This is a genomic window from Sorangium sp. So ce362 (assembly GCF_051519845.1).
Classification (GTDB): Bacteria; Myxococcota_A; Polyangia; order Polyangiales; family Polyangiaceae; genus Sorangium.
Genome location: NZ_CP150332.1, coordinates 1493668 through 2416413 on the forward strand (window position 1 = coordinate 1493668; position 922746 = coordinate 2416413).

The following is a 922746-nucleotide window of genomic DNA, read 5'->3' on the forward strand; positions in this document are numbered from 1 at the left end:
GGCCCCCGAGCACGTCGGCGATGCCCACGATGCCGCTGACCGCCTCGGTGAGCACCGCGCAGCCGACGAAGATGAGCCCGGTGAGGTAGGCGAGCCCGCGCTTGCGCGTGAGCCAGAACGTGACGCACGTGAGCAGCGCGCCGTTCGCTGCGTGGAAGAGGACGTTGTAGAAGTGATGGAAGAACGGCTGCTTCGTGACGGCCCAGACGGTGCGCCAGAGGAGGTTCGGCAGCGGGCGGTAGGAGCCGACGCTCCGGTCGGGCGGCAGCCCCCAGAAATCGCGGTGGATCGCGTCGATGAAGCGGAGCCCGCCCTTCGCGTTCACATACGGGTTGGCGAGGAGCGCCTCCTGCTCGTCGAAGATGTAGTTCGTCGACGGAGCGCGCGTGAAGAGGATGACGGCGATCACCGCGAGCGGCGCGACCGCCGACAGGAAGGTCGGGTCGAGCGCGAGGAAGTAGTCGCGCACCCGCCGGGCGACCCGCCCGAGGAAGGTGGTCGGCTCGGCCGGCGGCTGCGCGGACGACGGCGGCGCGGACGACGGCGGCGGCCCGAACGGCGGCGCCAGCGCGTCGGCGAGCGCGCCGGAGGTGGGCTCCGGCGCGGCCTGCTCGCCGGCGGCGTACGGGGGCGGGTAGGTCACGCCGCGCCCCTTCAGCCCTTGCCGTCCGGCGGAGCGCCGGGCGCGCCCTCCGGCTCGGGGATGGACCAGATGTCGCCCCAGAGCGGCTGGCCGCCGTCGATGCCGTAGACCGCGCCGGTGATGAAGTCGTTCTGGTCGGTCGCGAGGAAGACGATGAGCCGCGAGACCTCCTCCGGGGCGGCGAGGCGCTTGAGCGGGGTGGCGCGCCGCGCGAGCTCGAGGAGCTCGTCGCCGTACTGCGACGTGCCGCTCGACCGGATGTTGCTGCCGGGGGCGACGGCGTTGACGCGGATGCCGAGCGCCGCCCACTCGACGGCGAGCGAGCGCGTCAGGTTCTCGACGCCGGCGCGCGCGGCGCCGGTGTGGGCCATGCCCGGGAAGCCGCGGCTCACCGACGCGGTGACGTTCACGACGCGGCCGCGCTGGGCCGGGATCATCGCCCGCCTGGCGACCTCGCGGGTCATGAAGAAGGTGCCGTTCAGGTTGTTGCGGACGACCGCCTCCCAGCCCTTCGGGGTCATGTCGATGGCCGGGCTCGGGAACTGGCCTCCGGCGTTGTTCACGAGGACGTCGACGCGGCCGAAGCGCTCCAGGACCTGGCCGACGAAGGCGGCGATCTGCTCCGGCTCGCGGATATCGCACGGCGCGGCGAGCACGCCGTCGCCGGGGACGCCGTCGCCTTCGAGCGTCTTCGCCGCTGCGTCGAGCTTGTCGCGCTTGCGGCCGCAGATCGCGACCTTCGCGCCGAGGTGAGCGAGCTCGCGCGCGCACGCGAGGCCGATCCCGCTGCCCCCACCGGTGACGATCGCTACCTGGTTTCCGAAGAGTCCTGGGGCGAAGATCGAGCGCACCTGGGTCACGCCCCGCGTTTACAACGGGTCAGCTGGCGGCGCCACAAGCTGGGCGGTCCCGGGGTGTACCCGGCGTTCCAGGCAGAACGGCCGTCGTTCGGGGGCGCTGGCCCGCCCGGCCCCGGCGGCCGGCGCGGACTTCGCCGTGGCTCAGCGGTCGCCCAGCGCGTCTGCCAGGGTCGTAGCGGTCAGCACGCGGTCGAACCACCGATCCAGCTGCGGGATGTCGGCGCTGTTCACGCGTGCGACGATGTCCTCCGGCAGCGCGCCGAACCGCGCGCCGAGCAGCTTGAGCAGCGTGTGCTGCAGCCCTTCGCGCCGCCCCGCTTGCAGCCCTTCGCGCCGCCCCGCTTGCAGCCCCTCGCGCCGCCCCGCTTGCAGCCCTTCGCGCCGCCCCTCTTGCAGCCCTTCGCGCCGCCCGTGCTCCACCAGCTTGTCGGCCACCGACACGACCTCCTCCTTTCCTTCGTCTCCCACCGCAGCCAGGAGCCGCTGCAGGACCTCCGCCGGCTCATCGCGCTCGTTCGTCGCCAGAATATAGCGCCAGAGCGCACGAAGCGCCTCCGCCCCGTTCGGCGCTCTCCGCGTCTCCCGTACGAGGTCCAGCCATCGACGCAGCTGCTCGAGCAGCAGCTCCGGCTCTCGCGCATGCCGCAGGCACCAGAGCGCGAGCCGTGCGAACGCGCTCATCGCGCGCGCCCGCAGCGCGTCGTCCTCCACGAGGCTGATGTCGTCCAGCACGAACCGTAGCCGCAGCACATGCTCGCCCGCGGCAGTCCGAGCCGCGTCGTCGAGATCGAGCAGATCCTCGAACGCCGTCTTCGCCGTCCACCCGGTTTCACTGTGGTGCAACACCACGGGCACGATCGCCGGCAATCGCCTCGCGGCAGGGTGGGCGGCCAGGTGCTGCTCCCAGATGCGGACCATGTAGCGCAGCAGCCGGAACGCCATCAGCGCTTCCACCGTGCTCTGGTGCTCGAACAGGAGATAGAGAAGCGCGCTGGCCTCGCCCAGCGAGGCCGAGAAGAGCAGGTCGCTCTGCCGCTCCTTCAACGCTTCATCCACGAAGCTCCCCGGCGCGAGCTTCAACGAGTTCCAGTCGATCCGCGCGGCCAGGGCGGGCGGCAGCACCTCCCGCAGCTCACCCGCCGCGTGCTCCACGTTGGAAAAGGCGGTCTTGAACAGCGCGTCGTGGACGTTGGGCTGCATCGGTCGGCCCTCATCCTGCCTCACCATCGGGCCGCCCGCAGCGCCTTTTGCGCGGCGTATTTTCGAACGAATTGGCTTACTTGCGCGCAATCACGACGTCCCTGCCCACCTCGGAGGCGCCCTCGTCCTCCCGGCGCCGAACGTCCGAACGGCGCGGCGCGCTCGACTCGATCAGAGCGCCCTGCGCATCACCTGGCGCATCACCACGTCCTGGAGCAGCTCGGGGAGGGCGCGCTTCAGCCGCCAGCCCCAGCGGCCATCGCGGTGAGGCACGGCGTAGAGGCGGCCGGCGTCGACCGCTTCGACCGCGCGCCGCGCCACGTAGTCGGCCTGGAGCCCCTCGCGCCCCATGAGCTTCTCGGCGGTCGCCTTCATGGGCCCGTCGAGGCCGCGCCCGCTCGAGGCGATCTGCGTCCTGAAGAAGGTCGGGCACAGGACGGTGACCCCGACGCCGTGGGGGGCGAGCTCGAGCCTCAGCGTCTCCGACAGGGCGACGACGCCGGCCTTTGTCACGCAGTAGGGGGCGATGCCCGGCACGGAGATGAAGCCGGCGGCGGACGCGACGTTCAGGAAGTGCCCGCTCCGCTGCTCCTTGAAGCGCGGCGCGAACGCGTGGCAGCCGTGGATGACGCCCCAGAGGTTGACGCCCATGACCCACGCCCAGTCCGCGAGCGGGATCTCGCCGACCTGCCCGCCGGCGCAGACGCCCGCGTTGTTCACCACGAGATCGACGCCGCCGAGCGCGCGATCGGCCTCGCCCACGAGCGCCGCGACGTCCTCGCTGCGGCTCACGTCGCAGCGCACCGCGTGCGCCTCGCCGCCGGCGCCGGCGACGAGGCGCGCCGTTTCCCGGGAGCCTTCCTCGTTGAGGTCGGCGAGGAGCAGCTTCGCCCGACGGCCCGCGAGCTCGAGGGCCAGCGCGCGGCCGAGGCCCGAGGCGGCGCCGGTGATGACGGCGCGGGGGTGCTTGGGGAGGGGCATGACGAAGGCGCATATCATGAAGGCTGTCCCGCGTGGCGTCCGCCCCCCACGCGCGAGCCGCGTCCGTCGCGCTGCGACATGAGGATCATGCGCTCTCAGGGCTCCCCCTCACGCTTTGGACACAAAGCAAGGCGCCAAGCACACCAGAGCAAGACCGTGCTCCCCTGGCGTTCTTGGCGCCTTGTCGATTCGACCCGCGGATCGCGTCAGGCGCTGCCGCGCGCTCCTCCCTGGCCCGCGCGCGCGCCGCCGCTCAGCCGCTGCCCGAGGAGCTGCTTCGCGCGCTCCGCGAGCCGCAGGTGCTCCTGCCGCACCTCGCTGATGAACGAGGCGAGCTCCTGATCTCCCTGCTTTTGCGCGTCCTGAACGTACTCTGAACAGGTCTCCGCGCCCTGGAGAGCATGGTAGAGCACGCTGACCAGGTTGTAGTCCTTGTCAGGGACAACACTGCTCTCGCTGCGGCCTTCCTGTAGCCCGGAGCCCTGCTGTCCCTGCGCGCCCATCCTCTGCTTCTGCTCGTTCGCCATTCCAAACCTCCTCGATTTTTCTCAGCGCGGCCGGGGCAATGCAAGCGGGAGGCCGCTCAGCGGAGAGCCCGCGACGACGAGGACTCCTCGCTGCCGGCGCGGTCGCTCCGCTCCGCGCGTCGCGTCCTGCCGCAGCAGGCGGACGCTCGCGCAAGATTGCACCACCTGAGCGCGTCGCGCCCCTCACGTCCAGGAGCCTGCGGGCGCGCTCGACGCCGCCCGCGCCGACGCGCCGCGACGGGCTCTGCTCAGCTCGCTCGACGCGCGCCTCGAGGTCATCCGGTGAGGGTCGCGTCTGCCCAGATGGCAACGGAGGCTGATCGGATTACATCGGATTCCGTCATGACGGGTGATGTGGTGATCGGCCCCACGCCCGCGAGATGTCGAGCCGATCCAGGCCGGCGCGAGCTGATACGCTGCTGCAGCTCGCGCACGAGCGCCTTCCTGTCCTGTCCAGCCCTCGCCCGATCCTGCCATGCAATCACGGTCCCACGGCGTGTCTCTGTCCATCCGAACCCTCTGTCGTACGCACGCGGCGCGCGCGGCCCTCGCGACGCTCGCGCTCGCGCTCGCCGCGTGCGGCACCGACGTCCCCGCGCCGAGCCAGCCGCGGGACACCGGCGTCCATCCGCGGCTCCTCGCGCGGCCCGAGCACCGCGACCTGCTGCGCTCGCGCGTCGATCGCGAGCCCTACGCCTCGATCCTCGCCACCCTGAAGCGCCGCGCCGAGCGGCCGTACACGGAGGACCCGGACCCGGAGTCCTGGGACCCCAGGACGAACGGCGACAACGCCTCGACGGCGCAGGCGAACGCCCTCCTCGCCTGGGTCTTCGAGGACCAGGCGGCGGCCGGGAAGGCGCGCGAGTTCCTGCGCCGGCTCGAGCCCGATTGGGACACGAACTCGGTCCTCGATATCAACATCCGGATGGCGAAGACCCTGATGGGGTACACGAACGCGTGGGACCTCCTGAGCGCCACACCGTGGCTCCCAGACGAAGAGTCCGCCGAGGCAGAGCGCAAGATCACCGAGATCACCGGCCAGCTCTTCGCCAAGTACGTCGAGCACGATTTCTTTCGGAATCTCCTGCTGCTCCCCGCGCAGAACAACCACCCGATCCGGACCGCCGACGCGATCGGCTACGTGGCGCTCGCGTTCCCCGGGCACCCGTCGGCCGCGACCTGGTGGAACTGGTCGATCTCGGAGCTCGCCTACCTCTGGGGCCCGGACGGCCAGTACGTGCAGCCCGACGGCGGCGCCTCCGAAGGCCCGTACTATGCCAGCTTCGCCTGGGGACCCACCGCGGCGTTCTTCATCGCCCTCGACAACGCCCTCGAGGGGCCCGTGGCCTTCGCGCGCGACTGCCGCACCCGCTCCGACGAGGACCCGTGGGCCGGACACGGCTGCGTCGACGGCGAGCAAGCCACGCTCGAGCTCCCGTTGCGCGGCGGGCTCTTCACGAAGTCCGTCGACTGGTCGCTCTCGCTGCGCCTGCCCTGGGGCAGCCGCCCCCCGGCCGACGACGGCGTCTTCACCCCGTTCAACGGGAGCCCGCTGCTCACCTCCTTCGGAGGCAGCGGGGTGTATCGCTGGGACTGGGAGCAGAACCGCGACAGCCCCCAGGATATGGAGTTTGGCAGCGACCTCATCGCCCATCACCTGGTTTACCTCGACGACGCGGCGGCCGCCGAGGAGCCGCCCTTCCTGACGCGCTTCATGCCCGACGCGGGCAATGCGGTGTTCCGCTCGGACTGGGGCGAGGAGGCGCGCTGGCTCCTGCTCCTCGCGGAGCACGGCTCGGCGCGCAAGGCGATCCACGACCACGTGGACGGCACGTCCTTCTCGCTCGCCGCCTACGGAGAGTACCTGTTGATCGACCCCGGCTACTACAAGCCCGATTCGCTCGACAACGCGAAGACAAGCCAGTCGCCGTCGCACAACGTCATCCTCATCGACGGCCGATCCGCGCCCGACAAGGGGGTCTTCAACAACTTCGGCGACGCGGACGCCTGGATCCGGAACACCCACGACGGCGCCGCCGTCGAGTACGCGGAGGCGCACCAGGACTACCAGGACACGCACGTCGAGCGGTCCGTGGCCTTCATCGACGGCCGCTACTTCGTGGTGGGCGACCGCCTGGCGACGTCGCACCCGGCGGCGCGCGCGCACGCGTGGCGGCTGCACGGCTACGCGGGGCTCACCTCCGGGGGCAACTTCGAGCGCCTCCCCGACGGCGCGCGCTGGGAGCGGGCGCGGGCGGGCGTCGAGGTGCGCGTGCGGTCGACCGCGCCGGGGCTGGCCGTCGTGGAGCCGCCGTACACGCCGCTCACCGTGCCCCACGTCCACGAGTTCGAGAAGGACCGCAAGGCCGCCGACCACGCCGTCATCGACGCCACGGTCGAGGCCGAGGCGCCGGGGTTCCTGGCGGTGCTCCTGCCCTACAAGGTCGGCGCGGACAGCGGCCCCGACGCGCCCCTCCGGGCGGCGCCGATCGCGCCGGGGCCCGGCATCGTCGCCTGGCAGATCGAGAGCGACGGCGGGACCGACGTCGCGATCCTCCGGGGCGCGGGGGCCCCGGAGGAGCTCACGCTCCCCGGCGGGCAGGTCCTCGAGACCGACGCGGAGCTCGTGGTGCTGCGGATCCAGGGCGAGCGGCCGTTCGCGCTGATGGCCCGGGGCACGCGGGTGCTCCTCGACGGAGCCCCGCGTGTGACCGCGCCCGACGCGACCGGCGTCGCCGTGGAGGAGTGAGGTGCCGATGGCCGCCCTGTCGCGCACGCCCCGCACGCTGCCGCGCCTCCGCGCGCTGCTCGTCGCCGCCGCCGCGAGCGCCGCCGCGGCTGCCGGCTGCTCGAGCGACCCGGGCGATCCGGGCGCGGCGTGCACGCCGACCTCGCCGTCGGCAGAGGACGCGTTCGCGCGCGAGCGCGCCCCCGGCTCCGAGAGCATCGCGCTGGCGCGCGCCGTCGCCGACCGCTGGATCGCCGAGCACCCGGCGGAGTCGCTCCTGTGGGACTGGGGCGAGGGCACCGTCATGCTCTCGCTTGTCGAGCTCTACCGCGTCACGCAGCACGCCCCGTACCGGGACTACTACCGGCGCTACATCGACCGGCACATCGAGTACGGCTACGAGATCACGACCAGCGACCGCTGCCCGCCGGCCACCGCCGCGCTCGCGCTCCACGCGGAGTCGTGCGCTGCGTCCTACGAGAAGATCGTCACCGACGTGCTCCGCTACCTCTACGAGGAAGCGCGCCGGACGGAGCAGGGCGGCATCAGCCACCTCGGCGTGTCGCCGCTGTTCGAGCCCACGCTCTGGGTCGACTCGCTGTTCATGTTCGGCAACGTGCTCATCCGCGCCGGCGACGCGCGGGCGCTCGACGAATTCTCGAATCAATTCGATATTTTCGCATCGCTCCTCCAGGACGGGCCGGGGCTCTTCAGGCACGCGTACAACTGGGCGACGCCGCAGGACCCGGACGTGTACTGGGCGCGCGGCAACGCCTGGGTCACGGCGGCCGGCTACGAGTACCTCCGCGTGCGCGCGGCGCGGGGCGAGCGCGACGAGTCCGTGGCCGCGTCGCTCGATCGGCAGGTCGCGGCGGTCCTCGCCGCGCAGGACCCGGGGACCGGCCTGTGGTGGACGATCCTGGACCGCCCCGGCGAGATCTACCTGGAGACGAGCGCGACGGCCCTCTTCGCCGCCGGGCTCGCCCGCGGGCTCCGCCACGGCTTCCTCGACGACGCGGTGCGCCCCGCGATCGACAGCGCCATGGCGGGCGTGCGCTCGCGCATCCAGGAGGACGCGTCAGGGCGCCCGGTCGTCACCGGGATCTCCGGCCCCACGACGGTCGGCAGGCTCGACGACTACGCGGAGGTCGAGCTCGGCGACGACATCTCGTACGGCGTCGGGGCCGTCGTGCTCGCGCTGGTCGAGACGTCGGGGCTGTAACGCCGCGTTCTGCCGGTCTTCCGGCCACGTCGCTCCCCCGCTGCGTCCGTGCGCTCCGGTTGCTTCGCTGCCGCTCGTCGCCTACGCCTCACCGCACCGACTGGCCTTCACGGCACGATGGTGGGAGCAACAAGCGCGGCGCGCCCTGGGACCTCAGGCCCGCGCCGGGCGAACCCAGGGCGAACCCAGAGATCGCGCGCGCCGCGGCCACCGCCGAGGACGGCGCGCCGATCGCGGCCGAGAACCCTCATGTCTCCACTCGTGAAGCTCGAGGCGATCACCAAGATCTACTGGATGGGCGAGGTGGAGGTGCAAGCGCTCCGCGGCGTCTCCCTGGAGCTCTCCCGGGGCGAGATGATCGCGATCATGGGCGCCTCGGGGTCGGGCAAATCGACGGCCCTGAACGTCATCGGCACGCTCGACCGCCCCACCGCCGGCCGGTACCTCCTCGACGACGAGCCCGTCGGGGAGCTCGACGAGGTCGAGCTCGCGCGGCTCCGCAACCGCAATATCGGGTTCGTCTTCCAGTCGTTCAACCTCCTGCCGCGCGACAGCGCCCTCGCGAACGTCGAGCTGCCCATGGTCTACGCCGGCGTCCGTCCGGCCGAGCGCCGGGCGCGGGCCGAGCGCGCCCTCGCGCGCGTCGCGCTCGAGGATCGGGCGCGCCACCTGCCGAACCAGCTGTCCGGCGGCCAGCAGCAGCGCGTCGCCATCGCCCGCGCCATCGTCAACGAGCCGCCGCTGCTCCTCGCGGACGAACCGACGGGCGCGCTCGACTCCGCCACGAGCCGGCAGGTCATGGAGCTCTTCTGCGCCCTGCACGCCCAGGGCATGACCGTCATCGTCGTCACCCACGACCCCTCGATCGCCGACTACGCCACCCGCGTCGTCACCTTCCGGGACGGCGCCATCGTCGAGGACACCGGCCCGCGCGGCCGGCGCGCGGACGTCCCAGCGCCGCCTCCTGGACGAGCGTCGTCGGTTCCTGGACCAGGGTCGTCGGTTCCTGGACCGTCGTCGCCGCCTCCTGGAGGCGCCTCGTGAGCGCCCGGCGGCGGCGGTGGCGCCTCTGGCCGTGGCTCGCCGGCGCCCTGGCGCTCGCCGGAACGGGCGCCGCCGTCGTCGCGATGACCCGCGGCGGCCCCCCGCACATCGACCCCGCGCTCGTCGTGACCGCCAGGCGCGGCGACCTCGCCGTCGAGATCCTCGAGACAGGGCGCATCGAGGCCCGCGAGAAGGTCGAGGTCAAATCCAAGGTCGCGGGCCAGGTCGCCGAGGTGCTCGCCGACGAGGGCGCCCGGGTCGCCAAGGACCAGCTCCTGCTCGTGCTCGACCCGATCGACAGCGAGCGCGAGGTCGCCCGCGCCGAGGCCGAGCTCGCCCAGGCCCGGGCCGCCGCGGGCTACGCGAAGCGCGTCGTCGCGCGGCGGACCGCCGGCGTCGAGGGCAGCGTCATCGCCTCGGAGGAGCTCGACACGGCCAGGCACGAGCTCGCCGAGAAGACCATCGCCGTCCGGCTCGCCGAGGTCGCGCTGAGCGCCGCGAAGGACCGGCTCCGGTACACGAAGATCTACTCGCCCCTCGACGGCACGGTGATCCAGCGCAACATCGAGCCCGGCGAGGTCGTCACGCCGGGGGTGGAGTCGACCTTCAACGGCAAGGCGCTGCTCACCGTGGCCGACCTCTCGACGCTCGTGGTCAAGGTGGACCTCAACCAGATCGACGTGGCCAAGGTCGCGCTCGGCCAGCCCGCGACCCTGACGCTCGACGCCCTGCCCGGCAAGACGTACGCGGCCAGGGTCACAAAGATCGCGCCCGCCTCGGTGAAGCTCGAGGGGCGCGAGGTCGACGTCTTCCCTGTCGAGGCCGAGCTCTCCCACGTCGACGGCCTCATCAAGCCCGGCATGACCGCCGACGTGCGCATCCGGCTCGACAGCAGGCCGGGCGTGGTCTCCCTGCCGATCGAGGCCGTCTCCGACGAGGGCGGCAAGCAGCTCGTGACGCGCGTCGTCGACGGGCCCGACGGCGAGCAGACCACCGAGCAGGTCGAGGTCGCGCTCGGCGCGCGAAACGACCGCGAGGTCGAGATCGTGAACGGCGTCCCGGAGGGGGCCCGCGTGCTCATCAACCCGCCCTCGGCGGCCGAGAACGAGACAAAGATGTGAGGTGGGCCGTCTACCTCGCGATCGCCGCGAAGGCGCTCTCGGCGCACAAGCTGCGGTCGCTCCTTACCGTTCTCAGCATCACCCTTGGCGCCTTCGCCATCGTCCTCATGACCTCGCTCGCCGAGGGCGGCCTGCTCACGCTGAGCCGCGGCATCGAGCAGCTCGGCGGGGCACGGCTCCTCCTCGTCGCCCCGAAGGAGCCGGCGCGCGCCGAGCGGAAGAAGACGATGTACGTCACCGGCTTCACCCGCAAGGACCGCGACCGGCTCGCGCGCGGCGTCCCCCACGTCGCCGAGCACGCCATGTACGCCATGCTCGGCTCGCGCGACGTGACCTCCGACGAGGGCATCGAGGACCGCACCGATCTCGTCGCGGCCGACAGCGGCTTCCTCGACGCCTTCCGGATGCCGGTCGCCCGCGGCCGCGCGTTCTCCGACGAGGAGGACCGCCGCCGCGCCCCGGTCTGCGTCGCCGGCTCGAAGCTCGCCGCGCGGCTCTGGCGGGGCGACCCGATCGGCCGGTGGGTCACGGTCGGGTCCCTGCGCTGCCGCATCATCGGCGTGCTGGCCGCGAGCGAGCGGGTGGGCGTCAGCTTCGGCTTCAGCTGGGACGACCTGCTCGTCGCGCCGATCGACACCGCGGCGGACGTCGAGAAGGACGTGAGCACCTCGGCGCTCCTCGTCATCAAGACCGATGATGTCCGCAACAACGACCCGGTGAAGCGCATCGTCAACGCGCTCCTCGTCGACCGCCACCACGGGGTCGACGACTTCACCCTCCTCGATTTCAGCACCATCATGGAGAAATTCGAGGCGATGTTCGCCACGATGAAGGCGATCGTCGGCCTCATCGCGGGCGTCGCGCTGCTCATCGGCGGCGTGGGCGTGATGAACATGATGCTCGTCAGCGTCTCCGAGCGCGTCCGCGAGATCGGCATCCGCAAGGCGCTCGGGGCGGCGCCGCGCGACATCAGCGCGCAGTTCCTGTGCGAGGCGGCGCTGCTCTCCGGCTGCGGCGGCCTGCTCGGGGTCGCCGGCGGCGCGCTCGCGGCCGAGCTCGCCTCGTCGGTCATCCGCCGCTTCACGCCGGGCTGGGTCGGCGCGGTCTCGACGTCGGCGGTGATCGCGGCGCTGCTCGTCTCCTCCGGGGTGGGCGTGGTCTTCGGGTGGTTGCCGGCGCGGCGCGCGGGCCGGCTCGACCCGGTGGCGGCGATGCGGCGATGAGGCTCGGCGACCTCCTCCACTCGACGCGCGCCGTCGTGGCCGACCGCACCCGCGCCGCGCTCACGCTGCTCGGCATCATCATCGGCACCGGCTCGATCGTGCTGCTCGCCTCGCTCCTCGCGGGCGGCGAGGAGGCGCTCCTCCGGGCGAGCCAGCAGGCCGTGGAGGCCGACCTCATCCAGGTCCACGCCGCCGAGGTGAGCGTCAAGGATCGGCGGCGCACCCGGCGCGATCTCTCGCGGGACGACGCCCGCGCGCTCGCCGCGTCGCGCGCCCTCGGCGGCGCCTCTGCCCTGAGCGAGTCGGTGCGCGCGACCGAGGCCCGCGTCGGCCCCAAGAAGAAGCGCGTCACCCTCGTCAGCGCGGCGCCGGCGGCGCCCGCGCTCTACGACCTCGACCTCGCGGCGGGCCGGTTCCTCGTCGAGGCGGATCTCGCGGCGCGGCGGCGCGTGTGCGTCGTCGGCCACGAGGTCTGGGCCGAGCTCTTCGGCGGCCCTCCCGCGCGGGCGGCGCAGGCGGAGCCGCTCCACATGGCGGCCGACGGCCACCTGTGGACGGTCGTCGGCGTGCTCAAGGACCGGCCGATCCTCGGCTCCACGGACGACACGAACATCTGGAACCGCAAGGTCCTCGTCCCGGAGACGACCTTCGACGCGCTGTACTCGCCGGCGCACCACACAGATCGCATCTACGTGCGGCAAGATCCGCTCGCGGCCGTCCAGTTGCCGCTCGCCGCGCTCCGCGGCGTCATCGACGCGACGCTCCTGCGCCGCCATCACGGGGTCAAGAACTTCAGGATCGAGGACAAGGGCAGCCACGCTCAGGAGCTGCTCGTCCTCGACATCATCAAGATGCTGCTGCTCAGCACCGGCGTCGTCGCCCTGGTGGTCGGGGGCATCAACATCATGAACATCATGCTCGTGACCGTGACCGAGCGGACGCGGGAGATCGGCGTTCGCCGCGCGGTCGGCGCCTCGCCCCGCGCGATCCTGCTGCAGTTCCTGTGCGAGGCGGCGGCCGTCTCGCTGCTCGGGGGCGTGCTCGGCGTGCTCTCGGGCGTGGCGCTGTCGTGGCTCGCCGGCGCGGTGCTCGCGCAGATGGTCGGCCGCTGGGCCTTCCATGTGGAGGTCTGGTCGATCGTCCTCGGCCTCGGCCTCTCGGTCACGATCGGCGTGGTGTTCGGCTTCTACCCGGCCTGGCGCGCCGCGCGGCTCGATCCGATCGAGGCGCTCCGCGCCGAGTAGCGCCCGCTTTCGGCGCCGCCCGCGACGGCGCGCCGCGGGCGGCCCCTTACGTCGCGGCGGCGGTCTCCGGCGTCTCGGTCTTGGCGGGGCTCTCCTCGTGATCTCGCCTCGCGTGCGGGAAGCGGTCCATGCGGCTCAGCACGGGGAAGCCGAGCGCCCACAGCGCCGCGACCACGAGGGTGGCGCTGCCGCCGAGGAGGATGGCGGGGAGCAGGCCGAGCCAGCCGGCGGTGAGGCCGGACTCGAACTCTCCGAGCTCGTTGGAGGCGCCGATGAACACCGCGTTGACCGCGCTCACCCGCCCGCGGATCGCGTCCGGCGTCTCGAACTGCACGAGGATGTGGCGGATATAGACGCTCACCATGTCGCCTGCGCCGACGAGGAACAGGGCGATGAGCGCGACGGTGAGGCTCCGCGTCTGCCCGAGGCCGATCGTGGCGAGCCCGAACACCGCGACGCCGCCGAACATCCAGCGGCCGACGTGTCGCGTGATCGGCCGGAAGGCGAGGACGCCCGCGGTGAGCGCGGCGCCCACGGCCGGCGCCGTGCGGAGCATGCCGAGGCCGGTCGGGCCGGCCTGGAGCACGTCGCGCGCGTACGCTGGCAGGAGCGCGACCGCGCCGCCGAACAGCACCGCGAACAGATCGAGCGATATCGCGCCGAGCACCACCGGCCTCGACCACACGAAGCGCAGCCCCTCCAGCACCGCGCTGAGCGACGCCGGCTCGGACCGCCTGGCCTGCTGGGTCGCCCGCACGAGGCCCATGAGGACGAGAGAGACGAGGAGCAGCGCCGCGACGATCACGTACACGATCGTCGACCCGGCGAGGTAGAGGAGCCCGCCCAGCGTCGGCCCGATGATGACCGCGACGTGGAAGCTCGACGAGCTGAGCGCGACCGCCTTGCTGAAGCTCTCGGCCGGCACCAGGTTCATCAGGATCGCCTGCTGGGCCGGCATCATGAAGGCGCGCGCGCTGCCGAACAGCACGAGCACCGCGAACACGGGCCACACCGCCTTCAGGCCCGACACGGTGAACGCGAGCAGCAGCAGCGAGCAGAGCAGCTCCGCGCCGAGGCCGACCGTGATGATGCGGCGCCGGTCGAACCGGTCCGCCGCCTGCCCGGAGGGGAGGATCAGGGCGAAGAACGGCGCGAACTGGGCGAGGCCGATGAGGCCGAGATCGAAGACGTCGCCGGTCAGCGCGTAGACCTGCCAGCCGATCGCGACGCTCTGCATCTGCACCGCGACCGCGGAGAGCAGCCTCGCCGCGAGGTAGAGCGCGAAGCTCCGGTGGCGCAGCACGCCGAGCCCGGTCATGTGGTTTGAAGACATTCGACGCCGCCGGCGATCCTCGATGGGCAGTGTGGACTCACGCTCACGCTCGATGAGCAACAGCGCATGTCGCGACCGAGCCCGGGAGCCGCGCCACCGACATCAACACGCGCCGCTGAAGCAACGCCCGCGCCACGGGGCCCGTGGAGCTCGCGCGAGCGCGATCAGGCCGCGATCCATGCGAGGACCCGCGGCCGCTGCTGCGTTGGCAGCAGCCGGTGTTGCTCGGCTGCGTCTCCACGAGCAGCACCCCAGGCGAGCGGCGCTCACCCGCGGAGCCGGGCGGGGGCGAGCTCTTCATCCCTGGGCGAGCCGGGCGAGCGCCTCGCCGGTGAGACGGTAGACGGTCCAGTCGTCCATGGGTTTGGCGCCGAGCTTGCGGTAGAAGCCGATGGCGGGCTCGTTCCAGTCGAGCACGGACCACTCGAACCGCCCGCAGCCGCGCTCGACCGCGAGCCTCGCCAGGTGCACGAGGAGGGCCTTGCCGTGGCCTCCTCCGCGGTGCTCGGGGAGCACGAAGAGGTCTTCGAGGTAGATCCCCGGCTTGCCGACGAAGGTGGAGAAGCTCTGGAAGAAGAGGGCGAATCCGACCGCGACCCCCTCCGCCTCGGCCAGGACGACCTCCGCGGCGGGCCTCGGGCCGAAGAGGTGCGCTTCGAGCTCTTTTTCGTCGAAGACGACCTCGTGCGCGAGCCGCTCGACCTCGGCGAGCATCCGGATGAGGCGGGCGATGGTGGGGATATCGGCGGCGGTGGCGGGGCGGATCATGGCGTCTCTTCGGCGCGTCATACCGCATCGACCTGCCGGAGCGGAAGGCGTGCACGCGACCTGCCGCGGATCTGACGCGCCCGCCCGGCGGGGCGAGCGCGAGAGCGGCAGCGCGGCTTGCCGCTCGCCGCGCGCCCGTCCTAGGCTCTCCCGCACCTCGATGACCACGACACCGCCCCCCGCCGCCGGCCCGCGCTGGCTCTACCTGCACGGCTTCGCCTCGGGCCCGGGCTCGACCAAGGGCGTCCGGATCGCCGCGCACTTCGAGCGGCGCGGGGTCGTCGTCGAGCGGCTCGACCTGCGGGTACCGTCGTTCGAGCGCCTGCGCCTCGGCGCGATGATCGACGCCGTGAAGCAGGCGCTCGGCGGAGAGCGCGAGCGGGCCGTGGTGATGGGCTCGAGCCTCGGGGGCCTCACCGCGTGCCGCGTCGCCGAGGAGGACGCGCGGGTGTGCGCGCTTGTGCTGCTCGCGCCGGCGTTCCGGATCATGGAGCGATGGCGGCAGCGGCTCGGCGAGGAGGGCTTTCAGGCGTGGAAGGAGCGGGGGTGGCTCGAGGTCGACGATTACGCCGAGAAGCGGCGAGCCCGGGTGGACTTCGGCTTCGCCCTCGACGCGGCCGAGGTGGATGACCGCTCGGGCGGCTGGCCCGACGTGCGGATACCGACGCTGATCGTCCACGGCCGGAACGACGAGGTGGTGGACATCGAGCTCTCGCGGACCTTCGCGGCAGGGAAGCGGCATGTCCGGCTCATCGAGGTGGACGATGGCCACGAGCTCGTGGCGTCGATTCCGCGCATCATTCGCGAGACCGACGATTTCCTGCGCCACTTTCTCGGCAGCTGACGAGCGCGCCTCGCGCGCTTCGTTCCGGCCGGAGGCTGCCTGGACCGCGTTTCCTGAACACCCGCTCAGTGATGCGCGCCAGCTGGCCGTCCCCTCATCAAGCGAGTCGCATTTTATGCGAGAAGGGCACAGCTATCAAGAGTGAAGCGCTTCGCCTATCGCTCGTGTGCATCCGGCTGTGGATTGGCCGCGGCCGAGCGATCGGAGGAGCGAATGGAGACAGCGCAGGACCTCGGGCGGACCGCGTCCGTCAACGGCATCGACATGTATTACGAGCTTCGCGGCGAGGGGCCGCCGCTCGTGCTGCTTCACGGCTTCACCGGGGCGGGCGGCGACTGGGCGCACGTGTTCGATCTCGTGGAGCTGGGGCGCGATCACCGGGTCATCGTCCCCGACCTGCGGGGGCACGGCCGGTCGACCAACCCGGCTGGAACCATCACCCTTCGCCAGTGTGCCCTCGACGTCTTCGCCCTCCTCGACCACCTGGGGGTGAAGGCGTTCCGGGCCATCGGCCTCAGCTTCGGCGCCAAGTCGCTCCTGCACCTGGCCACGCAGCAGCCGGAGCGCGTCGAGTCGATGGTCCTCGTGTCCGCGACTCCGTACTTCCCCGAGCAGGCCAGGGCGATCATGCGGCAGGTCTCCGACGAGGGCCGATCGGAGGCGGAATGGGAGGAGATGCGGGCCCGCCACAAGCTCGGCGAGGCGCAGATCCGGGCGCTGTGGCGTCAGCCGCGGCGCTTCGCCGACAGCCACGACGACATGAGCTTCACGCCCCCTCACCTGTCGACCATCACCGCGCGGACGATGATCGTGAGCGGCGACCGCGATCCCCTCTATCCGGCCGAGATCGCCCTGGAAATGTACCGCGCCATCCCGCGCTCCTGCCTGTGGCTCGTGCCGAACGGCGGACACGGGCCCATCTTCGGCGAGTGGAAGCAGCCGTTCGCCCGCGCGGCGCTGGCCTTCCTGCGCGGCGAGCAGGCGGCTCTCCACGGCTAGGTGGAGAGGAATTCCTCGCTGCGTTTGCCCGCTTGGCGTGGCCCTGATTCAGCGAAGCGGGTCGGCGAGGCCCACGCCGATGGCGCCGGCGGCCATGCCCATGCCTGCGCCCGCGGCGATCAGCGCGCCGTCGGGGTGACCCGAGGCCCAGAGGGCGAGGGCGACCAGGCCGGCGAGGGTGCCTCCCAGCGGGAAGTTGGCGCGCCGGTAGCGGGTGGGGCCCAGCGGGGCGTTCCAGAACCGCTTCCGTGGGTTGGCGTGCAGGCCGCGGGTGACGACGACGCCGAGGGCCAGCCCGGCGACCAGCGCGCCCAGCGCGATGAGGTTCGTGATGTCCATGGCCGGCCAGTGTGGCACGGGAAGGCTGCGCGGTTTGCCGGCCGTAGCACCACGACGAGCCAGTCCATTCGAGAGTACCGAGCGGCGTTGCCGGCGGCGAAGAGGCGTCCAGCCACACCTCGCGCGCGCATCAGACCTCCTCGACCATCGTCTTGCTCACCTGCTCGAGCGAATCGCCCATCGCCTCCACCCCGACGAGCGCCGCGTCGTCCAGGCTCGCCTCCGCGGCCTGCGCGGCGCTCACCGCCGTGTAAGCCCGCGTCAGCGCGGCGACGTGATCGGCGATCCGCGCGTCCACCTTGCCGATCACCGCCTCGGCCGGCGCCCCCGCCGCCGTCGCGCCGGCCGGCGGAGGCTCCCCCGGGCTCGCCTCTCGCTCCTTCGCGGCGCGGCCCACCGCGAGCGTGCGCTCGAGCCTCGCCCGCGCCTCGGCGAGGCGCAGCAGCGACGCCCAGGTCGCCCGGGCCTGGCGCGCCGCCCTGCCATCGAGCAGCTCCTCGTCCGCGACCGTCCGGCGGAGCTCCGCGCCCTCGCGGAGCGACGCGCGCGCGGGGCCCGTGATCTCGCCGGCGGCGCCGTCGAGGGCGTGGGCCACCGGGTCGTCGGCGTCGATGAGGAAGGGGAGCGCGACGAGCACCGCGGACACCACGAGCGCGACCCCGCGGAGCGCGAGCGACCCCGCGCCGAAGGCGGCGGTGAGCGAGCCGGCCAGGGCGCCGCCGGAGAGCGCGGTCCCGACGTGCAGCAGGCGGGCGCGCCTGCCCCGCACCCGGACCGAGCGCTCCGCAAAGCAAAGGCCGGCGAGCGCGGCGCCGGCCGCCGCCGGGGACGTCGCGCCGAGGACGCCGAACGCCAGCGCCCCGAGCGCGCCCCCGGCGACGGCGAGCGAGGCGAGCGCCCCGCTCGCCGCGACGGCGAGGAGGACGGCGGCGGCCACGAGCAGCAGCGAGCCCGGGACAGGGCCGAGCCGGAGCGCGAGCGAGGCGAGCCCGAGCGAGAGCGCGGCGGCGGCGACGAAGGCGACCTTGCGGAGCATCGTCAGCGCCTCGACAGGTTGGAGATGTCCTTCTCGACCGCGCGCTTGGCCGCCGCCTTCCCGGCGGTGCTCGCGGGTGGGGCGGAGAGGAACTCCTTCTGCGTTGCCTTGTACTCCATCAGCTGCTTCCGGAGCGGGGCCGCCGCGGCCGCCGGCGCGGCGGCGGCGACGGCGCTGAGCTCGTTCATGCTCTCATCGATGAGGCGCTGGGCCCGCCCGACGTCGCCCTGCTGGTAGGCGTCGGCGGCCTCGAGCTGACGGCGCGAGGCGACGACGCTCATGGCGTCGGCGAGGACCGCGAGGTCCTTGCCCGCCTCGACGGCCTCGGCGGAGGTCGAGCCGGTCAGCGGGAGCCCGGCGATCCGGGCCTGTACGGCGTCGCCGCCGACCCGGCTCCAGCTCACCTGCGCCTCCACGGCCCGGGTCACGTCGCTGTCGAGCGAGGCCGCGAGCTCGAGGATCACGCGGCGCTCGTCGCCGGAGAAGAGCGAGCCGAGCGCGAGCTCGACCTCGGCGCCGGAGGCGAGGGGCCTCGCGTCGGCGCCGGAGGCGCGGACGAGGCGGACGCCGGCCGGGAGCTTCACGCGGGCCGACGCGCTCTCGATCGTCGTGGCGGCCGTCTCCTTGAGCTCGCGCTGGAGGAAGGTGGCGAGGGCCGAGGCGTCCTTGACGAAGGCGAAGTTGCCGCGGCCCGCCTGGGCGACCGCGCCCATGTACGCCTCGTCGAAATCGAGGCCGATCCCCATGGACGAGGTGGTGATCCCGCGCCCGGCGCTCTCCCGGGCGACCTGCTCGCTCTGGGCTCGCGTGCCGTCGAGGCCATCGCTCGCCAGGATCACGCGGCGCACGCGGCCCTTGCCGGCGTCGGCGAGGGCGAGCACGCCCTGGGCGAGCGCGGGCGCGATGTTGGTTCCGCCGCTCGACTCGAGCTCCAGGACCCGGGCGATCAGGTCGGCCCGGACGCGGCCGGCGCGGGCGAGCGGCTGGAGGAGCTCGCTGTCGCTCGAGTAGCGGACGAAGGCGATCTCGTCGTCGTCGCGCAGGTCGCGGAGGAGCTGGACGGCCGATCGCTTGGCCTGATCGAGCTTCTCGCCGGCCATGGATCCCGAGGTGTCGAGGACGATCACGATCGAGAGCGGCGCGCGCTCCCTGGCCTGCTCGACGGGGTCGGCCTCGACGATCAGCTCGGCGAACACGCGCTGTTCGCCGCCGCTGAGCACCCTGGTGTGGCTGAGGGCGAAGGTGCCGTGAGCGCCGGGCCCCGAGAAGGAGGCGCTGTTCGATCCGCTCGAGGCGACCGCGGTGAACGCGCTCGAGGGGCCCGGGTCAGAGGCGGCGGATCGGGCGAGGACGAGGCTACCGGCGGCGAGGACGACGGCGCTGGCGGCGAGTCCGTGGCGGACGCGGGCCGTGCGAAACCAGGTGCGAATGGACATGGGCTTTCTCCCGGGGCTCCGGACGGACGAAGTCCACGCGCCCGGGGACGGGTGGGCGCCGCTTCGTCAACGTCGAGTGGACCCGTCGACGTGTCAGGTCGCGGATGGATCTGGAAATGTGACCGAGGTCCTCCGGCGACCTCGCGTCCCGCGCGCTAGCGCGCGGCGCAGCGGGCCGCGACGTGGCGGCCGTTCGGGTCCTGGCCGGGAAACAGGGGGCCCACGTCGGAGAGCTCGAAGGCGACCGACGTCGGCTCGATCGCCGTGATGGTGAGCCTGCCGAAGCCCGCGCCGACGCCCCCGGTGACGCCCCCGGTGCCGCCGCAATCCGCGCTGGATGACGTCTCGAAGATCCTGAAATCGTCGCTCGCCGTATCCACCTCGCCGACGGCGAGCATCGACGCGGGCATGCTGAGCTCCAGAGCCCACCAGTCGCTGCAGGGCGAGAACGCGGGGCGCGCTTCGGGATCGCGGCAGGACAGGGGCAGGCTGGCGATGCGGAAGGTCACGGTCGCGTCGCCATAGACGACCGCGCTCACCTGCGTCGCGGGGCTGCCGGAGGTCGTCGGCGAAGGGGCGGTCGTCGGCGAAGGGGCGGTCGTCGGCGAAGGGGCGGCGGAGGAGGTGGTCGTCGAGCCCGGGCCGCCCGGGCCGCCCGCGCCGCCCGCGCCGCCCGCGCCGCCCCCGCCGCCCCCGCCGCCGTCCATGATCACCGTGCCGCCGCACGCGGCTTGAACGAGCAGGGCGAGCGAGCCCACCGCCCTGGAGATGTGTCGAGGTGAGAGCGTCATCGTCGCATCGTATCGCGCTCCGCCGAGGCTCGTGGACACAGGTCGCTGCGCCACGAGCTCGTGTGCTACCATCGCCCACAGCAGATTCGGGTGGCGGCTGCCCCCGTGCCAGAGCGCGCTGCGCGGAGCTCTCATGAATGCACCCGTCGTCGAAGGAGAGGTGATCGCCGGCAAGTACCGGGTCGATCGCGTCCTGGGCCGCGGCGGCATGGGGATTGTGGTCGCGGCGAGCCACCTGTTCTTGCCGCAGCGGGTCGCGATCAAGCTCCTCCTGAGCGACGAGGACGGGAGCCCGGCGCTCGCGCAGCGGTTTCTCCGCGAGGCGCGCGCGGTGGTTCGCCTCAAGGGCGAGCACGTCGTGCGGGTGCTCGATGTCGGCGAGCTCGACTCGGGTGTCCCGTACATCGTGATGGAGTATCTGGACGGCGAAGATCTCTCCGAGGTGCTCCGCGAGCGCGGGCCGCTCAGCACCCTGGACGCGGCCGACTACGTCCTGCAGGTCTGCGTGGCGATGGCCGAGGCGCACAACGCGGGCATCGTGCACCGCGATCTCAAGCCGGCGAACCTCTTCCTCACGACGACGCCCGGCGGGGCGAAGCTCATCAAGGTGCTCGACTTCGGGATCTCGAAGGAGCTGCCGGGCGGCAGCGAGAGCGGCGGCGCGTCGCTGACGCAGACGCGGGAGATGCTCGGCTCGCCCATCTACATGTCGCCCGAGCAGATGCGCTCGTCGCGCTCGGTCGACGCCCGCTCCGACATCTGGGCGCTCGGCGCGATCCTCTACCGGCTGCTCACGGGGCGGCCGCCGTTCGAGGCCTCGGCGCTCGCCGAGCTCGTCCTGCAGGTCGCGAGCGCGGACCCGGTCCGGCCCACCGAGCTCCGGAGCGACATCCCCCCGGCGCTCGAGGCCGCGATCCTCCGCTGCCTCGAGAAGGATCCCGCGCAGCGGTGGCCCACCGTGGCCGATCTGGCGCACGCGCTCGCTCCCTTCGCGCCCGCGGGCGCGATGGAGCGCGCGGAGTGCGCTGCGCGGATCCTCGGCGCGCCGCCGACGCCTCGGCCCAGCGCGCCCGCGGCGGGCCCCGAGCTGGACACCCTGTCGAGCGCCGAGCCGGGGCCGATGGAGACCTTGCCGCCCACGACGCGGGGGCTCGCGCGGACCTCCGCGATGCCAGCGCGGCGCCGGACCTTGATGGTGGCGCTCGGAGCGGCCGCGATGGCCTCGCTCGCGCTGGCGGCCGCGATCGCGCTGCGCCGCGGAGCGCCGGTGGACGAGGCGCGGCTGTCGAGCGCGGCGATCGCGCAGGACGATGGGGCGCCGCAGCGTGCGCAGCCAGGCGTGGCCGGCGACCCGGCGGGCCCGCTCATCGCGTCGGAGCCGCCGGCGACGGCGCGCGAGCCGGCGCCGGCCGCGCCGCCGCAGCCGTCGGCCGCTCCGGTCGATGCGGAGGAGCGCCCCGCGAAGGCGCCGCCGCGCCGGCGGCCGGCGGCGGTGCCGAGCTCGCCGCCGCCGGCCGCGCCGCCGAGAACGCCGCCGCCCGTCGAGCCCACGAACCCCTTCGCGATTCCTCTCAAATGAGATAGGCATGACCGGTCTTCGACCGGCGGCACCCTCTCCAGACGAGGTATCGATGCGCTTACGCATGCCGGCGATGCGGCCCGCGGCCGCGATCGTCCTCCTGACGCTGACCACGGCCCGCGGAGCGGCAGCGCAGCAGGCCGCGCCCCCTGCTGCGCCCGCCGCGGCGCCGCTCGCCGAGGTGCTGACCGGCGCGGCCAAGGCCGATTACGAGCTGGGGAAGAGCCTCTTCGGCAATGGCGACTTCGCCAACGCGTTCACCAAGTTCGAGCACGCCTACGCGCTCTCGAAGGACGTGCGCCTCCTCTGGAACATGGCCGTCTGCAAGAACAGGATGCACCGGTACAGCCACGTGCTCACGCTCGTCGAGCGGCTGAGGCGGGAGGACCGCGGCGCTTTGACCCCGCAGGACTGGGCGACGATCGACGCCCTCGAGCGGGGCGCCAGAACCCTTGTCGGGCACCTGGACATCGCGGTGAGCGAGGCGGGCGCGGAGGTGACGATCGACGACGCGGCGGCCGGGAAGACGCCGCTCTCGGGCAAGGTGATCGTCGACTCCGGGACACGGCGCATCCGCGTCGACAAGCCGGGCTTCAAGGAGCATGTCCGGGTGGAGCGCGTGGCGCCCGGCGCCGAGGTGGTGGTGCAGATCCAGCTGGAGCCGCGGGTCCACGCCGGCAAGCTCTCCGTGATCGCGCCGCCGGGCGCCCGCATCGCGCTCGACGGCGAGCTCCTGGGGCAGGAGCGGTGGGACGGCACCGTGCCGAGCGGCCGCCATGCGCTGCGGGTCACGGCGCCGGGGATGATACCGTATGAGTCGGAGATCGTGATCCAGGACGACGAGCTGAGCCGGCTCCGCGTCGGCCTGACGCCGGTCGCGAGTGGTCCGCGGACGTGGGTGTGGCTCACGGGCGGCGCCCTCGTCGTCGCGGCGGGCGTCGTCGTCGTCGGCGGCGTCCTCCTGCTCCAGCCCTCGCCGGCCCCGCCGATCGAGGGCACCCTCGGCCCCACGCGCCCCACCGCGTTCGGAGGCCGGTGGTGAGGGCGCCCGGCTGGCCCACGGCGGCCACGGCGGCGCTCGCGGTGACCCAGGCGGCGTGCTCGGCGCCCGTCACGGGGGAGCTCATCGTCGCCATCCAGACCGACATGGCCGTTCCCAAGGACCTCGAACACTTCGAGCTACTGGTCCTGTCCGACGGCAAGCCGGTCCCCCCCCTCTCCAACGCTCGCTTCCTGCTCGGCCCGGAGGGCGTCAGTCTGCCCGCGACACAGGGGCTGACGGTCTCCGAGGATCCCGGCCGGGAGATCAGCATCCGCGTGCGGGCGATCCTGCCCGGTCAGCGCCGCGTGGAGCACGCGGTGATCACGACCGTCCCCGAGCACCGGGTGGCGACGCTCTGGGTGCCGCTCCATTTCCTGTGCAGCGAGGACGAGGCCAGTCCACCCGGCGCTCCGGACAGGTGTCCGGAAGGCCAGACGTGCTTTGCCGGCGAGTGTAGGGACCACCGCGTGAGCTCGGCGCACCTGCCCGACTACGTGGAACAGGATGTCCTGCACCGCGCCTGCTTCGACGCGGCGAGCTGCTTCCGCGACGTGGTCCCGGCCGCGGGCCTCGATCCTGTGGCATGCACCATCGCGGCGAGCGGCGACGTGAACGTCGCGATCGCGACCGAGGGAGACGGCGCCTGCGGCGCTTGGGGGTGCTTCGTGCCGCTCGACGCGGAGAGCGACCTCGGCTGGCGCAGGAGCGGCGATCGGATCGAGCTCCCGAAGGCGCTCTGTTTGCCGGACGAGCCCGGGCGGCTCGCCGGGTTCGGCGTTGTCACGTCTCCCGTCACCGCGGCCTGCCCGCTCAAGCGGATCGGCGACCCGATCTGCAGTGTCGACGAGCGCCGGCCGGTCGTCCTGGCGGCGCGGCAGCGCAGCCCGGGGTCGCTCGCGCTGAGCGACAAGGCCGTGTTCTGGACCGAGCAGGGCTCGCTCGACGGCCCCGCCGACGGCGCCGTGAAGCGGGTCCCGCTCGGGGGCGGCGCGCCGGTGACGCTCGCGCAGCGGCAGGCGGTGCCGCGTCAGGTCGCGCTCGACCCCGCGGGCCGCCGCGTCCTCTGGACGAACCGCGGCGCCGGCGGGGCGATGACGGCGCTGATGGAGCGGAGCCTCGAGGTCGACGACACCGCCCCCCTGCTCGACGCGCAGCGCCTCGAGCCGCTGGGGCCTTCAGGCGCCCTGGAGGGGCTCGCGGCGCGCGGCGCGTACCTGTTCTGGACGCAGCTCCGCGGGGCTGCGGCGCCCGGCCACAAGGCGCTCGGCCGCGTGGGCCGCGCGGCGCTGGATAGGCCGATGGAGGAGATGAAGCTCGCCGACGCCGTCTCCGCCTACCACGTCGCGGCGGCGAACAGCGTCGTGTGCTGGACCGACCTCGGTGAGGACGACGGAACGGACGCAAGCGGCTCGGTCTCTTGCCTGAAGACCGGCGCCACGGTGCCCGTGGAGGTGGGCAGCCGGCAGCGGAAGCCCCACAGCATCGCGCTCGACGCCAAGGACCCGACGGAGGTGTTCTGGGTGAGCTTCGGAGGGGAGGTCGTGCGGGGCGCGGTGAATGGCAACAGCCCCGAGGTGATTTTTCAAGACCACGAGAACGAGGGCTTGTACGGCATCGCGCTCGATGAGCGCTGGGTATACTGGACCCACCGGCTCAGGGGCACCGTGAGCCGGCTGCCCCGGGACGCCGCGCCGGTCGGCGCGGGGGGCGGGGAGTCGCCGCTCACGCTCGCCGAGGGGCAGCGCAGCCCGGGGGCGATCGCGGTCGATGCCAGCGCTGTCTACTGGATCAACGAGGGCTCGCCGAAGCAGGCCAACGGCGCCGTCGTGAGGTACGCAAAGCCGCTGCCGCCGCGATGAACAGCGCGGCAGCAGGGCCGCCGCCCGGCGCCGCCGCGCCGGCGGCCGTGCAGCTGCAGCCTCGTTCCTCGTCGGCCACGGGGCCTGAGCCCCCGCTGCCCGCGCTGCCCGTGGGCCCCGCGCCTCCCCCGGACGACGACGACGCCTCCGGCGGGGTGTGGAGGCAGACTCCGGCGAAGCACACGCCATCGCCTTCGCACAGCGCCCCCTTCGCCTTCGCCTCGGGCACGCACGCGCCGGTCGCCTCGTCGCAGACGCCGTCGGTGTGGCACTCGTCCGTGGCCTCGCAGGTGATCGCCTCGACGACGCAGGCTCCTCCCCGGCAGGAGCTGATGGTGCAGAGACCCCGGCCCTCGCAGGCCGCGGTGTCGTCGGGCGTGCCGACGCACTCGCCCCCGCTGCAGGCGTCGCGCGTGCAGTCGTTCCCGTCGTCGCAGGTCGCGGCGTCGTCGGCCTCGCCCGCGCAGGTGCCCGCGTCGCAGGCGTCGTCGCTCGTGCAGTCGTTGCCGTCGTCGCAGGCGCGACCCGTCACGGGCGAGCACGTGCCGTCGGCGCTCGCGCCGGCCGCCTCGGCGCAGGCGTCGCAGGCGCCCTCGCACGCCGTGTCGCAGCAGACACCGTCCACGCAGAACCCGGTCTGGCACTCGCAGCCGGCCCCGCACGCCTCGCCGGCCTGGCCGAGGACGTACCGCTCGGACGTCGCGTGTACCTTCTGTGTATCGCCAGAATCCCGGTATTCCCCGCCCGTGATCAGGACCGAGCCGTCATCGAGGAGCGTCGCCGTGTGGAACGAGCGAGCCGCGATGAGCGGCCGCGCGCCGGTCCATCCCCTCGTGACCGGGTCGTAGAGCCACGTGTCGGCGAAGCTGATCTTTTTCAGCCGCCCGCCTGCGACGAGCACGCAGCCGTTCGGGAGCCGCGTCGCCGAGTGCCGGAATCGCTCGGAGTTCTCGAAGCTCCCGGCCTCGCTGAAGGCCCCCGGGCCCGGCGCTCCCGGCGTGTAGATCTCTGCCCCGGAGGAATGCCCGACCAGGAGGACGTCCCCGTCCTGGAGCAGCGTCGCCGTGTGCTGGTAGCGCTCGCTGCGCATCATCGGCCCCGGTGCCCAGGTGTTGGTCGCCGGATCGTACAGCTCGGTGCTCCGGAGCCCGAGCTGGTTGTTGTGGCCGCCGGTGACAAGGATCTCGCCCGTCGCGAGCCGCGTGGCCGCGTGCATGGTGCGGGCGATCTCGAGGTCAGGCCCCCTCGTCATCGTATCGGTGCTCTCGAAGAAGCGGAAGACGTAGGGCAGCGGTGCGTAGTTGTTCAGATTGGACGTGCCCCCGACGATCAGGACATCTCCGGCGGTGATCGCGTGCTCTGCCGGGAGCACGGTCATCGTTTGCTGGTAGAGCGGCGCGAGCACGCCCATGGCGGGCGGGGATTCCGGCCCCCACGTGTTGTCTTCCGGATCGTACAGCTCGTACGTGGAGCCCATGGGACCGCTGTCCCCGCCCACGGCGAGGAGGCGCCCGTCGTGGAGCGCGGCGATCGCGTGCTCGGCGCGCGGCGTCCTCATCTGGTTGCCCGGCTCCGCGGGGGGCGACCACGTACCGTCGGTCGGATCGTAGATCTCCACCGTGCGGAGCTCGGCGGACTCCTGGTTGAGCCCACCCGCCACGAGCAGGCGGGTCCCGAGCTCCGCCATCGCGTGACGGCGGCGGCCGAACCCCATGCTCCCCGCGGGCACCCACACCGGATCGACGAGCACCAGCTCGCCCTCCGCGTCGACGAACAGCTCGATCCGCGCGCCGCGCGCCGCGAGCCGCGCGTCGACCTCGCGCCCGCCGGCCGCGTACGCCGCCGGCGCCGTCACGCGGAGCCGCACCGCCCCCGCCGCGTCGGCGATCTCGATCGCCCCGTCCCGCGCCGCCAGCGCGCCGCCCTCGACCTCCCACGCGGCCACGGGCGCGTCGCGCCGCACCGTCTCCGCGTCGAGCAGCAGCCACTCCTCGACCCCGTCCGGCGTCGCCGTCCAGAACGAGGACCCGCCCGCGCGCCGGTAGACCACCGCGCGCTCCGCGAGCATCGCCTCGCCTCCGGCCCCCACCTCGCGGACCCGGAGCGTCGCGCCCCCCGCGAGCTCGAAGACGATCGCCTCGCTCCCTTCACCGGGCAGGCTCACCGCGAGGCCGCCGTGGCGCGCGGCCGCGGCGCGCTCGAGCCCGCCGCCTCTCCGGAGGAACCCCGGACCCACGCTCAGGACGGCCGCGACCTGGTCGGGAAAGGCGCTGCGCAGCACCTCGTCAGGCGGCGGATCGGACGCGGCGCACCCAGCGAGCGTCTGGAGCGCGGCGAAGAGCGCGGAGGCAGCGAGCGGGAAATGTAGGCCAGGGCGAGGGCAGATCATGGCGAATTGGAGGAGAGCGTATGCGAGCGCACTCCCGGCGGCCTAGCTCCTCGTTCGTCGAAGGGCGAATTGGGGCAGGGAAGCGCTCAGGGGCGCTCGGGTTGCTCGCCGCCGGCGCGCTCGATGCCGACGCGCAGCACGACCTCGCCGGCGTTCAGGTCGACGCCGAGCAGCGCGGCGTCGCCCGTGGCGAGCAGGAAGCGGAGCGCGCGCGGGGCGATCCGGAGCGGCGGCGACAGGCGCAGCGCGTCGCTCTCCTCCTCCACCCACGCGATCCGGCAGGCGTCGCCGGCGTCCAGCGCGAGCACGAGGTGAGACGCCGAGAAGGCGTGCAGCACGGCGCGCCCGGGCAGCGGGATCCGCCGGGGGGGCGCGCCCGCCTCGCCGCGGCGGACGATCGCGCGCCCGCCCGCCTCGAGGTGATCGCGCCCCACGGCCCGCGCCGAGGGCGGCGCGCCGAGCCCGAGGTGCGCGAGCGCCTCGAACGCCTCGCGCTCCTCGGGCGTGGGGCCGAGCGGCTCGCCCAGGGCCGGCGCCGCGGCCGGCGCGGACCAGGCCGCGGTGATGGCGCGCGCCGCGGCCGCCTGCTCGGGGGTCGCGGCGGGGTGCACGGCCACGACGTTCCCCCGCGCGTCGAGCTCCTGCACGCCGCCGCCCTTGCCCACGAGCAACCGGCTGCCCCGGACCGCAAGGACGGCGTCGCCAAGGAGCTTGCCGAGGACGGTGCGCGCGCCGCCTTCGAGGCGCACGATGTCCTGGAAATCCACCGCAATCACCGCGTCGCCGGCGGTCACCGGGCGGCGCAGGTGCAGCGTGCTCGAGGCGCCGACCAGCGCGGTGTGCGCCGGCGGGACGAACGGCGCCGGGAAGAGCCGCTCGCGGAGCAGATCCGCGTCCTCGCCGGACGCGAGCCGCCGTACCGCGTCGATGATCGCCTCCCGGAGCCTCGCATCGAGCGGATCGAGCCGGGCGCGGGCGCCCGGGGGGAGCGGCCCGGCATCCAGGAAATCGCGCCCAGCGCCCGCGAGCGCCTGGTCGCTCGGCTGGGACTGGAGCGCGCGCTGGAGACCCTCGCCGCGGAAGCGGCCGAGCAGGAGCCGTGGGAGGAGCTCGTAATCGGGCCGGCGCGCGAACGGCCCCGACCCCGCCCCGTACCATTCCAGGAGCCCTCTGGCCTTGCGCATGTTCGCGCCGGCCTGATCGATCCACGCCGCCGCCTCCAGGATGTGCCAGGGGTCCAGGAGGCGATCTGCCGAGGCGCACCAGGGGCCCTTGAGGTTCGGCGGGATCGCCTTGCGCCATTCACGCCGCGCGCGCTCGCCCTCCTCGCTGCTCCAGCGCGTCACGTCATCGAGCGGCTCCGGTACGCCGTGCGCGGCGAGCCACTCGAGCAACGCGCGCGGAACGCTCAGCTCGGCCCAGCCGCACCACTGCTTCCAGTCGAGGCCCCGCCAGTAGATCGAACGGTTCTCCGGGTAGAGGTCCACCCGGCCCACCGGCCCGCCCTCCGCCGCGAGCACGATCCCGAGTTGCAGCAGCCCGCGCGGCGCGCGGCCGAGCTCGTCGAAGTAAGGCTTGTCCTCACAGATCTCGAGCGCCGGTCCAAGGGCCTTCAGCGCCGCCCGGCCGAGCTCGGCGAAGACGCGGTCGCCGCCGTCGACAATCTTGCCCCGGACCGCCGCCGTCAACGCGCTCTGCAGGTCCTCGTTCCGCGGAGGGTGACCGTACGGGTACGGATTGATGAAGCGCACGGCAGATCCAGTAGCACTCGTCAGGCTCTTCGTGTCAGCGTCGGCGACGGCCACCTGCCGGCCTGGGGCGCGCCTGGACCCAGGAACCGCGGTGCACGTACGGTGTCGTCCCGCCGGTCCAGTCCGGCGCCATCATGCCAGGCCCCCACGGGTGGCCGCCTGGACCGGGCTCGGTGATTCCGCGATACGTGTCGTCCGGGATTCGGGAGCGCGCGCCGTGCGTGATGGCGCGGGTCTCCGAGGCGACCTCCCTCGCCACGCTCGACCCCCCGCCCTGCGCCGGGGTCAAGCTGTTGCACGCATAGATATCGATGCGTCGCCTTCGCCCTCGCTTCTGGCCGCGGAATCCCGCCGACGTGAGCTGCTGCCCGAGCTGGCGGCCGTCGATGTATCCATTGCCCCACTCCACCAGGTTGGGCGCGCCGTGCGTCGATACGATGACGTGATCCTCTCGCGCCAGGCTGCCCGGCGTGAGCTGATCGTACCGGAGCACGCGAGCGCCAGGGTTCTGCGCCTGGATCATGGCGACATGCTGCTGGATGGTCGCGTCGTGCGGCGCGCCCACGACGATCGTCGTGAGCCCGGAAGGATCGATGAAGATCGTGACGTTCGGAACGAACCCGATCTCCTGCAGCGAGCCCAGCAGGCCGATCGGGTCGGGGGTCAGGAAGACGTGCGTCGTCGGGTCGTAAAAGCGGTGGCGGTTGTAGTGCAGACCGGTCACCGCGTCGGCGCGCTGCCCGGCGAAGCGGAGCGCGCCCGGATCGCCCGCCGTGCGCGCGACGCGGCCGAAGGCGCCGAGATCGATCTCCGACGCGCGCCCGTCGCGGTGCAGGTAGAGCCAGGGCGTGGAGGCCGCGTCGGTCACGACCATCCGCCAGTCCTTGCCGTCGCGCGCCTCGAGGAGCGGCGTGAAGCCGTCGTCGTCGAAGACGCGCTGGATCGACGGCCCCCTCGTCGGGCGCTCCTCGACGAGGCTCTCGCCGTCCCAGCCGAACCAGGTGCTCTCGCCGTTGCCGTGCGCCTGCGCGACGCAGCGGCCGAGGGGGTCGTACAGGTAACGGACGGCGAGGCCGTCGCCGCGGACCGCCGCGACGAGGCGGTCGCGCTCGTCGTACGTGTAGCGCCAGGTTTGCAGCGGCCCCTGGCCGATGCGGGCCGCGAGGCGGCCGCGGGCGTCCCACTGGATCTCGGCGCTGCCCGCGCGCAGGGGGCGGCCGTCCCCGCCGATCGACCATGTGGGGCCGCGCGACGGGATCGGCGTTCCCTGGGGCGCGTACGTGAACTGCTCGTCGGCGCCGAGGCCGTGGAGGCGGAGCGGCCTGCCCTCGACGTCGAGGTCGTACTGGCGCGCGCCCCGCTCGCTGTCCGTGATCGCCGCGACCGGGCCCACCCGGCTCCACGTCCACGCGCGCGCCCGGACCGGCTCTCCACGCTCATCCAGGATGGCGACGCTCTCCGGCAGGCCCTGGACGTCGCGCGACCAGACGAGCGCGCGCGTCCCGTCGAGCCGCCTTCGCCGCGACTCGCCGCGCGCGTCCCGCGTGAAGGCGAGCCCGTCCGCCTCGGTGGCGGCGACCTCGAGCGACGCCGGCGCGCCATCTTCCTCGCGCCGGCGCACCTCGACGGACCACCCCGTCGCATAACGACGGTCGAGCACGCGGCCCGCGTCGTCGAAGCGGCGGGAGACGGCGAACGCGAACCCGGCTGCCTCCTGGACCTCCCGGACGACCCGGCCGTCGTCGTCGCGCTCGAACGTGATCATCACCTCCGCGTTCCGCGCGCGCGTGAGGTGGCCGAGCGCGTCGTACTGGAGCTCTTCCACGAGCCCGCCCGAGGTCTCGAGCCGCGTGACGCGCCCGGCCCCGTCGCGCTCGTAGCGCACCCATGCATCGTCGGCATGGGTCGTCCGGGCGAGGTGGTTCGAGCCGTCGTACTCGTAGGTCGTGGTGACGCCGCCGAACGAGGTCTCGCGGGAGAGGTTGCCGCTGCTGTCGTACTCGTGTGCATGGCGCTCGCCCGCGGCGTTCTCGATCCAGCGGAGCCGGAGCAGAGCATCGTAGCCGAGCCGGAATCGCCTGCCGTCCGGGCGCACCACCTCCACGAGCGCGCCGGCGACATAGCGGTACCTCGTGATCCCGCTCGCGTCGGAGCGCGCGGTGACGCGGCGGCTGGCATCGATCTCCAGCTCCAGGACGTTGCCGTTCGGCTCCTCCAGGCGCACCAGCGCGAAGCGCGAGTCGTACGCGAATCGATAGACTCCGCCCTTCGGGGTGCGCGCCTCGACGGGGCACCCGAACAGATCGAAGACGTACTCGTGGACGTCGCCGGCCGGCGTCTCGACCCGCAGCGGGTTGCCGTGCGCGTCGTAGTCGTACGTGAGCTCGGCGCCGTCCGGCCCGGTGGACGCCCGCACGAGGCCGTGCTCGTCCCACTCGAGGGCGTGCTCGCGGCCGCGCCAGTCGACGCTCCCGGTCGGGGTGCCCCTCCGGTACGTGGTGCGGGTCTTCTTCCCGTCGGGCCGCGTGCGGACGATGGCCTGCGCCTCCTCGTCGACCGCGTCTCGCCAGGTCGCGCCGTCGGGCTCGGTGACGCTCGCGAGGTGCCCCGCGGCGCTGTACGACCACCGCGTGGTCCGCCCGCCGCCGTCACGCATCGAGAGCAGCCTGCCGACCGTGTCGTACGTGTACGTGCGCGCGTGGCCGCGCGGATCGACATAGGCGGTCACGAGGCCGAGCGCGTTGCCCGTGTACGTGTGGGTCGCGCCCCCGCCGTCGATCACCACGGTCCTGCCCCGGGCGGGGTCGTACGACAGCCGGGCGTGGTGGATGCCCCGGGCGCCCGGGAGGCGGGGCGCGCCGAGCTCCGCGAGCACGTCGCGGCCGGCGATCTCGCCCCACGTCTCGACGCACCGTTTGACGCCGTCGATCGCCTCGTACCTGAAGTGGAAGGCGAGCCCGTCGGGCAAGATCTCCCGGATCAGGTAGTGCTCCTCGTCGTATTCGTACCGGATCTCGGCGCCGCCCCCGTCGATGACCCGCACGAGATCGCCCGCGCCGTCGAGCTCGTAGGTCACGGCGCGGCGGGTGTGCGGGGTGCCCTGCTCGTCGGTCGCGGTCACCTCCCACCAGGCGAAGAGCCCCTGGCGCTCGAGCCGGGCGCGCCGCCCGACGGCATCGACGATGCCCGTGAGCTCGTCGCCTCGCCATTCCATGGTGGCCTTGTTGCCGAACGCGTCGCGGATCTCGGCGAGCGCGAAGCGCTCCTCCGGGGCGGCGCGGCGCAGCACCCGCACGAGCCCGTCGTCCTCCTCCACGAGGAGATCCTCTGCGATGACGGCGACGCGGACCCCGAACGGCAGGAGCAGGACGTGATCCTGCGCGGGCCAGGAGAGCGCCTGGGTACGACCGCCCGGCGCGGTGAGCTCGAGCTCATCGCCGCGGCGCCGGGCGCTCCAGGCGAGATCGTGCGACCACCCCCACCCCATGCCGCAGCGGTGCCGCACCGCCGCGGTCGAGTAGCTTCGCTCCAGGGTCACGAGCAGGGGCCCCGGCAGATCGAGGTCCGCGACAGGGTTCGTGTACATGGCCCCCGTCACGACGTCGACCGGGTGCCCCGCGGAGGCCTGGCCGTCCGCCGCCGGCGGCGCGGGTGGGCTCGGCGGGCCCGCGCCCTGGCCGCTGCCCCCGCCGCCGCCGCCGCCGTTGCTCGGGCCCTGGGGGCCGCCGCCGCCCGGACCGCCGGCGCTGCCCCCGCCGCCGCCGCCGCCCCCGCCGCCGCCCGCGGCGTTGCTCGCGCTCGCCCCGGCGCCGACGGTGATGCTCTTGTTCATCTGGCCCATGCTGCCCGTGATGCCGGCCATGCCGAGCTCGATGAGGACGTTGGGCGCGCCCAGCCAGGGAAAGCACGGCCCCCCCGTGTTGAGGCTGACGACCTCTCTGAGCGTGCCTGACTCGTTGCCGTGACAGGCCTTCATGCAGCCGCCGACCGTGAGGATCTTCGCCCCTTCGATCTTGGTCCGCATGCACGGATCGATGATCCCCTCGGCCACGGAGCCCACCGTCGGGTACGGGATCGGCAGCGGGCTCGGCGCCGCAGGCGTCAGGCACACGCTGACGGCCATGCCGGTCATCTGGTGACCCGACTTCTCCGTGATCGTGTCCATGTGAAGGGCGGTGACCTTGGCCATGGCGCTCTCGAGCGTCGCACGAGGGGTGCACCGGCCACAACTCGGATGTCGGCGCCACGCGCGCGCGGGCCCGATGCGAGGCGGGTACTCCCGCGGTATCTCTCGCTCCGGCGGTCAGCCGCTCCGGCGCGACATCAAACTCGGCTCCTCAGCTGGTCAGCCCCGTCAGGGGCCCGGTGCAATACTTCGGGTCGCCGAACGACTCCGTATCGACGCCCATCGCCTGGAGCAGCGAGACGAGCAGGTTGTTGTGCCCGACCTGCTTCGTCTGCGAGACGAAGCGGCCTGTCTTGAAATGGCCACCTGCGTCTCCGGCGAGCACATAAGGGATGTTCTGGCGCAGGTGATTGCCGTCGGCGTGCTCGTTCGTCCAGAAGATCACCGTGTTGTCGAAGACCGAGCCGTCTCCTTCCGGCATGCTCTTCAGCTTCGCGATCAGGTAAGCGAGCTGATCGGCGTAGAAGCGGCTGATCTTCGTGAGGCGCTGGCGGTTTGCCGGGTCGGCGTAGCCGTTGTGCGCCATCGGGTGGTGGCCCTCGGTGATGTCGGGGCCGAGGAAGCTCAGCACCTTGGTCGTCGCGGAGTTCGTGAACTGGAGGCTCGCGACCCGCGTCAGATCGCAGGCGAGGGCCATGGCCATGAGATCCAGCTGGAGCCTCGTGAGCTCGGGCATGCTGGCGACCTTGTCCGGGTTGATGTCCGGCGTCAGCACCGGCTCCGCGCAGGCCGCGGAGGTCGGCGCCACGCCGCGGTCGAGGCGCGACGCGATGTCCTCCACCGACGCGAGGTGCCCCGCGAGCTTCTCCTGATCCGCGGCGCCGAGTCGCCGCTGCAGCCGCTTGTAGTCGGCCGCCACCTTGTCGAGCACCGCCCTGCGCTGATCGGTCTTCTTCGTCGCCGCCTCGGGCGTGATGGACAGGTCGGAGAAGAGGCGGTCGAACGCGGCATAGGGGCTGTTCTCCGGCGGCAGCGGCTGCGCCGGGCCCCGGTAGGCGATGCGCGCGCCCACGTTCGCCCCGTACACGAGCACGCCGAGCTCCAGCGACAGGAACTTGGTCCTCGTGCCGATGTGGTTCGCGATCTCCTGGTCGACCGAGATGCCGTCGGCCCAGCCGCACGACAGCCCGGCGTCGCCGGGGAAGTCGCCCTCCTGCATCGCGCGCGCGGTCAGGCACTGCCCCGTGCCCTTCTGGTGCGCGTCGCCCGGCCCCACCAGCGCCGACAGCGCGCTCACGTTGCCGAGGACCAGCAGATCCTCGTTGTGGTCCTTGAGCGGCGCCAGGATGGGCGACAGCTCCTCGCCGTTCTGGAGCTGCGTCGACGACGGCCAGAAGTCCGGCGGAACGGTGCCGTTCGGCGTGTAGATGACGACGAAGCGCTTCGGGAACTCGGCCCCGAGCGCGGCCCGCCCGGTCTGCTCCGACGCCGGGGCGAGCCGCTTCGAGCAGCCCATCACCTCGAGGAACGGCAGCGCGAGCGCCGCGCCGCCGAGGCCCCGGAGCGCGGCGCGGCGGCTGAGTCGGAACGGCTTCATCACGGCTCTCCTTCTGCGGCGCCTGCTGTGGCGCCTGCTGCGTCGATCAAGCGCCGGTAGCGGAACGCGTCGGTCTGGGTGAGCGCCACGAGCAGCGCCCGGATGTTGTACCCGGACGCCTCGAACGCCTGCGTCGCCTGCGCGAGGCTGCAGCTGTCCTCGCTCTGCTCGGCGCGGCCGTAGCCGAAGCGGAACCACTGCTTGACCACGCACGCGCGCACCTGCTCGCTCTGCGCGAGCCGGTGCGCGAGCTCGACCGCCCCGTCGAACGGGCCGTCGATGTCGGTCTGCGTGAGCTCGCCGCTCGCGTCGACGGGGATGCCGTTCTCGGCGTCGCGCCAGCGGCCGAGCGCGTCGTAGTGCTCGAAGCCGAACCCGATCGGGTCGAGCAGCGTGTGGCAGCTCCTGCACCCCGGATCCGAGACGTGCTCGGAGAACTGCTCGCGGGTCGTCTTCGTCGGGTCGACCATGGGCGGCTCCGGGACCACGTCCGGCGGCGGCGGCGGGATCTGGCAGAGCAGGCTCTGGCGCACGAACCGGCCGCGGTGGACCGGCGACGACCGGTTCGGCTTCGCGTACAGCGAGAGCAGCCCGGCCTGCGTCACGAAGCCGGCGCGCTGCGACGGATCGAGCTCGACCCGCTCGAACGCGTCGCCCTTCGGGCCGCCTTCGACGCCGTAAAACTCGGCGAGCTCCCGGTTCATCATCGAGTAAGGCGCCGTGAACAGCGCGCTCACGCTCGCGTCCTGCTCGAAGATCGCGTGGTCCAGGAACGCCTCGGTCTCGGCCTGGAAGAGCGGCAGGAGCTCGTCGCGGTACTCGGGGTAGAGCTCCGGGTCCTTCCCGCCCGCGGCGATCTCGTCGATCTTCGCGAGCCCGAGCCACTGGCGGTGGAAGCCCTTCACGGCCTCGCGCGCCCGCGGGTCCTCCAGCATGCGCCGCGCCTGCGCCTCGATCTCCGCCGCGGTGCCGAGCGCCCCCCGCTCGGCGGCCGCGAAGAGCGCCTCGTCGGGCATCGTGCCCCAGAGCAGGTACGAGAGCCGCGAGGCGACCTCGTGGGACGTGAGCGGCGCGACGTCGCCCTCCACCGGATCCGGCATGCCGAGCTCGACGCGGTAGAGGAAGTGCGGCGACTGGAGCATCGCCTGGAGGAGGAGCGCGAGGCCGGTCGACGCGTCGTCGGGCGTGTCCCCGAGGGCGATCCCGCGCCGGAAGAGCGCCACGAAATCGGCGATCTCGTCCTCGGCGAGGGGCCGGCGGAACGCCCGCTTGCCGAACGACGCGACGAGCGCCGCGATCTCGCCGCGGCACGCCTCGCCGCCCGCGGCCTCCCGGCACGTGGGCGCCTCGCCGAGCAGCTTGCCCGCCGCGCGCGCCGCGATGCCCTCGGCCGCGGCCATGTACTGCTCGGCGAGCAGCGGGCTCACCACGAGCGCCGCCGCCTGGTTGTTGAAGCCGAGCGACTCCTCTTCAGGCACGAAGCCCCGCGCAGGGCGGCTGTCGTCGCCGAGGAGATCGGAGATCGTGTTGTCGTACTCCACGCGTGTCATCCGGCGGAGCGGGGACTCGCCGGGCTCGATCGCGGTGCACAGCGGGGCCGTCGCCTCGCCGTCCTCGTCGTTCCCGGGCAGATCGCCGAACTGCCCTGTGCAGGAGGCGAGGAGGAGCAGGCCGATGGGCCAGCGGAGACTTCGTGGTTCAGCCATGATGCCTCGTCAGCGAGCGCAAGCAGGGTCCGGGGGCGGGATCGCGCGCCGCCGTGCAGCGCGCGCGGCGCGCGCCCTCTCGCCATCCGCCAGGGAGCGTATTGCAATCGTCTGCTCCGGGATAGGAGCCGCGCGAGGAGAGGGCGAATCAAGTGGGAGCACGGGGCCGATGCGATCCTCCCCTGCGCGCTCGCCTTACCGCGGACGCCGCCTGCCGCGCACACCCCGGATGACCGCGGGGGGCCATCGACTCGGTCCCTCGAAAGCGGCGCTCGACCCGCGACGTGCGGAGCGACTATGCTCGCGCGCAATGCAAAGGCGAACGCTCGCCTGTCCTGTGTTCTCTGCGGTATCGCGGCGCCGCGCGCGCCGCTCCCGGGCGGCCGCGCTGCTCGGCGCGGCGCTCGCCGCGCTCGCCGCGTCCTCTTCCGCGCTCGCCGCCGAGGGCGCGCCGGCGCTCCGCCCCGAGGCCGCGGAGCGCGATGGCGGGGACGACCCGCCCGCCGTGGGAACCGAGCTCTTCAGCGCGGGGTTCGATCTCGAGATCGCGGGTCGTACGCTGTCGTATAGCGACCTGCTCTCCGGGAATCTCCGCACCTACGAGGTGCTCGGCGTGCCCATGCCGTCCCTCCGGGCCGAGCTGTACCCGCTCGCGCGCAGCGCCTTGCCGGTGCTCCGCGACCTCGGGATCGCGCTCTCGTACGCCCGCGCCATCGGCCTCGACTCGGAGGGCGCCGCGGGAGCGGGCGTATCGACCTCCTGGAGCCGGCTCCACGCCGGCCTCAGGGGCCGTTACCGCCCGGCTGGGCGCACCGGGCCGGTCCTCTTCGCCGGCGGCGGGCTCTGCTGGACCGACTTTGATGTCGAGTTGACGGGCGACCCGTCGCGCGACGCCGCGTCGGTGTCTTACGTCGCGCTGCGCCTGGGCGTGGACGGGCGCTTCCCTGTCGGCCCTGTCGCGCTGGAGGCGGGTGGAGGCTACCAGGCGCCGCTCTCGATGGGGGCGCTCGCGTCGCATTTCCGCGAGCCGAGCGCCGGCGGCGTCGACCTCCGCGTCGCGGTCGCCGTCCCGTTCGCGCCGGGGCTCGAGGCGCGCGCCGGAGCGTCGTATACGCGCTTCTTCTATGACTTCGACTCCGAGCCTGGGGACCCGTACATCGCCGGTGGAGCGCTCGATCAGCTCTTCGGCGCGCACCTGGGGGTGGCTTACCATGGGTACTGAGGTGCGCGGATCGCGCGCGGCGCGCGGCGTGTCCGGCCTCCGTCGCGGCTTCTGGACGGCGGCCGCGCTCGCCGCGCCGGCCTTGCCGCTGCTCGCGGGGTGTCCCGGGACGATCGACGACAGGCAGCGGTTCAACGGGCCCGACGACCGCCCGCCGTCCGATTGCGCCGACGTGCCGTCGGTGTTCGCCGAGCGCTGCGGCGGCGCGAGCTGCCACGGGCCGGGCGAGCCCGCGGCCGCCCTCGACCTCGTCACGCTCGGCGTCGGCGCCCGCGTCGCCGGGCGCCCGGCCCAGAGCTGCGCGGGGGTGCTCGCCGACCCCGACCGGCCGGAGGAGAGCGTGCTCTACGTGAAGCTCACCGACGCGCCCTCGTGCGGCGCGCGCATGCCGCTCGGCGCCGCCCCGTACTCGTCCGGGGAGCTCGCGTGCGTGGCCGCGTGGATCGCGGAGCTCGCGCCGGCCACGTGCAGCGGCCCCGACTGCGGCTGTCCCGGGTGCGTGTGCGCGCCCGGCGCGCAGGAGGCGTGCTACACGGGCCCCGGGGCGACGCGCGGCGTCGGGCGCTGCGCGGCCGGCACGCGCGCCTGCAACGCCGAGGGCACGTCGTGGGGCCCGTGCACGGGCGAGGTCCTGCCCGCGTTCGACGCGTGCGACACGCCCGACGACGAGGACTGCGACGGCGTCGTGCCCGCCTGCGAGGAGGTGTGGAGCCGCGGCTTCGGCGACGCGAACGGCCAGTACGCCCGCTCCGTCGCCGTCGACGCCGACGGGAACGTGATCGTGGCCGGCCAGCTGGAGGGGACCGTCGACTTCGGCGGCGGCCCGCTCACGGCCACGGGCGCCGACGCCTTCGTGGCGAAGTTCGACAGGTTCGGCACGCACCTCTGGAGCAAGCGCTTCGCGGGCGACGGCAACCAGTTCGCGATGGCGCTCGCGGTCGACCCGGTCGGCGACGTCCTCGTGGCGGGCCGCGCGTTCGGCAGCGTCAATTTCGGCGGCGGCGTGCTCGTGTCGCACGGCCGTGAGGACGTGTTCGTCGCCAAGCTCGACGCTTCCGGCGAGCACGTCTGGAGCAGGCTCTTCGGCGGATCCGGCGCGGATCGCTGCGATCGCATCGCCGTCGACCCGGCGGGCAACGTCCTCGTGGCCGGCGGCTTCCACGACGCCGTCGATTTCGGCGGCGGCGTGCTCACGAGCGCGGGCCTGCGCGACGCCTTCGTGCTGCGGCTCGCCTCGGAGGACGGCCGCACGCTCCTCGCCGTGCGCACCGGCGGCGAGGGCGACGACCTCGCCCACGGGATCGCGGCCGACGCTGCCGGCAACCTGCTCGTCGCGGGGCATTTCTCCGGATCCATCGACCTCGGCGGCGCGCCGCTCGCGAGCGCGGGGCTCACCGACGTCTTCCTGGCCAAGCTCTCCCCCTCGGGCGACCCCGTCTGGAGCGCCCGGTTCGGCGGCGCCGGGGCCGACGAGGCCCACGACCTCGCGGTGCACGAGGCGACGGGCGACGTGGTGCTCACGGGCACGTTCGCGTCGACCATCGACTTCGGCGCCGGCCCCCTGACGAGCGCCGGCGGGCAGGACCTGTTCGTCGCCCGGCTCTCGGGCGCCGGCGCGCACGTCCTGAGCCGGCGCTTCGGCGACGCGGAGGACCAGCTGTTCACCGACTTCGAGACGGGCGCGCGCGCGAGCGCCGCGGTGGACGCCGCCGGCAACCTCGTGCTCGCGGGGCCGCTCTTCGGCGCGGCGGATTTCGGCGGCGGGCTGCTGACGAGCCGCGGCAAGACCGATGTCTACCTGGTCAAGCTCGGCCCCTCGGGCGATCACCTGTTCAGCGCGTTGTTCGGCGACGCCCAGACGCAGGTCGCCCTGGACGTCACAGCGGGCTCGGGAACGAGCGTGCTGCTCGCCGGCCGCTTCTACGGCGGCATCAACTTCGGCCAAGGGACGCTCTCGGGCGCGGGCCAGGGAGATGCGTTCCTGGCGAAGCTTTCTCTGTAGCTCCCCATTGTAAATGTACAGACGCGCTGTCCACTGAGCTGTTCACCGAGGCGGCCCCATCCGTGTGCCAATTTGCCTCGCCTGGGGCAGGGTGGATGTTCGCTTGTTGCCGGCGCGGGTCCGCTGCTTTCATTCCGGCCTCGTTTCCAGCCTCTCCGTGGCGGCATGTTCTCTGCTCAACGTGGCTCGACCGCGCGGCGAGGCCGCGCACCCCCCTTCACCGGAGGACTCCTGTCGCGCCGGTAGGCGAGCCCGAAGGAGCAGAGGTATGCGCATCCTGCTTATCACAAAGATCTTCCCGAACGCGATGAACCCGGGCCAGGCGCCGTTCAACCGGCGGCAGTTCGCCGCGCTGTCGCGCCATTGCGACATCGACGTCTTCGCGACCATCCCCTGGTTTCCGGGGGCCTCGCGGTTCTCCAAGTGGTCAATCGCGGACGAGGCGCCTCGCGAGGAGGTGATCGAGGGATTGCCTGTGCGTCACCCGCGGTTCCTGTATCTGCCCAAGGTCGCGCCGTATCTCAATGGCCCCCTCTATGCCGCCTCGATGCTCCTGGAGCTCGCGCGGAGCCATCCGGCGCCGGACGTCATCGTCGGCTCGTTCGCGTATCCGGACGGCTTCGCCGCGGTGTGCCTGGCGGAGCTGCTCGGCGTCCCGGCGGTCGTCAAGGTGCACGGCTCGGACATCGACGTGCTCTCCCGGCAGCCGGCGGTGAGGCCAGCGCTGGCGTGGGGGCTCCGGCGCGCCACGCGCGTCGTCGCCGTGAGCCAGCAGCTCGCGGAGGGGGTCCACGCCCTCGGCGTGCCGCGCGACCGCATCGATGTCGTCATGAACGGCGTCGATCGCGCCATGTTCCGGCCGCGGGACCGGGGCGAGGCCCGCGCCGCCCTGGGCCGCTCCGCGGAGCGCCGGACGCTGCTCTACGTCGGCCACCTGCTCCGCGACAAGGGGGCGCTCGACGCGATCGCCGCCTTCGAGCGGATCGCCGCGGCGCACCCGGACATCGACCTCGTGATGGTCGGGAGCGGCGCCGACGAGCAGGCTTGCCGCGCGGCGGCGGCGCGGCTCGGCAGCCGCGTCCTCTTGACGGGTCGCCTGCCGCACGACCAGGTGGCGCGCTGGGTCGCCGCCTGCGATGCGCTCGTCCTGCCGAGCCATCATGAGGGCACGCCCAACGTCGTGATCGAGTCGCTCGCGTCCGGCCGCCGCGTGGTCGCGACGCGGGTCGGGGGCATCCCCGACGTGCTGCGCAGCCCCGAGCTCGGCGAGCTCGTCTCGCCCGGTGATCTGCCCGCGCTCTCCCAGGCCCTGGTGCGCGCGGCGTACGCGCCGTACGATCCCGAGCGGATCGTGGCGCTCGCCGGGTGCAAGGGGTGGGACGAGAGCGCCCGCGCCTTTTACAACGCGATCCTGGCGGCGCGGGGCGAGCGGCCGTTGCCGTTGCCGGCGCTCGACAAGCGCCCTGTGCTCCAGCTGGATGGGCAGTCCACCTCATCGACGCGATGGCCGCCGCCGGCCTCGTGGCGCTTCCCGGACAGGGCGCAGCTCGAGGCGAGCCGGTCCTGAAGCACCTCGCGGCTCCGTATCTCGCCTCGGGCCGCCGAGGCCGCTCCGCCCTCGTCGGCGCGATCAGGTCGATGGGCAGCTGGGAGCACCCCTTCGTTTTCCTGCCGGGCACCCGATGCACTGGTCCGGTTCTTGGACGCCCTCAGCCGACAGCCGATGCTGGCGATCCGTTGCTCACATGAGCGAGCGGCCTGCGCCGAACCGGGAGCGAGGTAGCGATGAAGAACGAGCTGATCATGCCGACGCGCGTCGTCCGGGACTATCTCTCCAGCTCGCTGGTCTGGGGGGATTTCGTGGCTCAGGGCGGCTTCGTCTCCGGGGACATCGTCGTGGTGGACCCATTCAAGGCGGGCACCACGTGGACACAGCGTATCCTCCAGCAGATCCTCGACAACGGAGAGGAGCGGGAGCAGGGGCTGTCGGACACCTCCCCCTGGCTCGACTCCAGCTTCGGCGATCACGCCGCGATGCTGGCGGTGCTACAGCGGCAGCGCGAGCGCGGGCAGCGGCGGGTGATCAAGTCGCACCTGCCCGCGGACGCCGTGCCCATCGCCCCGCAGGCGCGCTACCTGTTCGTCGGCAGGAACGGCAAGGACCTCGGGATCAGCTTCCACAACTACCTGAAGCAGTTCTCTTCGGCGACCATGGCCACCATCAACCGCATCCACGCGGAGTGGTCCGGCGACCGGACGCCGCTCGTGATCCCCGAGAGCATGCGGGGGTTCTTCGATCGGTGGCTGGACACCGACGGGTACGGCTGTTGTAACCTGTTCGACGTGGTGAGGTCGTGGTGGGCGTTCAGGGGCGAGCCGAACGTGCTCCTCATCCATTACGGCCGGCTGAAGGAGGACCTCCGCGGCCAGATCGCGCGGATGGCGGAGTTCATCGGTGTCGAGCCGGCGCGGCTGCGGATGGATCGGATCGTGGAGCAGTGCTCCTTCGGCTACATGCGCAGCCGGGCCGAGCAGATGGCGCCGTTTGGCGGCGCGCATATGGTCGATCCCAAGGCGTTCTTCCACAAGGGTCCGACCCGCGACCACCGCTCCGAGCTCACCCCGGAGCAGATCGAGCGCTTCGATCGCATGGCCCTGAAGACGCTCGGGAAGGAGTGCGCCCGCTGGCTGGAGACCGGCGACGAGCGGGCCGGGATGGCGGCCGTCGCCTGACCCGGCGAGGTCTGTGGACATGGGCCGCGGGAGCGGCGAGCGCCGGCGGCGCCGGTAATGGACATCAGGGGCGAGGTGCAGCTACATGGCGGCAGCGTACCTGATCGCAACGCTCGGCGTGTGCATCGGCGTCACGGCTGGGCTCCTCGGGGCCGGCCCCTCGATCCTCACCGTGCTGCTCTTGACGCGCGTGGCCGGGCTCGAGCTCGACCGCGCCATCGCGACCTCGCTCCTCGTCGTCGCGCTGATGAGCGCCATCGCCGTCATCCCCTACGCCAGGGCGGGTGCCGTCGCCTGGCGCGCAGCGCTCGGCGTCGGTTTGGCCTCGATGACCGGCGCCTTCCTCGGCGGGCGCATCTCGGCGCTGATCCCGCAGGAGGTCCTGCTGATGATCTTCCTCCTCGCCACGGTGGTGGCGGCGGTGGCGATGCTCGGCAAGCGCCCTCCGCTGCCGCTGGACCCCGGCGGATCGCGCCCGCGCGGGCAGTCGATGGCGGTGCTGGCGACGGGGGGGCTCCTGGTCGGCAGCTTGACCGGCCTGGTCGGCCTCGGCGGCGGGTTCGCGATCGTTCCCCTCCTGGTGGTGGTTGTCCGCACCCCCATGCGCGCCGCGATCGGCACCTCAATCCTGGTGATAGCGATGAATACGCTGGCCGGTCTGGCGGGCCACCTCCCCCACCCGTCGATCGAATGGAGGATCGCCACCTACCTCGCCGTCGCCGAGTGCGCCGGGAGCGTGGCCGGCGCCCGGCTCTCCACGCGCGTCAGCGCGGAGGCGCTGCGCCGCGCGTTCGGCGGCATCATGCTCGCGGCAGCCGCGTTCATGCTCGGCCGGCTCGTGCTCCGCTAGGGCGGCGTGGCGGCGCTAGGGCGGCGTGCCGGCGCGCATGCAGCTCCGTGCCACGCTGGGTGTTCAGTTCCGTGGCAAGGGGCACGCACCGCGCCGGCAGCGTCATCCAGCGCGGGCGAGCGCTTGCCCCTGGGCCGCTTCCAGGAGGATTCGCGCCACCTCGGGGCGGCTGAACTCGGGCGGGGGCAGGTTCCCTGCCCGCAGCATCTCGCGCACCTGGGTCCCGGAGAGGGCGATGCGCGTCGCCGGACCCCCCGGCGCGGTCTTCTCGGTCGCCATCCCGCCGACGGTCGTCGACCAGAAGGCCTCCTCGAACCGGAGCGGCTCGACGCCGAGCTCGCTCGGGAGGAAGTCGTCGAACGCCCGCTGCGCGTCGTACGGGCCGTAAAACCGCCCGACGCCGGCGTGGTCGCGCCCGACGATGAAGTGGGAGCAGCCGTAGTTCTTGCGCACGATCGCGTGAAAGAGGGCCTCGCGCGGGCCTGCGTAGCGCATGGCGGCGGGGTAGAGCGCGAGGACGACCCGGTCCTCGGGGTAGTACCGCTCAAGCAGGACCTCGTAGCAGCGCATCCGGACGTCCGCCGGGACGTCGCCGGCCTTGGTCGCCCCGACGAGCGGGTGGAGCAGGAGCCCGTCCGTGATCTCGAGCGCGCACTTGGTGAGGTACTCGTGCGCCCGGTGGATCGGGTTGCGCGTCTGGAACCCCACCACCCTGCGCCAGCCTCGCGCCTCGAAGGCGGCCCTCGTCGCGGCCGGATCGCGCGGGTACTGCGGGAACAGGGGCACCACGGAACGATCGACCAGCCGGACCTCGCCGCCGAGGTACACGTCGCCCGACGATCTCAGGTACGAGACCCCCGGGTGGCTCGCGTCGGTCGTCCCGTAGACATGGCGCGCCTCGAGATCCTTGTCCGGTGCCCAGCGATCGCCGAGCTCGAGCACGCCGACGACGCGCCCGTCCGGCGACGCGAGCGCCACCTCGGCGCCGACGGAGAGGCCGGCGGCGGCCTCCCTCGACACCGCGAGCGTGATCGGGATCGACCAGACGGCGCCGCTCTCGAGCCGCCGGTCGCGGACCACGCGCAGGTAGTCCCGCTGGGTCATGAAGCCCTTGAGGGGGGAGTAGGCGCCGTTCCCGATGAGCTCCAGATCGCTCGCTCCCCGCGCGTCGAGGGCCACCCGGGGCAGGCCGGCCGCGCGCTCGCGGAGCTGCTGCGCGGCCTCGTCGCGGGCGATCCGATCGACGAGCTCGCCGCCGTGCGGCGGCACGAGGCCGCCGGCACGGGCCGGGGCGCCGCGTTCGCGGGTATCTCCGTCGCGCGTCGGCTCGGCGGGCCAGTCGCGCGGGCGGAGGTACCCGAGCACCTCGAGCCCGGCGATGATCTTGGCGAGGCTCTCGCGGGGCGACTCCCGATCGGTGTGCACGACCACCTCGGGGGACAGCGGCGGCTCGTACGGGTCATCGACGCCGGTGAACCCCTTGATCTCGCCGGCGAGGGCGCGCGCGTAGAGCCCCTTGGCGTCCCGGCGCGCGAGCACGTCGATCGGGCATTCGCAGTACACCTCGCAGAAGCGCCCGATCGCGCGCCGCTGCTCGTCGCGGATCGCGCGATAGGGGCTGATGGCCGCGGTGATCGCGCACCCGCCGGAGCGGGCCACGAGCTTGGCGACGAAGCCGATCCTCCGGATGTTCGTGTCCCGGTCCTCGCGCGAGAACCCGAGCCCCTTCGAGAGGTGCATCCGGACGACGTCGCCGTCGAGCGATTCGACGTGCACGCCCCGCTGCGATAGCTCGGCGGCCAGCATGGAAGCCAGCGTCGACTTGCCGGACCCGGAGAGCCCGGTGAACCACACGATGAATCCCTCGACCGAGGCCATGCGGTGCTTCCCTCCTGGCGCTCGATCCCGGCGCCGATGCCTCTCTGGCTCCAGAGCTCAAGCATGCGGCATGCCGCCCCTTCCGAGCGCGCGGGCCCACCGATGCGGCCGGCGTGCGAGAGGGGGAGTCCCCGCCGACACTCCAGGTCCTCCGCCGGTACGACCCTCACGATATTTCCGCGAGCGGCGCCGCGGGGCGTGGGCAGGACCGGGGTGCCCGCGGGCGCGTGTGCAGCTCCGTGGCGCGCCTCACGCCACGGGCACGGCCTTCTCCGGCCGCAGGCGCAGGGTGGGGCCGGGATCCGGGGGCGGGGGCTCGCCGCGCGGCATCGCCGCGCGCGCTGCCCAGAAGCTCCTCGCGTCCTCCGGCGTCCAGGGCGGCGCCGGGGCGCATGCGTCGAGCGTGGTGAGCAGCTCGCGCGCGCTCTGGTAACGATCGCTGGGCCGCTTGGCGAGGCACCGCATCACCACCTCTTCCAGCTCCGACGACAGCGGCCACGGCGAGCGGAGCGACGGCGGGATCGGCGGCATCGTCAGGTGGGAATAGACGAGCTTGCCGAAGCTCCGGCCCTCGAACGGGGCCACCCCCGTCAGCAGGTAATAGAGCGTGACCCCGAGCGAGTAGATGTCGCTGCGAGCGTCGACCGTGCCGGCCGAGATCATCTCCGGTGACATGTAGGTCGGCGTTCCCTTGATCACGCCGACGTCCGTCATGCTCGCGTCCCCTTGCAGGGTCACCTGCTTCGCGATCCCGAAGTCGAGCACCTTGAGCACGTCCTGCTCGTCGCCGACGCGCGTGATGTAGAGGTTGTGAGGCTTGATGTCGCGGTGGATGACGCCCGCGTCGTGCGCCTCCGCCAGCGAGAGGCAGGCCTGCCGCGCGAAGTGCACGACGCGCGAGGCGGGCATCGGGCCGTGATCGCGCACCAGGGTGGCCAGGTCGGCGCCGGCCAGGTGCTCCATCGCGATGTAGAAGATGCCGTCGCTGCTCGCCCCGAAATCGAAGATCCGGATCGTGTGCGGCGACGTGAGCCGGCTCGTCGCGCGCGCCTCGCGCTCGAAGCTGCGCACGTCGCTCTCGGATTTGCTCTCGCTGCGCAGCAGCTTCAGCGCCACGTCGCGGCGGAGCGACTCGTCCCAGGCGAGCCACACCTCGTTCTGCCCGCCCCGGCCGACCGGCGCCACGAGCCGGTAGCGGCCGAGCTTGCGGGCCTCGTAGACCTGCTGGCGCGCCGACCAGAGGCCGTGGCTCGCCGCCGACACGAGGATCGCGGTGGCGAACACGAAGATGTAGTTGCAGGCGAAGATCACGAGCGACCGCGGCGACGTCCACTGCGCCGCGAGCGCCGGGTCGAGGGACGCCCCGGCGCCCATGATGATCGGGAAGCTCAGCGCCACCGGGAGCGTCATCCGGAGCGAGCGCGTGAAGTGCGTGGGCAGGATCGTCGCGTCGACGAGCATCACGATCGAGAGCCCGTGCATGTAGTTCCAGGTGAGATCCCCGAGCTCCAGGGCCATCACCGAGATCAGCCCCGCCGTGCTCCAGACCGCGAACACGTGCGCCGCGTCGAGGAGCTCGGCCGAGGTCTGCTGGCGCCGGGCGAGGAGGTAGAGCCAGAGCAGGATGATCTCGCCGAACAGCCGGTAGAGCAGCAGCCGGGCGATGGAGGCGCTCGGAAACACCGCCAGCACGACGAACACGTCGAGCGCCGCGAACGTGGGCCAGGCCACGAGGGCCGTGGGGAGGCCCCGCGCCATCGCGCGGCGCTCCTCCGTCGAGGTGGCGCCGCGAGACCCCTGGGATCCCATCGGATGAGAGCTGCTCGAGGCGGTCATGGTGCGGCGCGGCCCAGGGTGCTGGCCCCATTGGAGCTCTGCGCTGGCGGGGAGTCAAAGCGCACGTCGCGCGGTCACGCGGGATGGCGCGGGATCTCGTGGGTCCGTGGGATCGCCCGGAGGGAGGGCTGCTACAGTGCCGCGCGATGCCGGAGCGATGCCCTTGGGTGACCGCGGATCCAGAGTACGCCGCCTATCACGACGAGCAGTGGGGCGTGCCGCTGCACGACGACCACGCCCTCTTCGAGATGCTGATCCTCGAGGGCGCGCAGGCGGGGCTCAGCTGGCTCACCGTGCTGCGCAAGCGGGCGGCATACCGCGAGGCGTTCGCGGGCTTCGACCCGGCCCGCGTGGCGCGCTTCACGCCCGCGCGCGTCGAGAAGCTCCTCGCGAACCCCGGCATCGTGCGCAACCGGCTCAAGGTCGCGTCGGCCGTCACCAACGCGCAGCGCTTCCTGGAGGTGCAGCGCGAGCACGGCAGCTTCGACGCGTACCTCTGGGGTTTCGTCGGCGGGGCGCCCGTTGTAAACGCGTTCCGCGCCCTCCCGGAGGTCCCCGCGAAGACGGCGATCTCGGATGCGCTCAGCAAGGATCTCGCGCGCCGCGGTTTCAAGTTCGTCGGCTCGACCATCTGCTATGCGCTCATGCAGGCGACCGGGATGGTCAACGACCACCTCGTGAGCTGCTTTCGGTACGAGCAGGTGAAGGAAATTGCCGGCGCCCGGGGGGCCAGAGGGAAACGGAAATGAAGCAGACGACCGCGCTCGTGATCATCGATGTGCAGAATGGCGTCCTCGACGGGGAGGCGCCCGTGCAGGGGGCGAGCGGGCTGCTCGAGCGCATCGGAGGGCTCCTCTCGCGCGCCCGCGCTCGCGGCGTGCCGGTGATCTTTGTGCAGGACGACGAGGTGGGGGAGGTGGGCTCCGCCGCGTGGGAGATCCACCCGTCGATCGCGCCGGCGGACGGCGAGGCGCGGGTCCGCAAGCTCGCCTGCGACGCGTTCTTCGAGACCGAGCTCGCCGGGCGCCTCGAGCGGCTCGGGGTCGAGCACCTCGTCGTCGCGGGCTGCAAGACGGAGTTCTGCGTGGACACGACCTGCCGGCGCGCGGTGACCCTCGGCTTCGGCGTGACGCTCGCCGCCGACGCGCACGGCACCTCGGACAGCCCGGCGCTCACGGCGGCGGCGATCGTCGCGCACCACAACCGGCTGCTGGACGGCTTCGGCGTCATGATGGACGGGCGCCCGCGCGAGATCCGCGCCGTGCCGAGCGCGCAGATCGAGCTCTGATCGGCCCGTGGCGAGGATCGGCTACTACGTCCACGGCCGCGGGCGCGGGCACGCGAGCCGCGCGCTCGCGATCGCGGGGGCCCTCCGCGAGCGCGGCCACGAGCTCAGGATCTACGGCGGCGGCCAGGCGGCGGATCTGCTCGGCGCCCTGCCGGAGCACCGCCTCGTCCGGCCCATCTACCCCGGCCTCGGGGGCGTGCTCGAGCTCCCGCGCCGCCTCGCCAAGGAGATCGTCGAGCAGGCGGGCTTCCGGCCCGACGCCATCCTGAGCGACGGGGACGTGCCCTCGCTGCTCGCCGCCCGCGCGCTCGGGATCCCCGCCGTCGCGCTCGGCCACGACCTCCTCTTCTCGCGCTGCCGCCTCCCCGAGGAGCTGCCGCGCCTGCGGAGGCTCGCGTGCCGCCGCACGACGTGGGCCGTCACCCGGCGGACCTACGCGGTCGCCGTCCACTTCCTGCCCGCCGAGCCGGCCGCGCCGCGCACGATCGTCGCGCGCCCGGCGCCGCGGCGGCCGCCCGCGGGCTCGGGGCAGGGGATCGCGCCCGGCGCGGTCGTCTGCTACTTCCGCGATCGCAACGCGCGCGCGGCGATCGAGCTCGTCGCGGCGGGCGGGCGGCGCGTCGTCGCGTTCGGCGACCCGGACCTGCGCGTGCCCGGCGTGCAGGCGATGCCGTTCGACAGCCGCGATTTCCTCGCCCACCTCGCCGCCGCCTCCGCCGTCGTGGCCTCGGCCGGGAGCAACCTGCTCGCCGAGTGCGTCCTCGCCGGCAAGCCCGTGCTGGCCCTCCACGCCGAGCACGATCACGAGCAGGCGCTCAACGCGAGCCTGGCCGCGCGCGCCGGGGTCGCCGTCGCGTGCTCGTTCGCGTCGCTCTCGTCGCGCTGCGTGGCGCGCTTCTTCGAGCGCGTCCGCGCAGGCGACTTCGCGCGCGTCGACCTCGCGGGCACGCTCCCGGATGCGCCGTCGGCCGTGCTCGCCCTGCTTGATGAGGCGCGCAGAATCGCCTAGGTGCATCGTCGCGTTCGCACTTGCGCGACGACGACAGGTGTGAAATCGGCACAGGGTTTGCTAAACGTCCCCGCCGACCCGGACTGACGAGGGCGAGGAATGGCTGCTGTGGCCAGCATGCTGTGGCCAGCGGCAGGCTGCGCTCGCGGGCGCGGAACGACACGGCTGCCAGAGGCACGACATGAACGTCATATCGATCGTTGCGCCGCGCGCACCGGTCGTTGACGGCGGTCTGCGCCGCTTCTCGAAGGAGCAACGAAGATGACCATGGATGCAATACGGCCGCTCGGTGAGCACCGGATCGATCGCGCACAGCACGAGGCGATCGCGTCGGTGCGCCACACTTCATCGACCGGATCGGCGCGGGGAGGGCATTCCCTCGTCAGGGCGCAGGCGGCGCTTCCCGAAAATCCCTTCGCTGCCCTCTCCGGAGCCAACGGGCGACCGCTCAAGGTCGCCATCCTCAGCGACTTCACGCGCATTCCTTACGCGAACGGGGCCGTCTTCCAGACGCGGGCCCTGTATCGCGCGCTCAACACCTGTGGTCACCAGGCAACACTGATCGGACCGCGGGATCCGGACGCCTCGGCCGACGAGATGCCGCCCGGCACCATCGCCCTGCCCAGCCTGCCGCTGCGCACCTATCCGGGGGTGCACCTGCCGATGCCCCTGGAGTCCTTCGTGTTCGATCCGATGCGGTGGGATTTCGACATCTGCTTCGCCCAGACCACGACGCTCCTCGTCGAGTTCGGCATCTGGCTCCGCAAGATGCGCGGCATCCCGCTGCTCTGCGTGAACACGACGCACCTCGCGGCCGCGTACGACGTCCTCCTGCCGGAGCGCGTGTCCCGGATCGGCGCGGTCCACACCGTGCTCCACAAGACGCTGCGCGCCCCGATGGAGCGGCTCTTCGTGGACCTGTACAACCAGGGCGACGGGCTCGTCGTGCTGAGCGAGGGGCTGCGCGACTACTGGCGCGAACGCGGGGTGACTGTGCCCATCCACGTCATCCCGCGGATGGTCCCGGAGGACGTGTTCGATCGCCCGCTCGGCCCCGACCCGTACGCGCCGATGCTCGAGGAGCGCGGGCTGGACGCGCGCGGCCCGCGCTTCGTCTGCGCCGGGCGCCACACGCGCGAGAAGTCGCAGCACCGGCTGATCCGCATCTTCGCCGAGCACATCGCGCCGCACCACCCGCAGGCGACGCTCACGCTCGTCGGCGACGGGCCCGACAGCGCGGCGTACGCGGCGCTGGCGCGCGAGCTCGGCGTCGCCCGGCGGGTGATCATGACGGGCGAGGTGCCGTACAGCCGCATCTCGGACTATTACCGGCACGCGACGGCGTTCCTTCACGCGTCGCTGAGCGAGACGTTCGGCAACGTGCTCAGCGAGGCGCTCTGGTGCGGCACCCCGACGGTCGCGTTCGCCGACGGCATGGGCGTGAGCTCGCAGATCCAGAGCGGCTACAACGGCCTGCTGCTCGAGCCGGGCCGCGGGACGCTCCCCGAGGACAAGGCGAACGCCGCGTTCGGCAACGCCGCGCTCGCGCTCGCGCGCGACCCGCAGGCCGCCGCGCGGCTCGGGAGCGCGGCCGCGCAGCGCGCGCGCGAGCGCTCCTCGCCGCTCGTGGTCCAGAGGATGATCGCGAACGCCTTCGTCAACGCGCGTGAGCACGCTGCTGGGTCCGGCCTCCGGCCGCTCGTCGACGGGCCGAAGGCGCTCCAGTGGCTGGAGACTTTCCGTCACTTCCGCTCCTGGTTGGGCTTCACCGGCGGTCTGTTCGCCTTCGGTCACCTGCGCCCGGCCGCGGCGCCGCGGCCGAAGGGCATCCAGCCGTCGTTCTGCGCATGAGGTCCGTCTAGCCATTGACCACCATGCGCGCCTGGCGCGCATGGTAGACCTGCCCGGCGTCGCCCTCCGCGCGGCGCCGGCTCGAGGTGTCTTTCGCAATGCTCCTCAGGATGATCGGGGCGCTCGTCGACTTCAGCGGGCGCCGACCCTGGCTCGTGATCGGACTCGCGATCGCCGCCATGGCAGGGCTATGGGGGTACGCTTCGCAGCTCGAGCTGCGCACGGAGCTCCGGGAGCTCTTGCCGAGCGACAGCCCGGCGTTCATGGCGTACGAGCGCCAGGCCAAGCGCGTGGACGGCGGCGCGCAGCTCATCGTGATCGCCGAGTCGCCGGAGCGCGGCGCGAACGAGCGGTTCATCGACGCGCTCTCGGAGCAGCTGGAAGAGCCGCTCCGGCGGCGCGCGGCCTGCCTCGCGGCGTGCGCCGACGACGCGTGCCGCGCGGCGTGCGGGCCCGCGTCGCTCATCCGCTACGTCGAGACCGGCACGAAGGAGGTGCGCCGCTTCTTCGACGAGAACAAGTGGCTCTACGCCGGCGTCCGGGAGCTCGAGCAGGCGGACGAGGCGATCGAGCTCGAGATCGCGCTGCGGAGCGGCCTTATCGACGACCTGGACGCGGGCGAGAGCGGCGGCGCGAGCGGGGGCCAGGCGGCGGGCGCGCCGGCCGAGAAGGGCACGGCGCTCGACGAGACCTGGGCGGAGCTCGAGCGGCGGCTGAAGAAGATCGACGAGTTCCCGAGCGGCTACTTCGCCACGCCTGACGGCCGCATGGTCGGGATCCGCATCGTCTCGCGGAGCGCCGGGATGGGCGATCGCAGCGCGGCCCAGCTCCTCGACGACGTGACCGCGCTCGTCGGGCGCCTCGACCCGGCGAAGTTCCACCCGGCCATGCAGGTCGGGTACGCGGGCGACATCCCGAACGCGATCGCCGAGCAGCGGTCGCTCGTGAGCGAGGCGGTGTGGGCCACCGCGCTCGCGCTCGTGCTGATCCTCGGCGGCGTGGTGATCTACTACCGCTCGCCCTGGTCGCTGCTCGTGATCTTCCTGCCCACGGCGTTCGGCGCCAGCGCCGGGTACGCGTTCGCGACGGCGACCTACGGCTACGTCAACACGGTCGGCGCGTTCCTCGGGGCGATCATCGTCGGCAACGGCGTCAACTACCCGATCGTGCTCCTGTCCAGGTACCGCGATTTCCGCGCGCGCGGCATGGCCGCGGACGAGGCGCGGCGCGAGGCGGTCGTCAACGCGTTCCGGGCCGAGCTCGTCGGGGCGTGCGTGGCGGCGATCGCGTACGGGTCGCTCACGATCACGCACTTCCGCGGGTTCAGCCAGTTCGGCACGATCGGCTTCGTCGGCATGCTCGCGGTGTGGGCCTCCATCGTGCCGCTCGTGCCCGCGACGCTGGTCGCCATCGAGCGCATCCAGGCGAGGCTCCCGCGCTGGCTGCGCGATCCGCCGCCGCGCGTCTCGGAGGAGGGTACCGCCGGGCCCGGGGCGCGGGCGCTCGCCCGCGTGACGAAGCGGTGGCCGGTCGTGCTCCTCGCCGTGGCGCCGATCACCCTGCTCCTCGCGGCGTGGAAGCTCCCCGAGTACGTGAGGGACCCGTGGGAGTACAACTTCGCGCGCCTCGGCTCGAAGAGCTCGCGCGAGAAGGGCGCGGGGAGCTGGTCGCGCAAGGCGTCCGAGGTCTTCGGCGGCAAGATGAACGTCGCGGGCGCGATGATGCTGGCGGACAGCCCCGAGCAGGTGCCGGCCATCAAGGCGCAGATCCTGGTGAACGACGCGAAGGACCCGCAAGGGAAGCTCGTGGCCGACGTCGCGACCATCGCGGATGCCCTCCCCGGCTCGCCCGAGGAGCAGCGCCGCAAGATCGAGATCCTGGGGCGGATCCGCGACCGGCTGACCCCGCGCGTGCTGAAGGCGCTGACCCCGGAGGAGCGGGAGCGCGCCCTGCTCATGAAGCCGCCGGAGACCTTGCGCGTGATCACGCCCCAGGATCTGCCCGACCTCATCCGGCGCAGGTTCGAGGAGAACAACGGGGTCGTGGGCACGGTGTTCTACGTGAAGTACAAGAACGAGGTCTCGTTCTCGAACGGCAAGAACCTCCTCCGCATGGCGAACACGACCGGCAACGTGGTCCTCCCCGACGGGACGCAGGTCGTGACGGCGAGCAGGCCGACGGTCTTCGCCGAGATGATCCGGTCGATGGAGCGCGACGGCCCGCTGGCGATGGCGGCGTCGTTCCTGGCCGTCACGGTCGTGGTGGTGCTCGCGACAGGCAGCCTGATGGGGGCGTTCTCGGTCCTGTCGTCCCTCGTGCTCGGCGTGCTCGCGACGGCGGTGGCGATGGCCATGCTCGACGTGAAGATCAACTTCCTGAACTTCATCGCCCTCCCGATCACGTTCGGCATCGGCGCCGAGTACCCGTTCAACGTCTTCGACCGCGCGCGGCTGCTCGGCGGCGACGTGGCGCTCGCGGTGAAGCGCTCGGCCGGGCCGGTGGCGCTCTGCAGCTACACGACCGTGCTCGGCTACGGCTCGCTCGTCTTCGCCGACAACCAGGCGCTGAACTCGTTCGGCTGGGTCGCGGTGAGCGGCGAGATCGCGTGCGTGGCGAGCGCGCTCCTGTTCCTGCCGGCGCTGCTCCATGTCATGAACCGCGCGGGGAAGATGCGGGGCGCGTGGCGGGGCGGCCTCCTCTTCCGCGGGAGCCACCACTCGTGAAGATCCTCGACGTCGCGGAGTTCTTCTCGTCGCGCGGGGGCGGCGTGCGGTCGTACCTCGAGGAGCTCGTGCGCCAGGGCAGCCGGCGCGGCCACGAGGTCGTCGTCGTGGCGCCCGGGCCGCGCGACGAGGTGGTGCCGCTCGAGCAGGGCCGCATCGTGCGGGTGGCCGGCCCGCCGATGCCGTACGACCCGACCTACCACGCCCTCCTCCGGCTCGGCGCGGTCCGCGCGATCATCCGCCGCGAGGCCCCCGACGTGCTGCAGGCGAGCGCGCCGTACACGGCCGCGCTCGTCGCGGCGACCGAGCGCTCGGTCCCGCTCCGCACGTTCGTGTACCACTCCGACCAGATCAGCACGTACGCCGCGCCGCTGCTCGACCGGGTGCGCCCGCGCGCGGTCGCCCGCGCCCTGGAGGGCGCGCTGTTCGCCTGGCCGCGGGCACTGTCGCGGCGGTTCGACGCGACGATCGCCCCGGGGACGTTCATCGCCGAGCAGCTCCGCGCGCACGGCTGCGAGCGCGTCCACCGCGTCACCTTCGGCGTGCGGCGCGAGTCGTTCGACCCCTCGCGCGCGGACCCCTCGCTGCGGCGGAGCCTGCTCGGCCGGTTCGCGGACGACCCGTCGGCGACGCTGCTGCTCGTCGCGTGCCGGCTCGCGGTCGAGAAGCGGGTCGCGCTCGTGATCGACGCCGCGCGGGAGCTCGCGGCGCGGCGCCCGGTGGCGCTCGTGGTGCTGGGCGACGGGCCGGAGCGGGCGCGCCTCGAGCGGCGCGCGGCCGGCCTGCCGCAGGTGAGCTTCCTCGGCTTCGCGAAGGACCGCGCCACCTACGCGGCGCTGCTCGCCAGCGCCGACGTGTTCGTCCACGGGGGGGCCGCCGAGACGTTCGGCTTCGTGCTGGGCGAGGCGCTCTGCTCGGGGCTGCCGCTCGTCGTCCCCGCGGCCGGCGCCGCGACGGATTTCGTGAGCCCCGGCGCCGCCGAGGCGTACCCGCCGCGCGCCTCGGCCGCCGAGGTCGCGGCCGCGATCGAGCGCGTGCTGCAGCGCCCCCGGGGCGAGCGCGCCGCGGCGGCCCGGGCCGCGGGCGAGCGGCTGCCCGCGAGCGACGACCACTTCGACGCGCTCTTCGCGCTCTACGCGGAGCTGCTCGGCCGCGGCCGCGGGACGAGCGCCGGCGACGGGCCGCCGCGCGACGCGTGAGCGCCCGAGCGCCTGGCACGTTGCGATGGATCCCCCGACCGTGCGCCCGTTCCTGCTGATCTCGCCCTATTTCGCGCCGCAGACGAGCGTGGGCGCGTTCCGCTGGGTGAAGCTCGCGCGGCACCTGCCGCGCCACGGCTTCCGTCCCGTCGTCCTGTCCGCGACCTTCCCCGGAGATGCGCGCGACGACGGGCTCCTCGCGGCGTTGCCGCCCGAGGTGGAGGTCGCCGATGCGTACCTCGACCCGGCCGTCCTCGCCGCCGAGGCGGCGTTCGCCGCCCTGCGCGCGCGCGTCCCGCGCCGGGCGCGGCCCGGGGGCCCGCTCGTGGGGCTCCGCCCGTTCCGGGCGCTCACCGATCGCTGCATCCTGCACGCGCCCCACGCCGCGCGCGTCGCCGTCTCGCTCGCCCGCCGCGCCGGCGCGCAGGCCGTCGTGGTGAGCGCCGGCCCGTTCTCGGCCTGCCCGGTGGGCCTCCACGTGAAGCGCGCGCTCGGCGTCCCGCTCGTGCTCGACCTGCGCGACCCGTGGTCGCTGCACGAGAGCGGCCATGGCCCCCCGTCCGGCCTGGCCGAGCGGGCGCGGCGCGCCCTCGTGCCGCGCATCGAGCGCCGCTGGCTCGCGGGCGCCGACCACGTGATCCTCAACACGAGGAGCGCTCTCGAGGCTTATCGCGCGCGGTTCCCCGAGCTCGCGACGAAGTCGTCCTTCGTGCGCAACCACTTCGATCTCGCGCTGTACGCGCCGGCCTCTGCGCCGGAGCCGCCGCGCAGCTTCGTCATCCTCCACCTCGGCACGCTGCGGGAGGAGACCTCGGCCGACGCGATCGGGGCCGCGCTGCGGCGGCTGATCGACCGCGAGCGGCTCGCGCCCGGCGACCTCGTCCTGCGGCAGATCGGCCGCACGTCCGCCTACGATCGCGACCGCTTCGAGCGGCTCGGGCTCACCCCGTACATCGAGATGCTGCCGCCGATCCCGCAGCGCGACGTGATGGGCGAGCTGCGGCGGGCGCACGTGCTGCTCACCGTGGTGGCCCCCCGCGTCGTGCTGCGGATCGCCGCGAAGACCTACGACTACGCCGCGTCGGGCATGCCGATCGTCAGCGCCGCGGCGAGCCCCGAGGTCGACGAGCTGCTCGCGCACCGGGACGACAACGCCCGCGTCTCGCCGGCCGACGTCGAGGGCCTCGCCGCGGCGCTCGCGCGCCACCTCGCGCGCTTCCGGGCGACGGGCGCCCTGCCGGTCCCTGCGCCGCCGCCCCGCGAGCTCTCGTCCGAGGCCGCCGCCGCCCGGATCGCCGCGGTCCTGGACAGCGTCATCGCCGCGTCGACCGACGCCGCCCGTCGTGCCTGCCGGTCTCCATCCGATCGGTAGGCCCTCGGAAGACCTCCCGCGCAATCGGCGACGGGCCTGGGCCACCGGCACTAGACTGTCGGGTCGCGCCGCCATCGCGGCGCGCCCCCCCTTGATCGGAGCCCTGCATGCGCTTCCTCCACCCCGAGCGTGACGAGAGCCTGGAGCTTGCCCTCGAAGACGTGTTCCTGACCCCCGGCTACTTCGCCGGCGGCTCCCGCCTCGAGACCGACCTGCGCCCGACGGACTTCCCCGGCGGCTCGCACCCCATCGTCTCGGCGAACATGAACGCCGTCACCGGCAAGCGGATGGCCGAGACGATGGCCCGCTTCGGCGGCCTCGGCGTGCTCCCGCAGGACATGGATCTCGACACGGTCGAGCGCATCGTCCGCCACATCAAGCGCGCCGATCCGCGGTACGACACGCCCCTCTCGGTCTCGCCGCGGGCGACGCTCCGCGACGTGCACGGCATCATCCGGAAGCGGTCGCACGACCTGGTGGTCGTTGTCGACGACGAGCGCCGCCCCATCGGCATCGTCACCCACGCCGACCTGCGCAACCGCGACCAGTACACGCCTGCGTCCGCGCTCATGTCGTCGCGCCTCATCACCATCCAGGCGGGCACGCCGAACCGGACCGCGTTCCTGCTGATGGAGGACGCGCGCGTGAAGGCGGTGCCCGTGCTCGACCAGGAGGGGCGGCTCCACGGCGTGCTGACCCGTGACGACGCCGTGCGCCTCGAGCTGCTCAGGCCGACGCTCGACGACCGCGGCGACCTCATGGTCGCCGCGGCGATCGGCATCTCCGCGCAGGCGGCCCAGGGCGCCGCGCGCCTGATCGAGATCGGCGTCTCCGCGATCGTGCTCGACACGGCGCACGGCCACCAGCGGCGGATGATCGAGGCGGTCCGCGCGGTGCGGCGGGCGACGGGCGACGCCGTCCCGCTCGTGGCCGGCAACGTCTGCACGGCGGAGGGCACGCGCGACCTCATCGACGCGGGCGCCGACATCGTGAAGGTGAACGTCGGCCCCGGCGCCATGTGCACGACGCGCATGCAGACCGGCGCCGGCCGGCCGACGTTCTCCTCGGTGCGCGTGTGCGCCCGCGAGGCCAGCCGCCACGGCAAGCGCGTCTGGGCCGACGGCGGCGTCCGTCACCCGCGCGACGTGGCGCTCTACCTGGCCGCCGGCGCCTCGCGCGTCATGGTCGGGACGACCCTCGCCGGCACCTACGAGAGCCCGGGCGACGTCATGGAGGACCGCGATGGGCTGCTCTACAAGGAGAACTACGGCATGGCGAGCGCCCGCGCGGTCAGCGAGCGCACCGCCGATCTCGACCCGTTCGAGCGCGCCAAGAAGGTCTTCTTCCGCGAAGGCATCTCGACGTCGCGCATCTACATCCACGACGGCCGCGAGAGCGTCGGCGGCATCCTGATCGAGATGATCACCGGCGTGCAGTCGGCGTGCACCTACGCCGGCGCCGCGAACCTCGACGAGCTCCACGACAAGGCCGTCATCGGGGTGCAGACGCTGGCCGGCTACGGCGAGGGCAAGCCGCACGGCCTCGAGCGGCGCTGAGCGCGCAGCGCGCCATCACGTCCGTCCGTGCGCGCCGCGTCGGCGCGCGCGCTGCGTTTGACGCGTGCGCGCCGCGTCGGTGCGCGCGCTGCGTTTGACGCGTGCGCGCCGCGTCGGTGCGCGCGCTGCGTTTGACGCGCGCGCGGCTGTGGCGTGGATGACGGAAGCGTGACGTGACATCCGGTCGGGCAACGACGAATCTCCGGCTGCTTACCGTCGAGGTCCCCTATGCCGAGCGCCGCTGCCCCGCGTTTTTCAGCCTCCCGCCGCGCCATTCGCCGGTTTGTCGGCCACACCTGGCTGTCCGTATTCGGCTGGCGTGTGGAGGGCGTGGCGGATCTCCCGCCGAAGGCGGTGCTGATCGCCGCGCCCCACACCTCGAACTGGGATTTCCCGTTCACGCTCGCGGTGAGCTACGCGCTCGACCTCGAGTTCTCCTGGCTCGGCAAGCACACCCTCTTCGAGCCGCCGTTCGGCTTCTTCTTCCGGTGGCTCGGCGGTGTCCCCGTCGACCGCCGCGACCGCAACAACCTCGTCGCGGCCGTGGCCGACGTGCTGAAGCAGAGCGACGAGCTCACGCTGATCATCGCGCCCGAGGGCACGCGCTCGTGCGCGAAGCGCTGGAAGACGGGCTTCTATTACGTGGCGCTCGGCGCCGGCGTCCCGATCCTCCTCGGATACCTCGATTTCTCCAAGAAGCGCGGCGGGATCCTCCACGTATTCCACCCGACGGGCGACATCGATGCCGATATGGCGACGATTCGCCGCCACTACGATGGCATTGAAGGGAAGCACCCGAGCCGGATGAGCGAGATCACGCTTGGCTCGAGGAATGCGCCGTCGAACGGGGTCGCGCAGCACCCGTGAGCGCGGGGCGGCGGCGCGCGATCCACCCGCGCGTCGCCGGGGGCGCTCGTCAGCGCGGGGACGGCGCGCGCACCGACGAGGCGGGCCCCGCCGTGATCCTCGTCGTCAGCACGCCCGCGAGCGCCCATTCGAACGCCGAGCGGTCGGTGTAGATGTTGAAGCGACCGCCCGTGGCGAGGTTGGCGACCGTGACGCCCATGGCGACGAGCCCCGGCTTCACGAGGATATGGACCTCCTTCAGCTTGCCGGGGTTCCGCAGGTGCCACGCCGTGAGCTTGGCCCGGACGTCGCTGTCATAGCCGGTGCCGAGCTCGAAGTCGTCGAACACGATCGGATGCAGGCCCGAGTCGATGAGGGTCTCCAGGTGCCGGACCGCCGGCTCGATGAGATCGAGCGTCGCGTACCCCTCGAAACGCCGCGTCACGACGTCGGGCGCGGGCGTGCGGACGTCCAGGATCCCCCTCGAGGTCGTCCAGCGGTCGCCCCGCGCTCCGAGCCGTGTGTGTGCCAAATCCATCTCGATTTCGAGACTTTAGTCTATGGCCGGCGCTTCGCCATGCGATCCGTCCGCCCTGCTCGCCGACCCGGGGACACCTTGTCGCGCGTACCGCGCTCGCGGGCGATGCGTCGCCTGCCTGGCGACCGGGCGCCGCCGCGGTCCTGTGGGCGCCGGGCTGTTGTCCGGCGGGTGCCGCGCTGTTGTCCTGCGGGCGCCGGGCTGTTGTCCGGCGGGCGCCGGGCTGTTGTCCTGCGGGCGCCGCGCTGTTAACGAGGCGCGCGGGGCGGCGGAGCGGCCGGCTTGTCCAGCGCGTCGGGCCGCCGTCCTGCATCGGCGAGCGCCGTCGGCGCCGTTGAAAGCGGCTATGATGCCGCGACAGTTCTGGCCGCCGGCTGGTGCCGGCGGCTCGCGAGGCGTCTTGGCCCGCAGCAGAGGGACGAAGGAGGAGCTACCGAGATGAGAGGACATGTTTCCAAGGTGCTGCGGCTCGCTGTCGTGGCGTTTGCGTGCGCGATGATGGCGGGTTGCGGCGGCCCGCTGCGCTACACGCCGCAGGGCATGGGGAAGGCGCCGGGCGCCGACGCCGTGATCGTGGCCGACGTCAACTTCGACGCGGCGATGACCCGCCTCGACATCACCGCGAAGAACCTCCCGCCGCCCGAGCGCCTCGACTCGAGCAGCTCCGCCTACGTCGTCTGGGCCCGCCCGGACAGCAACACGCCCTGGCAGCGGGTCGGCGCGCTCAATTTCGACGCCGATGCCCGCACCGGCAAGCTCAAGGACGTGAGCGTGCCGCTCACCCGGTTCGAGCTCGTCATCAGCGTCGAGCAGAACGCCAGCGCCGCGTCGCCGTCCTCGGAGCTCGTCTTCAAGCAGGACGTCGAATACTGACGAGGCTGCGCCGCCGCTGAACGGGCGGGGCTCGGCGGATGCCTGGCGAGGTACCGGCGGATGCCTGGCGAGGTACCGGCGGATGCCTGGCGAGGTACCGGCGGATGCCTGGCGAGGTACCGGTGGGTACCTGGCGAGGTACCGGCGGATGCCAGGCGAGGTACCGGTGGGTACCTGGCGAGGTACCGGCGGATGCCTGGCGAGGTACCGGCGGGTACCTGGCGAGGCATCGCCGGATACCCCGCGCGGCGGAGCATGAACCTCGGTCCAGGGTCGACGGACGGCAGCGCCGGGATCGAAGGTAGGGTACCTCACCAATCGCTGCGGTGCCAGATCTGGACAGCGGGGCTGCCTGGGCGAGCGCGCGGCGCCGTCAGATCGGCTCGGGCGCCGGCGGCTCGGGCCTCGGCGCCTCGGGCTTCTTCCCCTTGCGCGCCTGCTTGGTCATCGCCCGGAAGTCGTCGAGGACCGGCGCCAGGATGGCGCGGAAGCTCGCGTTCTGGCGGGCGATCGTGCGCGCCAGGTCGAGCGCGGCGAGGCCTGGACCGATGACCATCTCGCCGGTGGCGAGGGCGTCGTCGTCGAGGTGGCGCGCCAGGTCCTCGAGCGTGTCGGCGACCTTCTGCTCGGCCAGGGCGCGCTTCAGGCGCCGCTCGATCAGCTCCACCTCGAACCGCTCGGGGTCCTCGCCGTCGTCCTGGTCTCCGAGCACGTGGAACGATCTCGCAAGCGCGTTGTCCTTGCCGTCCTTGGGTCGCAAGAGCGCGAACAGCTTGGCGAGCGGAGGCCCCAGCACGCCGAGGCTACGGCCGACGCTTCGCGTGCGCCGCGACTCCTCGAGCCGCTCGAGACCAGGCCAGAGCGCCTTGATGGCCTCGATATGCTGGAGCGTCTCCTCGACGCGTTCCTCGATCTGAACAGCCGAGAGCTGATCGACGTCCGTGGGGTCTTTCACAGGATGCTTGGGCATGATCCGACCTCCTGGATAACGGCGCGCGCCGGAAGCGGCGCGCGCGGGTACGGGGACGTTACGTGGAGGTCGCCGCCGGAGGCAATCCGCTCGATGCGGCGGATACTTGCTCAGTCGCCCGAATCCGCCTCGCAGCAGAGGATGTAGTCATTCTTGAGATGCGGCTCGGCGACCTGATCACCGCCGGTCGCCTCGCACGCGCCCTCCCGGTCCACCACGACGGTCGCGCTGACGCCGCCCACGGGGCCCTCGGTGGGCATCTCCAGACAGCTCCTCCCGTGCATGGCTCGCACTTGCCGTCTCCGCAGTTGTCGAGGATGCAGACCTTCGCGAAGTCGCAGGCGACGTTGGAGGTGCACAAGAACGGCGGGGCCATGCATGCAACATTGACCGGGTACCCGTACGAGAGCGTCGTCGGATCCAGCGAGGCGATCCACTGCTCCGCCATCTCCCAGGCGAGCGGCGCGTTCTCCTCGATGAACCGCAGCAGCGTTTCTTCGTCGATGGTGTCAGGATCGACGATCTGGCATTCGGTCAGTCCGCTGAGGGCGTACGCTGCGTAGCCGGTTTTCGCCTGGGTGAGCGCGAGCTCTACCGGGTCTGCCCTGCGCGCCGCGTCGATCGCCTCTTGCTCCTCGGGCGTGAATCCAGCGCTGCCCCCTGCGCCGCCGCCCGCGGGCGAGGGGGTGTGTCGTCGGGTGCGGGCTCGGTGTCGTCGGGCGTGGGCTGCGTGTCGTCGGGCGCGGGCGCGATGCCCTCGGTTCCGCCCTCGCCTCCTTGGCTGAAGTGGATGGTGCAAGCCGGGGCCATCAGCGCGCCGAACGCAACCAAGAGGAGAAATGCCCCGGTGTTCGCCAGGATCTTCTTCGCCATGATGTGCCCCTCCGACGGAAGATTTCGGACCAGCGTGCACGGAAATATGGCGCAGGGAACCGGGCGTTAATCGCGAAGCGCGCCGCGGTCGAGGACGACCGGCCCCCGCGGGGTAGCGAACGTTGGAGCTCTCTCCAGGTTCAAGCCTCGCCTTGGGCGGGTATCGGGCGGGTCCGGAGTGCACGCTTGCCCCGCCATCCGACGGAAAGGCGGCGGCCGTCCGGACGCGCCGCCGCGCGCTCGGCACACCTTCGTGCATGTCGGCACCGGACGGCCCGCGACCGCTTCGGGGTGCCGTGCTGGACGACGTTGCGGTGGACCCAGCGCATGCTCGTCGCCCCCGCGCCGCCCTGCGCGCCGCGCGTGGCGGTAGGGTCTCCCTAGATCCGTTTGACTGCTGGCGTCCTCTCGATTCGATATCAGTCTAGTGCGCTGAGGATCGATCCCGCGCGCGCGTCCGTCAGGCCTGGATCGACCCTCGAGTGACATCGCCGCTCCCGCGACCCGCGGAGGAGATCGAGGTGCCAGTGCCAGAGGACCTCTTCAGAAGCGCTCTGTTCACGAGGGGCCTGTCGCCGCTCGTCCTCGCCGCTGTCATGACCGCGGCCGGCTGCGATCGTCCCCGGGATCCGTCGGGTCCGGCGGCCGGCGGCGGGCACGGCGAGGGCGGCGGGGACAGCGGGAGCGGCGGGGACAGCGGGAACGGCGAGGGCGGCGAGGTCGGAGGGGGCGGGGCGCCGTGCAGCGTGGCCGCGGAATGTCCCGGGGACGACAGCGAATGTCAGCGACGCACCTGCGAGGGCGGCCGGTGCGGCCTCGACCCCGCGCCGCAGGGGAAGCCCGTGGCCGAGCAGGTCCCGGGCGACTGCAAGAAGCGCGTTTGCGACGGGCGAGGCGCCGTGATCGAGCTCGAGGACGAGCAGGACGCCTTCTCCGATGGAGACCCGTGCTCGGCCGACGTCTGCATCGGCGGCGCGCCGGAGAACCCGCCGGCGCCGGCCACCACGGTGTGCGGAGGGCTCGATCCGTCCGGAGGGCGCTATTGCGACGGAAACGGCGCGTGCGTCGAGTGCCTCGCCGCGGGCGATTGCCTGAGCAACCTCTGTGTCGGGAACAGGTGCGTGGCGCCCGATTGCGGCGATGGCGTGATGAACGGGGCGGAGACCGACGTCGATTGCGGGGGCTCCGCCTGCACGCCGTGCGCCGACGTGGCGGCGTGCCTCGCCGACGCGGACTGCCGGAGCGGGATCTGCAGGGACGGGAGGTGCGGCGCGTCCTCGTGCACCGACGGCGCGACGAACGGGGCGGAGACGGACGTCGACTGCGGCGGGCCGGCGTGCTCGCCGTGCGCCACCGGCAAGGCGTGCGCGGCGGACGGCGATTGCCTGGGCGGCCGGTGCTCGGGGACGACGTGCCTGCCGTCGTGCACCGACGTCGCCCGGAACGGCGACGAGACGGACATCGATTGCGGCGGGCCGTCGTGCGTCGGGTGCGCCGCCGGCATGCGCTGCGCGGCCGGGCGCGATTGCCTGAGCCATGTCTGCGGCGCGGAGGGGACGTGCGCGGCGCCCGCGTGCGGCGACGGGGTCGTCAACGCGGCCGGCGAGGGCTGCGACGACGGCAACGCGAGCAACACCGACGCGTGCCTCGCGACGTGCGAGGCGGCCGCATGCGGCGACGGGTTTTTGCAGGCCGGGGTCGAGGCGTGCGACGACGGCAATGCGAGCAACACCGACGCGTGCACGACCCGCTGCGCGCGGGCCGCGTGCGGCGACGGGTTCGTGCGCACCGGCGTCGAGGCGTGCGACGACGGCAACCAGAACGCCGGAGACGGGTGCAGCCCCGGGTGCCTCATCGAGGGCTGCGGCGACGGCGTGATCCGGTCCGGCGAGGAGTGCGACGACGGCGACGCCGACAGCGCCGACGGCTGCCCCATCACGTGCCGCGCCGCGCGGTGCGGCGATGGGTTCGTGCGGGCCGGCGTCGAGGGGTGCGACGACGCCAACAGGGCGAGCGGCGACGGCTGCAGCGCGGCCTGCGTCGTGGAGGCGAGGTACACGTGCCGGGGCACGCCGAGCGTGTGCACCTATGCCACGGAGCGCGACTGCGGCGACGCGGAGGACGACGACCTCGACGGCGAGACGGACTGCGCCGACCCGGACTGCGCGCTCGGCTGCGACGCGGCCGTGGGCGGCTGCTCGCCGGGGCAGGTGCTGTGGGTGCAGTCGTCCACGGACGTGCCCAAGCCCATCAACGATCGCGCGGTCGCCGCCAGCGTCCTCTCGGTCGGCGCGAGCGGCGCGATCCGGCGTGTGACGCTCGAGGTCGACATCACGCATTCGTTCGACGGAGACGTCGATATTTCGCTCACCTCTCCGGCGGGCACGACGGTCGATGTCTCGAGCGACAACGGGGGTTCCGGCGACAACTACCGCGGGACCGTGTTCGACATGGGCTGCGCGATCCCGGTCGCGGCGGGCAGTGCGCCCTTCCGCGGGTGCTTCCGCCCGGAGGCGTCGTTCGCGGCGTTCCTGTCCGGATCGGCGAACGGCACGTGGACGCTCCGGGTCGGGGACGACGCCGGGACCGACTCGGGCACGCTGAGCGCGTGGTCCCTCGCCCTCTGCATCGACAGGTGACCGCGCGGCGGCGCCCGCATCGACCGGTGACCGTGCCGCGGCGTGCGCCTGGTCGCGCCCGTCCGGTCAGGTCCGGCGCGCTCGGGGGATCGGGTCTCCCGTACCGCCGGCTCCCGATCCATGCCAGGGTGCGCGCGTGCCCTGGGTTCGCGCATCGCTTCGAGGTCAATCCGTCTATGCCCGCGCTGATGCCGCGGGTGCTCTCCTCGCGGAGGAGGGGGGCGGTGTCGAGATCCGCTACAAGCCGCACGACGGCCGCAAGTACAAGGCGCGCCCGGAGAACCTGACCATCGCCGACCCGAAGGTGTTGCCTGACGACACCTGCGGCCCGGCCGAGCCGGTCGTGAAGGCGCGTGCCGGCGAGCAGCCCGAGGGGGCGGGGGGCGCGGGCGCTCCGGCGCCGGCCGGGGCGGCGCGCGGGCAGCGCAAGGCCTCGGCGCGGGGGGCGCCCGCCGCTGCGCCTGTCCCGGAAGGGGCCGTCATCGCCTACGCCGACGGCGCGTGCTCGGGGAACCCGGGGCCCGCGGGGCTCGGCGTGGTGATCATCGACGGCGGCCGGCGGATCGAGCGCAGCGAGTTCCTCGGCACCGCGACAAACAACATCGCGGAGCTGACGGCCATCCTCCGGTCGCTCGAGGAGGTGGACGAGCCGGAGCGGCCCATCGTCATCCACACCGACAGCCAGTACTCGATCGGCGTGCTCCAGAAGGGGTGGAAGGCGAAGGCGAACGCCGAGCTCATCGCCTCGCTGCGCGGCGTGCTCGCGCAGCGGCCGCGCGCGCGCCTCGTGTACGTGCCCGGGCACGCGGGCGTGCTGCTCAACGAGCGCGCCGACGCGCTCGCGCGCGAAGCCGTCCGCGAGCGCGCGTCCCGGAGGACCGTGTATCCCGGCTCCAGCTGATCCCGCAGGTTGAATCAAGCATCAGGGTAGGCTCGCGGAGAGCCTCCTCTCCGCGAGCCGCGCGGCTCAGGAGAAGCCGTCGATGGCCGCGTTCAGCGTGGCGCTGGGCCGCAGCACGGCGGACGTCTTCTGATCGTCGAAGTGGTAGTAGCCGCCGAGGTCGACGGGTTTACCCTGCGCGCCGATCAGCTCGCCGTCGATCTTGGCCTCGTTGTCCTTCAGGGTCTTGGCGAGCTCGCCGAACCTGGCCGCCAGCTCCTTGTCCTCGGTCTGCTTGGCGATGGACTGCGCCCAGTAGAGCGCGAGGTAGAAGTGGCTGCCGCGGTTGTCGATCTCGCCGACCTTGCGCGCCGGGCTCTTGTTGTTCTCGAGGAACAGGCCGATCGCCGTGTCCAGCGCCTTGGCGAGCACCTTGGCCCTGGCGTTGTCGGTCTTGTTGGCGAGGTCCTCGATCGAGACCTGCAGCGCCAGGAACTCACCGAGCGAGTCCCAGCGCAGGTAGTTCTCTTTCTGCAGCTGCTGGACGTGCTTCGGCGCCGAGCCGCCGGCGCCGGTCTCGTAGAGGCCGCCACCGGCCAGCAGCGGCACGATGGAGAGCATCTTGGCGCTGGTGCCCAGCTCCAGGATCGGGAACAGATCCGTCAGGTAGTCGCGCAGCACGTTGCCGGTGACGCTGATGGTGTCCTTGCCCTCCTTCATGCGGCCGAGCGTGAGCTTCATCGCCTCCACCGGGCTCTTGATCGGGAGCTCCAGGCCCCTTGTGTCGTGCTCGGGTAGGTAGGCCTTGACCTTGGCGATCAGGTTCTTGTCGTGGGCGCGGTTCTCGTCGAGCCAGAACACCGCCGGGGCGCCCGTGGCGCGCGCGCGGGAGACGGCCAGCTTGACCCAATCCTTGATCGCGATGTCCTTCGTCTGGCAAGCGCGGAAGAGGTCGCCAGCTTCGACCTTCTGCTCCAGCAGGGCGTTGCCGGAGGCGTCGACGACGCGCACCGTGCCGCTCTCGGCGATCTTGAAGGTCTTGTCGTGTGAGCCGTACTCCTCCGCCGCCTGCGCCATGAGCCCCACGTTCGGCGAGCTGCCCATCGTGCGCGGGTCGAACGCCCCGTGCTGCTTGTGGAACTCGATCGTGGCCTGGTAGATGCCGGCGTAGGAGCGATCGGGGATCGTGAACTTCGTGTCGTAGAGCTTGCCATCCGTGCCGTACATCTTGCCGCTGGAGCGGATGGCCGCCGGCATCGAGGCGTCGACGATCACGTCCGAGGGCACGTGCAGGTTGGTGATGCCGCGGTCGGAATCGACCATGGCCAGCGTCGGGCGTTGCTCGTAGACGGCCTTGATGTCCGCCTCGATCTTCGCCCTCTCGTCGGCCGGCAAGCTCTGGATCTTGTTGTACAGGTCGCCGATGCCGTTGTTCGGGTCGAAGCCGACCTTGGCCAGCGTGGCCGCGTGCTTGTCGAGCGCCTCGGCATAAAACACGCTGACGGCGTGCCCGAAGAGGATCGGGTCGCTGATCTTCATCATCGTGGCCTTGAGATGCAGGGAGAACAGCACACCCTGCTTCTTCGCGTCCGCCACCTGCTCGGCGTAGAACGCGCGCAGGGCCTTGGCGCTCATCACGCTGGCGTCGACGACCTCACCCGCCTGCACCTTGACGCTCGGCTTGAGCACGGTCGTCTTGCCGCCGGCGACGAGCTCGATCTTGAGCTCCTGCGCCTTGTCCACCACGACCGACTTTTCGCTGCCGTAGAAGTCGCCGCCCGACATGTGCGCGACGTGGCTCTTCGAGTCACGGCTCCACGCGCCCATCGAGTGCGGGTGCTTCCTCGCGTAGTCCTTGACGGCGGGCGAGGCGCGGCGATCGCTGTTGCCCTCGCGCAGGACGGGGTTCACGGCGCTGCCGAGCACCTTGGCGTAACGTGCCTTGAGCGCCTTCTCCTCCTCCGTCTTCGGCTCGGAGGGATAGTCCGGCACGGCGTAGCCCTGCTGCTGCAGCTCCTTGATGGCGGCCACGAGCTGCGGGATGGAGGCGCTGATGTTGGGTAGCTTGATGATGTTGGCGTTCGGCGTCTTGGCCAGCTCGCCGAGCTCTGCCAGGTGGTCGCCGACCTTCTGGCTGTCCGTCAGGCGCTCCGGGAAGTTGGCGAGGATGCGGCCCGCCAGGGAGATGTCGCGCGTCTCGACTCGGACCCCGGCGGCTTTCGTGAACGCCTCGACGATCGGGAGGAGAGAATAGGTGGCCAAGGCCGGCGCCTCGTCCGTCTTCGTATAAATGATGGTAGAATTTTGCGTTTCCACTGTTTCCTCGAGGGTTGAAAGGGCCGGGACTGTCGGGAAGGTTTTGTCCGGCGCCAAGGGCCCGTCGCACCGGCAGAATGCCTGGCATCGAAATTTGCGCAAGCCCCTGGCTCCGGGCCGGAATCTTCGGGTCCGACGGGTTCAACAGGCTCATGTCAGAGCACTATCCGATAGACCTCCACGGTCCCGTCCGGGAGCCAGCTGCCGAGCTGGTTGAACGCCTCCTCGCCCGCGTACGCCTCGTACCAGGCGATCTTGCGCTTGCTGCCGTACGCCTTCTCGACCGCGGCGTCGAAGACGCGCTGGCTCGCGCGCCAGATGTCCGGCCCGGTCCCGTCTCCCTGCGATGAACGGGACGACGGGGTTGTCCGGCACGACCCGGCGGGACAGCGGCGGCGCGGCGCAGGGGGCGGCGAGCCGCGCCGCGTCATTCCGGGCCGCGCTGGCCAGGAAACGCGTGGAACCGGCTGGGGCCCAATGGTAGAGGCGCTCGATGCGCGCACCGCTTCGCCTCGCCCTCGCCGGGCTCATCGCCGCCGCCGCCCTCGCCTCGCCGCTCGCCCACGCGGTCGTGAGCGAGCGGATCGTCGCGGTCATCGGCGATCGCGCGATCCTGCTCTCGGACCTGCGGCAGCGGGCTCGCCCCTTCCTCCTGCAGATCCAGGCACGGGTCCAGCCGGGCGCGCAGCAGGCGGCAGCCGAGTCGCAGGTCTTTCGCGAGCTCATCCAGAAGATGGTGGAAGAGGAGCTCGAGAGCCAGGCCGCCGAGAAGGCCAATATCCGCGTGACCTCCGAGGAGATCGAGAACGCCTTCCGGAACATCGCCGCCGCGGAGGAGACGACGGTCGAGGAGCTGTTCCGGATGGCGCGGGCGAGCTCCGGGCTCACCGAGCAGGAGTACCGCGACGAGATCCGCCGGCAGATCCTCGAGGGGAAGATGCTGCAGCTCCGGGTGAAGGGCCGGGTGCGCCTCACCGAGCAGGACGTGCAGTCGGCCTACGATCGGCTCGTGCGCGAGGAGCGCCGGCGGCGCGAGTACCACCCGGCGTGGATCGTCCTGCGCGTCCTGCCCGGCTCGAGCGCCGAGGCGCTCGAGGAGCGCCGCGCGCTCGCCACGGCGCTCGCGGAGCGCGCGCGGCGGGGCGAGGACTTCGCGGCGCTCGCGCGGCAGTTCTCGGACGACAGCGCGACCCGCGAGGAGGGCGGCGACCTCGGGGTCCGCGCGCCGCAGGGGACGCAGGCCGCGACGACCGGCCAGCGCCAGGTGATGGCCCCGGAGCTCGAGACCGCGCTGATGGCGATCGAGCCGGGCGGCGTGACCGGGCCGATGCGCGCGGGCGACGCGTTCGTGATCATGAAGCTCCTGAGCCGCCAGCCGTCGCGCTTCACGACGCTCGAGGCCGCCCGCCCGGAGATCCTCCAGCGGCTGCAGGCGGAGGTCCTGCAGAAGGCCAAGGTGAAGTGGATCGAGGAGCTGAAGCGCGGGACGCACGTGGAGGTCCGGCTCTGACGCGCAAGGGGGCAGGGGGCGCGGGCCGCCGCGGCGACGTGGTCGTCCCCGAGTGCACCGCGTGCGGCACCTGCTGCTTCTCGAGCCTGCCCGAGTACATCCGGGTGTTCGGCTGCGACCACGACCGCATGGACGATCGCGCGCGGGGGCTCACGCACTTCATCGGCAACCGCTGCTACATGCGCGTCGAGGACGGCCACTGCGCCGCGCTCAGGCTCGACGCGGAGCTCGGGCGGTTCTTGTGCTCGATCTACGAGATGCGGCCCGACTGCTGCCGCGCGCTCGAGCGCGGCAGCGGCGCGTGCCTCGGCGAGCTGCACGAGAAGCGGGAGCGGCCGCTGATCGCGCTCGACGCGCTCCGCCGCCGGGTCGTCGGCGAGGGCGGCGCGGGGCAGGGTGGCGGCGCCGCGTAGGCGCGGTCGGCCTCGTCGTCAGGGCGAGGCGTCCCTGTCCTCCACCGGCGGCGCGCCCGCGTCGAGCTCGCGGCGGTCGATCCGCATGCTCACGTCGAGCGTGACCGTCTGCCGGGCGGAGACGGTGATCGTGCGCTTCTCCTCGGGCGCGTTCGGGTGCCGGAACGTGACGTAGTGCCGCCCCGCCGCGAGCGGGATCGGCCGCGCCATCGGCGTCACGTCGACGAGCTCGCCGTCGATGACGATCTCCGCCCACGGCCTGGCGAGCACCTTCAGGTAGCCGCGTTCCTCCGAGCTCGCGCCGGACTGCCTGGCCTCGGCGCTGGGCGGACCGACCGCGGCGTGCTCGCGGAAGCCGAGCTCGATGAGCGCGCCGCCCGCGACGACAAGCGCGAAGATGCCGCAAAGCCGGGCCACGTCGGGCGCGAGCGACGGCGCGCGGCGCCGCTCGGCCGCCGGGCGGACGGACGACGCGGGCGTCGGCGGCAGCTCGTCCCCGCCGAGCTTCGCCGCCGCGAGCGCCCTCGCGATGGGCGCGCGCGGCTGCGGGTGACCGCGCTCGGCGAGCTCCTCGGCCAGCGCGTCCGCGACGGCGCGGCCGTTCTCGTAGCGCTGCTCCGGCTCCTTCTCGAGGCACCGGAGCACCACCCGCTCCAGGCCGCGCGACACGTCGGGCACGAGCCCTCGCAGCGGCTGCGGCGGCGCGCTGCGGATTCGGTGCGCGACGGCCCGGCCCTCGGCCCACCGGTCGTCCTCGCGCGGCGCGTGCGACGCGCGGGGCGCTCCGGACGCGCCCGGCGCCTGATTCGCGTCCGCCGGCTCGGCCTTCGGCGCGTCGAACGGGCGCACGCCGGCGAGCATCTCGAACAGCACCACGCCGAGCGTGAACACGTCGGCCTGCGGCCCGGTCTCCGCCCCGAGGATCTGCTCCGGCGCCATGTAGTCGGGCCGCGCGAACGTGTCGCTGCCCTCGAACGGCTCGGGCAGCGACGGCAGCCGGCCGTCGTGGGCCGCGGCGAACTCCAGGATCTTCACGCCGCCCGACGGCGAGATGATGACGCGCTCGGGGCGCAGCTCGCGGTGCACCACGCCCCGCTCGTGCGCGTGCCCGAGGCCGCGCGCGATCTCCAGCGCGATGGCCGCCGCGGCGCCCTCGTCGAGGCGGCCGGCGCGCGCGCACAGCGCGGCGAGCGTCGGCCCCGAGAGCGGCTCGAGCACGAGCCAGATCCGGTCCTCGTCGCGGTGGAAGTCGTGGATGTCGATGATGTTCGGGTGCCGGATGCGCGCGAGGATCTTCGCCTCGCGCTCGAGGCCGGCCGCGAACGCGCTCGCGGCAGACACCGTGGGCTTCAGCGTCTTGATGAGCGCCGCCCGGCCGAGCTCCGCGTGCTCGGCCCGGTACGTGACCGTGAGCGCTCGCGCCGAGACGGCCTCGCGCAGGATGTACGGGCCGAGCTGCCTCTCCGACGTGACCACTTACCGCTGTCGGACGCGGAGCGTGCGCCCCGTCATCGCCGCGGGCTGCGGGAGGCCGAGGATCTCGAGCATCGTCGGCGCCACGTCGCAGATCCGACCGCCCGACCGGAGCACGACGCCGGGATCGTTCTTGTTCAGGTAGTAGAGCGGCACCGGGTTCAGCGTGTGGGCGGTGTGGGGGTTGCCGTGCTCGTCCTTCATCTGCTCGCAGTTGCCGTGGTCCGCGGTGATCATCAGCGCGCCGCCGGCCTCGCGCACGGCGTCCGCGATGTCCCCGAGCCCCTTGTCGACCGCCTCGACGGCGTGGATGGCGGCCTCGAGGATGCCCGTGTGCCCGACCATGTCCGGGTTCGCGAAGTTCACCAGGATGAAGTCGTACTTCCCGCTCTTGATCGCGGCCACGACCTCGCTCGCGACGCCCGCCGCGCTCATCTCGGGCTTCTGGTCGTAGGTGGCGACGTCGCGCGGCGAGGGCACGAGCTTCCTGTCCTCGCCCGGGAACGTCGCCTCGCGCCCGCCGTTGAAGAAGTACGTGACGTGCGCGTACTTCTCGGTCTCCGCGCACCGCAGCTGCGTGAGCCCGGCGCGCGAGATCACCTCGGGGAACGACTCGGTCACCTCGTCCTTGCGGAACGCGACCGGCAGGTTCAGCGTCGCGTCGTACTCGGTCATGCAGCTGTAGCAGTGCTCCTGGAAGGCGTAGACCGGCTTGCCGCGGTCGGTGAGGAGCTCCTCGACCTCGGGCGGCAGGTTCCGCCGCGTGAGCATCGCCGAGAGCTCGCGCATGCGGTCGGGCCTGAAGTTGACGGAGAAGCCGACCTCCTCGCCCCACCACTCCCAGCGCGGCTCCTTCGAGGCGAAGTCGGCCATGAAGTCCCCCTTGATGCCGCTATAGTCGCCGATGCGGACGGGCTCGACGAACTCGTCCGTCTTCCCGAGCGCGTACGACTGCTGGATCGCGTCGAACGCGGAGTCGGCCCGCGGCGCCTCGCCGCGCACGATCGCCGTGTAGGCCTTCATCACGCGGTCCCAGCGCTTGTCGCGGTCCATGGCGTAGTACCGGCCCGACACGGTGCCGATGACGCCGACGCCCTCGAGCGCCTCCTGGATCTTCTCGACGTAGCCCCACGCGCTCTTCGGCGGCGTGTCGCGCCCGTCGAGGAAGGCGTGCAGGACGACGGGCACCTCGTGGAACTTCGCGAGCTTGAACAGCGCGAAGAAGTGATCGAGCGACGAGTGCACGCCGCCGTCCGAGACGAGGCCGAACAGGTGCAGCCGGCACTTGCGGTCCTGCGCGATGCGGAACGTCCGGTCGATGACCTCGTTCGAGCCGAGCTTGTCCTCGGCGATCGCGACGTCGATGCGCGAGATGTCCATCAGCGCGATCCTCCCCGCGCCGAAGTTCAGGTGGCCGACCTCGCTGTTGCCCATCTGCCCCACCGGCAGGCCGACGTCGGGGCCGCTCGTCCCGATCAGCGTCTTCTGCGCGTCGCGCTGGATTGCGTCGAGGTGCGGCATCTTCGCGAGTGCGATCGCGTTCTGGTCCTGCTCTTCGCGCTCGCCGAATCCGTCGAGGATGCAGAGGACGAGCGGGCGGGGGCGTTGACTGGGAGAAGGTGCGGCTTCGCTCATGGCGGCGGAATCTACAACGAAGCCGCGGCGATCGGGGGGGCTGCTCGGGGAATTTCGACCCGCCCCGGGCGCCTCCCGGCCGAGGCCCCGGGCGCGCCGGCGGCGGGCGGGGCAGGGGGGGCGGCCGGATGTGGCGGGGGCCGCAGGTGGCGGCAGCGCAGGCGGCCCAGGCGACCGGCGGAGGCGGCGGGCGGCCCAGGTGGCGGCAGCGCGGGCGGCCCAGGCGGCGGGCGGCACAGGTGGCGGCAGCGCAGGCGGCCAGCCGCTGCGCGCGGCGTGCGTGCTAAGTTCCGACCATGTCTGACTCCGGTCGTCGCGCCACGTACCAGGACGTCCTCGACACCCCGCCGAACCAGGTGGCGGAGATCCTGAACGGCGTGCTCCACGCGACGCCGCGGCCGTCGCTGTCCTGCCGCAACGTCACGTCGGTCCTGGCAGGCGAGCTCTACCTTCCCTTTCGCCGGGGCATCAAGGGGCCTGGCCGGTGGGCGTTGCTTGTCGAGCCCGAGCTGCACCTCGGCGCCGATCCGGACATCGTGAACCCCGACATCGCCGCGTGGCGCCGCGACCGGATGCCGCAGATCCCGATGCGGAACGCGGCCATCTTCCTCGCGCCCGACTGGGTGTGCGAGGTGATCTCGCCGTCCACCGAGGCGCTCGATCGCGGCGACAAGATGGAGATCTACGCGCGCGAGCTCGTGACGCACTACTGGCTCATCGACCCGCGGCTCCGGCGCCTCGAGGCCTATCGCATCGACGGCGGGCGGTTCGCGCGCGCGGGCGCGTGGGAGGGCGACGTCACCGTGCGCGTGGCGCCGTTCGACGCGGTGGAGATCGAGCTCGGCGTCCTCTGGCAGGAGTAGCGCCCGGAACGGCGCCGCAGCAGCGCCGGGCGCGTCGCGTGCCGCAACCGGCAGCCCGGGATCGATAAGCTGCCTCCGGGCCAACGTTGGCCCCGAGAACGGCAACGCCGCGCCCGGAGCCGGGCCAACGTTGGCCCGGCTCCGCGGAGCTCCTGCGCTGCGTCGCCTCGGCGCGGGCCTCGCGCCGGCGCCGCGGCCGGAGCGCGGCCTCGCGGGGCAGAGCGCGCCGTCCGGAGAGGTGGAGCGCCTTCCGGGGGACGGCGAGCCCGGCGAGCGGAGCACGAGCGCGGCAACCCGCGGGGAGCGCCGCGCGGGATCTCGCGCGCGGCGCTCCGGAGGGCGATGGCCGAGCCCGCGCGGCTGCCCTGGGATCGGCCGGTGCGCGCCGTCGGGATCGGGGAGCTGCCGGAGAGCCTCGTGAAGGGCGTGCAGCCGGTGGACGGACCGCCGTTAGAGCGGGCGATGGTCGAGTTCCAGATCGGCTCGGGCTCGCTGCTGGTGCGGGACGCGGAGGGGGCGTTCTCGTTCGTCCACCGGTCGGTGCTGGAGTGGCTCGTGGCCGAAGCCGCGGATGACAAGAAGGTAAGAGTGTGGGAGGTCGAGAGTGGATGGTCCCTTTGCGTCCTCGAGGGCCATGGTAATGCAGTGATGAGCGTTGCGTTCAACCCTGGTGGCCAGACGCTGGCCTCCGGATCGGGTGACAGCACCGTGAGGTTGTGGGAAGTCCGAAGCGGTCGAGCTACCGGTTCGGCGGCGACATCGCCGGCTCCTTCTGGCACGTGATCGGCCTCTGCCGCTTCGAGCCCGGCGAGCTCGATCCCTACCTGCCGAGCCCCCTCCGCCTCTCCGACGGCGAGCCCCTCATCGCGCTCCCGCTCGCCGGTGCGCCGCCCGCGAACGGAGCGGCACCGGCGGAAGACACCTGAGCCGCGCCGATCGGCCGACTTGGGAGCCGGCGTGTTCCGTCGCACGCGCCGCAGGCCGCGCGCATGTCCGGGTCGTGAGCATGCTCTCTGGAAGCAACGTCGCTCCTCGTGAGCGGCGCAGGCACCTACTCCTGCGGCTCGCCGCGGCGCAGCTTCTTCGCGATCAACTCCCGCACTTCGGGCGGAATCGCGCGCAGGATCTCCTCGGGCGTGAGCCCCTCGAAGCGCTGCTCGGGCGTGAGCCCCTCGATGCGCTGCTCGGGCGTCAGCTTCGCGAGCAGCTTCTCTGGCGGCAGCTGCGCGACCATCTGCTCCAGCACCTCTTCGTAGCTCTGACGAGCCAGCTCGTAGTCCTTCATGGCCATGGTGCCCCGCTGCCTCCGGAACTGTTCGACCTGCTGGTACAGGGCATTATACACCTGGGTTTCCTCCGGATCCAGCGGCATGATCTGCCCCGCTCCCTTCAGGTACGCCCGGGAAAATGTGTAAAGCAGATGCTCCGTGGGGCTTTGCCGGCAGGCCTCGCGTGTCTCCACGCCGTGGAGCAGCAAGCCGTTGAGCTCGCCCCGCCAGAGACCCCTTCCCACCGGCGCGAAGGTTCCGCGGTGGCGCTCGACCTGCCTGGCGAAACCCGCGGGAATGCGGTCGGCGATGACCATGAGGCACAGCTCGTCCGGGTCGAGCAGCTTGTTGTGCCGCATGTACAGGGCGCCGTAGGCGAGCAGGGTCAGCACGTCCTCGGGCTCCAGGTCGTCTGTGGGGCCTTTGTGCTCGATGAGCGTGTGATGCCGCAGGTGACCGAAGATGCTGTGGAGCTTGCGCGCGTTCCCGGCAGGTTGGTCGACCAGACGCAGGACAACGATGTCCACCCGGAGGGGCATGCGGTTCAGCAAGAGCTCGGGAGAGAGCCGCCAGCCGCTGGGCAGGTAAAACTCGAGCAGGGCGACCAGCATGGGGTGCCAGGCAGTGACGCTCTCGAGCGGAGGTGCTTCGGGCTCGTCCATGACGCAATGTGCCTGTAGTTCGTAGCAGTGTCCGAGGCCAGGAGAAATCATGATGATCCTGCTCAAGGTGCATGAAAAATAGTGTATCGATTTGCGCACGACGGCGAGATGTAGAACGTAATGAGTGTGCTGGTGCGGGGGATACGCATCCCGCGCGACAGGTGATTGCGCGTCAGTGCGCAGCCGCCCGCGGCATGCTCTCCCGGAGCTGCCGTCGCGTCGGTCGAGAGGCTCGTGAATCAGCGTTGGCCCGAGAACGGCAACGCCGCGCCCCACCACGGGCCAACGTTGGCCCGGGGTGGGGCGCGCCTCCTCCGCTTGCCGCCTCCTCCGCGCTCTTGCCTCGCCGCTCGCTCCCGCAGCACCATGCCCCGCATGGCCAAGGCAAAGAGCGCCGCACGACCGAAATCAGCCGTCAAGTCACCGAAATCATCCCCCCGCGCCGAGCCCGCGAAGGCGCCTCCCACGAAGCCAAGGCCCTCGCGTACGCGCGCCCTGAGCCGCCCTGTCGAGGTCGAGGTGCGCATCGATCGCGACCTCAAGCGCCGCTGGGAGGAGGCCCTCGCCCAGATCAAGTCCTCGAAGCGCGAGGGCGCCGGCGCGTTCGACGACCTCTGGGAGACCATCGGCCTCATCGTGGAGCACGAGCCTCCGCTTTACCTCGCCGGGGGCTTCTCCTCCGCGAAGCAGTTCTACAAGGAGCATGTCGGCGAGACCGAGCGCACCGCGAAACGCCTCATCCGCGTCGCCAGGCACGCATCTCCCAACGAGGAGGTCAGGTACGGTGTCAGCAAGCTCGACGCTGCGCTCGGCTACATCGAGGCCGCCTCCGGCGGCGAGGCCAGGCGCCGCGTGCCCGTCGACTTCGCCAGGCTGCGCATCTCGGTCCGGCGCGACGGGCAGCCCGCCCGCGTCTCGCTCGACGAGGCCTCCGTCGAGGAGATCCGCGCGGCCACGCGCGCGCTGCGCGGCAAGCCGCGCGGGGCCGGCGAGGCGCGCGGGGCCGGCGAGCCGCCCGCCACCGCCGCCCTGCGCCGCGCGCTCCGCGACGCCGGCGCCTCCGACGTGAAGGTCCAGGTCGCCCGCGACAAGGTCTCGCTCTCCGGGATCCCGCTCTCCGCCCTGGCGAAGACCCTGCGTGCCCTGGCGGCGGTGAAGCTTCCTCAGTAGCCCCCTCCGGGGTCCGTCAACGCTGCTCCGCGCTGGAGGCGATCCCGCCGGATCGAAAAACCGAGATCGGCGCCGGCGCGTCCCCGGATCAAGGAGGTAGGAAACATCCCATGAGCGCGCCGCCCCGTTCTCCCGTGACCGCCGACCAGCGCCGTCCGGGCGACCCGTACGAGCTGTCGGAGGGACGCCTGGTCGAGTGCCTGCCGACCGGACGGCGCGGCGGCAGGAGCAACCTGGTGAGCGGCGAGATGCTGGACACGGATCCGGCGGTCGAGGCCGCGGGCGTCGACGTGGGCGTCTCGCCGAGGCCGGAGATGCTGTGGGCGCCGGACATCGTGGTGGGAAACATCCCCGACGAGCCCGGGTGGGCGACGGAGGCGCCGCCGCTCGCGGTCGAGTACGCGGACACGGCGCAGGACGAGGCCGAGTTGCAGCGAAAGATCGAGGATCTCCTGGCGGCGGGGACACGCTGGGTCTGGGTGGTGCGGCTGCAGGGGACGCGGCGGGTCGAAGTCCACGAGGCGGCGCCCGGGGCGCCCGGGCGGCCGGTGTCGGTCCAGGCGCAGGCGGCGCATCCGCCGCCACTCGCGGCGCGAGGGGTTGCGCGCGCCCGGCCGCCGCAGCGGCAACCGGCGCGCGTGGCGTATGCTGGCGAGACGCTCGAGGTCCTCCGGAACGGGGTTGCGGTCGAGGCGCTCTATGACCGGAGCGCCGCGCACGAGGCGACGCTGCGCAACCTGCTTCAGCGCAAGGGGTACGACGGCCTCGATGCGGTGCTGGATGAGGGGCGGAAGCAGGGGCAAGCCGCGGGGCGGCGCGCAGGCCTGCGCGCCGCGGTGCGGGACGTGTGTGAGCTACTCGGCATCGCGCTCTCCCCGGAGCGCGAGGCGGCGCTCGACGCGATGGACGAAGCCACGCTCGGCGCCCGGCGCGAGCAGCTGAAGCGCGACCGCCGCTGGCCTTGATCCTTGATCGGAGGAGCATCAGGAACCTGCCATGAAGCGCGTGCGGCCGAGTGTAGAGCGACAGTAATAATGGCTCTCCCGCGGTCGCTTTCCTACAGCGCCCCGCCGCGGAGCGCTGGATCGGGCCGTTCCGGCGGATCCGTCAGCTCGTCCGCGGCGGCTTCGCCCCGTCTGGCTCGCGGAGGAGATCTACGCGGGCCGTAGCGCCGGCTCGGGCGTGACGCCGCGCCCGCTCACGATGGGGCTGATGGACGAGGCGCGCGCGTGGGTCGCGGGGGAGCGCAAGCACGAGAGCAGCGCCCACAAGAGAGCGAGCTCTGGAAAACCCTCCACGCCACGGACGCAGCCCTCGACGAACGGCGCCGGGTTCTCGTCGACGTAGCTATCCCAGTGGCGAATGGCCTGATCGTAGCGGCCGGCCGGCCAGGGGTGCGCCTTGTCGAGGCGGTCCAGAAGAATCTCATCAGGGTGGCCGGAGACCGACGCGGAGCAGTTGAATGGCGGGCTCGGCTCCTCCGGGGGGCCTGTCCTCGGTTGCGAGACGGCGCGCTGCTCGCTGCCCGCCACGCCATCTACCAGCGGGCTCGCCGCAGGACGCCCCTGCACTGCACTGGACCGGCCAAACCTGCACCTGGACGTCCATCGGCCCCGTGACCCTCAATCCATACGCTCTTCAGGGCAAGCGAGCTTGTTATGAACCAGCACACCTCCGGCGAAATAGTTGTGGTGTGTGCCCACCGTAAGATTGTACGTCGTGCTTTTCTCCAGCTCCGTGTAAAGCGAGGTCACCGTCGCGGCTTGCGTCATCGGCAGGCCGTCATGGGCGGCCGCATCGAGCACAATTAACTCGTCGAATACGTCGAGTTTGCTTGCGGGCACCCAGTGCCCATTGGCGTAGAATGGGTGATTGGCAGTGGCGCGAAGATCCTTGTTGATGCGAATGATCGATTGGCTGCTCATGCGCTGCTCATGCACAAAGGTCCGAAGAACGGGTGCTGGTGTGATCATCCCGGCTTCGACATCGTAGGCCAGTACCCAGTCGCCAACATTTATTCTCTCGATCTGTCGCTGTGTTCCGTCGGCCATGGCGATCGGCGTTCCGGCTACGAAGCACTCGTCGACCAGTCCGTCACAATCGTCATCTACAAGATTGCAGGAGTTTTCCAGTGTTGGCTCATGGATCGGCTCGCAGGATAAATCGCCTCTGGAGCACACGGAGCGACCTTCCGCGCAAACGCCATCTAAGCCTGTGGTGCATGGCCCTCCGAATAAGTTCTCGTCGACCTGTCCGTCACAATCGTCATCAAGTTCGTTGCAGCGCTCGGGCACGGGGGTCTTCTGACCGGTGCACTCCGCCCACACCCCGTTCGAGCAGGTTCGTGTACCCATATGGCAAACACCTGTCCCGGACGTGTCTGAGGGGCCAGTGTAACAAGAGTCCGAGTACTGGTCGGTGATGCCGTCACAGTCGTCGTCGAGAGCATTGCATGCCTCAGCCGCGGGGACTACTTCGTGCTGGCAGGCGCCCCAGATCCCGTCGATACAAGCCTGCTGACCTTCGCGACATGGCCCAATACCCTGGGTCCCTGGGGGTCCGCTGTAACAATCTTGTGCGAGCTCCTCATCCGTTGAATTGTCACAGTCGTCGTCGAGCCCATTGCACAACTCGGGCAGAGGTAACACCTCACCCTCACAAGGTCCCCAAGCGGAGCCATCGGCGGCGCACGTTCGTGTGCCGTGATGACACGTGCCGACCCCCTCTGTGCCATCCTGACCGGAGTAGCAAGTTTCGTCAGACCCCGGCACACACGCGCGCGCTGCGTCACCCCCCGATGGCGCATTATCGCTCCCTGCCACACCAGCGCCGCCGACTCCAGTCGCTTCCGCAGCGCCGCCCATGCCCGCTACAGCTCCGCTGCTGTCAGTGCCGAGTTGGTAGTCCTCATCGATTCCGAGGACAGTCAGGCATCCCCCGTTCAGCGCTACCAGGGCCATCACACCCACACCGATTGCTCGCCGCCCCTCCATCACCACACCCCTTTCAGGCCGAGCGCCGCGCCCTCTGGTCCTGCGTCCACCGTTGCCTGTACCCTCCGCCCTACACGCCCTGTTCCCGTGGGCCCTGACGGCTCGGTCGACCACAGGACCAACCCCGCCACTGCCCCTGCCACACCGATCCCGAAGCCGATGCTGCTGAGCAGACCAGGCAATCTCGTTGCGTCCGCCGCAGCCTTACCTTTCGTGTCGCATATTTTTCCCCTGCAGTGCTCCTCGATAATAGGCTTCTTCGCCAAAGTCATCAGGCCAGTCACCCCGCCCAGCGCTAGCCCGGCCACGCCCACGCTCCCGGCTACGAGTGCACCGACGCGCCGTCCGCTCAATTTTTCCTCGCCCTGCGGTGCCCGGGCGAACCCGCCCCGCGGCGCGCTGGCAACCGCGGGGCGCTCGGGCTTCTTCTCTGCGCGCCGCAGATCGATCGCCAGCGTCGTCTTTTCTCCTGCAGCGAGCGAGATCCGCTCCTCCACCACCGGCCCGTCGTCGAGCCGGAAGGTTATCACGTGCTCGCCGGGATCCAGCGGCAGGGCGACTCCCAGCTCGGCGGGACTCACATCGGCACCGTCCCGCGTGATGCGCACGCCCGCCGGCACCGAGGGCGGCGACACCAGGGTAAGTTCGGGGATCTGCGACGCGAGCTCCGCCCTGCGCGCCTTGGCCACGCTTATCCGCTTGTCGTGACGCAACCTCTGCATGGGCTTCAGTTGATCCGTCGCGAGCAGGTAATCGTCATAGAGCGTTGCCGCGCTCGCGATCTTGCCGGTCCTATCCTGACAATCGGCGAGCGCGAACAGCGTGCCGGGGCGCGGGTCGAGGCGCTGACTCTCGGCGAGCGCCGGGCAGGCCGTATCGTATTTGCCTGCTTCTAGGTCGGTCACGCCCGTATTGAAGAGTGCCTCGGCCGCTGCCAGCTCCTGCGCGGCAGCCGGCCACCCGGCCAGCAGGGCCAACACCGATATTGTGGCGGGCGGTAAAACACGCCTCATGAGCATGGACACACCTGTTCTTGGGTCGAATAATTGGGGTCTCTGCGTCTGCCAGCGGCGGACTGTCGTGCCGCAGACCGCGCTCATTCAATCGCGCGCGTGCTGGATGCCCAGCCTGGGTTTTCCGGCCTGCGCCTGCGTGGATCGCGCCGCCGACTTCGACGCGGACGCGGCGGAGGGCTGCGTGGCGGCGTGCTGCTGCGCGGCAGCCATCGCCGCCCGCGCAGCGGTCTGCGCCGGGGCCGCGAACTGCGCGTGCGTCTCGGCGGCCTGAGGAACCGGTACGACCTTGACGGGCTGCAGCGGAGCGGGCGAGGACGGCGGAGCGGCGCTCCCTTTCTCTTCTCCGGTCGGCGTCTGCGCGCCCGGCGCGGCGGTGTCCCGCTCGGCAGGCGCGCTGGTCGGCACCTCCGCTGTCGTAAGGCTCCGCGCGCCGACCAGGACGCTCGCTCCCCCGATCGCGGCCACGGCCAGGGTGGCGCCCAGGCCGATGCCGACCACGGCGCCCGCCCCGCGCGCCCGCGGCCGCTCCAGCGCCTTCGTGCCCGAGATGCCGGGCGCGGTGAGCCCCGGCGAGCCATTCACCTCCGGCCTTGCCGACGACTCCCCGGTCGAAGGCGGCCCGGATCTCTCCAGCCTGGGCCTCGGCACGCCCAGCGCCTCCGCGAGCCCCCCTGTCATGACGGTCGCCGAGGAGAAACGGTCCGCTGGCGCGAACGCCACCGCCTTCGCGAACCACACGTCGAACGCCTGCGGCAGCAGCACCCCGGCGCGCCGCGCTCGCTCGCAGGCGCGCTCTTGCGGGCCGTTCATCGCCGCGCTCGCGAACGCGAACACGTTCCCGCCGCTGCCTTCCGCCTCATCGGCCCAGTACGCCCGACCGACGAGCAGCGCATAGGCCACCATCGCCAGCGCGAAGAGGTCGGTGGACGGCGATACCTTGTCCCCTGGCCGAAATTGCTCCGGCGCCATGTAGAGCGGCGTGCCGATGCTCCGGGTTGCGTTCACATGAGTGCCGCTCTCAGCGACCACCTTGGCGATGCCGAAATCAAGTACCTTGATCCGCGGCACGCCGTCCTCGCGGAACGTCAGGAACAGGTTCTCAGGCTTCAGATCGCGGTGCACGATCATCGCCCGGTGCGTCTTGTCCAGCGCCAGCGCCGCCTGGTGCAGGTAGGTCACCACCTCCGCGGCCGTGAAGCGCTTCCGCTCCCGCAAGAGCTTGCCCAGCTCGTCGCCGCGCAAAAGCTCCATGGCAAGGAACGGAATCTGCGTGGCCGGGTCCACGCCGGCGTCGAAGACATCGACAATGAAATCGCTCTCGATATCCGCCACAACGCTCGCTTCCTTCCGGAACCGCTCCTTCAGCTCCTCGCTTTGCAGGAAGCGTGGCAGCATCACCTTGAGGGCGCGGCGCCGGTTCGTCTCGAGGTGAACCGCTTCATACACCGCGCCCATTCCGCCCGCGGCAATGCACCGGACGACCCGGTAGCGCTCGGCGAATATAGACCCCTCAGCGAGTGAAATCGTGGACATCGGCGCTCCCTGACGGTAGATGCCGCCAATGGCATCCGCCCACGCTGCGCTGAACCCCCCATCGAAGGGCTCTGCGAGAGTGTACGCCATCTCATCTGAGTCTTCCACTCCTGGCCACGTTTCCAGTTCCTCGGTGCGCGACTACGGATCCATGCCCCGCTTGACCCAGCTCGTCGTGACCACGCCGGCGCGGCACGTGCGTACCGGGACGTAACGCAGCTCAACCCCCCCCTGCGGAATCAACTCGGACGGACAGCCCGGCCGGAGCCATTAGCCCATTCTTCGTCCCTGGATATCAAATGCACGGAGTCAACCCGGTGTTGCCGCCCAAGCTAGCTGATGAGTCCCCGTACTGATTAAATGATGGGCATCGCTGTGGACTCCCAAGGATCTCGGGCCGGGTGAGTCGCTGCCCGTGATGGTGTTCATCCACGGGGGGCGGCAACACGCAGGGCTTGACGGGAGCGCGCCCTGCCGATCGAGGCGCTCACGAAGGCGATCCCGATCGAGATAGACCTCGCCGTCGGGCCAACGTTGGCCCGAGGAGCGGCAACGACGCGCGCCCGGCGTCGGGCCAACGTTGGCCCCGAGAGCGGCAACGACGCGCGCCCGGCGTCGGGCCAACGTTGGCCCCGAGAACGGCAACGTGGGCCTCGCGTCGGGCCAACGTGAACCGTTCCGCTTTGCTGGAATGTGCGGAGGCACCGATCCGAGCCGCCGCTCTCTCCCCTCTCCCGTCACACATCGCCTATCCCATCCTCGGGACATCCGACCTGAATGAGCCACTTGTCGGACTTGTCGCCCAGGCAGCAGCAGGAACGACCGTCCGCCGAGCACAGGCGGGGCGTGCGGCTTGCATCAATGTCGATGACGTACGGACATGTCCGGCGCTCATGGTGAGCAGCCATCACACGGGGGATCTGACATGAAGCGAATCAATATCGTCGGCATCGTTGCCGCGCCGCTCGCGTGCATCGCGATCGCGCCGCTCGCCTCGGCTGAAACCACGACGCCTATGGAGGAGCTCGTCCTCGTCGAGGAGACACGAGCTCCCGTCGCCGCGGATACATCCAACGATCGTGCCTCGCGCCAGTGGCACTGGCACGGCGGGTGGCATGGTCGCTGGCACGGCGGCTGGCATGGTGGCTGGCACGGCGGGTGGCACGGCGGCTGGCACGGCGGGTGGCACGGCGGCTGGCACGGCGGCTGGCATGGTGGTTGGCATGGTGGCTGGCACGGCGGCTGGCATGGCGGCTGGCACGGCGGCTGGCACGGCGGGTGGCATGGTGGTTGGCACGGCGGCTGGCATGGTGGCTGGCACGGTGGTTGGCGCCGCTGACGTTGCCGGCGGCGGTCCGATGCGGCGCCTCGCACCCTGGATGCGGGAGCCCGCGGTGAGCAGGGCGGAGCGCTGAGGGCACCGGCGTCCAGGCGCCGGCGCCACGGGCAGGGAAGCTGGCCTCAGGCCTGCTTCCCCGCTCGTTTTGTCTCTCAGGCTCGCAAGAGCTCGTCCACGGGCACGAACGGAGGAAACTGCATGGGAGGGAAACCGAACCGCCGCGGTCGCGCCGCAGCCCTGGTCGCCGCCGCGGGCCACCTCGGACTCGTCACGATGGGGGCCCTCCAGATCCACCCGCAGGGCGACGGCTGGCTCTCCCGGGCGATCGCCTATTACGGCGCGCTCTCCGGGGCCGAGAGCGGATATGCCTTCTTTGCTCCCAGCGTCACCCCGCTGCCCAGGGCCAATTTCCACGTCTCGGATGCCACCGGCGCGACAACCACCGATGCGCTCGAATCCGGAGCCAACCGCGAGACGGAAATTCGAATCCTGAACATCATCACGCCTTTTTTGAGAAATGAGGATCCGGCAATCCAGCGCTCGATCGCCGCGTCCTGGGCAGGCAAGGTGCTCGCGAGGCACCCCGGTGCCCAGAGCGTCGCCGTCCGGCTGGAAACCTGCGACCTGCCGTCGATGTGGGAGTACCGAGAGGGGAAGGCGCCCCGCTGGAACCTGCACTACGAGGCGAAGTTCATGCCCCGGTCCAGGCCGCGAACCCCTCGGGATGCGAACGGAGGTGTGCTGTGAACGGCCAGGCGATCGGCCTCCACGCGTCGGCGACAGGCCGGGGCCTCGCGCGCGTCCTCGGCTCGATCGAGCGCTTCGCGTTCACTCCCGCCTCGGCGGCGCCCCTCGCGGCCCTCCGCGTCGGGCTCGCGGCCGTGCTCCTGCTCCAGGCGGCGCTCGTCGCGCCTGCGCTCTTCGAGCTCCTCGGTCGGTCCGGGATCCTTCAGGAGCCTCTGCGCGACCTGTTCGCGAGGACCGAGCTGCCCAGCATCGGCTGGCCCGTGGCGCTCCTCGCCCCGCTCGGGATCGGAGAAGACACCGTCATCCTGGGCACAGGTTTGATTTACGTGCTCGCCCTCGCCGCGCTCCTCGTCGGGTGGTGGACCAGGACAGCAGCGGTGGTCGCGTGGCTCACCCACCTGATGCTGATGATGACGGCGAACTCCACCGTCTACGGCGCAGACAGCTTTGCCAACATCTTTCTCTTCTATCTCGTCTGGATGCCCTCGGCGGCCGCCTTTTCCCTGGATCGCCGGTACGGGCGCGTCGAGGGGGCGCCCACGCCAGGGGCCCGGCTCGGGCTGCGCGTGGTGCAGCTGCACCTCTGCATCGCCTACCTCACCGGCGGGCTGGGAAAGGCGGCAGGTGAGCAGTGGTGGAACGGAGAGGCGATCTGGCGATCTGTCATGCTGCCGGAGTACCGCCAGCTCGACTTCTCCTGGCTGGCCAGCCATCCCTGGCTCGCGGCGGCCATGGGGTGGACGGTGCTGCTCGTGGAGATCGGCTATGCATTCCTGATCTGGCCGCGCCGCACGCGGCGGGCATGGGTCGTCGCCACCGTGGCGATGCACGTCGGGATCGCCCTGTTCATGGGCCTCCTCGTGTTCGGGGCGATCATGGTCGTGTTCACCATCGCCGCGTTCGCCGTGCCCTGCGAGCCTCCCGGAGCGACGGCTGCGGCAGGCGCGGCGCCGGGTCAGGACGCTGACGCCGCCGCGGGCCGGGTCGGCTGAGCGCCGCCGCGGGCCGGGTCGGCGCTCCCTTTTTGTGCGACGCCTGAGCGACGGCCATCGCTACCGCGGTCCTCCCGAGGCCGGGCTTGCAGGCCGGAGCCTCGCCGTCGAGAATCCCGCCATGATCAAGCAGGCAGCGCCGGCAAGCGCAGCGGCCCGCCCAGGGCGCCCGCAGCTCGACGCGCTCACCGGGCTCCGCTTCCTCGCGGCGCTGCACGTGGTCACGTTCCACTTCGGCGTGTCGGCTGCCGCCTCCTCCGGCTCCGCGGTGGTCGAGAGCGTCGCGCGCATGGGCTTCATCGGCGTGGGCCTCTTCTTCGTCCTCTCCGGCTTCGTGCTCGCATACAACTACGCTGGCGAGGACGGCGGCCTCCGCGGCGATCGCCGCAGCTTCGTGGTCGCACGGTTCTCGCGCATCTACCCGCTCTTCGCGTTCGCGCTGCTGCTGACGGCGCCGATCTACCTCGCGCAGCTCGTCGAGCTCTACGGTCCGCGGGTCGGCCTGGTGCGGGCGGCGCTGACGGGCGTGCCCGCGCTGCTCATGCTGCAAGCGTGGACGCCCTTCACGCTCTCGTCGTGGAACGGGCCAGGCTGGTCCCTCTCGGCCGAGGCCTTCTTCTATCTCACCTTTCCCTGGATCGTCGCTCGCCTGCGCTGCACGACGTGGCGACAGCTCGCCGGCATCGGCGCGGCCCTCTTCGTCGTCGCGATCGCGGCGCCTCTGGCGCTCTTCATCACCGGGCGCTTCCTGCCGCTCGAGGCGACGACGGTCCGCCTCCTCGGCGGCGCGCTCACCCTCCAGGATCTCGGCGAGCGCATCGTCGGCTTCAACCCGCTCCTGCGGCTCCCGGAGTTCGTCTTCGGCATCTGCCTCGGCAAGTACTTCCTGGCGCGGCGGGCCCGCGGCGCGACGCTCGGCGGCGGCACGGGCGCGTGGCTCGCGGCGGGCTCGTCCGCCGCGCTCCTCGCGATCTTCAGCGTCGCCGGCCACTTCCCCGACGTGCGCTACGTGCTGCAAAACGGCATGTTTCCGCTCTTTGGCCTGCTCATCCTCGGCCTCGCCGAGGGCGGCGGCGCCCTCGGCCGCGTCCTCTCCACGCGGGCCATGATCCGGCTCGGCGAGGCGAGCTACGCCGTCTACATCCTGCAGACGCCGCTCTGGCACCTCTTCGCCAAGGCGGTGCTCTCTCCGGAGGTGCGGGCCGAGCGCAACGCGAGCGCGCCCGCCTACCTCGCGTTCCTCGCCTCCCTGATCGTCGCCTCGCTCCTCGCCTACGGCCTCATCGAGGCGCCGGCGCGCGAGTGGCTCAAGCAGCGCCTCCGCGTCGGTCGCGCCCGCCCCGTCCCCTCCGCGCTCGGCACCTGATCCGCGCCGGGGAGCTGCCGAGGGCAGCTGCCCGACATCGCCCATCAGCACAGCTGCCAGATCTTCACGGTGCGCGTGACCGGCGCGGAGCGGTTTCCTCCGGAGTCGATCGCCTGGAGCGTGATCCTGTGCGTATCGCCGACGCACTCACCCGAGTACAGCCGCGCGATCACGCTGTTGCCAATCCCGAGCTCCGCCGGCTGCTCGGTGATCCGGTCCGTGGTCCAGACCAGGCCCTCGCCGCTCAAGGGGCCGTCCTCGGTGTCCGTCGTCGAGCCGACCAGCGTCACGTCCTTGAACCACCTGGATCGCTCCCTGTCGTAGCCGTCCCACGAATCGAGCTCCAGATCCCCTGCGGGCGTGACGATGCTCGCGACGGGAGCGTCGTCCGTGCAGGTCCTCGCGGAGATGAGCACGCTGTCGAGCGGCGCCGGGTCGTCGTAAGCGAGGAGCTCCACGTGAAAGCTCCCCGCCGCGAACGACGTCGTGAGGGATCTGCCCGTTCCATGGCTCGCGCCGTTCGCGACCCACCGGATCCGGGCATCCGGCACGACCACGGGGTCGAACCCCGGGAACAGGACCTCGGCCATCAAGGTCATCTCCTCGTTCGCGCAGACCTCCACGGCGCTCGCCGGACGGGTGATGACCCCGAGCGGCCGCGCCTGGACGGGCGCGGAGGCCGTGACCTTGTAGACGTTGTCTTCGCCCATCGCCGCCCCCACGGAGAACACGACGCGCGCTCCCGCCTCGGCGATGACGCGGTAGGTGCGCCGCGTGGGCGAGGCGCTGACCGCCATCAGGCGACCCCGGCCGATCGTCACGTGCCCGTAGGTGGTCGCGTCGGGCATCTCGAGCGTCACCGTGACCTCCTGCGGCCTGGTCGGGGAGGCCGGCAGCTGCAGCCGGTAGAAGTCGACGTCGGGGGCCGCGGTCATCGGTTGAGCGGCCGGCAACGTCAGGATGGTCCCGCTGATCGATCGCCCGAAGGGCAGCGGCGTCGCCGTCTCGGCGGTGTCGTTCCGCGCGACGAGCTCGCTGTAGTTCAGCGACGTATCGTCGAAGCCCATGGCCACCACGTCCGGCACGTCGGCCGCGGCCATGACCGCCGCGAGCGGGTTCACCAGCTTGCGGCGCCGCTCAGGCTGATCGGCGTAGCCGAGCGCCGCGAGCTCGGCGTTGCTGAACGTGTTGTCCGGGGACAGCAAGATCTCCTTGATGCGCGCGACGATCCGGGAGCGCTCCGCCGCGCTCATGCCCTCGGAGCGCGGGTTCAGGCGGGGATTCGCCGCCTGCATGTTCGCGATGACGCCGGTGATGAACGGGGCGGCGGCGCTCGTGCCGCCGAGCGGCCTTTGAGGCACCCGCGGAGAGTCGATGTCATCGACGCTCTGGGGCGCGAGGTACGCCGTGGGGACGGGGGCCCAGACGTCGACGCGGTCTCCGTAGAACTCCAGGTTATCGAGCCCCTCGCCGACGGCGCCGGCCACGATCGTCTCCGGGATCATGGCCGGGACGATGCCCCAGCGCTCCGTCCTCGGGTCGCTCAGGTCGACGAGGGCGCGCACCACCGCAGGGAGCGACCCGCGGGACAGCGTGTTGCCGGCGATCGTCACGACCGGGACGCCGGCGCGGGCCGCGCCGCGGACGCCGGTGCTGATCGGGCCCTTCAGGTCGCCGAACGAGAGCGTCGCGACGCAGGCCCCGGTGGCGGCGGCGGCCGATCCCGCGACGACGGCGCACACGATCGGGCCGAGGATCGGGATTGCGCCGGCTGCCGCGCACGTGAGCGCGGCGGCGGCGTGCGCTCCCGCCGTGACGACGCTGCAGAGACCGAGGCGGCCTTCCGGCGAGCAGATGTCGACGTCGGGGCCGATGTTCGTGAGGATCCGGCACGGGTACCCGCCGCTGATGTTCACGACCGAGGCGCCGTGGGACACGGCGAGCTGAACGCCGCGCCCCATCTCGAACGCATACGCGGCCGTGTCGTACTTGTAGAGCATCGGGACGGCGACCTGGCCCGCCACGCCCGCCGAGCCGATGCCGTTGTTCACCTTCGCTCCGATCGTCGCGACCACGCCGGTCCCGTGCCACGACCTGGCGCCGAAGAGGCTGTTGCCGACCGTCGGAGGCCCCCACGCGGCACCGGGCCCGCAGCGATGGCCGCCGAACAGGCCCCCGGTCATGTCGCACGCGACGAGGTCGCCGCGCTCCGGCCAGCGGACATCGTCGGTCGGCGCGAACCCCATATCGAGGACGGCGACGTTGATCCGCTCCTCGTCCTTCTCCCACAGCGCGTTGAACGCCCACACCGCCGGGACGTTCTCCACGCAAGGTCGGCTCGCGTCCCCCGGCACGCAGGGGACCTGGCCGCCTCTCGCCGGGGCCATCTTCATCGCGTGCGTGAGGTGGCGCTCCTCCGTCGCCGAGATGGCGGGCGCTCCCTGCAGCTGCAGGCGCGGGTTCACCGCGACGAGGTAGCCGTCGAGCTGCAGCTTCATCGCGAGCGAGACGATCTGCGGCGCGCCGGCGTTGCTGGCGTGCAGCGGACCGTCTTCCCCGAGCAGCGCCCGCAGCGCGGTCACGTCGGAGGCCCGCTCGCCGCCCGGGTCGACGTCGACGAGCACCGCGTCGCGGCCCCCCGCGTCCTCGCTCTCGAGCGTCGCCTTGACGCTCCCGCCGGTATCCCTCAGGAACGCCTCGAGCTCGTCGTCGTCGGCAGGGTAGACGATGAGCTCCCGCGTCGCGATCTGCACGGGCAGCCCTCCCCTGGGGAGCAGGGTGCCGTTCGGCTTCGCGCCGGCGCGGCCCTCGTCGTCGCCCATCGCGACGCCGGCGTCGACGATCGGCGCTTCCGCCGCAGGGTCCGCGAGCAGGGCGAAGTCGAAGACCACGTCCTCCTCGATCGCGCCCGGCGGCGTTTGCGTCTTGTCGACGAAGTACTGCGCATAGAACAGCTTTCCGGGCTGTGCGCTGAGCACGCCGTCGTCGAACGCGCGGCTCCCGTTTGCCTGGACGTGGAGGGGGGCCGTCGAGGCGAAGCCGGCGCGCGAGGCGACGAGCTCGATGAGCTCCACGTCGCCCGTCTCCGGAGCGGCGAGGGCGACCGTCAGCGGCCCGGGGCCGAGGTCGACGCCCCCCGGATCGAGCGTCACCGACAGCGCGTCGCCGGCATCGTACACGACGCGGTCGAGCCGCAGCGCGAGCCTCGGTGGCCTCTCGACCGGGGAGAACGTCGAACCCCTCGGCGGGCTCGGCGCATCGCCATGGCGATCGCCGTCTCCGGAGCTGCAGGCCGCGATGGCCACGCACGCCAGCGAGATCCACCGGAAACACGGGAGCTTGAGCATGGACTCCTCCTCCTGGGGTGGGCTCGGCATTCGCGGAGAGCCCGCAGAGGCGCTGGGGGGTCAGCGAGAGCGACGGGCGGCGACGCGGGCCAGCGCCGCCGACATGGTGGTTGCCGCGATGCGCTGGCCTGCGCTGCGCTGCGCTTCGCGCACAGCGTCGAGCCGTGCGCCGATCTCTCCGTCACAGGCGGTAGGAGCAAACGCGGTGCCGCCCTCCCGTGCCGCGATTTCACGGCCACCGTCCTGCCGTCGAGTGGCCACCTTATGGTGAGCGGCGTTTCCGGATAAGCTGTCGACCGGAACGATCATGCCCCGCACAGCCATCCCGACCTGGTGCTTCGCCGTGGTGCTGGTGAAGCGCGGGCAGCGCTTCCTCCTGGTGCACGAGCGCAAGCACGACCAGCTCTGGTATCTGCCGGCGGGCCGCGTCGAGCTCGGGGAGACGTTCGCCGAGGCGGCGCGGCGCGAGACGCTGGAGGAGACGGGCGTCCCGGTGGAGCTGGAGGGCATCCTGCGCATCGAGCACAGCCCGACCCGCTTCGGGTCGCGCTTCCGGGTCATCTTCCTCGCGCGCCCTGCGGACGGCACCCCGCCGAAGAGCCAGCCGGACGAGCACTCGCTCGAGGCGCGCTGGGTCACGCTGACGGAGCTCAGGGCCTTGCCGCTGCGCGGCCCCGACGTGGCGTCGCTCTGCGGCGACGTGCTGGCCGGGGCGCAGGTGTTCCCTCTCTCGCTGCTCGGGGCCGAGGGGGAGCCTCTCCTCGTGAGCGGGCGCGCGCCGGCCGACCGCTGACCCGGCGCCCTCGGTGCCGTCGCGTCTCACGCGCCCGCGCGCGCGACGTTCGCCAAGAGGAGCTCGGCGACGCGCTGCATGAACGCAAAATCGAGGGTGCCCGGCAGATCCGTGTCACGGTGGTAGTTGGGATTGCGGAACTCGGCGGTATCGGTCCAGAGCACGGCCGGGATACCGGCCCTCCAGAACGGCGCGTGATCGCTCCGGTGGAGCACCGGCAGCAGCCGATCGACGCCGAGGTACGTCCTCAGCCCGACCACCCGCAGATCCGGCGTCGCGATCTCCGCCGCGCGGAGGAGCGCGGCGACGCTTTCGTTCGACGGCCCGCTCCCCAGGAGGCCCAGGAAATCACCCACGTCCGGCACCCCCGGGATCGCGGCGGGCAGCGGCGCGCGCTGCGAGCCGCGAGCGCGCGACGTGAAGCCGACCATCTCGAGCACGTGCGCCTCGCGCACGCGGAGCCTGCGCGGGTGCGCGAGGCGCGCCACGAAATCGGCGCTGCCGGCCATCCCGTCCTCCTCGCCGTTGAAGGCGACGAACGCGACCGGCGCCCCCGGCGCCGCGCGAGCGAGGGCGCGCGCGACAGCGAGCGCCACCGCGACGCCGCTCGCGTTGTCGTCGGCGCCCGGGCTCGAGGGGACGCTGTCGTAATGGGCGCAGACGAGGGTGAGCGGCCCGTCCGCGGCGCGCGCCGGCACGGCGACCACGTTCCGGAAAGGCCCCTCGATCGACACCCCGTAGCCGAAGGAGGCGAACCAATCGGCGAGGCGCTCCCCGACCCGCCGGTTCGCCGCGGCCTGACGCCAGAAATGCCGCCGGACCGAGAGCCAGCCGACGTGCTCGCGCAGCTCCTCCTCGTCCACCTCGAGCCTCGCCCGAGGCGCGGGCGCGCTCCCCCTCCGCGTCTCGCTCACCCACATCGCGTCCTCCCTCGTGCCCGTGCGTTTTTTCTTCGACTTACGATGTAAGCTTATGATGTAAGTCGGTATGTCGTCAAGGGCCGCAACCGCCGGGAAGCAGGGTCGCGGCGCGCTCTCCCGCGCGAGCATCCTCGGGGCCGCGCTTGAGCTCGTGGATCGCGAGGGGCTCGCGGCGCTCAGCATGCGCCGCCTCGGCGCGGAGCTCGGCGTCGAGGCGATGTCGCTCTACAACCACGTGCCGAACAAGGCTGCCGTCCTCGACGGCGTCCAGGAGGTGATCCTCGACGCGATGCCGCTCCCGCGCCCAGCGCCCGACTGGGTCGAGGTGCTGCGGGGCACGGCGCGCGCGTTCCGCGGCGTGCTCGCCGCGCATCCGAACGCGCTCCCGCTGTTCGCCTCGCGCCCTCTTTCGACCCCGGCCGCGCTCCGCCACGTCGACTCGGCGCTCGGCGTCCTGCGCGGCGCGGGCTTCGGTCCCGGCGCGTGCGTCAGCGCGTTCCAGGCGCTCACCGCCTTCGTCGTCGGCGATGCGCTCTCGTCGTTCGGCCCGGCTGCCGCCGGCGACGTCTCGGCCCCTCGCTACGACGCGCTGTCTCCCGACGAACTCCCCCACCTGACCGCGGTCCTGGCGGGGCTCCACGGCCACGACGCGCGCCAGGATTTCGAGTTCGGGCTCGACGCCCTGCTCATCGGGCTCCGCGCGAGGGCGAGGGGCGACTGCCAGCCACGCCCGTGACCGGACACGGACGCGGCGCGCCCGGCCACCGCGCGCGAGCGCTCGAGCAGGGAAGCGGGAGCATGGTTAATGAAATACAGACTCTCTTCTTTCTCTGGGTCTTTTGGATTCGCATCATGCCCGCGTGCGATCTGGACACAGGCGATCAAGCCGTGCAGAGTCACGGCATCTCGAAGTCGACCGGAGGACGGTGCAGATGCGCGTAGTTAACACAGGCAGCATCCCCGCGAACGAGTCCCTCAAAGCGGATGAGCGCACCCTGCTGGGGCTGTTCAAGGATATCCGGAAACACGCGGAGCTCTCGGCATTCTTACCGGAGGCATGTCGCCTGTCCCTGAGATGGGTGCGACTCGCCTCCGGTCAGCCGCTCAGGCCTCGTCAGCTCCCCGGCAAAGGCATGATCGTCATCACCGACGGCTCCGGCGAGGTCATCGGGGCCTCGGCCCGGAGGGTCCAGGCGGGAGACGTCGTGCTGGTCCCTCCCGGCGGGCTGCGCGGGTTCGTGGGCGGGGCGCCCGACGGGCTCTCCGCGATATCGATCCACTTCGAGGGAGAGAGCGCCCGCTGGGACACGCCGTGCCTGTGCGCGACGCCCGCCCCGGGCGGCGCGGGCGATGGCCCCGCGGAGGGGGGGGCCACTCCGCTGGATCGCCTCATCGAGGAGAACGAGGCCCACGCGCGAGAGTTCGCCGTCAGCCCCCTGATGCAGCTCATCCGATCCGAGCGCGCCCTCGCGGACGACGTGAAGCGACGGATGCTCGGCGCGCTCCAGATCTGGTCGAACGCGTTCCAGAAGGTCCTGTGTGCCAGGGTCGTGTTCGAGTCGCACCCGGCCGCGATCAAGATCGCCGAGCGTCACCTGGCCGACGAGGTCGGGCACAACCGGAGGCTCGCCCGGATGCACGGCCCGTCGCGCTCGCCGTCCTGGGACCGCGGCATCGCCGCGGCGTCGTCCTGGTTCATCGAGCGGATGGGCTCGGCGTCCAGCGAGGAGCGGACCGTCCTCATTCACTTCGTCATCGAGCGCTGCGCCGACATCCTCCTCAGCGCGGCCCAGCAAATTTTCCCCGACTCGGACTACTTCGCCACGCACGCCGAGGTGGACGCCGAGCACTTCAAGCTCGGGTACGACCTCCTGAAGAGCTTCCCCGGCCTGGACGTCGCCCCGCTCCAGGGCGCGCTGACCGAGGGCTGGCAGATGATGAACCTGATCTGCCAGCGCATCAGCGACATCGCCGAACGCGGCTGCGACGCGACGGCGGATCTCCCGGCGGCCTGGGCCGGCCCCGGCGAGCTCGCCGGCGACTCAGCGCGCGAGCTCGCGGCGCTCGCGATGGCTCCTGCCGCGGAGTGAGCTGCGGACGTCTCGGATGGCGTGAGGAGAAGAGAGGAATCACAGAGAGGCACAGAGAGCACAGAGGAAAGAGATGAGATCATCCTCTCTTCTGTGGTCTCCGTGCCCTCTCCGTGGCTCCTTCTCTTTCATGAGCCCGGAATCGATCCGGGCAGGGCGTCAGCTCGCGGCTTTCACCACGTTGGTGATGCCCTGGACGCTCTTCGCGCTCTTCGCGAGCATCTCTTTCTCTTCCGCGGTCAGCGACAGCTCGACGATCTTCTCGATGCCCTTGCCCCCGAGGATGACCGGAACGCCCATGTAGATGTCCTTGTAGCCGTACTCGCCGTCGAGGTACGCCGCGACGGGGAGCAGCCGCTTCTGGTCGAGCAGGAAGCTCTCGGCCATCGCGACGGCGCTCGAGGCGGGCGCGTAGTAGGCGCTCGTCCCCATGAGCTGGACGATCTCGCCGCCGCCCTTGCGGGTCCTCGCGATGAGGGCGTCGAGCTTCTCCTTGCTGATGAGCTCGGTCGCGCGCACGCCGTTGATCGTGCACGCCGAGGGGATGGGCACCATGTCGTCGCCGTGGCCGCCGAGGACCATCGAGCGCACGTCCTTCACGGACACGTTCGCCTCGCGCGCCAGGAACAGCTGGAAGCGCGCGCTGTCGAGCACGCCCGCCATGCCGAGCACGCGCTCGCGCGGGAAGCCGGTGCGGCGCTTGAACTCGTACACCATCGCGTCGATCGGGTTCGAGATGACGATCACCAGCGCGTTCGGGCAGTGCTCCTTGGCGCCGTCCGCCACGCTGCGGATGATCGGCAGGTTCGTCGCGACAAGGTCGTCGCGGCTCTGGCCCGGCTTGCGCGGGATGCCGGCCGTGATGATGAGGACGTCGGCTCCGGCACAGTCGGCCCAGCTCGAGGTCCCCTTGATCGACGCGTCGTAGCCGAGGACGGCGCCGTTCTGCTCGAGGTCGAGCGCCTTGCCCTTCGCGAAGTCGGCCTTCTGGGGGATGTCGAAGAGCACGACGTCCCCGAGCTCCTTGCGCGCGATGAGGGCCGCGAGCTCCCCGCCGATGTTCCCGGCGCCGATGAGTGCGATCTTCTTTCGGTTTGCCATGGGCGGGCCTTTACCACCCCCCCGGCCGGAGACCAACGGGGGTCCCGGGCGGGGCGCGGAGGGGGAGGAACTCGGCCGGCGTCTACGGAAACCTGTCGACTCGCCCCGCGAGGCCGGGTAAGCCGCGCCCCATGGTCACCGAGGACGATCTGCGCACCGCGCTCGGCAGGGTGCTCGAACGCACCTCGCTCGCGGGCCCCTTCGCCCGCTACGAGGGCAAGGTGCGGGACTGCTACACGACGCCGGACGGCCGGCGCCTGCTCGTCGTCACCGACCGCATCAGCGCCTTCGACCGCGTGCTCGGCACGCTGCCGCTGAAGGGGCAGGTGCTGAACCGGCTCTCCTCCTTCTGGTTCGAGCGCACGCGGGACGTCGCGCCGAACCACATGATCTCCCAGCCCGACCCGAACGTCCTCGAGGCGATCGAGTGCACGCCGCTGCCGGTCGAGATGGTGGTGCGCGCCTACGTGACGGGCGTGACCTCGACAAGCATCTGGACGCACTACACGCGCGGCGAGCGCGTCTTCTGCGGCCACCGGCTCCCCGACGGCCTCCGCAAGAACGAGCGCCTGCCGCGGCCCATCCTGACCCCGAGCACCAAGGCGCCGAAGGGCGGGCACGACCTCTCCGCCTCGCGCGAGGAGATCCTCGCCCTCGGGACGATCGCGCCGGGCGACTTCGACGCCGCCGCCGGGATGGCCCTCGCGCTCTTCGAGCACGGAGCCCGCTTCTGCGCGGATCGGGGGCTCATCCTTGTCGACACAAAGTACGAGTTCGGCAAGGACCGGAACGGGAACATCGTCGTCATCGACGAGATCCACACCCCCGACTCGTCCCGCTTCTGGTTCGCCTCCACCTACGACGAGCGCTTCGCGGCCGGCCAGGACCCGGAGTCCTTCGACAAGGAGTACGTGCGCCGCTGGCTCGCCGCGCGCGGTTTCCAGGGCGACGGGCCGATCCCGCCGATCCCCGACGAGGTCCGGATCGAGGCGTCCCGCCGCTACATCGAGGCGTTCGAGCGGATCACCGGCGCGGCGTTCGTCCCCGACCTCGAGGACCCGGCCGTGCGCATTCCGCGCAACCTTGGAGTGTAGGTGGGCGCGCCCGCGCCCGTGCTAGCGTCGCGAAAAGAGCGCTTGGAGCAAAGCCAGTGAAAGCCGTCGTCACCGTCCGACTGAAGAAAGAGGTCCTCGATCCCCAGGGCGACGCCGTGAAGCGCGCCCTCACCTCGCTCGGGTTCCCCGGCGTGAAGGGGGTGCGCGTGGGCAAGATCATCGAGATCGAGCTCGACCCCTCGCTCGGCAGCGCGCCCGACCTCGAGCAGCGGCTGAAGAAGATGGCGGACGAGATGCTGGCCAACACCGTCATCGAGGACTACGAGGTCACGCTCACGCCGTAGCCTCGCCGCCGCGCGGCGGTTCAGGCCTCGGGCGCGACGAGCTTCTTCGCCCAGAGGATGGCGTCCTTGCGGGCGCGGCCGACGACGAGGTGGCGCGCCAGCACGGCCGAGCGGCGGAAGCCGTTGGCGAGGAGGGCGGCGCACAGCTCCTGGTCGTCCGCGGGGGCGAAGGTGAACGTGCTCACCGCCTTCTCCTCGACGAGGCGATCGCACAGGGCGCCGATGGCCGCCGTCGTGGCGAGCCGCTCCGCCTCGTGGCGCGGCGAGGAGAGGATCTCGAGGAACGAGTTCCCGAAGCACGACTGCATCTCCCACGCCGCGTGGAGGGTGAAGCCGCCCCGCGCGGAGAGCACATAGCCCGTCCGCACGGCGTCGCGCCCGAACGGCTCGAAGCCCGTGAGCGCCCGCCCGGCTCGCTGCGCGACCGCGACGGCCCGCCGCAGCTCGACGGCGCTCGCCGGCGCGATCTTGATCGCGGGCAGCGGCCGCCCCTCGCCCTCCCGGAGCAGCCGCCTCGCGCGGGCGATCGTGCGCTCCGCGAGCAGGACCGCCGGCGAGCCCGCCCTGTCGTCGCCGCCCTCCTCGCTCCGCGAAGGCGACGTCTCGGACACGACCGCCCCGAGGATCCAGGCGTCGCTGCGCTTGTAGAACCCGGGGATCGAGCCTTCCCGGACGAACCCGAGGCGGGTCCAGGTCGGCACCTCGTCGCGCTCGACCAGGGTGTAGATCTTCTCGACCCCCTCGCGCTTGGCGGCCGACAGGACGAAGTTTCGCTTCGACGGGGTCGGCCCCGCCCGGAAGTCGATGATGCGGAGCGTCCGGTGCCGTCGGTTGACCAGGAGACAGAGCGAAACAGCGTCGTTCCGGAACAGGAGCTCGTCGACACCGCTGCTCGACGTCGAAGACAAGTTTCTCGCTGCCATACCCCTCGTGCTCGGCGAAGGCGTGAAGCCTCAGGTCACGCGGTCATTGCAGAATTGCAATTTGCAAATCTGAAATGCCCGTAGCAGCCGGGGCCCACAGCGTCAACGATGTCGGTGAAGCCGGGGAATGGGAAGCGGGGGAGGGTCAGGGGGGAGCGGCGAGCCGGCCTGCGTCGGTCGGCTTGACCCCGAGCGCCACGAGCGACTCCTTGAGCTTGGAGCGCTGGAGGGAGATGCGGGTCGGCATCCCTCCGGAGATCTTGAACGTCTCGAGGAAGTTCACCCCGCTGTCGAAGCGGGCGGCGAAGGTGACGCTGTCGTTGTCGACGACGACGGAGATCGGCGCGCGCTCCTGCCCGATGAGGAGGAGCAGGGTCTTGTCGTAGGGCCCGCCTCGCTGGGAGGCGTCGACGAGGACCAGGCCTGGCTCGATGCGCTCGTAGCGGAGGGCGATCCGGCGGGTCTCGGCTTCCATGGTGGCGAGCTCGGAGCCGGCCTGGTCGATGGGGGTCCAGAGCGACGGGTCGGAGAGGCCTGACGCGAGGTGCCGGACGATGAGGCCGAAGAGGGCCTGGTCGCGGGGGCGGGCGCGGAGGGCGCGGTCCATGCGGGTGGCGGCGGGGCCCGGGACGCCGATGCGGGTATCGATGGCGCGGGCGTCCTCGTCGCAGCCGGGGTAGGGCTCGACGCCGCCGCGCATCCACTTGGCGCCGCTGGCGAGGCCGTCGAAGTCGACGTGGCAGACGAGGGTGTCGACGCGCCCGGCGCGGGCGACGACCTCCGGGGTGATCATCTCGGGGCAGGCGCCGTGCTCGGCCTTGGTCGACAGGACGAAGCGGGGGTCGCCCGCGAAGCGCGCGTGGTGGGCGCTGTCGTGGTGGTCGACCCAGGCGCCGAGCCGCGGCCCGAGCTCCTGGATGAAGGGGAGCGTGACGGTCTCGAAGCTCTTGCCCCCCGCCTCCGAGGCGAAGGCGATGTCGAGCACGGCGACGTTGCCGCGCAGATCGCGGGCGCGCGGGAGCTTGCGGGGGGAGGCGAAGGCGAGATCGAATGCGTGCATGGCGTAGCTCCGGGGGAGGCGGGCAGCGTCCAGCCGGGCTACCCGGCGCGTGCCGCGTCGGGCGCCTTGCTCCATACACCCGAAATGACGGAAGCGCTGCGACGGAGACCTTTCTCGGGCGAGGCCTGAATGATCCGCTAGGATGATCCGACCAACGGCAAGGACGGCCCGGGGCGCCCGGGCGGTCTTGCCGTACGCCGCCGCGCAGGAGGCCGACGGCACCAGAGAGACTCGACAGGAGGGGACCGCGCCCGGGATCGCCTCGAGCGGGACTGCCCGTCTACGTCGGAGGAAGTGGATGAGAAGCGACGTTCTGGGACTTGGTCTTCTGGCTCTTGGGGCGGTGCTCTGCGGTGGAGGGCTCCCGGGAACGCCGGCCATCTCCGAGGCGAGGGCAGAGCCCGCTCAGGTGGCGGTGTCGGCCGCGCAGGTGACGGGGGCAGCCGCGCAGGCGGCGGTGTCGGGACCGACGTGCAAGCTGAAGGGGACGGCGCCGGTGAACAAGGGCGCCCGGCTCCACGACGCGCCGAGCGGCGGCCGGGCGATCGCGAACTTCACCGGCGCGCTGGTCCCGATGACGCTGAGCGCGATCCCGGCGGACCCGTCGGCAGGCCGGGCGAGGCTGAGCACGTCGGAGGGCTCGCCGGCGCTCCGGCTCGACGGCTACATCGCGCCCTCGGACGTCGCGGTGTACACGACGCGCGACATCCCGGTCATCCAGGGGCACATCTGGATCTCGAGCGCGCAGAAGGTGAAGCTCGTCGCGGCCACGGGCGACTCGCTCCGCGCCGAGCTCTCGATCTCCGGGTCCGAGCGGCAGACGGCGAAGGGCTCGGCCGCGTGCGACGCCTTCTCGCTGCAGCGCAGCTCCCCCGTGAAGATGGAGGTCCCCGGCAGCGCCCGCGGCTACCTGATGAAGACGTCGACGATCGAGCTGCTCGATCGCCCGGACGGCGACGTGATCTTCACGCTGAGGATGCTGGAGGGGACGGCCCAGCTCTTCTGGAGCACCGAGGCCAAGTCCGGGTTCGTCCACCTGATGTCGCGGGGCGACCTCACGATCGACGCCTGGGCGCGCCTCAAGGATCTGGAGCCGCTGAAGAAGGGCGAGATCATGGATCAGTACATCCCGCCGACGACCGCGGTGGCCGGCGCGCAGCTCGCGCTCGACAAGGCGCCGCCGATCGTGAAGGCGACGCGGGCGATCCCGGTCCGCGCGCGGCGCGACGTGAAGGAGAAGGCGGTCGGCGAGATCGAGGCCGGCGCGGAGATCTACCTGCTCGAGACGGTGGCGGGCTGGACGAACGTGCTCCCGAAGGCGCTCGGGATGACGCCGCCGGACGAGGGCGGCTTCTGGATCCCCGCCGCCGAGACGCCGAAGTAGCGAGGGCGCGGGCCCGCCGCGGCGCGCGGTGGGCCCGACCGGACGACGCGGCGCAGCGCGGTCGGGCGCACCGTGGCGCCCTGGACGAGGGGCTCAACTCTCGAGAGCCCGGCTGCCCGACGCGACTAGTTCCGCCCGCCAGAAGTCCGGCCAGGGTCGGCCGGACTTCTGCGCCGCTTCGCGGCGGCTTCGCGCGGGCGGCCCTAGTTTTGTTTCCTCGGGGCTCTGCCCCGAACCCCGGCGCCCGCTTCGCGGCCGCCCTAGTTCCGCGCGTCAGCAATCCCTGGCTGGATTTCTGACACGCGGAACTAGGATGGCGCGCATGAGCAGATCGCCGTTTCGTTCCCGGCGGCCTCGCATCGGCGCCGCCGTCGGGGTGATCGCAGCCTCGTCGACCCTCCTCGGCAACGCCGCCGCGCAGGTCGCGCCCGTGGTCCTCCCGCACGCGGCGGGCCAGCAAGCGCTCGCCGTCCGCATCGATCCGGGCGGGATCACCGCCCGCGCCTGTCCTGCGGCTGCCGCGTGCGCGCTCGACGGCGGCAAGGTCCTCGCCGTGCCCTCCGAGGTCGCGCCGCTGCTCGGCAGCGCGCGCGTCGTGCCGATCACGCTGCCCGGCGGCAAGCGCCTCGCGAAGATCGAGGCGCCTGCCGCGGGCAAGCCCGCTTCCGCGAGCGCGCCGGGCGCCGGTAGCGGCAGCTGGGCGATGCTGCTCGCGGCGCCGCTCGCGGGGAAGGGGACGGAGCCGATCGTGCTCTGGAGCGGCTGGACGGGCGTCGCGATCGGCGAGCACGGCGAGGCGCGGAGCGACGCCGTGGTCGTGGAGCCGCTCGGCAGCGGCAGCCGCGTGCTCGTCGGGCAGCTGCGCGAGGACGTGACGATCTGCGGGCGACCTGCGCTGGTCGGGGCGAGCGAGGTCGATCCCCGGACGATGACGCTCGTGAAGGGGGCGAGCTTCCAGAACCTCCCGGCCGAGGAGCGCCGCGCCGCGGGCAAGCTGGCCGCGGAGCGCCGCGAGGCCGACGCGGCGGCGCCCGCCTTCCGGCTGCTGCGCCCGACCGCGGCCTCGAGCGCGGTCGGCAAGCGCTTCGCGGAGATCGCCGACGGCGACCCGAAGACCGCGTGGTCCGAGGGCAAGGTGGGCGCGGGCCGGGGCGAGTTCGTGTCGTTCTCGTCGGCGGACGAGGTCGGGATCACGGGCCTCGGCCTGCGCATCAAGCCGCCCGACGGCGTCGAGGGCGGCGCCGCGCCGCGCACGCTCTTCGTGGCGACGCCCGATCGGCTCTTCCAGGTGAGCCTGCCCGAGGACGCGTGGCTCAAGGATTCCGCCGGCTACGAGGTGAAGCTCCCCGAGGAGATCAGGGCCTCGTGCCTCGCCGTCGTCCTCGACGAGGCGTACGCGCCGCGAGGCGCGGAGGACCGCGGCGCGCCGTCCGCTCCGGAGGTGCGCGTCACGATCGCCGAGGTCACGGCGCGCACGGCGTTCGACGGCCAGGGCCCGGGGACGCTCGTGGGCGCGCTCGCGGGCGGCGGCGAGCGATCCAGGGCGGCGGCGGCGCTGCTCGCGCGCAGCGGACCGGAGGGGATCGATGCGGCGATCGCCGGCTACGACAAGCTCGACGCGGCGGGCAGGCAGCTCGCCCGCGGCGTGATCGACGCGGCGCCGTGCGCGGCGCAGATCCCGTTCTTCACCGCGCGGCTCGCGTCCGGCGCGGCGGCGGCCGCGCGGCCCACGTCCGGCGCGGCGGCGGCCGCGCCTGCGCGCGCCCCCCGCGCCGCGGCGCCCGAGCCGGATCCCGAGCTCCACCACGCGCGCGATCGCATCCGCCGCTGCGGGCGCGCGGCCGCGCCTGCGCTGGCGGAGATCGTGAAGGAGGGCGGAGCCGCGGCCAAGGTGGCGGCGGCGGGGGAGCTCGCGCTCGTGGCGCCGGCGGAGGCGATCCCGGCGCTGCTCGACGCCCTCCCCGGGGCGCGCGGCGCGACGCGGCGCGATCTCAGGGCCGCGCTCGCGCTGGCGTCGCGGAACGGGCGGGCCGCTCCCGTCGTCGAGGAGGAGGTGCAGATGGAAAGGCTCCGCGCCCGTCCGGAGGACACGCAGCTCGATCTGCTGCGCGCGCTCGGGCCGGCGCTCGGGCGGGTGCGAGGCGGCAGCGCGGCGTTCCAGGCGCTCGCGTCCGCGGCTTCCGCGCCCTTCGCGCGGCGTTACCTGCTCCAGGCGCCGGCCGCGGCGCTCGCCCGCGCCGGCGAGGCGTCGGCCGAGGCGTACCTCCGCGCGTCGCTCCGGAAGGACGCGGACCCGCACGTGCGCCTCCGCGCCGCCGAGGTCGCGGCGGAGGTGCCGGCCCTCGCGCCGGACCTGCTCGCGGCGGCCTCCGATCCGGACGTGCGCGTGCGCGAGGCGGCGATCGTGGCGCTCTCGCGCGCGGCCTCCGCCGGCGCGAAGCTGCCCGCGGGCGCGGCCGAGGCGCTCGCGGCGCGGCTCGCCTCGGACCCGTGGACGTTCGTCCGCGGCGGCGCCGCGCTCGCGATCGGCGCGATGCCGGCGACGCTGGCGGGCGACCGGGCGCTCGTCGGGGCGCTCGCCGACCGATCGCCCGAGGTGCGCCGGCACGCGCTCGACGGCCTCGGCGCGCACAGGGCGACCGCGCACATCGAGGCCGTGCGCGACCGGGCGGAGGACAAGGCGGAGGACGTCGAGGTGCGCGCGCGCGCGATCCTCGCGCTCGGGGCGATGTGCGACGCGAGCTCGGTCGACCTGTGGACGCGGCTCGCGCTGCGGGCGAAGGCGCCGATCGGCGAGGGCGATCAGCGGCTCGGCTCGGCGGCCCTCGCGGCGCTCGGGGCGGTGCACCCGGCGGATCTGCCCGCGCGCCTCAAGCCGCTGCTCGACAAGGACACGCCGCACGGCCTGCGCGAGGCGGCGAGGGCCGCGCTCTCCGCGGCGCCGCAGTGCCGCCGGTGAGCCGCGCCGCGCGGCCGGGCTTCCCCCGCGCGGTCGTCGAGCGCACCGGCTGAGCGGCTCACCTCACGCCGCGGCCGGTCCGCCGCGGCAGCACGGCGCGGGCGCGCGCGAGCCACTCCGCGAGCGAGGCGGCGTCCTGGGGCACGGCGTCGAGGTCGGCGTCCTCCGCGACGCGCACCATCGCGGCGCCGTCGCCGGGCATCATGCCCTTCGCCGCGAGCATCGCATGCGCCCGGAGCGGCGACAGCTCCTCGGTCGCCTTCTCGCCGAGGAGCGCCAGGATCCAGCCCTCGAGCGCCGGCACGGCCACGCCGCCGATCACCTCGGGCGGCGAGGACAGGCTCGACGAGACGCGCCGGATGCCCTCCGCGATCGCCTCGCGGCGCGCCGGATCGCGGTCGATGTCGCGAGAGAACGCGAGGACGTCGCACCCTGCCTCCTTCGCGTCGATGGCCGCCCCGAGCACGTGGCGCGTGTCCTCGTGGGCCGCGCCGCGCGCCTGGTACTTCCGGATGCTCTTCCACTCGCGGGCGCCGCCGACGACCCACCCGCTCGGCTGCACGCGCGAGAGCAGCGTGAAGAGCACGCCGGGGTGCTTGTCGGACTGGTAGGCCGGGGCCCCGGCCCGGCTGCCGAGCTCGTTCTCGCCCTCGCCGACGAGGAAGACCCGGGTCCTCTCGAGCGGCTTCATCACGGCCGCGGGCCTCCTCCGAGGAGCGGCGCCTCGTCCGCGCCGTTGGCGTAGCTGAGCCAGAGCTCGCCGAGCGCGTACACCCTCGCCCGGTCCTCGAAGCCCGGCGTGTCCAGGATGCGCGTGGCCCTCATCCCCTGCTCGCCCGCGCGCGTGACGACCGTGACCTCCTCGGGCTGGAGCTCGTTCACGACGAGCGGGCTGTGCGTCGCGAGGAGGACCTGCGTCTTCTCGGAGACGATGCGCAGCGCGCGCATGACGTCGGCGATGCGCGCGGGGTGGAGCCCGTGCTCGGGCTCCTCGACGAGGAGCAGGGGCATCGGATCGAGGTGCGGCAGCGCCGCGAAGGCGAGGTAGTAGAGCATCCCCTCGCTCATCAGCGCCGCCGGCACGACGGCGCCGCCTTCGAGCTTCACCCCGATGGCCTTCGTGGTGGAGCTCGGGTTGGCGAGGTGGAGGCTCCTCACGCTGGGAAAGAGGCGGGTGAGCTCCTCGTTCAGCTCGATGTAGGCCGACAGGTCGCGGCTGATGACGGCATCGTAGAGGGCCGGCAGGCCGGTGCCGCGCTCGTCGGCGAAGCAGAGCGGCCGCCCGTCGGGGATCAGCGGGTGCGGGGCCCTCAGCGCGTCCGGGTCGAGGCGGAGCATCTGCGTGCCGCGCAGCGCCTGGACGATGTCCGGGGCGGGGCGTTCAGGGCTCGGCCCGCCGTTCGCGCCCTCGTCCTCGTCGGCGTCGTCGAGCAAGGAAGGGGGCTCCAGGTCTCTGGGGAACGACGTCGAGCGGACCCGCCCTGCGGCGTCGAGCTCCACGCGCCACGTCGTGCTCGCCGCCGACACCTCGAACACGGCGCCGCCGTGGGCCTTGCTCGCCGGGGCGCCGCGCCCGAGCGGGTCCGGCGCCGGCGCCCCGAGCGCCCGCTCGAGGACGGAGGAGAGGGTCCGGAGCGCGCGCAGCACGGTGCTCTTGCCGCTGTCGTTGGGCCCGATGAGCGCGTGCAGCGGCGTGAGCTCCAGGGTCGCATCCTGGACGCAGCCGTAGCCCTGGATGCGGAGCTGCTCGACGTAGGGTCGGTCCATCGACGTCGACGCCAGCATACCCGCGCGCGCGCTGGCAAGGAACTTGGCCCGTCGCCGCCGACCCCTCTACGCCGCGATCATGCGCCGCCTCCCGTCGATCGCGCTCCTCCTCGTCGCGCTGGCCGTCCCCCTGGCCAGCGGCCTCGGCGCGAGGCCCGCCAGCGCCAGCGTCGCCCATGAGTCGCCTTACACTTTCGAGCAGACCTTCGGTACGGCGCTGCGCCTCGTGCGCGTCGATCTCGGCTTCAAGATCGTCGAGAAGGACGTCTCCAGCGGCTACTTGCTCTTCGAGTACAGGAGCCCGGAGAGCGGCGGCAGGGTGACGCAGGGCGCGATCGAGGTCGTGAACGGCCGCGCCGGCGTGCACGTCGCCGTGCAGCTCCCCGCGATGCCGCAGTACCACGAGCAGGTGCTCCTCGACGCCCTCGTGAAGAAGCTCGCCTCCGAGCACGGCGATCCGCCGAAGAAGGCGCCGCCGCCGCCCGTGGACGCGGGCGCCCCCCCGCCCGTGGACGCGGGCGCTCCTTCGGGGTGAGCGCAGCTCGCCGGCGCGCCGCCCCGGCCGAGCAGCGCTCGCCGCGCGCCTAGCCGCTGCGCCGCACGTACTCGAAGTCGACGGGCTTGCCCTTGAGCCCCTTCGCCGGCGCCGCGATCCAGTTCGCCATCTGCTTCGGATCGAACACGGGCTTCTCCATCAGGCTCCTCACGTACGCCTCGTCGCTCGCGGTCGGCAGCCACGCGTCGCGCCGGCGCTCCCACGCCTCCTTCGAGAGCGGGTCGCCGTCGACGTCGAAGTGGAGCCCCGCGTAGATCCCCGAGCTCCGGTGGAAGCGTCGGCTCGGCAGCCGCAGCCTGAACGGCACGCCCGCCTCCTCGATCACCCGGTTCATCTTGTCGATCCCGCGCTGCGAGTCGCTCACGTACTCGTCGCGCAGCACCTCGTTCATCGCGTTCCGGAGCGGCACCTCCTCGCGCCGCCACCCGGACACCGCGCCGCCCGCCGCCGCCACGGGCACGTCGAGCGCGTAGGCGCCGTCGATCGCCCGGTGATCCTCGTACGACTCCTCCTTCGCCCGGCCCTTCACGCTCGAGGCGAAGAACGACGCGGCGTTCGAGGAGATCTCCCCGCCGAAGAGATCGAGCGACACCGAGTACCAGAGGTTCAGGTACTTCTGCATCGTCGGCAGATCGACGCCGCCCTCGGCGCGCGCGTCCTCGTTCTTGTTGCGCTTCATCAGCTCGCACGTCCGCTGGACGATGCGGAGCAGGCCCGTCTCGCCGACGAACATGTGGTGCGCCTCCTCGGTCAGCATGAACCGCGTCGTGCGCGACAGCGGATCGAAGCCGCTCTCCGCGAGCGCGAGCAGCTGGTACTTGCCGTCGCGATCCGTGAAGTAGGTGAACATGAAGAACGAGAGCCAGTTCGTGCACGGCTCGTTGAAGGCGCCCAGGATCCGCGGCTTGTCCGGGTCGCCGCTCCGCCGCTCCAGGAGCGCCTCCGCCTCTTCCCGGCCGTCGCGGCCGAAGTGGCTTTGCAGGAGGTACACCATCGCCCAGAGATGCCGCCCCTCCTCGACGTTCACCTGGAACAGGTTCCGCAGGTCGTAGACGCTCGGGCAGCTCTGGCCGAGCAGCCGCTGCTGCTCCACGCTCGCCGGCTCCGTGTCCCCCTGCGTCACCACCAGCCGGCGCAGCATGTTCCGGAGCTCCCCGGGCACCTCCTGCCACACCGGCTCGCCCAGGTGATCGCCGAAGCCGATCTTCCGATCGGGCACCCGATCCGCGAGGAAGATGCCCCAGCGGTACTCGGGCATCTTCACGTAGTCGAAGTGCGCCCACCCCTCGTGATCGACGCTGATCGCCGTGCGCAGGTAGATGTCGTCCGCCTGGAAGCCCACGGGCCCCGTCTCCCGCCACCAGTCGATGAACTTCGGCTGCCACGCCTCGAGGGCGCGCTGGAGCTTCTTGTCCGACGCGAGGTCGACGTTGTTCGGGATCCTGTCCGAGTTGATGACTGCGCTCACGTCCGCCTCCAGTCGAATTCGGGGCGCTCCGGGCGCCCGTACATGGTCAGCGCGCCCCGCTGGCCCACCGCGTTGGGGCGCTGGAAGATCCAGTTCTGCCAGGCCGACAGCCGCGAGAAGATCTTCGTCTCCATCGTCTCCGGCCCGCAGAAGCGCAGGCTCGCCTCCATCCCGGTGAGCGCGTCGGGCGACAGGCTCACGCGCTCCTCGATCGCGAGCCGCACCTCGTCATCCCAGTCCATCGCGTCCGGCGCGAAGGTGCAGAGGCCCTCCTCCAGCGCCTCCCCGGCGGACAGGAGGCCCGTCCTCTCCTTCAGCGCGGCCGCGCGCTCCGGCGCGCCCAGGAAGCGCGACGCGAGCCGCGTCAGGCCGTTCGACATCGTCAGCGGACCGAAGCTGAGCGAGCTCAGCGCGATCGTCGCGGCCGATGTGGGCGACGCGTCCTCTCCGCCGTCCAGCATGTAGGACCGGTCTGCCGCGAGGGCGAGCTCGAACAGGCTCCCCGCGAAGCACGAGCCCGGCTCGATCAGCGCGAACACGCTGCGCGCCGTGAGGTCGAGCCGCTTGAGCACGCGCCGCATGTGGAGCAGGACCTCCTTCACGAACCAGTCGTCCCGGCTCGCCCACAGCGCCTCGTCCGCGGCCCGCACCGCGTCCGGAGAGCCGGTCGTCCTCAGGAGGACGAGGCCCACCATCGGGTGGTTGAAGCGGAGATCGAGGAGCGCGTCGTCGAGCTCGCGGAACGCGCGGAGCGCCCACAGGTCCGCGCCGGCCCGGCGCATCCCGGCGGCGTCCGCCGGCCCGTCGCCGTCCGGCCCAAGCACGCGGATCTCCGCCGTCCGCGCGGCGCGGTCGACCTTCAGCGAGACGTGGCGGTAGTCGCAGGTGGACGCGTCGCCGTCCTCGGCGCGCCGCGCCTCGAGCGGCGCGAGCTTCACCCCCGGCCCCGGCCTGTCCGGCGTCGCCGCCGCGAGCTCGGCGGCGCGCTGGGCCACCGCCTGATCGAAGCGGCTCCTCGGGATCGAGCGATCGACGAGGCCCCACTCCTGCGCGCGCTTGCCGCGCACCCCTTCGGCCAGCGTCGAGAACACGTCCGCGAGGTCGCGCCGCACCTTGCGCTTGTCCACGAGCCGCGTGAGCCCCCCCGTGCCCGGCAGCACGGCGAGCAGCGGCGTCTCCGGGAACGAGACGGCGCTGCTCCCGTCGTCGCACAGCAAGATCTCCTCGCACGCGAGGGCGAGCTCGTAGCCGCCGCCCGACGCGACGCCGTTCAGCGCCGCGAGGTAGCGCTGCCCGCTCTCGGAGCACGCCTCCTCGAGCGCGAGCCGCGTCTCGTTCGTGAACTTGCAGAAGTTGACCTTGAACGTGTGCGACGACGACCCGAGCATGTAGATGTTCGCGCCCGCGCAGAAGATCCGCGGCTGAGCGCTCGTCACGACCACCGCCTTCACCTCGGGGTGCTCGAAGCGCAGCCGCTGCACGATGTCGGCGAGCTCGATGTCGACCGCGAGGTCGTAGCTGTTCAGCTTCAGCTGGTAGCCGGGCCGCATCGGCGCGTCCTCGTCGACGTCCATCGCCACGCGCGCGATCGCCCCCTCGAACGAGAGCTTCCAGTGCCGGTAACGGCCCGGCTCGGTCTCGAAGCGGAGGGGCGCGCCCTCGCCGGATGAGCCCTCTTCCCGGGCTCGGGTCTGCGGCTCCGACGCCGCCGAAGGAGCAGAGGTGGTCGCGTCCATACCCGACGAGCCCACCACCGCGACGGGTCTCAGTCAAGCAGTATAGTTCTTGATGACGCGGTTCTCATGAAATATAGTGCATCAAAGAGATGCCGCCCCGCCAGACATCGCCTCGGGAGCGCGTCCAGCAGAGCCAGGGCCCGGAGGCCGTCGCGGACGACGCCGGCGGTGGTGCGTCGCCGATCCTCGCGCACCTCGCCGGGCGGCTCCGGCAGCGTCGCCAGGAGCTCGCGCTCACCCTGCGCGAGCTCGCCGAGCTCGCCGGGGTGAGCGAGCGCTTCCTGGTGCTGCTCGAGAGCGGTCGGGCGAACGTGTCCGTGGTGCGGCTGGAGGACATCGGCCGCGCGCTGCGCACCTCGGCCGCCGCGCTGCTCTCGGCGAGCGAGCTCGTCGAGGAGGAGGCGTCGCGCGGCCCGTCATCGGGCGAGGCGGGGGCGGCCGGCGGGGTGCTCGTCGCGCTGCTCGGCATGCGCGGGGCCGGCAAGACCACGATCGGCGGCCGCGCGGCGGCGCGGCTCGGGGCGCCCTTCCTCGAGCTCGACGGGCTCGTGGCGGCCCGCGCCGGGATGAGCCTCGCGGCCCTGTTCGAGATCCACGGAAACGCGTACTACCGGCGGCTGGAGCGCGAGGAGCTCGCGCGGCTCGCCGACGCGCGCGCCCACGGGATCGTGGCCACGGGCGGCGGCCTGGTGACCGATCCGGCGACCTTCGAGCGGCTGCGGCGCTGCGCGGTGACGGTCTGGCTGCGGGCGAAGCCCGAGGACCACTGGCGCCGCGTGGTCGAGCAGGGGGACGCGCGCCCCATGGCCAACCGGGCCGACGCCATGAAGGAGCTCAGGGCGCTCTTCCAGGCGCGGCGCGCGCTCTATGAGCAGGCTGACTTCGTGGTGGACACGTCGGCGCTCGGACTCGCCCGCTCTGTCGATCGCGTGGTCAAGATCGCTCGTGAAGCTGGTAGAAGGGACGCGACGCGCTCGCCTTGATCTGGGGCGCGCTCCCTCCTTCCATGTCCATGCCGCGCATGAAAATTCTCTTCGTGGTGTCCGAATGCGTCCCCTTCAGCAAGACCGGTGGCCTCGCCGACGTGGCGGGCGCGCTGCCGATCGCGCTTGCCGCAGCTGGCCATGACGTGCGCGTCGTGATGCCGGCCTACCGGGTCGCCAAGCGCTACCTCGCCCGCCAGATCGCGCTCGCCGAGCAGCAGGCCGGGGGCAGCGGGGCGAGCGCCGCGAAGGCCGCCGACACGCCGGCGAGCGCCGCGGCGCAGGGCGAGGACGGGTCGTCTCCGGCGGAGCGCTTCATGCCGCACCGGTTGCCGGAGCCGCTCGGCGTGCCGCTCGGCGGGGGTGAGGCGTGGACCGGCATCTGGGAGACGCGCCTCGATCCCGGGACCCCCGGCGCGCCCCGCGTGTACCTGCTCGAGCACGACGTGTTCTACGATCGCGACGGCATCTACGGGGACGCGCACGGCGAGTTCGGCGACAACCTCGCCCGCTACGGGCTGCTGTCGCGCGGCGCGCTGCAGCTCTGCCATGCCCTCGGCTTCTGGCCGGATGTCGTCCACGTCCACGACTGGCAGACGGCCCTGGTCCCGCTCTACCTCAACGTCCTCGAGCACCGCTCGCCGCTCGCGCGCGCCGCGTCGGTGCTGACGATCCACAACCTCGGCTACCAGGGCTGGTTCAACAAGACGCAGCTCCCCACGACGGGGCTCGGCTGGGATCAGTTCCACAGGTTCTGCCTGGAGGCGTACGACAGCATCAACCTGCTCAAGGCCGGCATCTACAACGCCACGCTCGTCTCCACGGTCTCGCCCAGGTACGCGCAGGAGATCCAGACGTGGGAAGGCGGCGAGGGGCTCGACGGCGTGCTCCGGGATCGCGGCACCGACGTCATCGGCATCCTCAACGGCATCGACGATTCCATCTGGAACCCCGCGACCGATCCCCACATCGCGGCGACGTACTCGGCCGAGGATCTGGGCGACAAGCGCCTCTGCAAGGCGGCGCTCCAGCGCGAGATGGGCCTCGAGGAGCGCCCCGACGTCCCGCTCCTCGGGCTCATCAGCCGCCTGGCGACCCAGAAGGGGATCGACATCCTCGCGGGCGCGCTCGACCATATCCTGTCGCTCGACGTCCAGCTCGTGATCCTCGGCTCCGGCGAGCGCTGGGCCGAGGACCTCTTCTCGCGGATCGCCGGCTCGAGCGATCGCCTCCGTGTCCACGTTGGCATGAACGAGGGGCTCGCCCACCGCATCGAGGCGGGCGCCGACCTCTTCCTCATGCCGTCGCGCTACGAGCCCTGCGGCCTGAACCAGCTCTACAGCCAGCGCTACGGGACGCTGCCGGTCGTGCGCGCCGTCGGCGGCCTCGACGACACGGTCGAGAACAACGTCACGGGCTTCAAGTTCGAGGAGATGTCGTCGATGGCGCTCGGGAACACCGTCGCCTGGGCGGTGCACCTCTACCGCGCCGACCCGGCGTACTTCCGGACGATGCAGCTGCGGGCGATGAAGAAGAACTTCGGCTGGGCGCACGCCGCGCGGCAGTACGAGGCGCTCTACCGCCTCGCCATCTCCCGCCGCACCGGCCGCCCGCTCTGATCGCGCCCGCGCCCCCGGAGGGAGGCGCGGCGCGTTCAGAGCGCGCGGGCGCCGGCGCCTCCCTTCCGGGGAGCGCCGCCCGGGGCGCGCTACTCCTTCTGCGGCGCGTCGGCCGGCGCGTCGGCCGGCGCGGCCGGCTTCGCGGCCCTGGCGGCCTCGCGCGTCGCCGCCTGGCCCTTCGCGATGAGCGAGCGCGAGAGCGCCCGGTGCTTGCCCTCGATCACCGACACGAAGCTCGTGACGACCGGCAGGAACAGGGCGGGCGAGGAGATCCCCTGGCCCGTCAGCTTCGGCTCGGCCGCCTTCACGTCGCGGAGGAAGCCGTCGAGCGCGGGCGTCATGATCTTGGACCACGGGTCGGTCTGGTGGGTCGTGCCGTGGGCCTTGAGCGCTGCCGCCGACGTCTCCACCTTCTGGAGCGCGGTCTTCACCGCCGCGGGGTCGACGTTCTTGCTGGAGAGGATCACCATGAGCGCGCGCGCGTCCTCGAGGGCCGTGATCGCCGCCTTCTGGCCCTCGTCCGCCTTCGCGAGGTCGGGCATGTGCGACGAGTGCCACGCGGACACCACGAGGCCGAGCTTGTCGGAGTGCGCGTCGAGCTTCTGGAAGTCGGCGATGAGCTTCGCGTGGAGCTCCTTGCCCTTCGCGAAGCTGTCCTTCTTGTACTCCTCGCGCTGGTAGTAGTTGGCCGCCGAGGCGATGGTCTTCGCGAGATCGGTCGCGAACGGCGCGTACTCGGCGAGCGCGGTGTCCACGTCCGGCATGGCCGGGTCCTTGAGGCTGAGGGCGACGGTGCAGGCGCGCGCGTTGCGCTCGTGCGGCGCGCGCGCGCTGAAGTTGAACGGCCGGCGGTCGTCCTTGCCGGGCCCGGTCTTGGCGGCGGCGGCGCCGGGCACGGGCGGCTTGGCGGGGAGCAAGCCCTTCGGGGCGTCCCCGGCCTTCGCCTGCTCCTCGGTGCCGAACTTCGGGATCTTCTTCTCGCTGGGCTCGTCCTTGCCGAGGCTCGCGAGGTACGTGTCGCGGGCCTGTTTCAGCGAGAGCGTCCCGAAGTAGCAGACGTCGACGCGGTACTCCTTCAGCGACTGCGGGTCGACCTTCGTGAGCGGCGACACGGGCGTCCGCAGGCTCGCCTTACCCTTGTTCGCCGCCGCGGAGCTTGCCGGCTCCGGCTGGGGAGGAGGCGGGTCCTCCTTGCAGCCGGCGGCGCCGCTGGCAACGAGCACGAGCGCGATGGAACAGAGAGACCTGACGGAAATCATTCGGTGTGCCTCCTCGGCTGGCGCAGAACGGGCGCATCATGCCTAAGCCGGCGGCGCTTGCAACACCGGCCATGGACGGGAACTTGCGGCGCTGGTAGGGAAAACCCCGGCTCGGGCCCCAAACACGCGAGGTCTCTGGGTTCTTCCTGGCGTCCGCTGTGGCTGATGAAACGATCAGGGTCTAAGGTCGGCCGCGTGAAGCTGCGAAGCCTGACCTTGGACGAGCTGACCTTCGACGACGAGCGCTCTTTCCGGCACGTCGCGCTCTACGACGATCTGAAGCAGGTGCTCCGGCGCGACGGGTACCGCTTCCGGGTGCCCGAGGGCGAGGCGAGCTGGGACCGCGTCGTCTTCTTGAACCTGACGTTCTGGAGCCAGAGTGAGCAGGGTGACCTGATCGCCAGCGAGCACGTCGCCGCGGACGTCGTGACGCACGTCGCGTGGCACCACCTCGCCCACCGCGCCCTCACCGCCGCGAGCGCCGGCGCTCCGCCCAGCGCGGAGGCGCTCCTGCTCGCCGAGTCCATCGCGAGCGCCTTCGATCTGTACCTCGTGGGGCGCCTCCTCGGGCACGCTCCGAACGCCGAGTTCCTGGCCACGCAGGTGCCGGCGATGGCCGAGGCGGCCGAGGCGAGTGGGCTCTCCGATGCCGGCTTCGAGGCGCTCCTGGAGAGCGTGTCCGCGGATCCGGAGCGCGCCTTCGAGGACCTGCGCGCCCTGCTCTTCGACGTGACCACGGCGCTCCTGCCCTGCGATCGCCTGAGCCGCGCGGCCGAGATCCTCTCCGGCTTCGACGCGCACCGCTTCGCCCCGCTCCTCCACCACTACGAGCTGTCGAACTGGCTCCTGTCGACCCGCGCTCCCGGGTCCCCGCCCGCCCCCGATCCGGTCGCCCGCGCCGTCGACGCGGCGCTGCGCAGCGCCGCGGTCTCGCTGGAGTGGCTGGAGCAGCGCTGGGTGCGCCCTCCCGCGCCGCTGCCGGTGAGCGCCGAAACGCCCTCCGTATAGGGCGAAACCTCGCGAAGGCTGCGGTGGAGGGGGTGGAGGCCGGAGGCGCCGAGCGGGCGAGCCGGAGAGCGACCGCCCCGGTCAATTGCCAAGAAGATTGCGCGCCCTGACGAGCTGCGCGATTCTCCTCCCACGGTGCAACTCGCCTGCTCTGTCTGCAGGGCCTACGTGGAGATCGGGGTAGGACGCGAGATGCGTCCGTCCCTCCCGTTTGTCTGCAAATCCTGCCGCACGAAGAGCAAGCAGTTGGCGTCTGACCGGGGCGAGCCGCGGTCGTCACCCTCGGTCGTTCCGAGCTCCGCGAGCGGGCGCGACCGGGGCGAACCGCCGGGCGAGCCGGAGCGGGCGAGGCTGTCCTCCGGGCCTGCGCCCGAGAGGGAGCCCGAGCTGCCCGGCGACCTGCTGGACGCCGAGACGACGCTCCCAGGCGCGGGCATCCAGCGCAGGCCAGCGCCCGCGGGCGACCCGGAGCGGCGCGCGGCGTCGGCTCCGCCGGCGCGGAAGCGAGGGCTCACGCTCGCGGAGCGGATCGCGCAGCAGGAGCTGGACGCCGCGCCGGAGTCGAGCCCGAGGGCGCATCGGCTGGATGCGCTCGACGTGGCGGCGGAGGCCTCGCTCGAGCACGCGGTGGTGACGCCGGACGGCGGGCTGGGGCGGCGTGAGGTCCCGATGCGGCCTCGCACGTTCGCCGGCGTCCCCTGGGAGGACTCGCGCCGCGGCGGCGGGGCGGCGCCGTCGACGGGCGGCCGGAGCCCGTCGGCGCTCCCTCCTGCCGACTCCGATCCCGTCTCGATCCAGGATCTCGCGCAGATGCTCTCCCCCGGGGTCGAGCCGCCCTCGCTCTCCTTCGGGTCGGGCGCCGCCGAGGCCGAGCGCGCGAGCCAGCGCGCGCCGGCGCCCGAGGCCGCCGCGAGGCCGCGCGCTGTCGCACGGTCGCCGATCCCGGTCCGGCCGCCGGCGCGGCGAGAGCACCGCGTCACGACGGCGCCGGCGGCGGTGCGACCGCGATCCGCCGCCACCCCGCGCGCGGGCGCCTCCACTCGGCCTATCGCGCCGCCGTCCGAGATGCCGCCGGCGCCGCTGTCCGAGATGCCGCCGGCGCCGCTGTCGATCGACGAGGCCCGGCCGTCGTCTCACCGCTCGTCGCCCGAGCTCCGCCTCCAGGACGTGCAGGCGATGGCGGCGCTCGCCCCGCAGCCTCTGCCGTCCACGCGGCGCGTCCGGTCCGGCCGGGGACCCGCGGACGCCTCCCCGGCGGACCTCGCCCTGCTGGGGTCGCTCTCCCCGCCGCCGGCCGCGAGCCCGCCGCCGATCGCTACTTCGACGCGCGCCCCGGAGGCGTCGCGGCGAGAGCGCGCGAAGCCGACGGCGGCGGAGGCGCAGGGCGCCGCGGAAGGGCTGCGCGAGCAGGGGAGCGACGAGCGGCCCGCGCGCGAGCCGCTGGCGCGCGCGAGCGACGCTCCCAGGGCGACCGGCCGCCCGCCGGGCGACCGGATCAGCCAGAGCGATCTTCGTGGGCGCGCCGGTCGCAAGGAGGACTCGGGTCTGATCGACCTGCGCAGCATGGCGCCGCCGCCTGACGCGGCGGGTGAGGCGCGCCGCAACGAGAGCCGGGCCGACGAGGAGATCCTGAGCATCAGCGGCGGGCTGTTCGAGGGAGCCGCCGCTGAGCGCAGTTCGTCTTCGTCGTTCCCCGAGCAGCCGAGCGAGCCCGACCTCGTGGCCGTCGAGGGGCACACGTCCTCCGAGGATTCCGAGGAAGAGACGCCGGTGCGCACCTCGATCACGGCCAGCTCCCTCGTATCGGAGGGGATGCGCATCCTCTCGACGCCGGCGTGGCGCCAGTACATGGCGATCACCGGCTGGGTGACCGTCGTCTTCATCGTGTTCGGCGCCGCGCTGTACCTCGCGCAGGCCCACGGTCGATCGTCCAGCGCCACGGCGAGCCATCCCGCGCCGGCGAGCAGCGGCGACGCGCTCGCCGCCGCTCCGCCGGAGGCGGCGCCGCCGTTGCCGGCTGCACCTGCCCCTGCCGACCAGGCCGCCGACCGCGAGCCGTCCCTCGATGACGAGCCGATCGCGGATCTGCCGGCCGTCGCCCCCGGCCTCGTGGAGGAGGCGCCGGTCGCCTCCGCCGTCTCGACGGGCGAGCCGGCCGCGCCGACCCCCCCCGAGCCGGCGCAGGCGCGCGCTGCACCGCGGCCGACGCCTCCGCCGAGCGCCGCGCCGGCGGCGAGCGTCGTGCTCGCGGCGGGCACCGCGCCGGCGGCGAGCGCCGCGCCGGCGGCGAGCGCCGCGCCGGCGGCGGGCACCGCGCCGGAGGCCAGCGCCGGCCCGCGTATCGGCGAGGAGGCTCAGGCGGCCGAGAAGCCAGCCCGGGACGCGGCGGCGTCCGCGCCCGAGCGCTCAAAGCCGGCGGCCAAGCCGCCGACGGCGGCCTCGCCGCTCCTGCCGGCGAAGGACGAGCCCGCCCGCTTCGATCAGAGCGCGGCGACCAGCGCCCTCGCGTCCGCGGCCGCGGCCGCGGCCGGCTGCACCGGCGAGGGGCTCACGGGCACGGCCCGCGTGGCCGTCACCTTCTCGCCCTCGGGCAAGACCATGTCGGCGCGCGTGGAAGGGGGCGATCTCGTCGGGACCGCCACCGCCGCGTGCATCGCCGCCGCGTTTCGCAGCGCCACGGTGCCGCCTTTCGAGGGGATCCCGGTCACCGTCATGAAGCAAGTGAAGATCCGCTGACGACGGGCCGAAAGCTTTCTATCCTCCCGCCGCTGTGCTGGTCGCGCTTCGGGTCAAGAACTTCATTCTGATGGATGCTCTCGAGCTCCGGCTCGAGCCTGGCTTCAACGTGCTCACCGGCGAGACGGGCGCGGGCAAGTCCATCGTCGTGGGCGCGCTCTCGCTGGTCCTCGGCGGCCGCGCGAGCGCGGAGCAGGTCCGCCCCGGCGCGGACGACGCCGAGATCGAGGCGCTCTTCGACGTGCGCAGCTCGGATCGCGCGATGGCGATGCTGGACGCCGCCGGCATCGCGAGCGACGGCGAGATCGTGATCCGCCGCGTGATCCAGGCGACCGGCCGTTCGCGCGCCTACCTGAACGGCCGCCTCTGCACCGCGGGCGAGCTCCAGGCGTTCGCCCCGGAGCTCGCCGACGTCGCCTCGCAGCACGAGAGCGTCGCGCTCACCGACCCGTCGACGCACCTCGGGTACCTCGATCGTTTCGGCCGCCTGGTGCCGGCGCGCAGCGAGCTCGCGGCGGACGTCAGCGAGCTCGAGGCGCTCACCGCCCAGCTCAGGGCCGCCCGCGAGCTGGAGCGCGGCCGCGCCGAGCGCGAGGCGTTCCTCTCCTTCCAGCTCCAGGCCATCGACGCGCTCTCGCCGCGCCCCGGCGAGCTCGCCGATCTCGCGGCCGAGCGCAACCGGCTCCGCCACGCGGGCCGCCTGCACGACATCACGCGTCGCGCGGCGTCCCGCCTCGATCAAGGGGACGACGCGATGTGCGACGAGCTCGCGCGCCTCGCCTCGGAGCTCCGGGCCGCCGCGGAGATCGACCCCGCCCTCGACGACGTAGCCCGCGCCGTCGACGGCTGCTGGACGGAGCTCAGCGAGGCGGCCCGCCAGATCGGCCGCTACGCCGAGCGCGCGGAGGCCGATCCGGATCGCCTCTCCGAGATCGAGGATCGCATGTACCGCCTCGAGGGCCTGCTCCGGCAGCACGGCCCCACGCTCGACGACGTGCTCGCCGCGCGGGCGCGCCTCGCGGCCGAGCTCGGGCACCTCTCGGGGGTCGAGAGCCACGTCGCGGAGCTCGAGCGGCGGCGCGACGCCCTGCTCGCCGTCGCCGCCGATCGCGCCCGCAGGCTGTCGGCGAAGCGGCGGAAGGCCGGCGAGAAGCTCGGCGCCGCGATCTCGACGGAGCTCGCTGACCTCGGCATGGGCGGCGCGCGGGTGGTCGTGGACATCGAGCCGCACGGCGGCGACCGCGCCGCGCTGGTGGTCGACGGCGCCCGCCTCGGCCAGGACGGGATCGACCGCGTCGAGTTCCTCATCTCGCCCAACAAGGGGATCGAGCCTCGCCCCTTGCGCCGCATCGCCTCGGGCGGCGAGCTGTCGCGCGCGTTGCTCGCGCTCAAGCGCGTGCTCGCGGAGTGCGGGCCGGCGGGGCTCTACGTCTTCGACGAGGTCGACAGCGGCGTCGGCGGCGCCGTCGCCGACAAGATCGGGCGCGCGATCGGCGACGTGGCGCGCCACCACCAGGTGCTGTGCATCACCCACCTGGCGCCCATCGCGGCGTTCGCCAGCGCGCACTTCGTCGTCGCCAAGGAGAACGCGGGCGGCATCGCGAAGAGCTCGGTCTCGCGCGTCGACAAGAAGGACCGCATCGCCGAGGTCGCACGGATGCTGTCGGGCGCGAAGGTCACGGGCGCGTCGCTCCGGGCCGCGACGGAGCTCATCGAGGCGGCGCGCCTCTAGCGCGGCGGTCGTACCCGAGGCGGGGCCGGCGCGGATCCGCCGCGCGGCGCGGATCCGCCGCGCGGCGCGGATCAGCTCCGCGCGAGCGCGTAGTCGTTCAGATCGACGCGGACCATGTCCTTGAGCCAGGGGTGCACCGTGATCGCGGTGCGGTACAGCCCCTGGGCGATGCGCCGGTAGCTCGTGTGCCCCTGCTTCGCCGAGCGGAGCTCGATGACGTGGAAGAGCTCGCGCAGGTTCAGCGTCCAGAGGGTCCTCACGCGGAAGCCGAGCGGCACCGCGTACTGCGCCTCCAGGGGGTAGCGCTCCTCCATGGCGTGCCAGGCGTCGCGCGCCGCGAGCATCGCGTCCTGGTAGGCCTCGGCGTAGCCGAGCTCCGACAGGGCCTGCGGCGTCTCGAAGCCGAGGCGGCAGGTGAGCCGCTGCGTCGCGGGCGTCAGCATCCGGTGGCGCTGCAGGTCGCGGTACGCGCCGTAGTCGAGCATCAGCTCGAAGGTGATCGTCGACGCCTCGAACGCGCGCGGCGGCGCGTCGTACGGGCCGCGCTTCTCGCACGCCGCCTGCGCGATGGCGATGAGCTCCGGCAGCGTCGCGCGGCGGAGCGCGTCGCCCAGGTTGTAGGCGTGCGCGCCCGGGTCGCTGCCCTCGTACGCCAGCGCGAGCGCGATGCGCTCCAGCGCGTCCTTGTCGTAGCGCACGAGCCGGACGGGTTGGTTTATCACCATCGTCGCGCTCGCGCCCTCCTCCGGCGGCGTGTAGACCCGCTTCATCGCCGCGGCGACGGTGGCTTGCAGCCCCTTCCGGAGCTCGTTCGGCGCGGCGTACTTCACCAGCGTCGGGGTCACGGCGAGCGCCGCCGCGTGCATGTCGCGGGCGACCCTGCGCACCTCCTCGAGCGGGTGCGACATCATCTTCGTGAGCAGGATCTCGAGCGCCCTCGCGTTCGCGGTGAGGCCGATGTTCGTCCGCGTCCCCGCCGGCAGGAGGCCGCGCAGCAGATCGCACGCCTGCGAGCGCAGCGCTCCCCTGTAGGCGGCGTCCGACATCTTCTCGGGCTTCGGCTCGCGCGTGCTCAGCCGCTCGGTCACCTTCGGGACCAGGTCGAGGTAGGTCGCGAAGAGCCGCTCGCTGGAGGCCTGGTACCTCGCGCTGTCCTTCGCGTCGAGCTCCGGCAGGTCGACGAACGAGTGCTGATCGAAGACGACGTAGCGCGTGCTCTTCTCCGTGTACGAGCCGAGCCTCAGGTCCTCGATCGTCTTGGAGGCGACGATGCTCACGTTCTCGATCGCGAGGTGCACAACGGCGTGCTCTGCGACCGACGCGTGGCCGTAGCCGACGACCCACTTCTCGTGGAAGCTCCGCGCCTTGTCTGACGCGAACGCGAGCCCCCGGCGCGGCCGGTCGTCGGCTTCTGGGGCCACGTCGAGCTCCTGGTCGCCGAGCAGGCGTGCCAGGTTGGTGCGCAGATCATCGCGGCTGCGCGAGTAGTACGCGAACAGGACGGCGATGACTTCTTCCGGCAGACCCGACAGCGAGAACACGTCAGCCGTCAGGCTCGACACATACGGCGCGATTCTGGCACGCGACGCTTCGTCCAAGGCCATGCCCTGCTTCTACCCCTAATCCTCGGCCGATCGGTCGACAAAACTCCGTTCCGATCGATGGCGCCGGTCCACCTCGGCCCTCCTGGTCGGGCCCGGCCGGCGCGCGCCGCCCGACGCGGCGCGCCCTGCCTGCGTGCGGCGCACAGCGCCGGCGCGCGCCGCGCCTCAGAGCGCCCGCGCCGCGGAGACGGCGAACGGATCCGGGAAGATCTCGCTGTTCGCGAGCGGCCGGCTGCGCCGGGTCAGCACCTCGCAGCCGGTCCTCGTGACGACGATCGTGTGCTCGAACTGCGCCGACAGCGAGCGATCGGCGGTCAGCGCGGTCCACTTGTCTTCCAGGACCTCGACCTCGTAGGTGCCGATGTTGATCATCGGCTCGATCGTGAAGCACATGCCGGCGCGGAGGCGGGTGCCGCTGCCGTACTTGCCCACGTGCGAGACCTGCGGCGCCTCGTGGAAGCGCCGCCCGATGCCGTGGCCGACGAAGGCCCTCACCACCGAGCACCCCTCGGCCTCGGCGAACTCCTGGATGGCGGCCCCGATATCGCCGAGGCGCGCCCCGTCCCGGACCTGCGCGATGCCGAGCTGCAGGCTGCGCCGCGACACCTCGGTCACGTGCTTCGCCTCGGGCGACGGCTTGCCGATGTAGAAGGTCGCGGAGGTGTCCCCGTAGAAGCCGTTGTAGATGGTGGTGACGTCGACGTTGATGATGTCGCCCGGCTCGAGGACGCGGTCGCACGGGATGCCGTGGCAGACCACCTCGTTGATCGACGTGCAGACGCTCTTCGGGAACCCGTGGTAGTTGAGCGGCGCGGGATAGCCGCCGCGCCGGATCGTGTCCTCGTGGACGAAGGTGTTGATGTCCTCGGTGGTGATGCCGGCGCGGATCATCTCGCCCACCGCGAGGAGCGTCTCGGCCGCCATCTGGCTGGCTACCCGCAGTGCGTCGACTTCTTTGACCGTCTTGATGCTCACGTTGCTCACGGCGCAGACAGCTCCCCGAGGACGACGGCCTCCTTGACGGCCGCGGCGACCTCCGCTGTATCAGGTGAAAGGTGCCAGTGGATCTCCGGCTCGTCGTCCTCGCCGGCGAAGCGCCGGATGAAGGCGATGAAGGTGAGCCCGCGGAGCCGCGCGTCGACCGCCTTGGCGATGCCGAACGCGCGGCTGGTCGGGCGGATGTGGAGCTCGAACGTCCGATCCGGCACCCTGGGTGTGGCCAGGGGAGGGTAGCCGACCTGGATCCCGAGGTGATAGGTGCTCTGTTCTCCGATCGTGTCGACGGTCACCGTGCTCACGCGGACCCGCGCGACCACGTCGGCTGTCTGCGCCCTCTCCCGGAGGAAGGGGTCGGATCGGGGCGAGGGGCCGTCCAGCGAGAAGCCCACGGCGGCAGGCTCGATGTTGTCGTCGAAGACGTCGCGCGCATGCCCCTCCCACGCGACCGCCCCGCCCTGAGGGTCGACGGACGTCGCGGGGCGCCCCTGGCCGGCGACGCAGCCGCCAGCGGGGCCAACGGTCGCCAGCGCGGCGAGCGCGAGGCGAAGGGGAGCGGCACCGGCGGCAGGGATCATCCTTGGGACCGGAGCTCGTAGCACGTCGCCTGGCCTCTGTCAGGACCCGGCACACATCGGTTGCCCCCTGTTACAAGCTGTTACAAACGCTTACCCGCGCCTACGCCCGCTGTTGAGGCCGATTTCCCCCTCGTCGCCCGCGGCCGCTCTTCCGCCTCTGCGCTCCGCGCGCCCGGCGTTCGTCCTTCACCGGCTCCACCGGACCGGCTCCATCGATCCGGCCGAGCCGCCGTCCAACGTCGGCGGTTGGCCCCGGTCGGCGGGGATCCTATTCTCCCGTCCTACCGCTGGTGCTAGCGTTCCCCGGCTTGCCGGGCGGGGTTTCTAACTTTTGCGATTGCAGAGCGCGCAGGGACAGCGCCTGCGCCGGCTGGAGGAAGAACATGAAAGCGAAGAGGCTCCTGGGAGCAGCGTTGGCCGTCGGGCTGGGCCTTGCGGCGATCGCGAGCACGACCGAGATCGCTGCCCAGCCGAAGAAGGAGAAGAGCGGGGCACCTGCCCGGCCCGCCGAGCCGCCGGCGACGAGGAAGACGATCGCGCTGACCCCTCCGGGGATCGCGTGGGGGATGAGCACGAAGCAGGTCGCGGCCGTGATCGACAAGATGCTCGATGCGGCGTACGTGCCGCGTTACAAGGCGACGTCGCCCGGCGTGAAGATGAGGGCGCTCGACGCCGAGCTCGCCGAGGAGAAGAGCGCGTTCCGCCGCAGCCGCATCGACTTCGGCAAGCTGCCGACGGGGGTGGACGCGACGCCGCTCAAGAGCGAGTACACCTACCTCAACAGGGAATCGATGATGACGCTGACCCGCGACAGCGGGAAGCGGTACTTCTTCTTCATCCAGGACAAGCTCTGGAAGATCATCGACGAGCACGCGCTGGGCGAGGGCAACGCGCGCGGCAAGGACTACCAGTCCGCCGTCGTCAAGCTCTCGACGACGTTCGGGTTGCCTGGGCGCGTGATCCCGCCCGAGCCGGAGAAGGGCCGCTACGTCACCGAGGTCGACTGGAAGGACGCGGCCACGCACTTCCGCGCGATCGAGCGCAGCGAGGGCGAGATCGCGTTCGCCTACGAGGATCTGGTGACGCTCAGCAGCCTCGAGTCGCTCCGTCCCAACAAGCCGGTCGACGCGAACGCCATCGATCCCGCCGTCGCCTCCGCCGTCCGCAAGGAGGAGCCCCCTCCGGGCCCCCCTCCCACCGACAAGCCCGGCAAGAAGAAGTAGCCCCGTCTCCCGCCCCCGACCCACGGCGCCGCGCCCGCGGCGCTCTCCGCTCCCGACCCATGGCGCCGCGCCCGCGGCGCTCTCGCTCTCGACCCACAGAGCCACGCTCGCGGCGCGGACCCGCACAGGAGACGGGCCCAGATCGGCGTTTTCGGCGCGGAGGCGTACTTCTGTACGCCGAGCACCGAAAACGTCGAGATGGGCCCGTATCCGAAGCGGGTCCGCGCCTCAAGAAATGAGGGAGGCGCCGTCGGGGACGCGCATTCCGTTGGTCACGACGACCCGCGCAGATGGCGCGACCGCGAGCACCGCCGGCTCGATCACCGCGCGCGCGGTGAGCATGGCTCCGGGACAGCCCGAGCATGCGCCGGCCAGGTGGAGCGTCAGGTGGTCGGGCTCGACGGCCACGATGTAGAGCTCACCGCCGTCGGCTCGGACGAGCGGCGCGATGACCTCGCGGCAAACCTTGAGAAGCTGATCGATGGAAGCCGGCATGGGGGGGTGAGCTCGGCAGCGCGAGCCAGGCGCGAGCCTAGCACGGCAGCGCTCGATCGGGAGATCGGCCCCACCTCGCTGTCGGCTGTCACGGCGCCGAGGCCGCGGCCGGGGGCCCGCGCTCGTCTCGACGCTCAGGGTCGACGCTCAGGGTCGACGCTCAGGGCCTCGCGCTCAGAGCGTCGAGCTGAGCGCGGCGACGCCCGCGTCGGCGGCGAGCTCCGGCGTGCGCTGCGCCGCGGCGCCGAAGGTGCGCCCGGCGATCTCGAGCGTCCCGCTCCACGGACCCGAGGCGGTCTTCGCCGGCAGGTCGAGCTTCTCGAGCGCCTCGGTGTTGACATCGGGCGTCTCCGGTCCGCCGTACGCCTTCCCGCCCTTCCACACGAAGACATAGAGCAGCGGCGTCGCCTTCAGGCCGTCGCGCTTGGCGATCTCGGCGACCTCCCGCTTGGCCGCCTCTTGCAGCCGGTACGCGTAGGCGCGGAACGACCAGCCCGTGACGAAGAGGCCCTTGAGCTCGCCGTCGCTCGCCTTGACCGGATGCGCGGCGACCCACTGGAGATCGGGGCCATTCCTGACGCCGCGCATCTCCTGCATCTCCCCGAACGCCTCGACCAGCCCGCTGTCCGGCGCCAGCACCTTCCTGAGCTCGGGGAACGAGGCCAGGACGGACCTGTTGGCGAGCATGTCCGGATCGGTCTCGCTGCGCAGCACCGTGCCGCTCGGATCGGCGAACGAGAAGAAGGTGCTCTTCGCGAAACCGAGCTCCTTGACCGAGGCGCGCGTGCCCGCGATCGCCCGCTGGAGCCCGAGCAAATTCGCGCCCGGGTCGGTGTCCACCAGCGTCGCGAGCGTCTGCGAGCCCACGGGGAGGCCCGTCCGCACCTGGCCGACGTCCTCCGCGACGATCGGAGCGAGCTTGGCGCAGAGCTCCGCGGCCTGCTTCTGCGACGTCTTGCCGTCGTCCTGACACGCGCTCACGAGGGCGGCGACCAGCGCACAGGTGAGCACGACGGGCTTGCTTTCGCTTCGCGCGAAGGTTGAAGAGCGCATCATCGGGAACGACTCTCCACGGGGAGCGGTGTTCCGTCGGCCAGGACCATCGCGCCTCAAAGGGTTTCCGGGGTTACAAAGACGATCTCGATCCGCGCGTTGCGAGCGCGCTCGCTGCCGCCCGGGTCGACGACTGGGGCCGCGGAGCCCGCGAGGAACGGCGCGATCTGCGGGGTCGCGGGGGCCCCGGCGGCGTTCGCGCCCTGCGCCGGATCGAGGGCACGGACGACGGCATCGGCCCGTGCGGTCCACGCGGGCTCTTCCCTGGCGCTGATGTCCCGGTCCGTGTGCACGACCACGGCCACGGGGAACGAGGGGTGCGCGGCGGCGACCCGCGAGAGATCGCGGAGGCGCGCCTCGCCGGCTTTCGTGAGGGCGTTGCCGGCGAACAGGCCCCGGAGCGTGACCGCGATGCCGCGATCGTCGCGAACGGGCGACCAGGTGCCCGCGGCCGAGAGCTCTGCGAGCAGCGCGTCGCCGGCGCCGGGCGCGCGGGTCACCGGCGTGGCGGCGCGGCGCGCGGCGGTCAGCGCGGCGAGGCAGCCTGCACGCGCGCGGGAGGCCTGGTCGATCGGCGCCGGGATGGCGCGGGCAGAGCCGCCGGCCTCCGCGAGATCCGCGTCGAGCTTCTTGATCGCGGCGGTCGCCTCCTCGAGCTGCGCCGCAAGGTTGCCGCGGCCGGGCTGCGCGCTGCTGGGCTGCGCGGCGCCGGCGGGCTGCGCGCTGCTGGGCTGCGCGGCGCCGGCGGGTTGCGCGCTGCTGGGCTGCGCGGCGCCGGCGGGCTGCGCGCTGCTGGGCTGCGCGGCGCCGGCGGGCTGCGTGTTGCTCGGCGGCCCCGACGCGGCCAGGAGGCGCGCCGCACCGCACAGAAGGCGGGCCTGGAGCGCGAGCGAGCGCGCCGCGGCGAGGCGCGCCTTCTCGCGATCCGCGTCGGCCTTGCCCGACGGGACCACGGGCTGCGCGTCGCGCGCGACCTTGATCCGCATGTCGAGCGCGTCGACCTCGGCCGCGACGCGCGCCTGCTCGGCCTCGAGGCCCGCGAGGGACGCCTCGCCGGCCGAGCTCTGCGCCTTCGCCTCGGTCTCGGCCGCCTCGGCCCGGGCCACCCGCGACAGCGCGTGCGCGCGCGCGTGCGCGGCGACCGCCTGCTCGCCGAGGATCTGCGCCCCGGAGTGATCCTTGCTGTCGAGCGCGGCGAGCGCGTCGCCACGGAGCTTCTCCGCCCGGGCGAACGCGCCCGGCGCGTACCGCTTCGACTCGGCTGCGGCCGCCCCGGCGCGGACGTGATCGAGCTCATCGAGCACCACGGGCCGCGGGATCGGCGCGCACGCGCCGAGGAGCACCCCCGCGACGGCGACGGTTGCGAGGCGGCGCGCGCTCAAGGCGTCCCCTCCTTGCTCGCCGGAGCCGCCGCCTTGCCCGCGTTCCCGCTGCCCTTCGCGGCGGCGGGCGGCCGTTGAGCCCCCGGCGTTCCCCCCCTGCCAGCCGCCTTCTTGCCGGCCTCGATCCGCTGCGCTTCCACGCTGCTCGCCGCCCTGGTCGCCTCGCGCGCCTCGGCCTCGATCCGATCGAGCTCCGCCGCGGCGCGGCCACGCCGCGCCTGCGTCTCCTCGAGCAGCGCGCGTGCCCGCTCGAGCTTCGTCTCGACCTCGCGCGCCCGCTTCGCCGCCTCCACCGCCGCGGCCTCCGCCGCCGCGGCCCGCAGCAGCGTCCTCGCTGTTTCCGCCCACTCGAGGGCCACCGCGTCGAGCCGCCGCGCGTTCGTCGCGTCGCCCGCCGCGCGCGCGCCGTGCGCGCGCTGGAGCGCCTGCTTCGCCTGCGCTACCGGCTCGCCCACGACCTTCGCGTCGCCCTTCGCCGGTCCTCTCGCCTGGGCCGGCTCGTCGCGCGGCGCCCCGCCGGCGGCCTCCTCGCCGTCGGCGGCCTTCTCGCCTCCAGCGGCCTTCTCGTCGGCGGTGGGTGAGGGCGCCGTCGCGACGCGCCCCTCGATCTCGTGGAGGATCTGCGCCGCCTTGGCGCCGTCACCGGGCGGCGGCGCGGGCACCGTGGCGAGCGGCCTCTCTCCTTCGCCGTGCGCCAGGGCGTCGCCGCCGCCGAGCGAGGCCGCGAGGGCGAGGAGCAGCGCTTGGCTCGACCGGCGCCGCCGCGCGTCGCAGAGCATGGGGCGGGAACGCACGTCCGCCAGGTAGCAAACAGGGCCTCCGCGAGCAAGCGCGGCGGGCCCTCCGCGCGCCGCCCGCGAACGCCGCGCGGAGAACGCGGGCCGCTCGCGCGTCAGTTCGGCAGGAAATTGCGGATGGCCCAGTCGATCTGCTGCTTGTGGCGCTCGACCAGCTCCTTCCTGCCGCCTGCCTCGTGGAGGAAGACGCGATCTTCGTTGACGAAGACGGCGAGGTAATAGAGGTGCGCCTCCTTGCCCTCGTCGTGCCCGAAGCGCAGCTGGACGCCCGGCAGGCCGTTCCGGCTCTTCACGTCGGCCTTGCCGAGCAGCGCGTAGCCGCCGCCCTCGCGCAGCCGCTTCTCGACCACGCGCGACCAGAACGCGAGGTCGCCCTCCGGCTCGTTCTCGAAGGCGCGGATCCCGAGCACCAGCCCCTCGGCGGTTGTCGCGCGGTACTCCTCGTCGCCGTAGCGATCCCCGAGGTCGACGAAGCCCGGCGGGGTCGCGGGCACGAAGGGCCGGCCGCAGCCGAGCGGCGCCGCGGCGGCGGCGGCGAGCGAGGCGATGAGGACGAAGGCGTGGCGAAGGGAGTGGATCATCGGAAGCGCCCCGGTCACAGGTTGAGGAGCCGCGAGAGGCCGAGCTCGTTGAGCCAGTCGATCGGGAGCCGCGGGCCCGACGGGGTGATGGTCTCCGTCGAGCGCGACTGGAAGGAGACGGTGAGGGTCGAGAACGCGACCCGATCGCGCAGGAACTTGAGGCGCCCCTCGAGGCGCTCGAGCTCGCCGGCGACGCGCGCGAGCTCGCGCTCCAGCTGGATCGACTCCTCGACCTTGGCGGCCTTCTCGAGGAGCTTCTCCAGGCGATCGCGCACGGCCCGCGCGTTCCGGATGCGGATGCCAAGATCGAAGAACTCCTCGGTGACGTCCTCCGCGACCACGTTGCGCTGGAGGACGTCGCCGAGGCCCTCGAGGCGCTTCAGCGCCTCGTCGAACCGGGCGGCGGGGATGCGGATGGTGATCGTCCGGTCGTCGCGGCGGGCGAGGAAGCCGCCGAGGTCCCGGGCGAGCGCCTCGACCTTGCCGAGCGACGCGCCCACCTCGAACACCGCCATCGCGATCTGCGCCGTGTAGATGAGGAGGGGCGCGGGCGCGGCGCTCGTCTCGGCGGTGCCCTGGTGCGCGCCCTGCGCGGCAGCGCCGGCCGGCGTCGCCGCCGGCTGCGGCGCAGGGCCCGTCGGCGCGGGCCGGGCGGCCGAGGGCTGCGCAGGGGGCACGGGCCCGGGCGACGGAGGCGCCGCCTTGGCGAGCGCGACCGTGCTCGCCGACGCGTCGAAGTCGACCGACTCCTCGATCGACGACTCGCCGCTGTTCCTCTCGGCGCGGGGCGGCTCCATCCCCGGGGTCGGATCCTGCGGCGGGAGCGGGGCCGGCGTCTGCGTCGCCACGGACATCGGCGCGCCCCTCGCGTACATCGGCGCGCTCGCGGCGTAGCCCTCGGTGGAGCGGCTGGATGCGCAGGCGGCAGGGCCTGCGAGCAAGGCAAGGAGTGCCCAGGAGGGCAGCGTTCTTCGCATGGTTCCTCGGAGCGTGGAGCCGGTGACAGGCGCAGAACGCGCTGCCTCGATCGACCTTACACCCTTGGCGGCGAGCGCCTCCCGGCGGGGCCTCGGCGCAAATCAACTGGCGGCGAGCGCCTCCGTGCGGGGCCTCGGCGCAAGCCGACTGGCGGCGAGCGCCGCCTGGCGGCATATCTACGTAAGCCAGCTTGCTCGCGCTCTCCGCCTGGCACCACCTGGGCGTAAGACGTCTTACCGCGATCCGTCACGAGCCGCTCCGCGCTTCGGGTTCCACCTCGGGCGGGGTCTACGCCGCGCCGGGGCCGCGAACGCGGCGCAGCTGGCGCGCCCAGTACGAGACGCCCGCCGCCGCGCCCACGAGCGCCGCCGCGGCGAGCATGGCGGAGAGCGCCGCGGGGAGCGCGATCGCGCTGAAGACCGCCGCGAACTGCACCGCCGTGGCGAGCTTGCCCGGGATGTTGGCGCTCGCGGTCGAGAGGCGCGCGCCGCGGAAGCGGCGGCTCACCGCGATCCAGAGCGCGAGCGGCAGCTCGAGGAGCTCGCGGGCGAGCAGCGCCGGGATGCCCCAGAGAGGGAGCACGCCGCCGTGGAGGAGCGTGCCGACCACGGCCAGCGCGAACACCTTGTCCGCGATCGGGTCGACGATCGCCCCGGTGCGGGTCACCTGACCCGAGCGGCGGGCCAGCCAGCCGTCCAGCACGTCGGTGAGCCCCGCGCAGCAGAGGACGCCGAGCGCGAGCGTGGGCCGCGTGGCCACGAACGGGAACAGCACCGCGAGCGGCAGCCGGGCCAGGCTCATGAGGTTCGGCGGGAGCACAAGCTCGCGAGCAGACAGGGTCGACATGCGAGGAACTCCATGCGTCGCAGTGGCCGGGGAGTCCTGGCCCACGTCGAGCGCGATCAAGCCCGCAGCGCCCGCGCCGGCAGCCGCCGGCGCGCCCTAGAAGAGACGCTCGCGCAGGATCAGCTGGCCACGCGCACGGTGAGCACCGGGACGCTGCTCTTGCGGATCACCTGCTGGGCGACGCTCCCGAGGAAGAGCTGCGAGAGCCCGCGGCGGCCGTGCGTCCCCATGACGATCATCGCCGCCCGCTGCTCCTCGGCGGCAGCCAGGATCTCGGTCGCCGGGTCGCCCTCGCGCAGCGCCGTCTCCAGCCCTCCTGTCTGCGCCGAGAGCTGCTGGATCGCGCGCGAGGCGGCGGCGCTCACCTCGGCGTGGAACCCGGGCATCAGCGTCGGTTCGAGCCCCGGGTACGTGTAGACCGGGAGCTGGTAGACGTGCAGCAGCACGACCTTGTGCCCGAGCCTCGCGCCGAGATCCTTCGCGAGCTCGACGGCCTTCATCGAGGCCGCCTCGAAGTCGACGGGGACCAGTATCACGTTCGCGGCTTCCTTCATCGCGCTCTCCTCGCACGCGGGACCGGGCGTCCCTTCGGTCGTTGCCCGCCCCCCCGGGACGCTTTCGCCGCCGGCGGAGGCGTGTCGCGCGCATCTTGGATCCAAACATCGGTCGATCCCAGGACAAACTGCGCCGTCGGGCCGGCGCTGACGCCCGGGGCGGTACGCCGCGCGCGGCGGCGGCCGCCGCGATCCGCCGCGGTTCCGGCGGCGCGTCCCCGGAGCGTCTACGGCTTTCGCGCGGCGGTACGCCGTGCGCGCTCGAGCGCGCTCTGGTTCGCGCGCACGAGCGACGAGAGCAGCGAGCACTGCGCCCGCCGCCGCGCGACGTAGGCGGCGTCGCTCGCGGTCGCCGAGCGCGGGCGCTCGCGCTCCTCGCGCTCGGCGACCGCGAGCGCCTCCTCGGCCCGCCTCAGCTCGGCGATCGCGAGCGGCGAGAGCGGGCTCTCCTGCGCCTGCACGACGGCCGCGCGCGCCGCGAGGAGCTCGGGAGGGGGGGCGGCCGCGCTCCTCGCGCATCCGGCGAGCGAGAGGGCCATCGCGAGCGGGGCTCCGGCGCGCATGCGGCCCCCTACTCCGCCCGATCGGCGAGCGTGCTCGCCTGGTCCAGCGTGCGATCCGCGGCGTCGCGCAGCCCCGCCTCCCTCACGATGAGCGCCGAGAGCTCCGCGTCGACCTCGGCCCTCCGCAGCAGCCAGCGGGCGCCTTCCCGGTCACCCACCGACATCCGCCGCCTCGCCTGGGCGAGCTCGCTCCGCGCCAGCGCGAGGTGCATGGCCGCGCGCCGGTCCGCGCTCGCGCCCTCCCGCTCTGCCTCGCCGATCGCCGCCTCGGCGCGGGCGAGCTCGGGCGGTGACGCCGGCGGGCGGATGGCGGCGCACCCGGCGAGCTCCAGGCAGGCGATCACGAGCGCGGTTCTGGCGAGCATTTGCGTGGATTCCCGATCTCGCGGCGCGCCGGTGCAACGGTTGCTCCCGGCGGCGCGCTCGGGACAGGACAGTGCATCGAACAGGCCAGTACGCCCCGCGCGTGAGCTTCTCGTTGCGGTGGGGCGTTTCGTGGCGTGGTTCTGGCGGGACCGCGCCGCTGGCTCCCATGGACACGTCCCGCGCGCGAGGCGGCGCGGGACCTTCCGCTTTCGCCAGGCTCGGCGAATAAACGGCGGGCGCCCGCCGTCTGCCGTTCGCCGGCTTTTTTCTCCGCGCTCGTCGCTTCCGCTACCCTGGCAGCCGCCGTGCCGCTCGTCGATCCGAACCTCCGCACCACGATCGTCCACGCGTTCGCCGTCACGGTGGCGGACCCGGCGAGCCTGGTGCGCTCCTCGTCGCGCGGCGGCACCGACGACCCCGGGACGAGCAGCCGCGGCCCCTCGATCCTCCCCGACGTGGGCCAGATCGTCGGCGGGCTCTATCGCCTCGGGCGCCTCCTCGGGAAGGGCATGTTCGGCAAGGTCTACGTCGCCCAGCGCGTCGACGTCCCCGAGCACCAGGTCGCCCTCAAGCTCATGCCCCGCTCGCTGTACGCGATGCGCAACGTGGAGCGCGAGCTCGTCATGCTCGCCACCGTCGGCCACCCGCACGTCGTCCAGCTGAAGGACCACGGCATGACCGCCGACTACGTGTGGCTCACCATGCCCGTCTACGAGGGGGAGACCCTCGCGCAGCGCCTCGAGCGCAGCCCCCTCAGCCTGCGCGAGGCGTACGACACCTTCCTCCCCGTCGCGCGCGGGCTCGACGCGCTCCACGCCGCAGGGCTCCGGCACCAGGACGTCAAGCCGGACAACATCTTTCTCGCCAGGTTCGCCGGCCGCGTCCACCCGATCCTGCTCGACCTCGGCGTGGCCGCGGAGCGCGAGGCCTCCTTCTGCGCAGGCACGGCGCTCTACGCCTCGCCCGAGCAGATCCGCGCGCTGAACGGCTTCCCCGGCGTCGTTCCGCTGACCGAGAAGATGGACACGTACGGGCTCGCCACGACCCTCCTCTACGCGCTCGTGAACCCGCGGGACTTCCCGGGTGAGTCCGCGCAGACCCGCACCGAGCTCATCGCGTCCCACGACGTCCGCGCCGACAAGCCGCTCGCCGACAACGCGCTGCCCGACCTCACCGGACGCCCGCGCCAGATGTTCCAGGAGGCGCTCCGGCGATGGCTCGCGATCGACCCGAACGAGCGCCCGTCGATGACCCAGCTCGCCGAGGAGCTCGACGTGCTGCTCGAGCCGGAGCGCGAGGCCGAGCGGGAGGCCGAGCAGCTGCGGATCAAGCAGAAGACGTCTTACCTGCGCGTGCGCATCGCGGCCGGCGCGATGACCCTCGTCGGCTGCGCGGTGGTGCTGCTCGGCTTCTCGAAGCGCGAGACCCTGCGGCTCGCCAACGAGCTCGAGCGCGCCCGCCAGAAGGGGGCCGAGTCGTTCGACCAGCTCGACACCTGCGTCGCGTCCCACCAGATCGCAGCGGCCGAGGCGAACACGTGCCGCTCCGGCCGCGAGCAGGATCGCGCGGACTTCAACGACACGCTGGCCACCCTCCAGAAGAGCGGCTCCATGACCGACGCGGAGCACGCCCGCCAGATCCAGTCGCTGCACGCGACCCACGCGGCGCGCCTCAAGACCTGTGAGGACAGCGCCGCGGCCGCGGAGAAGGCCGCCATGGCGGACCGCGAGCGGCTCGCCGAGGCCGAGAAGGCGCGCGCGGCGCTCACCACCGAGCGCGATGAGGTCAGGGCGCTCGCCGAGCAGCGCGCCGCCGAGCTCGCCGCCGCCACGCAGCAGCGCGCCGCCTGCGACGCGGAGCGTGCCAGCTGCATCGCCGAGCGCGACCGCCTGAGGGACGAAGCGGCCGAGCCCTACGACTCGCCGCCCTCGCCGGGGACGCCGGCGGCGCCCGCCGCGAGCGGCGCGCTGCCCCAGCTGCCGCCGCCGCCGGCGAGCACAGGCGCTCCCCCCGCCGCGGGCGCGCCGGCGACCCCGGCGGTCTCGACGCCGTCCACCGCCGCGCCTCCCCCCGCCGCTCCTCCCTGAGCGCCGTCGCTGGAAGGCGCTGAAAGGCGCCCCGCGTCATCGCCGCCAGGCCGGCTCTGCTTGTGGCGACCGCCCGGGAAGGCTATCCGTAAGGCCAGGGAAGGCGAGGGGCATGGACGACATCTCTCGGCGTGAAATGCTGCGTCGGCTGGGCGCAGCAGGCCTCGTCCTCGGGGGCGCGGCCGGGGTCGCGGCGGCCCGGTGGGACCCCGGCGGCAGCACCGCCAGCGCCGTGGAGCGCCAGCAAACGCGGGACTACCGGCTCCGCGACGCGCCCGCCGGGGTGCCGGAGCTCGTCGTCGCGCGCGCCGGCGCCGAGGTGCTCGCCGCGGGCGCCCCGGATCCCGCCGCCCTGGTCCGCAAGGCGATCGACGCGCTCGGCGGGATGCGCCGCTTCATCTCGCGCGGCGACGTCGTGGTCGTGAAGCCGAACATCGGCTGGGATCGCACGCCCATCCACGCCGCCAACACGAACCCCAAGGTCGTGGCCGAGGTGGTGCGCCTCGCCTACGACGCCGGCGCCAAGAGCGTCATCGTCACCGACGCCTCGTGCAACGAGCCGAACCGCTGCTTCCAGCGCTCCGGCATCTGGAAGGCCGCCTACGACGTCGGCGCCGAGGTCGTCATCCCCGCCGCGCACCGCTTCCGCGGCATGCGCCTGAAGGGCGAGGTGCTCGACGACTGGCCCGTCTACACGCCGCTCGTCAACGCGGACAAGGTCATCAACGTCCCCATCGCGAAGCACCACAACCTGTCGAAGTACACCGCCGCGATGAAGAACTGGTACGGGGCGCTCGGCGGCCGGCGCAACCGCCTCCACCAGAACATCGACGTGTCGATCGCCGACCTGGCGACGTTCATCCAGCCCACGCTCACGATCGTGGACGCCGTCCGCGTCCTCATGCGCAACGGGCCGCAGGGCGGGAACGTCGCCGACGCGAAGGACATGCACACGATCATCGCGACGACCGACCAGGTCGCCGCCGACGCGTACGGGTGCCAGCTCCTCGGCCGCAAGCCCGAGGAGATCCCCTACATCAAGATGGGCCACGAGCGCGGCCTGGGCACGATGCACTGGCAAAACCTGCGGCTCGCCGAGGTGTAGTACTCATGGCAAATTCCGATCCGACGCCGGTGGGGCCGGCGCACCGTGACGCGGCGGCTGCGGCGACCGCGGCGCCCGCGAAGGCGAGCCCCGACGGCACGACGGTCCCTGCCGCGCCCGCGCGCGTGGCCCCCTGGACCGCGCTGCTGCGCCGGGTCGGCGCGCTCGTCCGGCCTGGCCCGAAGCGCCGGGCCGGCTCGGGGCTGCCGGCGCGCAAGACGATCCAGGTGCTCGTCTGGGTGCGCCGCGCCGTGCAGGCCGGCTGCCTCGGGCTGTTCCTCTACTTCCTGTTCCAGACCGGCTTCCGCGGCTCGTTCGCCTCGTCCGAGGCGCGCGTCCGCCTGCCGCTGCCCGTCGAGGGCTTCCTCCTCGCCGATCCGTTCGTCGGCGCGATGACCCTGCTCTCGACGCACACCGTCTACCGCGGCCTGGCCTGGTCGGTCGGGATCCTCGCGCTGACGCTCGTCTTCGGGCGCGTGTTCTGCGGCTGGATCTGCCCGTTCGGCACCCTCCACCACTTCTTCGGGTGGATCTTCCCGTCGCGCTACGGCAAGGGCGGCAAGCGCGTCGAGTCGAACAAGACGTACGCGCGGCAGCGGGTGAAGTACTACCTGATGTACGCGTTCCTCGCGGCGAGCATGGCGGGCAGCGTGATCGGCGGGCTGTTCGATCCGATCTGCGTGGCGGTCCGGGCGATCGGCCTCGCCGTCATCCCGGCGGCGCAGTACGTCGTCGCCGTGGTGACCGGCTCCGCGGCCGAGACCGGGAGCCGGCCGGTGCAGCTCGTCGCGGACCACACGCAAGATTTCCTGGCCGCGAGCGTGTGGCAGACGAAGCAGTTCTACTTCCACCACGCGTGGTTCGTCGGGATCCTGTTCGTCGGGATCCTGTTCATGAACCGCTTCATCCCGCGCTTCTGGTGCCGGGTGCTCTGCCCGCTCGGCGCCTTCCTCGGCGTGTTCGCGCGCTTCGCGCTCTTCGGGATGGAGAAGGATCACGCGAAGTGCACCGACTGCAACCTGTGCCTCGTGCACTGCCAGGGCGCCGACTCGCCCCAGGGCGGCGTGAAGTGGCGGCAGGACGAGTGCCACATGTGCCTCAACTGCGAGGACGCCTGCCCCGAGGACGTCATCAAGTTCCGCTTCCTGCCGAACCGGAAGAGCGCCATCGTGACGCCCGACACGGGCCGCCGCACCGCCCTCGCGACCGCCGCCGCCGGCGCGGTGATCATCCCGACGGCGCGCATCGCCGACGTGCTCGACGCGAACTACGATCACCGCGTCATCCGGCCGCCGGGCTCGGTCGAGGAGCGCGAGTTCCTGGAGCGCTGCATCCGGTGCGCCGAGTGCATGAAGGTGTGCCCCAACAACGCGATCCACCCCGCGTTCTTCGAGGCGGGCATCGAGGGGCTCTGGACGCCGATCGTCATCCCGCGCATCGGGTACTGCGAGCACTCCTGCGTCCTCTGCGGCGACGTCTGCCCGACCGGCGCGATCCAGAAGATCACCGAGGAGCAGAAGATGGGGGTCGGCCAGAAGCCGATCTCGATCGGCACGGCGTTCTACGACCAGGGGCGCTGCCTGCCGTGGTCGATGAGCGTGCCGTGCATCGTCTGCGAGGAGTTCTGCCCGACGTCGCCCAAGGCGATCTGGGTCGAGGAGGTCGACATCCCGAAGCGCGAGCCGGTGGCCGCGGAGCACGGCAAGGAGCCGCTGATGAAGAGCGTCCACGTGCAGCGCCCGCACGTCGATCCGGCGCTCTGCATCGGCTGCGGCGCGTGCGAGAAGGTCTGTCCGGTGCAGGACAAGCCCGCGGTCTACGTCACGAGCGTCGGCGAGACCCGCTCGAAGACGAACGTCATCCTTCTCGAGGACACGGATTACAACAAGCCGTCTTGACCCGTCCGCGCGCCTGCTCCGCGCGGCGGGACCACGGTAGGAGGCAGCTCGGGTGCGCACGCTTCGCTTGTACGGAACCTTCTCGCTGGCCGCGATGTGGGCCCTGTCCGGCTGCGGCGAGCCGTTCGCGGCGGCCGGCGCGCCCGCCGCGTCCTCGTCGTCGAGCGCGGGGAGCGGCGGCGCCGGCGGCGACGGGGGCGGGGGCGGGGGGGCCTCCGCGACGTCGTCGTCCTCGTCGGCGGGAGGGGGCGGCGAGGGCGGCTGCGCGGCGTGCGAGGCGGGGGAGTTCTGCACGGCGAGCGAGACGTGCGTGCGCTGCGCAGGCCGCAGCGGCGCGCTGTCGTTCGGCGCGCCGATGGCGATCGAGGTCGAGGGGACGGCGCCCGCGTTCCCGCGCGTGCGCGAGGAGCCCGGCGAGGGCGGGGCGACGCAGCGGCTCGTCTACGTGGCCGCCTTCGGCTCGGGCGACACGCAGATCGCCACGGCCACCGGGCGGCCCTGGACGGCGGGCGAGGTGGTCGCGAGCGCCTCGGTCAACTCCACGGACTCGGAGTCGGGCCCGCTCCTCCTGCCCTTGGACGCGCTGTCGCCGCGCGACGGCCTCCCTCGGGGCTCGCTGCTCTTCGATCGCCTCCTCGCCGGGCCGGGCAGCCTGCCGTCGCTGTTCGTCGCGGACGCGCTCGAGGCGACCCACGCGGACGCGTTCGACGCGCTCTACCTGGACGGGGGGAGCTACTCCGTGGCGGTGGCCCACGGCGTTCGGCCCTACCGGTACTGGTTCATGAACAAGCACCAGGACCAGAGCGGGACCACGAGCCGGCTCGTCACGAAGCTCGCCGAGGACTCGGAGGTGCAGGTGCTCGACATCGTCCTGCCCGGCGACTGCCCGGCGAAGGGCGACGACCTCGCCCCGTGGGTGACGCCCGACGGGGGCGTGCTGTTCTTCCAGGCGCCCTACAGCGCGCGCGGCGATTGCGCGCAAGCGTCGGTGCTGCGGAGCTTCTACGTGAAGCTCGGGGCCGACGGGCTGCCGGTGGAGGGGCAGAAGGCCAAGATGCTGCTGTCGGGCCTGAAGCCGGAGATCGCCGTCATGACGCCGTCGCTCTCGCCAGATGAGTGCACGCTCTATCTGGCGTCCGACCTGAACATGGCGGACCGGCGGCAGAGGCTCTACTCGGCCACGCGACGGTAGGGGGCGGGGAGGCTTACTGCGCGCGGAAGCCTTCGGCAGGGCGGAGGCGCGCGGCGTACAGGCTCGGCACGATCGTCGCGGCGAGGCAGATCAGGATGGCGATGCCGCCGGTGATCAGGAACTCTTGCGGGCGCGCCTGCACGGGGAGACGGGAGATGAAATAGACCTTCGGATCGAGCGGGAAACCGTAGACCAGGAGGCCCTTGCACACCGCCACGCCGAGCAGCAGCCCCAGCGTGGTGCCGCCGACGCCGATGATCCCACCCTGGTAGAGGAAGATGCGCAGGATGGAGCCGTCGGTCGCGCCCATCGCCTTGAGGACGGCGATCTCCTTCTTCTTGTCGAGCACCACCATGATCAGCGTCGCGATGACCGTGAAGGCGGCGACCACGATGATGAGCGCGAGCACCGCGCTCATGCCGATCTGCTGGATGCGCAGCGCGGTGAAGAGCCCGTGGTTCAGCTCCTCCCAGTCCATCGTGTAATAAAGCCCGTTGCTGAGGAGCTGGCTGATCTCACGCGCGATGGTGCTGGCGTTGTCGATGTCATCGACCTTCATCTCGACGCCCGTCACCGTGTCGCCATGATCGTAAAACGCCTGCGTCTCGTAGAGATCGGCATACGCCAGCTTGGTGTCGTACTGCTCGAAGCCGGCCTCGAAGATCGCGATGACCCGGAATCGCTTGGCGACCGGCGGCTTGATCGCGCCGTTCGAGATCGAGAAGCCGATCGTGGGCGAGGTGACGGTGACGCACTGGCCGATGTCGAGGGACAGGTTCTTCGCCAGCGCAGCGCCGATCACGATGCCCGGCATCCTCGCGATCTGCTCCTTGTCGGCGCAGGGGTCCGGATCCACCTCGGGCGGCAGCTCGTCGTCCTCGGGGAGCACGCTGCCGTAGCCGCCCTGCGGCTCGATCGAGCCCCGCGGGGCACCGTCGTCCACCGCGAGCTCGGCGCCCTCGGCGCCGGTATCCGCGGCGGCGTCGAGCGCGGCGACGTCGAGGTCGGCCGGCTCAGCGGCGGGCTCGGCGCCGGCGCCGCGCGCGGCAGCGGCGCGCTCGTCCTCCAGGATGCGCGCCTCGTACGCCTTCAACAGATCGAACTCCCCGCCCGCGTCGGGCTCGAGCGCGCCGCGTGAGCCCGCGCCCTTCTCCAAGGAAGGAACGTCGGGCAGGGACGGCGGCGCCGCGCGCTCCGGAGGCCTCGCGCCTGGGCGCCGCAGCCCGGCGAGATCGCCGCCCGGGAGGATGTGGCGCGGCAGGTCGAGCACGGGCGTGGCGCCCTCCGCCCCGACGCCGAGGCTCCTCGCCGGGTCCACCCCCTTCACGAGGACGCCCGTCGCCGTCGCGTCTCCGTGCGTCAGCATCATGGGGTTGATGCTGAATGGCGCCACTCCGACGACACCGGGCACCTTGGCGACCTGATCCATGATCGAGCGGTACTCACGGAAGTCCGTGGAGTACTTGATCACAAGGACGTGCGCGTTGACGCCCAGGACCTTCTCGCGAAACTCCGCCTGAAAACCCCCGGTCACGCTCATCACGGTCGCGAGCGCCGCGACCCCGAGCGCGACCCCGAGGATCGCGAACGTGGTGCCGACCGAGATGAACGCCCGCTTCTTGGAGCCGAGATACCGCAGCGAGACGCCGAGCGCGAAGCGGTCCTTCCAGAGCAGCTTCCCGAGCAGATAGAACAGCGCGAGCGCCAGGCCAACCGCCGCGACGGCTACGACGAGCACGATGATGATGGAGTTGAGCCGGGCGGGGTCGCTCATCGCGGTGCCCTCCTAGCAGAACGCCGCGCGCGCGGCACGCCGGGCCGCGGTGATCGACGGCGCCCGCGCCCACGCGGGCTTTCACGGGCAGGGTCCGCATGATCTCGCTTCCCGGACCGAACGCCTGCTAGAATCCGACCCTGCCGCAGATGCCGGCATGTGGCGTGCACCTCTGCCCGCGAGCCTTTCATGAGCGCCACCAAAAACGAGCACCACACCGCGCGCAGCAGAGTTTTCGACGACGAGGCAGGCGCGCTCGATGAGGCACCGGCGTCACGCCCCAGCGGCGCGCCGGCCGGAGCTCGCTCGTCCGGCGTCGGCGCCGCGTTCGCGGAGCCCGAGGGCGCAGGCGACGAGGACGTGCCCGTGGAGGTCGAGCTCCGCCCCTCGTCGAGGCCCTCCAGGTCGGGCTGGGTCGAGGGGCCGGCGAGCGAGGTGCCGCCGAGCTTCAGAGCGCCGCCGCCGCTGCGCCAGCAGACCCCGCGGTTCGGGCGGCAGAGCCAGCCCGACGCCGACGAGATGAGCGGGAGGACGAGCGCTGCCCCGATCAGCGAGGCGGAGCCGTCCATGGAGATCCCGCCGCCGGACGAGGTCGAGCCGCGCGAGCGGCGGCCGCCCGGCGCCAAGGATCCGTACATCGGGACGACCTTCGACCACCGGTACAAGATCGAGCGGCTGCTCGGCGAGGGCGGGATGGGGTTCGTCTACCTCGCCCGCCACAAGGTCATCGACAAGCGCGTCGCCGTGAAGGTGCTCCGCGCGGAGCTCGCGCGGGACCGCGAGATCTTCGAGCGCTTCGTGCAGGAGGCCCGCTCCGCGTCGAGCATCGGCAACCCGCACATCGTCGACATCTCCGACTTCGGCGACCTGCCGGACGGCTCCACGTACTTTGTCATGGAGTACCTGGAAGGCGTGAGCCTGGCGCAGCTCATCGACTCGCCGAACGAGCTGCCGATGGATCGCATCTGCCACATCGCGCAGCAGCTGTCCGCGGGCCTCGCCGCCGCGCACGACGCCGGCATCATCCACCGCGATCTCAAGCCGGACAACGTCTTCGTGGTGGCCCGCGGCAGCGATCCGAGCTTCGTGAAGATCCTCGACTTCGGGATCGCGAAGGTGTCGACAAGCACGACGACGAAGCTGACGCGTGCCGGGGCGGTGTTCGGGACGCCGCACTACATGTCCCCCGAGCAGGCCGCCGGCGCGCCCATCGATCACCGGACCGACATCTACTCGCTCGGCGTGATGCTCTACGAGCTCGTGAGCCGGCAGCTGCCGTTCAACGCCGACAACTTCATGGGGATCCTGACGCAGCACATGTACAAGGCGCCGGTCCCCATCCGGGCGCTCGTCGGCGGCCCCGATTGCCCGCCGGGGCTCGAGGCGGTGATCCTGAAGTGCCTCTCCAAGAAGCCGGAGTCGCGCTACCAGACGATGAGCGATCTCCACGAGGACCTCGAGCGCGTGAGGGGCGGGGGCGTGCCGGGCGCGGTCGCGGAGATGATGGCGCGCTCGGGCGGCTTCAATGTGCCGCACGACTACTTCAAGACGTCGAAGGTGATCGTCCCCGCGACGCCGCCGTCGCCGCCGCGCTCGCCGTGGCCCCGCTACGTGTGGGTCGCCGGCGCGGCGGCCGCGGTCGGGATCGTGACCGCCATCTTCGTCATCGGCGCGAGCGGGTCCGCCAGGGACAGCGGCCTGCAGGGGGTGCAGAAGCCGCCGGTCGAGGTGCCCGCGGCCAGGCCGCCGGCCCCCGAGCCGCCGCCCGCCGTCCAGAAGACGGTGGTCGCGCTGGCCGCCGTGCCGGAGACGGCGGTCGGCTACCGCAACGGCGTCGAGATGAGGCTGCCCGCAAGCATCGACGTGGAGCAGGGGCAGACGGTCACGATCGACATCCGGGCCGAGGGGTACGTCCCCAGCACGGTCGTGCTCGACGGGACCGAGCAGAGCAAGCTCGTGAAGCTCGTCGAGGTCGACGAGAAGGGCGGCACGAAGGTGAGGCCCTTCCGGCCGACGCCGACGCCGGTCCGGCCTCCGAAGGGCTCGGACGTCCGGGACCCCTGGGCGAACCAGAAGAAGTGAGCGGCCGCTCGGCGCAGGCCCCGCTCTGCGGGCGCCGTGATAAGCCGCGGGGGTGACCCGGATAGATCACCTCATCGACCTCGTCCCCGAGGACGTGCTCGGCATCTGTCGCCGCCTCCGCGAGCGCGGCAAGCGCGGCTGGATCGTCGGCGGGTGCGTGCGCGACCTGCTCCGCGGGGAGCCCGCCAAGGACTGGGACGTGGCGACCGACGCGCGGCCGGACGAGGTCGTTGCCGCGTTCCGGAAGGTGATCCCGACCGGGATCCAGCACGGGACGGTGACCGTCGTCGTGCGCGGCGTGCCGTACGAGGTGACGACGCTGCGGGGCGACGGGACCTACAGCGACGGCAGGCGGCCGGACCGGGTCGAGTTCGTGGACGACATCACGGCCGATCTCGCGCGGCGGGACTTCACCATGAACGCCATCGCGATCGACCCGGTCGACGGGCACCTCATCGATCCGTTCGGCGGCCAGCGGGACCTCGAGGCGAAGATCATCCGCGCGGTCGGGGATCCGGGCGAGCGCTTCGCCGAGGACGGCCTGCGGGTGCTGCGCGCGGCGCGCTTCGCGGCGACGCTGGAGAGCGCGCTCGACCCCGAGACCGAGCGCGCCATGGGCACCGCGCGGTCGCACCAGACGTTCCGCTGCGTGAGCGCGGAGCGGGTGCGCGACGAGTGGCTCAAGGCGATGCGCGCGCGCCGTCCGAGCGTGGCATTCGAGATCATGCGCCGCACGGAGCTGCTCTCGATCACCTGCCCGGAGATGATCGAGTCGGTCGGGTGCGAGCAGAACCGCTGGCACGCGTACGACGTGTGGGGGCACGCGATGGCCTGCCTCGACGCGTGCAAGCCCGAGCCGATCCTCCGCGTGGCGGCGCTGATGCATGACATCGGCAAGCCGAGGACGCGCGAGTTCTCCGAGAAGACGAGCGACTACACGTTCTACGAGCACGAGCGGGTCGGCGCCGAGATGGCCGAGCCGATCCTGACGCGGCTCCGCTTCTCCAACGACGAGCGCGCGCGGATCGTGGCGCTCATCCGCCACCACCTGATCTGCTACGACGACTCGTGGACGGACGCCGCGGTGCGCCGGTGGCTCCGCCGGGTGACGCCGGGGCTCGCGCCGGATCTCTACGAGATCGGCGTGGCCGACGCGCTCGGCAAGGGGCGCGAGGTGACCGAGGACATCGCGACGATCGGGCGGCTCCGGGAGCGCGTGGAGGCGCTGCTCGCCGCGGGCGCGGCGCTGTCTGCCAAGGATCTCGCCGTGAACGGCAGCACGCTGATGAAGGAGCTCGGCATCCCGCCGGGCAGGCTCGTCGGGGAGATCCTGGAGCGGCTCGTCGAGGTCGTGACCGAGGAGCCCGAGGCGAACACGCCGGAGCGCCTGCTCGCGGCGGCGCGGGACATGGTCGCGGCGAAGAGCGCGGGCCAGTAAGGGTCGAGCAAGGGCGTACCCGGTTGCGGGGGGAGGTCTCGCCGAGCTGCCCGGCCCTCCTCGGGCCAGCTCGTCGCGCGGCGCAGGGAGGGCTGAACTCGCCTGAGACAGAGCTCTTCCGGCAAACCTGGAGGAGCTCTGTCATTTGGGCTCAGACACCGGCCCTCCCCACGCCGCGCGACGAGCTGGCCCGAGGAGGGTCTGCCGTCTACGAAGCGGGGACGAGGAGGGTGACGCGGGGGGAGCTTCGCGAGGAGCGCGCTCAGGGACGACACGACTCCTGTGCACGGCGGCGAGGGGAGCCGATAGGATCGCTGTGCGCGGCGCGCGTCGCGTGTACCCGAGGGTGGTCTCGACGGGCCGCACCGGCCCTCCCTGTCGCGCGTCGCTCCCGTCCACCCGCGCTCGGCCATCTCCTCGCCCCTTAGGGGAGGCTGTCCCAGATCGCGAGTCGATCGGTCGCAGGCAAGGTACATGGGCCGACAGTGGTGGTCGGTCGTCTACCTCCCGTCAGGTTCGATTATTTCATGCAGATCGCATCCATCCGGACGTGTCTCTGGTAACATCCGTTGCTGCGCACTATCGCGCCCCCCATTGGGAGGTCCATTTGAAGCTCTCGACGAAGACGCTTGTTGGGCTGGTTGGTTCGGGTTTGCTTGCGGCGGCGGCGTTCATCGGTGGATGCTCCGGCGGGGGTGGTGGGGCGAGCTCCGGCAATAACGGCTCTGGCAGCGGCGGGGGCGGCGAGGGCGGGGGCGGGGGCGATGATACGACCGGGAGCGGGGACGGCGGCGGGTTCCAGTTCGATGGAGGGACCGGGGATGCGTCGCTCAACGAGGACACCGCGTGTGTCGCGACCAGCTTGCAGGCCGATTACGAGCAGCGCCCGGCCGACATCATCTTCATCATCGACAACTCCGAGAGCATGACGGAGGAGATCGACAGCGTCCAGCGGAACATCAACCAGAACTTCGCCTCGATCATCGAGCGGAGCGGCATCGATTACCGCGTCATCATGCTCTCGAGGCACGGCAGCTCGACGCAGGAGCAGTCGGTCTGCATCGAGGCGCCGCTCGGCAGCGGGAGCTGTTCGCCGCTCCCGGCGAACCCGAACACCAATCCGCCGCACTTCTATCAGTACAACCTGGATGTCAGCAGCCTCGACTCGCTCTGTCTGGCGATCGACACCGTGAAGGGCGCGATCCCGCCCCGGGGGGAGGCCACGTCGCCCGGGTGGTCGCAGTGGCTCCGGATGGACTCGCTCAAGGTGTTCGTCGAGATCACCGACGACGGCGTGGACTGCTCGACGAGGTCGCTCGGCGCCAGCGCCACGCAAACCGACGACGGCGACATCACCCTTTACGACCTCGACGACGATCTGCCCGAGAACGAGAACGTGGCCGGAGGCACCCGCTCGGCAGAGGCCTTCGACGCGGCGCTGACGGCGCTCGCGCCGGAGTACTTCGGCTCGACGAGCGCGCGCAACTACATGTTCTACAGCTTCGTGGGCATCGTCGAGAACACGCCGCCGACCGCGCCCTGGCCGCCGGACGCGCCCGCCACCTGGAAGCAGTGCCGGCCCGGCTCGGTCGATCCCGGGACGACCTACCAGTCCCTCAGCGTCATGACCGGGGGGCTGAGGTACCCGATCAACCAGTACGACACCTACGACGCCGTGTTCCAGGCGATCGCAGACAGCGTGATCTCGGGCGCCAAGCTGTCGTGCGAGATCGAGGTGCCGGAGGCGCCAGGCGGGCACGCCATCGATCTGGCGACGGTGCAGATCGAGTTCACGCCGAGCAACGGCGGGCAGAAGCAGACCTTCGCCCAGGTGAAGAGCCCCGAGGAGTGCAAGGCGATGTCCTTCTACATCGACGAGGGGCTCATCCGGCTGTGCCCGGAGACGTGCACGGTCGCGGTGCAAGACAACACGGCGAGCATGAACCTGCTCTACGGCTGCTCGGTCACCCCCGACTGAGCGAGGAGGCGCTCCCGGGCGCGATGCGTGTGATGCGCGCATCGCCTCGAAGAGCGCCGGTCCAAGGCGCCGCCCGGCCGGCGAGCCTCCCCTCCGGGGCGGATCGCGAGAGCCGGGCGCCCGGGCCTGCTACCCTGCGCGAGGACAGATGCGGGTCGATGTGGCGTGCCGTGCCGGCCACGGCGGAAGCGAGGAGCCCGTGGCGTTCACCCTGGGCGAGCGCCGCGTGCGGGTGACGGAGATCCTCGACCGATGGCCAGGGGGCGATCACCTCTACTTCAAGGTGCGCGGGGACGACGGCGCTCGGTACATCCTGCGGCGCGATTTCGAGATCCTCGTCTGGGAGCTCGAGGTCTACGAAGCGGAGTAGACCGGCCCCCATGGAGGGCGTGGACGGGATTGCCGTCACGGGGGCCTACAGGTGAATCAGGGGGGGAGAGCCGGGGGGGCGGGGGTGGACGGGATTGCCGCGGACGAAGGAGCGCTTTATTGCGGCGGTCTCGGGGGCGAAGGCGAGATGGTTCAATAGATCCGACTCGCCGAGCACGTGGTCGGGGAAACGGACGGCGAGGAAATCAGCCTCCTTGCCGGCTTCGAGGCTGCCAATCACCCGGCCCAGTCCGATGGCGTCGGCCGTGCCCTGCGTCGCCATGACGAAGAGCGCGGACGGGGTGAGGCGGTCGCCAAGGCAGAGGGCATTGTCAAAGGCGCTCGACATGCTGCGGCGCATGTCGAAGCTGCGACCCGCGCCGACGTCGCTGCCCAGCGCGACCGGGACAGCTCGGGCGCGGGCGTCGCCAAGACGCATGCGCCCGCTGCCCAGGAAGAAGTTCGAGTCAGGACAGTGGACGACCGACGAGCGGGCCTCGGCGACGCGATCCCACTCGCGCGGCGAGAAATGAATGGCGTGCGCGAGCAGGGTACGCCCGGTGAGCAGGCCAACCCGGTCGTAGACGTCGACGTAATCGCGCGCCCACGGGTGCTCGCGCAGGGCGGCCTCGCACTCGGCCGGACTCTCGGCGACGTGCGTCTGCACGAGGAGGTCGTGATCCCGCGCGAGGCGCGCGGCCGCCTCCATCAAGGGGCGCGAGCACGTGGGGGCAAAGCGGGGCGTGATCGCGAACTCGAGCAGGCCGCCGCCCTCGCCGTGCCAGCGCTGCACGAGATCCCGGGCCGCCGCGATGGCCTCGTCGCGAGGGACACAGAGCGCCTCAGGGCAGTTCTGGTCCATGAGCGTGAGGCCAGCGATGCCGCGCAAGCCAGCGCGCAGCAGGGCGCGGAAGAGCTGGTCGGTCGCCCCGGCGCACGAGCTGGAATAGACGACGCAGGTGGTCGTGCCCGACGCGAGCAGACGATCCGTGAACTCGCCCGCGACCAGCGCGGCATAACCCGCGTCGCGGAAGCGAGCCTCCTCGGGGAAGACAGACCGATCGAGCCAGTCAAGCAGGGCGCCGCTGGCGCTGCCAATGATGCGGGTCTGCGGGAAATGCAGGTGCGCGTCGATGAAGCCGGGCATCAGCACCGCAGGGCGCAGGTCGAGCACCGGACCGCGGAAAGCGCCCGGGGCGAACGGCGCCACCTGGACGATGAGGCCGTCGGCGCCGACCACGAGCAAGGCGTCATCCAGGAAGCGGACCTGTGCACCGCCGTCGGGCGCGGCGAGGGGCGTGAGCAAACGGCCGCGGTAGGCGCGCGGCAAGCCGCCGTTCCGGGCGCTCATCGGATCGCGATCTCGCTCCGGCGCGCCCAGCCCATGACCATGCCGTCCCCCTGGTTCTTTGTAACGAGGGCCCACGCGCCGGCCTCGCGCACGATCATCACGAGCTCGCCGGCGGCAATCGCGCCAATCCGGGCGCCGCCCGCCCGCGGCTCCTCGAGCAGCGTGATGCCGCGCGAGGCGATGCCCAGCTGGAGGCGCGAGGGCGCGCCCGGCTCCTCGCCCTCGTCGTCAAAAGAAGGGCCGTCGTCGTGCCGCGACCGCGGCTCGTCAGCGCCCGGCTCCTCGTCGAACGGGAAGCGAGGGTGAGCCCGCGAGCGCGCCGCCGCCGGGGAACGCCCCTCCAGGAGGTGCGTGAACCGGCCAGCGCCCTGCACCGGCGACCGCTCGCCGGCGACCGCGCGCAGGACGAGCGGCGCCGTCGGGAGCAGCGCGACGGCGGCGGCGGCGAAGAGCACGAGCCCGGTCAGCCGATCGAGCCGGCGCGCGCGCGGCGGCGCAGGCGCGGCGCCCGGCGGCGGCGCCGCCCGGGCAGCGAGGCGCGTGCCGGCGTGCGCAGCGCGCACGTCGCGGGAGCCAGGCGAGGCACCCTGTCCGGCGGGAGAGTCGTCCATCAGCGCAGAGGATACGCGCTGCGGCGAGCGCGGTCGACTGCGCGGCGGAGCGCGCCCGGCGGAGCGCGCGCGGCGGAGCGGCGCGGCGCAGCGGTCGAACGAGGCACCACGCCGGCGAGCGCGTCAGCGGAGCTCGCGCGGCAGCGGGGCGGCGGCAGGGTCGCTGGAGACGGCGCGCTCCGCGGGCATGGCGTGCGCAGCCCCGGGGGCCGCACAGCAGCGGAAGCCCTGCTGGTAGAACATGTGGTTCTCGTCGTGCGAGCGGGTCGAAGGGCGGCAACGCGTGCGCACTGGGCCCCAGTAGCCGCCCTTCAGGATGGAGGGGCGCTCACCTTCGCGGACGGAACGGGTCCACTCATCGATGTTGCCGGTCATGTCGTACACGCCGAACGCGCTCCGGCAGCGCGGTTGAGCGCCGGACGGCATGCCCTGCCAGAGCCGATCCATCTCGGCCATGGCGGCAGAGCCGCCCCGCGGGCGCAGCGCGGTCTCGATGAACGCGCGCCACGGCTGGTCGACGACGCACGCCTCCGGGTCGCGGACGTACCCGTACGGGTAGGGGCGCGCCTCCTCGCCCTCGCAGGCGAAGGTCCACTCGGCCTCGTCACAGAGGCGCTTGCCCTCCTCGGCGCAGAGCTCGCTCGCCTCGTAGAACGAGACGAGGATGAACGGATAGACCCCCTTCTGGTTGGGGTACTCGTAGCGATCCATGCAGAAATGCATCGGCTTCGTGTCGAGCTCCCTCGACATCGAGAGCCATTTCTCGCGGTCGAACTCCGCGCACCGCTCCGGATAATTCCGGCTGATCCAGTGCTTGCAGGTCGTCCGCTGCATCTCGTCGATGGAGCGCAGGTCGCCCTGAGCGCTCGGCGTCGGGTCGAGCTTCATGAGGCCGGAGACCTCGACCATGCCCGTCGCACAGACGCCGCGGTTGCCCTCGATCTGGTCGATCGCGTCGCGCGGCTCGGCGGGAGACGACGCGATCTGCCAGTGGCGATCGCGGACGAGGCGCCACTCGAACCGGAGTCGGCGCGGCAGCGCGCCCGTGATGGCGCTCGCTCCGAGCGTCAGCGGCACGGTCGGCGCCTCCGCGAGCCGCACCACGAGCAGCGCGAGCGCGGCGATGCCCAGCGCGAAGCCGACGGCGACGGCCGCACGCAGCGCCCTCGCGCGGGGGGGCGCGGGCTTCCGCGTCGGGTGGGCGAACCTGTGCATGCTCCCTCGCGTAGACTTTACTGCGCGGGAGACTCGAAGGCAGACAACTTTTCGCGGAGCCGCGCCACGTCGCCGGCGCGCTCGTTCGACAGATCGCGGGTCTCCCGGGGATCGCGCTCGAGATCGAACAGGAGCATCCGGTCGCGCTTCTTGCGCTTGAGCACGAGGAGCTTGAGGTGCCCGTCGACGACCGCCGCGCGGCGGGCGGTGCGGGCGAACACCGGTCCTCGGGGCGCGCGGTCCGCGCCGGCGGCGATGGCGGCGAGGGAGCCGCCCTCGACGGCGGTGACCTCCGCGCCGCCGAGCTCGAGGACGGTGGGCGCGATGTCGACCGTGCTCACCGGGTGCGGGTAGCGGCCGGGAGCTGCGCCGGGGAGGGCGACGACGAGCGGGACGCGGATCGCTTCCTCGTAGAGCTCGACCCCGTGGCCGAAGGTGGCGTGCTCGCCGAGGCCCTCCCCCTGCGTGCCGTGGACGATGATCGCGGTGCGGTCGGCGCGGGGGCCCCGGGCCACGGCGTCGAGCAGGGCGCCGAGCTGCCGGTCGACGTAGGCGATCTCGCCGTCGTAGGCGGCCGTCCTGCCGGAGCCGAAGCGGATGCCGGGGTGGGCGACATAGCGCTCGTGGGCGTCGAAGAGGTGGAGCCAGAGGAAGACCGGCTGCGCGCGCGGGGCGTCGCCCTCGAGGAGCTCGATGGCCTTCTTGACCGCGAGGTGACCGGTCGCCTCACGCTCGGGGTGGGCCTCGTCGTAGACGGTCTCGAAGCGATCGAACCCCTGGTCGAAGCCGCGCTCCCGGCTGATCCACGTGAACGAGCTGACCGCGGCGGTGAGGTAGCCGGCGCGCTTCATGCGCTCGGCGAGGGTGTCGTTCTCGGGCAGCAGCGTCGGCCAGGCGCGGCGGTCGCGCGCCGCCCGGTTGAGGCGGCGGCCGGTGACGAGCGGCGCGATGGCCCGCTGCGCCTCGCTCGAGGCGGCATAGGCGCGCTCGAACAGCACGCCGCGGGCCGCGAGCTCGGCGAGCCGCGGGCTCGTGTCGCGGCCGTAGCCGTAGGCCGACGTGTGGTCGGCGCGGACCGTGTCGAGGGTGACGAGGAGGATGTCGGGACGCTCCGGCGCGGACGCGGGGGCGGGCGTCGGCGTGGCGGCGGGGGAGGTGGCCCTGATCAGGACGGCCGGGATCACCGCGCCGCGATCGTCGTGCGCCGCGGGCACGGCGGCGGCGCGCGCGGCCGTGGCCGGTGCGGCCGGCGCGGCGCTGGCAGGAGGGGCAGCGGTGCCCGCGAGCGCCCCGGCGGGCCGGGAGGCGTCGCCCAGGGCTGCGTCGCCGCAACCCTGGTCGATGCCGTCGTCCGGGATGTCCGGCGCGCCGTGATACCGGGTGGGGTCGCCCTCGTCGCAGTCGAGGCCGCCGAAGTGCGAGCCCATCCCGTCGCCGTCGCGGTCGGTCCACCGCTCGAGCGCGCCGAAGAGGGTCGCCGCGAGCCCGCCGCCGGCGCGCACGGCCTGGCCGAGCGGGGGGAACGACTCGACCCGGGCGGTCGCGCTCATGAGGACCAGGGCGGCGAGCGGGACGCCCGCGAGGCCGGCGATGCGGCCCACCGCGGCGCTGAGGTCGACGCTGGAGACGAGCGCGGTCGCCACGAGCGCGATGGCGCCGTCGACGATGGCCGCGCGCACGGCGGCGCCGGCGTCGCCGGGGGCGCTGCCCGCGAGGGCGGCGAGCGGCGCGAAGGCGGCGACGAGGGGCAGGACGCCGATGGCGGCGCCCGCGACGGCGAGGATCCATGGCTTCACGCCCCGGGCGGCGAGGCGGTCGCCGAGCGCGACGAGGCGCTGGGTGAGGACCGCCGCGGCCACGACGCCGGCGAGGCCGAGGACGCCGAAGGTCGCGCCGGCGAGGCCGCGGTGGTGGGTCGCCGCCTTGAGGAGGGCGGCGAGCGCGGCGAGCACGGGCACGGCGACGCCGATCCACAGCGCGACGCGGAGGACGGCGAGGCGCTCGCCGCCCGCGCCGACGATGCCCCGGAAGCCGCGGCCGGCGGCGCGCGAGAGGATGAGCGCGAGCGTGACGAGCGGGAGCAGGATCGCGGTGCCGACGAGGAGCCCGTCGAGGAACGACGCGCCGGCGCGCGCGGTGCGCAGCGCGGTCGGGACCGCCGAGAGCGACGCGACGCCGAGGCCGAGCACGCAGGCCTCGCCGAGGCGGGTGGTCCAGGCGCTGCGGCGCGGCGGCGGGGGGACGGACCGCGCCGACGGCGCGCTCGTGCGGGCGGGCGGACCGCTCGGCGATCGCGGCGGGGCGCTCTGATGAGCGTCAGCGGCGCTCGGCGGCGGCGGGGGACCTGGTTCGGCGGTGATCATGGGCACACAGGGGGAGGGCCGGGCGAGCGCCTCGCGAGGGCCTGTCGCGCCTGGCCGCGAGGTCGTGCGCCCTGCAGAACGGGGGCCTACCATCGGTGCACGCAACCGGAAAGTATCCTGCGGGAGCGGATGGGTCGGGGGCGGATGGGCCGAGGGCGACGGGGCCCGCACGAGCGTCCTTCGCGTGCACCCCGGGAGCTCAGCCTGGGTCCTCCGGCGCTTGCCGCGCCGCGATCACCCGGCTCATCACGCTTCGCAGCGCGTCGAGGTCGAACGGTTTGTCGAGCACCGCGACCGCGCCCAGCGAGCGCGCCAGCGCGTGGGTGGAGCTCTCGCCGAACGCGGTGATCAGGACGATGGGCGGCCGGCCCCGCACCGCGGACAGGCCGGCGAGCACCTCCATGCCCGTGAAGCACGGCATCTGGATGTCGCTGACGATCGCGTCGACCGGCGCGGGCGGCTCCCGGCCGGCGAACAGGGGGAGGAGGTAATCGAGGAGCTCCAGCCCGTTCTTCGCCTCGACGACCTCGAAGCCGTCACACTTCAACGTCGACGTCAGCAGCGCGCGCATCTCGTCGTCATCCTCGGCCACGATCACCCGGCAGCCCGCGCCGTACCGGCCGGCGGGCGGGGGGGGTGGCGGATCGCCGACCCACGCGTCGATGAGGCTCATGCACAGCTCCTTCCGTGCCGACGAGGCCGGCGACCCCACGCTCACTGCACGTTGCGTGCCTCGTTCCGCCAGGGCCAGGGGCCGGCCTGACCAGGGGAGTTTTGCCCCACCCGGGGAGGTTCGGGACGCCCCCTGCCGAGCCGCGCCCCGACCTCGGCCTCGCAAGGTCCTGACGCCGTCATTCCAATGCAGCCCGGATAGACGGTCAGTCCAGCGAATCGACTTCATCGAGGTGCATCCAGAGCGGGTCTGGCCGAGGGGGAGGGGTTGCTCATGCGATATGAAGGCGTCCTGGTCCTGTGATCCGTCATGAGGGTGAGTGAGCCGCTCCGAGACAACGTGACAGCGGACCGAGCCCGCCGAGCATGGATATCTCCCGCCACGCGGATTCCGCCACAGCGTCTGTCCTGCACACGCGCGCCCCGACCGCACGGATACCCGCCAGGCAACAGAGCGACAGAGCGACAGAGCGACAGAGCGACAGAGCGACAGAGCGACAGAGCAGCGGCGCGCCGCGGCAGCGCGCCGGCAGGTGGCAGGTGGACGACGGCCAAGACCGACAGAACCAGCGAAGCGGAAACCGCCGCAAACCCGCTTGACCCCCCGCGCGGCCGCAAGCTATGTTCCCCGCATGCCCCGCGCGCTCCCCGCGTCCTCCGCTCGCTCCGGCTCCGAGGCTTTCGTCCTCGGCGCAGCCGGGCCGCGCGCGGCCGCCCAGGTGGGCTCGCGCGTGGCCCGGCTGCGCTGGTGGTGCTGGTGCTGTACCAAGGCGGGCCCCAACGACGGGTAACGCGCCTCCCTACTCGGGGGAGGCCGACCTGAAGGAAAGAAGAAAGTGGGCCCGCCGAACAACGGTGGGCCTTTTCGTTTTTGTCCGCTATGCAAGGCGCCGCAGTCCGACGCTCGAATCGCGAGGAGCAGTGTCTGTCGCAACGGCCGTGAACATGAGGAGCGAACCATGATGCATGCAGTGATCGATGCGCTCTGCGCGGGCGTGGACCTCTCCGCCGAGCAGACCGAGGCGTTGTTTCGTGACGTGGTCGCGGGGGCGCTGACCGAGATCGAGCTCTCCGCGCTGCTCGTCGCGCTCAAGGCGAAGGGCGAGACCCCCGCCGAGATCGCCGGCGCCGCGCGCGCGCTCCGGGGGGCCTCGGCGCCGTTCGAGCGGCCGGCCTACGCGTACGCCGACTGCTGCGGCACCGGCGGGGATGGGCAGCGCACCGTCAACGTGTCGACCGCCGTCGCCTTCGTCGCGGCCGAAGGGGGGTTGCCGGTCGCCAAGCACGGCAACCGCTCGGTCTCTTCGCAGTGCGGCTCCGCCGACGCCCTCGAGGCGCTCGGCGCCCGGCTCGACCCGCCGGCCGCGGTCTCGCGCCGGGCCCTCGACGAGGTCGGCTTCTGCTTCCTCTTCGCGCCGCAGTACCACGCCGGCCTCCGCCACGCGATGCCGGTGCGCCGCGCCCTCAAGGTGCGCACGATCATGAACCTGCTCGGCCCCCTCGTGAACCCGAGCGCGCCGCCGATCCAGGTGATGGGCATCTATGATCCGGAGCTCGTCGTCCACGCCGCGCGCACGCTCGGGATGCTCGGTTGCCAGGCCGCGCTCGTCGTGCACGGCGGAGGCCTCGACGAGATCGCCCTGCACGCCCCGACCCGCGCCGCCCGGCTCCGCGACGGGGTCGTCGAGGAGCTCACGATCGACCCGTCGGACGCCGGGGTCTCGCCCGCGCCGATCGAGGCGCTCCGGGGCGCCGGCCCGGCCGAGAACGCGGCGTGGCTCCGCGATCTCCTCGCCGGGCGCGGCGAGCCCGCGCACCGCGACGCCGTCGCCCTCAACGCGGGGGCGCTGCTCTGGATCGGCGGGCGCGCCGACAGCCTGCGCGAGGGGACGGCCACGGCGCTCGACGCGCTGAGCTCGGGGCGCGCGGCCGAGCGGCTCGCGCGCTTCGTGGCGCTCAGCCGGGAAGGGTCTCAAGAAGCGCGCAAGGAGGCGAACCATGGCTGAGCAGAGCAATGTCCTCGCGCGCATCGTGGAGCGGAAACGGGCGGACGTGGCGGAGCGCGAGCGGCGCACCCCGCTCGCCGTCCTCAGGGCGAACGCCCCGCCCACCTCGCGGAGCCTCCGGCGCGCGCTCTCCGCGCCGGGCGCGCGGTTCGTCCTGGAGTGCAAGAAGGCGTCCCCGTCAGAAGGCCTGATCCGGCCGGACTTCGACCCGCACGCCGTCGCCGCCGCCTACTACGGCGTCGCCGACGCGGTGAGCGTGCTGACCGACGAGCCCTTCTTCCAGGGCAGCTTCGAGATCCTCCAGGCCGTGCGCGAGGTCCTGGACGTCCCGCTCCTCTGCAAGGACTTCGTCGTGGGCCCTTACCAGGTGGTCGAGGCGCGGTCGCGCGGCGCGGACGCGATCCTGCTCATGCTGTCGGTGCTCGACGACGCGACAGCGCTGCTCTGCCTGGGCGCGGCCGAGGCGCTCGGCATGGACTGCCTCGTCGAGGTCCACGACGAGGCGGAGCTCGACCGCGCGCTCGCGCTGCCCGCGCCCGTGATCGGCATCAACAACCGCGATCTCAGGACGCTCAAGGTCGATCTCGCCGTCTCGGAGCGGCTCGCCCCGCGCGTGCCGCGCGACCGGATCGTCATCGCGGAGTCGGGCGTCGAGTCGCGCGCCCACGTGGAGCGGCTCGCGCGCTCGGTCGACGGGTTCCTCGTCGGCACCTCGCTCATGCGCAGCCCCGACATCGCCGACGCCGCGCGCGCGCTTGTGAACGGCAGGGTGAAGGTCTGCGGCCTGACCCGGGCCGGGGACGCGCGCGAGGCGGAGCGGCTCGGGGCCCGCTTCGGCGGCCTCGTCTTCGCCGAGGCCTCGCCGCGGCGGGTGACGCGCGAGCAGGCCGAGATCGCGATCGCCACCGCCGCGGGGCTGCCCTTCGTCGGCGTTTTCCTCAATCAATCCGCGGGCTTCGTCGCCGATACGGCGCGCGCTCTCGGGCTCCGCGCCGTGCAGCTGCACGGCGACGAGGACGCCGCGTACGTCGAGGGGCTGCGGCGCGCGCTCCCCGAGGGCTGCGAGGTCTGGAAGGCGGTCCCCATGGCGCCGTCCGGCGAGCATGCGGCCGGCGCGCCCGGCGCCTCGGGGGCGGCCGGCGCGGGCGCCGAGGTCGAGCGCCGCGCCGATCGGCTCGTCTTCGACACGCGCACGGCCGAGGCGCGGGGAGGCACCGGGCGGACGTTCGCCTGGAGCGCGATCGAGCACCACCCGGCGCGGGCCCGGAGCCTGCTCGCGGGTGGGCTCACGCCGGACAACGTCGCCGCGGCGCGCCGGGTCGGGGCGTGGGCGCTCGACGTGAGCTCGGGCGTCGAGAGCGCGCCCGGCGAGAAATGCGCCGACCTGCTCGTGCGGCTGTTCGACGGCGCGCGCGGCCCCTCGCGCCACGACCCTGGCCCCGCGGCCCCGGCGGACCGCGCTTCCCCCTGACCGCATCTTCCACGACGCACAACGCACCACGCACCATCGACGGATCGAGGCAATCACCATGCAGCAAAGCGGTCGCTTTGGCGCCTTCGGCGGCGCCTATGTCCCGGAGATCCTCGTACCCGCGCTCGATCAGCTCGAGCGCGCGTACCTGGAGGCGCGCGGCGATCCGTCGTTCGCGGCGGAGTTCAACGCCTTGCTGACGAGCTACGCGGGGCGCCCGACGCCGCTGACCCTGTGCCGCAACCTGACCGGCGACCCGCGCGTGAAGGTGTACCTCAAGCGCGAGGACCTGCTCCACGGCGGCGCGCACAAGACGAACCAGGCGCTCGGCCAGGGGCTGCTCGCGCGGCGCATGGGCAAGCGGCGGCTCATCGCCGAGACCGGGGCCGGCCAGCACGGCGTCGCGACCGCGATGATCGGGGCCCTGCTCGGGCTCCCCACGCGCATCTACATGGGCGCGAAGGACGTCGAGCGGCAGCGGCTCAACGTCTTCCGGATGCGCCTCATGGGGGCCGAGGTGGTGCCCGTGACCTCGGGCTCGCAGACGCTGAAGGACGCCCTCAACGAGGCGCTGCGCTACTGGACCGAGAGCTACGAGGACACGCACTACCTGATCGGGACGGTCGCCGGCCCGCACCCGTTCCCCACGATCGTGCGCGACTTCCAGTGGGTGATCGGCCGCGAGGCCCGCGCGCAGATCCTGGAGACGGAGGGGCGCCTGCCCGACGCGGTGGTCGCGTGCGTGGGCGGCGGCAGCAACGCGATGGGGATCTTCTCCGAGTTCATCCCGGACAAGGACGTGGCGCTCGTCGGCGTCGAGCCCGCCGGCCACGGCCTGTCGACCAGCATGCACGGCGCGACGCTCCTCAAGGGCCGCCCGGGCGTGCTGCACGGGTCTGAGACCTACATCCTCCAGGATGAGCACGGGCAGGTCGCCGAGACGCACTCGGTGTCGGCGGGGCTCGACTACCCGGGCGTCGGGCCGGAGCACGCGCACCTCATGACGTCGGGCCGGGCGACCTACGTGGCGGCGACCGACCAGGAGGCGCTCGACGCGTTCCAGCGGCTCGCGCGCAGCGAGGGCATCATCCCGGCGTTCGAGTCGGCGCACGCGATCGCGCACGCGATGAAGATGGCGGCGGAGGCGGCGCAGGCAGGGCGCGAGGCGGTGCTCGTCGTGAACCTGTCGGGCCGCGGAGACAAGGACATGGAGCAGGCGCAGAAGCTGCTCGAGCCCGGGAGGTCGACATGAGTCGGGAGGCGATGACGACGCGCTACGATCGCGCATTCGAGCGGCTGCGGCAGCGGGGGGAGGGGGCGTTCATCCCCTTCCTGATGCTCGGGGATCCGGACCTCGCCACGAGCGCGCGGCTGCTCCGCGCGGCGGTGGAGGGCGGCGCCGACGCGATCGAGGTCGGGATCCCGTTCTCGGATCCGATCGCGGACGGCCCGACGATCCAGGCCGCCGCCGTGCGGGCGCTCGCGGCCGGCGTGCGGCCGCCCGACTGCATCGAGCTCCTCGCGCGGTTCCGGGCGGAGGCGAAGGACGTGCCGGTCGGCCTCCTGACGTACGCGAACCTGGTGAAGCACCGCGATCTCAAGGGCTTCTACGCGTCGGTGGCCGCGGCCGGGGTCGACAGCGTGCTCGTCGCCGACGTGCCGGTGAGGGAGTCGGAGCCGTACGTGGCGGCGGCGCGCGAGGCGGGCGTGGCGCCGGTGCTGATCGCGCCGCTCAACGCCTCGGAGCCGACGCTGCAGCTGCTCGCGGAGCGGTGCGCTGCGTACACCTACTGCGTCACGCGCAAGGGCGTGACGGGGGCGGACGAGCAGCTGCGCCTCGGCCACGGCACGCTCCTCGAGACGCTGCGCCGGTTCGGCGCGCCGCCCGCGATCCTCGGCTTCGGCATCTCGAAGCCCGAGCACGTGCGCGACGCCCTCGCCGCCGGGGCGTTCGGCGTGATCAGCGGGTCCGCGGTCGTCCAGCGGATCGCCGCGAACCTCGGCGATCCCGAGGCGGCCGCGCGCGCCGTCGCGGGCTTCGTCCGCGAGATGAAGGCGGCCACGGTGCGCTGACCGCGGCGGTCGCCGCCGTCCTCTCGATGTCGCGCGGCGCCGCCCTCTGCGCGGCTCGCCGCGCGGCGAGCCACGCTCCCTGCAGCGGCCGCGCGGCTCGCTGCACGTCGCTTCCGCGCCGCGGCGGCCATCTCGAGCATGGCCATCGCGCTCAGGAGATCCCCATGCGGCTGACCACGAACACGAGTGGCAGGCGGCGAGCCGAGCTCACGGGCACGCGACGTTGCACCGTATCCGCGCGAGCTCGATGCAGCTCTCGTCCCAGCTGTTCATGCAGCAAAAGGGGTCTCCCTCGAGCTCGTCGCACACATTCCGGACGCAGCTGTTGCACGACGCGTCCAGCGCATCGCCCGCCTCGCAGAGGTCGTGTGCGCACCCGCAGGCCCGCCCACAGGCGGCGGCGAGCCCGTCGACGCAGTGGGCGTCCCACGCGCTCATGCAGCACGCGGGGTCCTCGGCGCACAGCGCGGTGACGCACGGGTCGCAGCCGTCGAGGAGCGGGGCCCCCTGCTCGCACAGGTCGTGGCCGCAGTCGTCCGGCGGGCATGCGCCGCAGTCGGAGGCGCACGCCTGGCAGTTCTCCCGCAGGGGCTCGCACGTGCCGTCGCCGCAGACCGGCGGGCACTCGCCGCAGTCGCCGGCGCACGATGCGCACGTCTCCGGCGCCTCGCAGCGCGCGTCCCCGCAGGCTGGCGCGCATCCCTCGCAGTCGCCGGGGCAGCTCTCGCACGTCTCGCCCTCGTCGCACCGCGCGTCGCCGCACACCGCCGCGCCGCCCGAGCTGCTCGACGCCGCGCCGCCGGCACCGCCGGCTGCCTCGGCACCGCCGGCTGCTCCGGCACCGCCGGCACCGCCGGCTGCCCCGGCACCGCCGGTTCCGCCGGCTGCCCCGGCACCGCCAGCACCGCCGGCTGCCCCGGCACCGCCGGCTGCTCCGGCACCACCGGCACCACCGGCTGCCCCGGCACCGCCGGCTGCCCCGGCACCGCCGGCACCGCCGGCACCGCCGGCTGCCCCGGCACCGCCGGTTCCCCCGTGCCCGCCCTGGCCTCCCGCGCCGCCGCCGCCGCTCGAGGCGCTGCTCGGTGCGGCGCTGTCGTCCCCGCAGCCGGCGGTCGTCAGGATCGATGTCAGGGCGAGCAGGGCGCACACGCGGAGAGTGCCGTTCATCAGGGGAGCCTCGTCATGGTGAGTTGGGAGCTGCTTTTGCGACCCTCCGGCCGCCGAGCGCGTCCGGCGTCGTGAGGGCGTGAGCCAAGCGTCGCACGCGACGCCGCCTGTCAGAAGAGCCCCACGGAGAAATGGAGGGCCCCGTCGAGCTCGTCGAGCTCTTCGCGCGGATTCAGGTTGAAGCCGTAGTCGAAGGCGAGGGGGCCGATGGGGGTGTTCACCCGCAGGCCGGCGCCGAGCCCGTAGCGGAGCCGCCGCGGGTCGAGGTTCACGTTCCTCGCCCGGATCCAGAGGTTGCCCGCGTCGAGGAACAGGCCGAGCTGGAGCAGATCGGTCAGCGGAACGCGCAGCTCGACGCGCGGGTTCACCATCACCGTTCCGCCGCGCGGGATATCGTCGGTGGAGACCTGGGCCTCCGGAGCGTCCGGGTCCGACGCCTTCAGCGCCTCCCTCGCCTCCTCGAGCCCGTCCTCGGGGTACAGCGACTCGGCCAGATGGGAACGGAGCGAGTCGACGCCGCCGAGGAAGAACAGGCGGTCAGGGTAAGTCCCGCTCTCGGCGACGAGCGGCTGGATGTACCCTCCGGACAGGCTCAGCGCGAGGGTGAGCCTCGACCGGTTCGCGAGGGGGATATAGCCCGATACGCGGCCCGTGAACCGCAGGAAGTGGCTCTCGGGGAAGCTCGACTGGGTCCTCGCCGAGTCGAACGCGTCGAACGCGTCGACGTGCTCGACGCCGCCGGAGAGGAGGAAGCCCCGGGTCGCGGCGAAGGGGGTGTCCCGCGTGTCCCAGGACGCGTCGATCCGCTGCGCCAGGGCGATCGTGCGGCCCTCGGGCATGCGCAGCTGGTCGAGGACCTTCTGCTTGTCGTCGCCGACGGCGCCCGGGAAGAAGCCGACGTCGTTCAGCTCGGTCGACACGGCGAGCTGCGTCGTGACGGCGCGCCGCGGGCGGTAGGTGATCGCGGGGATGAGCGCCTGCTTCGTGAAGCCGAAATCCAGCTGGTTGTCGCGCACGTCGATGCCCGCCAGGGACAGGCTGACGAGCGGGCCGAGGCCGATCTCCGGGAGCGTGATCGAGACCGTGTTGCGGCGCTCCAGCTGATCGGAGCCATTGAGCTCCTCGTAGTGGCGGCGCGCCGCGGGGTCCACGATCATGAACTCGAACAGGTAGCTGAGCTGGACGCGCATCGTGAGGCCGATGGCCAGGCCGCCGATGTTGCGGTGCCCGTACTCGAAGGCGAAGCGGGCGCCCTCGCCGGTCGAGAACCCGATCTGCGGGTTGAGGTACTGCGGCAGCTGCTCGACCACATGGATGATGACCCGCTTGTTCTTCTGCGGGACGTCCGGGTCCTCCAGCGAGATGGACACGCTGGAGAAGGGGCCGAGCGTCGCGATGCGCTCCTCGCTCAGGCGGGCCTGCGACTGCCGGAACGGCGCCCCCTCGCGGAGCAGGACGCGGCGGAGGATCAGCTGCTCGTCGGTCCGGACGGCGCCCTTGACGACGATGCCGGTGACCGTCACCCGATCCCGCTCCGACACGATGAACCGCGCGCGGGCGCGCGTGCGGTCGGGCGAGGGCTCGATGGCCGTGCGGACCTCGGCGAACGCGTAGCCGAGGTCGCGGTAGGCATCGAGGATGCGCAGCCGCGCGGCGTCGAGGGCGAGCGTCGAGAGGGGCTCTCCGACCTTCAGGTCCGCGACCCGGCTGAGCCAGCGCTCGCTGAACGGGCTCTCCTCGGCGCAGAAGCTCCGGTCCCGCTCGGTCAGGCCGCCCTGGCCGCAGAAGCCCTTGTTCCCCTCGAAGGCGAGATCGTAGAGCCGGGTCTGCGGGCCGGGATGGACCGGGATGCGGAGCGTCACCTCGGGGGCGCACGTGATGTGCCGCGCCGGGTCGGGCCGGCAGGTCAGGGCGGCGGGGACGGGCGGCTCGGGGACGGGGAGGCCCAGCGCGTCGGTGCGGCACTGGGCCGTGACGCGCTCGGTGACCGGCTCGGGGACGCAGGCGCCCGGCGTCGAGCGGCGCGAGCAGGTGGCGCGGAGCACGGAGACCGGACCGACGACGGCGTTCAGGTAACCCTTGCTGAAGTAGAGGTCGCGCAGGTGCTTGAGGGCGCGCTCGTAGGTCTCCTGCTCGTACGTCATCGCCGGGATGAGCTCGACCGGGCGGGCCCGGCCGCCGGCGCCGCGGGTCGGGCCGAACAGGTCCGGGATGCCGCGCGGGTCGGGCATCGAGAAGGCGTCGGCGCCGGGCAGGTCCTCCTCGAGGAAGCTCTCGATCTCGCGGCCGAGGTCGTCCGGGCTGAGGTCGCCGGTGAGGCAGGGGAAGACGCGCTTCGTGACGCGCACCTGCTCGTGCTCGCGGACGGTGAAGGTCAGGTACCGGACCGGATCCTCCGGCTTGCCGCCGAGCGACGGGGTCACCTTGGCGTCGAGGAAGCCGCGGGCGACGTAGAACGCGGTGAGCCGGTCGGCGAGATCGTCCGGCTTCGTCTCGGTGGTCTCGCCGAGGTCGAGCGCGGCCTCGAGGGCGTCGCTGTCGAAGGCGCGGTTGCCGTCGAAGGCGGGGACGATGCGCGCGCCGGGATCGAGGTAGACGTAGAGGTAATTGTTCGGGCCGACCGCGAGCACGCGGTGGGAGACCTCGGCGTCGTGAAAGCCGCTCCGGCGGAGGAGCTCGGCCATCTCGCGGTCGGCCTCGGCGAGGGCGGGCTCGTCGACGCGGGCGCCGACGCCGAGGCGGTAGCTCTCCCTGAGCGAGCCGAGCTCCCGGTCCGCGCGCGGGTCGACGACGAACACGCGCTGGGCGACGACGCGCGGGGCGCCGGCCTCGACGTTGAGGGAGAGGACGACCTGCGACGGCTCGTCGGTGTCGACCGCGCGGACCGTGACCGCGGTCGCGGGGTAGCCGTGCTGCGCGTAGAACGCGCGGATGCGGGGGTCGATCTCGGCGAGCGCCGCGGCGGTGATCTCGCCGCCCTCGGCGATGCCGGCGGCCTCGAGGGTGCCCTGGCGATCGAGCGCGCCGCCCGTGATCTGGACGGTCGCGATGCGCCGGCGCGGGACGACGACGATCCGGAGCGCGGCGCCGTCCGGCAGCAGGTAGGCCTCGGCCGACGCGCGGGCGAAGTTGCCGGAGGCGAGCAGCTCGCGCATCGCGCGGCGAGCGGCGTCGGGGCTGAGCGGCTCGCCGAGCTCGACGCTGGTGACCGGCGACGCGTTCTGCCAGCGGTCGCCCTGCGCGGCGACATCGATGCGGACGATCGGCTTGCCGACGAGCTCTCCGAGGGCGAGCGGCTGCTGGAGCGACGGCACGTCGGCGCCCTCGGCGCCGGCTTCAGCCTGAACCTGGTTCGCCTGGGCCGGGCGCGCGGGCCCCTGGTCGGCGCGCGCGGGGACGGCGAGCGCGCCGAGCGGCAAAAGGCCGAGCAACAGGGGAATGAGGGCGGAGCGGAGGCGAGCCATCAGGTGCGGAGCGCCGGGGGACGAAAACGAAATGAACCGGCGCCGGCGTGCACGAAGACCGCAGCGTAGCCCGGTTGGACGGCGGTTGGGCAAGAGGCCTCCCGCGCGGCGACGCCGCCCGCGCGCCCTGCATCGCCGCAGCGCGACCGCCCGCATCCGCGCGTCGCCGCGCCCGCGCCCCGTTCGCGCACCAACACGAACGGCGCCGGCTCCAGCGCCCGGGAGGCCCGGGGCCCGGTCGGATCGACGCCTCGACGCGCCGATGTGCGAGACGCGGGGCTCTCGGCGGGCGGACCTCGTGCTAGCGTCGCCGCCCGTGCGAGGCACCGGATGAAGGATCTGGCGATGTTGGTCGGCGCCGTTGCGCACGACCTCAAGGTCGTGACGCTGTGGGAGAGCCTGCGCGAGCACTTTCGCGAGCATGGAATCGTGATTGATTTCGCGCTATTCTCTACGTACGAGCGCCAGGTGGAGTCGCTGGTCCGCGGGCACATCGACGTCGCCTGGGACAGCGCCATTTCGCACGTGCGGGTCAAGCGGCAGACCGAGGGCCGGTCCCGTTCGCTGGCGATGCGCGAGATCGACCGCGACTTCCACAGCAAGCTCCTCGTCCGCCGCGACGCCGCGGTCGGGGCGCTCAGCGACCTCGAGGGCAAGGTGCTCGCGGTGGGGAGCGCCGACTCCGCGCACGCGCGCATCCTGCCGCTCCACTTCCTCCGGCAGGCGGGGGTGGCCGTGGACAGGATCCAGCTCATGCCGTTCGAGGTGGACCTCGGCAAGCACGGGGACACCGCGACGAGCGAGGTCCAGGCGCTCGCGGCGCTGCACGAGGGCAAGGCGCAGGCGGCGGCGGTCGGCGACGCGGTGTGGCTGGCCGAGCAGGCGAGCGGCCGCATCGATCTCCGCCGGGTCGACGTCCTCTGGACGACGCCGGCCTACGACTTCGCGATGTTCGACGCGCTGCCGGCGCTGCCCGAGGCGAAGGCCGAGGCGTTCCAGCGCGCGCTGCTCAGCATGACCTGGAAGAACCCGAAGCACCGGCGCATCTTCGAGCTCATGGGCCACAGGCAGTGGGTGGCCGGCCGCGACGACCGGTACGGCGCGCTCGACGCGGCCACCGCGGCCACCGCGGCGCTCGCCGCCGCCTCCTGACGGCGATTGTCCGCGCGCGTCACTCGAACTCGAGCCGCCACCGGAGATCGGCGCCCACGTTGCCGAGCGGCGAGCTCGCGGCGTCGTTCGCGTTGTCGTAGGACCCCTGGATGCTCATGCGGTCGCTGAGCTTCACCTCGACGCCCGCGCGCACCTGGCTGCCCTGCGAGAGCCCCGTCGTGACGTTGGCGCGCACCGCGTCCGTGATGCGCTTGCCCAGGGTCACCGTCGGCTCCGGGGCGCCGTTCTTCGACGAGTAGCCGGTGCCGAAGCGGAACTCGTCGATGATGGGGACGATGTTCTTCACCGCCTTGTCCGCGCCCGTCAGCGACGAGAGCGCCTCGAGGCCCATGGTCTCGCCGAGCGACGACACGACGCCCTGGTTGAGCTCGGCGCGCGTCATCCCGAGCGTCAGGAGCAGGACGATGTCCTCCTGGCTGAGCGGCGGATCGCTCGTCAGGTTGAGCTGCAGGTTGTCGGCGTCGCCCTGGGCGTGCAGCCTGATGCGCCAGTGCCCGCCGGCGTTCGCGCCGGCGCCGATGCCCGTGGGCGCCGCCGCCTCCGCGCCGGCCGACGGGTCCGCCGCGGCGCTGCTGCTCATGGCCGTGTAGCGGCGGTACTCGCTCTCGGCGCGCACGTCGACCTTGGGGGCGATGCGGAACGGATCCTCGAAGCGGACGTAGCCCTCCCGGACGTTGAACTCGGTGCTCCGCAGCATGAGCTTCGATTCGGGCAGGATGCGCAGCGACCCGCGCGCGCCGAAGCGCTGGTTCGTGCCCGACAGCTCGAGCCCCGTCGGCGAGACCTCGAGCCGCATGTCCGCGAGATCGTTCGAGAAATGGAGCGGATTCGGCGAGAGGACCGTGACGCGGAACCGGACCGCGTCGGCCGCGGGGTTGTAGGTCTGCACCGTCGTCCGCTGCCGGCCCGTCAGGTCGCCGAGGTCGACGCTCATCAGGATCGGGCGCGTGTAGTTGAACGACGTGAGCGTGATCTTGCCCTCGACCTCCGGGAGGTTCCTCTCGCCCGACGCGTCGTCCTCGACGCCGGGCTGGAAGCGCGCCACGAGGTTGGCGTTCGCGGTGAGGTTCACCCCGTCCGCGACCGGCAGCTTCACGCCGGTCGCCACGATCGAGGCCGTCGCCATGCCGAGGTTCAGGCCGCGCACCGGCATGTGCCCGGCCGCGCTCACCGTGCCCGTGCCGACCCGCGCGGTCGCCCGCGTGAGGCGCACGACATCGTCGCCGATCGCGATCTCCACGTCGATGTCGTCGAGCGACACAGGCAGCCCCACGACGTCGAGCTCCCCCTCCTTGAGCGTCGCCGAGCCCGTGTAGCGCGGCGCCTGGAGCGGACCGCTCACGTGGACCTCGGCCTGCACCGTGCCCCGCGCGTGCCGGATCTGCGGGATGTCGGCGCTGAGCCGCGACAGGTTCGTCGGGCTGACCCGGATCGCGATGTCGAGGTCGGGCGCGGTGAACACCCGCTCGACCTCGCCGGACGCGGTGAACGCGGCGGACAGGCGCGAGGCGGTGTGCGCCTCGAGGCGGAGCTCCGGCACCCGGAGCGCGTTCTCCGCGAGGCGGATCGGCCCGGTCGGGGCCGTGAGGTGGAGCCCCTGGCCCTCCCGCTCCAGCTTGAACGCGCCGACCGTGAGCGTGAGCGCCGCCTGCTTCGGGTCCGCGAGCGGGAGCCGCTCGACGTCGAGCGTCGCGGTCAGCGTGCCCTTCGGCGTCGCCGCCGAGAACGCGACGCCCGGGATCAGGTTCGCGAGCGTGCCGAGGTCGAGCGCGTCCATGCGCACCTTGCCGTCCACGATCTTGCGCTGCTGGCGCGTGACGCGGAGCCCCTCCAGCGCCACCTGCCCGCCGAAGAGCGAGCCGTTCGCGATGAACGCGCCGTCGGGGAGGTCGCGCTCGAACTCCACCGGGTCGAACGGCGCGCCCTGGGGGTTGCCGCAGATCGGCGTCCTGCCGAGGATCCTGGGCGCCCTCTCGGTGGGCACGATCGTGAGCTCGACGCGCGAGGGGGGCAGGCTCGCGTGCGTGCGGCGGATGCCGACGCGCGAGACGTGGACGTCCGCGAACCCGGCCATCCGGCTCACGGTGCCGCCCAGGCTGGCGACGAGCGACACCGACCCGTCGAACAGCGAGCCCGCCGGCCCGAGCGCGTCGATCCGCGTGAGCGGCAGGCCGCTCGCGATGACGCTCCCCTTGAGCGCGCCGCCGTGCGCCACGGATACGCTCGCCAGCACCGAGCCCGTGCCCTTGCGCAGCGACGCCGAGCGGACGTCGAGCCGCATCCCGTCGCCGCCGGCGGCCTGGTCGTCCCAGATCAGGTTGAGGTCGACCTCGCCCTCGTCGAAGCGCTCCTCGAGGAGCTCGACGCCGCTGAGGCGCATCCCGGCGCTCACGGCGAGGTAGCCGCCCCCGCAGCGGTCCTCGGGGCCGCCGAGCGCGAAGTGGGCCCGCGCCGTCCCGCTCGCGGTCGCCTTGTAGCCGGCGTACCGCGGATCCTTCTCGAGGCGGAGCATCTCGAGGAGGTCGCGCGCGGCCAGGTGCGGCGCCTCGCGCGTGTCCACGGTCGCGTCCACGACCACGATCCCCGACGCGCTGTCGAGCGGGCGGCCCTTCGGCAGGTTGCCCGCCGGGTCGAAGTCGATCTTGATCGAGGGGACCCGGACGCGGCTCGCCCCGTGCCGGACGCGCGCGCTCTCGAGCGTCACGGCGAGCGGCTCGAACGCGACCGGCGAGGGCTCGAGGTCGCCGATGGGGAACCCGGCGAACACGAACTTCTCGATGCCGACCTCGCCCTTGAGCTTCGGGTGCCCGTAGGGGCCGTGCATCGAGGCCTTCAGCGTGGCGACGCCGGCGAGATCGAGCGCGGCGAGCGGCGAGACATCGGCGAGGTCCACCTGTGAGCCCGGGTGGATCTCGACCCCGAGCTGGTCGTTGAAGCCGAGCGAGACGGTGGCCCGGAGGTGCGAGCCCGGCGTGTCGACCGAGAAGCCGGAGAGCACGACGGCGTTCGGCCGCACCTGGAACGAGCCGCGGACGGTGCCCTCCTTGACGCCCATCAGGCGCTGGCGGGCCGGGTCCGTCGTCGGGCGATCGAAGATGTCGAAGCCGTGCGTCTGCACGGCGAGCGGCCCCTCGAGGGAGAGCGGGGAGAGCGTGCCGCCGAAGCGATCGAACCGGCCCTCGCGCAGCGTCCAGGCGACGTGCGCCTGGGGGTGCACGCCGAGGTCGCGCAGGAGGCCGGGCAGCTGGATGCCGGCGAGGTCGACCGGCCCCACCTGGAGCGGGATGCCCTTCTCGAACGGCTTGATCTCCGCGCTGGAGATCTTGAGCGTGCCGTCGGCCCAGGCGATGGCGGTGTCGGAGAGCTGCACGGCGTCGGGGGTCGTCGCGAGCTTGCTCGAGAGGCGCGTCACGAAGACCCTGCCGTCGAGGCCCGGCTGGTCGATCGCGAGGGTCCCCTTCACCCGGGGGAGCGCGAGGCCGAGCGGCGCGGACGCCGCGTCGTACTCGGCGTCGACGTCGAGCGCGAGCGAGCCGGACGAGGGCGGCAGGCTCACGAAGCGGTGCACGATCGGGACCGGCAGGCGCGCCCGCACGCGGCCCTCGATCCGGTGGGGCATGCCGCCGCCGAGGCCCACGGCGCGGAGGGCGCCGAGCTCGAGCTCCACCCGGCGCCAGTCGCCTTCCTGGAGCGCGCAGGGCGGCGCGGTGCCGGGATCCGGATCGAAGTCGGCGGCGCCCTCCAGGATGAGCCGGCGGACGAGCGCGCGGCCCGGCTCGACGCGGATGCGCGTGTCGAAGCGGCAGACGACGTCCTCGTCGACGCTGTCCTCCTCGGCCTCGCGGCCGGGCGCGGCGTGCGTGTGGACGACCGAGACGAGGCCGGAGCGCAACGCGATCTCGAACGCGTCGGACGGCTCGGCGGAGACGTCGAGGTCGACCTCGCGGGCCTGGATGCGGAGGTTGTCGATCGTCAGGTCGACCTGCGCGTCGGTGATGGCCACCGAGGAGAGCGGCGCGCGGTCGAGCACGCTCTCGTCGCTGCTGCTCCTGGTGCGGGGGAGGTTGAGGTTGCGGAGCTCCCCGTCCTTCATGACGGCGCGGACGCGCGGGCCGACGATCTCGACGTCGCCGGCGTCGATGCGCCCCGCGATCAGCGAGAACAGGCGCGGGCGGATCGCCACGCGCTCGAGCTCGAGGAACGGCGCGCCGCCGTCCGAGGAGTCGACGACGAGGCGGTTCAGGCCGACCATCAGGGGCCAGGCCTGGACGCGCACGTCGTAGCGGGCGGTGATGCCGAGCTCGCTCTGGAGCAGCGCGGCCGTCTCGACCGCCGCCCAGGCCCGCACGGCCTGGGTCCGCACGAGGAAGCCGACGGCGAGCGGGATCGCCCCGATCACCGCGAACACGACGCACAGCACGCGCACGGCGAGGCGCCCCCAGTCCCTCCGGGCTCGCGGCGGGGAGCCCTTTCTCCTCGTGCCGTGCATCGGGGCGCAGCTTAGCTGAAGCGCGGTCGAACGCTTACGTGGGCGGGGTGATCCTGTACGCGGAAAAGATTGGCGCGTGGTCGCTCGCGTCCTCGATCCACGGCCCGTGCGGGATGTGGACCGAGCCCGGGTCGAGCATCCGCCGGAGCAACGGATTGACCATCTGGTGGTCGATGAGCTCTAGCTGTCCGTGAAAGTCGTACGTCCACTGATCCGCGGGCGGCGCCGCGGTCGCGACGTCCTTGAACGCGGCCCGGCCGGAGCCGGCGATGGCCTCGACCGGGGGCGAGTCGGGCAGGTCGTTGAAGTCGCCGAGCACGATGATCACGGCGGTGGGGTGCGCTGCGGCGAGCGCGTCGGCGATGGCACGGACGCGCTGCGCCTCGGCGAGGCGCCGGTCGGGGTCGTCGGGCGCTGCCTTCGATTTGAAGTGGACCCCCAGCAGGATCACCTGGCGGCCGCCCCGGGTGAGGTGGAGCTCGAGGCAGTCGCGCGCGAACGTGTAGACGGGCCCGTGCGTCCCGCGCAGCGTGAAGCGATCGTCCCGGTGCGACACGACCTTGTCGAACGGGATCTTCGAGAGCGCGCCGACGTCGATGCCGCGCGGGTCGTACGCCTCGACGAGCGCGGCGTGGGGGTACGCGCCGCCGAGCTCGATGCGGTTCAGGTCCTCGAGGACGTCGAGGTGCTCGACCTCCTGGAGCACCGCGACGTCGGGGTCGAGGTCCGCGAGCACCGCCGCGATCGCCTCGCGCTTCTCGCGGTAGCGCGCGGTGCTGAGCACGATCTCCTTTGTGCCTCCCGTGTCTTCCTTGTCGTTGAAGAAATCCTTTGTGTTCCAGGTGACGACCGTGAGCGGCGCGGCCTCCGCCGGCGGGTCGCCCGGACCGGCGGCGGCTCCCGAGCCGCCCGCGCCCTGGCCGTCGGAGCCGCCCGCGCCCGCGGCCCCGCCGCCGTTCGATGTGGCGACGGCGAACGGCGAGCGGAGCTCCGCAGCATCCCGGCAGCCGGCGGCGGCCGTCGTCGCCAGCGCGGCCGCTGCGGCGACCGCGCTGAGCCATGCACGCCATGCGCCGAGGGGGCTCCGGACCATAGGAGAGAAAGAGCTACTGCGGGCACCCGCGTCGCGCCAGACCGGAAACGTGCTCTGAGGGTGGAACGCCGCGGGCGCAGCGCGCTGCGTTGCGTCAGCTCGCGGTGAGCTTGCGGTAGCGGAGCTTGCGGGGCTCGGCGGCGTCGGCGCCGAGGCGGCGCTTCAGGTCGGCCTCGTAGTCGGCGTAGTTGCCCTCGAACCAGACGACCTTGCTGTCGCCCTCGAAGGCGAGGATGTGGGTCGCGATCCGGTCGAGGAACCAGCGATCGTGGCTGATGACCACGGCGCAGCCGGCGAAGCTGAGGAGCGCGTCCTCGAGCGAGCGGAGGGTGTCGACGTCGAGGTCGTTCGTGGGCTCGTCGAGCAGGAGGACGTTGCCGCCGCGGCGGAGGAGCTTGGCGAGGTGGAGGCGGTTGCGCTCGCCGCCGGACAGGTCGCGGACCTTCTTCTGCTGGTCGCTGCCGGCGAAGTTGAAGCTGGAGACGTAGGCGCGCGAGTTGACCTCGCGCTTGCCGACGATCAGCCGGTCCTCGCCGCCGGAGATCTCCTGCCAGACGTTGTTGTTCGGGTTGAGGGCGTCGCGCGACTGGTCGACGTACGCGAGCTCGACGGTCTCGCCGATCCGGAGCGCGCCGCTGTCGGGCTGCTCCTGGCCCATGATCATGCGGAAGAGGGTGGTCTTGCCGGCGCCGTTCGGTCCGATGATGCCGACGATGCCGCCGCGCGGGAGCGAGAAGGTGAGGTCGTCGATGAGGACGCGGTCGCCGTAGCCCTTGCGGAGGTGGTCGGCCTCGACGACCACGTTCCCGAGGCGATTGCCGGCGGGGATGTGGATCTCGTTCTCCTCGACCTTCTTCGACCTGTCCTCGGCGAGGAGCGACTCGTAGGCGGCGAGGCGGGCCTTGCTCTTGGCCTGGCGGGCGCGCGGGGCCATGCGCACCCACTCGAGCTCGCGCTCGAGGGTGCGCTTGCGCGAGCTCTCCTGCTTCTGCTCCAGCTCGAGGCGCTTCTTCTTCTGCTCGAGCCAGCCCGTGTAGTTGCCCTCGTACGGGATGCCGGCGCCGCGGTCGAGCTCGAGGATCCAGCCGGCGACGTTGTCGAGGAAGTAGCGGTCGTGGGTGACGGCGACGACGGTGCCCGGGTAGTCGTGGAGGAAGCGCTCGAGCCAGGCGACGCTCTCGGCGTCGAGGTGGTTTGTCGGCTCGTCGAGGAGCAGGATGTCCGGCTTCTCGAGGAGGAGCCTGCAGAGGGCGACGCGCCGGCGCTCGCCGCCGGAGAGCTTCGTGACGTCGGCGTCGGGGGGGGGGAGGCGGAGGGCGTCCATGGCGCGCTCGACGACGCGGTCGATCTCCCAGCCGCCCGCGGCCTCGATCTTGTCCTGGAGCGTGGCGTACTCCTCGAGGAGCGCCTCCATGTCGGGGGGCGACTCGCCGAGCAGGGTGCCGATCTCCTCGAAGCGCTGGACGAGGGAGCGGACGTCGTGCACGGCCATCTCGACGTGCTCGAGGACGGTCTTGCCCGCCTCGAGCTGCGGCTCCTGGGCGAGGTAGCCGATGCGGACGCCGTCGGCGGGCCTGGCCTCGCCGAGGTAGTCCTTGTCGACGCCCGCCATGATGCGGAGCAGGGTGCTCTTGCCGGCGCCGTTCGAGCCGAGGACGCCGATCTTCGCGCCCGGGTAGAAGGAGAGCCACAGGCCCTTCAGCACCTCCTTGTTCGGGGGGTGCACCTTCCGGACATCCTGCATCGTGAAGATGAATTGAGGAGCCACGTCTTCGCCTGCCTGGGGTGCCGGCGCGTCGCGTGGCGCCGCTCGGCCTTCGAGCGGGCGCGGCGCTGGCCGGGCTGGGGGAGAGGCCGTATGCGAGATCGCCGGCTGACGGTCAAGGGGGCCTCGAGGCGGGCGTCCGAGCCGGAGAAGGCGGTCGGAGAAGGCGGGTGGACGCTGCCGGGCGGCGAGCGCGGGCGTGGCGCGGCGCTGGCGCCGCCTGGGCCTAGGCCCGGCGCGCGCCGCGCCCGAACGCCTGCCGCAGGGCGGCGAGATCGTCCCGGCCGACCTCGCGCGTGACGACGAGGAGGGCGATGTACACGAGGCCGACGAGGACGGCCTCGCCGAGCACGGCGACCTTGCCGAGCCACGGCAGGCGCGTGCCGACGGCGATCGCGGCGGCGAGGGCGACGCCCACGCGGAGCACCGTCAGCGCGGGGACGAAGCCGCCGGCGACGCGGTGGAGCAGGACGCCGGCGACGACGGCGGAGGTGGCGAGCGCGAGCGAGGTGGCGGTCGCGGAGCTCACGAGCATGTCGGGGCCGAAGGGGGCGCGGGGGACGGCGACGGAGCAGCCGACGGCGACGAGGAGGACCGTGGCGGCGGTGAGCGCGGCCGCGATGCGCTCCCTGCGGAGGCTCGTGAGCGCGGCCGAGGCGACGCCGAGGATGGCGAAGGCGCCCATGCCGAGCGAGAGGACGCGGAGCGTGTCGCCGCCGCGGCTGTAGATCTCGACGGGGAAGGCGAAGCGCAGCACGTGCGGCGCGAGGCCCGAGATGGGGCCGCAGAGGAGGCCGGTGAGCAGGAACGAGAGGCGGACGCCGGTCATCGTGTAGCGGCGGACGGCGGCGCGGTCGCCCTCGGCGCGGGCGCGGGCGAGCATCGGGAAGAGGATGAAGGAGACGGAGAGGAGCAGCTGGTACGGGAGGAACGCGAAGAGCTGCGCGCCGCGGTAGACGCCGATGAGGTCGTCGGCGGCCCTTGCGCCGAGCGCGAGGTGGTTCGTGGCCTGGCCGAGGAAGCGGCGCAGGAGGAAGAAGTCGGTCTGGAGCAGGAAGTTCAGGAAGGTCTGCGAGACGGCGAGCGGCAGGAGGAAGACGAGGTGCTCGCGGATCGAGGGGCCGGCGTTGCCGCGGCGTCCGAGGCCGGTCTTGAGGGTCGCGAGGGGGACGATGATGGCGGCGGCGGCGACGAAGCCGGCGATGGCGCCGAGGACGCCGCTCTGGCCGGCGCGGAGGAAGAGGAGGGCGCCGGCGGCGATGCTCGCGGTGCGGAGCGCGCCGTAGCCGACGTCGAAGGCGGCCTGGGTGAGGAAGCGTCGCTGGCCGTTGAGCGCGCCGACGAGCGGGGCGTAGAGGCCGTAGAGGAGGACGACGCCGGCGGCGAGGCGCAGCGGGCCGGCGACGTGCGGGGCCTCGGAGAAGTCGGCGATGGCGCCGGCGAGGAGCGCGAACGAGGCGGAGACGGCGATGGCGAGGACGGCGTGCAGGGCGAGCGTGCGGCGGAAGGCCTCGGCGGCGTCGCGGTCGGCGACGCTGGAGACGGCGCGCGAGACGCCCTGGATGCCGGTCGCGACGATGACGTTGTTGACCACGCCGACCCCGGCCAGGACGATGGAGACCTCGCCGTAGCCGTCGGTGCCGAGCAGCCGGGGAAGGATGAGCTGCTGGACGAAGCCGAAGACGATGAAGGAGACCTTGGCGCCCGCGATGGCGAGGCCGCCGCGGCCGGCGGAGCGGGCGGCGGAGGGGGAGGGGGCGGCAGGGGACGGAGAGGGGGCGGCGGAGGGCGGAGAGGGGGCGGCCTGCGCGGGGTCCGGGGGAGCCTGCGAGAGGTCGGGGGCTTGGGGCGGCGGCGGGGAGGGCACGGCGGCGCGCGGCACGGCGGCGTTGTCGCAGAAGCACGCCAGGCGGGCAATCTCGCCGGGGCGCCGGGACGCACGCGGGGGACGGGCGGGGCGGGGGGGAAGACCGGGCGAGCTCACATGCGCGTCACCAAAGCGATGCGGCGTGCGGATTCGCTTGACGGGAAGGTCCGGCTGACTATTCTCGCGCCGTCTCCGACGCATTCCAGCTTAGCTCAGTTGGTAGAGCAGGCGGCTGTTAACCGCCGGGTCGCTGGTTCGAGTCCAGCAGCTGGAGCCATTCATGCGGGGTCGCGGAAACGCGACCCCGCAATTTTTAACAGCGGCCTCGAAGAGCGATCTCCGGGGCCGTTGTCTTTTCTCCCCTGATTTCCCGAGGGTTTGCGCGAAGTCGAGCGCGGCGCGCGCCGGGACGGCGTTCGCGCTGAGAACGCCGCGCGCGTGAAGAGGCGCGCGTCGAAGGCGCGTGGGACGGCGTTCGCGCTCTCTTCTCGTGCCCGCGGGGAGAGAGAAGCCGAGACTCGGTTAACAGCCGACCCTCGTTCTCCGGGACGGCGACCGGGCGATCAACTGTCCCGCGCGGGGAGGGACTGTTGATCATCGGGGCGCTGTCCCGCGCGAGCGCGGAATGGGCGCCCACGTTGGCGCGTGGCGCGTGCAAACCGCCGGTCCCGAGCGTGGCGCGAGTCGTGGGCAACGGCGCGCAGGTGGGCGCGCCCTGCGCGTCCGGCGCAGCACTGTTGGACGCCGCTGCCATCATCGCCGTCGTCAGATCGCCCCTCCCGTCTTGGCCGCCGCCTGTCGCTCCTCCTTCATGCAGTGAAGCTCCAGAGGAGCGCCTTCGGCTGGGCAGACGAAGGCGCGGAAGATCCGATACCCCTCGTGAATCCCGGCGCCAAGGATCAGAAGTAGCGGCTCCTTGCAGTCGTACTCGCGGGCCTGACTGATCTCGAGCATCTGCGCGAAGTCGTCGCCGCTCGGCTCCACGTGGTTCGCGGGATGGAAGTGCCACTCGCCGATGTAGAAGGTCCGTTCCTTGGCCCTCCACCGCTTGCTGAGCATCTCGCGCAGACCGCTCACGCCGCGCAGGAACCACGAGCGCCTTCGCTTCGAGTCGGTCGGCGGCGGCGTCGCCTCGCGTACGATCGCAAGCGCGAGGTCGTCGGAGTAGCGCCCGATCAAGATGCCGCCCGTCTCCACGGAGCCTGCGTCGCGACAGTACCGATCGAGCGCCCCGAGAACGGAGGCCTGTAGCTCCACGGCGAACGTGCCGTCTTCGGTCTTGCCCCTCCAGGTCCTCATGACGCCAACGCCTCCAGGGCGGGCGGCGCGCTCTCGGGCGCGAAGCCCTGGAAGCCGTCGTCCGATGACGATTGTGCGAATACCCGGAAGCGTGGCGCGGTTGGCCTCTTCGCCACCACCGTCTCCAGCTCCTTGACGCAGACCGCTGCCGCCAGAACGACGTCGTCGCAACGAGCGGGAAAGAGCGGCGACCAGCAGCCTGCGCCCTCGAAGACCTCGTCGTTGTCGGCCCAAGCTTTCGACTCGTGCTCAAGCCAGGGGCGGACGTTTCTGGCGAAGTCTCCTTGCGGGAAACGGTTGCCGCTCACGCCGAACGAGAAGAGGCGCTTCCCACCGAAGCCCATGGAGAAGGAAGCGAAGGTGCGAGGGATCGACCACCATGCTCGTTCAAGTGTCGACAGAACCATGTCCGACGACGTGCAGTCGATGATGATGTCGTACTCGTCGAGCTGCGTCTCGATGGCCTTGGCGTCGCTGGGCAGCTTCTCGCTGAACTCGGCGACTCGAATGGTCGGCGAGATCTGCCGGAGCCGCTGTGCGACGACTGGCACCTTGGACTTGCCGACGTCGACGAGCGTTGCCACGTGCCGGTTGACGTTGCCGGACTCCACTACATCCTCATCGATCAGCGCGATGTTCTTCACGCCGGCGCGCACGAGCAGCTCGCTGAGGACCGAACCGAGCGCGCCAACACCGATGACCGCGACGTTGCAGTCTCGCACTGCGCGCGGCAGTCGCCCGCGAGCTTGCAGGCGATCGCCGCTCCAGTTGTCGGTGAACAGGTACTCGAGCGCGACGGTGTCAGCGAACTTCCCGTAGCGATCGCGGTGCCACCAACCACGTGCGTTCGGGCGAAAGCCGTGTGGCTGCCCTTCGGCCTTTTCAAGACGGGGCAGGAGCAATGCGTCCCAGTGGACCTCATTGGCGTCTTCTCCGACGCGCGCGGGCATCGGGTAGCCGAGCATGAGGATGCCGCTGCTCTTCGAACCACGAAGCTGAGGGAACAGCCATCGCAGCATCGCGTCGACGTCGATGTTCATCGCCTTCGCGATTCGCCGAAGGTCTCGCCACGTCCCTGGCGCCTGCCACGGCCGCACAACGACCGGCTGCGGCCACAGCCACCAGAAGCCGTTCACGCGTCGTTCTTGCGCCAGGTCACCGAGCTCGCGTCCTGACCATGCCCGGACAACGTCACCGCTCTGGTCCTCAAAGCTCTTGATGGTGAGAACGTTGCCGATGTCCTTCAGCGCGCCGAACCGAGCGATGCCGAAGCTCCCCGCGCGCCCATCCCAGGCAGCGAAGGACGCCGCGCTCTCGTCGTGAACGACGCGCTCGCGGATCCAACCGCGCGCGGTGGTGTGAGGTCGATCGGGCAGCTCAAAGGGGTCGCCCGCTGCGAGAAGCTGGTCGTTCGCCGCTCGGTGCAGCCACTGGAGTGCTCGCTCGGTATGCCATCGAAGCCGCTGGTCGGCGTCGCCAACGGGATCGCGTACGACGACCACGCGCCGCTCGCCGCCGAAAGGTGTGTCGAGGCAAAGCCGTCCATCTCGCCACGCACGTCGATCGCGCCCCGGCGCGTTCCGCGACTGGTGAGGAAACGTTGCGGTGAGCCCACCTTCGGAAGCCGGGTAGAACGAGACACGCCCGAAGGGATAGGTGTCGTCGAGCAGTACGCACCATCGGGTTGCAGCGGCAACGAACTCGGCGCCGGCGTCACGTCGGAGCACGAGCCGCACGACCCACCGCTTCGCCTTTTCATCGAACTTGGGACCGTCCTCCACCGAGCACGCAACGACCGCGCACAAGCCGCGCAGGCCGCGTTCGATCGCAGGCGGTGGAAGGACGGTCGTCGAGGTCACGCGAAGCGGCCGCTCCCCGGCGTGGCAGGACCCGTGGGCGGCGTGTAGCCACGCCCCGAACCGCCCGAGCCGCCGCCACCGGCCTCCGGGGGCTTCGGGAACTTGCTGCCGAACAGGTCGCGCCAGAGCTTGCCGCTCTCCGTGCGGTCCTGCGAGTCATACGCGCGTCGCGCAAGAGCGGCGCCGTCCTTGACCTGGTCGTAGAACCTCTTGAAGTCGTCAGCCGTGATCCGCTTGAAGACGTCGTGCGTCGACACGCCGTAGTCCGGGAGACTCGGCTTTCCGCCGGCCAGCACCGACAGCGCGTACTGCGAGACGATCTTCTCCAGCGTCTTCACGACACCCTCGGCGACGCTCTCGATGCCGTCGGGGCAGCACTCGCCGATGAGCCGCTCGAGCGGGAAGCCCTTCGGGTGCTTCGGCTCCTCGTGCTTCTCGACGCGCCACCACTTGATGGCCTTCACAACGTTGACGAAGTGCTTGTTCGTGCGGTTGTTCTTGTCGCGCGTCCACCTGATCTGGGCGATCGGGTGCGTCGACTCCCACTTGTTCGCGTCGCGGTCCGGGATGCGAAGGGGCTGTGACTTCCACTCGGGCTCGTTCTTCGCCTCGGCGAGGAGCGTTCGCGCGTCGCTCCTATACCGGGAGCCCAGCGCGAGCCACGACCGGTGGAGGCGCCACTCGGGATCATCTTCGAGACCATCGTCGGCCGAGAGCGCCTCGGACCGAAGGATGCCCGCCTCGGCCTCCGAGGGCGCAGAGGTGAGCACGAGGTCCAGCTCGACGTAAGACAGCTCGATGCCGAACGAGCGCCCCTGCTGCCGCCACTTCCCCTTGTAGTGCTTGTCGAGGAAAGGCTTGAACACGTCCATCGCCTTTGCCGGCGTGTACTCCTCCTCCGAGAGCTTCGTGACGACGATGATGTCGACGTCGGAGCGCCGGTCCCCCTTCGGGCGAATCGCGGTCGAGCGCTTGTAGCTGCCCTGCAGGAAGTCCGAGACGAGGCACTTCTTCAGCCCCTCGTCCGCGTTGAGGCGGTCACGTAGCGTCTGGTGTCCGGTCTTCAGATCATCGCGCATCGCCTTGGTGGGTCGGATGTCCTGCAGGAAGTCAGCGAAGTCGGTTTCAAGGATCATGGCGTGGGCTCTTGGTGTTCCGCGACGGCCTTCGCCGGGGGCGGGAGCGAGATGGAGATCTGGTAGGACCCGTCGCGCTCGATTCCGAAGTCGAACTCATAGAGTGCGAGTCGGCCGAGTGCTTCGCGCTGCTGCCCGATGAAGAACATCAGCGCGTTGGGGCACGCGAAGAAGACGTGCGCCCTCGCGGTGCGACTCGGGCGTGCGCTCGTGAGCAGCGCGGGAAGCGCATTCGCGAGCTGGTAGGCGTGGTCGGCGCCCTTGATGCTCCGGGGCGACGGCCCGCCCTCCGGGCTCAGCACCACGAGGCGGCGCACCGGGGGCGCACCCGCCGATGCGAGGTAGGCCTCGACGTCACCACGCGCGTCGTGCGTGACGGACAAGCAGATCGCCACGTCGTCGGCGTTCGCATTCTTCTCGATCGCCTGCGGTGCCGCCCACGACGGGCCCACAGTCGTGTTCTCGGTCGGTCGCCACACATCGAGGTTCGGCTTCTGCAGCGGCGCTGCCTTCACGCCGGAGTTGCGGCTCAGCTCCCAGCCCGCAAGCAGCGCGAACGAACCGTGGCACTCAAGGGCGATCACGGACTCCCCAGCGCGGAGACGTGCCCGGCGCTCCTGGTCGCCAAGGAATGCGAGCACCTGCGCCGCGCTCGCCTCCCACGAACCGCCCTGCGCCAGGTGGCGGCCGTCGAAGTTCGACGAGACGCAGACGAGCTCGTCGACCTCGGACTCGAGCCGCTCGGCGAAGCGCATGAAGCTCCGCACGCCGATGGCGAAGGGGCGTGACGGCTTGGCGCCGAGATCGGCCAAGAGCCCCTCCTTCTGGCACAACGCGCGGAACGCGGCCTCGTCGAACGAGTGCTGGCCGCTCATCAGGAACTGCTGCACCAGGCTCTCGTAGGGGCACGCCGCGCGGTCAGCGCTTGGCGTGCGGAGGCCGGCGGCCTCGAGGGTTGCGTAGACGTACGCCTTGAAGTCGCGTCGCCCGAAGTGATCGAGCTGGAACCGCAGCGTGCGAGCAAACGCCGTGAACGGCTCGACGTCGAGGCTCAGATGGGTGCGCCACTTCTCGCGGATCTTCCCGAGGTCGCCCTTCGCGCCATCCTCGAAGAACTTGGGCGGCAGCTCACCGTCGAATTCGCGCAGAAGGCTGGCGAGCTTATCGTCGTCCTTCCATCGCCAATTGGACGCGAGGTGGAGCCGAAACGGGACGCGCTCCTGCTTCGACAGGTGGGCGTAGGCCTCATGAAAGCGCTTGAGCAGCGAGACCTTCGCGTTGATGAACGACGGGTCGATCAGCGCGTCGGCGCTGTACGCGTCGCGGTTGTCGACGTGGTACTTGAGCTGGAAGTAGTCAGCGCTCGCCTGCCAGCCGCCCGCGTTGACCCCGGGCGCGCGGTAGAAGACGGCGACGTCGTCGACGCCATCGGCGTCGTCGTGTTCGAGGACGACGCGCTCGACCAGGGAGTTCGGGCGCAGTAGGTCGGCCGCCTGCCGCCAGAAGAACAGGCCCTGGTAAACGTCGCCTTCGGTCCGTGCGCCGACTTGGTGAAGTGCCATTGCCTCCCCCTCACTCCACCAGCGACTTGAAGACGGCGTCCGACGCGTCCTTGTAGAACTCGATGTTGAGCTTGGTCCACAGCTCGTCGGGCAGGTCGTTGAGCTGCCGGCGGGCGGCGACGGGCATCAGCAGGGTCTGCGCCTGCTTGTCGACGGCCAGCTCCGCGATGCGCACAGCGTTCGGAATCATCTCGATTGAGCCGCCGAGGTTGAGCGCGCCGACGACGATGGTTCCACCGCGCGTGTTGCGCCCGAGGAGCGCGCCGCATAGGGCGACGAGGACCGGGACGCCGAGGCCCGCCCCGGCCTTGTCGGCGTCGAGTGCACGCATCTGGATTGAAAACTCGTGTTCGCGTGGGTTGCGGTCGCCGACGAGTTCCTTGGCGCGTGTGTAGAGGTTCTGTTCGCCGACCTTCACGCTTTCGCGGAAGGCGGGTGGCGTCGGCTGGTTGAGCACCTTCACGCCCGCGCCCGGTCCGCTGGCCACCTCGAGGCGATAGAGGCCCGGGCCAGCGTCAGGGCTCGCGGGGCTCACCGCCCAGACCTGGCCGGGTGGGAGCGGATCGCTCTCGATGGCCTCGTCGCTGTGCAGCTCGGGCGTCGAGACGAACTGCTCCACGCCCTCAGGGCCGACGATGTAGCTGAAGTGCGTGTTGCGGAACTCGCTCTTGAAGCAGCGCTTCTGTTGCTCCTTCACGCGGCGCCGCGATTCGAGGGCGACGCGCACAATCCACTCGAGGTCCTCGTCGGGCACGGGCGCCTCGGGGTCGGGGAAGAGCAGCTTGGTCAGGCCGCTCACCGTCTTGTTCACCGCCTCGATGTCGCGGCCGGAGAGCGCGCCGCCGAGGTGAACGCGCCCTTGCATCACCGAGACGCGGTTGCCCGAGCGCAGCTTGCTCCAGCACTCGCTGAGGAAGTCGCTCACCAAGCCGAAGTGGTCCGTGAAGTGGTCATTGGGGTTGAGCTTCGGGAAGTCCCACCCCGGCACGAAGGCGTGAAGGCGGTCCATGAACGCTGTGTCGTTGCGCATCTCCGGCGGCAGCGGGCTGAGCAGGTGCGCGACGCGCTGCTGCTGCTCAACGTCAACGTCGAAGTTGCCGACCATGACGATGCCACCCTCGGCGCGGATGTTCTCCTTGCCCCGGCTGAACTGCCCCGAGGCCATGTAGCCCTTCATGATGTTGATGCCGTCCTTCTGATCGAAGGAGACCCCCGACACCTCGTCGAAGCAGACGACGTCGTACTGGCACACGAGCCCGCGTTGGCCGCTCGCGTTATTCACGAACATCTTGGCGACCGTCGCCTTGCCGCCCGAGATGAGGTGAGCGTACGGCGAGATCTGCTGGAAGAGGTGGCTCTTTCCGGTGCCGCGCGGGCCGAGTTCGACGAGGTTGTAGTTGCGCTCGACGAACGGGACCATGCGCAAGATGGCGACGCGCTTCGCGCGCTCGGAGAGCGATGCAGCCTCGAGACCAATCGAGCGAATGAGGAAGTCGATCCACTCCTGCGTCGTGAACGAGCGGCGTGCCTTGGCCAGCACATCGAGCACGTCCGACTTCGACATCTGGATCGGGCGCATTGACTGGATGGAGAACGGGCGGCCTCCCTGCTCCTGCGCGGCGACTCCGTCGTAGGCGAGTGTAACCTCGGCGTAGAAGCCGTCGGTCAGCATGCGCTCGTTCTCGCGCACGAGCTGATCGTCGATGAGCACGTCGCGCAGCGCGAGGCTCGGAAGCTCGGCGAGGAAGCGGTCGTTCTTCGCGTCGAGGCGCGCCTTGATGATGTCGATGAGCTTGACGCTGCCGCTGTCCTTCGCGCGCGCCTTGAACAGCTCCTCCTCGCCCGTGCGCACCGTGCGGTCGCGGAGCTGCTTCTCGACGATCTGGAGTCCCTCCGCGATCTCCTTCTCGTCGGTGCTGGCGCAGTAGCGGCCAAGGAGGAACTCGACCACGTAGGTCGGCACCGGGTACTGGCGCGCGTACTTGCGAACGAGGTCCTTGCGAACGAGGTAGCCGTCGAAGACCGCAGCCGCCAGCTGATCGAGATGGTCGAGGGTCAGGGTCATGACGCTTCTCCGACAGTCGTGGCTTTGCGGTCGAGCACGTTGCCCGCGCCGTCGAGGACGACGACCATGGCGGCGTGACCTTCGTGGCTGTCATCCGCGACGGCGAGGCTCTGCTCGCCGGCCGGGCCGACCTCCTTGGGCGACGCCGCGATGCTCGTGTTCGCCTGTTTCCAATTGGTGCGCAGGTCGACGCGCACGGAGGGATCGTTTGTCCTCACCGCCACGCGGCAGCGCATGCCGCGCCAGGTGACGGCGGTGATCGACGCGGTGGTGCCACCGCCGCCGCGCTCGACGATCAGCTCGGGAACGATGCACTCCTGCGGGCTGATGCCTCCGTGCGAGTACTCGGTGTTCTTGGCGAAGCTGCCGACGCCGGGCGGTGACGCGATACGGACGTGGGGGTTCCAGTGCCAGGGATAGACGGGCACCTCAGGCTTCGCGTCGCGCTTCACCGTGGCTGCGCGTGACCACTTCGTCGCCGTGAGGTGTTTGGGCACCTCGACGGACGGCAGGCCACCCGGCATGAGCAGCCAGCCGTGGTCCGTGACAATGCGGATGCGCGTCCAACCCGCGTCGATGAGCCCGGTGATCTGGTCGAGGAGAATCTCGAGCTCGGTGTCGATCTGTGCGGCGAGACGCGCGCCCAGCTTGTGGCCCAGCTCGTCGAGCTTGCCGCTCTCGATCCAGCCGCCCGTCGAGCCCTGCTTCGCGGGGCGGATGTCCTCGCCGAGCAGGTCGATGCCCCGACTCGCCATGTCGTCCCGCAGCCGCTGCGCGGTGGCCGCCTGCGGGCTGTTCTTGAAGCGCGGGTTGAAGTCGACGATGTCCTCGCCGCCTTCGAGCTTGTCGTGCGAGAGCGTCGCAAAGGGCTTCGCGGTCGACGTCACCGTCGGCAGCGGTGCGAGGCGGTGGTTCAAGCGCGCGCGGAGGCCCTTCGCTTCGAGGCGCTCGGCGAGGATGCCGGCGACGTCGTACCGGAGGCCGTCGGCGAACATGAGGCACGCGTCCTTCTCGTGCTGGCTTCCCGTGACCTTCGCGCGCACGGCGTTTTCTGCACCGTCGATGAGGCCCTGGAAGTGGCGCGCGGAGGCATCGAGCCACGGCAGGTAGAGCGCGCGCACGACGCTCTGGATGAGCGCCACGTCGGCGGGCTGCTTCACCGAGGCGAGCGCTTCGAGCGCAGCACGGTCGCAACGCCAGCCGTCGTTCACGTAGGCGGTGACCGCCGCGTCGACGGTGGCGCCGCCCAGCGTGGTGGCGGCGGCCGTGGCGAGCTTCGCGAGAGGCGCGAGGGCGCCGGCCAGCGGGCTTTCGCCGAGCTCGGCCCAGACCCACTTGCGCCGCTTGCCGTGCGCGGCTTCGAGCGCGGCCACCTCGGCGAGCGCAGAGGCGTGGGGTTTGTTCGCGAGCGCTTCGAGGCTTGCACGGAGTTCCTGCTCGGCCTTGGTGTTGCCGCCCGCGTCGCGCTCGCTGCCTCGATGGAGGAGCGGCGTGGCGGTGTCGCGCAGCAGCTTGGCGACGTCGGGATAGAGCTTCGGAGCCTCCTTGAAGCGCTGCCAGACGTTGGCCCACTTGCCGCTGGCCTCGACGAGCGCGTTCGCCGCATCGGCGGGAGACTTCTTGTCCGGGTCGAACTTGAAGTCCGAGTTGCACACGCCGCAGAAGGCCTTCCAGCGGGCTTCGCCCTCGCTCTTGCGAAGGCCATCGCCGACGCCCATCCAGCGCAGGACGTCGCGGGTGGGATCGCTGACGGCGAGGCGATCGAAGTCGTCGGCTTCGAGGCGATGACCGCGAAGGCCGTCGAGCGGCGTCTCGGCGAGGAGAGGCAAGCTGCGTTGCGCGGCCTCGCGCGTCTTGGCGTCCTGGGCCACGTCGAGCTGGAGCCCGTCCTCCGAAACGAGGAAGGCCTCGACGGTCCAGTCGCGCCCGTTCTTCTGGTGCCAGACGCGGCCTCGGTACTGGAGCTCGACGAGCGGCTGCAGCTCACGCGGGCACTCGTCGCCTGCGCGCAGGGACTGCCGGGCCACGCCGGGCAGGTAGAGGATCGGCACGACGCCGGGATCGAGTGTGACGTCCTCAAGCACGCGGTCGACCACGCAACGCAGCCAGATGGCCGGGCCCGTGCGCTTGGCAGCGTCGTAGGTGCCGAGCACGAAAAGGTGCGGCAGCGCGGTCTGGAGGCGCGCCACGAGGGCCGCCCATTGCCTGTCGGCGTCGGCCCAGAGCAGCGCAGCGGGCGCGGCCTCACCCTCGCCGCTGCGCAGCGCGTGAAGAAAGGACTTCTCGAGCTGGTCGAGCAGCCCCTTCGCGTGCGGCGGCGGGGTGGTGCTGCGACGGCGAGAGGTCGATGCGGTCACGAGTTGCCTCCCTTGGCGCGCTCACGCGCCGCGAGCTTCGCGGCGCGCGAGTAGTGGAGGTCGTTCCAGCGGTTGCCGTCGAACTCCCTCCCGCCCGCGAAGTCCTGCGTGCTCTCGTCCCAGCCCCAGAACCACGGGAAGTCAGCCTTCTCGCGCGTCGGCTCCTTGCCACGGTCCTTGTCCCACTTGATCTTGGGGGCCACGCGCAGAATGCAGGCGTTCTTCCCGCGCGCGTTCAAGGGCTTCGCCGTCATGAACGGGCGAATGTTCACGCGCACGCCGTCGTCGAGGTCGGGCTCCCAGCCGATGGGCTGCTGGTGCAGCGGCTTCCAACGAACGAAAATATCGTAGGGCGGCTCGCCCTCGAGGATCTTCTCCAGCTCGCGCTTCAGATGCTCGGCGGCGGCGATGCGCCCGTCGGCGCCCTCAACGCCCGCCTTCTGGTCCGCGCGCTGCCGGTCGAGCCAGTCGCCGAGGTAGGTGTGCGTGAGCTTGTCGAGCGTGCGGCGACCTTCCCCGTTCGGAGCCGCGAGCTGATGGTAGTTCACAAGCGCGGAGAAGCCGTCCTTGCGACCGTCCCAGATCTGCCAGACGAAGGGACGTTGGTGAAACAGCGCGCAGTGCTGTTCGAAGAAGCCGTCACGGAGCCAGTCGTCAAGCGATCTGCCGGCGAAGTCCGCGCTGACGAGCAGGTCGTTCAGTCTCTGTGCCGACCACTCCGTATCGAAGGCGTCTGCGAGCAACGCTCGAACGCGCTCGGCCGCTGGCGCCTCACCTCGAAGCGACGGCAAGCACACGACGCCGTCGTCGTCCCCATGCGATTCGAGACCGTCGGGACCGACTGCGGGGCAGTCCATGAAGGACGAGCCCGCTTGCCGTGGCCAGCGGTAGCCGAGAAGCCGGGCCACGCCGACATGGAGAGGAGACGTGCTTGCGCGTGGATGACCGGCGAAGAGCCACTGCGTCGGCTCGGCTGACTCAGGGACAGGCAATGCAGTCGCTTTGTTCCTCCATTCGGCTGCGTCGAAGCCGATCTTGGTGAACGTCGCGGACGTGACTTTGATCGCTTGATCAAGAGCCCGCGCGGCTGTTGCGAGCTCGCCCGATGCTGCATACTCCCAAAGGGCCTCAATATCGCCTTGGTCGCGAGGGACGAGGACCGCAACGTTCGCATCAAACGCCTCACCCGTGTAAATGGTTACGGGGAGGGAGCCCATCGCTCTAATGGCGATGCCCTTCTTGCCCCAAAAAGACACTCCTCGAAGGTAGGCCGAACCAGCCTCTACAGCCGCATCGAGCGCCTCATCCTTGCGAAGGACCATTTCGCGACCGCCGTACGGAATAGTAGATTCCACAGTGCCAAGCCATGGAACCCACGGGGTGTTTAGCGCCAGCAACTCCCAGAAACACACACCGAACCTGGGCAGATCGGCAGGCGAAACCCCCCACGAAGAATCCGCGACCTCGCCCAAGAGTCTCGCGCCGTGCTCAAGTCCTCCAACGAGGATGCGAGCGTCGGGGTTCTTGAGCTGTTCTTGCTGGTTCACTGCCACGGTCTCGGCCGCACGCACTACGATGGGCTTCTCGTTGCACTCCCGATGGTTCCCGAGGTCAAAGCCACAGAACGCCGAGTTTGCGTCGACGTTCCATCGCTGCGCGATGACCAAGCTGGTGCGGATTGCCCACCAGTTCATGTCTTGGAACGCGGCCGGACCAAGACAAGCGATAAAGCGGAGGCTATTACTCCGAAGAAACGTCTCTCGGAACTTGCGGTACCCAGTCAGGAACATCCAGTTCTGCGGCTGGACAACACCCACTGTTCCACCTTGCGTGAGAAGTCGCGAGAGCCTCGACAGGAACAAGACTGCGAGGTCACCTTTGGCCGACGCGTCAACCTGCTCAGAAAATGCCTGAAGAGCCGCATTCTGCTTTCGGCGAAGGAGGTAGGGCGGATTCGTAACCACGAGCGTGTATCGCTCGGCGAGGATCGTGGCCGCCTTGGCGATGCCCTGCGCGACGACAGCGAGTTCGGCGTCCTCCGACTCTTCGGTCGCGAGCGCCGATGAAAGAAGCCCGCGGATCTTGTCGAAGTTCGCCACGAACAGCTCGCCGCCGACGCGCGTCGGGTCAATGAGCGAGCCAAGCGTCGGCGCTTGGCGGAACAGCTCGTAAAGCTGCTTCATCGCGTTCTCGGCGAGCGCGTCGCCGGCCGCGAGCGCCGTCCACGCGGCGACCGGAGCGTTGATGGAGAGTCCTGCACACGCGAGGTTCAGCGCGGGCAGCGGTCGGTAGCCCGCGAGCTTCCACGCCGTGAGCCCGACGTTGAACGCGGCGATCTGCGTGCAGCGGGGATCGAGCTCGAGCCCGAACAGGTTGTCCCGCAGCACAGCGTCGACGGCCTCGGCGACCGAGAGCTTCTCCTCGGCCTGCCGCAGCGCGACCAGCATCGGCAGCGCGAATGCGAGGAAGTGCCCGCTGCCCATGCACGGGTCGAGCACCGTGAGTTCCTTCGCGGGCGTAGGCCAGCCGGGGAACGTTCCCGCAGCGGGCCGCCACACCCCGCCCTCGCGCACGAAGCGCAGGTAACGCCACTCGATGCCCTGCACGGCGCACGCGGCGCGACACTCGTCCTCCGATGCTACTGACCGTGCTACGTCCGGCTTCTGCGCGAGCACCTTACCGGCCCACCACGCGCCAAGCGTGTTGTGCAGCAGGAAGAGGACCATGTAGTCCTCGGTGAAGAGCTGCGTGACCGCGGGCAGCTCGTCGGCACCGATCTTGTTCTCCGACGCGTTGACCGCGTCCTTCTGGTCGGCCTGCCAGAACTGGTAGACCCAGCCGAGGCTGTCGTCGGCGATGAAGACCTCGCGCGGAAGCGCTTCGAGGATCGCCTCCAGCTCCTGGCGCTTCTCGGGCGGCAGCGCGACCTCGAGCACCGGGTCGCCCGCGCGGAAGATCTGCGGGAGCATGTGCTGCGCGAACTCGCTGGCGAGCACGAGCCAGTCCTTGCTCTGCTCCCGTGCTAGCTCGCGGCACTCGTCGAGCGAGAGCGCCATGCCCGACTCGGGCTCGACGAGCAGGTCGTTCTCCGCGAGGAAGCGTGCGAACAAGAGCCGGTGCCAGTGCTCGTAGGCGCACTCGCCCGTGAGTCGGTCGATGGTCTGCGTGCCCTTCTTCTCGTCGAGCCGGTCGCCGAGCTGGCGGCCGTGCGCGCGCAGGCGGTTTCGCAGCTTGCGCTGGTCGGGCGAGAGCGCGGACCACGGCTCGTGGTGGCCCACGGCGAGCTGCTCGACGGCCTGCCGCGCACCGGCCTCCGCCACGCGGCGGGCCTTCTTCACGGCGTTCTCGAGGTCTCTGCGGAGGTTGCGGTCGAGTGATGCCATCACGCACCTCCGATGGCGGCGTCGAGCCACTGCGTGAGCTGCTGGAACGACACGCAGCGCTCGGCGACCTTGCCGGGTCGTACCATTTTCAGCAGTGCGCTCGCGTGCTTGACCTTGCCGTAGCTGCCCTTCTTCGTGGCCTTGGTGGCTTTCTCGACGGCGGCGTAGAGAGAGGTCTTCGGCTCTTCGTCGAGCACCTTGCGCTTCGGCAGCGCGTTCTTCTTGAAGTCCTTGCCGTAGAACTCCTCGAGCTTCTCTTCGTCGGCGACGACCCACGCCTCCATGCACCTCGTCATGAGGTGGACGTGTTCCGGCGTGGCCTCCTTGAGCTGCTCGGTCCAGCCGTCGCGCGTCTCCAGGTGCTTCACGCGCTCAGCCGGCGTGGGATGCGAGGGCGTCGCGGACGTGACTTCGTCCTCCGCGTCGACAACGAGCACGACGAAGTCCGCGTCCTTGCGCTTCAGCGCCTTTGCGAACTCGTCGGCGGTCTCACTTCGGCCGCCACAGAAGACGGTGTCCCACTTCATTCGCTTCTTGCGGGCGGCTTCCTTCTGGGCGCCAATGAGCGTGTCGAACGCGACGCGGAGCTCGCCGCGCCCGTCGGCATTCGTCTCGCCACCACCTTCGACGAAGATCTTGATGCTGCTCACGGGTTGCCCCCGATCGCGCCCATGCGCCACACCTCGCCGAGGCGGTACTTCTCCAGCCAGCTCTTCAGGTCGTCAGCCTTGAGGCGCCGCACCTGCGTACCGCCGATGTTCTCGCAAACGAGGACCGACTCGGGTTCGAGGCTCAAATACGAAAGCAACGCATCGGAGTGCGTCGTCACGATGAGCTGCGTGTGCTTGCTCGCGTCGACGAGGAGGTCGGCGACGATTGACAGCGCGTCGGGATGGAGCCCCAGCTCCGGCTCCTCGATGCACACGAGCGGTGGCGGCGACGGCTGCAAGAGGACGGCGCTCATCGCGAGGAATCGGATCGTGCCGTCCGAAAGGCGCGTCGCCGGGACCGGCGTCTTCAGGTCGTCTTCGTGAAGGAAGAACTGGATCGTGCCGCCCTGGGTAAGCGTGCTTACGCGTTCGAAGCGCGGGAGGAAGCGCTTGAGCAGCTCGTGGAACCTCTTGGCCGCGCTGCTGTGCTCGATCTGGTTGAGGATCAGCCCGAGGTTGCTGGCATCGGGGAGCAGCACTTCGGTCGGAGACGTCGCGGGCTGGGGCTGGCGCACGGCTGCGTAGCGGCCAAAGCTCCACTCGCGGAAGGTCTGGATGCGAGAGAACGAATTCGCAGCCCAGGCGAGCTCGGGATAGAGGTCAGGCTCCTTGCGCTGCGAAAGCACGGATGCGTCGGGCGCGAGGCTGTCGCGCTGCAACTTGCGCTCGACGCGCTTCCCGTCGTCCGAGGCGACGTTCAGCACCGGGTGCCCCTTCTGGAAGCGGTAGTAGAAGTAAACGTCCTTGGCGCCGTTCTTGTGCTTATCGGCCTCTTCGAGCGCTTCGTCCGTGACCTCCACGCGGTCGCCTGCTGCTGTGAACTCAAGCCGGTAGCGGAGGTCGCTCTTCTTGCCGCCACGACAAAGGCGGGCGTCGATCGTGCCCGTCTTGGGCGAATCGCCCTTCCACAGCCACTCGCGCACGCCGCCACCATCGCGGATTGCCGATGCGAAGCCCGTAGGCGTGGAGCGGAGCAGCTCGACGGCTTCGATCAGGTTCGACTTGCCAGAGGCGTTCGGTCCGATGAGGACGTTGAGCGGCAAGAGGTCGATCGTCGACGTTCCGGGCGCGAAGGAGAGGAGGCCATCTACTCGAAGCGATTTGAGGAACATGGTCTTCTCCTTCAGCTCACCAGCACCGGGCCATCCTTGATGGCGGCGACGAGGGACTTCTTCTGCCGTTCGAGCCAAGCGTCGACGTCGGCTTCGGTCGTCAGGGTGGAGCGCTCGATGGAGATGGCGCGCACCTTCGGCTCGAGCAGCTTCGCGGCCTGCTCCAGCGCCTTCTGCACGCGGCCCGGAACGGCGTCGGCCTCAGCACGCCGCGACGAAAGCGACTTCGTGTCGAGCGCCGACGCGAGCGCTTCATCGCTCGGCACCGACAACTGCGCGGCCGGCGTGAGCCCGATGCTCGTGAGGATCGACGAACGCTCCGCATCCGAGAGCTTCGGCCACAGCGAGCTGGCTTCGAGCGAGGCCACGCCCTTGCCGAACTCCGTCTCGTACGCGCCGTGCGCTTCGAGCAGCGCCTTCCGGAGCGCGTCGGCGAGGCCCGAGCGAAGCGGCGCCACCGGGTCGGTTGGCTCGAGCAAGAGGCGCTGCGCGCGCACCGCCTCGACCTGCTTCAACAGGTCCTCCGCTGCGGTGAGGCCGTGGGCGTGCTTCGCGAGCCGCTCGACGAGCCCCCACGTGGGCAAGCGCGCGTCGACGAGCTTCTTGGTGGCAGTCCACTCGGCGATCCGCTTCTCGAAGGTCTGGGCGTTGTCACGGATGCCTGCGAGCTGGTCGTTGCCGACACGCGCGCGGATGTCTTCAATGTCGGTGACCGACGCGGGCGCGGGCAGCGGGGCGTCACCGCCGGTCGCGCGCCCAAGGGCAGCGAGCTGCTCGAGGAAGACCGGCGCCTTGGTCAGCTCTTCGCCCGCCTTGCAGCCCACGCCGAGCGCCTGGAACACCTTGCGGATGGTGAGCTTCTCGGTGACCGAGAGCGTGATCTTCTCGACGCGGAACTCGGCCTTCGAGATCCTGTTCTGGTCGAGCTGCCCCGGCACGAGCACCGTACCGTTCAGCGTTGCCGAGACGTGCTGCGTTCGGTGCAGCGCGATGAGGGCTGCGTCGATGGCGTCCTGTGGCCAGCCATAGGGGCTCGCGCGCAGCACCTTGCGAACCTCGATGCCGACCTTGCCAGAGCCGATGGTCGAGAGCACCGCCTTGCAGACGGCGTGTTCTTCCGTCGCGACGGTGTGCCCCACCGGCTGGAGCGGCTGGTCCGCGCCTTCCTTCGCGCGCTTGATGACTGTCTCCCACGCAGCGTGGTCGGCCTCCTTGAACCGCGGGAAGAGCCGCACGAGCGCGGCGTTGGTTGCCTCGCGAACGCGCTCCTCGAGCGTGGCCTGCAGCAGTTCGGAGCCGCCGCCCTGGAACACCTTGGCGTTGGCGACGATCTGCTTGATGAGCTCGTCGCGCTGCCGGACGGCCGCGTTGCGACGGCTCTCCATGCTGTGCTTCGCCTCTTCGCCCTCACGGGTCGTGGGCGTACCCCTGGCGTCGATGGTCTGCTGCGCAGCTTCGGCGTCGACGATCAGCTTGCGCAGCTCGTCGGCGTTCGTCGGCTTCTCAACGAACACGAACACGGTCGGCGAGTCCGTGCCCGCGCCGCGAGCGGCGTCGAGGATCTCCTTCAGAGCAGCAGACCATTGGTCCCGAATCCACAGCGGCACGCTCTCGCCGTTGCCGGCGGGCGGCGTCTGGTCACGCGAGACGACGACCTGGCGGGCTTCCTTCGCGGCGCCCTGCACGACCTTCACCGTGCGGATGACGCGATCGGCATCAGCGTAGATCTGCTGGTCACGACGGATCTGGATGTCGGCGTCGTCGTTGGCGAGCTTGCCCTGGCGGCGGCGGAACTCGGCGTCCCACTCCGCGCCCTCCTTGGTCTGCAGGCGGTACTCGTCGCCGACCTTCATCAGCGCGCCGCTCGACGCCAGCTCCTCGAGCTCCGTCTCGACGGTGCTGCGCAGCTTGCCGTTGTCGGCGAGGAGGTCATCGACGAGCAGATCGGCGATGTGCTCCTTCGACGCGCGCACGCCGATGTCAGAGCCCGCCTCGCGAGGCAGGCGGCTAATGAGGAAGACGAGCCCGCAGATGCGCCGCGCGAGCTTGCCCTTGCCGGAGCCGTCCTTCGAGAGGTTGATGATCCGCTCGTTGATCTCGCGGAGCAGCACACCCGTATTGACCATCTCCGGTGCGAGCGCCTCGAACAGCTCGTCGCCCGGAACGGTCGCACCGAGGCCACGGTCCGAGAGCCGTGCGACGGCGTCGTGGATGATGCGGAGCTGCGAGCGGAGCTGGCTGTGCGTGCCGGCAGCGTCGACCGCGCGGAAGCAGTGCTCCCAGAAGCGACGGCGCACCGGCAACAGCGGGTAGTCGTCGACGATGACCTCGCGGTCCTGTGCGCTCTCACCGATACGCGTGCCCTGGAGCTGGCGCGAAACCTCGCCTCCGTGCTTCTCCAAGAAGTCCTTCACCGTCGAGATAGACGCGGCCTTCTTCTGCAAGAGTACCTTGCGGATGACGGCCTCGACGTCCTGGTCGGAGAGCTGGACGCGGATGGTGTAGCGGTCGGTCAGCTTCTGCAGCTTGGGCGTCGCGGTGAGCGCGCTCTGGCCCGAGGCGACGACAAGCACGTGGCTATCGAGCTGCTTCGAGAGCGCTTCGGTCACCTCGGTGACGAGCGTCGAGCGGTCGTTGGAATCGCCGATGTACTGCTGCACCTCGTCGAGGATGAGCAGCGTGCAGGGCGTGCGTCCATCGCGACCGACGAGCTTCAGCACGCGCTTGATGGCGGTGAGGAACTCATCGGTCGTGATGTCGGTGCTACGCGGCGGGAACTGCGCCTTCAGCGTGTTGCGCGCCTCGGCCTCGGTGGACGCGAAGCCCGGGTCACACGCGAGAAGCGCGTTGGCGATGTGCTTGCTGACGTAGAGGTTGTTCAGCTCGGACTGCCACGCCTTGCCGGCACCTTCGACGGCGCCCTTCACTTTGTCGAACCAGCCCTGATCGTAGAGCCACAGGCAGAACTGCGCCTGCGGGTACTGGTCGGGCAGGCCGACGCCGCGCAGGAGCACCGCGAGGATCGTCAGACGAACGTGATCGGTTATGCCGCTGGGAAGCGCGCCGGCCGCCGCGAGCAGACCGCCCGCGCGCTTGCCCGCCGTGTCGAGCTCGCGGAGCAGCTCACGCAGCTCGTCGGGCATCGACGGCACGAGGCTGCGCGCCGTGGCGCCGTCAGGGAACTTGGTGTCCTGCCAGAGGTGGCAGGCCATCTTCAGCAGGTGCGACTTACCGCTCCCGAAGAACCCGCTGACCCACGCGGCCTTCTGACTCGTCGACGTGAGGTTCGCGAGGAATGACTTGAGGATCTTGATGATGCCTTCGGCGTACTGGCCCTCGCACACGAAGGTGGAGAGCTCGCCGCGGAGCTCGTCGAGGACCTTCTCGTTCGACTTGTCGGCGATGCGCGCCTGGCCCTGGTTGACCAGCGGGTGGGTGGAAGGGTCTCGCTGAAGGACGTCTTTGATTTTCATGCTGCACCGCCGGCGCTGTGGATGGAGATCGGGACCGCCATGTAGTTCCAGCCGTCACGAGCATCGAGCAGCCGGTAGTTGTTCTGCTCGAGCGTGCCCGGGAAGAACACGACGAGGCGACCGCGAACGTCGCGCTCGACGCCCTTCAGCACCTCGGAGACATGGGTGAAGCCGTAGAGCGAGCCCGCACCGAACACCGCGACGACCGAGGTCTCGGTCACGTCGGACGACGAGAGCACGGCGCGAATGCGGTCGGCGACGTACTCAGGGAACTCGCCGGTGAGCTTCAACTGCAGGTCGTCGGGCGATTCGAAGTAGGCGTCGCGGTACTCATCCGCGGCGAGCCATGAGGCGAATGCGTTGGTGAGGTCGACCTCGTGCCAGTCGTGGCCAGCGGCCTTGGTGCGCGTCTCGAACTCGCCCTTGCGCGCTCGGAGCACCCGCTCGAGCTCCTTGTCGTAGGCCACCATGATCACGCGCTGCGCTCCCGCGACGGTGCGCTGCCAGGGCGTTGCGATGTGCTGGCCATAGAGATCTGCGAGGTCTTCGAGTCGCGCCATGCGGTCACTTCCTCCCGAGTCCTGGGTCTAGCCGGTCGAGGCCGAACTCGACGACGTCCCCAGCGGTACGCAGGTCGATCAGCCCGATGCGCTTGGCTTCGAGAGCCAGCGTCCGGGCTGAGGTGGCGGTGCAGTCCAGCGCCGCGATCCACCCCGTGGTGAGAAGCTCCTCGCCACGGAAGCCAGCGGCGTTGCCGAGCCACAACGCGAAGGCGACGGCCCTGGGCGGCGCGCTCACGCGCTGGCGGTGTTTGAACGTGCGGCCGGTGAGATGGCCGGTCTGGGTCCATGAACTGGAGACGTTGCGCACGACCTTGTCGAGCGTGTCGTCGTTCATGCGCTCGCCGACCAGCTTGCGAAGCGCCTCACGGATCGGGGCGCGCTGGATCTCGATGCCTGCCGGTTGTGACAGCACGGGAGCTGCCGACGCCATGAAGAGCGGATCGCGCGCGAGCGCCGCAAGCATGGCGAGGAGCGGCCGTGCCTTCGGATCGACGTCCCAGAGCCCGCGCAGCACGCGGAACACGACCACGAAGGGATCCAGGGCGTAGAGCTCGGTCAATCGCTGGCTGGAGATGCGCCGGGTGGATGCCGTCGGTTTGCCGAGACAGTTGCCGTCGATGATGGCGCTCCCGTAGGCGGCGCGATCGACGGGACCGGGAGCGGCTGCGAGGACGGCCTCGAGCTCGGCGAGCATCAGCGTTCGGCTCGAGTGCGTGCCCTTGTCGCCGAAGCGAAAGCCGAGCTTCGCCGCCCCCGGCGGGGGGCCCGCGGGTGGAAAGAACTCGATCGCTTTAACCTCTGCAAGGGACATGGAGAATCCGCCGGCAAACTTGCCGGCATAGAAACTGACAGAGTGATGTTCTGATGTCAAGACGCACCTCCGCGCTCGCCGGCAAGTTTGCCGGCGAGAGGTGACTGGGCACGACGCGGCGCATCCACGCAAGCGCAACGTGCCGGATTAATTGAGTTCGGTGGGCTGGGCGGAGCTGGGCCCACGCCGTCCGCTGCCCGGCCGACGTCCCAGGGGGGCCACCGCCCGGAGCATCCGCTCAGCCAGGGGCGCCGGCCAGGGGCGCCGGCGCTCGCGGCCCGCCATCCGCGTCGCTCCCGCCGCTCGCGCCCCCGCCCATCTGGACACCCCCCCCCGACCCATCTGGACATCCCGCCCGCCCATCTGGACACGGGTTGGGCTCATCTGGACATCCCGCCCGCCCATCTGGACACCCCCCTCGCTCATCTGGACACCCCCCTCGCTCATCTGGACATCCCACCCCGCCGCCTCACCTCCCGGCTCCCCCCACCCACGTCCAGATCTTGCTCCGCGCTGGACATCCCCCCGACCGAGCTCATCCTTGCCGCATTGCGCCGTGCCCCGCGGGGCGCGGGTCGCAGGAGGAGGGATCAAGCAATCATCATGGCAAAGCAAGGAACCAACTTCGATCGCTGGGTCAAGGTCGCCGCCGGGTCGGAGCGGACCGACAACCCGCTGAATATTCCGTACGACATTGCCGTGCGCGAGGCGGTCGTCGCCGCGGCGTTCGTGAACAAGTACTGGGAGCCCGACGGCGAGCGCCCGGGCCTCAAGCGGGTCAAGAACCGCCTGCCGGCCTCGAGCAGCGAGGAGCTGCTCTCCATCGTGCACGCCGTGCAGGAAGCGCAGACGCGGCTGCTCCTCATCGTCGATCCGGCCGTGGCCGATCTCGGCGAGCGCGCCCGGCTCGTCGTGGATGAGCTCGAGTCGGCGCTCGAGTTCCTGCTCGACGACGACGTCGACGAGCCCGCCGACGCGCAGCTCGCGCGCATCAAGGAGTTCCACGCGCAGGACGGCCAGCGCTCGAGCGCCCTGTCCCAGGCGCTCCGCGACTACGCGGGGCTCGCGGAGTCGCTCAAGGGCCGCCTCGTCGAGGCGGATGAGGCGTTTGACGTGCGCCTCATCGCCGAGGCCAGGAAGCTCGCGGAGGACCTGCAACGGCGAGCGCTGGAGGTGGCCCCCGAAGCCGGCGCCTCGGCCGCCGCGACAACGACCCGCAACCAGCTGCTGCACCTCATGGTCGAGCGGGTCGGCGCCATCCGGAAGACCGCGGCCCACGTCTTCCGGCGCCACCCCGAGATCGCCCGCGAGGTGACGAGCGCCTACGAGCGGCGCCGGCGCGCGGCGGCGCGGCGCGAGAAGGCCCGCAAGGCCGCCGAGCCCGGACAGGCCAACGGCAAGCCGGCAGAGGCCAACGGCAAGCCGGCGGCGGCGCCCGCGCCCGGGACCCCCGCGCCCGCGACCTCCTAGATCGTCGCCTTGCCCATCGACACCCCGTCCATCGCCACATCAGGCACCGCCTCATGACCAAGCTCCGGCGGGAGCGGCGCTTCTCCCTGGGGCGATGATCCGCTGGACCGCGCCGGCGGCCCGGCCTCGTCGAGCTCGGCGAGGCCGGGCCGATGTCCAGCAGGGCGACCTCGGTGCGGCCGGCGTCGAGGCGGACGTGGTCGCGCTCTGATCCGGCGCGGAGCTCGCCGCTCGTCGGTCGATCGGTTGACGAACACCTCCACCGAGGGGTGTTCCGCTACCAACGGATGCGCAGGGTGCACGGCCTACCCCATGCGCCCCTTTGGCCGCTGCGGCGCATTGTGACCGTCAAATACCCTTGACGGTCTCCAACATGACTCTTGGCCACCACAGATCGGGGCCGTCCTCGTTGGTGAGCTCTCCTTGCTCTTTGATGAAGTCGAGGTGCATGGGGCACTCCATCAACGCGATGGTGAGTGCCTGAACCGCGTCAACTCCGCTCCCAGCGTGCCGGCGCACCTCTTCGTTAGGTCCCACGATTTCGTAGGGGACTTCCCAAATGATCACAGGACGGCCTGCGGGTCGACCGAAACGTACCCTTACGTCCGCCTCCGTTCCATCCGGTTTCTTCAGTTTTAGCTTTCGTTCTGCGATGATATCTTCGTCCCTGATAGGGTCTCGTTTCATCCGTCGACCGTATCGCCACATTCGGCAGCGTCAAGCGACCGGCCGTTGCACTTGTTGTGGCAAGCGGCCACAGCAACGGCGCGGGTGATCTCACACGCCAACTCCGATTCTCTTGGGGCTCGCTCCTCACAGTACAGCTCCCACCTTCGACTGATCGCGCTACACGCTTTGCTGCACCCGTTCCGGCACTCATGGTAGCAGATGCCGGCTCCCTCGTTCTTTTCCTGAAGACACAGCGGGATGGCTCTTCGGTTCTTGAGAACTGAGCAGAACCTGGCCCATGATTCTGCTGTGTTTTCGCATGCGTTCTCGCATCTTCCTCTGGATCCATGTGCCTCGCGGGCGACTAGATCGTCTGTGGCGCATGGGTCTGTTCACGACGTGTCCGCCGACTCTGGTCCCTGAATGCAGGATACCGTGCAGAGCGCAGGCAATAGAAAAGCCGCTCCGGTGGTGACCATCTCATGGGTTCGCATGGAACTTCGCCTGTGCGAAGTGCGAGCCAAGCGACACCAGGCGGCCAGGCCGCTTCGGAGCATTGGGATTCGCGGAGCCTCACGGAAGCCTCACGGAAGCCTCACCAGATCCTGGTAGTCCTTGAGATCGAACGGCAGCGTCAGCGCTCCGAAGTCTGGGATGCTGCCGCTGGGAGCGGTCTGCCCCTTGTCCGTCGGTTCGTCAGGCTTTACGTTCTGCTCCAGCGCGATGTCCTGATTGCGAATCACGTAGGCGCGCAGGCCGTCCTCGTACGCGGCTATGCCACCCACCAGATCCTCCTTGTGCATGGCGAGCTCACTGGCCAGAACGTAAGCGCCGACCATCGCGACCGAGGTGGCCTGCCCCGTCCCCAAAGAGACGGCGTAGCCAGCATCGCCGGCCAGCACGATCCGCCCACGTGACCAGCTGCTCATGCGGACCTGGCTCAGCGAGTAGAAGTGGAAGTCGGTCGCGCGCAGCATGTGTTCCACGATCTGCGGAATCACCCAGCCAGCGCCTGCGACGCGGCCGGCGAGCAACCGCTTCTGCGCGTCGATGTCGCGGAAGTCGTGGTCGATCCCCTTCGGCGCGTTGAAGCCGAGATACGTCCTCGCGTTGACATCCCTCCGCAGGCCCATGACCAGCGCGCCGACGGAGTCCGGCTGCTGGTACATGACCTGCCAGCGCTCGAGGCCGAGAAAGTTCGGCATGCCGAACGTCGCAATGTACAGGTCGCCGAAGGCGCGGACGAACTGCTCATCGGGGCCGAAGGCGATCCGCCGCACCCCCGAACGCAATCCGTCGGCGCCGACCACCAGCTCGAAGCGGCGAGGCGCAGCCGTGACGAACGTGACGTCGACGCCCGACTCGTCCTGGGTCAGCGACGCGATGGAATCGGCGAAGAGGTACTCGACCTGGGCGCCCACGGCTTCATGAAGCACGTGACACAGGTCGTCGCGCAAGATCTCGACATCGGGGCTGTCGAGTCGGCCGCCCGTCAAGGTGCTCTCCGTGCTCCGGAAGATCTCCTGACCGGCCGAGTCGACCACAGAGATGCCCGTCAGCCTCGTGCTTCGATCGCGGAGCGTGGCGAGGATGCCCATCCGCTCCGCGACCTCCAGGGCTGGCCCCCGGACGTCGAGCGCGTGCCCGCCCGGGCGTAGATGCGGCGCACGCTCGACCACCGTGACCGCGAAGCCGTAGCGGGCGAGCCAAGTTGCGATGGTGAGACCGGAGATGCTGGCGCCGGAGACCAGCACCCGGGAGGCGGGACGCTTCGGGATCGTCGAGTTCATGGGAAGCATGGTACGTTTCTCGAACCGAGCCGTCCAAGACATGGATCGCACGGCTATGATGCCTCCAGGGTAACGGTTGAGACCATGGAACTCCGACACCTCCGCTACTTCGTCACCATCGCCGAGGAGCAGAGCTTCCGCCGAGCCGCCACCAGGCTCCACGTCTCGCAGTCTCCATTGAGTCGGCAGATGAAGGACCTCGAGGAGGAGATGGGCGTTGAGCTCTTCGCGCCCGAGGGACGCGGGATCAAGCTCACGGCCGCCGGGAAGTCCTTCGCGGAGAGAGCCAGGAGCATCCTCGCGAGCGTCGACGCGGCCGTCGACGAAGCCAAGGGGATCGCCGAAGGCAGGCTCGGTACCGTGGTCATCGGCTTTGAGACGGGCACGACCTTCATGGGCTCGTTCTTGTCCCTCGTCGCGGCGTTTCGTCGGCGAGCGCCCCACGTCGGCCTCCAGCTCGTCCCCACGAGCAGCCTGGAGCAGTGGACGGCGCTGCGGCAGGGGACGATTGCCTTCGGCTATGGGGCCTACGCGCCCGATGACGACGCCCTCGGCCACCTCGAGATGACCCGCGATCGACTCGGGCTGCTCCTCTCCCCTGAGCATCGACTCGCACGGCGCAAGAAGATCCGGCTTCGAGACCTCGAGAGCGAGCGCGTGCTACTCCAGCCGCGTCAGCTCTATCCGAGGCTCCACGCGGACCTCATCACGGCGGCGCGCGCACAGGGCGTGACGCTGCACGTGACGGCGGAGGTGCTCGACCTGGAGGCGCTCCTGGCGCTGGTCGTGATCGGCGACGCGGTCACCTTCCTCTCGGAGAAGTTCTGGGAGCTGGCTTCGCAGACCTCGTTGCTGTGGCGGTCCGTCGAAGATCTCCACATCGATCTGAGTGAAGTCGTCACATGGCGCGCGGAGGACGACGGCGCGCCCGTGGTGCGAGCGCTGATCGAGAGCGCGCGAGAGGTGAGCCCGCTCCTGCAGCACGCCGCGGACCGCGCGCGCCCCCCCAAGGCCGCCAGGCGAAAGCGCAACAAGCGCTGAGGCGTCTTCCCGGGCGGTCACGAGAGCAACACGTGCCCCCTCCGCGCTTGGGCGACATCCCCGACGAACGGCACGATGCGGCCGTCACCGCGGGCCAGTTCGTTGACCGCCGGGTGGATGTCCTCGGCCACGACCGCGGCTCCGCGCGCCTCCAGCAAGAGCGCCGTGGCCCGACCGATGCCGCTCGCTGCGCCGGTGACGATCGCGACCCTGCCTTCGAGATCACGCTGCAGATCTTCGGTCTTGCTCATGTTCTTCTCCCGAGAGCGTTGTGCGTGTGCTCTCCAGTCTCTCCTGGTAACATCCAGGAAGATCGCAAGGCCCAGGAGCCAGGGGTTCCGACCTCCTCAGAGAGCGTGTTTCGAGCTCCACCAGATTCGTACTGCGCCACGCCCGCCGGGAGGCGCCGCCCTCAGGGACTTGCTATCCTCGGGGCATGACCGCATCCGGGCCGAAGGCTGCCCGTCCCGCGACCTTGGAGGATCTCCTTGCGATCCCGGAGGAGGAGCGGCGCCACGAGCTCATCGAGGGCGGCATCGTCGAGAAGGGGGCCGCGACCGGCGAGCACGGCGCCGTGCAGCGCAAGCTCTCCGCCTACGTCGACCCCTACGATCAGCGCCCCGGCGGGCGCAGGCCCGGAGGATGGTGGTTCGCCACCGAGGTCGATGTCCACTTCGACGCCGCGAACACCGTCCGCCCCGACGTGGTCGGCTGGCGACGAGACCGCGTCTCGGAGCGCCCGCGCGGTATCCCGATCATGGTGCGCCCCGATTGGATCTGCGAGATCCTCTCGACGAACAAGCGGAACGATCTCATCAAGAAGAAGCGCGTCTATCACCGGCACCAGGTTCCGCACACCTGGATCATCGACCCCGAGGAAGAGACCCTGGCCGTCCACCGCTGGACGCAGGAAGGCTACGTCGAGATCCTCGCCGCGGAGCGCGGCGAGCAGGTCCGGGCCGAGCCTTTCGAGACGACTCCGCTGCAGGTCGGCGTGCTCTTCGGCGACGACGAAGACGACGAGCCCGCGCGGGAACCCTGGGCTCCATGAGGACATGGGTCGATGACCCGACTCACGGCTCGCCGCCCTGCACACCGTCGGCGGCCATGCCACCGATGAGGACGAGGGCGAGCATGTCGTTCGGTGAGAGATCCCGGTGCGTCGCTTGGGGATGACGCGGATCAGGAGGACGAGGGCGAGATAGACGAGCGTCGTGCGCAGGGCGATCTCCCAGAGGGGCTTGGAAAAACCAAAGAACCCTTCCATGGGCGTCCTCCCGCCGGCACGGCCACGCGCGTCAGCGCGCGGAATGGAAGCGCCGAGACAGCTGGCGAACCTCTTCCGCGAGGCTCTGGATAGGACCCTCCACGGGCAGCCCCGGGACGATATCGTGGATCGGCAGGCATCGGACCGGAGGCGACGGAAGGCCCCACTCGGCGAGCCAGCCGGCCAGCTGTGCCGAAGAGCTCGCGTACACGATGCGGCCGAGCCGGACCCAGCCATGGGCCGCGGCGCACATGGGACAGTGCTCGGTCGAGGTGAAGACCGTCGCCGCGGCTCGCTCGTCGGGGGCGAGGTTCGCAGCCGCCCAGCGCGCCAGCGCGAGCTCCGGATGGCAGGTCGGATCGCCGCCGCCCACGCGGTTGTGATCCTCGGCGAGGACCGTTCCATCCGCCGCGACGAGCACGGAGCCGAACGGCTCGTTGCCGGTGTCCAGCGCCAGCGCCGCGAGCTCGATGCAGCGGTGCAGGTGTCTCATCTCGGTCGTGCTCGGCATGGTCGTCTCCTTCGGGGGTACGGGCGTGCTGCTTCGTTCGCGCCGGAGGGGCCCTCGCAAGAAAGGGACCGCTCCAGGCCATCGGTGAATGCGTGCTCGGCCCGCCACCGCAGACCGCCGAGCCCCCCGACCACGGGCAGCCGGCGCGATCCCGCTACTCACCGCCGTCGCCGCCGCGCGCCGACGCCACGAGCTCCTCCACGAAGCGCGACGCCGGCCGGGCGGCCAGCTCCTCCCACGTCCCGGCCTGCGTCACGCGCCCCGCCTCGAGGACCGCGATGCGCTGCCCGAGGAGCCGCGCGTCCGCGGCGTCGTGCGTGACGACGATCGTCGGAAGGGCGAGCGCCCGCAGGTAGTCGGCGAGGAACGCCCGGACCTCGCGGCGGGAATGGACGTCCAGCGCCGCGAGCGGCTCGTCGAGCAGCAGCGCGCGCGGGCCCACGGAGAGCGCGCGCGCGAGGGCCACGCGCTGCTGCTCGCCCCCGGAGAGCGCCTGCGTCCGGCGATGGGCGAGCGCGGCGATGCCGAGCTCGTGGAGCATCGCGTCCACGCGCTCGGCGCGGGCCGCCCCCCTCCGCCGCGAGGCCGCGCTCCTCACCGCGAACTCGACGTTCTCACGCACGCTGAGGTGCGGAAACAGCGCATAATCCTGCGGCACATAGCCGATCCCGCGCTCCTCGACAGGCACGTCGATCCCGGCCCTCGTGTCGAGGAGCACCGCGCCTCCGACCTCCACCCGCCCGCGCTCCACGGGCAGCACGCCGAGGAGCAGCGAGAGCAAGCTCGTCTTCCCGGAGCCATTCGGCCCCACGAGCGCCAGCGCCCCACGCCCGGTCTCGAGCGCCGCGTCGAGGTGCAAACGCCCGATGCGCGCCGTCACGCGCGCGCGCAGGCCCTCCGCCCCGGTCACGGCGTCGCCTCGCGGCGCGCGGCGGGTCGCCGCGCCGCGGCCCGCACGAACAGGAGCAGCGCGAACGCCACGACGACCAGCACCATCGACAGCGCCTGCGCCGCGCGCATGTCCGACTCGAGCGCCGTGTAGATGGCGAGCGGCAGCGTCTGCGTCTGCCCTTGCAGGTTGCCGGCGAACATCAGCGTCGCGCCGAACTCGCCGAGGGAGCGGGCCCAGCTCATCGCCGCCCCCGCGACGAGCCCCGGGGCCGAGAGCGGCAGCGCCACGCGGAAGAACACCCGGAGCGGCGACGCGCCGAAGGTCCGCGCCACGACCACGAGCTTCGCGTCGACCCGCCGGAACGCGCTCGTCGCCGCCTGCACGAAGAACGGCGCCGAGACGAACACCTCGGCCATGACGACCGCCGCCGTCGTGAACGCCACCGACCACCCCTCCGGGTAGAGCCAGCCGGCGAGGAGCCCGCGCCGCCCGAAGGCGAGCAGCATCGCGACCCCCGCGACCGCGGGCGGGATCACGATGGGCAGCTGCACCGCCGTCTCGACCGCGCGCGCGAGGCGCCCGCGCGCGCGCGCGAGCGTCCAGGCGAGCGGCGTTCCCAGGAGCACCACGACGACGAGGCTGGCCGAGGTGGTGACGAGGCTCAGGCGCAGCGCGGGCCACACGAGGGGGTGACGGAGCCCCTGCTCGACGTCCGCCGCCGTGGCCGTCACGAACAGCGCCAGGATCGGGACGGCCAGGAACGCCACGAGGACGCCGCCGACCGCGGCCAGGACGCCCCGCTCCGCGCCGAGGCGGACGCTCACGGGCCCGAGCCGCCCCCGGGAGGCGCCAGGAACCCGGCGCGCCGCAGCGCGCTCTGCCCGGCCTCCGAGCGCACGAGGTCGACCCAGGCGCGCGCGAGCCCGGGGTGCGCGGCGCCGGCCACGACCGCGATCGGGTACTCGGCGAGGACGTTGACCTCGGGCGGGATCGCCACGACGGTCACGCCGTCCTGCGCCGCGTGCGCGTCGGTCCGGTAGACAACGCCGGCCTGCGCCTCTCCGAGGCGCACCTTGGTGAGCACCTGACGCACGTTGAGCTCGCGCGAGACGACCCTGGCCTCCACGCGCGCGCGGAAGTCGGCGCCCAGGGACGCGGACGCGCGATCGAGGATCTGCAGCGTGTAGCGGCCGATCGGGACCTCCGGGGCGCCGAGGACGATGCGGGTCGCCGCGGGGAGATCGGCGAGCCCCCGGATCGTCCCGGCGCTCTCGCGCGCGACGACGAGGACGGGCTCGTTGCGCGCAAAGACGACGGGGTCGACCGCGCGCCCGGACCTCACGAGCTCGTCCATGTGGCGCTGATCGGCCGAGGCGAACACGTCGACCGCGGCGCCGTGCTCCAGCTGCGTGCGGAGCTGCTGCGTGCCGGCGAAGTTGAACGTGACCTCCACGCCGGCGTGCGCGCGCTCGAAGTCCTCGCCCATCGCGGTGAACACCTCCCGGAGGGAGGCGGCGGCGAAGACGACGAGCCTGTCCTCGCGCCCTGGAGGCGCCGGCGCCGAGCGCCCGCAGCCGCAGGCGGCGACGAGGCACGCCGCGAGCACCAGGAGCGGGAAGGCCAGGAGCAGCCGTCCTCGGGCGCGCCGCCTCTGCATGGCGCCTCGGCTCCGCGTCTCCGCGCGTGCCGTCATGCCGCCCAGCGGCCCGCGACGCGCGACGGCGCGGCGCGGCCCGACGCCGCCGGGGCGCCGGTCTCGGCGATGATGTTTGCTCCTCGATCGGCCACGACGCGTGTTCTTTACATCGAGGAACGCATGCTTGTCACCTCGGCCCGCGCGCGTTCGGCCTGCCGGCCGCGGCCAGCAGGGTGGCTCGGCCGGCAGGCCGAACGCGCGCGCCGGGCCCGCTCCCGCTGTGTCGAACCAGCACAGAGGCAGCGATGGAGAGGAAAAGGAGATGGAGAAAGGAGATGGAGATGGAGAGGAGAAGGAGAAGGATCCTCCATGAAGGAGCGAGGCCCCCTGATCCGCTGGCCCCGTCGAGAGCAGGAACTAACCTCGGTCATGCTGACGCGGACGCGCTTCGAGGCCACGGCGAGGATGGGCTACGCCATCTTGACCCTGCTCCTGGCCGTCGGGATGGCGTTCTCGGTGCGGCGGTTCTCGTCCGTGGCAGACGCTCAGAGCGAGCGTCTGAGCGCCAAAGAGCGCGAGATCACGCTCGTGGAGCGGCTCCGGTGGAGCTGCGAGCTCATCGTGTCTCACGGCAGGGGCTACCTCCTTTCCGGAAATCACGATCTCCTCACCGAGGCCGAGGGCGCCAAGGCGCTCTTCCGTGAGACCGTCAGCGCGCTTCGCAGCCGGCCGCTCAGCCCGACGACTCTCCAGCTGCTCGGGGACGTCGAGCGGTCGGCCGAGCGCTTCCTGCGGCTCCAGGAAGATCTGTTCGCCGCCCGGCAACTCTCCGAGGACCCGATGTTGATCGCGCGTCAATTCGAGGAGCTGCAGCCGCTTCGCCATGAAGTCGAGCTCTCCCTCGGGCGTCTCACCGGCTACAAGGAGAGCGTCGTCGAGAGCATCTATGTCGAAGCGAGGGCGGAACGAGCCGGGCTCACGCTGCGGCTGTACAGCCTGCTTGCCTTGCTGGTGTCGGCCAGCCTCGGGATCGCGTGGTACTTCACGAGGCGCCTCGGCGGCTCGTACCACCAGGCGCGGGAGGCGCGCGAGGCCGCGCGCAAGGCGGTGGCGGCCCGCGACGATATCATGGGCATCGTGGCCCATGACCTGCGCAACCCGCTCAGCGCCATCACGCTGAAGGCCGCGCGGCTGCGAAGGACAGCGGACTCCGAGAGCGTACGGCGGCAAGCGGAGTCGATCGAGCACGTCGCCAAGCGGATGGAGCACCTCATCAGGACCATGCTCGACGCGGTGACGATGGAAGCCTACAAGTTCTCCGTGACGCCGGCGCCGTGCGCGGTGGACGAGCTCCTGCGCGAGACCCTGGAGATGTTCGGGCCCCTCGCCGAATCCAGGCAGGTCCGGTTCGAGCAGCGCGTGAACGAGCCCGATCTCGTGATCTGCGCGGAGCGGGAGCGCGTGCTCCAGGTGCTCTCGAACCTCCTCGGGAACGCGCTGAAGTTCACGCCCCGGGGCGGTCGCATGACCCTCTCGGTCGACCGGGAGGGGGCGATGGCCCGCTTCGCTGTCGTCGATGCGGGGCCGGGGATACCCCCCGAGAACCTCGCGAGCATCTTCGAGCGGTTCTGGAAGGTGGAGGCGTCGGGGCAGGGGGGCACCGGGCTGGGGCTCTACATCGCCAAGGGGATCGTCGATGCGCACGGAGGCCGCATCTGGGCGGAGAGCGAGGTCGGGCGCGGCGCCCGGTTCTACTTCACGCTCCCGGTCGCCGAGCCGGCCGCGCACCAGGCCCCCGCCGCGGAGGAGGTCCCCGTGCTCTCGGCAGGAATCGACCCGCGTCGAGGCGGATGAGGCGCCCGTCGCGACAGCCGTCTTCTCCCGGGGGCCCGGCGCTTCATGGCCGCTCGCCGGCCGGCGCGTCCTCACGGATCCGCGCGTAGAGCAGGACGTCGCCCACCCGCCCGTCCTTCACCACGTGGCGGCGCATCCGCGCCTCGAACGTGTAACCCGCCTTCTCGAGCACGCGGGCCGACGCGCGGTTCCAGTCGAAGACCCCCGCCTGGATGCGCTCGAGGCCGAGCTGATCGAGCCCGACCCGCGTCAGCGCGATCACCGCCTCGGTGGCCAGCCCTCGGCCCCAGTGGGCCGCGCCGAGCCAGTAGCCGAGCTCGGCGGTGCGGCGGTGCACGTCGTCGAGGCGCTCGAGCCCGATCGCGCCGGCCGCCTCCCCGTCGACCACGATCGCCAGCGCCTCGGCGGGCTGCGCGCGCGAGGCGCACAGCGCGACCCAGCCCTCGGCGTCGGCGCGCGTGTACGGGTGCGGGAAGCGATCCCGGACGTTCGCCCAGATGCGGCGGTCGTTCGCGTTCTTCACGAGGGCGTCGACGTCGGCCAGGGTCCAGGGGCGGAGCGTGAACGAGGGCGTCTCGAGGATCATGGGGTCGCTTCCTCCGGTCGAGCCTCGCCGGCCCGAGCGTCCGATCGATCGAAGAGCTTCACGAGCATCTCGGTCCCGAGGCCGGTCGCGACCATGCGCTCGCGGCGGTTCGAGAGCAGCGCGCCGAGCCACGGCACCGCGCCCCCGTCCCCGAGCGGGAGCTCGAGGCCGTCGTCCCGCCGGACGACGAGCTGGACGAACGGCCCGGCGTAGTAACCAAGCCCCTGCAACCGCGCGAGATCGTGGACGATCTCGACCTCCGGCCGCGCGCGCGAGAGCGGCTCGCCCACCTCGGCGACCCAGCGCTCGGCGCGCGCGACGAGCTCCGGACCGAGGCCGAGCGAGCGCACGGCGCCCGCGTAGTCCGCCGCGGCGCGCGGCAGGTCGACGGAGGCCTCGCGCAGGGCCGCCTCCGACGACCCGGGCTCGTGCGCCTTCGCCCGCTGCGCCAGCGCGTCCGCGTCGAGGCCGCGCGCGCCGAGGCACGCCCGGACCACGGCCGTGTCGGAGAGGATCACGCGCAGGCCCGCCGCGCGGAAGCCGGCGGACGGCAGCGCGCGGACCAGGTCGGCCCAGACGAGGAGGTGCTCGAGCAGGGCGCGCCGCTCGCACGCGTCGTCCTCACCCCGGCCCGGCGAGCGGGCCGCGGTCACGAGGGCGAACAGGCGGAAGTGGGGCGTGAAGCCCGGGTGCTTCGTGGGCTGCATGCGCAGCACGCGCTGGCTCGCGCAGAAGCGCAGCGGCTCGCCGCGCCGGGTCTCGCGCCGGCGCCGCGCCGCGTGCAGCGCGAGCCCCGTGGTCGGGTCCGCGGCGACCTCGGCGAAGCGCACCGTCGCGAGCACGTTGTTCGGCTCGACGCCCGCGCACGCCGTGGCGCCGAGCGGCCCGACCGGCGCGAGATCCACCGCCTCGAACCCCGCCGCCGCCGCGTACGCCGCCGCGTCGAAGGCGTGGATCCGCCGGGCGTCCGCGCCCGAGGCGTGGGTCATCGGCGCGCGCTCGGCGTGATCGAGGACCTCGGCGAAGCTCCGCCGGAGCGCGCGTTGGCGCAGGCAGTGGAGCAGGAGCGTGGTCAGCTCGTTGCCCGGGAGGCCCTCCGCGAGGAGCCGATCGAGCGGCTCGCCGGCGTGCGTCTCGGCCGCGCGGCGCGCGATGCGCGACGACAGCTCGCCCGTCCTGCCGTCGGCGAGCGCCCGCGGCTTTCGGGCGGTGGCCTGCTCCGGGCGAGCGGTGGCCCGTGTCGTGAGGTCGTCGGCGGTGGGCATGGCGGGCTCCTCGTCGACACCGTGCCGCGGATCTGGCACCCTGGAAAGTGCCACGGTAGCCGGCTTCGATGGTGCCAGCGTCCTCCGCCCCGCACGCCGCCCACGCCTTCCTCCGCCTGCAGCGCGGCGCGCCGGCGACGCTGGCGGCCCAGCTGGTCGAGCAGCTGCGCCGCGCCGTGCTCGAGGGCGTCCTCCAGCCCGATCACCTGCTCCCGTCGTCGCGTGAGCTCGCGCGGGAGCTCGGCGTGTCGCGCAACACCGCCGTGGCCGCGTACGAGGCGCTGGCCGCGGACGGCACGATCGTGGTCCGCCCTCGCCGGGCGCCTGTCGTCGCCCACGTGCCGGCGCGCGCGGGGGGGCAGGGCGCCGCCCGCGTCCAGCCCGCGGCGGCCCCGCCGCGCCTGTCCAGGAGCGCGCGGCGGCTCGCGGCGGTGGTGCCCCCCGACCGGCTCGACGCGCTCCTCGACAGCCGCGCGCGCTCGCGCCCGTTCGGCGTCGGCCTGCCGGACCTCGAGCTCCTCCCGTGGCGCATCCTCGAGCGATGCCTCGCGCGCCGCTTCCGCTCGATGTCGGCCGAAGGCGCGCTCCACCACGATCCGCGGGGCGCGCCGCTGCTCCGGCGCGCGGTGCTCCACCACGTCGCGGTGGCCCGCGGCGTGCGCGCGACGGTCGACCAGGTCTTCATCACGGAGGGCTCCCAGGGCGCGCTGGACCTCTGCTGCCGCTCGCTGCTCGACCCGGGCGACGCCGCGTGGGTGGAGGACCCGGGGCCGCTCGCCCTCCGCGCGGCGGTGCGCATGGCGGGCGCCCGGCTGGTCGCGGTCCCGGTGGACGAGGACGGGCTGCGCGTGCACGTCGGCGCGCGCCGGGCGCCGCGCGCGCGGGTCGCGTTCGTGTCGCCGGCCTACGCGTTCCCCTCCGGGGCGCGGCTGACGCTTCCGCGGCGCCTCGAGCTCCTGTCCTGGGCCGGCAAGGCGGGGGCGGTGATCGTCGAGATCGACTACGAGGGCGAGCTGCGGTTCGACGGCTCGCCGCTGCCCTCGCTCCTCGGCCTCGACATCGAGGGCGTGACGGACCGCGTGATCCACGTGGGGACCTTCAGCCGTTCGCTGTTCCCGGGCCTGCGCCTCGGCTTCATGATCGTGCCGCCGGCGCTTGTGCGCGCCGTGGCCCAGGTGCGCGCGGCGTCGACGCGCTCCCCGCCCTATCTGCTGCAGGCCGCGCTCGCCGATTTCATCGACGAGGGGCACTTCGCGCGCCACCTCCGGAAGCTGAAGCAGGCGACGCGGCGCCGCCGCGATCTCTTGCTCGCGGAGCTCGGGCTCGTGCTGCCGGGCGCGCTGCGGGCGCGCGCCCCCGCGGGGGGCTCGGTGCTGACGCTCGATCTGCCGGCGGGCTCGGACGACGTCGCCGTCGTGCGGGCGCTGGCGGCGCGGGGCGTGGACGCGCTGCCGCTCTCGCGCAGCGCGGGGGGGTCGCGCTCCGGGACGCCGTGCGCGCCCGGGCTCATCCTGGGGTTCGGGGCGCACGCGGAGCCCGCGCTCCTGGACGCGGCGCGGACGCTCGCGGCCGTGGTGAGCGAGGCGATCGGCGCGGGCGAGCGGCGCTGACGCGAGGGCGTCCCGGCGGGGCTCAGCGGCCGCCGGCGATGTCCAGGAGGGAGCCGGTGCAGTAGGAGGACTCGCTGGAGGCGAGCCACAGGATGGCGTGCGCGACCTCCTCGGGGCTGCCGGCGCGGCCCAGCGGCAGGCTCGCCTGGAGCCGCTCGACGCGCCCTGGATCGCCGCCGCTCGCGTGGATGTCGGTCGCGATGATCCCGGGTCGCACGGCGTTGACCCGGATGCCCTCCGCGGCGACCTCCTTGGCGAGGCCGATCGTGAGCGTGTCGACGGCGGCCTTCGAGGCGGCGTAGTCGATGTACTCGCCCGGGGAGCCGAGCTGCGACGCCCTCGACGAGACGTTCACGATGACGCCTCCCGCGCCGCCGCGGCGCGTGGACATGCGCCGGACCGCCTCGCGCGCGCGCAGGTAGCTCACCGCGACCGTGTAGCCTCGGCTCGCGGCGAGCAGCGCCGTGGCGGCGCCGATCCCGCGGCTGCCGCCCGTGACGATCATGATCCCGGCCATGGGGCGGGAGGATAACCCGGGCGCTGGGGAGGCCGGCGCATCGCCGGGGTCGCCGGGGTCGTCGGCGCGCTAGACTCGTGTCCGGCCGCCGTCTCCGGGCGCGCGCGCCGCGCCGGATGTTCCGATGGCCCTGATCCGCCCGTACGCCGCTGCTGTCCTCGCCGTCCTATCGTCCGCGTGCGCCGGCCGGGCCGCGACGGCACCGCCGATGACGGCACCGCCGGTCGATTCGGCCCCTCCGCCGGCCGGACCGGCCGCTCCTCCGGAACGCGCGCCTCGGGCCCGTGCGCCCGAGGCGCGGCCTGGCGAGATCACGGCCGGGATCGCGGAGCCTGCCTGGGTGCCGCCGATCGTGCACACCCTGGCCATGTTCACGGTGACCCGCAGCGTGGAAGCGGTGTTGTGGCCCGAGCCGTTCGCCGACTTTCGCCCGGAGCGCTGGGGATACCACTATGGCGAGGCGCTCACGAAGCCGCCGCTCTTCGACGCCGCTCAGCCCGCCTTCCGGTGGGATCACGACCCGTGGCCGATCAACGTGATCGGTCATGGCCTGCTCGGGAGCGAGATCTACTTCAGGGCGCGGAGCTGCCGCTTCGGCGCGCCGGCCGCGGTCGCCTTCGCCATCGCCGGCACCCACCTCTGGGAGTACGGCTACGAGGCCAACGGCGTCCGCCCGTCGGCGCTCGATCTCGTCTACACGCCGCTCGCCGGGGCGCTCCTCGGCGAGCTCCGCTATGCGACGTGGCGCGCGGCCGGGGGCATCGAGAGCGCACCGGCGCGCGTGCTCGTGCGCGCGCTCATGGATCCATTCGGCGAGATCGAGCGGGGCGCCGGGGTCTTCGACTGCTAGCTCCGCGCGTGAGAAACTCCGCCAGAAACCATAGCGAGCAGCCCCAGCACCAGGGCCACGATGGCCCCGGCTCGCCCGTCGCCGGTGCCGATACGACCGACGGAGCGGGCCACTCCGCCGCTGAGCGGCCGCCGCTCTAGGGCGAAGTCGACACGTAGCGCGGCTGCATCGGGCTCAAGCTGCCGATCGTGGACGCAATGGGCGGATACAGCCGCAGGTACTCCTGCTCTTCCTGGTGGCACTGACGCGAGAGCGCCTCGCAGGTCGACGGTTGGTCCCTGCATCGCTCGTTGGCCCGCGCTTCACACGACGCGCGCGGGTTCTGCGGACGCCACACCTCGACGAACAGCGAGGACGGGGCCGCTCCGCCGGTGAGCTGCTGCAAGAAATCTCGCCGCACGATGAGCACGCGCTTGCCGTTCTCGAGCTTGAGGGCCGCGTTCAGCTTCTGCTGCAGCGCCTCCTGCAAGCCTGGCCCGAAGCGCGCGGCGGACCTCTCAATCTCGCGTTCACCCCGAGACTCGATCAGGCCGAACACCGCATCCTCGAGCGGCCGAGGCAGAGCCCCGATACCCAGCAGGAGGGGAGCCCCAAAGTCCCAAGCGGCGCTCCCCTCGACGATGCGCGACACGCTGTCCCCGCTGAACAGGGCCGTGACCGACTTGGCCACGGTCGAGCTGAAGCCGGTCGCGAACGTCACGACGGGAGTGATCGGACTGACGCCTGACACCCGCAGATCGAGGTTGGTGTTTCTGAGCGCGGTCGCCACGGCGACCCTGGGCTCCAGGGTGATGGCGTAGTCTCCGTTATCTCGGAGCCCGAACTTGGGATTCAGATCCAGGCCCAGCACGATGTCTGCCGTGGTCGCCAAGCTGCCACGCAGGCTGTAGCTGTCGCTCCCCGACTTGTTGCAGGAGCCGAGGACCCTGTAGCCGAACGTCTGGTTGACATCGATCTTTGCGGAGTACTCGACAGGCAACGACAGCTTGATGGCCAGCGGTCGAGTCAGCGAGTTGCCCGTGATGTCCAGGCTAGCAGAGCTCTTGAGGAGCGCCGTGTAAGAGGCGTGCCGCTGTTCGGCCCTCACCGTACACGAGTGTCCGGTGTCGATCTTTCTGTCCGTCGGATCATCGAGCTTGAAGAGAATCCCGTTGCTGTCGATGGTGATGCCTCTGGCGTCGAGCTCCGAGTTCACGCGATTCAGGGCCATCTCGCATAGCGATCGGACTTCTTGAGTGCCCGTGTCACAATTGATGATCCCGGGAGCGATCAGGTGCTGTTCGGCGACGCCGACATCGCTCTCCGAGTCCTCCTCTCCTGCCCAATAACCTTCGTCCTCAACTGCCGCGGTGCAACTGATCAGCAGCGGCAGCAGGGCGGCCAAACCAATGATCTTATTCATGATTCGTGTGTGTTCTCCTAAGCAAACTTCCCGCCAGGCGCGGCCCAGATCGAGCCGCGCCCCGAAGCCGGTGGCAAGCGATCCAAGCAGCGCCAGCCTCGATGCAGGCGGAAGAGTGTTCGATGCGAGCGCGACCGTCAAGCTCCGGCGAACAAAAGCCCATCGACTGAATCTTGCGTTCAATTGTGAAGAGATGCCCGTTTACGCCGAGCGTGCGACAGGCTCGTCGAGGCGCTGCGAGCGCCTCGATTGGACAGCTGTCAACTCGCGTTCACGGCCCGCGCGGCGGGATGAACGACGGGATGCGCCGATCGAGGCGAGCTCGCCTGCCGTAGGAGCGGCGACGCGTCGGCCGAGCGTCGCTTGCGCTGCCCTTGCGCTCCGCAGGCCGCTTCGGTGGGTGAAAGACGGACGCGCGCACCGCGGGCTGGGCTCAAAAAGCGCCGACTTCGCCGAGCAGCGTCCCGTTCTCGATCAGGTACACATGGCCCCGACGGGTCGACTCGGCCGTCTCCCAGCGCGATTCGACGGAGAGAGCGAAGGCGCCGACGCACCCCGTGCAGCTGCCCCCCGATCCACCGCCGGCGTACACGTCCTCCACACCGAGGGGGCCTCGGGTCGGTGAGGTCATGGTCCACGGTCGGACCAGCCGTCTCCGGGGGGAGTTGCAGGGACCGGAGGCGATCCTCCCCGGTCTGTCCCCCAGCGTGCGTGCACCCCATGTGCAGCCCCGCCAAGAGCCAGCAAGTCGTACGTTCATCGAGGCCTCCTTGGCATCCACTTGCCGCAGCGCAGGAGCCAGCGCAAGCGTCGCGTGGCGCAGCTACGCATTATCTATCGTTCCGAAGTGCTGTCGTAGATGCATATATGCGATACAAGAGGTCGCAATATGATGAAATCGCAATGGATTTCTGCCGGGCGCTCCGGGGCCGGTGCTCGCAGCGGCAACTGAGCGTCACCGGCAGCCCGAGCAGCCGCCCTTTCGCCTCGTGAACGACCTGCCCACCAGCTCTTCACCGAGGAGCTGGGACTGCCCGCGTCCGCATTTCAGGTCACGAACTCCGTGCCCTGCCTGCCGGCCGGCTCCGGCGGAAAGTACCCTGTGCGCGTCTTGCAGACCCGCAACTGCTCGGGGAACCTCCAGCGGCAGATCGCGGTCCTGCGGCCAAAGGTGGTCGCGCCTGTGGGGGTGCAGCTCTGGCCGCCACTCGGATTGTCGAGCCGTCCCTGGCCGGATTTCTGGCGCACGGAGCTCGACCCGGCGCACGGCCGGACGAGGAGGGCGCGGTCCATCGACGCCCCTGCTATCCTGCCTGGAATGACTATCCGGCACAGAGCCCTCTGGGGGCGAGGTCACCTGCTCGTCATCGTGGGCTCCGAAGGGCACGTGCTGCGCTCGGAGGATCGCGGCCAGCGCTGGAGAAGGATGCAAACGCCCGTCCGCCAGGACCTGAGCGCGCTCGCAGGCGCCGGCCCGGCGCTGATCGCCGCCGGCCAGAGCGGCACCCTGGTGTCCTCGATCGACGAGGGGCAGCGCTGGTCCGACGTGAGCTGCGGCGCGGAGGCCGACCTGCGCGGCGTCGCCCTGCGCGACGACGGCGAGGCCATCGCCGTGGGGCTCGGCGGGACGGTGCTCCGCTCGCGCGATCATGGCCGGACCTGGGAAGCCGGGCCGAGGCTCGACGACCTCTGCCTGGAGGCCGCTGCCATGGACGCCGAGGGCCGCTTCCTCGCGCTCGCGCTCGAAGGAGAGCTCGCCACCCTGCAAGGAGCGACATGGGCGCGCCACAAGGTCCCCGGCCGGTCTCCGCGGGCGCTCTGCGCGCGCGGAGGGATCGTGGCCGTGGGCGACGGCGACGGTCATGTCCACACGAGCCGGGACGGGGGCGCCTCGTGGGAGTCGCGCTCGACCGGGAGCGGGCGCTCCATCCAGGCGCTGTGGCTCGGCTCCGCCGGCCGGATGATCGCGGCCGGCGACAGCGGCTTCCTGGCGGTCAGCGACGACGAGGGCCGCACCTGGGCGCGCCCATCGATGAAGTCCGATCAGCAGCGGTACGCGGTGTGGAGCGACGACCAGGCTTCGATCTGGTGCGTGGGGACTGGCCCCGCCTTCCGGTCCATCGACGGCGGCAAGACCTTCGCCAAGGTGCCAGTCCAGGCAGGGGACGCGCCGCTCGAGGGCCCGTGGGAGAAGGTGCCTCTCCGGGGGAAATTCCGGGGACTCTGGGTCGAGGGATCCGGGAGGGTCGTGCTTGTGGGCGACGGGGGGAGCGCCGCGTGGACCCGCGATGGTGGCCAGACCTGGGAGCGGAGCGCCGAGGAGGGCGCCGGCTCGCTGATCGCCGTGTGGGGTCGCGGCGAGGAGATCCTGGCTGTCGGCGAGGGCGTCGCGCAGATCCGGTCCAGGGACGGCGGACATCGCTGGATCGACGTGACGGGCACGCCCGGCGGCTCCTCGGTGCACGGTCAGGGCGCAGGGAGAGCGTTCGCCGTCCTCGATGGCCGGGTCTGCCGCCTCAGCGCGGACGGATACCGATGGATCGCGCTGGAGACCCCGCCCGAGCCGCGCCTCGGCGCCGTCTGGGCAGGGCCGGAGCAGCTCGCCGTGGCGGTGGGCCGCGGCGGCGCCATCGTCCGCACGGCCGATGACGGCGCCACGTGGGAAGCTGTCGAGAGCGGCAGCACGCGTGATCTGTCGGCGATCTGGGGCAGGGGCGACGAGCTCTTCGCGGTCGGCGGAATGACCCTCAGCGACGTGCTGCGCTCCCGGGACGGCGGCGCGACCTGGGAGGTGCTGGCTCAGGTCTCCGGCAGCCTCAGGAGCGTCTGGGGAGACGAGGCCGGGACGCTCTGGGCGTGCGGCCTCGATGGAGTTCTCCTGCGCTCGACGGATGGCGGCTGGACCTGGCGAGGCGAGGCGTCCGGCGCCTGGAGCACCCTGTTCGAGGTGCGCGGGAGCGGAGCCGAGATGTGGGCGCTGGGAGAGAACCTCTTGCTGCGCCGGCGTCATGACGACGCGCACCTTCCCGGCGGTGCCGCAGAGAGCGCGGTGAGAGGTGCCTGACGCTGCGGTCGCATCGCGACCTCCTGGGTTCTCATGAGCGAGCCGAGCGAGCGCCAGCCGGTGCGCGTGATCCCCGTCGATGACTACCCATGCCCGCGACGGCATCGGCTGCTAGAACCCGGCGCGTGAATCCCCCGCCGATCGAGCGCCTCCGCGAGCTCTTCGCCAAGGTTGACGCGTTCTTCTCGAGCGCGAGCGCGCGCCACGGCGGGCGGATGGCCTGCGCGTCGGGGTGCAGCGACTGCTGCCGGCGGCGATTCTCGGTGACGTCGATCGAGGCCGACGCCATCCGCGAGGCGCTCGCGGCGCTCCCGGAGGCCGACCGCGCGGCGCTCGCCGGGCGCGCGCGGGCGGGCGACCCCGGCGTGTGCCCGGCGCTCGACGGGGAGGGGCGGTGCGCGATCTACGCGGCGCGGCCGCTCATCTGCCGCACCCACGGCCTGCCCATCCGGTTCGCGCCGGCCGGCGGGCGAGCACTGCCGGTCATCGACGCCTGCCCGAGGAACTTCGTTGGAGAGGACCTCCAGGCCATCGAGGCATCGTCGGTCCTGGACCAGACGACGCTCTCGACGGTGCTGGCCGCCCTCGACATGGCCCACGCCGACGCGGCCGGGCGGCCGCGAGGGCAGCGCGCCGCGATCGCCGCGCTGCTCTCGGGCGAGGGCTGACGCGTGCGCTTCGTGGCGCCCGCGCGGCACGAGCCATCCTGGCGCGAGGGCACCGAGCAGGTTGAAAGGCGATGAGCCGAAATCAGCGCTCACTGCGCGAGCTCTGTCCGCGCTGCGCGGGTCGTCGTATAACGTCTTCATGGGGAGCACGAGACCACCGCAGGGAACGTCCGGATCTACCGTGAGGTCAGCGGACTGGTACGCGGCCCTCTTGCAGCGAGCGCCGCTCGGGATCGTCGAGCTCTCCCGCGATCTCGACATCGTCGCCTGGAACGGTGCGGCGGAGCGCCTGCTGGGCTTCGCGCCGGGAGAGGCGATCGGCCGGAGGATCGACGCGCTGGTCGCCGCGCGGGGCGACGCCGCGGCGTGGCGGCGGTTGCTCGAGGAGGACGCCGGCGAGCCCCGGATCTGGGCCCATGTCCGCAAGGACGGGGGCGAGACGCACTGCGAGTGGCTGCACGAGCGCATCGTCGACGAGCAGGGCGAGGTGACCGGCGTCGTGTGCTTCGGGCGAGATGTGACGGCGCGGGTCCAGAAAGAGGCGCGCCACGCCCTCGAGGAGCACCTGCTCCGCACCATCGTGGAGAGCCTCCCGGTCTCGTGCTGGGCAGTCGACGCGGAGGGCACGTTCCTCTACTACGATGGCGCGGCGCTGAAGGTGCTCGGTCTGGCCCCGGGATGGGCTCTCGGGCAGAACGTGTTCGAGCTCTACGCGGGCAAGGACATGACGGCGCTGAGACAGGCCCTGGACGGCGAGGCGTCCCACAACGTCGCGGAGGGGAACGGCCGCACCTGGGAGACCTGGTTCATGCCCGTCCGCTCCGGCGGCGAGACGACCATGGCGGCCGCGTGCGTCTCGATCGACATCTCCGAGAGCCACAGCCGGGAGCAGGAGCTCCAGGACAAGCTGGCGCTCATCGAGGTGCAGCAGCGTGTCATTCGCGATCTGTCGACGCCCATCCTTCAGGTCTGGGACGGGGTGCTGGCGCTGCCGATGATCGGGGTCATCGACAGCGCGAGGACAGCGGAGGTGATGGACAGCCTGCTCGAGGCCGTCGTCCGCACGCAGGCGCGGTGCACCATCCTGGATCTCACCGGCGTCGAGACGGTGGACACCCAGACCGCCAACTACATCATCAAGCTCATCCGCGCCCTCCAGCTGCTCGGCGCCGAGGGCATCATCACGGGGATCCGGCCGACCGTCGCCCAGACGGTCGTGAGCCTCGGGCTCGATCTGCAGAACCTCATCACGCTGTCGAACCTGCAGGCCGGGCTGAAGCACTCCATCCTGCGCCAGCAACGGAGCGCCCCCGCGGGCGAACAAGGCAAGACGATTCGAGGCGCTCAGGGCCAGAGCGCCGCTCGTCCCCGGTGACGGATGAGCCCTCACGCGCGCTGTCCTCCAGGAGAGCATCCGGCGGGAGGGCGACGCGGAGGGCGAGGGCCGGACGTCGCGGATCTCGCTCACCTTCCGGCACATCGGAGGGCAGGGTGCGCGGGAAGGTCGTCATCACCCTGTAACAGGGCGCCTCCTTGCCGTGGCTTGGCGGTCGTGCTGAGGGATGGCTCATGCGCCACCTCGAACCATGGGCTCTGTGCATCACGATCCTCTCTGCCGCTTGCAGCTCCGGCAACGGTTCGCGCGGGGACCCAGGGACGGTCGGGGCCGGCGGGTCCTCGGGCGGCAGCGCGTCCGGCGGCGGTGAAACCGTCGCCGTGAGCTCGGGCAGCGGCGGGACGGGCGGCAGCCCGGTCAGCGCTGGAGGCGGCGGGACGGGCGCCGGCGAGGGCAGCTCGGGAAGCGCGGGAGGGACCCCCGCAGGGCCGGCGCCCTGTGAGCCCCTCGCGACAGGACAGCGGCTCGCGTTCCCTGGGGCCGAGGGGTTCGGCCGCCTGTCGTCAGGCGGGCGCGGCGGGGACGTGTGTCATGTGACCCACCTCGACGATTCGGGCCCAGGCTCCCTCAGGGAATGCGTGAGCGCGGGCAACCGGACGGTCGTGTTCGACGTGAGCGGGTGGATCACGCTCAGCAGCAATCTGGGAATCACGCAGAACAACATCACCATCGCCGGACAGACGGCTCCGGGGGGCGGCGTCGGGGTCCGAGGCAGGAAATTCTCCATCGGGGGCCATAACATCATCGTTCGCTTTCTGCGGGTCCGGCGCGGCATCGTCGCGACCACGGCGAGGGACGACGCGATGACCGTGAGCTCGGCGGCGAGCGATGTGATGATCGACCACTGCTCGGTCGGCTTCGGGACCGACGAGAACTTCTCCATGCCAGGGGACGAAGCCGTGGGGCCGAGGAACCTCACGGTGCAATGGTCGATCGTCGCCTGGGGACTCGCGCGCAACAACCACTCCGCAGGGTCGCTCCTCACCGCGAGCAACGCCACGATCCATCACTCCATTTATGCTTTCAACGGTACGCGCAACCCGAAGGCGCGCTCCGAGGACGGGCGCGTGCTCGACTTCGTCAACAACGTCATCTATGGCTGGAACGCTCCTGATCCGTACGGCGAGTCGCAGGGCTGGAGCATCAGCAAGCACCCGTTCATCATGGCGGACACGGCGAACGGCATGCACTACGCGAACGCCGTCGGCAATTACTTCATTTCCCACGGCGAGCGGACCGCGACCCAGGCGTTCGTGTCGGGGTCGACCAACGCGGATGGGGTCCCCACGTACAACCTCTATTTCGAGGGCAACCTGCTCGACGGTAACGGCAACGGCGTGCTCGACGTATCGAAGGACGACTGGAGCATGGTGGGTACGGCGACGCAGCTGAACGAGCGGCTCGCCGCGCCGCAGGTCTGCACCGACGATGCGCCTCTGGCCTACGAGCGCGTGATGGCCGGGGCTGGCGCGGTGATTCCTGCCCGCGATGAGGTCGATGCCTTGCTCGTGCGACAACTCGGCGAGCAAGGCGGGATCAAGATCCAGGACGAGTCGGACCTCGGCGCGGGCGCCGATGGATACGGTGCGCTCGCCATCGGAGCGCCGATGGCCGACACGGATCGTGATGGCATGCCCGACGCCTGGGAAACGGACCGAAACCTCGACCCGAACGGCGCCGACGACCGGAACGGGGATGACGACGGGGACGGCTACACGAACCTCGAGGAGTACCTCAACGAGCTGGCCGCGCCGGCCTTCCCGTGAGGGGGAACCCCTCAAGTCGAGGTGGAGCGGTGGAGCTCTTGCTTCCGTCTCCCGGTGTGCCTCTCCCGCGCGCGGCGCCGCGGTCGATCTCCTCGATCGGCTGAAGCGCGATCTGGCGACGTGAAGCGGGAGGCGCGCGCAGCTCGAAGCGCCCGCGCCTCGCGCAGGGAGCGCCTCGCGGCCCCTACAGCCGCTTCTCGAGCACGACGAGGCCCCCGCGCCGCACGAACCCGAGCTGCTCGTTCAGCGCCAGCATCCCCGGGTTGTTCGACTCGACCGCCGTCGCGATCCGCGCGTAGCCCCGGCGCCGCGCGAAGGCGACCGTCTCCAGCTTGAGCGCCCTCGCCACCCCGCGCCCGCGGCTCCCCGCCGCCACGCCCGTGAACAGGTGGTCGAGGCACGCGGGGTCTTCCTCGTTCCGGTGCAGGATGCACAGCCCGACGTACCGGCCTCCCTCCTTCGCGAGGAAGCACGCCTCGGGCAGCGACGCCGGCGACCCTTCCAGGTAGGCAGCGAACGCCTCTGCCGGCAGCTCGGGGTCGACGTGGTTCGGCAGCGGCACCTCGCGGCTCACGGCGAGGTAGAGCGCGTGCAGCTCCAGGAGCCACCCGGGCCGGCGCGCCCGCTCCTCCGAGAGCGGCGCGATCGCGATGCCCGGCGGCGGCGCGCCCTCCCCGGCGCGCGGCGCGCCCTCCCCGGCGCGCGGCGCGCCCCCCGGCGCGAGATCGAGCTCGAAATCCCAGCTCCGGAAGAGCTCCCGGAAGCCCCGCCTCGCCGCGAGCGCGACCATCTCCGGCTGCGTCTCGCGCGCCATGGCGCGGAGCTCGCGGGCGCCCAGGCGCTCGAGGTCGCGCTCCATCGCCGCGAAGAGCCGGGCGCCGATGCCGCGGCGGCGGTGGCCCGGAGCGCACCGCACGGAGCACCAGAACCGCGCCGGGTGATGCGCCCACGGGACGTGGAACCAGTGCCCGTACGCCACGACCTCGCCCGTCGCGACCACCTCGGCCACGTGGCGCCCGAGCGCGTGGCCGCGCCGCGCGAGCAGCGCGTCGAGCTCCCCCAGCGCGCCGGGAGAGCGCGGCTCGATGTCGTGCCGCTCCTCGCGCGGGACGGCGGCGTTGAGGCGCGCCACGGCCCCCCGGTCAGCGTCGGTCGGCCGGGCGGCGCGGATCCGGATGGCCTCGTCCATGCGGCACCTCAGCGCATCTCCGCGCCGCGCGCAAACCCATCGGCCCCTCGCCCGCGGGCGGCGGCTCACCGGCCCAGCGCGGCCATCTTCTCGTTCACCCAGTCGTCGCCCACGAGCGGGTGCACGCCGGCCCCGTCCCGATCGAGGCCGATCCCCAGCGAGAGCAGCCCGCTCTTCACGAGGAACGCTCCGAGCGGCTCCTGTCCGTCCGACTTCGTGAGCCGCCCGCGGATGGCGAGGTTTCCCCCCTGCGCCTCCAGCAGCCTGAAATCGACGTCGCGCTCCTTCCGCCTCACCGTCGCCGACGCCTTGAGCCCCTCCATGGTGAGGAGCCCCGCGGCCCACCTGGGGATGACGTCCTCGGCGTCGAGCAGCTTCACCGCAGGCATCGCGTCCTTGCACTCGAGCCGGATCGCCGCCTCGATCAGCCCCCGTCCCACCTTCGCGTCGTCGATGTCGACGCGCGCCCACCAGCCCGGCCACGCCTCGCCCTCGTGCTCGATCGCGAGGTCCTTGATCTCGATCCGGCTCTTCCCGAGCGTGGCCGTCGGGCCAAGGACGTTCGCCGCGGCGAGCGCCACGCGCGCCTCGACGTCGCCCTTCACGCGGGTCTCCTTCCACGTCAGCGCCCCGTGCTTGAGCAGGAGGCTCAGCGCGCCCGTCCCGCGGCCCAGCCGGTCGATATCGAGGCTGCTCCGCACGAACGCGGCGCCGCCCGTGAACCGCGGCGCGTCCGGCGCGGCGCCGTCCGCGTTCAGCCAGCGAAGATCCGGGATCGCCGCGGCGACGACATCCACCTTCGACGAGAACCCCGGCGGGAGCCGCAGGAGGTGGAGCTCCGGCGCATCGAAGACGGCGCTCGCCCTCTCCACCACGATGGGCGGCAGCCCCTTCTCCGGGCGCTCGAGCGTCGCGCGGGGCACCGCCACCGCGAGGCGCGCCTCCCCGCGCTCGTCGACGCGGAGATCCACGTCCGCCGCGACGGTCGCCCGGTGCGACGAGGCGGAGGCCACGAGGTGGCTCGTCCCGTACGAGAGGGAGCTGCCCGGCTCGAGCTTCCCCCGGTTCACGACGAGGTTCGTCCGGAGCCCTCCGCTCCCGTCCTCGATCCGCGGCTCGGCGCCCTCGCCCGTGTAAAAGTGGATGAAGTCGAGCCCCGGCAGCTGCGCGTCGAGGCGCACGCGCGCCCAGGTCGTGTCGAGGATGTCGAGCCCCTCGATGTCGCGCGGATCGAACGTGTTCATCGTCACGTCGGCGTCGGCGTCGAGCCGCGCGATGACGCGGTCGGCGAGGTGGACCTCGCCCGACCGGAGCTCCAGCGCGATCGGCCCGACGCGGACCGAGCGGAGCGGCTTGTAGTAGAACCCCCCGCGCACGCGGCCGCCGCCGGCATACCGGACCTGCTGGATCCAGACCTCCTCGAGCGTCGTGTCCACGCCCTCCAGGTGCACTGTCCAGAGGTTGTAGCCCTCGTCCGAGCTCTCGAGATCGCGCTTCGGCGGCAGCTCCGGCTTGAGCGGAGGGTTGGTGAACTCCGGGATGGGGGGCAGCGCCTGGATGTGCGGCGCCTCCAGATCGCGCTCGCTCGTCGGATCCACGAGCAAGCGCATGCGGAACATGAAGCCTTCCCCGCGGACGTCCTCCGCATGAAACTTCTTCCAGAGCAGATCGGTCAGGTGGATGTCGGCGTGCACCTCGTCGAGCACCACCGCCCACTCCAGCGTGCTGTCGGCCCCGCTGAGCCGGATCTCCTCGACGTGCACGACGCCCGGCCAGAGGCTCCACGCCGAGCCGTAGAACAGCGTTACGTCGATCGGGTTGTAGCTGACGAGCCTCGCCATGAGCTTCGTGCTCAGCAGGACGTTGACGATCACGACGTAGCCGAGCCATAGCGCGACCGGCAGGATCAACACCGCCTTCAGCGCCTTGCTCGCGCGCGGGCCGAGCCACCCTCTGAGCCCAGACGGTGACCTCACGGCGCCAGCTCCCTGCATGAACGGGTGGAACGCACGTGCCGTGCCGCCGAGCTGACCCGTGACGTGAGCGGGCGGGCGCTGGGCTCGCCGTAGCGATCTGTCTCGCGTGTGGCGGACCTCGCCACGCACAGCGCGCAGATGTGCGCGATTTTGCCCGGATTTCCGGAGAAATTGTCGGGTCGGGGCGGTCGTCCCCGCCGGAGCCGGCGGCACCCAGCTTGCTCTCTATGACCGACGGGCTGCCGAGCCTGTCGCGCGTCAGCTCCCGCTGGAGCCGAGCTTCCAGCCATCACCCGAGGTCATCATGAAGCACACGGTCCATCACGACCTGAACGACGAAGAGGCGAAGAGTGCCGTCCTGAGGGCGATGGCGCAGTATTGCGACCGGTACGCGGAGTACGCCCCGTCCATGCTCTGGAGCGACGAGCGGCGCGCGGATCTCGGCTTCTCTTTCAAGGGCTGCAAGCTCGGAGGGCGGATCGAGCTCCGGCCCCGGACCGTCGATCTCGAGATCGACGTGCCGCTGCCGCTGCGCATGTTCCAGCGCATGGCGATCGCGGCGATCGACACGGCGATGCGGCGGTTCATCGACGAGGCGCACCGCGAGCGGTCGCGGGGCGCGGCCCTGGAGGGAGCCCTCTGAGCTCGACGCGCCGCGCAGAGCGCCAGCGCCACGACCCCCCGCGCCGCGCTCTCCGCGCCCCGCGCCGTGCCGCGGGGGCGCTGCCGAGATCGCCGTGTCCATCCGTCACAGCGTGACCGCCTCGCCGTGGCATTGTGCCCCGGGCGCGAGGTGTTCTGCCACCCATCTGTGAGCTCGCAGACCTCTCGCGACGGACACGTCCGGTACGTTTCATGTTCTGCGAAGGGAGAGCGAATCTCCGTGCGAGTGGAACGGGATTTGAATAAAATCCAAGGAGTTCAACCGAGGCCGACCCCGTGTGAGGCGAAAATGTACCCCTGAGGCAAGAGGTCGTAAGCTCTCCGCGGCGAGGTCCGATTGTGGCGGTCTCGCTCACCATCCTCGCGCGGACGCAGGGCGCGGTGGCTGCTGCTCGGGAGGTAGGGAGGAGACGAATCGGCGTTCATCAGCAACCTCAGGAGAGTACCCATGGAACAGCTCGCATACGCAGAGGAGAGCGTGGGCCTCGATGGCCTGATCGATGACGACGCGATCGAGCAGCTCAAATCGTTCTGCCGCGGCGAGATGTCCGCGGTGGAGACCTACCGTCAGGCGATCGCCGCCGCGCACGAGGATCGGGTGATCGAGCGGCTGCGGCGCAACCTGGCGTCGCACCAGGCGCGGGTGCAGCTGCTGCGCCGGAGGATCGAGGAGCTCGGAGGCGACCCGCCGTCGAGCTCCGGGCCATGGGGCGCGTTGGCCAAGGTCGTCGAGCGGACCGCGCTGGCGCTCGGCGACAGGACGGCGCTCTCGGTGCTCGCGGAGGGAGAGGATTACGGCCTGAAGGACTACCGGAACGACATCGAGGAGCTCGACTCCGAGTCGCACGTCCTGGTCCGCGACGTGATCCTGCCGCAGCAGGTGTCGACGCTGCGCTCGCTCGCCGATCTCAAGCGACAGATGCCGTGACGCGGCCAGGGCCCTGCGGATTGTTCCGGCGGGCCCCCGCTCAGCCCTTCACGTCGTACTCGGTCTGGAGCAGCTTCGCGATCGTGGACAGCTGCATGTTCGACGTGCCCTCGTAGATCTTCCCGATCTTCGCGTCGCGGTAGAGCTTCTCGACCGGATAGTCCCTGGTAAACCCGACGCCGCCCATGAACTCGATGCTGAGCGACGCCGTCCGCTCGGCCACCTCGGACGCGAACAGCTTGGCCATCGCAGCCTCCTTCACGAACGGCTGGCCCGCGTCCTTGAGCCGAGCGGCGTTGTAGACGAGGAGGCGCGCGGCCTCGATCTCCATGGCCACCCGCGCATACTGGAACTGCACGCCCTGGAAGCTCGCGATCGACTGCCCGAACTGCTTCCGCTCGCCCATGTAGCGCATCGCGTGCTCGAACGCCCCCGCGGCCAGGCCGAGCATCTGCGCGCCGATGCCGATCCGACCCTCGTTCAAGGTCTCGATCGCGATCTTGTAGCCCTTGCCGACCTCGCCGAGCACGTTGCCCTCCGGCACCTCGCAGTCCTCGAGGACGAGCTCGCACGTGCTGGAGGCGCGGATCCCGAGCTTGTTCTCCTTCTTGCCCACCGAGAACCCAGGGAAAGAGCGCTCGACCACGAAGGCCGTGATGCCCTTGTACCCCTTCGACGGGTCGACGCTGGCGAACACGAGGAACAGCGAGCTCTCGTTCGCGTTCGTGATCCACAGCTTGCGGCCGTTCAGGACCCAGCGGTCGCCCTTGCGCTCGGCCCGGGCCGAGAGCGCGAACGCGTCCGAGCCGGAGCCCGCCTCGCTCAGCGCATACGAGCCCACCCAGTCACGGCTCAGCCGCGGGAGGTACTTCTCCTTCTGCGCTTCGCTGCCCCAGCGGAGGAACGCATTGGCCACCAGCGTGTTCTGCACGTCGATGAGCACGCTGAGGCTCGGGTCGACGACGGCGAGCGCCTCGACCGCGAGGATCGCGTTGAAGAAGCTCGCGCCGGAGCCCCCGTAAGACTCCGGGATCTCGATGCCCATGAGGCCGAGATCGAACAGCGGAGGGAGCAGATCGCGGTCGAGCGCGCCCTGCTCGTCCATCGCCGCCGCGCGCGGCGCGATGCGCTTCCTGGCGAAATCAAGCACCGAGTCGCGGAAGAGGCGCTCCTCGTCGGAGAGCTGGGTGAGCGGAGGATGGGACACGACGGTTTCTCCTTGTGGGTCCATGGCGCGGCGCGCCGTCGGGGCTTCCCACTATGCACCGCGAGGACCGCAGGCGAAAGCCGTTCGAACGCGCCCGACGCGCCGCGGGCCGCCTCATCCGTCGTGTCACCGCCCGCCCGGGGGCCGGATCGTCCAGGTTGCTACGCGCTCTCCGCCGTCCAGCGGCTCACCCGCGCTTCTCTGCGGGCACGTCGCGCCGGCGGCACCGGAGCAGCGTGTGGGCGAGGCCGAGATGGTCGATCTCCGCGTCGACGGTGAGCCCCGCCTCATCGATGCAGCGCTTGATGTCGGCGGCGCTGTACATGCGGCTGTTCCCGTTCGCGAGGCACGTGAAATACAGGGAAGAGCCGTGCAGGCAGTGGACCGCCACCTCGTTCTCCTGCCGATCCCAGAACGTGTCGAGGATCCAGAGCTCCGTCTTCTCCCCCATGGCGGCGCGCGCCCGGCGGAGGATCTGGAGGATGTCCGCCTCGGAGAAGCACACGAGGAACTGGCTCATCCAGATGGCGTCGAAGCCTGTCGGGAACGCCTGGCCGTGATCCAGGAAGTCGATGGGCGTGCCCATGACCCGGCCGAGCAGGCCGTGCTGCTCCACGTTGACGCGCGCGTCCTCGAGCTGGCCCGGCAGATCCAGGATGGTGACCCGCACGTCGGGGTCGTGCGTGCAGCACTGGACCGCCCATCGACCGGTGTTGCCGCCGATGTCGAGCAGCGTCCTCGGCCGACGCTCGAACACGACGGGCAGCGCCTGCGGGAACGCCGAGTCGGAGTAGAGGTGATCGAAGGCGAACCAGCTCTCCCTCACCTTCGGCGGGAGCGCCGGGAGCGCCTCGTAGACCGTCGGCCACTCGCCGAAGACCTTCAGGCCCGCCGGCTTGCCACCCTCGATGGCCTCGTCGAGGAAACGCATGCCCTCGTAGCAAACGTCATGGATGAAATCCATGTTGATACGGGTCATCCGGTCGTTCTCGACGATGAGCCCGACCCGCGTGATCGCGTAGCGCTCTCCACGCTCGCCGCGGTCGCCGGCGGGCTCCACCAGGCCGAAGCTCAGGCTCGCCTCCAGCAAGGTCTTTGTCGCGTAGGCGGTGAGGCCGGTGTCCTGAGCGACCTCCGCCGCCGTCCGGCCGCCCTTGCCGGCGCGCTGGAGCGCCCTGAGGACGCCGCGGTTTCGCATGACCCGCGCCACCTGGAACATGACGGGCGCAAACGCGATGCGCTGGGCGGCGAGCATGGCGTCGAGGGTGGGATTCGTCGGGGCGGGATCGTTCTTCATCGAGCTCCGGTCGTCGGGGATGGGGAGGGGGAGGCTAGCGAGCGCCCTCGCGCTGGAGGAGCAGGGCGAAGCCGCCGAGGCCCGTGAGCAGCGCGCACTCTGCCCGACCCTCGTCGGCGAGCGACAGCCCCATCACGCCGCAGGCGAGGCCGAAGGCCACGGTCGCCACGCCGAGCCGCCTCTCATCGGTCGGCCGGGCAGGCGAGGAGGACGGCCTCGTGCGGTAGGGGCTTGCCACCTCGGGATGATACCACCGGCGCCGCCGTCACAAGGACGCCGCGGCGATGTCGGTCAGCTCCTCGTCGGTGAGCGGCAGCGGGTTCGCCTTCATGCTGCTCGCCGCCCTGGCCTTGACGACAAGCGCCGGGAGGTCCGCCTCGCTCACGCCGTAGCGCCGGAGCCCCGGGATCGCGAGGTCGCGGCAGAGCTCGCGCACCCACGCGATCCCCTCCTCGGCGCCGGCCCCGGCGCGCCCCGTGACGAGCGCCGCGAGCTCATCCAGGCGCGGCAGCGCGGGGTGATCCGGGGCGCGCGCGCGCAGCGCCCGCAGGTTCACCTCGAGGACGGCCGGCAGGAGCGCGGCGCACACGGCGCCGTGGGGCGCGTCGAACGTGCCGCCCACCGGCGCGGCGAAGCCGTGGACCGCCCCGAGGCCGGCGTTCGCCAGGCACAGGCCGCCGAGCAGGCTGGCCACGGCGAGGTCGTCCCGGGCCGGCGCGTCGGGGCCCTCGAGGACCGCGCGGCGCAGCGAGCGCGCCGAGCGGCGGATGCCCTCGCGCGCGAGCCCGTCCGTGATCGGGTTGCTGCGGCTCGACAGGAACGGCTCGATGAGCTGCGAGAGCGCGTCGAGCCCGCTCGACGCGAGCACCTCGGGCGGCGCGCCCGCGAGCAGATCGGGGTCGATCACCGCGAGGCGCGGCAGCATGTGCGGGCTGCGCAGGCTCGCCTTCACGCCGGCCTCCCGGGACGCGAGCACCGCGTTGCGCGTCACCTCCGAGCCGGTGCCCGCCGTCGTCGGGATCGCCACGAACGGCACGGCCGGTTTGGAAAGCGCTTTCCCCTGGCCGATGACCTCGAGGTAGTCGAGCGGGTCGCCGCCGTTCGCGAGGAGCGCGGCGATCGCCTTGCCGGCGTCGAGCGCGCTGCCGCCGCCCAGGGCCACGACGACGTCGCACCGCTCGGCCGCGGCCCTCGACGTGCCCTCGCGGGCGATCTCCACGGTGGGCTCGCCCGCGACGGCGAAGGTCACGGCGCCGATCTTCGCCTCGGCGAGCGCGGCGAGCAGCGGCGCGGCGCGGCCGGGGCGCTGCCCGGTGACGACGAGCGCCCGCGTCCCGCCGAGGGCCCGCACGGCCGCGGGCACCTCGGCGAGCTTGCCCGCGCCGAAGACGATGCGCGTCGCGGTGGCGAGCTCGAAGGCGAGCGGGTTGGCCGGAGACGCCATGTCAAACCCCCCCGTCGTCAGGGAAGAGATTGACGTATTTCCGGCTGGTCCGCGGCTCGGCCATCATCTCCGCGACGGTGTCCCGCCACCGCTTGTAATGCTCCGTTTCCTTGTGCGCGGCCGGCGCCTCCTGGGTCCTGTAGATCTCGACGAGCACGAAGCGCGCGGGATCCTCGATGTCCTGGACGACGTCGAACCGGGCGATCCCCGGCTCCTTGACGCTCGCGCGCGCGTTCTCGAGCGTCGCCTGGCGGAAGGCGTCGGTGAGCTCGGGTCTGACGTGCACATGGACGTGCACGATGAACAGGCTGTTGGGCATGCGCGCAATCTAGCTCGGGTGCGCTGCCGCAGGAACCCGGCTCGTGACGCGCGGGCGCGCGGGCCTCCGGGTCTACCGGCGCGCGGGCTTGCCGACGGCGCGCCGTCGGCCGAGCGCCTTCGCCCCCTGGGTCGACTCCCGACTTGGCCCGGCCGGCTCCGGCGTTACGATCCCCGTGAATCGGCGGGTGGCCCGGCAGGTGTCGAGTCCATGAACGCCGTGAGCGAGGAAGGTCGATATGGCGGATCCGACCACGGAGACCCCGCAGCCCGATGCTGCGCAGTCCATCGCGCTGAAATCCATCGAGTTCGTGTCCGATCACGGTCTCCTGAAAGGCTGCGCGGGGGAGACTCGCTGGAGGAACGCGGGCGACCCGTGCCCCCGGCCCGAGTGGACGCCGGAGCGCGCCGTCCCTCTGTCGATCTCGATGGGCCGGAGCGTCGTCATCCGGCTCGGGCTGTCGTCGAGCGGCGGCGCGCCCGGCGCGGCGCCGGTCGAGATCCGCGGCGTCGGGCCGGCGGGGCTCACCTTCGAGAGCCGGGGCGTCGCCGCCAGCCCCGCGCCGCTCGAGCTCTCGTCCGCGCGGAAGATCGGGAGGAGGATCCAGAAATTCGACCTCAACCTGAGCTGGTCGGCGGGCGGTGGAGCCACGCTGTCGCCCGGCCGGACCTCGAACGTCGTTTATGTCACGATGGGCAGGCCGCAGACCGACCGACAGGACGTCTGGCAGGAAGACGGGGTGACCTTGAAGCGGATGGACAGGGCGGTCTCCTGGATCTCGCCGCTCAACACCCTCGACCCCCACGAGATCGTCTACGGGATCATGGCCAGGTTCCCGACCTACACGCTCCTGCCGAGCCCCAGGGTGCCCCGGGAGTACCACCACCCGACGTACCTGAACGACCAGGGCGGGGCCTGGGCGATGACCGATTACGTGGAGGAGACGGGCGAGTGCCAGGCGATCGTCCGCCTCCTCCGCGGGATGCTGCGCCAGCTCGGGATCCCCGGGCGGACGCGCATCCTCGTGGTCTGGGGCGATCCCAACGTGGACGGCGGGCGCAGGACCCTGTCGGCCGATCTGGAGGAGCAGCCGTGGGCGGGGCTCGATGTGGCGAAGGTCGAGGGCGGCCGCGTGTGGCGCGCGGCGCTCATCGACGGCCCGGTCGAGGAGGGGAGGACCTATCCCGCCTCCCATACGCGCCTCCCCGACGGGTCGCTCAGCCCGGGGCTCAACCGGTACGAGGCCCTCCTCGAGTTCACGCACGGCGGCGTGACGCGGTACTACGCGGGGGGCGCCGGGGTGTTCGACAGCGTGGAGCCGATCCTGGGCGTCTTCTGGGGGCTCATCTGGTTCAGCTCGGCGCCGAACGACGGTTACCGCGTCGAGAAGATCGTGGCGAGATACGGACGTTCTGGAGGTGGGCGATGAACGCGCAGGAATGTCTCACGCAGGAGGTCGGCGCCAGGGTCGCGGCGTGGCTCTCGGCCGTGGCGCGCGTGGCCCCGGACGGCTTCACGCCGGTCGGGCGGTTCGACGAGGTGCCGGCCCAGGCACGCGCCGATTCGCTGTACTGGTGCGACTCCATCTTCCGGAGCGAGCTCAACCCGCACAGCGAGGCGGTGGGGGCGCGCCACGCGCTCCACGAAGCCACGGACGACACGCCCGACCTGCTCCGTCACGAGTACACCGCGGGCGGGCTCGGGCTCACCGTCACCGAGGGGCGCAATTTCGTCCTCGTTCAGGTCGATCGCGCGAGCCTCGATATCCTCTCTCTCTGCGGTCCGGACCGCGCCGCCGCCGCGCGCCGGGTGGCCGAGGCGATCTTCAACACGGGCATCGAGTCGAACACGGTGGGGGTCCCGATGACCTCCGGCCCGGTGGGCTGCCCCGGCGACATGCCGGAGCTCGAGGAGGGAATGACGATCGCGAGCAACCCGGCCGTGGATCCGGAGCTCCTCGCCTGCTGGAAAGACCGCACCGAATGCGGTGTTCAGGGCGGAAGGCTTTATTTCCTCTGTTACAAGAAGTCGTCTCAGCGCGCGGGGTTTGCAAACGCATGCCAATGGTTCGACGACCGGAGGACCGGGGTCGGGTGACGCACGGAGGAGAGTGAGGCGGGGGAGGAAAGAGGGGTGAGGGGAGGCGAAGGAGCAGGGGGGAGGCGAGGGAGCAGGGGGGAGGCGAGGGAGCAGGGGGGAGGTGAGGGAGCAGGGGGGAGCAGGAGCGCGCTGCGCCGGTATTGCGTCTGCGCGCCGCGCGCGGGATGTTGCGCCGGTGGCGGGAGCACAGCAGCCCAGGATCCTGATCTTCCCAGGCGGCTCCGCGGGCGCGGCGCAGGCGCTCGCGGCGGCGCGCGGCTACGTCGCGGCCCGGGCCCGGGACATCGAGGCGGGCCTGGATCTCCTGGCGACCCAGCCGTTCGACGTGGCCGTGCTCGGGGCCGAGGGGCCGCTCGACGAGGCGCTCGCGCTCTGCCGCCGGCTGCGCGCGGCGCCGGGCGGCGATCGCGTGGCCGTGGTCGCCGTCACCGGGAGCGCGGGCGCGGCCACGGCCCTGCTCGAGGCGGGCGCGACGGTCGTGGCGGCGGCGACCGAGCCGTCGATCTCGATCCAGCTCGACGCGGCGGTGTGGTGGGGGCGGCGGTCGTCCGCGCGCGCGGCCGACCGGGCGCCGGCGGAGCGCGCGCTGCTCGAGCGCGCCGCGCGCTCCTTCCGCGACGTGTTCACGGAGGTGATCGGCCTCTTCGTGTGGGACGCGGCGGGGAGCATCCTCGACGCGAACGACGCGTTCCTCGGCATGATCGGCCACGCGCGCGAGGAAGTCGAGGCGGGCCGCCTGAGCTGGGTGGCGATCACGCCGCCCGAGCTCCGCGCCGCCGACCAGCGCGCGCTCTCGGAGGTCCTGAAGCACGGCATCTGCCCGCCGTTCGAGAAGGAGTTCCTCGCCCGCGACGGGCGGCGGCTGCCCGTGCTCGTCGCCCCCGCCCTGGTCGAGGGGGCCCGCGATCGCGGCGTCGGCGTCGTCGTGGACATGACGGTGCGCAGGGCCGCCGAGGACGCGCTCCGCACGAGCGAGGAGCGCATGCGGCTCGTCGTGCGCGCGACGAGCGACGCCTTCTGGGACTGGGACCTCTCGTCGGGGCGCGTCACAGGGAGCGAGCGCATGCGGAGCTTCTACGGCACGGGCGGCGCCGACATCGAGGAGGACGCGGCGTGGTGGTTCGAGCGGGTCCACCCCGACGATCGCGACCGCGTGATGAACGGGCTGCGGCGCGCGATGGAAGGGGGCGAGAGCACGTTCGAGCTCTGGTACCGGTGCCTGCTCGCGGACGGCAGCTACGCCGACGTCCACGACCGGGGTATCGTCCTGCGCGACGCGTGCGGCAAGGCGTACCGGATGCTCGGGGCCGTGTCCGACGTCACCGAGCGCCGGCAGATCGAGACGCGGCTCCTGCTCGCCGATCGCATGGCCTCGCTCGGCACGCTCGCGGCCGGGGTGGCGCACGAGATCAACAACCCCCTCGCGTACATGGTCGCGAACGTCGATTTCGCGCGCAAGGAGCTCCGCGCCAAGGGCGCCGCCGCGCGCCTCGACGCGCTCCTCTCGGCGCTCGACGAGGCCGCGGAGGGCGGCTCGCGCGTCCGGCACATCGTGGGCGGCCTGAAGACGTTCTCGCGCGCCGACGACGGCGAGCTCGGCCCGGTCGAGGTCGACCGCGTGATCCAGCTCGTGCTGCGGATGGCGCAGCAGCAGATACAGAGCAAGGCGCGGCTCGTCCTGGAGCTCGGCGCGGTGCCGCCCGTCCACGCGAACGAGGCGCAGCTCGGCCAGGTCATCCTGAACCTGCTCGTGAACGCCGCGCAGGCGCTGCCGGACGGGAAGGAGGCGGAGAACGAGATCCGGATCACGACCGCCCCCGCGCCGCCCGGCCGCGTGCGCATCGAGGTGAGCGACACCGGGCCCGGGATCGCGCCCGAGCTCCGGAGCCGCATCTTCGACCCGTTCTTCACGACGAAGCCGATCGGGGAGGGGACGGGGCTCGGGCTGGCGATCTGCCACGGCATCGTGACGCGCTTCCGGGGCGAGCTCGGGGTGGAGAGCGAGGTCGGCCAGGGCGCGTGCTTCCGCGTGCTCCTGCCCGCGTGGCGCGCGCGGGCGGGCGAGGAGCGCGGCGGCGCCCCGGGCGAGGCCGACGACGAGGTGCCCGAGGAGGCCGCCCAGTAGGCGCGGCGCGCCGTCCTCGACGGGAGAGGCCTCCGACGAAGAGAGGAGGGCGGGGCCGCGCGCCGGGCGCGCTTCTGTGACTTCTGCGATCTGCGCGCCACGCCGTGGGGCCGTCCGCTTGCGGCGGCGGTTGCGCGCGCTCAAGGTGCCTCATGGGCCCCATGAACGCTCGACCGGGCAGGGCCGCAGCTGGGCTGCTCGGTGGAGCAGCGAAGCGGAAGCGCGCCGCGCGGCGCGGTCCAGTGGTGAGGTTCGAGCATGACCGAGAAAACGGGCCGCATCCTGGTCGTCGAGGACGATCTGGACATCAGGAGCATCCTGTCGCAGCTCCTCGTGTTCGAGGGCTACGACGTCGACGAGGCGTCGGACGGCGCCGAGGCGCTCGCGATGCTGCGCAAGGACCCGCTGCCCGCGCTGATCCTGCTCGATCTGATGATGCCGATCATGGATGGGTGGCAGCTGCGCGCCGAGCTCCAGCGCGACCCGACGCTCTCGTCAGTCCCGGTGGTGATCGTGTCCGCCGATGTGCGGGCCGAGCAGGAGGCGTCGCGGCTCCGCGTCGCGGGGCTCCTGAAGAAGCCGCTCCAGATCGAGCCCTTGCTCGATCTGGTCCACCGCATCTGCGGCGCGCCGGGGCGGTGAGCCGGGCGGCGTGGTCGCCGCGCCGGCGAGCTGGCTGGCCCGAGCCGGCGGCCGGGGGACGACGGCATCCCCTCCTGACGCTCACCCCGCCCGCCCGGCGCCATGGTTGCCCCCGTGCTCCGGGGGCCCTCCTGGCCTCGCGCATGTCTCACCTCTCGGCCTGAAGACCGCGATCCACGGACAAAAATCGCGATCCCTGAGAACCGGTATCGGCCGTTGTGTTCCGTATTGCACGATGGCGCGAGTCTTCGCTCCAAGACTCATTGCTTGAGCTCATGCGCCCTTGACAGATCGATCGTCGATGTGATGGCGTATCTTCACTTCAAGCATGTACCTTCGGATGCCTGCCGCGTCGGATCGCTCCCCTCGAACCGGCATGGGCCCCGCGGCTCGCCGACGACGGTCGCGCTGTAGGGAGACCGGGCTGCTCGTGGGACTCGCGTCCCTGCTCTCGGCCTCCTGCGCGCCGACGGAGCCCGATCACCCCGAGAATGCGGTCGTCATCGGGGCGCTCCTGCCCTTCTCCGGCAGCGAGTCGGCCATCGGCCGCAACCTCGAGCAAGCGATGTTGCTCGCGATCGACGACCTGAACGCCGCGGGGGGGATCGACGGGAGGCCGTTCGACCTGCGGAGCCGAGACAGCCACTCGAGCTCGGAGCGCGGGCTCGCTCAGCTGTGGGAGCTGCTCTATACGGATCGGGTCGCCTACTTCGTAGGGCCCGAAGAGAACGAGATCGCCCGTCGCATCACGCCGGACGTGAAGTGGCTCGACGCGTTTCAGATGCTGCCGGGGTACGCCGCGCCCACGGTCGCGCGCAGCGAGGCGAGGGGGGGCTGGATGCGGCTCGCCCCTTCCGCGTTCGACGTCGGCTGCGCGCTGGCGCTCATCGCCGTTCGCGAGGGGATCAGCACGGTGAACAGCCTGGCCGCGACGGACGACTACAACGCCAGCGTCAGCAGCGAGTTCACGACCAGCTTCGCCTCGCTCGGCGGGAGGATCCTCCCCTCGGTGACGTTCATGTCGGGACGGCCGTCGTACACGACGAAGATCGAGACCGCCTTCGGCGCGCGCGCCGGCCGCACGCTCCTGGCCGCGTATCCCGCCACCGGCTCGACCATCGTGACCGAGTGGACCGTCTCCGGCCGCCCGGGCACCTGGCTCCTCGGCCCGGCGCTGCGCACCGAGGTGCTCCTCTCCAACATCCCTGCGGGCTCTCTCGACGGATACTTCGGGGTCTCGCCTTCGCTGAGCCTGCGGAGCGAGTGCCGCACGACGGACGGGGCCGAGGCGTCGGTCGACTGTGAGAAAGGGAACGCCGACGCCTTCATCGGACACTTCTCCAGCCGGTGGGGCGGCGAGGCCCCGCTGCCCGCAGCGCACTTCTATTACGACGGGGTCGTCCTCATCGCGATGGGGCTCACGTACGCCCACGCGAAGAGCGGGACGATCCCTTCCTCCGGACATGAGCTGCAGAAGATCATTCGTGAGCTCAACAGCCCCGACAACGAAGCGGCCTCGTGGCGGGATCTGGGCGCGGCGATGGCCAAGCTCCGCGCGGGGGTCCGTCTCCGATACGTCGGCGCAGCCGCCGAATACGGCTTCGACGGATACGGGGCGAACAGGCATTCATTCATGCAAAGATGGACCGTGAACGGCGACGCCTTCGTCGATCTCGCCCCCATCGCCGTCAGGTGCCTCGCCGGGCCATGATCTCGCCGTGAACTCGAGTTCATGTGATCAACCCGCGCACGACCGAACGAACCACTGACTTGAAGGGGGGCTCATGAAGTTGATTCGAAGACGCTGGATGGCGGCCTTTGGGCTCACGCTGACGACGGCGGCATGCGGGACGAGCGGCACCACCGGCGCGGGCGAGCGAGCCTCACTCATCAAGCGAGCGCCGCTTCCCGAGAACGAGTTCACCGCGAAGGAGATCGAGGCGACGCTCGACAACCTCATCGCCGAGATCAACAAGGGATCCATCGAGCCGATGCAGATGGCGGTGCTGCTGAAGGCCCTCGGCGGGTTCTTCACGCCGATCACCACGGGGGCGAACCGAGCCATGGGCGAGCTCGGGGTCACGGGCAACGTGGTCGGGCCCAGTGGACAGGGGAGCGATCAGCAGCAGAGGGCGGAGGCCCAGGGGGAGCAGATTCAACAGGCGGTGGCGGACGGAGCCGAAGGGATCGGTGTCTCGCCCTTCGGCGACGCCATCGCGGCCGACATCGATGCGGCCGTCGCCGACGGGGCTGCTGTGGTGACGCTCGACACCGACGCGAAGGACTCGACGCGTTCCATCTATGTCGGAACCATCAGCGAGTCGGCCGGCGTCACGGCAGGGCAGACCCTGCTCGCGTTGCTGCCCCCGTCGCCGGGCACGGTGGTGATCCACGGCAACGCCGACCCGTCCTGGGTCGACGGATTGAACCGAATGCTGGGGGCTCGGGGCGTCCTCGAGGAGGCCGACTACACGGTCGTGGTGCGTCAAATCGCCTGGGGCCCGGCTGGGCAGGTCGATGACATCGAATGGATGAAGGCCCAGATCGAGACCGCGGACCCGCCCGTCGTGGGGTTGCTCGGCCTGCATGACATCTCGTACCGGTGCGCCATGGCCACGGAGGCCGCGGGCGCGCCGGAGCTCCCCGTCGTCGCCTTCGACTTCGATCCGAAGACCGTCGAGTACATGCGCCGGGGGCTCATCGAGGCGACGCACACCCAGCGCCAGTACTACGCCGGGTACCTCGTGCCCTACATCCTCTACGGCATCAAGACCATCGGCCTCGAAGCGACCCAGGCGAGCCTCGCCCCGCAGATGTCCGATGACAGCCGGCTCAACGTCGGCCTCGACGTGGTCCGGTGGAACAAGGTCGACCAGTACAACGCCTTCCTCGACTCGATCGGCGCGAGTCAGTAGCGGTGCCGTAGCTCGAGGAACAGCTCGCGCGGCGAAAGCGGGTACTCGAACCCCGAGAACCCGGGGTCCGGCCCGGTGGCGCCAAGGAGGTTCTTGGCGCGCAACGCCACGGTCGTCTCGTGACCCGGGATGACCCACAGGTTGCGCGCCACCAGGCTGGCGTTCCACCCGAGATACGGCGGCAGGTCGAAGCTGCCGCCTTTCTCCAGGATGCTCGCGTCCGCGGCGCGCCGGGGCCCGACGACGATCCCTTGCGTCGAGAGCTCCAGCGGCACGGAGCTCGGCGACGGCAGCTTCACGTAGGCCCCGACCCGGGCGATCCAGCTCGGGTAGGCGACCATCGCCGGACCGACCAGCTCCGCCTGGTAGCCCACCTGGCCGGAGTCCCGGGTCGAGTGGACGGTCTCGAACGACCCGTAGCCGCCGAGCGCGTCGCCGTGCCGCAGCTCGGCGCGCGTCGCCCAGATCAGCGACGTCTGGCTGGCGACGTTCTCGGCCGTTTGATTGATGCCCCGCGGGACGAACTCTGCCTTGTCGTTCAATCGGCTGTAGGACACCCCCGTGCTCGCCGAGGCCCAGGCGGCCGGCCTCCACGTCACCTCGGCGTCCACGGTGTGGATGAATTGAGGCTTGAGGTCCACGTTCCCGATCACGTCGCCCGGGACGAGGGGCTCGGCATAGAGCAGATAGGGGGACGGCGCCTTGAAGGCGCTGCCGTACAGCAGCTTGGCCACGACCGTCTTCCCCAGGTGCGAGGTCGCCCCGAAGCGACCGGTCAGCTGATTGCCGTATTTGCTGTGGTGATCGTAGCGGAATCCCCCCGTCAGCTTCAGCCAGGGATCCAGCACCTTGAGGTTGGCGCTGAGCAGCGCCCCGACGTCGACAAGCTCGACCGAGAGCTGCTCCCGCTCCGGCGAGCCAAACGCCTCGCCCGTGATCTTGCTGACCCGGCGGAAGGACGGCAGGTCCTCGTCGTCATAGACGGACTCCAGGTTCAAGATCACGTTGAACCGGTCCCACGGGACCCACCGGAGCTCGACGTTCGCGTCCACGCCGCGATAGGCCATGCGCCGTTCGATGTAGTACCAGCCGCCGGCGACATCCACGCGGTCCCCCGGGAGGACGCCGCCCTGGAAGTACGTGCCCTGCACGGCGAGCGCGAGCTCTCGGTTCAGCTGGAGCTGTCCATCGACCGCCACGCGACGTTGATGCAGGCTGACCACGGTGCCGGCAGGCCGCCCGAAGGCGTCCGTTCCGCCGGTGAGCTGCGCCCATTGCGCGAAATCGCCGCCGCGCCGGAAGCCGGACCAGGTGGCGCTGAGCACGAGGTGGTGACCGCGGTCCGGATCGCGGAACGCGATGCGCGAGCCGATGACCCCCGACAGGCGCTCGAGGTTCTGGGCGTCCACGCGCCCCGTATTGTACGTCGGGACGCGGGGGGCCGGAGACTGGCGGGGCATCTCCAGACCGCTTCGGTCGTCGAGCTCCCCCGCGGCCATCAACATCATGTCGAAGCGGCCATCGCTCCATCCTCCGAGCACGTCGAGGCGGCCGCTCGGGTGGTCCTTCGTCACGCCGGCGTGCACCGTGCCGTCGGCGAAGGGGATGTCCTCGGGCGACAGGGTGATGATGTTGACGACGCCGAGGAACGCGTCCGCACCGTAGAGCGCCGACGCCGGGCCGCGCACGACCTCGATCTGCTTGATGGCCGAGAGCGGGATCAGCTCCGTTCCCAGCCAGTTGCCGCTGGTGGTCCGGAACGCGACCGAGCGGCCGTCGATCATCACCTTGATTCCACCGCTCTCCGCCCCGAGCCCGCCCGTCATCCCCTGCACGCCGGCGTTCGGCAGGATGTGGTCGTCCGCCAGGTAAAACCCGACGACGTGCTGGAGCGCCTCGCCGACGCTCTTGTAGCCCCAGCGCCGGATCTCCTCCGCGGTGATCGCCGTCACGATGGCAGGCGCGTCGTCCAGGGTCTCCCGCGTCTTGGTGGCCGTGGAGACCTCGACGGCGAGCAACCGCAGCAGGTCGACGCCCTCGAGCGCGTCGTTCCGCTGCTCTTTCCCCGTGGCCTTCGGCGCTCCCGGCGCTGGCGCGGCCGTCGGCTGAGCCCACGCGACGCCCGGCATCGCGGCGATCGCCAGGGCGACAATCCACTTTGTATCGAGCGAGACAAGGGTCATGCGGGTACGGTTCGTTCTGAGCCTTCGGCCATGGTGAGAACGGCGCAATCGTCAGGTCGCCTCGGCGGTCGCGGCGAGCTCCTCCGTCAGGGCGGCGCTGACGGAATCGAACTCCCGCCGTATCCGCGCCAGGTCGCCCTTCCGTGGCAGATTGCCCTGGCCGGCGGCGAGCTGCATCTTCTCCGCCAGCTCGGCGACGCGCGGTGCGCCGATCGACAGCATGCTGCCTTTCAGCTTGTGCGCGCTCGCCATCACCTCTTTCGTCATGGCCTCCAGGAAGGCGGCCTCCAGGCTGTCGAGCTGCCCCGGCACGTTCTTCAGGACGAGCTGGATCAGCTTCCGCGAGCGCGGGACCTCGGGGTCGAGCACGGGCAGGGCCGATGGATCCTTGTCGGCGCCGGGGAGCGTGGTGGTCAGCTCCGGCTCGTCCCGGTTCAGGATCACGTGCCGCCACAAGGTCTTCTGCAGCGACTGAGGCCGTACCGGCTTGGCCAGGTAGTCGTCCATTCCGGCAGCGAGCACCCGGTCCCGCTCGCCGACCAGGGCGTGCGCGGTCAGCGCGATGATCACCGTGTGGCGACCCGTCCCGCTCTCCCACTCACGGATCTTCTGGGTGGAGGTGTACCCGTCCATGACCGGCATCTGGCAGTCCATCAGGACGGCGACATACTGCTTTCGCTTGACGCACTCGAGCGCCTCCAGGCCGTTGCTGGCGGTCTCCACGCGCAGGCCCAGCTGCTCCACCTGCTCCATCGCCACGTAACGGTTGATCTCGTTGTCATCGACGACCAGCACGGGCAGCTTGCTCGCGATCCGGCCCGGCTCCACGCCGGGCTTGCTGACGGGCGCGGCCGCGGCGCCGGTGAGCGCGCTCTGCAGCGTGTTGTAGAGCTCGGACACGCGGAGCGGCTTGGGGAGCTGCGTGACCAGGCTCGAGTCGAGCCCGCTCAGCGCCACGCTCGACCCCATGTGGTAGAGCGCCACGATGGGCAAGCTGCGCAACGTCGGCACCGACCGGATGGTCCGGACGAACTCCTCGAGGTCGAGATCCTGCATCTGAACGCCGACCACGGCGGCGCTGAACGGCCGATTCTCGAGCAGCCCGAGCTCCAGCTGGTTGATGGCGTCTCTCCCGGAGGTCGTGGAGTGGGCGTCGAAGCCCCAGGCCACGAGGTGCTCCACGACGACGTCGCGCCAGCTCTTGCTGATCTCCACCACGAGCGCGCGGCGTCCGCTCGCCCACTCGGCAGACCGGATCTGCTCGCCCCCGGACGTGACCCCGACCTTGAGCGTGAACCAGAACCGGCTGCCCTGTCCCGGCGTGCTCTCGAGGCCGACCTCGCCTCCCATGGCCTCCGCCAGGTGCTTGCTGATCGCCAGCCCCAGGCCGGTGCCGCCGTGCTTGCGGACCAGCGAGCCGTCCACCTGCGTGAAGGCGGAGAAGAGCTTCTTCTGGTCGTCGGGGGCGATGCCGGGGCCGGTGTCCACGACGGCGAGCTTGATCAGCGCCGAGGTCTTGTCCTGCTGAGGCGTGGGAGGCGTGGAGGCGTCGATCAGCACCTCTCCGCGCTCGGTGAACTTGATCGCGTTGCCGACCAGGTTGGTGAGCACCTGGCGAAACCGGTCGGGGTCGCCCACGACGCCGGTGGGGACGCGGCGCTCCACGCGGTACACGAGCTCGAGCCCCTTCTCGTGCGCCTGGCTCGCCATCAGCTCCGCGACCTCCTGGATGACGAGGCGCAGATCGTAGGACACGTGTTGCGCCACGTATTTGCCGGCCTCGAGCTTCGAGAAGTCGAGGACGTCGTTGATGATCGCCATCAGCGTGTTCGCGGACGCGTCGACGGTCTCCACGTATCGCCGCATCTTGCCTTCGAGCGCCTGGTTCTGCATGAGCCGGATGACGCCGAGGATCCCGTTCATGGGCGTCCGGATCTCATGGCTCATGTTGGCGAGGAACTCGCTCTTCAGCCGGGACGCCTCGAGGGCCTGCTCGGTCTTGACGCGCAGCTCCTCGAACGCCTGCTCGTTCGCCTCGACCATGCTGTTGAACGCCGCGCCGAGCAGCTCGAGCTCGTCGCCGCTCGCGATCTGCACGCGCTCCCACTTCTTCCGCGCCACGCCGGTCGACTCGGCGAGCGGCCCGTTCGAGCGGAGCCCGGTGGCGATGGCCCCCGCGGCCGAGCGCAGCGCCAACAGCGGCTCGGTGATGTGGACCGCCACCCGCTTGACGAGGAAATAGCTGGCCGCGATGCTGCCGAGGATCAGCGCCCCGATCAGCCCGAGCGTGGTCGCGAGCCGGCTCGCGGCGAGGTCGCGGGCCTGAGCCAGCCGCTCGGCGACGTGCCTCGTGCTGATGCCGTAGATCACGGTCCCGGCGTGGGTCCCCTCCGAGACGACCGGCGCCGTGACCTCCAGGACGTCGACGCCGCCCAGGGGATGCGCCCGCCGCCTCAGCGCCGCCCGGGGCTTGTGCTCCGTGCTGATGCCGAGGGCCTGCAGATCCTTCGCGGTGAGGCTCGGCGCGTCCTTCGCCTCGTTCGCCAGGGTCAGCCCGCTCGCCGCCCAGACCCGGTTCTCCGAGTCGAGGAACAGGCCATAGGCGATGTCGCCGTTCTCGGAGACGGTCTGAAAAATGAGCGCCTTGACGTCCCCGAAGAGGTTGTCCGCCACCAGGCTGCGCAGCGCCAGCGCCTGGTTGAAGCCGAGCAGGCGCGCCTTCTCTTCGAGGCCGCCCAGGAGCTCCTGCTCGCGCTTGGTCTGGACCTCGCGATCCGTGGAATAGATGAGGGCGCCGCTCGAGAGGAGCGTGGTGCCGCCGAGGAGCAGCAGCGCGCCCAGGATCAGGCGCAGCAGCTTGATACGGAGCGAGCCGTGGGCGTTCGGGCTAGGCATCGTTCAACGCGGGCGCCATGACGAGGACGGGGGGCCCGAGGGGACGGGCGTCGCGGACGAGGACGCCGCGGACGAAGGCGGGCCGGACTTCCCGCCGCGCACGGCCGCCGCGCGCTCGATCGCCGGCGCCAGGTCGGCGTGCAGCCTGGATTTCGAGACGATGCCGTCGGCGCCGACCTTCTGGCCGAGCGCGCTCAGCTGCTCGACCTCGCAGCCGGAGACAAGGACGATCCCGAGGTTCGCGAGCTGCGCGTTCTCCCGGAGCAGCTTGGCCAGCTTGTCGCCGTTGATGGTCGGCATGTTGATGTCGAGCGCCACCACGGTGATGCCGTCTCGCTTGATGACCGACGTCGCGCCGATGGGGGTCGCCAGCTCGAAGACGCAGAAGCCAGCCCTGACCAGGACGGCGCACATCGCCTCGCGGGCGATCTCGTCGTCGTCAATCACGAGCACCCGGATCATAAGAGCGCCCTCCAGGACCGCCGGCCACGTGCGCGATGCTCCCCTCGTAACGAGGGGGGCGAGCCCGTGCCCGGGCGCTCCAGCGCGCGAGCCGCCCCGCCGCATCGGGGCCCTGGTTGCGGTTGAAAAGGCAACTGCATGGCATCTCCAGTCCTCCCCGACACCCGTTCACCGCCCGATGAGAAAATCGACCTGTCCGAACTGGCTTGAATCGAGGCCGAAGCGCCGCGCGAGCCGCACGTCGACCAGGCGCTTCACGGAGACGGGCAGCCGAACATCCGACGCCCGGAGCTTCCAGTCCGCGTCCGCGAGCTCGTAGAGGAAATCCGCCGCCTGCACCGTGAGCGCTTGCGTGTCGGGGATGGCCGCGAACGTCCCGAACTCCGCGTGCTCGTTCACGAGCGAGCGCACGGCCACGACCACCGGCGCGCCGAGCCGATCCACGTACGGGAGCCAGACGTTGGTCAAGAACGTCGGGCTCAGCAGGCCATTGTCGTTCGGCAGCCAGATCGCGTCAACCTCGGCGCGCTGGAGGCGCACCAGCGCGGCGCGGAGGTCCTGGACATGTGGCTTGTTCGAGAGCTCTTGCCTCACGAAGGTCAGCTTCTCCACCTGCATGAGGGTCTCTTGTCGGGCGATGTGGCTGGTGAACCCCTGGCGGTACACGACGCCTACCCGGCGGACGTCGAGCCCCAGCGTGCGCAGGCCCACCATGGCCGTGACCGCCGGCACCTCGTACGAGATCGCCACCGAGTTGGGGACGGTGCGCTGGAGCTCCTCCGCGAAGGACGCCATCAGGATCAGCGCGACCGGCGGCGTCGGGGTGCTGCGTGCCCAGTTGCGATACAGGAGCACGGTCGAGTTGTTGACCAGCACCACCGCCCGCGGGCGATCTCGCGCGACGATCCGCCCCACGATCTCGGGGCTCGACTCCTCGACGTGCAGCGGGGAGATGGTGACGCGGTATTCATCGGACAGCTCGACGCGGAGCGACTTCAGCATGTCGTCGAGCTGCGCGTCCGAGGGAGCGATGATGGAGATGACGGGCTTCCCGTTTGGAGGCGGCGTCTCGGACAGCGGAGCCGGATCGCTGGCGACCTGGGGGGCCGGGCCGGACGAGCAGCCCAGGACCAGCGAGAGGCCCACGAGGGCGGAGGCGCGCCGGAGCCAGCGCGAGCAGCGGGGACGCGTTGACTTCATTTCCATTCGTCCACCCCCAGATCCGCCAGTACGTGTTTCGGGAGCTTCCGGATCGCGCCCTCGACAAATTGGCGCTCGCTCAGGAACGTGACGGCCACGAGCCCGACCTTGGCCGTCGAGAGGCTCAGCATCGTGAATTGCATCTTGCTCTTGGACTCGAAATCGGAGCGGAACCGCTCCGGAAGAAGCACCGCGTCCGCCGTTTGAAACTGGAGCAGCTGCAGCAGATCTTCGATCTTCGTGACGCGCCGGACCTCCGGCGCGTCGCTCACACCGAGGAGCCCGGCGACGAACTTCGGGAGCGCTTTTCGTTCGACAAGGTCGATCATCCCGTACCTGAGGGATAAAAGCATGTCTCGGGTCAGCGATTTCGTCGAGACCAGGAGGTATTGTTCCGCGTCGCTCCCCGCCTTCAGGCCCTGGAGGTCGGCGCTCCGATTGAGCGAGGTCAGGACCGGCCTTGGCGAGAGCGCCGCGCTCGGCGGGCTCGTCTCGAGCGCCGTCTTGAAATCGCTCAGCTTGCCAAACACCGTGACGTCGACGCCGGGCATCGACTCCTCGATCTTCTGCTCGAGCGCCCGAGCGCGGAGCGGCGTCACGGCATAGACATAGAGCGTCGCCTCAGGGCCGGCCGTGGTCGGCGGACTGAGCAGCAGAAGGCAGATCCCGACGAGCAGCGCCGTCGTGAGCAGGACCGCCGGCGCGCGCCGGGGCTGGATGGCGCGGCGAGGCAGGCATCGGGCCTTCACGCGCCGAGCCCAGGCGGCGAGAATCTCGAGGATGTGACGAAATGCCCCGGGTTGAGCAGGAGCTGCCAGGTGGTTGTTGGGCGGCGCACAAGACGACATCCAACGGTGCGCGACCCGCGCTGGAGTTGCGAGGTGCCCCAAGGCCCGCTCGATCGCCGACCGACCTCCCCGCTTGGAGCGGCTGCGTGTTCTTTCCACCCGCCTCATGCCCTCCTGGCCATCGTAGTAGACAGCGTAGCCGACGACTAACCCTCCCTGTCAAGCGCCCTAGGAGGCGGCCCTGTGATCCGAACGAGCGTTGCTAAACGTGGATCTTGGAGAGGGAAACAACACCTGGGCGGCCGCTGCACCCGCCAGAGCGCGCCGGCGCGGCCCGCGCCCGCGTGGCCGCTTACGAAAGGTGCTCGGATGCGCGCTTGACACGTGCACCTGTCTCTGAGCTCGATGTCGCGCCTCGGACGCGCCGCCCTCTCACCCGTTGTGCGCCCGCGTGTGGCGGCGCCCTGCCCTGGGCAATCGGGCGCTGGCAACCCCGATTGCCGCGAACTGTTCGGCCTCGTCGACCTACATGTGGAGCGATGGGGCACGTGATGCCCGAACACTTCACCTCGTCACGCACCGGCGGTGGAGGCCGTGCGTGCGCCCACCTCCCCATCGCCAGGATGGAACCAGGCGCTCGAACTGCCACGGTCCCGGAGGATCGCGGCGCCCGGATCTCCTCGGCGGCGGCCTACGTGGGATCCGCCTGGCGACGGGAGAGCGCAGGTGGGGGCTTGTTCAACACAGGAGTCCCCTCCGCGGGCTGGCGGCCGTCGTGGTCCTGGAAGTACTCCAAGAGCCGCCGGTCGGCGTCGTCCCCGAACAGGATCCGGCTCGCCTCCCGGAGGCCGGGCGACCTCGCGAGCTCGTCGCGGCGGACGAGGAGCGCGATCTTCGTGCGCCGCCGCAGGAGGTCCTCGAGCTTCACGATCATCTCGCGCCGCGCGGCGTACGCGATCTCGCACCGCACGTCCTCCGCCCCCTCGACAAGCGCGTCGGCCATCCTCCGGTCGCTCCGGATCTCCTCGAGCAGCTCGAGCGCCTGCGCGCCATACCGGCGCCACAGGCGCGCGCTGAGCTCCTCGGAGGAGCCCTGCGGCGTCAGCGCGTCGAGGCCGAGGACGCGCGCTCTTCGGAAGAACTCCTGACGAACCTCCTCGCCCGGCTCGCCGTACCAGCGCTGCGCCGGGCGGGGCAGCGCGACGCCGAGCTCCTGCACGGCGGCGCAGATCTCGTCGCCCACGTTGATGCAGTCGGTGAGCTTGCCGCCGAAGATGCTCACGTGGGCCTCCGCGCGGTTCACCTCGATGGCGTGCTTGCGCGAGAGCTGCAGCCAGTCCTCGCCGCCGCCGCCGTCCTCGACCGCGAGGGGGCGCACCCCGCAGCGCTCGGCGATGATGTCCGCCTCGCGGAGCGGGCGCGGCAGGGCGAGCCGCTTGTTGATGTTCGAGAGCACGAAGCGCCGATCCTCGGGCGTCACCGCGGCGCGCGGGCTCTCGACCCGGGTGTCGGTCGTGCCGATGCACGTCCTCGGGCCCATCGGGATCACGAAGAACAGCCGGCCGTCGTCCGCGAAGAACGTCAGCACCCGCCGGCTCGGGGTCAGCCGATCCACGATGAGGTGGATGCCCTTCGAGAAGATGTGCCTGTGGCTCGTCCGCTGGCCCGTGAGCCCGTTGTGCGCGTCAACGAACGGCCCGCAGGCGTTCACGAGCACGCGGGAGCGGATGGTGAGCTCCTCGCCCGACACGACGTCGCGGGCGCGCGTGAGCCACGCGTCCCCCTCGCGCCGCGCGCCGAGCGACTCGACGTAGTTGGCCGCCCGCGCGCCGTGGTCGAGCGCGGCGCGGACGAAGCCCCAGACGAACCGCGCGTCGTTGTCGACGAGGTACGCGTCGGAGTACTCGAATCCTCCGTCGCAGCCGTCCAGGTTGATGATGGGCTCTTCCCGCGCCATCGCCCGGCGGGAGAGCAGGCGGGGGATCTTCGTGAAGAAGCTGCCGATGATCCAGTAGAGCCAGGTGCCGAGGAAGAGCTTGAAGAGGCCGTGGCGGAAGCCCCGCTCGTGCGCGGTATAGAACCGGATCTCCCGCACCGCCGACGGATAGCTCCTGAGGAGGAGGTTCCTCGATTTGCAGAGCTTCCGTACGAGCGGAAACTCGAAGCTTTCCATGTACTTGATGCCGCCCCAGGCGAGGTTCGACGACTCCTGGCTGGTGAATCCGGCGAAGTCGCCGCGGTCGATCAGCGCGACCCTGGCGCCCTTCGCGGCGAGGGCCGAGGCGGCGACGGCGCCGTTGATCCCGGCGCCGAGGACGAGGACGTCGAAGGTCTCGCGGCTCAAGCTGTCGATGTTCGTGGCCCGCAGCATCGATGGCGATCCGGCGTGAGGCGCGGTGGGCGCGCAGCCGGAGCTCTATCACGTCTCCGCCGCGCCGTCCCCGGCTCAGCCCATCAGGCCATCGGCCCACAGGCCGTCGTCGTCCCGCAGCGCGTCGGGCGACGGCATCGGGTGGGCGCGGCGCGGGCTGCTCCTCGGCGCGATGGCGTGGCCGGTGTGCAGGTGCTGCCACCGCGCCATCTTCGTGTAGACGCCGCCCCGCCGCAGGAGCTCCTCGTGCGCGCCGTGCTCGACGATGCGGCCGCGCTCCATCACGAAGATCTGATCGCAGTCGACGATCGTGCTCAGGCGGTGGCTCATGAGGACGATCGTCCGCTGGCCCTTCAGCGCGCGCAGCGACTCGCCGATGGTCCGCTCGTGCTCGGCGTCGAGCCCGTCGGTCGGCTCGTCGATCACGAGGATGGGCGCGTCCGTCAGCAGCGCGCGCGCGATCGCGATGCGCTGCCGCTGGCCGGCCGACAGGTTCAGCCCGCCGTCGGCGATCTGGGTGCCGTAGCCGTCCGGCAGCGCCTCGATGAGGCCCGCTGCCCCCGCCATCTCGGCCGCCTCGCGGATCTCCGCGTCGGCCGCGGAGGGGCGGCCGTAGGCGATGTTCTCCGCGATCGTCGTCGGCAAGAGGATGCTGTCCTGGAGGACGAGCGCGATGTGACGGCGCAGATCGGCCACGCGGACCGCGCGCGTGTCGATCCCGTCGAGCCGCAGCGCGCCGTGCGTCGGGTTGTGGAAGCGCGGCAGCAGGCTGAGCAGCGTCGTCTTGCCGGCGCCGACCGAGCCCACGAACGCGACCATCTCGCCCGGCCGGATCGTCGCGTCGACCCCGCGCAGCACCGGGTGGCCCGGGCGGTACTCGAACCCGACCGCGTCGAGCGAGAGCACGCGCGGCTCGGGCGGGAGCGCGGCCGCGTCGTGGTGGTCGATCACCGCCTGATCGCGGTCGAGCACCTCGAAGACGCGCTGCGCGCCCGCGACGCCGCCCTGCACCGCCGCGCCGGCGCCGGTCAGCTTGCAGAGCGGGTCGTAGAGCATGCCCAGGTAGCCGAGGAACGCCGTGAGCGCGCCCAGCGTCATGCTGGAGTCGCCCGCGCCCGTCCGGGCCTCGACGACGAGGGAGCCGCCGTAGCCGAGCACCAGCGCGATGCCGAGCCCCAGGATCGACCCCACGGCGAGCGTGTGGCGGAGCTCGTCCAGGTGGAGCCTGAGCCACGCCTTCACGCTGTTGCGCAGCGTCGTGTCGAAGCGCGCCTCCTCGTCCGCCTCGCGGCCGAACGCCTGCACGAGGCCGATCGACGCCATCGAGCGCTGCACGGACGTCGTGAGCTGGCTCTCGACCTCCTTCGCCTCGGTGCACTTCGTGCGCAGCGTGCGCCCGAACCGCGCGTTCGTGAGCAGGAGCGGCGGCACGACGGCGAGCGCGATCAGCGTGAGCGTCAGGCTGCGCGAGGCCATGATGCAGATCATCACCGCGAGGGTCAGCGCGCTCCCCAGCACCGCGACGGCCACGTTGAGGATGCCGTGGAACCCGGCGGCGTCCTGGTTGAGCCGGTAGAGGGCGTCCCCCTGCGGCTGCGCCCGGTGATAGCCGATGTGGAGCGCCTGGAGCTTGCGGTACACGTCGCAGCGCACGCGCGTGAGCCCGCCGTAGCCGATGCGGAAGTTGAGCAGGGTGCGGCCCATGCCCACGCACTCCTGCGCCACGCGGAGGACGAGCGTTATCGCCGCGAGCCCGAGCACGCGGCCGAGCAGGCTGTCCGGGAGCGGCGCGAGCAGGAGGCGATGGATGAAGCCCTCGTTGCGCGGCCCGCTCGAGATGAGATCGACGATCACGGCGACGGGCCACACCTGGAGGAGGCTGATCGCGATGGAGACGCAGACCAGCAAGGAGAGCGCCCCGAGGCGCGCCCACTCGCCCCTGAAATAGGCGCCCACGCGGAGGAAGAACCGGAGCCGCGCCGCGCCGGCCGAGCGGCTCGGCGCGCGGCTCCGCTCCGCGGCCATCGCCGGAGAACGCCTCGATGACCTGCTCCTGCCTTCGCGTCGCGGCGGAGGGTGGTAGTTCTTGCGCTGAGCCTGCGCGCTCATGGTTCGCTGCGCTCTCTTCCTGTCCACGGTTGAGGTGGCCGCCGGCGGCCCGGGATCGGGCCCTGCCTGAAGGACCATCGGTTTCGACCAGTAGCGAGGTATCAGCGCAGGTGTAACAGCCCATCGCGGCCGCGCTCGCTGCATTGTGTCGGAGAGCAGGTGAGCTCCTGCTGATTTGCTGCGCGGTTGTCCGGGACTCCAGGGCTCATCGCGGCGACGCGGTCACGGCCCAGACCGGCGGCGCGGCCGGCTCTCCGCGCCTACCCGCGCGTCCGTTGTCTGGCCAGCGCGAGGCGGCGGCCGAGCGCGCGCGCCGGCGTGAGATCGAGCTCGTCCTGGCTCGCTCGAGTCGGGCCGTCGCGCCGCGCCGTCCTGCTCGCCGGAGCCATCTCGGCGCGGGCGGGGGGCTGGATCAGGACTCCATGATTGAGGAGGGAGACCATCATTGCCTGGAGCGCCGCGCGCTGCGCCCCCTCGACCGGAGAGGGCGAGCAGAACACAGACGCCACCTTGCCGGCGAGATCGCCCGAGAGCTGCCTCGCTCCGTCGAGGAAGCGCCGGAGCTCGGCGCTCATCGTGCCGTAGCGCGCAGGCGAGCCGAAGGCGATGCCGTCCGCCCAGAGGAGGTCGTCGCTGCGCGCCAGCGGGACGGCGGCGAGGTGCTCGCGGGCCGCACGGATCCGCTCACCCGTCCTCCAGCGGTCCTGCGGCGCCGCGAGGTCGGCGAGCTGTCGGAGCCGGACGGTCGCCCCGGTCTGCTCGGCGCCCTCCGCGACCGCGGCGGCGAGCGCGGCCGTGTCACCGTAGAGGGAATAGAAGATCACGGCCACGTTCACGGTCGGGGGGTATGCAGCGCCCATACCGCCGTCCTCGCGCCCGGAGCGCACCTCGCCGCCTCTGACGAGCTCGCTGCGCGTCCCGTCATGCGTAGTTCGTCGCGCGCGATCCGTCCGCACACGTCGCGCGCTGCGGCGCAATTCGAATTGCGCGCTGTGGCGGAAGGTTTTATGGGTCCTCGGTGGGCACGAACGGATCGCGCTCGGGCGACAGCGAGGGTGCCTCGCGCGGTCCCGAGCGGGAGGGCGACGTGGAGCCGGGCGATCCGTCGGTCGCGCCGCCGCTGGCGCCGCGCGCGGCCGGGCGAGGCGTCGTGGCGGGCGGCCCCGCGCGGCCGCGGACGATCTGCGTCATCGAGGACGACAAGGGCGTCAGCGACGCGCTCGCGGGTGTGCTGTCGGACGAGGGCTACGCGGTGATGACGGCCGCGAACGGCGCCGAGGCGCTGGCCAGGCTCCGCGATGTGCCGGCGCCGGCGCTCATCGTGCTCGATCTGATGATGCCGGTGATGGACGGCTACGCGTTCCGCGCAGAGCAGCTGCGCACCCCCGCGATCGCCGATGTCCCGGTGGTCGTGCTCACGGCGGGGGCGGCGCCGCGCGCGGCCGAGCTCGGACCGGTCGACATCCTGAAGAAGCCTGTCGATCTGGTTACGCTGCTCGATGCGGTGGGGCGCTATGTCTGACGGGGCGCGCTGAAGTGAGGAGGAGCGAGAGATCCGCCGATACCCGGCGAAATCTCTCCTGGAAGTCGAGGCAGTGGTAAGATCCGTCCCCACGCCATGCTGTGCGAGCGTCCTCTTGTTCTTTTCCTGAGCCCTTTGCTTGCTGTCGTGATGATCGGCTGTGCGACAGATCCTCCAGCTCAGCCCGAGGGGTGGGACAGCGCGGTGGCGCTGCGGCCGGCGGTCGATCTCGACGCCAGGCCGGAGGTGGTCGAGGTCGATCTGACCGCGCGTGTCGAGGAGCTGGAGATCGTGCCCGGCAAGAGGACGCCCACCTGGACGTATGACGGCGGGCTGCCTGGCCCGCTGATCCGCGCCAGGGTGGGAGATCGCGTGATCGTGAATTTCCGCAACGAGCTCTCGGCGCCCACCACGGTTCACTGGCACGGCGTGCGCTTGCTGGCGGAGATGGACGGCGCGCCCGGGCACAGCCAGGCCGAGACGCCGCCGGGCGGCAGCTTCACCTACGACTTCGTCGTCCCCGACGCGGGGCTTTACTGGTATCACCCGCACGTCGACTCCGCCGTGCAGTCGGGTAACGGCCTCTACGGCCCGCTGCTGGTCGAGGATCCGGGCGAGCCTGCGGCGCTCGGCGACGAGCTCGTCCTCGTGCTCAGCGACATCACCGTGCGCGACGACGGCACGCTCGAGGACCCGGACGTGGGCGGCAATCTGGGCACGCTGTTCGGGCGCGAGGGCGACCTGTTGCTCGTGAATGGGCGGGTGAACCCGGTGATCGAGGCGCGCGCCGGGCTCAGGCAGCGGTGGCGCATCGTCAACGCGGCCAGGTCCCGCTACTACCAGCTCGCGATCACGGATCACCGCTTCACGCGCATCGGCGGCGACGGCGGGCTCCTGGAGCGCCCCGTCGAGACGGAGATGATCCTGCTCACCCCCGGCGAGCGCGCCGACGTGCTGGTGGCGCCGCGCGGCGCGCCGGGCTCGACGCTCTCGGTGCGCTGGGTGCCCTACGATCGCGGCTATGGCGCCACCTTCGGGAGGCCCGAGGTCGAGGCCTTCCGCCTCCGCCTCGCGGACGAGCCCGCGGCCGAGGACGAGCCGCTCCCCGAGGTCGCGCGGGCCATCGGGGCGCTCGACACGGCGGGGGCGACGCGCGTCGATCTGAAGCTGACGCTGCGGGAGGGGCCGGGCGACGTGGTGATGGGCATCGACGGCGTGGCCTCGTGGGAGGCGGAGCCGCTCGTGGCGGCGGTGGGCGAGACCTCGGTGTGGACCGTCGAGAACACGATGGATTTCGATCACCCGTTCCACCTGCACGGCTTCTTCTTCCAGGTGCTCGGCGAAGGCGGGGAGCCGGTGAGGCCGCTGGAGTGGAAGGACACGGTGAACGTGCCTGTCGACGGCGGGGCGCGCTTCGTGGTCCGTTACGACAACCGGCCGGGAATGTGGATGTTCCATTGCCATATCCTCGACCACGCCGACGCCGGCATGATGGGGATGCTGAACGTCGTGCGGTGATGGCGCCGGAGCGGGTGGGCTGCTCCGGCCGGGGGCGGTGGAACCGAGGTGTCTTCAGGTGGTAAGCTGGCGGCATGCCTGAGCTGCCCGTCGCCTTGCGGTCGATCGATGTCACCGAGCTCGATGCGTTCGTCGAGCTCGTGGTCTGCTCGTATGCGGACGAGCGCGCGAGCGCCATGGACGCACGGACGGAGGACGCGCAGCGCAACGCGCGCTCCCAGGTGGAGGCGCTCTTGCCGCAGGGGCTCGCCACCCCCGACCACCACCTCTATTCGGTCCTGGAGGGGAATGCTGCGGTCGGTCATCTCTGGATCGGGGTGACCCACGTGGACGGGTTTCGAAGCGCGTTCATCTACGATATCCACCTGCGTGAAGACGCCCGCGGCCGGGGCCTCGGGCGCCGGGTCATGGTGCTCGCCGAGGAGGCCGCCCGCGGCCTGGGCGCGCGGGATATCGAGCTCCACGTCTTCGCGCAGAACACGCGGGCGCGTCGGCTCTACGAGTCGCTCGGCTACCGGGTCACGAGCCTGAGCATGAGAAAGCACCTCGGCTGAGGTCCGGGCCAAGGGGCATGGTCGCTCTGGTCAAAAAGCAGGCTTCAGAGTTCGATGCGCTCTACATCGATGGAGTCCACGGCTGCACGATCTGCGGGGTGAAATAGGCATCGAGCAGGAATGCGGGAAGGTGGGAAGGCGGGCGCGAAGGCGGGGGAGACAGAGTGACCTTGTTCATTCCCTCATGTCGTCTCCGCTCCTTTCTGTTGATTCCGCTCTGTCGACTCGGTAAGGCAGGAAGGAGCATGAGGAAGAGATCTGCGCGATGGCTGTGGGCGGCGCTGTGCCTGCCGGGCGTCGGGTGCACGACGATCGCCGGGCTGGACAAGCCCTATCATCCGATAGAGGAACAGGGCGCTGGTGGCGCTGGTGGCGCTGGTGGCGCTGGTGGCGGTGGCGGCGGAAGCGGTGGCGTGGAGAGCGGCAGTCGCTGCGCTGGGCTGCCCACGACGTGCGGGCCGGCGGGAGACGAGAGCTGCTGCGCGAGCGAGCTGGTGACGGGGGGGACGTTCGCCCGGAGCAACGACCCGGCTTTCCCGACCACGGTGAGCGACTTTCGGCTGGACCGGTTCGAGGTCACGCTGGGGCGGTTCCGGGCGTTCGTGGAGGCGTATCCCGGGAGCCGGCCAGCAGCGGGCGCCGGCGCGCATCCGCGGATCACGGACAGCGGGTGGGATGCGGCGTGGGACGAACGCCTGCCGCCGGACCATGCCGAGCTCGTGAAAGGTCTGTTCTGCGATTCGGAGGGCACGGCGTGGGTGTGGACGGATGAGCCCGGCGCGAACGAGCGCTTCGCGATGAACTGCGTGAGCTGGTACATGGCGTTTGCGTTCTGCGCGTGGGACGGCGGTCGACTGCCGACGGAGGCGGAGCTGGGGTACGCGGCGGCCGGCGGCGCCGAGCAGCGTCCGTATCCGTGGTCCGCCTCGGCGGACGATGAGACCCTCGATCGGGACCACGCGGTGTATGCCTGCAATGGCAGCGATGTGGAGGGGTGCGTGATCGAGGACGTCCTGCCGGTCGGATCGAAGTCACCGCAGGGAGACGGGCTGTTCAAACAATCGGACCTGTCGGGGAGCGTGTGGGAGTGGACGCTGGATTGGTATGGAGATTACCCGCCCGACTGCGTGGACTGCGCCGTCACGACGGGCGGCACGGAGCGCGTGATGCGAGGCGGCGGCTGGCGCAGCGCCGCGGAGGCGCTGCACCTCTCCACCCGCGACTACCGCCCCCCGGCGAACCGCGCGATCGGCATCGGGGTCCGGTGCGCGCGGGAGCCGTGAGCGAGCACGTACGCGTCGAGCTTCTGCGGGCGAAGCGCTACTGGCCCCGCGCCCTCGCGGCGGCCGTCGCATAAGGCGGCTCGCGGCCCGCGCGCACCGCGGCGAGGTCGGCGCGCATCATCCTCGCGTCGGGATACCGCTCCTGCTTGAGGAAGGCGAGGGCGCGATCGACGACGGCGCACAGCCCCGGCGGCGCCGTGGGGGCGTGCTGCGCGAGGGGCGGCGCCTTCTCGGTGGAGACGGCGATGAGCAGGTGCGCGTCGCTCAGGTTGCCGTGGATGGTGCGGCCCGCGAGCAGGCGGAACATCGTCGCGCCAAGGCCGAACAGGTCGGTCCGGCCGTCGATCTCGCGGATGAGGCCCAGGGCCTGCTCGGGCGCCATGTAGTCGTCGGTGCCGATCGACACGCCCGTGCTGGTCTTCGTCATCTCCGGCACGCCGGCGACGTCATCGAGCAGCGGGTCGAGGACGCGCGCGAGGCCGAAATCGAGCACCCGCACGCGCCCGTCGTTGCCGATGTGCAGGTTCTCGGGCTTGAGATCGCGGTGAACGATGCCGTGGTCGTGCGCCACGGTCAGCACGTCGAGGACCCGCTCGGCGAGCGCGATCACCTGGCCGACAGGGAGCGTCCCGTGCCGTACCATGCGGTCGAACACCGTCTCTCCCTCGAGCACCTCCATGGCCATGTAGACCGCGCCGTCGTCGGTGGCCCCGGACTCCAGCACCTGGGGGAACCCATCGCAGAGCGGCGCGACGGCGGCCAGCGCGTTCCCGATCGGCCCCTCGCGCAGGAACCGCTTGCGCACCTCGTCGATGCCGGCGAGGTCGGCGTGCAGGACCTTGACCGCCGCCACGCACCCGTCGGCGCGGCGGCAGAAGAAGACGCTCGCCATGCCGCCGACCCCGAGGACGCTCTCCACCGCCCATGGGCCGATCCGCCTGCCGACGCGCTGCTCTGCGAGCTCCTCTTCGGTCACCATGGGACGATGGTATCACTGGCATCGCCCCGCGGGGTCTCGTCTGGGCGGGCGCTCCGGCCGAGTCGAGCAGACGCCGCTCGGTGCCGAGGAGACTACATGATGGCTGCCATGCGCTCCCTCCCGCCTGCCCACCGCCCTCTCGCGGACGCGCTCGCGCTCGGCCCGGCCCTGCTCGCGCGTGCCCGCTCGGCCCCCGAGGCGCCGTGGATCGCCGCCAGCCTCGTCGAGGGCCCCGCCGTGGTGCTCGGGGCGGTCCAGCGCGCCGCGCGCGTTGTCGACCTCGCGGCCTGCGCTGCGCGCGGCGCGAAGGTCCTGCGGCGCTCCACGACCGGCACCGCGGCCTTCCTCGGCGGGCGCGGCGTCCTCTGGACCCTGGCGTTGCCGCACGTGGCCGCGCTCGCGCCCGACGCCACCACCCGGACGCTCTTGAACCGCAACGTGCGCGGCTTCCTCAAGGGCTTCGCCCGCGCCGGCGCGCCGGCGCTCTACGGCGGGCGCGAGTGGATCTCGCTGCAGCACCGCCCCGCCGCGCTGCTCGGCATCGACGCCACGCGGGACGGCGCGGTCCTCATCGAGGTCTTCGCAGGCCACGACGCGCCCCTCGCGATCCCCGCGGAGCTCGCGGCCCCGGACGAGCGTGCCGTCGATCGCTGGCTGGGCAAGGCGCCGGCGGCGCTCTCCGAGGTCCTCCCGGCGCGCGTCTCGCTCGAGGCGCTCGCGCGCGCCGTCGTCGAGGCGGTCGCGCTCCGCGCGGCGCTCCCGCTGGTCGATGGCGGAGAGGCGCCGGAGCTTGCCGCCGAGCGCTTCCAGGCCATCACCGCGCCCGACGACCCGGCGCCGCCGGGCGCCGGCGACGCGGTGCTCGCACGTGTGCCGATCGGCTGGATCGAGGCCGCGGCGCTCGGCGAGGCGCCGGCGCGCGCGTGGCTCGGCGGCGATGTCCTCGCGGCGCGCTGGCTCCTGGAGGATCTCGGCCGGGGCGCGGCCCCTGCGCCCCCGGATGCCGGGACGTTGCCGCTGGAGGGGGCCAGCCTCTCGGATCTGCGCGCGCTCGCGCAGCGCGCGCTCTCGGCGGAGCGCGACGGCGGAGCACGCCCCCCGCGCGTCGCCCACGACGTCGAGGAGGGCTGAGCAGCTGACGTCGAGCTGCGCAGTCTGCTGCTGCGCAGTCTGCTGCTGCGCAGTCTGCTGCTGCGCAGTCTGCTGCTGCGCAGTCTGCTGCTGCGCAGTCTGCTGCTGCGCAGTCTGCTGCTGCGCAGTCTGCTGCTGCTGCGCAGGCCGCGCGCCTCAGGCCAGCGCCTGGCACGGCGCGAGATCGCTCGCCAGGAGCCCATGCAGTGCGCCGGTCGCGCCCCCGGCGAGGAGGCCGGCCAGCGCAGGGCGGGGGCGCGGATCCGGCTCGGGAACGTGCCGCCCTCCGTCGAGGCGATAGCGCCAGCGGGGACCCCGGTCGATGAGATCGGTGATCGCGCCGAGGAATCGATCGATGTCCGCCACGCTGGTGCCGACGCCGAAGCTCACGCGCACCGCGCCGGGCACCGCCGCGCCTCCCGACCCCTCCTGGGCGTGAGCTCCGGCGAGCGCGCTCATGAGCGGGTGCGCGCAGAACGAGCCGTCGCGGACGCCGATGCCGTGCTCGGCGCTCAGCGCCGCGGCGAGCACGCCGGGATGGAAGCCCCGCACATTGAACGTCACGACGCCGATGCGCGGGCTCGCCGGGCCCCACATCGCGAGCTGCTCGACGCCCGGCACGGCGCGGAGGCCGCGCGTGACCCGGTCGAGCAGCCTCGCCTCGTGCGCCGCCACGGCGGACATGCCGACCTCGCCGAGCGCACGGCAAGCCGCGGCCAGCGACACCGCGCCAACGACGTTGGGGGTGCCGGCCTCGTGGCGCGGCGCGCCGCTCGCCCATTCGACACCATCGAGCGTGACGCGCCGGACGGCGCCCCCGCCGGCGAGGTAAGGGCGCGCGGCGTCGAGCCAGTCCCCGCGACCGACCAGCACGCCGCCGCCGAAGGGGGCATAGAGCTTGTGACCGGACAGCGCGAGGTAGTCGGCCCCGATCGCGTCGAGATCGATCGCGCGGTGGGGCGCGAGCTGGGCCGCATCCACGGCCACCCGCGCCCCGCGGCGATGGGCCACAGCGGCGAGCTCCGAGAGCGGCCACAGCTCGCCCGTGACATTGCTCGCCCCCGTCACGGCGAGCAGCCCGTGGCGCGAGGACACGCCGCGCAGGGCGTCGTCGGCCCGCGCGATCGCCTCGTCCGCGCTCGCGGGCACCGGCAGGACAATGGACCGGCCACGCCGCCACGGCAGCTGATTCGCGTGGTGCTCCGAGGCGAAGGTCACCACCGTGGTGTCCTCGGGCAGCGCCGCGGCGAGCAGGTTGAGCGCATCGGTCGTGTTCCTCGTGAACACCACCGTATCTCCGGCGCGCGCTCCGACGAACTCGCCCACCTCCCGGCGAGCGGCGGCATGGAGCTCGGTCGTGACCGTGGACGCGAACCCCGCGCCGCGATGCACGCTGCTGTACCAGGGCAACAGCGTTGTGACCGCATCGAGCACCGCGCGGAGGCACGGGGCGCTCGCCGCGTAATCGAGGTTCACGTAACCCACCTGCGCTCCGGTGACGAGCGGCACGGTGAGGTCCGCACCGACGACGGGTAAAGGGAGAGCGCCGATTGCGGGCGGCGCCGGCACGGCCGCAGCAGGACGCCAATCCACGACGGGAGCGATCGACATATCACCTCACGAGTCCAGGAGACTCCGGGCGACCAGAGTCCGCGCTTGCCAGCCGCTCATGCGGCCGGCCAGGTCGTCACCCGGGACACCCCACCGCGGTTCGGAGGGTTGTCGGCCAGCGAGCCGGGGCTACGCGCTGGCGCTCATGACCTGCGCATACAGTACCTCGATGGCTGCCTCGTGGCAAGGGCCTGCGCGACAGCGCAGCGGCTCGCCCGGCTGCGGGCGCCGGTACGGCGGTTGCATCGTGATGTTCCACGGTACGGCGATGCTGCCCATCGCCGCTCCTGGACAGGACCCTCACGGCCGCTCTTGCCGGACGAGGCAGAAGGCGCCCGTGTGCCCTGCACCCTGCAGCGCTTCCCGAGAGAACCCATGAAGACAACCACGCCCGCCCTCGGTCTCCTCTTCTTCCTGTGCGCCTCCTGCAGCGTGAACGAGAAGGTCGCTCCGCTGGGCACCGGCGGCGCCGCGCCGGACGACGCGGGCGCGGTGCCGGACGCCTCCGGGGGCGGCGCCGGCGACGACCTGTTCGCCCAGCTCCCGACGATCACGCCGACGGCCACCGGGCAGCGGGGCGCGGCGGCGACGGTCGATCTCCGCGGCTCGCTGGCCGCCATCGAGGTCCTGAAGCGAGGCGGCAACGCCGTCGACGCCGCGGTCGCCGCGGCGGGCGTGCTCGGCGTGACCGATCCGTTCTCCTGCGGCATCGGCGGCGGCGGCTTCATGCTCATCTACCTGGCCAGCGGGGACAAGGTGATCGCCCTCGATCACCGCGAGACGGCGCCGTCGCGGCTCGAGGCGGGGTCCTACTACGAAGACGGCGTCCCGGTGGCGTTCCCCGAGCTCGTCACCAGCGGCCTCTCGGTGGGCGTGCCCGGCACCGTGCGGGGCTGGAGCGACGCGCTCCGCCGTTATGGAACCCTCGGGCTCGGGGACGTGCTCCAGCGGGCCATCCAGGTCGCGGAAGCGGGGTTCGACGTCGACCCGACCTTCTTCGAGCAGACCCGCCGGAACCTGGCGCGCTTCCAGGCGATCACGAGCACCAGGGCGCTCTTCCTGGGGCCTGACGGCCAGCCGTGGCCCGTCGGCACGATCTTCCGGAACCCGGACCTGGCCAGCACCTACCGCCTCATCGCCGCGGGAGGAGAGAAGGCGTTCTATGAAGGACAGGTCGCCGCGGCCATCGTCGCCGCGGTCAAGGCGCCTCCGGTCGAGCCCGGGAGCGCGCTGAACGTCCGCGCCGGCGTGCTCGAGCTCTCCGACCTCCGGGACTACGAGACCCGCGTGCGCCCGGCGCTCTCGACCACGTACCGGGATCGTACCCTCTACGGCATCGGCCTCCCGAGCAGCGGCGGGATCACCGTCGCGGAGGCGTTGAACCTCCTCGAGGGCTACGACACGGCCACCCTCACGCCGGTCGAGGTGCTCCACCGCTACCTCGGCGCCTCCCGGCTCGCCTTCGCCGATCGAGGCGCCTTGCTCGGCGATCCCGAGTTCGTGGACGTCCCCGTCAAGGGGCTGCTCTCGAAGGACTACGCCGATTCGCGGCGCGCCCTGCTCGACCTCCTCCAGGCCCCGGCCGCCGCGGCGGCGCCGGGCGACCCGTATGCGTTCCAGCGCGATCCGAGCCCCGCGCCGGCCCGCGCCAGGAAGGCGACGGGCCGGCGCGCCGGCGCGAACGACGCCCACGACAACGAGACGACCCACATCTCGGTCAGCGACGCCGCCGGGAACATCGTGTCCTATACCTGCACCATCGAGGACGAGGGCGGCAATGGCATCGTCGTCCCCGGCCACGGTTTCTTGCTGAACAACGAGCTCACCGACTTCACCCTCCTGCCCGACCCGAGCGCGCCGCACCCCAACGTGCTCGAGCCGGGCAAGCGCCCGCGCAGCAGCATGAGCCCGACGCTCGTCTTCAAGGACGGCAAGCCCGAGCTCGCGCTGGGCTCGCCGGGCGGGGCCACGATCATCACCACGGTGCTGCAGATCCTGGTCAACACCATCGACCTGGGCCTCCCCATCGACGAGGCGCTCGCGGCGCCGCGCGTCTCGCAGCGCAACTCCGGCGACGGATCGACCGACGCGGAGACGGCGTTTCTGAGCGCCCCCGAGGCCGAGGGGCTCACCTCCATGGGCCACGTCCTCTCCGACGCGGCCACGCTGGGAGGCGAGATCGGCGCGGCCACCGCCCTCCGCTTCAACGGCGACGGCACCGTGACCGCGGTCGCCGAGCCGGTCCGACGCCACGGTGGGAGCGCGATGGTCGAGCAGGAGCGGTAGGCGCGGCGCGCTCGCGTCCCTGGAGCTCGAGGAGGGGTGAGCTCACCGCGCCGGCGGCCAGGCGCCGATCTGCGCGAACGCGGTGAACCAGTCCTCGAGGTGCCATGTCCGCGCGATCCGGCCGTCCCGCAGCGCATGAAAATCGTGGCACGGGATGCTGATCTCCTTCCCGCTCGGCGCCACCCCCATGAAGGGGCCGGCTCGGTCGGATCAACGGCACCCCTGTTCGCCATGCTGGCCCCTTCTTTCCCGGGTGGTTCGGCGGTTCACGTCGCCGACAGCCGGGCCGTGCCGATCGGCAATGAGCACGCCAGCGCTCAGCTCGCCCACCTCTCGGCACGTCCGCCCCGCGGCCTGCCCCATCGAGGCGCTCGTCCTGCGGCCGTCGCATCAGCCATTCACCGGGGGCCGCCGTCCGGAATGGCTGCTGGCGCAGCAGCAGGCGATCCGTAGGGGTGCTGCGGCGGCAGCAATTGAACGATTCATCACGATCTATTGAAATCCTGCTTCCGCCCGGGATGTCCTCTATGAAGGCGCAGATCATCGATGTCGCCAGCTTCATGCCCGAGCGCACGGTCGTGAACGAGCCGCCCGAGGCGAGCGGGCAGGACGCTCTGGCGGACAACGCGTTCTTCAGCGGTGTCAACGAGCGGAGGTTCGCGTCGCCGGATTACCTCTCCGAGGACCTCGGCGTGCGCGCCGTCGAGCGGCTCCTGGAGAAGACCGGAGTCCGTCCCGAGACCCTCGATCTCATCGTCTGCTCGTGCATCTTCTCGGACACGTTCTGGCCCGGCATCGGTCCCGCGATCCAGCACCGCGTCGGCGCGAAGCAGGCGACGATCCTCAACCTCGACACGAGCTGCTCCTCGTACCTGTCGGGGCTCAACACGGCGAGCTTTCCGACCGTTCCCGTGCTGGCGAGGACCAGGAAGTCGCTGGCGCGGGAGGCGGGGCTGTCGCGCGCGGCGTTCGCCCGCCGCTTCACGGCCGAGCTGGGCGAGCCGCCGCTCGCTTACCTGACCCGCTGGCGCATGGGGCTGGCGTCGCGGATCCTGCTCCAGGGCGAGGCCTCCCTGGCCGAGGTGGCGCGCCGGGTGGGGTACGAATCGGAGTTCGCCTTCCGCCGGGCCTTCAAGCGCAACCGGGGGGGTGGCCCCGGCCTCGTTCCGGCGAAGCGGGGCGGGGGCGCCCGCGGCGGCGGCGACGTGAGCGCGCAGGGAAGGGAGGCCGGGGTGGTGGGGGCATTGGCCCAGGGAGATGTCACAGGAAGGCGGGAAGGCGGGAAGATCATTGATGATTTCTTCCCACCTTCCCGCCTTCATGTTCCAATGACCCCACCACCGGCGGGGGGCTAACCAAGAACGCCGCGCGCGGTTACCAGACCGCGCACGTCTTGGCCGGTCGCATCGGCGTGCCGGACGCGCACTTGAAGGCCTCGCCGAACTCCGGGAGGTTCGCGACCGGCCCGTTCACGCGGAAGCGCGGCGGGGAGTGCGGGTTCACCTGCACCATGAGCCGGAGCGCCTCGTCGCGCATCTTGCCGCACCAGGCCTGCCCGTGCGCCAGGAAGAACTGCTGATCTTCCGTGAAGCCGCCGGCGACCGTCTGCTCCGCCGCGCCCTTGCGCATCGTGCGGTACGCCATGAACGCGAGCTTCAGCCCCCCGAGATCCGCGATGTTCTCGCCCAGCGTCAGCTTGCCGTTCAGCTTCAACCCCGGCAGCGCCTCGTAGGCCGAGTACTGCGCCTCGACGCAGCCGGTCTTCGCCTTGAACGCCGCCGCGACCTCCTTCGACCACCAGTCCTCCAGGTTGCCCTTCTGGTCGAACTGCGAGCCCTCGTCGTCGAACCCGTGCGTGAGCTCGTGCCCGACCACCATACCGATGCCGCCGAGGTTCACCGCCACGCCCGACGTCACGCTGTAGAACGGCGGCTGCAGGATGCCGGCGGGGAAGACCATGTGGTTGCGCTGCGGATCGTAATAGGCGTTCACGGAGGGCGGGCTCATCTGCCACTCGTCGCGATCGACCGGCTTGTCGATCTTCCCGAGATCCCACCGCGTGTGGAAGGCGCGCGCCGCGAGCGCGTTCTTCGCGTACGACCCAGGATCGACCTCGAAATCGTACGTCCGCCACTTGTCGGGATACCCGATGAGGTACGCCATCGCGCCGAGCTTGACGAGGGCGCGCTGCCGCGTGCCCTCATCCATCCAGTCGAGCGCCCGCACCTCGCGCGCGAACGCGTCGCTGACCTCGCGCACCATCGCCTCGGCCGCGGGCTTGCTCTCGCCGGGGAAGCTCGTCTTGACGAACGGCTGCGCGAGCAGCTCGCCGAGCGCGTTGTCGGTCGCGTCCACGCAGCGCTTCCAGCGCGGCCGGACCTCCTTTTGCCCGGTCAGCGCCGATTGCATCGTGAAGCTCTCGTCGACGAACGCCTTGGGCAGCACGGGCGCGCTGGAGCGCACCACGTGCCACGCCAGGTAGTTCTGCCACGCGGCGGGCTTCGCCGATCTGAGCAGCCGCGAGAGGCCCTCGAAGAACCGGACCGAGGTCACGTTCACCTCCTTGACGTCCGGGCGGCCGAGCCCCTGGAAGTACGCGTCCCAGGGGAACTCCGGCGCTGCCTTCGCGAGCGCCGCCCGGTCCAGCTTGTTGTACAGGCCCTTCGGGTCCCGCCGCTCGACCCGCGTCTTCGACGCCTTCGCGAGCTCGGTCTCGATCTGCATCACGTCGAGCGCCGCCGCCTTCGCCGCGGCCTCCTGCGTCCCGGCGAGCCGCATCATGCGCGCGACGTGCTCCTCGTAGGTCTTGCGGATGGCCTTCGATTTGTCGTCCTCGTTGACGTAGTAGTCGCGGTCCGGCAGGCCGAGCCCGTTCTGGTCGAGCTGGGCGATGACGCGCGTCGCGTCCTTCATGTCCTGCGCAGAGGCGATGTCGAAGAGCGCCCAGATACGGCGGCTGTGGAGCTCGGTGACGAGCGCCCCGACGCCCTTCGGGTCGCGCACCCGCCGCGCCTTCGCGAGGAGATCCGCGATGGGCTTCGCGCCGGCGGCCTCGACCGCGGCCTCGTCCATGCACGAGCCGTAGTAGGCCCCGATCTTCTTGCTCACCGGATCCCGGTCGCCGGCCTGCGCGGCCTCCTCGAGGATGCGCCGGAGCTCCGCCTCGTTGCGCCGCTCGATCTCGTTGAAGCTCCGCATCCAGTAGGCTTCGTCGCCCGGGATCTCCGCCTTGGCCAGCCATCCGCCGCAGGCGAACTGATAGAAGTCCTCGCAGGGGCTCGCCGAGCGGTCGAGCGCGGCCTCGTCGAGCCCGACGTTCGCGAGCTTCGTCTCGACCACGGGGAGGCCCTGCGGCCCCGGCGGCGCCGCCGTCCTGACCGCGGCGGAGGGGGGCGCCGGCGGCGGGCCCGCGGCCGGGCCGCAGGCCGGCAGCGCAGAGAGGGCCAGGGTGATCGCGAGGGGAGCTGCGAGCGGTCGTTGCGTGCGCATGCGGCGCTCTACCACGGACCGCCGGCCGCGCGGACAGGGACCGTCGGCCGCGCGGATCAGCCAGCGATGTCGACCGGCCTTCAACTTCGCCGCCTTTGCCGCCTTCTCTTTCGCCCGGAACGCGCGGCCGGCCTCACTCGCGGTCGAGCTTCCCCATCAGGCTCAGGGTGAAGTAGGCCCCCATGTACTTGAGGTGCGGGCGCACCTCGAGGTGCACCCGGTACCAGCCCGCGCTCCCCTCCACCTCGCTCACCAGGGTCCGCGCCTTGCGGAGCGGCCTGCGCGAGCGCACGGCGGGCGACACGACATCCATGTCCGCGACATACCCGCTCAGCCAGCCGTTCAGCTCGCGCTCGAGGTCGCCGCGCTCCTTCCACGTACCGATCTGCTCCCGCTGCATCACCTTGAGGTAGTGGGCGAGCCGGCTGACGAGGAACACATAAGGCAGCTGCGTGCCGAGCCGGTAGTTGATCTCCGCGGCGCGCCCCTCGTCGCTCTGCCCGAAGTACTTGGGCTTCTGCACCGAGTTCGCGGAGAAGAAGCAGGCGTTGTCCGTGTCCTTGCGGAACGTGAGCCCGATGAAGCCCTCCTCGCTGAGCTCGAACTCGCGGCGCTCGGTCAGCATGATCTCGGTCGGGATCTTCGTCTGGATCGCGCCCAGCGCCTCGTACTCGTGGAGCGTGAACCCCTCGACCGTGCCGCCTGACTGCGGACCGATGATGTGCAGACACCAGCGGTGGCGCGCGAAGCTCTCGGCGAGCCGCGTCGCCATCGCGTAGGTGGGGGCGCCCCAGGAGTACGCCGCGTGGTTGCCGACGACGTCCTCCTCGTAGGAGAACGCCCTGACCGGGACGGTGCTCGCCCCGTAGGGCAGGCGCAGGAGGAAGCGGGGGAGGAGCAGGCCCACGTAGCGGGCGTCCTCGGACTCGCGGAACGCTGTGTACTTCATGTACTGCGGCCCCTCGAAGAGCGCCTTGATGTCGCCGAGGTGCGGCACCTTCCGGTAGTCCGTCAGCCCGAAGAACTGCGGGCCCGCGACGGCCAGGAAGGGCGCGTGCGCCATCGTCGCCACCGCCGCGCACTTCTGGAGGAGCGCGATGTCCTGGGGCCCGGGGCCGAACTCGTAGTTCGAGACGACGGCCGCGAACGGCTTGCCGCCGAAGGAGCCGAACTCGGACGAATAGACGATCTTGTAAAGGCCGCTCCTCACGAGCTCGGACGAGTCCTCGAAATCCGCGAGCAGGTCGTCCTTCGAGCAGTTGAGGACCTCGACCCGGATGTTCTCGCGGAACTCGATGTGATCGACCGCGAACTTGAGGCCGCGCCACGCGGCCTCCAGCCGCTGGAACACCGGGTGGTGCAGGATCTCGTCGATCTGGCGCGACAGCCGCTGGTCGATCTCCGCGATCCACAGGTCGATCAGCGCATTGTCGAGCGCCGCGCCGGTGTCGGGCCGGCCGGCCACCTTGTCCAGCGCGGCCTTCACGCCGCGCTTCATGTCCCGGTACGCCTCGTTGGCCGGGGAGATCCTCGTCTCCGCCAGGAGCTCCGCGAGGAGAGAGCCGCTGCTCTCCTTCGCCGGCTCTTCGTGCTGCCCCGCTTGCATGTCCACAAATTACCACGGTCGCTCGCCGGCTGGAAGCGATGGACAGCCGGCGCCCGCGCGCGGCGCGGTCCCGGGCACGCCCCGCGCCCCGATCGCGCATCGACGTTGACGACGTGACGGAGCCGCGCCCCTCGGACGCCCGCGCGGAACGGTGCAGAACGCTCCGTCAGCACGCAAGTCAGGTGTCGAGTGGACATGAAATGTACATGGCGATCGAGCGACTACAGTGTTACAAATCATTTGTGGGTGCTCTCAAGGAAGTCGCGGAAGCAGGGGTTCTCGCGCGAAGGTGCCCTCCCACATTCCCGGATCCGGGGCCGCCGCCTCCGCGACGGCGCCCGTCCTGGTCGTGGCTGCGCAGCGCCGACACCGCGCGTCGCTAGCGCCCCGAACGGCAAAAAACTCAGTGAAATCAGCGGCATAGGCACGGAGGGGCGGGGCGCATCTTCTGTCTCTCTCTCTCTCTCTCTCTCCTCTGTGCCTCTGTGGTTCGAATTCTCTGTCTTCCATCGGCGCGCCGTCGCGCGCCGCCGGTCGTGAATTTCGAGGAGAGGAGGGGCGATGGTACGCGTCGGGTTTGGCATCATCATCGGCGTGGGACTCGCCAGCTTGACAAGGATCACCCGTCCGACCGTCAAGAGGGCCATGCGGCTCGGCTTCGTCGCCGCCGCCGCCGTCAAGGGCGCGCTCGGCGAGGGCAAGGAGCGGCTCGCCGACCTCATCGCCGAGGTGAAGGAGGAGGTGGCCCGGCAAGAGCAGCGCGCCGGCACCGGCGGCGCGCAGGCGTCCGCGCACGACGGGATGGAGCCGCCCGCGAGCTGACGAGAGGGGTGTTCCGGTGACCCGGCCTCGCCGGCCGGGACCGGGAGGTGAGCCATGCCGAGCGATCGAGGGGTCTTCATCATTCACAGGGTTCCAGGGCGCGTCCGCCTCGGCGTCCCCGCGCTGCGCAGGGATCCGTCGAGGGCGGCGGAGATCGCGGAGATGGCGCGCGCCTGCCCGAGCGTCGTCGACGCGCGGGGGAGCGCGTGGGCCGGGAGCCTCACGGTCGAGCACGAGCCCGATGTCGCGCTGGAGGCCGTCCTCTCCGAGCTCGCGCTCATCCCGGAGCTCTCGGACTGCGGCTGTCATCCGCTCGATTCCCTCACGCCCCCGCCGTCGCACTGCGCCGCGCCCGTCGAGCCGCCGAGCCCCGGCCGGACGGCGCGCTTCGTGGTCAAGGCCGCGGACCGGCTGAACTCGGCGTCGCAGGTCGTCCCGCCGCAGCACGTCGACCTCAAGCTCCTCGTGCCGGCGCTCCTCGTCGGCTCGGGGGTGCTCCAGGTGATGATGGGGCGCTCCTCGGGCATGCCCCACTGGATCACGCTCATCAAGTATGGAGTCGACGCCTTCGTGGTGCTGAATCACGCCCGCATCCAGGGCTTCTTCGCGGGCGCGCCCACCGGCGGCGAGACGGGGTGACCATGGCAGCGCTTCCGCCGAGCGGGACCGAGCCGGTCTCGGTCGTCCACGCGATCTCCGGCAGGGTCCGGCTGCGGCTCCCGCGGCTCGGGCGGGACGCGGCCTTCGGCCCGCTGCTCGAGGCGGGGCTCACCGCCGTGCCGGGGGTCCTGTCCGTGCGCATCGCCGAGGGCGCGTCGAGCGCCGTCGTCGAGCACGACCCGCGGCAGGTCGACGTCGGCGCCATCGCGCGCGCCGCCGCCGCGGCCTCGGCCGCGCCGGCCCCGCGGGGGGCGCTGCGCGCCGCGCGCGACGCCAGGAAGGCGCGCCGCGCGTCCGCCCTCGCGAAGCGCCCGCTCTACCTCTCGAGCGCCGGCATGCTCCTCTCGCTCGGCAGCTTCGCCTCGCCGCTGCTCGCGTACCCGTTCATCGCCGCGACGTGCGCGCCCATCTTCGGGCGGGCGTGGGACTCGGTGGTGCGGCAGCGCAAGCTCAACGTCGACCTGCTCGACAGCCTGGCGATCGCCTCGGCCGTGGCGACCGGCGACGCCATCAACGCGGCCGGGATCATCTGGCTGGTCACGCTCGGCGACCACATCCGCGATCTCACCCAGGCGCGCGCCCGGCGCGCGATCCGCGGCCTGCTCGGGTACCAGCAGGACTTTGCGTGGGTGGTCCGCGGCGACGCGAAGGTGCAGATCCCGGTGGCCGAGCTCGCCGTCGGGGACGTCCTCGTCGTCTACACCGGCTCGGTGATCCCGGTCGACGGGACGGTCACGGACGGCGAGGGGCTCGTCGATCAGCAGACGCTGACCGGCGAGTCGATGCCGGTGCTCAAGGGCCCGGGAGACCGCTGCTTCGCCGCGACGGTGATCAAGGACGGCAAGCTGTACGTCCGCGCCGAGCGGGTCGGCGGCGACACGACCGCCGCGAGCACCGCGCGGCTCATCGAGAACGCGCCCGCGCTGGAGACGCGCGCGCAGAACTACGCGGAGGTCGTGGCGAACCGGCTCGTCCCGCCGGCGCTCGCGTGCTCGGCGGTCGTGCTCGCGGCGACGAGGGACCTCGGCCGCGTGTCCGCCATCCTGACGATCGACTTCGGCACCGGCCCGCGCGTCTCGGCCCCGACGACGGTGCTCGCCTCGATGAACGCCGCGGCGCGGCGCGGGATCCTCATCAAGGGGGGCGCCTACATCGAGAAGCTCGCGAAGGTGTCGACGGTGGTGTTCGACAAGACCGGCACGCTGACCTCCGGCGTCCCCGAGGTGACCGACTTCCTCGTCCACGGCGCCCTGCCCGAGCGCGAGGCGGCGACGCTCGCCGCCGCGGTGTCCGCGCGGCAGACGCACCCCGTCTCGCAGGCCGTGCTCCGTCTCGCCGAGGCGTGGCGGCTGTCGATCCCGGACCGGGAAGAGTCCCGCTACCTCGTCGGCCGGGGCGTGCAGGCCAGGGTCTCCGGCAAGAACGTGCAGCTCGGCAGCCCGCGCTTCATCGAGGAGCTCGGCATCCCCTGCCGCGCCGAGGCCGGCGCGAAGCGGGCGCTCGAGGCGGCGGCGAAGTCGCTCCTCTTCCTCGCCGTCGACGGGCAGCACGTCGCCACGCTCGCCTGCCGCGACGCGATCCGGGCCGAGAGCCGCGCGACCATCCGGAGCCTGCGCGAGCGCGGGATCGACGACATCGTCATGCTGACGGGCGACAGCCGCGAGGTGGCGCGGCAGGTCTCGCTCGAGCTCGGCATCACGCGGTGCTTCGCGGAGATGCTGCCCGAGGACAAGGCGGAGATCACGCGCCGGCTGACGCAGGAGGGCCGTACGGTCGCGGTCGTGGGGGACGGCATCAACGACTCTCCGGCGCTCTCGTACGCCGACATCGGCATCAGCGTGTCCGCGGGCGCGGAGATCGCCCGGGAGACGGCGGGCGTCGTGCTCGTGGAGGACGACCTGTCGAAGCTCGTCGAGGCGATCGACATCTCGCGCGCCGCCATGCGCATCATCCACCAGAACTTCTCGATGATCCTCGCCGTGAACGCGGTCGCGTACGCGCTGTCGATCCCCGGGTTCCTCAACCCGGTCGCGGCGACGCTCATGAACAACGGCTCCGCGGTCCTCGCCTGCGTGAACGGCCTCCGTCCGCTCATGGCGGCGCCGCGCAGGAGGGCCGGCGCCGGCGGCGAGCGGCGGTGAGCCGGCGCGGCGCGCGGGTCCGACGGCGGCGGACGCGTTCCGCCCCGCGCCGCGCCGCGGCCCGGTATGCGCGCTGCACGACGGATGCAATGGCCGGGAAGGAGAGCGAGATGCGCGCTGGATCGAGGTCCTCCGCCGCCGCGCGGGCGCGCGCGGCGCGCTGGGCTGTGCGCGGGCTGCCGGGCGCGGCGGTGGCGGCGGTGATCGGCTGTGTGGCCTGTGCCCAGCCGCCTGCCTCGCCGCACGTGACGGCGGTGAGCCCGGAGGAGGCCGGCCGGTACCTGATCCTCGTGGGCGGGTGCAACGACTGCCACACGCCGGGCTGGGACAGATCGAGCGGCAGGCTCCCGGCCTCGGAGTGGCTGACGGGCAACGACATCGGCTACCGCGGTCCGTGGGGGACGAGCTACGCGGCGAATCTCCGACTCTCCGTCCAGGACCTCGGCGAGGACGCCTGGGTGAAAATGTTCCGCGCAGCCGCGGGCCGCCCGCCGATGCCCTGGCTCAACTACGCCACCATGCACGAGAGCGACCTCGTGGCGATCTATCGCTTCATCCGGAGCCTCGGCGCGAAGGGCGCCCTCGCGCCGACGGCGGTGCCACCGGGGCAGGAGCCGGAGACGCCGTACATCCTCATGGTCCCCCAGCAGCCGGGGCGCAGGCCGTAGCGGCCCCTCGGGTCGGCGCGCGTCAGGGGCGCAGGGCGTCGAGCGACGCCGGCGCCGTCCGGCTCGCGGCCGGGGGCTCGCAGGGCAGCTCCACCGTGAACCGCGCCCCCTCGCCCAGGCGGCTGTCCGCGCGCACCGCGCCGCCGAGCGCCTCCACGATGCTCTTCACGACGTGGAGCCCGAGCCCGAGCCCCCCGAAGTGGCGGCTCGACACAGCGCGCTCGAACCGCTCGAACACGTGGGGCAGTCGCCCGGCCGGGATCCCGATGCCCTGATCCTGCACCACGAGCTCCGCCGTGCCGTCCTTCCGCGCCACCGTGATCTCGATCGGCTTGCCCGCGCCGAACTTGAGGGCGTTGTCGAGCAGGTTCGACACCACCTGCTCGAGCCGGCTCCGGTCCCACGACCCCACGACGGAGGGCTCGGCGCGCACGCTCACGAGCGAGCCCGATTGCGCGACGCGCTCGTCGAGCCGCGCCACGACCTCGTCCACGACCTCCGCGAGGTCGACCGGCTCGACGTGCAGCTCCAGCCGGCCGCTGTGGAGCTGCGAGACGTCCAGGAGATCGTCGATCAGCCGGGCGAGCCGCTGCACCTGCCGATCCATCCGGTGCAGGGCGCGCCCGAGGCGATCCTCGGGCGCGTGGCCGCTCCGGCGGAGCAGCGCCTGGAGGCCGAGGCGCAGGGAGGTGACGGGCGTCCGGAGCTCGTGGGACGCGACGCTGAGGAAGTCGTCGCGGGCGCAGACGGCGCGCTGCGCCTCGCGGTAGAGGCGGGCGTTCTCGAGGGCGATCGCGATCTGGTCCGAGAGGAGCTCCAGCACGCGGACGCGGTCGCGCGTGAAGGCGCGCGTGGTGAGGTTGTTCTCGAGGTAGACCACCCCGAGCCGCGCCTCCTTCCGCTGGATGGGCAGGACCAGGACCGACCGCGACCCGCCCTCGGCGAAGTGAGGATCGCGGCCCTGCTCCGGCTCGCAGGCCGCGTCGTCGATCACGAGGAGCTCCCGCGCTCCGTGCGCGTGCTCGACGACCCGCCGCGGGACCTCGCGCGACCGGGAAAGCGGCGTGCGCTCGATGGAGACCGGGGCCGCGACCGACCCCAGGGCCCGCACGAAGAGCTCCCCCTCTTCCTCGAGCACGAGCGCCCCGCGCTGCGCGCCGGCGGCCTCCAGGCAGACGCCCAGGAGCTTCTCGAGCAGCCGATCGAGCACGATCTCTCCGGAGAGGGTCTCGGCGGCCTTGAGCAGGCTGAGCGCGTCGAGGGCGACCGCCGGCAGCCGCTCCTCGACGAGCTCGGGCTCCTCGCAGGGCCCGTAGAGCCCGAACTCGTCCGTGAGCGCGCGGGCCTTCTCCGAGGCCCCCCAGCGGGCGAACCCCTGCCGCGCGGCGCGCAGGTACAGGGCCGCGATCCGCGCCCGCCCGAGCCCGTGGTAGAAGCGCCCGGCCAGCTCGTTGCCGAGCGCCGAGAGATCGAGGAATCCCCCGCGCGTCGCCGCGGCGACGGCCTCGTCGTATCGCGCGCCGGCGAGCTCGAACTTGCGCTCGACGCGGGCGATCTCTGCGTCGACGAGGAGGCGCCGCGGGAGGAAGTTCTCCGCGCAGCCCGACTCCCACCTTTGCAGGACGCGATGCAGGTCGGCCACGCGCGCGAGCAGCGCGGCCCGCTCTCGCGCGTCGGCCTCGTCGCACCGCCACAGCAGCGTGAGCGCGGCATACAGCGCGTGCTGGCACTCGGGGATGTATCCGCCGAGGAAGTGCATGTACGGGACCGCGGCGTCGGCGTGCGCGGCGGCCTGGGCCAGGTCCCGGTACGTGTAAGAGGCCTGGAGGCGCACGATCTGATACACGCACATCGTCGACGGTTCCCTCTGCGCCGCCTCGAGGAAGGCCCGCTCGTCGAACTCCGCGTCATCGGCCAGGCTCCGGCTCCTCGTCAGCCCCTTGAGGCACCGGATGGTCTGCCGGTAGGCGAGCTGGTGGAGGAGCGTCGACTTGTTGCCAGTCTGCCGGCTGAACGCGAGCGCGTCGTTCAGATCGACCAGCACGCGATCGAGCTCCACCCCTGCGGCGAACGAGTGCTCCACGAGCCCCGTGCGCGCGTACGAGGCGAAGCGGAGCTCGCCGGACGACAGGCCCAGGGCGATGATCTCGCGGAACGGCCCCGCGCTCGACGCGAGCGGCGCGATCCACGGGTGAACGAACTCGTTGTACATGTACCGGGCGATCGTCTCCTGGGCGCGATCCTCGAACCTCCGCGCGAGCTCCACGGCGAGCCGGCCGAAGCCCTGGGCGCTCTGGAGCTCGCCCTCGGCCGCCAGGAGCAGCGCGTGCCCTGCGTAGGAGAGGATCGCCTCGCTCGAGTTGCCGTGCTCCAGCGCGAAGCGGACGCCGAGGGCGGTGAGGAGCAGCAGCTGCTTCCGGTCCGCGAACCACGCGGGGGCCACCAGCTCGCCGAGGAGCTTCATGTGGGCCCGGGCTCCTGGCGTGGTCACGCGGGGGAGGTCGACGAGCGACTCGGGCGAGCGCGCCGCGACGTGCCCGGCGATGGCCCACCGCTGCGCCGCGATCGCCCCGTCGAGATCCGCCGAGGGCAGCTCGACCCCGAAGTCCGCGCGCAGCGCGTCGCGCCCCCAGCCGAGCGCCAGATCGTGCTCGCCGGTGATCGTCGCGCTCATGATCCGGAGCGCCTCCAGATCGACCTTCTCGGGGATCGACGCCGCGTGGCGGAGCCCCTCCTCCACGAGCGCGCGGGCCATGGCGTGCTGATCGGTCAGCGCGGCGCACTCCGCCGCGTCGCGGTGGAGGGAGAACCAGAGCTCGTAGCACGAGCGGGAGGCGCCCTCCGGCAGCAGACGGAGGCCGCTGCGGAAGTATGCGAGCGCCGGGCCGTAGGCCGCGGCGCGGCGCGCCTTGAGTCCGGCGCGGTGGTTCAGCCGCGCGAGGCGGCCCCGCTGCTCCGCGTCGAGCGGAGCCGGGCCGAGGTTCAGCTGGTCCACGGCGTGGAACAGCGCGCTCTCCACCCCGTCTCCGCAGGAGGCCTCGAGGAAGCGGCCGATCTCCAGGTGCAGCTGCCTCCGCCGCTCCGCTGGCGCGAGCTCGTAGGCGGCCTGCTGGACGCGATCGTGGGCGAACCGGATCGCGAGCTCCCGGCCGCGCTCGCGCGCGCTGTCCGGCAGGATGAGGCCCTCCCGGAGCGCCTGGCCGAGCGACGCGATCGTCTCGTCGATGGACCGGCCCGACACGGCCGCGACGATCCCGAGCTCCGAGCGCCTGCCGATGCACGCGGCGATCAGCAGGAGCTCCTGCGCCTCCTCGGGCAGCTTGCGGACGGACTCCGCCATCAGCTGGACCACGTTGTCGGTGGCCCCGACCCGCTCGATCCGGCCGAGGTCCCACGTCCACGTCGAGCGGCTCGCGTCGAAGCAGAGCAGCCGTTTCCCCTGGAGCGATCGGAGGAGCTGGCGGACGAAGAAGGGGTTGCCGGCGGTCTTGGCGAGGATGAGCTCCGCGAGCGGCCGCGCCCGCTCCGGCTCGCAGCGGAGCGCGTCGGCGAGCAGCGCGACGATCGCTCGCGCGTCGAGCGGGCCGAGCGGCAGGCGGGTGATCGGGACCCCGGCTTGCCGGAGCTCCTCCAGGGTCCCGTGGAGCCGGTGCATGAGGCCGACTTCCATCGGCCGGTACGCGGCGATCAGCAGCACGTGCCGGCTGCCTGGATCCACGGCCAGGGCGTGCAGGACGCGGAGCGACGCGGCGTCCGTCCACTGGAGATCGTCGAGGAAGATCGCGAGCGGCGGCCGCTGGCCGGCCACCGCGCGCACGAAGTCCTGGATCGCGAGCAGGAAGCGGCTCTCCGCGCGCATCGGATCCACGGCGGGCAGCTCGGGCGCCCCCGCGAGGAGGTCGGCGAGCTCCGGGCAGAGCGCGGCGAGCGCGCGGCATGGCGCGCTCGCCGCGTCCCTGAGCTGCGCGCGGCTGTCCTCCGGCTCGGCGTGGAGCGCGGCCGCGAGGGCGCGGAGCGCCTCCGTCAGGGGGGCGTAGGGCACGTTGGCGGCGCGCAGATCGAACTTCCCCTCGATGAACCGCCCGCCCCGCTCGGCGACGGCGCTTTGCAGCGCCTCGACGAGGGCGGTCTTTCCGATGCCCGCCTCTCCGGTCACCAGCATGAGCTCTGTCCGGCCCTCCGACGCGCGGGCGAGCGCGCCGTGAAGCGTGGCGAGCTCGCGCTCGCGCCCGAACAGGCGCTCGGGCAGCGGGAGCCGCCGCGCGAGGTCGAGGCGGCCGAGCTCGAACGGCGCGATGTCGCCGGTGGAGAGCCATCGCCTCCGCGCCTCGCGCAGGTCCTGGGCGAGGCTCTCGGCGCTCTGGTACCGCAGCTCCGGCATCTTCGCGAGGAGCCGCTGCACGAGCTCGGACAGCGTCGCCGGGACGTAGGGGCTCACCTCGTGCGCGGGCACGGGGCTCCTCGCCATGTGGGCGTGCACGAGCGCGAGCGGATCGAGGTCCTGGAACGGCGGCGCGCCGATGAGCATGGCGTAGAACGTGGCGCCCAGCGCGTACAGGTCCGAGCGCGCGTCGATGAAGCGGCCTGTGCGCCCGAGCTGCTCGGGGGACAGGAAGGGGAGCGCCTTCAGCTTCTCGATCTCCACGGCGCCGGGCGCGCTCGTGAGCTCGGCCGCGTCCACGAAGTGGACGAGGGTGACCTGCCCGTCCGCGCCGAGGACCACGCGGCTGGGGGCGATCGCGCGGTGGACGACGCCGCCCGCGTGGATGCGCGCGCAGGTGTCGGCGAGCGCGACGGCGATGTTGAAGAACGCGTCGAGCGCGAGCGGCCCTCGGGCGAGCCGCCGCTCGAGGTCCTCGGGGCCCGCGTCCTCGAGGAGGAGCGCGGGCGCGCTCTCCGGGCCCTCCAGCGCGAGCGGCCGCGCGACCCCCGGCACGTCGAGCCGGCGCAGGAAGGCGTGCTCGCGCAGCAGGAGAGCCGCCGCGCCCGGGGCCGGATGGCTCCCGCGGACGGTCTTCTGCACGACCGTCCTGCCGGCGACCGTCAACCTGCGGAGCAGAAAGCGGCCGCAGCGGTGGACCTGGGTCGCTTCCGCCCGAGTCATACGCGTTCCCCCTCGCGCAATTCACGGGAATATAAAACAAGGTGTGTGTGCGCGCGAGCCGGGAAATCCTCGGCCTCAGGATACGACCCGGCGTCGTCGGAGCGAACGTCGTGGAGCGGGCGCTCGATCCTCCCGTCCGGTCCTCGTGGCCCGCTCCTGCTCGCGCTGCTCCTCGATCAATCCAGCGAGCGAAGGTGCTAGGATGAGGCTGCGCATGTCCGGCGGGTGGGCGGCTGCCCGGCGCCGGTGCGCACACCGGGGAGCTTCGATGGACGCACCTCAAGTAAGCCGGCGCCGATCGCGCCACGCCTCCGGCGAGGGCGCCTCCGATCCTCGCCGAGGGGGCGCAGCCGCCTCGGAGCAGGGCAGGCATGGAGAAGCCGGAAGGCCATCCCGATCGCCCACGGGCGCAGGCGTCATCACGCGCGCAGGTCCCCGCGCCGGCGTCGAGAAAACGTGACATCGGCGTAGACCGGCCGTCGTAGTATCCGCCGCATGCCGCATTCTCTCCCACATCCCAGGGGCGGTTCCGCTCCGCCCGCGCGCATAGGCAAGGTCGCATTCCTCGGGTATGGCCGCTTCGGCGCGGCGCTCGGGTCGCTGCTGGGCGACGCGGGGATCGCGGTGCGCGCGTTCGACCCTGGCGCCGAGATCCACGGCGCCGTGCGGGCCGCCTCGCTTGCGGAGCTCGTGGACGGCGCGGACCTCGTGCTCGTTGCCGTCCCGGTGCCGGCGATGCACGAGGCCCTCGTCTCGCTGAGGCCGCACCTCGCGCCGGGGCAGGCGGTGGCCGACGTGGGCAGCGTGAAGACCGTGCCGGCGCGCGCCATGGCCGAGGTGCTCGGCGCCGACCGGCCCTGGGTGGCGACGCACCCGCTCTTCGGCCCGGCGAGCCTCGCCCGCGGCGAGCGCCCGCTGCGCGCCGTCGTCTGTCCTAACCCGGTCCATCCGGACGCGGTGCGCCGCGTGGTCGCGCTGTTCGAGCGGATCGGGTGTCAGGTGCTGGAGCAGGCCCCGGACGAGCACGACCGGGTGATGGCCTTCACGCACGCGCTCGCGTTCTTCATCGCGAAGGGCATGCTGGACGCGGGCGTGCCCGCCGGCGCGCCGTACGCGCCGCCCTCGTTCCAGGGCATCGCGCACACGATCGAGACGGTGCGCGTCGACGCGGGGCACCTGTTCGCCGCGCTGCACCGCGAGAACCCCTTCGCGAGCGAGGCGCGCCGCCGCCTCATCAGCGCGCTCGTCGCCGTCGATCGCAGCCTCGATGTCCCGACCAAGGACGCGGCGCCCGAGGACCTCGCCGCGCTCTCGATCCCCGATCTCGGCTCGCTCTCCCCCGAGCTCCGCGAGACGCGGGAGCTCATCGACGAGCTGGATCTGGAGCTCGTCGACCTGCTCGCGCGCCGGTCCGAGCTCGTCCAGCGCGCCGCGCGCGCCAAGGCCACGATCGGCGCTGCGGTCCGGGATCCCGTGCGCGAGGCGCGGCTCATGGAGTCGCGCCGCCGCCGCGCCGTCGAGCTCGGCCTCGACGCCGACGGGATCGCCGAGGTCTTCGAGGTGATCCTCCGGCACTCGCGCTCCCTGCAGGAGCGGCGCTCCTCCACCTAGCGTGGCGACGGCGCGCGGAGCGCGGGAGAAACTCCACACCACGGAAACGCGACGGACACGGAGAGCGTCAACAACAACCGCGCTGCTTTACGCGCCTGTCGCGTCGGTCCTCGCGTCCGCTCTTGCATCGTTTGTTGCATCGCGTTTCGCATCGATTTCCTCCGTGGCCTCTCTCTCGATTCGCGATCTCCCTCACGGCCTCTCCAATGAGGTGGCGCTCGCTCCATGGCGCCGCGAAATCCCTTTCCACGCCGGCGCGCTTCGGTGTACGGTCGGCCTTTCGGGGATCATGGCGCCGCATCGGGAGCTCCCTTATTGGCACTGCAGGTGACCCCTGGGTCGCGGGTACGACGGCGCGTAGACTACGATACGGGCTCGTCAGTGCAGTTCAGGGAGGGCTGGAATGGATCAACCGGGCGGCCATGCCGAGGAGGCCGAGCGTTCTGGGGCCGGCGGCAGGAGCGGGGGCCGCGCGCGCTCGACCGCCGTCGGGGGCGCCTGAGGATGCTGCGAGGTGGGCCGCGGCGCTGACGCCGGGCAGGAGGGCAAGGAGACGCGGGATGAGGGCAGAAGTAGGCAGGGTCAACATCCTGATCGTTGACGACAGGCCTGAGCAGCTCCTCTCCCTGGAGGCTGTTCTCGCTCCGCTCGGCGAGAACATCGTCAAGGCGGCGTCCGGCAGGGAGGCGCTCCGCAGCCTTCTGCAGGAGGAGTTCGCGGTCATCCTCCTCGACATCAACATGCCGGAGATAGACGGGTTCGAGACGGCGACGCTCATCCGCAAGCGGAGGAGCACGCTGCACACGCCGATCATCTTCCTGACGGCGCACAACGATCGCGCGTATGTCGAGCGCAGCTATTCGCTCGGGGCGGTCGACTACATCATGACCCCGTTCGCCCCCGAGGTCCTCCGCACCAAGGTGTCTGTCTTCGTCGACCTCTCCAAGAAGACACAGAAGATCAGGCTCCAGGCGGAGTCGCTGCGCGCGCACGCGGAGCAGCTCCAGCGGCTCAACCGCGCCGCGCTCACGATCAACTCGGCCATGTCGCTCGACGCCATGGTCGCGGCGATCACGGAGGCGGCGCGCGACGTCGGCTGCGCCCATCATGCCATGACGCTCGTGAAGCTGGAGAAGCCCGGAGAGCGGGCGCGGACCGCGGTGTCGCTCTCGGAGCGGTACGCCACGTTCCAGCAGGAGGCGCCGCCCCCCATCGCCGGCGGGCTGTGCGCGCACGTGTGCGGCAGGAACAGGCCCCTCCGGATGACGCAGCGCGAGCTCTCGCAGCACCCGGAGTGGCTGGACGACGCCGGGCAGAGGCCGCCGCCGCGGGGGTACCTCGCCGTGCCGCTCACCGCGGCCGACGGCCAGAACATCGGGACCATCCAGCTCTCGGACCGGCACGACGGCGAGTTCTCGGATGACGACGAGACGGTCCTCGTGCAGCTCGCGCAGCTCGCTTCCATCGCCATCCAGAACTGCGTGCACGCCGAGGCGCGCGAGGCGAACCGCCTGAAGGACGAGTTCCTCGCCACGCTCTCCCACGAGCTGCGCAGCCCGCTCAACGCGATCCTCGGCTGGACGCACCTCCTGCGCGGCGAGCCGTTCGACGAGCAGCGGGTGTCGCATGGCCTCGAGGTGATCGAGCGCAACGTGGCCGCGCAGACGAAGCTCATCGAGGATCTCCTCGACGTCTCCCGGGTCGCGACGGGCAAGCTGCGCATCAGCGCGGCGCCGATGGCGCTCGCGCCCGTCGTGGAGATCGCCATCGACGCGATCCGTCCAGCCGCCGAGGCGAAGGGGCTCACGATCGACGTCTCGCTCGACCCCGTGATCGAGGTGAACGGCGACGTGAATCGGCTCCAGCAGGTCGTCTCGAACCTCACGTTCAACGCGCTCAAGTTCACGCGTCCCGGGGACCACATCCTCGTCTCGCTCCGGCGGGCCGGCGCCTACGCGGAGCTCACGGTGCGCGACTCGGGCGAAGGGATCGCGCCGGATTTCCTGCCCTTCGTCTTCGAGCGCTTCCGCCAGGCCGACAGCACGAGCCGCAGGACGCACGCGGGGCTCGGCATCGGGCTGTCGCTCGTGCGTCACATCGTCGAGGCCCACAGCGGCTCGGTCGTGGCCGAGAGCCCAGGGCTGCAGAGGGGGTCGACGTTCGTGGTCCGGCTCCCGCTCTGCGGGGTCGAGCGCAGCTCGCTGGCGGCGTCGATGAAGGAGGCGCGCTCGCGCTCGCTCGCGTCGTCGGATGCCGCGTTCGATCTCGGCGGGCTCCACGTCCTGCTCGTCGAGGACGACGCGGACGCCCGGGAGCTCCTCCAGGAGGTGCTCTCGCAGCACCACGCCGAGGTGACGGCCGTGGCCTCGGCCAGCGAGGCGCTCGCCGCGTTCTGCGCGGCCCGCCCGCACGTGCTCGTGAGCGACATCGCCATGCCGGGCGAGGACGGCTACGAGCTCATCCGCATCATCCGGCAGCGCCCGCCGCACGCCGGCGGCGATCTGCCTGCGCTGGCGCTGACGGCCTATGCGCGCAAGGAGGATCAGAAGCGCGCGCTCGACGCCGGCTTCCACATGCACGCAACGAAGCCGATCGAGCCCGCCGCCCTTGTGGCCGCCGTGGCGAGCCTCGCGGCCAGAGCCCGCGCCGGCGAGCTCACCTGCGCCCGGGAGCGAGGCCCCGGCGACGAGATCAACCCGTGAGGGTCGAGGGAGCGGAGGGCGCTCTCCCCCTGTCGACCGGTGAGCGAGCGACGGGGGTCCGGTGAGCGAGCGCCGGTTGCCCGGGCGCCCCCTCTCGCTCGCGCATCCCATCTGATCTCGAACGCTGCGCCCGAGCGAGCCCGAGCGGGATATCGCGTCTTGTCCCCTGCCGGGTCGGGCGCCTGATCTCGTGGGCGTCCGCGGGCTCATCCGTAGGACAGCGACCCTGGTGCGGGGCGCCCGGGGCGCGACGGGCGGTAGGCCTGGGACTTGCACTGCATTCCGCGCAACATGTCCTCATGGGCCAGACGGGAGGCCAACCCCGCACGGGGGAGCCGGACGAAGCGCGCCCGCACCGCGGCCGGGCCGTGGATGCGTGCTGCGCGGCCCCGGCGCTGCTCCTCGACGTCGATCACGCGAGCACGCTTTGGCTCAAGGGGCTTCACCTCTGGAGGTTTGTCCGTTATAGCGGACGCCGCGTCAAGCAACGTCGCTTTCATGCCTCACGTGCGCCTGGGCGCACGTCGGCGAATGTGCTTGACCGGCAGGTGCTCGCGGTGGGCCACCCACATGCAACGATGATGCAGTGAGACAAAAAGCTTGCGTAATCCAGTATGGTGGCCTATCATCCACGATAACGGAATCACCAACGAACCGACATCGAACCATCACATGGTGTGAGCGCTCGTGTAGCTCGCGAGCGCACAATTTGCGCGATTTTGGCGTGGATTGAGTCGCCGTGGCGGTGTGGAGCGGTAAACGGTTCGGGTCTGTACCGGCAATTCTTTGGGGGGGAACAACCCAACGGAGAGAACGATACATGAAAGCTTCGATGAGCATCTTTGCAAGCGCGCTGCTGCTTGGCGCAACCATGATGATTGGCGCCGGATGCGGCGATGATGAGGGTGACACCAACTCCGCTGGGACGACGACCAGCTCGTCGGCGAGCGGCACGGGCGGCGCCGGCGGTACGGGCGGCGCTGGCGGCGCTGGTGAGGGCGGCGCCGGTGGCGCTGGCGAGGGCGGCGCCGGTGGCGCTGGTGAGGGCGGCGCCGGTGGCGCTGGCGAGGGCGGCGCCGGTGGCGCTGGTGAGGGCGGCGCCGGCGGCGCTGGCGAGGGCGGCGCCGGCGGCGCCGGCGGCGCTGGTGAGGGCGGCGCCTGAGGCGAACGCCTCGTTGATGCGCTTCCCTCGCCCGATCCGCAATGCGGGGGGCGGGGGAGCGGCCCTGCTTTAGCTCGAAGGGGATCACGGAAAGGTTGGGAGACGGAAGATGCTTTGCGTCTTCCCTCCTTTTCGTGAGATCCGGAGCACTTTCATCCCAGATCATGTACCTTCCGGCACCGGCTTATCCGGTCTGGGGGGCGCTGCGCCAGGCGCCATCTGCGCTGCTGCCGCGCTGCCACGCGCTTTTCGCGCAGCAACACGCCTCTTTCGCGCTGCTGCGCGTCTCTTTTGCTTTGCGGCGCCGTCTTCACGCTTCGACGCGTCTCGGACGGAGCTCCGGCGCGCAGCTCCCGGACTACGCATCATTTGCGGCCGCCCTGATTCCCGCGTCATGGCTCCGTGATGAGATCTCCGCCGCGGGGAACCGGCGCTGCGTTGTCCAGCGCGTCCCAGGATCCATGGAGATCCTAGGCCGGAGCAATCCAGTTCACCGCGCGACGAGCAGCGTCTCCTCGGGTCGGGCAGCTCGGCACGACAAAGGGCTGACCGTGCACCGCGGATCTACCGTGCGTCGCTGCAGCGCCTCAGCTCGCTCCAGGGGCTCTCCGCCTCGCGGTTGCTGGCGCGGAGCTCCTCGGTGAGGCGAGCGACCTCTGACGTGAGCGCCTCGTTGCAGCGCCGGAGATCGCTCACGGCGCGCTGCGCCTCGCCGTGGCGCAGCGCGTTGTTCACGGCGACCGCCGCCTGCGACGCGAGCAGACCGCAGAGCTCGAGCTGCGCCGCGCGGAACGCCCCGGTGCCCGCGTCGTTCTCCGCGTAGAGCACGCCCGTGAGGCGCCCCTGGTGCGTCATGGCGAGGCACAGGATCGAGCGCGGACCGGCCTCGATCAGGTAGGGGTCCTGCGCGAACCGCTCGTCCGCCGTTGCGCTCGCGAGCACGACCGGCTGCTGCGTCTGCGCGACGTGCTGAACGACGCTCGCGGCGAGATCGGCGATGCGCTCGAGCGGCGTCCCCGCTCCGAAGCGGACCCCCTCGGCCTCGCCGGCGAGCTCGGCCTCGGCGGTCAGCGCGCCGTCGCGGGCGAGGAGCAGCACGGCGCGCCGCGACCCGGTGCTCTCGCGCAGCAGCCGGAGGAGCCGCTCGAAGAGCCGCTCGAGGGCGAGCTCCCCGTGGAGAGCGCGCGAGGCGCGGAGGACGGCGAACGCATCGATCGAGCCAGGGCGCTGCGTGCTCGCCGGGGGCGCGGCCTCCGGCGGCCGGCTCGCCTGCCCGAAGAGCGTGGTGCGCGCCACGAGGTGTGGGTACTTCCGAGACAGCTGTCGCACCTTGGCCGTCGCGCCCCACCGCAGATAACCCTCGTGGGCGTCGGTCATGTAGACGTGAGCGATCCGCTCCCTCCCGCTCGCCAGGTGGAACTTCGCGCAGAGCTCGCTGGCGAGCGCCTCGTCGCGCACGAACCCGTTCACCTTCGCCGCCTCGATCGCCTGATCGTAGAGCTTCATCGCCGCGAGCTCCTCGCCGGCGGCGCGCGCGGACTCCGCGCGGACGAGGAGGTGCTTGTGACGGTAGTTGTCCGGGCACCGCTCCGCCCACGCCGCGAGCCGGTCCTTGTAGCTCGGCACGGAGATGGGGGTCAGCTGCCGGCCGCGCGACAGCGCGGGCGAGAGCAGCGTGAGGCATGTGTAGAAGACGACCTCGGTCGCGAGGTGATCGTCGACGCCGCCCGGCATCTTCGCCTCGGCGAGCGACCCCATTCGCAATGCTCCCTCGTGGTCCTCGAGCAGGAAGCAGACCTGCTGCCGCAGCGCGCAGTGGATGAACGCGACGGCGCCATAGGCCGGCGCCGAGAGCTTCTCCTCGTACGCCGCGGCCGCCTCGTCGACCACGGGCTCCGGCGCGCGCGACGCGCCGACAGGCGCCGCGCTCATCAGGTCGTCGAGCGCGCGGCGCACCCCGGTCAGCGCCGCGAGGGCGTGCTCCTCCCGGCCGCGCTGCACCAGCGCGAGGAACCCGTCGACCTCGGCCCGCACCGCCTCGCACTCGTCGCCGAGCGCGAAGCGAACGAGGGCGGTGTGGACGCACGTCTGCGCCACGTACGTGAGATCGCCGGCCGTGAGCCCCGCCTCGTGGGCTTCCTTGAAGAGGTCGAGGCTCGAGAGCAGGTGCTTGGTGAAGACGCTGATGTGCGCCCCGAGCACGAGGCGCAGCCGGCACGAGAGCTCGTCCTGTCCGGCCCTCTCGTTCAGCTCGAGCGCGAGCTCGCCGAGCTCGTAGGCCTCGTCGTAGCGGCGGAGCACCCGCGCGGTCATCCACGCGTGGGCCATGTAGCCGTACGGAGAAGCGCCGCTGTGCCCGCGCTCCAGCGACAGGTTGACCTGCCTGGCCGCGATGAAGGTGCAGAGCGGCGGGCAGATCAGCGCGGCGGGCATCGTCAGCGTCATGAGGAGCCGGAGCGCCGCGCGGGTCCTCGGGTCCGACGTCTCGGGTTCGTCGAGCAGGTCCCTGAGCCGGCGCGTGCCGAGCGCGGCGCGCGCCGCCGCGAGCTCGGCTTCCGCTGCCGCCTTCCGCGTCGGCCCCTCTTCGGGGAGGGGGACGCCGAGCATCGCGAGCGCCGTCTTCCCGAGCGCCAGCGCCTCGTCGAGCCGGCCCTGCGTGGTGTACAGCGCGATGCGCAGCTCGTACGCCCGGGCGCGCTCGAGATCCGAGCGCGCCTCCGCGGCGAGCACGTCGAGCAGCGACTCCGCGCGCTCGATCTGGCCGCCGAGGTACGCGCACTCGGCCGCCTCCGCGTGCAGCGAGAACGCGAGCTCGTGGTCCTGCTTGAAGCTCCCGTCCGGCAGCGCCGAGATCCCGGCCTCGAAGAAGTCGGCCGCCGCGGGGGGCGCGCCCCGCTCCTTCGCTCTGCGGCCCGCCGTGAGGTTCATCGCGGCGAGCTCCGCGCGCGCGCGCGGCTCGACGGTCAGGGGCGCGCCGAGGTTCAGGTGCTGCGCGGAGCGCGCGTCAGCCGATGTGTAGAGGAGCTTCATCGCCATCTCCGAGGCGATCGCGGGGGGGCGCTCGCAGCGAGGTCGGCGCCGGCGCGGGTGTCCGCGCGGTGGCCCCTTCGTTCGCTGGGAGCTCCGTCGTGATCGTAGATGGATAGGGGATCATGGAGGGGCCGTCGCCCGCATCAACGGGCTCCTCCAGCGGCGCGACGTCCACCGGAGCCGTGCATAGCATTCTACCCCAAGTGGGCAGGGGTGCGCTACTGTGGCAGTGTGCCGGCCTTCCTGGGCTGCGCGCGCCACGCCTGGAGGAGCTCGGCCTCGCGGTCCGGCGCGAGCCCCGCTCGCGGCCTTGGCTAGCCGCTCCGGCGGAAGCGTCTCCGCCACGGCAAGAAGCGGCTCTGGCCGATCGCGCGTCGCCGTCCCGGATGAGCACGCACGCAACGAGAAAGACTGAGGTTTTTGTACTTCCAAGAAGTCTGAAATGGAAGGGTCATGGTCCACAACCTGCAGTGTTTCCAGTCTGCCCGCGTCGAGGCGGGAGAGGAGAATGCGGTATGCGGTCTGTCTTGGGGGCGCTGGGCGCGCTCTGTGGCGTCATCTGCTGCGGAGCTGGTTGTGTCTCGGGGGCTGCGGGCGGCGTGGCGGAGGGCGAGCCGGGGCGCGACGCCGTCGCGCCGGTGGGGGCGAACGCGGAGCACAGATCGCCCTCCGGAATGTGCGGGACGGGGACAGCTGACCCCGACGGCGTGTGTCTGGACGCCGCGGTCGAACGCGGCCGCAGCGTGTCCGGCGCGGGGGAGCCGGGCGCGGGCGTGCGGGCCGAGCCGGGTTGCCGGCGGCGCCCGTTCAGCCGGCAGTTTCCTGTCACGAGCGCGACCTTGCGCGGCTTCGCCATCGACCCGACGGGCGGTGTGTTGCTGGCCGGCTCCTTCGAGGGCGAGCTCCGCTTCGGCGACACCCGGCTGGAGAGCGCGGGCGCGGCGGACGCCTTCGTGGCGAAGCTCGATGCGTGCGGCGATCCGCTCTGGGGCAAGCGGTTCGGCGACGCCGTGGCGCAGGGGGCCATCGACGTCGCCGCGGGCAAGGGGGGCCACGCGCTCGTGCTCGGCGAGTTCTCCGGCACCGTCGATCTCGGGACGCGCCGGCTCACGGCGGCGTCGCCCTCGGGCGCCGATCTGTTCGTCGCGAAGCTCGGCCCGAACGGCGCGACCCGCTGGGCGGCGCAGATCACCGCGGAGGAGGGCGCCATCCTGAGCGGCACGGCGCTCGCGGCCGACGGCGACGGCGGCGCGCTCGTGCTCGGCAGGCTCGAGGGGGCGGCGAAGGTCGCCGGCGTGCGGATCGAGCGGCGAGCGATCGGCGCCTTCGTCGTCCGGCTCGACGCCTCCGGCAGCGTCGCGTGGGTCAGCTTCCCGCCGAGCGGATCGGACAGCGAGGAGATCGGCATCGAGGTCGATGAGAACGGCAACGTGTACCTCGCGAGCCAGGACGGGCGCGGCTCGGCGACGTTCGTGACGAAGCTCGACGACGGCGGGGATCTCGAGTGGCACCAGCGGTTCCGCGGCTCGTCGGATCAGCTCGAGATGGCGTTCGACCTCGCGGTGGCTCCGGGCGGCGCCGCGTTGCTCTCCGGCAGCGGCGTCTTCGGCGATCCCGATCTGCCGGGCGGTCCGCGGCCGTTCGTGGCCAAGCTCGACGACAACGGCGACGTGCTCTGGGTGAAGCGCTTCGACGCGCAGAGCCCCCGCCAGGTCACGGCGAGCGAGGAGGGCGTGGTGCTGGCCGGCGATGCGCTGTGCGAGGCGGCGGATGATCCGGCGTCGTGCAGCGCGTGGGCGGCCGGGCTCAGCCCGAGCGGGGAGGAGGAGTGGACCCAGCGTCTCGGCGCGGACGTCCGTGTCTCCGGGCTGGAGATGGACCCGTGGGAGCGGCCGGTGCTGGCCGGGTGGTTCCGGGGCACGATCGCGCTGGGGGGCGACGAGCTCTCCAGCGAGCAGGGCGCGCTCTTCCTGTCCCGCCTGTCCGAATCGCGCTGACCCGCGCGCAGGCGCTGCGGTCCCGCGCGGGCGCTGCGCGGCGGACAAGGCTCACAGGCCGAGCGCGCGGCGGACGTCGGCGGCGATCTCCTCGGGAGCGCCGCCGATGTCGACGCGGATCGCGTCCTCCGGCGGCTCCAGCGCGGCGAGCTGCGTCGTCAGGAGGCCGGGCGGCATGAAGTGCTCCGTCCGCGCCGCGAGGCGCGCGGCGATCAGCGCGGGATCGCCGGTCAGGTGCACGAGGCGCATCCGCGCGGGGTCGACGAGCAGCTGCGCGCGGTAGGCCGCCTTGAGCGCCGAGCAGGCGAGCACGGCGTCGCGCTCCTCGTCGAGGAGCCGGCGGATGCACGCCGAGAGCGCGGCGAGCCACGGCGCGCGATCGCGGTCGTCGAGCGGCTTGCCGGAGCGCATCTTCTCGACGTTGGCGGCGGGGTGGAGGTCGTCGGCGTCGATGAACTCCCATCCGAGCTCGCGCGCGAGGCGCACCCCGACCGTCGTCTTTCCGACGCCGCTCACGCCCATCACGATCGCGATCACAGGCGCCGCGCCCCTCCGAGGGCTGTCTCTCCGGCTCTCCGCATGGCGGGGTCGCATCCTATCACGCGCGGCTCCGTCCCATGCACCGCCTGCCGGCGCTCGCGCCACGGTGGGCCGGCACGCCCCCTGCTGAGCCGGGCGCATGCGTAGGCCTCCGATCTCTGTGGTCCTGTTGCCCTTCTCCCTGATCTTCGCCGGTTGCGTCTCTGACGGCACCGGGCCGGCGCCGCAGCCCTCGCCGTCCGGTTGCAGCGATCCGGACATCGCGGGCTGCGTCGTCGCCTCGGACAAGCAGCGGATCCGCGAGCCCGACGTGCCGGAGGCCGATGCCAAGGCGCTCGCCTCCGGCAACACGGACTTTGCGCTCGAGCTCTATCGTCAGGTCGGCGCCGGGCCGGGCAACCTCTTCTATTCGCCGTACAGCGTGTCGAGCGCGCTGGCGATGACGTACGCCGGCGCGCGCGGAGAGACCGCGGAGCAGATGGCGCGCGCGCTGCGCTTCTCCCTGCCGCAGGAGCGGCTTCATCCGGCGTTCAACGCGCTGGATCTGGCGCTCGCGAGCCGCGGCGAGGGCGCCGAGGGGCAGGACGGCGAGGGGTTCCGGCTCAACGTGGCCAATGCGATCTGGGGGCAGGTCGGCTCCTCGTTCGCGCCGCAGTTCCTCGACGTGCTCGCGGAGAGCTACGGGGCCGGGCTGCACGTCGTCGACTTCGTCCAGGCGCCCGGGGAGGCGCGGAGGATCATCAACGGCTGGGTGGCCGAGCGCACCGAGGACCGCATCAAGGATATCCTGCCCGAAGGCGCCATCCAGCCCGGGACCCGGCTCGTGCTGACGAACGCCATCTATTTCAACGCAGCATGGCAGTTTCCGTTCGAGGAGGAGGAGACGGCCCCCGGCGATTTCACGCTGGCGGACGGCTCCACCGTCTCCGTGCCGATGATGACGGGCAACGCGCATGTCCGTTATGGCGAGGGCGATGGCTACGAGGCGCTGGAGATGCCCTATGACGGCGGCGAGCTGTCGATGGTGCTCGTGCTCCCGTCGGAGCTCGGGGGCTTCGAGGCGGGGCTCGACCGGGAGCGGCTCGATGGCGTCCTTGCCTCGCTCGGGTCGCGGAGCGTCGCGATGACGCTGCCGAGGTTCGAGATCGAGTCGAGCCTCGATCTCGTCCCGCCGCTCACCGAGCTGGGGATGCCCATCGCCTTCTCCGGCCACGCGGATTTCTCGGGGATCAACGGGCAAGGCGGGCTCACCATCAGCGACGTGCTCCACAAGGCGTTCGTCACCGTGAACGAGGCGGGCACCGAGGCGGCGGCGGCGACGGCGGTGGTCATCGGCGAGACGTCGGCGCCCGAGCCCGCCACCATCCATTTCGACCGTCCGTTCCTCTTCCTCATCCGGGACCACGCGACCGGCGCGATCCTGTTCGTCGGCCGCGTGGTCAACCCGTCCGGTTGAACCGCCGAGCCCGCCGGGGCGGGGCGCCGCCGCTCCTCCGATCCCGGCGGCGCCAGAGGGGCGGGCTCCATGCGGATTTTGTCGCGCGGCGCCGCCGGGGGTGAGGGGCCGCGCGAGCGCCTCGTCAGTACACGCGGGGGATGAGCCGCGCAGAGGTCCGGCGCGCGTAGTCGTCGTATTCGGGGAAGGTGTCGCGCAGCACGCGCTCCTCGTACCCCATGCGGATGATCTGCAAGACCACCTCGACCGTGTAGATCAGGAGCGCGGCGATGGACGGATAGAGCAAGATCAGCCCGGCGCCCTGGATCACCGTCGCGAGGTAGACCGGATGGCGCACCAGCCGGTACGGGCCGCCCGTGACGAGGCGGCGCGCCTCGGGCATGAGGCTGAACGACTTGCCCAGCCATCCGATGCTGGCCACGGCGAGCGCCAGACCCGCGACCATGAGTAGCGTACCCACGACCTGACGGCCGGGCGTCGGCGGGACCCTGGGCAGCCACGCCAGGCTCGCCGGCAGCAGGCCGGCGGCGAGCGCCGTGATGCGAGGCACGATGCCGCTCAGCTTGCGTACCGGGCGGAGGCGAACCAGCGTGAGCGTCGCGATGAGCAGCAGGTACGCTTCCGTGACGAGGAGCGCGGCCAGCGTCGTCCCGTACGTGAGCCCCGCAGGCTCGCGCCAGACAAACAGGTGAACGTAGATATCCCGCCCGACGAACAGGGCATTATAGAGCATCAGGAAGGTGAGCGGCAGCCGCATCGCGAGGTCGTAAAGCACCACACCATTCATTGTGTTCCCCCTTACGTTGGATGGTGAGAGGGGGTGAGGGTGCGGTCAAGCCAGCAGGGCCTGGTGCCGTGTCGGATCCATCATCCATCCACCGCGGGCGCAGCGCGCCTCGTGGCGGGGAGCCGGGGACATACGGGTTCTTGCGCGGTCGCCGGGCTGGCGGGAAAAGGGCGGTTCAGCCGTATCGGAGCTTGAGGACGAACACGGTGCCCGAGAGGACGAACGTGATCGCGTTCGCGACGATGATCCGCATGTCCCTGGTGAGCAGGCCGTAAACGAGCCACAGGCCGACGCCGGTGACGAAGGCCGCGTACATGCCGACCGAGATCGAGCTCGTGTCGCGCGTGCGCAGCGTGCGCAGCACCTGCGGAAGAAAGGAGATCGTGGTGAGGGTCGCCGCGACGAGCCCGAGCGCGGTCACTACGTCTGGATTCATCTGGTGGTGCGTGTCCCTTCGGTTCGCCCCCGCTGCACAGGGTAAGCTCGCCAGAAGGTAGAGACAGCGGTTTTGTCGGCGTGCCGCCATCGCCCGAGGGGTGGGAGCTGCCCTCCCGACCGCGGACAGACAGGCGGAATCTCCTGTCACTCTGCCGGGTTCGCTGCTTCCACGCGCGGGGCCGTGGCGGCGCTCTGTCGCGCCGCCCGCCTGGCCGCTCACTGCGCCTCGACCCTTCTCTCCACCGCCTCGCGGATCTCTCGCTCGTCCAGCGCTGCGAACCCGAGCCGCAGGAAGGGGCGCTCCTTGCCGTCGAACGCGAACCGCCGCCCCGCCGAGGACGCCACCGCCCGGGGGCGAGGATCTTCGACAGGGGGCCGGCGTAGACGACGCTGCAGAAGCCCAGCCCCCCTCATCGGCTCCGCTCTCCGGGAAGCGGTGGCCCAGACGACCCCCGAGGTTACGGGATCGTCGAACACCCAGCGCGCCACGCAGGATTCGAACCTGCGGCCTTCGGCTCCGGAGGCCGACGCTCTATCCAGCTGAGCTAGTGGCGCACTCTCGCGGGATTCGCGAGGGCCCCGAACCTACCCGGGGCCGGGCTTCCGCGCAACCACTTCCAGCAATGTCGTGCACCGTCGCTGCGCGACGGCGCTCCCGGCCGCTGCGCGGCGGCGTCGGCGTCGGCCAAAATTTGGCCACCGGGCCGTCTGTCCGGCATTCCCGGGGCATGGACGCCCGACAGCGAAGCTCCGCGATCCCGGCCCCCGCGCGCGGTTTCTTCTCGCCCGCCCTGGCAGTCGCCGCCCTCGCCTTGCCGGTCCTGCCGGCCTGCAGCAGCGGGGAGAACGTCACGCCCGAGGGCATCATCAGCCTCTCCGCGGGCGCCGCCCAGACGTCCGCCGAGAACGACCCCGCCACCCTCCCGCGCGCCGATGGGCCCCGCATCGGGGCCGTGCAGATGGTCGCGCCCATCTACGAGAAGGCGGACCGCCGCTCCGCCAAGCTCGGCTACGTCCGCGCGGGCGGGACGGCGCCCCGCGGGGAAAAGCCCGCCTCGTTCGACGACTGCCAGGGCGGCTACTACCGCGTGCTGCCCGCCGGGTACATGTGCGCCGACAGCGACGCCACGATCGACATGCAGCACCCGATCCTCCGGGCGCTCACGCGGCGGCCCGACCTGTCCAAGCCGATGCCGTACCCGTACGCCTTCGTCAGGGCCATCGCGCCGAACTACTACCGGATGCCGGCGATGAAGGAGCAGCTCCGGTACGAGATGAGCCTCGAGCGCCACCTCCGCAGCTACAAGAAGCTCAAGAAGAAGTGGGACGAGGTCAAGATCGGCGCCAACGACGTGCCGCTCGACGCGCTGGGCAACGCGACCGGCGACCCGCCCACCGAGCCGCCCGAGCTCGGCGACAGCGAGCTCTTCGGCGGCAACGGCAGCGACGAGATCCCCTGGTTCTTCAAGGGCGGGCGGCAGATCCCGAACATCTCGTCGTTCAAGGTCCCGGGCTACGCGATCATCACCAACCGGATCGCGCGCAAGGCGGGGCTCGCCCTCATCGACACCTTCATGGGCGACGGCGGGCGGCGCTTCGCGATGACCACCGACGCGCGGCTCGTGCCCACGTCGAAGCTCAAGCCCGCCCGCGGCTCCACGTTCCACGGCGTGGACATGACCAAGGGATGGGAGCTGCCCCTCGCGTTCGTGACCCGGCAGAAGGCGAAGCGCTACGACATCTCGGGCGGCCAGATGGAAAAGGCGGGCGAGCTTCCCTGGCACACCGCCGTGCAGCTCACGGGGCGCTCGAAGAAGGTCGGCGGCGCGCGCCTCGTCGAGGCGAAGGACGGGACGTGGGTGCGCGACTCCGACGTCGCCATCGCGGTGAAGCCCTCGGAGCTGCCGTCGTTCGCGCAGGGGGACGTGAAGTGGATCGACATCTCGATCCTCAGCCAGACGCTCATCCTTTACGAGGGCAAGAGGCCCGTCTATGCGACCGCGGCGGCGACGGGCCGCGACGGGCTCGGCGACCCCAGGAAGACCTTCTCGACCGTGCGCGGGACGTTCCGGATCCGCGACAAGCACGTCACGACGACGATGGACGCGCACGAGGTCGACAACAAGTTCGAGCTCCGCGACGTGCCGTGGGTGCAGTACTTCGAGGCCGGCTACGCGATCCACGCGGCGCCGTGGCACGACGACTACGGCAAGCCGCGCAGCCACGGGTGCATCAACCTGTCGCCGGTCGACGCGCGCCGGGTGTTCCTCTGGACCGATCCGCCGGTGCCCGACGGGTGGCACGGGGTCAGCGCGGGGCGGGCCACGGGGGAGGGGACCATCGTTCATATCCATCCGTAGGGCCCGAGGGCCTGCGGTTGAACGACCGGGTGAGGGCGCGCGAGGTGCGCGGTCAGTCCTCGTCGGCCTCGACCTTGAAGCCGCTCTCCTTGATCACCTTCTCTTGCACCGCGGGCGGGCAGACCTCCAGGTGCTCGACGCTCATCGTGAAGGTGCCCTTGCCCTGGGTCATGCTCTTCAGCTTCGACTCGTACTCGAGCACCTCGGCGAGCGGGACGAACGCGTTCACGATCGTCTGATCCTCGATCGCGTCGGTGCCGATGATCCTCCCGCGGCGGCTGTTGATGTCGCCGATGATGTCGCCCATCGCCGCGCTCGGCACCGTCACCGAGAGCCGCACGATGGGCTCGAGCAGCACCGGCGCGCACTGCGCGGCGGCGGCCTTGTACGCCTTGCTGCCCGCCATCTGGAAGGCCGCGTCCGAGGAGTCGACGTCGTGGTACTTGCCGTCGAAGAGCCGCACCTTGACGTCGACCATCGGGTAGCCGGCCAGGACGCCCTTCGACATCGACTTGACGATGCCCTTCTCGACCGAGGGGATGAACTGCCGCGGCACAGCGCCTCCCACGACCGCGTCCTCGAAGACGAAGCCGCCGCCGCGAGGCAGAGGCTCCATGTCGATGTAACAGACGCCGAACTGGCCATGCCCGCCGGTCTGCTTCTTGTGTTTGCCCTCGACGTTCGTGACCTTCCTCGAGATCGTCTCCTTGTAGGCGATGTGCGGCGGGCCGAGCCGGCAGTCGATCCCGACGCGCCGCCGGATGCGCTCCACCGTGATCTCCAGGTGCAGGGCGCCCAGGCCCGAGACGACGAGCTCGCGGGTCGACGCGTCCTGGTGCACGCTGAGCCCCGGGTCCTCCTCGGTCAGCCGGTGGAGCGCGTTGCCGACCTTGTCCTCGCCGCCCTTCGCGTCGAACCTCACGCCGCGCGAGAAGAGGGCCGGCGGCAGCTCCGGCGCGCTGAACAGGAACGCGTGCCTCTCGTCGCAGAGCGTGTGCCCGCTCAGCGTGGTCTTCAGCTTGTGCAGCGCGACGATGTCGCCGGCGCGCGCCTCCTCCATCTGCTTGTGGTCCTTGCCGACGACGCTGTGGATCTTGCCGAGGCGCTCCGCGCCGCCCGTGTTCGCGTTGAGCAGCGTGGCGTCGGGCCGGAGCACGCCGGAGAGCACGCGCGCGAACGAGGTGCGGCCGGCGTGCGGATCGATCGACGTCTTGAAGACGAACGCCGCCGCCGGCGCGTCCGCCGACGACGGCCGCTCGGCGGCCTGCGGCGCGGCGCCGGGCTTGCCGCTCGGGACGACGCCGGTCCACGCCGGGTGCTCGGTCGGCGGTGGCACGAGCTCGACGATGCCGTCGAGCAGCGCGGCGGCGCCGCTCGGGCGGACCCCGGAGGCGAAGTAGACAGGGACCAGCGCCCCCCGGCGAACCGCGGCGCGGAGCCCCTGATCGAGCTCCTGCTGCGTGAGGTCGCCCTCGGTCAGGTACCGCTCGGTGAGCTCGTCGTCGCTGCCGGCGACGTCGTCGACGAGCTTGGCCCGGGCCTTCTCGGCGGCCCCGGCGACGTCGGCCGGCGCGGGAGAGCCCGCGGCAGCGGCGGGCGCCTCGGGCTTGTCGAGCCAGGCCTTCTTCGTCCGGGTCGCGACGACCCCCCGGTACTGGAGCCCTTCGCCGATGCGCTCCTCCATCACCGCGAGCGGCGCCTTGAGGCGCGCGCGGACCTCGGCGAGCACCTCGTCAGGCCGCGCGTTCTCGGCGTCGACCTTCGTGACGACGATCATGCACGGCAGCTTCGCCTCCTTCACCCAGCCGAAGACGCGCTCGGTGATCGGCTGCACGCCGTCCTTGCCGCTCACGACCACGATGGCCGCGTCGACCGCCGCGAGGGCGAGCCGCGTCTCGGCGAGGAAGCTCCCCTCTCCCGGCGTGTCGACGAGGTTGATCTTCTTCCCGCCCCAGGAGAGGTGCGCGACGCTCGCCTCGAACGAGCAAACGTGCTCCTTTTCCTCGGCGGTGTCGTCGAGGACACTCGACTTGTCGTCCACCTTGCCGAGCTTGGCCGTCGCCTTGGCGACGTACAGCATGGCCTCGGCGAGCGATGTCTTCCCAGCCCCCTTGTGTCCGATGATTGCAACGTTCCTGATGTCCCCTGCCTCAGTCGTTGTCATTCCTCGTTCGTATCAATCCCCATCGGGATCGAGAAGGCCGGCACGCGATTTTTGCGGTGCTTTCCTCGACGCAGGAAGACAGCGAAGACGGGCACGGAGTCGCTCACCCGAGCTCTGCCGCGACGCGCCGCGGCGTGCTCGATCGAACAGCGCTTGTCCGGCGCTGCCTGAGCGGATGGCGCGCCCGGGCTCCCGGAGCGCGACATGAGCACTCTCCGCCTCGCAATCCAGATGGTGCTCGGCATCGCGCTGCCGCTCGCGCTGCAGCGGTGGGATCGACGGCGGCTCACGCCCGAGCAGCGCGCTGCTTGCTGGAACGGAGCGACCTGGGGCGCGGCGCTCTACGCGTTCGGCCCGCTGTCCATGCTCGGGTGGTGCTGGGTCACGCGCGGCGTCCAGCACGGGCGGCCGGACGCCCGCGGGCCGCGGCGCTGGCGCGGGCTGAAGGCGCTCGGGCTCGGCGCGGCGTCCGCCGCGGCGCTCGTCCTGGTCCTGAGCGGCGTCGACACCCTGGCTGCGCTCGCGCTGGGGCTCCCGCCGTGAGCCGCGTGGACGGCTGAGAGGCGGGGCGGCGGGCAGGGCTCGCGTGGCATGGACGGCGCATCGCTGGGCTCCATGGCTGGGAATGTCTGGATGGCGAAGCAGGGTGGAGCGGCTGCATCGGCTGCAACGATCGATGGATGCGGGCCGGCCGGCCGGCCAGCTGGCCGGCCAGCCGACGGCGCACAGAGCGGACATCCCCCTGTCGTCGTGGTCGGTAGACGACACGTCATGGACGCCTTGCTGCACTCTGGATCTGCTATTCAGAGGACAGGTTCTGACGCTGTTCGCGGAGCTCGCGGACCCCACCGAGGCAGTGCGTTGACGTCGCTGAAGCTCAGAGGAGAGGATCGCGCGGCCGCACAGGAGCGGACCGACGCCGGGCGTGTGTCGCGGGCGGCCGAGGCGGGTCCGGGGCAGCAGGAGGTCGTCGCCGGCAGGTACGCGGTGGAGACCCGGATCGGCGCCGGCGGGGTGGGCGTCGTCCAGCTCGCGACAGATCGCGCGTCGGGCCGGCGCGTCGCGCTCAAGCGCGTCGATCCGGTGCTCGCCGAGAACAGGCATGCCGTCGAGCGGCTGCTCCGGGGCGCGCGCGCCGCGCGCTCGCTCTCGGGCAGGTACGTCGCGCGGATCCTCGACGTCGGTGTCGAGGACGGCGTGCCGTTCGTCGTCAGCGAGTACCTGGAGGGCTCCGACTTCTCGAGCTACCTGCAGCGCCGCGGGCCGCTGCGGGTCAGGGAGGCGGTGAAGTACCTCCTGCAGATCTGCGAGGCCGTCGCCGAGGCGCACGGCATCGGGATCCTCCACCGCGACCTCAAGCCCGAGAACCTGTTCCTCAGCTTCGGCGACGGCGCGCCCAGCGTGAAGGTGCTCGATTTCGGCGTGTCGGCCGTGGCGTGCGGCGTCGAGAGCGAGGGCCCGAACGCCGTCTCGGGCGCCATGCGGACGTCGCTGCTCTACATGGCGCCGGAGCAGATGCGGTCGGCGGGCGGCATCGACGAGCGCGCCGACATCTGGTCGATCGGCGCTGTGGCCTACGCGCTCCTCTGCGGGGCGAGCCCGTTCGACGCGCGGACCGAGCTCGAGATCTGCAACAAGGTCCTGCACGATCCGCCCGCGGCCTTCCCGCCGCGGTTCGAGCCCGTCGAGCTCAAGGAGCTGCTGCTGCGCTGCCTCGACAAGGACCCGGGGGCGCGCCCCCCGGACGTCGCGAAGCTCGCGTTCGCGCTTGCGCGCTTCGGGGGCGATGGCGCGGAGGACGCGGCCGAGCGCGTGTGGGAGGCGCTCCGGGCGGACGAGACGCTCCGCATGGCGACGCCGGCCCCCGCGCCCGTCGAGGACGAATGGGAGCCCGACACGCTGGCCGATCTGCCGAGGATGTCGCCCGACGACCTCATGGGCGACCTCGAGACGACGGCCAAGTGGGACGCGCCCGGGGGCGGGGGCCGTCAGTCCGACGTCACGCTGGTGTCGCACGCGGGCGCGTTGTGGGACGGCGGCGAGCAGCTGCGGGCGAGCCGCACGCCGCCCCCGCGGGTCGTGATGGTGAGCCCACCGGCGCGCCCCTCGGAGCCGCAGGCGGCCGCGACAGGGCATCGCCCGGCAGGTGAGACGCCCATTCCGCTCGGTCGCCATTTTGCGCATCGCGTTAGCGCCGACCCGGCGCCGCGCGTCACACCGGCGGAGGCGCGCGTGCCGGTCGAGACGGAGCGGCTCACGCTTGTGCGCCGCGGGCCGTCGCCGTGGCCGCGCCGGCTCGCGATCGGGCTCGCGGTGTTCGGGATGATCGCGGGGCTCGGCGGCGTGTGGCTCGTGCAGACGGGCACGCTCGACGCCGGCGGGAGCGCCCTGCCTGCATCGAAGGGGGTGGCGAAGCGCGCGGTCCAGGCGGCGCGCTCCTCCGCCGTGGCGAGGCGACCGGACATTGTCGTGCCTGCCGCGTCCGATCTCGCGCCCGAGCCCCCGCCGGCCGTGCCGGACACCGCGAGCGCCGCCGGCCCGGCCAGCGAAGCGCCGCGGGTCGTGCCGCCGGGGGGGATCCGGCACCAGCCGCAACGCCCCGAGGTGATCTACGACGAGGTCGAGCGCGAGCGGCAGCGGCTCGAGAAGAGCGAGCGCGAGCGGCGGTGGCGCGAGGGGACCGAGCGCGCGCGGCAGCAGCGCGACGCGATCGGGCGCGCGCCGCAGCCGCCGGAGGAGGGCGCGCGCGCGCCGCAGCAACCTGAGCAGGGCGACGGCGCGCAGCGGCTCCAGGACACCGACGGCGGGTGACGTCCGCAATACCACGAGCCGCCTGCCTGGTATAAGGCGTCCCGTGCCAGCGATGAGTCGAGAAGTATGCGCGCTCGCCGGCGCCGCGGGCGCCGCGCTCGCCGTGTCGGCGGCGGCCGTCAGCTGTCCTTCGCGGCCTGCGAGCGCCGCACCGCGGGTCGCGCCGGAGGCACCCCGGATCGCGGTGGAGGCGCCGCGGGCGCCGCGGATCGCAACGGAGGCGCCGCGGATCTCGCCGGAGCGCCTGCCGCACGGCGCGACGGGGTGGGCCGAGTCGGGCTGGGGCGGCGTGCGCGGCGTGACGATCGGGCCGATCGAGAACCTCCGGCACCCGGGCCGCGGCTACGGCACCGCGGCGAGCGGGCGGGCGATGGACGAGGCGGTGGCGATGGGCGCGACCTGGATCAGCCTGACGCCGTTCGGCCGCGTGTGGGACGGCAAGGGCACCGGCGTCGATCTCGTCTTCGAGGCGCCGTTCGAGGAGAACCGGCGCAACGTGCTCGCGGCGATCGCGCAGGCGCACGCGCGCGGGCTCAAGGTGCTGCTCGTCCCGCACCTCTGGGTCGAGAGCGGCGAGTGGCGGGCGCTGATCGATCCGGGGGATGACGCCGGCTGGGCGCGCTGGGCCGAGTCGTACCGCCGGTTCCTGCTCACGTGGGCCGCGGTCGCGCGCGAGGGCGGCGCCGAGATGCTCAGCGTGGGCGTCGAGCTGCGGAGCTGGGTGACGACGCCGCGGGCGGCGAGCTTCCTGCCGATCATCGAGGCGGTGCGCCGGGTGTACCCGGGGCTGCTCACCTACTCGGCGAACTGGGACGACGTCGAGCACACGCTGATCTTCGACGCGCTGGACCTCATCGGCATCAACGCCTTCTACCCGCTGGCCGAGCGCGAGGGCGCGTCGTTCGAGGAGCTCTTGCGCGGCGGGCGCAAGGTGGCGGCCGGGGTGGACGCGGTGGCGCGCGCGTGGGGCAAGCCGGTCCTGCTCACCGAGATCGGCTACACAACGCGGCGCGATCCCGCCGTGCGCCCGTGGGAGTGGCCCGACCGCATGAAGGACGTGGTCATCGATCAGCGCTCGCAGGCCGAGGCCTACGCCGCGGTGATGGCGCCGTTCCTCGACGCGCGCACCTGCGCCGGCTTCTTCGTCTGGCGGCTCTACGCCGACCCGGACGACGTCTCGCAGGAGGCCGAGTGGGGCTTCTCGCCGAGGGGCAAGCTGGCGGAGCTCGTGCTGCGCGACGCCTTCTCCACCCGCTGGGCCGCGGACGGCCCCTGGCTGCCCGGCGAGGTGCTCGGCAGGCACCGCGCGCGCACTCCCGGCGTCCTCGGCTGGGAGCTCGACCCGGACGAGCTCTAGGACGGCAGGCGCAGGGTGAACGTCGAGCCCTCGCCGGCGGCGCTCGTCACGTCGATGCGCCCGCCGTGCGCCTCGGCGATGCGGCGCGCGGCCCACAGGCCGAGGCCGACGCCCGGGGCCACGCGGCTCGACGACGGCGCGCGAAAGTAGCGCTCGAACAGCCGCCGCTGGTCCTCGGCCGCGATGCCGACGCCCGGGTCGGCGACCGCGATCGCGACCTCGGCGCCCTCGCGCACGACGGCGACCTGCACGGCGCCGCCCTCCGGCGAGTACTTGATGGCGTTCGCGACCAGGTTGTTGAGCACCTGCTCGATCCTTGTCGGGTCGCAGCGGAGCGGGATGGGCTCCTCGGGCAGCGACAGCCGGAGCTCGTGCGCGCTCGCCGTCGGCCGGTAGAGCTCCACGACCTCGCGGGCGAGCTCGCACGCGTCCCGGGTCTCGTGGCGCAGCTCGATCTCGCCGCCCTCGATCCGCGCGGCATCCATGAGGTCCGTGAGCATGCGATCGCAGCGCGCAGCCTCCTTCCCGATGCGGGCGAGCATCGGCCTGAGCCGCTCCTCGGGCGGCAGGGGCCGATCCGGCCGGAGGCGGTCGACGGTGAGCTTCAGCGCGGCGAGCGGGTTGCGCAGGTCGTGCGCGACGCTCGCGAGGATCCCGAGCTGCTTCCGGCGCTGCTCGGCCAGCGCGGCGGCCATCTCGTTGAACGCGACGGCGATCTCGCGCAGCTCGTCGAGCCCGCCCTGCGGCGCGCGGGCGTCGACCGCGCCGGCCCCGTAGCGATCGATCGCGGCGCGGATCGCGAGGAGAGGGCGATAGGCACGCCTGCTCAGCTGCCAGAGCGCGAGCAGGACGCCGGCGAGCAGCATCGCGACGGCCCCGAGGCTCACGGCCTCCGAGAGCCTGTTCATCTCGTCGACGCGTTCCCGGGCGATCCGCGCCTCGCCGAGCTTCGCGGCGAGCAGTTCATCGAGCGCGGCGAAGGCGCGATCTTGCACCTGCTCGGGGAGCCCAGCCTCCGGCCCGGCGACCGGGAGCGCCGTCTCGCTCGCCTGCGCGCGCGCGGCGAGGTAGCGCTTGATCTCCCGCTCGGTCGCCTTGAAGACGTCGGCGTTGTCCGCGGTGACAGGGTTCATGCGGAGGTCCTCGAGCCACCGCTCCACCTCGCGCCCGGCGGCGTCGCGCGCGCGGGCGTGCTCGGGGAGCTGGGTCAGCGCGACGCGGGCGCTCTCGCGCTCGTAAGAGAGGAGGTCGACCTCCAGCTCCAGGATGGACCGCACCTCTCGAACCAAGTTGAAGAGGCACGCGACCTCGCGGTCCAGGTACGCGGTGCTGAGCGTGAGGCCGCTCGCCGTCAGCAGCGCGAGGGCGGCGAGCCATGCGGTGCTCGCGGCCGCGAGTGTCTTCAGCTTCATCGTTGTTCCCCGATTCCGGCCCTGAGCGCGCCGAGAAGGCGCAGAGTGTAGCGCCTCGAGGGGGCACCGACCGTCCGGCTGGACGATTCGAAGCTCCCGAGGCCGCTCCGGCGAGGCGGCCGCGCCAGGGCTCTCCAGGATCGATGCCGGCACCCGGCGAAAGCGGCGCGCCTGCGCACCGTCGCCGCGGTGTCTCCGGGATCAGGCGGGCGTCTTCTCCACGCCCTTCGGGATCGACAGCGCCGCTCTGGCGATGGCCATCTGGCGCTCCAGCTCCTCTGGCGACGCCGGCGTCTCCAGGATCAGCGCCGCGTCGCCCGGGACGTGGGCGGCGACCCGCTGAAATGCGTGCGCCGCGTTGAGGCTCAGCGCGTCGTGGCGGCTGCCCGCGTTCACCTCGCTCACGTGGAGCTGCTTCAGCCGTGTCCGGTGCGCCTTCACAAGGAAATGCGCCTCGGTCATCGTGCGATCGACCTGGTGCGCGTGGCCGATATCGAAGCAGAACGACGCGTCGGGCAGCGCGTCGAAGAACGGCCCGAGCTCCTCCACCGTGCGGCCCGTCCGCTTTCGCTTGTCCATGTTCTCGAGGGCGAGCAGGCCGCCGAGCTGCCGGAAGGCGCCGAGATCATGGACGGTGTCGGGGTGGAGGACGATCAGCCAGCCCAGCGCGGCCACCTCCGCCATGGCGTCGGCGACGACGCGCTCCTCCGCCGCGTCGAAGCGGCTCGGGGCGTGGAACGAGACGTAGCGATACCGCGACAGGTCCAGGGATCCGAGGCGCCGGAGCAGCGGCTTGAGCTCCGAGATGCGCAGCGCGGAGAGCTCCACCGCGGTCGCGGAGCTCCCCTCCAGCATCGAGAGCGCTCGCTCGACGTCGCTGAGCGCGAGCGCCCCCGTCGAGTAGCCGATGGGTCGCATCAGAACACCCCGTACGTCTGGATGAGCTTGCGGAGCTCCGGGTCCTCCTCGAAGAAGAGCCGGTTGAGCCCGCCCTGGAACTCACGCCCGATATCGCGCACCCGCCTGAACGTCGGGTCGCTGCCGAGCTCGTCGAGCGGCAGCTGCTTCAGCCGGCCGCGCTCCTCCTCGTTCGACAGGAGCGCGAGGAACGCGTCGTAGCTGTCGAACAGCATCCGCGCCGTCTCCGCGGAGATCGCGGGCCGGAGCAGCACCTCGGCGAGGCTCTCCAGGGGCGTCACCCGGATGCGCTCCCGCAGGAAGCGCACGAACTCCGGCGTCGAGATCCGTTCGGCGTCGTCGGTCCACGTCGCCCGGTCCTTGCCGAACAGCTCGAAGCCGAAGCAGGTGATGAGCCCGCTCACGAAGATGAGCTTGCGCGACATCCTGAGCTTCGCGTTGCGGAGCGCCCAGCCCGAGCTGCGTTCCCGCTGCTTGTAGACGAAATCGACGGCGACGGTGCGCCAGTACCGGACGATGTCGTTCAGGAGGAACATCGGGATGATCTCGCGCTTGCTGCCGTAGAGCAGCCCGCGGTCGTCCTCCACGTAGCGCGAGAGCACGAGCCTGAGCACGCGCTCGTGGGCGTCCGGCGTGCCGATCGCGAGCGACTCCAGGAGCAGCAGGATGCGCTGGGTCGTGTTCTTGTTCGTGTCCTCCTGCCCGCCGATCTGGTGGAGGATCGGGTGGCTGAAGGCCACGTTGCCGAACACGCCCGTCGGGCCCGGCTCATGGAACTTCGCCCCCCTCAGGATCTTCGTGATGGCCTGGACCTGGCTGAAGTGCCCCTCGTCGGCCTGACCGTCGATGAGCAGCGTCCAGTCGAGATCGCTGCCGGTCGTGTACTCGCCCCGCGCCAGCGAGCCGAAGACGACCGCGCTCGTGTCGCACGGGATCTGCTCGCGGAGCAGCGCCGCGAGCCGCGCCCGGGTCTCCGCCGAGAGCCGCGCGGCCGCCTCGATGCTCGGCCATGACCGCCCCGCCTTCTCCCCGATCCGCTCGATGGCGCTCCGCGGCGCCCCGCCTTCGTCTCGTCTCATCGATCGCACCCTCGAGCGCGTCCGCCGCGCCTCACGCCCCGCTGTCGCCCGGGAGCGAGAGCCCGAACCACCGATTCACGAGATCATGGTGCTCGGCGAGGTGCTCGCGGTAGCGGGGGGTGCCGTCGAGCGCGGCCCGCTCGAAATCGACCCAGTACAGGGCGCTCGTCTTCTCGCCGATGAGCACGTTGCCGAGCTTGACGTCGAGCGGCGCGACGCCGCGCGCGTTCATCGCCCGGACGATCTCCTCGATGCTGCCGCGGTGGGCCTCGCCGCCGCCGCTCGCGAACGCCTCGATCTCGCGCCGATCGCGCTCCGGATCGAAGAGCTGCCCGAGCGGCGCGAGGTCGATGTCGAGGACCTTCTGCCCGCGCTCGGCGACCTGATGTTGCAGCGTCTGGCCGCGCACGTAGTCGATGAACAGGGTGCGCGTGGTGAGATGGAGATCGCGAATCCTCGGGACGCTGGGGAGGTCGCGCAGGCGGAGGAGCGCGGCCGCTTCGTTGTAGAAGAAGAGCCCGAGCAGGGCGGAGATGTGCGCGCCGACGGGCGCGTTCCGCGGCTGGCCGATGAAGCGCTTGCGCACGCACACGTACCCGCGGCGCAAGACGACGTGCAGCCGGTAGCGCAGGCGCGGCATCTTCTCGCTCCGCCGGTTGAAGAAGGGCACGTCGGCCGGGTGGATCGCGAAGGCGAAGCCGTCCTGATCGAGCTCGGCGAGCACCCTGTCCCCCGGGCCGAGCTCGGCGACCGACGGGATGTCGCTCGGGGTCACGGCGTCGGACACGGGGAGCGGGTTCTCGTCGAGCCGGCGCGCGAGGAGCGCCTTGACGGTCTCGATCCGCACGGCGAGCAGCCTCGTCGCGGTGTTCATGCCTGGCACGCGGCGCAGACCCTGGTCCAGGGCGCGCCGAAGTTCAGGGTTCATGCCCGTCTAGTAGCCGCTTCCGCTCGCCAAATCAAAAGGCGCCGTGGCGGCGAGGCGAGGTGGTAGGATGATCGAACGACCTGCCGCACCATCGAGCAGCGACGAGCAGCGACGAGCAGCGACGAGAAGCCGCGAGCACGACTCGGCGCGACGGAGCGCCAAACGTCACGATCGCCGGCGTTCAGGTGAGGCGTGTTGGCAGCGTGGGTGGCGGTGCACGGCGCGGTTTGCGCTTCAACAGGAGACCCGATTCGGGTAGCAACCCTCCATGGGGACTTCGACGCTGCGGATCGTCCATGTCGTGAGCAGCCTCAACGGCGGAGGCATGGAGCATTTCGTGCTGCGCCTCGCCGAGGCGCAGCGGCGCCACGGCCACGAGGCTTCCATCCTCGCGCTGCGCGGCGGGCCGCTCGCGGAGCTGGCGCGCCAGCGGGCGCTGCCGGTCACCGTGCTGGGCGGGCGCCTGCCCGCGCGGGTAACGCACGCGGCGCTGGCCTTCGCGCGCTCGCGGCCGCAGGTCATCCACGCGCACAACCCCACTGCGCTCCACTACGCCACCGTCGGCAAGGTCCTCACGCGGGCGCGGCTCGTCTTCACCGATCACGCCCAGACGCGCGGGATCATCCGCGTTCCTTCGCGCTTCGAGTGGCGCGCGACGGACGCCGTCGTCGGCTGCTCGCAGGACACGGCCGACAAGAGCGGCGCTGTGGGCGTGGCCGGCAACATCTCTGTCATTCACAACGGGATCGACATCACCCCGGCGCGGCGCACACGCGAGGAGGTGCGCGCCGAGCTCGGCTTCGACGCCGGGCCAGCGGCCCAGTCCGGACCTGCGAGCCCGCCCGGCGGCGCGTTCCTCGGGATCATGCCGGCCGCGTTCCATCCGGTGAAGGCCCACGAGGTGCTGCTCCGGGCGCTGGCGCGGCTGCGGGATCGCGGCGTCGCGGTCACGGTCCTCATCGTGGGCGACGGGGACGAGCGCGACCGCATCCACGGGCTCGCGAGGGAGCTCGGGATCCACGGCAAGGAGGCGCGCTTCCTCGGATTCCGCAAGGACGTGCCCGATCTGCTCCTCGCCGCCGACTTCTTCGTGCTGCCCTCGCGCGATGAGGGGCTGCCGCTCGCGGTGCTCGAGGCCATGGCGCGCGGCCTGCCTGTCGTGGTGACGCCGGTCGGCGGCGTCCCGGAGGTGGTGCGGAACGAGGAGCACGGCCTGCTCGTGCCGGTGGACGACCCTGACGCGCTCGCGGGCGCGATCGAGCGGCTCGCGGGGGATCCGACGCTCGCGCGGCGGCTCGGCGAGGCAGGGCACGCGCGGGTCCGCGACGACTTCTCCTTCGAGAAGATGACGCGCAAATACGAGCAGCTCTATCTCGGCCTCGGGTGACAGGCGAGCGCGCGATGAAGGTCCTCGTCTTCACCCACCATTACCCTTCCATGCGGCTGCCGATGATGGCGCCGTACAGCTATCACACGTACCGGGCGCTCTCGCGCCGCTGCGAGCTCAGGCTCGTGGGCCCGACGCCCTGGTGGACGCGCGTGCGCGGGGCGTCCCGGGAGCTCCTCGGCGGCGCGCGCGAGTCGCACACCGGCATCGACGCGCTGTTTCCCACGTACTGGTCGATCCCGGGGCTGCCGCGCCTGCACGCGCGGGCGATCCACGCGTCGCTCCGGGGCACGATGGCCGGGCTGCGGCGCGAGTTCCCCTACGACGTGGTCCTGGCCGCGTGGGCCTATCCCGACACGGTCGCCGCGGCGGCGTTCGCGCGGGAGGCGGGCGTGCCCCTCGTCACCACGGTGCTCGGCAGCGACATCAACGAGCAGCCGAGGAACGCCGTGCTGCGGGCGCAGATCGCGCCGGCGCTCCAGCGCTGCGCCCGGGTGGTGGCGGTGAGCGGGGCGCTCGGCGAGCGCCTGGTGGAGCTCGGGGTGCCGCGCGAGCGCGTCGTTGTGCAGCTCAACGCGGTCGACGGCGCGCGGTTCTCGATCCGGGACCGGGCCGCCCCGCGGCAGCGCCTCGGCCTGGCGGCCGACGCGAAGATGGTGCTCTACGCCGGCTACCATGTGCCCGAGAAGGGCGTGGACGTCCTCGTGGAGGCGATGGGGCGCCTCGCCGAGGCGGGCCGCCGCGACGTTCACCTGATGATGGTGGGCGGCGGCGATCTGCTCGAGCCGCTGCGCGCGCGGGTGCGCGCGCTCGGCCTCGAGGATCGCGTGCGGCTGTTCGGCTGGGCGTTGCCCGCGGAGATCCCGGAGTACATGGCGGCGTGCGACGTGTTCTGTCTGCCGAGCCGCCGCGAGGGCTGCCCGAACGTCGTCCTGGAGGCGCTCGCCTCGGGCCGCCCCGTCGTCGCGACCCGGGTGGGCGGCGTGCCGGAGCTCGTGCGCGAGGGGCAAGGCGGCAACGGCATCCTCGTCCCTGCCGGCGACCCCGGCGCGCTCGGGAGCGCGCTGATCCGGGCGCTGGACACGGCGTGGGATCCGGAGGCGCTGCGGGGGAGCGTGGGGGCGCTCTCGTGGGACGTCGTGGGGGATCGCTATCACGCGCTCCTCGAGGAGGTCCTCGGCGAGCGGCGCGCGGTGGGCTGAGGCGCTGCCCGGCTGCCGGGCCCTCGGCTTGCGGTGCTGTTTGGCGGGGAGCCCGGCGCGTCAGCTCGCGCAGGGGGGCGGCTTCAGCCGGTAGTCTCGGTAGTCGCCGGGGTTGCCCGCCTTGCCATCGAGCGCCGCGATCGCGATGTTGTACATCTCGCGCGCGGTCACGTAGTGGAGCATCCACTCCTTACCATCGTTGTACCGGGTGGTGAGCTCCCGGTGCAGCGTGTGGCTCCCCGCGCCGAGCAGCGACTCCGCCTGATCCTCGGGCGCGCCGTGCGTGTAGACCTTGACGAACACCCACTCGGGCCTCCCCTCGATGTGAATGTTCTGATCCACCCATGTCTTCACCCGGTCGGGCGTCGGCGGATCGACCGCCTGGAGCGCGCCGTACTCCATCCGCACCCGCACCCGGCTCCCCCGGCGCGTCAGCGCGAGCGCGAGCGGCCCCTCGATCATCAGGAGCCGGTCCTCCAGCATCTCGCCGACCTTGGCCCGGGCGCCCACGGTGTGGGCCTTCCGGCGCGACAGGTTGCCGGTCGGCCAGTAGATCTGGTTCACGATGCCGTGCTGCGACTCGTCAGGGGCCGACGGGAACGTGTAGTCGGCATAGCAGCCCGTCTCGAAGAGGAGCGGGAGCTCCGCGTCGACTCCGCAGTTCCGGGAGTCCCGCCCGGAGTTCGCCAGACACCAGTTGCCGTGGATGAACCCGTATCGCATGCGCCCGTCCGCGTCGCGCGAGAAGTGCCCGTGCTTCCCGAGGATCTCCAGGTACCTGAGGATGTCCGCGCGCAGGTTCTCCTCCGTGTCGTTGTGGTGGTGCAGGTGCAGCTCCACCTCGCCGAAGCCGCCGCGCGTGAGATCCGCCAGCGCGTCGAGCCACCCGGGCGTGTACTGCTCCCCCGGGAAGAAGAAGCTGTGGCGCGGGTGCCGGCCGTCCGCGTCGCGGTAGGCGCCGGCCATCTCGGGATATCGCTCGGACCACGCCCTCACCCGCGCGTCGCCGACCTCCGGTGTGGCGTTCTCCCACCCTGGCTCCCAGTGATCGCAGACGGCAAAGAGGAGGTGCCGCGGGCCGCTCGGACGCGGACTGCGGGCGTTCTCGAGCCTCTGTCGGGCGTAGCCGCCGAGCCAGTTGTGGAGGTTCTTGTTCCTGAGATACTGGAGCTTCGCCTGGAGTGTTCCGATCATGAGCTTTCTCGACCGCGGCGCGTTCGACCGGCGGCCGCCGCGGCGGACCGGATACTAACCCGGGCCCCCCGGGCACTGCTATAGCGGCTTCGGGGTCGACGCCGCGATCGAGACGGCCTCTCCGGTTGCACGCGGCTTCACGCGGCCTGCCCTCCACAGATGTGCGCGATCGGCTGCCCGCCCCGGTCTGCAGGGCACGAGCGGCGCAGGTGTCCGCGCGCGGCCGTTCCCGGCCGGCGTGTCGCCAGGAGCTGGGCCAGGAGCTGGGCCAGGAGCTGGGAACGAGCGCTCACGACACGCACGCCCGCTCGCCCGTTCGGCGCGGCCTCACCGCCGAGGTGCACGCAGGCGGTCAGAGGCCCAAGCGTGCCCCAGCAGAGGCGACAAGGCCGTCCAGGGCAGCCACGGGGGCGCGCTCGCCCTAGAGGCGCACAATGTGCTTGCAATTCTGTTGTGTGGCTGTCCAACCTGCTGATCGACAGCTCTTGTGGGCGACAATTTGCCCCACCTGTGGCGATTTTGTTCGACCCAACTTCACAGCGCGACCACCGGCTGTTGTGCTCGCGGTGAGCACCCCTACCGGAATCGCGCTGGCATGATCTCTGCTTTTCGTGGTAGCCGATTGTAGGCATCACTGATATCGAAGGAGCCAGGCATGATTTCAACCCCGATGACGCCGACCGAAGATCTGGTTTCCCTCCCGCAGCGGAGGGCCTCCCTCGAATCATCAGCTTCCATGGCTGAGGCGTGCGAGCTAGCCCGGCGGCTCGCCGACATGATCGAACGCCTCAGGTTCTGCACCCCGGAAGGTGACCAGGCCCAGACCCTCCGCATCGCCGAGGGCATGGCGCGCAGCGTGGCGGACGCCGTGAGCGACGTCATGCGCAGCCGCCGCACGCACGTGGCCTAGCCCGGCGCTCACAGCGCCCATCTCGACAAGGCCGAAGACGGGGGGGCCCACTCCCGGCCTGGAGACCTGCATGAATCCGAAGCGCAAAGGATTGCGACCCGGGGATCCGTACCCGCTCGGCGCAACGTGGGACGGCGTTGGAACGCAGTTCGCGCTGTTCTCCGAGAACGCTGAAGCGGTCGAGCTGTGCCTCGTCGACGACGAGGGGAACGAGCAACGCCTGCCGGTGCGTCACCGCACCTCGATGGTCTGGCACGTCTACGTGCCCGACGTCGGACCAGGGCAGAAGTACGGCTATCGCGTGCACGGCCCCTGGGCGCCGGAGCGCGGGTTGCGCTTCAACCCGCGGGCGCGCCTGCTCGATCCCTACGCGAAGGCGCTCGCGTCGCGGGTCCGATGGGAGGCCAACGCGTTCGCCCATCGCAGCGGCGAGCCCGACGGAGACCTCGTGATGGCCGAGGACGAGGCGCTCGGCTCCCCGCTCGGCGTCGTCATCGACCCCTCCTTCGACTGGACCGGAGAGCAGCGCCCGTGCGTCCCGTTCCACCGCAGCGTCATCTACGAGGCGCACGTCCGCGGCCTGACGATGCTGCACCCGGAGGTCCCGGAGGAGCTCCGCGGGACCTACCTGGGCATCGCCCACCCCGCCATCCTCGGGTACCTGCAGGTTCTCGGCGTCACGGCCGTCGAGGTGCTGCCCGTGCACGCCTTCGTGCACGAGAAGCTCCTGCTCGACAAGGGGCTACGGAACTACTGGGGCTATCACTCGATAGGCTTCTTCGCGCCGGACGTCGGGTACCGCGCGGGCGCCGAGGTGGCGTCCGAGGTCCGGCAGTTCAAGGAGATGGTGAAGGCCCTCCACGCCGCCGGGATCGAGGTCATCCTCGACGTCGTCTACAACCACACGGCCGAGGGCAACCACCTCGGCCCGACGCTGAGCCTGCGCGGCATCGACAACCCGACCTACTACCGGCTCGTCCCCGGCAACGAGCGCTACTATTTCGATTACACCGGCACGGGCAACACCCTCAACGTGCGCCACCCGCAGACGCTCCAGCTGATCATGGACTCGCTGCGGTACTGGGTCCTCGACATGCACGTGGACGGGTTCCGGTTCGACCTGGCGGCGGCGCTGGCGCGCGGCCTCCACGACGTCGACCAGCTCTCGAGCTTCTTCACGATCATCCACCAGGACCCGGTGCTCAGCCAGGTGAAGCTCATCGCCGAGCCCTGGGACGTGGGGCCCGGCGGCTACCAGGTGGGCAATTTCCCGGTGCGCTGGGCGGAGTGGAACGGCCGGTACCGGGACACGCTGCGCGACTTCTGGCGCGGCTCCGGCGGCGTCGCCTCCGATCTCGGGTTCCGGATCACGGGGAGCAGCGACCTCTACGAGAACAGCGGGCGCAGGCCGTACACGAGCATCAACTTCGTCACGGCCCACGACGGCTTCACCCTGGCCGACCTCGTCTCGTACGAAGGCAAGCACAACGAGGCGAACGGGGAGGGCAACTGCGACGGCGCGGACGACAACCGCGCGTGGAACTGCGGCGCCGAGGGGCCGACCGACGACCCCGAGATCCTCCGGCTGCGAGCGCGCCAGATGCGGAACATCATGGCGTCGCTCCTCTTCTCGCAGGGCACGCCGATGCTCCTCCACGGCGACGAGCGGGGGCGCACGCAGGAGGGGAACAACAACGGGTACTGCCAGGACAGCCCGCTCACGTGGCAGCCGTGGACCTGGGACGAGCCGTCGCGCGCGCTCCTGGAGTTCACGCGCAAGTGCCTCCGCATCCGGCACGAGCACCCGGCGCTCAGGCGCTCGACCTTCTTCAAGGGTCGCCCGATCCGCGGCGGAAAGACCTACGATATCCAGTGGTATCGCCCGGACGGGGAGCTGATGACCGACGAGGACTGGTCGAACCCATGCACGCAATGCCTGGGGGTGTTCCTGTCCGGAGAGGGCCTGGACGATGTGGACGAGTCCGGCGATCGGCTTGTCGACGACGACTTCTTCCTGCTGCTCAACGCGTCGCCCTGCGACCTGCCCTTCCTCCTCCCCTTCGCCGATGATCCCAGGCCGTGGCAGCTCGTCGTGGACACCCAGGACGACGCCGCGACCGAGGCGCGGAAGGGCGGGGAAGAGACGGCGCTGCACTCGCGCTCCCTCAAGCTCTTCCTGCGGAACCGGCGCGGCGCCTGAGCGGCCGCGCGCGGCGCGCCTCAGAAGCCGTTGAAGGCGCCGAGGAACAGGGGGGGCCCGGCGAACGCCGCGTCGAGGAGCGCGGCCGCCTTGGCGCTGCCCACCACGAAGCCCTGGCTCAGGAGATCGCGCGCCGACGTGGCGCCGAAATAGATCTGCGTGAGCCGCTCGATCGATAACGAGAGGCGATCGCCCGCCGTGCTGCCGGGCGCCGTCTGGACGCCGCGCGCCGCGAAGGTGACGTCGAAGGCGCGCGGCGCGTCCGTGAACACCGGGTCCTCGACGTCGAGGCCGATGGCGCCGCGGACGCCGTGCTTCCTCGGCGACGGGTGCAGCGCGAGCGCGGCGGCGACGTCGATGATGCGCCCCATCGCGCCGGCTGCCGTCAGGCCGAGGACGTTGCGGCGGTGCGCGACCTGCACGGGCGGGCACAGGCCGGGGTGCCGGGCCGCCGTCTCGTACGCGATCGGCTCGTCGCGGATGCCCGGCTCGTCGAGCAGCGGCGCGCCATAGCCGCGCGGGAGCACCAGCTCCACGGCCTCGTACTGGTCGCCGAGCGCGCCGAGGAAGCCGATGAGCCCGCGGTAAGCGCCCGGCGTCGGCGCGCGGAGCTCGCGGACGAGCAGCTGCTGGACGCCGTAGGCGCCCCCCTCCGGGACGTCGAAGAGCAGGTAGCCGGCGATCGCCTTGGAGCCCGGATCGACGTAGACCGCGCCGCTCTGGGAGCGCTTGAACACGCGCACGTCCCACCAGTACTCGCTCCGCTTCAGCTGGCCCGTCGTGTCGGTCCGCGCGAGATCGTAGGCCTGCTTGATGAGCGGCTCGTCCCGCGGGCGGGAGAAGGCCCGGACGTGGCGGCGCAGCACCGAGTCCGGGAGCCGGTCGGGCGAGGTGCGCACGACGTCCCGGAGCTCGCAGACGCCGAAGCCGAACCTGCGGTAGAACGAGAGCCGGAAGGGGTGGAGCAGCGCGAGCGCCTCGCCCCGGCGGCGCATGCGGCGGAGGCTCTCGCGGACGAGCCGATCGGCGATGCCCCGGCGGCGGAACTCCGGGAGCACCGCGACGGAGGCGAGGCCCTGGAACGGCACGTCCGCGCCCGCGAAGCTCATCGTCAGGTCGAGCGAGGTGACGTGCCCGACGAGCTGGCCGTCGGTCTCCGCGACGATCACGTTGTCGAGGGCGAGGTGCGCGTGCTCGGTGAAATACCGCAGCCACGCCTCCGGATCGCCCGCCTGGAACGCGCGGTAGGCGGTCGTGGCGAGCGTGCCCTCCTCGCCCTTGCGGGCGCTGCGAAACACGAGCTCGTGGTTGGAACGGCTCGGGGTGCGGGCGCGCGCCATGACGGCCAGGCTAGCCCGCCTTGGAAGGCGCGCCTACAGGGCTCGGCGGTCCGGCGCCGGCCGCCTGGTGCAGCGCGTCCGCCATCTCCTCGGCCGCGCCGAAGCGGCCGGTCGGCTCGCGGGAGAGCGCCTTGACGAACCACGCGTCGAGGGCAGGCGTGATGTCGGCAGAGCGCTCGCTCGGGAGCGGGAAGATGCCGATACGGATGGCGCCCAGCAGGGCCTCGAGCCCCTTCTGCTCGAACGGCGGAGCGCCGGTGAGCGCCTGGTACGCCATGACGGCCACCGACCAGAGGTCCGAGCGGCCATCGACCCGCTTCGGGTTGAAGAACTGCTCCGGGCTCATGTAAACGAGGTCGCCGACGACCGCGCCCGTGGCCGTCAGCGTCGTCCCGTCGGGGTCGACATCTCCCCTGGCCACCCCGAAATCGAGCAGCTTGACGCAGGTGCTCCCGCCGGCGTCGGCGAGGAAGACGTGCTCCGGCGTGATGTCGCGGTGAATGATCCCGAGCCCGTGCGCCGCGGTGAGCCCCTTGCAGAGCTGCGAGACGATGGAGACCGTCTCTTGCAGGGAGAGGCGCGCGGCGCGCGCGAGCCGGTCGGATAGCTTCTCACCGCACAGCAGCTCCATCACGATGTACTGGAGGCCGTCGCCGGAGACGCCGTGCTCGTAGACCTCGGCCACATGAGGGCTCTTGATCCTCGCCATGAGCGCGCCCTCGCGGTGGAACCGGGCAACCGCGGTCGAGTTGGTCGCGAGCGACGCAGAGATGAACTTGACGGCGACGTCCTTGCCGAGCCCGAGGTGACGCGCCGTCCAGATACTGCCGACTCCCCCCATCCTGAGGAGGCTGATGAGCGTGAGGTGCGGCGCGACGTGGGACCCAGGCTCAAGCCGCATCGACGTCAGTATGCATGATGGGTCCTTGCCTGGCCACCGGACGGCGGGCAGCGGAGCGGTTCGTCGCGCCGCCGCCGCCGCCGCCGCCGCCGCCGCCGCCACGGCCTCGCCGCGCGAGGGCGTCCCCTGTCTCGACGGTCGCGGCGCGTCGCGCGTGCCGGCGCGCGACGGGCATGAGCGCGGGGCGGCTCCCCTCGGAGCACGCAGGGCGTCGCGCGGCTCAGTACAGCCCCTCGGGGGGCCGACCATCGGACATGAACTTCTTCGCGACGGCCGCGATCCGCCGCACGCCGAGCTCCTGCCGGACGGGCACGAGGTAGGTGAGCAGCGCCTCGAGGTAGGCGCCGTCGGGCTGCGGATCGGACGCCTCGAGCCGATGCAGCGCCTCGAGCGTCTTCACGGCGTGCGCCGTGAAGATCGGCCTCACCGCGGCGTCGAACGCGGCGAACGGGGCGAGCTCGGCGAAGGCGCGCCGGCGGCCGTCGGCGTCGAGCTCCCGCGCGATCGCGAGCGCCCCGGCGACGTCGCGCGCCTCCACCGCCTGGCGCAGCGCGCCGCCGGACGCTCGCGCCGCGGGCGGGGGCGCGGGCGGGGCGGGGGCGTCGCCGTTGCGGAGCTTGCCGACGAAGCCGGCGGCGAGCACGGCGAGCCGCGCGGCCTCGCGCGGGAGGGCCTCGCGGCCGAGCGCGGCCGCCGCCTCCGCGAAGGTGACGGCGTGGGTGACGTCGAGCACCCCGACCTCGGCGTCGAGGCGCTGTTCCCAGGCCGAATCGAAGCGCGCGAGGCGGACGGCCGCGGCGTGGCCGACCGCGCCGAGCAGCGCGAGCGGGCCGGCGCCGCGCGCGAGCCAGCGCGCGGTCGCCTCGACGGCCGGCCGCTCCCCGGCGAGCACCTCCGCCTCGAAGGCGGCGCGCTCCGCGGGGTCGAGCGGCACCGCGCCTGCGGCGCCCGCGGCGCCCGCGCCTGCGGCGCTCGCCCCCGCGGACCCGGCGCAGGCCTCGGAGCCGGGCAGGGGCAGCTCGGCGAGGCCCGCGAGCGCGGCGCGCGTGGCGGCGAAGGGGGGCAGGCTCGTGTCGGCGGTGGCCCAGGCGAGCTGCACCGTCGAGGCGGCGAGGACCTCGTCGGCCGCGGAGGGGAATCGCTCGGCCAGCTCGAGCGCCTTCGCGAGGAAGATCGCGCCGTGCCCGTAGTCGTAGAGGTGCTGCGCGACGAAGGGCAGGAGCGCCCGGCGCGCGCCGGCAGTGCCGCGGACCTCGACGAGCTCGCGCATCCGCGCCTCGGCCTCGTCGCGCCGCTCCGCCGCGAGCGCCTCGCTCACCTTCGCCGGCTCGTCGAGCTCGAAGTCGGCGATGCGCACGAGCGGCGAGCGGCCCGTCGCCTTGCCGGCGCCCTTGCCGCGCGGGCCGAGCCGGGCCGACGCCTCGCCGATCGCGTGGGCGGCGACCACGAACGCCTCCTCGGCGGGGACCCAGCCGCGCTCGACCCAGGCGCAGAGCTCCGAGAGCAGCGCGAGGCCGTGATCGAAGCCGTACTCGGCGCGCTCGGCCCCGTCCTTGGCGAGCACCTCGAACGCGAGGTGCAGGCTGCCGAGGCCGGTCTCCATGCGGTGGAGCCCGAGCGCGCCCAGCCGGAGGCCCTCGCGCAGGGCGCGCGCCGGATCGTCGCGCAGGACCGCCTCGCGCAGGCCGGCGACGAGGCGCCGCACCTCGGCCGCGGTGTCGACGGCCCGGTTGAGCAGCACGCGATCGCCATCGATGCGCGTCGCGTAGCGCCGCACCGGCTCGCCGCCGAACGCGCAGGCGCCCGAGGCGAGGTCGAACTTCCAGTTGTGCCACGCGCACGTCAGCACGCCGCCGCGCAGCGCGCCCTCCGAGAGCGGATAACCCTGGTGGGGGCACCGATCGTCGAGCGCGTGGACCTCGCCGCCCCGGAGGACGCAGGCGAAGCGCCGCCCGGCGCCGTCCTTGCGCAGCACCGGCTCGTCCGCCGGAAACTCGGAGAGAGGGCCCAGATCGATCCAGTCCGACTTCATGGCTTTCCCGCGCGGCGGCGCACGGCACATCCGATCACTGCGTGCGTCGCGCCAGCGACGCCCAGGGTAGCCGAGAGCAGGGCGGGGAGGGACCGCGAATCCCGGGTGCGCGCCGAAAAGGCCCCGCCCGACCCGCGCCGCGCGATCACCCCTTCACGCACAGGACCTGCCGGAGCTCCGCGACGATCTCCACGAGATCGCGCTGGTCCTCCATGACGCGCTCGATCGGCTTGTAGGCGGCGGGGATCTCGTCGAGGACGCCGCCGTCCTTGCGGCACTCGACGCCGGCTGTCTGCGCGGCCAGGTCCTTCGTGGTGAAGCGCCGCTTCGCCTCGCCGCGGCTCATCCTGCGCCCCGCGCCGTGCGACGCGCTCTCGAACGCCTCGGGGTTGCCGAGGCCCCGGACGATGTACGAGCGCGTGCCCATCGAGCCGGGGATGATCCCGAGCTCGCCCTTGCCGGCCCGGATCGCGCCCTTGCGCGTCACAAGCACCTCCTCGCCGAAATGGACCTCCTCGGCCACGTAGTTGTGATGGCAGTAGATGGCTTCCTGGATCTCGAGCTGCGGAAAATGCCGCCGAAGGACGCCCTCGGCGAGGTGGAACATGGCCTCGCGGTTCGCGCGGGCGTACCGCTGCGCCCAGAAGAGGTCGTGCCGGTAGGCCTTCATCTCCGGGGTGCCGGCGAGGAACACAGCGAGCTCGCGATCGGGCAGGTCGCGGTTGTGGGCGAGCTTCTTCGCCCTGGCGATGTGGATCTCGGCGAGCTCCTTGCCGATGTTGCGAGAGCCGGAGTGGAGCATCAGCCACACGCCGCCGCCCGTGTCGAGGCAGAGCTCGATGAAATGGTTGCCGCCGCCGAGCGTGCCGAGCTGACAGCGCGCCCTCGTGAACAGCCCCTGGACCTTCGGGGTCAGGCTCGCGAACTCCTCCCAGAGCGGCAGGCCCGCGAACCCCGTGAGCGGCGTGTCGTGGGCGGCGAAGCCCACGGGGATCGTCCGCTCGATGTCGCTCCGGATGCGCTTGAGGTCGTCGGGCAGGTCGGCCGCGGTGAGGTTCGTGCGGAGCGCGCCCATCCCGCAGCCGATGTCGACGCCGACGGCGGCCGGCGCGACCGCGTCCCGCATCGCGATGACCGAGCCGACGGTCGCGCCCTTGCCGAAGTGGACGTCGGGCATCGCGGCGACGTGATGGAACACCCAGGGCAGGGCGCTGATGTTGCGCAGCTGCTCGAGCGCGACCCGCTCGACCTCCTCCGGCCGGGTCCACAGCTTGATGTCCACGTTCTTGCCCTGGATCTGCGCGGGTCCCATCCGGGCAGATATAGCGCGCGGCGCCGCGCCCGCTGAGGGAATCGGCGGCTTCGGCCGTCTCCTCCGCAGGGTCGCGCTCCTCCACGCGATCCGCTCCGGCGGTGCATCCCGGACTGACCGCGAGGAGCGCCACCGCGAGCCACATTGTTGGCGCCGTGTTGCGTTGGACAGGGACGCGTGCGCCGGACCGCCGCGGGGGCGCGTACCCCGTTCTGCCTTGCAGGGCCTCGGAGTTGCTGATACGCGTCGATATCGCGGCTTCCGGGGTACTTGGCCATGTCGTCTGCACGCGCCCTCTCCATCGCAACCCTGGCGGCCGTGGCCTCCGCGCTCATCATCGGTTGCGACAGCCGCAAGCCCACCGGCGAGGCCGCGGCCGGCAAGCCCGACGCCGCCGCGCCCGCCGCGGCGGCCGGTACCCCGGAGGTCCGCAAGGCCGTCGCGCCCCCGGCCGACGATCGCTTCGCGGCCCAGATCGCCGCGAATTTGCCCCGGGTGCCCGACCCGGCGATCCAGGTCCCGGAGAGCGGCGGCGCGGGCGCCGAGCTCGACAATGCCACCTTCCGCGATCGCACCATCGCATTTGTCCGCCAGGTCGCCGCGGGCGGCGACAAGGTGGCGTGCGATCTGTCCCTGTCGTCCAAACGCCCTTTCCGCGCCGTGGTGATGGGGTTCCAGGAAGGGAAGCAGATCGCCCGCGCGGAGGCGTCGGACGCGGGGCTCTGCGTCGCGCTCAAGGAGGCGACGCGGCGGGCCGTGGCCGCGGCGGGGGGCGCGCGCGAGGCGCTCGCCGGCGCGCGGCTCGTCGTGGAGCTGCCGGATCATCATGAGTCGATGGTCGAGAGCGTCGAGCGGAAGGGGAAGGGCGTCGAGCTCACCCAGGGGCTCGTGCCGGTCCGCGCCCTCGACAAGGCCCTTCTCGCGAAGCGCATCGAGGACGGCAAAGGCTATCTGCTACGCGTCATCGACCCGCTGCACAAGGGGGTTCACAAGTACTATCACGCCCCTCAGGACCGGTTCGAGGACGAGCTCCACACGATCTACACCGCCTCCACGGCGCTGACCTTGCTGAAGCTGCACGCCTACAAGCCCGACGAGCGCCTGCTCCGCCAGGCGACCGAGGCCGCCGGCTTCATGATGGGCATGCAGAGCCGCGAGGTGCGCGATCGGACGGCCGGCGCCTTCTTCTACGCGTTCGATCTGGAGCGCAAGCGGCCCGAGCGCCGGCTGGTCGTCGGCACGGCGTCGAAGTCGATCTTCACGCTGATCGAGCTCCACGGCGTCACGAAGGAGAAGAAGTACCTCGAGTCCGCCGTGATCGCGGCCGACTGGCTGATCTCGATGCAGCGGCCCGACGGCAGCGTGCGCTCGGCCCTGGCCGGACAAGAGGGCGGCACATGGAAGGTCCAGGGCAAGGAGTCGACGCTCTACACGGGGCAGGTCCTGTCCGCGCTGTCGCGCACCTACCGGGCCACGAACAACAAGAAATACCTCGACGCCGCGGCCCAGACAGCGGACCTCCTGCTCGCCAGGATCGCCAAGCAGGGCTGCTTCCTCGGCGACGATTACAGGAAGCCCAACCCGATCTCGAGCTCGTGGGCGGTCATGTCTTTGCTCGACTTCGTCAGGGCGAGCGGCGACCAGCGCATCGAGCAGACCGTCTTCCGCTGCGCCGACGATCTCGTGAAGCGGCAGTGGCGCAGGCCCGAGGACGCCTACCGCTACGGCCGCTGGCAGCGGTCGCTGTCGAGCAGCGGGAGCGGGTGGCTCGCCGAGGTGATGTCGGAGGTACACCACCACTGCCGGCAGACGGGCATGACGGGCTGCGACCGGTACAAGGACGCTGTGGTCGCGGCGATCCGGCAGATCTTGCAATATACCTACGGCCCCGAGAACTCCTTCATGGTGAAGAACCCACAGGCGGCCGCCGGCGGGGTGTTCTGGAGCGTCAGGGATCGCTACGTGCGCACCGACTCGGTGTGCCACGCGATGAACGCATACCTCAACATGATCGGCGAGCTCGGCGACGGCCCGCTGCTCGCGCTGCCCGAGCGGCCCCTCGCCGAGCGGATGGCGCTCGCGGCGGAGTCGGCGAGCGCGGGCGCGGCGGATGCCGGGCCCGCCGAGGAGGACGGCGAGGAGAGCGACGAGGCCGCAGCAGGTCAGTCCGGGCCGAAGGACGAGGCGTCGGACGACTGATGAAAGCGCGCGCCGGCGGGCCGGCGGCGCTCTGGACCACGCGACCGCGACCCCGCGTGCCTCTCCGGGCCGAGCGCTGGAGATCCCAGGGATGAGCTCGCGGAGAGCTCCACTCCTGCGGTCGAAACCGGACAGGGCCGGCGCGGGGTGGTGTATATGGATCCGGCGTGATCGACCCGACCGGGGGCACGGCAGGAGGTCAAGATGCCGATGAGCAACAGCGACGTGGACAGTGGGACCAGCGCTCTTCTCGACGCGAAAGAGGCCGGCGCGAAAGAGGCCGGCGCGAAAGAGGCCGGCGCGAACGAGGCTCCGCGGGGGGGCCGCGCGGGCGCTGAAGGGGCGGCGGAGCCCATGAAGATGGCCTCCGCGTCCTCCACGGCGGGCTCGACCGACGTCGCTTTTGCCGAGGCCCTGTCCGCGCTCCGCGCGAGCCTCGGCACAGAGCCGGACCAGCTTTTTCTGAGCTACACCGAGGGCCACGATCTCGGCGAGCTCGCGCGCGCCACGGCGGCACTTCCGCCCTCGGTGCGCGTCCACGGATCGAGCTCCTGTCTCTCGGTGATGACCGCCGCCGGGGTCCACGGCGCGCCGGGCCCCGGCCTGGCGCTGTTCGGCATCGCGGACGCGCAAGGGGCCTACGGCGCCGCGGTCGAGCCGATCGGCGAGTCGCCGCGCGCCGCCGCCACCCGCGCGGCGCGCCGCGCGATGGAGGACGCCGGCCGGGCGGGCAAGCCGCCGGCGCTGTTCTGGCTGACCGCGCCGCTCGGGGTGGAGGAGCAGGTCCTCTGCGGGATCGAGGACGCCGTCGGGGCCGATGTGCCGGTGTTCGGCGGCACGTCTGCGGCGGACTCGCTCGACGGGGCGCTGTCGCAGCTCGGGCGCGGGCAGGCGCATCGCGACGCGGTGCTGCTGTCGGCGTTGTACCCTTCCGGCGAGGTCGCCCATGCGTTCGGCTCCGGCTACGCGCCGACCGAGCACCGGGGCTGGGTCACGCGCTCGGAGGGGCGGCGGGTGCCCGAGATCGACGGGCAGCCGGCGGCGGAGGTGTACAACCGCTGGACCGGCGGCATGTTCGCCGCGCAGCTCGGCGGCGGATCGATCGCTGCGGAGAGCGCCCTCTGCCCGCTCGGACGGCCTTCCGGCTGGGCCGGCAAGGCCCCCCAGTTCCTGCTCATCCATCCGAACGCGGTGGACAAGGACAACGCGCTGACGTTCGGCGTGCACATCAACGAGGGGGACGAGCTCGCGCTCATGAAGGGGTCGAGAGGGGGCGTGCTCCATCGCATCCAGTCCGTGGCGGGCGCCGCGCTGGAGGCCACGCGGCCCTCGTTCCAGCCGCAGGGCGCGCTGGTGATCTTCTGCGCCGGGTGCATGCTCGCGGTGCGTGACGACATCGGCCGCGTCGTCCAGGGGATGACCGCCGCGCTGGGGACGACGCCGTTCCTCGGCACGTTCACGTTCGGGGAACAGGGATGCTTCGTCCGCGGCAAGAACCAGCACGCGAACCTGTCGATCGCCGTCGTCCTGTTCGGGCAATCGACCCAGAACGAGCCGTAAAGGGCGGCGGCTGTCGCGCTCTCCAGGAGAACCCCGATGTCGCAGGTGAAGGTTTACGGTATCAAGGACAGGCTCGACCCGGTGAAGGAGACCCTGTCGCGGGTGATCCACGCCTGCGTCATGGAGGCGCTGCAGCTCCCGCAGGACAAGCGGGCGCACCGCTTCTTCCCGATGGAGCGCGAGGACATGCTGGCGCCGGGCGGGCGCACCGACGCCTACACGATCATCGAGATCTCGATGATGACCGGGCGCAGCGTGGAGACGAAGAAGAAGCTCGTGCGGCTCCTGTTCGACAGGATCCGGGACGAGGTTGGCATCGACCACCAGGACATCGAGATCTGCATCTCGGAGTCGCCGCCCCACGACTGGGGGTTCCGCGGCATGCACGGCGACGAGGTCAAGCTGAGCTACAAGGTCAACCTGTAGTGTCCCGTCCCTCGACGTCGCGCCCGAGCCACGCGCGCGAGAGCTCGCCCACCCGCGGAGGCGGCCCCGCGCCATCAGGACCCGCGCCAGCGCGCCATGGGCTGGCCCCACGGTCGCCTCCATGGCGCCGATCTCGATAAGCTGGTGCGCGAGCTCCGTGAGCTCCTCCAGATGATCCGGCGCATCTGAGGGATCCCCTCATTTCGTCACGAAATGAGGGGATCCCTCAGATGGCATCCTGCAGACCATGACCGTCGACCAGATCGGTCCCGCCATCGGGTACGAGAGCAGCCGCCGGGGCTCCTCGTGGCGCCCCACGCGGTTCGCGAGGCCGCCTCCCGCCATGGCGCCGCCACCTGCCCGACGGCACGCGTCACCGGGAATCCCTTGATCTTTGCCACCTGAACCCCTGGTGCGCGATCTGCCATGAGCGCCGCGCATGGGAGACGCCGACATCACCTTGCGCCACCTCGCCCGAAGGCGCCCCGAGGACCTGGTGCGCGCCCTCGTCCCCGAGGGGTGCCCCATCGAGGTCCTCGGCTGGGTCGACAGCCAGGTCACCAACATCGAGCGCCGCCTCGATAAGGCTTTGCGCCTGCGGGTCGGCGGCGAGCCGCGGGTGCTGCACGTCGAGTTCTGCTTCACGCTCCGCGACGACGTCCCGGATCGCGTGTTCGAATACCTCGGCTTCCTCTTCGCCGCGCTCCGCCTCGAAGCCCCCGGTGAGCCGGTGCCGCCGATCGAGAGCGTCGCCGTGGTCCTGTCGGGCCGCAGGCGGCGGTTGCCGGCGACAGGCAAGCGCCGCATCGCCTGGCCGGGGCGGCCGTTCAGCGGCGCGCACTTCCGGGTCGACGCCGTCTACCAGCGCACGGTCTCCGAGCTCCGGTCGCGGGGCAGCGTGCTCTGGCTTGTGTTCACCCCGCTCGCGCGTAACGCGACCGCGGCGGCGCTGCGGGACATCGTCAGGGAGATCCATGCGGGGGCGGAGACCGCCGAGGAGCGGGCCGAGCTGTACACGGCGCTCCTGGTGATGGCGACCATCGATCCCTGGGGGCATAATCTGCTGAAGGAGCTCATCGTCATGGTGGAGGACAAGGAAGAGGGGCTGCTCCGGCGCACGCCGATCATCGGGGAGATGATCATCGAGGCCGAGCGACGAGGAGAGGAGCGCGGCGAGCGACGAGGAGAGGAGCGCGGCGAGCGACGAGGAGAGGAGCGCGGCGAGCGACGAGGAGAGGAGCGCGGCGAGCGACGAGGAGAGGAGCGCGGCGAGCAGAAGGCGATCGCGGAGCTGCTCGGTCGGCTCTTCGCGCGGCGGATCGGGCGACGACCGACGGCCGAAGAAGAGCGCTCGATCGTCGAGCGAGCCCGCGCGCTCGGTCCGGGCGAGGTCGAGGATGCCTTGCTCGATCTCGACGGCGAGGCGCTGATTCGCTGGCTTGCGGAGCCGATTCGCCCATCGTAGCTCCCGCAGGAGGATGGTTCTCCGCGCGCGGGAGCGCCGCTGCGGCTCGCGGCGCCCTTCAAGCTCCGCTTCACTCCAGCATCGTTCGATCTCCCCTGACGATGCCGAGGGCGAAGCCCTGGCTCAGCCCGACCGCGTGCGCCGCGCCGCGAGCGCCGCGTCGAGGGCCTCGGTCTCGCGCTCGACGAGCTCGACGTCCAGCTCCGGGGGCGCGGTCTTGCGGGCGCGCTTCTCGGCCTCGGCCATGCGCCTCGCGTCGTCGGGCGCCTCGACCCAGGGGTGGGTGAGGCGCTCCGGGCGCACAAGCGGCATGGAGGGCCGCGGCCCCGCGGTCGCCTGGCGCCCCTCCTCGGCCGCGATCTCCAGCAGGCTCTCGCGGCTGATGCTCACCAGCTCGAAGCGCAGCGCCTCGGGCATCGAGCCGGCGCGCGCCGGCTGCTGCAGGTCGGCCTCGATCGCCGCCAGGGTCTCGTGGCCCACCGACGCCATGCCCACCCGGATCTCGGGCAGCGACGGCAGGATGTCGGCGTCCGGCAGCGACGCGGAGGGCTGGGGCGAGGCCGCGGGCGGCGGGGGCGCGTCGTGGAGCATCACCGGGCGCGCCAGCGAGCGGGGCGGCCCGCCGTTGGCGAGGAGGACCAGGCCCGCGACGGCGCTGCGCCTGCTGGCCGGCGGCGACGGCGCGGCGCGCCTGGAGGGCGACGGCGGCCGCTCGCAGGAGGCCGCGACCGCGCAGGGGGACGGCGGCGGCTCGCGGACCTCGGCGACCGCGCGGCGCACCGAGGGAGGGGCCGCCTCGGTGCGCGGCCGCGAGGCCGAGGAGGGCGCCGCCTCGGTGCGCGGCCGCGAGGCCGAGGAGGGCGCCGCCTCGGTGCGCGGGCGCGAGCGGGTGCGCCGGTGCCCCTTGCGGACCGGCTGCGGCTCCGCCGGGGTGCCCTCGTCGATGGCGCGCAGGCCGCGCTCGATCGCGGGCAGCACGCCCTCCCGCTCCGCCCACGTGGGCATGACCACGCAGAGGATCACCTCCGCGGTCACACCGAAGTACAGGTCGACGGGCGCCGCGCCGCCGTACGGGACCAGGTCCTCGCGCGACAGCTCCACATGCCCGAGCCGGCCCCGGTCTCCGAGGCTCAGCGCAGCCTCGACGATCCGGCTGCGGCCCTCCTTGGACATGTCGCGCGGCGCTCGTCGGGTGACGAGCTGTCCCCGCCGGGTGATCACGAAGGCGAAGTCTGCTCCCGCAGCGACGTAGGTCCGGTCCGAGATCGCGTCGAGATCCACCACCTTCGCACCCTACACGATCCAGGGCGGCAGCGTCCGAGGATCGTGTCTATCCGGGGCCATCAGGCCCCGCACGAGCGAGAAATTGCCGGCGCTGGTTGGAAGATTGCCAGTAGGGCGCAATGCGCCGCGCGCTCCCTGCGGAGTCTCCACGGCGAACGCCGCTCGTGCATCTCCTGCGGAGCGCCTTGAAGATCGGCCGCAACCGCCATGGGCGGGCTCGCACATGCGTTGATGCCGGGCGCTCGATACCGGGTGTGAGCCCAGCCCGCGCGAGCGCGGGGCGGGTGATCGCAGGCCGTGCGTGGAGGCTCCGATACCTCGCCCCATCCCCGGATTCCCACCTGGGCTATGCTCCCGCCGTGCTCGCCATCGAAGCCGCCGCGCTCCGCAAGACCTACGCGGGTCTCTTCCGGCGGGAGGGCCAACAGGCCCTGGCCGGCCTCGATCTCGCCGTCCCCCGCGGCGCCGCGTTCGGCCTGCTCGGCCCCAACGGCGCTGGCAAGACCACCTTCATCAAGACCCTCCTCGGCGTCGTCCGTCCCACCTCCGGCGTCGTCCGCGTCCTCGGCGGCGCCCCCGAGGACCGCGCCGTCCGCGCCCGCATCGGCTATCTCCCCGAGCGCCTTCACCTCCCGCACGCCTGGACGCCGGTCGCCTTTCTCGCCAGCGTCGCCCGGCTCAAGCGCCTCTCGATGACCGAGGCCGCGCTCCTTCGGGATCTCGCCCGCGTCGGGCTCGGCGACAGCGTCCAGCGCCGCATCGGCGGCTTCTCCAAGGGCATGAAGCAGCGCCTCGGCCTCGCCGCGGCCCTCCTCGGCGCGCCCGACCTCCTCGTCCTCGACGAGCCCACCGACGGCATCGACCCCCTCGGCCGCGCCGAGATCCGCCGCCTCCTCACCGAGGAGCGCGCCCGCGGCGTCACCCTCTTCCTCAACTCGCACCTGCTCTCCGAGACCGAGCGCGTCTGCGACCGCATCGGCATCCTCGCCGGCGGCCGCCTCATCCGCGAAGGCGCCCTGGAGGCCCTCTGCGGCAGCGCCACGCGCTTCCGTGTCCGCTTCGCGCCCGGCTGCGATCCGGCCGCGCTCCTCCCGCTCGGCTTCGTCGCCCGCGACGCCGAGGGCGCCTTCACCTGCGACGCCGCGAGCCCCGAGGACCTCAACGCCCTGCTCGACCGCGCCCGCGCCCGGGGCGCCCTGCTCGTCGAGCTCGCCCGGGACATGCGCGACCTCGAGGACGTCCTCGCCGAGGCCCTCGGCGCGCGGGGAGGGCCCGAGGCCGCCGCCGCGGGCGGGGGTGGGCCCGGCGACGGACCGAGCGACGACCCCGGCGGCGGCGCCGGCCGCGCGCGTGCTCCCGCCCGCTCCGCCGGAGCTTCGCCGTGACGACCGTCCTCGCCGTCGCGCTCGACCTCATCCGCGAGGCGGCCTCGCGCAGGTGGTTCCTGGCCCTCGGCGCCGGCATCACCCTCCTGCTCGGCGTCGCCGGCCTCACCCTGCGCATGGACGTCGTCGACGGCGCCCTCGCCGCGACGCGCCTCTTCGGCCAGGTCGTCCCCACCGACATCCGGTCGGTCGACGTCGCCCTCCGGCCCATCTTCCGGGCGGCGGCGTATGTCATCTTCTACGGCGGCCTCGGCTTCGGCGTCCTCGCCTGCGCCGACTTCGCCCCGAGCCTGCTCGCGCCCGGCCGCATCGAGCACCTCCTCGCGCTCCCCGTCCAGCGCTGGGAGCTGCTCGCCGGCACCTTCCTGGGCGTGCTCGGCCTCGCCATGGCCGGCGCGCTCTACGGCGCGGGCGGCCTCACGCTCCTGCTCGCCGTGAAGACAGGCGTCTGGACCTTGCGCCCGGTCCTCGCCGCCCTGCTCGCGAGCGTCACCTTCGCCGCCCTCTACGGCGGCATGCTCGCGGCCGCCGTGTTCGCGCGCAGCGCCGCGCTCTCCGCCGCGACGGGCGGCGCCCTCTTCCTCGCGGGCATCGTCGCCGGCTACCGCGAGCGCCTCGCGACCTTCTTCGAGCCCGGCGCCCCCCGCGCGCTCTTCCGCGCCGTCACCTCGCTCCTGCCGCGCGTCTCCACGCTGGCCGACACCTCCGCCGATCTCGCCGCCTCGGCGCCCGTCGAGGCGCTCGACCTCGCGAGTCAGCTCGCCGGGATAGCCGTCTTCGGCCTCGCCGCCGTCGCCTTCGGCATCTGGCGATTCGAGCAGAAGGATTTTTGAGCACCATGCGTCATCGAGCCTGGCTCCTCGCTGCGGTCCTCCTCCTCGGCCTCGCCGCGTGGCTCATGGCGCGCGGCGACGACAAGGCCACGCCCGCGAAGAAGCCGCGCGTTGAGTTCCCGCGCGGCCCGCGCGGCCCCGAGGTCGAGCGCAGCCAGCGCCGCCGCACGCTGCCGCCGCCGCGGGAGGTGGACCCGAGCCAGGAGCAAAAGCCCAGGCGCGACCCGCTGCTGACGGCGCTGCCGACGGACAAGGCCACGTCGGCGGTCGTCTTCGAGGCGAGCGCCATCAAGGAGTCGCCGGCGGGCAAGCTCTGGCTCGACTGCTTGCTCGCCAAGATGGAGATGGATGGCTTCGAGGAGCTCGAGGGTGAGTTCGGGATCGACGTGCTCGAGGACATCGACCGGATCGCGGCGTCGTCGGGGGGCCTCGTGGTGATATCGGGACGACAGTCCCCGTCGGAGCGCCTGGACTCCCTGCGGGGGAGCGGCCGCGCGTACGGCGCGAGAGGTACGCTGTTCGAGGAGGAGGGCTTGCTTGTGTCCGGCAGCTGGGGTGACGGCCTCCTGTTCGTCGGCACGGACGTGCAGGCGATCGAGGCCGCGATCGACCGGCTCGAGGACAACGTGGCGCCTGCGCCGCCGGTGATCCCGGAGTGGGCGAGCTACGGGGATGCGTACGGGGTGCTCTCGGCCGACGATGTGGCGGCGCTCCTCGAGAGGAGCGCGCCGGACATCGCCGAGCGCCTGCGCGGCGCGGTGGGCCAGGTGGAGCTGCATGTCGACGCGTCGGAGGACGTCGCGATCGTGGCCGATGTGACGGGGCCCGTGGCGGCCGACGTGGACGATCTCGGCAAGACGCTCGGGACCGCGCTCTCGCTGGGCCGGCTGAAGGCGCAGGCGGACGGCGAGGAGCAGCTCGCCGAGCTGCTGGATCTGGCGCGGGTGAGCCCGCGCGAAGGCCGCTTCTCGCTGGATCTCGCGCTGCCGCTGCCGATGATCCAGAACGTGCTGGGCCGCTGCCGGGAGCGCCGGAAGGACGGCGGGGCGCCGGGCGAGGAGGGGACGGGAGGTGAGGGGGGAGAGGCGCGGTGAGGGCGCCCTGACGCCTGGGTCGCGATCCGGCGAGCCGGCGTTGTTCAGCTAGCGCGAGCGACCCGACCCCAGGTTGGGGTTGCCGCCATCCGCGCCCTACCTGTCCCCGACCGGCTCCGCGTGATCGAGCTCGTCGCGCACGAGGCGGCGAGCGACGTCCCTGCCGCAGAGGAGCCAGCTCGCTGTGGGGGCGTGACCTTGACCGAGCGGCATGGTCTTCTGCTGATCGCCGCCGACGCCACCGTGCCCGCCGATGCGTTCGATCATCGCCCTGATCGCGATGCACGGATGGATCGCATCCAGGGTGGTTCGTGAAGATCGCCTTCGATACGAGCGCGCTCGTCGCCGGACTGCACCGGGCGCACCCGCTTCATCGTGTCCTGGCATCGACCAGGGCTTCCTGGTGAGGATCGCATCGTTACAGAGGCTCGCCCGCGTCGGATCTTCCTCTGTCATGCGCCCGACGATCTCAAGCATGCAAGAGCGCTGTGCACACACCTGAGCGTGCTCCGCCGACAGGGGCTTATCGAAACCTTTCGAAACCTTTCGCGCCGAAGACCTGCTCCCGGGTAGCGCGATTGCGGATGCGCCCGCCGAACGCCTGGAGCGACAATCTGGTTGAAGCCGCTTGAAAAGAGCGAAATTTGAGCCGCCAAGGCGCCAAGGACGCCAAGGCTTGGTTCTCTTCTTGGCGTCCTTGGCGCCTTGGCGGTTCATTTCTCGCTCGATCAACGTGAATGATAGCGTCGTCCTCGCCGACGTTCAGCCAGGGCGACGCGCGATGGATGGATGATGGAGTGGAATCCAGGGTAGCCGCGCGAGAAACAGCTACTCCACGGTGGGCTCCAGCAGGGGCTCGCCGCCCGGCGCGCCCGGCTCCGTGCTCGCGCCGTCGCCGTCGCCATTGCCCGCGTTGTTCTTCCCCGCCTTCGGCTTGCGCCCGCCGCCCTGCGCGAACAGCGACGGCGCGATCGCGTCGGCGTCGTCCTCCTTCCAGCGCAGGTACGACACCGCGCGTCGGCACGCATCGTAGGCGTTCACGAGCAGCGTGAACGCCCGCGCCCGTCGCTCGGCCGCGTCACCTGCCTTCGGCGCCGGCAGGCCCGGCTGCTGGCGGGCCCCCAGCGCGACGAGCAGCTCCGGCCCGAGCTGGGAGGCGCGCTCCACGTCTCTCCACTCGACCGTGGTCCTGTTCTTCACGGCGTCCCATCCCTCGCTGAAGAGCGCCGCGAGCGCCACGAGGTCGTTGGCGGTGTCGAGGTGCCCCTGGCCTCTGCGGATCTCGGCCACCCGCGGCGCGTCGACGATCCCCTTGTGCGCCAGCGCCTCCGCCGCGACGAGCAGGTCCTCGCGCAGCGGCGCCGCCTCGTCGAGGAGCCGCTTGAGCGCGTCCTGCCCGACCGAGGCGGGCAGCGCGAGCAGGTGCGCATACCAGGCGGCGAGCGCGTACGTCTGGAGCTTGTCGAGCTGGCTCAGAGGGTGCCTGGGGAGCTCCTCCACGAACCGCGGGCGCAGCGCGTGAAGGTGCGGGACGGCCCCGATGGCCACGGAGACGGCGCGCGGAATATCGACGTTGATCGGCACCACCTCGCCGACGTCGTCGAGCTCGGGCTCGACGAGCGTGAACGCCTTGGCCGCTTCGCTCGGCGCGCCAGGCCTGGCGGGTACAGATTTCTTCGTGCTCGGCTTGGATCTCGGCATCAGCTTCTCCCTCGCAAGGTGAGCGGGCACCCGTCGATGCAGTGATGAACCACAGCGGACGGGTGGTATCGCGATCGCCCTCAGACGATGCCTCAGGAGGAATCAACAGCCATGCCAGCGCGACGAGGTCTGCTGTCGATGTCCGGCAGCGGATGAGGCTGGAACAGCTCGGCATCGCCGAGACGTACGCGGGCGGAGGGGGGCGCGGGACGCGACGCGCCTTGCGCTGCTGCGCAAGCGCTTGCGCGCAACGGCTTGCGGTCGCACCGACCCGCGCGCGCGCCTGCGATGACGGTGGTGGAGGGCGGTAGAGCCGCCTCCGGACCATCGACTGGGGCCTGGAGGGGCGGTTGAACCGCCATCGGAGCACCGATCTCGGCGCCGGAGGGGCGGTTGAACCGCCTCCGGAGCACCGATCGGGGTCTTGGATGAGCGGTCGAACCGCCATCGGAGCACCGATCTCGGCGCCGGAGAGGCGACCTAACCGCCATCGGAGCACCGATCTCGGCGCCGGAGAGGCGGTCTTACCGCCTTCGGAGCGCCGTCACCGCATGCGCACGCGCGGCTCGGTGCGAGCGCGCGCCCCCCCGCCGTCCCCCTGGCGCGCCCCGACGCGGAGCGCTAGCCTGCTTACCTGGGTGCGCAGGGGCGCCCTCCCCGCCGGAAAGAAGCCTTTCACCCTGCACGCGACGAACGCGGGTCACCTCGCACCGTCATGACCACGTCGACATCCTCGGGCCGAGGGAGCGGGCAGCGGCCGATTCGAGAGGAGACGTCCATGATGGATCCCGTTCGCGAGCTGAAGATCCGCGCCGAGCTGCTGCACAAGCGGCTCGCGTCGAACGACGCCGGGGCGCTGGCGCGCCTGCGCGCGCTGCCCGAGCTCGGACGCGCCGACGAGGCCGCGCTCGCCGCGGCCGTTCCCGGGTTGCGCCGGAAGCACTGCCTCGCTGTGGTCGCGCGCGAGTGCGGCTTCTCGAGCTGGGAGCGCGCCCGTCTCGCCCTCGCCGGAGAGCCCGGCGCGCCCGAGCTCGGGACATTGCTCTACGGAGGGCATGGCGGCGTGCTGCACCACTGGTTCGCGACCCACGACGAGGCGCTCGCCCACGTCGCGGCGCTCCCCGAGGCGCCGCGCAGCTATCTTCTCACGTACAAGCACCACTTCTTCGTCGCCGATCGCGCGTTCGTCGCGTCGCTCGGGCTCGACCCCGACGACCCGGACTGGCAGGCGATCGGATGGGACTGGGCACAGCCCGCCGACCTCGCCGCGCGGAGCCGCCTCTACGCGAAGCGGCTCGCCTCGACGCGGGGGATGGCATGAGCGCCCCGGAGATGCACCCGGACCTCACCGCCGCGCTCGAGGCCGCGTTCCCTGGGCGCCCAGTCGAGGATGTGACCTCGCTCTCGGGCGGGTTCTCCGGCGCCGCGCTGCTCGCGTTCGTCGTCGACGGCGCGCCGTACGTCGCGAAGCGCTTCGCGCTCGATCCGAGCGATCCGGAGCGGGTCGCGCGCGAGATCGCGTGCATGCGCATCGCGTCCGAGCGCGGCGTCGCCCCGCGCCTGCACCACGCGGACGCGCGGACGGGCGTGACGATCATGGACCGCATCGCGGGGACGCCGCTCCGCCCGACGGGCGACCCGACGCTGCTCGAGCGGATCGCGACGACGTTGCGGCGGCTCCACGACGGTCCGCCGTTCCCGCGCAGCCCGTCGCGCATGGACTTCCTGCGCTCCCTCGACGCGCGGTGCGCCGCGCTCGCAGGCGTGGGCCTCCCGGCGGAGCTCGTCCGCGCCGTCGACGAGCTCGAGCGGGTGAGCGCGCCCCACGCGCACGCGGCCCCGTGTCACCGCGACCTCAACCCGAACAACGTGCTCGTGACGACCGACCGCGTGTACCTCGTCGACTGGACCACCGCAGGTGCGGGCGATCCGTTCGTCGATCTCGCGCAGCTCGGCATCTTCGCGTACCCGCGGCCCGAGCAGCGCGAGGCCCTGCTCGGGGCGTACCTCGGAAGGCCCGCGGGCGACGAGGACCTCGCGCGGGCGCGCATCGGGCGCGCCATCGCTCTCGCCTTCTACGCCGCGAGCTTCTTCTTCGCGGGAGCCCGCCTCGGCGGGCCGACTCCCGCGGACGAGGAGCCCCGCCCGCTCGCGGAGGTCCTCGCCGCGTTCGGCGCCGCGCCGGAGCGCACACACCCCGGCACCGTCGCCGCCGCCCTCCTGCGCGAGATGCGCCGGGAAGCACAGGACGTCTTGCGCGGTCGGCCGTGACGCCCCGCTGAAGGCGGGGGCGCGGGCGCCCGGACGCGACCGCGGATCGTCTCGGTCCTGCGCAGAGCCGACGCGGCCGGGCGCCCAGGCCAGCCGGGCTCGACTCGGTTGCTGTGCGGCAGGACAGCAATGCTCCCAGCCGACCCCGAGGCCGCTCGACGTCACGCCCAGGGGCGAGCTCGCCGTTGGCCTGGAGTCGCCGCTTGACGCGTGAGCGGCAGGTCCGCATCCTCGCGCCCCATGAGCTACATCGACGGCTTCGTCACTCCGGTACCCGCGGGCAAGAAGGCAGCCTAGCGCGAGCTCTGCGCGAAAGCCGGCCAGATCTTCAAGGAGTATGGTGCGACGCGCACTCGTCGAGTGCTGGGGCGACGACGTCCCCGACGGCAAGATCACCGACTTCAAGGGCGCAGTGAAGGCCGAGGCAGGCGAGACAATCGTGTTCTCCTGGATCGTGTGGCCATCGAAGGAGGTGCGCGACCGGGCGAACGAGAAGATGCAGAACGACCCGCGCATGAAGATGACAGAAGACGTGCCGTTCGACCCCAAGCGCATGACCCTTCATGGCCATCAGCGCCGGCCCGCTCGACCCGTTCAACCACGCCATCAACACGCTGAGCGCCGGCGCAGGGGCACGCCGCCGCCGGCGCTTCCCCACCAGCGCGGATGTGAGTGAACGCTGTAAGCACGGAAACCTGCGCAAAGGAGCCTCGCAGCTCTGGTTGCGACAAGGAGCGCGCTGGAGGGGCGTCGCGCGCGCGATGTGCGGCAGGCGGCGACCGCCCTCGCCGGCAGCGCGCGCGCCAGGCCGCTTCGAGCGCCACGCACCGTGCTTCTTTGATATACAGTCCAGGATAGAACCGAGGGCACGGATGAGCGGTGATTCGAATTACAGTGATGTGGTTGCGGAGAACCAGCGCCTGAGGCAGCGCATCCGCGAGCTGGAGCAGGCGGACGAGGAGCGGGAGCGCCTCCTCGTTGCGCTGCGCCGCAGCGAGGAGCATGTGCGCCTTTTTGTCACCTACACGCCGGCCGCGTTCGCCATGTTCGATCGAGATATGCGCTACGTCCTGGCCAGTCAGCGTTACGGGGCAGATTTCGGCATGGACAGTCGAGATCTCATCGGTCGGAGCCATTATGAGATCTTCCCCGAGATCCCCGGGCACTGGAAGGCGATCCACCAGCGCTGCCTCGCGGGGGCCTCGGAAGGGAATGATGAGGAGCCCTTCCCGCGGGCCGACGGACACGTCGAGTGGGGGAGCTGGAAGATCTTCCCGTGGCACACGGCGACCGGCGAGATCGGCGGGATCATGCTGTTCACGGAGGTGATCACCAAGCGAAAGCAGCTCGAGGACACGCTCCGGATGCAGGCGAAGACGCTCATGGAGCTGTCGGCGCCCATCGTGCCCATCAGCCAGGGCGTCCTCGTGCTGCCGCTGGTGGGCGTGCTGGACGCGGGGCGGGCGCAGCAGATGATGGAGAACCTGCTGGGCAAGGTGGTCGAGCGGCAAGCGCGGGTGGCGATCATCGACGTCACGGGCGTGCCGCACATCGACACGGGCTCGGCGAACGCCCTGCTGCAAGTGGCGCGGGCGGTCCGGCTGCTCGGGGCGCAGGTCGTCCTGACCGGCATCCGGCCCGAGGTGTCCCAGGCCATCGTCGGCCTCGACATCGACCTCGCCGGCATCGTGACCCGCCGCGATCTCCAGAGCGGGATCGCGTTCGCGGCCACGGCGAGCCCGGGAGCACCGTCGCCGTCGCCGCGATGAGACGTACCCGGCCTCGCCGCAGCGGCGGAGGCCGGCGCGGCTCAGGAGCGCGACGCGGGTGTCGGCCGGGGGCGAGCCGGCGTGCTCGGCACGGCACCTGACCACGCCGAGAGGGTGGTGACCGGCCAGGTTCCGCTCGTCGCCCGAGCCCACATCCCCGCGGCGCATCGGGGCCACGCAGAAACCGAAATGGACGCATCGATCGGCGCGGAATCAATCAATCCTTCACCGTTGCGCCTGCCTCACAGCAACCCGGTTGACGCTCGGCGATCGGGCTCCAGAGGGACACAATGAAACGCACGAAAGAGCATGCAGGACCGAGCAAACAGGCGGAGCAGCAGGTGGGCGGCGAGCAGCAGGAGCCGGGAGCGCCGACGCGGCATCTGAACGACGACAAGACGACGCAGGGAGCGAGCGATATCGAGAAGATCGCGCGCCAGCAGGGCGCCTCGCAGCGGGGGTACACGGCGGACGGACCGCACGAAGATCGACCAGCGCAGTTCGACCCGGCGCACCCGGGTGGGCGGCCCGAGGGCGATCCGCGCCGCTGACGCGGATGGCAGAGGCCGCGGCACCCGCGCGCGGCGTGATGGCCGCGGTGAGGGGGCGCGTCGCGCGATGGCCGCGACGTCGGCGATTCGAGCGAGCGGGCTACTGCGGCGGGGCTTCACAGGCCCGCCGCGTCACCTCGTGGCGGTAGTCGAACATCCGCTCCAGCTTGCGCCGGACGAAGCGAGCGCCGCCGAGCCGGCCAATGAGTCCGAGCGGGAGCTCGTACTCCACGCGATCGGTGAGCGTGCAGCCGCCCGAACCGTCGGGATCCATGCGGTGGGTGTGGACCCAGCGCTTGAAGGGCCCGCTGCGCTGCGTGTCCTGGAACATCCGGCCCTGCTCGTACTGCGTGTGCTCCGCGACCCAGCGCACCGGGACGGGGCCGATGCGCGCCTCCAGGACCACGCGCGCGCCGACCAGGATGCCGCCGGCCTTCTCCAGGACCCGCGCCCGCTCCCAGGGGGGCGTGAGCCGCTCCAGGGCGTCGGGCTCCTCGTGGAAGGCGAAGACCCGCTCGGGGGGCGCGGCGATGCGCGTGCGCTTCTCGAAGATCGGCATGGCGCGACCATGGATCGCGGCCTGCCGGCGCGCCCGCGCCCCGCCGCCGCCTCGGGCGACGGCGCGCCGATCGCGCGGGTCCTCGGGATCGGCCGCTCGGGCGACGCGGTGCGCTCGCGGTGGCCTGCGCGCTCGGGTGCCCGGCGCGTTCATGCATCAGCGACGTCCTGAGCGCCCGCGAGAAGGGGTGGGGGACGCCGGCCGGCGAGGTGGCCGGCGCCGCCGGGCCCGCCTGCGTGGCGGCTGGCGTGCTCCACGCCAGCCGCCACGCAGGCGAGCGGCACCGCGATTCTCACGGCTTCTTCGCTGCAGGGGGAGCCGCCGGCGGCGCGGCGGGCTTGCCGGCCTGGGGCGCGGCGGGCTTGCCGGCCTGGGGCGCGGCGGGCTTGCCGGCCTGGGGCGCGGCGGGCTTGCCGGCCGCCGGCTGTCCGGCCTTCACGCCCGGCGCCTTCTGGACGGTGACCTCACCGAGCTGCAACGCCGGGAGCTGCTCTCCGAGGGCGCCGGCGTCGCCCACCAGGACGACCCGGAGCTGCTCGGGCACGAGGTACTTCTGCGCGACCCGCTGCACGTCCGCGGGCGTGATCCGCTGGAGCCTCGCCGGCCGCGTTCCGAACTCGTCGAGCGGCAGATCGTAGACAGCGAGGCTCGCGACCGTCGACGCTGTCGCGCCTGCCGTCTCGAAGCGGGCCGGCAGCTGGCGGATGAGGTTCGCCTTGGCGTCCGCGAGCTCCTCGATCGTGACCGGCTCCCTCCGCATCCGCTCGAGCTCGGCGAGGATCTCCTTCACGGCGGGGCCGGTGTTCTCCCGCACGATGGCGCCGCCCGCGGAGAACGGGCCCGCGCCGTGGCGCATGTCGAAGCCGGAGCGCGCGCCGTAGGTGTAGGCGTGCTTCTCGCGCAGGTTCAGGTTGAGCCGGCTCGAGAACTGCCCGCCGAGGAGGGTGTTCATCACGAGGAGCGCGTCGTAGTCCTTCGTCGCGCGCGGCACGCCCGGCAGCGTCACCGTCACGGTCGACTGCGTGAGCCCGGGCCGATCGACCAGCACGATGCGCGGCGCGCCCGCCGCGATCGCCGGCGGCTCGGCGGGGAGCTCCGCCTTCGCCGGGACGGGCGGCGCGCCGATCGGGCCCTTCCAGGCGCCGAAGACCCGCTCCACCTCCTTCACCGCGTCGGCCTTGGTGATGTTCCCGGCGATGGCGACGGTCGTCAGCTCCGGCCGGAACTGCGCGGCGTGGAACCTCGCGAGGACGCCCGCCGTGATCTTCTTCAGCGCCGCCTCGGTCCCGAGCAGCGGCGTGCTGTAAGGGTGGCCCTCGGGGTAGAGGACCAGGCCCTGGGTGATGGAGAGGAGCGACGCGGGCCGGTCGTTCATCTCGGCGAGCTGGGTGATGCGGCGCGACCGCTCGCGCTCGATCTCGGCCGGCGCGAACGCCGGGTTCATGTACGCGTCGCCGAGCAGCGTGAGCATCTCGCCGAACCGCGGCGTCACGCTCTGGCCCTGCACGCCGCCGCCGTCGAAGTCGACCCCGGACGAGAAGTTCGCGCCGAGCTTGCCGAGCGCGTCGCTGAACTGGAGCGCGGTGCGGGTCCTGGTGCCCTGCGTGAGCATCGCGCCCGCGAACGCGCCGACGCCCGGATCGGCCTGGTCGGCGCCGCGGACGGTGGTCACGTCCACCGCCACGATCGGCAGCTCGTGCCGCTCCACGACGAGGACGCGGATCCCGTTCGCGAGCTTCGCCTCCTCGATCCGCGGCGGCACGAAGACCACCTCCGGCCCGGGGGGCGGCGACGATTTCCGGAAAGTGTCCGCCGGCGCGGGCGGCGGCGCCGCGGCGGGGGGCGGCGCGGACGGCGCCTTGGCGGTCGCGGCGGGCGGCGCCGGCGGGTTCGAGGCGCAGGCGGCGAGCGCCGCGGCGGCGAGCGAGACGGAGAGGATTCGTTTCATGCGCATGGCTCAACCCCCCTTCGGCGCGGCCGTGCCGGCCGCGGTCTGCTTCACGAGGCGCCCGGCCTTCGGGGCGCCCGGCTTCGGCGTGACGAGGGCGATCACGCGCCTGCCCCGGGGCAGGAGCTCCGCGGTCGCCTTCTGCAGGTCGGCGGCCGTGACCCCCTCGTACCTGGCCACGTCCTTCGGGAAGTACCCCGGATCGCCGGCGAGCTGGTTGTAGTTGTTGATGGCGTTCGCGCGCGCGGTCACCCGCTCCATGCTGAAGATCAGATCCGAGAGCAGCTTCGCCCGGGCCCGCTCGTGCTCGTCCTGCGTCGGCGGCGCCTTGCGCAGCTTCTCGAGCTCGGCGTCGATCAGCTTCAGCGCCTGCTCGGGCGACTTGCCCTTCTTCAGCGTGGCCGTGATCTGGAAGGTGCTGGCGAGCTGGCTCGACGCCTGGCCCGCGAACACGTCCTGCGCGATCTGGAGATCGTAGACGAGCTTCTTGTAGAGCCGGCTCGTCTTGCCCGAGGCAAGGACGTTGGCGACGAGGTCGAGCTCGGCGTCGCCGGGCGCGAAGCCCGGCGGCGTCACCCAGCTGATCGTCACGCGGGGCAGCTCCACGTCCGCCTCGATCTCGAGGCGCTTCTCGGTCGCGAGGTCGCCGGGGTCGGGCTTCGACACGACGGGCGGCGGGGCGCCCTTCGCGATGGGGCCGAAGTACTTCTGGATGAGCTCCTTCGCGCTGTCCCGCGCGATGTCGCCCGCCACGACGAGGGTCGCGTTGTTCGGCACGTAGAACGTCCGGAAGAAGGCCTGGACGTCCTGCATCCGCGCGGCGTCGAGGTCCTCGGGCGTGCCGATGGTCAGCAGGTGGTAGGGGTGGCTCTCCGGGAACAGGGCCGCGCGGAGGAACTGCGGCACGAGGCCGTAGGGCGCGTTCTCGTAGTTCTGGCGGCGCTCGTTCTTCACGACGTTGCGCTGGCTCGCGAACGTCTCCTCGTTCGCGTGGTCGAGCAGCCACCCCATCCGGTCGCTCTCCAGCCAGAGCGCGAGCGCGAGCTCGTTGGCCGGGACGGTCTCGAAGTAGTTCGTGCGGTCGGCGTTGGTGGTCCCGTTGCGTTCGCTCGCGCCGGCCCGCTCCAGGTACTTGAAGAACATGTCCTCGCCGACATGCTTCGAGCCCTGGAACATGATGTGCTCGAAGAGGTGCGCGAAGCCGTTCTTGCCGCCCGGCTCGTCCTTGGAGCCGACGTGGTACCAGACGTTGACGGCCACGACGGGCGTGCGGCGATCCTCGTGCAGGATCACCTCGAGCCCGTTCTGGAGCGTGTACTTCTCGACCGGGATCATGACGCTCACGCTGGTCGTGGCCGGCGCTGACGCGGCCGGGGGCGCCGCGGCCGGGGGCGCCGCGGCCGGGGGTGCGGCGTAGGCGGGCAACGTCAGGCCGAGCGCGGCGACGAGCGCGCTCGACAGGGACGAGAGCGCCCGGAGGCGCCTCCGTTCGGACGGATGGTTGGCTCGCATGGCGCGGTTCTACCGCAGATCGCCCAAGGTCGAGCGCAAACTTCGCTCGTGGAGAGGGGGCGGAGCGCCGCCGCGGGGGTCACGCGCTTGCGGCGCGCTCCCTCAGCGCAATGGCGTGACGAAGAGCTGGTACGGACCGAAATCCACCGGCGTGCGTCCGCTCACGGTGATGGAGCCGAGGCCCCCTCCCGGGCGCATCCCGAAGATCGAGGCGTTTGCGCCCTCGGGCGTACCCGCGCACGCGTTGAGCGCGCTGGAGCACTGGACGTTGACCGGATTGCAGGCATCGTCCGCGGTCTTCAGCGTCATCGGGAAGTCCGTCAGGCCGCACGAGGACACAAGGATGGGGACCCCCGGGCACACGGGGACATAGAACGGCTGCTCGGGGCTGCTCGGACCGCACACGGCCGCGGGAGGGATCGGCGCCCGGGTTGTGTCGCCGCTGACGAGGCCGCTGCCCGCGATGACCCCGGCCCCCTCCCCGAGGCACGACGGGCGCTGGAACCGGAGGCGCACCCTGCCGCGATCCCCGGGCCTCACGGCCTTGACCACCACCGTGTAGGTCCCGGCCGGGAGCTTGGCCGCGTAGTGCGCGCCCAGCGCGACGCCGCCGCAGCTGCGGGCCGCGCAGCCGATGGGGGCGCCGCCGCACCCGTCGCCCTCGAGCACCGCGAGCACCGTGTCGAGCTCCGATTCCAGGGTCCCGAGGTACACGACCTGCTCGGACGGCAGCGTGAACCGGAAGAACACCTCGCCGCCCTCGCCGCCGCACGAGAGCGCCACGTCCGGCGTGTTCTCCGCGGTGATCTCCGCCGTGTAATCCGCCGAGTCCGAGAGCTCCCCCGGCGTCTCGCAGCTGTCGGCGCCCGGGATCGGGGCGCACCCGTCGTCCGGGACCCCGTTGCAGTCCTCGTCGAGCCCGTTGCCGCACACCTCGGGCAACGGGAAGCTGCACGTGCTGCCCCCGCATCCGTTGTCGGCGATCCCGTCGCAGTCCTGGTCCACGAAGTCACCGCAGATCTCCGGCTCGAAAACGCAGGGCGCGAACGCCGGGACGTGGACGGGCACCTCGACCACGTTGTTCTCGATCGACTGCTCGGCGACCGCGCCGGTCGGGTTGACGGCGACGCGGAGGATGTAATTCCCCTCGGGTACGTCCGTCACGTCGATCCACTGGCACGGCGTGCCGACGCTGTAGATGTCCGCCCACCCCGCGCTCAGGAAGTTGCACCCCGTGCCCCCCGAGGTCGGCAAGCCCGGCGTCGCCGGGGACTCGAAATCGAGAGGCTCCATGTCCGTCAGGCAGAACGCCTGCTTGTGGCCCTGCGAGACGACCTCGCCGTCCGCGTCGAGCAGCCGGTAATCGGTGAACTCCCTGAAATGGAAGTGCCCGTGGCATTGCGCGTACTCGAAGAGCGGGCTGTCGAACTCGGGGCCCGGGTCGAGGTGGCCGGGCCCTGCGTTCTCGATGCGCCCCTCGAAGTGGAGGAGGTGCCGCCTGCCGGGGCCGCCGATGCACCCTTCCATGATCTCGCAGGCATCCGCGGGGAACGTCTGGTACGCGAACTGGACCGTGTCGACGATGCGCTCCCTGTCCGGGCGCAGGTCGGGCACCATGCAGACGCCGGCCGAGCACGCGTGGCCGTACGGACAGCACGCGCCGCCGCACATCGCGCCGTCGCAGGCGGGGTAGTCGACGGAGAGGACGAGGGTGTTGTTGTCGAAGCTCGCCTCCGCGAGGGTCCGGTTCGGGTTGACGGTGATCTCGAGCTCGTAGAGCCCGGCCGCCACGCCGGTCACGTCGAGAGCGTTGCAGGCGACGGTGCCGGGCTGCTCGACGCGGTCCCCGGGGCCGAGGCCCTGCGCATTGCAGCTGTACCGGCCGCCCCGCATCGCGACGCAGCGCGCGTCGAGCTCGCCCTCGGCGACCGTCGCCTCGCCCTGCTTGAGGCGCGCGCGGAAGAAGCGCGGGACGACGTAGCTGTCCTCGCAGAAATTCGGCTCGAACACGGCGCTCTCCGAGGGCACGCCGAGGTCGAGCGGCACGTCGCCGGCGTTCCTGAGCGAGACGTTGAAGCGCATGAGCGCCCGCCGGCCGCTCGCGCCGACGCAGCCGTGCAACAGCTCGCACGCGTCCTCGCCCACGCTGATCGAGGCGAAGGTGACGGGCTCTCCGCGCTGCGTGGGCTCGAGCACGAGGTCTGCCGCCGCGCAGGCGCCGTCCACGCACGCGGCGCCGGGGCTGCAGCACCCCGTGTCACCGCAGGCGCGCGCCTCCTCGCACCCGGCAGCGCAGCCCGACGGCTTGCCCTCCGCGTCGATCTGGCACCGCGACCCTTCGGGGCACACGACGTCCGAGCCAGCGCACCGGACGCCCCCGGCTCCGCCGCTCCCGCCGCCGGCGCCGCTGGCTCCTGCTCCGCTCCCGCCCTCTCCCGTGCTGCCGCCTCCTCCCGTGCCCGAGGGCGGCTCGGTCCGCCCGTCGTCGCAGGCGGCGGTCGCCAGAAGCCATGATCCCATCAACAGCGCTTTGACGAACTTCTTCATGTACACCCGGGTCGGGAGGGCCGATGAGCGGCGCGAGCCGGGCGGCGTACGCTGCTGCGGCTGGCCGCCAAGCAAGCTGCGTATCGTAGGGGTGCGCGCGGCCTGGGGCAGCAAGTTTCACCTCGCCATCCGCGGGGCGTATACTCTCGCCGACATGGCCCTTGTCGTCGTCATCACCGGTGCATCCAGCGGAATCGGTCGGTCGCTCGCGTTCTCCTGGGCGAAGCGCGGGGCGAGCGTGGTGCTGAGCGCGCGCGGGCACGAGGCGCTCGAGCGGGTCGCCGCCGAGGTGCGCGCGGCGGGCGGCGACGCCCTCGCCGTGGCCGGCGACGTGACCGTCGAGGAGGACCGCAGGGCGCTCTGCGAGCGGACGCTCGGCGCGTACGGCCGGCTGGACGTGCTGGTGAACAACGCCGGGCGCGGCTACTACGCGCCCTCGCTGGAGATCGACCCCGCCGAGCTCGAGGCGATCTACCGGCTCAACGTCGTCGCGCCCGTGCGCCTCGCGCAGCTCGCGATCGAGCCCCTCTCGGCCGCGAAGGGCACGATCGTCATGGTCTCGTCGATCGCCGGGATCGTCGCCGCGCCGCGGATGGGCGCGTACGCCTCGTCGAAGTTCGCGCTGGAGGCGCTCGCGATGTCGCTCCGCGCGGAGCTCGCGTCGCGCGGCGTGCGGGTGCTCGTTGTGCGTCCGGGCCCTGTCGCGACCCCGTTCCACGCGAACGCCGTGGTGACCGACGACAACGTCGGTTACCGCCCGCCGGGCCACAAGCCGCAGAGCCCCGAGGCGGTCGCCGAGGGGATCGTGCGCGCCGTCGAGGCGGGCCGGGACGTCCTGGAGACGAGCCTCTTCGTGAAGACGGCGAGCCTCGCTGCCCGCGTGGCGCCCGGCCCCGTGCGCTGGTTCACGAAGCGGATGGCGCGCCGCTCGGGGCTCTGAGCGAGGCGCGCCCCGTCCGCACCCGGAGCGCCGTGGAGACCGTGATTCGCCGCGCTACCGCAGGATCTCCTCGAGCAGCGCGTTCGGCTCGCCGCGGCGATCCTCGCCGAACGACGAGATGCCCAGGCCGTAGTACTGGTTCATGATGGTGAACCACAGATCGCGGAGCTGGCGATCGTTGCCGAGGGCGTCGTAGGCGACGTGCGCGTCGTTCAAGAAGACGCCGTCGCCGCCGAGGAGCACGATGGGCAGGTCGTACCCGTCGTGATCGTGCGAGCGCATCTCGCTCATGTGCACCATGACGCTGTGATCGAGCACCGTGCCGTCGCCCTCGGGGATCGCGTCGAGCCGCTGCGCGAGCTGCGCGGTCTTCTGGGCGAGCCAGCAGTTGATCGCCGCGTAGTCGAGGTTGCTCTGCTGGACGATCTTGTACTGGCCGTTCTGGGTCGCGCGGTCCATGTTGCCGGCGGCGTGCTGGGAGGAGTGGAAGTGCAGGCTGCTCTCTCTCCTGTACGCGAGTCCCACCTTGGCGCGGACGTCCTCCGGGATGCACCGATACTCGAACTCGGAGCGCATGTCGTCGAGCATGTGGGTGATCACGCGCGTCACGTCGCATTGAATGGCCATGACGATGAGGTCGATCATGACGTTCGCGTGATCGTCGTGCTTGTACGGGCCGGCTCCCGTGTTGTCGTTCTCGTTGAGCCCCTCCGCCTGGCCCGGCGGCTCGGGGACCACGCCGGGCTTGTCGATCAGGCTGCAGCTCAGGCCCGCCGGGGGGGTCATCGTCGACTGCACGCGGGTCACGTTCTTCTCGATCTCGCGCAGCGAGTCCAGGTATTGCTGGACGATCTTGCGATCCTCGGAGCCGACCCGGTTGATGAGCGAGTTCGCGTCGGCGAGCACGCCGTCGATGACGCTCTTCTCGGTCGCCGCGCGGCGCTCCGCCTCGATCCTGGTCTGCTCGTCGCTCTGCCCTGGCACGGACCCCCCTTGCGCCGCGCCCGCGCCGACGAGCGCGTCGAACACCGCCTTCGGGTTGACCGAGCGCTTCAGCGGCTCGCGCGGGCTCTTCCAGGAGAGCACCTGATTGTAGGCGTAGCTGCGCTGGTCGAAGAAGCCGGGCTTGACGCCGAGCCCCGTCTGCAGCGACGGGATGCGGGTCGCCTGCTCCGGGCCTGCCTTCTGGACGATGAGCTGGTCGACCGAGACGCCGTTGCCCACCCACTCGCCGAGGTCCTGGCGCGCCGCCCTCCCCAGCTGATCGGCGTCCACGCAGGTCGAGAGCGCCGCGCCGAGGCGCGAGTGGGAAGGCTCGATGTAGGGGTGCTGCTCCGTGCTCCACGTGTAGTTGCCGAGGCGGCTTATCATGAGCATCTTCGACTTCACCGGCGCGAAGTGCTCGAGCACCCTCGGCAGCTTGAAATCGGCGCCCTTCAGCGTCTTTCCGAACGCCGGGGCCGTCTCCCACCAGTGATGGGGCGCCCCGTTCGGGAAGGTGCAGAGCAGGAAGCGCTTCGGGGTGCCGGGCTCCCCAGCGCTCGCCCGGCGCGGCGCGAGGCTCTCGAGCCACGGCAGCGCCAGGCAGACGCCCGCGCCGCGCAACAAGTTTCTGCGTGTCATCAAGCGTTTCATGTGCGCATCGCTCCTTCGTGCCTCGTCTTGTGCAGAATCAACCCGCGCGGCCTCACGGCGCCTTGTCCTTCGCTCGAAGGCGGAACGCCTCGCTGGTCACCACCTGCTTCACCAGAGCCGCGACCGTCCCGCCGCCCCAGCGCTCGGCGATCTCCGTGAGCCTGGTCCTGTCCCCGCCGTTCGGGCGCCGGCGCAGGGCGTAGCTGAAGACCTGCTCGGTGGGGCACCTCCCCGACTGGGCGGACTCCACGAGCACCGGCACGAGGCCGGAGATGTCCTCGAACACCACGCCCTCGTACACCCCCGTCGCGTCGACCGGGTCGCCGTTCGGGTACGCGGTCCGGTAGGCGCCGATCGGGTCGAAGTGCTCCAGGCTCAGCCCGATCGGATCGAGCACGTTGTGGCAGCTCGCGCAGTCGGGCGACGCGCGGTGCTTCTCGAGCGCCTGGCGCACGTTTTCGATGGGGCCCTCGCCCCCGCCCGCGTCGCCGAGCTCCGGGATGTCCACGTTGGCGGGCAGCGCCATGGGCACGCAGAAGAACTGCTCCAGGATCGTCTTCGCGCGGGACGTGGGAGAGGTCCGGTCCGCGCGGGACGACAGCGTCAGGAACGCTGGGAGCGTGAGGAACCCCTCGCGCGCGCCCTCGGGGTCGTTCGCGTAGAGCGGCTCGAGCAGCCGGCTCTCCGGGTGGGGCGCCGTGAGGAACTCGGACCAGGGCCGCCCGCCGGTCGTGAAGCTCACGAAGTAGGCGTTGACCTGGTCGAGCATCGCGCCCTTCACCTCGTCGTTCCAGATCGGGAACCGGGTCGCGTCGGCGTTGTGGCTGGGGAGCGTGCGCGTGCCGAGCCACTGCCCGAAGAAGTTCTGGAAGAAGGCGGCGCTCTTCGGGTCGGCCAGCATGCGGTCCACCTGCTGCCTGAGCTCGTCCTCGGTGGCCAGCTGATCGCCCTCCGCCGCGTCGAAGAGCGCCTCGTCCGGCAGCGAGCTCCAGAGCAGGTACGAGAGGCGCGACGCGATCTCGTGGCCGTTGAGGGCGCCCGGCGATCTCTCGGAGTCGGGTCCCTCCTCGATCCTCAGAAGGAAATTCGGCGACGTCAGCAGGGTCCGGACGACGTGCTGCACCGCCTCGACGGGAGACATCTCGAGGGTGGTCTGCGCGTCGGTGTACTGCGCCGCGTACCGGTCGACCTCCGCCGCCTCGAGCGGGCGGCGGAAGGCGCGCAGCCCGAAGCGCTCGATGATCTCGCGCGCGCACCCGTCGCCCGCGCTCTCCGCCGGGTCGCACACGAGGATCGCGGCGCGCTGCGCCTCGTCCGAGAAGGCGTCGGCGGCGAGCTCCTTGGCGGCGTCGTAATACCCCTGGACCAGGACCTGCGAGAGGTTCGAGAGCGCGTTGACGTTCGCGTCGAAGCCCTTCGCGCCGAAGGCGGGGAAGCCATCCGCGGGCCTCAGGCGCGTTCCCAGGAGGTGGGCGACGGTGTTGTTGTACTCCGACGCTGTCATGTGGTGCACGGGCATCCCGTCTGGCGCGACGGAGACGTCTTGCTCCGGATCGTCCTGGCTTCCATCGTCCTGGCTTCCGAGGCTGCCAGTGCACGAGATGCCGAGGAGACATCCCCCGGCGGCGAGCCACGGACTCGCGAACACTCGGTCAAGTCTGAACGTCATCGTCGTCTCCCGCGTGTGGATTCGGCATTTGTCCCCTCGTGACCGGAGCGTGCCGATTTCGTGATCAAATCGACCACGGGGCCGCGTTAAAATCAGGCCGTGCCCTGCGCGCAGAAAACTCCGGTGATGGTGTTGCTCCTCGGGCTGTCCGGGTGCGGGGCGGACGAGGAGATCGCGGTGGGCCGTATGAATCCGGCGTCAGCGGCGAGCGTCAGCGGTGGTCAGACGGGCAGCGGCGGTGGGGTGGGCAGCGGCGGTGAGGCGGGCAGCGGTGGTGGAGGGGGTGATGGCACGATCTCCTGTGATGTATTGCCGTCGCCGACACATCGGTACACGTTCGACGGTGTGGGGGATGTCGTCGCCGATCTCATCGGAGGTGCTGACGGCGCGATCCTCGGCGGCGCGAGCCTCGACGGCGGAGGGGGGCTCACCCTCGATGGCGAGGACGACTACGTCGATCTGCCGGCGGGGCTCCTGGCGGGATTGCGCGACGTCACCGTCATGGTCTGGGTCGCCCGCGACCGCGGAGGCGCCTACCTGCGCATCGTCGATTTCGGCCTCGCCAGCGGAGGCGAAGATCCCGTCGAAGGCGAGGGGGGTGTGGGAACGTCCTACCTGGTGATCACCCCCTCGACGGGCTTCGAGGTGCGGGGTGTCTCCGCGCTCGCGAGCGACAGCGGCGTGAGGGGCGAGGTGGCGATCCACGCCGAGCCGACGCTCGAGGACGGCGAGGTCCATCAGGTCGCCGTCGTCTTCGACGGCGCGGCGGCGACCCTGGCCCTCTACCTGGATGGCGCGCTCCTCGGCAGCGACACTGTCGACTTTCCGCTCTCGGGGATCCAGGACGTGAACAACTGGCTCGGGCGGTCCCAGTTCGATGCGGACCCGTACTTCGGTGGGCGCTACGACGAGCTGCGCATCTACGGCGAGGCGCTGGCCGGCTGCGCGGTCGAGGCCGCGTGGAATGCCGGCCCGGATCGGCCCTGAGGCTCAGAAGGCCAGCGCGAGGCCGAGGCGGGCGCTGAGACCTGCGGCCGGAGGGCGATAGACGGCCCCCTCGAGGTTCTCGACGATGAAGCGGGGCCGCCGCAGCGGGACGACGGCGTGCAGCGCCCCCTCGACCTTCAGGGGCCCGGCGATGCGCCACTCGAGCAGCGTCCCGAGCCCGGCCGCGAAGATCGGCGCCGTGTGGGTGAAGGCCTCGTCGACCTCGCGCCCCCTGGCGAGGAGCCAGTGCTGGCGGCCGAGCGCGCAGACGTACACGCCGATGGGGCGCGCGAGGGCGCGCGCGCACGCGTCGACCTCGAGGAACCAGAGCTGGAACTCGGCGCCGGCAGCCATCCCGGCGATGCGGCTCGAGCTCGACGGCACCACGCCGGCCGCCCCGTCGGCGCGGAACCAGCCGCTGCGGATCCCGCCGCCCGCGGCGAGCCCGACGCCGATCGCCGGCACGAGCGCCTGCTCGACCTGCGCGCTCAGCCAGAGCGCCCCCTCCAGGTCGCGCTCGGCAGCCGCTGGAGGCCGGGCCGCCGCGGGAGGCGCGCGGCGCGGCGCGCCGGCGACGGGGGCGGCGACCGCCGAGGGCGGCGCGGGCTGGGCGGCGGGTTGCGCGGTGGCGTTCCGCGCGACCGCGTCGGGATCGATCGACATCGCGACGATCAGCGCCGCCGCCCGCGACATGGACGCGCAGTCGTCGCCGCGGATCACGCGCTCGCCGGGCGACGGCGCGCGGATGAGCAGATCGAGCCGGAGGCGCGCGCCGCCTCCGCGGGCGACGGCGATCTCGACCTCGATCGGCTGGCGCTGCTCCGACGCTCCCAGGAGCCGGGCGATCTCGCTCCGGACCTCGTCGATCGGCGGGCACCCGTCCGGCGCTTCCCAGCGGAGATCGATGGCGCGGGGCTCTGCGGGCGCCGCGAGCGCGCGCGCGGGCAGGAGCCCCGCCGCGACGAACAGCGCCTGCAGGGCCGACGGGGCCCTGGCCCACCTTGAGACGTGCACCCGCGCACTCTACTCCTCCTGGCCGCACGCGGCGCGCACGCGCGTCGCGAGCGGCGAGCCCGGGCTCTTCGCGAGCAGCCTCGCCGCGATCGCCCTGCCGGACGCCGTGCGGCCGGAGCGGCAGAGCGCGATCGCGCGCGACGCCTCGCGCTCGGTCGAGAGCACGCCCCTCGGGTACCGGCTGGCGTGCTCGTTCAGCTTCGAGAGCGCTTGCGCGAACTGGCCCGCCTGCAGCGCCTGCTGCGCGTCGCGCAGCAGCGCGATCTCCGCATCGAGCCCGTCGGAGCCCGACCTCGCGGCGGCGGCCGGTGGGGGCGGGCGCGGGCGCGGGGCTGGCGCGCGTGGCGCGCTGGCCGCCGCGCGCGCGGCGCTGGCCTCGGCGGGGGCGCCGACCCTGGCGGGGTCGCTGGCCTCGGCGGGGGCGCCGGCCTCGGCGAGGGCGCTGGCCTCGGCCGGAGGAGGCGCCCCGTCGCTCGACGCGCCGGAGGGGGCGGCGGCGTGCGGCGTTCGGGGCATCGGGTCCGCGATCCTCGCCGCTTCCTGCGCGCGCGGCGCATCGGGCGCCTCGCCAGACGCCGGGAGGTAGAGCGCTGCGCCCGTCGCGAGGCCCACGACCAGCGTCGCGAGCCCGATCTTCAGCGGGGCGCCGAGCAGCGTGAAGGCCGCCCCTTTCGCGACCGCCGTGCTCGCGTTCACGGCCATGCTCGCGGCGGCGGAGCCGACCGTGTGCGCCGCAGCCGCGGCGCTCGCGGAGCCGGCGGCCCCGGCCTCCGCGGCGCTCAGGGCCACGGCGGTGGCCGCCGTCCCGGCCAGGCCGAGCCTCGCCCACACGGCCGCGCGCATCCGCCGCCGGTCGTCGTCGGTCGGCTCGTCCGCATTATGAAGGGCGTCCAGGAACGCCCGTTCGCCAGTCCCCAGCTCATCCATTGCGGCCTCCTCGGATCCTGGCGTGGTGGCGTTGCACCGCGTCGGAAAATGCCTGTCGAGCGGCCCTCAGCCGCGCATACACGGTGTTGATGTTCACCCCGATACCCTGCGCGATCTCCGTCACCGACATCTCTTCCAGCTCGGCGAGGAGGAGCACCACGCGCTTCTCCTCGTCGAGCGACGCCAGGAGGTCGTGCGCCACGCGCGCGGCCTCCGCCCTTGTCATGGCCTCGTAGGGGCTGAGGTTGCTCGGCCCTGCGAGCAGCTCCGGATCCACGGTCTCTCCCGTCCCGCGGTGGGCCGGGCTCTTGCGGCGCAGCGACCTCCGGTACGCCTGCACGACGTTGACCACGATCCCGAAGATCCACGTCTTCAGCGACGAGCGGCCCTGGAACTCCGGCAGCCGCCGGTGCACGACGACGAACACCTCCTGGCACACATCCTCGTGCGCGGAGGCGTCCACGCCGAGGCGGCGCACGGTTCGCCAGACGAAGGGAAAGATCTCCTCGTACACCTCGGCGAAGTCGCGCGGCGCGGCCTGGAGGCCGGTCGCGGGGAGGGCGGCGACCGCGCCGGCGGGTGGGGGCGTCGCCGGAGCGACCGCCGCGCGGGCGGTCATGGGCTGCACCTCTCCGCGTGGGGCAGCGAGACGTAGAGCTCGCCGAGCGCGGTGAGCTCTCCGCTCGCGCCGAGCAGGTCCACGTTGGGGATCGCCTCGGTGCGCCCGGAGAACCAGGCGTAGCGGAAGACGTCGGGGTCCGATTCGAGGAGGGGCACCGCTTCTCGCATGTAGGCTGCCTGCGCTTCGGGCGATCGATCCGCGCCGTCTCCGCACGAGAACTCGGTCAGCCAGATCGGGCGCCGGTAGCGTCTGAGCTCGCCGAGGTACCACTCGAGCGCCGGCCTGTCGCAAGCATACCAATGCGCCGCGATGAAATCGACGCGGCAGCCGTCGCAGGCGGCGAAGAAGGCGTCGAGGTAGGCGAATGGATCTGTCTCGTGGCAGCCGTCGCCGCAGAAGTTCACGGCCGGCGAGACGAGCTGGAGCCCCTTCTCGTCGGCGATCCCCTCGATCTGCGGCCACAGCGCGGCGGCCTCCGCGGCGGAGAGGTTGGCTTGAGCGAAGAAGTTCGGCTCGTTGAACGCGAGCAGGTACTTCGCCCCGCTCGGGATGGCCGCCTTGACCTTGTCGGCGTCGAAGCGGCCGCCCCAGACCATCGGTACGAACTCGACGCCCAGCTCGACGTAGTCGCCTCCCCGGAGCTCCTCGTCGGGGACGTTCGCCCAGTTGTACCACCAGCCGACGCTGGCCGAGAGGGCCGAGAGGTCGGCGACCGAGTGGTGGCCGTACGCGACGCCGCGCTTGCACGGGCGCCCCGCGGCTGCGCTGCCGCCGTCGCCGCTGCCGCCGTCGCCGCCGTCGCCGTCGCTGCCGCCGTCGCCGTCGCTGCCGCCGTTGCCGTCGCTGCCGTCGCCGCCGCTGCCGCCGTCTGCCGTGCCGGCGCCATGCCCTGCCTCGCCGCCGGTGCCGCCTGGGGCCATGAGGCCCGTGCCCCCATCGCCCGCGCTGGTCGTCCCATGGACATTTCCACCACCGCCGTCCGCGATCGCATCTTGGTGGAAGCCTTCCCCCACGCAGGCGACGGACAGGAAGATCCCGAGCAGGGGGCTGATGCCGCAGAGAAGGGCTTCGGGGTCTCGACGCATGGCTCGAGGGGTCTGGTGACCGGAGCCACCTCGTTCCGTGAAAGAAAGTGGAGGGATGGGCTGCGGGGCTCCTCGGGGGTCACCGGTGGGCTGGCGTTCCGCGGCTTGCGGGCGGATCGTCTGCTGCTGCGCACCACGGCCGACACCTCGCACTTTCGCGCGCTTGACGGCCGCGAGGAGCGCGTTGAGAAAAAACGGATGACACCCCTTCGCTGGCTTGCCGCGCTTGCGGCGTTCACCGTTCCGTTTGCGATCTCGGCGACGGCCCTGACCCAGGACGGCTCTCCGCTCCCGCCGCCTGCTCCGGAGCCGATCCCCTCTGCCTCCGTGCAGCCAGCGCCGCCGCCGGCGCCGACGTCGCCGCCGTCCCCGGCGCCGGCGCCGCCCGCGCCCGCGCCGCCGCCTGCACCCGCGCCGACGCCGCTCCCGCCGCCGGTGCCGCCCGCGCCGCCGCCGCCGCCTGTCGCGCCCGCGCCGCCGCCGCCGCCTGTCGCGCCTGCGCTGCCGCCGCCCGTTGCGCCTGCGCCGCCGCCGCCCGTTGCGCCTGCGCCGCCGCCGCCTGTCGCGCCCGCACTGCCGCCGCCTGTCGCGCCCGCGCCGCCGTATGCGCCCGCGCCGCCGTATGCGCCCGCGCCGCCGTATGCGCCCGCGCCGCCGTATGCGCCCGCGCCGCCGTATGCGCCCGCGCCGCCGTATGCGCCCGCGCCGCCGCCTCCGGTGGCGCCTGCGCCGCCTCCTCCCGTCGCGCCTGCGCCGCCGCGTCCACCGCGGAGCCAGCCGCCGGCGCGGCCGAGCGCTGCGCCGCCCCCGGTTGCGGCCCCGGTGGCCGTGGAGCCGGCGCCTTCACCGGCCGAGTCCGAGGAGAAGGACAAGGAGCCCGAGGACGAGGAGCCCGAGGACGAGGAGCGGGACGGCGTCCGGCTCCGGTATGGCAGCACCCTGGGCGGCGGGATCATCAAGGCGCCGACGGGCACCGGCGGCGTCTTCGCGTGGACGGGCCGGGTCGGCATCCAGATCAACCACCAGTTCGGGATCTACTACCAGAACACGCCCATGCTGACGCTCACCCCCGAGAGCACCGAGAACAGCGCGGGGTTCGACGCGGGGTTCATCGATTACAACTCGCTCCTTGCGAGCTTCACCGTGTTTCATGTCCTCGACTTCGGCGCAGGACCGTCCATGGACTACGTGGCCGTCGCGAGCTGCGGCGCGACGCTCGCGGGCCTCGAGTCGGGCGCCGGCTGCGCCAGCACCTCGGACTGGTACTTCGGCGCGCACGCGCGGGGCGCCCTCCTCCTCGGCGGCCTCTCCGGCGATGGACCGCGGCGCAGCGGGTTCGCCCTCGCCGCCGAGCTCCACCCGGTGTTCATGCCGGAGGGCACGACCTTCACCTTCACGCTGGGGCTCGGCGGAGAGTGGTACTGACGAGCCCGAGCCTCGCGCGCTAGCGCCCGTCTCTCAGGTTCGTCCCTGGTCCCATGATGGGAGAGAACGTGAACCACAAGGCACAGAGGACAGCGCGTCGTTGGCTCTCTCCTCTGTGGTTCCTTTGCCGCGGAGTGAATCCCATGAAGGCGTGAGGGCTGGAAGAACATTGATCTTTTCTTCCCGCCTTCCCGCCTTCATGTTCAAATCCGGCCACCACCCGAAGGGGAGACCTCATGCCACCGACCCGACCCACCCTGGTTGACTCCACCCCGCGCTTCAGACGCTCAGCCTCGTCCAGGAGCGCCGCCGCAGGCCCGCAGCGGGGCCGGCTCATGCCCCGGACGACAGAGCCTCTCGCGACGGTGATGGCCGCGGTGTTCGCCCTCGTGTGCGGGAGCGCGGCATGCAACGCGATCTCGGGGGTCGACAAGCTCGACTTCTCGGGCGCCGCCGGCACGACGGGCGGCGGCGCAGCCGGCAGCGGCGGTGGTACGGCCGGCGGTGACGCGGGCAGCGGCGGCACGGGCGGCACGGGCGGCGCCGGCGGCGCTGGCGGCACGGGCGGCGCCGGCGGCACGGGCGGCGCCGGCGGCACGGGCGGCGCTGGCGGCACGGGCGGCGCCGGCGGCACGGGCGGCGCCGGCGGCACGGGCGGCGCCGGCGGCACGGGCGGCACGCCCGTCGACATCTCTTACGATATCCCCTGTGGGAGCGGTAATGTGGCTGTCGGCATCCACGGCCGGAGCGGCGGCTCGATTGACCGTATTGGCCTGATGTGCGCGCCGCTCGCCGGCGACGGCACCCTGGGCACCGCCTTCCAGACCGTGAGCGCCGGCGGCGACGGCGGCTCGCCGGGCACCGTGATCTGCCCTGCGAGCCAGGTACTGGTCGGGATCAACATCTGGGTCGACTCCCTGGTTTACCGGATCGAGCTGCTGTGCCAGACGATCGACGCGTGGAAGCAGAGCGACAGCAACACCAATGTCGTCCCTGGCATCGGCAACGTCCATAGCACAGCCTACGTGGTCAAATGCGCGGCGGGGTGGGCCATCGCTCAGATCCACGGCGACGCCGACCAGCTCGTGCGCTCCGTGAATCCAAAGTGTCGCATGCTGTGATGGGAGCAGGTACGAGAGCCGCGTCGCCGTCTCGTCGCCCGTCAGCCGGCGGAGCCCGGGGCGCGCGGGGTCGGGCGTGCCCCACTCGACGCGGTAGAGGAAATCCGGCGACTGGAGCAGCGCCTCGATCACCGTCGCGGCGCCGACGCCGAACGTCGCGCCCGCTCGTGCGGCGCTGTACAGCGCGAGCAGCGCGTCGGCTTCGCCGGCGGCGAGGGGCCGGCGGTAAGCGCGCGGGGCGAGGTGCTCGACGATCTCGCGCGCGCACGCGTCCTCGTTCGCCGCCGTCACGTCGCTCGCGCAGGGGTCGAGCTTCGCCAGCGCCTCCGGGGTCGCCGTCGCGCGCCGCGCGACGCCCTCCGCGACGGTGCCCCTCAACAACAGCCTTTACGAAATGACCAAGGGGATTGTCGCGCGGGGATCACCGGACAACGAAGTGTTCACCACGAGCGCGTATGCCACGGAGATAAAACTTTCTCATGCGCGCCTCTCCGGAGCAGCTCCGGCCACCAGCGTGCCTGGCGAGGATACAGGGGTCGGGGCCGCCCCGCCGCTCGAGCCGGCGCGTCGCACACGCCATCACCTTGCGCCCCCGCGCCTGCCTCCTCGGTGGTATCCACGACCGCGCACCGCTCGGGTCCCGAGGCCGCCGCCGGCCTTCGGCGAAACCTTTGCGGATCGCCCGTGTCCAAGGAGACGTGATGCGCTCGATCCCCCGCTCGATCTTCACCGCCCTCGCCGCCGCGATGGGGCTCTCCCTCGCGGCCTGCGCCGCGGCTCCTCCGCCCGCGGCGCACGCGCCCGTCCCGCCGGGCGACGCCCGCGCGGCGACCCCGCCGCCGCCTCCGCTCCCCGAGAGCGAGGCCTTCGCCGTCCACGGCACGCTCAAGGACGAGTGGCTGCCGCTCCTCAAGCCGACGCCGTTCGACCTGAAGGCCGCGCTCGTCCCCCCGGCGCCGGCCGGGGTGCCCGCCCCGCCGCGCGTCTGCGAGGCGTTCGCGCGGCGCGCCCCCGTCGCGCCCGCGCAGCCCTGCGGCGATGCCCGGGGCGCCCTCGACGCGCTCGACGCCGCGATCGCCGAGGAGGACGCCGCGAAGCGCGACGCGCGGCTCGCGGGGGTCGAGGCGTGCGCGGGCCTCGAGGCGGGCCTCGCGCGCGCGCTCCGGGCCGAGCTTGCGCCCGTCGCGTGCGGCGACTCCATCGCCGTGCCGTACCTCGAGGCGCCGCCCGCCGCGCTCAAGGGCGACCTTTACCAGGTGCTGCTCGGGCTCACGCTCTCCGCCCGGCTCGCGCGCACCGCGACCGAGCCGCCCGCGCTGCGGCCGCCCTACGATGTCCAGCGCGTGCTCGCGTTCACCAAGGGGCCGCTCTTCACGTGGGTGACGGACCAGGCCCGGGCGATCGAGGATCTCGGGCGCCGCGGGGTCGAGCTGCCGTTCTACGCGAAGGGCATCGTCGCCGTGGAGTCCGGGCGGGCCGACATGCGGCTCGTCGAGGCGGTCCGGTCGGCGCCGCTGCCCGACGCCATGCGGAAGGACGCGGAGCTCAGCAACGTCTACTACGCCGAGCTCGATCAGCTGCTGGAGCCCTGGAAGAGCCGTGGCCGCGACGCCGCGCTCGTCGGCCTGCGCGAGCTCTCGTCGGTCGGCGTGCTCCGCGACGCCCGCGTCGAGGGCGCGCGCGCGATGCTCTCGCGCCTCTACGGCGGCCGGCCCGTCGACGCGCTCGACGCGCTGGAGCTGCCGCCGCCCCCGGAGGTCGCGCCCGCGTCGGGCGTCGAGCGGCTCGCGGCCGGGCTGCCGACGTACTACGCGGGCCGCCTGATCCCGTCCGAGATGGCGGCGCGGCCGGAGCTCCTCGGCATCTTCCTCGGCCGGGGCGTCCCGCTGCAGCACCGCGCGGCGCTGCGCTCGGCCGAGCTCTCGCCCGACGCGCGGCTGCTCTATGCGCGGGCGCGGATCGAGCTCGGCCGGCTGTACTGGCGCGCCGTGGACTTCGACCAGGCGACGGCGCTGCTCGCGGCGTGGCCCGAGGGCACCCCGCGCCCGGCCGAGGCGACGACGCTGCTCGCGCTCGCCCTCGGTCTGCGCAACGGCCCCGAGGACGCGGCGCTCATGATGCGGCGGGCGCCGCTCACCGGGCTCGGCCTGGGCGATCTCGCGGCGCTCGACTGGGTGGCCCGCGCGAAGCCGGCCTCGCCGTACGCGGGCATCGCGGCGTACGACGCGGCGCTGATCAAGCAGCTCGCCGCCCCGCAGGGCGCGGATCCGAGCTACTGGGCCGACGTGGCCGCGCGCTTCCGCGAGGCGCAGGCGCTCCTGACGGGGCCGCTGGCGAAGGCGGCGGAGGAGCGGGCGCGGGCGGCGGAGGAGATCGGGCGGACGGCGCGCTGAGGCGCGGGCGCTGAGAGCGCGGAGGCGCGGGCGCTGAGCGCGCTGAGGCGCGGGCGCTGCGCCGCGGGGTGGAGGACCCGGGAGGCTGGGTCGAGTACGGGCCCCCTCCCGGACCCTGCGAACCCTGGCGAAATTTCTGACGCGCGGAGCTAGACGACAGGCGGCGCGCCGTTGGGCGCAGCGCCGGGCGCCACCGTGCCCGGCGCTGCAGCGCCGGGCGCCGCCGTGTCCGCCGGAACCACCGGCGGCGCGGCGCCGGGCGATGCCGGCGCCGTCGGGCCAGCCGGGGCGGCGTCCTGCGGCGCCGCGGCGGTGTCGCTCGACGACGCCGTGCGACCGCCGCGGCCCTTGTACAGCGACGGCGCGATCGTGTCGGCATCATCCTCGTTCCATCGGAGGTAGGTGACGGCGCGGCGGGTCTGATCGTAGGCGTGCACGAGCAGCGCGAACGCACGCGCCCTCTTGTCGGCGGCCTCGGTCGGTCCGGGCCCCTTGCCGTGCTCCCTCACGCCGAGGGCGGCGAGGAGCAGCGGCCCGATCTCCCCGGCGCGGTTCACCTCCTTCTCGGTCGCCGCCGTCTTGCCGGTGATCTCCGACCAGCTTCCGCTGAACAGCGCCGAGAGCGCGACGAGGTCGTTTGCCGTGTCGATGTGCCCTTGTCCTGCGCGGATCTCGGCGACCGTCTCCGCGTCGAGCAGGCCGCGGCGGGCGAGCGCCTCGGCGTCGCTCAGCAGGTTCTCGCGGAGCGGCACCGCCTCTTCGACGAGCGGCTTCAGCGCGTTCTCGGCGCCTCCGCTGGACAGCCACACGAGGTGCGCGTACCACGCGGCGAGCGCGTATGTCTCGAGCCGATCGAGCAGCGCGACATCGTGCTTCTGCAGTCGCTCGGCGATCTCCGAGCGGAGCACGACGAGGCCAGGCAGCACGCCAAGCACCTGGGAGACCATGCGCGGAATGTCGAGATTGATGGCGATGAGCCGATCCGGGCTCAGCGCCTCGATCTCGGGGAGGGTCTTGTCGAACGCCGCCGCCGCCTGGGGCGTGGCCCCGGGCTTCTTGGGAGCCGGCTTCTTCTTGTTCGAGAACGGTCTGGCCATGAGGGGATTACCTCTCGTTGATCTCGGTCGCAGAGAGGCACAAGAACATGAGCATCATGCTCCCTCCCCCCCGCGCTGAACATGATAGGAGCGCCCGGCGCGCGCCGGACGTTCCGGGGAGGGATAATCATCCGCGCCTCACTGTCAATTCATCTATCGATGATTTTCCGGAGGCGTGCCCCCTCTATCAACGTCGGAATGTTACGTCGGAATGTTACGTCGGAATGTTGCGCATGGCTGGCGTGCCTGCGCGCGTCGATCGATAGAGAGGAGCCGCCCTGTCGCCCTCGCGCGCGCCTGGCCTCCTGCGGGGCGGGCGCCGTGCGGGGCCTGGAAGGTGGAGGAGCGGGCAGCCCGGTTCGGCGAGGCTGCTCAGCTGCCTGCCGGCAACCGGTCCCGGTTAGGCGAGGCTGCCCAGCTGCCTGCCGGTAACCGGTCCCGGTTCGGCGGGGCTGCCCAGCTGTCCGCCCGCAACCGATCGCGGTTCGGCGGGGCTGCTCAGCTGCCTGCCGGTAACCGGTCCCGGTTCGGCGGGGCTGCCCAGCTGTCCGCCCGCAACCGATCGCGGTTCGGCGGGGCTGCTCAGCTGCCTGCCGGTAACCGGTCCCGGTTAGGCGGGGCTGCCCAGCTGTCCGCCCGCAACCGATCGCGGTTCGGCGGGGCTGCTCAGCTGCCTGCCGTCAACCGGTCCCGGTTCGGCGAGGCTGCCCAGCTGCCTGCCGGTAACCGGTCCCGGTTCGGCGGGGCTGCCCAGCTGCCTGCCGGCAACCGGTCCCGGTTCGGCGGGGCTGCCCAGGTGGTGCTGCACTTTGCCTCGAAGTGCAGCACTCGCGCTCAAAGTACAGCACCCTGCGCGAGCAAAGTGCAGCACTCACGACCCCTCCGGGGGATCGAACAGGGACAGCTGGACTGGACCGGGCGGCGGTTCGGGAGGAGGAGGCGGGACGACCTGGACCTGCGGGACAGGTGCGGGCGGAGGCTCGCTCCGGCGGCGCTGCTTCAGCGCGGGCGTCGGCTCGGTCACGAGGCGCAGGAAGCCCCGGTTGTTCGGGAGCGCCCTCGCAGGCGTGGGAGGCTCGCGACGAGTGAGAGGCTTCGCCTCGGGGACGGCGGCCTCCTCCTCGGTCATGAGCGTCTCCAGGAGCTCGTTCACGAAGCCGAAGAACAATCTCCCCATCGGCCTCTCCTCCTCGTGGTGGGTTCGTTCACAGCGGCCACGAGCGCACGGAGAGATCGACCTGCAAGCTTTCCGTTCAAGTACTTGGAATTGCTGGCGTTCCCGATCAGGATCGGCTGTTTGGCTCCATCGCGGAGAGTGCGGGACCATGCGCGTGCCGTGAACACGACGAGAGTCCAGGCATCTCAGGGCGCAGCGCCCCACCCCGGAGCTGCCGTGATGCGGTTCGGTGAAAGTAACCAATCCAGGACGCCGTGTACGTCGATTAGGCCATTCACCACGTCATGGACCAGTTTGGCCGCTTCCTCCTGCTGCGCCACGAGATGGATGCCGTTCGCGTCGAGAACACGGATGGCCGAACTCCATGCGACGCGCTTGTTGCCGTCAACGAAGCAGTGGTTCTTCGCGAGGTATACGAGAAGATAGGCTACGGCCACTAACAGGTCTGGCTCTTCCTCTTCTGCTTCGTACATGGAAGCGCTGACGGCGCCCCCGATGCTTCCTTCGACGCAGCCGTCCTTGGGGACCGGTGACGGATTGCCGCCATACAGCTGAATAGCAGAGTCATGTAGGTGCATGACTTCTTCGGCATCGACGAAGATCCATTGTAGCTCCTCGTTCATTGAGCCAGGATCCTCATGGTCTCAGCCCAGTCCGTGCGCAGTAGATCCACCGTGCTCTCGAGGGGCACGTTTGGCGGCGGCGCCGCCGCATCTAGAACCCAGATCAAGGTCGGCTTCTGCCCGTTGAGTACGGCGGCAATCACATCCTTGTGACGCAGCGGGATGGCGCGCTCGACCTGCTCGGACGAGGCAGCGCACCGCACGACACCTCTGCTCGTCTTTAGAGCGATGTAGTTCGAACCCGGATCGAACCCCACGCTGGTGATCCGACCACGAAGTCTAACCAGGCGAGCGGCTTGAACTGGGTCCGCCGCCAGCGACAGCTCGCCGAACTGCACCTCAGCGAGCAACTTTCCGTCAGCGTACGCGGCGTAGCGCTGGACGAGCACACCTGCCGGCAGTGACCGGAGGTACTTGCGCGCGGAGCCGTTGACCGACTTTCCTTGGCGTTCAGCGTCCAGATCCTGGACTAGACGCTGGACGGCTTGTTCGCCGAGCATATCGAAGCTTCGGAGGTCTAGCTGCGTTCCAGGATGCGCCGTGCAGACGAAGGTCGGCGCAGCGGACCCTCGTTCGACCGAGGCGAGTTCTAGGTCCAGCAGCTTCGCGTCCGAAGCCAGTCTGCCACCTCGGGTACCGTAGTCCGGATCTTCCAGCGCCGACGCAAGGATCCCCGAAGCGGTGCGCTGCAGGGCGGATAGGAGGAGCTTGAGCGGCTCCCCGAAAGACGACAGGCTCAGGCGATGCTGTGCGAGCCCCGGTTCGTCCCCGTCGAAGGTGATCTTCAGCTCCACGGCCATAGGAGCACGCTGGTGGAACATGCAGCCGGCGTCAAGCCGGGCGGTCGCTCGGGCGGGTGTCCTAGGCGCCCCTACTCGCCGTCCGCATTTGCGCGAGCACGGCGATCTCGCGCAGGATCTCGCCGGGCGTGACCTACTCGTCGCGGCGCACGAAGTGGCGCTCGATGGCGTCGAGGATCTGCAAGGCGCCGCGCGCGTCGGCGACGGCCTCGCGTTCGGCGCGGGTCCTCGCCTCCATCTGAGCGGCGAGCGATGTAGTGCCCCGTCTTGCGCCATGCGATGCCGTAGAGCCACTTCCGGAGCGCCTTGTGGGCGTCGTCTGCGGGGTCCGGCCGGTACATGCCCGGCGCACGGAGTTCCACGCGCCCATGAGCACCTGCTGCTCCACGTCGGCACGGTCGCGCGACGGGACGCCGCTCGCGATGAGCACGGCGACGATGACCGAGCGCTCCGCAAGGATCGCCCCGATCGTCGGTCGCTTTCTGGGGTGTGTCGCGGCAGGCGGGCTCGTCGCCCCCTTCCGCGGGCGGGTCACCCAGACCTCCCGCAGGTGGGGGCAGCTTGGTCGGTTGGCCACGACGCGGGCTGCACTCCCGCTGCCCAGCTGCCCGCCCGCAACCGGTCCCGGTTCCGCGGGACCGCTCAGCCGCCCGCCGGCGAGGCAGGCTTCAGCGGCCTCCCCCGCGGGGGCGAGCGTGGGGCTCCTCCTCCGCAGCGAGGCGCCTCGCGAGCCCTTCCTGCGCGCGATGGAGCGCTCTGGCGCGCCATTTGTACACCGTGCTGATTTGTACACCGTGCTGACGGGTATCCCTCTCGTCGCGGCGATGTCTCTCATGGAGATCTCGTAGAGGTCGTGCTGGAACAGCACCGAGCGCAGCTCGAACGGCAACTCCAGGACGACTGATCTCAGCAGGCGCCGCCGCTCCGCCGCGAGCAGGCGCTCGATGGCCGTCGCGCGCGTCGACAGCAGCGTCCACCTCACGGAGAGCGCGACCTCGGCCTGGGGAGAAGCCGGCGCTGGTGGGCTCGGCGGCGCAGGCGATCCGGGCGATGCGATAGCCAATGGAGAGCGCGGCCGGACCGCGCCCCTCTGGGATTTCCCCGAGCTGGTTGTGCCGCCCCGATGACGGATTCCACAAGGGGATGACCAGGGAGAGAGGATCATGAAGATCACAACCGCTGCATGGGTCCTTCTGCTGTCCTCTCCGGCCGCCCTGGGGTGCGGAACGGAGCCGTCGACCACCCCGCCGTGGGACGAGCCCCTCGACATCGCGGCCAGCTTCGCCTTCGGCCCCCTGCCCGAAGGGCGCTCGCGCTCCTATCCGCGCTGGGGCGGCAAGCCGGACCAGCCGCCGAAGTTCCTGCGGAGCCGGCTGTTCCTGGAGCCGGGCTGGAAGGTCTTCGTGGGCTCGTCCGACTAGGGGGAGCCCTCAGCGCATCCCCAGGAACACCTCGATCCCGCGCGCAGCGCCGACCCGGGCCCCCTGCGCGAAGCCCGCGCCGTCGGGACGCCGTGGTGGTTCGTGGCGGGGTACGGCGTCAACCGGCGCCTGCCCAAGCCTCACGGCGCCGCGCGCCCGGACGATCCGACCCTGAGCCGGCTCGACTCCCTGTTCGACGGCGCCCCCATCCTCGGCACCGGGTTCGCCGACATCCTCCAGGACATCGGCATCGACCCGCGCCGCTACGCCGAGATGCTGTCCGACGCCCTCTTTCGCCGCTCCCGCCTCCTCCCGCGCGTGCGCGGGCTGGAGCTCCGGGGCCGCGGCGGGGTGAAGAGCGCCGCCGACCTCGTGGAAGCGCACCGCTTCGAGCTGCGATCGGGATCCTCCACGTTCAAGCTGCCCGCGACGTGGCTGTCCCATGGCTATCAGGGGCTGATCTCCTGGATCGCGGACCTCATCGGTCAGATCCTGGCCGATACTCAGATCCTGGTCGATAAGTCGATGTCCGGTACCCTCGTGGATCCCTCGGAGAAGAGCGGCCTCGTGCTCATCGACGAGATCGACCTCCACCTGCACCCGAGCTGGCAGGCCGAGCTCGTGCCGAAGCTGAAGAAGGTGTTCCCGCGGATGCAGTTCGTGGTGACCACCCACTCGCCCATGGTCCTCCCCGGCTTCGCGAAGGACGAGATCGTCCGGCTCGGCCGGAACCGGGACGGCGACGTGATCGCCCGGAAGACCGGCGAATCGCCCGCGCTCATGACCGGGAGCGAGCTGTACGAGGAGTTCTTCGGGATCGATCGCCTTTACCCGACCGACCTCGGCGAGGCCGCGCAGCGTTACGGTCTGCTCGCGAACGACCCCGGTCGCTCGGACGCGGAGGAGCAGGAGATGCTCGCGCTGCGAAAGAGGCTCCGCGCCGCCGAGGTCGAGCCCGAGTGGGAACCCGTGCCCCGGACCAGGACGCGCGAGGGGCGGCCAGCGAAGAAGGTGCGGGGCTTGTGCTCCGGGTGATGCAGAGCGGTCGACATCGCCGGGTGGCACCGGGCGCGGAGCCCGGGCCGGATGTCTCAGGCGCACGACGTCCCGAGCGTGATGCGGGCGAATGCCACGACACCCTGCCGGCGTGTGCCAGCGGTGCCCACGTCCAGCCGGCCCGGCGAGTGCTGCGCGGAGGGAGAGGTAGCGCAATGAGCGGCACGAGTGACGTGGTTCGCCTGGAACATGCGACGCGCAGGCGCGGCGGCGACCCGCCGGTGTCGGAGGTCTCCGGCGTGGTGCTCGTCGACAACATCGCCCCCGAGAAGCAGGTGCTCATCCATTACCGGGACGCCGGCGGCGCGTGGCGCGTTGCTCCGGCCAGGTACGATTCCGCGCCGCCGTGGGGCTCCCCGGAGCGGTGGGTGTTCTCCGGGATCGTCTATCCTGCCGACTACGCGGAGCCGGCGCGGTTCGCGATTCAGTACATCGTCGCCGGGCGCGAGTACTGGGACAACAACGGGCAGCACGACTACCTGCTGGATCCCGAGGGGATCCTGTTCGGCGATGCGCCGCTCTTCGGGGTCGATCGTCTGCAGCGTATCGTCGAGTTCGTGAGCTGGCGATACCACATGGATGTGATACGGATCGAGGAGGTCATGCCGATCTACGGGCGCGGCCACGTCTTGCGATACAAGGTCACGATCGGGCGAAGCGTGGGACCCGGCCGTTACGCCTATGCCCGCTGCGTGGGCATCGCCGTTCGTGGCTCGGACGTCGGCGTCCTGAGCCACACGGCGTGCGAGTCCGTTCCTCCGGTCGAGCTGGTCACCCCTTGATCAGGGCGCCTCGCGGGCTCACGGGCCGCCCCCCGAACCGCCTGCTCCGCCGGTTGCTCCCCCGCCGCCCGCGCCAGGATCGCCGCCTGCGCCGCCGCTGCCAGGATCGCCGCCTGCGCCGCCGCTGCCAGGATCGCCGCCTGCGCCGCCGCTGCCAGGATCGCCGCCTGCGCCGCCGGCGCCCGCTTCCCCGCCGGTGCCTCCCGTGCCGCCGGCGCCCGCTTCCCCGCCGGTGCCTCCCGTGCCGCCGGCGCCCGCTTCCCCGCCGGTGTCGCCCCCGCCGGCGCCGCCCGCGCCGTCCGTGGGAGGACCCAGGATCGGGCCCGGGTTGATCACTCCTCCGCCCATCGCGGCAAAGTCATAGACGCGGTTCGTCGCAAAATAGACACCAATTGGCTTGAGCACGACGCCGGAGCCGACGACGATGCCCCCTGCCGGGCCGCCTCCCCAGTTCCAGCCGCCGGTGTTGACGATCTGCCAGGTGATCTTCTGGAAGACGGGATAGGCCGAGATGCGCGCATACGCCGCCGTGGGGACGAAGTAAGCCGAGCTGGCCTGAAGCGTGATGGTCTCGCTCACGCTGAATCCAACGGCATCGGAGATGTCCGAGAGCGATAGCGTGCAGCTGCCTGGGATGCCCAGCCCAGCGCTACTCGAGGGCGCGCCGTTGCCCGACATGCTCCACGGGGGTTGGCCGTTCGAGGGCGCGCCGTTGCCCGACATGCTCCACGGGGGTTGGCCGTTCGAGGGCGCGCCGTTGCCCGACATGCTCCACGGGGGTTGGCCGTTCGAGGGCGCGCCGTTGCCCGACATGCTCCACGGGGGTTGGCCGTTCGAGGGCGCGCCGTTGCCCGGCATGCTCCACGGGGGTTGGCCGTTCGAGGGCATGCAGTCGCCCGGTATGCTCCACGGGGGCTGGCAGTCTGCGGGGGCGCGGGTGCCCGGCGCACCCGGCGCACCCGGCGCACCCGGCGTGAAGGGGGTGCCAGGGGTGAAGGGTGTGCCAGGCGTGAAGGGGGCGCCAGGAGTGAAGGGGAAGCCAGGTACGCCCGGGAACCCGTTGAAGGGAGGCATTCCCGGAATGCCCAGCGTGCCCGTTGCGGGCTGGGTGCCCGCGGGCGTCACGGTGCCCGTGACGGCCCTGTCAATGGTCACGGCGGGCTGGACGCTCGCCGCCACGCTGACATCGAGCGTCCGCGGGCCGAACCCCTCCGCGACGCTGAGCAGGTGGGCGGCATCCTCCCAGTGATACGTCTCCGGGAGGGCGATCACATTCGTGATCATCTGACCGTGACAGAGAGTCTGGCGCGCCTCGCCGATCTCGGCGTACTCGCCGCCGCTCTCCGCAGGCACGGGCGCCTCCCGCGGGCCCAGGCAGCCGAGGGATGGAACGAGCGTCATCGCCATGCCGAGTGTGATCTTTACGTCGGGTGCAAACATCGTTGAACCTCGAGGTGCGGTCAGAACCACAATGATCGGAGCTGCCGAGGCGTGGAGAGCTCCGTGGAACGAGCGTCTCCCGCGGCGCTCCTGCGCCCCCCCGAGGCCGCTCCTCCCAGAGACCGGAGATCAGGGCTCATGTGCCAGCGCATGAAGCGCGGCATGCGTCCGGATTTCTGGTGAGCGAACCGCTCGATGAGCACAGAAGGCCTATGCGACGACCCGCCATGCAAGAAGCGGGGAATGCCCGGTTTGGCTCGCATGTGGGCGCTGCGCCGAGATCCGCCGCATGACGGGAATTCGATGGACCGGCCTTTGCCGCTACCCCCGCGCGCGTGATCGGCGCGCTCACGGGCCGGATCGTCGCCGCCGGAGCCCCCATCCATCACCGCGCGCGAGGCGCGAACGAGGCGAGCATGAGAAAGCCTGCTGCTGTCGTGAGGGCCGCGAGCGCGGCCTGTGCGCTCCTCACCCCCATCGCCTGCGTGGAAGGCGTCGATCCGCAGGGCGACGCGCTGCCTGCCGGGCTCCCGGGGCGATCCATCGGCGCCGCGGGGCAGCGGGTCAACGAGTACGGGTGGGAGGTCGTCCAGGCGATCGACTTCAACGCCGACGGCATGGCGGACGTGCTCTGGAACGACCCCGAGCAGAACCTCATCGCCGTGTGGTTGATGGAGGGAAATCGGCTGCTTGCGCCGGGGTCGTTCATCCCGGGGCCGGTCGGTGACCGCTGGTTCGCCAAGGCGAGCGATTTCAACGCCGACGGCATGGCCGACCTGCTCTGGCGCCATGACGAGCTGGGGGTGATGGCGATCTGGCCGATGGACGGAAGCCAGCTGCTCGTGCCGGGGCCCATCCTCCCGGGGCCGGGCGGCCGCGGGTGGTTCGCCAGGGGGATCGATTTCAACGCAGACAACCTTTCGGACGTGCTCTGGAGCCATGGGGAGCGGAGCGTGATGACGGTGTGGCTGACGGACGGCACCCGCCCGCTCGCGCCGGGGCCGCTCATTCCGGGGCCGCCAGGCGATGGCTGGGACGTCGGCGCCGTGGGGGACTTCAACGCCGACGGCATGTCGGATGCGGTCTGGTACAATCCCGAGCAGAACCTGATGGCGGTGTGGCTGATGGAGGGCACCGGCCTGCTCGCGCCGGGTCCGCTGATCCCGGGGCCACTCGGCGACGGCTGGGACATCGTCTGGAGCGCCGACTTCAACGGCGACGGCATGGCGGACGTGCTCTGGAACAACACGGAGCAGAACCTGCTGGCGGTGTGGCTGATGGAAGGGAGCCAGCTGCTCGCGCCGGGGCCGTTCATCCCGGGGCCGCTCGGCGATGGCTGGGAGGCGCGCACCGCCGGCGACGTCAACCTCGACGCCATGGCGGACGTGGTCTGGCAGCGGGCCGGGACGAGCGAGATGACGGTGTGGCTGATGGAGGGGAGCCGGCTGCTCGCGCCAGGGCCGGTGATCCCGGGACCCTACGACGGCGGCTGACCGCGGCCCCTGCGCCGGAGACAGGAGAGGGCGTATGAGAGGGCTCATGGTGGTGCTGAAGCGCCCGTGTGCGGTCGCTGTGGGGCACGCCGCGTCGTCGGGCTGCACGCCTGATGCTGAGCTGCGAGAGCAAGGAGGGCCCATGCTGGAGTCCCCGGCGGGATCGCTCGGCGCCGCGATCCGCCCACGTCGCGCAGCCGGTACGTGGGGACGACGAAGAGTGGTGGCCTGTTCAGCACGACGAGCGCAAAGCTAGGGCCGCCGGCGTCAAGAAGCCGTCAAGAGGCGGTCGGGCGCCGTCAAGAGATCGTCAATGCAGAGGGCGCTCGCGGCTCGGCGGCCACGGCAGGGCGGGCGCGGCGCCCGCGAGGGCCGCGCGCCGACGCCGGCTGGGCGGCCTGGCCGCGCGGCCGGGAGGCGTGATCGATGCGGTCTTTACGCCGGGAGGGCGCACCTTGAGGCGACCTTGACGAGGCGAGAGCTACCTTGTCGCAGCAGTCGTTGGACAGCCAGCCACGGAGCGCCGTCATGAAGCCGCCGAGCACCCCCGCCGCCGCCTACAGGGTGCGTACAGGACACGACCCCTCGACCTCCGAGGAGAGCCCCCGGACCGACGGGGACCTCGTCGCCGTCTTCGCGCTCGCGTGGCTCGCCTGCCTGCTCACGACCCTCTCGGTGATCTCGCGCGGCGAGGCGTTCGGGGGCGCGACCACGCTGGCCGCGCTCGTCGTGATCCTCGTCCCTTGCCTGCTCGGAGGCTGGCTGAGGTCGCTGAGCCCGCCGGGAGCCCGGCGTCGGCGGCGCCGGTGAGCGCGCCCGGGCGCAAGGCGGGGCCGGCGGGAGGCTGGCGCGCTGCCTCGTCGCCCCCGCGCTCTCCGTTGCTCGGGCGAGCGCGGCAAAGGCGCGAGACGCGCGGTCTCGCCGTCTTCTTGATACTTTCTTGACGTCGCGCCTCCCGGGTTTGATGACCCCTTGACCCGCGGCGGGCTACGTTCAGTCCCGCTCGGTCGGCGCGGGCGAAAGAGCGCGCGATCGCGGCCGATTGCGCCCGATGAGGTCGCCATGGACATGATCTACCTGGGGCTGACGGTCCTCTGTTTCTCGCTATTTGCAGGGCTCATCAAGCTCTGTGAAAGGGTCTGAGCGCCATGAACGCGTTCACCTGGATCTCGGGCGTGCTCGCCCTGGGGCTCCTCTTTTATCTGATCTTCGCCCTCCTCAAGCCGGAGAGCCTGTCATGACCGCCAGCAGCGCGCTTCAACCAGCGCTCTACCTGGCCGTCCTCCTCGGCCTCTCCGTCCCGCTCGGCGCCTACATGGCGCGGGTCTACCAGGGCGAGCGCGGCCTCATGGCCCGCGTCCTCGTGCCGGTCGAGCGGCTCGTCTACCGCGCCGCGGGCGTGCGCCCGGATCAGGAGATGCGGTGGAAGGACTACGCCTTCGCGGTGCTCGCGTTCAACCTGGCCGGGCTCCTCGTCGTCTATGCGCTCCAGCGGCTGCAAGGCGTCCTGCCCCTGAACCCCGAGGGCATGGCCGCCGTCCCGCCCGATCTCGCGTTCAACACCGCCGTGAGCTTCGCCTCCAACACGAACTGGCAGGCGTACGGCGGAGAGTCGACGCTCAGCTACCTGACGCAGATGGCCGGGCTCGGGGTGCAGAACTTCGTGTCCGCCGCCACCGGCATGGCCGTGCTCGTCGCGCTGATCCGCGGGATCACGCGGAAGACGGCGGACACCGTCGGGAGCTTCTGGGTCGATCTCGTCCGGAGCACCCTCTACATCCTCCTGCCGCTCTCGCTCGTGCTCGCCGTCCTCCTCGTGTCCCAGGGGGTGGTGCAGGGGTTCGGCGGATACCAGAGCGCGTCGCTGCTCCAGGCCGTCAAGGACCAGAGCGGCAACGCGGTCGTTCATCAGGTGATCCCGATGGGGCCCGCGGCCTCGCAGATCGCGATCAAGCAGCTCGGGACCAACGGCGGCGGGTTCTTCAACGTGAACTCGGCGCACCCGTTCGAGAACCCGACGGCGCTCTCGAATTTTCTCGAGATGCTCGCGCTGCTCCTCATCCCCGCCGCGCTCTGCCACACGTTCGGCAGGATGATCGGCGACAGGCGCCAGGGGTGGGCCGTGCTCGCCGCGATGACGCTCCTCTTCGTGATCCTCCTCGTCCCCTGCATCGCCTCGGAGCAGGCGGGCAACCCCGCGCTCTCCGGGCTGGGCGTCGATCAGGCGGCGAGCGCGCTCCAGGCCGGCGGCAACATGGAAGGGAAGGAGACGCGCTTCGGTATCACGAGCTCCGCCCTCTGGGCGACCGCCACCACGGCGGCCTCGAACGGCTCGGTGAACGCGATGCACGACTCCTTCACGCCCCTCGGCGGGCTCGTGCCCCTCTGGCTCATGCAGCTCGGCGAGGTCGTCTTCGGCGGGGTGGGCTCCGGCCTCTACGGCATGCTGATGTTCGTCGTCATCGCCGTCTTCGTGGCCGGCCTGATGGTGGGGCGCACGCCGGAGTACCTCGGCAAGAAGGTCGAGGCGTTCGAGATGAAGATGGCGTCCCTGGTCGTGCTCTTCCCGGCGATCACGGTCCTCGTCGGCACCGCCGTCGCCGTGATGACCGAGGGAGGGCAGAAGGGCGTCTTCAACCCAGGGCCGCACGGGTTCAGCGAGGTGCTCTACGCGTTCTCGTCCGGCGCGAACAACAACGGCAGCGCCTTCGGCGGCCTCGGCGCGAACAGCCCTTTCTACAACACCGCCATCGGCGTCGCGATGCTCGTCGGCCGCTACGCGGTGATCGTCCCCGTGCTCGCGCTCGCGGGCTCGCTCGCGAGGAAGAAGCTCGTCCCGGCCGGCCCGGGCACGCTGCGCACGCACACGCCGCTGTTCGTCGCGCTCCTGACAGGCACCGTGCTGCTCGTCGGAGCGCTCACCTTCGTCCCCGCGCTCGCGCTGGGTCCGATCGTCGAGCACCTGGAGATGACGCGATGACCATGAATCTTCACTCCTCCGCCGAGGTGATCGCCAAGCGCGGCGCGCCCGCTCCTCCTCCGCCCCCCGCGCTGTCGCCGCCGCCGAGGCCGCGCCACCCGTCCCGCGACGTGGACGGGAAGAAGACCGCGGCGAGGCCGCTCCTCGACCCCGCGATCCTCAGGCCGGCGATCGCCGCCGCGTTCCGCAAGCTCGACCCGCGCCATCAGGCGCGCAACCCGGTGATGTTCGTGGTCCTCGCCGGGAGCGCCCTCACCATGGCCATGTTCGTGCACGCGCTCGTCGGCCAGGGCGGCGAGGGCGAAGAACCGGCCGGGTTCATCCTCGCCGTCTCCCTCTGGCTCTGGTTCACCGTGCTCTTCGCGAACTTCGCGGAGGCCGTGGCCGAGGGGCGCGGCAAGGCGCAGGCGGACACGCTCCGCAAGGCGCGGCGCGACGTCGAGGCCGTGAAGCTCTCCGCCCCGGAGCGCGACGCAGCGCGGACGACCGTGCCGGCGTCGAGCCTCCGGCGGGGAGACCTCGTGCTCGTCGAGGCAGGCGCGATCATCCCCGGCGACGGCGACATCGTCGCCGGCGTCGCGTCGGTCGACGAGAGCGCCGTCACCGGCGAGAGCGCCCCGGTCGTGCGGGAGAGCGGCGGCGACAGGAGCGCCGTCACCGGCGGGACGCGCGTCCTGTCCGACTGGCTCATCCTCCGCGTCTCCCGGAACCCCGGCGAGGCGTTCCTCGACCGCATGATCGCGATGGTGGAGGGGGCGAAGCGGAAGAAGACGCCGAACGAGATCGCGCTCGACATCCTGCTCGCCGCGCTCACGATCGTGTTCCTCCTCGCGACCGTGACGCTGCTGCCCTACTCGATCTTCGGCGTCCGGCAGACGGGGCAGGGGACCCCGATCAGCATCACCGTGCTCACGGCGCTGCTCGTGTGCCTGATCCCGACCACGATCGGCGGGCTGCTCTCGGCGATCGGCATCGCCGGCATGGACCGGATGATCCAGGCGAACGTCATCGCCACGTCGGGCCGCGCCGTCGAGGCCGCCGGCGACGTGGACGTGCTGCTGCTCGACAAGACCGGCACGATCACGCTGGGCAACCGGCAGGCCACGGAGCTCATCCCGGCGGACGGGGTCGAGGCGAGGGCGCTCGCCGACGCCGCGCAGCTCGCGTCGCTCGCCGACGAGACCCCCGAGGGGCGCAGCGTCGTCGTGCTCGCGAAGGAGAAGCACGGCCTGCGAGAGCGCGATCTCGCGGCCCTCGGGGCTCGCTTCGTCCCCTTCACCGCGCAGACCCGGATGAGCGGCGTCGACTACGGCGCGCGCGAGATCCGGAAGGGCGCCTTCGCGGCGATCGAGGCCTACGTCGAGGAGAAGGGTGGCGCGGTCCCGGCCGCGGTGCGCGCGGTGACGGAGGCCATCTCCCGGAAGGGCGGCACGCCGCTCGTGGTCGCCGAGGGCGGCGCGGTGCTCGGCGTCATCCACCTCAAGGACGTCGTGAAGGGCGGCATCCAGGAGCGCTTCGGCGACCTCCGGCGCATGGGCATCAAGACGGTGATGATCACCGGCGACAACCCGCTCACCGCCGCGGCCATCGCCGCCGAGGCCGGCGTCGACGACTTCCTCGCGCAGGCCACGCCCGAGGCCAAGCTCTCGCTGATCCGCGAGTACCAGGCGGGCGGGCGGCTCGTCGCCATGACCGGCGACGGGACGAACGACGCCCCCGCGCTGGCGCAGGCGGACGTCGCGGTCGCCATGAACACGGGCACCCAGGCCGCGAAGGAGGCCGGGAACATGGTGGACCTCGACTCGAACCCGACCAAGCTCATCGAGATCGTCGAGATCGGCAAGCAGCTCCTGATGACGCGGGGCGCGCTGACGACCTTCAGCCTGGCGAACGACGTGGCCAAGTACTTCGCCATCATCCCGGCGGCGTTCGTCTCGACGTACCCCTCGCTCGGACGGCTCAACGTCATGGGGCTCGCCACCCCGCGGAGCGCGGTGCTCTCCGCGGTCATCTTCAACGCGCTCGTCATCGTCGCGCTGATCCCGCTCGCGCTCCGGGGCATCCGCTACCGGTCCGTCGGGGCGGAGCGAATGCTCCGCAGGAACCTGCTCGTCTACGGCCTCGGCGGGCTCCTCGTGCCGTTCGTGGGGATCAAATGCATCGATCTCCTCCTCTCCGCGCTCGGCCTCGCCTGATCACCCAAGGATAGAACGCTATGCTCGCGCACCTGCGACCCGCCCTCGTCCTCCTCCTCGTCCTCACCGGCGTCACGGGGTTCGTCTACCCGCTGCTCTCGACCGCGATCGCGCAGGCCGCCTTCCCCGAGCAGGCGAACGGCAGCCTCGTGCGGAAGGACGGCCGCGTGGTCGGATCGACCCTGCTCGGCCAGCCGTTCGACGATCCTCGCTATTTCTGGGGACGCCCCTCGGCGACGAGCCCCGTGCCCTACGCCGGGCAGGCCTCCGCCGGGAGCCAGCTCGGGCCCACGAACCCCGCCCTGGCCGAGGCGGTCAAGGCCAGGATCGACGCGCTCCGCGCCGCGGATCCGGAGAGCGCCGCGCCGGTGCCGGCCGACCTCGTGACCGCCTCCGGCAGCGGCCTCGATCCGCACATCAGCCCCGCGGCGGCGGAGCACCAGGCGCGGCGCGTGGCGCGCGCGCGCGGCCTCCCCGAGGACGAGGTGCGCCGGCTCGTCGCGCGGCACACCGAGGAGCGGCTGCTCGGGCTGCTCGGCGAGCCTCACGTCAACGTGCTCCTCCTGAACCTCGCCCTCGACGGCGCCCGCTGAGGGGAGGCGCCGGCCGTGGACGCACGCGACGATCGGCCGGATCCCGAGGCGCTGCTCGCCGCCGCCCGCGAGGAGGAGGAGCGCGAGCGGAAGGGCAAGCTCAAGATCTTCTTCGGCGCCGCGCCCGGGGTCGGCAAGACATTCGCGATGCTGAAGGCGGCGCGTTCGCTCCGCGAGGAAGGGGTCGACGTCGTCGTCGGGTGGGTCGAGACGCACGGGCGCGCCGAGACGGAGGCGCTCCTCGATGAGCTCCCACAGCTGCCACGCCTGCAGGCGATCGAGGTCGAGCACCGCGGCAGGACGCTGCGGGACTTCGACCTCGAGGCCGCGCTGAAGCGCCGTCCGAAGCTCCTCGTCGTCGACGAGCTCGCGCACACGAACGCGCCCGGGCTGCGGCACCCGAAGCGCTGGCAGGACGTCCTGGACCTCCTCGACGCCGGGATCGACGTCCACACCACCGTCAACGTCCAGCATATCGAGAGCCTGAACGACGTGGTGGCGCAGGTGACCGGCGTCGTGGTCCGGGAGACGGTGCCCGACTCGATGATCGAGCGCGCCGACGAGATCGAGCTCATCGACCTGCCCCCGGACGACCTCCTCGAGCGGCTGCGCGAGGGCAAGGTCTACCTCTCGGAGCAGATCGAGCGGGCGGCGAGCAGCTTCTTCCGCAAGGGCAACCTCATCGCCCTGCGCGAGCTCGCGCTGCGTCGCACCGCCGAGTGCGTCGACGGCCAGATGCGCGGCTACATGCGCGCCCACGGGATCCAGCAGACGTGGGCCGTCGCCGAGCGGATCGTCGTCTGCGTGGGGCCGAGCCCCATGTCGGCGCGGCTGATCCGGGCGACGCGGCGGATGGCCGGCAGCCTGAAGGCGGAGTGGCACGCGGTCTACGTGCAGACGCCGGCGCAGGCGCGGCTCTCCGAGGCGGATCGCGGGCGGGTCGACCGGAACCTCGCGCTCGCCGAGCGCCTCGGCGCCAGCACGGTCCAGCTCCACGGCGCGGAGGTCGCCGCGGAGGTCCTGCGGTACGCCAGGCGCCACAACGTCAGCAAGATCGTCGTCGGCAAGCCGACCCACCCCCGCTGGAAGGATCTCGTCTACGGCTCGCTGCTCGACGATCTCGTGCGCCAGAGCGGCGGTATCGACGTCTACGTCATCCAGGGGACGGCGGAGGCTCGCCAGCCTGATCCCGGGCCGCCGGAGCGGCGCCCGGTCAGGCCGCTGGCCTACGCCTGGAGCGCGTGCGTCGTGGCGCTCTGCACGCTGGTCTCGTGGCTCATGCACCCGTTCTCCGACCTGGCGAACCTCATCATGGTGTACCTGCTCGGGGTCGTCTTCGTCGCGAGCCGCTTCGGGCGGGGTCCCGCGGTGGTCGCGTCGGTGCTCGGCATCGCGGCCTTCGATTTCTTCTTCGTACGGCCGTACCTGACCTTTGCGGTCGGCGATCTCCGGTATCTCCTCACGTTCGCGATCATGCTGATCGTGGCGCTCTTCATCGCCGGCCTCACCGCGCGCATCCGCCGGCAGGCCGCGAGCGCCGGTGAGCGCGAGCAGCGCACCGCGGCGCTCTACGCGATGAGCAGGGAGCTGACCGCGCTGCGCGGGATCGACAAGCTCAGCCTGGCGGCCGCGCGCCACGTGCGCGACGTCTTCGAGGCCGACGCGGCCGTCCTCCTGCCCGGCCCCGACGGCCGCCTCGCCGTCCGGGCGGGGACGGCCGAGGATCTGGCCTCCAGCGAGGAGGAGCGGGCGGTCGCGGAGTGGGCGTATGCGCGCGGCAAGTCGGCGGGGGCCGGGACGGACACCCTCCCGAGCGCGGGCGCGATGCACCTGCCGCTGGAGGGCTCCTCCGGGCCGATCGGTGTCCTCAGCGTCCGCCCGCGCCTGCCGTCGTCGTTCCTCGACCTGAGCCGGCGCGAGCTGCTCGGCGCCTTCGCCACGCAGACGGCGCTCGCGCTGGAGCGCGCCCTGCTCGCGCGGGAGGCCCAGGGCGCGCAGCTCCGCGCGCAGGCGGAGGAGCTCCGCAACGCCCTCCTGAGCTCCGTCTCGCACGATCTGCGCACGCCGCTCGCCACGATCACCGGCGCCGCGGGCGCGCTGCTCGACGATGGCGACGAGGGGGCGGCGCTCGGCCCGGCGGCGCGGCGCGATCTGACGCAGACGGTGCTGGAGGAGGCGCAGCGGCTCGAGCGCCTCGTCCGCAACCTGCTGGACATGACGCGGCTGGAATCCGGGGCGCTCGCGGTCAAGAAGGAGTGGCTGCCGCTCGAGGAGGTCGTCGGGGCCGCGCTGAACCGGGTCGAGGAGCGCCTCGAGGGACGGGAGGTCTCGATCGAGCTGGACCGGGCGACTGGGCTCGTCCCGATGGATGGCGTGCTGATCGAGCAGGTGCTCATCAACCTGATCGAGAACGCGCTCAAGTACTCGCCCGCCGGCAGCCCGATCGCGATCCGGGGGTTCACGGAGGGGGACGCGGCGATGCTGGAGGTCATGGATCGCGGTCAGGGCATCGCGCCGGGCGAGGAGGAGGCCGTCTTCGAGAAGTTCTACCGGGGGCGCGGCCACGGCCGCCAGGGGCTCGGCCTCGGCCTCACGATCTGCCGCGGCATCGTGGCCGCGCACGGCGGGCGGATCACGGCGGAGAACCGGCCTCACGGGGGCGCGATCTTCCGCGTTGTGTTGCCCATCGAGGGCCGCCCGCCGGACCTCGCCGGCTCGGAGCTGCCCGCAATGGCGGGCGATTCATAGCGTGGCCGGGCGAATGTCGGACGCGTCCCTCCTCGTGCTCCTGATCGAGGATGACCCGCAGATGCGGCGGTTCCTCCGCGCGATGCTGGCGGCCCGAGGCTACCGGCTCGTGGAGGCCGAGACGGGCGGCGAGGGGATCGCCCAGGCGACGACGCGCAATCCGGATCTCGTGCTCCTCGATCTGGGGCTCCCCGATATGGATGGCCTGGAGGTGACCCGGCGGCTCCGGGAGTGGAGCGCTGTCCCGATCATCGTGCTGTCGGCCCGGGGCCAGGAGCAGGACAAGATCGACGCGCTGGACGGCGGCGCCGACGATTACCTGACGAAGCCCTTCAGCGCGGGCGAGCTGCTGGCGCGGCTGCGCGTGGCGCTGCGCCACGCCGCCCGCGCGGCGCGCGGGGCGAACGCGGAGAGCTCGAGCTTCCAGGTGCAGGACGTCGAGGTCGATCTCGCGCGGCGGGTCGTGCTGCGGGCGGGCGAGGAGATCCACCTGACGCCGATCGAGTACAAGCTGCTCACGACGTTGATCCGGCACGCGGGGAAGGTGCTGACGCATCGCCAGCTCCTCGGCGAGGTGTGGGGCCCTGCGTACGCGGGGCAGACGCACTACCTGCGCGTCTACATGGCGCAGCTCCGGCACAAGCTGGAGCGCGATCCCGCGCGGCCGCAGATGCTGATCACCGAGCCCGGCGTGGGCTACCGGCTGAAGGGGGCTTGAGCAAATACCGATCTCGGTGGGTCAAGGGCGCCGGCAGAATTCCGACGACAGCCGACAGACGTCGTGATCTTGCGCCTGGGCAGCTCAGCTGCCCCGAGGAGACCGTTTCCGGTGCCGGAGGGGCAGCTCAGCAGCAGGCGGTCCCCGGCGATCCGGCGGAAAACGGTGGTCCAACCGGCGTGCCGTGGCGCGCCCGGCCTCCTCGGCGGCGAGGCGTGCGCCGGAGCACATGGATGCCGCTCCTCGTCCGGGACACGTTCTGCGGCAGCGTGGCCCGGTCGTCGAGCACTGCGACAACAGGTCGCATTTCCAACGGATGGCGGCCCCACTAGAGTGCTGGAGCTTTCCCTGGTGGAGGTCTTGAGATGAAGAGGGCGTTGCAGAGTTGCCTGATTGTTGCAGGCTCGTTGTTCACCGTGGCCGCCGCACAGGCGCACATCTCCGTGTCGGGCCCAGCGTTCGCCGGCGCCACCCATGAGGCCATCTTCGGTGTCGGCCACGGGTGCGACGGCGCGGATACCTACCGGGTGAGGGTCCAGATCCCGGCGGGCGTGACGGCGGTGCGCCCGATGGACAGCACGTTCGGCAAGGCCGCCCTGGAGAAGGACACCGAGGGCAATGTCACGGCCGTCGTCTGGACCAAGCCCGTCGCCGACGTGCTCCCGGCGGACACGAACTATTACAAGCTGGCCGTGCGGTTCAAGGTCCCGGACGCGCCGTTCCAGATGCTGTACTTCCCCACCTTCCAGACCTGTCGCACCGCGGACGGCACCGAGACGATCACCGAATGGGTGGACACCGCCGGCGAGCACGGCAGCCACGACGCAGACGCGGGCACCCCGGCCACGAGCCCAGCGCCGTCGCTGGCGGTCCTGCCGCCGCGCTCGCCCGGGTGGAACAAGTACACAGTGAACGAGCATGTCCACGACCTCTCGGTCTTCCAGGACGCGCTCATCGTCTGGGCGGGGAAGGCGGCGTACAGCCCCAACCCGAACACCCAGAGCCTGATCATGACCGAGCCGGATACCGAGGTGCTGACGATGATCCATCCAGGCACCGAGATCTGGGTCAAGTACTGAGCGGGGGAGGCAGACCATGCGACCGTGGCTCCTCCTGATCGCCGCCTGCGCGCTCTGCGCCTGCTCCGACGACACGCGCCCGCCCCCGCGCGATCCAGGAAACGACGCCGGGGACAGCGGTACATCCGGCGCCGGCCCCCAGCCCGACGCCGGTGACCAGCCCGACGCCGGTGGCCAGACCGACGCCGGGCCGGACGCGGCGTCACCGACGTCGCCGCTCGAGCGCTTCCCCGAGCTGCCGCGGCCGCCCGCCGGGAGGTTGCCGGACGACCTGAAGCCGCCGGTGCGCTGACGCGGGGAACGCCCCGCGACGGCCCAGGGGCGAACTGGCGGTGCCGAACCGCAGCGGCGGCAGCGGTGCTGCGCGAGGCGATCGCGATCGGCATCGACCACGTCGACACGAGCGACGCCTACGGGCCACACGTCACGAACCAGCTCATTCGCGCCACGCTGCATCCGTATCCCAGGAACGTCGTGATCGTGTCGAAGCTCGGTGGGCGGCGTGGCGCGGACAAGTCGTGGCTCCCGGCGCTGTCGCCCGCCGAGATCCGCGCCGACCTCCAGGACAACCTGCGCCACCTCGGGCTCGACGCGATCGACGTCGTGAACTTGCGCATGATGAGCATGACGCCGACGGAAGGCCCGCTCGACAAGGAGCTCGCCGTCCTCATCGAGCTCAAGCGCGAGGGGCTCGTTCGCCATATCGGCCTCAGCAACGTGACGGCACGTCAGGTCGAGCAGGCGCAAGCGCTCACCGAGATCGTGTGCGTGCAGAACCACTACAACCTGGCGCATCGCGGAGACGACGCGCTCATCGACGCGCTGGCGAAGCAGGGCATCGCCTACGTGCCGTTCTTCCCGCTCGGCGGCTTCACGCCGCTCCAGTCCTCGACGCTGTCGGAGGTCGCGAACGAGATGGGCGCGACGCCGATGCAGGTCGCGCTCGCGTGGCTGCTGCACCGCGCGCCGAACATCCTGCTCATCCCGGGCACGTCGTCGGTCGCGCACCTGCGCGAGAACGTGGCCGCGGCGTCGCTCGTGCTGCCGGCAAAGAGCATCGCCGCGCTCGACGGAATCGCGCGTTGAAATAGATGGTCTAACCAGCAAGATTCGTGGTTCATGATCTCGTGAACGTGCGTGGACATGGCCAATCCATCAACAAGATTCATTGACAAGATCCATGCCGGAGACGGACGGCTGAGGTGCGCGTCCACGGGCGCCTGGGCAACCTCGACCGTCGGGATCGGGCCAGGAGAGCCCGGGCCGCCTCCTGGAACACCCTCCTCGAGCCAGGTCGGCGCGTCTCCGACCTCGTCGAGCTCGGATGCGCGCCAGGCCTGCCCGCTCGGCGGCGCGGCACTTGACGAGCGCTGTCGTGGCCGCAGGGTCTCTCGCATCGGGAGGGATGAACCCATGGCACACCCCGTCGGAGAGAAGCTGCACTGCGACGACTGCGGCGCGCAGATCGTGTACCTCGCAGCGTGCGACTGTCCCCCGCAGGAGCAGAGCAAGCACTTCAACGTTTGCTGCGGCAAGGAGATGCGCAGCCTTGGCGTCGTATCCGAGGCCGAGCGGCACGCGATCGCCGCGATCGCGCCGAAAAAGTCCGCCGCCTGAGAGGTACTGAGCACGTACCGAGCACCCGGGGGTAATGCTCAGATTTCAACATGAAGGCGGGAAGGCGGGAAGAAAAGATCAATGATCTTCCCGCCTTCCCGCCTTCATGTGAACTCTCTCCGGGCAAATGTGAGCACTACCCACCCGGGTGGGGGCGCTTGTACGCGCCTCCCCTCCATGGATCTCTCGTTCAGCGCTCGGCGGCCCCCGCGGTCCGGGGCGGCGCGCGCGCGGGCACGGTCGCGCGATCGCGATCGCGCCGGGCAGCGCCGGGCGCGATCGCGATCGGACTTCCGGGCTGAATCGCGGCCCTAAGTCCACGAATTCACGTCAGATCTCGCCGGCACACGGGCTGCAACAGGCGGCGCTCGGAGAGGAGCCCGATGTCGATGATGCCCCGAAATACCTCCGATACGTCCGTCACATTCTCGCTTGCCGAGCTCGCGGAGCTCGAGGAGGCGCGCGTGCGGGAGGAGCACCTCCAGCGCGCCAGGGCGCGCGAGCAGGAAGCCCGCGAGCAGCGCGAGGCGGAGGCGCGCCGGCGCGCAGCGGAGGCGGCGCGGGCCGCCGCCGAGGCAGAGGCGCGGGCGCGGCGCGAGCGGGAGCAGGCCGAAGCGGAGGCGCGCGCCGAAGCGCGGGCGCGGGCGGCGCTCGAGGTCGCGCGCATCGAGGCCGAGGCGAAGGCGCGCCTCGAGGCCGACAGCGCGGCGCGCGCGCACGAGCTGGCCGTCGTCCGCGCGCGCGCCGAGGGCCGGCGCCGCAGCCTTGTGCACGCGCTCGCCGCCGCGCTCGGCGTCGTGCTGTGCGGCGGCGCAGCGGCCGCGTACGGGGGCGCGCAGCACGTGGCGAGCCTCCAGCAGGAAGCCCGGCGGCTCCGCGACGCACAGGCGGCGCTGGCGGAGGAGCGCGCGAGCGCGAGGGCCGCCGAGCTCGCGGCCCTCGACCGGCGCCACGCGGCGCTGCGCGGCCGGCCCCTCGCCGACGACGCCGAGGAGGCGCGCGCGACCGCCGAGGCGGCGCGGAATGCCCTCGATCCGCGGGCGCTGGACCACGACCGGCTGCGGGCGTTCGGGGACGCGCTCGACGCGCTGGAGGCGCGGCTCGACGCGCTCGAGAGGATCGCGGCGCTCGATCGGCGCCACGCCGATCTCGCCGCCTGGGCCGCCGAGGGGCGGCGGACCGAGGCCACGACGGCGGCCCGGGTCGCCGCGGCGCGCGCGAGGGCGGCGGGCGCCGACGAGGGCGCGCTCCGCGCCTATGAGAGCGCGCTCGTCCGCCTGCGGGAGGCGCTCGCCCGGCCCGCGGCGCCGGGCCCGCAGCCGCAGGTCCGGCCCCCGCAGCCCGAGTGCACGAACCCGGGCGACCCGATCTGCGGGCTCGATGGGCGGCGTCTCTGAGGCGCTGACGCCGCGCTCCTCTCCCGGCGAACGACCGCGCCGCCGCCCCCCGGCGCGGCGCTTCCACGCTCCGGGCGTGCATGGCACCCTGCGAGGAGAATGGCCAAGGACGTGCCGAGCACCAGCGAGCACCGGAGCCCGGTGCGGCCCGAGGCCGGGCGGCGGCGGCCGGCGCTCGTGTGCGCCTTCCCGCGGCCCATGGCGTTCGCGCTGCCCGACTCCGGGTCCGTCATCGGCCGCGTCTGGCTCGCCGAGCGCGGCCTCGCCGACACGGAGGTGTCCGGCAGGCACCTGCGGATCGATCGCGCCGGCGGCGCGCTGCGCGTCGCGGACGTCGGGTCGCGCAACGGCACGTGGGTGAACGGATCGAGGCTCGCGCCGCGCGACCTCACGCCGCTCGATGACGGCGCGGTGCTGAGGCTCGGGCGCATCCTCTTCGTCTTCCGCGAGGAGCTCCACGGCCCCCTCGAGCCGGCGCCGCCCGTGGGCGGGCTCGTCGGTCCGTACGGCCTGCGCGCGGTCGCGCAGCCCCTCGCGGGCCTGCCGCGGAGCCGCCCCGGCAACGTGCTCATCGAGGGGGAGACCGGCGTGGGCAAGGAGCTCGTCGCGCGCGCCGCGGCGGCGGCGCTCGGGCGCGCGGCGCCGTTCGCGGCGGTGAACGTGGCCGGCGTCGCCCGCGGCGTCTTCGAGTCGCAGATGTTCGGCCACGTGGCGGGCGCGTTCTCGGACGCGCGCAGCGCCGCGCCCGGGATCGTCGTGGCCCACGACGGCGGGACGCTGTTCCTCGACGAGATCGGCGAGCTCGACCTCGATCTCCAGGCGAAGCTCCTGCGGCTCCTGGAGAACCGCGAGGTGCTGCCGGTCGGGGCGCAGCGGCCGGTCCACGTGAACGTGCTGGTCGTCGCCGCGACCCACCGGGACCTCGAGGACATGGTCGCGCGCGGGGCGTTCCGGCGCGACCTGTTCGCGCGGCTCGCGATGGCGCGCATCCGCGTGCCGGCGCTCCGCGAGCGGCGCGAGGACCTCTTCAGCGTGGCGTGCGAGCTCGCGCGGCGCGCGGGCGTCGCGCTCCCGGCCGAGGCGGTCGAGGTCGAGGCCATGGAGCGGCTGCTGCTCGATCCCTGGCCGAGCAACGTGCGCGGGCTCGACGCGGCCCTCGCGGAGGTGCGCCGCCTCGATCACGAGCCGGGGCTGCGGCTGTGGGCGCTCGAGGAGGCGCTGGGGAAGGCGCCGGACGACCAGAAGACCGCGCTCACGCAGGAGCGCGTCGAGTCCGCCCTCGCCGCCGCCGGGGGCAACGTGACGTCGGCCGCGGAGCGGCTCGGCGTCTCGCGAGGGAAGCTGCTGCGCTTCCGAAAGCGCACACAGCAAGGGGAGTGATCGCGCCACGTTCCCTCCACGAGGATTCCCGCCAGGGATCCGGAGAGAGCTTTCAACGCAAAGCCGCAAAACATCGGCGCTCTCGCTTCTGGGTCCTTGTCTGCCTGATCGCGGGATCAGCGGGCCCGGAGAAGCGATGCGTGAGGCGGCGACGCGAGCAAGCTGGCTGGAGCGCCATCCAGCGGCGCACCGGGTGCTGGGCGAGCGGCTCTCCGAGCAGCTGGACGCGGCGGTGACGGCAAACGAGCCGGCTGAGGCGTGGTTGCTGTCGGAGGCTCACAAGCTACGAAGTTGGCCCGGTTGATGACCGTGCCAAGGCTGGGACCGCCCGCGCGGCACAGGCGGTCGCCGCGGACGTAGCGCCGTAGCGGTTCCGCCCAAGGCAGAAGTTGTGAAGTTACCGCGGTCTGGGTTTTTGGTCACCAGTTTTTTGGTGGGACCCGCTGGCTGAACTAGATCCGTCCTGCACGAAGGATCCCGACCCGTCTGTACGGGCGAGCCGCACAAGCGCGTCGTCGCAAATCTGCGTGCGAGCGTCCGGGACACGCACCGCCAAAGACATTCAGGTCGCCCGCGTCGCCCCTATCGACGTCGCGCGAGAGAAGTCAGCGAACATGCAACCTTTCAAGCTGCCCGACTTCTACATGCCGCATCCGGCGCGCATCAATCCGCACCTCGAAGGCGCGCGCGCGCACACCAAGGCCTGGTCGTACGAGATGGGTATCCTGGAGGAGAACCCGCAGGGAAAACCCATCTGGACCGAGAGCGACCTCGACGCGCACGACTACGCGCTGCTCTGCGCGTACACCCACCCCGACGCGCCCGCGCCCAAGCTCGATCTGATCACGGATTGGTATGTCTGGGTGTTCTTCTTCGACGACCATTTTCTCGAAATCTACAAGCGCACCAAGGACATGCGCGGCGCGAAGGCGTACCTCGACCGCCTGCCGCTCTTCATGCCCGTCGTGCGCACGGGGACGCCGCCGGAGCCGACGAACGTGGTCGAGCGCGCGCTCGCGGACCTCTGGGCGCGAACCGTCCCGCTCACCTCGGTCCAATGGCGCGAGCGTTTCCTCGAGGCGACGAAGAACCTGCTGCTCGAATGCATGTGGGAGCTCGCCAATATCCAGGAGAACCGCGTCGCGAACCCGGTCGAATACATCGAGATGCGCCGCAAGGTCGGCGGCGCGCCCTGGTCGGCGGGACTCATCGAGATCGCCGTGGGCGCCGAGGTCCCGGCCGCCATCGCCGCGACGCGCCCCCTCGAGGTCCTGCGCGACACGTTCTCGGACGGCGTTCACCTGCGAAATGACCTGTTCTCGTACCAGCGGGAGGTCGAGGACGAAGGGGAAAACGCCAACTGCGTGCTCGTCTTCGAGCGTTTCCTCCGCGTCCCCACGCAAAAAGCGGCCGATTTGACGAACGAGATCCTGACGTCGCGGCTCCAGCAATTCGAGAACACGGCGCTCGTCGAGGTGCCGGCGCTCTGCGTGGAGCACGGGCTGACGCCGGCGCAAGCCCTCGACGTCGCCAGGTACCTGAAGGGGCTGCAGGACTGGCAGTCCGGCGGCCACGAATGGCACATGCGGTCGAGCCGCTACATGAACGAAAACGCGGACAAATCGGCGAGCGTCCCCGATCTCCTCGAGGCGCCGACGGGGCTCGGCACCTCGGCGTTCCGGATCAGGCTCACGCCCGGCGCCCTGGGTTTGCAGCGGATCAAGACCCTCACCCACGCCCCGTTCCAGCCCGTGGGCAGGTCGCCGCTCCCGAAGATTTACATGCCGTTCAAGCTAAGCTTGAGCCCGCATCTGCCCGCGGCGCGCCGGAACATCGTCGCGTGGGCCCGTAAGTTCGCGATGCTCGACGTCGTGCCGGGCGTCTTCGGCTCCGGGATCTGGGACGAGCGCAGGCTCATCGGCTTCGATCTCCCCATCTGCGCCGCGGGCATTCACCCGAACGCGTCCCCGCACGAGCTCGACCTGAGCTCGGCTTGGCTGACGTGGAGGACGTACGCCGACGATTATTTCCCGCTCGTGTTCGGCGCGACGCGAGACATGGCGGGCGCGAAACGGTTCAATGCCCGGCTCTCGATGTTCATGCCCCTCGACTGCGCGAGCGCCCCGGTGCCCGAGAACCCGGTGGAGAGCGGCCTCCTGGATCTCTGGAACCGTACAGCTTCCCCCATGTCGATGAACTCGCGGCAGTCGCTCCGCCGCAGCATCGAGACCATGACCGAGAGCTGGCTCTGGGAGCTCCTGAACCAGACCCAGAACCGGATCCCGGATCCGGTCGATTACGTCGAGATGCGCCGCAAGACGTTCGGCGCCGCTCTCACGATGGGCCTGCCCAAGCTCGCGCTCGGCGATGTGGTCCCGGCCGCGGTCTTCCGCACGCGGACGATGCGAGGGCTCGACAACACCACGGCCGACGTGGGCGGGTTGATCAACGATCTCTATTCGTACCGCAAGGAGATCGAGTTCGAGGGCGAGCTCAGTAACCTCGTGCTGGTCGTCGAGCGGTTCCTCGAATGCGACGCGCAGCGGGCCAAGGAGGTCGTCAATGACCTGATCACGGCGCGCGTGCTGGAGTTCGAGCACATCGTCGCGACCGAGCTGCCCCGCATCCTCGACGAATTCGACCTCGACAAGGCGGCCCGCGAGGCCGTGCTCGGATATGTCGAGAATCAGCGATCGTACATGGCTGGCGTCCTCAACTGGCACGTCGCGACGAGCCGGTACGTGGACGCGGAGCTCGAGCGCCACCCGATCGAACGGGCGATCGAGGGCGCGCGTGGGTTTGGCGCCTCTGCGGCGCGTATCAGCAGTTTCTTCGGCGCCGGAAGAGCCGGCGCCGCGGCGCCTGCTGCGAAGGTGGATCTTTCGATGGGTACGGCGCGGTCCGTGCCGGTGAAGCACGGGCGGTCCTAGCCGTCCGGGAAAGAGGAACTCATGTCTATCTCAGGGAAGTTGGGTTCGATCGATCAGCTGCCGACCAGCCTCGCGACGGCGGCCGCGAGGCAGCTCGCGACGACGACCAAGTCGGCGCCGCAGATGCAGGGCATCTCGTCGCGGTGGCTGCTCAAGCTCCTGCCGTGGGTGCACGTCAACGGCGTGTACCGCGTGAACCGCCGCCTGAGCTATGCGGTGGGCGACGGGCGCGTGACGTTCACGAACACCGGCGCGAAGATCCAGGTCATCCCGCAGGAGCTCTGCGAGCTGCCGCTCCTCCGCGGTTACGAGGACGTCGAGGTCCTCACCGCGCTGGCGAACCGCTTCGTGCAGCGTGAATACAAGCCCGGCGACATCATCACCGAGCGCGGCAAGGAGGCCGATCACATCTGCCTCATCGCGCACGGCAAGGTCAACAAGATCGGCACGGGCAAGTACGGCGATCAGACGGTGCTCGCGGTCCTCGCGGACGGCGACCAATACAGCTACAAGGCGCTCCTGGAGACGCAGGATTACTGGACGTTCACGGCCAAGGCCGTCACGGCGGTCACGGTGCTGACGCTCCAGCAGAACGTCTTCGAGGAGCTGGTCGCCCAGTACCCGTCGCTGAAGAAGCACCTCGACAACTTCAAGGCGCTCGCCGCGAAGAAGCAGGACGACACGGGCGAGGCGGCGATCGAGATCTCGGCGGGCCACTCCGGCGAGCCCGTCCTCCCCGGCACGTTCGTCGATTACGAGACCTCGCCCCGCGAGTACGAGCTCAGCGTGGCGCAGACCGTGCTCCAGATCCACTCGCGCGTCGCGGATCTGTTCAACGAGCCGATGAACCAGACGGAGCAGCAGCTCCGCCTGACCATCGAGGCCCTGAAGGAGACCCAGGAGCACGAGCTCATCAACAACCGCGAGTTCGGCCTCCTGCACAACGCCGACCTGAAGCAGCGCATCCACACCCGCAGCGGCCCCCCGACGCCGGACGACATGGACGAGCTCCTCGCCACGGTCTGGAGGGAGCCGTCGTTCTTCCTCGCGCCCCCGCGCGCCATCGCGGCGTTCGGCCAGGAGTGCAGCCGCCTCGGCATCTATCCGCAGAGCACCGAGGTGAACGGCAATCACGTCCCGGCGTGGCGCGGCGTGCCGATCTTCCCGTGCAACAAGATCCCGGTCTCGGAGACGCGGACGACCTCGATCCTGCTCGTGCGCGCGGGCGAGAAGAACCAGGGCGTCATCGGCCTGCACCATGCCGGCATTCCGGACGAGGTCGAGCCGAGCCTCAACGTGCGCTTCATGGGGATCAACGAGAAGGCCATCATCTCGTACCTCGTCAGCCTCTATTACTCGGCGGCTGTGCTGGTCCCCGACGCGCTCGGCGTCCTGGAGAGCGTCGAGATCGGACGCGCCCACGAATGAGCCGCGAGCGGTAGCCGCTCCGCGTGTGCCCCGTGCAAACGCGGGAGACACGCGGAGCGCTCTGCTCTCCGAAGCGCGCAGAAGGAAAGGTACGTCATGGCAAACGCCGATAAAGCTGGGATCGGGAACGAGGTGGAGCGTTCGAGCCTCGGGACGCTGGGGGCGCGAAAGCTCGCGACGACGACCAAGTCGCACCCGCAAATGCAGGGGATCACGCCCCGGTGGCTCTTGCGGGCCTTGCCCTGGGTCGAGGTCACGGGCGGCACGTATCGCGTGAACCGCCGCCTGAGTTATGCCGTCGGCGACGGGCGGTTGAGCTTCGGCAACGTCGGGGCAAAGGTGCACGTGATCCCGCAGGAGCTCTGCGAGCTGCCGCTCCTGCAAGGTTTCTCGGACGACGCCGTGCTCGACACCCTGGCGAGCCGGTTCATCCAGCGGGAGTACAAGCCCGGCGCGCTGATCGCCGAGCGCGGAAAGCCCGCGGAGACGATCTTCCTGCTCGCGCACGGAAAGGCCCAGAAGCTTGGCGTAGGCAAGTACGGCGCCGACACGATCCTCGACGTCCTCGCGGATGGGGACCATTTCGGGGATCAATCCGTCATCGATTCGAACGACGTCTGGACGTATTCGGTCAGGGCCGTCACGCCGTGCATCGTGCTCGAGCTCCCGCAGCGTGTCTTCGAGGAGCTCATCTCGCGATCCCCGGCGCTCCACGCGCACGTCGAGTCGCTCAAGGAGCGGCTGAAGAAGCCGCAGGACAAGCTCGGACAGGCGGCGATCGCGATCACCGCCGGTCACATGGGCGAGCGCGCGCTCCCGGGGACGTTCGTCGATTATGAGACCGCGCCGCGTGAATACGAGCTCAGCGTCGCGCAGACGGTCCTCCGGCTCCACACGCGCGTCTCGGATCTCTTCAATGATCCGATGGATCAGCTCCAGGAGCAGCTCCGCCTGACCGTCGAGGCCCTGCGCGAGCGGCAGGAGTACGAGCTCATCAACAACCGTGATTTCGGCCTCCTGCACAACGCCGACCTGAAGCAGCGCCTCCATCCCCGGAGCGGCCGCCCGACGCCCGACGACATGGACGAGATCCTCTGTCGGCGCCGCAAGTCGCAGTTTTTCCTGGCGCACCCGCGCGCGATCGCCGCCTTCCACCGGGAGTGCAGTCGCCGCGGCATCTACCCGGCCATCGTCGAGCTCTCCGGCGCGAAGGTCGCGGCGTGGCGCGGCGTCCCGATCCTGCCCTGCGACAAGATCCCGATCAACAAGGACGAGACGAGCTCCATTCTCGTCATGCGGACCGGGCGGGAGCATCAGGGCGTCATCGGCCTCCACCGCACGGGCCTCCCCGATGAGATCGAGCCCGGCGTCTCGGCCCGCAGGATGGAGACCGACGGGAAGGCCATTACCTCGCACCTTGTGAGCACCTATTACTCCGCCGCGGTGCTGGTGCCCGACGCTCTCGGCGTGCTTGAGAACGTCCAGATCGGGCGGTAGTCTCGGCGGCCTCGACGACTCTGCATCTCGACCTGCTCCTCCACAACCTCGTCGCGCTGTGCGGCGCGATCGTGGTGCTCCTGCTCCTCTCGGAGCTCGTGGTCCGGCTGATCCATCGGGGCTACGCCTTCGTCTTGCGCTCGCCGACGCTGGAGTAGGCTCGCCAGCTACACGCGGGGCGCATTTTACGTGAGCCGCCTCGCGACGGGGTTCGGATACCTCCTGAAATTTCAAGAGGACCACAGGTGAGCTTCATTACGCTGCCATATTCATCGGGCAACCGTCCGCCTCTTTATATTCGGCCTCGCGCCATCGAATTTTTGTTGCAGGAGGAGAAGGGGACGCTCCTCAATGACCTCCATGGACGACGTTACCTGGAAAGTCGCTCGATCGAATCCTTGTTGAGCGTCATCCAAGGGGATGAGCCATTCGTGGAAGTTCCATTCTTGAAGAGCTCGATGCGTGTGTGTGGATACATTCGCCTCGGCGCGATTGAGTACATTACGGCTGTTGGCGGCGCGACGAGGGTGCACACTTCAAGCGATCGGGATTACATGGCCGCAGAGTCGCCGAGCGAGTTGGTGGCCAGATTTCCCGACGAGATGTTCGATTGCATGCGCGGCGGCGAGGAACAGGTCGTTTATTTTCGGCGCGATCGATTGCTTGGAGTATCTCCCATTGAATGTTCGTCCACCTATGTCTACACATTCGACAGCCGGGAGCATGTGTACAGCGACCAGTTCGATCCGAATTGGGTAATGGGCATGACGGTCGCTCAGATCGAAGACGAACGAGCGTTTTTCCGGGCGAACCGGATAAAAGGCTTCCGGGTGGACCAGGGTGGAAATATTGAATTGCACGGGGCAGTCAAGCTTGCAGGCCTATCGGCTGAGGCTGTGCTGAAAGTGTGTCCGATCGCGCGTCCGGTGTCTTTTGCGCAATGCGCCGCCGGGCAAGGTGGATCGGAATATAGATACGATTGGGTGTTGGATCGGGACGCAATCGATGCGATCGTTCCGAGAAACCCTGGGTTGGGCTTGGACACCCGTGTCGGTACCCCATTTTTAGGTCTCGACACGGTCGATCCGATCGACGAGCTTATAGCTCATCTTGACTTGACGTCGTTTATTCGATTGGCCCGAAGCTCGGACGGGCGCGGCCCGAACGTTCCATCGGACTACAACAGACGGCATCCGTGGGCCTACTATCGTCCGGAATCTGTTCTGGCCATGGAAGCGGGAGTCCATGGGACAGCAATCGCGACGAGGACCAGTTCGCATATCGTCGATGAAGCACCGGAAGAAATTCTGCGTTCTTGTGTTGAGCCAGGGGTGCGATAGGGTGCTCTGCTCTCGGTGAAGGCAATGGGGGGGTCGATTGGATTCGCTGCTTCGGCCGAGCCTGCGGGCCTGATTCAAGGGCCGCTATCGCAAGCTGCTCAATCCTTGTAGCACTGGCCAGGTGGGTGCAGCCTGCCGCAGATGTCCTGGCAGGATCTCTGACCCGCAGAACTAAGGGGCCTTGGCGCAGCGGAAGCCGATGCTCCAGCCGCGCGCCGTGGGAGCGCTCGGGCGGCGGTGGGCGGAGCGCACGTACTGGCTCTCGACCGTGTCCCACCCGCCGCCGCGGAGCACGCGGCGGGAGTCGTCGCAGTCGTCCCTGGCGTAGGGGCAATAATGGCTCTCGGTCCACTCCCAGACGTTGCCGGCCAGGTCCAGGACGCCGGCGGGCGATCTCCCTGCCGGCGATCGTCCGACGGGGGCCGTCGCCGGGGCCGCGTCGCCGTCGTTGTACATGCGAGGCCACGGGCCCTTGCCCACCTTCTCTAGCCGCTCCGTCAGCATCCCGCTGCACTCCGGCCCGCAGGCGTTGAGGCGCTCGCCCGAGGGAGGCGAGTCGCCCCAGGGGTAGGTCCATGCGTCGTTGCCGCGCGCCGCGAGCTCCCACTCTGCCTCGGTGGGCAGCCGCTTGCCGGAGGCGGCGCAGTACGCCTTCGCCTGGTACCAGTCGACGCAGTTGATGGGGTGGTCCGGCGCGTCGGGGCCGTTGCAGAACTGGCTCCAGAAGGCGCGGCCGTTCGGCGTGAGCCCCTCCGACTCGACGGTTCGCCGCGGGCGCTCACAGGCCTCGCAGTCCGAGTAGGCCTTCACCGTGACCTCGGTGACGTCGAGACAGAACGCCTTCACGGTCACGCCGTGCCGCGGCGTCTCGTCGCTCGGCGTCTCCGCGTCGGCGACGGAGCCCATCTGGAGCTCGGCGTCCTCGATGAGGACCATGCCGCCCGGGCAGCCGCCCGACGCGGCCGGCGGCGGGCGCAGGAAGAGGTACACCCCCGCGCCCGCCGCGCACGCGGCGGCGAGCGGCACGGCGCGCCGGAGGCGGGGCGCGCGCGCGCCCGAGGGGCCCCGCGCCGCGGGCCGCTTCGCGCCGGGCGGGTGGAGCGCGGTGTGACCGGCCGCGGAGTCGGCGGCGGAGCCCGCCGTCGCAGGGGCGCCCGCAGGCGCGCCCGATGCAGCGAGCGCGCCCGAGGTCGCGGGCTCTCTCGCGAGCTCGCCCGCGCCGTGGGGGGCGCCCCGGAGATCGACCGGCGCGGCCATCGTCGTGGCGAACGCTGCGGGGTGATGGCGGTCAGCGGGCGCGTCGACCTCCACGAACGGCGCCTCCAGGGCGAGAAAGGCCTCGACCATCTCGCGCGCCGACTTGAAGCGGCTGCTCGGATCGACGGAGAGCGCCTTGGCGAACCAGTCGTCGATCGACGCCGGCAGGTCCGGCCTCTGCTCGGTGACGGGGCGGAACTTCCCCTTCAGGACCGCCGCGCCCACGGCGACGAACGAGCTGCCCTGGAACGGCTGCGCGCCGGTCAACGTCTCGTAGAGGACGACGCCGAGCGACCAGAGATCCGAGCGGAGATCGACGTCCTTGCTCCCCTCGAGCTGCTCGGGGCTCATGTAGGGGGCCGATCCGATCACCACCCCGGTCTCGGTGAGCGCGGGGTTCGCCGCCGGCGCCGCCGCGTCGCCCGCCATCTTCGCGACGCCGAAGTCGAGCACCTTGACGAAGAGCGGGTATCCTTTGCCCCCCTCCGTGATGAAGACGTTGTGGGGCTTGATGTCGCGGTGCACGATGCCGCGCTCGTGGGCGCTCTCGAGCGCGCTCCCCACCTGCCGCGCGAGCGACCTCGTGGTGGCGAAGCTGAGGCGGCCGCCGCGCTCGAGGAGCTCGGCGAGCGAGAACCCGCGCAGGAGCTCCATCACGAGGTACGGCACGGCGCCGTCGACGGCCCCGTAATCCATGACCTGCACGACGTGCGGGTGCGCGATCCGCGCCGTGGCCCTCGCCTCCCGGTGGAAACGCGCGACGAGGGCAGGGCTCTCCGCAACCCGCTCGGGACGGATGAACTTCACCGCGACGTCGGTGTCGAGGGCGAGGTGCCGCGCCGCCCACACGACCCCCATCCCGCCCTGCCCGAGAGGCCTCAGCAGGTGCAGCTTGTCCGCGATGACGGCGTCGGGTCGGAGCTCCACGATGACCGGGCGATGGTACCACCGGCGCGCCGGCGGCTGCACCGCGGCCGGCGGGAGCCTGCCGTCACCTGGGGATCAGCGCAGATGGCGGTCGAGGGGCGTGTCTACTCGCAGCAACCGGGGTAGATTCGCAGCTGGGAGCGGCGTCGGTCGGAGTGCCGCCTCAGTTCGTGTCCAGCTCGCAGACCGGGAAGCCGCCCTCCTCCAGCTCGCAGCTCGTGCCGACCGCGCACGGAAAGATCTCGATCCCCATCCGCGGCGAACAGATCCGCTCGGCGGACACGCCTTCCTCGGTGACGACGCAGTCGCCGGCCTCGGGCACGGACGAGCAGTCGTACGGCGTGGAGTTCGGCCGGAACCAGCAGCGCGGACGCGCGCCGGGGCCCTCCGCGCAGGCGGCGTACGCGGCGTCCGCCTCGACCGTGGGATCGATCTCGACAAGGCGCGCGTACGGCGGGACGAGACCGGGGATGTCGGCGCCGGGGTTTCGCACCGGGCACAGGGCGCCGGCGAAGATGGTGTCCACGCGGCACTGAGCCGCCATGTTGTTGACGTTGGTGCCCGTCAGGACCCTCGTCGACGGCGTGTCGGTCGATGCCGGCGTCCGGCCGAGCCAGACGCCGAAGTCGTTGGCGACCGCCGCGAGGCGGTAGCAGAGATCGCGCTCCGCGTCGCTCGCCCATACGCCGTCGCAGCGGGCTCTGGTCGCCGGCGACACCCGCGTCCGGTACGCGCTGTTCTCGTCGATGTCATCGCCCCAGATCCGGGCAAGGCAGTCCTTCGATGCGAAGTAGTCGGCCTGGCCCTCGGATGCGCTCACCGTGCCGAACTGGCCTTCCGCGAGCCCGTCCACCTGGGTGCGCTGCGGCGGACCGTCCTTGAACGGGAAGCCGCCAAGCGCGTGGCCCACCTCGTGGCAGCCGATGAATGTCGCGAGGTCGCGCGTGAGGCCGGCCCGGAAGAAGTCGGTCCCCACGACGATGTTCCAGGTGCGATCCGCGGCGATATCGATGTGCGTTGACGAGCCCATGACGCGTACGGTGAACTGCGCCCCGTGGGCCTGCGCGTCAGCGGCATAATCAGCCGCGACGCCTTCGACGATGAGCTTCACCTCCGACTCTGACACAGGCTCATCTCCGGCCAGCGCCATGACCGGCGCCTCGACCCCATCCAGATCCTCTCCCAGGCCTTCCGCAGGGGGGCTCGAGCACCCCATGATTGCGCTCGTGGCGATCGCCACGGCGAGGAAGGTTTCTGCACTCCGCATACCAACAACGACCATGATGCTCCTTTCGCCGCGCATGCTGCGCGGAACGGTGCGCGCCAACTGCAGCTCGCATGACGAGCGCCGCACCCGCTGCGGGACCACGACACAGGACAACTCCGTCAGAGCCAGATACGACTTTCTCATGGAGTCATCCCCCCTGCGTGCGAGGCACGGAGCGCCTCGACAGGAATGGCCGACGGCGGGCTCGACCCTCGAGGCCCGGCTGGGCCCTGCGTCGCTGCTCGGTTGCCTTGTGGATGCCGGCGCCCCCGGTCGTCCTTCGCTCGAATCGCGCGGGACGGCGTCGTTTTCTTGCTGCGTCGACCGGGATCTCGAGAAGCGGCGCGGTGCGCGCGCGGACGCTGCTGCGGAGGCGGCGCGGCGCGCCGTGAGGGATCAGGCGGCGGCTGGCCGTCGGGGCGGTTGATCCCGGCGCGCTCCCGGGGTGCGATCGCTCCCCCGCGATGCGCCAGATCCTCCACATCGACATGGACGCGTTCTTCGCGTCGGTCGAGCAGCTCGACGACCCGTCGCTGCGGGGCCGCCCGGTCCTCGTCGGCGGCGCCTCGCGGCGCGGCGTCGTCGCGGCCGCCTCGTACGAGGCGCGCCCCTCCGGCGCCCGCTCGGCGATGCCGATGGCCGAGGCGATCCGCCGCTGCCCGCAGGCGGTCGTCGTGCCCGTGCGGCACGCCCGCTACGCCGAGGTGAGCGCGCAGGTCTTCGGGATCTTCCGCCGCTTCACGCCGCTCGTCGAGGGGCTGTCGCTCGACGAGGCGTTCCTCGACGTGACCGCGAGCCGCGCGCTCTTCGGCGAGGGCGCGGCGATCGCGGCGCAGATCAAGCGCGCGATCCAGGGCGAGCTCGGGCTCACGGCCTCGGCCGGGGTCGCGTCGTGCAAGTTCGCCGCGAAGATCGCGAGCGATCTGCAGAAGCCCGACGGCCTCGTCGTGGTCCCCGAGGACGTCGCCGCCTTCCTCGCGCCGCTGCCGCTCGAGCGCATGTGGGGCGTGGGCCCGCGCGCGGCCGAGCGCCTCCGCGCGGCGGGGCTCGCGACCGTCGGCGACCTCGCGCGCTGCCCGGCGCCGCGCCTGCACGAGCTCCTCGGCCCGGCGTGGGGCGAGCACGTCCGGCTCCTCGCGGCCGGCGTCGACGACCGCGCGGTCGTCCCGGGCCGCGAGGCGGAGTCGATCGGCGCGGAGGAGACGGTCGAGGAGGACCTCCTGGGCAGGGAGGCGATCGAGCGCTGGCTGCTCGAGCTGTCGGGCCGCGTGGCGCGGCGGCTGCTCAAGGCGGGCCTGTCCTGCCGCGCGGTGGCGGTGAAGCTCAAGTACTCGGACTTCACGCTGCGGACGCGCCAGACCCGGCTGTCCGAGCCGGTCGGGGACACCGACTCGATCTACGCGTGCGCGCGGGGGCTGCTCTCGAGGTTCGACCTCTCGCGACCGGTGCGGCTCGTCGGCATCGCCGCGGGCGATCTGACGCGCCAGACCGGCGGCCCGACCCTGAGCCTGTTCCCCGTCGCCTCCGAGCGCCGCCGTCGGCTGGAGGGCGTCGTGGCGGAGGTGGCCGAGCGCTTCGGCGGGAAGGGGCTGACCCGCGCGGCCCTCCTGGATCGTGCGCCCGCGGACCCGCGCGGCGCGGTCCCCGGCGGGCGCGGGATCGCGCGAGAGAAGAAATAGACGGCGGAGCTCGTGTAGAGTTGGACGATGGCAAGGATCGTCGACACCCGATGCCCGCGATGTGGCGCTCCGCTGCCGGTTCAGCCGGCGATGGACGCCGCCACCTGCCAGTACTGCGGCGCGCGGTCGCTGATCGATCGCGGCAGGAAGCCGACCACCGCGCCGGTCCCGCAGGGCATGCACGTCGTCCGGATCGCCCCGCCGTCCGGCAACGTCGCGGCGTTCACCGTGATGGGGACCGTCGTCTCCATGGTCGTGGCCGGCGTGGTCGCCGGCGTCGTCGCGTTGCGCACGCCGGGGGCGTCCGGCGCCGGGGCGCGGCCTCTGCTCGGCGTCGGGCCCAAAACGCACTTCAAGGACCGGCCGATGCTCGCCGACGTCAACGGCGACGGGGCGCCGGACGTGATCGGCAAGAGCGCCATTCCCGGCGGGGAGGAGTGGATCGCGGCCTACGACGGGCGCGACGGGAAGCAGGTGTGGAAGACGGCGGTCCTCACCAAGGACGCGACCGGCCACGAGGCGCGGCGCGCGGTCGTCCTCGATCGGGTGATCTCGATCGACGGGCTGGGCAAGGCGCAAGCCTACGATCTGCGCACCGGGACGCCGTCGTGGTCGGCGTCGCTCGGCGAGAAGCCGAGGCGGGTGTGCCAGGGCAACGGCGTGATCGTCGTCGAGACGGTCGACGACGCGAAGCACGGGCTGGAGCCGGCGAGCGGAAAGCGGAGCGTGCTCGCGAAGGACGCGGCCTGCAAGCCGGTCCCGAGCTCGAACGCCGGCGAGGCGCCCGGCTATCGGCTCGTCAGCTGGTCCGATTTCGACAAGCTCGGGCTGCCCCGGCTGCACGACGTCGAGGGGATGTCGGCGCATAGCGCGCTCGTCCCGAGCGGGCCCGGGCCGCGGTTCCTGCTCGGCCGCCGCAGCAAGGGCAGCCAGGTCAAGATGGTGGCCGCGGTCGACAAGAAGAAGGTCCTCTGGAAGGACGTGGTGCCCGGCGTCGATCCGCTCACCACGAAGGCGTCGGGGACCGAGGAGGCGGCCTACGAGGGCGGGCTCCTCGTCGTCCCTTACGACATGAACGATCACAGCCAGGGGACGCGCCTCGCCTGCTTCGACGGCGCCGCCGGCAAGCGGCTGTGGGACGTGCAGGTCCACAAGAAGTCGCAGGTCTCGTCGGGGATCTCGGTCTCGGCGAACGACGTCTTCTTCGCCAGCTGGACGGCGGTCTACGTGATCTCGCTGAAGACAGGGCAGCTCAGGTACATGATCGGGACCGAGTTCTAGCGGGAGCGAGGCTGGTTTCGAGAACGAGAGGATTCGAGTGAGAAAGATCATATACGACGTCGCGGTGACGCTCGACGGTTTCGTGTCGCACGAGGACGGCTCGGTCGACGGCTTCCTGATGGAGGGGGAGCACGCTGCCGAGTACGCCGAGCGCCTGAAGGGCTACGGCACCGTCTTGATGGGGAGAAAGACGTACGAGTGGGGCTATCCCTTCGGGCTCGTCCCGGGGAAGCGGGCCTACCCGCACATGGAACACCACATCTTCTCGAAGACGCTGCGCTTCGACGAGAATGCGGAGGTCCGGGTCGTCGATCGCGACGAGGTCGCGGTCGTCGAGGGGCTGAAGGCGGTCGACGGCGCGGACATCTATCTCTGCGGCGGCGGCGCCTTCGCCGGCTTTCTCCTGGATCGCGGGCTCATCGACCGGCTTGTCCTCAAGGTGAATCCCATCCTCTTCGGCCATGGGGTCAGGCTCTTTGGCGGCAGCACCAGGAAGGTCGAGCTGGCGCTCGTCGGCTCGAAGCCGTACGCGAACGGCGTCCAGCTCCTGAAGTACGACGTGAAATACGGGCGCGCGGCATGAGGTAGCTCGCGGCGCCGAAGCGGGTCGGGATCTCCGCGCCATCCCCGCGTCACCCCCGGTGCTTCCCTCGTCTCGCGATCACGGCAGGCCCGAGGAGAGGCTGTTCGTCGCGCGGCGCGGGGCCCCGCCGATCGAGGACGCGGCGCCCTCGGCGGCGTAAGCTCGCGCCCTCCTGTCATGTCGCCCGTCCAGCGGAACCCCTGGCTCATCTGCGCCTACTACGGCGTGCATTCGTTGATGTTCCCGGCGGCCATCTTTCCGCTGTTCTGGACCCAGGACATCGGCATGAGCGTGGCCACGATGATGAGCGTGCAGGCCTCGTTCAGCCTGAGCATCGCGCTCTTCGAGTTCCCCTCCGGCTACATCGCCGACCGCCTCGGCCATCGCCGCGCGCTCGTGCTCGGCTCGTGCAGCATCTTGCTCGGCTGGCTGGTCTACGCGCTCGCGCACGCGCTCTGGTCGGTGCTGCTCGCCGAGCTCGTGCTCGGCGTCGGGTTCTCGCTCGTCTCGGGGGCGGACTCCGCGCTGCTCTACGACTCGCTCCGCGAGCAGGGCAGGGAGCACGAGTTCGCCCGCTGGTACGGCCGCATGCGCTCGATCGCGCAGATCGCCTCGGGGAGCTCCGCCCTCATCGCGGGCTTCCTGTACGCGCGCTGGTCTCGCCTGCCGTTCCTGCTCGAGGTCGCGGCCTGGGTGCTCGCCCTCGGGATCGCCCTCCGGTTCGGCGAGACCCAGCGCGCGCGGCCGAAGGTCGAGGACCACCTCGGCCGCATGCGCGCGATCGTGCGCGACGCGCTGTTCGAGCGCGCCGACTTCCGCGCGGTGCTGCTGCTCGGGGTCGTGTTCGCGCTCGCGTCGTATCTGCCCACCTGGCTCATGGCCCTGTACGCCACCGAGGCCGGCGCCAAGGTCACGTGGATAGGCCCCATGTGGGCCGTCGCGAGCTTCACCACAGCGATCGGCGCGATGCTGAGCGAGCGCGCCGGCCGCCGCCTCGGCATGACGGGGACGCTGCTCGTGTGCGTCGCCCTTGTGGCGGCCGGGTACCTCGGCCTGGCGCTCTCCCATCACGCGCTCGGGTTCGCGTTCTACTTCCTGCTCACGTTCATGCGCGGCCTCCACATGCCGCTGCTCCACCACGCAGAGCAGCGGCTCGCGCCCGACAGCGATCGCGCGAGCTGCGTGTCGCTCCGCAGCTTCCTGTTCCGCCTCGCCTTCGTGCTGCTCGCGCCCGTCGTGGGAATGGGCGTCGATCGCTATGGGCACCGCCCCGTGCTGTGGGTCGCCGGCGCGCTCATGGCGGCGCTCACCCTCGCGGCGTTCTGCCTGTTCCTCGCCCGTGCGGCGCGCCGCGGCGGCGGGTGAGTCGGGCGCTGCCCGAGCCGAGCCGCGCCCGGGCGCGAGGCGGGCGGACGCGCGAGGGGCATGAGGCGCGGGCACCGGAGTGCTACGGCGTCGGTCATGAAGAGCGTTGCGCGAGAGGAAGAGGTGGACCGGTTCATCAAGCTCGTCGGGGCCGAGTCCTGGGAGGTCGCGCACAGGATCGTGGAGGGGCAGTTCGCCGTCCTCCACAACCGCGCCCAGGTGCTCATCGGCCTGTGCGGCATCGTCATCACCACGACCGGCTTCTCGGGCCGCCTCATCGCCGGCACGAGCCGCGCCGCGCAGGGGCTGATCATCGCCGGCGTGGGGATCGTCCTGCTCGCCGCGACGCTGATCGTCTGGGGTGTGCAGCACATCCGCTGGCTCACCCAGCAGCCGGGCAACGACATGCGCAGCTGGCTCCTCGTCTCCCTCGCCTACCGGGATCGCAAGACCACGATCTACCGCGTCGCCATCGCGTTCCTGCTGGCGGGCCTCTCGTTCTATGTCGCGGCGATCGCCCTGATGCTACTCCACCCCACCGCGGCGCCGGCCTCGGGCGGGCGCTGAGCCCTGCGCCTCGACGGGCCCCGTGAACGGCGCCGCCGTCGTCTCGGCGTCATCGCGCCACGGTCGAGCGCCCCTGAGCGCTCGGCCGCCGGCGCCAGAGGCGCGCTGCGCTCCGAGCTCGACTCCACAGGTGGTCTGATGTGGCTGCCGCCCTCGCAGCGTACCCAGCGATCCATGATCGCAAAACGCGCTCGCTGTGCTCCTGACAACGTATTCGATCGTCCTTGCTGTTGAGAAAGCTATCGGTGCAAGATAATCTCGAGGTTGCGGCGTTGGCTCGGAGGAGCTCGGGTGCGGCGGCAGCCGTTACGGCGAACGGCGGCTTCGGCCGCGCATCCTCGCGGGATAGATCCAAGGAGGGGCTCGGATGAGAACCGTTCATTCTCTGGCAATAACCGGTTTGCTGGTCGGCGCGTTCGCCGTAGCGGGTTGCGGTGACGACGGCGGCTTGGGCAGCGGCGGCGCTGGCGGGAGCCCCTCCAGCTCCAGCACGTCGAGCTTGACAGGCGGGACCGGCAGCTCGAACGGCACGGGAGCTGCCGGCGGCGGCTCGGGTGCAGGCGGCGGTGGGAGCACCGATCCGAACGAGCAGTGCTCCGGTTGCGCGCGGCTCTCCGTGCCGCTCATGAGCGCAGGGCAAGCGACGCAGTTCTTCATCGGGTTCGACGAGCCGGTCGACCTGACCGGCTCCCTCGTCACGTTCCGCGTGAAGGCCCACACCGGCACGAAGGGTGGCCTGCAGCCGTTCGTGCAAAACGGGGCTGACCTGTTCTGGGCGAACATCGGCTATGAATGGAATCCGGTCGCCGGCCTGGGAGAGTGGGTGGACATCACGATCGATGTCGATGCCGCGGCCTCGACGTCTCCCTTCTTCAAGGGAACCGTGGTGGCGTTGCTCGGGCTTCAGGTCACGGCGGGCGACACGGGGCCCTGGGCCAACCCGACCGTCATCTACGTCGATTCCATCACGGTCACGAGGCCCGCGAGCATGAGCGGTGCGCGCGGCGCCGGGAGCCCGAGTGGCGAGCGCGGCGCGGGCGGCGAGGGCGCTGAGGGCGGCGCGAGCGGCGAAGGCGGCGCGGGCGGCACGAGCGGCGCCGGCGGCGAAGGCGGCGCGGGCGGCACGAGCGGCGCCGGCGGCGAAGGCGGCGCGGGCGGCACCGGCGGCGAAGGCGGCGCGGGTGGCACGAGCGGCGCCGGCGGCGAAGGCGGCGCGGGCGGCACGAGCGGCGCCGGCGGCGAAGGCGGCGCGGGTGGCGAAGGCGGCGTGGCTGGGGCCGGCGGCGTGGGCGGCGAAGGCGGAGCTGGCGGAGCTGGCGGAGCTGGCGGCGCTGGCGGCGAGGGCGGCGAGGGCGGCGGCCCCGGTGGAGATGTGGTTCATGTGGTGGGCCCGTTCGAGTTCACGACCGGCGTGGAGCCCATGGTGATCGGCGATTATATGCCAGTGGCAGGCTCGACGCTGCTTCACATCGCCGACTGATCGCGCGAGCTCCCGAAGGCGCTCGAGAAGGAGGTCTCGCCTGCGCCTTCACGCCGAATCCTGCGCGGGCGCGCGGCCGCGCTGGTATCAGGGCCGTCATGACGACGATGCGCGCCAAGCGAACGGTCTCGGCCCCGCATAGAGCCTCCAGCGGGGCCGCTCCAGCGGCCCCTGCTCCGCGCGCGGCGGCGGAGCGAGCCCATGTGCTCGACGTCCCGTTCGCGATGCGCGCGGTCGCGTCCGCGAGCGGCGCGCGCTGGGACGCGGCGCACGGCGTGTTCGTCGTTCGCGCAGAGACGCTCCCGCCGGCCCTCGCGCCGCTCCGCGCCGCGCCGTACTCGTGGGAGCGACGCATCGAGCTCGCGCTCAACGACGACCCCGCGCCCGCGCCGGCCGCCCCCGCCGGCGCGATCGTCCCCCGCCCGCACCAGCTGGACGGCGTGCGGGCCATCGCCGCCGCGAAAGCCGCGAGGCGCGCCGGGTTCCTCCTTGCCGACGACGTCGGCCTCGGCAAGACGATCACCGCCTGGGCAGCGGTCCTCGGGATGCCGGACGTCACGACGGTGCTGATCGTCTGCCCGCTCGCCGTCGTCGCGCACTGGCGCCGCACCGTCCAGGCCATGGGCGACGCGGGCAAACAGGTCGTGATCATCAACTATGATCGGCTCGGCAAGCTCTTCGAGGTGACCCCGGAGGCGCGGCGAAGGATCCGATCGAAGAAGGGACTGGCGCGCGCAGGCAGCGCCGCGGAGTTCGACGTGGTGATCTGGGACGAGAGCCACCGCTGCAAGAACCCGGCGGCGGCGCGCTCCAAGCTCGCGGTCAAGCTCAACGCACGCGCACGGTTCGTGCTGTGGCTCTCCGCCACCGCGGGGCAGAACCCGCTGGAGCTGTCGTATCTCGCGCCGCTCCTGGCCAGCGCGACCGGGAGCCGCTCCGCGGATCTGAAGGACTTCGAGCAGTGGTGCGCCGACCAGGGGCTCGGGGTTGCGCGCGGCGCCTTCGGCAGGTGGGACTGGCGCGGCGATCCGGCGGACTGCGAGAAGGTGCGTGCCCTCCTGTTCGACGGCCGTCCCGCGGTAGGGATGCGGCGTCGCCCGGAGGACGTGGCTGGCTGGCCCGAGATCAACCGCATCCTCACCCCCCTCGAGCTCGACGCCTCCGCGCGGGAGCTCTACGCGCAGGCCTGGACCGCGTTCCGCCGCGAGATGGAGCTCGTGCCGAAGGGCGCGAACCCGAGGTCGGCGCTCGCCGCGACGCTGCGCCTGCGACAGAAGAGCTCGCTCATCCGCGTGCCAGGCACCGTGGAGCTCGTGCGTGAGCTGCTCGACAACGGGCATCAGGTCGCGGTCTCCGTCGCGTTCATGGAGACGCTCGAGGCCGTGCAGGCCGCGCTGGCCCGGGAGCGCGTCCCGTGCGCGCTGATCCACGGCGCGCTGCCGGCCGGCGAGAAGGAGGCCGAGCGCCTCCGCTTCCAGCGCGGCGAGCCGCTCGTGGTGCTGTTCACCGTGGAAGAGGGGATCTCGCTCCACCAGGGCGAGCACAACGAGGTGCCGCGCTCGGAGGTGATCCACGATCTGCGGTGGTCGGCGATCCAGATGGCGCAGATCGAGGGCCGCTGTCACCGCGATGGACGCTTTGCGCAGGTCTACTGGGCGTATGCCGACGACACCGTTGAAGAGAAGATCGCCGCGATCGTGTGCCGCAGGATCCAGTCGATGAAGGCGATGGTCGGCGATGATGTCGAGACGATGCACGAGATCGAGCGGTTGCTCGCCGGAGCCGCCTGAGAGGCGCGACTGCACCGAGGCCGTGTTCGCCGCATGCGAGCCAGATTACGAGCGCGCCGTGCTGGCCCTGTTTCAAGAAGCCGGCGCCGTCGAGCTCCACGGCCATCAGCGCCATGTCGTCTCGCCGGACGGTCGGGTCTCCAGGCGGGATCCGAGAGCACCTCGGGCGCGGCCCGCGCAGGCGGCGAAACCGACGATCGATGAGCGTCCGGCGCGCCGAGGGCTGCGTTTCGGAAAAGTCCACCTGCGCCGTTGAGAAAATTCCGGCTTCGGGATAACGTCGCGCCCGCGCGGCGGGTTCGGAGAGAGCTCGGGTACGGCAAGAGCAGGTACGGCGAACGGCGATCTCAGCCGCGCGACCGCGCGTAGGACACATGGAGAGGATGCGATGAGATCAGTACTTTCTTTGGCGCTATGTGGATTTGTGGCCGGCGCGTTCGCGTTGACGGGTTGCGGCGACGACGACGGCGGCGGTAGCGGCGGGGGCACCTCCTCCAGCACGTCGACGAGCGGCTCCGGGGGCTCGACCAGCACGGGGGGCGGCGGCGAAGGCGGCGAAGGCGGCCAAGGCGGCGAGGGCGGCGAGGGCGGCGAGGGCGGCCAAGGCGGCGAGGGCGGCCAAGGCGGCGAGGGCGGCCAAGGCGGCGAGGGCGGCACGAATGAAGGCGGCGGGGGCGGCGCTCCAGACATCGGTCCTGGTCCGGACGAGAGCTGCTCGGGTTGCGCCCGGCTGGCCGTGCCGCTCACCGCGGCCACCACAGGGACGCTGTTCCAGTTCGACTTCCCGGCGCTCGTCGACCTGACCGGCGCCACCGTCACGTTCCGTTTGAAGGCCCACGCCGCCACCGGCGGTGGGGTGCAGACGTTCGTACAGAACGGACAGGACCAGACCTGGGCGGGCGTCCCCTGGGCGTGGACGGACTTCAGCAGTCTGAGCGAGTGGACGGAGCTCACCATTGACGTCGATGCCGCCGCTGCGGCCGCTACGGACCCTCCGAAGTTCGAAAAGGACAAGGTGAGGCGCATCGGCCTCAAGGTCGATGCAGGTAGCGCGGGGCCCTGGGCCAACCCGACCGTGGTCTACGTCGACTCCATCACCGTCACGAGGTCCGGCGGCACGAGCGGCGCTGGCGGCGAGGGCGGCGCCGGTGGCGCGACGGGCGCTGGCGGCGAGGGCGGCGCCGGTGGCGCGACGGGCGCTGGCGGCGAGGGCGGTGCCGGTGGCGCGACGGGCGAGGGCGGCGCCGGTGGCGCGACGGGCGAGGGCGGCGTCGGTGGTACGAGCGGCGAGGGCGGCGCCGGTGGTACGAGCGGCGAGGGCGGCGCCGGTGGCACGAGCGGCGAGGGCGGCGCCGGTGGCACGAGCGGCGAGGGCGGCGCTGGCGGCACGAGCGGCGAGGGCGGCGCCGGTGGCGCGAGCGGCGAGGTCATTCATGTGATCGGTCCGTTCGAGTTCACGGCCGATCTGCAGGGATTGCTGCTCGGTGACTACCAGACCGTGCCTGGCTCGCGGCTGGATCACCTCGGCGAGTGAGCCAGGACGGCCTGCGGCGCTCGTTCTCGCGCAGCTGCGCGGAGCGAGCGCCCGGCCGGCCTCATCGATCATCGAGGGCGCGCGTTCGGGTGCGACCCAGCTCGACCCAGCTTCCCCGTTTCACGTAACGTAAATGCACGCCTGCTGTCGTCGGTGCTGGCCGCGGCGTCGCCTCGCGAGCCGCCGGACCCGCGCGCGGCGGCGACGCGCTGGCATCGAGCGCCGAGATGTCGTCAACTACCGCCGCCTGACCCGAGGGGCGCAGGCCGCCATGTCGCCAAGGTCCTGCATGATCCGAACCGTCCACACGACCCGCTACGTCACCCCGCTCCGCGAGGGCGGGTCGCTGCCGGCCCTCGTCGAGGCCGACGACGACGGGCTCTATGTGCTGAAGTTCCGCGGCGCCGGCCAGGGGCCGAAGGCGCTCATCGCGGAGCTCGTCGCGGGGGAGATCGGGCGCGCGCTCGGGCTGCCGGTGCCGGAGATCGTGCTCATGGAGCTCGACCCCGAGTTCGGGCGCGCCGAGCCGGACCCCGAGCTCTCGGACCTGCTCTCGGTGAGCGCCGGCCTGAACCTCGCCCTCGACTACCTGCCCGGGTCGCTCGCCTTCCATCCGCTCGCCGGCCCGGCGCTCGACCCCGGGCTTGCGGCGGCCGTCGTCTGGTTCGACGCCTTCGTGAGCAACGTGGACCGGACGCCCAAGAACCCCAACCTGCTCCTGTGGCACCGCCGCCTCTGGCTGATCGACCACGGCGCGGCGCTCTACGTCCACCACGCCTGGACCGACGCGACAGATCCGCTCGCCGACGCCCCCGACCGCTTCCCGCTCATCGGGAACCACGTCCTCTTGCCGTTCGCCGGCGACCTCGCCGCGGCCGACGCCGCGCTGAGCGCCCGGCTCACGCCCGAGCGCATCGCGGAGATCGTCGCCGCGATCCCGGACGCGTGGCTTGTCGAGCAGGCGCCCCCGGTCCGGCTCGCCGGAGAGCGGCGCTCGGCGTTCTCGTCCGACCCGGTGGACGAGCCCGGGCCGCAGGCCGCGCCGGTCGCGGAGGCGCGGCGCGCGGCGTATGCCGCCTACCTGACCCGCCGCCTCGCGGCGCCGCGGGGCTTCGTCGAGGAGGCGCTCGATGCTCGAGCCCGGCGCTAGCCCTCCGCCTGCCCGCGCGGGGGCCGACCCCTTCGATTACGCCGTGCTGCGCGTGGTCCCGCGCGTGGAGCGCGGCGAGCGCGTCAACGTCGGGGTGGTCCTCTTCTGCCGCGCCCGGGGCTTCCTCGACGCGCGCCTCGAGCCCGACGAGCGGCGCCTGCTCGCCCTCTGGCCCGATCTCGACCTCGATGCGGTCCGCAACCACCTCGACTTCATCCGCCGCGTCTGCGCCGGCGATCCGGCGTGCGGGTACGTCGCCGGGCTCCCCCAGGCCGAGCGCTTCGGCTGGCTCGTGTCGCCGGCTAGCACCATCGTCCAGCCCTCGCGCGTCCACGTCGGCCTCGGCGCCGACCCGGCCGCGGCCCTCGACAGGCTGCTCGCGGCCCTTGTGCGGCCGGGACAGGGCTGATCACCGCGGCGGAGCGCCCTCCTGTACGCGCCACCCACGCCGCGGCGTCGCGCACGTCGTCGAGGTCGCCGCCGCCCCAGTCGAACCGGTTCGCGAACGCGAACTCGTCGCCGTAGCCCGTCGAGCCGCGGAAATTCGGCGCGATCACCACGTATCCCTGGTTGACGAGGTGCCGGGCGGCGGCCGCTTAAGGGGCGGCGTCCGCCGGCCGTGGCGCGGGCGCGGTGCAGCCGAGGGCGGGCGCTGCGACGAGGAGGAGCGAGGCGAGCTCGCGGGTCGTGTTCGGCCTCAGGGGGCGTGCTTGTCGCGGCCGAGCGCCCGCTTCACCGCGGTCACGACGCCCAGCACCACCGCGCCGGCCGCGACGCCGACCACGGCGTTCGCCAGCGACGGCACCACAGCGCCGAGCACGGGGCCGGCGCCGTGGGTCATGTCCTCGATGCGGTGATGGAGCCACGGCACCCCGTGCGTCAAGATGCCGCCGCCGACAAGGAACATCGCCGCCGTGCCGGCGACCGACAGGCCCTTCATCAGCCAGGGCGCCGCCCTCAGGATGCCGCGGCCCAGCGACTGCTGGACCGGATCGCCCTGGCGGCTCAGGTGGAGGCCGGCGTCGTCGAGCTTGACGATGCCGGCGACCAGACCGTAGACGCCGACCGTCATGAGCAGGGCGATGCCGGTCAGCACGGCGACCTGCGTGCCGAACGGCGACGCCGCCACGGTGCCCAGCGTGATCGCGATGATCTCGGCCGACAGGATGAAGTCGGTGCGCACCGCGCCCTTGATCTTGTCCTTCTCGAACGCCACGAGGTCGATCTTCGGGTCGGTGAGCGCGTGCACCCGCTCGGCGTGGTGGGCCTCGTCCTCCTGCTCGGAGTGCAGCACCTTGTGCGCGACCTTCTCGAACCCCTCGTAACAGAGGAAGGCGCCGCCGATCATCAGCAGGGGGGTGATGGCCACGGGCACGAAGGCGCTGATCGCCAGCGCCGCCGGCACCAGGATCGCCTTGTTGATCATCGAGCCCTTGGCCACGGCCAGCACGACCGGCAGCTCGCGTTCGGCGGTGACGCCGGTCACCTGCTGCGCGTTCAGCGCGAGGTCGTCGCCCAGCACGCCGGCGGTCTTCTTGGCGGCCACCTTGGTCAGCACGGCCACGTCGTCCAGCACGGTGGCGATGTCGTCGATCAGGGCGAGCAGGCTGCTTCCGGCCATGGAGTGAGGTCCTCGTCGAGTGGATGGGGTGAGGGGCGTCGCGGCGGCGCCGCCTGGCGGCCGCCGCGGCCCGAGGATAGCGGCGCCGGCCGTCGCCGGTCGAAGATCCTAGGCGTTCACGCCGACCGGCGAGCCTAGCATGCGCGGCAGCTCGACGTCGCCGCGCCGCCGCGCCCCGGGCGACGCCGGCCGAGCGCCAGGGCCCGCGCCTCGACGGCGAGGCGGCGGATTGGACACTGTCCAACAGGTTGGAGCGCGCGCTGACAGGATGGACACCCCAGCTTACCCTGATGAGATGTTCGTTCCTGGCTGGAGGGAGCCCTCATGAAGATCGGTATTTGCCTGGTAGCACGCGGGTCGGAAGGCAGCCGTACAAGGTCGCGCATCACCGAGCGCGCCGCGCCGCCGCTCAGGCGCTCTCTTCGATCCCCGAGGGCGACTCCAGCCCCGGCGGCTCTTCCAGGCTGATGCGCCCGAGGCGCCCGGCGCGGAAGTCGTGGACCAGGATGTCCGACGCCTTGTGCAGGTCCACCGACCCGCCGCCGCGCAGGCAGCCGCGGCGGCGGCCGATCTCCTCGATCAGCGCGGCGGCCGTCTCCGGCAGCTCCTTCAGCTTGTAGCGGGCGACGAGCAGCTCGGGATAGCGCCGCAGGAAGTACCCCGCCGCGAAGAGGGCGACGCTCTGGTAATCGATGGCCGTGTCGGGGATCGCCCCGCCCACGGCCAGGCGGAACGAGGCCGCCTCGTCGTCGATCTTCGGCCAGAGGATCCCCGGGTTGTCGGAGATGGCCATGCCGCTCTTCAAGGTGACGAGCTGCTGGCTCTTCGTGACCGCGGGCTCGTCGCCGACCTTGGCCACCTTGCGCTCCATGAGCGTGTTGATGAGCGTCGACTTGCCGACGTTGGGGATCCCCACGATCATGGCCCGCACCACCTTGCCCGGGCCGTTCTTGGGGGGCACGAGGCGCTTGCAGAGCTCCGGGATCCGGCGCCGCGCCTCGGACGACTGGGTCGCGGAGATCGCGATCGCGAGCACCTTGCCGCCGGGCGGCGCCTCACGCGATGCTTCACGTGAGGCCTCACCGAGGAGCGCCGGGGGCTCCTCCTCGAGGTGGCGGAGCCACGCCCGGGTCACGGCCGGGTCCGCCAGATCGCTCTTGTTGAGCACCTTGATGCACGGCTTCCGGCCGCGCAGCTCGGCCACGACGGGGTTCTCGCTGGCCTGCGGCATGCGGGCGTCGAGCACCTCGATGACGATGTCCTGCGACGGCATCGACTCGGCGATCGTGCGCCGAGCCTTGGTCATGTGGCCGGGATACCATTGAATCGACATCGGCCGGCAGCTCTATCACGCCCGGCGGCTCACGCGCACCCGTCCGGGCCGCAGGCCGCTCCCTCGGCGAGCGCGTGGTTGGGCGCGTCGGGCGCGTCGGCCGCCTCGTCCCACGCCCGCTGGAGCACGCCGAGGAGGGCCTCGGCCGGCTGCGCGCCGGAGACGCCGTACCGCCCGCCGATCGCGAAGAAGGGGACGCCCGTGATGCCGATGGCGCGCGCCTCGGCCTCGTCGGCCCGCACCTCGCGCGCGAACGCGTCGCCCGCGAGCGCCTCGCGGACCTCGGCCGGATCGAGCCCCGCCTCGCCGGCGAGGCGCGCGAGCACCTCGGGCTCGCCGATCGCCTCGCCCTCGGTCATGTAGGCCCGGAGCAGCCGCTCCTTCACCGCGTCCTGCACGCCGCGCTCGGCCGCGAGGTGCAGCACGCGGTGCGCGTCGAAGGTGTTGCCGGGCCGGACCTTCTCGAAGTGGAGCTCGAGCCCGTCCGCCGCGGCCACCTCGGTCATCTGCCGGATCATGCCCTCGGCCTTGGCGACGGACGCGCCGTACTTCCTCGCGAGCCGCTCGGCGTAGGGGACCTCCGCGTCCTGGACGCGCTTCGCCGCGGGGTCCAGCTCGAACGCGCGCCAGACGACCTCGACCGCATCCCGGCGCGGGAACCTGGCGAGCGCGGCCTCGAGCCGGCGCTTGCCGACGTAGCACCACGGGCACGCGATGTCGGACCAGACATCGACACGGAGCTTCTTCATGGCGGTCAAGGTAGGGCGCCGCGGCGCCTCCGGCCAGGCGCGTTCGCCGCCGGGGCGGAGGGCGGCCGCGCGGGGGCGACGGCGGGCGGGGCCCGGCTGGCCCCGCGCGTCAGAAATCCCGCCAGGATTTCTGGGACGACGAGGCGGACACGGACGAAATATCAAAAATTTCAATCTGTTATGTCTGATTCGCGGCCGAGTCGCTCGCCGGCGTGGCCCAACGCGGGCCCAACGGGCCGCATGCAGCCACCGGGGCGCCCGCTGCGGGCTGGCCGGCGTGGTCAACGACCGCGGCCGGCGCTCGGTGGTGCAGCGCGCGGACAAGGGACGCGCCGTTGCTCGGCGACGGCGAGCCCGCCTCCCGTCCGGCAGACATGGGATCACTTCCACCTAAACGGCCACCCCTGCCGTTCAGCTCGGGGATCGCCTCGTCCAGAGGCGCGAAATCCCCCATGTCGTCGAGCACCACGGCGCCGCGCTCGAGATCGAGGTCGGACGGCTCCAGCCTTCCGGCCTCGTCCGCCCGCATTCCCTCGCGAATCAGGAAGCCATAAAGATCCGATAGGACAGCGGCATATTCACCGCCGCCATGAGGCGCCTATCCTCGTCGGGATAGAGGGAGCCTTTGGCCTTGTTGTCCTCCGCCTTGGGGATCCATCCACGCGGCAGCGGATTGCTTACGATGATGCGCGCCGGATAGGTCGCGAGCGCGAGTATCCGATGAATGACCTTTGCGACTCCCTGACGCGAGGAGTCCTCAAGATGTCCTGGCAGCATGGAGATCGCTCGATCCGCATGATCAAGCGTCAAACGAGGGAGAGGAACGGGGCCGAGTACCCCTAGAACATGATTGAGCTTATGCCGGTATTGCTCCGGATGGCGAAGCGCTTTCACATGCAGTGGGTATTGCTCGGCGAGCCTTCCAGAAACAACCAACTCGGCGAACTCAGCGAAGGTTGTTTCCCCGGACGCGCGGGCACGCTCTTCGCCCCTGCAGAGCTGCTCGATGGCAAGCCGGACGTCGCGGAGCCCGCTTCCCTCGCGCGCCGCCGCCCGCTCCAGCAGCGGCAAGATCGTTCGCGCGGTCAGCCAAGAGACCATACGAAGAACCCTCGCCGACCAGGACATCAAACCCTGGCGGGAAAAAATGTGGTGCGTTCCGAAGATCGACACGCCGTTCGTCGAGCGGATGAAGGACGTGCTGGAGCTGTACGCCCGGCCCCACGACCCGAGCGAACCGGTCATAGCGCTCGATGAGCGCCCCGTCGTCCTGCACGACAGCGCAAGGCCCGACAGGCCGATGCGCCGAGGGAAGCCACGGCGCATCGACTACGAGTACGTCCGTCGGGGAACCGCCAACATCTTCTGCATCGTGGAGCCGAAGACCGGGCGCCATCTCACCCACGCGACCGAGGATCGGACGCGTCCTTCCTTCGCGCTCGCCGCCGAGCGCATCGCCCGCGCCTACCCGCGGGCGAGTCGGATTCACCTGGTGCTCGACAACCTCAATACTCACACCCCTGCATCGCTCATCAAGGCCTTCGGGGCCGAGCGGGGCCACGCGCTTGCCTCGCGTTTCGCGTTTCACCACACGCCGAAGCACGCGAGCTGGCTGAACGCCGCGGAGATCGAAGCCAGCCTCGTGTCCAGGGAGTGCCTCGGCCGTAACCGCATCCCGACGCTCAAGGAACTCCGGGCTCGCGTCCGGCAATGGAATGCAGTTGCGGACCGAGCTCGCCGCAAGAACAACTGGAAGTTCACCGTCCGCGACGCCGAGCGAGTTTTCGGATCCGACTGGTTCAACAGAATCGCGTCAGAGCACTAGGAGAGGCATGCTTGGATAATCAGCCTTTCATTCCGCGTGATTCTCCAGCCTGGTAGCGTATAGGCAAGATACCGATTGACTTCCCGGCGACGCTTGTACGGCCTATACGCATCCGCCGTCAGCGACAAATCCGCTTGCGTTCACAAGCGTGACGAGGCGTGGCGCTGGGAGCGAGTCTTGACACTGCCGCAGCGATTGTTAGGTTCCGAGTGAAAACATTTGATCTCGTCAGCCAGGAATGACAAAACATGATGTCATCGAAGTCCTGTTGCTCCACCGTTGCTCTCACTCCGTTCTGGGCTCTGTGCTGGGCCATCGTGGTCAGCGGATGCAGCACCGATGGCATGCCCGAGCTCGACGAGGAGGGCCCTGAAGTCTCCGCACAAGCCCGTGGGGTGGGTGACTTCGTCTCGATCGAGTCGCACAACTTCCCCGGCATGTACATTCGTCACCGAGATTACCTGGGAGAACTGACCACGGTGGATTCTGCGCTGGATAGGGCGGATGCTACTTTCAGAATCGTTGCCGGCCTGGCCAATAGTAGCTGCGTTTCCTTCGAGTCCAGCGATGTTCCTGGAGCCTATCTCCGCCACCAAGATTTGCGGCTCAAGCTGCATCCGTTTGCCGATAAAATCGGCTCTCCGAGATGTTTGGTGGAAGCGCGGCTGCGTGACCTGGTCCCGGCCCCCGCGGCGTTGCGGGCGAGCTCGGCGCAGGAATGGCGCGGTGCGATTGGGGATGGAACGCGCACAGCCGACGGGCTACCTCGGGGGTTACGACACCAACCCTTGGAGCCCGATCGGCTGTGCGCGCGACCACTCTGCTCAACAATGTCCTCGGAATCAAGTTCACTCGCGTCACGGGCGCGCAATTCACGGCGGACGGGCTGGTCTGCGACGTCGAGCCGACCACGGAGATCCCTCGCTGCGGAGGGTGCGGTCGCCCGGTGAGGAAGGTGTACGACCAGCGGAAACCGCGTTGCTGGCGTCACCTCGACCTCGCGGGGATGTCGCTGGAGCTCCGGTACTCGCCGCGGCGGTTGCGTTGCCCGCGGTGCGGAGTGACTACCGAGATGGTGCCGTGGGCCGACCCGATGAGCTGGTTCACGCACGCTTTCGAGGAGACGGTCGGCTACCTGGCGCAGATGACCTCGAAGACCGTCGTCTCGACGATGATGCGCGTCGCGTGGGCGACGGTCGGTGCAATCATTAGTCGCGTGGTCGAGCGGCGGCTTCCCCGCGACATCCTCGACGGGCTCACGCACATCGGCATCGACGAGCTCTCCTACAGGAAACACCACAAGTACGTGACCATCGTGGTCGACCACGTCACCGGGCGCGTGGTCTGGGCGCGAGAGGGGAAGAACGCCGACACGCTCCGGGCCTTCTTCCAAGAGCTCGGCTCGGAGCGATGCGCGCTCATCCAGGCGGTCACGATCGACATGTCGAAAGCGTACATCTCGGCGGTCTCGGAGTCGGCGACGAACGCGCAGATCATCTTTGACCGCTTTCATGTCCAGCGGCTGGTTCATGACGCGCTCGACGAAGTACGCCGTGCAGAAGTGAGGACAATCGAAGACCCCGAAGACCGCAGCGCGCTGAAGCATACCCGATTCGCGTTGCAGAAGAACCCTTGGAATCTGACTGCAATCGAGCAAGCGAAGCTGACGGAACTGCCGAAGACGAACGCGACGCTCTACCGCGCCTACCTGCTCAAGGAGTCGTTCGCAGCCATTCTCGATCGGCGTCAGCCGAATGTCGTACTGGCGAAACTCGAAGAGTGGATGTCGTGGGCCACGCACTCGGGTCTCAAGCCCTTCGCCAAAGCGGCGCGAACGATTGGTCACCATCTCGACGGCATCGTCGCCTACGTCGCGAGCGGGCTGTCGAACGCACGCTCGGAAGGCACCAATGGCAAGGTGCGCACCATCACGCGACGGTCCTACGGCCTCCACGGAGCCTCCTCCCTCATCGCGCTGATTCATCTCTGCTGTTCAGGTCTCTCGCTGCAACCTGTTCACACGTGGCCACGCTTCCACCAAACCTAAAAGAGAGCCATAAAATCCTCTTCAAGCGAGACGCAACATTCTGCATCCGGCCCGCGCTTCAACCTGGCGTCGGGGATCCCTGGCTCTCTCTCGAGTCGTACAATGTCTCCGGCTATTACATTCGTCACGCCGATTTTCATCTCTTTGTAAGCCGAGACGGGGGCTCCTTCCAGGCCGACGCGACGTTCAGGTTCGTGGACCCGCTATGACTTCGGTTCGCTCGCCGATTCTACCGTAGTTAGCCACCCTTTTCCCCTTCGGGCCTGGATTTGCGGGCGGTCGACGAGGAGAGCCTCCGGCCTGCGCGTCTGCCTATTCCGCGATCCGCGACGATTGCGACAAGCGTGAACAACGAGCCCAATCTCGCACGAACAGAGCACTCCGGCGCGTAGGCAAATCAAGCCGGATCGCAGCGCGAGGAAGTGTAGCGCGGCAGAGCGAAAGGGTGGGACCGCGGTGCCGCTGCCCCCGGCGCCGTCGCAATAGAGCACCGGCCGCCCGTACCGGCGAGCCTCCTCCAGGGCCTTGCCTGTGAATTCGGGCAGCGTGTGGTGCGGCGTCAGGCTCGGCACGGCGAGAAAGCGACACGCCCCGAGCCGCGGCGCCACGAGATTCCGGTGCGGCTCGCTCTCTCGAAACAGGAAGTCGAGACAGACCAGCACGCCCATCGGCCTCGGGATGCCCTCCGGCATCTCGACGGGCGCCCAGGCCTCGCTGGGCCGCAAGGAGCTCCGCTCCGGAATCTCACGTCTGGCTGTCGGTGGCCAGACGCCTGGCTGTCGGTGGCCAGACGTCGTGAGCGCTGCGCGAACACCGTCTCGCGCGGTGGTCACCGCGTCAGCAAACTGGGTCCGTGCGCGCCGCGCCGCTCCCCAGCTTCACGCTTCTAGGCAGCACGTCGCGCCCCTGGTCGAGCCCGAGGTCCTCGGCTCCTACCAACGAGGGCGCTGAGGCAGGAAGCGTCCTTGAAGGCGGAGCTGCGACGGCGCGGGACGGTCATCGTCTTCCGTTCCTAGGCCATGCACCGCGTCCTCCTGTTGGAGAGCGAGATTCGCCACAGCCTGGTCGCGTGGACGTAAGGTATCCTCTGTCGCTGACACAGCGGCGGACACACACGGGTCAGTCAATATGTGAGTTGACCTAGAGATTAAATGGTGCGAGAAGGGAATCGCGGAGGCCGACGAGTAAGCGGTCCGTACGAAACACTCGTCGCAAGGAACGTCAAGCGTCCCGGGCACAGATGTGCCACGTCATGGTGCGTGGTGCGCGTAGGGGCAATCGTCGCGCGATGACTCATGTCTCCATTGACTAGGAGGATTCATGATTGCGAACTTGCGGGCCGAGCAGCTCAGTGCCTTCACGGAGCAGCTCAGTCTATATGGCATTTCCGTGGACGACGTGGAGGGCCAACGCCTGGAAAATGCCAATGGTGGTCCGATCGTTCTCGACACGAGCGGCGGCCCGAGCGCGGTGCAGCCCAAGATCCTCACCACCACCGATCTCGACGAGATGCGGCGTTGGCTGAACCCGGCCGGCGACGCCCGTGCGGCGATGACGAGGACGGTCAGCACGCCCTTCCCCTACGCCGCGGCGGCGGCCGAGGACGCCGGTGAGGAGTACGCCCGGCTCACCGCGGCGGCATACGATTATATCTTCCACGGGGCCGGCTTCGCTGCGGCGAGCCCGAACGATCCCGGCCTCAAGTCGGCCATCGAGGCCGCCTTCGGTGAGATGAATCTGGCGGTGTTCGCCGGCGAGACCATCGTCGTCCGCCCGGGGCAACCGCTGATCATTAGCGGCGCCGTGCCCGTCGCCCTGAACTATGCGGAGATGGACATCTACACCGGCGGCCAGGTTCTCATCTATGCCCCCGGGGTGATGACAATCCAGGTGCTCAAGAAGCTTTCCTGAACGCTAGGCTTGGAGGCTCCAACCATGACACTCGCCAATGGTTACGATTTCTATGTCGTCGGTCAGGACGGCGCCGACGGTACCGACGGCTCGAATGGAAAGAACGGCACGGATGGCCCAGCCGGTACCAACGCCAACTGTGACTGGAAATCCACCTGCAGCCCGGCCTCCGGCAGCGGCGGGACGGGTGTTTCCGGAACCTCGGGAACGGACGGCGGCAAGGGCGCGGACGGCCAGCCGGCGCAGCCCTTCACCATCACCATCAACGACCTGCAAAGCAGCATCACCATCTATGGCAAGGGCGGCGACGGCGGCAGGGGCGGCAACGGCGGCGCCGGGGGCGACGGCGGCAACGGCGGGAGCGGCGGCAACGGGAGCTCGTGCCCGGCCGGCGGCGCTTGCAGCGGCTCGGCCGGCGGCAACGGCGGCAACGGCGGCAGCGGCGGCAAGGGCGGCGATGGCGGCAACGGCGGCAACGGCAGCGCGGTGAACGTCAGCTTCACATCCACGAGCGGATCGGTCGCGCAGGGGACAGGCGTCGCCTCGGTCGGCGGCGACAACGGCAACGGCGGCGCCGCGGGCGTGGCCGGCAGGGGCGGCACCGGCGGCAGCGGCTCGGGCAATGCCGGGAACGAGGGCACGCCGGGCGCGCCCGGCGCTCCGGGCAACAAGGGAACGCCCAGCACCATCTACATTGGCTAGGGCGCAGGACACCATGGAGGCTATCCCCGCTGGCGCCAACGCCCCGGCCTGGCCCGCGGCGCTGGTGCGTCTGGGCGCCGACCTTGCGGCCCTCGGCATCGACGACGTCGGCCGCCTGGCGCACCTGCTGACCGCGCGCGACGATCGCGCGCCCGGTGCGCCCGGCAAGTCGTCGCTCAACGCCGATGGGACGCCCCTCCAGCTCTGCCTGACCAGCCGCCGCGACGGTTGGGACATGCGGCTGATCGGAGATCCCGCCACCCATCTCGCCGATCCTGAAGCGCGCGCGGAGGCGACTCGGGCGGCGGTCGGACCGGTGCTGGCCGCCGCGCGGGCCGACCGGCTGGCGCCGCTGGTGGCGAAGAGCTGGGACCTCCTGTTGCCCCATGACGGCGAGCTGACAGTCTATGTCGAGGGCGTCGCGTGGTTCGGCGCCGCCCCTCGGATCCCAGGGTGCGCGATCTATTTCGACGTCACCAAGGGTGCGCTGGAGGCGCGCTGGCGGCGCGTCGCCGAGTGGCTGGCGGCCATCGCGGGGCCCGAAGCGGCCCGGGTCGTCGATCGGCTGCGGCCAGCAGGCCTGCCGATGGCGGCGGGGCTGGAGGGCGTCGACGAGCGCTTCGTCCGCCTGAAGATCTACTGGCGGCTTGCCTGCGCGGCTCCGCTCGCCGCGTTCGGCTTGCCCCTGCTGACCGATCCCGCGATGGCCGACTTCGTGCGCCTGCTGATCGGCGACCGGGTGATCGACGGCGACGGGCTGGTGCTCGCGGTCGGGCTCGACCCGCGCGACGGGCGTGTGATCGACGTCAAGGCCGATGTCTGCGGCGCTCACTGCCTGGGCTACGCGGCGGCCGAGTGGATCGACCGCATCGGTGCGCTCTCCGCGCGCTTCGCTCTCGCCGCCCTGCCCGTCGCCCGCGCCTTGGCGCAGGGCGGCCGGGTCTCCTATGTGGGTTTCGGCCTCGACGTCGCGGGCGGCGCGCGCCTGAACCTCTATCTGGGAGCCTCGACGTGAGGGGCGTCGCAGCGGTGTTCAACGATCCGGCGCGGCAGGCGGCGTTCGAGCGAGACGGCTTCGTCATGGTCGACCTGCTGGACGAGGCCGCGATCGCCGAGCTCGACGCCGTGTGCCAATCCCTCCGCCACCATCACGTCAATCCCTTCCACTCCAGCATCTTCACCGCCGACCTGGGCTATCGCTGGCAGGTGAATGCAGCGATCACCCGCGTGGTCGCGCCGCGCATCGCCGCCCTGACCGCGCATGAGCTGCTGTTCGGCGGCTTCCTGGTCAAGCAGCCGGCGCGGCGCAGCTTCGTGAGCTTCCACCAGGACTGGGCCTTCGTGGACGAGAGCCGGTACGCCACCCTGACGCTGTGGGCTCCGCTGCGCGACGTCGCCAACGAGGACGGCTGCCTGCTCATCGTGCCCGGAAGCCACACGCTGAACCGCAGCCCGCGCGGCTTCAACACGAGCTTTCCCTACGACGCGCTGATCCCGGAGCTGCTGCGGCGCCATACGCGCGTCGTCCCCATGCGTGCAGGCCAGGCGATCCTGTTCCATAACGGCCTGTTCCACGCGTCCAACCCGAACCGCGGCCAGGACGAGCGGCGCTGTGTGCAGGCCTTGCTGGCGCCGGGCGAGGCGGCGCTGCGCTTCCATTACGAGACCGAGGCCGAGGCGGGCGAGCCGACCGTGTTCGAGACCTACGAGGTCGGGCGCGACTTCTACACCGGGTACCAGTGGGGGACGCGTCCACCGACCGAGCGGCGGACCGCGATGGCCCCGCCCGCCTTCGATCCGATCGAGATCGGCGACCTCGCCCAGCTGCCCCCGTTATGAAGCTCTGGCCGACGCCCGCGGCGGACATCGGCACCACGGCGCTCGAGGTCCTGCTCGCCGCTGCCGATGACGACTTCGCCGAGTCTAAGCACGTCATGTCCTTCCCCCGCGCCCAGGGCTTCCGTGGGCCAGCCGACGAGCAGGTGGGCGACGTGTTCGCCCGCGCGCTGATCGCCGACGCGCTGCAGGACGACGACGCCGAGGCCCATGCGCCGCTGATCGTCGGCGCGATCGAGCATCTCCTCGACCGCCGCCGGCGAGACGAGGTCGGGGGCTGGAGCTATTTCCCGGACCTCATCGAATTGCCGGCCGATGCGGACGACCTTGCGCAGGTCATGCTGGTGTTGCTGCGCGGCGGCCGGCGTGATCTCGTCGCGCAGTATTGCGAAGCCCCGCTGGCGGCGCTGCTGGCGCTGGCGAGCGACGAGGGCTTCTTGCCGACCTGGATCGTGCCCGATCCGCCACGAACCGCCGAGCAGGCCCTGCAAGCCGAATGGGTGAGGCTGGCCTGGGGCTCGACGGCCGACCCCGAGGTGATCGCGAACCTGCTGCATGCCCTGGTGCTTTACGATCCCGACCGGTTCGGCGCGATCGTTGTCGCCGGCGCGAACTGGCTCGCCGCCGAGCAGCGCGCGGACGGGAGCTGGCGGTCGACCTGGTACCACGGTCCCTATTACGCCACCTGGCAGGCGGTGCGGCTGATCGCCGGCATCGTTCCGCACCACCCCTGTGTCGCCCGGGCGCGCGCGTTCTTGCTCGAAAGCCGCCTGGGCGCCGGAGGGTGGGGCCTGGGCCCCGAAAGCGATCCGCTCTCCACTGCGTTCGCGCTGCTGGCGCTCACCGCGTCGCGCGCCCCGCTTCCGGCACGGGTGGCGCAAGCCGGCCTGGCCGCGCTCGCCCCGGTAGGCGGCGCGTGGCCGGCGACGCCCTTCATCCGTATGCCGCTTGGCCGCACCGGGGGCGGTCCGGTGCAGGTGCTGAGCCATGGCAGCCGCACCGTCACCGCTCTGTTTGCGCTGAAAGCGGCGCTCGCCCTGCGCGAGCCCAAATGAGCCATGAAGGGATACCATCATGCCGAGTCTCACCCAGACGTCCGGATCGCAGGCGACGCTCGTCCCGCCGGTCCGCGCCTTTCAATTCGATTCCGCCGTCCCCGACGCCGCGAATCTGGTCAACCTGTTCCGCGGCACGGTCGCGCTGCCGCTCCCGTTGCTTTCGTTACCTGGCCTGAACGGCAACGATGTGACGATCCAGGCCAGCTACAACGGCGAGGCCGCGAGCAGCGCCGACACATGGAACGTGACCGCGCCGACCGGGCTGCTGGGGCTCGGCTGGTCGATTCCCTTCGAGTTCATCAGCGCTGAGGGCGTCGGCGCCGACACTCGCTACTTCCTGATGGGCGGCGCGTCGGCGACGGAGCTCGTCTGCACCGACGCGCGCGACCGCACCGCGATCCGCTTCGAGCCGATCGACTTCAAGTTCTGGCAGGTCACCTATGACGCGACGCGCGAGCTGTGGACCATCGTGCAGGAGGACGGCACCACCAGGATCTACGGCGACGCGTCGAGCGGGCGGAGCACGGTCCAATATGGGGTCCGCTGGGGCGCCTGGCGCGAAGCCAGCACCAGCGCCGGACAGCAACGCTATGTCAATGCCTGGAACCTGAGCCAGATCCGCAGCGTCTGGGGCGATGTCGTCACCTTCACCTTCGACGCCGTCGAGCAGGCGGTGGGCAGCGGCGGGCAACGGTACACCAAGGCGAGCTATCTCTCGCGGATCGTCGACACCTTCGGGCGGACGGTGACCTTCGTCTATGGCGAAAAGGTGTACGACCGCGCCAAGGGCGTGTGCGAGTACCAGGACCCGCACAAGACCGCCCCGAGCAACGTCCCCGACGCGTACCAGAGCCGTTACCAGACGCGCTTCCTGCAGCAGATCGCCGTGGCCGCGGCCGACGGCGCGCCGCTCACCTCGATCGACTTCGGCTACGAGATCCGCAGCTTCGCGCGCCTTCCCGTCAACGACCCCGACGCGCCGCTGTACGCTAAGCGGCTCCTCGTCTCGGTCGTGCAGCGCGACGGAGCGGGTAATAGCCTTCCCGGGTTCGCCTTCGACTATGGTGGAGCCAAGGACCCGCTGCCCGGCGGGCTCACGTCGATCGTCTATCCGGCAGGCTCGATCGTCACCTTCTCCTACAGGAAAGACGCGATCCTCGGCACCGGGCGTTCGCTCGCGGTCCCGGCGCCAGCGGCCGGGGCGGTCCCGCGCGTGTGGCACGGCAACGACTATGTGCTCGTCACCTGGCACGACCGGGCAGGCGGCGAGCTGCTGACGACCATCTACAGCTGGAACGGCCGCTGGACGGGCTGGTCGCTGGCGACGATCCGGGGACAGATCGATCCGGCCAGCCTCGTGGTCATCCCACGCGCCGCGTTCGCCGTGATCGCGTTCCGCAACACCGCCACGAACCGCGACGAGTTCCACATCCTGCGGCGCGATCCCCGCCGGTTCGGGGACTGGACCGTTCATGTCGACACCGTGCCACTCGCCGCCGGCGCAGGCGCCACTCAGCTGGCCTCGGGCGATGAGTTCTTCATCGCCTTCAACGCCGCCTATGCGGGCCCGCGCTTCCACGGATTCGGCTGGAGCTGGCGCGACCAGGCCTGGGAGGCGCTCCCCAGTCCAACCATCGCCGCCGATCCCGCCAGGACCGTGACGCTGGGCGCGGTCCGCAACGCGTTCGTGGCCTGCTCGTTCGATCCTGCTGCCGGGACCGTCACGTTCCAGACGGTCGCCCGCGACATGGCGGGCCGCTGGTCGGCGCTCGCCGCCTGGACGACGACCAACGTCAGGCCCTATCTGATCGACGACAAGCCGGCGCTCACGACGACGACCGGCGAGGTATTCCTGACCCTCGCCTTCCTCAAGACCGTGACGTCCGGCGCCCCGGGGTCAGCCGACTACGAAGTCCGCACCTGGATATGGGACGAGCAGTTCCGCGTCATCGACATGGCTTCGCCCTACACCTACACGGCCAGCGTCGACATCTGGCAGGGCAAGCCAGACATGCAACCGCTTGAGATCGGGTTCACCGGATCGCTGCTCGGCAACAACCGGACGGTGTCGCGCTACAGGGGCCCGGCCGCTCCCGCCTGGTCGTCCCAGGCCTTCCCCGCGCCCTCCGCCAGCGGCGCGACCTACAACTTCGCCTACGGCGACGACGTGGCGGCGATGTCCCGCGCGGCAGGCGCCGCCCTGGTCAACCAGCTGCTCGCCTATGATCCAAACCGCAATGGCTGGACGACCGTGGCCCTGCCGGCGAAGGGCACCCGCCCGACGCTCTCTGGCGATGTCGCGACCGTCGGCGCGGCCGTATGGCGGCGGGGGGTCGACGGCATCTGGCGACCGCTGGCGACGGGGCTGACCGCGCCGGTCGCCGACGCCTCGGTCGCGAACTTCGCGCCCAACTACATCGTCTACGGTGACGGCGCCGGCGCGCTGCGCGTCGCGCTCTTCCGCGGCGGCCGCATCGCCGTCGACGAGCTGGTCGCCTCTGGCCAGACGACGGCGGTCGCCAGTGGCGGCCCCGGCACGCAGCTGACCGCGCCCGCCGCCTTCGTCGCCTATCCGGCGGGCAAGCCGTTCGATCAGGCGACGACGCTGTGGCTGTACCAGGTCGCCGGCCGTTCGATGACCCTGCCGCTCACCAACACGCCCGTGGTGACGGTACGGGTCCAGGACGGCTATGCCGGCGACTCGCCCACAGCGGAGGCGTTCAGCTACGACCAGTCGACCTGCACCTTCGACGCGACGACGGCGCTCACCCAGTATGGCCGTGTCCGGCGGGTGAGCGGCAGCGCCGACAGCCATGTCGCGCCACAAGGGTACACCGATTTCTACTACTCGAACGGCTTCTCGAATGACGCCAGCAGCTACTCCATCTTCGGAACGCCGCTCAATTACATGAACGTGCTGAACGGGGTGCTGCTCGCGCGCCTCGCCTATGATACCGGCGGCAAGGAAGTGAGCCGCACGGTCAATGCGTTCGACGTCCGCACCAGGGCCCGCGCGCTGAGCACAGGCGCCTGGCGCAACGTGGCCGGGGCATGGTTCGTCGCGGTGGCGCAGCTCGAGATCAAGGATGGGGTCCAGAGCCGGACGGACGCGGCCTATGACGACGCCACCGGCCAGCAGACCGAGAGCCGCATTGAGTTCTGGAACAGCGATGGGCACAAGGTCCGCAAGCGCACCACCTATGAACGCGCCGCCGCGCGCTATCCGGCCATGGCGGCGCGCAACATGCTGAACCAGATCGCCGCCGAGACAAGCTTCAGCGCGGTCGACGGCGCCGACGAGGCGATCGTCGCCCATCGCGTCACGACCTGGCAGGCCTGGGACGTGGATGCCTCCGGGCCCTGGGGCAAGGCCAGCGTCTACGACTGGCGTGGAGGCGGCGACGCGACCATCCCGGCCGAGGCGTGGAACGGAGCGCCGCCCGGCGCGGACTGGCTGCGACTGAGCGCCATCCAGGCGGTGACCGCCAGGGGCCAACCCCGCCTGATGCTCGATGTGGGCGGGCGGCTGTCCGAGAACCTGTTCGCGGCCGACGGCGCGACGCCGATCGCCAGCTTCGTCAACGCCGCTGCGACGACCAGCGGCGCGGCCTACCACGGGTTCGAGCCCTACGAGGCGTCGGACCAGGCCTGGACCTGTACGCCCGCCTCTAGCGGCGCGGTCACCGCGGGCGATTCGCGGGCCGGCACTTGCTGCTTCGCCATGACCGGCGCGGCGGTGCTCAGCCGGGTGCTGCCGCTGCCAGTCCCGCGGAAGACCTATGTGCTGTGCGGCTGGATCAAGACCGCGCCCGGTGATCCTGACGGGGCGGTGAGCTGGTCGGTGACGCTGGCGGGGGCCGGCGGGCGGATCACCCACCCCGTCGCCGCGACCGCCGGCTCCTGGGCGTTCCGGCGCTGGATCTTCGATCTGCCCGGCGACGGCTCGGCCACGACCGCGACGCTCGCGCTCGAGGTCACCGGCGGAAGCCGCTGGGTCCGCGTCGATTCCCTCGCCTTCTTCCCGCTCGACAGCACCTATTCGGCCGCGGCCGTCGACATGGCGCTTCGCGTCCCCACCGCCCAGCTCGGGCCCAACGGCGAGTGCGCGACGCTGTTCCTCGACGGCTTCGCGCGCCAGATCGGCAGCGCGGGCCCCGGCGAGGCGCCCGTCGCGCTCAACGCCAGCTTCGCCACCCGTCAGGTCAACGCCGTCAGCCCCACCGTCCCCTTTCCTCAGGGGCAGCCGAACCAGATCGTGGAGTTCCAGGCGCGCGCGGCCGGCGTGGTGGACCGCTTCGCCGATGGCGATGAGGGGCTCTGGACCTTCGCCGGTCAGGCCTGGCGGATCGCTGGCCGCGCGCTCGTTCATGCGGGCGCCTCGGCCGATCCCCTGGGCGACACGGCGCTTCGGCGGGGCTTCGCGTCGCCTGACATGGCGCTGAGCGTCGAGGTGGCGATCGATCCCGGCGGCTCGGCCGCGGTCGGTAACGGCGACGTGTTCGCCGCCTGGAGCGCGGTCGACGGGTGGCGGCTGCTGCGCTCGAGCAAGGGCGTGATCACGGTGCTGGCCCAGGCCGCCGCCGGGCCAGCGCGACGCTGGCTGTTCGCGATGATCGATGGGCGCGCGCTGCTGTTCGCCGACGGCGCTCCGCTGTTCGACATCAGGGTGACGCCGGCCTCGCCGCCACCGGACGGCCTGGTGCTGGCGGCGAGCGGCGGCGTCCGCTTCCAGCGCCTCATCGCGCTCGCTGATCCGACCGCGAGCTTCAGCTTCACGGACGGCGGGAACAAGACGCGCCAGCGGGTCCGGCTCCTCGACGGCGCGACCGGCGTGCGCGACGCCACGCTGTACGACGCGCTCGGCCGCGCGGCGGCGGAGACCTTTGCCGCCTACTCGACCGGGCCCTCGGCGTTCGCCTACGACGTAGGCTTCGTCACCAACGCCGGACCGGGCGGCGCGCTGTGGAATGGCGCGCCGCTCACCGGCGGCCTCGCCGACGCCTATCCGGAGGCCGGCGGCTATCCGTTCCGCCGCAGCGCATTCGAGGCTTCGCCGCTCGGCCGCATCGTCGCGCGCGGCCAGGCGGGCGTGGACTTCGCGCTTCGGCCCGACCAGCCGCACGTCACGCGCTTCGAATATCGCGCCAATACAGCCGCCGATGCGCCCGACCTGCCCCCTGGCCAGTATCGCGCGGAGGTGCGGTACGACCCCAACGGCGTGTCGACCACGACCCTGGTCGACCTCGGCGGCGCCAGGGTCTGGGCGCGGGTGGGCGCGACGGTCAAGGGCGTCGAGCACGGCGCGGCGGCGAGCTTCCGCTATGACGCCATGGGACGGATGGCGCGGGCGATCCCCCCGGCGAGGAGCGTCGCTCCGGTCGACAGGGCCTATGATTTCCTGGGGCGCACCGTGTCGCTCACCTCGCCGGACACCGGCCTCGTGCGGTCGCTGCCGAACGACGAGGGGCAGATCCGCTTCATGAGCACCGCGGCCGGCGCCGCGGCGAGCCCGCCGTTCATCCTCTATCAAAAGTTCGACACCCTGGGCCGGCTGATCGAAAAGGGGTACTACCCCTTCGTCTGGGATGCGGCGGGCGAAGCGGAGCTGCGCGCCAAGGCCGACGGTGACCCGGCGTGGCCGCCCGCCACACAGACCTGGCGGCAGCGATATTGGTGGGACTGGGACGGCGGGCAGGACGCACCGACCATCGGGCGATGCTGGCGCACCGAGAGCCACAACAGCGATACCGCCACCGCCGACGTCATCGAGACGAGAGTCCACGGGCTGGACGGCGCCCCGATCGCGACAAGCCTGGTCTGCACCGGATTCGGTCCGCAGGCCCAGAAGGTAGGCTATGGCCACAATCTGCTCGGCGCCGTCATCTCCACCGCGGCCGGCGATGCAGAGCCGCCGGTCCTGACCGGTTACGATAGGCTCGGCCGCGTGACAGGCGTCGGCGTCGCCGGCGATGCAACGCGCTTCGCCGCCTATGCGTACGACGCCAACGGCCGCATGACCGAAGAGCGCCTGCATCCGGGCGCCTCGGGTTTGATGCGCAGCTACGAGCACGCGCCTCCTGGCTGGCCGCTCCGCATCGCCGACGCGACGACCAGCGAGACCCTCACCTATACCGAGGGGGGCTACGATGGTGCCGGATACTGGGACGGCCAGGTGGCGAGCCAGGAAGTGGCCTACCCGCCGCTCGGCCAGTACATCAAGCGGACGTTCCGCAACGACAGCCAGGGACGGCTCACCGCCATCGGCGGTGGCGCCGCCAACGCCGAGGTGCTTGCCTATGACGCCAACGGCAACATGCTGTCGCGCAGCGGCGGCGGCGGCGCTGTCTTCACCTATGAAAGCGGGACCAACCGGCTGCGCAGCACCGACGGCGGCCAAGGCGACGCCTACCGTTATGATCCGTCCGGCAATGTCATCGAGGCGACGTCGAGGTCGCTCTCGCTGGAGTACGACCGCGGCACGGGGGCCGTCCGCAAGGTGCTGCTCGGCGGCGGCGCCCAGGTGGCCTATGCCTACGGCGGCGGCAGCCGGCGGGTCTTCAAGAGCGCCGGGAGCGACCGGCTCTACGTGCATGGGAGCGAAGCCCTGCCGCTGGTCGAGATCGAGCGGACCGGAGGTGCGGAGGTCCGGTCGCGGCTCGTCTACGGGCCGACCGGGCTGATCGCGGTCCGCGTCGACGGGGTGCTCTACTTCGTCGCCAAGGACCATCTCGGGTCGATCCGCACGATCACCCGCGAGGATGGAACGCTGGTCGCCGCGTTCGACTATGACCCGTTCGGCGAGACCAGCTCGCTGTCCGGAGACGCATCGGCGTTCCGGTATCGCTTCACCGGCCAGGAGGTGGACCTCGAGACGGGCCTCTATAACTTCCGGCTGCGCCTCTACGATCCGGCGCTCGGCCGCTTCTACCAGGTGGACCCCGCCGGCCAGCAGGCCTCGCCCTATATCTATGTCGGCGACGCGCCGCTGCTGTTCGTCGACCGTAGCGGGGCCGACTTCGGCCTTTCGCTGCTGATCGCGATCATCATCGGCGCAGTGGTGTCGGCGATGGTCAGCGCCGTCACCTACGCGATCGTCAACCGCAACGACTTCCATTCGCGGGATTTCGGCATCGCCATCGGCGCAGGCGCGCTGGCCGGCGCGATCGGCGGCGCGGTGGGCTTCGCCGGCCCCGCCGTGCTGGCGGCCGGCGCCACGACGATCGGGGCGGCGACCGTCGCGCAGAGCGCCGCCTTCTCTATCACCGCCGGCGCCGCCTTCGGCGCGGGCGGCGGCGCCCTCGGCCAGCTGGCCGCCAACGCGGTGACGGGGCAGGACCTGGGCAGCGGGATGCTGATGGCGTCGCTCACTGGCTTCGTCGGCGGCGGCATCGGCGGCTATGTCGGCTGGCGCGTGAACGTCGGCCGCCAGCTCGGTTATCACGGCACCACCAGCAACTACGTCAACTCCATCGCCCGCCAGATCAATCCGCCCCCGGGGGGCGTCAGTTTCGAAGGCGCGGAGCTCGGCGAGGGGTTCTACACCTCGGCGGAACGCGGCACCGCCGAGGAATTCGCGTTCTTGGCGCGGCGCAACGCCGGGGTGGCGCGGCGCAACGAAGCGATCCTGAGGATCTTCTCGCGTAGAGAGCCGAACATCGGCCAGATTCCGGAGGAGCTGGGGTGGACGCCGCTGCCCTGGGCCCGGCTTCCCTCGCACCCGTCCTACGATCCCTTGCGCGCGGGCTATATCAACAACTTCGACGCGCTCGCCGGGGTCATCTCCGACATGGAAGGGCAGACGCAGATCAAGTACAATCCCCGCTTCTACGGGCAGCTGAAGGCGTTTCCGGAACAGGCGACCGGCATCTGGCGCTATCTTCCGGGGCACGGGTAGGGAGCGGCGAGGACATGGGGGCATTATCGGAACATGTGCGGCATCCTCTGAAGCGCGAGCTCTACTGAAGCGCGAGCTCTACCAGCCGGCCGAGCTCAGCGAGCCGCTCATCCTGGTGTACAAGATGGTGGCGGCGGCGCTCGCGGACGGGGCCGAGCGGATCGACTTCGCCATGCGTGGCCTGTCCTGGAGCGGCCGAGCCGGCCGGCAGGAGGTCAACATCAGCATCGACATGCGCCCCTTCGTCGAGCGCGTACGGGCGCGCGACACGCTGATGCGCGCCCGCCTGCTTCCCCTGGGCGCGCAGCTGGAGAGCGATAGCTACGGGCTCGACGACGCCGCGGGCTAGATCTGGCGCTCGGCCGTATGCGGCGACGCCGGAAGAAGAGGAGCTCGTGATGACCACCCAGGAGCTCGTCGAGCCGTTCATCCAGCAGGGGCGCAAGCAGGGGATTGGATGGACCGTCGCGAGCTCTCCGGGCCCAGGGCTCGGCGGTTGGGCCGGGGTTGGGTCCATGCCGCCCGAAGGGGTGCGATCCGTCGTCACGCCCTCCCAAAATCCCTGGAGATGCGACGGATCGCGACGGTTCGGCGCCGCGGAAAAGTCCCGCCAGGATTCCGCCGCGGTGGCGAACGGTCGCGATCCGTCACTTCTTGCGGGGTTTCGGGGGGGAGCGACGACCGATCGCAGACCCTCGGACGGCATGGACCCAACCCTGGCCCAACCGAGGGGATTCGGGTCCGGAGAGCTCGCGATGGTCGAGCCGTCGCCTCGGGCCGCCGTGGTTGCGTCGCTCGCCGGCACCCTAAGCCGTGCCGTCGCCCTCGGCGATGAGGAGGCAGCCCGGGTCGTGCACGAGGCGATCGGTCAGCTGCTCGGGCTGTCGGTGGCACCGGAGGGGTGAGCAAGCTTGGGCCGAACGTCGAGCCCGCCGCTCGCGTCGACTTGCTGCCGGAGCCTTGCCGCTCGCCAGTGCCCGCAGGCTCTACTGGGATCGCCCGCACGCAGCGGTTGCGTGCCGAAGCGCCCCGGAGGCATCCGGAAAGTGATGCCGGCAAGCAGCAGGCCTGTGCCGGGAGGCAAGCGCGGCGGCGTGCGCAGGCGACGACCCTCTCGCCGCGTTGCTGCATGGCGACGCGATACCATGACGCAAGTCACCGCTCCTGGCACGGACCCGGATGCGGTGCGCGGAATCGAGCAGCGCGGCACGGAAGAAAATCCGCTGCTCGGACGCAAAAGCGACAAAGTCAGGGGGAACAAGATCTCCGGTATCTCGGAGCGTAAGCAGAAAACGGCGCGCGGACGTCAGCGGCTCGCCAAGGGAGATGGTATATTGGCCGGCCGCAAACCCAGTCAAATGCCTGCACTCAATACCTTGAACGCCAAAACCTGCAAATAGCCCTGGAGGGCAAATGTATTCAAAAGAAAATCAGGTCGACTCGCGGGCACTGAAGTCACTATTGAAATTCGATCCGTTCAGCAGTGGCCGCTACGAAGCGGAATCGTCCGGCGGCCTTAGCGATGACGAATACAAACACGCCGTGCAAAGCGGCCTGTTGTTTTCGCCGAACTTGATCACCTGCGACCATGGCAGCGCTGTCAAAAGACTGCTGCTGGCCAAAAAGCAGTGCCGTGATCGGAAGTTTTATACCGACCTGTTTATCGCCGGATTGGCCAGCGGGAGACTGGATTATCGGGCCGGTTTGCCGGCGTATGCCATAGCGTTGAACTTTCCCGACCACAAATTCGAACCATTGAATGGGGGGCCATACTGTCGTGTCTGTGGTCTTCAGAAAGAGGGCAACAGTTTGGCGCGGACCGACCGCAATTTCGATCGGTTTGCGGCGGGTGGTGTCATAGGGTCAAGTCCATTGGATATCGCCTTCTATCTCGAATGTCATCATTTGCTTTTCCCAGTGAGGCCTGATGATAAAAGCCTGAAGGTTACGAAGGCGATATTGGATATCCTGAGAGAAACGCCGCCAGAAGAGACCGCAAAAAAACAGGTAGTGAAGAGCGTCCGAAAAATTCCCGACTTCAAAGCCAGCGTCGAGCAGGTGCAATTGGTGTTGGAGACGCTCGGATATTGCAGTGTGCTGGGAACGCCCGAGCATAAAGGTTATCTGCATGAGTTCGTGAATCTGGGGTACGCACCCAGGTCTTCGCCGAGAACGGACTGGCGCTATCCCGTCGACTTGTGGCGCGGTGAATTCGGTTTGGATAATGATGCGGTTGATTACTGGTTTTCATCCTATCCGCTCCTTGACTAATACCTTGGCTGTTTGTTCACCCCGAGAGGGTTCTCTGCCAAGCCGGATTAAAATGTTGGCCTGACCGAGTGCGGATGTCGATCGCGGGTGGTGCCCCACAGAATTATCGACCCGCTCAAAAATATCACGACGATTGAATGCAACGAACATTTGCCGCCCCGGAGAAAGCTATTGCTTGGCTCTAGCAATATCCTTTTGCCGCTAATAAAAATAAGCGATGTAAAAATCAGCTTCGTGTTTTTCGCAAACGTCGGCCATTGGTAAGCGCCCGGCCAAGGGCATCGTGACCGTCCGCGCGGCGTCGGTTACCTGTTCCCATCGCGACGAAGGAGGAAGCGATGGCGACGAGAGTGGAGTGGGCCGAGCGGGTGGGTCGATGGGAGCGGAGCGGGCTGAGTGCCGAGAAGTTCGCGCGCCGCGAGGGCTACAAGCCCAAGCAGCAGTCCTTTTGGCGCTGGAAGCTTCGGGCTGACGGGCCCGCGCAGCCGGTGCCGTTGTCGCTGACGGAGACGCCGCGCTTCCTGCCCGTGCACGTGGTGACCGACGCATCGCCGGTCGCGGCGGAGCCGATCGAGATCGCGCTGTCCAACGGCCGGGTGGTCCGCGTTCGGCCGGGCTTCGACCCGGCCACGCTCGAGCGGGTGCTGACGCTCGCTGCCGAGGAGGTGCCGTGCTGACGCTGCCGCCGTCGGTGCGCGTCTACGTTGCGGCGGAGCCTACCGACCTGCGCAAGAGCTTTGATGGCCTGTCGGTGCTGGTCGCTCAGTGCTTCGGAACCGATCCACTCTGTGGGCATCTGTTCGTGTTCAGGAATCGGCGAGGCGACCAGGTGCGAGTCCTGTTTTGGGACCGCACCGGCTATGTGATCGTGGCAAACAACCTGTCTTCACACTACACCTCTTTCGGTTTTAGACGAGGACGTTGGTTCCGGCTCCGTGATGCACGGGCTGCCGCTGCCCGGTCGCTGAGGCGATCCCAGCGGCTGCAGTGCTTCGTGGGGGGAGTCGCCGGCTTCTCGTAGAGCCACGCGTGGCCGTTGTACGCGTGCGCCTTGATGATGCCGTGCTTCACCCAGCTAGTCAGGGTGGACTCGTGGATTCCAAGGCGAGCGGCGAGCTCCTCTTTGGTGAGAAGCCCGTGGGCGCGCAGTCGGTCGAAGCGCGGTCGCAAATCATACGTATGCACGATGTACTGCACGCGCTTCGACGTGAAGCGGGCCCCGCCACGGCCGGGCCACGCGGCCCCGCCGGGATGGAGCCCCCGCGCGTTGAGGATGTCGGCGATCTCGTCGTAGATGTGATGGTCGAGCAGCCGGTCGACGAGCTCGACAATTTTCGCCGGCGTCTTTACTTTCTCCCAGGAAGCCTTCGGGTTAATGGTCGTGAGGGTCGTCGTTTGGCCGCCTCGAAAGCGAATATGGATCTTCGTGGTCGCGTCGGCAGATTGCTTCACGAGCGTCGCGTCCTCCACCACGTAGGCGAGCATTCGCTTCCGCTCCCGGTTCGGCGTCGCCGGGTCGGACCACAACCGCTTGAAGTCGGTCGTCATCGCGACGAGTCGGTCGCGAAGCGCCTCGTCGATCGCGATCCCATCCTCGTGCCGAGCGCGCTCGCGTTCGTCGCGCGCCTTCGCCAGCGCCCGAAGTTTCTCGTTCCAATCGGACTCGAGTGTATCTGCGACGAGGCGGTTGGCGGGGTCAACCATCATGAAGCGGCGCTGTGCGAGGTCGGCGTCGACCTGCGCCCTCTCGACCGCGCGACAACGAAGCTGATCCGCCTGCTCGTACCGAGCATCGATCTCCCTCCGAATCTCGAGCGCCAACTCGACGGCGGCAGGCGTCATCTTCTCGGCCACCAAGAGTCCGACCGCTTCATCTATGGGAGGTCCTGCGAGAGACTGGCAGTTCGGTTCGGCACGGGAGTCGCTGGCGCGGTCACAGACGTACCAGGACTCGAGCCTCCCTCGCGCCTCCCTGTAGCGTACGCGAAAATGCTGCCCGCAGCGCCCGCAGACGGCGCGCCCCTGCAGCAGCGCGCCGCCCTCGCGCGGTGGCGATGCACGCGCGGCGTCGTACCCGCGACCGTTCGACGCGAGGAGCCGGAGGTTCTCCTGGTATCGGTCCCAGGTGATGTAACCAGGATGAGCGTTGGGGATGCAGGCGAGCCAGTCATCGCTCGCGCGCTTCCGCTGCGTCTTCTTTCCATCGATCGTTCGACTGTACACGCGCTGTCCGTACGCGTAGGCACCGGCGTACCGCGGGTTGCGCAGCGTCCGCATTGCCACCGATGCCGTAAGCGGACGGAAGATCACTCCCGCGGCTGGGGCGCGGAGGCGAGACGGGAAGCGGAGGCCCTCGTCTCGAAACGCCTTGACCGTCTGGTGTGCCGAGCCGACGCGGGCGAAGGTCTCGAACATGTGCGCGATCGTTTCGCGCACCTGCGCATCCGGGTCGAGGAGGACGGCCCCGCTCTCATCGTAGACGAAGCCGGTAGGGAGAACGCATCGATACTCACCGCGCCGGACCTTGTTCAAGACTCCGCCGCGCAGTCTCGCCTTCAGGACGTGCAACTCCGCCTCGCTCATCGTTCCCTTGAGGCCGAGAAGGAGACGATCGTTGAAGCTCGTCGGGTCGTACACGCCATCCTCGTCGAGGATCAGGGTGTTCGCCAGGGCGCAGATCTCGAGCAGCCGATGCCAGTCGGCGTTGTTCCTCGCGAGCCTCGAGACCTCGAGCCCCATCACGATGCCGGCACGCCCGAGCCCGACATCCGTGACCAGCTGCCGAAACCCTTCGCGCCAAGCCGCGGATGCACCCGACTCCCCCTGATCGGAGTCGATCACGACGATGCGATCGTCGGGCCAGCCGAGCGCTGTCGCGCGCGCCCGAAGCGCATACTGGCGTTTGGTGCTCTCAGTATTCTCGACCACCTGCTTCATCGACGATTGTCGAATGTACAGGTAAGCGTCACGCTCGAGATGGTGCGACTGGACTTTGCGTGATTCATTCATGGTTCCTCGTGGAAGTGGATGTAGTTGCCATCGCTGCGAAGAGGTGAACGACGGCTCGTTGTTCGTCACCGGGGGTCAAGCGAGACGACGATTGCGTCGGGCGGGATGGCGTGCGCTGGGCGGCCGCTGCCCGCGCCCACGCCCACATGCCTCGCCGAAGCAAGAGCGCAAGACCGCTCCTCGCTTCGAGGGAAAGCCGTTCGCCAAGAGCGGCCGTTCGCAATGCCTCGTACTGCTCGGTCACGCTCACCCTCGCAGCAGCTTCTTCAGCACCGGCTCGGGTGCCCGCTGGGTCGTTTTTTTTCCGCCGAGCGCGCGCTCGATCGTCCTGGGGTGGATTTCGACCGAAAACACCTGCGAGATCAGCCTCGCAAGCTCGCGCGCTCGGAGCGGTTTCCCCGGGACGATCTGTTTCTCGACGAAGGCTAGAATATCGCCCTGGAGCTTGTGCGGCCCACGGGGCCCTCGCTTCTTTGGCACGAGTCCGCCAAGCCCGGCCTCATCGAAGCTCGATCTGGCCTGGTAGTACGTCGGGCGAGAGACACCGTACTCGGCGGCGGCCTGCGTTGCTGACAGGTTGTCGATCGACACGCGACGCAACATCTCGTACCTAACCTGCATCAGGTCGCGAGAATCGAAGAAATCGCCCGTCTGGAACTTCGGATCGCTGACCTTCTCGGGGGACGGATTCAACGTGCCGTCCTCGCGTAGCGCTGCGGTCTTGGGATCTGTTCGGTCGCCTCGTTTCGGCATGGGATCTCCGACCTGTGAGTCACGACAACTACGCCGCACCAGTGGCCGATGTCAAACGTGCGCGACGCGTATTGGTCAAGTGTTGTCGCGTTTTCTCGCGTGTTCGGATCGTCTCTTTTTGGTACGCGGCACATTTGCCTTTACGCTTGCGGTGTTATTTCCTTTACGCGCTTGAGCCCGGCGCTCCTGCTCGACGAGGTGCGACACCAGGCCGGCAAGCTCCAGGAGATCGGCTACCCGGAGCAGCGCGCGACCCTGGCCGATGACGACCTCGGGATCGCGCGCGACGACATCGGTCCACTGCCGCGGCACGGAGCAGATGTGCTCCTCGTCGACGCGCAGCAGGAGCCGCGTCCCGTACCGGTTGTACCGCTCGCCCACGCAGACGAGCTGCCGTCCGCTGAGCGGGTGGAACGGGTGCGTCACGCGCACAAGGCGCTCGCCCGTGGGCGAAGGGCGTGCAGTTCGTGGTGAGGTACAAGGTGATGGATCGGGGTCGCCCGGGGCCGGGGCTGCTCGCGAGCATCATCGTCGAGAAGTTCGAGGACGCGATGCCGCTCTACCGGCAGGCGCAGCAGTACGCTCGCTTCGGCGTGTCGCTGTCGCCGTCGACGCTGGGTGAGTGGTCGGCGTTCGCGCTCGATGTGCTTGCCTCGGTGGCCAAGAGGATCCAGGAGAGTGTGCTGGGCGCATGCTACCTGCGCGCCGATGACACCGGGATGCGCGTGCTGGATCAGGATCATCCAGCGGGGGTGAAGCGAGGGCACATCTGGGCCTTCGTCGGGGCTGAGCTCGTCGCCTTCCTGTACGCACCGGACTGGAGGGCGAAGCATCCGGCTGCCCAGCTGCAGGGCTTCACAGGCTACCTGCAGGGCGATGGGTACGCAGGGTACGGCGCGATGTTGCGCGGAGACGACGGTGGCGAGGTGATCGTGCCCGAGGAGCGCCGGCTCGGCTGTGGAATGCACATCCGCGCGAAGTTCGAGAAGGCGGCGAAGGGCGGCGACGAGCGAGCCGCTGTAGCGCTTGCGTACTTCAAGGCCATCTACCGCATCGAAGCTGCCTGCAAAGCTGAGGCGCTGTCCGCGGAGGCACGCCTGACGCGCCGGCAGGAGCTGTCGCTCCCCGTGCTCGAGAAGCTCTATGAGTGGATTCACGAGCTGCACCTGCGGCTCGTGCCAAGTACGCCGCTATACGTCGCGACGCTGTACGCCATCAACCAGGAGGCAGCGTGGCGGCGCTGCTTCACGGATGGGCGCTTCGAGATCGACAACGGTGAAGTCGAACGGCGGATAAGATGTGTGGCGCTCGGAAGGAAGAACTACTTGTTCGCGGGCTCGGACAAGGGAGCTGAACGCCTCGCCGTCGGCTACACCGTATTTGGCTCGTGCCGGATGCACGGAGTCAACCCGCTCGCCTGGGCGACGGAGGTGCTCGGCAAGCTGCAGGCGGGCTGGCCGCGCGAACGCCTGGACGAGCTGCTGCCCGACGCATGGGCGCGAGCGTCGCTCGCGGCTCCGGTCGCTGACGACGCCGACACGTCCTGAAGACGCGAACCTCAATCTTCGCCGCCGGGGGTCCCGGGGGGAGAGCCCCTCGCCGGCCCTCTCGTGTCCGCTCGCGTCTGCCCGGACCATCGGCAGGCGCCGCCCCGCGCCCAGCATCGTCGACCCCGGTGAGAGCCGCAAGGGGTCGCCCCCATGGCGATGGGTGGGCGGTTACCTTGCGCCGCACATTTGCGATCGACGTCCTCGAGTGCCCAACTTGCAAGGGGCGGATGAAGCGCGTCGCCATGGTGACCGAGCCAAGGAACATCGCCCGCTTCCTCTCCGCGCTCGGCGAGCCGACCGACGTCCCAGCACGCTCTCCCAACCGAGGGCCGCCGTACTGGAAGAGCACCGTTCTGCGCCGCAAGGCGCCCGGTGACGCCGCATAGCGTCTCGCGACGCGCCTCCCGGGCCAGACCAACGCCCGGACGGACACGTGTGCCCACGGCACGCCGATGCGCCCCGTAGCGCGCTCGGCGCCGCCCGGACCACGCTCTTTCGGCCCAGGACCGAGCCATCACGACGCTCGCGGCCCCACCCTTTCGGTTTACTGCGCTACACTTCTTCGCGCTGCGATCCGGCTTCTTTTACCTACGCGCGGGGGTGAATCGGATCGCGTTGCTGCGCGACCTGACCGAAGCCCTGATCCGCGCATCAAGCGGGATCGTCGCTGGTCCTCAGAAGCTCCTGGCCCGCGATGAGCAAGCTGTGCCCAGAATCCGCGGGCTCCAGGTTGCCCACGGGCGAGCGCCTCGCGCTGGGGGGGTCAGAGGGCCGCGCGTCTCTCCAGCAAGCGCGGCGTCTTTCGGAGACGCAGGCCCCGGCGCTGCCGGAGCGCCGGGGCCCCGGATTCCGCCCGAGGGCCCTGGATCCGAGGGGGTCGTCCGTCTGGCACGTGCGTTGCGATAGGGCTTCGACAGGCAGCGCGCAGTCGACGGCGCTCCCACAACCCACAGCTACAAGAGGAGTATCCAATGACTACTGTTAGCGGCATCCTGTCCATCGGCGGCAACTCGACGTTCCCTCATGCGACGACTGAGAGCAAGGCGCCTGTTCTCACGATCCATCATCAGCTCTGGACGCAGGTGAAGACCGCGGAGAATGGCTCTTACGTCGGGAGCCAGCTCTGGGTCGAGAACACGGGCAATACGCTGCTCACCGACATCTCCGTGACGCTCACCATCCAGGGCGGGGACGGCATCTGGACCGCCCAGTTCTGCGATTCCAGCGGCAACCTCTTGCCACAGAGGTACAACACGTACCCCTTCCCCGGCACCCTGCAGCCCCGTGGGATCTCGTCGAAGCAGACGTACTGGTGGAAGCCCTCGAAGCCCGACGTCACCCAGAATGGGTCGGACTTCACCGTTTCCTTCACGGCGATCCCGCAGTTCACGGTCCACTTCCAGGACAATGATCAGTACTTCACCGACACGTGCCGGGTGACCATCGGTTGACGGGAGAGCAAGCGAAACGCCCGGAGACCAGGCGACTCCGGCTCGGGGGGATCCACGCTTGCTTTCAGGGATCCCCGCCTCTTCTCGAGTAGCAGGGAACCGGAGCGGACAGGAACCCTAGCCAGGGGCTGGTGTTCAACGGCCGCCCTCGTCGAGCCAGCCGCTCCAGCATGAGCTGCACGCGGCGGTTGCGTGCCGAAGCGCCCCGGAGGCATCCGGAAAGTGATGCCGGCAAGCAGCAGGCCTGTGCCGGGAGGCAAGCGCGGCGGCGTGCGCAGGCGACGACCCTCTCGCCGCGATGCTGCATGGCGACGCCATGGCGGAACTGGGGACGCCACGGGGAGCGTTGGGAAAACGAGTGGCGAAGCGGCTCCTGCATGCTGGCGCGGAGGCGGCACGCGCACCATGCGCCTCGGCGCCAGAGAGCGCAGGTTCAAGCACGAGCCTGACACGCTGCTCATCCATGGTCCCGATGAGAGGCATGACCATCACCTGCTCGGTGATCGGGATAATCGGCGTGGACAGCTCCGCTAGCCGGCTCTGCTGCACCCAGATGATCTCCTCCTGCAACGCTGCGCGCTCGCGTTCTGCGTTCTCGCGCACCGACATATCGAGCGCGAGCCGGGGGCTCGGCGAGCGCCTCCGCCGCCGCGGCAGCGAGCGTCGCGGCCCGCCGGCCCCCGGCCCGCCACTCCGCCATGGCGCCGCCATGGGCGATAGCCTGGCGGGTTGTCGAAATTCGCGGCGAAAACGCGCCCTCACCGCGTGGCGTGCGGCGTGCGGTGTCGGCGCCGTGTGGCCAGCGCGGCTCGCACCACGGGCGTCGTCTACGAGCGCCGTCGTCCCGAGAAGACGACGCTCTACGAGATCGTGCGCGACAATGTGGAGACGCTGTACGGGGCCATCGACGACGGCGCCATCGCCGTCCGGATACCCAAGCACGCGAAGAAGGAGCTCGAAGCCTACCTCGACTGCGGGCTGCTCTGCCGCGGGTTCGCGCGGCTCCGGTGCGAGCGCTGCGAAGAGAGTCGGCTGGTGGCCTTCAGCTGTAAAGGACGCGGTTTCTGCCCGTCGTGTCTGGGCCGACGCATGTGTTCCACGGCGGCGAACCTGATCGAGGACGTCCTGCCCGAGGTGGCGCACCGTCCGTGGGTGTTGACGTTTCCGTTTCCGTGGCGGCGCAGGCTCGCCCAGGACGGGGCGTTGTTCGGCGTGCTGACCCGCCTCTTCGTCGAGAGCGTGGAGCGGTTCTACGAAGAGCGCGCCGCGCGCCGAGGCGCGTGCGGCGCGGTCAAGAGCGGCGCGGTGACCGTCGTGCAACGCACATCCGGCGACATGCGGCTCAATCCGCATCTGCACGTGGTCTTCCTCGACGGGGCTTATCACGAAGACGGCACCGAGCTCGTGTGGAACGAACTCGGTCACCTGCGAACGCGCGAGGTCGGTCAGGTCCTAGAGCACGCCGTCGGGCGGATGCTCCGTTACCTTCGGCGGCACGGGCATCTCGAGATCGAGCACGACGTCGAGGAGGACGGCGAGCCCGAGGCAGCGCTCTGTGCCTCCGCCGTCTCGGGACGAGAGTCGCCCGCCGGCCCGCAATGGCTCCGCGGGCTCTCGCCGTCTTCTCCGAGCGCGCTCGCGTACGACAAGCCGCTGTGCGCTGCGCTCGACGGCTTCACCTTGCACGCAGCGACGCGCGCCGGTGCGCACCATGCCGCGGCGAGGGAGGCGCTGCTGCGTTACGTGCTGCGACCCCCGATCGCAAAGGAGCGCGTCGAGCCGCAGCAGGACGGCCTGGTGCGGCTGTCGCTCAAGCGCGCCTTCGCTGACGGGATGTTACTGAGCACCGTCGTTGATGCCGATGGTGCGCTTCTCGGTCCAGCTCTTTGATGGCGGGGCGCCCGACCCACCGCAGCGCACCATCGCCGATGCGGATCAGGCTCGATGGCGGCGTTGTCCCGGGGCGGCAAGCTGCCAGGGCGTTCCCCGACGACGCATTACGCCATGACCGAGAAAATTCTCAGCGTAGCTCCTCCTGAGCACGATGGTGTCGGCCGAGTACAGCAGCACAGGAAAGGATGGATCGCGCATTCCCATCACCTCTCGAAAATTACCAGAGTGAGTCCTCACCCGTCCGCGTCGCGCACGGGGTAGGTCAGCACCAGGAGCGGAGCATCGGCGCGGCGCCGGCCACAAAATAGGCGACGGGAGGAGCTCGTTTGGCCGCGCGCCCCCTCCCGTCATGCTCCGAATCGCTTGAAAGAGCGGAGCCCCCAACAGATCGTTCATTCGGACCTCGATGTCAAAGGCTGGATCGCTTCACCGCCCACCGTAGAGCGCGCGCGGCCAGCGCGCTGCCCGCGTTGCGGCGCGGCGGGGTGCCCGCTGGGGGGCGGGTTGGGCCTGTGGGGTCACGGGTCGCGGTCACGGCAGGTGCGCGGCCCGCTGGCTGCAGGCGAGCGCGGCGGGCTCGTCACGATCGAGGCGCGTCGGTATCGATGCCGCCGCTGCGGCACGGTGATCACGGTCGTCCCGCGGGGCGTCGCACCGCGACGCCACTTCGCCGCGACGGCGATCGGTCTGGCCCTGCTGCTCGTCGGCGCCGCCGGTGCAGCGCTAATCGAGGTCCGGCGGCGCGTCAGTCCATGGTCTGCCAGCTTCGATGCCGACACCTGGGTCACCGTGCGGCGCTGGCTGCTCGCCATTGACCAGGGGCGCCTCTTCCCGCCGGTCCGCGCCAGTCCCCTCGCGTTTTCGCTGCGGCAGCGGGCCGAGCGCGCCGCGATGACGCTCATCGCGATGGCGCTTCCCGCGGCCGAAGTCTGCGAGGCCGCCGTCATGGCCGGCGCCGCGCGGGCTGCGTGATGGCGAGCGGCCCGCTTTCCAGGCTCATGTGGGGACCCACCCAGTTGGATCCTCGGTCGACGGAGCGCCTTGCGCTTGGATGCCTGTGCGGCCGGTGCGGTGTCACCGGCTCGGAAAGGACACGACGTGCAAGACCCCCTCAAGCCGAAGGACCACGCGGAAGCGGTAGCGCTCTATCGCAGCGAGTTCATCGGCTCGCTCATGCACCGCGAGCTCGACCGCGGAGAGCTCGCCGAAGCGCTCGCCGACCTGAGCAAGCAGCGGTTTCGCCCCCCGCGCGCCCATTCTCCGCGCACCTACTCGGTCCCCACGCTCGAGCGCTGGTACTACGCGTACAAGGCCGACGGTCTCGAAGGCTTGCGCCCCAGGCCCCGCAAGGACAAGGGACGAGCGCGCGAGCTCACCCCCGAGCAGCGGCGGATGCTGCTCGACATTCGAGAGGAGCACCCGAGCGCCTCCGTCTCGCTCATCCTCGACACCCTGATCGCGGCTGGCCGGCTCGACGAGGAGGCCATCTCCGCCACCACGGTGCGACGCTTGTACGCCGAACACCACCTCGATCGTGCCGCGCTGCGCGACCGGACGGGCGGCAAGGTGCGGTTGCGCTGGCAGGCCGAGCACCCTGGCGCTCTGTGGCACGGCGATGTGTGTCACGCGTCACCGATCATCGTCAACGGCAGTCCGGCGCCGGTGCGGATCCACGCGCTGCTCGACGACGCCTCCCGGTATATCCTCGCGATCGAGGCGATGAGCGCCGAGCGGGAGGTCGACATGCTGGCACTCTTCATCCGGGCGCTGCGCAAACACGGCGCTCCCGACGCCCTCTACCTGGACAACGGCTCGACCTACCGCGGGCACACCTTGCACCTGGCGTGTGAGCGACTCGGCACCACCCTGATCCACGCCCGCCCGTACGACGCCCCGGCACGCGGCAAGATGGAGCGTTTCTGGAGGACGTTGCGCCAGAGATGCCTGGACTTCACCGGAGCGCTCGGCTCGCTCCACGACCTCAATGTGCGGCTCTACGCATGGCTCGACGAGCACTACCACCGCACACCGCACGCGGCGCTCTTCGGCAAATCCCCCGCACAGGTTTACGAAGAGTATCCCCACATCACCGACGATCTCGACGAGCGAAAGCTCCGCGAGGCGCTCACGACCCAGGCCCGCCGGCGCGTCCGGCGTGACAGCACGCTCTCCATGGATGGGCAGGACTGGGAGACCGATCTCGGCTTCCTCGCCGGTCAGCTCGTCACGGTCTCGCGGTGCCTCGTCACGCCGAACGAGCCGCCCTGGATCGAACACGAGGGCAAACGCTTCGTCCTGCACCGGGTCGATCCGGTAAGAAACGCACATCGCCCGCGGCCTGCCTGTAACCTCGATGTCGCTCACGAGGCGCGCGTCCCATTCGACCCGCCGAAAACACTCCTGGACAAGGCTCTCGGCCGAGCGCCCGGCGATAGTGAGGCGGAATGACCATGGACTTCTGTAGCCACTTCAGCTTCAGCATAGAGCCATTCTCCAAGGAGGTCGAAGACGGTGAGCTCTGGCTTCCCCCGTCCAAGCAGATGATCCTCGAGATGCTCGTCGAAGCGGTGCACGCCAGAAAAAGCGTGCTCCTCTCCGGTGACCCAGGCGTCGGCAAGACGTGTCTCCTCCGCGCGCTCCGTCATGCCCTCTCACCGCAGACGTTTCGCTTGACCTACTGCGCCAATGTGACGCTTGGACGCCGGGACTTCTATCGCCAGCTCTGCCTGGCGCTCGGCCTCGCTCGTTGCAGCACCGCGGGAGACGTCTTCTACGCAGTCAGCACGCACGTCGAGGATCTCGCAAAGGAGCGCGTATTCCCGGTCTTCGTCCTCGATGAGGCCCACCTGCTTCATCAGGATACGCTCGACCATCTTCACATCCTCCTCAATTACGCCTGGGATAGCCGCGCACTGCTTTCGCTCGTGTTGCTTGGCTTGCCCGAGCTCAGCGAGCGGCTCCGCGTGCGGCGCAATCGCTCCCTGTATTCGCGCCTCCACTACCGATTGACCATCGACCCGCTCACGCCGGACGATACGGCCGACTATCTCCGTGTACGTCTCAGCCGAGTCGGCTGCACGAAAGAGCTCTTCACCTCGGACGCGATCGCGATGTTGCACGAGGCGACCGCTGGTAGCCTGCGCGACACCGACCGACTCGCCACGGCCGCGCTCCGCGCCGCTGCGCGTAAGAAGCGCAAGCTCGTCGAGCGCGATATCCTGAGCCGCCTCTTGCAGCTGGACGCAGAGGAGGCCGGATGAACGCCGACCCTTTGGCCGAAGGGGACACGCGGCGCGCCGATGTCGAGGGCAGCGCAGTCGCCGTCCTCGTCGTTGCCCTCGCGCTCGCCCGCGACGCGCTCGCCGCGAACTACCCGGACGACCCTGAGCCGCTTTGCCCTCGCACCTACGCCGTCGACGTCGTGCTCCACTACCTCGACCGGCTCAACGACGCCCTCACTCGCCACCGCGCCGTCCTCGACGGCGATGACCGCCTCCCCATCCACATCGACTGAGAGCGTCGGCGCTCTGCGACCGCCGAGGTGACCCGGCGCCTCGCCTCGCTGCAACCGCGGTGAGCGGAGATCCAGGTCGACGATGGCCATCACAAAGCCGGATCTTCCGGCCATCAAGAAGGCTGCTCGGTAACACGGGACTGTCGCGGTGGACATGGATCCGCTCTCGCTCTTGTGCCGCCTCGCGGCCAGCGTCCCGCCGCCGCGCTTTCACACCGTCAAGTACGCGGGGGTGCTCGCCTCGGCAAGTCCATGGCGCAAGCGCATCGGACCGCGCCCTGCGAAGCCACAAGAGCCTACGAGGGCGGACGAAGACGCCGCTTCGAAACGCAAGCGTGGCGGCTATCGGCCGTGGGCCGAGCTCTTGCGCCGCACATTTGCGATCGACGTCCTCGAGTGCCCAACTTGCAAGGGGCGGATGAAACTCGTCGCCATGGTGACCGAGCCAAGGAACATCGCCCGCTTCCTCTCCGCGCTCGGCGAGCCGACCGACGTCCCAGCACGCTCTCCCAACCGAGGGCCGCCGTACTGGAAGAGCACCGTTCTGCGCCGCAAGGCGCCCGGTGACGCCGCATAGCGTCTCGCGACGCGCCTCCCGGGCCAGACCAACGCCCGGACGGACACGTGTGCCCACGGCACGCCGATGCGCCCCGTAGCGCGCTCGGCGCCGCCCGGACCACGCTCTTTCGGCCCAGGACCGAGCCATCACGACGCTCGCGGCCCCACCCTTTCGGTTTACTGCGCTACACTTCTTCGCGCTGCGATCCGGCTTCTTTTACCTACGCGCGCTACACTTCTTCGCGCTGCGATCCGGCTTCTTTTACCTACGCGCCGCGCTGCTCGCGACGGAGGCGCCGCGCGAGGTCGTGCAGTTCCGCGGGCAGACGCTCCACGTGGCGACCGGCCCGCGCGTGCTCCCGCAGGGCGCGCCCACCTCTCCTGCGATCACGAACGCGATCTGCCTGCGGCTCGATCGGCGCGTGTCCGGGCTCGCGCGCAAGCTGGGGTTCCGCTACACGCGGTATGCGGACGATCTCACCTTCTCCTTCCGCGCGCCCGATGCGCCAGATGCGCCCGGGCTCGCCGGCGCCGCGCGGCCGCGCGCGCCGGTGGGCGCGCTGCTCCGGGGCGTCCGGGAGATCTTGAGCGCGGAGGGCTTCCGGCTGCACCCGGGCAAGACCGTGGTGATGCGCAAGGGCAGCCGCCAGAAGGTGACGGGCCTCGTCGTCAACGGCGCGGGCGAGGCGGCCCCCGCGGCGCGGGTCCCGCGCGAGCGGGTGCGCGCGCTGCGCGCGGCGATCCGCAACCGGGAGCTGGGGAGGCCCGGGAAGGGGGAGACGCTCGCGCAGCTCAAGGGGCTCGCGGCGTTCGTGTACATGACCGATCCGGTGCGGGGGCGCGCGTTCCTCGGGCGCATCGAGGCGCTCGAGCGGAATCCGCCGGCGCCGGCCGATGGGGAATCCGGGCGGTAGGCGGGCCAGGCAGCCTGTTCAGAGCGCCGCGCGGGCGGTAGCCAGAGCAGGCAGCGAGAGGGTTACTGTCGCTCCATCCTGAGCAGCGTGACGTCCCCCGCGTCCCTGGCGATCGCTGTCCCCCGCTGCCCCTGCGCCGTCAGCACCCAGTCGAAGACGCTGACGCCGCCGGACGAGTCGACCGTGGTGAAGGTGCCCGTGCCGTCCTGGTCCAGCGTCCATGTACCGGTAAAGGTATCGGAGAAGTACGCACCCTCGAGGTTCCCCGATTCCGTGGCGGTGAGCGTCCCATTGCGGTGGAATGTAATGGTCCCATTCGCCACGAAATTGCCCTGCCCGACGATGGTGCCGGAGGCGTCCCAGCCGAAGCGGCCCTGAAAACCGCCGCCCCTGCGCTCGGACGCCGCAGGCTCCTTCGCGTGCGCGATCCCGGCGCCGCGCTGCTCCACGTCGAGGAAGCACGCGCCAGTCAGCAGACCAACGATCGCCAGCCTTACCAATGACTTTTTCATGTTGCACCTCCACTCCCGGCTTTCGCGGAGCGGGTATGTTCGAGATGGTCCGATGAGGGGCACAGGCCCCCTCGATCCGAGCGCTTGCGTCTTCGCGCCTGCGGCGTGCCCAGATGGGTCATGACCCGAGGGACGCCGCGAGCATCGAGCACCCAAGTCTCGGTATCTGATCGAGGCTACGGGCTAGCGGGCTCAGCTGTCAACACCGAGGGCACGCTCACGACGAAACCTGCTCGAATGTCGGAGCCCGAACAAATCTGCGCGCCTCTACGCTCCCCGCGGACGCGCCAAAAGGAGCGCGAAGCGCCGACGGGGGCGCGCCGCGCCGACCTCGCGGCCTCAGCTCCGGGTCGAGAAGAGGCGGATCGCGTCCTTCGGGGTGCGCATCGTGACCATGCTCGAGAGATCGATGCCCAGCGAGGTCATCGTCTGCGCGACCGCGGGCTGTATCCCCGTGATCGCGGCGCGCGCGCCGAGCAGGCCTATCGCGCGGACGATGCCGACGAGCCGGTCGGCGGTGCGCGTATCCATCGCCTCGAGCGCCGAGAGATCGATCACCACGCTGCGCACGTGCCGCGTCGCGATTGCGTCGAGCAAGCGCTCGGTGAGCATGGCCGTCCGCTCTTCATCCATGGCGCCGATGAGCGGCACGCCGACGATGCCGTCGGCGACCTCCAGGATGGGCGCGGAGAGCGCGAGGATTTGCCGGTGCTGCGCCTGGATGACGGCGAGCCTCCGGTCGAGCTCGGCGGCGAGCGCCGATTTCTCGTCCGCCTCGCGCCGGGCCGCCGCGGCCATTGTCTGCAGCTCGCGCGCCGAGCGCTGGAGCGCCTCCTGGGCGCGCTGGCGCTCGGAGACATCCACGCTGAAGCAGGCGACCTGCACCTCGCCGCTCCTGCGGACGATCGGCTTCTTGACGGTCTCGTACCAGTGCACCTCGCCGTTCGGCCGCGTCTCCTTCTCCTCGATGACCGCCGGCTGCCGCGTGTCGATGACCTGCCGGTCGACGCTGGCGAACCCTGCCGCCTCCTCCGCGCTCGCGGTGAGCTCGTGCTGGGACGCGTGGACGACCTGCTCCGGGGTCATGCCGTAGCAGTCCGCGAGCGCGCGGTTCGCCATGACGAAACGGCTGCGCCGGTCCTTGATGAACATGAGGCTGGGCGCGAGGTCGATGAAGGTGCGCAGGAGCTCCACCTCCTCGGCGAGCTCCTCCTCGCGGCGGCGCGGCGCCGCCCCGTCCTGCGCGCGCGCGTGCACGAAGACGAGCGGCTCTCCCTCGGCCCTCGCGCAGCGCAGGAACGTCCAGCGCTGCGGGCCCGATCCATTCCCCGGCCCCGCGTCGATCTCCATCCGGCGCTGCGCCCCTCCGAGCACCGCGCGCGCGGCCTCCTCGGCCTGCGGCGCGAGGACCGGCGCCGCCCCGAAGGCGTGGCGCCATGCCGCGTTGACCTCTCGCAGCTGCAGGGTCGCGTCGAGCACCGCGAGCGGCTCAGGAAAAGCGTCCAAGTCTGCGCGCATGCGCACCTCCGTGGCGGCCGGTGCGACGCTGCAGACGCACCGTGTCGACAGCGACGACGATGCCTGTACGGCGCGCGGTTGTCTACGGCGTCCGCCGGTGTGATGTCGTGAGCACAGGCCCGTCCCGGGCGCTTTATCCATTCAATATAGGAGCGTGTTCGTCCGCTCCGCAACGAGGGTGTCCGGGTCGCTCGCCAGCTGTGAAGCCGGGCTCGGACCTGAAGGCCTAAAGATGGTTGGGCGGCTCACTCACCTTCAGGGGGAGCCGCGCCGCCGGATCGCCGAGCAGCACGTAGCCGCGCAGATCGTTGCGGAGCATGAATGCGCGGCTGCGGTGGGTGGGCTCGACCGGGGAGGGCCGGTTCCATGCGCGCGCGTCCTCTTCGGCCTGATAGCCGGCGATCAGCTCGTCGTTGACCTCGCGGTACGAGCGCATCAGCGCGTCGAGCGCCACGCCGGCGCGGCTGCCGCGGGCGGTCGACTGGAGGCTGCCGAAGATCCGGGAGGCGCGGCTCTGCGCCGCCCGGGCCGGGTCGACGAAGCTGTAGGTCCAGGCGAGACACGGGCATCTCGAGATCGAGCACGACGTCGAGGAGGACGGCGAGCCCGAGGCAGCGCTCTGTGCCTCCGCCGTCTCGGGACGAGAGTCGCCCGCCGGCCCGCAATGGCTCCGCGGGCTCTCGCCGTCTTCTCCGAGCGCGCTCGCGTACGACAAGCCGCTGTGCGCTGCGCTCGATGGCTTCACCTTGCACGCAGCGACGCGCGCCGGTGCGCACCATGCCGCGGCGAGGGAGGCGCTGCTGCGTTACGTGCTGCGACCCCCGATCGCAAAGGAGCGCGTCGAGCCGCAGCAGGACGGCCTGGTGCGGCTGTCGCTCAAGCGCGCCTTCGCTGACGGGACTGTCGCGGTGGACATGGATCCGCTCTCGCTCTTGTGCCGCCTCGCGGCCAGCGTCCCGCCGCCGCGCTTTCACACCGTCAAGTACGCGGGGGTGCTCGCCTCGGCAAGTCCATGGCGCAAGCGCATCGGACCGCGCCCTGCGAAGCCACAAGAGCCTACGAGGGCGGACGAAGACGCCGCTTCGAAACGCAAGCGTGGCGGCTATCGGCCGTGGGCCGAGCTCTTGCGCCGCACATTTGCGATCGACGTCCTCGAGTGCCCAACTTGCAAGGGGCGGATGAAGCGCGTCGCCATGGTGACCGAGCCAAGGAACATCGCCCGCTTCCTCTCCGCGCTCGGCGAGCCGACCGACGTCCCAGCACGCTCTCCCAACCGAGGGCCGCCGTACTGGAAGAGCACCGTTCTGCGCCGCAAGGCGCCCGGTGACGCCGCATAGCGTCTCGCGACGCGCCTCCCGGGCCAGACCAACGCCTGGACGGACACGTGTGCCCACGGCACGCCGATGCGCCCCGTAGCGCGCTCGGCGCCGCCCCGGACCACGCTCTTTCGGCCCAGGACCGAGCCATCACGACGCTCGCGGCCCCACCCTTTCGGTTTACTGCGCTACACTTCTTCGCGCTGCGATCCGGCTTCTTTTACCTACGCGCCGGTCTGTTCGCCGAGCCGCTGGAGTGCCGCGCGCGGTACCCGGCGGACCCCGCGTGACGAAACTGAAAGGGGAGGGACGCTGCTCGACGACGTGGCCGGGGGGAGGTCTGCCCTGAGGTGCGTGCGCCGGCCATCACGACGCGCCGCGAACCGCGACGGCGGCCGTTTGGACGAGCTCAGTAGTGTACAGCTATACGGTAGGATGCCTTCCGCTTGGTGCCAGTAGTGTACAGCTATACGGTAGGATGCCTTCCGCTTGGTGCGACGTCGCGGTAATCGCAGGCGTTTCACGAGTGGAAGACCTGCCTGATCGCATAAGGCCCGTTCTGTCAATGAGCTCGTACAGTCGGACTGCACGAGCCAGGAACGGCTCCGAGAATCTTGACTTTGCGGAACGCGTTTGCTTGTCCTATCCGCCAAAGCGCTTGACGACGCTGAGCGGCTGGGCGAGGACAGAGTCACCATGAGGCGTTGGCTACTGGCTTTGGGCGTGTGCGTTTCCACCGCGGCGTGTGGTAACGGATCGAATGGGGACGCTGCCGCGAGCGGGGGCGCGGTTGGCACGGACAGCGGTGGGACGGGCAGCGGGGGCACGGCCTCCGGTGGTGCGACGGGCTCTGGGGGAATGGCCGAAAGCGGCGGCGCATCCAGCGGCGGCGCATCCAGTGGTGGGGCTGGCGGCTCGAGTGGGGCCACGGGTGGCGCGGCTTCGGGCGGGCAACCGGGCAGCGGCGGCCAAGGAAATGCCGGAAGCGGCGGCACGACCGGTAGCGGCGGCTCGGTCAGTAGCTGCGTCGGCGACCCGTTCCCCACGGCCGATCCTACCAAGACGGGCCCCTTCTCGGTCACCGCAGACAAGAACGTCGGCCCCCTCGCCGGCGTCGTTCCCGATCCGATCTATGGGGACGAGCAACAGCGCTTCAACGTGTACCGCCCGAGCAATATCGCAACCAGCGGCCACTGCCATCCGATCCTGATCTGGGCCAATGGCTACCGGGACAATCCGGAGCAGAAGCCGCCGAAATGCGTCGTCAACGCCGGCAGCAATCAGTGGTGCGGACAATACGGACCGATCGTCAACCATCTCGCGTCCCACGGTTTCGTCGTGGTGGCTTCTCTCAGCACCGCGACCGCCGAAGGCGATCCTTTTCCCACGACCGCGGGCCTCGATTGGATCTTGGAACAAGCCGAGGATGCGAGCAGCCCGTACTATCACGCCCTCGACACCACGAAGATCGGCCAGCTTGGCCATTCCTATGGGGGCATGTCGACTTGCAAGACGGCCTCCGATCCCCGTTTCTCGGCCCTCGGCACGATTTGCGGCACCAGTGCCCTCGAGGGAGTGCACACCCCCATGTTGTTCTTCTGCGGGGGGAACGACTCCACGGTGAAATGCAGCGGGGTCCACGATGTCTTCAAGACGGTCACCGATCAGCCCGCGTTTTTCCTCAACGAGCTCAACGCGGATCACGGTAGCTGGGTCTATCAGGGCGCAAATGGCGTGTCCCTGTCGTCGGCCGCGGCCTGGTTCCGCGTTCATCTGATGGATGACACAGCGAACAGGAACTTCTTCTACGGCGACAACTGCAAGTTCTGCACCGATGGCCGCGTGCAAGCAGAGCAGAACGCCCTGATGAAGGTCCCCTGAGCGACGGGGCCGATCTGGCTAGGCTTCACTGACTCACGAACGTCGTCACGCTCATGGCTTCGAGGGCCATCGGGAGCGTGGCGTCCGTTACGGTGACGGGAGTTCCTTCGGCCCAGTTCTTCGAAGCGGCGGTCACGAAGGGGACCATCGCGTTTGGCGCGGTGCCGCCTGCGAAGGCGAGGGGAACGGTCTGGGCGGAGGTTGTCTCGTTGATGGCGACGACGACGACTTTGCCGCTGTCGTTTGTGTAGGCGCTGACGAGGACCTTTTCCGGGAAGACGCCGGTGACGGCGACGCGGTGGTAGCCGGGGCGAATGTAGCGGGTGAAGTTTCCGAACGTGTAGTAGCGCTTGGTGGTGACGCTGCCTGACTGCTGAATCAAGCCTTCGTTCGTGGTGTTGCCCGAGTACCACCACCAGAGCCAGGCGTTGGCTTCGCCGACCACGAGCGCGCTGTGCACCCAACGGGCGATGGCCACGCCGTTCTCGATGGTGTTGCTCGGTCCCTGTTCCGGCCACCACTTCACGCCGGACATCTCGGTCTGCCAGACTTCCTTGTCGCCCCGAGGCGGGACATCGTCCGGCCAGGGGTAGGCGACCTGAGTGTCATATTGGTGGGTCCCGAGGATGTCGAAGGCGGCCCACGCGTCCGGGTCGGCAGCGAGCGCGTGCCCATAGTCGTACCCGCCAAAGTCCCTTGCTGAAATTTATCAGGTCACACGCAGGGCACACAAAAAGCAGAAGACACGACTCTCGCCGTGTCTTCTTGGTTTGGTGGAGGCGCCGGGAATCGAAACGCCTGCCGAGGGTGGGGATCCGCAGGGATCGCGTGTGTTTCCGCATGAGTCGGGAGCGGCAAGCGTGCCGACGACGGCGGCTAAGTGCGCGAAGCCTCGTGAGCCGGACGAATCGCGGACGAAACCGGCGGACCCGCGGACGGTGCTCCTCCGTCAGCTGGCGGACGGCATGAGGGCGGCGCTCGCGGCGGGCGACGTCGAGGCGGCGCGCATCGCCCACGAGACGATCGGGCGGCTACTCGGCGCGCCAGGGGCCGACACGGCCGGCGTCATCGACCTCGCCGCCGAGCGCAGCCGGCGCGTAACCGCCCACCCATCGCCATGGGGGCGACCCCTTGCGGCTCTCACCGGGGTCGACGATGCTGGGCGCGGGGCGGCGCCTGCCGATGGTCCGGGCAGACGCGAGCGGACACGAGAGGGCCGGCGAGGGGCTCTCCCCCCGGGACCCCCGGCGGCGAAGATTGAGGTTCGCGTCTTCAGGACGTGTCGGCGTCGTCAGCGACCGGAGCCGCGAGCGACGCTCGCGCCCATGCGTCGGGCAGCAGCTCGTCCAGGCGTTCGCGCGGCCAGCCCGCCTGCAGCTTGCCGAGCACCTCCGTCGCCCAGGCGAGCGGGTTGACTCCGTGCATCCGGCACGAGCCAAATACGGTGTAGCCGACGGCGAGGCGTTCAGCTCCCTTGTCCGAGCCCGCGAACAAGTAGTTCTTCCTTCCGAGCGCCACACATCTTATCCGCCGTTCGACTTCACCGTTGTCGATCTCGAAGCGCCCATCCGTGAAGCAGCGCCGCCACGCTGCCTCCTGGTTGATGGCGTACAGCGTCGCGACGTATAGCGGCGTACTTGGCACGAGCCGCAGGTGCAGCTCGTGAATCCACTCATAGAGCTTCTCGAGCACGGGGAGCGACAGCTCCTGCCGGCGCGTCAGGCGTGCCTCCGCGGACAGCGCCTCAGCTTTGCAGGCAGCTTCGATGCGGTAGATGGCCTTGAAGTACGCAAGCGCTACAGCGGCTCGCTCGTCGCCGCCCTTCGCCGCCTTCTCGAACTTCGCGCGGATGTGCATTCCACAGCCGAGCCGGCGCTCCTCGGGCACGATCACCTCGCCACCGTCGTCTCCGCGCAACATCGCGCCGTACCCTGCGTGGCCATCGCCCTGCAGGTAGCCTGTGAAGCCCTGCAGCTGGGCAGCCGGATGCTTCGCCCTCCAGTCCGGTGCGTACAGGAAGGCGACGAGCTCAGCCCCGACGAAGGCCCAGATGTGCCCTCGCTTCACCCCCGCTGGATGATCCTGATCCAGCACGCGCATCCCGGTGTCATCGGCGCGCAGGTAGCATGCGCCCAGCACACTCTCCTGGATCCTCTTGGCCACCGAGGCAAGCACATCGAGCGCGAACGCCGACCACTCACCCAGCGTCGACGGCGACAGCGACACGCCGAAGCGAGCGTACTGCTGCGCCTGCCGGTAGAGCGGCATCGCGTCCTCGAACTTCTCGACGATGATGCTCGCGAGCAGCCCCGGCCCCGGGCGACCCCGATCCATCACCTTGTACCTCACCACGAACTGCACGCCCTTCGCCCACGGGCGAGCGCCTTGTGCGCGTGACGCACCCGTTCCACCCGCTCAGCGGACGGCAGCTCGTCTGCGTGGGCGAGCGGTACAACCGGTACGGGACGCGGCTCCTGCTGCGCGTCGACGAGGAGCACATCTGCTCCGTGCCGCGGCAGTGGACCGATGTCGTCGCGCGCGATCCCGAGGTCGTCATCGGCCAGGGTCGCGCGCTGCTCCGGGTAGCCGATCTCCTGGAGCTTGCCGGCCTGGTGTCGCACCTCGTCGAGCAGGAGCGCCGGGCTCAAGCGCGTAAAGGAAATAACACCGCAAGCGTAAAGGCAAATGTGCCGCGTACCAAAAAGAGACGATCCGAACACGCGAGAAAACGCGACAACACTTGACCAATACGCGTCGCGCACGTTTGATTGTTGCTGGACCGTTCAAACCGCGGAAATCTGAACAGCCCGGCCGACCCCTGAGCGGGTGGCCGGGCTGCCGGGCAACGCCTACTTCTTCTTGTTCTTCGGCACCCCGTCGTCTCGCGGAGACGGTGCTCGCCGGCCGGCGTGCTCCTTGGCTTCGCGCAACCGGTAGCTCTCCCCCTCGATCGCGATCACGTCGGCATGATGGATCACCCGGTCGATGAGCGCGGTGGCGCACGTCGCGTTCGGGAAGACCGTCGGCCAGTCGCTAAACGCGAGATTGGTGGTGAGCACAAGGCTCTTCTTCTCGTACCGCCGGCTCACCACCTGAAAGAGCAGGTCGGCGTTGCGGTTGTCGAAGGCGAGGTAGCCGACCTCGTCGAGCACGAGCAGGCTGATCTTCGCGTAGTGCTTCAAGCGACGGTCGAGGGCACGTGAGGACTCCTGTGAGCCCAGATCGAGCAGGAGCTGCGCGGCGGTGACGAAGAGGACCGAGTGGCCCATCAGGACGGCCTGGTGCGCGAGATTCTGGGCGATCATCGTCTTTCCCAGGCCTTGCGGGGCGGCGAGCACGATGTTGCGCGCGGCGGCGAGATAGCCCCCGCCGAGCGAGTGCTCGACGAGCTCGCGGTCGATCTTCGTCGGCCAGGCCCAGTCGTAGTCGATCATCGGCTTGAAGCGGCCGAGATGGCTGTCCGAGAAGCGCCGCTCCAGGCTGCGCCTCACGCGGTCCTTCTCGTCGAGATCGACGACCCGTTCGAGCAGCTGCACCGGGCTCCAGCGCTCTTTCGTTGCCAGGGCGATGAGATCGTCGAGCCCCGCGCCGGTGGCGCGGAGCCCGAGGTCGTCAAGACGTTCTGCGAGATCACTCATGACGCTCCTCCGGGTCGCTGGCGCCGAGCGCGTCGTAGCGGCCGAGCGCGTGCGGCGTGATCCGCAGTCCGTGGATTCGCGGATCGTCGGACATGACGTGTTCGAGCGGCGGCGGGGCCCCGGCGGCGCGCGTCGCCTGATCGAGCACGTGCGCGACCGACTGGGCCGAGAGCGCGCCGCGCCCGAACGCATCGGCGATCGCCCCATCGAGGGGCGCCGCGCCGAATCGATCGAGCAGCCGCAGCAGCCGAGACGTGGTGCCACCGAGGTGCCCGCCCCGCAGCGCAATGGCGTCGAGAAACGCCTCGGCATGGGCGCAGGCGGTGCGCAGACGGTCGCGCCCGCGCAGCTCGTGCGCGTGGCGCTTGTGGTCGGCGAGCGTCTGGAGGTGCGTCGGGTCCTCCACGGTTTGAAGCCGATCGTAGGAGCGGCGGTGATGGGCGACGACGGTCTTGCCGTCGACAATCCGGACACTCTCCTCCGAGGCGATCAGCGTGAGCGGCTTGCGCACGAGAGCGTGCGGGATCGAGTAGTCGTTGAGGTCGAAGCGGAGGTACGGCGTCTTGCCCGAAGCCGCCGGTCGCACCAGATCGCTCTCGAAGGCATGTTGCGGCAGCGGCAGCAGGCGCGGCCGCTCCTCGGTGAGCGCCTCGGCGACCAGGCGTCCGTCGGGATCGCCGGGGACGCGGCGTGTGTGGGCGACGGCCGCGATCCAGGCGGCAAGCTGCGTGTTGAGGTCGGCCACCGAGGAGAACGAGCGAGCGTCGAAGAAAGAGTAGCGCAGGTAGCGAATGGCCCTCTCGACCTTGCCCTTCTCGTTTCCCCGGTACGGCGCGCAGGGCTTGGTGGCAAAGTGGTAGTGGCCCGCGAGCTCGAGCAGACGAGGATGAAAGCGAATGATGTCTCCCTGCCGCTCGAGCACGGCCGTCTTGAGGTTGTCGTAGAGCAGCGCCCGTGGCACGCCGCCGAGCGCCTCGAAGGCGCGCATGTGGCAGCGGACGAAGCTCTCCAGCGTCTGGTCGAGGGTGAAGTAGGCGTAGACGGCGCGCGACCACCCGAGTACCATCACGAAGCACGACAGCGCTCGCTTGGCCCTGCCAACGAGGAGGGTCCCAAAGCATCCCCAGTCCACCTGGGCCTGCTCCCCCGGCAGGGTGCGCAGGCGAAAGAACGCCTCGTGGTGCGAAGAGGGTCGGATGGCGCGCACGTACCGGCGCAGCTGCACCACCGAGCCTGCGTAGCCACGGGACGTGATCATGTCGTAGAGCCGGGTGGAGAGCAGCTTCGGGTGGTCCTTGAGCGTGAGCTGGATAAAGCTCTTGTAGGGATCGAGGACCGAAACGTGCGCTCGGTACTGGGTGTTGACGAAGCGCGTCGCATCGATGGCGAGGCGCACGGTGTCGTGGTGGACGCCCAGCTCGGCGGCGATCGTCCCCACCTTCCAGTGCTCGGCGAAGTAGAGCCTTCGCATGCGGGAGCGCAGCTCTTCCGAGATCATCGCGACACCTCTCCGATCAGCAGTCGCTCGAGATCATGAAAGCGGCCCATCCCCGCGATCCCCGGCCGTCTTCGCCTTCGCCCGGCGACGGGGACCCAGGCGACGGTGAACAGCGGATCGATTCCGTGGTCGGTCAACCGATCTCGACAGAGACTCGAGTCGCACGAAGTCCGCTCGTCGTCCGCAGCGAGCGCAGCGTGGACGTGCATCCCCTGCCAGAGCGCGATCGCCTCCAGGAGCGTCGCGAGCGCGCGCGGGTGCGAGGGGTCGCGGCGCAGCCTCGCCTTCAGGAGCGTCTCGCCCGCGCCGTGCATCGCCAGCACCCGCGTCGCGGTCGGGCCCGGGGCGATTCCCATCCAGATCGAACTCATGGCTCTTCTCCTCGCCGGCGCTCGCGCCCCTCGACACGAGGAGCGAATCGGCCGGCGAGGGGAGAGTCGCGGGTGGGGCAACTTCTCGGGTAGCAGCGTCCGTTACAATCGTCGCGCGCTCCTTCCGGAGCTGTCGGACCCGGAGCAACGTCATGTGCTTGCCCTCCGGACTCCTCCAGTAGCGCTGCGCGCTCTCATGCCGCGCCAGCCGACGCCGGAGGTCCTTGCACACGGCCCCGCAGTACCAGTCGCCGCGGTCGCACCGCGGACAGAGGTAAAAGAGCCGAGCGCAGGCCGGATTTGCGCACTGAACCTGGCGAACGGAGTCCATCCCGCACCGAGCGGAAAGTTGGCCGAGCCGGGTGGACCGTGCGACACCACAAGGCGTCGACCGCGTCCATCCGCGAACGACCGAGGGCTCGGAGCGGCGAACTCCGGGCCCTCATTCTTTCTGCGGGCCCGAGCATGCGCCTCCTCCGCGACCTGGGCCAAGCCGGCGGTTGCGCCTGCCCTGGGCGCCGCGAGCGCCCGGAGGCGGTGACCTTCCCGCTTCCTCCGCCGATCAGCTCGTCGCCACCACCACGCCCGAAACGATCGCGGTGACCCTGGGGGGTGACGAACGACTCACCCAGCGCTCGGGCTGTCCGGAATTCCGCGGTTTGCAGCGAGCGCCAACATTTGACATCGGCCACTGGTGCGGCGTAGTTGTCGTGACTCACAGGTCGGAGATCCCATGCCGAAACGAGGCGACCGAACAGATCCCAAGACCGCAGCGCTACGCGAGGACGGCACGTTGAATCCGTCCCCCGAGAAGGTCAGCGATCCGAAGTTCCAGACGGGCGATTTCTTCGATTCTCGCGACCTGATGCAGGTTAGGTACGAGATGTTGCGTCGCGTGTCGATCGACAACCTGTCAGCAACGCAGGCCGCCGCCGAGTACGGTGTCTCTCGCCCGACGTACTACCAGGCCAGATCGAGCTTCGATGAGGCCGGGCTTGGCGGACTCGTGCCAAAGAAGCGAGGGCCCCGTGGGCCGCACAAGCTCCAGGGCGATATTCTAGCCTTCGTCGAGAAACAGATCGTCCCGGGGAAACCGCTCCGAGCGCGCGAGCTTGCGAGGCTGATCTCGCAGGTGTTTTCGGTCGAAATCCACCCCAGGACGATCGAGCGCGCGCTCGGCGGAAAAAAAACGACCCAGCGGGCACCCGAGCCGGTGCTGAAGAAGCTGCTGCGAGGGTGAGCGTGACCGAGCAGTACGAGGCATTGCGAACGGCCGCTCTTGGCGAACGGCTTTCCCTCGAAGCGAGGAGCGGTCTTGCGCTCTTGCTTCGGCGAGGCATGTGGGCGTGGGCGCGGGCAGCGGCCGCCCAGCGCACGCCATCCCGCCCGACGCAATCGTCGTCTCGCTTGACCCCCGGTGACGAACAACGAGCCGTCGTTCACCTCTTCGCAGCGATGGCAACTACATCCACTTCCACGAGGAACCATGAATGAATCACGCAAAGTCCAGTCGCACCATCTCGAGCGTGACGCTTACCTGTACATTCGACAATCGTCGATGAAGCAGGTGGTCGAGAATACTGAGAGCACCAAACGCCAGTATGCGCTTCGGGCGCGCGCGACAGCGCTCGGCTGGCCCGACGATCGCATCGTCGTGATCGACTCCGATCAGGGGGAGTCGGGTGCATCCGCGGCTTGGCGCGAAGGGTTTCGGCAGCTGGTCACGGATGTCGGGCTCGGGCGTGCCGGCATCGTGATGGGGCTCGAGGTCTCGAGGCTCGCGAGGAACAACGCCGACTGGCATCGGCTGCTCGAGATCTGCGCCCTGGCGAACACCCTGATCCTCGACGAGGATGGCGTGTACGACCCGACGAGCTTCAACGATCGTCTCCTTCTCGGCCTCAAGGGAACGATGAGCGAGGCGGAGTTGCACGTCCTGAAGGCGAGACTGCGCGGCGGAGTCTTGAACAAGGTCCGGCGCGGTGAGTATCGATGCGTTCTCCCTACCGGCTTCGTCTACGATGAGAGCGGGGCCGTCCTCCTCGACCCGGATGCGCAGGTGCGCGAAACGATCGCGCACATGTTCGAGACCTTCGCCCGCGTCGGCTCGGCACACCAGACGGTCAAGGCGTTTCGAGACGAGGGCCTCCGCTTCCCGTCTCGCCTCCGCGCCCCAGCCGCGGGAGTGATCTTCCGTCCGCTTACGGCATCGGTGGCAATGCGGACGCTGCGCAACCCGCGGTACGCCGGTGCCTACGCGTACGGACAGCGCGTGTACAGTCGAACGATCGATGGAAAGAAGACGCAGCGGAAGCGCGCGAGCGATGACTGGCTCGCCTGCATCCCCAACGCTCATCCTGGTTACATCACCTGGGACCGATACCAGGAGAACCTCCGGCTCCTCGCGTCGAACGGTCGCGGGTACGACGCCGCGCGTGCATCGCCACCGCGCGAGGGCGGCGCGCTGCTGCAGGGGCGCGCCGTCTGCGGGCGCTGCGGGCAGCATTTTCGCGTACGCTACAGGGAGGCGCGAGGGAGGCTCGAGTCCTGGTACGTCTGTGACCGCGCCAGCGACTCCCGTGCCGAACCGAACTGCCAGTCTCTCGCAGGACCTCCCATAGATGAAGCGGTCGGACTCTTGGTGGCCGAGAAGATGACGCCTGCCGCCGTCGAGTTGGCGCTCGAGATTCGGAGGGAGATCGATGCTCGGTACGAGCAGGCGGATCAGCTTCGTTGTCGCGCGGTCGAGAGGGCGCAGGTCGACGCCGACCTCGCACAGCGCCGCTTCATGATGGTTGACCCCGCCAACCGCCTCGTCGCAGATACACTCGAGTCCGATTGGAACGAGAAACTTCGGGCGCTGGCGAAGGCGCGCGACGAACGCGAGCGCGCTCGGCACGAGGATGGGATCGCGATCGACGAGGCGCTTCGCGACCGACTCGTCGCGATGACGACCGACTTCAAGCGGTTGTGGTCCGACCCGGCGACGCCGAACCGGGAGCGGAAGCGAATGCTCGCCTACGTGGTGGAGGACGCGACGCTCGTGAAGCAATCTGCCGACGCGACCACGAAGATCCATATTCGCTTTCGAGGCGGCCAAACGACGACCCTCACGACCATTAACCCGAAGGCTTCCTGGGAGAAAGTAAAGACGCCGGCGAAAATTGTCGAGCTCGTCGACCGGCTGCTCGACCATCACATCTACGACGAGATCGCCGACATCCTCAACGCGCGGGGGCTCCATCCCGGCGGGGCCGCGTGGCCCGGCCGTGGCGGGGCCCGCTTCACGTCGAAGCGCGTGCAGTACATCGTGCATACGTATGATTTGCGACCGCGCTTCGACCGACTGCGCGCCCACGGGCTTCTCACCAAAGAGGAGCTCGCCGCTCGCCTTGGAATCCACGAGTCCACCCTGACTAGCTGGGTGAAGCACGGCATCATCAAGGCGCACGCGTACAACGGCCACGCGTGGCTCTACGAGAAGCCGGCGACTCCCCCCACGAAGCACTGCAGCCGCTGGGATCGCCTCAGCGACCGGGCAGCGGCAGCCCGTGCATCACGGAGCCGGAACCAACGTCCTCGTCTAAAACCGAAAGAGGTGTAGTGTGAAGACAGGTTGTTTGCCACGATCACATAGCCGGTGCGGTCCCAAAATAGGACTCGCACCTGGTCGCCTCGCCGATTCCTGAACACGAACAGATGCCCACAGAGTGGATCGGTTCCGAAGCACTGAGCGACCAGCACCGACAGGCCATCAAAGCTCTTGCGCAGGTCGGTAGGCTCCGCCGCAACGTAGACGCGCACCGACGGCGGCTGCGTCAGCACGGTACCTCCTCGGCAGCGAGCGCCAGCACCCGCTCGAGCGTGGCCGGGTCGAAGCCCGGCCGAACGCGGACCACCCGGCCGTTGGACAGCGCGATCTCGATCGGCTCCGCCGCGACCGGCGATGCGTCGGTCACCACGTGCACGGGCAGGAAGCGCGGCGTCTCCGTCAGCGACAACGGCACCGGCTGCGCGGGCCCGTCAGCCCGAAGCTTCCAGCGCCAAAAGGACTGCTGCTTGGGCTTGTAGCCCTCGCGGCGCGCGAACTTCTCGGCACTCAGCCCGCTCCGCTCCCATCGACCCACCCGCTCGGCCCACTCCACTCTCGTCGCCATCGCTTCCTCCTTCGTCGCGATGGGAACAGGTAACCGACGCCGCGCGGACGGTCACGATGCCCTTGGCCGGGGGCTTACGACGCGCTGGCCCGCGAGCTGGGCGCGATGGGGCTCCTCTGCGTCAGCGCGCGCGCCGGTAGTGCATCGCCACCGCGCCGCAGCGGAGCGGCTTGGCCGAGACCAGCTCGAGCCGCCGCGTGGCGGGCAGCCCGCTCTGGTACAGGGTCGGGCCGCGGCCGGCGAGCTTGGGGTGGACGAGGAACTTGTACTCGTCGATGAGATCCAGCCGATCCAGCTCGGTCGCGAGCTTGCCGCTGCCGAGGAGCACGCCGGCCGGGGTCGCGTCCTTGAGCTTCTGCACGCCCATGCGCAGATCGCCGGCGATGTGGTGGCTGTTGGTCCACGGGAAGTCCTTGCGCGTGGACGACACCACGTACTTCGGCTTGGTCTCCAGCTTGAGCGCCCACTCGCGCATCGCCGGAGGCGCCTCCTCGTCGCCGCGGGCGACCGCCGGCCAGTAGCTCTCCATCATCTCGTAGGTGACGCGGCCCCACAGCATCGCGCCGCTCTCGTCCATGAGGCGGGTGAAGAAGGCGTGCGTCTCGTCGTCGGCGATCCCCTCCTGGTGGTCGACGCAGCCGTCCAGGGTGACGTTGATGGTGAAGGTCAGCAGTCCCATGCGGCGAGTCTCCTTCGGAACGAGGCATCGGTCAATGTTCTGGTATTGCAATGCGCACCGCGAGGCTCCCGGCTTTGTCATCCCGCAAGACTCTCGAGCCCCTGTAGTCGCAAAGCACAGGCCCAATGAGACGTTCTGGCAAGATGTGCAGCTGCAGGGATTCCTGAGTCCCCCCTACGATAGGTGGGACGTTTTCGGGCGTTGGTCTGGCCCGGGAGGCGCGTCGCGAGACGCTATGCGGCGTCACCGGGCGCCTTGCGGCGCACAACGGTGCTCTTCCAGTACGGCGGCCGCCGCGTGGACGCTGGGAGAGCGTGGCTTGCGCGCCTCCGGACGACGCGCAGCCCTCTGTGCCAACGTCGGGTGAGACAAGCTACCCCCTGGAAATCTGTGATGAGAGCGCGGAGAATGGACCTGACCCGTGCCGAAGCCTTCCCATCTCCGAGCGGTCGATCCTACCCCCGCCCCAGCGGCGCAGGGCGCTGCTGCTCGCCCGAGTGGCGCCGCCGTCGAGAGCGTGCCGAAGCCGGGCAAGAGGCGGAAGTTCTCGGCGGCGGAGGAGCTGCGCATCGTTCGCGAGGCGGCCGCGTGCGCCCAGCGCGGGGACATCGAGGCGTTGCTGCGCCGCGAGGGCATCTACAGCTCCCTCCTGGCGGCGTGGCGCAAGCAGCTCGCCCTCCACGGCAGCGAGGCTCTCGCGGAGCGCAAGCCCGGCCGCAAGCCGAAGCAGGACGCGAAGGGTCGGCGCATCGCCGAGCTCGAGAAGCGCTCGGCGCGGCTCGAGGAGAAGCTCGCGTTCGCCGACAAGCTCATCGACCTCCAAAAGAAAGTCTCTGCCATTCTGGGCGTCAATCTCACGACCGACGGAGAGCGCCGATGGACGTCATCGAGGAGCTCGATGACCCGCACATCCCCATCGCGCAGGCGTGTGCGGCGCTCGGCGTCAGCCGCGCCACGCTCTACCGGCAGACCCGGCCCGCGTCGCCTCCCGCGCCGCCCCGGCCCGCTCGATGTCGGTGGGGTAGAATTGATGGCGTTCTGGGCATGTGCAAATTGATCGGTGCACAGCAAGCTTTGCACATGGATAATTTTCTATATCGATCCGCCAGCCACTTTTAGAGCACTGCGCAAACAAATAAATACAAAAAACAATGCACTCAGCCATGGAAGAAAAAAGTTTCTGGCAACGCAATCAGTCCGACAAGGCACAGAATCAGATAGCGCGCGAAGCGAAGAGGTTTGGCCTTGATAAAAAGGCGCTGAATATCGCATACAACACGTGTAAAGATTTGGATGCTTTTGATCCGGCGCTGACGGATTATCTGGAGCCGCCGGAAGAAGATCTTGCTTATGCTATAGAGAAAAAAGTGCTGTTGCGTTTGCCGCTCAACGATCACGATCGCGTAATTTCCATGTTACGCGACAAGGTTAGACAGATAGATCGTGCAGACATTGTTAATTCATTTGTCGCCAGTTTGAGTGCCGGTCGGCCCGATTGGCGCTCGCCGCTTTCTTCTTATGCCTATCATTTGCATCACCCCGCGCATGATGCGCAAGAAAAGGCACTTGGCCACAATGGGAATTACGAATGCCAAATTTGCGGCCTTCGTCGAAATCCCAATAAGGGACAAGCGGCGGTCATCGAAGATATTTTGGTTCGCTTGCGCGGAGGCGGCATTCACCATTCGTCGCCAGGCTATGCGCTGGCAGATTTAATCTGGTCTCAGGAAGGCGATAAAATGGCTCTCCGAGATGTTTGGTGGAAGCGCGGCTGCGTGACCTGGTCCCGGCCCCCGCGGCGTTGCGGGCGAGCTCGGCGCAGGAATGGCGCGGTGCGATTGGGGATGGAACGCGCACAGCCGACGGGCTACCTCGGGGGTTACGACACCAACCCTTGGAGCCCGATCGGCTGTGCGCGCGACCACTCTGCTCAACAATGTCCTCGGAATCAAGTTCACTCGCGTCACGGGCGCGCAATTCACGGCGGACGGGCTGGTCTGCGACGTCGAGCCGACCACGGAGATCCCTCGCTGCGGAGGGTGCGGTCGCCCGGTGAGGAAGGTGTACGACCAGCGGAAACCGCGTTGCTGGCGTCACCTCGACCTCGCGGGGATGTCGCTGGAGCTCCGGTACTCGCCGCGGCGGTTGCGTTGCCCGCGGTGCGGAGTGACTACCGAGATGGTGCCGTGGGCCGACCCGATGAGCTGGTTCACGCACGCTTTCGAGGAGACGGTCGGCTACCTGGCGCAGATGACCTCGAAGACCGTCGTCTCGACGATGATGCGCGTCGCGTGGGCGACGGTCGGTGCAATCATTAGTCGCGTGGTCGAGCGGCGGCTTCCCCGCGACATCCTCGACGGGCTCACGCACATCGGCATCGACGAGCTCTCCTACAGGAAACACCACAAGTACGTGACCATCGTGGTCGACCACGTCACCGGGCGCGTGGTCTGGGCGCGAGAGGGGAAGAACGCCGACACGCTCCGGGCCTTCTTCCAAGAGCTCGGCTCGGAGCGATGCGCGCTCATCCAGGCGGTCACGATCGACATGTCGAAAGCGTACATCTCGGCGGTCTCGGAGTCGGCGACGAACGCGCAGATCATCTTTGACCGCTTTCATGTCCAGCGGCTGGTTCATGACGCGCTCGACGAAGTACGCCGTGCAGAAGTGAGGACAATCGAAGACCCCGAAGACCGCAGCGCGCTGAAGCATACCCGATTCGCGTTGCAGAAGAACCCTTGGAATCTGACTGCAATCGAGCAAGCGAAGCTGACGGAACTGCCGAAGACGAACGCGACGCTCTACCGCGCCTACCTGCTCAAGGAGTCGTTCGCAGCCATTCTCGATCGGCGTCAGCCGAATGTCGTACTGGCGAAACTCGAAGAGTGGATGTCGTGGGCCACGCACTCGGGTCTCAAGCCCTTCGCCAAAGCGGCGCGAACGATTGGTCACCATCTCGACGGCATCGTCGCCTACGTCGCGAGCGGGCTGTCGAACGCACGCTCGGAAGGCACCAATGGCAAGGTGCGCACCATCACGCGACGGTCCTACGGCCTCCACGGAGCCTCCTCCCTCATCGCGCTGATTCATCTCTGCTGTTCAGGTCTCTCGCTGCAACCTGTTCACACGTGGCCACGCTTCCACCAAACCTAAAAGAGAGCCGATAAAATCAAACCAAGCGAAGCGGATTGGAAAATTTTTTCGAAAATTTTCCAAGCCATCATGGCATTACCTGAAACGGCGCAATTGAAAGAGCTAAATGAGAGCCTATCAGGCCTTGTTAAAGGCAATAAATTTGGGTGCGGCTCTTCTGGAACGAGGGCGTTTTGCTCATTTCACCCGGCGCAGTTTGGGTCGAGGCGGCGGCAGCGGTGAGGGGACATCGCCTCCTGCATAACGTGCACGGTGCGTTCGGTCATGCTCCTGCTGCAGGTGGAACGCCCAGTAGGCTTCGAAGTCGCCGCTCGAGCGCAGCGAGCGGAGGCGCAGCACCGCCTCTGCGCCTTGGAGCGACCAGCGAGCCCCGGTGCGGTCCATGCGATCCTTGACGAGATGGCGGCATGCGCCCTCGATCACCCCCGTGGCGATGGGCAGCCCCGCTGCGAGCGCGCGATCGTAGTGCAAGAGCGTCCGATGCTTCACGAGGTAGCCGATGCAGGTATCGAGCGTCACCGCTGTCCCCATGTCCACCACGCGGCTGCTGGCATGGCGCCGGATGGTGCTGGCAATGGCTCCGGCCGTGCGCCCCGCGAGCAGCTCGTGCAGCCGGCACGTCACCCACTGCTCGACCTCCTTGGTCCCGTCGGCGAAGAAGCAGTGCGCGGCCTTCCAGAGATACTCAAGCACGTGGATGATATCGAGGACTATTGTGATCTCGACGCATGCCTTCTTCGCGGCGCGCTTGACCAGGGTGATCTGGTCCTTGTTGCCGTCGACCAGCACCACCCACCGCCGAAGGCGTTCCGGATCGCGACGCAGGCCTTCAGCAAACGCCGCCGAGATCACCTCTCGCGATGACTTCTCCACGCTCGCCCAGACCCGTTTGTTCACCGGCCGCGGCCGTTGCGCGGCGACGTCATGCACAGGGCGCAAGTCGTTCACGATGTCGTCAGGCGTGCGGACCCAGGGGTCTATCGTGTAGAGGGTGGCGACCTCGGCCATTCGCTTCCGGTTGCGCTTCTCGCCCTTGGCGAGGCGCTTCGTGAGCTTGTGTTTCCCCGCTTCCGCAGCCTTCCGCGTCGCAGGTCGGAGGTCTTCGCGCCGCATCGCGATCCCCTTGCCGTCGAAGCTGAGTACCAGCAGCGCCTGAGTGTCCTCGACTTCGACGGCGCGGGTGGAGTAGAACGCATCGAAGTCCTGCGCGGCGCGCTCCGCGAGCTCCTCCACCTGGCGCTTCGGCACCGCGGCGCCGGTCGATTTTCTCAATCCCTCAACGACCTCATCGAACGAGCTGCGGGCGGCGCTCTCGGCGACGTAGCGACGGACGCTGTGCGAGTAGAGCTCGTCCGGGAGGCTCAGCGCCGCATCCATCGGATGAAGACCGGGGACGCCCGGCGCCTGATAGGCCGCGCGTGGCACATCGACCTCTCCGACGACCGACATGAGCGCTCTGCTGCTGAGACGTCGATGCTTGCGCTGAACGCCGTCCGCGCCCTTGACCTCCACGGGCCTTTCGCGCTCGGCCCGAAGCTCGAGGTGGGCCTGGAGGAGCCGCCGCTGGTACTCGCGCCCCTCGTCGACGACGAACCCCTCCAGCTCGGCATGCGTGCTCTCCATCGACTCGGATGACCGAAGATGCTTCTCCATGGCTTCTGCCTGCTCCCGGGCGCTCTCGAAAGGGTCCTGACCTGCTGCAACGGCGTACGCGGCGCTCACGACCAAGTCCTCCTGCCGGTCCAACCTGCCTGTCGGGACCGGCCTCTTGCAGAGGCCATGGATACGTCAGATTCGTGGAATTTCAACGCGTTGCATTTTCGCGCCCGGAATTATCACCTGTGGCGAAGTATACGATCGTCAATCCGTCGAATGTGGCCTCGCCCGCGCCCGGATTCTTTCACCTCTCGCGGCCGAACCTGGGCTGCGGCTTCGCGCTTGGGCCGGCGGATAAGTGCACGGCATCAACGTCGCAGGGGGGCCAAGTCCACCGGCTACGTCGACGGGCGTCTGCGTCGATGTGATAGGGGCGCGGTCCCAGGGACCGCGCCTTCGGCGCAACACCATGAAAGCGCACGGACTTTTGTCGTCGCCAAGGATCTACACCCAATAAATTTGATCGCCAGGGCATACTTGAAACACTGGGTTATTGCGGCATTCTAACCGCGCGCAGCAGGCCGATTGTTTGCAATACCTGGTTTCGTCCACACGAAGATCTTCCTTCACATTTTTATAAAAAAGAATGGCGCTACCCGACTTGCTGGTGGACAGGTGAAGAAGGATTAAACGAGGAAGCAATTGTGTTCTGGTTTCCGGAATTGAGTCCAATGTGACAAGTTCATTTTCCGGAAAGAAAAAAAATAAACTTGCGCGTAGGTGAAAGAAGCCGGAGCGCAGCGCGAGGAAGTGTAGCGCAGCAAACATAATGGGTGAGACCGCGAGCGTCGTGATGGCTCGGTCCTGGGTCGAAAGCGCGTGGTCCGGGCGGCGCTGCGCGCGCTAAGGGGCGCATCGGCGTGCCGTGGGCACACGTGTCCGTCCGGGCGTTGGTCTGGCCCGGGACGCGCGACGCGAGACGCTATACGGCGTCGCCGAGCGCCTTGCGGCTTGCGGCGCACAACGGTGCTTTTCCAGTACGGTGGCCCGCGGCTCGTCCGGCATCTTCCTCTCCGAGGGGTTCGAGCGCACGCCGCTCGGCTTCTTGCCGATGGTCCCGGTCGGCGTGGCCGCGCTCGCCGCGAACCCGCTGCTCACGCGCCGCTCCCGCGCCGCCAAGGCGTGGCTCACGTGGGTGACGCCGATCGCCGCCGCGGCCAGCGTGTGGGACGGCGTGGTGAGCACGCTGCGCGTCTACTCCGAGGCCGAGCTGCGGGAGATGGTCGCCCCGCTCGGCGACGCGTTCACCTGGGAGTATGGTACCTAACGATTCCCCCTGTGGTGTAAGGGGCACTACTTCTACGGAGCTCCTGCGCGGAGGGCCACGTCCCGCGGCGTAGACAGGCCGTGACGAGCTTCAGATGCGTTTGAATTTTCTGCTCCTGATGCAGAAGGTCTCCGGGGTTGCGGCCGGGGACGCCGAGCTTTTTTTGTCGAAGAATTTTTTGACCCGTTCGAGCCACCACTGCCCACCGGGAAGGACGCTGGCGACGTGGGGCCTCCGACGTCGTCCCGTGCGGGTTCGATGGCTTCTGGCGGTCGGGAAAAGGTGCGAGACATGATGGCTTATCGGCGGATGGTGGTGGCGGTGTCGGCGTGCGTGACCCTCGTGGCGGCGACCGCGTGTGCAGGAGGGACCAGCGACGCTGGTGACGCTGCCTCCTACGGCGCCGGGACGGCGAGCGGCGGCTCCGGGACGGCGAGCGGCGGCTCCGGGACGGCGAGCGGCGGCGACTTCGGGCAAGACCCGTCTTTCGGCGATATCGGGGGTAGCTCGGGCGGTAACCCGAGCTCGGGCGACGACGCCTGCGGCAGCGATCTCATCGCGATCGTCCGCGACTTCAACGACACGCACCCTGATTTCGAGGCGGGCCGGTTCGGGAGCGACCGGGGCTTCGTGGAGGCTCAGCTCGGCGCGGACGGCAAGCCGGTGTATGCGGGCGGCAGCGAGGGCACGCGGACCACGACCGGCAAGGAGGCCTTCGATCAGTGGTTCCGCGACGTGCCCGACGTGAACACCGCCGTCCAGATATCGATCCCGCTCGCCGACAACGGGAATGGCACGTCCACGTACGACAGCTCCGACTTCTTCCCGATCGACGACATGGGGTTTGGCAACGAGGACCGGCTCCACAACTACCACTTCACGCTCGAGCTCCGCACCAAGTTTGAATACGAGGGCGGCGAGGTGTTCACCTTCTCGGGCGACGACGACCTCTTCACCTTCATCAACGGCCACCTCGCGATCGATCTGGGCGGTGTTCACAGGCCGGAGAGCGCGACCATCGACCTCGACGCGCGCGCTGAGGAGTTCGGCATCACGCCGGGCAACAGCTACACGCTCGACTTCTTCTTCGCCGAGCGCCACACGACCGAGTCGAACTTCCGCATCGACACGTCGATCGGTTGCTTCACCCCGGTCGTCAACTGAGCTCGGTCGCCTGCTGACCCGGCGCGACCTGAGCCCACAGCGCCCTTCGCGAGGAAGTGTAGCGCAGCAAACTTAAAGGGTGGGACCGCGAGCGTCGTGATGGCTCGGTCCTGGGTCGAAAGAGCGTGGTCCGGGCGGCGCCGAGCGCGCTACGGGGGCGCATCGGCGTGCCGTAGGCACACGTGTCCGTCCGGGCGTTGGTCTGGCCCGGGACGCGCGTCGCGAGACGCTATGCGGCGTCACCGGGCGCCTTGCGGCGCACAACGGTGCTCTTCCAGTACGGCGGCCGCCGCGTGGACGCTGGGAGAGCGTGCTGGGACGTCGGTCGGCTCGCCGAGCGCGGAGAGGAAGCGGGCGATGTTCCGGGGCTCGGTCACCATGGCGACGAGCTTCATCCGCCCCTTGCAAGTTGGGCACTCGAGGACATCGAGCCCGGGCCCGAGAAGGCCTCGAGGAGAGGCACGAGGAGGGTGCTGGCGTAGACCAGCGACCCGCCGCCCACGCCCGCGCCCGACAGGATGAGCGTGTCCCGGAGCAGGGTCAGCCGCTGGATACCGTGACACAGCAGCCTGGGCGCCAAGAGGAACTGCCGTACATTCCAGCCGGCCTCCGGCGCCCACGGCGGACGCAGGTCCGTCCCGCCGCTCGCCCGCCCGCGCGCCGAGGAGCGCTCGGCCGCCGCGCGTACCAGGAGTCACAGAGAGCCTGCCCCTGCGCCACGCGGGAGGGCATCGATCCGATGCGTGCTGTCGACGGGATGTCAGTACCAGGTGGTGGTGAATCCCAGCTGGCCGCCTCGTGCGCGGTCTTCTTTCCCTCGCGGCCCGCCGTCAGATCACGCCGAGCGCGATCATGGCGCGCGCGACCCGCAGGAACCCCGCGACGTTCGCGCCCACCACATAGTTGCCCGACACGCCGAGCTCCTCCGCCGTGTCGTAGCACGTGCGATGGATGTTCGTCATGATCTCGGCGAGCCGCTTTTCGGTGTGCTCGAACGACCACGAGTCGCGGCTCGCGTTCTGCTGCATCTCGAGCGCCGAGGTCGCCACGCCGCCGGCGTTCGCCGCCTTGCCGGGGCCGAACGCCACCCCGGACTCGAGGAAGACGCGCACGCCGTCGGGCGTGGTGGGCATGTTCGCGCCCTCGGCGACGGCGCGGCATCCGTTCTTCACCAGCGTCGCCGCGTCGCGCGCGTTCAGCTCGTTCTGCGTCGCGCAGGGGAGGGCGATCTGGCACGGCACCTCCCAGACATTGCCGCCCGGCACGAAGCGCGAGCGCCGGCCGCGCCGCGTCGCGTACTCGCTGATGCGAGCGCGTTCGACCTCCTTCACCTGCTTGAGCAGCGCGAGATCGATGCCGTCGGGGTCGTGCACGTAGCCGCTCGAGTCCGAGCACGCAACGACGTGGGCCCCGAGCTGCTCCAGCTTCTGGCTCGCGTAGAGCGCGACGTTGCCCGAGCCCGACACCACGCACGTCTTGTCCGCGAGCTTCTCGCCGCGCACCCGCAGCATGTCGGCGACGAAGTAGACGGCGCCAAAGCCGGTCGCCTCCTTGCGCACCAGCGAGCCGCCCCACGCGAGGCCCTTGCCGGTGAGCACGCCCGACTCGTAGCGGTTCGTGAGGCGCTTGTACTGCCCGAACATGTACCCGAGCTCGCGCTCGCCCACGCCGATGTCGCCCGCCGGCACGTCGGTGTGCTCGCCGAGGTGGCGGTGGAGCTCGGTCATGAAGCTCTGGCAGAAGCGCATGATCTCGCCTTCGGACCTCCCCTTGGGGTCGAAGTCCGCGCCGCCCTTGCCGCCGCCGATCGGCATCCCGGTGAGCGCGTTCTTGAAGACCTGCTCGAAGCCGAGGAACTTGATGGTCCCGAGGTAGACCGTCGGGTGGAAGCGGAGGCCGCCCTTGTAGGGACCGAGCGCGCTGTTCACCTGCACACGGAAGCCGCGGTTCAGCTGCACCTCGCCGCGGTCGTCGACCCACGGCACGCGGAAGATCACCTGGCGCTCGGGCTCACAGATGCGCTCGATGATCTTGTGCCGCGTCAGCTCGGGATGCTTGGAGAACACCGGGCCGAGGGACTCGACGACCTCACGGACCGCCTGGTGGAACTCCGATTCGCCAGGGTTGCGGCGAACGATCTGCTCGAAGAGTGACTCAACTTTCTCGTCCAAATGCACCATGTCGAAGGGGGGTATACACCGGCGCGGCGCGCGGTGCAGTCGGCGTCGCCATCGCCCCCGTTTATTCGGAGTATGCAGCCCGCCGACCTGGGTAGTATCGGTGTTAAATTGTTAATGCAGTGTAATTTTCAGGAGGGAGGCGGACCGCAAAGGGACCTTCTGTCACCTGACGCGGGCGTGGCGGGTTCGCCCTTGACATCGCATGGCGTCGAGCATTGTTGAGATGACTAGTGACCGAGCTTACGGCGCTCAGGCGAGAGAGGGAGGGGGCGGCGACGGCCCAAGCCGCGGCGACCTTCGAGCTCTGCTTCGGCGAAGCCGCCCCGCACGGCCTCATCGCAAGATGCGCTAACGAGGCTGCGCTGCGAGGCGGAGGCTCCGCTGCCCGCTGCGCGCTGCGCGCGAAGCCCTGAAGGCGACTCTTCCTGCTCGTCCCGTCGGTGACGTCCAGCAGGAGGAGGGCGGCAGCGCCAGACGGTATGTCCGTGATCGGGACGGTGAGCGTCGGCTCGCCAGACCAGGGTCACGTCGCCTGCGGCCGGTGCCGAGAGCAGCTATCGCCGGTGCGGATAGGACAAGCAAACGCGTTCCGCAAAGAAGATTCTCGGAGCCGTTCCTGACTCGTGCAGTCCGACGGTACGAGCTCATCGACAGAACGGGCCTTATGCGATCAGGCAGGTCTTCCACGCCTGGGGTGCTGGCCAGCGAGGCGACCACGGCCGCCCGAGGCGACGGATCGGTCACGGCGAGCGCCCCAGGCCCTGGGCTTGACAATTGGGCCTGGGTTGGGCCCACGCCTTCCGAGGGGCTGCGATCCGTCGTCACGCCCTCCCCAAATCCCCGGGGATGCGACGGATCGCGACGGTTCGCCACCGCGGAACAGTCCCGCCATAAACACCGGTCGATGACGAGCGGTCGCATGAAAAATAAGCAATTTCGATAGTTTATACATCTCTGGCCGCCGAGGGCGGCTCCGGTGTGGCCCGACGGAGCGCCCTCACCGCATCGCCACCGCCCCCGAGCCGAACTCCAGCCGGCTCACGAGCTTCAAGTCGACAACCTTCGATAGCCCCGCGAACAACGTCGGCCCATGGCCCGCTAGCCTGGGCCGCACGACGAACTCGTACTCATCGATCCATCCCAGCGCTCCGCGTTCCAATCGACCCGATCCAGGGGGCTCGACACGACGTGCTTCTTTGTCGCTTCGATCGTCCGGGCGAAGGGTTCCATCCAGTCAGGCCTCGCTCCCGTCCGCGCCTGCGGCCGCCACGCTGCCTCCCCGCTTGATGGAGGGGTCAGGTGCCTGATCGCTCATGGGATGTGCTCGGCGTCGGGAGGGGGAATGACCCAGCTGTGCATTCGAGCCTCGTAAACAGAGACGAGCGGCGCTGGAAAGCTTGGATCAGCAAACGCCCCAACAGGGATTTCCAGGTATTCTTCCATTCCCTCAGACTCGTAGTAGACGGTCGATCCGCAGCTTGGACAGAAGTGGAACTTGCTATGAGAGCCTTCGTCGCCCACGCGCCTCGAAGGCGAAGATCTGCCGCCCTTCGCTGCAATGCTGGACTTCGAGGAGGCATTCGGCGGCATCCTGTCGTCGCCAGACGAAACGGCGCTCACGCTGGGCACCTTTCAAGCCCTCTCGCGCCAGAGAAGCAGCGCACCGGCTGCACGCCCGGCGCATTCCGCCAGAGTCGAGATTTCGCAAGAGCCGAGAAAAGTCCACCTGAGCGGTGCGCGCAGCGCGCGGACGCCACGAAATGACACAAAATCGACTTGAAGACGACCGGCAAAGTGGGGAATAACCTCGGTGGCCCTCGCGGGTCGGGCCCTCGTCCACCACCCCATCGCCCGACCCCGGCGGGATACTGCTTCACGACCTCCTCACGAGGAGCGCTCAACATGCGTCTACGCGTTGCACGTCGCACGACCTCTCTGGCCTGGTTCGCAGCGCTGCCTTGGGCGCTCGCCGCCTGCGCCACCGGAGGCGGACCGGATCCCATCGGTTCAGGAGGAAACCCTGCGGTCGGCACGGCGGGCGTCGGCGGCAGCGGCACCGGAGGGGCGCCGACGGGCACTGCGGGCACTGGTGGAGCGCCCTCTTCGGGCGGTGGCCTGGCCGGGACGGGCGGCGACGTGGCGACGGGCGAAGCCAGCACCGGTGGAGGGGGCCCGGTCGGAACGGGCGGAGCGCCGGGAACCGGTGGTACCGATGGCAGTGGCGGCAGTGGCGGCGGTGGCGGCGGCGGCGGCGGCGGCAACGCCGTGAGCGGCGAGTGGGGCCAGGTGGAAAACCCTGGAGCCGGGTGCACCGTCGGACCGATGCCGAGCGTCGCTTCGCTCACGGCGAACGCGAAGCTGCCGGACCCCTTCAAGAAGATGGACGGCAACCGCATCGCCGCCAAGAGCGAGTGGGCCTGCCGGCGCGAAGAGATCCTCCAGCAAGCCTACAAGTTCATCTACGGCGACAAGCCCGTCCCGGCAGAGGGAGCCGTGTCCGGTACCGTGAGCAACAGCAGGATCACGGTTCAGGTCAACGATGGCGGTGGCAGCGCCTCGTTCAACCTCACCGTGAACATGAACGGGGCGACGGCGCCCGCCCCGGCCATCATCGGCTACGGCGGCCTGAGCGGCATGCCCGTTCCGAGCGGCGTCGCGACGATCACCTTCACCGCGGTCGAGTCGACGGGCGGCAGCGGCGCGAAGAACGGGCCGTTCTACAGCGTCTACGGTTCGGACCATCCCGCGGGTTACCTCGCGGCACAGGCCTGGCAGATCAGTCGCGTCCTCGACGTCCTGGAGCAGAACCCAGGCGTCATCGATCCGTACCGGGTGGGTGTGACGGGTTGCTCACGATGGGGCAAGGGTGCCTTCGTCGCCGGCGTGCTCGACAACCGCATCGCCTTGACCATCCCGGTGGAGTCGGGTCTCGGGGGCACGATTGGCCTGCGCCTCGTCGAGGTGCTCGACAGCTACAGCGGCTCCGAATGGCCCTATCATGGCATCAGCTACGTCCGCTGGCTTTCGGAGGTGGCGCTCGGTCAGTTCACCACGGGCAATAACGCTGGGGCCGACAACACGAACAAGCTGCCCGTCGACATGCACGAGATGATGGGCCTCATCGCTCCACGCGGCCTCTACATCGTGGACAACCCGAGCACCATGTTCAACGGGCTCGATCGGAACTCGGCGTGGGTCACCGCCAACGTCGGCAAGATGATCTTCGAGGCGCTCGGCGTCGGAGACCACATGGCCTACACGGGCGCTGGTGGGGGCCACTGCAACTGGCGCACGGAGTACACTCCATCCCTCAACGCCATGGTCGACAAGTTCCTGAAGGGCAACGACGCCACGGCGACGGGCAATTTCGCTACGGACCTGCCCAACCGTCCCAACCACCTGGACCACATCGACTGGACACCGCCGACGCTCACCGGCGAGCTTTGATCCAGCACAGAGGTAGCGCATGAAACATAGCTCATTCCGTTCTCTCGGGGTCGCTCTGGCCCTGACGCTGGGCGCTTGCGGCCCTGGCCAAGACGGTGACGCCACGGGCGGCAATGGAGGTGGTGGCGCCTCTGGCGGCGCGGTGGGCTCGGGCGGCCAGAGCCCCGCGGGAGGCGCCGGCGGCACGCCGCAAGACACCGGCGCCGCCTCATCGGGCGGCGCCGGCGGCGGGGCGGGGCCGAGCGGCGGCACCTCCAGCGGCGGTGGACCCGGCGCGGGCACCGGCGGAGCGTCGGGGTCGGGCGGCGCACCGGGGGGCGACTGCACGCGCGAGCTCTTGGATGGCCTCCTGGACGACTACTTCGCCGCCCTCGCCGCCGGGGATGCTTCCAGCCTACCCCTGGCAGATGGCGTGAAGTTCACCGAAAACGGCATGCAGGCCGAGATCGGCACGACGGACTTCTGGATGGACGCTGGCGAGGTGAAGCATTCGCAGCGTGCCCTGGATACCGAGGCGTGCAGCGCCGGCGCTCAGGCGGTGGTTCCGGAAGGCGGGAGGGATCTTCCCATCGCCCTCCGCATCAAGGTGGAAGGCTCGGAGATGACGGAGATCGAGACGATCGTCGTCCGCCCGGGCGACTACACGGCATCCTTCGCCGTCGCCTCGGATCCCGCCGCGATCATCGCCATCTCGGACGACATCGGTTGGCACGACGAGGTCCCGGAGGCCGAGCGGGCCACCCGGGAAGAGCTGACGAGCTGGATCGACAAGTACTTCCGCGCGTTCCCCTCCGGCGTCTGCGACGTCACGGGAGCCTGCAAGCGCTTGGAGAACGGGGGCGGCAACTTCTCTTGCCGCACCGGAGCATCCTGCAGCGCCGGCGCTCCTGGGTCCGGCGGCACCTTCATCCCGCGCGTCATCCTGGCCGACGAGGTGCGCGGCATCGCCATCGGTTTCACCATTTTCGACTTCATGACGGACGGGCATCTGGACATGCATATGATCAAGATGTCCGGCGGTGAGGTGCACGCCGTCCACGCCATCCTGCGCGACACGAACGGCGTGTCCGGCTGGGAGTGATGGCGACCTCCCTCGCCGCTCGCGTCGAACCGCCGCCCGGTTGACGCTCAGCAGGGTACAGCTCTACGGTAGGTAGTTCTCGCTCGCAGGCGAACGCCGCCGAACCATATCGGACGTTCGGTGACCCAGCTGGAGTCTGGCACGACGACTTCGAGGACGCTGGGAGCTGCCATCAGGGGTGGCATGCCGTTCGTTGAGCCTCTCTGCCAGGAGGTCCCAACGCTGTCCAGCGCCATAGGGTACGTCTAGCGGGAGCCCATGAGCGCCGAGAGGCTCTGGCGCTGGCGGCCCGATCCGTCGAAATTCGACGGGTCGAGCCAGCGCTCGAACGCCGCCTTCGCCGCCGGCCACTCCCTGTCGAGGATCGCGTGCCACGCGGTGTCGCGGTTGCGCCCCTTGACCACGGTGGCCTGCCGGAACACGCCCTCGAAGCGGAACCCGAGCCTCGCCGCCGCCGCCCGCGAGCCGGCGTTGAGCGCGTCGCACTTCCACTCGTAGCGCCGGTAGCCGAGCTCATCGAAGGCCCGCCGCATCATCAGGTACATCGCCTCCGTGGCGGCCGGCGTCTTCTGGAGGAGCGGCGCGTAGTGGAGGTGCCCGACCTCGATAACGCCGCTCCGGGGGTCGATCCGCAGGTAGCTCGCGACCCCGACCGCCCTCCCCGTCGCCGCGTCGACGATCGCGTGGAACAGGGGATCCTCGCCCATGCACGTGGCCTCCATCCAGGCGCGGTAGTCCGTCAGGGTCGCGAACGGGCCATAGGGCAGGTAGGTCCAGCTTCGCCCCTCCGCGTCCGCGAGGTTGGCCGCATGGAGGTCCGCGGCGTGCCGGTCGGGGTCGAGCGGCTCGACCCGGCAAATCCGCCCGATCAGGGGCTCGCGCGGCGGATGCGCCCGCGGCGTCCAGCCGGGGAGGGGATGACCGATCGGCTGCATCAGAGAGTTCGTGTGCTCCACAGGGGGGAGGCCTCCGCCTGGTTGTTCGCTCGCCATGTTCACCACGCTCACCACGTCCTGCCGCATCTCATCCTGCCGCGTCTCATCGCAGTCCGATCGTCGCTGCCACCTTGTCCTCGATCCCGTTCCAGGACGCCGGTCGATTCTTCGTCGAAAAGGCCTGGAAGACCACCTCGCGGTCGCCGAGCACGAGGATGTAGGTCACCCTCTGCAGCCCGTTCTTGAGCTCGCTCCTGAGGCTCACCGCGGGGCGACCGCCCAGGTCGACGCGCGTCGCCGGGCCCTTCGTGGTGCTGTTCGCCGGCCGGTGCCCGTCGAGCTGCTTGCGCTCCCGCTCGAGGAGCTCGTCCACCTGATCGGGCGGCACCTCGCCCCCGAGCGGGAAGACGGCGAGCTGCAACATCATCGGCGTCTCGGGCAGCCGCCCGTACGTGTGGAAGCGGACGCCGTTCAGATCCTCCACGGACGCGGCCCTCGCGAGCGACTCCGGCAGGTCCAGCGCGACGCCCGTGTCCGCGACCGCGGTGCGCGTCATCGCCGGCGGCGCGCGGAGCTCCCAGGGGCGGCCGGCGGCGAGCGCGACGGCCACGGACACCGCCATCGCCGCGGCCGTGAGGGCCGCCGCCACCGCGAGCAGGGGGCGCGGCCTCGGCTCCGCGTCCGCCGCGCGCTCGCGCTGCTCCACCGGCGTGAGGCCCCGGGGCAGGACGGTGACGACGAGCGCGAAGCCGACGACGCCGCCGCCGAGGTGCGCGAGCAGATCGATGCCGGGCTGCAGGCTGTAGATGAGGTTCAGCCCCAGCGGCCACCACGCGCGGCTGCGCATCTGCGCGATCATCGCGGGGGGCAGGAGCCCGTGCGGCCGGAGCGCGATGCCGATGCCCGCCATCATGAGGCCCCAGATCGCGCCCGACGCGCCGACGCTCCATCGGTCCACCAGCATCGCGCTCGCGAGCGACCCGCCCAGCGCCGACGCCCCGTAGAGCAGGAGAAAGCGCCGCGGGCCGAGGAGCGCCTCGAGCATCGGGCCGAACGACCAGAGCGCCAGCATGTTGACGAACAGGTGCACCGGGTCGGCGTGCAGGAAGGCCGAGGCGAGGAGCCGGTAGAGCTCGCCGCGGCGCACCGCCTCGCCGCTGTTCGCGCCCATGCGCCAGAGCGCCGCCTCGTGGGTGCCGGAGCCGAAGGCGTAGCTCACGGCGAGGAGCACGGCGCACGCGATCACGAGCGTCGCCGTGACGCGGCGGCTGCCCGTCAGCCGGTCCACGATCGCGCGCTCCTGCTGCGCCACCGCCTGCCCCTGCGCGAGCGCCTTGTCGATGTCGTCGGGGCCGAGCGGGCCCACCTCGCCGAGGCGCCTGTGGGCGTCCTCGAGGGCCGGCAGGGCCTGCCCCTTCACGCGCGTGAGCGCGCCCGTCGCGTCGAGGTGGTGGAAGCCCATCCGCACGAGCTGCACGAGCGGCGCCGCCTTGGCGAGCGCGGCCCGGCCGGGGGCGGCGCCGCCGCCCACCACGACGAAGTGCGCGGGCGGCCCGCCGGCGCGCACCGCCTTCACCAGGGGCGCGATCCGGGCGTGGAGCGGGTCGGCCGAGGCGCCGTCGGCCGCCGTGATCAGCACGATCCGGAGCGGCCCCGCCCCGCCGACCATCTCCGCCACGGCCGCGTCGCAGCGGAGGAGCACGAAGGCGCCCGGCCCGTGGAGCAGCGCGGCGAGCAGGCGGTCGCGCCGATCCAGCGTCTCGTCTTCGGGCGCACGGTCCATGATCGGCTGCTCCACCACGGTCTCTTCTCCTGCGCCTGCGAGAGGTCGCGCGGCGAGCGTAGCGGAAAGGCGGCGCGCGCTGGCTCGCGAAGCGCGCCGCGCGAGCGCCGGGGCGCGTCAGGCGAGCTCGGCGACGACCGCGTGGTGGTCGGACGCGGCGCCGACGTCGACGATGTCGGCCAGCGCGAGCCGCCCGGCGAGCGGCGGTGAGAGCAGCACGTAGTCGGTCCGCGTCTCCACCTGCGCGCCGGCGCGCCCGCGCAGCGCTGTGGCCCAGCGCCCGGAGCGCGGCCGGAGGAGCAGGGCGTCGGCCCAGCCGGACGCCTCGAGGGTGTCCATCGTGTCGAATCGCGGCGGGCTCCCGTACTTCTCGATGCCGGCGGCCGCGAGGCGCGCGTCGAGGTCCGCGGGGTAGGGGTCGCGCCGCGAGAGCGCGTTGAGGTCGCCGGCGAGCGCCCAGAGGCCCGCGGCGAGCCGGGCGGGAGGCACGAGCGAGAGCAGCCAGCGGGCCTCGCTGACCCGGCGGTCCTCGCTGCCGGCGTTGAGGTGGGTGCCGAGCACGAGGAGCGGCTCGCCGGCGAGCGAGAGCTCGACCTCGACGAGGCAGTGGGCCAGCGCCTCGGGCGCGTGCACGCGCGCCTTCACGAGCGGCCCCCGGCTGACCACGCCGACGTGGTTTCGCCGGCCGCTCGGCCGCGGATTGGCGCTCCCCAGGACGGCGTGCCGCTCGCCCGCGGGCGCGCCGATCGCCTCGGCGACGGCCCGGAGCCGGGCGCCGTCCTCCCAGCCGACGCACTCCTGGAGGACGAGCAGGTCCGGGCGCGCGGCGGCGACGATCGCGAGGATCGCCTCGAAGCGATCCTCGCCGCCGGAGAGGATGTTGAAGGTCATGATCTTCACGGTGGGATCAGGCTAGCTCGTCCGGGCTGAGCAGCTCCAGGGCGCGCTGAATCCGGTGGACGCGGCGCTCGTGACAGCGCACGAATCCGGCATGGCCGAGCGCGTGATGGCCCGCAAGATCCTCCCGATCCGCAGCGACTCGCCGCTCTACGCCGGCGCCCTCCGCCTGCGGTACGAGGTCTTCGTCGTCGAGCAGGCCGTGCCCGAGGACATCGAGGTCGACGAGCTCGACGAAGGCGCGCAGCACTTCGTCGTCCTGGACGGCGACGAGGTGGTCGCGACGATGCGGATCCTGCCGTACGAGGGCGCGCTCAAGGTGGGCCGCGTCGCCGTCCGGAAGGACCTTCGCGGCGCCGGCCTCGGGCGGCGGCTGCTCGAGGAGGCGATCCGCATCGGCGCCGCGCAGGGCGCGCGCGCGCTGGTCCTGAACGCCCAGGTCGTCGCCGCGCCGTTCTATCGCAAGCTCGGCTTCGTCGAGGAGGGGCCGATCTTCGACGAGGCGGGGATCCCGCACACCAGGATGGTCCGGCGGATGACCTGAGCCCGCTGTCGATTGACACGTTGTGTCTGCGCGGCGCGTCCGCCGGAGCCACCGTGAGACCTGCCTGTCCGCCGGCAGATCCCGTGATCCTTGACGTCGACGCCGACATGCTGGAAAGGCTTGTGTCGCTGCGCGGCTGGCCCGGGAGCGACGGAGCGCTCCCGGGCGCCGCGCTCGAAAGGAACGGGTGCCCCGATGACTGTGCAGCGGATCCTCCTCGCCGGCGCCACGGGCGTGGTCGGCACCGAGCTCTTGCGCTTGCTCCGCGCGCGGGAGCAGTTCGTGCGCACGCTCTCTCGCACCCAGGGCAACGCGGCGCGCCTCCGCGGCCTCGCCTCGGAGGTCGTCGTCGCCGACGCTGCGGAGCCCGGGGCCGTGAGCGGCGCGCTCGACGGCATCGATACGGTCATCTCGTGTCTCGGCGCGAATGTGTCGATGACGCTGCGCGAGCGCAGGAGCTACCATGACGTCGATGTCGTGGCGAACACGAGCCTGCTCGAGGCGGCGAAGCGGGCGGGGGTGAAGCGCTTCGTTTACCTCTCCGCGCACCCGGGCCCCGGCTATGCCCACACCCGCTATCTCGCCGCCCATCTCCAGGTGGAGGAGCGCATTCGCGCCTCGGGTCTCTCGTTCTCGTTCGTGCGCCCGACCGGCATCTTCTCCGCGCTGAACGACCTGGTCACGATGGCCCGCGCCGGCGTGGGCACGGTGCCCGGCGACGGCCTGGCGAGGACCAACCCGGTTCACCCGGTGGACGTCGCGGAGGCCCTCGCCGAGGTGCTCGCCGGGGGCCCTGACGTGGTGCCCGTGGGCGGTCCCGACGTCATGACCCGCGACGAGGTGATGCGGCTGGCCTTCGACGCCGTCGGGAAGAAGGGGTATATCGTGCACATCCCCGCGGGGGTGCTCCGGTCCACGAGCGTGCTGCTCGAGGGCATCCATCCGCGGATGTCGGATCTGCTGGAGTTCGTGGCGGCCGTCATGACGTCCGACTCGGTCGCGCCCACGCGCGGGACACGGCCTCTGCGCGCCTGGTTCGAGGCGCTCGCCAGGTGAGCGCGGCCATGGCCGCGCGCGGCGCACGAGCGAGGGAAAGCCATCGCCGTGCTCCTGCGAGGAGGGGTTGAGCCGCCGAGGCGACAGGCTCACCCCTTGTGCCGCACGCCCCTCGATCTCCGGTACTCCTCGAGCTCCTCGCGGCCCGCCCTCCCGTTCCGCTCGAGCGTCTTCAGCCAGTCGTCGCGGTATTCGCGCATCGCCTCGGCCACGGCCTCGGCGACGACGAGGTTGCGGTACCACTTGGCGTCCGCCGGGACGATGCACCAGGGCGCGTGCCGCGAGGTGCAGCGCCGGAAGACCTCCTCGTAGGCCTCCGTGTACTCGTCCCAGTGCTCCCGCTCCTTCCAGTCGTTCACGTTGAGCTTCCAGGCCGTCGAGGGGTCCTCCTCGCGCTCCAGGAGCCGCTTCTCCTGCTCCTTCTTGCTGATGTGCAAGAAGAACTTGAGCACGAGGGTCCCGTGCTCGGCGAGCAGCTCCTCGAAGTCGTTGATATGGTCGTAGCGCTCGCCCCACAGCGACTTCGGCGCCAGGTCGTGCACGCGCACGACGAGCACGTCCTCGTAGTGAGAGCGGTTGAAGATGGCGAACTCCCCTGCGCGGGGCGCCTGCCGGTGGATCCGCCACAGGAAGTCGTGCTCCCGCTCCTCCTTCGTGGGCACCCCGAACGAGCTCACCGAGACGCCGCGCGGGTTGAGCGCGCCGACGACGTTCTTGATCGCGCCGTCCTTGCCGGCCGCGTCGCGGCCCTGGAGGACGATCAGGACGCTGTGCGTCCGCGCCCCCCACATGAGCTCCTGGAGCTCGAGCAGCTCCTTGCCGAGCTCCTTGAGCCGCTCGGCCGCCTCCTGCTTCGTCGCGTCGCGCGGCGGGTCGGTCGAGATGTCATCGAGGCGAACCTTCGAATCGGCCTTCGTGAGTCGCGTGATGGGCATGCCCGCGAGCGTACACGATCCTGCCCGGGCGCCCTCCTGGAGCGACGGCGAGCGGCCGCGGCGAGGCGCGCCGCCGGCCTCGGCGTTCACCGGCCCTTCAAGCGGGGCCCCGGCTCGAGCCATCGAGCGCGGCGGCGTCGTCCTGCTCGCGCCGGAGCAGCGGATCACCACCGGGTGCTGCCAGGGCAGCAGCGCGAGCGCGGGTTGCCTCGAAATGCGGCGCGCGGCGGGGCGGCACGGGGGTTGCTGAGCGTCGCTGGCACGCGGTGACGGCTGCTGATCGCTGGCGCGGATCAACAGGCCTGATGCGAGCCGTGCCCCGAGGTCAAGCTGCGCTCCTTCATCGACAAGAACCGCTTTCTTCTGGTGTTCGCGGCGCTGTCCTCGGTCATGGGCATCAGCGTCGGCGTGGCCAAGGTGACCACGACGCTCTACGCGCTGGAGCTCGAGGCGAACGAGGCGCTGCTCGGCCTCATCGCCGGGTCGCAGAGCATCGGGGTGCTGCTCATGAGCATCCCGATCGGGCTCCTCGTGGAGCACCTCGGGCCGGCGCGGCTGTTCGTGCTGGGGAGCCTCGTGGCCGGGACCCTCTACATGGCCTTGCCGGCGGTCCCGTCTCCGGTGTTCCTGCTGGCCTGCACGACGGCGATCAGCTTCTTCATGCCGCTGCGCTTCGTCTCGCTGAGCACCGTGTTCATGCAGCAGCTCGAGACGGTGGGTGAGGGCAAGGCCGGCTGGTACCGCGGCACCCATATGGTCGGCATGTTCCTGCTCGGCCCCATGCTCGCGGCCACCCTCACCAAGGCCCTGGGTTTCCGGGGCACCTACTGGCTCATCGGGGTGTGCTTCCTGGTCACGGTCTTCATGTCGCCGATCGTCTTCGGTCGTTATGCGGCGCGGTCCACCTCCCCTCGAGCGCTCCGGCTCTCCGGCGTCCGGTCCGACCTCGCCCTGCTCGCGCAGGACATCGAGCTGCGCAGCGTGTGCATGATCGAGTTCGCGACCCAGTCGGTCAATTCGTTCTTCATGTTCTTCATCATCCCGATCGGCATCACCGTCGCCCAGCTGACGGCGGCCGACGCCTCGGGGCTGCTCGCCTGGGAGGGCGTGACGTACATCTTCGCGCTGTTCGCGCTGGGCGGCCTGGTGGGCCGGCTGGGGCACGAGCGCGTCTATCTCGCCAGCTTCGTCCTCGTCCCGAGCGCGCTCTTGCTGCTCGGCCTCTCGCGCGATCTGACCCTGCTCCGGGCCGGCGGCCTGCTCCTCGGCCTCGGCCTCGGCCTCTTGCAGATCGCGAACCTCACCCGCATCGCCCGGATCGGCGCGCGGGTGGGGCGGGGGAAGGTGGCCGGCCTGCACGCCCTTGTGGGGCCGTCAGGAGGCCTGTTCGGCAGCACCGTGGGCGGCCTCGTGGGCAAGAGCCTGGGGCTCCAGTCCATGTTCCTGCTCCTGACCGTGCTCTTCGGCCTGCTCCTCGCCCTGGCGCGCAGGACGTCGAGCGCGGTGGCGGCGGTGCACCCCGCGTCCCCCGAGCCCGCGGCCGCCGAGTAGAGGCGCGCGTCGCCGCGCCGTCGAGGGGGCCCCGGCAGAAGAGAGATGAGCCAGACCCGGCGCCGACGCACGGCGCACAGAGGCCCTGCATCATGAGTGAACTCGACAGCCCTGCTCCGCTCTCCGCCACCCGCCGCGCGTTCGCGGCGGCGCTCTGCGTCGCGCTCGCGCTCGCGGCCTGCTCGAAGGCCGAGCCCGGCGGCGGCCGGGGCAAGGGCGACGGCGAGCACGAGGTGCTGGAGCTGCGCTATCAGGGGTTCTCCGGCGTGGTCACGCTGCCCGAGCTGGCGGAGGATCTGGGGTACCTCGCCCCGATCCAGCTGAGCTACGTCGGCAACACGATCAGCGGGCCGCAGGACATCCAGACGGTGGTCACCGGAGACACGGATTTCGGGCAGGCGTTCAACGGCGCCGTGATCAAGCTGATCGCCGCCGGCGCGCCGCTCCGGGCGGTGGTGGGCGGCTACGGGGTCGACGCGAAGCGGTGGAGCGGCTTCTACGTGACCGAGGACAGCGCCATCCGGGGGCCGCGGGATCTGCTCGGCAAGAAGGTCGCCATGAACACGCTGGGCGCGCACCACGAGCTCATGCTGAAGGAGTACCTGTCGCGTCACGGGCTGACGAGCGACGAGATCGCGCAGGTCACGCTGGTGGTGCTGCCGCCCGTGAGCGCGGAGCAGGCGCTCCGGCAGGGGCAGGTCGACGTCTCGGTCCTCGGCGACATCCTGCGCGACAAGGCGCTCGAGCGCGGCGGCCTCCGGGCGCTGTTCTCGGATCACGAGCTGTTCGGGGAGTTCACCGCCGGCAGCTACGTGCTGACAAGGCGCTTCCTGAAGGAGAGCCCGAACAGCGCCCGCAAGCTCGTGGAGGCGGCGGCGCGCGCCATCGAGTGGGCCCGGACGACCCCGCGCGAGGAGGTGGTGGCCCGCCTGGAGCGCATCATCGCGCGGCGGGGCCGCAACGAGGACGCGTCGCTGGTCAAGTACTGGACAAGCATGGGTGTCGCCGGCAAAGGAGGGCTTTTGTCGGCCAAGGAATACCAGGTCTGGATCGACTGGCTGGTGAAGGACGGCGAGCTGAAGGCGGGCCAGCTCAAGGCCGAGGACCTGTATACCAACCAGCTCAACCCGTTCGCGGCGACGCAGGTCGAGTGACGGCCTGAGCCCCGGCGAGCCCCTCCCGGGGCGTCACGGCACGACCTCGACCGCCATCCCGTCGGTCAGCTCCGCGCTCGCGAGCTTCACGATGCGCTCGCTCCCGTCGAGCCCCGTCGACACGTGGATCGTCGCGCCCGTGTCGCGCCCGACGGTGATGGGCGCGAAGCGGATCTTGCCCCCGGCCTCCACGACGGCCACGCGGAGCCCCTTGGCGTCGTTGTAGAGCGCCGTCGCCGGGATCTCGAGCACGCGGTGCGGCGTGGACAAGGTCAGCGCGACCTCGGCGTACATGCCCGCGAGGAGCCGCCCGTCAGGGTTCGGCACCCGCACCTCCGTGTTCATCGTCCGCGTCGCCGCGTCGAGCGCGCCGGCCGTGCGCGCGATCGTGCCCTGGAACGGCTGCGCCGCGAACTCGCGCACCGTGACCTTCGCGGGCGCGTCGACCCGCACGCTGGGCGCGACGTCCTGCGGGACGCCCACGAAGACGCGCACCGGGTCGGTCGCGGCGATCCGGAAGAGCGGCGTCCCGTTGCCCGCGGTGACCAGCGCCCCGCGCTCGATCGTCCGCGAGGTGACCGTCCCCGCGAACGGCGCGACGATCTTCGCGAACTTCTTGAGATCCAGGAGGCGCTGGATGCTCGCCTTCTGCGCGGTGATCGCCGCCTGCGCCACGGTGACGCCCGCCTCGGCGACGTGCGCCTGCCCCTGCCGCTCCTCGAGCTCCTCCTGCGGCGCCACGCCCGCGGGGACGAGCTGCTCGTAGCGCTTCACGCTCGACCGCGACAGGTCGCGGCTCGCCTGCGCCTGCACGAGACCTGCGCTCGCCTGAACGAGCTGCGCGCGGGCCTGCGCGAGCTCCTGATCGAGCTCGGGCGTGTCGATCTCGGCGAGGACCTGCCCCTCCTCGACCCTGTCGCCGAGGTCCACGGCCCACCTCCGCACGTAGCCGCTCACGCGCGGGTAGACGACCGTCTCCTCGAGGGGCTGGATGCTCCCCGGCAGGGCGAGCGCCCTGTCGCTCGACACAGGCTGCGGCGCGACGACCACGACGCGCGGGGCGGCGCCCTCGGTGGCCCGCACGCCCTCCTCGAGCGCCGCGCGGGCGCTCCGGCGGGGCAGGTAGGCCGCGGCGAACGCGGCCCCGAGCACGACGACGAGGCCCACGCCGAGGGCGACGCCGCGCGTCCGCGTCATCGCGGCGGGCGGCGGCAGATCGAAGCCGAGATCGTCGGCGGGAGGGCCCGGGGGCGGAGCGGGGGCAAGAGCAGGGTCGGGGGGGCTCATAGGTCCTCTGCGAGCAGGTCTCGGGCCGGGGCCTTGTTCCGGAGGAGGCTGTACATCACCGGCACGAAGAAGAGCGTGCTCAGCGTCGCGACGAGCAGGCCGCCGATGACCGCGCGGCCCAGCGGGGCGTTCTGCTCGCCGCCCTCGCCGACGCCGAGCGACATGGGCAGCATGCCGAAGATCATCGCGAGCGCCGTCATGAGCACCGGCCGCAGGCGCGTCATGCCCGCGGCGAGCGCCGCGGTGCCCGCGTCGCGGCCCAGCTTGCGCTGCTCGTTCGCGAACGTCACGACGAGGATGCTGTTGGCCGTGGCGACGCCGACGCACATGATCGACCCCATGAGCGCGGGCACGCTCAGCGTCGTGTGCGTCACGAAGAGCATCCACGCGATGCCCGCCACCGCGCCCGGGAGCGCCATCAGGATGATCAGCGGGTCGAGCCACGACTGGAAGTTGACGACCATCAGCAGGTAGACGAGCACGACCGCGAAGAGGAGCCCGTAGCCGAGCCCTGTGAACGAGGAGTCCATGCTCTCCGCCTGCCCCTTGATGGTCACCTTGGTCCCGCGCGGCATCTCGGGCCTGAGCTCGTCGACGACGCGCGCGACCGCGCCCGCGACCGAGCCGAGGTCGGTGCCGTCGACGTTCGCCTGGACGTCGAACGTCCTCGCGACGTTGTAGTGGGTGATGTTCGCCGGCCCTGTCGTGCGCGACAGCGACGCGACGTTCGACAGGAGCTGGGGGCGGCCGTCGCCGCTCGACAGCGGCGTCGCGTTCAGATCGTCGATGGACCCGATCGCGTACTGGGGCGTCTGCACGGCGACGAGGTACTGCACGCCGCGCTTGTCGAGCCAGTAGGTCGGCGACGTCTGCCCGCTCGACGAGAGCGAGACCAGGACGTCGCTCGCCACGTCGCGCTGGGTGAGCCCCATCTGGTCGGCCATGGTGCGGTCGACGTCGATGCGGAGCTGCGGCCTCGCCGGCACCTGCGCGAGGTGGACGTCGACCGCGCCGGGGATCTTCTCCATGCGGTCGGCGATCCGCAGCGCGACCGCGTAGGTCTCGTCCTCCTTGCCGATCGGGCCCACGACCTGGACGTTGATCGGCGCCGCGAGGCCGAAGTTCAGCACCTGCGTCGAGATGTCGGGGGCGAGGAAGAAGAACGTCGACTCGGGGTACGTCGCGTTGAGCTTCGCGCGGAGCTTCCGGACATAGTCGGCGGTCGGCTGGTGGTGCTCCTCGAGCGCGATGAAGATCTGCCCGTCGGCCGACGAGATCTGCGCGCCCTCGCTCAGCGACAGGTTGATGCCGCTCGCCGGGATCCCGAGGTTGTCGAGCATCGTGCGGATCTCGCCCGGCGGGATCACCTCGCGGATGGTCTCCTGGATCTGGGCGAAGCGCCGCTCGCTCTCCTCGAGGCGGGTGCCCGCCGGGCCGCGCACGTGGAGCTTGATGAGCCCGGCGTCGACGGTCGGGAAGAAGTCGCGGCCGAGGAGCGGGATCAGCGCGACCGAGGCGGCGACGAACACAAGGAACGCCCCGACGAACCCGGCGCGGTGCGCGAGCGCCCACGCGAGCCACCCGCCGTACGCCGCCCGCAGCCGGTCGAAGGCGCGGTTGAACGCGGCGAAGACGCGCCCGAAGAGGCTCTTCGCGTTCGCCGTCCCCTCCGGGCCATGGCCGCCGGCGTGCTCCGCCGCCTCGCGCTCGAGCAACAGGCGCACGAGGGTCGGGACGAGCGTCCGCGACAGGAAGTACGACATGAGCATGGCGAAGACGACCGCCATGGCCATCGGCACGAAGAGCGACTTCGCGGCGCCGGTGATGAAGACCACCGGCACGAAGACGATGCAGATGCAGAGGGTGGAGACGAGCGCCGGGAGGGCGATCTCCTGCGCCCCGTCGACGATGGCCCGGATGAACGGCTTCCGCTGCCCCAGGTGGCGGTGGATGTTCTCGATGGACACGGTCGCGTCGTCGACGAGGATGCCGACCGCGAGCGCCATCCCGCCGAGCGTCATCACGTTGAGCGTGTGGCCCAGGGCGTTGAGGGCGATGATCGAGACGAGGATCGAAAGCGGGATGCTGAGGACGACGATGAGCGTGCTGCGCCAGCTCCCGAGGAACAGCAGGATCATGAGCGCGGTGAGCCCCGCGGCGATGAGCGCCTCGTGCACGACCCCGTCGACCGCCGCGCGCACGAACACCGACTGATCGAAGAGCAGCGAGACCTTGAGCTCCTTCGGGAGCTTCTCCAGCGTGGCCGGCAGCATCGCGTGGATGCGCGAGGTGACGTCGAGCGTGCTCGCGCTCCCGTTCTTGAGGATGCTCAGGAGCACGCTGCGCTTGCCCTCCACGTGCACCATGTTCGTCTGCGGCGCGTTCCCGTCGCGGACGCTCGCGACGTCGCGGAGGTACACGGTCGTCCCGTTGACGGTCTTGAGCGGCAGCTTGCCGAGGTCCTCGAAGGCCTCGGGGCTGCTGTTCATGAGGACGGGGTACTCGTTCTCCCCCATCTTCGCCGTGCCGGAGGGCAGGATGACGTTCTGCAGCCCGAGCGCGGCGTTCACGTCGCGCGGCGACAGCCCCCAGGCGAAGAGGCGCTGCGGGTCGATGTCGACCATGATCTGGCGCTGCTTGCCGCCGTAGGGCCAGGGGATCTGCGTGCCCCGGATCGTGGCGATGTCGGCGCGGATGAAGTTGACCGCGTAATCGAAGAGCTGCTGCTCGCTCAGCGACTCGCTCTCGAGCGCGGCCTGGAGGATGGGCACGCTCGAGGCGCTGTAACGGATGATGAGCGGCGGGCTGATGCCGGGCGGCATCATGCGGATGGCGGTCTGCGAGACCGCCGTGACCTGCGCGGTGGCGGCCTCGATGCTGGCGCCCGGCTGGAGGAAGATCTTGATGATCGCGATGCCGGTGAGCGACTGGCTCTCGATGTGGTCGATGTCGTTGACCGTGGTCGTCAGGAAGCGCTCGTAGTTGTTGACGATGCGCTTCTCCATCTCCTCGGGAGGGAGGCCGCCGTAGTTGAAGATGACGGACAGGACCGGGATGTCGATGTCGGGGAAGATGTCCGTCGGCATCCGGGTGATGGTGAACACGCCCAGGATGACGATGAGCATCGACATCACGATGAACGTGTACGTGCGTTGCAGCGCGATCCGGACGAGCCACATGGGCCATTTCCCGTCCCCCGCCGGAGCGCCCCGGCCGGGGCGGCGCCCGGAGGGCAGGCGTCGCATTTAGGGTGCCCCTGACGTTCGTCCAATCTATTATTTCGTATCACACGATACCTTCAAGGTATGGATCTGCGCCACCTCCGGTACTTCACGGCCGTCGCCGAGGAGCGGCATTTCGGCCGCGCGGCGCAGCGGCTCGGCATCGCCCAGCCCCCGCTGAGCCGGCAGATCCAGGATCTCGAGTCCGAGCTCGGGTTCTCGCTCTTCGATCGCTCGCGGCGGCGGGTGGAGCTGACGCCGGCGGGCGCGGTCTTCCTCGCCCACGTCCGGCGGGTCTTCGACGCGCTCGAGCTCGCGGTGCACGAGGCCAGGCGCGCGAGCGTCGGCGAGACCGGGCGCCTCGTGGTCGGGTACCTGTCGTCGCTCGCCTACAGCGGCATCACCGAGCTGGTCCGCGCCTTTCGCACGGACTTCCCGTCGGTGGAGCTCGCGCTCCGCGAGATGCCGCCGCAGGAGCAGATCGACGCGCTCAAGGACGGGCGCATCGACGTCGGGTTCGTGCGGGCGCCGCTCAACGACGCCCGGCTCGCCTCCGAGTGCGTCCGCCGCGAGTCGCTCCTGGTCGCCCTGCCGGCGGATCACCCGCTCGCGGGGCACAAGCGCATCCCGCTCGAGCTCCTGTCGCACGAGCCGTTCGTCGTGTTCCCGCGCCAGCGCGGGTCGGCCTTCTTCGACCTGGTGATGGGGCTCTGCCGCGAGGCGGGCTTCTCTCCGCGCATCGTGCAGGAGGCGCTGCACCTCGACATCCTGAGCCTCGTGGCGGCGGGCTTCGGCGTCTCTATCCTGCCGGAATCCATCAAGAATATCCGACGCAGAGGGCTCGTGCTGCGGCCGATCGTGGGCGCGCCGTCGACGGTCCTCCTCGTCGCGTGGCGCGCCGACGACGCCTCGCCCACGCTCGGGCAGTTCCTCTCGTTCGTGCGGCGGGTGGGCGTCAGTCGGAGCAAGCCGCGCGCGCCGCGCCGCGCACCCGGCGAAGGCGAGCGCGGCGCGCGGGCCCGCGGGGCAGGGGCGGCGGAGCCAGACGTGGAGGCGTCGTAGAGGAGCCGAGCGCGCGCCTGCCGTTCGGATCCCGACGGCGGGGTGAGCTCATCGGGCTTGCAAGCAGCTCTCGACTTTCTGTTCGAACGAGTCGCAGACTGCCAAGCATACATCGATGGAACGCAGGCAACAGCCGTCGGCTGTACACTGCCCAGCGCGCCCTGTGAACCCGCCGTTGCACCGGACGACCCAGAAGGGGCAATCGTCGGTGGTGCTGCACTCGATGGGATCCTCGTCGCACTCACCGCCTCCGCACCCGCTGGTGCTGGTGACGAGCACGCCGACGTGCATCGCGACGGCCGCGAGCGCTGTCGCGGCGGACAGACGTACAAGGTTCGACATGGCTTGCTCCTCCGGAGGCAGCCTCCTCTACCCGGCGCGATCAGGTCAACGACAATGTGGACCCATGCACGGCGAGGTCGGCGCCGGTCCGCTGCGCAGGCGGCCGCTCCGGGAGCGCCGGACGCTGCCGGGCGGCGGCTCAGGCATGTGGCATCCGTGGTCCGGTGATCGGCTGTCGCCTGCGGCGCAGCGCCGAGAGCGCGCTGGCGACGGTCGGGTAAAGCGTCATCCCCTCGAGGTCGATGCCGAGCTGGGTGAACTCCTGCGCGACCTGCGGCCGCATCCCCACGACGATGACCTCGGCGCCGAGCAGGAGGGCGGCGCGGGTCGTCTTCGTCAGCGACGCTGCGACCTGCATGTCGGCGAAGGGCACGCCGGTGATATCCATCAGCAACACCTCGGCTTCCTGGCGGCTGAGCTCCGCGAGCACCACCTCGAGCACGTGGCTCGCGCGCTCCAGATCGATGGCCCCGACGAGCGGCACGAGCAGCACCCCCTTGTCGAGCGGGATGACCGGGCACCCGAGCCGGCGCACGGCGTCGGCGAGGGCGCGCTCGCGCTCGTAGGCGGCGCGCGTCTGCTTCTCCTGCTCGATCAGCGACTCGATGAGCGACGCGCGCTCGAATGTCGCGGTGAGCATCGCCACCCACATGTCCATGTCCCGGTGATCCAGCCCGAGCGGGCTGCTCACCGGAGCGCAGATGGCCAGGACGCCGCGATCCTCGCCCTGGCTGCGGAGCGGGATGAGCCGGATGACGTGGTCGCCGTCGACCTGGACGGCGGCAGGCAGCCAGTCGCCGCGCGGGAACTCCGCCGTCGCAATGCGCGTGTCCGCCGCCGGCGAGGCGATCGGCGTGCCGGGGCAGGAGCTCTCGACGATCCGCAGCATGGGACCGGCGTCCCCGGGCTCTTCCCACACGGCGAGGCAGCCCCAGCTCATCTGCACCGCGGAGAGCCAGCTCAGCTTGCTCCCGCCGTTGTCGGCGTGCTCCAAGAGCGTCTCCCGGACAACGAGGTTGATGTCGAGGAGGCTGTTCAGGTAATCGGCGCGGGTCGCTTCGATCGCCACCCGGCCTTCCATCATGTCGTGGCGGGCCCTCCGGATGTACCCCGTGACGCGCCGCTTCGCGGCGGCGTCCCCGGCGCCGCGGAGCATCGACTGGCCCGCTTGCTCCAGCCGGTCGATGATCGCCAGGAGCAGGTCGATATGGGGCATCTGCTCCGCGGCCTCCCGCCATGCCCGCTCCAGCGCCGCCGGAGGGGGGCCTGGCCTCCCCTGGACGGCCGCCTCGAGCCCGAGGACCACGTCCGTCACGCCAGGCCAGGTATCGGTCGGCGGCGCGCTCCGGTCGGGCGCCGACGAGAAGGTGGCGAGAGCGACAAGCTCGCGAGCGAGCGTGTCGGCCTGGTCCGCGGCGCCCTCGGCCGACGCGGGCGCCTCGGGCTGCTCCGGGGCGGGCGAGCAGCCGCACGAGCGGCGCACGACCAGGAGCGTCGGCGCGATGTGCCCCGCGCTCGGGACATCCCGTCCAGCGAGGAGATCGATGAGCAGCTGGGCGGCCGTCCTGCCGATCCAGTCGAAGCGCTGGCGGACCGTGGTCAGCGGCGGAGAGGTGTACCTGGCCGCCTCGATGTCGTCGAACCCGACGAGGGCGAGGTCCTCGGGGACGCGGACGCCCGCCTCGGAGAGCGCGTCGATGGCCCCGAGCGCCCCCTGGTCGGTGGCCACGAACATCGCGGTGCAGGACATGCCCGATTCGACGAGGCGTTGCGCGGCGAACCGCCCGCTCACCCTCTCGTTGTTCGGGAGCTCGAAGACGAGGGCGGGATCGAACGGGATCCCGCGCTCCTCGAGCGCATCGCGGTACGCCTGGAAGCGCTGCCGGATATCCTCGTGCGCCATGTTGCCCGCGAAGACGATCCGCCTGTGCCCGTGCTCGATCAGGTGACGCACGGCCGCCAGGGCGCCGCCGTGGTTGTCGGGCAGGACGTACGGGCAGCGCCCGTCCCTGGAGCGCGCGCTGAGGGTCACGACCGGCCGGCCGTCGTCGAGGAAGAGCTCGATGTCCGTCGGATCGATCAGGGCGATCCACCCGTCGATCTGGTCCCGCGCGAGCTTCAGCCGGTGAACGTCTCGCGGCGACGACTTGACGGCGATCACGCGATATCCGGAGCGCCCTGCGGCCGACTGGATACCGCCGAGCACCTCGCAGAAATACGTGCCCCAGATGTCGTGGCACATGAGGCCGATGGCTCTATCGAGCGACATGGTGGCAGAATCCTCGGTTGTCCCCAGCACCGGCATTCCGCCGCGCCGCCGTCATAAACAGGTACGTTTAGCATGGAACGCGCGCGTGCGTCATGCCGGTCGGCGGCGGGTAGTGCTCACATTTGCCCGGAGAGAGTTCACATGAAGGCGGGAAGATCATTGAGCTTTTCTTCCGGCCTTCCGGCCTTCCCGCCTTCCCGCCTTCATGTTGAAATTTGAGCACTACCCGGCAGCGGGATCACAGCGGAGGCGTGACCGGGGCTCACGCGCCGTGCGGCGAGCGTTGCTCGGGGTCGCCCGTGAACGGGAATGCCTGCTGCTCGAGGGGCACCCGCCCCTTGCGCTTCGGCCGGCGCGGCGGCGCCCCGACGTCCGGCTCGGCCGGCGCTGCCTCGGTCCGCTCGGCGCAGCGCGGGCAGAGCGCCGACAGGAGCCCGTCCGGCTCCGGCGCGGCGGCGGGCCGGGGCGGAGCGGGCGGCTCCGGCGCCACCTCGGGCACCGATGGCTCGACCGGCTCCGGCTCGGCCCTCTCCAGCTCGGCGCGGCCGCGCGCGTGCTCGGCGGTGACCAGGGCGCGGAGGGCGCGGGCGGCGGCCCGGTGCTCGGCGGCGGCCCGGCGCAGGCGCGCGACGAGCTCGATCGCGGCGCGCGGCGGCGCGTGGAAGCGGGCGCGCTCGCGGTGCGCGCAGCCGTCGTGCGCGCCGCCGCTGCTGCCGCAGTCGATGCAGATCCGATCGAGCGAGGGCGGCCCTCCTGCGGCGGAGAACGCCTCGTCCGCCGCGGTGTCGTCGGGTGGGATCGCGTCGACGGGCTCGTCGTCGTCGGGCGGCAGCTCTTCGACGACGACGGCGGCGGCCTTGCGGGAGCGCATGCCTGTCGGCTAGCAGATGGATGAACGAATGTACAGTGCGGGCCGCCTGGCTCCACGAGCGCGTGACCGCCGGCGCCGCCGCGGCGCTGCGTCCGGCGCGGAGCCGGCGTGATAGCCTCGCGCCAATGATCCTCCCGTTCGCGCAGAAGCGCGCGCTGGCCCGGCCAGCCCGAAGTGTCCGGCTCGCGCGCGCAGCCTGCCTCGCGGGCGCGGCCGCGGCCTGCCTCGCGCTCGGCTGCCAGGGGATCCTCGGCATTCACGATGTCTCGCGCGACGGCGCCGGGGGCGCCGGGGGCAACGGCGCCGGCGGTGACGGCGGTGATGGCGGCGCCGCGTCAGGCGAAGGTGGGAGCGGCGGCGGGCCTGCGTCCGGCAGCGGGGGCGGGATGCCCCAGGCGGGCTTCTCGATCGCGCTCGACCCGGCGGCGACGCGCGTGGTGCGCGGCGGCTCGGCGGACCTCACGGTCACCGTCACGCGATCGAGCGACTTCGCGGGTGAGGTCGAGCTCTCGCTGGCGGATCTGCCGGGCGGGGTCACGGCGGGCCCGGTCGTGGTCCCGGGCGACGAGACCACCGGCGTGCTCACGCTGGCCGCGGATCCGCTCGCCACGGTCGGCGGCGCCGCGCCCTCGCTCGTGGCCAGCGCGCCCGGGCTGGAGGACCGTGTGGCGCCGGTCGCTCTCCTCGTCGCCGACCCGCCGGGGACGCTCGACCAGTCGTTCGATGGAGATGGAATCGCCACCAGCGGGACGGCCCACGAGGCGCGCGCCGTCGTCGTCCAGGAGGACGGCAGGATCGTCGTCGCCGGGGTCGACGGAGACACCTGGGGGCTCGCGCGCTTCCTGCCGAGCGGCGCGCTGGATCCCGAGTTCGGCACAGGCGGCCTCGTCGTCGGCCAGGAGGGATCGGTCGCGTCGCTGGCGCTCCAGCCGGATGGGCGCATCCTGGCGGTGGGGACGCGGAACGCCCAGCTCTCGGTCGTCCGGTTCAACGCGAGCGGCGGCGTCGATCAGGCCTTCGGGGCGAGCGGGGTCGCGAGGCTCGCTCCTGGCTGGATCAGCGGCTCGGAGGGGTTCGACGTCGCGGTCCAGAGCGACGGCGCGATCATCGCTGTCGGCGTCGGGATCTCGGGCAACCGCGGCATCGTCGTGAGGTTCTCGCCCACGGGCGACGCCGACAGGGCGTTCGGCGGCTCGGGCATCTTCTCGCTGGACGAGCGCCCGCTGCACTCCGTCGCGCTCGCCGCGGACGACAACATCATCGTCGGAGGGACGGAGCGGCCCCAGGGCCCCGCCTTCCTGGCGGCGCGGCTCGATCGCGACGGGGTGCTCGATGCGGGCTTCGGAACGGGCGGCATCGCCTACCTCGATCGGACACCGTACAACGATACAGATCTCGCCCTCGGGAGCGACGGCAAGCCGGTCCTCGTGGGCTATGCGCTCGACGGCGTGAACGAGTGGACATTCGCGCGGTTCAACGCGGACGGCTCGGCGGACACGACGTTCGGCGGGGGCGGCCTTGTGCGCGGGAGCGCGGGTGACGCGCACTATGTCCGAGGCCGGGGCGTCGCTCTCCAGGCGGATGGCAAGATCCTCGGCGCGGTCGCAGGGGGCACCGTGGCCTCGGGCATCACGGCCTCGATCCTCCGGTTCCTGCCGGACGGCACGCGGGATGTCGGGTTCGGCGCCTCGGGCGCCGTCGTGCTGAACGACCATCCGGAGGCCAACCACCTCTACGCCGTCGCCGTCCAGCGCGACGGTCGCATCGTGGCGGTGGGGAAGCGGTCGAGCCTGGGGCTCATGGTGGTGCGCGTCTGGGATTGAAGGGTACGATGCACCTCGATCGCTGCGTCGACGATGACCTTGGCTATCTGATTCTCGGTCATTCTCTCCGCCTCTTTGCGCCTTTGCGCCTTTGCGCTTTTGCGTCTTTGCGTTGAAATCCGAGATTCTCGACGACATCAGCTGCAGGCACGATGAGGCACCCAGCGCTCTGACAAGCTGCGGTTTGACGCCCTCCGTCGACGTGACTTCATGGCCAGCTCGTGGCTTCGCGAAGCGAGGAGCTCGCGAGGAGGATGAGAGCGACGCGGGGCTCGGTCCTTCAAAGCTTCTTCCGGGATGCGATACGATCGCGCGACGTGCCGGCGCTCATTCCCGGCGCAGCAGCCCGTGCCGGGCGAGCTTCCGGTACAGCGTCGTCCTCGGGATCCCGAGGCTCCGCGACACCTCGCACACGTTCCAGCGGGCGAGATCGAGCGCGGCGCGGATCCGCTCCGCCTCGGCGCCCCGGTAGTCCGCGCGCGACCGGGATCGCGGCGCGGGCGCCGCCGCCGGCAGCTGGAGGTCGGCCGGGCCGATCTCGGGGCCCGGCGCGAGCACGCACGCGCGCGAGAGGACGTTCTCGAGCTGCCTCACGTTGCCGGGCCAGCCGTACGACATGAGCCGCCGGAGCGCCCCCCGCGACAGCCGGAAGGCCGGGCGGCCCTGGCGCGCCGCGAGCTTCTCGACGATCGCCTGCGCGATCGCCGGGATGTCGTCCGGCCGCTCGCGGAGCGGCGGCAAGCGGATCTCGATGACGCTGACCCGGTAGTAGAGATCCTCGCGAAAGCGCCCCCGGGCGACCTCCTCCCGCAGATCCCGGTTCGTCGCGCAGACGACCCGCACGTCGGCGACCGAGAGGCTCCGGTCCGACCCCACCGGGCGGATCGAGCGCTCCTGGAGCGCGCGGAGCAGCTTCGCCTGCACGCCGACCGGCATCTCCCCGAGCTCGTCGAGGAACAGCGTGCCGCCCCGCGCCGACGGGAACAGGCCGCCGTGATCCCGGACGGCGCCGGTGAAGGCGCCCTTCACGTGGCCGAAGAGCTCCGACTCGAGCAGCGCCTCGGGCAGCGCGGCGCAGCTCACCGCCACGAACGGCCCCTCCCGCCGGGGCCCGCCCGCGTGGATGGCGCGCGCGACGAGCTCCTTGCCCGTGCCGCTCTCGCCCGTCACCGTCACCGTCACGTCGCTCTCCGCCACGCGCTCGCAGAGCGCGAGCACGGCGCGCATCGGGGCGCTCCTCCCCGCGATCTCCGGGAAGTCGCGGCGCGCGTCCGCGCGGGTCCGCTCGAGCTCGTGCGAGAGCCGCTCGATCTCGTCGGCCTGCGAGCGCATGAGCTCCGCGACCCGGCGCTGCTCCTCCTCCAGGGCCCGGGTGCGGTCCCTGAGCTCGGCCATCAGCCTGCCGTTGTGCAGCGCGACAGCGATCTGGTCCGCGAAGGCGCCGAGCAGATCCGCGTCGCCCTCCGCGAACTTGCCGCGCTGGAACCGGTTGTCGAGGTAGACGGCGCCGAGCACCGCGCCGTGCGCGCGGATCGGCACGCACACGATCGACCGGAGCCGCAGGGCGTGCACCGACGCGTTGCCGTGGAACCGCTCGTCGGCCAGCGCGTCGACCGTGAGCACCGCCTCCCCGCGCTCGACCACCCGCTTGGCGATCCCGTGGCTGAACTTGAGCTGGCTCTTGCCGACGCGCTCGCGGTCGAGGTTCCGCGCGACAGCGACCTCGAGCCTGGCCTTCCCTCGGTCGTCCGGCGAGGACGGGCGCGACGCGAGGATCACGAACCCCCGCTCGGCGCCGGTCAGCTCGATGGCCGCGTCCATGGCGAGGCGGAGCACCTCCTCCGCGTCGAGCGTCGAGCTCAGGCGCCGGTTGATCTCGAGGAGCCTCAGCACGAGCTCCATGCGGGCGCTGCCCGCGCTCGCCACCCGCGCGGGCCCGCCGCGGAGCGCGGCCCGCCGGGGGTGCCGCCAGAAGGCCTCGGCGAGCTCCGCCGGGAGCGTGCTCCCGATGCGCTCCCAGCACTCGATCGCGGCCGTGCGGTGCCGCTCGGCCAGCGCCGCCGCCGCCCTGCGGCCGAGCACCTCGGCGGACACCTCCTCGTGCTTCGCGTGGAGCTCGAGCTGCGCCACCTGCGCCACGAGGCCCGCGCCCCGCTGCACCTCCCTCAGGGCCGCGTCCGCGTCGCCGAGGGCCAGCGCGAGCTCCGCGCCCGCCGTCGCGTGGCGCAGCGCGAGGTCCGCCGCGTCGGTCTCACGGAGCAGCGCCGCGGCCTCGGCCAGCCGGTCGCCCGCCGCGGCCCTGTCCTGCGCCGCGAGCGCGACCTCGGCGGCGTGGATCGTCGCCTCGCACGCCTCGCGCTTCGATCCGCGCGCCGCGTGGCCGGCGCGGGCCTGATCGAGCAGCCGCGCCGCCTCGCCGAGCGCGCCGCGCGCGGCGGCGATCTCGGCGGCGAGCCCGAGCGCCGCCGCGGCGATCTCGTCGGGGACCTTCGCGCCCTCGAGCGCGCGCGGCGCGCGCAGGCGCGCGACGCCGAGCTCGGCCCGCTCGAGGAGGCCGACGTCCGCGTGGATCTTGGCGAGGTTGAAGCGCAGGGTCGCCTCGGTCCGCTCCTTGGCGAAGGCGATCGCCGCCCGCAGCCCGCGCTCGTAGCAGCGCAGCGCCGCGCCCCAGTCGCCGAGCTGGTGCCGCGCCGTCCCCAGGTTCAGCGCGGCGGTCGCGAGCAGGTCGCCGAGGCCCTCCGCCTCGGCCAGGTCGAGCGCCTCCTGGAACCCGCGCGCCGCGAGGGCCGCGTCCCCGGCGCGGTAGGCGTGGAGCGCATGGTAGCTGAGCGTCCGGGCGCGGGCGCGGGGCGAGCCCGACGCGGGCCGCAGCGCGACGGCGCGCGCGAGGCTCCGGAGCGCGCCCTCCTGGTCGCCCAGGTACCCGAGCGCGAGGCCCAGCGTCTCGGCGAGCTCGGCGGCGGACGAGGCGTCGGCGAGGCCCGGCGCGAGGGCGCCGTCGAGCTCGCCCGCCGCGAGCGCGTCGCGCGCCTCGCGCCGGGCCTCGTCGTAGCGGCCGAGGCGCAGCAGGCAGCGCGCCGAGAGGCTCGCGAGCCGCGCGCCCGGCGGCCCGGGCGAGAGCGTCCTCGCGCGCTCGAGCTGCCCGAGCGCCCGCTCGACCTTGCCGAGCTTCTCGTAGCAGCGCGCCGCCCGGTACGAGAGCTCGGCGCCGACGTCGGCCGGCGGCCGCGCGCGCCTCGCCCGCGCGAGCAGCGAGAGCGCGCGCCTCGGGTCGCCGGCCGCCTCGAGCGCGGACGCCGCGGCCACGAGCGTCCGCGGCGCTGGCAGGACCTCGCAGGCGGCGTCCGCCGCGCGCACCCAGGCGCGCGGCGCCCACTCGAACATCGGCTCGGACGCGGCGAGCGCCCGCCGCGCCGCCTCGTGATCGCCCGCCAGGACGAGCGCCCTCGCCCGGTCCGCGGCGCGCCGGCTGCGGAGCGCCGGGGCGAGCGCCGCCTCGCCCTCGCCGGCGAGGTGGTCCGCCATCGCCCGCGCGACCTCGCGCACGGCGCCCGCGTCGAGCCAGGGCAGCAGCGCCCGCGCCTGTCCGGGCTGGCCGAGGCGGAACCCCTCGCCGTCGAGCCGCGCGAGCCCCGCGGCCTCGAGCGCGTCGAGCGCCGCGCGCCCCACGCCGAGCGCCGCGGCGGCCTCGGGCCCGAGCGGGTCCGCGACCGCGAGCGCCGCGAGCGCGCGCGCCTCCGCGGGGGCGAGGGCGTTGAGGCGCCGGCGCCAGAGCTCCGGGGTGCCCGTCGTGGTCACGCACCGATCGAGCTCCGCCTCGCTCAGGCTGCGCTGCCCCAGGGCGGCGCAGATCTCCTTGAGCGCGCGCGGGCGGCCGCCGCTCGCCCGCAGGAGATCCGACACGCGCGCCGCCGTGGCCAGGGGCGCCGTCCACACCCGGACCGCCGCCTCGCCGAGCGGGCCGAGCGGCAGCTCGACGACCGCGCCGCCACCCACGTCGAGCCGCTCGGCGGAGGCGACGAGCCAGAGGAGGGCGTCGGTCGGCTCGGCCGACCGCACGAGCGCCTCGAGCAGCGCCCGGTCGGGCGCGCCCAGGCGGTCGGCGTCGTCGATGGCGAGCACGAGCGGTCCGCGCGGCGCAAACGGCGCCTTCGGTAAATTCGCTGTGAGCGCAATTTTCTTCGTGTGCAGAACGTTGGCCTGCCGCCCGGCCCCCGCGAGCTCGCTGCGGGCGCCGAGCAGCGCGTCGACGCCGGCCGGGAGCGCGGGGCGGCCGAGCGCGCGGAGCAGCAGCGCGCGGAGCGGATCCTCGCCGCGGGGCGCGCCCTCGAAGACGGGCGCGCTGAGCTGCGCGCGCCACTTCAGCTCGCGGAACAGCCGCGACTTGCCGGCGCCCTCCTCGCCCGTGATCACCACGGCGCGCGGCCCGCGCTCGCCGCGGAGCAGCGCCGCGAGCGCCGCGCCGAACGCCTCGACCTCGCGCTCCCGGCCCACGATCTCGCCCGGCTCGCTCACGACGGCGGGCGCGCGCCGCGGCACGCCGCCGGCGGAGAGGGCCTCCAGGACCTCCTCGACGCCGGAGGGCCGGCTGGCCGGATCCTCCGCGGTGAGCCGCCCCGCGAGGCGGCGCAGGGCGGCGGGCGGCGCCCCGGAGAGGAGCGGGAACAGGGCCTCGAGCGTCCGCCCCACCGCGAAGAGATCCGAGCGCGCGCTCGGTGGGGCCCCCCGGAGGAGCTCGGGCGCGAAGTACCGCGCCGTGCCCGAGAGCTCCCCCGCCTCGGCGCGCATCCGCCGCGCCGCGCTGAGGTCGATGAGCACGCCCGCGCCGTCGTCCCGCACGAGCACGTTCTCGGGCTTGAAGTCGCCGTGGACGATGCCCGCGCCGTGAAGCCACCCGAGCGCGTCGAGCGCGTCGAGCAGGACGGGCAGGGCCGCGCCGAAGGCCTGTCCGCCGGTGTGCTCGGCCAGCGTCCGGCCCCGGATGAGCTCCGCCGTTGTGTACGTGAGCGGCGCGCCGCCGCACGTCGTCCGGGCGAAGTCGTACGCGCGCGGGAGGCGCGGGTGCGCGCAGGCCGAGAGCAGCGAGAACTCCCGCCGGAACGCCTCGGTCGCGCCCGCGGAGTCGAAGCGCAGCGACTTCAGCGCGACGTCGCGATCGAAGAGCCGATCGCGCGCCTCGACCACCGAGCCGAGCCCGCCTCGCCCGAGCGCGCGCACGACGTCGTAGCGGCCGTCGACCACGGCGCCTGGCGCAAGGCCGTCATGTACCATCGGTACAAGATGGTACAGAATGGTACAACAATCGGCCAGAATTCCCGCGATTTGCCCCGCGAACGCGCTGGCACGGCCGTTGAACAGGACGTTGAACAGGACGTTGAACAGGACGTTGAACAGGACGCTGCACAGGATGTCGAGACGATGAACCGCGTTCGACGGGATGGAGGCCTGATGCGCTGGCTCGCGGCTCTTCTCGTTGCCTGTGTCGCCGGGTGCGGGGTGAACCCCATCCCGGAGCCGCCCTCCGCGCCGGCGCTCGCCGGGGACCTCGTCGGCGCGTTCTGCGACGGGTGCGACGGCGCGCCGGTGGAGCTGGAGCTCGCCGGCGGGCCCGGGAGCGTGAAGGACGCCGAGCTCGTCTGGGCGGTGAACCTCGACGGCGCCGGGCCGCCGGTGGTCGCGCCGGTCGCGGACGACGGGAGCTTCGCGCTTCAGATCGGCGCCGTCCGAGGGGACGAGCTGCGCGTCCAGGCGCGGCGCGGCGCGGCCCGCTCCGAGCCGGCGGATCTCGTCGTCGAGAGCGGCGTCCTCGAGCGCGCGCCCCGCCCGCTCGCCGACTGCTTCCAGGTCGAGCCGGAGCTCGCCTTGCCCGCGACCGCCGCCGGCGCGGCGGTAAGCCGCGCCCTCCGGCTCGTGCACACCTGCGCCGCGCCGCTCGCGATCGACGCGATCGCGCTGCGCGCGCCGGCGCCCGGGGTCCTCCTGGAGGGAGCGACGGCGCCCGTGGTCCTCGAGGCCGGGGAGGCCACCGAGGTCCGCGTCGTGTTCCAGCCGGTCGAGGACGCCGCGCGCGAGGAGGTGCTGCTCGTCGAGGTCTCTTCTCCGGAGGTCTCCCGGCGGGCGGTGACGCTCTTCGCCCGCGACGCTCCCTGAACCCGGCCCGAGCTCTCGCTCCTCCCCGGGGGCCCGAGGTGGGCCCCGAGGGGGAGGTGCATCTTCACGGATCAACCCTCTCGAAGAAAGAACTGGAGACGAACATGCGACTCTATGCCTTGTTGTTCCTTGCGGCCTCCTCGATCGTCGGACAGCTCGGGTGCGGCCCCTCGCCGGGCGGCGGCGGCGGGAGCTGCCCGGATCCGCAGGATCCCGACGTTCATTACGTGTCTCGCGAGCCGGAGTGCCCCGGCGTTGATTTCGCCTGTGGGCCAGAGCAGAAGCCGTTCTCCGTCGAGTGCGGGTGCGGTTGTATCGGCCCTGCGCCGCAGGCCTGCCCGGATCCGAGCGACCCGAAGGTCCTCTATGTCTCTCACGACCCGAGAGAGTGCGCCGTCATCGACTTCGATTGCTCGCCGCCGGACAGGTTCTTCTCCAATGAGTGCGGGTGCGGCTGCATCAGCCCTGAGCCGGCGGCTTGCCCGGATCCGAGCGATCCGAGCGTCCGCTACGTGTCGCACGATATCGAGGAGTGCCACCTCATCGACTTCTACTGCGCGGAGGGACAGACGCTCTTCTACGACGAGTGCGGGTGCGGCTGCATCAGCCCCGAGCCGGAGGCTTGTCCGGACCCGGGCGATCCGGACGTGCGCTATGTCTCCAAAGATCCGATGGAGTGCATGCTCCTCGACTTCGCCTGCTCGCGGCCGGAGACGCTCTTCTCCGGCGAGTGCGGGTGCGGCTGCATCGGCCCGCAGCTCCCTGTCGGCCACGCTCGCTGAGGCGCGCGACCCCACCCGCGCTCAGCCGTCTTGACAGAGGCGCCTTGACGGAGGCGCTCGCGCGGACGGCCGGCGGCCCTGCCCGGCGAGATCGCCGTGCCCTGATGAGCCCCTCCGCCGGCCTCGCGCTCTGCGTGGGGCTCCCCACGAGCCAACGAGCCATGGTCAGCGCGCCCACGACGTCGCGCAGAAGCCTCGGTAAAATCGACCGTCCTGGCGTGGCCGTGCAGGATTATTTACATGCGCGCACCGGGGAGCGTCGCGCCGGATCGAGCGGCCCCGGGCCTGGCGCCGAAGTTCTCCAGTTGCTTCGTCAAGGTCGGTGATAGGCTCGCCCGTCGGATACGGGGGAGGACACGACCGGGATGAGCGAGAGGCATGTCGACCAGCGGACACGGGATGTGATCGGGGTCGCGGCGGTCTTCATCGACAACTCCTTCAACGCCGGGGCATTCGCTGGCATGCACCGCGCCGCGCGAGAGCGCGGCTACGAGCTCCTCCTGATGTACGGGCCGCCTCGGGCCGTGATCGAGCGCGGGGTGGGCCTCGACCGGGTGGCCGGGTGGATCGCGATGTACACGATTGACGGCCTGGAGGAGCTGATCTCCGACGGAAGGCCGGCAGTGATCTTCTGCGCGCCCGCGCTCGGCTCGCGCTGTCCGGTCGTGCGGGCCGAGAACCACGGCTCGATCCACCGGATGGTCGATCACCTCGTCGGCCTCGGCCACCGCCGGATCGCTTACATCGGCAAGTCGTCATCCGGCGACTTCATCGAGCGGGGCGCGGCGTTCGATGAGGCGCTCCGCGCGCGCGGGCTCGACACCGATCTCAACCTGCTCTCCGACTTCGACGAGTGCACGATCTTCTACACCGAGCAGCGCTTGCGCGGGGTTCTCGAGCGCGACGGCAAGTTCTGCACCGCGCTGGTGGCAGGAAACGACGAGATGGCGATAGGCGCCATCAACGCGATCCAGGCGCACGGCTACCGCGTGCCCGAGGACATCGCCGTGGTGGGGTTCGACGATATCACCGCCGCGCAGCACTGCGACCCGCCGCTGACCACGATGCGGCAGAACCCCGAGCTCCTCGGGGGCATGGCGGTGCAGCGGCTCGCCGATCTGCTCGAGGGCCGTGCTCCGGATCGGCTCGTGACCCGCATCCCCGCCGAGCTGGTGCTGCGGCGCTCGTGCGGCGGCGGCGCCGCGTGGGACGCCGCGCTGCACGCGGGGCCGGTCGGGCCCACCGACGACTGGCGGCGAGGCCTCTGCCGGCAGCTGAACGACGTGCTCGCGGGGGGGATGCCGTCGCCGCTCGAAGAGGCCCCCCTCGTCTGGCCGGAGGTCGAGGGGGTCGTGCGGAGCCTCGACGCGGCGCTGACCGGGGCGGAGCTGCCGGACGTGACGGCGCTCGATCGCGCGTTCGGCGCCGCGGTCGCGTACAGCGACAGGATCGAGGTCCTCCTCGCGATCGTGAAGCGGCTCGAGCGGGCCGCCGCGCAGCAGCTCGCCCTCGCTCCGGGGCCGGACGCCGCGCTCCGGGTGGCGGCCTTCCTCGATCGGGCGCGCCTCGCCCAGCAGCGGGCGCTCGCGGCGTGGGAGCGCCGCAGCGTGCAGAGCCTCGAGCGGCTGGTCCGCGTCAACATGGAGACGAGCATGCTCCTCGCGTCGAAGCAGGCATGGCTCGAGGATCGCCTGGGGTGGCTGCGACATACCTCGATGCGCGTGGCGTGCCTGGCGCTCCCGGCGGCGCATCCTGGCCCGGGCGGGCCCGAGCTCGTCATCGACAGCCTGAGCGCCGTCGGGCCGGGCCATCAGGCGCTCGCGGGGCAGCGGGTTCCGGCGGGCGTCTTCCCGCCGCCGGCGCTGTTCGAGGCCGCCTCGCCGGACGAGCCGAACGGCTACCTCGTGCTGATCCCGATCGTGAACGGGCGGCGCGACTGGGGGACGCTGGTGCTCGGCGGGCTGAGCACCGAGAGCTTCGCGGACAACCTCCAGCCGGTGAGCATGTGGACCCTGCTGCTCACGGCGGCGTTCGAGCGTTACGAGCTGGAGACCGCGCTGCAGGCGGAGCGCGACATGCTGGCCGCCGCCTACGAGCGGGAGCGCGCGCTGTCGAGCACGGTGCGGGAGCTCGGCTGTCCGGTCATCCCGCTCTTGCCCGGGGTGCTCCTGATCTCGCTGATAGGCGCGATCGGCGCGTCGAGGGCGCAGCAGATCCTGGAGGCGGTGCTCGCGGGCGTCTCGCGCGAGGGGGCCCGGTGGGTGGTGCTCGACGTGACCGGGGTCCCGCTCGTGGACGCGGCGACCGCGGGGTCGCTGGTGCAGACGGCGCAGGCGACGCGGCTGCTCGGAGCGCGCGTGTGCCTGGTCGGCGTGGGACCCACGATGGCGCAGCGCATGATCGCCCTCGGGATCGAGCTGAAGGGTATATCCATCTTCCAGTCGCTGGCCGCCGCGATAAGCCACCTGACGGGGCGCTCTGGCTGACCGATGTTCCCGGACGCGTCGTCGACAGGGGTGGTAGGCTCGCCGGCGGGAGGGGAGGGCACGAAGGGGATGAGCACGAGGCATGTCGGTCAGCGCACCTCGAATGTCATCGGGGTCGCCTCGGTCTTCCTGGACAACTCCTTCGATGCCATGGCGCTCGCTGGCATGCACCGCGCCGCGCGCGAGCGCGGTTATCAGCTCCTCCTGAGCCAGGGGTCGCCTCGGTCCATCGTCGAGCGCGGGGTGGGCCTTCGCCAGATCGCCGGCTGGATCACGATGTACACCATCGACGGCCTGGAGGAGCTCCTGGCGGGCGGGGCGCCGGCCGTGATCTTCTGCGCGCCTGCGCTCGACGCGCGCTGTCCGGTCGTGCGGGCCGAGAACCACGCCTCGATCCACGGCATGATCGAGCACCTCGTCGGCCTCGGCCACCGCCGGATCGCCTACATCGGCAAGTCGTCATCCGGGGACTTCATCGAGCGGGGCGCGGCGTTCGACGAGGCGCTCCGCGCGCGCGGGCTCGACGCCGGCCTCAACCTGCTCTCCAGCTTCGACGACTGCACGAACAGGTACACCGAGCGGCGCCTCGGGGCGTTCCTCGAGCGCGACGGCAGGTTCTGCGACGCGATCGTGGCGGGCAACGACGAGATGGCGATCGGCGCCGTCAAGGCGATCCGGGCGCGCGGCTACCGCGTGCCCGAGGACATCGCCGTGGTGGGGTTCGACGACATCTGCGCCGCCCAGTACTGCGATCCTCCGCTCACGACGATGCGGCAGAGCCCGGAGCTGCTCGGGAGGACGGCCGTCGAGCGGCTCGCCGATGTCATCGCCGGCCGCGCTCCCGAGCAGCTCGTGACGCGGGTCCCCGCCGAGCTGGTGCGGCGGCGCTCGTGCGGCAGCCCTGCGTGGGAGCCCCGGCCGTCGTCGCCGGAGCTCGGCGGGGAGCGGGGCGACTGGCAGCGCGACCTGGCCCGCCGGATGAGCCGACTCGTCGAGGGGCCGTCGCACTCGCCGCCCGGAGAGGCGCCCCTCGTCTGGCCCGGGGCCGAGGTCATCGCGCGGCACCTCGGCGCCGTGCTCGCCGGGGCGGAGCTGCCGGAGGTGGGGGCGCTCGAGCGCGCCTTCGGCGTCGCTGTCGCGCACAGCGACAGCCGGATCGAGGTGCTCCTCGATGTCGTGGAGCAGATCCATCTGACCGCCGCGCAGCAGCTCGCGAGCGCGACGGGGCCGGACGCGGCGCGCCGGACGGAGGCGTTCCTCGACCGCGTGCGCCTCGCGCAGCAGCGGGCGCTCGCGGCGTGGGAGCGGCGCGGGGTGAGGAGCCTCGAGCGGCTGGTCCGCGCCAACATGGACATGGGCGGCCTGCTCGCGTCCAGGCAGAGCTGGAGCGACGAGCGCCTCGGGTGGCTGCGGCACACGAGCGTGCGCTTCGGGTGCGTCGCGGTCTGGGCGAGCGAACCGGGCCCGGGTGGGCCCGAGCTCGTCATCGACAGCGTGCATACGACCGATCCGGACGTGGCCGCGCTCGTGGGGCGCCGGTGCCCGTCGGACGCCTTTCCGCCGCTCGATCTGTTCGAGGCCGCCTTGCCGGACGAGCCGAGTGGGTACCTCGTGATGGTCCCGATCGTGAGCGCGCAGCGCGACTGGGGGATGCTGGTGCTCGGCGGGCTGCACACCGAGAGCTTCGCCGACAACCTCCGGCCGCTGACCATGTGGGTGTCGCTCCTCGTCGCGGCCTTCGAGCGTCATGACATGGAGGCCGCGCTGCAGGCGGAGCGCGACATGCTGGCCGCCGCCTACGAGCGCGAGCGCGCGCTCGCGAGCACGGTGCGGGAGCTCGGCTGTCCGGTCATCCCGCTCTTGCCCGGGGTGCTGCTCATCTCGCTGATAGGCGCGATCGACGGGGCGAGGGCGCAGCAGATCCTGGAGGCCGTGCTCTCGGGCGTCGCGCGCGAGGGGGCCCGGTGGGTGCTGCTCGACGTGACCGGCGTGCCGCTCGTCGACGAGGCGACCGCGGCGGCCCTGGTGCAGACGGCGCAGGCGACGCGGCTGCTCGGAGCCCGCGTGAGCCTCGTCGGCGTGGGGCCCACGATGGCGCAGCGCATGGTCAGCCTCGGGATCGAGCTGCACGGCATCGCCATCTTCCAGTCGCTCGCCGCCGCGATCCACCGGTTGACGCGGACATGAAGACGAGCAGGCGGACAGGGCAGTTCCGCCGGGCGTACCGCGCCGCCGCCGGCCGGCGCCCGCGAGGTTCCCGGATCCCGCCGCGCGGAGCATGGTACCTCTCGGCGGTGGTTCATCCGGAGATGGGAGCGAGTCAAGATGGAGGATAGCGCGCGCGGCGATCATGCGTTCACGGCCGAGGGCCTCACCGGCGTCTCGTACGAGCCGTTCTACGCGGGCGCGCTGTCGTTCCTGCGCCGGAAGTACTCGCGCGATCTGACAGGGGTGGACGTCGCGGTGACGGGGCTGCCGCTCGACACGGCGACCACGCAGCGCTCCGGCGCGCGCTTCGGCCCGCGCGCCGTGCGGGAGGCGTCCGCCATGCTTGCCTGGGCCCCCCCGTACGGCTGCAAGGTCAGCCCGCTCGATCGGCTGGCGATCGTCGACTACGGCGACTGCCAGTGGGATTTCGGCAGGCCGATGGAGATCCCTGCCGCGATCGAGGCGCACATCGCGGGGATCCTCCGCGGTGGGGCCGCGCCGCTGTCGATCGGCGGCGACCATTTCGTCACGCTGCCCGTGCTGAGGGCGCTGCACAAGCAGCACGGCACGCTCTCGCTGATCCACTTCGACGCCCACTCGGACACCTGGAGCGTCGGTGACGACGGGGGGAGGATCGACCACGGCACGATGTTCTTCCACGCCGCCCGGGAAGGCATCGTCGATCCGGCCCATTCGGTGCAGATCGGGATCCGCACCTACAATCCGGAGCCGCATGGATTCCAGATCCTCGACGCGCCCTGGGTCCACCGGAACGGCGCCGCGGCCGTGGCCCAGCGCGTCCTGGAGGTGGTCCAGGGGCGCAAGGTCTATGTGACGTTCGACGTCGACTGCCTGGATCCCTGCTTTGCGCCGGGCACGGGCACCCCCGTTTGCGGCGGGCTCAGCACCGCGACCGCCCTCGAGATCCTGCGCGGGATAGCGGGCGTGGATGTCGTCGGCGCGGACGTCGTCGAGGTCGCGCCGGCCTACGACATCGCGGGCATCACGGCGCTGGCCGGCGCGACAATCGCCTACGAGCACCTCGCGCTGTACGCGAGCCGGCCGGGCGCCGCCGCCGCGGCGCCTGCACCCTAGCGTCGCCGTGGCAACGCCCTTCCCGGGGAGCTGCCGACCTGCCACCTTTGCAAGCGCAGATCTCAGGAGTGAAAGACCGCGAGCGGTTCCCACGCGGACGATCCCGCGAAATGCGCCAGGAACATCCTGGCCCGCATCCTGCTAATGTGGACAGAGCAGAGCGCCCGTGATGGCTTTCCCCCCCTGCCGTCGAGCGGGCGCTCTGTTTTTTTTGCCCGCCGTGGGGCGCTCGCGCATCACGGGCCCATCGGGGATGAGCCTCGCTGCGCGGCGGTCTCATGCTACTCGATCAGCAGATCGGCCGCGGCGACGCCGACGGCCTGGGTCAGCCGCCGCATGTAGTCCCAGTTGAGCTGATCGACCGTGTCGCAGCGCTTGTGGTAGCAGGGGTTCCCGTCGTCGCCGAAGAAGTCCTGTGACACGGCCACGGCCGGCGCTCCGTAGCGCCAGAACGCCGCGTGATCGCTGCGGTTGGTGCAGGCGTCCGTCCGGATCAGGCCGAGCTCACCGCGCGTCGCGGCCGCCTCGACCCGGGCGGCCAGCTCGGACGACGTGTTCTCGTTGCAATGGATGACGTGATAGTGCCCATCGTCGTTGGCGTCGTATCCGGTCATCTCGAGATCCAGGACGCCGACGACCTGCTCCAGCTGCCCGTTCTGGTCGAGCATGCGCGCATAGGCCTTCGAGCCGAGGAGGCCGTTCTCTTCCTGATCGAAGGCGACGACGCGGAGCCCGATGCTCAGGCGTGCGTCCTTCAGCGCGCGGGCGATGGCGAGCGACGACACGATGCCGGAGCCGTCGTCGTCGGCGCCGGCGTTGTTGACCGAGTCGTAGTGGGCCGAGAGGATGAGGACGCGTGACGGATCGGCGCCGGGCTTGTCCGCCGTCACGTTGACCCCCTGGCTCCAGCCGCTTCGATAGGGGTGCTCTCGCACGGTGAACCCCAGCGCCTCGTACTGCTGGCGCAGCCAGGTTCGGGCCATGGAGCGCCCGCTCTCGGAGCCGCGCTCGCGGAGGACGACCGAGCGGCCGCCGAGGGTCACGGGCACGGCGCCGGAGAGCTCCTTGAGGCGCGCCTCGAGGAACTCGGCGTCGATCTGGAGGTTGGCGGCGGCGCCAGCGAGCGCCGCGCGCCTCCCGGCCGGGGCGGGGGCTCCCTGCCGGCTGCGCGTGTGCGACAGGACCACTTCGGTCTCCGCGATCGGCTCTGCGTGGTATCGGTGCGAGCCGAGCCAGTCGTGGGGCTCGTGGCCTGTGGGGATGGCGACGACGGCGAGCCCGCCGACGCGCGCGCGTTCTCCCGGGAGCGCCGCGGCGGGCAGCGGCCCTTCGACGACGTGCAGCGACGAATCGCGCTCTTCCTTCAGCGCGACGCTCTGCCAGGCGTCCTCGACGGCGGCGCGGGTCACGACGACCTGGCCAGCCTCGGTCGCGAGCCGGTTGAGGAACGTGCCGACCGTGTCCTTGCCCACGTGCGAGACGTGGATCACCTCAGCTGCCGGCGCGCCCGCATCTCCGGACGCGCACGACGCGGCGAGCAGCGCAAAGACGGCACATCCAGCGGCGGCGCTCGAACGATTGCGGCATGTTGCCATGGTGTCATCCCTTTCCGCCGCCACCGTACGGATCTCAACTGGAGGATCCAAGCACTATCTCGTGACGAGATGGTCATTTGAATCGAGCCGCTTCAGATGCATGGAGGGACACAAGTACGCTCCGCTGGAGCCATGGAATCAAGGTCCAGCTCGCCGGCCCGGAGGATGTTTCGAGGAGAGCCCGCTCGGCGGTGAGGCGCTCTTCGTCCTCACTCCTTCCGCGCGACCAGCGTATCTGCGAGAGCTCGTGTCTCGTGTGACGAGGGCTCAGCGGCCCCCGGCGTCCGCCGCAGCGGGTTCGCCCGGCGTCGCCGATCCCGCGTCCGCCTCCGCGCCCGCCGGCGCCGCGATCGCCCCGGCCGGGGCGCCGTCGCGCAGCGCGAGCTGGCCGCGGCGGCAGGTGTCGATGGCGGACGCGAGGATGCGCATCGCCTCCTGGGGCGCGTGGAAGCCGGACGAGTTCTCGGCCTCGGCGAAGTCGACGAAGAACTGGCACTTCCGCTGCGCCGCGCGCGCGTCCGCGAGCGCCTCGTCCGTCATGCCCGCCTCCCTCGCGCGTCGGATATCGCCGATCAGCGCGGTCACGGCGTCCATCGCCCGGTTGCGCGTCTCGAAGTGGCGCTCCTGGATCGTCTCCACGCGCTGCCGGAGCTCGTCCTCGGGCCACTTGTGGCACGTCTGGCACGCGCGGTTGATGTTGAGGAGCGGGCTCTGGATGTGGTGATCGGTCACCTTCGCCGCCCCCACGCGCTGGTACGGCATGTGGCAGTCCGCGCAGGCCACGCCGGAGCGGGCGTGGACGCCCTGATTCCACATCTCGAACTCGGGGTGCTGCGCCTTCAGCACCTTCGCGCCCGACTCGGCGTGCGTCCAGTCCGAGAAGCCCGTCTCCTCGTAATAGGCATAGATCTCGTCGACCTTGATGCCCTTCGCCCACGGGTACACGAGGCGCTTCTCCGGGCCCTTGAAGTGATACTCCACGTGGCACTGGCCGCAGACGTACGAGCGCATCTCCTGGCGCGTGGCCATCGTGTTGACGTCGTAGTCCTTCTCGCCCATCGACGCCTTGAGCGCGCGGATGCCCTCGAGGAACCCGGGCCGCGTCACCCTGAGCTGCATCGACTCCGGATCGTGGCAATCGATGCACGAGACCGGGTGCGTCACGAGCTTGCGCGCCTCGGGGAACGGCATCTGGTTCATCGCCTCCCACCCGCGCATGAGGTCGCCGCCGCCGAGCTTCTTGTACGGCACGTACACGGACGCGTGGCAGTGGATGCAGGTGCCCGGCTGCTTCGTCGCGGCCTGCCGCTCGGTGTACACCTGGTCCTCGAGCATGTAGGCGTGGCCGCGCTCCTCGCGGAAGTCGCGCGAGAAGGCGTAACCGGCCCACATCGTCTTCAGCCGCCCGTCCTCCTCGAGCTTCGACTGCGCGACCACGCTGCGCGGATCGGCCTCTGTCGGCGTGCGCGGCACGGCCTCGCTCCCGCCGAAGCGCGTGCGCTTCTGGTCGACCGTGCGCCGGTAGCTGTCGTACTGGATGGGGAAGTTCTTCCCCCAGATCGCGGGGTCATCTATCGTATCGTCAAGCTCGACGACACGATAGAACGGGTTCTTCGCCTCCTGCTTGTGCTCGAAGATGTTCACGAGCAGCGCCGCGAGCCCGGCGGTCGCGGCCGCCGCGGCGATCGTGATGAGCGGCAGGTAGCGCCGGAGCGCCGGCTGCGGCGGGCGCTTTGTCGTGGATCCTTCGTCCTTGGGCTCCGTCATCGTCTCCATCCCTCGTGCGGCGGGCGCACCTCAGTGAAGGTGACCCACCGATTCATGGCAGCGCACGCACGAGAGCCGGGGCGCGCCGCGGTGCTCGCTGTCGATCGCGTGCACGATGTCTCCGTGACACCCGCGACAGGCCTCCTCCGTGATGCGCAGATTGCTGGGCTTGATCCGGATCGGGTCCGGGAAGCGACCCGTGGTGAAGCCGAAGGAGTGCCAGAACCCGTTCGACGCCTTGGTGGCATATTTGCCCAGGAACGTGTGGGGCGCGTGACAATCGTTGCATCCTGCCACAGCGCGGTGGCTCGAGCGCTGCCACCCGGCGAACTGCTCGTTCATGATATGGCAGTTGGCGCACGCCGCCGGGTCGTCCTGCAGGTACGAGGCGCCCTTTGCGTAGATGAACGTGTAGCCGCCGAGCCCGACCGCCGCGCCGACCGCCGCGCACAGCACGAGCGGCAAGCCCCAGGTGAAGGCGCGCGAGCGGCGCGCTCTCTCGCGGATCAGGGTCTTCTGCGGCTCGCCTTGCTGTTGCTTCTCGGTCACGGGCTCCGGCGGCTCGGTCATATCGGTCGCTGCGCCGGTTTGCAAGGCAGGTGCCACCGAGCGCCGGCAGGGCCGATGGTCGACAGCCCGGCGGCGCGGTGGGCGGCGTGCGGGCTCGGCACGAGGGCCCGGCGCCGGGAGCGCGGCGCCGAGGCGGCCCTCGATGTCGCAACGTTGCAAGCCGTGCGCCGAGGTGCAGATTCCGCGCCGGCGGGGGCTCCCGGCGGCGGCTGTTCCCGCCGCGGCCCGGCTGCGCTAGTGGACCCGGGCCAGTGACCCGGGAAGGAGACGCTTCAGTGCACGCCCCGCAGCCCGCCGCCGACCTGCCTCCGGCCAACCGCCGTATCCGGCTGCCGGACTTCACGCTGGGCGGCGCGCTCACGGCCGAGCAGCGGGATTTCCTCGACACCCACGGGTTCATCCGCTTCCGGGGCTTCGCCGGCCGCGACACGGTGCGCTCGCTCGTCGAGGAGGTGGAGGCCATCGATCGCCGGCTCATCGAGGAGGGGAGGACGCACATCAACGGCGTCCCGCTCATCCTCGGCACCAGGAAGGACGGGTCGCGCAACGTCCAGCGCATGGTGTTCGCGTCGCTCTTCGGCGAGCGCCTCCGCGCGTTCCTGCGCGACCCGCGGTTCGGCGCGATCCTCGACGTCGCCGGGCCTGGCTACCGGATCGCCGAGCGGGAGCGCGACGGGCTCGTCATCAACCATTATCGTCACGAGGAGGGGTCGACGTACCAGCGCCTCGGCTGGCACACGGACAGCCTGCGCGACGTGTTCTATCTCGAGAAGCCGCGCCGCTACCTGAACGTCGGCTTCTATCTCGACGACTCGCCCATCTCGAAGGGCGGCGTGCGGCTGATCCCATCGTCGCACCGCCAGGGCCTCTTCGCGATGCTCACCCGCAAGGCGTATTTCCTCGACCACCGGCCCGACCCGGACGAGTACGCGCTCGAGGCCGAGGCGGGCGACCTCACGATCCACGACGGCCGCATCTGGCACCGGGTCGCGCAGGCCACGGCCACGGGCGACGCGAGCCAGCGGCGCGTGATGTACCTGCCGCTCATGTGCGGCCCGCTCAAGGAGAAGCACGAGAACAGCCCCACGCCGCTGTATTTCCGGTTCAAGCGGCTCGCGGGGTACTGAGCGCCTCGATGTCGATCACCATCGAGGAGGCGAGGAGCGCCGCGGATCTCACCGAGATCCTCGACCTGCCGCTGCGCCTCCACGCGGCCGATCCGGGCTACGTGCCGCCCCTCCGCCCGCTCGTCTTGCGGCGGCTCGACCCGAAGAACCCCTTCTTCCGCGAGGCGAACCTCCGTTTCTTCCGTGCGCGGCGCGGGCGCGAGACGGTCGGGACGCTCTCGCTCCTCGTCGACGGGCGCCACGACCGCCATGGCGGCGAGCGCACGGCGTTCTTCGGCTTCTTCGAGTGCGAGCGCGATCCCGAGGCGGCGCGGGCGCTCTTCGGCGCGGTGAGCGAGCGCGCGCGGGCGCTCGGCGCGACCTCGCTGCGGGGCCCGCGCAACGTGACGCGGGTGGAGGACATCGGGCTCCTCGTCGAGGGGTACGGCTCCCGGCCGCCGATGCTCGCGGGCCATCACCCGCCATATTACCGCGAGCTCGTCGAGGCCGAGGGGTTCTCGAAGCGCTATGACATGCTCGCCTACGACACCCCGCTCGTCGACGCCGCGGGCCGCCCCCGGGAGCTCCCCGAGGTCCTGCGCCGGAAGGCCGCGTCGGTGAGCCTTCCTGGCCTCGAGGTGCGCAGCGCGGCGGCTCACCGCATCTCCCGCGACATGGAGATCGCCCACGCCGTCTTCACCGACGCGTACCGCGGCGTGCCGGAGGTCGTCCCGATGTCGCGCGCCGAGCTCGTGAGCCTGGGTCGCGCGTTCGTGCTGCTGGCGGGCCCGCGCCTCTTGCAGATCGCGACGGTGCGCGGCGAGCCCGCGGCGTTCGCCGTGTGCCTCCCCGAGCTGAACGAGGCGTTCGCCGCGGCGCGCGGGCGGCTCCTGCCGCTCGGGTGGGCGCGCGTCGCCTGGGCGCTCCGCCGCGTCCGGACGGCCAGCTTCAAGCTGATCGGCGTCGTGCCGGCGTTCCGGTCGACGGGCCTTCACGCGCTCCTCGTGCAGCGCGTGGTGGACGGCCTGCGGGCGGCCGGGTACGAGCGGCTCGAGGCCTCGTTGATCCACGAGGACAACGCCCCGATGCGGCATATCGTGGAGTCGGCCGGGTGCGCCATCTACCGGCGTTATCGCGTCTACGAGCGCCCGCTCGGAGGGAACAGGTGATATGACGACCGCTGCCCAGCCCCCGAAGACGCCGTTCACGCCGTACCAGCGGCGGCTGTTCTGGTTCCTCAGCGTGGCCTCGTTCTTCGAGGGCTACGACTACCTGGCGCTCACGCAGATCTTGCCGAACATCGGCGCGGAGATGGGCCTCGCGGCCCGCCACGAGGGGCTCCTCGTCGGGGTCATCAACTCGGGCACGATGATCGCGTACCTGCTCGTGCGCAAGGCGGACCAGTGGGGCCGGCGGCGGGTGCTCACGATCACGATCCTGGGCTACACGCTCTTCTCCGTGCTCACGGGGCTCGCGCCGAACGTCTATGTCTTTGCCGTCCTCCAGCTCCTCGCGCGCATCTTCCTCATCGGCGAGTGGGCGGTCAGCATGGTGTACGCCGCCGAGGAGTACCCGAGCGACCGGCGCGGCATGGTGATCGGCGTCATCCAGGCGTTCTCGAGCCTGGGTTCCATCGTGTGCGCCGGGGTCGTGCCGCTGCTCCTCTCGACCTCGTACGGCTGGCGCAGCGTCTATTTCGTCGGCGGGATCCCGCTCCTGGTGATGGCGGTGGTCCGGCGCGGCCTGCGGGAGACGGCGCGGTTCGAGCAGGCGGCGGCCGCGCGGGAGGGGGAGGGCGCGCAGCCGCTCATGCGCATCTGGCGCTCACCGCACCGCGGGCGGATGCTGCAGCTCGCCCTCATCTGGGGGCTGACGTACGTTTGCACGCAGAACGCGGTGACGTTCTGGAAGACGTTCGCGATCCGGGAGCGCGGCTTCAGCGACGCCGAGGTGGGCGCCAGCATCACGTTCGCCGCGGTGGTCTCGATGCCGCTCATCTTCGCCTCGGGCAAGCTGCTCGACGTGGTGGGCCGCCGCGCGGGCGCGGTGATCATCTATGTGCTGGCGGCGGCCGGCGTGCTCGGCGCCTACTCGCTGGGCTCGCGCGCCGGGCTCACGGTCGCGCTGGTCTTCGCCATCTTCGGCGCGAGCGGCGTGCTGCCGGTGCTGAACGCGTACAACTCCGAGCTCTTTCCGACGCACCTCCGGGCCGACGCGCTCGCCTGGTCCAACAACCTGCTCGGCCGGATCGGCTACATCCTCTCTCCCATCGGCGTGGGCGTCGCCGCGGAGCAGATGGGCTGGGGGAGGGCGGTGTCCGCGACGGCGATCTTCCCGGTGATCGCGCTGGCGCTCATCCTGTGGCTCCTGCCGGAGACGCGCGGGAAGGAGCTCGAGGAGACGGCGCGGGTGTAGTCGCCACGGCGGACGTCCGCCTCCGAAACCGTCGGCACCTCACGAGCCGCCCGGCCTTCCCCTCGCGCGCCGCTTCCCCCCGGTCCGCTGGCGGGGTGAGCCTCCACCTGGCGGCCGCGACCTCCAGGCCACGGCCTCCGACCCGGCGTCTCTGGCATTCCAGCAGGCGTCTGGGCATGTTCGATCCGGCGCTCGCTCCGCGAGCGATCGCCCCCGAATTTCAGGTCATTCCGTGGAGACCGCGGCCGCCGGCGACGCCCCGCCCGGCCGACCCGCCGCGCTCGCAGCGCATGGATCGAGGGTTGCAACTGCAACCGAGGGATTGAGAGACGGAGCAGCGCGCTGGCGCTGTCGAACGATTCCCATCTCGAGTCGAGGGATGGGAAGAGCGCCTGCCCAGCATCCACATCTCACGCGCGTGAAACCAGCGCGCAGAGCCGACGGCGTCGAGGCGCTGCGGCCGAGCGTGCAGTCGAGGGGGCGAGGCTCGCCCTCGCACGAACACAATCCGAGGTGAAGCATGTCGTCGGTCTCCATCAGAAATTCGATGATACTCCTCTGCGTCGCCCTGTCCGCGGGCTGCGCCGCGCCCGCCGAGAAGGACGCGCCGGAGGACACGGCGGTCGATTCGCAAGCCATCGAATGCGGCAAGGACTGCATCCAGGCGATGGTGAACAGGCAGCTGGCGCTCATGGGGGAGTTCGGCAATGACGCCGAGTTCGACGCGTCGCTCCGGGAGCTCGTGGCCGTGGGCCCGGCGGTCGTCCCGGTGGTCGTGGGCGTCTATAAAGAGTGGTCGGTGTCAGCTCCGCCGGACCCCAAGGTGTCGGCGAGGCCTGGCGAGATGCGCTGGCGGGCGGCTCATCTCCTGGGCCTCCTCGGCTTCCGCGACGGCATCGACCCGCTGAACGCCATCGCCAAGAGCCCGCTCCCCGAGCCCGGCAAGGACGAGCACCTCTTCGCGGATGAATACCGCGTTCGCCTGCGTGCGATCGTCGGGCTCGAGCGCCTCCACGCCGCGGACGAGCTGAAGGCCATTCACTCCGCCGGCGACCTCCTGCGCACCCCGGCAGCGGCGAGCCTCTACGCGCTCGGGATCGACGTCGGCGGGATCGAGCTGGTCGATGCGCGGAAGGCGCTCGCCGAGGACGTCGCCGATGCAAAAGATTACAACCCGAACCTCGGTCGACCGGCGCAGCCGGACAAGCCCGGGGATCGGAAATTCAAGGTGACGCCTCGAACCGACACGCCGTCCACCGCTCGATGAGGGGATTGACCATGAGAAACACGATCAGCGCCATTCTTGCGTCTTGCTTGCTCCTCGGTCTCGCCTCCGAGGCCCGCGCCGACACCTGCGACACGGTCAGGTCGACCGATCCCGGGGTGATGCAGGGCTTCTGGTGCACGCAGCCGTGGATCGACTTCTACTGGGATGCGTACGACTTCGACAAGGGGGACTGGGATAACGGCTTCGGCTGGGAGGCCGCCTGCGACCGGAGGAGGCCGCTGGCGCGCACGTTCCAGGCGATCCAGCTCGTCAACTACGCGTCGCCGAACGAGGCGCTCAAGACGAACGATTTCAGCGGCAACTTCCTGCGATGGGCCGGCAATTACACCATTCGCGAGTTCGACGAGCTGGACGCGCGGTGCGGGGACGGGTCGAAGCGAGCGCACACGACCTGGGGGCCGATCATCGACAACTACACGGATCTCTACATCCCGTTCTTCTACGACGAGAACGTCGTGGAGCGCGCCGGGACGCTGGTTCACGAGGCGCGCCATGCGGACTGGTGCGGTCACAGCGGCAACGATGGCAGCAACGCGTGTCCCGCGAAGAGCGACTCGTGCGACGAGAAGTACATGGACGGGTGCTCGGGGATCGGGTCGCCCAGCGGGAGAGGCGCGGCCGGCTACCAGGTCCTCTGGCTCTGGTGGTATGCTTTCGAGGCCGACGCGCAGCACAGCTCGTCGACGATGAAGGCCTTCGCGCGAGACGAGGCGAACCGGATCCTGAACACGATGTTCGACGTCGACCCCTGCTTCAACATCACGAGCAATGGCAGCAAGATCATCACGTGCTAGGCGGGCGGCGCTCGCCGGCTTCCTGTGGGGCGCGCTGTGCGTCGCCGGGTGCGCTGGTCATCCGGGCTCCGATATCCCGCCGGCGCCCTGGGCCCAGCTCGAGATGTACCGCGGCGCAGGCGAGGAGACCGTCCTCTGGATCGAGCTGAGCGGCACGTTCGAGGGCCACAAGGGGCAGACGTCGCTCCGCGGAGAGCTCAGCGCCGAGCAGCTCGCGGGCCTTCGCGAGCTGTTCGGGGACGAGCGGATCGCGATCTACCGGAGCGACGCGCTGCCCACCGACGGGAGCGTCGACCTCACGGGCACCGCGGAGCGGCCGATCTTCCGCGTCGTGGTTCGCGAGGAGAGCGACCGGATCCGGGCGGGCTCGGAGAGGCTCCAGGCATACTTCGCCGAGGGGGCGCAGCACGCCGAGACGAGCCAGATGCTGCTGGTGGTCAAGGAGATCATCGCCCGGGCGACGCAGGTCCCGTAGCTCCGCCCGCCAGAAGTCCGGCCAGGGAAGAGTTGCTGGGCTGCGCGAAGAGCTCGACAGTTTACGTGGAAGATCTCGTCGTGCGACGATGCGAAGCGCGGCGCGGGGCGGTCCCCGCCCGCCGGCGCCTCCGCATTCACGACGGCACGAGCACCGCTGCCCCGGAAAAGCGGCCGTTCCGCAGATCGTCGAGCGCGTCATTGGCCGCCTCCAGCGGGTAGACGTTCACCTCCGTCCGCAGCGGGACTCTCGGCGCGAGCGCGAGGAACTCCTCGCCGTCCCTGCGTGTCAGGTTCGCCACCGAGCGCAGCACCCGCTCGCCCCACAGGATCGAATAGGGGAAGGAGGGGATATCGCTCATGTGGATTCCGCCGCACACCACGGTGCCGCCCTTGCGCACGGCGCGCAGCGCGGCTGGCACGAGCTCGCCGGCCGGGGCGAAGATCAGCGCCGCGTCGAGCTCCTCGGGCGGCGTGTCGGAGGAAGAGCCCGCCCATTCGGCCCCCATCGCCAGCGCGAACGCCCGCGCCGCGTCGTCGCCCGGCCGGACGAAGCCGAAGATGCGCCGCCCCTCGAAGCGGGCCACCTGCGCCACGAGGTGGGCGGCGGCGCCGAACCCGTAGATCCCGATCCACTCCGCGTCCCCCGCCATGCGCAGCGTCCGGTACCCGATGAGCCCGGCGCAGAGCAGCGGCGCGGCCGCGAGGTCCTGGAGGCCCGCGGGGACAGGGAAGCAGAAGCGCGCGTCCGCGACGGCGAGCTCCGCATAGCCGCCGTCGATCTGGTATCCGGTGAAGCGCGCCCGGTCGCAGAGGTTTTCCCGCCCCGCGCGGCAATACGCGCACGCGCCGCAGGTCCACCCGAGCCAGGGCACGCCCACGCGCGCGCCCGGCGTGAACCGCGGCGCTTCGCCGGGCGCGGGCACCTCCTCGATGACCTCGCCGACGATCTGGTGCCCTGGCACGAGCGGCAGCCTGGCCTCCGGCAGCTCACCGTCGACCACGTGCAGATCGGTGCGGCACACGGCGCAGGCGCGCACGCGGAGCAGCACCTCACCGGGCCCTGGCCGCGGGGCGGGCCGATCCTCCAGCACGAGCGGGCTCTTCGTGGCTTTCAGGACGAGGGCGCGCATGGTCGTGCGCCCAGGGTAATCCGAGTCAGCCGAGGAGCACGCGACGGCTCCTCTTTCCATTCTTTCTGGACGGCGTGCGCGGCAGTCGAGCAGGCGCGCGCGTCCACGCTCGCGACCGATGGGGTGCGCTGCGGGCTCTCCTGGGCTGAGCAGAGCTCCGTCGGCCCCGCGGTAGCATTCTCCTCGCCACGGCGCTTCACGTGGCTCCTGTCGTCCTGTGGCTGGAGGATCCGTCCGTGCGCTGGTTCTACTTCCAGGATCCGGACGGTAACACGCTCGAGGCGCGTTGTTGCCAGTCGCTGATCGAGCGGGCACGCCGCGTCACCCCGCCGGCAGGAACGCTTCGATCTCGTCGAGCACGCGCGGAACGACGGGCAGGTTCGGATCGGTATACGCCGCGTTCTGCGACGCATTCGAGAGCGTCGCTTCCTTGAGCGTGTGGCTCATCCCCTCGATGAGGACGAGCTCCGCGTCCGGCCGCGCGCCGGCGAGCCGCTCGGCGTCCTGCACCTGGACCTGGATATCGGTCGTCCCTTGCAGCAGGAGGACCGGCGCGGTCACGGCCTTGAGCTCCACGGCGGGGTCGAGCTTCATCCAGGAGATGATGTACGGCTGCACGCTCGGGCGAAACAGGCTCAGGAACAGCTCCGTTTGCGGGACATCCTCCACGAGCTCGCCCTTCTCGAGCCGGTCGAGGATCGCGTACCCCTTCTCGCGATCCTCGTCCGGCAGGCCGGCGAGCTGAGCGCGCAGCACATCGCCGATGGGCAGGCCCGCGCCGGCGATCGAGACGTAGCCATCGATCTCGGCCGCCTGGGCGACAAGCATTCCGAGCAACGAGCCCTCGCTGTGCCCCACGACCGTGATCGTCGTGAACCGCCCGTCGTCGCGGAGCGCCTTCACCCACAGGCCCGCGTCGTCGGCGCCCATCTCGAAGCGCATCTCCTGCTCGGCGCGGGGCGCGGCGGAGACGCTCCCGCCGATCCCGGCCTTGTCGTAGCGGATCGACGCGATGCCCCTGTCCCGGAGGCCTTCCGCGAGGAGCTTGTACATGTCCGAAAGGATGCCCCCGGCGGCCTGGTTGCCGTCCCGATCGGTCGGCCCCGAGCCAGGGAGGATCACCACCGAGGGGAAAGGCCCGCACCCGGCCGGCACCTCGAGCGTGCCCGACAGCGTGCCGCGCGCGTTCTCCACAAGGATATCGACGCTGGCGGCCTCCGGACACGTCGGCGCGTTCGGCGCGTTCGGCGCCGGGTCTGTCGCGCCCGGGAGCGCGCCGCTTCCGCCGGGAGACGACTCGCCCTCTCCGGCTCTGCAGCCTGCGCCGAAGGGCGAGCACGCGAGCGCGGCCGCACACGAGAGAGAGAACACGGCGCGGCGCGCCGGGACCGGGAGATTCGAGCGCAGTGACATGACGATCCTCCGAGAAGCAAGGGAGAGAGCCGCGCCGCGAGGGCACACCAGTGCGCCCTCGCGGCCGAGCGAGCAGTGCTGGGCGCGCGCCGCGTGAACCGGGCGGCGCGCGACGGAATGGATGGAGTCAGCCGAGGTGCGCGAGCGCGACCTTCGAGACGATCTCCGAGACGAGCACGAGGCCGATGAGCCCTGCAATCAGCCGAGCGCCCCGCAGCCCGGAGGCGTTCTTGAAGCCCTGGGTCAGGAGCGTCAGGAACCAGACGAGGCACAGCGTGGCCAGGACGGCGAAGACGGCCAGCTCGGGCGTGAGCGTGGGCACGCCCGCTGGCAGCTCCGGGGCGAGCAGGCCGAGCGCGATCGCCGCGAGCGCGAGCGGCGCGCGCGAGAGCCCGGTCACGCCGAGGAAATCGACGATCCGCACGCGGCACCGCAGGAGCCGCGCGTACGCCCAGAAGAGCAGGGCGGGCAGGGGCCACACGACGACCTGCTCCAGGAGCGCCGTTGTGTACGGGATGACCCGAGGCGCCGTGTGCAGATCGAGGAAGCCGTCGAAGCGAACGCCGAGCCTCGTGATGGCGACGCTCAGCGCGGCGACGGCCAGCCCTGCCACGGCCGCGGCTCCCCCGCCGAAGCGCTCGAAAGGATTCAGCGCGAGCCGCCATCCGGTCCGGGGAGGCCGCGGCGACAGCGTCGCCAGCAGCCGCTCGCCCTCCGCAGGCTTGATCACGTGGTCGCGCACGAGCGCGCGCACCCTCTCGTCGGGCGTGGTCATCATCATAGCCCCACCTTTCTCAGCGCCTCCTCCGCCTCCTTCGCGGAGAGCCGGCCATGCTCGAGCGCATCCAGGATCTCGTGCCGGCGCTGCTGAACGTCCTGCTCCAGCGCTTCCAGCCGGCCGATGATCTCATCGAGCCGGTTGCGCACCGTCGGGTAGCTGATCTGAAGAAGCTGAGACATCGCCTTCAGGCTCCCCGACGACCGCACGAAGGCGGTCACGAAGGCGAGATCGTCCGGCGACAGCTGGAGCAGCGCCGGGATCTCGAACTGACCATCCAGGTTGGTTCCACAGGCCTGGCAGCCGAGCCGCGTCGCGCGCAGCTCGCCGTCGCAGCTCGGGCATCGAACGACAAATCTTGCCACGGGACGAGGTTAGTATCGCCCCTGGATCAACAATGTCAATGTGTGGATAAATAAAATTGATTCGAAAATCAATTTTGTGTGGCGCGGCCGAGCTCGTGGCCCGCGCGGCGCCGCTCGCGCCGGCTCAGCGCCGCTCGCGCCGGCTCAGCGCCGCTCGCGCCGCCGCGCGAACGCGAGCGCGACGACGAGCCCGGCGACGGCCAGCGGCGCGGGGGCCGCCGGCGAGCCGGCGGCGCGGCAGCTGCAGCCGCCGTCGTCGCCCTCCTCGTCCGCGCCCTCGTCGGCGCCGCCGGTCCCCGCGCCGCCGGCACCGGAGGTCGCGCCCGCGGAGGTCGACGTGACGGAGCCGCTCGCGTCGCCGCCGCCTGCGCCGCCGCTGCCGCTCGTCGCGCCGCCCGCGCCGCCGGCGCCGCCCGCGCTCTCGTTCCCGCCCGTCCCCCCGCCGCCCGCGCCCCCGGCGCCGCCTTCCCCGGAGGAGGGCAGCGCGGGACGGACGTCCTCGAGGGTGTCCCCCTCCACGGCGTCATCGAGGACGATGATGGGGCGGTCCGTGAACTCGGCCGGGTTGCGCAGCAGGCCGATCTGCGTGAAGTGCGCGTTGCCGTCGGCGAGGGTCTGCGCCTGGCCCCCGGTGACGACCTGCTCGCCGTCGAACCACACGTCGACGGAGCCCTGGCTCGGGTTCGTCGACCACTTGATGTGCAGCGCGATGCGGTGCCACACGCCGGGCGTCACCGCGGAAGCCGCCTCCCAGTGCACCTTGTTCGCGGGCTTGCGGGTGGCGAAGCTGATCTTCTGTCCCACGACCTCGAACGACATCACCTGATTGTAGGTCTGGTCGGACTCCCAGTACCCGATCTGCGTCGGCGGGTCCGCCGCGAGCGCCTCGGGGAGATAGAAGCTCCAGGCGAAATACGTATCGTCGCCCTCGGCCGTGCGCCCGGCGGCGGGCTTGTGGTTCAGCTCGACGCGTTTGATGCCGTTGTTGGGCCACACGGCGTCGTTTGTGAGCTGGATCTGCCCGGCCCGCGTGCCCTGCAGGACGGGCGACGTCACCACCGAGATGCGCTCGCCGTTCAGCGCCGTTGTCCACTGGGACAGGTCGCCCGTCTCGAAGTCTCCGGTCCAGACCGGCGCCGCCGAGGCGCCCGTCGTGACGGTCACGGCCAGCGCGGCGGCGGGCAAGGCGGAAAGCAGGAAGCGCGGCCGCCGCCCGAGCAGCGCTCGGCAGCGAGCAAGAAGGGTACGATGTGCGATAAGGTGGGCTGTTGAAGTCATGGCCGGAATTCCATGACGTTTCCGTCCCGCCGTCAACCGCGAAGCTTCCGAGCTCAGCGGAGCGGACGCCGCTCGGGCCGCCGGCCCTTCACGAAGGTCGAGTGGGGGGTTGCGGAGGAGGCGCGGCCGCGGGCGCTTCAGGTGGAGAGCTCGATCCACAGCGCCCGCGTCTGCCGCGACGGCAGGTGGATCAGGCGCTCTCCGGTGTTGAGGGCGTCGCCGGGGCAGGTCCAGGGTTCGAGGCAGACGAAGTCCTTGCCTTGCAGGGTCCACACGACCCAGTGGGTGAACTCGGGCGAGCCGCGGACCGCGATGCGCGCGGCCGGGGGGGCCTCGATCGACAGCGCGCTCTCGGTCGAGCCGTGGTCGAGCAGGTGGAGATCGACCTCGGGCCGGGTCAGGTCGAGGCCGGAGAAGGGCACTTCCTGCTTCGTTGTGTTGTCGAACGCGCGCGTCGCCCGCGTCTCGACCGAGGCCCCGGGCTTGTCGGCCTGGGAGACGGCGAAGTAGGGGTGGAACCCGACCCCGAAGGGCATCGGCGGCGCGCCTTCGTCGCTCTCGTTGGTCACGCGGACATCGATCCGGAGCGCCGTGCCGCGCAGCGTGTAAGCGAGCTCGGCGCGGAAATCCCAGGGGTACTGCGCGCGCGTCGCCTCGCTGGAGCGCAGCGCGAGCCGGGCATAGGCGCCGCCGGGCGCGGCGGTCCCGTGGTCGTCGAGCGACCAGGGCAGGGTGCGGGCGAAGCCGTGCTGCCGCATCTGGCCGTGCGCGCCGGAGGACGACCAGGCGTCGCCGGCGAGCTTGCCCGGGGAAGGGAAGAGCACGGGGTTGCCGCCGCGCACGTTGGCGCTGCGATCCTCGAAGGTGGCGCGATCGAGGTAGAGCAGCTCGCGCCCGCCGAGGGTCAGCTCCGTCAGGATCCCACCGCGCGACGGCGCGAGCACGGCGCGGCTCGATGCGCCGCTGTCGGCGAGCTCCACGGTGGGGATCGCTCCTTCGATCTGCTTCACGCTGAACATGACGCCTCCGCTCTCTACCATCCCCTGCGCAGCATCACCTGCGCAGCCACTCGAGCAACCCGACGAGCAGCGCGAGCGCCGCGATCGGCAGCGCGATCCACCCGAGGACCGTCGCCCAGCCCCGGCGGAGCGAGCGGCCGCCGCGATCCTCGCACGCGAGGCAGATCGCCCAGACGCGCGCGCCGCCCTCGGTGAGCACGCAGCAGTCGCCGCACACGGGCGCGTGGCAGCGCGCGCACGGCCCCGCCGCCTCGGCGCCGCAGCGCCCGCAGCGCGCGACGGACCCGCCGCCGCCGTCGTGGAAGATCAGGCCGCCGGACATGGGGCTGCGCTACCCGGCGGCGAGCACGGGCTCATCGAGCGACCGCGAGCGCTGTGGATCGATGGCCTCGTCGACGGGCACGGACGCCTCAGCGCAGGCCGGGGAGGGGCAGGCCCGGCAGCGAGTTCCCGATCACCGTGACGAGCTGCTCCTGCGTGATCGTCCCCGCGAGGTGGAACGGTAAGTCCACGTTGAGCGTCTCCCCGCCGATCGCGACGGTGCCGTTCACCTGATACGGCACACCCCGGCCCTGCGCCGCCAGCGCGGCGATGCTTGTGAGATCCTGCCACTTCACCGAGAGCGGCGCCTCGATCCGCGTCCACTTCTTCGCGACCAGCTTGAGCGGCGTGGGCACGGTGACCGTGCCGACGTCGATCTTGCCGTCGAGCAGCACGGTCGCCTTCATCGAGCGCGTCGTGAGATCGATGCTGTTCGGGTTGTACGCCTGGATCTGGACCCGGAGATCGATGCCCTGGGCGGTGACGGCGGTCACCGCAGCGACCTCGGGCCTGAGCGTCGGCGGCTCGGGGCGCGAGCACGCGACAAGGGAGAAGGCGGCGGCGAGGAGCAGCGATCGCACGACGGAGATGTTGCGCGGATCTCCATGGAGCTCAACGGAAATCGGGCGCGCTCCCGGCCGCGCGCTGCGCTGCCCGCTGCCCGCGCGGGCGGAGGCGCGGGCGGCTCCGTTCCGCGCGCCCGCCCGCGCCTCCGCCCGCGCGGGGACCCTCCCGATCTGCTATTCCCGGCGTATGGGCATCCTCCCGCTCGCCGAGCGACTCGCCAAGAGGGCGCTGAACCGATCCGGGGTGCAGAGCCGCTGGGTCGACACGTCGGTCTGCCGGCTGCACCTCTACGATGCTCCGGGCACGGGCCCGCTCCCGACCGTGGTCCTGCTCCACGGCATCGGCTCCTCGGCGCTCCCGTACGCGCCGGTGCTCCAGCGCCTGCGGCGGCGCGCCCGCCGCGTCATCGCCGCGGAGGCGCCGGGGCACGGGTGGAGCGCGACGCCCGCGTCGGCGTTCACGCCGGAGTGCCTCACCACCGCCATGAACGAGCTGCTCGACCGCGAGCTCGACGAGCCGGCCGTCGTCGTCGGCAACTCCCTCGGCGGCGCGGTCGCGGTGAGCTACGCCCTGAGCTCCCCGGACCGCGTGCGCGCGCTGGTGCTCGCGTCGCCGGCCGGCGCCTGCATGGAGCAGAGCGAGCTCGCGCAGCTGCTCGGCACGTTCAAGCTGCGGTCGCGGGCCGACGCGCACGCGTTCTTCGCGCGCCTCTACCACCGCGTGCCGTGGTTCACGCCGCTGGTCGCCGGCGACGTCGTGCGGATGTTCTCGCGCGAGACCATCGTCTCCTTCACGAGCTCGACCCGGTGCGATCACGCGTTCACGCCCGAGCAGCTGCGGTCCCTGTCGATGCCGATCCTGCTGATCTGGGGCCGCTCGGACCGCCTCATGCCGGGCGGCAACCTCGAGTACTACCGGCGGCACCTCCCGCCGCACGCGGAGATCGAGGAGCCCGAAGGCGTCGGCCACTGCCCGCACGTCGACGAGCCGCGCCGCTTCGCCGAGCGGGTCGCCGCGTTCGCGCGGGAGGCGCTCGCGAGGCCAGCGGGCGCCGGTGGGCCGGCGCCGGCGGCTCCCGGCGCGCCGCCCGCGTCAGGCGTCCTCGGGGAGCGCGCCGTGCCGCTTGAGCAGGGTACGGGTCAGGCTGTGACGTAGCGGCATGATCCGCTTGCTGTCGCTGCGCTCGCCGAGGAGCACGGTCGCGTAGACGTAGGTGTCCGCCCCGCGCTCGACGTAACCGACCAGCCAGCCGGTGGTCGATCGCTCGTCGACCTCCAGCCCCGTCTTGCCGCGCAGCGTGTAGGCCGGCGTCTGCTCCAGCACGATGAGCCGCTTCACGATGTCCAGGCTCCTCGCCGCGCAGGGCAACGTGCCGGCGTGGAGCCGCCGCAGGAAGTCGATCTGCTCGTGCGGCGAGATGCGGAGCCCTCCGGTCAGCCAGAACCTGTCGATGCCGCCCGAGATGTCGCGGTTGCCGTAGCCGAACGCGTCGAGGTGCGCCTTCATGCGCTCGGGCCCGATCCGGCGCGCGACCTCCTGGTAGAACCAGAAGACCGAGTGCTTCATCGCCGACGCGAGATCGTGATCGCGGCTCCAGTCGGGGATGCTGCGCTTCACGCCGTCCCACCGCAGCGAGAAGCGCTCATCCGGGATGACCCCGGTCTCCAGGCCGATGAGCGTGTTCGGGATCTTGAAGGTCGAGGCGGGGACGTACCGCGCCGCCGCGCGATCCGGGTTCACGACGCGGGTGACGCCCCGCGCGGCGTCGAGGAGGACGAACGCGCCGTCCACGCCCTCCGCGCGGAGGAGCGCCGCCCCGCCCTCGTCGACCTCGGTCCTCGCCGCGGGCGCCGCGGCGGCCGCGTCCGCCTCCGGCGCGGCCGCCGGCGCGCCCTGCCCCGGCGCGGCGGGCGGCGGCGTCGCCTCGCTGCCCGGCGGCGGCGGCGGAGGTGGCGCTGGCGGTGGCGGCGCCGTGGTGCAGGCGCTCGCCGCGGCGAGGAGCGCCGGGAGAGCGCAGCCGAGGAGGGGACGCGCGGCCGCGACGGCGCGCCGCGCGAGGCAGGAGGAAGGCAGAAAGAGCATGGCGCCCCCAACGCGGCCGCGCGCCGCGCTTATTCCCGCGCCGCCGCCATCTCGGGGGCGGCGGCCATCTCGGGGGCGGCGGCCGTCGCCGGCGCGCGCTCGCCCTCCGAGAAGTCGAGATCGATCCCCACGATCTTCATCAGCCGCAGCGCGTTCGCGCTCGTCACGACGCCGGGCTTCAGCTTGTAGTCGAAGGTCATCCGATCCTCGACCACGAGCTCCTCGAAGTGCATGTTGCGCACGCGGCCCGCGGTCTCCTGCTCCAGCACGGAGATCCCCATGTCGTGGGACGACACCGCGCCGATGGCCCCCCGCTCCACGATGTGCCTCACGACCGCCCTGGCGCCGATCTGGCGCTCGCGCGCGTTCGTTCCGTGGAGGATCTCGTCGAGCAGGAACAGCACCGGCTCGCCGCCGTTCACGCCGTCGACGACGCGCTTCAGGCGGGTCAGCTCGGCGTAGAAGTGCGAGACGCCTTGCTCGAGCGAGTCCTTGATCCGCATGCTCGTCCGGACGCGGACCGGCGACAGCGACAGCGACGACGCGCAGACCGGCGCGCCCGCGAGGGCGAGCACGGCGTTCACCCCGATCGCGCGCAGCAGCGTGCTCTTGCCCGACATGTTCGAGCCCGTCACGAGCAGCGCGGCGCCCGCGCCCTCCAGCGAGACGTCGTTCGTCACCCGGCGGTCGCGCGGCAGGAGCGGGTGGCCGAGCCCCGTCGCCGTGAAGCGCGGCTCGCCGTCCTTCACCTCGGGGTAGGCGTAGTCGGGGTTCTCGTGCGCGAACGTCCCGAGGCTCGCGAGCGCCTCGACATGCCCGAGCGTCCGCATCCACGCCTTGACGTGCCGGCCCGCGCGCAGCTTCCACCGCTCCAGGGCGAGCGCGCACCACACGTCCCAGAGCAGGAAGATGTCGGCGACGAGATGGATGAGCCCGCTGTGACGCAGGTCCGAGTAGCCCACCCGCGTCTCGAGCGCGGTCATCTCGCGCGAGGCGAGCGCCCCCGAGGGGCCGGCGAGCTCGGCCTTGAGCTCGCTCAGGAGCGCCGACGAGAACGCCTGCTGCTCGATGCGCGCGAGGAGCGGCCGGTACCGCGCGAACGGCGCCTCGCGCGACGACGCCGCGGTGAGGATCGGCTCGATCGCGGGCCGCAGGAGGAGCAGCACGAGGAGCTGGGCAGCGAACGGCAGGAGCCAGGCGTGGCGGAGCAGCCCGAGCTCTTCCGCCGGGACGATCTGCGGCGCCGCGAGCAGCGCGAGCGTCAGCGGCACGAGCACCTTCGCCGCGGTCAGGAGCGCGCTCGTCGGCAGGCCGCCGGCGCGCGCCTCGGCGCCGAGCAGCGACGGGGGCGCCTCGGCCCACGCGATCAGCGGCCCGGCCTCGCGGCCGCGCGCCCCCGCCTGGAGGCCCACCACGGCGAGATCCTCCCGGAACGCGCCGAGGCCGGCGAGCTCGCGCACCGCCTCCTGCCGCGCCGCCACGCCGGCCGCGGGAGAGGGCTCCGTGAGCCAGGCCGCGAGCGTGGCCTCGCCCTCGCCGGTCTGGGCCACGTCGAGCAGCTGGAACAGCGACGCCTGCCCGAACACGTCGAGATCGCCTGCATAATCGTGGTCCGGCGCGCCGAAGCGGTCGCCCCGCTCGGGGAAATCGGCGAAATCGCCGGCGACGCGCCGCTTGCCGCGCACGTAGAGGCCGATGCGCTGCTCGAGCTCCGTCATCCGGGTGACGAGGCGCGCGTGCGCCACGAGCAGCCCGAGGAACACCGCGGTCACCGCCCCGGCGGCGTACGCGACCCACCGCGGCACGTCGCCGAAGAGCGCGTACCCCCCGGCCACGGCCGCGGCCACGAACGAGGCCCCGCGCAGCAGCGAGAACGTCCTCGACCGGCGCTCGAGCGCGCCGGCCTCGGCGCGCAGGGCGACCAGGCGATCGTCATAGGCGGACAGGACGCCCTGCGCGACGGCGTTGGGGGACGGCTGCTCGACGGCGTTGGGGGGCGGCTCCACGGGGCGCTGTCCATAGGCCACCGCCGGCCGTGCATCCAGCGGCAGGGGAGGGCCCCCGCACGAAGGCCACGAAAGCTTTGAAGCGTCCTGCCTGGCTGCTCGTACAATGGCGCCATGGACCAGAACCTGCTGGAGCGCCTCAAGGCGTACACCGTCGTCGTCGCCGACACCGGCGACATCAACTCGATCGAGAAGTTCCGCCCGCAAGACGCGACGACGAACCCGTCGCTCATCACCGCGGCCGCCCAGATGTCCGAGTACACCGACATCGTGAGCGGCGCGCTCGCCTGGGCACAGAAGGAGGCGGGCCAGGGCAAGGAGCCGGGCGACGCCGTGAGCCTCGCCTTCGACCGGCTCGCCGTCGATTTCGGCTTGCGCATCCTGAAGATCATCCCCGGCCGCGTCTCGACCGAGGTCGACGCGCGCCTCTCCTACGACACCCAGGCGACCCTCGAGAAGGGCCGGCGCATCGTGCGCCTCTACGAGGAAGCCGGCGTCTCGCGCGAGCGCGTCCTCATCAAGATCGCCTCGACGTGGGAGGGCATCCGCGCCGCGGAGGTCCTCGAGAAGGAGGGCATCCACTGCAACCTCACGCTGCTCTTCGGGCTGCACCAGGCGATCGCGTGCGCCGAGGCGGGCGTGACGCTCATCTCGCCGTTCGTCGGGCGCATCCTCGACTGGTACCTGAAGGACACGGGCCGCGCGAGCTACGCGCCCGCCGAGGACCCCGGGGTCGTCTCGGTCACGAAGATCTACAACTACTACAAGAAGCACGGCTACAAGACCGAGGTGATGGGGGCGAGCTTCCGCAACCTCGACGAGATCAAGGAGCTCGCCGGCTGCGATCTCCTGACGATCTCGCCGAAGCTGCTCGCCGAGCTCGCCTCCGGGCGCGGCGAGCTGCCGCGGAAGCTCGACCCGGACGCGGCGCGCGCCATGCACATCGAGAAGATCACGGTGGATGAGGCGACGTTCCGCGCGATGCACAGCGCGGACCGGATGGCGAACGACAAGCTCAGCGAGGGCATCGACGGCTTCGCGAAGGCGCTCGCCGCGCTCGAGGTCCTGCTCCGCGAGCGCCTGCAGAGGGGGGCTGCCTCCTAGCGCCGGCGGCGCGAGCGCGGCCCGCGGGGCGAAGCGTCGAGGAGACGCGACCCCGCGGCCCGGCTGGCCCGATGGACGGCGGCGCGGGAAGAAGGCGGAGGGCTGGCTTGCGCGCGGGCCTCCCGGTCTTCTAGGATTCGCGCAGCTGGATGGCACACGGGTCGCAACACGGGTCGCATTGGATCATTCGCACCGCGGCGGGTCCAATGCGTTCCTCCGAGGAGGCTCGGCGTGGAGCCGTCCCTTCCGTCATGGCAACGAGGAGGCGACGTTGAAGCTCACGTCACAGGATTACTGGGAGAACCATTGGAAGGGCTACGCCGGGGCCGAGGACATGGGCGGCGGCTGCGAGCTCTACGACGACATCGCTCCCTTCCTGCCGCGCGGAGAAGGTTTGTCGTTCCTCGAGATCGGGTGTGCGCCGGGCCGCATCCTCGCCGATTTCTGCGGGCGCCTCGGGTTCACGGCCCACGGCCTCGACTACGCCTGCGACCCGGCCGTCGTCGCAGACGAGCTCACGAAGCGCGGCGTCAAGGTCGGCAAGATCGAGAAGGGGGACTTCTTCTCCTGGAAGCCCGAGGAAAAGTTCGATATTGTAGCTTCCTTCGGGTTCATCGAGCACTTCGACGACGCGGGGTCGGTCGTGGATCGGCACTTCGAGATGGTGAAGCCGGGAGGCACCGTGGTGGTGGCCATGCCGAATTTTGCCGGCGGGCAGAGGGCGCTCCACTGGCTGTTCGATCGCAAGAACCTGAACGGCCACAACACCCGCATCATGAACGTGCCGTTCCTCGAGGCCGCCGCCCGGCGCAACGGCGCCGAGATCGTCCAGGCCCGTTACACGGGCGGCCACTTCGATTTCTGGCTGGACGACGAGGCGCCGCTCCTGGCGCGGCGTGTCATCTGGAAGCTCGTCCCGCCGCTCCAGGCGCTCGCGCGCCGGGTGGTCCCGGGCGAGACGAACCCCTGGTTTTCCCCCTACCTGGTCGCCATCTACAGGGCGCCCATGCGGTCCGCAGGAACGCCCGACGCTTGATCCTTCCCCGATGAGCGATCCCAGTCCGAACGTCATATCGCCGCCAGCTGTCCGGGACGCAGGCGCCGACCGCCGCTTCCGCGAGTGCGCCCAGCGCTACGGCTGGGATCCGGACGACACCTTCGTGGGGGGGTATGTCGACTGGGAGTGGCGGCACAGCCGCCACGCCTACGACGATCTCTTCACCTCGGTCCGCGGCAAGAAGGTGCTCGAGTTCGGCTGCCACCTGGGCGGGACGTCGGTCGTCCTCGCGACCCTGGGCGCGGACGTGACGGCGATCGATGTCGACCCCACGTACGTCGAGCTGACCCAGCTGAACGCCGAGCGCCACGGGGTGTCGGACAGGGTGCGCGTCCTTCACGTCCCCGACACGACCGCGCTTCCGTTCGCGAACGAGGAGTTCGAGCTCGTCTCCTGCAACAGCGTGCTCGAGTACGTCCCGCCCGGGCTCCTGCCCGCCGTCCAGCGCGAGATCGACCGGGTGGTCGCGCCGTGGGGGTTCATCGTCATCCTGGGCACGAGCAACCGCCTCTGGCCGGTCGAGCTCCACAGCCGCCGCGTCCTGATGAACTACGTGCCTCGCCCGCTGCGCCCGCTGTTCCCGGGCAGGTCGATCTACAGCGTATTCCCCTGGCAGCTCCGGCGCGGGTTCGGCGACTATGCGGATATCTCGCAGCAGGATCGAGGCCGGTTGATCGTCGACCTGAAGGCCAAGATGGGCATGTCCGGGCCGCGGCTCAGGGCCTTCTCCGCGGCGAACCGGCTGCTCGGCCCGCTCGGGATGCACGTGGGCTTCGTGGCCCCGACGATCACGATGGTGCTTCAGAAGCGTGGTGAGGGAGGAGCAGGCGATGGCTGACGGGAGGACGCGGGTATACATTACCGTGGACGTGGAGTGCGCCGAAGAGCGCATCACGGGCGACGCCAAATCTCCCGCGATGGGCTACGACCTCCGCATCTGGGGCCGCTTCGTCAACCAGCGCGAGCCGCTCGGCATCGAGCTCATCATGCGCGAGCTCGAGGCGTGCGGTCAGCGCGGGACGTTCTTCGTCGAGGCGATCGGCTCGTACAGCTTCGGGATGGACGGGCTCAAGAACGTGTGCCAGGCGCTGCACAGCCGGGGCCACGACGTGCAGCTGCACGTGCACCCCGTGCAGCGGCGCGCCGACTGGCACACCCGGGGCGAGGCCCGCGTCTCGGACGACATCGCCGACTATCCGGTCGAGGAGCAGGCGCGGCTGCTGCTCGAGGGGCGCGACCTGCTCGTGCGCGCGGGCGTCCCGGCGAGCGAGCTGCTCGGCTACCGCGCCGGCAACTTCGGCGCGAGCAACGACACCTGGCGCGCGATGAAGCAGGCGGGGCTCGTGCTGAGCAGCAACTACAACCCCTGTTACTTCAACAAGAACTGCAAGATGCAGTATCCCGGCGCGCGGCTCGGCCTCTTCGAGACGCCCGAGCCGGGGGTGTACGAGCTGCCGGTCACGAACTTCATCGAGCCGACGAAGCGCTTCAGGCACCTTCAGATCACGGCGGTGACGCTCGACGAGATCAAGCACTGTCTCCTCCGCTACCGCGCGCTCGGGGTCAAGGAGGTCACGCTGGTGACCCACTCGTTCGAGTTCTACTTCCTCGACTCGGCGGAGGCGCGCCGCGGCTACCTGAACCGGCTCAACATGGAGCGGCTCCGCGGGCTCTGCCGCTTCCTCCAGGAGAACTCGAAGGATTTCGAGGTCGACACCGTGGGCGCCCTCGCGCGCCGGCTCGCGGACGCGGCGCCCGAGGCGCCCAGCGCTGACGACAGCGCGCCTCCCTCGCTGCAGTTCCCCCACTCCAACGCCATTCACCACGCCCGCCGCGTCGTCGAGCAGGCGTACAAGCGCGTCGCGCAGCGCTTCACGTTCGGCTAGGCCGGCCTGTCCGGGGGTCTGGCCAGCCGGCGCAGGGACATCCTCGCCCCGCGCCGCCTCGGGCCGCCTCCGCAAAGCGCGGCCGGCCGGCGCATTATTGGCGCCGCCTGCTGCGTCGGCGGTCCTCCGGCGGCGCTCCGGTGCTAAGTAGCGCGCATGCGGCTCATCGGACAGATCCACGTTTCGCTCAAGGGCAGCCTCATCCAGCGCGACCCCACCCTGTGGGAGAAGCTGAAGCGCGGCCTCGGCGCCAGGGTGGACCTCGACACGGATCGCATGCGCGTCGAGCTGGAGGCCACCGCCGTGATCGACCAGGTGCGGCGGGCGCTCGTCCAGCTCGGGATCGGCAACGCCCTCTCGCTGGTCATCGACGATACCGTCATCTTCCAGGACACCGACGGGAAGCCGGACGATCTCCCCGATCTCGTGCTCGCGCTGTCCGAGCACTCCGCCGTGTTCGGGCGCGGCTTCAGCGAGCTCAAATTCGCCGCCGAGCACGAGGAGGCGGGGCTGCACCTCGTCATCGAGACGCGCGCCCGCACCGAGCACGCCGAGGACGAGCCGGCGGGGATCGTGTCCGTCGGCGGGCGCGTGCGGGATCTCGAGCCGCGCGCCGGCGAGTCCGCGGAGGACTACCGCCGCCGCGTCGAGCCCCTCGCGAAGGACCCGGCGCTGTTCGAGGCGGCGCGGATGCAGTTCGAGTCCTTCGTCGGGCGGCTCGAGGGCGCCCTGAAGACGTCGATTCCGGAGGCGCGCGTCGAGCAGCGCCACGCCGAGGCGCGCGTCGTGCACGCGCCCCAGGGCGACGGCGCGGCTGCCGGAGGGCAACCGGCGAACCCCACGCACCCCGCCTACGACCCGTTCGTGGCCTATTACCCTCCCAGCCCGCTCGGCATGATGCTGGACGTGATGCTCATCTCCTCGTTCATGCACATGATGTCGCCTCCTCACGTGCTCTTCGTGAGCCCGGCGGGCACGCCGCTCGGCACGGCGCAGGAGGCCGCCGCGGATCCTGGCCTCTTGAACAACGCCGATCGCGGCGGCGACGACCCGGGCGCCGGCGACGAGGGCGACGGGCCGGACGGCGGCGATCCGTGGGGCGACGACGGTGGCGGGCTCGATGACGGCGGTGGGCTCGACGGCGATTTCGGCGATTGAGCCGCTCGCGCCGGGCCTGCGGCCGAGCGAGCTCGTCCTGCATGGACGGCGAATGGCAGTCATGGTACTGCCCATTACGGCCGTGACCGGCGCTGGCATGGAGTACCTCTCGCGCCGGCGCGCTGAAGGTCGCGCGCGCCGAAACCTGAACTGGAGAGCGCGATGAAGAAGAGCGAGGCGGCGCTACAGAAGCAGCCGCAGGCGGCGGGCGGGGGAGATCCGGAGATCGCCCGCGAGGTCCGCACCATCATTGCAGAGCGATGTGGGATGAGCGTCGACGCCGTGACTCCCGACCTGTCTCTCGAGAACGGTGTCGGCGTGGATTCGCTGGCGCTCATCGAGGTCAACGTCGCATTGGAGGAGCGATTCCAGATCGTGGCGCCCGATTTCGCGGCGCCCGATCAGGCGCAGATCAGCACGGTCGGGGACGTGATCGCCTTTGTCGAGGCGCAGCTCGCGGCGCGGGGCGGCCGGGGAGGGGCGCCGTGATCGCGCCGCGCACGCGCGCCGAGCGCGAGGCCGCCTCCCGGACGCCCGAGGAGCAGCGGGAGCACGAGCGGCGCGAGGTCGCCGCCCATTACCAGAACGACCCGGAGATCTTCTCCATGGTCCTCGACAGCCGCCTGGCCTATGCGACGGGCATCTTCCTCGATCCCGGGGAGAGCCTCGAGGCGGCGCAGGAGCGGAAGTACGACTGGGTCCGCCGCGAGCTCGACATCCACCCCGGCGAGCGCGTCCTCGACGTGGGGTGCGGCTGGGGCTCGAACCTCATCTATCTTGCCGAGCACACCGGCGGGAGCTTCCAGGGCGTCACGCTGAGCGACAAGCAGCGGCAGGAGGCGCTCCGCCGCGCCGACCGGGTGGGCGTCGCCTCGCGGGTCCGCATCGACCTCGCCCATATCGAGGACGTCGACCTCGAGCCCGAGTCGCTCGACGCCGTCCTCTTCGTGGGCAGCATCGTGCACATGCACAACCGCGAGCGGATCCACAAGAAGATCGCCGCCGCGCTGCGCCCGGGCGGCAGGCTGCTCATCTCCGACTGCTATTTCCCGGCGCGCGCCCGCGGCGACCGGGAGAGCGCTGCCACGCAGTACATCTTCGTCCAGGCGCTCGGCTATTGCCGCCTGATCTCGCTCGCCGAGGAGCTCGGAATGATCGAGCAGGCCGGCCTCGATGTCCGGCGCGTCGAGGATCTCACGAGCTCGTACGTGCACACGGTCGCCCGATGGATCGACAACGTGCGCTCGAACCGCGCCCGGATCGACGCGCGCGCGCCCGGCTTCTCGCGGCTGCTCCAGACGTACATGACCGTGGGCCGGCTCTCGTTCGCGCGGCGCACCGCGCTCGAGTACATGATCGTGGCGACGAAGGCCGGCGGCCGCGAGCGCCTCGGCGTCGCGCCCTCTCCCGAGCCGGGGCGCGCGCCGTGAGCCGCGCGCTCGCTGCGCGGACGGTCGCTGGCCTGCTCAGGGCGCGGGCCGAGGCGACGCCGGAGCGGTTCGGCTTCTACCACAAGCAGCAGGGCGAGTTCGTCGGCTGGTCGTGGGCGGAGTACTGGCGCCGCGCGTGCGCGGCGGCCTCGGGGCTGCTCGCCGCGGGGGTTCGCCCGGGCGACCGCGTGCTCCTGCTCGTGACGGACGTCGAGGTGGCGGTGCCGTGCCTCTTCGGCGTCTGGGTGCTCGGCGCGGTGCCGATCCAGGTCGGGGTGCCTTACCGGCTCACCGACGTCGCGGCGTTCCTCGGCGAGCTCCGGCGGACGGCCGCCCGCGTCGGCGCGCGCGCGCTCGTTGTCTCGTCCGCGCTGCTCGGCTTTGCGCAGGGCGAGGGCGGCGCGGACGACCTCCTGCTGCTCGCCGCCGAGCCGCTGCTCGACGCGCCCCTCGCCGCCTCGCTGCCGGATCCGGAGCGCGCGCCCGGCCCGGCGCTCATCCAGCTCACGAGCGGCAGCACCGGGCATCCGCGCGGCGTGGTCATCCCGCACGAGCGGCTCATGCTGCACCTCGACGCGATGAGCCAGCGCCTCCCGGTGCGCGGCGACGGGGCGGGGGGCGTCTCGTGGCTGCCGCTCCACCACGACATGGGGCTGGTCGGCGGGCTGCTCTTCCCGCTCTTCAACGACTTTCCCGTGCACATGCTCTCGCCGCTCGAGTTCCGGACGCGGCCGTTCTCGTGGCTCTCGGAGATGTCGAGCATCCGGGGCGCCATCTCGCTGGGGCCGCCGAGCGCCTATTCCATCTGCATCGGGCTCGCCCGTCGCGCCGTCGAGGCGGGGCTCGACCTCGGCGCGTGGCGGTGCGCGATGGTCGGCGCCGAGCCGATCTCCCCCGCCTTGCTCCGCCGCTTCGCCGAGGCGTTCGCGCCCTGCGGCTTCCGCATCGAGGCGTTCTTCCCTGTCTACGGGCTGGCCGAGGCGACGGTCGCCGTGACCTTCCCCGAGCTGCTCGCCGCGCCGCGCGTCCTCACGGTGGATCGCGGCCTGCTCGAGCGCGAGGGCCGGGTCGAGGAGGCCGCGCCGGGACCTCTGTCGCTGGAGCTCGTCGGCCTCGGCAGGCCGATCCCGCACACCGAGCTCCGGATCGTGGACGCCGGGCAGAGCCCCGTCCCGGAGCGCGCGGTGGGGGAGATCGAGGTGCGCTCGGAGACCGTGATGGAGGGGTATTTCAACGACCCCGAGGCGACGGCCGAGGCGCTCGTGGGCGGGTGGCTGCGCACGGGCGATCTCGGGTTCGTCGATCGCGGAACGCTGTTCGTCACCGGCCGGAAGAAGGAGGTGATCATCAAGGGCGGGCACACGATGATCCCCGCCGTGATCGAGGAGATCGCGTCCCGGGTCGACGGCATCCGGGCCGGATGCGTGGTCGCGGTGGGGATTTTCCTCGAGGAGCGCCAGACCGAGGCGGTCTATGTGGTCGCCGAGACGCGCGCCGAGGTCGCCGAGCACGCCGGCCTCACCGAGCGCGTGCGCGAGGCGCTGCGGGCGAACGGCGTCACCATCGACCAGGTCGTCCTGCTCCCGCCGGGCGAGCTGCCCAAGACGACGAGCGGCAAGCTGCGACGCCGCGAGGTGGCGGAGCGGCTGCGCGCGGGGGCGTCCCGGCCGGCGTAGCCTCGCGCGCCAGCGATTCCGGAACGAGCTCCCCGTTTGCCATTCAATCGTTCTCCGAGGTCCTGTCCGTGCGTCTCAACGCCGGACAGATCTGCCGCCGCCAGGCCGATTTCGCGAGCGCAGCTGTGCTGCGCGCGATAGATCCCGGAACCGCTCTCCGGAGCACAACCGAACGGGGCCGTCCATGTTGAGTCGCCCGAGAGAACACAAGTCGACCTGTCCTGCCCCCCTTTCGCCCGAGGCGCGCGCGTGGGAGCTCGAGCAGCTCCGGGCGCTCGGCCTCGAGGACGACGACTGGAGCTCGGACGACCAGTGCCCCTTCTGTGCGGGGCGGCCTCTGACCGGGGAGAGCAAGCCAGAGCACGAGTGAGCGAGGGAGGGAGCGCGCCCTCGGCGGACGCGCGCCTCCTGCCGGGTCCAGGTCACCGGGGCGAGCGCCCGGGGACCCGTGCGCGGATCACTCCGCGATCTTCGCCTTCACCCACTTGCCCGACTCGGTGAGGTCGTTGTCCGTCCAGTTGCCCATGGGGTTGGCATTGGGCTTGAGGGCGGAGCACGCCTCCGCCTTGTCGCCCAGCGACCAGTTGGCCCAGCTGATGTTGTGCGCGTCCAGGAAGTCGAGCCAGGTCCCCGCCTGCGCGAAATCGAGCGCGCCGTTGCCGTTGGCCTCGCAGGTCCCCCACTCGGTCACGAACAGCGCCAGCCCTTTGTCGATCGCCCGCTGGGCCTTTTCGCGCAGAGCTTCCCTGTGCGTCGTGGCGTAGAAGTGCAGGGTGTACGCCACGTTCGGGTCGTTGACGGGGTTGTCGGCGGCGATGTCCACGTCCTGCGACCAGTTCGGCGAGCCGACGATGACGAGGTTGTTGGCGCCCTGGGCGCGGATGTCGCCGATCACCGTCTCGGCGTACGACTTCACGGTGCCCCAGTTGTGCGAGTTGAGCGGCTCGTTGAAGACCTCGAAGATCACGTTGGGCACGTTCTTGTAGGTCTGCGCGACCTCGCGGAAGTAGCTTCTGGCCTGCTCCAGGTGTTGCTCCGCGTTGTGATCGTGCCAGTCGAGGATCACGTAGAGGCCCTTCGCGATCGCCGCGTCGGCGATGACCTTCGCCTTCTCCTTCTCGGGTCCCGCGTTCGCGAGGTAGCCCTCCCGCCCCTCGATGCCCATCGCCGCGCGGATGACGGTCGCGTTCCAGTTGTCTGCGACCGAGTTGACGACGCTCGCGTTGTAGTAGTTGCTCCACTGGCTCCAGAACAGGCTCATGCCTTTGAGCTGGACCGGGACCCCGTGCTCACCGACGATGTTGCCGTCCTTCACCTTGAGCTGGCCGTGACGCTCGACCGGCGTTCCGTCCGTGGGCACCACCCCGGAGCCCGTGCTCGTCGTCGCCGAGGTCGCCCCGGTCCCCGTCGTGGTCGAGCTCGTGGAGGAGGCCGAGGTCCCGGTGGTCGCCGAGGTCCCGGTGGTCGCCGAGGTCGCCGAGGTCGCCGAGGTCCCCGTCGTCGCGTCACCGCCGCCGCCGCCGGCGCCGCCGGCGCCGCCCGCGCCGTCGTTCGTCGACGCGTCACCGCAGCCGACCAGCACGGCTGCTTGCAACGCAACCGCTGCAAGACCGAATGACCACTTCGACCTGCCAAGCACACCGCGAAGCGAAACGCTCTTCATCATGTCCTCCAAGGGAAGTCACCGTATGGCGCGGCATTAAAAGGGCAGCCCAGCGCCATGGCAAGCCCTCCGCGAGATAAAAGTAAATAGTAAAGACTGGGTCTGGTGATGTGATCCAGGGTACAATGCTGCCGCGTGCAACTCTCGAGGGCGGGCCGCCGTCAGCCACCAGCGAGGGCGTGAGGCGAAGCCTTCACGGGCGCCGATGTGCCCGAGCGGCGGTGTGCAAGCAATTGAAATTTTCCGCAAGATACATGCCAGTCCGCTGGACCCACGGCTCGGTCGCCGCCGCCCCTCGTCTATGGCCTGCGCGAGCTGTCATCCCCGCGTAGATCCACGCAGGCTACGGTGCTCCCCTCGGTGGTCGGGCGACCACCCTGGTCAACCGCCCATCCATGCGCAGGGCGTCAAGAGAGCCGTCACCTCGGCACGGGCACAGGCGGCGGCTCGTCGTCCGGCGTGATGCAGGCCGACAGGTCGAACAGCATGAAGAGCAGCGCCTTCTCCTGGGCCGTCAGCCCATGGATCTCCCCGTTGCGGTCCTCGCAGCCGCTCGGGAACGGCGCCCCGGCGACGTCGCTCGCCGCCACGTGGATGTCCGTGTACACGAACCGGCCGCACTGCTGTTCTTCCGGGGCGCCGATCGGCGTGTTGAACGTGAAGTACTTCACCCCCGCACGCGCGTCGAACGCCGGGTCGGCGTTGTTGTAGAGCCACCGCGTCGCGATCTCCTCGTTCACCGAGTTGACCCAGTGCTGCGGATCGTTGATCTCGATCTGTCCGGGCACGGCCGACGCCTCCACGGTGACGAGCCAGTCCCGGAGCGCCACGCCCTTCGGAAACGTGGTGTCCACCAGCACGGGGAGCCCGTTGTCGGGGTCGCTCTCCTCGTTCCATTCTGCCGTGTCCGGGAACCGCTCCGGCCCGAGCCGCAGCCAGGTGTTGTGCCAGTGCGACGCGAACACGCGACCTCCCGTGGAGGCGTAGTCGAACATCGCCCGCCGCGCCGTCGCCGGCTTGTCCGCCACGAACGCCGACCCTTCGCACGACAGGATCACCATGTCGTACCGCTGCAGGTTGTCGAGCGAGCTCCAGAACTCCCGCGCAGGGGAGAAGGCCGCGCCGCCGTTCAGCCCGTCGCGGAACCGGCTCGTCGCGCTGTCGCCCTCGATGGCGCGCCCGACGAACAGGTTCACCCGCCCGTCGCCCGTCTCGGGCGTGAACTCCGACGCATCGATACCCATCTTGTAGAGGAGGCACTCCAGCACGTCCATGCCGCCGGTCGTCAGCGCGATCCTCGGGAGATGGCCCTCCGACTTGCTGCGCGGCAGCCGGATCTCCCTGTCCACGGTCGGGTTGTCGACGCACGCCTCGACCCTCGGCAGCGTGATCTGGCGCCGCCATTTGCCGAGCTGGATGACCAGCGGGATGTCCTCGCCGACCGGCACGTCCTCCAGCACGAACCGCCCCTTCGTGTCCGTCAGCGCGGTCGCGATCGGATCTCCCGAGAGCGTCACGTTGCACTGATCGCAGCTCGCCCCGTCGGCGATCGGATCGAGCTCCCTGTTCGGGACATAAACGATCACGTTGTACAGCGGGACATTGCCCGCGGGCTCGTACACGGTGCCACTCACGGTGGTCTTGCCGCCGGCCGGACAGGCGACCTGCTGGCATTCGAGCCCCTCGCACCCGCCGCTCCCGACGCCGGAGCCGCCGCTCCCCGCCAGGAATGGGGCCCCCCCGAAGCCGCCCCCTGCGCCCTGGCCGCCGCTGCCGCCGCTGCCGCCGCTGCCGCCGCTGCCGCCGCCGGACGTGCTCGCGCTCGTCCCGCCGGGATCGCCGCATGAGCACCCGGCAATCGCGGCCGGCGCCATCGCCGCCGCGGCCAGGAGCCATCCGGCGCTGCTATGCAATTTCACCATTCGACACCTCCGGGCGCGGAGGCGCGAGGGTGCCCCGCTCTGCCCATTCCGAGAGTAATCGAGACGAGGGGAGCCGGGAAGGGACAACCCTGCAAGGAGGCGAGCGCAGACACGTTTTGCTGTCTCGCCTCGAGATCGTCTTTCCTCACGTCGCCGCGAGAGCGCGGCGCCGAGCCGTCCGGCGCCTCGACCGCCGCTCGGCCGCTGCGACCCGAGCGGATCGTGAGGAGAGGGGCGACAGCGGCCCCCGCCGCCGTCCCGTGGACCACAGCGCCACGCGGCGGCGGCGCGACGACCCGATGACCGCGCCCCGTCCTCGCTGCCGGCGCGGCGGACTGCGCCGGGGCCGGCGTCCATCCGGCCGTGTTCCGCCATGGCGAGGTGCACCCCGGCAGAGTAGGATGCGGCGCTTTGCAATCGGTCCTTCCTGCTCCTTCTCTCGCTCGCCCCCGCCTGCTCGAGATCACCTGGCCCATCTTCAGCGAGCACCTGCTGCACATGCTCGTCGGGGTGTTCGGCGTGTGGCTGGTCAGCCGCCTCTCGGATGAAGCCGCCGCGGCGTACGGGCTGTCCAACCAGATCATGTTGACCTTCATGATCACCTTTCGCTTCGTCAGCGTCGGCGCGAGCGTGGTGGTCACTCAGTACCTCGGCGCGCGCGACCGCGCCGGCGCCGAGCAGGTCGCGCGGGCGTCGCTCGCCGCCAACCTGTGGCTCGGGGTCTTCAGCTGCGCCGTCATCGCGATCGGCGCGCGGCCCCTGCTCGAGCTGATGCGCCTGCCGCCCTCCCTGTTCCCGATCGCGCAGCCGTATCTGATCGCGGTCGGCGTGATGCTGGCGTTCGACGCGGTGAACTTCTCGCTCGGCGCGGTGCTGCGCGCGCACACGTACACCCGCGACACGCTGCGCCTCATCATCGTCATGTACGTCATCCAGCTCTCGCTCAGCCTGCCGCTCATGTTCGGTGTCGCCGGGTGGCCTGGGTTCGGCATGAACGGGCTCGCGCTCGCCGCGGTGATCGCGCGCGCGTGCTCCTTCTGGATGCACCGACAGCTGTGGATCGCGCGCCTCCGGATCCGCCCGACCTTCGAGGACTTCTGGCGCATCCGCCCCGATCGCCTCCGCGAGATGCTGCACATCGGCCTGCCGGGGGCGGGCGAGAACGTGGTCTATCGCATCAGCTTCATGATCATCCTCGCCATGGTCGCCAACATGGGGCAGACGGCGCTCACCACGCATACGTACACGATGCAGATCGTGCACTTCCTGCTCCTGTTCGGCCTGGCGCTCGGCTTCGGGACCGAGATCGTGGTCGGGCACCACATCGGCGCCGGCGAGCTGATCGGCGCCGATCGCCAGGTGCGCGGCGGCCTGTTGGTCGGGTTCTGCGTGTGCGTGGCCCTGGTGCTCGCGATCGCGCTGATCGGCCCCCACCTGCTCGGCCTGTTCACGAGCGATCCGGAGGTGATCGCCACCGGCTCCAAGCTGCTCTGGCTCACCCTCCTTGTCGAGCCGGGCCGCACGATCAACCTGGTCGTCATCAACGGCCTCCGCGCCGCCGGCGACGCGCGCTTCCCGGTCGCGTTCGGCGTCTTCTCGATGTTCGCCGTGGCCGTCGGGCTGTCCTGGCTGCTCGGCGTCTACCTCGGCTGGGGGCTCGTCGGCGTCTGGGTGGCCTACGGCGCCGACGAGTGGATCCGCGGACTCGCCATGTCCGCGCGCTGGCACTTCCGCGGCTGGGTGCCCCACGCGCGGCGCACCCGCCGTCGCGTGCGGCTCCACAGCCGCCCGGGGTGATAGCCGGTCGAGCGACGCCAAGCCCGTCTCCGCTTCGAAGTGGCATGTCCATTGCTCCACCTCGTCATCGAAGGAGAGCCCCGGGCGCGCGGGCGCTCCCGCCCCGCGCCTGGTCGCACGGTATCGGGAGCGTGTTCAGATAGGACCACTACCCACCTTCTCGGTCACCGCCATGCAGAGCGCGGCCACGCCGCGCCTCGGCACGGTGACGAGCTTGTCGCGGAACGCGGCGCGCTGGTCGGTGTAGAGCTTCGAGACCTTGTGCGAGAGGATCGTCGAGCTCCAGACCGCGACAACGTCGGCCCAGCGGAGATCGGCGTCGGCCTTCGTCGCGTTGCGGTGGCCCTCGCCGTCCACGATGCGGATGTCGACCTCGCCCGCGAGCAGCTGCCGCAGGTCCTCGGCCGTGCCCGGCCCCCCGCCGACCACGAGCAGCCTCCGGAGCCCCCGCGCATGGAACGCCCCGATCATCGTGAGCGCCGCCCGCTTGTTCGCGGAGCTGCCACACAGGTCGCAAACTGCGTTGGCGCCGACCTCGACCACGCGGACCCCCGCCTTCGCGGGGAGCTTCGCGCACTCGGCGCAGCGGCGCTCGACCGGCTCCGGCGCCGGCGCCGGCGGCGGCGGCCGGGCGAGCGCCTGCTGCGCCCGCTCCACCATCTCCGGGGGGAGGAAGTCCGCCGGATGCCGGATGTCGGCCGCAGGCGCTTGATCCGCGAGCCAGACGAGCAGCTCTGTTTCAGAAATGTTTAGAGATTTTGCGAGGTTGCGCACACGAACGGATCGCGCCATTTCGCCGCGACTGTGACATGGGCGGGGCGGTGGCGCCCTGTCCTATCGCGCGGGGCGGTCGCGGGCTCGCCCCGGTCGGTGAGGCGCGGCACTTCTCAGTCGAGGGCGGCGGCGCGGCGGAGCCCGTGGCGCTGGAGGAGGCGGTGGAGGTACATCCGGTCGAGCCCCGCCTTGCGCGCGGCGCGGCTCACGTTGCCGTTCGACCAGTCGAGCAGCGCGGCGAGGTAGTCCCGCTCGAACCCGTTGATGATGGCCTCCTTCGCCTCCTTGAAGGGCATCTCGATGTTCGCGGCCGGCGCCTCGCGCGCGGCGCCCGGCGGCGTGGAGCCCGGCGGCGTGGAGCTGCGCTCGGACGGCGCCGTCGCCCCCATGGCGGCGCCCTCGCCGAGCACGACGCGGCGCTCGACGTAGTTCCTCAGCTCCCGCACGTTGCCGGGCCAGTCGTAGCGCTTCATCTCCTCGATGATCTCGGGCGAAAAGAGGCTCACCTTGTCGGCGGCGCCGAGCTCGTTCAGAAAGCTGTGGACGAGGAGGCCGATGTCCTCCTTGCGCTCCCGGAGCGGCGGGACGCGCACGGTGAGCACCGAGAGGCGGTAATAGAGGTCCTCGCGGAATCGACCGCTGTTCACCTCTCGCTCGAGGCGCCGGTTGGTGGCGGCGATCACCCGGATATCGACCTTGCGCACCCGGCTCTCGCCGAGCCTGCGCACCTCGCGCGAGGCGAGGGCGCGGAGCAGCTTCGGCTGCATCTCCAGCGGCAGCTCGCCGATCTCGTCGAGGAAGACGGTGCCGCCGTCGGCCTCCTCGAAGGCGCCGGCGCGGTCGCGCGAGGCGCCCGTGAACGAGCCGCGCACGTGGCCGAACAGCTCGCTCTCGATGAGGCTCGGCGAGATGGCGCCGCAGTCGACGATGACGAGCGGCTTGTCGGCGCGGGCGCCGCGCTGGACGAGCTCGGTGGCGATGACCTCCTTGCCCGTGCCGTTCTCGCCCTCGATGAGCACGTCGGGCGCGCTCTTCGCCACGCGATCGAGGACGTGGAACAGGCGCCGCATGGGGACCGACACGCCCTGGAGCGCGCCGAAGCTGACGGCGCGCGCGAGCTCGGTCTCGGCGACGGCGTCGGCGTCGCGGATGCGCACGACCGACTCGCCGAGCTCGATGCGGCACTCCGGCAGGAGCGCGTCGGCGTCCCGCACGCGGACGCCGGCGATGGTGGTCCCGTTGAGCGAGCCGACGTCCGTCAGCCGGAACGTCGACTTCACGCGCTCGAGGATGCAGTGGAAGCGCGAGACGGCGCGGTCGGCGAGGACGAGATCGTTGCTCTGGTGGGAGCCGATGCGGATGAAGTCGCCGTCGAGCACCATCGCCCGGCTCGCGGGCTTGCCCGCCTCGCGCTCGACGCACAGCTCGATGCGGGGCACCGCCACCACCTCGGCCTTCATGCGGGGCTCGGTGGCGGCCGCGAGGCTGGTCGGGCCGGGGTCGTCGGGCGTGGCGGGGGGACGCGACATGCGCGCCATCTTACGCGGGAGCCCGCGGTCGTTCCAGGTGGCCTTGCTGACGCTTCACGGCGAGGCGCCGCCGCCCGAGGCCTTGAGCCACACGACGGTCGCGCCCCACCCGCCGCGCGAGGCCGGGGCGTCGCGGAAGCCGTCGACGGCGGGGTGGCGCGAGAGGACGCCCTGCACGATGCGGCGCTGCACGCCCTTGCCGCGGCCGTGGATGATCCGCACCTCGCGGAAGCCGCGCCGCTGCGCCTCGTGGAGGTACTCCTCGACCACCGAGGCGACGTCGCGCGGGGCGAACGTGTGCAGGTCGATCGCGTCCTCGATCGGCATGACCACGACGTCGTCGCCGCCGGGCGCTCCGGGCGGCTCGGCCTCCGGCGGCTCGACGCCGGCGACGATGTCGATGTCGGGTGACGCGGGCGCGCGCGGCGAGGGCGCGCGGTCGAGCCAGGCGAGGAGTCGGCGGAGCATCCGCGCGGTGTAGCCGAGCCCGCGGCGGCCGCCACGGCCCGCGGCGTCGAGGGGTCGCGCGGCGCCCGCGCTGATAAATCACATTGCATATATGCCACGTGTGTCTTATGGTTCGGGTGTCATGTCTCTCCGCGGCGCCATCCTGGGCTTCCTCTCGCTGGAGCCGACGAGCGGCTACACGCTGAAGCAGCGGTTCGACGGGTCGGTGCGGTCGTTCTGGTCCGTGACCCAGAGCCAGATCTACCGGGAGCTGCACGCGCTGGAGCGCGAGGGGCTCGTCGACGCCACGACGATGCCCGGGGACGGCAAGCCGGACCGGAAGGTGTACTCTCTCACGGAGCCCGGCCGCGCGGCGCTCAAGGCGTGGCTCGAGGAGCCGCTCGAGCCGCTCCTGCTGCGGCACCCGCTCTTGCTCAAGCTTGTGTTCGCGGCGCAGGTGCCGCCGAAGAAGCTCGACGACCTCCTGGCGAGGTACGCCCGCGAGATCGAGGCGACGAGGGTCGATTACGAGGAGCGGCTAGAGGACGAGCGGATCTTCGCGCTCGCGCGATCGGCGCGCGAGCACGACCTGTGGCGCCTGGGCATCGAGCACGGGATCGCGTGGTGCGACGCGGAGCTCCGGTGGATCGAGCGCGCCCGCTGCGAGCTGTCGGCGGAACGAGGAGGGCAGAGGAGATGGAACCGAAAGACAAAGTGATCGTCGTGACGGGCGCTTCCCTGGGCATCGGGCTCGCGGGCGCAAGGGCGCTCGCCCGCGAGGGCGCCCGCGTGGTCCTCGCCGCGCGGTCGATGGCCAGGCTGTCGGCGGAGGCCGACAGCATCGTCCGCGGGGGAGGGAGGGCCATGGCCGTCGAGATGGACGTCACGTCCGACGCCTCGGTCGGGGCGGCGGTGGCGTCGATCCTGGAGCGGTTCGGCCGTATCGATGTCGTCATCAACAACGCTGGCAACGGCGGCAAGATGTCTCTCTGGGAGTCGACGGACGGGGCGTTCACGCGCGCGATGTTCGACGTCCACGTGTTCGGGATGGAGCGTGTCACGCGGGCAGTCCTGCCGGCGATGCTGGCGCAGGGCTCGGGCACGGTCGTGAACATCGCCTCGACGGTGGCGTGGGTCCCGATGCCGGCCGCCGCCGCGTACTCCGCGGCGAAGGCGGCGGTCGTGGCCTTCTCCGAGTCGCTGCGCGGCGAGCTCGAGGGGCGCGGCGTCCGGGTGACCGTGTTTGCCCCCCCGCACACGAGCACCGCCGCCGGCAACGACTGGCCACTTGAAGGGCCGCAGGCCTTCGCGCCCGAGTGGGTGGCAGAGCAGCTCGTCGAGACGCTCCGCCGTGACAGGCGCAGCTTCCTCGCGGGCGCATCCAACCGCAGCCTGCTCGTGCTCCAGCGGATCGCGCCCGGCCTCGCGGCCCGCATCATGAAGGACATCGGGCTTCGCGCCGGGGCGAAGAGCGCCGCCATGCTCCGCGGCGCCGCCTAAGCTCCGTGCGTCGGAAGTCCCGCCAGACTTCTCTTGCGGCGAGGCGCGATTGGATGAAAGGCTGACGATTCCGATAGATTCCGGATGATCCTCGGCCGACCCTGGCTCGAGCGTGGCCCAGCGCGGACCCGACGTCATGCCGGTAGGTTTCATCCTATGCGCTCAGCGCGGGCGGCGCCTCGGGCGACCGAGCAGCAATCCCAGCGCCGCGAGGAGGAGCCCCGCTTGGGCGCCAGAGTCTCTCGCGTCGCTGCCCAGGGCGCAGCTGCAGCCGGAGCTCGAGCTCTCTCCTCCCGTCGAGTCGCCAGTCCCCGAGCTGGCGTCTTGTCCGTTCGCCCCCCCGGACCCGGTGCCAATCGCGCCACCGCTGCCTGCGCTGCCGCCAGCGCCACTCTCCATCACCCCGCCCGCACCTCCGGCTCCGGCCGCGCCACCGGCTCCGGCCGCGCCACCCGCGCCACCGGCACCGGCCGCGCCACCCGCGCCACCGGTGTCGTCACCACCGGGAACAGCACCGGGACAAGCCGCTGTCTCTGGATCCTGACCACCGGCCTTGTCGAGGCCGAAATAGGCGGCGACGGCGGGTCCGTCGAACGGCACAGCATGCCCGACGCCGTCCATCGAGAAGGCCTCGTAGACCGTGTAGCCGCAAGAGCTCTTCCACGACTGGCGCGTGGTCCCGGTCCTCGGAGCGTCGGTCTCATCCGGGGTTTCGTTCAAACCCAGAAGGTTCGTCCACTCTTTCACGTCTTCAGCCATGTTCTTGTAGCTGAGGATCGTGTCGGCGGTGCCATGCCAATGCTGCAGGCGCGGGCGATGGCCGGTGTAACCGGGATAGTACGAACGGACGAGGTCTCCCCACTGCTGCCCGGTCTTCGTGACGTTGCCGCCCCCGCAGGGCCCGCTCCACTGGGCATTGCTCCCCGTCCCGGTGACGTCGTTGTAGCCCTCGGCCCAGCAGCCACACGGAACGCCCATCAGCGACACGCCGGCCATGAACACGTCGGGGTACACACCCAACAGCGCCTCGGTCATGATGCCGCCCGATGACCCGCCGACCGAGTACACGCGGCCCGCGTCGCCGTCGTACTTCGCGAGCGTGTATTTTACCATCTGGACGATGGCTCCCGTGTCGCCACCACCGTCGTGCTTGAGCGATCTCGTCGATCCCGCGTCCCAGCAGTTCTGCCCGGTGGCCTCCGGGAAGATCATGATGAAGCCACCGGTGTTCGCTATGGAAACCAGGCTCGACATCTCGCTGAACGTCCCAGGGCCAGTCCCCTGGCAATGATGGGGGGCGACCACGATGGGAGGCTTGGTCGCCAGCGTGTCAGGCACGTAAATGTACAAGTTGACGTAGCTGGGGAGGCCGTCCACCCCCCATTCGCTCTGGTTGACCTTTTGTAGCGATGCCCCGCGCGCAGGCAGCGCGGCGAGCAGCGCCAGCGAGAGCGATGCGAGTCCGAGGACGTGACGTTGGAATGGGTCCATCGGGCAGAGATATTACACCAGCGCCAACCTGGTACGCAAGCCATCACCGCATTGTATCGTGGGCATGGGAACGAGCGGTCGGAGCGCGATGCCCTGGTGTTTCGCTATCTCGAAAAATACTCTGTTATGAAAAATGCCCTAGAACTGGCTCAGGAAGGTCCAGACTTCCTGGGGCATCCACGACATGTTCTGCCCGGCGTCGTTCGGCGATGGAGTATGACCGCCGTCGTAATCACACCAGCGGGTGGGGTGACCCGCCGAGCAGCCCTTGTAGTCCGAGCAGGCGTGGCCACCTCTGGGCGCCTTGGCCAAGGTCTCCACCGTGCATCCATTTTGCTTGGCGAAGAAGTCGCTGTTGGAGGTCTGTCCGGCTCCGCCGCTCTCCTCCTGACCGAGCGAAGACATGAAGGCGACCGGCTGACAGCTCGCGGGCCGGGCGACGCCGCCGCCGGAGTGGACAACTGCGGCGCGATAGACGTTCGGACGCGCGCAGGCCAGCGTCCACGCCATGGCGCCGCCCTGGCTGAAGCCTTCCAGCTCGATGCGCGAGGTGTCGATGCAGAGATCGTCTGTGACCTGCTCGAGGATGTCGTCGACGAAGGTCACATCGTTGTCGGCTGACCAGAACCCGCCGTCAGCGTCGGGCGCGATGAAGATGGTGCTCCCTTCGGAGAGCGACCAGAGCCCGAAGTACGAGGGAGCAACCTGGCCGCTGTTGCCCGTGGCCCCGTGGAAGGCGAGAATGAGCCGGTACGGGTGGCTGTTGTCGTAATCGTCGGGAACGCGCAGGGTGTACTTGCGGCTCTTCCCGCCGCTCAGCACGGCGCCAGCGCCGTTCTGAAGCGTGCGTATTTTGTCGCAGCCGGCGGACTTCCTCACGTCACCTCCGTCTCCACCTCCGCTGCCGCCGGCCCCGGCGGTGCCGGCTCCGCCCGTGCCCGCGCCGCCCGTTCCGCCCGCTCCACCCGCGCCCGCTCCACCCGCGCCCGCGGTCGCTCCGCCGCTACCGGCTGCATCGCCGCTGCTCGTGCCGCCGGAAGCCGTGCCACCGCCGGAGCCGCTCGCGGAGGTTTCACCGGCGGCTGATCCGCTGGCGTTGCCGTCGTCGCTACAGCCCAGGCTGAGAGCGGCGCAGAGGCCCAAGCCGCCCCAGATCGGCCGCAGCCAGCGCGCGTGATGGTGAATGCGATCGTGGCCCACAGGGCCAACTCTGGACGACATGGGTGCTCTCCTCGGTTGACATCCGCCTCGGCGCGAGGTCATTTCCAGCCCTTGCGCTGGGGATTCACCCAGGGCGAGGTGCACATCACGCAATCATCGCCGTAGAAGTAGTGCTTCCCCCCGGTGTCGTTGTAGATCCAGTAACGGAGCCAGGCCACGATCGCTGGCCGCTGGACGCCGCCCACGTCGCGCGTGATGTATCCATGATCCGCGCCCATCACCGTCGCCAGGAACGTCTGGGTCTGGGACATGTCGTAGGTTTTTTGCTGCATCGGCAGCCCGATCGTGTCCTGCGTTCCGCTCGTCTGCAGCATGGGCCCGTGCAGGGCCGCTGTCGCGACGTGGCCGTGGATCGAGACGACGGTGGCCACGGCCTCATGACCGCCGATTTCCACGGCGGCGGTGCCGCCGACCGAGTAGCCCATGGAAACGGCATGCTTCACGTCGATCTTGCCCTGATAGACGCTGCCCGCCTCGCTGTTTTGCTCGATGATCCAGTCGAGCCCCTCCAGCATGGCCGCGCGATTGTTCGGGGCGTTGGGACCGCCCGTGAGGAGATTGGCTCCAACCACCACGAAGCCGTGAGAAGCGAAGTTCGTCAGGAGAGCCGTGTAGCTGGTCACCTGCGTATTGATCCCGGGTCCAAAGATGATCGGCGCGTGCAGGAAACCGTCCTCACCCAGGCGTTCAGGCCTGAAGATCGTGTGGTTTCCGCCGGGCCCCGAGCCCCGCTCCACGGTCGTCGCGAACGGACCCTCGGCCGAGTAATCCGTGATCGGCGGGAGCGGCGAACCACCGGCCCCGCCCGCTGCTTCGCCGCCGTCACCTGCTCCGCCTGCGCCCGCGCCTGCCCCGCCCATGCCGCCGTCGCTGATGTCGGCGCCGCCACTGCCGCTGGCAGCGCCGCCTGACCCAGCGGTTGCGCTGGTGGACGCCCCGCTGGTGGCTGACACGCCCGAGCTGCCCGCGCCGGCAGTTTGTGCCGCGTCGCCGCTACCCTCGCTGCACGCCAGCAGCGCGACGCTCGAGAGCAAGCAGAAGAAATTGAAGCGCCTGACGGCTTTCTTTTCGTTGTACACGAGGCCTCTCTGGTTACGTCACGCCAGCGCGAAACGCTCGCTTCAGGCCGACGGTGGCGAAATTGGCAGACAGGTGGTTGCCAGGCGTTCCCGCCCAGGAGTGCGCCCCGATGTCATCTCAGGCCGAGCCCGACTGCTGCTCCATTCCCCCCCTGCGTGCGCCTCGTCTGGAGCCATGGCGCGACCGTCAAGGTCGAACGCGCATGAGGTTGCAGGGCCCGCTGCGCATGACGGCCTATCCGGGGCAAGGCAAAAAAATATCCGCGGCGCTCAATGTGAACGCTCACATCGGCGGCGTCAATCAAAAACTCACGAGCGGCGATCGCCGGCGAGCGCGAGGTCCGCGTCTGGCGGGGAACGGAGCTTGTGGCGCGGCATGACCGCGCCTCGACGTCCGGTCCAGGCCTGCTCACCCCTCTGGCGCCGCCGGCAGCCCGAGCAGCCTCCCTTTCGCCTCGTGAGCGACCCGGGCCCCCACCTCATCTCCGGGGCGACTTCCCGCAGTCGTGCCAAGCTAAGGGCCGACGGCGTCCATGACGGCCTGCCACTCCGTCGAGAATGAGCCGTCCGTGCGCTTGATCTCCGACCCCGTGTCCCACAGCACAGGAACGATGCCGCGAGACTGCGCCGCCTCCGCCACCGACTGCATCCACAGCCTCCGCGACGCCGGGTCACGGGGGTAGTTCTCGCCCGGCGTGACGGAGAACTCGCCGAGGATGATCGGGATGCTCCGCTGAGCGCTGAACGCGCCAAGCCTGTCGAACAGGCTCTTCAGCTCCGCCTTCTCGGGATCCGTGCCCCACGTCGTCTTGGGAGAGCCCCAGGTCTCCACCGTGTCGAGGCCGCAGAAGGTGTAGGGCGTGTAGTAGTGGAGCGAGAGGAAGAGGCTCTTCGTGCCGGCCGGATCGGTCGGCACCTTGAAATCGTCCACACAGGTCCTGTCGATATCCGTCACGAAGCCGGCGATGAGCAGGGCGCGGCTCGTGTTGTACCCGCCCTTCTCGCGCACGGTGGTGACGAAGAGCTGGTTCATCTCGTTCAGGGCGGCGTAGTCCGGCGTCCCCCCGTCGCGAACGCCGTTGACCCAGTAGTTTCCCTCCTCGTTCATCCCCTCGAAGATCAGCTTGTGACCGACGCCGCTGAAGGCCGTTGCGATCTGGGTCCAGTAGGACGCGAACTTGCTTTTGACGTCGTCGGTGAGCTTGTGCTTGTCGGCGTTGGCCTCGTTGTAGATCCAGCCCCCGTCCCAGTGGATGTTCACGATCGAGTACATGCCGGCGGTCTCGATCCAGCCCACCACCTCCTTGACTCGGGCCATCTTTGTAGCGTCGATCGTGCCGTTGACGGCGTAGGTGTCCCAGGCCACGGGCACGCGCACCGTCTTGATGCCATGGCTGGCCATGCCGTTGATGAACGCCTGCGTGATCAGCGGCTGGCCCCAGCCCGTCTCCCACTGGGTGGTGTTCTCCAGCGTGTTGCCGATGTTGGCTCCGATGCCCATGTCGGGGACCATGGCCGCGGCATCCACCGGCGTCGCCGAGCCGCCGGTCCCGCCGGAGCCCCCGCTTCCCCCCGTGCCGGCGCCGCCCGTGCCGGCGCCGCCCATGCCGGCCCCGCCCGTGCCGGCGCCGCCCGTACCGGCGCCGCCCATGCCAGCATCGCCCGCGCCGGCGCCGCTCGTGTTCGTGCCTCCGCTGCTGCCTCCGGCGTTCCCGCTCGTGTTGCTCTCCGAGGAGCACCCCAGTGCAACGAGCATCAGCAAGGGAGTCGTGATAGTGAACCAAGACGTGGCCGCAGAGCGGCAGATTTGAAGAAAGGCCATGAGCGACACAGTAACCCGGTCCGCCGCGGACTACAAGCTCAACCTCGGTCCGATCCTCGGCTGGATATCCTCATTCATGCCTGTCAGGAGAGCAGGCCAGATGACGCTCACCGGCCAGACGGAGGTCGCCGAGCGGATACATCAAGAACACGAGCACCTGCTCCTCGAGCTCGGCTTCGTCGCGGTAAATCCAGTCCGAACAGCGAGCGGCACAGCACGATTCCTGGCCCCGGGGACGCCGGCTCCCCTACGCGCTGCCGCATGAAGATGCCGGCACGAACTTTGACGAAGATCTGGAGAGAGGAGCCAGAAAGACTGCCATGACGTCAAGAGGGGATCGCGCTCATGTATGCGATTGGCGCATGGGTGTTGGTGGGGAGACAGAGGGTATCATTCGCCGGGGCCAGGGGTGAGACCGCACGCATTTGGGGGCGCCCTGATGTCATCCCAGCCGAGCCCGACTGCTGCTCCTCTCCCCCCGCGTGCGCCTCGTCTGGAGCCATGGCGCGACCGTCGAGGTGAACGCGCATGAGGGCGCAGGGCCCGCTGCGCATGACGACCCAGGGCAGGGCAAAAGAACGCCCGCAGCACCAAATTGTGAACGCTCACATGGGCGGCGTCAACCACAAAAAGGGCGCGCGGCGATCGCCGGCGAGCGCGAGGTCGGCGTCTGGTGGGGGACGGAGCTGGTGGCGCGGCAGGACCGCGCCTTCGCGCCTCATGCTCGCGTCACCGACCCCAGCCACGCCGACGGGTCGCGGTGCAGACCTGCCGCGCCGGCGCCGCCGGAGGAGCTCCTGCTCTTTCAGGCGGACTCAGCGCGCTTGTCGCGAGCCCCCCGTGTGGCGGAGGGCGTATGCGATGCCGCTTTGCAGCGTGCCCAGCGTGGTGATGCCGGACAGGTCCACGCCGAGCGTGACCAGCGTCTGCGCCACCTCCGGGCGAACGCCGGTGAGCACCACGCGGGTGCCGAGCAGCTGGCCGGCGTGCGCCGTCCGCGTCAGCGCGTCCGCGACGTGCGTGTCGACCGCGCGCACGCCGGTGATGTCCAGGATCGCCGTGTGGGCGCCGTGATCGCTGATGCCGGCGAGCAGCGTCTCCATGATCTGCGCTGCGCGCGCGGTGTCGATCGTCCCTACCAGCGTCATCGCCACCACCCGGTCGGCGATCGGGATGAGCGGGGTGGACAGCTCCCGGAGGGCGGCCTGCTGGGCGGCGATGATCTTCTCCTGAAGCGCGGCCCAGTCGGCCTCCGCGTGCCTCAGCGACGTGGTGTTGGTGACGACGCCGCCGAGGCCGATCGGCTCGCCTCGCCCGTCGAGGATGGGGAATTTGACCGTGGAGAAATGAATGCTCGTGTCGCGGAACCTCAGGACCTCTTCGCACTGCACCGCCTTCCGCCCGGCGAGCACATCGCGCTCTCTCGCCACGATCTCATCCATGGCCTCGGGGGCCAGGGGGCTCAACTCATGCTCCCTCTTGCCGATGATATCGACGACGTGCCTCTGATAGACCTCCGCGTGAGCGCGGTTGGCGAAGATATAGCGCCCGTCGATGTCCTTGAGGAAGATGGAGTCGCGCGAGTGGTCCACCAGCTGAAGGAGCAGCTGAAGCCGCCCGAGCAGCGTGTGCTCGCTCCACGGCGGGTCGCTGGCGTCCTCGACGATCGCCGCGATCTCACGCGCGGCGCCGCGGTCGTCGCGCAGCACACCGTGGGTCCACCGGCAGAGGCGCGCCCTCCCGTCTTTCGTCCTGCCCTCGCTCGTGACCGAGGCGAACCGGTTCGCCGCCCAGTCGAGCGTGAGCGCGCGCACGGCGTCGGGGGACACGGGATCTGCGGCCACGAGGTCCCAGAGCGTGCGACCGACGGCCTCGCCCTCGCTCCAGCCGAAGACGCGCTCGGCGCCATCGTTCCAGCGCGTCACCGTGCCATCGGGGCGCCAGTGGATCAGCGCTGGCTCCGGCGTGTGCAGCCACGCGAGCGCGGCGAGCGCGGCGTGAGCGTCCGCGCTCGCCGCGTCGCGCCGCGCTGCTCCCTCTGCCGCGGGGCCGCAGGACCCCTCCGCCAGCGCTCCCTCCAGCTCCTGGATACGCGCCTGCAGCGCCGCGATCTCTGCCCTGAGCCGCCCAGTTTCCCCTAGCCCGTCGTCTGCCATTCGCTCGTTGCTGGACTGTATGCGGAGCGCGTCCGGGGTTGCAAGGTTATCGCGCAGCTTGCGCAGCGCTGGGCAGCCTAAACGGCGTCTGGCTCACACTGCCGAGCTTCGGCCCGAGCGTCTGTCCTCGGGGCGATGGGGCGCGTACGCCGCCGGAGAGTTCGTCCACGGCGCACGAGGCGCCGCACCCGGTCCAGCAGAAGCAACGGAGACGCCTCCGCTTCTCCCGGTCACGCCTCTCTCGCTTGATCAGGCGGTCCGCTCACAGGCAAGCTCAGCCGGGAACGTCGCGCCGTCGCCCGGTGGAGAGTTCACGGTCAACGTGGCGCCATGAGCGGCGGGAGCAGATCGAGGCGGTTCATGAGCGGCCCAAGGTAGTTCCGCAGGTCGTGCGCCATCACGGTGATCAGCTCGCCCTCGACGACGAGCGGGACCGCCATGTGCGACCGGATCCCGAGCTCGAGGATCACACCGGGGACCTCGCCGGGCTCTCGGTCCGCGTGCCCGGTGATGTAGGGATCGCCGGTCGTGAAGACGCCGGCGATCGAGCCGCCGTTGGCCACGGCCTGGACGTCGAGGCCGAGCGCATGCTGGAGCCGGCCCAGGGGCGTGTTGCTCGTCCCCATGGCGCGCAGCGTCTTCCTGCTCGGCTCGAAGAGGAAGACGTCGATCTTGTCGGCGTCGAGCGCGCTGCAAAGGAGCTCACTCGCCTGGTTCAGCGATTGCCGGAGGTCGGCTGCGGGGAGCTCGAGCAGGCGCTCGAGGGTCGCCATCAGCCGACCCTCCTTCGAGGGGACTTCCGGGACTTCCATTCCGGACATGCGATGTATTTTCTCCGGCACCCGTTCGGGTTCGTGTCCCGAGGACGTGGGCGGGAGCCCGGTCCGGGCGTCCTCAGCGGCTCGGCTGCAGCAGGCGCAGCCCTCTGCTAACCCTGGCGCATGGGACTGCGCGAGTACTGGCGCAAACGCGACTTCTCCCTCACGCCCGAGCCGCGAGGACAAGAGGTCACTGCCGCGTCCGCCGATGCCGAGGAGCGGACCTTCATCCTCCAGAAGCACGCCGCCTCGCACCTGCATTACGACCTCCGCCTCGAGCTCGAGGGCGTCCTCAAGAGCTGGTCTGTGCCGAAGGGGCCGAGCCTCGATCCCGAGGTCAAGCGGCTCGCCATGCACACCGAGGATCACCCGCTCGAGTACGGCGATTTCGAGGGCATCATCCCGAGAGGACAGTACGGGGGCGGGACAGTGCTCCTGTGGGACCGGGGCACGTGGGTGCCGCTCGAGGACCCCCACAGGGGCTATCACGCCGGAAAGCTGAAGTTCGTCCTGCGGGGCGAGAAGCTCCGCGGCGGCTTCACCCTCGTGAGGACCCGCGGGCGGGACGACGACGAGGGGAGGCGCTGGCTGCTCATCAAGGAGAACGACGCGGAGGCCCGCGCCACGGAGGAGTACAGCGTCGTGGAGGCCCGGCCCGAGAGCGTGGCGAGCGGGAGGCAGCTCGACGAGATCGCCGCGGCCAGGGACCGGGTGTGGCGCTCGAACCGGGCGGAGGAGGAACACAGGACGGCGCAGGCGGCGGCAGGCGGGCGAGGGGAGGAGAGCGAGGGCGCCTCGGTCGCCGGAGTGCGCCTGTCGCACCCGGACAGGGTGCTGTATCCAGCGCAGGGGATCACGAAGCGCGAGCTCGCTCTCTATTACGAGTCGGTCGCCGACCGGATGGTGCCGCTCGTGAAGGACAGGCCGCTCACGCTGGTGCGCTGCCCGGAGGGCGCGGTGAGCGGGTGCGTCTTCGTGAAGCACGCGCGGGTGCGGGGGACGTCCGCGCTCCGGCGCGTGACGATCCAGGAGAAGACGAAGGCGGGCGAGTACCTCGTCGCGGACTCGGCCGAAGCGCTGGTGTCGCTCGCACAGATGGGGATCCTGGAGATCCACACGTGGAACTCGACGACATCGCGGCTGGAGACGCCGGATCGGGCGGTGTTCGATCTCGACCCGGATCCCTCGGTGGCATGGGAGCGCGTGATCGCGGCCGCCCTCCTGCTCAGGGAGCGCCTGGCCGAGCTCGGCCTCGAGAGCTTCGTGAAGACGACGGGCGGGAAGGGGTTCCACATCGTGGTGCCGCTCGCGCCGTCGAGCGGGTGGGACGAGTGCCTCGCGTTCACGAAGGCGCTGGCGGGGGACATCGCGCGGCGCGACCCGAAGGGGTTCACGATCGCGGTCTCGAAGGCGCAGCGGAAGGGGAAGATCTTCATCGACTACCTGCGCAACACGCGGGGCGCGACGTCGGTGGCCGCGTACTCGACGCGCGCCCGGCCGGGGGCGCCGGTGTCTGCGCCGCTCTCCTGGGAGGAGCTCGGTCCCGAGATGCGCTCGGACCGATTCACGCTCAGGAACCTGCCCGAGCGCCTGGCTGCGCTCCCGGCGGACCCGTGGGCCGGCTACGGGGAGGTCCGCCAGAAGATCACGGCCGCGATGCGGCGCGCGCTGGGGATGCAGGCGCAAGCGCGCAGGTAGGCGGGCGGGCGGGCGCCGCGCGGATCGACGCGCGCCTCCCGCGTCCTGCGCCTCGACGAGCGGGGCCGCGCGGCGTCAGGCTTGCCGCGCCGGCTCGTCCACATCACATCTTCCGCCACCTGCATGGCTTCGGAACGCAAGACCCACCGCGCCCTCACCGTCGTCGGGCTGATCCTGTCCCTCGCCATGGCCGCCCTCGAATCGACGGTGGTGGCCACCGCGATGCCCACGGTGATCGGCGATCTCGGCGGCATTCACCAGTACGCATGGGTCACCACCGCCTACCTGCTCACCTCGTCGGTGCTGGTGCCGATCTGCGGCAAGCTCTCGGACATCTACGGCCGCAAGCCGGTCATGCTCTTCGGCATCGTCGTGTTCCTGATCGGCTCGATCGCGAGCGGCGCGGCGCAGTCGATGCCGCAGCTCATCGCCTTCCGCGCCCTCCAGGGGGCCGGCGCCGGGGCCATGCAGCCGATGGCGATGACCATCTCGGGCGACATCTTCGATCTCAACGAGCGCGCGCGCATCCAGGGCGTCTTCGGGGCCGCGTGGGGGCTGTTCGGCATCACCGGTCCCATGCTCGGCGGGCTCATCGTGCACTACTTCTCCTGGCGCTGGGTCTTCTACATCAACATCCCGTTCGGCATCGCGTCCATCGCGCTCGTGGCGAGCGCGTTCCACGAGCGGATCGACAGGCGGCCTCGCGAGCTCGACTTCCTCGGCGCCGGGCTCCTGTCCGCGGGCGTGGTCGCGCTGCTCCTCGCGACGGGGAGGCTCGGCGGGGCGATGACGCTGTTCGCCTCGATCGCGGCGGTGGCGCTGTTCGCCGCGTTCCTCGCCGTCGAGCGCCGGGCCCCGGAGCCGATGCTCCCGCTGCCGCTCTTCCGGCGCCCGGTGATGCTCATCTCCAACGTGGCCGGCGCGATCCTGGGCGGCGCGATGATGGGCACGATCACGTTCGTGCCGCTCTTCGTGCAGGGGGTGCTCCGCGGCACCCCCACGGACGCCGGGAGCGCCATCGCCCCGATGCTGATCGGCTGGCCGGTCGCGAGCGCGATCGGCGGGCGGCTCATCCCCCGGGTCGGGTTCCGCCCGCTCATCCGGGTCGGCCTCGGCGTGACGGCGGCGGCGGGGCTCGCGCTCGCGATCGGCGGGGCGCACGACACGCCGCTGATGCTCCGCGCGACGACGCTGGTCTTCGGCGTGGGCATGGGGCTGTCCAACGTCGCGCTGCTCATCGCGGTGCAGAGCTGCGTCGCGTGGGAACAGCGCGGGATCGCCACGGCGAGCACGATGTTCTCCCGGCTGCTCGGCGGCGTGGTGGCGGTGGGCGTCATGGGCGGCGTGCTCTCGGCCCAGCTCGCGAAGGACCCGTCGATCCCCGCGGACGCCGCGAGCAGGCTGCTCACGGCGGAGGGGGCGCAGGAGCTCGATCCGCTGATTCTGCAGCACCTCGGGGAGGCGCTCACGTCGGGGCTCACGACGGTGTTCTGGATCATCGCGGCCATGGGCCTGATCGGCTTCGTCGTGGCGCTGTGGTTTCCCCATGTGCCCCTTCAGACGGCGGACGACAAGGCCGCTGGGCCGCCCAGCGAGGCGGGGATCGGGTGAGGCTCGAGAGGGGGCGCCAGGCCGAGCGCGGCCCCCGGCGGGGGGGGTCGTCGCGCGGGCGGCGCTCGACGAGCCGCCCGCACCGGCGACCTCCAGCGGCGCACGGCCGCGTGGAGCCGCGGCATCCTTCCTCGGTGTAAATTTACTGCTGGAGGAGATCGCGCTGGCCTCACCGTGAGAAATTCGAGCAACCCGTGATTGATCGCGGGCGCTCGGGTCCACGTGGGAAGAGAGGAAGGACGCGTTCCCCATCGCGCTCGAGGACAGGAAAGAGAGCCAGCTTCACCGTCGCTCTGGCAGAGCGCGCGGCGTCGCTGCGGGACGCTTGGTCGCGGAGGAGCACGCGAGGTGCGTGCGCTGACCTCCGAAGGCAGTACACCGACGAACGCTCCGCCAAGAGAGCTTCAGGAGTTCCAGATGCGCTTCATGCTTTGCCGGATGCGGTTACGATGGGTGTCTGCGCGCGCGTGGGGCCTGATCAGCGTCGCCGCCTCGCTCCATTGCGGCTCGGAGACTCCGGGATCGGGCTCCGGCGCAGGGGGGCAGGACAGCGGCGCCGCCGGCGCCACCACCACCACCACCACGACCGCTTCCACCACCGCGGCGAGCAGCGGCGCGGGAGGCGATGCCGGCGCGACGGCCGGCAGCGGCGGCGGGGGCGCGGGAGGGGCCGGCGGTGCAGGGGCGGCCGGCGGCGCGGGGGGGACCGGCGGCGCGGGGGGGACCGGCGGGGCCGGCGGGGCCGGCGACCGGTGCGCCGACGCGCTCCACGACCCGGCGAGCCCGCCCGAAGCGCTGCGCCTGTCCGGGAACCTGGGGACCCACGACCCGGTGGCCATCCAGGCGGGCGACAGAACCTACCTGTTCCAGACGGGGGACAGGATCCCCATGAAGATCTCCTCGAACCTCATCGACTGGGAGGATGCCGGTCGGGTGTTCGACACGAAGCCCGCTTGGCTGGAAGCCAAGGTGCAGGGCGTGAAGGATCTGTGGGCGCCCGATATCTCGCGCTTCGGGGACACCTATCATCTGTACTATTCCGCCTCCACGTTCGGCAGCAACAAGTCGTGCATCGGGCACGCGACAAAGGCGTCGCTCGACGCCAGAGAGCCCTGGACGGACCGCGGCGCCACCATCTGTTCGAACGACGGGAGGCGAGACGACTGGAACGCGATCGACCCCAACGTCGCGATCGATGAGGCGGGGACGCCGTGGCTCGCGTTCGGGAGCTTCTGGACCGGCATCAAGATGGTGAAGCTCACCTCGTCGGGGGAGCGGGCCGACGCGGAGGTGCACGCCCTCGCCTCGCGCCCCGACGCCGGAGGGGCGATCGAGGCGCCGTTCATCGTCCGGCGCTGCGGCTTCTATTACCTGTTCGTCTCGTTCGACAGCTGCTGCCGCGGGACCGACAGCACGTACAAGATGGCCGTGGGGCGTTCGACGCGTATCACCGGCCCGTACGTGGACAAGGAGGGCAGAGAGATGATGTCCGGCGGCGGCACCCTCCTCGTGGAAGGCGGCACCCGGTGGCGAGGGCCCGGGCACAACGCCGTCCTGTTCGCCGACGATCGGGCCTACAACCTCTATCACGCCTACGATGCCCAAGCGAACGGCGCCCCCACGCTGCGGATCTCGGAGCTCGTGTGGGACAGCGACGGTTGGCCGCGCTCCGGAGGGCCCTGACGTGCGATCCGAGCGAGGCCGAGCGGCAGGGCTGCTCTACCACGAGGGGAGCGACTACCAGTCTGCGGCCACCTGGTCGAGCGTCCTCATGATGCGTCGATCATCGACGCTCGCAGGCTTCACTCCCTGTTCTCGCGGCGGCCTCGCGCGTCTCGCGGCGTCAACGCGGAGCGGCGAGGCCGCTGTCCGCAGACCGCACCCAAGTGTGCCTTGACCCAGACTTCTGGCCTCGTGCATCGTCTTCGACATGCGAAAGCCCGCGATCGATCTCCCCGCGCCGCCGGAGGGAGCACCTCCGAGGGCGGACGACCTGCTCGGGCTCGCTCGGGCCGCGGCGGCGCGCGATCCCGCGGCCATCCGCACGCTCATCACCGAGCTCGGTGGGGCCATGTTGCGGAGCGTGAGGAAGGTGCTTGGCCCTCATCACGCCGACGTCGAAGATGTAACCCAGGAGGCCGTGCTCGCGCTGCTCCAGGCGCTGCCCTCCTTCCGCGCGGAGTGTACCGTGCTCCATTTCGCGAACCGCATCGCCGTGATGAGCGCGCTCGGCGCGCGCCGGCGCCTCCGTGTGCGCGCGCGCTTCGACGAGCCGGACGCGCCGATCGATATCGCACCGGACGAGCGCGGCGCGTCGCCGTTCGCCGAGACGGTCTCCAACCGGCGGCGCGAGATGGTGCTCGAGGTGCTCGACAGGATGCCGGAGTCGACCGCGGAGGCGCTCGCCCTCCACTTCGTGCTCGGCTACACGGTCGACGAGATCGCGGCGCTGGCCCGCGTCTCTCCGAACACGGTCTGGAGCCGTCTCCGGCTCGGCAAGGAGGCGCTGAAGCGCGCGCTCGCCAACAACGCGAAGCTGGCCGAGCTCTTCCGGGGGAGGGAATCATGAGCGCGGATTGCCGGAACGAGCTCCTCCTCCGGGTGCGCCGCGGCGTCGCGACCGAGCCCGACCGGCTCGCCTTCGACGCCCACCTCGGCTCCTGCGAGTCATGCCGGATCACCTGGGAGCTTGCGCAGGATTTCGATGCCGCGGGCGCGGCGGAACCCGGGGACGCGGAGCTCCTCGCGCGTATCGCGAACGCCGCGATCGGCGGGGTCGCGATCGACCTGCGGCGCGACGGCGCGCCGGTGTGGCCCGCGAGCGCGGCCGTGCGGCCCGACAACGATGTCCGGCGCGGAGACGACGAGGCGCGACTCGAGGGCGGTCTCGCGGGGCGGCGCGGGGCCGGATGGCGGCGCAGCGCCTGGCTCTACGCCGCGGCGGCCGTCCTCGCGTGCGGCGTCGCCGCCGCGGCCACGGCGCTCGTCCGTCGGCACCCGGAGACGGCGTCAGGGCCGATCGCCCGCCTGCTGGAGCCCTCGGTGCGCGCGGTGATGTCCCGCCCGCGCGCGGTCGCGCTCCCCCAGGCCGTTCTGTCTGCCGGCGCGCCGGCGCCCTCCGGAGCGGCGCTGCCGGCGCTCGCGGCGCCTGCGCCGCGGCCGCGCGACGCCTCGCGCGGGGCGAGCGCGGCAGCGTCGTCCTCCTCCGCCTCGACGGCGGAGCAGCTCTTCCGGGAGGCCAACGACGTGCGGCGCGCCGGGAGCTCCCGGCGTGCCATCGAGCTCTATCGCTCGCTCCAGAAGCGCTTCGCGACGTCGCCCGAGGCCACGCTCTCCCTCGTGTCGCTGGGCAGCCTGCTCCTCGACACCGGCTCGCCCGCCGCGGCGCTCGCGCAGTTCGACCGGTACCTCGGCGTGGCCAGCTCGCGGCCGCTGGCGGTCGAGGCGCTCTACGGCCGCGGGCGCGCCTTGCGGGCGCTCGGCCGCTCCGCCGAGGAGGCCCAGAGCTGGCGGCGCCTGCTCCGGGAGCACCCGGGCTCGCCGTATGTCGAGCACGCCCGCCGCCGCCTCGCCGAGCTCGGAGGGTGATCACGAAGCGGGCGACGGTCTGGCTCGCGGTCGCCGCGGCCGTCGCGCTCTCCGCGGCGCGCGCCCTGGCGAGCGACGGGACGGCAGCGGCGTCGTCCGGGGCGCCCGGAGCACCTGTGTCCGGAGCACCTGTGTCCGGAGCACCTGTATCCGGAGCGCCTGTGTCCGGAGCGCCTGTGTCCGGAGCACCGGTGGTGGAGATCGTGCTCACGGGCGCTGCGGACAACCTCGGCGCGATCCGGACGGCGCTCGAGTCCGAGGCGCTCTCGGCGTTCGCGGTCCGCTTCCGGACCGCGCCGCGGTTCAACGCGACGGCGCTCTTCGCAACGCGGGCCTCCTCCGGCGTGGCCCTCTCGTGCTGGATCGACGTGAGCGACCTGCGCCGCGCCGTGCTTTACTTCATGGATCCCGTGGCCGATCGCTTCCTGGTGCGCTCGATCGAGCTCTCGGGCCGCTTCGACGAGCTCGACCGCGAGTCCGTGGCGCAGGTCGTGGAGCTGTCGCTGCGGTCGCTGCGCGTGGACGCGCGCGCTTCGCTCGATCGAGAGCAGGCGCGCGCGCTCATCCTCCGCCAGACGACGCCCCCTGAGGCGCTCGCCGACGCGCCGGTCCCCGCGGCGGCGCCGGCGCGCCGGCGGGCGCTGGAGCTCGGGGCTTTCTACGGCGTGACGATCCACTCGGCCGAGGTCGGCCTGACGCACGGCCCCGGCGTGCGCGTGGCGCTCGGCGGGAGCTGGGGGAAGCACCGGCTCGCCCTCGACACGCGCTTCCAGTACCAGCTCGAGCGCCGTTACGAGGAGCCGCGCATCGGCCTCGATCTCCGCACGATCGCGCTCCGGGCGGACGCCTGCTGGCTCTATTCCCTTGCCACGGGCGTGACGCCGCTCGAGGTCGGCGTGCGGCTCGGCGCGGGCATCGATCATGTGGACGCGGCGCCGAGGCCGGGCAGCGCGGGGCCGTCGGCGTTCGTCCCCTCGGCCGCGAGCGCCTCGAACGCGCTCGTGCTGGCGGCCGGCTCGGTGGTCAAGCTGCCGCTGAGCCGGGATCTCCGGCTGTTCACGGAGCTCTTCGTCGAGCTCGACCCCGCGCGCGTCCGCTACGAGCTGTCGCTCGAGCAGGGGACCGAGACCGTCCTTGCGCGTTACCGGCTCCGGCCAGGTGTGCTCGTCGGCATCGAGCTCTGACGGCGCACCCAAAGCATGCTCGTCCGTAGGTCATTTTTCAGCAGGAGTCCGTCATGCGAATTCACCCCATCTTCCTGACCATCGTGCTTCCTTCTCTCGTCACCGGCCTCGCGTCCGGCGGCTGCGGCCCAGCAGACGCCGACGACCGGCCCCCGGCCCAGAGCAGCAGCAGCAGCAGCAGCAGCAGCGGCGCGGGCAGCGAACCAGGCGCCGGCGTCACGGGGGCGGGCGGCGCGGGGGGAGGTGGCTCAGGCGAAGGGGGCTCGGCCGAAGGCGGCGGCGGGGGCGCAGCCGGGGGAACCACGAGCGCCTCGGGCGGCTCCGAAGGCGGCGGCGGGAGCGCCGCGCTGCCGGATGTGTCGGTGTACATCGCCGGCGACTCGACCGTTCAGACGTACGTGAACAGCTCCCTTCATCAGGCGGGCTGGGGTCAGATGCTGGGAGAGTTCTTCGACGCGCGGGTGCACGTCGAGAACCGGGCCATCGGCGGCCGGACCGCGCGCCGGTTCATCGACGAGGACCGACTGACCGAGCTCCTCGAGGACATCCAGAGCGGCGATTACTTGCTTGTGCAGTTCGGCACCAACGACAGCAACAGGACCGCGACGTACGAGCACGACGGCGCCACGATTCCGTACTACCTCGACCCCGCGACGGACTTCAAATCTTACCTCACGCAGTACATCACGGGCGCGCAGGCGCAGGCCGCCAACCCGGTGCTTGTCACCCCGCCCCCGCGGCGATCGTGCACCGACGACAGCCATAATTTCGGCAACGGCGTGGGCGCGTATGCGCAGGCGATGCGGGAGCTCGGGGCCGAGCTGGACGTGCCCGTCATCGATCTCAACGAGAAGACGCTCGCCCACCTGAACTCGATCGGGTGCGTGGCGGCGGGCGAGGACTTCTTCCTCGTCCGGGCGGACGGCACGGTCGACGGCACCCATTTCAACGAGACCGGCGCCCGCACCATGGCGGGCTTCGTCGCCGATGGCACCGCGGACGCCGGCCTGCTGCTCGCGCGGTACCGGGATTGACCTGCCCGTCCTGTGCGTCCGCCGCGGTCCACGTCACCGGACGTGGATATCAGGCCTGGGGGGCGCCGCCTTGCCACCGCCGATGTGGAAGCTCGGGTGAGGCGGCTGGTTGTAGGCGGTCTGCTCCGAGGTGATCTGCATGCGGTATTGCGGGTCGTGCATCAGCGTGTAGATCCGCCGCGTCGTCACGTTCGTCGTCGTGTACAGCCGCAGCGCCGAGCTGTCCGACTCACGCCACACGATCTCTTCCCGCCAGTCGCCGACCAGGTCGGCCGTGAGCGCCGGCGTCGACTTCGTGCCGTTGTTCGAGGCGCACTGGCTGCAGCTGAGCAGCGAGCCGCCGCCGTACTTGGTGATCGACGTGTTGTTCTGCAGCTCACGCAGCTCGTCCGCGTCCCACCAGATCAGGAAGTTGGCTGAAGCAGGCTGGCTCCCGACGTTCGACCCGCTTGTGGCGATCGAGGCGACATGGAGGCGCGGGCCACCCACAAGAAATCCACAGCATGTGGACAAATGTCCAGTAGGTGCCTCTGTGAGCGCCGCCGGCGCGCCTGGCTGCCGGCGTCCTGCGCGACGCCTGACGTCAGCGGGGGCTCGACCTGCACCCGCACCCGCGATCTGCGCCGGGGGTCAGGGCGTCGGCGGGCGGATCTGCTTGCGGATCTTCTTGATGAAGGTTTGCGTGCACTTGCCGTGGCTGCCCTCGTGCTCGATGATCTCGCGCGTCAGCTTCGCCTTCGTCTCGTTGGAGACGGTCGCGCTGGCCTTCACCTCGTTCGCGAGCTGGCCGCCTTCGAGGGTCGCGGGCCACGTCTGCTTCTCGACGACGGCGGCCACGTTCGTCGGGCGGTGGTGCGAGGCCTTCGTCTTGGTGACGTCGCGGAGGCCTCCCTCGTCGGACCGCCGGCCGGAGCCGTGGCAGCTCGGGCACGTGGTCGTATTTCCAAACGAGTTGGCGATCCGACCGTCGCCGCCGCAGATCCCGCACGTCTCTACCATCCGTGGGGTGTACTGTATTTCCCGCACGCGTGCAGGCTTTCTCTCGCGCGCCTCGCGCCTCCCAGTGCCAGGCGAAGCGTCGCGTCGGCACGGCGGACGCGGCGCACGGGGCCGGGCGCCCGCCGAGCGGGCGAGGAAGCCAGACGCGGCTACAGGCGCTCGGCGTTGCATGACTGGGCGCACTGACTCGGCGTGAGCTGGCCGTCTTCCTGGCACCCGGGGACAACAAAAAGCCAGGGCGCCGAGGGCGAAAGGAGAGCTCAGCGCGCTTCTCCCGGCGTCCTCGGCGCCCTGGCGGCTCACATCACGCTCGTCCGAGCACCGCGCTACAGGCCGCCCTTCTCACACGGGATCTCGTACTTGTCGGTCATCATCAGGGCCCACTCGCCAGGGCCGACGAACTCATTGCCGACGAACTCCTGGCGCAGCACCGACGGGTCCTGGGTGCACTTGCCGTCTTTCTTCTTGTAGATCACGGTGGCGTTCGCCACGCGGCCCGTCACGATCCCGCTGTTCTCGTTGCGCTCGATCCGCCACTCGTCGTCGGAGAAGATCACCTTGGCGGCCGTGATGGTCCCCTTGGACTTCATCTTGTCCACGAGCTGCTGCGCGAGCGCCTCGTCGTGAATCTTGCCGGGCGCGGGGATCGGGGGAGCTTCCTTCTTCTCCTTCTGCGCTTCCTGCGCTTCCCGCGCCTTGGCGTCGTCGGAAGCGGCCGCGGCGGTGAGCAGCGAGAAGCACCCCGTCGAGAAGAGGGCGATGGACATGAGAACGATGGCAGAGCTTGCGTGCTGGAGTGCGCGTTCGGATTTCATCTGGAGGATCTCCTGACGGAGTGGTGGGTTGCGTCGACGAGGGCCGCCTGCGCCTCCCGCGGAGCTCGGAGGAACGCGCTCGGTCAGGGGGTAATGGGCCCGCTGTGCGCTGCTGTTGACGGCTCGCCCACAATGCGCGTCACGGTTTCAGCTGCCTGAAAAATCGTCAAGAGAAATCGCGGCCGAGCGCTCCCGCAGGACGCGCGGCGTCTCTGGTCTTCCTGTCGGTCTTCCTGCCGGTCTTCCTGTCGGTCTTCCTGCCGGTCTTCCTGTCGGTCTTCCTGCCGGTCTTCCTGCTTCCTGCCGGTGCGCCTCAGCGGCGCCCGCGATCCATCTCCCAGAGGGCGAGCTTCGCGATCGCCCTCTGGGTATCGAACACTCCGCGGCCGCTCGTCGCCGCGGCGTCGAGCTCGGGCGCTCCGTTCGGGTCGAGGAGCCCGCTGGCTGTACCCAACCGACGTCAGGACAGCGCGCGGGCGTCCATCTCGATGTCGCCCACGAAGTCCGCGTAGCGGAGCGCCAGGTCCTTTGCGTCGCCCAGCGACGGCACATCGACGATGACGTACCCGGCGATCAGCTCCTTGGACTCGGCGAACGGCCCGTCGACCACCGTCTGCTTGCCGCCGGCCGACACGATACGCGCGCCCTTCGCGCTCGGCTGCAGCCCCTCGGTCGCGAGCAGCACGCCGGCCCGGGTCATCTCCTCGATGAGGCGGCCCATCTCCGCCATCTGCTTCGGCGTGGGCGGCGCGCCGCCCTCCGCCGCGTCGTGGGAGTGGACCGCCATGTACCGCGTCGTCGTGAGCCCCTCGGGCCTCGGCGCCATGCCGAGATCCCACATCTCGGTCACGGGACGGATGTCGATGTCGACGTCGCCGATCACCTCCGCGAAGCGCGACGCCCAGCCGATCGCCTCGTCGAGCGACGCGACGCGGAAGATCGCGAAGCCGGCGGGCACCGCCTTCGCCGCGCCGAACGGCCCCCGCGTGACCGTACGCCGGCCGCCCGCGAACTGGAGGCGAACGCCGTGCGCGCTCGGGCGGAGCCCCTCGCCGCCGCGCATCACCCCTGTCTTCACCAGCTCCCCCATCAACTGCCCCAGACGCGCGATGAACTCGGGGCTCGGCATCGCGCCGGCTTCCGTCTGCGCGTTGGTCCTGTGCATGATCATGAAACGCATATCCACATTCTCCTCGGTTCTAGGTCGAAAGAAAACTTACGAGCTGCCGTGGTTCGGTTCGACGCTCTCCACGAGACCTCCCGGATCGGCGGCCATCACGCGCCGACGCGCAGCGGAAACACGGCGCTCCTTTTCCCATGCTCTCTCCGGGGGTCGTTGCCGGGACGAACCCCGGCGCTCAGCAGGGCGACGAACGGGGGCGAGCCGGATCGACACGGGGGCGCATTTTTTTTTCGCGTCGCCGCCGGGACGCGCTCGGGCGTGGGGTGAGGTGGGCGCGGGATGGCGTGGGCGGGCGCACGCCGCGCGCGGGAGGCCTCAGCGGCGCCCGCGATCCATCTCCTTGAGAGCGAGCTTCGCGATCGCCCTCAGCGTGTCGAAGACCCCGCGGCCGCTCGCCGCCGCGGCCTCGAACTCGGGCGCTCCGCCCGGGTTGAGGAGCCCGCGGAGCTCCGCGATACCGGCGATCCCGTCGAGATCCCGCTTGTTGTACTGGATCACGAACGGCAGCCGCCCGGGCGAGCGGCCCTCTTCGGCGAGGTTGTCCCACAGGTCGGTCATCGACTCGAGGTTGGCGTCGAGCCGGGCGCGCTGCGAGTCCGCCACGAACACGACGCCATCCAGCCCCTTCAGGATCAGCCTCCGGCTCGCCCTGTAGAAGATCTGGCCCGGCACCGTGTAGAGCTGAAGGCGCGTCCGGAAGCCCGAGAGGCCCCCGAGATCGAGCGGCAGAAAATCGAAGAACAGCGTGCGATCGCTCTCGGTCTTGAGCGAGATGAGCCGCCCCTTGGCGTTCGGCACGGTCCGGTCGTACACGTATTGAAGGTTCGTCGTCTTCCCGCCGAGCCCGGGCCCGTAATAGACGATCTTGCAGTAGATCTCCCGGCTCGCATAGTTGATGAACGCCATCGGCGTGCTCCTCCAGAGTCGACGTTCGAGGGGAGGCAAGGCCGGTCCCCGCGTTGGAAGCGAAGGCGACAGGCGGCCGTCGCGTTGGAAGCGAAGGCCACGGCCCGACGCCGCATGGCAAAGGAGCGCGACCGTCCCCCCTCGCGCTGGAAGGGAGGCCGCGGTCGGCCCCCGCGCTGGAAGGGAGGGCGGCGGCCGCTCCCCCTCATGAATCTCCGCATCGAGCGCGGCGCGCCCGGCTCGCCGGCGCGCCGCGCCCCGGCGCCCGCCCTCCGCGCTACGTCACGCGCTGCCGGCCGCGAGCTGCTCTGTTGCCACGGCCGCCCCCGCGCGCGGCGCGGCGCCGGCGGCGCTCAGCAGGACGCGTCGGCGATCGCGTGAAGGGCGGCCACGAACCCCTCCAGCGAGGCGTCGCGTGCGTCGCTGTGCTTCACGAGGCGCTCGTTCACGGCGATGAGCTCCACGACATCCTCATCCTCGCTCGCGCCCGGGACCCGCCGGAGCTCGTGGACCGCGCGGCTCACCCGCGACGGCGGGTCGAGGCACGCGAGCGCCGAGAGCGCCGCCGTCGCGCCTGCCTTTCGGCCCGCCGCGAGCGCCTCCCGCGCCATCCCGAGGAGGACCAGCGCGAAGGCGACCTGGATCGCCTCCAGGAAGCCGCGGGAGACCTCCTTGCCGCCCTGGCCGGCGTCGCTCCACGCGAGCGTCACGAGCTCGCCTATCTCCGAGAAGGCGCGCCTCGACATCAGCGCAGAGAGCGTCTCCAGACCGTGCTTGTCCCAGGCGGCCCGCGTCGTCAGCTGACGCGCGAGCCACGGGAGCAGGGCATATGCGTCGCCCCCCGCCCGGATCGCGCCGAGCGCGATATCCATCAGCGCGGCCCTCGCCACGCCGTGCGCCTCCAGCCAGCCGAGCAGGTTCGCCCGCTCTGCCCCCCGCGGCGTCCGCCGCGCCTTCTCGAGGATCGCGTCCCGCAGCACCGCGGGGAAATGGGGGATATCGACGCTCCAGTCCTCGTCCGAGCCGCGCGCGCGCTCCATCGCCAGGGCGGCGAGCGCGCCGTCGTCGAGCGACAGCACCCCCGCCCGCCGCGCCGCGAGGATCTTCGCGACCGGCAGATCGCGCAGCGCGGGGCGCTCCGCGCCGAGGCCGTCGAGCTCGTCGCCGTCGAGGAGCGGCGGCAGCCCCCGGTAGACCCCGGGCGAGAAGACGAACCCCGAGGCCCACTGCACAGGCTCGCGCTTGCAGCGCGCGAGCACGCGCTCGTAGATCCCCGCCGGGACCTTGCCGCGCACGAGATCCGAGAGCTCGATCCACTCCTCCTCGTCGAGCGTGAGGCGCGGCACGCCCAGCACCTCGTGCTGGAAGTGCGCGGGATCCCGGATCGCGAGCCGGGCGAGCTGCTGGATCACCGGCCCGCTGAAGCCGCTCTCGCACCGCGCCCTCCAGCGCAGGAGATCGGATGTCCCGAGCTCCTCGATGTGCTCGGACAAGAAGGCATGATCGTCCGGCTCGAGCGCCGGCTGGCGAAGCACGTGAAAGAACGCGACGGGACGGGCACGGCCCCGATGCGCGCGCACCAGGGCGTCGATTTCCGCCTTTCGCATGGCGCGACCTCGTCATCCCCGGCCAGGGAGGCTCGGGGACATCCTTGGGTCTATCGTCGCCTGGCGCTTGCGCGGCCCGTCATGACTCGGCGGTCGGTGGAATGACGGATCCTGTTCCTGACCGGTGTGCCGAGGATAGCGCGGGCGCGCCCTCTGTCAAGATGAGCACGCGCGGGAGGGCTTTTTGCCGCGACTTGCCACGACCGTCGAGAGCGGGTGACGCACCTCAGTCACCCTCGTCTGCGCGCGTCACGCCGGCCCGGCGATGAACCGCAGCGGCAGGGCGACCGGGCCGCGCACGGTGAGCGTGCGATTGTAGACGATCGCGCCGGGGCCGCGCTCGACCCGGGGGAAGCGCGCGACAAGCGCTTCGAGCGCCGCGCGGGCCTCCATGCGGGCCAGCGCCGCGCCGATGCAGGCGTGGATGCCGTGACCCGGGAGGCAGCGCGCCTCCCGGGCTTCGATCTCGTGATGCCGGCGCCCCGCGCCGTCGATGCAGGCGTCCTACTTGCCGAAGACGAGGCCCTTGCCCTCGTCGAAGACCTTGACGGCGACGACATCCTTGAGGTCGACGTCGTTGTCGCTGAGGATGTCGCCGATCTTCACGTTGTTGAGGAGGTCGATCCTGTCCAGCGAGTTCTGACGGCTGACGAGCTGAAGCTTCACCAGCAGGTTGTTCAGCGTGTTGTTCACGTTCACGAGCTCGTCGCCCGAGAGGATATCGTCGAGATATACGACCTTGATGTCCTCGGCGCTCACGCCGACCAGCGCGATGATGTCCGTGATCTGGGCGGTGATGAGGCCGACGGCGCCGGACACGCTCGTGTAGTCGGGCACGTCGGTGGGAGCCGGGGTGGACCACGACGCCAGCGCGGTGGTCGACAGGCTGAGAGCGACGAGCGCAGCGCCAACGCCGGACAGAACGCGAGACTTGAGTGCCTCGCCGGGGCCGTGACGTCGAGACGAGATTCAACAGCGTACGCGGAGCCGCGGATCGTGGGGCGAAACTCGAGATCGCCCCGGGAGGTCCCGCGGGCAGCGCGGCGATCGACCGCGCCGAGGAGCACCCGCAATGGATGACCGCCATCCGCTCCGGCGCCCTGCAGCATGGACGCGACGCTTCGGTTGCGATGCGGAAAGAATCCTCTGCGGTCATATCTCCGCAGGAGCTCTGTTGCATGCCGGAGCATGCAGTTGCATGCTGGGGCATGCAGACGCGACAGCGGAGCACCGGCGGTCGCTGGTGCGGCTCGGTCCGGGCGCACCGCTGGCCCGCCGAGCCGGGGCTCAGCGCGGGCGGGCCACCCGCCCGTCCTGAGGGGCGAAAGGACATGAGGGGAGCGCGGCGCGCGGCGGCTTCGCCACAGGGCAGCACCGTCGATATCCTGCTATGGCAGCGAATCGGTCACGCTGCTCTCCAATCGATCCAATCGACCTGTGAGAGCTGTTTGGCAGGAGACAAATCGGAGCCGGCGATGAGCGCGGCGGACGGGGTAGCGGGCAGATCGCGGGGCTGCCCTCGACCGAGCGCGCGCGGAGGTCTCCTCTCGCGCTGGCCGTCAGATGTCGTGTGGCGCACCTCGAGAGGTGCCGTCCGCGGCGATCGCGCCTCCAGGACGGGCCGTCGAGCGGCGCGGCAGCGCCGGAGGAGCGACGCTCGAATGCCGTGTCAGCGGCCGGCCACCCCGCCTCGAAGCGCGGTCGGAAACGTGCCGTGCATTCGTCCACGCCCGTCCGCGGTCGTCCTGGATGTCGAGGGGAGCGCACATCTGCTTGCGTCTTCCCGCAATCGATTGCGCGTCGATTCCCGCCGTGCCAGCTCAATCGGAGGCGACGCGCCCAGCCGCGGGGCTGAAGAGGCAGCGAGAACTTCGATCTTGTCGGCGATCGGGCTCGAAGGAGAGAAGGCAGGCAGCGCTGGCGTGCAATTTGCGATTCCTCGCGTCAGACGCCCACGTTGAATACGCTCCGGGCCCTGCCGGGCGGCATCGTGGAATCATTCGTTCTTCATGAAAGCAAGGTTGGGAAGCGCCATGACCGAACAACGACGAGCGTTCAACCGCAGGCAGTTCTTGCAAGGGATGACCCAGCTCGCCGCGGTGGCCGCCGCGCCGCCCGCGCTCGGCTCGAACCCGTGGAGAGGCAGCTCCTGCACCACGCTCACCGCGGGGCGGCCCGAGGACGTGCGCATGAGCTCCGAACGGCTGGAGGACGTCTTCGCGCGGATCCAGCGCCGGGTGAACGACGCCCTGTTCCCGGGCGCCACGGCGCTGATCGCGCGGCGTGGAGTCATCGTGGGTCAGCGGGCCTTCGGCAGCAAGGTCGCCGGCGCCGACGAGCCGGTGACGCTCGACACGATCTTCGACCTGCAATCGATGACCAAGGTGCTCTCGACGGCCGCGTCGGCGCTCGCGCTCGTGCAAGAGGGGGTGATCCGGCTGACCGATCCGGTGGCCAGCTACCTGCCGGCGTTCGCCGCCAACGGAAAGGGGGCCGTCACCGTCTACGACATGCTCCGTTACTCGGCCGGTCTGCCGATGGACAACCAGCGCCTCGACGAGCCGGACGCCGAGACCGTGTGGTCTCTCATGGCCGAGACGCCGCTCGAGTACCCGACGGGTACGTCGGTGCTTTACAGCGATCTCACGTACCGCCTCCTGGGGTGCATGATCGAGGCCGCCGCGGGGGAAGATCTCGATACCGTCGCGGGCGGGTGCATCTGGGGTCCTCTCGGCATGAACGACACGATGTACTGCCCGCCCCCGGCGCTCGTCGAGCGCATCGCGGCCACGGGGTACTCGAGCATCCGGGACTGCGTCGTCCGCGGCGAGGTGCAGGACGAGCAGGATTTCGCGCTGGGCGGCGTCACCGGCTGCGACGGCGTCTTCTCCACGGCGAGGGACATCGCCGTGTTCTGCCAGATGATCCTGAACGGCGGCGCCTATGGCGGCGTCGAGGTCCTGCGGCCCGATCTGGTCCGCAAGATGAAGAAGAACAACACGCCCCAGGTGACGGCGGCGGCGACCGACACCTCGCCCATCAACAACCTGCTCTACACCCCGAAGGGCCTCGGCTGGGAGCTCTGGACGAGCCGCTTCTCGAGCGGCGGCATGCGGCTGTCGCCGCGCTCCTACGGCAAGGCGGGCGGCGCCGGCACGTTCATGTGGGTCGACCCGGATCTGGAGATCATCGGCGTCCTCCTGACCAACCACGGCCTGCCGCAGCCGTTCGATGACATCGGCTGGGCCCGGATGCTCGACGACATCGGCTGCGCCGAGTTCTTCGACGGCATCATCAACGCGGTTCATGACTGATCGCCCGCGCCGCAGCGCTCCCTCTCCCGGGTCGACCTGAGGATGCCGATCCGCGCGCCAGGGCAGGGCGCGACGCTCACGGTCGAGCTGCCGATCGGCGGATCGTGAGGGATCGCGTCCGGTCCTTCAGTCCGGATCGAGCGCATAGACGGCCGTCGTCGTCTGGCGCCCCGTGAGGTTGCGCTCGCCCAGCGCGCGCAGGGGGAAGGCGTCGCCGGCGAGGGCCCTTGTCGCCTCGGAGACCAGCACCTGGTTCGGCGCCGCGATCGCCTCGAGCCGCGAGGCCACGTTCACCACGTCGCCGATCACCGTGTATTCCATCCGCTTGTCGGAGCCGATGTTGCCGACGATCGCCTCTCCGGAGTTCACGCCGACGCCGAGGCGGACCTCGATGTCGTATTTCTCGCGCCACTCCTCGTTCGCCGTCTCGAGGAAGCGCATCATGTCCTCCGCCGCCGCGAGCGCGCGGCGCGCGTGATCCGCCTGCGCGAGCGGGGCGCCCCAGACGGCCATGACGCAGTCGCCGATGAACTTGTCGACCGTGCCCCCGTGCCGGAACACGATCTCGGTGAGCATCGAGAAGAGCTCGTTGAGGAGGGCGACCATGCGCTCGGGGTCGCGCGACTCGGCGAGCGGCGTGAAGCCGACGACGTCGGCGAAGAGCACCGACACGGCCGCGCGCTTGCCGCCGAGCGCGAGCGGGTGCTCGCCCCGCACGATCGCGTCGACGACGGCCCTGTCCATGAACCGGCCGAGATCGCCGCGGAGCTTCGCCTCCCGGGCGATCTCCGCCTCGCCCTGCTCGAGATCCTCGGCCATGCGGCCGAGCGAGGCCGCGAGCTCGCCGATCTCGTCGCGCCGCCCGCGCAGCCCCTCGCCGAGCGCGATCTCGCGCCAGCGCCGGGCGCCGATGAGCCGCGCCTGCGCGACGAGGTGGAGGATCGGGCCCGTGACATGGCGGGCGGTGAAGACCGCGAGGACGAGCGCGAGGACGAGCGCCCCCGCGGCGACCGCGAGGCCGCGGCGCCGCATCTCGTCGAGCGCCGCGAAGGCCACCGGCTCCGGCCGCCAGATCGCGACCGCCCAGCCGAGGTCGGGCAGCGTCTCGATGGCGCCGATCATCCGCTGGTCACCCTCGTCGTGCGGGCTGAGCACGCTGATCTCGTCGGTCCACACCGCGCCCGGCGGGAGCTTGCCCCAGAGCGGCAAGGCGGAGACGTCGCTGCCCGGCGCGGCGCCCGGCACGCCGAAAGCCGCGATCGCCCGGCGGTCGTGGCCCGCGATGAGCAGGCGCACCTCGCGGCCGCCGAAGCGCCGCTCGGCGATCGCCGCGAGATCGCGCCCGAGCGCGTCGAGCGCCACCTCCGCGACCACGTAGCCGGCAGGGCCGCGCGGGGAAGGCGGCGGCGCGCCGGCCGGGTCTGCGCTCGCGTCGCCGGAGGACCGCACGCGGGCCACGAGGAGGCCGCGGGCCGGCCCGACCACGCCGAAGCCGACCCCGCGCTCGTCCGCGAGCCGGCGCAGCGCAGCCGGCGCCGAGGGGACGTCGGCGCCGGACGACGCCTTGCGGATCACGGTGCTGATCCCCGCGTCGGGCACCTCCAGCCGCACCGCGTCGATCAGCGCGCGCGTCGCGACGAGGGCGCGCACCGACGCGACAGCGTCCTCGTCCCGGATCGCGCCGCCCGCGGCGTGGCCGAAGATGGCCGCCGCCGCGACAACGTCGCTCTCGACGTCCCGGACGAGCTGGATCGAGGCCGAGGCCACCTCGGAGAGGATCGCCGCCTGCAAGCTCTCCTCGGACGTCCGCACGGCGCGCCGGTTCACGTCGGCGAGGAGCGTCACGGCGACGGCCACGGGGACGAGCGCGACCCCCGCGAACAGCGCGATCGCCTTCGTCTTGAGCGAGAGCGCCCTCACGCGGAGGCCTCGGCGCGCGGCCGGGTGTTGCGGTCATTCCCACCCGCGGCCGGTGGCGGCGAGGGCCGCACGCCGGCCGCGTCGCGCGTCGGGTCACTCAAGCGGGCCGTCCTTCCAGCCGGCCGCGCCCTCGTCCGTGCGCTTGCGGATCTGGAACTCCACCCGGCGGTTCCTGGCCCGGCCGTCGGGGGCGCGGTTGTCGGCGATGGGCCGGCGCGCGCCGAAGCCGCGCGCCTCGAGGCGGCGGGCGTCGATGCCGTGCGCCGTGAGCCACGCGACGACGGCGAGCGCGCGGCGCTGCGAGAGCTTCAGGTTCGCCTGAGCGTTGCCCTGGTTGTCCGTGTGGCCGTCGACCGCGACCCGGGCGATCTCGGGGTGCTCCTCGAGGACCGCCGCGACCTCGGAGAGCAGCTCGAAGCTCTCCGGCTCGATCTCGGCCCTGCCGGTCGGGAACTGGACCTGCTGCAGGATGACGATCTGCGAGCCCTCGATGCGCACCGCGAACGGGCAGCCGTGCGTCGCGCGGTCCTCGCTCGGCTTGCCGCGCTCGTAGGGGCAGGCGTCCGTCGCGTTGGGGATGCCGTCGCCGTCCGTGTCCGCGGGGCAGCCGTGCTTCGACGTGGGCCGCGACCCCGCGCTCCCGGGGGCGCCGTCCGCGGCGGCGCTGCTCACCCCCGGCACGTCCGGGCAGCGATCGTCGATGTCGTAGATCCCGTCCTCGTCCCGGTCCGGCGGGCAGCCGCGCCGGAACCCCGGCCGCGCGCCCGCGGCCGGCGGGCGCGCCTCGCCGATGACCCGCGGGCACGCGTCCTCCGCGTCGGGGACCGAGTCCCCGTCGAGATCGGCGACCGGAGCCGGCGCCCGCGCGGCGCCCCGGCCGCCGCCCGCCCCCGCAGGCGCGGCCGCGGGGACCCGGGAGGCGGCGGGGGCCGTCGCCGCCGGCAGGACGTCGGCGGCGATGCCGAGCGCCGCGAAGAAGCGCGCCTTCGGCGTGCCGGGCAGCCGCCCGAAGCCGGGGCCGGCGCCCGCGTCCAGCGTGAGCGGGCCCAGCGACCAGCGCGCTGTGAGCAGGAGCTCCGCCCCCGCGCGGCCCGGGACCCGGAGCGCCGACGCCTCGCCGGCGGCGGCCCACACGGAGAGCTCCGACCCGAGCTGCAGCGGGCCTTTGCGGACGCCGGCGCCTGCGGAGAAGAAGACCTCGCTGCCCGTCAGGCTGTCCGCCGAGGCCGGCTGGAACCGGCCCCCCGCCGAGGCCGCCCAGAGGAAGCCCGGGTGCTCCGCCCCCACGATCACCCGCGGCGCGTAGCGCACGGCGCCCGCGCCGGCGAACGCCGACGCGTCGCCGGTCGGCAGCCAGACGGAGAGCCCGAGCGCCGCCGCCGGCCGGAGCCCCTCCTGGGGCAGGAGCGCCACCCTGCCGCCGAGCTGGAGATCGGCGAGGGCGGCGCCGCCGGCGGGCGCCGTGACGCGGACGTCCCCGAGCGCGCCGGACGCGCCGCCCTGGTCCAGCACGAGCGGCACGTCGAGGTCGAGCTTGACCCGGCGCAGGAGCTCGACGCTCGCGAGCGCATGGAGGATCGCCTGCCGGTCCACCCACGTTACAGCGCCTGCAGGCGCTGTCCCGCGCAGGCTGAGCGGTTGATATGAATAGGAAAGTAGCAGTCCGACCGCCGGCCGGAGCTCGCCGGATACGCCGGCAGAAGGGACGGTGGACAACCCGTCGCCCGCGGGCGCGGGAGCGAGCCTGTCGAGCGCGGTGGCCTCCTGCGCCGCGGCCGGCATGGAAGCCGAGGCGGCGGCGACGAGGAGCGAGGAGGCCAGGAGGGGCGCGATGACGCGCGCCGACCAATACGCCATCGGTCTGCTCGTATCCCATTGCCTGGTCTCTTGCAACGCCGATCTCGATCCGGTAGCGTGCGGCGGGCGTGGCACCGTCAAATGGCCAGTCCGTCGCTGTCGCGGTGCTCCTCGGCTGCGCCAGCCACGTTGGTTACGTCGGCGCGTCGAGCGCCGCAGAGCCGACGCCCGGATATCCAGAGGCGGTCATCCAATGGGGCGTGCAGAGAGGAGAGACGTGCGATCACATCGCAGAGGTCCTCTACGGCTCGCCCAGGCACGTTGGGCTGATCCATCGATATAACCGCGTTGCGTGCGGCCCGGGCACGACGCTCGCGGAGGGGCTCACGCTCGTCCTCCCCGCCGAGGTGACGTCGATCCCCGACGCGAAGATCCGGTCGATGCACCCGGACGTGCGCGCGCGCCCGGCGGCCGGCGCCTGGTCGCCCGCGACGCCGGGGCTGCCGCTCCTCACGAACTCGAGCGTCAACACGCTGGATGAGGGGCGCGCAGATATCGAGTTCGTGGATCGGACTCGGGTGCTGCTCGCGCCCAATACGCTCGTCGTCATCTACGGTACGGCGAGCCGAACCCGGGTATCGAAGACGCCGCCGGCGGCCGTCGAGCTCGCGGACGGCGAGGTGAAGGCAGCGCTCGCCGCGCTGCGCGGCCAGTCGGTCGAGGTCGCCACGGGCGGGGGCGGCCGGGTGAGCGCGTCGTCGCGGGACACCGTGGTGCAGCGGCGCGGCGAGCGCACGACGGTCGCGGTGTTCGACGGCAAGGCGGGCGTCAGCTCGGGCGGCACCTCCGTCGTGGTCCCGAAGGATCATGGCACCCGGTTCGCGGACAGGTCGCCGCCCGCGCGCCCGCGCCCGCTGCCGCCGCCGCCGGCGTGGACGACCGCGGACGCCGCGCCTGTCGCGCTCGCGCCGGGGGGGCTCGGCGTCCTGTCGGCGTCGTGGCAGCCCGCGCCCGGGGCGGCCGGCTACCGCGTCGAGGTCGCGCGCGACCCGGAGCTCAACGACCTCATCGTCCGCGAGGAGGTGAAGCCGGACGTCGTGTCCTTCCGCGCGGAGAAGATGCCGGCCGGCGCCTATTTCCTCCGGGTCCGGGTCATCGATCGGGAGGAGTACCTGGGGGTGGGCGCGGTGCGCACGTTCCACCTCGTCGCCGCGCGGGTCTCGGGGGGCGTCGCCCCGGCGGCGCGGGAGATCACCGCGAACCCCTACGGGGTCATCGAGCTCACGCCGACCCCCGCGCTCGAGCTGTCGCTCGACGACGGGCCGTTCGGCCCGATCCCCGAGCGCATCGACCTCCTCCAGCGCGCCCCGCGCGAGCTCCGGCTGCGCGAGCGGGGCAGCGCCGCGCCCGCGGCGGTGACGTCGCTCCCGGTCCGGTACACGAACGTGGGCGCGACGCTCCGGGCTGCGCGCGTGGCGACGGCGGACGGGCAGGCGCTCGAGGCGCGGGTGGAGCTCGAAGGGCTCGCGGGGATCGACGTCGCGCAGCGGGTGGCGCCGCGGATCTTCGCCCACCTGCCGGGCGGGGTGCGCTCCGCCGCGCTGACCGGCGGCGAGCGCGGCGGAGCGCTTGTCGCGCGGATCCCGCTGCCCCGGGCGGCGATGCGCCCTGACGAGCCGCTGCGCGTCCGGATCGACGTGGCGGACGGCCGCGGCGGTGTGCTCGGCACGAGCGACGCCGAGCTGCCCGCCGCCCCGGGGCCGGCGCGAGCGCCGCCGCGGGCGCCCCCGGCGGCCCCGGCCGCGCCCGTGCTGGGCGCGTACCTCCCGCTCCTGCCGGTGTCCGTGTCGACGGACGTGCTCTGGCTCGCGCCCACGCCGCCCGCCGTGGTCGCCGTCGGCGCGGCCGCGGTGCGCTCCGGGGGCGACTGGGTCGCTGCGGGGCAGGTGCGCGCGAGCGGCGCCGTCGGACCGCTGGGGCTCGACATCTCGCTGCGATCGAACCCCGCCGGCGACGGCGAGGGGGTGGGCAGCGCCGGCTGGATCGGCGCGCGCTACCGCGTCCTGCGCCTCGGGCGCTCGGAGCTCGAGCTCGGCCCCACGCTCCGCCTCGGCGTGCCCTTGGCCGACGGGAGCCCGCCTGTCCGCATCGAGCCCGGGGTCGCGCTCGGCGGCGCGGCGGGCCGGCTGACGTGGGTTGTCGACCTCGGCGCGCGCCTCCGCGCCGCGGGCGGCGAGGGGGCCGAGGGCGGCGCGGCGGGCGGCGGTGAGCTGACCACGTCGGCGGCGCAGGGCTTCCTGCTGGCCGGCGTGGCGGCCGACGCCGCGTCGTGGCTCCGGCTGCACAGCGCGCTGGATCTGCACCTCGTCCAGCGGGACCACGCGGCGAACGACGGGTTCGCCGGCCTGTCGGCGGGCGCCGAGGCCGGCGGCGCGCTGTTCGGGGCGCTCTCCGTGCGGGTGAGCCCCTGGCGCGAGGCGGGCGAGGGCCCGGTGACGGCGCAGATCGCGGTGGGCTTCCGCGAGGCCTCGCCGTGAGCGCCGACGACGGCGCGCGCCGGCCGCCGGACGGGGACGCCGGCCGCACCGTGCTGAAGGGCGGGCGGGCGCTGGGCCCCCGGCCGGCGCCCGATCCTCACCTGTCCACCGGCCGCCTGGCGGGCGCGGAGACGCTCCCCTCGGACGTGCCCGAAGCGGGCCCGTCGCAGCGGGTGGGCGTCGGGCGGGTCCTTGGCGGCAAGTACAACCTCGTGCGGCTGCTCGGCGCGGGCGGGATGGGGGAGGTCTACGAGGCGGAGCACGTCCTGCTCGGCGTCCCGGTCGCGGTGAAGACGATGCACCCGCACATCGCGATGCTCCCGGAGAGCCGGCGGCGGTTCCTCCGCGAGGCGCGCGCCGCCTCCAGGCTCGTGCACCGGAACGTGGTCAAGGTGCTCGACCTCGGCGGCGACGAGGACGACGGCGACGAGCTGATCTACCTCGTGATGGAGCTGCTCAAGGGGCAGTCGCTCGCCGCGCGGCTCCGGGCGCCGCGCGAGCTGCTGGGCCTCGCGGAGGCGACGGCCATCTTCGCCGGCATCCTCGAGGGCGTGGGCGCCGCGCACGGGTCCGGCATCGTGCACCGCGACCTCAAGCCGGAGAACGTGCTGCTCGCGGAGCAGGACGGGGAGCTCGTCGCCAAGGTCGTCGATTTCGGCCTGGCGCACCTCGACGACCCGCTCGACGCCGGCCCGACGCTCACCTCGAGCGACATGGTCGCGGGCACGCCGGAGTACATGAGCCCCGAGCAGTGCCGCTCGCTCGTCGTGGGCCCGAGCTCCGATCTTTACTCGTGTGGCTGTATTCTTACAGCTTTGTTGCAAGGTACGCCGCCGTTCTGCGGTCTCCCTGCGGTGGAGCTCATGGCGATGCACATGTTCTCGATCCCGCCGCCGCTGATCCGCCCGCCCGGGGCTCCGCCGGTCCCGCCGCTCCTGGAGCGGCTCCGGCTGGACCTCCTGTCGAAGCTGCCGGAGCGGCGCCCGGAGAGCGCCGCGGCGGCGCGGGCGCGGCTCGACGAGGCGATGTCGCGGGAGGCGGAGGCGCGGCGGCTGCCCGAGCGCAAGGCGGACGTGCCGCTCGGGGGGCGGGGCGAGCGCGCGCAGCCCTGGCTGGACGGCGAGACCGCGCGGTTCGCGCCGGTCCCGGAGCACGCCGTCGCGCTGCTCCGGCTGGCGCCGGCGGGCCAGGGGTTCAGCGAGGCGTGCGAGATCGGGCTCGACGCGCAGGGCATCCACCTCGCCGAGGTGCCCGACGCCGCCGCGCTTGTCGCGTCGGGGCTCGGCGTGGCGGTGATCGACGCCGGCGCCGACGTGGAGGCCGCGTGCGCGCTGCTCGAAGCGCTCGGCCGCGCGGCGCCCGGCGTGCGCGCGGTCGTGTGCGCGTCCGGTCTCTCCTCGGAGAGGATGAACGCCCTCGTCGCGGCGGGCGCCGCGGATGTGACGCGGTATCCGGTGGCGCCGGACGTGCTGTCGCGCAAGATCGCGCGGGTCGTGCGCCGCGGGCGCTGAAGTGCGGCGCGGAGCGGCAGCCGTGGCCGCACGCCGCGCAGGCGAGCGACCAGGCGCTCATGGCCGGCCGAGAGGAGGCTGGGCGTGAGCCGCCGGGGTGGATGACCGCAAGGCGGTCAGCGCGGCCTGGTAGACGGCCTGGAAGCGAGCCTGCTCGGGCGCGAGCTCGGCGGCGCGTCTCAGCGGCTCGAGCGCCTGGTCCTTGTGGCCTTGCCGGACCAGGGCGAGGCCCAGCGCGTGGAGCAGCTCGGCCTGCTCGGGGAGGCGGGTGATGCCGCGCCGAAGCAGCGCGACGCCGTCCGCGTCGCGACCGAGCGCGCGATAGAGGTCGGCGAGGTTCACGTAGGTGGGGACGTAGCCGGGCTCGATGCGAAGCGCGGCGAGGTAGGCCTGCTCGGCGTCGCGCGGCTTGCCCGTGCGGGTGAAGATGAGGCCCAGGTTGTTCTGGGCTTCGGCTCGATCGGCGTGGAGGGTTTGCGTGGCGATGTACTCGCGCAACGCTCCGTCCAGATCCCGCGCGGCGCGCTCGGGCAAGGCGCCGAGGTCGACGCCCGCGAGCACGCGCGCGGCTTCGACGCGCACACCGCGCACGGGATCGGCGAGGAGCGGCGCGGCGACGGCCGCGGCGCGACGAGGGTCGTGGCCCTCCAATGCGCTGAGCGCAGCGCGTCGCAGCAGCGGGTCGGGATCGGCGAGCGCCGAGCGGAGGACGGCGAGCGACGCGGCCGTCGGGGCGACGCGCAGCGACGCGAGCGCGGTCGCGCGCGCGATGGCGGGGTTTTCGCGGTCGGTCGCGAGCCGCTGGAGCTCGGCGGCGACGGCCGGGTCGCCGGGCGCGGTGCGCGCGAGCGCGAAGACCTCGGCGGTTGTCTGGTAGCTCTGCGCGGGGCGGCCGAGCCAGGCTTGCACGGCGTCGGCGGCCCAGCGCGCGGGCTTCTGCGCGTGGCAATCGGTGCATGTGTTCGGGATCCCGAGGCGGACCGAGAGATCCGGCCGAGGCACCCGGAAGCCGTGATCGTGACGGACGTCGACGCCCATGTACGTGCGCGCCGGCATGTGGCAGTCGACGCAGCGTGGAGCGGCGTGCTCGCCGGGCGTGACGCTGCCGTTCGCGGCGTGGTGGTGATGCTCGGGGACATCGAAGCGCGCCGGTTCGTGGCAGGACGCGCACACGCCGTTGCCCTCGGCGCGCAGACGGCCGGAGTGCGGCTCATGGCAGTCGCTGCACGTCACGCCGGCGTGCGCCATCTTGCTCTGCTGGAATGAGCCGTAGGTGAAGACCTCGTCGTTCATCACGCCGTCGGGCGTGTAGGAGGGCGCGGTCAGCAGCTCGGGCGCGACGCTGTCGAGCAGCGGGGCGCCGTGCCGGAGCGGCTGCGAGAGGGTCTCGCGGCGGCTGTGGCAGAACGCGCACGTGGCGCTTTCGGTGCCGCTCGAGGGCCTCTTGCCACGCTGCGCGGTGCCGCTGGGCAGCCGTGTCCACGTGGTGTCCTGACGCTCGTCGAAGCGCACGTCGAGGCCCTTCGAGGGGTCCGACGTCCGAGCCTTGGTCCAGTCGAGGTGGCGCGCGCCGCCGCCGTGGCAGCCTTCGCACCCGACGCTGATCTCGGACCAGGTGGTGGTGAAGCGATCCGCGGCCGCGTCGTATCCTTTCGTGACGTGCGTCGAATGGCACTCGGCGCACATGTGGTTCCAGTTCTGGCTGGCGGCGGTCCAGTGCAGCACGTCGCCGGCGCGCACGCTGTCGCGCTCTTGCAGGTGATACCAGCGCTGCCCACCGCGTGCTTTGGGGCGCGAGTCCCACGCAAACGGCAGCACCTGCAAGCGTCCGCCCGGGCCGGCAACGAGGTACTGCTGGAGCGGTTCGACGCCGAAGGTGTACAACACCTCGTAGCGGTGCAGCTGGCCATCGGGGCCGTCCGTGGTGACCCAGTATTTTCCGTCCTGGCGATCGAAGCGGTGGACCAGCCCAGCGTAACGCAGGCGCGCCCCCCCGAAGTCTCCGAGCACGGTGGCGGCGCTCGCGTGCTGCATGGCCCGCGCGTGCTGCGAGCCCTGCCACGCGGCGTGCTCTTCGGCGTGGCACGGCGCGCAGCGGTCGCTGCCGACGAAGCCGGCCGCTGCGCGCTCTGGCGAGTCCTCCGCCGGGCTCACCCGCTCTGCGGTACCCGACGAGGCCTCCGCGGCGTCGCCGTGCCCCGCCCCGGGTCTCGCCCCCGGAGCGCTCGCCGTGGGGGCGTCGGCTGGCGTGAGGGAGGATGCGCTCGTGGGCGCGCGCCAGACCACGAGCGCGGCGAGCGCCAGGGTCAGGACGGCGAGGGGCCACCAACGAATGAGCCGGGGATCAGCCATGAGAGGAGCGGAGGCGAGCACCGCCGCGAGACTCGGGTCGTGCAGAGACGCCCGGGTCTCGCGTGCGGCGGGGTGCGCGTTTACTCGGTGAGGATGACTCCGCGGTCGGTCGCGTACTGCGTCCACGCGGCGGCGAGCTCGGCCGCCACCTCGGGATGAGCCGCGGACACGTCGTTGATCTCGCCGCGGTCGGTGGCCAGATCGTACAGCGTCCAGGCGCGCGGCGTCGGGCCATGAGGCGCGCTGAGCCACAGCAGCTTCCAGTTGTCGCGGATCACGTAGCGGTGGTTGCCGTGCTCCCAGATCAACCTCTCACCGGGCGCGCGCACGCTGGTCGCCCGATCTTCGAGCGCCGGCAGGATCGAGCGCCCGCTGATCGGCTCGACGGCCCTGTCCTTGTAGGTGCTCCCCGGATCGGGCACACCGGCCAGATCGAGCACGGTCGGCAGAAAATCGACAACGTGCGTGGTTCCGTCGAACTGCGGCCTGGCCTGGTGCTGTCCCGGCAGCCGTGCGATGGCCGGAACGGCGATGCCGCCTTCGGTCGTGTAGCTCTTCCACAGCCGGAACGGCGTGGCGCTCACCTCGGCCCAGCGGGGCCCGACGCCGATGTACGAACCCGGTCGACCGAGGTTCTCGAGCGTGTTCACCACCGGCCCGGAGCGGCTCGGGTCGCTGGCGGCGAAGCCCTCGCGATTGCCACCCTCCGCGCCGTTGTCGGACTGGAAGAAGATGAAGGTGTTCTCGTACTCGCCGACCCGCTTGAGGTACTGGATCAGCCTGCCGATGTTGGCGTCGAGGTTCTCGACCATGGCGGCGTAGATCTCCATGCGCCGCGCTTCGTAGATCCTCTCCTCCGGCCCGAGCTCTTCCCAGGTCTTCGGGTTGCTGCCGCCGCTCGGCAAGCGGGGATTCGGCGTGAACGATTCGGGGATGATGCCGCGGCTCTTGAGCCGCGCGAGGCGCTGCTCGCGGATGGCGTCGTAGCCCGCGTCGTAGCGGCCGCGGTACCTGTCGATGTACTCGGGCGGAGCCTGAAGCGGCCAGTGCGGCGTGGTGTACGTCGCGAACGCGAAGAACGGCTTGCCGTCGGCGCGGTTGCTCTCGATGTACTGGATGAGCTTGTCCGTGTAGAGCTCGGTCGCGTAGAAGTCGCGCGGCGGCTGCGTGTACACGCCGTCCTCGCGATAGAGCCGGGTCTGCGCGGACGTCGGCGGATCGGCGTACTCGTTGAAGAACGTCGCCACGCCGCCGAGCAGGACGTACGATTTCTCGAAGCCGCGCGCCGCCGGGCTCTGATCCTCCGCGTCGCCGAGGTGCCACTTGCCGGCGATGTACGTATGGTAACCGGCGTCTTTCAGGAGCTCGGCCACGGACAGCGCGTTGTCGGTCAGGTGGCCCTCGTAGCCGGGCTGCCCTGCTTGCGGTCCACTACCACCGCCCATGCGGCCCAGCCCGACGGAGTGGCTATAGGTGCCGGAGACCAGCATCGCGCGGGTCGGCGCGCACAGCGATCCGGAGCGGTGCCCGGTGAGGATGCGGCCTTCGGCGGCGAGTGTATCGAGGTTCGGGGTGGTGATCTCGCCGCCGAACGCGCCGAGGTCCGAGAAGCCCAGATCGTCGGCCACGATCGTGACGATGTTGGGCAACTCGGCGCCCGTGCCGCCCCCGCCCGCACCGCCGCCGCCCGCACCGCCGCCGCCCGCTGCACCGCCGGCCCCGGCAGCGCCGCCGGCCCCGCCAGCACCGCCGGCCCCGGCAGCACCTCCGTCCCCGCCCGCACCGCCGCCGCCCGCTGCGCCGCCGTCCCCGCCAGCACCGCCGGCCCCGCCCGCACCGCCGGCCCCGGCAGCGCCGCCCGAGCCCGCTGCACCGCCGGCCCCGGCAGCGCCGCCGGCGCCGCCCGTGGCGTTGCCGGTGCTGCTCGTGGAGCCACCCGACCCGCCGCTCGAGCTGCCGGTCTGACCGGCGCTGCCACCGCTGCCCGAGTCATCGTCGCTCTGGCAGCCGATCGGGCCGAGCAGCATGGCCAACAACCAGGGCCCGCTCGCGAGCGCCGAACCAATCCATCGGTGACGTTCGAAGAACCGCTTCATACCTGTCTCCTTGAGAGTGCTGGAAGCGCCGCATGCCGGAGTCGAACGTCGTCGGAAGCGAGGTTCCGCCGTCATCCCGGAGGGACGCCTCGGTTCGCGCACTGGCAAAAGCTCAGCGGGGCGCGCCACGAGAAGGGCGGCCTCTGACGGTGATGAGCCGCGTGGCTCGGCCGTCACGACGAACGGCAGCGTGACGCGTCGCCGTGGACGCGGGTGCGCTGCCTCGCTGTTCTCCTCGCCGCAGCTCGCGCCGCGGCGCATGCGGCTAACTACAGCAAGAACGACAGGTGCTCGTTCGGCAGCACGCGCCTGGGGCGCTCGAGTGAGCACCGAACGTTCGCGTGGCCACGAGGAAAGGATGCATTCGTCCGTTATAACAGATGCAGTGACGTTATGCAAGACAATTCTCGCGCCGCGGAGCCGTGGATCGACATGCTGAAGGCGCTGAGCGTCGACGAGCGACGGGTGGCCGCGCAGCTCGAGCTGCTGGGGCTGGTGCGCCGGTCCCGGATCGCGGCGGTTCGCCCCCGCGGAGCCGTCCTGCCCGTGTCCCGGACCCGGCTCGGCGGCCTGCGTCCGGTGCTCCTCGGGTGCCGGCGCGCTTGACTCCGACAGGCGGGGGTTCTATTACATTCGCGCATCTAGATACAGGGATACATGGGTCTTTCCGAGTACATCGAGACGCTGAACCTCCTCGGGGACGAGAGCCGGATACGGCTGTGCGTGCTCCTCCGCGAGCGCGAGCTGCGGGTGACGGATCTGGTTCGCGTGACGGGCATCGCGCAGTCGCGCGTCTCGACGCACCTCGGGCGGCTCCGCGAGGCAGGGTTCGTCCGGGACAGGCGTCAGGGGCCGCAGTCGTTCTATGCGCTCGCGGTCGATACCCTGCCCGGGACCGCGAAGGCCCTCCTCGATGAGGCCACGAAGTCGGCCGACCCGACCCTGGAAGGCGACAAGCGGCGCCTCCTGGAGCTCGACGCCGAGCGGCGCGGTGGCCTCCCGGAGTCCTTCGCCGGTGAGATGGAGAGGCACTACTCCCCGGGCCGCACGTGGCAGTCGCTCGCGGTCGGCCTCGCCGCATTGCTCCGCCTCGGCGACGTCCTCGACGTCGGCTCGGGCGACGGCGCGGCGGCCGGATCGCTCGCACCCTACTGCCGCTCGCTCACCTGCATCGACTCGAGCAGCCGGATGATCGAGGCCGCGAAAGAGCGATTCGCGACCCTGCCCCACGTCCGCGTCCAGGTCGCCGATGTCCACGATCTGCCGTTCCAGAAGGCCTCCTTCGACTCGGTCCTCGTGTTTCACACGCTGACCTACGCCGAGCAGCCGCCGCGGGCGCTGGAAGAGTGCGCACGCGTGCTCCGCCCGGGCGGACGGCTGGTGATCCTGTCGCTCGACGCGCACCAGCAGCGGGAGGTCACCGCGCCCTACGGCGAGCGCCACCCCGGCTTTTCGCCCTCCGACCTCCGCGCCATGCTCACCCGCGCGAGGCTCGATGTCGTCGTGGCCGACGTCGCCTGCCGCGAGGCGAAGAAGCCACATTTTCAGGTCGTGCTCGCCATCGCCGACAAGCCGACCCCGGGTCCCTCCAAGAGCGCCAAGCGAGGCTGATCAGGCCGTCCAACAACCCCACGCCTCCCCTTCATCCACTCCAGAAGCTCCTCCAGAGCCGCATCGCCATCATCGACGGGGCGATGGGGACGACCATCCGCACCTACGGGATGAAGGAAGCGGACATCCGGGGCAAGCGATTCGCGGATTCGAAGAAAGACCTGCTGAACAACGGTGATCTGTTCACGCTCACGCAGCCGGAGATGATCTGCGATATCCACCGGCGGTTCCTCGAGGCCGGCGCGGACATCATCGAGACAAACACCTTCGGCGCGACGAGCATCACCCAGAGCGAGTTCTTCGTGGACGACCCGCGGGAGCACGGCGGGCGGAAAGATCCCGCCTTCTATCAAGGGATCATCGACGACCCGTTCCTCAACGACCTCTCCTGGGAGATCAACGAACAGTCCGCGCGGCAGTGCCGCGAATGGGCGGATCGCGTGGCGAACGCCGACGGGCGGCAGCGGTTCGTCGCGGGCGCCATCGGCCCGCTCACCGTCTCCCTGTCCAACTCCCCGGACGCCGACGACTCCGGCTTCCGCGTCGTGACGTTCGATCAGGTGAAAGAGGCGTACGTCCACCAGATCCGCGCCTTGATCGCCGGCGGCTCCGACGTGCTGCTGGTCGAGACCATCTTCGACTCGCTCAACGCGAAGGCCGCGCTCGTCGCCATTCGAGAGGTGTTCGACAAGGACGGCAAGACCCTGCCGGTGATGATCTCGGCGGCGGTCGGGCGCGGCGGAGAGACGATGATCTCCGCGCAGACGGTCGAGGCGTTCTGGACCGCGGTGAAGCACGTGAACCCGCTCGCCGTCGGGCTGAACTGCTCGCTCGGCCCGGACCTGATGTATCCGTTCCTGTCCGAGCTCTCGGAGAAGTCCAGCGCCGCGATCTCCTGCTACCCGAACGCCGGCCTGCCCAACCCGCTCTCGCCCACGGGCTTCGATCTGGAGCCGCCGGACATGGTGATCGGCGGGGCGACGACCAGCAAGGCGCACACCGCCGTGAAGGTGGCCCCGCATTACAGCGAGCCGGTCGTGCATGTGGTCGACGCGAGCCGCGCCGTGCCCGTCACGACGAGCCTCCTGAGCGAGGAGGGCAAGCCGGCGTTCGTCGCCCAGCACCGCGCCGAGTACGAGAGGCTCCGGCAGATTCACAGGGCGCCGAAGCACAAGCTCGTCCCCCTCGAGGCCGCGCGCGCGAACCGGACGCGGATCGAGTGGCGCGCCGAGGACCTGCCGGTGCCCGAGTTCACCGGCGCGCGCGTGCTCGAGGATTTCCCGCTCGCCACCTTGCGCGAGTACATCGACTGGACGCCGTTCTTTCACACGTGGGAGCTGAAGGGCGTCTATCCGCGGATCCTGGAGCACGCCAAGTACGGCGAGCAAGCGCGCCAGCTCTTCTCCGAGGCGAACGCGCTGCTCGACAGGATCATCGAGGAGAAGCTGCTGACGGCGCGCGGCGTGTATGGCTTCTTCGCCGCGAGCGCCGTGGGCGACGACGTGGAGGTCTACGCGGACGGGACGCGCACGACGGTGCTCGAGCGGCTTCACTTCCTGCGCCAGCAGACGGCGAGGGAGAACGGCGAGCCGAACCGGTCGCTCGTGGATTTCATCGCGCCCAAGGAGACCGGCCTCCCGGACCACATCGCCGGCTTCGCGGTGACCTCCGGGATCGGCCTGAAGGAGCTGTGCGAGCGGTTCAGGGCGAGCTACGACGACTACAACGCCATCATGGCCGAGGCGATCGCGGATCGCCTGGCCGAGGCGTTCGCCGAGTGCCTGCACAAGCGGGTGCGCGACGAGTGGGGCTATGGCCGGCAGGAGGACCTGACCAAGAGCGAGCTCATCGAGGAGAAATACCGCGGCATCAGGCCCGCGGCGGGGTACCCTGCGTGCCCGGATCACACAGAGAAAGGCACGCTCTGGCGGCTGCTCGACGTCGAGAAGAACACCGGCATCCAGATCACCGAGTCGTTCGCGATGTGGCCCGGCTCAAGCGTGAGCGGCCTCTACTTCGCGCACCCGCAGGCCCGGTACTTCAGCCTGGGGAAGATCGATCGTGACCAGGTGGTCGACTACCACGTGCGCAAGGGCATGACCGTCGCGGACGTCGAGCGCTGGCTCGGCCAGAACCTCAACTACGACGCTTCGAGCTAGCACCTCTGGGCTCGAAAGGAGCTGACGGTTCAGGTCGAGCCGGGCCGCGCGTTTCATCCTCCGGGGTCGGCGGTCCCGCCGCCGTCCGTCCTACCCCGCGCGGCGAACAGGGCCTCTTCGCTCTGCGGGCGGCGGGGCAGCTCGGCATGACCTCGCCCGCCGGTGTGCAGCCCGAGCCCAGCGGCCTGCTCACCCGCGATCCCGGCCCTCCCGCGCAGCGCAGTTTGCACCGATCGACCCCGCCACACCGCCTGGCCCCGCGCTTGTATCCGCCTCTCGCGCAGTCCATCGGCGGGTCGGTTCGACCCGCGAGAGAGACCGGGGGGAGTTCATGGATCGGTCGGCGGGCGCGCCCCTCTGCGGGCGCCTCTCGCTGCGCCCGCTCGCCGAGCGGCCGCGGTGCAGCATCGTCATTCCCTGTTACAACGAGGAGCGCTACATCGAGGACGTCCTTCGCTGTGCTTTGGAGCAGCGTTATCCACCCGATCTTCTCGAGATCTTCGTCGTCGACGGCGGCTCGAGCGACAGGACGCGCGAGATCGTCGCCCGCGTCGCGGCGGAGGACCCGCGGGTGACGCTCCTCCACAACGCCGCCCGGATCCAGGCCGCGGGGATGAACCTCGGTATTCGCCGATCGCGAGGCGACGTGATCGTCCGGATGGACGCGCACGCCGACTACGCCGCCGACTACGTGGCCGCGTCGGTCGCCGCGCTCCGGAGGACCGGCGCGCTCAACGCGGGCGGCGCGGCGCGGCCGCGCCACCGGAACGGCTTTCAGCGGGCGCTCTGCGCTGCGCTCTCGAGCCCCCTCGGCGTGGGCGGCTCGGCCTACCGCGACCCGTCGCGCGAGGGATTCGTCGAGTCCGTCTTCAACGGCGCCTTCCGGCGCGAGGCGTTCGAGATCGCCGGCCTCTACGACCCGGCCGCGATCACCAACGAGGACGCCGAGCTCAACCAGCGCATCATCGAGGCCGGCGGCGCGGTGTACCTGTCCCGGGAGATCGTCGCGTACTACTATCCGCGATCGTCCCTCCCGGCGCTCGCGCGGCAGTATTTCGCCTACGGCAAGGGCCGCGCCCGCACGCTGCTCCGTCGCCGGAGGCTCCTGTCGCTCCGGCCGATGCTGCCGTTCTTCCTCGTGACGGCCCTCGCGTTGCTCGCGCTCGCGTCCGCGCTCCTGCCGTCCGTCCGCCCCGCGCTCGCGCTCGCGTCGCTCGCGTATGCCGCGCTCGTCATCGCGGCGTCGCTCCGGGTCGCGCTCCGCGCCTCGCCCCGCGATTTCCCCTTGATCTGCGCCATCTTCCCCACGTTGCACGCCGCGCACGGGCTCGGGTTCTGGGCCGGCCTGCTCCGCGGCGCGCGCGACCGCGCTGGACGGCGCGCGGAAGGCCGTCTGCCCACCTCGTGACGCGCGCGATCGGCGCGGCGATCGCCGGGCGCCGCGGCGCGCGCCGCCGGGGGGCGCGTTGATTGACAGCGCTCGCTTTGGTATGGTCGCGCGGTGAGCGTGCGCGGGATGTCGTTTGCCTCGTTCTCCTCGGTCGCCGCCGGGCTCATCGAGCTGTCCCGCTGGTGCCACGAGCGCGGCTGGACGCCGGCCACGAGCGGCAATTTTTCCGCCCGGCTCAGCGAAGACACCATCGCGATCACGGCGTCCGGGCGGCCCAAGGGCGCGCTCGGCCAGTCGGACATCGTGGTCGTCAACGCGGAAGGCCGCCTGACCGGACCGTCCGCGGGCCGCCCGTCGGCCGAGACGGCGCTGCACTGCCAGCTCTACCGGCGCTCCAGCGCGATCGGCGCCGTCGCGCACACCCACTCGCGGGCCGCGACGGTGCTCTCGCGCCGGTGCGCGCACGAGGGGTACGTGACCCTCGCGGGCTACGAGGTGGCGAAGGCGCTCTCCGGGGTGGCGACGCACGACCGCGCGGTGCTCCTCCCCGTCTTCGTCAACACGCAGGACATCCAGAAGCTGGCCGAGGACGTCGAAGCGTTCATGTCGGCGCACCCGCCGGTGCACGGCTACGTCATCGCCGGCCACGGGCTCTACACGTGGGGCTCGGACATCGCCGACACGATCCAGCATATCGAGGCGCTGGAGTTCATGCTCGACTGCGCGCTTCTGGAAGGGAGGATCTCATGAGCCTGCTGCGGGTTTACCGGGAGGACGATCCCACGAGGGCCGAGGAGCACACGACGTTCGAGGACATCGTCCGCGTCGCCGCCGCGTCGCAGATCCGCTTCGAACGCTGGGCCGCCGAGCGCCCGCTGCCGCCGTCGGCGGCGCCGGAGCAGGTGCTCGAGGCGTACGCCGGCCCGGTGAAGGAGCTCTCCGAGGCGTGCGGGTTCGTGACGGCGGACGTGATCTCGGTCTCGCCGAGCACCCCGAATCACGCGGAGATCCGGCGGAAGTTCCTGGACGAGCACATCCATTCCGAGGACGAGGCGCGCTTCTTCGTCGAGGGGCGAGGGCTGTTCTGCATCCATCAGGGGGAGCGCGTGCTCTCGTTCCTCGTCGAGAAGGGCGATCTCATCAGCGTTCCGGCCGGGACGCGGCACTGGTTCGACATGGGGCCGGCGCCCTCGTTCACCTGCATCCGGTGGTTCTCGGACCCGAGGGGGTGGGTCGCCGAGCACACCGGGTCGGACATCGCGTCGCGCTTCCCGCGGCTAGCGGCGTGAGCGTGGCGGCGATCCCTGCGCGCGCGGTGCTCGTCGATATCGAGGGGACCACGACCGACGTGCGCTTCGTCCACGACACGTTGTTCCCGGTGGCGCGCCGGGATCTGGCCGCGTACGTGTCGGCCCACGCCGGGAGCCCGGAGGTCGAGGCCGCCCGGAGCGCGGTGGCGCGCGAGCGGGGCGCGGGCGAGCAGGCGGTGAGCGACGGCGAGCTCGCGGCGGCGCTGCTCGCGTGGATCGACGAGGATCGCAAGGAGACCACGCTGAAGGCGCTGCAGGGGAAGATCTGGCGCAGCGCCTACGAGTCGGGGGGGCTCCGGAGCCACGTGTACGCGGACGTGGAGCCGGCGCTGCGGCGGTGGCGGGACCTCGGGGTGACGCTCGCCGTGTTCAGCTCCGGGTCGGTCGAGGCGCAGGAGCTGCTGTTCCGGCACACGACCTCGGGGGACCTGACAGGCCTCTTCACGGCGTTCTTCGACACGACGACCGGGCCGAAGCGGGAGGCGGGCGCTTACCAGCGGATCGCGGAGGCGCTCGGGCTGCCCCCGGGCGAGGTGCTGTTCCTGTCGGACGTCGTGGCCGAGCTCGACGCGGCGGCGGCGGCAGGGGTGCGCACGGTGCAGCTGATCCGGCCGGGGACGGCGCGGGAACCGGGGAGCCGGCATCCGGTGGCGGAGCGGTTCGACGAGATTGCGGTGGAGCCGGGGTAACGGGGGGCAAGCCTGGGGGGTGGGGGCATTTGCCCAGAGAGATGTCCCATGAAGGCGGGAAGGCGGGAAGATCTTGATGATTTCCTTCCCGCCTTCCCGCCTTCCCGCCTTCATGTTCAAATGACCCCATCACCCATGCCTGCGCTGTGCGACCGCCGCGAGACGGCGCTAGCCTCCCCGTATGTCCGTCATCCTTCCGGCAGTCCGGGCGCTGCAGCCCGAGCGCGCCACCCTCGCGGACTGGCTCGCCGAGCCCGACGATCGGGGAGCAGAGCTGCTCCACGGCCGGCTCGTCTACAAGGCGGTCCCGAGCCCGGAGCACGGACGCGCGCAGCGCAAGCTGGGCGCCCTCCTGGACGCGTTCGACGGCCGGACGGGCGAGGGCGGGCGGCCGGGCGGCTGGTGGCTCTCGACCGAGGTCGACCTCGAGCTCGCCGGCGAGGGGGTGCGGCCCGATCTCGCCGGCTGGCGGCGCGACCGCGTCCCCGCGCTCCCCAAGGCAGTCCCGGGCGGCGCGGTCGCCGAGCGCCCCGACTGGGTCGCCGAGGTGCTCTCTGCCTCGACCGCCGCCCGCGATCTCGGAGACAAGCGGACCATCTACCACGCGGCCGGCGTCGGCCATTACTGGGTCCTCGATCCGGCCAATCGGATCCTGATCGTCTATCGCTGGGCGCACGAAGGCTACCTGTTCACCCTGAGCGCCGGCGCGGGCGAGCCCGTGCGCGCGGAGCCGTTCGAGGCGCTGGAGCTCCGGGTCGGGCTCCTGTTCGGCGACGAGGACGAGCCGGAGGCAGGCGCCTCCCGGCCGTGACAGCGGGCGTGCTCAGCTGACCTCGAGCCGCCCGCGGGAGCGCCGGCGACATCCATCACAGCAGTCCGGCGCCGACCCAGAGCCCAGGCTCGTACGCCACGAGCGCGTCCACGTCGCCCGACGCGAGCAAGAGGAAGTTCACCGGAGAGAGACCGACGAACAGGTGCGGCGTGATCGGGAACTGTATCCCCCACGCGAAGCGGCCGCCGAAGGCGCCGACGCTCTCGAAGTAGGGTGAGTCGAAGAAGATGCGGTGATAGCCCGGCGTGATCCCGACCGACATCTCGACATGCGAGCCGACGCCCATCACGAGCCGGAGCGGGACGCCGACCGCAATCTGGTGGACGTCGGTCGTCGAGATGCTCCGGAGCTCGACGCCGATCTCGAAGCGGCGCGTCTTGCTCGAGGGGAGGCGCGCGACGACGTCGAGATCCACGGACATCCCGTCCTTGACCGCGAAGCGACCCGGGACGAAGTAGCCGGAGATCCCGAGCGAGAGCGCCATCCGGCGCGCGTTGGCCTCCGCCTGGTGGCCTGTCGCGGGCTGCTCGGCGGCGGGCTCCGGGGGCGTCTCCGGCGAGCGCCCAGGCGGCTGTGCGGCGGCCGCAGGCGAGGGCGGGGGAGACGCGGGGTATCCGCCCGCCGGGGGTGGCGCATGCGGATAGGGCGCGGGATACCCGCCTGGCGGGGGAGGCGGGTACGGATAGGGCGCCGGATACCCGCCTGCCGGTGGCGGCGGGTACGGGTAGGGCGCGGGGTATCCGCCTGCCGGGGTCGGCGCATGCGGATAGGGCGCGGGATACCCGCCTGGCGGGGGAGGCGGGTACGGGTAGGGCGCCGGATACCCGCCTGCCGGTGGCGGCGGGTACGGATAGGGCGCCGGTGCCGGCGGTGGGGTCGGGGCAGGCGGTGCCGAGCTCGCGGCCGCGGGCTTCGCTGTCGCGGGCGACGTGGGGCGCGACGGCTGGGCCGCGGCCTCGCCCGCGGCGAGGCTCAGCGACGCGAGCGCCATCAGCGCGGGGGCCGCGGCGGCAGCGCCGCGCGCGCCGCGGGCCCGGCGCGCGCGCAGGACGGCCGCCGCGAGGCCCAGCAAGAGCGCCAGCGAGACGAGCTGGCCGGTGCTGAGCCCCCCGTACACGCCGCGCCCGGCGTCCCCGCGGAGGAGCTCGATGAAGAACCGACCGGCGGCGTAGAGCGCGAGCCAGGTCCCGAACGCCCGGCCGTCCCGGTGCCCCCGGACGAGCCAGAGGGCGGCGATCGCGCTCGCCAGCACCCCGAGCGCCGCCTCGTAGAGCTGCGTGGCGTGCACGGGCAGGCTCGGCGCTCCCAGGGGCACCCAGCCGGCCGCAGCGTGGTCCGCCGCCGCGGGGCTGCCGGCGGGAAACCGGACGCCCAGCGCGCCCGCCGTGACGCGGCCGTAGTCGCACCCCGCGAGGAAGCACCCCGTGCGCACGCTGGCGTAGGTGATCCCGAGCCCGGGCACGAGCCGGTCGAGGAACGGGAGCACGGGCGCGCCGCGGCGGAGCAGGACCACGCCGGCGACGAGCACGCCCGCGATGAGGCCTCCGTACGCGGCCCGTCCGGCATGGAGCACCGGGCCCCACGAGCCCCGCGCGAGCGCCTCGGGCGCGGCGCGCAGCGCCTCGAAGACGTAGCCGCCGAGGAGCGCGGCGACGTAGCCGCCGAGGAGCGCGCGGCCCTCGACCCCGACGTCGCCCCGGTCCCGGCGCACAAGCCAGAAGAACGCCATCGACCCGAGGAGCCCCGCGACCGCGACCATCACCGCGTAGGTCGGCGAGAGCCACGGCGGCAGGCCGTGGCGCTGCAGCCAGAGCATCACCGCCCCGCTCACGCCCGCCTCCGGATGCGCAGCAGCATGTAGCCCGCGGGCATGAGCAGCCAGAACGCAGGGCCCAGGGGCCCGGGCGCGCCCGGGCGATCTCCTTGCAGGTCGCGCCGGCCGGCGCTCAGGCGGCAGGTCGTCGACGGATCACCGTCCTTGGCGTTCCTGCAGTCCTGGTTGCAATCGCTGCAGTTCTGGTTGCAATCGCTGCAGTTCTGGTTGCAATCGCTGCAGTTCTGGTTGCAGCCGGCGACGTCCTCGTTGCAGCCCGAGCAGCCGCCGCCGCAGCTGCCGCAGTCGCTCGAGCCGGTCGAGCCGCTCGGCGCGCTGGTCGGGAGGCCGGACGGCGCGGTCGGCTTGCCGTACTGGAGACAGCGGTCGAGCATGCCCATGCAGCCCGCGTCCGCGGCGAAGGCGAGCGCGCCGTCGCGGCCCGCGATCGGCAGCGCGGCGCACGCGCCGCTGCCCGCGGAGAGGACGCACTCCTTCACCCCCTCGATGCTCATCAGCGCGAGCACGCAGAGCGCCTCGGCGTTCAGCGCGTCGGCGTTGACCCACGCGCACTCCGCCTGCGCGTCGGCGAACTGCGGATCGGTGCGCTCGTGCTCGCAGGACCCGGCCAGGGCGCAGGTGCACACGTCCCGCACGCCGGCGGCGCACTCGGCGATCGAGCCGGGGAGGTGATACGGGTTGGCGCGCACCGACTTCGGCTCGATCCGGGGGAGCTCGGGCAGCGCGACGGCGCCGCCCGGGGGGCCGGCGGGCGGGGGCGCGTCCGAGGGCGAGAGGGCGCTCAGCGCGACAAGCCACGCGGCGTTGACGTACACCGCGCGATCCTGGGCGACCACGCCCGCCGGCAGCCCGGTGACGCGGATGAGGTCGCGCGCGCCCGCGCGCCGCGCGAGATCCGCCACGATCGCGCCGGCCCGGCCGTCGAGCGCCGCGTCCTCGAGCCCCGCGGTCTCCGGCGACGCCGGCTGCCCCGCGAGGACGGGCCGGGCGAGCGGCCCCTCGGACCCGCGCTCCGCCGCGAGGGAGCGGAGCACGAACCCCTCCGTGGACGGCTCGAGCGCGCCGAGGACGATCGCGTCCTCCCCGAGCTCCTCTCGCGCCGCGTCCGCGCTGCGGACCAGCGCCGGGACGCTCGCGATCTCGGCGCCGGGGATGGCCGTTTCCTCTTCCTGCGCGCGGTGCGCGTCCTCCAGCCGCACCGCGACGTCGTGGAGGGCCTCCTCGGGCAAGGCCGCCAGGACCTCCGGCGCGGCGCTCAGCGCGTCGCGCAGCGGCAGGCCCTCGTAAGGCGGCGTCTCGGCGCTGCACGCGCCGAGCGCGGAGATCGCGAGCAGCACAGCGGTACGGCGGATCGCGCTCTCGATGACGATGTTCGTTCGCATGCCCCCCAGCTCTCGCCTCCTGCGAGCCCGCGGAGCCTGACGGGAGTCGCCGTCCTTGCTGCGCGAGCGGGCGCGTCGCCGGTGAAGACACCGTCTCGAGGAGACCCGCAGAGACTGCCAGAACGAGAGGCGCTGGCCAAGGCCCATGCGGCGAGCGGAGAGGCGCGATGTCGCGAAGGCGAGAGGTCTTACGGCGGACGTCATCCGACATCAGGGGCGCTCGCCAGCGGGGTGAGACAGGGGTGCGCGCGCTCGGCCTTCTCTCCAGATCAGAGCCGCTCCCCGGAGCTCGTGCGCTCGTTAGCGGGGCTGATTGAGCTTCACATTCGCGCGTCAGAACCGCAGTGGACGGGTGTTCAGCGATTTCGCGACGTGCTGGGCCATGAATGCGCGAGAAACGCCGTCTATCGCGGCATTGTCGCGACGCGAGGGTACACCTCCCCCTTTCCCCCAGTGCAGTCGCAATGCTGGCCTGCTGCTCAGTTGAGCCAGCGCCCGAGCAAGGACAGCTCCGGGACGCGGAGGATACGTTCACGTCCTGGGCCTCGTAGCAGGCGTCCCGGAACGAGGATGAGCTCGCGGCGAAGCCAGGGCGCCGTCCAGCGCGAGAGCTCGGGGAAGCGCCGGAGCACGTACCGGCGCATCAGGTTGTGGGTGAGCAGCTTCAGGGTGAGCAGCTTCAGAAGGAGCATCGCGTGGTTCGCGGCGAAGGAATGGCTCGGAACCTGACCGCAGCCCCAGCCGTGCTTGAGGTCGCGGATCAGCACCTCGATGCCAGCCCGAGGGTCGTAGCGGGCGGCGACGTCCTCCGGCGCTTCGACCATCTCGTTGGTGAGGTAGACCTGGACGGTGTAGTCGAGATCGTCCCAGAGATAGATGTGCCTGGCGTACGTCCGGTCGAGCGTCCGGACGGCGATGACGCGGGCCTCGAGAGCTCCCCACTCGCCGCGGCGAAACGGGACCTCCGCGACCTGGCGGCGAGGCCGGCCGTCGGCGTCCCAGTCCACGGTCTTCCAGCGGGTGACCAGGGAGATCGCCCCTGCGAGATCGCGCGTGAGCCTGGGCTTGGTCAGGAAGAAGGCACCCTTGTAGGCGATGGCCCGGAGCAGGTGGGTGCAATCGCCGGCGGCGTCGATGCGCACGTACACGGCGGCCTCTGGGGCGGCGGCGCGGACGCGATCGAGGCAACTCTCGACGTAGGGCACATCGTCGTTACCGAAGCTCGTGTCTCCCGGCCGGAGACGGGCGCCGATGACGGTGTTGGTCTCGGCGATGCGGACGAGCAGCGGGTGATAGCTGGGCCTGCCTCGGTAGCGCGGATTCGGTCCGGGTCGGGCTCCTTCCTGCGAGCCGAACAGGGGCTCGACGGTGGTGTCCACGTCCAGATGGACGATGTCGGGCGGCGCCTCGGCGAGCGGAGCGAGGCCATGCTGGGCGAGCATCGTGTCGAGCGCGGCGAGCGCCTCGTCGTCGAAGCGGCCGAGGTCACGGTAGACCGTGTCGATGCTGGGCACGACGCCGCCGGCCAGATGCACGAAGAGCGGGTCGTTCGCCAAGGCCTCCAGGCCGAACACCCGTGCCTCGCCGGCCGCGGCGGCGTCGATGAGCAGCCGCATCTGGGCGGGCATGGGGTAGAGAACGCGGCTGTCGGGCTTGAGTCGGCCGAACGTGCGCCGGAGCTCGGCGTCGACACCGAGCTCACGGAGGAAGACTCCGAGGCCGACCAGCCCCGCCACGCCCGTAAGGGTCGTTTCCGTGGCGCGGATGTGCACCGCCCGCGGATCGGGACGGCGGATGCGAGCACGTCGAGGCGGGGTTGGTTTTGGCTTGCTTCGGCGGATGCGCCGTCGCACCTTCGAGGTGCTCGGCGTGCGCTTGCCTTGGGTCATAGCAAACGCAACGGCTGCGCACGCCGAGCCTTGTCTTCAAGGCGTTCCGTTTTGCCTTGTCAGTCTGCCAATATTTCTGAATGGCTCAGGACACGCGAAATCCAGGATAAATGTTCAGTGCGGCTACCCATTTCCGGAAAGGTTCGTCAACGAAATCTTCGGCAATTCGGGCTTTCCGGATACTGAATGGCATCCTGTCGAAGTTGCACGCGACATCATGCGCGCAGTGCTCACGGCAGTCGGTCGAAGCGACGTAGCGGACGTGCTATGATGGTTCACCGAATCCACTTCGGCGAGGTCGCCTTGCCGTTTGCTGGGCAGACGAGCTGCGGAGGTGCCCGTGGCGGCTCCCTCCACGCAGCGGCGGTCCGCGCTCATGATGGCGAGACGGAAAGCGCGGCGCGATGGTTGGAACCGGCAGCAGGTCGCGACCGTGGCGCGTCTCTCTGAGGAGGCCAGCGACCGGCTGCCACATCCGGTGGCCAGGGGATGCGGTCGGGCCGAGCCGCGCTGCCGCCCCTCGACGAGAGCCGGGCCTCCAAGAGCCGGGCCTCCCGATGGACCTCGAGCGAGAGATCGAACGCCCGGCTCACCCCCGCCTGCGCCGCCTTCGCCTCACGGTCCTACCGGCACCCTCCGTCTGTCCGCATGCGAAGGATGGACCTTCGGCGTCCGCTGGCGCATGCTAGGAGCATGCAAGCTTTCAAGATGCATGTGATGGTGGATGACACGGTCGTTCGTGCTCTGCCAGCCCTTTCGCCGCTCCGCGGTCAGCGCGTCGAGATCATCGCGCTCGGCGAGGCGCAGCCGCAGGCATCCGTCGCCCCGGTAGCAGGTGGCTTGCATGGACAAATCCAGCTCAAAGACGACTTCGACGCCCCTCTTCCTGACGACGTTCGGCGAGCATTCGAGGGAGACGGGCCTTGAAGTGGCTTCTCGATACGCACGTCGTGGTCTGGTTTGCCGCTCAGCCCGAACGCTTGAGGTCGGAGGTCGTGGATGCGCTCCAGGACCCCGGCGCGCAGATACTCCTATCGGTCGCCTCCTGGTGGGAGCTTGCGATCAAGCACGCCCTCGGACGCCTGGAGGGTAGCCTGCCGCCGGAGCAGCTTCGAGCGTGGTGGCTCAGCTATCCGACGGTGCGAGAGCTGGCCATTGAAGCGGCGCACGTTTGGACGGCGACATCCTATCCACTGCACCATCGCGACCCTTTCGATCGAATGCTGATGGCGCAAGCTCAGATGGAAGGTGCAACGCTGATCACTTCGGATGACATGCTGCGTGCCTACGCGGTGCCGATGCTCTGGGCGTGCAAATGATTGGCGGATGTCACAGGAGCGTTCTCTGAGCGGTTCCTGGGGGTCTCTATGATGTGATAGGAGATGGCCCAGCTACGCCCGCTGCCCTGCGTCGATACGGGTCTCGGTGCGGTCGGCGGTCGGATGGCTCTCGTTGCTCGATGACCGCTCGCGCGCAACAAGCTCAAGCCCAGGTCGCTCGTCCTGTCCGCCTCTTGACCGGGTAGGGGAGGGGCCGGCAATCCCGGGCGCAGGCCCTACGGCGAGAAGCGCCTCGTCTCGGCGGCGAAGCCGTCGCTGCCTCGGTTCGCCTTGTCGCGCGTCTCGTCCTCCACATCCGCGATGCCGCCCGGGCCCCCTGGGCCGATCTCGAACGCTACGCGATCCAGGGTGAGCTGCTCGTCGTCGGCATGGGCGATGCCGATCGACGGCCCGCCGGAGCCCCCGCCGCCGTAGCCGCCGACGCCGCCGCAGCCGCAGCCGCCGCCCGAGCCGCCCGACGCACCGCCCAGCGCCGCATTGCTGCAGGCGCTCCGGCCGCCCGGCGCGCCGCTGCCCCCGCCGCCCCCCTGGCCGGGCGCTCCCGTGCCGCCTTGGGCTCCGGGCACGCCTTCCCACCCGACCTCGGTGAGGCGCCCCCCCTGGCCGCCTGCGCCTGGCGCGCCCGGCGCGCCGTCTCCTCCACGGCGACCGTGCTCGCACGGGGCGCCGTCCTTCGCCCCCGCGCCGCCCACGTCACCGGCGTTCGGGGCCGGCAGCGGCCTCCCGTCCTCGCCATCGCCACCGCGGTCCGGGGTCCCGTCGCCCCCTTTGCCGCCGGTCGATATCAGGTCGCCGCACACGGTCGTCACGGCGCGCGTCGGTCACGGTGGCTGCCGAGCGAGCCTCCTTTCCGATCGCTCCTGTTACCCCATGCGATCGCAGTGCGTGCAAGTCGTCGCCGTCCCGCCTCCTCCACGTTCAGAACCGAACGGCGCTGCACCGCTCGCCGGCACCTCGTCCGCCGCTCGCTTGTGGTCGGAGAGGGCGCGTGGTACTCGCCTCGACACCTCGCTGTGTCGGTGAATGTGACCCGCCACGTTTCAGAGCGGGTGCGAAGGCGAAGCGAGCAACTCAAGGGGCGGAGGTGGTCGTGATGGCGAAGCGAGCAACTCAAGGGGCGGCGGCGGTCGTGCTTGTGGGGCTGGCCGGGTATGCTGTGGTTCCCGGATGCGTCATCCGGGTGGGCCCGGGGGATGGGGATGGGCATAGCTCCAGCAACGGGGACAGCGCCCCCGAGGGAGGCGCGGGCGGCAGCAGCTCCGTCGACGACGGCGCGGGCGGCGGCAGCCCCGTCGACGACGGCGGCGCGGGCGGCAGCCCGGAGGAGCAGCAGCTGGACGAGGAAGCCTATGCTCAGCTCGACCCGGAGGAGCTGGCGCTCGCCTCTGCCCTGGCCGGGAACATGACGTGCGCGTTGGCCGGCGCGGTCGAGGCCGCGCAGCTCGATCCGGCCACGATCGACGACGAGACCTTGATGGCGCTCCTGGAGCAGTACGCGCCGGGAGCGCGGGAGCAGGCGCGGGCATGGCTTTCGGGCACCGACCCGTCGACGCTCGCGTACACGGTGATGCCAAAGTACGAGTGCGAGGGAGACTACGGCTGCCAAATTCATCCACGGTGCCAGCAGGGCTACATACCTGCCGTGAATCATCGCTGTATCATCGACGACTGCGGGACAGCGAAGTGCCGTACATGCCCAGACGTCGTGAACGAGATCTTGCGGAATGTCGCGATACGGTCGTGGTGCTCTTACGTTTGCGTCCAGACCGGGACGTCGCCGCCCGAGGTCGTCGCCGTCGGTGCCGGCGCCATCTCGGCGCTCAGAAACATCTTCTTCGGACCTATCTGTGTCCCGTATCCGTGAGCAGGAGAGATGATGCCATGGAGCCCAATCAACCGAGAGAGCCGCGCACCATCCGCCGTACTTCGGACCGTGACAAGGAAGCGGAGGCCCTCGACAACGCCTTCTACCTGTTGCGTGAGATGACCTCGGCCCGCAGGCTGTCGACCCTCGTTCGACGACCGACGCGCTCGGAGGTCCTCGCGGCCCTCGACGACTACATCGCGTATTTCCCGCTCGAGCAACCACGCGAACGAGCGCGCGAGCTCCGGGGGGCGGTTCTCACCTGGAGAGAAGGCGAGGAGATCCCGCAGGTGGTCTACGAGGCAGCCTGGGGATTCATGCTCTCCGTCGGCATAAGGGAGCCCGCCTGCGGCTGGGAGAACGACGACGGTTACCAGGTCCGGGCGATCGACCGCGACACGGACGAAGCGGAGCCGCCGTCCAGAGCGGAGGGCGCGGGCGCGCCGCGCAGCTATGGAGATGATGCGTGGAAGAAGGCGGCGCAGCTGGCCCAGGCGGTCGCGGGCGCCGTGAACATCGCCGGCGCTCTCGCCTCGCCGTCGCTGTGGGCCGAGGCGACGTCGTGGCCGTCGCGAGAGCACATGGTCGAGCACCTGGACCAGCTCCTGTCCGCCTTCGGAACGGAGCTCGATCAACAGAGATTCACCGCGCCCGCCCGGAGGCTCCGCGCGCTGCTGTCGGCCTGGGAGCCGGGGCCCGAGATCCCCGCCGACATCTCCGAGGCCGCGCGCGATCTCCTCGCCGCGCTGGGAATTGAAGAGCCTCCCGGCGGGTGGGACGCGCCCGAGAGGCCGCTGGAAGGGCCGAGCAACGACAACGCATAAGGCCTGCTGGCCGGCTGCGCTTCACGTGACGCGAGTACACGACGCGCGGCGGACGTTCCCGCCGCGGGTAGCGTCCACAGCAGCGGCCGCCAACGCAGCGGCTGTGGTCCTGGGGCGAGGCATCGGAGAGGATATCCGCTCTAGCCGATGTGTGCATCCTCCACCCCTTGACGCCGGGTTGCTGCCGGAGGATCGGAACGGCTCGGAGGAATAGATGAAATATCGGGTAGCGATGAGGTTGAGCGCCCTCGTGCTGTGCGGGATACTTGTGACGGTGCTCGCTCCCGCATGTGACTTGAGTTACGACTGCGAAACGGTGGAGTCGGGAGGCGCAGGTGCTGGAATACCCACAGGCTCAGTAGGCGCAGGGGATTACCTTAGGAATGGAGAAGATGACAGGGAAGAAGATGTTGGTGATGTGTCGCAGACGTTGATGGCTGGATGCTCGCCATCAAAGGACTGCTATGACATGTTCGAAGACTGCGAGGATATTGGTGGAAGGTGCATTGTTGGATTCCCCGGCTGCGATATCCACGGCAGCAGCCCGTGTAGGACTTGCCTGGTCGCCTGCCTCGATGATAAGCCGTATCCACCGCAGTGTAACTGTAGACAATGTGGGTTTCGCTGATGAGCTGCTCGCTGCAGGATGCGGTCTATGTTGCGATAGGTAGAATCGCTCAATCGGAGCTCGGGAAGATTGCGTCTTCGGTTGTCGTAGAGGATGACAATCTCCTTCTTGGTCCGTCGAGCGTGGATCCAAAGCGTCATCGCGCCGTGCGCGCTCGACACTGGGGCGTCCAGCCATCTGCGGAGCTCGATGAAGATCTCGCTCGCAGCGACGGCAAGCCGCTCTGCGTGGTGCTGCCACCGACGATCCGCGGCCTGCTGAGCTTCTCCAGGATCTGTGCCTCCGTGGCTGAGCGAGAGCGACAAGTCTTTGCGATGGCTCTCAGTCCCGACGTGATGGTGGCGATGCCGCAAGGGCCTGATCCGGCGGAAGAAGTCTATGTCGATGTCGCGGACGCCCTGCAACGAGAGCCGTTTGTGGCTCAGTGTTCACAGCTTGAAATCGCGCTCGTCGCCACTCTGTGGAAGCTGTGGTGTCGCCGATCCCCCGTTGCGATATCCAGATTTTGCGCATCTGGTGGCACGTTCCACCCGCAGCTTGCGAACCTTGGGCGCTATCATGCAGGCTACTTCCCGAGACTGACTGTCCAGGGCCTGATGCTGTCTCGGTTTGACGACCTTCTCTTGCGGCAGCTTTCCAGCGATTGGATTGCGCCGGTCAAGGTGTTTTCCAACGGGATGCGGGCGAAGTCCGGCCTGCACGCCTGGCTCTCACACGTCGGCGATTTCTACGTGTCTGGACGACTGTTGGCGTGGTCCCGCCATGGCCGCGGACGCATCATTGAGTGCCAGGAGCACCCGGAAAAGTCGTCTGAATTGAGTAGATGGTCCTTTCGATGGCACGCGGGAGGCGAAAAGATACTGGAACAGCTGCCGAGCTTGCAAGTCGCACCACCGGTGTCCGTCGGAGGTGCTGTCGCGTATGACGATGATCGCGCCTGGGTATGTCGCTTTGATGTACGAGGTACGCCTTACGTCACTCGGCTCGCCCCGGCGGACGGTGCGGTCGGCGGTCGAACGGCTCTCGGGGCGCGGTGACCGCTCGCGCGCAACAAGCTCAAGCCCAGGTCGCTCGTCCTGTCCGCCTCTTGACCAGGTAGGGGAGGGGCCGGCGAGCCCGCGCGCTTACCTACGGCGAGAAGCGCATCGTCTCGGCGGCGAAGCCGTCGCTGCCTCGGTTCGCCTTGTCGTGCGTCTCGTCCTCGACATCCGCGATGCCGCCCGGGCCCCCTGGGCCGATCTCGAACGTGACGCGATCTAGGCTGAGCTGCTCGTCGTCGGCATGGGCGATGCCGATCGAGGGCCCGCCGGAGCCCCCGCCGCCGTAGCCGTCCGTGCCGCTCCCGCCGCCGTAGCCTCCTCGGCAGGCGTACTCGCCCCCCATGGCCGGCGCCCGCCCCGGCGGGCCTCCGCGGTGGACGTTCCCGCCGCGGAGAGCGTCCAACGGGAGCGTCTTTCAACGCAGCGGCTGGTCCTGGAGTGACATCCGCGGCGAGGAGGATGCGCATCGCGCTCGGACCGAGCTCCGCGAGCATCGAGCTCACCCGGAACCAGAGGCCGAGGAGCAAGCTCTCGCGCGCCTTGATGGCGGCGAGGAGCCTCAGCGCGTCCGATCGCTCACGTCGGTGCGGAGCGCCCAAACCGCGTGCTCGCGCGCGCCGCTCACGTCCCCGCGCCGGAGGAGCACGTGCCCCATGAGGACGAGCGCGTCGGCGTGCTCAGGCTCGGCCTCCAGCGCGGCGCGCGCCCAGCGCTCGGCGTCGTCGACGCGGCCGCGCACGAGGTGCGCATCGCCGAGGGCGACGAGCGTCTCGACGTCCTCCGGGGCCAGATCGCGCGCCTGGGTCAGGAGCTCGACGGCGCGATCGTCGCGATCTGGGTACCGCGATCGAGCGCGCTCACCGATTTCACCCGCGCAAAGCGCCCCGCGGTGCTCACGCCGACCGAGGTGAGCGCTCTCCTGGATCGCATGACCGGCGTTCCGCGACGCATGGCCTCCCTCCTCCACGGCGCCGGTCTCCGTCTGCTTGAATGCGCCGAGCTCCGGGTGAAGGGCCTCGACCTCGATCGCCGCGAGAGCCTCGTTCGCGACGGCAAGGGCGGGAAGGATCGAATCACGAGGCTGCCGCGCCGCCTCGTCCCCCCGCTCCGCGATCACCTCACCGCCGTGCGCGCCCAGCACGCCGCCGATGTCGCGGCCGGCGCCGGCTGGCTGGCCCTCCGCGACGCCCTGGACCGCAGGTATCCGAACGCCGGCCGGGAATGTCCCTGGCCATGGGTCTTTCCCGCGACGCGCCCCTATCGCGACAGGGAGACAGGTCAGCTCCGGCGGCATCCTCTGCACGAGACCGTGCTCCAGCGCGCGGCGCGGGAAGCCGCCCTCGCCGCCGGTCGATCGAGGCGCGCGAACTGCCACACCCTGCGTCACGCCATCGCCATGCACCTGCTGGAAGCCGGCTACGACATCCGCACGATCCAGGAATTCCTCGGCCATCGCGACGTGAGCACGACGAGGATCTACACCCACGTGCTGAACCGCGGCAGCCTGGCCGTCCGCAGCCCCCTCGAGGGCCCCTTCGGTCCGAGGTGGTGAACGGACCGGTAGGTGTCCGGCAATCTCCCGATGAGGCGGCCGCGTCGTGTCATCCAGGCGCGACGCGGCACGACGCCTCCGGCTGGGCGTCGGCCGCGCCCCTCCAGGCGCCCCGGCCCCCCGGAAAGACGGCGGCTGTCGCGGGTGTTAGACGGATCTACCCTATGGCGCTGGACAGCATTTGGGCCTTGCGGGGCAGCGCCGATCCGTGAGATTTTCCGTGGTGGAGGGCACAAAAAGGCGACGATCTAGACAGACCTGGTCCGGCGGCTTCGGTTGACCAATCGACTGATCGTTCGGCGGAGAGCTACCCGGGATCCTTGACGCAGCGCACAGCAACGAAACGGAACTACCATGCCGACTTCCACGTTTGCCTCTCGAATTCGTGGCACTGTCCCTCAAGGACGACTTGCTGTAGCTCGCGAACTCGCCGCGGAGGGCATGCCGTTCGACCTCCAACTCCACGCAGACGTACGACGCAGGCTCGCTACGTTCCACAGTGGGAATCTCTTCTACAAGTGCATTGTGGCGGCGTCCGAATGGGCGGGCTTTGTGCGCGACGAGCCCACGTGGCCGGCCGACGCCATGCGGTTCCTCGACACTCGGGCACCCCATATCAAGATGCAGTACAAGCGCGGATATCGTCCGAATGCAAACCCCATCGCCTATCTCGAATCATGGGGCGCGGTTTTGGACGAGCCCAAGGTGCCCGCTCCTCCCGACGGTACGACGAACGCGCATGGCTTGGTCCGCTTCCACCAAGACGCATTCACCGCCCTGAAGGTGCTCGATTGGAAACACGAGCGCTCGTGGCTCGGGCCGTGGACCTTCCACGGCGCTTTCAAGATCTATGTGCTCCACGAGCAGCGCCTCTGGTCGGATGCCAACATTGACGCCGTAACCATGCCAATGGGCGGTGTCGCGGGCGGGTACTCGTTCGAGGCGGGATGGGATGTACTCGTCGGTCTTGGTGTCGTTTCTGCCCTCCCCGACGCACACACCTTTGCCGATAAGATGGCTGTCGCGGATCAGGCGCACGCTGAGGTGCAGGCCCTGGCCGGGCTCGCAGGTTCACGCGCGATCCACGTCAACTCCGGAATCTACTTGCTTGGATCCAAATGACCGGACCGCGAATGCTCGCAACGAGCGCGCCATTGAGAGGTACTGGCGACCTCCTCCCGCCGAACAAACCGGTGCTGCTGACGGGCCGGGCGGCCTCGTTCCGCTCGGCAGCCCAGCCCGCAGCAGGCCGGCCAGTTCGGCGGCTTCTCGTTCGTAAGTACGCACTAATCACACGGAACGCAGCGATGACGTCGAACCGGCATGACTTCACCTCTCTTGTTCGCGGCAGCCTTGCGCACCGCGCCGGCCACGACTGTTCGAACCCACTGTGTCGAGCACCCACGGCGGGGCCGAGCGACGAGTCCGTCCAGGCACGGTCAGATGTCGGCGTTGCCGCCCACATCACAGCTGCGGCACCGGGGGGTCCGCGCTACGACGAGACCCTCTCTGAGGTCGAGCGGGCTTCACCGGAGAACGGCATCTGGCTCTGTCAGGTCTGCGCGAAGAAGATCGACGACGACGTTGTCACCTATTCGGTCTCGCTGTTACGCCAATGGAAGCAGGATGCGGAGGCTGACGCGAGGGAGCGCCAGGGCCGGCCTAGGCAGCCGGCTGCGGCAGGTGCTCTGGTCCGCGATCCTTTGGAACAGATGATCGCGCACCGGATGAGGGACGCCCTGATTGGGGCAACCTCGCCGATGGCGGCCATGCTGGCGCGCACTGCGGGCTCGGACGCATTCGGCATGCTCTCTCGGCTCATGCTATCCACGCCTCCCGAAGGCCCCTATTCACAATACCCCGACGTGTCGATCGTGAAGCCGTTGGCAGCGTACATTGTGACTCCGCGATTACTGGAGCCAGCCGTGGACCTCAATATCCCGCCGGGAATCAGGTGGATTGACTGGATCATTTCGGGACTTCATCAGTGTGGAGTCGAGTGTAATGAAGCTCTCGGACTGTACGCGTCACGTGGTCCAAGCGTTCTGATCGCGCAGTTCGAGGAGTTGAACAGACATATGCCCATGGCCGTGGACGCGTTCTCAAGATTGGCTGCGCGTCACCCTGGACACTCGTGGTTAGCAGGTGATGGCTCATACTTCGAGGAGACACTACGGGTTCTGGTCAAGGCTCAACGGACGTGGATGAAATTCTTGCTGCACTGGCAGACCAAGGTCCAGATATGAGGTCCGCACGGTTCCTTCCTGCACCGCCGCTGCCGAACAACGCGCTGCACCTGACGTGGCGCCCAGCCTCGCTTCGCTCGGCCGGGCGCCGCGCAGGTGACCGCGTAGCCGTTAGGCGCACCAAGTAAGTACGCAATTTCCTCACTTTCGTTGGAGTATCCGTGGAACATAAGGTTGAGTACCTCGTCGTCTTCGATTCCACCCGATCGATCTGCGGAACAGTGGAGTCGTTCGTAAATTTGCTCGGCACAATCGATGGCGCGGAGGTCTCCGTGTCCTCCATTAAATGGGATGGATCCACGGCTCGCTGTGAAATGCAGAAAGGATCAGTCGGCCAGGGAACTCCCACAGAACACTTCTTTCACATCAGGATCTACCGCGCCCTTGAGCACGACATCGAGCACTTCGAGAAACTTCTGCGCCTAATCCGAACCGTGCTCCAAATTGCCGACCCGCAGCGCTCTGTTGAAGTCCTTTGGGATGATTTGGCATTCGAGCGAGCGGCGACGGTGTATCCAGCTCTTTGCGGCCTGGAGAACACGATGCGTAAGCTAATTGCGAAGTTCATGATTCAGAGCGTCGGCGTCCAGTGGACCAAGGAAGCGGTTCCTCAGGAAGTTGCCGACTCCATCCGCCAAAAGCGCGCAGACCGTGGCATTGCAGTACTATACGACCTCGACTTCATTCGCCTCTCTGACCTCCTCTTCCGGGAATACACATCACCGTTCGCGACATCTCTCGCTCAACAAGTTCGCATCATAAAAAGCGAGCAGGATCTCAAGATCGATGATCTTCGCAAGGCCTTGCCAAGGTCAAACTGGGAGCGCTACTTCTCCAACGTCGTAAACTGCGACGCAACATACATCAGCTCGCGCTGGGCGCGACTCTATGAGCTTCGGAATAACGTTGCGCACAATCGAGGGCTTTCCCGCGAGGAGCACAAGAAATCCACCGAACTCATTTTGGAGCTAAAAGATGTCCTGCAGCGTGCCATCGGTAGCCTCGACTCCGTAATTGTCCCGGAGGACGAGAAGGAGGCGGTCGCAGAGAACATCGCCGGAAGCAGACATGCGCTAATTGGACAGTTTCTTTATAGCTGGAGCGGACTACAACGCTCCCTCGTGAACCTCGCAGAATTAGCGGCGCAGGACGCCGACTCGAAGAAGCGCATACAACAATACCGCTACAACCTTCGCGTATTGCTCGGCATGATGTCAAAGAACGGTATCAGGTTTGATAAAGAGGTTATGGACCTGTTCCACCTGGTGATCGACTTTAGGAATGTTGTCGTGCATCAGCCTGATGCGGTCCCATCCGACGACGACATTGCCAAGCATCTCCAAGCGATCGCTATTCTGCAGGATGAGGTAGCTTCGTGCCTCTCCACACAGGAGAGATCGAAGGCCTCCAGTACCGATGCAGGCGCCTAACTCACGCTGGTGCCGATGGGCGCTTCGCGCCCCCGGCACAGCTTAGCGTTGGGTGGGCGAAGGCGTTTCGATGGCGTGTGGGAGGCGAAAAGATGCTGGAACAGCTGCCGAGCTTGCAAATCGCACCACCGGTGTCCATTGGAGGTGCTGTCGCGTACGACGCTGATCGCGCCTGGGTATGTCGCTTTGATGTACAAGGTACACCTTACGTCACTCGGCTCGCCACGGCGGACGGTGCGGTCGGCGGTCGGATGGCTCTCGTTACATGATGATCGCTCGCGCGCAACAAGCTCAAGCCCAGCTCGCTCGTCCTCCCCTGCTTCCGATCGGGCAAGGCGGAGCAGTCGGGGGCGGCAATCCCGGGCGCAGACCCTACGGCGCGAAGCGCATCGTATCGGCGGCGAAGCCGTCGCTGCCTCGGTTCGCCTTGTCGTGCGTCTCGTCCTCCACATCCGCGATGCCGCCCGGGCCCTCCGGACCGATCTCGAACGTGACGCGATCCAGGCTGAGCTGCTCGTCGTCGGCATGGGCGATGCCGATCGAGGGCCCGCCGGAGCCCCCCCCGCCGTAGCCGCCCGTGCCGCCCCAGCCGCCGTAGCCTCCTCGGCAGGCGTACTCGCCCCCCATGGCCGGCGCCCGCCCCGGCGGGCCTCCTTGCACGCCCTGCCCGCCCATCTGGCCTTTGCCGCCCCGGCCTCCGGGGCCGCCCGAGCCCGTGATGACGCGCGTTTCCCGGAGGGTCAGCTTGCTGCCCGGCTGAGCGAAGATCGCGATGCTCGCGCCGCCCGCGCCGCCGCCGCGACCGCCCGTGCCGCCGCAGCCGCCGCCGCCGCCCGAGCCGCCCGACGCACCGCCCAGCGCCGCATTGCTGCAGGCGCTCCGGCCGCCCGGCGCGCCGCCGCCCCCGCCGCCCCCCTGGCCGGGCGCTCCCGTGCCGCCTTGGGCTCCGGGCACGCCTTCCCACCCGGCCTCGGTGAGGCGCCCCCCCTGGCCGGCGGCGCCGGGCGCGCCCGGCGCGCCGTCTTCCCCACGGCGGCCGCCCTCGCACGGGGCGCCATCCTTCGCGCCCGCGCCGCCCATGCCCGCGTCGCTGAGGTTCGGGGTCGACAGTGGCTTCCCGTCCTCGCCATCGCCGCCGCGGTCCGGGGTCCCGTCGCCCCCTTTGCCGCCGGTCGATATCAGGTCGCCGCACACGGTCGTCACGGCGCCGGCGCCGGTCACGGTGGCTGCCGAGCAAGCGTCCTCGCCGAGCGCCCCGATCTCCCCGTGCGCTGGCGACGGATCAACGTAGCCCGCGTCCGCGCCGTGCGCGCCCGTCAGGCCGGCGGCCGCCTGGATCTCGCTCCGAAGCACCTGCACGACGGCACCCGGCTGGATCCTCAGCGCGACGACATCGCGGTTCGCGTCCAGCGGGTCCTCGGCGAGTAGGCGCATGTCCACGATCGTGGATACGCCGTCGGTGACCACCTCGCTGTCGGACTGCGCTGCCACCACGGTGATCGCCGGACCTCCGGCGTTGAGTGAAACGAGTATTGCCGGCTTGTTGGTCGCCCCTTCCGTGTAGTGTCTCCATCTCGACCAGCAAGCAAAGCCGCCCCACAGATCGATGCCGGAGGGCAACGTGACGGCCTCGACGAACGAGCCGGCCGCGCAGGCGAACACCCGCCCGCGTGCACGCGGCGCGAGCTCGATCGCGCGGGCGAGCGTCTTCACCGGCTGATCCATCGTCCCGGGATTGCCGTCGTCTCCCCATATCTCGCTGGCAAACACCCCGCAGCCGGCTTGCACGCGCAGCGCGGCGAGGCCCTCGATGCACGCCTCCTCCGATGGCTCGGCCGCGGGCTCGGCGTCACAGGTGCCCCCCTCCGCGCACGGCGGGGTGAACGGCTCCGTTCCGCACCCCAGGGCGGCCAGAGAGCACAGCACAAGGACCCATGCAGCGGTTGTGATCTTCACGATCCTCCCTCCCTGGTCATCCCCGCGCGAAATCACTCATTGGGGCGGCACGACCAGCTCGGGGAAATCCCACAGGAGCGCGGTCTTGCCGGTCTGCCCGTTGGCTGTCATGTCGTTCGGATCGCGTCCGCCGCCAAGCCCACCAGCGCCGGCTGCTCCGAAGGCCCAGTCGGCGCTCTCCGTGAGGTGGACGCTGCTGTCGACGCGCGCGACGGCGATGGAAGCGCCCCCGAGCCCTCCGCCGCCATCGCCGCCTTTGCCTCCGTGGCCGCCGAACCCGCCCGCGCATGCACGGTAGGCCGTGGCTGCGATAGCTCCGTAAGGGCCCTCTGGCCCGCCCCCGCCCCCCTCTTGTCCCCGCCCCCCGTTGCCGCCGCGACCGCCGTCACCGGTGATGATGTCGGTCTTTTCCACCAGGACGTGAGCATGCAGGGCGATGATCCCGAAACTGCCGCCCCCGTAGCCGCCCCCCTGGCCGCGCCGCCCTCCGCAGCCGCCGCCCCCGCCCGATCCGCCGGACGGTCCGCCTTGCGGATCCACGGCGCGGCACTTCCCGTTCGAGCCTACGCCGCCCCCACCGCCGCCTCCCTGGCCGATCCCTCCGGTTCTGCCGTCCTGTCCCGAAAGACCTTTCCAGCCGCGCGCGCTGATGCTTCCGTAATTGAGCCGCTCCTCCGGCCCCTGCCCGCCTCCGACCCCGTTCGCGCCTGGCTCCCCGTCGTCGCCCTTCTCGCCGATCGTGCACCTCATCGCTCCGCCTTTTCCCTGTTCGCCGTTGTCGATCGAGTCAGGCCCCGGCGCCGGCGCACCTGGCTCGCCGTCGCCGCCCGCAGCGACCTCGCCCTCGCCACCCGCGCCGCCGATCGACATTGTGCCGTCCTCGCACACGGTCACCGCCGGCGGAGCGCCCTCGGTCCAGTTCGCCACGCACCCGGGCGCGCCTGGATGGCCAGGCGCCCCATCCGGCGCCCGCCACGGCGTGTCCTGGGGAGCGCTCTCCCCGTCCGCCCCATCCGCGCCGTTCCCCGCCAGGATCTCGCTCGACACCACCTCCACCGCGGCGCCCTCGCGCACGATCATCCCGATGGACGACCCGCTGGGCCGGACCGCGTCCGCCGCCACGAGCCGCACGCCGAACACCGCCGACGTCATGCTCGCCTGGCGCGCCTCCACGGTGAGCGGCACCCGCTCCGGCGCCGGCGCGATCTCGGTGAAGCTCTCCTCGCCGCCCCAGGTCCACGCCTCGGCGGCGCAGTCCCGCCCGCCCCAGATCGCGACCCCCGACGGCAGCACGACCGCCTCCTCGAAATCCTCCGCGCAGGCGTACACCCGCCGCGTCCCCCCGGGCTCCGCGGCCTTCTCCACCGCGCGCTGCAGTGTCCTGACGGGCGCCTCCCTCGTCCCGTCGCTCGCATCGTCCCCGCGCCTCGCGACGAACACCCCGCACCCGTCTTTCGCCGGGCTCGTCGCGGGATCGCCGTCGCACGGTGACGCCGGCAGCACGGGCGGCGTCTCGCCGGGGAGCGGCTCGCAGCTGTAGGTCGCCGCGCAGTCCGCGGCATAGGAACACCCGGCGCCCCCCGCGACGCTCCCGCAACAGAGCGCGATCACCGCGACCGAACGCAGCGCTCCTCGACCTCGCGTCCCGCGCATCCCCATCGCCCCGCTTCGCCTCACCAGACGCCCTGAAGAACGAGCCCGGCCTGCGTTCCCGCCGCGCTCGGCACCACCTGGACGACCTCACGGGCCGGCGTGTCGCCCAGGAGCCATCCCTCCGCGAGGAACGACGCCGCCGTCGCGACCCCGAACACGGCCCCCGTCGCCAGCGCCACATTGCCGAGCGTGGCGAACAGATCCCGCTCGGCCACCTCCTTGCGGATCTCCGTGCACGCCGAGGGGGCGTTCGGCCACCAGCAGGTCGTCGACGTCCAGCCTCGCCGGCGGCGCACCACGTCCCGCTCGGCCAGGTTGCCGTCGAGCACATCGGCCCGTAGCAGGAGCACCGCGCCCGCCCCCAGCGCGGCCGTCGCCAGCGCCGCGCCCCCGATCCGCAGCTCCGTCACGGGGACCGCCGACCGCGCCGCCGACCGCGCCGCCGGCCGCGCCGCCGGATCCGCCGCCCGCGCCGGGCCGCCGCCGGCCGCCTGCGGCGCGCCGCGCTCCGGCGCGCGGCGCAGCTTCAGCGTCAGCGAGCTGTCCTTGCCTGCCTGCCCCTCGAACGCGCCCAGCGCCTCGGCGTGGCCATCCAGCCGCGCCCGCACGGTGTGGTGCCCCGGCTCCAGGAACAGCTCGTAGGTCGGCGCCGGGCGACCCAGCGTCTTTCCATCGACGAGGACCTCGGCGTCCGGTGGATTCACACCCAGGTAGAACGTCACCACCCGGCGCTCGGCCTTCTTCAATCCCTCTTCGGCCCGCTCCGCCAGCCCGCTGCGGAGCGCATCACGGTGCCTCAAGCTCTGCGCCAGGTGCTCGGCCGCGTCTCGATACCTGCCCAGCGCGAGCTCGCACAGCCCGAGCTCCGCGGCGATCTCGGCGCGCTCCGCGTCGGTCGTCCACGCCGCGTCGGCCGCCTTCAGCGAAAGCTCGTACGCCGCCGCGGCCTCGACCCACCGCCCCGCATCGCGCGCCTGCCGAGCACGGCGCAGCGAGCTCGCCAGGGTCGATGTTTCGCGCGGACCCGAGACGGCATGGGCCTCGCTTGCGCTCGCCACGCCCTCCACCGCCGCGACGACTCCCATGAAGACGCACGGCAAGAAGGAGCAGAGCGCGTGACGCACGTCACCCTGAATACTCTTTCGCGCGGGCCCCTGTCAACGCGCCGTTTCCCGGAACCGCCGGGAATTCTCGTTCACGACCGCGTTCAGGACGGCCAGAATCGTCACCGGATCGATGAACGAAAGAGAATTGGAGCATCGATGAAGGAATGTCTTTGTGTCTTGGTTCCACCAGGGGGCTCAGGAGGGCGGAATGAGGAATGCCGCCATGGCGTCGCCAAGCAACGGAGCAGCTCCCCCGGCGGGCAGCGCTGCGATCCGAGGGGAGGAACCCTCGCCGGCCCCATGTTCCCCTCTTCGCGAACGCGTACGGTGGCGCCGTCTGTCCCACCTTCTTCCGGGGGCTCGGTCGATTGTTGAACCTTCGGACCGGGCCCGGATCGTCTGCTGGATCGTGGACCGAGCAACGCCGACCTGCCCTCTACCCGCCCGCGTGAGATCGCTCGTTACTTACGTCGGGGTGCCCTCGCGGGACATCGACGACGTCATGCAGGACGCGATGGTGCGCCTCTGGGAGAGGCGAGAGCAGGCCCGATCGGCCAGGAATCCGAGCGCCTTTTGCGACAGTGTCGTCCTGAACACGGCTCGAGATCACCGCCGGGGAGCGCGCAGGCGCGAGGAGGCGCTCACGGGCTTTGACGAGGCGGCGCTCCGCGATGAGCGTCCGAGCCCCGAGGAGCACGCCATCGCGCGCCAGGAGGCGGCGCTGGTGCGGCAGCTCATCGAGCAGATCGGCGAGCGGCACCGCGGGGTCTTCATCGCGTGCGAGCTCCTGGAGCGGCCGATCGCCGACGTCGCCCGAGAGCAGGAGATCCCGCTGGAGACCGCGCGAAGTCGCCTGCGCCGGGCCTGGGAGGAGTTCGAAGAGGCGGCGGCCCGGTGGGAAGCGAGGCACCGAGACCGCGGCGCTCGCCGGCTGCGCGCGGTCCTGTTCCCGCCCTGGCTCTTCGCGCGGCGCCGGCCGTGGCGAGACGGCCCCACGCGCTCGATGGCGGACGGGATGGTCATCGCCTTTGCGGCGGCGCTCGCCGTGCTGGTCACGAGCCACGCCGAGCCGGCCGGGCCCGTCCAGAGCTCCAGGGCTGCTTTGGTCTCGACCGCGATCGCGCCGCCGGGCGCGCTGGCCGCGAGCGACCCTGCGGAGGCCACGTCCACGCCCGCCCGCTCGACGCACGGAGCGCCGGTCAAGGCCTCTCTCGCCCCCGCCGCGCCGGCAGGCCGGCCAGCGAGGCAGCGCCCGGCGGGCGGATCCCGCGAACGGGATCTGGTCGCCCGCGCGCGGACAGCCGTGGAGGCCGGTGACATCGTGTCGCTCGTCGAGGCGCGACGCCTGCTGGAGGAGCACGGACGGAGGTTCCCGCGCGGGCGCCTGGCCGCGGAGCGCGAAGCGCTGCTCGACCGGCTCAGGTGAAGGCCGCGCGGTAGGCCACGGCCGAGCGCGAAACGGCCTTCGTGACGAAGGTCGCGCTGCACAACCGTGGTTCGTGGCCGCGGCCAGCGGGGGATTGAGCGCCTCGTGAGCGGGCTTGTCCGCGCGCGAGCGAGGATCCTCACGGAGCATTCACGTTTCATTGAGAGGCGAGCCATGGAATTTCCTGCGCTGCCGCCGCGAGGGGCGATCGTGCATTCCAGCGGATCATGCAGCTTCGCCGAGGAGCCGGCCCCTGTGGCGCGGCACGACAGGACGGCTCGTCCGGGGGCATCCAGCGCGCCTCGCGTCGCGCCGCGGACGACGGTGCCGCCGGGATCTCCGTACGACGGGGGGAAGCCTGGGGCGGACATCGGCCGTGAGCACGCCTTCAGCACCCTCTTTCAGGCGGAGACGATCCGGCGCGTCCACCGGTGGCTCGGGAAGCTCCGCGTGCCGGAGCGCGATCGACACGACCTGAGCCAGGAAGTGTTCCTCGCGGCGTGGACGAGCTTTGGCCGCCACGACCCGGCGCGCGGCTCCGTGGCGCGGTGGCTGAACGGCATTGCGGTGAACCTGGCCGCGCACTACCACGCGAAGGCCTCTCACCGGCGCGAGGTGCTCACGGATCCGGAGGAGCTGCGCAAGGCCGGCGGCGGCGCGACGGCCCTCGATCACCTCCTCGCCGAGGAGCGGCGGAACGTGCTGAGATCACTCGTCCTGGAGCTGCCGTTCGAGCTGCGCTCGGTGCTGGTCCAGCGCGACCTCTTCGAGATCTCCATGAAGGAGATCGCGGAGACGAGAGAGATACCCCTCAGCACGGCGTACAAATGGCGCACCAGGGCGCTCCACGGCGCGCGGGGAGCGCTCGCGAGGCGCCTCGCTGCGGAGTAGCCGCTCGGGCCGTCATCGGCTGTCCTTTTCCGTGAAGCCGAGCACGTGCATGCCGAACGAGGCCGCGAGGAGGATCGCCGCTTCGAGCGGAATGCGGGCGCCCTTCACGCGGTTCTTCGCCGGATCGATGAACAGATCCTGGGACCGAGGGAACTGCGCGTTTCCAAGGTCGCAATCCTCGAAGCGTGTCCCCGCGAAGCGGCACTCCTCGAACACGGCCCCGACGAGGTCCGTCGCGGCGAAGACCGACTCGGTGATCGCGCACCGCTCGAAGCGCGTCTTGCGCAGCGCGAGCGAATCCATGATGACGTATCGCATGTCGCAATCCTCGAACGACACGTCGGGGTATTTCGTGATGTTCGTCCAGTTGATGCCCATCAATTTGCACGAGTTGAACGCCACGCCGCGCAGCGAGAGCATGGTGAGGTCGGCTTTGGTCAAATCGCAGCTCTCGAACACGCAGTTCTCGAGCCGGGTGCGCGTCCAGCGGCTCTCGCCGAGCTTCGAACGCCGGAACACACAATCACAGAAATCTCGGCCGCTCAGGTCCGCTCGTTCCAGAGTGAGCCCATCGAACGTCTCACCGTCGAATGAGTCTTTCCCTTCGAACGGATCCAGTTTCCCTGGAGAGATCCCTCCACCGCCGCCAGCGCCGGGTTTGGGAGTATCGTCGATGTTCAGCCGTCCTCGTCGGGCCATTCCCTGCTCCAATTCACTGAACGTTTAAGATATCATGTCATCGTTTGGTGGGGGTCGTCAAGGCGCTCCAACGCCACCGTAGCTCACGGTAGCCCGTGACCGCCCAGCCAGGGGCATCGTGAGCGTCCGAGGACGCGTGGTGGATCCGACTCAGGCCGATCGGCGATGGCGATTCCCCCTCGTCCTCGCCTAGAACGCCGAACAGGTTAAAATTCAGCTAAATTCAACAGATTGTGGCACCCGTCGGAGCCGCCGAGGAGCACGCTGGAAGGGCACGGCACCCAGTCAGACGAGAGACCGCAAGGGCGCGAGAGGCGCAAGGGAACAGAGATAGAATTAACTTCTTCTCCCCCCTTGCGCCCCTTGCGCCCTTGCGGTCCTCTTCCCATGAGTCGATTTTAGCGGAATTTCAATGTGATCGGCGTTCGTGCGCCAGGCCAAGCCTGGGCGAGGAGGAAGCGATGAGCTGAAACTTCGCGAAGAAACCCTGCGGGTGAGAGTCCCGCCCGGCAAGGTTGGCCCACCAGCCGGAAGCGAGTCTTGCGGGGCGCCGGGCGACCGGCGTCGCGAAGCGTAGACAGCGAGCGTGCGGGCCGTGGGATGGAGCCTCGAAAGATCAGAGGTCGTGGGGTCGACGCCGTGAACGCAGCGGAAGACAACATCGTCGCGTCAAGAGCGAGCCCGGGTAGCCCCCGGTCGCAGGGCCTGGCGTGGCGACCCACCGGGGTCAGAGACCAGGGCACGTACGCAAGGGTTTCCCGAGGAACCTGGGAGGTCCCGCCGCCTCCACCGAGAGGTGGAACCGCCGAGCGGAGCGCAAGCGAGCGGAGCGGGGGCGACGGGAAGTCGGAGTGCACTCGTAGTACCGCGGAAGCGGGGGAACCAACCCGAGGGACCCCGTGGAGGGAAGGGGAGCACCGGGGCACGGGATCGTTGGAGGGAAAGATGAAGGAGACATCGGGCTCCGAAACCGTCTGCACGAAACTCGAACGAATAGCGGAGCTGGCGCGGCAGGCACCCACCATGGTGCTGACGACGCTCGCCCATCACATCGACCTGGACTGGATGCGCGAAGCCTACCGGCGAACGCGCAAGGACGGCGCGCCCGGCGTGGACCGGCAGACCGCGGAGCAGTACGCGGAGCAACTGGAGGACAACCTCCGGTCGCTGCTGGAACGAGCCAAGGCGGGCACGTACCGCGCGCCGCCGGTGAGGCGGGTCCATATCCCGAAGGGCAACGGGGAAACACGCCCGATCGGCATCCCGACCTTTGAGGACAAGATCCGGCAGCGCGCGGTGGCCATGGTGCTGGAGGCCGTCTTTGAGCAGGATTTTCTTGACTGCTCGTACGGTTTCCGGCCCGGCCGTTCGGCACACCGAGCGCTCGCGTCGTTCTGGGACAAGGCGATGGAGATGGCGGGCGGATGGGTCATCGAGGTCGACATCCGAAAGTTTTTCGACACGGTGGACCGTCAGCACCTGATGGATGCGCTGCGCCGCAGGGTACGAGACGGCGTGCTGCTCCGTCTCATCAGCAAGTGGCTGCACGCGGGCGTGCATGAAGACGGTAGCCTCAGCTACCCGGAGGCCGGCACACCGCAGGGCGGCGTGGTTTCGCCGATCCTGGCGAACATCTACCTGCACGAGGTGCTCGACACGTGGTTCGAGCGCGACGTCCGACCCCGGCTTCGAGGCAGGGTACACCTCATCCGCTACGCGGACGACGCGGTGCTGCTGTTCGAAGTGGGAGAAGACGCGCGCCGGGTGATGGCCGTGCTACCGAAGAGATTCGGCAAGTACGGGCTGAGCCTGCACCCGGACAAGACGCGCCTGTTGCCGTTCCAGCGGCCGCCGAAGAGACCCCCGCCGAGCGGCGGGGCGTCGCCGATGTGGCCGTCGACGTTCGATCTGCTCGGCTTCATGCATCACTGGGGCAGGTCGCGGCGAGGCAACTGGGCGATCAAACGCAGGACCGCCAAGGACCGCTTCAGCCGCGCGCTGCGGCGCGTGGCGGAGTGGTGCAGGGACCTCATGCACGATGAGCTGAGCAGCCAGCAGGGGAGCCTGGCCATGAAGCTGCGGGGTCACTACGAGTACTACGGGATCACCGGGAACTCGGAGGCGCTCCGTCGCTTCGCCTGGGAGGTTGTGGCGGTGTGGCGCAAGTGGCTCGATCGCCGCTCGCAGAACGCCAAGATGACCTGGGAGCGGATGCACCGGCTGCTGGAGAGGTATCCCCTTCCGCGGCCGCGCATCAGGCACCCCGCTCCTGCACGCTCGTAGCGAACCCGTGTCCCGAAGAGCCGGATGCGGGAATTCCGCACGTCCGGATCTGTGGGGGGCCGGGGGGCAGTCGACCCCGGTCTACCCGACTAGGTCGCCGCCGACGGCTCGACCTCCTCCGGCGCGCCGCCTTCCTCCGCGTCGACGTCGCCCGCCTCCTTGCCGCCGGCGGATGCGCCTCGGGTGACGGGGAACGGCGCATAGTCCCTCATCTTGTCGGTTCCGGCATACCAGTATTCGGCGGCGGCGCGCAGCCTCCGCTCCGCGGTCACGACGAGCGTGTACGCGGCGTCGCGGACCTTGCGCGCGCGTTGCGCCTCGGGAGTGAACGTCTTGTCGGCGAGCACGCGCGTGAGCAGCGGCGAGAGCTCTCGGAGGCGGGCCGCGGCGGCGGCCTCGCCGCGAGGCGCCTCCCGGAGGGCCTCCGCGTGCTCCGCGCAGAGCACGAGGAGGTCGGAGACGTCCTGCACGAGATCCGCATCGCCGCTGCCCGCGCGGATCGCCGCGAGTCGCTTTTGACCCTCCGGGCTCTTCTTGAAACGAAGAGCGAAGAAGCGGAGGAGCGTTCGCCGGAGCGCTGCAGCCTCGGTGGCCGGCTTCTCGAACGCCGCGATGGCCCGCTCCCGGCGCCGCTGTGCGGCTTGCCAGCGCGATTGCGTGACGCGCAGGAGCTCGATCTTGTCCCGGAACGTGTGGAGGTCCTCGCGCGTGATCGGGGGCTCGTCCTCGGGGAACGGGGTCCGCACGAGATCCACCGCGTCGCGCTCGGCGGCGAGCAGAATGCGGCTCGACCAGATGACGCGTCGAGCGAGCTTGCCCGGGAACAAGAGCGTGTTCTCGCCGAGCGACTCCGCCTCTCGGAGCAGCTCGGCCTCTCGAGCCGCGCTCAGCGTGTACGCCGCCGCGCCGCGGGACGGCGGCGGTGCGCCGTCCGAGTCGCTCGAAGCGCGCTTCCGGGGGGCCTTCCTGGTCGCGGAGGACGCGGGGATGGGTGCCTTCGGTGCCATGATGAAACGTCGCCTCCTTGTCGGGGGTCAGCGCCCCTCTGGACGGAAGGGCGGATGATCCGACAAGCGTATCGGCACACCAGGAGCTCTGGCCAGAAAAGGAGAGCGCGGTGCTCACGTCGCAAGCAGCTCCGTGGTTCCCGCGGAGGGGGCGCAGGAGGGGAAAAAGTTGCGCAGTTCACGCCGATGCGTGCCTGGGGCGGCGCAGCAGGGGTGGCGGCGGTGCGCAGGCGTCGAACCAGGGCTGCTCACGACGCCCACAGGGGCGGGCAGGACGGTGCCGGGGCCGCGCAGGAGCCAAGCGATTGTGACACAGGACACCCATGGGGCTGCGCAGCAGGGGCGCCGGGGCCGCGCAGGAGGGCGCGGGGGCTGCGCAGCAGGGGCGCCGGGGCCGCGCAGGAGCGCGCCGGGGCCGCGCAGCAGGGGCGCCGGGGCCGCGCAGGAGGGCGCGGGGGCCGCACAGCAGAGGCGCCGGGGCCGCGCAGGAGGGCGCCGGGGCTGCGCAGCAGAGGCGCCGGGGCCGCGCAGGAGGGCGCGGGGGCTGCGCAGCAGAGGCGCCGGGGCCGCGCAGGAGGGCGCCGGGGCTGCGCAGGAGGGTGCGGGGGCCGCGCAGGAGGGCGCCGGGGCCGCGCAGGAGCGCGCCTGGGCCGCGCAGGAGCGCGACGGCGCGGCGCAGGTCTTGGCGCCCGCCGCCGCGACCGAGCCCAGGCCCGGCGGCCGGGCCTCTCGCTCAGCTCAGCTCATCTCGAGGAAGAGCCGATCCGGATCCTCCAGATACCCGATGATCTCGTAGGCAAAAGCCGCCCCCACGTGACCATCGATGATCCGGTGGTCGAACGACAGCGACAGCAGCATCACCTCGCCGATCACGATCTGCCCGTCGCGCACCACCGGCTTCTGCTTCATCTGGTGGATCCCGAGGATCGCGACCTCGGGGAAGTTCAGGATCGGCGTCGCGAACAGCCCCCCTTGCTGGCCGAGCGACGTGATCGTGAACGTCGAGCCGCCGAGATCCTCCGGCTTGACCCGCCCCGACTTCGTGTCCTCGCCGAGCCGCGCGATCTCCTTCGCGATCCCGAGGACGCTCCGGCGATCCGCGTCGCGCACGACAGGCACGATGAGCCCGGCCTCGGTCGCGGAGGCGATGCCGATATGGTAGCTCTTCCGGACGACGATCTCCTGCGTCGCCTCGTCGAACGCGCTGTTCAGCGTCGGGTGCCTCTTGAGCGCGGCGACCACGGCCTTCACGAAGAAGGGCAGGAAGGTCAGCTTGACGCCCTCCTTCTCGGCCAGCGGGCGCAGGCGCGCGCGGCGCTCCTTCAGCGCCGAGACGTCGCACTCCTCGACGAAGGTGAAGTGCGCCGCCGTGTGCTTCGACCGCGACATCCCCTCGAAGATCCGCTTGCGCACGCCGCGCAGCGGGATGCGCTCGTCGCCCGGCGCCGCCGGCAGCCCGCGGCCGCGCTCCCCCTCGCGCCGGACCGCCCCGCGCCCGCGGTCCTCTTCTTCTTCGAGCAGCTCGGCCGCCGCGCCCGCCAGCCGCCTCGGCGCCACCTCGGACAGCACCGGCGTCGCCTCGGCCCCCTCGGGCGCCTCCAGCGCCCGCACGTCGTCCTTCGTCACGCGGCCCCCCGGGCCGGTCGGCGGCACGCGCCGCAGGTCGACCCCGAGATCGCGCGCCAGCTTGCGCGTCGCCGGCGTCGCGAGCGGCTTGTCGTTGAAGTAGGCCGCCTCGCCGGCGCCCAGGCTGCCGTTCGTCCACGCGGGCCGCGCCGGCGCCACGAGGTTCATCCCCGGCAGGTCCTCCTTGATGTCGCCGACCGCCGTCGCCGCAGGCTCCGCGGGGCCCGTGTTCGCCGCGGACTGCCGCATCCCCGTCCCCGACGCGGGCGACGCGGGCGACGCGGCGACCGAGCGGTCGTCGAGGTCGAACACGACGAGCACCGAGTGGACCGGGACCACCCCGCCCACATCGCCCCGCGTCTCCACGATCCGGCCCGAGCGCGGCGACGTGATCGTCACCGTCGCCTTGTCGGTCATCACCTCGACCATCGGCTGGTCCTCGGCGACCACGTCGCCCGGCGACACCAGCCAGCTCACGATCTCCCCCTCCGTGACACCCTCGCCGATGTCCGGAAGCCTGAACTCGTACTTGCCCATGCGTCAGTACCTCGCTGTCTCGAGGATCGCCGGAAGGATACGATGCGAGAGCGGGAGGTACTCGTTCTCGAGGGTGTAGGGGAAGGGCGTGTCGAAGCCCGTGATCCTGAGCGGCGGCGCCTCCAGGTGGAGGAACGCCTTCTCGTTGACCAGCGCGACGAGCTCGGCCCCGAGGCCGCAGCTCTTCGGCGCCTCGTGCACAACGATGAACCGGCCCGTCCGCCTCACCGACTCGATCACCGTGTCGATGTCGAGCGGCCACAGCGTCCGCAGGTCGATCACCTCGCACTCGATGCCCTGCGCGGCCGCCTGGTTCGCCGCGTCGAGCGCCTCGTAGAGCATCGCCCCCCAGACCACGAGCGTCACGTGCCAGCCCGGCCGGACCACCTTCGCCTGGCCGAGCGGGACCGTGTAGTCGCCCTCGGGGACGTCCCCCTTCGCCGCGCGGTAGATGCGCTTCGGCTCGAAGAACAGCACTGGATCGGGATCCCGGATCGACGAGAGCAGGAGCCCCTTCGCGTCGGCCGGGTTCGACGGGCACACGACCTTCAGGCCCGGCACGTGGATGAACTGCGCCTCGGGCGACTGCGAGTGGTAGTGCCCGCCGCGGATGCCGCCGCCCACCGGCGTGCGGATGACGAGCTTCGACGGGTACTCGCCGCCCGAGCGGTAGCGATACTTCGCCAGCTCGGACACGATCTGGTCGTACGCGGGATAGATGAAATCGGCGAACTGGATCTCCGGGATCGGCACGAGCCCGTAGAGCGCCATCCCGATCGCCGCCCCCACGATCCCGTTCTCCGAGAGCGGCGTGTCGATCACCCGATCGTCCCCGAACTCGTCGAACAGGCCCTGGGTCACGCGGAACACCCCGCCGACCTTGCCGACATCCTCGCCGAGCACGACGACCCGCGAGTCCCGCCGCATCTCGTGGCGTAGCGCGTCGTTGATCGCCTGGACCATGTTCATCTGAGGCATGCTCTTCGTCTCCGTCTCTCGGCCAGAAGGTGGGAGTGCAACCTCACAGGCGCCCCCGCTCCCCTGGGGACCCCGTCGAGCGCGGGCGGCGGCGCCACCCCGGCCGTCGGCGCTGCCCGGCGAGCCGCCCCGCCGAGAACGCCGTCCACGCCGCGCCCGCGCGGCCTAGCGGCCGCCGTGGCCCTTGGGCCTCGGGCCCGCCTTGAGCTGCTCCCGCTGCTCGACGAGGTGCCAGGGCGGCTCCGCATAGACGTCCTCGAACATCGAGTCGAGCGACGGCGGCGCCACCTTCTCCGAGACCGCGATGCAGGCCTTGACCTCCGCGTCGACCGCCGCCTCGATCTCGCGATCCTGCGCCTCGGTCCAGCCCTGGGCGCGCTCGAGGTGCCGCCGCAGCCGCTCGATCGGGTCGAGCCGGCGCCACGGGTCGAGCCACGCGTCGGGGCGGTACGCCTTGGGATCGTCGCTCGTCGAGTGGCCCGACAGGCGGTACGTCATCGCCTCGATGAGCGTCGCGCCCTCGCCGCGCGCGGCGCGCGCGATCGCGTCGCGCGCCACCTTCACCACCGCGAACAGGTCGTTGCCGTCGACCCGCACCCCGGGGACGCCGTACGCGACGCCCTTGCACGCGAACGTGTTGCTCGACGTCTGGCGCTCGGTCGGCACGCTGATCGCCCAGCCGTTGTTGCGGCAGAAGAAGACGACCGGCACCTTGAACACGCCCGCGAAGTTCAGGGCGCTGTGGAAGTCGGACGAGCTCGTCGCGCCGTCGCCGAAGTACACGAGCGTGGCGAGCTCGTCGCGCCTCAGCTTCGCGGCCCACGCGAAGCCGACGGCCTGCGTGATCTGCGTGCCGATGGGCGAGCTCACCGAGCCGAAGTGCCCCTCGCGGTAGGTGTAGTGGTCCGGCATCTGCCGCCCCTTCACCGTGTCGTTCGCGTTGCCGAACATGTTGTCGATGTACCGCTGGAGCGGCAGCCCCCGCCAGAGCGCGGCGCCGAACTCGCGGTAGCACGGGAACACCCAGTCCTGGGGCCGCGTCGCGGAGACGCTGCCGAGGACCGCCGCCTCCTCGCCGAGCGAGCCGATGTGGAACCCGATGCGCCCCTGCCGCTGCAGCGCCACGAGGCGCTCGTCGAGCTGGCGCATCCGCACCATGGTCTTGTAGAGGGTGGTCACCTCCGACGGGGCGAGCTGCGGATCGTGCGCGGGATCGAGCGAGCCGTCGTCGCGCAGGACCTTGATCACGTCGTCGGCACACGTGTCGAGCGGGTGCCGGGCGACGGCAGCCTGCGGCTCCAGGCTTGCCCCTGAGACGTTGGGCGGGCGGTCGGTGGAGTACGTCGCGGTGCTCATCGGCTCGCGGGGACACTAATCAAAGGCGCTGCCCGAGACCAGTGCCGAGACGCGTCGTTCGCTCATTCACTTCACGCGCGCCGTTGACTCGTCGCAGCGATCTCGTCGCAGGCTTGACTCGCCGCGGCGAGGTCGAACCCGGCGTGCGATCTCGTCGCGCGTCGCACACCGCACACCGTGGCGCGGATGTCCCGGCTAGACGTTGCCGGGCTCGGCCGCCTGCGCGAGCGCCTCGTCGACCGCGGCCACGTCGAGCTTGAACCCGCGCGCGAGCTGCACGAGCACGCCGTGCTCGTGCGCGTTCACGCTGCCTGACGCGGTCGCCATGAACGCCGCCACGCGGAGCACCTCGCGCTGATGCTCGGTCCGCCCGATCGTGCGGGCGACCATGGTGATGCGCTTCTCCATCCCGTCCTCGGCGAGCATCTCGCCGAGGTCGGCGAGCAGCGCCTCGAGCTGCTTTTCGTGGACGAGGTTCTGGCAAGCGTCCACGACGATCGCCTGGAAGCGCCTGCGCTCCGCCTCGTCGAAGTGGCCGTCGGCGTTCGCGACGAGGAACGCGGCCTCGATGATCGTCTCGAAGAGCGCCACCGCGGCCGGATCGAAGCCGGTGGGCATCGTGATGTCCTCGATCGGAGGTCGCGCGCTGTAGGCCCGCGCGGCCTGGGAGAGGATGGATGCCACGCGCGCGCGGGGCGTCTGTGTGCCGATGCGCGGGGCGCCGGGAGCGATGCCGCGGGGGCGCCTGTCGATGGGAGCGGACATCGTGGTCTCTGGCCCTCCTGCCGTCTTCCACGCTCGGCCAATCGCCGGGGAGCGTCAAGGCGCTTGCGGTGGCCGGCGCGGCGGCGGCGCGCCGGGGGGGCGGGGCGGCGCTACCTGCGGACGAGAGAGGCCGCGGGGACGAGCTGCGCGGGGCTGGCCGACGCCGCCGCCGAGCCGTCGGGGGGGAAGGGCTCGTCGGGCGCGAGCTCTGCAGAGAGGCGGGCGGCCTCGCGGCGCGCCACGGCGAGCCGCTCCTCCAGGAGCGCCTCGACGTGCGCCGCGCCCGCGGGGGCCGCGCCCGCCGGGGCGCCGGCGGACAGCTCCGCCGGGTCGCGGTCGATGAGGCTGCGGACGAAGACCTCGGCGGCCTTGTAGCTCGACCGCACGAGCGGCGCGCTGGCGGCGTAGAGGAAGCCCATCTCGAGCGCCGCCCGCGCGAACGCGGCGAACGTGTCCGGCTCGACGAAGCGCTGCACGGGCGCGTGCTTCGACGAGGGGCGCAGGTACTGGCCGAGGGTCACGATGTCGACCCCCGCCGCGCGCAGGTCGCGGAGCGCCTCCAGCACCTCGTCGTCGGTCTCGCCGATGCCGACCATGATCGAGCTCTTCGTGAGCCGCCGCGGCGCCGGCGCGCCGCGCTCGACCGCGTCCGCGGCCATGCGCCGCTGGCGGTCCTTCGCGCGCCGGAGCACGGCGAGCGACTGGTCGTAGCTCGACCGGACGTCGCGGATGGCGCGCGTGATGCGGCGGACGACCTCCACGTTGTGGGCGAAGACGTCGGGCCCGGCGTCGACGACCGCGTCGACGGCGCTCATGTGGCCCTGGAAGTCGCCGACCAGCGTCTCGATGAGCAGGTCGGGGCGGAGCGCGTGCAGGCGGCTCACCGTGCGGGCGACGTGATCGGCGCCGCCGTCGAGCAGGTCGTCGCGGTTGACCATCGTCATCACGACGTACTGGAGCGAGAGCTGGGCGATGGCGCGGGCCACGTGCTCCGGCTCGCGCACGTCGACCGCGCCGCGCGGGTCGCCGGTCGTGACCGCGCAGAAGCGGCAGCCGCGCGTGCACACGTCGCCGAGGAGCATCACCGTCGCCGTCCCCTCGCGCCAGCACTCGCCGACGTTCGGGCAGCGCGCCTCCTCGCAGACCGTGTGGAGATCGAGCTTGCGGAACGTCTCCTTGAGGTGGTGGTAGGTGTCGCCTCCAGGAGCGCGGACCTTGAGCCATTCAGGCTTGGGCGAGAGCTGCGCCATCAGGGGTGTCCTTAGCCCATGCGGCGGGTGGGGGCGAGGGGGGAGGCGGACGGCGTCAGCCGGCCGGCGGCACGGAGCGGCTGATCTCGCGCGACGTCAGCTTGCCGCGCTCGGTGAAGATGGCGGTGACGAGCTCCGCGGGGGTGACGTCGAAGGCGGGGTGGCGGACGGGCACCCCGGCCGGGATGATGCGGCGACCGCCGACGACGGCGACCTCGTCGCGGCTCCGCTCCTCGATCGGGATCGACGCGCCGGTGTCGGTCGCGAGGTCGAGCGTGCTCCACGGGGCGGCCACGTAGAACGGGACGCCGTGGTGGCGCGCCAGGCAGGCGAGGCCGTAGGTGCCGATCTTGTTCGCGACGTCGCCGTTCCGCGCGATGCGGTCGGCCCCGACGACGACGGCGCCGATCTCGCCCTTCTGCATGAACCACGCGGCCATCGAGTCGGCGATCACCTCGACGGGGATGCCGTCGCGCTGGAGCTCCCAGGCCGTGAGGCGGGCGCCCTGGAGGTACGGGCGGGTCTCGCACGCGAGCACGCCGATGTTCTTGCCCTCGGCGATGGCGGCGCGGATGATGCCGAGCGCCGTGCCGTAGCCGCCGGTCGCGAGCGCGCCGGCGTTGCAGTGCGTGAGGACCGTGCCCGACTCGGGCAGGCGGGCGGCGCCGGCGCGGCCCATCTGGTGGCAGGCGGCGACGTCTTCCCGGTGGATCTCGCGCGCGAGCGCGGCGAGCTCCCGCGCGCGCTCCTCCCCGCGGCGCCCCGCGTGCTGCAGGGCCTCGGCGAGCATGCGCCGCACGGCCCACCCGAGGTTCACGGCGGTGGGCCGGGCGGAGGCGAGGAGCTCCGCCGTGGCGCGCATGGCGGCGAGGTAGCCGGTGGCGCCCTCGCCCCGGGCGGCGCGCGCGGCGAGCGCCATCCCGTACGCGGCGGCGATGCCGATCGCCGGGGCGCCGCGGATCGCCATCGTCCGGATGGCCTCGGCGACGCCGGCGGCGTCGGCGAGGGTCAGGTAGCGCTCGCGCTCGGGCAGCTCGCGCTGCTCGAGGAGGAACACGCGGTCGTCGCTCTGCGCGAGCTCGACGGCCGAGTAGTCCGCGCCGGAGATGGCCGCGGCCGGCGCCCACGGCGGCGTCGGCCGCGCGCCGTCGCCCCCCTGCTGCGACGTCTGTTCTGATTCGAAGCTCGTGCTCATTCAGCGCCTCCCGTTCGAGCGTGACGGCTCCCCCTGCGATCCTGCGTCCGTCCCCGTCCCCTCGGCGCTCGCGGCGAGCCGGCCGCGGATCTCCTCGGCGACGGTGGCGAAGTCCTCGGCCGCCTCGGCCTTGCGGCCCGCGAGGTAGGCGCGGAGCGCGTCGGCGGCGAGCAGCGCGAGGCTCCCGTTGATCCCGCGCGACGTGAGCGCGGCGATCACGTCGCCGTTCTTGAGCAGCGTCTCGAGGTCGTCGAAGACCGCGGTGAGCTCGGGCCCGGGATCGATCCCGCCGCCGCCACCGGGGCGCGTCTCCTTGTCGTCCTCGCCGCTCACGCGTCGCGCCTCATCTGGTGGTGGTTGTCGCCTTGGGGATCGCGCTGAAGGGGAAGTGCGGCGGCTCGACGCCGGGCACGCACTGGTACCTGGAGAAATCGGTGACGCCCTCCTCGCGGAGGAGGGCCTCGTCGATCCACGCCTTGCCGCGCCGGGCCGACGGCTCGCGCGAGAGCAGCGCGAGCGTCGCGTCGGCGAGGATGTCGGCCTTGCGCCAGAGCTCCGGCCCGCCGAGGCCGAAGTTCATGGTGGCGAAGCTCTCGATCGCGGTCGCGGGCCAGAGGGCGTGGGCCGTGATGTTGTGCTCGGCGTACTCGCCGGCGATCGCGTGGGCGATCATCGTCATGCCGAACTTCGAGACCGCATAGGCGCCGTGGTGGGCGCAGGCGTCGGCCTCGACGGGCGGCGACATCATGAGGATATGGCCGTACTTCTGCGCGATCATGTGGGGGAGGACGGCCTGCGAGAGGGCGAACGACGCGCGCACGTTGATGCCCATGATGAGGTCGAACTTCTTCATGGGGGTGTCCACGACGTCGGCCCACCAGAGCGCGCCCGCGTTGTTGATGAGCGCGTCGACGCGCCCGAAGCGCTCGACCGCCGCGGCGACGGCGCCCCTCGAGGCCTCGTCGTCGCGCACATCGAGCTTGATGGGCAGCGCGCGGCGGCCGAGCTGCTCGACCTCGCGGGCGACGTCGTGGATCGTGCCCGGGAGGCGCGGGTTCTCGGCGACGTCCGTCTTCGCGGCGACGACGATATCCGCACCTTCCCGCGCGCAGGCGAGGGCGATGGTCCGGCCGATCCCGCGGGAAGCTCCGGTGATGAAGACAACGCGGTCCTTGAGGCGCATGGAGGGCGGTCATAGCACAGGAGCCGGCGAGTGTGCGGCCCCTCGGCGCGCGATCGGGCGGTCTTTTCATCGTTCGCGTCGTTCGCGTCGTTCGCGTCGTTCGCCTCGTTCGCGTCGCGTGTGCCGTCTCGAGCGGCACTGAGGCGCGAGGCGGGCTCTGCCGTGGACGGGTGCGGGCGAGGGCCCTCATGGGCGCGCTGTGACACCGCGATGAAGGGGGGCGCCTCCAGATGTCAGGGGGCTTTCAACGTCTGACGTGCGCAGCTCGCCCGGCACGAGCACTCCGAGCGCCAGAGGAGACCTCCAGCGGACGAGCGACCGCCGACGGATCCTGGCTCAGCCCAGCGCCCCGACAGGCCACGATGGCGGGCGCGCGGCCCCGACAAGGCCGTTCGAGTCGAGCGTCGAGCGCTGGAGGCGCCGGCTGTCGAGCAGGTCAGTCGTGGTCTCGTGGACACGATATTTCCGGCATCGACAGAGCGCTGGCCCTGGTCTCCGCTCGGCATACGGAAACCCACCCTTCGGCTCAAGGGAGATGGGGTGTCCATCTGGCGCCATGTCGTACACCGGGCTTGTTGAAGAAATCCCGCCTCATCGAGCCCTGCGAGGGCCGGTTCCACGGGTCATGAAAAGATTCAGTGATCCAGCGGCAAATCAGGGGCATGGGAGTGTTTCGCGTCTGGACATGCCAGCGGTCAGGTGACACCGTGTTATCAGCGAATCGAAGGGAGGCGCTGCGCTGCGTGGGAACGCGCTGAGCGCGACTTCGCCCCCTGAATAACGCTGTACTGGGGTGGCCCGTCGAGGCGTCGCGTGCCCCGGCGTACCTGCTGGCGCGAGCCGCGGTGCCGGGGCGGGCCGAGCTCAGACGGACTTACAGACAAGGAGCATGCATATGAGCGCTTTGCACCGGACGCTTGTCCTCGCCTTCATCGCTGGCTGTTCTGTGGTCGGCTGTCTCGGCTCGACCGAGGTCGAGCAGGAGCAGTCCGACGAGGCCTCCGAGCCGGTCGAGGGGGCGGTCTGCGATACTGCTCGGGAGGGCGCGGACATCTCGCTCTCGTGTCCGGCCGGGGAGGTCATCACGGCGGTCGAGTTCGCGAGCTATGGCACACCTCGCGGGGTCTGCGGCAGCTTCCGCGCGACCTCGTGCAACGCGTCGACGTCGAAGGCGGTGGTGGAGCGCGCGTGCCTCGGGCAGTCGAGCTGCACCGTGAAGGCGAACAACGCGACCTTCGGCGATCCGTGCAGGCGGACCACGAAGAGGATGAACGTTCAGGTCGCGTGCGCCCCTTCGGAGCCGGACGGCGGCGAGGGCGGCTCGACGGGCGAGGGCGGCTCGACGGGCGAGGGCGGCTCGACGGGCGAGGGCGGCTCGACGGGCGAGGGCGGCTCGACGGGCGAGGGCGGCTCGACGGGCGAGGGCGGCTCGACGGGCGGCGAGGTTTGCGGGAACGGGGTTTGCGGCGCGGGCGAGGACTGCTCGAGCTGCTCGAGCGACTGCGGCGCGTGCTCGACGTGCAGCGGCGCCGGGCCCAGCACGACGACGCTCGATACCGAGGAGCAGGCGTTTCTTTCCATCATCAACCAGTATCGCGCCGAGAGAGGCCTCGGGGCGCTCTCGGGCTGCACCGCGCTGAGCCGCGCCGCCCAGGGCCACAGCGAGGACATGCGCGATCGCAACTACTTCGACCACACGAGCCAGGACGGCCGGTCGCCGTGGGCCCGCGCGGCCAACGCCTGTTATGCGTCCGCCGACAGGACCGCCATGGCCGAGAACATCGCCGCCGGCAACTCGACGGCGCAGAGGACGTTCGATCAGTGGAAGAACTCGGACGGCCACAACAAGAACATGCTCGGGTCTGCCTACAAGGTCATCGGCATCGGGCGGGCGACCGGAGGCGGGACCTACGGGTCCTACTGGACCACGGTGTTCGGCGGCGCCTCGGACGCGAGCTGCAACTAGCTGCGACTCTCCCGCGTCGCAGCACGCAGGCCCCGCCGCCCGTCTACCTCCGCCCCTTGCTCCGCTTGCGCGTCCCCTGGACGATGCGCGACGGATCGCGCGGCGGCGGCGCGCTCGCCGAGAGCGCCGTCGCGAGCCGGGCGGCCTCCGCGTCCGAGAAGGACCCCTTCCGGAGCGCCGCGATCGCCTGCGCCACGACGTCGCGCGACTCGGGGCGCTCCGCCTGCGTCTTCTCCTCGAGCCAGCGCACGACCTCGGGGAAGCGCCCCGCGAGCGCCGCGATCTGCGAGGGCATCCCCTGCCGGAGGAGGCGCAGCCCCTGCAGCCGCTCGTCGGCGCGCGGCGAGCGGTCCGAGATCGCGAACGCCTCCTCGAGCCGCGCGACAACCTCCGCGCCCGCCGAGAGCCCGGCGAGGAGCGTGCGCTCGGCGAGCGCCTCGAGCGCGACGTACGCCTGCAGGTAGCCGTCGGTCCAGGACGAGAGCTCGCCGACCAGCGCGTCGCCGCGCGCCGCGATGACGGCGCGGAGCGCCGCCACGACCCCGTCGCGCACGACGCGCCGCGGATCCTCGGCCAGCTGCCCGAGCTCGTCGAGCGGATCAAGCCCGCCCCGAGCGCCGCGCGCCCGTGACGGACGCCCCGCGCCTGCCGCGCCGGCGGCCGGCGCCCCGCGCGCGGCCATCGCCGAGAGCGCCTGCGCCGCCACGATGAGCGCGTACTCCTCGGTGCTCGCGCAGAGCGCGCGCACGAGCTGCTCGGCCGGCGCGCCGCGATCCGCGATCGCCGCGCCGACCGCCCGCGCGAGATCCAGGTTCACGCGCGGCAAGGGGGCGTTCGGCCCGAGGTCGGGGCCGGGCGCGCGCCCCCCGCTGCGCCGGGCAGGGAGCCCGGAGCTGCGATCGAGCAGCGCGAGCAGCTCGGCCGGATCGCCGAGCTGCACGGCGCGCTCGATCGCCGCGTCGATCTTCGGGTTGCGCAGCGCGCCAGGGGGCGTCGCGCCCCGGCGCATATCCGAGGTGTCGGCCATTCAGAACCCCAGGGAGAGACCGACCTCGGGAGAGAGGACGGTGGTCATAGCGGGAAAGGTGAGGCTCGCGCGGAGCGCGAGGTTCAGCGATACGGCCTCGAGCGGCGCATAAGCAACGCCCACGCCGAGCGACGCGAACCCCTGGCCCGCTTGCCTGGTCGCGGCGAGCGTCTGCTGGCGCTCCTCGATCCTCCCGCTCTGGCCGGGCCTCGTGCACGGGCTCTCGATGCTGGCAGGATCGGCCCCGCACGCGGCCGCGTCCTCGAGGACCTTCACGTCGACCTCGGCGTCGACCTGCGCGACCCCGGCCGCGGCGAGCACGAAGGGACGGGCGCCGAGCTGCTCGAACGGCCGCGCCATGAGGAAGAGCTGCGCGCGCGCCTCGAGGTGGAGCGGCAGGAACGTGGCGCCGCCGTCCGTCGTGCCGCCGGCCGCGAGGCCGACGCGCCCGCCGACCGTGAGGTTGTCGAGGACCAGCCGATCGTAGGCGAGCGCCACCCGCGACGTCGCGAGCGCGAAGCCGAGGTTCACGTCGTTCGCGACGCCCGGCGTGGGCGCGCCGTCGTACCGGGTCCCGTCGCCGCGCAGGCAGACGAAGTTGTCGCGCTCCTGCGACGCGAGGGAGCACACGTCACGGCCGGAGAACAGCGCGACGTCGGGCGAGAAGGTGAGCCCGACCCAGCTCCGCCGGACGTCGGGCGCGGCCTGCTTTGCAGATCTCGTCGCGGCGCACGCGCCGCGGACACAGGTGAGCCCGCGGTTGCACTGCCGGTCGTCGATGCACTGCCGCGGCCGCTCCTGCTCCGGCGGCGCCGAAACCTCGACATGGACAGGGACGGGCGTGCGGATGAGCTGCTCGGGCGGCGGCGCGATCTTGAGTTGCGTCCCGGCCGCCGCGGGCGCCCCGACGCCGGTCGCGGCGCGCGCCTGCTCGAACGCGGACGAGACCTCCGGGGTCGCGAGATCCGGGTTCAGCTTCGCCGACGGATCGATGCGCAGGGCGTCCGCGAACGCGTCGCGCGCGCCCCCCAGCTCCTTTTTGCCCAGGGCGAGCACGGAGCCGAGCGCGACGAACAGCCTGGCCTCGACCGCAGGCGAGCAATCCGACGCGCCGCAGGCGTCGATGGCGGCCCGCAGCTTGCGCTCCGCCTGATCGAACCGGGTCTCGAGGTAGTCGACCCCCATCGCCTCGTTCAGGGCCGCCTCCGCCTGCGCGTCCCGGGGAGGCGCCTGCGCGTCCGCCGCGCCCGCGATGAGCCCACCGGAGACGCTCCCCGCCGCGATCGCGATCAGCGCGCGCGGCGCGCAGCGGGCGGAGCCGTTCCGTACGGGCATCGGCCCGCAACGTAGCCCACCGGTGTGACCGCGAGCGCTACAAAAACTCCCGAGCCCGCGGCGTACCGGCCACCCGACCTCCGCTGCACGGCAGGCGCAGCACGGACAAATAATCCACAGGTTGTTCCCAGCATGTGGAATACCCACACGGGGCCCCTGGCATCTTCAAGGAGCTGCCGGGTCCTGCGCTGCTCGCGGGGCGACAGCTCCTCCAAGCGCCGGCGCCGGCCAACGCCAGCCCGGGCATGGACGCGCCGCCCACACCGATGCCACCGATTTTTCTGCGATCTCGGGCACTCCGCGGCTCGACGCGCCGCAGAACTTCCGGGCGCTAAACTCCCTCCTCCGGAACCGATCTGCAACCCAAAAATCACGCGTCTGAGCCGGGTTTGGAAGTCCACATGCTTGTCCACAGATTGGCCACCTGATGACCCCAGACAGCGCCCAGATTTCATCCACGTTGCGGGAAGTCGAGGGGGGACCGGGGTCCAGCGCGCGGGTCGTCGTTGACAACCGTGTGACGACCTGCAGAGGCGGACCGCCGGCGCCGGGGGATCGACCGGGGGCGCGGGGGCGGTGATCGCCGGGCCGCGCGGCGCCGCGCGCGGCGTGCTAGCTGGTGCGCATGCGCGTTCCGGAGATCCCCGAAGAGAGCGCGCCGGGCCTCCGCGCCGGCGACCCGCCGGCGCCGGCGCAGGTCGCGGCGCGCCCCCTGATCCGGAGGAGCGCGCGCGCCGGCGCGCGGCTCGCCGACCACGACGCGGCCTCGCTCGCGGAGCTCCTCCGTCAGGCCGGCGGCACCGCGTCCGCGGCGCGCGCGGTGGCCGGCAAGGTGGTGCGCCACGCCTTCGGCGCGGCGCCGGGCGCGCCGCGGACCGCGCCGGCGTGGGACGCGCGCGCGCTCGCGGCCCTGGGCGTCGGGGCGTGGGCGCACGAGGCGCTGCTCGCGCTCGATCCCGGGCTGTCGCTAGAGATCGCCGAGCGGGCGCCGTCGGAGGACGACACGCTCCGGCTGGTCCTGCGCGCGCGCGACGGCGCGCTCATCGAGTCGGTGCTCATCCCGGGGCCGGCCCGCACCACCCTCTGCGTCTCGAGCCAGGTCGGCTGCGCCCGGGCCTGCGCGTTCTGCGAGACGGGGCGGCTCGGGCTCGCGCGCCAGCTCGCCGCCGGCGAGATCGTCGATCAGGTCCGGATCGCGCAGGCGCTCGCCGCGGAGCGCCGCGGCGCGCCGCTCCGGAACCTCGTCTTCATGGGGATGGGGGAGCCCTTCGACAACCTCGGCGAGGTGCTGAAGGCCATCCGCCTGCTCACCGACCCGCGGGCCTTCCGGTTCGCGCCGTCGCACGTGACCGTGAGCACCGTCGGGGTCGTGGACAAGATCGAGCCGTTCTTCCGCGAGGCGCGGGCCGAGCTCGCCGTCAGCTTGAACGCCCCGGATGACGCCCGCAGGCAGGCGATCATGCCGGTCAACGCGCGCTTCTCGATGGCGGCGCTGAAGGAGGCGCTCGCGAGGTCGATGCCGCCCGGCCGGCGCGTCCTGTTCGAGTACGTGCTCTTCGACCGGTACAACGATGCCCCGGAGGACGCGGATCTCCTCGCGGCGTACGTCACCGGGCTCCGGTGCCGCGTGAACGTCATCCCCTGCAACCCCGGCCCGGATCCGGCGCTGCGCCCGCCGTCCGCGGAGCGGCTCGACGCCTTCGTGGCACGGCTGGCCGGTCACGGCGTGACCACGCTGGTGCGGCGGCCGCGGGGGCGCGACGTGGGCGGCGCCTGCGGCCAGCTCGCAGGGGTGGCCCGCGTCAGGCAGCCAGCGCCAGCGTGAGGGCGGCGCTCCGGACGAGCGGGGCCCCCACCCGCAGCGCCCCGTTGCCCGCTGCGAACGTGCGAGCGACCTTGCCCGCGTGCTGGTTCATCCGGGCAGTCACTGCGCGCTTGCCCGTCTCGCGGGTCGCCTCGAGCGTCCCCAGCAAGGAGAGCAGGTCGGCCCAGACCCGAGCGCGCCAGCTCTTGAGCATGAAGAGCACGACGCTGGACGCGACGCGCTGCACTTCCCTGGTCACGGTCGCGACGCGGGCGAGCGGGCAGCCATAACGATCGCTCAGGATCGCGAAGATTTCGGGCATCGCCGCCGCGAGGATTTCATTCACGATGTCGTGGTCGTGCCGGTAGCGGTCGAGGAGCCGGGCGTCCTGCGCGGCGCCGTGCTGGACGATGTTCCGGTAGAGCCCGAGGGCCAGGTCGTAGTTGATGTGCGCGTTGATGCCGAGCAGCGCGTGCGCTCCCGCCGCCGTCCCGCCCGCGCGGCTGCAGGCGAAGGCGACGTCCCACGCCTCGATCTTCGTGGAGCGCCCGTCCAGCGACGCCGCGAGGGCCTTCAGGTAATACTCGCAGAAGATCCCGGCGAGGCGCGAGATCCATGCGGGCTCGAGGAACCGCCGGTCCGTGCCGTCGACGACCGCCTCCTTCACGCGGCGCGTGATCACGGCGTAGACGTCGGGGAACACCGCCCGCGGGTCGTTCCTCTCGCGCAGCCGCGCGGCGACCGTCTCCAGCGCGACGAGCGCCTCCGCGACGCTCTCCGGCGTCATCGTCACCCCCCGCAGGATGGCGTGACGGGCGGCCGAGTCCGCGGGACGGCACGCGGCCGACGACCGCGTCTGCTTGCTCACCATCGCCAGGGGCCGATCTGAAGTAAGGGTCTTCATGGCTGCGCTGAGCGAGCGAATTCAAGGATCGTGCCCGTATGTCCGGTTCGCAGTCGTACACAGAGTCGAGGGAGTGAGAGGCACATTGAATGGAGATCGAGCGCGCACGGCAGCCCCAGGCGTTGCTCGTCCGTCGCGCCGCCGCCCCCGGGTTTTCCCGCGAATCCAGCGGCTACCGTCCGGTCGAAGACCCGGGCGAACGCGCGAGATCCTCGGCCAGGGTCAGTGGCTATCCCGAGCCGACCGGCGAGCGGTGGCCACATCAGCGTCGTCTCCCGACATGGTGAGATCGCTGACCGGCGCGCCAAATTGCCCCATGGGGCAGTTTGTTACGCGCGGACGGATAACCTTCACACAGAATGCGGGATTCCCTGACGCCGCGCATGATTCGACGATTTGACGCGGCGGTGTGCGACGCGTTGCTCCGGCGTTTCGCGCGTGATGCATCGAGCCGACGTTTCGCCTTTCGGGTCGCCGGGCGATGCGCCGTATCCTGGGCGGCGGGATCCGCGCGCCTGCGCGCATCCATCGACGTCGACCGGCGCGCGGGAGGGCGAGCTTCGCCCCTCCGCGGCTGCCCCTGCCGAGCACCATGAGCTTCCTCAAAATCGTCTGCTCCGAGCCGAAGAACGACCTCGCCTCCTTCCTCCAATCCCTGCCGATCGAGCCCGCGGAGCCGACCATCGCGCTCGTGCTGAGCACCGCGGATCTCGCCTATCCCGATGTGGTCGCGCGGACATTCGTCGCCTCGGCCAGGGAGGTGGGGGCGTCGCACCTCCTCTGGGTGGGCCCGTACCTTCCTCCGTCGAGCCGGGTGGGGCAGCAGATCCGCGACGCTGAGGCATTTGTGCGCGCCTCCGGCGCCGGGGTGACGGCCGTGTGGCACGGTCCCTTGCTCAGCGCGCTCAACCTCTGGCGCGAGGAGATCCGGCTCCGTCGCGCGCTGCCGTTGCCGCTCGGAAATGGCGCGCTGCCCTGGGTCGCGCCGGCCGACGTGGCCCGCATGGTGATCCGCGCGCTCGAGCAGCCCGGCGCCCAGGCGCCTGTCGTCTGCGGCCCGGCCGCGCGCACCGGCGCTCAGGTGGCGGCCGCGCTCTCCAGCGCCATCCGGGCCGCGCTGACGAGCGAGCGCTTCGCGTGGCGGAGGTTCGAGGAGATCGATCGCGACTGCAACCGTGCGCTCAGCGAGGACGAGCTCCTGCCCTACCTCACCGGCCTCGGGGTCCCGACCGACGAGGCGAGGGCGCTGCTCCTGGCCGCGGACACGACCGGCGACGGGACCCTCGATTTCGAGGAGTTCACCGCCGGGTTGCGGGGGCGGCTCGACAACCTGGTCCAGCAGCTGCTCCGCGAGGACACCTTCGAGATCCGGTACGTGGACACGCCGGCGGACAGGGCCGTCGCGACGCTGGTCCAGGCGGGCCTGCGACGGGCGGCGGCCGAGGCGCTGATCGAGGGGTGGGCGAGCGTGGCCGCCGAAGGGATCCCCGAGGCGGCCCGCGGGTCGGACGAGGCCTGGCTCGAGCTCCCGCCCGTGAGCGTCGACGTGTGGGCCGAGCGGCACGCGCTCGACTACGTCAACGTCCACCTGCTCCCCGGGCAGGGGCTCCTCTCCCGGCGCGAGGCGATCGTCGAGGACGGCGCGGCGATGGGCGCGCTGGCCGGCAAGGAGGTGGCGGTCGCGACGATCGTGGACAGCGGCGGCCGGATCCTCTCGCTCTCCCGCGCGCTCGACGGGAGCGGCGTCTCGGCGCGGTGGCTCGACGCGCCCCCCGTGAGCCTCCGGTGGGTGACGTGCGGGGACCGCGACAGGCGCCGCGCGCTGCTCGTGTCGAACGGGCAGCTCGCGGGGCTGCACATCGAGGGCGAGTGGCAGGGCCTCCCGTCCGCGATGCGGTTGCTCATGGCGCGCGCCCCGCTGCCCGGCTGGCAGCTCACGACGTTCCGGGAGCTCGGCGAGCTGAAGCTCGATCAGCCCGCGGCGCTGTTCGAGCCGAACGAGGTCGTGTGCAACTGCGCCGGGGTCAAGCGCGGGCAGATCACGGGCTTCGTCGAGGCCGGGTGCGCGACGCTGGCCGAGCTATCCGAGCGGACGCGGGCGGGGCAGATCTGCGGCGGCTGCGTCCCGGCGATCGAGGAGATGTTGGGCGGGTCGAGCCTTGTGCAGGCGGAGGTGAAGGGCGCGCGGGAGCTCTCTCCTGGGATCTTCCAGATCGCGCTGTCGCCGATCGGCGGCGCGCCGGCGGCGTCCGTCCCCGGGCAGCACGTGCTCGTGCAGGGCTACCTCGATCGGCGCTGGGTGGCGCGCGCGTACACGCTCTCGGCGCCCGCGCGCGCGGGCGGCGACTACGAGATCACGGTGAAGCGCGAGGAGCTCGGGGTCTTCTCCCGGTGGCTGTGCGAGCGCGCCGCGGCCTCGTTGCTGCGCGCCTCGGCGCCGCGGGGCAGCTTCGTCCTTCCGGCGCCGCCCGTGGAGCGGGTTGTGTTCCTCGCGGGCGGGATCGGCGTCACGCCGGCCATGGCGATGCTGCGGGCGCTCGACGGGAGGGCCGACCGCCCTGACGCGCGGGGCTTCCTGCTGGACTGGTCGGCGTCGCGCGCCGCGGACTTCCTCTATTTCGAGGAGGAGCTGCGCGCGGTCGCTGCCCGCACGCCCGGCGTCGCGTTCCGCCTGCGTGCGACGCAGGCGGAGGGGCGGCTGTCCCGGGAGCACGTGGCCGAGCTGTACGCTTACCGGCCGGGCTCGCGGGCGCTCGTGTGCGGGCCCGAGGCCTTCATGCGCGACGCGATCGAGCACCTGCGCGCGGCGGGCTGGCCGCAGGACGCCATCGAGCGGGAGCTGTTCACCTCGAACGTCGACGCCGCCGGAGCGATCCGCCCGACGCCGCTCCGGCGGGCCGGCGCTGTCCGCGTGGCCGGCGGGGTCTGTCCGGTCGAGCACGGGTCGTTTCACCTGACCCCGACCGCGCCCGCGGCGGTGCCGATCGAGGCCGAGGCGTTCCTGCGCCAGTGCTACGCGGAGCTCGGGGTGCCCTCCGCCGTGGACGAGCGCTGGCAGGAGGTGCGGGCGAGCCTGGAGAAGCACGGGACGTACACGCACCTCCCCGACGAGCTCGCCTACGGGGCGCGGCTGGCGTGGCGCAACAGCTCGCGCTGCATCGGGCGGTTCTTCTGGTCGACGCTCCACGTGCGCGATCTGCGGCACCTGAAGACAGAGGAGGAGATCTTCCAGGCGCTGCTCGAGCACCTCGATCTGGCGACCAACGGGGGCGACATCCGGGCGACGATGTCGGTGTTCAGGCCGGGGGAGCCGCGGATCCGCATCTGGAACGGGCAGATCGTCCGCTATGCGGGCTACCGGCTCCCGGACGGGGGCATCCTCGGCGATCCGGCGAACGTGGAGCTGACGGAGCAGGCCCTCGCGCTGGGGTGGCCGGGTGGGGAGCGGACGCGGTTCGATCTGCTGCCGTTGATCCTCCAGATCGGCGACGCCCGGCCGCGGTGGTTCGAGGTGCCGCGGGAGCGGGTGCTCGAGGTCCCGATCGAGCACCCGCGCCACGCGTGGTTCGCCGAGCTCGGGCTGAGGTGGCATGCGTTGCCGGCGGTGAGCAACCTGGCCCTCGATCTCGGCGGGATCCACTACACGGCGGCGCCGTTCAACGGCTTCTACATGGGGACCGAGATCGGCGCGCGCAACCTGAGCGACGTGACGCGGTACAACCAGCTGCCGCTCATCGCGGATCGCCTCGGGCTGGACCGGTCGCGCAGCGACACGCTGTGGCAGGACGCCGCGCTGGTCGAGCTGAACCTCGCGGTGCTGCACTCGTTCCGTCAGGCGAAGGTGCGGATGCTCGACCACCACACGCTCTCGGAGTACTTCAAGAAGTTCGAGCAGCAGGAGCGGCAGTGCGAGCGCCCGGTCTATGCGGACTGGACGTGGATCGTGCCGCCGATGTCGGCGTCGACCATGGGGGTGTTCCACACCAACATGGAGAACAAGATCCTGAAGCCGAACTATCTTTATCAGGACGATCCGTGGAAGCCGCGGAAGGAGTAGCGGGGGCTCCTCGGGGCGGGGGAGCGAGCGCGAAGGCGCGGCCAGAGCTCTAACGTTCCGCGCTCTCTGCGTCCTTGGCCAGCCTACGAGCGGGAGCGTGATGGGCTCACGACTCTCCTGATGGACATCGGAGGGTCGCTCCCTTCTCCTCATAGGTGGTCCAGCTGAGCAACCGTCCATCGGTGGTCGTCACGTACTGCTCGACTCTGCGCGACCCGGGGGCGCCCAGCAGCCATACGACGCCATCACGATGATCGTCCTCATCGCCATAGTCGAAGCGGACGGCATCAGGCTCAGTGCTCCACGAGCTCATTGAAGGGATGCATGACTCCTGTCCGGCGGACAGGCGAATCATCCTCGCTCCCAGACGATGGATGCTCACGCGGGGCGAGTCGACCGCGCGGGCGGCGGACTCCAGGATCGCCGCGACGTGCTCGAGCGAGGGAGCAAGCGCGAGGTCCGCGCGCGCCTCGTACACCTCCGGCTGCCGGTGATGGCGCAGGAGCACGCCGTCCGCCTCGAAGTAAGCCTGGTAAGCGTCGGTCGCCTCGGGGATGACGGCGAGACCGAGCGTCGCGGCGAGGGCGCCGCCGGCTGCAGGGCGGACCTTGACCCGGTAGGCGCGCTGCGCCTCCACGGTCGCGAACAGCGCGCGTTGCTCGATGTACTTCTCGATCGAGGCGCTCTTGACGTTGGGCTGCGTGATCACCTCTCCAGCGTCGTTCATGAAGAGACCGCACACGCCCTCGCTGCCGATCGGCACCATCGTACCGTCGAGGTCGAGCGGGTCGTTCTCGTCCCGCATCGGCTCGTCGTAGTAAATTCCCAGGGGGTCTTCGCCCCACGAGAGACCGCCGTAGAGCTCCTCGAAGTCGATGGCCGCAGCGAACGCCGGGCGGTGGCACGCGGCGAGCCGGCGGGCGATGCTCTCGGGAACACGCTCCTCGTCGTCGCGCTCCGCCGCCATAAGGAGCCGCTGGGCGCGAGGAGAGAACCGATGCAGAGGTAGGGGAGGTCGCATGAGGGCTCCGTCTGCGGAACTCAAGCAGAACTACCTCTATCAGGGCGAGCCGTGGAAGGCGCCGGGCGGGGCGTAGCGGTGCAGGCGCATCAAGCGCCAGCGCTCAGGCGCGAGGGGTCGCCAGGGTGCGCAACGGATCGGATCCGTTGCGAGGGGGGTGGCGGAGGGGGTGCGCGACGGATCGGATCCGTTGCGAGGGGGGTGGCGGAGGGGGTGCGCGACGGATCGGATCCGTTGCGAGGGGGGTGGCGGAGGGGGTGCGCGACGGATCGGATCCGTTGCGAGGGGGGGTAGCGGAGGGGGGGCGCGACGGATCGAGTGAGCCGCGAGGGGGTGGCGGAGGGGGGGCGCGACGGATCGAGTGAGTCGCGAGGGGGTGCGCGACGGATCGAGTGAGCCGCGAGGGGGTGGCGGAGGGGGGCGCGACGGATCGCGTCGGCTGGGAAAGGCAGGTGCCGGGGAGGTCGGACGCCCGCGTGCCGGTTGCGGCCTATCGATGGGTGAGGGATCCGACGTCCGCCTGGCTCGCCTGAGCGTCCGGCGTCCGCTGTCGCTATCCTCCCGAAGGCGGGCGCCTTCGTTGACCCGTGAGGCGCCGCCAGCCCATAGTCCCCGTGTGGCGCGGGACCCGCTCGGCTGGATAGGCCTCAACGTTGAGCACCTGGAGGCGCTCGAACCGGACGACTTCGAGCAGTTCTGCTTCGATCTGATCCGGTTCGAGGCCTACGATCGCCACGACGATCCAGCCCTCGACGGCCCAGCGAAACGGAGCGTTGCGGACGGGGGACGCGACATCCTGCTCACCGTCAAGAGGTCGCCTCGCCTCTCCAAGGCCGACTACCAGAAAACGCACCACCTGGGTCCGCTCACGGAGGACCGTCAGGCCCGAACGGCGTACAGCTGCAAGAGCGGGGACAACTGGCTCAACCTGGCGCTGCGGGACGTGCAGGAGCGGAAGGGCCTCGGCCGGGTCGTCGAGGTGCTGCTGGAGGGCGGCTACTTCAAGCTGCTCATCAACACCATCGGCAACCTCGACAGCCAGGTGACGCGGGGCGGCGTCCAACGAACGCCACACAAGCACCTCGCCGCCGCGCTCTGGGAGCGCATGAAACAGGAGCGGCCGGACGCGGAGGACCCCAGCGCGCGCATCGAGATTCTGGACGCCCACGCGCCCACCGACTTCTTGCGCGCGCGCCAGCCCGAGGGCGGGAGCGTCGCCAGGTGGGCCGACCGGTTCAGCGTCGTCCCGCTGCTGCACGGCCTCGACGCGTGGCGCGCCCAGCACCGGGAAGACAGGAGCGAGCCGGAGTTCACCGGCGACGCCGCGCGGCAGGCGCTGCGCGGTGCTCTGCTCGCGTTCATCCGGCGCGCCGCGACGACGCCCCGCGAGCTCGCCGCGTGGCTCGTCGGCTCTCCTGGCGTCGGCAAGACGCGCCTGGTCCTGGAGGCGCTCGCGAGCGACCCGAGCATCGAGCAGCGTGTGCGGGTCGCCTGGAGCCCGGAGGAAGCGCTCGATGCGCTCGGCGCCGGACGGCTCCTGGTTCGCCACCCGGCGGTCGTCTTGATCGTGGATGACTGCCCGACGATCCAGGTCGACGTGCTCGCCGCGCGCTTCGTCGCCGCCGCGGGGCCGCACGCTTCGGCGCGGCTCCTGGTCGTGACGCCGGCGCCCGAGCAGGTGCTGGCCAACGCGAGGCTATCCCCGCGCTGGTACCTCGAGCCGCTCGACTCGAGCGCCGCCCGGACGCTCGCGGCTCGCGCGCTCGGAGCGTCGACCGACGCGGAGAGGGTCCACGATATCGCCCGGCTGAGCGAGGGCTATCCGTGGTTCGTCGACCTGCTCGCACGCGAGTCGCTCGTCGAGGGGCGGCCGCCGCGCGACGTCCGCGAGGCCGCGCAGTGGGCGCTCGCGGCCCACTGGGAGGCGCGTCCGGGGCCGGATCTCGAGGCGCTCCGACTCCGCCGGGCGCGCTGCCTGCTCGCCGCGTCGATCACGCGACGGATCGACTGGGCCGCGCTCTCGTCGGTGCAGCGGGAGGACGTGGCGCGCGCGGTGGGGATCGCGCGCGGCGAGGACTTGTTCGATGCAGCGCATCAATGCGTGGAACGCGGGATCCTCCGGCGCAATCAGGGCTGGAAGTACAAGTACGTGACGCCGCTCGTGCTCGAGCGCGAGGTGATCGCCTGGCTCCTCGACCCGGACGGGGGGCATGATCCGGGAGGCCGGACGCTGGTTCGGCACGGCCAGATCTACCTGGACGATTTCTTCGAGACCCTGTTGCGGCTCGGGCTCCCCCGCGAGCTCCTGGTGGGCATGGCTCGGGTCGGCGTCGGAGACCTCGAGCGGGCGCCGGCGGACTGGGGGGAGCTCAGAATGCTCGGCCTGCTCGGGCCGCGCCTCCGGTTCGTCGCCCGGCATGCGCCCGGCGCGACCGCGCGCGAGCTCCGCCAGCGGATCGAGGCGTCGAGCATCGACGAATTGCGCGCGCGCGTCGAGGAGCGCCGCGGGATCGTGTTCGCCCTGGAGGAGCTGGCGACCCGCGCGGACGCCTTCGAGGACGCGGAGGCCGCGCTGCTCCGCCTCGCCCAGGCCGAGAACGAGTCGTACGCGAACAACGCGACGGCGACATGGGCGAGCCTGTTCCTCGTCGAGCTCAACGCGACGCACCGAGCGTTCGCCCAGCGCATGGCCCTCCTGGAGCATCGCCTGAGCGATCCCGATCCCGCCGTGCGCGCGGTCGCCCTGGAGGGCATCCAGGCGGTCCTGGCGACGAGGGCATTCCGCATCGCGCGCGAGGCGATCGACGGCGCCTGGACAGCACCGACGGGCGAGGAGGCCCGCCTGGCCCGAGCCCAGGCCTGGACGCTCCTCGGCGCGCGCTTCGGCGATCCCCATCCCTACGTGGCGGCCAAGGCCAAGCGAGCGGTCGCCGGTGAGCTGCGCGGCGCGGTCCGGGCCGGGATGGGCGAGCATGCCATGGCGACCCTCGCCGCGCACCTGGCCGATTTCACGGAATCCGAGCGCGTCCAGCTCCGCGATGTCCTCGCGGCCGTGCGCACCTACGACGCGGACTGGCTTGCGCCCGACGGCGCGTACCCCGGGCGGCTCGAGGCGCTGCTCGCGCCGTCCTCGTTCAAGGAGCGCCTTCGCCAGCGCGTCGGGGCGTGGGGACCGGCCGCACTCCGCGAGAACGATGACGCGCTCGACGATGCGCTCGCGCGTGAAGGGCTCGCGGGCGATGTCCCGCTGCTTCACGAGCTCGACTGGCTCGTGTCGGATGAGGCGGTGCGCGCGCACGTGTTCGCTTACGCGCTGGGCCGGTGCGACGAGCGCGGGATCCTGCTCGCGGGACTCCGCGAGCGGGCGAGGGCGTGCCGCGGGGTGTGGGCGTGGAGGAAGCGAGCTGTCTTCGCGCGCTACCTGGGCGGCTGGGCGCAGGCGGGCCGAGACGCGGCGGCGGAGGCGGTCCTGCGCGATCTGAAGCTGGACGCGGCCGAGGCGCCTCTGCTCGCGCTGGCTGTCATGGAGCTGGGCGCGACGGACGAGCGCCTCGCCTGGATCCGCTTGGCCGTGCAGGGGGATCTCCTCGATGAGGCCTGCGTGCTGGAGCTGGGCCGGCGCCGGCGCTGGCTGCGCCAGGTGAGCGAGGCGGCGTTCGCCGCCTTCGCGGGGGCGCTCGTCGAGGGGACGCCGATCGCGCACGCGGCGGCGGCGCTGGAGCTCCTGATCGAGCACATTGAGGACCGACCCGAGCGCGCGACGCCCCTGCGAGAGCTAGTGCGCCGGGCGCTCGAACGCCTGGCGCCCCACCGTGTGCACGGCATGACCGACCACTTCTGGGAGCTGGGAGCGCGGCTGCTCGTCGAGCAGGGGGAGGTGGCGCGCGTCGCGGAGCTCGCGCTCGTCGCGCTATCGCAGCCTCACGGCGCCAAGGAGCACGCATGGAAAGCATTGCATGCGGCCGCCGCGCGCGACGCCCGAGCGGCATGGTGGGTGGTCGCGACGGCCCTGGACCGGCGCGACCCCGCGGCGGGACACCTGCAGATGGCGTTCATGTTTCATCGCTCGTCGTTTGCCTGGCCCGCGGAGGACGTCCTCGCATGGGTGGCGCAAGACGCGCGCCGTGGTCGCACCGCGGCCGCGCTCGTACGTCCCCGCGCGCCGGAGCTCGATCCTGTCTTGCGCGCCCTGGTGCAGCGGTTCGGGCCGCGGAGCTCGGTCGCGGACGAGATCGTCGCCCGTGTCCACAGCACCGACGGGGCGGTCGCGAGCCTGGCCGAGCACGACGCCGAGCAGCTCGAACGCGCGCGCGCGTGGCTCGCTGACCCCGACCCGCTCGTCCGTGCTTTCGCCGAGCGGCTCGTCGAATCGCTGACGCAGAGCCATGAGCAGCACGCGGCGGACGAAGAGGACGAGCGCCGCCGCTGGGGCACGTAGGCGCGGCGAGATCTCGCCATGCTCCGTGGGGTGCTGCCATTCCTGCTCGTTCTCGTTGGGCGTCGAGCTCCCGCTCTCCCGACGTCCTCGCGGCGAGTCTCCGGCCGAGCGCCTTTCCTGAGCGTTCCTCGTGAACGGAATGGTACAGTCCACCTGCTTGATGGACGACGAGGAGCTCGCGGCGCAGCGGATCGGCACCCGGATCGGCGCCTGGACGGTGGAGCGCGTGCTCGGGGGCGGCGGGATGGCGAGCGTCTTCCTCGGCCGGCGCGTTGACGGCTGCGTCGCGGCGGTGAAGGTCCTGCACCCGTCCCTGAGCCAGAGCGAGGAGCTCCGGAAGCGCTTCCTGCGCGAGGGCCCGATCGGCAGCGCCCTGGCCGCTGTCGGCCCGCTCTGCGAGGGGCTGCCGCTCGTGCTGGAGGCGGGCATCGCCGACGACGGCGCCGCGTACCTGGCGATGGAGGTGCTCGAGGGCGAGACGGTCTTCGACCGCATGGCCCGGGTGGGGAGGCTCCCGGTGGGCGAGGTGCTGGCGCTGGCCGAGCGGGTCCTCGACGTGCTGGTCGTGGCGCACGCGCACGGCGTGGTTCACCGGGACATCAAGCCTGAGAATTTGCACATCGGGAACGATGGCCGGGTGAAGGTGCTCGATTTCGGGATCGCGCGCGTGCTCGATCCGCTTCCTTTCGGGATGGGGGAGCTGCCGGAGAAGACGGCCACGAAGACGGGGGTGGCGCTCGGCACGAGCGAGTACATGGCGCCCGAGCAGGCGATGGGGACGGTCCGCGAGATCGACGGCCGGACCGACGTCTTCGGCCTGGGCGCCACGATGTTTCGCGTGCTCGCTGGCCGCGCGATCCACGGCGACGTCGCCGACGCGCGCCTGCTCATCGCCGCGGCGACGGAGCGGGCGCCGTCGCTCGCGCCGTGTGCGCCGGACGTGCCCTCCGAGGTGTGCGACGTCGTGGATCGTGCCCTCGCGTTCCACAAGGTCGAGCGTTACCCTGACGCGGCGACGATGCGTGCCGACGTCCGCGCGGTGCGGGCGGGCCGCCTGCCGCCGTACGTGGTCGCCGTCGAGGAAGGCCGGATCGCGCCGGGGGCCCCGCTCCCTCGCCGCTGAGGGCGCCTACCACGCGGCGGGACCCTGCCGGGGTGCGGCGTGCGTCAGCGGCGGCCGGCGCAGCGGAGCCGACCGTTGTCGTTCTCGATGTCTCCTCGGCACCGCCGGAAGTCCACCATGCGTGTCCTGATGTAGTTCCCCCTTCGGTCCCTGCACATCGCGGACAGCGTGCCTCGTTCGGTCCGGACGTTCCTGCACGTCCTGAGATAGGAGCCCTCCGGCGGCCGTCGTTGAGCTTCCGCAACATCGCTGCTGGACAGCAGGGTAGACAACGAGAGCGCGCCGAGGACCAGCGCGACGAGCGTATTCTTCATGATTCCCCCCTTGGCGCATCGCCTGGCAAGGCGATGCTCGCGTGATCTCATGGGGCAGACACCTGGAAGCCGCAATCCCGCTGTATACTCCCCGCCTCCCCGCCTCCCCGCCTCCCCGCCTCCCTGTGAATTTTCCGAAAAATTTGAGGGGATTCCTCAGGAGATGAGAGTGAGGAGTGAGAGGGGAGGCCAGCTCTCTCGTTCTTTATATCCTGCGTCCTCTGTTCCTCTCTGTGGTTCAATTCCGAGCTCGCCCGCCTCGGTGAGGCTGTGTTATTCCGGAGGCATGCGCGTCTCTTTGACGATCGCGGTCTCGGTCATGTCGGCTGTCGCCCTGAGCAGCGCCGGTTGCGCCGACGAGGGCGCTCCCGCGGCGGGCAGCCCGCCCGGCGCAGGCGGCCTCGGTGGCAGCGGTGGCGGCCTTGGCGGCGGTGGCCTTGGCGGCGGTGGCCTTGGCGGCGGTGGCCTTGGCGGCGGTGGCCTTGGCGGCGGTGGCCTTGGCGGCGGTGGCCTTGGCGGCGGCGGCGCCGGCGAGGCCTCGTCCGGGTCGAGCAGCGCCGAGGTGTCCAGCTCGGCCGGCGTCGGGGGAGGGGAGGCGGGCCAGCGCGACAGGTTCGGGATCGCGATGCTGCGGCCCACGCTGCCCTCCGGCAAGGCGTGGTCCTCGACCTGGGACAACGGGGCTGCGCGCACGTTTTCAGGGATCGACCCGGAAGACGCGTGGTTCGACGCCGATCACGGCGACGCCTCGTATGACACCGACGGCCAGGGCATCCTCAAGATCAGCGGCAGGGTTCCGCGGATGTACGTGCACGACCCCGCGCTCGAGGACCCGTGGCGCGACGTCGAGGTGACCATGTATTTCCTGCGCGCCGCCGACGACGGGACTCCCTACGGGGGCCTCGTCGCCATGACGCGCACAAACCACGGCACGATCGGCGACGAGGACGACAACAAGTGCGACACGCGCGGGATCGCCGCGCGCATGCGCTATGACGGCAAGATCGATTTCGAGAAGGAGACGAATCACCCCGCCTCGGTGGCCATCCTCAGCAGGACGTACTGGGAGGGCGGCATGCCGGAGCAGGTCTGGATCGGGTACAAGCAGCTCGTCTACGACCTGCCGAACGGCGATGTGAAGCAGGAGCTCTGGATCGATGAGACCGACGGCGCGGACGGCGGCGCCTGGGTGAAGATCCACGAGCACGTCGACCAGGGGACCGATTTCGGCGTGGGGGGCGAGCCCTGCCAGCCGGGCATCGATCCCGCGATGAGGCTCACCGGGGAGCCGACCCGCCCTGGATCGGAGACGGGCAAGCCCAACATCAGCGTCTACTTCCGGAGCGACGGGGTAGGCCCCGATGGGCTCCTGTACAAGAAGGGCAGCGTGCGAGAGATCGTGCCCTGACCTGCCCCCGCGCGCCTGCGGGCGCCCCCGCCCGCGAGGTCAGCGACAAACGTGCGTGACGCCGCGACGCCGGGACGGCGTGACGCCGCGACGCCGCGACGGCGTGATCTCGCGCCCCGGCGAGCCTTTACGCAGGGCGCGACTTCGCCGATCCTTGTGCAATGAACCTACGGCTTGTTTCAGCTTCAGCCTTGGCGTTTGCTGTCGCGCTCCATGCGTCCGGGTGCTCGGATGCTGGCACCGATCCCGGCGGCGCCAGCGCCAGCGCCGGCGCCGGTACCGGGGGCGCGGGCGGCGAGGACGAGGACGGTCCCGGGGAGATCGCCGGCGTCGGCGGCGGGGGAACCGAGCTCTCGAGCGCGGTGAGCGTGATCATCACGGCCGACAACGCGTACGGCTTCGGCTACGGGACCGGCGACGAGCTCCTGAGCTATTTCGGCGGGATCGAGAACAACCTCGCCCAGGCGATCTTCTCCTGCCCCATCGGCAATGGGCCCGAGTCGTACACCGTGCCGGCGGCGTCCGCGAACGCTGGACACTACCTCTACATCATCACGTACGCCGACAAGCTCACGACGCAGGGCGTGATCGGCCAGTTCTTCCGTGAGGGAGCCGCGCCCGTCTTCACCGGCAACGGCGCGTGGGAGGTCTGCGCGACGGGCGAGGACTACGACCTCGGCTCGCTCGGGCCGACGCTGGAGACCGTCAACCAGTATATCGCGCGCTGCAACGGCGGCGATCTCGACCCCCAGACGACCAGCGCTGGCTGGGTGACGACCGAGCCGTCCGCGAACGGCCATGTCGTGTTCGGAGAGACGAACGACACCGAACGCACGATCCCGGAGCCCGGCAACGAGTTCTCTGTCGTCTGCGAGATCGACAAGGAGGCTCGGTGGATGTGGTACGAGTGGGAGCCGGACCGAAGCACCGGCAGCCCGTTCCTGTGGCCCGGCGGCAGCGGCAACGTCACCAAGGACTTCCTGATCTTCCGCCTCGGCGCCGAGTTCGTCCCCGAGGTGCCGCGCTAGCCGCCGGAGGAACCGCGCCGCGGCCGTCGAGAGGCCGCGGCGCCCTTCTTCACTTCGCCTCGACCTTCACGCCGGCGCTGGCCTTGAAGTTCGCCTTCGCTCCCCCTCCTCCGTTCCCTTCCTCCACCGGCGTGGTCGCCTTCAGATCGAACGACGGCGGCGTGTTGGGATCGCACTCCGGCGGCGGCCCGAAGCCGTCGGCGTTGAACTTCCACGCGAGCGACCCCGAGGCCGACGGCTCCTTCCGGATCGCCTTGATCTCCACCTCGTGCTCCCCGGCGCGCGCCGGCGTGCAGTACGACAGCAGGTAGAAGCGCTTCATGTGCGCCTCGATCTTCGCCGCGATCTTCTCGAACGACTCCTTGACCTTGGCCTGGTCCGCCGCGAGCTCGGTCCCGTCGCGCCCGATCTCGTCGAGCCTCGCCTTCTCGATCTCGGCGCCGACGCCGACGACGAAGATCTGGTAATTCTTGTAGTCCTCCTTGTTGAGCTCCTTCAGCATGTCGTCGCGGCTCACGCGGTTCGCGCGATCGGTGCCGTCCGAGAAGACGACGAGCGTGCCGAACTTGAGCGGCCGCCGGTCCCTGTCGAGCTGCTTCTTGAGCTCCCGGACGCCCTCGACCACGCCGCCGTGGAGGTTCGTCGACGTGTCCTTGGGCTTGTAGCTCCGGAGCCCCTCGAGTCCGCCCTGGACCGAGCCCTGCGCCTCGGTGAACGGGACGACCGAGTGGATCTTTACCTCGCCATCGAACGCGTAGACGCCGACCTTCTGGCTCTTGCCCACCCGATCGCTGAACGACTGCGCGGCGTCGACGAGCGCGTCGGCCTGACCCGACTCGGTGATGCTGCCGCTCATGTCGACGAGCAGCATCGTGTACATGACCGCCGCGACCTCGGGGTTCTGGATGGTCTGCTTGCTCTCGAACTTCGAGACGAGGTCGCCGTCCTCGTAGATCTCGAAGTCCTCGGCCGTGAGGCCGCCCACCGGCTCGTCCTCGCCGGCATCGACGCTGAAGAACACCCAGACGTTGTTCGGCTTCTTCTGGGCGGAGTTGATCCGGTTGACCCGCAGCCCGCCGCCGCAGGCCACGCTCGAGAGAGCGAACATGGCGGCGAGCAGGATCCGGAACGCTGGTGAACAAAAGAGAATTTTCACGGCGCGATTAGCGCGCATCGGACGCTGCGCTGTCAATTCACTGCTGCAGGCGGCCCGCCGGGCGGCCGGCGCGCCAGCCGGACGCGGCCGCGCCCGCAGGCGGGCAGCGCGGCCCTTCCCGGGGAGGCCGCCGCGCGGACGCCTCGCCGGTCGGCGCCGGAGGGCGCTCGCGCCGGTTTACACCGGGCAGGAGACCGCCGTACATAGGCCGCCGGCGCGCGGCGCGGCAGGAGCCGGAGCGCGCGCGCCGCCGTCGGGCCGTCAGCGAGTTGCTCTCCCCCGGCGGATTTCCGTTACCCTGTCGCGGACATGGCACGCATCCTGATCGTCGAGGACTCGCCGGCAATGCGAGCGTATGTACGCTCGACGCTCGAGGACTGCGTGCTGGGGCTCGCGGGCGACGTCGACATCGTCGAGGCGATGAACGGCTTCGACGCGCTCCGCCTCCTGCCGCGCGGCGCGTTCGACCTCGTCATCACCGACATCAACATGCCCGACATCAACGGGCTCGAGCTCATCCGCTTCGTCCGGCAGAGCGACCGCTACCGGCGCGTCGGCATCCTCATCATCTCGACGCAGGCGACCGAGCGCGACGTCCAGCGCGGGCTCAGCCTCGGGGCCGACCTCTTCCTCCCGAAGCCGTTCACGCCCGAGGCCCTCCGCGACGCGGTGATCGCCTGCCTGGACTGGCGGGCCGAGCACGCCGACACCGATGCCCCGCCGCCGGCCGACCGCGAAGGCGGCGCCGAGGAGAGCCGATCCCCGCTGGCCGCTCGCGCCCCGGGGCCGGTGACCCGCACCAAGCAGCCCGGCTCCGACGAGGGAGGCGGCGGCTGATGGTCGACAGCGGCGATCGGGCGCGCGAAGAGTTCTTCTCGGAAGCGCAGGAGATCGTCGAGGGGCTCGGGCGCGACCTCCTCGCGCTCGACGAGGCGGTGCGGACCAACAAGGTCGACCCCGACGTCATCAACGACGTCTTCCGCGCCGTGCACACCCTGAAGGGGCTCGCCGGGCTCTTCGGCGCCACCCGGATGGCCACCCTGTCGCACGAGCTCGAGGAGCTGCTCGACAACCTGCGCCTCGGCCGCATCGAGATCAGCGCGTCCGTCCTCGATCTCCTGTTCCGCAGCGTCGAGCTCTACGGGCGCATCCTCCAGAACGAGAAGGACGGGCGCGACGCGCCCATGCCCGAGGTCGACGACCTCCTCCGCCTGCTCCACCAGGACGCCGGCCCGAGCGCGGCCGGCCTCCCGGACGACAACTACGACCTCGATCCGGGGCTGCTCTCCGTGCTCACCGAGTACGAGGAGCACCGGCTGCGCACGAACATCGCGAGCGGGATGACCCTGTTCCGGCTCCGCGTGCAGTTCCACCTCGCCACGATCGACCAGGCCCTCGACGACCTGAAGATCACCGCGAAGCCGTACGGTGAGATCATCACCTACCTGCCGACCGGCGCGGGCGCGGACCAGGACTCGATCGAGCTCGACATCCTGATGGCCTCGCGCGCGCCGCTCGAGGAGCTCCAGCGCGCCCTGCACCAGGCCGGCGCCGCGGTCGAGGAGATCCCGCGGCGCAACAACAACGGGCACGGCCGGGTCGCCCCGCCGGGGATGCCGTCGATGTCCGCGGCGCTCCGGGGCGGCGTGCCGACGGGCGTGTCGCGGGCGGTCGACCTGACCGGCTCGATGGCGGCGAGCCCGCCGTCGAGCGCGCGCAACCGCAAGGGAGAGCTCAGCTCCATCCGCTCGGTCGCCCAGACGGTGCGGGTCGACATCCACAAGCTCGACCGGCTGATGAACATCGTCGGCGAGCTCGCCCTCGTCCGATCGGCGCTCGGCCGCCTCGTCGAGCGCCTCCGGGCGGCGCCGACCGAGCGCGAGCTCTCCCTCGACCTCCACCGGCTCCAGCGCACGTTCGACCGGCACCTCGCGGCCATGCAGGCGGGCATCCTCGAGGTCCGGATGGTCCCGCTCGGGCAGGTCTTCGACAAGCTCGCCCGCGTCGTGCGCCAGATCAGCCGCGACGCGGACAAGCTCGTGAACCTCGTCATCACGGGCGCCGAGACCGAGGTCGACAAGCTCATCGTCGAGGAGCTCAGCGACCCGCTCATGCACATGATGCGCAACGCCATCGACCACGGCATCGAGTCGAAGAGCGTGCGCGAGGCGGTGGGCAAGCCGGCGGTCGGCACGATCGCGCTGAACGCCTTCCAGAAGGGCAACCACGTCGTCATCGAGATCGAGGACGACGGCAAGGGCATCGACGTCGACAAGCTGCTCGACGCCGCCCTGCGCCGCGGGGTCATGACCCCGGAGGACGCGCGGACCACGAGCTACCGCGAGGTCCTGAACCTCATCTTCCAGCCCGGCATCTCGACGAAGACCGACGTGAGCGAGATCTCGGGGCGCGGCGTCGGGATGGACGTCGTGAAGACGAACATCAGCAAGCTCGGCGGCGTCATCGACGTGCACAGCGAGCCCGGCATCGGCACCAAGATGACGGTGACGCTGCCGATCACGCTGGCGATCATCAGCGCGCTCATCGTCCGCGTCGCCGACCGGCTCTTCGCGATCCCGCTCACGAATGTGCAGGAGGCGGTCGCGCTCGACGAGGCCACGGTGCGCCAGATCGACGGCCGCGAGATGATCACGCTGCGCAACAGCACGCTCCAGCTCTGCTACCTGGCGCGGCTGTTCGGCCTGAACGAGGAGGAGGAGCTCAGCGCGCGCATCGCCGGCCTGCTCGGCGGGGCGCGCGGCGGCTCGGCGGCCCGCGCCGCCGTGTCCGGCGGGCGCCGCGGTGAAGGCGGCCGCGGGACGCTCGGGCTCCAGGGGGGGAACAAGCGCAAGTACATCGTCGTGGCGTCGGTCGGCGCGCGCAGGCTGGGGCTCGTCGTGAGCACGCTCATCGGCCAGCAGGACGTCGTGATCAAGGCGCTCGGCCCGTCGCTCGCCTCGGTGCGCGGCTTCTCCGGCGCCACGGAGCTCGGCGATCAGCGCATCGCGCTCGTCATCGACGCCCCGGCGCTCATCGAGGAGATCCTCCACGGCGGCGGCGACCGGCAGCGCAACGACCCGCGGAGCACCCATGGCTAACCTCTCCCGAAGGACCGCCCGGATCCCCGTCTCGAAGAGGAACTCGCGCGCGCAGGCGAGCGGCCCGCGGACCGAGTACCTCGCGTTCACGCTCGCGGGCGACACCTACGCCGCGCCCGTCTCGCTCGTGCGCGAGATCCTGAAGCCGCCCCCGCTCACGCCGGTGCCGCGCGCGCCGGACTCGACGATGGGCATCGTCAGCGTGCGCGGGCAGCTGGTGACCGTCATCGATCTGCGGCGGCGGATGCGGCTGCACGAGGGGGCGCCGCAGCGGCGGGCGCGCATCCTGCTCGTCGACGCGGCGAACGGCGAGACGCTCGGCCTGTTCGTCGACGAGGTCCAGCAGGTCTACCGGCTCGCCGACGCCGAGATCGAGCACGCCGCGACGGCGCTCGGGGGGGACGTCGCGGGCTACATCGCCGGCATCGCCCGGCCCATGCACGGGGCGAGCGCGTCGGATGGCACCCAGGGCGAGGCGCAGCCGCGCGTCATCATCCTGCTCGACCTGCAGGCCATACTCGCGTCCTAACGGACGAATCGTCCGCGCCCGGGCGGCTCGCAGAGCCCGGGCGCTCGGAGGCTCAGATGCCGTTGACTGGAGAGCGCAGCCGTCCCGACCCGCAGAAGAGCCTCGTCGGCTTCGTGGTCGGCGACGTGCAGTACGCGATCGACATCACGCGGGTGCGCGAGATCGTGAATCCGCTCGAGGTGACCATGCTGCCGCACACGCCCCCCGAGGTCTCCGGCGTCGCGAACCACCGCGGCGAGGTGGTGCCGGTGATCGAGCTCCGCGTGCGCTTCGGGCTGCCTCCGGTCGAGCCGAGCCGCAGCACCAAGTGGATCCTGGTCGACGTGGGGACGCACACGGTGGGGCTCGTCGTCGACGCCGTGACGGAGGTCTTCGGGACGAGCGGCGACTACCGGCCGACGCCGCCCGTGGGCGGCAGCGGCGATCTGCGGGGCATCGTGGGGGTGACGACCCACGACGAGCGGATGATCTTCGTGCTCGACGTCGGGCGCTTCATCGAGCTCGCGCTCGCGCTCGCCGCGTCGGGCGCCCTCCTGGAGGCCCCGTGAGCCGCGCCTTCGACGATCTCGGCCCGTACGGGGGTCCGCGCGTGAGCGACGCGGGCCCCTGGCCGACCGAGCCCGAGTCCATCGCGCCCAGCGTGCGGAGCACGCCGATGCCGATCGCGGCCATCGCCGCGGCGCTCGCCGCGGACGACGCCGAGGAGCGCCGCCAGGCGGCCGCGCGGCTCGGCAGGGCGGACGTCACGGAGGCCCTGCCGCTCCTGCTGCGCGCGCTCGGCGATCCCGACTGGCGCGTCCGGAAGGAGGCGACCTACGCGTGCCACCGGCTGATCCAGGCGGCGCCGCCGCAGGGCGCCGAGGGCGAGCGGCCGCCCGCGCCGCCGGTCGGCGCCGAGGGAGAGCGGCCGTCCGCCGCGCAGCTCCTCGTCGGGGCGGTGCTCGGCGCGCTGCGGGAGAGCGACGACGTCGGCCTCAGGAACGCGGCCATCGAGGTGCTCGGCTACTGCGGCGGCGACGCCACGCCGGCGCTCGTCGCGGCGCTCGGCGAGCTCACGGGGGACGAGCGCAAGCTCGTCGTCGACGCGCTCGGCCGCACGCGCGACCCGGCCGCGCTCGACGCGCTCTACGCGGCGCTCGCGGAGAAGGACGACAACCTGCGCCAGAGCGCGATCGAGGCGATCGCCGGGATGGGGCTCATCGCGCGCGAGCGGGTGACGGACATCCTGTACGAGCGGCTCGGCGATCGGGATCGCTTCGTGCGGCTGACCGCGCTGAACGGGCTGAACGGGCTCGAGGCGCCGGTGCCGTGGCGGGTGCTGTCGCTGCTCATCGACGACCCGATCCTCCGCTCGGCGGCGCTGGTCGCCGCGGCGCTCGCGGAGAGCCCGGAGGCGCCGCGGGCGCTCGCTGCGGCGCTCGCGACGGCGCGGGGCGGCGCCTTCGCGCAGCTCGTCCGGGCGCTCGCGCGGCTCGTCGAGGGGCCGCTCGCGTCGCACGTGGTCGACGCGCTGCGCGCGGCTCCGCAGGAGGTGGGCGCCCGCCTCGTGCAGGTCGCCTCCGCCGCGCCGGGCTCCGCCGGCGCGGAGCCCCCGTCGTGGCGCGGCGTCGGCGTGGATCCGGTGGGCGGGCGCGCGCACGCGCTCCTGCTCGCGGCGATGGCGCGCGCGCCTGGCGCGGCCGACGCCGCGGTGCAGGCCATGATCGAGCCCGCGCTCGTCGAGACGGCGCAGCGCGCGCTCGGGCTGCTCGGCGGGGAGGCGCTGCCCGCGGTGCTCGCCTACCTCGAGCGGCACATCGATCCCGATCCGGATCTCTGGGAGGGCCTCGACGACGCGACGGCCGCGCTCATCGACGGCGCCGTGGCGATCGCGGAGCAGCGCTGGCGCGAGGGCGCGCTGGCGCGTCCGCCGCAGCCCGCCGCCGATCCGACGCTCGACGAGCTGCTCGGCGCGGTGCGGAGGTCGGTCAAGAGCCCCTCGACGCTCGTGGCGACCAGCGCGCTCTACGGCCTGGCGAAGATCGGCACCGCGGACGACTTCTCGCGGGTCGTGTCGCAGACCCGCGCGATCTCGCTGCCGGTCGCGCGCGCCGCGGAGTGCGCGCTCGCGGGGCTTTCGGAGCGGTACCCCGAGCCGGCGCGCGCGCTGGCGCGCCCGCTGATGCAGGCGGAGGAGACCCACCTCGCGGCGGCGATCGTGATCGAGGCGCTCGGCACGGCGGATCCTGAAGAGATCGCGTTCCTCACGAGCGCCGCGTCGGTGGGGGACGTGCGCGCGCGCCGCGCGGCGGTGACCGCGATCGCGGCGGCGGCGGGCGTCTCGGCGCTCGAGGTGCTGAGCCTCTCGCTGGCGGACGAGGAGCGGGAGGTCCGGCTCGCGGCGGCGCGGGCGCTCGGCCGCCTGTACGCCTCGCTCGCGGATCGGGCGGGGGACGAGCGGGCGCGCGCCCGCGAGCTGCTCGGGCTTGTGCGCGCGTCGGGGGAGCCGGAGCTCGTCGCGGCGGCGGCGCAGGGGGGCGCCCCGTTCCGCTCGGATCCGCCGTGGGGCGAGGCCGGGGATCGGCCGGGCGCGCCCGCCTCGAGCGAGGGCGGCGAGGGAGCGACGTCCCCCTCGGGGATGTCCGGCGGGCCGCCGTCGGGGAAGGTGCTGTGAACCGGCGGCGGGACGACGAGATCCGCCTCTTGCCTGACGAGTTCCAGAGGCTGCGCGACCTCTTCAACAAGCACTGCGGGCTCCAGTTCGGTCCCGAGGCGCGCACGTCGATGGAGCGCCGGCTCCGCGAGCGGGTCGTGGTGCTCGGGCTCTCGTCGTTCGCGCAGTACCACGAGTACCTGCGCACCCACAGCCGCGCGCGCGCCGAGCTCGACGAGGCGATAGAGCTCATCACGGTCAACGAGACGTACTTCTTCCGCGAGGACTACCAGCTGCGCGCCCTCATGACCGAGATCGTGCCGATGATCGTCAAGGCGGGGGGCGCCAAGGGCCGGCTGTCGATCTGGAGCGCGGGCTGTTCGACGGGCGAGGAGGTCTACTCGATCGCGATCACGGCGCGGGAGTCGGGCGCCGTGGATCGCGGCGAGGTCCGGATCTTCGGCAGCGACATCTCGCGCCGCTGCGTGGTCGCCGCGCGCAAGGGGATCTACGGCGCCTCGTCGTTCCGCGTGGCGCCGCCCGAGCTGAAGCGGCGCTACTTCACGGAGCGGCTGGACGGGTTCCACGTGGTGGACGAGCTGCGCTCGCTCTGCCAGTTCGGCCACCTGAACCTGCTCGACTCGTCGCGCGCGGCGGTGGTCGGGCGGGTGGACGTCATCTTCTGCCGCAACGTCCTCATCTATCTGGACGAGGAGTCGCGGCGCCGGGTGATCGACATCTTCTACGAGCGCCTCTCGCCCGGCGGGTTCCTCCTGCTGGGCCACTCCGAGTCGCTCCTGAACGTCACGACGGCGTTCGAGATCGTGCACCTGCGGGAGGATCTCGTGTACCGAAAGCCGGCGGCCACGCTGCGTCTGGGGCTCGCGGAGACCTTCCCGGAGCGGGGGGGCGGGGAGGAGGGCGGATGAGGCGCCGACGAAGTCGAGGCTGTACGGGCGACGGGTGGTCCCATGGCGCTCCGGGTGGGGTAGAATGAACCTCCGGCGGAAGGTTTTGCGCTCATGACATTCGCTCCCCTGCGCGTGCTCGTCGTCGACGACTCCGCGTACAACCGGCGCAACATCGCCGAGATCTTGAGCGGAAGCGACGAGATCGAGGTCGTGGGCAAGGCCGGAGACGGCGACGACGCGCTCCGTCAGGCCGCCCAGCTGAGGCCGGATGCGATCACGCTCGACCTCGAGATGCCGCGGATGGACGGCTTCACCTTCCTCCGCATCCTGATGGCGAGGCAGCCCACGCCTGTGATCATCGTCTCGAGCTACAGCCACAAGGAGAACGTCTTCAAGGCGCTCGAGCTCGGCGCCGTGGATTTCGTGGCGAAGCCGGACCGGCAGTTCACGGCGGACGCGCAGATCCGCAGGGAGATCATCCAGAAGGTCCTGCTTGTGCGCTACCTCCGGCCCCGGTCTCCGATGCCGGCGGCCACGGCTCCGACCCGGGCGTCGCAGCCTGCGCTGCAGCGCCCGGTGCAGGAGTCGTCGCGGCTCGGGGTCTCGCTGCGCCACCTCGTGGCGGTCGGCTCGTCGACCGGCGGTCCCACGGCGCTCCTGGAGATCTTCAACCGCATCCCGGATCGCTTCCCCGGCGCGATCTTCATCGCGCAGCACATGCCGGACAAGTTCACCCGCACGTTCGCCGAGCGGCTCGATCGCAAGGGCGGGCTCCGCGTTGTGGAGGCGCAGAACGGCGAGCAGGTGCTGAGCCGCAAGGCCTACGTATGTCCCGGGAGGATGTGCATGGAGATCGCGGTGACGCCGGGCAGCGGGGTCGGGTTGAGCGGCGACATCCGGATCCGGGTGGGGGCGCCGGCGCCCGGCGATCGGTACGTGCCGAGCGCGGATCGGCTGTTCCGGAGCGTGGCGCAGGTGGGCGGCAGCCGCGCGGTGGGCATCATCCTGACGGGGATGGGGGATGATGGGGTGAACGGTGCGCGGGCGATCCGCGCGGCCGGGGGCACGGTGGTGGCCGAGAGCGAGGACTCGGCGGTGGTCTACGGCATGCCGGGGGCCGCGGTGCGGGCGGGGGTCGTGAACGAGAGCCTTCCGTTCACGGCGATCGGCGACTTCATCGCGCTGCTCTCCTGAGGCGGCGCGGTAGATCCGCTGGAAGCCCGAAGGAAGAGAGGTTTCTGCCCGTCTCCTCGCCTGGCCCTCTTCCTCTGCTGTCTTCCCTCTGTGTCCTCTGGGCCTCTGTGGTTTAAAATCTCTCCCTTCATCACATCTCCGCCGGTGCTGTGTGTGCTCCAGCCCCCCGACTTCTGGAGGTTCGCGGCCGTTTCGCCTGACTGTCAAAGTTGACCCCTCGGGCGCATCGTGAGACAGGTCGGTCCCTGACATGCGGATCCGACGCGCCGCACGCAGGCTTGTTTGTTTTGGCTGGATGGCCGCCCTCTCGGGCGTCGCTCTCGACGGCCTCGCCGCGCCTCCGGAGGCTGCGGCCGAGCCGGTGAAGGCCGAGCCGGTGAAGACCGAGCCGGTGAAGGCCGAGCCGGTGAAGACCGAGCCGGTGAAGGCCGAGCCGGCTGCGGCCGAGGCGAAGAAGGCCGAGCCGAAGAAGGACGGGGCGGCCGACGGCAAGGCGGACCGGCCGGAGGCGAAGAAGGCCGGCGAGGTCAGGGCGGAGAAGCCGGCGCCGGCCAGGCCCGCCGCCGCGTCGAGCGGGAAGGACGGCGCGAAGCGCGTGGCCGCCAAGACGCCGGCGAAGCCGGCGGCGCGATCGAAGGCGCCGAAGAAGGGCGCGACAAAGATCCCGCGCAAGGCGGGGGAGCCCGGCGTCCCGGACGCGGCCGCGCGGCGGGTCATCGCGGGCACCGCGACGCCGGCGGGGGCGAGCGTCGCCGAGTCGCCCGAGCTCCGCACGATGCGCGACATCGACCTGGCCCTGTTTCCCGGCGCGACCCCGAGCGCCGGGCCCGCGTGGCCGGTCGACGGCACGCTCCTGCTCGGCGCGGGCGAGCCGCGCCTCGAGGCCTCCGGCCTGCCGCCCTCGGGGCTGCCCGTCGCGCCGGCGATGTCCGAGGAGACCCGCGACATCTCCTGGCTGCGCCAGCTCGATCTGCCCGAGATCCCGGTGCGCTGGGACGGCCGGGTCGTGCGCTACCTCGAGTACTACAAGGACGACCCGCGCGGCCGCTCCGCCGTGGTCACGTGGATCAAGAGGAGCGGCCGCTACGGCGCCGCCATCCGCCGCGTCCTCCGCGAGCAGGGGCTCCCGGAGGACCTGCTCTGGCTCTCGCTCGTCGAGAGCGGCTTCGACCCGACCATCCACTCGCCGGCGGGCGCCGCCGGCCTCTGGCAGTTCATGCCCGAGGGCGCGCGCATCTACGGCCTCACCGTCGACCGATGGGTCGACGAGCGGCTGGATCCAGAGCGCTCCACCCTCGCGGCGGTGCGGTACCTCTCGGATCTGCGGCGGCGCTTCGGCGGCTGGGAGCTCGCGTTCGCGGCGTACAACATGGGGTACGGCGGGCTGCTCGCGTCGATCCGGAAGTACAACACGAACGACTTCTGGGAGCTGTCGCGGCTCGAGGCGGGGATGCCGCTCGAGACGGCGCTCTACGTGCCGAAGATCCTCGCGATCGCGATCGTGGCGCGGAACCTGAAGGTGTTCGGCTGCGACGACGTCGAGCTCGATCCGGCGGTGACGTTCGACAAGATCTCGCTCGGCTCCGGGATATCGCTGCAGTCGGTGGCGGCCGCGGCGGGGGCCGGGGCGCCGGAGATCGAGGCGCTGAACCCGCAGCTCGTGGCGAAGCGCACGCCGCCCTTGCCGGTGGACGCGAAGGAGCAGGCGCGCTGGGAGGTCCGGGTGCCTGCGGGCGCGGGGGCGCGCGCGGCGAAGTCGATGCCGAAGCTCCTGGAGCGCGAGCCGAAGCTCGAGCGCTACCTGGTCCGCTGGGGCGAGTCGCTCGACGACATCGCGACGTTCCGGGGGACGACGCGCTGGACGCTGCAGACGCTGAACGGCCTGCGGCCCGGCGAGCCGGTGCGCCCGGGGGCGCTGCTGTTCGTCCCGGCGGCGGCGGGCGTGGGCGTGGCGGCGGCGGAGCACCTGCTCGCGAACGGCGCGCCGCTCTCCTCGGAGGCGAAGCCGGTCGTGGTGGTCCCGGCGCAGCGCTTCTCTTACGAGGGTCGCCGGCGCGTCTTCTACCGCGTTGTCGCGGGCGATGCGCTCCGGGAGCTCGCGGCGGTGATGTCGGTGACGCCCGACGAGATCTGCCGCTGGAACACGCTGGCGCCCGGGGCGTCGCTGCACGAGGGGATGACGCTCCAGCTGTTCGTCCCGAGGTCGCACCGTTACGATGGGGTGTTCCTGCTCGACGAGGCCGGCGCGCGCGTCCTGGAGGTCGGCTCGGAGGAGTTCTTTGCCCACTTCGAGGCGCTGAAGGGGCGGAAGCGCATCGAGATCGCGGTGCGAGAGGGGGATACGTTCAGCAAGCTCGCGAGCCGCTACGGCCTGAGCGTCGGCAGCCTGGAGCGGATCAACCAGCGCTCGCGGCGGAGCCCGCTGATGCCCGGGGATCGGCTCGTTGTGTACGTGCCGACCTCGCGGCCGGACGAGCCGGCGCCGGTCGAGCCGCGCGAGGACGAGGTCCGCGTGGCGTCGGCCCAGGCGGCGGGCGTGGTGGACGACGGCGACAAGGCGGCCGCGGCCGAGCCGGTGAAGCCGGCGGTGCTGATGGCGCCCGCCGAGGCCGCGCGCGCGAGCGCCGGGAAGGACGGCCGCGAGGGGGCCGTCGTCAAGGACGGGAGCCGCACGCCGGGAGGCGCTGCGGCGGCCGCGAGCGAGACGAAGCTGGCGCGGGCCGAGAAGGCCGAGGCGGGCGAGACGAAGCCGGCGCGGGCCGAGAAGGCCGAGGCGGGCGAGACGAAGCCGGCGCGGGCCGAGAAGGCCGAGGCGGGCGAGACGAAGCCGGCGCGGGCCGAGAAGGCCGAGGCGGGCGAGACGAAGCCGGCGCGGGCCGAGAAGGCCGAGGCGAGCGCGGGCGACAAGCCCGGCGGCGCCGGCGCGGCGGGCGCGGGCGATCAGGCCGGAGCGACGCCGGAAGAGAAGAAGACCGCCGAGAGCGAAAAGAAGCCGGCGCCGGGCGGCGCAGACGAGAAGAAGCCGGCGGGGCGCGACAAGGGAGCGCAGGCCAGGGAGAAGCCCGCGGCCGGCGCCGGCACCGCGCTGTGAGTCGAGTGGCCCTGCGGCCCTGGTGAGCTCCTCCCGGCAGGCCTCCCGGAAGGCAAGACAGCCGGCGTCGTGGTCAGGCTTTGCCTGAAGGCTTCTTCAGGTCTCGTCGCGTCCGTGAACGCTGGCTGGCGGGCTCGTCGCTTCCACCGCGGTGAAAGGTTCGATGATCTTGTAAAAATGCGATGCGCCTTTAGGCACGGTCCAGGAGTCGCCCGGCTCCAGGCGCACCATCTGCCCCTCGATGTGCAGCTCGGCTCGCCCCTCGATGACGAACCCCACCGTCTCGTAATCGCGCACGGTGGGCTGTTTGGCGTCGCCCGGCAGCTCTCGCTCCCAGAGTCGCATCGAGACCTGGATCCCGGAAGCCAGGTATTTTTGCCCCATCTGGCCTCTCGGGGAGCGGCCGGAGGAGACCTTCATGATGGTTGTGTCGCCCATGTGCGCGTCGCTTTCCTCGAGTCGTTCGCCGGGTGTGGCAGCAATCGTGGGCGGCGATCGTGGATCCGAGCCCGGCACGAGCGAATCAGGCTTCTCCCGCATTCCGGGTCCGTCTTTCGTCGTCCGTTCTCCGTTGCAGAGAACGTATCGCGCCGGGGAGAAGTGCTGTAGGATGGCTCGCGCAGGAGGCGCGTCCCGTGGACCTGGGGATCGGATGTTACGTCGTGCGGGAGCAGGCGCATGAGGGATCGGGCGACGCGAGCGCTGGGCGGTGGGGGTGCCGGAGGCATGTCTCGGCTCGCCTCGCGTCGCTGGCCGCGTCCGTCCGGGCGTGCTCCGTGAGGGTGGGGCGCGCCGCGCTGCCGGAAAGCCGCTGATGTCATCGCCGACGAGTTCGACATGGCTCGCCTCCGGCGTGCTGATCGACAGGAAGTACCGGCTCGTGCGCCAGATCGGCGAGGGGGCCATGGGCGTCGTCTGGTCGGCGGTGAACGTGGCGACCGCCCGCGAGGTGGCGCTGAAGCTGATCCACCGCCCCGAGACCGAGTTCCGGCTGCGGTTGCAGCGCGAGGCGCGCAACTGCGGGGCGCTGCGGCACCGGAACGTCATCGACGTGTACGACATGGGCGAGACCGAGGCCGGGGAGCCGTTCCTCGTGATGCAGCTGCTCACGGGGGAGACCGTGGCCGAGCTGCTCGCGCGGCGGCGCCGGCTCGACCCGCCGGTCGCGGCGTCGATCGGGCGCGACGTGGCCCGGGGCCTCGCGGCGGCGCACGCGATGCACATCATCCACCGCGATCTGAAGCCGGCGAACATCTTCCTGCACCGCGAGCCGGACATGGACGAGCCGGTCGTGAAGGTGCTCGATTTCGGCGTCGCGAAGAACCTCTCGGTCAACGACGGCCTGCACACGGTGCTGGGCGGCGCGGTGGGGTCGCCGCTCTACATGAGCCCGGAGCAGGTGAGGGCCGAACCGAACGTCGATCACCGCGCCGACCTCTGGGCGCTCGGCGTGGTGCTGTTCGAGATGCTGACCGGCATGCGGCCGTTCCAGGGGGACGCGCAGGCGGTGTTCATGGGGATCCTGACGGGCGAGATCCCCACCGTGTCCAAGTACCTGCGGCGGGTGGACCAGGGGCTCGTCGACCTGATCGCCCGCTGCATGCGGCGGGACCGCGCGGACCGGATCGGCTCGGCGGCGGAGCTCGCGGCGCAGCTCGATCGGTACGCGGCGCGGGGCGTCGGCTCGGGCATGGACGCGGCGTGGCGGCAGACGTCGCCGGAGGGGCAGGGGCTGCTTCCGGGCGAGGGCGTGGACGGCGGCTGGCAGGGGGTGCAGGCCGGAGCGGCGCAACCCGGGTCGCAACCCGGGTCGGTGGCGCAATCCGGGTCGCAACCCGGGTCGGTGGCGCAACCCGGGTCGGTGGCGCAATCCGGGTCGGCGGGCGTCGACGGGGGCGCGGGAGCGCTGCCGCTGGCGCTGCTCGGTGGGGGGCCGCGGGCTCCGATCCCGTTGCACGAGCCGCCGGGGGCGGGCGGGTTGCCGTCGCAGCGGTCGGGGCAGGTGGCTGCGGGGCAGGCGGCCGGCCCGAGCCAGGTGGCGTATGCGGGGCAAGCGGCGGTTGCGTCGCCTCGACGCGCGGGGAGCTCAGGGCAGCACATCGCCGCGGCGTCGGCGGGTCGCGCCCTGTGGGAAGAGGACGTGGCGACCCTGCCGATCACGCGGGGGAGCGCGGAGGCGGCCGGGGCTGGCAAGCCGCGCGCGGGATCGGGGCAGCACCCGGCGGCGGGACACCCCGTGGCTGCGCTGTTGACGCCGTTGCCTTCGCCGGCCGGCGCGTCAAGGCAGTCCCACGCGAGCTGGGCGCAGCCGGTGCAGGCTGCGCCGGCGCAGGCCGCGCCGGGGGCGCACCCGGAGCGCGGGCCCTGGGGAATGACGATGCGCATGGCCTCGCCGACGATGCCGGAGGGAAACGCAGGGCCGGGCGGCATCGGTCTTGCGGGCACGCCGGCCCGCGGCAGCGTCGGCGCGTCGTCGAGCCGGATCCCGGAGTCGACGGTGAAGCTCGCGCCGGAGGCGGGCGCGAGCGTCTCGGACTCCAGGCCGTCGGACTCCAGGCCGTCGGACTCCAGGCCGGGCGCAACGACGGGCACGGGCGTGCCGCAGCAGGCGGGGAGCTCGTCGACGACCCCGCTCGTCTCGAACCACCCGGCGGTCCATCAGACCGGGGCGTACATGGCCCAGGGGGCTCAGGAGGCCGCGCCGCAGGGCGACGATCTGAAGCGCAAGCGGACGGCCGCGACGCTGGCGATCGCGGCTGCCGCGCTGTCGCTGATCCTCGTGGGGATGCTCATCGCGTTGCGCTCGCAGGAGACGGCGCCCGCCGCGCCGCCGCCGTCCGGGAGCACGATGATGCCCGGGATCACCCCGGAGAGAGACAAGGGGAAGCCGGAGGGCGGCGGCGCTCGGCCACAGGACGACCGGCTCCCGGAGCCGCCCGCGGGAGCGCCGACGGGCTCGGCGGTGAAAGCCCCGTCCGAGCCGCCGGCGGCGCAGAGCGCCGCTCCGGTGAGCAGCGCCGGTACCGCCGCGAGCGGCAGCGCCGGTACCGCCGCGAGCGGCAGCGCCGGTACCGCCGCGAGCGGCAGCGCCGGGACCGCCGCGAGCGGCAGCGCCGGTACGGCGACGAGCGGCAGCGCGGGCAGCGCGACGGGCGCCGGCACAGCGGCGGGCGGCACGCCGACGACGGCGAGCAGCGCGAAGCCGCGCGCGGTACCGAGCTCGCCTCCGCCGGCGACAGCGCAGACCGCCAGACCCCCCTCGAATCCGTGCGCTGATCTCAAGTTCATGGCGAAGCAAAAGTGCATGGCGAATTTGAAAAAGTAGGCTTGATGCTCCGGGGTCTGGCGCCGCTTCTCCCGCGCTGACACGGCGATCGCTCGCACCGGTGCTCGCAAGAAGCGATGCGCGGGTGACGCTCCGGTGTGCTGAGCGCAGGCCGCGCAGGAGCGCGCCGGACCCGACCTCGCGCTCCTGCGCCCCGCCGCCGCCCGGGCACGTGCCTTTACTTGACGGTACGCTATCTCACCTGCGACAATCGCCTCCGAGCGCGTTCGATCTGTCTCTGCGCCCGTCCTCAACGCGAGCCCATCCATGCCCTCTCCCTCGCCTCCTGCCGCGCCGCCGCCAGGTGCGCTCGTTTGCGGCAAATACCGGCTGCTCCGTCGGATCGGCGAGGGGACGATGGGGGTCGTCTGGGCCGCGCACAACGAGGCCACGTCGCGCGAGGTGGCGCTCAAGCTGCTCGCGCGGCCCGACCCGGAGCTCCGCGTCCGGCTCCTCCGGGAGGCGCGGGCCTGCGGCGCGGTGAGCCACCGGAACATCGTTGATATCTACGATGCTGACGCGACCGAGAACGGCGATCCGTTCCTGGTCATGCCCCTGCTGTCCGGCGAGACGCTCTCCTCCTTGCTCAAGCGCAAGCGAAAGCTGGAGATCCCCGAGGCCTCGCGCATCGCTCGTGACATCGCGCGCGGCCTCTCCGCGGCGCACGAGCGTGGCATCATCCACCGGGACCTGAAACCGTCCAATATCTTTCTCCACACCGAGCCTGGCGAGAGCGATTACGTCGTCAAGATACTCGACTTCGGCGTGAGCAAGGTCCTCGCGGGGCCCGATCAGGTACGCACCGCGACAGGCATCCTCATCGGCTCGCCCGCCTACATGAGCCCGGAGCAGGTGCGGGCGCAGGGCGATATCGACACGCGCGCCGACCTCTGGGCGCTCGGCGTGTTGATGTTCGAGATGCTCACAAGCCGGCGGCCGATCCAGGGCAGGGCGGACGAGGTCCTCAGACACGTGGTGCAGGGTGAGATCCCGACGGTCGCCCAGATCGTCTGGCAGGTCGACCCCGGCCTCGATGCCCTTGTGGCGCAGTGTCTCCGGCGCGATCGCGAGCAGCGGCCGCGCTCGGCGGCGGATGTGGCCGCGGCCCTTGAGCCGTTCGTCAGGCCGTCGGCGCAGCCGCGCAGCGCCTCGTCGCCGGGATCGTCGCCGGACCTGCGGTACGACGTGCCGCAGCAGCCGGGGCGAGGGCCGTGGGGCGGGGCGGCGCCAGGGCCATTGCCGGCGGCCACGACGCCGCTTCCGGTGTCGGTGGCGTCTCTGCAGCTCCCGCACGGGCGCGGGAGCTCGCCGGCTCTATCGCCGCACGGAGGGGGCGCATCGCCGGCGCAGGCGCCTCCTCCGGGCGGGGGCCCGGCGGCGCCGGCGCCCCGGAAGCCGACGGCGAGCCATCCCCTGCTGGGGGAGAACGGGACCGTCAAGCTCTCACCGGCGGAGGCGTCCGTTCATCGGCAGGCGTTCGGCGCTGCGCAGGCGTCTGCGGCCGGAGCCGTCGCGCAGGTGCCCGCGCCGGCGCCGCCGCCGGTGGGCGTCACCGTGCCGCTCGGGCCGCTCCGCGCGCCGGAGCGATCGTCGCCTGAGCTTGCCCGGTCGCGGGTCGCGTGGATCGCGCTGGCCGTGCTCGCGGCGGTGCTCCTCGTGGGGATCGGCATGGCCGCGGGGTACCTCCTGTTGCGCGCCGGGGCGGAGAGCCCGGGAGGTCGCGGTGGCGCGCGTGTTACCTCGCGATGACGCCCTTTCGTTCTGCGATAGATAACGATACCTTGCGCGCCTCGGTGCGGCGCCTCGACCAGCCCTGTTGAGCTCGATGTCCAAGTCCTTCACGCACATCGCTGCCGGCCTGGTGATCGCCGAGAAGTACAAGCTGGTGAGGCGGCTGGGCGAGGGCTCCATGGGCGTGGTGTGGGCGGCGCTCAACCTGTCCACGTCGCGCGAGGTGGCGCTGAAGCTCATTCACCGCCCGGATCCCGAGCTCCGGCGGCGGCTGCAGCGGGAAGGGCGGAATGGCGGGGCGTTGCGGCACGGCAACGTCATCGACGTGTACGACATGGGCGAGACCGAGTTCGGCGAGCCCTTCCTCGTGATGCAGCTGCTCGCGGGAGAGACGCTCGCGGAGCTGCTCCAGCGCAGGCGTCGGCTCGACGCGGACGTGGCGGCGGCGATCGGGCGCGACGTGGCGAGGGGCCTCGCCGCGGTGCATGCGGCGCACATCGTCCACCGCGATCTGAAGCCGGCGAACATCTTCCTGCACCGCGAGCCGGACGTGGACGAGCCGGTGGTGAAGGTGCTCGATTTCGGGGTCGCGAAGAACCTCGCCCTGAACGACGGCATCCGCACGGCGACCGGCGGCGCGGTCGGGTCGCCGCTCTACATGAGCCCGGAGCAGGTGAGGGCCGATCCGAGCGTCGATCACCGCGCCGACCTCTGGGCGCTCGGCGTGGTGCTGTTCGAGATGCTGACCGGCATGCGGCCGTTCCACGGGGACGCGCGGGCGATCTTCACCGGGATCTTGACCGGGGAAATCCCGAAGATTTCCAGGTACTTGCGCCGGGTGGATCCGGGGCTCGTGGAGCTCGTGGCGCGGTGCATGGCGCGCCACCGGGACGAGCGGATCGGGTCGGCGGCGGAGGTCGCGGAGCTCCTCGACGGGTACACGGCCGCGGGAGCGAGGTCGGGCGGGAGGGCGGGCGCCGCCGTGGGGGGCGCGGGTGGAGGCGGCTACGCGGCGCCGGCGGGGATGGCGCCGGCGCTGGGGGCGAGCGTGGTGCCGGCGGGGATGCCGCCGGCGCTGGGGGCGAGCGTGGTGCCGGCGGGGATGCCGCCGGCGCTGGGGGCGAGCGTGGTGCCGGCGGGGATGCCGCCGGCGCAGAGGGCGAGCGTGGTGCCGGCGGGGATGCCGCCGGCGCTGGGGGCGAGCGCCGGGGCCGAGCCGGTGTGGAACGCTGAGCTGACCCAGAAGCTCGATCCGGAGGTCATGGCGGGCGCGGACGCGGGGGCGCGCGTCTCGCCGGCACGAGGACAGGACGAGCCGGGCAGATCGGGGAGCTCGACGACCGCGCCGCTCGTGCCGGGCCGGGAGGCGGTCGGGGCGGGAGCGCAGCCGTCGCCGTGGGCAGCGCGCGCGACGCCGCCGCCGCCGCTGGAGCAGCAGCGGCGCCCGGCGAGGGTCCAGGTCCCCGGCGCGATCCTGGCGTTGCTGGCCGCCTTCGCCGCTGGGCTCGTGGGAGCGGTGCTCTTCTTCGCCCTGCGCGCGCCCGAGGGCAGCGAGGTGCTCGCGGAGCCTGACGCGTCGATCGATGCCGGGGTCGCGAGCGAGGTCAGCGTCGTCCGGCCGGCTGAGACGCTGCCTCCTCCGGCGGCGCCTGCACCGCAAGCTCCGGCCGCGGCTGAGCCGATCGAGGGCGATGCCGACGCGGATGCGGGCGCGGCGAGCGACTCGGGCCACGCGGAGGCGGACGCCTCGGCGTCACCGGCGCCGAGCGCTCCGGCCGCAGCGGCGACGGCCGTCACGGGGGCGGCGGCGGCGGCGCCGGCGGCGGCGCCGTCTGCGCCGCGGAGCGCCGTTGCCGCGCAGCCCGTGGGCAAGGCGCCTGGGAAAACGGCTGCGCCGTCGCCTCCGCAGCAGCCCGCTGCCAAGCGGCCCAAGGTGGATCCCTGCGCGGGAAAGACGGGGTTCATGCGGACCAACTGCCTGCGGGAGAACGAGAAGAAGCGGGATCCGTACGCGCCCTGAGCGGCGTCGACCGCCGAGGCGCGCGTTCCGTGATTCCGGTCGCGCTGGAGCGATGGTAAGCCCGCGGTGAGCTGACGGCGTGACCCGGGGGGGCATATGTCGGAACCGATCGAGGCGTACAGGCTCCTTCCGGGCATGCTGCTCGCGCGGAAGTACCGCCTGAGCCGCAAGATCGGGCAGGGCGCGATGGGGGTCGTCTGGGCCGCGAGGAATGAGGCCACGGGGCGCGAGGTGGCGCTCAAGGTGATCGCCCGTCCTGATCCGTCGCTGCGCAAGCGGCTCCTCCGCGAGGCGCAGTCCTGCGGCGCGCTCCAGCATCCGAACATCGTCGACGTGATCGATGTGGCCCGCGCCGAGGGCGGCGAGCCGTGCCTCATCATGGAGCTGCTCGTGGGCGACAGCGTGGCCGCGCTGCTCGAGGCGCGGCGCCGTCTGGAGGCGCCGCTGGCCGCCCGGATCGCGCACGACGTGGCGGGCGCGCTCGCCGCGGCGCACGCCGTGCAGATCGTGCACCGCGACCTCAAGCCGGCGAACGTGTTCCTGCACCGCCCGCCCGAGGTGGGCGACTTCGTGGTCAAGGTGCTCGACTTCGGGGTGGCGAAGAGCCTCGCGGCCGCGAGCGGGTTGACGTCGACGCTCGATGTGGTGGGCTCGCCGGTCTACATGAGCCCGGAGCAGCTGCGCGCGGACGAGGACCTCGATGCGCGGGCGGATCTCTGGTCGCTCGGGGTGATGCTGTTCGAGATGCTCACCGGCGTGCGGCCGTTCCAGGGCGAGGGGCCGCAGCTGCTATCGCAGATCCTGTCGGGGGAGATCCCGAAGGTGTCCCGCTATTTGCGGCGCGTGGACGAGCGGCTCGTGCGGATCGTCGATCGGTGCCTGCGCAGGGAGCGGCAGGAGCGGTTCGGGACCGCGGAGGAGGTGGCGCGGGAGCTCGCGGCGTTCGTCGTGTCGACCGCGGGGGAGGCGGAGCGCGGGGCGCTGCACATCACGGGGGAGCGCGGGAGGCCGCCGCTGGGGAGCACGGCGGATCAGGAGACGGTGATGGCTCCGGCGCGAGGGCAGGGGAGCGCGGTCGGCGCGGAGGACGTGGTGACGACGGTGCCGCTCGGGCGGCCGGGGACACCGGCGACGGAGAACGGCGGCGGGAAGACGGCGGTGGCGCAGAGCGCGCCGATCGTGCAGAGCGCGGTGGCGGCCGGGCACGCCTCGCAAAGAGGAACGGCGCCGGGCACGAGCGCCGGAGCTCCGGCTGCCGGCGCCGGACCCATGGTGACGCTTCGTGGGACGCTCGTGATGCGAGGGAAGGCCGCCGAGGCGCAGCACCAGGCGGCGATGTCCATGATGCGCGCGGCGCAGGCACAGCAGGCCGGCGCGCGTGCCGCGGGCGCGCAACCCGCGGCGAAGGGGCGGGCTGCCGGCGAGGCGAGGCGAAGGGGAGGGAAGCGCACGGCCGTGGCCGTGACGCTGGTGGTGGGCTTGATCGTGGGCGCGATCGCTGCAACGTGGCTCGTCGGCTGGGGGGAGCCGACACCGCCCGCCGGAGCTGATGGAGGCAGCGAGCCGGCCGTGGGCGCGGCGGAGGCCACACCGCAGGAGAGGGCTCCCGCTGCGACGACAGCGGCGCCTGCTGCTGAAGGATCGGGACAGCCGGCGGCGGCGGAGAGAGCCGCCGCGGGCGCAGAGCGCAGGGCTGCGGCGCCGGTCGAGCAGGAGCAGCACGAGGCCCAGGTGGACGCACCGCCGCAGCAGCGCGCGCTTCCGCCCGCTCCACCTGTCCCCGGAGGGACAGCGGTCCAGGTGAAATCGTCGCCGCCGACGGGGACGGCAGCAGCCACCGCGGGAGCGCGGACACCGTCGTCCGGCGGGACGTCCGTCCGTGGAAAGACGCAGACGGCGGCGGAGTCGGTGTACGACGAGGCGCCGCGATCTCCGCCTCCGCCACCCGCCCGCGCCGCATCGCCGGCTGACGCCGCGAGTGCAGCGGAGAAGAAGAAACCCGCGCCGCCTCGGCCGTTCTGAGCAGCCTGGCCCGTCGCCTTGACGCCCGTCCCGCCACGGCGTCGTCCTCGAGCTCGCCGCGACGTGCGCCCTGTGCGCTGCGGCCTCACGCGCGTCCGCCGCGCTAGGCCTGCGCGATCGGCGCGCGATCGGTTACGCTGCTCCCACCCGCAGGAGGCGCCCCGGCGCATGCAGCTCGAATCAGGCTCGATCATCGCCGACAAGTACCGCCTGGAGCGCGCGCTCTCCGCGGGAGGCATGGGCTCGGTCTGGGTGGCGCAGCACGTCCAGCTCGGCACGCACGTCGCCGTCAAGTTCATGGGCACGGCCTACGCCGGATCGCCGGCGTTCCGCGCCCGCTTCGAGCGTGAGGCGCGCGCCGCGGCGCACCTCCGGAGCCCCCATGTCGTACAGGTCTACGACTTCGGCTTCGAGCAGGGCGTGCCGTACCTCGTGATGGAGCTCCTGCGCGGGGAGGACCTGAGCGCGCGGCTTGCGCGGGTGCGCAGGCTCTCGCTGCCGGAGACGCAGCGCCTCCTTGTGCACGCCGGGAAGGCGCTGCGGAGCGTGCACGACGCCGGGCTGGTCCACCGGGACCTGAAGCCGGCGAACCTGTTCCTGGCGCGCGTCGACGGCGAGGACGAGGACCAGCTCAAGCTGATCGATTTCGGCATCGCCAAGGACACGACGTCGAAGCTCGTGACGGAGGCGTCGACGACCGGCGAGGTGATGGGGTCGCCGCACTACATGAGCCCGGAGCAGCTCCGGGCCGAGCGCGACATCGACGCGCGGAGCGATCTCTGGGCGATGGGCGTCATCCTGTTCCGGATGGTGACCGGCTACCTGCCGTTCCCGGGCGAGGTGCTGGCGCAGGTGATGACGCGGATCCTCGTGGAGCCGATCCCGACGGCGCGGCAGCTCGCGCTGGATCTGCCGCCGGCGCTCGACGCGTTCTTCGCGCGGGCGCTTTCGCGCGACCGGAACCACCGGTTCCAGAGCGTGCGCGAGATGGTCGAGGAGTTCGGCCGGGCGGCAGGCGTGCCGGTGTTCTCGTCGTCAGGGGTGGGGGGCGGAGGATCGAACCCGTTCGGGTGGACGGCGGTGGGGACGCCTGTCGCAGGAGGGGCCGCGGCGCTGGGTGGCGCGGGGGCAGCGGGGCCGGCAGCTGCGGCGGGTGTGGCGATCGCGGGGACCGCGGCGCCCGGTGGCCATGCCGGTGGCTATGGAGGTGCGGCCTATCCGGCGGGATCTGCGCAGGGGCCGGGCGGCGGGAGCGGCGCTGCGGCCGTGTCGCAGGGCGCCTCGCCGGGCACGCTGACCGATGCGATTCACGTGTCGGCGTCGGCGCAGCCGCGCTCGCGAAGGGCGCGCGCGGCGTGGATCGCCGCGGGAAGCCTGGCGATCGTCGCCGTGGGGGTGGGGCTGGGCGTGATGTTGCGGCGCGTGCTGGAGGCGCCGGGAGCCGAGGCGGGCGCGGCGGCCGCAGCGAGCGTGAACGCCGAGGCGGGCGCGGCGGCCGCAGCGAGCGTGAAGGCCGAGGCGAGCGCGGCGGTGGAGGCGACGGCGGTGGAGGCGACGGCGGGCGCTGCGGCGCCGGCCGCGGGCGAGCCGGCGGCCCCGAAGGCGGTGGCATCCGCGGCGGGAGGGGGGGCGCAGGCCGAGGGGGCAGAGCCGGCGGTTGTGCCAGGGCCGGAGCCAGCGCTGACGTCGATGCAAGGTGTGTCGGGTGGTGCTGCTGGAGCGAGCGCGGCGCCTGAGCGGGCGCAGGTTCCCGGGGCAGCGTCGCCGGCGACGAGCGCCGCCCCGGCTGCCCCCAGGGAGGCACCGACTGCCGCGCCGAAGCGCGAGGTGGCGCCACGAATGTGGTCCGAGATCGGAGGGCAGAAACCGGCGAGCTCGGGGACGTCCCCGGGGCGCCCCAGGCGGGACTGGGGGTTTTGAGGGAGATATCGACAGGCGAGCCGCTCGGGTTGCTTCCTGCGTCCGGGAGGTTGGGGCCACGAGCGTCGCGCGCTGCGGGCTTCTCGGTGCGGCGGGCTGTCAAGGGGCAACCGCGAAAGATCGATGGGGCACATCGAAAAACCGATGTGCGGCATCGAAAAGTCGATGTGCGACGGCCAAAGATCGAGGTGCGATCTCGACGAACCGGGGGCTCACTTCGCCGGGCCGAAGGTGCGCATCGACGGGTCGATGGGTGACCTCCGCCGGGCGCCATGGCGCATCGGTGCGCTGCGCCCGGAGCGTTCAGGGCGAGGTGAGCTCGGGCGAACTCCACGCCGGCCACAGCGCTTGATGCAAGCGTCGCAGCGGAGCCTCGGACGACGGGTGAGCCGTCGCAAGCGTTGAGGCGAGCTGCGCGGCGGGAATCGGGGTGGCTCGGCGCCCGAGGCGCGCTGCGAGGCCGGCGAGGTGCCCGTTGCGTGCGCTGACCGCGCTGATTGCGCGGCGGAGAGCTGATTTCAAGCGTTGCAGCGGGCTGCAGTGTGCCAGCAGCCGGTGGGATCTCGGCGGAGTGTCGGTGGTGCTCGCCGCGGTGGCCGACGTATCGGGGCGGTCTAGTTGAAGGCGAGCGTGTCGGCCGCGATCCCTGTGTCGGCTCTGAGGCCGGTGTCGCCGTCGCCGCCGCCGCCGAGGCCAGCCGCGCCGAGCTGGATGGCAACACCGCTGAGGGGCGGCGGGGTGCCGTTGAACGCGATGCCGAGAGAATGGCCGCCCTGCCCGCCGCCACCCTTGCCGCCGTCGCCGCCGCGGCCGCCTCGGCCGCCGTCGCAGGCGCCGTGCAGGCCTTGGGACCTGTTCGGATCAACCGTTCCGCCCAGACCGGCCGCGCCGCCGTCGCCGCCCGGCTGTCCGTCGCCGCCATTGCCACCACGGCCTCCATCGCCAGCCTTCAGGACGAGGGCTTCGAAGGAAAGCGTGGCACCGACGCTGAGGAGCGCGATGCTGGCGCCGCCCGGGAAGCCACCACGGCCGCCCAGACCGCCGCAGCCGCCCGTCCCGCCGGAGCCACCGGCCGCGCCGGCGCGGTCTGCGATGAGGTCATCGAGACAACGATAGTCTCTCGAGACCGACAATTCGCCTCGGTCGCCGCCGCCGCCGCCACCGCCCTGCCCAGGCGCGCCACGGCGCCCAGGGGCTCCGGAGACGCCGGCATAGCCGGTCATGGAGATGCTACCGGGGCCCTCTGCGCCTGCGCCGGGGGTACCCCTGGGACGGATGTTGCCCGAGGTGCCATTGGTGCAGCGGCCCGATGAGCTCCAGCCTGTGCCGCCATTTTCCTCATCGCCGCTTGCCGGGAGAAGGGGTGTTCCGTTGCCCCCGGGGCCACCCATCGCAGGCCAGCTCCATCCGCCGTATCCACCGGTCGAATCATCGGTCGGATCGTCGGGGGTGCCGCACTGATTCACCACGGTGGCCCCGCCGGGGACGCGCTCACCATCCGCGCGGGTACATCCGGGGCTTCCCGTATACCCTGGTACGCCTGGAATGGCCGGCTCCGTGAAGGTCGCGCCATCCGCGCCCGGCGCTGCATCTCTGGCCTCCAGCTCGCAGCGCACGAGCTCCACGGCCGTGCCGTGCGCGATGGCGGCGATCGACGAGACCCCTGCGCCGTTGTGTTGCTGCGCGGTCGACCTCGCCACGACGTGCAGGTCCTCGATCCGGACGGTCCCCGATGGCCCGCCCATGGTCAGCGGGATCCTGCCTTCGCCTGCGGTCAACACCGTCTTGGTCGCGTCGCCGGCCCAGATCCAGCCGTTGTTGCAGTCGAGCCCGCCGTAGAGGGTGACGCCGCCCGGCACCGCGACGACTTCGCTGAACTCCTCACCGGCGCCGGCGCACGCGTAGACGCGCCCGGTACTATTCTGCTGGGCTTGGTGGATGGCCTCCTGGAGCGAGCCGAACGGTGCTGCCTTCGTTCCTGTGCCCCCGGAGCCGGCGCGGCTCGCCGACGCGAACACGCCGCACGTGTCGTCGACCGCGCCGGTGCTCTCGCGGGGCACGCACGTCTCGCCCGGCGGGTCGGCGTCCGGCGGTCCCGCGTCCGGCGGTCCCGCGTCCGGCCGGTCGGCGTCCGGCGAGTCTGCGTCCGGCGGGGCCACTCCGTCTGTCCCAAGGCTTCCACACCGATGCTGCTCGTCGCAATCCGGTCGAAGGCAGCCCGTTGCCTGCACCACGCCGATCGCCGATGCCATGACCAGCGCCGAAGCCCCGTGTGCGGTGAGCCGCATCGCCCTCTTGGTCTGTCGGTTCATGGTTTCCTCGACTCAGAAGACGCCGCCGGCGGCGAGGCCCCCGCCGCCTGGGGTCACGAGCGGAACGACGCGCACATGCTTCTCCGCCGTGCTCGGCGGGGTCGCAACCCAGGAGTACCCGAGCGTCCCGAGCACGGCCACGCCCCCGCCGATGAAGCTCCACATGGCGATGTTGCTGAAGAGGTACTTGTCGTCGACCAGCGAGCTCAGCTCCTCGCACTGCTGCCTTTGGCTGCCGGGGGCGGGGCGCGAGCAGTTCACGGCTCCACCGTCCATGGCATCGATCACGGCCCACTGTCGTCTCGCGTCGCTCGCCTTGCCGTTCGCGACCAGCGTGAACGCGACGCCCGCGATCACCCCGGCTCCGGCCGCGGCCCCGCCACCGAGGAGCACGGCTGTTCTGATATCGTTGCCCGGGGAGGCGGATGTGCTCTCCGGTCGCGGTGCTGCGGTCGGAGGCGGCAGATCGAGGGTGACGAGCTCTCTCGTCCCTTCGTTCAGCCGGATCGTCTTCGTGATCGGGTTCCGGCGCGGCGCGACGGCGACCAGCGTGTAGCTCCCGGGGTCGCGTTCCACGGGCGTCCCCTGGCCGATGCGCTCTCCGTCCAGCGTCAGCACCACGGCGCCCGGCGCCGCGCCCCTGACGACGACCTCCAGCGCGGGGATGCGCGGCGCCAGCGCGGCGAGCTCGACCCTCGCGTCGGCCTGGTCCTGCCGGAATACGCGCGGGGCGTCGGCCGCCAGCGGCTCGTCCACGACACGCTGGTAGAACGAGCGCGCCTCGAGCAGGCGGCCGAGCCGCTCGCAGGAGCGCGCGATCATGCGCAAGAGCGGAACGGCGTGGACCAGAGCCGCGGCCTCGCGGAAGGCCGCGAGCGCCTCTTCGTGGCGGCCGGCATCGAAGAGAGCCTGGCCCTTGTCGGCGAGACTCCGGGCCTCGGCTCTGGCCTGATCGGTCGGCTCGGCCTGCTGCGCGATGGCGGCGGCCGGCATGGCCGGAAGGACGAGCGCCAGGAGCAGGACGAGGCGCAGAGGGCGGCGAGGTGTCATGGCTGGAGGGGTGCCGGAGCGATCTAGTTGAAGGCGAGCGTGTCGGCCGCGATCCCTGTGGCGCCTCTGTGGCCGGTGTTGCTGTCGCCGTCGCCGCCGAGGCCAGCCGCGCCGAGCTGGATGGCAACACCGCTGAGGGGCGGCGGGGGGCCGTTGAAGGCGATGCCGAGAGAATGGCCGCCCTGCCCGCCGCCGCCCTTGCCGCCATCGCCGCCGCGGCCGCCGCGACCGCCGTCGCAGGCGCCGAACAGGCCTAGGGACCTGTTCGGATCAACCGTTCCGCCCAGACCGGCCGCGCCGCCATCGCCGCCCGGCTGTCCGTCTCCGCCGTTGCCACCACGACCGCCATCGCCAGCCTTCAGGACGACGGCTTCGAAGGAAAGCGTGGCATCGACGCTGAGGAGCGCGATGCTGGCGCCGCCCGGGAGGCCACCTCGGCCGCCCAGACCGCCGCAGCCGCCAGTCCCGCCGGAGCCACCGGCCGCGCCGGCGCGGTCTGCGATGAGGGTATCGAAACAACGATAATCTCTCGAGACCGCCGATTCGCCTCGGTCGCCGCCGCCGCCGCCACCGCCCTGTCCAGGCGCGCCACGGCGCCCAGGGGCTCCGGAGACGCCGGCATAGCCGGTCATGGAGATGCTACCGGGGCCCTCTGCGCCTGCGCCGGGGGTACCCCTGGGACGGCTGGTGCCCGAGGTGCCATTGGTGCAGCGGTCCGATGGGCTCCAGCCTTTGCCGTGGTTTTCCACATCGCCGCTTGCCGCGAGAAGGGGTGTTCCGTCGCCCCCGTCGCCTCCCATCGCAGGCCAGCTCCATCCGCCGTATCCACTGCTCGAATCATCGGTCGGATCATCGGGGGTGCCGCACTGATTCACCACGATGGCTCCGCCGGGTGCGCGTTCACCATCCGTGCGGGTACATCCGGGGCTCCCGGCCAGCCCTGGTAGGCCTGGAGTGGCCGGCTCCGTGAGAGACGCTCCATCCGCGCCCGGCGCTGCATCTCCGGCCTCCAGCTCGCAGCGCACGAGCTCCACGGCCGTGCCGTGCGCGACGGCGGCGATCGACGAGACCCCTGCGCCGTTGTGTTGCTGCGCGGCGGGCCTCGCCACGACGTGCAGGTCCTCGATCCGGACGGGCCCCGATGGCCCGCCCATGGTCAGCGGGATCCTGCCTTCGCCTGCGGTCAACACCGTCTTGATCGCGTCGCCGGCCCAGATCCAGCCGTTGTTGCAGTCGAGCCCGCCGTAGAGGGTGACGCCGCCCGGCACCTCGACGATTTCGCTGAACTCCTCACCGGCGCCGGCGCACGCGTAGACGCGCCCGGTACTATTCTGCTGGGCTTGGTGGATGGCCTCCTGGAGCGAGCCGAACGGTGCTGCCTTCGTTCCCGTGCCCACGGAGCCGACGCGGCTCGCCGACACGAACACGCCGCACGTGTCGTCGACCGCGCCGGTGCTCTCGCGGGGCACGCACGTCTCGTCCGGCGGGTCGGCGTCCGGCGGGTCGGCGTCCGGCGGGTCGGCGTCCGGCGGGTCGGCGTCCGGCGGGTCGGCGTCCGGCGGTCCCGCGTCCGGCGTCTCCACCGCGGGCCCGCCTGCGGCGCCATCCAGGCAACCTTGATGCCGGTCCTCGCAGTTCCCCAGTGGCGTATCGTAGACACAGCTCGATGTCTGCATCACGCCGATCATCGATGCCATGATCAGCGCCGAAGCCCCGTGTGCGGCGAGCCGCATCGCCCTCTTGGTCTGTCGGTTCATGGATCCCTCGACTCAGAAAACGCCGCCGGCGGCGATACCCCCGCCTACTGGGCTCACAAGCGGAATGACGCGCACATGCTGCTCGTCCGGCGCGCGCGACGGGCTGGCAATCCAGTAGCCGAGCGTCCCGAGCGCGGCGACGCCTCCACCGACGAAGCTCCACAGCGCCAGGTTGCTGAACAGGTCTCTGTCGTCGACCAGCGAGCTCAGCTTCTGGCAAGCCGTCACCGGATCTCCGGTGGTGAGGTTCATGCAGTCCACATTGCCACCTCGGTCGGCATGGACCGCTCCCCACTGCCTCCTCACGGCCCTCTCCGTGCCGTTCGCGGCCAATGTGAACACCACCCCCGCGATCACCCCGGCACCGGCCGCCGCGCCGCCGGCCAGGAGCACCCCCACGTTCGAGCGCTTCGCGCCGTCCCGTGGCGGAGGCACCGGACTCGGCGGCGGCGCGCTCACCGGCGGTCTTTCGAGCTCGAAGGCGCGCCGGATCTCGCTCCCCGCCGCGACCTCCACGGCGATTTCCTCCGGCGCATGGTCGTCATGCCGCACGGCCATCGTGTGCGGCCCCGGCTCCAGAAACACCGGATCGAGGAGCGGCGTCTTCCCCACAACAGCGCCGTCCACCACCACCGCCGCTCCTGGGACGTCGGCGTGGACGATCACCGCGCCGACGTGCGCGCGCGCTTTCGCGAACGTCTCGGCCGCGGCGGCGCGCTCTTGCGGGGTCGCGGTCGCGTCCTTCTCGATCTCGCGCACGTAGACCGCGAGGTGCTCGGCAGCGTCGCGGTAACGCTGTAGCATCAGCTCGCACGTGCCGATTCCCCCGAGGATCGTGTAGTGCTCTTGCAGCGCCCATGCCGCGACGAACGACGCGTGAGCGTCCGCCCACCGCTTCTTCTCCGACGCGGCCACGCCCTCGAGATAGAGCTTCCGCGCCTTGTCGCTCACGGCCTCGCCGGGCGCGCGCTGCATGCCTGGCCGAGGTCCGGGCTTCGGCTGCGCGCTGTTTCCCGTCGGAGCGCTGCCCTGCGGTTGCGCCTCGCTCGGCGAGGTGGCCGCGAGCAGGCCGAGGAAGCAGAGCAGCGGAGCCACCGGGGTGAGGCGCATGCCACCATCTTACCCGCGGTTCGAGTGCTCGCCGCGGTTTTTGACGGACCGCGCCACGCCGCGGATCGTGGGGCTGCCGACGTGGGGTCTAGCGGAACGGGCGACATCGTCGCTGTCCTTGATGCCTGGACAGGCTTCACGTGCTGTCGTGGACCGGCGCTCGCGGGTCTGGCGGCGGCGGCTTCGTCGGCAGAGGCGTCTCGCGGCAGGCCCAGGCGGCCTCCGGCGGCCCGGGGACGAGGGGGGCGCCGACGGGAGCTCGCATCACGAGCAGGTCAGGGGTTGGCGAACTCGAACGTGTCGGCCGCGACGCCAGGCTTGCCGTTGTATTTGGGGTCGCTGTTGTGACCTTCGCCGCCGTCGCCAGCAGCACCGTGGTCTATCTCGACCCCGACGGTCGGCGGCGCAGTCCCACGGAAGGCAATACCGATGGAGTGCCCGCCGAGCCCGCCACCCCCCTTTCCGCCTTGACCTCCGTCACCGCCCGTACCACCGGCACAGCCGGCGCTCAGGGGTCTGTTCGCTATGCCCGTGCCGCCGGCTCCCCCGTCGGCACCGCTTCCGCCGAGCTGGCCCGAGGCTCCGGCGACGCCATGGCCACCGGCCCTGGCGATCAGGCGAACATCCTGAAAGGTGAGCGCTGCATCGATGCTGAGAAGGGCGATGCTGGAGCCACCTGCTCCGCCGCCGTTGCCACCGTTGCCGCCACAGCCACCGGTCCCGCCGGAGCCGCCGCTCGCGCCGCCAAACTCTGCTGAGGCGCCGGTGCAGGCGCCCTCACCCTTTCCACCTGCGCCGCCGCCACCGCCCTGGCCGGGTTTCCCGAGTTGGCCCGGCTCCCCAGGAGCGCCCTCATAACCGGCGCTGCTGATTGTCCCTGTTCCAGTGGCGCCCAGGCCTGGAACTCCGGGGTCACCCGCCTTGCCCATGCCGCCGCCGCCGCAGTCTCCGTTCGCCAGGCGGGCCCCGGCATTGGCTATGCCGTTGGGAGTACCGTTGCTGCCAGGGAGCCCTTGGGAATCCGAGCCGTTCCCGCCCAATCCGCCCCTTGATTCCTCACTGGAATCCCCGGTCCGGCACTCCTTGCGTGGAGATGGGTTAGGGGCCACGACCACCCCCGTGCATGCAGCGTTGCCGGCGTTGCCCGGCTTCCCAGCCATCGCGCTGTCCGGCGGATCGGCGGGCGCTCCCGTGGCTCCCGGCGCCGCGTCGTCCGCTTCAAGCGTGCAGCGCACGAGCGTTATGCTGCCGCCCTCGGCGATCGTCGCGATGGACGACTTTTTCCGCATCGCGGCATCCTGCGCGCCTATCTTTTCTGCTTTGACATGGATGTCTTCAATTCGAGCGCTTCCGCCCGCCGCGCTGATCGTGAGAGGAACCGTTCCGGCCTCCGCCGTCAGGAGCGTCTCTTTGCCTTCTTCATCGACCCGTATCCAATTGGCGTCGCAGTCGAGCCGTCCGTAAATCGTCACGCCCGCGGGCACCATGACGGCTTCCGTGTAGGTCCCGATGCACACATAGACGCGCGGATTCTCGCTGTCCACCACGCGGCCGATAGCTTCCTCGAACGATCTGAGCGGTGCCTGCTTCGTGCCAGCGGCGCCGTCGACGCCCGCTTCGGACACGAACACCCCACAGTGGTCGCCGACACCATCTTGTGCTGTTCCCGGGTCACACCCCGCAAGCGGAGGGTCGATTTCGCCACTGCCACCGTTTCCGCCGTTACCACCGTCTCCGCCAGCGTCATACGACTCTGGGTACGCCGAGGCCGGAGGTTCTATGCACCCACTCACGTGGAGCCCCGTGGCTACCGCGGTCAGGACAAGCGTCGCCGCGAAGCGACAACCACGACGATGACCCATCCTGCTGACGTCCCGGTTCACCATGCCTCCGCTCAGAATCGACCGGTCAAGGATAGGCCTGCCGAGCCCCAACCCACGCGCGGCACGACCTGCATGCGGCTGGCCGGTGCAGCAGGCCGATCCGCGAGCGCGTAGATCACCGTCCCCGCCCCGGCTGCGCCGACGATGAAGCTGTAGAGGGCCGCGTTGATGAAGGTGTACTGGAGGTCGACCGTATCCCGCAGCTCCGTGCACACCGGCGGGGGGGTGGTGTGCGGGCAGAACCCTTTGAGCGCGGGATCGGAACGAAGCGACGTACGCAGGTCTTCCGCGTCGCCTCCCTTGCTCAGCGCGAGGATCGTGAACACCGTTCCCGCGATTACACCTGTCCCTGCCGCAGCTCCGCCGCCGATGAACAGGATTTTTCGCCAATTGCCTTGTGACGCGACTGGCGCGCTGCGCGTCGTCGGGGCTTCTGGGGATGGCGGCGTCAGGTCGAGGAGGATGTACCGCTTCATCCCCTCGTCCAGCCGGAATCTGGTTGTCACCGGAGGACGCCCTGGCTCAACGCCGACCAGCGTGTACTCGCCGGGGTCGCGCTGCACGGGGGTCGCCGGGGCGATGTGCTCTCCGTCGAGTGTCAGCTGCACCGTGCCCTGCGCCGTACCAGCGAGGGCGACCTCCAGGGTCGGGATGCGGGGAGCAAGGCCGGCGAGTTCGGCTTTCGCTTCGGCCTGGGCCTCCTGGAAGGCGTGCGAAGCGGTGGCTGCCAGCGGCTCGTCGAGGACGCGCTGGTAAAGCGAGCGCGCCTCGAGCAGGCGGCCGAGGCGCTCACACGAGCGCGCCGCCATGACCAGGAGCGGAGGGGCGTGGACCAGGGCCTCGGCGCCGCGAAAGGACGTGAGAGCGTCCTCGTAGCGGCCGGCGTCGAAGAGCTCCACGCCCTTGTTGGCGAGGGCGCGGGCCGCGAGCTTCGCCTCGGCGGTCGGTTGGGACGGCTGGGATTGCTGGCCGGCGGCGGTTGCCGGGATGGCCAGGAGCGCGAGCCCGAGAAGAAGGCCAGGAGTGAGCTGCCGGCAAGACCTCACAGCAGGAATCTCATCACGAGGAGGTCAGGGGTTGGCGAACTCGAACGTGTCGGCCGCGACGCCAGGCTTGCCGTCGTATTTGGCGTCGCTGTCGTGACCTTCGCCGCCGTCGCCGGCAGCACCGTGGTCTATCTCGACCCCGACGGTCGGGGGCGGTGTGCCACGGAAGGCAATGCCGATGGAGTGCCCGCCGAGCCCGCCACCCCCCTTTCCGCCTTGACCGCCGTCACCGCCCGTACCACCGGCACAGCCGGCGCTCAGGGGTCTATTCGCTATGCCCATGCCGCCGGGTCCGCCGTCGGCACCGCTTCCGCCGAGCTGGCCCGAGGCTCCGGCGACGCCATGGCCACCGGCCCTGGCGATCAGGCGAACGTCCTGAAAGGTGAGCGCTGCATCGATGCTGAGAAGGGCGATGCTGGAGCCACCTGCTCCGCCGCCGTTGCCACCGTTGCCGCCACAGCCGCCGGTCCCGCCGGAGCCGCCGCTCGCGCCGCCAAACTCTGCTGAGGCGCCGGTGCAGGCGCCCTCACCCTTCCCACCTGCGCCGCCGCCACCGCCCTGGCCGGGTTTCCCGAGTTGGCCCGGCTCCCCAGGAGCGCCCTCATAACCGGCGCTGCTGATTGTCCCTGTTCCAGTGGCGCCCAGGCCTGGAACTCCGGGGTCACCCGCCTTGCCCATGCCGCCGCCGCCGCAGTCTCCGTTCGCCAGGCGGGCCCCGGCATTGGCTATGCCGTTGGGAGTACCGTTGCTGCCAGGGAGCCCTTGGGAATCCGAGCCGTTCCCGCCCAATCCGCCCCTTGATTCCTCACTGGAATCCCCGGTCCGGCACTCCTTGCGTGGAGATGCGTTAGGGGCCACGACCACCCCCGTGCATGCAGCGTTGCCGGCGTTGCCCGGCTTCCCAGCCATCGCGCTGTCCGGCGGATCGGCGGGCGCTCCCGTGGCTCCCGGCGCCGCGTCGTCCGCTTCAAGCGTGCAGCGCACGAGCGTTATGCTGCCGCCCTCGGCGATCGTCGCGATGGACGACGTTCCACGCATCGCGACATCCTGCGGGTCGAACTTTTCTGCTTTGACATGGAGGTCCTCAATTCGAACGCTTCCGCCCGCAGCGCTGATCTTGAGAGGGACCGTTCCGGGCTCCGCCGTCAGGACCGTCTCTGCGCCTTCTTCATCGACCCGTGTCCAATTGGCGTCGCAGTCGAGCCGTCCGTAAATCGTCACGCCTGCGGGCACCGTGACGGCTTCCGTGTAGGTCCCGATGCACACATAGACGCGCGGATTCTCGCTGTCCACCACGCGGCCGATCGCTTCGCTGATCGACTTGAGCGGCTCCTGCTTCGTGCCATCCGCGCCGTCGACGCCGGCCTCGGACACGAACACCCCACAGTCGTCGCCGACACCGTCTTTTGCTGCTCCCGGGTCACACCCCGGAGGCGGAGGATCGATTCCGCCACTGCCGCCGTTCCCGCCGTTCCCGCCGCTTCCGCCGTTGCCACCGTTCCCGCCGGAGCCAGATGCGCCAGTGAGCAATTTGTCTTTATCGTCGTCAGGTTGTATGCACCCGCTCACGTGGATCCCCAGGGCCACGGCGGTCAGGAGAAGCGTTGCCGCGAAGCGACAACCAAGACGATGACCCACCCTGCTGACTTCCCGGTCCACGATGCCTCCGCTCAAAACTGGCCGCTCAAGGAAAGACCTGCCGAGCCCCAACCCACCTGCGGCGCGACCTGCATGCGACTGGCCGGCGCGGCAGGCCGGTCCATGAGCGCGTAGATCACCGTCCCCGCCCCGACTGCGCCGACGATGAAGCTGTAGAGGGCCGTATTGATGAAGGTGTACTGGAGGTCGACCGTATCACTCAGCTCCGCGCACACCGGTGGGTACTTGATGCTCGGGCAGCGCCCCTTGAGCGTGCGATCGGAACGGACCGAATCGCGCAGGTTCTCGGCGTCGCCTCCCTTCCCCAGCGCGAGGACCGTGAACACCGTCCCCGCGACCACGCCCACCCCCGCGACTGCCCCTCCAGCGATGAGCAGCGTCCGGTTCGGCCCTGGGTCTTTCACGTCCTTCCCCTGCCACGGCGTCTCCCGCTTCTGGTCCTGCGGCGGCTCGCTCACCCGCGCGCTCTTCAGCTCGACGCTGCGCTCGATCTCTTCCCCCGCCTTGAGCTCCACCGCGACGCTCGCGGGCTCGTACCCTTGCCGCCGCACCGAGATCGTATGCGCCCCCGGCTCGAGGAACACCGGATCCAGGAGGGGCGCGGCGCCAACGACCTCCTGCCCCACGGCGACCTCTGCGTTCTCCACGTTGACGTCCAGCCGGACCGCGCCCACCTTCGCCCGCGCCTGCGCAAACGTCTTGAGCGCAGCCGCGCGCTCCTCCGCCGTCGCCGTCGCGTCCTTCTCGATCTCGCGCACGTAGATCGCGAGGTGCTTCGCCGCGTCGACATACCGCTGCAGCATCAGCTCGCACGTCCCCATGCCGCCGGCGATCGTGTAGTGCTTCTGCAGCGCCCAGGCCGCCACGAACGACGCATACGCGTCAGCCCAGCGCCCCTTCTCCGACGCGGCCACGCCCTCCATGTAGAGCTTCCTGGCCTTGTCGCTCATCGCCTCGCTGGGCGCGTTCGGGGCCTTGATGGCCGTCTGGCCCGCAGCGCCCGCCTGCCCCGCGCCCCCTGGCGAGGCGCCGCCCCTCGGCTGCGCCTCGCTCGGCGAGGCGGCCGCCAGCAGGCCGACGAAGCACATCAATGGAACACTCTGCGCGAGACGCATGATCAAAACTTTACCTTCGGTTGAATCGCGCCCACAGGCTTCTGGTCCTCTGGCTCGCGCGCTGACTCTTTCCCGCGTGGCTGCTGCGCGGCAGACGGCTTCGAGCTCGACTTCCCGCCGCCGGTCTTCCGCGGCTGGCCCGCCGTCGACGCAGGCGGCTTCGCCTGCGGATCCCCCTCGGCGCTCGCCGCCTCTTCCGGCGGGGCCGCTCGCCCCGCAGCCGACGCCGCCCCCGTCGCCTGCGGCGCCGCCGTCTCCGCCCCCTCCTTCACGCTCGCCCCCGGCGTCCCGCGCTCCGGCTCCGGGGCCGCCGAGGGCGCCCCCGCCGGCGACGGCGCCGGCTGCGCTCCCGGACCCTTCGACACAACGGCCCACGCAACAGCCCCCGCCGCGACGGCGCACCCGAGCCCCGCGACCGCCCAGAGCGCCTTCCGCGATGTCCGGGGCTGCTCGACGACGATGGGAATGTCCCCGAGGTCGTCATCCGCCGTGTTCACCCCCGCCGCGACAGACGGCACCCCCGGCGCGTGCGGCGCGCCCCTGCCCGCAGCGCTCGGCAAGGGCGCCGCCCCCGCCCCCCGCCGAGCCGCGTCCGCCGAGCCCCTCGCCATCGACCCTCCGCCGCCCACCGCCGGTCCTCCTGCGGCCACACCCCCGCTCACCGCATGGCCCGGCCGAGCCTCCACAAGCCCCGCGTCCCGCAGCAGCTTCTCGGCATCGATGACCAGCGTCCCCTTCGGCCCCATCGCCTGCGACGCCGGCCCCGCGCTCGGCCCCTCCGTCGCGTGCGCCTCGCCCCACTCGACCCGCCGCTGCGCCGCCGGCGGCGCCGACAGCGCCCGCCCCCGCTCCGACACGGGCCCCGCAGGCATCGCCCCTCCAGCGGTCTGCGCCAGCTGCGCCGCGCCTCCCGCCTGCTGCGCCGCGTACCGCTCGCGCCAGCCCCCGAACTGCGGCTTGTTGTCCCCCGGCTCGCCCTGCGGCCGCGCCCCGAACACCTTGCGCGCGATCTCCCCCTCGTCCTCCGCGAGGTCCTCGATCCGGATCAGCACCCCGTGCCGATCCTCCATCGTCATGTCGCGCTCCCTCACGAACCGCACCGAGACCCCACCCGGGATATCCGCCTCGCGCCCGCTCGTGATCGACGTCCACTTGATGTTCGACCGGTACAGCACCATCGCGATCTTCGCCGCCGCATGCGCGATCGCGCCGAACGGCTCATCGTGCTTGTGCACGATCACGACGCGCTTCGGCAGCGCCCCCTCGTCGGCCACCCAGTCCCACGTCGCGCTGCTCCGCCGCAGGTACGGCAGATCCCCGAACTCCTCCACATACCGCTCGAGCACGTGCGCCACCCGCTCCGGCGCCTCGCGCACCGCGCCCGCGTACTCGCGGTAGAACATGCCCGCCGACGAGTTGACCTCCGTCGCGTTCATCACGTGCCGGTAAAACGTCGCCGACGCCTCCAAGAGCGACGTGTAACCGAGGTCCCGATCCACCGCGACGAGCCCGTGCGCGAACGGCGGGTTCCCACGCCCGGCGTGATCGATCGCGCCGCCGATCCGGAACCCGAAGATGAGCCCCACCGCCCCGTGCCCCGGCTCATGCTGCGTGTCGTCGCGCGACAGGTTGCCGATCGCGAACGCATGCGTCGCCCCCGTCGCCGGCTCGATGTACTTCATCAGCCGCGCCAGGTGGCTGAAGTGCGTCGTCGTGAGCGCCCCCTGGGGCACCTCGGGGCAGTACATGAAATCGATCTGATGCCCAGGGATGTTCCCGTGCAGCACGTGATACCACGACGCCTCCGCAGGCGCGCGATACCGCGGGATCACATACCCCGAGGCGCCCTCGCTACCGTACATTGGGCCTGACCTGCTGCGGCATCTGCGGGGCAGGGAGCTGCGCGGTCCGCGACAGCGCCGGATTCGGCCCCATGTCCTGCTTCATCCGCTGGAGCAGCTGCGGGTCGTACGCGTTCTTCGGGAGGATGCGCTCCACGAAATGCGAGAACAGATGGTGCGTGCTGTGCCCGTAGCTCGCCGAACCGACAAGCACCCGGATATCGATGTGGTTCTTGTACCGCTCCAGGCTGTCGATGAGCGGCTTGTAATACCCGCGCGCCTCCTTCTCCACCTCGGCAGGCGTCCCGGACAGAACATCGGACTTGTTGATGAACAGCACCACCGCCTTGCACGACGCCAGCGTCTTCGGGCTGAAGAAGAACTGCAGCGACTGCGGCTGAAACTCCCGGAGCTGCTCCTGGATCCGCGACGGCTCGAGCTTCTGCCCGTCCTTGCCCGCCAGATCCACCACCATCAGGAGCCCGTGGATCTCCTCCATGATGAGCTCCTGCTGCGCGTCCACGATGTGCTCGCCGCCCCAGTCGCCGACCTCGAACACGTGCTCCGTCAAGACCTCTTTCGTCTGCACGTGGCTCACCGTCCGCTCGTAACGCTCGATCTTCGTGCCCTGCAGCGTGCCGAGATCCACGAGCGGATTCGCCCACTTGAGCGTGAGCGACGTCTTGCCGGTCCACTTGATGCCAAGCGTCAGGATCTTGTACCGCTTCTGCGTGATCTTCGGCCGGCTCTCGAGCTCGCTCTTGTACCAGTCGATCTCCTTCTGCTGAGCGTCGAGCCAGTCGACCTTCTGCCGGTCCTCGCTCCGCGCCATGTCGAGCGACTGCTGGAGCTGAGCGTACTGCGCCCGCACCTGCTCCAGCTGGCCCTTGGCCTGCCGGAGCGCCTCGATGTGCTGGTTCGCGTCCTTCAGCTGCCGCTTCAACGGCATCACCTGCATCAGCAGGAACACGGCGCCCGCGCCGCACGCCACCGCAATCAACCCGAGCACAATCGGTAGAACAACCTGCATGGCTCACAACCCTCGCGCCCCGCCGGGCGGCTCTCCCAAGCTGTCCTGTCCCGTGCGGCCGGAAAAACGGCCAGCGCGGGCCGGCCTGAGTCCTGAGCTCTCATCAGACCACGGCTCGCCGCAGCGGACAAGTGCGAGGTAATCCTCGGCACGAGCCGCTCATTCACCGCCCGTCACCGCCCCACACGCGGCCCCACGCCCCACGTACGAGTGCCCCACGCCCCACGTGCGAGTGCCCCGCGCCCTCGTCGCCGCAGCCCGCTCCCCGCGACGTCCCGCTACCGGCCCGCCCCGCTCACCTCGCGCCGCCGCCCTTCCGGGTCACCCGCGGCAGCGCCGTCCTCGTCTCCGGCGCGAGATCCAGCGCGTCCCGCTCCCCGGCCGCGAGCCGCTGCGCGCCCGCATAGGCGATCATCGCCCCGTTGTCCGTGCAGCTCGCGAACGGCGGGACGAACAGGGCAAGCCCGCGCCGCTCGCACGCCGCCGCCATCTTCGCCCGGAGGCCCCGGTTCGCCGCGACGCCCCCCCCGAGGACCACCCGCTCGACGCCCTCCACCCGCGCGGCCCGCACGGTCTTCTGCACGAGCGCGTCGACCACCGCGCCCTGGAACGCCGCGCACAGGTCGTGGAGCGCCTGCCCCTCCGGCCGCCCCCGCTTCGCCACGTGGCGCGCCACAGAGCTCTTGATGCCCGAGAAGCTGAACTCGAGCGACTCCTTCCGCGCCATCAGCGCCGGCACCGCCTCCGCCGCGGCCGCCGCGTCCCCCGTGGCCGCGAGCCGGTCGACCACCGGGCCGCCCGGATACCCGAGGCCGAGCAGCTTCGCCACCTTGTCGAACGCCTCGCCCGCCGCGTCGTCGCGCGTCGCGCCGAGCTCGCGGATCGCGCCGATCGCAGGCCCGTCCACCCGGTAGATCGCCGTGTGCCCGCCCGAGGCGAGCAGCGCGACGTACGGGAACGACGGCCGCGGCTCCGGCGAGGGCAGCAGAGGCGCGCCGTCCCGCCGCAGGAACACCGCGAGCAGGTGCCCCACGAGGTGATCGACGCCGACGAGCGGCTTGCCCGCCGCCCACGCGAGCCCCTTCGCGGCCTGCAGGCCGACGAGCAGCGCCCCCGCGAGGCCCGGCCGCGACGTCACCGCGACGCCGTCGAGGTCCGCCGCCGTCATGCCCGCGCGCGCCAGCGCCTCGCGCACCACCGGGACCACCGCGCGCGCGTGATCGCGCGCCGCGATCTCGGGCACGACGCCCCCGTACGGCGCGTGCAGCGCCACCTGGCTGCGCACGACGTCCGAGAGGACGTCGCCCCCCTCGGTCACCACCGCCGCCGCCGTCTCATCGCACGATGTCTCGATCCCTAGAACCCGCATGTTCCCGTCCGCCGCGTCAGCCTGAAGTTGCCGAACACCTGCCGCTGTCCCTCCTCCGGCGCCTCGCCCGACGCGAGCGGCTCCCGGCCCGGCCGGAGCAGGCGGACCTCGACCGACCCGTCCGTGCGCAGCGACAGGATCGCGAGCAGCGGCTCCGCCGCCGGATCCGACGCGCTGACAGCGTAGATCGCGTTGCGCTCCCGGCCCTCGCCGAGCTCCAGCCGCGAGAGCGGATCGTGGGCGAGCGCGCCGATCGGCCGCAGCGACGCCCCGTCGAGGAGGCGCCGCTCCGGCGCGGCCCCGTCGGGCGCCTCGTAGGTCCACAGCGCGCCCGGCGGCTCGGGCCCGTCGAGCGCGTCCGCGTCGAGCGACAGCCGCATCTGCACCCGCGGGCTCAGGCCCGCGCGGAACGCGCCGCCCAGCGTGATCGCGCCGCAGTAGGCCTCGCCGTCGGCCGTCGAGAACCGGCTCACGTCGTCGCAGCCGGCCGCCGCGCCCGCGCTCAGGGAGCCGGCCAGGGCGAGCGGCGCGAGCCGCCGCGCGCCGCGCCGCGGCCCGGGCAGAGCGGCGCAGCTCAAGGCGCGGCGCTCCGCAGCAGCTCGGCCGCGGCCTGGCGCACGCGCGGCTCGGGGTCGCGCGCCGCGAGCTGCTGCAGCACCGGCGCCGCCGCCGCGCGATCCGCCGAGGCGAGGGCGCGCGCCGCCGCCTCGCGCACCAGGGCGTACGCGTCGGAGCGGGCCGCGGCGCCGAGCGTCCCGGCGACCTGACCCGACCCGCCGCCGGCCGGCGCGCCCAGCCGACCCAGGGCCTCCGCCGCGCGCACGCGGAGCGGCCAGCTGGGCGAGGTCCGCAGGAGCTCCGAGACGGCCGCGATCGTCGCCCCGTGCCGGACCGCGCCGAGCGCCGCGAGCGCCGCCCGCCGCACGCTCTCCTCCGGATCGCCGAGCGCGTCGACCACCGCGGCCTGCGCCTCGGGCTCGGGCCGGGTCGCGAGCAGCTCCACCGCGCGCGTGCGCACCTCGATCGCCGGGTGCCGCACGAGCGCCACGAACCCGCTCACGACCGCGGCCGCGACCCCCTCCACCGCCGCCTCCACCTGCCGCTTCAGCTCCGGGGCGAGCTCCGCGCGCGCCTCCGTGAACGGCGCGAGCCCGAGCGCCGCCCCGCCCCCGGCGGCGCCGCGTTCGCCGCCCGCCTCGCCGGGCACGCCCACGCCGCGCGACAGGATCGCGTCCGCCACGACAAGCGCCCGCTCCGGCGACGTCGCGACCGCGGCGACCGCAGCCTTCTGGAGCGCCGGGCCGAGCGCCACGAGCGCCGCCGCGCGGTCCTCCGGGCCGGGCGGATCCGGATCGAGCCCCGCGAGCACGTCCTTCACCGTCAGCGCCCCGTCCGGTACGGGCAGCGGCTCGCGCGCGCGCGGGTACTCCCGCCGCGTGAGCGCGACCGCCGCCGACACCGCGGCGGCGCGCAGCCCCTCGTCCGACGAGAACGCGCCGGCCGCGATCGCCTGGGCGGCCCCCGCCGAGGCGGACGCGTCGGCCTCGCCGGGGCCGCCGCCGCCCTTCGAGGCGCCGCCGCCGCCGAGCCGCGCGAGCGTGATCAGCGCCGCGCGGCGGAGCTCCGGCTCGCTGGAGTCGGCGAGCGACATGAACAGCGCGGGCCCCTCGCCGCCGCCCCCGAGCTCGCCCAGCGCGCGGACCGCGGCCGCGCGCGGCATGGAGCCGGCCTCGGGCGCCCGCGCGACCGCGGACAGCGCCGCCGCGTGCTTCCGGTCGTGCGTCAGCCCGAGGCCGATCGCCGCGATGGCCCGCACCTCCGGCGCCGGCGACGACAGGAGCCGCGCGAGCAGCGCCTCCGCCTTCGCCGCCGCGGGCCGGCCGCCGCCCGCCGCGAGCCGGGCCACGCCCCAGGTGGCCGCGACCGCGACCGCGTCGTTCGGCAGCACGCTCGCGGCCGCGTCCCTCGGCGCGAGCATCTGCTCGTAGCGCTGCAGCATCGCCGGGTCGCGCAGCGCGCCGCACGCGATCATCGCGCGGGCGCGCAGGCCCTTGTCCGCCTGCCCGATCGCGAAGTTGTAGAGCGCCGGCCCGGCGCTCTTGTTCTCGACGTAGGCCAGCACCTCGATCGCGATCTTCTGCTGCGATTCCTTCTCGTCGGCGAGCGCGTCGAGCAGCGGCTTCACCGCGCGCGCGCCGATCTTCGCGAGCTCGGCGCGCGCGGGCGCGCTCGCCGCGCGGTCCTCGGCGCGGACCTTCTGCATCAGGGGGAAGGTCATCGCCCCGTACAGCTCCACGAGCAGCCGCCGGTAGAGCGGCCTCTGCGGGTTGCCGACCGCGACCGGCAGGAGCTCGCGCTCGAGCACCTCGAGCGAGCTCCTGCCGAGGTTCACCTGCATCGACATCCGCGCCGCGCGCGCGACGAGCTCCTCGTCGTTCGACGCCCGCACCACCCGCCGGAAGAGCCGGTCGGCCTCGTCGGCCTGCCCCGCGGTGAGCAGCAGCTCGGCCAGGTCGAAGTAGACGGGGAACAGCCGGTCGTTCTTCGCGAGCGCCTGCCGGTACTCGGCGATGGCGCGCGGGAAATCCTGCCGCCTCCGGTACATGTCGCCGAGCTTCTGGTGACCGCCCGCGTCCTCGGGCGACAGCTCGACCGCGCGCGCGGCGTACCGGATCGCGTCGTCGTCGCGGTAGAGCTCCGCGGCGTACTGCGCCATGCGCTGGTAGAACTCGCGGGCCCGCTTCGGGTTCACCTCGACGAGCTTGCCCAGCACGTCGATGGCGCCGAGGAGGTTCTGCTGGAGCACGAGCACGCGCTCCAGCGCGAGGAGCGAGTCCTCGTCGCCCGGCGCGGCCTGGACGAGCCTCCGGAGCGTGGCCTCGGCGTCGGGCAGCCGGTGCAGCTTGCGCTGCACCTCGGCGAGCAGCCGCCCCGCCTCCAGGTCGGGCGGGGTCGCGTTGAAGCGCGCGCCGAGCGGCCCGACGCGGCTCGGCAGCTCGTGGGTGAGCGACCAGAGGCTGACGATGTGGGTGCGCGCCTCGCGCGCGAGCAGCTTGTCGTTGCCCGCGCCGGCGAGCAGCTGCTCCCAGAGCCCGCGCGCCTCCGCGTAGCGCGGCGCGGCGTTGCCGAGCGAGCTCGCGGTGCGCTCCAGCGCGATCGCCAGCGCCTTCTTGTAGCGGGCGTTCGCGGGCTCGAGCTGCGCGGCCTCCCGGAGCGCGGCGAGCGCCTCGGCCGCCATGTCGTGGTCGAGGTACACCTCGCCGAGGGTGGCCGCGGCGCGCGCCCGGCTCGGCACGACCTGCTTGATGCGCGCCCAGGTCTCCAGCGCCTTCTTCTTGTCGCCCGCCTGGAAGTACCGATCGCCCAGGTCGACGAGGTGGCTCGGATCGCCGCCCGCGGCCCCGGCGAGCCGCTGGAGCACCTTGAGGGCACGGTCCTTCTCCTCGACCCGCTCGTAGAAGTCGGCGACGGCCGCGAGCGTCTCGGGCTCGTCCGCGACGCGCCCCTCGAGCTGGGTGAGCAGCGCGAGCGCCTTGGGCCGATCGCCCCGCTGGATGAGCGTCTCGCACAGCTCGAACACGAAGTCGGCGTTGTTCGGGGCCGCCTTGATCAGGAGCTCGTACTCGCGGATCGCGGTGTCGAGCTCGCCGGCGGTCTGGAGCAGGTGGACGAGCCGGAGCCGCGTGTCGATGTGCTTGCCGTCGAGCGCGAGCGCCCTCCTGTAGATCGCGATCGCCTTGTCGACGTCGCCGGTCTCCTCGTACAGCGCGCCCAGGGTCGAGAGCCGCTGGAAGTCCTGCCCCTTCTCGGCCTCGAGGAGGGTGATGAGCTCCGCGAGCTTCCCCTCGGCGCGGAACGCGTCGGTCAGGATGAGGAGGATCTCGGCCCGCACCCCCGCCGCGTTGCCGGCGATGGCGAGCGCCCGCTTCAGCACGGCGAGCGCCTCGTCCATCTTCTTCTGCCTGGCGAGCGCCTGCCCGAGGTCGCGCAGCGCCGGCGCGAGCGCCCGGTTGTCGCCGGTCGCGGCCTTCACGAGCTCGCGGAACTCGGCCTCGGCGCGCGCGTGATGCCCGCGCGCGGAGAGCTCGCGCCCGAGCTCCGCCTTCACGAAGAGCGAGCCCTGCGCGTTCTTCATGAGCGCGTCGTGCTGCGCCTTCGCCGCGTCGAAGTCCGAGAGGTCGAGGCAGAGCGCGAGCAGCGTGCGCCGGGTCTGCTCGACGTCCGCGGTGACCTTGAGCAGCGGCAGCGCCTTCTCGTAGTGCGCCCGCGCGCGGGCCTTGTCGCCGCGGTCCGCCTCGAGCTGGGCGAGCGCCATCATCGCCGCCGGGTCCGCCGGCCGGTCCGCGATGGCGGCCTCGTACGTCTTGATGGCGTCGTCGTAGCGCCCGTCCTGCTTGTAGATGCCGGCGAGCACCACCTTGGCGGCCCAGGCGCCTTCGCCGGGCTGCGCGGCGCGGCGCTCGAACTCCTCGACGAGCTTCTTCAGGTTCCCGTCGCGCTCGCGGTAGAGCTGGGCGAGGCGCTGGAGCGGGAAGGGCGCGCTCGGCTGGCTCATGACGATGGCCGTGTAGCGAGCGATCAGCGCGTCGCTCGACGGCCCGCCGCGCTTCGCGTCGCCGCTCTCGCCTGCCTCGGGCTTCACCTGCGGCCGCGGTCCGGGCTGCGGCCGCGGTCCGGGCTGCGGCCGCGCGGCGGGGCCCGGCTTGCCGCCGCCGGGCTTCGGGGCCTTGGGCCTGGGCCGCTTGCCGCGGCCGGAGGGATCGAAATCCGCGGCCGCGGCGTGCGGGACCGCGAGCGTCGCGGCTGCGGGGATCACGACCGCGAGGCAGCCGGCCAGAACAAGGGATCGCACGGGGGTAGGGTAGACCGGCGGTGCGCGGCGGGCCACGCGGAGCGGCGGCGGCGCCTCCAGGAAGGGGCGCGGTCCAGGCGCCGCGGCGCGCCGGGCGGGTGAGCTCGGCAGGCGCCTCGTGCCGTCCCGGCGGAGCGCTTTACCCGCAGGGCGCGGGCGGAGACAGCCCCGTGCGCGGAGCGGACGAGTACGACACGCCCATCCAGTCCGGCATCTGAACGACGTCTTCAATGACGTGACGCGTTGATTCGGGAATTTCTTGTCTGCCGCCCTCGAGGACAACCTCTTTCTCGTCGTCACGGTGATGTCCTGTCAGGACCCCGCCGGCCGGGAGCCGGACAAGCCCCATCACGGCTTCATCCTGGGCCCTGCCGGCGCCGCGCCCGCGCACGCGCTGGGGCAGCCTTCGACGGAAAGCGCGCCAGGGTGAGGCCGGTCGATGAGGCCCTCTCGGGAGCCGAGGACGGACGCTCGCGGGAATGACCGCTCCGGACACGCGTTGTGGTACGGAGCACAATGTCCTGTACACCTTTCCATCGGCCCGCGACAAACCTTCCCCGGCACCTCGCAACGGTTGCCTTGCTTACAAGATAAATTGCTGCCTGGAAGCGGTACGGTTCTGGCTATCCTCGGCCACTGCGATGGGTTCCGACGCACCGCACTGGCGAGCGCTGCGGCTCCGGAGCCGCCGCGGGGGTACCGCTGATGCGCGCAGGTGACGTCGTCGGCAACCGCTTCGAGATCGAGGGCCACGCGACCACCGGCGGCATGGCGCAGGTCTTCCGCGCCCGCGACCGGCTCACCGGCTCGCCGGTCGCCGTGAAGATCCTCCAGCGCAAGGGCCCTCAGGAGATGCACCGCTTCGTCCGGGAAGCCCAGGCGCTCGCCACGCTCCGTCACCCCGGGATCGTCGGGTACGTCGCCCACGGCACGACCGAGGGCGGCGACCTCTTCCTTGCCATGCAGTGGCTCGCCGGTGAGACGCTCGCCGAGCGCTTCCTCCGCGAGCCGCTCACCGTGACCGAGAGCCTCGCGCTCGGGGCGCGCGTCGCCGCCACGCTCGGCGCCCTCCACCGGCTCGGCATCGTCCACCGCGACCTCAAGCCGAGCAACCTCCTGCTCGTCGGCGGCTCCGTCGACGAGGTGACCCTGCTCGACTTCGGCGTCGCGCGCGTCGCGGAGGCGGGCCAGGAGCTCACCATGCCGGGCGTGATGCTCGGCACCCCCGGCTACATGGCCCCCGAGCAGGCGCGCGGCGAACCCACCATCGACGCCCGCGCCGACGTCTTTGCCCTCGGCTGCGTCCTCTACCGCTGTCTCACCGGCCGGCCCCCGTTCGTCGGCAACGACGGCCTCTCCGTGCTCGTGAAGGTCCTCCTCGAGGATCCGCCGCGGCTCCGGGAGCTCCGCGGCGAGGTGCCCGCCGCGCTCGACGACCTCGTCACCCGCATGCTCGCCAAGGCCCCGCGCGACCGCCCGCGCGACGGCGCGGCCGTGGCCGCCGAGCTCGCGTCGGTCGGCGATGTCGCGCCCGGCTCGCGGCGCGGCCTCCCCTCGCCGATCGGCGGCCCCGCCCCCGAGCTCACGACCGGCGAGCGACGGATGATCTGCCTCCTCCTCGCCCGCGACGGCGCGCTCGACAGCGACGCGACCCGGTCCGAGGGCGAGGACGCGCTCCGGGTGCGCGCGCTCAGCGCCCTGGCCGAGCGCCACCAGGGCCGCCTCGAGATCATCGAGTCGCGCTCCCCCGTCGTCGTGCTGTCCGGCGCCGTCGCGCCGACCGATCTCGCCGCCCGGGGGGCGCGGTGCGCGCTCGCGATGCAGGTGCTGCTCGGCGGCGCGCCGGTCGCGCTGGTCTCGGGGCGCACCGAGCTCACCGCCCGCTCCCCCATCGGCAACCTCATCGATCAGGCCGCCGCGCTCCTCGCCGGCGACGCGGCGCGGCCCGGCGTCGTCCGCATCGACGAGGTCACGGCCGCCCTGCTCGGCGCGCGGTTCGATCTCGGATCGGATCACGCCGGCCACCTCCTGCGCGGCGAGCGCGACGACCTCGAGGTCGTGCCGCGCCTGCTCGGCAAGCCGACCCCGTGCGTGGGCCGCGACCGCGAGCTGTCCCTCCTGGAGGCGACCTTCGTCCAGTGCATCGAGGAGCAGACCCCGTCCGCGGTGCTGGTCACGGCCCCCGCCGGCCTGGGCAAATCGCGCCTGCGCACCGAGCTGCTCCGGCGCCTCCGGTCGCGGGGCGAGCCGATGGAGGTGTGGATCGCGCGCGGCGATCCGATGAGCGCCGGCGCCGCCTTCGGCCTCCTGGCGCAGGTGCTCCGGCGCGCGCTCGGCGTCGCCGACGGCGCGCCGGCCGCGGCGGTGCAGCGCAAGATCCGCGAGCGCGTCGGTGGCCACGGCGCGCACGGCGCCCGCCTCGCGCCGTTCCTCGGCGAGCTCGTGGGCGCGCCCTTCCCGGACGAGGAGAGCGAGGCGCTCCGGGTGGCGCGCCGCAGCTCCGTGCTCATGGGCGATCAGCTGCACCTCGCCTGGGAGGAGTTCCTGCGCGCCGAGTGCGCGGCGCAGCCGGTGCTGCTCGTGCTCGAGGACCTGCACTGGGGCGACCTGCCCACGGTGACCATGATCAACAGCGCCCTCCGCAACCTGCGCGACGCGCCGTTCATGGTGCTGGCGCTCGGCCGGCCCGAGGTGCGCGAGATGTTCCCGAAGCTGTGGGCCGGCCGCGGCGTGCAGGAGATCGAGCTCACGGGGCTCTCGCGCCGCGCCAGCGAGCGGCTCGCGCGCCAGGCGCTCGGCAACGCGGTCACCGACGAGGTCGTCGCCACGCTGGTCGAGCGCGCCGACGGCAACGCCTTCTTCCTGGAAGAGCAGATCCGCGCCGCGGCCGAGGGGCGAGGCGCCGCGCTGCCGGAGACGGTACTGGCGATGGTGCAGGCGCGGCTCGAGGCGCTCGACCCCGAGGCGCGGCGTGTGCTCAGGGCGGCGAGCGTCTTCGGCCAGAGCTTCCGGCCCGCCGGCGTGGCCGCGCTGCTCGGCGGCGCCGACGCCGAGGTGGCGGACCGGCTCGCCGAGCTCGTCGAGCGCGAGGTGATCGTCCCGAGGCGGCAGCCGGGTCGGGGCGGCGCGCGCGGCGAGGGCCTCTTCTCCGCCGGCTCTTCCTCCCCGCCGCGCGCGGTGCTCGGTGACGGGCCCGAGCGCGGCGCGTCGCCGGCGGGCGAGGCCGCAGCGCTCGATGTCGGCGAGGCGGGCACGACCGAGCCCGAGCACAGCTTCCGGCACGGCCTCGTGCGCGAGGCGGCGTACGGGGCGCTGACCGACTACGACCGGCAGCTCGGCCACCGGCTGGCGGGCGAGTGGCTGGAAGGGGAGGGGAAGGGCGACGCGGCGGAGCTCGCGGAGCACTTCGAGCGCGGCGCCGAGCCGGGGCGAGCGGCGGCGTGGTACCGGCGCGCGGCGGAGCAGGCCCTGCGCGGCAACGACCTCCTCGCCGCGATCCGCCACGCCGAGCGCGGCCGCGCGTGCGGCGCCGCCGGGGCGGAGGCGGGCGGGCTGCTCCTTGTCGAGTCGGAGGCCCGCGTGTGGCGCGGCGATTTCGCCCTGGCCGAGCAGCGCGCGCTCGAGGCGATCACGCTGTTCGAGCCGGGCTCGCCGTCCTGGTACTCCGCCGTGACCGACGTGGTGATGTCCGCCGGCAAGCAGGGGGCCCTCGATCGCGTCGAGTCCTGGGTGGCGACGGCGCGGGGCGCGTCGCCCCGCGAGGGCGCGCTGACCCGGCGGGACATCTCGCTCGTCGAGGGGGCCCTCTGGCTCGTCTTCGGCGGCCGCTACGCCGCCGCGGACGGGATCATCGCCGCGCTCGAGCGCAGCGAGGGGGAGGGCCGAGCGCTCGACGTCGAGGTGCTCGCCAGGCTCTACGAGGCGCGCGCCATCCGCGCGATGACCTCCGGCGACCCCGGGGCGTGCCTGGAGGGCATCGAGGCGGCGCTCGCGGTGTTCGAGCGGAGCGGCGACCGGCGCAACGCCTGCTCGCTGCGGGTGAACCTGGGCGCCATCACCATGGAGCTCGGCGATTACGAGGGGGCCGAGGTCGCGCTGCGCGCCGCGCTGCGCGCCGCGGAGCAGATGGAGCTCACGGATCTGGCCGCGTTCGCCCGCAGCAACCTCGGCAACGTGATGATCGCCCGCGGCGATCTCGACGAGGCGCGGCGGGTCGAGGCGGAGGCGATCGCGACGTTCCAGCGGCTGGGCGATCCGCGGGCCGAGGGGGTCGCCCGCGCCTACCTGGCGAAGGCGGCGCTGCTCGGCGGCGACCTCGCCGCCGCGGAGGCCGAGGCTCGCGCGGCCGCGGAGCTCCTGCAGAGCGCGCCGCCGCTGCGCGCCGCGGCGTGGGCCCTCTCCGCGCGCGTGCTGCTCCGGAGGGGCCGCGCCGACGAGGCGCTCGCGCTGTCCGGCGAGGCGCTCTCCCTCCTGGAGTCGCTCGGCGCGGTCGAGGAGGGAGAGTCGCTGATCCGGCTCGTCCGGGCCGAGGCCCTCTTCGCGAGCGGCAGGCACGATGAAGCGAGCGCCGCGATCGCGCGGGCGCGCCACAGCGTGCTCTCCCGCGCGGGGCAGATCTCGAATCCTCGCTACCGGGCTCAGTTCCTCTCGTCGCTCGACAACGACGAGACGCTCGCGCTCGCGGCGCGGTGGCTCGGCGACAGCGATGCTTCGTGACGTTGCGATCCGCCGTACGTAGGACTCCCTGCCATCGGCTCTCCCGGAGTCCGCGCGTCGCCCACGAGCACGCCAGATCGACCGCTCTCTCGCTGTTTTCGCGAGCTCACCGCAGGCGCAGAATTTTAAGTTTTCTCCTGAAAACGCGTTGAGGAAATTCCTGATTCGTGTTTCATTGATGTTGAGGGGGCTATGCGAAATCGTATCGTACTCGCGATCTCGTTCCTGGGCCTGGTGAGTGCCTGCTTGCCGGCCTGTATCCATGAAGCCGATCCTGTCGAGGAGGACAGCGAGACGGCGGCGCAAGCGGTGTTCACGCGGAACGCGTTCACGAATAACGCGCTCACGGCGAGCGCGCTCACGACGGACAGGCTCGCTACGGGGGCGCTCACGGGCAACCCGCTGACGAGCGCCGCGATCGCGCGCAGCACGGATGTCATGAGCGCGCTCCGGGATCCCCTGGCCCGCGAGTTCCTGACCTATGTGGCGGGCTGCGCGCTCCCTGCGGGGCAGTCCGTGGAGGTCTCGCTGGACGGCGAGACTCACGTGTTCGACGGGGACGTCGGCCTTTCGCCCGAGTGGGGCAGGGCGGACGGGCACTGCAACGCACGATGTCAGGGCTGGGTGTCGGCCTGCATGCTGGCCAGGGTCAACCACCTCGGGGAGAGCCTCCCCATCTCGATGCGTGGCCAGAACAAGGCCCTTGACGCGGATCCCGCCGAGCGGGAGTCCTTCCCTCACCGGGAGGGGGCCTACTTCGGCGATCTCTTCGCGCCGGAGCAGCTCCGGTTCGCGTGCAGGTCGCCCGGGGCGACGCTCATCCGCCGCGTGTGCGGCGGGACGGGCGTGGACACGCAGGGCTGCGTCGTCGACGTCCTCGGCGGGTGCGACGCGCATTGCGGCTCGCCGGCGTCGGACGGCAGCTTTCGGAACTGCGCCGGCGGGGGCCACAAGATGCCGACGACGGTGACGATCTACCGGCAGTAGCTGCGCGCGCCGGTCCCTGACCGCCTGAACGAGGACGAGGCCTGGCCAGCGCGGCATTCACGCCGTGATCCACGGGCATCGTCGTCTCTCTCCGGCCTCGGCCCGGCCTCTTTGCGGCGGGCGTCTCTCCCGCGACGGCTCCCCGCTTTCGTACTAGAGTCGCGCCGTCATGAACCGAAGGCCGCCCGCCCTGCTCGCCTGTCTGCTCCTCGCCGCCTGCGCCTCCCCGGAACCCCGGCCCAAGGAGCCCCTCGGCCAGATCCCCGAGGCGACGACCACGGCGAAGCCCGAGTGGCTCCCGTTCCGCATCCGCGCCGGCAAGAGCGTCGCCGCCGACCCGCGCGAGAAGCACCTCGCCGACCTCCGGCAGCTCACCTTCGGCGGTGAGAACGCCGAGGCCTACTGGTCGCCCGACGGCAGGAAGCTCATTTTCCAGTCGACCCGCGACGGCAACAAGTGCGATCAGCAGTATATCATCGACCTGGAGAGCGGCGAGATCCGCCGGGTCTCGAACGGCCAGGGCAAGACGACCTGCGGCTATTTCCTCTTCCCGGCGCCCCCGGCCCCGGCGCAGCCGCGCGTCCTCTTCGCCTCGACGCACGCCGCCGGCGAGGCGTGCCCGCCGAAGCCCGACCACTCGCAGGGGTACGTGTGGCCGCTCGACGAGTTCGACATCTACACCGCGAACGCCGACGGCTCGGATCTCCGCCCCCTCATCCAGGGCAAGGGCTATGACGCCGAGGCGACCGTCGCGTTCGACGGCTCGCGCCTCGTGTTCACGAGCACGCGCGACGGGGACATCGAGCTCTACACCGCGAAGCTCGACGGCTCCGATGTCCAGCGCATCACGAGCACGCCTGGCTACGACGGCGGCGCCTTCTTCTCGCCCGATTCGACAAAGCTGCTCTGGCGGGCGAGCCGCCCGACCGGCGCGGCGCTCGACGACTACCGCGCGCTGCTCGCCAAGGGGCTCGTGCGCCCCAGCGCGCTCGAGATCTTCGTCGCGAGCGCCGACGGGCAGAACCCGCGCGCGGTGACGAGGAACGGCCGCGCCAACTTCGCGCCCTACTTCCTGCCGGACTCGCGGCGGCTCCTCTTCGCCTCGGATTTCAGCACCCCGCTGGGCGCCCGGGGCATCCCGAACTTCGACCTCTACCTTGTCGACTCCGAGGCGCCCCCGGGGCCGGACGGCGTGCCGCCCGTCGAGCGCGTGACGTTCTACGACGGCTTCGACAGCTTCCCGATGTTCTCGCCGACCGGCGAGCACGTCGTCTTCGCCTCGAACCGGTACGGCGCGAAGCCCGGCGAGACCAACCTGTTCGCGGCCCGCTGGGTCGAATGACCGCGCCGCCGTCGCGGACCCGCGCGCCGATCGCCCTGGCGTCGGCGTGCGCGCTCGCGGGCTGCTCCAGCGCCCCCGCGCAGCCGGCCCGCCCCGCCGCGGCCGCCCCCCCCTCGGCGGACATCGCGGGCGCGGCCTACGCCTCGCCGGCGCGCTGGAGCTATCACCCGGCGCCGCCCGAGGCCGCGGTCGCGTGGGCGCCGTTCGCCGGCTCCGGCTGCGTCGTCGTGGCCCAGGGCGGCCAGCGCTGGACGGTGACGCCCGATCCCCGCGCGTCCGCGCCGCCGCCGGGCGCCGGCGCGCAGCCCGGCCGCTGCGCGGGGCAGGGCAGGACCAGCGCCTCGCCCGCGCCCGAGGAGCTCACCGCCATCGTGCGGCGCTCGCCGGCCTCCTGGGTGTTCGTCGGCGCGAGCGGGGCGATCTACGAGGCCTCCTCGCCGCTCGGCCAGTTCACGCGTGCGCTGTCGCCGCCGGAGCCGCTCGCGCAGCTCGCGGGCGCCGGCGGCTCGCTGATCGGGGTGACCCGGGGCGGCGGCGTGCTCCGGTGGCGCGAGGAGCTCGGGTGGAAGCCGGTCCTGCTCGACGGCGCCGCGGCGCAGACCGGGGCTCTGCCGCGCGCCTTCGGCGTCGCCATGGCCGACGGCGGCCGCGCGCTCGCGCTCGCGCTGCCCGAGGCGCTCTTCGCGAGCGAGGACGGCGGGGCCACCTGGGCGCGCGCGCCGCTCCCGACGATGGGCCTCTCGCGGGTCGGCGTCCTCGGCGGCGAGCTCCTCGCCGAGGGGCTCCTCGCGTCGGCGACCTGGGACCCGCGGCGGGCGCCGGCGTTCTCGCGCAGCGCGGCGACGCTCCCGCGCGCCGACGTCGAGCTCGCCATCGCGGCCCCGCGCGCCCCGTCCGCCTCGTCGGTGGGGTTCGGGCGGGCGGCGATCACCGGCGACCGCTACGTCGAGGCGGTGCGCCCGGACGACGCCGGCGCGCCGTGGCTCCTCGCGAGCGGCCCCATCGACGGCCCGCTCAAGGAAGCGCCCCTGCCGGGCACGGGCGAGTGCGGGAGCATCAAGCTCGGCGCGAGCGGCCGGCGCATCGTCGCGGTGTGCTCCGAGCCGGACGGCGACCGCATCGTGGCGCGGGTGCTCCGCAGCGAGGACGGCGGCGGCGCGTGGTCGCCGGCCGCCACGCTGGAGACGCCCGACATCGACCTGGTCGGCGTCGCGGTGGCGCCCGAGGGCGCGGCGCTCCTGACCGGCGTCTGCAAGCCGAGCGACGGCGCGGACAGCTGCAAGCCGACCGCGCCGCTGCTCCTGACCCGCGAGGGCGCCGGCGACGAGCGCGACGCGGTGGCCCTCGCGGCGGCCCCCACGCTCGGCACCCCCGCCGTGCTGCCCGCGTTCTCGGCGGACGGGCGCTCCGCCTACTTCCTCGGTTACCGCGGCAAGGACGATCGCCTCGCGCTGTTCGTCTCGCACGACGGCGGCGAGACCTTCGCGCCGCGCTCGCTCGACACGACCGCCGCGGCGTCGCCGGCGCCCCGGGGAGACGGCGCCGAGGACGAGGAGGAGGACGCCGAGGGCGGGCCGGGCGACCGCCCGTCGCCCGAGGGGCTCGAGATCGTCGAGGAGAGCGCGCTGCGCCCCGCGGACGACGGTACCGTCGGCTTGCTGCTCTCGGAGCGCGGCTCGCTCACGTACCTGACCGCCGACGACGACGGCCGGGTGCTCACGGTGGCGGCCACGCCGACGGAGGCCGCGGCGCTCGCCGGCTTCGGGCGGCGCGTGGTCGCGCTGGCGGCGCGGTCGTCGCGCGCTGGCGGCGAGGACGTCGCGGCGCTCTGGGAGTCGCTCGACGGCGGCATGACCTGGGCGGAGCTCCCGGAGATTCCTGCGCTCTCGCGCGAGCTCTCCCAGGCCCCGATCGCCTGCGGCGCGAGCGGCTGCCTCTTCGGCGACGTCGCGACCCGCGTCGGCTGGGGCGGCCAGGCCGAGGGCGCGCCGCCGCGCGCGCCTGAGCCTGCGCCGCGCGCCCAGGCTGCCCAGCCTGCCGTGCGCGCGCCCATCGTCTGCGAGACGCTGCCGTCCTCGAAGTGGACGCGCATCGACCACGTCGACTCGAGCGGCCTCGGCCTGCCCGACGGCGACGAGCTCCTGCGCGGCCGGTCGGTCTGGTCGTTGCTCACGCGCGCCCCGAGCGGCGCCATCGACGTCGTCTCCGCGGTGCTCCCCGAGTCCGGCGCCGGCGAGGCGCGCGTCATCACGCGACCGCTGTTCCCCGCGGTGCCGGCGGGGGCCGGGCGAGCGCGGGTGGCGACCAACCTCACCCTGCAGATGGAGGGCTACGCCGCGGCGCGCGTGCGGATCCCCGGCGGCGCGGCGAAGCCCGGCGCGCCGATGCGCAACGTCGAGGTCGCCTGGGAGAACTGGATGGACGGCACCTCGGGTCGCGGCGTGATCCCCGACGCCGGCCCGTTCGAGCTCGGCGACGTGAAGGTCGCTCCGGACGCCGCGCGCCAGCCGCAGACGGGCGCACGCCCTCAGCCCGGCCCTCGAGGCGCGGCCCCGCGCCGCGCGCCCGCGCCGCCTCCCGAGGATTTCTTCGATCCCGCGCTCCTGTCGGTCTCGCTGGGCGGGCTCTTCGTCCGCCCGCACTCCGGCAGCGCGCACTCGGCGCTCACGTTCTTCTACGAGCGGTCCGGCAAGCTCCAGCGCTTCGACTTCCCGTCCTGGCCCGCGTCGGGCCTCCACGGCAGCCTCGACGTGCGTGCCGACGCCGTCTTCGCGGACGGCCGGCCCGTCGGCGTGGGGATGGTCCGGCAGGCGTCGAGCGGCCCGGTGACGGGGATGCTGCTCGCTCACCGCCCGGCCCCGGCGCCCTCTGCCGGCGCGTCCATCTCACCGGGTCCAGGCGCCGCGTGGGCGATCGACGCCGTGACCGTCGCGCCTCCCGCGGGCCGCGATCGGGTCGTGCACACCGACTGGACCTATGCTGGCAAGTCGATCGGCGTCACGACGCTGGTCGCCGATCCAGGGCATGCGATCGCCTGGGCCGTCTTCCAGCCCTTCCGCGGAGACGGAACGCTCGGCCCTGCGCAGCCGTTGCCGACGCCGTTCGATCTCGGCGACGTGCCGCGCCCGTGCTCCGCCGCCGATCGCGCGGCGACCGCGCGCCACGAGGCGCCGCTTTTCCTCGGCAGCGAGGCCCTGTTCCCGGGCACGCGCCACCCCGTCGTCGTCACCGACGCCGCTGGCCCCTCCGGCGCGCCCGAGGTGATGGTGCTCCTGACCGCCTCCACGGTGCTCCACGGCGCGCCGGCCGCGCCGTGCGTCGCCGGCTGGGACGCGCGGGCGATCGGGCGGGCTCCCCTGTCCGCGATCCTCCCCGGCGATCTCGCGCAGTCGTGGCTGTTCCGGGCCGCGGCGAACTCGTCGGGCGCGAGCGGTACGGCCGTCGAGCTCCGCCCGATGGCCTGCCGCTTCGATCCAGGCGCGAAGGTCCCGGAGGCGGTATGGAGCGAGCCGGCCACGGCGCGCCCCGAGCGCTGAGCGCTCGCCCAAAAAAGGATGAATGAAACGAAGCCGATGGTGCGATGAAACGATCCCGGATCCTGGCTTGCGGTAACCTTATAGCGGCTCGCGTCTGCGCTTCGGCGCTTGCGTTGGCGGTCTCTGCGGCGATAGCCTGGCCTGCCTGAAAGGGAGGCGGCATGCTCCGGAAGCGACGGCGGTTCGAGCTCAGGAAGACGCTGTTCCTGCTTCCGAACCTGATCACGCTCTCATCGATATTCTGCGGCTTCGACTCGATCCGGCGCTCGGCGACCGCGCAGTCGGAGGATGACTTCTACCGCGCCGCCCTGCTGATCGTCTTCGCGATGTTCTTCGACACCCTCGACGGGCGTGTCGCGCGGATGACGAAGACCCAGAGCGCCTTCGGCCTGCAGATCGACTCGCTGGCCGATATCGTTTCGTTCGGCGTGGCGCCGTCGATGCTCGTGTACCAGTGGACGCTGCACCGCTTCGATCTCGCGGGGCTGCTCGTGTCGTTCATCTTCACGGCGTGCGGCGCGGTCCGGCTGGCGCGCTTCAACGTCCTTTCCATGGGCGAGGCGGGCAAGCCCGCGAAGCCCTCGAAGTACATCGTCGGCCTGCCGATCCCGGGCGCGGCGGGGATCCTGGTCTCGATCGTGGTGGCGAACCACGCGGCCGCCGGCGAGATCGGCGGCGAGCGCTACGCCTCGGCGATCCTCGTGACAACGACGATCCTGTCGCTGCTGATGGTCTCGACGATCCGGTTCCGCTCGTTCAAGGATCTCCGGCTCAACGTCCGGACGGTGCTCTTCGTCGCGTTCGCGGTCGGGTCGAGCGCGGTGATCTCGACGCAGCTGCAGCCTGCGTTCGTGCTCGTGTGGCTGCTCGGCTTCTACGTGCTGCTCGGGATCTTCGAGTCGCTCTGGCACCTGCCGGCGCGCCTCCGCGGCCTGCCGCGGGACTCGGTGCCTCCGCCCAGGGTGCCCCCTCCGGCCTGACGCGTGCCTGGCCCGGGGCCATCCCTTGCCGCCAGCGTCGCGGTCCAACCGCTCGGGCCTGTTTTTGGGTAGACTGCGCGCGATGATGAAGAACCGCGTGTTCTTTCCGCAGGCCGCGCTCGACGACTGGATCGCGAGCGACCGCGTCGATCTGAACAACGACGAGCTTCTGATCAAGACCGAGGGCCGCCGCTACAAGATCATCGAGGCGATCCGCGTCCTCCGCGAGGTGACGGGCTCGGCGGACATCCACGAGGTCCTCGGCAGGGTCAAGACGCGCGCGTTCCTGCGGGAGCTCGGCGCGGAGATCCTCGAGGGGTCCATGATCATCGGCGACAACGCCTACGACGTGATCCCGGGGTTCGTCGGCGCGCCGGTGGGCACGTTCGCCGAGCACCGCAAGGCCGCGACGGCGTCGATCGCGACGAACAGCAGCCTGACGAGCGACGAAGAGCTCCTCGCCGCGTTCCTGACGAGCGAGATGTAGCGACACCGCATCACGTCGCATCGGCGCCTCGGTCGGCGGCGCATCGATGTCCCTGAACGGGGCGCACCGGACGCAGCGGCGCGCCGGCGGTCGGGGGCTCCCGTCCGTGCATGAACCGGCTCTGCCGCGCATCGGGTCGGCTCCGACGAGAGTACGCCTCCGCCTTCGAGGCCGGCGGGCCATCCCCGGTGAGGCACGCTATAACGGGGGCCATGCCCGAGGTCATCTCCGGGATCAGCTTTGCGCTCGCGCTGCTGTTCTACGGTGCCGCCAGCGCCCTGTTCTTCTTCGACGTCGCCCGGAGCCGCACGCGGCTCCCCTCCGCGGGCGACCTCTCGGGCTTCCTTGGCGCGGCGGGGCACGTCCACGACGCCACCGCGCGGCCGAGCTCTGCTGTCGCCGCGCCCACCTCGCGGCATGCGCCCCTGCTGCTCGGCCTCGGCGCCCTCGGACACGCGACCTACGTCACGATCGCCAGCTTCGTCGCGCGCGTCTGCCCGGTCCAATCGGTTCACTTCATGCTTTCGGTCGCGTCGCTCCTCGCGATCGCCGTTTATCTCATCGCCCGCCGTCGCTTCCGCATCGACGCGCTCGGCCTCCTCATCGGGCCGCTCGGGCTCGCCTTCCTGCTCGGCACCTTCTTCCTCGGCAAGCCGCACCCCGAGCCGAAGCTCAGCCCGCTGTTCATCGCGGCCCACGTCATGGCGAACCTGCTCGGGATCGCCCTCTTCCTCCTCGCCGGCGCCTCCGCCGCGCTCTATCTCGTCCAGGAGAAGCGGCTCAAGCGGAAGCGGCACGTCGAGCGCATGGGCAGCCTCCCGCCGCTCGACACCCTCGATCGCGCCGTCCACCGCTTCCTGAGCGCCGGTTTCCCCTTGCTGACGCTCGGCATCGTCACGGGGACGTACTGGGCGCACCAGCTCGAGCTGGGCAACACCGACGAGGTGATGCGCGCCATCTTCGGCTACGCCACGTGGCTCCTCATCGCGCTCGTGCTGCTCCTGCGCGCCGCCGCGGGCTGGCGCGGCCGCCGCGCGGCGTACGGCACCATCGCGGGGCTCGCCTGCGCCGCGGCGGTGCTCATCATCTATCTCGTCCGCCCCGCCGCGGGGCTCGGAGGCTAGCGCCGGTGATCTTCGTCGGGCTCTCCCACAAGAGCGCGCCCATCGAGGTGCGCGAGCGGCTCGCGATCGGGCGGGACCAGCTCCCCGAGGTGCTCGCGCGCCTCACCGCGCACCCCGCCATCGGGGAGGCGCTCGTGCTCTCCACCTGCAACCGCGTCGAGGTCTACGCCTCACCGCGGCAGCGAGCGCCCGCGCTGCCCCGCCCCGGCAGCGCCTCGCCGCCGCCCGGCGACGAGCTCCCGCTCCAGAACGAGGCGCTCCGCGCCGCCGTGGCGGTGCTCGTCGGCCTCGGCGGCGATGGCGTCCGCGGCCACCTCGCCGGCCGCGTCGGCAGCGACGCCGTCCTCCACCTCTTCCGCGTCGCCGCCTCGCTCGACTCGATGGTCGTCGGCGAGCCGCAGATCCTCGGGCAGATGAAGGAGGCCATCGAGATCGCCCGCGGGGCGAGGACCCTCGGCGTCAAGCTCGGCCGCGCGGCCCACCGGGCGATCAAGGTCGGCAAGCGCGTGCGCACCGAGACGGCGATCGGCGCGGGCCAGGTCTCGGTCTCCAGCGTCGCGATCGACCTCGCCCGCCAGATCTTCGCGGAGCTCGCCGGCCGCACGGCGCTGCTCATCGGCGCCGGCGAGATGGCCGAGGCCGCCTCGAAGCTCCTCGTCCGCGCCGGCGCCCGCCTCGTCGTGGTCAACCGGAGCCTGGATCGCGCGGCCGCGCTCGCGCGCGAGGTCGGCGGCGAGCCCCGCCCCTGGGCCGAGCTCGAGCGCGCCGTCGTCGACGCCGACATCGTGATCTCGTCGACCTCGAGCCCGAGCTACGTGGTCTCGCTCGACCTCGTCCGCCGGGCCCGCAAGGCCAGGAGGGGCAGGAGCCTGTTCCTCATCGACATCGCGGTCCCGCGCGACATCGACCCTGCCGTCAACAAGCTCGACAACGTCTATCTCTACGACGTCGACGACCTCTCGCAGATCGTGGCGCAGTCCGTCGAGGGGCGCGCCGCCGAGGCGGCGCGGGCCGAGGCGATCGTCGCGGACGAGGCGCACGCCTTCGAGGCGTGGACGCTCGAGCGCGCCCTGACGCCCACGATCGTGGGCTTGCGGGCCCGCACCCGCTCCATCCTCGTGGCCGAGGTCGAGCGCAGCCTCGCCGGCAAGCTCCGTCACCTCGGCCCGGCCGAGCGTCATGCCCTCGCGCTGATGGTCGACGCCGCCACGAACAAGCTGCTCCACGTGCCCACCACCCGCCTCCGCGCGATGGCCAGCGATCCCCGCGTCGCGGAGCACGTCGACTCGCTCCGCGAGCTGTTCGACATCGACGGCGCGCCGGCCGACTGCGGCGCCGCGGCGCTCGCCGAGGGGGAGCTCCGCGGCGCCGCGGACAGCCCTCACACGCCGCGGTCTGCCCGCGGCGCAGCGCCGCCCGTCTCCGGCGCTCGCAACGGCGCATCGCCCCGGCAGGCCGAGCCGTGCCCTCTGGCCGCGGAGGACAACGGCCTCTACGCCCGGCAGCCCGGCGCGCGCCCCCAGGCCGCCGAGGCCGGCGTCATGGCCGTGGCGAATCCAGCCGCGGCCGTGCGCGCAGCTGGGTTAAAGGGAGCGTGACCCCATGGAGCTCACCCTCGCCACGCGCCGCTCGGCGCTCGCCCTCGCCCAGTCCCGCGCCTTCGCTCGTTCCCTCGAGGCGGCGGTGCCCGATCTCACCCTCCGCGAGCTCGAGGTGGTGACCTCGGGCGACAAGACGCAGGATCGCTCGCTCCAGGACATCGGCGGCAAGGGGTTGTTCATCAAGGAGCTCGAGGAGGCGCTGCTCGACCGGCGCGCCGATTTCGCGGTCCACTCGATCAAGGACGTCCCCGCCGAGATCGCCCCGGCGCTCTGCCTCGCCTGCATCCCCGCGCGGGAGGATCCTCGCGACGTGCTCGTCACCCGGAGCGGCGCGCCGCTCGCGGAGCTGCCGGCGGGCGCCCGGGTCGGCACCTCGAGCCTCCGCCGGGCGGTCGCGCTGCGCGAGGCGCGCCCGGATCTCGTGATCGAGCCGGTCCGCGGCAACGTCGACACCCGCCTCCGCAAGGTGTTCGACGGATCGTTCGACGCCGTGGTGCTGGCGCTCGCCGGCCTGAAGCGGCTCGGCATCGAGGGCCGCGCCACCGAGGTCCTGTCGCCCGAGGTGTCGCTGCCGGCGATCGGCCAGGGGGCGCTCGGCATCGAGTGCCGCGCGGAGGACGCCGGCGTGCGCGACGTCCTGGCGGCGCTCGCGGATCGCGAGACCACCGTCTGCGTCACGGCGGAGCGAGCCGTGATGGCGGCCGTGGAAGGCAGCTGCCGGACGCCCGTGGCCGCCTACGCCGTGCGGGACGGCGACGCGCTCTGGCTGCGGGCGTTCCTCGCCGAGCCCGACGGCTCCCGGCTGCGGCGGGCGGAGCGGCGCCTTGCGTGGCCCGGAGACGCCCGCGAAGCCGCGCGCCTCGGAGAGGATCTCGGGGTGGAGCTCAAGCAAGGCTGAGGCGCACAGCGCGACGCGGCCGAGCCAGCAGTCGATCACGAGGGCTCGCACCCCACCGCGATGAACGGTCAAGCCTGGGCGCCGGCGCCTCGGCTGGCGATGCATCCGGGCGAGCCGTCGGCCCGCGCTCCGCGCGCCGCCGCGTCCGCGCGAGCGTTCGCCCCGCGCTTCCCACGCCGGCGCGCCCGTGCGAGACCGGGCCTGCCGGCGGTCTCCCGCCGCCCAGCGCTCATGCCGGGCTACGTCGCCCTCGTCCTCCACGCCCACCTGCCGTACGTGCGCCACCCCGAGCACGCCCGCTCGCTGGAGGAGCGCTGGTTCTTCGAGGCGCTCTGGGAGTGCTACCTCCCCTTGCTCGGCGTCCTCGATCGCCTCGCGGCCGATCGCGTCGTCGCCCCGCTGACCCTCTCCGTCTCGCCGTCGCTCCTCGCGATGCTGCGCGACGAGCTCCTCCTTCGCCGGTTCGAGGATCACCTCCGCCGCCTCGCCGCGCTCGCCGCCCGGGTCGAGGCCCGCTTCGCCGGGAGCGGCTTCGCGGCGGCCGCCGCGCTCTACCGCGCGCGGCTCGCTGACGCGGCGAGCGCCTGGGACGCGCTGGGCGGCGATCTCCCGGGCGCCCTCGTGCGCCACGCCGGGGCGGGCCGCGTCGAGCTCCTCACCACCGCCGCGACGCACGCCTACCTGCCCGGCCTGCTCCCCACGCCGGCGTCCATCCGGGCGCAGCTCCGGCTTGGCCGCCGCGCCTTCGCGGCCCTCGCCGGCGCGCCCGAGCCGCGTGGCTTCTGGCTGCCCGAGTGCGCTTACGCGCCCGGCATCGACGCCGATCTCGCGGCGGCCGGCGTCCGCTTCACCGTGCTCGACGCCCACGCCCTCACGCTCGCCGCGCCGCCTCCGTCCGCCGGCGCCTCGGTCCCCGTGCTCTCGCCGGCCGGCGTCGCGTGCTTCGGGCGCGATCGCGACAGCGCGCGCGAGGTCTGGTCGCGCGACGCCGGCTACCCGGGCCACCCGGTCTACCGCGAGTTCTACCGCGACGTCGGGCTCGACCTCCCCGAGCGCGAGCTCGATGGGGAGCTCGGTCCCGGCGGCACCCGGCTCATGACCGGCCTCAAGCTCCATCGCGTGACGGGGCCTGGCCCCGACAAGGCGCCCTACGACCCGGCCCGCGCGTCCGCGCAGGCGCGCGCCCACGCCGCGGAGTTCGTGGCCCGCCGCGAGGCCGCGCTCGCGTCGAGCCGCGGCGCGCCGGCCCCGCCCATCCTCGTGGCTCCGTACGACGCCGAGCTCTTCGGCCACTGGTGGCTCGAAGGGCCCGAGTTTCTCGAGCACGCCCTGCGCCGCCTCGCGGCCTCGGATCGCGCCGTCCCAATCGCGCTCGGCGCGTACCTCGAGCGCCACCCGCCCGTCGAGGTCGTCGCGCCCGCCGCCTCGACCTGGGGCGAAGGCGGGTTCGGCGCGTTCTGGACGGGCCCGAGCGCGGCGCCCCTGTGGCGGCACGCCCATCACGCCGAGCGCGCGGTGCTCGGGGCGCTCTCGCGCTGCCGTGGCGCGGGCGGCCTATCCGGCCGCGCGCTGGACCAGGCGATCCGCGAGCTCCTCCTCCTCCAGTCGAGCGACTGGGCGTTCATGATGTCCGCCGGCGAGATGGTTCCCTATGCGGAGGCGCGCGCCCGCGCCCACGCGGCCCGTGCCCGCCGGCTCGCGAGCCTGGCCCAGCAACCCACGGCCGCTCCCGCCGACGTCGCCTGGCTCGACGCGCTCTGCAGGCTCGACCCTTTCCTCGCCGAGCTCACGGGCCCCGCGCTCCAGGACGCCTTCGACCCGTGGCGATGAGGCGCGTTCCCACCCTGTCGCCCCGTCTCCGGACATCTCCGGCGGCGAGGGACTGAACAGCTCCCGGAAACAGCGAATCTACTTGTGCTGAAATATTCTGTGACGAAATTTGTCGCGGCGGCTGGCCACCCGCCCCGTTGCGCAGCACCATTCGGCGCTCGGCGCCGTCTTTCTGGATGATGACCGGCGATTCACCGGGGCGTTTCATTGCCGAGCGTCGGCCGGCGCAACCATGACCACGGCGTGCGGCACGTTTTCCGCGGTCATGGCGGCATAAAGTGCGAGAGGGACGGAGACATTGCCTCGAGCACCCCCTTGCTGACCGGCCGGTCAGCACCCTACTGTCATGTCCGCCAGCTTTGCTCCTGGACCGCACCGGCAGGCGCTGGCAAAGAACCGGGCGAACTCCCCATGACACATCCTCCTTGCGGACCCGAGCACCGTATCGCTCGAAGGGCCTTCGGCGCTCGTAGCGCCGCCTCGATCCACTCCCGCGCCGCAGCCGTCGCGGCGCTGCTCGCGGCGCTCGCGCTGCCCACGCTGACCGCTTGCCGCCGCGCGGACGCGGACGCGCAGCCGTCGGCGGCGCGCGACACCGCCGCGCCCCGCGAGAAGCTTGCCGTGCGCTTCGGGAAGGTGACCGCGCGCCCGCTCGCGCAGACGCTCGACGTCAGCGGCACCCTCGTCGCCGACGAGCGCAGCGAGGTGGCGACGCAGGTCGCCGGCTCCGTCGTGAGCGTCGCGGTCGACGTGGGCTCCCGGGTCAAGAAGGGCGATCCGCTCGTCGTGCTCGACGCGCGCAACGCCGCGCTCCAGTCGCAGGCGGCCTCCGCCGCCGTGGCCCAGGCCCGGGCCAGGCTCGCGCTGCCGGAGGGCGCGTCGCCGAAGGGGATCGATCCCGACCAGGTGCCGGAGGTCCGGGCCGCGAAGCAGAGCATGGAGCTCGCGAAGTCCGAGGCGGATCGCGTGAAGCAGCTCTTCGATCAGGGCGCCGTCGCCCAGTCGACCTGGGACTCGGCGCGCACGCAGGCCCAGAACGCGGCCGCGCAGTACGAGGCCGCGGTCAACGGCATCCGCGCGACCGTCGCTTCGCTCACGTCGGCGCAGGCGCAGGCGGGGCTCGCCTCGAAGTCGGTGTCCGACACGACGGTGCGGGCTCCGTTCGACGGCGCCGTCGCCGAGAAGCGGATCAGCGTCGGCGAGTTCGCGAGCCCGGGCCGCGTCGTGGCGGTCGTGGTCCGCGACAACCCGCTGCGGCTCCAGATCGACGTGCCCGAGGGGGACATCGCGGCCATCGAGATCGGCAAGCCGGTCAGCGTCTCGGTCGCCGCCTTCCCCGATCGCTTGTTCCCGGGCGTCGTGAAGCGGATCGGCGCGAGCCTCAGGGCCTCCTCGCGCACGCTGCCCGTCGAGGCCGAGTTCGACAACAGCGAGGGGAAGCTCCGGCCCGGCCTCTTCGCGCAGGGGCAGCTGGCGCTGACCGGCGAGTCAAGAACGGCGCTCCTCGTGCCCGAGGCGGCGGTCGGCACCTCCGGGACGAGCGCGCGCGTGTTCGTGAGGGCCGGCGAACGCGTGACGGAGCGGCTGGTCAAGGCCGGCCGCAAGATCGACGGCCTCGTCGAGGTCATCGGTCCGCTCGCCGAGGGGGATGAGGTCGCGATCGACAAGGTGGGCGAGCTGGCGGACGGCATCGAGGTCGCGGCGGCGCAGTGAGCCGAGCGCACGCGCGTCTCATTACTGAGGAAAGGTAGCGACCATGCAATGGCTCGCGGCAATCTGCATCCGTAGGCCGGTGTTCGCCTCGGTGATCGTCCTGCTCCTGACCGTGCTCGGGGCGTTCTCCTACTTCGGCCTCGGCGTGGACCGGTTCCCCAAGGTCGAGTTCCCGTTCATCGTCGTGACGACGGTCCTCCCCGGCGCGGCGCCCGAGGAGGTGGAGACGGAGCTCTCGGACAAGATCGAGTCGGCGGTCAACACCATCAGCGGCATCGACGAGCTGCGCTCCGCGTCGGTCGAGGGGCTGAGCCAGGTCATGATCTCCTTCCAGCTCGAGAAGAACGTCGACGTGGCCGCGCAGGAGGTCCGCGACAAGGTCGAGGGCATCCTCGCGGAGCTCCCGGAGGGCATCGACCCGCCGATCGTGGGCAAGCTGGATCCGGACGCCGCCCCGATCCTCACGCTCGCCGTCTCGTCGCCGAAGGCGAGCGTCCGCGAGGTGACCGAGTTCGCCGACAAGACGCTGCGGCGTGAGCTGGAGTCGCTCGCCGGCGTCGGCCAGGTGCTGCTCATCGGCGGCCGGAGCCGCCAGATCAACATCTGGATCGATCCGGAGAAGCTCGAGAAGTACTCGCTGACCGGCGGCGTGGTGGCCCAGGCGCTGGCGAGCCAGAACGTCGAGATCCCCGCCGGCCGGATCGAGCAGGGCGGCAGATCGCTCACCCTGCGGACGCGCGGCCGCGTGCAGTCGGTCGAGCAGATGGCGGACATCGTGCTCGTGGACCGCGACGGCTACTCCGTCCGGCTCGGCGACGTCGCCGACGTCCAGGACGGCATGGCGGAGCCGGAGTCCGCCGGCTTCCGCGGCCTCGATCCCGCCGTGCTCCTCAGCATCCGCAAGCAGAGCGGGACGAACACCGTCGAGGTCATCGACGGGCTGAAGGCGCGGATCAGCGACGTCGAGAAGCGCCTGCCCCCTGGCTACCAGATCGTCATCGCGCGCGATCAGTCGGAGTTCATCAAGAACTCGGTCAACGCCGTCAAGGAGCACCTGGTGCTCGGCGCGCTGCTCGCCGCGATCATCGTCGCGCTCTTCCTCGCGAACGTCCGCAGCACGCTCATCTCCGCGATCGCCATCCCGACGAGCATCATCTCCACGTTCGCCCTGATGAAGGTGGCGGGCTTCACGCTCAACGGGATCACGCTCCTCGCGCTGACGCTGGCGGTCGGCATCGTGATCGACGACGCGATCGTCGTCCTCGAGAACTGCTACCGCTGGATCGAGGAGAAGGGCGCGAGCCCGTGGGAGGCGGCGCTCCAGGGCACGCGGGAGATCGGCCCCGCGGTGCTCGCGACGACGCTCTCGCTGATCGCTGTGTTCGTCCCCGTCGCGTTCATGAGCGGCATCGTCGGCCGCTTCCTGAACTCGTTCGGCCTCACCATGGCGTTCTCGATCCTGGTCTCGCTGATCGTGAGCTTCACGCTGACGCCGATGCTGTCGGCGCGGTGGCTGCGGAAGCCGGAGAAGCACGACGCCGGCAGCTCCAAGGAGTCGCGCTTCTACGGGCCGATCGAGCGCGGCTACATGGCGCTCCTCCGCTGGTCGATGGCGCACCGCTGGGTGATCGTGCTCGCCTCGGTCCTCGCGCTGCTCTCGATCCCGGTGCTGGGCGGCCTCGCGAAGTTCAACTTCCTCCCGATCGAGGACGAGTCGCAGTTCCAGGTCAGCATGCGCGCGCCCGAGGGCGTGAGCCTCGACGGGACGCGCGTCATCGCCACGCGGCTCGCCTCGGACCTCGAGAAGCTCCCGGGCGTGGTCTACACGCTGACGACGATCGGCGACGATCCGCAGAAGACGCCGAACCTCGCCAGCATCTACGTGAAGCTCAAGCCCGCGGACGAGCGCGATCTGTCGCAGCAGGACCTCATCGATCGCGCCCGGCGCGAGCTCCAGCCGAAGTTCGATGCGGAGAAGCTCCGGGCGAACATCGGCCCCGTGCCCGCCTTCTCCGGCGGCCAGAACACCCAGATCGCGTACCAGGTGCAGGGCCCCGACCTCCAGCGGATCGGCCAGTACTCCGACACGCTGCTCCAGAAGCTCAAGGCGATGCCGGGCGTCGTCGATCCGGACACGTCGCTGCTCGTCGGCAAGCCGGAGATCCGCGTGGTCATCGACCGCAAGAAGGCCGCCGATCTCGGCGTCCAGGTCGGCGACGTCGCCAGCACCCTGCGCCTCCTGGTCGGCGGGTACAAGGTGTCGACCTACAACGAAGGCGGGGAGCAGTACGAGGTGCGCGCGCGCGCGCTGCCGAGCTTCCGCTCCGACAAGGAGGGCCTCGCGAAGATCACGGTGCCGTCGACGAAGCTCGGCGCGGTCACGCTCGACAACGTGGTGACGTTCACCGAGGGGACAGGGCCGTCGCGCATCGAGCGCTACAACCGCCAGCGGCAGGTCATGCTGACCGCCAACCTCGAGGCGGGCTACTCGCAGCAGACGGTCGTCCAGGAGCTCGACAAGGCCGCGTCGCAGCTGAACCTGGCGTCCGGCTACTCCGCCGGCCCCGTCGGCGCGTCGAAGGAGCTCGTCAAGATGATGAAGAGCTTCCTGGTCGCCCTGCTCCTGTCGCTGGTCTTCATGTACCTCGTGCTCGCCGCGCAGTTCGAGTCGTGGCTGCACCCGATCACGATCCTCCTGTCGCTGCCGCTGACGGTGCCGTTCGCGTTCATTGCGGTCATCATCTTCCGGCAGTCGCTCAACATCTTCTCGCTGCTCGGCATCGTCGTGCTGTTCGGCGTCGTGAAGAAGAACTCGATCCTCCAGATCGATCACACGATCAAGCTGCGCGAGCACGGCTTGCCGCGCGCGCAGGCCATCCTGGAGGCGAACCGCGACAGGCTCCGGCCCATCCTGATGACCACGCTCGCGTTCGTGGCCGGCATGATCCCGCTCGTGGCCTCGAGCGGCGCGGGCTCGGGCACGAACCGCGCGACCGGGTTCGTGATCATCGGCGGGCAGTCGCTGGCGCTCCTCCTGACGCTGCTCGCGACCCCGGTCGCCTACTCGCTGTTCGACGACATGTCGTCGTGGTTGAAGCGGGTCCTGCCCTTCATGCGGGGCAGCGACGACCAGGGCGCGCCGCGCGGGGCGGGGGAGGGCGGCGTCGCTCCGGCGGGGGACGGGGGCGTCGCGGCGGGGCCTCACGGCGCCGCGGCGCGCGCCGCGATCGCGCACGAGGGGGGCCGGCCGGCGGGGGCCCACCTCGACTAGCCTCGCCGCCTGGCCGCGCTCCGGGCCGCGGCGCGCCGCGCCCGGCCCCCGGAGCGATCGCGACGCGCCGCCGCTCAGTCCGCGTCGCCGTGCACCTTGCGCAGGATCACATCCAGCAGACCGTCGAACGCGTCGCGCATCGCCCAGGCCTGGGCGGCGTCGTCGTCGAGCCTGGCGGCCTTGCGGCGGCCCTCGGCGAGCGCCTGCTTCGGGCCCCTGCACGCGCGGCCGAGCCGGCGCTCCATGTCGAACGAGGCGCCCTCGTAGATGTGATAGCAGGACGCGAAATCCCCCTGGTTGTAGAGCGGCGAGCCGACCTCGATCGCGCCGTCCATCGTCCGCGCCAGCACGAGGAGGTCACCCTCGGTGCAGCCGCGGAGGACCGCGAGCCGGTGGTGGGGCACCGCGCGCTTGACCGCCGGCAGCGCTTGCCCCTCGTCGGCCGTCTCGGCCGCGAACGTCGAGAGCGGGACGGGGTCGGGGTGCACGAGCAGCGTCTTGAGGTAGTCGGCGGGCACGCCGAAGTTGAGGTTCTGCCCCTGCGTCGCGACCGCGGCGGCGACGCCGATCACCTCGCCGCGCTCGTTGAACAGCGGTCCGCCCGAGGAGCCCGGCGCGATCGGCGCGGAGATCTGCAGCAGCGTCAGCGCGGGATCGACCACGCGGACCGCGCTCACGAGGCCGTTCGACACGGTGTCCGCCAGGCCGAGCGGATGGCCGATCGCCACGACCGGGTCACCGGGGCGGACCGCGCGGCTGTCGCCCAGGGACAGCAGCGGGAGCCTCCGTGGCGCGTGGATCCGGACGATCGCGAGATCCCGGCCCTCGTCGAACGCGAGCACCTCGAGCACCGGGTGCTCGCTCTGATCCCAGAGGACCACCTTGAGATCCGAGATCCCGGCGATGACGTGGTAGTTCGTCGCGATCCAGCCGTCCTCGCGGACGAGGAAGCCCGCCCCCAGCGAGCCGTCGCCGCGGATCGTGACGACCGCCGGCGTGGCGCGCGCCGCGATCTGGGCCGGGGTCATCGCGGCGGGCTGCGACGCCGCGCTCGCCGGCTGGCCGCCTGAGCCGGCGCCGCAGCCGAGCGCCGCGAGCGCCGCCGCGGCGAGCAGCCCGGAGAGGCGCGGCCGGCGGGACCGCGGCTGGGGCCGGGGACGGGGAGGAGCGGCGCTGGAGCGCCGGTCGTCGTCATGGAGCTCGCCTGGCAGGCTGCGGTGGTTCATGTCGCTCCCCGGGGCCGCCCCGTGAGCGGCCTCCCTCCGGCAAGCGTAACGAAGAGCCGACGGATCGTCTCGCGTGCACGGAGAAAATCCCGCCGTGGCCGCCTATGCTGTCGCGGTGAGCCAAGACCACGACGCGCGCGATCCGATCTTCGCCCTCAGCGACGAGTTCGTCGACGCCTTCGCCGCACAATGTCCTGCCCACGCCACCCTGGCGGGCATCCCGTGCGACGACGGCGCCTGGAACGACTGGAGCCCGAGCGGCGCCGCGTCCTGGGCTTCGACGGTCGCGTCCTTCCAGGAGAGGCTCCGGTCGCTGCCGCCGCCTGGGCGCGGGGCGGAGGCGCGGTGGGGTCGCCTCGCACGCCGTGTGATGGCCGATCACCTGGACGAGCGGCTCGACGATTTCCGCCACGGCGAGCACCTGCGCGACCTCAACAACATCGAGTCGGCATTCCAGCACCTCCGGATGGTCTTCGACCTCATGGACGTGCGCAGCGCCGCCGGCTGGGAGGCCATCGCGTCGCGCCTCGAAGGCCTCCCGCAGGCCTGCGACAGCTACCGGGCGTCGCTCGAGGAGGGGCGCCGGACAGGCCAGGTCGTCGCGCGCCGCCAGGCGCGCGCGGTCATCGAGCAGGCCCGCTATCAGGTGGGCGAGGCGTCGTTCTTCCTCACGTTGCCCGCCGCCTACGAGGCCTCCGGCTGCGCCACGGACGCCGGCCGCGCGCGCCTCGCCGCCGGGGCCGAGCGGGCGCGCGCCGCCTTCGGGGCGCTCGCCGGCTACCTGGAGCAGACGTACCTGCCGAGCGCGCGCGCCGCGGATGCGGTGGGCGAGGAGCGCTACCTGCGCATGGCGCGCCGCTTCCTCGGCGCGAGCATCGATCCGATCGAGACCTACGCCTGGGGGTGGTCCGAGGTGCACGACATTGAGGCCCGGATGGCGCGCCTCGCTGGCGAGATCCTTCCCGGCGCGGCGTTGCCCGAGGTGATCGAGCTGCTCAAGACCGATCCCGCCCGGTGCGCGCACAGCGCCGACGAGTTTCTCCGGATCATGTCCGAGCGCCAGCGGAGGGCGCTCGCCGAGCTCGACGGCGTCCACTTCGACATCCCCGCGCCCATCCGTCACATCGAGGTGAAGCTGGCCCCGCCGGGCGGCGCGCTCGGTGCGTACTACGTGCCCCCGAGCGACGGCTTCAAGCGGCCCGGCACCGTCTGGTACGCCCCTGGCGCGAAGCAGGAGTTCCCGCTCTACGAGGAGATCACCACCGCGTACCACGAGGGATTCCCCGGCCATCACCTGCAGTGCGCGCTTCAGGTGCACCTCGACGACCGGCTGAGCCGGCTCCACCGCTTCCTGGTGACGTGCTCCGGCTACGCCGAGGGGTGGGCGCTCTATGCCGAGCAGCTGATGTACGAGCTCGGCTATTTCGAGCGCCCCGACTACGTGCTCGGGATGCTCTCGGGCAAGCTCACGCGCGCCTACCGCGTCGTCCTCGACATCGGCATGCACCTCGAGCTGCCGATCCCCCGGCACGCCCCGCTCCACGCCGGGGAGCCGTGGCGCTACGAGACCGCGGTCGAGTACCTCCACCGCCGGGCCTTCCTCGCGCCGGAGTACGCGCACAGCGAGGCGACGCGCTATCTCGGCTGGCCGGGGCAGGCGATCTCCTACAAGGTCGGCGAGCGGGTCGTCCTGGAGCTGCGCGAGGCGCTGCGGCGCCGGCAGGGCGAGGCCTTCGATCTGAAGGCGTTTCACGCCAAGGTGATCGGCTCCGGGTCGGTCGGGCTCGACCACCTGCGCGAGCTCGTCCTCGACGACGCGACCTGAGCGCGCCTTGGACGTGGCTCGCCCGCCCGCGTCGCGGCTCGACGCGCGGTCGCGAGCGTGCCAATCGAGGCGGGTGAGCTCTCCCCCCGCGAGCGAGATCCCCGAGGCGCGGCCGAGCGGCTCGGATCTGTGCACCGCGTGCGGTCTGTGCTGCACGGGGCTGCTCTTCGACGTCGCGCCGCTCGAGGAGCAGGAGCTCCCGCTCGCCGAGAAGCTGCGCCTGCCGCTCGCGTGCAACCAGTACCACGACGCCTTCAGGCTGCCGTGCCCCTGTCACCTCGACCGGAGGTGCACCGTCTACGAGACGCGCTTCTCCGTGTGCAGCAGCTACGAGTGCGGCCTGCTCCGGCGCTGCAAGGCCGGCGAGGTGCCGCTCGGCGAGGCGCTGTCCCGCGTCGAGCGCGTGCTCCGCCTGACGGACGCCGTGCGCCGGCGCGTGCCCCCGCTGGATCCTCCGCGCCCGCTCTGGGACGAGGCGCGCGAGCACCTCCGCCGCCGTGACGCCGCGGACGACTCACCGGCGTGGCGGAGCGAGCGGGAGTCGCTCGTCGCCGAGCTCGCCGAGCTCAGGGTCGCCTGCAGGGAAGGGCTGGATCCGTAGCGCTGGCAGCGCTGGAGATGCCGCCAGGACGCGGAGAGCGCGAGACGGTGTTTCCGGAGCTCGCGCTGGTTCGATCCGTAGCTCGTTCTACCGTGCGCCGGGGGATCTCACTTCGTCGCTCTCTCTCGAAGGCGGCGCCCCGACTCCGGTGCTTCGTTCTGGTCGAGCGCGATTCGTCCTCGACTTCGCGCGTCGCACCGCGAGCCGGACGGGCTCGTCCGGGCCTCCCGGTGGCTGACTCCGCGCCGTATATACGGCTGATGGAACCGAAGATCCGCCGGATGACCAACAAGTATTCTGCCATCACCGCAGTGACGAGCTTCGTCACGCAGCCCATTCCCGGCGCAGATGAGCTGATCGTGGTTCCCATCCATTACTACTTTTCCGTGTCGCTGACGCGGGCGCGGGGCGCGCCGCTCCTCGGGGCTCCGTGGCTGCAGGTGAGCAAGATCATCTGGGGCGGAGCTGCCGTGCGGCTCTTCGCCAACTTCACGCTCGGCCTCGTCCCGGTCGCCGGTCTCTTCTCCAACGCGATCACCGCCATCGCCTTGACCGAGCTCCTGGGTCGCTACCTCGACGGCGCGCTCAGCAGCTCGGCGCCTCCTCCCCCGGTTTCCATGAGGACCATCCGAGACGCGGTTCACGGACGGCGCCAGGCGTCGAGAGCTCAGCCTATCTGACCGGCGCTCCGCCGCGTCGTCCGGAGATCTGTCCCCGGTCCGACCCCTGCTCGAGCCGGAGCGCATCGCGGCCCGCGTGCTGCGTGCGCTGCGTCAACCCGCGGCCTCGCCACCGCGCCCCGGCGCGGGCTGCCGCGGTCCGCGCGCGCGGGACGGTCTCTCCTGGCGATCGCCGCCGAGATCGAATAGATCCCCGGCCATGCTCTCCGAGACCCGCGAGAAAGTCCTGGACATCAAAAGGCGCTTTGAGGCGCTAAGGGGGCATCTTTGACGTCCCTAAGCTCGAACGGATGCTCCAGGATCTGACCCAGACGACGCTGTCGCCCGGGTTCTGGAACGATCAGGAAAAAGCCCAAGCCGTCCTCCGCAAGCGCACCCAGGTCGAGTCGAAGCTCGAGCTGGCGCAGAAGCTCGGCCGCGAGATCGAGGATCTCGCGGAGTACCTGGAGCTCGGCGCGGCCGAGGGCGACGAGGGCGTCATCGCCGACGCCGACACGCAGGCCGACGCCATCGCGGCGCGCCTGCGCAAGGTCGAGCTCGATCGCATGCTGTCCGGCCCCGCCGACCGCGGCAACGCCATCGTCAGCATCCACCCGGGCGCGGGCGGCACCGACGCGAAGGACTGGGCATCCATGCTCCTCCGCATGTACCTGCGCTTCTGCGAGCGCCGGGGCTACAAGACGGAGATCATCGACTACCAGGACGGCGACGAGGCCGGCATCGACGCTGTCACCTTCACGGTGACCGGCGACGCCGCCTACGGCTACCTGCGCTCCGAGGCCGGCGTCCACCGTCTGGTGCGGATGAGCCCGTTCAACGCCGATCACACGCGCCAGACCGCGTTCGCCGCCGTCGAGGTCACCCCGGACAGCGACGACGAGATCAACATCCAGGTCAACGAGAAGGACATCGAGATCACGACGATGCGCGCCGGCGGCAAGGGCGGGCAGAACGTGAACAAGGTGGAGACCGCCGTTCGCCTGCGCCACCTCCCGACCGGCCTCAACATCGTGTGCCGCGCCGAGCGCAGCCAGCACCAGAACCGCGCGATGGCGATGAAGGTCCTCAAGGCGAAGCTGTACGAGATGGAGCTCCAGAAGCGGGAGGCCGAGGTCCAGGCCTACAACGCCGGGAAGAGCGCCATCAACTTCGGCAGCCAGATCAGGAACTACGTCCTCGCGCCCTACAGGCTCGTCAAGGACGTCCGCACCTCCATCGACGCCACCGACGTGGACGCTGTCCTCGACGGCGATCTCGATGGCTTCATCGAGGCTTATCTGCTCGCCGCGGCCGGCGGCTCGCTCAAGAAGGGCGGCTCGGTCGCGCAGGACGACGCTCTGTGAGCCAGCAAAAAGACAGACCGAACGACAGGAAGACCGAGCGGTTGGCGAAGGACGCCGCCGAGGCCGCGCGCGCCGAGGAGACGCTGATCGCCACCCGCAAGGCGAAGGCGGCGCGCCTCCGCGCCCGCGGCGAGAACCCGTTCGCCAACGACGTCACGGCGGGCGAGCCGCTCGTCGAGCTCGCGGCCGTCCGCGCCCGCTTCGACGGGGCGCGGCTCGCGGCCGAGCCCAGGCCGGAGGGCGCGGCGCCGGACCGGCCCGCCGGGGACCGCTACGACCCGGCGCGTGTCGAGCCGCACCCGTTCCGCGTCGCGGGCCGGGTCCTCTTCGTGCGCTCGTTCGGCGGCGTCACGTTCGTGCGGCTGCGCGATCGGACCGGCGAGCTCCAGCTCATCTGCGAGCAGGGGAGCCTCGCCGATTTCGAGCGGCTGGAGGAGATCGATCTCGGCGACTTCGTCGAGGCCCACGGCGTCGCGATGGCCACGCAAAAGGGGGAGCTCTCGATCCGCGCAGGGCGCCTCCGGCTGCTCACGAAGGCCTACCGCCCGCTGCCGACCAAGACGAGCTTCAAGGACGTCGAGTCGCGCTACCGCATGCGGTACGTCGACCTCGTGGCCAACCCGCACGTCGCGGGGGTCTTCCGCGCCCGCAGCGCGATCGTCGCCGCGCTGCGCGAGTTCCTCGACGCGCGCGGCTTCCTCGAGGTCGAGACCCCGACGATGCACACGCTCGTCGGCGGCGCGGCGGCGAAGCCGTTCAAGACCCACCACAACGCGCTCGACCTCGAGCTCTTCATGCGCATCGCGCCCGAGCTCTTCCTGAAGCGGCTCGTGGTCGGCGGCTTCGAGCGCGTCTACGAGATCGCGCGCTGCTACCGGAACGAGGGGCTGTCGACGCGGCACAACCCCGAGTTCACGATGCTCGAGTACTACCAGGCGTACGCGACGTACGAGACCCTGATGGACGCGACCGAGGCGATGCTCCGCCACGTCGACGCCCGCCTCGCCGAGCGCCTCCCGGCCGAGCACGCCGCCTGGGCGGCCGGGCGCGCGTTCTCGCTCGATCGCTTCGCGCGCGTCCCCATGGCCGAGGGGATCGCCCGCGCCCTGGCGAAGGCGGGGCTCCCGGCCGACGTCCCGCAGCGCGTCGTCGCGGACGACGCCCCGATCAAGGAGTGGGCGAAGGCCGCGAAGGCGAGCGGGCGCGAGATCGACTGGACGAACTTCCGCTCGGGCGCGAAGAAGTGCGAGTCGCCCGGGGAGCTCGTCTTTTGCGCCTACGAGTACGTGGTCGAGCCGTTCCTCACGAAGGACTACCGCACCGAGGCGGGCGACAAGAGCGTCCCCGTCTTCATCATCGACTATCCCTTCGAGGTCTCCCCGCTCGCGCGCAAGAAGGACAGCGATCCTGCGCTCGTCGATCGCTTCGAGCTCTTCATCGAGGGCCGTGAGCTCTGCAACGCCTTCAGCGAGCTCAACGATCCCGAGGACCAGGACGCGCGCTTCCGCGCGCAGGTCGCCAAGAAGTCGCGGGGCGAGGAGGAGACGATGGATTACGACGCCGACTACGTCCGCGCCCTCGAGCACGGCCTCCCGCCGACGGCGGGCTTCGGCATGGGGATCGATCGCCTGGCGATGCTCCTCACCGGCGCGACGTCGATCCGCGACGTCATCCTGTTCCCCCTCCTCCGCCCCGAGACCGACGCGTGATCGAGCTCTCCAGACCCTTGCAGGTCGCGCTCCTCGCCGCCGTGGCGCTGGGTGTCCTCCTGCTCGTATGGCGCGGCGCCACCCGCTTCGACAAGAAGGGCGAGCAGGAGCCGCGGCGCCCCGTCGTCGCGCGTATCGGGCTCGTGGTCGCGCTCGCGGGCGCCAGCCTGCTCGCGCTCACGCTCATCACGTCCAGCGGGCACTCGAAGGGCCTCGCGTTCGTCGGCGCCTTCTTCTCCAGCAACTCCGAGGGGATCGCGAAGCTCGTCGCCGCGCTGGTCCTGGGGGGCGTCCTCCGGCTGTTCCGGGCCGGAACGGATACGGAGAACGCCAGGTGGCTCTCCGGCAGGAGGGGGTCCAGGGTCCGCGCGGGGCTCAGGGCGCTCGGCGCGACGTCCCTCCTCGCCGCGCTCGCGCTCGTCGTCCTCTGGGGCGCGGTGCTGCCCATCCAGCCGACCTCCAAGTGGATCCTCGGAGGCCTCCTGTCCGGCGTGGGCGTGGGCTATCTGGTCGCCGGGAGCCGCCCTGTCCGCAAGGGGCTGTATCGCGCGCTCGTCTGGTGGTGGGGCGCGCTCGTGGGCGTGACGTTCGGGGTCACCGCGGCGCTCACGTCCAGGATGCCCACGGGGCGGCTCGCGTCGGTCAACGCCGCCGATCAGATCATCCGCTTCACCGCGCTCGTCTCGAGCGTCATCTTCCTGTTCTTCGTGCTCTCGGCGCTCCTGCCGCTCATCCTCGACGCGCTCGAGCGCCGGAGCTTCGTGCCCTACGTGGGCGCGCGCCACGTGCGCGCCTCGAAGAGCGGCTTCCTCACGGTCATCTCGGTCCTGTCGATGGCCGGGGTCGGCGTCAGCTCGTGCGCCCTGTGCTCGGTGACGAGCATCATGGGCGGCTTCGGCGCCGACCTGAAGCGCAAGATCCTCGGCAACAACGCGCACATGGTCGTCGACGTCAGCCGCCCCGGCGGCTTCGGCGACTGGGACGACAAGCTCACCCAGGTGCGCGTCGCGCTCGCGCCCTATGGAGCCGCCGCGACGCCCGTCGTGGCCGGCGAGGCGATGGGCTCCAGCGCCTCGAACACCGCCGGCGCCCTCGTCCGTGGCATCGATCCGGATACCATCGGACAGGTCATCGACCTCGCCAAGAACATCGAGGTCGGCAGCTTCGACTACCTGCGCGACCCCGAGAAGCTGACGAGCCTGCCCCCCGAGGAGATCATCGGCCGGGGCCCGGGCGGAGAGCCGTACTTCAAGGGGCCGGACTTCCGCCAGCCGCCGGACGTCGACCCGTCGGTGCGCGACTACCTGAAGCAGCAGACGCGCATGTACCCGGGCGTCATCATCGGCCGGGAGCTCGCGAAGTCGCTCCACGTGCTCGTCGGGGACGAGGTGACCCTCCTGTCACCCATGGGCGAGCTCGGCCCCACCGGCGTGATGCCGCGCTCCCGCAGGTTCCGCGTCGCGGCGATCTTCTATAGTGGCATGTACGAGTACGACGTCACGCACGCGTACGTCTTGATGGAGGAGGCGCAGAAGTTCTTCAGCCTCGAGGACAAGATCACCCACATCGACATCCGGGTCCCGGATCCCGAGCGGGTGCAGGAGGTCCGACCGGCCGTCGAGGCGGCGATCGCGGCGAGCGCTGCGCTGGACGAGGCGCCGCCGGAGGGCGGCAAGCCGCCGCCGAAGCTCCGCGTCCGCGACTGGATGGAGATGAACAAGAACCTCTTCAGCGCGCTCAAGCTGGAGAAGATCGCGACGTTCATCATCCTGTCCATCGCCATCGCGGTCGCGAGCTTCTGCATCGTGTGCACGCTGCTCCTCATGGTGACGGAGAAGGGCAAGGAGATCGCCGTCCTGAAGGCGCTCGGCGCCTCGGACAACGCGGTGATGCGCGTGTTCATGCTGGAGGGCGTCATCATCGGCGCCATCGGCACCGTCTACGGCGTCGGCACCGCGCTCGCCGCCTGCACGGGCCTGTCCTGGTTCGGCGTCCGGCTCGATCCGGACGTCTATTACATCGACCGGCTGCCCGTGAACGTGAACGGCTCCGACTATGCGATGGTCGCGGCGGCGGCGCTGCTCATCTGCACCATCGCCACCCTCTACCCGGCCCGCGCCGCCTCGAAGCTCTCTCCGGTCGACGGGCTCCGTTACGAGTAATCCCTCCATGTCCACTCCGCTCGTCGTCGTCGAAGATCTCCGCAAGACGTTCGTTCACATGGGGCGCGAGCTCCACGTGCTCTGCGGCATCGATATCGTCATCAACCAGGGCGAGGTCGTGGCGTTCGTGGGCCCCTCCGGGGCGGGCAAGAGCACGTTCCTCCACTGCATCGGCACGCTGGACCTCCCGACGAGCGGCCGCATCCGCCTCGGCAGCGACGAGCTCACCGGCCTCGCGAGCTCGCGGCTCGCGGCGATCCGGAACCGGATGATCGGCTTCGTCTTCCAGTTCCATCACCTGCTCCCCGAGTTCAACGCGGTCGAGAACGTGATGATGCCGGGCCTCATCCAGGGGAAGACCCGCCGCGATATGGAGCCGCTCGCGCGCTCGTTGCTCGCCGAGGTCGGGCTCGCGGAGCGCGCGACGCACCGGCCCGGGGAGCTGTCGGGCGGCGAGCAGCAGCGGGTGGCCCTGGCGCGGGCGCTCGTCCTGTCGCCGAAGCTCCTCCTCGCCGACGAGCCGACCGGGAACCTCGACACCGCGACGAGCGACTCGATCCACCAGCTGTTCTTCGAGATGAACCGCAAGCACGGCACAACGATCGTCGTGGTGACGCACAACCTCAGCTTCGCCGAGTCGATGCCGCGCGTGGTGACCATGCGCGACGGGGCCATCGAGAGCGACCGCATCGGCAGTGAGCGCGCCGCGGCCGCCGGGTACCGCGGCGGCTCAGCCGGATAGGCGCTCGCTCAGGAGCTCGGCTGCGCGCAGCGACATGGCCATGATGGTCATCTGCGGGTTCACGCCGAGCGACGAGGGGATCGCGCTCCCGTCGCACACGTAGAGGCCGGCGACGTCGTGCGCCTGGTGGTCCGGCCCGAGGCACGACGACCGCGGATCGACCCCGATACGGCATGTCCCGAGCGGGTGGAACGCGGCCACGTCGAGGTCCCCTGCCTTGATCTGCCGAGCCTTGAGCCGCTCCAGGTCGGCGGGGCCGTTCACCTCGTCGCAGCCGGCGACGAGCGGCAGGACCCGCCTCGCCCCCGCGGCCAGGAACACCTCGCAGAGCGTCTCGATCCCGCGCTGCATCTTCGCGACGTCCTCCTGGTTCATCGTGTAGAGCACGAGCGGCGTACCGCCGAGCCCGGGCCTCACCTCGCCGCGGCTCGTGTCCTTGATCATGAACCCGAAGGTCGCGAGGTGCGGGTATCGCTCCATGAGCTCCGTGTAGCGATGCCCTGTCCAGGGGACGGCCAGCGCCGCGACGTCGAACGGGAGCGAGCCTCCCTCGAACATCAGCCCTTCATCGGCGAAGTGATCGATCTGGTAGCCCTGCGGGATGCCTTGCCACTGGTCGATTCGCTCGTCGAAGAGCGCCATCACCTTCGACGCCGGGTGGATCGACAGGTTCTTCCCCAGCATGCCGCTCGAGAGGCATGCCCCGCTCCGGCGCAGCAGCAGCGGCGTCATCAGCGCGCCGCCGGCCACCACGACGGCCTCCGCCCTGACCACGAGCCGCGGCCTCCGCCGCCTGGCGCCGCTCGGCGCGCGACCGCCGGCCCTCGCGTCGCCGCCGAGCACAGCCGTCGCCCCGCGCGCGCGGCCCGCCACGATGTCGATCGTCCTGACGCGCGCCGCCGTGATGAGCTGCGCGCCCCGCTTCAGCGCCTCGGGCACGTAGCTCACGTCGGTCGAGCGCTTGGCCCCGGTGGGGCAGCCGAAGCAGCAGAGCCCCTGCCCATCGCAGTCCGGCGCGTTGCGCTGGAGCGGCCCGTGCCGGAGGCCGAGCCGCTCCGCGCCGCGCCGGACGATCGGCCCGATCGCCCCGAGGTGCAGCGGATCGGCGGGGGCGACCTGGAGCATGCGCTCGACGCGCTCGTAGTAGGGGGCGAGCCCGTCGGACGAGAACTCCGCCGGCATCCCCATGCCGTCCCGCCACGAAGCGAAGGTGCTCTCCGGAGCCCTGTAGCAGGTGCCGGAGTTGATCACGGTGCTCCCTCCGACGGCGCGCCCCGCGAACACCGGGATGCCCACGTTGCCGATCGCCATGTCGAGCCCGTGGTCGCGGTACATCTCCCGGTACGCCCGCGCGGGCCGCCCGGTGAAGCTCGAGCGGCGGTGGTAGTCGCCCTCCTCGATCATGAGCACCGCGTGTCCCCGCGACGCGAGCTCGTAGGCGGCGGCCGCTCCGCCGGCCCCGGTGCCGATCACGAGCACCTCGCACTCGAGCTCCAGGTCCTCCTCGACCTCGCGCCCGTTCGTCACCTGCGAGAGCCAGCGGGGCGCCTCATCGCGCACCGTGGGCAGCTCGTAGCGGCAGCCGACGTGCTCGAACATCTCGGGCCGGTCGTAGTGGATGAACCTGAGCGGCGTGAGCACGGCGCGGAGCAGCGAGCGCAGCGCCAGCGCCCGGCTCTGCTCGAAGCTGCGGAGCACCTCCATCCGCTCCTCGAGCGGCAGCGCCGACAGCGGCCTGAGCCGCATCGGCACCGGGGCGAGCTCGATGGCCCACAGCGCCGCGCGCAGCCCCTTCGCGAGGTGCGGCGGGATCGAGGAGAGCCAGGCCGCGAGGCGGGTGGCGGTCGCCGCCCCAGCGCCCTCGAGGAAGCGGCCGGCCGGCATCGCCGCCTCGGCGAGCGCGGCGGCGATGCGCAGCTCCCGCTCCGAGAGCGCGGGCCCCTCACCCGCGCCGCCCCCTGTCCGAGGCGCGCTCTCCGCGCCGCCCTCCGCCTGCTGCGCCGCCCCGGCCGAGCGCCCCCTCCGCTCCAGCGCGGGCCAGCGCCTGAAATCGAGGTCCAATCCCAGGGTCATGGTCGTCCGAACCCCTTGCGAAAGTTTCTGTTAATTCTGTAGCAATAGAATCGTCGCGATGCAAGGTGGTCCGGTCCGCTCGGTCCTGCGCGTTCCGGACGAAGCGCGCAGGCGTCGCCGATCACGGCATGGGCAGGGCCCAGATCGGCGCGCGGGGCTGAAGCGCGAGGTGGTCCCAGGCGTCCTCGGCGATCGCCAGGCCGCGCTCTCCCTCGTCGCGGAAGTGCGCGGCGACCGCGCGGAAATAGGGGGCGTCCGGGCGCTCGATCGCGACGATGCCCTTCGGGTCCGACGGGCTCGGCGCGAACGGGCGGCCTGCCTTCGCTCGGCGCGTGTCGCTCACGAGCGAGATCTCGTCCATGCGGGCGGTGAAGTGCGGCCCCCCGTCGAACGGGTCGACCCTGTGGGCGTAGCGGAAGCCGATGCGGCGCAGGAGCTTCTCCACCCCCCGGGTCTGCGACCCCACCTTTCCGATCACGCGCTGCGCGTCCTCGGGCAGCAGCGAAGCGTAGATGGTCCCTTCCGGGAAGAGCCCCTTGATGAACTCCTTGTTCTTCTTGGAGAGGAGGTCTGCTTCGGCATAGCTCATGTCGGTGAACTTGCGCCCGAGCGCTTCCCAGAGGTGGCTTGTTCCATCCGGCTCGAGCGGGGGCATCAGCTCCGCGAGGATCTCCTCCTGGAACAGGTCGGGGCGCGCGGCCATGTAGAGGAAGCGAACATACGAGATCATCGTGCCGAGCCGCTCGGGCCCCTGCCGGTAGTCCGGCATGAGCACGAGTCCGCCGATCTCCGTGGGGCCGCTGTACGAGTAGCCGATGCGCAGCACGGTATGATGGAAGTGCTTGTCGATCGTGGCCGAGTACTTCTCTTCGTCGAACACGTCGAAGAAGATGTACGGGATGCCGCGCCGGCCGAGCTGCGCGATGATCATCGAGGTGCCGACGATCATGCCCTTGTCGCCCTTCGTCCGGTCGACGAGCACAAACACGTATTGGCGGAGACGGGGGTCCTGGATCGCCCCGCTGAAGCTCCTGTGGCTCTCGGCGACGATCTCGTGGATTGCGTCACGGTTGTTCGGCAGGTTGACCGAGTTCAGGTGGCGCGCGACATAGAGGAGCTGCTCCTCGTCGCCGGTCACGGCTGCGCGTATTTCAAACGAGATCATCGGGTGAAGCCTACGCGTGGCGCTCGCGCTTCGCCATTGCTCCGGATGCGGCGATCGAGGCCTACAACAGCGGTCGTCGCGCGCCGCGCCGCCTGGCCGCGCCGGTGGGCCGGACAGCGGAGTCGGCCCGGCGGGCTGCGCGCGTCAGCCGAGCTGAGCGCGGAGCGCCTCGTCCATGACGTCGAGCGGCGGCTCCCGCCCCGTGTAGAGCCGGAACTGCTCTGCTGCCTGGTGGAGGAGCATCCTCCCGCCGTGAACGGCGGTGGCCCCGCGCCGCCGCGCTGCCTCCACCAGCTCCGTGATCATCGGTTTGTACACGATGTCCATCACCAGGAGGCCCTCCCGCAACGCCTCTTCCGGGACAGGGCTCCGCGGGTCGACCTCGGCCATGCCGCGCGACGTCGCGTTGACGAGGACGTCGTGGTCGGGCGAGAGCGCCTCCCCGCCGTCCGCGTCGAGCGGCGCGGCCGCGCCGCCGACCGCCGCCGCGAGCTGCCGCGCCTTCTCGAGATCGCGGTTCGCGACCGTGACGCGGGCGCCGCGCTCCGCGAGCCCGAACGCGACCGCGCGCGCCGCCCCGCCCGCGCCGAGGAGCAGCACCCGCGCGCCTTCGAGCGGCGTCACCTCCTCGAGCGCCCGCACCGCGCCGATCCAGTCGGTATTGTAGCCCCGGAGGCGCCCGTCGTCGTTGACGATGGTGTTCACCGCGCCGATCCGCGCGGCGACGGGATCGATCTCGTCCAGCAATGGAATTACCGCCTGCTTGTAGGGCATCGACACACCCAGGCCGCGGATCCCGAGCGCCCGCATCCCGCGCGTCGCGCCTTCAACATCGGTCACCGCAAAAGGGATATAGGTAAATTCGAGCCCCAGCGCGCGGTAGCCGGCGAGGTGCATGGCGGCCCCTGTCGATACCGGATGACGCGACATTGATCCGCAGAGTGTGACGCGGCCCAGCTCCTGGGAGAACGATGCAGTCGACGAAGTACAGCCGTGCATGCAGCGAAGCTGGCCTGTCTCCGGCGCGGATGCTAGCCCCGCCAGCGATGAGCGAACCCAGCTCCCCCGGGCCGGCGGCGGAGGCTGCGACAGCGTGCCTCCAGCCCGTCAAGGCCGGCCTGTTCGTGCCCCGATCCGATCGCGCGTTCGCGCGGCGCGCCTACCGGACGGTCGCGCCGCTCGCCCGGAGCCTCTTCAAGGTCCTCGCGGCCCTCGTGATCCTCACGCTGGGTCGCTCGACCCTCGCGGACCAGTACCATGTGCCCACCGGCTCGATGTGGCCGACGATCGCCCCGGGCGATCGCATCCTCGTCGACAAGGTCGCCTACGGGGTTCGTGTTCCGCTCACGGATCGCTACCTGTTTGAGCGCAGCGGGCCGAGCGCCGGCGACGTGGTGCTCTTCGCGGATCCGCGCGGCGGCTCCACCCTCCTCGTCAAGCGCGTGATCGCGCTCCCTGGGCAGACGGTGATGCTCCGGCGAGGCTTGCTGTACGTCGACGGCGCGGCGCAGGCGATCGAGCAGCTCGGGGACGGCACGCGGGTGGAGCACCTCGGATCGGTCACGCACGCGGCGGGCGAGCCCGACCTCGCCGCGTTCGGGCCGGTCGTCGTGCCTCCGGACCACCTCTTCGTGATGGGCGACAACCGCGCCGCCTCGCTCGACAGCCGGGCGATGGGGGCGGTGCCGAGGGAGCTCGTCCGCGGCCGCGTGCTCAGCGTCGTCTATCACCACGACGCCGAGGGCTTCGACCTGTCCCGCGCCCTGCTGAGCGTCGACTGAGCGTCGACCGAGCGCCGACCGAGCGCCGCGGACCTACGCTTCGCCGCTCGTCATCATCGCCCTGATCTCGTCGCCGCTCAGGGTCTCGACCTCGTACAGCCTTGCGGCGATGCGCTCGAGCGTCGCGCGGCGCCCCTGGATCATCGCGCGCGCCCGCGCCTCCGCGTCCGCGAGGATCCGCGCGACCTCCGCGTCGATCTCGCGCGCGGTCGCGTCGCTGCACTCCCGCCCCGCGCCCGGTGCGGGCGCGCCCCGCGGCTCGCCCAGGAACGACAGCGGCCGGCGCGGCTCCAGCGCCGAGAGCCCCACCCCCTGGCCCATCCCGAGCTCCCGCACCATGCGGCGCGCGAGCTCCGTCGCGTTGAGCAGGTCGTCCTGCGCGCCGGTCGACAGGTCCCCGACGGCCTCCGCCTCGGCGGCGCGCCCGCCGAGCAGCACGACGAGCCGGTCGAGGATCTCCTGCCGGCTCCACAGGTAACGGTCCTCGCGCGGCTGCTGCATCGTGTACCCGAGCGCCCCCGCCCCGCGCGGCACGATCGACACCTTGCGCACCGGGTCCTGCGTCGGCAGCAGCGTGGCGGTCAGCGCGTGCCCCACCTCGTGGTAGGCGACCACGAGCTTCTCGCGCGCTCCGAGCCGCCGGCCCCGCCGCTCGATCCCCGCGATCCCGCGCTCGATCGCGGCCTCCATGTCGCTCTGCCTCACCGCGGCCGCCCTGCGCCGCGCCGCGAGCAGCGCCGCCTCGTTGACGATGTTCGCCAGGTCGGCCCCGACGAGCCCCGCGGTCTGCGCGGCCACGGCGTCGAGGTCCACGTCCGCATCGAGCACCACCTTCCTCCCGTGCACCGCGAGGATCTCCCTCCGCTCGGCGAGGTCGGGCCTGTCGACGTGCACCCGGCGGTCGAACCGCCCCGCCCTGAGGAGCGCCGGATCGAGGATCTCGGGGCGGTTCGTCGCGGCGAGCACGATCATCGCCGTGCGCGCGTCGAACCCGTCCATCTCGGTCAGGAGCTGGTTGAGCGTCTGCTCCCGCTCGTCATGGCCGCCGACGGAGCCGCCGATGCCGCGGGCCTTGCCGACCGCGTCGAGCTCGTCGATGAACACGAGGCAGGTCCCCTTCTCGCGCGCCTGGGAGAAGAGGTCGCGCACGCGCGCGGCGCCGACGCCGACGAACATCTCCACGAACTCCGACCCGCACGCGCTGAAGAAGGGGACGCTCGCCTCTCCCGCGATCGCCCGCGCCAGCAGCGTCTTGCCCGTGCCGGGCGGCCCCACCAGGAGCACCCCCCTGGGCATCCGGCCGCCGAGCTTCTCGTAGCGCTCGGGCGCCTTGAGGAAGTCGACGATCTCGCCGAGCTCGGCCTTCGCCTCGGCGCTGCCCGCGACGTCGCGGAACGTCGCCGTCGCCCCCCGCTCCTCGTAGAGCCGCGCCTTGTTCTTGCCGAACGCTGTCGCGGCGCTCGACACGTTCCCTGCCGCCGTCGCCCGCCGCGACGCGAGGTGGACCATCGCGACCAGCGCGGCGAGCGGCAGCGCCAGCCAGAGGTACGGCAGCAGCCCCCGCTCGTCCGCGACGCGCGTGTACGGGATTCCTCGCCGGTCGAGGTCGGCGAGCAGATCCTTCTCGGTCGGCTCGATGCGCCCCGTGCGGTAGCTCCGCGGCGCGCTCGCGCTCAGTCCGGGCACCGTTCGCCCGATGTACACGCCGTCCCGGATCTCGACCGCGGCGAGCTCTCCGCTCTCCGCGAGCGAGCGGAAGCGCGCGTAAGGAATGCGGCTGTCGGACGCCGCCACCACCTGAAGCAGCAGCGCCGAGCCGAGCACCATGACGAGAACAATCCAGATCGACCGCATGGCTCGCCTCCGCGCGGACAGGGGACGTTGCCCGCAGGCACGGCCCGTCGCCACGGTGCGCCCTGCACGGAGCCTGCCAAGGCGGCCAGTGGACCGTCGGAGGCAAGCCGTGGGAGGGCTCGATCCATGAGCCGCGCCGAGCGCGCCCGGCGCGGCATGGACGCACGGCGCGAACCGATCAACCCTGGTCGCATGGGGAGAGCTCTTTTCTTGATCATGGGTCCGTTGACGATGCTGCTGTTCGGGTGCGGCGGGGCTCCGCCACCTCCGGCCGAGCAGCCCGAGCCCGCGCGGCCGGAGGAGCCCGCGCCGGGCGCCGAGCCCACGCCGGAGGCCGCCCTGGGCGTCGAGGCGCCGGAGGCGGAGCCCGCTGCGACGACGCCGTCCGCGGCGCCGCGGCGCGACGACTCGGTGCCCGACGACTATGCGCTCATGCATGGCGACTGCGTGGATCTCGGCAAGCAGCTCACGGCGCTCACGCGCACGGAGCAGGTCGCGGCGCTGAGCGCCAAGCTGACGCCGGAGCAGCGGGGCGAGACCGAGAAGAAGATCGACGCGGTCGCGGCCACCCTCGGGGAGCAGTATGCGCAGGCGTGCGAGCAGAACGTCGGCAAGCACGTGGATCCGAGGTCGCTCAAGTGCGCGTTCGACGCGCGGAGCGTCAGGGCGTTCGAGGCCTGCCTCAACGCGCCGCCGCCCGCCAAGTGACGCCTCCGCGGCGCGCGCCGGATGACGGCGCGCTCGATGCAGATATAATGTGGCCCCGCATGGACGCTTCGCTCCTCGACGACCCCTGGATCGCCGCTCAGGTCGACGCCGCCGTGGCGCCTTACGTGGGTCGCCTGCCGGCGCAAGAGGTCGCGTGGATGCGCGAGCAGCTCGCGGAGGTCTTGCTGCACGACGAGGAGGCGATCCGCCTCCTTCGGCGCGCGCAACCGCGCGAGGTCGACGAGAGCGGCGAGCGGGCTTTCGGGGTGCTCGGCGCAGCGGGGCGCGCCAAGGCGGGTTAGCGGTGCGCACTGCGGAAGACCGGCTGGTCGCCGAGGGACTCGACCTGCTCCGGCTGGTCGCGAAGCGCATCGCGCGCCGTCTGGGCCGCCGCATCCCGGTCGAGGACCTCGTCGCGCTCGGGCACCCGGCGCTGCTCGATGTGGTGCGGACGCACGATCCGAGCCGATCCACGTTCGAGGCGTACGCCAAGAGGAAGATCCGCTGGGCGATCTTCGACGGCATCCGGCGGGAGACGCGCTGGCGATCCGCGGCCGCGCGGGCCAGCGCGCTCGCTGCGTCGGCGCGGTTCGCGGAGGGGCGCGGCGCGGACGACGACGCGCCTGCCACGCAGGAGGCCTACGCCGCGCGGCTCGGCGGCCTGCTCGCCGGGCACGCGGCCGCGATGGCGCTCGGCCTGCTCTCGGCCCAGGGCGACGTCGCCGCGGTCCCGGACGCCGCCGACAGCCCCGAGGAGCGCGCCTCGCGCGCCGAGCTCGCGCAGGCCGTGCGGCACGCCGTGCGCGAGCTCCCCGAGCGCGAGCGCGCCCTCGTCGAGCGCCACTACTTCGACGACGAGCGCTTCGATCAGATCGCGCAGGATCTCGGGATCAGCAAGAGCTGGGCGAGCCGCCTGCACACTCAGGCCATCGAGCGGCTGGGCGAGCTGCTCCGCACCCTGCGCTGACGCGCGCCGAGGCGCGGGCGCGTCGTGTCCCCATCGACGGACCGCCGTCAGCGCTGCCGGCTGTTGACCGAGCGGAGATACGGGGCCCGCTCGTCGTCGCTGACCGGCTCGTTGCTGATCACGCGGTGGTCGCGCGGCATGAAGTTCACGAGCCGGACCATCATGTGGTCCATCGCGACGGTCAGCTGCCCTTTGCGGCGGAGCTCCGCGGCCTCCTGGAAGGTCTGCACCTTGGGATCGTAGGCGATCATGTGCAGGTCTCGCCCGAACGGCTCGGGCAGGTCTTCCACCTCGACGATCTTGTAAATGCGGATCCCTCCGACCTTCTCGGTGGCCGCGACCACGGCGCCGACGACCAGATCCTTGCCTGTCGGATCGGAGGTCTCGGGGACGGGGGGAGTGCGGTTACAGGCCGGTGCGAGCGTCAGGGTGCCGGCGCACACGGCGGCGGCGAGTGCGATCGACCTCATGGGCGCTGAATAACATCGATGCGACCCGGCGCAAGCGCCTACTGCGCGCGACGCGGGGGAACGCGGCGCGCCGCGAGGTCGACCGCCGCCGCGTGGCAGCGCCGTGGTAGACGCGCCGTCGAGACACCGGTCGGGAGCGATCCCTGGAGGAATGCGATCATGCGACTCGAGGACACGAGGTTTGTCGTCACAGGCGCCGCCCAGGGGCTGGGTCGTCACTATGCGCTGCGGCTCGCGGAGCTCGGGGGCCAGGTCGCCGCGGGCGACGTGAACGAGGAGGGGCTCGCGTCGCTGGTCGAGGCGAGCCAGGGGCTCCCCGGGAAGGTCCACGCGCGGCCCTTCAACGTGGCGGTGGAGGCGGAGGTCGAGGCGTTCGTCCGCTTCGCGCACGGGGCGATGGGCGGCCTGAACGGCCTCGTGAACAACGCCGGCATCCTGCGGGACGGCCTCCTGGTCAAGAAGGACCGCCAGACGGGCGCGGTCGTCAAGCTGAGCGCGGCGCAGTGGCAGGCCGTCATCGACGTCAACCTGACGGGCGCCACGCTCATGGTCCGCGAGGTCGTCGCGAAGATGGTCGAGACCGAGCAGAAGGGCGTCATCGTCAACATCAGCTCCATCGCGCGCCACGGCAACCGCGGCCAGTCGAACTACACCGCCGCGAAGAGCGCGCTCGCGGCGAACACGAAGACGTGGGCGCTCGAGTTCGCGCCGTTCGGCATCCGCGTCGGCGCGGTCGCGCCCGGCATGATCGAGACGCCCATGACGCAGGGCATGCACCAGAAGGCGCGCGACGCCCTGGTCGCCATGATCCCGGTCGGCCGCATCGGCGTGCCTGAGGACATCTGGCAGGCCGTGCGCTTCGTGATCGAGTGCGAGTACTTCAACGGCCGCTGCATCGACGTCGACGGCGGCCTCACGATGTGACGCCGCCGTCGCGGCGGCGTCCCTGCGTACCCACCGCGTCCCTGTGTACACCCCACCGCGTCCCGGCCGTCCTGCCGCGTCCCGGCCGTCCTGCCGCGTCCCATGCCGTCCTGCCGCGTCCCTGCGTTCTCGCCCCGCCCCGGACCACGAGCCACCCCGGAGATCCGCCCACGAAACATTCTCGCTTGACGCGTCGATGTTGAAAGCTATGTTCAATATCAATCTACCCGTTAACGGAGCCGGGGGTCTGCATGTACGTCTGCCTCTGCATGGGCGTCTGTGATCGAGAGATTCGCGAAGCGATGAACGAGGGGGCTTGTTCCGTGGCAGAGGTGATGGAGTGCACGGGCGCCGGTACGCGGTGCGGCTCCTGCCAGCCGACGATCGCCAAGCTCATCGGCGATGATGAGGGCGCCTCCCCGCCCGTCGCCGCGCCGCGCCGCCTGGCGATGGCGCCGGCCTCCAGCGCCGCCTGATTCTCTGGATCGCGCCGCTGCGCTCCGATTTCCTGGGGCCGGCGGGGGCTGCCGCCTGTTTTCTTAGAAATTTCTTGCGCAATTCCGCTGAGCTTGCGCATTTGACCTGGGCGCTGGCGCTCCAGCCGGCGCACCCCTGCCTGCAGGCGGGGCGAGCACGACAGGCACGAGCGCGAGAGGGTACGATGAAGGGTGCGAAAGACATCGTCGACGTGTTGAACGAGGTGCTCGCGGGAGAGCTCGTCGCGATCAACCAGTACTTCCTGCACGCGAAGATGTGCGCGCACTGGGGCTTCGTCACGCTCGCCGCGCACGGCCGCGCCGAGTCGATCGACGAGATGAAGCACGCCGATGCGATCATCGATCGCATCCTCTTCCTGGAGGGGCTGCCCAACCTGCAGCGCCTGGACACCCTTCACATCGGGCAGACCGTGCCGGAGCAGCTCAAGAGCGACCTCGAGCTCGAGTACCAGGCGGTCAAGCGGCTCAACGCGGCGATCGCCCTCTGCCGCGACAAGGGAGATCGCACCTCCGAGGAGCTCCTGGCCAAGATCCTCGAGTCCGAGGAGGAGCACGTCGACTGGCTCGAGACGCAGATCGGTCTGATCGAGAAGCTTGGCGAGACGGCCTACCTGTCCCAGCAGATCCGCGAGTAGGGTAGGGTGGGGGGCTCGCCCCGCGCCGGCGGCGCACCCCGCGCGCCTCCTGGCGGCGGAGGCCGCGCTTGACGTACGATACGCTGGACGCATGTCCAAGCCGCCGCGGACGACCGCGCTCGCGCGGTTCCGCGCCAGCTCGGCGCGTCGGTCGTGCTCGTCGCGCCGCGCCCGTCCCGCGAGGAGGATGAGCGCGGCGGGGGAAATCCATGTCGAAGATTCTTGTCGTCGATGACCAGCGGAACATGCGGACCACGCTCGCGATGATGCTGCGTGGCGCGGGGTACGAGGTCGATGAAGCGGCCGACGGCAGCCAGGGCGCCGACCTGGGCGCCAAGGGCGCGTACGACGTCGTGCTCACCGACCTGCGGATGGGCGGCTTCGACGGCATCGGCGTCCTGCGCGCGGTGAAGGAGTCGAACGCGAACACCGAGGTCATCGTGATGACCGCGTACGGCACCATCGAGAGCGCGGTCGAGGCGATGCGGCTCGGCGCGTTCGACTACATCCAGAAGCCGTTCTCGGAGCAGGAGCTGCTCGTGAAGGTGGAGCGCGCGATCCAGAACCGGAAGCTCACCGGGGAGGTGCAGCTGCTCGCCAGCGAGTTCAAGGAGCGCTACCGGTTCGAGAACATCGTTGGCCGCTCGCAGGCGGTCCGCGAGGTGCTGGGCCGGATCGTGAAGGTCGCGCCGACCGACGCGACGGTGCTCATCACCGGCGAGAGCGGCACCGGCAAGGAGCTGGTCGCCAAGGCCATCCACGCCAACAGCAAGCGCGCGGATCGCCCGTTCGTCCCGGTGAACTGCGCCGCCATCAGCGAGACGCTCCTCGAGAGCGAGCTGTTCGGACACGCGCGCGGCTCGTTCACGGGCGCGATCTCGGCGAGGAAGGGGCTGTTCGAGGAGGCCGACGGGGGCACGTTCTTCTTCGACGAGATCGCCGAGACCCCGCTCACCTTCCAGGCGAAGCTGCTCCGCGCGATCCAGGAGAACGAGATCCGCCGGGTGGGCGAGAACAAGCCCATCCACGTCGACGTGCGCATCATCGCCGCGACGAACCAGGAGCTCCTGGGCGCGGTGTCGGAGAAGCGGTTCCGCCAGGACCTCTATTACCGGCTGAACGTCGCGCGCTTCGTGCTCCCGCCGCTGCGCTCGAGGCGCGAGGACATCCCGATCCTCTGGGAGTTCTTCCTCGAGAAGTACAACCGGAAGATGACCTGTCGCGCGCGCGCCGCGGACGGCGTCGTCGAGGCGCTGACGCAGTACGATTTCCCGGGCAACATTCGCGAGCTCGAGAACATGGTGGAGCAGGCGGTGGCGCTCTCGGGCGGCGGCGTCATCAGCGTCGACGACGTACTGCCCGCCGCGTTGCTGCCGACGCGGGCGCCCGAAGGTGGCGGCAGGCTGCTCGCCGACGTTGTCGACTGCGCCGAGCGCCAGGCGATCGAGGCCGCGCTGCGGGAGTGCGACGGCAGCCGGGAGCGCGCCGCCGAGGTGCTCGGGATCAGCGCCACCACCCTGTGGCGCAAGATGACCCGCCTGGCGATCACGTATCCCCCGGGCTGAGCCGTCGCCTCCTCAGCCGGCCTCCCCGTTCCTGACGACCAGGCTCGGCAGGGCGTTCCCTCGGGATACAGCAGGCGCCCGCAGACCCGGCCGAGCATGCCTGTGCTCACCTGGTTGAGCCATCTGCTACTCACCGGGCTCAGCCGGCGTGCGCCTGCGCGCGCCTGGCGGAGTTTCGACCAGGACGTACGACCGGGCTGAGCAACACCCCTGACTCAGCAGTAAGATTGGGCAGCTAGCCCACGTTGGGTTGCACCTTTGCAATGTCAGCGCGTCGGGATTTGCCTTAGTGCAATGGGTCAGCTGATGTAGACTGTGCGCTTCTGTTTCACTTCGGCGTCGACGACAGCAACTCGATGATTCGTCAGCTTGGCCCGGTAATTGCTAGGTCGTAGACCGATAGGCGTAGTCATCGTTGGCGGCGCTCGCCGCAGGAGGACGCTTAATGGCCCGCATGCTGATCGTGGACGATGAGAATTCCCAGCGTCGCGCCCTTTCAGCTGGGCTAAGCGTCGAGGGGTTCGAGGTCGTGTTCGCCGCCTCGTTCCAGGATGCGAACCGCGTCCTCGGCTCTTCCCCGGTCGACGTGGCGATGATCGACCTGATGATGCCCGATCTGAACGGCCTGGAGCTCGCGCGTCACATCCGGCATGCGTTCCCGAGGGTGCGGGTCGTGCTTTCCAGCGCGTATCACCTCTCCGCGCGCCAGGTCGAGCGCGCCGACTGCGGCGCCGTGGCCTTCGTCCCGAAGCCGTACAAGGTGGGCGAGATCTGTCGCTTCCTCCGCGCCAAGACGGACGTGCTCACGCCCGCGTCGTGCTAGTAGCGCGGCGTGCGCTGCGAGCTGCTCGATTACGAACTCCCTGAAGCGCTCATCGCGTCGCGGCCCCCCGAGGAGCGGGACGGCGCCAGGCTCCTCCTGGTCGACCGCGGCCGAGGGGCCGGCGACGTCGAGCACGCCGCGATCCGCGACCTCGGCCGGTACGTCGAGCGCGGCGCGCTCGTCGTCGTCAATGACACGAAGGTCGTGCCCGCCCGGCTGTTCGGCAAGAAGCGTGGCACCGGCGGGCAGGTGGAGCTCTTCCTGCTGCACCGGCTGGACGAGGCGCCGGCCGGGGCGGAGGACCTCGCTCGCGGGCCCCGGGAGCTCGCCGGCGGGCCCGGGGAGAGCGCGGCGCACCCCGAGCGCTGGCGAGCGATGGGGCGCGCCTCCAAGCCGATCCGCCCGGGCGCGGTGCTCGATCTCGAGCGCGACGGGGCGCTCGTCGCGGAGGTGCTGGAGCGCGCAGAGGACGGGGTGCTCACGGTGCAGCTCTCCTCGCCGGCAGGGCTGTCCGTCGCGGCGGCGATCGATGCCTACGGGCACGTCCCGCTCCCTCCCTATCTCGGCCGGGGCGACGACGCGTCCGATCGCGAGCGCTACCAGACCATCTTCGCCCGCGTCCCGGGCGCGGTCGCTGCGCCCACGGCGGGCCTCCACCTCTCGCCCGGCCTCGTCGAGCGGCTCCGCGCGAACGGGGTCGAGATCGCGAGCGTCACGCTGCACGTCGGCCTCGGCACGTTCCAGCCGGTCACGGTCGACGACCTCGACCTGCACCCGATGCACGCCGAGGTCTACTCGGTCCCCGAGGCGACCGCCGGCGCGGTCGCGGCCGCGCGCGAGCGCGGCGCGCCGGTGATCGCGATCGGCACCACCGTGGTGCGCGCGCTCGAGAGCGCGGCCGACCCGGCGCGCGCGGGCCTCGTGCGGGCGCAGTCCGGGGAGACGCGCCTCTTGATCCAGCCCGGCTACCGGTTCCAGGTCATCGACGCCCTGTTGACGAACTTCCACCTGCCGCGCTCGACGCTGCTCGCGCTCGTGTTCGCCTTCGCCGGCCGCGAGCGCGCGCTCCTCGCGTACCGCGCGGCGATCGACGCCGGCTACCGCTTCTACTCGTACGGCGACGCCATGCTGATCTCCGGAGCGAGCGCGTCATGATCCGGACGCCTGGCTTCGCCTTCTCCGAGCTCGCGCGGGACGGTCATGCCCGCACGGGCGTGCTCTCCACGCCGCACGGCGACGTGCTGACCCCGACGTTCATGCCGGTCGGCACCCAGGGCAGCGTGAAGACGCTGGCCCCCGGCGAGGTGGCCGCGACCGGCGCGAGGATCGTCCTCGGCAACACGTACCACCTGTGGCTCCGCCCGGGCCCCGAGCTCGTCGCGCAGCTCGGCGGCCTGCACGCGTTCACCCGCTGGCCGCACGCGATGCTCACGGACTCCGGCGGCTTCCAGGCCTTCTCGCTCGCCGAGCGGCGCACCCTCACGGAGGACGGCTTCGTGTTCCGCTCGCACCTCGACGGCGCCCGCAAGGCGCTCACGCCCGAGGTCGCGATGGAGGTGCAGGGGCTGCTCGGGGCCGACATCGCGATGCAGCTCGACGTGTGCCCGCCCGGCGGCGCGCCGCACGCGGAGGTCGAGGAGGCCTGCCGCCTGACGACGCGCTGGGGGAAGCGCTGCCTCGCCGCCAAGCGCCCCACCCAGGCGCTCTTCGGTATCGTGCAGGGCGGCACCTCGGCCGCCCTCCGCACGGCGCACGCGGACGAGCTCGGCGCGTTGCCGTTCGACGGGCTCGCCCTGGGCGGCTTCTCCGTGGGCGAGCCGATCCCGCTGATGCACGAGGTCGTCGCGCAGATCGCGCCGCACCTCGACCCTTCGCGCCCCCGCTATCTCATGGGCGTCGGGACGCCGCTCGACCTCATTCACGCCGTCGGCGCCGGGGTCGACATGTTCGATTGCGTGCTCCCCACCCGGAACGCTCGCAACGGGCAGGCGCTCACGCAGCACGGCAAGATCGTCATCAAGCAGGCGCGCTACAAGGAAGACCGATCTCCGCTCGACCCGACCTGCGCCTGCCCGACCTGCGTCGGGGGGTACAGCCGCGCGTACCTGAGGCACCTCTACATGGCGGGCGAGATCCTCGTGCTGCGCCTGCTGACGGAGCACAACCTCCACCTGTATGGCCGCCTGATGCGCGAAGCGCGCGCGGCCATCGCCGAGGGGCGGTACGCGGCGTTCGCCCGCGCGTGGCTCGGCGCGCCCGATGTGACCGAGTGATCGAGCCACCCTACATCGTCTCCATGGCCTCTTCGACGCGCTCCCGACGCGGGCGCGGCGGGGATCGCGCGGCGGGCGCAACGTCCGCGCTGTCCGGAGGGTTCCGGAGTAACATGGGCGCATGGTGAGCTCTCGCCTCCGCCGCGCCGCGCGCTCGCATCCGCGTGCGCCGGGCGACCTCTCGGCCGCGCTCGACCAGGCGGTAGGCCCGAGCCGCCGGCGCACGAGCCCGAGCCGGTCGTGCCAGCCGAACGCTCGCCTTCGCGCGCGGGTCGCGTGCTTGCCCGCGCTTTCCTCGTCCATTAGCCTTCGGACTCGGCCCGCGGAATGACGCAAGACGCCAACAAGAAGCCGCTCGGACGCATCCTCCTCCAGCAAAGGGCGGTCACCCAGCCCCAGCTCGAACAAGCGCTCCTCGATGCGCGTGCAAAGGGAGTTCCCCTCGCCACGAACCTCATCGAGAGCGGCACCGTCTCCGAGGTCGCTGCGCTGAAGGCCCTCTCCGAGCAGAGCGGTGTTCCTGGCATCGATCTCAACCAGGTCTGCATCAAGCTGAGCGACCTCTCGATCCTGCCCCGCGAGATCGCCGCGAAGCACAAGCTCCTGCCCGTGCTCGTCCGCGAGGACCGCATCCTCGTGGCCATGGCGGCGCCCGCCGACAAGAAGGTGATCGACGAGCTCGAGTTCGTGACCGGCAAGCGCGTCTTCCCGTACATCGCGCTCGCGGGCCCCCTCGTGCGGACCATCGTGGCCGCCTACGACATGAAGGAGCAGGGCGAGCCGTTCTACGTCGGCGCCAAGTGCCCGCCCGAGGTGCTGAAGCGGGCCGGGCTCGGCGCCGCGGCGGCGTCTGCTCCCGAAGCGCCGCCCGCGCCCGCCCCTTCGCAGCCTGCGCCGCGCCGGTCTGCGTCCGCCGTGCCGCCGGCGACGGTGGCCCATCCCCCTGCCGCTCCCCCCCCTGCGCCCAGCGCCCCGCCGCCGGCGCGACCCGCGCCGGAGCGCTCGCGCGACGAGGCGGAGATCTCGTTCGCCGATCTCACCGACGAACCGAGCCCGCCCGCCGCTTCGCCGGGCCGCATGTCCTCGGCGGGGCCGCCGCTCGTCGTCGACGACGCCATGCGGAGGGCAGCGGCAGCCGACGAGCTCACGGACACGGATTTCGGCACCGCCGACCGCGACCTGTCCGTTGTCGAGTCGCTCCCGGGCGCGAGCAAGGCGCCGCAGGGCGATCAGACCACGATCCTTGTCGTCGACGACGAGCCCGAGATCCGGAAGCTGCTCCGCCGCATCTTCGAGGAGCGCGGGTACCGCGTCGAGGAGGCCGACCGCGGGCTCCTCGCCCTGCGCATGGTCAAGGAGCACCCGCCCGACGTGATGATCCTCGACGCCATGTTGCCCGAGGTGCACGGCTTCGACATCGCCCGCCGCATGAAGGGCACGCAGCGCTACGGCCACATCCCGATCATCATGATCTCGGCCGTCTACCGCGGGTGGCGCTTCGCCGAGGACCTGAAGTCGAGCTACGGCGTGGAGGCCTATATCGAGAAGCCGTTCCGCGTCGCCGATGTCGTCGCCGCCGTGGAGAACGCGCTCCAGGCGCGCTCGATCCGCGGGGATCAGGACCGGATTTCGGCAGAGGCGGAGCGCCTCCTCGCCGCGGGGATCGCGGCGTACCGCGCGGGCGATTTCGATAAAGCCGTGCGGCACCTGCGCGAGGGCACGGCGATCGATCCGCTCGCCTACCGGCTGCACTTCCACCTCGGCCTGCTCTACGGCAAGCAGGGCCAGCTCTACGACGCCATCCAGGAGCTGGAGACGGCGCTGCACATCAACGGCAAGCACTTCCCCGCGCTGAAGAACCTCGCCGTGCTCTACCAGAAGGCCGGGTTCCGCAACAAAGCCATCGAGACGTGGGAGCGCGCCCTGGGCGTCGCGCCCGATGACCCGACGCGGCAATCCATCAAGGAGCATCTGCTCGGGTTGCTCTGACCGCCTACCCCATGTCGTCCGGGGCCAAGCTGTCGTAGACTGCGCCGATTCCACCGGCAGGCGCGTCCTTGGATGAAATTCATCTGCGATAACTGCAAGGCCAAGTACCAGATCGGCGACGAGAAGGTCGCCGGCAAGATGGTGCGGATGCAGTGCCGGCGATGCGGGCACCTCATTCAGGTGAGCGCGAGCGTCACCGAGAGCTCCGTGGCGCGGGCTCTCCCGGTCGAGCCGCCGCGCGCGGCCGGCGACGACGCGCAGATCGCCCCTCCGAGCGACGAGGCGCCGCCCGCCGGGGTCGGCGCCGGTGGCGCGAGCGCCCCGAGGCCGCCGCCGGCTTCTGCCCTGGGCCACGGCGCCGCGCCGTCGCCGCCCCGGCCGGCATCGCAGGCCCTCCCGCGCCCGGGAGGCGCGCCTCGACCTCCGGCGGCGCCGCGCGCCGCGCCCGGACCGGTATCGAGCCCGCGCCCGGCGCCCGCGCCCGCCGCAGCGCGGGCCGCTCAGCCGGCGCCCGCCGCGGCGCGGGCCGCCCAGCCGGCGCCCGCGGCTCCAGCCGTGCCCGCCGCCCGGACGGAGCCCATGCCGCCGGCGGGGGCCGCCAGCGCGTTCACGCGATCGATGTCCAACGACCGGCCGCTCGGGAAGACGCCGGCCGCGCGCACGACGTCGAGCGAGGACTGGTACGTCGGGGTCGGCGGCGTCCCGCTCGGCCCGGTGCGGCTCGCCGTCATCCGCGAGAAGGCGCTGGTCGGCGCGGTGGACGGCGACTCGCTCGTCTGGCGCGAGGGCTTCGACGAGTGGCTGCCCCTCAAGAACTTCCCGGAGCTGCTCGAGATCGTCACCCAGGCCCAGTCCACCCGCGTGTCCGCGCCCGCGCGCCGCACAAGCAGCACGGGCTTCTCTGTCGGCCACCAGCAGGTCCCGCCCTCGACGAAGGCGCCCTCGTCGGCGAGGGTCCCTCCGCTCGCTGCGGCCGCGCCCGCGCGCTCGGCAACGCGCGAGCCGGAGCCTCCCGGCCTGAGCGAGCGGTCGCCGGTGGGCGTCGGCTCGGTCGCTGCCTTCTCCGCGACGGGGACGCCCGCTGCGAGCGCGCCGGCCGGGTGGCCCGACGCGTCTGGGGGCGCCGCGCGGGCCCACGCCGTGGGCGCGGCGCCGGTCGAGGTGCTGGCCGATCCGTTTGCGGCCGGGCCGGCGGCCGCCGTCGCCTCCGCGCCGAGATCCGAGCTGGCGCCGCCCGTCTCGGCCGACGTCGCTCGCGGCGCAGGCGGCCTTTCCCTCGGCGGCTCGCCCTCGGCAACGGCCCGCGCGGGCGGCCCGCCGTCTGTGACGTCGGCGCCGGCCGGTGGCCTTTCCTCCGCGGAGCCCGCCCCCCTCGTGGCCAACCCGGGCAGCCTGGTGGAGACGGTCGCGCCGAGGCGGCGCTCGGGCATGAGCCCGCTCGCCTACGCCTTCATCGCCATGGCAGCGGCGTTCGGCGGCGTCTCCGCCTATGTCCTGCTGTCGCCCAAGCCGCAGCAGGCCCCCGTGCAGGTCGTGACCGCGCCGCCGAGCCACCCGGCCGACCTGCCCACGGCCGCCCCTCCGCCGCCGCCGAGCGTCGAGCCGGAGACGCCTCCGGCGGCCGAGACGGCGTCTGCCAGACCGGAGCCCGCCTCGCCCGGCAAGCCGGGCGCCGTGGCGAGCCAGCGCCCCCAGCCGGAGAAGCCCGTCGCTTCCGCGACAGCTGCTCCGCTCGATCGATCCGGGTTCGGCGCCGGGGTCCCCGGCCCGACGTCAGGGCCGGGCAGCCAGGGCGCCGGCTCCGGCTTGAGCCAGCTCTCTCAAGGGGAGATCGCCGGCGTCGTCGAGGCGAACCGGCCGAGCGTCCGGCGCCACTGCTGGCAGCCCGCCCTCGACGCGCGCGACCGCAACGCATCCACCACAGCCCGCGTCTCGGCTTCCGTGGTCATCGGCGCGTCGGGCGCCGTCCAGTCCGTCTCGGCCGGCGGCTCGGAGAAGGACTACCCCAGCCTGGCGAGCTGTATCGGCTCGCGGATCAAGTCCTGGCGGTTTCCCCCGTCCTCGGGCACCACGCCCGTGACCATTCCGTTCGTCTTCGCCGCCCAGTGAGCACACGCTCCCTGCGGAGGGGAGCCTCACGTCCCCGGGGCGCTGCGCTTTACGCCTGCCCGGGCAGGCGGTAATCGACGCGATCATGGCAGAGCGCAAAGTCCGCATCCTCGTGGCGAAGCCCGGCCTGGACGGCCACGACCGCGGCGCCAAGGTCGTCGCCCGGGCGCTCCGCGATGCGGGCTTCGAGGTGGTCTACACGGGCTTGCACCAGACCCCCGACATGATCGCCTCCGCCGCCGTGCAGGAAGACGTCGACGCCGTGGGGCTGTCGATCATGTCCGGAGCGCACAACACCCTCTTCCCCGCCGTCCTCGAGGCCCTCCGCAAGTACGGCGCCGAGGACATCGTGGTGTTCGGCGGGGGCATCATCCCGGACGAGGACATCGCGCGCCTCCAGGACGCCGGCGTGAAGGGCGTCTTCACCCCCGGGACCACCCTGAAGAGCATCGTGGAGTGGGTCCAGACCCACGTGACCCCCCACGGCTGACCGCCGCGGCGGCGCGCGTCCCCACTCTCCCCCACCGCGCGCGCCCCCCACGCTCCTCCACCGCACGCCACCCCGCCGGACCTCCTCCCGGGCAGCCGGCTCGCTGAGCCCTCCCGGGCAACCGGCGTAGACCTGCCTGTCGGGGCGCGACGTCATGCGGCCAGGGCGGCGATCCGCCTCGCTTCCTTTCCGCCTTGCCAGCGTCCGCCTGCGGCGGTCGCGCAACCCTCCGAACGGCTCCCCACTTCCTCCCACGGACCTGGGTCTGCCGCCGGATCGCGATAATTCGCGTTGTTTTGTTGGGTATTACCTTGGGCGCAGATGTCCTACATAGGTGGTGGATGAGGTCCAGAAATCTCCCAAACTGTTGACACTCGGCACCTCCCTCCGTAGCGTGGCGGAGCTTCGTGGGAAGAAGTGGCAGAGAATGTCACGACGCGGCGTGCACCCGGTGGAGCAACGCGGCGCCAAGCCCTCGGCGGGACAGGCCAGCCGGAGCTGGGGTCGATGAGCACGATGTTTCGCGGTCACTTCGAGCACGCGATCGACGCGAAAGGGCGCACGAGCCTCCCTTCGCGCTTTCGCGATGTGCTCGCGGCCGCGAACGACCTGCGCATGGTCATCACCCCGGCCCTCTTCGACCCCTGCCTGCACGCGTATCCGATGAAGGCCTGGGAGGAGCTGGAGGCTAAAATTGCAGCGTTGCCACAGTTCGATTCCAACGTGGTCGCATTCCGCCGCCGCTACCTGTCCGCGGCCGTCGAGTGCGACCTCGACAAGCAGGGCCGGATCCTCATCCCGCCGTCGCTCCGCGAGCACGCGAGCCTCACGAAGGACGTGCTGTGGGCGGGGATGGGACAGACGATCGAGCTCTGGTCAGCGGAGCGGTGGAAGGCCGCTCAGCAGATGAGCGAGGTCGAGCTTCAGAGCTTCAAGACAGCAATCGCGGAGCAGTTCCGCCTATGAACGTCGTCAATGTAGTCCCCATGCACCTGCCCCCTCCGCCGCCGCGCCCGCGCGGCGAGCAGCACGTCTCCGTCCTCGGCCGCGAGGTGCTCGCCGCCCTCTCACCGGTCAGCCAGGGCGTCTACGTCGACGCGACGCTCGGCGCTGGCGGCCACACCGCGACGATCCTCGAGACGCCCGGCACCCGGGTCATCGGGATCGATCGCGACGAGCGCGCCCTCGCCATCGCGCGCGCCCGGCTCGCCCGGATGGGGGACCGGGTGACTTACGTTCACGGCGCGTTCTCCGAGATCGAGCGGCACCTCGCCGCCCTCGGCGTCCCTCAGGTGGATGGGCTCGTGGCCGACATCGGCGTGAGCTCCATGCAGCTCGACGACCCGGCCCGCGGCATGAGCTTCCGCACCGAGGGGCCGCTCGACATGCGGATGGACCCGAGCCGCGGCGAGACGGCGCTCGAGCTCATCGAGCGGCTCGACGACGAGGAGCTCGCGGACCTCATCTACCGCTACGGCGAGGAGCGCCGCAGCCGGCGGGTCGCCCGCTGTATCAAGCAAGCGGCCGAGAGCGGCGAGCTCGAGACGACGCTCGATCTGCGGCGGGCCGTGGTGCGGGCGGTCGGGCCGGCGCGCATCGGCGGCGTCGATCCGGCGACGCGTACGTTCCAGGCGCTGCGCATCGCCGTGAACGGAGAGCTCGACGAGCTCGAGGCGCTGCTCGAGGCGGCGCCCAGGATCATCGCGCCCGGCGGCGTGCTCGCGGTGATCTCGTTCCACTCGCTCGAGGACCGCATCGTCAAGCGCGCGCTCCGCGAGCCGGAGGTCTGGCAGCCGCTCACGAAGAAGCCGGTGACCGCGGGCGACGACGAGATCGCCGACAACCCGAGGGCCCGCAGCGCGAAGCTCCGCGCCGCGCAGCGGGTCTCCGGCGAGGCGCTCGCGTGACGCAGCAGCGCCCGTTCCTCGTGCTCTGGACGCTCGCGGTGGCCGCGACGGTGGCGGCGTTCGTCGTGCACCTCGCCCTGAGGGGGCGCACGGTCGACCTCGGCTACCGGCTCGGTCGGGCGCGCGCCGAGCAGGCGCGGCTGCGCGAGGTCAAGCGGGTGCTCTCGCTCGAGGCGGCCAGCTACGAGACGCCGCAGCGCGTGGAGATGGTCGCCCGCTCGCTGCTCGGCATGACGCCGCCCCCGCCCGAGCGGGTCATCCCGGTGCGGGGCTACACGGCGTCGCCCGAGCGCGATCCGACGAGCGAGGAGGCCGGCAGCGCGCCGCCGGGCGGGGGGCGCCGGGAATGAGGAACCTCGACCCCCGGCGCGCGCGGTGGATCCGCATCCGCATGGGGCTGCTCTGCGGTCTCATGGCGCTCGGCCTGGGCGGCGTCGTGTCCGGCGCCTACCGCATCGAGGTCGAGGACGGCGACGCCTGGTACGACCTCGCGGAGCGGCAGCGCCAGCGGCGGCTCCACATCACGCCGAAGCGCGGCACCATCTACGACCGGAACGGCGCGCCGCTCGCGGAGAGCGTGGAGGTGCCCAGCGTCTCCGTGGACGCGGTCGAGATGCTCCGCGGCGTCGACGAGCAGTACGTCCCGATGCGGATCCAGCAGTACGCCGAGCGCATCGCGCAGGCGCTCTCGCTGCCGGCCGAGGACGTGGTGGAGAAGCTCAGCCGGCGGCGCCGCTTCGCCTGGCTCAAGCGCCGCGTCTCGGAGCAGGAGGTCGAGCGCGTCCGCGCGCTCGGGGACCGGACGCAGCGCTACCCGGTGCGCGGGCTCGTGATCGAGGGCGAGGGGCGCCGCTTCTACCCGAACCGCGAGCTCGCCGGCCCGCTGCTCGGCTTCGTCGCCACCGACGGCGAGGGCAAGGAGGGGATCGAGCTCAGCCTGGAGCACGAGCTCCGCGGCAATGCATCGGAGGTGCGCGGGCTCCGGGATCGATCGGGCCGGCTCATCTTCTCCGAGGGGATCGAGGACGAGCAGGCGCTCGCCGGGCACAACGTCCACCTCACGATCGACAAGGGCATCCAGTTCACCGTCGAGCGCGAGCTCGAGGCGGCGATGAAGACCTACGAGGCGATCGGCGGCTCGATCGTGGTCGTCAACCCCGAGAACGGCGAGGTCCTCGCCATGGCGAGCTCCCCGGGGTTCAACCCGAACGACTACTCGCAGAGCGATCCGGGGTCGCGGCGCAACCGCTGCGTCGTCGATCGCTTCGAGCCCGGCTCCACGGTGAAGATGTTCGCCATCGCGAGCGCGCTCGCGGCGAAGAGCGTCTCCCCGAGCGCGACCATCTACTGCGAGGAGGGGAACATGGCGATCGACAACGTCGTGATCCACGACACGCACGTGCACAAGTGGCTGACGCTGCCGCAGATCCTCAGCCAGTCGTCCAACATCGGCACGGCGAAGATCGCGCTCGGGCTCGGCGAGCAGCGGCTCTACGAGGGCTTGCGCCGGTTCGGCTTCGGGGACCTGACCGGCGTGCCGCTGCCGGGCGAGTCCGTGGGCGTGCTCCGGCCGCGCGGCCGCCCCTGGGTGCAGGTCGAGACGGCGTCGGCCGCGTTCGGCCAGGGGATCAGCGTGACCACGCTGCAGCTCACCATGGCCGCGGCGGCGATCGCCAACCGCGGGCGGCTGCTCGAGCCCATCCTGATCAAGCGGATCACCGACGGCACAGGCGTCACGCTGTCGGAGCCGTCGCCGCGCGTGCGCCGCGACGCGGTGCCCGCGTCGATCGCGCGGATGGTGTCGGAGATGCTCGTCGCGGTGACCGAGGGCGACGGGACCGGCGTCGAGGCGGCCATCCCGGGCTTCCGCGTCGCGGGCAAGACGGGCACGGCGCAGAAGATCGATCCCGCGACGGGCAAGTACACGGACACCCACTACGTGGCGTCATTCGTCGGGTTCGTCCCGGTCGAGCGGCCGCGGCTCGCCATCGCGGTGGTGCTGGACGAGCCCCTGGGCGGCACCTACGGCGGCGGCTCGGTCGCGGCGCCCGTCTTCCGGCGGGTCGGCGAGATGGCGCTGCGCTACCTGGGCGTTACCCCGCGCGGGAGCGTGCCGATGAAGCTGTCGGAGGTCGCCGAGCAGTCGGGCGAGGACATCGCGGCGAACACCTACCAGGTGCTGAGCGAGGCGCGCGCCGCGGCGGCGCCGAGCTCGACGGGGGTGGTAACGCCGTCGGCGCCGCTCAAGACGGGGGAGCTGCGCGTCCCCGATCTCACCGGCCTGCCGCAGCGCGAGGCCGTGAGGAGCGCCGCGACGCTCGGGCTCGACCCGAGCGTCGAGGGCACGGGGAGGCTCACGCGCCAGGAGCCCCCGCCCGGGACCGTGCTGCCCAAGGGATCGCCCCTGAAGCTGATCTTCGAGCCCCCCACATGACAGCGCGCGACCCCAAGGAGGCCGGCGTGGCCGAGGTCGAGCTCGCGCTTCGCCTCGGCGATGTGCTGCGCGAGATCCCGGGCGCCGCGCTCTCTCCCGCCGGCGCCGCGGACCTGCTCGTGACGGGCGTGCACCTCGACTCGCGCAAGGTGGGGCAGGGGGACATCTTCGTCGCGCGCGCGGGCGCGCGGGTGCACGGCGAGCGCTTCATCCCCGAGGCCGTCGCGCGCGGCGCGCGGGCGATCATCCTCGCGCGTGGGAGCACGGCCGACACGCTCGGCGCCGCCCGCGTCGAGGTGCCCGACGTGCCGCTCGCGCTCGCCCTGGCGGCCGCGGTGGCCTACGGGCACCCGGCCTTCACGCTCGAGGTCGTCGGCATCACCGGCACGAACGGCAAGACGACGACCGCCCACCTCGTGCAGGCCTGCATCGACCGGTGCGGCGGTCGGGCCGGGATCGTCGGGACGCTCGGCTACCGCTTCGACGATCTCGACGTCCACGCCTCGCACACGAGCCCCGAGGCGGACGAGCTCGCGCGCGTCGCCGCCGCGATGGTCGACCGCGGCGCGACGCACCTCACGATGGAGGTCTCGTCGATCGCGCTCGCCGCGAAGCGCGTCGACGCGGTCCGCTTCCGGATCGCGGTCTTCACGAACCTCACCCAGGATCACCTCGATTACCACGGCACGATGGAGGCCTACGCGGAGGCGAAGGCGCGCCTGTTCGTGGATCTCGGCCCCGGCGCCGCGGTCATCAACGTCGACGATCCGTTCGGGAGGCAGCTCGTCCAGAGGATCGCCCCGGGCGGGCTCTCGCGTCCGGCGGCGTCGACGCTCGCGCGCTACTCGACGGAGGTGGGCGCCGGCCCGGACGCGGCGGAGATCGCCCCCGTCGAGCTCGCGCACGACGCGCGCGGCATCTTCCTCCGCGCCCGCACGCCCGCCGGCGAGGTCACCATCCGCTCCCACCTGCTCGGCGCGTACAACGCGTCGAACCTGCTGGCCGCCCTCGCCGTGGCCTACCTGCTCGGGTTCGACGTCCACGACGCCGCCGCGGCGCTCTCGTCGCCGATCCAGGTCGCGGGCCGCATGGAGCGCTGCGACACGCCGGGCGTCGACGATGTGATCGTGCTCGTCGACTATGCCCACACGCCGGACGCGCTCGCCCGCGTGCTCGCGAGCGTCCGCGCCCTCGGCGGCGGGCGCATCTGCTGCGTCTTCGGGTGCGGCGGCGACCGCGATCCGCTGAAGCGGTCGCGGATGGGCGAGGCGGTCAGCCTCGCCGCCGACGTCGCCATCGTGACCAACGACAACCCGCGGAGCGAGGATCCGCGCGCGATCGCCGGCGCCATCCTGCCGGGCCTCGCCGCCGGGCGCGCGCGCGTCGTCGTCGAGCTCGATCGAGCGCGCGCGATCGAGCGCGCGGTGCTCGACGCCGAGCCCGGGGATCTGGTCCTCATCGCGGGCAAGGGCCACGAGCCGTACCAGATCATCGGCGGTGTCACGCTGCCGTTCGACGACCGCGACGAGGCGCGCCGCGCGCTCGCCACCCGCCGCGCTCGGGCCCAGGCCGAGCGGCAGCCGCGCGGAGGTGCGGGATGATCTACGAGCTCTTTTACCCGCTCAAGTTCCACTACGGCTGGCTGAGCTGGCTCAACGTCCTGCGCTACATCCCGTTCCGCACGATCATGGCGACGATCACCGCCATGGTGCTGACGTTCGTGCTCGCGCCGTGGTTCATCCGCGAGCTCCGGCGCAAGCAGATCGGGCAGGTGGTCCGCGCCGAGGGGCCGGAGACGCACAAGATCAAGGCGGGCACGCCGACGATGGGCGGCGCGCTCATCCTGCTCTCGCTGCTGCTCCCCACCGTGCTGTGGGCCGACCTCAGGAACCCGTTCGTCCTCGCGACGACGGCGGTGACCGCGGGCTACGGCGTCATCGGCTACCTGGACGACTTCCTCAAGATCAAGCGGCGGAGCAGCGGCGGCCTGCCGGGCCGCTACAAGCTCATCGGCCAGGTGCTCATCGGCGGCGCGGCCGTGGCCTACACGTTCCTGCTCGCGTCCAAGCTCCCGCCGGACTGGGTGGAGATCAGGACGCGGCTCTCGATCCCGTTCGTCGCGTTCTCGAAGTTCCCGATCGAGCTGCCGCTCTGGGCCTACGTCCCGTTCGCCGTCTTCGTCGTGGTCGCGACGTCGAACGCCGTGAACCTCACCGACGGCCTCGACGGCCTCGCGATCGGCCCGGTGATCATCAACGCGGGGACCTACCTCATCCTCGCGTACATCGTCGGCGCCTCCATCGCGAACTTCTCGCTCGCGACTTACCTCGACATCCCGGCGATCGCGTCGGCCGGCGAGCTGTCGGTGTACTGCGGCTCGGTCATCGGCGCGGGGATCGGCTTCCTTTGGTACAACACGTACCCCGCGCAGGTCTTCATGGGGGACGTCGGGTCGCTCGCCCTCGGGGGCGGGCTCGGGATGCTCGCCGTCTTCACGAAGAACGAGCTCCTGTCGATCATCCTCGGGGGGATCTTCTTCATCGAGACGGTCAGCGTCATCACGCAGGTCCTCTCGTTCAAGCTCACCGGCAAGCGCGTCTTCTTGATGGCGCCGATCCACCACCACTACGAGAAGAAGGGGTGGGCGGAGCCCAAGATCATCGTCCGCTTCTGGATCATCTCCATCCTCCTGGCGCTGGTCTCCCTGGCGTCGATGAAGCTGCGCTGAGGGCATGATGGACGTCCGCGGGCGAACAGTGATCATCGTCGGGCTCGGTCGGAGCGGTGTCGCGGCTGCGCGCCTCTTGCTGGAGCGCGGCGCGCGCGTGATCGCGAACGACGGCGCGCCGCGCGAGCGGCTCTCCGCCGCGGCAGCGTCCCTCGAGGCGGAGGGCGCTGTCCTCGCGCCGGGCGGGCACGACCCGGCGCTGTTCGACGTCGCCGACCTCGTGGTCGTCTCGCCGGGCGTGCCGTCCTTCCCCGCGCTCGATGCCGTCGCGCGCTCCGGGCGCGAGGTCATCGGCGAGCTCGAGCTCGCGTCGCGCTTCGTGTCGGCGCCGATCGTGCTCGTCGGCGGGACCAACGGCAAGAGCACGACGACGGCGCTCACGGGCGCGATGCTCGAGCGGGCCGGCCTCCGCACCTTCGTCGGCGGCAACTTCGGGATCCCCCTCGCCGAGGTCGTCGGGGAGGCGTGGGATGTGCTCGTCCTCGAGATCTCGAGCTACCAGGCGGAGCGCGTCCCGACGCTGCACGCCCGCGCCCATGCCCTGCTGAACATCACGGACGATCACCTCGATCGCTACCCGAGCTTCGCGGCGTACGCCGACGCGAAGGGCAACCCGTTCGAGCGCATGACGCCGGAGGATGTCGCGGTCGTGCCCTTCGGCGACGCGCTCGCCGCCGGCCAGGCGGCGCGCGGGCGCGCCCGCGTCGTGACGTTCAGCGCGCGCGACGCCCGCGCCGACGTCAGCGCCCCGGGCGGCGCGATCGTCGACCGCGTCACCGGCGCGAGCTACCCGCTGGATCGCGTCCGGCTCACGGGCGCGCACAACCTCGCGAACGCCTGCGCCTCCGTCGCGCTGGCCGCCGCGCTCGGCGCCCCCGCGTCGGCGATCGCCGACGCGCTCGCGCGCTTCGAGGGGCTCCCGCACCGGACCGCGCTCGTCGCGGATGTCGAGGGCGTCCGCTACTACGACGACTCCAAGGGGACCAACGTCGGCGCCTCGGTCGCCGCGCTCACCGGCCTGCTCGAGGCGAGGGCCGTGCTGATCGCGGGCGGGCGCGACAAGCTCGGCGACTACGCGCCGCTCGTGGCCGCGCTGCGCGAGCGGGGGCGCGCCCTCGTCGTCCTCGGCGAGGCGGCGGACCGCATCGCCGCCGCGGCCGACGGCGTTGTGCCGATCGCGCGGGCCGGCTCGATGGATGCAGCGGTCCTCGCCGCGCGGGCGCTCGCCCGGCCGGGCGACGCGGTGCTGCTCAGCCCCGCGTGCTCCAGCTTCGACATGTTCCGCGACTACAAGGATCGCGGCGACGCCTTCGTCCGTGCGGTGGGCGAGCTCCAGCGAGCTGCCGGCGGGGCTGCCGGGGAGGTGCCGTCGTGATGTCGTGGAGCGACAGGTTCGGCGCGCGCGGCGACGCGCCCAAGAACCGGCACATCGGCCCCTCGGAGCAGGACAAGTCGGCGCCGGGCGCGGTCGTGGCGGCCGCCGAGGCGTTCTGGAAGGGGCGATCGAGCCCCTCGGGGCCCGTCGACGCCCTCCTCGCGGCGGTCGTCACGGCGCTCATCGGCTTCGGCGTGGTGATGGTCTACAGCGCGAGCGCGGTCGAGGCGACGGTGCGCTACAAGGACGCGCAGTTCTTCCTCAAGCGCCAGGCCGCCTACGCGGTCCTCTCGATCGCCACGATGTGGATCACGAGCCGCATCGATCATCGCCGGCTCAAGGTCCTCACGTACCCGGTGCTCATCGCCGTGACCGGGATGCTCATCGCCTGCGTGGTGGGGCTCGGCCACAAGGCGGGCAACGCCTACCGGTGGATCGCGCTCGGCCCGGTCCACGTGCAGCCGGCCGAGGTGGCGAAGCTGGGGATCGTCCTCTGGCTCGCCTACTCGCTCTCCAAGAAGGCCGACCGCATCAGGTCGTTCTCCGTCGGCTTCCTCCCGCACCTCCTCGTGGTCGGGATCCTGATGCTCCTCTGCCTCAAGCAGCCCGACTTCGGCAGCGCGGTCGTGCTGCTCTTCCTGACCTTCACGCTGCTGTTCGTGGCGGGCGCGCGCGTCCCGTACATCGCCGCGTTCTCCATGCTGCTGGCGTTCGGCGGCGCCGCGCTCGTGCGCTTCAGCGGCTACCGCTACGCGCGCTACCTCGCGTGGATCGACATGGACAACAACCGCGCCGACCTGGCGTACCAGCCGTTCCAGTCGGTCATGAGCTTCGGCTCCGGCGGGGTCTTCGGCCTCGGCCTCGGGCGGGGGCTGCAGGTGCTGTACCTGCCGGAGGCGCACACCGATTTCGTGTCGGCGATCGTCGGCGAGGAGCTCGGCTTCGTCGGCATCGTCGGCCTCTGCACGGCGTACCTCGTCATCGTCTCGCGGGGCGTGAAGATCGCCCTCGAGGCCGACGACGATTACGGCAGCTTCATGGCGTTCGGCATCGCGACGCTCTTCGGCGTGCAGGCGATGACGAACCTCGCCGTCGCGATGGCGATCCTCCCCACGAAGGGGCTCACGCTGCCGTTCGTCAGCTACGGTGGCTCGTCGCTGCTCGTGAACGCCGCGGCCGCGGGCATCCTGCTCAGCATCAGCCGGTCGCGGACCCCAGTGGCCTCCCAGCAGCGCAGCGCGGCGGGCGCTTCGCCCGTCCCGAACGCGCCGAGCGCGTCGGCCGTGGTCGTCGCGTCGGCCGAGGAGGGCGGCGCATGGTGACCGTCCTGATCGCCGGAGGCGGCACCGGCGGCCACGTCTTCCCGATGGTCGCCGTGGGCGACGCCGTCCGCGCCGCGGCGCGCGACGAGGAAGCGCGCGTCGTCTACGTCGGCACCGCGCGCGGCATCGAGGCGCGCGTCATGCGCGAGCGCGGCGACACCCTCGAGCTGCTCCACGTCCTGCCGCTCCGCGGGGGTGGCCTCTCCGGCTTCGTGCGCGGCGCCGTCCGCGCGGGCCGCGTGCTCCCGGAGGCGAGGCGGCTCGTCGAGCGGCTCGACGCCCGCGTGGTGCTCTCGCTCGGCGGGTACGCGGGCGGTCCGGTCTCCCTCGCGGCGGGCTCGCTCGGCGTGCCGGTCGCGATCCTGGAGCCGAACAGCGTCCTCGGGCTCTCGAACCGGCTCCTTTCGCCCATCGTCGATCGCGCGTACATCGCCTTCCCGGAGACGGCGCGCGCGCTGCGTCCGAGCACGGTGCGTCTCTTCGGCGTCCCGCTCCGTCGCGCCTTCGCCCGCGCGCCGTACGCGCCGCGCGAGGGCAAGCTCCGCCTGCTCGTGCTCGGCGGCAGTCAGGGCGCGCTCGCCCTGAACGACATCGTCCCGCGCGCGATCGCGCAGGGCCGCGAGCGCGGCGTCGACCTCGACGTGGTGCACCAGACGGGCAGGGACCGAGAGGCCGCCGTCCGGTCGCTCTACGCCGAGCTCGGCCTCTCCGGGCGCGCGCGCGTCGTCCCGTTCATCGACGACGTGGCGGAGGCGCTCGCCGCGGCCGACGTCGTGATCGCCCGCGCGGGCGCCTCGACGCTCGCCGAGCTCTGCGCCGTCGGGCGCCCGTCGATCCTGATCCCCTACCCGTTCGCGGCCGACGATCACCAGCTGAAGAACGCGCAGTCCCTCGAGCGGGCCTCCGCCGCGGTGGCCATCGCCCAGGCCGACGCCACCGAGGCGCGCCTCGCCGGCGAGATCGCCCGCCTCGCGGCGGCCCCGGCGCTCCGCGCCCGCATGGCGGACGCCGCGGCGGCCTTCGCCACGCCGGACGCCGCGGCGCGCGTCGCCGCCGATCTGCTCGAGCTCGCGCGAGCTCCGCGCCACCGCGCGCTGCGCTTCCCCGTCCTCGGCGGTCGCGCGGAGCGCGCAGGGGAGGCGCCGCGCCGCGCCGCGATGAACGAGGCCGCGCCGCGCGGTGCTGCCCTCGGTCGGGAGGAGGCAGGCTGATGTTCCGCGGTCGCGTTCGCCACGTTCACTTCGTCGGCATCGGGGGCGTCGGGATGAGCGGCCTCGCCGAGATCCTGCGCTCGCTCGAGTTCGAGGTCTCCGGCTCGGACCTCAAGGAGAGCTCGACGACGCGGCGGCTCACGTCGCTCGGCGTCCGGATCGACATCGGCCACCGCGCCGAGAACGTCTGCGGCGTCGACGTCGTCGTCTACTCGAGCGCCGTCCGGCCCGATAACCCCGAGCTCACCGAGGCACGCGCGCTCGGGATCCCGGCGATCGGGCGGGCGGAGATGCTCGCCGAGCTGATGCGCGTGAAGTACGGCGTCGCGATCGCGGGCTCGCACGGCAAGACCACCACGACCTCCCTCGTCGCCACCGTCCTGCGCGCCGCCGGCCTCGATCCCACCGTCGTCGTCGGCGGCAAGATGGCGGCGCTCGGCACGAACGCGCGGCTCGGCGCCGGCGACCTGCTCGTCGCCGAGGCCGACGAGAGCGACGGCTCGTTCCTGCGGCTCACCCCGACGATCGCGGTCGTCACCAACATCGACGCCGAGCACCTCGATCACTACGGCACGCACGAGCGCATCAAGGACGCCTTCGTCGAGTTCGCCGCGCGCGTGCCGTTCTACGGGCTCGCCGTGCTCTGCCTCGACCACCCGCACGTCCAGGATCTGCTCCCGCGCATCCCGCGCCGCCACGTGACGTACGGCGTCTCGCCGCAGTCGGACTACTCCGCGCGCGGCATCCAGTTCCGCGGCCTCGAGACGAGCTTCAACGCGTACCGCCGGGGGGAGCCGCTCGGCGGCTTCACGGTGAAGATGCCGGGCGCGCACAACGTCCTGAACTGCCTCGCCACGATCGCCGTCGCGGACGAGCTCGAGGTGCCGCTCGACGTCACCAAGCAGTCGCTCGCCACGTTCGGCGGCGTCGCGCGCCGCTTCTCCGTCGTCGGATCCATCGGCGGCGTCACGCTGGTCGACGACTACGGCCACCACCCGGCCGAGATCCGCGCCACCGTCGACGCGGCCCGGCGCGCGTTCCCGGGCGAGGAGCACCGCGTCGTCGTGGCCTTCCAGCCGCACCGGCACACCCGCACGCGCGATCTCTACGACGAGTTCACGCGCGCCTTCAACCAGGCCGACGTGCTGCTCGTGACGGACATCTACCCCGCCGGCGAGGCGCCGATCCCCGGCGTCACCGCCGAGCGCCTCGTCCAGTCGATCCGGGAGCACGGCCACCACGACGCGCGCTTCGTCGCGGACAAGGCCGACCTCCCGGAGGCCCTCGAGCAGATCGTCCGGCCGGGCGACGTGGTCATCGCGCTCGGCGCGGGCGACGTGAACGCCTGCGTGCGGGAGCTGAAGGCGCGGCTCGAGGCGAAGACCCCGCCGCGGGAGGGCAGCTCATGACCGAGCGCCCGAGCGCCCCGCCGCCGAACCGTCGTCGCGCGTCGACGCCGGTGCCCGCGGCGCCGCCTGGTCGGGCGGCGTCCGCGCGCGGCTCGAAGCCGGAGCCCGTGGCCCCGGCGCGCGCGCCGAAGAACGCGCGCGTGCGCGCGGCGTCCCCGTCATCGCACGAGTCGCCCGCCCCGCCCGCGACCAGCGTCTCCGTGCGCCCGCCGCGCGCGCCGGTGAAGGGCGGCTCGCCCGGAGAGGCCCGCCCTGCGCGGCCGATGTCGCGCCACTTCCGCGCGCTCCAGCTCCTCGCGGGCGCCGCCGTCGTGCTCATCGCCTCGACCGCGGTCGCGTGGGGCGCGCGGCGCTACATCGTGTCGAGCCCGCGCTTCGCCGTGCGCACGGTGCTCATCGACGGCGTCCAGCGCCGCACCGCCGAGCAGGTAGCGAGCTCCGGCGGCATCGAGGTCGGCAAGAACATCTTCACGCTCGATCTCGAGCTCGCCAGCGCCTCGATCTCCACCGATCCCTGGATCGAGAAGGCGACGGTCACCCGCAAGCTCCCCTCGACGATCCACGTCAACGTCGTCGAGCGGGAGGCGCAAGCCCTGGTCGCGATCGGCGGCGATCTCTACCTCGCGACGCGCGATGGCGAGCTCTTCAAGGAGCTCGCCGAGGACGATCCGGTCGATCTCCCGATCGTCACGGGGATCACCGGCGAGCAGGTGGCGCGGGATCGCGCAGGCGTCGTCATCGCGGTGCGGCGCCTGCTCGACGTGGTCGAGGACATGGAGCGCGCCGGCCTCGCCCGCCGCTATCCGATCCAGGAGCTCCACGTCGAGCGGGACGGGTCGGTCGTCATCACCATCGGCAAGGAGGGGATCGCGCTCCACGTCGGCCAGCCGCCCTACCGCGACAAGGTCGGCCAGGCGGCGCGGGTGCTCACCGAGCTCGCCCAGCGGAAGGCGAGCGCGTCGGTGATCTTCCTGGACAACGACGCGCACCCCGAGCGCGTCGTGGTGAGGATGAAATGACCGCCGCCGCGCCCGCTCTCTGCGTCGGTGATCGCCGAGCAAAACTTGGCCGGTGCTGCTGGCTCATGGCAGCGTCGTGCCCGCCTGACACGCGCATGGGGCTCGTCCCCGCATGAGGTGGTGCACGCAATGAAGAGCCGGATGGAGACTACTGAGATCGTCGTCGGCCTGGACATCGGGACGACCAAGGTCTCGGCGGTCGTGGGCGAGATCGACGCGGATGGGATCACCATCCTCGGGGTGGGCAACGTCCCGTGCCGCGGCCTGCGAAAGGGCGTCGTGAGCAACATCGACTGGACGGTCCGGGCGATCGCCGAGGCGATCGAGGCCGCGCAGACGATGGCGGGGGTCGAGATCCGCACCGTCTATGCCGGCGTCGCGGGCAGCCACATCCGCTGCCAGCAGTCCGACGGCGTCGCCGCGGTCTCCGGCGGCGAGGTCACCCGGCTCGACGTCGAGCGGGTCCTCGAGGGCGCGCGGGCCATCCCGGTCGACGCCGATCGCCAGATCATGCACGTCTTGCCGCGCGAGTTCATGGTCGACAACCAGGACGGCATCCGCGATCCGGTCGGCATGAGCGGCGTCCGGCTCGGGGTCAAGGTGAACCTCATCACCGCCGCGACCTCGTGCGTGCAGAACGTCGTCCGCTGCGCGGAGCGCTGCGGCCTCACCGTGGCCGACGTCGTGCTGGAGCCGCTGGCCAGCGCCGAGGCGGTGCTCTCGGAGGACGAGAAGGAGATCGGCGTCGTCATCATCGACATCGGCGGCGGTACGACCGACCTGCTCCTCTACGTGGACGGCGGCATCGCGCACGCCAGCGTGATCCCGGCGGGCGGCAACAACGTGACCGCGGACATCGCCGCCGGGCTCCGCACGCCGATGGGCGAGGCCGAGCGCCTGAAGCGCAACGTCGGCTGCGCCCTCGGCCGCATGGTCGGCGACGAGGAGGAGATCGAGGTCCCCGGCGTCGGCGGGCACCTGCCGCGCAAGGCGTCGCGCCGCGTCCTGTCGGACATCATCGAGCCGCGCGTCGAGGAGATCTTCGCCGTCGTCCGCAAGCGGATCGAGGACACCGGGATGCTGGAGCAGCTCTCGGCCGGCGCGGTGCTCACCGGCGGCGGCGTCCTGATGGAAGGGATGACGGAGTTCGCCGAGGAGATCCTCGGGATGCCGGTGCGCCTCGGCGTGCCGGTCGGCGTGCGGGGCATCACGCAGCTCGTGGCCGGCCCGCAGTACGCGACCGGCGTGGGCCTCGTCCAGTACGGCGCCAACGCGCTCGCGCAGGCGCGCGCGCTCACGCCGGTGACGCTCGAGGCCGCTCACGCCGGCCGCGCGGAGAGCCGCCGCGAGAAGCTCCGAGAGCGCGAGTCGCGCCGTGAAATCGTCGAAGAAATGTCGATTGAAAAGAGGTCGAGCGGAAGGTTCTGGAACTGGCTCCGAGCAGCATTCTAGGCATGACGTAGCAAGAGAAAGTTGTTAGAGAAGTGGGTTTGAGAGGGTCGGAGAACGCACCGGCGTTCCCTCTTGAGCGCAGAGTCAAGAGGGTTTGAAAAAACGGCGTTCGAAGGGGAAGAGGCGCCCCTCGGAACGCCGTCCGGAGCGAGGACGTCCTCGCGCATTGAGGGTTCCGTGCCGCTCGACCACCGCGAGGGTCGGCGCCGGGCCGAGCGGCTAGCTGTACATCCCCGGGAGGAGTTCATGAGTTTCTCCATCGAGTTTGCCGACGAGCACACCGGGTACGACGCCCGGATCAAGGTCATCGGTTGTGGCGGTTCTGGCGGCAATGCAGTCAACACGATGATCAACTTCGGCCTCGAGGGCGTGGAGTTCATCGTCGTCAACACGGACGCTCAGGCGCTCGGCGCGAGCCTGGCTCCGACCAAGCTCCACATCGGGGCGAGCGTCACGCGGGGTCTCGGCGCGGGCGCCGATCCCGAGAAGGGGCGCAAGGCGGCGCTCGAGGACGTGACCCGCGTGAAGGAGTGCATCCAGGGCGCGGACATGGTGTTCGTCACCGCGGGGATGGGCGGCGGCACGGGCACGGGCGCCGCGCCGGTCATCGCGCAGCTCGCGCGCGAGGAGGGCTGCCTCACCGTCGGCGTCGTGACGAAGCCGTTCTTCTTCGAGGGCAAGCAGCGCTCGCGCCGCGCCGAGCTCGGCCTCGCGATGCTCGCGGAGCACGTCGACACGCTGATCACGATCCCGAACCAGAAGCTCCTCTCGCTGGGCGACGAGGACCTCTCGTTCGTCGAGGCGTTCCGCAAGGCGGATGAGGTCCTCTACCAGGCGATCAAGGGCATCAGCGATCTCATCACGCAGAACGGGATCGTGAACGTCGACTTCGCGGACGTGAAGACGGTCATGTCCAACATGGGCCGCGCGCTCATGGGCACCGGCTGCGCGAAGGGTCAGGGCCGCGCTCGGCTCGCCGCCGAGATGGCGGTCAGCTCGCCGCTGCTCGACGACATCTCGGTCGAGGGCGCGACGGGCGTGCTCATCAACATCGTCGGCGGCCCCGACATGCGGATGCGCGAGATCGAGGAGGCCGCGACGCTCGTGCAGGAGCAGGCGCACGAGGACGCGAACATCATCTTCGGCGCGACGATCGACGAGAACATGGGCGAGATGATCAAGGTCACGGTCATCGCGACCGGCTTCGATCACCTCGTCGCCGAGGTCCCCCAGCAGTACGCGAGCGCCGCGCAGCCCCGCGCCACCGCGCACTCCATCGGCGCGTCGCTCGCCGCGGCGGCCGGGCCGATGTCGGCCCGCTCCGCCCCGAGCGCTCCTCCCATGACGCAGCGCCAGCCGCACCGTCATGAAGAGGTCGCGTACCCGACCACCCGCCGGCCCGCGCCGCAGGTGCAGTCGGCCGGCGGCGGCCCGCGCGACCGCGCGAGCTTCGTCCCGCCGCTCGACTCCGACTGGGACACGCCCGCGTTCCAGCGCCGCGGCCAGTAGCAGCGCCGCGGTCTGCACGGAAGACCTCGCGACGCACAGCCCACCGTGGGCGTTCACGCTGTATTACGCGTTGACAGGCGCGGGCGAGGACTTATGGTCTGCCGGCGCCTATGCCCCCTGTCGGGCAGGATCGACGCGGCGGTCCACGATTCATGAGTGAAAAGCGCGACTTCTACGAAGTTCTTGGCCTCGCTCGAGACGCGACGCCTGACGACATTCGCAAGGCCTATCGTCAGGCTGCGTTGAAGTATCACCCGGACCGAAACCCCGGCGATGCATCGGCGGAGTCTCGCTTCAAAGAGGCCACCGAGGCGTACCAGGTCCTCTCCGACGAGGAGAAGCGCGGGCGGTACGACCAGTTCGGGCACGCCGGCCTCGAGGGGATGGGCGGCGGGGCCGACAGCGACATCTTCTCCCACTTCCAGGACATCTTCTCGGAGTTCTTCGGCGGCTTCGGCGGCGGGCAGCGCCGGCGGCGCGGGCCGGCGCGCGGCCAGGACATCCGGGTTCAGCAGCGGCTCTCGCTGCGCGACGCCCTGCTCGGCTGCAAGCGGGAGGTCGTCCTCCGCACGCCGGTGGCGTGCGAGGAGTGCTCCGGCTCGGGCGCGAAGCCGGGGACCAAGCGCAAGCCGTGCGGTACATGCGGCGGCGCCGGTCAGGTCTCGACCTCGCGCGGCTTCGTGATGTTCACCCAGACCTGCCCCGAGTGCTCGGGCGAGGGGTCGGTCATCAAGACGCCGTGCGCCATCTGCAAGGGGTTCGGCGCCGTCGAGAAGACGCGGAAGGTCGTGGTGAACTTCCCGGCCGGCATCGACGGCGGCCAGCGGCTGCGGGTACCCGGTCAGGGCATGCCGGGCGCCCAGGGCGCGCCGCCCGGCGATCTGTACGTCGACGTCGATCTCGCCGCGGACGAGCGCTTCGAGCGCGACGGCCTCGACCTCATCACGCGGGTGCCCATCCCCTTCGTCGACGCGGCGCTCGGCAGCACGGTCAAGATCGACCTGCCGGACGACACGACGGTCGACGTCGAGATCCCGGCGGGCGTCCAGCCCGGCGAGGTGATCTCGGTCAAGGGCAAGGGAGCGCCCCGGATCGACGGCCGCGGCCGCGGCACGCTCCAGGTGCTCATCCAGGTCGAGGTGCCGCGGAACCTCTCGCCCGCGGCGCAGGAGCTGCTCCGCAGGTTCCAGGACGAGGTAGCGAAGAACCAGCCGGCGGCGAAGGCGGCGACCGCGTAGCGCAGGTCGCGCGAGACCCGGGCCGCGCCAGGCGGACCGCCGGGGGGCGGGGGAAAGCGCCGGGGGAGGCGCGATCCGGGCCGCGCGCGCATCTTGCCGCAATGCGGCGGCCCGGAGCCCTGCAGGGGCTCGGGCGCGCGGCGCGAGAGCGCACCGGGCTCAGCGCGTCGTGCCGATCCAGGCGCCCGCGCATGCGAGGCTGAAGGCGATGGGGGCGACCGCGGTCGCGAACACGACGGCGACGGGCGCTGCGAGGCCGAGCAGCACCAGGGTGCCCAGGATGGCGAGCGCCGCCGAGGCGGCCGGCTCGAGGAGGCTGCTCGTCGACGAGGCCCGGGCGACGAGGTAGCCGGCGAAGGGGAAGGCCGCGATCGCCCCCGCGACGAGCAGCAGGAGCGGCGCTGCCGCGGCGGCCGTCGCGTCGCCCCGATCCACCGCCGCGAAATCGACGCCGAAGCGGTGGCCGAGCGCGATCGCGAGGGCGAGCGTGGTCGCCATCACCCCGACCGTGACGAGCGCGCCGAAGGCGATCCAGGTGAGCGTCACCGGTCGCTCCGTGCGCCTCAGCGCCTCGCGCATCGTTCCGAGCGACGGCGGCGCGATGTGCGGAAGGAAGCGGCGCTCCCTGCGCTGCGAGCCGTGGGGCGACGCGCTCCGGCGGAGCAGGTCGCGCGCGGCGAGGAAGGTCACGGAGCCGATGCCAAGGAGCATCGGCGCCGCGAGGACGAGCGCGACCGGGCGGCACGCGAAGACGATGTAGTCGTCGGCGCCGTTGAGCAGCATCGCGCCGAGCCACGCGGCGTTGAAGCGACGCCCGCCCAGCGGCCGCTTGCGCTCGCGACCCAGCGCGTAGCCCCAGAGCGAGGCGAAGGAGAGGTGCGCCGGCACGGCGAGCAGGGCCCGCACGATGTCGATCGACGACAGGGGCCGGCCCCACAGGTACACGGCGTTGTGGGCCGACACGAACCCGAGCGCCGCGGCAGCCGCGTAGACGAGCCCATCGATGGGCTCGTCCACGGTGCGCAGCCGGGCGATCGGCGCGACCGCCGCCACCTTCAGCCCCTGCTCCAGCGGCGCCGCGACCACGAAGAGGTACACGAGCGTCACGGCATCGAGCGTGCTGGCGTTCTTGTCGAGGCCTTGCCAGCGCTGGAGGAAGCTCTCGATCAGCAGCGCCGGCACGAACGCGAGCGCGCCGAGCAGCGCGGTCCCCACCACGAACCGGCGCCTGCCATAGAGGCGCTGTGACCCGAGGAGGAGCGCGGCGAGCCCCCCGACCGGCGCGGCGACGGTGGCGAGCCAGAGGAGCACGGAGGCGGCGTTCATGGCGCGGAGGGCAAGGCGGCGGAGCCGGCTTCGCGGCGGCTAGAAGTGGAGCCCGGCGACGGCGGTCAGGGCGAGCGCCGAGCCCACGCTGGAGCCCTCGGCCGCCAGCAGATCGGCCTTGGCCTGCTGCGGTGTGGTGGCGGCTTCGCCCTTGATCCGGTCGATCTCCGCCGACGAGAGGCCCGGCCTGGTCAGCGCCAGGAGCTCCCAGCTCGCGTTCGCGCCGATCGAGAAGACCGGCGACAGGTAGAGGTCGAGCCCACCGGAGATCCTCCCGTAGAAGCCGCGGATCGCGATGGCGTCGGCCGCGCCGCTCACCGCGCTCTTGAAGCTGCCCAGGCCGGCGTAGCCGAAGCCCAGATCGACGTGCGGGTCGAGCCGGCCGAGCGGGAGGTGCATGCCGATCTCGCCGCCGGCGCTGAAGAGCTGCCAGTCGCTGAAGAACCCGACCCGCCCGCGCGCGCCCAGCGTGAAGTACAGGAGCCGGACGCCGACACCGGCGCCGAGGACGCCGCCGTTCGCCGAGCTCGAGATGAACCCGGCCGTGAGCTCGTCCTCGTCGATGTTGAACGTCTGGAGACCGACGTTCTCGTAGCCTCCCTCGACGTTCAACCAGACGAGCTCGAGACCTCGTCCTGAGTCCTGTCTCTTTGCCTCGTCGAGGCGCCGCTCCGTGCCGCCGTCGGGCGACACGGGCTCCGGCCCGGGCATCGTCATCGGAGGGGGCGGCGAAAGGCCTCCGGCTTGCATCGACGGATCGTACGGGTTCGGCTGCGAGGGGGCGGCAGCGGCGGGCGAGGCGGCGCTGGCACCGCCCGGCGACGTCCCCGCCGCCGGCTGGCTCTGCTGCGCCGCGGCGGTGGACGCCGCGGCGGCTGCCGTGAGAACCGTGAGCAGGCAAAGCGCGCGGCGAGCGATCATTCGTCCTCTTCCTGGATATTGCCGTCGAGCCCGCCTATCCGCCCCATCGACTCCAGCGCCTCGGCATCTTCTGTCGAGGAAACGGGTGGGCCCGGCACCCGGTAGCCGCCGTCGAGCCAGCGGCCGAGGTCCACCAGCTTGCACTGGGGCGAGCAGAACGGAAAGGCCGGGTTCTCGGGCCTGGGCCCCGCCGACTTGCGGCAAATCGGGCACATCGCGCCTGCCGAAGCTCCCATGCGGCGTACCGTAGCAGCGTCCATCGCGGGCATGTAGCCCGCGCTCGGCGCGCCGGACCGACCTCGCTGCCCGGCGCTCGCTCAGCGCGCCGGGACAGCGAGGTACCGGGTCGCTCCGTTGCGCCGCACCCGGAGCAGCAGATCCTGGCGCCCGACAGCGCGCAGGCGCGCCGTCAGATCGGCCGCGTCCCGCACCGGCGCGCCGTTCAGATCGAGCACCACGTCGCCGACCTCGAGGTGGCCAGCCGCCGGGCTTTGCGGCGCGATCGACTCGATGCGCGCTCCTTCGAGCGCGTCGCCCGCCAGCACGCCGAGCGGCGGCTCCTCGGCGTCCCCGTGGGCGCGGTCGGCCGGCGCGCGCCGGCTCGGCCACGCATCGTGCCGGGCCGACCGCTCGAGCTTCACCGTGGCGCGCCGGTCCGCGCCGTCGCGCTTGTAGGTGAGCTTCACCTCGTCTCCGGGCTTGGAGCGCCGGAGCGCGCGCGCGAGCTCGCGGGCGTGATCGACGCGATGCCCCTCGACCGACGTGATCACGTCGCCGGGCTTGAAGCCCAGGCGCGACCCGGGGCCCTCCGGCTCGACCTCGGTGATCAGCGCGCCCATCCGGACGGGCAGCCGGAGCACCCGCGCGAGCTGCGAGGTCACCTCCTGGAAGCTGATCCCGATTCGCCCGCGGTCCACGCGGCCGGTCTCGCGCAGCTCGGGGAGGATCTCCAGGACCTCATCGATCGGCACGGCGAAGCTGATGCCGCGGCCGCCTTCGTGGATCGCCGTCGCGATGCCGATCACCTGTCCCGCCGCGTTGAAGAGCGGCCCGCCGCTGTTGCCGGGGTTGATGGCGGCGTCGGTCTGGAGGAAGCCGTCGAGGCTCCCCGCGCCCATCGGCCTCGACGTCGCGCTGATGATGCCCCGGGTCACCGTCGGTCCGAGCCCGAACGGGTTGCCGATCACGATGACGTCGTCGCCAAGCCGGATCGGCGCGCTCGATCCGAGGGACGCGGCGCGCAGCGACCCCGCCCCGCGCAGCTTCAGCAGCGCCACGTCGAGCATCGGATCGCGCCCGACCACCGTCGCCTCGAAGGCGCGCTCGTCCGAGAGCTGCACCTCGATGCCGAACGCGTCGCCGACCACGTGATCGCTCGTCAGCACGAGCCCCTCCGTGGCGATCACGAACCCCGATCCGATCGCCCGCTCCACCCGCGGCACACCGCCGCCGAAGGGGTCGATGGGGGTCGCGCGCCCGCCCGGCAGCGAGGTCGCCCGCAGGGTGGTGACGGTCACCACCACGGGCCGCGCGCCGTCGATCAGCGCGGGCAAGGTCATCGTGGCGCCGGCCGCCGGCGGCGCGGGCGGCGCCTCCTCGCGCGGGATCGAGCACGGCGCGCTCGCCTCCTCGCGCGACGCCGCCGGGGGTACGAGCGCGGCCGCCCGGTTGTCGCAGGCAGCGAGCGGCGCCGCGCCGAGCCACCCGACACACGCCCATGCGGCAGCGCGGAGCGGTCTCACGCGCCGCACGTAGAGCTCCGACGGCAGACCGCAAGGAGCGCCAGGACCACGCGCTGGAGGGCGCCCCGTGCGCAGGCGGGCGGCGCGGCGGCCTGGCCTGGACAGGGCGGCGCGGCGCGCTCAGCCGGGAGGCGCGCCTCGCGCGGCCTCCGTGCGCACCACCTGGACGACGACCTCCACCAGGCGGCCGCCGGGCTGAGCGAACGACGCCTTGCCGCGGCCGCCTTCGAAGCGCCACGCCAGATCGGCCGGCGCGCCTGTCTCGCCGTGATCTGCGCCGGCGCGGATCACGGCGCTGACCTCCAGCGTCTGTTTCCCGGCCGTCACGGCGCCGCGGGCCACGGCGAACGTCCCGCGGCCGAGCAGCGCGACCGTTCGCTTCGCCAGGTTGCCGAGGTGCCGCGCGGGCGGCTCTTCCCCCTCCGGACCCCACGACGCGATGTGCCCGGCCTCGTCGATGTCGATCACGAAGCGCGCTTTGCCGGCGCTCCCCAGCGGCAGCGTTGCCCAGATCGGGTCCGCCTGGCACGCAGGAGGAATGGCCCTCGTGAAAGCGCGCCCGAGGTTGCGCACCGCGCTGGCGCCGGCCGCCCCGAAGTCGCCCTGGCCGGCCTCGCCCGCGCCGTCGCTCGTCCGCGCGGTGGACGGGCGCGCCGTGTCGCCGGCGGCCTCGTTCGCCGCCGGCTCCCGGCGCTCGTCCGAAGGCCGAGGCGCTGCCCTGGGTCGAGGCGCCGTCTTTGGCCGAGGCGCCGCCTCGACGCGCGGCGCGGCCGTCGCGGGCGGCGGCGCCGGCTCGCCGCCCGCTGCGTCTCGCTCCGCGGGGGCGGGAGGCCGCGTGGCGTCTGCCGGAGCGCGCGCCGCCGGGGCGCTCTCCGGTCCGGTGCGAGGGTCGACCGGGGGCGTTGAGCCCCCGCTGCCTGGCAGCGCAGCGGTGGTCCCGGTCCAGAGATCGATGGGCTCGCGCTCCGCCGTGGGCACGGCGGGCTCGCTCTCTGGCGCCTCCGGCGACGGCCGCGCGGACCCCCACGCGCCCAGGTGGACGAGCGCCGACACGAGGAGCGCCGGAAGCATCGCTCGTTGATCGCGCATCGGCTCGCACTCCGCGCCATGGCCCGGTCGAGGGGCCGCGACGCCCAGCACCTCGCTGAAGCTCGTTGCCCGTGGCCCGTGGTTCTGCCAGACAGCATCGCGTCTGCAACGTTCCCGAGCGCGCCTTGAAGCTCCTCGCCCTCTCGACATCGACCCCGCGCGGCAGCGTCGCGCTCCTGGATGCAGCGGACCTGGACGGTTCCGTCGAGGTGGCCGCGCCTCGAGGCGGCGCCCTCTCCGCCGGCGCCCTCTCCGGCGGTGAGCGCGGGGCGGCGTCGGGCGCAGGCGTACGCCTGCTCGCCGCGACGACGTATGCTGACCTGCACGGGCACGCGGAGCGCATCTTCGGCGCCATCGATGAGGTGCTCGCCGCGGCAGGCATCCCGGCGGCGGCGATCGAGGCGCTCGGCTGCGACGTGGGGCCCGGCTCGTTCACCGGGGTCCGTGTGGCGGTCGCGGCGGCCAAGGGCGTCGCGCTGGCGCTCGATGTCCCGGTCGCTGGCGTCACGTCGCTCGAGGCGATGGCCGCCGCCGCCTTCGCCGGAGGCGCGGCGGTCCCCGGCGACCTGCTGGTCCCGCTGATCGACGCAAAGAAGGGGGAGGTCTTCCTCGCCGCCTTCGACCGGCCCGCAGGCGCGCCGGAGATGTCGCCGCGACACCTGCCGCGCGACGCGGCCTTCGACGCGGTGGCATCGCTCGCCGCGGGGCGCCGGATCGTCGTCGTCGGCGCGGTCGCCGCGGAGATCGAGGCGCTCCGGCCGCTCGCCGCCCGGGGCGAGGCGCTCGATTTCCCCGACGCCGCGTTCATCGGACGCCTCGCGATCGACCGGCTCCGGGCCGCTGCTGCGGGCGGAGAGCGCGGGCGAGCGGCCGCCGAGCACGACCCGGCGCTCCTCGAGCCGCTCTATGTGCGCGCGCCGGACGCGAAGCCAGCCGAGCTGGGATACACTGCGCCCCGATGACCAGCTCGTCTGAAGGGGACGGCGTCGCACCCGACGCGGAGAGCGAGGCCTCGGGCCCCGGCGACGCGGAGCGCGCGCCGCTGCCCGCCGCGGCGGCGCCTGCGCGTCCTCGCTCCAGCCCCGCTGCAGCGCTCGATGCGCCCGACGAGCTCGCCGCCCGCGTGGAGCCGGCAGACTCGGGGCCCGATCCCGAGCGGCTCCGCGCTCGGTTCGGCCGCCCGTTCGAGGCGGGCGACGTCATCTTCCGCGAGGGCGAGCCCGGGACCGAGGCGTATCTCCTGGAGGAGGGGCGGATCCGGCTCATCAAGAAGGTCCGCGGCGCCGAGCGCAGCCTGATGGTCCTGAAGCCCGGCGACCTGTTCGGCGAGTCCGCGCTCCTCGGCGGCGCGGCGCGCTGGTCGACGGCGATCGCGCTGTCCCGCGGCGTCGCGCTCGCGCTCGATCACGGCACGCTGCAGAACCTCGTCGAGCGCAACCCGGCCGTCGCCCTGCGCATCATCAAGCAGCTCGTCGGTCGGCTCCGCGACGCGGAGGACCAGATCGAGATCATGATGCTCACCGACACGCAATCGAAGGTGGTGAACGCGCTGCTCAAGCTCGCGCAGCAGTCGCGCGCCGCGAGCGGCACCTCCTCGAACGGCGCCTCGTTCGCGATCTCGCCGATGGAGCTGTCCACCCGCGTCGGTCTCGACGTCGATACCGTGAAGCGCGCGGTCCAGCAGCTCCGCGAGGGCCAGTACCTGCGCGTCGCCGACGAGCGCCTCGAGATCCCCGACATCGACGCTCTGCGGCGACTGTTCAGCCTACTCGGCGTCAAGGACGAGATCCGTGGCGAACAGTGACGGCCAGGAATGGCCTGCTCCGTCATCCTAAGTCGACCTGACATCTGCTGGAAGCGGAATCGCGATCGCGAGGACGCGCCGCGTCTTCAAGGCAGATTCGCGGGTTGACGTGACCAGCGGCCTGGTTTACTCAGGGGTCCCCGCAGGGCAGTCGACCTCCCGCCCTGACGTGTTGCCGCGCTGCGGCGTTGCTCAGCAGCGGATTCAAGATCGCACATGACATCGCAGCGACACATGACAGCAGCGACCCGCGCGGGGTGCATCCGCGGCGCGGCTGTCGTCTCGTCGCTCTGCTCTCTGTTGTCGGTTGCGTCAGTTGCGTCGGTTGCGTCGGTTGCGCCCTTCACGCTCGCCGCGTGCGGCGGCGCGCAGCCTGCGGCGCAGGCGGACGAGACGCGGTCGATCGCGGAGTATGATCTCGCGCGCGATGCGTTCCAGCACGGCCGCCTGCGCGAGGCGCTCGCGCACATCGAGCAGGCGCTCGCGCTCGACGAGGACAACGCGGAGGCGGCCTATCTGGGCGCCCTGCTCCTGCTCGGCTTCTGCGCGGGCGACGCTCAGTCGAGCGACTGCCGCTTCGACAGCGCCGAGAAGATGGCGCGGCGGGCCCTCGAGGCGAACCCCGAGATGCGCGACGCGAAGAACGCGCTGGGGGTCATCCTCGTGCACCAGCGGCGCTACGACGAGGCGATCACGGTGCTCAAGCCGCTGACCGAGGACATCCTCTACGCCTCGCCGGAGAAGTCGTGGGGCAACCTGGGCTGGGCGTACCTGCTCAAGGGCAGCAACGACGAGGCGATCGACGCGCTACGCCGCGCCGTCGCGGCGCAGCCGCTCTTCTGCGTTGGCCAGTACCGGCTCGGCCTCGCCTATGAGAAGCGGGGCGAGCTCGATCTGGCGCGCGAAGCGTTCACCAGGGCGGTCGAGACCGACCAGCCGGAGTGCCGGCGGCTGCAGGACGCGTTCGACGCGCGCGCCCGCGTCGCCGAGAAGAGAGGGCTTGTGGACGACGCGCGCGCCGATCTCGAGCGGTGCCGCGAGATCGATGAGAGGACGGCGGTAGGGCAGCGCTGCGCTGCACAGTTACAGACGTTGCAGTGAGCCCTCGGCGCCGCTCTCTCCGAGAAGGATGTCGGGGCGCGATAAGGGGTTGAGCAACGGCTCTCGGGGTGAGTAGAGTGACGACCGAATGACGATGGGTGGAATGGGATGGAGTCGATCGGACGCTACCTGAGACGCACGCGTGAGGCCCGAGCCATGAGCGTGGAGGAGGTCGCCCGCGCCACGCGCATCCCCGTGATCTCCATCGAACGGATCGAGGCGGATCACTTCGATGACCTGCCTGGCGAGGTGTTCGTTCGCGGGTTCCTGAAGGCGTATGCCCGCGCCGTCTCGCTCCCGATGGAGGAGGTGCTGGCCCGGTACACGGCGAGCCGCCGGATCGCGCTGGTGACGCCGCTGCCGATCGCGGCGCCCGCGCGCCGCACCCAGAGCAGGCGGTTCGGGGTCGCGATCGCGTTCGTGTTGCTGCTCATCCTGTTCACGCTGGCGCTCAGCATCGTGCTTCGACCCCGCGGCCATGACATGCCGCCGGAGCTGTCGGAGGGCACCCACTCGCGGGCTCGTACCTCCCTCTCGACCTGAGGGCCAAATTTTCGTCGCGCGTTCGCCGCGGCTCGCGCTGCAACCCGCCGTCCCCTTCCGTCATCCATCTGCCATGCCCCGATCCGTTCGCCCGCGGACGGAGCGGCTCCGCACCGAGGCGCTCCTGGTCCGGCGTGTACCCTTTGGTGAAGCCGATCTCCTGGTCGGGCTCTTCACCGAGCAGGGCGGGCTCCTCTCTGCCACCGCGCGCGGCGCGCGCCGCTCGACGAAGCGTTTCCCGGCGCTCGAGCCGATGCACCTGCTCCGCGTGACCCTGGAGATCCGCCCCGGCGCCGAGCTGGCGCAGCTCACCGAGGCCGCGATCGAGCGCCCGCGCCTGCGGCTCGCGGGGGATCTCGGTCGCCTCGAGGTGGCCGGGCGGGCGCTGCGCTGGGTGCGCGAGATCGCACCGCCGCACACCGCCGAGCGCGCGGCGTGGCAGGAGCTGAACCAGCTCCTCGACCGCCTCGACGAGGTGTCCCCGGCGCCTCCGCAGGCGCTGCTGGCGGAGACCGGCCTGCGCCTGCTGGCCGCCTTCGGCTGGGGTCTCGAGCTCGCGCAGTGCGTCCGGTGCGGGCGCGCTTGCGACGCGACGCAGTCCGCCCAGGTCGACCCGGCGCGCGGCGGCCTCGTGTGTCGGGCGTGCGGCGGCGGCCCTCTCTTGCTGCGTCCGGAGCCGCGGGAGCGCCTGCTCGCCGCGATGCTCGGCGGTACCCCGATCCCGGACGAGGACGTCCCGATCGCGCTCGATCTGGTGGAGGGCGCGCTCACCGCGCACGCGAGCGGCGGCTAGGGTCTCAGGCCACGGCTCTCCAGAAGCGGCTCACCGCGCGTGGCGCGTCCGGAGGCCCCTCGATCTCCACGTACGGCCTGCCGGGCGCGGTGCGCGGGAACGAGAAGCTGCCGGTGTTCGCGTACCCGTCGCCGAGCGCTTCGCGGTGCGTGTGGCCGAAGACGACGAGCTTCGCGCCGGTCGTCCTCGCCACGTGGCCGGCGCTCTCGGCCAGCCGCTCGGCGACCGTGCCGGCGTAGCGGTTGTGTCCGCTCGCCCAGCTCACGCCCATCAGCAGCGCGCCCAGCCCGAGCGCCGCGGCGCCGGTCTCCCGCGCGCGCAGCCCGAGCGCCGCGAGCCCGGCGCCCATCGACAGCGTCGCGATCACCCGATCGAAGTACAGCCGCGTGAACGTGCTCGCCGCGCTCTCGAGCGTCGGCGTGGCCGCGAGCCCGATGAGCTCGTCGGCCATCGCGCGCGGCACCCCGAGCTCGTGCGCGAAGCGCTCGACGACCGCGGCCCCCACCGTCGCTTCGCCGCGCGCGCGGTAGAGCGGCCCGCTCTTCAACATCGCGCCGATCGCCGCGTGGAAGTAGCGGTAGATGACGTGGGGCGCGCGCGGGCCGTACCAGGTGAACGCCGAGACGAACAGGCTGAGCGGCGTCTGGTCGTTCGCCTGCAGGTAGCGGTGCGCACCGGTCGGCGCGATGAACTCCTCGACGAAGTGAACGCCGAGGCTGCGCTCGCCGACCACGAGCGGGTGAGCAGGGGCGTTGTCCGGATCGTACAGGTGCCCGTGCTCGATATGGATCGCCCCATCGCGAAAGAACCAGGGCGTCGTCCGGATCCGCGACCGGGCCTCGCCGGTCGCCTCGAGCGCCTCCGCCAGCGCGTGCGGAAAGTCGGGCGCTCCGACCTCGGCGTCGTGGTTGCCCCCCGCGAGCCAGAGCTCGCCGCCCCGGTCGAGGTGCTCGGCGAGCGCCGCCCGCGCGATCGGGTGCGCGAAGAGCGCCTCGCGCAGCGCGCGCGGCCGCGGCATCCAGGGCGATTCGGAGGAGAGATCGAACAGATCGCCCGCGATCACGATGCGGGCTCCCGCGTGGGCCGCCACGAACCGCGCAAGATCGGCGGTCACGTCGCCCGGCGTCTGGCGTACGAGATGGAGATCCGCGAGCACGACCGTGCGGCGCTGCGTCATAATCTTTCCTATTCACCACGTCCGTCCGGACGCTGCAACTCGCCGCCCGTCGTGTGATCTCGTCACGACGGAGGGCCGCAACCCGACGAGCTCAGCCCTCCACGCCGCTGTCGCGGGCACGGCCCTCCTGGGCTCGACGCCCACACCGGCGGGTCCCATGCAAGCAGGCATGGAAGGTTCGGCGCGGACGCGGCCTTTGGCCCAGCGGGTGAGCGGTGGACTGCTCGCGGAGATCACCCGCGCGCTGAAGGGCCAGGACATCGAGGCCCTCTCCCTGCTCTACGCCGAGGACGCGGTGATCGAGGAGGTGAGCAGCCTCCATCCCCCGGCCCACCCCAACGTCACCACCGGGAGGCAGGCGATCCTGGAGCGGCTCAAGAACGAGCACTTCCGCGATCCGGTCTCGGGCTGGGAGCGCCAGCTCGACGCGACGGAGATCCTGGACGGCATCGAGACCGACGACGGGCTGGCGTTCATGGAGGTGCGGGTCTACGCCGCCGGCGATCGGGTCTTCGCGCAGCACCTCGCCCGCAAGGAGAACGGGCTCATCGGCCACGATCGCGTCGTCGTCGTCTGGGACGCGAAGTGAGCCGCTGCCAGCGACCGGCGCCGCCGCGCGCCGGCGCCGCTGGCGCTGCTCGCTCGGAGGCGATGTAGAGTGCCGCCGTGACCACCGCCGTCCTCCTCAGCTGCCACGGCACCGTCGAGCGGCTCGACGATCTGCCCGCGTTCCTCTCCAACATCCGCCGCGGCCGGCCGGCCCCGCCGGAGCTGATCGAGGAGGTGCGGCGCCGCTTCCAGACGATCGGCGGCTCGCCGCTGCTGCGCATCACGCAGGCCCAGGCGGACGCGCTCGCCGCGAGGCTCGGTCTCCCGGTGGTGATCGCGGGGCGTCTCTGGCACCCGTATCCCGAGGACGTGCTCGGATCTCTCCACGGAAGCGGCGTGCGGCGCGTCATCTCGCTGCCGCTCGCGCCGCAATCCGTCGACGTCTACCACGCCGTCGTCCGCGACGCGGCCGCCAGGCAAGGCGGCATGGAGGTCCGGTGCGTGCCCGCGTGGGGGCTCGAGCCGGCGCTGATCGACGCCTTCGTCGAGGTGATCGACGAGGCGCTCGCGCGCTTCCCCGAGGAGAGCCGGGCGAAGGTGGCGGTGATCCTCTCGGCCCACAGCCTGCCGCAGCGGATCATCGACGCGGGCGATCCGTACGAGCGCCAGTTCCGCGCGATGGCCGCCGAGGTGGAGCGCCGCGTCGCCTCCCGGGGCAACCCGGTGCTCGTCGCCTTCCAGAGCCAGGGCATGACCGGCGACGCCTGGCTCGGCCCGGATCTCCGGTCGACGTTCGAGGCGCTCGCCGCGCGCGGCGCGCGCGAGGCGCTCATCGCGTCGATCGGCTTCGTCGCGGATCACGTCGAGACCCTCTACGATCTCGACGTGGAGGCGCACGTCGTCGCCAGAGGCGCAGGCCTCGCTCGCCTGGAGCGGGCGCCGGCCGTGAACGCGCGGCCGCGCTTCATCGACGCCCTGGAGGCGCTCGTCCGGCGCGAGCTCGGGACGGCCGCGCCGTAGGCGGGCCTGCGCCGGCTCGGCGGCCTGCGCCTCTGCTCCTGCGCGGGAGCCTCGCGGCGGCCGCGCTTCAGCGGCCTGCGCCTCTGCTCCTGCGCGGGAGCCTCGCGATGGCCGCGTTGAGCAGCCCGGGGGCGTGCCTCGCGAGGGACACCCCGAGCTTCGCGTGGCCGGTGACGATCGCCTCGGCGCGGCGCGCGACGATGGCGTCCATGATCTGCCGTGCCGCCGCCTTCGTCGGCATGACGAGCCAGCGCGGCACCGGCTCCGGGGCGCCGTCGCGGAGCTGGCCCGCGTTGTCGATACGACGGATCTCGCTCTCGATGAACCCCGGCGCGATGTGCGTGACCGCCACGCCCTCGGCGTGGAGCTCGCCGCGCAGCGTCTCGGCGAGGGCGCGCACCGCGAACTTGCTCATGGTGTAGGCGCCCATCGTGGGGAACGCGACGTAGCCGCTCGCGCTGCCGATGAGCGCGACGCCGCCGCGCGATCGCTTGAGCTCCGGCAGCGCGGCCTTCACGGTGCGCAGCGCGCCGAAGACGTTCGTCTCGAGCTGCCGTCGGAAGTCGTCGAGCGAGAGATCCTCGACGCGGCCCGTCACGCCGAACCCGGCGTTCGCGATGGCGATGTCGAGGCGCCCGAACGCCACGCGCGCCTGCTCGACGGCGCGCTCCACGTCGCCGTCGCGCGTGACGTCGCACTGGGCCGCGATCGCCTCGCCGCCGGACGCCCGGACCTCGCTCGCGAGCGCCTCGAGCCGCTCGGTCCGCCGCGCCGCGAGGACGACCCGGCCGCCGCGCCGGGCGACCTCCCGCGCGAGCGCCTCGCCGATGCCCGACGACGCGCCCGTGATCAGAACGACCTGCCCTGCGAGCCTGCTTGCCATGGTGCCCCGCATACCACGATCGCGCAGGAGCGAGCCCTGGCGCGCCCCCGGCCGCTCGCTCATGCTCGGCCCTCCTCTTCCTCTCGGCTAGGATGGCCTTGCCCGGCTCGGCCGGGCGCCGCCTTTCCAGCAGCAAATCCTGAGTGAACCCGCACGGTTACGTACGGTTTCACACGACTGCGAACGATGGCGCACGGTTGTGCACGGGGTCCCATGCGAAGCCACTCGATCCGCCGCTCTCTCGCCGCTCTCCTCGTCGCCGCCGCCTGCGCGGCCCAGGCTCCTGCGTCCGCCGAGCCGCCTTCCTCGCTCGCGCGCGCGGAGGCGCTCCTCGCGCAAGGCGACCACGCGGGCGCCGAGAAGGTCGTCCTCGCCCTCCAGGGCGGGGCGGAGCGCGCCGGGGCGCTGCTCATGAGGGCGCGGATCGAGCTGCTCACCGGCCGCTACGACGACGCGGCGAGGACGGCGAAGGCGGCCGCCGCGCTCGGCAAGGAGGCGAAGATCGCCGCCGCGCCGCTCCGGGCCGAGGCGCTCGCGCGCCGCGGGAAGATGGCCGAGGCGATCGCAGCGGCGCGCGAGGTCGAGCGGGAGGACGAGGCCCGCCGCGCGCGGCTCCTGCTCGGCGAGCTCCTGATCCGGTCGGGCAAGCGCGGCGAGGCGCGCGCGCCGCTGATGACGATCATCGACGACTACAACGACGACAAGATCACCGCGGACGACGCGGAGGGGCTGTCCCTCGTCGGGCGCGCGGCGCACCTGCTCCGGAGCGCGCGCGACGCGAACGACGCGTTCAACGCGGCCGAGAAGGTCGGGGGCAAGCAGCGGGTCGAGACGTTGCTCTGGCGGGCCGAGCTGTTCCTCGACAAGTACGACCCCGGCCACGCCGGGCAGGTGCTGAAGGAGGCGCTCAAGCTCGCCCCGAAGGACCCGGTGGCCCGCGTCGCGATGGCGCGGGTCAAGCTCGACAGCGCGCTGGACTTCGGCGGCGCCGACAGCGAGATCGCGCAGGCGCTCTCGGTGAACCCGAACCTCGCGCAGGCCTATTTCGTGCGCGCCGGGCTCGCGCTTCGCGACATGGACATCGCCGCCGCGGACGCCGCCGCGGACCGCGGGCTCAAGGTGAACCCGAGCGACCTGGAGCTGCTCTCGATCAAGGCGGCGGGCCGCTTCCTCGCCGACGACGCGGTCGGCTTCGAGGCCCTCAAGGCGAAGGTGCTCGGCCTGAACCCGGAGTTCTCGCGGTTCTTCCAGATCGTCGGCGAGTTCGCGGAGTGGGAGCACCGCTACGACGACATCGTCAAGATGATGGGGGAGGCGGCGCAGGTCGATCCGAACGACGCGAAGGCGTACGCCACGCTCGGGCTGAACCTGATCCGCGCCGGCGACGAGAAGAGCGGCCTGCAGGCGCTCCAGAAGGCGTGGGACAAGGATCGCTTCAACGTGCGGGTCTTCAACACGCTGAACCTCTTCGAGAAGGACATCGCCACCCAGTACGTGACCGTGGAGGGACAGACGTTCCGCGTCCGCTACCACAAGCAAGAGCGGGCGATCCTGGAGCGGTACGTGCCGCGGATGCTCGAGGAGGCCTGGGGCTCGATGGTGAAGCGCTACGGCTTCACGCCGAAGGTGCCGGTCTCGATCGAGCTCTACGCGTCGACGGAGAACTTCAGCGTAAGGACGAGCGGCCTGCCCAACGTGGGCATCCAGGGCGTCTGCTTCGGCCAGACGCTCGCCGCGCTGAGCCCGGCGGCGGCGGAGTTCAACTGGGGGAACGTGCTGTGGCACGAGCTCGGGCACGTCTTCGCGATCCAGCTCTCGAAGAACCACGTCCCGCGCTGGTTCACCGAGGGGCTCAGCGAGTACGAGACGATCGTGCGGCGGCCGGAGTGGCACCGCGAGGAGGATCCGGCGCTGTTCGCCGCCCTGAAGGGCGGGAGGATCCCGGGGGTCGAGGGGTTCAACCGGGCCTTCACGCACGTCGACGACATCGAGGACGTGACGATGGCCTACTTCGCGGCGAGCCAGATCGTTGTCTTCATGGTCGAGGAGTTCGGCTTCCCGAAGGTCGTGTCGATGCTGCCCCGGTGGGCCGCGGGCAAGCGGACGCCGGACGTCGTGAAGGAGTCGCTCGGCATCGGCCACGACGAGCTGGATCGGCGCTTCCGCGCGTGGCTGAAGCCCCGCCTCGAGCGCTACGAGAAGCAGTACGTCCCCGACCTGCAGGCGCCGCCGCTCGACGAGGCGCGCAAGGCAGCGGCGCGCGCGCCGAAGGACGCGAGGCGGCTCGTCGAGCTCGCGCTGGCGCTGGAGAAGGACGGGCAGCGACAGGAGGCGGAGGCGGTGCTCGCCGAGGCGCTCCGGGTGGATCCGAAGCAGCCCGACGCGAGCTACCTCAAGGTGCGCGCGGCGTTCGCCGAGAAGAAGCCCGACGAGGCGGCGAGGCTGCTGGGCAAGATGATCGCCGACGGCCACGACGGCTACGTCGTGCGGATGAAGCTGGCCGATCTCGCCGAGCTGAAGAAGGACGCGGCGAGGATGAAGGCGAACCTCGAGGCGGCGTCGCGCCTGGATCCCACGCAGGCCGAGCCGCTGCAGGGCCTCTGCGACCTCGCGCGCCGACAGAAGGACGCGGCGGGCGAGCTCTCGGCGCTGCGCCGGCTCGCGCTCCTCGACCAGCACGATCGCCGGGTCTGGCGTCGGCTCCTCCGGCTGCTCGTGGAGCGCGGCGCGTGGGAGGAGGCGCGCAAGGTCGGCGAGAGCGCGATCTACGTCGACGTGGCGAACCCGGAGATCCACCGGCTCTATGCGCGAGCGCTGGCGCGCACGGGGCGGCATGTATCGGCGGTCTACGAGCTGAACAGCGCGCTCCTGTCCGGGCCGAAGGCCGGGGACGCGGCCGAGATCTACGGGGAGCTCGCCAAGGCGTACGCGAAGATGAAGCGGGACGACTACGCGAAGCAGGCGCTGGAGTACCAGAAGGCGATGAGGGGCGCGTCGCCGCCTGCGCCGCGGGCGATGCCGGATTGAGGTGATCGACAGCGCGGCCGTCGCGCCGTTGAGACCTGGGGGGCGGACCGGAAACGTTCTGCGGGAGGCAGCTGGCTGCCCTCGGCCGACCGGAAACGGCCTGGGGGAGGCAGCTGGGAGCCCCCGAGGAACCGGAAGCGGTTCGGGAGAGGCAGCTGGGAGCCCCCGAGGAACCGGAAGCGGTTCGGGGGAGGCAGCTGGGAGCCCCCGAGGAACCGGAAGCGGTTCAGGGGAGGCAGCTGGGAGCCCTCGAGGAACCGGAAACGGTTCGGGGGAGGCAGCTGGGAGCCCTCGAGGAACCGGAAACGGTTCGGGGGAGGTAGCCGGGAGCCCCCGAGGAACCGGAAACGGTCCGGGGGAGGCAGCTGGGAGCCCCCGAGGAACCGGAAACGGTCCTATGGCGCAGCAGCAGTCATGAGCCCGAGGTTCCGGCGTGCGTGGAGCGCGGGGCTTCGTCGCTAGCCACCGGCTCGGCGGCTGCTTGCTCCCGCTGCTTCCGCACCGCGCGCGCGATGAGGGGCGCCTTACGGGCCAGAATCTCCAAGGGGAGCCCTTCCTCGCAGTACATGCGGTACCACTCCTGCCGGTACGAAACGACGCTCTCGCCGTCGCCGAGCTTGAGCCGCTTCAGCATCGTCTGCGCCCGGTCGCGGAACTCCGGCGGGCAACGATCGGTCAGCACCATCTGGCAGGACGGCAGGATGATCTCGAACCAGCCGTCGCCGACCTCGAACGGATCCAGGACCTGATCGGAGCGGAGCGCGCTCTTGCTGCTGTTGACCCATGCCGCGGCGTACCGAAAGTTGGTCCACTCGTAGGCGAGGCTAGGATCTTCGTCTCGCGAGACAAAGTGGTCGACCGTCCCTGGCGCCGAGAGCCACATCGCCGTGTAGCCGCACAGATCCTTGAAGGCGGCCCGGAGGTCGCGCGCAGCGCGGCGCCAATATCCCGGCGTGCTCCTGGCGTCGCCCCTGGCGAGCCACCGCTGGCCGGGCTGTCGGACGTTGACGTCGAAGTCCGCGGGCTCAGGCGCGCGCTCGAACGGGATCATGCGCCCGCCCGATCCCGGCGCACGATCCAGCGCGGCCAGAAGCGATCCTGATCGGGCAGGAGGCGCACGAGCTCGCGATGGATGTCGTCCTCGTTCCGGAGTCCTTCCGGCAGCGCTCCGGTCTCGCCGCGCATGAACGCCTCTGCGGCCTCCACGGCGCACTCCGCCTCGATCGAGCGCGCCTGCTCCAGACCGAACACCGGGGAGGTGAGCCACCCGATCGCATCGCCGCGCTTCGTCCAGGGGAGCTCGCGCACGGTCACGTCTGCGCCGTCGAGCTCGAACACGAACAGCTTGTCCCTGGCCGGCTTGAAGTGCGGCTCCATCGACGCGAGCACGAGGGGCGAGTGCGTCGTCAAGAGCACCTGCGGGCGCATCGAGGGAGAGAGCCCACCGAGGACGCCGAGGAGCGCGGGGACGATGTGGCGTTGCCACCTGGGGTGCAGGTGCGTCTCGGGCTCCTCCACCAGCAGGACGATGCGGTCCGAGGGCTGCCAGCCGATCAGGCGTGACGCCTGCACGTGCTCCGACCAGGACCACGCGATGAGGTAGGAGAGCTCGAGGATTCGCTTCATCCCGGCGGACGCGTGGACGATGGGGATCGTGCCGTACGGCAGCTCGATAGTCGGGAACTTGCGCACGTCGTCGAGGTAGAGCCGCACCGGTTTGCCGGGCGTCATCTTCTCCTCGGGGTGAGAGAGCTGGTCGAGCACGCGGCAGAGAAGATGGAACGGGTGGTTCTCGTCGCCGCCCGCCGCCTCGAGCTGCCAGGTTACCCAGTCCTGGACGAGCCCGTTGCAGAACGGCTTGTCGTCGCGCCTGAGGCCATTCCAGATCTGGTTCTCCTCGAAGAGATAAGGGACGGGATTCAGCGCGAGCCTCACGAGCGGGTAAAACTTGGGGCTGTTCGTTGGCAAGCTCTGCCGATGCGGATCCCAGACCGAGTACGCGCCATTCGTTCGGATGTAGAGCACGGGAGCCGTGTCCTGCACCCACGAAGGGACATCGATGTCGGCGGGGGTCGAGACCAAGCCGACGCTCATGTCGCGATCAAACCTGTCGCGCCACTGCTGAGCAACGCGTTCGTACTTGCTCTCGAACTGGCCCGATCTGGTGCCTGGCTCGGCGTCACCCGCGATCCGCGCGCTCTCTTCCTTGCCCGGCCGCGGCAGCACCGGTCGGTCCGTCCAGGTTCCGGTGAGCGCCCACCATGCGACCTCGAGCACGAAGCTCTTGCCGAGCCCGTTGTCTCCCGTCAGCAGGTTGAGCCGCTCGCCGAGCTCCAGGTCGAGCTGGTCGGCCGGCCCCACGCCTTCCAAGTGCAGCGATCGCAACATCCTGGTTCCGCGTACCACACCCGTCGCGGTCCAGGCCATGCGTCCCGCCGCCGGCTCCCGCCCCGACGTCCACTCCCGTGGACCGTCGCGCAGACCTCCCACGCGGCGGCCCCCGGCTACTCGTCCTCGGCCTCTGCCTTGTCCCCGCGCAACCCGAGCGCCTTGCACTTCTTGTAGAGGTGGCTCCGCTCGAGCCCGAGCCCCCGCGCCGTCGCGGCCATCTGCCCTCCGTGATGGACGAGCGCCTCCTCCAGGATGGTCCGCTCCGCCTCCTCCGCGAGCACCCGGAACGGCACCCCCGGCCGGAAGATCCCGCCCTTCATCGCGGCCTGCTGCCCTCCGAGGCAGACCTTCACGTCGCCCTCGTCGATCGTCTCATCGGGCGTCAGGATCACCAGCCGCTCGATGATGTTGCGCAGCTCCCGCACGTTCCCCGGGAAGCTGTAGGCGACGAGCATCCTCATCCCGCCCTCCGTGAACGCCATCCCGGGCCGATCGTTCGCCTGCGTCGCGATCGCGAGGAAATGCCGCGCGAGCTGCGGCACGTCGTCGCGCCGCGCCCGAAGCGGCGGCAGCGACAGCGGCAGCACGTTCAGCCGGTCGTGGAGGTCCGGCCGGAACTGCCCCTCGCGGCACGCGGCCTCGATGTCGCGGTTCGTCGCCGCCACCACGCGCACGTCGACCTTGATCGTCTCGTTCCCGCCCACGCGCTCGATCTCGCGCTCCTGCAGCACCCTGAGCAGCTTCGCCTGCATCGCGAGCGGCATGTCCCCGACCTCGTCGAGGAACAGCGTCCCGCCGCTCGCGCGCTCGAACTTCCCTCGTCGCTGCTTCGTCGCGCCCGTGAACGCCCCCGCCTCGTGGCCGAACATCTCGCTCTCGATGAGCTCGCTCGGGACCGCGGCGCAGTTCATCTTCTCCAGCGGCCCGCGCGCCCGCTTCGACGCGCCGTGGATCGCGCGCGCGACGAGCTCCTTCCCGGTGCCGCGCTCGCCCGTCACGAACACCGTCGCGGTCGCCCTCGCCGCGCGCGCGATCTGCTCGCGCAGATCGAGCATCGCCCGGCTCTCCCCGATGAGCTCGCCCACCTGGCCGGTCTGCGTCCGGAGCGCCTTCGCCTCGGCCTCGGCGCGGATGAGGCGCAGGGTGTTCTCGAGCACGAGCAGCAGCCGATCGGTCGACAGCGGCTTCTCCAGGAAGTCGATCGCGCCGAGCCGCGTCGCGCGGACGGCGGCGTCGACGGTCGCGTGGCCGCTCATCATCACGACCGGCAGCTCCGACCCCGCAGCGCGTATCCGCTTGAGCAGCTCCACGCCGTCGCCGTCGGGCAGCGAGACGTCGAAGAGCGCGATGTCGTAGCTCCGCTTCGCGAGCTTCTCCTCGGCCACCCCGACGCCGCCGGCGACGTCGACCGTGTAGCCCTCGAGCGACAGGGCCTTCTGGAGTGTCGTCAAGATCGCTCGCTCGTCGTCGAGCACCAGGACATGTCCGCGCGGCATGCTCGCCACCGTAGCGCGGAACCGCCGCGGCCGACGCCCGCCGACGCCCGCCGCGGCCGACGCCCGCCGCGCCTCCGCCGTCCGGCGTGGAGAAAGGGGCTCCGGCGCGCGTGCGCTATGGTACCTTGGCATAGAATGCCTGCCGACGGTTCCGTGACGGCGGAAGGAGATCTGGAGCGGACGCCGTTCGCTCACCTCTTCGTCTACGCCGTCGACCATCGGCTGACCGGCGCGCTCATCCTGCTGGAGCCCACGGGCGCCGAGCACACCCTGCGGATCGTCCGGGGGTCCCCGGTCAAGATCCGTCCGAGCGACGGCTACGCCCCGCTCGGAGAGATCCTGCTCGAGGAGGGGGTGATCTCCGCGGAGATCCTGAGGGACGCGCTCGCGACAAGGGGCCTCCTGGGCGACGTGCTGCTGCTGTCGGGGTGCCTCGACGCCCCGACCATCGACTGGCTCGCCCAGGTCCAGTTCGTGCGGCGGATGGTGCGTCTGTTCGACCTGCCGCCGGAGACCAAGTACCGCTACTTCGACGGCCTCGACGTGCTCGCCGACTGGGGGGGCGATCCGGCGAAGGTCGATCCGCTCGCGCTCGTCTGGGCGGGGCTGCGCGACCACGGCGAGCGCTCGACGCGGCTGGAGCGGACCCTGGAGCGGATCGGATCGGTGCCCCTCCGTCTGCACCCCGCCATCGAGCCGGTCCGCTTCGGTTTCGGCGAGAGCGAGCTCGCCGTGCTCGACGTGCTCCAGAGCAGCGCCACGCCCTCGCTCGCCGCGCTCGTCCGGTCCGGGGTCGCGCCGGAGCCGACCGTGCGCAAGCTCATCTACGCCCTGGCCATCACCCGTTATCTCGATTTCGGGAAGGGCAACCCGGTGAGCGCGGAGCCCTCGTCGAGCGTGCCGCCCGCCAGCGCGGCGAGCCTGTCGCTCGGGCGCATGCAGCTCCGCGCCACCGTGCATCGCGTGGGCGCCGCCGCCCCGGATCCGGCCGGCGACGGCGAGCGTGCGCCGGTGCTCGGTCGAGGTCGCCGCCGCGATCGCTCGCCGTCGGAGCCGTCGCCCGTGTCCGTCGTCGCGAGAGCGTCTCCGCTCAGCGGAGGCTCGCTCTCCGCCGCGGTCGCAGCCGAGCTCGCCAGCGCCGCCGGGATCGACGGCGGCCGCGCGGCGCGCGAGCCCTCCGGCGCCGACAGGGGTCGCGAAGCGTGGGGCTCGCCCGCTCCGACCGACGAGGGCGCCCCCGGCGGCTCGCCGGCAACCGAGGACCCCTGACGACGGCTGCCCGCGGCGGAGCACAAGGCCAGACGAGGCCGCGCCGTACTGGAAGGCGCGCTCGCGCTTCTTTATAGGCCGCCGAGCGATGCCGAGGTCCGCGCAACACCAGCTCCCCGCTCAGGTTCACCTCCCGTCCGGCACCGTGGCGCGCCTGTCGGACGCCGCCGCGCGCGCCCAGGCCGAGACCGTCTTCGGCGCGCCCGGAGGACGCGGCGGCGACGAGCGCTCCTCCGTCGGCAGGTGCGCGCGCGACGTGCAGGTCCTCGCGGGCCCGTCGGTCCTGGCCGACGCGCGCGGCGCGCCGCTGGATCCGCTCGGCCTCCCGCTCGCCGACGCTCATGTCCTGCGCGCGCTCCTCGCGTCGGCCGGCGTCGTCCCCGAGGAGCCGGGCGCGTACACCTGCGAGAACTGCGGCGCCCCGTTCGAGGTCGCCCCGTCGAGCCTGATCGAGATCGGGCCGTTCACCGACGGCGAGCTCGACGATCCTGAGCTCGATCGCCCGTTCGGTTTCGACGTGGTGCACCCGATCCCGGCGCTGCGCGTGGGTCGCGCCGTCTGCCGCGGCGTGCGGTTCGCCGAGCGGACCGTCGAGGAGGCGATGCCGCTGCTGCGCCTGTCCGGCGAGGGCGCGCTCCGCATCACGCCGTCGGTTGTCGTGGCCATGGGGATCGCGGCGCTCGGCCGTGAGCGGCGCGCCCCGGTGATCGCCGACGCGCTCGTCAGGGCTCCGGACGAGGCGTGGGCGGCGATCGTCGACCTCTACCACGAGGCGCGCTACCCCGCGCGGCTCGTCGCGGTCCACCGCTGCCAGGGCTGCGGCGCCCGCAACGATCTCGATGTGCCTCTCGAGCGCGAGCTCGCGCGCGCGCCGCTCCGCGCGCCCGACACAGGCGCGGATGATCCCGCGGAGCCCGGCGCCGCGGCGGGGAGCGCGGGCGACTTCCCGGATCTCGACGCCTTCGAGGCGCGCGTTCGCGCGGCGGCCGAGCGCATCTACGAGGCCCGCGGCGTGCGGAACATCGATCTCTTCATCGACGCGGGGGTGCCGGCCTGCGACGACGGAGGCGAGCCGCTGCTCGGCTGCTACACGCCCGGGACGCCCGCGGACGAGCTCGGGATCGCCCGCCCTCCGGAGATCCGGATCTTCTACCGGACGTTTCGATCGGAGGCCCGCGAGGACCCCGGGTTCGACGTCGACGCCGAGATCACCGAGACGATCGATCACGAGGTGATCCACCACCTGCACCACCTGGCCGGCAGCGATCCGGTGGACGACGAGGAGCATGCGCAGATCGAGCGCGAGCAGCTGCGCCGGATCGGCCACGCCGAGGCCGCGCGGCGCGCGCGGCGCGGCGTCCTGTCGGACCTCGCCGGCTTCGCGCGCGCGACGTGGCCGGCCTGGTTGATCGCGGCCGTTGGAACGGCCCTCGCGTGGTGTGGGGGCGGAGGCTGACGCTCCCGCTCCGCGCGGCGCGAGCGCGGCCGTGCGCTCGCCGCTTTCTTCGAGGCGGAGGGATGAGCTGCTTATACTGCGGGAGCAGCACGAAGATGTGCCGGGGAATACCGGCTCCTCGCGCGCCGCTGTGCTCCTGCCGAGGATCGTGAAGACGAAGAGCTCGCCGGCCGTCAGGGCCGGGTCCACCAAAGCGCCCCGCCCAGCCAAGCGGGACGGCGATGTGCAGAACCGCCGGGGAAGCCCGGATGCGGTCGAGAAGCGCCGTGCTGCGCGCCGGTTCAACGAGCTGCTCCTGGGCGGCGGCGGACGCGCCGGGGACGGCCGCACCGAGCGCCGGCGCCGGCGCCTGCTCGCGGAGCTGGCCGAGGGCGTCGCGCGCCGCGGCAAGCGGGCGCTCAAGCCGATCGACGTGCTGTCGCGGGTCGAGGAGCTCCTCGAGCTGGGCGAGCCGCTCGCCTCGATCCGCAAAGCATACCCGCCGCCGCCCCCGGTCGAGGTGACCGCCGAGCTCGTCGAGGGCCTGCGGCACCTCCACCGCGCCTACGGTTTCTCCGCGGACGTGTACCGGTTCGTCGGGCTCGACGCGCACGCCCTGCGGAAGGCAGGGGTGCTGCGGAGCGGCGAACGCGGAGACGAGCGCGGCGTGTCCGTCGAGACAGCGCGCCGCGGCGTGGCTTGACCCTGCCCGCCGGCGCGGGGATAACCCGCTCCGATGCGCGCGAGAACGGTGAAGCTCTCCCTCGCCGCGGCCGCCGTGGCGGCCGTGTGCGCGGCGTCGACCGGCCTGTCGCTCCGCGCGCAGGCCCAGCCAGCGGCCGACGCGGTGGTGGCGCGCGTCGGCGACAGGGTGATCACGGCGCCGGAGGTCGAGCGCAGGATCGCGCAGATCCCGCCGTTTCAGCTCCAGAGCCTCGGGCGTACCCCGGAAGAGATCCGGAAGAACTTCGTGAGCCAGGTCCTCGCGCGCGAGCTGCTCCTCGCCCAGGGGGCCGCCGCGCAGAAGCTCACCGAGCGCGCTGACGTGCAGGATCGCATCCGCGGCGTCCTGCGCGCCGCGCTGCTGCAGCGGATCCAGGCGGAGGCGGCCTCGAGCTCCCCGGTGACGGACGAGGAGATCCGCGCCTACTACGAGGCCCACCGCGACAAGTTCAGCTCCCCGGCGATGGTGGCGCTCTGGCGCATCCTCGTCGCGACGCGCGAGGAGGCCGAGGCGATCCTGGCCGAGCTCAAGAACGACCCGTCGCCCCAGCGGTTCAAGGACATCGCGCGCGAGAGGTCGCTCGACAAGGCGACCAGCATGCGCGGCGGCGACCTCGGCTTCGTGACGTCCGACGGCACCACGACAGAGCCGGGGCTCAAGGTCGCCCCGGGGCTCCTGGAGGCCGTCGCCCGGGTGAAGGACGCGGAGCTCGTGCCCGAGCCGGTGCCGGAGGGCGATCGATTCGCCGTGCTGTGGCGGCGGCAGAGCAGGAGGCCTGTGAGCCGCTCGCTGGAGCAGGAGGCGCCGTCAATCCGCCAGATCCTCGCGCACGGCAAGGCAGAGGCGCAGGTGAAGCAGCTCCTCGAGCGCCTGCGGGCGCAGGACGTATCGGGTCACGCGCCCGAGCTCGTCGACCTCATCGACGTCACCTCGACGGGCGATCTGCAGCCGCTGAAGCGCCCGGGCACCCTCGCGAGCAGCCGCCGCCCGGGCGCGCCCCCGCCTTCGCCCGTGCCGCGCAACGACATGCGCTGAGGACGGCGACCTCGCATGGAGGGCGGAGTCGACGCCCCCGGATCACCGCCGTCGATCGCGGGGTGAGCGTCAGTTCAAGGCGACGGCGAGCGCGATGGCGGCGAAGCCGGAGGCGATGGTGAGCGCGAGCGCGGCGATGCTTCCGGCGCGTCGAGCGCGCTCTGCCGCGCCGGGGTGGAGCGCATAGACGCCGAGGAGCAGCGCTGTGGAGGCCTTGCCCGGCACCCGGAGCGAGGCCGACAGGGCCTGCTCGGCGCCCTTGACGCCGCCGGTGACGAGCATGACCAGCGCGCCGAGCGGGCCGGCCATGAGGTCCCAGCCGCACGCGTAGAGCCCGAAGCGGAGCGCGCGCCGTCGCTCTGACCGCGCGCCTTGGCGGCGCGCGCCGAGGTCGAGCGCGGCTCCGTGCAAGGCGTGCGCGAGCACCATCCACACGGTGAGGCCCGGGACGCCGAGCGCGAGCCACTGGAGGGCGCTCGCGCGCGCGGCCGGGTTCCGGGCGAGCTCCAGCGTCAGGCCCGGCAGCGCCAGCGCGGCGATGGGCAGGAGCGCGACGATCATCGAGAGGATCGCGAGCGTCTCCGCCAGCAGGGCGAACCGCATGGCCGCCGAGATCGCGCCGTCGGGGATCGCCGCGAAGAACGTCTCGGCCCCCAGCGTGGTCGCCTTCGAGGTGGCCCAGAGCCGCGACCAGACCCCGTCGATCGGGCGCTCCCAGGGGATGATCGCGACGACCCCCGAGCCCTCGTCGCTCGCAGCGGAGCAACCGGCGCAATCGGGCTGGCCGCAGCACGCGCAGAGCACCGCTGCGGGGACGTCGAACACCTCGTCGTCCCGCGCGAGCTCACGGCGTACGCTGGCAGATCTCTTGGCCATTGCGCACCTTCGAGGAGCGGACAGAGGCCACTCCCACCAAGGTTACGTCGCACGAGCTGGCCTGTCGACCCGAGATGCCCCCTGAGCACGCTCTTCCTGGCGGCTTGCCTGGCTGCATGCCTGGCTGCCTGCCGGCGCCGTGACTCGCGGATCGGGATCGGCGCCGCGCTCGGAGCGGAGAGCGGCGCGACGCCGGAGGTCGGCCATGGTTCACGCGCGCTGCGCGCTCTGCGAGCTCAGTGCAGCACCTCGTCGCCCCGTCGCCGCCGTCCCGTGGGGAGGTCGTCGATCCTTCCTCCGAAGAGCGCTGCGGTCACCAGCGCGAGGAGCGCGATCGCCCCGGTCGCGTAGAGCCCGTAGCCCCACGTGAAGCGGACTGGACGGAGCAGCGTGCTGGCCGGCGTGGACAGCAAGCGCATCGCGACGGTGGTGAGGGCGACCGCGGCGAGGAACGCGACGGCCACGCGGGCGCCGCGCATCTTGTGGATCGACCGCCGCGTCAGCACGAGCGGGATCATCACGAAGAACGCGACCGCAGGGGCCCACATCCACCCGAGCCTGCGCGCGAGCCCGAAGCCGCTGAGGTCGCGGAGCTCCGGGGCCGTCTCGTGGATCCACGGCGAGAAGAACGCCGCGAGGCCGAGGACGGCGAGCGCGAGCAGGACCCCCCTGCCGCGCCCGGCGTAGCTCCACGGAAGCGGCTCCATGTGCGGCGGGAGCGGCTCGTCGGGCTCCTCGTGCAGCGCGTCGTAGGAGGGGGGGAGCTTCGAGAGCGCCTCCAGCCGGAGGCCGCAGGCGGGGCAGGTGGGGGCCTCTTTTGCCTCGAACATCTCCCGGCAGAAGGGGCAGGCGTAAAGCCCGGTCATCGCGGCGGGAGGTATAGCGCACGGCGGCCGAGGGCGCGTCGAGCGGCGCGCGCGGGGGCGGGGTCCACATTCCGGGGTTCCACCGGGGCGGGGCTTAGCGCATAGTTGCGCCTCATGGGCAAGCGTGATCGGCTCTCGGGCGATGAGATCGCCGGGTTCGTCGCTGCTCACCCGGGCTGGGCGCAGGCGGGCGAGCGGATTGAGCGGAGTTACTCGTTTCCGGATTACGGGGCCAGCGTGGGCTTCGTGATGCGGGTCGCCCTCCTGGCCGAGCGGCGCGACCATCACCCCGACATCGAGCTGTCGTGGGGCAAGGTGCGGGTCGCGTGGTCCACGCATGACGCTGGCGGTCTGACGGCGCTCGACCTAGAACTGGCCGAGCTCACCGACCGCCTGAGCGCGGGCTGACTCCGCGCGTGGGCAAGGTGCTGGGGATGCTCCCGAGCGAGCTGCTGCAACGTCTGGATCTGGGGCTGGAGGGGGATCTGCCGCACCTCGAGGAGGCGCTGACGCACCCGAGCTTCTCGAACGAGCAGCGAGGCGGCCGCCGCGTGGACAATCAGCGCCTCGAGTTCCTGGGGGACGCCGTGCTCGGGCTCTGCGTGACGGAGCTCCTGATGGAGCGATTTCCTGGCGCGCGGGAGGGGGAGCTCTCGATGATGCGCTCGGCGCTGGTCAACACGGACGCGCTCGCGGCGTGGGCGCGAGGGATCGAGCTCGGCGCGGCGCTCCGGGTCGGACGCGGCGCTGAGGTCGCCGGGGAGCGCGACCAGACGAACGTGCTCGCCGACGCCGCCGAGGCGCTCGTCGCGGCCCTGTACCTCGATCGCGGCTTCGAGAGCGCGCGCGCGCTGAGCCGGAAGATCGTCGCGAGCCCGCTCGCCCAGCTCGCGAGCGGCAGCATGCTCGGGCGCGACGCGAAGAGCGAGCTGCAGGAGCGCGTGCAGGCGCGCGGCGCGGCGTCGCCGCGCTACCGGCTGATGGGCACGGAGGGGCCGGACCATGACCGCGCGTTCCTCGTCGCCGTGGAGGTCGATGGCAGGGTCATCGGCACCGGCCGGGGCCGGTCGAAGAAGCTCGCGGAGCAGGCGGCCGCGCGCGCCGCGCTCGTGGCGTGCGCCGCGCCGGAGCCCGCGACCGCATCCGATGAACAGGCGCCCGCCGAGGCGCCGCGAGGCGCGCCCGAGGGCAGGGGTGCCCCGCCTGCCGGCGGGCTATCCTCCGAGCAATCCGTGAACGACCGAGGACCCAGTCGATGATCCGTCACCTGTTTCTTGCCTTCGCCTTCGCGCTCTGCGCGCTCTTCGTCGCGCTGCCGGCCTGGGCCGGGAGCTACCTGGACAGGGCGAGCCTGCTCCTCGCCGAGGCGCGCAGGGAAGGCGACATGCTGTTGCCGCGCACCCATGACAAGGAGCTCATCATGGTGGTGCACGCGCTCGCCGACGCGCGCGCCCGGGTGGCGAGCAAGATGGAGTGCCCTGCCTCCGTCTCCAGGGCGCACCCGCATCTCCTGCTCGTGCTCGAGAACAGCGAGCGCGCCGCCGACGCGGCCGCTCAGGGCAACTTCAAGAAGTTCATGGAACACCTGACCGTGGCGCGGAACGAGGACCGAGCCTTCCGGGCGATCCTCGCCGAGCTCGGCTATACGCTGCCCGATCTGAGCTCGAAGCGCTGAGGCGGCGGAGCTCCGCCCGCGGGCCCTCGGCCCGCGCCGGTCGAAGCGGGCCTGCGCCGGAGGAGCGGCGCCGCGCCGGAAGCGCCTGCCAGGCGCCCCGGCGGTGCGCGCCTCAGAACACGGCGCCGAGATCGAGCGCCAGGGTCCACTGCGACCCGAGCCCGGCGAACTTGTTCTCGCCGTTGATCTCGTGGGTCGATCCCTGGTTCGCGTCCTCGGGGCTCACGATGTCGGTGATGAAGTGCGCGCCGAGCTTGACCATCTGGAACCGCAGCTGCGCGCCGAAGTGGAGCCGGTGGCGCGTCATGCGCACGGCGTCGAACACGACGGTGTTGTTGAAGTCGGCCTGGGAGCCGCCGTCGCAGACCGGCTGGCCGTCGTGGGGGAGCGTCTCGCCGCCCTGTCCCTGCACGGGGTTCGCGGGCGAGTTCAGCCCGCGGAAGTTGCAGTAGTTCACGGCGTCGGTGTTCGGGGTGAGATCGATCAGCCCCGAGTCGCCGAAGATGTGGATCCACTGGTAGCCCGCGTACGGGGTGACGACCACCGTGCCGCCGACCGGCAGAGGCTTCGAGATCTGCGCGTCGAAGCCGGCGACCGTCAGCTGGAACTCCTCGGTCCCGGTGACCGTCCGGACGCTGCCGCCGACGGCGAACTCCGGGAAGATCGCGGGGATCCCTCGGCGGAACCCCTCGAACAGCGCCCAGCGCACGTCGGCGCCCCCGCTCACGATGCTTGTGTTGGCCAGGAATCCGACCGCGCCGGTCAGCTCGAGCCCGAACGGAAAGCCCTTGCGCACCTTGAGGGAATAGTGCTGCAGGAAGGAGTCCGGGCTCCGGTTCTCGATCGAGAAGTTCCCGCTCGACGGATCCTGCGGTCCCTGCGTGCCGCGGCGCCAGTAGTCCGCGTCGCTGTCAATCTTTGTGTAGTCGGCCTCGACGCCGATCTCGAAGCCGCCGTAGCCCGTGGTCCGCGCCGAGTGCATCGCCGACGGCGCCACCGCGAAGCCGTACTGCGCGATGAGCTTCGCGAACGCGGCGTCGTCGGTCTGGCAGCGCTGATAGCGCGACGCGGGGTTGTAGTAGACGCCATGGTCCGGCCCCACGAGGCGGCAGGGGACGGCCGCGGCACCGGCGCCCTGAGCCGGGTCGCGCACGAGCCGCGCGAGCGCCGGGTCCATGGAGTCTGCGGCCGCCAGCGAGGACGACGCGACCCCTGTGAGGGTAATAGCCGAGGCGATCCAGCACGATGCGCGCATTCCGTGTCTCCGAGGCGGGAGGCTACGTGTCCGCTCGTACAGCCGTCAAGCGAACAGAGGCACCTCGGCCGGTTCCGATCGCGTTTTGCGCGCTACCGCGTGGGCCGGCACCCGATCAGGCGGCGGTGGCGAGCCAGGTCGCAGGCGCGATCCCTCGCTCGGGGGTTGCGGCGCGCGGGCGCGTCGCGGAAAGAGAGGACGTGCTCAATGATGGTCGCCCCCGGCTCCGCGCGGCGCCGCTCGATCCGCCGTTCCGGATCGTGCTGGTCGAGCCCGAGATCCCGCAGAACACAGGCAACATCGCGCGGCTCTCGGCTGCGACGCAGAGCCCCTTGCACCTGCTCGGGAGGCTGGGGTTCCGCATCGACGAGCGGAGCGTCCGCCGCGCGGGGCTCGATTACTGGCACCTGGTCACGCTCGAGCAGCACCTTGACATCGCCCACTTCCGCCACCGGCACCCGAACGCGCGGCTGCGCCTGTTCAGCGCGGTGGCGCAACGGAGCTACCTCGACGCGGACTTCCGGCCGGGCGACGCCCTCGTCTTCGGCAAGGAGAGCGTGGGCCTCGACCCCGACCTCCTCGCCCGCATGCCCGACGACGTGTTCGGCATCCCCACGCTGGGCCCCGTGCGCTCTCTCAACTTGGCCAACGCGGTGGCCATCGTCCTCTACGAGGCGCTCCGTCAGGCGGGCGCGCTCGCGGGCGCCGCGCCGGGGTGAGCGCGTGATCCGCGGCGAGGCCGCGCCGGAGGTGACGCCCGCGCGCGGTGGCTCCCGGCGCCCGCGCGCGGTGGACGGCGACGGGGCGTCGTTCTAAGGGACGGGGACATGAACATGCACCGGCAGCGCGCGCGGCACGACGGCGGACGGGCTGCCGCGCGCTTCGTTCGAATCGGCATGGCCGTCGCGCTCTCGGTCGCGGCGCTCGCCTCCGCCGGATGCACGAGGCGGCCTCCGAACGGCACGCCCGACGGCGCCGTCCGGGAGCTCGTCGCGCGCCTGCGGCAGCTGCATGGCGACCCGGCGGACGCCAAGGCCGCCTTCGAGCTCCTGTCCCGGCGCGCTCGGGACAACCTGGCCGCGCGCGCGCAGCGCTACAGCGCGGCGACCGGCAAGGCGATCGCGCCCGAGGCGATGATCACGCCGTCCCGCTTCATCCTGCGCTTCGAGCCGCAGCGGTACGTCGCCCAGGTCGCCGGCGCTCACGCCCTTGTGGACGTCGCCGGCCTGCTCCCAGGCGAGCGCGTCCAGGTGCCTTGCGTCTACGAGGATGCAGGGTGGCGCGTCGATCTTGCGCTGCCGTCGCTCCCTCCCGTCCAGAAGCGGCCAGGCAGCGATCTCTGAGCGCGCCCGTTCCGCCACCAGCGGTGCGGACCGAGGCGCGACGTTCCGAGCCCGAGCCCTCTGGAGGGGATCTCGGGCCCACAAAAGCCCGGAGGCCGGCAGTGCCGGCCTCCATCGGCAGCGGCCGCAGGGCCGCTAGCCATGAGGTAACGCCTCAGTTGGCGAGAAAGATCGCCTCGATCTCGGTCTTCACCTGCTCTTCCGTCTGGCCCCGGGCGATCGCGATCTCCTTGACGATCAGCGTCCGGGCGGTGTCGAGCATGCGGCGCTCACCGAACGAGAGTTGCTTGTCCGTCTTCAAGCGGTAGAGGTCGCGGAGCACCTCGGCGACGTCGTAAATCGAGCCCGTCTTGATCTTGTCCATGAAACCGCGGTAGCGGCGGTTCCAGGTCTGGTTGTCGAACGCGATGGTGCGCTCGCGGAGGATGTCGAAGATTTCCCGGATTTCCTGCTCAGAGATGACCTGGCGAAGGCCGACCGCGCTCGCGTTGCTGACCGGAACCATGATCTTTCGATCCGTGTCCAAGATGCGGAGAACGTAGAATCGCTGGCGATTCCCAGCGATATCCTTCTCCTCGATATTGACCACCTCGGCAACGCCTTGGGCCGGGTAGACGGCTTTGTCGCCCACCTTGAACTGGATCTCCGAACGAGCCTGCATATCGTCTCCTTTGCCTTCCACCCCGCCGTCTCTTTATTTTCTCGTCTGCCTCCCGAAATCCTCTTCGGGACGCGTACGTTGAACATGCGGTTGAACCTGGACCCGCAGAACCGACACACACCGTCGCGCATTCCTAGAAAAGAGCCATGAGCCGCCTCTCGAGACCGCTGTGCGAGGAGCAGAAGCGAGAGCACCACCGCCATGACCCGCGAGGGGCCGGTGCTCCGGCATGCACAGTGGAAGCTTGAGCGGCGGCGGTAGAAGCGGACGGTTCCGGGCGGAAGGGATTGAGGTTGGGGGAACGGCCCTCTTGAGAAAGAGCCGGTTTGCGCCAGGCGCGCGCACTCTAGTGAGCCGGCCCAGATACGTCAACGAAAATCCCCGTGGCGGACCCATCGCAGCGAGATCGCTCTGGTTTTTCTTTCGGGATCGGACGGGGTCACAGTGTGTACCGATGGGGCATCCGCGTGGATGCACGCTGACTGACGCCGCCTAGCTTAGGGCAGAGCGGGCCTCTCCGGGAGAGGCGGCGGACCTGACCTGGGTGGGATGGGTCGAAAATGTGGCGGACACAACGGTGCCTGGTGCAATATCCGTCCAGGCTTCAAACGAGCCAGGGGACTCAGGCGGTACAGAGCCGCTCGGCCAGCCCCCAGCGGACGCCGCGATCCGAGGCGATGAGATCGACGGGCGCTCCGGCGAGCCGCGAGGCCCACGCGAGGATCTCCTCGATGAGCACGCTGCCCGCCACGATGACGTCGGCGCGCGCCGGATCCAGGGCGGGCAGCTGCCTGCGCTCGGCGAGCGGCACCGAGGCGAGGCGGGACGTGATCGTCACGACCTCCGCCCCGGATACCCGCGCGCCGTGCACGCGAGCGCTGTCGTAGGGAACGACGTCGCGCACGAGCGCGGCGAGGGTCGTCACCGTCCCCGCCACGCCGACAAGGGTGGGCGCGGCGAGCAGGGTCACGGCGGGGACCGTCGCCAGGGCGGCCCGGGCGTCCGCGCGGACGGCCTCGAGCTCCTCCCTGGTCGGCGGATCCGCCCGGATGTGGCGCTCGGTCAGCCGGACGCTCCCGATGTCGAGGCTCACCGCCCCCTCCACCGCCCCGCCGGCGCTGCCGACGATGATCTCGGTGCTGCCGCCGCCCACGTCGAACACGATCCTGGGACCCTGGGCCGGCAGATCGAGCCCCGTCAGCGCGCCGGCGTACGTGAGCTCCGCCTCCTCCGGCCCGGAGATGACGCGCGGCGCGACGCCGATGAGCTCGCGGGCGCGAGCGATGAACTCCTCCCCGCCGGCGGCGTCGCGCATCGCGCTGGTCCCGACGGCGTCCACGCGCTCGACCCCCAGCGACCTGAGCTCCTCGCCGTACCGGGCGAGGCAAGCGAGCGTCCGCTCCACGGCGTCGGGCGCGAGCGCGCGCGCCGCGTCGACCCCCTGGCCGAGGCGGGTGATTGTCGCGCGCTCGGCGAGCGCGACGAGCTCGCCCCCGCGGCGCTCGGCGATGAGCAGGAGGACCGAGTTGGTCCCGATGTCGATGGCCGCGACGCTCATCCGCGAGGCCTCACTGGGTGAGCGTCTTCAGGTCGAGCATCTCCTCGACGTTCGGCAGCACCACGAGCTCGCAGCGCCGGTTGGCCTGCTTGTTCTCCGGGGTGTCGTTGGCCTTCACCGGGTCGGTGTCGCCGTAGCCCGAGGCGCTCCACCGCTCGGGCTTGAGCCCGCCGCCGCCCTTGTCCTCGGGCTGGAGCAGGAACGCCAGCACCTCGCGGGCGCGCATGACGCTGAGCCCCCAGTTGTCCTTGAAGCGGCCGCCCGCGAGCGGCGCGTTGTCCGTGTGCCCGGCGACCTGGAACGAGCGCGCCGACAGCCCGGCGTCGTTGCGGATGACCTCGGCCACCTTGAGCAGGATGTCGTGGCCCTCCTTCTTGAGCGTCTCCCGGCCCGAGTCGAAGAGGACGTCGCCGGGCAGCTGGATGACCATCCGGTTGTTGCGGACGGTCACGTTGAGCCCGAGCTTCGTGAGGGCCTGGAGCTTGTCCCGCAGGACCTCGAAGCGCTTCTTGATGTCCTCGAGCTGCTGGGCGCGGCGGCGGAAGTCCTCGAGCGCCCGGGCCTGCTGCTCGAGGTTCGCGTTCAGGTTGGAGATGTCGACGCCCGCGGCCTTGAGCTGGGACTTGAGCTGCTCGATCCGGGCCGCCGCCTCGTCGAGCTCGCTCTTGGCTTTCTTGTTCTGCGCCTGCTCGGCGCTCAGCTGGGTCTTCAGGCCCTCGATCTCGCGGACCCTCGCCTGCATCTCCTCCTCCGAGTAGCCGCATCCGAGCGCCCCCGAGCCCGCGAGGAGCGTTGCGCCCAGGAGCACCCACGACGTCGAGCGACGAACCAACATACCTTTCCTCCTAGAGCCGCGGGGCGCTCGGCCATGAGGGGCGCCGCGCAGGCGGCGCGACCGTAGCGAGGCGAATGGCGCCGCACAAGGCTCTCTAGAGCCTGCGCAACGCTGGTGCTCCGTGCGACCATGAGCTCTCCGGCGCCGCTCGCCGCGCCGTGGGGGCGCGCGATCGCCGGGAAGGAGCGCAGAGGGCCAAGACAGACGTTGTGGAGGTTGTCAACGAAAATCTGTTGTCCAGTGCGGTCTGGTTGTTTTCACCACGGCCTGATCCGGCGTTTACCCTCGCAACGCTTGCGGACCAGTTTGCCTGGAACACATGGGATACATCGGTTTAGGCCCTGCAAGATTTTCCTTGACCATCACCATGCGTGGCAATATACGTCGTGCAACATCTGTTGCCTCGGTGAGTGAATTGTAGCGGCGACGACGTTGGGCGATGTCCGCCGTGCCGGGGCGAATGCAGGAGGATTTCCAATGGCTGCTAAGAAGACCGCGAAGAAGCCTGCGAAGAAGGTGACGAAGTCGGCCAAGAAGCCGGCCGCCGCGAAGGCCGGGAAGGTCGCGAAGAAGCCGGCGCGGAAGGCAGCGAAGAAGGCCGCCCCGAAGCGCGCGGCCGCCAAGAAGACCCCGAAGCGCGCGGCCGCCAAGAAGCCCGCCGCCAAGAAGGCCGCTCCGAAGCGCAAGGCGAAGGCCGCCGGCAAGCGCGCGGCTGCTCCGAAGAAGGCGGCCTCGCCTCGTGGCGGACGCGCCGCTGCCAAGCGAGCTCCCGCCAAGGGTGCGAGTACCCGCGGCACGCGCAAGAGCACGCCGGCGCCGGCTCCCGCGAGCGCCGGGCCGTCCGACGAGTCGGAATAAGGCGCAGAAGGCGCGCCTCGCGTTTCTCAACAGCTCGAGGCGCCGCGCGCGGGCCCACCGGCCGCGACGAGACAATCCGTCTTATATGATGTTCGGGGGGTGAGGACGCCGCGGATCCGGCGCCGAGCCAGACCGTCGGGCGCGCGGGTGGATGATGTCCCCGCGATGCACCGCCGCCCGCGATCGCGGCGACGGCGCTCGGCGAGCGCTCAGGTGCGCTCGCCGAGGTAGAGGCGGAGCGCGCGCGTGGCGCCCTTGCGATCGAACGGGACGCCGGCGAGATCCTCGCGCTTCGAGATCTGCTCGAAGAGCTTCATCAGGAACTCGAAGAACGCTTCGCACTCGCGGATGGCGGCGTCGAGCCGCTGGGGATCGAGCAGGTCGCTCTCCTCGAGCGCCGTCATCGCCGAGATGAACGCGTCGACGCGGGGATAGTCGCCCACCCTGAGCAGCGGGTAGCCCATCGCCCGGAAGTACGAGAGGAACTCGCGGACGAACGCGAAGCTCGCGATGCCCGTCCATCGATCGGGCGCCGGGCCGGTGGTGCGTGCCTTGCTCGCGAACGCGCGCGCGATCTGGGCGAACATCCACACGTCGCGCCGGAGCCGATCGCTCGTCGACCGCCGCGCCGCCTGATCGTCGAAGACGCGGCCCTCCTCGAGCTTCGCGTCGAGCGACCTGCCGATGAACAGGATCGCGTTCTGCAGCGCGGGGCGGAGGCCGTGCGCGACGGCGCGGAGGCGGACGCGGTACTCGGACTCGCTCACCAGCGCGTCGGCGGGCGGCAGGTCGTGCTCGAAGGCGCGGCGCATCTCGAGCCGCAGGTTCGCGGCGAGCCCGGTCAGGGCGGCCTTCGTGGAGAGCAGGCGGTGACCCTCGGCGGCGAGCTCGTCGTGGCGCGCGACGATGTCGCTCGCGGGCACGCGCAGGAGATCGCGCTCGTAGCTGTCCGCGAGCAGCGCGCCCGCGCGGCGCCGGAGGTAGTTCGAGAGCGCGCGGGCGTCGCTGCGCAAGACCGCGAGCACGAGGTACCCGCGACCGGCGACGCGGTGATCCGAGTGATCGAGCGCGAGGGCGTCGAGCAGCCGGAGGTACCGGAGCATCCTGAACAGCGCGAGGAACGTGAGCGCCACGAGGCGGTGCGCCTGCTCGCCGGGGACGCGATGGATCAGCTCGAGCACCTGCGTCGACGCGATGCGATCGAACTCCGGGCGAAACTCGAGCGCGTGGAGCGGGTTGAAGAACGTGCTCTGAGCGATCTCGCGCATCGCCGTCGCGAGGTGGGCGTAGAAGAGCCTGAAGCTGACCCGCGGCAGCCGGAGCAGCCCGCCCGCGACCTCGATGAGGTTCGTGAACCCGTGCCGCAGCACGAAGAGGCTGGACTCGGGCGACTCCTGCGCCATCGTCGCGTGCAGGAGCCGCGTGCGCGCGGTGTCCTCCGGCATCACTGTCTCCAGGTAGCGCTGGAAGACGAAGGCGCGGTCGCGATCGCCGAGCATGGCGCGCGTCAGCTGGACCACGCGCGCCATGCCGTCGCGCGCGTGCTGGAGGTGCTCGTGGAAGTCGTGGCTGACGATCGTCTGGCGCTGCGCGGCGCCGGGGTGGTTCCGCGGGTTCGCGAAGCAGGCGACGCCCTTCAGGAGGATCTCGAGCTCGAAGAGCGTCTCGTCCTTCTTGTCGGCCGCGAGGCGCGCGAACCACGCCTCGCGGGCTTGCTGCTGCTCCCGCCGCAGGCCGCGCGTGTCGCGGAGCAGCTCGGCGTAGGCGTTGCGGCCGGGGTAGCCCGAGCCGCGCAGGATCCCCGAAGCGTCGCTCGACACAGACGTGCTCCTCGGCGGCGGCGCGCCGCTAGTAGTTGCGTCGCTTGAAGTCGAAGGGGTAGGTCAGCACGGTCTCCTTGCCGCTCGGCGACCGCGCCCAGGTGGTCGACTTCGCGAGCTCCGCCATGCAGGACTCGACCTGCGGCGCGGTCACGTCGCTCTTGTCGCGCACGATGGTCGCCTCCTCGAAGGTGCCGTCGGGCTTCAGCTTGAGCTGCCACGTGATCCTGCCCTGCGCGCCCGGGTGCTTGCGGGCGTAGAGATCGAAGCAGCAGCGGAAGCCGTCGCGCCTGGCCTTGATCGCGTCGACGAGCGGCTGCAGCCGATCGCTCGAGCCCGCGTCGGCGGACGTCATCGCGTTGTTCATCACGACGCCGCCCTCCGGCGGCTCGTTCGTGATCTCGGAGGCGATCACCTTGCAGTCCTCGACCGTCTCGGGCGCCTTCTTGCGAGCCGCAGGCTTGTCCGGCAGCGCCGGCGCGGCAGCCCCCGGGTCGGTGGCGCTCGGGTCTGCGGCGCCCGGGTCTGCGGCGGTGGCCGGCTGCGATGCCGGCGTGGGCGATGCGCCGAGCGACGCGCTGTCCGGCGGCGAGGGCGGCGCGGTGCCGCTCGAGCAGGCGCCGGACAGCGACAGCGTCGCGGCGAGGAGGACTCCGGTGAACACGGCGCTGGCAGTGGCGCAGGGACGCATGGCGCGCATACTAAACGGTTCGGATGAGCGGAGGCGAGGCGCCTTGTGGTTTTCTCCCCCGCGCGCCGGCAATCCGAGGTCTCCTCACGGCTGCCTTGAAGATTCCGCTGTCATTCATCGCTGGCGCCGCCGTCGCCGCCGCCGCCGCTGCACCGGCAGGCTGCGATCCCATCGCCGAGCCGCAGCTGTGCGGGGAGATCCCCCAGGGAGGGTGCCCGATCGGCCGAGGGGGGAGCTGCGACGACGCGGCTTGCCGCGCCCTCCACGATTGCCTCGATGGCGCCTGGACGGAGGTCGCCCGCTGCGTATCGACAGGGCGATCCTGCGCTGGACGCGGGCGCGGGCGGCGGAACGGACGGCGCGTGCGAGAGCGTGACGCTCGACCGCAGCGGCGAGGCGCGGGGCTGCACGCCCGCGCTGCAGCTGCCGGATTGCCCGGCGGAAGCCGCCGAGACATGCGCCGATGCCGCGTGCTGGACCGGCTGCATCGATTTCTTCCTCTGCACCGAGGACGGGTGGAGAGGGGTCGCCACCTGCGACGAGCAGGGGCGACTCACCGTGATCCCGTGAACGATCGCCTCGTCGGCGCCAGCCTCCGTCGGCCGTCGCGGCGAGGCCCGCGCGGGGGGCGGTCAGCCGGCCTTGAGGAAGGGGTTCCACTCGTCGAACGAGTGCGGCAAGCCGAGCAGGATCTGCATGGTCGCCGACCACCGCGGCGGCAGCGGCTGACGGATGAGCCGCATGCAGGCCTCGTCCGGCGTGCGCCAGCCCTTGCGGAGATTGCACGTGCGGCAGGCGGTCACGAGGTTCTCCCAGGAATCCTCACCGCCGCGCGACCGAGGGAGCACGTGGTCGATGTTGAGATCGCGGACGGGCGGGCGGCGCGTGCAGTACTGGCACTGGTGCGCGTCGCGCAGCATCACGTTCTTTCGCGTGAGCCGGATCGTCGGGCGCCGCATGCGCTCGTAGCGGCGGAGGTGCAGGACGCGCGGCACGCGGAGCGAGCCGCCGACCACAGGGAGGCCGTCGTCCTTGTCCCGCACCGGCAAGCTTCGCCAGGCCGAGAAATCGTGGAGCTCGCCGAGCTCATCGATGGCGAGAGCGGCGCCGCCGAAGAGCAGCAGGAAGGCACGACGCGCCGTCGTGATCTGCACAGGCTGGAAGAAGCGGTTCACCACGAGGACGGGGAGATCGAGCGGCTCGGTCCGGCGCTCGCGGTGAAACCCTGAAGATCCGTCGCCGAGATCGAGCGCCTCGTGAGGAGAGCCCCCCGGGACTGTAGCTACCCCGTCCGGCACGCTGGGGAGTGTAGCAATGAAAGCCCCCTTGAACATCCGGTGCTGCACCGAGGAAATTCTGCTGGAACTCCGCCGCCATGCGGCGCGCGCCTCGGGGCCTCGCCCCGAACACCGCGCCTGCTCCGCCGACGCTCGGGCGCCGTCTCCATGCGCCGCGGCCCGCGCGGGGCCAGGAGGCCGGCGCCCGTGCCTCGCGGGCCGGGCGGCGCCTCGCGCCGCGGACCGCTTTCGGTCGGGCGCCGGTTTCGCTAAGACGCGTCCATGTCAAGGGACGGTCGTCTCCGGGGTCGAGCCGCCGTGGTGGGGAAGCAGGTCGGATGACGGAGCAGCGCGAAGGTGCGGGGCCGGAGCGGGCGACCAGGGCAGAGCCGCCCACCGGCTCGCCCTGGGACGATCCGATCGAGCGCGCGCCGCTCGTGTTCCTCGATCTCGAGATGACGGGCCTCCGCCCCGAGAGCGACCGCGTGATCGAGGTCTGCGCCGAGCGGATGCGGGGGGACACGTGCGAGGACGCGATCACGTCGCTCGTGCGGCCCGAGCCGGGCGTCTTCGGCAACGCGCACGTGCACGGCATCGATCCGCAGCACCTCGCGGGCGCGCCCACGTTCGCCGAGCTCTGCGATCGCATCGATCGGGTGACCGAGGGCGCGGTGCTCGTCGCCCACGCGGCCGCGTGGGACGTCGCGTTCCTGGAGGCGGAGCTCGCACGGGCGGGGAGGGCGAAGCGCGTCACGCACTACCTCGACACGCTCGTCCTCTCCCGCCGGGCCTTCGCCCTGCCGAGCCACAGCCTCGCCTCCCTTTGCCGGGAGCTCGGCGTGCACCGCGAGCGCGCCCACCGCGCCGAGGATGACGTGCACGCCCTGCGCGCCGTGTTCCGCAAGGTCGTGGAGGTCCTCGCCCCGCGCACGCCGCGCGACCTGTGGCACGTCCGGATCGGCGAGCGCCACGCTCGCCCGGAGCTGGTCGCCGCGGCGGTGCACGCGGCCGAGCATGCCGCCACCGTGCTCGTGCGGTACCGGCCGGCGCGCCGTGGGCCGGAGGAGCTCGTGGTACGGGTAACGGGGGTGCGAACGGACCTCGACCCACCCCGGGTTCTCGGCTATCTGCTCCCGTCGCGCAGCCGCCGGGAGCTACGGGCCGATCGCATCCTGGCGATCGAGCCGATTTCGCCGGGAGAAATCGGCCCGGACGGCACGCCGCAAAGGGCCTGAGATCCACGTGCGAATCCATTCGAATCGAAACGCGCCGACGAGAAGCTCCCTCGCTGTTCGCCTCGGCGGCTTGCTGACCGCGACCCTCCTCGCGTCGTGCTCGACGATGATCGGCCCGGAGTCCGCCCGCCCGCCGGCGGCGGAGAAGTGGCTTGCCCGCGCTCGACAGGAGTTTCAGTCCGCCGACGTCGACAACGCGCGCGATGCGGTCGCGAAGGCGCTGACGATCGCCCCCGGCGACACCGAGGCCCGCCTGCTCGCGGGGCGCATCGCGCTGGCCCGGCTCGACTACGCCGAAGCGCTGCGCCTCCTCAAGGGCGTCGCCGGCTCCGAGGCCGCCGGGCTCCGCGGGCGCGCGCTCTGGTACAAGGGCGACCTCGACGCCGCCGCCGACGAGCTCGAGGCGATGCTCGACGATCCGGAGGTGGTCGACGACTGGGCGAAGTCGATCGCGAAGCTGGCGCGGCGCGGGGCGGGGCGCGTGCCGTTCACGCTCTCGGGCGGGCTCCTGGCGGCGATCGAGATGCCCCACGTCAACCCCGCGGCTCCGTTCTTCATCGTCCCGGTCGAGATCGACGGCGAGTCGGCGCTCGCGATGGTGTCGACCGGCACCGGCGAGGTGGTCCTCGACAGCAGCACGCGCAAGGAGCCGAGCTGGGTCTCCCTCCGCTTCGACAGGAAGCTCGAGGTCAACGACGTCCCGGCGCTCACGCAGGACCTCTCGGGCATCTCGAAGCAGATCGGCGCGCCGATCAAGGCGCTGCTCGGGGTGAACCTGATCCGGCACCTCAACGCGACCATCGACTACGGCGGCCGGCAGTTCGTCGTGCGCAGCTTCTCCCCGCCGGCGCCGCCCGACGCGACGCGCGTCGACGTGGCCTTCATCAAGGGCGGCGGCATGGTGCTGCGCAGCAGCCTCGGGCCCGACAAGACGGTGCAGGGGCCGATGCTCATCGACACGTCGATGACGTTCCCGATCGCGCTCGACAAGGAGGGCTGGAAGAAGGCCGGCTTCGAGGCCGACGGGCTGAAGCGGGTCGAGCAGGATCCGGAGCAGAAGCTGAAGCAGGGCGTCGTGCCGATGCTGCGGCTCGGCGCGCTGGAGATCCCCAAGGTCCCGGGCGTGTACGGGGCGCCGCTCCAGGCGATCGAGAAGCAGCTCCAGCTCGATCTGGACGGCGTGATCGGCGCGGGGCTGCTCGCCTACTTCCGCGTCACCTTCGGCGACGGGGGGCGGCTCATGTGGATCGAGGACGACACCGCCATGAACAAGGTGCTCCAGGGCAGCGAGCCGGCGCCGGCCGACGAAGGGCAGGCCCCCGCCGCCCCTGCGGATGGGGCCGGCCCCGCTGGCGCGATCGGCTCGCCTGCGCCCCAGGCGCCGGCCTCGCCTGCGCCGGCCTCGCCCGCGGCCGCGCCGAAGTCGCCCCCGCCTGCGGCTGCTCCGAAGCGGACGCCGGACCAGTGAGCGCCATGCCCAAGGAACTGCTGGCGGTTTATGCGGGGAGCTTCGATCCGATCACGTTCGGTCACCTCGACCTGATCGAGCGGGCGTCGAAGCTGTTCGATCAGGTGATCGTCGCGGTCGGCCGGCATCCGACGAAGCACCCGCTCTTCACCTACTCGGAGCGGCTGGAGCTGCTGCGCCAGACCACGAGCGAGGTGACGAACGCGCGCATCGACTCGTTCGAGGGGCTGCTCATCCAGTACTGCCAGCGGGTCGGCGCGCGGGTGATCGTCCGCGGCCTGCGCGCGGCGACCGACTTCGAGTACGAGCTGCAGATCGCCCACGCGAACGCGGACATGCTCCCCGGCGTCGACACGGTGTTCCTGCCGACGCGCACCCACTACGGCTTCGTCTCGGCGTCGCTCGTGCGCGAGATCGCGAGCCACGGCGGCGACGTCAGCCACTATGCGCCCGCCGTCGTCTGCGACGCGCTGCGGGCGAAGTTCGGCGCCGCGAAGCCCTGAGCGCCGGCGCGCTCAGTAGGTCCCGAACGGGGTCGGCATCAGCAGCAGCACGAAGAGGAGCAGCGTCACCACCGCGATCGCCTTGCGCGCCGGCGACAGCTCGCCAGGCTCCGTGGGAGGGTGCTCCCGCCCGCCCATCCGCAGCATCAGGTAGACCACGCCGAACCACGTGAGCCACGGCATCCCGTTGGCGACCCCGGCGCGGAGCGCGTCGGAGAACCCGTCGGCGATGAAGTGCCGCGTGAAGTAGACGACGTTGCCGATGAAGAGCGCGAGCATCAGGAAATGCGCGGCGCGGCTGTAGCGGTCCTGCTGCTTGCCGAACAGCGCGTAGGCGACGTGCCCGCCGTCGAGCTGGCCGACCGGGAAGAGGTTGAACGCCGTGATGAGCAGCCCGGCCCACCCGGCCATCGCCGCGGGGCCGAGGAAGACGTCGTGGCCCTCCGGGATCGGGCCGACGGCGAGCCGCCTCAGCAGGAGGTAGAGCAGGCTCCGCCCCTCCTGCAGCGCGGGTCCCGACGCGGCGTGCACCTCCGACTGCATCAGGCCCACGAAGAGGACCGGGAGCGCCACCACCAGGCCGGCCAGCGGGCCGGAGGCGCCGATGTCGAGCAGCGCGTTCCGCGACTTGATCCTGCCCTTCATCGAGATCACCGCGCCCATCGTGCCGAGCGGGCTGATGACCGGGAGCGGGATGAAGTAGGGGAGCGACGCCTCGACCCCGTGCGCGCGCGCCGCGAAGTAGTGGCCGAACTCGTGCGCCAGGAGGATCGACAGGAAAGGCACAGCGAACGGCCACGTCTGCGGCAGCGCCTTCACGAGGGCGAGCACGCTGTCGTCCTCCGGACTGATCGGAGCCCAGAGGGTGCCGGCGACGAACACCGAGACGACCGTCAGGCAAAAGAGCGCGAGGTTCTTCTTCCAGCGAAGCGGAGGCGGACGCGAGGTGGCTGCAGCGCTCGGCCCTGGGGAGCTCGCCGTCGCAGGAGCCAGCTCGGCCTCCACGTCGAGCCGGCGCGGGGAGGGGAATCGACGATCGTCGGTCATGCGCCGCTAAGCGTGGCCGTCTCCTCGTCGCCGCTCAAGCGATCCGCGCGCTCCTGCGTCCGGGCGGGCAGCTCGCCGCGCGCCGCCTCGTTCGGCGCGACCCGCCCTCCGCGGCGCTCGATGGCGGCCCCAGCAGGCTCCGCCAGGCCCGTGCGCGGCACCGGATGACTTCGCGCGTCATCCCTTGCGTCCTCGTCCTCCGGCGGAGCCAGCCCGGTCGGCGGGAGCGAGCGCGCCGGCCTGGGCTCCTCGCAAGAGGTCGCGCCGCGGCCGCCGGTCGGTGCGGGCGCGGACCTCCTGCTGCGTCGGGCCGGGCTGCGCTCTCTTCTGCGCTGCCTCTGCGCGCCTTTGCCCTTCGGCGGACGCGACTGCGCTACGCTCGATCCCATGCCTCCCGCTCGCGTCGCCGCCGAAGCGCTCGTGGGCAGGCTCCTCTGCAACAAGTTCCGCGTCGTGCAGCTGCTCGGCAGCGGCGGGGTCGGGCACGTCTACCTCGCGGATCGCATCGGCTGGCCCCAGGAGGCCGCGCCGCCGCGCGTCGCGGTCAAGGTCCTCCGGGCGGAGCTCCGCGACGATCCGCGGGTCGTCGCGCGGTTCGAGCGAGAGGCAGGCGCCGCGTCGCGCGTCCGCCACCCCAACGTCCTCTGCGTCGAGGCGCTCGAGCGCGCAGTCGATACGCCGTGCTTCGCGATGGAGCCGCTCGTCGGCCTCGATCTCGCCGACACGCTGGGCTTCACGTGCTGGCTCGTCGCCGCGCGCGCGGTTCGGATCGCCGCCGACCTCGCCGCGGGCCTCGAGGCCGCGCACCGCGCCGGCGTGATCCACCGCGACGTGAAGCCGGAGAACGTGTTCCTCGTGCACGCTGCCGACGGGCGCGAGCTCGTCAAGCTGCTCGACTTCGGGTTCTCGTTCATCGAAAGCCAGGGCGAAGGCGCGCGGCTCCCCCGGGTCGTCGGGACGCCGGAGTACATGGCGCCCGAGCAGGCGCAGGGCGCTCCGGCGGCGCCCGTCGCCGACGTCTACTCCCTGGGCATCGTGCTCTACGAGATGCTCGCGGGCCGTGTGCCGTTCCAGGGCCCGTACCCGGCGATCGCGGAGAAGCACGCGCGCGAGCCGCCGCCGCCGCTACACCGGCTGCACCCGGGGCTCCTCATCTCGCGCGAGCTCGACGCCGTTGTGCGCAAGGCGCTCGTGAAGGACCCGCGCGGCCGGTTTCCTTCGATGGCGGAGCTGCGGCAGGCGCTGCTCGCGACGCCGGAGGCCAGCGCCGGGGCGCCGCTCGCCGCCCAGCCGGACGCAGCCCCGCCGCCGGGCGCCGGGATCGGGCACTGGGGTACCAAGCCGTGAAGCCCGCTCGCTCCGGAGACTTCCGTCGGTCTCCCTGCGCCTCGGCTTTGCTCTCACGGCGAAGCCCTGCTAGACGGCCGTTAGCATCTCTTGTTCCGGGCGACAGCCGGATCCGCTCGTCAGGCCGACGCAGGCCGAGGCGAGCCAGCCGGCACGGTTCGGGGGTCCGCGGGCGCGGGCCTCATCTGCGCGGGTCGGCTCTCCAGGGAGTCCTGGAATCCCACCATCGCGCGCCAGTCGTCCTCCACTCCCTCCAGGCGCTGCCTGGTGCTTTCTCGGTTGCTCACTATGGGTCGCGCGACCCCATCTCCTGAAAACGGAACAGCGGCGATTCAAGAGGCCGAACTCCCGATGTATGAGAGCCGCAGTGCCCCCGGGCTACGCGCGGGGCCCGAAGGCGAGCCTATGCCGACGGACACAGGCGTCCTCGACGCCGATCCGTTCCGCGTCGAGTTCGTCGACGAAGACATCCCCACCCCGCGTCGCTACCAGGTCGTTTTCGACGAGGCGCGGATCGATCCAGACGTCCAGAAAGTCGTGCGTCGTCTCGTCCGCCATGGCCATCAAGCCTACTTGGTAGGCGGCTGTGTGCGAGATCTGCTGCTCGACCGCCGCCCGAAGGACTTCGACGTCGCCACCAGCGCCCGGCCGGAGGAGGTCCGCGAGCTCTTCCGCAACTCGCGCATCATCGGCCGGCGGTTTCGCCTGGTGCACGTCCTCTTTCAGGGCGGGAAGGTCATCGAGGTGGCGACCTTCCGCCGCAATCCGAAGGAGGACTCCGAGGACGGGAGCGAGCTGCTCATCCGGAGCGACAACGCGTTCGGCGTCGCGCACGAGGACGCCGTCCGCCGCGACTTCCGGATCAACGCGCTCTTCTACGACGTGGAGGCGCGGCAGATCCTCGACTGGGTCGGCGGCATGGATGACGTGCGCCGCCAGGTGGTCCACACGATCGGCGACCCGGAGACGCGCTTCCGCGAGGATCCGATCCGGATCCTGCGCGCCCTCAAGTTCGCCGGCCGGCTGGGCTTCGCGATCACCCCGGACGTCTACGATGCGGTCGTCTACTGCCGCGACGCGCTCGCGCTCGCAGCGCGCCCGCGCCTCTCGGAGGAGATCCTGCGCCTGCTGCGCGGCGGCCAGGCGCGCCGCACCATCTACATCGCGTGGGAGACGGGGGTGCTCGACGTCCTCTTGCCGGAGGTCTCGGCGCTGCTCTACGACGATCGCGGCGACGACGGCCCGGGCCAGCGCGTCTGGCGCGTGCTCGACTACGTTGACCGGCGCACCGCCGCGGGCCAGCCGCTCGACGACACGGTGCTCTGGACGCTCCTGCTCCTCGAGCCGATGAAGGAAGCCTGCGACGGGGTCCGCGACCGCGCCGCGGCGGTCGCCGACTTCCTCGAGCCGCTCATCGACCGGCTGGCCATCTCCCGCCGCTACGCCGACGGCATGCGCCGCATCGTCGCCGTCCTGCCGAGGCTGGCCGGCGGCCGCGCCGGCCGCTTCGCGCGGACGGACATCTTCCAGCCCGCCCTCGACGTGCTGGCCGCCGAGCTGACCGCGCGCGGGGAGCCCACCGAGGCGATCGACCGGCTCCGCTCCGCCCCACAGCCGCGGCGCCACCACGCCGATGCCGTGCAGCACCGGCGCTGATCGGCGTCTGACCGTCGCCGACGGTGAACGCCGGTGACGAGGGCGCGAACGGACCGGCCGGCGTGGAACATCGCCGGGGTTTCTGGTTTCATAACAGCCCCCTGATGTCCTCTCCGGCCGCGCGCCTGCGCCCTGCTCGTCCGCCCGCTGTCTCCGCGTCCCGGCGCCGGCTCGGCGGCTGGGCGCGCGGCCTGCTCGTGCTCGCGCTCGCCTGCGCCGTGTCGCCGCTCGCGGACGCGCAGGTGTCGCTCCTGCACGAGTTCATCGCGCCGGACCCGGCGGAGGACGTGTCGCTCGCCACGACGACGCTCGACGGAGGGCTCCCGGCGGCGATCCAGACGCCGAGCGGCCTGGCCACGGCGCCCGATCCGCAGCGCCCGCCGTCGAACCAGCAGCAGGTCTACAGCAACGTCGGCTCCGACGCCGGTCCCGAGGCGTCCTACGAGCCGGATCGAGACACCCGCCGGCCGAACGTCGAGCGCTACGACGATCCGTTCTCCCCGGCGACCGCGCCGTTCAAGCGGCTGCAAGCCTACGACGCGGTGAGGGCGGACTACTCGCTCGTCGTCCGCCATCGAAGCCTGAAGACCGTCAAGGCCGACAGCTTGGTCGCGGCGGGCGACGAGGCCTTCTACGGCGACATCTCTGTCGACCTCGTGCCGAACGAGCCGGTCCGGATCCCGACGGTCGGGCCGGACACGCGGCTCGTGCGCATGCACGTGAACCCCGACACGCCGGTCGTCGTGCTGCGTGACGGCGCCGACAACTGGTTCGTGCGCGGCACGAAGAGCGCGCGCGTCCGGATGGTCGTGCAGCTCGCGATCGCGCGCGCGACCTTTGGCAGCGATTTCGCCGACGTCGACTGGGGCGTGCTCGCGCGCACGCCGCAGGAGGCGTCGCACGAGGCGGCGTTCCGGCAGGTCGCCCAGGCGATCGGCATCTCGCCCACGATGCGGCCGCGCGACGTCGTGCAGAAGATGGTCGAGTACTTCCGGTCGTTCACCCCGTCGGACGACCCGCCCAAGGGGAACGGCGACATCTATCTCGACCTCGCGCTGTCGCGAAAAGGCGTCTGCCGCCACCGCGCCTTCGCGTTCCTCGTCACGGCCCTGCACATCGGGATCCCTGCGCGGATGGTCGTCAACGAGGCGCACGCCTGGGTCGAGGTCTTCGACGGCTCGCTCTGGCACCGCATCGATCTCGGGGGCGCCGCCCTCAACATGGACCAAGAGGTCGATCCGAGCCGCCCGCCCTACGTGCCGCCGCCGGACCCCTACAGCTGGCCGGAGCAGCGCGACTCGGGCCAGGATCTCGCCGAGCGGACGCGCGCCGAGCAGATGCAGCAGGGGCCGCCCGGCCCGGGCGCTGCCGGTGGCAGCACCGCCGCGCCGCCGCCTCCACCGCCGGCGCCCACGTCCACGAGCGACGCGACCGGGCGCGCGGCGCGCACCGACGTTGTCGTGACCGCGCTGGACAAGGACATCCGCCGCGGCTTTCCTCTCCACCTGCAGGGGCAGGTCAGCAGCGACGGGGCGCCGTGCGGGCACGTCCGCGTCGACGTGATCCTGACGGGGAACACCGCGCCGCAGGGCGTGACGATCGGCTCGCTGTCGACCGATGAGCGCGGCCGCTACGACGGGGCCGTGGTCATCCCCGGCGACTTTGCGCTCGGCGACTACGAGCTCGCGGTCGCGACGCCGGGCGACGTCCGCTGCAAGGCCGGCCGCACCGGGACGACCGCTCCGTGAGGGATGCGCCGGAACGCGCCCCGGAGCCCCCGCGCGTGGCGGTCGGCGCCGTCGTGATCGAGCGCTGCCCGGACGCGTCCGGTGCGCCCCGCGTGCTCCTCGTCCGTCGCGCTCACCCCCCGCTCGAGGGCACATGGTCGCTCCCCGGCGGTCGCGTGGAGCCAGGAGAGCGGCTCGCAGACGCTGTCGCCCGCGAGATCCGCGAGGAGACGGGCCTCGAGATCCGCGTCGGCCCGCTCGTGGAGGTCGTGGAGATCGTGGAGATTCCGTATCACTACGTGATCCTCGATTACCTGTGCGAGCCGACCGGAGGTGTCCTCGCTCCAGGCGACGACGCCTCCGAGGTGGCCCTCGTGCCAGTCCCCGAGCTGCCGGCCTATGGTCTCACCGACGTCGCGCTCCGCGTGATCCATCGGGCGCTGGCGATGGCGACCGCGGGCTGAGATCTCGCGATGCGGGGAGAGCCCGACTGGGCGCAGCCGCGGAGGCGGGATGTCGCCCGAGGCGCGACTCTCCACGTTGAGAGTCCAAGGTCGTGTGGTGACAACGTTATTTTGCCGCCCTGCCGCCCACGACATGCGCCGGCGACAGCGCTAGGTTTCACGTGGGTGTCGGGATGAGCGCTGGTCCAGCGATCGTGAAGGGTATGGTGGTTGTCGCGGCGGCGACCCTGCTCTTTTCTCCTCTCTGCTTCGCGCGGCCCGAGACCGACGGCGCCGGCCTCTTCGCGCTGCCCGCGCCGCGCGCATTGCGCGCCGCCGCGCGGCCCGGCGCGCGGGGAGGCGCGCCCGCCAGCTCAGGCGGGTTCGCGGCGCGGATGGCGCGAACGCTCTCAAGGACCGTCGAGCGGGCGGCGCGCTCGGGTATCGCCCCGATGTTCCTCGGCCTGCACGGGTTCGGTGTGACCGTATCCGGTGAAATGTGATGAGCGCGGCTACCCTGCCATAAGCAATGGCTGAGCGAGCGCGCGTCGGACGCTCGTGGCGCTTCCGTCAACTCGAATTCGCCGGGGGTCGACCACGGCGTCTGCATTGCGGCGCTCCTGGAGACAGCGTAAACCGGTAAGCCTATGAGCTCGACGCGAAGAGCGAGGAAGGAGGAACAGAAGGAGGAGCGACGGCGGCTCATCATCGACGCAGCCTGGCAGCTGTTCCAGGAGACCCCGTTTATCGAGGTCACCATGGCTCAGGTCGCCGAGCGCACAAGGCTCGCAAAGGGCACCCTCTACCTCTATTTCACCACCAAAGAGGAGCTCTTCCTCGCGGTCGTGGATCAAGAGCTCGCGAAGTGGTTCCATGAGGTGGAGTTCCGCCTGACGCATTTCGGCGCGTCCCAGGGCGAGGCGACCGCGGCGCGCCCCCGACCCTCGCGAGCGCGCCGCGGCGCGCCCGCGGCGCCCGCCCAGGATGCCGCGGCCGGCATCGCCTCGATCCTGTCGACGACCCTCGTGGCGCGCGACGCGATGACGCGCTTGCTCTCCATCCTCCACAGCGTCCTCGAGCAGAACGTCAGCTACGAAGCCGGCCTCCGCTTCAAGCTCTCGCTCCTCGCTCACGTCGAGCGCACCGGGGCGCTGCTCGAGCGGTGCCTGCCGTCGCTCACGCCCGGGCAGGGCGGCCCGATCCTCGTCCGCATGTATGCCCTGCTCATTGGCATGCGTCAGGTCTGCGACCCCAGCGACGTGATCCGCGATATCCGCAGCCGGCCTGAGATGGGCCTTTTCCGGCTCAACTTTGGCGAGGAGATCCGGGCCTCGTTTGCCATCCTCCTGAGCGGAGCGAGCGCGCCGCCGCTCGGGTCCGAGCGGCTCGGCGCCCCGGTCCTCCGCGGGATGACCTCAGTGGAGCGGCGCCGCCCGGAGGGGTGAGGGGCGCGCGCTCACCACGGATCCCGCGCCGACATCGGCGGCAGGTGATCGGCGAACGGCTGGTTGAGGATGCGGGCGATGACGGACTTCCACGTGGTCGCGTCGTTCTCGAAGTCCTCGTGTCGTCGCGCCTCCGAGCCGTGGGGAGGGGGCCTCGTGTTGGGCCCCTTGATCCACTCCGCCCGCGGAAACACGGTGGGCCGATCCTCCCTGTTCTCCGTGAGGAGCGCGAGGACGTCGGCGTTCTCCGGATCGAGGAGCCCCGCCTCCATGCCGAGCAGCGAGACGCCGCTCGTGCCGGGCACCCGCGGGCGCCGCTCGAGCGCGTTCGAGACCAGGTAGAGGAGCGACCTGCCGTACACCTCGCAGTGGTCCTGGAGCTCCGCCTCGTCCGTGAGCGTGAACAGGGCGAACCGGCGGACCATGCCGCTCTTGATCGGCGGCATGTACGTGTCGCGGAACGCGTCGATGGCGCTCGCCGGAGCGAGCAGGGAGAGCGAATCGATCGGGAGCCCGAGCCCGAGCTGACCCCGCATCGGACCGCCCTCGATCTTCCTGCCCTTCTCCGAGGTGACCAGCTGGATCAGCGGCGCGAGCAGGAACGTGCCGCTGGAGTGGGCGACCAGGTGGAGCTCGATCCTCGGGTCCCTGTCCATCAGCGACGCGAGGCGGCCGATCATCTCGCGGAGGCCGCCGTGATCGGCGTCCATCGTCGCGTCGCCCGCGGCGAGCTTCATGCGATCCCACTCGGCCTTGCCGCCCATGCGCCGGACGAGCGGCTCCAGGGCGTCGTCGCGCCGATCGATCATGAACCCGAACGCCCTGGGATCATAGCCGTCGTGGCGGCGACCCTCCGTGGCGCGGTGGAGGATCTCGAGGAGGCGCGGGTAGTGGTCGGTGTCCCAGAGGAGCTCCAGGGGATAGATCTCGTGGCCGAGCAGCTTCGGCCGGAGGCGCGACATCCGGTTGATGGCGTCGATCTGCCGGCGGAGCCCGCCGCCCGCGACGAGCAGGAGCCGGCGGCGCCTCCAGCCCTCGGTCGCGCTCAGGAAGTCTTCTTCCATGATGATGCGGACGTCCTCCGAGGACGTGCCGTAGGCCCCGCGCTGCTGGAGCTGACCGTGCATGTCGACGCTGATGAGGTGCGGCCGCAGGCTGGCGAACGTGCGGCTCGTGGACGTGAGCGGGCGCAGCGAGCGCGGCTGGCTCAGGCGGATGGGGACGCCGAGCCGCCCGACCCACGCGTCGAAGCCGTACTGGAGCCAGTCGTCGTAACAGAGCCGCCCGAAGCCGCTCTTGCCCCAGCCGGGGCCCCAGGAGTTCTGGAGCCAGAAGCCCTCCGCGTCATACCCCACGATCGCGAAGGCATGGCCGCCCCAGGGCGCGATGAACGGGTTCGTCTTGTCGACCGGCGGGATGATGCCGTTCTTCTGCGTCCCGTAATACCAGCCGTTGAACGGGATGAGCGCCGAGGCCGCGATGATCCCGACCTCCGCGAGGGCGTTGTGCATCGCCGGGAGGTCCTTGTGGTTCACCCTTTGATACAGGCCGAGCGGCCGGAGCATCGCGTCCGCGGCGCGCTCCGGCGTGAGCGTGCCGTGGAGATCGTTCGGGTCCCACGGCCACTGCTCACAAGAGCAAATACCGTGTTTGTGCCAGCCCTTCATGGCGCCCCTCAGGCTGGAGCCCCTCGCGTCGTCCTCGCCCGGGTACTCGTCGTATCGGCGCGCCATCGTGTACACCATGTTCTGGCTCACGAGGCCGTACTCCGGGGAGACCTTGCGCTTGCGCAGCAGGAAGTGGGCCACGGTGGCGACCGTGAAGCCGGTACAGCCGTTGTTCCTGCCCTGGTCGAGCACGGGCACGCCGTAGTCCATGAAGCGCTCCGGTGGCATGACCGGAGGCACCTCGATCATCGTCGGACGATAGAGGGTGTCGCGGAAATCGAGGACGTCAGCGCGCGCGTCGGTCGTGATGTCCCCGTGACGCTCGGCGAAACGCTCGGAGTCGATCATGGTTTCCGATCTCGTGAAGTCGCCGAGTGTCGCACGGGCGGCGCTCCTGGCAAAGTCGGCTGCGCCCGCCCCTGGGACGAGTCTGCTCGTGCTAGCGTCGCCCGAGACGGCGCCGCCGCGCCGGCCAGAGGTGGGATGAGCGAGGACAGCCGGGCAGGGGGAGGAGGCGAGAGCGCGCAGGGTGACGTCGGCGACGTCGTGCCGCGGCTCGAGGCCGAGGTGCTGAGGCGACTCACGTCGTTCCGAGGCCGGCTCGGGGGCGAGCTCGGCGCGCTGTTCGACGCGCTCGCCGCGCGCCTCAGGCTCCTTGAGGGCGAGCCGGGCGAGGGCTATTTCTCCCACCCGACGGCGCTTCCGGTGCTCGAGCTGCCGCTCTGGGTCGCGACGCGGCCCGGCGGGGCGACGCCCGGGCCGGACGCCGGATCGCGGGCGCTTCCGCCGCTCGCTGTCGATCTCGCCGAGGCGGCGGCGGTCGGGTACCTCCACGTCCGCATCGAAGACGACCTGCTGGACGAAGGGGTCGGCGAGCCCGGCGCGGCGGTGCTCCTGTCCGGGGCGTTGTTCGCTCGCCACCAGGCGCTGCTCGCTCGCTCGCTGCCCGGCGGGAGCCCGTTCTGGGGCCTCTTCGAGGAGGTCTGGCTGGGATACGGCGAGGCGATGCTCCTCGAGCGGCGGCTGCACCGGGGCGCAGGTCCGCGCGACGCCGCCACGTTCCGGCGGGTGCTCGCCCGCTCGCGCCCGCTCGTGCTCCCGGCGGCCGCGGCCCTGTTCGCGCTGTCGCAGGCCGAGCACCTCGCGGCCCTCGAGGAGTTCGTCTCGGCGCTCGCCGCAGCGCACCAGCTGTTCGCGGACCTGCTGCACGCCGAGAAGGATCGCGCGCTCGGGAACGCGACGTACGTGCTCGCTCGGCTCGGAGCGCTGGTCGAAGCGAGGGATGAAGGACAGCCTCAGCCGAGCGGCGCCGCCCTCGCCGGAGGCGAGCCGCGCCACGATCCGGCGGGGCGCGGCGCGACGGCCCTGCGCGCGCAGCTGTTCGCGCGCGGCGGCTTCGACGCCATCCTGGACGAGGCGCGCTGTGAGCTCGCTCGCGCCGAGGTCGCTGCCAGGGCGCTCGGGCTGCCGGAAGCCGCGCGCTTCTGCAAGAGGCGCGGGCAGTACATGACCGAGATCCAGCGGCGCGTATTCCTCGCGTTCTTCGGCGCGCTCACCGGCGAGCCCGTCGCGAGCGGCGGCGCGCCGCGCTGAGCCGGCGCGCGGGCGCGGTTGCGCCGCGGACGCGCGGACGCGCCTGCTTGTACTTGCTAGCCGTTTGGAGGTCTCCTAGCCTCCCGAGCGAGAAAGCGAGGAGTCGTGATGTCGAAGAAAACAGAGGCAGAGCTCATCGGTCGTGCCGTTGTGGATTCGAGCTTCCGCCAGCAGCTCCTTGCCGATCCGGAGCGCACCATCGAGGCGGAGGGGTACGAGGTCGGACCGGAGACGCTCCAGCGCATCCGCGACGCCGCGACCTCGACGCCCGAAGCGGTCGATGCGGCCATCGCGACCGCGGCGCGTGACGGCGGAGTCGGTATGTGACGCTGTCCCCTGCCTCAGGGGCGACCGCCGTCTGGCCCTGGCTCGACCCGGACGACAGGGGGGTGTGCGAGCGCTCCTGGTCGGCGCTGCTGTCGGCGGGGGCGCTCCGGCGCGGTGACACGGCATGGGGGGCGCTCGCGCTCGCGCGCGGCGTGGGCGCTCCGCCGGGGCACGGCATCCCGTGGGCCAGCTGGGCGCTCCGGCTTTGCGGCCGCGTGTCTTCGCCCGCCGCGGCCGGTGATGTCGCCGTGGCGATCGCCGCGGTGGCCGCCGGCGACGTCGAGGGCGCTCCGGACGCGCTCGCGCGGGGCGCGCTCGCGGCGCGTCTCCTCGCGCGTCACGCGGACGAGGCGCGCGCGCGCCGCTGGCTCGTCGACCTGGCCGAGCTCGCGGAGGCTTCGTGGCGCCGCAACCCGGTGGTCGCGGGCGCCGGGCCGGACGCCGCGACGGGGCGCGCCGACGCCGCCGGCTCGCGCGAGGTCGTCGCCCTCTGGACGGCGATCGCGCTCGTTGCAGGCGACGATCTCGCGCCCGCGCGCCGCTTCGCAGAGGCCGTGGCCGAGCCGCTCGCGCTGCTCGACGGGCTCGGGCGCCTCTGGCTCGATCCGGCCGCGCCGGATCTCGCAGCGCCGACGCTCACGCCGCTCCTCGCGCTCTGGTTGCGCGGCGCGGATCTCGCTCCTCCGCTGCTCCGCGCGCTCTCGGGCGAGCGCGCGTCCCCCGTGCGCCGCCGCGAGATCCACGGCCTGCTCGCGACCCGCCCCTACCGGGCCGCGCTCGCCGCGCGCATGCGCGGCGCGCTCGCGTCGGCCCGCGAGGCGGCGGCCAGCTCGCCTCGATCGCGCCCGACCGAGCGCGGCCTCGCCGAGGCCCAGCGCGAGCTCGTCGACGCCCTTGGCGAGCGCCTCCGCTTCTTCGATGGGCTGATGTCGTTCCGCGATCTCCTCGACGCTGGCGCGGCGCTCGGGCCATCGCGGTCGCAGGGCGACGGGGCGCCGCGCGAGGACGCGGGCGCCGATCTGCAGGCGGCGGTCGCGTTTCTCGTGGAGGCGGCGCCGTGGTCGGAGTCCTGGGAAGTGCAGCGCTTCGGCGTGCTCGGGTCGCGCGAGCAGCCCGTCGGGCACTGGTTCGTGCGGGCGACGATCCTGAGAGCGCTGATCGAGATCGGGGAGGTCGGGCGCGACGTCCGCGCCGACGCCGCGGCGCTGCTCGACGAGATCCCGGCCGGAGAGCTCCGCTACTTCGGCGCGTTCCGCGATCTCCCGCCGGACGCCGACGACCTCTCGATCATGCTCGAGCTGGTCGCCGAGACGGGTGCCGCCCGGGACCGCGCCGAGACGTGGGTCGAGGTCATGCTGACCAACGTGGGCGAGGATGGCGTCGTGCCGACCTGGTTCTACCGCGGGCCTGCGGGGCCAACCACGCCGGGCGCGGCGTGGGCCGGCGACGACTGCGCGGCGGTCCGGTTGAACCTGCTCGCGGGCCTGCTGTCGTTCGACGCGGAGCGGTTCGCGCGGCTCATCGACGCCAACGTTCGGCGCGTGCTCGACGGCGCCGCGGAGGGCGGCATCGAGGGCGCCTGCTTCTACGACGCGTCGTACACGGACCTCGCGTTCCTCCGCTTCGCGCGCCTCTACCGGGAGAGGGCAGGGGAGGCGCGGTGGGCCGCCGAGGTCGCCGCGGTCGAGGCCGCGACCCTGTCGCGGATGCTCGGAGCGCAGCGGCTCGACGGCGGCTTCGGGACGCCGCTCCGCACGGCCGCGTGCCTCGAGGGGGCGGCGATGACGTCGTCGCCGGACCCGCTGATGGTGGAGCGGGGGCTGCGTTACCTCGGCGAGCACCAGCTCGTGGACGGCTCCTGGCCGGCCGAGCCGCTCTACCGGGTGCCGATGAAGCACGGCCGCGAGGGGCACCACCAGGGCAGGGCGCTGACGACCGCGCTGTGCGCCCGCGGGTTCGCCGCGGCGTGGTCCCGGCGGCGGCGCGGAGGAGAGCGGCGCGCATGAGCATCGAGAAATCGACGGAGATCGTGCGGATCCTCCAGGCGCAGGAGATGCGCGGAGAGCAGATCGTGAACCACGTCCGGTTCGTGTTCGCGCTGCTCTCCGCCTACACGTTCACGCACGTGTGGACGGTCAACACGCCGGCCGCGAACCAGGTCTTCGCGATCCAGATCGGCGGGTACCTCGCCTTCTCGCTCCTGCTCTACGCGTTCTTCCGGCTGCGCCCCGGCGCCTACGCGGGCTGGCTCAAGTACGTGAGCATCTTCGTCGACCTCGCGCTCCTGACGCTCACAGCGCTGGCGACGGCGAGGAACCACTCGGGGATGATCGAGTACTTCTCGAGCTACCTCGCGACCGTCTACGTGCTCTGGAACCTGATGTCGGGCTTCCGCTACAGCCTCGCGGCGTGCCTGTACTCGGCGGGGCTGTCGGCCCTCTTCAACTCGGTCGTGCTCGCGATCACTGTCCACTCCGGCGCGATCCCGATCAGCCCGGTGTCCGTCTACGGACAGAACGCCATCAACATCGCGGACCAGTGCCAGCAGGTCCTCTTCATCGCGCTCCCGGGCGTCGTCGCCGGCATCATCGCGCGGATGTCGCGCAACCTGGTCCTCCGCGCCGAGATCGAGTCCCTGGCCCGCCTCCGGCTCGAGCGCGAGAAGCAGGAGCTCGGCCGGTACCTCTCGAAGGACCTCGTCGACTTCGTCCTCTCCGACCCGGGGCGGCTCAAGCTGGGCGGCACGCGCCGGCACGTCTCGGTGATGTTCACCGACATCCGCAACTTCACGCCGCTCACCGAGTCGGTCGAGCCGGAGGCCGTGGTCTCGTTCCTGAACGAGTACTTCACGGAGATGGTCGACATCGTGTTCCGCTACGGGGGCACCCTCGACAAGTACATCGGCGACGGCTTGATGGCGGTGTTCGGCGCGCCGCTCTCGGTCGAGGACGCGCCCAAGCGCGCCGTGATCGCGGCGATCGAGATGGTGCAGGCCCTCGAGCGCATGAACCAGCGGCAGCTCCTCGGCGGCGGCGAGATCAAGATGGGCGTCGGCATCGCGACCGGCACCGTCATCTCCGGCAACATCGGGTCGCTCCAGCGAATGGAGTACACCTGCATCGGAGATACGGTCAACACGGCCTCGCGCCTCGAGCAGTTCAACAAGGAGCTCGGCTCCAAGATCATCATCTGCCAGGCGACGTACGCGAACCTCGACGACTGCGTCCCGGCGCAGGCGACCGGCGCCCTGAGCATCCGGGGCAAGAGCCGCCAGGTCCACCCCTACATCGTGGACCACCAGGAGCTCCCGCCGGCGCTCCTGGATGCGCTCCGGCAGCAGCTCCTCTCGACGCCCCGCCCCATCGCATCGATCCCGCCTCGGGCCGACGCGGCGCAGGCGCTCGCCGCCTGGCAGAGCACGGATCGCGAAGGAGCGCAGTAGCGTCGCGGCGTCAGGAGGGCGTCGCGCGGAAGCGCCGCACCCGCGCCGAGCCGGGGCCGCCGTCCTGCGTCGACAGGCCGAGCGCCGTGCGCGCCGGCGCGTGGAGGCGCTGGAGGACGCGATCGAGCAGGCGGAGCGCGCCGTCGCTCATCTTCACGCCGCGCGGCGAGCGGTAGCCGAACGCGACGCCGTCCACGACCTTGTAGGCGTTCTCCGTGGGCGAGGCGGGGCGCATCTCGACGACCAGGGCGCCGTCGCGCGTCTTCATGATGACGACGATCTCGCCCGGGCGCGCGGAGGCCTCCACGAAGGTCCACCCGCCGGAGGTGGCCTCCTTGATCCCGAGCTCGAGCACGCGCTGCAGATCCTGCCCCGCCGGCGCGAGCGTCGTCGCGCCCTCGACCCGGATCTCCCCGCCCGGCGGGACCACGCCGCTGCCGAGCGGCATCGCCGGCCGCCGCATCTCGCGCGGCCCGGGGAACGACCACATGTCCGGCGTGATCTCCCCACCCTCGCGGTACGCCATCTCGATGAGGCGGCTGCGCTCGCGGGAGAGCGCGTCCTCGGACCAGCCGAGGCACGAGCGCATCATCAGCGTGAACGGGTCGAAGCGGAGCTCGAACGACGCGGGCGCGCGGGTCATGAGGTCGTCCGGAAGGACGAGGCTGTGGAAGATGCGGACCTTGCACGGCAGCTCGCGCGCGCGCTCGAGCGTGCGCCGGAACGTGACGGGGCCGTCGCCAGGCAGGCCGAGGAGGATGTCCACCTCGATGTCCGTGAAGGTCGAGAGCTCCTCGATCACCTTCGCGAACTTCGACTCCCGGAAGGGGCGCTGCGTGCCGTCGCCGGTGTCCTTGTTGAGCGGCGGCAGCCGCGCCTCGAGGGACACGCGCGCGGCGCCGTGGAGGAACTCGAGGTGCTCGTCGTGCACGTGCTCCGGATCGAGCGACGCCATCAGCGTCGCCTGCTTGAAGAAGCCGACCTGCTTCTCCGCGGCCACGAGGTTCCGGAACGCCTCGGCGTTCAGGTTGAGCGGGGCGTCCACGATCTGCGCGCCCGGGGCGCCGGCGTCGCGGAGCGCGCTCAGCTCCTCGACGAGGTAGGCCTCCGAGAAGGCGCCGGCGCCGGCGTCGCCCGTCGAGGCGCCGCACGTCGGGCAGCTCATGACGCCGCCGCGGCAGATCTCGATCGGGACGAGGCGATCGGTCGGGAGCAGCTTCATCCGGATCGGCGAGGGGAGCTCGTCGGGCGCCACGTGAGGCGCTTCGCCCGTGGAGACCCAGCCGTCGGCCGTGAAGACGTGCAGCCCCGGCACGGTGCGCAGCGCCTCGGAGGAGCGCTCGCTCAGGCGGACGATGTTCCGGAACGTGAGCTCGTTGCCGTACACGAGGGCGTCGATGCTGGCGGCGGCGTCGCGCCAGGGCGAGAGCGCGAACATCGCGGGGCGCGCGAGGGGACCGCAGAGGACGATCGTGCGCCCCGGCCGGTTGCGCTGGAGGTGGCGCGCGACCTCGATGAACGTGGGAAAGGACCAGACGTGCGCGGCGAGGCCGACCACGTCCGCGTCGACGGTCTCGACCTCCGCGACCCACGCGTCGAGATCCCTCGTCTGCGCGTCGATCACATGGATCGGCACGCCGGCGAGCTCCGGATCGGCGAGCAGAGAAGCTTCGACACGACGGATTCCATGGCTGAACGGCGCTCCCCCACCGTCCGGCATGGTTGACTCCATCGCGAGTAGCGCGACGCGGCGTTCGCCAGGCATCCATGGGAGTCTACCAGGGTGTCTCGTCCGTCGGGGAGTCCGTTCGCGCTCTCTGTTTGCTCCCGCTCCCGTCCGCTCCGGCGGCGTGCGGGGTTACGACCAGGCTTACGTCCGGCGTTCGCGTCCGGAGTTGCATCCGGAGCGCGTCCGGGCTTTCATAGTGCCCGGGGCGAAAGAGGGGGAAAGGAACGTACCGGATCGCCGGAGTGCGGCGGTCTGTCGGGTTGCGCGCTTCGTGGGTGGACGTGGCGCGCCGCGGCGAGCGCTCTGGACTGCGCAGATCCGTTCGCCCGGGTGATTCGTCACGCCGGGTCGGTCATCGTCGTCGAGCGGGCCTGCGCTGCGCCGGCTGCTGGCCAGTGGGGCTCGCGTCGCGTCGAGCGTCGCTCCTCCGTGCGTGGAGGAAAGATGGCGCGCCGCCCTGCGCAGCGGCCCCCGTTTCCGAGGAAAGCCGAGGGGAGCCATGTGTGGCAAGCACGTGATCCTGGTTGCAGAGGACGACGTTGACACTGCGGCAATGCTGCAGGAGCTCCTGACGCTGGAAGGATACGAGGTCGAGCTGACCGCGACCGCGGGCGCGGTGCTCGACGCGCTCGCGGAGCGACGCTTCCACGCCGTCCTCCTCGATCTGACGATGCCGGGCATGACGACGGACCGGTTCGTCTCCGAGATCGAGGGGCTCGGCACGCCCTCTCCCCTCATGATCTTCTCGGCCCGCCTGCCCCACGAGATGCAGGCGATCGCCGAGCGGCTGCGCGCGGCCGCGCTCATCCCGAAGCCGGTGGACATCGATGTGCTGCTGAGCACCCTTTCGAGGGTGGTGCTCGGCGCCGCGGGCCAGGAAGGTTGACGCTGCCCGCTCGAGCCGCGCCGCGCGCCTCGCGCCGCTGTTCCGGTGGGCCGCGCTGCTGCGCACCACCGCGCCGGTGGTACGATCGCAGGCTCATGACCTGGTGGAGCGCGACCGAGCCGCGCGATGCTCACCCTGGCAGGCCGCAGATCGGACAGAGAGCGGCTTCGCCGGAGCGCGACCGTGCTGTAACATCTCGTGCTCGACCTCCGACGATCGAGCACGATGCGCACGCCCGAACCCCTCCTGCCTGACCCGTCCGGCTTGAGGACCGTCGACTCCACGCGGGTCCACGGCGTGAGGGGCGTCGATCGAGCGGGCTCCGCTCCGAGGCGCCCATTGCCGCAGAGAGACCTTCATGCGCCCCCTTCCTCGCAGAACAGGCCTGATCAAGCGGACCCCGAGCAGGGATTCAGGGCTTTCCCTGTTTCGCCGTGACGTCAGGCTTTCGCATAGTGGTTGATGCACCGTGCCTGCCACTCCCTTGAAGAGGATCCTCGTTGTCGATGATGATCCGGATATTCGAGAGACCCTCGCCGAGCTCCTGCAAGAGGAGGGCTACGCCGTCGCGTCGGCGGCGCACGGCGGCGAGGCGCTCAGCGCGCTTCGAACGGATCCCAGGCCTGGCCTCATCCTGCTCGATCTCATGATGCCCATCATGGATGGCTGGCAGTTCAGGGCAGAGCAGAAGAAGGACCCGGAGCTCGCGTCGATCCCGGTGGTGATCATCTCGGCGACAGGCCGCGACGAGTTCGTGTCCTCGCTCGGCGCGGCGCAGTTCCTCAAGAAGCCGATCAACCTCGAGCAGCTGCTCGCCGCGGTCGAACAGCACTGCCGGTGACGGCGCCGTTGCCCCTGTTCGTCTACGGCACGCTGATGCGGGGCGAGCGCTCGCACGGGCTGCTCGGACGCGCGCGCTACCTCGGGGGCGCCCGCACCGCCCGGTCGTTCGAGCTCGCCGACCTCGGCGCCTATCCGGCGCTCGTGCGCGGCGGCTCGAACGCGGTCCTCGGGGAGCTCTACGAGCCGGATCGGGAGACGCTCGCCTCGCTCGACGTCTACGAGGGCTGCCCCGATCTCTTCCGGCGCGAGCCGATCCAGCTCGACGGGGGCGCGCCCTGCGAGGCGTACCTGATGCCCGCGGGCCAGGCGCTGGGGTGTCCCCGCATCGACTCGGGGGACTGGCGGGCGCGGCGGCGGTGAGGGCGTCAGTCAGGGCCGGCGCGGCGCGCTGGCCGTAGCCCCGGCGGAGGGGGCTCGTCCTTCTCGGGCCCCGTCCTGTCCTCGACGACGAGCAGCAACGCCGGGAGCTCGCCCTCGTCGGCCTGGAGCCGGAAGGCGGAGAACGACAGCGTCCGCCGCCCGGCGTGCGCGAGCACGGCCTCGAGGCGGAAGTCGACGAGCGCGGCGCTGCGGCGGAGGACGTCCCGGAGCCGCAGCTCCAGCTGCGGGGTATTCCACCCGGCGTCGATGGCCGAGAGGGGCCGCCCCTCGATGTCCCCGAGCGGGACCATGAACAGCTCGCAGTACCGCCGGGTGGCCGCGCGGATCCGGAGCTCGCCGTCGAGCAGGAGGAACGGGTGGCGCAGCACCTCGAAGACGGCGGAGATGCGATCGCGCGCGCCCGCGAGCTCGCGCCCGGCACGCCTCGGCGCGTCGCTCTCCAGCCAGCAGATCACCGCGCCGTCCACCTCGTTCCCGGTGGTCCGGAAGGGGCGCGCTCGCATGAGATAGAGGCGCCCCTCGCGATCCTCGACCTGCCGCTCGACGGTGCTCCTCGTGTCGAGCACCTCGGCGACGACGGGCGCGATGTCGGCCGCGCTCCTCGGCTTCACCTCGAGGATCGACCTGCCCACGTCGCTCGGGCCGAGGCCGAGCAGCTTGTCGGCCGCGCCGGCGACGCGGCGGATCCGCAGGTCCGCGTCGAGCATCAGGACCGGGATGTTCATGCTGCCGAGGAGGTTGCGCAGATCGTCGTTGGCGAGCCCGAGCGCGACGCTGCTGCTGCGGAGCTCCTCGTTGATGGCCGTCAGCTCCTGGTTCGCCGACCGGAGCTCTTCGTGGGCGGACTCGAGCGCGTCGTTCATCCGGTGCAGCTCGTCGTTGCTCGCGAGGAGCTCCTCGTTCGTGCAGAGGAGCTCCTCGTTCGTTGCCTCCAGCTCATCGATGAGCGACTGGAGGTACTCCCTCGTGGTCACGAGCTCCCTGCGGAGCTGGGCGATCTCCAGATCCTTCTGGGGATCGCTCTGGGCCGGATCGTCGCCCGGCCGATCCAGCCTGGGCCCGCCCGACTCGGAGAAGACGACGAGGAAACAGCGCCCCTGCGGGAGCCGCACCTTGAGCGGCCACACCTCGACGTCGACGTCCCGGCGCCTGTCTCCCTGCCGGACCTTGATCTTCTCCTTGCGGGCCATCGCGCCCGAGTTCATCGATGCGTCGATGGCAGCCCGGAGGCCGAGCAGGAGCCCCTCCCGGGCCATCTTGAAGAGGTGCAGGCTGGCGTCGCCCGGCGCCGGCTCGAGGTAGGGCCCTGTCTTGCCCCGGAACTGGACGATCTGCATCTCCTCGTCGACCACCACGCCGGCGGGGGCGTAGCGCGCCATGACGATGGCGTCGGCCTCCTTGCGCACCGCGTCCATGATGAGCCCCTCGGGGCTGCGCGGCTTCTCCTTCTCCAGCGCGGGCGCGGGCTCCAGCGCGGGCGCGGGCTCCAGCGCGGGCGCGGGCTCCAGCGCGGGCGCGGGCTCCAGCGCGGGGAGGCCGCCCGCGCAGGTCGCCTCCGAGGCGGCGCGCTTGCAGAAGATCCTGTGGGTCCTGTCCACGACCCCGAACAGGTCGGACATCGTGCTGATGCTCTCGGAGGAGCCGAGGAGCAAGAAGCCGGTGGGCTTGAGGGCCTGGTGGAAGGTGTGCAGCAGCCGGCGCTGCAGGCTCGGCTCCAGGTAGATCATCAGGTTGCGACAGCTGATGAGATCGAGCTTCGCGAGGGGCGGGTCCGCCGCGGCGTTGTGGCGCGAGAAGATGCACAGGTCGCGGACCGCCTTGTTGACCTGGAAGCCGCCGTGCACCCTGACGAAGAAGCGGCGCAGCCGGCTGGGCGAGACGTCGAACGAGATGCTATCGATGTAGATCCCGGCGCGCGCCTGCTGGATGGCGGCCTCGCTCAGGTCGGTGCCGAAGATCTGGACCGCGTTGTCGCTCGCGTCGGCTTCGAGGAACTCGAGCAGCGAGATCGCGAGAGAGTAAACCTCCTCGCCCGTCGAGCAGCCCGGCACCCAGAGGCGAATGGGGGAGTCCTGCGGCCTCTTGTGCATGAGCACCGGGAACACGTGGGTCTTCAGCGCGGCGAAGGCGCCCGGATCGCGGAAGAACGTGGTCACCTTGATGAGGAGCTCCTGGTAGAGGTGCGCGAGCTCGTCCGGGTCAGCTCTCAGTTGATCGAGGTACTCCTGCAGGGCCGCGAGCTTGTGGAGCGTCATTCGACGCTGGATGCGGCGCTTCAGCGTGCTCTTTTTATAGTGGCTGAAGTCCACGCCCATCGCGGCGTGAAGCAGCCTGAAGAGCTTGCCGAGATCCGGGTCCACCCCCAGGGATGTGCCCTGCGCGAGCCACGGGGTGAGCGCGCGACCGGGGCGGCCCATCCTCACGAGCTCCGCCGCGATCGCCTCGACGCTGAGGGGGAAGTCGACGCCTCCGGCCGCGATGGCGTTGCGCGGGAGCGCCGGCCGCTCGGCGGTGCGCGGATCCTCCGCGAACGTGACCCCGCCCTCCGCCTTCACATCCTTGAGCCCGAGGGCACCTTCGCTCCCGACGCCGGACAGCACGACGCCCACCGCGCTCGACCCCAGCTCGATCGCGAGCGAGCGCAGGAAAGCATCGGCGGGGCTCGGGTCGCCCTCGCTGCGCGGCGCGAGCTCGACGCGCAAGCCGTCGAGCGTCGCGCGCGTGTCCGGGGGCAGGACATGGACGTGACCTGGCACGAGCCTCGCCCCTGGTCGAAGCTCGGTCACGGGGAGCGGGCTGCTCTGCGCCGCGAGCTCGAGGACCGGGATCTCCCCAGGATCTGCGCTGTAGCTCAGCACGAGGGAGAGCCTCGTGTCCCTGCTCGGCATCCGCCGGAGGAGCTCCGCGATCGCGCCGCGTCCACCGGCCGACGCGACGACGCAGACGACCGGAAAGCGCCGCTCGTTCCCGGCGTGCGGCTCGCCCGCCGCGGCCTCCTCCCCGGCGTCCTGAAGCGGGTCCGGCGCGCGCCTCGGCGCAGCCGCCCTGCCGGCATGGGGCGCGGCGTCGCTGTGGCCCGGTGCTCTGAGTTGCGTCCGGCGTGACTTCTTCTGTTCCGGCATTGTTGGCTTGAACGGTTAAGCGTTCTCTCTGGCGTCTCGCTGCCGCGGGAGCAGACAGGGGCGAAGCTAGGGTTGCTGCGAGCGATCGGTCAACGTGCCTGTCCTCGCCGGCGCGGAGCGCCGGACACGGCGCCTGGCGGCCACCCCACCTTGCTCAGCGCGCCCCTTCCAGGCGCTTCAGGAGCTGCTCGAGCTGCTCGATGACGTGCGCCGATCGGTCGGACGCCGTGCGGGCGGAGTCATTGAGCCTCATCAGCGTCCTCTCATCCATCTTCCCGCTGGGCTGGAGCCTGGTCATGGCTTCCAGCGCGGCGTCGTGACGCGCCCGGGCGACCTGGGCTGCCGCCATCGCGCGGCGCAGACGTGTGCGCGGGGGTTCCGGGCTCTCGACCCTCGGCGACCTCCTCTCGGGCGGCTCGCGCCGCGCCTTGTCCTCGGCCCGCGCCTCGTGCTCGGCGGGCGCCGCGCGCGGCGCGGGGGCCTCGCGCGCCTCCCGCAGCGCTCGATCCGCCTGGCTCCCCGCCTCGTGTGCGCGCTCCCCGCGCTGGTCATCGGCCCCGATGCGGAGGCTGACGCTGAGCTCCCGGTCCGCGCTGGGCTCCCGGTCGTCCTCCCACCCCTGCTCGTCGACAACCTGCTTCGTCGCGTCGTTGACGAGGAACACCTGATCCGCGTCGTGGAACCGCTCGGCCCGCAGGGCCCGCAGCGAGGCGCGCGCCGTCTCGAGCGAGCGGATGTGCTTCATGAGCGCGAGCCGCCTGCCCCGGAAGCGAACGTAGATGCTGTAGGTGGTCTGGGACGCCATCTGCATCGCCTCGTGGGCCTGGCCGCGTCATGCGGTGTTCCTCGCTCTTCTTGACAGCAGCTTCCAGGGGTCAGCGCGCCGTGGTGCCGGGTTGAGCATGCGAGTACGCCGCTGGGTCACGTTCCCGCCGGTCCGCCGCCGTGAGTCCTCCGCGCGAGCTCCGGGGGCGCGTCCTGCTCTCCGCGTCACGCCTCAGGCACCGTCGTCAGCAGCACCAGCCTCCCGGCGGTCCGCTCGGCCGTCCTGCAGGCGGTGCGCACGAGCTGCCACTCTGACTTCACGAGCTCCGCCATGAGCGACCTGTCCTGAAAGAGGGCTTTGCACAGGGACTCCTCGGCGTCGTCGCCGAAGGAGAGCACGCGTATCGCGATGGCGAGCGCGAAGTCCCGGGTCAGCCGGACGCGCAGGTCGACGTCCGGGGTGGAGACGTGGAGCGCGTGCTCGGCGAGGGCAACCTCGATCCTGTCCGCGATCGACCTCTCCGTGTCGGCGCGCCACTGGAGCGAACGGCACGTCTGCCGGATCAGCTCCTGGATCAACCGTCTGTCGCAACCCGATCGTGTGCTCATACAGCCCCCTCGACAGCCCCATTCCCCTGCGGAGAACCGCCCGGAGAGCGCCTGTTATCGGCCAGAGCGCGCGATGGTCACCATGGCGCGGTCGAACGATCAGGACCGCTCCCCCAAGGCTGCGCTCCTCCGGGGCGCCCGGGCGGTTTCCCTCCGACTCCCCGATCCTCCCCCTCACTGTCCCGAGGCCGAAGTCCCCGTTGACCGTTAGCTCTACCTCACCTGCAGCTCGGCCGACCGCTAGGGCAATGAGGAATCACTAGTCAGGGATTTCCTGTACATTTGCCGTGATTGAACCGGGGATCCGCGTGCTGGTTCAGGTAATTCCTTACTTCCGGCGCCGTAGCGGTCGACGGCGGGCTCGGCTCACCGTCGCCGGTTGACGACGACCCGCGGTCGGCGCGCACCGCAGCCGTCGCCGAGGGCCGCGGGCAGGCGGCGCGCGCCTCAGGTCGTCTTGGCCTTCGAGCGCCGGCGCTCGCGGCCCGGCCCTGATGCGGGAGCCGAGCCGGCGGTCTGCCGCGCGCTGCGCGGCGGCGCTTCCGTGACCGGCAGGTCAGCGACGGCGCGCGCCTCCGGGGTGAGCAGGCCCTGCATGAAGAGCTGGAGCACCTGCGCACACCAGTCGGCGATGTCTGGCCTGGAGGGCGCGTCGATGAGCTTGCGGACCAGGCGATCGAAGGCGCCCGAGATGAGCGCCGCGATGACGCTCGGATCGAGGTCGCGCCGGTAGAGGCCGATGTCGATCGCGTACCGGACGCGGCTCTCCACGAGGCACGCGACGCGCTGGGCGAACTCGTCGATCAGGTAGGCGTAGGGGGCCCCGCCGCCGCCCGCTTGCATCATCTTGAGGAGCGCCCGGTTCTGCCAGCAGAACTCGAGCACCTCGATGTCGTGGGCGAGGAGCCGCTTGAAGTACTCGCTCACCGGGGCTCGATCGACGCCCTCGACGGCGATGAGCGGCAGCTCCACGCACCCCGCGAGCCGCGCGATGAAGGTCTCGACGATCTGCTTGAAGCAGTCGTCCTTGCTGTGGAAGTGCAGGTAGAAAGCGCCCTTCGAGACGCCGGCCCGCTCGGTGATGTCCTCGACCCGCGCCGCGGCCAGGCCGCGCTCGGTGAAGGCCGCCTCGGCGGCGCGGAGCAACTCGATCCTGGCGCGGCGATCGGCGAGTCGGGGCATTCTGACTGGTGGGTCAATTCGAGGGACCTGGGCACTATGGGAAGGCCACCAGGAGCCGTCAAGACGGCTCGGTCGCGCTTCCTCGCGACGCGGCGCGTTCGAGCGCGGCGCGGCGCGGGTGGCACGCGCGATGCTCCAGGGAAATCCATGGCGACCGTGGCGAGACGAAATGCAGCAGGGCGCGACGCCGGCGCCGGCGAGGCGACGGCGGCGGCCCTGGTCCCCAGCGATCCTTCGTTGCCGCGCCTGCGCGAGGCCGCCGCGGGCTGCCGGGCGTGCCCGCTCTGGGAGCGGGGGACGCAGACGGTGTTCGGCGAGGGCGCGGCGCGCTCGGACGTGCTCCTCGTCGGCGAGCAACCGGGCGACAAGGAGGATCTGGCCGGCAAGCCGTTCGTGGGCCCGGCGGGGCAGCTGCTCGATCGCGCGCTCGAGGCGGCGGGGATCGATCGGCGCCGGGCGTACGTGACCAACGTGGTCAAGCACTTCAAGTGGGAGCCGCGCGGCAAGCGCCGTATCCACAAGAAGCCGGACGCGCGCGAGATCCGCGCGTGCCTTCCCTGGCTCGCCGCGGAGATCGCGGCGGTGCAGCCGGCGATCGTCGTATGCCTCGGCGCGACGGCGGCGCAGGCGCTGCTCGGCAGCTCGTTCAGGGTCACGCGCGATCGCGGCCGGATCGTCGCCTCGCCGCTCGCGCCGCGCACGCTGGCGACCGTGCACCCCGCGTCGATCCTGCGCATGCCGGACGAGGCTTCCAGGCAAGCCGAGCTCTCCCGCTTCATCGACGATCTCAGCGCGGCGGCGCGCGCGCTCGGTTGAGACCGCGCGCCCCGCCTCCTCGCGGGGGGCGCTCGCGATGGAGTAGGATCCGCGCCCCATGACGACAAGCCCACAACCGGCCCCGGGCTCAGAGCGCCCCGCGGCGTCTGCGCCGGCCGAGGGCGCTCACGGAGCGAGCCCGAAGAAGACGTGGCCGCTGATGCTTGCGGCGCTCGGGGTCGTCTACGGCGACATCGGGACGAGCCCCCTCTACGCGATGAAGGAGTGCTTCAGCCCGATCAGCCCGCATCATGTCGCTTCGACGCCGCAGAACGTGCTCGGCGTGCTCTCGCTCATGTTCTGGGCGCTGATGATGGTGGTGACCGTCAAATACGTGACGTTCATCACGCGGGCTGACAACGAAGGGGCGGGCGGCATCCTCGCGCTGCTCGCGCTCGTCCCGAACAGCGAGCGCAAGGGCGATGGTCGTGGCCTCCTCGTGCTCCTCGTCCTCATCGGCGCCGCGCTCCTCTACGGCGACGGCGTGATCACGCCGGCGATCTCGGTGCTCTCGGCGGTGGAGGGCCTCGAGGTCGCGACGTCGACGCTGAGGCCCGCCGTCGTGCCGATCACGTGCGCCGTGCTGCTCGCCGTGTTCCTCGTGCAGAAGCGCGGCACGGTCGGCGTCGGGACGATCTTCGGGCCGGTGACGCTCGTGTGGTTCATGGCGCTCACGCTGCTCGGGGCCAAGGAGATCCTCCACAGCCCTGGCGTGCTCCGGGCCGTCTCACCGACCTACGCCGTGAGCTTCTTCGCCGAGAACAACGTGCACGGCTTCCTGATCCTCGGCGCGGTCGTCCTCTGCATCACGGGCGGCGAGGCGCTGTACGCCGACATGGGTCATTTCGGCCGCGGGCCGATCAAGTACACCTGGTACACGATCGTCTGGCCGGGGCTGCTCATCAACTATTTCGGTCAGGGCGCCAAGCTCCTCGAGGACCCCGCCGCCGCGGCGAACCCGTTCTACGCGCTGGTCCCGTCGTGGGCGCTCTACCCCACGGTGGCGATCGCGACCGCGGCGACGGTCGTGGCGTCTCAGGCGCTCATCTCCGGGGCTTTCTCGCTGACGCAGCAGGCGGTGCAGCTCGGGTACTTCCCGCGCGTCACGGTGATCCACACCTCGAAGGACGAGGCGGGGCAGATCTACATCCCCGAGGTGAACAGCGGGCTCCTGATCTCGTGCCTCGTGCTTGTGCTCGCCTTCAAGAGCTCGAGCGCGCTCGCGGCCGCGTACGGCATCGCCGTCACGGGCACGATGGGGATCACGACGGTGGTCTACTACGTGGTCACGCGGAAGACGTGGGGCTGGCCGCTCTGGAAGTCGCTCCCGCTGGCCGGGCTCTTCCTGGTGATCGATCTCGCGTTCTTCGTGGCGAACAGCGCCAAGTTCTTCCACGGGGGCTGGGTGCCCATCGTGATGGGGGCGGCGATCTTCACGGTGATGACGACGTGGAAGACGGGGCGCAAGCACCTCGCCGCGGCGATCAGGTCGGTGATCTTGCCGCTCGACACGTTCCTCGAGGACGTGAAGCGCGTGAAGCCGCACCGGGTGCGCGGGACGGCGGTCTTCATGGCGTCGAGCCCGGAGGGCACGCCGCCGATCCTGCTGCACCACGTGAAGCACAACCAGGTGCTGCACGAGCAGGTGGTGCTCCTCTCGATCCAGGTGCTGAACGTGCCGGAGGTGCCGGCGGAGCGGCGCATGACGGTGATCCCGCGGGGCGAGGGCATCTACCAGGTGACGGCGTGCTACGGCTTCATGCAGACGCCGAACGCCCCGTCGGTGCTGGAGGGGTGCAAGCGGCACGGGCTCCACATCGATCTCGGGCGGACGAGCTACTACCTCGGCCGGGAGACGCTGCTGACGACGGGGAGCTCGAAGATGTCCCGGTGGCGAAAGGGGCTGTTCGCGTTCATCTCGCGGAACGCGCGGCCGGCCACGGCGTACTTCGGTCTGCCGCCCAACCGGGTGGTCGAGCTCGGCATGCAGGTCGATTTTTAGGGCGCGGCAGCGCGGCGATCAGGGCCCGGTGTACCGGGCGCGGGGCCGCAGCATGTACCCGGCCTCCCGCTGCTCGAACGCGTGGGCGATCCACCCCGCGGCGCGCCCCACCGCGAAGAGCGCCGCCGCCGAGCCGGCCGGCAGGCCGAGCGCTGCGGCGATCGCGACGAGGCCAACGTCGAGCGACGGCGGGTCGTGACCGGCGTCGCGCAGCGCGTCGACGAGCGCGAGGACCGTGCGCAGCGCCGCGCTCTGCGGCGCGAGCGCCCGGGCCGTGTCGAGCAGCGCCCGGGCGCGGGGGTCGCCCTCGGGGTAGAGCCGGTGCCCGAAGCCGGCGATGGGCTCGCCGCGGCGCAGCCGCTCGTGGACCGCGGCGGCGGCGCGCTCGGGCCGGCTCGCTTCGGCGACCAGGGCTTCCACCCGGTCGCTGGCGCCGCCGTGCCTCGGGCCGGAGAGCGCCGCGAGCCCGGCGCTGACGCAGGCGTAGAGGTCGGCCCCGGTGGAGGCGGCCACCCGGACCGCGAACGTCGAGGCGTTCAGCTCGTGATCGGCCGACACCAGCAGCGCCCGGTTCACGGCGCGCTCCGCCTTCTTCGTGGGGTTCGCGCCGAGGGCGACGAGCAGGCGCCGCGCCGTCCCCTCGGCCTCGAGGGCGGCGGTCGCCCTGCCCGCCTCCCGCCCGAGGCCGACGAGCGCCGCGAGCGATCGCACGAGCGCCCGCGCCCGCGCGCGCTCCGCGTCGCTCGTGGGGATGCGCCCGTCGCCCGAGGGCGCGCCCACGTGGCGGGTCGCGTCGTGCGCGCCGAGCGCGGGCACCACGAGCGCGAGCGCGGTGAACGGCGGCGCGCCCTCCGGCAGGAGCGCCGCGAGCTTCGCCGGGCGGACGCCCAGCCGGCCGGGTCGCGCCGCCGGCGCGCCCTCCGCCGGCAGCTCGCCGGTCCACAGCAGCTCGGCGACCGCCTCGAACGGCACGTCCTCGAGCGCCAGCGCGACCGCCTCCTTGCCCCGGTAGACGGGCCCGCGCGGGCCGATCGCCGTGAGCGCCGACTCGAGCACCGGCTCGCCCCACCGGAGCGCCTCGGCGGCGACGGGGCCGTGGCCGGCGCGCGCGTCATGCCGGGCCCTGAGCCGCTCGATGTCCGCCCTCAGGTAGAGCCGCGCGCGCCCTCGCCCGCCGGGCACGCCCCGGAGCACGCCTCGGCTCGCGTACGCATAGAGCGTCTCCCGCTTCACGCCGAGCAGCTCCGCCGCCTCGGCGCCGGTCACGTACGCCGAAGGCCGCTGCTCCGATTCAGGTAGATCAACCATGAGGGTCCATCAACGTCAGCTCCAGATCCCGTCGACCGATGCCGGAGGCGCGGCCCGCGGATCGCCGGGCGCCTGTGTCCCTCCTAGCACCGGCTTCCCCGGTCCTCGCCGGGATTCTTCGCGCAGGCGCGGGCCACGCGCCGGGTGGCCGCCGCCCGCGAGCGCCCACCGTGCGCCGCGCCCGAGCCGGGGAGGCGCGGGCTGGGCGACCCGCGCCCGGCGGCATCCTCGACGCACTCCGATAGCGTGCATGGTTGATTGTACAATCAAGGTTGATCAACTTCATGCGATGCCCAACATGTCCTCGGTGGAGGTGATCGGAATGAGGGACATGGCGGCGCCGCTCGCGAGCGGCCTGGAGGGTGTTGTGGTGGCGGAGACGCGGCTCTCGGAGGTGGACGGGGAGCGGGGGAGGCTCACCCTCGCCGGCCACGACGTCGAGGCGCTCGCCGGCGACGGCGGGGTGACCTTCGAGGACGCGTGCGGGCTGCTCTGGGGCGGCGCGTTGCCGTCGGCGCCTGCGCGCGAGTCGCTCCGGAGAGCGATCGCCGAGGGGCGGACGCGGGCCTTCGCGCTGCTCGGGCGGCTCGGGGACGCGCTCGACGCGGGCGACGGCATGGACGCGCTCCGCGCCGCGGTCGCGCACCACCGGGGCGACGCCCCGCCCGCGGCGATCGCCGGGGCGGTCGCGACGTTCGCGGCGGCCTGGTCGCGGCGCTGCGCGGGCGAGGCGCCGGTCGCGCCCGATCCGGCGCTCCGGCTCTCGGCCGACTACCTGCGCATGGTGCGCGGCGCGGCGGCGAGCGAGGCCGAGGCGCGCGAGCTCGATACCTACCTCGTGACGGTCTCGGACCACGGCATGAACGCGTCCACCTTCGCCGCGCGCGTGGTCACCTCGACGGGGTCGGACGCGATCTCGGCGGTGGTCGCGGCGATCGGCGCGCTGAAGGGGCCGCTCCACGGCGGCGCGCCGGGGCCGGTGCTCGACATGCTCGACGCCATCGGGGCGGCGGGCGAGGGCGGCGCGCCGTCCCCGGGCAGCGCCGAGCGCTGGATCCAGGCGGAGCTCGCGGCGGGGCGGCGGATCATGGGCATGGGGCACCGGATCTACCGGGTGAGGGATCCGCGGGCGGCGGTGCTCGAGCGGGCGATCGAGCGGCTCGAGCGGACGGCCGGCGGGGCGCGAGGCGCCCGGCTCGCGCTGGCGCGCGCGGTCGAGCGGGCGGCGGAGGCGGCCCTCCGCGCGCGGCACCCGGATCGCCCGCTGCGCGCGAACGTCGAGTTCTACACGGCGGTGCTGCTCGACGCGCTCGGGCTGCCGCGCGCGCTCTTCTCGCCGACCTTCGCGGTGGGCAGGGTCGCCGGCTGGTGCGCCCACATCGACGAGCAGCGGCGCGCGGGGCGCCTCATCCGGCCGAGCTCCCGTTACATCGGGGACGCCCCCGATGCGGCCGCTGTCCCCGGAGCGGCCGCTCCGCCGCATTGACGCCGAAGCGGCAGATGCTCCGCCAGCGCGCCAACAGGAGCGCCGCGCCGGCCCTCGACGGTCCCCAGGTCGACAGGCCGCGAGCCGAACTTATTGAAGAACCCAGACGGGCATTCCCCTCATCCCCGTCGTCCTGTCACCCTGCCGATCACAGATCGCCGACGAGGGCATTCCGCCGTCCTGGAAGGGAGAAAGTGGAACACGACGGGCACAGGTAGGACTTTGTTCGTCCAGCAAAGTTGGCGGCTTCGCGAGGTCACTGTTACCATGTTCAGTATGTCGCCCGCCGCTCTTGCCGCTCCTCTCGCCCGGGACCTCCTGCGCCACACCCTCCCCGAGTTCGAAGCGCGCGCCAAGACGCTGCCGCTCAGTATACAGGAAATCAACGAAGCGCTCCCGGAAGGGGGCCTTCCGCGCGGGGGGGTCGTGGAGCTCGCCGCGCCGCGGGGGCTGGGGCGCTCCACCTCGCTCGCCCTCTCTGCGTGCGCGTCGGCGCAGGTGGAGGCGCGGCTGCGCGGGACGAGCGCGACGGCGGGCGCGTGGTGCGCGTGGATCGACCCGAGCGGCTCGCTCTTCGCGCCGGCGGTCGCGCGCGCGGGGGTCGACCTGAGCCGGCTGCTCGTGGCGCGGCCCCCCGTGGAGATGCTCGCCAAGGTCGCGGTCCGGATGGCGATGAGCCGGGCGTTCGCGGTGCTCGTGATCGACGTGGCCGGGGTCCCGGGGGCCTTCGGTCAGGGCGCGGGGAAAGGGGAGCGGGGCGCGCCCGCGGCGGGGCGCCGCGAGGAGGACCTCGCGCGATGGGTCAACGTGGTGCGCAAGCTCGCCCTGGCGACCGAGGGGAGCGACGGGACGATCCTGCTCCTCACCGATCGCCAGGCGGCGCGGCCGATGCCGCTGCCGGTCGCGATGCGGCTGGAGCTCGAGCAGGTCGCCGAGGGGCGGTTGATGGTCCGCGTCGCAAAGGATCGCCGCGGGCGCGTGACCTCGCCGACACCGGTGGTGCTCGGGGATCGATCGCGGGAGAAGGCGGAGCGGGCGGCGGGAAGCGAGGCGCGGCCCGCGCTGTCGCGGGCGTGAGGGAGGAGAGGCGATGGCGACGAGGCGCATTGTGGCGATCGTGCTCCCGCAGCTCGCGTGCGAGCTGGTGAAGCAGCGTGGACCGGTCTCACCGAGCGGGAAGGCGCCGCTCGCGGTGATCATCGGGGGCGAGGAGGAGCGCCGGGCGGCGCTCGGCGCGCGGTCCGAGCGCGAGCCGGCGGCGCCGGTAGCGGTGCTCGACGTCGTCGACGACGAGGCGAGGCGGTACGGGGTGAGGCCGGGGCAGAAGGTCGTCGAGGCGGCGGCGCTGGTCGCGCACCTCGCGATCCACCGGGTGACGTTCACCGAGATGGACGCGGCGCTCGGCCGGGTCGCCGAGGTGGCGCTCGGGCTCGGGGCGACGGCGGCGATCCAGCTCGGCGAGCAGGGCGCTGCGGCGCGCGCGGGGGCGTCGCGGGCGGGCCGCGCTGGTGAGCGCGCCGCGAGCGCGGCGCGGAGCCCCTGGGGCGACGGCCCGTACGACACGGTGTGGCTCGACATCACCGGGGCGTCGCACCTCGTCGGCGGCGAGGAGGCGCTGCTCGGCGATCTCGGCGAGCGCGTGGCGGCGCTCGGCCACCGGGCGCGGCTCGCGATCGCCGACGGGCCGCGGCTCGCGCAGGCGCTGGCGCGCTTCGGCGCGCACGCGGACGGCGGGGCAGGGGCGGAGGCGCCGATCGCGCCGCCGGGCAAGGGGGCGCAGGCGATCGGGCCCCTGCCGGTGCAGGCGCTCCCGGTCGAGCGCGAGGTGGCGAGCTTCCTCGTCCGGCTCGGCGTGCTCCGCGTCGAGGATCTCGCGCGCCTGCCGCGGGCGCAGGCGGCGGCGCGGCTGGGCCCGCGGACGGCCGAGGTGATGGAGCTCCTCGCCGGCCGCGATCCCGTGCCGCTCCTGCCGTACGAGGTGCCCCGGTTGATCGAGGAGGAGGTGCTCTTCGACGAGCCGGTCGAGAGCGCCGAGTCGCTCCTGTTCGTGCTGCGCGGCATGACGTCGCGGATCGCGTCGCGGCTCGCCGCGCGCGGCGAGGCGTGCGGTCGGCTCAACGTGGCGATCGCCTACGATCGCTCGATCGCGCGGCTCCGCCTCGGTGATCGCGAGGACGACGTCGCCGCGCTCCTGGAAGACGAGGCGCGCGGCCCTTCGCTGCGCTTCCACGTCGACATGCCGGTGCCCCTCTCGGACGCGGGCGACCTGCTCCGCCCGCTCAGGGCGAAGCTCGATCGGATCGAGCTCGCGGCGCCCGCGGTGGGGGTCCACCTCATCGCCTCCCGCATCGCGCGCGCCCGCCGGGTGCAGCTCGATCTGTCGCGCGATCGGTCGGTCGATCCGGACAGCCTGCCGGCGCTCCTGGCCGAGCTCTCGGCCGAGATCGGCGCGGAGCGGGTGGGCGTCCTGGAGATCGCCGACGCGCACCGCCCCGAGGCGCGCTCGCGGCTCGTGCCGGTCGCGGACGAGGCGGCCACGGCGCGCGCGTCCGCCGCGGCCCGCGCGCGCGCCGCGGCGGATCGGGCCGCGGCGGAGCAGGGGGCGGCCGCGGGCGAGCGCGTGGAGGGCGCCGACGCGCCGGCGCCGGAGCCCGCGCGGCTCCTCGCGCAGCCGATCCCGCTCGGCCGCGTGGGGCGCGGGGCGATCGTGGCGGTCGACCGGCACCTCTACGCGATCGAGCGGCTCTCCTTCGTGATGCGGATCGACGCGGTGGAGTGGTGGACGCCCACGCCGGCCTCGCGCGATTACGCGCGCGCCTGGCTGGTCTCGGGCTCTCCGTCCGGCAGGGCCGCCCCGGCGCGCCTCGGCGAGCTGCGTCCTCTCCGCGACGGCGCGAGCGCGAGCTCCTGCGGTGAGGCGTGGATCTACGTCGACCGCGCGACGGGCGAGGCCTTCCTGCAGGGGTGGTGCGAGTGAGCGCCGGCGCCTCGGTGCCGTTCGCGGAGCTGTGCGGCCGCTCCTGCTTCTCGTTCCTCGAGGGCGCCTCGCACCCCGAGGAGCTCGTGCACCGCGCCAAGGAGATCGGCCTCGAGGCGCTCGCGCTCTGCGATCGCGACGGGCTCTACGGCAGCGTCCGCGCGCACACGGCGGCGAAGAAGATCGAGCAGCGCGTGATCGTCGGGGCCGAGCTGACGATCGGCGCGCCGCGCTCGGCGGTCGAGCGCGTCGCGCCGCGCGCCGAGCGCGCGCCGGAGGTCCAGCCCTCGGTGGTCCTCCTGGTCGAGGACAGCGAGGGTTACGCGAACCTCTGCCGGCTGCTCACGATCGCGCACGCCGATTGCGAGAAGGGTACGGCGAGCCTCTCGGCGGAGGCGATCGCGGCGGCGCCGCGGGGCCTCTCCGCGATCGTGCCGCTCGATCCGCTCGTGCCCGCGGCCGTCTCCGGCGCGCTCATCGGCGCGCTGCGCGACGCGTTCGGCGAGCGCGCGCTCGTCGCGACCTGGAAGCACCTCGACCGCCGCGACGGCGAGCGCATCGCGGCGGCCCTCGCGGCGGAGCGGCGCTACGGCCCCTGCGTGGTGCCGACCGCGCGCCCGCTCTACCATCACCCGTCGCGCAAGCCGCTCGCCGACGTGCTCACGTGCATCCGGACCAAGGCCACGCTCGATCAAGCCGGGACGCGGATCGCGCCGAACGCGGAGGCGTACGTGCGGTCCGGCGCGCAGATGGCGGCGCTGTTCCGCGATCATCCGGCCTGGGTCGCGCGCACGGTGGAGGTCGCGTCCCGCTGCCGCTTCTCGCTGGCCGAGCTCCGCTACAGCTTCCCGAGCGACGCCCTCTGCATGCCGGGGGAGACGTCGGATCAGGCGCTGCGCCGCCTCACCGAGGAGGGCTGCCGCGATCGCTACCCGGAGGGGACGCCGCCGCAGGTGCGCGCGCAGATCGAGAAGGAGCTCGCCCTGATCGCGAAGCTCGGCGTGGCCCCCTACTTCCTCAGCGTGCAGCAGGTCGTGAAGATCGCCCGCGCGCGGCAGATCCTCTGCCAGGGCCGCGGGAGCGCGGCGAACAGCGCGGTGTGCTTCGTGCTCGGCGTGACGGCGGTGGATCCGGCCCGGTCCAACCTGCTCTTCGAGCGCTTCCTGTCGGAGGAGCGCAACGAGCCGCCGGACATCGACGTCGATTTCGAGCACGAGCGCCGGGAGGAGGTGATCCAGGCGATCTACGAGATGTACGGCCGCGACCGGGCGGCGATGGTCTCGGAGGTGATCGCCTACCGCGGCAAGAGCGCGCTGCGCGAGGTGGGCAAGGCGTTCGGTTTCTCGGCGGATCAGGTCGACAGGCTGAGCGGCCTCGTGCTCCACCACGAGGCGGACATCACCGAGCAGCGGGTGAGCGAGGCGGGCCTCGATCCGGACGACGTGCGCGTCCGGCAAACCGTCCTGATGGCGAGCGCGCTGGAGGGCTTCCCGCGCCACCTCTCGATCCACGTCGGCGGCTTCGTGCTGTCGTCGGAGCCGCTGCACAAGGTGGCCCCGGTCGAGCCTGCGCGGATGGAGGGCCGCACGGTGATCCCGTGGGACAAGGACGACCTCGACGACCTCGGCTTCTTCAAGATCGACGTCCTGGCCCTCGGCATGCTGACGGCGATCCGCAAGGCGCTCGCGTTGATCCACGCGGATCGGTACGCCGAGCTCGCGGGCCCCTCGGCTCATGCGGCTCGTGACCCCGCGTCCGCGGGGCTCTCGGTCGGCGCGGCTCGTGACCCTGCATCCGCGGATCTCTCGGTCCGTGCAGGCCGGGGCGCCGCGTTCGATCCGATCGCGGCGCTCGCGCAGATCCCGCCGGAGGACCCGGCCGTCTACGAGGCGATCGGCCGGGCCGACACGGTGGGGGTGTTCCAGATAGAGAGCCGCGCCCAGATGGCGATGCTCCCGCGACTGAAGCCGAGCAAATTCTACGATCTGGTGATCGAGGTGGCGATCGTGCGTCCCGGGCCCATCCAGGGCGGGATGGTGCACCCCTACCTGCGCCGGCGGACGGGGCAGGAGCCGCCGGTGTCTCCGCACCCGTGCCTGGACCCTATCCTGGAGCGCACGCTCGGCGTGCCGCTCTTCCAGGAGCAGGTGATGCAGATCGCGATGGTCGGCGCGGGCTACACGCCGGGCGAGGCCGATCAGCTGCGCCGCGACATGGCGGCGTGGAAGAAGCACGGGCGCCTGGAGCGGCACCGCGGGCGGCTCATCCAGGGCTTCGCCGAGCGGGGGATCTCGGCGAGGTTCGGGGAGATGCTCTACCAGCAGATCCAGGGCTTCGGCGAGTACGGCTTCCCGGAGTCGCACGCGGCGAGCTTCGCGCTGCTCGTGTACGCGTCGGCCTGGCTCAAGGTGCACCACCCGGTGGCGTTCACCTGCGCGCTGCTCAACGCGCAGCCGATGGGGTTCTACAGCCCATCGGCGCTTGTGCAGGACGCGCAGCGGCACGGCGTCGACGTGCGGCCGGTGTGCGTGGTGCAGAGCGCGTGGGACGCGACCCTCGAGCCCGGCGCCGAGCCCTCGGCGGGGCCGGCGCTGCGGCTCGGCATGCGCCTCGTGAAGGGGCTCGGGGAGGCGGCTGGGGCCGCGATCGTGGCCGCGCGAGAGGAGGCGCCGTTCACGAGCCTCCCGGATCTCGTGATGCGCGCAGAGCTGAAGAAGAACGAGGTGGAAGCGCTCGCCGAAGCGGGCGCGCTCGCCGCGCTGGTGCCCGCCCGGAGAGAGGCGCTCTGGCGGGCGCGCGCGCCCCGCGTGGAGGGGTTGTTCGAGGGGGTGCCGATCGAGCGGGACAGGGACGTCGGGCTTCCGCCGCTCAGGCCGCTGGAGCAGCTCGCGCTGGATTACGGGCGCGTGGGCCTGTCGCTGCACGACCACCCGATGCGGCACCTGCGGCCGGCGCTCAAGCGGCGGCGCGGGGCCGGGCGCGTGCGGACCGCCGAGGAGATCAAGGCGGCGCGCAACGGGGAGAGCGTGCGGGTCGCCGGGATGGTGGTCGGCCGCCAGCGGCCGGCGACCGCGAGCGGCGTGACGTTCGTGACGCTCGAGGACGAGACCGGCGTGGTCAACGTCATCGTCCAGAAGCAGGTCTTCGCAGATCACCATCAGGTGGCGCGGCACGCCGCGCTCTTGCTCGTCGCCGGGCGGGTCGAGCGGCAGGGGGAGGTGATCCACGTGGTCGCGCGCGAGCTGGAACGGCTGGAGCTGCCGAGCGGCGAGGAGGTCACGCTCCGATCGCGCGACTATCACTGAGGGCGCGAAGAAGGCGTGCCCCCCCGGAGGGCGCAGGACGAGCGGTCGGCGGCGCGTGAGGCGCCCAGCGCGCGTCAGGGCGCGGCGACGACCTCGTCGACAAGCGAGAGCAGCGTCGCAGCGTCGAACGGCTTCAGGAGCAGCCGGGCGTTGACCTGCTGCAGGAACGCCTTGCTGCGCTCCGTGAAGGCGCCGCCGGTCAGGAACACGACGCGGCGCTGCTGCTCGGGTGCGTGCTCGGCGAGCGATGCGTAGAAATCCATCCCCGTCATATCGGGCATCATGAGGTCGCACAGGATGGCGTCGTAGCGCTCCCCGGCGCGGATCCGGGTGAGCGCGTCGCGCGCGCTCGCGGTGGCGGTCGTCTCGTGCCGCGGCTCGAGCGTCCCCGCGATGGCGCGCGTGAGCATCGGCTCATCGTCGATGATGAGGACCCGCTGTCGCGGCGCCGCCTCCGGCGCGGCCGCGGCGGGCCTGCCGCTCTCGCGCCGCCCGCTCGGCGCACCGGAGCCGGCGGCCGCCGGGGCGCGCGCCTCGCTGGCCGTGGCGGCGGGGAGGATGACGCGGAACGTGCTCCCCTCGCCATGGCGGCTCTCCACCTCGATCCGACCCCTCAGCGCCGCGACGATGGCGTGGCAGATCGCGAGCCCGAGGCCGAGCCCTTCGCCCGCTCCCTTGCTCGTGTAGAACGGCTCGAAGATCCGCCCGAGCGATCCGGGCGCGATCCCGGCGCCGGTGTCGCGCACCTCGACGACGACCCACCCGGCGGCATCGCAGCGCGTCGAGAGCTCGATCACGTTCTGCTCGGCGAGCCCTTCGGGGATGGCCTGCGCGGCGTTCACGATGAGGTTCAGGAAGACCTGCGCGAGCCGCGGCTCGTTCGCCTCGACGGGCGGCACGTCCTGGAAGCTCCGGACGACGCGGGCGCGGTGCCGGATCTCGTTCATCGCCATGTGAACGCAGGAGTCGAGCACCCGCCGGGGGTCGACCGGCCCGCGGCGGTCCTCTTCGGCGCGCGAGAAGCTGTGGAGATCGCGCACGATGAGCCGCACCCGCTCTGCGCCCTCGCGGGCGTCCTCCAGGAGGCTCAGCACCTCGGAGAGCTCGCTCGATGTCCCGCGGCCGTCGGCGTGAGGGCGAGCCCACGGTCCGCTGCGCGGAGCGCTGCTCCGCCGCTCCATCGAGCCGATGCGCCGGAGGGTCGCGTCGACGTTCGCGATGACGAACGCGAGGGGGTTGTTGATCTCGTGGGCGACCCCGGCGGCGAGCGTGCCGACGCTCGCCATGCGGCCGGCGAGGACGAGGCGGGCCTGCGTCTGCGCGAGCGCGTGGCGCGCGGCGGCGTCGCGCGCGGCGCGCTCTCGGGCGACGGCGAGCCGCGCCCGAGCGCCCGCGCCCTCGTTGCCCACGAGCAGGAAATCGCTCGTGCCCGCCGCGAGGATCCCATCGAGATCCGCGTCGCGCTCGGTCATCGCGAGGAGGAACACCGCCTCGCCGCCGGGCTGCGCCCGCACGCGGCCGCAGAACGCCGCGGCGCCGGCCGGGTCGCTCCAGTCGACGGCGAGCGTCAGCGGCGGCTCGCCCAGGCACCGCTCCAGCGCGCGCTCGGGATCGGAGACGACGGCGACGTCCGGCACATGGCGTCGGATCAGCGCTTCGAATCGCTCGCTCGCCGCGGCGCGCCCGCGGAGAAGCAGGAAGGCGACCGACTCCGCGCAGCCCATCGACGTCCTCTCCGTGTCCTTCGTAAACCCTTTACCGCATCTCCATCCCGGCGTGCAGGCATGGTGATCCCTCCCCCGGCGCCTGCCGCGCACCTTGCCGCGTCGCTGGCTCCTTTCGCGCCGTTCGCCCGGCGATTGGCTGGCCCCTGTCGCGGCCCCTGCGGTCGGCTCGCCGGTCGCGCGACGCTAGCGAGGGCTCGCCGTCGCGTCGTCGTCCGGATCGCCATCGTCGGCGACCCTCGACGCGCCGTCCGTGAGCGGCGGGTACAGGCTCTCGACGAGCTCCCCGGAGAGCCGCTCCGCGAGGCGCGCGTCCATCCGCGCCATCGCCTCGCGGAGCCGATCGATCTCCGCCGAGAGCTCCGCCCTGAGCGGCCGGCGCTGCGTCTCCTCGATCGCGGCGAGCTCCGCCAGCGCTTCCGCGAGGCGGGCGCGCGCCGCCTCGTCCGCGCCGCCCGCGCCGGAGGCCCGGACCAGGTGCTCCGTTACGCGCACGCGCCCGCGGTAGCGCACCCGCGTCCGCTCGAGGAAATCCCGGTACGGCTTCACGGTCCCGCTGAGGGCCTGCACCGCCGCCGCGAGCGCGCGCGCCTCGCCCCGCAGCGCCTCGCGATCGGCGTCGTCGAGCGCCGGGTTGTGCTCGACGTGGGCCTCGAGCGTGGCCAGCACCTCGCGGGCCCAGCGGAGGTGCCGGAGCCCCGAGGCGCCGCGCGACAGGCGCCGCCCGGCCGCCCCGCCCGAGCCAGGCCCCGCGCTCACGCCACCGCCGCCGCCGGCGCCGCCTCGCGCTCCGGGCGCTTCGCCGTCTCGTTGATCCGCACGCTGACGAGCTTCGACACGCCGGGCTCCTGCATCGTCACGCCGTAGAGCACGTCGACCGACTGCATCGTGCGCTTGATGTGCGTGATGAGGATGAACTGCGAGTGGCTCGTCATGCTCCGGATGGCCTCGTTGTAGCGGGTCACGTTCGCCTCATCGAGCGGCGCGTCGACCTCGTCGAGGATGCAGAAGGGCGACGGCTTGAACTGGAAGATCGCGAAGATGAGCGACACGGCGGTGAGCGCCTTCTCGCCGCCGCTCATGAGCTCGATGTTCCCGAGCTTCTTCCCCGGCGGCTGCGCCAGGATCTCGATCCCCGTCTCCAGCATGTCGTCGGGGTTCGTCAGCCTGAGCTCCGCCTGGCCGCCGCGGAACATCTTGGGGAAGAGCGCCTTGAAGCGCGCGTTGATGCCGTCGTACGTCGTCTTGAAGAGCCGCTTCGACTCGCGGTTCATCTGGGCGATCGCCTTCTCGAGGTCGTCGATCGCCTTCTCGAGGTCGGCCTTCTGGGTCGAGTAGTACGTGTACCGCTCCTCGGCCTCGGCGTGCTCGCGCACGGCGTCCAGGTTGACGGGGCCCATGCGGTCGAGCAGCTCCGTCAGCTCCTGGATGCGCGAGCGGTGCGAGGCGTCGACCGGCGGCCGCTTGTGGTAGTCGCCGACGACGCGGGCGAGCTCCAGCCCGCGGAAGCGCTCGCGCACCCCCTCGATGAGGTGGTTGTGCTCGACGCGCAGCCGCTCCAGCGCGAGCTCGTGCTTGCGGAGCTGCTCCGACACCGCGGCGAGCTCCTGGCGCAGCCCGCGCAGGTCGGCCTCGCGCCCCGCGTGCGCCTGCCGCGCCTCGTCCAGCGCGCGCCGCGCCTCGGTCAGCGTGGTCTGCGCCGCGTGCGCGTCGGCGACGGCGCAGACCAGCGCCTCGCGCGCGATGACGATCGTCGCCGCGGCCTTCCCGGCGGAGACCGCGCTCTCCGTCCGCTCCTGGTCGAGCCGGGCGATCCGGCCCCGGAGCTCGGTGCACGACCGCGTGAGCCGCTCGACCGTGCCCCGCGCCGCCGCGGCGCGCTCGCGCACGCGCGCGAGCTTCACCTTCCGCTCGGTCACGACCGACTGCTGCCCGAGCACGCGCTCGCGCCACTCGGCCGCCACCTGCTCGGCGTGATCGAGGCCCGCCGCCGCCGCCTCGCGCGCCGCGCGCCCGGCCGCGAGCTTGTCGCGCGCCGCCTGCTGCTCGCTCCCGCCGGCGTCGAGGTTGTCCGCGAGGTCCTCGAGCTCGGATCGCACCACGCCCTCGCGCTTCTGCGCCGCGGCGAGCTGCTCCTCCGCGCGGCGGAGGTCCTTCTCGGCCGTCACGAGCGCGAGCTCTCCCTCGTGCGCCTCGCTCCGCGCCCGCTCCAGCGCCGTCCCCACCTCGGTGATCCGCAGGCGGAGCTTCTGCTGCGCGTCGAGCAGCGCCGTCACCTCCTCCGACTTGGTCGCGACGAACTCGTGCAGCGCGCGCATCTCCCGCTTCTGCTCGATCATCCCGGCCGCGACAGCGTCGCCCGAGCCGCCGCTCACCACGCCGTCCTCGCGGAGGACCGTGCCGTCGAGCGTCACGAGCGTGCACCCCGCGCCCTCGGCCGCGAGCCGCGCCGCCACCTCGGCGGACGCGACGACCACCGCGTCCCCCACGAGCGCGCGCGCCAGCGCCTCGTCCTCGGGTGCGAAGACGAGCCGGTCCACGAGCGGCCCGAGCACCCCCTCGCCGCGGGGTGGCCGCCGCGCGGCGCCGGCCACGAACGAAGGCCGCGCCGCGATCACGCTGGCCCGCCCGCGGTTGTTCTTCGACAGATCGGCGAGCAGCGCGATCCCGCGCTCGACGTCGCTCACGACCGCGCACTGCAGCCGGTCGCCGAGCAGCCCCGCGAAGGCCGCGGTCAGCTCGGCCGGCGCCTCGATCCGGTCGGCCACGAGCCCGAGCAGCGCCGGATCCTTTGTCTTGAGGAGGTTCTTCACCCCGGCGCCGACGCCCTCCAGCCGCGCGTGCAGCTCCTCGAGCGCGCGGAGGCGGTTGCGCCGCTGCCCGAGCTCGTTCTTCGCGTGCTCCACGGCGCGATCGCTCGCGACCGCCTGCTCCCGCAGCGCCTTCATCTCGACGTCGAGGCGCGATCGCTCCTCCGCCGAGATCCGCTTCCCGTCGGCGAGCTCGGCCACGTTCCGCGTCAGCGACGAGCGCCGCCGCTCGAGCTCCTCCGACTCGTACATCAGCCGGCCGATCTCGTCCTCGAGCTTCGCGCGCCGCTGGCTCATCTCCGTCATGCGCCGGTCGAACCCGGCGAGCGACGCCTCGGCGGCCGCGACCGCCGCGGTGGCCTCGGCGGCCCGCCGGCGCAGCGCGGCGACCTCGTGCTCGGCGGTGCGCTCGCCGTGCCGCAGCTCCTCGAGCCGCTCGTGCTGCTCGAGCGCGAGCTCGCTCTCGCGCGCCTCCTCTTCGTCGACGCCGGCGAGCTGCGCCTCGAGCTGCTCCTTCTCGGCCGTGAGCTCCGCGACCGTCTTCTCGAGCTCTCCCTGCTCCTTGGCCGCGGTGACGAGCCGCTCTTCCAGGTGCCGCATCCGGTCGCGCGCCCGCGCGATCTCGGCCTCGTGGGTGCGCACCTGGTTGTCGGCCGCGAACGCCTCGTTCTGCGCCCGCTCGGCCCGCTCCTCGCACGAGAGGGCCTCGAGCCGGGTGACCTCGATCTCGGCCTCGCGCGCGGCGAGCGCGGTCCGGGCCGCCTGCTCGCGCTCGGCGTGCTCGGCCCTGCCGATCGACTCGCGCTGCGTGAGCACCGTGATCTCGAGGAGCTTGTGCGACGCCTCGTGGAGCACGAGGTCCTCGAGCTCCTTGCGGTAGTTCACGTACCGCTCGGCCTTCGCGGCCTGGCGCTTCAGGGACGCGAGGTTCCGCTGGATCTCGGAGACGATGTCCCCCACGCGGAGCAGGTTCTGCCGCGTCTGGTCCATCTTCTGCTCGGCCTGCTTCTTCCTGGCCTTGTACTTCGTGATGCCGGCGGCCTCCTCGATGAGCATCCGCCGGTCCTCCGGGCGCGCCGAGACGATGAGCCCGATCTTGCCCTGCTCGATGATGGAGTAGGCCTTCGTCCCGACGCCGGTGCCGAGGAAGAGGTCCGTCACGTCCTTGAGCCGGACCTGGGTCTTGTTGATGAGGTACTCGCTCGTCCCGTCGCGGAAGAGCCGGCGCGTCACCGCGATCTCGGCGTAGTCCCGGTACTCCAGCGGGAGCTGCGACGCCCCCGTCGGCTCGCTGTTGTCGAAGGTGAGCGTCACCTCGGCCATCCCGTGCTGCGCGCGGGTCTCGGAGCCGTTGAAGATGACGTCCGACATCGACTTACCGCGCAGGTGCTTCGCGCTCTGCTCGCCGATGGCCCACCGGATCGCGTCGACGATGTTGGACTTGCCACAGCCGTTCGGACCGACGATGCCCACCACGTCCGTGTCGAAATGGACCACCGTCCGGTCGACGAACGATTTGAACCCGCTGATCTCGAGCTTCCGAATGCGCATGACATCCCCGGACCGGCCAGGCGAGCTTAACGTATCGTCACAGCACGCCACGTACCGTCACATCTGGCTTTCCCCAGGGTCTACGTGGGCTGGTGCCGCGCGGCAAGACCGGATCCCGCCTCCTCACGCGCACATGGAGGACCAGGTCTTGCCCAGCTCAGGGCGTGGCGGCGGCGCGTGTGCGTATCGATGTGTGTCGGAAACGCAACGACCGCTCTTGGCAGCCGCCTTGACAGGTGGCTAACATGGCCATATCCCTCGCATTGTTCTGAGGAGTAGAAACGCCATGCCCACTTACGAGTACGCCTGCACATCTTGCGCGCATGAATGGGAGGCCGAGCAGTCCATCAAAGAGGCGGCGCTTTCCGATTGCCCGTCGTGCCACAACGCGACGGCCCGGCGGCAGATTTCGCGCGGCACGGGCTTCATTCTCAAGGGCAGCGGCTGGTACTCCGACCTCTATGCCTCGGGCTCGAACAAGCCGCCCGCGAAGTCGGAGAGCGACACGGGCAGCTCCTCAGGATCTGCAGGATCTGCGGGGACGGGCTCCGACGCCGGCTCGGGCAGCTCCTCGACGACGAGCGACAGCACCAAGAGCGACACCGGCGCCTCGTCCGGTTCCGCTTCCGGTTCCGCCTCCGCGGCGGCCTGACGCCACCCCGGCGAGCCGCGACGAGGTGTGACCCGCCGCGCGCGGCGTGGCGCCGTGGCGTTGCGCCCGGAGCGCTGCGTGTCCACGTGCGCCGGGGGCGGTGCTAGGGTGGCCGGGATGGATGAGAGAAAGCGACTTGAGGAGCTCCGCCGGCAGCTCACAGAGCTGGATCAAGAAATCCTGCGAAGCGTCGAGCGCCGGGCGCGCATCGCGCACGAGCTTGCCAAGCTGAGGACGGGCACGGCCCGGTTCGCCCCCACGGCCGACGCCGCCCACATCCAGGCGCTCGAGCGCGCCGTGACGCCGCCGTTCCCGCAGCGCGCGGTGCGGCGGATCTTCGTCGCCATCGACGCGGCCTCGCGCGCCTTCGAGGTCGCGCCCCGGGTCGCGTACCTGGGCGCCGAGGGCGACTACGGCTGGACCGCGGCGCACGATCACTTCGGGGTCGGCGGCGAGTTCGTCCGCGCGGACAGCCCCATCGCCTCCATCGAGGAGGTCGCGCGCTCGCGCGCGGACTTCGCCGTGGTCCCGTACGAGTCGTTCAAGGAGGGGCCGATCTTCCCGACCATCCAGGCGATCGGCGGCGCCGACCTCAAGGTGGTCGGCGAGCGCCAGCTGGTGCAGGCGCTCGACCTCGTGAACCGGACCGGCAACCTCGCCGACGTCGAGCGGGTGTACGCCTCGCCGCAGGACCACGTGGCCTGCGTGAACTACCTCGAGCTCCAGCACCCGCGCGCGCTGGTGCTCGACGTCCGGTGCCCGGAGGCCGCCTGGGATCTCGCGGCCGAGGACGCGGGCAGCGCCGCCATCGTCCCCCGCGGCTTCTCCGGCGCGCAGGAGCTCCGGGTCGCCCGCGAGAACGTCGGCGACGAGGGGGAGCTCCGGATCCGCTACGCGGTGCTGTCGCGGCTCCCCGCGCCGCGCTCGGGCCACGACGCCACGGCGATCCTCTTCAGCGTCCACGACCGCCCCGGCGGGCTCCACGACATCCTCCAGCACTTCAAGGAGCGGAGCTGCAACCTCCGCCGGGTCCACTCCCGCCCCGTCCCCGGCGAGGGCTGGGACTACGTCTTCTACGTCGAGGTCAGCGGCCACACGACCGATCGCGCGCTCGTCGCGGCGCTCGAGGGCGTGAAGCGCGAGACCAAGATGCTGAAGATCATCGGCTCCTTCCCGCTGGAGCGCCCCGACCCGCCGCACGAGCGACCTTGATGACGAACACGATGGTGCGGATGCTGCTGCATTCCCGGGGCGCCGCCGCCCTGCGCCGCGCGGCGGTCGCGCTCGCGATCGCCGCGACCGCCGTCCCGGCGCTCGCCGGATGCGGGGGCGCGGACGACAGCCTCGCGCTGGTCGGCGGAGAGAAGATCGACGCGACGGCGATCGATCGGGATCCCCTGGCCGTCCTGCCGAGCGGCGTGGTGATGCTCGGCTACCTCGACGCGGCGGCGATGTTCACCTCCGGCCTGGGGGGCGAGGTCAACCAGCTCATCACCAACCTGCTCCCGCTGGGCCCGGAGTCGAACTTCGTCCCGGCGCGCGACGTCGTGAAGATCTACGGCGGCCTCTACGCGATGCAGGGCGCGGACTTCTGCGCCGTCATGCAGGGGAACTTTGACGTCGACGCGATCCGCCGCTCCGCCGACGCCAGGACGGTCACCGTCATCGGCGCGCCGCTCGTGAAGACGCGCTACGCGGACAACGATCTCTTCACGGCCGGCAACGTCGGGTTCGTCGTGCTCACGCCGCACACGATCCTCACCGGCAACGAGACCGGGCTGCGGCGAGCCCTCGACCGGCTCCGCTTCAGCAAGCTGCAGCGCTCCGTGCCCTCGTGGATGGTCGAGCTGCTCGGTACGAAGAGCGCGTCGTTCGCCGTGGCCGGCGACCTCTCGAGCCAGCCCGCGGTCGCGTCGGCGGCGGGCCAGCTCCCGTTCCTCGCGGGCCTCCAGTACGTGCGCGTCATCGGCAACTTCCAGCCGCCCGGGGTCAACTTCGCCGGCGCCCTCACGTACACGGACCCGCAGAGCGCGGCGAACGGCGCCGTTGCGCTCCGCAACCTCGAGCAGATCGCCAGGATCGCGAGCCTGCTCTCGTCGTGGGGCTTCGGCTACGGCTCGGTCCCCCCGATGCAGGTCGCGCAGCGCGAGAGCGACGTCGGGTTCACGCTGCCTCTCGGCGAGGGGATCGTGCGCATGCTCCTCCGCACGGCCGCCGAGACGGCGAGGACCGCGGCGCTCGTGCGCTGATTCACGATTGATTCACGCCTGATTCACGCCTGATTCACGCCTTGCGGAGCGGCGCGCGCGACGGCGGCGCGGCGTGCGCGGGGTCGTCCGGCCACGCGTGCTTCGGGTAGCGGCGGCGGAGCTCCTTGGCGATGGCCGGGTAATGGCGCGCCCAGAACCCCGAGAGGTCGGTCGTGACCTGCACGGGGCGCTGGTTCGGCGCGCAGAGGTGCAGCACCACGGGCACCCGTCCGCCGGCGACGCGCGGCCCCTCCGCCATGCCGAAGAAGTCCTGTAGCCGCGACGCGAGCGACGGCGGCGCGCCCGCCACGTACTCGAGGCGCCCCCGCCGGCCGCCGGGCAGGACGATCGACTCGGGGGCGAGCTCGGCGAGCGCCCGCGCCTTCGCGGGGCTCAGCGAGGCGTGCACGGCGCCCGCGAGGTCCGCGTCGCGGAGCTCTGCGAAGCTCCTGCGCCCTTCGCAGAGCGCCTCGAGCGCGGCGAGCACCGCCTCGTCGCCCACGTCGGGCAGCCCGGCGTCCGGGCAGTGCGCGCGCACGAACGCGACCCGCAGGAGCCAGCCCGCGAGCGCGTCGCCCTTCACGAACGCCCGCCACCCCTTCGCCCTCGCCTGCGCGGCGAGCTCTCGCGCGGCCGCCTCCGAGAGCGGGCCGCCCGCGCCCGCGGCCGGCCGCGCCTCGTCGAGCACGAGCCCGTCGTACGAGAGCCGGCGCACGACCTCGACGCGCTCCGCGGCCGCGTTCCACGTCGCCTCCGTCGAGTCCCGGATCGCGTCGGTGAAGAGGTCGAGCAGCCAGTCGGCCTCGATCGCGCTCGCCGCCCGGACGACCGTGCGCGCCGCGCGTCCCTCGCTGCGCTCCTCGATGTCGACCGCGACGACGAGGTCGACATCGTCGATCACGCTCGCCTCGGAGAGCGCGGCCGTCCCGCCGGCGGCGAGCACGACCTCGCGCCCGCTCCGCCCCGAAGCGTTGGCCGGGCGGCGGAGGCGCCCCACCCGGTCGGGGTAGCCGGAGAGGATCGCGATGCGCTGCGCGATCTCGCGCGCCTCCAGCGTCTCCGGCGGCGCCGCGCTCCGGTGGTCGGCGAGCCGCGAGAGCTGCTTGCGCGTCCGCTCGACCGCCAGCGTGCGCGCCGGATCGACGCCCAGCCACCGCAGGCGGTCGGCGGCGAACCGCGCGCGGTCCGCCTCCTCGAAGGTCTGGAGCGCGGCGAGCAGATCGGAGCTGTGCCGCGCGTCGCTCCTCCGCGCGCGGCCCTCGCGTGGGCCCGCGGGCGCGCCGAGGTCGCGCTCCGCGACGAGCGCCGCGAGGGTGCACCCGTCGTCGGCGACGCCGCGCCGCTCGGCCTCGACGATCATCCGCGCCTGCCGCGGGTGCGCCGGGAAGCGCAGCATTCGCCGGCCGGTCGGGGTCATGCGCCGCCCCTCGTCGAGCGCGCCGAGCCGCACCAGCAGCGCCTCGGCCGCGGCGAGCCCGGCAGCAGGCGGCGCCTCCAGCCACCCGAACCCCTCGAGATCCGTGACGCCCGCGGCGCAGAGATCGAGCACCGTCTCCGCGAGATCGAGCCGGCGGATCTCGGGCGCCTCGTGCTCCGGCCGCGCGGCGAGATCTCCGCGCGTGTAGAGCCGGAGGCAGCGGCCGGGCCGCGTCCGTCCGGCGCGCCCCGCTCGTTGCGCCGCGGAGGCGCGGGCGATGGGCGCGACGCGGAGCGTCGGCAGCCCCGACCAGGGCGCGTACGCGGCCACGCGCGCGAGGCCGCTGTCGACGACCGCCACGACGCCATCGATGGTCACGGAGGTCTCGGCCACGTTGGTCGAGAGGATGATCTTGCGCCGGTCCGCGGGGCGCACCGCGCGGTCCTGCTCCGCCGGCGACAGCGAGCCGTGCAGCGGCAGGAGCAGCAGATCCTCGCTCTTCGCGAGGGGCGCGCACGCCTCCATCGATCGGCGGATCTCCGCGGAGCCTGGCAGGAACACCAGCACGTCGCCGTCGAGCCCCTCCTCGATGAGCTGACGCACCGACGAGGCGACCAGGCTCTCGAGCGTCCTGTCGCCCCAGTGCGCCGGAGCGCGGCGGTCGCCCGCGGCGTGGGTCGACGTGCTCGCGCGGGCGGCCGGCAGGTGCTCGATCGCGACGTCGAACATCCGCCCCTCGGCGCGCAGGGTCGCGCAGCGCGGGGCCTCGATCGCCGGTGCGCCGTGGGCGTCGACGGCCCCGGCCGCCGGGGCCTCGGGCGCGCCGAGGAACGCCGCGATCGGCCCGGCGTCGAGCGTCGCGGACATCACGATGAGGCGGAGATCGGGCCGCGCGCCGCGCTGCAGCCGCCGGAGCAGCGCCAGCGCGACGTCGCCCGCGAGGTGCCGCTCGTGGAACTCGTCGAGCACCACGGCGCTGACGCCCCGGAGCTCGCGATCGACCAGGAGCCGCCGCGTCAGCACGCCCTCGGTCACGAAGCGGATCCGCGTCGCCGGGCCGGCGGCCTCTTCGAAGCGCATCGTGTAGCCCACGGTCTCGCCCACGCGCTCGCCGAGCTCTTCGGCCACGCGCCGCGCCGAGAGGCGCGCGGCCAGCCGCCGCGGTTCGAGCACCAGGATCTCGCCGCGCTCCGCGAAGCCGGCGTCGAGCAGCGCGCGCGGCACGCGCGTCGTCTTGCCTGCGCCGGGCGGCGCCTCGAGCACCACGCTCGGGCGCGCGCGCAGGGTGGAGCAGAGATCGGGGAGGATCGGATCGATCGGCAGCGGTTGCATGGCTCCGGCGCTTCCCCCGCGAACGGCGCGGGGCCCCGGAGCCTAGCAACCCTTCGAGCGCGCGGACCTGTGATACTCGTCGATTCACCGTGAGCGCGACCGATCCGACCCGCCTCTCCGCGACCGCGCTCTCCGCGCTCCTGGCCGCGCGCGAGGTCAGCTCCGAGGAGGTCACGCGGGCGCACCTCTCGCGCATCGAGGCGCTCGATCCGCGGCTCCGCGCGTTCACTCAGGTGCTCCACGACGAGGCGCTCGCGGCCGCGCGCGGGCTCGACGACGAGCGCCGTCGCGGGGAGCACCGCGGCCCGCTCCACGGGCTCCCGATCACCGTGAAGGAGTCGCTCGACATGGCCGGCATGGCCTCCACGCTCGGCGTCGCGTCCCGCAGGGGCCACCGGGCCGCCGGCGACGCGGGCGTCACCGCGCTGCTCCGCCGCGCGGGGGCCGTGATCCTCGGGCGCACGAACGTCTCGCAGCTGCTCCTGTACAACGAGACGCGCAATCCGCTCTTCGGCCAGACGGCGAACCCGTGGAGCCTCGATCACAGCCCGGGCGGCTCGTCCGGCGGCGAGGCCGCCGCCGTCGCAGCGGGGATGTCGCCGCTCGGCATCGGCACGGACATCGGCGGCAGCATCCGCGTCCCCGCGCATTGCTGCGGGATCGTCGGCATGAAGCCCACGCTCGACCGCTGGACCAACCTGGGGAGCAACTCGGCGCTGCTCGGGCAGGAGGCGGTCCGCTCGCAGGTCGGGCCGATGGCGAGGAGCGCGCGCGACATCGCGCTCGTCATGTCCGAGCTCGACCCCGCGACCATGGCCGAGCTGGACGTGCGCGTGCCGCCCTTCCCGTTCACCGAGCCGGCGAGCGTCGAGGTGGCGCGGCTGCGCGTCGGATTCTACTGCGATGACGGGCTCGTCCCCACCTCGTCCGCCGTCGCCCGCGCCGTCGTGAAGGCCGCGTCGGCCCTGCGCGCGCGGGGCGCCGCGGTGGTGCCGTTCACGCCGCCCGGCATCGCCGACGCGGTCTACGGGTACTTCGCCGCGCTCTCGGCGGACGGCGGCGCGACCGCGCTGTCGCTCCTCCAGGGCGGCGAGCTGGGCGGCGACGCGGGCGACATCGACGTCTCGCTCCGCTCGCTCCGCACGATGGCGTCGCTCCCGCCGTTCGCGCGTCGCGCCGCCGCGCGCGTCGCCGGGCTCGCGGGCGAGCGGCGGCTCCAGCGTCTCCTCGAGGTCACGGGGCCGAAGTCCGTCGCCGAGCTCTGGCGCGCCACGCACGCGCTTCGCGAGGCGCGCGCCGCGATCGCGTCGGCGATGCGCGCCGAGTCGCTCGATCTGTTGCTCTGCCCGCCGTACGCCACGCCGGCGCTGCCGCACGCCGCGTCGCGCGACTTCGTCCTCGCGGGCAGCTCCGCGATGCTCTGGAACCTCACGCAGTTCCCGGCCGGCGTCGTCCCGGTGACCCGCGTGCGCGGCGGCGAGGCGCGCCGCGAGCGGCCGCGCGACCGGCTGGAGAAGCGGGCCGCCGAGATCGATGCGAAGAGCGAGGGGCTGCCCGTCGGGGTGCAGGTGGTCGGCTTCCCCTTCAGCGACCACGTGGTGCTGGCAGCCATGATCAGCATCGAGGACGAGCTCGCCGGCGAGCCGGATCGGCCCGTCACGCCCGTCTCACCGCCTCCGCTCGCCTGATGACGCGGCGAGCCCCCGGGTGCCGGGTGACGTGAGCGACCCCGGGACGCGATGACGGGGCCACGCCGCCGCTGCCCGGCGCTCCACGGTCGACAAGCAATTGAGCCCTACAAAGCCGAAAGGTCCGCCGGAGAATCTTCTCCGCCGGACCAGTCGGGGCGAGTGGATTCGAACCACCGACCCCTTGACCCCCAGTCAAGTGCGCTAACCAGGCTGCGCTACGCCCCGAGCCACTCCGCCGCCACGTTTCGGTGCGGAGCGAGGCGGACCCTAATCGAAGCCTTGAGAATTGCAAGGGCATCGCGTCGTGGATCGCAGACCCGCTCCGGACGGGGCGTCCGGCGCTGGCCGGAGCCGGGGGCGCGCCGCGGCTTGCTCGGCGAGGAGGCCGTTGCTTTCAGCGCGAACGCGCGGGCGCGCGATCCGAGCGGCGCGGCGGGATGGCGCGGAGCGCGGCTGCGAGGCTCTCTGCCGTGCCTTCCGCCACGAGGATTCCGTCGTCGTCCCTGGCCCACGCGACCACGTCGCCCGCGTCGCACGCGATGACGGGCACGCCGAGCGCGCGCGCCTCGCGGATCACCGTGGGGGCGGCCTCGTGCGATGACGGGTGCAGCAGCACGTCCGCCGCGCCGATCCACGCGAGCGCCTCGCTTCGCGGGAGCGTGCCCGTGAAGCGCACCGCCGCGCTGCCCGCGCTGCCCGCGGCGCTGCCCACGCCGCCGGCGCCGCGCGAGCTCGCCGCGGCGGGGGCGCCGCGGCGCGCGATGCGCTCGAGCGCGGCGCGCTCCGGACCGTCGCCGACGATGACGAGCCGCAACCCGGCGTCCGCCGCGCGCGCCGCCTCGATCGCGAGCTCGACCCGCTTCGTCGGGATCAGCCGGCACGCCACGACGGCGAGGCGCTCACCGGGGCGCTGCACGAGCTCGCTCCGGAGCGCGCCCGCGCGCTCGGCGACGAGCGGCAGATCGATCGCGGGCGGCGCGACGCGCGAGGCGAGGGCGAGCGCGCGCGCCTGCTCCGGAGCGAGCGCGCCCGCGAGCGCGTCGCGCAGCGCGCGCGCGGCGAACACGAAGCGCGCGTCGCGGCGGAGGAGCGAGCTAACCACCGCGGCGCGCGCGGGGCGCGGCGCGCGGAGCAGGAGCCGCACGTCGGCGCCGTGCGCGTGCACCTCGAGCGGCGCGCGCGGCAGGGCGAGCAGGAGCGGCCACGCGCACGGGACAATCCAGTGCGCTACCGCGCGGTCGACCGGCCCGAGCTGACGGAGCCGATCGAGCACGGCGGCCGCGAACGGCGCCACGGAGAGCAGCCGGATCGGCGACTCGCGCGCGCGCGCCACGGCGCCCGGCCACGCGAACAGCGCGCCCCCGCCTGCCCGATGGACCACGAGGGCGCCGTCCCGCGAGGGCGGGTCGAGGACCGAGCCCCCGGCGGCGATCACGTGAACCTCGTCGCCGCTGCGCGCGAGCGCCTGCGCCGACGACCGCACGAAGTGGCCCGAAGGATCCTCGTCGCTGATCGGATAGGACGTCGTGACCACGACGGCGCGCATCGAGACCTCAGGGAGCCGGGGCGCGCCACGCGCGTTGCCTGTGCGTCGGCGCCGCATGGACGCGCGCAGCCCGTGTCACATCGACGTCGTCGAGGCTGTCGCTGGACAAAAATGACAAGACGCAGAGCACGCCGCGGGGGCTTGACTCAAGCGTCCGCGCGCGTCTTCTGCGTCTTGGCCGGTTGCCCTTGCGCGAGGGATGGTCGCGCTAGGCGACCATGTCCATCTTCGACCGCTTCCGGCGGCGGCGAGCGGCCTCGGAGGCCTTCTTGCGCCGCTTCACGGACGGCTTCATGTAGTGCCGGCGCCGCTTCAGCTCGCGGAGGATCCCCTCGGCGGCCATCTTCCTCTTGAGGTGTTTGATGGCGCGCTCGATGCCCTTGTCGCCCACGGCGACCTCGAGCGGTTTGCACTGAATGGCGTCGGTCGGCATGTCTCGAAGCGTCCTCTTTAGCTGGGAAAAAACTTGGCCCAGTTGGCGGGCGAAATGCGAGCCGGCGGGGGCCCGGCAGCGCGGGGCGCGCACTATGGCAGAGGCTTTCTGGCCTCGCAAGAGCCATCCCCCCAGGCACGGAGCGCGACGCGGCGTCGCGTCGTCCGCGGTCGATACGACAGATTTGCCTGATTCGAGCTGGAATTACCAGGCTCATCTGCCGGTGATTGTTGAGACTTGCAACTGAGAAACTTTCTAAGTATCACTCTCGCCGTGGCCACCCCGCGAACACCTGCCGTCAAGGGGTCTACGCCCCGCGCTGGTCGGTGGCGCGCGGGCAGCCTCGCGCGCGAGGGGATCGAAGAGGATGCCCGGGTCGCGTCCATGCTGGCGTGCGTGCGATCCTCGGGGCTCAAGCTGACGCCGCAGCGCCTGGCGATCGTGCGCGAGCTCGCGGCCGATCCGACGCACCCGACCGCGCAGGAGCTGTTCGAGCGGCTCCGGCCGGCGCTGCCGACGATGAGCTTCGCCACCGTCTACAACACGCTGGATGCGCTGGCGTCGGCGGGGCTGTGCGTCGCCCTGTCGCTGTCGCCCGGCGCCTCGCGCTTCGATCCGAACATGGATGCGCACCATCACGCCGTCTGTGACCGCTGCGGGCTCGTCCGCGACGTGCCGTGCGAGCCGAGCGAGCTGTTGGCCGAGCGCTTGGACGAGATCGTCCCCGCGCCGCTCACGGCCGCGCCCGGCTTCGAGGTCCGCGCCGTCGAGCGGATCTACCGGGGGCTCTGCGCTGCCTGCGCGAAGGGCAGGCAGGACGAGAGCGCGCACGCAGCGGCGCGCCACGCCGGGCGCAGCGAGGAAAACAATCGACTCCGCCCCGCAGGGGCTCGACGGGCGCGGCGCCCTGAACATGGCTAGCGGAGTCTCCGCGCCGCCGAGCTGACCTGCGGGCACCAGGGATCCATCGTCCCAGCCGTTCAACCAAGGAGAGCGAACACCATGACCACCAAGCAGCTTACGGGCACGAAGACGCACCAGAACCTGAAGGACGCGTTCGCCGGGGAGTCGCAGGCCAACCGCCGCTACCTGTATTTCGCAAAGGTCGCCGACGTCGAAGGTCGCCCCGATGTCGCGGGTCTCTTCAAGGACACGGCGGACGGCGAGACGGGCCACGCGCACGGCCACCTCGACTACCTCCGGCAGGCCGGCGACCCGGCGACCGGTCTGCCGATCGGCAACACGGAGAAGAACCTGAAGGCCGCCGTCGCCGGCGAGACCCACGAGTACGAGACGATGTACCCGGGCTTCGCCAAGGAGGCCCGCGCCGAGGGCTTCGACGACATCGCCGAGTGGTTCGAGACGCTCGCCAAGGCCGAGAAGTCTCACGCCGGGCGCTTCCAGAAGGCGCTGCAGTCGCTCGACTTCTGATCTCGACCCATGAGAGAGCGCGAGCGCCCCGGATCGCGCCGAGCCGTCGGCGGCTCGACCCGGGGCGCATGCGCCGTCGCCGTCCGGTGCCGCGCCACGCGGCGAGCGGCTCCATCGTCTCGTATTTCCAGAGGATGTTGAGAGGAACCGACCCGTGAGCGTCATTCGGCGTGCACCAGACCGTCCGCCGGCGACATCGCCGAACGACGAGCGATATCTCGATCCCCGCGACCTCGAGGCAGAGCTGCGGCGGACCTTCCAGATCTGTCACGAGTGCCGCATGTGCGTCGGGTACTGCGGCTCGTTCCCCGAGCTCTTCGCCCGCGTCGACAGGGACATCGAGTCCGGTGTCGCCGAGGGCGCCGAGGCCCTCGCCTACGACGACTTCAAGGCCATCGGCGACGAGTGCTGGCAGTGCAAGCTCTGTTACATCAAGTGCCCGTACACCGCCGACGAGCACGCCTACGAGCTCCTGGACTTCCCGCGCGTGCTCGCGCGCGAGCGCGCGGTGCGCGCCCAGCGGGAGGGCATCCCGCTGGTGGACCGGATCCTCGGCGAGCCACAGCTGATCGGCGCGCTGGGCTCGGGCCGGGCCGCGCCGCTGGCGAACCTCGTGCAGGCGAGCCGCCTGCTGCGCAAGGTGCAGGAGAAGGTGACCGGGATCTCGTCGGAGTTCCCGCTCCCGGAGATGGCGCGCAAGCCGTTCTCGTCGTGGTTCGTGGAGCACAGCGCCGCGCCGGACGCCGGCAAGCAAGGCGCCGTGGTGCTCTTCGCGACCTGCTACGGCGAGTACAACACGCCCGGGGTCCCCGAGGCAGCGGTCCGCGTCCTCGAGCACAACGGCTACGCGGTGCACGTGCCCGGCTGCACCTCCGCGGACGATCCGCAGGACGCCCCGGCGGGCGCGCTGACATGCTGCGGGATGCCGAACCTCGACGGCGGCGATCTCGAGGCCTTCACCGCGAAGGTGAAGCAGAACGTCGAGCTCCTGCTCCCGCACGTCCGCATGGGCAGGAAGATCGTCGTGGTCGGCCCGACGTGCGGCTACACGATGAAGAAGGAGTGGCCGGAGTACCTGCAGACGGCGGAGGCGCGCGAGGTCGCGGCCGCGACGCTCGACATGATGGAGTTCCTCGTCCAGCTCGGGCGCGAGAAGAAGCTCAACCGCGAGTTCAAGAAGGGGCTCGGCACGATCGCGTACCACGCCGCGTGCCACCTGCGCGCCCAGAAGATCGGCTTCCCGGGCGCCAGGGTGCTCGGCGTCGTGCCCGACACCGAGGTGCGCGTCATCGAGCAGTGCTCGGCCGTGGACGGCACGTGGGGGATGAAGGCGGCCCACTACGAGACCGGCCGCAAGTACGCATCGAAGCTCGTGCGCGGCGTCGCGGATGCGGACGTCATCGTCAGCGACTGCACCCTCGCCGGCCTCAGGATGGTCAAGGAGAACGGCGCGAAGGTGCTGCACCCGGTCGAGGCGCTCGCCCACGCGTACGGGCTCGGACCGACGTCGCACCTCGGTTCGAAGTCGTGAAGAGACGTACGGGAGACGTAAACGAGACGTCGAAGAGAGGAGCCGTCATGCGTCCCATCGATCGCAACGAGGTGCTCGGGATCGGCGAATACGAGGCGATCCGGGAGCGATTCCGCAGCCGCATCATCGAGGAGAAGCGGGCCCGCCGCGTGCGGATCGGAGACCACATGACCGCGGTGTTCGAGAACCGCGACTCCGTGCTCTTCCAGATCCAGGAGATGCTCCGCACCGAGCGCATCACGAGCGAGAGCGGCATCCTCCACGAGATCGAGACGTACAACGATCTCATCCCGGGGGAGGGGCAGCTCAGCCTGACGCTCTTCGTCGAGATCCCGGACCGGGCGCTGCGCGATCGGATGCTCGTCGATCTTGTCGGGCTGGAGGACACGGTGTCGATCGAGGTCGACGGCATCGCCGCGCGGGCGCACGGCAAGCGCGACGAGGCCATCCTGGAGGACCGCACGACGGCGGTGCACTACCTCAAGGTGGATCTCCCGGCCGAGGCGCAGGCCGGGATCAAGGCAAAGAAGGCGACGGTGTCGCTCGCGATCGCGCACCCGCGCTACGCGGTGAAGGCGCCGCTCGGGAGAGCGACCCTGGAGAAGCTCGCCGAGGACCTCTCCTAGCCGCGATGGTCTCGCTCGATCGCCCGATCAAGTTCGAGGACGTCGACGCCGCGAACATCGTCTTCTTCGCGCGCTTCCTCAACTACGCGCACGAGGCGATGGAGCGCTTCTTCGCGCCGCTCGAGGGAGGCTACGCCGCGCTCATCCTGAAGCGGCGGATCGGGCTGCCGGCGGTGCGGGTCGAGGCCGACTACGCGGCGCCGGTGCGTTACGGCGAGACGCTCCGCATCGAGACGTCGGTCGTCCGCGTCGGCAGGCGGAGCGCCACGCTCCGGTACCGCATGATCCGCACCCACGACGGTGTGCTTGCGGCCGAGCTCCGGCACACGGTGGTCACCACCGACCTGGTACAGCTGGCGTCGGTCCCGATGCCGGAGGACGTCCGGGCCCTGCTCAGCGCCCACCTCGATCTCGAGCAGGCGCCCGCCGGCGCCGGTCAACGGGTGTGAGCGCGCGGCCGGCGCGCCCGCGCGCACGCGCGCGCACGCGGGTCGATGAAGCGGCGACGCCGCGGATCCAGCTCAAGCGGCGGGTCGAGCTGACGCTCCTCCGCGACAGGGCGCACTACGACGCGCTCGTCATGGGCGCCGTCGCGAACGCCCGCGTCTCGGTGTGGATCGCGACGGCCAACGTGAAGGAGCTGCGCGTCGAGGCGCCCATCGGATCGAGGGCGCGGGCGCGCGGCCGGTACATGTCCTTCCTCGACTTGCTCGACGCGCTCGCCGCCCGCGGGGTCGAGCTGCGCCTGCTGCACGCCGGCGTCCCGTCGCGCGCCTTCCGCGCCGAGCTCCGCCGCCGGCCCCGGTCGCCGATCGCGATGCGGCGCTGCCCGCGCGTCCACCTGAAGATGATCGCCGTCGACGGCGCGCTCCTTTACCTCGGCTCCGCGAACCTCACCGGCGCCGGGCTCGGGGCGAAGGGCGATGGGCGGAGGAACTTCGAGGCGGGCGTGCTCACGGACGACGACCTCCTGCTCGACGAGATGCAGGCGACGTTCGAGGCGATCTGGACGGGCGCCGAGTGCAAAGGCTGCCGGCTCCGGCCCCTCTGCCCGGGGCCGCTCGACGAGCTCGACAAAATCCCGTTGCGCTGACGGCATTGATGGCCGATGAGCAGCGCATGAGCACCGCGGGACCGGACCCCTCCGACCTCGATCGAATCGCCGTCGCCGCGCTCGCGCGCGTGAACAGCGGGATGCTGCTCGGGCTCGGCACCGGGCGCGCGGCCGAGGCCTTCATCCGCCGCCTCGGCGAGCGCGTCCGCGGCGGCCTCCAGATCCGGGGCGTCGCCACGTCCGAACGCTCGGCGGCGCTCGGCCGCCGCGAGAACATCCCGATGGTGCCGTTCGACGAGGTCGAGCGCCTCGACGTCGCCGTGGACGGCGCCGACGAGGTGGCGCCCGATCTCGGGCTCATCAAGGGCCTCGGCGGCGCGCTCCTCCGCGAGCGCGTGGTGGCCTACGAGGCCGCGGAGTTCATCATCCTCGTGACCCCCGAGAAGCTCGTCGAGAAGCTCGGCTCACGCGTGCCCATCCCGGTCGAGGTGGTGCCCTTCGCCAGCACGTCGGCCGCGCGGCACCTGACCGCGCTCGGGGGCAAGCCGGCGATCCGCAAGAACGCGGACGGGTACCCCCTGCAGACCGACAACCACAACTGGATCCTCGACACCGCGTTCGGCCCGATGGACGCGCCCGCAGCGGTCGACGCCCGCATCCGCAAGATCCCCGGCGTCGTCGACACCGGGCTCTTCCTCGACATGGCCACCCTCGTGCTGGTGGCCGACAAGGGCGCGGTCCGAGAGCTGCGTAAGCAGCGCTAGCGCGCCGCTCTGTGCTGCTCGGCCTCGCTAGCGGGCCTGCCGCTCCAGCCTGCGGGCCAGGTCGTCGAGCGCGAGGTTGCCTGGGGCGCCGAGCGACACGCGCGCGCGGAGGCTCGCCGCGGCGTCGCCGGCCGGGAGCGCCGCGATCTCGGCCGCGACACTCCGGTAGGCCTCGCGGAACGGGATGCCCTGCACCGCGAGCTCGACGGCTCGATCGGTCGCGAAGCACTCGGGCGTGATCGCGCGGGCCATGCGCTCGCGGTCGAACGCGAGCCCCTCGACGAGCCGCGGCAAGAGGCGCGACGTCGCGAGCGCCTCGTCGAGGCCGCGCATCGTGGGGCCCTTCGTGAGCTGCAGGTCGCGGTGGTAGCCGGACGGGAGCGCCACGAGGGACTGCACCTCGGCGAGCGCCCCCTGCACGACCGAGCAGGCCGCGCGCATGAGCTCGATGACGTCCGGGTTGCGCTTCTGCGGCATGATCGAGGAGCCGGTGGTGAACGCCTCCGGGAGCCGGATGAACGCGAGCTCGCTCATCGCGAACAGGCTGAGATCCCACGCGAGCCGGCGGATCACGGCGACGACCTGCCACGCGGCCGCCAGGATCTGCGCCTCGATGATGCCGCGCGACGTCTGGGAGGCCAGCGGGTTCAATGCCACGCCAGCGAACCCGAGCTCGCGCGCGACGCCGGCGCGATCGAGCGGCAGGTTCACGCCGAAGCCGGCGGCGCCGCCGAGCGGGCAGCGGTCGACGAGCGCCCGCGTCGCGCGGATGACATCGACCGCGTCGGTGAGCCCCTCGACGAAGGAAGCGGCCCAGTAGCCGACGGACGACGGCACCGCCCGCTGCAGGTGCGTGTAGCCGGGCATCGGCGTCTCCGCCTCGCGCCGGGCGAGCTCGAGCAGCGCGCGGGCGCCGGTCGTCGCGTGCTCGGCGAGCTCGTCCAGGGCGTCACGCTCGTAGAGGCGCATCGCGACGAGCACCTGGTCGTTGCGGCTCCGGCCGGTGTGCACCTTCTTGCCCGCATCGCCGATGCGGGCGACAAGCGCAGCCTCGATCGCGCTGTGACCGTCCTCGTCGTCCTCGGTGAGCCGCAGCTCGCCGGCCTCGTTCTGCGCTGCGAGCACCTCGAGCTCGCGGACGAGCGCGTCCCGCTCCGTCTCGCTGAGCACGCCGATCCGCGCGAGCCCGCGGACGTGCGCGATCGTGGCCCGCAGGTCGTAGGCGAGCAGGCGCTGATCGAGCTGCCAGTCGTCGCGCGAGGTGTAACGCAGCATTTGGGCGTCGGTCGCGCCCCCTTTGTCCCAGAGTCGTACGCTCATTCAGCTCCCCAGGCTCTCGTCCACGAGAGCACGGATCTCCGCAAGCTTCTTGGCCTTGCCCTCATCCAGCGATCGCGCCTTCGCCGCGCCGGCCGCGAGCTCTCGCTCGAGCTCGCGCAGGTCGTCCTCCGCCGTCCGCGCCGGCCGGCGCTTGCCGAAGCCGAGCGCGCGGGCCAGCCAGCTCCTCGACTCGCCGATCGCGTAGTCGTCCGCGGCGATGCGATCCGGGGCGGCGCGCAGCATGCGGACGAGCGCGATGTTGGAGCTGGCCCAGACCGCCGACTCGTCGAAGTGGGCGCGCGGCGTCACGTCGAGGTGCCGCGCGGCGGCCCGGTCGGGCACGTCGTGCAGCCGGCAGTGAATGGCGAGCGCGAGCGCGAGCTCGTCGACCGGCATCTTGGTCGCCGAGTGCACCTGCACGCCGCCGCAGCCCTTCGCGTACAGGTACGAGCCGTTCGTCGCGAGGACGCCGAAGCCGAGCAGCACGGCGGCGAGATCGACGGCGGGCTCGCGGTCCGGCGGCGCGAGCGCGTGGAAGGTGCCGGCCTCGCTCAGGAACATGAACGACACCGCGCGCACGAACGCCGTCGTGAGCACCGTCGGGTTGCGGAGCTCGCCCGCGGAGACGGCGACCCGGTAGCCGCCGTCGTCGCGCCGGGCCACCCGCTCGAGCTTCGTCTCCAGCGCCATCCCGCCGCACGCACCGCTCGAGCAGCTCACGGTGCTGGCCTGCCCCTCCGGGCTGACCACCGCGAGCTCCACCGGGAGATCCTGGAGCCCGGCGTGCTCCTGCACCCGCAGCATCAGGGCGGCCACCGTCTTGGGCGAGCCGTCGTACGGATCGGGGAAGAACTCGGCCGTCGGTTGCACCAGCCCCCGCACCGGCTCTGCGCCGTGCTGGAGGAGCGTGGAGGTCGTGCGAAGGATCCAGCGGATCTGGGATTCGTCCGGGAGGTCCATGGGGTTACTTTATGCCACGGCCGCCCGCCGGTCGCGCGGTAGGTGCAAGGGGAGGGGGGGCCGACGCCGGCGCGGGCCTCGGGGCGCGATTTTTGGCGATTTTTTGTCCATGCCACTTCCTTTTCGACGGAGGTCACCGACCGCGTAAAGTTGTGCCCCCATGACGGAAGAGGCGAACGACATCTCCGAGAGGAAAGCCGACCACATCGAGCTCTGCGCGACGGGCGATGTCGGATTCCGGGCCAAGACCACGCTTCTGGAACAGGTCGAGCTGATCCACGACGCGCTCCCGGAGCTCTCCCTCGACGCGATCGACACCTCGGTGCTGCTGCTCGGCAAGCGGCTCCGCGCTCCGCTCCTGATCGCGGCCATGACCGGCGGGACGGAACGCGCGCAGGCGATCAACCGGGAGCTGTCGCAGATCGCCGAGGAGCGCGGGTACGGCTTCGGCCTCGGGAGTCAGCGCGCGATGCTGAACGGCGAGGCCTCCGCCTCGTACGAGGTCCGCGAGCACGCCCCGACGACCCTCGTCCTCGGGAACATCGGCGCCGTGCAGGCGCGGTCGCTGTCGACGGAGGCGGTCGCCGAGCTCGTGGCCCAGGTCGGCGCCGATGCGCTCTGCGTCCACATGAACCCCGCGATGGAGCTGGTCCAGCCGGGCGGCGACCGCGACTTCACCGGCGCGCTGGAGGCGATGAGCCGGCTGGCGAACGGCCTCAGCGTGCCGGTCGTCGCGAAGGAGACCGGCTGCGGGATCGGCCCCGGAACCGCGTACCGCCTGGTCAAGGCAGGCGTCCGCAACCTGGACGTCTCCGGCGCCGGAGGAACATCGTGGGTCGCCGTCGAGACGGCGCGCGCCAACGGCGCAGCCCGCTCCCTCGGCGAGGCGCTGCGCGAGTGGGGCGTCCCGACGGCCGCGTCGGTGCTCATCGCTCGCACCATCCGTCCTCGCTTCAAGACGATCATCGCGACCGGGGGCATCACGAGCGGCCTTGACATCGCTCGGGCGCTTGCGCTCGGCGCGCACGCGGCCGGGATCGCTCGTCCGGTGCTCCAGGCCTTCGTCTCCGGAGGACGGGACGCCACGGTGCGGTACCTGGAGAGCATCGAGGCGGAGCTCCGGGCGGTCATGCTGCTCGTCGGGGCGCGCGACGTCGCGTCGCTCCGGAAGACTCCTGCGCTGCTCGGACGGGAGCTGCGCCAGTGGACCAAGCTGCTGAAGCAGATGGAGAAGGCGTAGTCGTGGAGGTGGGCGGGCCGGGAAGGCGGGGGTCCGGTCCCCGAGGTAGGGCGAGCGCGCCCGAGCCGACATCGCTGACCGCGGCCGGGGCCGCGAGGCGCCGGGCGCTCGCCCCCTCGGCGGCGGGTCCGGGCGGCGCCGGCGGCCCGCGCTCGACGCTTCCGTCCGGTCAGCCCCGCATGATACGGTCCGAAGCTCTGGAGAACCCCGGGATAAAATGACGGAGAAAAAAGGGCGTCCGAGCGATCGTCCCCCCGAGGACCTGAAGAAGGAGCGTGATGCCTTCATTCAGCAGTTCTTCCGCAAGGGGGCGCAGCTGACCGAGGAGCTCCTCCGCGAGAACGAGCGCCTTCGTGACAAGATCACCGAGCTCGAATCGGAGAACGGCAAGCTGCGCGCGCACCTCGCGAGCGACTCGGCCATCCGTGACCTGCTCCGCAAGATCGAGGAGCTCGAGCAGGAGAAGCGCGACCTCGTGACGCAGTCGGTGCGGATGGTGGCGGCCTCGGACCGCTTCAACAGCCGCTACTCGGAGGCGGAGGGGGAGCTCGCGAACCTCGCGAACCTGTACGTCGCCCTCTCGCAGCTGCACGCGGCGCGCAACGTGCGCCATGTCCTCCGCAACCTGAAGGAGCTCCTGGCGCAGTTCCTCGGGGCGGGCGCCTTCTCCGTGTACCTGGCGTCGCCTGATGGTAAGGAGCTCGTCTCGATCGCGAGCGAAGGTGTGGCCGTCGAGGAGATTGTGCGCATGCCGGTGACCGAAGGCATCGCAGGCCAGGCATTCTCGAAGGGGGAAATCTTCTTCGACGAGGCCAAGGACGTCTCCAAGGGGAGCATCGAGGAGCCGGCGGCGGTGATCCCGCTCGACTTCAACGGGCGCACCGTGGGTGTCATCGCGATCTTCAGCACGCTCCCGCAAAAGACGGAGTTCGTGAACGTGGACACCGAGCTCTTCAAGCTCCTCGGGGCCCAGGCCGCCCCCGCCCTCATCAACGCGCGGCTCTTCACCGACGCCGGCCGGAAGGTGCCCGGCGTCCAGGCATTCCTGGACCTGGAGGACTGATCATGGCCGAGTACTCGTGTCTGATCGTTGAAGACTCGCCCATGATGCGGCAGCTCTTGGTCTTCGCGCTGGCGCGCGTGAAGAACCTCCGCGTCACCGAGGCGGACGATGGCGTCGACGGTCTCCGCAAGCTCGCCTCGACCAAGTACGACGTGATCATCACCGACATCAACATGCCGATCATGGACGGGCTCAAGCTCGTCAAGCGCGTGCGCACCGATCCGGTCCACAAGGACACCCCGATCATCATCATCACCACCGAGGGGTCTCAGGAGGATCGCCAGCGCGCGCTGCAGCTCGGCGCGAACGCGTACATCACGAAGCCCATCCAGGCGCCGCAGGTCATCGCCAAGGTCAAGGAGCTCCTCAAGATCGACTGAGGCTCGCGCCGGCCCTGCGCCGCCAGCCGGGGCCACGGCGCTCTCGCGGCCGGCCACGTGGCCCGGGCAGCGCGGCGCCCCTCGCGCGGCCGCGACGGCCGGCGTCGCCGCGAGCCCCGCGCCAGGCTCAGGGCTTCGGGCCGAACTTCAGGAGCACGCGGTTGCGGCCGGTGCGCTTCGCCTCGTAGAGCGCCTCGTCAGCCGCGGCGATGAGCTCGACGCCGCTCTGCACCGGGACCACGGGGTGCGCCGCGACGCCGACGCTGATCGTCGTCGGCACGCGGACGCCCTCGTGCTCGAAGAGCGACCCCTCGATGAGGAGGCGCAGCCGCTCGCCGAGGATGCCCGCGTTCTCCAGCGTCACGCCGCGGCACAGGATGCCGAACTCCTCTCCGCCGTAGCGGGCGAACACGTCCTCGGTCCGCACCGTGTTGCTCGCGATCTTGGCGATCCTCGCAAGGACGTAGTCGCCGGCGAGGTGCCCGAAGGTGTCGTTGATCTTCTTGAAATGATCGACGTCGAACATGAGCAGCGACAGGTGCGCGCTGTGCCGCCGCGCATACGAGACCTCGCTCTCCAGCCGGTCCAGGAAGTACTTCTTGTTGAACGCCTTCGTGAGCGCGTCGCGCAGCGCGGCGTCGTACATCTGCTGCTGAAACGACTCGTCCAGGTGGTCGTGGTACGTGAACTTGAGGACCGTCGTCGAGCCCAGGCGGATCTTGTCGCCGTCGTGCAGGGCGAGGCGCGTCACGTGCTCGCCGTTCACCAGCGTCCCGTTGGAGCTGTTGAGATCCTCGATGAGGACCTGGTTGTCCATCTGGAGGAGGCGGGCGTGGCGCCGCGAGATGCCGTCGTCGTTCAGCCGGATCGTCGCCCCCGCGGCCCGGCCGATCACGATCTCGGCGCCCTCGACCCGGTACATCTCGCCGACGTTCGAGCCGGCGAGCACGATGAGGTAGGCGCGATCCTTCGGCGAGCGCGCCGAGAGCTCCTTCTGGAGTTCCCCAACGTTGGCCACCCGCGTGGCCTCGAAGTCATCGTCGGGGGAGTAGTTGCCCATGCTCCCTGAGGATGATCCTAAATCCTTGATACAGGTTCAAGCGGGAGGGCATGGCACCGGCGATGTTCCTTGCCCGGTAGGATGCGCGACGAGCTCCGCGCGCGCTTCCGGCGTCTCGCAACGTCTCGCCGCGGCGCTCCCGCTCACCGGAGCGCTCAGGCAGCCCTGCCGAGCGGCACCACGAGCTGCTCGACCCAGAGCTCGCCCGCCCGGAGCTCGACGAACGTCGCGTCGGCGTGTCCCGCCCCGTAGGTGGAGACGGTCCCGCTGCGCACAAGCTCGCCGGCAGGACGCGCTCCGCCGCGCATCCGGTCGACGTCGCTCCGCACCGAGCACGGCGCCTCACCCACCGAGCCGACGTTGATGATGCGCACGCCGCCCACCATCCGGTCGAACGGGACGTGGGAGCCACCACAGATCACGACATCCGCCGGGTCGTCGCCGAGGAGGGAGAGCACCTCCTCGTCCGTCATGTCGTGCGAGATCGGCTCCAGCGGATCCGCAGGGGAGCCGTGGACCAGGACGAGCTCGCCGCCGTCCTCGAGCGGCAGGCGGTACGTCGGGGCGAGCCGCGCCAGCCGCGCAAGGATCAGCTCGCCCAGCTCGGTGCGCGTCTGGGCCAGACGATCGAGCCGCGCCCGCTCGTGCTCGCTCCGCGGCCTGACCTTGTCGATGTCCAGTGTCGCCAGGGCGCGATCCGATACGCCCTGTACGCAAACCGCCTTGGCCTGCGTCAGCCGGCGCCACGTCTCGAGCGGCTTCGGGCCGGGAAAGCAGAGATCTCCGGCGACCAGGAGCTGGGTGTAGCCTCGGCGCTCGGCGGTCGCCAGGACCGCCGCGAGCGCGTCGGCGTGGCCGTGGATATCCGAAACGCAGAGCAATCGCACCCGGCGAGCATAGGATCTGAGAGCGACGCCGCCAAGGCGCGAGGCGATGCCTGGCGGCGATAAACTGGCGGTCGGGCGCTGCGGAACCGGGGTTCGCGCCCCCGCGGACTTGCTAGCCTCCGGCCATGCAACAGGTCTCGAGGCTCCTGGAGATCGCGAACGCGATCGATGAGCAACGCGTGAGGGACCGCGCGGCGCGGCTGGCGCCCCGCCTGCACCCCGGGACGATGGCCTTCGCCATCGCGGCGCTCCTCACGGCCGCCTACCCGGCGATCGGCGCGATCATCGAGGCAAATCCGGAGTTGGCGGAGCGGCTCGCGGCGGAGGGGCACCAGACGGCCCGCGACCGCGCCACCTACCTGGCGCGGATCCGTGACCGCATCGGCGACGTCTCGGACGCCGCTCGCGTCCGGCGGGAGCTCCGGCGCATCGCGCGCGAGGAGCGGATCCGCATCGCGCTGCGCGAGATGCTCCCGCCGTCGGCGGGGGGCGCGGACATCGACGTCACCGCGCGTGAGCTCACCGCGCTCGCCGAGGCCACCATCGAGGTCGCGCTCGCGGAGGCCGTCTCGGCCGTGACCGCGCGGTTCGGAGAGCCGCGCACCGCGACCGGCGCGCGCTCGAAGTTCGTCGTCCTCGGCATGGGGAAGCTCGGCGGCGACGAGCTCAACGCGGGCTCCGACGTGGACCTGATCTACCTCTACGACACCGACGAAGGGCACGTGGGCCCCTCCGGCGACCGCGCCGTCTCGGTCACCCTGCACGACTTCTGGGCCCGCGTCGCGCGCCGCCTCACGGCGACGCTCGAGGAGGTCACGGAGGACGGGTTCGTCTGGCGCGTGGATCTCCGGCTTCGCCCCGAGGGGCGGAGCGGCCCGCTCGTCAACTCGCTGGCCGCCGCCGAGCGCTACTATGAGTCGTTCGGCCGCCTCTGGGAGCGCGCCGCGCTGCTCCGCGCCCGCGAGATCGCCGGTGATCTCGACTTCGGCGCCGAGGCGCTCGGGGTGCTCGGCCCGTTCGTCTGGCGGCGCCAGGTCGATCCGCAGCTCGCCGTCGACATGATCGAGCTCGTCGAGCGCGCCCGCGCGGAGCTCTCTCACGACGCGTCGCGCGACCTGAAGCTCGGCCCCGGCGGGATCCGCGAGGCGGAGTTCTTCGTGCAGATCCTGCAGCTCATCTGGGGAGGGCGGGTGCCCCGGGCGCGCGCGCAGGGCATGCTCGACGGCCTCAGGCGCATGCGCGCGCTCGGGTACGTGACCGACCGGGAAGGGCGGGAGCTCGTGGAGGGCTACCTCGCGCTCCGGCGCGCGGAGCACGCGGTCCAGTCCGCTACCGGGCTGCAGACGCACCTGCTCCCCGACAGCGACGCGGAGATCGAGCGCCTCGCCCGGACGCTGCGCTTCAAGGACGCCGCGGCGTTCCTCGCCGACACAGCGCAGCGCCGGAGCCGGATCAAGGCCCGGCTCCTGTCGCTCCTGCCGAAGGGGAGCTCCCGGCCGTCGCGGTGGATCGAGGCGATGGCCGCGCTCGATCACGGCGATCGCGACGCCTTCGCCGAGGCGCTCGCGAAGCACGCCGTGCTCGTCCTCGGCGGCGCCGGGGGAGAGCCGGAGGCCGCGGCCGCCGACGTCGCGGCGGCCGAGCTCACCGCGCCGCCCGCCGGCGCGCCGCCCGAGCCGGGCGCGAACGCCTCGCTGACCGCGCGGTTCCGCGACGTCGCCGACGATCTGTTCGAGCTCTCGCGCCACCCGGATGGCCTGCTGGGCGCCCGCAGCCGCGAGGCGTCCTCGTCGCTCGCGGAGACGCTGCTCGCCGCGGTCGTCGACGCCGCCGATCCGGAGCAGGCCGCGCGCTTCCTCCGGCTGTGCTTCTCCCGCATCAGGCACTCCGCCGTCTATGCGCGCATGCTCGGCGACGATCCGCGCGCGCTCCGCAGGCTCGTCGAGGCGCTCGGGTCGAGCGCGTTCATCGGCGACGCCATGGTCAGGTACCCCGAGCTCGTCGACGTCGTCCTGTTCGCGCGCGGCGCGCCGAGCGCCGACGTCATCAGGCACACGATCGAGGAGAGCCTCAGCGAGGCCGCGCCGGACGACGATCCGGAGGAGGCGCTCATCGCCGCGCTCCGGCGCGCGAAGGCGCGCGTCACCATCGAGGTCGGCCTCGCGGACCTGAGCGGCGAGGTCGGCACGCGCGAGGCGACGCTCGCGCTCTCGGATCTGGCCGACGCGTCGCTCGAGGCCGCGACGCGCTTCGCGCTGGGGACGCCGCCCGGGGAGCCGGTGCGGGGGCTCGCCGTGATCGCGATGGGCAAGCTCGGGGGGCGCGAGATCGGCTACGGCTCGGACCTGGACGTCTTCTTCCTGTTCGATCCGACGTGCGCGCCGTCCGGCGATCAGGGGCCCGGCTCGGATCCAGGCACCTACTACGCGCGGCGCGCGCGGCAGATCATCCGGCTCATCTCGATGTCGCACGCGGCGGGCCCCGGCTACGAGCTCGACACGCGCCTGCGCCCGTCGGGCAGCCAGGGGCTGCTCGTCACGTCCATCGACTCGTTCGCTCGCTACCACGGCATCCGCCCCGCGGACGGGGCGGCCCTGGCGCCTGCGGAGCCGGAGCCGTCGCCCGCGCGGCACATCCACGCGGCGATCTGGGAGCGCCTCGCGCTGATCCGGGCGCGCGCGTCGGCCGGCGATCCCGGGCTCGGGGCGGAGGCGATGGCGATCGCGCACGAGGCCGCGTACCTCCAGGCGGACGACTTCGATCGGATCGCCGAGGAGATCCACCGCCTCCGGCTGCGCATGGAGCGCGAGCTCTCGCACGAGCGCCGCGGTCGCCGCGACTTCAAGCTCGGGCGGGGCGGCCTCGCGGACATCGAGTTCGCGGTGCAGCTCCTGCAGATCCGCCACGGCGCCGACCCGCGCGTCAGGACCACCGAGACGCTCGCGGCGATCGACGCGCTCGCCTCGGCCGGGTACCTCTCGGCCGCGCACGCCGAGATCTTCCGGGAAGGCCACGCGTTCCTGCGCAAGCTGGAGCAGCGGATCCGCATCGTGCACGCGGACGCCTCGCAGCTGCTCGAGGAGAACGCGCCCGGGGTCCCGCTCCTCGCGCGGCGCACGGGCATCCGGGGCCGCACCGCGGCCGAGGCCGCGAGGGAGCTGCTCGCGCGCTACGGCGCGATCACCGAGCGCGTCCGCCGTGCGTACGAGGCCATCGTCGCGCCCGGTGCGGCGCCGAGCGCGGCGTCCGGGGGGGAGGCGAGCGCGCCGGGCGACGCGCGCTGATGGTTGCCGTTGACCCTCGACCGGGCGCGGTGGAATGTCAGGCGATCCGATGAACACCCAGAGCGAGAAGAACGCAGGCGCGGCGGTCGGGCGCCGTCTGTTCACCCAGGTGACCTCCCTCGACAGCCTCATCGGCGCGCACCCGGATGCGTTGAGGCAGATCTACGGGAAAGGGACGCCGGCGGATCCGGCGGAGCTCGGCGACGCGCCGCGAGGGCGCCTGCTCGCCCTGCAGCCGACGGTCGGGGTTCACCTGGCGACCCGCCCGCTGATCAGGGCGCTCGCGTCGAGCTGGATGCCCTGGAAAGGGAATGAGTTCGACCATGGAGGCAACTCCGGCACGAACGTGGTCCTCGGGAGCAAGGTGTGCCGCTTCAAGGCGCAGCTCGTGCCCTCGGAGCTCGACGGCGAGCCGACGCTCGCGCTGACCTACAGCGAGAAGGCGTTCGGCAATCCCTGGCCGGTGAGCGCGCTCAAGGACGAGCTGCGGACCGTGTCGACCGGGGTCGCGATCGGGCCGGTGCTGTTGAAATGGCAGGGGGGGTGGCACGTCGTGCTCTGGTTCGGGCTGACGCGCGTCGATCCACAATAGACGGCGCTCGGAATCGAAAGGCCCGGGGCGCCGCCGGCGCGCGCGGTCAACTCCGGCCGCGCTCGCGGCGCGATTGCGCGCAGCCGCTGGAGCGGCGTGCTCCATCACAATCACCCACGCGTCGATCCGTTGTGTGTTCGTGTCGCGCACATGTCGCAGGCGCGGAGATCCGCTGTTCCATCCGTCCGACGCCGAGGTGGGCGCGTCCTGCGCGGAGGCGGTAGTCAGGAGTATCAGGGTTCACCTTAATCTACTATCGCTTCATCCCTGCTCTTTGCTGGACATACTTCCCGAATTCTACGCTCTGGCCTACGATAGAGACTGGGCGGCAGCAGGGTACCTTTGCTCGCATCGCCCGGGAGGCTCGAAATGTTGACTTGGTCGAGCAAGGCGGGAGTCTTGATGGCTGCGATCGCCGTAGCGCCGGGCGTCATCGCTGGCTGCTCCTGCGGCGATACGGGAGGCACGGCGACCCTGGCATCCGGCGGCGCGGGGCCTGGCGGCGGGGGCGGAGACGGAGGCGGCGTTGGCAGCGGCTTCGGTGGCATCCTGGCGAATGTCGGCGGGGGCGGCCTGGGAGGTAACGGCTCGTGCGAGGGCCTCGAATGCCAGCAGGTCCAATGCGAGAACGGGGCGAAGACCACGGTGAGCGGCACCGTCTACGACCCCTCGGGCAGACTGCCCCTCTACAACGTGATTGTCTACGTTCCGAATGCGCCGCTCGATCCGCTCACCGACGGCGCGACCTGCGATCAATGCAGCGCGACGCTCTCGGGCTCGCCCCTCGTGACGGCCCTGACCGACACGAAAGGGAGCTTCATCCTGGAGGACGTGCCGGTCGGCGAGAGCATCCCGCTCGTCGTCCAGGTGGGCAAGTGGCGGCGCGAGATCACGGTCCCGGTGGTCGAGAGGTGCAAGGACACCGCGACGGATGCCGGGACCATCCGGCTGCCGCGCAGCCAGGCGGAGGGGCACATCCCGAGGATCGCGCTCACGACGGGCGGCGCCGATCCGCTCGAGTGCTTGCTGCGCAAGCTCGGGATCGACGAGAGCGAGTTCACTCCGGAGACCGGGACAGGGCGGATCAACCTGTTTGCCGGCCGTGGCGACGCGGGTCACCCCGTGACGACGCGGTATGCGGACGGCCTCAATCAAGGTGTGGAGTTCACGCCGGCCACGAGCCTCTGGGGGACCGTCGACAGCCTGCGCCAGTACGACATGGTGATCCTCGCCTGCGAGGCCGATCCGCACGTCGAGGACAAGCCGGAGACGGCGCGCCAGGCCATGGTCGATTACACCTCGATGGGCGGACGCGTGTTCGCGTCCCACTGGCACAACGTCTGGCTGAAGCGGGGGCCGGCGCCGTTCCCGAGCACGGCGGTCTGGGACAACTTCAACGAGGACCCGGTGAGCCCCCTCACGGCGCTCGTGGACACCACGCTTCCGAAGGGGCAAGCCCTGGCGGACTGGCTCGTCAACGTCGGCGCGTCGACCGCGCCCGGCGAGATCGTGATCAACGGGGCGCAGCACACGGTGAACGACGTGGTCGAGGGCACCTCGACCCGGTGGATCTATTACAACGAGCCTGAGCCGGCCGGGGTCCAGTACTTCACGTTCAACACGCCCATCGGCGTCGACGAAGATCAGCAGTGCGGGCGCCTCGTGTTCACGGACATCCATGTCTCCGCGGGCGACGTCACCGGCCCGCCCTTCCCGGAGGGGTGTTCCGAGGAGGAGCTGACGCCTCAGGAGAAAGCGCTGCTCTTCATGCTGTTCGACCTGTCGTCCTGCATCGTGCCCGACGACGAGGAGCCGCAGGTTCCCATTCCGCAGTGACGCCCCCCGTTCGACTCCGCCGGCCCGCTCTCCTCCGTGGGCCGGCCCCGGAGCCCTCTGCCAGGGCTGCATGACGGACCTCAGCGTTCTCCCGACAGACGTCGTCCCCCTCCCGAGCTGACGCAAACGATGCTTGGCCACGTGCCGGAAGCGGGCGCCCCGCCACCGGCCGAGCATCGGGCATCATCGGGCATCATCGGGCCATGCCTGAGCGCTTCTCCGGAACACCCTGCTGCGATCCGCTGCGCCTGACGCGCGAGGCCGTGAGCCCTGGAGCGTCGGTTCTCACATTGCGCGCGATCGGCCGGAGGCTCACGCTGCCAGCCACTCCGCCGCTCTGCCTCGCCGCGCTGCGACAGCGATTGAGCAGAGCAAGACGGCAAGGAGGACGACAGCAAAGACAAGACGCTGTCACGGTGGGAAGCACCACGCACATACGGAATGTCATCCATGCATGGCCCGGGGATCCTGCTAGCATGAATCTCAGCCGCAATGCGGTGCCACTCCCGAGCCTGGGTCGCTGGTTTCGGCTCGCCCGAAGGAGCATTCCTACGATGGTCCAGCATCGCCCTACGCCAGCGGCTGCATGTGGGACCATCGAGCGCGGGCCTCGCGAAGGCGGCCGCGCGCCGCGGTCTCTCGGGGCATCGCAGGGGGCCGGGCGCGCGGAGGCGCTTCTGCCGCAGAGCGGGATGGGGGGTATGTGCGGAGCGATGGAGGGCGATGAAGTTCAGGTCTGTCCTGCGTCCCTGCCGCCGTCCTCGCGCCGGTACCTCGCTGGCCGGCGCGGTGACGCGGGCTGCTCGCTCTGCGCGAGGCGCGCGCGGGGGGGGGCGACGCTGCCGGGCCTCGGCGGGACGGCGTACCACTTCCTGACCGCCACATGGGTGGTCCTCATGGTCGGCGAGCCGTCGCCGTCGCAGCCCTGACCGGGCGCCGCTGGGATCTGTTGTTGCAGGAAAAATGCAGGCGGGCGCTCCGCGACGCGCGGCGCGCCCGACGCTGCGGCTCAGCTGGCCGACCGCCTTCCGGCCGTCGCGCGCTTCTGGCCGGCCCTCTGCGCGCCTGGCTGCGCTGACCTCGTCCGCCGCGCTCCGCCGCGCCCGCCGGCAGGCGGCTGCCTCGCCGCGCCGGCGCGCTGCGGTGCCGCCCGCTTTGTGCTCGCCGCCTTGCGCGCCGTCTTCCGCCCGCCGGCCGCCGCCGGCCCGGCCGTGCCCCGGGCGCGCCCCGCCGCCGCCCCGCCGGCTGCGGCCCGCTTCCTCGTAGCAGCCGCTTTCTTGGCCGCGGCGCTCCGCGGCCGGCTCGTCTGGCCGGCGGCCGCCTTCCTCGCCGCGCTGCCCGTCCTCGATTTCGCCCCCGCCTTTGCCCCCGCACCCGCAGTGCTGCTCCGCGCCGTGCCCGGCCGCGCCGCGGCGCCTGCTCCTGTCTTGCGCGCCCCCTTCCCGGCCTGGGTCGCGCGCCGGGTCGGACTCGCGGTCTTCCTCGCGCCGGTGGCCGCGGCCTTGGTCCTCGCGCCGGTGGCCGCGGCCTTTGTGGTCCGCCTGCCCGACGCCGTCCGACCGGCCTCGCCCTGGGACGTCGCAGGCGAAGCCTGCTCGCGCTCGCCGCTCCCGACCCGCTTCCGCTGCTTGGACGTATCCTTTGCTGTCTCGCCTCTCGGCATTGAGCCCTCCCCCCGAGCTCTCTCGACATGAGCTCGCTCGTGGACTCATGGTGCCACAGCCTTTCCTCTTTCCCGGTCGGAAAGTCGGCGGGAAGTACCGGAATCGAAATCAGGAATCGCTGTAGCCCACCCCGGCGAAAGCGCCTATTGCGCGTCAGGCACGCGGCAGATCGGCGCCGGAGACCCGCTCGGAAGCGCTCAGAAATCCCAGTCGAAGCCGACGCGGATGCCGCCCTTGAGGTTCCACTGGGCGGGGCGCCGGTGGGTCTCGAGCACGTGCTCGACCGCGATGCCGAGACCGGCCCACGGCATGACGCCCCGCATCCGCAGGGAGGAGACGCCGACCAGCGCGCCGGCACGCAGCCCCGGGCTCAAGCGCAGGTCGTCCTGGGTGAAGTACGCGAGCGAGGCGAGCTCGCCTTCGTAGTGCCAGGTGCGGGCGTGGTACCGCAGCACCATCGGCAGCGCGGCGACGAAGCTGATGGGGAAGCGGGTCTTGGTCTCCGTCTGCTCGAGCTGCGCCGTGCCGCCGAACTCGCCGCCGGCGAGGAACGTCCAGCGCTCGTCGAGCCCGTGGCCGAGCAGCATCCGCGCCGAGCCGCCGGCGCCGGGGAGGACCCGGCCGGCCGCGCCCTCGAGGACCACGATGCCGCCCCCCTCCACGTTGAGCGTTGTCCGGTAGGCGTCGGTCTCACGCCCCCGGAAGGCCGGGGAAGGGCGGAGCCAGAACGGGCACTCGGCCGGCGCGTCGCCGGTGCCGCGCGCGCGGCGCATCGCCTCGGCGAGGAGCGCGCGCACCCGCGTCGCGAACAGGAGATCCGCGACCTCGTCGAGATCGCCCCCGCCGCGCCGGAACGCCTCCTCAATGGGCCCGCCGAGCTCGAGGATCTGCCGGTCGAGCGCGGCGAGCGCGGCGGCGCGCGTCTCCGCGGTCGCCGAGCACACGCTCATCAGCGCCGGCGACATGATCTCGTCGATCTCGTACCGATCGATCGTCCAGCCGAGCGACTGCTGCACCTCGACCATCTTCTCGAGATCGACGAGCAGGCCGACCACCGCGAGATCGCGCGGCGCGGCCTCCTCCGGCAGCGCCCGCGGCGGAGCGGCCTCCGCGAGGGGCGCCGCCGACGCCGCGACCAGCGCGGCGAGCACCGGACCCCACGCCAGCGCGGTCACCTTTCCCATCGCGCCTCGCACGATCGCCCCTCGCATCTCGTCCCTCAGAAGCAGGCGCCGCCGCCGCAGCTCCTGCCCACGCAGCGCAGCAGCTGGAACGTCTCGGGGCTGTTCATGCACTCGAACCCGCAGACCGCGGGGCCGTTCCCCTCGTCGAGGCAGCCGAAGAAGCACGCCACGTCCTCGGCGCAGGCGAGGCTGGTGAGGCACTGGTTGAGCTGCGCGCAGCAGCTCTCGGCCACGCAGCCTCCGCACGCTGTCCCGTCGGACCGGCAGGCGGGGCCGCCGCAGAGGCCGTTCTGGCAGTTGCCGTCGCAGCACTCGTCCGAGCCCGCGCACGGCCGGCCGTCGGGGCTGCACCCGCCGCAGACACCCGCGTTGCAGCGCCCGGAACAGCAGTCCGCGCCCCCGTTGCAGCCGGTGCCATCGGGCGAGCACGCCCCGGCGCAGCCGCCGTCGACCGAGCAGCCCTGCCCGCAGATCCCCTCGGCGCACAGCCCCGTGCAGCAGTCGCCCGGGGCGTCGCACGGCGCGCCGTCCTGCGCGCAGTTGCCGCCGCCGCAGATCCCCCGCGAGCACGCGGCGCTGCAGCAGTCGGCCGCGCCCCGGCAGGGGAGCCCGTCCTCCCGGCACACCGTCGCGTCCGGACGTGCGTCGGGGGCGCCCCCTGCGTCCGCGAGCTCGGGCAGCCCGACGAGCTGCTCGCGGGAGCCGCAGCCCAGGGCCGGAGCCGCGAGGGCGAGAAGGACCACCAGGAGCAGCGCGGGCGCTCGGGAAAGCACGGGCTCGAGGCTATCACGGTCGCAGTCCATGACGGGCGGGCGTGACGTGGGGAAAGCGGCGTGAAGCGTGGCAGGACGGAGCGGTAAGGGACGGCGGTGGGAGGAGCGCAAGACGGCGGTGCGGGAGACCTCGGCGGCCTGCCGAACGTTCGGACCCGGGGCCGCTTCCGATGCTACACTCGCCAGCGTGTCGTTGAAGATCGACCAGGATCACGGGCGCTTCCGTCAGATCGTTCGCGGCCGCATCCGCGAGAACCTGCGCAAGTACATTTCGCAGGGCGAGCTCATCGGGCGAAAGGGAAAGGACCTCGTCTCGATTCCCATTCCGCAGATCGACATCCCGCGCTTCCGCTTCGGCGACAAGCAGCGCGGCGGCGTAGGGCAGGGCGACGGCAACCCCGGCGATCCCGTGGGCGGCTCGGACGACAAGCAGCCCGGGCAGGGGCAGGCGGGCAGCGGCGAGGGCGACCACCTCCTCGAGGTCGACGTCACGCTCGAGGAACTCGCCGGCATCCTCGGCGAGGAGCTCGAGCTGCCCGACATCATGGACAAGGGCAAGAGCAAGATCTCGAACGCCCACGACCGCTACTCGGGCATCCGCCGGGTCGGCCCGGAGTCGCTGCGCCACTTCAAGCGGACGTACCGCGAGGCGCTGAAGCGGATGATCTCCAGCGGGACGTTCCGCCCGACGGCGCCCGTGGTGGTCCCCATCCCGGACGACAAGCGGTACCGCTCGTGGAAGACGATCACCGAGCCGGTCGCGAACGCGGTCATCATCTACATGATGGACGTCTCCGGCTCGATGGGCGACGAGCAGAAGGAGATCGTGCGTATCGAGTCGTTCTGGATCGATGCGTGGCTGACGCGCCAGTACAAGGGCCTCGAGTCGCGCTTCATCATCCACGACGCGATCGCCCGCGAGGTCGACCGGGACACGTTCTTCCACACGCGCGAGTCCGGCGGCACGATGATCTCGAGCGCCTACAAGCTCTGCTCTCAGATCATCGACAACGACTACCCGCCGCACGAGTGGAACATCTATCCGTTCCACTTCTCCGACGGCGACAACTGGTCGATGGACGACACGCTCTCCTGCGTGGACGTGCTCAAGAACCAGCTCCTGCCGCGGGTCAACATGTTCGCCTACGGGCAGGTCGAGAGCCCGTACGGCTCTGGCCAGTTCATCAAGGATCTGAAGGAGCACTTCTCGCACGACGACCGGGTCGTGGTGAGCGAGATCAGGGACAAGGACGCCATCGTGGGCAGCATCAAGGATTTCCTGGGGAAGGGAAAGTAGAGCGGTATGAGCAAGTTCGCGTTGAACACCGCGCTCCCCCGGTACCTGCGCACCGAGAAGGAGCGCATCGAGAAGATCGCCCGGGACTACGGGCTCGACTTCTTCCCGGTCATCTTCGAGATGCTGACGTACGACCAGATGAACGAGATCGCCGCGTACGGCGGCTTCCCGAGCCGCTATCCGCACTGGCGGTTCGGCATGGAGTACGAGCAGCTGTCGAAGAGCTACGAGTATGGCCTCTCGAAGATCTACGAGATGGTCATCAACAACAACCCTTCGTACGCCTACCTGCTCGAGGGCAACTCGCTCACCGACCAGAAGCTCGTGATGGCGCACGTGTACGCGCACGTCGATTTCTTCAAGAACAACTTCTGCTTCCGGTCCACCGATCTCGACTATCGCGGCCCGCTCGTCGACCCCGTGCGCAAGAGCGAGTCGTATGATCCGGACCGCAAGTGGATCGACAAGATGGCGAACCACGGCGCCCGCGTGTCGCGCCACATCGAACGCCACGGCATCAACAAGGTCGAGGCGTTCGTCGACCACTGCCTCTCGCTCGAGAACCTGATCGACCCGTGGGCCCCGTTCACCGGCCGCCCGGCGCCCAAGGAGGAAGAGGAGCCCACGGAGGAGCCGATGGACACCTACAAGCTCCGCGCCAAGGAGTACATGGACTCCTTCATCAACCCGGAGGAGATCCTCACGGCGCAGAGGAAGAAGCGACAGGAGCAGAAGAAGCCGGAGCGCAGGGTCCCGGAGCGCCCGGAGCGCGACGTGCTCAAGTTCCTGCTCGACCACGCGCCGCTCGATCGGTGGGAGCGCGACGTGCTCGAGATCATCCGCGAGGAGGCCTACTACTTCGTGCCCCAGCGCCAGACGAAGATCATGAACGAGGGGTGGGCCTCGTACTGGCACTCGAGGATGATGACCGAGAAGGTCCTCGATGCGTCGGAGATCATCGACTACGCCGAGAACAACGCCGGTGTCATGGCGACGGCGCCGGGGCGGTTCAACCCCTACAAGGTCGGCGTGGAGCTCTATCGCTACATCGAGGACCGCTGGAACAAGGGCCGCTTCGGCCGCGAGTGGGAGGAGTGCACCGACCTCGACGCGAAGCGCACCTGGGACATGCGGCTCGGCCTCGGCCGCGAGAAGATCTTCCAGGTGCGCGCGCTCTACAACGACGTGACCTTCATCGACGAGTTCCTGACGCCGGAGTTCGTCATCGATCAGAAGATGTACACGTTCGGCTTCTCGGGGCGGAACGACAGGTTCGAGATCGAGAGCCGCGAGTTCAAGGAGGTGAAGGAGAAGCTCCTCTTCCAGCTCACGAACTTCGGCGACCCCTACATCCGCGTCGTCGACGCCAACTACGGCAACCGCGGCGAGCTCCTGCTCGAGCACGTGCACGGCGGCTTCGACCTGCGCGCCGACTACGCGCGCGAGACGCTCATGGCGCTCGTCCGGTGCTGGAAGCGGCCGGTCGGCGTGGCGACGAAGATGGACAACAAGCCTGTGCTGCTCCGGTACGACGGCAAGGAGCACGCGATGACCCCGTACAAGCTGTGAGCTCCTGCGGATCGATCCGCCGGCTCGCGGTGCTGCTCGCGCTCGTCGGCTGCGCCGGCGCGCCGGCGGCGCGGCAGCCGGCGGAGGCGCCCGCGCGATCGGCCTCGCTCGACCCGCCCGCGCCTGCCGCGCCGCCCGCGCCTGCCGCGCCGCCGGCGGGGAGCGCCTCCGCCGCGAGCGCGGCGGGAGCGCCGGCGATCGGCTCGGGCGTCCCGCTCGACGCGCCGTCCACCAGCGAGGCCGCGGCGGCGAGCCCTCCTCCGCGCGTCGCGCGCGGCACCGGCACGCCGGCGGACAGGAAGCTCGAGGAGGGCGACGCCGCCTACGCGGGAGGCGATTTCGCCGCCGCGGAGAAGGCCTATCGCGCCGCCGCGCTGCTCGACAGGAAAGACCCCGCGGCGATCGTGGGGACCCAGCGCGCGGCGATCGCCGGGGCGGGGGTGTCCTCCGATTACAACGGAGCGCCGGGCGACAGGGCGCTGCTCGCCGCGGTCCCGGAGCTGAAGCGCGCGGTGAAGCTCGATCCCGGCCACGCGCCGGCGCACCTCGAGCTCGGCCGCGCCCTCCTCGTCCTCGGCCGCGCCGACGCGGCGCTCTCCGAGCTCGCGCGGGCCGCGGAGCTCGCGCCGAGCGACGCCGAGGCCCGCTCCGCGCTCGGCGTCGCTCACCTCGCGCTCGGCAACCTGCAGGACGCCGTCCGCGAGCTCACGCGGTCCGCCGAGCTCGCCCCCGGCGACGCCGAGCGGCAGGCGAACCTCGGGACCGCGCTGCTCGCCGCGGGGAAGACGGCCGACGCGATCCGCGCCTACGAGCGCGCCGCGAAGCTCGCGCCGGCCGACGCGCGCCTGCAGAACGATCTCGGAACGGCGCTCCTCGCCGCGAACGATCCGGCGCGCGCCGTCCCGCACCTCGAGGCGGCCGTGGCCCGCGACCCGACGCGCGCAACGTATCGATCGAACCTCGGGTATGCCCACCACCTCCGCGGCGACCTGCCCAGGGCGACCGCGCTCTACCGCGAGGCGCTGCGGCTCGACGACAGGCTCGGCAGCGCCTGGATCAACCTGGGCAACGCGCTGGCGCAGTCGGGCCAGCTGAAGGACGCGCGCGCAGCGTACGAGAAGGCGCGCGCGGTGGATCCCACGGATCCGCGCGTGAAGGCCGTGATGGACGAGCTCGACGCGATCGAGCGGCGCGGCGCCGCGCCGCCGTGACAGCCGCCTATTCGCGGCTGCCGTCCGGGCGCGTGTCAAGCGCAATCGTCGTCGAGCGCGCGCCTGGCCTCCAGCGCTCGCCGCGGTCGGCGGAGAGTGCGAGTTGGCGGGCCAAGCGAGCTCACGGAACGCGCGTCGCCTGCGGCCGCGCGCGCTCTCGCGAGGCCGGATCGCGGGGCGTGCGCGCCCGGATCCGTACGTCGCTGTGAAACCACCCGCCGGAGAAGGCCACTCGCCTCCGCGCTCCTCGCCCGCCTGCACTGGGTAGGTGGCCCCACCGAGGTCCGCACACTTCCGTAGCGACTCGCGACCACACGCCTTGAGTCATCTCCGCAGCGCTGGGCGATGGCATGAAAGTGTTGACAGGACCGACGCGCTTTCGATTACCTCGCTTGACGGTGTTCTCGAGGGCTTCGACGGTAGCAGGCGCCGCCTGCCGGGATCTGTGGGCGGTGCGCGCAGCGGCGAATTCTACGCCGCCGCTGCACGGCGCGCGCGCGTCGACTTGTGGACAAATGGGCCGACGAGCACCCGCGCCGCGCTCTTCCCACGAGGCGCTGAGCCCGGGCAACTGCGCAGGTAATGGTCCGGACCCCCGGAGGCGCAGCGGACGGGTACCTTTCTCTACCTGTACAAATTATCAGCAGCGATCGAGTGTGATTCATATCACACTATTGTCTCGATCTTGTAGCAATCCGGGCATCTTCAAGGCAGTCCTCGTTAGCGCTGTGCTCGTCCGAGTTCACCATGGCGACCTCGAACGGGAGCGCGATGCACTCGACGCGGCACCCAGACTCCAGGTACTCTGCGTCCTGCCTCCTCTCGCAAACCAACCCCGAGGCCTTGATGTCCGTTTCGAAGCCGACCGATGTAGCCCCGACGCTGCGACCACCGCCGGTCATGGCGCCGAGCGGCATGATCATCTCAGCCAACTTCTCGGTCACTGGCTTCAGCAAGCGCTGGAGCCACTGCCATCAGATGGCGAACTTCCTCGCGCGGTACGCGAGCGCAAACGAGGACGACCCGGAGCGCTATGCGACGCTGCTGTCGACCTTCTTCAACGAGCTGCTTGAAGCCATCTATCGCAATCACGAGCCGTCGGGCGACATCATCATCACCTTCCAGAGGAACCACGGTCGCATCAGCGTGACGGCTGAGGTGCCCGCCAGCAGCGAGAACCTGGCGTTCTACAAGCACGCCGTTCAGCTGCTCAATCAGCCGGATCCGATGGCCTGGTACCGAGAGCAGCTCGAGCACGACGTGCCCGACAACGATGTTACGACTCTAGGTCTGCTGGAGCTCGCTGTGGTTTACGGTTCGACGTTAAGCCTTACTGAACCCAAGAACGGGAACTCGCTGACACTGAACATCGAGCTGCCGTTTACTGAGGTAGATGAAAATGAGTGCTTCAATCTACCCTGAGAACGCTGTCCCGCCGTCGTCTTCATCGGGGAGCCTGCCCTCGTGGCGCTCATCGGTGACCTTCAACATGCGGGTCGACCAGGACGACCAGGAGGTCGCCCTCGCCGGCATGCTGCGGCCGTTCGTGGGCGACCAGATGCGCGCGATCCGGGGGACGCTGGAGACCGCCGCGAAGAACGCGACAGGCGAGCTGACCCTCGACTTCAAGCGCCTCAAGTACATGAACAACGTCGCCTTCCTCGAGATCAACCGGTTCGTCCGGTGGGCCGTGGAAGAGCGACCGAACCTCAAGATCCGCCTCATCATCTCGAGCGTCATCCCCTGGGCCATGCGCAAGTTCCAGGTGATGGAGGAGCTCTATCCCAACGTCTCCGTGGAGGTGTACGACAAGGCCCTCTACCCGATCCAGAGCGTCATCGAGGATGAGGATTTCGTCCGGGTGCTGCGGACCCAGGAGAAGATCGTGTACAACCACGAGCGCAAGCTTCTCCACCGGCACGGCCTGCGTCCGGGAATGAAGGTCGCCGACATCGGCTGCGGGCTCGGGGACTTCGCGGTCCGGCTCAACGCGGAGTACAAGCCGGAGTACATCACCGCCGTCGACCACTCCAGGGCGTTCCTGAAGCACGCCCAGGCGCACGCGCGGAGCCTCGGGATCGAGAACATCGAGTATCAGTACGGCGACGCCGCCGCGCTCCTGATCCCCGACGACGCCTTCGATTTCGTGTCCTGCCGGCTCGCCATCCAGGTCTTCCACATGCCGGACCAGCTGATGAAGGAGCTCTGCCGGATCTGCAAGCCCGGCGGCCGCGTCTACATCACGAACGAGATGCTCGCGTGCGTCACCGGCTTTCCTGATCAGGACCTCATCCGCATGGGGTACCGGCGGTACCTCGAGCTGAGCCGGATGGTCGGGATGGACTTCGACATCGGCGTGAGGACCCGCGAGCTGCTCGCGAGCGCGGGCCTCGAGGACATCCGCAGCGATCTCATCGACATCAACAACATGAACACCGACCCGAACAACTTCGCGAAGGTCGTAGAGAGCTGGATCAAATTCTGCGGCGACGTCGCGGCGTCGGCGAGCGCTGATCCGGTGATCTTCGAGGAGATTGGCATCGGGCTCCGGGCCCATGTCTCTGCGATCCTGAGCGACAAGGGGTATGCGAACTGGCCGATTCTCGCCGGCTCCGGGCGTAAGCCAGAACGGCTGATGCGATAGCTTGAGTGAACTGGAGGAGCCGATGAAGCGCCGCGGGCCGACATATGGAAGCTAAGGAGCGCAAGAAGTTTTCCATCGTTCAATGGATCGTCGAGAGGTCCTCCGGGCGCTTCCGTACGAAGTTCATGCTCGTGGCCTCGCTCGGCGTTCTCATCGCTCTGGCTTCGAGCGCGGGGACGGCCCTCTACAACGTTACACGACTGGAGCAGGAGGCCAGCGCCGAGGTCTACGGCGGGATGGCCCGCGCGAACGACGAGTACCTCGAGAACTACATCGAGACGACGGCGCTCCGGCTCGACCTCCTGTTCGAGCAGACGTTCTCCGAGCTCCGGATGACGGCGTCGATCTTCCAGACGCTGATCGACAACCCGGACGCCGCGGAGGCGATAGGCAATCTCCCTGACCAATCGCCCTTCTTCAGGGACGATTTCCAGGTCGATCCCAACGGGAAGTGGACCCAGAACAAGCCGGGCGAGCAGTCCGTGATGAGCGTGTGGCACTACATGCTCCAACCGGACGGCTCGATCAAGCCGGAGATCCTGAAGGACGTCAAGAAGAACGCCATCTTCGATCTGTTCGGCCCCGCCATCTGGAAGAACGGGAGCGAGAAGCTCCAGGTGTACTACGTGGGGTCGAAAGAGCGACCCATCATGCGTCTGACGCCCTGGCTCGAGATGGCGCAGACGTTCGACAGGCTCTATCCGGGGCACACGGACAAGAACTTCTGGGACTCCTTCTTCCCCGGCATCTACGAGGGGTGGCAGCGGTGGTTGACGGATCCCAGCAGCAAGCCGGTCGCAAAGACCGACGTGACCGGCTATCCTCCTTACATCGACGCGGCGACCGGCGGCAATATCGTCACGTTCTTCAATCCTCTCTGGACGAAGGAACGGACGGACTGCGCAGGGGCGGTCGCGATCGACGTCACGCTGGATCAGGCGGTGGCCCTCATCCGGCACGTGCACATCAAGTCCTCGGGCTTCGCGTTCATGTCGATGTCCGACTCGAACGTGCTCGCGATCAGCAGCGAGGGGGAGAAGGTCCTCGGGATCGGCACGCGGGACGGGCAGAACGAGGGCGTGAAGGAGGTCAAGCGACTCCTCAGCCAGAGCCAGTACCCCGAGGTCGCGAAGATCGCGATGCCGTCGAGCGAGAAGCCGGTCTTCCACCGGGTCTCGATCCAGGGGGCGCCCGACGAGCCGGCCACGCCCTACGTCATCGTCCTGCGGCGCCTGCCCGGGATGAACTTCTACCGGGGTGAGAAGCCCATCGGGATGGAGTACTGGGTGCTCGGGTTCGTGGTGCCCGAGTCCGAGCTCTTCTCGACGGTGCACACGGCCCAGCGCGCCATCCAGTCGACGGCGAAGAACATCCTGGGCCAGCAGGTCATCGTCGTCGTGCTGAGCCTGTTCGCCGTGCTGGTGGGCATCGCCTGGGTCGCGCGGAGGATCACGGCCAACCTCGTCGATCTCTCCGAGGCGGCGCACCGGCTGATGAACAAGGACTACTCGATGAGGGTCAACATCGACAGCCAGGATGAGATCGGGCGGCTCGGCATGACCTTCAACGCGATGGCGTCCGACATCGAGCGGTACACGGCCAACCTGGAGGAGCTCGTCAGCGAGCGGACGATGGCCCTCGAGAAGGCGAACGAGGAGATCAGCGAGCTGAACGCGAAGCTCGCGCAGGAGAACATCCGCCTCGGCGCCGAGCTGAACGTCGCTCGCCAGCTCCAGCTGATGGTGCTGCCGGCGCCGAGCGAGCTCCAGGAGATCCCGGGCCTCGACATCGCCGGCTACATGGCCCCGGCCGACGAGGTCGGCGGCGACTACTACGACGTGCTCCAGAGCGGCGGGCTCGTGAAGATGGGCATCGGCGACGTCACCGGCCACGGCCTGGAGAGCGGCGTCTTGATGCTGATGGTGCAGACGGCCGTGCGGACGCTGCTCGCCGCCGACGAGCGGGACCCGAAGAAGTTCCTGAGCATCGTCAACAAGGTCATCTACCAGAACATCCAGCGGATCCGCTCGGACAAGAACCTGTCGCTGACCCTGCTCGACTACAGCGACGGGCAGCTCCAGTTCACCGGTCAGCACGAGGACCTGATCATCGTCCGGAAGGACGGCACCCTCGATCGCATCGAGACCATGGGGCTCGGCTTGCCGATCGGCATCGATCTGGATATCAGCGACTTCATCAGCAGCATCGAGGTGAAGCTCGAGCCCGGGGACGTCGTGACGCTCTTCAGCGACGGTATCACCGAGGCGGAGGACTCTTCAGAGGAGCAATACGGCATCGACCGGCTGTGTCACGTGATCTCGCGGAACCACGAAAGAACCTCGAGGGAGATCAAGGACGCTATCATCGAGGACGTCTTGGCGCACGTTGGCTACAACAAAATCCATGATGACATTACGGTACTTGTCATTAAGAGGGTATGAGCAAGGGGGAGACTGGGCATTACCATGAGCGAAATCATCGGCGTCTACTCTTTAGACGATTCGTTCAGCGAACATATGTCGCTGACGTTGTACCCCGACTCGTTCGCGGTGAGATGGAGCCTGTGTAACCTGACGGCGAATTTCATGGCCGAGTACTTCGGGGAGCTCTTCCCGGAGATCGACGGCGAGGACAGGCTCATCAGCCGAGACGAAGTCTCAGGCGCCATCGGTTACGTTCTGAACGAGCTCGTTGAGAACGCCGTCAAGTTCAACCAGCACGGTGACATCACCGTGACCGTCGGCATCGGGCGCGAGGACCTGGTGTGCCTCGTCAGCAACCAGATCACGAACGCCGCTGTCCCTTCGCTGCGCGAGAAGCTGCTCGAGCTCACGCAGGAGGACCCAGGGGAGCTCCTGCGGAGGCAGGCGGAGGCGAACGCCGAAGACGCAGAGAACGCCGGGTCGGGGCTCGGCTATCTGATCATCATGAACGACTACGGTGTCAGTCTTGGATGGAAGCTGGACCCGATCTCGGTCAACAGCTTCAGCATCAAGACGATGGCCAGGATTCCTATTTTGAACGAAAGGTCGAGAATGGAAATCAAAGGTGGTAACTACCGGGTTTGGTACGATCCCTCTGAGGTGGTGGTGTACCTGGAAGGCATCCTTCGTCTTGGCGGCACCACCGAGTACGCCCCCATCGAGGAGCTGCTCGACAAGGTCCTGGCCACGAACCCGCCCACCATCACGCTCGACGTCAGGGCGCTCAACTTCCTGAACAGCTCGGGGATCAACGTCCTCTACAAGTTCGCGATCGCCACCCGCAAGAAGGGCGAGCTCCAGCTCATCGTCCGCGGGTCGAAGTCCATCCCGTGGCAGGGGAAGTCGCTGCCCAACCTCAAGAAGTTCAACCAGAACTTCGAGATGATACTCTGTGATTGAGATCGGATGGGGTCGTCCGTCCAACCCGAATCGCGTCCAGGTCGAGCCATGACTGCACCTAAGGACATCAGCTCGATGCACTCCAGAGGCTTCATACAGAAGCAGAGCAATCTGGATGCCATCAGGGCGATCGTGAAGGAGCGGCAAGCGTGGAACACACTGCTGCGCGAGGAGGGGAACTTCACCGACTTCATGGAGCGCTGCAGCGCACTCCTGGAGTACGTCGATAAGCTGAAGCTCGACTTCGACGACCTCTCCCTGGTGCACGAGGCCATCCTGGAGCACGCGACCAGCATCGAGAACGAGCTCGAAGGGTACAACCGGGCCATCGACGACGACCTCGCGGTGGCGCGGCAGGTTCAGCGCGCCCTGCTGCCGGAGGCGAGCGGGACCATCGCCTCGTCGTTCGACATGGCCATCTTCCACAAGCAGCTCGCGCAGGTGGGGGGGGACTATTATGACTTCTTCTATCTCCCCGGCGAGCGCCACGCGATCGGTGTCTACGATATCTCGGGGCACGGCGTATCGTCGGCGCTCATCATGGCATTTCTGAAGGCCCAGTTCGCCCACGCCACCAAGCGGCTCGACAGCCCCGGGGCGATCGTGGATTGGGTGAACCGGAGCGCCTACTCGTTCCTCCGGGAGGTTCGCCGGTACGCGACGGTGAACTTCGTCATGTTTACGGACCGATTCCTCCGCTACGTCTCGGGCGGAGGGTACGGACTCCTGGTCCGTCGCGGTACGCCGCGCTCGTTCAATCGGGTGAGCAACTTCATCGGTCTGCGCATCAAGCCGTTTCACGAGTTCGAGCTGCCGTTCGAGGAGGATGACGTCCTCGCCTTGTACACAGACGGGATGTTCGAGGCGCAGGACGCGAGCGGGGAGATATATTCCGTGCAACGTCTCAACGAAATCGTGGTCAAGCACAGCGAGGAGCCGGTGCAGGTGATCCTCGACCGGTGCATCGAGGACTACACGCGGTTCCGAGTGGCGGACGCGGACGACATCACACTGATCATCCTGCGAAGGTGCGCCTGATGAAGCCCGAGAAGAATCATTCGCAGACGTCGGTCGGTGCATCGATATATATATCTCCGGTCGATCACATCACGGGCGACGTGGCCGGCCTGCTTGCGAACTTTCTGGACGCGCTGCTGGTGAGGTTCTACCCCAGGCGGATCTGCCAGAAGGTCAACGTGGTCGTCACCGAGCTGGTCACCAACGTGATCCAGCACGGGACCGAGCGTGACAGCGAGGTACGACTCGACCTGAGCATCGACCCAGACCGGCTACTCATCAAGGTTTCCAACCGCGTTACGCCGGAAGAGTACCGAACCGTGAAGGCGGTATTCGACGAGATCTTCGCCGCGGAGGACCCGAGGGAGCTCTTTGCCAGGACGGTGCGCGAGCGGCGCAACGACCGACGCAGGGGCGGGCTCGGCCTCATTCGGCTGACCGCTGAGAACAAATTCCATCTCTCGACGCAGTACGTCGATGGAATTCTCGTCGTCCAGGCTACTTTCCCTTGAAAAGGCTGCGTATGTTTTCCACGAAAGGTCGCGTATGAAGGCTCTCAGCTATGGAGAAATCACGGATGGCGGGCTGAGCGTCTTTCAGTCGGTCGCCCGGCTCGATGACGACAACCGCCTCGTCTTGACCTTCGAGGGCGCTATCCGGATCGACAACCCGTACCGGTACCTGTCCAGCTACCTCGACGAGCTGGCGCGAGTCCTCCCGCAGCATCCGATCACGTCCACGGTGATGGACTTCGTGAAGATGCGGTTCTGCAACTCGAACGGCTTCTACGTCATCATGGATATCGTGGACGCCGTGTACAACCTGGTGCCCGGGCGGGTGACCGTGCGGCGGATCCTCGACGACGACTGGCAGCACGAGACCCTGCCGATCCTGCTCAACCTGAACGAGGAGCACGTGGCCGCGAGGACGACGTTCGAGGACGTCAAAGAGCCGTAGCCGTGGGGTGTGGGCTGGCTAAGGCGACCGGTGATGCACGCACCTGCGAACGAAGCGGACGTGGAGAGGTTCTTCGCTGTCTGCCCCGATCCGCTCTGTGTTCTGCGGGCCGACGGGGCGTTCCTGCGCGTGAGCGGGGCCTGGGAGCGGACGCTTGGCCTGAGGGCCGAGGAGCTCGTCGGCCGGAACCTCCTCGATCTCGTACATCAGGACGACCTCCCCGCGACCAGGGAGCAGTTGGATCGGCTCCGGGAGGAGCCCGTCACGCTCGGGATGGAGAACCGGTGCAGGAGCAGGAGCGGCCTCTACGTCTGGCTGTCCTGGTCGATGCTCTCGGTGCCCAGCGAGGGGCTCGTCTACGCCTGGGCGCGCAACGTGGGCAAGCAGAAGCGCGTCGAGCGGGCGCTGATGCAGCGGATCGAGACCAAGATGCTGGTCGCGTCGATCTCGGCCCATTTCATCAATGTGAAGCTCGCGGACATCGACCGCGGCTTTCAGTCGGCGCTCGCGGAGCTCGGCAAGGCGCTGCGCGCCGACCGGACGAGCCTGTTCCTGCTCTCGGAGGACGGGCGGCGGTTCCTGAGCACGCACGAGTGGTGCGCCGAAGGGGTCCCGTCGCTGCTCGCGGAGCGGGCCGTCGTCTCCAGGGATGAGTATCCGTGGCTCGTCGAGAGGCTGTGCCGCCTCGAGGTGTGCGACGTGCCGCGCGTGGCCGACCTGCCGGATGAGGCCGCGAGCGAGCGGAGAGCCTTCACGGAGCTCGGGATCGCTTCGCTCGTCCGGATGCCCGCGGCGTACGCGGGGCGGCTCGTGGGGGTCGTGGGGATCGACGCGGTGCGCTCGATCCGCGCGTGGGACAAGAGCGTGCGGGCGCTGCTCCAGGTCGTCGGCGAGATGTTCGCGATCACCCTGGAACGCATGCGCGCCGAGGAGTCGCTCCGCGCGGTGGTCGAGCAGCAGGAGTCGCTGCGGGCGGTGATCGAGCGGCAGGAGTCCGCGATCGAGACGCTGTCGACGCCGATCATCCAGGTCTGGAACAGCGTGCTCGTGCTGCCGCTCGTGGGGAGCATCGATCGACACCGAGCGTCCGAGATCACGGAGAAGCTGCTGCACACGATCGTCGAGACGAAGTCGCGGTACGCGATCGTCGAGGTGACAGGGGTCGAACAGGTCGACTCGACGACGGCGCAGCACCTCCTCGGCATGCTGCGGACGATCGAGCTGCTCGGCGCTCAGGGCGTCGTGGCCGGCGTCCAGCCCCAGGTGGCGCAGACGGCGTCGTCGCTCGGGATCGAGCTCTCGTCGGTCCAGGTGCACCGGGACCTCCAGGAGGCGCTGCGGTGGTGCATCCGGGAGATCCAGGCGGACGGACGGCGAGGAAAGCGGCGGCAGAGGGCGAAGCGGTAGAGGCGAAGCGGTAGGGGGGAGGGGGAGAGGGAGGGGGAGGGGGAGAGGCAGGGAACGGATGCGCTCGCTCGGCAGGGGTGGGGCGCGGGCGCTCGCGCTTGACGCACCCTGCGGGAGCGAATATTTCGTACACGAAGCATCGTGACCGCGACCCTGCCGCAGCCAGAGAGGCCGGAGATCGACGCCATCGTGGAGATGATCATCTATCTCTACACGGAGTCGCGCCGGCTCACGAAGGGCATGGCGAGCGGGTTCGGCCTCACCGGACCACAGCTCACCATCCTCAAGCTGCTCGAGTCATTTCAAGATCTGTCGCTGTCCACGCTCTCGGAGCGCATCCGGGCACAGAACAGCACGGTGACGGGGATCGTCGATCGGATGGAGCGGGAAGGGCTCGTCCGGCGCGAGCGCTCGAGCGCCGACCGGCGGGTCGTGCACATCCGGCTCAGCGAGAAGGGGGCGCGGCTCGCCCGCGAGATCCAGGTGGAGCCGATGGAGATCTTCCGGAGCGCGCTGCTGAGCCTGAGCTCGACCGATCTGCGCGATCTGCTCCGGATCTTGACGAAGCTGCAGCGGCAGGTGGTCGCGCGGGTCGCCCAGGACGGGCAGAAGAAGAGCGACGGCGGCGACAGGACGTGAAAGGGAGGCAGGGGGCATGAGAGAGAAGCCGACGTTCACCGGGGAACCGAGGGAGCCGGACGAGCGAGATCCCGATATCTGCGTGGTGACCTGCGCGCTGTCAGGCGTGCTCGCCAGCCGCAAGCAGTGCCCCGCGATCCCGTACACGCCGGTCGAGATCGCCGAGGAGGCGAAGCGGGCCCACGACGCAGGGGCGGCGGCGGTGCACATCCACGCGCGCAACGACGACGGATCGCCGACGTTCTCGCCGGCCGTGTTCGCGAAGATCAAGGAAGAGGTGCGGCGGCGCTGCCCGGTGATCCTGAACTTCTCGTCGGGCACCCTCCTCGAGGACGTCAGCGAGCAGTGCACCTATATCCGCGAGAGCCGGCCCGAGATCGCCGCCCTCAATATGGGCACCATGAACTACTCGAAGTACTCGCGCGCACGGAAGAGCTTCGACTTCGATATGGTGTTTCCCAACACGTACGCGAAGATCGGCAAGCTCCTCGCCGCCATGAACGAGGCGGGGACGAAGCCCGAGCTCGAGTGCTTCGATACAGGGCACACCCAGGGCGTGTGGCCGCTCATCGACATGGGCCTGCTCAAGCCCCCGCTGCAGTTCTCGTTCATCGTCAACGTGCTGGGCGGCATCCCGGCGCACGTGGAGTCGCTCCAGCTCCAGACCAAGATCATGCCGCCCGGCTCGGAGTGGGAGGTGATCGGGATCAGCCACGGGCAGTGGAGGATGCTGGCGGCGGCGCTCGTGCTCGGCGGCAACGTGCGGTGCGGGCTCGAGGACCACTTCTACCTGCCGAGCGGCGAGATGGCGCGCAGCAACGGCGAGCTCTGCGAGGTGGCCGTGCGCATGGTGCGCGACGTCGGGCGCAGGCCGGCGACGGTCGAGGAAGCCCGGCAGATCCTGGGGCTGCGCGGGGACGACGCGGTCGGCCCGGCGGAGGGGGCGGCGTCGTGACGGCGGGCGCGTACACGGTCATCCAGGCCGCCTCCGCGGGGGGCGTCCTCCGGCTCACGCTGAACAACCCGTGGCGCAAGAACGCGATCGGGCCGGCGATGGTGAACGAGCTCCTCCACGCCCTGGAGGTCGGCATGGCCGACGCGGCGGTGCGCTGCGTGGTGCTGACCGGCGCGGGCGACGCGTTCTGCGCCGGGGGCGATTTCGCGCAGCTCTCGGGGGCGGAGGGGGCGCCGCAGCCCGAGGTGAAGGGCGATTACGCGGATCTGCTGCTCGCCATGGCGAACGCGGGCAAGCCGATCGTGGCGCGGGTGAACGGGCACGCGCTGGGCGGCGGGCTCGGGCTCGTCGCGGCGTCGCACGTCGCGATCGGCGCCCGCGGCGCGAAGCTCGGGACGCCGGAGATCAACGTCGGCCTGTTCCCGATGATGATCATGGCGGTGCTCCAGCGGCACGTGAGCCGCCGCAAGCTGCTGGAGATGATGCTCCTCGGGCAACGGCTCGACGCCGACGAGGCCGCGCAGTGCGGCCTGCTCAACAAGGCGGTGGAGCCGGGGGCGCTCGACGCCGCGGTCGACGAGGTGACGTCCACCCTCGCCGCGAAGAGCCCGATCGCGGTGCGGCTCGGTCTGGAGGCGTTCGCGGCGCAGGACGACCTCGATCTCGAGTCGGCGCTGCCGCTCCTGCGCGAGCGGCTCGCCGGCTGCCTCGCGACGGACGACGCGCGCGAGGGGCTCATGGCCTTCCTGGAGAAGCGGCAGCCCCGGTGGTCGGGCAGGTAGGCGCGCCGGGCGCGTGAGAGCTTTGCGGGGGACGGGAGGGCGTCGCAGTCCGCGGCGCTCGCTGGCTCTCGGTTGAGGCGGCCCCGCTCTCCGGCGCGCGCCACGAAGGCGAGGCGCGCGCCGGAGAGCGGGGCCGCAGGATGAGGTGGCCCGTGAACATGCGTGAGCTCGTGAAGGACCTCGAGGCCCGCCGGGAGCAGGTGCGGCGGATGGGCGGCGAGGAGCGGGTGGCGAAGCAGCACGCCCGCGGGAAGATGACGGCGCGGGAGCGGCTCGCCGCGTTCTTCGACGACGGCGTGCACTTCGAGGTCGGGATGCACGGCACGCAGATGGGGATCGCGGCCGGCGCGGACGGGAGGGACCGGCCGCCGGCCGACGCGGTCGTGTGCGGGTTCGGCAAGGTCGACGGCCGGATGGTGTGCGCGGCGGCGTACGACTTCACCGTGAAGGGCGGCAGCATCGGGCACACGGGCGAGGAGAAGGTGACCCGGCTGCGGCAGATGGCGCTCCGCGGCCGCTGGCCGATGGTGTGGTTCATCGACTCGGGCGGGGCGCGCATCGATCCCGGCTCGATGCACCCGGACAGCATCTCGCTGTTCGCCGGCACGGGGCACCTGTTCCGCGAGCAGGTGCACATGAGCGGCGTGGTGCCGCAGGTGGCCGCCATGGTGGGGCCAGGCGCCGCGGGCACGGCGTACATCCCGGGGCTCGCGGACTTCGTGCCGATGGTCAAGGACATCGGCTCGATGGCGCTCGGCGGCCCGGCGCTCGTGCGCGCGATGACCGGCGAGGACATCTCGGAGCAGGAGCTCGGCGGCAGCAAGGTGCACGCGACGAAGAGCGGCGTCGGCGACGCGGAGGTCGCGAGCGACGCCGAGTGCGTCGCCGCGGTGAAGCGGTACCTCTCGTTCTTCCCGTCGAGCTGCGACGAGGAGCCGCCGCGCCTGCCGGTCACCGATCCGATCGAGCGGCGGGAGGAGTCGCTGCTCGACCTGTTGCCCGAGAGCCCGCGGCGCGCTTACGACATGCTGAAGCTGATCGACGCGATCGTCGATCACGGCGAGCGGCTCGACCTGAAGCCGCGGTGGGCGCGCTCGATCATCACCTGCCTCTCGCGCATCGGCGGCCAGCCGGTCGGCATCGTGGCGAACCAGCCGACCCAGATGGGCGGCATCCTCGACGTGGACGCCGCGGACAAGGCCGCGCGCTTCATGCAGATCTGCGACGCGTTCAACATCCCGCTCGTGTTCCTGCAGGACGTGCCGGGCTTCATGATCGGCTCGAAGGTCGAGCACGAGGGGATCATCCGCCACGGGGCGAAGATGCTGCACGTGATGGCCGCGGCCACCGTGCCGAAGATCACGGTGGTCGTGCGCAAGGCGTACGGCGCCGGCTATTACGTGATGTGCGGGCGCGCGTACGAGCCGGACCTCATCGTCGGCTGGCCGACCGCGGAGATCAGCGTGATGGGGCCGGAGGGGATGCTCGGGATCGCGGCGAAGAAGATGTTCGGGGACACGCCGCCGCCCGCCGAGGTGAAGCAGGGGATTGTCGAGGCGATCCAGAAGAACATCGACGTGATGAAGGTCGCCGGGTGGGGGCTCATCGACGACGTGATCGATCCGCGGGACACGCGCAGGGTGATCGCGTGGGGGCTCGAGCTCGCGCGGAAGAAGCGGGTGGAGCGGCCGGAGAAGAAGCGGGGGATCCTCCCCGTCTAGCGCGTGGCGCGGGCGCGGCGGGGACGGAGAGCCGGAGGAGAGAGAAGACCGCCAGGGCACCGAGAGGGAAGGATAACCTTGTAGTTTGGCACCGCGCCGACGCGCAGGCCAGACTTTTCAGGGATCACTCGTTCTCGTCATGGTCATTCTTCCTCGTTCATCGTTCCGTTTGGCGCCTGGCCCTCATCGGACTCCGGCGGCTTCGGCGTCGGCACGGGCCGCGGCGCGGCCGTGTAGAACGGCTCCGGCGCGCTCTTCACGCGGAGGAGCGTCGAGTTCTGGGCGGGGACGATGGCGGTATATGCGTCCAGGCCGAGCCGGGTGCCCGGCTCGTTCGCATGCAGCGTGGCCGTGACCCGGTAGAGGCCCTCGCGGGCGAACGTGTTGTTGGGGCAGACCTCCCGCAGGAGGAGCGAGAGGTCGACCGACGCGCCGGGCTTCAGTGTTCTGAACAGGTCGCGCGGGATCGCCCCCGTCGGCGGGGACGCCGCGCACACGGTCGTGCCGTTCGGGCCGGCGACGTAGAACTGGAGCATCCGCGGCCGGACGGCCACGGTCATGGGGCGCTTGCCGGCGTTCCTCGCGCTGACCCGGACGACGATCGAGCGAGGGCTCGCCGCGTCGGACCAGGGCTCGCTCGTGAGCTCCAGGCGAGGCGCGTTGGCGTCCACGATCAGCCCGCCCGGCGAGCCGGCGCCGTGGTCTCTGGGTGACGGTGCCCGCGGTGCAGCGGCCTCGCCGGCTGGCCTGTCCGCGGAGACTTGAGCGGTCTTGTCGCCCGCGGGCCGAGCGGTCTTGTCGGCCTCGGGTCGAGCCGCCGCGTCGGCCGACGGCTGTGCCTGCTCGCCTGCCGGAGAGGGCGGTTCGACGCCGTCCGGGTCGCCCGCGGCGGCTTCCTTGGGGGGCAGATCGTAGCTCAGCACGACGGTGGGCGCGGCGAGCCCGGTCGCCGGGGCGAACGCCGGCGGATCGTCGGTCGACTCGACGGCGAACGGCGGCGAGGGCGCCTTTCTCGACCACTTGGGCGGCGGGCCCCAGCCGTACCACGCCCTCACCACCGAGCCGCCGGCGAGCGCAGCTGCGTCCTTGCCGAAGCAGAGCAGGCGCGGATCGAAATGCTCCATGTACGACTGGCCGGGCGCGAGCAGGAGCGCGCGCCGCTCCGGAAAGCCGCTCGGCTTGAGCCCCGCGGGGGCGGCGCAGCGGACCGTCTTCTTCGTGCGCTTGTTCAGCGTGTCGATCTCGAAGCGCAGCAGCCGCACGTCCGCCGGGATGCGCATGGGGCGCTCCCCGTCGTTGTCGAGCCGCAGCGTCCACGGCCCCCGAGGAGACGGCGCGATGAGCCAGACGCGCGCCGGCGCCGGCGGCAGGGGCGGGGGCTCGGGCGCCTTCTTCTTCGCGCCCGCCCTGGGCGCGGCGGCCTTGGCCCTGCCAGCCGGCGCGGCGGCGTCGGCCTTCGGGCTCCCTGCCGGCACGGCGGAGCTCGGCTTCTCTCCCGGCTGCGCGGGACCCGACTTCTCTTCCGCAAACGCAGGGCTCGACGCGAGCCCCAGAACGGCCACGGCGGCCGACGCGGCCGACGCGGCCGATGCGAACAGACAGGCGATCCGGGCGAGACGTGTGCGCATGGAGGATCCGTTCGGGAGCGAACGCTTCCGCTTTCTTTCTGGGGGCGTCAACCTTAGCGTGGCCAGCGCGCCTGGCCTCCCTCGGAGGGCCGGGCCGCTGTCTCCCATCGCTCGAAGCGTGGTCATGCGCGGTCTGTACGCCATCGTCGACACCGACTCGCTCGCGCCTCGCGGGCTCGATCCGGCGGCGTTCGCCGAGGCCGTCCTCGACGCGCGTCCCGCGGCCCTCCAGCTCCGCGACAAGCGGGGCGGGGCGGCAGGCACGCTCTCGCTCCTCCGCGCGATCCGGCCGCTCGCGGCGCGCGCGGGCGTGCCGCTGTTCGCGAACGACCGGGCGGATCTCGCGGTGCTGGCGCGCTGCGATGGGGTGCACGTCGGCCAGGACGATCTCCCGGTGCCCGCGGTGCACGCGCTCGCGCAGCGCGCCGGTGTCGCCCTGCGCGTCGGGCTCTCCACGCACACGCGCGCGCAGCTCGAGGCCGCGCTGCAGGGGCCGCCCGAGCACCTCGATTACGTCGCGATCGGACCCATCTTCACGACCTCGAGCAAGGAGCGCCCGGACGCCGTTGTCGGTCTCGAGGGGCTCGCGTCGCTGCGCGCGATCGTCGAGCGGGCGCGGCCGGGGCTGCCGGTCGTGGCCATCGGCGGGATCTCGCTGGAGAGGGCGCGCGACGTGGGCCCGCTCTGCTCCGCCGCGGCGATCATCGCCGCGCTGCTGCCGGAGCAGGGCGCGCCGACGTCGCGCGCGCTCGACGAGGTGAGCGCGCGGGCGCGGGCGCTCAAGGAGGCCCTCGCGCCGGCGGCGCCGCCCGGAGGGGGCGCGCGATGAGCCTCACGCTGCTCGCGGCGGCCGCCGCGGCGGTGGCCGTGACCGTGGGCTACATGGCGGCGCGCCGCGAGCGGGAGGCGTCGGGAGAGGACGGCGGCGAGAACGAGCGCGCCGCGCCGGCGGCGTCCCCCGAGGGCGCGCCGTGGGACGAGCTGCCGTTCGCGCTCGGCGACGTGGTCCTGGCCGGAATCGAGGAGCGCTGGCTCTCGGGCGCGATCGTGGCGCGCGAGCGGGGCGAGATCGTCGCCGCGGTGTTCCTCGCGCCCGAGGGCGCGGCGCAGGGGGCGGTGGCGGCCTTCCCCGCGCCGCGGCGCGAGATCCTGTGGCTCGCGCCCGCGGCCGTCGACTCGCCGGAGGAGCCGCCGGCGACGCTCGAGATCGCGGGCATGACCCTGCGGCGGCGGGCGCGGCTGCCGGCGGCGCTGGAGCGCCTGGGGCAGGGCGCGCCCTCGCTGGGCCACGCGGGGATCATCGCCCTGTACGAGGGCGGCGGGCACGACGCGGCCGTGGTGATCGCGAGCGAGGGGCGCATCCACGCCTGGGCCGGACGGCGCATCGAGGACGGCGGGTACGAGCGGCTGGGCGGCGGCGGCGAGGGCTGACGCGGGCCTGCCCCGCGGGGGATCGCTGCGTCCCTCAGCCGATGACGCTGCGCAGCTCCGCGATCAGCGAGGCCATCGCCAGGCTCGGCGAGGCGTTGCGCTCGAGCTGCGCCACGGCGCGGGAGACCGCCGCGTAGCGCCTGGCCGAGACGACGGCGCGGCGCGGATCGGCCGCGACCGTGGCGCGGGCCTCGCGGGCGAGCGCCGCGTTGAGCGCGCGGAGGTCGTCCTTGAGGGCGCCCTTGTCGCGATCCACCGACTCCGCGAACGCGACGGCGGGACCGAGGTCCCGGGCGGCCGCGGCCGCGAGGGCGCTCTTCACGAAGGCGTCGCGCGCGGCGGTCTGCTCCTCGTCCGCGAGCTCGAGCGCCGTGGAGGCGCTGCCCGCGGCGAGCTCCACGGCGAGGTCGTGGCGCTCCTCGGGCACGCCGTGATCGCGGAGGATGCCGCGGACGATCGGCTCGGAGAGCGGGGCGAAGCGCACGGGCAGGGTGCGCGAGCGGATCGTGTTGAGCAGGCGATCGCCGCGCGAGGTCAGCAGGACGAAGTGGGTGCCGGGCCGCGGCTCCTCGAGCGTCTTGAGGAACGCGTTCGCGGCGCCGACGCTGAGGTCCTCGGCGTCGCGGACGATGAACACCCGCGCGCGCCCCTCGTGCGGCGTGTAGGCGGCGTGCGCGAGCACGATGGCGCGGACCTGGTCGACCGAGATCTCGGTCAGCTCGTCGCGGCTCCGGCCGATGACGGCGGCGGGGTAGAAGTTCTTCGCCACGATCTGCACGTCGGGGTGCAGCGGCGACGCGGGGCGCCCCGCGGCGCGCGCGGCCGCGCGCCGGCACGCGTCGCAGCGGCCGCAGCCGAGCGGGTCGCCCCCGGTGCAGACGAGCGCCTGCGAGAGCGCGACGGCCGCGAGCTCCTTGCCGACGCCGGGCGGGCCCTCGAAGCGGTAGGCGTGGTGCACGCGACCCGCCTCGAGCGCGCGCACGAGCGTGCCGACCGCGGTGTCCTGGCCAAGGATGTGGGAGAACGGCACGGCCCGCTATCTAGCACGACCGGGGCGCGACCAGATCCCGGCTCGCGCGAGAGGCCGCCCGGCGTCCGCCCGCGCCGCGATCGTGCCGCTCCTCATTGCGAGCGGCGGTGATAGCTTGCCGCGCATGCGCGTCCTCGTGCTCGGCGGCACTCGATTCATGGGTCATTTCCTTGTCTATCGCCTGCTCGCGGCGGGCCACCAGATCACCCTCCTGAACCGCGGCGCGACGCCCGACCTGTTCGGCGATCGCGTCGCGCGGATCCGCTGCGACCGGGCGGCCGGCGATCTCGCGCAGGCGCTCGGAGGCCGCGAGTTCGACGTCGCGGTGGACTTCACCGCGTACACGGCCGCGGACGGCCGCGCGGCGGCTGTGGCGCTCGGCGGCGGGCGCGTCGGCCACTACGTGATGATCAGCACCGGCTCGGTGTACCTCGTCCGCGAGGGGTGCCCGCGGCCGTCGCGCGAGCGCGACTACGACGGCCCGCTGCTCAAGGAGCCCGCGGGCGAGGAAGATCGCGCGGCGTGGGCCTACGGCATGGGCAAGCGCGGCGCCGAGGAGGTGCTCGCGGCCGCCTGGCGGGACGATGGCTTCCCCGCGACCGTGCTGCGCCTCCCGATGGTGAACGGCGAGCGCGACCCCTACCGCCGCCTCGAGCGCTACATCGCGCGCGTGCTCGACGGCGGCCCGCTGCTCGTCCCGGACGGCGGCAGGAACCCCGTGCGGCACGTGTACAGCGGCGACGTCGTGAGGGCGATCGCGAAGCTGCTCCTCGTGCCGTCGACCTTCGGCGAGGCGTACAACCTCTGCATGGAGGAGACGCCGACGCTCTCGGAGCTGCTCGCGCTCGTCGCCGAGCTGCTCGGCGCGCCGGCGCGCCTCGCGCCCATCTCGTCGGCCGCGCTCCGGGCCCGCGGCATCGACCCGGTCGCGATGTCGCCGTTCAGCGACCGCTGGATGTCGGAGCTGGATCCCGCGAAGGCCAGGGCGGAGCTCGGCTTCCAGCACACGCCGCTCCGGCGCTGGCTGGAGACCGTGATCACGTCGCGGCTCGCGAACCCGCCGTCCGAGCCGCCGCCGGGCTACGAGCGGCGCGCAGAGGAGATGTCGCTCGCCGCCGGGACGGGGGCGGGGAACGCCGGCGCAACGTGAGATAAGAGGTAAGCTGAGCCCGTGAAAGGCGGGAGGGCCGGGAGGTCGTGCGCCGCCCGCGCGCCTCGCCGTGAAACCTCCGAAGGACTGGAGAGCTCGCGATGCAGGATGTAGAGCCCGGGCGGGTCTTGGCGGCCATCGACGCCTTCCTGAGCACGCCGCTCGACGCGGCGCTGTCGCGGCATCGCGAGGTCGATCCGTCGGCCGGCGCGCTCTCGCTGTTCCACGAGGTCGCCGCGACCGTCCCTGCGTATCGCCGATTCCTCGACGAGCACGGCGTGGATCCGGCGGCTGTCCGGACCCCCGCGGATTTCGCGGCGCTCCCGGTGATCACGAAGCAGAACTACGTGCTCCGGCATCCGATCGCGGACCTGTGCCGGGGCGGGCGCGTCGAGTCCTGCGACATGGTCGCCGTCTCGTCGGGCTCGACGGGCAAGCCGACGTTCTGGCCGCGATCTGTCACGGACGAGCTCCCGGTCGCCCGGCGCTTCGAGCAGGTGTTTCACGACAGCTTCCGGGCCGACGCGCGCCGCACGCTCGCGGTCGTGTGCTTCGCGCTCGGCTCGTGGGTCGGCGGGATGTACACCGCCGCGTGCTGCCGTCACCTGGCGGCGAAGGGGTATCCGATCACGGTCATCACGCCGGGCAACAACAAGGACGAGATCTTCCGTGTCGTCCTGGATCTGGGGCCGGCGTTCGACCAGGTGGTCCTGCTCGGATATCCGCCCTTCCTGAAGGACGTGATCGACACGGGGCGGGCGCGCGGGATCGACTGGGCGCCTCTCCGGATCAAGCTCGTGACGGCCGGCGAGGTGTTCAGCGAAGAGTGGCGGAGCCTGGTCGGCGAGCGCGTCGGGTCGACGTCGCCCTGCTACGATTCGGCGTCGCTGTACGGGACGGCGGACGCGGGCGTGCTGGGCAACGAGACGCCGCTCAGCATCGCGATCCGCAGGTTCCTCGCCGGGAGGCCGGACGCCGCGCGCGCCCTCTTCGGTCAGGACCGGCTCCCCACGCTCGTGCAGTACGACCCCGCGGCGCGGTTCTTCGAGCAGCGCGAGGGGATGCTCCTCTTCTCGGGCGAGAACGGCGTCCCGCTCGTCCGTTATGCGATCCTCGACAGCGGGGGCATCCATTCGCACGCGGACATGATGGCGGCGCTCTCCGGCTTCGGCTTCGATCCGCGGCGCGAGCTCGACGGGGAGCGCGGCGCCCGGGAGCTGCCGTTCGTCTATGTGTTCGGGCGCTCGGATTTCACGGTGTCGTACTTCGGGGCGAACATCTATCCGGAGAACGTGGTCGTGGGCATCGAGCAGCCCGGCGTGAAGGAGTGGGTGACAGGGAAGTTCGTGCTGGAGGTCCGCGAGGGCGCGGACAGGGACGCGTCCCTCTCGGTGGTTGTCGAGCTCGCGCCGGGGGAGGCGGAGAGCGACGCGCGGCGCGAGGCAGCGGCGCGGTCGATCGAGGAGCACCTCGCGCGGCTGAACAGCGAGTTCAGGAGCTATGTGCCGGCGGGGAAGCGCGCGCCGCGGGTGACGCTGAGGGCGGCGGGAGATCCGGAGTACTTCCCGCTCGGGGTGAAGCACCGGTACACGCGCAAGTCCGGGGGGTGAGGGCGGCCGAGATCCACGAACTCCTCGCGCGACAGGTCCGGGCCGGCGTGGAAGACGCGCCATCGCGGCGCGGCGCGACGCCTCGGCCCGTCCCCCCGCGAGGCGGCCGGGGGAGCGAAGCGACGCGGGCGCACTCGCTTGCTGCTCCTGCTGGTAGAAGGGTCGCCCAGACCATGCTCGATCCCTCCCCCCCGCTCCTCGTCCTCGGCTGCGGCTTCACCGGCGCGGTGGTCGCCGGCCTGCAGCGGGCGTCCGGCGGCCGCGTCGTCGCGACGACGCGCTCCGCCGAGCGCGCCGCCGAGCTCGCGCAGGCCGGCATCGACGTGCGCGTCCTGCCGGCGCTCACCGCCGAGGCCGTCGACCGGCTCGTGGCGGACGGCGCGGACGTGCTCGTCGCCTTCCCACCCGACGGCGCAACCGACGCCGCGATCGCGCCGTCGCTCCGCCGCGCGCGCGCGATCGCGTACGTGTCGTCGACCGCCGTGTACGGCGACGCTTCGGGGCGCATCGACGAGGCGACGCCCACGTCGGCCGACGGCCCGCGCGCCGCGGCGCGCCTCGCGGCCGAGGCCGTGTACCGCGAGCGCGGCGCCGTCGTGCTGCGCGCCGCGGGCATCTACGGCCCCGGCCGCGGCCTGCACCAGCGGCTGCTGCGCGGCGACTTCCGCATGACCGGCGAGGGCGATCAGCAGGGCAGGAACGTCGTCTCGCGCATCCACGTCGAGGACCTCGTGCGCCTCGCGCTCGCGGCCCTCGCGGGCGCCGCCCCCGGCGAGGCCTTCCTTGTCGCGGACGACGCGCCCGTGCCGCAGATCGAGGTCGTCCGCTGGCTCTGCGCGCGGCTCGGCCTGGGGCTGCCGGCCGGCGCGCCGCGGGAGGATCTTCACGAGACGCTCCGCCACGACCGCGCCGTGGACAACGCGAAGATCAAGCGCGCCCTCGGCATGACGCTGCTCTACCCGAGCTACCGCGAGGGGTTCGAGGCGTGCCTGGCCGTCGAGGCCGCGGCGCCGGCCCTCGCCGCGGCCGCTCCTCGGCGTCGCGGGTGAATCGCGAGATCCGGGCCAGCGCACGTGCCAACATCAGGCGTCGAACGGCGCGAGGGGCACGAGGGCCCTCGGTGCCGGTGAAGGAGCATTGCATGAAGCTTGGGTATTGGACGTTGCTTGTACTGGCGGTTGCCGCGGTGGGCGCGGGCTGCGGGGACGACGAGGGCGGGAGCGGCGGCGCTGGGCCGGGAGGCTCGGGCGGAGCGGGCGCCGGCGGGGGAGGCTCGGGCGGGGCGGGCACCGGCGGGGCCGGCGGCACGAGCGACGGCGGGGCCGGCGGGCAGACCCCGATGCCGCCTTGCGAGCCGTCCGACCCCACGCTGGCCGGCCGCGACGCGGACGAGCTGTATGCGGCAGACGAGATCCCGCGCTTCGACTTCCACCTTCCGGAGGAGCGCTGGGCCGAGCTCAAGGAGAACGCCCGCGACGAGGAGTACGTGGAGGCCGAGGCCTGCTATAAGGGCAAGAGCCTGGGCGTCGTCGGCCTGCGCTTCAAGGGCGGTTATGGCACCCTGGCGATGTGCTTCGACGCCGAGGGAAACCTCACCTGCCCGAAGCTCAGCATGAAGGTGAAGTTCGACGAGTACGTCGACGGCCAGCGGTTCTACGCGCAAAAGCGCCTGAACTTCCATTCGATGATCTGGGACCCCACCCGGCTCCACGAGCGGATCGCCTACGGCCTGTACCGGGAGATGGGCGTCGCTGCCCCGAGGAGCGCGTGGGCCACGCTGCACGTGAACGGCGAGTCGCAGGGGCTCTTCTCGATGGTCGAGGAGGTGGACGGCCGCTTCCTGGAGAGCCACTTTCCCGAGGGGCCGGACGGCGATCTCTACAAGGAAGCGTGGCCGGCCACGGGCGACGCGAGCTACTACGCGGAGCGGATCGAGACGAACGAGGACGAGGCCACGCACGAGCGCTTCGTCGCGTTCTCGACCGCCCTCTCGTCCGCCGAGGGCGACGAGCGCCTCGCCGCGCTGTCGCAGTGGACGGACGTCGAGCAGCTGCAGCGCTACATGGCCGTCGACGAGGCGATCGTGAACTGGGACGGGGTCACGACCTTCTACGTCGACAGCGCGGGTGGCGCCAACAACCACAACTTCTTCATCTACGACGAGCCCTCCTCGGGCAAGTTCCACCTGATTCCGTGGGATCTCGACCAGACCCTCGGCGCCAGCACCTACTTTGGCCATGTGCCCCGCTGGACCGAGACGCCGGCGACCTGCCCCACCGTGCTCCCGGTGTTCATGGGCGCCGAGCGGGTGCGGGTGCCGGGCTGCGACGCGCTGTTCGGCGCCTTGAGCCAGGACGCGGCGGGCTATCAGGCCGCGCTCCAGGCGCTGCTCGACGGGCCGTTCAGCGAGGGGCGGCTCGAAGAGCAGGTGGAGAAGTACGCGGCGCTGATCCGCGCTGCCGTCGAGGAGGACCCGCTCGGACCCGGCCTCGCTGCGTGGGAGCTGGCCGTCGAGCGCCTCGAGGACGAGGTGCCGATCCTGCGCGAGCGCCTGGGCCGGTTCGCCAGCAACACGCCCCTCCTGCCCTTCTCGTTCACCGCGGCGGGGATCAACGACTTCGAGGCCGCGGACACGCTCGAGCTGTACGTCGGGACGCTGCTCGCCACCAACAGCGCGTCCGGCGCCGTGCAGAGCCTCACGCAGGACGCGCCGCTGAACGGCGCGCAGAGCCTGCTCCTGAGCTTCGATTTCCGCGACGAGGCGTACGCCTGGGGGCAGTATGTGTACTTCACGGCGCCCGTCGCCGAGGGCTCGGTCGACGTGACGCCGCTCGAGGGCGTCCGCTTCTGGGCGCGCGCCGACGCGGCGCGCTGGCTGCGCGTCGACGTCGAGAGCCCCGCGCAGAGCAACGGGATCGCCGGCGTCCGCCACGGCTGGGACGTGCGGCTCGGCGCCGAGCCGACGCTCATCGAGCTCAGGTTCGCCGACATCGCGCTCCCCGGCTGGGCCATCGACCAGGGGCTCGACCCCGGCGACGACGTGAACGACGTGCTCGCGTCGATCATCGGCCTCGCCTTCAGCCCGGAGATGAGCGGCGTCGGCGCGAGCGGCTTCCTCGGCCGGGGCAAGGTCGACTCGGGCGCCGTCGTGATCGACGACGTCGAGATCTTCGGCGCGACGTCCGGCGCCCCGTGATCGCCTGACGCCGCGGCCCGCCCGATCTCTCCGCGCGCTCTCCGGCGCGCGCCCTTGTGGTCCTTCAGCTCATCTCACCACCGCCGGCCGCGCGGCGCCGCCCGCGGGCCGGCCGGCGGCGTACCCCGCGGCGGAACCCGAGGCCGGCGGCGAGGAGCAAGGCGGCGACCCCGCCCGCAGAGGGCGTGTCGGCGCCGAGGCGGCAGCCGCAGCCCGATGACTCGCCGCTCCCCGAAGCGCCGGCGCCCGAGCCGGTGGACGGCGCCCCGCCCGAGCCGGAAGCGGCGTCGCCCGCGCCGGACGACGAGATGGGGTCGAGCCCCGCGCCGACCGACGACGTGGCGGTGGGCGGCGGCGGCTCGTGGACGCACGTGCCCGCCTCGCACCGCTCGCCCGCGGGGCACACGACCCCCTCGCAGACCTCGACGCACGCGCCCTCCCGGCAATAGGTGCCGGCCTCGCACGTGACGCCGGCGCACGCCGCCTCGACGCATCGCCCGCCCTCCATGTCGCAGCGCTCGTTCGTCGGGCACCCGCGGCAGTTGCACTGGAGCACGCACACGCCCCCTTCGCACACCTGGCCGGAGTTGCACACGACGTCCTGGCACGGGTCGATGCAGCGCCCGGCGCGACAGATCTGGTCGTGCGGGCACACCACACCGTCGCACGGAGCGCGGCACTCGCCCCCCTGACACACCTCGCCCACCTCGCACGCCACGTCGACGCAGGCCTCCTCGACGCACAGGCCCTCGCGGCACACGAACCCCGACTCGCACGGGAACTCCGCAGACTCGCAGTGGTTCACGCAGCGGCCGCGGTTGCACACCTGGTCCTCCGGACAGGGCGCCTCCTCGTCGATGACGTCATCGCAATCGTTGTCGACGCCGTCGCACTGCTCGGCCTGGCTGCCGGGCAGGACGAAGGGAGTGCAGATCACCTGTCCCTGCGCGTCGCAGTCGGAGATCCCGAGGCGGCACGCGCCTATGTTCTCGTCGACCTCGCACGGCTGGCCGGCCTCGGGGCACGTGATGCCGGAGAAGCGGAACAGGAAGTCCTCGTAGTCGAGATCGTTGCCGTTCACCCCTGCCGCGCCGGCCGCGTTCAGGAAGTCGAGATCCTCGAAGCCCAGGTAAAACGTGTTGAGGAGCTCGTTCGACCTGTAGATGAGATCCGAGTACCACGGGCCCGGGGTCGCGCACGCCGTACACTCCACGTTGAACCGGTGCTCGGTGTAATGGTACTGCGTGGCATTCTCGTTGCCGGTGCCGTTCGGGTTGGGGATCAGCACGAACCCGATGAGTCCGCCGGCGTACGCGGGGCTCTCCCGGATCGAGACCGCCGTCAGCTCGCGCATCGCGGCGGGCGGCAGAGAGCCCGAGAAGGGAAAGAGGATCTGGATATCGCTGTCCGGCGCCGCCGTGTTGAGGTTGGCTCCGGTGTCCACAGAAACGTACAGCGGCGGGTCGTCGCTCGCGCGGCTGTCGTCGACGTTGTACCAGCCGACGGCGAAGTTGGCGCCGCCTCCCTTGGCGATGTACTTGCCGCTGAACTCGCAGAGCGGCGAGAACACCTGCGGCTCCACCGCGGCGTCGGCCACGACGTCGATCCTCTCGTCGATGTCGTCATTGTCCGCCGACCCGTTGACCAGGCCGCTCAGTCGTCCAGGGCTCGCAGGCACGACGGTGCCGTTCGGTTGCACGACGTCGGCGCGCGCCGTCCCGCCCGCGCCGAGCGCCGCCAAGAGGGCCACACACCACGCAAGAGCAGACGGTTTGCTGAAGGTCGACCAGCGCATCGGGCTTCCTCTCCTGAAAGGACGCGTGAGTCCGAAACGACAAGTGGACTCCAACTTCGCTCGCTTGTCCAGGCGGACCGCGCTCGCTCGGATCAACGATCGAGCGACGTGGACGGCCATCCAACGCAAGATGACACGATCCGCCTGCGCGCCTCCCTCACCATGAGCTTACGACACCCACCGAGCTCCTCGGTGCCCGACACGTCGCCTGCTGGGGGTCGATGCTCGAGCTCGTGCGTGATCTTGGGGCAACGTGCTCCGGCCCGATCGGACCCGCGATCCGCCGCGCGCCGCCGGCGGCGCGCGATCGACACGGGAGCATGATCGGGCAGCGGCGCCGCGGTCGCCGTCAGCGACGGGAAAACCGCGGTCGATCTGCGAGAGCCTCCGGTTCGCTCGCTCGAAGAGCGGGCGCCGGCCGGATGGTCAAAATCAAGCCGAGTCCGCTCAGCATTCCGAGGACCGCCATGCCAACCACGGCCTCGACGCCGAGATCGTCGAAGAAGCGCCCGGCGCCGAACGCAACGATGACGATACCGAGGTTGAGAAAGCTCGCGTTCAGGGCGGTGATGGTGCCCCGGGCGTGGCGTGAGCTCTGCCCCAGGCCGGCGTGATGGACAGGGCCCGCAATGCCGTACCCCAGCGCCCAGACCACCCCCGCGAGCGCGGCCATCGGCAACGAGAGCGGCGGGAGCACGCCGACCACCAGACATCCGACGAGCGTCGCGACGATGCCGCCGACGACGACCCGCGAGCGCGAGCCGGCGAGCCTCTCGGTTCGGCCGATCAAGGAGTTCCCTACCACCGTCGCAAGTCCAAACGCGCCGACCAGGATGCCTGTGGCCTCGGTCTGCAGGTGGAAGCGACGACGCAAGATCTCGGCCAGGACGGTGGTGACGCCGATCGACAGACCCAGCCACAGAAAGCTCGCCGCGAGCCGTCGCCGGACGCTGTAGATGGCGAGCGCCTCTCGGAACGTCCTCCAGAACCCGAGGTTCCTTGCGACAGCGCGCCGGACAGGCATCCGCCCTACCAGGACGGCGGCCACGAGCGCCGCGGCTGCGACGAGGAGATACGCCGCTCGCCAGTCGAACCGTGCGGCGAGCAGGGCGCTGACGACCGGCATGACGACGAAGCTGAGCGTCAACCCCATGAAGACGCGGCCCGTGGCCGCCGGCTGCGCCTCCTCCTCGATATCGTCGTTGATGATGGCCAGCGCGTTCGGCTGGACCGCCGCGGCGCAGAGGCCCCCGAAGGTGCCAGCCGCGACCGCGTACGTGAAGGAGGACGCCAGGGCGATGAACGCTGCTGCAGCGCTGAACCCGACGAGCCCGGGGAGCAGCAGCGCCTTGCGCCCGAACCGATCGGACAGGGGGCCAAGAAATGGCGCGAGGGAGGCATAAACGAGGGCATAGCTCGCCGGCAACCAGGCAATCCGCGCAGCAGGCACACCGAAATGAGCGCCCATGGCCGTCATCATCGGCCCCGCGATCACCTCCGCCGTCCCGATGAGAAACATGACCAGCATCAGCGGGAAAAGCCGCCGGGTTGGCACATGAGGCACCGCGCGACGAGCGGGGGGATGGCTATCTTGAATTGTCACCCAGTGATTACCTGCGTTGCCGGCGACGGCTTCGCGTCGCCGTCGGGGCCCAGCGTTCGGCGGCCTGTCGCCTCGGTCAGAAAAAGTGAACCTCGAGCTTCAGTTCATCGATATAAGACCAGTTCATGGTGCCGTGAAGAGAAAACTCTTCTGGGGCAAAAATCCGCTCGTCGTTCGGTTCTTCCTCGTAGGTGAGCCCGTTGCAGATGTACCGTTCCAGGTAGTCGTAATCGGTTGGTACGATGGCATCTTTCCCGTGCGCCGTCACGTCGAGGATATAGTTGACATCGCCCGCCTGGTAGATGCTCACCACCGGGGCTAGGTGCGCCATGTCGAGGTGCTTCAGAAACTCGATGCCGAAGTTGTTGGCGCCGACTTCGAAGTCGATCCTGTCTTTTCGCATCTGGTCGGTGACCACGCGAGGCTCTTCGCCCAGGTTATTGTAGAGGTGAAGGTTGGGGGAGTCTTTCCCTGCCTTGTCGTAGATGTACTCGTACCTGGTGTTCTTCACCTTCTTGGCGTTGGAGATGAAGTAGTAGTGCCCCAGGCTATGCAAGATCATGAACGTCTTGGAAGAGAGCGAGATCCCTTCCCGGAACGTGAATGTCTTGTGCTTGATGATGGCTTTGATGTTGTTCGGGTGGGATTCGACCATGTTGTATTCCAGGTCGAACATCTCTGTGGTCTGCTGGACCAGCCTCTCATAGTCGCCCGGGCTGACCATCTCCAGGACGCTCTTGATCTTGTCTTTCTTTGAAGCGACGCTGGGCTTCATCCTTGCTGACGTGCTTTCTTGCGTTTCCATACGATCCTCTCTTGATTTGCCTTGAAAATGAAGTGACAGAAGATTGTCGCCGGGTCGCGAGATCCGCTCTGACGCCGGGAGCGGCCCGCCGTCTCGCACGCCGCGCTACTTCGCGTCGCCGCTCGAGGCGGCGACGCCGTCCAACAGCGAAGGGAGGGCATGGCCCATTCGAAGGCGCTTCGTCTCCAGGTAGGGCGCCGAGAATGGATTGGCCGGAATGAGCGCTGGTGCGCGCGAGGCGACGCGCACGCCGAGCGCCAGGAGCGCGTTCACCTTGTCGGGGTTGTTCGTCAGGAGCCGGATCGACTCGATGCCCAGGTACTCGATCATCGCGGCCGCAGGCTCATAGCCGCGGGCGTCGTCGGGCAGCCCGAGGAGGCGGTTCGCGTCGACTGTGTCGTGCCCGATCGATTGCAGCTCGTAGGCGCGGATCTTGTTTGCCAGGCCGATCCCGCGCCCCTCTTGCCTGAGGTAGAGCACTACGCCGAGGCCGTGCCGCCCGACCTCGGTCTGCGCCGCATCGAGCTGCTCGCGGCAATCGCATTTCAACGAGCTGAACACCTCGCTCGTGAGGCACTCGGAATGGACACGAAGGGTGACCCCAGATTTCCCTTGAACTTCACCCATGACCAGGGCGACGTGATCGGGGGAAAGCCCGTGCTCGGGATTGGTCGGGCTGAGCCAATGAAATACCAGCATCTGAAAGACTCCATGCTTCGTGGGAACAGGAGCCTGGGCGCGTATCTTGAGCTGAGGCCGGATCGCCGTCTTGGGGACGTGCATCTCGCTCTCCTTTCGAACATGTTCAGCCCTCTGAACAAGCGACGATTGCCGCGAGCGGTGACCTCGCCGTTCGGGAGGATGCAGGCATGTCGCTTCGAGGTGCTGTATCGTAGCGTACGTGTCGAACAAACTCAAGAACGCATTTGCGGTCTCCATTCGATTTTTGTCACGGTCGATATGCGCTCGCGAAGCGTGAGATCTCGAACCAGGACCTCCGGCGCGCTGCGGACGGGTTCGATGAAAGAAAGCCAATCTGGGTGAATTGATCTCCCGGGCTTGATGGAGGAGAAAATTCGCGACGTGTTATTCCTCGAGGTACCGATCGCAATCGAAGGCGCCGGTGCATGGTCTACGGCCGCGCGCCCTCCTGCGTCGGCCCGTCAGCGGGGGAATGTCACCACCCGGTGGCCCCCTCCGGCGGGCCGGCGCCGCGCGGCCCGTCAGCCGAACATCTCGATCGCCGCGCCGGTCACGGCCTCCGGTGCGTCGAGCGCGGCATACACGATGAGCCGCGCCACGTCGTCCGCGCTCATCTGCGGAGGGAATCCGCTGCCGACGAGCATGTCGGTGTCCACCGAGCCCGGGAGCACGGCGATCGACTGGAGCCCCGTCCCGCGCAGCTCCTCGGCGAGGCTCTTCGAGAGGCTGACGAGGCCGGATTTCGACGCAGCGTAGGATGCGTTGCCGGGGGACGCGAGGGTCGAGGAGATGCTGCCGACGTGGACGAGCCGGCCGCGCTTCTCAGCGAGCATCGCCGGGAGGAAGGCGCGCGCGACGAGGTACGGGCCGCGGAGGTTGACGGCCATCACCTCGTCCCAGGCGGCGGCCGAGGTCTCGTGGACCCGCGCGCCGCGGCGCACGATGCCCGCGTTGTTGACGACGACGCGGGGCGCGCCGAGCCGGGCGACGACGTCGGCGGCAGCGCGCGCGACCTGCTCCTCGGAGGCGACGTCGCAGGGGATCGGCAGCGCGGCGACGTCGAGGCGGCGGACCTCGTCGGCGGTCTCGTCGAGGCGCGGGCCGGGACGACCGAGGAGCGCGACGGCGAGGCCGCGCCGCGCGAGCGCAAGGGCGGTGGCCCGGCCAATACCGCGGCTCGGCCCGGTGACGACCGCGAGGCCGATCATGCCCGCCCCCCGGAGAGCGTGGCGGCGAGGGCGAGGTCGCGCGCCGGGCACGACTCGGCGAACGCTCCGGCGACCGCGATCGTCTCGATGAGGGCGCCCGATTTGCGCTCCCCCCGCGAGACGAGGCACGTGTGGGTAAGGGAGAGCTTGCACAGCGCGCCACGCGCGCCGAGCTCGCGCACGAGCAGCTCGACCAGCTGCCCGCCGATGCGCTCCTGCAAGGTCAGCCGCCGGGAGAGCGCGTCGAGGACGTGTGCGAGCGTGCCGATGCCGGCGACCTGCGCGCCCGGCAGGTAGGCGACGATCCCGGCGCCGTGGGCCGGCAAGAGGTGGTGCGGGCACATCGTGGTCACGGCGAGGTCGCGCGCGACGACGAGCCCGCGATCGAAGGGGCCCGCCTCCATGGCGCCCTTGCGGAGCATGGCGGCCGCGTCGATCGCCTCCCCCTCGATCAGGTCGTCCGCCCAGGCGTCGGCGACCCGTGCGCCCGTGCCCGCCAGCTCTCCCTCGATGTCGCGCCCGAGGGCGCGAAGGAACTCTTCGATGGCCCGGGCTGCTCTGCGCCGATCGACCATGGCGACCTCTTTAAATTGAATCGGATTCAATTGGGTGGCGAAGGAAAGTGGAGAAAGAAAGTCGATGAGCACGTAAAAAGAGCAAAACGGTTTGGGGATGTCAATGGCGATCGGCTCGTGTCTCTTCGATGTGACATGGTGATATAGAAGTGGCCGGCCAGTGTATCTGTTGGTGTTGTACAGTGATGTCGCGACTGCGCTGAGTGGTCGATTGGCCGAGGCGACGCGCTCGCGGCGTCGCGCGGCGCCGCGAATGATTGACATTTCACCGTGTCTGAATCATGAGCTTTGTTCACCATGAATGTTCGACTTGTGCACGAGTTTCGCTTCGAGGCAGCCCACCGTCTTCCCAAAGTGCCGCCTGGACATAAATGCGCGCGCCTCCATGGCCATAGCTTCAAGGTCGAGGTCGCGATCCGGGGACCCGTGAACGAGGAGACGGGGTGGTTTCTCGATTTCAGTCATCTCTATCAGGCCTGGGCTCCCCTCTACACGGCGCTCGATCATAACTACCTGAACGAGGTGCCCGGGCTGGAGAACCCGACCAGCGAGGTGCTCGTTCGATGGATCTGGGACCGGCTCGCGCCGTCGTTGCCCTTCTTGAAGCGGGTCACGGTCTTCGAAACCTGCGACGCCCGCTGCGAGTACGAAGGCGACTAGAGCGACAAACGGGTTGAAACTGCCTGAAAAGCGCAGAACTTCGAACCGCCAAGACACCGAGGACGCCAAGGACGGAGAACTATCTTGGCGTCCTTGGTGTCTTGGCGGTTCATTTCTCGTTTGATCAACGTGATCGGTGTCCTAGCTCCTCGTCGCTCAAGCTCGTCCCTGGTTCCGTGCCCGCGGTATGCCCCCCGAGGCGGGTGTTCGTCGCGCGGGGCGGGGACGGGCTCATCCGTGCACTCATTCGCTCCTGCTCTCGCTTCAGCGCCAAGCTTATGGGTACAGATCGGTGCTGAGGTACTTCAACCCCGAGTCGCACGCGAGGCAGACGACGGTCTCCCCGCGGTGCGGTCCGGCGAGCAGCTTCTCTGCGGCGGCGACGTTCGCGCCCGTCGAGAAGCCTCCGAAGATGCCTTCGACCCGGGCGAGGCGGCGGGCGGCGGCGATGGCTTCGTCGTCGTTCACGGCGAGATAGCCGTCGCACAGCGCCGGATCGAGGAGGGGCAGCTCCCGGCTGTAGCCGCCACCCTGGATGCGGTGTCGCTGATCGGTCACCTCTCCACCGGCCAGGAAGGGTGCCGTTGTGGGCTCGACCACGTACGTGCGTACAGCCGGCAACGCGTGCTTCAACGCCCGCGCCACGCCAGTGAACGTGCCGCCCGTGCCCACGAAATCGACGAACGCGTCCACCCTACCGCCGGTCTGCCTCAGGATCTCTGCGCCTGTCCCGTGCTCGTGCGCCGCGACGTTGGCCTCCATCTCGAACTGGTCTGTCCGATAGGCGCCCCGCTCGAGCACGATGGCGCGGGCGCGCTCCTCGACAAGCGCGAGATCGCGCCCGCTGACGACGCCGGGCACCGAGTCGGGGTGCTGCGGTACCAGCACGACCTCGGCGCCGAGGGCCATCATCATGCGAGCGCGCTCGATCGAGTTCCCCGCGCTCATCACCGCCACGAAGGGATGCCCGAGGATCGCGCAGGCGATCGCCAGCCCGGCGCCGGTGTTTCCGCTCGTGAGCTCGACGAGCGGCTGCCCGGGCCGCAGGGCGCTCGTGCGGCGGGCGGCGCGCACCATGTCCAGCGCGATCCGGTCCTTCTTGCTGAGGCCCGGGTTACGCATCTCGAGCTTGAGGAGGATGGACCCCTCCTGTCCGCGACACAGGCGGTCGAGCGCCACGAGCGGGGTGTCGCCGATCGTATCGGCCACGCTCGCGACGACCCCCGCCGTGGCTTCGCCCGGCCACCGCGCGCCGGCCGCGCGCCCATCACCCCGGCGCGCGACCAGCAGCGCGGCGTCCCATCCACGCCACGCGCAGGCTGCGTCCATGTGCGCGTCCTGCCGTAGCCAGAGGAGATGATCTTCCACGGCGGCCGGCCGATCGCCGGCGCGCCCTTCCGGCGCCGCGCCGTCCGGCGCGGCGCCGCTCGTCGCCCGCTCGTGGATCAGCTCTCCTGCCGCGCACCCGAGCTCCCGCGCGAGCCCTTCGAGCCGGAAGATGTCCAGCAGCAGGAGCGCGCCGTGCGGCGCGAGGTGCGCGCAGATCATGCGAAAGAGAGCCCTCTTGTCGCGATCGGACAGCCGATGCGCCGCGCCGACCGAGAGGACGATATCGAAGCGCGCATCTCCGAGCCTCGCCGCGATTCCGGGCGGATCGAGGGGCAGCGCGTGGGCCGCGACGATGGAATCGCCGAGCGCATCGCTGGCGCGCTGGAGCGTCGTCTCATCGCCGTCGAGGATCGTGAAGCGGACGCGATCTGCCCCGAGCGTGTCGCGCAGCACGGCTGCAGGCTGGAGCGCGCCGCAGCCGAGATCGAGGACGCGAACATGCCCTCGAGGCAGCGACCGGCCCACGATCCGCGCAGCGGACGCGAGCGCCGCCATGGCCGCGCTCGCCATCTGAATCATCGGCTCGCGAAGGCGCTCGGACGCCTCGAGCGCATCGAAGCGCCTGAGCCAGCGGTTCATCCCATCACCTGCGGCGCGGGGCGACCCGTCGAGGTGAGTCACGCCGGCCCCGCGCGGCGCGCTCGGCTGCTCCGATGAGCGCGCCGAGCATACGCCGCGACGACACCACGGCTCCTCGCGCACATGCTTCCGCTGAAGAAGGACCCCGGCAACCAGCGGGCCGTGCCGCGCATGACCCTCATCGATGGTTCTCCTCGATGGCGATCTGGGCGATGATGTCGCGCATGATCTCGCTCGTCCCGCCGGCGAGGGTCGCGGCGGGCGCGTCGCGGTAGATCCTCGAGATGGCCGACCCTTCCAGGTAGCCGTGGCTGCCGTGCAGCTGCATGCACTCGGCGGCCACGCGGCTCGCTAGCTCGGTGGCGCAGAGCTTGGCCATCGAGCATTCAGCGATGGGCAGCTCCCCGCGCTGGTGCAGCCACGCGGCGTGGTAGACGAGCTGTCGCGCCGCCTCGATGTTCGTCACCAGGTCAGCGATTCGATGTCGGACCGTCTGCAGGCCCGCCAGGGTCCCCTGGAAAGCGCGCCGCCCCAGGACGTGCCGGCGGGTCTCTTCGATGCAGCGATCCATCCCGCCGATGGCCAGGGTGGCTGCGACCAGCCTCTCGAGCTGGAACCCGCGCATCAGGTAGATGAAGCCGCTGCCGGGCTTGCCGATCAGGTTCTCGGCAGGAACGCGCACGTTCTCGAAGCGGAGCTCCGTGGTGTCGGAGCAATGCCACCCGATCTTGTCCTGCCTTTGCCTGGAGATGCCAGGCGAGTCGGCATCGACGACCAGGAGCGAGAGCCCGGTGGCGCCGTGCTTGGCCGTGGTCGACGCGGGGGCGGTGCGCGCCGCCAGCGTGATGAAGCCGGCCGTCGTGCCGTTGGTGACGAAGGTCTTCTCGCCGTTGACAACGAAGCAACCGCCGTCGGGTGCCGCTGTGGTGGCGATGCGATTCAGGTCGGAGCCGGCGTCCTTCTCGGTGATCGCGAGCGCCGCGACCTGCTCTCCGGCGACGGCCTTCGACAGATAGTTGCGCTTCAGGGCCTCGCTGCCGGACGTGGCGAGGTAATGGGTCGCCATGTACTCGTGCACCGACACGGCGGCGCGGAACCCAGCATACCCCGTGCGACCGAGCTCCTCGAGAAACGCCACGGAATGAAATAAATCGAGCTCGGCTCCGCCGTACGTCTTCGGGTAGTGCAGTCCGAGCAGCCCGTGGCGACCCATCTCCAGCCAAGCGTGCCGCGGGATACACCGAGCGCGCTCCCATTCGTCCGCGAACGGCAGAACCTCCCGCGACAGGAACTCCCGTACGCGATCACGAAAAGCATGGTGCTCGGGCGAAAAATAGACAGACTTCATGGCCTCTCTCGATCCACGCTCCTCTTGCCCCGATCCACGTGATGCTCTCCTTGCCCGTCAGCAGGATTCCAGCACGGCACGGATCTGACTCAGCAGCGCACCCTCCGACGTCCGGATGAAGAAGTGCTCACCCGGGAGCGTATGGGCGGCGAACCGCTTTTCCGTATAGTGAGCCCACTCCGGCATGCGGTCCGGCGGAGCGATCGCGTCGTCCACGCCGGCGAACGCGGTGATCGGGATGCCCAGCGGCTGGCCCGCCGCGCCCGACCACGTCTCCGCCAGCTTGATGTCCGCGCGCAGCGTCGGTTCGAGCAGCGTCATGAACCTCTTGTCTGCCAGGACCTCTGGCGGTGTTCCGCTGATGTCGCGCAGCCCCGCGTAGAACTTCTCGTCCGGCAGGTGATGGATCGCCGGTATGTAGCGAGGGACGTGCGGCGCGCGGCAGCCGGCGAGCAGCAGATGCGCCGGGAGCGGCCGGCCCTTCGCCGAGAGCTGGCGGGCGAGCTCGTAGGCCACCGCCGCGCCCATGCTATGGCCGAAGAGGACGAAGTGCCCGGTGAGCAGCTCTCGCAGCGAATCCTCGATGGCGGCGAGCAACGCGGGCCATTCGCGGTATGCCGGCTCTTTGATCCGGTTATCGCGGCCAGGTAGCCGCACTGCCATGATGTCCACGTCCGCCGGGATGGCGTCGACCCAGCTCCGGAACAGCGTGGGGCTGCCGCCTGCGTAGGGGAAGCAAAACAGGCGGAGCCGCGCGTTCGCTCGCGGGGCCGGGCGATAGATCCAGCGATGAGGGCCAGGGACCACGGTACGGATCTGCTCGGTACTCATTTCTGCCTCTCGACGCGTAAGGGCGGGGCGGCCGGCGGCGTTGCAGAGCCTGTCGAGCTCATCGCGCGTCGACTCGCCCCGGAACGGCGGGCGCGCGGGCGGCGCTCGCCTGCGAGGGAGCGGCGCGCAGGAACCAGGTGAGGGCTGCCAGCGCGAAGATGCCGGCGACGAGCCCCCAGAACGCGGCGCCGATTCCGAACAGCGAGACGCCGGACGCGGTGACCAGGAAGGTGACCAGCGCAGGCTCGCGGGCGCGCTCGTCTTTCATCGCCCCCGAGAGGCCGTTCGCGATCGTGCCGAGCAGCGCGAGGCCAGCCACGGCGAGCACGAGCTCTCTGGGAAACGCCGTGAACAACATGCCGACCGCCCCGCCGAACACGCCGACGAGCAAATAGAACACGCCGGCGGCCACGCTCGCCAGATAGCGCTTCGACGGATCCTCGTGGGCCTCTTTCCCCATGCAGATGGCGGCGGTGATGGCGGCGAGGTTCAGCGCGAAGCAGCCGAACGGCGCCAGCAAGAGCGTGGTGACGCCGGTCCAGGTGATCAACGGAGACACCGGCGTCGCGTAGCCGGAGCCGCGGATGACGACCACGCCGGGGACGTTCTGCGAAGCCATCGTCACGACGAACAGCGGAATACCGACGCCGACCAGCACGGGCAAGGAAAACGAGGGCATGGTGAACGTCGGCGTCGCCAGGGCGAGCTGGGACGACTCGATATGGATCAAGCCTTGCCACCACGATATGACGATACCAAGGAACAGCACCACGATGACCGCGTAACGAGGCCACAGGCGCTTGCACAGCAAATAGGCAAAGAACATCGAGAAGACCAGCAAGAACCTGGTCTTCATGGCGGTGAACACATCCATCCCGAAGCGGGCGAGCACGCCGGCCAGCATGGCGGAGGCGATCGGCAGCGGGATCCGGTCGATGACCCGCTCGAACCAGCCGGTAAGCCCGCAGATCGTGATCAAGGCCGCCGAGAACAGGAATGCGCCGATCGCCTCCGCCATGGATACGCCGGCGAGGCTCGTGACGAGCAGCGCGGCGCCCGGCGTGGACCAGGCCGTGACGACGGGCGCCCGGTAGCGCAGCGAGAGGCCGATGCACGTCACGCCCATGCCCAGCCCGAGCGCCCCCATCCAGGAACTCAGCTCGGCCGGCGTGGCACCGGCGGCGCTGGCGGCCTGGAAGACGATCGCGGCCGCGCTGGTAAAGCCGACGAGGACGGTGATGAACCCCGCGGCGACGGTCGATAGGGGAACTGAGCTCGTCATCGACATCGGCATGAACATGCAGTCACGGTAGCGTCAATCATCCGTCGCGCGCGTGAGCCAACCGGCGGGTGACGTCACGCCGCGCCGGCTCACGCGGCGCCGCCCTCGGCCTGACGCACCGCGAGCGCAGCATCGATGGCGGCCGCCATGTCGCCGAGCCGACTCGTCGTGAAGATATCGTCGGGCGCCAGCACGTCTACCCCGAAGCTGTCCTCGATGTGGGAGAGCAGCCGCACCGCCGTCAGGGAGTTCCCGCCGAGCTCGAAGAAGTCCGTATCACGACGCAGCTCGCCGGTGCCGAACAGCTCCTGCCAGATGCCGGCGAGGCGCGACTCGACCTCGCTGCGGCTGCCCCCCGGCGCGTGCGGGGCATCGCCCGCGCGGGAGAGCGCCGCGAGCTCGCGGAGGCTCGCCTCGGTGGGAAGGGCGCTCCCGAACAGGAAGCGCTCGGGGATCGGGTAGCCGGGGAGCTGGCTCGCGATCGACGCGCGCAGGTCATCGGCCAGCCTGCGCCGCGACGGCCAGCGCACGTCGGGCGCGGCCGCTCCGGCCCGCGCGCCGGCGCGTCGCCTCTGCGCCCGGTAGCCGTAGACGGTATAGCAGCCCGTCTTCACCATGCGGGCGTCGCAGTCGTGCGCGACGACGAAGCCTCGATCGCCGAGCATCTTCAGGACATCGCCGAGCCGACCACCGATGTCGTGGACCTCGATGACGACCTGAGCGACCTTGGCCCACGTCGCCTCGTCCATGCCGCTCAGGACGTCCATCTCGGCCTTTTCGACGTCGATCTTCAGAAGATCGATCGATTCGATGCGCTGAAGCTCGACCACCTGCCGCAAGGTCATGACCTCGCAGCTCCGCCGCTCCATGACCATGCGGTCCGCGACGAGGTCGTCCAGCAGGCGCCCCTGCTGCGCGCCCTCTCCGGTGATCAGGTAGGCGCGCAGCACGTCTCGGTCTTCCGCGTCGGCGAAGCGGCCTGACATCACGGTGTTGTTCGGATAGAAGGTGAGCTCGGTCCGTCCCGCTTCGCTCCCCATGGCGCAGTTCAGCACCGTGATGTTCGCGCGGTGGATCTCTGCGTTGGCGCGCACCGCTCGGCTGAGCTCGGCGATGGGCTCGATGGCGATGATGCGCGCCGTCGGGCAGGTCTTCGCCGCGAACGTGCTGAACATCCCGATGTTCGCGCCCACGTCGATGATGCACGCCTGCTCGGGCAGATCGATGCCGTGCCGCAGATAGGCGTTGTCGAGAAAGATCTCTCGGTACAGGAAGTCGGTCTCCGTGCGGTTCCGCTGCGCGACCAGCAGATCGGGGCTCGGCTCGTGGAGCGACAATCCTTCCAGGCGGCCGTCCGCTTCGAGGGCGCACGCGCGCCTGATCTCCCCTGCGCGATGTGCATCCGGCACGATGCACGCGACGAGGGCGCCGGGGCCATCACCGCCCGATGCGACGACGGCCGCCTCGACCGCGGCATGACCGCGGAGACACGAGGCCAGCGCTCGAGTTACCTCATTGTCGTTGTGGCTCATATTTTTCTCCTGCCCCATTCGTCAGTTCGCTTCGCGAGCAATGAACGCGGCGGCCAGATCGGCGAGGCGTGATTCGGCTTCAAACAGCGACAGGTGATCCCCGTGCTCCCCGACGTGCAACGTGGCGCGGGGCAACTTCCCGGCGACGTACCGCGACCCTTCCGGGTGCGCGGTCTCGTCGTCATGGCTCGTCACCACCAGGGCCGGCTGGCCCACCCGGTCGAGCAGGGGTCTGCAGTCGTGGTCCATGATCGTACCGTTCAACCGGCCGTAACGGTAGAGGAGCTCGCCGTTCGCATAGGGATACATCACGTGGTGGGCCATGTCCGTGCGAACCTTGGCGAGCACCGACGGCCGCCTGAACATCCTCTGCAGGCCCGCGGCCTGAGCGCGCCCCCTGCCGGCCATCGTCATCAGCATCTGGACGTCGCGCTGATGCTGTGTCTTTGGCGCGTCCTGGCCGAGCTCGTAGTCGCCGTGCCAGAGGCTCAACGACGAGATGCGCTCCGGCGCCATCTCGGCCGCGGCGAGCGCGATCACGGCGCCGCCGCACAGCGCCGTGGCGTGCGCGCGCTCGACGCCGGCGTGGTCCATGACGGCGAAGAGATCGCGCGCCTGCGCCCGCACGTCGTATGCCCGCGCGTCGAACTCCTCCGTCGTGCCCAACGCGCCGAAGAGCCCGCGGCTTTCCCAGGTGACGACGCGGAAGCCCTGCGCGAGGCGACGCACCCAGGGCTCGCACAGGCCGATAGGCATGCCGCACGCCGGAACGAGGACAACGGCCTTGCCGTCGCGCGGCCCTCGGGCGTAGACCCGCAGCGGGGCGCCGTCCCAGGACTGCAGGTCCGAGCGCGCGAGCACCGCCTCGACGCTGTGCGCGCGCGACTCCTGCGCGATCCCGTCTACCTCGGGGCGTATCGCACGGAGGACCTCGGGCGGCAGCTCGAACAGCGATGCGAGCGCCAGGCGCTCGCTGACGATGAGCTCGAAGGCGGACAGCGGGGCGGCATCGCGGTGCAGCACGATGCGCGGCGCCGCGATGCCGTCTGCCAGTCGGTCGAGCAGCCCCTGGACCTCGTCACGCCGCTCGGCGGACGCCGGTTCTCCGCCCGCGGGCGCGCCCGGCCCCGAGGCCGAAGCGCGCACCGGGGCGTCGAGCGCGTTCACGAGAGGCGCGATGGTTGACATCGCTTCCGCCAGGCGCCGCACGGCCGTGCGTGCGGACGCCTGGGGCCCCTCGTGACCACCCGCCAGCGGACGGGGGTCAGACCCATTCACAGTCGGCAGTAAGCTCATTCTTCAGCTCGCCCGTGTTGACTGTGCTCTTCGGCTCGAAGAGCAGGACGTGCGCCTCGCCCGTGGCCACCGGCAGATGGAGGACGCCGCGCGGCACGACGGCAAAGTCCCCTTCACCGAGCGTGATGTCGCGGTCCTCCAGCTTGAGCGTGAGCTCGCCCTTGACGACCAGGAACATCTCGTCCTCGTTGTCGTGCTTGTGCCACACGAACTCGCCGTGGAACTTCGCCAGCTTGACATACTGTCCATTCAGCTCGCCCGCGATCTTCGGCGTCCAGTACCGATCAACAAGCGCGAACTTCTCCGCCAGGGACACGCGCGTGACGAGCGCCTCGCTCATGCGAGCGCTTCCTGCTGCGCGAGCGGGGCCGCGGTATCTCGGCAGACGAAGCGGTCGCCGCGCGTCGTGCACGTCGCGATCCGGTTGTGGGTGAACTCATTACGACCGCTGACGAGCACCGCGCCGTACTTTTCCAGGCTCACCTTGCCGCCGTATTCCTCGATGATCTCGGTGTCGGGGTAGATCCTCACCGAGGTCGGCACGTAGCGGGAGACGAAGCCGAGCCGCATATCCTTCGTCTTGCCGCTGTGAGGGTGCGACGCGTGCATCAGCGTCGACCAGAACATGATGAACTGTCCGGGCCGCATGACCATCGATACCGCCTTCGACTCGTCCGGCTGCCAGTCGGGGTCGATCTGCAGCTGGCGGTAGTCGTACCCGAAGAAACCGCGCCGGGTGCTCCCCTTCTCCTTGCTGTTGATCTGGCTCGGATCGTAGTGCATCCGCTTGGTCTCGTCGTAGAACATGGTGCGATGGGTGCCCGGAATGAACTGCAGGCAGCCGTTGTCCACCGTGGCCTCGGTGAACGCCGCCCACACCGTGATCGTTCCGCCGAACTCCTCGTCCTCCGGCCAGACGATCTGGGGCGAACCGGAGGCATTGGCGAACGTGTCGGCCTGGTGCCAGTCCGTCCCCTCGTCGCCCGGGTACTTCGGGAAGAACTCGGTGCGCCAGCACAGGACGTTCGGTCCGAGGATGCTGGCGACGCGGTCGACGATCTGCGGCCGGCTGATGTGGGACGCGAGGAAGGCGTTATCGAGATGGCGGTCGTAGTTGGCGATGTTCGTCACGCCGGACTTGGCCGCTTCGTCCTGGTAGATCGCGGCGCTGCGGTCGAGCATCTTGAGCCGCTCGCGCCTCCACAGCTCCTTCATCTCCTCCGGCTCGTACATCGTGAAAGGACCGGCATAGCCGCGTTGGTGAAATTCGCCGATCTCGTGCGGCGTCAAGGAAAAAATGGGGCTTTTCCCCGAGTGAGTATTCATCCTTGGACTCTCAACGCTTGTTGGTTGTTCAATGCCTTGTCGATGCAGCTGGCGAGCTGGGCGATCGTCGCGCCATCGCCCATGACGGCGGGATCCAGATCCGTATCGAAGTGGTCGTTCACCCGACCGAACATCCGGATGAGCGCGAGGGACGTTCCGCCGAGATCGAAGAAGTCTTCGTCCTTCCCGACGCGCGGCAGGTCCAGGATCTGCCGCCAGATCGCCTCGATCTGCACCTCGATCGGGCTCGCGGCGTCGCCCGCGGCGTCGTCCATGCGCGGGCCCGCCGCCGGCGCAGGGAGCGCGGTGCGGTCGATCTTGCCGTGGGCCGTGAGCGGCAGCGAAGCCATGCCCACATAGGCCGACGGCCTCATGTGGACCGGCAGCGCCGCGGCCGCCCGCGCCTGCAGCTCGGCGCCGACCCTGCTGGCCCAGGACGGGTCGGGCTGAATGCCGGGCCGGGGGACGACATAGGCGACGAGCCGGACGTCTCCATCGCCGTAGTCGTGAGGCACGACGACGCTGGCGAGCAGATCGGGGTGGCTGTTGAGACATAGCTCGATCTCGCGCGGTTCGATGCGGAACCCGCGCACCTTGATCTGCTCGTCGGTGCGGCCGAGGTAGGCGTATTCGCCGTTCGGCCTGCGCACGACCCGATCGCCAGAGCGATACAGCTGCGTGCCGGTGTCATCGCCGAACGGGTTGCGCACGAAGCGCTCGGCGGTCAGCTCCGGACGGTTCAGGTAGCCGCGCGCGACGCCGGGACCGGCGATGTGGAGCTCGCCCGGCGCGCCGTCCGGCACAGGCTGCCCTGCCTCGTCGAGGAGATAGAACCGCAGGTCCGGCAGCGGGACGCCGATCGGGCTGATCTCGGGCGCTGCGAGATCCTGTCGGGCGACGGGTCGGTAGGACGCGTGGACCGTTGTCTCCGTGATCCCGTACATGTTGATGAGCTGCGGGTGCTGGTCGCCGCGGCGCGCGATCCACGGCGCGAGCTGCTGGGTGTCCAGGCGCTCGCCGCCGAAGATCACGAGCCGGAGCGACAGCGGCGCCGGCGAATCACAGGCCAGATCGGCCGCAACGAGCTGTCGGAACGCCGATGGCGTCTGATTCAGGACGGTGACGCGCTTGTCCCGGAGCAGCGCGAGGAACCGCGCCGGTGTTCGCGACACGTCGAACGGAACGATGACCAGTCGCCCACCATAGAGCAGCGCGCCCCAGATCTCCCAGACGGAGAAGTCGAAGCTGATCGAATGGAACATGGTCCACACGTCGCGCTCGTCGAAGCCGAACCACGCGCGGGTCTTCTCGAACAGCCGAACGACGTTGCGGTGCTCGATCAGCACTCCTTTCGGCTTTCCGGTCGAGCCGGAGGTGTAGATCACGTACGCGAGATTGCCGTCGGAGACGCGCGCCGGGGGCGCGTCGGAGAGCTCCGCGCCGACGGGCGCCGGGTCCTGATCGGCCATGACGATCTTCGCCTGGCAATCGTCCAGGCCGGGCGCGGCGATGCGCGATACGCTGACGATGATGGAGACGGCGCTGTCGCGGACAAGGAGCTGAACCCGCTCCGCCGGGTACGTCGGATCGATAGGCACGTACGCGCCGCCCGCCTTGAGGATGGCGAGCAACCCGACGATCATGTCGATGCTGCGATCTACGTAGAGTCCCACGAGCACATCCGGACCCACGCCCAGCGTCAGCAACGTGCGCGAGAGACGGTCAGCGCGCCCGTTCAGCTCGCCATACGAGATGTCGTCCTCCGGCGTGCTGACGGCCACGCGATCGGGATGCGTCAGCGCCACTGCCGTGAAGATCTCGTGCAAACATTTTCCGGGCAACTGCTGCACCTGCTCGCCCAGCGCCCTTCTTAGGGCTTCACCCCTGGTTTCAAGCATCGATATGTCCTCTGCGAAAACGGCGATTGGCAGAGGGAGGGGCACTGCACGTCTGCTCGTTCGCTCAGGATATCGGCGCCCCAAGGCGTCTTCGCACGATGTCCAAAGCACATCGCGAGGCGCGCAGGAACGGCGTCGATGCAACCAATGATTGCAGGAAGCCAAGCGACGAGCGCTAGGTCACGAACCCCCCCCAAAAAAACGATATCTATCGTTCTTGGGGGCCATACTATGTTGCGGGCGGTAGTGGGTCAAGAAACATTTTTGGAGGTTCGAGCGACATGGAGGACGCGAGCACGAGGAGCGCACCTCGGCGAGAGATATGAGAGAATGTTTACAAATCGTGCGGTCTCATCGTTCGACCGCGCAGCGCTTCTGTACTTCTGTAGCGGATTGCGTGTTCAGCGCGTCGGGCCGCGAGGACGCGCACGAATACGGCGCGCGGGGGCCGAGATGGCGAATGCGAGTCATGGACTCGTCCGTCATGTAAGGAGGCGTCGACCCGATGCACCGCGAAACCTGCTCGACACAAATGTCTCTGCGGCAGCGGAGGACGCGCCCGCGTCCGGATCACGGGAGCTGGTCGGGTGGCGGCTCTCGCCGGCGGGCTGTGCAGCACGACGGCATGACGCGTGGTCGGCGACGGCCAGGAGGGCAGGCGCGTCGTCTCGCGCGTCCACGCAGGTAGGAAGGAGGAGAGAGAGGAGGCGCGCGCCGGAGGACGCCCGCGCCGACCGAGCTACCGGAGGAAGGGGGCGCCGTCGCGCCCCGCCGCCCCGGCCGAGGGGCTCACGCCTCCCGGTTGCGCACGAGCGCCGCGAGCTCGTTGATGAGCTCGGGGACTCCCTCGCCCGTCGCGGCGCTGACGAGGTGGAGCTTCACCTTCGCCTTCGCGAACCGCGCCTTGAGCTTCGGGTAGGCCTCGCGCACCTCGGTCAGGTCGGCCTTCGTCAGGGCGACGATCTCGGGGCGCCCCGTCATCTCCGGGCTGAATTTCTTGAGCTCCTTGCGGAGGGCCCGGTAGTCGGCGAGCGGCTCGCGACCCTCGCCGGGATCGAGCGTCACGAGGTGGAGGAGCGCCCGCGTCCGCTCGACGTGCTTCAGGAACTGGATGCCGAGCCCGACGCCCTCGCTCGCGCCGGGGATCAGCCCCGGGATGTCCGCGATGACGAAGCTCGACCCGCCCGCCCGCCCGCCGCCGCCGATCTCGACCATGCCGAGCGTCGGGGTGAGCGTCGTGAAGGGATAGTCGCCGATCTTCGGCCGGGCCGCCGAGACGGCCGCGACGAAGGTGCTCTTGCCGGCGTTGGGGAAGCCGAGCAGGCCGACGTCGGCGAGCACCTTCAGCTCCAGGCGGAGCTCGCGGACCTCGCCCGGCTCCCCGGGCTCGGCGCGCCGGGGGGCCCGGTCGTGCGGCGACTTGAAGTGCAGGTTCCCGCGGCCCCCCTTGCCCCCGTGGGCGACGACGACCCGCTGGCCGTGCTCGGTCATGTCGGCGATCAGCTCGCCGCTCTCCGCGTCGAGGATCTGCGTCCCCACCGCGAGCTTCTCGACCCGGTCGGCGCCGGCGCGCCCGTGGCAGTCGCTCCCCATCCCGTGCTCGCCCCGGTCAGCCTCGAGCGTGCGCGCGTAGGTGAAGTCGAGTAGCGTGGACAGACCTTCGTCGCCCACGAAGACGACGTCCCCGCCGCGGCCGCCGTCGCCGCCCGCTGGGCCGCCGAACGGGATGTACTTCTCGCGCCGGAATGCGATCGCTCCATTGCCGCCATCCCCCGCGATGACCTTCAGACGGCATCGATCGACGAAACGCATGGTGGCGGCTCATAGCATAGAACTTAGGAAAGACCCCACAGCGGAAGGCCGCCCCGTGCATCGGGCCGCCCGCCCGACCGCTCGGCCAGGAGATCCCAGGTGCGCGCTCGAATCCTGATCGTGGACGACAACACGAGCCTCGCCGGAAATCTTCGCGAGGTCCTGGAGGGCGCGCGCGAGCTCGACGTGGAGGTCGCCCTCGCGTCGGACGGCAAGCAGGGGCTCGCCGCCGCCCGCCGCGACGGCTTCGACGTCGCGGTCGTCGACGTCAAGCTCCCGGACGCGAGCGGCCTCGAGCTCATCGCCCCGCTCCGCGCCGCCGCCCCCCACGGCGAGATCGTCCTCGTGACCGGCTTCGCGACCGTGGACGCCGCGATGGCCGCGCTCCGGGCCGGCGCCTTCGCCTTCATCCTCAAGTCGTTCCGCCCCGAGGAGCTCATCTCCACGGTGGCCCAGGCGATCGAGAAGATCTCGCTGAAGCGGGAGCGGGAGGAGCTCGAGCGGCGGTACCGGGCGATCGTCGACGCGGCGGACGTGCTCATCCTCGGCCTGAACGCCGAGGGGCAGGTCGCCCTCTTCAACCCGCGCCTGTCCGCGCTGACCGGGGTGGGCGGCGACGCCGCGCTCAGCATGCCGTTCTGCGAGGCGCTCGTCGACGAGACCGAGCAGCGCCGGTTCAACCAGTCGTTCCAGGGGGTCGTCGAGGGCGACGCCGCCGCCGAGGTCGAGGTCGGCGTCCGGGACGCGGTCGGCGCGATCCGCCGGGTGCGCTGGCACCTCTCCGGCGTCCGCAGCGGCGCGCGCGGCGGCCGGACCGACCTCGTCTATGGCATCGGCATCGACGTGACCGAGCGGCGCGCCCTCGAGCGGCGCGCCGCCGACGCCGAGGCCCTGAACGCCATGGCCCCGCTCGCCCTAGGGCTCGCGCACGAGATCCGGAACCCCTTGAACGCCGCGGTCCTGGAGCTCCACCTGCTCAGCCGCGGCATCGACCGTCTCTCCGACGAGGCGATCCGCGAGCCCATGAAGCGGCGGGTCGGCATCGTCGAGGCGGAGATCGGCCGCCTGGGCCGGCTCCTCGGCGAGTTCCTGGAGCTCGCCCGCCCTCGCGCGCCCCACCGCGAGCCCGTCGACCTGGCCCGGGTCGTCCGCGACGTGCTCGATCTCGAGGAGGAGGCGCTGGCGAGCCACCGGGTCGAGGTCGTCCGCGACCTGGCCGACGACTGCTTCGCGCTCGGCGACGTGGAGAAGCTCAAGCAGGTGGTCCTGAACCTCGTCGTCAACGCCCTCGACGTCATGCCCGACGGCGGGGTCTTGCGCGCGTGTGCCTCGGGGGACGCGCACGAGGTCTGGCTGTCGATCGCGGACACCGGTCCCGGGATCGACCCCACGATCCTCGCGGAAATCTTCGATCCGTTCTTCACCACGAAGGCGGCGGGCACCGGCCTCGGCCTCGCGATCGTCCGGAAGATCGTCGATCAGCACATGGGTCGTGTGGAGGTCAACACGCGCGCCGCCGAGGGCGCGACGGTCCGCGTGCGGCTCCCCCGCTTCACCCCCGAGCCCGTCTCCCGCCCCCCCACCACCTCCACCCCGCCCCGCGGCGCCGGCATCTGATCGGATGCTCTGGCCCTCCCGAGCGGCGTTCACCCGCAGCTCTGGCCCCCCCGAGCGGCGTTCACCCGCAGCTCTGGCCCCCCCGAGCGGCGTTCACCCGCACAGGAGACGGGCCCAGATCGGCGTTTTCGGCGCGCAGGCGTACTCCAGTACGCCGAGCACCGAAAACGTCGAGGTGGGCCCGTATCCGCAGCGGGTGAGCGCCGCTCAGCCGACGATGCGCATGGGGGGCTTGAGGGGGAGGGGAGGCTTCGAGCCGGGAGCGGAGGGGATCGCGGAAGGGGCCGGCTTGGGGACCGCGTCGCCCTCGAGGGCGGCGAGCGCGACGAACAGCCGGTCCATGCCGTAGTCGAGGGCCACCTCGCGCTGGAAGACGTGGGCGACCTTGATGAGGCGCAGCGACGTCTGCTTGCCGAGGTCGATCTCGCGCTCGAGGAACGCCTCGAACGAGCCGTAGCCCTTCGCCTGATACAGCTCCTGCTGCTGGATCTCGGCGAGCACCACCCCGATATCGAAGAACCCCTTGTCGAGCCGCTTGCGGAGCGTCCGGATCTTCTGGGTCTGGTTGTGGAGCTCGCCGATCTTCGCCTTGATCTCCTCCGCGCCGCTGGGCACGCGGATCGTCGCGCGGGCGCTGCCGGGAGGCGCCGGCTCGGCGGCCCGGGCCCGCGCCTCGGCGGCGTGCTTCGCGGCGTGCCGGGCAGCCCAGGGCGCAGCGCCGCGGAGGCCGAGCTTACGCTTCGAGGCGCTCGACGAAGATTTCGAGTCTTCCTTGATTACCGGATTCACGGGTTTCGCAAGCGAAGCTTCAGCGCCCCCCTTGGCGCTCGAAGAGGCCTTCTTCTTCGTGCCCGTCTTCTCGGAGCTGCCCTGCTTTGTGATCTTCGCCATGTCGCTGCGTCCCCCGCTGGGTACGAGATCGTCGCGGCCCTTCGCCCCAAGCGCGCGCCGCCCGCGCGGGGGAAAGACCCGCACGGCTGTCAAGCCCAATTGGTTCGACAGGTCGTCGCCTTACCAAAAAATCGACCTCCCCGTCCACTAAGTTTCGGGGAGGGTCTCGCTTTCCCGATGGTCAGCATGACCCAAGATCGGTCCGAGAGCCAAAACCCATGAGCATCGCATGCTTGGGCATCTCTCGAAAAGTCGGAGGTCGCCGGCGAGCGGTGTTCTGGTCACGTTGGACTACAGCAAACTCCCGGCGGGCTCGACGCTTCGATCCGTCGGTCGCCTTCGGCCCGCCCGCGCGATGTGCAAGCGCAGCGGTCGGTCGTGGTAGATCGCGGTCCATGACCTCTCCGCCCGCCGGTCGCGGCTCCGATGACGCCTTCCAGGCCGTGGCCGCTGATGCGCCGCGTCGTCCGAGCGACGTGCCGCGGGGCGCGGCGAGCCACCGGATTGCCGTGGTGGTGAACGGCAACGCCAAGAGCGTGACGGCGGAGGTGATCGAGACGCTCGATCAAATTCTTGACACCGGGGATCTGTTCGTCTCGCGGCGGGTGGAGGAGAGCGAGGGCATCGCGCGGATCCTGGTTGACCGGGGTTACGGCACGATCCTCACGGGCGGGGGCGATGGGACGTTCACCGTGGTGGTGACGGCGGTGGTGAACGAGGCGAAGCGGCGCGGGCTGCCGCTGCCGCGGTTCGGGCTGCTCCGCCTGGGGACGGGCAACTCGCTGGCGTGGGTGCTCGGCGCCTCCGGGGGCGCGGGCGCGAAGCCTGGGCTCGCGGTGGACCTCCAGCGGCTGCGCGCCGAGGCCGGGAGCCGGAACCTGCGGCTGGTGGAGGCCGAGGACATCCTGTCGCCGTTCTGCGGCTTCGGGATCGATGCGGTGATGCTGCGCGACTACAACGCGGTGAAGTCGGCGCTCGCGCGCGGCCCGCTGAAGCGGCTCGCGCCGGGGCCGGTGGCGTACGCCGTCGCCGCGACGACGCGGACGATCCCGAGCTACCTGGTGCGGCGCACGCCGCACTGCCGCATCATCAACGAGGGCAACGACGCGATCCGCGTCGGCGAGAAGGGGACGATCCTCGGGGCGCCCATCAAGAAGGGCGGCATCATCTACGAGGGGCCGGCGAAGATCGCGGCGCTGTCGACGATCCCCTATTACGGCTTCGGCTTCCGGATGTTCCCGTACGCGGACGATCGCCAGGACCGGATGCAGCTGCGCGTGTCGATGATCTCGCCGTTCACGTTCGTGAGGAACTTCTCGAGCATCTGGAACGGGGAGTTCGACGACCTGGAGACGGTGTTCGATTACTTCGTCGACGAGGTCACGATCGAGATGGACCCGGCGACGAGCTTCCAGATCGGCGGCGACGTCCGCGGCGAACGCTCGCGGGTGCGGGTGCGGCTGACCGAGCCGATCCGGATCGTGGACTTCTACGCGCCGCCGCGAGGGTAGCGCGCGAGGATGCCGGAGGAGCGCCGCTGACCTGCGACTCCATCCGTCCGCGCACCCTCGCGCGGTGGAATGCTCCTGTGTCCTCGCTGGCGATTCTGGCCGATCCGGGATCTCATGCACCCTGCGCGGTGTCGGCGGCGCGGGCGGCTCCGGCGGCGGCATTGGCGGCGCGGGCGGCTCCGGTGGCTCGGGCGGCGTCGGTGGCTCCGGTGGCTCGGGCGGCGTCGGTGGCTCAGGCGGTACGGGCGGCGCCGGCGGAAATCTCAACCTGCCCGACCGCGCCGCCTGCACCGAGGACGCGATGTGCGCAGGGAGCTTCTGCAGCCGGGAGGACTTCAACGGATGGCCCGCCGGCTACTGCATCAGCTCGTGCGAGCACACCGGCGGCACCTGTCCCGGCAATGGCGTCTGCATCGAATCCGGCACCAATGGGCACCTCTGCTACGGGGCGTGCACCACCTCGAGCGATTGCCGCCCCGGCTATGCCTGCGCGCCCGCCGCCGACGGGACGCCGAGCTGCCGACCGGCGTGCACGGAGGACGCGCACTGCCCGACGCGCGGCAGGTGCAACGTGAGCACCGGCCTCTGCAGGATCTACGAGGCGAGCTGCGCCGACGGCGAGGACAACGACCGCGACGCGGCCGTCGACTGCGCCGACGACGATTGCGACGAACCCTGCGCCGCGCTCGTCGCGGCGGCCTGCGCGGCCGCGCCGCCCGCGCTGCCGGAGGTCTCGGGCGACACCTCGCTCGGCACGAACGCGTTCGATGCCGACTGCACGGGCGCTGGCCGCGAGGACGTGTACCTGTTCGTGGCGCCCGAGGAACAGTCGGGCACGCTCTCGGTCGTGCTCGAGTCGGACACCGACCACGGGCTCTACTTCCGCGGCGTGTGCGAGGACCCAGACACCGAGCTCGACTGCGCCGACGGCGCCCACGGCGGGATCCCCGAGTCGCGCGAGATCGTCCTGATCGCCGGCGAGTCGGTGAGCCTCGTCGTCGACGCGGAGGCGCCGGGCGACGAGGGCCCGTACACCCTGCGCTCCACGTTCACGCCGGCGGTCTGCGGGGACGGCACCCCTGTTCGTGAGGTCGAGCTGCCTGTGGGCGAGCTCCGAGCTCACGTGCGAGGACAGGGGAGGGGCAGGCGAGGACGAGACGCTCGTCCTCGACGTGACCGGCGGCGCTCCCCTGTTCCTCTTCGTCGACGGCTTCTGGTCCCTGGACGACGCTGGGCCGTACACGCTCGACGTGTCCTTCGCGCCCTGAACACCGTCGTTCGTCGCCGGGCATCCCACCCCGGCCAGCGCTCCGGCGCGGCTTCGATCACCCGCTGAGACTCCCGATGGAGGGCGGCGCCTCCAGGCTGAGGGAGCGCGCCCCCAGCGCGCCCGACCAGGCGCGGCCCGCCCGCGCCCCGGAGCGCACCGAGGCGCGCAAATGCCGGCGTTCGCGGGGTCGAGCACCGGAAGCGGGGAGTGGCACGCTTCCTGTTTAAGGGAGTTGCGTGACGCTTGGCGCGGTCCAAGCGGCGAGCGGGACAACCCGGGGGACGATGGACTCGACTCCATCGCATCCGTGGCGGCCTGCCCGCATGTCAGGTCACATGGTGTCCAATTAAATACCGGAAAGAGAGCTCAATCATGAAGCGTGCAATGACCCTCCTCGCCTCGTCCCTCGTGTCCTCGTTTGCGCTCATGGGCTGCGTCGCCGGCGCGACCGACCTCGACGCGGAGCTGGCCGGCCTGGAGGAGGTCGAGGAGGCCGCGCAGGCGCTGTGCATCGATATCGCCGGGCTGCCCGCGTTCGACCAGACGGCCGTCCAGTCGAACTCGAGCGACGTCGGCGGCTTCACCCTCCGCGAGTCGCCCGACAACACCTATTACAGCAGCAAGGGCAGCTACGTCGTCGAGGTCACGAACGTGAAGAACGCCTTCGCGTCGAGCCAGACGGCGACGGCGTACAGCGTCAACGCCCCCAAGTCGAAGAGCATCTGCGAGAACACGACGACGACCGCGACCCTCTACGGCTTCGACGAGGTCGAGGGCTGCTGGGTGCAGATCGGCGCGACGAAGAGCAAGAAGGGCGTGTACTCCCCGGGCGGCGGCTTCATCCAGCCGAGCTGCAGCGACGGGGTGAGCTGGTCTATCCCCAAGACCGTGACCAAGGTCCGCATCCAGGGCAAGTCGGTGCTGCAGACGATGTTCGGCCCGGCCGGGCAGAAGATCGCGGAAGGCACGAGCTGGATCCACTGAGACAGCGCGCGGAGCGAGGGAGCGCGCGCTCGCATGCGCGGGTCCCCCTCTCGCCGGGGCACGCGGCGAGGCCGCGTGAGCGCCGTACCTCGCTCAGGGTTTCCCTCTCCCTTGCTGCGTGAAATCTCCGGGCAGCGTGGCGAGGTTTGTCAACAGCTTCATCGCTTCTTCATGGGAGCGTCTCCCGCGTCCGACGCACTTCAGGTGAGCTCACCGCCCAGCTCTCCTGATCAAAGGACGCAAGCTGATGCAGCGCTGCTCGTCCTGCCGTTCACGCCGTGGATCGCCCGGGTCCTCGAGCGGCTCATCCCCGGCCAGTCGCTGCGGGCGGAGCCGGGCGGTCCGGCTGCCCTTGGGCGCTGCGACACGTAACACGTAGCGCGTGAATCCTGGTCGATCAGGGGGCCCGGCCCCGTACGGGACAGAGCTCCCTCCGCCCGGAGCGGGCCACGCCGAGGGCCTTCGCGCGCTCAGCGTCGCTCGATGTGTGGCGCTCGATGTGAGTGGCATGCTGCTGATGAACGGTTGCGGCCCTGGTCGGACGAGCCACGCCGCATTTTGCGGAAGTTCTAGGAATGTGCTCTTCGACGGCAGTCGCGATGAGCGCCCGGGTCGTGGCGGTCGCTACCCCGGTCGGACGAGCCACGCGGCGTTTTGCGGAAGTTCTAGGAATGTGCTCTTCGATGGCAATTGCGATGAGCGCCCGGGTCGTGGCGTGCCGTCCGCGCAAATGCTGGTTATTTTTTTTTGATGCATTGTTTGTTTCTCCCGGGCTTGCTCGGTGAGGAATGACGCGGTACCTTCGATGTAAGCCGATTCGAGGAAATCCTGTCTGAGTCGACAGGAGCGCTGCGTCGAGTCGGGACGCTCTCGGAGGGAGCCCAGCTGTGTTGAGCTCTTTCAGGAGAGCGCCGCGCATCGCGCGCTCGAGGCAGGAGGCGAGGCGTGTCGTAACGTTCGCGCGAACTCTCCGCCAGAAAAACAGGGGCGCGCAGCGCGCCTTCAGGCGACGCATGGCTAGCGAGGGGCGAGCTTCTCTGTCGCTCTCGTCAGGTGGGCTATCGCCTCAAGCTCGTCTCGGGATTGGTGTGTGCAACGTTCCACTTGGCATGAAACACAAGGAGTTTGCCTCATGAAGAAGCTCATGGTCCTCACATCGCTCGCCGTCATGTCGATCTCGGGCAGCGCCATGGCCGTGGCGCCCACGGCGGGCCGTCTGATCGTCATCGAAGACAGACCGGCCGGTACAGCGCAGTTCCTCTCCGCGGGCTTGGGCCCCGCGATTAACCTGCTCGCTCCGAACGGGACATGCCGGTACAACATGATCTGGACGTCGGTCAACCCCATATCAGGCAGCCTTCTCTGCCGGACCCTGGAGACGAGGACGGTGACCAATCCGAACTGCCCGACGACGAACATCACCACCACCATGTACGCCGGCGATGGCCTCACGGCCTGCAACGGGTTCGACCAGAGCGGCTTCCCGTTCAGTGCCATCTTCATGGCCCTCGGCGAGTCGGCGACGGCGAACCCGACCTTCACCGGGACGATCCTGATGAACACCTTTCCGTTCGTGCAGGGCATGTTGATCAGGTGACGTCGGGCGCGGCTCGCCGTGCCCATGTTCAAAGAGGAGGGCTTACCGGGCTGGCAGGGGCCGGCGCCGGAGGCCTGCCCGACGCGCCGGCGGTCACCTCCCGTGTCCGGCGTTGCCTCGCCCGAGCGAGAGGGAGCGGGAGTCGCTGTGGAGTGCCCCGCTCCCTCTCGGTTGCGACATCGCTGCCAGCGCCGCAGCCCCCACACCAGGACTCGATGGAGACGTTCTCATGCAACCGCCTGTCTTGCGTCACGACACTCCCCGGCGATGGCCGCTCTGGTGCGCGCTCGCGGCGCTCGCCCTCGCCGCCTTCCTGCTCTTCCGGCCGAAGCACGATGCGCCCACCGCCGCGCGGCGGGAGCCAGCGGCCGCGCAGAAGAGGTCGGGCTACGTCAACCGAACGCAGTGGAAGGTCCCTGCTGCGCACCCTGCCGAGCCGGCCCCGGAGGCGCCGTCGATCTCCGGGACCGTTTACGACCTGACTGGCGCGCCGCTCGCCGGGGCTGCCGTCATCGCGACAACGTTCGAGGTCGCCGGCAACTTCCCCACCACGGCGGCCTCCGCCCAGACCGACGGAGACGGGCGCTTCGAACTCCGCGTCCCGAACGGTACGTACAACCTCGTCGGCAACAAGGAGGGATACGGCCCGACGATCACCATTGCGCACAGCGGTGATGACCTCGCCCTCGTTCTCCCGAGGAGCGGGATCGTCAAGGGGCATGTCTACAATGAGCGCAAGGAGCCGATCACGCGGTTCTCCGTGGATGTCATCGCGCTGTCCCCCGACAGCACGGCGGCGCCTGCGCCCCTCTTGTCAAAGCGCTTCGAGGGGCCGGACGGCGCCTTCCACATCGATCAACTCCCTGGATGGGCCGTGATCCTCAGGGTCACGGCGTCCGACTACGCCCCCGCGTTCTCCTCGCTCGTCCACACCAAGGCGGACGAGACCCGAGACATCGAGCTGACCCTCACGAGCGGGTGCACGCTGACGGGCACGGTTCGTGACGAGAGCGGCGCGCCGGTGGCAGGGGTGTTCCTCGACGCGGAGGCGCGCCGCTTCGCGGGCGTGGCCAGCCAGGGGTCGATGGACGCCGCGAGCGAGGCGCAGAGCGATCTCGACGGGCGCTTCCGGCTGGAGCACGTTCCTGCCGGCGAGATCCTGGTCCGCGGCTACGCCGGTGGCTATGCCACGACGACGGCGAGCGTCCAGGTCTCCGGGTGCGACGATCTGGCGCCGATCGATCTCGTGATGTCCACTGGCGGCAGCATCGTCGGCGTGGTGCGCGGGAGCGACGGCAAGCCGGCCGCCGGCGTGAGGCTCATGGCCTCTCACCGGAGCATCGGCTTCGTGAACACGGTGACCGACGCCGAGGGGCGATATCGCATCGAGCAGCTCCCGCCGGTCTCGGTGCGCCTGGAGCTGATCGACACGGCGCAGCGCACCGTCGTGCACGTGGGCGTGAAGGACGGTGAAACCGTCGAGCAGAACCTCGCGCTGCTCGCGAAAGGCTCGGGCGAGATCCGCGGGCGCATCACGTCCGGCGGGAAGCAGCTCCGGGGGCTTCAGGTCCAGGTCGTCTGCAACCAGGGCGACAGCGGGCTCGACATGCGTTATCTGACGACAGGCGGCGACGGGACCTACCGGGCGACGGATCTGCCGGACGGCACCTACATGGTCTTCGTCTCCTCGACCATGCGGGCCTCGTCGGCCCACGTGCGTGGCGGCAGCGTCGCGGAGGTGAACCTGGACTTGGTCGAGCAGCCCAAGCCCGCCGACGCCGCGGTGGTTCCGGCCAGCGTCACCAAGGATTGAGCGGCTCGCCGGCCGCGACGCCCTGGCGGCGTGGCGAAAGGCGCACGCGGTCCTCGGGCCCGGCCGCGCGACCGCCGGGCCCGAGGAGCGCCCTCCCTTCAATCGTAGTACTCGTTGCCCAGGTGGGTGATGAGGTCCTCCCCCATGAGCCAGCGCATCGTGTTCTTGAGCTTCATCGACTGGATGAAGAGGTCGTGCTCCGGGTACAGGGCCGGCGCGGTCATCGGGCTCTTCCAGTAGAAGCTCAGCCACTCCTGCGTGCCGCGCAGCCCGGCGCGCTGCGCGAGATCCAGGAGGAGCGCAAGGTCGAGCACGATGGGCGCGGCGAGGATCGAGTCGCGGCAGAGGAAGTTGATCTTCATCTGCATCGGGTAGCCGAGCCAGCCGACGAGATCGATGTTGTCCCAGCCCTCCTTGGCGTCGCCCCGAGGCGGGTAGTACTCGATCCGCACCTTGTGGTAGAGCTTGCCGTAGAGCTCGCCGTAGACGTGCGGCTGGAGGATGTGCTCGAGCACCCCGAGCTTCGAGACCTCCTTCGAGCGGAACGACTCCGGGTCGTCGAGCACCTCGCCGTCGCGGTTGCCGAGGATGTTCGTCGAGAACCACCCCGTGACGCCGAGCATCCTCGCCTTGAGCCCCGGGGCGATCACCGTCTTCATGAGGGTCTGGCCGGTCTTGAAGTCCTTGCCGGCGATGGGGACCTCCTGCTTCCGCGCGAGCTCCCACGCGGCCGGGAAGTCGACGGTCAGGTTCGGGGCGCCGTTCGCGAACGGGATGCGCTCCTTCAGGCAGGCCCAGGCGTAGAGCTGGGAGCTCGAGATCGCCGGGTGGTCCTCGGCGAGCCCTGCCTCGAAGCGCGCGATCGACTGGTGGACCTCCGCAGGTGCGATGTGGACCTCGGTCGAGCCGCACCAGACGGCGACGGCGCGCGCCGCGCCGCTGTCGCGCAGGAAGGCGCGGAGATCTTCCCGGAGCTGCTCCACCATCTCGGCCTTGCTCGCGCCCTTCTTCACATGGGTGCCGTTGAGGCGCCGCACGTACTGCGGGTAGAACGCGGCGGGCATCGGCCGGATGCGCTCCAGCTCCTCGCGGACGGCGTCGAGGTGGCGGCGCTCCAGCACGTCCGCGTGGCGCGCCGCCTCGTAGGCGTTGTCGGGGAAGATGTCCCACGCGCCGAACACCAGCTGATCGAGCGTCGCGAGCGGCAGGAAATCCTTGATCCTGGGCGCGCGGTGGTCGGTGCGCCGGCCGAGCCGGATCGTGCCCATTTGCGTGAGCGACCCGATCGGCGCCGCGAGCCCGCGCCGCGCGAGCAGGGTGCCGGCGATGGTCGTCGTGGAGACGGCGCCCAGCCCCGGCAGCAGGACCCCGAGCTTGCCCTCTGCCTTCTTGATCTCTTTCGGCTGCTTCACGTGACGTGTTCCCCCCCGGTCGTGGTCGTGGGCGCTCCTCGGGCAGGGGCGGGGCATCCGCCGGTGCCGTGCGCGCGGCGAGCGCGGCGTCGGCCGAGGCCGCGCGGCGCTGCGACCGCCGGGAGCATGAAGCCCGGCGGCCGCGATCACCACGGCCCGGCGCGCGGGCGAGGGCGTTTCCGGCGCGCGCCCTTCACCGGTTTCCGGCGCGCCCCTCGGGCCGGCGCCTCGGACGGCGCCGGCCGGGCGGCCGGGAGACGGCGTCAGGGCGCGCGCGGCAGGGGCTCCGCAGGGGTCAGGCTGGACGCTCGTCCGTGTTCGTCAGGCGTCATCGTCGCCGTCGAGCAGGCCATGCACCGAGAACTCGACGGCCTCGAAGGGCTCGGCGTGGATGCGCTCCTCACCCTGAGCGTCCAGGACCAGGAGATAGCCGTCCTCCGTCCAGCGATAGACGATGAGCGTCTCGGCGACCGGATCGATGAGCCAGTAATGGGGTACGCCCGAGCGCCTGTAAGCGCGCATCTTCTTCACGACGTCGTTGCGTTCGTTGGAGGGCGAGAGGATCTCGCAGACCCAGTCCGGTCGCACCAGGATGGGACTTTCCCTGGGGAGCTCGGGCAGCCGCTCCCGGCGCCAACCGGCGATATCCGGGCGGTAGACCTCGCGGATTTCGAACTGCACCTCGGTCTCGGTCAGGAAGCGCCATCCGCCGGGCCACGGTCCGCCGGGGCGGCGATCGTACGGGCCGCCGAGCCGGATGGTGAGGCGCGCCTGCGAGCT

Annotated in this window: 725 protein-coding genes, 3 tRNA genes, 15 pseudogenes and 1 riboswitch (2 of these 744 cut by a window edge); of the genes and pseudogenes, 413 read left to right on the top strand and 330 right to left on the bottom strand. The window is 71.4% G+C overall.

Annotation, left to right across the window (positions count from 1 at the left end):
* From WMF17_RS05900 to WMF17_RS05920, 5 genes are all read right to left on the bottom strand, one after another.
* On the bottom strand, nucleotides 1–643 hold the start of the coding sequence (locus tag WMF17_RS05900; RefSeq protein ID WP_437600967.1) for a tetratricopeptide repeat protein. 1688 nt of this gene lie to the left of the window's left edge; the window shows 643 of its 2331 coding nt (coding positions 1–643); it begins with the start codon at nucleotides 641–643; its stop codon lies off the left edge, out of view.
* A gap of 11 nt (nucleotides 644–654) precedes the next feature.
* Complete coding sequence (locus WMF17_RS05905) at nucleotides 655–1503, bottom strand: SDR family oxidoreductase (RefSeq protein WP_437600968.1); 849 nt, start codon at nucleotides 1501–1503, stop codon at nucleotides 655–657.
* 141 nt (nucleotides 1504–1644) lie between these two features.
* On the bottom strand, nucleotides 1645–2793 hold the full coding sequence (locus WMF17_RS05910; protein ID WP_437600969.1) for an Rpn family recombination-promoting nuclease/putative transposase: 1149 nt from the start codon (nucleotides 2791–2793) through the stop codon (nucleotides 1645–1647).
* 81 nt (nucleotides 2794–2874) lie between these two features.
* A complete protein-coding gene (locus WMF17_RS05915; RefSeq protein WP_437648596.1) occupies nucleotides 2875–3684 on the bottom strand; it encodes an SDR family NAD(P)-dependent oxidoreductase in 810 nt (269 codons plus the stop codon).
* 206 nt (nucleotides 3685–3890) lie between these two features.
* A complete protein-coding gene (locus WMF17_RS05920) occupies nucleotides 3891–4211 on the bottom strand; it encodes a hypothetical protein (protein WP_437600972.1) in 321 nt (106 codons plus the stop codon).
* Nucleotides 4212–4686: 475 nt separating this feature from the next.
* Here WMF17_RS05920 and WMF17_RS05925 point away from each other — a divergent pair, with 475 nt between their 5' ends.
* The 6 genes from WMF17_RS05925 to WMF17_RS05950 all read left to right on the top strand — a co-directional run bounded on the left by WMF17_RS05925 (nucleotide 4687) and on the right by WMF17_RS05950 (nucleotide 12793).
* Nucleotides 4687–6960 (top strand): heparinase II/III domain-containing protein, encoded by a 2274-nt coding sequence (locus tag WMF17_RS05925; protein WP_437648598.1) that lies wholly within the window; start codon nucleotides 4687–4689, stop codon nucleotides 6958–6960.
* A gap of 7 nt (nucleotides 6961–6967) precedes the next feature.
* Nucleotides 6968–8161 carry a glycoside hydrolase family 88 protein gene (locus WMF17_RS05930; RefSeq protein ID WP_437600975.1) on the top strand — a complete coding sequence of 398 codons (1194 nt, stop codon included), beginning with the start codon at nucleotides 6968–6970 and terminating at the stop codon, nucleotides 8159–8161.
* 249 nt (nucleotides 8162–8410) lie between these two features.
* A complete protein-coding gene (locus WMF17_RS05935; protein WP_437600977.1) occupies nucleotides 8411–9205 on the top strand; it encodes an ABC transporter ATP-binding protein in 795 nt (264 codons plus the stop codon).
* Nucleotides 9202–10326: an efflux RND transporter periplasmic adaptor subunit gene (locus WMF17_RS05940; RefSeq protein ID WP_437648600.1), complete on the top strand. Its 1125-nt coding sequence runs from the start codon at nucleotides 9202–9204 to the stop codon at nucleotides 10324–10326. Before WMF17_RS05935 ends, WMF17_RS05940 begins: the two co-directional genes overlap by 4 nt.
* Complete coding sequence (locus WMF17_RS05945; protein ID WP_437648602.1) at nucleotides 10323–11549, top strand: ABC transporter permease; 1227 nt, start codon at nucleotides 10323–10325, stop codon at nucleotides 11547–11549. Before WMF17_RS05940 ends, WMF17_RS05945 begins: the two co-directional genes overlap by 4 nt.
* Nucleotides 11546–12793: an ABC transporter permease gene (locus tag WMF17_RS05950; RefSeq protein ID WP_437600981.1), complete on the top strand. Its 1248-nt coding sequence runs from the start codon at nucleotides 11546–11548 to the stop codon at nucleotides 12791–12793. The genes WMF17_RS05945 and WMF17_RS05950 overlap by 4 nt, the downstream gene beginning before the upstream one ends.
* 46 nt (nucleotides 12794–12839) lie before the next feature.
* On the opposite strand, the gene WMF17_RS05955 is transcribed toward WMF17_RS05950, so the two are convergent.
* A complete protein-coding gene (locus WMF17_RS05955; protein ID WP_437600982.1) occupies nucleotides 12840–14126 on the bottom strand; it encodes an MFS transporter in 1287 nt (428 codons plus the stop codon).
* Nucleotides 14127–14423: 297 nt separating this feature from the next.
* On the bottom strand, nucleotides 14424–14894 hold the full coding sequence (locus WMF17_RS05960) for an N-acetyltransferase family protein (RefSeq protein WP_437600983.1): 471 nt from the start codon (nucleotides 14892–14894) through the stop codon (nucleotides 14424–14426).
* A gap of 160 nt (nucleotides 14895–15054) precedes the next feature.
* On the opposite strand from WMF17_RS05960, the gene WMF17_RS05965 reads away from it, so the two are divergent.
* Complete coding sequence (locus WMF17_RS05965) at nucleotides 15055–15738, top strand: YqiA/YcfP family alpha/beta fold hydrolase (protein ID WP_437600984.1); 684 nt, start codon at nucleotides 15055–15057, stop codon at nucleotides 15736–15738.
* Nucleotides 15739–15951: 213 nt separating this feature from the next.
* Nucleotides 15952–16737, top strand: coding sequence for an alpha/beta fold hydrolase (locus tag WMF17_RS05970; protein ID WP_437600985.1), 786 nt, complete (start codon nucleotides 15952–15954; stop codon nucleotides 16735–16737).
* 48 nt (nucleotides 16738–16785) lie between these two features.
* Here WMF17_RS05970 and WMF17_RS05975 read toward each other — a convergent pair whose 3' ends face one another.
* The 4 genes from WMF17_RS05975 to WMF17_RS05990 form a co-directional block, all read right to left on the bottom strand.
* Nucleotides 16786–17076 carry a hypothetical protein gene (locus WMF17_RS05975; RefSeq protein ID WP_437648604.1) on the bottom strand — a complete coding sequence of 97 codons (291 nt, stop codon included), beginning with the start codon at nucleotides 17074–17076 and terminating at the stop codon, nucleotides 16786–16788.
* A gap of 130 nt (nucleotides 17077–17206) precedes the next feature.
* Nucleotides 17207–18112 (bottom strand): hypothetical protein, encoded by a 906-nt coding sequence (locus WMF17_RS05980; protein WP_437648606.1) that lies wholly within the window; start codon nucleotides 18110–18112, stop codon nucleotides 17207–17209.
* A gap of 2 nt (nucleotides 18113–18114) precedes the next feature.
* Nucleotides 18115–19548, bottom strand: coding sequence for a vWA domain-containing protein (locus WMF17_RS05985; protein WP_437648608.1), 1434 nt, complete (start codon nucleotides 19546–19548; stop codon nucleotides 18115–18117).
* Nucleotides 19549–19703: 155 nt separating this feature from the next.
* Complete coding sequence (locus tag WMF17_RS05990) at nucleotides 19704–20339, bottom strand: hypothetical protein (RefSeq protein WP_437648609.1); 636 nt, start codon at nucleotides 20337–20339, stop codon at nucleotides 19704–19706.
* A 133-nt stretch (nucleotides 20340–20472) separates the two neighbouring features.
* Between WMF17_RS05990 and WMF17_RS05995 the strand changes: the two genes are divergently transcribed.
* Genes WMF17_RS05995 through WMF17_RS06005 form a run of 3 tightly spaced genes read left to right on the top strand, consistent with a single transcriptional unit; the run spans nucleotide 20473 to nucleotide 24819 of the window.
* Nucleotides 20473–21918 carry a serine/threonine-protein kinase gene (locus tag WMF17_RS05995; RefSeq protein ID WP_437600992.1) on the top strand — a complete coding sequence of 482 codons (1446 nt, stop codon included), beginning with the start codon at nucleotides 20473–20475 and terminating at the stop codon, nucleotides 21916–21918.
* 52 nt (nucleotides 21919–21970) lie between these two features.
* Nucleotides 21971–22960, top strand: coding sequence for a PEGA domain-containing protein (locus tag WMF17_RS06000; protein WP_437600993.1), 990 nt, complete (start codon nucleotides 21971–21973; stop codon nucleotides 22958–22960).
* Nucleotides 22957–24819, top strand: a complete 1863-nt coding sequence (locus tag WMF17_RS06005; protein WP_437648611.1) for a hypothetical protein — start codon at nucleotides 22957–22959, stop codon at nucleotides 24817–24819. Before WMF17_RS06000 ends, WMF17_RS06005 begins: the two co-directional genes overlap by 4 nt.
* On the opposite strand, the gene WMF17_RS06010 is transcribed toward WMF17_RS06005, so the two are convergent.
* The 5 genes from WMF17_RS06010 to WMF17_RS06030 all read right to left on the bottom strand — a co-directional run bounded on the left by WMF17_RS06010 (nucleotide 24749) and on the right by WMF17_RS06030 (nucleotide 36388).
* Nucleotides 24749–27208, bottom strand: a complete 2460-nt coding sequence (locus WMF17_RS06010) for a kelch repeat-containing protein (RefSeq protein WP_437648613.1) — start codon at nucleotides 27206–27208, stop codon at nucleotides 24749–24751. The two genes, WMF17_RS06005 and WMF17_RS06010, sit on opposite strands and share 71 nt — an antisense overlap.
* Nucleotides 27209–27294: 86 nt before the next feature.
* Nucleotides 27295–28959: a hypothetical protein gene (locus WMF17_RS06015; protein WP_437648615.1), complete on the bottom strand. Its 1665-nt coding sequence runs from the start codon at nucleotides 28957–28959 to the stop codon at nucleotides 27295–27297.
* 34 nt (nucleotides 28960–28993) lie between these two features.
* The gene (locus WMF17_RS06020) at nucleotides 28994–33148 is read right to left on the bottom strand and encodes a PAAR-like domain-containing protein (RefSeq protein WP_437648617.1); all 4155 of its coding nucleotides are present in this window, start codon (nucleotides 33146–33148) and stop codon (nucleotides 28994–28996) included.
* 148 nt (nucleotides 33149–33296) lie between these two features.
* Nucleotides 33297–34682 carry a DUF1552 domain-containing protein gene (locus WMF17_RS06025; RefSeq protein ID WP_437600998.1) on the bottom strand — a complete coding sequence of 462 codons (1386 nt, stop codon included), beginning with the start codon at nucleotides 34680–34682 and terminating at the stop codon, nucleotides 33297–33299.
* Entirely contained in the window at nucleotides 34682–36388 is a 1707-nt protein-coding gene (locus WMF17_RS06030) for a DUF1592 domain-containing protein (RefSeq protein WP_437600999.1), read from the bottom strand. Before WMF17_RS06030 ends, WMF17_RS06025 begins: the two co-directional genes overlap by 1 nt.
* 310 nt (nucleotides 36389–36698) lie before the next feature.
* Here WMF17_RS06030 and WMF17_RS06035 point away from each other — a divergent pair, with 310 nt between their 5' ends.
* The 5 genes from WMF17_RS06035 to WMF17_RS06055 all read left to right on the top strand — a co-directional run bounded on the left by WMF17_RS06035 (nucleotide 36699) and on the right by WMF17_RS06055 (nucleotide 43195).
* Nucleotides 36699–37610, top strand: a complete 912-nt coding sequence (locus WMF17_RS06035) for a hypothetical protein (protein ID WP_437648619.1) — start codon at nucleotides 36699–36701, stop codon at nucleotides 37608–37610.
* 28 nt (nucleotides 37611–37638) lie between these two features.
* Entirely contained in the window at nucleotides 37639–39612 is a 1974-nt protein-coding gene (locus tag WMF17_RS06040; protein ID WP_437648620.1) for an SBBP repeat-containing protein, read from the top strand.
* A 268-nt stretch (nucleotides 39613–39880) separates the two neighbouring features.
* A complete protein-coding gene (locus tag WMF17_RS06045; protein WP_437648621.1) occupies nucleotides 39881–41179 on the top strand; it encodes a glycosyltransferase family 4 protein in 1299 nt (432 codons plus the stop codon).
* 218 nt (nucleotides 41180–41397) lie between these two features.
* Nucleotides 41398–42345: a sulfotransferase domain-containing protein gene (locus WMF17_RS06050; protein WP_437601004.1), complete on the top strand. Its 948-nt coding sequence runs from the start codon at nucleotides 41398–41400 to the stop codon at nucleotides 42343–42345.
* A gap of 85 nt (nucleotides 42346–42430) precedes the next feature.
* The gene (locus WMF17_RS06055; RefSeq protein WP_437648623.1) at nucleotides 42431–43195 is read left to right on the top strand and encodes a sulfite exporter TauE/SafE family protein; all 765 of its coding nucleotides are present in this window, start codon (nucleotides 42431–42433) and stop codon (nucleotides 43193–43195) included.
* 102 nt (nucleotides 43196–43297) lie between these two features.
* Here WMF17_RS06055 and sat read toward each other — a convergent pair whose 3' ends face one another.
* Together sat and WMF17_RS06065 are read right to left on the bottom strand one after the other, a co-directional pair.
* A complete protein-coding gene (gene sat, locus WMF17_RS06060; RefSeq protein ID WP_437601006.1) occupies nucleotides 43298–45073 on the bottom strand; it encodes a sulfate adenylyltransferase in 1776 nt (591 codons plus the stop codon).
* 249 nt (nucleotides 45074–45322) lie between these two features.
* Nucleotides 45323–46831, bottom strand: a complete 1509-nt coding sequence (locus WMF17_RS06065) for a serine/threonine-protein kinase (protein WP_437601007.1) — start codon at nucleotides 46829–46831, stop codon at nucleotides 45323–45325.
* A gap of 224 nt (nucleotides 46832–47055) precedes the next feature.
* Between WMF17_RS06065 and WMF17_RS06070 the strand changes: the two genes are divergently transcribed.
* From WMF17_RS06070 to WMF17_RS06110, 9 genes are all read left to right on the top strand, one after another.
* Nucleotides 47056–47658, top strand: coding sequence for a DNA-3-methyladenine glycosylase I (locus WMF17_RS06070; protein WP_437601008.1), 603 nt, complete (start codon nucleotides 47056–47058; stop codon nucleotides 47656–47658).
* The gene (locus tag WMF17_RS06075) at nucleotides 47655–48197 is read left to right on the top strand and encodes a cysteine hydrolase family protein (RefSeq protein ID WP_437648625.1); all 543 of its coding nucleotides are present in this window, start codon (nucleotides 47655–47657) and stop codon (nucleotides 48195–48197) included. Before WMF17_RS06070 ends, WMF17_RS06075 begins: the two co-directional genes overlap by 4 nt.
* Before the next feature lie 7 nt (nucleotides 48198–48204).
* The gene (locus WMF17_RS06080; RefSeq protein ID WP_437648627.1) at nucleotides 48205–49206 is read left to right on the top strand and encodes a glycosyltransferase; all 1002 of its coding nucleotides are present in this window, start codon (nucleotides 48205–48207) and stop codon (nucleotides 49204–49206) included.
* Between the two features lie 261 nt (nucleotides 49207–49467).
* Nucleotides 49468–51057, top strand: a complete 1590-nt coding sequence (locus WMF17_RS06085) for a glycosyltransferase (RefSeq protein ID WP_437601011.1) — start codon at nucleotides 49468–49470, stop codon at nucleotides 51055–51057.
* Nucleotides 51058–51155: 98 nt separating this feature from the next.
* Nucleotides 51156–53780, top strand: coding sequence for an efflux RND transporter permease subunit (locus WMF17_RS06090; protein WP_437648629.1), 2625 nt, complete (start codon nucleotides 51156–51158; stop codon nucleotides 53778–53780).
* A complete protein-coding gene (locus WMF17_RS06095; RefSeq protein WP_437648630.1) occupies nucleotides 53777–54979 on the top strand; it encodes a glycosyltransferase family 4 protein in 1203 nt (400 codons plus the stop codon). Before WMF17_RS06090 ends, WMF17_RS06095 begins: the two co-directional genes overlap by 4 nt.
* Before the next feature lie 25 nt (nucleotides 54980–55004).
* Nucleotides 55005–56351 (top strand): glycosyltransferase, encoded by a 1347-nt coding sequence (locus tag WMF17_RS06100; protein WP_437648631.1) that lies wholly within the window; start codon nucleotides 55005–55007, stop codon nucleotides 56349–56351.
* A 107-nt stretch (nucleotides 56352–56458) separates the two neighbouring features.
* Nucleotides 56459–57907 carry a GuaB1 family IMP dehydrogenase-related protein gene (locus WMF17_RS06105; RefSeq protein ID WP_437648633.1) on the top strand — a complete coding sequence of 483 codons (1449 nt, stop codon included), beginning with the start codon at nucleotides 56459–56461 and terminating at the stop codon, nucleotides 57905–57907.
* Nucleotides 57908–58237: 330 nt separating this feature from the next.
* Nucleotides 58238–58774, top strand: coding sequence for a lysophospholipid acyltransferase family protein (locus WMF17_RS06110; RefSeq protein WP_437648635.1), 537 nt, complete (start codon nucleotides 58238–58240; stop codon nucleotides 58772–58774).
* Nucleotides 58775–58823: 49 nt separating this feature from the next.
* On the opposite strand, the gene WMF17_RS06115 is transcribed toward WMF17_RS06110, so the two are convergent.
* Nucleotides 58824–59291 (bottom strand): hypothetical protein, encoded by a 468-nt coding sequence (locus WMF17_RS06115; protein WP_437648637.1) that lies wholly within the window; start codon nucleotides 59289–59291, stop codon nucleotides 58824–58826.
* Between the two features lie 438 nt (nucleotides 59292–59729).
* Here WMF17_RS06115 and WMF17_RS06120 point away from each other — a divergent pair, with 438 nt between their 5' ends.
* Nucleotides 59730–60164, top strand: coding sequence for a hypothetical protein (locus tag WMF17_RS06120; RefSeq protein ID WP_437648639.1), 435 nt, complete (start codon nucleotides 59730–59732; stop codon nucleotides 60162–60164).
* Between the two features lie 373 nt (nucleotides 60165–60537).
* On the opposite strand, the gene WMF17_RS06125 is transcribed toward WMF17_RS06120, so the two are convergent.
* Together WMF17_RS06125 and WMF17_RS06130 are read right to left on the bottom strand one after the other, a co-directional pair.
* Complete coding sequence (locus WMF17_RS06125; RefSeq protein WP_437648641.1) at nucleotides 60538–61134, bottom strand: hypothetical protein; 597 nt, start codon at nucleotides 61132–61134, stop codon at nucleotides 60538–60540.
* A 110-nt stretch (nucleotides 61135–61244) separates the two neighbouring features.
* Nucleotides 61245–61394 (bottom strand): hypothetical protein, encoded by a 150-nt coding sequence (locus tag WMF17_RS06130; protein ID WP_437648643.1) that lies wholly within the window; start codon nucleotides 61392–61394, stop codon nucleotides 61245–61247.
* Nucleotides 61395–61451: 57 nt separating this feature from the next.
* Here WMF17_RS06130 and WMF17_RS06135 point away from each other — a divergent pair, with 57 nt between their 5' ends.
* Nucleotides 61452–61697, top strand: coding sequence for a hypothetical protein (locus tag WMF17_RS06135; protein ID WP_437648644.1), 246 nt, complete (start codon nucleotides 61452–61454; stop codon nucleotides 61695–61697).
* Between the two features lie 28 nt (nucleotides 61698–61725).
* Here WMF17_RS06135 and WMF17_RS06140 read toward each other — a convergent pair whose 3' ends face one another.
* Nucleotides 61726–62007 carry a hypothetical protein gene (locus WMF17_RS06140; RefSeq protein ID WP_437648646.1) on the bottom strand — a complete coding sequence of 94 codons (282 nt, stop codon included), beginning with the start codon at nucleotides 62005–62007 and terminating at the stop codon, nucleotides 61726–61728.
* Nucleotides 62008–62528: 521 nt separating this feature from the next.
* On the opposite strand from WMF17_RS06140, the gene WMF17_RS06145 reads away from it, so the two are divergent.
* The gene (locus WMF17_RS06145) at nucleotides 62529–64646 is read left to right on the top strand and encodes a DUF4215 domain-containing protein (protein WP_437648648.1); all 2118 of its coding nucleotides are present in this window, start codon (nucleotides 62529–62531) and stop codon (nucleotides 64644–64646) included.
* Between the two features lie 136 nt (nucleotides 64647–64782).
* The gene (locus WMF17_RS06150) at nucleotides 64783–65547 is read left to right on the top strand and encodes a ribonuclease HI (protein ID WP_437648650.1); all 765 of its coding nucleotides are present in this window, start codon (nucleotides 64783–64785) and stop codon (nucleotides 65545–65547) included.
* A gap of 66 nt (nucleotides 65548–65613) precedes the next feature.
* Here WMF17_RS06150 and WMF17_RS06155 read toward each other — a convergent pair whose 3' ends face one another.
* On the bottom strand, nucleotides 65614–67842 hold the full coding sequence (locus WMF17_RS06155) for an NADP-dependent isocitrate dehydrogenase (protein WP_437651293.1): 2229 nt from the start codon (nucleotides 67840–67842) through the stop codon (nucleotides 65614–65616).
* 176 nt (nucleotides 67843–68018) lie between these two features.
* Nucleotides 68019–68232 (bottom strand): annotated as a pseudogene (locus WMF17_RS06160) (isocitrate/isopropylmalate family dehydrogenase); the annotation flags it as partial.
* 103 nt (nucleotides 68233–68335) lie between these two features.
* Between WMF17_RS06160 and WMF17_RS06165 the strand changes: the two are divergent.
* Both WMF17_RS06165 and WMF17_RS06170 read left to right on the top strand, forming a co-directional pair.
* Complete coding sequence (locus WMF17_RS06165) at nucleotides 68336–69352, top strand: peptidylprolyl isomerase (RefSeq protein WP_437648651.1); 1017 nt, start codon at nucleotides 68336–68338, stop codon at nucleotides 69350–69352.
* 38 nt (nucleotides 69353–69390) lie between these two features.
* On the top strand, nucleotides 69391–69765 hold the full coding sequence (locus WMF17_RS06170) for a YkgJ family cysteine cluster protein (protein WP_437601030.1): 375 nt from the start codon (nucleotides 69391–69393) through the stop codon (nucleotides 69763–69765).
* 18 nt (nucleotides 69766–69783) lie between these two features.
* Here WMF17_RS06170 and WMF17_RS06175 read toward each other — a convergent pair whose 3' ends face one another.
* Nucleotides 69784–71241, bottom strand: a complete 1458-nt coding sequence (locus WMF17_RS06175; RefSeq protein ID WP_437648652.1) for a protein kinase domain-containing protein — start codon at nucleotides 71239–71241, stop codon at nucleotides 69784–69786.
* Complete coding sequence (gene gpmI / locus WMF17_RS06180) at nucleotides 71242–72873, bottom strand: 2,3-bisphosphoglycerate-independent phosphoglycerate mutase (protein WP_437601032.1); 1632 nt, start codon at nucleotides 72871–72873, stop codon at nucleotides 71242–71244.
* A 296-nt stretch (nucleotides 72874–73169) separates the two neighbouring features.
* Between gpmI and WMF17_RS06185 the strand changes: the two genes are divergently transcribed.
* From WMF17_RS06185 to WMF17_RS06195, 3 genes are all read left to right on the top strand, one after another.
* A complete protein-coding gene (locus tag WMF17_RS06185; RefSeq protein WP_437601033.1) occupies nucleotides 73170–73736 on the top strand; it encodes a Uma2 family endonuclease in 567 nt (188 codons plus the stop codon).
* A 342-nt stretch (nucleotides 73737–74078) separates the two neighbouring features.
* Nucleotides 74079–74519, top strand: coding sequence for a hypothetical protein (locus WMF17_RS06190; RefSeq protein ID WP_437648653.1), 441 nt, complete (start codon nucleotides 74079–74081; stop codon nucleotides 74517–74519).
* Nucleotides 74516–74662 carry a hypothetical protein gene (locus tag WMF17_RS06195; RefSeq protein ID WP_437648654.1) on the top strand — a complete coding sequence of 49 codons (147 nt, stop codon included), beginning with the start codon at nucleotides 74516–74518 and terminating at the stop codon, nucleotides 74660–74662. Before WMF17_RS06190 ends, WMF17_RS06195 begins: the two co-directional genes overlap by 4 nt.
* A 125-nt stretch (nucleotides 74663–74787) precedes the next feature.
* Here WMF17_RS06195 and WMF17_RS06200 read toward each other — a convergent pair whose 3' ends face one another.
* Nucleotides 74788–75732, bottom strand: coding sequence for a hypothetical protein (locus WMF17_RS06200; RefSeq protein WP_437648655.1), 945 nt, complete (start codon nucleotides 75730–75732; stop codon nucleotides 74788–74790).
* A gap of 453 nt (nucleotides 75733–76185) precedes the next feature.
* On the opposite strand from WMF17_RS06200, the gene WMF17_RS06205 reads away from it, so the two are divergent.
* On the top strand, nucleotides 76186–76836 hold the full coding sequence (locus tag WMF17_RS06205; RefSeq protein WP_437648656.1) for a hypothetical protein: 651 nt from the start codon (nucleotides 76186–76188) through the stop codon (nucleotides 76834–76836).
* Between the two features lie 110 nt (nucleotides 76837–76946).
* Complete coding sequence (locus tag WMF17_RS06210) at nucleotides 76947–77801, top strand: Uma2 family endonuclease (protein WP_437648657.1); 855 nt, start codon at nucleotides 76947–76949, stop codon at nucleotides 77799–77801.
* Between the two features lie 189 nt (nucleotides 77802–77990).
* On the opposite strand, the gene WMF17_RS06215 is transcribed toward WMF17_RS06210, so the two are convergent.
* The 5 genes and pseudogenes from WMF17_RS06215 to WMF17_RS06235 all read right to left on the bottom strand — a co-directional run bounded on the left by WMF17_RS06215 (nucleotide 77991) and on the right by WMF17_RS06235 (nucleotide 82378).
* Nucleotides 77991–78368: a hypothetical protein gene (locus tag WMF17_RS06215; protein ID WP_437648658.1), complete on the bottom strand. Its 378-nt coding sequence runs from the start codon at nucleotides 78366–78368 to the stop codon at nucleotides 77991–77993.
* Nucleotides 78369–78458: 90 nt separating this feature from the next.
* Nucleotides 78459–79130, bottom strand: coding sequence for a Hint domain-containing protein (locus WMF17_RS06220; RefSeq protein ID WP_437651295.1), 672 nt, complete (start codon nucleotides 79128–79130; stop codon nucleotides 78459–78461).
* A gap of 120 nt (nucleotides 79131–79250) precedes the next feature.
* A pseudogene (locus WMF17_RS06225) lies at nucleotides 79251–79829 on the bottom strand (MopE-related protein); the annotation flags it as partial.
* Complete coding sequence (locus tag WMF17_RS06230) at nucleotides 79829–80809, bottom strand: hypothetical protein (protein WP_437648659.1); 981 nt, start codon at nucleotides 80807–80809, stop codon at nucleotides 79829–79831. The gene WMF17_RS06230 and the pseudogene WMF17_RS06225, both read right to left, overlap by 1 nt.
* 120 nt (nucleotides 80810–80929) lie before the next feature.
* A complete protein-coding gene (locus WMF17_RS06235; protein ID WP_437648660.1) occupies nucleotides 80930–82378 on the bottom strand; it encodes a serine/threonine-protein kinase in 1449 nt (482 codons plus the stop codon).
* A gap of 925 nt (nucleotides 82379–83303) precedes the next feature.
* Between WMF17_RS06235 and WMF17_RS06240 the strand changes: the two genes are divergently transcribed.
* The 4 genes from WMF17_RS06240 to WMF17_RS06255 all read left to right on the top strand — a co-directional run bounded on the left by WMF17_RS06240 (nucleotide 83304) and on the right by WMF17_RS06255 (nucleotide 86822).
* Nucleotides 83304–83717 carry a hypothetical protein gene (locus WMF17_RS06240; RefSeq protein WP_437648661.1) on the top strand — a complete coding sequence of 138 codons (414 nt, stop codon included), beginning with the start codon at nucleotides 83304–83306 and terminating at the stop codon, nucleotides 83715–83717.
* 273 nt (nucleotides 83718–83990) lie between these two features.
* Nucleotides 83991–84464: a hypothetical protein gene (locus tag WMF17_RS06245; protein ID WP_437648662.1), complete on the top strand. Its 474-nt coding sequence runs from the start codon at nucleotides 83991–83993 to the stop codon at nucleotides 84462–84464.
* Nucleotides 84461–85456, top strand: a complete 996-nt coding sequence (locus tag WMF17_RS06250) for an HTTM domain-containing protein (RefSeq protein WP_437648663.1) — start codon at nucleotides 84461–84463, stop codon at nucleotides 85454–85456. Before WMF17_RS06245 ends, WMF17_RS06250 begins: the two co-directional genes overlap by 4 nt.
* A gap of 121 nt (nucleotides 85457–85577) precedes the next feature.
* The gene (locus WMF17_RS06255) at nucleotides 85578–86822 is read left to right on the top strand and encodes an acyltransferase family protein (protein WP_437648664.1); all 1245 of its coding nucleotides are present in this window, start codon (nucleotides 85578–85580) and stop codon (nucleotides 86820–86822) included.
* 44 nt (nucleotides 86823–86866) lie between these two features.
* Here the strand turns inward: WMF17_RS06255 and WMF17_RS06260 are convergent, their stop codons facing one another.
* The gene (locus WMF17_RS06260; protein ID WP_437648665.1) at nucleotides 86867–90169 is read right to left on the bottom strand and encodes a S8 family serine peptidase; all 3303 of its coding nucleotides are present in this window, start codon (nucleotides 90167–90169) and stop codon (nucleotides 86867–86869) included.
* A gap of 60 nt (nucleotides 90170–90229) precedes the next feature.
* Nucleotides 90230–90478: a hypothetical protein gene (locus WMF17_RS06265; protein ID WP_437601042.1), complete on the bottom strand. Its 249-nt coding sequence runs from the start codon at nucleotides 90476–90478 to the stop codon at nucleotides 90230–90232.
* On the opposite strand from WMF17_RS06265, the gene WMF17_RS06270 reads away from it, so the two are divergent.
* A complete protein-coding gene (locus WMF17_RS06270) occupies nucleotides 90477–90962 on the top strand; it encodes an NUDIX domain-containing protein (protein WP_437648666.1) in 486 nt (161 codons plus the stop codon). The genes WMF17_RS06265 and WMF17_RS06270 overlap by 2 nt on opposite strands.
* 26 nt (nucleotides 90963–90988) lie before the next feature.
* Here the strand turns inward: WMF17_RS06270 and WMF17_RS06275 are convergent, their stop codons facing one another.
* The gene (locus WMF17_RS06275; protein WP_437648667.1) at nucleotides 90989–91882 is read right to left on the bottom strand and encodes a M20/M25/M40 family metallo-hydrolase; all 894 of its coding nucleotides are present in this window, start codon (nucleotides 91880–91882) and stop codon (nucleotides 90989–90991) included.
* Nucleotides 91883–91949: 67 nt separating this feature from the next.
* On the opposite strand from WMF17_RS06275, the gene WMF17_RS06280 reads away from it, so the two are divergent.
* Both WMF17_RS06280 and WMF17_RS06285 read left to right on the top strand, forming a co-directional pair.
* Nucleotides 91950–92618: a TetR/AcrR family transcriptional regulator C-terminal domain-containing protein gene (locus WMF17_RS06280; protein ID WP_437648668.1), complete on the top strand. Its 669-nt coding sequence runs from the start codon at nucleotides 91950–91952 to the stop codon at nucleotides 92616–92618.
* 397 nt (nucleotides 92619–93015) lie between these two features.
* On the top strand, nucleotides 93016–93972 hold the full coding sequence (locus WMF17_RS06285) for a hypothetical protein (RefSeq protein ID WP_437648669.1): 957 nt from the start codon (nucleotides 93016–93018) through the stop codon (nucleotides 93970–93972).
* A 159-nt stretch (nucleotides 93973–94131) separates the two neighbouring features.
* Here WMF17_RS06285 and mdh read toward each other — a convergent pair whose 3' ends face one another.
* Nucleotides 94132–95073, bottom strand: a complete 942-nt coding sequence (gene mdh / locus WMF17_RS06290) for a malate dehydrogenase (protein WP_437648670.1) — start codon at nucleotides 95071–95073, stop codon at nucleotides 94132–94134.
* Nucleotides 95074–95204: 131 nt separating this feature from the next.
* Between mdh and WMF17_RS06295 the strand changes: the two genes are divergently transcribed.
* Nucleotides 95205–96167: a phosphoribosylaminoimidazolesuccinocarboxamide synthase gene (locus WMF17_RS06295; RefSeq protein WP_437648671.1), complete on the top strand. Its 963-nt coding sequence runs from the start codon at nucleotides 95205–95207 to the stop codon at nucleotides 96165–96167.
* A gap of 56 nt (nucleotides 96168–96223) precedes the next feature.
* Nucleotides 96224–96472 carry a phosphoribosylformylglycinamidine synthase subunit PurS gene (gene purS / locus WMF17_RS06300; RefSeq protein WP_437487201.1) on the top strand — a complete coding sequence of 83 codons (249 nt, stop codon included), beginning with the start codon at nucleotides 96224–96226 and terminating at the stop codon, nucleotides 96470–96472.
* Between the two features lie 20 nt (nucleotides 96473–96492).
* Here the strand turns inward: purS and WMF17_RS06305 are convergent, their stop codons facing one another.
* Complete coding sequence (locus tag WMF17_RS06305; protein WP_437648672.1) at nucleotides 96493–97395, bottom strand: hypothetical protein; 903 nt, start codon at nucleotides 97393–97395, stop codon at nucleotides 96493–96495.
* Between the two features lie 145 nt (nucleotides 97396–97540).
* Nucleotides 97541–98455: a hypothetical protein gene (locus WMF17_RS06310; RefSeq protein WP_437648673.1), complete on the bottom strand. Its 915-nt coding sequence runs from the start codon at nucleotides 98453–98455 to the stop codon at nucleotides 97541–97543.
* Between the two features lie 298 nt (nucleotides 98456–98753).
* On the opposite strand from WMF17_RS06310, the gene WMF17_RS06315 reads away from it, so the two are divergent.
* Both WMF17_RS06315 and WMF17_RS06320 read left to right on the top strand, forming a co-directional pair.
* Nucleotides 98754–99839 carry a hypothetical protein gene (locus WMF17_RS06315; RefSeq protein ID WP_437648674.1) on the top strand — a complete coding sequence of 362 codons (1086 nt, stop codon included), beginning with the start codon at nucleotides 98754–98756 and terminating at the stop codon, nucleotides 99837–99839.
* Between the two features lie 322 nt (nucleotides 99840–100161).
* Nucleotides 100162–102798: a HEAT repeat domain-containing protein gene (locus WMF17_RS06320; RefSeq protein ID WP_437648675.1), complete on the top strand. Its 2637-nt coding sequence runs from the start codon at nucleotides 100162–100164 to the stop codon at nucleotides 102796–102798.
* Between the two features lie 58 nt (nucleotides 102799–102856).
* Here the strand turns inward: WMF17_RS06320 and WMF17_RS06325 are convergent, their stop codons facing one another.
* Both WMF17_RS06325 and WMF17_RS06330 read right to left on the bottom strand, forming a co-directional pair.
* Nucleotides 102857–103489, bottom strand: a complete 633-nt coding sequence (locus tag WMF17_RS06325) for a hypothetical protein (RefSeq protein ID WP_437604217.1) — start codon at nucleotides 103487–103489, stop codon at nucleotides 102857–102859.
* The gene (locus WMF17_RS06330; RefSeq protein WP_437648676.1) at nucleotides 103489–104565 is read right to left on the bottom strand and encodes an AAA family ATPase; all 1077 of its coding nucleotides are present in this window, start codon (nucleotides 104563–104565) and stop codon (nucleotides 103489–103491) included. Before WMF17_RS06330 ends, WMF17_RS06325 begins: the two co-directional genes overlap by 1 nt.
* 79 nt (nucleotides 104566–104644) lie before the next feature.
* On the opposite strand from WMF17_RS06330, the gene WMF17_RS06335 reads away from it, so the two are divergent.
* On the top strand, nucleotides 104645–105100 hold the full coding sequence (locus WMF17_RS06335) for a hypothetical protein (protein WP_437601053.1): 456 nt from the start codon (nucleotides 104645–104647) through the stop codon (nucleotides 105098–105100).
* Nucleotides 105101–105149: 49 nt separating this feature from the next.
* Here the strand turns inward: WMF17_RS06335 and boxB are convergent, their stop codons facing one another.
* Together boxB and boxC are read right to left on the bottom strand one after the other, a co-directional pair.
* Entirely contained in the window at nucleotides 105150–106589 is a 1440-nt protein-coding gene (gene boxB, locus WMF17_RS06340) for a benzoyl-CoA 2,3-epoxidase subunit BoxB (protein ID WP_437601054.1), read from the bottom strand.
* Entirely contained in the window at nucleotides 106586–108325 is a 1740-nt protein-coding gene (gene boxC, locus WMF17_RS06345) for a 2,3-epoxybenzoyl-CoA dihydrolase (RefSeq protein WP_437648677.1), read from the bottom strand. The genes boxB and boxC overlap by 4 nt, the downstream gene beginning before the upstream one ends.
* A gap of 89 nt (nucleotides 108326–108414) precedes the next feature.
* Here boxC and WMF17_RS06350 point away from each other — a divergent pair, with 89 nt between their 5' ends.
* Nucleotides 108415–109308: a shikimate kinase gene (locus WMF17_RS06350; protein WP_437648678.1), complete on the top strand. Its 894-nt coding sequence runs from the start codon at nucleotides 108415–108417 to the stop codon at nucleotides 109306–109308.
* A 29-nt stretch (nucleotides 109309–109337) separates the two neighbouring features.
* Nucleotides 109338–110927, top strand: a complete 1590-nt coding sequence (locus tag WMF17_RS06355) for a glycogen synthase (protein WP_437651297.1) — start codon at nucleotides 109338–109340, stop codon at nucleotides 110925–110927.
* Between the two features lie 89 nt (nucleotides 110928–111016).
* On the opposite strand, the gene WMF17_RS06360 is transcribed toward WMF17_RS06355, so the two are convergent.
* On the bottom strand, nucleotides 111017–112186 hold the full coding sequence (locus WMF17_RS06360; RefSeq protein WP_437648679.1) for a DUF3829 domain-containing protein: 1170 nt from the start codon (nucleotides 112184–112186) through the stop codon (nucleotides 111017–111019).
* 195 nt (nucleotides 112187–112381) lie between these two features.
* On the opposite strand from WMF17_RS06360, the gene WMF17_RS06365 reads away from it, so the two are divergent.
* From WMF17_RS06365 to recN, 3 genes are all read left to right on the top strand, one after another.
* Nucleotides 112382–113194, top strand: a complete 813-nt coding sequence (locus tag WMF17_RS06365; RefSeq protein ID WP_437601058.1) for a hypothetical protein — start codon at nucleotides 112382–112384, stop codon at nucleotides 113192–113194.
* A gap of 246 nt (nucleotides 113195–113440) precedes the next feature.
* The gene (locus WMF17_RS06370; protein ID WP_437648680.1) at nucleotides 113441–115930 is read left to right on the top strand and encodes a hypothetical protein; all 2490 of its coding nucleotides are present in this window, start codon (nucleotides 113441–113443) and stop codon (nucleotides 115928–115930) included.
* A gap of 34 nt (nucleotides 115931–115964) precedes the next feature.
* Nucleotides 115965–117662: a DNA repair protein RecN gene (recN, locus tag WMF17_RS06375; protein WP_437601060.1), complete on the top strand. Its 1698-nt coding sequence runs from the start codon at nucleotides 115965–115967 to the stop codon at nucleotides 117660–117662.
* A 71-nt stretch (nucleotides 117663–117733) separates the two neighbouring features.
* Here recN and WMF17_RS06380 read toward each other — a convergent pair whose 3' ends face one another.
* From WMF17_RS06380 to WMF17_RS06390, 3 genes are all read right to left on the bottom strand, one after another.
* On the bottom strand, nucleotides 117734–119266 hold the full coding sequence (locus WMF17_RS06380) for an FAD-dependent thymidylate synthase (RefSeq protein ID WP_437601061.1): 1533 nt from the start codon (nucleotides 119264–119266) through the stop codon (nucleotides 117734–117736).
* Between the two features lie 165 nt (nucleotides 119267–119431).
* Entirely contained in the window at nucleotides 119432–120250 is an 819-nt protein-coding gene (gene map, locus WMF17_RS06385) for a type I methionyl aminopeptidase (RefSeq protein WP_437601062.1), read from the bottom strand.
* Nucleotides 120247–120840, bottom strand: coding sequence for a cobalamin ABC transporter substrate-binding protein (locus tag WMF17_RS06390; protein WP_437601063.1), 594 nt, complete (start codon nucleotides 120838–120840; stop codon nucleotides 120247–120249). Before WMF17_RS06390 ends, map begins: the two co-directional genes overlap by 4 nt.
* A gap of 383 nt (nucleotides 120841–121223) precedes the next feature.
* On the opposite strand from WMF17_RS06390, the gene WMF17_RS06395 reads away from it, so the two are divergent.
* Nucleotides 121224–122063 carry a hypothetical protein gene (locus WMF17_RS06395; protein ID WP_437648681.1) on the top strand — a complete coding sequence of 280 codons (840 nt, stop codon included), beginning with the start codon at nucleotides 121224–121226 and terminating at the stop codon, nucleotides 122061–122063.
* Between the two features lie 228 nt (nucleotides 122064–122291).
* On the opposite strand, the gene WMF17_RS06400 is transcribed toward WMF17_RS06395, so the two are convergent.
* The 10 genes from WMF17_RS06400 to WMF17_RS06445 form a co-directional block, all read right to left on the bottom strand.
* Complete coding sequence (locus tag WMF17_RS06400) at nucleotides 122292–122558, bottom strand: NifU family protein (protein WP_020733528.1); 267 nt, start codon at nucleotides 122556–122558, stop codon at nucleotides 122292–122294.
* A 174-nt stretch (nucleotides 122559–122732) separates the two neighbouring features.
* Nucleotides 122733–123614 (bottom strand): hypothetical protein, encoded by an 882-nt coding sequence (locus WMF17_RS06405; RefSeq protein ID WP_437648682.1) that lies wholly within the window; start codon nucleotides 123612–123614, stop codon nucleotides 122733–122735.
* A gap of 53 nt (nucleotides 123615–123667) precedes the next feature.
* On the bottom strand, nucleotides 123668–124993 hold the full coding sequence (locus WMF17_RS06410; RefSeq protein ID WP_437648683.1) for a hypothetical protein: 1326 nt from the start codon (nucleotides 124991–124993) through the stop codon (nucleotides 123668–123670).
* Nucleotides 124990–125787, bottom strand: a complete 798-nt coding sequence (locus tag WMF17_RS06415; protein WP_437648684.1) for a hypothetical protein — start codon at nucleotides 125785–125787, stop codon at nucleotides 124990–124992. The genes WMF17_RS06410 and WMF17_RS06415 overlap by 4 nt, the downstream gene beginning before the upstream one ends.
* Before the next feature lie 98 nt (nucleotides 125788–125885).
* Nucleotides 125886–126371 (bottom strand): serine/threonine protein kinase, encoded by a 486-nt coding sequence (locus WMF17_RS06420; protein WP_437601068.1) that lies wholly within the window; start codon nucleotides 126369–126371, stop codon nucleotides 125886–125888.
* A gap of 14 nt (nucleotides 126372–126385) precedes the next feature.
* A complete protein-coding gene (locus tag WMF17_RS06425; RefSeq protein ID WP_437601069.1) occupies nucleotides 126386–127225 on the bottom strand; it encodes a DUF4349 domain-containing protein in 840 nt (279 codons plus the stop codon).
* Between the two features lie 412 nt (nucleotides 127226–127637).
* Nucleotides 127638–128195, bottom strand: coding sequence for a CDP-alcohol phosphatidyltransferase family protein (locus WMF17_RS06430; protein ID WP_437601070.1), 558 nt, complete (start codon nucleotides 128193–128195; stop codon nucleotides 127638–127640).
* Nucleotides 128196–128314: 119 nt separating this feature from the next.
* A complete protein-coding gene (locus WMF17_RS06435) occupies nucleotides 128315–128749 on the bottom strand; it encodes a universal stress protein (protein WP_437601071.1) in 435 nt (144 codons plus the stop codon).
* Between the two features lie 227 nt (nucleotides 128750–128976).
* On the bottom strand, nucleotides 128977–129312 hold the full coding sequence (locus tag WMF17_RS06440; RefSeq protein ID WP_437487232.1) for a hypothetical protein: 336 nt from the start codon (nucleotides 129310–129312) through the stop codon (nucleotides 128977–128979).
* A gap of 8 nt (nucleotides 129313–129320) precedes the next feature.
* A complete protein-coding gene (locus WMF17_RS06445) occupies nucleotides 129321–129677 on the bottom strand; it encodes a DUF4398 domain-containing protein (protein ID WP_437601072.1) in 357 nt (118 codons plus the stop codon).
* 306 nt (nucleotides 129678–129983) lie between these two features.
* Here WMF17_RS06445 and WMF17_RS06450 point away from each other — a divergent pair, with 306 nt between their 5' ends.
* The 4 genes from WMF17_RS06450 to WMF17_RS06465 all read left to right on the top strand — a co-directional run bounded on the left by WMF17_RS06450 (nucleotide 129984) and on the right by WMF17_RS06465 (nucleotide 135960).
* On the top strand, nucleotides 129984–131765 hold the full coding sequence (locus WMF17_RS06450; protein ID WP_437601073.1) for a protein kinase domain-containing protein: 1782 nt from the start codon (nucleotides 129984–129986) through the stop codon (nucleotides 131763–131765).
* A gap of 112 nt (nucleotides 131766–131877) precedes the next feature.
* The gene (locus WMF17_RS06455; RefSeq protein WP_437648685.1) at nucleotides 131878–132870 is read left to right on the top strand and encodes a DUF362 domain-containing protein; all 993 of its coding nucleotides are present in this window, start codon (nucleotides 131878–131880) and stop codon (nucleotides 132868–132870) included.
* A 5-nt stretch (nucleotides 132871–132875) separates the two neighbouring features.
* Nucleotides 132876–134768, top strand: a complete 1893-nt coding sequence (locus WMF17_RS06460) for a 4Fe-4S binding protein (RefSeq protein ID WP_437648686.1) — start codon at nucleotides 132876–132878, stop codon at nucleotides 134766–134768.
* Between the two features lie 52 nt (nucleotides 134769–134820).
* On the top strand, nucleotides 134821–135960 hold the full coding sequence (locus tag WMF17_RS06465) for a hypothetical protein (RefSeq protein ID WP_437648687.1): 1140 nt from the start codon (nucleotides 134821–134823) through the stop codon (nucleotides 135958–135960).
* Between the two features lie 13 nt (nucleotides 135961–135973).
* Here WMF17_RS06465 and WMF17_RS06470 read toward each other — a convergent pair whose 3' ends face one another.
* Nucleotides 135974–137734 (bottom strand): ABC transporter permease, encoded by a 1761-nt coding sequence (locus WMF17_RS06470; RefSeq protein WP_437601077.1) that lies wholly within the window; start codon nucleotides 137732–137734, stop codon nucleotides 135974–135976.
* A 189-nt stretch (nucleotides 137735–137923) separates the two neighbouring features.
* Between WMF17_RS06470 and WMF17_RS06475 the strand changes: the two genes are divergently transcribed.
* From WMF17_RS06475 to WMF17_RS06490, 4 genes are all read left to right on the top strand, one after another.
* Nucleotides 137924–139816, top strand: a complete 1893-nt coding sequence (locus tag WMF17_RS06475; protein WP_437601078.1) for a protein kinase domain-containing protein — start codon at nucleotides 137924–137926, stop codon at nucleotides 139814–139816.
* 52 nt (nucleotides 139817–139868) lie between these two features.
* Complete coding sequence (locus WMF17_RS06480) at nucleotides 139869–141254, top strand: CCA tRNA nucleotidyltransferase (protein WP_437648688.1); 1386 nt, start codon at nucleotides 139869–139871, stop codon at nucleotides 141252–141254.
* A gap of 607 nt (nucleotides 141255–141861) precedes the next feature.
* Entirely contained in the window at nucleotides 141862–143232 is a 1371-nt protein-coding gene (locus tag WMF17_RS06485; protein WP_437648689.1) for a hypothetical protein, read from the top strand.
* 199 nt (nucleotides 143233–143431) lie between these two features.
* Nucleotides 143432–143602 carry a hypothetical protein gene (locus WMF17_RS06490; RefSeq protein WP_437601081.1) on the top strand — a complete coding sequence of 57 codons (171 nt, stop codon included), beginning with the start codon at nucleotides 143432–143434 and terminating at the stop codon, nucleotides 143600–143602.
* Nucleotides 143603–143647: 45 nt separating this feature from the next.
* Here WMF17_RS06490 and WMF17_RS06495 read toward each other — a convergent pair whose 3' ends face one another.
* From WMF17_RS06495 to WMF17_RS06515, 5 genes are all read right to left on the bottom strand, one after another.
* Nucleotides 143648–144952: a guanine deaminase gene (locus tag WMF17_RS06495; RefSeq protein ID WP_437601082.1), complete on the bottom strand. Its 1305-nt coding sequence runs from the start codon at nucleotides 144950–144952 to the stop codon at nucleotides 143648–143650.
* A complete protein-coding gene (locus tag WMF17_RS06500) occupies nucleotides 144949–145563 on the bottom strand; it encodes an SH3 domain-containing protein (RefSeq protein ID WP_437601083.1) in 615 nt (204 codons plus the stop codon). The genes WMF17_RS06495 and WMF17_RS06500 overlap by 4 nt, the downstream gene beginning before the upstream one ends.
* A 123-nt stretch (nucleotides 145564–145686) precedes the next feature.
* The gene (locus WMF17_RS06505) at nucleotides 145687–146778 is read right to left on the bottom strand and encodes a formylglycine-generating enzyme family protein (protein ID WP_437601084.1); all 1092 of its coding nucleotides are present in this window, start codon (nucleotides 146776–146778) and stop codon (nucleotides 145687–145689) included.
* A 17-nt stretch (nucleotides 146779–146795) separates the two neighbouring features.
* On the bottom strand, nucleotides 146796–149141 hold the full coding sequence (locus tag WMF17_RS06510) for a sulfatase-like hydrolase/transferase (protein ID WP_437601085.1): 2346 nt from the start codon (nucleotides 149139–149141) through the stop codon (nucleotides 146796–146798).
* 199 nt (nucleotides 149142–149340) lie between these two features.
* Nucleotides 149341–149814 carry a response regulator gene (locus tag WMF17_RS06515; RefSeq protein ID WP_437601086.1) on the bottom strand — a complete coding sequence of 158 codons (474 nt, stop codon included), beginning with the start codon at nucleotides 149812–149814 and terminating at the stop codon, nucleotides 149341–149343.
* 961 nt (nucleotides 149815–150775) lie between these two features.
* On the opposite strand from WMF17_RS06515, the gene trpD reads away from it, so the two are divergent.
* The 4 genes from trpD to trpA are packed head-to-tail and all read left to right on the top strand — an operon-like array spanning nucleotide 150776 to nucleotide 155363.
* Nucleotides 150776–151819: an anthranilate phosphoribosyltransferase gene (gene trpD, locus WMF17_RS06520; protein WP_437604219.1), complete on the top strand. Its 1044-nt coding sequence runs from the start codon at nucleotides 150776–150778 to the stop codon at nucleotides 151817–151819.
* Complete coding sequence (gene trpCF, locus WMF17_RS06525; RefSeq protein WP_437601087.1) at nucleotides 151812–153290, top strand: bifunctional indole-3-glycerol-phosphate synthase TrpC/phosphoribosylanthranilate isomerase TrpF; 1479 nt, start codon at nucleotides 151812–151814, stop codon at nucleotides 153288–153290. The genes trpD and trpCF overlap by 8 nt, the downstream gene beginning before the upstream one ends.
* A 58-nt stretch (nucleotides 153291–153348) precedes the next feature.
* Nucleotides 153349–154542 carry a tryptophan synthase subunit beta gene (gene trpB / locus WMF17_RS06530; protein ID WP_437601088.1) on the top strand — a complete coding sequence of 398 codons (1194 nt, stop codon included), beginning with the start codon at nucleotides 153349–153351 and terminating at the stop codon, nucleotides 154540–154542.
* Nucleotides 154539–155363 carry a tryptophan synthase subunit alpha gene (gene trpA, locus WMF17_RS06535; protein WP_437601089.1) on the top strand — a complete coding sequence of 275 codons (825 nt, stop codon included), beginning with the start codon at nucleotides 154539–154541 and terminating at the stop codon, nucleotides 155361–155363. The genes trpB and trpA overlap by 4 nt, the downstream gene beginning before the upstream one ends.
* Nucleotides 155364–155570: 207 nt before the next feature.
* Here the strand turns inward: trpA and WMF17_RS06540 are convergent, their stop codons facing one another.
* Nucleotides 155571–156533: a hypothetical protein gene (locus tag WMF17_RS06540; protein WP_437648690.1), complete on the bottom strand. Its 963-nt coding sequence runs from the start codon at nucleotides 156531–156533 to the stop codon at nucleotides 155571–155573.
* A gap of 110 nt (nucleotides 156534–156643) precedes the next feature.
* Nucleotides 156644–159997, bottom strand: a complete 3354-nt coding sequence (locus WMF17_RS06545) for a POTRA domain-containing protein (RefSeq protein WP_437648691.1) — start codon at nucleotides 159995–159997, stop codon at nucleotides 156644–156646.
* A gap of 345 nt (nucleotides 159998–160342) precedes the next feature.
* On the opposite strand from WMF17_RS06545, the gene WMF17_RS06550 reads away from it, so the two are divergent.
* A complete protein-coding gene (locus WMF17_RS06550) occupies nucleotides 160343–161149 on the top strand; it encodes a phosphate/phosphite/phosphonate ABC transporter substrate-binding protein (protein WP_437648692.1) in 807 nt (268 codons plus the stop codon).
* 19 nt (nucleotides 161150–161168) lie between these two features.
* Here WMF17_RS06550 and WMF17_RS06555 read toward each other — a convergent pair whose 3' ends face one another.
* The 4 genes from WMF17_RS06555 to WMF17_RS06570 form a co-directional block, all read right to left on the bottom strand.
* Nucleotides 161169–165659, bottom strand: a complete 4491-nt coding sequence (locus tag WMF17_RS06555; protein WP_437648693.1) for a translocation/assembly module TamB domain-containing protein — start codon at nucleotides 165657–165659, stop codon at nucleotides 161169–161171.
* Between the two features lie 34 nt (nucleotides 165660–165693).
* On the bottom strand, nucleotides 165694–166752 hold the full coding sequence (locus WMF17_RS06560) for an endonuclease/exonuclease/phosphatase family protein (protein WP_437648694.1): 1059 nt from the start codon (nucleotides 166750–166752) through the stop codon (nucleotides 165694–165696).
* A 94-nt stretch (nucleotides 166753–166846) separates the two neighbouring features.
* Entirely contained in the window at nucleotides 166847–168520 is a 1674-nt protein-coding gene (gene ettA, locus WMF17_RS06565; protein WP_437601095.1) for an energy-dependent translational throttle protein EttA, read from the bottom strand.
* Between the two features lie 223 nt (nucleotides 168521–168743).
* A complete protein-coding gene (locus WMF17_RS06570) occupies nucleotides 168744–170399 on the bottom strand; it encodes a lipopolysaccharide biosynthesis protein (protein ID WP_437648695.1) in 1656 nt (551 codons plus the stop codon).
* Between the two features lie 186 nt (nucleotides 170400–170585).
* On the opposite strand from WMF17_RS06570, the gene WMF17_RS06575 reads away from it, so the two are divergent.
* A tRNA-Asn gene (locus WMF17_RS06575) sits at nucleotides 170586–170661 on the top strand.
* Between the two features lie 488 nt (nucleotides 170662–171149).
* Here the strand turns inward: WMF17_RS06575 and WMF17_RS06580 are convergent.
* Genes WMF17_RS06580 through WMF17_RS06635 form a run of 12 tightly spaced genes read right to left on the bottom strand, consistent with a single transcriptional unit; the run spans nucleotide 171150 to nucleotide 190774 of the window.
* On the bottom strand, nucleotides 171150–171683 hold the full coding sequence (locus WMF17_RS06580; protein ID WP_437601097.1) for a Mov34/MPN/PAD-1 family protein: 534 nt from the start codon (nucleotides 171681–171683) through the stop codon (nucleotides 171150–171152).
* A complete protein-coding gene (locus WMF17_RS06585; RefSeq protein WP_437601098.1) occupies nucleotides 171680–173542 on the bottom strand; it encodes a HesA/MoeB/ThiF family protein in 1863 nt (620 codons plus the stop codon). Before WMF17_RS06585 ends, WMF17_RS06580 begins: the two co-directional genes overlap by 4 nt.
* Complete coding sequence (locus WMF17_RS06590; protein ID WP_437601099.1) at nucleotides 173539–174678, bottom strand: SMODS domain-containing nucleotidyltransferase; 1140 nt, start codon at nucleotides 174676–174678, stop codon at nucleotides 173539–173541. The genes WMF17_RS06585 and WMF17_RS06590 overlap by 4 nt, the downstream gene beginning before the upstream one ends.
* Nucleotides 174675–176240 (bottom strand): SAVED domain-containing protein, encoded by a 1566-nt coding sequence (locus tag WMF17_RS06595; RefSeq protein ID WP_437601100.1) that lies wholly within the window; start codon nucleotides 176238–176240, stop codon nucleotides 174675–174677. Before WMF17_RS06595 ends, WMF17_RS06590 begins: the two co-directional genes overlap by 4 nt.
* Before the next feature lie 10 nt (nucleotides 176241–176250).
* The gene (gene brxL / locus WMF17_RS06600) at nucleotides 176251–178305 is read right to left on the bottom strand and encodes a protease Lon-related BREX system protein BrxL (RefSeq protein WP_437648696.1); all 2055 of its coding nucleotides are present in this window, start codon (nucleotides 178303–178305) and stop codon (nucleotides 176251–176253) included.
* Entirely contained in the window at nucleotides 178302–180662 is a 2361-nt protein-coding gene (gene pglZ, locus WMF17_RS06605; protein WP_437648697.1) for a BREX-1 system phosphatase PglZ type B, read from the bottom strand. Before pglZ ends, brxL begins: the two co-directional genes overlap by 4 nt.
* The gene (locus tag WMF17_RS06610; RefSeq protein ID WP_437648698.1) at nucleotides 180659–184045 is read right to left on the bottom strand and encodes an Eco57I restriction-modification methylase domain-containing protein; all 3387 of its coding nucleotides are present in this window, start codon (nucleotides 184043–184045) and stop codon (nucleotides 180659–180661) included. Before WMF17_RS06610 ends, pglZ begins: the two co-directional genes overlap by 4 nt.
* Nucleotides 184045–184695: a DUF4276 family protein gene (locus WMF17_RS06615; protein WP_437648699.1), complete on the bottom strand. Its 651-nt coding sequence runs from the start codon at nucleotides 184693–184695 to the stop codon at nucleotides 184045–184047. The genes WMF17_RS06610 and WMF17_RS06615 overlap by 1 nt, the downstream gene beginning before the upstream one ends.
* Nucleotides 184692–185867, bottom strand: a complete 1176-nt coding sequence (locus tag WMF17_RS06620) for an AAA family ATPase (protein ID WP_437651299.1) — start codon at nucleotides 185865–185867, stop codon at nucleotides 184692–184694. The genes WMF17_RS06615 and WMF17_RS06620 overlap by 4 nt, the downstream gene beginning before the upstream one ends.
* 11 nt (nucleotides 185868–185878) lie before the next feature.
* Nucleotides 185879–189340, bottom strand: coding sequence for a BREX system P-loop protein BrxC (gene brxC, locus WMF17_RS06625; protein ID WP_437648700.1), 3462 nt, complete (start codon nucleotides 189338–189340; stop codon nucleotides 185879–185881).
* Nucleotides 189337–189900, bottom strand: a complete 564-nt coding sequence (locus tag WMF17_RS06630) for a BREX protein BrxB domain-containing protein (RefSeq protein ID WP_437601107.1) — start codon at nucleotides 189898–189900, stop codon at nucleotides 189337–189339. The genes brxC and WMF17_RS06630 overlap by 4 nt, the downstream gene beginning before the upstream one ends.
* 4 nt (nucleotides 189901–189904) lie before the next feature.
* On the bottom strand, nucleotides 189905–190774 hold the full coding sequence (locus WMF17_RS06635; RefSeq protein WP_437601108.1) for a hypothetical protein: 870 nt from the start codon (nucleotides 190772–190774) through the stop codon (nucleotides 189905–189907).
* Nucleotides 190775–191317: 543 nt separating this feature from the next.
* Between WMF17_RS06635 and WMF17_RS06640 the strand changes: the two genes are divergently transcribed.
* Nucleotides 191318–192184 carry a hypothetical protein gene (locus WMF17_RS06640; RefSeq protein ID WP_437648701.1) on the top strand — a complete coding sequence of 289 codons (867 nt, stop codon included), beginning with the start codon at nucleotides 191318–191320 and terminating at the stop codon, nucleotides 192182–192184.
* Nucleotides 192185–192532: 348 nt separating this feature from the next.
* Here WMF17_RS06640 and WMF17_RS06645 read toward each other — a convergent pair whose 3' ends face one another.
* Complete coding sequence (locus WMF17_RS06645; protein ID WP_437601110.1) at nucleotides 192533–192871, bottom strand: DUF6968 family protein; 339 nt, start codon at nucleotides 192869–192871, stop codon at nucleotides 192533–192535.
* A 566-nt stretch (nucleotides 192872–193437) separates the two neighbouring features.
* Nucleotides 193438–194643, bottom strand: a complete 1206-nt coding sequence (locus WMF17_RS06650; RefSeq protein WP_437648702.1) for an FAD-dependent monooxygenase — start codon at nucleotides 194641–194643, stop codon at nucleotides 193438–193440.
* An 84-nt stretch (nucleotides 194644–194727) separates the two neighbouring features.
* Between WMF17_RS06650 and WMF17_RS06655 the strand changes: the two genes are divergently transcribed.
* A complete protein-coding gene (locus WMF17_RS06655) occupies nucleotides 194728–195684 on the top strand; it encodes a LysR family transcriptional regulator (RefSeq protein ID WP_437601112.1) in 957 nt (318 codons plus the stop codon).
* A gap of 47 nt (nucleotides 195685–195731) precedes the next feature.
* On the opposite strand, the pseudogene WMF17_RS06660 reads toward WMF17_RS06655, so the two are convergent.
* A pseudogene (locus WMF17_RS06660) lies at nucleotides 195732–195935 on the bottom strand (SDR family NAD(P)-dependent oxidoreductase); the annotation flags it as partial.
* A gap of 185 nt (nucleotides 195936–196120) precedes the next feature.
* Here WMF17_RS06660 and WMF17_RS06665 point away from each other — a divergent pair.
* Nucleotides 196121–196735, top strand: a complete 615-nt coding sequence (locus tag WMF17_RS06665; RefSeq protein ID WP_437601113.1) for a Uma2 family endonuclease — start codon at nucleotides 196121–196123, stop codon at nucleotides 196733–196735.
* Between the two features lie 247 nt (nucleotides 196736–196982).
* Here WMF17_RS06665 and WMF17_RS06670 read toward each other — a convergent pair whose 3' ends face one another.
* From WMF17_RS06670 to modA, 4 genes are all read right to left on the bottom strand, one after another.
* Complete coding sequence (locus tag WMF17_RS06670) at nucleotides 196983–197462, bottom strand: nucleoside deaminase (RefSeq protein ID WP_437601114.1); 480 nt, start codon at nucleotides 197460–197462, stop codon at nucleotides 196983–196985.
* Nucleotides 197463–197616: 154 nt separating this feature from the next.
* Nucleotides 197617–198372: an ABC transporter ATP-binding protein gene (locus tag WMF17_RS06675; protein WP_437601115.1), complete on the bottom strand. Its 756-nt coding sequence runs from the start codon at nucleotides 198370–198372 to the stop codon at nucleotides 197617–197619.
* Nucleotides 198369–199178 carry an ABC transporter permease gene (locus tag WMF17_RS06680; RefSeq protein ID WP_437601116.1) on the bottom strand — a complete coding sequence of 270 codons (810 nt, stop codon included), beginning with the start codon at nucleotides 199176–199178 and terminating at the stop codon, nucleotides 198369–198371. The genes WMF17_RS06675 and WMF17_RS06680 overlap by 4 nt, the downstream gene beginning before the upstream one ends.
* The gene (gene modA / locus WMF17_RS06685) at nucleotides 199175–200011 is read right to left on the bottom strand and encodes a molybdate ABC transporter substrate-binding protein (RefSeq protein WP_437601117.1); all 837 of its coding nucleotides are present in this window, start codon (nucleotides 200009–200011) and stop codon (nucleotides 199175–199177) included. Before modA ends, WMF17_RS06680 begins: the two co-directional genes overlap by 4 nt.
* 408 nt (nucleotides 200012–200419) lie before the next feature.
* Here modA and WMF17_RS06690 point away from each other — a divergent pair, with 408 nt between their 5' ends.
* Nucleotides 200420–201844, top strand: a complete 1425-nt coding sequence (locus tag WMF17_RS06690) for a sensor histidine kinase (RefSeq protein ID WP_437601118.1) — start codon at nucleotides 200420–200422, stop codon at nucleotides 201842–201844.
* A 43-nt stretch (nucleotides 201845–201887) separates the two neighbouring features.
* Here WMF17_RS06690 and WMF17_RS06695 read toward each other — a convergent pair whose 3' ends face one another.
* The gene (locus tag WMF17_RS06695; RefSeq protein ID WP_437601119.1) at nucleotides 201888–202430 is read right to left on the bottom strand and encodes a GNAT family N-acetyltransferase; all 543 of its coding nucleotides are present in this window, start codon (nucleotides 202428–202430) and stop codon (nucleotides 201888–201890) included.
* Nucleotides 202427–203695 (bottom strand): hypothetical protein, encoded by a 1269-nt coding sequence (locus WMF17_RS06700; protein WP_437601120.1) that lies wholly within the window; start codon nucleotides 203693–203695, stop codon nucleotides 202427–202429. Before WMF17_RS06700 ends, WMF17_RS06695 begins: the two co-directional genes overlap by 4 nt.
* Before the next feature lie 68 nt (nucleotides 203696–203763).
* Here WMF17_RS06700 and WMF17_RS06705 point away from each other — a divergent pair, with 68 nt between their 5' ends.
* A complete protein-coding gene (locus WMF17_RS06705) occupies nucleotides 203764–205305 on the top strand; it encodes a PLP-dependent aminotransferase family protein (protein WP_437648703.1) in 1542 nt (513 codons plus the stop codon).
* Nucleotides 205306–205327: 22 nt separating this feature from the next.
* Here the strand turns inward: WMF17_RS06705 and WMF17_RS06710 are convergent, their stop codons facing one another.
* A complete protein-coding gene (locus WMF17_RS06710) occupies nucleotides 205328–205822 on the bottom strand; it encodes an SDR family oxidoreductase (RefSeq protein ID WP_437648704.1) in 495 nt (164 codons plus the stop codon).
* A 340-nt stretch (nucleotides 205823–206162) separates the two neighbouring features.
* Between WMF17_RS06710 and WMF17_RS06715 the strand changes: the two genes are divergently transcribed.
* Entirely contained in the window at nucleotides 206163–206672 is a 510-nt protein-coding gene (locus tag WMF17_RS06715) for a DUF3943 domain-containing protein (RefSeq protein WP_437601123.1), read from the top strand.
* On the opposite strand, the gene WMF17_RS06720 is transcribed toward WMF17_RS06715, so the two are convergent.
* From WMF17_RS06720 to WMF17_RS06735, 4 genes are all read right to left on the bottom strand, one after another.
* A complete protein-coding gene (locus WMF17_RS06720) occupies nucleotides 206669–206914 on the bottom strand; it encodes a DUF6223 family protein (RefSeq protein WP_437601124.1) in 246 nt (81 codons plus the stop codon). The genes WMF17_RS06715 and WMF17_RS06720 overlap by 4 nt on opposite strands.
* Complete coding sequence (locus tag WMF17_RS06725; RefSeq protein ID WP_437648705.1) at nucleotides 206809–208074, bottom strand: hypothetical protein; 1266 nt, start codon at nucleotides 208072–208074, stop codon at nucleotides 206809–206811. Before WMF17_RS06725 ends, WMF17_RS06720 begins: the two co-directional genes overlap by 106 nt.
* A 433-nt stretch (nucleotides 208075–208507) precedes the next feature.
* Nucleotides 208508–208705, bottom strand: coding sequence for a hypothetical protein (locus WMF17_RS06730; protein WP_437648706.1), 198 nt, complete (start codon nucleotides 208703–208705; stop codon nucleotides 208508–208510).
* A 416-nt stretch (nucleotides 208706–209121) separates the two neighbouring features.
* A complete protein-coding gene (locus WMF17_RS06735; RefSeq protein WP_437648707.1) occupies nucleotides 209122–209367 on the bottom strand; it encodes a hypothetical protein in 246 nt (81 codons plus the stop codon).
* A 25-nt stretch (nucleotides 209368–209392) separates the two neighbouring features.
* On the opposite strand from WMF17_RS06735, the gene WMF17_RS06740 reads away from it, so the two are divergent.
* From WMF17_RS06740 to WMF17_RS06755, 4 genes are all read left to right on the top strand, one after another.
* On the top strand, nucleotides 209393–211138 hold the full coding sequence (locus WMF17_RS06740; protein ID WP_437648708.1) for a WD40/YVTN/BNR-like repeat-containing protein: 1746 nt from the start codon (nucleotides 209393–209395) through the stop codon (nucleotides 211136–211138).
* 125 nt (nucleotides 211139–211263) lie between these two features.
* On the top strand, nucleotides 211264–211806 hold the full coding sequence (locus WMF17_RS06745) for a YkgJ family cysteine cluster protein (protein ID WP_437601128.1): 543 nt from the start codon (nucleotides 211264–211266) through the stop codon (nucleotides 211804–211806).
* A gap of 181 nt (nucleotides 211807–211987) precedes the next feature.
* The gene (locus WMF17_RS06750; RefSeq protein WP_437648709.1) at nucleotides 211988–213181 is read left to right on the top strand and encodes a PAS domain S-box protein; all 1194 of its coding nucleotides are present in this window, start codon (nucleotides 211988–211990) and stop codon (nucleotides 213179–213181) included.
* Nucleotides 213182–213375: 194 nt separating this feature from the next.
* Nucleotides 213376–214968, top strand: a complete 1593-nt coding sequence (locus WMF17_RS06755) for a pectate lyase (RefSeq protein WP_437601130.1) — start codon at nucleotides 213376–213378, stop codon at nucleotides 214966–214968.
* A gap of 184 nt (nucleotides 214969–215152) precedes the next feature.
* Here WMF17_RS06755 and WMF17_RS06760 read toward each other — a convergent pair whose 3' ends face one another.
* Both WMF17_RS06760 and WMF17_RS06765 read right to left on the bottom strand, forming a co-directional pair.
* A complete protein-coding gene (locus WMF17_RS06760; RefSeq protein ID WP_437601131.1) occupies nucleotides 215153–216157 on the bottom strand; it encodes an N-acetyltransferase family protein in 1005 nt (334 codons plus the stop codon).
* A 65-nt stretch (nucleotides 216158–216222) separates the two neighbouring features.
* Nucleotides 216223–218133, bottom strand: coding sequence for a hypothetical protein (locus WMF17_RS06765; RefSeq protein ID WP_437601132.1), 1911 nt, complete (start codon nucleotides 218131–218133; stop codon nucleotides 216223–216225).
* 304 nt (nucleotides 218134–218437) lie between these two features.
* Between WMF17_RS06765 and WMF17_RS06770 the strand changes: the two genes are divergently transcribed.
* Both WMF17_RS06770 and WMF17_RS06775 read left to right on the top strand, forming a co-directional pair.
* A complete protein-coding gene (locus WMF17_RS06770) occupies nucleotides 218438–218776 on the top strand; it encodes a polyhydroxyalkanoic acid system family protein (protein WP_437601133.1) in 339 nt (112 codons plus the stop codon).
* 468 nt (nucleotides 218777–219244) lie between these two features.
* The gene (locus WMF17_RS06775; protein WP_437601134.1) at nucleotides 219245–219724 is read left to right on the top strand and encodes a DUF2383 domain-containing protein; all 480 of its coding nucleotides are present in this window, start codon (nucleotides 219245–219247) and stop codon (nucleotides 219722–219724) included.
* A 40-nt stretch (nucleotides 219725–219764) separates the two neighbouring features.
* Here WMF17_RS06775 and WMF17_RS06780 read toward each other — a convergent pair whose 3' ends face one another.
* The 5 genes from WMF17_RS06780 to WMF17_RS06800 form a co-directional block, all read right to left on the bottom strand.
* Complete coding sequence (locus WMF17_RS06780; protein WP_437487408.1) at nucleotides 219765–220931, bottom strand: acyl-CoA dehydrogenase; 1167 nt, start codon at nucleotides 220929–220931, stop codon at nucleotides 219765–219767.
* Nucleotides 220932–221118: 187 nt separating this feature from the next.
* On the bottom strand, nucleotides 221119–222228 hold the full coding sequence (locus tag WMF17_RS06785; RefSeq protein ID WP_437601135.1) for a class I SAM-dependent methyltransferase: 1110 nt from the start codon (nucleotides 222226–222228) through the stop codon (nucleotides 221119–221121).
* A gap of 34 nt (nucleotides 222229–222262) precedes the next feature.
* On the bottom strand, nucleotides 222263–222466 hold the full coding sequence (locus tag WMF17_RS06790; RefSeq protein ID WP_437578756.1) for a hypothetical protein: 204 nt from the start codon (nucleotides 222464–222466) through the stop codon (nucleotides 222263–222265).
* A gap of 27 nt (nucleotides 222467–222493) precedes the next feature.
* Entirely contained in the window at nucleotides 222494–223672 is a 1179-nt protein-coding gene (locus tag WMF17_RS06795) for an iron-containing alcohol dehydrogenase (protein ID WP_437601136.1), read from the bottom strand.
* Between the two features lies 1 nt (nucleotide 223673).
* Nucleotides 223674–223991 carry a putative quinol monooxygenase gene (locus WMF17_RS06800; RefSeq protein WP_437601137.1) on the bottom strand — a complete coding sequence of 106 codons (318 nt, stop codon included), beginning with the start codon at nucleotides 223989–223991 and terminating at the stop codon, nucleotides 223674–223676.
* A 238-nt stretch (nucleotides 223992–224229) separates the two neighbouring features.
* Here WMF17_RS06800 and WMF17_RS06805 point away from each other — a divergent pair, with 238 nt between their 5' ends.
* The 6 genes from WMF17_RS06805 to WMF17_RS06830 all read left to right on the top strand — a co-directional run bounded on the left by WMF17_RS06805 (nucleotide 224230) and on the right by WMF17_RS06830 (nucleotide 231773).
* Nucleotides 224230–225420, top strand: a complete 1191-nt coding sequence (locus tag WMF17_RS06805) for a hypothetical protein (protein ID WP_437601138.1) — start codon at nucleotides 224230–224232, stop codon at nucleotides 225418–225420.
* The gene (locus WMF17_RS06810; protein WP_437601139.1) at nucleotides 225417–226088 is read left to right on the top strand and encodes a hypothetical protein; all 672 of its coding nucleotides are present in this window, start codon (nucleotides 225417–225419) and stop codon (nucleotides 226086–226088) included. Before WMF17_RS06805 ends, WMF17_RS06810 begins: the two co-directional genes overlap by 4 nt.
* Before the next feature lie 178 nt (nucleotides 226089–226266).
* On the top strand, nucleotides 226267–228216 hold the full coding sequence (locus WMF17_RS06815) for an ATP-binding protein (RefSeq protein WP_437648710.1): 1950 nt from the start codon (nucleotides 226267–226269) through the stop codon (nucleotides 228214–228216).
* Nucleotides 228217–228474: 258 nt separating this feature from the next.
* The gene (locus WMF17_RS06820; protein ID WP_437601141.1) at nucleotides 228475–228858 is read left to right on the top strand and encodes a response regulator; all 384 of its coding nucleotides are present in this window, start codon (nucleotides 228475–228477) and stop codon (nucleotides 228856–228858) included.
* Between the two features lie 430 nt (nucleotides 228859–229288).
* Nucleotides 229289–230569 (top strand): ABC transporter substrate-binding protein, encoded by a 1281-nt coding sequence (locus tag WMF17_RS06825; protein WP_437648711.1) that lies wholly within the window; start codon nucleotides 229289–229291, stop codon nucleotides 230567–230569.
* A gap of 73 nt (nucleotides 230570–230642) precedes the next feature.
* Nucleotides 230643–231773: a substrate-binding domain-containing protein gene (locus tag WMF17_RS06830; protein WP_437648712.1), complete on the top strand. Its 1131-nt coding sequence runs from the start codon at nucleotides 230643–230645 to the stop codon at nucleotides 231771–231773.
* Here WMF17_RS06830 and WMF17_RS06835 read toward each other — a convergent pair.
* The 8 genes from WMF17_RS06835 to WMF17_RS06870 form a co-directional block, all read right to left on the bottom strand.
* Nucleotides 231767–233956 (bottom strand): TonB-dependent receptor plug domain-containing protein, encoded by a 2190-nt coding sequence (locus WMF17_RS06835; protein WP_437601144.1) that lies wholly within the window; start codon nucleotides 233954–233956, stop codon nucleotides 231767–231769. The genes WMF17_RS06830 and WMF17_RS06835 overlap by 7 nt on opposite strands.
* A 51-nt stretch (nucleotides 233957–234007) precedes the next feature.
* On the bottom strand, nucleotides 234008–236851 hold the full coding sequence (locus tag WMF17_RS06840; protein WP_437648713.1) for a response regulator: 2844 nt from the start codon (nucleotides 236849–236851) through the stop codon (nucleotides 234008–234010).
* Nucleotides 236852–236854: 3 nt separating this feature from the next.
* A complete protein-coding gene (locus WMF17_RS06845) occupies nucleotides 236855–237298 on the bottom strand; it encodes a response regulator (protein ID WP_437601146.1) in 444 nt (147 codons plus the stop codon).
* Between the two features lie 183 nt (nucleotides 237299–237481).
* Nucleotides 237482–238513, bottom strand: coding sequence for a hypothetical protein (locus WMF17_RS06850; RefSeq protein ID WP_437601147.1), 1032 nt, complete (start codon nucleotides 238511–238513; stop codon nucleotides 237482–237484).
* Nucleotides 238510–239262 (bottom strand): hypothetical protein, encoded by a 753-nt coding sequence (locus tag WMF17_RS06855; protein ID WP_437601148.1) that lies wholly within the window; start codon nucleotides 239260–239262, stop codon nucleotides 238510–238512. The genes WMF17_RS06850 and WMF17_RS06855 overlap by 4 nt, the downstream gene beginning before the upstream one ends.
* 730 nt (nucleotides 239263–239992) lie before the next feature.
* Nucleotides 239993–241672 carry a glycerol-3-phosphate dehydrogenase/oxidase gene (locus WMF17_RS06860; RefSeq protein ID WP_437601149.1) on the bottom strand — a complete coding sequence of 560 codons (1680 nt, stop codon included), beginning with the start codon at nucleotides 241670–241672 and terminating at the stop codon, nucleotides 239993–239995.
* A 75-nt stretch (nucleotides 241673–241747) separates the two neighbouring features.
* Complete coding sequence (locus tag WMF17_RS06865; protein WP_437601150.1) at nucleotides 241748–243781, bottom strand: ABC transporter ATP-binding protein; 2034 nt, start codon at nucleotides 243779–243781, stop codon at nucleotides 241748–241750.
* A gap of 260 nt (nucleotides 243782–244041) precedes the next feature.
* The gene (locus WMF17_RS06870; RefSeq protein ID WP_437601151.1) at nucleotides 244042–244641 is read right to left on the bottom strand and encodes an NAD(P)H-dependent oxidoreductase; all 600 of its coding nucleotides are present in this window, start codon (nucleotides 244639–244641) and stop codon (nucleotides 244042–244044) included.
* Between the two features lie 158 nt (nucleotides 244642–244799).
* Between WMF17_RS06870 and WMF17_RS06875 the strand changes: the two genes are divergently transcribed.
* From WMF17_RS06875 to WMF17_RS06890, 4 genes are all read left to right on the top strand, one after another.
* Nucleotides 244800–245303, top strand: coding sequence for a response regulator (locus WMF17_RS06875; RefSeq protein ID WP_437601152.1), 504 nt, complete (start codon nucleotides 244800–244802; stop codon nucleotides 245301–245303).
* 150 nt (nucleotides 245304–245453) lie between these two features.
* Complete coding sequence (locus tag WMF17_RS06880; protein WP_437601153.1) at nucleotides 245454–246821, top strand: multicopper oxidase family protein; 1368 nt, start codon at nucleotides 245454–245456, stop codon at nucleotides 246819–246821.
* Between the two features lie 74 nt (nucleotides 246822–246895).
* Complete coding sequence (locus WMF17_RS06885; protein WP_437601154.1) at nucleotides 246896–247375, top strand: GNAT family N-acetyltransferase; 480 nt, start codon at nucleotides 246896–246898, stop codon at nucleotides 247373–247375.
* 245 nt (nucleotides 247376–247620) lie between these two features.
* On the top strand, nucleotides 247621–248658 hold the full coding sequence (locus WMF17_RS06890; RefSeq protein ID WP_437648714.1) for a formylglycine-generating enzyme family protein: 1038 nt from the start codon (nucleotides 247621–247623) through the stop codon (nucleotides 248656–248658).
* A gap of 37 nt (nucleotides 248659–248695) precedes the next feature.
* On the opposite strand, the gene WMF17_RS06895 is transcribed toward WMF17_RS06890, so the two are convergent.
* On the bottom strand, nucleotides 248696–249637 hold the full coding sequence (locus WMF17_RS06895; protein WP_437648715.1) for a serine/threonine-protein kinase: 942 nt from the start codon (nucleotides 249635–249637) through the stop codon (nucleotides 248696–248698).
* A gap of 108 nt (nucleotides 249638–249745) precedes the next feature.
* Here WMF17_RS06895 and WMF17_RS06900 point away from each other — a divergent pair, with 108 nt between their 5' ends.
* The gene (locus WMF17_RS06900) at nucleotides 249746–250768 is read left to right on the top strand and encodes a lipoyl protein ligase domain-containing protein (RefSeq protein ID WP_437648716.1); all 1023 of its coding nucleotides are present in this window, start codon (nucleotides 249746–249748) and stop codon (nucleotides 250766–250768) included.
* A 156-nt stretch (nucleotides 250769–250924) separates the two neighbouring features.
* Here the strand turns inward: WMF17_RS06900 and WMF17_RS06905 are convergent, their stop codons facing one another.
* Entirely contained in the window at nucleotides 250925–252379 is a 1455-nt protein-coding gene (locus WMF17_RS06905; RefSeq protein WP_437601158.1) for an aminotransferase class V-fold PLP-dependent enzyme, read from the bottom strand.
* A gap of 36 nt (nucleotides 252380–252415) precedes the next feature.
* A riboswitch (SAM riboswitch) is annotated at nucleotides 252416–252530 on the bottom strand.
* A gap of 224 nt (nucleotides 252531–252754) precedes the next feature.
* Between WMF17_RS06905 and ggt the strand changes: the two genes are divergently transcribed.
* Nucleotides 252755–254665 carry a gamma-glutamyltransferase gene (gene ggt / locus WMF17_RS06910; protein ID WP_437648717.1) on the top strand — a complete coding sequence of 637 codons (1911 nt, stop codon included), beginning with the start codon at nucleotides 252755–252757 and terminating at the stop codon, nucleotides 254663–254665.
* Between the two features lie 42 nt (nucleotides 254666–254707).
* Here ggt and WMF17_RS06915 read toward each other — a convergent pair whose 3' ends face one another.
* The gene (locus WMF17_RS06915; RefSeq protein ID WP_437601160.1) at nucleotides 254708–254854 is read right to left on the bottom strand and encodes an ester cyclase; all 147 of its coding nucleotides are present in this window, start codon (nucleotides 254852–254854) and stop codon (nucleotides 254708–254710) included.
* Nucleotides 254855–255594: 740 nt separating this feature from the next.
* Here WMF17_RS06915 and WMF17_RS06920 point away from each other — a divergent pair.
* Nucleotides 255595–255825: pseudogene (locus WMF17_RS06920) on the top strand (helix-turn-helix transcriptional regulator); the annotation flags it as partial.
* Nucleotides 255826–256039: 214 nt separating this feature from the next.
* Here the strand turns inward: WMF17_RS06920 and WMF17_RS06925 are convergent.
* Together WMF17_RS06925 and tssC are read right to left on the bottom strand one after the other, a co-directional pair.
* Complete coding sequence (locus WMF17_RS06925) at nucleotides 256040–258154, bottom strand: M13 family metallopeptidase (RefSeq protein WP_437648718.1); 2115 nt, start codon at nucleotides 258152–258154, stop codon at nucleotides 256040–256042.
* 133 nt (nucleotides 258155–258287) lie between these two features.
* A complete protein-coding gene (gene tssC, locus WMF17_RS06930; RefSeq protein WP_437601163.1) occupies nucleotides 258288–259760 on the bottom strand; it encodes a type VI secretion system contractile sheath large subunit in 1473 nt (490 codons plus the stop codon).
* Between the two features lie 561 nt (nucleotides 259761–260321).
* Between tssC and WMF17_RS06935 the strand changes: the two genes are divergently transcribed.
* From WMF17_RS06935 to WMF17_RS06950, 4 genes are all read left to right on the top strand, one after another.
* A complete protein-coding gene (locus tag WMF17_RS06935; protein WP_437601164.1) occupies nucleotides 260322–260582 on the top strand; it encodes a hypothetical protein in 261 nt (86 codons plus the stop codon).
* A gap of 54 nt (nucleotides 260583–260636) precedes the next feature.
* The gene (locus tag WMF17_RS06940) at nucleotides 260637–261221 is read left to right on the top strand and encodes a hypothetical protein (protein WP_437601165.1); all 585 of its coding nucleotides are present in this window, start codon (nucleotides 260637–260639) and stop codon (nucleotides 261219–261221) included.
* A gap of 2 nt (nucleotides 261222–261223) precedes the next feature.
* On the top strand, nucleotides 261224–263383 hold the full coding sequence (locus WMF17_RS06945; protein ID WP_437648719.1) for a heavy metal translocating P-type ATPase: 2160 nt from the start codon (nucleotides 261224–261226) through the stop codon (nucleotides 263381–263383).
* A 110-nt stretch (nucleotides 263384–263493) separates the two neighbouring features.
* The gene (locus WMF17_RS06950) at nucleotides 263494–264051 is read left to right on the top strand and encodes a cytochrome C (RefSeq protein ID WP_437601167.1); all 558 of its coding nucleotides are present in this window, start codon (nucleotides 263494–263496) and stop codon (nucleotides 264049–264051) included.
* 22 nt (nucleotides 264052–264073) lie between these two features.
* Here WMF17_RS06950 and WMF17_RS06955 read toward each other — a convergent pair whose 3' ends face one another.
* Entirely contained in the window at nucleotides 264074–269155 is a 5082-nt protein-coding gene (locus WMF17_RS06955; RefSeq protein ID WP_437601168.1) for an AAA family ATPase, read from the bottom strand.
* Between the two features lie 495 nt (nucleotides 269156–269650).
* Between WMF17_RS06955 and WMF17_RS06960 the strand changes: the two genes are divergently transcribed.
* The 3 genes from WMF17_RS06960 to WMF17_RS06970 all read left to right on the top strand — a co-directional run bounded on the left by WMF17_RS06960 (nucleotide 269651) and on the right by WMF17_RS06970 (nucleotide 274703).
* On the top strand, nucleotides 269651–270766 hold the full coding sequence (locus WMF17_RS06960; protein WP_437601169.1) for a prephenate dehydrogenase/arogenate dehydrogenase family protein: 1116 nt from the start codon (nucleotides 269651–269653) through the stop codon (nucleotides 270764–270766).
* A 560-nt stretch (nucleotides 270767–271326) separates the two neighbouring features.
* Nucleotides 271327–273468, top strand: a complete 2142-nt coding sequence (locus WMF17_RS06965; RefSeq protein ID WP_437648720.1) for a response regulator — start codon at nucleotides 271327–271329, stop codon at nucleotides 273466–273468.
* Nucleotides 273469–274475: 1007 nt separating this feature from the next.
* Entirely contained in the window at nucleotides 274476–274703 is a 228-nt protein-coding gene (locus WMF17_RS06970; RefSeq protein ID WP_437648721.1) for a hypothetical protein, read from the top strand.
* Nucleotides 274704–275194: 491 nt separating this feature from the next.
* Here the strand turns inward: WMF17_RS06970 and WMF17_RS06975 are convergent, their stop codons facing one another.
* Nucleotides 275195–277660, bottom strand: coding sequence for a GAF domain-containing protein (locus WMF17_RS06975; protein ID WP_437601172.1), 2466 nt, complete (start codon nucleotides 277658–277660; stop codon nucleotides 275195–275197).
* A gap of 515 nt (nucleotides 277661–278175) precedes the next feature.
* Here WMF17_RS06975 and WMF17_RS06980 point away from each other — a divergent pair.
* Entirely contained in the window at nucleotides 278176–279657 is a 1482-nt protein-coding gene (locus WMF17_RS06980) for a hypothetical protein (protein WP_437648722.1), read from the top strand.
* A gap of 51 nt (nucleotides 279658–279708) precedes the next feature.
* Here WMF17_RS06980 and WMF17_RS06985 read toward each other — a convergent pair whose 3' ends face one another.
* Nucleotides 279709–280194 (bottom strand): gluconokinase, encoded by a 486-nt coding sequence (locus tag WMF17_RS06985; RefSeq protein ID WP_437648723.1) that lies wholly within the window; start codon nucleotides 280192–280194, stop codon nucleotides 279709–279711.
* Nucleotides 280195–280357: 163 nt separating this feature from the next.
* Here WMF17_RS06985 and WMF17_RS06990 point away from each other — a divergent pair, with 163 nt between their 5' ends.
* Nucleotides 280358–281653 (top strand): serpin family protein, encoded by a 1296-nt coding sequence (locus WMF17_RS06990; protein ID WP_437601175.1) that lies wholly within the window; start codon nucleotides 280358–280360, stop codon nucleotides 281651–281653.
* Between the two features lie 124 nt (nucleotides 281654–281777).
* Here WMF17_RS06990 and WMF17_RS06995 read toward each other — a convergent pair whose 3' ends face one another.
* The 4 genes from WMF17_RS06995 to WMF17_RS07010 all read right to left on the bottom strand — a co-directional run bounded on the left by WMF17_RS06995 (nucleotide 281778) and on the right by WMF17_RS07010 (nucleotide 283433).
* A complete protein-coding gene (locus tag WMF17_RS06995) occupies nucleotides 281778–282440 on the bottom strand; it encodes a methyltransferase family protein (RefSeq protein ID WP_437648724.1) in 663 nt (220 codons plus the stop codon).
* Nucleotides 282441–282615: 175 nt separating this feature from the next.
* Complete coding sequence (locus tag WMF17_RS07000) at nucleotides 282616–282876, bottom strand: SemiSWEET transporter (RefSeq protein ID WP_437648725.1); 261 nt, start codon at nucleotides 282874–282876, stop codon at nucleotides 282616–282618.
* A 218-nt stretch (nucleotides 282877–283094) separates the two neighbouring features.
* Nucleotides 283095–283223 (bottom strand): hypothetical protein, encoded by a 129-nt coding sequence (locus tag WMF17_RS07005; protein WP_437601178.1) that lies wholly within the window; start codon nucleotides 283221–283223, stop codon nucleotides 283095–283097.
* Nucleotides 283224–283359: 136 nt separating this feature from the next.
* A tRNA-Arg gene (locus tag WMF17_RS07010) sits at nucleotides 283360–283433 on the bottom strand.
* 173 nt (nucleotides 283434–283606) lie between these two features.
* On the opposite strand from WMF17_RS07010, the gene WMF17_RS07015 reads away from it, so the two are divergent.
* On the top strand, nucleotides 283607–285238 hold the full coding sequence (locus tag WMF17_RS07015) for a L,D-transpeptidase (protein WP_437601179.1): 1632 nt from the start codon (nucleotides 283607–283609) through the stop codon (nucleotides 285236–285238).
* Nucleotides 285239–285290: 52 nt separating this feature from the next.
* On the opposite strand, the gene fusA is transcribed toward WMF17_RS07015, so the two are convergent.
* Entirely contained in the window at nucleotides 285291–287402 is a 2112-nt protein-coding gene (gene fusA / locus WMF17_RS07020) for an elongation factor G (RefSeq protein ID WP_437601180.1), read from the bottom strand.
* Nucleotides 287403–287606: 204 nt separating this feature from the next.
* On the opposite strand from fusA, the gene WMF17_RS07025 reads away from it, so the two are divergent.
* The 3 genes from WMF17_RS07025 to WMF17_RS07035 all read left to right on the top strand — a co-directional run bounded on the left by WMF17_RS07025 (nucleotide 287607) and on the right by WMF17_RS07035 (nucleotide 291570).
* Nucleotides 287607–287945: a transcriptional regulator gene (locus WMF17_RS07025; RefSeq protein ID WP_437601181.1), complete on the top strand. Its 339-nt coding sequence runs from the start codon at nucleotides 287607–287609 to the stop codon at nucleotides 287943–287945.
* 318 nt (nucleotides 287946–288263) lie between these two features.
* Nucleotides 288264–290213 carry a protein kinase domain-containing protein gene (locus tag WMF17_RS07030; protein ID WP_437648726.1) on the top strand — a complete coding sequence of 650 codons (1950 nt, stop codon included), beginning with the start codon at nucleotides 288264–288266 and terminating at the stop codon, nucleotides 290211–290213.
* Between the two features lie 52 nt (nucleotides 290214–290265).
* Nucleotides 290266–291570, top strand: a complete 1305-nt coding sequence (locus WMF17_RS07035) for a glycoside hydrolase family 113 (RefSeq protein ID WP_437601183.1) — start codon at nucleotides 290266–290268, stop codon at nucleotides 291568–291570.
* On the opposite strand, the gene WMF17_RS07040 is transcribed toward WMF17_RS07035, so the two are convergent.
* From WMF17_RS07040 to WMF17_RS07055, 4 genes are all read right to left on the bottom strand, one after another.
* A complete protein-coding gene (locus WMF17_RS07040; protein WP_437601184.1) occupies nucleotides 291567–292982 on the bottom strand; it encodes an ATP-binding protein in 1416 nt (471 codons plus the stop codon). The genes WMF17_RS07035 and WMF17_RS07040 overlap by 4 nt on opposite strands.
* A 201-nt stretch (nucleotides 292983–293183) precedes the next feature.
* Nucleotides 293184–293900, bottom strand: a complete 717-nt coding sequence (locus WMF17_RS07045; protein WP_437601185.1) for a hypothetical protein — start codon at nucleotides 293898–293900, stop codon at nucleotides 293184–293186.
* Complete coding sequence (locus WMF17_RS07050; protein WP_437601186.1) at nucleotides 293900–294979, bottom strand: nucleotidyltransferase domain-containing protein; 1080 nt, start codon at nucleotides 294977–294979, stop codon at nucleotides 293900–293902. Before WMF17_RS07050 ends, WMF17_RS07045 begins: the two co-directional genes overlap by 1 nt.
* 31 nt (nucleotides 294980–295010) lie before the next feature.
* Nucleotides 295011–295907: a hypothetical protein gene (locus tag WMF17_RS07055; RefSeq protein WP_437601187.1), complete on the bottom strand. Its 897-nt coding sequence runs from the start codon at nucleotides 295905–295907 to the stop codon at nucleotides 295011–295013.
* A 268-nt stretch (nucleotides 295908–296175) separates the two neighbouring features.
* Between WMF17_RS07055 and WMF17_RS07060 the strand changes: the two genes are divergently transcribed.
* Both WMF17_RS07060 and WMF17_RS07065 read left to right on the top strand, forming a co-directional pair.
* Nucleotides 296176–297294, top strand: coding sequence for a glycosyltransferase family 4 protein (locus WMF17_RS07060; RefSeq protein WP_437601188.1), 1119 nt, complete (start codon nucleotides 296176–296178; stop codon nucleotides 297292–297294).
* 14 nt (nucleotides 297295–297308) lie between these two features.
* Nucleotides 297309–298496 carry a glycosyltransferase family 4 protein gene (locus tag WMF17_RS07065; protein WP_437648727.1) on the top strand — a complete coding sequence of 396 codons (1188 nt, stop codon included), beginning with the start codon at nucleotides 297309–297311 and terminating at the stop codon, nucleotides 298494–298496.
* 60 nt (nucleotides 298497–298556) lie between these two features.
* On the opposite strand, the gene WMF17_RS07070 is transcribed toward WMF17_RS07065, so the two are convergent.
* Nucleotides 298557–299690: a hypothetical protein gene (locus WMF17_RS07070; RefSeq protein WP_437601190.1), complete on the bottom strand. Its 1134-nt coding sequence runs from the start codon at nucleotides 299688–299690 to the stop codon at nucleotides 298557–298559.
* Nucleotides 299691–300426: 736 nt separating this feature from the next.
* On the opposite strand from WMF17_RS07070, the gene WMF17_RS07075 reads away from it, so the two are divergent.
* A complete protein-coding gene (locus tag WMF17_RS07075) occupies nucleotides 300427–300600 on the top strand; it encodes a hypothetical protein (protein WP_437648728.1) in 174 nt (57 codons plus the stop codon).
* A gap of 70 nt (nucleotides 300601–300670) precedes the next feature.
* On the top strand, nucleotides 300671–302800 hold the full coding sequence (gene glgX, locus WMF17_RS07080; protein WP_437648729.1) for a glycogen debranching protein GlgX: 2130 nt from the start codon (nucleotides 300671–300673) through the stop codon (nucleotides 302798–302800).
* A gap of 20 nt (nucleotides 302801–302820) precedes the next feature.
* Here glgX and WMF17_RS07085 read toward each other — a convergent pair whose 3' ends face one another.
* From WMF17_RS07085 to WMF17_RS07100, 4 genes are all read right to left on the bottom strand, one after another.
* Nucleotides 302821–304140, bottom strand: coding sequence for a GNAT family N-acetyltransferase (locus WMF17_RS07085; protein WP_437648730.1), 1320 nt, complete (start codon nucleotides 304138–304140; stop codon nucleotides 302821–302823).
* 10 nt (nucleotides 304141–304150) lie between these two features.
* On the bottom strand, nucleotides 304151–305041 hold the full coding sequence (locus tag WMF17_RS07090) for a serine/threonine-protein kinase (RefSeq protein WP_437648731.1): 891 nt from the start codon (nucleotides 305039–305041) through the stop codon (nucleotides 304151–304153).
* A 220-nt stretch (nucleotides 305042–305261) separates the two neighbouring features.
* Entirely contained in the window at nucleotides 305262–307073 is a 1812-nt protein-coding gene (locus tag WMF17_RS07095) for a Rieske 2Fe-2S domain-containing protein (RefSeq protein ID WP_437648732.1), read from the bottom strand.
* Nucleotides 307074–307218: 145 nt separating this feature from the next.
* Nucleotides 307219–308385: an RtcB family protein gene (locus tag WMF17_RS07100; RefSeq protein ID WP_437648733.1), complete on the bottom strand. Its 1167-nt coding sequence runs from the start codon at nucleotides 308383–308385 to the stop codon at nucleotides 307219–307221.
* A gap of 276 nt (nucleotides 308386–308661) precedes the next feature.
* Between WMF17_RS07100 and WMF17_RS07105 the strand changes: the two genes are divergently transcribed.
* The 4 genes from WMF17_RS07105 to WMF17_RS07120 all read left to right on the top strand — a co-directional run bounded on the left by WMF17_RS07105 (nucleotide 308662) and on the right by WMF17_RS07120 (nucleotide 314035).
* Nucleotides 308662–310584, top strand: a complete 1923-nt coding sequence (locus WMF17_RS07105) for a D-glucuronyl C5-epimerase family protein (RefSeq protein ID WP_437648734.1) — start codon at nucleotides 308662–308664, stop codon at nucleotides 310582–310584.
* Nucleotides 310585–310788: 204 nt separating this feature from the next.
* Entirely contained in the window at nucleotides 310789–312144 is a 1356-nt protein-coding gene (locus WMF17_RS07110) for an FIST signal transduction protein (RefSeq protein ID WP_437648735.1), read from the top strand.
* Between the two features lie 36 nt (nucleotides 312145–312180).
* The gene (locus WMF17_RS07115; RefSeq protein WP_437648736.1) at nucleotides 312181–312570 is read left to right on the top strand and encodes a tautomerase family protein; all 390 of its coding nucleotides are present in this window, start codon (nucleotides 312181–312183) and stop codon (nucleotides 312568–312570) included.
* A gap of 439 nt (nucleotides 312571–313009) precedes the next feature.
* On the top strand, nucleotides 313010–314035 hold the full coding sequence (locus WMF17_RS07120) for a hypothetical protein (protein WP_437648737.1): 1026 nt from the start codon (nucleotides 313010–313012) through the stop codon (nucleotides 314033–314035).
* Nucleotides 314036–314158: 123 nt separating this feature from the next.
* Here WMF17_RS07120 and WMF17_RS07125 read toward each other — a convergent pair whose 3' ends face one another.
* The gene (locus WMF17_RS07125; protein WP_437648738.1) at nucleotides 314159–315319 is read right to left on the bottom strand and encodes a hypothetical protein; all 1161 of its coding nucleotides are present in this window, start codon (nucleotides 315317–315319) and stop codon (nucleotides 314159–314161) included.
* A 359-nt stretch (nucleotides 315320–315678) separates the two neighbouring features.
* On the opposite strand from WMF17_RS07125, the gene WMF17_RS07130 reads away from it, so the two are divergent.
* The 4 genes from WMF17_RS07130 to WMF17_RS07145 all read left to right on the top strand — a co-directional run bounded on the left by WMF17_RS07130 (nucleotide 315679) and on the right by WMF17_RS07145 (nucleotide 318946).
* Nucleotides 315679–316704: an ABC transporter ATP-binding protein gene (locus tag WMF17_RS07130; RefSeq protein WP_437648739.1), complete on the top strand. Its 1026-nt coding sequence runs from the start codon at nucleotides 315679–315681 to the stop codon at nucleotides 316702–316704.
* Nucleotides 316701–317537, top strand: coding sequence for an ABC transporter permease subunit (locus tag WMF17_RS07135; RefSeq protein WP_437601203.1), 837 nt, complete (start codon nucleotides 316701–316703; stop codon nucleotides 317535–317537). Before WMF17_RS07130 ends, WMF17_RS07135 begins: the two co-directional genes overlap by 4 nt.
* Nucleotides 317538–317542: 5 nt before the next feature.
* Nucleotides 317543–318631, top strand: coding sequence for a hypothetical protein (locus WMF17_RS07140; protein ID WP_437648740.1), 1089 nt, complete (start codon nucleotides 317543–317545; stop codon nucleotides 318629–318631).
* Between the two features lie 120 nt (nucleotides 318632–318751).
* Nucleotides 318752–318946 (top strand): hypothetical protein, encoded by a 195-nt coding sequence (locus WMF17_RS07145; protein ID WP_437648741.1) that lies wholly within the window; start codon nucleotides 318752–318754, stop codon nucleotides 318944–318946.
* Between the two features lie 513 nt (nucleotides 318947–319459).
* Here WMF17_RS07145 and WMF17_RS07150 read toward each other — a convergent pair.
* Nucleotides 319460–320332 (bottom strand): hypothetical protein, encoded by an 873-nt coding sequence (locus tag WMF17_RS07150; protein WP_437648742.1) that lies wholly within the window; start codon nucleotides 320330–320332, stop codon nucleotides 319460–319462.
* 778 nt (nucleotides 320333–321110) lie between these two features.
* Here WMF17_RS07150 and WMF17_RS07155 point away from each other — a divergent pair.
* From WMF17_RS07155 to WMF17_RS07175, 5 genes and pseudogenes are all read left to right on the top strand, one after another.
* On the top strand, nucleotides 321111–321653 hold the full coding sequence (locus WMF17_RS07155) for a hypothetical protein (RefSeq protein ID WP_437648743.1): 543 nt from the start codon (nucleotides 321111–321113) through the stop codon (nucleotides 321651–321653).
* Complete coding sequence (locus WMF17_RS07160) at nucleotides 321650–322603, top strand: phosphotransferase (protein ID WP_437648744.1); 954 nt, start codon at nucleotides 321650–321652, stop codon at nucleotides 322601–322603. Before WMF17_RS07155 ends, WMF17_RS07160 begins: the two co-directional genes overlap by 4 nt.
* A 240-nt stretch (nucleotides 322604–322843) precedes the next feature.
* Nucleotides 322844–323177, top strand: a pseudogene (locus tag WMF17_RS07165) (DUF1428 domain-containing protein); the annotation flags it as partial.
* A 298-nt stretch (nucleotides 323178–323475) separates the two neighbouring features.
* Nucleotides 323476–324372 carry an STAS domain-containing protein gene (locus tag WMF17_RS07170; RefSeq protein ID WP_437601211.1) on the top strand — a complete coding sequence of 299 codons (897 nt, stop codon included), beginning with the start codon at nucleotides 323476–323478 and terminating at the stop codon, nucleotides 324370–324372.
* Between the two features lie 290 nt (nucleotides 324373–324662).
* On the top strand, nucleotides 324663–324923 hold the full coding sequence (locus tag WMF17_RS07175) for a hypothetical protein (RefSeq protein WP_437601213.1): 261 nt from the start codon (nucleotides 324663–324665) through the stop codon (nucleotides 324921–324923).
* A gap of 100 nt (nucleotides 324924–325023) precedes the next feature.
* On the opposite strand, the gene WMF17_RS07180 is transcribed toward WMF17_RS07175, so the two are convergent.
* The 4 genes from WMF17_RS07180 to WMF17_RS07195 all read right to left on the bottom strand — a co-directional run bounded on the left by WMF17_RS07180 (nucleotide 325024) and on the right by WMF17_RS07195 (nucleotide 331462).
* Complete coding sequence (locus tag WMF17_RS07180; protein ID WP_437601214.1) at nucleotides 325024–325482, bottom strand: SRPBCC family protein; 459 nt, start codon at nucleotides 325480–325482, stop codon at nucleotides 325024–325026.
* Between the two features lie 292 nt (nucleotides 325483–325774).
* Nucleotides 325775–327436 carry a M16 family metallopeptidase gene (locus tag WMF17_RS07185; RefSeq protein ID WP_437648745.1) on the bottom strand — a complete coding sequence of 554 codons (1662 nt, stop codon included), beginning with the start codon at nucleotides 327434–327436 and terminating at the stop codon, nucleotides 325775–325777.
* Nucleotides 327437–327439: 3 nt separating this feature from the next.
* Complete coding sequence (locus WMF17_RS07190) at nucleotides 327440–328942, bottom strand: M16 family metallopeptidase (protein WP_437648746.1); 1503 nt, start codon at nucleotides 328940–328942, stop codon at nucleotides 327440–327442.
* A gap of 102 nt (nucleotides 328943–329044) precedes the next feature.
* Entirely contained in the window at nucleotides 329045–331462 is a 2418-nt protein-coding gene (locus WMF17_RS07195) for a lysyl oxidase family protein (protein ID WP_437648747.1), read from the bottom strand.
* Between the two features lie 181 nt (nucleotides 331463–331643).
* On the opposite strand from WMF17_RS07195, the gene WMF17_RS07200 reads away from it, so the two are divergent.
* Entirely contained in the window at nucleotides 331644–332429 is a 786-nt protein-coding gene (locus WMF17_RS07200; RefSeq protein WP_437601218.1) for an SDR family NAD(P)-dependent oxidoreductase, read from the top strand.
* 54 nt (nucleotides 332430–332483) lie between these two features.
* Here WMF17_RS07200 and WMF17_RS07205 read toward each other — a convergent pair whose 3' ends face one another.
* Both WMF17_RS07205 and WMF17_RS07210 read right to left on the bottom strand, forming a co-directional pair.
* On the bottom strand, nucleotides 332484–334052 hold the full coding sequence (locus WMF17_RS07205; RefSeq protein WP_437648748.1) for a DUF1552 domain-containing protein: 1569 nt from the start codon (nucleotides 334050–334052) through the stop codon (nucleotides 332484–332486).
* Nucleotides 334053–334116: 64 nt separating this feature from the next.
* Nucleotides 334117–335733: a DUF1592 domain-containing protein gene (locus WMF17_RS07210; RefSeq protein WP_437648749.1), complete on the bottom strand. Its 1617-nt coding sequence runs from the start codon at nucleotides 335731–335733 to the stop codon at nucleotides 334117–334119.
* Between the two features lie 126 nt (nucleotides 335734–335859).
* On the opposite strand from WMF17_RS07210, the gene WMF17_RS07215 reads away from it, so the two are divergent.
* Nucleotides 335860–336720, top strand: coding sequence for a LamG domain-containing protein (locus WMF17_RS07215; RefSeq protein ID WP_437604220.1), 861 nt, complete (start codon nucleotides 335860–335862; stop codon nucleotides 336718–336720).
* 3 nt (nucleotides 336721–336723) lie between these two features.
* Here the strand turns inward: WMF17_RS07215 and WMF17_RS07220 are convergent, their stop codons facing one another.
* Genes WMF17_RS07220 through WMF17_RS07235 form a run of 4 tightly spaced genes read right to left on the bottom strand, consistent with a single transcriptional unit; the run spans nucleotide 336724 to nucleotide 340368 of the window.
* Nucleotides 336724–337734: a hypothetical protein gene (locus WMF17_RS07220; RefSeq protein WP_437648750.1), complete on the bottom strand. Its 1011-nt coding sequence runs from the start codon at nucleotides 337732–337734 to the stop codon at nucleotides 336724–336726.
* Nucleotides 337735–337743: 9 nt separating this feature from the next.
* Nucleotides 337744–338661: a hypothetical protein gene (locus tag WMF17_RS07225; protein ID WP_437648751.1), complete on the bottom strand. Its 918-nt coding sequence runs from the start codon at nucleotides 338659–338661 to the stop codon at nucleotides 337744–337746.
* A complete protein-coding gene (locus WMF17_RS07230) occupies nucleotides 338654–339280 on the bottom strand; it encodes an RNA polymerase sigma factor (RefSeq protein WP_437601223.1) in 627 nt (208 codons plus the stop codon). Before WMF17_RS07230 ends, WMF17_RS07225 begins: the two co-directional genes overlap by 8 nt.
* Nucleotides 339277–340368 (bottom strand): glycoside hydrolase family protein, encoded by a 1092-nt coding sequence (locus tag WMF17_RS07235; protein WP_437648752.1) that lies wholly within the window; start codon nucleotides 340366–340368, stop codon nucleotides 339277–339279. Before WMF17_RS07235 ends, WMF17_RS07230 begins: the two co-directional genes overlap by 4 nt.
* Nucleotides 340369–340566: 198 nt before the next feature.
* On the opposite strand from WMF17_RS07235, the gene WMF17_RS07240 reads away from it, so the two are divergent.
* Both WMF17_RS07240 and WMF17_RS07245 read left to right on the top strand, forming a co-directional pair.
* On the top strand, nucleotides 340567–341793 hold the full coding sequence (locus tag WMF17_RS07240; protein ID WP_437648753.1) for a hypothetical protein: 1227 nt from the start codon (nucleotides 340567–340569) through the stop codon (nucleotides 341791–341793).
* A 335-nt stretch (nucleotides 341794–342128) separates the two neighbouring features.
* Nucleotides 342129–342914: a hypothetical protein gene (locus tag WMF17_RS07245; RefSeq protein WP_437651497.1), complete on the top strand. Its 786-nt coding sequence runs from the start codon at nucleotides 342129–342131 to the stop codon at nucleotides 342912–342914.
* A gap of 96 nt (nucleotides 342915–343010) precedes the next feature.
* Here WMF17_RS07245 and WMF17_RS07250 read toward each other — a convergent pair.
* Nucleotides 343011–343205: pseudogene (locus WMF17_RS07250) on the bottom strand (DUF1595 domain-containing protein); the annotation flags it as partial.
* Nucleotides 343206–343615: 410 nt separating this feature from the next.
* Between WMF17_RS07250 and WMF17_RS07255 the strand changes: the two are divergent.
* Entirely contained in the window at nucleotides 343616–345307 is a 1692-nt protein-coding gene (locus WMF17_RS07255) for a hypothetical protein (RefSeq protein ID WP_437648754.1), read from the top strand.
* A 149-nt stretch (nucleotides 345308–345456) separates the two neighbouring features.
* Here WMF17_RS07255 and WMF17_RS07260 read toward each other — a convergent pair whose 3' ends face one another.
* From WMF17_RS07260 to WMF17_RS07280, 5 genes are all read right to left on the bottom strand, one after another.
* Complete coding sequence (locus WMF17_RS07260; RefSeq protein ID WP_437648755.1) at nucleotides 345457–346404, bottom strand: hypothetical protein; 948 nt, start codon at nucleotides 346402–346404, stop codon at nucleotides 345457–345459.
* An 871-nt stretch (nucleotides 346405–347275) separates the two neighbouring features.
* Nucleotides 347276–347581, bottom strand: coding sequence for a hypothetical protein (locus WMF17_RS07265; RefSeq protein ID WP_437601228.1), 306 nt, complete (start codon nucleotides 347579–347581; stop codon nucleotides 347276–347278).
* A 185-nt stretch (nucleotides 347582–347766) separates the two neighbouring features.
* Nucleotides 347767–348204, bottom strand: coding sequence for a type II toxin-antitoxin system death-on-curing family toxin (locus WMF17_RS07270; protein WP_437601229.1), 438 nt, complete (start codon nucleotides 348202–348204; stop codon nucleotides 347767–347769).
* Nucleotides 348201–348998: a hypothetical protein gene (locus tag WMF17_RS07275; protein WP_437601230.1), complete on the bottom strand. Its 798-nt coding sequence runs from the start codon at nucleotides 348996–348998 to the stop codon at nucleotides 348201–348203. Before WMF17_RS07275 ends, WMF17_RS07270 begins: the two co-directional genes overlap by 4 nt.
* Before the next feature lie 139 nt (nucleotides 348999–349137).
* The gene (locus WMF17_RS07280) at nucleotides 349138–349986 is read right to left on the bottom strand and encodes an RNA polymerase sigma factor (RefSeq protein ID WP_437601231.1); all 849 of its coding nucleotides are present in this window, start codon (nucleotides 349984–349986) and stop codon (nucleotides 349138–349140) included.
* A 181-nt stretch (nucleotides 349987–350167) separates the two neighbouring features.
* Between WMF17_RS07280 and WMF17_RS07285 the strand changes: the two genes are divergently transcribed.
* The 3 genes from WMF17_RS07285 (at nucleotide 350168) to WMF17_RS07295 (ending at nucleotide 352263) form a co-directional block, all read left to right on the top strand.
* Nucleotides 350168–350425 (top strand): hypothetical protein, encoded by a 258-nt coding sequence (locus tag WMF17_RS07285; protein WP_437648756.1) that lies wholly within the window; start codon nucleotides 350168–350170, stop codon nucleotides 350423–350425.
* 102 nt (nucleotides 350426–350527) lie between these two features.
* Nucleotides 350528–351460: an AAA family ATPase gene (locus tag WMF17_RS07290; RefSeq protein ID WP_437648757.1), complete on the top strand. Its 933-nt coding sequence runs from the start codon at nucleotides 350528–350530 to the stop codon at nucleotides 351458–351460.
* Nucleotides 351461–351636: 176 nt separating this feature from the next.
* Nucleotides 351637–352263: a hypothetical protein gene (locus tag WMF17_RS07295; protein ID WP_437648758.1), complete on the top strand. Its 627-nt coding sequence runs from the start codon at nucleotides 351637–351639 to the stop codon at nucleotides 352261–352263.
* Nucleotides 352264–352281: 18 nt separating this feature from the next.
* Here WMF17_RS07295 and WMF17_RS07300 read toward each other — a convergent pair whose 3' ends face one another.
* Nucleotides 352282–353703 carry a hypothetical protein gene (locus WMF17_RS07300; RefSeq protein ID WP_437648759.1) on the bottom strand — a complete coding sequence of 474 codons (1422 nt, stop codon included), beginning with the start codon at nucleotides 353701–353703 and terminating at the stop codon, nucleotides 352282–352284.
* Between the two features lie 416 nt (nucleotides 353704–354119).
* On the opposite strand from WMF17_RS07300, the gene WMF17_RS07305 reads away from it, so the two are divergent.
* The 18 genes and pseudogenes from WMF17_RS07305 to WMF17_RS07390 all read left to right on the top strand — a co-directional run bounded on the left by WMF17_RS07305 (nucleotide 354120) and on the right by WMF17_RS07390 (nucleotide 377098).
* Nucleotides 354120–355196 carry an FG-GAP repeat domain-containing protein gene (locus tag WMF17_RS07305; protein ID WP_437648760.1) on the top strand — a complete coding sequence of 359 codons (1077 nt, stop codon included), beginning with the start codon at nucleotides 354120–354122 and terminating at the stop codon, nucleotides 355194–355196.
* A gap of 528 nt (nucleotides 355197–355724) precedes the next feature.
* Nucleotides 355725–356006 (top strand): hypothetical protein, encoded by a 282-nt coding sequence (locus WMF17_RS07310; RefSeq protein WP_437648761.1) that lies wholly within the window; start codon nucleotides 355725–355727, stop codon nucleotides 356004–356006.
* Nucleotides 356007–356344: 338 nt separating this feature from the next.
* On the top strand, nucleotides 356345–356437 hold the full coding sequence (kdpF, locus tag WMF17_RS07315; RefSeq protein WP_437648762.1) for a K(+)-transporting ATPase subunit F: 93 nt from the start codon (nucleotides 356345–356347) through the stop codon (nucleotides 356435–356437).
* Nucleotides 356434–358176 carry a potassium-transporting ATPase subunit KdpA gene (kdpA, locus tag WMF17_RS07320; RefSeq protein ID WP_437648763.1) on the top strand — a complete coding sequence of 581 codons (1743 nt, stop codon included), beginning with the start codon at nucleotides 356434–356436 and terminating at the stop codon, nucleotides 358174–358176. Before kdpF ends, kdpA begins: the two co-directional genes overlap by 4 nt.
* Nucleotides 358173–360371: a potassium-transporting ATPase subunit KdpB gene (gene kdpB / locus WMF17_RS07325; protein ID WP_437648764.1), complete on the top strand. Its 2199-nt coding sequence runs from the start codon at nucleotides 358173–358175 to the stop codon at nucleotides 360369–360371. Before kdpA ends, kdpB begins: the two co-directional genes overlap by 4 nt.
* Nucleotides 360372–360391: 20 nt before the next feature.
* On the top strand, nucleotides 360392–360964 hold the full coding sequence (gene kdpC / locus WMF17_RS07330; RefSeq protein WP_437648765.1) for a potassium-transporting ATPase subunit KdpC: 573 nt from the start codon (nucleotides 360392–360394) through the stop codon (nucleotides 360962–360964).
* A gap of 15 nt (nucleotides 360965–360979) precedes the next feature.
* On the top strand, nucleotides 360980–363712 hold the full coding sequence (locus WMF17_RS07335; RefSeq protein ID WP_437648766.1) for a DUF4118 domain-containing protein: 2733 nt from the start codon (nucleotides 360980–360982) through the stop codon (nucleotides 363710–363712).
* A 13-nt stretch (nucleotides 363713–363725) separates the two neighbouring features.
* On the top strand, nucleotides 363726–364430 hold the full coding sequence (locus WMF17_RS07340) for a response regulator (protein ID WP_437648767.1): 705 nt from the start codon (nucleotides 363726–363728) through the stop codon (nucleotides 364428–364430).
* 365 nt (nucleotides 364431–364795) lie between these two features.
* Complete coding sequence (locus WMF17_RS07345; RefSeq protein WP_437648768.1) at nucleotides 364796–365509, top strand: YcnI family copper-binding membrane protein; 714 nt, start codon at nucleotides 364796–364798, stop codon at nucleotides 365507–365509.
* A 16-nt stretch (nucleotides 365510–365525) separates the two neighbouring features.
* The gene (locus WMF17_RS07350; RefSeq protein WP_437648769.1) at nucleotides 365526–365801 is read left to right on the top strand and encodes a hypothetical protein; all 276 of its coding nucleotides are present in this window, start codon (nucleotides 365526–365528) and stop codon (nucleotides 365799–365801) included.
* Nucleotides 365774–366595: pseudogene (locus WMF17_RS07355) on the top strand (oxidoreductase); the annotation flags it as partial. The gene WMF17_RS07350 and the pseudogene WMF17_RS07355, both read left to right, overlap by 28 nt.
* A gap of 327 nt (nucleotides 366596–366922) precedes the next feature.
* The gene (locus WMF17_RS07360) at nucleotides 366923–367126 is read left to right on the top strand and encodes a hypothetical protein (RefSeq protein WP_437601247.1); all 204 of its coding nucleotides are present in this window, start codon (nucleotides 366923–366925) and stop codon (nucleotides 367124–367126) included.
* A gap of 389 nt (nucleotides 367127–367515) precedes the next feature.
* A complete protein-coding gene (locus WMF17_RS07365; RefSeq protein WP_437601248.1) occupies nucleotides 367516–368523 on the top strand; it encodes a hypothetical protein in 1008 nt (335 codons plus the stop codon).
* A gap of 111 nt (nucleotides 368524–368634) precedes the next feature.
* Nucleotides 368635–369903, top strand: coding sequence for a sigma 54-interacting transcriptional regulator (locus tag WMF17_RS07370; protein WP_437648770.1), 1269 nt, complete (start codon nucleotides 368635–368637; stop codon nucleotides 369901–369903).
* A 614-nt stretch (nucleotides 369904–370517) separates the two neighbouring features.
* Nucleotides 370518–372833 carry a family 2 encapsulin nanocompartment cargo protein terpene cyclase gene (locus WMF17_RS07375; RefSeq protein WP_437648771.1) on the top strand — a complete coding sequence of 772 codons (2316 nt, stop codon included), beginning with the start codon at nucleotides 370518–370520 and terminating at the stop codon, nucleotides 372831–372833.
* A gap of 21 nt (nucleotides 372834–372854) precedes the next feature.
* Entirely contained in the window at nucleotides 372855–374261 is a 1407-nt protein-coding gene (locus tag WMF17_RS07380) for a family 2B encapsulin nanocompartment shell protein (RefSeq protein ID WP_437601251.1), read from the top strand.
* A gap of 96 nt (nucleotides 374262–374357) precedes the next feature.
* Nucleotides 374358–375758: a family 2B encapsulin nanocompartment shell protein gene (locus tag WMF17_RS07385; RefSeq protein ID WP_437648772.1), complete on the top strand. Its 1401-nt coding sequence runs from the start codon at nucleotides 374358–374360 to the stop codon at nucleotides 375756–375758.
* A gap of 245 nt (nucleotides 375759–376003) precedes the next feature.
* Nucleotides 376004–377098 carry a hypothetical protein gene (locus tag WMF17_RS07390; RefSeq protein ID WP_437648773.1) on the top strand — a complete coding sequence of 365 codons (1095 nt, stop codon included), beginning with the start codon at nucleotides 376004–376006 and terminating at the stop codon, nucleotides 377096–377098.
* A gap of 171 nt (nucleotides 377099–377269) precedes the next feature.
* Here WMF17_RS07390 and WMF17_RS07395 read toward each other — a convergent pair whose 3' ends face one another.
* Nucleotides 377270–379282, bottom strand: coding sequence for a bifunctional serine/threonine-protein kinase/formylglycine-generating enzyme family protein (locus tag WMF17_RS07395; protein WP_437648774.1), 2013 nt, complete (start codon nucleotides 379280–379282; stop codon nucleotides 377270–377272).
* A gap of 163 nt (nucleotides 379283–379445) precedes the next feature.
* A complete protein-coding gene (locus WMF17_RS07400; RefSeq protein ID WP_437648775.1) occupies nucleotides 379446–380549 on the bottom strand; it encodes a hypothetical protein in 1104 nt (367 codons plus the stop codon).
* A gap of 464 nt (nucleotides 380550–381013) precedes the next feature.
* On the opposite strand from WMF17_RS07400, the gene WMF17_RS07405 reads away from it, so the two are divergent.
* From WMF17_RS07405 to WMF17_RS07450, 10 genes are all read left to right on the top strand, one after another.
* Nucleotides 381014–382228, top strand: coding sequence for a DNA polymerase IV (locus WMF17_RS07405; protein ID WP_437648776.1), 1215 nt, complete (start codon nucleotides 381014–381016; stop codon nucleotides 382226–382228).
* A gap of 27 nt (nucleotides 382229–382255) precedes the next feature.
* Entirely contained in the window at nucleotides 382256–383509 is a 1254-nt protein-coding gene (locus WMF17_RS07410) for an outer membrane protein assembly factor BamB family protein (RefSeq protein ID WP_437648777.1), read from the top strand.
* 37 nt (nucleotides 383510–383546) lie between these two features.
* Nucleotides 383547–384092 carry a dihydrofolate reductase family protein gene (locus tag WMF17_RS07415; RefSeq protein ID WP_437648778.1) on the top strand — a complete coding sequence of 182 codons (546 nt, stop codon included), beginning with the start codon at nucleotides 383547–383549 and terminating at the stop codon, nucleotides 384090–384092.
* Nucleotides 384093–384269: 177 nt separating this feature from the next.
* Nucleotides 384270–385457 (top strand): MFS transporter, encoded by a 1188-nt coding sequence (locus WMF17_RS07420; RefSeq protein WP_437648779.1) that lies wholly within the window; start codon nucleotides 384270–384272, stop codon nucleotides 385455–385457.
* A 96-nt stretch (nucleotides 385458–385553) separates the two neighbouring features.
* On the top strand, nucleotides 385554–386024 hold the full coding sequence (locus WMF17_RS07425; protein ID WP_437601263.1) for a hypothetical protein: 471 nt from the start codon (nucleotides 385554–385556) through the stop codon (nucleotides 386022–386024).
* A 367-nt stretch (nucleotides 386025–386391) separates the two neighbouring features.
* Nucleotides 386392–387504 carry a hypothetical protein gene (locus WMF17_RS07430; protein WP_437648780.1) on the top strand — a complete coding sequence of 371 codons (1113 nt, stop codon included), beginning with the start codon at nucleotides 386392–386394 and terminating at the stop codon, nucleotides 387502–387504.
* A gap of 98 nt (nucleotides 387505–387602) precedes the next feature.
* Entirely contained in the window at nucleotides 387603–389294 is a 1692-nt protein-coding gene (locus WMF17_RS07435) for an SNF2-related protein (RefSeq protein ID WP_437648781.1), read from the top strand.
* Between the two features lie 388 nt (nucleotides 389295–389682).
* Nucleotides 389683–390828, top strand: a complete 1146-nt coding sequence (locus WMF17_RS07440) for a hypothetical protein (RefSeq protein ID WP_437648782.1) — start codon at nucleotides 389683–389685, stop codon at nucleotides 390826–390828.
* 289 nt (nucleotides 390829–391117) lie between these two features.
* On the top strand, nucleotides 391118–391978 hold the full coding sequence (locus WMF17_RS07445; RefSeq protein WP_437601269.1) for a HipA family kinase: 861 nt from the start codon (nucleotides 391118–391120) through the stop codon (nucleotides 391976–391978).
* Nucleotides 391959–392387 (top strand): DUF3037 domain-containing protein, encoded by a 429-nt coding sequence (locus tag WMF17_RS07450; RefSeq protein ID WP_437601270.1) that lies wholly within the window; start codon nucleotides 391959–391961, stop codon nucleotides 392385–392387. Before WMF17_RS07445 ends, WMF17_RS07450 begins: the two co-directional genes overlap by 20 nt.
* Here WMF17_RS07450 and WMF17_RS07455 read toward each other — a convergent pair.
* From WMF17_RS07455 to WMF17_RS07475, 5 genes and pseudogenes are all read right to left on the bottom strand, one after another.
* Nucleotides 392281–392544, bottom strand: a pseudogene (locus WMF17_RS07455) (prolyl oligopeptidase family serine peptidase); the annotation flags it as partial. The gene WMF17_RS07450 and the pseudogene WMF17_RS07455 sit on opposite strands and share 107 nt — an antisense overlap.
* Nucleotides 392545–392675: 131 nt before the next feature.
* Nucleotides 392676–393599, bottom strand: a complete 924-nt coding sequence (locus WMF17_RS07460; RefSeq protein ID WP_437648783.1) for a DUF808 domain-containing protein — start codon at nucleotides 393597–393599, stop codon at nucleotides 392676–392678.
* Between the two features lie 409 nt (nucleotides 393600–394008).
* Nucleotides 394009–394932, bottom strand: coding sequence for a ribosome biogenesis GTPase YlqF (ylqF, locus tag WMF17_RS07465; RefSeq protein ID WP_437648784.1), 924 nt, complete (start codon nucleotides 394930–394932; stop codon nucleotides 394009–394011).
* A 29-nt stretch (nucleotides 394933–394961) separates the two neighbouring features.
* Complete coding sequence (locus WMF17_RS07470) at nucleotides 394962–395681, bottom strand: DsbA family oxidoreductase (protein WP_437601274.1); 720 nt, start codon at nucleotides 395679–395681, stop codon at nucleotides 394962–394964.
* A 540-nt stretch (nucleotides 395682–396221) separates the two neighbouring features.
* Nucleotides 396222–396782 carry a hypothetical protein gene (locus WMF17_RS07475; RefSeq protein ID WP_437604397.1) on the bottom strand — a complete coding sequence of 187 codons (561 nt, stop codon included), beginning with the start codon at nucleotides 396780–396782 and terminating at the stop codon, nucleotides 396222–396224.
* On the opposite strand from WMF17_RS07475, the gene WMF17_RS07480 reads away from it, so the two are divergent.
* From WMF17_RS07480 to tnpB (WMF17_RS07555), 16 genes and pseudogenes are all read left to right on the top strand, one after another.
* Complete coding sequence (locus WMF17_RS07480) at nucleotides 396688–397506, top strand: IS630 family transposase (RefSeq protein ID WP_437601276.1); 819 nt, start codon at nucleotides 396688–396690, stop codon at nucleotides 397504–397506. The two genes, WMF17_RS07475 and WMF17_RS07480, sit on opposite strands and share 95 nt — an antisense overlap.
* A 344-nt stretch (nucleotides 397507–397850) precedes the next feature.
* A complete protein-coding gene (locus WMF17_RS07485; protein WP_437651300.1) occupies nucleotides 397851–398456 on the top strand; it encodes an AbfB domain-containing protein in 606 nt (201 codons plus the stop codon).
* Nucleotides 398393–399553, top strand: coding sequence for an ISL3 family transposase (locus WMF17_RS07490; RefSeq protein WP_437651302.1), 1161 nt, complete (start codon nucleotides 398393–398395; stop codon nucleotides 399551–399553). Before WMF17_RS07485 ends, WMF17_RS07490 begins: the two co-directional genes overlap by 64 nt.
* Complete coding sequence (locus WMF17_RS07495) at nucleotides 399529–399762, top strand: AbfB domain-containing protein (RefSeq protein ID WP_437648785.1); 234 nt, start codon at nucleotides 399529–399531, stop codon at nucleotides 399760–399762. Before WMF17_RS07490 ends, WMF17_RS07495 begins: the two co-directional genes overlap by 25 nt.
* 1111 nt (nucleotides 399763–400873) lie before the next feature.
* Nucleotides 400874–401464 carry a hypothetical protein gene (locus WMF17_RS07500; protein ID WP_437648786.1) on the top strand — a complete coding sequence of 197 codons (591 nt, stop codon included), beginning with the start codon at nucleotides 400874–400876 and terminating at the stop codon, nucleotides 401462–401464.
* Nucleotides 401465–401488: 24 nt separating this feature from the next.
* Nucleotides 401489–402166 carry a hypothetical protein gene (locus WMF17_RS07505; RefSeq protein WP_437648787.1) on the top strand — a complete coding sequence of 226 codons (678 nt, stop codon included), beginning with the start codon at nucleotides 401489–401491 and terminating at the stop codon, nucleotides 402164–402166.
* A gap of 13 nt (nucleotides 402167–402179) precedes the next feature.
* Nucleotides 402180–403181: a hypothetical protein gene (locus WMF17_RS07510; protein WP_437601282.1), complete on the top strand. Its 1002-nt coding sequence runs from the start codon at nucleotides 402180–402182 to the stop codon at nucleotides 403179–403181.
* The gene (locus tag WMF17_RS07515) at nucleotides 403178–404005 is read left to right on the top strand and encodes a phytanoyl-CoA dioxygenase family protein (protein WP_437648788.1); all 828 of its coding nucleotides are present in this window, start codon (nucleotides 403178–403180) and stop codon (nucleotides 404003–404005) included. The genes WMF17_RS07510 and WMF17_RS07515 overlap by 4 nt, the downstream gene beginning before the upstream one ends.
* Nucleotides 404002–405057, top strand: a complete 1056-nt coding sequence (locus WMF17_RS07520) for a hypothetical protein (RefSeq protein WP_437601285.1) — start codon at nucleotides 404002–404004, stop codon at nucleotides 405055–405057. The genes WMF17_RS07515 and WMF17_RS07520 overlap by 4 nt, the downstream gene beginning before the upstream one ends.
* A 19-nt stretch (nucleotides 405058–405076) precedes the next feature.
* A complete protein-coding gene (locus tag WMF17_RS07525) occupies nucleotides 405077–412954 on the top strand; it encodes an RHS repeat domain-containing protein (RefSeq protein WP_437648789.1) in 7878 nt (2625 codons plus the stop codon).
* A gap of 124 nt (nucleotides 412955–413078) precedes the next feature.
* On the top strand, nucleotides 413079–413303 hold the full coding sequence (locus WMF17_RS07530; RefSeq protein WP_437601287.1) for a hypothetical protein: 225 nt from the start codon (nucleotides 413079–413081) through the stop codon (nucleotides 413301–413303).
* A gap of 49 nt (nucleotides 413304–413352) precedes the next feature.
* Nucleotides 413353–413859, top strand: a complete 507-nt coding sequence (locus WMF17_RS07535) for a hypothetical protein (protein WP_437648790.1) — start codon at nucleotides 413353–413355, stop codon at nucleotides 413857–413859.
* A 240-nt stretch (nucleotides 413860–414099) separates the two neighbouring features.
* Complete coding sequence (locus WMF17_RS07540) at nucleotides 414100–414354, top strand: hypothetical protein (protein ID WP_437648791.1); 255 nt, start codon at nucleotides 414100–414102, stop codon at nucleotides 414352–414354.
* Between the two features lie 13 nt (nucleotides 414355–414367).
* Nucleotides 414368–415225, top strand: a complete 858-nt coding sequence (locus WMF17_RS07545; protein ID WP_437648792.1) for a hypothetical protein — start codon at nucleotides 414368–414370, stop codon at nucleotides 415223–415225.
* A gap of 338 nt (nucleotides 415226–415563) precedes the next feature.
* Nucleotides 415564–415902: an IS66 family insertion sequence element accessory protein TnpA gene (gene tnpA, locus WMF17_RS07550; RefSeq protein ID WP_437648793.1), complete on the top strand. Its 339-nt coding sequence runs from the start codon at nucleotides 415564–415566 to the stop codon at nucleotides 415900–415902.
* A 74-nt stretch (nucleotides 415903–415976) separates the two neighbouring features.
* Nucleotides 415977–416057, top strand: a pseudogene (gene tnpB / locus WMF17_RS07555) (IS66 family insertion sequence element accessory protein TnpB); the annotation flags it as partial.
* 59 nt (nucleotides 416058–416116) lie between these two features.
* Here tnpB (WMF17_RS07555) and WMF17_RS07560 read toward each other — a convergent pair.
* From WMF17_RS07560 to WMF17_RS07570, 3 genes are all read right to left on the bottom strand, one after another.
* Nucleotides 416117–418234, bottom strand: a complete 2118-nt coding sequence (locus WMF17_RS07560; RefSeq protein WP_437648794.1) for a recombinase family protein — start codon at nucleotides 418232–418234, stop codon at nucleotides 416117–416119.
* Between the two features lie 246 nt (nucleotides 418235–418480).
* Nucleotides 418481–418987: a helix-turn-helix domain-containing protein gene (locus WMF17_RS07565; protein ID WP_437648795.1), complete on the bottom strand. Its 507-nt coding sequence runs from the start codon at nucleotides 418985–418987 to the stop codon at nucleotides 418481–418483.
* A 75-nt stretch (nucleotides 418988–419062) separates the two neighbouring features.
* Nucleotides 419063–419413, bottom strand: a complete 351-nt coding sequence (locus WMF17_RS07570; protein ID WP_437648796.1) for a DUF5372 family protein — start codon at nucleotides 419411–419413, stop codon at nucleotides 419063–419065.
* A 50-nt stretch (nucleotides 419414–419463) separates the two neighbouring features.
* Here WMF17_RS07570 and tnpC (WMF17_RS07575) point away from each other — a divergent pair.
* From tnpC (WMF17_RS07575) to WMF17_RS07620, 10 genes and pseudogenes are all read left to right on the top strand, one after another.
* A pseudogene (gene tnpC, locus WMF17_RS07575) lies at nucleotides 419464–420534 on the top strand (IS66 family transposase); the annotation flags it as partial.
* A gap of 176 nt (nucleotides 420535–420710) precedes the next feature.
* Nucleotides 420711–420923 carry a hypothetical protein gene (locus WMF17_RS07580; protein WP_437648797.1) on the top strand — a complete coding sequence of 71 codons (213 nt, stop codon included), beginning with the start codon at nucleotides 420711–420713 and terminating at the stop codon, nucleotides 420921–420923.
* A gap of 585 nt (nucleotides 420924–421508) precedes the next feature.
* Nucleotides 421509–421988 carry a hypothetical protein gene (locus tag WMF17_RS07585; RefSeq protein WP_437648798.1) on the top strand — a complete coding sequence of 160 codons (480 nt, stop codon included), beginning with the start codon at nucleotides 421509–421511 and terminating at the stop codon, nucleotides 421986–421988.
* A 765-nt stretch (nucleotides 421989–422753) separates the two neighbouring features.
* The gene (locus WMF17_RS07590) at nucleotides 422754–423878 is read left to right on the top strand and encodes a transposase zinc-binding domain-containing protein (protein ID WP_437648799.1); all 1125 of its coding nucleotides are present in this window, start codon (nucleotides 422754–422756) and stop codon (nucleotides 423876–423878) included.
* Between the two features lie 507 nt (nucleotides 423879–424385).
* On the top strand, nucleotides 424386–424853 hold the full coding sequence (locus WMF17_RS07595; protein WP_437651304.1) for a DUF6431 domain-containing protein: 468 nt from the start codon (nucleotides 424386–424388) through the stop codon (nucleotides 424851–424853).
* A gap of 126 nt (nucleotides 424854–424979) precedes the next feature.
* Complete coding sequence (locus WMF17_RS07600) at nucleotides 424980–426329, top strand: helix-turn-helix domain-containing protein (RefSeq protein WP_437651306.1); 1350 nt, start codon at nucleotides 424980–424982, stop codon at nucleotides 426327–426329.
* Complete coding sequence (locus tag WMF17_RS07605) at nucleotides 426326–427141, top strand: ExeA family protein (RefSeq protein WP_437648800.1); 816 nt, start codon at nucleotides 426326–426328, stop codon at nucleotides 427139–427141. Before WMF17_RS07600 ends, WMF17_RS07605 begins: the two co-directional genes overlap by 4 nt.
* Nucleotides 427138–427395: a hypothetical protein gene (locus WMF17_RS07610; protein ID WP_437648801.1), complete on the top strand. Its 258-nt coding sequence runs from the start codon at nucleotides 427138–427140 to the stop codon at nucleotides 427393–427395. The genes WMF17_RS07605 and WMF17_RS07610 overlap by 4 nt, the downstream gene beginning before the upstream one ends.
* Before the next feature lie 418 nt (nucleotides 427396–427813).
* Nucleotides 427814–427972: a hypothetical protein gene (locus tag WMF17_RS07615; RefSeq protein WP_020740231.1), complete on the top strand. Its 159-nt coding sequence runs from the start codon at nucleotides 427814–427816 to the stop codon at nucleotides 427970–427972.
* A gap of 256 nt (nucleotides 427973–428228) precedes the next feature.
* Nucleotides 428229–428867, top strand: a pseudogene (locus WMF17_RS07620) (reverse transcriptase family protein); the annotation flags it as partial.
* A 62-nt stretch (nucleotides 428868–428929) separates the two neighbouring features.
* Here the strand turns inward: WMF17_RS07620 and WMF17_RS07625 are convergent.
* From WMF17_RS07625 to WMF17_RS07635, 3 genes are all read right to left on the bottom strand, one after another.
* Nucleotides 428930–429379 (bottom strand): hypothetical protein, encoded by a 450-nt coding sequence (locus WMF17_RS07625; protein ID WP_437337173.1) that lies wholly within the window; start codon nucleotides 429377–429379, stop codon nucleotides 428930–428932.
* A gap of 339 nt (nucleotides 429380–429718) precedes the next feature.
* Nucleotides 429719–430897: a PAS domain-containing protein gene (locus WMF17_RS07630; RefSeq protein ID WP_437601293.1), complete on the bottom strand. Its 1179-nt coding sequence runs from the start codon at nucleotides 430895–430897 to the stop codon at nucleotides 429719–429721.
* A gap of 226 nt (nucleotides 430898–431123) precedes the next feature.
* Complete coding sequence (locus WMF17_RS07635; RefSeq protein ID WP_437648802.1) at nucleotides 431124–431351, bottom strand: hypothetical protein; 228 nt, start codon at nucleotides 431349–431351, stop codon at nucleotides 431124–431126.
* Between the two features lie 265 nt (nucleotides 431352–431616).
* Here WMF17_RS07635 and WMF17_RS07640 point away from each other — a divergent pair, with 265 nt between their 5' ends.
* Both WMF17_RS07640 and WMF17_RS07645 read left to right on the top strand, forming a co-directional pair.
* Nucleotides 431617–432234, top strand: coding sequence for a transposase (locus WMF17_RS07640; RefSeq protein WP_437651307.1), 618 nt, complete (start codon nucleotides 431617–431619; stop codon nucleotides 432232–432234).
* 837 nt (nucleotides 432235–433071) lie between these two features.
* The gene (locus tag WMF17_RS07645) at nucleotides 433072–434094 is read left to right on the top strand and encodes a poly(ethylene terephthalate) hydrolase family protein (RefSeq protein WP_437601298.1); all 1023 of its coding nucleotides are present in this window, start codon (nucleotides 433072–433074) and stop codon (nucleotides 434092–434094) included.
* Nucleotides 434095–434119: 25 nt separating this feature from the next.
* On the opposite strand, the gene WMF17_RS07650 is transcribed toward WMF17_RS07645, so the two are convergent.
* Both WMF17_RS07650 and tnpC (WMF17_RS07655) read right to left on the bottom strand, forming a co-directional pair.
* Complete coding sequence (locus tag WMF17_RS07650) at nucleotides 434120–434629, bottom strand: glycoside hydrolase family 30 beta sandwich domain-containing protein (protein ID WP_437648803.1); 510 nt, start codon at nucleotides 434627–434629, stop codon at nucleotides 434120–434122.
* A 737-nt stretch (nucleotides 434630–435366) separates the two neighbouring features.
* Nucleotides 435367–436437 (bottom strand): annotated as a pseudogene (tnpC, locus tag WMF17_RS07655) (IS66 family transposase); the annotation flags it as partial.
* Between the two features lie 50 nt (nucleotides 436438–436487).
* Here tnpC (WMF17_RS07655) and WMF17_RS07660 point away from each other — a divergent pair.
* On the top strand, nucleotides 436488–436838 hold the full coding sequence (locus WMF17_RS07660) for a DUF5372 family protein (protein WP_437648796.1): 351 nt from the start codon (nucleotides 436488–436490) through the stop codon (nucleotides 436836–436838).
* 105 nt (nucleotides 436839–436943) lie between these two features.
* Here WMF17_RS07660 and istB read toward each other — a convergent pair whose 3' ends face one another.
* The 3 genes from istB to WMF17_RS07675 are packed head-to-tail and all read right to left on the bottom strand — an operon-like array spanning nucleotide 436944 to nucleotide 439601.
* Nucleotides 436944–437732 (bottom strand): IS21-like element helper ATPase IstB, encoded by a 789-nt coding sequence (gene istB, locus WMF17_RS07665; RefSeq protein ID WP_437644266.1) that lies wholly within the window; start codon nucleotides 437730–437732, stop codon nucleotides 436944–436946.
* Nucleotides 437725–439230, bottom strand: a complete 1506-nt coding sequence (gene istA, locus WMF17_RS07670; RefSeq protein ID WP_437644267.1) for an IS21 family transposase — start codon at nucleotides 439228–439230, stop codon at nucleotides 437725–437727. The genes istB and istA overlap by 8 nt, the downstream gene beginning before the upstream one ends.
* Complete coding sequence (locus WMF17_RS07675) at nucleotides 439227–439601, bottom strand: hypothetical protein (protein WP_437644268.1); 375 nt, start codon at nucleotides 439599–439601, stop codon at nucleotides 439227–439229. The genes istA and WMF17_RS07675 overlap by 4 nt, the downstream gene beginning before the upstream one ends.
* Before the next feature lie 733 nt (nucleotides 439602–440334).
* Here WMF17_RS07675 and WMF17_RS07680 point away from each other — a divergent pair.
* Both WMF17_RS07680 and WMF17_RS07685 read left to right on the top strand, forming a co-directional pair.
* The gene (locus WMF17_RS07680) at nucleotides 440335–440841 is read left to right on the top strand and encodes a helix-turn-helix domain-containing protein (protein WP_437648795.1); all 507 of its coding nucleotides are present in this window, start codon (nucleotides 440335–440337) and stop codon (nucleotides 440839–440841) included.
* Nucleotides 440842–441087: 246 nt separating this feature from the next.
* On the top strand, nucleotides 441088–443205 hold the full coding sequence (locus WMF17_RS07685; RefSeq protein WP_437648794.1) for a recombinase family protein: 2118 nt from the start codon (nucleotides 441088–441090) through the stop codon (nucleotides 443203–443205).
* Between the two features lie 59 nt (nucleotides 443206–443264).
* On the opposite strand, the pseudogene tnpB (WMF17_RS07690) reads toward WMF17_RS07685, so the two are convergent.
* The 3 genes and pseudogenes from tnpB (WMF17_RS07690) to WMF17_RS07700 form a co-directional block, all read right to left on the bottom strand.
* Nucleotides 443265–443426: pseudogene (tnpB, locus tag WMF17_RS07690) on the bottom strand (IS66 family insertion sequence element accessory protein TnpB); the annotation flags it as partial.
* Nucleotides 443420–443758 (bottom strand): IS66 family insertion sequence element accessory protein TnpA, encoded by a 339-nt coding sequence (gene tnpA / locus WMF17_RS07695; RefSeq protein ID WP_437648804.1) that lies wholly within the window; start codon nucleotides 443756–443758, stop codon nucleotides 443420–443422. The pseudogene tnpB (WMF17_RS07690) and the gene tnpA (WMF17_RS07695), both read right to left, overlap by 7 nt.
* A gap of 121 nt (nucleotides 443759–443879) precedes the next feature.
* Nucleotides 443880–444437, bottom strand: coding sequence for a dihydrofolate reductase family protein (locus WMF17_RS07700; protein WP_437601302.1), 558 nt, complete (start codon nucleotides 444435–444437; stop codon nucleotides 443880–443882).
* 517 nt (nucleotides 444438–444954) lie between these two features.
* Between WMF17_RS07700 and WMF17_RS07705 the strand changes: the two genes are divergently transcribed.
* Nucleotides 444955–445494 (top strand): transposase, encoded by a 540-nt coding sequence (locus WMF17_RS07705; RefSeq protein ID WP_437648805.1) that lies wholly within the window; start codon nucleotides 444955–444957, stop codon nucleotides 445492–445494.
* Nucleotides 445495–445594: 100 nt separating this feature from the next.
* Here WMF17_RS07705 and WMF17_RS07710 read toward each other — a convergent pair whose 3' ends face one another.
* Nucleotides 445595–445834 carry a hypothetical protein gene (locus tag WMF17_RS07710; RefSeq protein ID WP_437648806.1) on the bottom strand — a complete coding sequence of 80 codons (240 nt, stop codon included), beginning with the start codon at nucleotides 445832–445834 and terminating at the stop codon, nucleotides 445595–445597.
* Between the two features lie 427 nt (nucleotides 445835–446261).
* Here WMF17_RS07710 and WMF17_RS07715 point away from each other — a divergent pair, with 427 nt between their 5' ends.
* On the top strand, nucleotides 446262–447590 hold the full coding sequence (locus tag WMF17_RS07715) for an ISL3 family transposase (protein WP_437644356.1): 1329 nt from the start codon (nucleotides 446262–446264) through the stop codon (nucleotides 447588–447590).
* Nucleotides 447591–447767: 177 nt separating this feature from the next.
* On the opposite strand, the gene WMF17_RS07720 is transcribed toward WMF17_RS07715, so the two are convergent.
* Entirely contained in the window at nucleotides 447768–449312 is a 1545-nt protein-coding gene (locus tag WMF17_RS07720) for an ISKra4 family transposase (RefSeq protein WP_437643636.1), read from the bottom strand.
* A 916-nt stretch (nucleotides 449313–450228) separates the two neighbouring features.
* On the opposite strand from WMF17_RS07720, the gene WMF17_RS07725 reads away from it, so the two are divergent.
* Together WMF17_RS07725 and WMF17_RS07730 are read left to right on the top strand one after the other, a co-directional pair.
* On the top strand, nucleotides 450229–450513 hold the full coding sequence (locus tag WMF17_RS07725) for a hypothetical protein (RefSeq protein WP_437601307.1): 285 nt from the start codon (nucleotides 450229–450231) through the stop codon (nucleotides 450511–450513).
* 291 nt (nucleotides 450514–450804) lie between these two features.
* Entirely contained in the window at nucleotides 450805–451677 is an 873-nt protein-coding gene (locus tag WMF17_RS07730) for a fibro-slime domain-containing protein (protein WP_437648807.1), read from the top strand.
* Nucleotides 451678–451916: 239 nt separating this feature from the next.
* Here WMF17_RS07730 and WMF17_RS07735 read toward each other — a convergent pair whose 3' ends face one another.
* The 4 genes and pseudogenes from WMF17_RS07735 to WMF17_RS07750 form a co-directional block, all read right to left on the bottom strand.
* Nucleotides 451917–452072: a hypothetical protein gene (locus WMF17_RS07735; RefSeq protein ID WP_437601310.1), complete on the bottom strand. Its 156-nt coding sequence runs from the start codon at nucleotides 452070–452072 to the stop codon at nucleotides 451917–451919.
* 435 nt (nucleotides 452073–452507) lie between these two features.
* The gene (gene gdhA / locus WMF17_RS07740; RefSeq protein WP_437648808.1) at nucleotides 452508–453857 is read right to left on the bottom strand and encodes an NADP-specific glutamate dehydrogenase; all 1350 of its coding nucleotides are present in this window, start codon (nucleotides 453855–453857) and stop codon (nucleotides 452508–452510) included.
* Nucleotides 453858–454854: 997 nt separating this feature from the next.
* A pseudogene (locus tag WMF17_RS07745) lies at nucleotides 454855–455135 on the bottom strand (dihydrofolate reductase family protein); the annotation flags it as partial.
* 33 nt (nucleotides 455136–455168) lie between these two features.
* Nucleotides 455169–455447, bottom strand: a complete 279-nt coding sequence (locus WMF17_RS07750; RefSeq protein WP_437604223.1) for a GFA family protein — start codon at nucleotides 455445–455447, stop codon at nucleotides 455169–455171.
* On the opposite strand from WMF17_RS07750, the gene WMF17_RS07755 reads away from it, so the two are divergent.
* From WMF17_RS07755 to WMF17_RS07765, 3 genes are all read left to right on the top strand, one after another.
* Complete coding sequence (locus WMF17_RS07755; RefSeq protein ID WP_437651499.1) at nucleotides 455416–455637, top strand: hypothetical protein; 222 nt, start codon at nucleotides 455416–455418, stop codon at nucleotides 455635–455637. The two genes, WMF17_RS07750 and WMF17_RS07755, sit on opposite strands and share 32 nt — an antisense overlap.
* A 122-nt stretch (nucleotides 455638–455759) precedes the next feature.
* A complete protein-coding gene (locus WMF17_RS07760; RefSeq protein ID WP_437648809.1) occupies nucleotides 455760–457304 on the top strand; it encodes a glucuronyl esterase domain-containing protein in 1545 nt (514 codons plus the stop codon).
* A 19-nt stretch (nucleotides 457305–457323) separates the two neighbouring features.
* Nucleotides 457324–458385 (top strand): hypothetical protein, encoded by a 1062-nt coding sequence (locus WMF17_RS07765; protein ID WP_437601314.1) that lies wholly within the window; start codon nucleotides 457324–457326, stop codon nucleotides 458383–458385.
* 245 nt (nucleotides 458386–458630) lie between these two features.
* Here WMF17_RS07765 and WMF17_RS07770 read toward each other — a convergent pair whose 3' ends face one another.
* From WMF17_RS07770 to WMF17_RS07780, 3 genes are all read right to left on the bottom strand, one after another.
* Nucleotides 458631–459377 (bottom strand): GNAT family N-acetyltransferase, encoded by a 747-nt coding sequence (locus tag WMF17_RS07770; RefSeq protein ID WP_437651309.1) that lies wholly within the window; start codon nucleotides 459375–459377, stop codon nucleotides 458631–458633.
* A gap of 46 nt (nucleotides 459378–459423) precedes the next feature.
* Nucleotides 459424–461103, bottom strand: a complete 1680-nt coding sequence (locus WMF17_RS07775) for a rhomboid family intramembrane serine protease (protein ID WP_437648810.1) — start codon at nucleotides 461101–461103, stop codon at nucleotides 459424–459426.
* Nucleotides 461104–461220: 117 nt separating this feature from the next.
* Nucleotides 461221–461994, bottom strand: a complete 774-nt coding sequence (locus WMF17_RS07780) for an endonuclease/exonuclease/phosphatase family protein (protein ID WP_437604224.1) — start codon at nucleotides 461992–461994, stop codon at nucleotides 461221–461223.
* Between the two features lie 79 nt (nucleotides 461995–462073).
* On the opposite strand from WMF17_RS07780, the gene WMF17_RS07785 reads away from it, so the two are divergent.
* Nucleotides 462074–462544 carry a GNAT family N-acetyltransferase gene (locus WMF17_RS07785; protein WP_437601317.1) on the top strand — a complete coding sequence of 157 codons (471 nt, stop codon included), beginning with the start codon at nucleotides 462074–462076 and terminating at the stop codon, nucleotides 462542–462544.
* Between the two features lie 195 nt (nucleotides 462545–462739).
* Nucleotides 462740–463600, top strand: a complete 861-nt coding sequence (locus tag WMF17_RS07790; RefSeq protein ID WP_437601319.1) for an SDR family oxidoreductase — start codon at nucleotides 462740–462742, stop codon at nucleotides 463598–463600.
* A gap of 89 nt (nucleotides 463601–463689) precedes the next feature.
* Here WMF17_RS07790 and WMF17_RS07795 read toward each other — a convergent pair whose 3' ends face one another.
* Nucleotides 463690–464535 (bottom strand): PPK2 family polyphosphate kinase, encoded by an 846-nt coding sequence (locus WMF17_RS07795; protein WP_437601321.1) that lies wholly within the window; start codon nucleotides 464533–464535, stop codon nucleotides 463690–463692.
* Between WMF17_RS07795 and WMF17_RS07800 the strand changes: the two genes are divergently transcribed.
* From WMF17_RS07800 to WMF17_RS07810, 3 genes are all read left to right on the top strand, one after another.
* Nucleotides 464534–464785 (top strand): hypothetical protein, encoded by a 252-nt coding sequence (locus tag WMF17_RS07800; RefSeq protein ID WP_437601322.1) that lies wholly within the window; start codon nucleotides 464534–464536, stop codon nucleotides 464783–464785. The two genes, WMF17_RS07795 and WMF17_RS07800, sit on opposite strands and share 2 nt — an antisense overlap.
* A 116-nt stretch (nucleotides 464786–464901) precedes the next feature.
* Nucleotides 464902–466086, top strand: a complete 1185-nt coding sequence (locus WMF17_RS07805; protein ID WP_437601324.1) for an MFS transporter — start codon at nucleotides 464902–464904, stop codon at nucleotides 466084–466086.
* A gap of 92 nt (nucleotides 466087–466178) precedes the next feature.
* Nucleotides 466179–467240 (top strand): ABC transporter substrate-binding protein, encoded by a 1062-nt coding sequence (locus tag WMF17_RS07810; RefSeq protein ID WP_437601326.1) that lies wholly within the window; start codon nucleotides 466179–466181, stop codon nucleotides 467238–467240.
* Between the two features lie 33 nt (nucleotides 467241–467273).
* Here WMF17_RS07810 and WMF17_RS07815 read toward each other — a convergent pair whose 3' ends face one another.
* The gene (locus tag WMF17_RS07815; RefSeq protein WP_437601327.1) at nucleotides 467274–468527 is read right to left on the bottom strand and encodes an efflux RND transporter periplasmic adaptor subunit; all 1254 of its coding nucleotides are present in this window, start codon (nucleotides 468525–468527) and stop codon (nucleotides 467274–467276) included.
* The gene (locus tag WMF17_RS07820) at nucleotides 468524–471706 is read right to left on the bottom strand and encodes an efflux RND transporter permease subunit (protein WP_437648811.1); all 3183 of its coding nucleotides are present in this window, start codon (nucleotides 471704–471706) and stop codon (nucleotides 468524–468526) included. The genes WMF17_RS07815 and WMF17_RS07820 overlap by 4 nt, the downstream gene beginning before the upstream one ends.
* Nucleotides 471707–471832: 126 nt before the next feature.
* Here WMF17_RS07820 and WMF17_RS07825 point away from each other — a divergent pair, with 126 nt between their 5' ends.
* On the top strand, nucleotides 471833–472810 hold the full coding sequence (locus tag WMF17_RS07825) for a LysR substrate-binding domain-containing protein (protein ID WP_437648812.1): 978 nt from the start codon (nucleotides 471833–471835) through the stop codon (nucleotides 472808–472810).
* Nucleotides 472811–472858: 48 nt separating this feature from the next.
* On the opposite strand, the gene WMF17_RS07830 is transcribed toward WMF17_RS07825, so the two are convergent.
* From WMF17_RS07830 to WMF17_RS07840, 3 genes are all read right to left on the bottom strand, one after another.
* Nucleotides 472859–473152, bottom strand: coding sequence for a hypothetical protein (locus WMF17_RS07830; RefSeq protein ID WP_437601332.1), 294 nt, complete (start codon nucleotides 473150–473152; stop codon nucleotides 472859–472861).
* 139 nt (nucleotides 473153–473291) lie between these two features.
* Nucleotides 473292–475421, bottom strand: coding sequence for a substrate-binding domain-containing protein (locus tag WMF17_RS07835; RefSeq protein ID WP_437648813.1), 2130 nt, complete (start codon nucleotides 475419–475421; stop codon nucleotides 473292–473294).
* 262 nt (nucleotides 475422–475683) lie between these two features.
* Complete coding sequence (locus WMF17_RS07840) at nucleotides 475684–476292, bottom strand: hypothetical protein (RefSeq protein ID WP_437648814.1); 609 nt, start codon at nucleotides 476290–476292, stop codon at nucleotides 475684–475686.
* Between the two features lie 125 nt (nucleotides 476293–476417).
* Here WMF17_RS07840 and WMF17_RS07845 point away from each other — a divergent pair, with 125 nt between their 5' ends.
* Nucleotides 476418–478115 carry a hypothetical protein gene (locus tag WMF17_RS07845; protein ID WP_437648815.1) on the top strand — a complete coding sequence of 566 codons (1698 nt, stop codon included), beginning with the start codon at nucleotides 476418–476420 and terminating at the stop codon, nucleotides 478113–478115.
* Nucleotides 478116–478442: 327 nt separating this feature from the next.
* On the opposite strand, the gene WMF17_RS07850 is transcribed toward WMF17_RS07845, so the two are convergent.
* A complete protein-coding gene (locus WMF17_RS07850; protein ID WP_437648816.1) occupies nucleotides 478443–483386 on the bottom strand; it encodes a sigma 54-interacting transcriptional regulator in 4944 nt (1647 codons plus the stop codon).
* 147 nt (nucleotides 483387–483533) lie between these two features.
* Between WMF17_RS07850 and WMF17_RS07855 the strand changes: the two genes are divergently transcribed.
* From WMF17_RS07855 to speB, 5 genes are all read left to right on the top strand, one after another.
* Entirely contained in the window at nucleotides 483534–484265 is a 732-nt protein-coding gene (locus WMF17_RS07855; protein WP_437648817.1) for a hypothetical protein, read from the top strand.
* 104 nt (nucleotides 484266–484369) lie between these two features.
* Nucleotides 484370–485047, top strand: a complete 678-nt coding sequence (locus WMF17_RS07860; protein WP_437601338.1) for a hypothetical protein — start codon at nucleotides 484370–484372, stop codon at nucleotides 485045–485047.
* A 365-nt stretch (nucleotides 485048–485412) separates the two neighbouring features.
* Nucleotides 485413–487533: a substrate-binding domain-containing protein gene (locus WMF17_RS07865; protein ID WP_437648818.1), complete on the top strand. Its 2121-nt coding sequence runs from the start codon at nucleotides 485413–485415 to the stop codon at nucleotides 487531–487533.
* Nucleotides 487534–487602: 69 nt separating this feature from the next.
* Entirely contained in the window at nucleotides 487603–489720 is a 2118-nt protein-coding gene (locus WMF17_RS07870) for a substrate-binding domain-containing protein (RefSeq protein WP_437648819.1), read from the top strand.
* Nucleotides 489721–489858: 138 nt separating this feature from the next.
* A complete protein-coding gene (gene speB, locus WMF17_RS07875; RefSeq protein ID WP_437601342.1) occupies nucleotides 489859–490836 on the top strand; it encodes an agmatinase in 978 nt (325 codons plus the stop codon).
* 281 nt (nucleotides 490837–491117) lie between these two features.
* Here the strand turns inward: speB and WMF17_RS07880 are convergent, their stop codons facing one another.
* The 3 genes from WMF17_RS07880 to nrfH form a co-directional block, all read right to left on the bottom strand.
* Complete coding sequence (locus WMF17_RS07880; protein ID WP_437648820.1) at nucleotides 491118–492431, bottom strand: M28 family metallopeptidase; 1314 nt, start codon at nucleotides 492429–492431, stop codon at nucleotides 491118–491120.
* Between the two features lie 267 nt (nucleotides 492432–492698).
* A complete protein-coding gene (locus WMF17_RS07885; RefSeq protein WP_437648821.1) occupies nucleotides 492699–494198 on the bottom strand; it encodes an ammonia-forming cytochrome c nitrite reductase subunit c552 in 1500 nt (499 codons plus the stop codon).
* Nucleotides 494199–494228: 30 nt separating this feature from the next.
* Complete coding sequence (nrfH, locus tag WMF17_RS07890; RefSeq protein WP_437648822.1) at nucleotides 494229–494768, bottom strand: cytochrome c nitrite reductase small subunit; 540 nt, start codon at nucleotides 494766–494768, stop codon at nucleotides 494229–494231.
* A 275-nt stretch (nucleotides 494769–495043) separates the two neighbouring features.
* On the opposite strand from nrfH, the gene WMF17_RS07895 reads away from it, so the two are divergent.
* The 6 genes from WMF17_RS07895 to WMF17_RS07920 all read left to right on the top strand — a co-directional run bounded on the left by WMF17_RS07895 (nucleotide 495044) and on the right by WMF17_RS07920 (nucleotide 500846).
* Nucleotides 495044–495895, top strand: coding sequence for a phytanoyl-CoA dioxygenase family protein (locus WMF17_RS07895; protein WP_437648823.1), 852 nt, complete (start codon nucleotides 495044–495046; stop codon nucleotides 495893–495895).
* Between the two features lie 8 nt (nucleotides 495896–495903).
* Nucleotides 495904–497043 (top strand): hypothetical protein, encoded by a 1140-nt coding sequence (locus WMF17_RS07900; RefSeq protein ID WP_437601349.1) that lies wholly within the window; start codon nucleotides 495904–495906, stop codon nucleotides 497041–497043.
* 1 nt (nucleotide 497044) lies between these two features.
* Nucleotides 497045–498289 (top strand): MFS transporter, encoded by a 1245-nt coding sequence (locus WMF17_RS07905; protein WP_437648824.1) that lies wholly within the window; start codon nucleotides 497045–497047, stop codon nucleotides 498287–498289.
* 547 nt (nucleotides 498290–498836) lie between these two features.
* Entirely contained in the window at nucleotides 498837–499556 is a 720-nt protein-coding gene (locus WMF17_RS07910; protein WP_437601351.1) for a hypothetical protein, read from the top strand.
* An 11-nt stretch (nucleotides 499557–499567) separates the two neighbouring features.
* Nucleotides 499568–500371 carry a hypothetical protein gene (locus tag WMF17_RS07915; protein WP_437601352.1) on the top strand — a complete coding sequence of 268 codons (804 nt, stop codon included), beginning with the start codon at nucleotides 499568–499570 and terminating at the stop codon, nucleotides 500369–500371.
* On the top strand, nucleotides 500346–500846 hold the full coding sequence (locus WMF17_RS07920; protein WP_437648825.1) for a hypothetical protein: 501 nt from the start codon (nucleotides 500346–500348) through the stop codon (nucleotides 500844–500846). The genes WMF17_RS07915 and WMF17_RS07920 overlap by 26 nt, the downstream gene beginning before the upstream one ends.
* Nucleotides 500847–500982: 136 nt before the next feature.
* Here the strand turns inward: WMF17_RS07920 and WMF17_RS07925 are convergent, their stop codons facing one another.
* From WMF17_RS07925 to WMF17_RS07960, 8 genes are all read right to left on the bottom strand, one after another.
* Nucleotides 500983–501978, bottom strand: coding sequence for a zinc-dependent alcohol dehydrogenase family protein (locus tag WMF17_RS07925; protein WP_437648826.1), 996 nt, complete (start codon nucleotides 501976–501978; stop codon nucleotides 500983–500985).
* A 321-nt stretch (nucleotides 501979–502299) separates the two neighbouring features.
* Nucleotides 502300–503391 (bottom strand): alpha/beta hydrolase, encoded by a 1092-nt coding sequence (locus tag WMF17_RS07930; RefSeq protein ID WP_437601355.1) that lies wholly within the window; start codon nucleotides 503389–503391, stop codon nucleotides 502300–502302.
* Between the two features lie 127 nt (nucleotides 503392–503518).
* The gene (locus WMF17_RS07935) at nucleotides 503519–504172 is read right to left on the bottom strand and encodes a YIP1 family protein (protein WP_437648827.1); all 654 of its coding nucleotides are present in this window, start codon (nucleotides 504170–504172) and stop codon (nucleotides 503519–503521) included.
* On the bottom strand, nucleotides 504169–504534 hold the full coding sequence (locus WMF17_RS07940) for a DUF2089 domain-containing protein (protein ID WP_437578986.1): 366 nt from the start codon (nucleotides 504532–504534) through the stop codon (nucleotides 504169–504171). Before WMF17_RS07940 ends, WMF17_RS07935 begins: the two co-directional genes overlap by 4 nt.
* Nucleotides 504535–504678: 144 nt before the next feature.
* Nucleotides 504679–505719, bottom strand: a complete 1041-nt coding sequence (locus tag WMF17_RS07945) for a polysaccharide lyase (protein ID WP_437601358.1) — start codon at nucleotides 505717–505719, stop codon at nucleotides 504679–504681.
* 230 nt (nucleotides 505720–505949) lie between these two features.
* Nucleotides 505950–506831 (bottom strand): galactose mutarotase, encoded by an 882-nt coding sequence (locus WMF17_RS07950; protein ID WP_437648828.1) that lies wholly within the window; start codon nucleotides 506829–506831, stop codon nucleotides 505950–505952.
* 34 nt (nucleotides 506832–506865) lie between these two features.
* Nucleotides 506866–507153 (bottom strand): hypothetical protein, encoded by a 288-nt coding sequence (locus WMF17_RS07955; protein WP_437487923.1) that lies wholly within the window; start codon nucleotides 507151–507153, stop codon nucleotides 506866–506868.
* Nucleotides 507154–507241: 88 nt separating this feature from the next.
* Nucleotides 507242–507733, bottom strand: coding sequence for an LEA type 2 family protein (locus WMF17_RS07960; RefSeq protein ID WP_437648829.1), 492 nt, complete (start codon nucleotides 507731–507733; stop codon nucleotides 507242–507244).
* A gap of 172 nt (nucleotides 507734–507905) precedes the next feature.
* Here WMF17_RS07960 and WMF17_RS07965 point away from each other — a divergent pair, with 172 nt between their 5' ends.
* Nucleotides 507906–508874 (top strand): alpha/beta fold hydrolase, encoded by a 969-nt coding sequence (locus WMF17_RS07965; RefSeq protein ID WP_437601362.1) that lies wholly within the window; start codon nucleotides 507906–507908, stop codon nucleotides 508872–508874.
* Here WMF17_RS07965 and WMF17_RS07970 read toward each other — a convergent pair.
* Nucleotides 508812–509801 (bottom strand): penicillin-binding transpeptidase domain-containing protein, encoded by a 990-nt coding sequence (locus WMF17_RS07970; protein ID WP_437648830.1) that lies wholly within the window; start codon nucleotides 509799–509801, stop codon nucleotides 508812–508814. The two genes, WMF17_RS07965 and WMF17_RS07970, sit on opposite strands and share 63 nt — an antisense overlap.
* Before the next feature lie 29 nt (nucleotides 509802–509830).
* On the bottom strand, nucleotides 509831–511807 hold the full coding sequence (locus tag WMF17_RS07975) for a MutS-related protein (protein ID WP_437648831.1): 1977 nt from the start codon (nucleotides 511805–511807) through the stop codon (nucleotides 509831–509833).
* Between the two features lie 114 nt (nucleotides 511808–511921).
* Here WMF17_RS07975 and WMF17_RS07980 point away from each other — a divergent pair, with 114 nt between their 5' ends.
* The 9 genes from WMF17_RS07980 to WMF17_RS08020 all read left to right on the top strand — a co-directional run bounded on the left by WMF17_RS07980 (nucleotide 511922) and on the right by WMF17_RS08020 (nucleotide 520488).
* Entirely contained in the window at nucleotides 511922–512911 is a 990-nt protein-coding gene (locus WMF17_RS07980) for a transaldolase (protein WP_437648832.1), read from the top strand.
* 271 nt (nucleotides 512912–513182) lie between these two features.
* Entirely contained in the window at nucleotides 513183–513947 is a 765-nt protein-coding gene (locus WMF17_RS07985) for a class I SAM-dependent methyltransferase (protein ID WP_437648833.1), read from the top strand.
* A gap of 10 nt (nucleotides 513948–513957) precedes the next feature.
* A complete protein-coding gene (locus tag WMF17_RS07990; protein WP_437648834.1) occupies nucleotides 513958–514806 on the top strand; it encodes a class I SAM-dependent methyltransferase in 849 nt (282 codons plus the stop codon).
* The gene (locus tag WMF17_RS07995) at nucleotides 514799–515854 is read left to right on the top strand and encodes a polysaccharide deacetylase family protein (RefSeq protein ID WP_437648835.1); all 1056 of its coding nucleotides are present in this window, start codon (nucleotides 514799–514801) and stop codon (nucleotides 515852–515854) included. Before WMF17_RS07990 ends, WMF17_RS07995 begins: the two co-directional genes overlap by 8 nt.
* Nucleotides 515855–516010: 156 nt before the next feature.
* Nucleotides 516011–517012 carry a hypothetical protein gene (locus tag WMF17_RS08000; RefSeq protein ID WP_437601370.1) on the top strand — a complete coding sequence of 334 codons (1002 nt, stop codon included), beginning with the start codon at nucleotides 516011–516013 and terminating at the stop codon, nucleotides 517010–517012.
* A gap of 162 nt (nucleotides 517013–517174) precedes the next feature.
* Nucleotides 517175–517501: an acyl carrier protein gene (locus WMF17_RS08005; protein ID WP_437601371.1), complete on the top strand. Its 327-nt coding sequence runs from the start codon at nucleotides 517175–517177 to the stop codon at nucleotides 517499–517501.
* Nucleotides 517498–518442 carry an SAM-dependent methyltransferase gene (locus WMF17_RS08010; protein WP_437648836.1) on the top strand — a complete coding sequence of 315 codons (945 nt, stop codon included), beginning with the start codon at nucleotides 517498–517500 and terminating at the stop codon, nucleotides 518440–518442. The genes WMF17_RS08005 and WMF17_RS08010 overlap by 4 nt, the downstream gene beginning before the upstream one ends.
* Nucleotides 518439–520118, top strand: a complete 1680-nt coding sequence (locus WMF17_RS08015) for an AMP-binding protein (RefSeq protein WP_437648837.1) — start codon at nucleotides 518439–518441, stop codon at nucleotides 520116–520118. Before WMF17_RS08010 ends, WMF17_RS08015 begins: the two co-directional genes overlap by 4 nt.
* Nucleotides 520119–520302: 184 nt before the next feature.
* Entirely contained in the window at nucleotides 520303–520488 is a 186-nt protein-coding gene (locus tag WMF17_RS08020; protein WP_437601374.1) for a hypothetical protein, read from the top strand.
* A gap of 87 nt (nucleotides 520489–520575) precedes the next feature.
* On the opposite strand, the gene WMF17_RS08025 is transcribed toward WMF17_RS08020, so the two are convergent.
* Nucleotides 520576–521712 (bottom strand): glycoside hydrolase family 5 protein, encoded by a 1137-nt coding sequence (locus WMF17_RS08025; RefSeq protein WP_437648838.1) that lies wholly within the window; start codon nucleotides 521710–521712, stop codon nucleotides 520576–520578.
* 488 nt (nucleotides 521713–522200) lie between these two features.
* Nucleotides 522201–523703: a carboxypeptidase regulatory-like domain-containing protein gene (locus WMF17_RS08030; protein ID WP_437601376.1), complete on the bottom strand. Its 1503-nt coding sequence runs from the start codon at nucleotides 523701–523703 to the stop codon at nucleotides 522201–522203.
* 411 nt (nucleotides 523704–524114) lie between these two features.
* Here WMF17_RS08030 and WMF17_RS08035 point away from each other — a divergent pair, with 411 nt between their 5' ends.
* Complete coding sequence (locus tag WMF17_RS08035) at nucleotides 524115–525500, top strand: MATE family efflux transporter (RefSeq protein ID WP_437601377.1); 1386 nt, start codon at nucleotides 524115–524117, stop codon at nucleotides 525498–525500.
* 135 nt (nucleotides 525501–525635) lie between these two features.
* On the opposite strand, the gene WMF17_RS08040 is transcribed toward WMF17_RS08035, so the two are convergent.
* From WMF17_RS08040 to WMF17_RS08050, 3 genes are all read right to left on the bottom strand, one after another.
* On the bottom strand, nucleotides 525636–526160 hold the full coding sequence (locus WMF17_RS08040) for a hypothetical protein (RefSeq protein ID WP_437648839.1): 525 nt from the start codon (nucleotides 526158–526160) through the stop codon (nucleotides 525636–525638).
* A gap of 227 nt (nucleotides 526161–526387) precedes the next feature.
* Nucleotides 526388–527803 carry a sigma 54-interacting transcriptional regulator gene (locus WMF17_RS08045; protein WP_437601379.1) on the bottom strand — a complete coding sequence of 472 codons (1416 nt, stop codon included), beginning with the start codon at nucleotides 527801–527803 and terminating at the stop codon, nucleotides 526388–526390.
* Nucleotides 527804–527857: 54 nt separating this feature from the next.
* Nucleotides 527858–528271 (bottom strand): Smr/MutS family protein, encoded by a 414-nt coding sequence (locus tag WMF17_RS08050; RefSeq protein WP_437601380.1) that lies wholly within the window; start codon nucleotides 528269–528271, stop codon nucleotides 527858–527860.
* 121 nt (nucleotides 528272–528392) lie between these two features.
* On the opposite strand from WMF17_RS08050, the gene WMF17_RS08055 reads away from it, so the two are divergent.
* Both WMF17_RS08055 and WMF17_RS08060 read left to right on the top strand, forming a co-directional pair.
* A complete protein-coding gene (locus tag WMF17_RS08055) occupies nucleotides 528393–528968 on the top strand; it encodes a helix-turn-helix transcriptional regulator (protein WP_437601381.1) in 576 nt (191 codons plus the stop codon).
* Nucleotides 528947–529750 carry an SDR family NAD(P)-dependent oxidoreductase gene (locus WMF17_RS08060; RefSeq protein WP_437601382.1) on the top strand — a complete coding sequence of 268 codons (804 nt, stop codon included), beginning with the start codon at nucleotides 528947–528949 and terminating at the stop codon, nucleotides 529748–529750. The genes WMF17_RS08055 and WMF17_RS08060 overlap by 22 nt, the downstream gene beginning before the upstream one ends.
* A 162-nt stretch (nucleotides 529751–529912) precedes the next feature.
* On the opposite strand, the gene WMF17_RS08065 is transcribed toward WMF17_RS08060, so the two are convergent.
* The 6 genes from WMF17_RS08065 to WMF17_RS08090 form a co-directional block, all read right to left on the bottom strand.
* Nucleotides 529913–531241 (bottom strand): extracellular catalytic domain type 1 short-chain-length polyhydroxyalkanoate depolymerase, encoded by a 1329-nt coding sequence (locus WMF17_RS08065; protein ID WP_437601383.1) that lies wholly within the window; start codon nucleotides 531239–531241, stop codon nucleotides 529913–529915.
* 138 nt (nucleotides 531242–531379) lie between these two features.
* Nucleotides 531380–532120: an alpha/beta hydrolase family esterase gene (locus WMF17_RS08070; protein ID WP_437601384.1), complete on the bottom strand. Its 741-nt coding sequence runs from the start codon at nucleotides 532118–532120 to the stop codon at nucleotides 531380–531382.
* A gap of 380 nt (nucleotides 532121–532500) precedes the next feature.
* Complete coding sequence (locus WMF17_RS08075; RefSeq protein ID WP_437601385.1) at nucleotides 532501–533541, bottom strand: poly(ethylene terephthalate) hydrolase family protein; 1041 nt, start codon at nucleotides 533539–533541, stop codon at nucleotides 532501–532503.
* A gap of 514 nt (nucleotides 533542–534055) precedes the next feature.
* Entirely contained in the window at nucleotides 534056–535297 is a 1242-nt protein-coding gene (locus WMF17_RS08080) for a glycoside hydrolase family 5 protein (RefSeq protein WP_437601386.1), read from the bottom strand.
* An 881-nt stretch (nucleotides 535298–536178) separates the two neighbouring features.
* Nucleotides 536179–537519, bottom strand: coding sequence for a PAS domain-containing protein (locus WMF17_RS08085; protein ID WP_437601387.1), 1341 nt, complete (start codon nucleotides 537517–537519; stop codon nucleotides 536179–536181).
* 317 nt (nucleotides 537520–537836) lie between these two features.
* Nucleotides 537837–538292, bottom strand: coding sequence for a GAF domain-containing protein (locus WMF17_RS08090; RefSeq protein ID WP_437601388.1), 456 nt, complete (start codon nucleotides 538290–538292; stop codon nucleotides 537837–537839).
* Between the two features lie 168 nt (nucleotides 538293–538460).
* Here WMF17_RS08090 and ligD point away from each other — a divergent pair, with 168 nt between their 5' ends.
* The 7 genes from ligD to WMF17_RS08125 all read left to right on the top strand — a co-directional run bounded on the left by ligD (nucleotide 538461) and on the right by WMF17_RS08125 (nucleotide 547452).
* Nucleotides 538461–540035 (top strand): non-homologous end-joining DNA ligase, encoded by a 1575-nt coding sequence (ligD, locus tag WMF17_RS08095; RefSeq protein ID WP_437601389.1) that lies wholly within the window; start codon nucleotides 538461–538463, stop codon nucleotides 540033–540035.
* A 123-nt stretch (nucleotides 540036–540158) separates the two neighbouring features.
* Nucleotides 540159–541646 carry an MDR family MFS transporter gene (locus tag WMF17_RS08100; protein ID WP_437601390.1) on the top strand — a complete coding sequence of 496 codons (1488 nt, stop codon included), beginning with the start codon at nucleotides 540159–540161 and terminating at the stop codon, nucleotides 541644–541646.
* A 453-nt stretch (nucleotides 541647–542099) separates the two neighbouring features.
* Nucleotides 542100–543329 (top strand): arabinan endo-1,5-alpha-L-arabinosidase, encoded by a 1230-nt coding sequence (locus WMF17_RS08105; protein WP_437601391.1) that lies wholly within the window; start codon nucleotides 542100–542102, stop codon nucleotides 543327–543329.
* Nucleotides 543330–543576: 247 nt separating this feature from the next.
* Nucleotides 543577–544215, top strand: a complete 639-nt coding sequence (locus WMF17_RS08110) for an RNA polymerase sigma factor (RefSeq protein ID WP_437601392.1) — start codon at nucleotides 543577–543579, stop codon at nucleotides 544213–544215.
* Nucleotides 544212–545234, top strand: coding sequence for a tetratricopeptide repeat protein (locus WMF17_RS08115; RefSeq protein WP_437601393.1), 1023 nt, complete (start codon nucleotides 544212–544214; stop codon nucleotides 545232–545234). Before WMF17_RS08110 ends, WMF17_RS08115 begins: the two co-directional genes overlap by 4 nt.
* Nucleotides 545231–546418, top strand: a complete 1188-nt coding sequence (locus tag WMF17_RS08120) for a hypothetical protein (RefSeq protein ID WP_437648840.1) — start codon at nucleotides 545231–545233, stop codon at nucleotides 546416–546418. The genes WMF17_RS08115 and WMF17_RS08120 overlap by 4 nt, the downstream gene beginning before the upstream one ends.
* A 53-nt stretch (nucleotides 546419–546471) precedes the next feature.
* A complete protein-coding gene (locus WMF17_RS08125; protein WP_437601395.1) occupies nucleotides 546472–547452 on the top strand; it encodes a rhamnogalacturonan acetylesterase in 981 nt (326 codons plus the stop codon).
* A gap of 33 nt (nucleotides 547453–547485) precedes the next feature.
* Here WMF17_RS08125 and WMF17_RS08130 read toward each other — a convergent pair whose 3' ends face one another.
* The 9 genes from WMF17_RS08130 to WMF17_RS08170 all read right to left on the bottom strand — a co-directional run bounded on the left by WMF17_RS08130 (nucleotide 547486) and on the right by WMF17_RS08170 (nucleotide 553799).
* Nucleotides 547486–547941 carry a hypothetical protein gene (locus WMF17_RS08130; protein WP_437601396.1) on the bottom strand — a complete coding sequence of 152 codons (456 nt, stop codon included), beginning with the start codon at nucleotides 547939–547941 and terminating at the stop codon, nucleotides 547486–547488.
* Nucleotides 547942–548082: 141 nt separating this feature from the next.
* A complete protein-coding gene (locus WMF17_RS08135; RefSeq protein ID WP_437601397.1) occupies nucleotides 548083–548451 on the bottom strand; it encodes a molecular chaperone DnaJ in 369 nt (122 codons plus the stop codon).
* A 326-nt stretch (nucleotides 548452–548777) separates the two neighbouring features.
* The gene (locus tag WMF17_RS08140; RefSeq protein ID WP_437601398.1) at nucleotides 548778–549218 is read right to left on the bottom strand and encodes a hypothetical protein; all 441 of its coding nucleotides are present in this window, start codon (nucleotides 549216–549218) and stop codon (nucleotides 548778–548780) included.
* Nucleotides 549219–549579: 361 nt separating this feature from the next.
* Nucleotides 549580–549720, bottom strand: coding sequence for a hypothetical protein (locus WMF17_RS08145; protein WP_437601399.1), 141 nt, complete (start codon nucleotides 549718–549720; stop codon nucleotides 549580–549582).
* 6 nt (nucleotides 549721–549726) lie between these two features.
* Nucleotides 549727–550446, bottom strand: a complete 720-nt coding sequence (locus tag WMF17_RS08150; RefSeq protein WP_437601400.1) for a YciI family protein — start codon at nucleotides 550444–550446, stop codon at nucleotides 549727–549729.
* Nucleotides 550447–550764: 318 nt separating this feature from the next.
* A complete protein-coding gene (locus WMF17_RS08155) occupies nucleotides 550765–551355 on the bottom strand; it encodes a GTP-binding protein (RefSeq protein ID WP_437601402.1) in 591 nt (196 codons plus the stop codon).
* A gap of 353 nt (nucleotides 551356–551708) precedes the next feature.
* Nucleotides 551709–552962, bottom strand: a complete 1254-nt coding sequence (locus WMF17_RS08160) for a hypothetical protein (protein WP_437601404.1) — start codon at nucleotides 552960–552962, stop codon at nucleotides 551709–551711.
* A 249-nt stretch (nucleotides 552963–553211) separates the two neighbouring features.
* A complete protein-coding gene (locus tag WMF17_RS08165; RefSeq protein WP_437601406.1) occupies nucleotides 553212–553355 on the bottom strand; it encodes a hypothetical protein in 144 nt (47 codons plus the stop codon).
* Nucleotides 553356–553466: 111 nt separating this feature from the next.
* Entirely contained in the window at nucleotides 553467–553799 is a 333-nt protein-coding gene (locus WMF17_RS08170; RefSeq protein ID WP_437601407.1) for a hypothetical protein, read from the bottom strand.
* A 1196-nt stretch (nucleotides 553800–554995) separates the two neighbouring features.
* Between WMF17_RS08170 and WMF17_RS08175 the strand changes: the two genes are divergently transcribed.
* A complete protein-coding gene (locus WMF17_RS08175) occupies nucleotides 554996–556276 on the top strand; it encodes a serine hydrolase domain-containing protein (protein ID WP_437601408.1) in 1281 nt (426 codons plus the stop codon).
* 126 nt (nucleotides 556277–556402) lie between these two features.
* Here the strand turns inward: WMF17_RS08175 and WMF17_RS08180 are convergent, their stop codons facing one another.
* Both WMF17_RS08180 and WMF17_RS08185 read right to left on the bottom strand, forming a co-directional pair.
* Nucleotides 556403–558196 (bottom strand): adenylate/guanylate cyclase domain-containing protein, encoded by a 1794-nt coding sequence (locus WMF17_RS08180; protein WP_437601409.1) that lies wholly within the window; start codon nucleotides 558194–558196, stop codon nucleotides 556403–556405.
* Nucleotides 558197–558289: 93 nt separating this feature from the next.
* On the bottom strand, nucleotides 558290–560053 hold the full coding sequence (locus WMF17_RS08185; RefSeq protein WP_437601411.1) for an OmpA family protein: 1764 nt from the start codon (nucleotides 560051–560053) through the stop codon (nucleotides 558290–558292).
* A 68-nt stretch (nucleotides 560054–560121) separates the two neighbouring features.
* On the opposite strand from WMF17_RS08185, the gene WMF17_RS08190 reads away from it, so the two are divergent.
* Both WMF17_RS08190 and WMF17_RS08195 read left to right on the top strand, forming a co-directional pair.
* Entirely contained in the window at nucleotides 560122–562530 is a 2409-nt protein-coding gene (locus WMF17_RS08190; RefSeq protein ID WP_437648841.1) for a FecR domain-containing protein, read from the top strand.
* On the top strand, nucleotides 562527–564041 hold the full coding sequence (locus WMF17_RS08195; RefSeq protein ID WP_437601414.1) for a serine/threonine-protein kinase: 1515 nt from the start codon (nucleotides 562527–562529) through the stop codon (nucleotides 564039–564041). Before WMF17_RS08190 ends, WMF17_RS08195 begins: the two co-directional genes overlap by 4 nt.
* 57 nt (nucleotides 564042–564098) lie before the next feature.
* Here WMF17_RS08195 and WMF17_RS08200 read toward each other — a convergent pair whose 3' ends face one another.
* Both WMF17_RS08200 and WMF17_RS08205 read right to left on the bottom strand, forming a co-directional pair.
* The gene (locus tag WMF17_RS08200) at nucleotides 564099–566393 is read right to left on the bottom strand and encodes a multiheme c-type cytochrome (protein WP_437648842.1); all 2295 of its coding nucleotides are present in this window, start codon (nucleotides 566391–566393) and stop codon (nucleotides 564099–564101) included.
* Nucleotides 566394–566473: 80 nt separating this feature from the next.
* Nucleotides 566474–568489, bottom strand: coding sequence for an arylsulfatase (locus tag WMF17_RS08205; RefSeq protein ID WP_437648843.1), 2016 nt, complete (start codon nucleotides 568487–568489; stop codon nucleotides 566474–566476).
* Between the two features lie 393 nt (nucleotides 568490–568882).
* Between WMF17_RS08205 and WMF17_RS08210 the strand changes: the two genes are divergently transcribed.
* From WMF17_RS08210 to WMF17_RS08245, 8 genes are all read left to right on the top strand, one after another.
* Nucleotides 568883–569095: a hypothetical protein gene (locus tag WMF17_RS08210; RefSeq protein WP_437601418.1), complete on the top strand. Its 213-nt coding sequence runs from the start codon at nucleotides 568883–568885 to the stop codon at nucleotides 569093–569095.
* Nucleotides 569096–569146: 51 nt separating this feature from the next.
* A complete protein-coding gene (locus tag WMF17_RS08215; RefSeq protein WP_437601419.1) occupies nucleotides 569147–570100 on the top strand; it encodes an ArsR/SmtB family transcription factor in 954 nt (317 codons plus the stop codon).
* Nucleotides 570100–572259: a vitamin B12 dependent-methionine synthase activation domain-containing protein gene (locus WMF17_RS08220; protein ID WP_437604225.1), complete on the top strand. Its 2160-nt coding sequence runs from the start codon at nucleotides 570100–570102 to the stop codon at nucleotides 572257–572259. Before WMF17_RS08215 ends, WMF17_RS08220 begins: the two co-directional genes overlap by 1 nt.
* Before the next feature lie 331 nt (nucleotides 572260–572590).
* Nucleotides 572591–573667 carry a glycosyltransferase family 2 protein gene (locus WMF17_RS08225; RefSeq protein WP_437601420.1) on the top strand — a complete coding sequence of 359 codons (1077 nt, stop codon included), beginning with the start codon at nucleotides 572591–572593 and terminating at the stop codon, nucleotides 573665–573667.
* 93 nt (nucleotides 573668–573760) lie between these two features.
* On the top strand, nucleotides 573761–574399 hold the full coding sequence (locus WMF17_RS08230) for a methylthioribulose 1-phosphate dehydratase (RefSeq protein WP_437601422.1): 639 nt from the start codon (nucleotides 573761–573763) through the stop codon (nucleotides 574397–574399).
* A complete protein-coding gene (locus WMF17_RS08235; protein WP_437601423.1) occupies nucleotides 574396–574938 on the top strand; it encodes a 1,2-dihydroxy-3-keto-5-methylthiopentene dioxygenase in 543 nt (180 codons plus the stop codon). The genes WMF17_RS08230 and WMF17_RS08235 overlap by 4 nt, the downstream gene beginning before the upstream one ends.
* A gap of 2 nt (nucleotides 574939–574940) precedes the next feature.
* Nucleotides 574941–575648, top strand: a complete 708-nt coding sequence (mtnC, locus tag WMF17_RS08240; protein WP_437601424.1) for an acireductone synthase — start codon at nucleotides 574941–574943, stop codon at nucleotides 575646–575648.
* A gap of 181 nt (nucleotides 575649–575829) precedes the next feature.
* Complete coding sequence (locus tag WMF17_RS08245) at nucleotides 575830–576459, top strand: Uma2 family endonuclease (RefSeq protein ID WP_437601425.1); 630 nt, start codon at nucleotides 575830–575832, stop codon at nucleotides 576457–576459.
* Between the two features lie 55 nt (nucleotides 576460–576514).
* On the opposite strand, the gene WMF17_RS08250 is transcribed toward WMF17_RS08245, so the two are convergent.
* The 3 genes from WMF17_RS08250 to WMF17_RS08260 all read right to left on the bottom strand — a co-directional run bounded on the left by WMF17_RS08250 (nucleotide 576515) and on the right by WMF17_RS08260 (nucleotide 581585).
* Nucleotides 576515–578311 (bottom strand): prolipoprotein diacylglyceryl transferase, encoded by a 1797-nt coding sequence (locus tag WMF17_RS08250; protein WP_437648844.1) that lies wholly within the window; start codon nucleotides 578309–578311, stop codon nucleotides 576515–576517.
* Nucleotides 578308–579696, bottom strand: a complete 1389-nt coding sequence (locus WMF17_RS08255; RefSeq protein ID WP_437648845.1) for a hypothetical protein — start codon at nucleotides 579694–579696, stop codon at nucleotides 578308–578310. The genes WMF17_RS08250 and WMF17_RS08255 overlap by 4 nt, the downstream gene beginning before the upstream one ends.
* A gap of 479 nt (nucleotides 579697–580175) precedes the next feature.
* On the bottom strand, nucleotides 580176–581585 hold the full coding sequence (locus WMF17_RS08260; protein ID WP_437648846.1) for an IS1380 family transposase: 1410 nt from the start codon (nucleotides 581583–581585) through the stop codon (nucleotides 580176–580178).
* A gap of 693 nt (nucleotides 581586–582278) precedes the next feature.
* Here WMF17_RS08260 and WMF17_RS08265 point away from each other — a divergent pair.
* The gene (locus WMF17_RS08265) at nucleotides 582279–582512 is read left to right on the top strand and encodes a hypothetical protein (RefSeq protein ID WP_437648847.1); all 234 of its coding nucleotides are present in this window, start codon (nucleotides 582279–582281) and stop codon (nucleotides 582510–582512) included.
* Nucleotides 582509–582904 carry a type II toxin-antitoxin system VapC family toxin gene (locus tag WMF17_RS08270; protein WP_437648848.1) on the top strand — a complete coding sequence of 132 codons (396 nt, stop codon included), beginning with the start codon at nucleotides 582509–582511 and terminating at the stop codon, nucleotides 582902–582904. Before WMF17_RS08265 ends, WMF17_RS08270 begins: the two co-directional genes overlap by 4 nt.
* 236 nt (nucleotides 582905–583140) lie before the next feature.
* Here the strand turns inward: WMF17_RS08270 and WMF17_RS08275 are convergent, their stop codons facing one another.
* Nucleotides 583141–583734: a hypothetical protein gene (locus tag WMF17_RS08275; protein WP_437648849.1), complete on the bottom strand. Its 594-nt coding sequence runs from the start codon at nucleotides 583732–583734 to the stop codon at nucleotides 583141–583143.
* Nucleotides 583735–584018: 284 nt separating this feature from the next.
* On the opposite strand from WMF17_RS08275, the gene WMF17_RS08280 reads away from it, so the two are divergent.
* The 3 genes from WMF17_RS08280 to WMF17_RS08290 all read left to right on the top strand — a co-directional run bounded on the left by WMF17_RS08280 (nucleotide 584019) and on the right by WMF17_RS08290 (nucleotide 587278).
* Nucleotides 584019–584789, top strand: a complete 771-nt coding sequence (locus tag WMF17_RS08280) for a hypothetical protein (protein WP_437648850.1) — start codon at nucleotides 584019–584021, stop codon at nucleotides 584787–584789.
* A 17-nt stretch (nucleotides 584790–584806) separates the two neighbouring features.
* On the top strand, nucleotides 584807–585613 hold the full coding sequence (locus tag WMF17_RS08285; RefSeq protein WP_437648851.1) for a hypothetical protein: 807 nt from the start codon (nucleotides 584807–584809) through the stop codon (nucleotides 585611–585613).
* A gap of 612 nt (nucleotides 585614–586225) precedes the next feature.
* Complete coding sequence (locus tag WMF17_RS08290) at nucleotides 586226–587278, top strand: hypothetical protein (protein WP_437648852.1); 1053 nt, start codon at nucleotides 586226–586228, stop codon at nucleotides 587276–587278.
* 91 nt (nucleotides 587279–587369) lie between these two features.
* Here WMF17_RS08290 and WMF17_RS08295 read toward each other — a convergent pair whose 3' ends face one another.
* On the bottom strand, nucleotides 587370–587684 hold the full coding sequence (locus WMF17_RS08295) for a hypothetical protein (protein ID WP_437648853.1): 315 nt from the start codon (nucleotides 587682–587684) through the stop codon (nucleotides 587370–587372).
* Nucleotides 587685–587840: 156 nt separating this feature from the next.
* A pseudogene (locus tag WMF17_RS08300) lies at nucleotides 587841–588047 on the bottom strand (tetratricopeptide repeat protein); the annotation flags it as partial.
* Between WMF17_RS08300 and WMF17_RS08305 the strand changes: the two are divergent.
* The 4 genes from WMF17_RS08305 to WMF17_RS08320 all read left to right on the top strand — a co-directional run bounded on the left by WMF17_RS08305 (nucleotide 587955) and on the right by WMF17_RS08320 (nucleotide 592509).
* Nucleotides 587955–588833 (top strand): integron integrase, encoded by an 879-nt coding sequence (locus WMF17_RS08305; RefSeq protein ID WP_437651311.1) that lies wholly within the window; start codon nucleotides 587955–587957, stop codon nucleotides 588831–588833. The pseudogene WMF17_RS08300 and the gene WMF17_RS08305 sit on opposite strands and share 93 nt — an antisense overlap.
* A 525-nt stretch (nucleotides 588834–589358) precedes the next feature.
* Nucleotides 589359–589955, top strand: coding sequence for a hypothetical protein (locus WMF17_RS08310; protein ID WP_437648854.1), 597 nt, complete (start codon nucleotides 589359–589361; stop codon nucleotides 589953–589955).
* Nucleotides 589956–590140: 185 nt separating this feature from the next.
* Nucleotides 590141–591079, top strand: coding sequence for a hypothetical protein (locus tag WMF17_RS08315; protein WP_437648855.1), 939 nt, complete (start codon nucleotides 590141–590143; stop codon nucleotides 591077–591079).
* A 161-nt stretch (nucleotides 591080–591240) separates the two neighbouring features.
* Complete coding sequence (locus tag WMF17_RS08320) at nucleotides 591241–592509, top strand: hypothetical protein (RefSeq protein WP_437648856.1); 1269 nt, start codon at nucleotides 591241–591243, stop codon at nucleotides 592507–592509.
* Between the two features lie 372 nt (nucleotides 592510–592881).
* On the opposite strand, the gene WMF17_RS08325 is transcribed toward WMF17_RS08320, so the two are convergent.
* The 3 genes from WMF17_RS08325 to WMF17_RS08335 all read right to left on the bottom strand — a co-directional run bounded on the left by WMF17_RS08325 (nucleotide 592882) and on the right by WMF17_RS08335 (nucleotide 597242).
* Nucleotides 592882–594465, bottom strand: coding sequence for a hypothetical protein (locus WMF17_RS08325; protein WP_437648857.1), 1584 nt, complete (start codon nucleotides 594463–594465; stop codon nucleotides 592882–592884).
* 36 nt (nucleotides 594466–594501) lie between these two features.
* The gene (locus WMF17_RS08330) at nucleotides 594502–596076 is read right to left on the bottom strand and encodes a hypothetical protein (protein WP_437648858.1); all 1575 of its coding nucleotides are present in this window, start codon (nucleotides 596074–596076) and stop codon (nucleotides 594502–594504) included.
* A gap of 62 nt (nucleotides 596077–596138) precedes the next feature.
* A complete protein-coding gene (locus WMF17_RS08335; RefSeq protein ID WP_437648859.1) occupies nucleotides 596139–597242 on the bottom strand; it encodes a PEGA domain-containing protein in 1104 nt (367 codons plus the stop codon).
* 430 nt (nucleotides 597243–597672) lie between these two features.
* Between WMF17_RS08335 and WMF17_RS08340 the strand changes: the two genes are divergently transcribed.
* Both WMF17_RS08340 and WMF17_RS08345 read left to right on the top strand, forming a co-directional pair.
* On the top strand, nucleotides 597673–598650 hold the full coding sequence (locus WMF17_RS08340) for an RNA polymerase sigma factor (RefSeq protein ID WP_437648860.1): 978 nt from the start codon (nucleotides 597673–597675) through the stop codon (nucleotides 598648–598650).
* Nucleotides 598651–598824: 174 nt separating this feature from the next.
* Nucleotides 598825–599541 carry an RNA polymerase sigma factor gene (locus tag WMF17_RS08345; protein WP_437648861.1) on the top strand — a complete coding sequence of 239 codons (717 nt, stop codon included), beginning with the start codon at nucleotides 598825–598827 and terminating at the stop codon, nucleotides 599539–599541.
* Nucleotides 599542–599553: 12 nt separating this feature from the next.
* On the opposite strand, the gene WMF17_RS08350 is transcribed toward WMF17_RS08345, so the two are convergent.
* Complete coding sequence (locus WMF17_RS08350; protein ID WP_437601435.1) at nucleotides 599554–600252, bottom strand: pentapeptide repeat-containing protein; 699 nt, start codon at nucleotides 600250–600252, stop codon at nucleotides 599554–599556.
* 1011 nt (nucleotides 600253–601263) lie between these two features.
* On the opposite strand from WMF17_RS08350, the gene ltrA reads away from it, so the two are divergent.
* On the top strand, nucleotides 601264–602523 hold the full coding sequence (ltrA, locus tag WMF17_RS08355; protein WP_437648862.1) for a group II intron reverse transcriptase/maturase: 1260 nt from the start codon (nucleotides 601264–601266) through the stop codon (nucleotides 602521–602523).
* Nucleotides 602524–602612: 89 nt separating this feature from the next.
* Here ltrA and WMF17_RS08360 read toward each other — a convergent pair whose 3' ends face one another.
* The 9 genes from WMF17_RS08360 to WMF17_RS08400 form a co-directional block, all read right to left on the bottom strand.
* Complete coding sequence (locus WMF17_RS08360; protein ID WP_437648863.1) at nucleotides 602613–603530, bottom strand: ATPase; 918 nt, start codon at nucleotides 603528–603530, stop codon at nucleotides 602613–602615.
* 738 nt (nucleotides 603531–604268) lie between these two features.
* Complete coding sequence (locus WMF17_RS08365) at nucleotides 604269–605693, bottom strand: dihydrolipoamide acetyltransferase family protein (RefSeq protein WP_437601438.1); 1425 nt, start codon at nucleotides 605691–605693, stop codon at nucleotides 604269–604271.
* Nucleotides 605694–605696: 3 nt separating this feature from the next.
* The gene (locus WMF17_RS08370) at nucleotides 605697–606671 is read right to left on the bottom strand and encodes an alpha-ketoacid dehydrogenase subunit beta (protein ID WP_437601439.1); all 975 of its coding nucleotides are present in this window, start codon (nucleotides 606669–606671) and stop codon (nucleotides 605697–605699) included.
* A gap of 165 nt (nucleotides 606672–606836) precedes the next feature.
* Nucleotides 606837–608027 carry a thiamine pyrophosphate-dependent dehydrogenase E1 component subunit alpha gene (locus WMF17_RS08375; protein ID WP_437601440.1) on the bottom strand — a complete coding sequence of 397 codons (1191 nt, stop codon included), beginning with the start codon at nucleotides 608025–608027 and terminating at the stop codon, nucleotides 606837–606839.
* Nucleotides 608028–608222: 195 nt separating this feature from the next.
* Entirely contained in the window at nucleotides 608223–608792 is a 570-nt protein-coding gene (locus WMF17_RS08380) for a tellurite resistance TerB family protein (protein ID WP_437601441.1), read from the bottom strand.
* 110 nt (nucleotides 608793–608902) lie between these two features.
* Complete coding sequence (gene lipA, locus WMF17_RS08385; RefSeq protein ID WP_437648864.1) at nucleotides 608903–610042, bottom strand: lipoyl synthase; 1140 nt, start codon at nucleotides 610040–610042, stop codon at nucleotides 608903–608905.
* A 55-nt stretch (nucleotides 610043–610097) separates the two neighbouring features.
* Nucleotides 610098–611237, bottom strand: a complete 1140-nt coding sequence (gene mtnA, locus WMF17_RS08390) for an S-methyl-5-thioribose-1-phosphate isomerase (RefSeq protein ID WP_437601443.1) — start codon at nucleotides 611235–611237, stop codon at nucleotides 610098–610100.
* Nucleotides 611238–611570, bottom strand: a complete 333-nt coding sequence (locus WMF17_RS08395; RefSeq protein WP_437601444.1) for a hypothetical protein — start codon at nucleotides 611568–611570, stop codon at nucleotides 611238–611240.
* A gap of 10 nt (nucleotides 611571–611580) precedes the next feature.
* Nucleotides 611581–612420 carry an SDR family oxidoreductase gene (locus tag WMF17_RS08400; protein ID WP_437601445.1) on the bottom strand — a complete coding sequence of 280 codons (840 nt, stop codon included), beginning with the start codon at nucleotides 612418–612420 and terminating at the stop codon, nucleotides 611581–611583.
* Between the two features lie 895 nt (nucleotides 612421–613315).
* Between WMF17_RS08400 and WMF17_RS08405 the strand changes: the two genes are divergently transcribed.
* Entirely contained in the window at nucleotides 613316–614386 is a 1071-nt protein-coding gene (locus WMF17_RS08405) for a CAP domain-containing protein (RefSeq protein ID WP_437648865.1), read from the top strand.
* Between the two features lie 43 nt (nucleotides 614387–614429).
* Here WMF17_RS08405 and WMF17_RS08410 read toward each other — a convergent pair whose 3' ends face one another.
* Nucleotides 614430–615413 carry a hypothetical protein gene (locus WMF17_RS08410; RefSeq protein WP_437648866.1) on the bottom strand — a complete coding sequence of 328 codons (984 nt, stop codon included), beginning with the start codon at nucleotides 615411–615413 and terminating at the stop codon, nucleotides 614430–614432.
* Nucleotides 615414–616748, bottom strand: coding sequence for a hypothetical protein (locus WMF17_RS08415; RefSeq protein WP_437648867.1), 1335 nt, complete (start codon nucleotides 616746–616748; stop codon nucleotides 615414–615416). It lies immediately after the preceding gene.
* A gap of 625 nt (nucleotides 616749–617373) precedes the next feature.
* Here WMF17_RS08415 and rlmN point away from each other — a divergent pair.
* A complete protein-coding gene (rlmN, locus tag WMF17_RS08420; protein ID WP_437601449.1) occupies nucleotides 617374–618573 on the top strand; it encodes a 23S rRNA (adenine(2503)-C(2))-methyltransferase RlmN in 1200 nt (399 codons plus the stop codon).
* Here rlmN and WMF17_RS08425 read toward each other — a convergent pair.
* A complete protein-coding gene (locus WMF17_RS08425; protein ID WP_437648868.1) occupies nucleotides 618551–619456 on the bottom strand; it encodes a DUF5995 family protein in 906 nt (301 codons plus the stop codon). The two genes, rlmN and WMF17_RS08425, sit on opposite strands and share 23 nt — an antisense overlap.
* A 592-nt stretch (nucleotides 619457–620048) precedes the next feature.
* On the opposite strand from WMF17_RS08425, the gene WMF17_RS08430 reads away from it, so the two are divergent.
* Nucleotides 620049–623513 carry a nitric oxide synthase oxygenase gene (locus WMF17_RS08430; RefSeq protein ID WP_437648869.1) on the top strand — a complete coding sequence of 1155 codons (3465 nt, stop codon included), beginning with the start codon at nucleotides 620049–620051 and terminating at the stop codon, nucleotides 623511–623513.
* Between the two features lie 106 nt (nucleotides 623514–623619).
* On the opposite strand, the gene WMF17_RS08435 is transcribed toward WMF17_RS08430, so the two are convergent.
* Nucleotides 623620–624480 carry a hypothetical protein gene (locus tag WMF17_RS08435; protein WP_437648870.1) on the bottom strand — a complete coding sequence of 287 codons (861 nt, stop codon included), beginning with the start codon at nucleotides 624478–624480 and terminating at the stop codon, nucleotides 623620–623622.
* Between the two features lie 670 nt (nucleotides 624481–625150).
* Here WMF17_RS08435 and WMF17_RS08440 point away from each other — a divergent pair.
* Nucleotides 625151–628972: a hypothetical protein gene (locus tag WMF17_RS08440; RefSeq protein ID WP_437648871.1), complete on the top strand. Its 3822-nt coding sequence runs from the start codon at nucleotides 625151–625153 to the stop codon at nucleotides 628970–628972.
* 139 nt (nucleotides 628973–629111) lie between these two features.
* Complete coding sequence (locus WMF17_RS08445) at nucleotides 629112–630095, top strand: serine/threonine-protein kinase (RefSeq protein WP_437648872.1); 984 nt, start codon at nucleotides 629112–629114, stop codon at nucleotides 630093–630095.
* Nucleotides 630096–630139: 44 nt separating this feature from the next.
* On the opposite strand, the gene WMF17_RS08450 is transcribed toward WMF17_RS08445, so the two are convergent.
* A complete protein-coding gene (locus WMF17_RS08450) occupies nucleotides 630140–630409 on the bottom strand; it encodes a hypothetical protein (protein WP_437648873.1) in 270 nt (89 codons plus the stop codon).
* Between the two features lie 286 nt (nucleotides 630410–630695).
* On the opposite strand from WMF17_RS08450, the gene WMF17_RS08455 reads away from it, so the two are divergent.
* Together WMF17_RS08455 and WMF17_RS08460 are read left to right on the top strand one after the other, a co-directional pair.
* Entirely contained in the window at nucleotides 630696–631817 is a 1122-nt protein-coding gene (locus WMF17_RS08455; RefSeq protein ID WP_437648874.1) for a hypothetical protein, read from the top strand.
* Between the two features lie 191 nt (nucleotides 631818–632008).
* Nucleotides 632009–632845 (top strand): hypothetical protein, encoded by an 837-nt coding sequence (locus WMF17_RS08460; protein ID WP_437601455.1) that lies wholly within the window; start codon nucleotides 632009–632011, stop codon nucleotides 632843–632845.
* 49 nt (nucleotides 632846–632894) lie between these two features.
* Here WMF17_RS08460 and WMF17_RS08465 read toward each other — a convergent pair whose 3' ends face one another.
* Complete coding sequence (locus WMF17_RS08465; protein WP_437648875.1) at nucleotides 632895–633953, bottom strand: VWA domain-containing protein; 1059 nt, start codon at nucleotides 633951–633953, stop codon at nucleotides 632895–632897.
* Between the two features lie 357 nt (nucleotides 633954–634310).
* Here WMF17_RS08465 and WMF17_RS08470 point away from each other — a divergent pair, with 357 nt between their 5' ends.
* From WMF17_RS08470 to WMF17_RS08505, 8 genes are all read left to right on the top strand, one after another.
* Nucleotides 634311–634838 (top strand): response regulator, encoded by a 528-nt coding sequence (locus tag WMF17_RS08470; protein WP_437601457.1) that lies wholly within the window; start codon nucleotides 634311–634313, stop codon nucleotides 634836–634838.
* Complete coding sequence (locus WMF17_RS08475; protein ID WP_437648876.1) at nucleotides 634838–637099, top strand: chemotaxis protein CheA; 2262 nt, start codon at nucleotides 634838–634840, stop codon at nucleotides 637097–637099. The genes WMF17_RS08470 and WMF17_RS08475 overlap by 1 nt, the downstream gene beginning before the upstream one ends.
* The gene (locus WMF17_RS08480; protein ID WP_437601459.1) at nucleotides 637092–637628 is read left to right on the top strand and encodes a chemotaxis protein CheW; all 537 of its coding nucleotides are present in this window, start codon (nucleotides 637092–637094) and stop codon (nucleotides 637626–637628) included. Before WMF17_RS08475 ends, WMF17_RS08480 begins: the two co-directional genes overlap by 8 nt.
* A 56-nt stretch (nucleotides 637629–637684) precedes the next feature.
* Complete coding sequence (locus WMF17_RS08485; protein WP_437601460.1) at nucleotides 637685–638176, top strand: chemotaxis protein CheW; 492 nt, start codon at nucleotides 637685–637687, stop codon at nucleotides 638174–638176.
* Nucleotides 638173–640281, top strand: coding sequence for a HEAT repeat domain-containing protein (locus WMF17_RS08490; RefSeq protein WP_437601461.1), 2109 nt, complete (start codon nucleotides 638173–638175; stop codon nucleotides 640279–640281). Before WMF17_RS08485 ends, WMF17_RS08490 begins: the two co-directional genes overlap by 4 nt.
* Nucleotides 640278–641189 carry a CheR family methyltransferase gene (locus tag WMF17_RS08495; protein ID WP_437601462.1) on the top strand — a complete coding sequence of 304 codons (912 nt, stop codon included), beginning with the start codon at nucleotides 640278–640280 and terminating at the stop codon, nucleotides 641187–641189. The genes WMF17_RS08490 and WMF17_RS08495 overlap by 4 nt, the downstream gene beginning before the upstream one ends.
* A 93-nt stretch (nucleotides 641190–641282) precedes the next feature.
* Nucleotides 641283–642365 carry a chemotaxis-specific protein-glutamate methyltransferase CheB gene (gene cheB / locus WMF17_RS08500; protein WP_437601463.1) on the top strand — a complete coding sequence of 361 codons (1083 nt, stop codon included), beginning with the start codon at nucleotides 641283–641285 and terminating at the stop codon, nucleotides 642363–642365.
* A gap of 295 nt (nucleotides 642366–642660) precedes the next feature.
* A complete protein-coding gene (locus tag WMF17_RS08505) occupies nucleotides 642661–645456 on the top strand; it encodes a transglycosylase SLT domain-containing protein (RefSeq protein WP_437648877.1) in 2796 nt (931 codons plus the stop codon).
* 96 nt (nucleotides 645457–645552) lie between these two features.
* Here WMF17_RS08505 and WMF17_RS08510 read toward each other — a convergent pair whose 3' ends face one another.
* Nucleotides 645553–645894, bottom strand: coding sequence for a cupin domain-containing protein (locus tag WMF17_RS08510; protein WP_437604226.1), 342 nt, complete (start codon nucleotides 645892–645894; stop codon nucleotides 645553–645555).
* A 376-nt stretch (nucleotides 645895–646270) separates the two neighbouring features.
* On the opposite strand from WMF17_RS08510, the gene WMF17_RS08515 reads away from it, so the two are divergent.
* From WMF17_RS08515 to WMF17_RS08535, 5 genes are all read left to right on the top strand, one after another.
* Nucleotides 646271–648781, top strand: a complete 2511-nt coding sequence (locus WMF17_RS08515) for a protein kinase domain-containing protein (RefSeq protein WP_437648878.1) — start codon at nucleotides 646271–646273, stop codon at nucleotides 648779–648781.
* A gap of 267 nt (nucleotides 648782–649048) precedes the next feature.
* A complete protein-coding gene (locus tag WMF17_RS08520) occupies nucleotides 649049–650530 on the top strand; it encodes a serine/threonine-protein kinase (protein ID WP_437648879.1) in 1482 nt (493 codons plus the stop codon).
* Between the two features lie 76 nt (nucleotides 650531–650606).
* Complete coding sequence (locus WMF17_RS08525) at nucleotides 650607–652532, top strand: protein kinase domain-containing protein (protein WP_437648880.1); 1926 nt, start codon at nucleotides 650607–650609, stop codon at nucleotides 652530–652532.
* Between the two features lie 96 nt (nucleotides 652533–652628).
* Nucleotides 652629–654554, top strand: coding sequence for a serine/threonine-protein kinase (locus WMF17_RS08530; protein WP_437648881.1), 1926 nt, complete (start codon nucleotides 652629–652631; stop codon nucleotides 654552–654554).
* Nucleotides 654555–654722: 168 nt separating this feature from the next.
* The gene (locus WMF17_RS08535) at nucleotides 654723–656474 is read left to right on the top strand and encodes a serine/threonine-protein kinase (RefSeq protein WP_437648882.1); all 1752 of its coding nucleotides are present in this window, start codon (nucleotides 654723–654725) and stop codon (nucleotides 656472–656474) included.
* Nucleotides 656475–657088: 614 nt separating this feature from the next.
* Here the strand turns inward: WMF17_RS08535 and WMF17_RS08540 are convergent.
* From WMF17_RS08540 to WMF17_RS08600, 13 genes are all read right to left on the bottom strand, one after another.
* The gene (locus WMF17_RS08540) at nucleotides 657089–658492 is read right to left on the bottom strand and encodes a PGRS family protein (protein ID WP_437648883.1); all 1404 of its coding nucleotides are present in this window, start codon (nucleotides 658490–658492) and stop codon (nucleotides 657089–657091) included.
* Nucleotides 658493–658798: 306 nt separating this feature from the next.
* The gene (locus WMF17_RS08545) at nucleotides 658799–659836 is read right to left on the bottom strand and encodes a hypothetical protein (protein ID WP_437648884.1); all 1038 of its coding nucleotides are present in this window, start codon (nucleotides 659834–659836) and stop codon (nucleotides 658799–658801) included.
* Between the two features lie 23 nt (nucleotides 659837–659859).
* Entirely contained in the window at nucleotides 659860–661593 is a 1734-nt protein-coding gene (locus WMF17_RS08550; RefSeq protein WP_437648885.1) for a PGRS family protein, read from the bottom strand.
* A gap of 12 nt (nucleotides 661594–661605) precedes the next feature.
* Nucleotides 661606–662703, bottom strand: a complete 1098-nt coding sequence (locus WMF17_RS08555) for a PEGA domain-containing protein (RefSeq protein WP_437648886.1) — start codon at nucleotides 662701–662703, stop codon at nucleotides 661606–661608.
* A 275-nt stretch (nucleotides 662704–662978) separates the two neighbouring features.
* Entirely contained in the window at nucleotides 662979–664334 is a 1356-nt protein-coding gene (locus WMF17_RS08560; protein WP_437648887.1) for a hypothetical protein, read from the bottom strand.
* 263 nt (nucleotides 664335–664597) lie between these two features.
* On the bottom strand, nucleotides 664598–665632 hold the full coding sequence (locus WMF17_RS08565) for a tetratricopeptide repeat protein (RefSeq protein WP_437648888.1): 1035 nt from the start codon (nucleotides 665630–665632) through the stop codon (nucleotides 664598–664600).
* Between the two features lie 24 nt (nucleotides 665633–665656).
* Nucleotides 665657–667012, bottom strand: a complete 1356-nt coding sequence (locus WMF17_RS08570) for a hypothetical protein (protein ID WP_437648889.1) — start codon at nucleotides 667010–667012, stop codon at nucleotides 665657–665659.
* Nucleotides 667013–667302: 290 nt separating this feature from the next.
* Nucleotides 667303–668406 (bottom strand): PEGA domain-containing protein, encoded by a 1104-nt coding sequence (locus tag WMF17_RS08575; RefSeq protein ID WP_437648890.1) that lies wholly within the window; start codon nucleotides 668404–668406, stop codon nucleotides 667303–667305.
* Between the two features lie 2 nt (nucleotides 668407–668408).
* Entirely contained in the window at nucleotides 668409–670268 is a 1860-nt protein-coding gene (locus WMF17_RS08580; RefSeq protein WP_437648891.1) for a hypothetical protein, read from the bottom strand.
* Nucleotides 670258–671277, bottom strand: coding sequence for a hypothetical protein (locus WMF17_RS08585; RefSeq protein ID WP_437601474.1), 1020 nt, complete (start codon nucleotides 671275–671277; stop codon nucleotides 670258–670260). Before WMF17_RS08585 ends, WMF17_RS08580 begins: the two co-directional genes overlap by 11 nt.
* Nucleotides 671278–671572: 295 nt before the next feature.
* Nucleotides 671573–672646 (bottom strand): tRNA (adenosine(37)-N6)-threonylcarbamoyltransferase complex transferase subunit TsaD, encoded by a 1074-nt coding sequence (gene tsaD / locus WMF17_RS08590; protein ID WP_437601475.1) that lies wholly within the window; start codon nucleotides 672644–672646, stop codon nucleotides 671573–671575.
* Complete coding sequence (locus tag WMF17_RS08595; RefSeq protein WP_437648892.1) at nucleotides 672634–673224, bottom strand: hypothetical protein; 591 nt, start codon at nucleotides 673222–673224, stop codon at nucleotides 672634–672636. Before WMF17_RS08595 ends, tsaD begins: the two co-directional genes overlap by 13 nt.
* Complete coding sequence (locus WMF17_RS08600; RefSeq protein WP_437648893.1) at nucleotides 673221–677498, bottom strand: HEAT repeat domain-containing protein; 4278 nt, start codon at nucleotides 677496–677498, stop codon at nucleotides 673221–673223. The genes WMF17_RS08595 and WMF17_RS08600 overlap by 4 nt, the downstream gene beginning before the upstream one ends.
* Nucleotides 677499–677757: 259 nt before the next feature.
* Between WMF17_RS08600 and WMF17_RS08605 the strand changes: the two genes are divergently transcribed.
* From WMF17_RS08605 to WMF17_RS08665, 13 genes are all read left to right on the top strand, one after another.
* Nucleotides 677758–677928 (top strand): hypothetical protein, encoded by a 171-nt coding sequence (locus WMF17_RS08605; RefSeq protein WP_437601478.1) that lies wholly within the window; start codon nucleotides 677758–677760, stop codon nucleotides 677926–677928.
* Nucleotides 677929–678203: 275 nt separating this feature from the next.
* A complete protein-coding gene (locus WMF17_RS08610) occupies nucleotides 678204–682214 on the top strand; it encodes a protein kinase domain-containing protein (RefSeq protein ID WP_437648894.1) in 4011 nt (1336 codons plus the stop codon).
* Between the two features lie 192 nt (nucleotides 682215–682406).
* Entirely contained in the window at nucleotides 682407–683201 is a 795-nt protein-coding gene (locus WMF17_RS08615; protein ID WP_437648895.1) for a hypothetical protein, read from the top strand.
* 169 nt (nucleotides 683202–683370) lie between these two features.
* Nucleotides 683371–684543 carry a hypothetical protein gene (locus WMF17_RS08620; RefSeq protein ID WP_437601481.1) on the top strand — a complete coding sequence of 391 codons (1173 nt, stop codon included), beginning with the start codon at nucleotides 683371–683373 and terminating at the stop codon, nucleotides 684541–684543.
* The gene (locus WMF17_RS08625; RefSeq protein ID WP_437648896.1) at nucleotides 684540–688079 is read left to right on the top strand and encodes a hypothetical protein; all 3540 of its coding nucleotides are present in this window, start codon (nucleotides 684540–684542) and stop codon (nucleotides 688077–688079) included. Before WMF17_RS08620 ends, WMF17_RS08625 begins: the two co-directional genes overlap by 4 nt.
* A gap of 161 nt (nucleotides 688080–688240) precedes the next feature.
* Nucleotides 688241–689059: a CDP-diacylglycerol--serine O-phosphatidyltransferase gene (gene pssA, locus WMF17_RS08630; protein WP_437648897.1), complete on the top strand. Its 819-nt coding sequence runs from the start codon at nucleotides 688241–688243 to the stop codon at nucleotides 689057–689059.
* A gap of 82 nt (nucleotides 689060–689141) precedes the next feature.
* Entirely contained in the window at nucleotides 689142–689546 is a 405-nt protein-coding gene (locus WMF17_RS08635) for a hypothetical protein (protein ID WP_437601484.1), read from the top strand.
* Nucleotides 689547–689758: 212 nt separating this feature from the next.
* A complete protein-coding gene (locus WMF17_RS08640) occupies nucleotides 689759–690670 on the top strand; it encodes a cytochrome C assembly family protein (RefSeq protein ID WP_437601485.1) in 912 nt (303 codons plus the stop codon).
* Between the two features lie 5 nt (nucleotides 690671–690675).
* Nucleotides 690676–692268, top strand: coding sequence for a glutamyl-tRNA reductase (gene hemA / locus WMF17_RS08645; RefSeq protein WP_437648898.1), 1593 nt, complete (start codon nucleotides 690676–690678; stop codon nucleotides 692266–692268).
* Between the two features lie 4 nt (nucleotides 692269–692272).
* On the top strand, nucleotides 692273–693169 hold the full coding sequence (gene hemC, locus WMF17_RS08650; RefSeq protein ID WP_437601487.1) for a hydroxymethylbilane synthase: 897 nt from the start codon (nucleotides 692273–692275) through the stop codon (nucleotides 693167–693169).
* Nucleotides 693170–693400: 231 nt separating this feature from the next.
* On the top strand, nucleotides 693401–694999 hold the full coding sequence (locus WMF17_RS08655) for a glycoside hydrolase family 57 protein (RefSeq protein WP_437601488.1): 1599 nt from the start codon (nucleotides 693401–693403) through the stop codon (nucleotides 694997–694999).
* Between the two features lie 411 nt (nucleotides 695000–695410).
* Nucleotides 695411–696712, top strand: a complete 1302-nt coding sequence (locus WMF17_RS08660) for an efflux RND transporter periplasmic adaptor subunit (RefSeq protein ID WP_437648899.1) — start codon at nucleotides 695411–695413, stop codon at nucleotides 696710–696712.
* Nucleotides 696713–696755: 43 nt separating this feature from the next.
* Complete coding sequence (locus WMF17_RS08665; protein WP_437601490.1) at nucleotides 696756–699983, top strand: efflux RND transporter permease subunit; 3228 nt, start codon at nucleotides 696756–696758, stop codon at nucleotides 699981–699983.
* 74 nt (nucleotides 699984–700057) lie between these two features.
* Here WMF17_RS08665 and WMF17_RS08670 read toward each other — a convergent pair whose 3' ends face one another.
* Nucleotides 700058–701209, bottom strand: coding sequence for a S1C family serine protease (locus WMF17_RS08670; protein ID WP_437601491.1), 1152 nt, complete (start codon nucleotides 701207–701209; stop codon nucleotides 700058–700060).
* Nucleotides 701210–701324: 115 nt separating this feature from the next.
* Here WMF17_RS08670 and WMF17_RS08675 point away from each other — a divergent pair, with 115 nt between their 5' ends.
* The 7 genes from WMF17_RS08675 to WMF17_RS08705 all read left to right on the top strand — a co-directional run bounded on the left by WMF17_RS08675 (nucleotide 701325) and on the right by WMF17_RS08705 (nucleotide 710271).
* The gene (locus WMF17_RS08675) at nucleotides 701325–703034 is read left to right on the top strand and encodes a DUF885 domain-containing protein (RefSeq protein WP_437648900.1); all 1710 of its coding nucleotides are present in this window, start codon (nucleotides 701325–701327) and stop codon (nucleotides 703032–703034) included.
* Nucleotides 703035–703107: 73 nt separating this feature from the next.
* The gene (locus tag WMF17_RS08680) at nucleotides 703108–703635 is read left to right on the top strand and encodes a hypothetical protein (protein WP_437601493.1); all 528 of its coding nucleotides are present in this window, start codon (nucleotides 703108–703110) and stop codon (nucleotides 703633–703635) included.
* 260 nt (nucleotides 703636–703895) lie between these two features.
* Nucleotides 703896–704315 (top strand): hypothetical protein, encoded by a 420-nt coding sequence (locus WMF17_RS08685; protein WP_437601494.1) that lies wholly within the window; start codon nucleotides 703896–703898, stop codon nucleotides 704313–704315.
* Between the two features lie 199 nt (nucleotides 704316–704514).
* A protein-coding gene (prfB, locus tag WMF17_RS08690; protein WP_437601495.1) for a peptide chain release factor 2 occupies nucleotides 704515–705658 on the top strand; the annotation gives its coding sequence in 2 pieces (ribosomal slippage) (nucleotides 704515–704583 and nucleotides 704585–705658; 1143 coding nt in all).
* A complete protein-coding gene (lysS, locus tag WMF17_RS08695; RefSeq protein WP_437648901.1) occupies nucleotides 705655–707367 on the top strand; it encodes a lysine--tRNA ligase in 1713 nt (570 codons plus the stop codon). Before prfB ends, lysS begins: the two co-directional genes overlap by 4 nt.
* Entirely contained in the window at nucleotides 707364–709529 is a 2166-nt protein-coding gene (locus WMF17_RS08700) for an FtsX-like permease family protein (protein ID WP_437648902.1), read from the top strand. Before lysS ends, WMF17_RS08700 begins: the two co-directional genes overlap by 4 nt.
* Nucleotides 709530–709536: 7 nt before the next feature.
* Entirely contained in the window at nucleotides 709537–710271 is a 735-nt protein-coding gene (locus WMF17_RS08705; protein WP_437601498.1) for an ABC transporter ATP-binding protein, read from the top strand.
* Here the strand turns inward: WMF17_RS08705 and WMF17_RS08710 are convergent.
* The 3 genes from WMF17_RS08710 to WMF17_RS08720 all read right to left on the bottom strand — a co-directional run bounded on the left by WMF17_RS08710 (nucleotide 710260) and on the right by WMF17_RS08720 (nucleotide 714508).
* On the bottom strand, nucleotides 710260–712344 hold the full coding sequence (locus WMF17_RS08710) for an FAD-dependent oxidoreductase (RefSeq protein ID WP_437601499.1): 2085 nt from the start codon (nucleotides 712342–712344) through the stop codon (nucleotides 710260–710262). The genes WMF17_RS08705 and WMF17_RS08710 overlap by 12 nt on opposite strands.
* A gap of 121 nt (nucleotides 712345–712465) precedes the next feature.
* Nucleotides 712466–713509, bottom strand: a complete 1044-nt coding sequence (locus WMF17_RS08715; RefSeq protein WP_437601500.1) for an arginine N-succinyltransferase — start codon at nucleotides 713507–713509, stop codon at nucleotides 712466–712468.
* A gap of 144 nt (nucleotides 713510–713653) precedes the next feature.
* Nucleotides 713654–714508, bottom strand: a complete 855-nt coding sequence (locus tag WMF17_RS08720; protein WP_437601501.1) for a shikimate dehydrogenase — start codon at nucleotides 714506–714508, stop codon at nucleotides 713654–713656.
* 47 nt (nucleotides 714509–714555) lie between these two features.
* On the opposite strand from WMF17_RS08720, the gene lepB reads away from it, so the two are divergent.
* Entirely contained in the window at nucleotides 714556–715290 is a 735-nt protein-coding gene (lepB, locus tag WMF17_RS08725) for a signal peptidase I (protein ID WP_437648903.1), read from the top strand.
* Between the two features lie 33 nt (nucleotides 715291–715323).
* Here the strand turns inward: lepB and ftsH are convergent, their stop codons facing one another.
* Nucleotides 715324–717144: an ATP-dependent zinc metalloprotease FtsH gene (gene ftsH / locus WMF17_RS08730; protein ID WP_437648904.1), complete on the bottom strand. Its 1821-nt coding sequence runs from the start codon at nucleotides 717142–717144 to the stop codon at nucleotides 715324–715326.
* Nucleotides 717145–717360: 216 nt separating this feature from the next.
* On the opposite strand from ftsH, the gene WMF17_RS08735 reads away from it, so the two are divergent.
* From WMF17_RS08735 to WMF17_RS08745, 3 genes are read left to right on the top strand one after another with little or no spacing between them, the layout of a single operon-like run.
* Nucleotides 717361–717852 (top strand): hypothetical protein, encoded by a 492-nt coding sequence (locus WMF17_RS08735; RefSeq protein ID WP_437648905.1) that lies wholly within the window; start codon nucleotides 717361–717363, stop codon nucleotides 717850–717852.
* 59 nt (nucleotides 717853–717911) lie between these two features.
* Nucleotides 717912–718154 carry a hypothetical protein gene (locus WMF17_RS08740; protein ID WP_437601505.1) on the top strand — a complete coding sequence of 81 codons (243 nt, stop codon included), beginning with the start codon at nucleotides 717912–717914 and terminating at the stop codon, nucleotides 718152–718154.
* Nucleotides 718155–718156: 2 nt separating this feature from the next.
* The gene (locus tag WMF17_RS08745; protein WP_437648906.1) at nucleotides 718157–718819 is read left to right on the top strand and encodes a sigma-70 family RNA polymerase sigma factor; all 663 of its coding nucleotides are present in this window, start codon (nucleotides 718157–718159) and stop codon (nucleotides 718817–718819) included.
* 47 nt (nucleotides 718820–718866) lie between these two features.
* Here the strand turns inward: WMF17_RS08745 and WMF17_RS08750 are convergent, their stop codons facing one another.
* A complete protein-coding gene (locus WMF17_RS08750) occupies nucleotides 718867–719289 on the bottom strand; it encodes a hypothetical protein (protein ID WP_437601507.1) in 423 nt (140 codons plus the stop codon).
* Between the two features lie 159 nt (nucleotides 719290–719448).
* Between WMF17_RS08750 and WMF17_RS08755 the strand changes: the two genes are divergently transcribed.
* From WMF17_RS08755 to dnaJ, 24 genes are all read left to right on the top strand, one after another.
* Nucleotides 719449–720213, top strand: coding sequence for an SDR family oxidoreductase (locus WMF17_RS08755; protein ID WP_437601508.1), 765 nt, complete (start codon nucleotides 719449–719451; stop codon nucleotides 720211–720213).
* 251 nt (nucleotides 720214–720464) lie between these two features.
* Nucleotides 720465–720689 carry a (2Fe-2S)-binding protein gene (locus WMF17_RS08760; RefSeq protein WP_437648907.1) on the top strand — a complete coding sequence of 75 codons (225 nt, stop codon included), beginning with the start codon at nucleotides 720465–720467 and terminating at the stop codon, nucleotides 720687–720689.
* A 185-nt stretch (nucleotides 720690–720874) separates the two neighbouring features.
* Entirely contained in the window at nucleotides 720875–721345 is a 471-nt protein-coding gene (bfr, locus tag WMF17_RS08765) for a bacterioferritin (protein WP_437601510.1), read from the top strand.
* 209 nt (nucleotides 721346–721554) lie between these two features.
* Nucleotides 721555–722910, top strand: a complete 1356-nt coding sequence (locus tag WMF17_RS08770; RefSeq protein ID WP_437601511.1) for a sigma-54-dependent transcriptional regulator — start codon at nucleotides 721555–721557, stop codon at nucleotides 722908–722910.
* A gap of 415 nt (nucleotides 722911–723325) precedes the next feature.
* Nucleotides 723326–723733: a response regulator gene (locus WMF17_RS08775; RefSeq protein WP_437601512.1), complete on the top strand. Its 408-nt coding sequence runs from the start codon at nucleotides 723326–723328 to the stop codon at nucleotides 723731–723733.
* Nucleotides 723734–723742: 9 nt separating this feature from the next.
* The gene (queA, locus tag WMF17_RS08780; RefSeq protein WP_437601513.1) at nucleotides 723743–724888 is read left to right on the top strand and encodes a tRNA preQ1(34) S-adenosylmethionine ribosyltransferase-isomerase QueA; all 1146 of its coding nucleotides are present in this window, start codon (nucleotides 723743–723745) and stop codon (nucleotides 724886–724888) included.
* On the top strand, nucleotides 724885–726006 hold the full coding sequence (gene tgt / locus WMF17_RS08785) for a tRNA guanosine(34) transglycosylase Tgt (RefSeq protein WP_437601514.1): 1122 nt from the start codon (nucleotides 724885–724887) through the stop codon (nucleotides 726004–726006). Before queA ends, tgt begins: the two co-directional genes overlap by 4 nt.
* A 327-nt stretch (nucleotides 726007–726333) precedes the next feature.
* Nucleotides 726334–727995, top strand: a complete 1662-nt coding sequence (locus WMF17_RS08790) for a response regulator (protein WP_437601515.1) — start codon at nucleotides 726334–726336, stop codon at nucleotides 727993–727995.
* 72 nt (nucleotides 727996–728067) lie between these two features.
* Nucleotides 728068–730104 carry a GYF domain-containing protein gene (locus tag WMF17_RS08795; RefSeq protein ID WP_437601516.1) on the top strand — a complete coding sequence of 679 codons (2037 nt, stop codon included), beginning with the start codon at nucleotides 728068–728070 and terminating at the stop codon, nucleotides 730102–730104.
* An 85-nt stretch (nucleotides 730105–730189) separates the two neighbouring features.
* Nucleotides 730190–730594, top strand: coding sequence for a cobalamin B12-binding domain-containing protein (locus tag WMF17_RS08800; protein WP_437601517.1), 405 nt, complete (start codon nucleotides 730190–730192; stop codon nucleotides 730592–730594).
* Nucleotides 730595–731101: 507 nt separating this feature from the next.
* Entirely contained in the window at nucleotides 731102–731560 is a 459-nt protein-coding gene (mraZ, locus tag WMF17_RS08805; protein ID WP_437601518.1) for a division/cell wall cluster transcriptional repressor MraZ, read from the top strand.
* Nucleotides 731557–732501, top strand: coding sequence for a 16S rRNA (cytosine(1402)-N(4))-methyltransferase RsmH (rsmH, locus tag WMF17_RS08810; RefSeq protein ID WP_437648908.1), 945 nt, complete (start codon nucleotides 731557–731559; stop codon nucleotides 732499–732501). The genes mraZ and rsmH overlap by 4 nt, the downstream gene beginning before the upstream one ends.
* Nucleotides 732498–732851, top strand: coding sequence for a hypothetical protein (locus WMF17_RS08815; RefSeq protein ID WP_437601520.1), 354 nt, complete (start codon nucleotides 732498–732500; stop codon nucleotides 732849–732851). The genes rsmH and WMF17_RS08815 overlap by 4 nt, the downstream gene beginning before the upstream one ends.
* Nucleotides 732848–734935, top strand: a complete 2088-nt coding sequence (locus tag WMF17_RS08820) for a penicillin-binding protein (protein ID WP_437601521.1) — start codon at nucleotides 732848–732850, stop codon at nucleotides 734933–734935. Before WMF17_RS08815 ends, WMF17_RS08820 begins: the two co-directional genes overlap by 4 nt.
* Nucleotides 734932–736536 (top strand): UDP-N-acetylmuramoyl-L-alanyl-D-glutamate--2,6-diaminopimelate ligase, encoded by a 1605-nt coding sequence (locus WMF17_RS08825; RefSeq protein WP_437648909.1) that lies wholly within the window; start codon nucleotides 734932–734934, stop codon nucleotides 736534–736536. The genes WMF17_RS08820 and WMF17_RS08825 overlap by 4 nt, the downstream gene beginning before the upstream one ends.
* Nucleotides 736533–737663, top strand: a complete 1131-nt coding sequence (gene mraY / locus WMF17_RS08830; RefSeq protein ID WP_437601523.1) for a phospho-N-acetylmuramoyl-pentapeptide-transferase — start codon at nucleotides 736533–736535, stop codon at nucleotides 737661–737663. The genes WMF17_RS08825 and mraY overlap by 4 nt, the downstream gene beginning before the upstream one ends.
* A 4-nt stretch (nucleotides 737664–737667) precedes the next feature.
* Nucleotides 737668–739038 carry a UDP-N-acetylmuramoyl-L-alanine--D-glutamate ligase gene (gene murD, locus WMF17_RS08835; protein ID WP_437648910.1) on the top strand — a complete coding sequence of 457 codons (1371 nt, stop codon included), beginning with the start codon at nucleotides 737668–737670 and terminating at the stop codon, nucleotides 739036–739038.
* Nucleotides 739038–740360 carry a putative lipid II flippase FtsW gene (ftsW, locus tag WMF17_RS08840; protein WP_437604227.1) on the top strand — a complete coding sequence of 441 codons (1323 nt, stop codon included), beginning with the start codon at nucleotides 739038–739040 and terminating at the stop codon, nucleotides 740358–740360. Before murD ends, ftsW begins: the two co-directional genes overlap by 1 nt.
* Nucleotides 740354–741571: an undecaprenyldiphospho-muramoylpentapeptide beta-N-acetylglucosaminyltransferase gene (gene murG, locus WMF17_RS08845; protein ID WP_437601525.1), complete on the top strand. Its 1218-nt coding sequence runs from the start codon at nucleotides 740354–740356 to the stop codon at nucleotides 741569–741571. The genes ftsW and murG overlap by 7 nt, the downstream gene beginning before the upstream one ends.
* Entirely contained in the window at nucleotides 741571–742980 is a 1410-nt protein-coding gene (gene murC / locus WMF17_RS08850; protein WP_437601526.1) for a UDP-N-acetylmuramate--L-alanine ligase, read from the top strand. Before murG ends, murC begins: the two co-directional genes overlap by 1 nt.
* Nucleotides 742977–743999: an FtsQ-type POTRA domain-containing protein gene (locus tag WMF17_RS08855; RefSeq protein WP_437601527.1), complete on the top strand. Its 1023-nt coding sequence runs from the start codon at nucleotides 742977–742979 to the stop codon at nucleotides 743997–743999. Before murC ends, WMF17_RS08855 begins: the two co-directional genes overlap by 4 nt.
* Before the next feature lie 129 nt (nucleotides 744000–744128).
* Nucleotides 744129–745451, top strand: coding sequence for a cell division protein FtsA (ftsA, locus tag WMF17_RS08860; protein ID WP_437601528.1), 1323 nt, complete (start codon nucleotides 744129–744131; stop codon nucleotides 745449–745451).
* 246 nt (nucleotides 745452–745697) lie between these two features.
* Nucleotides 745698–746960, top strand: a complete 1263-nt coding sequence (gene ftsZ / locus WMF17_RS08865) for a cell division protein FtsZ (RefSeq protein WP_437601529.1) — start codon at nucleotides 745698–745700, stop codon at nucleotides 746958–746960.
* A 152-nt stretch (nucleotides 746961–747112) separates the two neighbouring features.
* On the top strand, nucleotides 747113–748198 hold the full coding sequence (dnaJ, locus tag WMF17_RS08870) for a molecular chaperone DnaJ (RefSeq protein ID WP_437601530.1): 1086 nt from the start codon (nucleotides 747113–747115) through the stop codon (nucleotides 748196–748198).
* Nucleotides 748199–748357: 159 nt separating this feature from the next.
* On the opposite strand, the gene WMF17_RS08875 is transcribed toward dnaJ, so the two are convergent.
* From WMF17_RS08875 to WMF17_RS08895, 5 genes are all read right to left on the bottom strand, one after another.
* On the bottom strand, nucleotides 748358–749524 hold the full coding sequence (locus WMF17_RS08875; RefSeq protein WP_437648911.1) for a PrsW family intramembrane metalloprotease: 1167 nt from the start codon (nucleotides 749522–749524) through the stop codon (nucleotides 748358–748360).
* Nucleotides 749525–749563: 39 nt separating this feature from the next.
* A complete protein-coding gene (locus tag WMF17_RS08880; protein WP_437601532.1) occupies nucleotides 749564–750445 on the bottom strand; it encodes a hypothetical protein in 882 nt (293 codons plus the stop codon).
* Nucleotides 750442–750705 (bottom strand): DNA gyrase inhibitor YacG, encoded by a 264-nt coding sequence (locus tag WMF17_RS08885; RefSeq protein WP_437648912.1) that lies wholly within the window; start codon nucleotides 750703–750705, stop codon nucleotides 750442–750444. Before WMF17_RS08885 ends, WMF17_RS08880 begins: the two co-directional genes overlap by 4 nt.
* Nucleotides 750706–750762: 57 nt before the next feature.
* Nucleotides 750763–752187 carry a trypsin-like peptidase domain-containing protein gene (locus WMF17_RS08890; protein ID WP_437648913.1) on the bottom strand — a complete coding sequence of 475 codons (1425 nt, stop codon included), beginning with the start codon at nucleotides 752185–752187 and terminating at the stop codon, nucleotides 750763–750765.
* A gap of 120 nt (nucleotides 752188–752307) precedes the next feature.
* Entirely contained in the window at nucleotides 752308–753276 is a 969-nt protein-coding gene (locus tag WMF17_RS08895) for a hypothetical protein (RefSeq protein WP_437648914.1), read from the bottom strand.
* A gap of 125 nt (nucleotides 753277–753401) precedes the next feature.
* On the opposite strand from WMF17_RS08895, the gene tsaB reads away from it, so the two are divergent.
* The 5 genes from tsaB (at nucleotide 753402) to recO (ending at nucleotide 757517) form a co-directional block, all read left to right on the top strand.
* The gene (gene tsaB, locus WMF17_RS08900) at nucleotides 753402–754238 is read left to right on the top strand and encodes a tRNA (adenosine(37)-N6)-threonylcarbamoyltransferase complex dimerization subunit type 1 TsaB (protein ID WP_437648915.1); all 837 of its coding nucleotides are present in this window, start codon (nucleotides 753402–753404) and stop codon (nucleotides 754236–754238) included.
* Nucleotides 754235–755080, top strand: a complete 846-nt coding sequence (locus WMF17_RS08905) for a Crp/Fnr family transcriptional regulator (protein WP_437601537.1) — start codon at nucleotides 754235–754237, stop codon at nucleotides 755078–755080. The genes tsaB and WMF17_RS08905 overlap by 4 nt, the downstream gene beginning before the upstream one ends.
* 234 nt (nucleotides 755081–755314) lie before the next feature.
* Nucleotides 755315–756181 (top strand): tetratricopeptide repeat protein, encoded by an 867-nt coding sequence (locus WMF17_RS08910; RefSeq protein ID WP_437648916.1) that lies wholly within the window; start codon nucleotides 755315–755317, stop codon nucleotides 756179–756181.
* Nucleotides 756182–756289: 108 nt separating this feature from the next.
* Nucleotides 756290–756724: a helix-turn-helix domain-containing protein gene (locus tag WMF17_RS08915; protein WP_437601539.1), complete on the top strand. Its 435-nt coding sequence runs from the start codon at nucleotides 756290–756292 to the stop codon at nucleotides 756722–756724.
* Between the two features lie 73 nt (nucleotides 756725–756797).
* Nucleotides 756798–757517: a DNA repair protein RecO gene (gene recO, locus WMF17_RS08920; protein ID WP_437579176.1), complete on the top strand. Its 720-nt coding sequence runs from the start codon at nucleotides 756798–756800 to the stop codon at nucleotides 757515–757517.
* Nucleotides 757518–757521: 4 nt separating this feature from the next.
* Here the strand turns inward: recO and WMF17_RS08925 are convergent, their stop codons facing one another.
* A complete protein-coding gene (locus WMF17_RS08925; RefSeq protein ID WP_437648917.1) occupies nucleotides 757522–758694 on the bottom strand; it encodes a hypothetical protein in 1173 nt (390 codons plus the stop codon).
* A gap of 208 nt (nucleotides 758695–758902) precedes the next feature.
* On the opposite strand from WMF17_RS08925, the gene WMF17_RS08930 reads away from it, so the two are divergent.
* Both WMF17_RS08930 and hemH read left to right on the top strand, forming a co-directional pair.
* Nucleotides 758903–759283, top strand: a complete 381-nt coding sequence (locus tag WMF17_RS08930) for a hypothetical protein (RefSeq protein WP_437648918.1) — start codon at nucleotides 758903–758905, stop codon at nucleotides 759281–759283.
* Between the two features lie 77 nt (nucleotides 759284–759360).
* A complete protein-coding gene (hemH, locus tag WMF17_RS08935; RefSeq protein ID WP_437648919.1) occupies nucleotides 759361–760263 on the top strand; it encodes a ferrochelatase in 903 nt (300 codons plus the stop codon).
* A gap of 67 nt (nucleotides 760264–760330) precedes the next feature.
* On the opposite strand, the gene WMF17_RS08940 is transcribed toward hemH, so the two are convergent.
* Nucleotides 760331–761146, bottom strand: coding sequence for an SDR family oxidoreductase (locus tag WMF17_RS08940; protein ID WP_437648920.1), 816 nt, complete (start codon nucleotides 761144–761146; stop codon nucleotides 760331–760333).
* 213 nt (nucleotides 761147–761359) lie between these two features.
* Here WMF17_RS08940 and WMF17_RS08945 point away from each other — a divergent pair, with 213 nt between their 5' ends.
* Nucleotides 761360–764173 (top strand): tetratricopeptide repeat protein, encoded by a 2814-nt coding sequence (locus tag WMF17_RS08945; protein WP_437601545.1) that lies wholly within the window; start codon nucleotides 761360–761362, stop codon nucleotides 764171–764173.
* A gap of 412 nt (nucleotides 764174–764585) precedes the next feature.
* Here WMF17_RS08945 and WMF17_RS08950 read toward each other — a convergent pair whose 3' ends face one another.
* The 3 genes from WMF17_RS08950 to WMF17_RS08960 all read right to left on the bottom strand — a co-directional run bounded on the left by WMF17_RS08950 (nucleotide 764586) and on the right by WMF17_RS08960 (nucleotide 768060).
* Nucleotides 764586–765224, bottom strand: a complete 639-nt coding sequence (locus WMF17_RS08950; RefSeq protein WP_437648921.1) for a hypothetical protein — start codon at nucleotides 765222–765224, stop codon at nucleotides 764586–764588.
* Nucleotides 765221–766561, bottom strand: coding sequence for an AAA family ATPase (locus WMF17_RS08955; RefSeq protein WP_437648922.1), 1341 nt, complete (start codon nucleotides 766559–766561; stop codon nucleotides 765221–765223). The genes WMF17_RS08950 and WMF17_RS08955 overlap by 4 nt, the downstream gene beginning before the upstream one ends.
* Before the next feature lie 116 nt (nucleotides 766562–766677).
* A complete protein-coding gene (locus tag WMF17_RS08960; protein ID WP_437601546.1) occupies nucleotides 766678–768060 on the bottom strand; it encodes a sigma-54-dependent transcriptional regulator in 1383 nt (460 codons plus the stop codon).
* 135 nt (nucleotides 768061–768195) lie between these two features.
* Here WMF17_RS08960 and WMF17_RS08965 point away from each other — a divergent pair, with 135 nt between their 5' ends.
* The 4 genes from WMF17_RS08965 to WMF17_RS08980 all read left to right on the top strand — a co-directional run bounded on the left by WMF17_RS08965 (nucleotide 768196) and on the right by WMF17_RS08980 (nucleotide 772523).
* Nucleotides 768196–769329 carry a hypothetical protein gene (locus tag WMF17_RS08965; protein WP_437648923.1) on the top strand — a complete coding sequence of 378 codons (1134 nt, stop codon included), beginning with the start codon at nucleotides 768196–768198 and terminating at the stop codon, nucleotides 769327–769329.
* 88 nt (nucleotides 769330–769417) lie between these two features.
* Complete coding sequence (locus WMF17_RS08970) at nucleotides 769418–770785, top strand: metallopeptidase family protein (RefSeq protein WP_437648924.1); 1368 nt, start codon at nucleotides 769418–769420, stop codon at nucleotides 770783–770785.
* Nucleotides 770786–770933: 148 nt separating this feature from the next.
* The gene (locus WMF17_RS08975; RefSeq protein WP_437601549.1) at nucleotides 770934–771467 is read left to right on the top strand and encodes a hypothetical protein; all 534 of its coding nucleotides are present in this window, start codon (nucleotides 770934–770936) and stop codon (nucleotides 771465–771467) included.
* Between the two features lie 33 nt (nucleotides 771468–771500).
* A complete protein-coding gene (locus tag WMF17_RS08980) occupies nucleotides 771501–772523 on the top strand; it encodes a peptidyl-prolyl cis-trans isomerase (RefSeq protein WP_437601550.1) in 1023 nt (340 codons plus the stop codon).
* Between the two features lie 69 nt (nucleotides 772524–772592).
* On the opposite strand, the gene WMF17_RS08985 is transcribed toward WMF17_RS08980, so the two are convergent.
* Together WMF17_RS08985 and WMF17_RS08990 are read right to left on the bottom strand one after the other, a co-directional pair.
* Nucleotides 772593–773399, bottom strand: a complete 807-nt coding sequence (locus WMF17_RS08985; protein WP_437601551.1) for a hypothetical protein — start codon at nucleotides 773397–773399, stop codon at nucleotides 772593–772595.
* Nucleotides 773400–773635: 236 nt separating this feature from the next.
* Complete coding sequence (locus WMF17_RS08990) at nucleotides 773636–774265, bottom strand: hypothetical protein (protein ID WP_437601552.1); 630 nt, start codon at nucleotides 774263–774265, stop codon at nucleotides 773636–773638.
* A gap of 114 nt (nucleotides 774266–774379) precedes the next feature.
* Between WMF17_RS08990 and WMF17_RS08995 the strand changes: the two genes are divergently transcribed.
* The 3 genes from WMF17_RS08995 to WMF17_RS09005 are packed head-to-tail and all read left to right on the top strand — an operon-like array spanning nucleotide 774380 to nucleotide 775940.
* Nucleotides 774380–774673, top strand: coding sequence for a 4a-hydroxytetrahydrobiopterin dehydratase (locus WMF17_RS08995; protein WP_437488463.1), 294 nt, complete (start codon nucleotides 774380–774382; stop codon nucleotides 774671–774673).
* Between the two features lie 26 nt (nucleotides 774674–774699).
* Nucleotides 774700–775524, top strand: coding sequence for a ribonuclease III (gene rnc, locus WMF17_RS09000; RefSeq protein WP_437601554.1), 825 nt, complete (start codon nucleotides 774700–774702; stop codon nucleotides 775522–775524).
* Nucleotides 775521–775940, top strand: coding sequence for a hypothetical protein (locus WMF17_RS09005; RefSeq protein ID WP_437601555.1), 420 nt, complete (start codon nucleotides 775521–775523; stop codon nucleotides 775938–775940). The genes rnc and WMF17_RS09005 overlap by 4 nt, the downstream gene beginning before the upstream one ends.
* Before the next feature lie 112 nt (nucleotides 775941–776052).
* Here WMF17_RS09005 and WMF17_RS09010 read toward each other — a convergent pair whose 3' ends face one another.
* Complete coding sequence (locus WMF17_RS09010) at nucleotides 776053–777117, bottom strand: hypothetical protein (RefSeq protein ID WP_437648925.1); 1065 nt, start codon at nucleotides 777115–777117, stop codon at nucleotides 776053–776055.
* 278 nt (nucleotides 777118–777395) lie between these two features.
* On the opposite strand from WMF17_RS09010, the gene WMF17_RS09015 reads away from it, so the two are divergent.
* Together WMF17_RS09015 and WMF17_RS09020 are read left to right on the top strand one after the other, a co-directional pair.
* Entirely contained in the window at nucleotides 777396–777914 is a 519-nt protein-coding gene (locus tag WMF17_RS09015) for a tRNA (cytidine(34)-2'-O)-methyltransferase (RefSeq protein ID WP_437601557.1), read from the top strand.
* 108 nt (nucleotides 777915–778022) lie between these two features.
* Nucleotides 778023–778538: a hypothetical protein gene (locus tag WMF17_RS09020; protein ID WP_437601558.1), complete on the top strand. Its 516-nt coding sequence runs from the start codon at nucleotides 778023–778025 to the stop codon at nucleotides 778536–778538.
* Nucleotides 778539–778692: 154 nt separating this feature from the next.
* On the opposite strand, the gene WMF17_RS09025 is transcribed toward WMF17_RS09020, so the two are convergent.
* The 3 genes from WMF17_RS09025 to WMF17_RS09035 all read right to left on the bottom strand — a co-directional run bounded on the left by WMF17_RS09025 (nucleotide 778693) and on the right by WMF17_RS09035 (nucleotide 781592).
* Nucleotides 778693–779199, bottom strand: coding sequence for a CarD family transcriptional regulator (locus WMF17_RS09025; RefSeq protein ID WP_012234339.1), 507 nt, complete (start codon nucleotides 779197–779199; stop codon nucleotides 778693–778695).
* Nucleotides 779200–779821: 622 nt separating this feature from the next.
* Nucleotides 779822–780757: a Ppx/GppA phosphatase family protein gene (locus tag WMF17_RS09030; RefSeq protein ID WP_437648926.1), complete on the bottom strand. Its 936-nt coding sequence runs from the start codon at nucleotides 780755–780757 to the stop codon at nucleotides 779822–779824.
* A gap of 10 nt (nucleotides 780758–780767) precedes the next feature.
* Nucleotides 780768–781592: an OmpA family protein gene (locus WMF17_RS09035; protein WP_437601560.1), complete on the bottom strand. Its 825-nt coding sequence runs from the start codon at nucleotides 781590–781592 to the stop codon at nucleotides 780768–780770.
* Between the two features lie 477 nt (nucleotides 781593–782069).
* Here WMF17_RS09035 and WMF17_RS09040 point away from each other — a divergent pair, with 477 nt between their 5' ends.
* Nucleotides 782070–782450, top strand: a complete 381-nt coding sequence (locus WMF17_RS09040; protein WP_437601561.1) for a histone H1 — start codon at nucleotides 782070–782072, stop codon at nucleotides 782448–782450.
* A 209-nt stretch (nucleotides 782451–782659) separates the two neighbouring features.
* Here WMF17_RS09040 and WMF17_RS09045 read toward each other — a convergent pair whose 3' ends face one another.
* Both WMF17_RS09045 and WMF17_RS09050 read right to left on the bottom strand, forming a co-directional pair.
* Nucleotides 782660–784270, bottom strand: a complete 1611-nt coding sequence (locus WMF17_RS09045) for a hypothetical protein (RefSeq protein WP_437601562.1) — start codon at nucleotides 784268–784270, stop codon at nucleotides 782660–782662.
* 28 nt (nucleotides 784271–784298) lie between these two features.
* On the bottom strand, nucleotides 784299–784934 hold the full coding sequence (locus WMF17_RS09050) for an AgmX/PglI C-terminal domain-containing protein (protein WP_437648927.1): 636 nt from the start codon (nucleotides 784932–784934) through the stop codon (nucleotides 784299–784301).
* A 303-nt stretch (nucleotides 784935–785237) separates the two neighbouring features.
* Here WMF17_RS09050 and WMF17_RS09055 point away from each other — a divergent pair, with 303 nt between their 5' ends.
* Nucleotides 785238–785531, top strand: a complete 294-nt coding sequence (locus WMF17_RS09055; protein WP_437601564.1) for a hypothetical protein — start codon at nucleotides 785238–785240, stop codon at nucleotides 785529–785531.
* 62 nt (nucleotides 785532–785593) lie between these two features.
* Here WMF17_RS09055 and WMF17_RS09060 read toward each other — a convergent pair whose 3' ends face one another.
* The gene (locus tag WMF17_RS09060) at nucleotides 785594–786259 is read right to left on the bottom strand and encodes an HNH endonuclease (protein ID WP_437601565.1); all 666 of its coding nucleotides are present in this window, start codon (nucleotides 786257–786259) and stop codon (nucleotides 785594–785596) included.
* 317 nt (nucleotides 786260–786576) lie between these two features.
* On the opposite strand from WMF17_RS09060, the gene WMF17_RS09065 reads away from it, so the two are divergent.
* The 3 genes from WMF17_RS09065 (at nucleotide 786577) to coaD (ending at nucleotide 789444) form a co-directional block, all read left to right on the top strand.
* Nucleotides 786577–787473 carry a 3'-5' exonuclease gene (locus WMF17_RS09065; protein ID WP_437648928.1) on the top strand — a complete coding sequence of 299 codons (897 nt, stop codon included), beginning with the start codon at nucleotides 786577–786579 and terminating at the stop codon, nucleotides 787471–787473.
* 70 nt (nucleotides 787474–787543) lie between these two features.
* Nucleotides 787544–788941 carry a tetratricopeptide repeat protein gene (locus WMF17_RS09070; protein WP_437648929.1) on the top strand — a complete coding sequence of 466 codons (1398 nt, stop codon included), beginning with the start codon at nucleotides 787544–787546 and terminating at the stop codon, nucleotides 788939–788941.
* A 5-nt stretch (nucleotides 788942–788946) separates the two neighbouring features.
* Nucleotides 788947–789444, top strand: coding sequence for a pantetheine-phosphate adenylyltransferase (gene coaD / locus WMF17_RS09075; RefSeq protein ID WP_437488504.1), 498 nt, complete (start codon nucleotides 788947–788949; stop codon nucleotides 789442–789444).
* Between the two features lie 12 nt (nucleotides 789445–789456).
* Here coaD and WMF17_RS09080 read toward each other — a convergent pair whose 3' ends face one another.
* Entirely contained in the window at nucleotides 789457–790491 is a 1035-nt protein-coding gene (locus WMF17_RS09080; RefSeq protein ID WP_437601568.1) for a site-2 protease family protein, read from the bottom strand.
* A 387-nt stretch (nucleotides 790492–790878) separates the two neighbouring features.
* Between WMF17_RS09080 and WMF17_RS09085 the strand changes: the two genes are divergently transcribed.
* The 6 genes from WMF17_RS09085 to WMF17_RS09110 all read left to right on the top strand — a co-directional run bounded on the left by WMF17_RS09085 (nucleotide 790879) and on the right by WMF17_RS09110 (nucleotide 797109).
* Nucleotides 790879–791838, top strand: a complete 960-nt coding sequence (locus WMF17_RS09085; RefSeq protein WP_437648930.1) for a serine/threonine-protein kinase — start codon at nucleotides 790879–790881, stop codon at nucleotides 791836–791838.
* 405 nt (nucleotides 791839–792243) lie between these two features.
* The gene (pcnB, locus tag WMF17_RS09090; protein WP_437601570.1) at nucleotides 792244–793494 is read left to right on the top strand and encodes a polynucleotide adenylyltransferase PcnB; all 1251 of its coding nucleotides are present in this window, start codon (nucleotides 792244–792246) and stop codon (nucleotides 793492–793494) included.
* A gap of 104 nt (nucleotides 793495–793598) precedes the next feature.
* On the top strand, nucleotides 793599–795242 hold the full coding sequence (locus WMF17_RS09095) for a transglutaminase-like domain-containing protein (RefSeq protein ID WP_437601571.1): 1644 nt from the start codon (nucleotides 793599–793601) through the stop codon (nucleotides 795240–795242).
* Nucleotides 795239–795685: an NUDIX hydrolase gene (locus tag WMF17_RS09100; RefSeq protein ID WP_437601572.1), complete on the top strand. Its 447-nt coding sequence runs from the start codon at nucleotides 795239–795241 to the stop codon at nucleotides 795683–795685. Before WMF17_RS09095 ends, WMF17_RS09100 begins: the two co-directional genes overlap by 4 nt.
* A 173-nt stretch (nucleotides 795686–795858) precedes the next feature.
* Nucleotides 795859–796167, top strand: coding sequence for a hypothetical protein (locus tag WMF17_RS09105; RefSeq protein WP_437601573.1), 309 nt, complete (start codon nucleotides 795859–795861; stop codon nucleotides 796165–796167).
* Between the two features lie 144 nt (nucleotides 796168–796311).
* Nucleotides 796312–797109, top strand: coding sequence for a TetR/AcrR family transcriptional regulator (locus WMF17_RS09110; RefSeq protein WP_437601574.1), 798 nt, complete (start codon nucleotides 796312–796314; stop codon nucleotides 797107–797109).
* 11 nt (nucleotides 797110–797120) lie between these two features.
* Here the strand turns inward: WMF17_RS09110 and WMF17_RS09115 are convergent, their stop codons facing one another.
* Nucleotides 797121–799124: a C1 family peptidase gene (locus WMF17_RS09115; RefSeq protein ID WP_437601575.1), complete on the bottom strand. Its 2004-nt coding sequence runs from the start codon at nucleotides 799122–799124 to the stop codon at nucleotides 797121–797123.
* 135 nt (nucleotides 799125–799259) lie between these two features.
* On the opposite strand from WMF17_RS09115, the gene WMF17_RS09120 reads away from it, so the two are divergent.
* The 4 genes from WMF17_RS09120 to WMF17_RS09135 all read left to right on the top strand — a co-directional run bounded on the left by WMF17_RS09120 (nucleotide 799260) and on the right by WMF17_RS09135 (nucleotide 804138).
* Nucleotides 799260–800369: a geranylgeranyl pyrophosphate synthase gene (locus WMF17_RS09120; protein ID WP_437601576.1), complete on the top strand. Its 1110-nt coding sequence runs from the start codon at nucleotides 799260–799262 to the stop codon at nucleotides 800367–800369.
* A 108-nt stretch (nucleotides 800370–800477) separates the two neighbouring features.
* Nucleotides 800478–800696, top strand: coding sequence for a Franean1_4349 family RiPP (locus tag WMF17_RS09125; RefSeq protein WP_437648931.1), 219 nt, complete (start codon nucleotides 800478–800480; stop codon nucleotides 800694–800696).
* Nucleotides 800693–802702: a hypothetical protein gene (locus tag WMF17_RS09130; RefSeq protein ID WP_437601578.1), complete on the top strand. Its 2010-nt coding sequence runs from the start codon at nucleotides 800693–800695 to the stop codon at nucleotides 802700–802702. The genes WMF17_RS09125 and WMF17_RS09130 overlap by 4 nt, the downstream gene beginning before the upstream one ends.
* A complete protein-coding gene (locus WMF17_RS09135) occupies nucleotides 802699–804138 on the top strand; it encodes an adenylate/guanylate cyclase domain-containing protein (protein WP_437648932.1) in 1440 nt (479 codons plus the stop codon). The genes WMF17_RS09130 and WMF17_RS09135 overlap by 4 nt, the downstream gene beginning before the upstream one ends.
* Before the next feature lie 10 nt (nucleotides 804139–804148).
* Here the strand turns inward: WMF17_RS09135 and WMF17_RS09140 are convergent, their stop codons facing one another.
* Nucleotides 804149–805858: a B12-binding domain-containing radical SAM protein gene (locus WMF17_RS09140; RefSeq protein WP_437601580.1), complete on the bottom strand. Its 1710-nt coding sequence runs from the start codon at nucleotides 805856–805858 to the stop codon at nucleotides 804149–804151.
* Nucleotides 805859–806366: 508 nt separating this feature from the next.
* Between WMF17_RS09140 and WMF17_RS09145 the strand changes: the two genes are divergently transcribed.
* The 3 genes from WMF17_RS09145 (at nucleotide 806367) to WMF17_RS09155 (ending at nucleotide 807956) form a co-directional block, all read left to right on the top strand.
* A complete protein-coding gene (locus WMF17_RS09145) occupies nucleotides 806367–806753 on the top strand; it encodes a response regulator (protein WP_437601581.1) in 387 nt (128 codons plus the stop codon).
* 484 nt (nucleotides 806754–807237) lie between these two features.
* Nucleotides 807238–807594 carry a response regulator gene (locus tag WMF17_RS09150; protein ID WP_437488538.1) on the top strand — a complete coding sequence of 119 codons (357 nt, stop codon included), beginning with the start codon at nucleotides 807238–807240 and terminating at the stop codon, nucleotides 807592–807594.
* Nucleotides 807591–807956, top strand: a complete 366-nt coding sequence (locus WMF17_RS09155; RefSeq protein ID WP_437648933.1) for a gamma-glutamylcyclotransferase family protein — start codon at nucleotides 807591–807593, stop codon at nucleotides 807954–807956. Before WMF17_RS09150 ends, WMF17_RS09155 begins: the two co-directional genes overlap by 4 nt.
* 5 nt (nucleotides 807957–807961) lie before the next feature.
* On the opposite strand, the gene WMF17_RS09160 is transcribed toward WMF17_RS09155, so the two are convergent.
* The 4 genes from WMF17_RS09160 to WMF17_RS09175 form a co-directional block, all read right to left on the bottom strand.
* Nucleotides 807962–811099 (bottom strand): CheR family methyltransferase, encoded by a 3138-nt coding sequence (locus tag WMF17_RS09160; RefSeq protein ID WP_437648934.1) that lies wholly within the window; start codon nucleotides 811097–811099, stop codon nucleotides 807962–807964.
* A 154-nt stretch (nucleotides 811100–811253) separates the two neighbouring features.
* Nucleotides 811254–811904, bottom strand: a complete 651-nt coding sequence (locus tag WMF17_RS09165) for a hypothetical protein (RefSeq protein ID WP_437601584.1) — start codon at nucleotides 811902–811904, stop codon at nucleotides 811254–811256.
* A gap of 185 nt (nucleotides 811905–812089) precedes the next feature.
* Nucleotides 812090–812473 (bottom strand): hypothetical protein, encoded by a 384-nt coding sequence (locus WMF17_RS09170; protein ID WP_437601585.1) that lies wholly within the window; start codon nucleotides 812471–812473, stop codon nucleotides 812090–812092.
* A gap of 447 nt (nucleotides 812474–812920) precedes the next feature.
* On the bottom strand, nucleotides 812921–813655 hold the full coding sequence (locus tag WMF17_RS09175) for a TetR/AcrR family transcriptional regulator (RefSeq protein WP_437601586.1): 735 nt from the start codon (nucleotides 813653–813655) through the stop codon (nucleotides 812921–812923).
* A gap of 147 nt (nucleotides 813656–813802) precedes the next feature.
* Between WMF17_RS09175 and WMF17_RS09180 the strand changes: the two genes are divergently transcribed.
* The gene (locus WMF17_RS09180; RefSeq protein ID WP_437648935.1) at nucleotides 813803–814471 is read left to right on the top strand and encodes a UdgX family uracil-DNA binding protein; all 669 of its coding nucleotides are present in this window, start codon (nucleotides 813803–813805) and stop codon (nucleotides 814469–814471) included.
* 58 nt (nucleotides 814472–814529) lie between these two features.
* Complete coding sequence (locus WMF17_RS09185) at nucleotides 814530–816473, top strand: potassium transporter Kup (RefSeq protein WP_437648936.1); 1944 nt, start codon at nucleotides 814530–814532, stop codon at nucleotides 816471–816473.
* Between the two features lie 18 nt (nucleotides 816474–816491).
* On the opposite strand, the gene WMF17_RS09190 is transcribed toward WMF17_RS09185, so the two are convergent.
* Nucleotides 816492–817781, bottom strand: coding sequence for a citrate synthase family protein (locus WMF17_RS09190; RefSeq protein WP_437601587.1), 1290 nt, complete (start codon nucleotides 817779–817781; stop codon nucleotides 816492–816494).
* Between the two features lie 289 nt (nucleotides 817782–818070).
* Here WMF17_RS09190 and WMF17_RS09195 point away from each other — a divergent pair, with 289 nt between their 5' ends.
* From WMF17_RS09195 to WMF17_RS09210, 4 genes are all read left to right on the top strand, one after another.
* Complete coding sequence (locus tag WMF17_RS09195) at nucleotides 818071–819267, top strand: citrate synthase (RefSeq protein ID WP_437601588.1); 1197 nt, start codon at nucleotides 818071–818073, stop codon at nucleotides 819265–819267.
* Between the two features lie 267 nt (nucleotides 819268–819534).
* On the top strand, nucleotides 819535–820344 hold the full coding sequence (locus WMF17_RS09200) for a recombinase A (RefSeq protein WP_437648937.1): 810 nt from the start codon (nucleotides 819535–819537) through the stop codon (nucleotides 820342–820344).
* Nucleotides 820345–820357: 13 nt separating this feature from the next.
* Nucleotides 820358–822244: a DinB/UmuC family translesion DNA polymerase gene (locus WMF17_RS09205; RefSeq protein WP_437601589.1), complete on the top strand. Its 1887-nt coding sequence runs from the start codon at nucleotides 820358–820360 to the stop codon at nucleotides 822242–822244.
* Entirely contained in the window at nucleotides 822241–825549 is a 3309-nt protein-coding gene (locus WMF17_RS09210) for an error-prone DNA polymerase (protein WP_437648938.1), read from the top strand. The genes WMF17_RS09205 and WMF17_RS09210 overlap by 4 nt, the downstream gene beginning before the upstream one ends.
* Nucleotides 825550–825623: 74 nt before the next feature.
* On the opposite strand, the gene WMF17_RS09215 is transcribed toward WMF17_RS09210, so the two are convergent.
* The 3 genes from WMF17_RS09215 to smc form a co-directional block, all read right to left on the bottom strand.
* Nucleotides 825624–827273, bottom strand: a complete 1650-nt coding sequence (locus WMF17_RS09215; RefSeq protein ID WP_437601591.1) for a hybrid sensor histidine kinase/response regulator — start codon at nucleotides 827271–827273, stop codon at nucleotides 825624–825626.
* 186 nt (nucleotides 827274–827459) lie between these two features.
* Entirely contained in the window at nucleotides 827460–828032 is a 573-nt protein-coding gene (locus WMF17_RS09220; RefSeq protein ID WP_437601592.1) for a hypothetical protein, read from the bottom strand.
* Nucleotides 828029–831634, bottom strand: a complete 3606-nt coding sequence (gene smc / locus WMF17_RS09225; protein ID WP_437601593.1) for a chromosome segregation protein SMC — start codon at nucleotides 831632–831634, stop codon at nucleotides 828029–828031. Before smc ends, WMF17_RS09220 begins: the two co-directional genes overlap by 4 nt.
* A gap of 286 nt (nucleotides 831635–831920) precedes the next feature.
* Here smc and WMF17_RS09230 point away from each other — a divergent pair, with 286 nt between their 5' ends.
* From WMF17_RS09230 to WMF17_RS09240, 3 genes are all read left to right on the top strand, one after another.
* The gene (locus tag WMF17_RS09230) at nucleotides 831921–832286 is read left to right on the top strand and encodes an FmdB family zinc ribbon protein (protein ID WP_437601594.1); all 366 of its coding nucleotides are present in this window, start codon (nucleotides 831921–831923) and stop codon (nucleotides 832284–832286) included.
* 117 nt (nucleotides 832287–832403) lie between these two features.
* The gene (locus WMF17_RS09235) at nucleotides 832404–833498 is read left to right on the top strand and encodes a bifunctional chorismate mutase/prephenate dehydratase (protein ID WP_437601595.1); all 1095 of its coding nucleotides are present in this window, start codon (nucleotides 832404–832406) and stop codon (nucleotides 833496–833498) included.
* Nucleotides 833498–834535 (top strand): hypothetical protein, encoded by a 1038-nt coding sequence (locus WMF17_RS09240; protein ID WP_437601596.1) that lies wholly within the window; start codon nucleotides 833498–833500, stop codon nucleotides 834533–834535. Before WMF17_RS09235 ends, WMF17_RS09240 begins: the two co-directional genes overlap by 1 nt.
* A gap of 34 nt (nucleotides 834536–834569) precedes the next feature.
* Here the strand turns inward: WMF17_RS09240 and hrpB are convergent, their stop codons facing one another.
* Complete coding sequence (gene hrpB, locus WMF17_RS09245) at nucleotides 834570–837284, bottom strand: ATP-dependent helicase HrpB (RefSeq protein ID WP_437648939.1); 2715 nt, start codon at nucleotides 837282–837284, stop codon at nucleotides 834570–834572.
* Nucleotides 837285–837373: 89 nt separating this feature from the next.
* On the opposite strand from hrpB, the gene WMF17_RS09250 reads away from it, so the two are divergent.
* Nucleotides 837374–838972 (top strand): amidase, encoded by a 1599-nt coding sequence (locus tag WMF17_RS09250; protein WP_437648940.1) that lies wholly within the window; start codon nucleotides 837374–837376, stop codon nucleotides 838970–838972.
* Between the two features lie 153 nt (nucleotides 838973–839125).
* Here the strand turns inward: WMF17_RS09250 and WMF17_RS09255 are convergent.
* From WMF17_RS09255 to rpsU, 3 genes are all read right to left on the bottom strand, one after another.
* Nucleotides 839126–839200: transfer RNA gene (locus WMF17_RS09255), tRNA-Pro, on the bottom strand.
* A 169-nt stretch (nucleotides 839201–839369) separates the two neighbouring features.
* Nucleotides 839370–840521 carry a glycosyltransferase gene (locus WMF17_RS09260; RefSeq protein WP_437601599.1) on the bottom strand — a complete coding sequence of 384 codons (1152 nt, stop codon included), beginning with the start codon at nucleotides 840519–840521 and terminating at the stop codon, nucleotides 839370–839372.
* 208 nt (nucleotides 840522–840729) lie between these two features.
* A complete protein-coding gene (gene rpsU / locus WMF17_RS09265; RefSeq protein ID WP_012234386.1) occupies nucleotides 840730–840954 on the bottom strand; it encodes a 30S ribosomal protein S21 in 225 nt (74 codons plus the stop codon).
* Nucleotides 840955–841227: 273 nt separating this feature from the next.
* On the opposite strand from rpsU, the gene WMF17_RS09270 reads away from it, so the two are divergent.
* The 7 genes from WMF17_RS09270 to rpiA all read left to right on the top strand — a co-directional run bounded on the left by WMF17_RS09270 (nucleotide 841228) and on the right by rpiA (nucleotide 846360).
* Nucleotides 841228–841875 carry a Fur family transcriptional regulator gene (locus tag WMF17_RS09270; RefSeq protein WP_437648941.1) on the top strand — a complete coding sequence of 216 codons (648 nt, stop codon included), beginning with the start codon at nucleotides 841228–841230 and terminating at the stop codon, nucleotides 841873–841875.
* Nucleotides 841876–841956: 81 nt separating this feature from the next.
* Nucleotides 841957–842385, top strand: coding sequence for a rubrerythrin family protein (locus WMF17_RS09275; protein ID WP_437579236.1), 429 nt, complete (start codon nucleotides 841957–841959; stop codon nucleotides 842383–842385).
* Between the two features lie 154 nt (nucleotides 842386–842539).
* Nucleotides 842540–843916, top strand: a complete 1377-nt coding sequence (locus WMF17_RS09280; protein ID WP_437648942.1) for a hypothetical protein — start codon at nucleotides 842540–842542, stop codon at nucleotides 843914–843916.
* 47 nt (nucleotides 843917–843963) lie between these two features.
* The gene (locus WMF17_RS09285) at nucleotides 843964–844542 is read left to right on the top strand and encodes a DUF3501 family protein (RefSeq protein WP_437601602.1); all 579 of its coding nucleotides are present in this window, start codon (nucleotides 843964–843966) and stop codon (nucleotides 844540–844542) included.
* 5 nt (nucleotides 844543–844547) lie between these two features.
* Nucleotides 844548–844991, top strand: a complete 444-nt coding sequence (locus WMF17_RS09290) for an acyl-CoA thioesterase (RefSeq protein ID WP_437601603.1) — start codon at nucleotides 844548–844550, stop codon at nucleotides 844989–844991.
* Nucleotides 844988–845635 (top strand): phospholipase D family protein, encoded by a 648-nt coding sequence (locus WMF17_RS09295; RefSeq protein ID WP_437601604.1) that lies wholly within the window; start codon nucleotides 844988–844990, stop codon nucleotides 845633–845635. The genes WMF17_RS09290 and WMF17_RS09295 overlap by 4 nt, the downstream gene beginning before the upstream one ends.
* A gap of 26 nt (nucleotides 845636–845661) precedes the next feature.
* Nucleotides 845662–846360, top strand: coding sequence for a ribose-5-phosphate isomerase RpiA (gene rpiA / locus WMF17_RS09300; protein WP_437601605.1), 699 nt, complete (start codon nucleotides 845662–845664; stop codon nucleotides 846358–846360).
* 27 nt (nucleotides 846361–846387) lie between these two features.
* Here the strand turns inward: rpiA and argH are convergent, their stop codons facing one another.
* The gene (gene argH, locus WMF17_RS09305) at nucleotides 846388–847680 is read right to left on the bottom strand and encodes an argininosuccinate lyase (protein ID WP_437648943.1); all 1293 of its coding nucleotides are present in this window, start codon (nucleotides 847678–847680) and stop codon (nucleotides 846388–846390) included.
* Nucleotides 847681–848640: a hypothetical protein gene (locus tag WMF17_RS09310; protein WP_437601607.1), complete on the bottom strand. Its 960-nt coding sequence runs from the start codon at nucleotides 848638–848640 to the stop codon at nucleotides 847681–847683.
* Nucleotides 848641–848800: 160 nt separating this feature from the next.
* Between WMF17_RS09310 and fni the strand changes: the two genes are divergently transcribed.
* The 3 genes from fni to WMF17_RS09325 all read left to right on the top strand — a co-directional run bounded on the left by fni (nucleotide 848801) and on the right by WMF17_RS09325 (nucleotide 851323).
* Nucleotides 848801–849880, top strand: coding sequence for a type 2 isopentenyl-diphosphate Delta-isomerase (gene fni, locus WMF17_RS09315; RefSeq protein WP_437601608.1), 1080 nt, complete (start codon nucleotides 848801–848803; stop codon nucleotides 849878–849880).
* A 217-nt stretch (nucleotides 849881–850097) separates the two neighbouring features.
* Nucleotides 850098–850943: a GAF domain-containing protein gene (locus WMF17_RS09320; protein WP_437488618.1), complete on the top strand. Its 846-nt coding sequence runs from the start codon at nucleotides 850098–850100 to the stop codon at nucleotides 850941–850943.
* A 2-nt stretch (nucleotides 850944–850945) separates the two neighbouring features.
* Nucleotides 850946–851323 carry a response regulator gene (locus WMF17_RS09325; RefSeq protein WP_012234398.1) on the top strand — a complete coding sequence of 126 codons (378 nt, stop codon included), beginning with the start codon at nucleotides 850946–850948 and terminating at the stop codon, nucleotides 851321–851323.
* A gap of 127 nt (nucleotides 851324–851450) precedes the next feature.
* Here WMF17_RS09325 and WMF17_RS09330 read toward each other — a convergent pair whose 3' ends face one another.
* On the bottom strand, nucleotides 851451–852383 hold the full coding sequence (locus WMF17_RS09330; protein ID WP_437601609.1) for a diguanylate cyclase: 933 nt from the start codon (nucleotides 852381–852383) through the stop codon (nucleotides 851451–851453).
* Nucleotides 852384–852538: 155 nt separating this feature from the next.
* Nucleotides 852539–853270, bottom strand: coding sequence for a metallophosphoesterase family protein (locus tag WMF17_RS09335; protein WP_437601610.1), 732 nt, complete (start codon nucleotides 853268–853270; stop codon nucleotides 852539–852541).
* Between the two features lie 125 nt (nucleotides 853271–853395).
* Here WMF17_RS09335 and WMF17_RS09340 point away from each other — a divergent pair, with 125 nt between their 5' ends.
* From WMF17_RS09340 to WMF17_RS09355, 4 genes are all read left to right on the top strand, one after another.
* Nucleotides 853396–856554 (top strand): bifunctional [glutamate--ammonia ligase]-adenylyl-L-tyrosine phosphorylase/[glutamate--ammonia-ligase] adenylyltransferase, encoded by a 3159-nt coding sequence (locus tag WMF17_RS09340; protein WP_437648944.1) that lies wholly within the window; start codon nucleotides 853396–853398, stop codon nucleotides 856552–856554.
* Between the two features lie 49 nt (nucleotides 856555–856603).
* Nucleotides 856604–857146, top strand: a complete 543-nt coding sequence (locus WMF17_RS09345; RefSeq protein ID WP_437601612.1) for a hypothetical protein — start codon at nucleotides 856604–856606, stop codon at nucleotides 857144–857146.
* Between the two features lie 402 nt (nucleotides 857147–857548).
* Complete coding sequence (locus WMF17_RS09350; RefSeq protein ID WP_437648945.1) at nucleotides 857549–858982, top strand: carboxypeptidase regulatory-like domain-containing protein; 1434 nt, start codon at nucleotides 857549–857551, stop codon at nucleotides 858980–858982.
* A gap of 713 nt (nucleotides 858983–859695) precedes the next feature.
* Nucleotides 859696–859911 carry a hypothetical protein gene (locus WMF17_RS09355; protein WP_437601614.1) on the top strand — a complete coding sequence of 72 codons (216 nt, stop codon included), beginning with the start codon at nucleotides 859696–859698 and terminating at the stop codon, nucleotides 859909–859911.
* Between the two features lie 932 nt (nucleotides 859912–860843).
* On the opposite strand, the gene WMF17_RS09360 is transcribed toward WMF17_RS09355, so the two are convergent.
* On the bottom strand, nucleotides 860844–861830 hold the full coding sequence (locus WMF17_RS09360; protein WP_437648946.1) for a hypothetical protein: 987 nt from the start codon (nucleotides 861828–861830) through the stop codon (nucleotides 860844–860846).
* Between the two features lie 35 nt (nucleotides 861831–861865).
* Entirely contained in the window at nucleotides 861866–862603 is a 738-nt protein-coding gene (locus WMF17_RS09365) for a hypothetical protein (protein ID WP_437648947.1), read from the bottom strand.
* Nucleotides 862604–862790: 187 nt separating this feature from the next.
* Between WMF17_RS09365 and WMF17_RS09370 the strand changes: the two genes are divergently transcribed.
* The 15 genes from WMF17_RS09370 to WMF17_RS09440 all read left to right on the top strand — a co-directional run bounded on the left by WMF17_RS09370 (nucleotide 862791) and on the right by WMF17_RS09440 (nucleotide 880185).
* Entirely contained in the window at nucleotides 862791–863900 is a 1110-nt protein-coding gene (locus tag WMF17_RS09370; protein WP_437601617.1) for a DUF444 family protein, read from the top strand.
* A 6-nt stretch (nucleotides 863901–863906) separates the two neighbouring features.
* Nucleotides 863907–865469 carry a SpoVR family protein gene (locus tag WMF17_RS09375; RefSeq protein WP_437601618.1) on the top strand — a complete coding sequence of 521 codons (1563 nt, stop codon included), beginning with the start codon at nucleotides 863907–863909 and terminating at the stop codon, nucleotides 865467–865469.
* Nucleotides 865466–866680: a tetratricopeptide repeat protein gene (locus tag WMF17_RS09380; RefSeq protein WP_437648948.1), complete on the top strand. Its 1215-nt coding sequence runs from the start codon at nucleotides 865466–865468 to the stop codon at nucleotides 866678–866680. Before WMF17_RS09375 ends, WMF17_RS09380 begins: the two co-directional genes overlap by 4 nt.
* An 846-nt stretch (nucleotides 866681–867526) precedes the next feature.
* Nucleotides 867527–868102 (top strand): hypothetical protein, encoded by a 576-nt coding sequence (locus WMF17_RS09385; protein ID WP_437601620.1) that lies wholly within the window; start codon nucleotides 867527–867529, stop codon nucleotides 868100–868102.
* A gap of 55 nt (nucleotides 868103–868157) precedes the next feature.
* Nucleotides 868158–869324: a methyltransferase domain-containing protein gene (locus WMF17_RS09390; RefSeq protein ID WP_437601621.1), complete on the top strand. Its 1167-nt coding sequence runs from the start codon at nucleotides 868158–868160 to the stop codon at nucleotides 869322–869324.
* A gap of 44 nt (nucleotides 869325–869368) precedes the next feature.
* On the top strand, nucleotides 869369–871765 hold the full coding sequence (locus tag WMF17_RS09395) for a SpoIIE family protein phosphatase (protein ID WP_437601622.1): 2397 nt from the start codon (nucleotides 869369–869371) through the stop codon (nucleotides 871763–871765).
* Between the two features lie 24 nt (nucleotides 871766–871789).
* Nucleotides 871790–872707 carry a slr1658 superfamily regulator gene (locus tag WMF17_RS09400; protein ID WP_012234413.1) on the top strand — a complete coding sequence of 306 codons (918 nt, stop codon included), beginning with the start codon at nucleotides 871790–871792 and terminating at the stop codon, nucleotides 872705–872707.
* Between the two features lie 48 nt (nucleotides 872708–872755).
* Nucleotides 872756–873745 (top strand): PP2C family protein-serine/threonine phosphatase, encoded by a 990-nt coding sequence (locus WMF17_RS09405; RefSeq protein ID WP_437648949.1) that lies wholly within the window; start codon nucleotides 872756–872758, stop codon nucleotides 873743–873745.
* Nucleotides 873745–874236: an ATP-binding protein gene (locus WMF17_RS09410; protein WP_437488665.1), complete on the top strand. Its 492-nt coding sequence runs from the start codon at nucleotides 873745–873747 to the stop codon at nucleotides 874234–874236. The genes WMF17_RS09405 and WMF17_RS09410 overlap by 1 nt, the downstream gene beginning before the upstream one ends.
* A gap of 34 nt (nucleotides 874237–874270) precedes the next feature.
* Complete coding sequence (locus WMF17_RS09415) at nucleotides 874271–874681, top strand: hypothetical protein (RefSeq protein WP_020734190.1); 411 nt, start codon at nucleotides 874271–874273, stop codon at nucleotides 874679–874681.
* A gap of 33 nt (nucleotides 874682–874714) precedes the next feature.
* Nucleotides 874715–876088 carry a PAS domain S-box protein gene (locus WMF17_RS09420; RefSeq protein WP_437601624.1) on the top strand — a complete coding sequence of 458 codons (1374 nt, stop codon included), beginning with the start codon at nucleotides 874715–874717 and terminating at the stop codon, nucleotides 876086–876088.
* 141 nt (nucleotides 876089–876229) lie between these two features.
* Nucleotides 876230–876727 (top strand): MarR family winged helix-turn-helix transcriptional regulator, encoded by a 498-nt coding sequence (locus WMF17_RS09425; RefSeq protein WP_437601625.1) that lies wholly within the window; start codon nucleotides 876230–876232, stop codon nucleotides 876725–876727.
* A 16-nt stretch (nucleotides 876728–876743) separates the two neighbouring features.
* Nucleotides 876744–877682, top strand: coding sequence for a 3-keto-5-aminohexanoate cleavage protein (locus WMF17_RS09430; protein WP_437601626.1), 939 nt, complete (start codon nucleotides 876744–876746; stop codon nucleotides 877680–877682).
* Nucleotides 877679–878464, top strand: a complete 786-nt coding sequence (locus WMF17_RS09435; RefSeq protein WP_437601627.1) for an enoyl-CoA hydratase/isomerase family protein — start codon at nucleotides 877679–877681, stop codon at nucleotides 878462–878464. Before WMF17_RS09430 ends, WMF17_RS09435 begins: the two co-directional genes overlap by 4 nt.
* A gap of 158 nt (nucleotides 878465–878622) precedes the next feature.
* Nucleotides 878623–880185: an acyl-CoA carboxylase subunit beta gene (locus WMF17_RS09440; RefSeq protein WP_437604230.1), complete on the top strand. Its 1563-nt coding sequence runs from the start codon at nucleotides 878623–878625 to the stop codon at nucleotides 880183–880185.
* A gap of 143 nt (nucleotides 880186–880328) precedes the next feature.
* Here the strand turns inward: WMF17_RS09440 and WMF17_RS09445 are convergent, their stop codons facing one another.
* The gene (locus WMF17_RS09445; protein WP_437601628.1) at nucleotides 880329–881813 is read right to left on the bottom strand and encodes a hypothetical protein; all 1485 of its coding nucleotides are present in this window, start codon (nucleotides 881811–881813) and stop codon (nucleotides 880329–880331) included.
* 124 nt (nucleotides 881814–881937) lie between these two features.
* Between WMF17_RS09445 and WMF17_RS09450 the strand changes: the two genes are divergently transcribed.
* Both WMF17_RS09450 and WMF17_RS09455 read left to right on the top strand, forming a co-directional pair.
* A complete protein-coding gene (locus tag WMF17_RS09450; protein ID WP_437601629.1) occupies nucleotides 881938–882642 on the top strand; it encodes a thiamine phosphate synthase in 705 nt (234 codons plus the stop codon).
* A complete protein-coding gene (locus tag WMF17_RS09455; protein ID WP_437601630.1) occupies nucleotides 882639–883244 on the top strand; it encodes a hypothetical protein in 606 nt (201 codons plus the stop codon). The genes WMF17_RS09450 and WMF17_RS09455 overlap by 4 nt, the downstream gene beginning before the upstream one ends.
* Before the next feature lie 34 nt (nucleotides 883245–883278).
* On the opposite strand, the gene WMF17_RS09460 is transcribed toward WMF17_RS09455, so the two are convergent.
* Entirely contained in the window at nucleotides 883279–884274 is a 996-nt protein-coding gene (locus WMF17_RS09460; RefSeq protein WP_437601631.1) for an ATP-binding protein, read from the bottom strand.
* 124 nt (nucleotides 884275–884398) lie between these two features.
* Here WMF17_RS09460 and WMF17_RS09465 point away from each other — a divergent pair, with 124 nt between their 5' ends.
* The 4 genes from WMF17_RS09465 (at nucleotide 884399) to WMF17_RS09480 (ending at nucleotide 890230) form a co-directional block, all read left to right on the top strand.
* Complete coding sequence (locus WMF17_RS09465; RefSeq protein WP_437648950.1) at nucleotides 884399–885424, top strand: NAD-dependent epimerase/dehydratase family protein; 1026 nt, start codon at nucleotides 884399–884401, stop codon at nucleotides 885422–885424.
* A 101-nt stretch (nucleotides 885425–885525) separates the two neighbouring features.
* Complete coding sequence (locus WMF17_RS09470) at nucleotides 885526–887034, top strand: phenylacetate--CoA ligase family protein (RefSeq protein ID WP_437648951.1); 1509 nt, start codon at nucleotides 885526–885528, stop codon at nucleotides 887032–887034.
* Between the two features lie 173 nt (nucleotides 887035–887207).
* Complete coding sequence (locus tag WMF17_RS09475; RefSeq protein ID WP_437648952.1) at nucleotides 887208–888083, top strand: NAD-dependent epimerase/dehydratase family protein; 876 nt, start codon at nucleotides 887208–887210, stop codon at nucleotides 888081–888083.
* A 92-nt stretch (nucleotides 888084–888175) separates the two neighbouring features.
* Nucleotides 888176–890230, top strand: a complete 2055-nt coding sequence (locus tag WMF17_RS09480) for a CotH kinase family protein (RefSeq protein ID WP_437648953.1) — start codon at nucleotides 888176–888178, stop codon at nucleotides 890228–890230.
* Nucleotides 890231–890294: 64 nt separating this feature from the next.
* Here WMF17_RS09480 and WMF17_RS09485 read toward each other — a convergent pair whose 3' ends face one another.
* The 6 genes from WMF17_RS09485 to folE all read right to left on the bottom strand — a co-directional run bounded on the left by WMF17_RS09485 (nucleotide 890295) and on the right by folE (nucleotide 897182).
* A complete protein-coding gene (locus WMF17_RS09485; protein ID WP_437648954.1) occupies nucleotides 890295–892025 on the bottom strand; it encodes a hypothetical protein in 1731 nt (576 codons plus the stop codon).
* A 349-nt stretch (nucleotides 892026–892374) separates the two neighbouring features.
* Nucleotides 892375–893553: an MFS transporter gene (locus WMF17_RS09490; protein ID WP_437648955.1), complete on the bottom strand. Its 1179-nt coding sequence runs from the start codon at nucleotides 893551–893553 to the stop codon at nucleotides 892375–892377.
* A gap of 151 nt (nucleotides 893554–893704) precedes the next feature.
* On the bottom strand, nucleotides 893705–894433 hold the full coding sequence (locus WMF17_RS09495) for a hypothetical protein (RefSeq protein WP_437601638.1): 729 nt from the start codon (nucleotides 894431–894433) through the stop codon (nucleotides 893705–893707).
* A gap of 105 nt (nucleotides 894434–894538) precedes the next feature.
* The gene (gene ribA / locus WMF17_RS09500; RefSeq protein WP_437648956.1) at nucleotides 894539–895372 is read right to left on the bottom strand and encodes a GTP cyclohydrolase II; all 834 of its coding nucleotides are present in this window, start codon (nucleotides 895370–895372) and stop codon (nucleotides 894539–894541) included.
* 284 nt (nucleotides 895373–895656) lie between these two features.
* Nucleotides 895657–896343 (bottom strand): SDR family NAD(P)-dependent oxidoreductase, encoded by a 687-nt coding sequence (locus WMF17_RS09505; RefSeq protein WP_437601640.1) that lies wholly within the window; start codon nucleotides 896341–896343, stop codon nucleotides 895657–895659.
* Nucleotides 896340–897182, bottom strand: a complete 843-nt coding sequence (gene folE, locus WMF17_RS09510) for a GTP cyclohydrolase I (protein WP_437648957.1) — start codon at nucleotides 897180–897182, stop codon at nucleotides 896340–896342. Before folE ends, WMF17_RS09505 begins: the two co-directional genes overlap by 4 nt.
* A gap of 33 nt (nucleotides 897183–897215) precedes the next feature.
* Here folE and queD point away from each other — a divergent pair, with 33 nt between their 5' ends.
* A complete protein-coding gene (queD, locus tag WMF17_RS09515; protein ID WP_437601642.1) occupies nucleotides 897216–897578 on the top strand; it encodes a 6-carboxytetrahydropterin synthase QueD in 363 nt (120 codons plus the stop codon).
* A gap of 276 nt (nucleotides 897579–897854) precedes the next feature.
* Here the strand turns inward: queD and WMF17_RS09520 are convergent, their stop codons facing one another.
* The 10 genes from WMF17_RS09520 to obgE all read right to left on the bottom strand — a co-directional run bounded on the left by WMF17_RS09520 (nucleotide 897855) and on the right by obgE (nucleotide 910871).
* The gene (locus WMF17_RS09520; protein WP_437648958.1) at nucleotides 897855–899546 is read right to left on the bottom strand and encodes a pyridoxal-phosphate dependent enzyme; all 1692 of its coding nucleotides are present in this window, start codon (nucleotides 899544–899546) and stop codon (nucleotides 897855–897857) included.
* Between the two features lie 178 nt (nucleotides 899547–899724).
* Complete coding sequence (locus tag WMF17_RS09525) at nucleotides 899725–900894, bottom strand: acyl-CoA dehydrogenase family protein (protein WP_437601644.1); 1170 nt, start codon at nucleotides 900892–900894, stop codon at nucleotides 899725–899727.
* A gap of 57 nt (nucleotides 900895–900951) precedes the next feature.
* A complete protein-coding gene (locus WMF17_RS09530; protein WP_437648959.1) occupies nucleotides 900952–901725 on the bottom strand; it encodes a thioesterase II family protein in 774 nt (257 codons plus the stop codon).
* A gap of 58 nt (nucleotides 901726–901783) precedes the next feature.
* A complete protein-coding gene (locus WMF17_RS09535) occupies nucleotides 901784–903025 on the bottom strand; it encodes a benzoate/H(+) symporter BenE family transporter (protein ID WP_437648960.1) in 1242 nt (413 codons plus the stop codon).
* 71 nt (nucleotides 903026–903096) lie between these two features.
* Nucleotides 903097–904539, bottom strand: coding sequence for an FkbM family methyltransferase (locus tag WMF17_RS09540; protein ID WP_437601647.1), 1443 nt, complete (start codon nucleotides 904537–904539; stop codon nucleotides 903097–903099).
* Nucleotides 904540–904560: 21 nt separating this feature from the next.
* The gene (locus WMF17_RS09545; protein ID WP_437648961.1) at nucleotides 904561–905727 is read right to left on the bottom strand and encodes an alpha/beta fold hydrolase; all 1167 of its coding nucleotides are present in this window, start codon (nucleotides 905725–905727) and stop codon (nucleotides 904561–904563) included.
* A 76-nt stretch (nucleotides 905728–905803) separates the two neighbouring features.
* Entirely contained in the window at nucleotides 905804–906175 is a 372-nt protein-coding gene (locus WMF17_RS09550; RefSeq protein ID WP_437601649.1) for a cupin domain-containing protein, read from the bottom strand.
* Nucleotides 906172–907161, bottom strand: coding sequence for a chlorinating enzyme (locus tag WMF17_RS09555; protein WP_437601650.1), 990 nt, complete (start codon nucleotides 907159–907161; stop codon nucleotides 906172–906174). The genes WMF17_RS09550 and WMF17_RS09555 overlap by 4 nt, the downstream gene beginning before the upstream one ends.
* Nucleotides 907158–909059: an amino acid adenylation domain-containing protein gene (locus WMF17_RS09560; protein ID WP_437648962.1), complete on the bottom strand. Its 1902-nt coding sequence runs from the start codon at nucleotides 909057–909059 to the stop codon at nucleotides 907158–907160. Before WMF17_RS09560 ends, WMF17_RS09555 begins: the two co-directional genes overlap by 4 nt.
* Nucleotides 909060–909848: 789 nt before the next feature.
* Nucleotides 909849–910871, bottom strand: coding sequence for a GTPase ObgE (gene obgE, locus WMF17_RS09565; RefSeq protein WP_437601652.1), 1023 nt, complete (start codon nucleotides 910869–910871; stop codon nucleotides 909849–909851).
* A gap of 99 nt (nucleotides 910872–910970) precedes the next feature.
* Here obgE and WMF17_RS09570 point away from each other — a divergent pair, with 99 nt between their 5' ends.
* A complete protein-coding gene (locus tag WMF17_RS09570) occupies nucleotides 910971–912488 on the top strand; it encodes an ATP-binding protein (RefSeq protein ID WP_437648963.1) in 1518 nt (505 codons plus the stop codon).
* A 207-nt stretch (nucleotides 912489–912695) separates the two neighbouring features.
* Here WMF17_RS09570 and WMF17_RS09575 read toward each other — a convergent pair whose 3' ends face one another.
* Entirely contained in the window at nucleotides 912696–913379 is a 684-nt protein-coding gene (locus WMF17_RS09575; protein ID WP_437601654.1) for a hypothetical protein, read from the bottom strand.
* Between the two features lie 395 nt (nucleotides 913380–913774).
* Here WMF17_RS09575 and WMF17_RS09580 point away from each other — a divergent pair, with 395 nt between their 5' ends.
* The 5 genes from WMF17_RS09580 to WMF17_RS09600 all read left to right on the top strand — a co-directional run bounded on the left by WMF17_RS09580 (nucleotide 913775) and on the right by WMF17_RS09600 (nucleotide 920554).
* On the top strand, nucleotides 913775–914890 hold the full coding sequence (locus WMF17_RS09580) for a diacylglycerol/lipid kinase family protein (RefSeq protein ID WP_437601655.1): 1116 nt from the start codon (nucleotides 913775–913777) through the stop codon (nucleotides 914888–914890).
* A 64-nt stretch (nucleotides 914891–914954) separates the two neighbouring features.
* Nucleotides 914955–916226 carry a hypothetical protein gene (locus WMF17_RS09585; RefSeq protein WP_437648964.1) on the top strand — a complete coding sequence of 424 codons (1272 nt, stop codon included), beginning with the start codon at nucleotides 914955–914957 and terminating at the stop codon, nucleotides 916224–916226.
* 306 nt (nucleotides 916227–916532) lie between these two features.
* Entirely contained in the window at nucleotides 916533–917144 is a 612-nt protein-coding gene (locus WMF17_RS09590; protein WP_437648965.1) for a hypothetical protein, read from the top strand.
* Nucleotides 917145–918276: 1132 nt separating this feature from the next.
* Nucleotides 918277–918741 (top strand): hypothetical protein, encoded by a 465-nt coding sequence (locus tag WMF17_RS09595; protein WP_437648966.1) that lies wholly within the window; start codon nucleotides 918277–918279, stop codon nucleotides 918739–918741.
* Nucleotides 918742–918970: 229 nt separating this feature from the next.
* Nucleotides 918971–920554 carry a carboxypeptidase regulatory-like domain-containing protein gene (locus tag WMF17_RS09600; RefSeq protein ID WP_437648967.1) on the top strand — a complete coding sequence of 528 codons (1584 nt, stop codon included), beginning with the start codon at nucleotides 918971–918973 and terminating at the stop codon, nucleotides 920552–920554.
* A 98-nt stretch (nucleotides 920555–920652) separates the two neighbouring features.
* On the opposite strand, the gene WMF17_RS09605 is transcribed toward WMF17_RS09600, so the two are convergent.
* Entirely contained in the window at nucleotides 920653–921966 is a 1314-nt protein-coding gene (locus WMF17_RS09605) for an inositol-3-phosphate synthase (RefSeq protein ID WP_437648969.1), read from the bottom strand.
* Between the two features lie 321 nt (nucleotides 921967–922287).
* Nucleotides 922288–922746, bottom strand: the 3' portion of a protein-coding gene (locus WMF17_RS09610; protein ID WP_437579283.1) for a Uma2 family endonuclease. 132 nt of this gene lie beyond the right edge of the window; only the last 459 of its 591 coding nucleotides appear in the window; its start codon lies off the right edge, out of view; it ends in the stop codon at nucleotides 922288–922290.

Excerpts from the sequence above, each read along its gene's own strand:
- WMF17_RS05915 (WP_437648596.1), bottom strand. The coding sequence starts at position 3,684 with ATGCCCCTCCCCAAGCACCCCCGCGCCGTCATCACCGGCGCCGCCTCG.
- WMF17_RS05920 (WP_437600972.1), bottom strand. The coding sequence starts at position 4,211 with ATGGCGAACGAGCAGAAGCAGAGGATGGGCGCGCAGGGACAGCAGGGC.
- WMF17_RS05925 (WP_437648598.1), top strand. The coding sequence starts at position 4,687 with ATGCAATCACGGTCCCACGGCGTGTCTCTGTCCATCCGAACCCTCTGT.
- WMF17_RS05930 (WP_437600975.1), top strand. The coding sequence starts at position 6,968 with ATGGCCGCCCTGTCGCGCACGCCCCGCACGCTGCCGCGCCTCCGCGCG.
- WMF17_RS05935 (WP_437600977.1), top strand. The coding sequence starts at position 8,411 with ATGTCTCCACTCGTGAAGCTCGAGGCGATCACCAAGATCTACTGGATG.
- WMF17_RS05950 (WP_437600981.1), top strand. The coding sequence starts at position 11,546 with ATGAGGCTCGGCGACCTCCTCCACTCGACGCGCGCCGTCGTGGCCGAC.
- WMF17_RS05955 (WP_437600982.1), bottom strand. The coding sequence starts at position 14,126 with ATGTCTTCAAACCACATGACCGGGCTCGGCGTGCTGCGCCACCGGAGC.
- WMF17_RS05960 (WP_437600983.1), bottom strand. The coding sequence starts at position 14,894 with ATGATCCGCCCCGCCACCGCCGCCGATATCCCCACCATCGCCCGCCTC.
- WMF17_RS05965 (WP_437600984.1), top strand. The coding sequence starts at position 15,055 with ATGACCACGACACCGCCCCCCGCCGCCGGCCCGCGCTGGCTCTACCTG.
- WMF17_RS05970 (WP_437600985.1), top strand. The coding sequence starts at position 15,952 with ATGGAGACAGCGCAGGACCTCGGGCGGACCGCGTCCGTCAACGGCATC.
- WMF17_RS05975 (WP_437648604.1), bottom strand. The coding sequence starts at position 17,076 with ATGGACATCACGAACCTCATCGCGCTGGGCGCGCTGGTCGCCGGGCTG.
- WMF17_RS05980 (WP_437648606.1), bottom strand. The coding sequence starts at position 18,112 with ATGCTCCGCAAGGTCGCCTTCGTCGCCGCCGCCGCGCTCTCGCTCGGG.
- WMF17_RS05985 (WP_437648608.1), bottom strand. The coding sequence starts at position 19,548 with ATGTCCATTCGCACCTGGTTTCGCACGGCCCGCGTCCGCCACGGACTC.
- WMF17_RS05990 (WP_437648609.1), bottom strand. The coding sequence starts at position 20,339 with ATGACGCTCTCACCTCGACACATCTCCAGGGCGGTGGGCTCGCTCGCC.
- WMF17_RS05995 (WP_437600992.1), top strand. The coding sequence starts at position 20,473 with ATGAATGCACCCGTCGTCGAAGGAGAGGTGATCGCCGGCAAGTACCGG.
- WMF17_RS06000 (WP_437600993.1), top strand. The coding sequence starts at position 21,971 with ATGCGCTTACGCATGCCGGCGATGCGGCCCGCGGCCGCGATCGTCCTC.
- WMF17_RS06010 (WP_437648613.1), bottom strand. The coding sequence starts at position 27,208 with ATGATCTGCCCTCGCCCTGGCCTACATTTCCCGCTCGCTGCCTCCGCG.
- WMF17_RS06020 (WP_437648617.1), bottom strand. The coding sequence starts at position 33,148 with ATGGCCAAGGTCACCGCCCTTCACATGGACACGATCACGGAGAAGTCG.
- WMF17_RS06025 (WP_437600998.1), bottom strand. The coding sequence starts at position 34,682 with ATGAAGCCGTTCCGACTCAGCCGCCGCGCCGCGCTCCGGGGCCTCGGC.
- WMF17_RS06030 (WP_437600999.1), bottom strand. The coding sequence starts at position 36,388 with ATGGCTGAACCACGAAGTCTCCGCTGGCCCATCGGCCTGCTCCTCCTC.
- WMF17_RS06035 (WP_437648619.1), top strand. The coding sequence starts at position 36,699 with ATGCAAAGGCGAACGCTCGCCTGTCCTGTGTTCTCTGCGGTATCGCGG.
- WMF17_RS06045 (WP_437648621.1), top strand. The coding sequence starts at position 39,881 with ATGCGCATCCTGCTTATCACAAAGATCTTCCCGAACGCGATGAACCCG.
- WMF17_RS06050 (WP_437601004.1), top strand. The coding sequence starts at position 41,398 with ATGAAGAACGAGCTGATCATGCCGACGCGCGTCGTCCGGGACTATCTC.
- WMF17_RS06055 (WP_437648623.1), top strand. The coding sequence starts at position 42,431 with ATGGCGGCAGCGTACCTGATCGCAACGCTCGGCGTGTGCATCGGCGTC.
- sat (WP_437601006.1), bottom strand. The coding sequence starts at position 45,073 with ATGGCCTCGGTCGAGGGATTCATCGTGTGGTTCACCGGGCTCTCCGGG.
- WMF17_RS06065 (WP_437601007.1), bottom strand. The coding sequence starts at position 46,831 with ATGGCGCGGGGCCTCCCCACGGCCCTCGTGGCCTGGCCCACGTTCGCG.
- WMF17_RS06070 (WP_437601008.1), top strand. The coding sequence starts at position 47,056 with ATGCCGGAGCGATGCCCTTGGGTGACCGCGGATCCAGAGTACGCCGCC.
- WMF17_RS06075 (WP_437648625.1), top strand. The coding sequence starts at position 47,655 with ATGAAGCAGACGACCGCGCTCGTGATCATCGATGTGCAGAATGGCGTC.
- WMF17_RS06085 (WP_437601011.1), top strand. The coding sequence starts at position 49,468 with ATGACCATGGATGCAATACGGCCGCTCGGTGAGCACCGGATCGATCGC.
- WMF17_RS06090 (WP_437648629.1), top strand. The coding sequence starts at position 51,156 with ATGCTCCTCAGGATGATCGGGGCGCTCGTCGACTTCAGCGGGCGCCGA.
- WMF17_RS06100 (WP_437648631.1), top strand. The coding sequence starts at position 55,005 with ATGGATCCCCCGACCGTGCGCCCGTTCCTGCTGATCTCGCCCTATTTC.
- WMF17_RS06105 (WP_437648633.1), top strand. The coding sequence starts at position 56,459 with ATGCGCTTCCTCCACCCCGAGCGTGACGAGAGCCTGGAGCTTGCCCTC.
- WMF17_RS06115 (WP_437648637.1), bottom strand. The coding sequence starts at position 59,291 with ATGGATTTGGCACACACACGGCTCGGAGCGCGGGGCGACCGCTGGACG.
- WMF17_RS06120 (WP_437648639.1), top strand. The coding sequence starts at position 59,730 with ATGAGAGGACATGTTTCCAAGGTGCTGCGGCTCGCTGTCGTGGCGTTT.
- WMF17_RS06125 (WP_437648641.1), bottom strand. The coding sequence starts at position 61,134 with ATGCCCAAGCATCCTGTGAAAGACCCCACGGACGTCGATCAGCTCTCG.
- WMF17_RS06130 (WP_437648643.1), bottom strand. The coding sequence starts at position 61,394 with ATGCCCACCGAGGGCCCCGTGGGCGGCGTCAGCGCGACCGTCGTGGTG.
- WMF17_RS06135 (WP_437648644.1), top strand. The coding sequence starts at position 61,452 with ATGCAGACCTTCGCGAAGTCGCAGGCGACGTTGGAGGTGCACAAGAAC.
- WMF17_RS06140 (WP_437648646.1), bottom strand. The coding sequence starts at position 62,007 with ATGGCGAAGAAGATCCTGGCGAACACCGGGGCATTTCTCCTCTTGGTT.
- WMF17_RS06165 (WP_437648651.1), top strand. The coding sequence starts at position 68,336 with ATGCGCGCACCGCTTCGCCTCGCCCTCGCCGGGCTCATCGCCGCCGCC.
- gpmI (WP_437601032.1), bottom strand. The coding sequence starts at position 72,873 with ATGAGCGAAGCCGCACCTTCTCCCAGTCAACGCCCCCGCCCGCTCGTC.
- WMF17_RS06185 (WP_437601033.1), top strand. The coding sequence starts at position 73,170 with ATGTCTGACTCCGGTCGTCGCGCCACGTACCAGGACGTCCTCGACACC.
- WMF17_RS06190 (WP_437648653.1), top strand. The coding sequence starts at position 74,079 with ATGGCCGAGCCCGCGCGGCTGCCCTGGGATCGGCCGGTGCGCGCCGTC.
- WMF17_RS06210 (WP_437648657.1), top strand. The coding sequence starts at position 76,947 with ATGAGCGCGCCGCCCCGTTCTCCCGTGACCGCCGACCAGCGCCGTCCG.
- WMF17_RS06235 (WP_437648660.1), bottom strand. The coding sequence starts at position 82,378 with ATGTCCACGATTTCACTCGCTGAGGGGTCTATATTCGCCGAGCGCTAC.
- WMF17_RS06240 (WP_437648661.1), top strand. The coding sequence starts at position 83,304 with ATGAAGCGAATCAATATCGTCGGCATCGTTGCCGCGCCGCTCGCGTGC.
- WMF17_RS06245 (WP_437648662.1), top strand. The coding sequence starts at position 83,991 with ATGGGGGCCCTCCAGATCCACCCGCAGGGCGACGGCTGGCTCTCCCGG.
- WMF17_RS06255 (WP_437648664.1), top strand. The coding sequence starts at position 85,578 with ATGATCAAGCAGGCAGCGCCGGCAAGCGCAGCGGCCCGCCCAGGGCGC.
- WMF17_RS06260 (WP_437648665.1), bottom strand. The coding sequence starts at position 90,169 with ATGCTCAAGCTCCCGTGTTTCCGGTGGATCTCGCTGGCGTGCGTGGCC.
- WMF17_RS06270 (WP_437648666.1), top strand. The coding sequence starts at position 90,477 with ATGCCCCGCACAGCCATCCCGACCTGGTGCTTCGCCGTGGTGCTGGTG.
- WMF17_RS06265 (WP_437601042.1), bottom strand. The coding sequence starts at position 90,478 with ATGATCGTTCCGGTCGACAGCTTATCCGGAAACGCCGCTCACCATAAG.
- WMF17_RS06275 (WP_437648667.1), bottom strand. The coding sequence starts at position 91,882 with ATGTGGGTGAGCGAGACGCGGAGGGGGAGCGCGCCCGCGCCTCGGGCG.
- WMF17_RS06280 (WP_437648668.1), top strand. The coding sequence starts at position 91,950 with ATGTCGTCAAGGGCCGCAACCGCCGGGAAGCAGGGTCGCGGCGCGCTC.
- WMF17_RS06285 (WP_437648669.1), top strand. The coding sequence starts at position 93,016 with ATGATCGTCATCACCGACGGCTCCGGCGAGGTCATCGGGGCCTCGGCC.
- mdh (WP_437648670.1), bottom strand. The coding sequence starts at position 95,073 with ATGGCAAACCGAAAGAAGATCGCACTCATCGGCGCCGGGAACATCGGC.
- WMF17_RS06295 (WP_437648671.1), top strand. The coding sequence starts at position 95,205 with ATGGTCACCGAGGACGATCTGCGCACCGCGCTCGGCAGGGTGCTCGAA.
- WMF17_RS06305 (WP_437648672.1), bottom strand. The coding sequence starts at position 97,395 with ATGGCAGCGAGAAACTTGTCTTCGACGTCGAGCAGCGGTGTCGACGAG.
- WMF17_RS06310 (WP_437648673.1), bottom strand. The coding sequence starts at position 98,455 with ATGCACGCATTCGATCTCGCCTTCGCCTCCCCCCGCAAGCTCCCGCGC.
- WMF17_RS06315 (WP_437648674.1), top strand. The coding sequence starts at position 98,754 with ATGAGAAGCGACGTTCTGGGACTTGGTCTTCTGGCTCTTGGGGCGGTG.
- WMF17_RS06320 (WP_437648675.1), top strand. The coding sequence starts at position 100,162 with ATGAGCAGATCGCCGTTTCGTTCCCGGCGGCCTCGCATCGGCGCCGCC.
- WMF17_RS06325 (WP_437604217.1), bottom strand. The coding sequence starts at position 103,489 with ATGAAGCCGCTCGAGAGGACCCGGGTCTTCCTCGTCGGCGAGGGCGAG.
- WMF17_RS06330 (WP_437648676.1), bottom strand. The coding sequence starts at position 104,565 with ATGGACCGACCCTACGTCGAGCAGCTCCGCATCCAGGGCTACGGCTGC.
- WMF17_RS06335 (WP_437601053.1), top strand. The coding sequence starts at position 104,645 with ATGCGCCGCCTCCCGTCGATCGCGCTCCTCCTCGTCGCGCTGGCCGTC.
- boxC (WP_437648677.1), bottom strand. The coding sequence starts at position 108,325 with ATGGACGCGACCACCTCTGCTCCTTCGGCGGCGTCGGAGCCGCAGACC.
- WMF17_RS06350 (WP_437648678.1), top strand. The coding sequence starts at position 108,415 with ATGCCGCCCCGCCAGACATCGCCTCGGGAGCGCGTCCAGCAGAGCCAG.
- WMF17_RS06355 (WP_437651297.1), top strand. The coding sequence starts at position 109,338 with ATGCCGCGCATGAAAATTCTCTTCGTGGTGTCCGAATGCGTCCCCTTC.
- WMF17_RS06360 (WP_437648679.1), bottom strand. The coding sequence starts at position 112,186 with ATGATTTCCGTCAGGTCTCTCTGTTCCATCGCGCTCGTGCTCGTTGCC.
- WMF17_RS06380 (WP_437601061.1), bottom strand. The coding sequence starts at position 119,266 with ATGGCCTTGGACGAAGCGTCGCGTGCCAGAATCGCGCCGTATGTGTCG.
- WMF17_RS06390 (WP_437601063.1), bottom strand. The coding sequence starts at position 120,840 with ATGATCCCTGCCGCCGGTGCCGCTCCCCTTCGCCTCGCGCTCGCCGCG.
- WMF17_RS06395 (WP_437648681.1), top strand. The coding sequence starts at position 121,224 with ATGAAAGCGAAGAGGCTCCTGGGAGCAGCGTTGGCCGTCGGGCTGGGC.
- WMF17_RS06400 (WP_020733528.1), bottom strand. The coding sequence starts at position 122,558 with ATGCCGGCTTCCATCGATCAGCTTCTCAAGGTTTGCCGCGAGGTCATC.
- WMF17_RS06405 (WP_437648682.1), bottom strand. The coding sequence starts at position 123,614 with ATGATGCGCTCTTCAACCTTCGCGCGAAGCGAAAGCAAGCCCGTCGTG.
- WMF17_RS06420 (WP_437601068.1), bottom strand. The coding sequence starts at position 126,371 with ATGATCCACTCCCTTCGCCACGCCTTCGTCCTCATCGCCTCGCTCGCC.
- WMF17_RS06425 (WP_437601069.1), bottom strand. The coding sequence starts at position 127,225 with ATGTCCGTGGCGACGCAGACGCCGGCCCCGCTCCCGCCGCAGGATCCG.
- WMF17_RS06430 (WP_437601070.1), bottom strand. The coding sequence starts at position 128,195 with ATGTCGACCCTGTCTGCTCGCGAGCTTGTGCTCCCGCCGAACCTCATG.
- WMF17_RS06435 (WP_437601071.1), bottom strand. The coding sequence starts at position 128,749 with ATGAAGGAAGCCGCGAACGTGATACTGGTCCCCGTCGACTTCGAGGCG.
- WMF17_RS06440 (WP_437487232.1), bottom strand. The coding sequence starts at position 129,312 with ATGCGCGCCGGAGCCCCGCTCGCGATGGCCCTCTCGCTCGCCGGATGC.
- WMF17_RS06445 (WP_437601072.1), bottom strand. The coding sequence starts at position 129,677 with ATGCTCGCCAGAACCGCGCTCGTGATCGCCTGCCTGGAGCTCGCCGGG.
- WMF17_RS06455 (WP_437648685.1), top strand. The coding sequence starts at position 131,878 with ATGGACGACATCTCTCGGCGTGAAATGCTGCGTCGGCTGGGCGCAGCA.
- WMF17_RS06460 (WP_437648686.1), top strand. The coding sequence starts at position 132,876 with ATGGCAAATTCCGATCCGACGCCGGTGGGGCCGGCGCACCGTGACGCG.
- WMF17_RS06470 (WP_437601077.1), bottom strand. The coding sequence starts at position 137,734 with ATGAGCGACCCCGCCCGGCTCAACTCCATCATCATCGTGCTCGTCGTA.
- WMF17_RS06475 (WP_437601078.1), top strand. The coding sequence starts at position 137,924 with ATGAGCGCCACCAAAAACGAGCACCACACCGCGCGCAGCAGAGTTTTC.
- WMF17_RS06495 (WP_437601082.1), bottom strand. The coding sequence starts at position 144,952 with ATGAGCGCCCGGAACGGCGGCTTGCCGCGCGCCTACCGCGGCCGTTTG.
- WMF17_RS06500 (WP_437601083.1), bottom strand. The coding sequence starts at position 145,563 with ATGGACGACTCTCCCGCCGGACAGGGTGCCTCGCCTGGCTCCCGCGAC.
- WMF17_RS06505 (WP_437601084.1), bottom strand. The coding sequence starts at position 146,778 with ATGCACAGGTTCGCCCACCCGACGCGGAAGCCCGCGCCCCCCCGCGCG.
- WMF17_RS06510 (WP_437601085.1), bottom strand. The coding sequence starts at position 149,141 with ATGATCACCGCCGAACCAGGTCCCCCGCCGCCGCCGAGCGCCGCTGAC.
- WMF17_RS06515 (WP_437601086.1), bottom strand. The coding sequence starts at position 149,814 with ATGAGCCTCATCGACGCGTGGGTCGGCGATCCGCCACCCCCCCCGCCC.
- trpD (WP_437604219.1), top strand. The coding sequence starts at position 150,776 with ATGCATGCAGTGATCGATGCGCTCTGCGCGGGCGTGGACCTCTCCGCC.
- trpCF (WP_437601087.1), top strand. The coding sequence starts at position 151,812 with ATGGCTGAGCAGAGCAATGTCCTCGCGCGCATCGTGGAGCGGAAACGG.
- trpB (WP_437601088.1), top strand. The coding sequence starts at position 153,349 with ATGCAGCAAAGCGGTCGCTTTGGCGCCTTCGGCGGCGCCTATGTCCCG.
- trpA (WP_437601089.1), top strand. The coding sequence starts at position 154,539 with ATGAGTCGGGAGGCGATGACGACGCGCTACGATCGCGCATTCGAGCGG.
- WMF17_RS06540 (WP_437648690.1), bottom strand. The coding sequence starts at position 156,533 with ATGAACGGCACTCTCCGCGTGTGCGCCCTGCTCGCCCTGACATCGATC.
- WMF17_RS06545 (WP_437648691.1), bottom strand. The coding sequence starts at position 159,997 with ATGGCTCGCCTCCGCTCCGCCCTCATTCCCCTGTTGCTCGGCCTTTTG.
- WMF17_RS06550 (WP_437648692.1), top strand. The coding sequence starts at position 160,343 with ATGTTGGTCGGCGCCGTTGCGCACGACCTCAAGGTCGTGACGCTGTGG.
- WMF17_RS06555 (WP_437648693.1), bottom strand. The coding sequence starts at position 165,659 with ATGCACGGCACGAGGAGAAAGGGCTCCCCGCCGCGAGCCCGGAGGGAC.
- WMF17_RS06560 (WP_437648694.1), bottom strand. The coding sequence starts at position 166,752 with ATGGTCCGGAGCCCCCTCGGCGCATGGCGTGCATGGCTCAGCGCGGTC.
- WMF17_RS06580 (WP_437601097.1), bottom strand. The coding sequence starts at position 171,683 with ATGAGGACCTGGAGGGGCAAGACCGAAGACGGCACGTTCGCCGTGGAG.
- WMF17_RS06590 (WP_437601099.1), bottom strand. The coding sequence starts at position 174,678 with ATGATCCTTGAAACCGACTTCGCTGACTTCCTGCAGGACATCCGACCC.
- WMF17_RS06595 (WP_437601100.1), bottom strand. The coding sequence starts at position 176,240 with ATGGCACTTCACCAAGTCGGCGCACGGACCGAAGGCGACGTTTACCAG.
- brxL (WP_437648696.1), bottom strand. The coding sequence starts at position 178,305 with ATGACCCTGACCCTCGACCATCTCGATCAGCTGGCGGCTGCGGTCTTC.
- WMF17_RS06610 (WP_437648698.1), bottom strand. The coding sequence starts at position 184,045 with ATGGCATCACTCGACCGCAACCTCCGCAGAGACCTCGAGAACGCCGTG.
- WMF17_RS06620 (WP_437651299.1), bottom strand. The coding sequence starts at position 185,867 with ATGTTCCTCAAATCGCTTCGAGTAGATGGCCTCCTCTCCTTCGCGCCC.
- brxC (WP_437648700.1), bottom strand. The coding sequence starts at position 189,340 with ATGAAAATCAAAGACGTCCTTCAGCGAGACCCTTCCACCCACCCGCTG.
- WMF17_RS06630 (WP_437601107.1), bottom strand. The coding sequence starts at position 189,900 with ATGGCGCGACTCGAAGACCTCGCAGATCTCTATGGCCAGCACATCGCA.
- WMF17_RS06640 (WP_437648701.1), top strand. The coding sequence starts at position 191,318 with ATGGCAAAGCAAGGAACCAACTTCGATCGCTGGGTCAAGGTCGCCGCC.
- WMF17_RS06645 (WP_437601110.1), bottom strand. The coding sequence starts at position 192,871 with ATGAAACGAGACCCTATCAGGGACGAAGATATCATCGCAGAACGAAAG.
- WMF17_RS06650 (WP_437648702.1), bottom strand. The coding sequence starts at position 194,643 with ATGAACTCGACGATCCCGAAGCGTCCCGCCTCCCGGGTGCTGGTCTCC.
- WMF17_RS06655 (WP_437601112.1), top strand. The coding sequence starts at position 194,728 with ATGGAACTCCGACACCTCCGCTACTTCGTCACCATCGCCGAGGAGCAG.
- WMF17_RS06665 (WP_437601113.1), top strand. The coding sequence starts at position 196,121 with ATGACCGCATCCGGGCCGAAGGCTGCCCGTCCCGCGACCTTGGAGGAT.
- WMF17_RS06670 (WP_437601114.1), bottom strand. The coding sequence starts at position 197,462 with ATGCCGAGCACGACCGAGATGAGACACCTGCACCGCTGCATCGAGCTC.
- modA (WP_437601117.1), bottom strand. The coding sequence starts at position 200,011 with ATGCAGAGGCGGCGCGCCCGAGGACGGCTGCTCCTGGCCTTCCCGCTC.
- WMF17_RS06690 (WP_437601118.1), top strand. The coding sequence starts at position 200,420 with ATGCTGACGCGGACGCGCTTCGAGGCCACGGCGAGGATGGGCTACGCC.
- WMF17_RS06695 (WP_437601119.1), bottom strand. The coding sequence starts at position 202,430 with ATGATCCTCGAGACGCCCTCGTTCACGCTCCGCCCCTGGACCCTGGCC.
- WMF17_RS06700 (WP_437601120.1), bottom strand. The coding sequence starts at position 203,695 with ATGCCCACCGCCGACGACCTCACGACACGGGCCACCGCTCGCCCGGAG.
- WMF17_RS06705 (WP_437648703.1), top strand. The coding sequence starts at position 203,764 with ATGGTGCCAGCGTCCTCCGCCCCGCACGCCGCCCACGCCTTCCTCCGC.
- WMF17_RS06710 (WP_437648704.1), bottom strand. The coding sequence starts at position 205,822 with ATGGCCGGGATCATGATCGTCACGGGCGGCAGCCGCGGGATCGGCGCC.
- WMF17_RS06725 (WP_437648705.1), bottom strand. The coding sequence starts at position 208,074 with ATGAATAAGATCATTGGTTTGGCCGCCCTGCTGCCGCTGCTGATCAGT.
- WMF17_RS06730 (WP_437648706.1), bottom strand. The coding sequence starts at position 208,705 with ATGACCTCACCGACCCGAGGCCCCCTCGGTGTGGAGGACGTGTACGCC.
- WMF17_RS06735 (WP_437648707.1), bottom strand. The coding sequence starts at position 209,367 with ATGGACCGCGCCCTCCTCGTCCGGCCGTGCGCCGGGTCGAGCTCCGTG.
- WMF17_RS06740 (WP_437648708.1), top strand. The coding sequence starts at position 209,393 with ATGACTATCCGGCACAGAGCCCTCTGGGGGCGAGGTCACCTGCTCGTC.
- WMF17_RS06755 (WP_437601130.1), top strand. The coding sequence starts at position 213,376 with ATGCGCCACCTCGAACCATGGGCTCTGTGCATCACGATCCTCTCTGCC.
- WMF17_RS06760 (WP_437601131.1), bottom strand. The coding sequence starts at position 216,157 with ATGGACGAGGCCATCCGGATCCGCGCCGCCCGGCCGACCGACGCTGAC.
- WMF17_RS06770 (WP_437601133.1), top strand. The coding sequence starts at position 218,438 with ATGAAGCACACGGTCCATCACGACCTGAACGACGAAGAGGCGAAGAGT.
- WMF17_RS06775 (WP_437601134.1), top strand. The coding sequence starts at position 219,245 with ATGGAACAGCTCGCATACGCAGAGGAGAGCGTGGGCCTCGATGGCCTG.
- WMF17_RS06785 (WP_437601135.1), bottom strand. The coding sequence starts at position 222,228 with ATGAAGAACGATCCCGCCCCGACGAATCCCACCCTCGACGCCATGCTC.
- WMF17_RS06795 (WP_437601136.1), bottom strand. The coding sequence starts at position 223,672 with ATGGCGTCTCCGGCCAACCCGCTCGCCTTCGAGCTCGCCACCGCGACG.
- WMF17_RS06800 (WP_437601137.1), bottom strand. The coding sequence starts at position 223,991 with ATGCCCAACAGCCTGTTCATCGTGCACGTCCATGTGCACGTCAGACCC.
- WMF17_RS06805 (WP_437601138.1), top strand. The coding sequence starts at position 224,230 with ATGGCGGATCCGACCACGGAGACCCCGCAGCCCGATGCTGCGCAGTCC.
- WMF17_RS06810 (WP_437601139.1), top strand. The coding sequence starts at position 225,417 with ATGAACGCGCAGGAATGTCTCACGCAGGAGGTCGGCGCCAGGGTCGCG.
- WMF17_RS06820 (WP_437601141.1), top strand. The coding sequence starts at position 228,475 with ATGACCGAGAAAACGGGCCGCATCCTGGTCGTCGAGGACGATCTGGAC.
- WMF17_RS06830 (WP_437648712.1), top strand. The coding sequence starts at position 230,643 with ATGAAGTTGATTCGAAGACGCTGGATGGCGGCCTTTGGGCTCACGCTG.
- WMF17_RS06835 (WP_437601144.1), bottom strand. The coding sequence starts at position 233,956 with ATGACCCTTGTCTCGCTCGATACAAAGTGGATTGTCGCCCTGGCGATC.
- WMF17_RS06840 (WP_437648713.1), bottom strand. The coding sequence starts at position 236,851 with ATGCCTAGCCCGAACGCCCACGGCTCGCTCCGTATCAAGCTGCTGCGC.
- WMF17_RS06850 (WP_437601147.1), bottom strand. The coding sequence starts at position 238,513 with ATGAAGTCAACGCGTCCCCGCTGCTCGCGCTGGCTCCGGCGCGCCTCC.
- WMF17_RS06860 (WP_437601149.1), bottom strand. The coding sequence starts at position 241,672 with ATGCTGCGGGCCACGAACATCGACAGCTTGAGCCGCGAGACCTTCGAC.
- WMF17_RS06865 (WP_437601150.1), bottom strand. The coding sequence starts at position 243,781 with ATGAGCGCGCAGGCTCAGCGCAAGAACTACCACCCTCCGCCGCGACGC.
- WMF17_RS06870 (WP_437601151.1), bottom strand. The coding sequence starts at position 244,641 with ATGGGCGCTGCATACCCCCCGACCGTGAACGTGGCCGTGATCTTCTAT.
- WMF17_RS06880 (WP_437601153.1), top strand. The coding sequence starts at position 245,454 with ATGATCGGCTGTGCGACAGATCCTCCAGCTCAGCCCGAGGGGTGGGAC.
- WMF17_RS06885 (WP_437601154.1), top strand. The coding sequence starts at position 246,896 with ATGCCTGAGCTGCCCGTCGCCTTGCGGTCGATCGATGTCACCGAGCTC.
- WMF17_RS06890 (WP_437648714.1), top strand. The coding sequence starts at position 247,621 with ATGAGGAAGAGATCTGCGCGATGGCTGTGGGCGGCGCTGTGCCTGCCG.
- WMF17_RS06895 (WP_437648715.1), bottom strand. The coding sequence starts at position 249,637 with ATGGTGACCGAAGAGGAGCTCGCAGAGCAGCGCGTCGGCAGGCGGATC.
- WMF17_RS06900 (WP_437648716.1), top strand. The coding sequence starts at position 249,746 with ATGCGCTCCCTCCCGCCTGCCCACCGCCCTCTCGCGGACGCGCTCGCG.
- WMF17_RS06905 (WP_437601158.1), bottom strand. The coding sequence starts at position 252,379 with ATGTCGATCGCTCCCGTCGTGGATTGGCGTCCTGCTGCGGCCGTGCCG.
- ggt (WP_437648717.1), top strand. The coding sequence starts at position 252,755 with ATGAAGACAACCACGCCCGCCCTCGGTCTCCTCTTCTTCCTGTGCGCC.
- WMF17_RS06915 (WP_437601160.1), bottom strand. The coding sequence starts at position 254,854 with ATGGGGGTGGCGCCGAGCGGGAAGGAGATCAGCATCCCGTGCCACGAT.
- WMF17_RS06925 (WP_437648718.1), bottom strand. The coding sequence starts at position 258,154 with ATGCGCACGCAACGACCGCTCGCAGCTCCCCTCGCGATCACCCTGGCC.
- tssC (WP_437601163.1), bottom strand. The coding sequence starts at position 259,760 with ATGCAAGCGGGGCAGCACGAAGAGCCGGCGAAGGAGAGCAGCGGCTCT.
- WMF17_RS06935 (WP_437601164.1), top strand. The coding sequence starts at position 260,322 with ATGGTACGCGTCGGGTTTGGCATCATCATCGGCGTGGGACTCGCCAGC.
- WMF17_RS06940 (WP_437601165.1), top strand. The coding sequence starts at position 260,637 with ATGCCGAGCGATCGAGGGGTCTTCATCATTCACAGGGTTCCAGGGCGC.
- WMF17_RS06945 (WP_437648719.1), top strand. The coding sequence starts at position 261,224 with ATGGCAGCGCTTCCGCCGAGCGGGACCGAGCCGGTCTCGGTCGTCCAC.
- WMF17_RS06950 (WP_437601167.1), top strand. The coding sequence starts at position 263,494 with ATGCGCGCTGGATCGAGGTCCTCCGCCGCCGCGCGGGCGCGCGCGGCG.
- WMF17_RS06955 (WP_437601168.1), bottom strand. The coding sequence starts at position 269,155 with ATGACTCGGGCGGAAGCGACCCAGGTCCACCGCTGCGGCCGCTTTCTG.
- WMF17_RS06960 (WP_437601169.1), top strand. The coding sequence starts at position 269,651 with ATGCCGCATTCTCTCCCACATCCCAGGGGCGGTTCCGCTCCGCCCGCG.
- WMF17_RS06965 (WP_437648720.1), top strand. The coding sequence starts at position 271,327 with ATGAGGGCAGAAGTAGGCAGGGTCAACATCCTGATCGTTGACGACAGG.
- WMF17_RS06975 (WP_437601172.1), bottom strand. The coding sequence starts at position 277,660 with ATGAAGCTCCTCTACACATCGGCTGACGCGCGCTCCGCGCAGCACCTG.
- WMF17_RS06980 (WP_437648722.1), top strand. The coding sequence starts at position 278,176 with ATGCGGTCTGTCTTGGGGGCGCTGGGCGCGCTCTGTGGCGTCATCTGC.
- WMF17_RS06995 (WP_437648724.1), bottom strand. The coding sequence starts at position 282,440 with ATGAATGGTGTGGTGCTTTACGACCTCGCGATGCGGCTGCCGCTCACC.
- WMF17_RS07000 (WP_437648725.1), bottom strand. The coding sequence starts at position 282,876 with ATGAATCCAGACGTAGTGACCGCGCTCGGGCTCGTCGCGGCGACCCTC.
- WMF17_RS07015 (WP_437601179.1), top strand. The coding sequence starts at position 283,607 with ATGGACGCCCGACAGCGAAGCTCCGCGATCCCGGCCCCCGCGCGCGGT.
- fusA (WP_437601180.1), bottom strand. The coding sequence starts at position 287,402 with ATGACAACGACTGAGGCAGGGGACATCAGGAACGTTGCAATCATCGGA.
- WMF17_RS07025 (WP_437601181.1), top strand. The coding sequence starts at position 287,607 with ATGAGCACTCTCCGCCTCGCAATCCAGATGGTGCTCGGCATCGCGCTG.
- WMF17_RS07035 (WP_437601183.1), top strand. The coding sequence starts at position 290,266 with ATGAGTCGAGAAGTATGCGCGCTCGCCGGCGCCGCGGGCGCCGCGCTC.
- WMF17_RS07040 (WP_437601184.1), bottom strand. The coding sequence starts at position 292,982 with ATGAAGCTGAAGACACTCGCGGCCGCGAGCACCGCATGGCTCGCCGCC.
- WMF17_RS07045 (WP_437601185.1), bottom strand. The coding sequence starts at position 293,900 with ATGCGACCCATCGGCTACTCGACGGGGGCGCTCGCGCTCAGCGACGTC.
- WMF17_RS07050 (WP_437601186.1), bottom strand. The coding sequence starts at position 294,979 with ATGAGACGAGACGAAGGCGGGGCGCCGCGGAGCGCCATCGAGCGGATC.
- WMF17_RS07055 (WP_437601187.1), bottom strand. The coding sequence starts at position 295,907 with ATGAACCCTGAACTTCGGCGCGCCCTGGACCAGGGTCTGCGCCGCGTG.
- WMF17_RS07060 (WP_437601188.1), top strand. The coding sequence starts at position 296,176 with ATGGGGACTTCGACGCTGCGGATCGTCCATGTCGTGAGCAGCCTCAAC.
- WMF17_RS07065 (WP_437648727.1), top strand. The coding sequence starts at position 297,309 with ATGAAGGTCCTCGTCTTCACCCACCATTACCCTTCCATGCGGCTGCCG.
- WMF17_RS07070 (WP_437601190.1), bottom strand. The coding sequence starts at position 299,690 with ATGATCGGAACACTCCAGGCGAAGCTCCAGTATCTCAGGAACAAGAAC.
- WMF17_RS07075 (WP_437648728.1), top strand. The coding sequence starts at position 300,427 with ATGGCTGAGGCGTGCGAGCTAGCCCGGCGGCTCGCCGACATGATCGAA.
- glgX (WP_437648729.1), top strand. The coding sequence starts at position 300,671 with ATGAATCCGAAGCGCAAAGGATTGCGACCCGGGGATCCGTACCCGCTC.
- WMF17_RS07085 (WP_437648730.1), bottom strand. The coding sequence starts at position 304,140 with ATGGCGCGCGCCCGCACCCCGAGCCGTTCCAACCACGAGCTCGTGTTT.
- WMF17_RS07090 (WP_437648731.1), bottom strand. The coding sequence starts at position 305,041 with ATGCGGCTTGAGCCTGGGTCCCACGTCGCGCCGCACCTCACGCTCATC.
- WMF17_RS07095 (WP_437648732.1), bottom strand. The coding sequence starts at position 307,073 with ATGAAGTCGGACTGGATCGATCTGGGCCCTCTCTCCGAGTTTCCGGCG.
- WMF17_RS07100 (WP_437648733.1), bottom strand. The coding sequence starts at position 308,385 with ATGGGACCCGCGCAGATCCAGGGCAAGAACGTGGACATCAAGCTGTGG.
- WMF17_RS07105 (WP_437648734.1), top strand. The coding sequence starts at position 308,662 with ATGTCGTCTGCACGCGCCCTCTCCATCGCAACCCTGGCGGCCGTGGCC.
- WMF17_RS07110 (WP_437648735.1), top strand. The coding sequence starts at position 310,789 with ATGCCGATGAGCAACAGCGACGTGGACAGTGGGACCAGCGCTCTTCTC.
- WMF17_RS07115 (WP_437648736.1), top strand. The coding sequence starts at position 312,181 with ATGTCGCAGGTGAAGGTTTACGGTATCAAGGACAGGCTCGACCCGGTG.
- WMF17_RS07120 (WP_437648737.1), top strand. The coding sequence starts at position 313,010 with ATGGGAGACGCCGACATCACCTTGCGCCACCTCGCCCGAAGGCGCCCC.
- WMF17_RS07140 (WP_437648740.1), top strand. The coding sequence starts at position 317,543 with ATGCGTCATCGAGCCTGGCTCCTCGCTGCGGTCCTCCTCCTCGGCCTC.
- WMF17_RS07150 (WP_437648742.1), bottom strand. The coding sequence starts at position 320,332 with ATGCCGAGATCCAAGCCGAGCACGAAGAAATCTGTACCCGCCAGGCCT.
- WMF17_RS07155 (WP_437648743.1), top strand. The coding sequence starts at position 321,111 with ATGATGGATCCCGTTCGCGAGCTGAAGATCCGCGCCGAGCTGCTGCAC.
- WMF17_RS07160 (WP_437648744.1), top strand. The coding sequence starts at position 321,650 with ATGAGCGCCCCGGAGATGCACCCGGACCTCACCGCCGCGCTCGAGGCC.
- WMF17_RS07170 (WP_437601211.1), top strand. The coding sequence starts at position 323,476 with ATGAGCGGTGATTCGAATTACAGTGATGTGGTTGCGGAGAACCAGCGC.
- WMF17_RS07175 (WP_437601213.1), top strand. The coding sequence starts at position 324,663 with ATGAAACGCACGAAAGAGCATGCAGGACCGAGCAAACAGGCGGAGCAG.
- WMF17_RS07180 (WP_437601214.1), bottom strand. The coding sequence starts at position 325,482 with ATGCCGATCTTCGAGAAGCGCACGCGCATCGCCGCGCCCCCCGAGCGG.
- WMF17_RS07185 (WP_437648745.1), bottom strand. The coding sequence starts at position 327,436 with ATGCGCATGAAACGAATCCTCTCCGTCTCGCTCGCCGCCGCGGCGCTC.
- WMF17_RS07190 (WP_437648746.1), bottom strand. The coding sequence starts at position 328,942 with ATGCGAGCCAACCATCCGTCCGAACGGAGGCGCCTCCGGGCGCTCTCG.
- WMF17_RS07195 (WP_437648747.1), bottom strand. The coding sequence starts at position 331,462 with ATGGGATCATGGCTTCTGGCGACCGCCGCCTGCGACGACGGGCGGACC.
- WMF17_RS07200 (WP_437601218.1), top strand. The coding sequence starts at position 331,644 with ATGGCCCTTGTCGTCGTCATCACCGGTGCATCCAGCGGAATCGGTCGG.
- WMF17_RS07205 (WP_437648748.1), bottom strand. The coding sequence starts at position 334,052 with ATGACACGCAGAAACTTGTTGCGCGGCGCGGGCGTCTGCCTGGCGCTG.
- WMF17_RS07210 (WP_437648749.1), bottom strand. The coding sequence starts at position 335,733 with ATGACGTTCAGACTTGACCGAGTGTTCGCGAGTCCGTGGCTCGCCGCC.
- WMF17_RS07215 (WP_437604220.1), top strand. The coding sequence starts at position 335,860 with ATGGTGTTGCTCCTCGGGCTGTCCGGGTGCGGGGCGGACGAGGAGATC.
- WMF17_RS07225 (WP_437648751.1), bottom strand. The coding sequence starts at position 338,661 with ATGGATGAGCTGGGGACTGGCGAACGGGCGTTCCTGGACGCCCTTCAT.
- WMF17_RS07230 (WP_437601223.1), bottom strand. The coding sequence starts at position 339,280 with ATGACCGCCCGCGCGGCGGTCGCTCCGGCGACGCCCCCACCCGCCGGC.
- WMF17_RS07235 (WP_437648752.1), bottom strand. The coding sequence starts at position 340,368 with ATGCGTCGAGACCCCGAAGCCCTTCTCTGCGGCATCAGCCCCCTGCTC.
- WMF17_RS07240 (WP_437648753.1), top strand. The coding sequence starts at position 340,567 with ATGACACCCCTTCGCTGGCTTGCCGCGCTTGCGGCGTTCACCGTTCCG.
- WMF17_RS07245 (WP_437651497.1), top strand. The coding sequence starts at position 342,129 with ATGCCCCGGACGACAGAGCCTCTCGCGACGGTGATGGCCGCGGTGTTC.
- WMF17_RS07255 (WP_437648754.1), top strand. The coding sequence starts at position 343,616 with ATGCGCTCGATCCCCCGCTCGATCTTCACCGCCCTCGCCGCCGCGATG.
- WMF17_RS07260 (WP_437648755.1), bottom strand. The coding sequence starts at position 346,404 with ATGGCCAGACCGTTCTCGAACAAGAAGAAGCCGGCTCCCAAGAAGCCC.
- WMF17_RS07265 (WP_437601228.1), bottom strand. The coding sequence starts at position 347,581 with ATGGGGAGATTGTTCTTCGGCTTCGTGAACGAGCTCCTGGAGACGCTC.
- WMF17_RS07270 (WP_437601229.1), bottom strand. The coding sequence starts at position 348,204 with ATGAACGAGGAGCTACAATGGATCTTCGTCGATGCCGAAGAAGTCATG.
- WMF17_RS07285 (WP_437648756.1), top strand. The coding sequence starts at position 350,168 with ATGAAGATCACAACCGCTGCATGGGTCCTTCTGCTGTCCTCTCCGGCC.
- WMF17_RS07295 (WP_437648758.1), top strand. The coding sequence starts at position 351,637 with ATGAGCGGCACGAGTGACGTGGTTCGCCTGGAACATGCGACGCGCAGG.
- WMF17_RS07300 (WP_437648759.1), bottom strand. The coding sequence starts at position 353,703 with ATGTTTGCACCCGACGTAAAGATCACACTCGGCATGGCGATGACGCTC.
- WMF17_RS07305 (WP_437648760.1), top strand. The coding sequence starts at position 354,120 with ATGAGAAAGCCTGCTGCTGTCGTGAGGGCCGCGAGCGCGGCCTGTGCG.
- WMF17_RS07310 (WP_437648761.1), top strand. The coding sequence starts at position 355,725 with ATGAAGCCGCCGAGCACCCCCGCCGCCGCCTACAGGGTGCGTACAGGA.
- kdpF (WP_437648762.1), top strand. The coding sequence starts at position 356,345 with ATGAACGCGTTCACCTGGATCTCGGGCGTGCTCGCCCTGGGGCTCCTC.
- kdpA (WP_437648763.1), top strand. The coding sequence starts at position 356,434 with ATGACCGCCAGCAGCGCGCTTCAACCAGCGCTCTACCTGGCCGTCCTC.
- kdpB (WP_437648764.1), top strand. The coding sequence starts at position 358,173 with ATGACCATGAATCTTCACTCCTCCGCCGAGGTGATCGCCAAGCGCGGC.
- kdpC (WP_437648765.1), top strand. The coding sequence starts at position 360,392 with ATGCTCGCGCACCTGCGACCCGCCCTCGTCCTCCTCCTCGTCCTCACC.
- WMF17_RS07340 (WP_437648767.1), top strand. The coding sequence starts at position 363,726 with ATGTCGGACGCGTCCCTCCTCGTGCTCCTGATCGAGGATGACCCGCAG.
- WMF17_RS07345 (WP_437648768.1), top strand. The coding sequence starts at position 364,796 with ATGAAGAGGGCGTTGCAGAGTTGCCTGATTGTTGCAGGCTCGTTGTTC.
- WMF17_RS07350 (WP_437648769.1), top strand. The coding sequence starts at position 365,526 with ATGCGACCGTGGCTCCTCCTGATCGCCGCCTGCGCGCTCTGCGCCTGC.
- WMF17_RS07360 (WP_437601247.1), top strand. The coding sequence starts at position 366,923 with ATGGCACACCCCGTCGGAGAGAAGCTGCACTGCGACGACTGCGGCGCG.
- WMF17_RS07365 (WP_437601248.1), top strand. The coding sequence starts at position 367,516 with ATGATGCCCCGAAATACCTCCGATACGTCCGTCACATTCTCGCTTGCC.
- WMF17_RS07375 (WP_437648771.1), top strand. The coding sequence starts at position 370,518 with ATGCAACCTTTCAAGCTGCCCGACTTCTACATGCCGCATCCGGCGCGC.
- WMF17_RS07380 (WP_437601251.1), top strand. The coding sequence starts at position 372,855 with ATGTCTATCTCAGGGAAGTTGGGTTCGATCGATCAGCTGCCGACCAGC.
- WMF17_RS07385 (WP_437648772.1), top strand. The coding sequence starts at position 374,358 with ATGGCAAACGCCGATAAAGCTGGGATCGGGAACGAGGTGGAGCGTTCG.
- WMF17_RS07400 (WP_437648775.1), bottom strand. The coding sequence starts at position 380,549 with ATGCGGAGTGCAGAAACCTTCCTCGCCGTGGCGATCGCCACGAGCGCA.
- WMF17_RS07405 (WP_437648776.1), top strand. The coding sequence starts at position 381,014 with ATGCGCCAGATCCTCCACATCGACATGGACGCGTTCTTCGCGTCGGTC.
- WMF17_RS07410 (WP_437648777.1), top strand. The coding sequence starts at position 382,256 with ATGGCAAGGATCGTCGACACCCGATGCCCGCGATGTGGCGCTCCGCTG.
- WMF17_RS07420 (WP_437648779.1), top strand. The coding sequence starts at position 384,270 with ATGTCGCCCGTCCAGCGGAACCCCTGGCTCATCTGCGCCTACTACGGC.
- WMF17_RS07425 (WP_437601263.1), top strand. The coding sequence starts at position 385,554 with ATGAAGAGCGTTGCGCGAGAGGAAGAGGTGGACCGGTTCATCAAGCTC.
- WMF17_RS07430 (WP_437648780.1), top strand. The coding sequence starts at position 386,392 with ATGAGAACCGTTCATTCTCTGGCAATAACCGGTTTGCTGGTCGGCGCG.
- WMF17_RS07435 (WP_437648781.1), top strand. The coding sequence starts at position 387,603 with ATGACGACGATGCGCGCCAAGCGAACGGTCTCGGCCCCGCATAGAGCC.
- WMF17_RS07440 (WP_437648782.1), top strand. The coding sequence starts at position 389,683 with ATGAGATCAGTACTTTCTTTGGCGCTATGTGGATTTGTGGCCGGCGCG.
- WMF17_RS07445 (WP_437601269.1), top strand. The coding sequence starts at position 391,118 with ATGATCCGAACCGTCCACACGACCCGCTACGTCACCCCGCTCCGCGAG.
- WMF17_RS07450 (WP_437601270.1), top strand. The coding sequence starts at position 391,959 with ATGCTCGAGCCCGGCGCTAGCCCTCCGCCTGCCCGCGCGGGGGCCGAC.
- WMF17_RS07460 (WP_437648783.1), bottom strand. The coding sequence starts at position 393,599 with ATGGCCGGAAGCAGCCTGCTCGCCCTGATCGACGACATCGCCACCGTG.
- ylqF (WP_437648784.1), bottom strand. The coding sequence starts at position 394,932 with ATGTCGATTCAATGGTATCCCGGCCACATGACCAAGGCTCGGCGCACG.
- WMF17_RS07470 (WP_437601274.1), bottom strand. The coding sequence starts at position 395,681 with ATGAAGAAGCTCCGTGTCGATGTCTGGTCCGACATCGCGTGCCCGTGG.
- WMF17_RS07480 (WP_437601276.1), top strand. The coding sequence starts at position 396,688 with ATGGCAAGCCGGACGTCGCGGAGCCCGCTTCCCTCGCGCGCCGCCGCC.
- WMF17_RS07475 (WP_437604397.1), bottom strand. The coding sequence starts at position 396,782 with ATGGTCTCTTGGCTGACCGCGCGAACGATCTTGCCGCTGCTGGAGCGG.
- WMF17_RS07485 (WP_437651300.1), top strand. The coding sequence starts at position 397,851 with ATGCCCGAGCTCGACGAGGAGGGCCCTGAAGTCTCCGCACAAGCCCGT.
- WMF17_RS07500 (WP_437648786.1), top strand. The coding sequence starts at position 400,874 with ATGATTGCGAACTTGCGGGCCGAGCAGCTCAGTGCCTTCACGGAGCAG.
- WMF17_RS07505 (WP_437648787.1), top strand. The coding sequence starts at position 401,489 with ATGACACTCGCCAATGGTTACGATTTCTATGTCGTCGGTCAGGACGGC.
- WMF17_RS07510 (WP_437601282.1), top strand. The coding sequence starts at position 402,180 with ATGGAGGCTATCCCCGCTGGCGCCAACGCCCCGGCCTGGCCCGCGGCG.
- WMF17_RS07520 (WP_437601285.1), top strand. The coding sequence starts at position 404,002 with ATGAAGCTCTGGCCGACGCCCGCGGCGGACATCGGCACCACGGCGCTC.
- WMF17_RS07525 (WP_437648789.1), top strand. The coding sequence starts at position 405,077 with ATGCCGAGTCTCACCCAGACGTCCGGATCGCAGGCGACGCTCGTCCCG.
- WMF17_RS07530 (WP_437601287.1), top strand. The coding sequence starts at position 413,079 with ATGGTGGCGGCGGCGCTCGCGGACGGGGCCGAGCGGATCGACTTCGCC.
- WMF17_RS07535 (WP_437648790.1), top strand. The coding sequence starts at position 413,353 with ATGACCACCCAGGAGCTCGTCGAGCCGTTCATCCAGCAGGGGCGCAAG.
- WMF17_RS07540 (WP_437648791.1), top strand. The coding sequence starts at position 414,100 with ATGACGCAAGTCACCGCTCCTGGCACGGACCCGGATGCGGTGCGCGGA.
- WMF17_RS07545 (WP_437648792.1), top strand. The coding sequence starts at position 414,368 with ATGTATTCAAAAGAAAATCAGGTCGACTCGCGGGCACTGAAGTCACTA.
- tnpA (WP_437648793.1), top strand. The coding sequence starts at position 415,564 with ATGGCGACGAGAGTGGAGTGGGCCGAGCGGGTGGGTCGATGGGAGCGG.
- WMF17_RS07560 (WP_437648794.1), bottom strand. The coding sequence starts at position 418,234 with ATGAATGAATCACGCAAAGTCCAGTCGCACCATCTCGAGCGTGACGCT.
- WMF17_RS07565 (WP_437648795.1), bottom strand. The coding sequence starts at position 418,987 with ATGCCGAAACGAGGCGACCGAACAGATCCCAAGACCGCAGCGCTACGC.
- WMF17_RS07585 (WP_437648798.1), top strand. The coding sequence starts at position 421,509 with ATGACTACTGTTAGCGGCATCCTGTCCATCGGCGGCAACTCGACGTTC.
- WMF17_RS07605 (WP_437648800.1), top strand. The coding sequence starts at position 426,326 with ATGACCATGGACTTCTGTAGCCACTTCAGCTTCAGCATAGAGCCATTC.
- WMF17_RS07610 (WP_437648801.1), top strand. The coding sequence starts at position 427,138 with ATGAACGCCGACCCTTTGGCCGAAGGGGACACGCGGCGCGCCGATGTC.
- WMF17_RS07615 (WP_020740231.1), top strand. The coding sequence starts at position 427,814 with ATGAAACTCGTCGCCATGGTGACCGAGCCAAGGAACATCGCCCGCTTC.
- WMF17_RS07625 (WP_437337173.1), bottom strand. The coding sequence starts at position 429,379 with ATGAAAAAGTCATTGGTAAGGCTGGCGATCGTTGGTCTGCTGACTGGC.
- WMF17_RS07630 (WP_437601293.1), bottom strand. The coding sequence starts at position 430,897 with ATGCGCGCAGACTTGGACGCTTTTCCTGAGCCGCTCGCGGTGCTCGAC.
- WMF17_RS07645 (WP_437601298.1), top strand. The coding sequence starts at position 433,072 with ATGGCCGAAAGCGGCGGCGCATCCAGCGGCGGCGCATCCAGTGGTGGG.
- WMF17_RS07650 (WP_437648803.1), bottom strand. The coding sequence starts at position 434,629 with ATGTCCGGCGTGAAGTGGTGGCCGGAACAGGGACCGAGCAACACCATC.
- istB (WP_437644266.1), bottom strand. The coding sequence starts at position 437,732 with ATGAGTGATCTCGCAGAACGTCTTGACGACCTCGGGCTCCGCGCCACC.
- istA (WP_437644267.1), bottom strand. The coding sequence starts at position 439,230 with ATGATCTCGGAAGAGCTGCGCTCCCGCATGCGAAGGCTCTACTTCGCC.
- WMF17_RS07675 (WP_437644268.1), bottom strand. The coding sequence starts at position 439,601 with ATGAGTTCGATCTGGATGGGAATCGCCCCGGGCCCGACCGCGACGCGG.
- WMF17_RS07680 (WP_437648795.1), top strand. The coding sequence starts at position 440,335 with ATGCCGAAACGAGGCGACCGAACAGATCCCAAGACCGCAGCGCTACGC.
- WMF17_RS07685 (WP_437648794.1), top strand. The coding sequence starts at position 441,088 with ATGAATGAATCACGCAAAGTCCAGTCGCACCATCTCGAGCGTGACGCT.
- tnpA (WP_437648804.1), bottom strand. The coding sequence starts at position 443,758 with ATGGCGACGAGAGTGGAGTGGGCCGAGCGGGTGGGTCGATGGGAGCGG.
- WMF17_RS07700 (WP_437601302.1), bottom strand. The coding sequence starts at position 444,437 with ATGGGACTGCTGACCTTCACCATCAACGTCACCCTGGACGGCTGCGTC.
- WMF17_RS07715 (WP_437644356.1), top strand. The coding sequence starts at position 446,262 with ATGGCGCGGTGCGATTGGGGATGGAACGCGCACAGCCGACGGGCTACC.
- WMF17_RS07730 (WP_437648807.1), top strand. The coding sequence starts at position 450,805 with ATGATGGCTTATCGGCGGATGGTGGTGGCGGTGTCGGCGTGCGTGACC.
- WMF17_RS07735 (WP_437601310.1), bottom strand. The coding sequence starts at position 452,072 with ATGAAGCTCGTCGCCATGGTGACCGAGCCCCGGAACATCGCCCGCTTC.
- gdhA (WP_437648808.1), bottom strand. The coding sequence starts at position 453,857 with ATGGTGCATTTGGACGAGAAAGTTGAGTCACTCTTCGAGCAGATCGTT.
- WMF17_RS07755 (WP_437651499.1), top strand. The coding sequence starts at position 455,416 with ATGCTGGACTTCGAGGAGGCATTCGGCGGCATCCTGTCGTCGCCAGAC.
- WMF17_RS07750 (WP_437604223.1), bottom strand. The coding sequence starts at position 455,447 with ATGCCGCCGAATGCCTCCTCGAAGTCCAGCATTGCAGCGAAGGGCGGC.
- WMF17_RS07760 (WP_437648809.1), top strand. The coding sequence starts at position 455,760 with ATGCGTCTACGCGTTGCACGTCGCACGACCTCTCTGGCCTGGTTCGCA.
- WMF17_RS07765 (WP_437601314.1), top strand. The coding sequence starts at position 457,324 with ATGAAACATAGCTCATTCCGTTCTCTCGGGGTCGCTCTGGCCCTGACG.
- WMF17_RS07770 (WP_437651309.1), bottom strand. The coding sequence starts at position 459,377 with ATGGCGAGCGAACAACCAGGCGGAGGCCTCCCCCCTGTGGAGCACACG.
- WMF17_RS07775 (WP_437648810.1), bottom strand. The coding sequence starts at position 461,103 with ATGGACCGTGCGCCCGAAGACGAGACGCTGGATCGGCGCGACCGCCTG.
- WMF17_RS07780 (WP_437604224.1), bottom strand. The coding sequence starts at position 461,994 with ATGACCTTCAACATCCTCTCCGGCGGCGAGGATCGCTTCGAGGCGATC.
- WMF17_RS07790 (WP_437601319.1), top strand. The coding sequence starts at position 462,740 with ATGACTGTGCAGCGGATCCTCCTCGCCGGCGCCACGGGCGTGGTCGGC.
- WMF17_RS07800 (WP_437601322.1), top strand. The coding sequence starts at position 464,534 with ATGCCCGCGAGCGTACACGATCCTGCCCGGGCGCCCTCCTGGAGCGAC.
- WMF17_RS07795 (WP_437601321.1), bottom strand. The coding sequence starts at position 464,535 with ATGCCCATCACGCGACTCACGAAGGCCGATTCGAAGGTTCGCCTCGAT.
- WMF17_RS07810 (WP_437601326.1), top strand. The coding sequence starts at position 466,179 with ATGAGTGAACTCGACAGCCCTGCTCCGCTCTCCGCCACCCGCCGCGCG.
- WMF17_RS07815 (WP_437601327.1), bottom strand. The coding sequence starts at position 468,527 with ATGAGCCCCCCCGACCCTGCTCTTGCCCCCGCTCCGCCCCCGGGCCCT.
- WMF17_RS07820 (WP_437648811.1), bottom strand. The coding sequence starts at position 471,706 with ATGTGGCTCGTCCGGATCGCGCTGCAACGCACGTACACGTTCATCGTG.
- WMF17_RS07825 (WP_437648812.1), top strand. The coding sequence starts at position 471,833 with ATGGATCTGCGCCACCTCCGGTACTTCACGGCCGTCGCCGAGGAGCGG.
- WMF17_RS07830 (WP_437601332.1), bottom strand. The coding sequence starts at position 473,152 with ATGTCGAACCTTGTACGTCTGTCCGCCGCGACAGCGCTCGCGGCCGTC.
- WMF17_RS07835 (WP_437648813.1), bottom strand. The coding sequence starts at position 475,421 with ATGTCGCTCGATAGAGCCATCGGCCTCATGTGCCACGACATCTGGGGC.
- WMF17_RS07840 (WP_437648814.1), bottom strand. The coding sequence starts at position 476,292 with ATGCGCTCCCGCAAGGCCGCCGCCGTCGTCGTCGAAGAGCTGCCGCCC.
- WMF17_RS07845 (WP_437648815.1), top strand. The coding sequence starts at position 476,418 with ATGATCCTCCCGTTCGCGCAGAAGCGCGCGCTGGCCCGGCCAGCCCGA.
- WMF17_RS07850 (WP_437648816.1), bottom strand. The coding sequence starts at position 483,386 with ATGGTACATGACGGCCTTGCGCCAGGCGCCGTGGTCGACGGCCGCTAC.
- WMF17_RS07855 (WP_437648817.1), top strand. The coding sequence starts at position 483,534 with ATGAACCGCGTTCGACGGGATGGAGGCCTGATGCGCTGGCTCGCGGCT.
- WMF17_RS07860 (WP_437601338.1), top strand. The coding sequence starts at position 484,370 with ATGCGACTCTATGCCTTGTTGTTCCTTGCGGCCTCCTCGATCGTCGGA.
- WMF17_RS07865 (WP_437648818.1), top strand. The coding sequence starts at position 485,413 with ATGAGCGAGAGGCATGTCGACCAGCGGACACGGGATGTGATCGGGGTC.
- WMF17_RS07870 (WP_437648819.1), top strand. The coding sequence starts at position 487,603 with ATGAGCACGAGGCATGTCGGTCAGCGCACCTCGAATGTCATCGGGGTC.
- speB (WP_437601342.1), top strand. The coding sequence starts at position 489,859 with ATGGAGGATAGCGCGCGCGGCGATCATGCGTTCACGGCCGAGGGCCTC.
- WMF17_RS07880 (WP_437648820.1), bottom strand. The coding sequence starts at position 492,431 with ATGGCAACATGCCGCAATCGTTCGAGCGCCGCCGCTGGATGTGCCGTC.
- WMF17_RS07885 (WP_437648821.1), bottom strand. The coding sequence starts at position 494,198 with ATGACGGAGCCCAAGGACGAAGGATCCACGACAAAGCGCCCGCCGCAG.
- nrfH (WP_437648822.1), bottom strand. The coding sequence starts at position 494,768 with ATGACCGAGCCGCCGGAGCCCGTGACCGAGAAGCAACAGCAAGGCGAG.
- WMF17_RS07900 (WP_437601349.1), top strand. The coding sequence starts at position 495,904 with ATGTCGATCACCATCGAGGAGGCGAGGAGCGCCGCGGATCTCACCGAG.
- WMF17_RS07905 (WP_437648824.1), top strand. The coding sequence starts at position 497,045 with ATGACGACCGCTGCCCAGCCCCCGAAGACGCCGTTCACGCCGTACCAG.
- WMF17_RS07910 (WP_437601351.1), top strand. The coding sequence starts at position 498,837 with ATGATACTCCTCTGCGTCGCCCTGTCCGCGGGCTGCGCCGCGCCCGCC.
- WMF17_RS07915 (WP_437601352.1), top strand. The coding sequence starts at position 499,568 with ATGAGAAACACGATCAGCGCCATTCTTGCGTCTTGCTTGCTCCTCGGT.
- WMF17_RS07920 (WP_437648825.1), top strand. The coding sequence starts at position 500,346 with ATGGCAGCAAGATCATCACGTGCTAGGCGGGCGGCGCTCGCCGGCTTC.
- WMF17_RS07925 (WP_437648826.1), bottom strand. The coding sequence starts at position 501,978 with ATGCGCGCCCTCGTCCTGAAAGCCACGAAGAGCCCGCTCGTGCTGGAG.
- WMF17_RS07930 (WP_437601355.1), bottom strand. The coding sequence starts at position 503,391 with ATGTCACTGCGCTCGAATCTCCCGGTCCCGGCGCGCCGCGCCGTGTTC.
- WMF17_RS07935 (WP_437648827.1), bottom strand. The coding sequence starts at position 504,172 with ATGATGATGACCACGCCCGACGAGAGGGTGCGCGCGCTCGTGCGCGAC.
- WMF17_RS07950 (WP_437648828.1), bottom strand. The coding sequence starts at position 506,831 with ATGTTCAGCGTGAAGCAGATCGAAGGAGCGATCCCCACCGTGGAGCTC.
- WMF17_RS07955 (WP_437487923.1), bottom strand. The coding sequence starts at position 507,153 with ATGTCCGGCGGCCTGATCTTCCACGACGGCGGCGGCGGGTCCGTCGCG.
- WMF17_RS07965 (WP_437601362.1), top strand. The coding sequence starts at position 507,906 with ATGGGCATCCTCCCGCTCGCCGAGCGACTCGCCAAGAGGGCGCTGAAC.
- WMF17_RS07970 (WP_437648830.1), bottom strand. The coding sequence starts at position 509,801 with ATGCTCTTTCTGCCTTCCTCCTGCCTCGCGCGGCGCGCCGTCGCGGCC.
- WMF17_RS07980 (WP_437648832.1), top strand. The coding sequence starts at position 511,922 with ATGGACCAGAACCTGCTGGAGCGCCTCAAGGCGTACACCGTCGTCGTC.
- WMF17_RS07990 (WP_437648834.1), top strand. The coding sequence starts at position 513,958 with ATGAGCGATCCCAGTCCGAACGTCATATCGCCGCCAGCTGTCCGGGAC.
- WMF17_RS07995 (WP_437648835.1), top strand. The coding sequence starts at position 514,799 with ATGGCTGACGGGAGGACGCGGGTATACATTACCGTGGACGTGGAGTGC.
- WMF17_RS08000 (WP_437601370.1), top strand. The coding sequence starts at position 516,011 with ATGCGGCTCATCGGACAGATCCACGTTTCGCTCAAGGGCAGCCTCATC.
- WMF17_RS08005 (WP_437601371.1), top strand. The coding sequence starts at position 517,175 with ATGAAGAAGAGCGAGGCGGCGCTACAGAAGCAGCCGCAGGCGGCGGGC.
- WMF17_RS08020 (WP_437601374.1), top strand. The coding sequence starts at position 520,303 with ATGTTGAGTCGCCCGAGAGAACACAAGTCGACCTGTCCTGCCCCCCTT.
- WMF17_RS08030 (WP_437601376.1), bottom strand. The coding sequence starts at position 523,703 with ATGGTGAAATTGCATAGCAGCGCCGGATGGCTCCTGGCCGCGGCGGCG.
- WMF17_RS08040 (WP_437648839.1), bottom strand. The coding sequence starts at position 526,160 with ATGGTGGAGCGGGCGCAGCAGGCGCTCGCCCGGCCGCCGCCGCCGGCG.
- WMF17_RS08045 (WP_437601379.1), bottom strand. The coding sequence starts at position 527,803 with ATGTCGCGTCCCCCCGCCACGCCCGACGACCCCGGCCCGACCAGCCTC.
- WMF17_RS08050 (WP_437601380.1), bottom strand. The coding sequence starts at position 528,271 with ATGCTCCGCCGACTCCTCGCCTGGCTCGACCGCGCGCCCTCGCCGCGC.
- WMF17_RS08055 (WP_437601381.1), top strand. The coding sequence starts at position 528,393 with ATGTCTCTCCGCGGCGCCATCCTGGGCTTCCTCTCGCTGGAGCCGACG.
- WMF17_RS08060 (WP_437601382.1), top strand. The coding sequence starts at position 528,947 with ATGGAACCGAAAGACAAAGTGATCGTCGTGACGGGCGCTTCCCTGGGC.
- WMF17_RS08065 (WP_437601383.1), bottom strand. The coding sequence starts at position 531,241 with ATGGACCCATTCCAACGTCACGTCCTCGGACTCGCATCGCTCTCGCTG.
- WMF17_RS08080 (WP_437601386.1), bottom strand. The coding sequence starts at position 535,297 with ATGCTCGTTGCACTGGGGTGCTCCTCGGAGAGCAACACGAGCGGGAAC.
- WMF17_RS08085 (WP_437601387.1), bottom strand. The coding sequence starts at position 537,519 with ATGGCAGACGACGGGCTAGGGGAAACTGGGCGGCTCAGGGCAGAGATC.
- WMF17_RS08090 (WP_437601388.1), bottom strand. The coding sequence starts at position 538,292 with ATGGCGACCCTCGAGCGCCTGCTCGAGCTCCCCGCAGCCGACCTCCGG.
- ligD (WP_437601389.1), top strand. The coding sequence starts at position 538,461 with ATGGGACTGCGCGAGTACTGGCGCAAACGCGACTTCTCCCTCACGCCC.
- WMF17_RS08100 (WP_437601390.1), top strand. The coding sequence starts at position 540,159 with ATGGCTTCGGAACGCAAGACCCACCGCGCCCTCACCGTCGTCGGGCTG.
- WMF17_RS08110 (WP_437601392.1), top strand. The coding sequence starts at position 543,577 with ATGCGAAAGCCCGCGATCGATCTCCCCGCGCCGCCGGAGGGAGCACCT.
- WMF17_RS08115 (WP_437601393.1), top strand. The coding sequence starts at position 544,212 with ATGAGCGCGGATTGCCGGAACGAGCTCCTCCTCCGGGTGCGCCGCGGC.
- WMF17_RS08125 (WP_437601395.1), top strand. The coding sequence starts at position 546,472 with ATGCGAATTCACCCCATCTTCCTGACCATCGTGCTTCCTTCTCTCGTC.
- WMF17_RS08135 (WP_437601397.1), bottom strand. The coding sequence starts at position 548,451 with ATGGTAGAGACGTGCGGGATCTGCGGCGGCGACGGTCGGATCGCCAAC.
- WMF17_RS08140 (WP_437601398.1), bottom strand. The coding sequence starts at position 549,218 with ATGTCCATCGCCCTCTTCTCGACGGGGTGCTTCTCGCTGCTCACCGCC.
- WMF17_RS08150 (WP_437601400.1), bottom strand. The coding sequence starts at position 550,446 with ATGCGTTTCATGATCATGCACAGGACCAACGCGCAGACGGAAGCCGGC.
- WMF17_RS08155 (WP_437601402.1), bottom strand. The coding sequence starts at position 551,355 with ATGGCGTTCATCAACTATGCGAGCCGGGAGATCTACTGCAAGATCGTC.
- WMF17_RS08160 (WP_437601404.1), bottom strand. The coding sequence starts at position 552,962 with ATGCGAAAGGCGGAAATCGACGCCCTGGTGCGCGCGCATCGGGGCCGT.
- WMF17_RS08165 (WP_437601406.1), bottom strand. The coding sequence starts at position 553,355 with ATGGAGGCCCGCGCGGCGCTCGAAGCGCTTGTCGCGCGCTTCCCCCGG.
- WMF17_RS08175 (WP_437601408.1), top strand. The coding sequence starts at position 554,996 with ATGACCGAACAACGACGAGCGTTCAACCGCAGGCAGTTCTTGCAAGGG.
- WMF17_RS08185 (WP_437601411.1), bottom strand. The coding sequence starts at position 560,053 with ATGGCGTATTGGTCGGCGCGCGTCATCGCGCCCCTCCTGGCCTCCTCG.
- WMF17_RS08200 (WP_437648842.1), bottom strand. The coding sequence starts at position 566,393 with ATGGCTGATCCCCGGCTCATTCGTTGGTGGCCCCTCGCCGTCCTGACC.
- WMF17_RS08205 (WP_437648843.1), bottom strand. The coding sequence starts at position 568,489 with ATGAAGCGGTTCTTCGAACGTCACCGATGGATTGGTTCGGCGCTCGCG.
- WMF17_RS08210 (WP_437601418.1), top strand. The coding sequence starts at position 568,883 with ATGCAAGACAATTCTCGCGCCGCGGAGCCGTGGATCGACATGCTGAAG.
- WMF17_RS08215 (WP_437601419.1), top strand. The coding sequence starts at position 569,147 with ATGGGTCTTTCCGAGTACATCGAGACGCTGAACCTCCTCGGGGACGAG.
- WMF17_RS08225 (WP_437601420.1), top strand. The coding sequence starts at position 572,591 with ATGGATCGGTCGGCGGGCGCGCCCCTCTGCGGGCGCCTCTCGCTGCGC.
- WMF17_RS08235 (WP_437601423.1), top strand. The coding sequence starts at position 574,396 with ATGAGCCTGCTGCGGGTTTACCGGGAGGACGATCCCACGAGGGCCGAG.
- WMF17_RS08245 (WP_437601425.1), top strand. The coding sequence starts at position 575,830 with ATGTCCGTCATCCTTCCGGCAGTCCGGGCGCTGCAGCCCGAGCGCGCC.
- WMF17_RS08255 (WP_437648845.1), bottom strand. The coding sequence starts at position 579,696 with ATGCGAACGAACATCGTCATCGAGAGCGCGATCCGCCGTACCGCTGTG.
- WMF17_RS08260 (WP_437648846.1), bottom strand. The coding sequence starts at position 581,585 with ATGACCCAAGGCAAGCGCACGCCGAGCACCTCGAAGGTGCGACGGCGC.
- WMF17_RS08265 (WP_437648847.1), top strand. The coding sequence starts at position 582,279 with ATGCAAGCTTTCAAGATGCATGTGATGGTGGATGACACGGTCGTTCGT.
- WMF17_RS08280 (WP_437648850.1), top strand. The coding sequence starts at position 584,019 with ATGGCGAAGCGAGCAACTCAAGGGGCGGCGGCGGTCGTGCTTGTGGGG.
- WMF17_RS08285 (WP_437648851.1), top strand. The coding sequence starts at position 584,807 with ATGGAGCCCAATCAACCGAGAGAGCCGCGCACCATCCGCCGTACTTCG.
- WMF17_RS08290 (WP_437648852.1), top strand. The coding sequence starts at position 586,226 with ATGTGGGTTTCGCTGATGAGCTGCTCGCTGCAGGATGCGGTCTATGTT.
- WMF17_RS08315 (WP_437648855.1), top strand. The coding sequence starts at position 590,141 with ATGACGTCGAACCGGCATGACTTCACCTCTCTTGTTCGCGGCAGCCTT.
- WMF17_RS08345 (WP_437648861.1), top strand. The coding sequence starts at position 598,825 with ATGGAATTTCCTGCGCTGCCGCCGCGAGGGGCGATCGTGCATTCCAGC.
- ltrA (WP_437648862.1), top strand. The coding sequence starts at position 601,264 with ATGGTGCTGACGACGCTCGCCCATCACATCGACCTGGACTGGATGCGC.
- WMF17_RS08360 (WP_437648863.1), bottom strand. The coding sequence starts at position 603,530 with ATGGCACCGAAGGCACCCATCCCCGCGTCCTCCGCGACCAGGAAGGCC.
- WMF17_RS08365 (WP_437601438.1), bottom strand. The coding sequence starts at position 605,693 with ATGGGCAAGTACGAGTTCAGGCTTCCGGACATCGGCGAGGGTGTCACG.
- WMF17_RS08370 (WP_437601439.1), bottom strand. The coding sequence starts at position 606,671 with ATGCCTCAGATGAACATGGTCCAGGCGATCAACGACGCGCTACGCCAC.
- WMF17_RS08375 (WP_437601440.1), bottom strand. The coding sequence starts at position 608,027 with ATGAGCACCGCGACGTACTCCACCGACCGCCCGCCCAACGTCTCAGGG.
- WMF17_RS08380 (WP_437601441.1), bottom strand. The coding sequence starts at position 608,792 with ATGTCCGCTCCCATCGACAGGCGCCCCCGCGGCATCGCTCCCGGCGCC.
- lipA (WP_437648864.1), bottom strand. The coding sequence starts at position 610,042 with ATGGCGCAGCTCTCGCCCAAGCCTGAATGGCTCAAGGTCCGCGCTCCT.
- mtnA (WP_437601443.1), bottom strand. The coding sequence starts at position 611,237 with ATGAGCACGAGCTTCGAATCAGAACAGACGTCGCAGCAGGGGGGCGAC.
- WMF17_RS08400 (WP_437601445.1), bottom strand. The coding sequence starts at position 612,420 with ATGCGCCTCAAGGACCGCGTTGTCTTCATCACCGGAGCTTCCCGCGGG.
- WMF17_RS08405 (WP_437648865.1), top strand. The coding sequence starts at position 613,316 with ATGAGCGCTTTGCACCGGACGCTTGTCCTCGCCTTCATCGCTGGCTGT.
- WMF17_RS08410 (WP_437648866.1), bottom strand. The coding sequence starts at position 615,413 with ATGGCCGACACCTCGGATATGCGCCGGGGCGCGACGCCCCCTGGCGCG.
- WMF17_RS08415 (WP_437648867.1), bottom strand. The coding sequence starts at position 616,748 with ATGCCCGTACGGAACGGCTCCGCCCGCTGCGCGCCGCGCGCGCTGATC.
- rlmN (WP_437601449.1), top strand. The coding sequence starts at position 617,374 with ATGCGCGTTCCGGAGATCCCCGAAGAGAGCGCGCCGGGCCTCCGCGCC.
- WMF17_RS08425 (WP_437648868.1), bottom strand. The coding sequence starts at position 619,456 with ATGAAGACCCTTACTTCAGATCGGCCCCTGGCGATGGTGAGCAAGCAG.
- WMF17_RS08430 (WP_437648869.1), top strand. The coding sequence starts at position 620,049 with ATGAGCTTCCTCAAAATCGTCTGCTCCGAGCCGAAGAACGACCTCGCC.
- WMF17_RS08435 (WP_437648870.1), bottom strand. The coding sequence starts at position 624,480 with ATGGCGGCGGAGCGCGACGACGAGGAGCGTGTTCCCGAGAGCATCGCC.
- WMF17_RS08445 (WP_437648872.1), top strand. The coding sequence starts at position 629,112 with ATGGTACAGTCCACCTGCTTGATGGACGACGAGGAGCTCGCGGCGCAG.
- WMF17_RS08450 (WP_437648873.1), bottom strand. The coding sequence starts at position 630,409 with ATGAAGAATACGCTCGTCGCGCTGGTCCTCGGCGCGCTCTCGTTGTCT.
- WMF17_RS08455 (WP_437648874.1), top strand. The coding sequence starts at position 630,696 with ATGCGCGTCTCTTTGACGATCGCGGTCTCGGTCATGTCGGCTGTCGCC.
- WMF17_RS08465 (WP_437648875.1), bottom strand. The coding sequence starts at position 633,953 with ATGTTCGCTCTCTCGAGCGTGGCCTGCGGCGGCGGGCTGCGGGTCAAC.
- WMF17_RS08470 (WP_437601457.1), top strand. The coding sequence starts at position 634,311 with ATGGCACGCATCCTGATCGTCGAGGACTCGCCGGCAATGCGAGCGTAT.
- WMF17_RS08475 (WP_437648876.1), top strand. The coding sequence starts at position 634,838 with ATGGTCGACAGCGGCGATCGGGCGCGCGAAGAGTTCTTCTCGGAAGCG.
- WMF17_RS08480 (WP_437601459.1), top strand. The coding sequence starts at position 637,092 with ATGGCTAACCTCTCCCGAAGGACCGCCCGGATCCCCGTCTCGAAGAGG.
- WMF17_RS08485 (WP_437601460.1), top strand. The coding sequence starts at position 637,685 with ATGCCGTTGACTGGAGAGCGCAGCCGTCCCGACCCGCAGAAGAGCCTC.
- cheB (WP_437601463.1), top strand. The coding sequence starts at position 641,283 with ATGACATTCGCTCCCCTGCGCGTGCTCGTCGTCGACGACTCCGCGTAC.
- WMF17_RS08505 (WP_437648877.1), top strand. The coding sequence starts at position 642,661 with ATGGCCGCCCTCTCGGGCGTCGCTCTCGACGGCCTCGCCGCGCCTCCG.
- WMF17_RS08510 (WP_437604226.1), bottom strand. The coding sequence starts at position 645,894 with ATGGGCGACACAACCATCATGAAGGTCTCCTCCGGCCGCTCCCCGAGA.
- WMF17_RS08515 (WP_437648878.1), top strand. The coding sequence starts at position 646,271 with ATGTCATCGCCGACGAGTTCGACATGGCTCGCCTCCGGCGTGCTGATC.
- WMF17_RS08520 (WP_437648879.1), top strand. The coding sequence starts at position 649,049 with ATGCCCTCTCCCTCGCCTCCTGCCGCGCCGCCGCCAGGTGCGCTCGTT.
- WMF17_RS08525 (WP_437648880.1), top strand. The coding sequence starts at position 650,607 with ATGTCCAAGTCCTTCACGCACATCGCTGCCGGCCTGGTGATCGCCGAG.
- WMF17_RS08530 (WP_437648881.1), top strand. The coding sequence starts at position 652,629 with ATGTCGGAACCGATCGAGGCGTACAGGCTCCTTCCGGGCATGCTGCTC.
- WMF17_RS08535 (WP_437648882.1), top strand. The coding sequence starts at position 654,723 with ATGCAGCTCGAATCAGGCTCGATCATCGCCGACAAGTACCGCCTGGAG.
- WMF17_RS08545 (WP_437648884.1), bottom strand. The coding sequence starts at position 659,836 with ATGACACCTCGCCGCCCTCTGCGCCTCGTCCTGCTCCTGGCGCTCGTC.
- WMF17_RS08550 (WP_437648885.1), bottom strand. The coding sequence starts at position 661,593 with ATGAACCGACAGACCAAGAGGGCGATGCGGCTCGCCGCACACGGGGCT.
- WMF17_RS08555 (WP_437648886.1), bottom strand. The coding sequence starts at position 662,703 with ATGCGCCTCACCCCGGTGGCTCCGCTGCTCTGCTTCCTCGGCCTGCTC.
- WMF17_RS08575 (WP_437648890.1), bottom strand. The coding sequence starts at position 668,406 with ATGCGTCTCGCGCAGAGTGTTCCATTGATGTGCTTCGTCGGCCTGCTG.
- WMF17_RS08580 (WP_437648891.1), bottom strand. The coding sequence starts at position 670,268 with ATGTACGGTAGCGAGGGCGCCTCGGGGTATGTGATCCCGCGGTATCGC.
- WMF17_RS08585 (WP_437601474.1), bottom strand. The coding sequence starts at position 671,277 with ATGCAGGTTGTTCTACCGATTGTGCTCGGGTTGATTGCGGTGGCGTGC.
- tsaD (WP_437601475.1), bottom strand. The coding sequence starts at position 672,646 with ATGCGGGTTCTAGGGATCGAGACATCGTGCGATGAGACGGCGGCGGCG.
- WMF17_RS08610 (WP_437648894.1), top strand. The coding sequence starts at position 678,204 with ATGCGCGCAGGTGACGTCGTCGGCAACCGCTTCGAGATCGAGGGCCAC.
- WMF17_RS08615 (WP_437648895.1), top strand. The coding sequence starts at position 682,407 with ATGCGAAATCGTATCGTACTCGCGATCTCGTTCCTGGGCCTGGTGAGT.
- WMF17_RS08620 (WP_437601481.1), top strand. The coding sequence starts at position 683,371 with ATGAACCGAAGGCCGCCCGCCCTGCTCGCCTGTCTGCTCCTCGCCGCC.
- WMF17_RS08625 (WP_437648896.1), top strand. The coding sequence starts at position 684,540 with ATGACCGCGCCGCCGTCGCGGACCCGCGCGCCGATCGCCCTGGCGTCG.
- pssA (WP_437648897.1), top strand. The coding sequence starts at position 688,241 with ATGCTCCGGAAGCGACGGCGGTTCGAGCTCAGGAAGACGCTGTTCCTG.
- WMF17_RS08635 (WP_437601484.1), top strand. The coding sequence starts at position 689,142 with ATGATGAAGAACCGCGTGTTCTTTCCGCAGGCCGCGCTCGACGACTGG.
- WMF17_RS08640 (WP_437601485.1), top strand. The coding sequence starts at position 689,759 with ATGCCCGAGGTCATCTCCGGGATCAGCTTTGCGCTCGCGCTGCTGTTC.
- hemC (WP_437601487.1), top strand. The coding sequence starts at position 692,273 with ATGGAGCTCACCCTCGCCACGCGCCGCTCGGCGCTCGCCCTCGCCCAG.
- WMF17_RS08655 (WP_437601488.1), top strand. The coding sequence starts at position 693,401 with ATGCCGGGCTACGTCGCCCTCGTCCTCCACGCCCACCTGCCGTACGTG.
- WMF17_RS08660 (WP_437648899.1), top strand. The coding sequence starts at position 695,411 with ATGACACATCCTCCTTGCGGACCCGAGCACCGTATCGCTCGAAGGGCC.
- WMF17_RS08665 (WP_437601490.1), top strand. The coding sequence starts at position 696,756 with ATGCAATGGCTCGCGGCAATCTGCATCCGTAGGCCGGTGTTCGCCTCG.
- WMF17_RS08670 (WP_437601491.1), bottom strand. The coding sequence starts at position 701,209 with ATGAACCACCGCAGCCTGCCAGGCGAGCTCCATGACGACGACCGGCGC.
- WMF17_RS08685 (WP_437601494.1), top strand. The coding sequence starts at position 703,896 with ATGGAACCGAAGATCCGCCGGATGACCAACAAGTATTCTGCCATCACC.
- WMF17_RS08705 (WP_437601498.1), top strand. The coding sequence starts at position 709,537 with ATGTCCACTCCGCTCGTCGTCGTCGAAGATCTCCGCAAGACGTTCGTT.
- WMF17_RS08710 (WP_437601499.1), bottom strand. The coding sequence starts at position 712,344 with ATGACCCTGGGATTGGACCTCGATTTCAGGCGCTGGCCCGCGCTGGAG.
- WMF17_RS08715 (WP_437601500.1), bottom strand. The coding sequence starts at position 713,509 with ATGATCTCGTTTGAAATACGCGCAGCCGTGACCGGCGACGAGGAGCAG.
- WMF17_RS08720 (WP_437601501.1), bottom strand. The coding sequence starts at position 714,508 with ATGCACGGCTGTACTTCGTCGACTGCATCGTTCTCCCAGGAGCTGGGC.
- lepB (WP_437648903.1), top strand. The coding sequence starts at position 714,556 with ATGAGCGAACCCAGCTCCCCCGGGCCGGCGGCGGAGGCTGCGACAGCG.
- ftsH (WP_437648904.1), bottom strand. The coding sequence starts at position 717,144 with ATGCGGTCGATCTGGATTGTTCTCGTCATGGTGCTCGGCTCGGCGCTG.
- WMF17_RS08735 (WP_437648905.1), top strand. The coding sequence starts at position 717,361 with ATGGGTCCGTTGACGATGCTGCTGTTCGGGTGCGGCGGGGCTCCGCCA.
- WMF17_RS08740 (WP_437601505.1), top strand. The coding sequence starts at position 717,912 with ATGGACGCTTCGCTCCTCGACGACCCCTGGATCGCCGCTCAGGTCGAC.
- WMF17_RS08750 (WP_437601507.1), bottom strand. The coding sequence starts at position 719,289 with ATGAGGTCGATCGCACTCGCCGCCGCCGTGTGCGCCGGCACCCTGACG.
- WMF17_RS08755 (WP_437601508.1), top strand. The coding sequence starts at position 719,449 with ATGCGACTCGAGGACACGAGGTTTGTCGTCACAGGCGCCGCCCAGGGG.
- WMF17_RS08760 (WP_437648907.1), top strand. The coding sequence starts at position 720,465 with ATGTACGTCTGCCTCTGCATGGGCGTCTGTGATCGAGAGATTCGCGAA.
- bfr (WP_437601510.1), top strand. The coding sequence starts at position 720,875 with ATGAAGGGTGCGAAAGACATCGTCGACGTGTTGAACGAGGTGCTCGCG.
- WMF17_RS08770 (WP_437601511.1), top strand. The coding sequence starts at position 721,555 with ATGTCGAAGATTCTTGTCGTCGATGACCAGCGGAACATGCGGACCACG.
- tgt (WP_437601514.1), top strand. The coding sequence starts at position 724,885 with ATGATCCGGACGCCTGGCTTCGCCTTCTCCGAGCTCGCGCGGGACGGT.
- WMF17_RS08790 (WP_437601515.1), top strand. The coding sequence starts at position 726,334 with ATGACGCAAGACGCCAACAAGAAGCCGCTCGGACGCATCCTCCTCCAG.
- WMF17_RS08795 (WP_437601516.1), top strand. The coding sequence starts at position 728,068 with ATGAAATTCATCTGCGATAACTGCAAGGCCAAGTACCAGATCGGCGAC.
- WMF17_RS08800 (WP_437601517.1), top strand. The coding sequence starts at position 730,190 with ATGGCAGAGCGCAAAGTCCGCATCCTCGTGGCGAAGCCCGGCCTGGAC.
- mraZ (WP_437601518.1), top strand. The coding sequence starts at position 731,102 with ATGAGCACGATGTTTCGCGGTCACTTCGAGCACGCGATCGACGCGAAA.
- rsmH (WP_437648908.1), top strand. The coding sequence starts at position 731,557 with ATGAACGTCGTCAATGTAGTCCCCATGCACCTGCCCCCTCCGCCGCCG.
- WMF17_RS08820 (WP_437601521.1), top strand. The coding sequence starts at position 732,848 with ATGAGGAACCTCGACCCCCGGCGCGCGCGGTGGATCCGCATCCGCATG.
- WMF17_RS08825 (WP_437648909.1), top strand. The coding sequence starts at position 734,932 with ATGACAGCGCGCGACCCCAAGGAGGCCGGCGTGGCCGAGGTCGAGCTC.
- mraY (WP_437601523.1), top strand. The coding sequence starts at position 736,533 with ATGATCTACGAGCTCTTTTACCCGCTCAAGTTCCACTACGGCTGGCTG.
- murD (WP_437648910.1), top strand. The coding sequence starts at position 737,668 with ATGATGGACGTCCGCGGGCGAACAGTGATCATCGTCGGGCTCGGTCGG.
- ftsW (WP_437604227.1), top strand. The coding sequence starts at position 739,038 with ATGTCGTGGAGCGACAGGTTCGGCGCGCGCGGCGACGCGCCCAAGAAC.
- murG (WP_437601525.1), top strand. The coding sequence starts at position 740,354 with ATGGTGACCGTCCTGATCGCCGGAGGCGGCACCGGCGGCCACGTCTTC.
- murC (WP_437601526.1), top strand. The coding sequence starts at position 741,571 with ATGTTCCGCGGTCGCGTTCGCCACGTTCACTTCGTCGGCATCGGGGGC.
- WMF17_RS08855 (WP_437601527.1), top strand. The coding sequence starts at position 742,977 with ATGACCGAGCGCCCGAGCGCCCCGCCGCCGAACCGTCGTCGCGCGTCG.
- ftsA (WP_437601528.1), top strand. The coding sequence starts at position 744,129 with ATGAAGAGCCGGATGGAGACTACTGAGATCGTCGTCGGCCTGGACATC.
- ftsZ (WP_437601529.1), top strand. The coding sequence starts at position 745,698 with ATGAGTTTCTCCATCGAGTTTGCCGACGAGCACACCGGGTACGACGCC.
- dnaJ (WP_437601530.1), top strand. The coding sequence starts at position 747,113 with ATGAGTGAAAAGCGCGACTTCTACGAAGTTCTTGGCCTCGCTCGAGAC.
- WMF17_RS08875 (WP_437648911.1), bottom strand. The coding sequence starts at position 749,524 with ATGAACGCCGCCTCCGTGCTCCTCTGGCTCGCCACCGTCGCCGCGCCG.
- WMF17_RS08880 (WP_437601532.1), bottom strand. The coding sequence starts at position 750,445 with ATGATCGCTCGCCGCGCGCTTTGCCTGCTCACGGTTCTCACGGCAGCC.
- WMF17_RS08885 (WP_437648912.1), bottom strand. The coding sequence starts at position 750,705 with ATGGACGCTGCTACGGTACGCCGCATGGGAGCTTCGGCAGGCGCGATG.
- WMF17_RS08895 (WP_437648914.1), bottom strand. The coding sequence starts at position 753,276 with ATGCGCGATCAACGAGCGATGCTTCCGGCGCTCCTCGTGTCGGCGCTC.
- WMF17_RS08905 (WP_437601537.1), top strand. The coding sequence starts at position 754,235 with ATGACCAGCTCGTCTGAAGGGGACGGCGTCGCACCCGACGCGGAGAGC.
- WMF17_RS08910 (WP_437648916.1), top strand. The coding sequence starts at position 755,315 with ATGACAGCAGCGACCCGCGCGGGGTGCATCCGCGGCGCGGCTGTCGTC.
- WMF17_RS08915 (WP_437601539.1), top strand. The coding sequence starts at position 756,290 with ATGGAGTCGATCGGACGCTACCTGAGACGCACGCGTGAGGCCCGAGCC.
- recO (WP_437579176.1), top strand. The coding sequence starts at position 756,798 with ATGCCCCGATCCGTTCGCCCGCGGACGGAGCGGCTCCGCACCGAGGCG.
- WMF17_RS08925 (WP_437648917.1), bottom strand. The coding sequence starts at position 758,694 with ATGACGCAGCGCCGCACGGTCGTGCTCGCGGATCTCCATCTCGTACGC.
- WMF17_RS08940 (WP_437648920.1), bottom strand. The coding sequence starts at position 761,146 with ATGGCAAGCAGGCTCGCAGGGCAGGTCGTTCTGATCACGGGCGCGTCG.
- WMF17_RS08945 (WP_437601545.1), top strand. The coding sequence starts at position 761,360 with ATGCGAAGCCACTCGATCCGCCGCTCTCTCGCCGCTCTCCTCGTCGCC.
- WMF17_RS08950 (WP_437648921.1), bottom strand. The coding sequence starts at position 765,224 with ATGATCCCGTTCGAGCGCGCGCCTGAGCCCGCGGACTTCGACGTCAAC.
- WMF17_RS08955 (WP_437648922.1), bottom strand. The coding sequence starts at position 766,561 with ATGTTGCGATCGCTGCACTTGGAAGGCGTGGGGCCGGCCGACCAGCTC.
- WMF17_RS08960 (WP_437601546.1), bottom strand. The coding sequence starts at position 768,060 with ATGCCGCGCGGACATGTCCTGGTGCTCGACGACGAGCGAGCGATCTTG.
- WMF17_RS08965 (WP_437648923.1), top strand. The coding sequence starts at position 768,196 with ATGCCTGCCGACGGTTCCGTGACGGCGGAAGGAGATCTGGAGCGGACG.
- WMF17_RS08970 (WP_437648924.1), top strand. The coding sequence starts at position 769,418 with ATGCCGAGGTCCGCGCAACACCAGCTCCCCGCTCAGGTTCACCTCCCG.
- WMF17_RS08980 (WP_437601550.1), top strand. The coding sequence starts at position 771,501 with ATGCGCGCGAGAACGGTGAAGCTCTCCCTCGCCGCGGCCGCCGTGGCG.
- WMF17_RS08985 (WP_437601551.1), bottom strand. The coding sequence starts at position 773,399 with ATGGCCAAGAGATCTGCCAGCGTACGCCGTGAGCTCGCGCGGGACGAC.
- WMF17_RS08990 (WP_437601552.1), bottom strand. The coding sequence starts at position 774,265 with ATGACCGGGCTTTACGCCTGCCCCTTCTGCCGGGAGATGTTCGAGGCA.
- WMF17_RS08995 (WP_437488463.1), top strand. The coding sequence starts at position 774,380 with ATGGGCAAGCGTGATCGGCTCTCGGGCGATGAGATCGCCGGGTTCGTC.
- rnc (WP_437601554.1), top strand. The coding sequence starts at position 774,700 with ATGCTCCCGAGCGAGCTGCTGCAACGTCTGGATCTGGGGCTGGAGGGG.
- WMF17_RS09005 (WP_437601555.1), top strand. The coding sequence starts at position 775,521 with ATGATCCGTCACCTGTTTCTTGCCTTCGCCTTCGCGCTCTGCGCGCTC.
- WMF17_RS09010 (WP_437648925.1), bottom strand. The coding sequence starts at position 777,117 with ATGGACCCGGCGCTCGCGCGGCTCGTGCGCGACCCGGCTCAGGGCGCC.
- WMF17_RS09020 (WP_437601558.1), top strand. The coding sequence starts at position 778,023 with ATGAACATGCACCGGCAGCGCGCGCGGCACGACGGCGGACGGGCTGCC.
- WMF17_RS09025 (WP_012234339.1), bottom strand. The coding sequence starts at position 779,199 with ATGCAGGCTCGTTCGGAGATCCAGTTCAAGGTGGGCGACAAAGCCGTC.
- WMF17_RS09030 (WP_437648926.1), bottom strand. The coding sequence starts at position 780,757 with ATGAGCGTCGCGGCCATCGACATCGGGACCAACTCGGTCCTCCTGCTC.
- WMF17_RS09035 (WP_437601560.1), bottom strand. The coding sequence starts at position 781,592 with ATGTTGGTTCGTCGCTCGACGTCGTGGGTGCTCCTGGGCGCAACGCTC.
- WMF17_RS09040 (WP_437601561.1), top strand. The coding sequence starts at position 782,070 with ATGGCTGCTAAGAAGACCGCGAAGAAGCCTGCGAAGAAGGTGACGAAG.
- WMF17_RS09055 (WP_437601564.1), top strand. The coding sequence starts at position 785,238 with ATGGCGCCTGGACGGAGGTCGCCCGCTGCGTATCGACAGGGCGATCCT.
- WMF17_RS09065 (WP_437648928.1), top strand. The coding sequence starts at position 786,577 with ATGACGGAGCAGCGCGAAGGTGCGGGGCCGGAGCGGGCGACCAGGGCA.
- coaD (WP_437488504.1), top strand. The coding sequence starts at position 788,947 with ATGCCCAAGGAACTGCTGGCGGTTTATGCGGGGAGCTTCGATCCGATC.
- WMF17_RS09080 (WP_437601568.1), bottom strand. The coding sequence starts at position 790,491 with ATGACCGACGATCGTCGATTCCCCTCCCCGCGCCGGCTCGACGTGGAG.
- WMF17_RS09085 (WP_437648930.1), top strand. The coding sequence starts at position 790,879 with ATGCCTCCCGCTCGCGTCGCCGCCGAAGCGCTCGTGGGCAGGCTCCTC.
- pcnB (WP_437601570.1), top strand. The coding sequence starts at position 792,244 with ATGCCGACGGACACAGGCGTCCTCGACGCCGATCCGTTCCGCGTCGAG.
- WMF17_RS09095 (WP_437601571.1), top strand. The coding sequence starts at position 793,599 with ATGTCCTCTCCGGCCGCGCGCCTGCGCCCTGCTCGTCCGCCCGCTGTC.
- WMF17_RS09105 (WP_437601573.1), top strand. The coding sequence starts at position 795,859 with ATGAGCGCTGGTCCAGCGATCGTGAAGGGTATGGTGGTTGTCGCGGCG.
- WMF17_RS09110 (WP_437601574.1), top strand. The coding sequence starts at position 796,312 with ATGAGCTCGACGCGAAGAGCGAGGAAGGAGGAACAGAAGGAGGAGCGA.
- WMF17_RS09115 (WP_437601575.1), bottom strand. The coding sequence starts at position 799,124 with ATGATCGACTCCGAGCGTTTCGCCGAGCGTCACGGGGACATCACGACC.
- WMF17_RS09120 (WP_437601576.1), top strand. The coding sequence starts at position 799,260 with ATGAGCGAGGACAGCCGGGCAGGGGGAGGAGGCGAGAGCGCGCAGGGT.
- WMF17_RS09125 (WP_437648931.1), top strand. The coding sequence starts at position 800,478 with ATGTCGAAGAAAACAGAGGCAGAGCTCATCGGTCGTGCCGTTGTGGAT.
- WMF17_RS09135 (WP_437648932.1), top strand. The coding sequence starts at position 802,699 with ATGAGCATCGAGAAATCGACGGAGATCGTGCGGATCCTCCAGGCGCAG.
- WMF17_RS09140 (WP_437601580.1), bottom strand. The coding sequence starts at position 805,858 with ATGCCGGACGGTGGGGGAGCGCCGTTCAGCCATGGAATCCGTCGTGTC.
- WMF17_RS09145 (WP_437601581.1), top strand. The coding sequence starts at position 806,367 with ATGTGTGGCAAGCACGTGATCCTGGTTGCAGAGGACGACGTTGACACT.
- WMF17_RS09160 (WP_437648934.1), bottom strand. The coding sequence starts at position 811,099 with ATGCCGGAACAGAAGAAGTCACGCCGGACGCAACTCAGAGCACCGGGC.
- WMF17_RS09165 (WP_437601584.1), bottom strand. The coding sequence starts at position 811,904 with ATGGCGTCCCAGACCACCTACAGCATCTACGTTCGCTTCCGGGGCAGG.
- WMF17_RS09170 (WP_437601585.1), bottom strand. The coding sequence starts at position 812,473 with ATGAGCACACGATCGGGTTGCGACAGACGGTTGATCCAGGAGCTGATC.
- WMF17_RS09175 (WP_437601586.1), bottom strand. The coding sequence starts at position 813,655 with ATGCCCCGACTCGCCGATCGCCGCGCCAGGATCGAGTTGCTCCGCGCC.
- WMF17_RS09180 (WP_437648935.1), top strand. The coding sequence starts at position 813,803 with ATGGCGACCGTGGCGAGACGAAATGCAGCAGGGCGCGACGCCGGCGCC.
- WMF17_RS09185 (WP_437648936.1), top strand. The coding sequence starts at position 814,530 with ATGACGACAAGCCCACAACCGGCCCCGGGCTCAGAGCGCCCCGCGGCG.
- WMF17_RS09190 (WP_437601587.1), bottom strand. The coding sequence starts at position 817,781 with ATGGTTGATCTACCTGAATCGGAGCAGCGGCCTTCGGCGTACGTGACC.
- WMF17_RS09195 (WP_437601588.1), top strand. The coding sequence starts at position 818,071 with ATGCCCAACATGTCCTCGGTGGAGGTGATCGGAATGAGGGACATGGCG.
- WMF17_RS09200 (WP_437648937.1), top strand. The coding sequence starts at position 819,535 with ATGTTCAGTATGTCGCCCGCCGCTCTTGCCGCTCCTCTCGCCCGGGAC.
- WMF17_RS09205 (WP_437601589.1), top strand. The coding sequence starts at position 820,358 with ATGGCGACGAGGCGCATTGTGGCGATCGTGCTCCCGCAGCTCGCGTGC.
- WMF17_RS09215 (WP_437601591.1), bottom strand. The coding sequence starts at position 827,273 with ATGGGCTGCGCGGAGTCGGTCGCCTTCCTGCTTCTCCGCGGGCGCGCC.
- smc (WP_437601593.1), bottom strand. The coding sequence starts at position 831,634 with ATGCGCATTCGGAAGCTCGAGATCAGCGGGTTCAAATCGTTCGTCGAC.
- WMF17_RS09230 (WP_437601594.1), top strand. The coding sequence starts at position 831,921 with ATGCCCACTTACGAGTACGCCTGCACATCTTGCGCGCATGAATGGGAG.
- WMF17_RS09235 (WP_437601595.1), top strand. The coding sequence starts at position 832,404 with ATGGATGAGAGAAAGCGACTTGAGGAGCTCCGCCGGCAGCTCACAGAG.
- WMF17_RS09240 (WP_437601596.1), top strand. The coding sequence starts at position 833,498 with ATGACGAACACGATGGTGCGGATGCTGCTGCATTCCCGGGGCGCCGCC.
- hrpB (WP_437648939.1), bottom strand. The coding sequence starts at position 837,284 with ATGCAACCGCTGCCGATCGATCCGATCCTCCCCGATCTCTGCTCCACC.
- WMF17_RS09260 (WP_437601599.1), bottom strand. The coding sequence starts at position 840,521 with ATGCGCGCCGTCGTGGTCACGACGTCCTATCCGATCAGCGACGAGGAT.
- rpsU (WP_012234386.1), bottom strand. The coding sequence starts at position 840,954 with ATGCCGACCGACGCCATTCAGTGCAAACCGCTCGAGGTCGCCGTGGGC.
- WMF17_RS09275 (WP_437579236.1), top strand. The coding sequence starts at position 841,957 with ATGACCACCAAGCAGCTTACGGGCACGAAGACGCACCAGAACCTGAAG.
- WMF17_RS09285 (WP_437601602.1), top strand. The coding sequence starts at position 843,964 with ATGCGTCCCATCGATCGCAACGAGGTGCTCGGGATCGGCGAATACGAG.
- WMF17_RS09290 (WP_437601603.1), top strand. The coding sequence starts at position 844,548 with ATGGTCTCGCTCGATCGCCCGATCAAGTTCGAGGACGTCGACGCCGCG.
- rpiA (WP_437601605.1), top strand. The coding sequence starts at position 845,662 with ATGAGCACCGCGGGACCGGACCCCTCCGACCTCGATCGAATCGCCGTC.
- argH (WP_437648943.1), bottom strand. The coding sequence starts at position 847,680 with ATGAGCGTACGACTCTGGGACAAAGGGGGCGCGACCGACGCCCAAATG.
- WMF17_RS09310 (WP_437601607.1), bottom strand. The coding sequence starts at position 848,640 with ATGGACCTCCCGGACGAATCCCAGATCCGCTGGATCCTTCGCACGACC.
- fni (WP_437601608.1), top strand. The coding sequence starts at position 848,801 with ATGACGGAAGAGGCGAACGACATCTCCGAGAGGAAAGCCGACCACATC.
- WMF17_RS09320 (WP_437488618.1), top strand. The coding sequence starts at position 850,098 with ATGACGGAGAAAAAAGGGCGTCCGAGCGATCGTCCCCCCGAGGACCTG.
- WMF17_RS09325 (WP_012234398.1), top strand. The coding sequence starts at position 850,946 with ATGGCCGAGTACTCGTGTCTGATCGTTGAAGACTCGCCCATGATGCGG.
- WMF17_RS09330 (WP_437601609.1), bottom strand. The coding sequence starts at position 852,383 with ATGGGCAACTACTCCCCCGACGATGACTTCGAGGCCACGCGGGTGGCC.
- WMF17_RS09340 (WP_437648944.1), top strand. The coding sequence starts at position 853,396 with ATGCAACAGGTCTCGAGGCTCCTGGAGATCGCGAACGCGATCGATGAG.
- WMF17_RS09345 (WP_437601612.1), top strand. The coding sequence starts at position 856,604 with ATGAACACCCAGAGCGAGAAGAACGCAGGCGCGGCGGTCGGGCGCCGT.
- WMF17_RS09350 (WP_437648945.1), top strand. The coding sequence starts at position 857,549 with ATGGCTGCGATCGCCGTAGCGCCGGGCGTCATCGCTGGCTGCTCCTGC.
- WMF17_RS09355 (WP_437601614.1), top strand. The coding sequence starts at position 859,696 with ATGGAGGGCGATGAAGTTCAGGTCTGTCCTGCGTCCCTGCCGCCGTCC.
- WMF17_RS09360 (WP_437648946.1), bottom strand. The coding sequence starts at position 861,830 with ATGGGAAAGGTGACCGCGCTGGCGTGGGGTCCGGTGCTCGCCGCGCTG.
- WMF17_RS09375 (WP_437601618.1), top strand. The coding sequence starts at position 863,907 with ATGAGCAAGTTCGCGTTGAACACCGCGCTCCCCCGGTACCTGCGCACC.
- WMF17_RS09385 (WP_437601620.1), top strand. The coding sequence starts at position 867,527 with ATGTCCGTTTCGAAGCCGACCGATGTAGCCCCGACGCTGCGACCACCG.
- WMF17_RS09395 (WP_437601622.1), top strand. The coding sequence starts at position 869,369 with ATGGAAGCTAAGGAGCGCAAGAAGTTTTCCATCGTTCAATGGATCGTC.
- WMF17_RS09400 (WP_012234413.1), top strand. The coding sequence starts at position 871,790 with ATGAGCGAAATCATCGGCGTCTACTCTTTAGACGATTCGTTCAGCGAA.
- WMF17_RS09405 (WP_437648949.1), top strand. The coding sequence starts at position 872,756 with ATGACTGCACCTAAGGACATCAGCTCGATGCACTCCAGAGGCTTCATA.
- WMF17_RS09410 (WP_437488665.1), top strand. The coding sequence starts at position 873,745 with ATGAAGCCCGAGAAGAATCATTCGCAGACGTCGGTCGGTGCATCGATA.
- WMF17_RS09415 (WP_020734190.1), top strand. The coding sequence starts at position 874,271 with ATGAAGGCTCTCAGCTATGGAGAAATCACGGATGGCGGGCTGAGCGTC.
- WMF17_RS09420 (WP_437601624.1), top strand. The coding sequence starts at position 874,715 with ATGCACGCACCTGCGAACGAAGCGGACGTGGAGAGGTTCTTCGCTGTC.
- WMF17_RS09430 (WP_437601626.1), top strand. The coding sequence starts at position 876,744 with ATGAGAGAGAAGCCGACGTTCACCGGGGAACCGAGGGAGCCGGACGAG.
- WMF17_RS09440 (WP_437604230.1), top strand. The coding sequence starts at position 878,623 with ATGCGTGAGCTCGTGAAGGACCTCGAGGCCCGCCGGGAGCAGGTGCGG.
- WMF17_RS09445 (WP_437601628.1), bottom strand. The coding sequence starts at position 881,813 with ATGCGCACACGTCTCGCCCGGATCGCCTGTCTGTTCGCATCGGCCGCG.
- WMF17_RS09450 (WP_437601629.1), top strand. The coding sequence starts at position 881,938 with ATGCGCGGTCTGTACGCCATCGTCGACACCGACTCGCTCGCGCCTCGC.
- WMF17_RS09455 (WP_437601630.1), top strand. The coding sequence starts at position 882,639 with ATGAGCCTCACGCTGCTCGCGGCGGCCGCCGCGGCGGTGGCCGTGACC.
- WMF17_RS09465 (WP_437648950.1), top strand. The coding sequence starts at position 884,399 with ATGCGCGTCCTCGTGCTCGGCGGCACTCGATTCATGGGTCATTTCCTT.
- WMF17_RS09470 (WP_437648951.1), top strand. The coding sequence starts at position 885,526 with ATGCAGGATGTAGAGCCCGGGCGGGTCTTGGCGGCCATCGACGCCTTC.
- WMF17_RS09475 (WP_437648952.1), top strand. The coding sequence starts at position 887,208 with ATGCTCGATCCCTCCCCCCCGCTCCTCGTCCTCGGCTGCGGCTTCACC.
- WMF17_RS09480 (WP_437648953.1), top strand. The coding sequence starts at position 888,176 with ATGAAGCTTGGGTATTGGACGTTGCTTGTACTGGCGGTTGCCGCGGTG.
- WMF17_RS09485 (WP_437648954.1), bottom strand. The coding sequence starts at position 892,025 with ATGCGCTGGTCGACCTTCAGCAAACCGTCTGCTCTTGCGTGGTGTGTG.
- WMF17_RS09490 (WP_437648955.1), bottom strand. The coding sequence starts at position 893,553 with ATGCTGGTCATGTTTCTCATCGGGACGGCGGAGGTGATCGCGGGGCCG.
- WMF17_RS09495 (WP_437601638.1), bottom strand. The coding sequence starts at position 894,433 with ATGGAAACGCAAGAAAGCACGTCAGCAAGGATGAAGCCCAGCGTCGCT.
- ribA (WP_437648956.1), bottom strand. The coding sequence starts at position 895,372 with ATGGAGACCGCAAATGCGTTCTTGAGTTTGTTCGACACGTACGCTACG.
- WMF17_RS09505 (WP_437601640.1), bottom strand. The coding sequence starts at position 896,343 with ATGATCGGCCTCGCGGTCGTCACCGGGCCGAGCCGCGGTATTGGCCGG.
- folE (WP_437648957.1), bottom strand. The coding sequence starts at position 897,182 with ATGTCAATCATTCGCGGCGCCGCGCGACGCCGCGAGCGCGTCGCCTCG.
- queD (WP_437601642.1), top strand. The coding sequence starts at position 897,216 with ATGAATGTTCGACTTGTGCACGAGTTTCGCTTCGAGGCAGCCCACCGT.
- WMF17_RS09520 (WP_437648958.1), bottom strand. The coding sequence starts at position 899,546 with ATGAACCGCTGGCTCAGGCGCTTCGATGCGCTCGAGGCGTCCGAGCGC.
- WMF17_RS09525 (WP_437601644.1), bottom strand. The coding sequence starts at position 900,894 with ATGAAGTCTGTCTATTTTTCGCCCGAGCACCATGCTTTTCGTGATCGC.
- WMF17_RS09530 (WP_437648959.1), bottom strand. The coding sequence starts at position 901,725 with ATGAGTACCGAGCAGATCCGTACCGTGGTCCCTGGCCCTCATCGCTGG.
- WMF17_RS09535 (WP_437648960.1), bottom strand. The coding sequence starts at position 903,025 with ATGTTCATGCCGATGTCGATGACGAGCTCAGTTCCCCTATCGACCGTC.
- WMF17_RS09540 (WP_437601647.1), bottom strand. The coding sequence starts at position 904,539 with ATGAGCCACAACGACAATGAGGTAACTCGAGCGCTGGCCTCGTGTCTC.
- WMF17_RS09545 (WP_437648961.1), bottom strand. The coding sequence starts at position 905,727 with ATGTCAACCATCGCGCCTCTCGTGAACGCGCTCGACGCCCCGGTGCGC.
- WMF17_RS09550 (WP_437601649.1), bottom strand. The coding sequence starts at position 906,175 with ATGAGCGAGGCGCTCGTCACGCGCGTGTCCCTGGCGGAGAAGTTCGCG.
- WMF17_RS09555 (WP_437601650.1), bottom strand. The coding sequence starts at position 907,161 with ATGAATACTCACTCGGGGAAAAGCCCCATTTTTTCCTTGACGCCGCAC.
- WMF17_RS09560 (WP_437648962.1), bottom strand. The coding sequence starts at position 909,059 with ATGCTTGAAACCAGGGGTGAAGCCCTAAGAAGGGCGCTGGGCGAGCAG.
- obgE (WP_437601652.1), bottom strand. The coding sequence starts at position 910,871 with ATGCGTTTCGTCGATCGATGCCGTCTGAAGGTCATCGCGGGGGATGGC.
- WMF17_RS09575 (WP_437601654.1), bottom strand. The coding sequence starts at position 913,379 with ATGGCGAAGATCACAAAGCAGGGCAGCTCCGAGAAGACGGGCACGAAG.
- WMF17_RS09580 (WP_437601655.1), top strand. The coding sequence starts at position 913,775 with ATGACCTCTCCGCCCGCCGGTCGCGGCTCCGATGACGCCTTCCAGGCC.
- WMF17_RS09590 (WP_437648965.1), top strand. The coding sequence starts at position 916,533 with ATGAAGCGTGCAATGACCCTCCTCGCCTCGTCCCTCGTGTCCTCGTTT.
- WMF17_RS09595 (WP_437648966.1), top strand. The coding sequence starts at position 918,277 with ATGAAGAAGCTCATGGTCCTCACATCGCTCGCCGTCATGTCGATCTCG.
- WMF17_RS09600 (WP_437648967.1), top strand. The coding sequence starts at position 918,971 with ATGCAACCGCCTGTCTTGCGTCACGACACTCCCCGGCGATGGCCGCTC.